Genomic DNA, 922746 nt, shown 5'->3' with positions numbered 1-922746 from the left:
CATGCCAGAACTTGAAGGAACTTATACCAATCGTTGGCTAACGGCATTAACTATAGACGAAAAAGTTACAGGGGTTTCTGCAAATACACTGATAGAAGCTTTAGCAGAAGAAAACATTGAGGCACGTCCAGTTTGGAAACCTCTGCATCTGCAGCCTTTATTCCAAGAAGCAACTTATTTCTCGCACGAAAAGGACTACAGTGTATCTGAAGAACTTTTTCATTCAGGAATTTGCCTGCCATCAGGTACTAACATGACAAAAGCGGATCAGCTGCGCGTCATAAATTGCATCAAATCTGTGTTGATTATTAATCAACCATACGTGATATCAGGTTAAAGAATCTAAAGAGTAAGGCAATAAATTTGTCTTACTCTTTTTCTACATAGTAATAAAAGTTTTGCCATTAAACTAAAAAGAGGTTAACACATTATGATCGGGAGAAATATTTATGAACTTCGGAAAAAGAAAGGGATTACGCTCTCTGAATTGGCCGATCGATCAAAAGTATCCAAGTCTTATTTAAGTAATATTGAAAGAAAATTAAACAGAAATCCTTCCATACAAGTTATTGAAAAAATAGCTACTGTCCTAGAGGTCGATGTAAAACTTCTGCTAAGTAATAAAATGGAACATGACAATACACATCTTGAAAAGGAATGGGTTGAATTTGTAGTGGAGTTAAAAAGCCTCGGAATTAATAAGGAACGAATCCATGAATATCGTGAATTAATAGAGTTTATTAAATGGAAGAAAAACGATGTTACAAACCATGAATAAATTAAACAAATAAAAGAGGAGATGATTTGGCATTTTCACAAAGTTATTTTTAAGACTTTTTCTGACAATCCTTCCGTTAATCTATATGTGGTTAATTTGGCTGCAATCCAGTCACTTTAATCCAGAATCGCTCTATGAACTAACTTACAAAATCGATGAGAGAATTCTTCTTATGATTGGAATGGCACTTGAGTTAGGGCACCTTTTTGAATTTGGGGTTCTATATTTTCTGCTGACCATTATGATCATAAGCTATGGCAGCTTAACCAAACCAAAAGAATGGCTCTGCTTTTTTGTTGCTGCCAGTTATGGATTGATAGACGAGATCCATCAAATAGCTGTGCCTTACCGGTCATTTTCTCTTCTCGATCTTTTGAAGAACATAATTGGAATCATAGCTGTATGGTATATCGTCCATAGAAGTTATTTTGTTAGAAGAAACTCAATTTTTGGGAGCAAACTAAAACAATATTCAACCTTCTTAAATCAATGAAATCATTGCGAGTTTTGTCGAAGAATTGTTCTTTAAAATGAACAAAAATAACAATATAATGAATATAGCTTTACAGTATTGTATAAAATTCACATGGATTAAAGAAGGAGGTGTAAGTTTTGGAGCGAACGAAAAATCCAACTGAATATAAGAAACCAGAAGTGCTAAGTCACCAACCTGTTCGATTTGAAACAGCTCAAAGCTGGAATCCTGGTAAAGGTAATTTAAATCACCCCGGAACCGGAAATGATGGGATAAATTGGCCGCCAAACAACCCAAATCCTACTCCAGGTGGTGCTGGAGCACCTGGAAGAGGTAGAGGGAAAGGCAGAAAAAGATAGTTTGATAGAGTCATAGATAAACCATCTTTGGCTCTTCCGAATTATTAAGGAGGGGTTTTTAATATGATAAAATTTCCTACTAAAATAGGAGATTTCATATTCGAAATACAATGCACGACAAAAGTGTTCAAAGAGTTTCTTAATACACATTTTATGACTCTTACAAAAGCACAAGTTCAAAAGCCTGATATTACAATTGTAATAAAGAATAACTATGGTGTACCGTTCGTTAACTATGATGTATCTATTAAATCAGTTGATAGCAAAATATTTTACAAAAGAGCGGACTACTTTATTGAAGTAAATAACTGTTTTAAACATGCCGTGATCTCTGTACATAACGAGCTAGCTCTAAAACATGCGCTAATGAACTTATTTAGTGCTTTTCTAGTTCATCACAATTGGGGGTTGTTGGTGCATTCTTCATGTGCGGTGGAACATGGAGTTGCACATCTTTTTGCTGGGCAATCGGGTGCTGGTAAATCAACAGTTGCAAGACTCTCAAAACCACGCAATCTACTATCTGACGAGGCTGCTATTTTAAAAATATCCAAAGATAGTATAACCATTTTTGACTCACCTTTTAGAAGCGAACTTAAACCATTAAAACTGCAAAATGCTTATCCATTAAAGAGCATTCAGTTATTAAACCAGGCATTAAAAAATGAGAGGATTTTGCTTAACAAAGCAGATGGCCTTATTCAGTTAATTGATAAAGTTTTCTATTGGCCATATTGCTCAGAAGAAACTACGCGAATCATTAAACTGTTGAAGCTTCTTGTGAAACAGGTGCCAATCTATGAGCTGCATTTTCAGAAAAACAATATGTTTTGGGAGCTGATATCGTGAATGCAAAATATGTGCAGCGGAGCCAATGTGAAGCGACGCAACTCGAAGATGAATGGGTCATACTCGATACTCATCTTCATACCATTACTAAAATAAACGAAGTGGGTGGATTTTGCTGGTCTTTACTTACACAACCAAAATCATTAGATATGTTAGTCCAGGCTGTAACAGATAAATATAATGCCAAGAGTTCAATTGAGACTGTCCAGCAAGATGTTGGAAATTTCTTATCCGATTTAATTAGCTACGGGTTGTTAGAGCATGCAAGTTAATCAAGTAACTGTAGATTTAGTACGACGTGTTGTGAAAAAAAAGGGAAGTATTTTACTTCCAGCTCATGGTAAAAGTATGTTTCCATTCATTAGACAGGGAGACATCTGCCATTTCGATGCATGTGATCCCAAAACCTATAAAAGAGGAGATATTGTTTTATTTACAGTTGGTTCGAACCGATTAATAGCACACAGATTTATGAAAAAAATACATAAAGATAATCAAACCTATTATCTTTTTAAAGGAGATACAAATCTTCTTTTCGATGAACCGATTACACAAGAACAAATCTTAGGGAAGATGACTGCAATTGAAAGAAAAAACAAAAAAGTAAATTTGGAGAATGTGTGGAGCAATATTTGGAGTTTGTTGATCATCAACCTTCCAATGATGTCCAAACTGTTGCGTAAGTTTATTTACAGGAAGGGAGATTTCCAATACTAACTGAACCTGGAGCTGAGCGTATGATCTTAAAAATAAAATTTGTACTAAATACAATAAGACCATACCTTTCCATGAAGGACGTTCGGAAAACCTTTCAATTATTGACACCCTTTATCAGAAAGTATTGGAAAGCTTATATCATTCTTTTTATATTGCTTGGAGTGGATATTGCATTAATTCTTTCGTTTGCATGGTTCTTTGGGAATATTACAGATGCCGCTATCCATTCAGATCTCGAACGAATAAAAGATCTAATTCTAATAGGTATAATTCTGACTGGACTAAGTATTGGTTCCGGTTTTGTTAGCATTTATTATGACACGGTGGCGACAAATGCTGTAAAAAAAGATCTGAAGGATAAACTTCTTCATCATATTTTGCGCCTGCAGGCAAGTTCTACTTCCAAAGTACATTCAGGAGAGCTGTTATCACATTTTACAAACGATATACATAGTGTTGATGGCGTAATAGGAAGCAGTTTAATCAATTTCATCAGGCTGCCTTTTATTTATGTTGCGGTATTTATTTATTTGTTCCAAATTAATTGGATGCTCTGTTTATTAAGTATGATTATTGCCCCAATTGCTGTTGCTTCGAGTATTGGTTTTGGATTTTTATTAAGGCGAAACAGCAGGCAAATTCATGTTTTATACGGGCAAATAAATACCGTATTAAATGAAATTTTTCAGGGGTTACCAGTGATTCGTTCGTTTCTTATGGAAAAAGAATTTTATAAAAAACATGCCACAAAGAACGAACAGCTGTATCAGTTGGAATTGCAAAACGCAAAGCTGCAGGGGTGGTTTAGTGCTGGAGGGGAACTGATTAGTTCATTAACTTTTCTGATTAGTATTTCTTTAGGGGCTTACTTTGTGTCTGTGAAAATTTTGACCATAGGCGCATTGCTTACTTTTATCAATTTGGTACATCATCTCGTTTATCCGTTAACTGATCTTGCTTCTAAATGGGCAGGGTTTCAACATTCTGTATCTGCACTGGAAAGGATATTTAACATATTGGAGCAACAACCCGAATCATTGAAGTTGCCGGTATTTAATCAGGTGGTTAAAAAAAGCATAAGTATAGAGTTTAATAATGTTACCTTTGGCTATGAAAAAAATAGTAGTATTTTCAAGGATCTTTCATTGGAGTTTCCTGAGAACAGAGTGGTGGCTCTTGTCGGACCAAGCGGGGCAGGAAAGAGTACTTTATTTAAACTTTTGCAAGGATTTTATAAACCACAATCAGGTGAAATCTTTCTGAATGGCGTTGCAACAGAACAGCTAATTATCTCTGAACTTCGAAGTGCAATTGCCTATGTGCCTCAGGAAACGTACTTGTTTGATGGAACCATACGGGAAAACTTATTGCTTGCCCGTCCAGAAGTGACTGAAGAAAAAATGATGAGTGCAGCAGACTCAGCTTATATTCATGATTTCATTTGTTCTCTTCCTGAAGGATATGATACTGAGATTGGTGAGCGGGGGATTAAGTTATCAGGCGGTCAAAAGCAAAGAATAGCAATTGCAAGAGCCATCTTAAAAGATGCGCCAATTCTTTTATTAGATGAAGCAACATCAGCATTAGATAATGAAACGGAACATCGTGTTCAAAAAGCATTAAATAATCTAATGAAGAATCGAACGACGATTGTCATAGCTCATCGATTATCTACCATTCAGCATGCAGATGTCATCATGGTGATGGATGAAGGAGAGATTGTGCAAACCGGGACACATCAGGAACTAATGAAAATAAACGGACTATATAGGAACTTACAGGGTCACCCTTTAAACAAGCGTTTAAAAGTGTACTCTAGAACGATATAAGAAAGGGGGCATTTAACTTGATACAAAATTTTATCCAAACACTGTTTAATGAGAAAGTACAACTTCCTAATGAAATAGGTCGATTTAAAGACTGCTTAAATGACAAAGACTTTCTATCAGTAGGTTCTACAATCTACTCCCTTTTAAAGAGACAGAACAAGCTCCATCAAACTCCAGACTTTTTTCAAATTAAGTTACAAGAAATTTATACTGATACACTCTACAAGAACATATTTATTAAAAACCAAACCCTGCAGATTTTAAATGAATTTGAGAAGCGGGGTATAGAAGTAATTCCGATAAAAGGCCCCTTGTTTACGGAAAAGTATTTTGGTGATTTAGGAGCTAGATACTCATCAGATATTGATTTGCTTGTTCGGAAAGAAGACGTTAATAGAGCAGTTGAATGTATAAAACAATTAGGATTTCGTACAGAAAAAGAAGAAATAGAGCAACATTTTCATTGTGGTTTTTATAAAGAAATTACTAACTCCCCTTGTCCTTTGGCAGTTGAATTACATTGGGATTTGGTTAAAGAGGATACGTCGAACATGGATTTAAGAGCCTTTTGGGGTGAGGCCGTGCGCTTTCAATCTACATATCATTATGTAAAAGAACTCTCAGATTATCATGCATTTTATATGATCTGTCTTCATGGCTGGAGACATAATCTGGATTCTTTAAAATATTACTTAGATATTATTCAAATGATTAACGTACTTTCTTTTAGTTTAGACTTTTCGAGGTTAATAAAAGAAGCCGAAAAACATCAAACTAAAAAGAGGCTTATTAGAACCCTTTCGAACGTTTATAATCAGTATCCTTTTCTAGCGAGTATTAAATATTTCCCTTCCCAGATATATGGTAAGAGTAAGAGTTATAAGATATCTGAAAAAAAACCTCTTAATCAGTATATTGATTTTTTAGACTATCAATTTTTAAGTTATGATTCATTAACTCATCGGCTAATTGAGTTTAAAAAGTGGTTAATACCGTCTAAAAGTGAAATGTCATTACAGTTAGGATTAACGAATAATTCTTTTCTTATATTAGATTATTTTACTCTATATAAGAGGAGAGTCACTAATTTTTGGAATACATTGTGGTAAATTTCTACACTGACATAAGCAGTGTATTTTTTATAACTAATACGTTCTATATATTGAACAGAACGATTCATAATGCCCATCTATCTAAGCATATAAATAAAAATACGAAACGGCTGGAGGTATTTGTGAATATAAGAGTTAATCAAGCGTTTAAAAATATTGATACAAAGTGGTTAAGCCTTAAGGGGATTAGTGTGAAAGAAATTCGGATTTTCTTGGCTATGCAAGAAAGTAATTTTACCGTAAAGGAAGAGGTGAAGTTGTGATTCGGTTAGGCGAGGGGGTATATTTGTGCTATTTAAATGGCCACCGTTTAAAAATTATCTATAAAGGAAACAACATTTGTGAACTTTACCTTGAAAATGAATATCAAGGAACTGCACCATTTGATTATGTAAAAAAGAAACTTGGTCAACTTGAAAAAAGGTGGAGTACTTCAAAAATTCAAAACTACCATTTTAAAGAATTATTATCAAAATTTGATCAATCCATATAAAAGGACCGAAGCTAAATGATTTGGCTCCGGTCTTTTGCATTATCCATTCACAACTTTCCCACCATTAATATGAATCATCTGACCAGACACATAAGAAGAATCTTCACTCGCCAGGTATACATAGGCTGGTGCAAGTTCCTCTGGCTGTCCCGGGCGACCCATTGGTGTGTCTTTACCAAACTGTTCAACTTTATCCGCTGAAAATGTTGACGGGATAAGCGGAGTCCAGATTGGTCCTGGTGCAACACCGTTGACGCGAATTCCTTTTTTTACAAGGTTGTTAGAAAGGGAGCGGGTGAAGGAAACGATCGCACCTTTCGTTGAAGCGTAATCGATCAGCTCAGGGTGACCCTGATACGCTGTAATAGAAGCTGTATTGATGATGCTGCTCCCTTGCTTTAAATGAGGAAGAACGGCTTTTGTTAAGTGGAACATAGAGAAAATATTTGTACGGAACGTTTTTTCTAACTGTTCAGCGGTAATGTCTTCAAAGTTTTGCTGCGGATGTTGTTCGGCCGCATTGTTCACTAATACGTCGAGTCCTCCGAATGATCCGACTACATCACGTACAGCTTGTTCACAAAACGACTCATCTCCTATATCTCCTCGAATAAGTAAACACTTTACGCCTTCTTCTTCTATTTGTCTCTTTGTTTCTTCTGCATCACCGGATTCTTCTAAGTAAACAATTGCTACATTGGCACCTTCTTTAGCAAAAGCGATTGCAGCTGCTTTACCAATTCCACTGTCACCACCCGTGATCAGCGTTGTTTTACCTTTTAGCTTTCCGCTCCCTTTATAGGATGGACTCTCTGATTGTGGTCGTGGTGTCATTTCGGATTCAACACCAGGTTGTTGGTTTTGGTGTTGAGCAGGTTGTCCTGTTGGATGACTTTGGTTAGACATTTCATACATCACTCCTTTTTAATCTCTCATAACTCCTTTCTTCCCATCTCACAATGGAATAAACATTGGTAAGTGCCATTTATAAATTTTTTTCTCCACAATGACTATATATTCTTGTTATTAATAAGGAAAAGAACTCCCTTGTTCATTAATCTCACGAATTTTGCGGATAATCTCACGAAAACGAATCATAATCTCACGAGTTTTTCCCGTAATCTCACAGAAAATAAAGTATACTCGCGAGCCGACACTTATAGACACACCCGTACCGCTCAAAGGAAATAAAAGTTGATCCTAATAAGCGCGCTAGGTACCTTATGGATCAGCTATTTAAAATTAATTTCACAAGCATTTCTCCTCGATGGCTCTTTTTTTCTTTTTCCAAACACTTATAGATGAGTCAATTAATAGGAGGAAGAAAATAATGCGAGCAGGTAACATTTATCAATTTAAACATTTAAGTAAATTTAAGAGCGTGGGGGAGTTCAATCAACACAAGGAAAGGTTTCTGCAGCTTCATCCAGAACTCTTTACTCGTTCTGAGTTCATCGCATTCGAAGTGCTGAGTCAGTATAGCGTTGTTGTACCGGGTGTGGCTAACGCGAAGATTGGTACACTTGTCTCGGCATGTGCAGGGAAGCAAGGAGGAATATCGAGAGCAACCTTCGTAAGAATGCTGCGAAAAGCAAAATCAACAGGTTTCCTTAAAATACATAAAACGTATCGAACACATGGAGGATTCGCTCATAATGTTTTTGTTTTTCACCCAATTGCTGTATCGGATGAAACACAAATGACTCATCGAGAGGAAATCAAAACCCCTTCAGGTAGTAAGGAGGAACCCACGCAATCGGCACCCGAATCTATGAATCTCTTTTCAAATCTAGAAAATAAAGATATAAACTTACGTCAGGAAAAGAGCGTCAGTATCACTCATCACCAGCCTAAAAGTACTCCACAACTCAAAGATCTCGATTACACCTTTGTACCAGATAATGTTCCCAAAGAATTTATCCAAACGGTGAAACCATTCTTCGATAGAGCCACAGAAATCTACAACTTCTGGCATAAAGCGCTAACTGCTTACCAAAAGTTTAACTTTGAAACACCTCTCGAGCACTTTACTCCTATTGTGATCGATGCCTTCAAAACCACTGTCTTCCATTACAAGCATCGGAAAATCAAAACAAGCTTTATGCAGTATTACTATGGAACACTTAGCGGAATGTTTAGTACGGAAAAGAGGAGAGAGTATGCAACTTTTCAAAAAACGCCGAGGTATAACTGGTTAGACGTTTAAAATGTTACTAATTAAAGACGGCCAAAACAAAAGCCAGCAACCTAATTGCTGACCTCCATTACTTCCACTTTTTCATTTTTTCTTTTAGAAAATCACGGACTTCTTCTGCTTCTGCTCGATCGATACCTTGAAACTGGCCATCGTGCTTAACGATGAAAAAACTATCATTTGGTTTTTTCTTTCCGTATGCAAGATCATATCCGTTATCAACATTACAAACAATTTTATAAGGTGATCGGTAAAATGGCTGCATATCGAGTGGTCCATTTACTATATCTTCAAAGGCTTGTAAGTCGTTATCAATTGATACGATTGATGGGCGTTTGGTAGGTTCAACCATTAAAACTGAAATTGTAGACAAAGACGGTACCTCCTTATTTATCCTACTAATTGCATAGTATCATATGCCTGATTAATTGGTAATGGGTGTAAATTAAGGATTTTTGTCGAAATATTACAAAAATGCCAATTATATCAGAAAAATATATTCCGTTACATTAATTTGAATTTATCCCTTATAATTCAACAGAATTCAGACAGAATGAGTTTTTATGTTATTACTTTAAAAAAGTATAACAAAAAACCAGACCTTAGCAAGGTCTGGTTCTAAATTCCTATTAATTTAAATATTCATTCAATAAATTGTGAATACGCTCTTTCTCCGTATCATCAACGATTCCATAATAAGTTCCGCCAATCATTTTACCAGAACTTTTTATTTCAGTAGACTGCATGGTATGCCGTGCGCCTTTGTAATTCTTCTGTATATCTTTCATTTCCTGGAATGTCATGTTCGTTTTGACGTTATCACTTAAAATATCAAGAATGTTATCAAATTTAGTAATAGAAGAAACACGAGCACCTTTGTCAATAATAGATGTAATTACCTGGCGTTGACGATCGTTACGACCTAAATCACCTTTTGGGTCTTGATATCTCATTCTTGAGTAGGCTAATGCTTCTTCACCATTTAGTTCCTGATTTCCTTTCGGAAAAGTAAAACCGCCATCAGAAAAGGCTCTGGAATTATTTACTTCTACACCGCCAACCGCGTCAACTATATCTTTAAAAGATTCCATATTAACTTTTACATAGTAATCAATAGGTGTATCAAGGAAATTCTCTACAGTGTCCATCGACATCTGTGTACCACCGAATGCATAGGCATGGTTGATTTTATCATCTGTTCCCTTACCGATAATTTCAGTACGTGTATCACGTGGGATACTGAACATTAACATTCTATCGTCTTTAGGATCAACTGCTACAATAATTATAGTATCCGAGCGGCCACTATCTCCCTCACGTTCATCCACACCTAATAACATAATAGAAATAGGTTTTAAATCTTCTTCTTTACCTGTAATCACAGGTTTTGGTTTATCGGTTTGCACTTTCTCGTGCATTTCGGTGACAGCATCCTTCGCGGTATCGTAAAGGTAATAGGCATATCCGCCAACCCCAACCACACCTAGTCCAACAATAATTCCAAGGACAATAAAAAACTTCTTCATTTATACTATCGCTTCTTTCTAAGTTAGAATAAAATCTCTATCCGAAGTATATCATGCATGGGGTTCATTGAATATTTTAATTTAATAAACATATTACATATTGAAAAAGATATGTTACAATAATGTTAAATTACGACCAATTTTTACATAAAAATATAAAATGGTACCTTAATTTACAAATAATTGTGTTATAATACAACGGATTCAATAAATAATCAATTATCACGTGGAGGCATTATGGAAGAAACGATTTCGTTAAAAGACATTGCCGTTACACTTAAAAAACGGCTGTCATTAATCGCATTAATCGCTATTATAGCGGTAGCTGTCAGTGGCATTATATCTTATTTTATACTCACACCGGTTTATCAAGCGTCAACACAAATCCTGGTTAATCAAAAATCTAGTGAACAGCCTGTCCTTGATCCAAATCAAGTTCGTACAAACATAGAAATGATTAACACATATAGTGTCATTATTAAGAGTCCTACAATTTTAGATAAAGTAGTTAAAGAATTAGATTTAAACCAAACTACAGAACAATTAACAGAAACGATTACTGTAAACAGTGAGCAAAATGCTCAAGTTTTCAATTTGACTGTTGAAAATGAAGATCCAGCCCAAGCGGTGAAAATTGCAAATGCGATTGGAAAGACATTTAGTGATGAAATTCCAGAAATAATGAATGTTGATAACGTTAAAATTCTTTCGCCAGCTATATTAAAAGATAACCCAACTCCTGTTAATCCGAAGCCATTGCTAAACATGGCAATTGCATTAGTTTTAGGTTTAATGGCAGGAGTATGTCTAGCTTTCTTATTAGAGTACTTGGATAACACGATTAAGACAGAAGAAGACATTCAAAATATTCTTCAACTACCAGTACTCGGAGCAATTCCAAAGATATCGGTAGAAGATGAGAAAGCACCTAACTCAAAAAAGTTAGCAGCTAAGAAGATGGGAAGTGGAACCCTTGAGTCGTAAATTCAGAAAAACCATTTCAGATTTAACCCAAAGAAGTTTGATTGCGCATAATAATCCAAAATCGCCTATTTCAGAACAATACAGAACTATTCGTACCAATATCCAATTTGCTTCTGTAGATAAAGAGTTTAAAACGCTTATGGTTACTTCATCTGGTCCAGGGGAAGGGAAATCTACAACTGCAGCGAACTTAGCGGTTGTTCTCGCGCAGCAAGGGAAACGAGTGCTTCTCATTGATGGAGATCTTCGTAAACCAACCGTACATTACACGTTTAAGGTAAGTAATATTTACGGTGTTACAAACGTGCTTACTCGTCAAATGCCATTAAAAGATACAGTTGTTAAGACGAAAATTCCTGATTTAGATGTGTTACCGAGTGGCCCAGTGCCGCCTAATCCATCTGAATTAATAAATTCAAAGTCTATGGATAATTTGATAGAAGAAGCACAAGGGTTTTATGACTATATTCTGTTCGATACACCGCCAGTACTTGCTGTAACAGACGGTCAGTTGTTATCTAGTAAAGTAGATGGCGTTATCCTCGTTGTTTCCTCTGGTAAGACAGAAGTTGAAGCTGCGGTTAAAGCAAGAGACTTATTATTACATGCGAAAGCGAAGGTAATCGGAACTGTGCTAAATGCAAAAGATATCTCGAACGACAATTATTACTATTATTACGGAGCAAATTAATAGCTTTACAAAATTCGACAATCTTTGACGTTGTAAAATTATGTATCTATGGTAATATAACGATAGATTTCCAAAAGTAAGAAAATAGAACTAGTGTATAAAAGCACTAGTTCTATAGTCCTTTAAAAGGTGGATTACTTCTATGATAGACATACATAGTCACATTTTGCCGGGAATTGATGATGGGGCTCAAACATTACAAGATGCAGTGGATATGGCGGAAGAAGCTGTTAGAGAAGGAATCACTCATCTTTTTGCAACTCCTCATCACCGAAATGGAAGATATGAAAATGAAAAGGATACAACCATTAAACATGTCGCTCTGCTTAACAAAGAATTAAAAAGCAGAGAAATCCCATTAATTATCTTACCCGGCCAAGAGATCAGGCTGTACAAAGAACTAATTGAAGATCTTGATCGGGGTGTTTTGCTTCCATTACACCATGAGTTGAAATATTTGTTAATTGAATTTCCCTCTAGCAATGTTCCGAATTATGCCGCTGAAATTCTCTATGAACTTAGTCTCAGAAACTACCAACCTATTATTGTTCATCCGGAACGCAACAGTGAACTCTTAGAAAAACCTGACTTGTTACATAATTTCATTAGTGAAGGCGCTTTAGCGCAAGTAACTGCAAATTCAGTAATCGGTAACTTCGGAAGAAAAATAATGAATTTTTCCCATGATTTAATAAAATCCAAAATGGCCCACTTCATTGCATCAGATGCACATAACACAACGAGCCGTGGTTTTCACCTAACAAGAGCATATGAAACTATACAAAAAATGTATGGAATTGATACTAGATACTATCTTCAAGAAAATGCACACCTTGTAATGAAGGGTGAAAGCATTTTAATAGAACAACCACATCATATTAGAAAGAAAAAGTTCTTAGGGATTTTTTAAAGGGGGACAACCTTAATAATGAAAAAAGTAAGAAAAGCCATTATACCGGCAGCAGGATTAGGGACCCGATTTCTGCCGGCAACAAAAGCCATGCCTAAAGAGATGCTGCCGATTGTGGACAAACCAACAATCCAGTACATCGTTGAAGAAGCCATCGAATCGGGCATCGAAGACATCATTATTGTGACAGGTAAAGGGAAACGAGCGATTGAAGATCATTTCGATTATGCCTTCGAGCTCGAGCAGAAACTGTTTGAAAAAGGGAAGTTCGACCTATTAGAGAAAGTCAAACAGTCCTCAAACTTAGCTGATATACATTATATTCGTCAGAAAGAACCAAAAGGTTTGGGTCATGCCGTAAATTGCGCGAAAAAATTTATTGGAGATGAACCTTTTGCCGTACTCCTAGGGGATGACATCGTACAAGCTGAAAAACCTTGTTTAAAACAGCTTATAGAAAAGTATGAGGAAACAACTGCTTCTATTATTGGAGTTCAACAGGTGCCAGTAGATCAGACTCATCGATATGGAATTATTGAACCATCAAGTTCTTTTAATAACCTATACGGTGTAAAAAACTTTGTGGAGAAGCCAAAACAAGGTACAGCACCATCGAATTTAGCAATTATGGGTCGCTACATCTTAACTCCTGAAATCTTCACATACTTAGACGAGCAAGAAACTGGTGCTGGCGGCGAGATTCAGTTAACGGATGCCATTCAGAAATTGAACAACTACCAAAGAGTCTTTGCTTATGATTTTGAAGGCAAACGATATGATGTTGGTGAAAAACTAGGATTTATTCTTACTACATTAGAATTTGCATTGAGAGATAAAGAGTTAGCAAATTCAATTATTAAAGAATTAGAGGGGATAGTAAAAAGAAATAAAACTGAATTGATTAAATAACTTTCCTAATAAATAAGATAAAATAACTGGAGGATATAAAAGAATGAATTTAGGAAATATGGAAAAAAATTATTTCAGGGAACATGCAGTTGCTTTAGAGAGCTATACTACAGACAAAATAAAATATTTTATGGCGTTGAAAAGGGTTATAGACATAGTTCTTTCTTCTATAGGTATTGTTCTAATGTTCCCCATTCTTTTCCTTATAGCCATATTAATCAAAATAGAAAGTCCTGGCCCGGCTATTTATACTCAAGAAAGAGTTGGTTATAGGGGTAGGTATTTTAAAGTTATAAAACTTAGATCAATGACAGTTGATGCGGAGCTAAATGGAGCACAATGGGCAAAAAAAAATGATCCAAGAGTTACAAAAGTTGGATTGTTTATTAGAAAAACAAGAATTGATGAACTACCCCAATTAATAAATGTCCTCCTAGGTGAAATGAGTTTAATTGGTCCAAGACCGGAAAGAGCAATTTTTACATATCAATTTAATGAAGAAATACCTGGATTTATTAATAGGTTACAAGTAAAACCTGGTATTACTGGATGGGCACAAGTGAATGGTGGATATGACATTAATGCGAAAGAAAAGCTAGAACTTGATCAATTTTATATAAAAAATTTAAGCTTTTGGCTAGAAATTGAAATATTTATTAAAACTGTAAGGGTATGTATAACTGGCAATGGAGCTAGATAAGAGTATTCTATTTTTTCTTAATTTTTTATTAAAGAATAAATTTAAAAGTTTAAGTTAGGAGTTAACTTATATGAAAGGAATAATTTTAGCTGGTGGAAGTGGAACCAGATTATATCCTATTACAAAAGTGACATCAAAGCAGTTATTACCTATCTATGACAAGCCCATGATTTATTATCCACTCTCTGTTCTAATGTTGGCGGGGATAAAAGAAATACTAATAATATCTACTCCAGAAGACTTACCAAGATTTGAACAATTATTGGGAGATGGAAAGGAGTTAGGTATTTCTTTATGCTATGAAGTACAACAAGAACCAAAAGGTCTAGCAGAAGCATTTATTATTGGAGAAAGCTTTATAGGACAAGATAGCGTAGCTCTAATATTAGGAGATAACATATTCTTTGGGCCAGGATTTACATCAATTCTTCAAAAATCAGCAATAAGAGATAATGGAGCAACTATTTTTGGCTATAGAGTAAAGGATCCTGAAAGGTTTGGAGTAGTAGAATTCGACAAAGATAATAACGCAGTTTCTATAGAGGAGAAACCTTTAAAGCCTAAGTCAGAATTTGCTGTGACAGGCTTATATTTCTATGACAATACTGTTGTAGATATCGCAAAAAATATTCAACCTTCTCCACGTGGAGAGTTGGAAATTACCGATATAAATAAAGCTTATTTAAAGAAAAATAATTTAAAAGTAGAGTTGTTAGGAAGAGGATTTGCTTGGTTGGATACAGGCACTCATAATTCATTACTTGAAGCATCTCATTTTATTGAAACTGTTGAAAAAAGACAAGGATTTAAAGTAGCTTGTCTAGAGGAAATTGCATTCAGAATGGGGTACATCAATAAGTATGAGTTAATTGAACTAGCTCAACCACTATTGAAAACCGATTATGGAAGCTATTTATTAGATATAGCGTCTGAGAATAAGGAATCAATTTCTTGGAATTTGGAAGGTGTACTTTAATGTCAAAAACTATCTTAGTAACAGGAGGAGCCGGATTTATAGGTTCTAACTTTATACCTTACTTTATGAATAAATATCCTAACTATCAAATTGTTAACATGGATAGTCTAACTTATGCAGCTGATTTAGAAAATATAAAAGAAGTTAACGTGTTAGATAACTATGTACTTGAACAGGGAGATATTACAAATATAGATCTTGTACAAACTATTTTTAAAAAATATAAGATAACAGATGTAATTCACTTTGCTGCAGAGTCTCATGTAGACAACTCAATAAAGAATCCAACTGCTTTCGCTCAAACCAACATAATGGGGACTTTAAATTTATTAGATACCGCAAGAAATTATTGGATGGAAAGTCCTTTTAAATATAAAAATGAGTTTAAAGGTTCTCGCTTCCATCATGTTTCAACAGACGAAGTCTATGGTTCACTTGGAGAAACAGGTTACTTTACTGAAGAAAGTAAATACGAGCCCAATAGCCCATATAGTGCAAGTAAAGCTAGCTCTGATCTTTTGGTAAGAAGTTATTATCATACTTATGGGATGAATGTGGTAACAACAAATTGTTCAAATAATTATGGTCCAAAGCAGCATGATGAAAAATTAATTCCTACTTTAATAAGAAAAGCGATTCAAGGAGAATATTTACCCATTTATGGAAATGGTATGAACATTCGAGATTGGTTATTTGTATTGGACCACTGTAAAGCAGTAGATTTGGTCTTTCACCAAGGAGAAAAAAGTGAAGTGTATTTAGTTGGTGGTAAAAATGAAAAAACGAACATTCAAATAGCTGATCTTATCTGTGATCTGTTGGACAAAGAATTGCCGAAAGAGCAATCTTATAGGAAACAAATTAAATACGTTCAGGACAGACCAGGTCATGATTATAGATATGCAATCGACGCCTCAAAGCTTGAAAGCAGGCTAGGGTGGATAGCGGAAGAAACTTTTGAAAGTGGAATAATTAAGACAGTTGAATGGTATATAAAAAAATATATAGGTAAGGAGTCCTCTAATGAAAGTTAATCAGTATGATTTTTCTGTAATTGGAGATGAAAGAGGATCTCTAATTTCACTAGAATCTATGAAAAATATACCTTTTAATATTAAAAGAGTTTATTACATGTATGACCTAGCTAGAAACAAAGCAAGAGGATTTCATGCTCATAAAGAACTTAAACAAGTGATGGTTTGCCTGAAAGGGTCTTGTAAGGTTCTTTTAGATGATGGGAAAGAAAAAGTTGAAGTTGTATTAAAAAGACCAAATCAAGGAGTGCTCATTGATGTCATGATTTGGCATGAAATGTATGATTTTTCTCATGATTGTACTTTAGTGGTATTAGCAAACGATCATTATAAGGAAGAAGATTACATTAGAAATTATGAAGAATTCATGGAGGTATTGATATAAATGAAAGCTTTTATTCACCAACATGCAATCGTAGAAACATCTAAGATTGGTGAAAATACAAAAGTTTGGGCTTTTTCACATATACTACCTGAAGCAATGATAGGTCAAGACTGCAATGTTAATGATCACACATTTATTGAGAATGATGTGGTAATTGGTGACAGAGTGACCATTAAATCAGGAGTATATATTTGGGATGGGGTAAGAATTAATGACGATGTTTTTATAGGTCCTAATGTTACTTTCACAAATGACTTAGTACCTAGATCAAAACAATATCCCGAAAAGTTTATTGAAACAGTAATTGAAAAAGGTGCATCAATTGGTGCGAATGCAACAATTATTGCTGGAAATAAGATAGGGAAATATGCAATGGTAGGAGCAGGCTCTGTAGTAACTAAAAATATTCCTAATAATACTTTATGGTTTGGAAATCCATGTAATTTTAAATCATATATTTGTAATTGTGGACAAAAACTTACTGAAAATCTAACATGCCCTAATTGCACTAAACAATTTGTATTAAATGAGTTTAACAATATCGAAGAAAATTAAATTTGTAAACAAGAGGTGCACTATTTTGATATCTTTCTTGGATCTAAAAGCTATAAATAAACAATATGAAAATGAAATTAAACAAGCAATGGCTAAAGTTCTTAATAGTGGATGGTATATATTAGGGGAAGAGGTTAGTTCATTTGAGAGGGAGTTTGCGGATTACTGTGGAGTTAAACACTGTATCGGTGTTGCTAATGGACTGGATGCATTAAGCTTAATAATAAAAGCGTTTGACATCGGTCAAGGGGATGAAGTAATAGTTCCAGCTAATACTTACATTGCATCAATTTTAGCTATTTCAGCGAATGAAGCTACCCCAGTATTGGTAGAACCAAATATCAATACTTATAATATAGATTCTAATCTTATAGAAGAAAAAATCACAAATAAAACAAAAGCAATTCTAGCTGTTCATTTATATGGACAATCAGCTGACATGGATTCAATAAATGAAATTGCTCAAAAGTATAATCTAAAAGTAATTGAAGATGCAGCTCAAGCACATGGAGCTCTTTATAAAGGGAAAAAAGTTGGGAGCCTTGGTCATGCTTCTGGTTTTAGTTTTTATCCTGGCAAGAATTTAGGAGCACTAGGTGATGGAGGAGCTATCACAACGAATGATGACAAATTAGCTGATAGGCTGAAGGCTTTAAGAAACTATGGCTCTCACAAAAAGTATGAGAATTTGTTTAAAGGGGTTAATAGTAGATTAGATGAACTCCAGGCAGCAGTTCTTAGAGTAAAGTTGAATTATTTAAATAGTGAAAATACTAACCGTAGAGAGATTGCTAACTATTATTTAAGCAATATATCAAATCCTGAAGTGTTGCTTCCTAAAACAGATGGTAATAATGAACATGTTTGGCACCTATTTGTAATAAGAACAAAAAATAGAAAGAGTTTAAAACAATATTTGGAGAGAAAAGGTGTTCAAACTGTTATTCACTATCCAATTGCTCCCCATCATCAACAAGCATATATTGAATATAATAGCCTTAAATTCCCAATAACTGAATTGATTCATGAAGAAGTAATTAGTTTGCCTATCTCATCAGTTCTTTCAATGAAAGAAGCAAAAAGAGTAGTAAGTTTGATAAATGAGTTTAAGGTTTTTTAATTAGATAAAATGAATTTTTTGAAAACTAGTTTTTTAACAGCTATATCCACAATTATTAGATTGATGTCAGGTTTGGTAATTAACAAAATCGTGGCAATATACGTTGGCCCTTCAGGTATTGCTTTATTAGGACAATTTCTAAACATCTTCGGTATAATTACCAATTTAGGTAACGGTGCAATTAATACCGGAGTAACAAAGTATGTGGCTGAGTATAATGAAAACCTAAATAAAAGGAATCAAGTTATTAGTGCTTCAATTATAATTATTATTTGCTTCTCTTTGATAACAGGTTTCTTTGTTTTTCTTTTTAGTGAGAGGATTTCAGATATAGTTTTACAAAGTGATAAATACAGAAATATATTTAAACTCTTAGGAGTAACATTAGTCTTTATAAGTCTTAATACTTTTTTTCTGGCCCTACTAAATGGATTGAAACAAATAAAACAATTTGTATTAGTAAATATTATTAGTAGCTTTGTAGCTCTTATATTATCTTCGACATTGACTATTAAATTTAAGTTATTCGGTGCTTTTTCTGCTACAATTTTAGCTCAAGTAATTATCTTATTGGTGTCATTAGTCGCTATTACAAAACTAAAAGACTTTAAATATAAATTTAAATTTAGTGTTAATACAAATATATATAGGAGAATGTTTGCATTTTCATTAATGACAATTGTCTCAATTATTTCTGTATCATTAACACAAATATTAATAAGGGACTATATAATCGACGAATTTTCTATTCGAAAAGCAGGTATTTGGCAAGGCATTTGGAAAGTTTCTGAGATGTATTTAATGGTATTAACCACTGCATTTTCAACATATTATCTTCCGAAACTTTCTGAATTAAAGTCAAGAATTGAATTAAGAAATGAGATTATGTCTGGATATAAAATTATTATACCATTTGTGATTAGTAGTACTCTTTTAGTTTATTTATGTAGGGATTTTATTATATGGCTTCTTTTTACACCAGAATTTTATGAAATGAGATCTTTATTTTTTTATCAGTTATTAGGTGATGTCTTCAAAATGATTAGTTGGACGCTTGCTTTTTTAATGATTGCAAAAGCAATGACAAAGAGTTTTATTATTACAGAATTGGTCTTTTCGCTATCTTTCTATCTGCTTACCATTATACTTACTAAAACAAATGGCTTAATAGGTGTTACTCAAGCATATGCTCTTAACTATTTACTTTATTTACTTTTAATGATTTATATGTTTTCTGAAGTTTTAATAGGAAAAAAAAATTGTTTAATAAACAAAAATAAGAAAATGGAGGGGGATTATGAATAGTTTAAATAAAATCGAGAATATTACTTTCTTTTATCCGAGTAGAGTTGTTGGTGGTGCTGAATATCTTTTTATTCGTCTGGCAAATAAGTTATCTGAACTTGGATACAAAGTTTTTATCGTAGACTATAAAGATGGTTTTCTAAGAAAAAATGTTATTAAGGATGTAACAGTTATAGACTATTTTGAGGGTGAAAAAGTAGAGTTTACTTTTAATACACACTTAATACTACCTCCATTATTTCTAAATAAGATGAAAGAATTATTTTCTGTTAGCAACAATAAAAGGATCAATTGTTTCTTTTGGTCAATCGCACCACACAATGTGGTTTCTGGGATTAGAGGATTCCATAGATTTTCTAGTCTATTTAAATTAAATGAATATGAAAAATATTTTTTTTGTGTACGACCTGTAAAATCCTTAAAAATAAAAAAAATATTAAATGAATTACACGATAGTAATGGGATATTCTTTATGGACTATCCTAACTATCTAAAGAATCAAGAGATTTTCAGGTTAAAATTCGATCCTAAATATATTCCAATACCCATAGAAGAACCTATTCAAGATAAATCTCCTAAGACCTATAAAAATAAAAAAATCACTTTAGCCTGGTATGGTAGATTGGGAGGAGAAAAAGTAGAAGCTTTAATGAAAGTACTAAAAGATATAAATACTTTATATAAAGAAGGAAAAGTAACTGATTTAATAGAGTTCTTAGTGATAGGTGATGGAGAACATCTATCTGATGTGGAAAAATTCGCCTCAAAAAATATATCGTTTACTATAAAATTTTTAGGCACACTTGGTAACGAAGAAGCAAAGGAATTAATAGCAGAAAAAGTAGATTTAGCATTTGCAATGGGCACTTCAGCATTAGAAATCGGACAAACAATGACCCCAGTTGTTTCTCTAGATTTCTCGCTCAAACCTTTCCCATCTGATTATAAATACTGTTGGATATTTGAAAGAAAAGGTTATTCAGTAGGGAATCAAGTAAGAGCTAAGCTTCCTAATAAGCATACCATGGAAAATATTATCAATGATTTAAACGAAGATTACGAAAATCTAGCTTACCATTCATATAAATATGTTAACAAGAATCATAATTTAAATAAAATAATTAGTATGCTAATCGAGGCATTAGCTGAAAATAATTACTCTATAAAGAAATTACTTTAGTTATTGGAGCGAGAAATGTGAAAAAAAAGGTATTGTTTTTAAGATCAAACCCAATTGCACCAGACCCTCGAGTAGAGAAGGAAGCCCGTGCATTACATGAAGCTGGGTATGAAGTGACAATGTTAGGATGGGATAGAACATGCTCATTATCAAAATACGAAGAGACTGATTATGGGAATATACAAAGACTATTTATTCCTGCAAATTTTGGAACAGGGTTAAAAAATTTACCACATCTATTAAAATGGCAATTAGGTTTATTTAAATATTTGCTAAAGAATAAGGTAGATATAATTCATAGTTGTGATTTTGATACAATTATTCCAGCAATATTTGTATCAAAAATAAGAAAGACCAAAGTTGTTTATGATATCTTTGATTTTTATTCTGATATGTTAAGAAGTACTCCTTCAATTGTTAAATCGTTCATAAAAAAAATCGATTATTTGATGATTAATCAAGCTGACGCATTAATTATTTGTGATGATTCAAGATACAATCAAATTAAAGGTTCTAAGCCAAAAAGTACTACTGTAATTTATAATAGTCCTGAAGAAACAAAGGGCATGGCAAAGTTAATTAATGGTATGGAGGAGGAAATTAAAGGAGAACTAACGGTTTCATATGTGGGACTCCTTCAGAAAGAACGTGGAATTCTAGAAATGATGGAAGTCATTTCTAATTCCCCTAACTGGAAAATGCATATAGCGGGATTTGGCGGAGATGAAAAATTAATAAAAGAAAAAGCAGACAAACATCAAAATATTAAATATCATGGTAGGGTTTCATATAAACAATCTCTTGAAATTAGTAATCAAGGAGATGTTCTTTTTGCTACTTACGATCCTGAAATCCCTAACCATAAGTATTCTAGTGCAAATAAACTCTTTGAAGCAATGATGTTGGGGAAACCAATTATAGTTTGCAAAGATACAGGCATGGATAGTATTGTTGAAAAATTAAACAATGGGGTTATTGTTGATTACGGTAATAAAGCACAAATAAAAAGTGCTTTGGAGACTCTTACAAATAACGAGAGATATGATTTTCTAAGTGAAAATTCAAGACAAGGATATTTGACTACTTATGGATGGGACGTTATGAAAAGAAAATTAATAACTTTATATAATTCGTTTTAAAAGAATTTTAAAGATCTAATCAACTTTGATATAAATTTTGAAAGGTTGAGAATATAAAGGATGGCATTTAAACTCAATGAATCTAATGTAAGGGGTATAAGCCTATTTGTAGCATTTGTTATACTGTTATACCCAATATTATCTGCTTACTCAATTTTTAGCTCAATTTCTATGGGGTTATTATTATTATTAATAGCCACTTTCATTTGTATAATCTATAAAAAATCATTCATAATTAACAAAACGATTTCATTTATAGTATTAAGTCATATTTGTTTATCGTTAATTTCAATACTACTTCAGGGGGATGTTAACCTTCAAATTAGTGCACTAAAATCAATGATATTTGTAATTATCAGCACATTTTGCATTATGCAATTAGTTCAATTCTTCAGCCGAAATGAATTTATTTTTGTATCGATACTGTTTACAATAGTCGTGTCAACTTTCCTAATATATCAAGTATTATTCATGAATCTAGGCAAAGTTCCTTACAATGGTCAATTATTTTTGAATTTAGCACCGGGTTATAGTTGGTCTAATTCTACAGAGTACCTAAGGGCAAATTCCTTTTTCTCTGAACCATCTTATTACAGTATATATATTCTCCCGATTATAGCATTACTATTTATTCACAAAAAACACTTTGTAGCGGTATTTGCATTGGTAAGTTTAATACTTTCTACTTCAAGTCTTGGGATAATTGGTGGCTTGATTATTCTTTTTTTTATAACTTCTTTTACAATGAAGCTTAAGTCGAAAATAAAGGTAATGTTTATTTTTATAGCTTTAATAATTTGTTCGTTTTTTCTAATGAACCTTTTAGACTTAAATTGGATTTTAGACAACAGTTTGAAAAAGATAGAGAATATCAATGAAAATAGTACTGAAAGGTTATCTGGAAATTTAGAATACTATTACCTAATACCTATCTTATATAAAATAATAGGAGTAGGTATAGGTCAAACATCTAACTATTTGTATCAGATTGGGTATTCTGTTCCAAATTACAGCAATGCTATAATAATTATTCTCTATAATTATGGAATTATAGGAATGATATTTTTTATTATATTTATTTACAAGTTATTTAAAGAAACACTTAGTAAAGGTTATGTTATATTAATAATTTTCATGCTTATTAGTTTAGTTGATTACTTTATCTATTCACCTAATTATTACTATATACTCTTCTTCATATTAATATTTAATAAAGGTAATAGTGAAATAAAGATTAAATTAACTCAACATTAAATAATTAAATTGAAGTACCTCAAAATATATCAATTCGGCTAATACTTTTAAAAAGGAGATTTAAATGAAAATATTGTTTGTTATTACAAAATCTGAATGGGGAGGGGCGCAGTCGCATTTATATGAATTAGTAAAAGATTTAAAAAGTAGAAAACATGTTCCTGTAGTTATTGTTGGAGAAGATGGAGAATTAAAAGAGAGGCTGGAAAAAATAAATGTTAGGGTAATTATCTTAAAAAGTTTAATTAGAGAAGTAAGACCTATAAAAGATGTAATAAGTATAATAAAACTAAAAAGTTTTATAAAAAGAATTAATCCTGATTTAATTCATCTACACTCATCAAAAGCGGGTTTAATTGGAAGAATATCTGGAAGACTGGTGAGAAAACCAATAATTTTCACTGCTCACGGTTGGGCGTTCACTGAGGGTACTTCATCTTCTAAAAGAGGAATTTATATATTAGTTGAGAGATTTGTAGGTGGTTTTACAGATAAAATAATATGTGTCTCAGAATTTGATCGTCAAATAGCAATTAAAAATAATGTTGCACCTGAAGGGAGATTAATTACTGTACATAATGGAGTGGAAAACATTAAGTCAATTACACATAAGAAAAAAAGCCCAAACAATATTGTACCAAAAATAATAATGGTTGCACGTTTTTCACCTCAAAAAGATTATAAAACTCTTGTAGAAGCATTAAGTAAAGTTGAGGGTAAATATGAGGTTTTATTGGTTGGGGAAGGAGAGCTATTATCTGAAACTCAGTCTTATGTTAGAGAACTAAACTTAACTGATAAAGTGCACTTTTTAGGTATGAGAAAAGATATACCTGAATTGTTGGATAGTTCTGATATTTTCGTCCTTTCTACTAATTATGAAGGACTTCCTTTAAGTATTATTGAAGCTATGTCAAAGAAATTACCTGTAATAGCTACTGACGTTGGCGGAGTAAGTGAATTAATTGAGCAAAATCTTACGGGGATACTTGTGAAAAACAGAGATGCAAATGGTTTAGCAGAGAATATTGACTTCTTGATAAAAAACCCAAAAAAGCGTGTAGAAATGGGGAACGCTGGATTTCAAAAGTATTCAACAGAATTTTCTCTTCAAAATATGCTAACCAAAACTCACGAGATTTATACAAATATTTTATATAAATAATTACATATTATCAGGAGGATTCTATGGCGATTTTAGTTACTGGGGGAGCCGGCTATCTAGGCTCTCATACTTGTGTAGAACTATTAAATGCAGGATATAAAATAGTGATTGTTGATAATTTTTCAAACAGTAAACCTGAATCTTTAAAAAGAATTAAAAATATTACCGGTAAAGATTTTAATTTTTACAATATTGATATCTTAAATAAAGACTCACTTAGAGAGGTTTTCTCAGAAAATAATATTGATGCAGTAATCCATTTTGCTGGTCTAAAGGCTGTTGGTGAATCAGTAGAAGCTCCTTTAAAATATTATCATAATAACATTACAGGAACCATTATATTATGTGAAGTGATGGAAGAATTTAATGTTAATAGAATAGTTTTTAGTTCCTCTGCCACAGTTTATGGCGTACCTGAAACTGTCCCTATTTTAGAAGACTCAACTCTTTATGCAACAAATCCATATGGAAGAACAAAACTAATGGCTGAAGAGATATTTAAGGATATGTATAAATCCAACCCTAATTGGAGCATTGCACTGTTACGTTACTTTAACCCAATTGGAGCACATGAAAGTGGTGAAATTGGAGAGGATCCTAACGGAATACCAAATAATTTAATGCCTTATATTACACAAGTTGGTGTGGGGAAATTAAATGAACTAATGGTGTTTGGGAATGACTATGCTACAAGTGATGGGACAGGAGTGAGAGACTATATTCATGTAGTAGATCTTGCACTTGGCCATCTAAAAGCTTTAGAAAAGGTTATGCAAGAGCCTGGCGTTGAAGCTTATAATTTAGGTACTGGGAAAGGCTACAGTGTCTTAGAAATGGTCTCTGCTTTTGAGAAGGCATTTGGTGGTAACATACCATATAAAATAGTTGAACGCAGAGCCGGAGACATAGGTGAGTGTTATGCTGACCCAACTAAAGCAAAACAACAATTAGACTGGTTTGCCACGAGAGGTATTGACGAAATGTGCAAGGATTCATGGAGATGGCAATCAAAAAATCCAAACGGATATGCTAAAGATTTAAAACTAGTTTGATAACTTTAAAACAACTCTCTGTGCAACTATAGAGAGTTGTTAATTTATTAGGATATTATTTCTTTGTTATCTGCCAAGGGTAACCCCTAAAATCTTTTAAATATTCTTTCCAAGGATATATTTGGTTATTATTATCATCCCTCAAATCTCTTACAGAACAAATGTCTTTCCCTGGAACTCCAACAATCACTCTTTCTGGCTCTACATCCTTTCTAATAAGAGAAGAAGCGCCAATTAAAGAGTTTTTACCGATCTCTACTCCTGGTAGAATAACAGATGAAGTTGCAACCTGTGCATATTTTCTAATTGTAACTCCTTTTAATTTTCCCATTGGAGGATAGGGGTCATTGGTTAATACTACATATGGATAAATCCACACATAATCTTCTATTATTGACATTTGTCCAATATGTACATTGGAATGTAACCTAACATAATTACCAATCGTTAATTTTCCTTGAAGATCACATAAGGTGCCTAAACTACAATTATGTCCAATTGTTGATTCTTCTCTAATAGTTACTCTGTGACCTGTTTGAAAATCATTACCAATAATTACATTTTCATAAATTATAGAATACGAGCGAATAATTGAGTTTGCTCCAATTTTTGTTGATTTAAAATCATGATTTTCTGAGCTATAGTAAGTTGATGTAGGTTCACCTATTGTACAATAGGGTCCAATAAAGCTATTATCACCAATTGAAGCATTTGGATATATTATAGTACCTCTGCCTATTTTAACATTGTTTCCAATTCTAGCTCCATCATATATTGTTACGTCCTTATATTTTTCTTGCAATACAATGTTCATATGTTCCTCCTTTTAGAAATTTAATTTACTATTACATTTTTCGACATAATAATGTATTTCCCTTTTATTTTTTTAAAGATAGATTCTGATAATGTTCATGTTCTTGCAACATCCATGATGTGACCTTTTATTGTATAAATATTACCCACTTCTTTTCTTAATTTTTAAACGGTATCCCACCCACACCATCTAGCCATAAAAGAAGAGCCAACCCAAAAGCTCTCACACTTTTGGGCCAGCCCCATTAATCACTTACTTATTTTTTAGAAACATCCACAATACGTCCTTCGATTTGTGGATTTACTGTTTTCAATTCAGCTACATAATCACGAAGGTTCTCCCAGTCAGAAGCACCTAGGTCTGTTACGCGGCCTTCATTATAAGCCTTAGCGAACACTTCATAGTTATCTCCACCTTTAGCAGTGAAGGCATTTGTTGCGATTACATATTCTTTTGCAAGATCGATTGCTGTGTATTTTCCGTCAGCATTCTTTACTTCCATAGTTACTACACGGCTTCCAGCAGCTTTTGTGCTGTCATACGTGAATTTCATACCGGATACATGTAGGAATGCCCCATGTTCTTTTGGAGCGTTTTTCACACTGTGCTCTAGAGCTGCTTTAATTTCAGCACCTGTTAAATTCATTGTCGCAAGTGTATTTCCGAACGGAAGTGTTGTTAACACATCACCATATGTGATTTCACCTGCATCGATTGGCGCACGAATTCCACCACCGTTTTGGAACGCCATTGCAACATTCGTGTTGAACTCTCTTGCTTTATCAAGCATACCGTCAGTGATCAGATTTCCAAGCTCTGTTTCGTTGCTGCGCACGCTTGGTTCGTCACCTTCTGAACGTGGGTTAGCTAGTTCTTTTTCAGCTACACCGCCAGTAGGTTTGTTCTTAACCTCTGCGATTTTTTCTGAGTACTTTTTCAACAGTTCAGCAGCTTCTGGATCAGCTGTCTTTGTTTTTACTTCGATTAGTGCTCCTGTTTGTCCAACTACTTTACCTTTTTTATCAAACTCAACATCAAGAGTTCCTAAGAAATCTCCATATTGAGAAGCTTGAACGATAACCGTCGCATCTTTGTCTTTTCCGTGCTCGTCCTTCGTAATCACTACAGGCGCAGTAAGTTTTGTATGGCTGTGTCCGCCAACGATTACATCAAGTCCGTCAACGTATTTTGCTAGTTCAAGATCGTTGTCATATTCAGCGTTATCGTCATATCCAAGGTGTGTGATGGCAACAATTTTGTTAACGCCTCGGCGCTCTAGTGCTTTAACCGCTTTTCTAGCTTCTTTAATGTAATTTTTGAATTCTACACTCTCAGGGCTGGAGATATCAACTGTTTCTTCAGTTGTAAGTCCGATAAATCCAACACGTTGTTTGTCTACCCATTTAACAACAGAAGGGTAGATCGTGCTGTCTTTTGGAGAGTGTTTTACTTGATTTTTAAATAGTGATTTCATGTTTTGGTCTTTAGAAAAATCAACATTCGTACTTACGAATGGAAAATCTGCATTCTTTACAAAATTAGCTAGCGCTTGGTGTCCTTCTTCACTGGAACCAAGGTCAAACTCATGGTTTCCGAAAGTCATAAGGTCATAGCCAGCTAGATTCATGAACTCCAAATCAGCTTGTCCTTGGAATTCGTTGAAATAAAGCGTTCCAGAGAAAACATCTCCAGCATCAAGTAGAAGAGCGCTCGGCTTTTCTGCGCGAACTTCTTTGATCGCTGTAATGCGCTGTGCAACGTTATCTAGGTGAGCATGTGTATCGTTTGTATGCATTAGCGATAAATTAAATGTAGAATCTTTCGGCTTTTTCCCCGTATTATTCGATTCTGCAAAAGCCGGCATTGCCACTGTGGAAGAAATTAATCCAACGGCAAGTGTGGAAGCTAGTAAACTTTTAAACTTTTTAGTTAAAACCATCCCATCACATTCCCTTCAATTTTGTCATACGATATTAATTTAGCATGTAATAATCTAAAGGCAAGTCGAAAAATGTCGAAATTAACAAAAAATTTAATTCTTATGTAATATTTACACTTTTTACAAACTCAACATATTTTCCTAGTTCGACGCGGTGGACGCGCCCAATAGGAACGAGGCTATTTCTATATAGCAGTTTTAATAGTTGTTTTTTAATAATACTTTATGCCTTATTTTTTGGAATTCATATAAAACAATTAGGTATTTATACCGATATAACAGAATAGGTTATGAGTAAATACCTAATATCGAATATGAACTGAGAGGGATAAGGGATTGAAGAAGTTACTTTGGGGGATTTTGTGTGCCGTATTATTATTTTGCCCAACTATTACAGCTTCAGCTGGAAAAGAGAAAGCACCTGAAGTATTTGTGAATGGACAGAAAGTTATATTTAAAGATGTGTCACCTACGATAATTAACGGGAGAACGATGATACCGATTCGAAAAGTATCAGAAGTAATAGGTGAAGCAAAAATAGAATATAACAATGGAAACATCAAGATCAATAACGGTGTAAACTATGTATCTATGAATATCGGTAACAAGCAAGTCGTGAAGAACGGTAAGTCTATAACAATCGATGTAGCCCCTTTATTAGTAAAAGAGCGCACCATGGTTCCGGTCCGTTTTATTAGTGAAGCTCTTGATGCAAAAGTGGGTTGGAATAATCAGACGTATATCGTCTCAATCAATACGGAAACTAGTATTCCTGTATTAATGTATCACCATTTCTCAGAAAAGATAGTGGATGGGAACACCACAATTAAACCGAGTGAATTTAAAGAGCATCTTCAGTATTTAAAAAAGAATGGATTTTCAACGATAAGTGTCAGTGATTTAATGGCTTATAAAGAAGGAACCGCTAGCCTTCCGGAAAACCCTGTATTAATCACACTCGACGATGGCTACTTAAGCAACTATCAATACGCTTTTCCTGTCTTAAAAGAATTGAAAATGAAAGCAACGATATTCATCGTCACGCAAGATGTTGGAAATACAACTTTGCTGAATCCTCATTTTAACTGGGTACAGGCAAGAGAAATGGAAAAGAGCGGTTTTGTTGATATACAAAGCCACACCAATTATTCTCACTATAAAGTGGGTAAACATGCAGCTTTGAGCTCACCAATGAATGGAGAAACACATATTCAATTTAAAAATAGAGTGAGAAAAGACTTGATAACATCCCGGGATCTGATCCGAAGGAATTTAGGAAAGACCAGCCTCGCTCTAGCCTATCCTTATGGTTCTTATAGCGGATCAACTTTAAAGATTGCAAAAGAAGTAGGCTTTAAAATGGCGTTTACGGTAAAGAAAGGACATGTTTATAAGCAGTCCCCACAATTCGAGCTAGACCGCATCAATATTCCTCAAGGTATGAGCGGGGAAGAGGTTGTTCAGTTGATTGAGGATTGTGCGTATTAATAATAGATCACAAAAGCCCCTGATATTAAAGGGGCTTTTCATCTTTATTCTTTTCTAACTTAACATCATGTTCCTTTGCGAGTTTTTTTACGTCATTCTGATATTCACGCATCATTTTACGAGCGGTGTTTAGCTTTTCATTCGCCTCGTTAATCATGGTGCTGTCTTGATTCTCAATCGCCGAAACAATTAACAGGAAGGCACTTGCCTGGATATTGGTAGCTTCAATGTAATCTTCATGAATATTTCGTAGCTCATCGGTTTCAATTTCCACCGCTTCTAAATCTTTAATAAACTCATTGTACTCAGGAATAATCTCTGCCTTTAGGGCATCGTACAAGGATTGATCATCGGTATAGTTTGGTCCGGTCACATCATCATATTTTCCCACGATTTTCATCTCTTCCTTACCAAGTGAAGGCATCTTTTCGTTTACGTAATCCAGTAGATCATCCTGCACAGGATCGCCACATCCGGAAAGAAGGAAAAGCATTAATAGAAAACCAGCAACGATGTATTTTTTCATTAGCCACCTCCCTCGAATAGGGTATTCAAGGGAGGAAATGTCCTATTCCAGAAAAAGTTATCAGTATTGATATAAAAGACCTATGAAGAAATACATATTAAAACTGTTTTGCATATTATAAAAACTGGAAATTTACCGATAAATAAATATGGATAATACATGATTAGGTGATGAACATGAACTGGACAAGTCGCATAACAGAGGGAATAGAAAATTGGTTAACTCTATCCCTTCTAGAGGAACAAGAAAACCTTAAGCCTTATATACAAGAACTAACAAACATAAAAGAAGATTTACAAGATGAATTAACGGTTATGATCGCCGGTGAATTTAATGCCGGTAAATCTACATTTATTAACGCACTTCTCGGTGAACGTGTTGTAGCTGTAGATGTGATACCAGCCACTGCTGTTATCACAAAGTTAACTTATAATACGCATGAAAAAGTCATAGCTCATTTTAAAGACAAAACGATAAAAGAATTTGATCGACAATGGCTTAGTCAGCTGACAACAGAGGAACACGGGAAATTTGAATTTATAAGGAAAAAACTTAATTACGTAGAAATACAGTTTCCAAACGACCTTTTAAAATACTTTACAATTGTCGATTCTCCAGGTCTAAATGCCAATCACTTTCATCACACCGAAATTACGGAGGATTTTTTAGGTAGAGCAGATGTTGTTTTGTGGTTATTTCATTATCGTGAAGTAGGCACTGCTACTTCATACCAATGGCTTGGAAAATTAAATGCATTAAATATTGAACCTATTGCTATCATAAATGCGATTGATTCCCATAACGATGAGCAAGATATTGAAGATTATTATGAAGATAATAGGCAAAGGCTTAGTAATCAAATTAAGATTACTGACCTGATCGGTGTATCAGCTAAAGAAGCGCTGGAAGGAAAGCTTAATAATGACAAAGAGTTGCTGGACTGGAGCGACTGGTTCAAAATAGATGAATTGTTTCAAGAATTAAGAGAAAAAAGAGTAAAAATAAAAGCTGAAAGAGCATTATCAAAATTAGTACAGCCTTTGAAAGAGATGGATATAGAGTTTATGAGATTGTGGTCAGAATTAAAAATTTCTGATTCACTTGAGCTTATTAAAAATTTTCAAACCGAACTTCCTTCTTTGGTAATAGAAAAAGAAAAGACCATTAAAGAATTAGAGACAATCTATAAACAAAATCGCGAGTTAGAGAAAATATTGCCGCCTGAAATAAAAGAACCAAAAAGGAGTTTGGAAGTAGCACAAAACATCCTTTTAAAAGTAGAACCTTTAGAATCAGTAGCATTCTTCAATCAATCTGAGACTGTTTCTCTTATTCAAAATACGATTCCAGGTGTGATTCGATCAATTGATCAAAAAACAGTTGAATACAAAGAAGAGTATTTGAATTTAAAGGAAAAAAGAGAAGAACTGGACTATGAGTGGCAAATATTACAAAATATAAGGTTCTTTAAGCACTTAAGACATAAAAAATATGAAAGAAAGCAAATTGATCTAAATATTGATATTCAATACTTACATAATAGAGAAACGGGTTTGAAAAAGTTACATACTAAGTTGCTAGACTCCTTTAATAAACTAGACGAATCTTTTGGAGAATTTATAACAGAAGAAACCAATAATCTTATCTTTAAAGAGAAAGAAATCGTCAATCGTTATAAAACTCATTATCAGTATTTAACTAAGAAGTATGGTGAACTGGACGAGAAGCAATTAGAAGAAATAACAAAGTTTCATCGCACTATTCACTTCTTTGTTAAAGAAGTTCTTTCAAATCTCATTACAAAACAAGAGGATATCGTTGAGCTAGATTCTTACAAGGAATGTCTATACATCGCTCAAAACATTTACGCCATGTTTACAAAGTTTGATGGGATAGAGAATGTTTCATATTTAACCTCCTTAAACGAGAAACAAATACATGGAGATAGGATTGTAAACAAAGAAATCAATCCATTCTTACCATCTAAGGCGTTTCACATAGTATCATTGAAAAGTTTGAATCCTTTAAAACATCCAGTTGTTACACATACAAAATTCAGTAAGAATGAAAAGATTTTTGTTTTAAGTGCTTCAGCTCTAATTGGCTTAAGTATTTTTCTTACCGTTCAGGGTGGTGTTTCTACTGAAAATGCAGATGCAGATTACGAGGAAAATGCCGTTAGCACTGTAAATGATGAGTATGAGGAAGAAGAGATTGAAAGTTTAGATGATGCGAATTCAGCGGTAACACCAATTGAGCAACAAGATTTGAAGGAATTCCTAAATACAGTACATAGTGATTTGTATGATTTGAAGGTTCTTCCAAGCGAAGGAGTTTTTTCTGAGCAAGCATGGGCAAATTTTGAGTTATTTTACGACGGAACAGCAGCTGCAGAAAATTATTCATTTAGCATTTTTAATATTAAATACGTCGATGACTACACGGCTCTTGTTACAGCAACTGAGAATTTTCAATTAGAACAAACGGACCGGATTTATAAAGTAATTTATACGATAAACTTGATAGGATTAGATGAATTAATGATTGAGGATGTTTCTTTTAGTGTTACTGAAGAAGAAGCAATCTCTATTGATGTTGAGGATGGGTTGATAGAAGATACTCTTCAATTATTTAGAAATGATTATATGACTGCTCTCAATAATGAAAACTTTGACCTGATATCTTCCTATTTCAGTCCTACAGGTACGGCTCGAGAAGAGTTGTATAACTATATAAATTCCATTAGTGGAAAGGGTTACACCTTTATGTTTGAGCAATTCAATGTAACTGGGATTGAGAAGACAGGTCCGAAGACGTATGTTGCTTCAACAAATGAAGTTTTTGTTTTTTCAGATGCACAAAGTAACAAAACAAAATATGTTAAAACAAAAGAATATACTTTAAGCGCAATCTCACCAAATGAGATAGCTATTGAACAAATTAAGGATTTATCTAAAGAAACAGAATCAATTATAGAATCGACTACAGAATTGGTAACAGAAGAAGATGTAAATGAATTTATACAAAATCATTACTATAGGTTAGAAGTAGCTTTTAATGGGTCAGGGTTTAATGTTTTAGCTCCTTATTATGATCGTAACGGAACTGAATATGATCAAACAGAAGGTTACATTAGTAATGCAATAGAAAAACAAATGAAAATGAAGAATCTTTATCAAGAAGTACAGACAATTGAAAAAGCTGATTCCAACCACTATCTTGTAAACTTTTATGTAGAAGATGAATATCGTTACCGTGACGGTTCAGGAGATCGAAAGAAAGTAAGCGTGGAATATCTTCTGAAAGTAACCAATGAAGGTAAGCTCCTTATAGAGAGCATACAAGACCTAACTGTATTAGAAGAAATAGATATTACTGAGGGAGAATAAAAATGAGTTTCTCACTAATGAATTTTATTAAAAAGAAAGATCAAATCGTTAAAGAGCTTGAACAGCTTACTTTTCTATTAAATGAAATGGAAAGCAGGGTAGAATTACAAAAGCTTACCGAAATTATAGATCATATCAAACAAGAGAATTTTCAGATTGTAGTGGTAGGGGAATTTTCACGCGGGAAATCCACTTTTATTAATTCGTTGTTAGGGAAACAATTACTGCCATCATCAGCAAATCCTACGACCGCTCTATTAAATGTCATTAAATATAGCAAAGAATCTTATATTAAAATCCGGTTCCATGATGAGAATAAACAAGAAATGAAAATTAATGAAGAAATGTTTAAAAAACTTATTGCCCCAAAAGAGCCTATAAAGGGTGATCCAGAATCTGAGGCAGCTTATCAAAAACATGCGGATACACTAAAACAAATTCAAAGTGCTGAAATTGGCCATCCACTTTCTTTTTGTGAAGGCGGTGTGACATTAATTGATACCCCAGGAACAAACGATCTGGATGAAGCACGTGAGAAAATTACTAATAGTATTATCCCGCGATCCGATGCTGCAATCTTTCTTTTGTCAGCTAGAAAAATATTGTCTGAATCCGAGTTAAGCTTTCTTAGGGACCGCTTGTTAAGCAATGATATTCAAAAAGTATTTATTGTAGTGAATTTTAAAGATGAATTAGAAAACCCAGAAGCAATAGAAAAAGTTCAAAAATACGCCTATGACAACTTAAAAACCATCTTGAAAGAACCAAGAATTATCATGATATCCGCTTTGCAAGCTTTAAACGCAAAACGATCAAGTCAGGGTGAAGAACTAAAAGGTAGAAGAGGAAGACCGATAAAAATTTGGGATCTTGAATCAACGGGGATACCTGAACTTGAAAGAAGCTTGTCTGAGTTTCTTCAATATAAGCGGGGCAAAGTGAAGTTGCAGCGTCCTATAAAAAGAGCAGAAAAATTAATTAATGAAGTATTAGAGAAGAAGATCAAATTTGAAAAGAACACACTTTCTCAAAAGAAAGTTGGCTTGAAAGAAAAGGTAGAAGCTTTCAAACCAAAACTTTCGGCTATACATGCTGTGGGAAAAGAATCTCTTCAGAATATTAATATACAACTGAGCAGACAAGAACTTGAAATAACAAAATGGTATGAAAGTGAATTGCAAAAAATTGCGAATCAAGCCATGAAAACATATGAGCAGTTTTTATATTTAGATATCCAATCCATAAAGCAAACAATAGAACAAACCATTGCGCCATTAGAAAGAGATTTGCATACCAAAAAGATAAAACGAATGACTGAATCCGCTAAGACAGTGATTAAAGACCAAAGTAATAAAGTAAATGAACAGTGGCTAAAGCTTGAGAATGATCTTCTGCATATTCATCTTCCTGACGGTGCTGATCAAGATCATGCACTTGCATTGGTGGGTGCATCTTCTTTTGAAACAAGTTATTCACCTTCCATATTCGACGAGATGTATGAAGGTTTAAATCAGGCATGGGAGCAAAGTAATAGTTTTATCGGAAAATTGGCGATTGGTGCAGGTTTTCTAGCAACGGGTGTACTAGATGCAGTTTCTTCTTTTTTCTCTTGGTTAACGGGTGATAGTGAAAAAATGAAGTATAAACGTCAACTAATGGCTAAGTTTGAGGACTCGAGCAAAAAGAAACGAGCAACATTCAAGAGTGAGTGGAAAGGCATGGTTAAGTCTGTGAATGAACAATATGAAGGGATTATCAATCAAAACGTTCAACAGATGGAGCAACAGCTTCAAGTTTTACTCGATAGTACTCGTTTAGAAGGCGTTCAACTGCAGCAAAAACTAGATTTATTGGAACGCAGAGAAATTCGTTTAGTACAAATAAAAACTCGTATCAACCACTATTTTAATGAGTTAGACCAGAAAACACATGAAGAAAAGGTTGAGATATATTCATGAATTATTCATTAGAAAAAGATCATTTGTATAAAAAAATTGTGGAATTGCAAGAAACGGTATTAAATTTGTTACCCGAAAGCTCTCAATGCAAGACAATCCAGCAATTAAAAGAAGATATAATAAACGATTATTATACGGTTGTTGTAGTGGGTGAATTTAAACACGGTAAATCTACCTTTATCAATGCGTTATTAGGTAAAGATATTATGCCAAGAGATGTTACGCCAACAACAGCAACCATTAATGCAATCTTTCAAGGCAACAAAAACGAGATTCATATCGTAAAAACTAATGGTGATGTAGAAAAGAAAGAACTTTCATTGGAAGAACTGAAAAATTATACGGCTGAAGCAGACTTTGACCCAGATGACATCCAATTCATTAAAGTGTTTACGGATTCAACGCTCATTAAAGAAGGAGTTGTTTTAGTAGACACACCAGGAGTAAATGATCTGAACGAACATCGCTCATCCATTACTTATCAGTTCATCCCACGGGCAGACGTTGTATTGTTTTTGACTCCAATGACTAGTGCCATAAAGAAAACAGAGAAACGATTCATTGAAGAAAATCTTCTGAAAAATGGTTTGGATCGTACAATTTTTATTGGGAACTTTTCAGATTCAGTGGAAGATGACGAATATGATGAAGTCTACGAATTTATGAAACGTCGAATCGAGAATGTAACAGGTTTTCCAAATGTCCCAGTATATCCTTTGTCGGCAAAAGAAGCACTCCAAGGCAAGGTTAGAAATGATAAAGAATTGATAGAGTACTCGGGTATTTTAGAAATTGAAGAAGAGCTGAAAAGGAGAATGGAATCGGGTGTACAAAGCAAAGAAAAATTAGAAAGATTTCATTTTCGTTTTGAGGTGATTGCAGGAAATCTGCAAAAAGAAATAGAAACAGCTTTGCACCTTACCAACCAGTCAATTGAGGAATTACAAGAACATCTTCATTCGGTTCGGAATTTTTTAAATAACCAATCAGCTTGGGAAGTCCAAATCCAAAATTACTTATATGAACAAGAAGATGATATTAAATTCATGACCTATAAGTCGCTCAACTACTTTGGAGAGAAACTAAAAGAAGATATAAAGGCAAAAGTTGAACTCTTTCAAGGTGCAGATATAAAGAATTTAGTAGAATCTCAAATACCCGTCTCCATAAAAAGTCAGTTTAAGAATTGGGTAGACCAATATGGAGAACACATTCAGAGTCTTCTAATGAAATTACATACTGAAGTGGAAAAAGGATTATCTTCATCCTTTAACCAAAGAATTCAAATGAATCATTCTAGACAGAGTCAGCTTTCTTTTGAAACGGATATCCCTGTGTTAAACATGACCAGTGGGAATGCTAACGTAAAAGCTGGTCTTATCATGGGTGGAGTTAGCACCGTTGCTATATTATTAGGTGGACCTTTTTTCATCCCTTTAGTAGGTATGGCTGGAATGCCGTTTCTGTCACAAAAAGTAGCCGAAAAACAGCTGCAGAACCTAAAGCCTGAGCTCCTCCTTGCTGTTGAAGGACAAATAAATGTTCTGCTAGAAGAACTTCATCGGAACTTAGATACGTTCATTCATAATCAAGTTAATACCATAAAAAATGATGCATTAGATCACTTTAACCGGGCGATACAATCATATGAGCACCTTATAAATGAAGAAATGAATAAAAAACAAGATGAAACAAACAAAGTGGTTACCTATCAAACAGAGCTAAAAGAATTAAGTATTATGTTAGAGAGTCACTTTAAAAAGATTGATGCAGGAGTAAAGTAATAACACTAAGGAGGAAGAATGATATGAGTGATTGGGATTCCAATGGTATTGATGTTTCAAATTCTTTTGATCAAGATTTTAAAAGTAACTCAACTGATCTAATTACAGAGCCGATCCATCAACTTGATCATAATACCTTTTCTCATTACAACGGGGAACATGAATGCTTTAACTTCAATGATCCTTTAAAATATTGCTATAAACACCAGTTCAAGCCGTTCTTATTAGACTTTGGGAATGGAGTTCATTTCGTAAAACCACATTACGTAGAAGGGTACATGAGAGAAGATGGTACTTATGTAAACGGTTATTATCGAGATGGAGATGGAAACACTTCCATCAATCGTGATGAGAATCATGGTGGAGGGTATTTGAGAAGAGATTAATATTTTTTCAAAAGGTGCCGTTTAATTGGCACTTTTTTCTGTAATGGGAAAGTTTTTTTAATAATTCAATGATAGGATTATGTACAGAAAAAGGAACCCCTTTTAATAAAGTAATTCTTATTACTAATTGTTATAATTTACAAACTACCTTAAAATGTATTTATCATATAATGTTCGGAGGTAACACAATTGAATAAATTAAGGATAAAAAATTTAAGGTCATTAGTGGATACTGGAGAAATTGAACTCAAGCCTTTAACGGTTCTTGTAGGAAAAAACAGTTCTGGAAAAAGCACTTTTTTACGATACTTTCCTTTAATGAAACAAACGCTTGAGACCAGAACTAATGAACCTATACTTTGGTACAGCCGATTTGTAGATTTTGGAAGTTACAATGAAAGTTTAAATTCTAAAAATAAAAATGGTATGATGTCATTTGAATTTGAGTTTACTTTACCTGAAAGCGTTTTTTATAGAGAAGTACTACGAAGATATTATATTCGTCCTATTGCAAGAGAAATGATAGATTCAAATAATAATTTATGTTTTAATTTAAAAATTTTCTTTTCAGAAAAAATTATTGAAAAAATAATAATAAATTTTGAAGATCATGTTATTAAAATTGATATTAAGAATAAAGAAAAAACAATGATAGTAAATATTAATGAAAGTGAAAAAGAACTTAATATTTTTTCACCTCATTATTCAATAGGTTCTGTTAATTTTCTTCCCAACCTTTTACTTAAAGAAAGTTTTAATATGGGGCATACTGAACAATTTTTCAAAACTAATTTAATTAAGAAGATACAAAAGCTTGCAAATAATAGAACTGGTGAAAATACAATTGAACAAGTTATAAATAATTTTCTAATAGGAAGTTCTAATAAAATATTTAAAAGCATTAAATGCCAAGAACCACAAGCTCAAAAATTAAAAAGAAATTTACATAAAATTGAAATTGATGATTCGGTTTTTAGAGAAATTAAACATGACTTAATAGGTATGTACCTTAATCCCATAATTAATGTTTGTAATAGATATCTTGAATTGAATTTTTCAAATGTTAAATATATCGCACCTTTAAGAGCAAGTGCTGAAAGGTACTATAGGTATCAAGGGCTTTCTGTTGATGAACTTGATCCACAAGGGACAAATCTTACAATGATGTTAAACAATATGACAAATAAAGAAAAACAAATATTTAATGCTTGGATAAAAAGTAATTTTGGTTTTGAGTTACATACTTTCACTCAGGGAGGACATACATCTTTAAAAATAAAGTTTGATGATAACACTGACTTAATAAATTTAGCTGATACGGGTTTTGGTTATTCACAGGTGCTTCCTATTATTCTTGTACTATGGAAAGCTTCTCAAAATAATATTAAAAATTCTCGTCATAGACATCCTATAGGTTTAAGAGAAGCATATTATAACTCTACTTTAACAGTAGTAATTGAACAGCCTGAGTTACATTTACATCCTGCTTTGCAAGCAAAGCTGATGGATGCTTTTTTACTACTTATAATGATATCTAAAAAAGAAGGATTAGATCTAAAAATTATTATTGAAACACATAGTGAAACAATGTTAAACCGTATTGGGTATCAAATTGCGAAAAATAAGTATAAGTTTAATAATGATTTTGTAAATATTCTTATATTTAATAAAGTAGATACCTATGAATCGCAAATAGAATCTACTTCATATACATCTAGTGGTAAATTAGCAAGTTGGCCGATTGGTTTCTTTAGCCCGGAGGATTGTTAATGTTAATAAAACTGGACGATTCATTAATAATTTGTTTGAAAAATGATTTAGATAATTTTAACCATTTCAGCCCGGAAATTAAATCATTGAATAACATAGCTAAAGCTTATTACGAAGGCTATCATGTAATAAGTGTTGATTCAATTGAACTTTTAGAAATGCTAGTACAAATTGATGTGCTTGAGGAAGTTTCAAAAAGGATTTACCAGTCTCTTCTTGATAAGTTTGTTTTTTTACCAGCGTATGAAGAATTTTGTAGCGATTATATACTAGTTAAAGGTAATGATTTTAACTTTAGTAGAATTGAAAATAAACAACAGTGTATCTTTGAAGTTCCATTAAATCATTTTTCGGTACTTCAATCAATTTCTGCTACTAGTTTAGTGTCTGAGGATTTAAGTGATTGTTTATTTTATGAAAAACTCGCAAAAAAATATATACAAGAAAATAAAAATCATATCAACTTTAATTTAAGTTTATCGCCAACTCCTGGAAATGGTGATGGAACATGTAAACTATATGAATATAAATTAAAATCTAAATTTATTACATTTGTTATTGCAGATAGCGATAAGACTTATCCAGAAGACACTGTGGGAAATACTCTTTCAAAAATTAATACTATTTACTCAGCTAATAAAAATGGAAGTATTACTAATGTTTATGAATTAACAGTTCGTGAAAAAGAAAATTTGATATCACCTTCTTTATATTTATTGTGTGCAAATAATAGCATAAGAGGGACTCTAACCAAATTAAAAAAAATCGAAGAATCGGAGTCTCTTAGTACAAAGTTAAAATATATAGATTTAAAAGATGGTATAAAAGCGAAGACATTGAAATCTAATGAAACTCGAAAAAAATATTTAGAAGATTTATTTAATGAAGTATCTGATCTTTTTGCATGTAGTTACGACGAAATAGAAGATAAACACGACGAATATCCTATTATTAACGGAATAGGATCGGCATTAGAAGATTTTTATAATGATATTCTTGGAGATGGACTCGAGAAAAAACTAACTCAAAAGAAGAAAGTTGCTACTAAATTTAGGATTCCTGAAGAAAGTATAAAGAATATTGAGTTAAATGTTATAAAAAAGCAAAATCTTTTTAAGTTAGTCCCAAATTATATAAAAGATGATTTGGAGTTTATTTGCAAAAAAATTATTTCATGGGGATGTAGTTCTGAATTTATTGCTTAAGCATTCCAATCAGTTTTTAACAAGTAATCGGCAGTGATTGTAATATTATGGTTGCGTTATAATAGAATCATCTTTATGTATTTAGGAGGAACCATGTTACAAAAATTCGGTTTTTCACAATATGAGAGTCAGGTATTCGAGGTCCTTGCTTCAAGTGAGGAACCGATGGATGCGACGAACATCGTTAAATATTCGGGTGTACCGAAATCAAAGATATATGAAGTGCTCACGCGCATGATCGAAAAAGGGATGGTCCTGGATTCGGTTTCTGAGAAGAAAAAGCTGTATACCGCATTGCCATTATCGATCGTGATCGAGAAGCTGACGACGGAATTTCAGGAAAACGTGGAGCGTCTAAAAACGAGCACATCGAAAAGAAAGTTTTATGATGAACACGTATGGAGTCTAAAGGTAGATTCATCGATTCGAGCACAGACGAAGCGGATTCTCCAAGCGGCTGAAAAATCGATTAAGGTTTCCGCTTGGCAGGATGATGTTCGTGATTACTTGCCGATTCTTGAAGAAAAAGAAAAGCAGGGAATCGATGTGGAAGTGCTTGTGGTCGGAGAGCTGGAGTCTTCGCTAAAGAACGTACATACACTTATTCCGGCGCAGGAACACCATTCGTTGGAACGCTTTCGCTTAGTGGTCGTTGATGAAGCAGAAGTTATTTTTGCCGGGGTGGAAAGTGAGAGCTGGCAGGCGATGAAAACAAAATCACGACCTTTCATTAAAGTTTTTATCGAGTTCTTTTATCATGATGTGGCTTTGGCGAAGATAAATGAGAAGCACTCGGAACTGTTAATGAATGATGAAGAAATTAGAAGTGTTCTGATGAAATTGAGGTACTAAATTAAGAGGAATGAACTAAGTGGATACTTTAGTTCATTCCTTTTTTGTTATATAGATTCCCTATGGACGAAAATGAAGAGTCTATGAACCGAAATGTCATGTCTATGAGTCAAAATCTTGAGTCTATGGGTCGAAATGAACTTCTATGAACCAATCATAATTCTATGAGCCAAAACAAAATGTCTATGAGTCAAACGGGCCATCCTATGAGTCAAACCCGAGGATATAAAAAGAGCATAACTGATAACAGTCATGCCCTTTACATTATTATTGTTCTGAACTAACTACTTCCAACGCCATTTCGATCATGTCATTGAACGTTGTTTGACGCTCTTCTGCAGATGTTTCTTCACCAGTGAAGATGTGGTCACTTACTGTTAGGATGGATAGTGCGTTCACACCGTATTTTGCTGCGATTGAGTACAATGCTGTTGTTTCCATCTCTACAGCTAGTACGCCGTTTTCTGCAAGCTTCTTCACGATATCCATGCTGTCACGGTAGAACAGGTCAGCTGTTAATACGTTACCAGCTTTGATCTTTAAGCCTTTTTCTGTTCCAGCTTCATACGCTTTTTTCAATAGGTCGAAATTTGCGCATGGTGCGAAGTCGATTCCTGGGAACGCTAGGTGGTTCATTCGTGAATCTGTAGATGCTGTCATCGCCAAGATTACGTCACGCACTTTAACGTCTTGCTGAATCGCGCCGCATGTTCCAACACGGATTAAGTTTTTCACGCCATATTCACGAATCAGTTCGTTCGCGTAAATCCCGATCGAAGGAATCCCCATGCCTGTCCCTTGAACAGATACGCGCTTTCCTTTGTATGTCCCTGTGAATCCAAGCATACCGCGAACTTCGTTGTAGCATGTTACGTCTTCTAAAAATGTTTCTGCGATATATTTTGCACGAAGCGGGTCTCCTGGTAAAAGAATGCTTTCTGCAATTTCATCTTGTTTTGCACCAATATGAATACTCATTTGTCCACCGTTACAACCCGTTATTGGTTGCTGTAACGGTTTCACCTCCTCAGAATTTTCTATCTCTCATTATCATGCCATAGTTTTACGAGACTAGCTAATGGTATGGGCAGTTCTCTCAGAACGCTCCTTTTTTGTTATGGAAAGAACTGCTGTACCTAATGCCAGTATGACCAAAAATCCGCCTACTGTTGCATTCATCTCTACAGATGCCTGTTCAATCACGATTCCGCCAATCATCGATCCGAAAGCAATGCCGAAGTGAAGGGCAGAGTTATTTAGACTTTGCTGAATATCGGATGTCTCAGGAGATGACTCAATAAGATAACTCTGCATCGCGGGTGTAATGGCCCAGCTGAGCATGCTCCAAATGATCATGACCACTAAAAATAACGGAAACGCAAAAGTTGTATATGGAATCATAAAGATTGAGATGCCAAAGATGATTGTAACGCCTAAAATAGTAGGCTTGGTGCCGAACCGGTCAGCGAACATGCCACCGAAACCCCCGCCAAATACCGCTGCCACACCGAATATCAAGTATACAATACTTACCCATGTTCCATTAAGCCCGAGCGTCATTTTTAGAAAAGGCGTTAAGTAGCCGTATAACGTAAGGTGTCCGGCCAGGAACAGGAATGAAGTTAATTGAGCATACAATACGGTTCGATCTTTTAGCGTGCGCAGTTGCTGCCGAATTGGGATTGCCGGTTTAGGTTCGAGCCGTCCCATAAAGAAATACACGCCAAGTATGGATAACACGGTTAGCCCTGTTATCAAGATAAATGGAGCACGCCAGCCGAATGCATTTCCTAGCATTAAGCCGATTGGAATTCCGAGTACTAGCGATGCACTAATCCCCATAAAGACCACGCCGATCGCGCGGGCACGGTATTTTTCTTCAACTATATTGGAAGCTATAGTTACACATAAAACCACTAGTAATGAACCGCTGGCTGCTGATAAGATCCGTGCAATTAATAGCATCGAATAAGTAGGACTGACAATTGCGAGTATGTTTCCTAATAAGAATACAACCAAAGAGACTAAAGTCAGACGCTTTCTCTCTATTTTAGCGGTCATCGTTAATAAAATTGGTGCCGCAATTGCAAACACCAGCGAGAAAATTGTGATAAGGAATCCAGCTTTTCCTAAACTCACCCCAAGATCCTCTGCCACTAAGTCTAAAATTCCACCTATAATTAATTCAACCATTCCCACAACAAAGGAAACGATCGTCAATAAATACACACGTTTATTCAAGTATATCTACCTTCTTTCAAAAAGTAACCACTGTAATGGTAACTTATTTGCTAGGAGGTATCAATGTTAATTTTATACTAGTGAATAATAAAAAGATTTAATATGCTCACTTTTAAAAAAGCTTCTTTTCATAATTGTTATAATAATTAGTCGACATTATAAATACTTAATGTAAATTACTAGGATTTTAAGTTATAATTTATATTATTTATTTTAGAAGGAGTATTTTAATTTGGACGGTTTATGGCTTAGTATAGTTAGTTTAGTTGTTGGGATGATTGCTTCGTATTTGGTATCCTATTATTTCTTTAAAAAGTCATCTAAAAATAAATCATTAACACCTTTCTTACAATTTTCATCTTCACCTTTAGATGGCCTTGATCAAGATTTAAAAGAAGACTTAAAAATTAAATATAAACAAAAAGAAGTTGAAGATTTATTTGAAGTGCAATTTTTAATTGCAAATACTGGTGAAAAAGCGATTAGTAATTTAATTGAGCCCCTAACTTTGGTTTTACCTAATGATTGCGAACTTTTAGATGCTAATATCTTATATAAAAATCCGGATGGCAGGAAAGTATTAATTAGTCTTCAAAACCAAAGACAATTAATAGAGTATAACTTCCCTTTATTAAATGCAGGAGAATTTTTTATTACTAAGCTATTAATTAATGGGTCTCCATTATTATCAGATTTAAAATTTACAATAGAAGGAGAAGAGCTTCCACCTGAATTAGATATTAAGGAATTGCCACCAGAAGCTCTTATATCTCAAAAAAGTGAAAAAAGAGTTAAGTTTAAATTAGAAATGTTTTTAATTGGTATTTCCTTAACATATTTCGGATTGATTTTAATAAATCTATTATACGGAAATTTAGATAGGCTACCTTCATTAAATAAATTAGGTTTTATTAAATTTATGTTTAATTTATCTTTTATTGATGTGGTAATCTTAATGTCGATTTTTCCAATAATATCATGTTTGGTTTTAGGAGTCTTATTGATTTTAAGCTCTATTTTTAATAATTTTAAAATACATTTTAAAAAGAAAAAAAATACCTTTATAGTTCCTGACAATAAAAACTTAAGAAGAATTGGGAATTTTTATTATACAGATTATTAAAAAAAGCATCGATATCGATGCTTTTTTTTATTTACTATTATTAATAAAATTCGTCATGTATCGGATAAGCCCTCCATATAGTAGTAGTAATCATCATAATAGTGGCTTCTAGAAAAAGACTGGCCAGTGATTAGAGGAGGGATTGAATGCTTCATATTGTGGCTTGTATCAAGCAGGTGCCGGATACGAAGATCATCAAGATGAACCCGAAGACGAATACGATGGATCGGGCGAGCGCGCCTGCTATTTTAAATCCTTATGACGCGCATGCGGTGGAAGAAGCGGTGCGTTTGAAAAAGAGATACGGAGGAACTGTTTCGGTTTTGACGATGGGACCTCCGCCAGCTGTAAAAGCGATTAAAAAATGTATCGAGATCGGAGCGGACGAAGGCTATATGATTTCAGACCGTGCTTTTGCTGGTGCAGATACATTAGCTACCAGTTACGCACTGACAAAAGCAATAGAAAAGATTTCTAAGATAAAACCAGTTGATTTAATTATCTGCGGAAAAATGACCATCGATGGTGACACCGGACAAGTTGGCCCGGGGATTGCACGCCGGTTAGACATGCCTCCTCTGACTTCAGTCAATAAGGTAAAAGAAATCAATGTGGAAGAAGGATACGCTGTTGTTCATCGGAAATTGGAGGACGGCTATGAAGTCATTCAATCGACGATGCCTTGTTTGATGTCTGTTGAAAAAGAGATCAATGAAGTTCCGTACTCGTCGATGACGAACATGCTGAAGGCTGCGCGCTATCAACCGATCATATGGGCGGTTGCGGATTTAGAGGATGTGGAGAGAACACAGCTTGGATTGAAAGGCTCGCCGACAATCGTATCAAAAGTGTGGGCACCAACGAAACCAAGTGGTGGAGAGATGCTGGAAGGCGATGTGGCTCAGCAGACAGAGCAGCTGCTAAATATTTTACTCGAGAAAAGAGAACTTTTTGCGGTGAAGGGAGGGGACTTAAGTTGAGTTTCGAAGACTATCATGGCATTTGGGTTTTTATCGAGGTGAAGGATGGGGAAGTTGTACCCGTATCTCTGGAATTGTTGGGAGCGGGGAAAGAGCTTGCGGACAAACGCGGGACTGAGCTTGCCGGTGTTTTGATCGGAGAAAACGTGACATATCTAGCAGACTCTCTTTTTGAATATGGAGCGGACACAGTCTACGTGTATGACGACGCTATTTTCAAAGATTACCGGACGGAGTCGTACATGAAAGCGTTGCTGGAGTGCTGTCAAAAATACAAGCCGGAAGTGATTTTGTATGGGGCGACGTCAACGGGTAAAGACTTGGCGAGCGCGGTCGCGACAGACCTTCCGACGGGGCTCACGGCCGACTCTACCATTTTGGACATTGAAGAAGATACAGGCTTATTGCTTGCGAGCCGTCCGGCGTTTGGCGGGAACATCATGGCTACGATTCTTTGTAAAAAGTACCGGCCGCAAATGGCGACGGTCCGGCCGAAAGTGATGAAAGCTCTCACTCCTGAACCTGGCCGTAAAGGTAAGTTAGTAGAAGAAACGGCTTCTCTTAAGGAAGAAGATATCCGTACAAAGGTGCTTGAGATCGTCCGGCACACGACTCAAAAAGTGAAAATTGATGAAGCGGATATTATCGTCGCTGGAGGAAAAGGGTTGGGAAGCCCGAATGGATTTCAGCTCGTCCATCAGTTGGCCGAGACATTAGGCGGAGCAGTTGGCGGGAGCCGTGATGTAGTAGAAGCGGGATGGATTGAGCATCATCATCAGGTTGGGCAGACAGGTGTAACGGTTACGCCTAAGATCTATTTTGCGATCGGAATTTCGGGAGCCATTCAACACATTGTTGGAATGCAGAACTCAGGTCTCATTATCGCGATCAACAACGATCCTGAAGCACCGATTTTTCAATCCAGTCACTATGGAATCGTAGGCGATGCCTTTGAAATTGTGCCACTTTTAATCGAACAATTTAAACAAGCGTTTAACAGAGAGGCGGTCGACCATGTCTGAAAAATTTGATGTTATCGTTGTCGGGGCAGGTCCTGCCGGCATTTCATGTGCGTACGAACTGGCGAAAGCAGGGGTAAATGTTTTATTAATTGAACGCGGTGAGTACCCAGGATCGAAAAACGTAATGGGCGGTGTCCTTTACCGCAAAATGATGGAAGATGTGATTCCGGAGTTTTGGAAGGAAGCTCCGCTTGAGCGTCCGGTCGTGGAACAGCGGTTCATGATGATGGATAAGGAATCGGCGATCACCGTCGGCTACAAAGGGATGGAATGGGGACAAGAGCCGTACAACAACTTTACCGTGCTGCGGGCGAAGTTTGACCAGTGGTTTGCGGGGAAGGCTGTTGAACAGGGAGCACTTTTAGTAAATGAAACGGTAGTTTTGGAATGTATTGTAGAAAATGGAAAAGTTGTCGGGGTGCGGACTGACAGACCTGATGGAGATCTTTATGCAGATGTTGTGGTGCTGGCGGATGGGGTTAACTCTCTTTTAGCTAAATCGCTCGGCTTCCATAAAGAGTTTCGGCCAGATGAAGTTGCACTTGCAACAATGGAAATCATTAAGCTCGATAAAAAGACGATTGAGGATCGTTTTAACTTAGAGGAAAACCAGGGAACGACGATTGAACTTTTTGGTGACGCTACAAAGGGGATTCTCGGCACCGGATTTTTATATACAAACAAAGATACTTTGAGTCTTGGGGTTGGCTCACTTCTATCTGGATTAATTAAACATAAGATAAAACCATATGAACTGCTCGAGTATGTGAAGAACCATCCAATGATCCGTCCGTACATTGCTGGCGGGGAGCCTGTTGAGTATTTGGCGCACATGATACCTGAAGGCGGGTATAAGTCGATGCCGAAAGTAGCGGGGAATGGAGTTTTAGTTGTCGGGGATGCGGCTCAGCTCGTGAACGCGATCCACCGCGAAGGGTCAAACCTTGCGATGAAATCAGGGCAGTTTGCGGCAGAAGCTGTTTTACTCGCAAAAGAACGAGAAGATTATTCAGAAGCCACGCTTAATCACTATAAAACTCGATTGATGAGCAGTTTCGTCGGTCAGGATATGAAGAAATATAAAGATTCTACCCACCATTTTGATAAGTTCCCGCAGTACTTTGAAAAGTACATTCCAATGGCAAATAAAGCGATGAGCCAGATGTTTACGGTTGATGGCACGTCTAAGTGGGATAAACAAAAGAAGATTTGGCGTGATGTGGGAACGGCTGGAGAGAAACTCAAATTGGCTCGTGACGCATACCGGGCGTGGAAGGTGATGAAGTAAATGAGCGAAAAAAAGTGTCAGACCATCGAAGAAAAGCAGTATCTCGTTCGCTTTAACGCAGACACGAAATCACATCTCACCGTTATGGATGCCGATGTTTGTTTGAACCACTGTCCTGATAAAATCTGTACGATCTTCTGTCCGGCGGAAGTGTATAAATGGGAAGAGATCCGGATGCACGTCGGATACGAAGGCTGCCATGAATGCGGAAGCTGCCGGATCGGCTGCCCGCACCAAAATATTAAGTGGGAGTATCCGAAAGGCGGGCATGGTATTGTGTTTCGGTTGGGGTAAAGTTGGCTGGGATAAAGGTCTCTTTTTAAACAAGTGTTTAAATCTAAATCAAAAAAAGCACGCAGAGGCGTGCTTTTTTTGATTTGGCTTGTAAACTTTGTTGATTAGAGCGGCAACCCCTCTAGATTTATCCTCGTTAAGAGGTACTTTGAGCGAAAAAGGAAGATTTTGAGCGAAACGAAAGGTATTCTGAGCGTTGCGAGAGGATCTTGAGCGTAACTCAGCTTTTTTGAGCGAAACTCAACAATTCTGAGCGAACGTGTAATAGATAAAAGAACACGTACCGTAAAGCTGCATCAACAATAACTGGAGACCTGATCCTAACCGTAGTCTAGTACATTAAGCTCCAATCAACTTGTCAACAATTATAAACAACAATCTTATTATTTAAGTATCCCTGTCTTTTCAATGCTCACTTCAACCTGAGTATTTATCTTTATGGTGGGATACGTTTTTCGCCAGTCAAGAGCTTTCCAAGCTGCTGGATCTGTTTCTTTTATTCTTCTGCCAATTCCTAATACATCACTGTTGGCTTTTTGTGTTTTTTTCATAATAGATTGAGATTTTTTCGTTAAATCCCGAGAAATGGTTTCTTCTAACTCTTTGATCTGCTTTGAGCTGATTTTTTCGGTTATGGGGTATTGATGAAGCAATACTTTAAGGTCCAAATTAATATCAACTATTGGTTTTCCTGAAGCATCTTTCTTTAAATCTAACTCCCGCTTTGCCTTCAAAATCCGATAAGAAACTTGATTATTTAATTTCTTTTTATCATTCATATAGGTTTCCAGATCAACAAGTTCCCCATAATCATCCATAATCAATAAAAGCAGGGTACATTCTTTTAATGAAATCATCTGTCCAGAATAACCATTATGACTCATTAAACCTGCTCCTGAAACTAATATATTGCCCTTTTTTTTCTCTAGGATGGGTAGGATAAAATCTTTTCCGTCTTCATTAAAATAAGTAAATAATGTGTTCAGGGTTCCTTTAGTAACTGTAGAATTATCTTCCGCAGCTTCAATAATTTCATATAAGCCAAAGGCAACAGGGTTTGTGCCGATCTCTTTTGTTGATAAGAGTTCACTCGCTTCCACACCCTTTACAATCGCTACTTTACTTCCTAAATAGGGATCAGGAACACGATAGAAAAAATCGAGATAGGCGTTTAAATTTTTCTTTGCAAAACTTTCTCCGAGCAAAATGATTCGTGACTTTGAAGCGGTTAAAGGACCCGTATAATACGTTCTTAATTCACGGTATGTATCTTCTATAGAATAACCAGTAGCAGAAGACATCTGATTTTTAAAGTCAAAGAAGTTTGTTCCCTTTGGTATGATGTTAAGGACTACGATCGTAGACTTTATTTTATTATCCTCTAAATCAAAACTTACACCGTTTATCACTTCTTGGTCCACAATTAATTTTTGATCCCAGCAGCCGGTCAGCAGAGGGAAAATGAACAATAGAATGATAATTTTTCGAGAATTAATCTTCATCCCTTTATCCCCTTCAGTTTAGCGATTATGAGTAACAGTGCGGGAAAGATAAATACAAAGATGATATTTAAATAGATCATGATACTAGACAGTGATTCTTTCAAAGTTAAGCTTATAGGCAACAAACCTAAGCATAATAAAATAAGCGAAAGTAAATACACTGATTTTTTCCTTTGGATTGAAAATAATTTCTGGACACCAAGGCTTGCGTTAAAAAGCTGAATAACAAGTGTAGTGGATATTGGCACAATCCAAAAGGAAAGAAAGATGATATCGATACTCTCAACAAATTCAAATGAAAGACCGCGAAAAAGGTATAATAACGGCTCTTGAATAAGGCTAAATTGCACACCGCTAAAAGAAATTACACAAGTGATAAATAAGAATATATACAGCGTAAGGGTAAACAAATTGGCGAACGTGAGAACCATTAAGCTCTTCTTAGGATTTTTTATCAACGGCATGATGAATAAAATGAGTTCGAAACCAATAAGTGAAACGAATGCATCAGGACTTGCTTTTAATATATCTGTAAAGCTTTTTGAACCAACAGGCTGCAGCCTTCCAAAGTGGATATCTTGCGGGTAGACAAGAATAAGTAAAAAGATCAGGACGACAAACAAAAATGAAAAAAAGAGAAACGATCTTGAAATAGTCAATAGCTGCTCCTTCGCAATATAAGATGTTGCGATCAAAAGCATTAAGATGATCGCCCATCGCGGTGTTTGATGAAGGATCCATGTGTTGATAACATCTGTAACAAGTATCATGAGCAGCATGGAAAACGAAATAAAATATAGCACATAACTTATGTTAACGATTTTACCTAAAAAATTTCCAAGCAGTCTAAGGTTAAGTTCATAAAACGTTTCCTTCGGTGACGTTCTACTTAACGCGACAAGTATGATAATGATACCTTGTGCAAAAACTCCAGCGATCAGAAGAGACATCCAGCCGTCTTGCTGTACATCATTATATAGGATATAGGGCAGCCCGAGGATACCGATACCGATCTGGGCTTGTATGATTAAGAAAAATAAATTCTTATTCGTGAGCATTCGTATCCTGACCCTTTCCATTTTTAGACTGTTTGTTTAGGAATGATTGAAATATTTTAGGTGCCTCAACATAAACTTTTCCTGCAGAAGTCAGCTTAACAAGGTGTGTCGTATAGACCATTAACCCGAATGCAATTCCAATAAAACCAAACATAGCTGCCAGGAAAATTAATGGAAAACTCATTAGCCGCATGGTTGTGCTCATTTCCCCGATTGGAATCACAAAGGATGAAACTGCCGTAATCGCGATTACAACTACCATGGTGTTGGAAATGAAATTGGTTTGAACAATTGCAGAGCCAATTACTATGGCCCCTACTGTCCCTATCGTTTGTGCAACGGCTGAAGGGAGTCTGACCGATGCTTCCTTCAGTAATTCCAAAACAATCTGCATCATGATCGCTTCAACAAAAGGATGAAACGGGACATTCAATACGGAAAGTTTGAGTGTGTAAAAAGTGCTCACCGGTAAGATCGCAGAATGATACGCATTAACAGCGATATAAAAAGCAGGGAGTGTGACCGACAAGATAAAAGCAAGTAATCGTAATGAATAATAAAAAAAGTTAACGAACCATCGTGAGTTATAATCTTCAGGGCTTCTTAAAAAGGAATAAAAAGAAATCGGCGTAATTAGCGCTGAAGGTTCATGCTCAAGGAAAATCACGGTATTCCCATTTAAGAGATTAAAGACTGCCCGATCCGGTCTTTCCGTTCGTAACGTTTGTGGAAAGGGTGAATACGGATAATCTTCAAGTACCTCTTGGATCTGCCGGGAGTTAAAGAGATCATCATTCTTGATTTTTTCTAATCTGCTTTTAATCGAATGAAGGACAGTCGGATCAACTTTTGACTCGAGATAACAAATTGCAACTTCAACATTTGTTTCCGTTCCATATGTTTGATACTCTACTTTGAATTCTGGTGTTCTGAGCCTTTTTCGAAGCAGCGATATGTTTGTATTGGCACTCTCCACAAAACTATCATGTGCGCCCATCGTTACTTTTTCGTTCAATGATTCATTGATCGCGCGTTTTTCATCTGATAATGTTGCAACGGAATAGGCAAAGTTGCAATCTTCCGTGAGTAAAATGGTATTTCCTTCTGCTAAAGAGCTACTAATGTCTTTAAACGTTGTCAAAATAGAAAATTGTTTAGTACCTAATGTATTCTCGATACTTTCAGATTCTTGCTTGTTGATCGGACTGATAATATGAAGTTCGATCGATTCTTTATCCGTCATCGTATCAAGATACAGAAGGATAATGGCTTTACCATGAAAAGTTAATTTTCTTCGTTTTAAATCCGCTGTTTGCTTCATTTTTTCTTCTATTATTTTTAGGTTTTTCGTTAAATCGGAACTAAGGAATTCATTTTGGGGTTCTGCCATATAGCATCAATCTTCTTTCTTTTAAGTCGATAGTATGCAGTATAGACGTGAACCACGGTGAATATTCTTTGAGAAGGTGATTCATAAGGCAAAATATGCACTTATGAATCAACTATTTTTTAGGTTTGAGCGTACGTGAGGCATCTTGAGCGGTACTCGTCTGTTTTGAGCGAAACTAGAGGCATCTTGAGCGTAGATGAAGAATTCTGAGCGTAGCGGGCTATTTTTGAGCGTACGTGTAACAGATAAAAGAACACGTACCGTAAAAAGACGTTTCCCTATAAAAAAAGAACAACTAAAATGATTTTAGTTGCCCATCTTATACGTACGTAACCCCTACTTGATGCATGTTTCTCAACGCGTCAATTCCCAATGAATAATACATGCTAGCTTGTTTATACTTTTGCTGTTTCTCAAAGTATTTTCCGAGTATCGGATAATAGTCAGCTAGATGAATCCACTCGTTTCTTTGTTCAAAGTAAGGGATCAGTTCGTTAATCATAAACTCAGCATTTATTTCACCGTATGTAAATAAATCTTTGTAATAGAGTAAATGAAGTTCATATCCGCGGTTAAGCGGGTCATTACTAACTGGTTCCAGCCAGGTATCTATAAGATCCAAGCCTTTTTCAGGTTGGTCGGTCTTTTGATACTCTTTCACCAGAGCATGGATCGTCATTATTTTTGCTGATAGGGGCTCCTTTTCTTTTGCTTGCAGGCTTCGAGAAAGGAGTTCGATCGCTTTATCTTTTTCCCCTTTATGGGTGGCGATACTGCCTAAATTATGATAGATAATTCCCTGTAACACCTCATCATCAAAGGTGTTCGCAATGGTTTCAGCTAGCAATAATTGTTTAGCAGATTCATCTGAATTTCGGATGCGAAGATGAATGATTGCCAGTACAATCCTGCAATCGGCACATCTCTTAAAAAAGTAATTTTTCTCGAATATTTCTAAAGCTTGCTTGGTGTATTCTAAAGCCACTATATTTTTATACAGATGATTTGCCGAGACACCTATCACGTAAAATAAGTAGCCTTTTTCCCATTCTTGAAATCGATTTTCCTCCAACTGTTTTTCGGCTTTTAAGAAATAGGTAAAAGCATCCTCAAAATCATTTAAATAAAAGCTTAACTGTCCTCTTGCTAATAAGTAATAAAAAGCTTTTTCCCCGTTCATTACACCGTCTATGTAAGCAACCTCATTTAATAAAGCTTGAGCTTCTTGTATTGCATCATTTGCCAATAGAAGATAGATACTCTTAAAGATCTTGTGCAATATCTCTTCATCTATTGATTGTTGATGGGAGGCTGTTAAAGTTTGAAACTTCTGTTCTGCAGATTCATAGTCTCTCTGATAAAGAGAATGAAAAAGATCGACGTAGTTTTGAATCATATCGTTTTCGTTCATGGACTCTAATCGTATTTCTAATCGAGCGGCTAGATGCTGCTGAATTTCATTGGAAGGCTCGGTTACGCCGTTTTCGATTTTGCTTAAATAGGGAATCGAACAGATCCCGGCTGCCAGTTCTTGCTGGGATAAGTTTTTGACTTTTCGAAAGTACCGAATCTTTTCGCCTAGGTGCATTCTTTTACCCCCGCCTTTTTCTTTTGATTTTAACATGTGATGAAGTTAGAAAAGTACCTAAAATAATAGTATTTGATTGAATAAGTAAAGAGGAGGAGATGAAGGTTGGGCAACAACACTCATTTTTTCGCAATGAGTAACGGATTCCCCTTCATGTTTCCCAATTTTTAAAACATGTTATTTAGGTATAATTAACTATATAATCTAACATCCAAGGTGAGAGCATGAACATACAAAGAGGAAATATAGTAACCTATCAGGATAAACCCCATATTGTACTGCACGTTTATACGTCAGATTTTATAGAGATCAGGAAAATACAAGAAGGCTATATGCCGCGTGTTATTTTAGTACATAAATCAGAAGTAACTGTTCAAAGCTAGAACATCATCACAAAGAAAAACGCTAGTTGCTCTGACTAGCGTTTTTCCATTGATTATGTACATTAAAGATAAAAAATGGAAAAAAGACATAATAAAAATGAACTGGCTCTAATCCACTTCATTGGCTGGTGTTCTATGCATGATGAGGGCTTATGTACACTATTTCACAATCCAGGGTAAAAAGAAAAGCTAAGGTAAAACTGATAATCTATCTATGTGGTTATTCGAGGGTATTCAGCTGATCTTCACGTGCTTTTTGGCTCAGTTCGTTTGAAAAGTTGATGGCGTCGTGTATGGATGAAAAGTGCTGTGATGAGTAGTATGGTGACTTGTAACAGTTTACTTTTTTTGAATCTGATGGGTAAATGAGTACCTTCCACTGATAAATATCGGGCTGCTTTTCGCTGCCTTCCATCGCGATGAGCCAGTGTGTGGACCCTTCGTGCGAAGTATTTTCTCCTGATTTCTGCAAAAGAGCCGCTCGATCATTCTCTCCGATAAGAATGAGCCCCTTCTGGTAAAACTCCCTCATGTTCGGATATCCGCTCATACGATCTCTCCCTTCAAAACATGATTTGTCCATTTCTTTCGGTAATGGCTTAACCATATTTCATGTATTAACTCATTGTATGCAGGGGGAGGGGGGATGATGATAGGCAGATGTCATAAAAGGACAAATAAAAAAACAGCTCTAATGGCGAGCTGTTAAAATCGTCTTCTCTTGTTGCGCGGCTTTCGCTTTCTTCTGATGATCTTAATCTCTTTTACTTTAATGAACCGGACCCCAATGAATAAGAAATAGGTGAGAAGTGCGACATAAAAGAAGATTGGAACACTTTCGAATTGGTTCTTGGCCACCAGATAAAACATATAGAATAAAAACAGCGTAATGATCGTACCGTATCTTGGCAGCGGAATGTCTTTTAAACTCGGAATTTTGATGGTGCTGACCATCATTAATGCTACTCCGTAAAAAATAAGAACGAAAATCCACAGCGGAATCATTTTTACAAAAAAGACTAAGAAAACGACGATACCACCAGCAGGCGGAATCGGAATGCCTTTGAAGTATTTCATGGATTCTTCTGAGTCGGTAATATTAAATCGTGCAAGCCGGTAAGCGCCAAATAGCGGGAATAGTCCAGCGAGAACGTAACCCCACATGCCTAATCCGGTAAAATAGGAATTGGCTGCGATAAACGCAGGAGCGACCCCGAAAGATACAACGTCAGCCAGTGAATCGAGCTCTTTTCCGAGTGTTCCGGAAACGCCTAAAATCCTTGCTGCTCTTCCATCAACAGCATCCAGCATCATCGCGATAAAAATCAGCATTGCCGCATTTCGGAAATCACCATGGGTGGCATATCCTATTGAAAGAAAACCACAAAATAAGTTCCCTAAAGTTAATAAATTCGGAATATGTTTTTTCATTGTACACGTCCTTAAAAAGTACTCTACTATATATGATAGACCATTTACTGTAAAAACGTTAATCTTTTTTAGTTAAATGACTATCTTAACAGAGTTTGCGTTAAGAAAAAAGGGATAAATAAGGTGGGATTTTTCGCTGTTGAGCGGAAATCAGCATTTTTGAGCGGTAGTCTGATGTTTTGAGCGTAGCAAGAAGATTTTGAGCGGAAGTCGGCCTAGTCTGAGCGTAAAACAAAGTTTTTGAGCGTACGTGTAACAATATAAGAACACGTACCGTAAAAGCCTAAAAAGGAAAGGACTATTCCCAAAAATGGTCCTCTCTACTTCACACTTTTCTTCAAGTAACTCTCAAACAGCAAATCAATTAGCAGCATAAGCGTGGATCTTGCTGTGATGTCATATCCAGCAAACTTCACGCGGTCGACCGTCATGCTTAAGTTTGTTTTGACCATTTTACCAAGAGTGGAATCGGACGAGTTTGTTATGGCTGCTGTATCCACAACTTGATACGTTAGTTTTTCCGCTGCTTGTATCAAGGTTTTCGTTTCGCCGCTTGATGAGATAAAGAAAACAAGGTCATCTGGCTGAACCATGTTTGGCAACAGATCGATCATGTGAGATTCATATGTATAGTGGGTTTGCTTGTTGGTCTGCATCAACAGCTTGCTAAAATACTCGGCCATCATTTTGGACAAACCGACCCCGACCACGATGACACGTTTTGCATTCACCATCTTCTCGCTCAATTTTTCAAGTTCACGCGTTTGGATCGTCTCAAACGCAGAGACGAACTCTTCTTTATACCGGTCAACTGGATTATCGTCCAGCAGCGATTGCTGGTTTTCAATCGTCTTCAATATATATTTCAGCTCCGAAAAGCCTTCTAATCCGAGTTTGTGAGACATCCGTACGATCGTTGTGGTACTCACGTTGTTCACTTTTGCAATCTCGGTCAGTGAATGTTTCTTTGCCGCGTCTAGATTCCCATCAATATAATAGAGCACTTGTTTTTCGGTTGGTGTGAGTTCGGCCAGACGGCTTCCGAACTGATCCAGGACTTTCCCCATGAGTGACTTCCTCTTTTCCGCACATGTCTTTCCCTTAGTATAGCCCATTTTTCATTCTGTACAAATATACAGCGACTGTACAAAGATAACGCTTACTTTTGTGTTAAAACTTAAGTATAGATATTTGGAAGTGCTTTCATACTAAGGAAAGATAGGAGTGAATGTCATGCAACTTAGAAACATGACCCATCCGAATTTAGTAATGTTCGATGTTGACGCTCAAAACAAAGAGCAAGTCATCCGGCAGCTAATTTCTAACATTAATAAAGAAGGTTATATAGAATCAGAGGACGCTTTATTGGAAGCGGTTTTAAAACGCGAGGAGCAATCTCCGACTGGAATGGAGAAAGGTCTTGCGATTCCGCATGGTAAATCTTCAACGGTTAAAAAAGCCGTTTTTGCGGTAGCGCGTTTGAAGACGCCACTCGCTGATTGGGAAAGCATCGACCCGAACAATAAAGTTCAGCTCGTGTTTCTGATCGCGATTCCTGAAAGTGAAGCAGGCACAACTCACTTAAAAGTATTGTCTACATTGAGCACAAACTTAATGCGCGACGGCTACTTAGAAGGCTTGATGGCTGCAGAAACGTCAGAAGAATTTTTAAACAGACTGGATGTTGAAGAAAAAACAGAAGCATCAGCTGAAAAAGAGTTCACGAAAACAGTTGTTGCGATTACAGCTTGTGCTACAGGTATCGCACATACGTACATGTCGGCTGAAGCTTTAGAAAAAGCGGGACGTGAACTAGGTGTTAAAGTTCTTGTTGAAAAACAAGGGGCTAACGGGATTGAAGACGAACTAACTGCGGACGTTATTAAAAACGCAGATGCGGTTATCTTCGCAACAGACATCGCTCCTAAAAAGAAAGAGCGTTTCGCAGGGAAAGCATACGTTGCAACACGTGTCGCGGAACCACTCAGACGCGGTAAAGAATTGATTCAAAAAGCGCTCGACAATCCTGATGGAGTGGTTGAAGCAGGTGACGCAGATGAGTCATCAACGACAACGTCAAACGGCGGCGGATTCTTTAAAGACATGGTCCAAGCCGTTATGACAGGAATCTCGTACATGATTCCGGTTATCGTTGCCGGCGGTCTTATGATGGGGATCGCGAAGCTTGGTGCGATGCCATTTGGTCTTGTTAACGAACTCGGTGATCCGAAATATGCGACACACTCAAATGAACTTTTTGTTATTTTGCATCATTTAGACAAGTTTGGCGGACTGATCTTTAAATTTATGTATCCGATATTCGCGGCATTCGTCGCCTATTCACTGGCTGACCGTGTTGGTTTAGTAGCCGGATTTATCGGAGGAGCTTTTGCCGGCGGACTTCATTACACGTTCTGGGACAACCCTGAAGGTATTCCGTCTGGTTTCTTAGGTGCATTAATTCTTGGTTTGGCAGCGGGTTACATCGCTCGTTTCTTGAACCAAAAGATTCAATTGAGTAAGAACTTGGCTGCGATGAAACCGATGTTTATCATCCCGGCAATCTCAGTTTTATCGATTTTCTTCTTAAACTTTTATATTGTAGACCCTGTGTTTGGCGGTCTGAATGTTGTTCTGCGTAACTGGATTGAAGCAGCACAAGGTACAGGAGACGTTGTGTTGGCATCTATCATCGCGTCTGCAACTGCCTTTGACCTTGGTGGACCGATCAACAAAGCTGCGGGTGCGATTGCGATCGGACTTGCGGCTGACGAAGTTTATCCATTGACTGCTCGTGTGCTGGCGATCGTTATTCCGCCAATCGGACTTGGAATTGCGGTTATTATCGACAAATATGTAGTGGGACGCCGTGTATTCCCGGCTGACCTTCGTATCGCAGGTAACACATCGTTATTACTAGGATTCCTTGCAATCTCTGAGGGTGCGATTCCGTTCATGCTTCGCAACCCGCTGATCACGATTCCGATTAACATTATCGGTGCAATCCTTGGCGCAAGTACAGCTGTCTTACTAGGAGCTGTTCAATGGCTGCCGCTTCCGGCAATCTGGGGCTGGCCGTTAGTTGAAAACTTATGGGCTTACCTGTTAGGGCTAGTTGTCGGTGCAGGATTCATCGCATTCGCAAACATCTTTATTCGTTTTGCGATTTTAAAGAAACAAGAGAGACAAGCATAAGATTTTGAATGTACATCTTTGAAAAGTTGATTGGAGTGCAAGGTGCGAGACTCCTGCGGGACGAGTGGGACAGGTGAGACTTCTAAAGGCGCAAAGCGTCAGGAGGCTGACCGCCCGCCCCGCGGAAAGCGAGCACCTGGAACGGAGATCAACTACTTTCAAAAGCAATAAAGAAAAGGGGCGCATCTTGTAAAAAAGGTGACCCCTCTTTCTTTTAAAAGTAGAGAAAATGAGTAGAGCAAGCTTTGGGAGGGAACCAGCATGAAACAGAAAAAAGTATATGTCGTACCGCATTCCCACTGGGACCGTGAGTGGTACTTTACAATAGAAGATTCAAACCTTTTACTCGTTGAAAACATGGACCGGTTGATGGACGTGATGGAGAAAGATCCGGAATATACAGGGTATGTATTTGATGCGCAAAGCTCGATCATCGATGAGTATTTGAAGATTAGACCAGAGGAGAAGGAACGTTTAGCTAGGCTGATCTCCGACAAGCGTATCTTCGTCGGACCTTGGTATACGCAAGCCGATTCATTGCTTGTGAACCGTGAGTCATTGATTCGTAATTTGATGTATGGAACACGAATTGCTGAAAAAATGGGTCATTCGATGAACGTTGGTTACCTGCCTGATATTTTCGGTCAGAACACGTATCTGCCGTCAATGTTTAAAGAATTTGATATCGACTATAGCGTGCTGCAGCGAGGAATTTATACAGATCAATTGAATGGTGATTTGAATTTTACGTGGAAATCTCCAGATGGAGAGAGTGTGAAAGCGAACAACATCTACTTTGGATATGGCCCTGGGAAGTTTTTAGCTGCTGATAACGAGTATGTGGAAGAACGTTTGCTGCCGATTTTAGAAAAAATAGCAGATTTGAACGAGAATACGGATAACTTGCTGCTGCCAGCTGGCGGTGACCAGGTCTTAGTTCGCGAGCATTTTCTTGAAACTGTGAAAAAGTTAAACGAAATAGATATGAAGCATGAATATGTGCTTTCAGATTATGAAACGTTCATGAAAGACACGTGGGAGACTGTCAACTTTGAGAACGTGATCGAAGGGGAATTGATCGCGACTCAAAAATCCCGCATTCACAACACGATTCGTTCACAGCGCTATGACATCAAAAAACTGAACGATATTGCAGAAGAAAAAGTAATTTATGAGCTTGAGCCTCTTGCAAGTTTAGCAAGCACTATCGGGTTTAAGTATCCGCAAAAGTGGCTTGATGAGATGTGGAAGATGCTGTTTGATGTGCACGCGCATGACAGTATTGGCGGCTGTAACTCGGATGACACGAACCAGGAGATCGTAAACCGATTAACGAAAGTGATCCGCATGGCTGATGGCTGCCTAAATCTATTGAAAAAGCAGATGACGCAAGCGGTAAGCCAGAAGCTTGGCAAGGATTCTATTTTTGTAGTGTTCCACTTGCTTCCGAAAGCTTTCACTGGCTCTCAAAAAGTGGTTCTTTTTACAAAAGGAAATGCATTTAACGTTCGTGATTTGGATGGAAATTCGATTGCGCTTGATGTTCTGAATCAAGAATATATTTCAGGCGGAAAAACGATCGTCGTTACGGCTGAAGGCGAAAAGGAAGTTGATGCGCCAGGCTATTACAGAAATGAAGTTCTGCTTCGCGATGTGAAGCTTCCGGCAATGGGCTATGAAACCTTTGAAGTGGTTGAAGGCGGAGAAAATGACCTTCTATCTCATAAATTTTTAAACAGTCATTTAATCGAGAACGACCATTTCCGCATTTTTGAGGAAAATGGCGTACTAAATCTTGAGGTAAAAGCGACAAAGCGAACGATTTCTGATTTTATGAGATTCGAAAATGTTGCAGACGCAGGTGACTCTTACGATTTCTCACCGTTAGAAGGAGATTCACCGATCTACACGAAAAAAGTGCTGTCTGTATTCGTTGAAGCAAGTGCAGGGACTGAGTTTATGGAAGTTGTGCATGTGTTGAACGTTCCGGGCAACTTAGAAGACAGAAAATCAGGTGATATTAAAAAGGGATTAGCGGTTGTAACACGTTTTGAGCTCCGAAAAGGGGAAGAATTCATCAGAGTAACACATGATATCGAGAATGATGTAAAAGATCACCGCGTTCGAGTGCTGCTTCAAACATCCATTGAATCACCTGACCACTCTTTTGGCGATCAAGGCTTTAGCTTGATTCAGCGACCAACAGTTAATCCATATATGGAAAACTGGCGTGAACAGAAGTTTGCAGAAGCTCCAGTACCGATCTATCCATTGGAAAACTTGGCTGGTGCAACGAATGGCGAACTAACTGCCGCGGTTATGACAAAAGGAATCAAGGAATACGAGCTGTTCAAGGAAACAGGTGAGATGGCGCTGACATTGTTCAGAAGTGTTGGTTTGCTCGGCCGTGACAACTTGGCTTGGAGACCAGGACGGGCTTCCGGAATCAACAATAAAGTCGTTTTTACACCTGATGCGCAAATGCAGGAAAAGATGACGTTTGAGTATGCGATTCATGTCGGAAAAGGTCACGATGTTAAACAGTTGTTTAAATTTGTGGACCAATATCGCGGTCATTCTTTAAGTTTTCAAAAGCAATCACTGAACACATTTGAGGAGAGGCTCGACCGTTTCGAGATTCCGTATCCGGTTGATATTCTGCCAGCTAGCTTCAGTTTGTTTGAATCAACAGGAGATGTTTTCTTGAGCACGTTGAAAAAAGCACACGATGACAATTCCGTTATTTTACGCTTGTTTAATCCAAGTGAAGAAGAACAGACGGTGGTGTTATCAAGCGAACACATCCAGTCTGTTTCACAAACGAAACTGAACGAAAAAAGTGTGATCGACGTCAAGGATGAAATAACTGTTCGACCTAAAGGGTACGTTACACTGAAACTGGTTATGAAGGAGAATGCGTAAATGAGTTTTCCAGAAAAAGTTGAGAACCTGCTAAAAACGATCTATGGTGAGGACTTTTCACCTAAATATAAAAATGAGATTTTGAAACTGGTTGAGGCGTGGAAAAGGAAAGAGTGGAGTGAAACAGCTCCACTTTCTGAGAAAAACGTGTATCTGATCACGTACGGTGACATCATCAAGGAAGAAGGTCAGCCGACGTTAAAGACGCTGAACAAGTTCATTAATGAATATGCAAAAAATGAGATCACGGATGTTCATTTGCTTCCGATGTTTCCGTACACATCTGATGACGGATTCTCGGTAGTAGATTACCGCGAGATTCACCCTGATCTTGGAGACTGGTCTGATATTGAACGTTTTTCAGGGGATTACCGTCTCATGTTTGATTTTGTGGCGAATCATATGTCCAAATCGAGCAAGTGGTTTCAAGGGTATTTGAAGGGTGAGCCGGAGTATGCGGACTACTTCATTCCTCGCGAAGAGGGATTCGATGCATCAAACGTGGTTCGTCCGCGTACTTCACCTCTTTTCCATGAGTATGAAGGCGGGAAGACCGCTTGGACAACGTTTTCTGAAGATCAGGTGGATGTGAACTTTAAGCATTTTCCGGCGCTCTTAGAAATGACGGATATCCTATTGGAGTATGCGAACCGTGGCGGGACAAGCATTCGCTTAGACGCGATCGGTTTTATGTGGAAAGAATCAGGCACGACTTGTATTCACTTACCGCAGACGCACGCAATCATTCAGTTATGGCGTGAGATTTTAGAAGAGTTGGAGCTAAACACGCTGCTGATTACTGAGACGAACGTTCCGCACAAAGAAAACATCAGCTATTTTGGTGATGGCGAGAACGAAGCGCACATGGTGTATCAGTTCTCCTTGCCGCCTCTAGTACTGCACACGTTAACGACACATGATGCAAGTAAGCTGACTGGCTGGGCGAAAACGATTGAAAAAGTTTCTGATTCAGCAACGTATTTTAACTTTTTAGCAAGTCATGACGGAATCGGCATGCGCCCGACGGAAGGGATTTTAACGGAAGAAGAGCGTAAGGCTTTGGCTGAAAAAGTGCTGGAGAACGGCGGACGCGTTTCTTATAAGAGCAATCCGGATGGAACGGAATCTCCTTATGAGCTGAACATCAATTACATGGATGCGCTCATCAACAAGGACGAAGATTTGAGTGAGGACGTTCAAGTTCAGAAGATGCTTGCTGCTCATTCGGTGCTGTTTTCAGTGATGGGTGTTCCGGCTGTATATTATCACTCGCTTCTTGGCTCGGAAAATGATTATGAAGGCTTGGAGTCATCGGGCATCAACCGACGTATCAACCGTGAAAAATTTGATTATGAAGATTTAGTGAAGCAACTGGAAACATCCACGCGCAGGCAGAAAGTTTTTACAGGATTGAAAAAGTTAATCCGAAACCGTCAAGAGGAAACCGCATTTTCTCCGTTTGCAGCTCAATTGATTTTAGAGCTTGGCGAGCAGGTATTTGCGTTGGTGCGCAGAAATGAAGAAACAGGTGATACGGTGCTGTTTGTTGTGAACGCAGCTTATGACACGGTTGAAGTAGAGCTTCCGTTTAGCGGACAAGATCTTTGGGGCGGAGAAACGGTGAGTGAATCTGTTGAGCTCGCGCCGTATCAGTTTATGTGGATTAAAAAATAAAGAAGGTGGACGCAATGAAGATTGTCATCGCTCCCGATTCGTTTAAAGAAAGCATGACGGCGGCAGAAGTTTGCACGGCTGTCGAAGCTGGATTTCGGAAAGTGTTTGGGGACGCTAAATATGTGCACGTTCCCGTTGGTGATGGTGGAGAAGGAACCGTTCAGTCGGTCGTCGATGCGACGGATGGCCGAATCGTTGAAGTTACAGCAACAGGTCCGCTTGGTGAAAAAGTGGATGCTTTTTACGGACTGACAGGTGACGGGAGAACTGCAGTGATCGAGATGGCTGCCGCTTCCGGTCTCCACCTTGTTCCGAGAGAACAGCGAAACCCTTTGGTGACAACGACTCGCGGGACAGGCGAACTGATTTTAGATGCACTCGATAAAAAAGTGGAACGTATCGTGCTAGGACTTGGCGGATCGGCGACGAACGACGGCGGTGCAGGTATGGCTTCAGCACTTGGCGTGAAGTTTTTGGATGTGAATGGTGAGGAGCTTCGCCCTGGCGGTGAAGCATTGGGCGAACTTCTTACTATTGACGTATCTGACATGGATCCGCGCTTGAAATTGGTAAAAGTAGATGTTGCGTGTGATGTGACGAACCCTCTGTCGGGACCGCTTGGAGCTTCTGCTGTCTTTGGACCGCAAAAAGGTGCTACTCCTGAGATGGTTGGCGTTTTAGATGCGAGTTTGAAAAGATACGCTGAAGCAGTTGAGCGGAATCTTGGAATGCAAGTGGATGAGCTTCCAGGAGCAGGTGCAGCAGGTGGATTAGGTGCTGGTGTAGTGGCTTTTTTAGATGGGAAACTGCAAAGCGGAATCGACCTCGTGCTTGATGTTATCGGGTTTGAGGATGCTGTTCGTGGTTCCGATCTCGTGATTACAGGTGAGGGCCGGATTGATTCTCAGACCGTTCATGGAAAAGCGCCGGTTGGAATTGCAAAACGAGCTAAGGCTGTTGCAGTTGATGTCCCGGTTGTGGCAATCGCAGGAAGCATCGGTCCTGATTATGAAGCTGTGTTTGAGCATGGCATCGATGCAGTTTTTAGCGTTGTTAACGGTGTTGTTTCCTTGGAAGAAGCACTGGCGAACGGATCAGTGAATGTTGAAAAGACAGCGGAGAACATCGCTCGGCTATTGCAATTGAAAACGAAAACAAATTAGCCCCTTGCTCTCAAGGGGCTTTCCATTTCATATCCACACTTTTTATAGGATAAAGCGTTCTGTCAATTGGCAGATCGCTTTTTTTATACAGAATATAGTTTATGTAAGCGTTTCCTAAGGCTTTAGGAAAAGAGTTAATTTTTATTACAGATGGTTGAGTTCTATACTTAAAAGCAAGGGCGAACATATATCATCGCTTTTAAAAAATAATCCGGATTAAATAGTAAAAGACTACAGAGAGATAGAGGGTGAGACTTTGGAAATAACATCATTGATAAATAGTGATCTTATCGATCTCGAATTAGAATCTTCGGACCAACTGGGAGTAATTGATGAGCTTGCTACTTTACTTGTCAAACAAGATCGACTCGATTCTAAGTCCTCATTTATTGAAGGAGTATTAGAAAGAGAAGCACATTTTACTACAGGTTTTGGCAATGGTATTGCTATTCCGCACTGCAAGAGTGTTACCGTTAAGCAAGCCAGCATTGTAATCGGAAAATTGATTAACGGTGTTGATTGGAAGGCAATGGACAATAATGATGTTCATTTTGTCATCATGCTAGCTATACCAGAATCTGAAGCAGGTACGACACATCTTCAAATCCTTTCCAAACTATCTGGGAAACTGATCGATGAAGATTTTCGGAACCGCTTGATGAGCACGACTGAAAAAGAAGATGTACTTCATTTGTTAAATGATTGCGTTACTGAAAATAACAATTAACCAAAAGGGAGAGATAGAGTAATGAATATTATCGCGGTTACAGCTTGTCCAGCAGGTGTTGCACATACACATATGGCTGCTGCGGCTTTAGAAGCATCAGCAAAAAAGTTAGGTGTGACGATTAAGGTAGAAAAGCAAGGTGCAATGGGTATTGAAAACAAGATTAAAGACAAAGAAGTAGCGGAAGCAAAAGCACTAATCCTTGCCGTTGATACAGCTATTGCAAAATCCGAACGATTCGATGGTATACCGACTGTGAAAGTATCCGTTGCGGAAGCTGTTAAGAATCCTCAAGGGTTGATCAATCAAGCGATTGAACTTGCAAAGAAATAATGAACGTAAAATAAGGAGTTGATTTCTTATGAAGAAAGTTCTTGAAGAAGCAAAAACACACCTGATGACAGGTGTATCATATATGCTGCCATTTGTAGTAGCCGGCGGATTATTGCTTACGATCGGTTTATTGCTTGGCGGCGGGGAACAAGAGGCAGGATTTGCAAAGAAAACAGTTGATACTGGTGTCCTTATTTTTAAACTAATGGTTCCAGTAATGGCGGGTTACATGGCTTATTCAATAGCTGACAGACCTGGTATAGCACCTGGTATGGTAGGTGGTCTGATAGCAAATGAAATCGGAGCAGGATTTTTAGGAGGAATCGTTGCCGGCTTTCTTGCAGGTTACATTGTAAACGGTATCAAAGCGATTCCGATGCACAGATATTTAGTACAGTTAAAACCAATAATCGTTATTCCTTTGCTAGGTGCTGGTGCCGTTGCTTTATTGATGTACATCATCGGACAACCCATTGCAGCACTTTCAGACGGGTTAGAAGCTTGGTTAAAATCGTTAAGTGGAGGCAACCTTATCATTCTAGGACTGATTATCGGTGCCATGATGGCATTTGATATGGGTGGTCCTGTTAATAAAGTGGCGTTTGCATTCTGTGTAGGGATGTTAAATCAGGAAATTTACGCACCTATGGCAGCTTGTTGGATTGGAATTATGACACCGCCGATCGGATTAGCACTGGCTACAAGAATAGCACCAAAGAAATTTACTGCAGCTGAAAGACAGAGTGCATTACCGACGACGTTTATGGGTGCAACTGGAATTACAGAAGGAGCAATACCATTTGCGGTAACAGATCCGCTTCGTGTTATTCCTTCTATCGTGATTGGTTCAGCAGTAGGAGGCGCGTTAGCCTTGGCATTAGGGGCAGAAGCTCCAGTTCCAAGCGGCGGAGTGTTCGTAGTACCATTCTTCATTAAGCCAATCATGTTTATTATCGCATTTGTAGTTGGTATTGTCGTTACTGCGGTAACTGCTTCCGTTTTAAAGAAAAAGGTTGAAGAGGAAATGCCGATTACGGAAGAAGCATAAAAATAATAGAAATTTAAGCTGGAGGGATCTAATTATAGTTCCCTCCTGTTCATTAGATACGAATTATTTGTATAATTGGAGGTTTCTAAATGAATTTTCATGTTATTTCACATACGCATTGGGATCGGGAGTGGCACCAAACCTATCAGCAATACCGTGTAAAACTAGTACGGTTCATGGATGAGCTGATCGAACTGTTGGAGAATAGCCCAAAGTATACCTCTTTCATGTTAGATGGACAAACGATCGTGCTGGAAGATTACTTGGAGATCAAACCTCACAAAAAAGAGGCTATCACAAAACTCGTTCAAGAAGAGAGACTGTTAATTGGGCCATGGTATATCCAGCCGGATGAATTTATTCCAAGCGGTGAATCCCTTATTAGAAATTTGTTGATCGGTCAGCAGATCGCTAAAGAATTTGGTCCATCCATGCAGATCGGCTATCTTCCGGATTCTTTCGGACAGGCTGCTCAGATCCCTCAGGTTTTGAACGGCTTTGGAATAAAAAACGCATTATTTTGGCGGGGAATCACAAATGAAGAAACAGAGAAAACAGATTTCTGGTGGGAAGGTCCTGATGGATCCAGTGTGTTAACCACTCATTTGCCCTTAGGATATGGAAACGGTAGAATGCTTTCTACTGATAGTGAAAAGAATTTGAAAATAATCGAAGAAAACCTTAACGAATTACAGGAGATGACAACATCCCCTAATATGCTTTTAATGTGCGGATTCGACCAAAGAAGTGCGATAAGAGAGCTGCCGGAAATCGTTGATGAACTGAACCGTCATTTTTCTTCTGAGGACAGCGAATACTCGATAAAGATCAGTAAGCTCCAGGATTATTTTGATGCTGTCAGACAAGAATCTGAAAAAATGGAAACCTTAAAGGGTGAATTCAGAAAAGGGAAGAACATGCGAGTGCATGTGAGTATTGCGTCCACAAGATTGGACTTAAAAAAGGAAAATTTCGAAGTCCAAAATTTATATGAAAAATACTTGGAACCTATTAATTCGATGTCTCTTCTCCTTGGTAACAGCTATGACAATGCGTTAATCAACCAAGGATGGAAATACACTTTGCAAAACCATGCTCATGACTCGATTTGTAATGTGTGTACAGATGCAACACATAAGGAAATGGAACTCAGATATCAATATGCAAAGCAAATCGGTGAAACGCTTCAAAACAGCGCAACGAATGATTTAATAGAAAAGATTAAATTTGATTTCGATAAGGGACTCCCGTTGATCATATTTAACACATTAGGACATAAAAGAAGCAACCTCGTTGAAGCTACGGTACAGCTTAAGAGTGAAAGATTTACACTTGTAGATCGAAATGGAGTTCTGATCCCTTATCAGGTGATTGAAACAAACCGAGAAAACTTAAACGATAAACAGATTGAGATCGGTGTAAAAAATGAAGATCAGTTTGTTTGGACAACAAAAATTAGCTTTTTAGCTGAAATTGAGGGCTTAGGATACAAAACATTTTATTTAAAAGAGAATGAAGAAAATCCAGAAGAAACATCTTTTGTTTATCAAGACGGTGTATTTTCAAATGATTTCTTTCAGGTTGAGATTCAAACAAATGGTTCATTAACGGTTAAGGAACACTCGACCAAAAAAGAATTCAAAAATTTAAACGTGTTTGAAGAAGGCGGAAATGCAGGTGACGAGTATGATTATTCTCCACCAAGAGAAGATGTGATCATCACTACAAAAAATTCTGCTCCTTCTATAGCAGTCATTAAAAATGGGCCAGTTTTTGCTACAGTAAAAATTACTCATGATCTGGAATTGCCTGTAGATACAGATGTGAATGGACGTTCTAAGGAATACGAATCAATGATGATAGAAACCTTCGTAACGGTGAATCGTCATGAAGATAGAATTGATATCAAGACCGTGATCAATAATACGGTTAAAAATCACAGGATTCGTGCGCTTTTTGAAACGGATCTTAAAACCAATACGCATGTAGCAGACCAACAGTTTGGAACGATCCAACGTGAAAACTACTTGCCGCAAGTCGAATATTGGGAAGAAGAAAAATGGGAAGAAAAGTACTATCCTATCTATCCGCAGCAAAAATATGTAGACGTATCAGATCAGGACAAAGGACTTGCCATTCTCAATAAAGGCCTTCCTCAATATGAGATTCTTAAATCCCTAGAACCAACAATTGCTTTAACATTGTTATGCGGAACGGATTATATGGGGAAACAGGACTTGGTTGACAGACCAGGGAGAAGATCGGGGCTTCATGTTGAAACGCCTGACAGCAGTCTGATCGGAATCCATGAGATGGAGTATTCGATCATTCCTCACTCAGGTGATGTGGTCGATGCAAAAGTTGGATTGAAATCGAATGAATATATAGCCCCTATGGTCGCAGTTCAAGTGAATCAACAATCTGATTTATCGAAATTCGATGATAACAATAGTTTCTTTCAATTAAACCATTCTGATATAGCTGTAGGTGCAGTGAAGAAATGCGAAAATGATGAGAGTATGATCATACGAGTCTACAATACAACAGATCATAGCATTCCTTTAGTTAAGGCACATATAAACACTGATTTTTTTACAAATGTTGAAATGGTCGATTTAAATGAGAACGTTCTATCCAACACCAACGAGAGAATTCAATGTGACCAAGGTACTCTTGAATTGAAAGATATCGCGAGTAATGAAATTTTAACCCTTAAATTAAGCTAATAATCTTTTAATGAAATGGGAGACTCTTATTGATACTGAGTGAAAAGTTCAACTCTTATTTCTCTTGTTAATAGGTATTAAGAAAAAATAAAAAATTTTGGCATGGCATGGTAAAACGGAACAATTGCAAAAATAAGGACAGATCATTCTTCAAAGAAGGGAGGTCATTATATTGGTTTTTTTAAACAATCGATTAAAAGAAATAATAAAAGAACTACTAGCCAATGATGAGCCGGTCACGAGTGACTATTTATCAAAATTTCTGGGAGTCACTTCGCGCACGATCAGAAATGATATCACTTTGTTAAATCAGGAGTTAGGTAAGATCGGTGTGAAAATTGATGCACAAAGAGGAGTAGGCTATTTTATCGAACCAAAACCAGATTGTGAAATTAAGGATTTGATCGAAGAGTTATTCCAATTAAACCAGACATCTGATAATGACCTTCCTGTCTTGCCGGAAGAAAGAGTCCTCTATATATTAAAAAGCATCATTATGGCAGATGACTTTATTACCATTGAACAAATAGCAAATGAATTATATGTGAGCAAATCAACGGTTGATAACGATTTGAAACAGGTTGAAACGTTATTAAGCAAATTTAACGTATCACTATTTAAAAAGCCTAACTATGGGATTAAATTAGTGGGAAATGAGATGAACATCCGCTTTTGTTTATCAGCTTTTCTATCAGATTATAAAAAGGAACATTTCCCGCAACAAGAAAAAAGTGATAGCCAGCATTTTGTAAAAGGAATAGACATTGCCTTAATTAGAACGATCACAAAGCAACATATAAAGCAACTGCCTTTTAAGATTGCCGATCTGCCGTTAAACAATCTTATCATGCATATTGCTATTGGTATAAAGCGAATCAAGAAAGGAAAAAACATTAAACTTGGTACGCTTGAACTAAAAGATTTACAAGATCAAAAAGAGTATTTTATTGCTTCACAAATCATTGCTTCACTAGAAGAGGCATTTGCTATTAAAATCCCGAATGAGGAGATTGCTTATATCACCATCCATTTGATGGGTGCAAAACGTTTCCAAGACGGAAAGCTTCAGCAAGAAGATTTTATTGAGATGATTGGTGAAAGCAATAATGAACTTATTCTCGAAATCTTGGCAGAAATCAAACTAATATACCGTATTGATCTAGTGGAAGATAAAGAATTCATCTATGGACTTGGGTTGCATTTAAGATCTGCACTGAACCGTATGAAATACAGAATGAACCTGCAAAATCCCATGTTAAAAGAAATAAAAAACAAGTACCCTTTTTCATTCGAGCTTGCAATTGTTGCTTCTGATATTATTCAACGCAATCAACAAATTGCGATAAATGAAGACGAAATCGGCTATATTGCTGTTCATTTTGAAGCTGCAATTGAACGAATGAAAAATAAGAAGAAAAGACAGGTTAGACGAGTTGCCGTGGTATGCGCATCAGGTTTAGGAACAGCTAAACTGCTTGCTGCAAGTATTGAAAGTAAGTTTCCGGGATTAACCATAGCTGGAACCTATCCTTCTTACTCCTTAAAAGACATTAAGCAGGAAGAAGTTGATCTGATATTAAGTACGGTGCCGGTAAATGAAGAAAGTGCCATTCCCATCCTTCAAATAAACGCACTATTTTCTGAAGATGATATGGAAAAAGTAAATGATTTTATTTCCAGTAAGTATTTAGATGAAGATAAAGAAAAATCTTTTGAAAAGCTTCAGAATTTCTTTAGTGAGGATTTATTTTTTAGTGAAATCGATAATAAGGATCCAATCAGTATTATAAAATCAATGGCTTATACCCTTAACACGAAAGGGTTTGTAGATGATTCATATTTAGATTCGGTACTTGAAAGGGAAGAAATATCGCCAACATCGATCGGTAATTTAGTTGCGATCCCTCATCCCATAAAACCGAATGCACTCGATTCTTGTATAGCGATCGGTATTTTGAAAAAACCAATAAAATGGGGAGAACATACTGTCCAGTTTGTACTGCTTCTCGCGTTGAATGAAAAAGATAAAGAAGAATTCAGTTCTCTATTTAATAGAATTTGGAGGCTGGTTCAGGATAAAAAGTTAGTTGCAGAGCTTTGTAAAGCCTCCAATTTTAATAAAATCATAACCATGCTAGAAAAAATTAAATAATTCTATTAGATATAGACTCTGTCTTAACAAGGAGAGGTTTAACGTGGTTAAAATAGCTATTGGTCAGATTACACCAGAAACGAGTCAAAAGAGAATTAACCTTGAAAAAATGAAACGATTTACAATTGAAGCAGCGGAAAAAGGTGCGAAATTAGTATCTTTCCCTGAACTTGCTTTGACTGGCTACAATTGCGGGGACGATTTTTTTGAGGTTGCGGAAGAGATACCTGGAGATGCCACAAGCTTTTTTGAAAAGTTAGCGATTCAATATGACATCTATATTATTTGGGGTATGCCGGAAAAAAGTTTAAATGGGATTCTTTATAATGCAGCAGCCCTTGTAGGTCCTGAAGGATATGTTGGGAAGTGGAGAAAGAATACTCTGCCAGGACATGCAACAGATCAAACCGGTCCAGGTGCATTTCCAGACAGAAGATATTTTAAAGCTGGTGAAGATCTTCCTGTTTTTGATACTGCTATCGGCAAAATCGGTCTTCTCATTTGTTATGATATTTTCTTTCCTGAATTAGCACGAATGCTAACCTTAAAAGGAGCTGATATAATCGTTGGTATTTCAGGTTCTCCATCTTTTGAAAAAGATATTTTTGAACCTATCGTAAAGGTTAGGGCAATGGAAAACACCGTAAATTTTGTTTATACCAACTTAGTCGGCAAAGAAGGAGACACCGAGTATTGGGGTGGAGGCTGTATGATTGGTGCCGGTGATAAAGAATCCAAGGTACCAGGAACACCAATTGTATGTAAAGCACCTTATGAAGGGGAATGTATTACAGTGGGAGATATAGATATCAATAATAAAATACGCCCTTACTTCCCAGTACTAAGAGATATAACAACAAGAATGTATGATCAGCTTGCAGAATTACATCGAAAAATAACATAAGCTATTTTGCAGCCCCTTGCTCTCAAGGGGCTTTCCTCATTTTTAGGATTTGAGAATTTTAGAAGTGATTCTTGAAGTGCGATATTGGGGGACTTACTGTGAGGTATACGCATACTACAAAACCGAATCGGCGAAATAAACATTTAATGTTTTTGTTTTTGCATCATCTTTAATAACGCAATCACGTCATCATTTTGGCTAACTTCAATTCGAGTTACAGTATCACGGATCTCTTTTACATCGGTTTCTAATGTATCAAGTCTAGTTACAATCTGTTTCTGACCTGCTTCTAAGTTAGAAACTTTATTATCTAAGTTAGAAACTTTATTATCTAAATTAGTTACCTTGTTATCTAAATTAGAAACTTTACTATCTAAATCAGAAACTTTATTATCGATGCTAAGTAATTTTACTAAGATCTCATTCAATACTTTTTCCATTCTGTTTTCACCTCCTTCTTTAGTCTTCCTAATCATTTTACAATATATAAAACTTGTCGTACAGTTGGGGTAAATTAAACATGTGTTTAAAATTGAGGAGGTTTTTGCATGAGTGTCATTGATATTAACTGCGATATGGGTGAGAGTTTCGGAGCTTACAGACTCGGGACGGACGAAGAGATTTTAAAATATGTGACGTCAGCCAACATCGCGTGCGGATTTCATGCTGGAGATCCAGCGACAATGCGGAAAACGGTAAAACTTGCGCTTGAGCATGGGGTAGGTATCGGCGTTCATCCAGGCTTGCCTGACCTGGCTGGATTTGGCCGTCGTAATATCGATATCTCACCTCAAGAAGCGTATGAAATGGTTCTTTATCAGATTGGTTCGTTATGGGCTTTTGTAAAAGCGGAAGGCGGAACGATTCAACATGTGAAGCCTCATGGCGCACTTTACAACATGGCCGCGGTGAATCGTGATTTGTCTGAAGCGATTGCAGAAGCGGTTTATAAGGTGAATTCTGATTTAATTCTGTTTGGACTAGCCGGAAGTGAACTTGTGAAGGCAGGCGAGAAGGCAGGACTTCGCACGGCATCAGAAGTTTTCGCGGACAGAACGTATCAGCAGGATTGCACACTGACCTCCCGCAAGCTGCCGAACTGCATGATTGAAAATGACGATGAAGCTGTTGCACAAGTGATCCGCATGGTAAAAGAGGGGAAAGTGCTGACGCAGCAGGATGTGGACGCGGATATCACCGCTGACACCGTTTGTATCCACGGAGACGGAGCTCATGCGCTTTCTTTTGCGAAAAAGATCAGACAGACGCTTGAGGATTCAGGCATCCAGGTTCGTAAAATCGGTGAGAGTATTTAATTAAGAAAGAAGCTGGCTTGAACGTGTTGTAAAAGACACGAATAGCCGGCTTTTTTGTTTGTATTTTTAAAATTGCAATTTTGAAACCGACGGAAAATGTTCATTTTAAACAAAGTTGTTGACTTTAATGTTCATTTATAACATTATATAATATATAAAGTGTTTGAAATTAACACAAAGGTGATGAAAAATGATGCCTAAAGAACGTAGAAATGAAATTCTTAAACAATTAAGTGCGAACGGAAAAATAGATATTGAAGATCTTGTTAGCCAATTAAATGTTTCAGCTATGACTATTCGGCGTGACCTTGCTTACCTAGAAGAAAATGATAAGATCATCCGGACACATGGCGGTGCGATCTTAAATAAACCGTTGGTTGTTGAATCATCATTTGCTTCCAAAGAAGGGAAGTTCAATGACCAAAAGAAAATGATTGCCAAAAAAGCGGTGGAGTATATACAAGATCACTCAACGATCCTTTTAGACTCTGGCACAACAACATTAGAAATCGCAAAATTGCTAAAAGACAAAAAGACGATAACGGTTGTTACGAATGACATAAAAATTGCAGCAGAGCTGATTGATACGGATGTAAAAGTGATTGTTACAGGCGGCGAACTGCAAAATAACGTAGGTACATTATTTGGACCGCTGACTGAACAAATGCTGAAGAACATTCATGTTGATGTATTTTTCCTAGGGGCTCATGCGATTGACTTCAAAGCAGGTGTTACTGCACCTACTTTTGAAAAGGCTTCAATAAAACAGCTCATGATTGAAGCGTCAGAAAAAACATGGCTAGTAGCAGATTCAAGCAAGTTTGATCAAAAGTCACTTACAAAAGTATGCGATCTTACTCAGATTTGTGGGGTAATTACAGATCACAGCATTTCCCCAGGGACCACTGAAAAATTGAATGAATATCTAGAGGTTGTAATCGTTAAAGGTGGTGAGCAATCATGAAAGTCGGAGTCATTGCGGATGATTTAACAGGTGCTAACGCAACCGGAGTCAAACTCGTAAAACAAGGATTTGAGGCAGCGACTATGGTCTATTACGATCAGCCGCCTGTATCAGGCAGCTACAATGCCGTTTGTATTGACACAGACAGCAGATATGCCAGAAAAGATGTTGCAGAAATGCGAATTAAAAAATCCCTTGAAAACCTGAAAAACTGGAGTGCTGATGTGATATGCAAGCGAATCGACAGTACTGTAAGAGGAAACATCGGCATTGAAATTGATACGGTTCTAAATGAACTAGGCGAAAAATCAATAGCAGTTGTTGTAGCATCGTTTCCAGATTCAAACCGAATTACATCAGGCGGATATCTTTTAGTAAATGGTGTACCTGTTCAAGCAACAGATGTTGCAAATGACCCGGTAACACCACTCACTGAATCCTATGTTCCCTCTATTATCAGAAAACAAAGTGAATTTAATGTTGCACACATCGGTCTGGAAATCGTTCTTCAAGGAAAAGAGATCATTTTACAAGATTTGAAGAAAAAGATTCAAGACGGGAATCGTGTCCTCGTTTTAGATGCGGTGACAGATGAAGAGATTGAAGATATAGCTCATGCGATGGCATTGATCGAGGATTATCAGCTTGTGCCGGTTGACCCGGGACCGCTTACAGCTTATTACTCAAAAGCTTACACGAGTCAGCACACACTAAGTAAAAAAATCATCGTAACCGTTGGAAGTGTAACGTCGTTAAGTGCCCAACAACTAAATTACCTGATCGATAAAACAAATGCGAATCCGGTTTATGTGGATGCAGATAAACTGGCAAGTATTTCAGACAGCTGGGAAACCGAAGTCGATCGTGTGGTAAAAGAAGCTTTAGAGCGTATAAGTCAGCAAGATATTTTGATCATCACGACCAATTCACCAGCTGCTAAGCGATTGGATCTTAAACGATTATCCGAAGAACAAGGTGTAAGTCAAGATCAGCTAGCGAAACGAATCGCTGACGGTTTAGGTAAGATTACACGCATCGTCATTCAATCAACCTCATACGAAATTGGCGGATGCTTCTCAAGTGGAGGCGATGTTACAGCTTCCCTTTGTTCAATAGGAAGAGCTGAAGGTATCAAGCTAAAAGACGAAGTGCTGCCGCTTGTTGCTTATGGCGAGTTCATTGGAGGATATTTCGATGGAATTCCGCTAGCCACAAAGGGAGGCATGGTTGGAGATAAAAAAGCGATCTACACAATCGTAAAGCACCTATTAGCCAACCAAACGTCAACGAAACAAGTGAATTAAGTTCATTAAAAAAATTTTAAATAGATACTTTCCAAGGAGGAATAAAACATGACAACGAATGAGAGAGCGATTATTGCGATTCCAATGGGTGACCCAGCAGGTATTGGGCCAGAAATTACAATGAAATCCCTTGCTAAACAAGAGATTTATGACGTATGTAAGCCGCTAGTGATTGGGGATGCAGCAGTACTTGAAAAAGCGATTACGATTGTTGGAGCAGAACTCAAAATTAACGAAGTAAGCTCTCCAGCAGAAGGAAAGTATGAGCTAGGAACCGTTGATGTGATCAATTTAAACAATATTGATATGGATCAGCTTCAATATGGAGAAGTTTCTGCTCAAGGCGGGCAAGGTGCATTTGAATACATTAAGAAAGCAGTAGAACTTGCAAAAAGCGGCGAAGTAAAAGCACTTGCCACTACACCAATCAATAAAGAATCACTAAAAGCAGCAAATGTTCCATATATCGGACATACAGAAATGCTTGAAGCACTTGCTGGTTCAGATGATCCTTTGACTATGTTTGAAGTAAAAGGGATGAGAATCTTCTTCTTAACGCGTCACTTATCACTAAAAGATGCAATTGCAGCTATGACAAAAGAACGTGTACATGATTACCTGATTCGCTGTGACAAAGCACTTGCTAGACTCGGTGTTGAAAACAGAAAATGGGCAGTAGCGGGATTAAACCCTCATAGCGGAGAAGGCGGTCTGTTCGGTTGGGAAGAAGTAGAACAGATTAAACCAGGTATTGAAATGGCAGTTGCAGACGGCATCAATGCAGTTGGTCCCGTTCCAGCTGACTCCGTATTCTTCCAAGCTCTAAATGGAAAATATGACGCTGTTCTATCTCTATACCATGATCAAGGGCATATCGCTGCGAAGATGACTGATTTTCATAGAACGATTTCTATCACGAACGGCTTGCCTTTCTTAAGAACTTCTGTAGACCACGGAACAGCCTTTGATATAGCAGGAAAAAATATTGCTGAAAGCATAAGCATGGAAGAGTGTATTAAGCTAGCTGCTCAATATGCACCTAAATTCACGGCGAACAGCTTATAAGAAAGATTGAATGAAAATGATGGTGAAGGGTGAAGAGCCCTTCTCTATCATTTGAAACAAATAAAAGCGCTTACATTATAGGGGGGTATAAACATGGAAGTTTCAGGAGCACAAATGGTAGCTGGTTTAGTTCTAGGTGTTATTGCATTAATTTTTCTTGTATTAAAAACAAAGGTACATGCGTTTTTAGCTTTAATTATTGCCGCTTCCATCGCAGGGTTGGTAGGTGGAATGGAACCTGGCAAAGTGGCAGATACCATTTCAGCAGGGTTCGGAAGCACGTTAGCATCCATTGGTATCGTTATTGGTTTAGGGGTTATGATCGGACGGATCCTTGAAGTATCCGGGGCTGCAGAAACATTAGCTTATTCATTGATCAAAGCGGTAGGGAAGAAAAAAGAAGAATGGGCAATGGCGATTGCTGGATATATCGTTTCCATTCCAATCTTTGTAGATTCAGCATTTGTTATCTTAAATCCACTTGTAAAAGCACTTTCTAAAAAGACAGGAAAATCAGTTATCTCATTAGGAGTAGCATTAGCAGTAGGTCTTGTAATCACACACTCCTTAGTACCGCCAACTCCTGGTCCACTAGGTGTAGCAGGGATCTTTGGAGTAGATATCGGTCTTATGATCGGTCTTGGTCTTCTGTTTGGTATACCGATCATGATTGCAGGTGTACTTTACGCGAAATGGCTCGGAAATAAAATCTACCAAGTGCCCGATGATTCAGAGTTTGGTTTTTCAAGACCAAATAAACAAGCGGCATATCAAGAGTTCATTGAATTAGCAAGTGCGAGAGAAAATGAGCTGCCTTCTCTTGGCCGTTCACTCGTGCCGATTATCTTACCGATTCTATTAATCTTTATAAATACAACATTAACTGCATTAGAATTAACAACAGGGTTCTATGGCGTCCTGATCTTCTTAGGAAAACCGATCATTGCAGTCAGCATCGGTTTGATTGCAGCAATCTACGCCTTAGCAGGAGACTTAAGCCGTTCCAAAACACTTGACCGTATGGAAGAAGGTATCCAAACAGCAGGGATTATACTTCTTGTAACAGGTGCAGGTGGAGCGCTTGGAAACGTACTTCGTGAGAGTGGTGCTGGAAACTTTATTGCAGAAAAAATTGCAGACTTACCATTACCAGCTGTGTTGATCCCATTCTTTGTAGCTACCATCGTCCGTCTAGTACAAGGTAGCGGAACCGTAGCAATGATCACAGCAGCGTCCATTTCAGCGCCGATCCTTTCACAGCTTGATGTGAACATGGCATTAGCCGCTCAAGCTGCAGCTATGGGATCGATGATATTCTCATACTTCAACGACAGCTTGTTCTGGGTCGTTAACCGTATGTTAGGGATTAGAGATGTAAAAGAACAGATCATGGTTTGGTCCGTGCCAACAACAATCTGTTGGTTTGTCGGATTAATTAGTCTATTAATCGCAAATACGATCTTCTAAACAGACATATTAAAAAGTTGTTTGATATAATTTATTGGACAGCAAAAGACATCACTAGGGGGATCCACTATGAAAATTGGTTTAATCGGTTTAGGAAAAATGGGTTATAATTTGGCTTTGAATATGACTAATAAAGGTCATGAAGTAGTGGCTCACGATGTTAGTGAAGAAGCAATGAATAAAATCGCCAGTGAAGGTGTTGAAACAGCGACATCTTTTGAGGAAATGATTAGTAAGCTTCCAACACCTAAAATCGTTTGGTTAATGGTTCCAGCAGGCGACATTACTGAAGATGTTATGAATCGTGTCTCTTCACTTCTATCTGAACAAGATATTATTATTGATGGTGGAAATGCAAATTACAAAGACACACTCCGTCGAGGAAATGATTTAAAGGAAAAAGGAATATATCTTTTAGATTCCGGTACTAGCGGTGGTATGGACGGAGCAAGAGACGGTGTCTGCACGATGATTGGCGGAGATAAAGAGGCTTTTGATCAAGTAGAGAAGTTATTTCAAGATATCTCAGTTGAAAACGGATACCTCTACACAGGCAAGTCTGGAAGCGGACATTTCCTTAAGATGGTTCATAATGGAATTGAATATGGAATGATGCAGGCTATTGCGGAAGGCTATGAAATCCTAGAAAAAAGCGATTTTGATTACGATTACGAAGAGGTATCACGAGTTTGGAATAATGGATCTGTCATTCGCTCTTGGCTGATCGAACTCATGCAGAATGCTTTTTCAAAAGATGCAAAGCTTGATAGTTTAAGAGGTGTAATGAACTCTTCTGGGGAAGGTAAATGGACCGTTGAAACTGCACTTGATTTGCAAGCTGTAGCACCTGTCATTACTTTATCTCAAATCATGAGATACCGTTCTCAAGAAAACGATACATTCTCTGGAAAAGTGGTTGCAGCACTTCGAAACGAATTCGGTGGACATGATGTAGTAAAAAAATAAATGATAAAGGCCATACAGTGGTTAAAACACTGTATGGTTTTTTTGTTAGAGTGCCCCTAGTATTTTTTTTAAAACACCCATATTTAATGGTGTCTTAAACTAATAAAAAATGTGGGTGATGATTAATGGATGAACAGTTTGATAGATTAGAAGTTATTCTTTCAACAGATAACTTAACCATCTTATTGCTGTAGGACAATCCAGTTTTAGGTATTGTACTTGTGGGATTGCTTAAAACTGTGACAAAAGAACATGGGGTCAGAATAGCGTTTATTTTATTAATCATTGTACTTAATACAGGGATTTTAAAATAAGGAAAGTGATTAAAAGTACTTATTTTTTCGTCTTAATTTCTCAGGACAAATGCTCTATCACTAAAATATTTTTAAACAATTCATACTATTTAAACGATTTCATTGTTATTCTACAATAAGTAAAAAAGGAGGCTTATTGTGAGAATACTAGAAAATAGATTATTTATTTTTGGAATAGCATGTGTGTTTAGTGTGATGGTTTTTGGTACTCAAACGGCTGAGGCAAAAGAAAAGGACAAGACAAGCTGTTATGACTCAAGTGTAGCGTTAACACCAGAGGAACAGAGGATCGAGGATGGAAAGCCGATTCCGCAGCAGATTTTAGAGGATAGCGAATTTACTCAATATGTAGATAAGTTTAAGCAGGATCTTTGCTCAGCAAAAAGTGAGGATCAAGCTGAAAAGTTAATCAAAAGACACGGAACGAAGCTCTGGAAGACTTCTGTTGACCGTGCTCAGGGGAAACGACCTGATTTAGGAGAGTTGGATACATACGATGACAGACCTTTATATTGGGCAAGGCTAAGCATGACAAGTGCGCTTCGCCAATGGAATCCTGAATATGAAGTAACGGAAGAAAGACGAGCACAGCTCATGAAAAAATTAGAATATACATCAAGAGGAATCACAACGATTCATTTTCAGAATGGTGAAAGAGTTAAGCGTGTTCTCGTAAGTGGTTTTGACCCGTACCGTTTAGAGCAGGAATTTAGAAGAACGAATCCATCTGGTGCTTCTGGATTGCAGCTCGACGGCAGATGGATCTGGACCGATGATGGACTAGCTGTTATCCAAGCGGCGAACTTTCCGGTTAGATGGGATGATTTCGAAGAAGGAATTGTTGAAGATACATTCGGTCCTTATTTGAAAAAAGGACCAAAGCAAGTAGATTTGATGATGACAATCAGTCAGGGCGGACCTCGCAAAATGGCGATCGAAGGTTATGCGGGCCGCTGGCACACAGGGGCTGACAATAAGCTGGAAAATCGAGCTGAAGTAACACCGACTGTATCGCATTGGCCGATGCCAGAGCCGCTTCCTGAATTTATTGAAACAACACTTCCGTATGGAGAGATGATTGCTGCAGAAACAGGACCATGGCCGGTGTTCCGAAACGACGAGGTTTGTGAGTGGCTGCCGCCAAATTATGAAGATCCAGCCGTCTGCCATGACGGTGGTCCAACTCCAGGTTCAAAGGCTAGAGCAGGCGGGGGTGGCAGCTACTTATCTAATGAAAGCATGTACAGATCCAATCGCGTTCGTTTAGGTCTTGGAGCAGATGATATCCCAGGTGGTCACCTTCACATCGCGGCCCAAGAGTTTTATCCAGAAGACAAAGCGGTTTACATCACCGATGAATTTAAGGAATTCCGTAAAAATACGGTGGACCAGACGGTTGAATTAGTGGAAGCAGCAGCTCGAGGAATAGAATAATAGCATAGGAGAGAGTGCCTTTACGATGGGGCACTCTTTTTAGTTATCCCTCCTAAGCTACCAAAGCAGACCCTGAAAGGTGTACAGAATAAATAGAGCTACAAAAGCAACATATCCATAAGCTATGTAAATCAGTATTTTGTTAAAACCTTTGTTTAAAATAACCGCAAGTATGTAAAAACTTGCTGACAATAAGATAGTGTTATTCCAATAGCCTGTTCCCTGAAAAAAGCGATAGAGTGTAATTGCGAAAAACACGCCCCATAACAGAAGTGAAATGCTGTAAAGCTTCTTCATTCTAATCTCCTTTTTAAAATTTATCCTATAAAAATACTAGCATAGGAATCAACCTCTATAAAAAAGTGACCTAAACGGACAGCTCTATGCGTATTCTAGAATAGTTAGTTTTACGGACTGGCTAAGATAAGAGGTGCTGCATCATGAATATCGTTGAGATCCTGAATCAATTGAGCGACCGCTTTTTTAAGATGAGGGTGTACGATTTATCTGCTCAGATGGCTTATTATTTTCTGATGTCCGTTTTCCCGTTTTTGTTAGTGATCTATTCAATGATGACTTATCTGCCTCTAAATGAGAGCAATATATTGGAGCTGATCCAGCCCTATGCTCCTGATGCTACGTACTCGCTGATCGAAAAGACGCTAACTTATACGGTTAGGAGGCAGGAGGGAAATCTTCTGTCACTAAGTTTAATCGTCACTTTATGGCTATCTTCTATGGGCTTTCAGTGTATGAAACGAATTTTAAATGATGCGTATGAGGTTCGAAACGATGAACACAAAGTAAAACAAATTGTGGAGAGTCTTTTATTAACAGTCGGGTTTATGATCGCAGTGCTGTTTTCTGTAATCGTTCCTCTTTTTGAAAAATTATTAAGTGTGTATCTAAAGGGGATTTTTTCGTTTGTTGAGTTTCAGAAGTTATGGATTATTGTGCAGTGGGGGATCGGGACTGTCTTTTTGTTGGTCTTTTTTATTGTGCTTTATTCATTTGCGCCAAGCATCAAGCTCGGTTTTAGAAAAGTAGTTCCAGGAGCTTTCTTTGCCACGATCGGCTGGCAGCTCGTTTCGATGGGGTTTGCTTCTTACGTCAGTGGAAGCAATTATTCTGCACTGTACGGTCAAGTGGCTGGTCTTGTCGTCTTGATGCTGTGGTTTTACCTGTCTGCGATGATCATTATACTGGGTGGGCTGTTGAATACTGTGGTTCATCCGGAAAAATAGTAGATGTAGCCCCTTACGTGTAAGGGGCTTTTAATCGTGTATTTCCAGTGAAATCGGCTTTTACGGTACGTGTTCTTTTAATCTGTTACACGTACGCTCAAAAAAAGCTCGGTACGCTCAAAATTGTTCATCTACGCTCAAACTACCTTGAGTTTCGCTCAAAAACTCCTAGTACCACTCAAACTGACCCACTTTTCGCTCAAACAAAAAAAGGTGCCCCAGCAAAGAGGCACCTTCGTCCTACATTTTTATAAAACCCCAAACTTCTCATCACGCACATCGGTAATAAACATATGCCCTGGGGCGTGGGTGATCATGATTTCTGGCTTCACATGCATCGCCACAGCCTGAGGAGTTACGCCACATGCCCAAAACACAGGAACTTCGCCTTCATGAATCTGGACCGGATCACCGAAATCGGGTTGATACAGGTCATATATTCCGATACTCTCGGGATTTCCGATATGAACTGGTGCGCCGTGAACAGAAGGGAAGCGGCTCGTCACCTGAACGGCCCTTACTACATCTTTTTCAGGAATCGGACGCATGCTCACGACCATTGGCCCTTCAAAACGGCCTGCTTTCACACATTCGATGTTCGTTTTAAACATCGGAACGTTGCATCCGCGCTCGATATGGCGTACCGGAATTCCGTTATTCATCAAAGCATGTTCAAACGTAAAGCTGCAGCCCAGCAAAAAGCCAACCATCCCGTCATCCCAAAGGTCTGTGATATCTGTTTTTTCTTCAGCCATCTCACCATTCCGATACACGCGGTATTTCGGAATATCCACTCGCAAATCCGCATCGGGAGCGACAAGCTCAGGAACAGCTGAACCTGGCTCCGTCACATCCAGCACAGGACATGGTTTCGGATTCCGCTGACAAAACAGAAGGAACTCAAACGCCAGTTCTTTTGGCAAAACGACTAAGTTTCCTTGTGTGTACCCGTTAGCGAGTCCGCTCGTAGGCTTCGTCCATTCACCGCGTCTGATCATATCGCGCGCTTCAGCAGGATTCATACGGTCTAGTGCATTCATGAAAGCTCCCCCTCGATTTTATGCAAATAACTTCGGCAGTCCTGTGTACAGTGAATAAACACTCATGATCGCCATGATCACAACGATCAGCACACCGAAAATCGTCATCCACATTGGATGTTTATAGTCACCGACAATCTTTGGTTTGTATGCCGCAATCAGCATCACACCTAATGAAATCGGTAAAATTAATCCGTTTAGTGATCCAACTAAAATGAGAATCTTAACAGGCTGTCCAACAACCGCAAAAACTAATGTTGATACAGCGATAAAACCGATAATAATCCATTTATGATATTTTTCTAAAGCAGGGCTGAACGTACGAATAAATGAAACAGACGTGTAAGCAGCTCCAACAACAGAAGTGATGGCAGCAGCCCACATTACGACACCAAACATCTTATATCCGATGTTTCCAGCAGCCAATTGGAAGACAGATGCTGGCGGGTTATCCGGATCTAATGTTAACCCCTGTGCCACGATTCCAAGTGCAGCCAAGAATAGGAAGATACGCATGATGGATGCGATACCGATAGCTGAAACAGAACTTCTGGTTACTTCACGTAAATTCTCTTGCCCTTTAATTCCTGCATCAAGCAAACGGTGGGCACCGGCAAATGTGATGTACCCTCCGACTGTTCCCCCAACTAGCGTTACGATCGCTAAGACATCAATCGTGTCTGGTACAAATGTTTTTACAACCGCTTCTCCAACAGGAGGTTGAGCCGTAAACATTACATAAACGGTTAATCCAATCATGACGAAACCAGCGACTTGGGTAAAACGGTCCATTGCTTTTCCGGCTTCACGGACAACAAATACTAAAATGGCGATAATTCCACTTAAAATAGCTCCGGTTTTAGCGGAAACTCCAAACAGAACGTTTAACCCAAGTCCTGCTCCAGCAACGTTTCCGATGTTAAAGGCGAGACCACCCATAACGATTAGGACGGCAAGGAAAAATCCTAAGCCAGGGAGAACATCGTTTGCGATATCTTGTGCTCTTTTTTCGGAAACCGCGATAATTCGCCACACGTTCATCTGCGCACCAATATCAATAATGATGGAAGTTAAAATAACAAAACCAAAACTTGCTGCGAGAATGGATGTGAAATGTGTTGTTTGTGTTAAAAATCCAGGTCCGATGGCGGATGTAGCCATCAAAAACGCGGCGCCTAACAGTATACTAGCTTTCGATTCTTTCTTCATACTCTTCCTCCTAGATTACTTCGATTCTTGTTTTATTTTTAGTGAGATTCCTTGTTTCAACTGGTGTATTTGTTTTTCTCGGTCTAAATAAAGCTGTTGAGCGACTTCATGGGAAACTTCGGTAAATTGTACTTTGTCGCCAGGCTTCAGCTGAGCCATGATTGGAAGATCGACCGTTGCGATCTGCCCGATTTTCGGATACCCGCCAGTTGTTTGACGGTCGGCCAGCAGCACGATTGGATTTCCTTCTGAAGGAACTTGAATGGTTCCGAAGTTCACAGCTTCTGATAGCATTTCTTGTTCTTTTTCGAGTAAAAGTTCTGGACCTTTCAAGCGGTAGCCCATCCGGTCAGACTGCGACGTAACTTCAAATGATTCGGTAAAAAGCTTCATCTGGCTGTCTTGTGTAAACCAGTCATGCTGTCTGCCTTTCATGACGCGCACTTTTGGTTTTGAAGCTGGTGTTGCTGTGAATTCTGATGCAATCGTCCACTGCATCTCCGCAAACTTTTGCCCGTCTAATTCAGCAGCTAATACTTTTGTTATTTGGGTCGCAAATTCACTAGGTTCTCCGAGTGTTAGTTCATCATCTGCTTGAAGCGGTTTTCCATTAAAGCCGCCAATTCCTGCTCTTATGTAAGTGGATTTGCTGTCCATGACCTCAGGCAGATCGAAACCACCCGCGACAGCTAAATAAGCACGGCAGCCTGTTTTGCATCCTCCGAACTTAAGTTTACTTCCAGCCTTTATTAAAACAGAACGCCATAGTTTAACTGGCTTTCCATCGACTGAAGGGGAGAGGTTTCCGCCGCAAATCGAGATCAGCGTGTCTTCTGTAAATTCCATGTCAGGACCCAATAAAGTGAGCTCTAATGTTGCTTCATTCTCATCATTGCCAACTAATAGGTTTGCTATCCGGTGGGCTGTCGCATCCATCACGCCACTCGCAATCACACCATATTTTTGATAGCCATAGCGACCTAAATCTTGAACACTTGTAAGGAGGCCCGGCTTCGTAATCTTAATCATTCTCGTTCTCCTCCCATTTTTGAAACTCTTCTTCTGTAATCGGTACAAATTTTATTTGATCACCTGCTTTAAGTAGACTTGGTGTGTCTCCTTCCGGAAGAAAAAGTTTGCGAGGTGTTTTCCCGATCAGCTGCCATCCGCCAGGTGTTTCAATCGGATAAACTCCTGTTTGTTTGCCGGCGATCCCAACAGATCCAGCAGGAATCTTTAAGCGCGGATTCTTCCGTCTAGGTGCAGCAATTCGTTCATCCATCCCGCCGATATAAGGAAATCCAGGTGCAAACCCTATCATATAAACGATGTATTCACCATTTGAATGAATGTTGATTACTTCTTCAGTCGTCAGTCCGTTTCGTTCGGCTACTTCTTCCAAGTCTGGTCCGAACTCTCCGCCATAGCAAACCGGAATTTCAACGACACGCGGTTCTGCCCCTTCTTCCACGTCTAGTTTTTCCAAATATGAACTTAATTCTTCACAAACCTGCTCATAAGGAAGTGTGTCCGTTTTGATTTTCATAGGATCATAAAAAACGGCGACCGTCGTGAATCCAGGAACATATTCAATCACCCAGTCAAAGGATTGTTCTTCTAAAAAAGAGGAGACTTTATTCACTTTTTGCTGAATGTCCCGGCTGATATCTTCGCCGAGCTCAATGATTACACTGTTGTCACCTAAAGGCTGCAATTTAAACTCCATCATTTTCTCCCCTGTCTTTTTATGTAAAATTAATCAGAATATTTGTATATTTATAAAGGTCTAGTATAAAGGAAAACGCTTTAAAATCAAACCTTCATATCCATTGATTCCCGATAGTAATTATTTCTAGTCTCGAATTTTCAATACAGGTGGTTTATCTTTAAACAAACGTTTAAAATGGGGAGTAGAAAACCCACATAGGGAGTGTTGTGAAAGTGTATAATGAACCGATTTTCTTAAAACCTGTATTCAAAGACCGAATCTGGGGCGGAACAAAGCTTCGTGAAGAGTTCGGCTACGATATTCCATCGGAAACAACTGGTGAGTGCTGGGGAATTTCCGCTCATTCAAACGGCCCAAGTGAAGTCGTGAACGGACCTTTAAATGGGAAAACACTTGACCAAGTGTGGGACGAGCATCGTGAATTGTTTGCCGATCAAGAGGGAGAAGACTTTCCTTTATTGATAAAAATTTTAGATGCGAAGACGGATCTATCTGTGCAGGTGCATCCAGATGATTCCTACGCACGTGAAGTAGAAGGCGAGGCGTTCGGTAAAACAGAATGCTGGTACGTGATCGATTGCGAGCCAGGTGCGGAATTGGTGTATGGTCATCATGCGGGGTCTAAGCTGCAGTTTGAAGAGATGGTGTCAGATAACCGCTGGAACGAGCTTCTTCGTAAAGTTGCGATTAAGCCTGGTGATTTCGTATATGTGCCAAACGGAACGATTCATGCAATCGGTGCGGGAACGATGATTTTGGAGACACAGCAAAGCTCTGATATTACGTATCGTGTGTATGATTACGATCGCCGTGACGATGCTGGGAACACACGCGAGCTTCATATCGATAAGTCGATTGAAGTTGCGATGATTCCGCATCAGGACGCTGACTTCGAGCCTGTTTTATCTGCGAATGACGATTTGAAGATCGAGAAATTGATTAAAGAAAATTATTTTACCGTTTATCACTGGAATCTAGAAGGTTCAGTGTTGGCGGTCGAAAATCCTTCGTATTTGCTAGTAAGTGTACTGGAGGGTGAAGGAGAGTTGAAGATTGACGATCAATCTACTTCAGCATTTAAAAAAGGCGACCACTTTATCGTACCATCAACAGTGAAAAACTTCGGAATGAGCGGTAATGCGAAGTTTATCGTGTCACACCCGACGGTTTAATAGAAAAGGAGCAACCGGAATGAGGGTATTCCGGTTGTTTTTTTGTGTAACCGAAAGACTTGAGCGTAACTCGATGAATTTGAGCGAAACTACGTGTGGTTTGAGCGTAGAACAGGGATTCTTAGCGAAGATCGGTGATTCTGAGCGTAGCGAGCTATTTTTGAGCGTATGTGTAACAGATTAAAGAACACGTACCGTGAAAAAAGTTAATTTAACTCATTCAAGTGGAATACCTTGTACTTACCTATTTTCGTGGCTGGAATATTTAAATCATTCAATAGATGTTTTGCCAGATGGCGGGAGGAAATCTGAAGGAAGTCGCAGCAATCATGAATTGGTAGAGTAGGGCTGATTAATAATGCATATTCCTTTAATGTATCAATATGTGCTTTATTGCAATAATGACCACAATTTAAACAAAGCCACTTTTTCCTTGCTCTAATCATAGGAATTTTAGTACATTTTGGACAGGCTACACCTTTGGTCAAGTCATTTGCCGATATATTAAATTTTTTAAAGAGATTTTGATCGGTTTGATTATGTTGTTTGAGCAGAAGCCGAGATAATTTTTTGATGTCTTTTTTAGTAATTATTTCTTTTTGATAATGCTTTTGATAGGTGTGAAATCTGGCTAGAAGGTTAGCGCTATGTGTTACAAATTTAGAGATATTCGTATTTTCAGGAATGGCCATAATTTTGGTGTTGGGGTTGCTGATGATCACAAGAGATTCGATTGGAAGTATGGGGAACTTATAGAGATTTAACCATTCTTTGAACAAGTGAGTTTGCCGGTAAAGCTGTGAGATTGGGTCCGGAAATGTTTCTTCGGTATCTTTATAAGTACGGATAAGTTGGTGGAATTCTTGGTCAAATATTAGAGTACCTGCAATGTGTTTCACCTCGATAATGAGAAAAAACGATGGCGTTAAGATAAGAATATCGATTTGAAAATGACTGGAGCCAAACGGGAGACGGAGATCGTGGAATATGTGAGTTTCCTCTTTTGGGAGTAAATCTAGATGAAAATCGAGGGATTTTTCACCTTTATAACCTGCAATGCTTCTCATAAGCTCGCCTTCAATTTCCTTCTCTGCAGGATGGTCAGGGGAAAAACGCTTGTGTAGAAGTCTTAATTTCTTAATTTTAAGAGATTCTGCTGCTTCTTTTACAATCATAACATCACTCCTCATGATAAAAATTCCCTTATATGGCATCAGAGTCCTTCACCAGATGTTAGTTTCATTGTTTTAAGGATAATCTTGAGCGTAACTCGATGATTTTGAGCGAAACTAAAGGTAGTTTGAGCGAAAAGCAGGGAAGTCTGAGCGAAGATCGATGATTCTGAGCGTAGCGAGCTATTTTTGAGCGTAGGTGTAACAGATAAAAGAACACGTACCGTGAAATCGCAGAAAATCTATCAAACACAATAACGAAAGCCCCTTGCAACCAAGGGGCTCCATTTTATTTATTCACTTTAGAAGTAGACTTGCGTTTTAATAGGGTAGCTGGCAAAAGCAGTTCTGTGATGGGTTCCTTTGTATTGTCCATCCGCCAAACAAGCTGTTCAATCGCTTTTCGGCCATAAAGCTCTAAATCAATATCCATCGTCGTAATCTTCGGGTTGGCTAACCTTGAAAGCTGTCCGTTATCAAAGCTGCAGACGGAAACATCATCAGGAACACGTAACCCTTTTTGCTGTAGCGCAGACTGAACAAAAAATCCGAGTCCGTCGTTTACACAAAACCAAGCTGTCGGCTGTGTCTCTACTGAATCCGCCAAATCTCGTACAACAATCTCATTTTCCTCAACAGAAGAAAAAATCAATTGCTGATCAACTTGCAGTTCGTGTTCTTGAAAAGCGAGCAAATACCCTTCGAGTCGCTCCTGATAACTCGGTGAAAAACGGGTATCCCCAACGAACGCAATTTTTTTATGACCAAGATCGATCAAATGTTTAACTGCTGTGTAAGCCGCAAATCGGTTGTTCGTCAGAATCGCATCAGCCTGAATGAGTGGGTGATGATGGTCAATCGTTACCGTTGGAATGCCGGTTGCGATGATCTTATTAATATATTCCGTGCTGATGTGAGATAAGATAAGCACGCCATCGACTTGTTTGTTTTCTATAAAAGAAGGGAGAGTCAGATTCTCCTTCGCCTCGTTAGTTATCGATTGTATCAGTACATTCAGGCCTTTGTTAGTCGCCTCTTTTTCCACACTTAAATAGATCTTTCCGAAAAAGCTTTGCAGCGAAAAAGCTAAATCTGAAGCGATCAGTCCTATGTTGCCCGTACCCTTGCCTTCTGTTTTCGCTGTAATCGTCTTATACTGATATCCTAATTCCTTAGCTGTCTCTTCAATTTTTTTACGGGTGGCAGGGCTGACACCGGGTTTCCCAGAGAGAGCCTGTGACACCGAGTTTTTTGAGATATTTAAATGATCCGCAATGTCTTGCATGGATACTTTTTTCGCCATTATTTAAACAAACCTTCCAAAAAAAGAATTTTGTCACGTTACAAATTAAATATAAACGAAAAGGTAGATTAAGTAAATAAAAACAAAAGGTGAATTTTAAAAATACCCTTCGAGCCTAGAAGTAACTAGGAAATTTATGATTATAAAATTGTCTGACAAAACGTTTGACAACATTACAAATACGTGTAATAATCACATTACATTAAGTTACAAAAACAATTACAGTAATGACATATTTACACATTGTAATCAAAGTCACGCTTTTTTTAAAACCCAAAATGATAGCGCTATCATTTTAGGTTCGTAAAACAAATACTGGGCATCACTATTAACAAGGGGGATATTCTGATGAAAATGAAAAAGGTAGCATCTCTTTTCCTTACCGCAACGATCGCAGCATCCGCACTGGCAGGCTGTTCAACCGGAAACGGTGAGAAATCTGCTGACGGAAAAACGACCATCGAATTCTGGGCGGCTCCAAACCCGACGCAGCAAGTGTATTGGAAAGAGATGGCGAAAGAATTTGAAAAAGAAAATCCGAAAGTTAACGTTAAAGTAAGTCCGATGAAAGAAAGTCCAACTTCAGAAGCAAGCATTCAATCTGCGATTGCAGGTAAGAGTGCTCCGACGATGTCTGAGAACATCAACCGTGGATTTGCGGCTCAGCTCGCTGATAGTAAAGCACTTGTTCCGCTTAACGAAATCGAAGGCTGGGATAAGCTTCTGGAAAATCGCAGCATGACAGACACGATCAAAACATGGGAATTCTCTGATGACAATCAGTATGTCATGCCCATTTACTCAAACCCAATGTTATTTGGCTGGAGACTCGATATTTTAAAAGAAGTTGGCGTAGATAAAATGCCGGCTACTTATAGTGAAGTTCTTGATGCTGCTAAAAAGCTAAAAGTGAAATACCCTGAAAAGTACGTTTGGGCTAAACCTGCCCTTGCAGATCCAACAGCACATCATAGATGGTTTGACTTCTTCATGCTTTATGATGCGGCATCCGGCGGTAACAATTTTATTGAAGGTGATAAGTTTGTAGCCGAGGATGAAGCAGGAATAAATTCATTGAAATTTATGGATGACCTCAGAAAAGAAGATGCCATTTTAACGAAGCAGTCCACAGATCCTTTTGAAAATGGTCTTGGGATTTTCACAGACCTTGGACCATGGACGTTCAGCTATTGGGAAGAAAAGTTCCCTGAGATGAAGTACAACGAGAACTTTGGGCTGGCACTTCCTCCAGTTCCAGACGGTACGGATACAGAAAAAGTGAACACATTCGCTGATACAAAAGGAATTGTAATCTATGCCTCTGCAACAGAAGAAGAGCGAAAAGCGGCGATGGAATTTATGAATTTCGTTTATTCGAATCCAGAAAACGATTTGAAGTGGTTGGAGACTACAAAACTTCCACCAGCTCGTGATGACCTTTCAACAAACGAATCCTTCAAAGCGTTCTTTGATAAAAATCCTGAACTGAAGCCTTATGCAGATGCTGTACCAAACGCAATACCTTCAATTGATAACGCTAAATACAACGAACTTCAAACACATATCGGCCGTTATGCTGTTAACCCTGTCGTGAAGGGAGAAGTTGATCCTGAAAAAGGCTGGAAAGAGATGAAGAAGGCCATAAAGGAGGAACTTAAAAAATGATGAAAAGAAACGGGACGGGCTGGCTATTCGCCAGTCCTTACCTTTTATATGCGGTCATTTTCTTCGCCATACCGCTGTTCTGGTCGATGTATCTATCATTCACAGACTGGAATCTGATTTCGCCGGTCTACTACTTTAAAGGGTTTGATAATTTTATAGAAGCAGTGAAGCATCCAGGAGTACAGGCAGCATTCTTTGTAACATTCAAGTTCATGGCAGCGTTCGTTCCTATGGTTATCGTTTCATCGCTCGCTGTAGCACTTGTCATTCACGGACTGCCTCGATTCAAAGGCTTATTCCTAATCGGATTCTTCCTGCCTTATTTAGCATCAGGGGTTGTTTCATCTTTAATCGTAAAAGGATTGCTGTCCCATAACAGTGCTTTCAACGTATTTTTGCGGAAGTTTGGAATCGAAATCGACTGGCTGAGCACGCCGTTATCTGCATTGCTGGTTGTTGCGGCAATTATTGCTTGGAAGTTCACCGGCTATTACGCACTTATTTTGACTGCTGGGTTTGAAAGCATCAATAAAGACGTATATGAAGCAGCTGCGATTGATGGCGTAACACCATCACAACGTTTTTGGAAAATAACTTTGCCGCTTTTGTATCCAGCTTTGTTTACGGTGTTGATCCTCTCGATCGGGGTATCATTCGGGATCTTCACAGAGGTTTACCAGCTGACAGGCGGTGGACCAAACTACGCAACAAACACGTGGCAGATGGAGATTTTTAAACAAGCGTTTACGAACTTGAGCGCAGGTTACGCATCAGCAGTTGCAATCATCGCTTCAGTTGTGACGTTCGCTTCCATTTTAGTCATCAGAAAATTACTAGAGATGTGGGGGAAACGTAATGGTTGGGTCTAAAAAAGGATTAACTTTTCGCTATTTAATCGCTTTTGCATTGCTTATCGTTATGGTCTTTCCGTACCTCTATATGGTGATGAACTCGTTTGCCGACTGGACGCAGGTTGATAAAAAGGTAGTGCCGACTGAGTTTACGATCCGTTCGTATGAATGGCTCTTCTCAGGCGGGGAGGCGGGAGTCGCGAGACCTTGGCTAAAGGCTTTCTTCAACAGTGTCATTGTTTCAACCGCATCAACAGCTCTCATGATGGTGACAGGTGCGATGGTCGCTTTTGCACTCGCAAAAATGAACTTTAAAGGCCGTGAATTCATCAATAACGCTGTACTGTTCCAAATGTTTTTCCCGGCGATCATCTTGCTGATTCCAACGTTTTTAATCATACAAAATGCAGGACTTTATGACACATATACGGCAATGATTCTGCCGAAAGCGATGAGTTTATGGGCCGTCTTCATGTACACGAACTTTTTCAGGGCGATCCCGGACACATTTATTGAAGCTGCTAAGCTAGACGGAGCTTCAAACTTTCAGATCTTATATAAAATCGTGATGCCGATGTCTAAATCGATCACAACAGTCGTTTTCTTATTCTTGTTCATGGAAAGATGGACGGAATTATTGTGGGATATGATTGTGGTTCGAAGTGATAGCATGCTGACGCTTAATGTACTGTTGTCTCAAATGTTCGGACCATACGGCGGCTACCCAGGTCCGATGTACGCAGCATCCGTCCTATTAACGGTTCCGATCATTATCTTGTTCCTGTTCTTTTCAAAACAGTTCAAAGAAGGCATGCAGTTTACGCTTAAATAGGTTGAAGGAGAATTTTTATGACAAAAACATGTGCAGAATTAGTGGAAGTGTATTTAGAGAAGGATCAGCCGGCGAACCCCGAAAAATTAAAGTTTACGGGTGTTGGGGAACGTGATGTGTACAACATCACAGCTCCATTTGAAGACGAAGGAGAGTTAGTGATTGCAGGCCGTGTTGAAGCCCGTGACACCGAACATTCAGAAGTATACTTTTTCGTGAACCGTGATGGTGTTTGGACACCGAGAGAAGGTGCACCGGTATTTGAACTGCAAGATCCGTTCGTTACGAGAATTGCTGGAGAGCTAGTGCTTGGCGGAGTCGAGATTTTTCCGCATCCGACGAATGAAGGCGCACTTGGCTGGCGGACTGTTTTTTACAAAGGTTCATCCATAGAAATGTTGAAGCCGTTTTTCAAAGGACCGGACGGGATGAAAGATCTTCGTCTCGCTGAGTTAAAAGATGGAAGTGTTGCTGTTCTAACCCGTCCTCAAGGAGAAAAAGGCGGCCGGGGCAAGATTGGATTTACGCGTATCCCTTCATTAGAAGATTTAACACTTGATGTAATTGAAGAGGCACCACTATTAGATGGTCAGTTTGCTGAAGGAGAATGGGGGGGAGCGAACGAGCTTCACATTCTCGATAACGGACTGATTGGCGTACTTGGCCACATCGCAAGTTTTGATGAAGAAGGGAACCGTCATTATTATCCGATGGTGTTTTCATTAAATCCTGAAACAGGTGAGCATACAAAAATTCAATTGATCGCTATCCGCGATGACTTCTTGGCTGGTGAGTCCAAACGTCCAGATTTAGTGGATGTGGTATTTAGCGGCGGACTTGTTCGTAAGGAAGATGGAACTACAGATTTTTACGCAGGTACCAGTGACGCAGAAGCCCACAAAATTACTATAAAAGATCCGTTCAATCAATTTGAAAAATAAGGGGACATGCAGCATGAATGTGTATCGATATGAAGAAAACCCGCTCGTTACGCCTCGTGACGTGAAGCCGCACCGTGACGATTTTGAAGTGATCGGAGCGTTTAACGCTGGAATTGCGCAGTACAAAGACGAAGTGATCATGCTTTTGCGTGTGGCCGAGCGTCCGATAAGTGATGATTCTAACGTGGTGAAAGCTCCCGTTTACAATGTTGAGACTGGGGAACTGGAGATCCACTCGTTAAACCTGGACGATGAACGGTACGATTTTTCCGATCCGCGTGTGATCTGTGAAAAGAAAAACGGTAAGAGCTTTTCTTATTTAACATCCCTTTCTTATATTCGATTGGCACGCAGTAAAGACGGACGCAACTTTGCGATAGAAGATGAACCATTTATCTACCCTTCGAATGAGCTGGAAACGTTCGGAATCGAAGACCCGCGCGTCACGCAGATTGGGGACACGTACTATATCTATTACAGTGCGGTTTCTCCTGCTGGTGTGGGTGAATCGCTTGTTTCGACAAAAGATTTTATGGAAGTTGAGCATCATGGGATGATCTTCTGCCCCGAGAACAAAGACGTGTTAATTTTTCCTGAAAAAATTAACGGCCTTTATTATGCGTTGCACCGGCCGGTTCCAAAAAGCACGGGCGCACCGGAAATTTGGGTCGCAGAATCTACGAACCTTTTACACTGGGGCAATCATAAACATTTGATCGGATTACGTGATGGAATGTGGGACAACGGAAGAATTGGCGGCGGTGCGGTTCCGATCAAGACGGAAAAAGGCTGGCTGGAACTCTACCATGGCGCATCAAAAGAAGACCGTTATTGCATGGGAGCCGTTTTGCTAGATTTAGAGAATCCGGCAAAAGTGATCGCTCGTTCAGAAACGCCGATTTTGGAGCCTGAAGCCGATTATGAAGTGGATGGATTCTTCGGGAATGTCGTGTTCTCATGCGGGGTGCTTGTCGAGGGTGACGTTGTGAAGATGTATTACGGCGTGGCGGACACATCAATGGCATGCGCAGAGCTCAGTTTACAGGAGATTTTAGACTCATTGACGTATTTATAAGAAAGATGTGGCCAAAACTTCAGGTTTTGGCTTTTTTTTGAATTGAAATAGTGGGTAAGAGGTTTAGTTGAGCAAAAACAGGGGCAGTTTGAGCGTAGAGAGGTATGAGTTGAGCGTAGGTGAGAGTTTTTGAGCGGAACGGGATGAATTCTGAGCGTAAGTCGAACTTTTTGAGCGTACGTGTAACAAATAAAAGAACACGTACCGTAAAACACCTAAGCGTGGTTCACAAAAGCTCGCCATACCCGTTTCATGTTAAAATCAAGCTAATGAAAGGAGCGGTACAGATGATTTTAGGTGCAATTGAAGCAGGCGGTACAAAATTTGTATGCGGAATCGGCAACGAAAACGGAGAAATCATAGAGAAAATCAGCTATCCGACCACAACACCGGAAGAAACACTGCAGCTTGTAACAGATTATTTCAAGGATAAGCAGATTGAAGCGCTTGGCGTGGGCTCATTTGGACCGATCGATCTTAACACGGAAAGCTCCACGTACGGATTCATCACAAGCACACCGAAAAAGCATTGGAAGAATGTGAACTTGCTGGGCGAACTCAAAAAACACATCGATGTGCCAATGGCATTCGATACAGATGTGAACGCAGCAGCGCTCGGTGAACTGGAGTGGGGAGCGGCAAAAGGGCTTGATAGCTGCATCTACATGACAGTTGGAACGGGAATCGGAGTCGGAGCAGTTACAGAAGGTAAGCTCATTCACGGAATGCTTCACCCAGAAATGGGACACATTCTCGTCAAACGTCACGAAAACGACACTTACAAAGGAAATTGTCCTTTTCATGGGGATTGTTTAGAAGGAATGGCATCAGGTCCTGCTATCGAAAACCGCTGGGGTCAAAAAGGTGTGGTGCTCTCAGCAAACCCTCAAGTTTGGGAGCTTGAGGCTTATTATCTCGCCCAGGCGCTTGTGAACTATATTCTGGTACTCTCACCGAAAAAACTCATACTAGGCGGTGGCGTGATGCAGCAAAAACAGCTGTTTCCGATCATCATCGAAAACGTAGTGAATCTGTTAAACGGCTATATTCAGCACGAGAATCTATTAGTATGTATTGATGATTATATTGTTCCGCCTGAACTGGGTGATAATGCAGGACTTTGCGGGGCGTTGGCGCTGGCAAAAAGACATAAAGCGATATAAAGGACAAGCTGACTCATCTGAGAGTCAGCTTATTTTGTAAATGATCAAACCTTACTATATTTCTAAATATTCAAAAAGTACTATTGAAAACGGTTTCAGGTTTTATTATAATAATTTCATTGAAACGTTTCAATAATTAGTAATGCCTTATATTTTTTTACACTTCGGTGAAACGTTTCGATAATTCGTTCCCGACCTTTTTTTACTAAAAATTTGAAACGTTTCAATTGCTTAAGGAGGGTGATAGCTGTTCACTTGAAAGGATGTAACCGCAGTTGCAGGTGCCACAGTTTTACAACAGCATTTAAGTCGCTGTCAGAAACTCCTTAACAAACCGTTCAACCCAGAATATGAAGTTCAACTAAATCAAACCATCTTATAAAAAAACCGACTTTCGGTTGAAGAGGTGAAATATGATTCAGATCAAAAATGAGAAAGTAATTGTTAACGGTAAAGAAGTTATTTTATTCGGTGGAGAGCTTCACTACTTCCGGGTACCTGCAAGTGAATGGAGGACCCGCATCCGTCAGGTGAAGGAAGCTGGAGCAAATATGGTCAGTACGTATGTGCCATGGATTTTTCATGAGTACGAAGAGGGCTCGATTGATTTAACTGGTGAGACGAGGCCAGAAAGAGATTTGGAAACGTTTCTTCAACTCGTAAAAGAAGAAGGGATGTACTGCCTGGTTCGTCCTGGCCCTTATGTTATGGCTGAAATAGTGGACCATGGCGTGCCAACCTGGTTCATCGAGAACTACCCTGAAGCGGTCGCGAAAACCAACAAAGGGGAACAGCACCCAACGCGAGTGGTCAGTTACAGTCATCCCGTTTTCCTTGAAAAGGTCGAAATCTGGTACGAAAAGGTTTGTTCTCTCATAAAACCACATCAGGTCACAAATAGCGGTTCGGTCATTCTTTTTCAGCTTGATAACGAAGTAGGGATGTTCCACTGGGTTACCAATCAGCCTGACTATAACGACTCAACCTTAAAAGAGTTCACTGAACATCTGAAAAATAAATATTCCCAGCAAGAATTTGAAAATACCTTCCGGGTGCCTTACGAGGATATCAGCAGCTTCTCACAGTCTAAAATTCAAAAACCGGAACCAATCTATGCCCATGCTATTCGAAATGAATTTGGACTTTTTCTCAGAGAACATTACCGAAGATTCATAGAGTATTTAAAGCAGTCAGCAGAGGAAAAAGGAATTGATGTACCATTCGTGGTGAACATCCACGGGTTCCATACGATTGATCTTACAAAACGAGGCACGATGTATCCGATCGGCATCTCGCAGCTTTTAGAGACTGCCAAGATCGATAACGTTCTTATGGCTGGGGATTACTACATCGGCAACATCGAGTATGACAGCTATACCGACATTGTGCTCGCTAATGCTTTTACGAAAGCGATCCAATGGAAAGAGCAGCCGCTTTTTTCAGCTGAATTCCAAGGGGGATGCATTAGTGACAAACCGAGGCTTCAGCCGCCGACGTTCGACCTGACGACCCGGCTCTGTATAGCCGATGGGATGAACGGTGTGAACTATTACATGTTCGCAGCGGGAGAAAACTATGAAAATATCGGTTTGCATGGAAAGCGCCACGACTGGCAGGCGCCTCTGACCGTTAAGGGTAAAAAGGCTCCTCATTATGATGTCATCCAGCATATTGGGAAGATGATGCAAGTGTTCGAACGGCCGCTTCTTGACACGAAGCATGAGGTTGATACCCATATGGCTTTCTATCCGGATTACTACATGACTGAGTTTTATGATGAGCATACAAAAAGCATGACGGATCAGATCCAGCAAGAGCGGGATGCTTATTTATACAACGGCATCGCAAAAGCACTCAGGGTGAACAACATCATCTATGACGCTGTAAATCTATTAGATCAGGAAGAGCTGGACCCTGTTAAACTGCCAACGCTTTGGATGTTTACAACCGAGTGGATGGACGAACATATTCAGCAAAAGCTCGTTTCATATCTCGAAAATGGCGGAAAGCTGATCCTGTTCCCGACCATTCCTGTAAAAACGATGAAAAACGTACCATGTACGATTTTAAAAGATTATATTGGCGTTACGGTTAAAGGACATAAAACTCATGGTTTTGCGCAAATTGGCGACGCTGATAATGTGCCCGTCAACAAGCAGGAGCTGTATGCAATAGAAGATGGTGTATTTGCATGGTCAGAGGATGAAGACCGCAGTGTGATCGCTTTTGAAAAACAGCTTGGAAAAGGAACGCTTCTTATGTTTGGCGTCGGCATGGATCATAATTTTTACTATCAGAACGATCTTATTGTTGATTTAGCGAAGAGAGCAGGGATCAAAAGCAGGTTCCAGCTAAATGAGGAGCTCGATATTACGGTCCGCGCTCACCCGGAATCCGGCAGCTTTGTCTTTATTCAAAACTTTGATGAGTATAAAAAGAAAACGGCAATTCGTTACAAAGGGGAGCTGCTTTTTGGCGGCAAGGAGTTATGCGTTCCGCAAAGAACCGGCCTGATGCTTCCGATCGGTGTTCCATTAAATGACGACATCACTATTACATATGGAACAGGTGAGATCTTCAATATCGAAGAGGAACAAAATAAGCTGCAGCTTTCTATAAGGATTACACAGCCTGAAGAGGAATTCATTCTTACTTCTTCTACATGGCTTCCGTCCGAAAATAAAAACGTTTCTATCAAAAAAATGGCTGAGAATCAGTATAAAGTTTTGATTCATTCTTATAACGAGTCTGAAACCATTCAGTTTAACCCTGTGGTTGTACAAGCTTCAAAACTATAAATCTATTATATTGGAGGGTTTTTTATGAAAAAAGTATTGTTACTTATCGCTATGTTAGCGTTAGTTTTCTCGATGGCTGCCTGCAGCTCTGATGAAAAGGCTAGTACAGATGAGAAAAAAGAAAATGTGACCATTTCTTATGCAAGCTGGTCACTTGGTACTGAAAAAGAACAAAACCTTGAGCGCCTAATGATTAAGGCATTCGAAGAAAAGTATCCAAACATCAAGGTCAAGATCGATGAGTCAATCAGTCCGACTGACTGGAACGGGACGCTTGCTGCAGCAGCAAGTGCTGGTAAGATGCCAGACGTTTTCGCCCTTCCGCAAATTCCGTCATCATTATCAAATGATTGGCTGATGGATATTACAAAAATGACTGAAAAAGATAAAGACTTTGCAAACATTCCAGAAGCAGTACGTGAATCTGCAACTTACAACGATAAAGTGTATGCCGTTCCTTTTGCACAGCATTTCTTAGGTTACTTAGTAAACAAAGATTTGTTTAATGAAGCAAACCTTGATTATCCTGAATTCGGTTTCTCAGTAGAAGAGTACACAAAAGCGATTAAAGAAGTCACAAACATCAGTAATGGTGTGGCTGGAACAAACCATGCTTTCTCAGTAGCAGACTGGTATCCGGCAGCAGTTAACCCTGATATGGGCTGGTACACATTGAAAGATGGTCAATACTCATTAGATTCAAAAGAGTTTACTGCCGGGGTTAATCTAGCAAAAGAAATTACAACAAACAACTATGCATATGAAACCCTGCCTGAAGATCAAAAAGCTAACTTTAAAGGTGAGAACCCTGAGGAAGTTTGGATGAATGGACAAGTTGCCGTGAAATGGGACGGTACTTGGGGAGTTCCTGCTCTTCTAGAAAAAGGTACATTTGATTTTGACTTTATCGGACTTCCTGGTGGAAGAACGGGTGTAACGAATGACTTTGTAGGAATTTCAAAAACAACTAAAAATGCTGAAGAAGCTTACCTTTTCTCTAAATGGATGTCTTTTGGTAAAGAAGGCTTCATGAAGCGTATGGAAATTGCACAAAAAGAAGGCAAAGGATTAAATACACTGCCTGTGAACGCGGATCCAGAAATTTTGGATGAATACTTTGCAATCAATGAAGTGCCAGGAATTAAAACAGCTTATGACAACCTGGACAATGCGATTGTTGAACCTGTAAAAACGGTTCCTGGATATGTAGATGCACGCTGGGAAGCACCAACAGGCGTGAAAGCAGGAGAAGAAGCAAACGCAAAGATTGCTGCGTTATTAGACAACGCCATCAAAGGCAACTTAAAGATTGAAGATTATGCGAAACAGCTTGATCAGTTGGCAGACCAAAAAAGCAAAGAAGCACAAGAGGCTTTAAAAGATAAATAGAAAGCCTGTAGTTTAAGGGGAGGTTGATAGTATGAAGTTTAAGAGAATTGTTTGGTCGGTTATTATGCTGTTCTTCATCTTTCCACAAGGTTTTGTATCTGCTGAGACTAACAGTAATGATAAGCCTGCCGAGCAAGTCGTGGAGGAAAACTATCATACCGTCCTGGAAACTTGGGAGAAAGAAGGAAAGAAGGGCGCTTCAGACTTTGAAGCGTCCGTATCTCCTTCAGACTTTCAAATAAAAGATAAGAAGAATCTGCTCTCAGCAGCTGAAAGCAAAGGGTACGAAGATCGTGTTTTCTATTGGCATAACCAAGAGTCCGTTTCCTATGAAATTGATGTAAAGGAAGCTGGGCTTTATGAACTTTCATTTGATTATTATCCATTAAGCAACGAGGTTGTTCCAATAGAGGGTGCAATCCAGGTAAACGATAAATATCCATTTTACGAAAGCAGAAGGATCGTATTTCCGGCAGACTGGCAAAACGACAGAAATAAGTTCAAGAAAGACCGATTTGGAAACGATATGATCCCAAAGCAAAAGCGGGTTGAAAAATGGAACCGCTTAACGGCAGAGGATGCAAGCCAGCTGCAATCCGAACCGTTAAAATTCGAACTAAAAAAAGGAAAGAACAAGATAACCCTAGCCAACTTAAGCGGTGAGATGCTGCTCGGCAACGCATATGTTCACTTCCCTAGTAAACTTCCAAGCTATAAAGAATACTTGGCGGATCACAAAGATCAAAAGCAAGTTAACACCTTAATTACAAGAGATGCGGAAAAGAATTATACGAAAAACAGTTCATACATAAGACCATTTGCGGCAAATGATTCCTCAGCTATTCCTAGTAATCCGAAGACCTTGCTGCTGAATACGCTTGGCGGTGATTCTTGGACAAAGAGCGGACAAACCGTGAATTGGAAAGTGAACGTTAAAAAGGATGGATTTTACAACCTTACGTTTAAAGTATTGCAGAACAAAGAAACAGGCGGACCTGTTTTCCGTAAGCTGCTTATCGATGGCAAAGTTCCTTTTTCAGAAGCAGCACCGATTACGTTTGATTTTAATAAAAACTGGACCAACGTGACGCTCGAAGACAATAAAGGAAAACCATTCTTGTTTTATTTAAAAAAAGGTGAGCATGAGATCGGATTGGAAGCAGATGCATCACCAGTCGAGCCGGTTCTTCATACGACCAATGAGATCATGAGAGAGATGGAAGAACTCACTCTTGAGATTCGAAAACTCACTGGAAACCAGACAGACCGTTCCCGCGGATGGAAGATCAGTGAGTATATCCCGGGTATCGATAAAAAGTTATCCGGATGGGCAGATCGATTAGATCAGGAACTGAAATACTTAAGAAGTCTGGATCATTCTAGAGAAGATTCTCAAGACATCGTTTCACTAGAGATGGCGGCTCAGAAACTCAGAAACCTGAGTAAGAAACCAGATCAAATTCCAAGCCGGCTTACGGAGTTATCGGAAGGATCTTCTTCTGCGGCGCAAATGCTTGGAAACATGCTTGTTACTTTGCCTGAACAGCCGTTAACCGTAGACCAATTCTATTTACATGGTGGAGATAAAGAGCTGCCAGATGCAGAAGCGGGATTTTGGGAAAAGCTGATCGATTCAGTGAAACGTTTCTTCCTATCTTTCTTCTCTGAAAATTACTCGGCGAAGGAAGCGGATGAGAAGACGCTGGAGGTTTGGGTGAACAGACCTCGTCAATATGTGGAGCTTCTGCAAAATCTATCTGATCAGAACTTTACGCCAGAAACGGGAATTAAGGTGAAGTTTTCAATTATGCCGGAAGAACAGAAGCTGATTTTGGCGAGTGCATCCAATAAACAGCCTGACATCGCGCTCGGCATCAGTTCATGGCTTCCATATGAATTATCCATTCGTGGTGCTGCGGTCGACCTTCATCAGTTTGATGACTTTGAGGCGTTCAGCAAGCACTTTTCACCAGGGGCGTTTCTTCCGCTCATGATCGGTGATTCGGTGTATGCGATGCCTGAAACACAAGACTTTTTCGTTCAATTTTATAGAAAAGATATTATGCAGGCGCTAGATCTGCCTGTTCCTGATACGTGGGATGATGTGAAAAGCATTCTGCCGGAGCTTCAGCGTTTTGGAATGAACTATTATACACATATTGCGGGAGCGACAGGATTTAAACCGTTCCAGGCAACAGCTCCATTTGTGTATCAGTTCGATGGTGATCTATATGGTAAGAACGGCATGAAAACAGCGATAGGAAGCGAGGAATCGTTAAAAGGAATTCAGTTCATGGCTGAGCTGAACACGATCTACAGCTTGCCGCTTCAAGTGCCGAATTTCTACAACCACTTTAGATATTCCACACTGCCGATCGGGACAGCGAACTTTACGACGTACACACAGCTTACTGCTGCTGCTCCTGAAATTGCGGGCTGGTGGGATATAGCACCGCATCCAGGTGTGAAAAAGGAAGACGGAACAGTCGAACGATGGGCGACGGGGTCCGGACAGTCCGCGATGATTTTTAAAGGAACAAAAAGCAAAGAAGATTCATGGGAGCTGTTGAAGTGGTGGCTGTCTACAGAAACGCAGACAGAGTTTGCTACTAATCTTCAGATGCTGTACGGTCCGGAATACATGTGGAATACGTCCAACCTCGAGGCGTTTAAGAATCTGCCTTGGCCTGACAAGCATAAAGAGACGATCTTAAAGCAATGGGAGTATTTATACGAAGTTCCGAAAAATCCAGGCTCTTATATGATCGAGCGCGAACTGAGCAACATTTGGAACCGGATCGTTTTTGATGGAGTCAATCCGCGGTCTGCGGTAGATGATTCCGTTGTGGCGATCGATAGAGAGATCAAACGGAAGATGGAGGAATTCGGTTACGTGAAGGATGGAAAAATGGTCAAGCCATATCCGATTCCGACAATCGAACAAGTGAAAAATTGGGGTGATGAAGATAATGATGGAAATGAAGATGAAAATGAAAACAACTAAACGCGATTATTCACCTTGGTACTTCCTTGCTCCATACATTATCTTTTTTACAACGTTTATTATCATACCGGTCGCAGCGGCGATCGCACTGTCGTTTACCTATTTTAATGCTATTGAAACACCAACGTTCATCGGACTGAGCAACTATGTCGGTTTGATTACACAGGATGAAGTGTTCATGCAGAAAATCTTGCCGAACACCCTTACCTTTGCGTTAATCGTTGGTCCAGGTGGATATATTTTATCGTTTATCCTTGCCTGGGCACTTGCTCAAGTACCGAAACGAATGCGCACGGTTCTCGCGCTGATCATCTATTCGCCGTCCATGACAGCGGGTGTTGCGATGGCGGTTGTATGGACGATCATTTTCAGCGGTGATGAGACTGGCTATTTAAACAGTCTGCTCCTCACGATGGGTGTTCTGCTTGAACCGATTCAGTGGCTGCAGTCTCCTGAATATTTAATGAAAATCATGATCTTTGTAACGCTGTGGGGAAGCATGGGGGTTGGGTTTCTCGCCATGCTGTCAGGTGTTCTAAATATCAATACGGAGATCTATGAAGCGGGTTATATCGACGGTATCAGCAACCGTTTCCAAGAGATCATCTATATTACGATTCCTTCTATGAAGCCGCAGATGCTATTTGGCGCTGTAATGGCGGTTGTCGGAACGTTTCAGGCAGGAGCGATCGGTGTTGCGCTATCTGGTGCCAACCCTACACCGCAATATGCCGGCCAGCTTATGGTCAACCACTTGGAGGACTATGGATTTATCCGGTACGAGATGGGCTATGCGGCCGCAATCTCTGTTGTTTTATTAATTGTTGTCTATGCATTTTCGAAAGTGGCCTGGAGGCTGTTTGGAGAGAAGGACTAGATTAAGGGAGTGATGAAAATGTCGGCCTTTCAAGGGTCAAAGATGAACCCGTCAAAGTTTCATAAAAGCCAAATTAAGTTTCTCGCTTTTCTAATTCCTTTGGCGATCTTTATGGCTTTGCCGATCGTGTATATATTCTTTCATGCGTTTAAACCAATCGATGAATTATTCGCCTATCCACCGCGTTTCTTTGTAGATAAGCCAACACTGCAAAACTTTGTTGATCTTTTTACGAAAACGAACGATACAGGTGTACCGATGTCGCGTTTCTTATTTAACAGTGTTGTTATTACCCTGATCGTCGTTTTTCTTACCGTCATCATCAGCACGATGGCAGGCTATGCACTATCCAAGAAAAACTTCAGGATGAAAAAAGCGATCTTCGAGATCAATACACTTGCCCTTATGTTCGTGCCAGCAGCTGTAGCGATTCCACGTTATTTGCTTATCGACGAGTTAGGGCTGATCAACACGTTTTTCGTGCACATACTGCCGCTGCTCGCCATGCCGATTGGGTTGTTCCTTGTGAAGCAGTTCATCGACCAAATCCCTGACGAACTGCTTGAGGCAGCAAGACTTGATGGGGCTTCTGACTTTCAAATTTTTATACGGATTATCGTACCGCTCGTTAAACCAGCGATTGCAACGATTGCGATCCTATCTTTCCAGCTCGTCTGGAATAGTATTGAAAGCTCGTCACTTTATGTAAATGACGAAGGCTTAAAGACATTTGCTTTTTATATGTCTACACTGACATCACCAGTTGAAGGGAATAACGTTGCCGGACAAGGACTTGCCGCAGCTGCTTCCTTAATTATGTTCATACCGAATTTGATCATTTTTATTATTCTGCAGAGCCAGGTGATGAATACTATGGCGCATTCAGGAATTAAGTAAGGAAGTAGGAGGGGGGAGAAATGAAGCATTTCGTAAGATGTTTAGCATTATTGTTATTCTTGCTGGTTCCGATGCAGTCCATTGCTTCTGCTTCTGTCCCTTATAAGACAGAGACATTATCTGCAGATGGAAAAACAATCGAAACACAAACTGCGTATACACCAATCGGCACCTTATTACCGGACGCAGAGATCACGAATCCTGAAGATATTTTTTCAGATAAAAAAGGCAACATCTATGTCGCTGATTCAGGCGCTAAAAAGATATTTGTAGCAAGTTCGACTGGTGAAGCTGTCGCTGAAATAGGCGAAGGAACTCTTAAGTCTCCGACAGGCGTTTATGTCGATGAAAATGAAAAGATTTATGTAGCGGATTATGAAGAAGAAAAGATTTTCCGGTTCTCAGGGCAAGGAAAGCTTGAAGCAGAATTCGAAAAGCCGGATTCTCCGCTATTCGGAAAAAGCTCTTCCTTTAAACCGCAAAAGGTTGCAGTAGACCGCCGCGGCAACATTTTTGTAATAAGCGAAGGGTCAACGAACGGGATTATTCAGCTTAGCAAAGACGGAGAATTCCTCGGCTACTACGGTGTAAACAGCACAGAAGCATCCTTTAGCTCATTCGTGCAAAAGCTTTTTATGTCGGAAAGCAGAAAAGCAAGAATGTTTATGAAAACACCGCCTGCACCAGACAATATTGCAATCGATGACCAGGGTCTGATCTATTCTGTAACAGAAGGAACGACGAATGAAGTCATTAAGAAACTGAACGTTGCAGGGAAAAACATGCTTTTTGAAGATATTTCAGAAGAGAAATCACTTCAGGATATTGCAGTGGACAGTGCCGGGAACATGTTCGTCGTTTCCAGCTACGGCGAAATCTATGAATATGACAGCTTTGGGAATCTATTATTCATTTTTGGCGGAAAAGACGACGGTACGAACCGCCTCGGTTTGTTCAAACAGCCTGCCGGAATAACGATTGACCCCGATGGTCGTCTTTACGTAACCGACAAAGAACGCGGATTGATCCAAGTGTTTGAATCAACGGCCTTTTCTAAACAAGTACATGAAGGGATCGCGCTTTTTAAAGAAGGACGCTATGTTCAAAGCCAAAAGTATTGGAAATCTGTGCTTGAGATGAACTCTTCCTTTGGTCTGGCTCACTCTGCAATGGGCTCGGCTTACTACAAACAGCAAGACTATGAAAAAGCATTGGAAGAATACGAGTTTGCGAATGATGTCTATGGCTATTCTGATTCTTTCTGGGAAGTGCGCCACGCGTGGATGCAAGAGAATCTCGAGACCGTACTGTTTATCCTTATCTTACTTGTCGTTCTTTTCTATATGGTAAAACTTCTGGACCGAAAGAAAGGGATATTGGACAAGCTGAGACGAAGCTGGCACTCGTTTAAAGAAAGAAAGCTGTTCGGTGAGCTGATCTTCTTATTTCAATTTTTCAGGCATCCGATCGACAGCTTTTATTACTTAAAACGAAAAAAATATGCTTCCGTTTTATCAGCGACCATCCTCTATATCATCCTGCTCGCTGAGTATATCATCAGCCGTTTCTATACAGGATTTATCTTTAACACATTAGGAAGCGAAGAGGCGAATCTGGTCGGAGAATTATTAAAAATTGCCGTCCCTCTTTTCTTATTTATTGTTGTGAATTATTTAGTCAGTACGATTAACGACGGTGAAGGACGATTTAAAGACATTTATATTGGCACAATCTATTCGCTGGCGCCGTATCTTGTGTTTAGTCTTCCGATCACGATTATGTCCAATGTGCTGACCTATAATGAATCTTTTGTGTACGTGTTCTCGATCCGGATTATCTATGCATGGTGTCTGATCATTTTATTCATCATGATTAAAGAGATTCATAACTATACATTCACAGATACGATCCGCAATATCCTTGTAACCTTGTTCGGCATGGTGATCATGATGCTCGTAGGATTTATCGTGTTTGTCTTGATCGACCAGGTGTACGATTTTGTTTATTCCATCATAAAGGAGGCTGTTTTACGTGTATAAAAAAGCACTGGTGGCGCTTATTCTATTGCTTTTACCGATTACAGTTTTAGCTGCACAAAACGAAAAGAAAAACACCGATCAGCCTCCTTCTGTTGAGGAAAATGGCCAAAACCTGATGAAGTACAATTCTTCATCATTCACAAAGACCGAAAAAACAGATCAAAAACCGATTCAGCAGCAGAACTCTTTCGAAGGATTTGAAAAAGCGGCTGAAAATGAAAATCTCGTATTATATGTAAATGAAAAGTCTCTTGCTATAAAAATTCAAAACAAAAAAACAAAATATGTCTGGAACTCAGGGCTTGATCAGCCTGATAAGTATCGCTTAAACAAAACGTGGGAGCAGATGGCACAGTCTGCGATCACAGTCGATTACATGGACCGAAGAGGAAAAGTGAGAACCGAGAGCATTACAACAAACGATTCCCGGCCAAGATTGGAAACGACTAATAAAGGTTTTACAGCATCTGTTTACTTAAACCAGTCAAAGCTTGAGTTTCAGCTGAATGTGGAACTTGAAGGTGACGAGCTTGTTGTTTCCATCCCTCAAGAGGAGATACAAGAGAGCAAATATACGAAGCTGATCTCGATGCGCGTCTATCCGTTCTTAGGAGCCGTGAACGAGAATGACATGAATGGCTACATGTTTATACCAGACGGGAGCGGTGCTTTGATCCGCTATGAAAAGAGCGGCAAGAAGGCAGATGCTCCGTTCACCGGTGCGATCTACGGTGAAGATGAAGCGTTCAAGAAAACAGAGTTGAAAAAAGATGAGAAGGTTTATCCGGTTCAGCCGGTTAAGATGCCTGTGTTCGGCGCAGTTCATGGCGTGAAGCAGAATGCGTTCTTAACGGTAATTGAAGAAGGCTACTCGTACGGAGATATTTTGGCGTATCCGTCAGGTGTTTCAACAGACTTTAACTGGATCGCATCTGAGTTTCATTTTAGAAAAGAATATTATCAGCCGACGAGCAAGAACATGAAAGGTTTAAACGTTTATCAAAAGAAACCCAATCCGTTCGGCGTAAAACTGAGATATATGTTCCTTCAAGATGACAAGGCCGATTATGTAGGGATGGCGAAGGCCTATCAAGAACATTTGGCTGACACGAAACAGCTAAAAAAATCCGAAGACAAACCTGGTGTACGACTTGAATTTCTTGGAGGCGAAGTAAAAGAAGGATTGCTGTGGAATTCCGTGCTGCCGATGACAAAAATCAGCCGCATTCCAGAAATGACGAACGAACTCAAAAATGAAGTGGAAAATATGTTTGTCGTTTACAAAGGCTGGTCGGAAGGCGGATTAACCGGGACGCTGCCTGCTAAGTTTCCTTTTGAAGGGAAGCTTGGAGACGACGGTGAGGTTGAAGAAGTGATCGCAGCACTGAAGAAAGATGACATTCCGCTTTATTTCCATACCGATTACACGAAAGCGTTTGATGGAGCATCAGGCTATTCCGGAAGTAAGGATGTTGCCAAAAAGATAAGTTCAGAAACGATTTCGCAAACGGAAGACGATAAGACAGTCTTCTATCTATCGCCGCAAAAAGCACTCGCAGCTGCTAAAGAGGATGTAGCTGACTATAAAGATTATGGAATTTCAAATCTGGCAGTCGATACGAGCGGCTATGCGCTGTTTTCAGATTTTGGCAACCAATCAACTTCTGAGCGCAGCAACACCATCAAAACGTATGAAAAGCTGTTTGGTACGTTGAATAAAGAGCTAGGAAATGTGGCGTTATACGAGCCGAACACATATCTGTGGAAAACAACGGACCGTTATTTGGATATTCCGATGAACGCTTCGAACTATGTTTTTGAGAGTGATACAGTTCCATTTATGCAGATTGTGCTAAAAGGCTATATGCCTTATTACGCTCCCTTTTCTAACTTTAATTCAGACTTAGAAGACCAGATGCTGCGCATGATCGAATATGGGGCTTATCCTTCGTTTTTGTTAACCGATGAGCCATCACATCTCCTTGCAAAAACGGCATCGAAAGACATCTATACGTCAGAGTTTCAGATCTGGAAAGAAAAGATCATCGACCAAAACAAAAAGATTGAACAAAGTCTAGGTGAGGTTGAAGGAGAGAGTATTGTAAGCAGAACTGTTCCTCAAACAGGAATCGTAGAAGTAAGGTACTCAAACGGTAAAGTAATTATCGTGAATTACACAAACAAAGCTTATAAGAAGAACGGAGTAGAAGTACCCGCAAAAGGTTTTACTGTTACAGAGGGGGGATCAGCGGATGAAACGACTGAAGAATAAGAACAGCATCACTGGATGGCTCTTTGTTTCACCGTGGATCATCGGCTTTCTCGTTTTTACCGCTTTTCCTCTCCTGTATTCTTTGTTTTTAAGCTTTCAAAAAGTAAAGATTACGACGAGCGGCATCCAGACAGAATTTATTAAGTTCGGAAACTATGAATATGCCTTTGTTGTGGATGGAACATTTGTAGAACGGGTTACCACTTATTTAAGAGAGATGGCGATCTCTGTTCCGATCATCATCGTATTTTCCTTGATCATCGCTCTTTTATTAAACCAGAAGATCAAGTTTCGCGGCGTGTTTCGAACAATCTTCTTTCTGCCGGTAATTATTGCGAGCGGACCCGTTATTAAAGAGCTGATCGATCAAGGAATCACAACGATTCCTTCGATCGAACAATACGCAATCTATCAGGCGTTGAACGATAACCCAGATGGATTCTTTAATGGCATTCTGCTGTATTTGATCAAAAACTTGATCGTTATCCTTTGGTACTCAGGTGTTCAAATCTTGATTTTCCTTGCTGCGCTTCAGAAGATGGACAAGCAGATTTTTGAAGCAGCGAAGATTGACGGGGCGAGCAACTGGGAGTTTTTCTGGAAGATTACACTTCCGAACCTATTGCCGATGATCGTTGTTAATATCATCTATACGATTGTTACGTATTCCATTTTCTCGCTGAATCCGATTATCGAACATATTCAGAAAAACATGTTCAAAGTAGACACAGGATTTGGGTATGCATCGGCATTGTCCTGGATTTACTTTCTTATTATTGCAGCCGCTCTTGCTATTACAGTGGGCGCTATGACGATGAAGAGAAAGAAAAATTACAGCTAAAAAGGATGTGATCAAGGTGCAAACAAAAACACAGCAGCTTAACAAATATTATTTTAAAACCAAAAGAATGTTTTTAGGCATGCAAGGGACAGATGGTCTGCTATACAAAGTCCTTATTTATGCACTTTTGATTGGGATCGGATTTGTCTATCTGTATCCGCTGCTCTATATGGGTGTTTACAGTTTTAAGAGCTTGGATGACCTTTTGAATCCGCTTGTAAATTGGATCCCGACAGAGCTTTACACAGGCAACTATGAGCAAGCAAATAAAGTTCTGGATTTCTTCTCCACATTGATGGAAACGCTTTATGTTACGGTTCTGCCGGCTTTGGCGCAGACTGCGGTTGCAGCGGTTGTCGGTTATGGACTGGCACGTTTTGATTTTAAAGGTAAAAATATTATTTTTGTGCTCGTTCTTTCGACATTTATCATTCCGCCGCAAGTGACTTTGATTCCAAGGTATATCTTCTTTAATGAACTGAACATCCTTGGAAGCTTGAATGCATTTTTATTGCCGGCGACCTTCGGACAAGGGCTGAACAGTGCGATCTTTATTCTGATTTTTTATCAGTTTTTCCGTGCTGTTCCTAAAGCGCTGGAAGAAGCGGCACAGCTGGATGGAGCAGGTCATTTTCGTATCTTCTTTACGATTGCCCTGCCGATGGCGTTACCGGCGATTATTATCTCGTTTTTGTTCTCGTTCGTATGGTACTGGAACGAAACGTATTTGGCGGCCATTTATTTCGGTGATGCTCTAACGACACTGCCGCTTCAGCTGCAGAAGTTTGTAGCTACATATCAGAAGATGTTCCCGGCTGAGATGGGAGTAAGCGGCGGTAATCAGCTGAATGAAGGTATTAAAATGGCAGGTACTGTGCTTTCCATATTGCCGCTCTTGATCGTTTATTTTATAACGCAGCGCTGGTTTGTTGAAGGTGTGGACCGTTCGGGGATTACAGGGGAGTAATTTGAGTTATGTAAGTATGTGAGTGAAGCGGGTGGCTGATTTCCGCTCCAGGCTGCTCGCTTTCCGCGGGCCGGGCGGTGAGCCTCCTGCCGCTTTGCGCCGTTAGTAGTCTCACCTGTCCCACTCGTCCCGCAGGAGTCTCGCACCTTGCGCTCCAATCAACTAGCTGAGAAGCATACAGTTAAAAACCGTGTGAAAGTAACATTTTTAGCAAAAAGATTCGTGGGTGGTTGATTCCGCTCGAATAAACTTGTCTACGAAGTAAAAATATAAAAACTCACTCAATAAGCAGAGAGGGGAATTACGATGGATACGCAAAAACTTTTGGATTTAGAAGCTAAAGGTTGTTTTGATTTTTTCTGGAAAGAAGCGAATACGGATAAAAATAGTCCTGGGTTCGGTTTGATTTTAGATCAGTCTGCGAATAAGAAAGTTGCAAGCATCGCGTCTAATGGATTTGGGTTGACGGCGATGATTATTGGGATTGAACGCGGCTGGATCACACGTGAGGAAGGCTACGAACGCACAAAAGGAACGCTTGAAACATACTTAAACAACGTGGAGCATGCGAGCGGATTCTTCTACCACTTCTTAAACATGCAGACAGGTAAAAAGAATGAAGAATGGTATGATTGCGCGTCCATTATTGATACAGCTATTTTCTTGTGCGGTGCGGTTACTTCAGCAGAATATTTTGGCGGAGAGATCAAAGAGCTTTTTGAAAAAATCTATGCACGTGTGGATTGGAACGTTTATTACGATGAGGCAGTGAACCAGTTTTATATGGGCTACACTCCTGAAAGAGGAGGCTTCCACCACTGGGACATGTATGCAGAGCAGATGATGATGTACGTACTTGGCGTGGCATCACCAACACATCCGGTTCCTGTGAAGATTTATGAAGGCTTTAAGCGCAGTAAAGGCAAGTACAAAGAGTACGAATACATTCACGCGCCAGGAAACGCGCTTTTCGTCCATCAATATTCACATGCGTTTGTTGATTTTAGAGGGATTGTAGACGGTGACGGAATCGATTGGTTTGAGAATTCGGTAAAAGCGACTTTAGCGAACCGTGCCTTCTGCAAGGAAAAGTCGAGTGAATTTAAGACCTATCATGAAAACTCTTGGGGCTTAACCGCTTGTGCGAGTCCGACAGGTTATCGTGTGCCAGGTGCTCCTCCTTATTATGAAGGATGTGAACCAGAGCTTGAGGGTACGATCGCGCCGACTGGAGCAGCAGGTTCTATCGCGTTCACGCCAGAAGAGTCGATAGCGGCGATGAAGTATTTTTATGAAGAACATCCTCAGCTTTGGGGAGAGTATGGATTTTGGGATTCATACAACCTTGATGTGAGTCCGCCTTGGTATTCCGATCACGTCATCGGAATCGACAAAGGTATTACATTGCTCATGATTGAAAACTATCAAACTGGTTTAGTGTGGGATCTTTTTATGAAAAACAAATATGTGAAAAGCGGTGCTGACCTTTTAGGCTGGAAAAAGAAAGAAGAGAGCTCAGTAAAATGATTGAGATTAAGAACAAACAGATCGTTATTGACGAAAAGCCGGTATTGATCACGTGCGGTGAAATTCACTATTACCGTGTGGATAAAAGTGAATGGCAAGACAGATTGGATAAGCTAAAAGAAACAGGGTGCAACGCCGTGGCTACTTATGTGCCATGGCTTTGGCATGAACCGGTAGAAGGGCAGTTTGATTTTACGGGGAAAAATCGTCCCGAAACAGATCTTGCCGGCTTTATCGACCTTTGTATCGAGAACGACTTTTATTTCTTTGTTCGTCCAGGTCCTTTTATCATGGCCGAGATGAAAAACGAAGGACTTCCTTATTGGGTGTATGAGAAACATCCGGAGATTATCCCGGTAGGCTGGGACGGAAGTGAAGCAACAACGCCGACGGTTGATTATTTGGCACCAGGCTTTTTACAGGAAGTTCGTAAGTATTATGAAAAAGTAATGGAAGTAATTACGCCGAGGCTGTATCCGAATGGCGGCAAAATTATCGCGTTCCAGCTCGATAACGAGGTGGGAATGCTGTCATGGGTGAGCAATACGCCTGATCTGACGGATAACTTGTTGAATGGTTTTTCCCGTTGGCTGGGAGAGCGTTATGGTGAGGATGTTAAGTCTCGCTATCCGTTTTCTTTAAAAGAGAGTGCAGAACGTAATAATGCTATTCGCTCGCCGAAGGAAGAATACTCGGCACAGCTTTTAAAAGATCTCGGTTACTATATGCGGTATCGTTTCGCCAAATATATTGCTATACTCCGGGAATATGCGGAAGAGTTTGGTGTAAAGGATATCCCGTTTGTCGTGAATATCCACGGGACAGGCGGCGGACGCGGGCTGACCTATCCGATCGGTATCAGTCAGCTCTATGAATCGTATACACAAGCACCAGGTTATATTTCAGGTTCTGATATTTATTTTGGGGACCTGGATATGAAGACGTTCCAGGACCTTTATATTATTAATGGGTTTATGGATGCTGTTCATAATGAAGATCAGCCGTTAACATCGGTTGAATTCAACTGTGGAGACGGGAATTTTGGTGAAACACTTGGTGAGCGTTACGATCCATCATCTGCAGATTTTAAGCTCAGGATGTGTCTTGCTCAAGGTAACCGTTTAATTAACTATTACCTGTTTGCTGGTGGCAGGAATGCTCGGTTTGATGCGCTTGTTGGAGACGGGAACGACCGGATCGCATCAACAGGTGAACGCCATGGCTTCGCGGCGCCAATCGGTCCAGAAGGAGACTATAACTATACGTATCCGCGCATGTCCCGGGTAAATCAGACTGTTATGGCTGTGAGTGATAAGCTTGCTGCCATGGATGAAGATCGTGATGATGTGTCGTTCGCCTTCATTCCGGATTATTATATGACGGAATACCGATACCCTGGCAGTGAAGTGATGCGTGAGATCCTCTCCAACATTGAGGCGAATCGCGGATCTGGCGCATGGGAGATCATGGGCCGTGCCATGCTTTTAAACGGGTATCGTTATACGGCTGTGGATATTCAAAATAAACCCCTTTTGGCAGAGAAAACACCAGTGCTAGCATTGCCTTCCGCTCGCTATATGGACGGCGGAATTCAAGGGAAATTAGTAAACTATCTTCAGGATGGCGGTAAAATTCTTCTGTATGGTGAAGTTCCTCTTTTTGATATGGAAGGGAAGGACTGTACCATTCTGGCAGATGCCCTTAATGTGAAATACAAGAGTTATAGCCGGGATAGCCATCGACATTATCTATCAATCTATGGGGATAGCTGGGCTGAGTCGCAGCCTGAAATTCGCTCTTACTTTACGCAAGGATTTGAAACAGGGGAAAAAGTGATGCCGATTTTGCGCGTGTATGGATCAGGTGACGTATGTGGCTTTGAGTCTGAGGTTGGCAGCGGACGCGCTATCGTTGTAGCCGGAGCGTATCGCTGTGATCTGCCGTTCTTTAAAAAAGCGCTTGAGAGATTGGGTGCAACGGCTCAGTTAACGCATGACTTCAAACATCATGGTATCTTTATGACCTCTACATCTAATCGTGAAGGCGAGCGTTTTATTCATCTTTTGAACCTGGATGGATTTGATAAAGAGTTTACGGTTACAGAAGGTGAGGAAAAGCTGTTTGATGGAAGGAAGATCCTCCTTCAAAGCAAAGACGGTGTTATGCTTCCTATAAATCTATCATTGGAAAATGTGAAAATTGCTTATTCAACAGCTGAGATTGCAGCAGTGAATGAAGGAAGTATTGATTTTCGGTTAACACAAGCACAGGATGTTATCGCTTTTGAAAATGGTATGAAAATTTTATCAAGTGAAGATTATGAAGTGGAAGAATCCCAAGAATTAACGCTTGTTAAAAGCAAGAAACATGCAAAGGTGGACGATCAGCTTCGTGTTTTACTAGGATAAAGAATAGTAGTTTTTTAGAGCATATCCGTTCATAATTGGATATGCTTTTTACTTTTATCAAAAAGAGGAAAAATAATTTATGAGGTGAATTAAGGAGTAGAAAATAAATTATGATTGTACATAACTGGGGGAAGGGAATGTTAAGAAAATTTATAGTGCTCGCCTCTTTGCTCGTTTTTTCCGGATGTGGGATTGTGGGAGAAGACCCTAAAGTGCAAGGGGCTAGACAAATAGCAAAATTAGAAGCAGAAACTACTAAAAAGATACTGAAAGAGGGACAAAAGTTATTAAAAGAAGATAAAGATTTTATCCTTGATACTACGTCAGGCAAGGTATGTAAATATGAGAGAGAAGATAACCGTATTGATAAAAATGAGTTAGACAGAAAAATACAAAAGAAATTCAAAGGTAAATTATATAAAAACATTGATTTGTATGCTTCTAAGTTACCTATTGATACACAAGTGTTTCATGTAAATGAGAATCGTAAGGATTTTCTTTACGCAGAAGTTTCTAATGGAAAGGATCGAATCTATTCTTGTGAGTACTTTTATAGAAACTAATTTTAAAAGAATCCTAAAAAAAACACGTACCGTAAACATGTAAAAAAGAGGACTGCTCAATCAAACAGTCCTCTTCCTCTTTATTTTACTAATCTAAAAGAAATCTCCGTTACGTCATGGCTGTTTTTCCCGATAAACGCGGTAAACTTCCCTGCATCACTCTTGAACTCCAAGTTTTCGTGATGGTAGCGAAGCATTTCTTCTGTGATCTCAAACGTTACCGTTGTTGACTCGCCAGGTTCAAGAGCGATCTTCCTGTAGCTCTTTAACTCTTTTACCGGACGGACGACTTCACCGGCGATATCACGAATGTACAATTGGACGAGCTCTTCGCCAGCTCGATCCCCAGTGTTTGTTACAGTTACAGAAGCGGTCAGCTTTCCGTCTTCCGTTAACGTGTCATCAGATAAATTTACATCATCATACTTAAACTCCGTATAGCTCAATCCGAAACCAAACGGGAATAACGGCTCGTTCGGAATGTCGAGATAATGTGACAGATAACGCTCTTTATTATCAGGAGTGGGCTGTGGACGTCCCGTGTTGAAGTGGTTGTAATAGACAGGCACTTGTCCAACCGAGAACGGCATCGACATAGATAATCGTCCAGTCGGATTCACGTCACCGAACAATAGATCGGCAATCGCTGCTCCACCTTCTGTACCTGGATACCAAGCTTCCAGCACAGCATCCACATGTTCCACTACTCCATGCAAGTCGAGCGGACGGCCGTTAAACAGTACCGCAACAGTCGGCTTACCAAGTTTCTTGATTTCTTGAATTAATTGAAGCTGAGCTTCCGGTAAGCGGATATCAGCCCGGCAGCCTGCTTCGCCGCTCATGAAAGAAGCTTCCCCAAGCGCCAGCACGATTACATCAGCATCTTTCGCTGCATCCATTGCTTCTTTTAACTGTTCAGTTGTGACAGTTTCAACATCACTGCCGACTGCTACCGAAAGTAGGGAAGGATCTGCTAGTTTTGTACGTAATCCTGCATCCACTTTTACCACATCTTCATGGGCACCTTGCCATGACCACGGTCCCATCAAATCGCCGCTTTTCGCGAACGGACCGATCAAAGCGATCTTTTGTTCCGGTTTTAATGGCAGTACATTTTCATTTTTCAAAAGAACACACGATTTGGCTGCCAGTTCACGAGCGGTTTGACGGTGATCCTCACATAAAATGACTTCAGCGGCACGTTTTTCATCCGCACCGCGATAAGGATCTTCAAAGAGTCCGAGTTTCTGTTTAAGCGTTAAAATTCGTTCAACCGACTCATCGACAAGCGATTCCGGCAATACTCCGCTTTCCACGAGCTCTTTTACATGGTCGATATAACAAGTGGTCATCATCTCAATATCAACACCAGCTTGAAGCGCTTTGTAAGCCGCTTCCGCTTCATCTTCAGCAACACCGTGAGGCAGCTGTTCTTTTACAGCACCCCAGTCAGAGATGATGACACCGTTAAAGCCCCACTCATCCCGAAGCAAGTCACGCATTAGCTTTTTGTTTGCAGTAGCAGGAATGCCATCAACCGTATTGAAAGCAGTCATCACCATCTCACAGCCCTCATCTAGAGCTGCCTTATAAGCAGGCAGATACGATTCACGCAGTTGGCGCTCGGACATGTTAACCGTATTGTAGTCGCGTCCGCCTTCAGGAGCTCCATAAGCTGCAAAGTGCTTCACACAAGCTGCAACCCGGTCTTTCTCGTTTGTCAGATCTGACCCTTGGAATCCTCGAACAAACGCACGAGCAAATTCGCTGTTTAAATAAGGATCTTCACCTGTAGATTCCATCACACGGCCCCAGCGCGGGTCACGTACTAAATCTACCATCGGTGCAAATGTGACATGTACACCAGATACAGAAGCTTCTTTTGCCGCGATCTCTGCGCTTTTTTCAGCAAGTTCCATATCCCATGAGCATCCGATCGCAAGCGGTACTGGAAAAATGGTTTTAAAACCATGGACGATGTCAGCCATCATTAAAAGGGGAATGCCAAGGCGGTTCTCCTTTAAGTGAGTTTCCTGAATATTTCTTGTTTCTTTCGCTCCAGACCCTCCAAGTACAGAGCCTGTGTTCCGCACAACTTCATCAGTAATGCCCATTTCCTGCATAGGCCCAGTAATGAATCCTTGATCGGATGAACCTTTGAAAAAAGGAGTAGCTAGCTGGAGCAGTTGGCCGATCTTTTCATCCAATGTCATTTCGTCAATCAGATGTTGTACTTTTTGCTTAAGCATGAATAAGTACCTCCAGATTTTTGATAGTTTTTTTCATTATGTATGTACGTGATGACAAATCGAAACGTTTCGATAATTCTGTTAATAAAAATTATAAGCGCTTTCATTTTTAGAGTCAACGGAAAATCGAAACGATTCACTAAGTTAATACAAATAATTGTCTTTTAATGTTTAGGGTTACGAAAAATAGACTGATAAAACTTTTTAGGCATAACATTTTGGGTGTTTCATAAAGTGTAAAGTCATGCTTTTTAGAGGATTTTATTGCATTGAAAAAGAAAGGTATATGGAAACAGGTGAAAAGGGATGATTTGATGAAGAGAGTCCTTAGTGTTGGGATCTTGTTTACACTTGCTTTCACTTTAACTGCATGTTCTAGCGGTGAAAAAGAAACAGTAGAACCTCAAAAACCCCCTACAGAAGTAAAAGAAAAAGAAAACGATAAGGAAAAGGAAAATCAGCCAGAGTCAAACCTACCACCTACAAAAAATATCGAAGTAGAAATTGAGGGGATGAAAGAGCAGCGGCCAGCTGAACTCCAGCAAAGCGCTAACGGCTATCATTTTTACATGCTGGACCTTTACAATTTTGAAAAAGAGAACGAGACGACAGGAAGGGTCGCATTCGCGAACGATCCAACCTTGTATGCCACGATTGAAAAATTGGATCCATCAACAGATCTTGAAAGCTTAAAAGAGTCGTCGCTGAAACGGGCAGAGGAACAAACCGGTAAAGCCAATGATTTACCCGCTACCGACATTTACTTCCCTTATTTTCATGATGCAAAGTTCTTCGTGAAGGGAGTAAGTGAAGAGTATGATGTGGTTATGTATTTAGTGAAGGAAGTGGAAGGGGAGCTGTTTTATTTTTCGCTCTTTATTCCATCGAAAGCAGAAATGGAAGGCGTGGAGCCTAGTTTGTGGGCAATGCTTGAGACGGTAAAGCCTAATAAAGAATAATAAGTAAAAACCCGGACATTAGCCCGGGTCTTTCTATTTTACTAAATCATTTAGTTTCTCGTTCCGTTCTTTTCTTTCTGTTTCATCAGCCAAATCATACTTTTTTAATAGATGAAAGACTTCGTTCAAAAACTCCTGATCTGCTTTATCTGTTAATGAACCTTCCACTTCACGCACCAGATTTTCTGGCATGAATGCAGCTTGGTCAACAAGCTTTTGTTTTACATCTTCCAACGTATGATCAATCGTGCATTTCCCCATGGAATCTCACTCCTAACAAAAGGTTTGTATTCTTTATACCACAAGTTAACTGCCGACGGCTTTTTTTAACTCCTTGGTGTAGTCTTTAAATGAATACGCGTACCACATTGCGATTAGCAGCAATACTCCTGTTACGACGAACACGATCTCGACGGGGAAGAATCCGCCGATCACTCCCCCAACTAGCGGTCCGAGCATGGCTCCAATTTGAGTGGCGGTTTGCTGAAGTCCGAAAGCTCGTCCTCTGAACTCGTCAGGTGTCGTTTGAACAACCAATCCATTTAAGGCTGGGAAAACGCCGCAAAAGAAAATTCCGTATAGAAAACGTACAGAAGAAAAGCCCCAAACACCATCAAACCAAGCATGTGCAATGGTTCCGATTCCGCCACCCAATAAGCCGATCATCAATACAGTTTGAAACCCGATTTTATCAGACATGCGTCCCCAATAAGCGGCAAAAATAATGCTTGCAATACCCGGTAATGAAAAGACGATGCCCGCTAACAGAGCCGTATTATCAGATGAACCACTGATTTTCAATATATGAAGGGGAAGAACGGGTTCGATCGTTAAGATAGAGAGAGCGGTGATGATCGATAAAAACAGCACGTTCATAAAGGGTTTGTTGGCTGCTGCGACACGAATGTCTTTTAAAACAGAACCCTTTTCCTTGCTAGGAGTGAATTTTTCTTCGGTTACCCAGAAGATAACTAAAAGAGTCGAGATGAGAGATAAGAAACCTCCGCTCGCAAAAGCCCAGCGATTCCCGAACAATTCAGCTAGTCCGCCACCAAGCAGCGGACCCATAATTCCGCCTGATGCACCCGCAGAGGAAATCATCGCAAGCGCGTAGCCGACATTCTTTTTCGGCGTGTTTGTTCCAATCAGTGCAATCGCTCCCGGAATGTAACCAGTCAACAGCCCTTGCGCTACACGCAGTGCGAGTAGCTGATAAGCGTTCGTAACAAATGCAGTTAATGTGTAGATGATGAACAGAAAGGCACCGGCGCGGATTATCATCGGCTTTCTTCCGTATCGATCGGCCATCATCCCCCAGTAAGGAGAAGCTATGGCACCTGCAAAAAAGGCTGAGCTGAAAATAAGTCCTGACCAGATCTCGGTGTGGTCATGAACACCAATCTGAAGAAGAAAAAGAGGTAAAAAAGGAACGATCATGGAGTAGCTGGCTGAAGTAAAGAAGACGCCGACCCATAGCACCCATAAATTTCGCTTCCAAACTGCCATATTGTGTACACTTCCTTATGCTGTACTCTAGGAAACTTTAATAATAGTAAACTTTATTAATTTTTGAAAAAAGAAATATATTAGAAATAGTAACAAACTAGCGCTCCAAATGGAAGAAAGCAGACTTATTCTTTCATTTCTCATTGACTTCCACCCTTACTAGTTATATCTTGATAATGAATATTGTAAGCGCTTACTAAACATGTGCGAATTTATCGAGGGGGAATCCGGATGTCACGTTTTTCTAGCTATTTTTTAATGAACACGGAAGATGTCATAGATTATGTAAAACAGAAGCTTGCGATTTTTAAAGAGGATGCTGAGCTGACGTGTAAAGAGATCGGGGACGGAAACTTAAACTATGTTTTCAGAGTCGTTGACGAAAAATATGGAGCTTCCGTAATCATTAAGCAAGCGGGGCATACGGCTAGGATTTCGGATGAGTTTAAACTTTCAACGGACCGCATCAGGATTGAATCCAACGTCCTATTGCTGCAGGACAAGCTGTCACCAGGATTGGTGCCAACAGTGTATTTGTTTGATGAAGTGATGAGTTGCTGTGCGATGGAGGATCTTTCGGACTATACTATCATGCGAACAGCACTTCTAAACCACGAAACGTTCCCCGCATTTTCGGATCACATTACAACGTTTATGGTGAACAATTTGCTGCTTACTTCAGACGTTGTCATGGAGCATAAGGCAAAAAAGGAACTCGTGAAGCAGTATATCAACACAGAACTTTGTGAGATTACAGAGGATCTAGTGTACACAGAACCTTTTTACGACAATAACAATCGAAACGAACTCACGCCTGGTAACGAAGAGTGGATTAAGTCTACCATTTATGACGATGAAGACTTAAAATTAGAAACGGCAAAGCTGAAGTTCAGCTTTATGAACAACGCTCAAGCGCTTCTTCACGGCGACCTACATACAGGATCTATTTTTATCACAAAAGAAAGCACAAAAGTGATTGATCCAGAGTTTGCGTTCTACGGACCGATGGGATATGACGTAGGAAATGTGATTGCGAACCTGTTTTTTGCCTGGTCGAACGGCAACGCACATGGAAATAAAGATTTTACTGATTGGATTGAAAAAACCATTGAAGATGTTGTTGACCAGTTCAAAGAAAAGTTCAAGTATAAATGGGACCAGGAAGTAACGGAACTAACCGCTAAGCAAGTTGGTTTTAAGAAGTGGTACCTGAGTGAGGTGCTTGCTGACATTGCGGCAGTTGCAGGACTGGAGCTGACTCGCAGAATCATTGGTCTAGCGAAGGTTAAGGATATTACGTCTATTACAGACTCAGATAAACGTATCGAAGCCGAGCAGATTTGTTTAACAGCAGCGGTCCGTTTCATTAAGCAGCGTTCTCAATTTACAGAAGGAAAAGATTTCGTTGCTACATTTAAAGAAGCGGAAAAAATGGTGAAAGGCTTAAAGGTGATGTAAATGTCAGAACAACTAATACCGATTCAGTGGAAGGATGACGCGCTGGTTTTGCTAGACCAGACGACGCTTCCGAATGAAGTGAGATATGATTCTTATAAAACGATCGAAAGTGTTTGGGACGCGATCGTGACGATGAAAGTGCGCGGTGCGCCAGCGATTGGCGTGTCTGCAGCTTACGGACTGTACTTGGGTGTGATGGATGCGCCGGAGGATTCTTTTGAGACGTTCTTTTCTTATTTAAAAGAGAAGTCCGATTACCTCGCGACTTCAAGGCCAACGGCTGTTAACCTTTTCTGGGCATTAGAGCGTATGGAGGAAAAGGCGAAGTCACTGTCTTCGAGTCTTGTGGTTGAAATTAAAGAAGCTTTACTTCAAGAAGCCATCGCCATCCATAAAGAAGACGAAGAAATCAACCGCATGATAGGTGAAAATCTCCTAACACTTTTATCTAATGGAATGGGAATCTTAACACATTGCAACGCGGGAGCTCTTGCAACTACTAAATATGGAACAGCGACGTCCCCTATGTATCTTGCAAAAGAAAAAGGCTGGGATATCAAGGTGTACGCCAATGAAACAAGACCGCGCCTTCAAGGGTCAACCCTTACAGCACTAGAACTTCAACGTGCAGGGATTGACGTGACGGTGATCACGGACAACATGGCGGCGATGGTTATGTCACAAGGGAAGGTTCAAGCGGTTATCGTAGGTTGCGACCGAGTGGCGGCGAACGGTGATGTAGCGAACAAGATTGGAACGATGGGTGTCGCGATTTTAGCGAAAAACTTCGGCATCCCATTCTATGTAGCAGCACCAACCCCGACGATCGACCTCAGAACACCAACAGGAAAACAGATTCCGATTGAAGAGCGCGAAGAGGAAGAAGTAACGAACCGATTCGGCGTATACACAGCTCCAAAAGGCGTGAAAGTTTATAATCCAGCGTTTGATGTGACACCAAACGAATTTGTTACGGCAATCGTTACGGAAAAAGGAATCGTTGAAGCACCATACGAAGAAAATCTGCAAAAACTGTTTAAAGGAGCACCAGATGCTATTACAAAATGAGCGGGAACAAGTAGTACATTACTGCCAGCAAATGATTAAGCGTGGGCTAACAAAAGGAACAGGCGGAAACATCAGTATTTTTAACCGGGAGCGTCAGCTAATCGCGATCAGCCCTAGTGGAATTGATTATGATGTGATGAAGCCGGAAGATGTGGTTGTGGTTGATTTGGACGGTGAAATGGTTGATGGAAGCTTGAAACCATCAAGTGAACTTTCCATGCATTCCATCTTTTATAAAAGAAGAGATGACATCAATGCGGTCGTTCACACGCATTCACCATTCGCAACGACCATCTCATCCATGCGTTGGGATCTGCCGGCAGTGTCGTATCTCGTTGCACATGCTGGGAAAAATGTTCGCTGTGCGGAATATGCAAGCTTTGGTACGGAAGAGTTGGCAGAGAATGCATTCCACGCGATGGAAGACAGAAAAGCAGTTTTGTTAGCAAATCACGGTTTCCTAGCCGGAGCAAACAATATCGTAACAGCTTTTACAATCGCTGAAGAAATCGAGTTTTGCTGCGAGATTTATTATCGCACGAAATGTATCGGCGAACCGGTTATTTTAGATGATGAAGAAATGGAACTCATGACTGAAAAGTTCAAAGTTTATGGGCAAAAATAAGACTGAAACCACATCAGGGATGGTGTGGTTTTTAACTGTTTAAAGTAATGATAGAATAACAAGAGCGAGTTGCTAAAAGTTTAGATTGGAGTGAAAATATTAATGGATAAGATAAATGATTCAAATAGCAGAAAACATTTTAGAGAATTTGGAAATTATTAATGAAGATGTCAGGGAGATAATTGCAATTCTACGCAACTAATTTAAACATTTGTTTAATAATATCACCGTAATTATGAAGACGTTTTGATATAATGAAACAAAGGAGGTGTTTATAATGAGCGAAAAAGAAATGTTACAAAAAATTATAGAAATAACTCAACAAACACAGCAAAGCGTTTTGGAGTTAACAGTTGATGTTGCAGATTTAAAAGTAAGAGTAACAAACATTGAAGAAAGAGTAACAAAAATCGAAGAAAGAGTAACTAACGTTGAAGAAAACATGGTTCGAAAAAGCGACCTAAAGTATTATGATTATAAGATTGCAGAACACGATCGAGAAATCTTCGAGTTGAAACAACAAAACTAACTCCACGTGAAATCCTTCAAACTTCATTAATGTCCCCTTAAACCGGGTCTTACAATCACATACGAAAAAAATAAAACCCGGAAGAAATCTCCGGGTTTTATCATTATGATAAGATCCACTGAACAATTAAAAATGATGCAACAAATCCCACTACGAACGAAACGATTCCCACTATTTTACTTTTACTCATTTCCTATACTCCTCTTATCAGTCAGGGTGTTTATACATATGCTACCATCACACTATCATCCATATAAAGATTAATGTTACGCTGAAAAGGAAATATAGGTAGTGGAGGTGTTGTTAAACATGCGTTTAGAAGGTAAAAAAGTAATCAGCCTTGTCCATCATGATTTCGAGGATCTGGAGTTATGGTATCCGATTCTTCGGTTGCGTGAAGAAGGTGCTGTTGTGGAACTTGCGGGTGAAAAGGCAGGGGAAACGTACATCGGAAAATATGGTGTGCCTGCTGAGGCGGATTTCGCGTTCGGTGATGTGAAAACTGCCGATTATGATGCAATTCTAGTTCCTGGCGGATGGGCACCGGACAAGCTGCGCCGTTTTCCAGAAGTTTTGGAGATGGTTCAGCACATGGAGCAAGAGAAGAAGCCTATCGGTCAGATTTGTCATGCCGGCTGGGTACTGGTATCGGCAAAAGTGCTTGATGGTAAGAAAGTAACGAGCACACCAGGAATCAAGGATGACATGGAGAATGCAGGTGCCGAATGGATCGATGAACCCGTCGTAGTTGACGGACACCTCGTTTCAAGCCGCCGTCCACCGGATTTGCCGGATTATATGAGAGAGTTTATTAAAGTTTTAGAAGCAAAATAGGTGAATATGAAGCCCAAGAGGTGTTGTGAAGCATCTTTTGGGTTTTTCTATGCCCTAATGAAAACCAATACAAGGGTTTTAAGCAATCTGTGCGTGAAAACAGACTAATTCTGAGTGGAACGAAAGGTTTACTGCGTGAAACTTGAGTCCTTTCGCGTGGTGGTGAACTTATTCTGCGTGAAAATCACCTTTTCCTTGAGCGAACGTGTAATAAATAAAAGAACACGTACCGTAAATCAATCAGCATACCATATCCGATCCCAAATCATACGAGTTCCCAATCATTCACCCAGTCCATACACTAATAGCAATCATTGTTCCTTTTTGTAAGGAGTGAAACCATGCTATCTAGAGATGAATTTATTAAAACTGAAGGCAATACTTTTCTAGGAAAAACATACGTAGAACACTTACTGCGACCGGTTTTTAACGACCAAAGAGACTATCTTTTTAAACAAATGTTTAACATTCATCGAGCTCATGTCGTCATGTTGGCTGAACAAGGTATTCTAGATAAAAAAGAGGCAACAACCATCCTTCAAGGAGTGGAAACCGTATCCCACACGGATCCTCAAACACTCCAATACGACCCGCAGTTTGAAGATCTCTTTTTTATGATGGAGCACAGGATTAGTGAGCAAATTGGCCTGGACCTGGCTGGGAAAATGCACATCGCACGCAGCCGAAATGACATGGGTGTTGCCATGTACCGGCTCGTTTTACGAGAACATATTTTAACGCTATTGCAAAGCTCGGTGCTTTTATCAGATGCCCTCCTCGAACAAATACAGGAACACGCCGAAACCATCATCACAGCCTACACCCACACGCAGCCCGCACAGCCAACAACACTCGGCCACTACTTAACTGCGATTTTAGATGTATTCCTTCGAGACATCCAAAGACTTTGGATAGCATATGAAACGGTTAACCGATCCCCTATGGGTGCTGCTGCTTTATCTACAACCAGCTTCCCGATAAATAGAAAAAGAGTATGCGAGCTTCTAGGTTTCAGTGAACTCGTCGAAAATTCTTATGATGCAATTGCAGGTGCGGATTACCTAATAGAGTCTGCAACTGCCGTCCTATCCATGATGCTCAACTGTGGCAGATGGATTCAAGACTTTCTCCAGCTTGTAACCCGTGAATATAAAATCATAAAAGTCGCTGATCCTTACGTTCAAATCAGCTCCACCATGCCTCAAAAAAGAAACCCGGTCTCGATTGAGCATTCGCGATCACTTGCCAGCTCTTCAGTAGGCGAGGCACTAGCAGCGATCCAAATGATTCATAACACGCCATTCGGTGATATCGTGGATACGGAAGATGATCTTCAGCCACATCTTTACAGAAGCTATGAAAAAGCAAACAGGATGATCCAACTGATGCATGCTGTTATCCGGACAATGGAAGTCGATAAAGAGCGAGCGCTCAACCAGGCGAAGACCTCATGTATCACAATAACCGAACTTGCAGATGTTCTGGCACGCGACAAAAAAGTCCCCTTCCGTTCAGCTCATCAGATCGCAAGCTCAATCGCAAAAAAAAGTTCAAAGGAAAAGCTAGAATTAAACGAAATCCCTCTTCAAACTGTAAACGAGGAAATCAGTAAACGATGCAACGTCTCTTTGAAGCTGGAAGAGTGGAACAACATCATTTGTCCAATCGAATTTATAAAAAAACGCAACATTCAAGGCGGTCCAAATCCTGATGAAGTAAAAAGAATGGCTGAAGCGCGTTACAAATTAACTAGAGCGAATGAAGATAGGCTTGCGGAGGAAAAGAATAGACTGCAAATAGCAGAAAAGAAGCTAACTGAATCTGTGCAAAAAATAATAAACAAAAAATAAAAGAGCCTGCAGGCTTTTTTTATTTTTATGTCGAAATTAAGTTTAAATAAATATCCATTATTGCCGATATATGTAATAAACGGGACTTTGAAGGAGGAAAACATGGATAACACAGTGGTGAAACGGTTAGTGATGACTTCTGCGTTTGCTGGTGCTTTTTTTGCTGTTCCTCTCGTTGGTGAAGCTGCTTTAGGCGACCAGACCTTGAAGCAAGGAATCAATCATACTGACGTCAAACAATTGCAATCCCTCTTAAAAGAAAAAGGCTTTTATAAAGAGCTGCAAACGACTACCTATTTCGGACCGGTAACGAAAAAAGCGGTCATGGACTTTCAAAAAGCGAATGGTCTTGTGGTTGATGGGATCGTTGGAAAACAAACGTACAAAAAGCTTTTAGAGAAATCTTTTCAAGAAGCACCGCCAAAAAGTCAGCCGGTTCAGACTGTTGCACCATCTTCTTCAAAAGAATTAAAGCTGCATTCGACAGGACAAGCTGTCATGAAGCTGCAGCAAGATCTTAAGTTTCTCGGCTTTTTTACATATTATAAAACGACTGATTATTATGGAACAATTACGACTGAAGCGGTTCGGAAATTCCAGAACAGTCAAAAGCTAAAAGCGACAGGGGTTGCAGACGCAACGACATTAGATCGAATTCAAAAAGCAGTTGCGGCAAAGAAAAATCCAGTGCAGCCACCTGCGGCACAACCAAAACCGGCAACACCATCAGCACCATCTAAACCAGCACCTGCTCCACAGCCTCCACAAAACACGGTGAACGAACTGAAGTTTGGCATGACAGCTCCGGAAGTAAAACAGCTGCAAACACGCTTGAAAAATCTAGGATTCTTTACTTATCCGATGATTACGGACTATTTTGGAGCGGTAACAGAGGAAAGTGTTGAGAAGTTCCAAAAAGCTTATGGGTTACCTGTAACGGGGATCGTAACGAAAACAGTTTTAGATAAAATGACAGAAGTGGAAAAACAAAAAGGTGAAACGCCTAAAACTTCTGATCAGATTACGATTAATGTTATTGCGAACGCAGCTGAACTGATGGGTACCCCATATGTATGGGCAGGTACCACTCCTCAAGGTTTTGACTGCAGCGGATTCCTTCAGTTCATTTATGCAAAAGAAGGTGTGTCACTTCCACGAACGGTTGCTCAAATGTGGAATGCGACTACTTCGGTCAGTGAACCTGCCGTTGGCGATCTTGTATTCTTTGAAACATACACGACAGGTCCATCCCACGCAGGCGTTTATCTTGGCAACAACCAGTTTGTTCATGCAGGTACAAGTACTGGAGTAACGATAAGCAACTTGAACTATGAGTATTGGCAGGATCGTTACCTTGGATCAAAGCGTATAAACTATTAAGCTAAAACACTTTATGAGCAAACTAATGCTCATAAGGTGTTTTTTTTATCATGGAACTATCATACATTTATTACCATGTCCTTGTTATACTTAAACAAACGTTTAAATGGAAGGAGATCTGTTTTGAAAAATCTTTGCAAAATAATGTTGTTAGCTGTCCTATGTTTTACGTGGTTGTCAGCCTGTTCGGAGCCTCCGAAACCAGAGGACACATTAAAGAAGTATGTTGCCTCTTGGCAAAAACAAGATTTTGAGAGCATGTATGAAATGCTAGATTCAGAGTCCAAGAAGAAAATCACAAAAGAAGACTTTGTGAAACGCTACAAAGACATTTATGGCGGTATTGAAGCAAAGAACCTAGCAGTGAAAATGAAATCTTCTAAAGAGAAAAAAGAGGAAGAAAGTGAGAAAGCAAGTCTAGCATATTCCGTTAAAATGGATACCCTCGCTGGACCAATTGAATATACACATAAGATGAATATGAACCTTGAGGAGAGTAAGGATAGAGAGGCATGGAAGGTGCAATGGAACACGTCGCATATCTTTCCTGAAATGGAGGAAGGCGATCGAATCTCAGCCTCGACTCTATCACCAAAAAGAGGTGCGATTTTAGACCGAGAAGGAAATCCGTTAGCCTTCAACGGAACGGCTTATGAAGTGACGATTGTTCCACAAGAACTGCCGGAGGATCCGAGCAAAACGATTGAACCATTAGCTAAAATCCTCGGAATGACACCAGAAGAAATCCAGAAAAAGTTGGATCAGCCCTGGGTAAAACCTCACTATGGTGTTCCTATTAAAAAAATGGAGACAGATAACCCTAAAATACACGACGCGGTCGCATTAGAGGGCGTGAAATCTCCGAAGAAGGAAACACGGATATATCCATTGAAGGAAGGGGCGGCGCATCTTACCGGCTATATCGGCCCGGTGAATGCCGATGACCTCAAAAGGTTAAAAGGCAAGGGATACACAGCGCAGGACTGGGTCGGAAAAGCAGGACTTGAGCAAGTGTACGAAGAGCAGCTGCGTGGAACATCGGGCGGAGTCATCAAGATTGTAACGAAAGAAAAGGAAGAAAAAGCGGTATTGGCGGAAAAAGAAGTTGTAAATGGTCAAGACATGAAAACAACGATTAACAGTAACGTTCAGCGGTCGATTTATGCACAGCTAAAAGGAGATGTGGGGACGTCATCCGCTATTCATCCGAAAAACGGTGAAGTACTGGCTCTTGTGAATAGTCCATCATATAACCCGAATGAATATACGCTTGGAATCTCAAACGAAACAAAAAACAAGCTGGAAAACGATCCGAAAAAACCAAAGTTGAATCGTTTTATCTACACGTATGCTCCAGGTTCCACACTAAAACCACTGACGGCTGCCATTGGTCTAGAGAACGGTACATTGGAACCAAATGATGTCATGAAGGTGAGCGGGAAAACATGGAAGAAGGGTGAGTCGTGGGGGAATTACCACGTAACCCGAGTAAGTCCAGTACCAAGTGTGAACCTTGAAAAAGCGCTCATCTACTCCGATAATATTTACTTTGCTCAGGAGGCACTTGACTTGGGGCAGGAGAAGTTTGTGAGCGGACTCAAGGAATTTGGTTTAGGAGAAGATATCCCGGTCGGGTATCCCTTTAATGCTTCAACAATTGGTGAAAAAGACATGACTGAAATTCAGCTAGCCGACAGCGGATACGGCCAGGGGAAAATCCAGATGAGCGCGCTGCATGTGGGCATCTCCTACACACCTTTCTTAAATGAGGGGAACTTGTTGGCGCCAAAATTAGACCAGGCTAACGCTGAAACAGAAATCTGGAAAGAAAACGTGATCTCACCTGAAACAGCAAAAATCATTCGGGATGACTTAATGAAAGTTGTTACAAGCACAAACGGAACAGCACATGAGGCGTATATGCCAAAACTGCCTCTAGCCGGAAAAACGGGAACCGCTGAGTTGAAAAAGAGCAAAGATGACAAGAACGGAATGGAACTCGGCTGGTTTGTAGCTTATAACACAGAGGATCCGTCGCTTCTCGTTACCATGATGATTGAGGATGTGAAAGGAAGAGGCGGCAGTCATTATCTCGTGCCGAAAGTGAAGAAGGTGTTTAAAGAGAATTTCGATTAATGATTTTATTATGAAAAAGAGCCCTATGATGCTCAAAGGGCTCTTTCTTCTTTCTTATCTTCCTACTGTAAATTCGTATAGAAAACTATCATGATGCTGCATTTTAACTTGTACATTTTTGATATTGATATAATCCAATGAATTTACATTTTCATCTAAAACATTTTGTATGATTTCTATTACTTCTTCCGCTGAAATGAGATCTTCATAATTAAAGGAATTGCTTTTAAATATAACTTTGATTTCAATGGTTTCCTTTTGGCAATTGGTTGTACTAACACAATTTTTTTGTTCTTGTTGGTTCATGCTTTTAATGTGGTTTGTTAAATAAGACGAAAGTTCGTTTGTCGGTGTATCTTCAAAAGTGGTGAACTCTGCAAAGACAGTACCAATCAATTGCTGAATTTGATGTTCTAAATATTGATTTCGATTTTGAAGATATGATATTTCATCTTGTAAGTAATCACTTTTTTCAGAAAGGTTCTGAGTAACTGTGTTCAATTCATTAATTGTTTCTTCTGTATTTTTCATCTTTTCTTCTAGATGTTGAATACGTAATTCCTGCTCTTCTACTTTTTCTTCCAATTTCTTTTTACTTGTTGCTTCTGTCGACCCCATTGATAAGCCACTGAATAAGAAACCTATTGAAATAATCGAGGCTAGCAAAATATTTTTCATATTTCTAATCTCCTCTATTGAATAATACTTACTAATCAAAAATATCAAATTTTTGGAAATTCAGGAACAAAATACGTTCGACAGAATTTATAAAGATAGTCTACATATTTCAACAATTTTCTTGTAATAGTAAATTTTACCCTTTATTATAGTAGTAGACTATATAAGGGGTTGGGACGGGTGAAGAAACGTCGGTTTTTGACGGTGTTTATCATGGTTGCTTGCGTACTAAGTGTGATTGGCGGGCACTTTTATTACAATAACAAATTAGAAAAAACAGCTTATGCAGCAAAGCTTGAATTAGCAAAAACACCAAAAGAGAAGGCAAGAACAGAAAAAATTTCCTCTCAAAAGAAGCCGGAGGAGCATTTTGAAAATGCACCTGCTGGAATTGCTGAACTCTTCCAAAAAAAGAAGGATGCTGGGGAAAGTTTGAACTTAACACTTGTAGGATCTTCTTTAACATCAAATGAAGATGGTAAGTGGGCTAAACTTTTCACTTCAAAAATGAATGAAACCTATGGAAAAGATGTAACAGTGGAAACAGTTAGTTTTGGAGAATCGACTAGTTTAGATCTGACTAATAAAGGTAATTATTCTGATTTAGTACAAAAAAGAGCTGATATATTTCTCATTGAACCTGTACTTTTAAATGATAATGAAGGTGTAACAATTGAGGATACATTATTTGTGCTCGAAAAGATGATTAATGATATCAAGTATACGAATCCTGAGGCAATTATTTTAATCCAGCCTTCAAACCCAATTTATCAGCCGCAAAAGTATGCTACTCAAGTAAGTGGTTTAGAAGATTATGCAAAAGAAAAGGGAATTCCATATCTTGACCACTGGGAGGCTTGGCCAAGTGTGGATTCAGAGGATATCAATAAGTACGTTGCGGAGTTAGTTCCGAATGAAGATGGCCATAAATTATGGGCAGAATATATCTATAATATATTTAAATAAAAATAATGAATCTGCCTAGTTAGTTGAGGCAGATTTTTTTAGATCCACTCTGAGAGGGAAATGTTTCAAGATACATACTGACGGCTAGGAAATATAGTTTTAATGTCGAAACATATTGTTGGTCACTAAAATTAGTGTAAATTGATAACTATTGACGGGATTCGTATGAAGAAGTAGCATGAAATGAGGGTATTTCGCCCATAATGGTATACATATGTCCTGATTAAAGGAGAGAAATAAAAAAAATGGCTGATAAAGTTAAAGTAATGACAATCTTCGGTACAAGACCGGAAGCGATTAAAATGGCGCCGCTTGTATTGGAGTTAGAAAAATATAATGAACAGATCGAATCCATAGTAACGGTAACGGCTCAACACCGTGAAATGCTGGATCAAGTTTTAGAGATTTTCGGTGTAACTCCAGACCATGATTTAAATATCATGAAGGATCGCCAATCTTTGATCGATGTGACGACTCGTGCACTTCAAGGTTTAGATAAAATCATGCAAGATGAGAAGCCTGACGTTGTACTTGTTCATGGTGACACGACAACTACATTTGTTGCGAGCCTTGCTGCACTTTATAACAAAATTGCAGTTGGACACGTTGAAGCAGGTCTTCGTACGTGGAATAAGTATTCTCCGTATCCGGAAGAAATGAACCGTCAGCTGACTGGTGTTATTTCAGACTTAAACTTTGCTCCAACGGATACAGCTGCTAAAAACCTGCTGAACGAAAACAAGCCAGGTGACAGCATTTATGTAACAGGGAACACAGCGATTGATGCTTTAAAGACAACTGTAAAAGAAGATTATTCTCATGAAGTTCTTGAAAAGTTAGGTGACGACAGATTAATCTTGTTAACGGCTCATCGTCGTGAAAACTTGGGTGACCCGATGCGTAACATGTTCCGTGCGATTAAGCGTCTAGTGAACGAACATGACGATGTACAAGTGGTTTATCCAGTGCATTTAAACCCAGCTGTTCGTGAAGTAGCAGATGAAATCCTAAAAGGCGACAGCCGCATTCATTTGATCGAGCCTCTTGGAGTTGTAGATTTCCATAACTTTGCATCACGAGCTCACATCATTCTAACGGACAGCGGCGGTGTCCAAGAAGAAGCACCTTCACTTGGCGTTCCGGTTCTTGTGCTTCGTGACACAACGGAGCGTCCAGAAGGAATCGAAGCCGGTACATTAAAGCTTGCTGGAACTGATGAAGAGACGATTTACGGACTTGCGAAGGAATTGCTTACGGACGATGCAGCATATGAAGCGATGTCTAAGGCATCTAACCCATATGGTGATGGAGAAGCAAGCCGTAGAATTGTAGAAGCAATCTTGCATTACTTTGGAAAATCAACTGAGCGTCCAGATACGTTCCGCGTTCTGTAGTACAAAAGTAGGGGACAGACCCCATACAAATACAAAACAATAAAACCTCCACGTCAGGCGGACACATCCGCTGACGTGGAGGTTTTTTCGTATATACAATTCATTTAATATTTCTATGGCTTCCTATTATTTATTGATCATCACAATATTCTTGCTTCCATCCCACTTCACATCCGCTCCGAATGCTTCGGCAAAGAATCGAACAGGGACAACCATTCGATCTTTAATAATAAGAGGAGCAGTATCTAAAGAAACTTCTTTGCCATTGACTTTCGCTATATTAGATAAATGTTTTAACTCAACAGTTGTTCCGTTTAATTCAGCAAACACCTTGTAATTGGCTTGATCCCATTTTACCGTGGCTCCCAATGCTTCACCTACTCCTCGGAACGGAGCAAGCGTCCGGCCATCGATTAAAACGGCTGGTTGATCAAACGTTTGTTTAACTCCGTTTACGGATACACCTACTTCTTGAAGCTTTTCACTTCGTGCATATAAGTAACTGTTGATCTCAGAAGTTGGCCCCATTACGATCAGTGGTTTTTTCTTTGTATCCATCCAGCTTAACAATGTTTTCATATTGGTTTCAGAAACCGCTACACAGCCTGCAGTTGCTGAGGTTGAACTTTTCCACATATGCAGGAAGATCGCACTGCCTTTACCTGCAACAATGGGATTTTCATTATACTTTATCACTGCCCCATATTTATATAATGGATGATTCATTCGCTCAAACGATTTCCAGCGTTTTGTTGGATCACCTGTGTAATAAATCCACTTGTTATAATCCACAGAGGTCACATCATCAATCCAGTAATCGTAAGCAGTCGTTACCCGGTAAGAATATTTGGTGCTAGCTGGTTTCGCAGCCCAGCCAAAACCTGTCCCCAAGTTGTAAATACCTGTCGGTGAAGAACCTCCGCCTTCCTTCATCACTTGAGCGAACCCGTTATACCCGATAGTAGCCGACATATCACCTAAAGCTTTCTTCCAGACACCGTTCACTTTTTCGTATGTAGTCAGTTTTGCATATTTGGTATCCCAACCGTTCGCTTCAACAATAATCATTTGAGATTCGTTAAAAAATTTGCTTGAGATCAGCTTTTGACGGGGAAATTCTTCAGCCGTAGCAGGTTTTGAAAAAATACTTAATAAAACAATTAATGCAATACCACACGTTAATAATCGTTTCATCATTCACCCTCGTTTCACCTTCATTTGTTATTATTTCCATCGTAAGCTAACCCCAACAACCGGCACCAGTCCGAAAAGACTCAAAAAGTATTTTGTAATTGTTGCCTATGAGTCGTACTGTGAGTTCTATGAGTCAAATTAACAAATCTATGAGTCGAAACAACAAGTCTATGAGTCAAAACAACAACTCTATGATTCAAACCCAGAACTCTATAAGCCATAAGAACTTTTAGCCTATTAAATTACATAAATATACTAATTTAATAAAATATTTACATAAAAGCCCTTACATTATTATTCTGAAAATATATAATTATAGTTGGTAATTCAAAATTTTTGTAAAATGGGGGATGGAAATGTCGAAAAAGCCTTTTTCAAGATTTAGCCGTACGATGTTAGCAACTACAATGGCTCTTTCTGTTTTAGCAGCACCAATTACTTGGAAAGATGTAGTAAACGCAGAAGAATCTATTAAGTTTACAGATGTGAACCCCAATTATTGGGCGAACAATATCATCCATGAATTAGCTAATGAAAAACTAGTAAATGGTATTGGTGACAATAAATTTGGACCAGAGCTTGAATTAACGCGAGCGCAGTTTATTGTTATGATTAACCGTGCTCTGAATCTACCAGCAACAGAAGAAAAGACACCATTTACAGATTTACCAGTATGGGCAGCAAATGACATTGCAAAAGCGTATGCAGCAGGTCTTGTAAAAGGAACAACTGAGACGAAGTTTGATCCTGCCAAAACGCTGAATCGTGAAGAAATGATCGTTATGTTAGTAAGAGCATATGAATACCACCTTGAAGGAAAAGTAGAATCCTCTGAAACTCCTAATTTTAAAGATATGAACCAAGTAAGCGCTTGGGCGAAAGATTTTGTTAACGTAGCCGTGGAACACGGTTTAATTAATGGGAAAACAGCAACGACTCTAGCTCCTAAAGATGCAACTATTCGTGCAGAAGGGGCAGCGGTTATACATAAGCTGCTTAAGAGTTCGCTAGTTTCTGTACAGCTTTTGGGAATTAATGACTTTCACGGACAAATTAACACAACTAAAATGATAGGCGGAAAACCAGCCGGTGGCGCTGCATACTTAGCTGCATATTTAAAAAAACATGAAGCAGAAAACCCTGAGAACACATTGATGGTTCATGCTGGAGACGCTGTTGGTGCGAGTGCGCCTGCTTCAGCACTTTTACAGGACGAGCCTACAATAGAGATATTTAATGCACTTGGATTTGACGTTGGAACGCTTGGAAATCACGAATTTGATGAAGGTGTAGAAGAAATGAAGCGCCTGATTTTTGGTGGTGAACATGAAGCAACTGGTGAATTTGGCGGGGCAGACTTCCCGTATGTTGCTGCAAACGTTGTAGATGAAAAAACAAAGAGACCAATCTTAGAGCCTTACACGATTCAAGAGGTCGGCGGGGTTAAAGTTGGATTTATCGGTGTGGTTTACTCAGATACACCTGATATCGTAATCCCTAGTGGTGTTAAAGGAATTTCGTTTACAGATGAAACAGAAGCAATCAATAAGTATGCTGCAGAACTGAAAAACCAAGGGATTGAATCTATCGTTGTTTTAGCTCATAACCCTGCGTATTCGGATGCAGACGGCAAAAATGCGGTTGGCGAGTTGATTGACATTGCTAAGAATGCAGATGATGAAGTGGATGTCTTGTATGCAGGACATAACCATGCCTTTACTAATACGATTGTTGATAACAAATTAATTGTTCAATCTTACGCTTCTGGGACAGCATTTTCTGATATCGACCTTTTAATCAATAAAAAGACAGGTGATATCGTTAAAAAATCTGCAGAAGTAATTACAACGTTTCATGAAGGTGTAGAACCAGATACTGAAATCAAAGCGATGGTAGATGCAGCTTATAATAAAGTAAAAGATCAGCTGAACAAAGTAATCGGACAAGCGCCAAACGGAATCAGCGAAGATGCAAACGAACATGGTGAAGTGCCAATGGGGAACTTGATCGCAGACTCCATGATCGCTCAAACGGGGACGGACTTTGCATTCATGAATCCAGGAGGAATTCGTGCGGCTATCGATACTGGTGAAATTACTTGGGAAGATGCATTCACTGTTCAGCCTTTCGGTAATGACTTGGTAACAATGGACCTTACAGGTGCACAAGTTGTTGAGTTGTTAAACCAACAATGGGTAACTGGGCGTGAAAAAATTCTTCAAATTGCTGGTTTGAAAGTCACTTATACTTCTAAAGATGTTGGAAACGGAGTATTTGAAGGAGAAGTTACTACTGTGAAATTACCGGATGACAGTGATATCGATCCGGCAGCTACGTACAGTGTAACCGTAAACAACTTCATGGCTGGAGGCGGTGATGGATACACCGTATTACTAGAAGGAAAGAACAATACTGTTAGCATCACGGACCTTGATGCTTTAATCAAGCATATTGAAACATTAAAAACAGTAGATCCACAAATCGAAAACCGTATTACAAAAGTAACAGAGTAGGACTTGGGGACAGACCCCATACAATTACAAATCCATCAATTTTGTCCACCAGGAAAGGACACGGTTCAAGCCGTGTTCCTCTCCTGGTGGTTTTTTTATTCCCTTTTGTGTCTTTAAAGAGGAGTCGACGGAAACAGAGCGAAGTATAAGTAATATCTTTATGTAGCGAAAGCATGTAAACTGTAAGGAATTCATTCAATAATAAATAGAACGCAACTACAATAAAACGGAGGTGTGTGTTACCATGAATTTATTCTCATCAATAACGGAAGAGAGTTTTTCCTATCTTATAAGTGATTATGGATTTTCTGAACCGGTTGCTACAGATGGGAGTTGGAAGACAACCTTCTTGTATGTAAACGACCAGATTGGAATTGAAATCGAACTGAATTATAGAGATATGGATACATTTGTTTTTATGAGTAAGTTAGTCAATGGAGAGCTTTCTCAAAATGATATTCCTGTCCGTAGGCAGTTAGAAGAAATTATTAAAATTGAACCATCAAAGAGCAACGGGGACAGTACAACAATTGAACAATTTGAAAAAGGAATAGCCAAAAAATCAATTTTATTAAAAAACAATATCGGAGAGATTTTAAATACTCCTGAAAAATTATTTGCTTAAAAAGATAACCACTGAAGGTTATCTTTTTTTGTTAAGAATTTATAGAAAAAAAGAACCATAGTAAAAATAATATACCCATAAAAAGAAGTACTCCTAAAAAAACTCCCATTACATACGTTCCACTGCGTTTTCTAAAATCCAATGTAAATATACACGAAAAAAGACCTATATATAAGATAGGTAAAATGAATTGTTTTTCCTAAAACATAAAAAATATGTAAAACTTTGTAATAATTTGTAGTATGGTATAAAAGAATCATGACTATTAAACTATATTCCGTATAATGGCAAACTCGTTGAAAGACGGGGACGCAAAGCCACAGGTCTAAAGCAGTGCAACTGCTATGACGGCTGGGTTGCCGTAGATCCATACTACTAGATATTAACTTCCTTTGTTTACCGGATCACTCGAATTTTTCAGAGTGCTTTTTTGTCTTTTTACGGTTAACGAGGGGAGTTTTTTGTTTTGGAAAAAAGAGTAACCAACAGTATAATTGCACTCATTCTATTAATCACAAGCGTTTTAGCTTATCCTATGCAGGCTATTGCCGCTAAACAGGATTACACAAACGATTTTTATTCCAATCCTGATAATCTGCTTAGCTTATTGCCGCAAACAGACACACATCAACCAATGGCAAATCCGGCGCAGGGCACCATGCCGCAGCTGCCGAACACATCACCTGAAAGTCCGGACAGCCATGTGTCACCTCGCAAGGAAACGAATTTGCTTCCTCCTTCAAGTGACAATCAGGATCCACCTGTAAATGAAGAAACTGGGTTACTGGAACTGTCTGAAACGGACATCCTCGTACCGGGAGAGGGTTTGTTATTTAACATTCAGCGAGATTACAAGAGTAATAACGATAAAGTCGGTCCGTTCGGTAAAGGTTGGCAGACGAAGCTAGACTCCAAACTGCAAATGTACGCGGAGTTTGCCATGGGTGAATTTCGTATGGATGGCACGACACTCAACTACGAATTTGTAAAAGATGACCCAGATGCTTTTGTAACGAACTATGATGGGGATAAGATGACCAACTACGAGCTGCACAAGGGTCAATATAAATCTGGAGAAAACGGCGATACCCTCACTCGTAACAGCCAGTACGATTACGTAGTCGAATCAAAAGATGGCAGGAAGATTACGTATTATGGCTATTTTGCACCGTGGCGTGAAGATCAGCCGGTTAAAGCAGGTAAAATGACGAGGGAAATGGATCATTACGGAAATTCTCTCACATACTCCTACAACGGAAACGGACGCGTTAATCGCATCACTGACGATAAAGGTCGTTCCATCCAGATTCATTGGAATGGCAGTTTAATAGACGAACTTATTAATCCTTTAAATGAAAAATACGCTTTTACATACGACTCAAAAAAGCGTTTAACAACGATAGATTATCCTGGTAATAAAAAGATTACATATTCATATGACGGCAAGGGAAGAATCTCAGGCATCACGAACGGGGAAAACGAGAAAACCTCTTTCACCTATGACAGCAAAGACCGTGTAACTTCTGTAAAAGATCCGGATAACAAAACCATTTATACGTATGACTATACATCGAACAGCAGTGGGAAACTGACAAAAACCGAGAAGTTCAACGCATTAGATGAAAAGTGGGTCTATGAGATCAGCGGCGAAAAAGCAGTTAAGATCATCGACCCGAAAAAGCAAGTAACAAGCTTTACTTACAACAACGAAAAGAAAATAACGAAAGCGGTAAGTGCGAACGGAACGGAAAGTTACACGTATGACAGCAAAGACCGCTTAAAAACACATACAGACCGGTTCGGCATAGTAACGACATACAGCTACAATGCCCAATGGAACAAGCCTGTATCAATCACGACTTCAACTGGCCAATCCATCACATATAGCTATGACAACAATGGAAACATGACTGAGAAGAACGAAAATGGAATCATCTCTACATACGGATATGATGCAAAAGGTCGAATGCTATGGACTAAAGATGCAAACGGAAAAGCAATGACGTTTGTTTATGACAGCTACGGCAATTTAGAACAGGTGACAAACGGAAAGTCGGAAACCACTCAATACCAGTTTAATATACTTGGGGAGCTGCAAAACGTTCGCAATCCAGATGGTTCACGTGAATTTTACAAGTATGATCCCGATGGAAACCTTTTAGAAATAAAAGATGAAAAAGATAAAACCATTAAATATACCTATGATAAAGCAGGAAGAGTCTTAACCCTTACAAACAAAGAGGGACAAATAACAACGCACGAATACTACAACAATGGAAAACTGAAAAAAATCATTAATCCTGCAGCAAAAGTCATTCAATATCAATACGACAATGCAGGTAGAATGAAAGATATTATTTCACCTGGAGGACAAAAGGATTCATTCCAATGGGATGAGTTAGGACGCTTAGAAGAGCACACAAATATCAAAGGAAAAACTTCTTATACGTATGGAAAGTATGGGGCAGATACGGTTTCATCACCAGCAGGTACATTGAAATACTCGTACAACGCTAAAGGAAAGGTGACGTCTGTAAAAGATGAACTGGACCGCATAACATCATACGAGTACAACAACCAGCAACAGATAAAGAAAATTACGGATCCTATAGGAAGAACACAGACCTATGAATACGATGATGCAAGCAGATTAACGAAGGAAACGTCTTTTACAGGTCAGTCTATCAGCTATGCTTACAACAAACTGGGGCTTTTAGCGACCAAAACATACGAAGATAAGACTTCAGAAAAATATGAATATGATGCCGCAAAACAATTAATTAAGAAAACGCTTCGTAACGGAAGTGCAGAAGAATACACCTATCACGCCGGCGGGCATCTAGCAACGGTTAAGAACGCTATTGGTGAAATTACATACTACAGCTACGACACATATGGAAATGTAACAGACGTTAAGGACACAGCAGGCGGGGTAACCAAATACACATACAATACGTTAGGTGAGGTAACATCCGTAACGAATCCGCTTAATCATAAAACACTGTATGAATATGATGCCCTTGGCCGAGTTAAAGAAGTGAGTGGACCAGAGGAAACTGTCCAAACATTTAAATACGATGATTTAAATAGACTGACAGAAGCCGTTGATGCGATGGGATACAAACATAAATGGTCCTATAATGCTGAAGAAAATAAGACTGTATATATCCGTCCTGATGATACAAAACTTTATTACACGTACAACGAACGCGGTCAATTAACTTCCTTCAAAAATGCTGAAGGGGAAACGGTTCAATATAAGTTTGATAAAGTTGGCCGTCCGATCGAAGTCATCGATGCTTTGAAACAAAAAACAACGATAGCTTATAACTATCTAGATCAAGTTACAAAAGAAACAATGCCAAACGGAGCGGTTACGAAGTATCAGTATGATCAATTGGGCCGCTTTAAAAAAACAATTAACCCATTAGATCAAGTAACGGAAATGACTTACTATGCAAATGGAAAAATAAAATCAACAAAAGATATCTACGGAGTAACCACATTTAATTATGATGAATTAGGACAAGTGGTGGCCGTTATCAATCCGCTTAAACAGGTAACCAAGTGGTCGTACGACGCTCTCGGACGTATGGATAAAGCAACAGATCCAGATAACGGGGTGACAGAATATGAATATAACTCACTTGGAAAAGTAAGCAGCATTAAGCTTCCAAATAGTGCAATTCAAAAAATGCAATATGATGCATTAGGACGTCTGACAAATCAGATTGATGCTTTAAACCATGAAACAAAGTATAGGTACAATTCACTTGGTCATTTGACAGAAGTTACAAATGCATTGGGTCACAAAACACTTATGGAGTATGACTTAAACGGTAAACTCTTAAAGGTTGCTGATCCATCCAAACACGAAACAAGGTATGAATATGATAAGCTCGGCAACCTTAAAAAAACGATCAATGCTCTTAATCAATCAACTTCTTACTCTTACGACAAAGCGGGCAGGTTAACGAAGATGGTTGCTCCGAACAAGGCCATGACATCGTACAAATATGATGAACTAGGTCGTGTCGTGAAAATTACCGATCCAATGGAAGGTGTAACGGAGCAGGTATATGACAAAGCAGGCAATATAAAAGAAGTTGTGGATCCGATGGGGAAAAGTACGTTTTATACGTATGACCCACTTAACCGTGTACTTTCCAAGAAAGATAGGAGAGGTGAAACAACGAGCTATTCTTATTTAGACGATAAAAAAATGATGGAAATCAAAGATGCTACTGGTGCTGTCGCGAAGCAGAGATTTAACGCATTAAAACAAGTGACAGATCTAATCGATCCACTTGGACACGAAACGACCTATATATATGACAACTTAAATCGTGTCATTCAAGTAAAAGATGCATTAGGGCATACAGAAAAGATGGATTATGATGCCGTTAGCAATTTGACGGTGTATACAGATAAAAATGGCAACAAAACCGAGTATGATTATGACCTTGCAGGAAATCAGATCTCGATGAAAAATGCTGCTGGCGGAGAAACAAAGTATGGGTATGATGCATTAAATCGTATTATTCAACAGACGAATCCTGACGGCGGAAACCTTACATACAACTACAATGCAAGTGGCTTTTTAACATCGCAAAAAGATGCAGAAGGTGGATCCTGGTCATACACGTACGATGCATTGGGACGTAATATCGAAGCAATCGACCCCATTCAACGCAAAACGAAGTACGCATATGACAATGCCGGAAATATTGCTTCGATGACCGATCCTGCAGGTGGAGTTACATTTTTTGAGTACGACTTATTATCAAGAGTTACAAAAAGAACGAATTCAGAAGCCGAATCATTGAAGTACGACTATAACAGAGTAGGTCATCTTCTTAAGGTAACTGATCCGTTAAACAATCAAACAAGCTACAAGTACGATGCGGAAGGAAATCTGTTAAGCGAGACTAATCCGTTAAATCAAATGATCTCTTACACGTATGATGAAATTGGTCGTCCTGTAGAACAAACCGATCAAAAAGGTTTTTCCACTAAATGGTCATATGACAAAGTTGGTAATATGACGGCTATAGAAAATAAAGCAGGCGACAAGACTCACTATAAATACGATGCTGTAGGACGTGTAATCGAGGAAAAGTCACCAAAAGGGAATGTTACTTCTTTTCAATATGATAAAGTTGGGAACTTGACTGAGGAAAAGGATCCAAAAGGCAATGCGACAACATATCATTACAATCCACTCAATTTGCTAAAACAAGTTCAAGACTCGCTTGGTAGCATCACGGCGTACGAATATAACCCTACAGGGCAGCTTTTAAAGCAGACGGATGCTAATGGAAACAGCAGAAGCTGGGCTTATAACAAGAACGGGCAACCAACAAAAGAAATAAATGCATTAGGACTTGAGACTGCTTTTACGTATGATGCAGCAGGACAAATCATCGAGCAGATGTCACCCAATGGAACGACAAACGGATTTACGTATACTCCAAACGGCCAAGTTTCCATGATTAACTATGGAGATGAACTGCATTCTTTTGCATATGATAAGGCTGGCCGTGTTACAGAAGCAAAAACACCAGCTTCCCATGAAAAATATACGTATGACCCGCTTGGAAGAATCACTGCACAACAAAACGTGACGATGGACAAATCTTTATCGTTCGATTACGACTCTGTGGGTAATATGCTTTCTGTAACCAACAGTGAAGACCGTACAACCAAGTACACTTATGATGAACGTAACCAAATGGTTAGTGTTATGGACCCGGAAGAAAATACTACGACCTTTGAGTATGACGAAATAGGTCGTGAAAATCTTAGGAAAATGGGGAACGGCAATCAAATTACACGTTCATATGATAAAGACGGTAATCTTAGCAAAATATCAAACATTAATACTGAGGGCATCTTTTCTTCTTTCGCTTATGAATACGATAAAAATGGAAACAAAATAGAACAAATTGAGGAAGATGGAGCAAAAACGACTTATAGCTACGATAAGCTGAACCGTTTGCTTGAAGTTTTGTATCCGGAGGAAAAGATCAGAAGTTTAAAACAGGAACCAGATACACCTGAAGATGGAAGAAATGAAGGGAATAATGAAGAAAAACCTTCTGCAAAAAGTAATAAAGATAAGAAAAGTGACGAAACCGGCAACGTCATGATTGCTTCAAATGGTAATGGAAACAACGGTAATGGCGGAGGCAATGGAAACGAAGAAGGCGAGACCGGCAATGGTCAAGGTAACGGAAACGAAGAAGGCGAGACCGGAAATAGCTCAGGTGGCGGAAACGAAGAAGACGAAACCAGCAATGGTGGAGGAAACGGAAATGGTGAAGATAACGGAAACCAGGGCGGTAACGGTAATGGTGATGGCACCGGAAACGAGGCTGGTAACGGAAACAACGGAGGCAACGGCAACCAAGGTGATAATAGCAATGGCAATGGTGAAGGAAATGGAAACGGCAATAACAATGGTAACGGGAACGATAGAGGGAATGGGAACAATGAAGATAAGGGGAACGGAAAGGGGAAAAATGATAAGCCTCCTTTAACTTGTGAACCAGACGGGACTCTTAATCTGGACCTTGACTTCACGGTAACAGATGACCAGCCGGATTATCTTGTCGAACCAAGCAGTAAGGTTCAATACTCATATGACGCAGTTGGAAACCGTCTTTTAATGAAAACGGACAGCGGTGAACACAACTATTCTTATAATGCGATTAATCAATTAATCTCTGAAAACGATAAGCAATATAAGTATGATAAAAACGGTAACCTGATTAGCCGTACAACCGGTGAAGGAACAGTAGATTTCACTTACAACAACGCGAATCAGTTAACGCTCGCAGAATTTGAGGACGCCAGCTACGCCAGCTACTCCTATGATGCTTTTGGAAGACGTATCTACCGGGAAGAAATGTCATGGAAAGATTTTGATGGTATCGGTAAAGGTAAAGAAAAGGGCAACAATGGAAACGGAAACAACGGCAAAGGAGAAGAAAAGAAAAACGAAAATGCCAATAACAACAACGGAAAAGGCAATGGGAAGGCGAACTGCAACAATCTTTCCGACACAGGCAATGGTAAAGGTCCTTTTAACAACCCAGGAAAAGGTAAAAAAATTGGTTTATATAAGCAGTATGGGGAAAACGGCAAGGACCATGTCTACCATAAGGAAACGACCTATCTGTATGAAGGTTTGTCTAATAACCTGCATAAAGAGTACAGTGAATCTGGCTCTCCTTATGCGGAGTACTACAATGGACCGAACGGCCAGCTTACTTCGCGGAAGATGTTCGGGATTCACGGACTGTCCAATCCGTCACATGATCCAAACTTAAAGACAACAGGTGGCTTATTGTACTATCAGTACGATGGGCAGCGTGCTGTATCCGAAACGACCGACCGTCATGGCGACATCATCGAGCGTTACAGATATGATGCATTTGGAGGCATTTTTACAGGTATTACGTCACCATACAACCATCATGGCTACACAGGAATGCGTTATGAAGGGAAAACAGGGCTCATTGACATGAATGCCCGTTGGTACGACCCGAACGCAGGTCGTTTTATGAGTGAAGACACGTATCCGGGTGAATTGAACAACCCGCAATCCTTAAACCGCTATGCCTATGTTATGAACAACCCAATGAACATGTGGGATCCGACAGGGCATGTTGCGGAGTATGTGGATGGTGGATCATACGGACCAGGTCTATTACCGAGCTGGGTACGAAATTACGAGAGTCATAGTGAAGAAGAAACAGTTAACGGAACTTTATATGCTCATATATGGACACCAACTCAGCCAAGCCCTATTTATATCCCGGGCACTCCTGAGTTAATAGATGTAGAAGACAATAAAACTTTTTACCGGCATTATCTGCGTAGCCAAGATACGACTATGTGGCATTATGAATACACAAAATGGCGTGATGCTGGAGATGGAATTGCTAAAATAGCCGATGGTCCGAATGCGATCACTTTTAGTGAGACCATCACGAAAGAAGGTTACATCGATATTTCGGCAAAGGATATCGCTAAGGTGAATCAAGATTACATTGCAGGTCTTGAGATGCCACCTAATTCGGTCATAAAAGTCGAGCAGCGAATGAACGGTAAAACGCTGACAAAAGAGCTGTTAAACAGCCACTTATCAAAGCATGAAGGCAAACAGTCTACCGGTGATCCAAAAAACCTTTTTGCTTCTATACCATTTACCATGAAAGGCTTGCATATGGTACTGGATGTCGCGGGTCTAACGCCGATTGGCCCAATTGCGGATGCCGTAAACTCCTTGATTTATCTTGTCGAGGGGGATTGGAAGAATGCGGGGCTTTCTGTTCTGGCAGCAATCCCAATCATCGGTGATGTGTTAGGTGGCGGAAAACTTGCCGTTAAGTATGGTGATGACGCTCTTCAAGTCATCGAGTATTTAAGAGGATACTTGAGACAAAATGGCCTGTATAATAAATTAGAAGACGTCTATCAATCCGTCACTATGATTCCAGGAGTTAAGAAAAAAAATGTGGATGAGATTGCGGATGCTGGTAAGGGTAATAGTAAACCTTTGCAAAATCATCACTATGCAACAAATAAAAGCAAGAAATATACTCCACAAATAGAGAGTATTACAAAAAAATACAATTTAGACTTAGATGATGCATGGAACAAAGAGTATCTCCCACATCAAGGAAGACACCCTAATGCTTATCATGATTATGTAGTGGATAATCTAAGGACATTTGATAATCTAGCTAAAGGAGATAGAGATAAATTCCTTAAGATGTTTGAAGGTTTGAAATCTGAAATAAGAAATAACCCAGATATGCTTTATAAAGATTATTGGAGGTTAAAATGAGATATTTTAAATTATTATTAGATGACAGCAATGATAATGATGTTGTCTGTTATTGTAATAATACTCATGGTTTCGAACAATATGAATTAAGTGAAGGAAAATATATTCACGACTGGAATAAAGACATTGCTTTTTTATATAATCCATCAGAAGGAGATAGATTAACCGATTATTTAGCTAATAATCTCGGATGGTTAATTGTATCAACAAGATTTAAGGATGTATTATGTGAGTTAAATGTGTGCGGAGTACAGTATTTACCTGTAAAAGTAATTAACTCTGCGGATAATACGACATTAAATAACTATTACGTAGCCAACGTTATTAACGTAGTTGATGCAATAAATTTAAATTATTCGGATTATAGCGTCATTAATTTGGATGATGAGAAAATATACTCTATAAGAAAATACGCACTAAGTAAAAACGACATAAAAATGAACCATTTATTCAAATTAAAAGGCTTTGAGATACCTTTATTTGCTTCTGAGTCTGTGAAAGAGTTAGTCACAAAGAATAATATTAAAGGATGCGATTTTCTTGAAGTTAAGGTAATCTAAAATTTTTGAACCTTAGAGTAATAAATAAACTCTAAGGTTTTTTTTGTAAGCAATAGGTGGGAGGGAGTGCTTTTTTATTCAGAAAACAGTTATAAGGCCTCCCTATAGGATGTTTTAACAAATAATTATAGTAACGTACAAAATAGGTGATTTTTGAAGCTTCTGTCACATCTTGAGCTGCTCTTGTTATATGGGATTCGTATGCTATTCGCTCTAAAAAACACGTTTATTAATTAGTTTAAATGGCCAAAGTGTAAAGGTTTTATAGCTTTTTCAATTAAAAGTGCAATAAAGGGTTCCAATTTTCTAAAAAATATTGTAAAATAATTTGAAAATTAGGTTTCGTTTTTACGGAATTGGGGAAGGAGAGTATATTTGGGGATGAAACATATTACATCAGGGTTTGGATTTTCGTTTATCTTCTTAGCGGCACTATTTGCATTAGGACTGTATCAAACAGTGATGGTATGGGGGAATATTAATTTGGTCATCGACCGAATTCTAGGACTAACTTCAACTTCATTTATTTCTTCCATACTCCTATTCTGGTCGATTACAAGTGCGTTTTGGATCTTAAGCTTAAAAGTTTTAGACATCGCACACAAGACTAAATTGTACAATACGAAAAACGCTATGTTTGGAATGTTGTTCTTGTTCTTTGCGATCCCGTTTGGCATCAGTGCACAAGTGTACCATGTATTAAACATGAATGCTGGGGTAACAACCATCACAACATCATTGTTCATCATGACAATTCTATCTTTCATCGTTGGATTCGTATTTAAATTTAGAAAAACAGCACGATAAAACAACCATAGCCTGCAGTTGAAGCCACACGGTTCGCTGCAGGCTTTTTTATTTTTAACAAATATTAGACGAACGATGCAGCTTCTTTTAAAATAGAATTAAGAAACCAAAAGCAAGGAGTGTTTCATAATGAACATGCCTTTTACGATGCATACATGTATATTGACAGACGGTAATGAAAAAAGAATCGAAGGAAACACGTTCAAACTTGAGATTGAAGGTTACCATCTATACGTACTAAACAACCTTCAAACCGTGCAAAAAACGGAAAAATCACAGCCTGCAGGAAAAGCGAAAGTAACTGAAATCACTTGGAAAAATAACAAAACACAGCTTACATACGAATTAGTAGATCTGCATAATGTAAATTAAATAAGCATGTTTGAAGGTATCAGTTAAATCGAACTGATGCCTTTTTTATGTAAATGTGCAGGTCTTATTCAGAAACAAATGGTTATGCTGTATAATGAACCATTACGAAGTGTAAAGGAGTTTTATGATTTGAGATTGTATAAATTCTATCAATGGATTCCCGTTCTATTGATTGTTATAGGTGTATTTTATTCATCCTCCCAGCCATATCAAAAGCAAGACGTTCGGCCAGAGATCGGCAAATATGTGGATTTGGAAAAAGTAGAACGAAATTTCAGTGACGTCAAGCTTAATTATGCTGGTTCAGAAGTGAGTGTAGAAGCGAGGGGACCAGCGAGCTTTATAGAATTCTTTATTCGTAAAGGTGCTCACTTTACCGTTTTCTTCGCACTCGGATTCTTTACTTTTCGGGCTATACGATTAAACGGTAGTAATACGTTCAAAACAGCAATCATCTCTTTAATTTTAGTAGCCAGCTATGCCGCTTTTGATGAGACTCATCAAAACTTCACGGAAAACAGGACACCGCATGTGGAAGATGTCATGATTGATATCACAGGCGGAGCGACCGCAATACTTCTTGCAAGTTTAATCTACCGTAATAGACCCATTAAAAAAGCCAGCTTTCGGAATGTGTAAATCATCCGATAGCTGGTTTCTTATCGATTAAATCGTATTAAATATTTTCATCTGAGATCCAAGCTTTTAATGTGATAAATTCAACTTTACCTTCAGCATCTGTTAATATTTCATACATATAAATTCCTTCGTAATACGCGTATATTGTTTCCCCTTGATTTACTCCTCCATAAATGTTTTCAGCAGGTCCAAGTGCATCCAATACTTCATCTATTGTTATGGTGGTAAGTGTAGGCTTTACATGAATGGCTTGAAAGCCGTTCTCATAATACCCAAAGTCATACCAGTAATTACCGTAAATCCATTTTTGAGTGACTCCTTTTTCCGGAACGTCAACGAAGAATGTTTTAGGTGAACCAGCTAAATCTAATAAAGGACCAGGACCAGCATTCAATCCGACTGGAGATTCAGGGAACCGTCCTTCTCTTAATGTAACCAGCATTTCTTTCGTAAGCTGCTCTTCTTTAAATGCACGTTGTTCAATAAATTCACCAGTTTTATGAATATGAATTAAATGTAGCGAATGGTTATATTCGACCTTATATCCAGATGCTTCTGCAATAAAACGAAGCGGTACGAAAGTGTAATTCTTGTGAATGAAAGGAGCCGCTTCTAATGCAACGGGTTTTCCATTTACGTAAGCAGTCTTACTTCCGATTTTTAGCTTAATCGTCGTATTATCTTTTTTTCCTGTAACAGTTTGAGTTCTTTGATCCCAAGAGAGTTTTATTTGTGCTTGTTCAAAGATCGGTCTCATCTCAACAAAAGTTCTGTCGTTCTTAAGTATAGGGGACGTATTAAAATATAATTCCCCTTCGTTCATGTAAACCTTAATTCGGCTGGAGTCTGCTGCAATAGTAGTAGATGAAAACATACTGATAATAAAAACGAATGTAATGATTAGTGCAAAATACTTTTTCAACATTTTTTCCCCTCTCTCTATTTAATTCAAAAGTAAGACGAAGGAAAGATTTGTAAGGTTTCATATTTTACAATAAAATTTTTAAATCATGTAAAAGGGGGACAGACCCGGGTCTGTCCCCCTACAATTCATTCGTATGTGATCGCTTGCGACCCCATCTGTACCCACGCTGCTTCAAACCCAGTTCTCTCTGCTTTTGTCGCCACTCCAAGCGGGTCATTAAAGTACACATATTTTTCATCAAATCCAGTTACGACAACCGAATGTTCATTCCATGTAATCTTTACTTTGCCACTTGGCGTGTTCCATGTTCGAAACTCAGATTCAGGGAGCTTCTTATATTTTGCGTTGATGATGATCCAAACTGGCATCCCCTTTGACAATGGTTTAATGATAGCATCCTTAAAGGATTTACCGCTTAAATCAAGAGTTTTTCCAGGTATATACTCTTCGGCTAGGTCTGCTATAGGCCCGTGATACACACCATAGCCCATCTTTTCAAAAGTATAAATGTCACCGACAAACCCATCATTCGGGTTGCCGTAATAATATTTTCCGTTCTCGTTCTTATATGGTGTAGTAACTTTCTTCACTTTTTCAGCAAGCTCCATCTTATCCACTTCAACACCCGCATATTTAAGTATCATAGCGAGTGATGTGACTTCGCATCCACGATCAAGTTCAGGTTTTTGCATAATCAATGGAACACCTGAAATCATTACTTTACTTTTCGCTTTTGCCACTTTCATGGTAACTTGTGAGTTTTGTTTTTGTTGCTCGGCTTTTCCGGCATTTTTTTGTTCATAAGCGCCATAACCAATTCCCAACAGAAATACTGCCAATAATAATAGAAGGATTTTTTTCATCTAGTTTTTGTTTCTCCTTATCTGTATTTCTTGTTTTAGCGTACTATAATCACAATTTTATTGGAAACGGGTACAGCTTCATCCCCACAAAAAGGTACAAATGACAGAACATTTTATAGATAGAACTTTGGAAATATAGGGAATATGTTGGATAACATTGAATTTTGAGTACAAAAATAGTAGCATTTACATAATGTTAATAATTCTGTAATAAAAGTAATTTTGAATAAGGGGGCTAAGATGAAAAAACAAATTAAGCCATTAGGTCTATCTCTCCTAATATATAGTGCATTTGTAATTCTCATCGGCTGGAAGTTAACGTGGTTTTCAAACCAGTCCGAAACTTTATTTTCTCAATATGGCATTTTCGAGATGTTTAAACGTTTGTTTAACTTTTTTATATATGAAGCTTCATTTTCACCGCTGAGGGAGGGCATACTTCTCGTTTCATTCGGTGCTATCATTTTAGTTTCATTTTGGACGATTTTCTTAAAGTTTAGGCAACAGTTGATTGCATTACTGATCTTGGATTTCGTTCTTTCTTTTATTATCTTAGCAGATGCGATTTATTTCAGATATTTCGAAGACTTGATTTCAAGTGCTGTATTATTACAGATCAAACAAATGAGTTCTCTTGGAAGCTCAGTTGGAGATTTGTTTAGCTGGAAAGACTTCTTGCTTTTCGCGGATGTCCTTCTATTTACGGCCATATTAATCGTATTCTTTAAAAAGCTAACTCTGAAAAAGAACGCAAATCCAGCAATACGCCTAGCTACAGGATTACTAGCAGGTGCCGCCGGGGCATGGCTGTTCTTCTATCCGCTTCATGATTTTGTACAAAAAGGCGGGGCATACCTGTTTGATAAAACGTTATCGAGTATGCGTGTATATGAAGTGACCGGATTATTAGGTTTTCACGGTTTTGATACATACAAATATTTAGATGAGTATGTATTAAATAAGAAGGAAGTAAGCGCTAAAGACAGAAAAGATGCGAAGCAATGGTTCGACGATAAAAACAATGAGCAAGCAGTCCAAACCTCATACCAAGGAAAAGCGGCTGGCAAAAACCTAATTATGATTCAACTTGAAGCATATCAGAGCTTCGTCATCGATAAAAAGGTGAACGGTCAGGAAATCACACCGAACTTAAATAAGCTAAAAAGAGAATCGCTGTACTTTAACGATATTCATCATCAAACGGCGAGCGGAAGAACGTCTGACGCGGAATTTGCAGCAAATACATCGCTCTATCCATTAGCGACAGGATCGGCATATGTACGATTCCCGCGTAACGAATATGATTCATTGCCGTACATTTTTAAAGAAAATGGCTACGATACAGAGGCTTTCCATGCGTACAAACCAGGCTTCTGGAATCGTTATATTGTGTACCCGAACCTTGGATTTAACGAGTTTCATAGTATAGAAGATTTTGATGAAGGAGAACAGGTTGGATGGGCAATTGGGGATGAGGCATTCCTTACTCAATCTGCTGATAAAATGCAGGAAATGAAAAATCCGTTCTATTCCTTCCTAATCGCGTTAACGTCCCACTATCCATATACGATGCCTGAAAAATATCAAACATTGGATATCGATGATATGGGGGATATAAACCTGCGAAATTATCTGCAATCCGTTCACTATGTTGATCAGGCGGTTGGGACATTCATAGAAAAGCTGAAGAAAGATGGTCTGTGGGAAAATTCCGTTGTCGTTTTCTATGGGGATCATGACACTGGTTATATGCAGTCGAAAACACCTTCTACCATTTTTGCCAATGAAGCAGGAGATCAACTCGGCGAATTAGAAGTGAAAGACGGCATTCCACTGTTCATGCATGTCCCAGGTTTAGATGGAAAAGAGATCGATAAAGCAGGCGGCCAAATTGATATTATGCCTACGTTGCTGCACTTATTTGGACTGGAAAAAGAGAACTACCACCACTTAGGGACGAACTTGCTGGATGGAAAAGAAGGTTTTGTCATTTTCCGTTATGGCTCTGTAAAAACAGACAGTCTTTTTTACAAGAGTTCGTACGATTTAAAACTGGGGAACGGAACGTGTTATGACATTAACACGCGTAAGTCGGTTGCGATTGACACGTGTAAACCACTTTATGATAAAAGTGTAGAGCATTTAAGTATTTCTGATGATGTGATCTTTGGGAACTTAATTGAAAATTGGAATCAAATGAAAAAATAATTACAAGGCTTTGGACGAGGGGTCCAGAGCTTTTTTGTTTGTTTTTCTAAAATAAAGTAAATATCAGCGTCTGTAATCCGATAAAAGATATATTCGTACTTAAAACAGGCGCTGTTGTTGGACATTTTCGCTAATGATAAATAAGTATTATTCACAGTATTAGTAATTGTTGTATAATAATGTTATGAATACATAAAAAATCTTGAATAAGTCATACATCGAAGATTATAAGGACCAGGGAGGCAATACATATGAAAGATAAAATTGGAGTTAAGTTTACTTATTATCGTATGGGCATAACCATATCCAGAATGACAGATCTTGAAGATATAGAAGAGGTTATAAATCAAGGGTTGGAAATCGTAGCAATGGATTGTATTAAAGAAATAGGTGATGCAACGGGAATGGATTTTAACAAGCTGTCTCATCCTTACTCTGCTACTAGATTTTGTTTCTTTTCGGAGTTGAGTTTTGACATGAACGAGGAAACATTGATCGAAGGAAAACAAATCAAAGTATTAAACCGTTTAGAAAATGCCGTTAGTTAAATAACAGTTAATATTTACATAATGAGAAAAAGGACATAAATTTTGTCCTTTTTCTTTTTTTACCTAAAAATAGACAAAATTTGACCGATATTCTATCTGAACATAGTTTTTGGTCTGCCAAATATATACACAATAATATATTTATCTACAATATAACTGTAAAAAATTACAAAATTAGTTCAAACTATTTATATACCCCTTTGGTAGGTACTGTTAAACTATAAATATATTACAAAATTAGGGGGGATTTGGATGGTTTGCAAGAAAATTGTCACTGTTTGTCTTTTGTTTATGGTGGCGACTTTATGCATATCATCGCCAGAATCGGTTTCAGCTACATCTTTTCCTGATGTGCCAAATAGTCATCGAGCTTATAATGAAATCATGTATTTGGCTAACCAGAATATTGTAGCTGGAAATCCGGATGGTAGGTTCAAACCTGAAGATTATGTAACACGAGCAGAAGCTGCTACTATGATCGGTCGTGCCCTTAAGTTGCAGGGAGGACAACGAGTAACGGAATACGTCGATGTTCCAAAAGCATTTTATGCCTCAGGATACATACAGGATATGAGCAACACTAACATTCTGGCGGGTTATGGTAATGGGTACTTTGGTGTAAGTGACAAACTTACACGTGAACAGATGGCATTAATCATTACGAGAGCTTGGAACTTTCCAGAAACAAGCGGTGTCACATTCTCAGATGTTAACGTGAGTTCACAGTCTTATATTCCTATTAACAAACTGGCAACTGCTGGAGTAGTGAGCGGTTATCCAGACGGTAAGTTTGGACCAAAAGATTTCATTAAACGAGCAGACTTTGCTCTAATGCTTGCCAGAACACTAAATCCAAATTACCGTAAAAATCCGTCTGAATTAAAGCCAATCGGTCAGGCAACGGTTATAGCCGACTTTTTAAATGTGAGAACTGCTCCTGAGGCGAATGCGACTCGTATTAGTGCATTTGCCTATGGTACGACTGTTAACGTATACAGCAAACTATCAAATGGTTGGGCTTATGTTGGAACAAGTAGTTTAAAAGGGTTTGTTCATGGAGCATATTTGAAGTATCCATCAACCATTCCGACGGTTCCTTCTGATTTGGCAAATCCTCTTAAAGGAAAAATCATCGTTGTAGATGCTGGACACGGTGACACAGATCCAGGTGCAAGTGGGTATGGAATGAAGGAGAAAGATATTACATTGATTACAGCGAAGCACCTTCGCGATGCTTTAGAAGCAGCTGGTGCAACTGTTATTATGACCCGTGAAACAGATATTTTTCATGAATTAGAGAAACGTGTTTCAATCGCAAAGATGGCTAATGGTCAAGCGTTTGTTTCCATTCACACGAATTCCTTCAATGGATCAGGTCATGGAACAGAAACCTATTATAATGAAGATAATGTGATGAGTACGGATAATAAGAAGTTAGCTACTTATATTCAAAACCGTATGATGGTTCCAGAGTTAGATATGAGAGATCGTGGTGTAAAAGAAGCGAATTTCTATGTGATCAAGTATCAAAACAAGATGGCAAGTACATTGGTGGAACTTGGTTTTATTGATAACAAGTCAGATGCTTCAAAACTAGCATCAGACACATGGCGCAAAAAAGCTGCTTACCAGATCCACCTCGGCATCAAAGACTACTTCCAGTACTTACAGAACAAATAAAAGGGTCTGACCCCAGACAAATACAAAACTATCAAAAATCCACGTCAGGCGGACAAATTGCCTAATGTGGATTTTTTGGACCGCTTCATGGCCTTTACAGAATTAATGAATTAAAATTTTTAATAAAGTTTTCAATTAAGTCCCCATAACAGGGAAACTTCTGTTATTGGGGACTTTTTCTTATTCGACAAAACTTTGTAAATAATGCTATTGATTTGTTTCTTAATAAGCCCGATAGTAAGAGCATGGGGTCAGTCCCCAAACAATTTCTGTTTTTCTTTCATTTACTTCTCTAGGGGGATTCATATGCTCAATTTCACGTCAAAGTTCGGGGCTTTTTTCATTTCCGCTTCTTTACTTACCACCTCTTTTCCTGTCCAACATACATATGCTTTTGAATCTTCTTCAATGAATCAACAAGAAGATATTACAAACTCTTATATAGTAGTTTTTCACTCACGAATAGATGAGGATCTGATTAAACAATTTGGTGGTACGATCAGCTCCAAACTTCAGAGTATTAATGCTTTATCTGTCTCCCTTACAAAGAATGCCGCTCTAGAACTTGTGCAATATCCAACCGTAAAGTTCATAGAGCAGGACAAGCAAGTGGTGATGGAAGAACAACGCATAGATCCAAAAATCTATGAATTAAATTATCCGAAGCCGGAAGAACTACGTACCGATAGCTATTACACTGGAAAAGAAATAAAAGTAGGAATTCTGGATACTGGAATAGATACTGCTCATGTAGATTTATCCGTTTCAGGAGGGATTTCTTTTGTGCCTGGTCAACCATCATACAATGATGACAACGGACATGGAACACATGTTGCGGGTATTATCGCCGCTCAAAACAACGACATCGGAATCCAGGGATTAGCACCAAATGTTCAACTCTATAGCATTAAAGTGCTAGATGAAGAAGGATTGGGACAGTACTCTCAGATTATTGATGGAATCGAATGGGCCACTCAACAAGGACTCGACATCGTTAACTTAAGCCTAACGGGTAAAGAGAGTTCTTATGCGCTAAAGCTAGCTGTGGATGAAGCGTACAAGAAAGGTTTATATATCATAGCAGCTTCAGGTAACCATTCTAACAATACATTCAGTGAAGACCAGTCCGTATACTATCCCGCTAAATACGAAAGTGTCATAGCGGTGGGAGCGGTCGATCCATTCAACAAACATCCTAAATTTTCTGGGTCTGGTCCCGAACTCGAACTCGTTGCACCTGGGGTGGACGTGTATAGTACTTACATGAACAACTCATATGAAACACTAACTGGAACTTCCATGGCAACACCATATGTAACAGCAATCTACGCATTATATAAAGAGGCTTATCCATTTTTAACAACAGCTGAACTGCGCAACAAAATCCAGCAGCGAGCAAAAGATCTTGGAGCAGTGGGGCGTGATGTGAATTTTGGATTTGGATTGATTCAAGCACCAGAGTTGCCGGATACAACTCCTCCAACAAAACCTGAAAATGTATCTTATAAACTATCATCTAATGGTAAAGTTACACTAATGTGGACTGCTTCATATGACAAATCACCTATCATAGGCTACAACGTTTATCGAAATGGAGAAAAGGTAAAAAATCTTCTATATGGTTTTCAACTGAACGATACGGTAAAACCTGGCCTTTACAAATACGAACTTTCTGCAGTAGATGAATTTGGAAACGAATCACAAAAGAGTGTAATAGAAGTTAAAGTTTTGTTTTCTGATGTACCGACATCTAAATGGTATAGTGAATATGTTTACGACTTAAATGCAAGAAATATAGTTGGAGGTTATCCTGACGGCAGGTTTTACCCTGAAAAGCAAATACTTCGTGGGGAAGCAATCACCATGATCGGCAGAGCATTAAAACTAGATGGATCACTTAAGGCTACAGACTTTCCTGATGTTACTGAAACATACTTTGCATCCGGCTATATAGCGGAGATGGCACGAAATAAACAAGTGACTGGGTATCCAGATGGCAGTTTTAAACCAAACCATACAATTACTCGTGCAGAAGTCGTCACACTATTAAATCGGGCATTCGCATTAAAAACTCAAGATACATCAACAAAAATATTTTCAGACGTAACAACAAACCTTTACGCTTACGAAGCCATCCAGAAATTTGCTACTGCTTCAATAGCTAATGGTTACGAAGATGGGACCTTTCATCCAAACAAACCGGTAACTCGTGCAGAAATGACCGTATTTCTATCAAAAACGATAAAAGAAAGCAACTAAAAAAAGCTGTTCTCCCATTCCGGGAAAACAGCTTTTTTGCATTTGCGAATTTTTTACAAATAATATGAAACTTTTTCCAACCTAGCAACGTCTTATTTTATGGCTAACTTAGTTAATGCTCTGTAAAGGAAAGTAGAGAACTCAGCTCGTGATGTTTCGTTCAGCGGTTTAAAGGTGTTGTCTTCAAAACCGGATGCAATGTTGTTTTCGCTTAGACGCTGAATGGAGTCATATGCCCAATATCCTTCTTTTACATCTGGAAATGAATTTTCAGTTCCTTTATCAGCAAGTACGAATGTTTTAGAGATTAATTCGGCAATTTCATCACGTGTCATTTCTTGGTTCGGTTTAAACGTTCCATCTGGATATCCGTTAATAATACCAGCTTCTTTAACCGCATTGATTGATTCAACTCCCCAAAAGGAAGTAGAAACATCTTTAAATTTACTGTATGAAGATGAAGAATCAAGATTTAAAGCATTCGCAACCATTTTAGCGGCTTCAGCTCGTGTTACTGATTTTACTGGTTTGAACTGGCTATATTCATATCCATTCATTACACCTTTTTTACTTAAGTTCGTAATCGGTGTGTATGCCCAATATCCAGTAGGAACATCGTGATATTGTCCTTGAGGCAAAACAGCAAGTGTAGCAACCTTTTCTTCTGATAAATAACGGCGCGCTCCTAAATATCGTGAACCCCAGTAATATGGGTCATTAATTGATGAAATCGTAACACCTTTAGAGGAAGAAGCGTGAATGAAATTTCCGTTTCCCACATAAATACCTGAATGTGATGCACCTGCTTTATATGTAGTAAAGAAAACTAGGTCACCTTGTTCCAAGTCCGCTTTTTTAACAGCAGTTCCCCCATTGAACTGATCTGTTGTCATTCGTGGAAGTGTGATGTCGTATTGCTTATATACATATGAAGTGAAACCTGAACAATCAAAGCCGGTAGATGGTGAAGTACCACCCCAAGTGTACTTAATACCTATGTACTTTTTTGCTGTTGTTACTAAGTCCTCACGTTCTCCTGCGTTAGCTTGTCCTGGAAGAAGAGTGAGTACTGTTAAAAGAGATAAGATCCAAGCCCCCAACTTTTTAACCACTAAAAACACTACCTTTCCCCATATTGTGACTATTTAAACTAGTATTTAGCGAATTTTCTATTTTTTTCTACAAAAGTTAGTCTATCACAAATCGGGACTTTGGTAGGTTACAGTTATGTAACAGATATGACAAATAGATTATTAGTTTTTGTAAAATAACAAGAAAATATTGTAATATATTTATTTTTACTTTTTTGCTAAAGATTTCTAAAAAGCTGTCGATATTACGTGTGGCTGGGGGATATAACTTCCAATGTTCGACCTATATTTACAATAAATACTATTAATTAGAATTTTTTGTATAAAAAATGATTGCAAAAAATGAAATATATTGTAAAATGGTTGTAACAAGGTAAAACTTGCCACTTGTGAGTAATGATGGAAAAACAATAATATTTTAGTAGTGTTAGATATTTTTGTTGACAGACTAAATTACCACAAATATACTATTTATTGTTATTGTTTGAATAATTTGGTATTTACTGATCGTTGGGCCCTGAGACTCATAGATTAGTTAAATCATATATTAATAGTTACATATTAAGGGAGGAAATAACGAAATGGCGTCTAAGTCTTATCGTAAATTTATGGCAACTGGTCTATCTGCAGCAGTAGTTGCTTCAGTAGTAGCTCCAGTAGCTGGTGCAGCAGCAAGTTATACAGATGTAAAAGATACTCACTGGGCAAAAGAAGCAATCGATTACGTATCTGAAGTTGGATACATGCAAGGGAATGGGAAGGGATTTGCTCCTGATACAAACATGACTCGTGCAGAAGCAGCTCAACTTTTCACAAATATTTTCGGGATCGCTGATGAAAGCCTAACAGAAGATTTTTCTGATGTATCAGAAAAAGATTGGTTCCATGATGCAGTAGCAGCTGTTCTTGAGCATGAAATCATGAACGGTATGGGTAACGACAAATTCGCTCCAAATGCTAACCTAACTCGTGGTCAATTGGCAGCAATCGTAGTACGTGCATATGGATTTGAAGGTGCAGAAGGAAGTGAACATTCTTTTTCTGACATCGAAGGTCACATGTTTGAAGAAGAAATCTCTATCCTAGCTAGCCTTGGTCTTGTTAACGGAGTAGGTGGAGACAAATTTGCACCAGATGCTCACGTAACACGTGCTCAAATGGCGCAAATTATCTACAACATTGATAACCCTGCTGATTTCCTTCCAGTAGTTACAGCAGTAGAAGCTGTTGACACTAAAACTGTAGAAGTAACTGTTGAAGGATCTTGGACTCAAGAAGATGTTGACGCTTTAGTTGAAGCTGGATATGAGCTTACTGTAGAAGGTGAAGAGTCTCATAAAGTAGGTAAAGTAACAGTTAAAGCTGCAGATGCTTCTGCTAGCGAAGATACTACTACTCTAGTTCTTAGCGAAATCTCTCCTGAACTTGTTGAAGGTGAAGAATTCAGCCTTGCAGTAAATGGTGAAATTGTAGAAGGGTCTACATTTGAAGTTCCAGTAGTAACTCCAAAAGTTGCATCTGTAAGTGCGATTAACGCTAAACAAGTTGTTGTTAACTTTAACAAAACATTAAATTCTGATTCTGCTGTTGTTGGTGATGCTTCAGAAGCTGCTCTTTATACGTTAGACGGTACTCCTGCAACATCTGCTGTTCTTTCTGATGATAAAAAGTCAGTTACTTTAACATTCGCAGGTGATGTAGAAGGTGCAGATCAAGTATTAGTTGTAAATCCAATCGTTACTAATGATAAAGACGAGAACGGTGCTTGGGTTAAAACTGTAAAGTACAGTGGAATCTTTAGCTATACAGATTCAGCTAAACCAGTAATTACTAGCACATCTTATGCAAACGGAAAAATCACTTTGAACTTCTCTGAAGATCTTTCTGCACTTCCAACAGTAGTTCGTGTTAATGGTGTTCCTGTAACAACATTTGCTTTTGCAGCTGGTAGCACTTCAAAAGTTGAAGTAACAACTACTCTTGCAGCTGGCACTACTGCTTCTTTATATGTAGCTGGTGCACTTGACGATGCTAACACACCAAATCTAATGGATCTATACAACGGTTCAGTTGTAGCACCTGGTACAGACACTGAAAAACCACGTATATCTTCATTCGTAGTAACTGGCCAGAATACAGCTAAAGTTACTTTAAGCGAAGCTGTAACAGAAAATCCAATCAATGCTACATTACAAAAAGGTGCTACTCAGACTCCTGTAACTTTAGTTAAGGATACTACAGATACTACAGGCAAAACTTATACACTAACTGTTGATCTTAACGCAGGGACTGCTGGAGATGGAATCTTCTCTGGAACTTCAACAAGTGAAACTTTCACTCTATATGTAGCTGCTAACGCTATGACGGACGTAGCTGGATTGAAAAATGATCTTTATAGCACTTCTTTAACTTTCGTTAAAGATACAACTGCACCGTCTGTAACTTCTTCACAAGTTGGAACAGACAACAAGAAGTTAGAATTCACATTTAGCGAAGCTTTAACAGTTGTTGGTGCGGATTCAAGCATCGTTATCACTAATGGCGAAGGTGTACGTATTGCAGCTGATGCAACTGAAACAGTTGTAAAAGGTAGCGATAACAAAACTTACCAAATTGATACTAAGACTGGCGATGTAGCTCTTGATGCTGGTACTTACACAGTTTCAATTCCTGCAGGATTCTTTACTGATGCATATGGTAACGCTTCTGCAGCTGTAACGGGTACATTTACTGTAGGAGCTCCTTCTTCAAGTGATACAGTAAAACCAACTGCTACAGTTGGAACAACGGCTACAAATACATTTACTGTAACTTACAGTGAAGAAGTAAGTTCTTCAGGGTTAAGCCTGGCTAACTACAAGTTAGATGGTCAAGCTTTACCAACAGGAACTGATATCTACTTCACTGATTCAACTAAAAAAGTAGTAGTTATTGCACTTCCTACAAACACTGTAAACTTTGGTAACCAAGCTACTGGTGCTGCTGCAGTACTATCAGTTTCAGGTGTTACTGATAAAGCTGGAAATGCAATTAACACTTCTTACTACGGTGTAACCGTTAAGGATAACACTGCTGCAACTATTACTAATGTTCAAGTAATTGGACAGGACGTATATGTAACATTTACAGAAAACCTTACTGTTCCAGCAGTAGCTGCTGATTCAGTATTTGACATCAAAGTAAATGGTGTAGCAGTAGCGGCTACAACAAACCTAGCGGCAGTATCTGGAAATGCTAAACAAGTTAAGTTTACTTTAGATGCTACTCCAGCTGGTACTCCAGTAGTTACTGTAAAAGCAGCTCAAATTGCATTAACTGATGCTAATGGTGTTGCTGTAAAGTAATAGTCAATTTAGCTAATGTATTATGAGAGCTCTGTAGAGAAGAATCTTTACAGGGCTTTTTTCTGTGGGGAAATTCCTGTATTTATTTTTGTATTATAGAATATTTTAAAGTTAGTTAAAACACAATAATTATTTATTGTTATAAATTGGTAAAAAACTTATAATGAGTACAAATTTCTAATGATTCTGATGGTTAAATGAAAAGGGGGATAAATCTTGTTCAAGAAAAGAAGATTAATAGTTTCTTGGTTTTTAAGCTTAACACTTATAATCACATTTAATTTTTCAAATTCAACAAACGCAGCTTTTGCAACAAAATCTGTAACCTACTTAGCGCTCGGTGATTCTCTAGCAGTTGGGCAAAACCCATACATGAGACTAGGTAAAGGGTACACGGATATACTTTCAGAAGATCTAAAAAGAATAGGATTTCTGCAGTCCTTTTCTAAACAATATGCTTTTTCCGGTTATACCTCCCAAAGAGTGCTCGAAGATATCTTCAATGACGTCAAAAAAGGAACCGGTGAGACGATTGGAATCAGAGGCAACATCGCAAAAGCTGACGTAATTACCTTAGATGCTGGAGCAAACGACCTTCTACGAAAAATGAAACGCACAGAAGAGGGACTTTTCATTGAACCCACAGTTCTTGCAGAAGTTTTAATACAAGTTGAGACCAACTTGGAAGACATTCTAGAAGAAATCAACACTCTTAATCCAGATGCAAAGGTATATGTAATGGGATATTACAATGCTTATCCATACTTGCCGACTGAGCAACAAAATCAGTTTCTTCCTATATTAGATCAACTAAATGCAGCCATCCAGAATGCTACTAATAGTGAAGGTGCCATTTATGTACCAACCAAAGACGCGATTGCGGTTAATCCTAAAGTTTACTTACCTAACTCAAAAGATATTCATCCTGGATTGAGTGGATACAAAACGATTGCAAATGAATTTTGGAAAGTGGTATACCCTGAGATAACACACCACTATAAAAATTCTATTTTTGTGAACGGAGTCTATCAAACTTTTGAACAGGATCCCGTAATTATCAATGGTAGAACACTTGTCCATGTACGAGGTGTGTTTGACGATCTAGGAGCTGAAGTAAGCTGGGACAATAAAACGAGATCAGTAATCATTAAGAAAGATACTGATGTGATTAAGCTGTTTATTGATTCGAATAAAGTATACAAAAACGGGAAGCTGTTACAGATTGACGTTTCAGCCAAAATTATAAATGACAGAACTATGATTCCACTTCGATTCATCTCTGAGTCCATTGGGGCAACAGTAGAATGGGAGCCAGTAACAAGAAATGCGTTTATAGCCAACTAAGTAAATGACCGCTTTTCCTTTGAGAAAAGCGGCTTTTCTATTGGAATTATTGGACATTATCTGACTATTTAAACAGTTTGAATAAAGCCGATATATAGATGGAATATGAATAAGAGGGGGATACTTTTGAAAAAAATGATTGTTTTTTTGTTAGCGTTGTTTTTGCTCGTCTCACTATTGCCAACCAAAACGGAGGCAGCAGGTGAAATTAAAGTACAAGTCAATGGCAATCTATTAATCTTTGATGTCCAGCCTTATATGGACAATAATAGAGTGCTGGTTCCCCTCAGAGGCGTTTTTGAAAAGTTAGGTGGGGAAGTTACCTGGAATAACGAAACACGGTCTGTATCTGTAAAGCATACAGGAGGAACAGTCAAGTTAACATTAGATTCAAAAAACGTTTTAATTAATGGAAAACAAAAAGCTATTGATGTACCAGCCAGACTAAAGGATGGCCGTACATTTGTACCTCTTCGATTTGTAGGAGAAGCAATGGGTGCTGATGTGAAATGGTCTGGATATAATCAAACGGTTTATATTTTTTCAGGCGAACTTACGAATTTTTTAAAGCCCTTTACCAAAGGAATGACAAAGTCAGACATTGAAAAACTTGTTTCTGTGACAAAGTATTTTGACCTTGGTGATGGAGAAGTCATCGCATATGCTCCAATGAAATTATATGGACATGACGCAACGGCTGAGTTTGATATTTTAAAGAATGGTTTAATGACGGTAACTGTTTCGTTTGTGGTAGATGGGGAAGTCGCAGCAATCGGTAAAAAATATAGCGACAAGGTGAAAGCTGAGTATGGAACCTACACAAAAAATAGATTTGAATTCTATGATTATAGTTCTACATGGGAACAATACCTTTTTCCGATAAATAATCTGTTTTATGTGAATGCTAACCAACGAGCGAATGGAAAAGTTGAGGTTAAGATCGAAAAGATTTTCCCGAATACAAAAACGACAATAACGATTAACTAAGGAATATCTTTTAGGTGAGATCAAGGAAAACAAAGAAGAAGCTCCCAATTCTGTAATTTAAATTCACCATCTAAGTCTTAAATGTCAATATTTTGTTAAATGGATTAAAGCCCTTTCTATTATTGTTGAAAGGGCTTGTTTAGTTAGGGAAATTGCAAACGTTTTTTCAAAGGTTTTCTATTAAAACGATAGTAATATATTTTTGTAAAAATTTGTAAAATAGTTTGAAAATTTGCTATACTAGTTTACGAGAGGTACCAAAAATTTCTATTTTAGAGGGGTTGAAGGTATGAACAAATGGCATAAAACGCTGGCGTCGCTTGGACTGTCTGTCAGCTTAATAGGCTCAAGCTTTGCGCCTGTTTTTGCCGAGACGGATCAATACTCTGCAGAGAAGAGTTCTATTCCAGTCTCCGAATTATTTAAACCAGGAAATCGAGTAAAGGAGAACCCGTACAATCTGGCTAAGCAAAAAGACCAGATTAGTGACTCTGTGTTAGTCGTAAAGTACAACAAATCGTTGTCAACCAGCGATCACAAAAAAGCGGGAGCAACACTGCAACGCAGAATTACATCTCTTGGGTACGATGTTGTAAAGATTAACAAGGGTAAGAAGATGGAAGACGTAATAAAAGCTTACGGCAAACTAAGCAAAGTAGATATTGTTTCACCAAGTGCGAATTTCGTTAAACTTGGGACGACTGATCCAAAGATTGATCAGCAATACCACATGTCTCTATTAAATGTGGACAAGGCTCAATCTATGGCTGGTAAAAACAAAGTACGTGTTGCTGTTATCGATACGGGGATCGATTCAAAGCATCCTGAATTAAAAAACAAACTGTTGCCGTCCTATAATGCGGTAAACCCAATGAACCAAGGTGCACCTGATTATCATGGTACCCATGTTGCGGGAATCATTGCATCAGAAAAAGGAAATGGTGTCGGCGGTTACGGGATTAACCCAAACGTTGAGATTCTTCCGATCGATGTATTTGACCGTATGGGCGGAGCTTCGGATTACGTAATCGCGGACGCTATTATGTATGCCATTGAGAAAAAAGCAAAAGTCATCAACATGAGCTTAGGAAGTATTTTCCCGTCTCCGCTGATCCAAGATGCGGTAGCAAAGGCCATTGCAGCTGACGTAACAGTTGTTGCTGCAGCGGGGAATGAAGGGATGAACCTGAACAGTTATCCTGCAGCTTTTGAAGGGGTAATTTCTGTTGGTTCCACAAACAAAGATAATATGCTTTCTACTTATTCTACATACGGACCATCTGTGGACGTAGTAGCACCAGGTGAGGATGTATATGCACCGCTTTATGATTACGAGAAGAAATCCACTTTCTATAAACTTAGCGGAACATCCATGGCATCTCCAGTAGTAGCGGGTGTGGCTTCTCTTTTATTATCAAAAAATCCTAATCTTAAACCTAAACAGATCGAGTATATCTTAGAGCAAACCGGTAAAGATCTTGGTGCAAAAGGCTACGATATTAAGTATGCGAACGGTCTTGTGGATCCTGTTAAGGCGTTAAGCTTTGACATTTCTAAAATTCCTAGCTCTGTTTATGTTGCAAAAAGTAAGACAAGCTTATTAAAAGCAGCTGAAAAAGTGAATCTTTCCGAGAAATTGGTGAAAGAAGGCACCATCAAAAAGGCATACGAAGAGCAGTTTATCCAATTCCCAGTGAAAAAGGGTGAACTTGTTCAAACGGTTCTAGAAGGTTCAGCTGATTATGACTACAAGTTTACGTATTATCTAGCTGGAAAAGCGATTAAGCCTCTTCAAAAGGACGTAAATAAGACACTTGAAGGCAAAACAGAAGGTCATTTGTATGAAGTGCCTGAAGATGGAACGCTTGTGATCGGCGTTAGTGACGTGAACGGAAACTACAATGCAGATGGCAAGTCTGCTTATAAACTGTCAGTTGAGAAGTTTGATGGTTTACTTGAGGATACAAACACGCGTGAAAATCCGGTAGCGGTTGAATCATTCCCGTTTGTTTCTGAAGGGGAAGGTGATTGGACGTTCACTGGTCATGACGGAGATTCTGATTTTTATTCGTTTAAAACAGAAGAGTCTCAGATTGTGAAAGTTGCTATTAGCGGCGTTCCTGGAATCGACTCGACGCTTAGCTTGAAAATGATTGAGCCATGGCCGGAAGACATGCCTGAAGATATGCCAGAGGATATGCCTCCAATGGAGCAGGAAATGGATATCGTAAACCTAAAGCCAACTGGTGAAGGTGAAGTTCTAACCTTTGAAGCAATGCCTGGCATGGAGTATGTGGTTGAAGTTGATAACCATACACCAGGATTCTTCTTCCCAATGAGTTTGTTTGAAGATGGAATGAACCGTGAATATCCTTCTTCACATGTTCCGTATTCACTTACTATTGATGCAAAACCTGTATCTGAAGATGAAGATGGCTTCCCGAATGGTGAGCATCTAGAAGAAGAGTACATGGAAGGCGACATGGATGTTGAAGAGTACATCTCTAAGCGCAATGAGTACAAAAAGAACCACCATGATTCCATGGGTGGCGAAGACGACTGGATGGAAGAAGAAAAAGCAATGCTCGAGCGCATTCGTGAAGCAGCATTAGAGTACGATCCTGAAGCAGGTGCAGAGGGATACTTCCAATATGCTGGTGATGAAGATTTCTACAAGTTTGAAGTAGAAGAGAGCGCAATCTTTGAAATCGACTTAAGTGCTTCTGAAGCAGTTCCAGCAATGGAAATCATGAAGATCATGGAGTTCGAAGATGGATTTACAACACTTGTACCTGTTGCAACGAACATCACTTGGGGCTTCTTCGATATCGGAACTAAAGATAAGTTTTCAGCAGGTCTACAGTCTGGAGAAGAATACTTTATCCGTGTGATGCACCCTAACTATCAACCAAGCTTTGATAAGTACAGCTTTACTTCAAAAGTTGTGGTTGAAAATCCGGAAGACAAGTACGAGCCAAACAATGATATTGAAAAAACACCAGTAAAAGACATGGCTGCTGAAACAGTACGCGGTAACTACGCGATGAACGGCGACTATGATGCTTATTATGTTAAAGCAAAAACGAACGGCTTGTATGGTGTACATTACAAAACAGTTGCACCTACTAAAGAAATGCAGGAAAAATATCCGGACTTGTTAAAACCAATTGACGGAGTAATCGCCATTTTGGAAGACAAAAACGGCAACCGCATTTTAGATCCGGAAGAATATAGCTCTGCACGTATGTATGACAAGAGCTGGGATAGCGGACCGGAACAAGGTTCATTCCAAGCAAAAGCTGGTAAAGGATATTTCGTAATCGCTGACCAATGGCTGTGGGATTTCCCAAGTCCGAACCTTAACGAGTACGAACTGACTGTAAAACCAGTTAACACGAAGGATGAAGATACTGGTTCTGCTGTGAAAAACAACGTTCCATCCAAGCCGATCGTACTAAAACGCAACTCTACAAAAGAGTGGGAAAGCAAAGGCTATCTGAATGCTGGGGTAGCTAACGGAGACGCTGACTGGTATACGTTTAGCTTTGATAAATCACACACAGGTAAAATTTCATTTGACAACGAAATGATCGATGGCGTCATCAGCCTTTATGACAGCAAAGGAAAACTAGTCGCAACATCTGATACTTATGCACTTGGTGATGCTGAAGTATTGAACTTCAACATTAAAGGTGGAAAATACTTCATCAAAGTAAACGATGTTTTTGGCAACGTATCCTTAACTCAATATTCCTTAAAGATGAAGATTAACTAAGTCATACGAGGCAGCTCCAATAATGGGGCTGTCTTTTTTTATGTGACATTCATTAGCGGCAATAAGTTGTAGGAACGTGACTTTGTAGATCCTGTATATGGAAGATTTAGTGCTCTAAGGAGGTACGTTGTAATACTTCTGGAGGGGAGATTTAAGAAGTCTTTGCATTCTTGGTTTGTAATGTTGGGTGAGATCAGGAGTGTAATCTATAAGTGCGTCCACATGAGCATTTTTTAATTTGTGTTGATAAATGGGACACCGCCAATTTGCTCCTTTATAGTACAAGATGAAAGACTGGTCACATTTGGGACATAAAACGCCCTTCACTAATTCGCGTTTGTCCATTTGAAACAGAGCGCAAACATCCGGATCGTGGGTGTCATGTAATTTAAACAATTGTTTACTAAGTTTCTTCATCTCCTTACTCGTCAATATAGGAGTTTGATATTTTTGCTGGAATAGCGTGAACTTATGAAGAAGTTGAACACTCTTGATAACTCTTGCGAGTGCTTCTTTATATGAAGGGGAGAATTCTACAATCGTAGATGGATTTGTAATGACAACAAGTCTTTCAATCGGAATGATAGGAAACTTACATTGCCTCAAAATTTGTTTTAAGTGGTAACTTTGCCGCTTTACCTGCTCAATGGGGTCTTCAAAGCACTCCCTTTTCCCGTCCAGCATCCGAATCATCTGTTTTACCTTATCATCAAAATAAAGGTGTCCGGCAAGGTTCTTAATCTCTAAAATGAGTAGAAATGTAGGCGTAAGTATAAGTTGATCCATCTGAAAATAGTATTCATCATGCATGATTCGTAACCCCGGAAGATATAGGAGTCCATCTTTTGGCAATAGCGATAAAAGTATTTCAGAGATTGTTCAACAGTAAACCCAGCTAAATCTTCGGTGGCTATCCAAAATTTGAGGTCTTTTATGATGTGTGTGGGAGCTTCGCTTCAATAAGATCTCCAGTTTCTTAATAATTATTGGTGGTTTTAGCTCAATTTTATTCATATCTATTCTCCTCTCATTTTTTATATAGCTGATGAAGCTAGTTTGGAGCATTAATTGGGGAGTGACAAAAAGTGAAATGATCCATTTATCTCTCGAATTTTGTTAATCTCTCGAATTTCCCTAGTAATCTCACGAAAATGAACGGCAATTTCACGAATTTTTGTGTAATCTCGCGAGCCAACATTCCTCGACATATCCACCATAAACAAACTGCAGACTAACTCTCTTAAAAAAGGGTAAACTCCCATCAGGGACGTTTGCCCTTTTTTATATAAAAATGTAAAATGAGAAAGGTACTGAAAGGGGATACAATTGAATGATTCTACAAGGTTTCAAGCGTTGGGGATGGGACTATTTTTTCTACGGTGCCTTTCTACTCGCTGTTTTTCTTAAACTCTACTTATTTGGCGCTTTTTCTGATACAGTTTTTGCTCGAACGGGCCTAGTTGGCTACATAAAAGAAAGCCTGAGCCAACTATTAAATGAAGGAACCATCATTGGGTTCTATGCAGGTTTAACGTTAATCAGCGTCGGGGCACTGTTGCTAGTTTCTTTCTGGACGCTTTTCTTAAAGCAAAGCAAACGCTGGATCAGTTTGCTTATCCTTAATGCGGTCTTAACGTTTTTAATCGTTGGTGACCTTATCTACTACCGCTACTTTAACGACCTATTATCGATGACCGTTTTGTCTCAAGCAAATCAGGTCGGTGCGATTTCTGGTAGTATACTAGATTTGTTCCAAGCAAAGGACATTATTTTTATCGCAGATTTAATCGTCTTAATTCCGCTTGTCATCATTTTAATTAAACGTGGAAACGGTGATCTGAAAGCTCGTGCGATTACACGTGGTGCACTCGGACTTGCAGCATTGGTTATAGGCTATCTTTTCGTTATGAGCCCGATTAACGAATATACGAAAAAGTACGGCTCTGCACTTTTTGCGAGCAACTGGTACAACATGGCGCTATACAGTCAAACCGGTCTTTTAGGATTCCACGGCTTTGACATCTATCGCTACGTAAACGAAGCGTTCTTCCAACAGCAAAAAATTTCTGCAGAAGAATCCAAAGAAATCGAAAATTGGTTTAACGATCATCAAAAAGAGATGAGCAAGGAAACGCCGTTCTATAGCGTGGCGAAAGATAAAAATGTGATTATGATTCAACTCGAAGCCTTCCAAAACTTCGTGATCAATCAAAAAATTAACGGTGAAGAAATTACGCCGAACATCAATAAACTGATCAACGATAGCATGTACTTCCCGAACTTCTCACTTCAAACAGGACAAGGTCGTACATCTGATGCGGAATTCTTGGCAAACGCATCTCTCCATCCGTTATATTCTGGATCCGTTTATGTTCGTTATCCAAGCAACACGTTTGATTCATTGCCAGGTATCTTAAAACAAAACGGATACGAAACAGCGGCGTTCCATGCCTATAAAAAGAGTTTCTGGAATCGTTATGTCGTATATGATAACTATGGTTTTGACCACTTCTTCGGTGAAGGCGACTTTAAAGACGGAGAGATTGCAGGTTGGACGCTTGGTGATAAACCATTTATGCAGCAATCAGTGGACGAATTAATGAAAATGAAAAAACCGTTTTACGGATTTATGGTAGCACTCACGAGTCACCATCCGTATAACATCCAGTCTAAATTCCGTACACTGGATGTAGGAGAATACGAGGGTTCGATCGTCGGCGACTATCTACATTCCGTTCACTATGTAGATGAAGCAGTCGGTATGCTTGTTGAACGTCTGAAGAAAGAAAACCTTTGGGATGAAACGGTCCTGCTTCTTTATGGAGACCATGACTATGGTGTTGATAATAATGAAGCGATGATGAAAATTGCGGGAGAAGATTTCACTCCGTATAATATCGAAAAAACGTTCCATGAAGTGCCGCTTGTCATGCACTTGCCGAATGATGAAGGTAAAGGCGTGTATGAAAGAACGGGCGGACAGTTAGACCTTTCAACAACGATTCTTCATGCACTTGGAGTTCCGTTCGACGACCGTTTCCAGATGGGCGGTAACTTGTTTGAAGAGAAGAACCAACTTGTTGTTCAGCGTGATCTCTCCTTCACTAACGGAGACTTCACATACAAATCATCCGTTGATGGATTCTTCGATAAAGGAACATGTTTTGATGGGAAGACAGGCAAGGTTACAGACATCAATCTCTGTAAACCAGCTTATGATCAAGCGAAAAAAGAACTTTCCATATCAGATAAAATTATTTTTAGTGATGTGTTAGAGAAGTTTATGAAAAAAGAATAGTTTTAAACATTTTGAACTCACCAATCATTGAATTGGTGAGTTTCTTTATTTTAATAAAATGAGTAAGTTTTTTTTTATTTTCAATCATAATTAAGAAGAAAGTGGGAACTAATTTTGCCTTAGAAGATAGAACCTTGTACAAACCTGTTGTATCAATGAATGGAGTGTTTTTTATTTTAGGAAAGATAGTACAAATGGCATAGGACAAAGCGATGTAAAAAATATAAAATTTTTCCGTAATGTATAATATTTTGAAATGAGGGGAACTTTTTTGAAAAAGTTTATTGGGGGATTACTAGGTGCCGCAATTATCGCTGGATCATTAGCTGCACCAGTAAAAGCTGAGGAGTTAAAAAATCCAATGGATTTTTATTATCCGGATGATACGTGGGGGCATTGGGCTGAAGAACAAATGCTTGATATGCTTCAGACAGATATCTTAAAAGGTCAGCAAGTAGTGGACCGTAAAAGAGATGTAGTGTACCTGTATTTAAACCCTGAAAATACAGTGAAAAGAGCTGAGTTCGTGACGATGATTGTTCGCGCACTTGAGCTTGAAACTACTAAGCAAGGAATAAACTTCACAGATACAAAAGGGCACTGGGCACAGAATGAGATCAATACTGCTAGTGCATTAGGAATTGTTAACGGGAAGACTGCATCTTCATTCGATCCTGAAGGAAAGATTACACGTGCTGAAATCGCTGCAATCGTTGTAAGAGCTTTTGATCCTACTGTGGATTTTGAAAAAGGAACGCCAATTAATTTTACTGATTTAAAGAGTACACATTGGGCATACGATGAAATCCGTGAAGCAACAAAAGTAGGGATTGTAAGCGGCACATCAAAAACAACCGTTTCTCCAGACAAGAGTGCGAAACGTGCTGAAGCAGCTGTTATGATACACCGTGCACTTTGGAAAGAAGAAGTCAGCAAACCCCAAAATGCTGATTTAACAACATTCATCATAGAGAACGAACATGCTGGGTATGAAGCATACAACAATCGTGATATTGATGCACTTGTTCAGTTAAACGACCAAAACCACTTCGGAATGGCACATATGATCGGTGTTGAAAGCATCGAAATTAGCCGTTGGATGTTTGAAGATGAGTACATGAAAGATTATAAAGATGAATATAAAATTATCAGTAATCCGACGCTTACAGTAACTGCATCTTCTACTCGTTTTGCAAAAGTGAATGTCGAGAATCTTGAAGTTGAAAATACGTTCACCTATCCAGAAATTGATGAAGAAACAGGTGAAGAGACTGGAGTTATACTAGAAGATTCCTTCACTGAAGACATGTCTGGTGAGTATTTGTTAGTGAAACGCAATGGTTCATGGAAAGTTTATGCAACTGATTACCTTAAATGGTACCTTTATGAAGACTGGGAAGATGATTGGGAAGAATAAAATCTTGGGTTGAGCTTTGAGTTTACTCAAAGCTTTTCTTCTGAGTGAACTATACTATTCTATGAAAATGAAATATAGTTCTTTACGAAATTAGAAATAGTAAATTAGATACAAGACAACGCAGGTGAAAGTATATAAAATTTTCCTGTAATAACAAATTATGAAAACAAGGGGATAGCTTGAATGAAAAAGTTTATCGGTGGCGTATTGGCTGCAGCACTTTTAGTCTCACCATTCACACAAACTGCTTTTGCAAATGAGGACGAAGAATTTTACCCAGATCCGTGGTACTACTACTTAGCAGAGGACATTGACGGGCACTGGGCTCAAGAGGACATGGAGAACATGCTTCAAGCTGATATCATTAGAGGAGTACGTGGAGCTGATGATGGCCTTTACTTACAACCAGAAGCGAAAATCACGCGTGCCCAATTTACAGTTTTAGTCGTTCGCGCACTTGAGCTTGAAACAGATAAGCAAGGAAAAGCTTTTACAGATATTGAAAAGCACTGGGCAAAAGAAGAAATCAATATCGCAAGTGCGCTTGGCATCATCAATGGTAAAACAGATACGGAATTTAAGCCTGAGATGAATATTACGCGTGCCGAAATCGCGAAGATTATCAAATTAGCATTTGATCCTTCTGTAACGTTTGAAGATGGAACGCCAAAGAACTTCTCTGATTTGAAAACGAGCCACTGGGCTTACAACTATATCCGCGAGGTAAGTGGAGTGGATATCTTAAGAGGAAAAACGACTACGACGGTAGAACCTGACAGCAATGCGAAACGTTCAGAAGCAACTGTTATGTTAAAGCGTGCATTATGGCTTGAAGATATCGATCTTCCGACTGAAGAGGAAGTAACGGGGCTTATCTTGAGCAGCGAATCAGATACGCTTACTGCTGTAAATGCAAAAGACATAGATGGATTATATGAAGTAAACGAATTAACTCGATATGGTCTTGGCTACGAAACGGGAGCTTATGAAGCGTGGTTCAACGAAATTGCTGTTTTTGAAGCTGGTGATACGTTAAAAGGTGAAATCGTGTCACATCCTTCTATGGGAGTAGAAGCTTTATCTTCCCATTTAGCAAAAGTTAATGTACAAAACTTCGTGATTGATTATGTTCAAACGGATGATCAAGGCAAGGTTGTTGATGAGTTTACAGAAGATCGCTCTGGCGAGTACTACCTTATTAAGCGCGATGGCGTATGGAATGTCTATAGTTCCGATTGGTATAAATCATATTTAGAGTTTTAAGTAATAAAGGGTGTCTCCTGGTGAGACACTTTTTTATTTTGTTCACGAGAGATGTCGGGGATTGTCGGCTCGCGATTATAGTATAATTTTTCGTGAAAATAAGCTGATTTTTCGCGCAATTGTGTGCACTTTTCGTGAGATTCACCATGGTTTTCGCGAGATTACTGTAGATCGAATAAAACCTGGTCATTGTGTGCCGCAAAAATGAGAGAGTTCCCATGATCAGCTTTTGCAGGTTTAACGAGGACAAATAATGAGATCGCAAAAAACAAAGTAAGTACAGTCAGGAATTTACTCTTCAAAACAATGTTCCCCTCCACTTTTAATAGAAAAGTTGTTTTGTTCAGAATCGGGACACTTTTCTAAAATTTGAAACCCCTTACTAGAAAAACCTACATAAATCTACTTTTATTTTCCTAGTAAAACAATTTTAGTGCTTTTTCACTATATTTTGACATAATCTTGCAATCTATGGATTCTATTATAAAATAGAATATGTTGGTAAAATTTTCATCATGGTATGGGGGAGAAAGTAATGCGGGGGAAAAGATTTCGTAAACAAACAGGGGCAGTTTTGGCTTTACTGTTGGCCGGTCAAGCGATGTTAGGGGCGGCTTCAGCAGATGCGTCAGACTTTGAAAACGGGAAAACCGTAAACGAATACAAACTATCAAAGTCTGCCACGTATAAAAAAATTACATATAATAGCGGTAATCCACAAGATATTTATATGATTGAGACAAAATGGGGACAAGATCCAAATACGCAAATTAAAATTGGAGTTCCAAATCCGATCACTTCTCTAATGACTGTTTTAAAACGAGCTAAACTTGATAACCGTGCAGGTCATTTTGTGACTGGAGCGGTAAATGCTTCTTTCTTTAGACCAAACGGGGATTATGGCTATCAGGCAACAAGTATCCTTTCACAAGACAACAAAATTTTAAACTATGGTGTTGTAACAGAAGACGTTACTTCTCCTATGAATGTGGCGGTTGGTTTTGGGATTGGTGCGAACGGTGAGCCAATTATTGATTACACAAAGCCTAGTTTATCATTTGGATTTAGTGGTAAAACTTTGCCGATTTATAGTATAAACTCTGTTCGTGAGGCAGAAAGAGGTATTCTTTATAACAAAAACAATAAACTATCAACTTCCGGTACTAACCAATGGGGAACTGAGATCGTCATAACTAATACATCTAAAGATCCGGCTCAAATCGGTTTTGGTGATAGCATTACTGGAACCGTTTCAAAGATTGTGAGAATGGGACAAACGGCTAATCACACAATTCCTGATGGTGGAATGATCGTGTCATTTGCAGGCGGTGCAGCCTCTGATCAGCTTGCAGGAGTAAAAGTTGGAGACTCAGTTTCAGTTTCGGCAAATATTGAAGCAAAATGGAAAGACGCGAAGTTCATTTTAGGCAGCGGTCCGATGCTTGTCCGCAACGGACAAGTTGAGATTTCCATGTCTTCAAAGGACTATTTTGTGTATGGACCGAATGCTCGTACCGTCGTAGCCTATGATCAAGACGCTAAGAAACTATTTTTTGTTGTGAATGATAAAGGTACTTCTACTAGTAAAGGATCATCTTTAACTTCAATGGCAAACTACCTGATCTCACTTGGTGCAGATTATGCGATGAATCTAGATGGAGGCGGGTCATCCACGATGGTGGCACGTCCATACGGAGGGTATGAGCCAGTTCTGATGAACGTACCTTCTGACGGATCAGAGCGTGCGGTTTCGACAATCCTTGAAGTGGTAAACACAGCAGCAACAGGCACTGCTAATATGCTTGTCTTAGGAGCAGCTCCATCATTGGAGGTTGGAATGAGTGCACCAATTTCATTAAAATACGCACTTGATGAAAACTATAATCCTCTTAACCTATCAGCCTCCCAGCTTACATGGTCAGTTGAAGGTGATGTAGGGACGATGCAAGGGAACGTTTTTTATGCGAAAAAAGAAGGTAAAGGGACAATTGTTGCAAGTAGCGGCGGAGCTACTGCAAAAATTCCTGTAGAAGTAACGAGCTCAGTACCGGCTGGAACAAAATTTTTACCGCTTGATACGTTCAATTCTTTAAGCAACTGGCATGTAGAGGGAGCTCTTGCAAAAGTAACACTATCTTCTGATACCTACTATGCAAGAGAAGGATCAGCGGCACGGGTAGATTACGACTTCTTGAACAGCGGCGGCGGAACAACGGCAGCTTATCTATCAACGAAACAATCCATCCCTGTAAAAGGAACACCGAAGTCAATCGGTGTTTGGGTACACAATGACGCTTCAGATCATTGGCTGCGTGGAGAAATTATTGACGCAAAAGGACAAACTCAAAGAATTGATTTTACAGGTCAAGGCGGAATGACATGGGATGGCTGGGGTTATAGAGAAGCTAAGCTAGATACTAACCTAGCATTTCCGATAAAGTTCAAAAAACTTTATATGGCAGAGACGGACGTTACGAAACAGAATAAAGGTACGATTTATGTTGAAAAACTGCAGGCTGTCTATGACTCTACCTATGTCGAACCTGTGTTTACAGATTTAGATAAAGCACCTTGGGCAAAAACGTCGATTTTAAGATTATCCAGCCAGTCGATCATCAATGGATATCAAAACGGTCAGTTTGGACCTAACGATAATATCACTCGTGTTCAGGCTGCCATCATGATTGCAAATCAAATGGGATTAAATACTGCAAACGTTACAAATCCAGGCTTTTCGGATGTATCAACTGCAACATTCGGTTATGATAAGATCGCGACTATCGCCGAAATCGGTGCAATCACAGGATACCCTGACAACACGTTCAAACCGAACGGAACGTTGACACGTGGAGAAATGGCTGCGATTGTTGAAAGAGCTTATCAATTAAAAGGTACGACAACGAAATCTTTTCCTGATGTAAAATTAGGTTATTGGGCATATGATTCCATTCTAAAGGTCTTGGCAAACGACATTGTAGGAGGATATGAGGATGGAACTTTCCGCCCGAACAATCCAATCACTCGAGCTGAATTTTCCGTTATGCTAGACCGTTATATTAATCAGTAAAATACTTTTAAAAACATTAAACATTATGTAAATATAACCGATAATAAGAATACTAAGTAACACATCCTAACAAGAACCTGTCCAAATATGGGCAGGTTTTTGTTGTTTTATATAAAAATTCATATATCAGGCAAATATTAGATGTTTTGTAACAATAGTTTGACAAAATATAAGACTTTTTGACATTGACGTTAAAACATATTACTTATACGCTACAAAGGTAGCTTAATTTTGGAAGGGGAGAATATTTTTGGGGAAAAGACAATTTCATAGTTTCATAGCTCTTTGTCTAATCATTTCCATGTTTTCTGTATTTGGCTTTACGGGAGGCCATAAAGCGGAAGCAGCTCACGATCTTGTTAATGGAAATCAATTTTATACATATGATGAGATGATTACAGACATGAAAGAGCTTGCCGCTCACTATCCTGGATTGATCAGCTATAAAGAAATCGGGCGCAGTGAATACAATCGTCCGATCTATGCAATCAAGCTGGGGAAAGGAAATGCGAACGTCTTCGTTAACGGATCGCATCATGCCCGTGAATGGATTTCAACAAATCTATCAATGGACATGATCGACGAGTACGCGAGCGCATATACGAATGGGGATTATATTGGGAAGTATAATGTACGCGACATTCTAAACAAAACAACAATGTGGTTCGTGCCGATGGTAAATCCGGATGGAGTGACATTGCAGCAATATGGACTCTCTAAGTTTCCGTCAGCTGACCATTGGAAACTGATTAATATGAATGAAGGAAGCACAAATTTTCAACGCTGGAAAGCGAATGCTCGAGGTGTTGACCTCAATCGTCAGTATGATGCTGACTGGGCAAACATTAAGAACAATAAATCAGGTCCGTCCTGGAGTAATTACAAAGGTACTGCGCCTGTAAATCAGGCTGAATCAAGAGCGATTGTTAACTTTACGAATCAGATTAACCCTGAGATGGCTGTCGCTTATCACACGAGTGGTGAGATTTTATATTGGAATTTTCACCAAACAGGTAGCTGGAAAGAACGTGACCATAAATATGCCCAAACGATCGGTTATATGACAGGTTACGACTTAGTGTATCCAGGAACAAATCCTTCTGGTGGCGGATTTACAGATTGGTTCATCATCAAGTACAAGCGTCCAGGTTTTACGCCTGAACTTGGCAACTATGCAGGCAACACGCACGTGCCAGTTTCAGAATACCCTACTATTTGGTCTCAGAATAAATATGTGGGGCTATATGTGGCGCAAGAGGGTTACAAATTGTATGTGAAGAGCCCGCGCTATAAACCAGAACAAAAAGTAACAGTTTACCTAAATGGAAAACTTTTCTCTTATGAAAAAGAACCATTCATGAAAAATGACCGCACTTACGTTCCGCTCCGCGGTGTATTTGAAGAATTAGGTACGACCGTGAAATTTAACGATGCTACACAAGAAATTAAAGCAACAAGATGGGACAGAACCATCACGTTGAAGATTGGGTCCAAAACGGCGACGGTCGTATCTGCAAAAGGTACATCTACCATCACGTTTGATACAGCACCAGAAATTATAGGTGGACATACGGTTGTTCCAGTTCGCTTTGTCGCAGATGCCCTTGGTGCTGAAACGAAGTGGGATGGAAACACTTACACAGTATCTATCCAAGATTATTACGTTAAATACTCACACATAAAAGATCCAAACCCTGTTGGTGTAACAATAAACGGTGTGAAACAAAACTTTGATCCAGCCGCTCATTTTTATGGCTACGATACAGTTTACTTACCGCTTCGTAATCTATTAACAGCAATGGGTGCAACGGTAACGTATAATCATCCAGTTGTAACAGCTGTGAAAGATGATAAGACGATGGTGATCAACCTCGAATTAAGAACTGTCTCACTAAACGGAAAATACATTTACTTCAACCGACCAGTCATTCTAGACAATGGTACAACGATGCTTCCGATCCGTGATATTTCTGAAGCATTCGGCTTTGACGTTTCTTATTCTCCAGAAGAGAGAATGGTGTACGTTGTAACACCAGAAGCTGCAGCTGAGCACCCAGAAGAAGCACCTGCCGCTGAACAGCCTGCTGCAGAACTGGATTCTCCAGCTGAAGCACAATCTTTTGAAGAACAGCCTCAGGCAGTAGAACCAGCAGAAACGATACCTACAGAAGAAGCTCCAGCAGTTGAAGAACCAGCTGAAGATGTTGAAGCTGAGGAATCAGTAGCAGATGAGCAAAATACATCAAAGGAATCAGAAAATGGCCAGATTGAGTCTCAATCTGTTCCGAATGTAGAAGAAACACCTTTGGTGGAAGAGAATTAAGTAAAAGAGGAAACCATGCCCAGTGATTTGGGCATGGTTTTTACGGTGTTTTATGTGGTTTAGTAGGCAGGAGAGTTTTAGTTAGTAACTTTAAGCTGAAATATTCTCGCGAGAATGTTGAATAATCTCACAGAAATACGACGCATTCTCACGGAAATCCCACTTAATCTCACGGAAATCTAATTATACTCACGAGTCGACACACTTTGGCATACACACTCCCATACCACCTACCTTCCTCCACCAGCACTCCACACACAAAAAACCAACCCTCATACGAACTTATTCTAATAAGTCCCGAGGATTGGCTTCTTGAAAGCTTCATTATATTAATTTTGCTGCTGTGGCGGATACGCCTTCCAAGTAGAAAGATCAATTTCTTCTTTCAATACTAATGAGCTTGGGAAGATGAACGTCCATGGTTTGCTCGTGTTTGCCTTCACTTCAAAATCATTCAGGGCAAATCCTCCTTTTGCGATAACATCACCGGACGCATCTACCACTTCAAGGGGCAGCTGCTGCAATTGAATATTTTTATCCGAACCGTTGCGGATCAGCATCGTCACATGCAAGTTACCATCATCAGACTTCTTCGCCTGAAGTCCCATAAAGTTCACTTCACCAGGCTTCGGTGCTGCCATACCATCGACAAGCTCTTGTAATTTTGCCTTATCTTCTTCTGGAAGGCTGTTCGCCCAGCTTTCTTCAAGTTCTAAAACGTGTTTTTTCTGCGATTTCAACTCGAATGCAAGCTTCCAACCTGTCTTCGGTAGTTCACTCTCGGCGTCAACAAACAAGTCACCCGATTTAAATGTGAACAGCCAAGGTACACTGCTCTCCGCGGGAATCTCTCCCACATCAGAGAGATTAAACACGTTTCGTGCTAATTTTTCACCGTTTGCTCCCACTAACAATAAAGGCATTTCCTGAAGTTGAATTGCCTTACTCAAACTGTTGCGAATAAACGCTGTTACTGTAACTGCGCCTTCAGTTTCTTGCTTCAAATCCACTCCAGACAAGGAGATCTGGTTAGGCTTTAATGGCGAAAGTTCCAAGTTTAAAAACTGATATACATATTTTAATTCCTGTGCAGGTTCATAGGCAGGGGAGTAGTACAACTTTGTTTCAACTTCGTCCTCAGCACCTTGTTCAACCAATTCATTTAAAAGTTCTTCAGAGGACACCGTCGTGTCTTCTCCCGTTTTAGTCAAATTCTTTTTCTTAAAAAGAGAAAGCATGATTGGACCTCCTTATTGGTTCAGTTTTTGTTTTTTCGTTTCAAAAGCTTTTATTAATTGAGTCAGCTGGCGAATGGCTGCCTTATGAATCTTGTGGCGTGTACCGATAAAAATCTGCAAGCCTTCTTTTTCATAGATCCGCATTGGATCTTCCTGTCCGTAACTGCGTAACCCGATTCCTTCCTTTAAATGGCTCATCGCCTCTAAATGACTCACCCATTCACGGTCTAATGTGGAAACTGTAAATCTTTTTAGCCATTGTGCAGTCTTTTCGTCCGCACTCATAAAAGCTTCGAGTTTTTCCAAATAAGTACATAATTGTGACTTCAAATCGTTCTGAAGCTCGTAATCTTCCTGATAACGTTCTTGTAATTGAATATGGTTCACGAAAATCATTTTCAAATCGTTTTGCAGGGCATGCAACGGCCATTCCTCAGGCAGTAAATCTTCTGTAATATGGTCGTTGTACACTTTTTCAATCGCTTCCTCAGCCATTTCTTTTACATAAGGGAAGACCTCTTCTTTAACTAAAAGCTGATCGCGCAGTTTGTAAATGATCGTCCGCTGCTGGTTCACCACATCATCCAGTTTCAGCGTGTATTCACGGCTTGAATAGTTGAAGCCTTCGCAGATCCGTTGTACACGGTCCATAAATGCAACCGGATTATGATTTAAAATCAAACCTGTATCATCCAGTTTCATTCCTTTTTGTAACTTTTCCATTTCGTCACGAGCAAAACGCTTAACAATTTCATCTTCAATACTTACAAAGAATTGAGAGCGTCCAGGATCACCTTGACGTCCAGACCGGCCTTTTAGCTGGTTATCGATACGGCGGCTTTCGTGACGTTCTGTTCCTAAAACATAAAGCCCGCCAAGCTCTTTTACACCTTCGCCAAGTAAAATGTCAGTTCCGCGGCCAGCCATGTTTGTCGCGATTGTAATCTGTCCTTTTTGACCAGCAAGACTGATCAACTGTGCTTCTTGCTCTTCACTCTTTGCGTTCAGCAGTTGATATGTTAAGCCTTTTTTATCAAGGTAGGACGCCACTTCTTCAGACTGTGCGATTGTAGTTGTCCCAATTAAAACAGGCTGCTTCGTTTCGTGGATGCGAGCTACTTCCTCAGCAATCGCTTCGTACTTTTGCATATGTGTTGCATAAACACGGTCCGTCAAATCTTCACGCTGACGGGGTTTATTTGGCGGGATCGGAATAACATGCATGCCGTACACATCACGGAATTCTTTTTCTTCCGTTTTCGCAGTTCCCGTCATTCCAGAAACCATCGGGTACATTCTGTAATAGTTTTGGATGGTAATTGAAGCTTGCGTTTTATTTTCTTCCGTAACCTCAAGGCCTTCTTTAGCTTCAATTGCTTGGTGAAGGCCATCACTATAGCTGCGTCCCTCTAAAATACGGCCCGTAAACTGGTCAACAAGCTCAACTTTTCCGTTGCGGACAATATAATCAACATCGCGCTTCAGCATGATTGCTGCACGCAATCCTTGAAGAACATAGTGATACAGCATTTGGTGTTCCAACTCATACAGGTTGCCAACACCGAAACATGCTTCAATCTTATCAATACCCGCATCTGTTAAGCTTACGGATTTTGTTTCTGGATCATAAATGTAATGGTCATCTTCTTTAAAACGCTTAACAAGCTGTGCACAAACATAGTGCAGTTCCTGGCTTACTTGTGTTTTACCCGCAACGATTAGCGGAGTCCGTGCTTCGTCAATTAACACACTGTCCGCTTCATCCAAAATCGCAAAATGGTAAGGACGCTGAACCTTTTGGGAAATGTGCTGCACCATGTTGTCTCGGAGAAAATCAAAACCAAACTCATTACCGACACCATATGTAATATCAGCTTGATACGCAGCTGCTTTATCTTCAGGTGAGATCTGCGGAACATTCAGTCCAACTGTTAAACCAAGAAATGAATGAATCTGTCCGATAAATTCGCTGTCACGGCGTGCCAAGTATTCGTTAACCGTGATCACGTGAACGCCTTTGCCTTCTAACGCACGCACATAAGAGGGAAGGGAAGCGACAAGCGTTTTACCTTCACCCGTTGCCATCTCAGCAATGTTTCCTTCTAATAGAACAAGTCCGCCAATCAGCTGTACGTCAAAGTGGCGCATGCCAAGCACACGCTTAGAAGCTTCACGTACAACCGCAAACGCTTCGAACTTTATGTCATCGATTGTTTTTCCTTCTGCGAGCTGTTCTTTAAACTTAACTGTTTTTGCTCGCAATTCATCATCTGTATATTTTTCGAAAATAGTTTCTAACTCGTTAATTTGGTCTACCATTTTCGTGTATTTCTTCAACGTTCTTTGCTGCTCATCTATGATGTTTTTCAAGTAGGTCAACATCTTACTCTCTCCTTATTAAATACTGAAACTAGTATATCACAAGGATTTATAAAAATATCCAAAAATAGAATGATTTTGTCAAAAATGGTTAAATAATCTGCTGCGTATAAATAAAATATTGTCATATATCAAACGGATTTGTATGATTAAGACGAATTCATGAAAATTTCATATTTAAAAGAAGGCAGGGAAAAACATGATCCGATACGCTGATGCACTTCGATCATTGGCTATTATGGCAGTAATTATGATTCATGTTGTAGGCAACCTAATGGTGGTCGATATATCAAAAACATGGTGGTTCGCTACAATTATTGAGAGTTTCACTAGATGGAGTGTACCTGTATTTGTCATGGTGAGCGGAGCACTTCTCCTTGGTAAAGAAGAGCCGCTTTCTTTATTTTTTAGAAAGAGAGCTTCAAAGATTATCATTCCATTTCTTTTCTGGACTCTTTTCTACGAGGTTTTCAAAATGAGAACACAACTTGATCTGTTTTCTATTGAAACTGCACTTAAAAACATATATAGCGACAAAACGTATTATCATTTATGGTTTCTCTACATGATTGTCGGTATTTATTTTGCAACACCTATTTTTCGAGCGATTGCACATAAGACCAAACTATTGATCTATTTTGTAGCCATATGGTTCGCACTAACTTTTGAGTTGGTAGCCTTTTATTTAACGTCCATGCACATCGGTTTTAAACTGGGGATGTTCTGGGGCTTTACAGGTTACTTCTTACTGGGATATTTACTTGCTAAACATACACTAAGTAAAAAAGTAACGATGCTCATCTATGCTGGCGGAGTTACCGGATTGCTGGTTACCATCTTTGGTACGTACTGGGCTACATTGTCCAAAGGTTCACTAGATATTTTCTGGATCGATTATCTAGCACCAAATACAGTACTCGTGTCCGCAGCAGTTTTTGTTTTATTTAAACATACGTTTAACATTGAAGGGCCTTTCTTACGTTCGTTTGCAGCAGCAAGCTTTGGAATCTTTTTGATTCACCCTGTCTTTTTAACATTATATAAATCAAGTTATTTTCAAGATCTCTTTGGTTTCGCTTTGCATAGCCGAACGATCCACGTGTTGTTCGGTGTACCTGTAACCTTTATTGTCGTCACTTTAACTAGTTATTTGGCCGTAGTGATTCTACAAAAGATACCGTTTGTGAAGAATATCGTTCCATAGGTTTACACATAGTGAAAACAGAAGAAAAAGACATATCAGTGGTTGTATATTCCTTTAGAAGGTAAACGTTGGGAACTTTATACTTTAGATGAATTAGATTATCAAAATAATAAATAAATAAATAAATAAATTAGTTGGGCAGACAAAAAAAGGGGACGATGCGGAACCTTTAAAGTCAGCCCTTTTTCTTTTGGGTAATGCAGAGTGATTTTATAGATGGCTATGAACTGTACGAGAGTTTCTACGCGTCAAAGTGGAAGGTCTATAAGCCAAGATAGAGGGGCTATTTCCATCTGTGAAAGTGAATATATTACCTTAAAGTACTCTTTTTCTTTTTTCTGCAATAATTGTATAAAAAAAGATAGTCTTAAAGTTGCTAGAAAATTTTGTTGAATATTGGTAGATTAATAGAGGATGTGGGAAACTTAGTAATTTTTACAAACAGGGGGAATTATTGTGAAAAAATGGTTGGTGTTGTTCTTGTTGCCATTCGTCTTTTTGTTTAGCACGAATTCTATCAGTGCTGCGGACGATATAACGGGCCATCCTTTTGAGCAGGAAATGAGAAAGCTCATTGAGTTAGGACACTTAAAAGGTGAAGTGATTGATGGTCAGACTTACTATTCACCGGACCGCAATGTAACACGTGCTGAATTTGCCGTGTTATTAGTACGTGTGTTAGAAGCGGAAAACTTGGAAGTCATTAACCCCAAGTATTTTTCTGATGTTAAAGAAGGTATCTGGTATCAAAAGGCTGTTCAGCAAGCTGTCGAAATGAACATCGTTACTGGGACTCCGGACGGAAAGTTTTTACCGAATGAACATATCACACGAGAAGCTATGGCGACCATGATCGACCGGGCTTTACAATATAAAGGAATCAATCTGCCCGAAGCAGAGCTGAAGTTTACAGATAAGGATAAGATTCAGGAATGGGCTGTAACATCTGTGAAACGTATGGTGTATGCAAAAATTATTCTTGGAAACACGGACAATACATTCCGTCCTCAAGAAGTAGCAACAAGAGGAACGGCAAGCGCCTTTTTAGTGCGCATGCTGGATACGATGAAAAGTCCTCCTGCACCGCCAGTTCCAAACTTTTATTTGGCGACCGTAACAGCGGATGAAACAACGAAAGTTAAAGAATATGAGACATACGATCAAGCTAAAGCAGCAGCGACACAGAGCAATCATGTTGTTTTAAAGGACGACCAAGTTGTTTATATGAAGAGCGGAGTTGTTTCACCTGCCCAAAAGGCTCCACTCGCTTCAACGCTTTATACGAGTTCAGCATTCAGTGCAAATCATTTTAGTATAAACGCAGGGACAGAAACGGAATTCTTGGACGCAGGTGAAACGTGGGTAAAAGTCAAGTTTAATAACACTGTTGGTTATTTTAAAATGAGCGAAGCAACTTTACATCCAACAGTAACGTTAAAAGGATATTCCTATTACAAAGCCGAAAGTGGCAAGCTAACGCATGTTGTTTATAACGTTAATACGAATGCTTACGGATCATATGAGTATGGAAGCAGTGGAAATATGCCAAACGGGAATTATAGAAGTACAGATGGACATACCTTCAAATCTGTTGCAACTGGTTCCGTTTATGACAAGTACCAGTATTTCAATGTGATGCCTCTATATACAAAAACAAGCTATACTGCTGAACAAATCAATAATTTCGTAAAAAATAACAAGCCTGCTACAGTTGGTAGCACACCCCTGGAAACGATGGGACAGGATTTTAAAAATATAGAAGAAAAATACAATGTCAACGCAATGTATCTGCTTGCTCATGCGATTCATGAAAGTGCCTGGGGAACAAGTGCGTTAGCAAAGGACAAAAAGAATTTATTTGGTTTGAAGGCATATGATGGCACGGCCTATGAAAGTGGTGCATCATTTCCGACATATGAAGCTTGTTTAGTAGAGCTGGTCACAGAATATTTACTGAAGCCTAACTCAGGATATTTTATGGAGAGCTGGAAAGCAAACGGAGAGGTCCTTGGAAATAAAGAACTGGGAATGAACGTACGCTATGCTTCAGATCCATACTGGGGACAAAAAATTGCCGGTTATATGTACAGAATGGACAAGTATTATGGCGGTCTTGAACGAAATAAATACGACATTGCTGTCACACTATTTGCTAGTACAAATGTAAGAAGCGATACAACAGCAAATGCAGATAACAAGCTTTATCCAATTACAAAAGTTGGTAGTCCAGTGCTTGTATTAGCAGAAGTACAGTCAAGAACTAATGAGGGTACTTGGTTCGAGATTGTTCCAGAAAACCTAAACGGGGCAAATTATCCAAAAGCATACGTATACAGTAATGGATATTCTTACGGCACAAATATGAGCGTTTTACCTTTAGCAGAATAATATTTTAGTAATAGGCTATTGAACATATGTTCAATAGCCTTTTTCATATTGTCTAGGAAAATATAATAAAATATCTGGTAATCTTTGCCTTTCGTTTGATAGAATAGTAGGAGGTAAACGGAAAAATATTATTTTGGAGGGGAAAATTTGAAGAAGTTTTTGTGTTTGTTTGTATTACCGTTTGTGCTTTTGTTTGGTTTAGGAGTTCAAAGCGCTACGGCAAATGATGGTTTAGATGGTGAGCAATTTAAGGATGAAATGAGAAGATTGATAGAGCTAGGTATTCTTGAGGGCTTTGAAGAGAACGGTAAAATTGTTTATAAACCTAAAGAAAATGTAACCCGTGCACAGTTTGCCAAACTTATCATTCATATTTTAGGAGAAGAAGATTTAGTCGTGACATCTCCTAAAAACTTTTCAGATGTTAAAACGAAGGATTGGTTTTACAATAAGGTTCAGCAAGCTGCACAATTAGGCATAGTTAATGGTAGGACCGATGGGACCTTTGATCCAAATGGAACTGTAACTCGTCAAGAAATCGCTAAAATGATTAGTAAGGCTTTTGAAACTAAAGGTATTACCTTACCTGAAAAGGATATATCAAGCTACAAAGATGTAAAAAAGGTAAGTGATTATGCGAAGATTCCGGTTGCACAGATGGTAGGAGCAGAAATCTTAAATGGTTATAATAACTATCTTGACCCAAATGGTAACTCAACTCGCGGAATGACTTCTGCTTTTTTGGTTCGAATGCTGGATGTATTAAAGAAGTATGAAGAGCCTGCTCCAGTGGAACCAAAATATTTTGTAGCCACTGCAACAGCAAATGAAACAGTAAAAGGAAAAGAATATTCAAGTTTTGCAGAAGCAAAGGCAGCAGCAACGGGTGTGAACGATGTTGTCATGAAAGACGATCAGATTGTTTACATGAAGAAGGGGCAAGTGACAAACAGTACAGCTTCAGCTACGGTCGATATTGAAGACCAAGCAGGATACAATTTGATTGGTTTGGAGAGCGGTACAGCGGCCGAATACATCGAATCTAGCGAAAATACTGTTAAAGTAAAGTTTGGAACAAAAACTGGTTTTATAGATATGGAAAATGCATTACTGATTCCTGAGATTCAGATTAAAGGCAGAAGCTACTATAAAGTGGATAATGGCTACTTATATCACTACACATTTAACGCACGTACTAATAGCTACTATGCACCCTACAAATATGGAAAGAGCGACTCAGATATGCCAGACGGCGAGTATTACAGTGACAACGGAAGCACGTATACAAGCAAGATCGACGGAGAAAAGTATACGGCCTACCAATATTTCAATATGATGCCGCTTTACACAAAAACGTCATACACGGCTGAAGAATTAAATAAGTTTGTGAAGGAACATAAACCTAATGGTGTTGAAAGCACAATTCTTGAAACAATGGGTGAAAAGTTCAAAGCCATTGAACAAGAACATAACATCAATGCGATGTATCTCTTGGCACATGCCATTCACGAGAGCAAGTGGGGAACAAATGAAAAGGCAATTGCCCGAAAAAACCTTTTCGGAATTGGTGCCCAAGATGGAACTGACGGATTGACTACGTTCCTATCCTATGATGCAAACTTGGATGCACTTGTGTATAATCTCATAAAAAAGAAAGAAGATAATTATTTTCTAGAATCTTCTTATCGCTATAACGAAGCCTTTTTAGGAAATAAAGATTTAGGAATGAATGTTTTTTATGCAACTGATCCGTATTGGGGTCAAAAGATTGCCGGCTTCATGAACCAAGTCGATGAAAAATTAGGCGGGAAAGAACGCAACAAATACGATATTGCAGTTACCCTAGTTGAAAATGCTAGAACTAAAGTTAGAAGCACACCAACTGTTCCTTTAGACAATTCAAACAAGCTATATGATTTTAAATGGACAGGTACACCTGTACTTGTTTTGGACACTGTTGAAACAGAAAATGAAGGTACATGGCTTGAAGTAGTACCTAAGAATTTAGAGGGTGTTAAATATTCAACAAAAGCTTATATTTATAGCCATGGTGGTCCTGCATCTTATGGTACAAAAAATATGGGGATTTTAGAATTAGCTGAATAAATGAAGAGCCTGACTGAAAGGGGTGAGTGTCCCTGGATGTTGGGCTTTTTGTTTACATAATAGGATTTAGAATGAATATTTGTCGGGATTGTCGATTCGCGAGTATGAGATTCATTTTAGTGAGATTATAGTAAATTCTCGTGTGAATATGGCCCAAACTCGTGAGATTATCACGCGTTCTCGTGAGATTACCATTTCTGATGTCTCTTAGGCGTTCTCCCAGCATCATTTTCACTCCACAAACAGCACATCATTTACAGAAATACTGGATAATCCAACCACCTCCCTCAAAAACTAAAGTGGAAGACGACCTATATAAGATGAAACATATAGTTACAGACCATATAGTTTAGGGCCGTTTTATGATATATTTATTAGTGTTTTATTTAAAATAGGTAAACTTTGCTAAATGACGCAAAGTTAATTAAGGAAAAAGTGGTGACTTTCATTGAAAAATACAGTTCGAATTCTTGGAGTAGATTTCGTAAACTCAACATTATTTGAATTCTTAAATACATTAAGCGGACATTTGGAAAGAGAAGAGAAGACGTTTGTTGTAACAGCGAATCCAGAGATCGTAATGAAGGTTCGTGAAGATGAAAACTACCGAGCAGTAGTTGAAAAAGCAAACTATGTAACGGCTGATGGTATTGGTGTAGTTAAAGCGGCGGGACTCCTTGGGAATCCTCTTCCTGAACGTGTAACAGGTTTTGAAACGTTTATGGGGCTTCTTCAGATTGCTAACGAAAAAGGATACAGTGTTTATCTTTTAGGCGCTCAAGATGAAGTGCTTCAAAAAACAGTTACTGAAATCATGACGCAATTTCCGAATGTGAAAATTGCAGGTGCTCATCATGGTTTCTTTGACTGGAACGATGATCACATTCCAAATGAGATTCAGCGTACGAAACCGGATCTGATTTTTACTGCATTAGGTGTTCCAAGACAGGAACTTTGGATCGGTCAGAACATGGACAAGTTCGAAAAAGGTGTGTTCATGGGAATCGGCGGATCGTTTGATGTTCTTGCTGGAGCGGTTCAACGCGCACCTGAATTCTGGCAGAAGATGAACCTTGAATGGGCTTACCGATTGATGAAGCAGCCATCTCGATGGAAACGCCAGCTTAGCCTTCCGCATTTTGCATTAAAAGTAATCCAGCAAAAGGTGACGGGTAAGCATGAGTAAAAATACTTTTATCAGGGGAGCACTTATCTTAACGATTGCGACCTTTTTATCTAAATTCCTAGGTTCTGTTTTCCGAATTCCATTGCAAAATATTGCTGGTGATGATGTACTCGGGATTTTCAGTCTCGTTTATCCTGTATACATGACGGCGCTAATTTTGTCAGTGGCAGGAATTCCGATTGCAATTTCAAAATTAATTTCAGAAGCGCGAGCAAAAGGCGAGGATACTGAAATCCGAAACATTTTTAACACGGCAGGAATCTTAGCCGTCATTTTCGGTATTCTCTCTTTTAGCTTTTTATATGGATTTTCCTATCAAATAGCAGAAATCCTGGGTGGACAGGAAACAAGAAGTTCACTTATTGTAGTTTCCATTACACTTTTGATTGCACCATACATGGCGGTTTACAGAGGTTTTTTCCAAGGTTACGAGGACATGAAGCCAACTGCTTACTCACAAGTGATTGAGCAGTTTATTCGTGTGGCGCTCGTGATCGTGGCCGCTTATTATTTTGTTTCCATTCAAGCGGACAACGAAACGATTGCAGCAGGTACGATGGCGGGTTCAGCGATTGCGGCACTGATTTCTTTAATTTATTTACGAATTCTTTTTCAAAAATCGAAACTTAAACCTGGCTCGAATCGTCCATATACTTTAGAGGCGTTTAAAACGTCGAGTAAGCACATATTAAAGCTTTCTTTGCCGATTTGTGTAGGAGCATTGACGATGGCATTGTTGAATGTTGTTGACTCATTGACTATTCCTTCAGCACTAAAAATGGCAGGTAATACAGCGAAAGAAACCTTTTACTTAAACGGTATTTATGCACGTGGTACTTCGCTTGTTCAGATTGCGACTGTATTCTCAACTTCAATCGTTTTGCCGTTAATCCCATTAATTACGGGGAAAATAGCCAAAAACGAGATGAGTGAAGCGAATAGAGTAATTAAACGCTCGTTCAATTTAACGCATTTATTCTCTTGGCCAGCAGCAGTAGGGATTGCTGCATTAACTCTTCCATTAAACATCGCGCTTTTTACAAATGATGAAGGAAGTTTGGTTGTTGCAATCGTGAGCTTCAGTTCGGTGTTTACTTCACTCGCAGTCCTTGGAACAGGAATTCTGCAAGGGATCAATCGTCCAACAGCAGCGGCAGTCATTATCGTGGCAGCTGGGATCGGAAAAGCATTGTTAAACTTTATGCTGATTTCACAATACGGCTTGTTAGGGGCGGCCCTAGCTACATTGATCATTTACATTATCATAACAGTGGCAAATGCGCTCGTTATTAAACAAACGTTTAAACTGCCATTCATTAATCGCTCCATATTAACCTTTACAATCGGTAGTTTGATCATGGGATTCGCTATTGGTTATCCAACATTATTGCTTGATATTTCTGGACGACTTGCAAGCTTATTGTATGCAGGTGTTGCGATAATAATCGGCGGTGCGCTATATACGGTTTTCATTTTGCTAACAAAGGGAATGACAGTAGAAGAATTACAATCTTTACCGGTTATCGGAAAGAAATTGGGTCGATTTGGCAGGGTTTCTAAAAATAATGCTTAAGTGTTTAGCGGAAACTAACTTTAGCAGAAAAACGCTTTCATTAATTTAATAATTTGTTAACGATTTTTTCACACAAAACCGAATTTATCTATGCTATAATTTTCTCTGTGTATAAATTAAAAGATGATTTTTGTCGAAAATTAATACAACAAAAAATTGCGTTTTACTAACAATAATTATCACGCCAATTGGGGAGTGTAACTATGACTTACTGGGCATTATTAATATGTTTTATTGCGTCGGTTCTTTTGACACCGGTCGTTAAAAGGTTCGCCTTTTTCGTTGGTGCAACGGATAAGCCCAACCAGAGAAAAGTTCATCAAAGAATTATGCCGCGTTTAGGCGGATTAGCGATTTTTATCAGCTTCGTGCTCGGAGTACTTATCGTTCAGCCGGCGAGCCAATACACGGTTCCAATTGTACTTGGAGCGATCGTCATAATCATCACTGGTGTTTTTGATGATATTTATGAGCTTTCCCCTAAAGTGAAAATGCTAGGGCAAGTTATCGCAGCTGGTATCGTCATTTATGGTGGAGTAGAAGTTCATTTCATCAACCTGCCATTTGATTACCGGTTAAGTCTTGGATTCCTTGGTATTCCTTTAACTCTTTTATGGATTATCGGAATTACGAATGCCATCAACTTAATTGATGGATTGGACGGACTTGCAGCAGGGGTATCCTCAACGGTATTAATCACCATCTCAGGAATGGCGATATACAACGGCAACGTTCTTGTTGCAGCTCTTGGTATCATCTTGCTTGGAAGTACTTTAGGATTTTTGGTTTACAACTGGCATCCAGCAAAGATTTTTATGGGAGACACTGGAGCGCTATTCTTAGGATACATGATTGCTGTTCTTTCTCTTTTAGGATTTAAGAACATCACATTATTCTCACTCGTTGTTCCGATTATCATTCTTGGTGTACCGATCTCAGACACATTGTTTGCGATCATCCGCAGATTCTTGAACAAAAAGCCATTATCTGCACCAGATAAATCGCATTTACATCACTGCTTATTAAATAGCGGAATGTCTCACCGCCAGACGGTACTTGTGATTTACGCGATGAGTGCACTGTTCGGACTCGCTGCAATTCTTTTCAACTTAACAACACTTTGGGGATCACTCTTAATCCTTTCCGTGTTGCTTCTGATTACTCAGTTTATCGCTGAACGAATCGGTTTGGTTGGAAAAGATCACGCGCCTGTAAATAAATTTTTAAGAAAGATTTTTTACGGACTTAAAACGAATCCGAGAGTCGGAAAATAAAAATGAAAAAGGACATCAGTTAGCTGGTGTCCTTTATTTTATGGGTATCTCTTGCCGCTCTTTATAAGAATACCGATATTAAGGTAAAATAAAAGCACCACGACCTGAGAAAGGAATGTTCTTTGTTGAAAAAAGTATTATTCGGCCTATTGATTGTATCCTTGCTGCTTACAAGCCCCATGATTTACGAACGCATCAAAACTGAGTCAGCAAACAATACATATGAAGTGATGGTTCCGTATACGGACCTAGAAATTTTAAAAAGTGAAGATGTTTCTACAGAAGAGATTTATAAAGGGTTGAAGGAAGCGAAGGTACATTCTGTTACATTTGAGCCAGAAACGCTTAATTCCCTTAATACGCAAGGGGTTGTAGCCATTCTTCGGAAGCAGGATATACGAAATTATTTTGCTTTATCTGGATCATCGAATATGGTGGACCTTCCTAAAAAAGATGGTATTTTTATTAAATACCTTAATGGGGAAGGGCATAAATCCGAGCCTTATTTAAAACAGACATTTGAAGATGAAATTTCTGAAATGAATATTAATGGACAGAAGTTTTATTTTATAGAAGGTATAGTAGACAAAGATGAAGCTGTTACAGATATGGAAGAAAAATCGTTAGGTTATTTCAATCAGGATAAATACAATGAAATCGTATCAAATGGTTTTCAAGTTGTTCCACGTATAGAAAACAATTATAGTTCTACTGATAAAAATGGTCATGCAAGTAACGATATGATGATGAAACAGTTGTTGAAGTTCCCTAAAAATGAAGTAGATAAGGTCTTATTTATCGGGAAAGAAGTAGTTGGTTATGAGGGAACAAAAGACGGGAAAATGGTCGAATACGCTAATCAACTGAAAGCGAACGATTATGATGTTATTGCTATTGAAGGTTATCCGCAAAAGGGTATGCAAACCTTTGCGAAAGAAATGAATGATGATGTAGAGCGATTGTATTCGGAAAATCGGACAGGTGAAAACGCAGCGTCTGAAAGACTCTTAAGAGCTGTTAAGGAACGTAACATTCGAACGCTTTTAGTAAAAGTTGAACGAGAAGATGACACAACAGCTGACGATGAATTCAAAAATTTGATTAAAGAAATTAATGAATTTCATGCTGAAGCCCCAGGCTACTTTAAAACGGGGGAAGCTCAGCCATTTAAAGATATGAAAGATTACAAACTTCTTCAGTTGTTTGCTTTCTTAGGTGGTTCTGTATTTTTAGCATTGGCAGCAGCGTCCATTCATAAAAAACTTGCACTATTAGCTTTAATCGGTGGTCTCGCTATATCAGCTGGATACTTACTTCTTGGGGTTAGTATGTTGTTAAAAGGCTTTTCGCTGCTTGTTGCAGTCGCTGCTCCAATCTGGGCAGTTCTTCGCGCTAAGAACGTTTCAAACATAAAAGGTATTATTAAAAATTATGTGCTTGCAGCTTTAATTGTATTTGCGGGTGCATGGCTTGTTTCAACACTTTTATACGGTGATGCTTATCTCTATAAACTGGAGGAATTCCGAGGAATTAAAGTGTTGCTGGCATTACCTATATTAGTGACTGCTGTAGTTCTAGGTCTTCGTATCAATAAAGCAGCATCTCTGCAAAAGTACGGAGAAATCTTATCAAGTCCAGTACGTTATTGGCACGTTTTATTGTTGGGAGTAGTAGCTATTATCGGTGCATACTACTTAAGCCGTTCTGGAAACGCAGGAACAGCAAGTGCACTTGAATTAACATTTAGAAGCAAGCTTGAAGAGCTGATGTTCGTTCGTCCGCGTACGAAAGAATTCTTAATCGGATTCCCGTTCTTTGTGTTCGGACTTTATCTGTTCCGTAAATATGCAGGAATCGCAAGTGCTTTCTTAGTAGTGGGTGCGATTGGATTCGCATCGATGATGAACACATTTACACATCTGCACATACCTTTACTACTGTCCGTTCTGCGCTCCGTGTACGCACTTGTCATCGGACTCGTAATCGGACTTATAATGATCGCAGTTTATAAAGCAATAAAAGATAAGTTGTACCCTTACGTACGTGAAAGGTGGATACAATGAAAGTAGTTTTATCAGGTTATTATGGATTTAACAACATCGGGGATGAGGCGATTTTGTTGTCCATCATCTCCGCTTTAAAAGAACAAAAACCAGATATCAAGATCGTGGTTCTATCCAACGATCCTGAATTTACAAAGAGAACCTATGGCGTTGATGCCATCAACCGCTGGCAGATGAAAGATGTTTTTGCGGTGTTGAAAACGTCTGATGGATTGATCTCTGGTGGGGGAAGCTTGCTGCAGGATAAAACGGGCATGAAGAGCATTCCGTATTATACGGGTATCATGATGCTGGCACGGATGGCAGGGAAACCATTCTTTATCTATTCGCAAGGAATGGGGCCGATCGATAAATCAGTGAGTCAGTTCTTAACGAGAATGATGCTAAAAAAAGCAGGGAAGATTACGCTTCGTGATACGGGATCAATTCAATTGTTGAGAGATATCGGTCTTCGCAATGAGATGGAGCTTGTTCCGGATCCGGTGCTTGGTTTTCATATGGATGAGCCGAAGTCTGAGTGGTACCAGCAGCAAGGGTATACAAAGCCGGTATTGACCGTATCTGTTCGGGAGTGGCCGACAACTACCGATTTTAAAAAGAAGATCGCTGAAGCACTGGATGATTTTACTCGCAGAGGGAACGAGGTTGTTTTTATCCCGATGCATGATAAGCATGATGATGATACTTCCCGTGAGATTTTGGCGATGATGAGTGAAAAAGCGTATGTTGCACCTTATGATGCTTCGATCGAAGAGAAGGTATCAATTATTGGCTTGTCTGACATGCTGTTAGCGATGAGACTTCATGCGTTGATCTTTGCGGGAATCATGAACACGCCTTTCCTAGCATTGTCCTATGACCCTAAGATTGATGCATTCTCTGAGCAAGCCAATCAGCCAGTGTTTGGTCATGTTGATGGTAAGTGGACGAGCGATGAGTTAGCTGCAGCGTTACGTCGCCATTTAGAGGCTTTGCCGCAAGAGAAAGAGAAGTTGGCTGCAGCTGTTGGTCCATTAACTGCGAAAGCGAAAGATACGGCGAAACAAGCGATTGAGCTGTTTGTACAATAACTTAAACCCTGTTAGGATGCTTTAAGGCGTTCTGACAGGGTTGTTTATTTGTCAATATGTGTCGGCTCGCGAGTATATTTTAATTTTCGTGAGATTAAAGGAAGAACTCGTGAGATTGTCATCCATTTTCGTGAGATTCCCGTATAAATCTGTGAGATTACACCACAAAGCTCTGCTAATTAATCTTAGCAGAGCTTCATTTTTCCCTTATTGTGTAGTGTTACAATTCGTAAGAACTTACTTTTCCGGCAACGACTTTAAATACTGATCAGACAAGCCCAATAACTTCAAAATCCGGTCATAATCTTGCTTATATGGCGCATGTGGTACCTTAGTTGCTGTTTCAAGTGTCAGTGCCTCGCCATCATCAAATGATTTTTCAGGCTGAAACACAATATGATCATTAAAGAACGATCCAGCTGGCATATAGTAGCGCATACCAATTAAGTTTTCCTTATGATTCAACAGATCTTGGCCAAAATGAACATAATCTTTCAACGATACTCCTAACAAGTTAGCCAGCGTTGGCATCATATCAAGCTGACCGGCGAGCTGATCGGAAGTCATTCCGCCATCAGTTATTCCTGGGGCTGTAATAACAAATGGAACATTGAAGCGGTCGATCTTTGTATACTCATGACCGAGGAATTCCTTCAAAATCTCAGGGTCTTTTTCCTTAAACATTGTGTGGTGCATCCCCATATGATCCCCATAAAACGAAAGAACTGTATTTTCCCACATTCCTTCAGCTTTTAGCTGCTCGATGAACTTGCCCAATACCATGTCGTTGTAGCTGATCGCTTGAATATACTTTCCAACAATTGAACTCTTATATTTTGCCGGAAGTTCAAACACTTCTTTATCAGCAGGAATCTCATAAGGATGATGGCTTGTCATTGAGATAAAATGTGCATAAAAAGGTTTATCTTTGGCTTGTAAGTCCTTTAACAGCGGCATTCCTTTTTTAAACATCACTTCATCAGAGGGACCAAGTCCAATAAGGTCTTCCTTACCGAAAAACTCTAAAGCATAATACTTATCAAAACCTAGCGAAGGATATAACTCTACACGATTCCAAAAATCAACCTTATCGGCATGAAGCGTAAAGGTTTCATAGCCTTCTTCTTTTAGAAGTTTAGGCATACTCGGAAATGCTTTTTTCTCAAAAAACGTTGATGTCGCAACCATTCCAGCAGGGTAGAGTGACGTGTTTGCGATAAATTCGGCATCAGACGTATTCCCGGCACCAGTCTGCTGATAAAGGTTATTAAAATAAAAGCTGTTTTGTATCAGCTTGTTCATGTTCGGAGTTACTTCTCTGCCATCGATCTTCAAGCCGATTGGGAAGTCTTGCATTGACTCGAACTGAATTAAAATCAGATTGCGGCCCTTTGCCGCTCCAAAGTATTGACGCTCCGAGTCGGGAATTTCCTCAATGCCTTTAATTTCATTGATTTTATCTTGAATTGTTTCTTCACTTTTCAGCTCTTTATCCGTTAGAGCAGCAGCTTGAGGAAGTCCGCCGTTTGGTCCATAATAAGCCTGCAGGGCTTCAAAATTAAAGATTCCTTTCGTTTCTGCAGCTAGCGCAGAGTTTGTTATAATCTCATTTTTATGAAGAAATAAATTGGCTAAACAAACTGCAAAGGAAAGCGCTAAAATCGGACCGATTACCTTGGTTTTTGAAAGTTTTAAATTCGTATATAAGGGAAGTTTTCTAGTTAAGAGAACTCCTATCATTACAAGAAAATCAGCATATAGAAGAAAATATTCGGGCTGAATCAGCTGCGTCACACTATCTTTTACAGCGCCTACTTGTCCAGCTTGCATTAGGGCATAATAGGTTGGAATGTTGCCGAAGTAAGAGTGGTAAACGGCAATTCCAAAAAATAGCGTGGATAGCAGCAAATTTAACATCAAGTAAAGCGGAAATTTCAGCTTGTTTTTTACTATGTATTCAATAAGACAAGCAAAAAGAAGGATATAGCTAAGTTCAAGCGAAATGGTATCTAACAAATTAATATCTTGAAATAATATATATCGAGTAAAAACAGCTTTTAAAAGCATAGAAATAGTAAAAATAAAGAAAAGAGTTCCAAAAAATGCAGTTTTTCGTTGTTGCAAATCGACACCCCCGTTTAAACAACTGTTTAATAAATTATATAAATTATACCCAGTGCGCTTTTCTTTTGTAAAGATTCTGTATATTTACTGTAAAGGAAATTTCGGCAAAAATCGACAAAACTAGCAGTGTACTGGGTAAAAATTGTCTGATATACTAATTTTATGTTAAATTTTTGTTACGAAGGATGTTGTGGGGATGAGAAATAAAGGATGGTTAAGGTGGGTAGTATCAGGAGGATTGTTAGTTATTCTGGTACTGGCATTTGTATTTATAAAAAAGATTTATCCGTATCCTGAATCAATTGCTACTACTGGCGCTAATTCAGGTCTAAATCTGGATGTTGAACCATACAAGACACCAGAAATAAATGAACAATATGATGTGATCGTGGTTGGCGGTGAGCCAGAAGGGGTTGCCGCGGCAGTATCAGCAGCAAGAAACGGATCAAAAACATTGCTGATTGAGCACCGTGACGGCTTAGGAGGCTTATTTACATATGGAGCTCTTAATTTTTTAGATGTAAGTCATGACATCAATGGGAATTGGGCAAATCAAGGTTCTTTTTTAGAATGGTTCAAGTTAGTCGATAAAAAAATTGGCTTTGATATCGATGTCGCAAAAGACGCATTTATGAAAATGGTCCAAGACGAAGAAAATTTAACACTTTCTTTGAACACTACATTAAATGACGCTGTTATGGAAGGTAATACGCTTACTGGCATCACTATTACAGCCGAAGATGGAAAAAAGAAAACTGTATCTGCCAAACGGTTTATTGATGCTACACAAGATGCGGATCTTGCATATAAAGCAGGTACACCTTATTTTAAAGGCGGAGCCGATATCGGGTTAGAAGATCGAAAAATGGCTGTAACCCTTGTTATGCACTTTAAAGGGGTAGATTGGGCGAAATTCACGCAAGCATCTAAGGATGGCGTTTTTGGCGGTGGTGAAGTTCATGGAAATGTGGCTTGGGGCTATGGAAAGTTCCACCGTGTTTATAAAGCAAATGATCCGATGATGCGTTTAAGAGGGTTAAATGTGGTTCGTCAAGAAGATGGTACGTTATATATTAATGCTTTGCAGATTTTTGGCATTAACGGATTGCTTGATAGCGATAAGGAAAAAGCAATTGAGATGGGTAAAGAAGAAACAAAACATATCTTAAAATATTTGAAAAAGAACTTCCCTGGTTTTGAGAATGCAGAGATCGCAAGTTTCCCTGAAGAATTGTATGTAAGGGAAACACGTCATGTTCTTGCCGAATATCAATTGCCAATGACAGATGTGTGGGAAAATAATGATCACTGGGATTCTATCGGGTTCGGGGCTTACCCTGTAGATGTTCAAGCAACATCTCCTGCTGATTATGGATTTGTTGTTTCCGCGCCAGAGCAATATGCTATTCCGTTTCGTTCTTTAGTACCGCTTAAGACGGATAACCTTCTTATAGCGAGTAAGGCAGCTGGATACAGCTCACTTGCTGCAGGGAGTGCACGTGTTGTACCAGTTGGGATGACGCTAGGGGATGCAGCTGGTGCAGCTTCAGCGCTTTCCATTGAAAATGCTGTTACCTTTAGAAAGTTGTCTCAGGATAAAAAGCTAATCAAAGAACTACAAACTATCTTAAAAGATCAAGGAGCAAACATCTATCCGTTTAATGTTGATTTCCCTTATAAAGGCGAGTGGTTCTATGATGAAATTAAGCCTTTGATTAATTACGGTTTAATTTACGGGGGATATAAAAACGAATACCCTGTAAACAAGCCAATTAGTGAAGGGGCTTTCGGTAAATTATTGAGTAATGGTGTGAAACATATGCTGCCGGATCAAATACAAAAATTTAGTTCAAAAGAAATGAATGAGTTAATCGGCGAAGAAACTGATATTCTTACTCGAAACAAAGCTGCACAAATGATCCTTGTACTCAACAATACAGTAGTAGCTCATGAAGATGCTTGGGATGTTGCGGTAGAAAAGGGATTTATAGACGAAACGCTCCAAAAACGTTTAAAGACTAATAAAAAGTTACAGGGCAGTGAAGGTTATTATATGGCTGCACATGTATTAACAACCATGCAGGAAAAGAATTAAATGAGTTAAAAGCTGATATTGAGAGGGTGTAGTGCCCTTTTGTATCAGCTTTTTTTGTGAGTGAGAGAGATTTGGAGAGGTTATGGTGATTGTCGACTCGCGAGTATATTGAAATTTCCGTGAGATTACAGTGAAAAATTGTGAGATTAATATCCGTTCTCGCGAGAATAACTGTCTTATTCGAGAGATTCCTGTTTCAATCCATAAAAAAGAACTGACTCGATTACGAGTCAGTTCCTATACATAGAATTATGAAGCTTGATAAGCTTCTTTTTTAGTAGAAGGTACATAAGGATTCTTCGGTTTTGGTCCGAATAGTACCCAAGATTCTTTGAACTTCATGATGTTTCCTACAATAATCCATGAACCGATCAGTGCAAATAAGAACATTACTGCTACCGAAACATGGTACAGAGTTGGATCTGATGTCACAAGCACTTTTCGTGCGATTAACAGCAAGATCGGATGGATCAAGTAAACACCGAATGATACAACACCTAAGTGAATCATTACGTTCAATACTTTTTCATGCAGGTTACGGTATAACCAGTATGCGATTTGCATCAGAACTAAAGCAGAAGTAAACGTATGAACATTCCACAATAATTCATAGATCTTAGAGTCAATCATTGCACCATTTGCACGAGTAGCGTACCATACACCAACGTGACCGGCAGAAGTACCAATCCAAATCGCCCAAAGCGGAATCCAAACAAGAGCTTTCTTAGAGAAAAGCTTCTCTTTTGTCACAATCAGATAATCATGAATCTGCTGATAGTGAATCCCCATAAAGGCTCCAAGGAAATAGTAAGACATATAAGAGAACGAAATACTTCCTTTTAATGAATATTGCCAGTAGTAGTGGTTCAACAATACGAATGCCCATTGAAGGACAAAACCAATCCAGATTGTGTGCTTCGTCACCTTAGGGAACTTCTTCAAGAACATTAAGATAAACGGAAACAGAATGTAAAGCTGGATTGAGATAAACACAAAGTATAAATGTGTGTATGCTTTACCTGTTAAAAAGTCCATAATGAACGCTTTAAACATCTCACCTGTACTTGCATAGCCTTGCACTGTTGCTGTCATAGCAAAGTATAAGAAAGAAAAGATAAAGTAAGGAATGATGATGTAAAGCATTCTTTTTTTATAGAAGCTTGTTATGCGTTCTTTTGTTAACGGCTTGTGATAATAATTAAAAAACAGAACAAAACTACTTAAGAAAATAAATGTCGGTGTACCGAATTTAAAGAAGATGTTTAAAAAGTTATACACTCCATAAAGTGATGAATCTGGGTTGAAAGCAGCTACAACACCGGAAGTGGAGTGGACCATAATAACTCCGATAATGGCCAATGCACGAACCAAGTAAATTTCACGAATTTGTTGAGGCCGCTGTAATGTATTGTTTTTCATGTCTTTCACCTCGATTTTAGTTACATAGATAAATCTTTTCCGATATTAAAAATTTCATAATAACAACGTTCGTAAGTGTAACATGTTTTGTTGGGATACTTAAACCATCACTTATTTCCAGTTATTTTACAATTCTGTAACCTCTCTAAAAGCATACAAAAAAAGCTTCCCTAAAGATAGGGAAGCTAAACTAAGATTTTGTAAAGATATTATTAAGGTGTTTCTGTATCTTCAGAGCTGTTTTCCTCTGACTCGTTTGTGGAACTCTCTGTATTTGGGTTGTACTCATATCCAGGAAGTTCTAAGTGAGATTTAAGTCTTTCAGATACTTCTTCTACTGAATTTTCGTCTAGCGCATAGTAATAAGCGCCAGTGCTCGTATCGTCGAAACCTTCAAGCTTCAGGTTCTCAATTGTATCAATTGATTTTGAATACTTGAATAGAGCTAAGATATTGCCAAACGTAAAGTTCGTTGCCATGTTGTCGCCAACTGAATCAATTACGGTACCGTATTTCGGGATTGACTCCATTTGTGCAGATTTGTTAATTATGGCTTCAACTAGCTGCTTCTGACGATCGCCACGATAAATATCAGAGTCAAGCTTACGTGTTCTTGCATAAGCAAGTGCTTCTTCAGGTCCTAGTTCTTGTAAACCAGGCTCTAAATGAATAGCTCCTGCTTCGTCTTTACTGTTTTGCTCAGTGATTTCTTTCTCTACATTGATCTCAACACCGCCAAGAGCATCAATAATCTCTAAGAAAGCATCGAAGTTCAATTTTACATAATAATCGACTGGAACATCGAAAAGTTCTTCGACCGTCTCGACTGTCAGATCCATACCGCCATATGAATGAGCATGTGCAATACGGTCTGTGTTTCGTCTGCCAGGTATCTCAACTTTTGAGTCGCGAGGCATGCTGACCATTTTTACTGATTTATCTTCGCGGTTGAATGTAGCTAAGATAAGTGCATCCGTTCGGACACCTTTATAATCACCATTCGCACTAAATCCACGTGTAGAACTGTCATCAACCCCCGCTAATAAAACGGAGAAGTGATCTTCCGAAGGGTCAACTGCCTGTTCACGTTTTTCAGATTTACCTCCGCGACCTAATTCTTCGTTCGCATTGGATGTTGCATTTGCTAATTTATATGTTAAATAAGAGCCGTATCCTACAGATGCTAGTACAATGACCAGCAATGGAACAAAGATAAAAAGTATACGACGGCGTTTTTTTCTCCTTTGGCGCATAACTTTTCTATTCATAATGGAAAACTCCTTTATCATTCAAAGAAATAAGGGCCTATACCCATAGTATAAATCTTTCGTACCAAATATATATAATATTGGCGTCAACTTAACCGTAATTTTTTGGCAATAGTTTAATGTTAAGAGACCAAAAGGAAAATAGCAACAAAATTATTGTTACATTTTGTTGAAATTAGGGAAAAAGCACTATGTATGTTTTTCCATTGATGTTTAGGTAAAACTCTGTTGCTTTTGTAAGAGGTTAATTTCCGTTACACGACTCGCTTTCCGCAGGGTGTGCGTTGAGCCCCCTCGTCGCCTCGCGACATTGAGTGGTCTCAACTGTCCCACTCATCCTGCAGGAGTCTCGCCCTTCCACTCCAATTAACTTTTCAATGAAGAAAATCTCTTTTGCAACAACCTGTAAGAAAAGTGCGTTAAATATGACCCTTTTCCAGATATTCTTCCTCACCAAATTCGATCTCACTCTGAGCATTTGTAAGATCTGTAATCCAGTCTTTAAAAGAGTCTGCTTCTTTTATCGGTACATACATTTGAATTTCTACTTTATCTAAGTAATTCATTTCTTTGATAGGATAGACCGAGTTGCGAAGTTCGTTTTCCATTTTTCCTAGAAGTGTGTAATCAACCGTGATGTGCACGATTTGATGAAGCTGACGCTGAACAACGCCAATATGGTTGAGGCCTTCTGAAACGGATTTTCCATAAGCACGGATTAAACCTCCGGCACCTAGCTTGATTCCGCCGAAGTAGCGTGTTACGACAGCAACCGTGTCTTTCAATTCCCTTTTTTTGAGAACTTCTAACATCGGAACACCCGCTGTACCGCTTGGCTCACCGTCATCATTGGCTTTTTGAATATTATCAGTCTCACCTATTAGATAAGCAGAACAGTTATGCGTGGCACTGTTGTGTTCTTTTTTTATGGATTGGATAAAACTGATTGCTTCTTCTTCCGTCGTTGCTCGTGCGATGTGCGCAATAAAGCGGGATTTATCAATCACAATTTCGTGCTGACCAGTTTCTTTGACAGTAAGATAGTCGGATAACATATACAGAAAAGCTCCCTTGAGATGTTGTAATTAAAAATTTAAAGTCAAAATTGTCGAAAAATCTTCAATCCTGTAAAGTAACATGATATTCTTCATTATAAGGTATTTTAAAAATCCTTCAAATTCTTTAAATATTTTTTAGCAAGAAAAGTCATAAAATTCCACATCTTGGCGAATGTAGTATATAAGAAGGATTTATGGCTTATGGATAAGAAGTCCTATATGAAAATTAGGCTAGATGGTTCTAGAACTTCCGTTTGTACTTCTTTATCGTTTTAATTGGGGGAAATTTACATGTCTGCAGCTAAATTAACGATAGATCCACATTTGCTGGACGGAATTTTAAATAAAACCATCGATACGGTAACCGAAAGCCAATCGCAGATCTTTGAAATCAGTGAGCACTCTCGCCAGGAATTTCAGCAGCTGCATCGTGAACTTGAATTGGTTAAACAGCAAGTGATCGAAGTGATTCATAAAGCTGACAGAACAGAGGAGTCGGCGAAATTGGCACGGACCCGCCTGGCAGAAGTAAGCAAGCATTTTCAAAAATACAGCGAATCAGATATTCGTGATGCTTATGAGAATGCCAATAAGTATCAGATTGAGTTATCGATTATTCGGCAAACCGAAAAACAGCTTCGTGAAAAAAGAGATGAGCTGGAACGGCGAATTCTGGCACTTAATGAAACCGTTCAAAAAGCTGAATCTCTGGCAGGACAGATCTCTGTTGTACTGAATTACCTGAACGGTGATTTAAGAAAGATTAATGAACTTGTTCAGGATGCCAAACAAAAGCAGGAATTTGGTCTTCAGATCATTGAGGCACAGGAAGAAGAGCGAAAGCGGGTATCCCGTGAAATTCACGATGGTCCTGCTCAATTGATGGCAAACGTCCTAATTCGCTCGGAGCTTTTAGAGAAAATCTATACCGAAAAAGGAACTGATGCCGCCCGTGCCGAAATAAAAGACTTAAGGGTTATGGTTCGCGATTCTTTAAAAGAAGTTCGCCGGATTATATATGATTTGCGCCCTATGGCATTAGACGATCTTGGTCTTGTTCCTACACTGGATAAGTATTTACGCAACGTGAAAGAACGATCCGGGAAGACAGTTGAACTGCATGCCTTGGGACAATCCAGACGTTTTCCTAATAAAATGGAGATTGCTATATTCCGTTTGATTCAGGAATCTGTCAGCAATGCAGTTAAACATTCAGATGCAAACTTAATCGAGGTTAAACTGGAGTTTACTCAAAAATTCATTTCATTATATATTCGAGATGATGGTAAAGGATTTGATATATCCAAGCCTGCAAAGTCCAATTCCTTTGGTATGATGGGGATGCGGGAGCGGGTAGAACTCCTTGAAGGTACATTAAAAGTTAAATCCCGCTTGAACTACGGTACAAGTGTTTACATTCAAATTCCCATTCAAGACTAGGAGGGTTCACACATGAATAATGTTAATGTGTACGAAAATAACGCCTCAGCACCTGAGAAAACAAGAATAGCTATTATTGACGACCACCGTTTGTTCCGTGAAGGAGTAAAACGCATTTTAGATATGGAAGATCAGTTTTCTGTTGTAGCTGAAGGTGACGATGGTTCAGAAGCGGAAAGTATCGTCCGCGATCACAATCCAGATGTAGTACTGATGGACATCAACATGCCGAATATCAACGGCGTAGAAGCAACTCGACGTCTTGTGGAGAAATCTCCTGATACGAAAGTAATCATCCTTTCCATCCATGATGATGAAACATATGTATCCCATGCGGTTCAGACAGGAGCATCAGGCTATCTTTTAAAAGAGATGGACGCAGATTCCTTGATTGAAGCGGTAAGAGTTGTAGCAGATGGCGGGGCTTATTTGCATCCGAAAATTACGTATAACTTGTTGAACGAATTCCGCCGCTTATCTACGACGAACAAAACACAACAAAACAAAGCTGGATTTGTAGAGGTGGAATACCGCAAGCCATTGCACATCTTAACGCGCCGTGAGTGTGAAGTACTTCAGCTTTTAGCTGACGGACGCAGCAACCGTACGATCGGTGAAGAGCTGTATATCAGTGAAAAAACAGTTAAGAACCACGTTAGTAACATCTTGCAAAAGATGAATGTAAACGACCGTACACAGGCTGTAGTTGAAGCAATTAAAAACGGCTGGGTAAAAGTACGTTAATTGATGAGGATAGAGAAGACCTTCGAGTGAGAAGGTCTTTTTTTGTGTCCAAATGAGATTCTGGGGTTTGTGACTGTGTGTCGACTCGCGAGTATATTAATAGTTCTCGTGAAATTAATGGAATAGCTCGTGAGATTAAATCGCATTCTCGTGAGAATATCCTATATTTTCGTGAGATTACGTCTGCACCAATTTAACTTCCGTAAAAATATCCTTATCTAACGCCTTAAATCGAGCTCGCTTCCAGCAACTCTTTTTCATTTTTTACAACATTCACTGGAAATTCGATATATACCGTCGTCCCACAGCCTTCTTTTGACTCGATGTTCATCTTGCCGCCGTGATGCTGTGCGATTTGATAACAGATCAGAAGCCCAAGACCAGGATTACTTTCCTTTGTCGTATAAAAAGGCTGCCCGAGCAATGGTTTGATGTGATCTGGAATGCCAGGGCCATCATCTTGTATAGAGATGTGAATGTTTTCACTGTCTTGTTTAAGGCTGACGGAAATCGTTCCCCATGAAGGGATGGCTTCCAGCGCATTTTTAAAAATATTTAAAAACAGCTGGGTCATCAGGTTTTCTTCACATTTGAAATAGACGGGGTTTTCTGGCAGATTAAGCTGAAAAGTAGTTGTATGAAAGTCTGCTTCATCATCTAAAAATTTTAACGAACGTTTAAGTACTTCGTTTAAGTTATGCTTTTTTAGGATGATCATGTGAGGTTTAGCCAAAATCATAAGCTGGCTGATGATAAAATTAACTCGTTCTGTTTCTCGCAGCATAATTCCTAGGAAGTGATTTTTTTCGTCAAGTGAATTTTGTGAGAGAAATAGCTGTGCAAAACCTTTTATCGATGTGAGCGGGTTTCGTATTTCGTGGGCAAGACCGGCAGCAAGTTCGCCAACATATGCAAGTGTTTGAGCTTTTTCCTTAAAATCCTGTGCCTCATAAAATGAAGTCATATCTTTTGCGATTCCGATAACGGCTGTAATGGTATTATTCATTGAATAAGGTAGGCTGGTGATTTCAAGCTCCACTTCATGGCCATCCTTATGATAGATCGTCAGTGGGTGTTTAACGGTTTCACCCACCATGACTCTTTTTAAGAAGTTCAATGAATTTTTGACTTGGTTTTCTTTTAACAAGTTCGTGTAAGGCATTTTTTGAAGTTCTTCGAATGTATAGCCAGTAATGGTTTCAATTGATTTGTTCGCCTTGATAAAATTTCGATCAGGACCGATTACAAAAACACCCTCTGGATTAAGATCAAAAAGTGAATTATATCGATGCTCGCTCTCTAAAAGTTCGATTCGCTGCTGAACGATTTTTTTCTGATCAAGCTGCTCTAATATATAGAGAATCAATACAATAATCGTTGCCCCTAATACCAGTAAGGTTGAAAGAATATTTATGTTTGTTAGAGGGAATTCGTTATGCCAATTAAATGTAGGTGTCCCTCCAACCAATGCCATCTCACCGATATAATGCATAAGACTGACTCCGCTTGTCAGTGATAGGCTGGCTATTATCAGTCTAAACTTAAAGGCTTGTAAAAGGAGAATTCGAAAACCTATCCAAGAAAAAAGGAATGCAGAGCTGACGGATAAAAGAATCAAGGGTAAGTCAGTCTGAAGAGGCATATGGACATGCATAGTTAATAAACCGATTGAATGAACTAAAATTAATCCGGATCCAAAAGTAATAACAGGTGCCCAAAGTTTTTTTAGAAGCTTTTGCACGTTATACTGAAGAAGGTAGAAAGATGCATAAGAAAAAATAATCCCTGCTGCAAAAGCAAGTAACATGGTCTGGAGATCATAATACATAGGAATCGGACTTTGAATGGACAGCATGCCCATAAAGTGTGTCGCCCACACTGCGATACCCATTGTAACGGAACCTAAAATTAAAAATCGGTGCTTCGTCTTTTGCTCTTCTGACCGCTTTTGAGTCCACTCTATGGAAACTAGTGCGAAAAGAAAACAAACAAATAGAGATAAAATGACAATGTATAGATTATGATCCAATGGTTCTGAACCTCCTTTTTTCCTATGTAACATTGTAATTTCTTCCAAATCCGACAATTTCCTTCTTCATTCGAAAAAATATTTTTTAAAAAGTTTAAACTTTTTCGTATTGAATAAAACAGCGTGTTATATATTGAACGGTGGTGAAAAGATTGAAAAAGAAATACATTCTAGCTGCAGATGTAGGAGGAACAACCATTGAATGCGGGTTGTTTGATGCTGATGGCGAGTTGTTAAATGCAAAAACGTTAATTACGAGTGAAGTAATTTTGTCAGATGTTGCAGAGTGTCTGGCAGAAGAAATGAAAATGCGTATGAATGAGCAAGGAATAACGATGGAAGAAGTGTGCTGTATAGGCTTAGGTGTTCCAGGATTAGTTGATACCCGAACTGGCATGGTATTAAAAGCACCAAGTCTTAAGTGGAATCGTTATCCGTTAGGTGAAAAACTGCATGATAATCTTGGGATTCCTGTTTTTGTTGGAAACGATGTGAACACAGGACTGTTAGGGGAAGTTGAAAAAGGGAGTCTGCAAAATGTGAAGCATGCCCTTTATTTTATGATCGGTACAAGCATTGGAGCGGGATTGCTCATTAACGGAGAAGTTTATGCAGGAAGCCGGTTCTCTGCAGGTGAAGTCGGGTATATGGTGACGGATAAGGATGTTTTGATTGATGGGTTCACACCGGCACGACCTGGATACGGATTTTTAAGCACACAGGCAGGCGGGTTTGGGATAGCTCTTAAGTATAAAGAAGAAACGGGAAAATCAGTGACAACTAAACAATTGTTTAAGCTAGCGGAAGAGGGAGACCAAGCTGCACGGAAGATTATTGATGATGCGGTTAGACATCTTACAGCAGCTATTATAAATGCGGCAGCAATTCTGAATCCAGAAGTGATCCTACTAGGTGGAGGCGTTGGCAGCGAGCTTGCTCCATACTTAAGTAAAATAGATGAGAATCTCGAAAAATATGTACCTGTTAAGCCGGAATTGAGAATATCAACTATGCAAAATCGCTCTGTTTTGTACGGAGCTTATGGGTTATGCAGCAAACACTTAGAAGACCTTTAAAATAGTTAAAGGATACACTATGGAAAAGGCGAATAGAAAGCTAAAGGGAAAACTGAATTTGGTGAATTACTTTTCCTGATGATGTACACTGTTAAAGGAAAAAGAAAACAAGATTTTTGCATAAGAGAGGATTAAAAATATGAGCAAGGTAGCCGTCATTACAGACAGTACTTCATACATACCCGAGCATATCCGCAGTGAAAAGAACATTGTAATGATTCCGCTCAACGTGATTTTTAACAATGAAACATATAAAGAAGAAGCAGAAATAAAAGTTGATGATTTTTATGAAATGGTCAGCCGTGAAGAGAAACTTCCGAAGACTTCACAGCCGGCAATTGGTGAACTAGTCGAGTTATTAGAAGAACTTTCTAAAAACTACGATGAAGCAGTTATGATTACATTATCAAGCGGAATTAGCGGGACCTACCAAAGTGCGGTCGCAGCTGGTGAAATGGTAGAAGGAATCAAGCTCCATGTTTTTGATTCTGAAATCAGCTGTTCACCACAAGCATTTTATGTGTTAAAAGCAGCAAAGCTTGCTAGTAAAGGTTCTAAAGGATACGATATCATGAACGAACTGCTGCAGATGAAGAATAATGGAATACCAGCGTATTTTTTAGTAGATGATTTGAATCACTTACATCGTGGAGGCCGACTAAATACAGCGCAGCTTTTTGTAGGGAACCTATTACAGATCAAGCCGATTCTTCATTTTGAAAATAAAATGATCGTACCATTTGAAAAAGTACGTACGAAAAAGAAAGCATTGAAGCGCATTTTTAATTTAATGGATGAAGATTTAAAGACTGATGATCGAGCAACGATAAGTGTCATTCATGCACAACGTGAAGACGATGCTATAGAGATTGCAGAAGAACTTCGCGGGAAGTTTGTGAATGCAGATGTTTCTATCAGCTATTTTGGACCTGTAATTGGAACACACCTGGGTGAAGGTTCGCTAGGAATCACATGGATAAAAGAATAATATTGGAGAGATGATAATGCATTCTCTAACACAACAGGAGACGACTCAATGAGGTTTGTCTCCTATTTTTTAAACGATCGTTTAACAGTTGCTCCTGAAACACTTGTAGAAAACCTCGATTTAAAGCCAGTTCCTTTTGGTGAACTTCCTGAAACTGAAGCACAACCTCTGAATCGCTCGTTTGAGTATGATAAAAAACTCCAACAAATCCTTTATGGTAAGATGCTTCTTCTTGATGAACTTCAACTTCCTTTAAAAATAATCCAAGACCATTATGAGAATGGCTTTGTCATGTACAACCACGGTGTTAAGAAAACCAAGTATGGGTGGCAATGCAATCGATGCGGCAATGAAAAAGATCATTTGTATGCTTCGTTTTCATGTTTTCGATGTAAAAGCGAAAGCTGCGTATATTGCCGGAACTGCATAATGATGGGAAGAGTTAGTGTGTGTACTCCTCTTTTATCCTGGACAGGTCCAGAAGTTAAACATAAATCAAATCATCAGTTAATGTGGCAAGGGGAACTTTCCGCAGGACAACAAATTGTATCTGATCGTTTTGTTAAACAAATCGGGAAAAATGGAGAACTATTGATTTGGGCAGTATGTGGAGCCGGGAAAACCGAAGTTCTGTTTCATGGAATAGAAAAAGCATTGAACATGGGATTGCGGGTTTGCATTGCAACACCACGTACCGATGTCGTTCTAGAACTAGCACTCCGATTAAAGAAGGCTTTCCCAAACACCTTAATTGCCAGCTATTATGGCGGATCTGAAGAAAGAGAAACACCAGCACAATTAGTCATCTCAACGACACATCAGCTTTATAGATTTAAACAAGCGTTTAATCTTATGATCGTTGATGAAGTCGATGCATTCCCATATTCCTACGATAAAACCCTTCAGCAGGCGGTTTCGTTTTCGGCGCGAACCGATGCTCTTCGTTTTTACCTTTCAGCAACACCCTCCCGAAAGATGAAAAAAGAAGTTATTCAAAACAATCTCCCATGTGTAAAAATACCGATCAGATTTCACGGATTTCCTTTGCCTGTACCGCAAATGGTCTGGAGCGGAGAGTGGAAGAAGCGATTAGAAAGAGGGAAGTTTCCTCCTGCTTTTTTGAAATGGATTAAATCCCAAGCTGTCAGTGGAAGACGGGCAATGATTTTCGTACCTTCTGTATCCATCATTGAAAAAGTAACTGAACGTATTAAAGAGCATGTTGAAGTGATCGCCGATTTTGTTCATGCAGAGGATACGCGAAGAAAAGATAAAGTAGCAAGGTTTCGACAAGGAGATATACAGCTATTAGTCACAACGACGATTTTAGAACGCGGTGTAACTGTCCCATTTTTAGATGTAGTCATTTTCGGAGCAGATCATGAAGTGTTTACTGAGAGTGCACTCGTTCAAATGGCAGGAAGAGCAGGTAGAAGTAAAGATGATCATAATGGGCAGGTGCTCTTTTTTCATTACGGGAAATCTCTGAGTATGCTGAGTGCCATAAAACATATTCGAGACATGAACAAGGAGGCTGGATTTTGAGCTATTGCCTATATTGTCATCAATCTTATTCAGAAACATGGTCTTGGTCAGCATTATTCGGAGTAAATGCTGATCCTTTATTATGTCAGTCGTGCATGGCGAAACTTGAGTTGATTAAGGGGGATATTTGTAGAATTTGCAGTCGATCATTTTCATTATTTCCCGAGCAATATCGACAAGGTGATTGTTGCTATGACTGCATTCGCTGGGAGGAAGATGAAAAATGGAAGAGAATGCTGCAACAAAATCGGTCACTTTATGTCTATAACGATTTTCTGAAAGAAATCATTGCAAAGATGAAATATCGTGGAGATGCTGAACTGTTGAAGGCTTTTTATCCACTGGCTCGTTCAAAGTTTAATAATATTACCCGAGAGTCTCTTCTTGTTCCGATACCATTAAGTGAAGAAAGACAATATGAAAGAGGATTTAATCAAGCGGAAATATTTGCAAAAAGTTTCACTAGCAATGTTCAACATCTATTAAAGAGAGTGACTCATGAAGAAAAGCAAAGTAAGAAGACGCGTAAAGATAGAATGGTGAAAAAGAATAACCCATTTATAGTTAACGATGAGGACGTTGTAAAAGATAAAACGATTTTATTAATCGATGATGTTTATACAACAGGCAGCACATTGCGTTATGCGGCAAAAGTCCTGAAAGAAGCTGGAGCCGATCGAATATCATCGATCACTCTTGCCAGATAAATAAAGCGAATGTCCCGTTAAAACCTTCCTTGTATTTTCCGATATATTAAGAAGATAGAATGCTAAGGAGCGGAAATGTAATGGGTGATTTATTGAACTGTCCGCAATGCGGAAAATTGTTTGTAAGAGGAATTCGGAAAACGTGTGATGCGTGTTTTCGTGAAGAAGAACAGCAATACGATAAAGTATATCGATTCATTAGAAAAAGTGAAAACCGCAACGCTACAATTGTGGATGTAAGTGAAGCTACAACAGTATCAGAAAACAAAATTATCTATTTTATACATCAGGGAAGAATTCGCGTTAAAGGGTTTCCGAATTTCACCTATCCATGTGACGGGTGTCTAAAACCTATTAATGACGGAAGACTTTGCCAAGTGTGTAAGGAAAAACTAAAATCGGAACTATCTATTGAAGATTTTATTGTGAAAAAACAACAAGAAGCATTACCTTCTTACCATACAGATGACAATTAACCTAAATTCGTTTCATTCTTTAAAGAAATACCGAGTGTTACCGATATAATAAATAAGAGAACACAGTCTCTAAATGAGGTGACTAATAATGCGTATCAACCATTTTAATTCTATACAAAACAACCCTTACAAAAATCAGGTGCAAAATATGAAACATGAAAAAGTGCAGTCTGGCTATAAGAAAGATGAAATTCAAATTTCGGATGAAGCTAAGAAGTTATTGTCGTCTTCAAAGTTTGAATCAGACCGTGCTGAAAAGATAACTGAAATTAAGAGTCTAGTAGATAAAGGAACATACAAAGTAAATGTTTCTGAAACAGCGAAGTCTATCATTAACTTCTGGCAAAAGGGTTAGGAGGTCATTCATGGAAACGGCACAAATGACATCATTGCTTGAACGATTGTTGAAATCTCATGAAGACCTTCTAGCTTTAGGAGAACGTAAAACAGAGGTTCTGAAACTTGGAGATATGAAGGCATTAGATGTTCTTTTAAAAGAAGAAGACCTTCAAGTGAAAAAACTGCAGATGATCGAAAAAGAAAGAATGCTTAAGTTTGCAAATGTAACTCTTGGGGATATGCTAGATCAGGCGGAAGCTCCTGAAAAAGAAAGACTTCTTCATCTTCAAGAACACCTTGTCCAGGCTTATGAAGCTCTAAAAAGCAGGAACGAATTAAACCAAGAGTTACTAGAGCAATCATTGCAATACGTGAACATGTCTTTAAGTATGGTTCAGCCGCAAAGTGAACCATCTACATACAGCAATACAAAAAAGAATCCTTACGCGAATCACTCATCTTCACTTTTTGATTCAAAAGCTTAACCCTACGGAGGAATTATCATGCGCTCAACTTTTCATGGATTGGAAACAGCCCGCAGAGGGATGTTTACTCAGCAATCCGCATTGCAAACGACAGGTCACAATATAGCAAACGCAAATACTCCCGGGTATAGCCGTCAAAGAGTGAACTTTGTTCAGACAGAAGCTTACCCCGCTGCAAGTATGAACAGACCTCAAATTCCAGGACAGATGGGAACTGGAGTAAAAGCGGGGTCTGTTGAACGTGTACGAGAAGGCTTTTTAGACACTCAATTTAGAGGAGAAAATAACAAGCTCGGTTATTGGAGTGCGAGAAGTGAAGCCCTTGAGAAGATGGAAGATATCATGAACGAACCTTCTGATAACGGACTAGCTAAAACACTTGATCGTTTCTGGCAGTCACTTCAAGATCTTTCAGTGAACCCTGAAGATTCAGGAGCTCGCTCAGTTGTGCGTCAGCGCGGTTTAGCAGTGGCAGAAACGTTCAACTATTTATCAAACTCACTTTCTTCTATTCAACAAGATATTAAAGCACAAGCTGATCTAACAACTAAAGAAATAAACGGACTGTTAGATGACATTAATAAGATCAATATCCAGATAGGTGAAGTAGAGCCGCATGGCTACCTGCCAAATACACTTTATGACGAAAGAGATAACTTGGTAGATCGTTTATCTACTCTTTTAAATGTTGAAATTGACCCGCAAAAGAAAAGCGAAAAGCAAAATCCGCTGTCAGTAGGACTTTACGACATCAAGATAAAAGATAAAAACGGACAAGAGTATACATTGTTGAATTCAGAGACAGCAACAGTGAATCATCTTTTTATCAACTATGATGACTCTGGCAATAAACTAGCGAACAGCATTTCAATTGAAAACTCGGCTACACCTATTAACATAGCTGATTTTACAAGCGGAGAACTTAAAGGAATGCTAGAATCATACGGATACAATGATACTGATGGTGTAAAAGGTATCTATCCAGAAATGCTAACCAATCTTGACGAGATGGCATATCAGTTTGCAACAGAGTTCAATAAAGTTCATTCTCAAGGATGGAGCTTAGATGATATTCGCAATGGTGGTACAACGAATAGTAATTATAATTTCTTTGATTTTAACGGTTCAATAAGTGCAGCCAATCATAAAGATGCAGCTAAAAACCTTAAACTGCATGATCATATGAAAGAACTTGATCACATCGCAGCAGCAACCAACCCTTTTGGTGGGGATGGAAGCAATGCTTTATTGTTAGCGGATGTGAAAAACAGTGCTTTGGACTTTCCAGGCAGTAAGTCATCTTTACAAAGTTTCTATGAAGGTGCAATTGGAAAAATGGCGGTTGATGCACAGCAAGCGGTTCGTTTAACAAACAACTCAGCGGTATTAACAGATTCCGTTCAACAACGCCGTTTATCCATAAGCGGAGTTTCTTTAGATGAAGAAATGACGAACATGATTCAGTTCCAGCATGCGTATAACGCATCTGCTCGGAACATTACAGTAATCGATGAAATGCTAGATAAAATCATTAACGGCATGGGTGTCGTCGGAAGGTAGGTGTAAGTAATGCGAGTAACACAATCCATGTTATCTAATAACATGCTTCGACATATTAGCAATAGCTATGAGAGCATGGCAAAAACACAAGAGCAGCTTACTACTGGAAAAAAGATTAGCCGTCCATCAGATGATCCAGTTGTCGCTATGAAAGGTATGACGTACAGAACGAACTTAACGGAAGTTGAGCAGTATAAACGTAACCTATCTGAAGCTTACAACTGGATGGAAAACTCAGATGCAGCACTTGATAAAGCGACAAGTGTGATGCAGCGAATCCGTGAACTAACCGTTCAAGCAAGTAACGGTACTTATGAAGAATCTCAAAAAGGTATGATTGGAAAAGAGATTGAACAGCTGAAAGAGCACCTTGTTTCCATCGCTAACACACAGGTTGCGGGGAAGTACATTTTTAATGGGAATGATACAACAACTAAGCCTGTTGATTTTGATAAAACACCATCTGTTTCGACAAATACAAACTCGGTTAATCTGGAGCTGTCTCAAGGTATTGAAGTTGCAGTTAACATAAACCCGAAAAATGTCTTTACCCATACTGCTGGTTCAAAAGAAAGTGGTTTGTTTGGAGATATTAATGAGTTGATGAAAGCACTTGATGGTACATCAGGAGAAGAACTAAGTGGGTTCCTTAATAAGCTAGATTCACATATTGATAATTTAGTAGCCGAACGTGCTGAGCTTGGAGCGAGATATAATCGGGTAGAACTAATTGATGCCCGTGTCAGCGAACAAGAAGTCATCGCAAACAGAATTCTTTCTGATAATGAAGATGCGGATATCGAGCGTGTTATTACAGATTTGAAGATGCAGGAAAGCTTACATCGCGCGGCATTAGGAGTTGGTTCTCGCATTATGCAGCCAACCCTCATGGACTTTTTACGATAAATCTTAGAGAGCTATCCTCGTGATAGCTCTTTTCTTGCAGTAGACACTTTTTTAGGAGGGCATCTCATGAACGTTCCTCAAATTAGATTGGAATCAGCTTCTGCTAAGATTGGATTAACTATAAATAAACCTTTACAAGAAATTCGGCAGCAGCCCGCAGATTTAATGATTAAGCAACCAAAGGCAGAGTTGCAAATCGACCGTACACTTTCACAGCTCACAATTGATCAAACCGAAGCCTGGGCAGATATGGATTTAAAACATATTTCTAGAAGAATAGAAGAATTTGCACAACAAGGTTCCCAGGATTGGTTAACCGGACTTGCCAGAATGGCTCAAGAAGGGGATGACCTCATGATGATCGAAAATGGTGGAAACCCGATTCCAGAACATGCGAAAATAAACAGTGAAAGTCCAATCTATGAATTTAACATTGGTTTCATACCGTCGGCAAATAGCGTTAAAATTAACTATCAGCCAAGTGTGGCGAAACTGAATTGGCAAACACACAAACCGGAAATTGATGTTAAAGTTAATAAACCTGTCCACAATTATAGACCTGGAACAGTGGATATTGACCTAACACAAAAACCGTCTTTATCTATTGATTTCGTAGGATTACATGTTGATGAAAAAAAGTAAAGGATGATGACTATGATACTTCATACAAAGTTTGAAGAAGCTATAGAAATTAATGAAGGAGATATTCTATATTTCGAACATGGCTTGCCAGGATTTGAAAATGAAAAACACTTTGTCCTACTCCCGATGGAAGAAACCCCTTTTTCAACACTGCAATCTATTTCTACAAAAGATCTTGCGTTTTTTACAACAAATCCATTTCTCTTTTTTAAGAAATATGATTTTGAATTAGCAGAATCCGTCCAAGATCATTTAAAGATCAAAGATGAATCAGATGTGCTTGTTCAGGTGATCTTAACGATTCATGAACCTTTAGATAAGTCTACTGCAAATTTGCAAGCACCAGTTGTAATCAATGTTAAAGAAAACTTGGCTAAACAAGTGGTTTTAACAGATAAACGATATAAAACAAGACACGAACTTTCAGAATCCAAGTTAGTCGGACAGGAGGGTTAGTATGTTAGTATTAACCCGAAAATTACAAGAAGCAATTAAAATTGGTGACGATATTGAACTAACGGTTTTGTCTATTGACGGTGAACAAGTAAAACTTGGAATCTCTGCACCTAAAAATATCGAGATTTATCGAAAAGAAGTGTACCTAGCCATTCAAAACGAGAATAATGAAGCGGCAGATACATCATTAAATGGATTTCAACAATTAAAAAAGTTAAAAAAGAATGAATTCTAGTTAAACATGTTTCTATTAACTCCGATATTAAGAATGTAGAAACAAGTAGTACTTTTAACGGCCGTAAAAGTAAAGCATGTTTCAATAAAGAATCCAACCACAAGGACGTGGACGGAACACATTCAAGGAGGAAAAAGAAATGAGAATTAATCACAATATTGCTGCTCTAAATACTTATCGTCAGTTAGGAACTGCTAATGCTGGTCAAATGAAGTCAATGGAAAAACTTTCTTCCGGTCTTCGTATTAATCGTGCTGGAGATGACGCTGCGGGTCTTGCAATTTCTGAAAAAATGCGCGGACAAATTCGTGGGTTAGATCAAGCAAGTCGAAACGCTCAAGATGGAATTTCTATGATTCAAACCGCTGAAGGTGCTTTGAATGAAACTCACGATATCTTGCAACGGATGAGAGAATTATCAGTACAGTCTGCAAATGATACAAACACTGATCAAGATCGTAAAAATGTTCAAGATGAAATGACACAATTATCAAAGGAAATCGATAGAATTTCCTCTACGACGCAGTTTAACTCTAAGAACTTATTGGATGGTTCTATGTCAAAAGCAAGTACTGCACAAGCTAATATTCTAGGAAACGATCAACTTCGAGTTACTAATAGCTCAACTGCAGTTGCTACTACAGATGCACTTACATCTTTACTTGATAAAGATGGAAATTCCCTTGGAATTACAATGACTGACACAATAACTATTTCTTATGTTAAAGATGGAACAACAGTGTCAAACACTTTTACAGTAAGTGATGGAGCTGCAACCCCTGCTTCTAGAACGCTTGCAGCTTTAGGAACAACAGGTACTGGTGATGATTCAAATACTGCTGCTCCAGCTATGGATTCTACAAATAATAAACAAATAAACATAGCAGCTCAAACTACAGGAGCTACAGGGGCTATTAATGGATTGACAATAACTGTAAAAGATGCGAACGGAAACATTCGGCAAGCTGCGACCAATTCTCTTTCAGCTTTTACAGAAGTTCAACAAGCAAAAGAAACTCGTTCTAATGGTAGTGCTACATTCCAAATTGGTTCTAACACCGATCAAAGCCTTAGTTTAGATGTAAATAGTATGAGTGCTTCAGCATTAGGAGTAAAAGATTTGAAAGTTGAAACTCAAACACAAGCTAATGTTGCTGTAAAAGTTATTGATGGTGCAATTCAAAAAGTTTCAGCTGAGCGCTCTAAACTTGGATCAGTTCAGAATCGATTAGAACATACTATTAACAATTTAGGAACATCTTCAGAAAACTTAACTGCAGCAGAATCACGTATTCGAGACGTTGATATGGCAAAAGAAATGATGAACCAGACAAAAAATTCTATACTATCTCAAGCGGCTCAAGCTATGTTGGCTCAAGCTAATCAACAGCCACAAGGTGTTTTACAATTATTAAGATAGTATTAAGTTAATTTCTATAATAAGAGGTCAAGTTTATCTTGACCTCTTTGTAATATAAGAGGAAGGTAACATTATAATGAGTACAAATATAAGTGTGAATAGTAAACAATATTGGGATTATCGTTTTAAAAACGATTGGAACAATTTTGATGGTAAACAACAAACTAAGTTTTTTGCTAATTTGATAATTAATAACCTGCCACACTTTATTAAAGAAATTTTAAATAACGGTGTTAAAGTATGTGACATAGGGTGTGCTGAGGGACAAGCAGTTGAAGAATATTCTTTAAAATATCCTAATTGTAAAGTGGTAGGTATTGATTTTTCAAATCAAGCAATACATAACGCAAAAGAACTATACCCAGATAATGATTTTTTTTGTTTAGATATTCAAAACCTTAATTTTAAAAATGATATATTAATATCTTCAAATACTCTTGAGCATTTTTTAAATCCATATCCTATAATTGACAGTTTATTAAGTAATACCAGTAAGCACTTGATACTTCTTTTACCTTTTCAAGAGAATAAAAGTAATATGGCAAATGAACATCATTATAGATTTGATTTTGAAAGTTTTCCCTTAGTAATAAATGATTTTGTACTTTCTTTTCATAAAATAATTGATTGCTCTAAAATTAATAGAGGTAAATTTTGGAACGGAAGTCAAATCCTTATAATATATTCTAAAATATCTGAGTTGCAAAATGAATCTTTAAAATCAATAAAAAATGATGATTGTTATCTTGAAAATCCCACTAATAAACACCCGAAAATTTTTATTGGAGCACCAGTTCGGAACAGGGCTTGGATTTTACCAAGATATATTGAAGGGTTATTAAAACAAAAAGTTAATTTTGAGACTTGTTTTATAGTTAACGATAGTGTAGATAATACTGAGCAAATTTTAAAAGAAAATGGGTTTGACGTCTATAGATATAACCTTGATAGTAATTATGGTGAAAGAAGAGGAGAATATTCTAAAAAGAATTTGGCTTTACTAAGAAATGTTTTATTAGATGAATTTTTGAAAAGTGATTGTGATTATTTATTTTCTGTAGATACAGATATTATTTTACCAGAAGGAAGCCTCCAACAATTAATTAATCATGATAAAGATATAGTTTCAATGATAATAAAAAATAGTCCAGTTTTAATGGCTCATAATATTTTTGTTGATGGAAAACATATAGAAGAAGTTCCCGAAGGGCTTATTTCTGTAGATATGACTGGTGCAGTATATTTAATTAAACGATCTGTAATTGAGGCAGGTGTTAGGTATGGAATGGATGTGCTTGGGGAAGATATCCCATTTTGTCGAACTGCAAAACAATTAGGATTTGAAATTTTTTGTGATACTAGATTAAAACCAATTCACGTATTTGATGATGGTATAGAACTAATAGCAGAGACTAAAAGAAACATAATAACAATTAATTCACTAATTGATGTAAATGTTCAAATTTTAGAGTTAATTGATATGTGTGAGGAAGGTATTAAAACCTTTGTGACATTAATTAAAAAAGGACAAATAAAAGAATCAATGGAAATTCTTCAAGATATAATAGATTCTTTAAATAAAGTTGGCAGTACAATGAAGAAGGAATTAATAAATTTTATGGATAAACAAATGGAATTGAAATTTAATAAGATTGATAAAAACATTGGCCAGATATTTGAATTATTAAATATTGAAGATTATGATGGTTGTATTAAAATATGTGAGAATAATTTATATGATAATTTTCTAATGTGGAAAAATTATATGAGAAATTGTTTAATTATAAAAAAGTAACCGAAGTTTAATTATTTAGCATAAAGGAAAAAATTTTACTTATTAATAGAGTGGAATTCTGTTCTATATTCGATAAATAAAAACAAAATAGCCAACCGCCTATTATCAGGTGATTGGCTTAAGTTGAAATTAATTCATGTGATAAATAAGATACTTAGCATAAGCTTCTGCACCTGTTAATGTTAGATGCACACCATCTTTTCCAATGTATTCATGGTGTGATTCACTGAACGAGAACCAGTCTACTACTTTCACATTCTTATAAATTCTCGCAACTTCTTTCATAGTATCGTTGATTTCATTCTGCCAAGGTTTTGGTACACGTGTAGTAATCATGTAAATATCACGATTTGTTCCAATATCCTCAATTAATTCAGCAAGTTTTTCCTCAGAAAGCGGTCCGTTTGCTCCAAGCTCGATGACAACAATCTCTCCTAAGCTGCCATTGTTTTTCTTTTGCTGCACGATATCTTCGGCTTCTCTAAATTGACGTCCGATTTTTGCATCAACCTCTACATTCTCGAAGGCTTCTTCAAGGTGTGGCGTTACATCGATCATGACGGAATCGCCAATAACTGTTACTGACTTGTTTGTCCATGCAGGAGGCGCTTCGATCAGAGGTGTTTCTTTCGGCTCCTCTTTTTTAGGTTCTGTTTTTGGTGTTTTAGGTTTAATGTCCGGTTCGTTTATCTTATTCTCTGTTGGCGGTTCTTCTTTTCCGACTTTTTCTTGTATCGCATTGATCACGTTGTCTTTACTGAGCGCAACAGATGTTGTTGTGAGACCTATCGTAGAGATCGCTAAAAAGACGCAAAGGATACTTGCTGTTGTTACAAAGCGTCCGATAAACGATTTTTCCCGTCTCCATTCTCCGCATTTCACAACTCGGCAGAATCGGGTTAACGCTCCTTTTCGTATTGGATTTTCGATGAATGTCCATGATAGGCTTGCAAAAGTTAAAATTAAGAACAACTGTAACGATGTTCGGACTAAGCTAGGTGCATCGGCTCCCCATTGAGGACTAGAAAGCACAATCACCGGAAAGTGCCATAAGTAGATTCCGTAAGAACGAACTCCAATCCAGCGCAATGGTTTGAAGCTTAACACGGTGTTCAGTTTACTGGATGGATGCACGATTACAGCCACCACGAGCAGTGAAGCAACAGACATCGCCACCATACCGCCTTGATACAGGAAGTCTTGATACTGGTCCGTACTCCAGAACATGTAGAAAATGAAACCTAAAGCAAACAGACCGACAAAATCTAATTTCCAGCGAATCTCAGATGGCAAGTTCGTTGATAGCTTTCGGCTCGGCCAGATAACTGCTAAGCTAGCACCAAGTAATAGCGAAAAGATTCGTGTGTCTGTTCCATAATAAACACGGCTCGGATCAGTTCCTGGTTCATACAAAAGTGTCATGGCTGCAGCTGAAGCAATTGCTCCTAATAGCATCACAGAGAACAAAGATCCTTCTTTCACCTTCATTTTCAAAACTAGTAAAATCACAAGCGGCCATAAAATATAGAATTGCTCCTCCACCGCCAGCGACCAAAAGTGAGTTAAAAGGGAAGGGGGGCCAAAACTCTCAAAATACGAAAGGTCCTGAAAAATGTACCACCAGTTGCTGACGTATAGTATCGCTGCAACCGTATCTTCTTCTAATCTATCTAACATGGACTGTTCAAAGATCGTAACCCATGTAATGACGACTAGTAGCATTGTGAACATAGCAGGCAGCAATCTTCGTGCCCGGCGAATCCAAAAGTTTTTAAAATTAATCCGATCTGTTGTAACAAATTCAGTGATCAGAAGATCGGTTATTAGGTATCCTGATAAAACAAAAAAGACGGTAACTCCGAGTAACCCTCCAGCAGCCCAATCAAAGTTTAAATGATAGGCGATGACGGCAAGAACTGCGATTGCCCGTAATCCGTCAAGGCCCGGAATGTATCTGTTTTTATGTAGAGGCTGTTCAATGGCTGCATTCTGTTTGGAGCCAGCTTTATGGGGCTGACTGCGTTTCTTTGGCTGTTTTTTCTGTCTATCTTTCATTAATGCCATTATCCTCTCATTAGTTTTATTTTAGGATTTTTATTTTTAGTAGTTTAATTTTTTGTATGTATAAGATTGGTGTTTATTGTTAATTTTATTTCATTAATCTTCTTCAACATCAACTATTTTACAATAAAAAACTGTGTATGAGAGCAGTTTCATAGAATTGTAATAAAGTTTCTTCTTTTTTTCTTTTACCCTTCTTCCTCAACAATTATTTGAACAATCCGATATAAGATTTAGAGAAAAATTAAAGGGGCGATGAAGGTGGAACTACAATCTATTAGTTCTCCTGTTATTCAAAAATCTGAGCCTGTGCTTAAAAGCCAAAACACACAAGAACAAACACCGAAAGCTGAAGCGTCAGTACAAGCAAAACCGACAAAAGAAAAACTAGAAAAAGTTATCAATGCGATGAACGATATGCTGAAGCCAGCACATACATCTACTAAATTTGTTCTTCATGAAAAATTGAACGATTATTATGTGCAGATTGTAGATGAAGTAACAAAGGATGTAGTGAAGGAGATACCGAATAAAAAGTTTCTTGATATGTATGCAGAAATGATCGACTTTATGGGTATCTTTGTTGATAAAAAAATTTAGGGACGGTGATGAACCGTGGTTATGAGAATTGGCGGATTAGCAAGTGGAATGGACATCGACTCGCTCGTTAAAGATTTAATGAGAGCTGAGCGAATTCCTTTAGATAAACTTGCACAGAAAAAGACTACTCTCGAGTGGCAGCGTGACGATTATCGATCAATGAATAGATTGTTAAAAGATTTAGATGATTTGATTTTCAGCGGTATTAATATGCAGGGAAGTTTTTCAAAAAAGGCTGTTACAAGCTCTAACTCCAGTGTTGTTTCCGCAACAGCAAATGGAAATGCAGTTAATACGACCACAAACATTGATGTTTCTGTTTTAGCTAAACCAGCAATGTGGGTAACAGAAGGGACTCTTGCAGAAGGGTATACAGCTGCGGCTGATGTAAAGCTTTCTTTTTCCGTTAAAAGTGGTGATGGATCAACTACTACTACGCAAACAATTGATATTGTCAAAGGAGATAGTATTGACACCATTGCTTCCAAGTTTAATTCTTCTGGTCTTGGTGTAACTGCTTTTTATGATGAACAACAAGATAAATTCGTAATAACAAAAAAAGATACTGGTGACCAAGCTTCCATAATAATAAATGACTCGGGATCTGGAACTGAAACTTTTATGCAAAGCTTAGGTTTTACTAATGCAGTTACTAATGGAGAAATTGCAACTACAGGTAAAAAACAGGGTACTTTGGCAGAATTTACGATTAATGGTTATGATACAAAAAGAGCGACAAACTCATTTACAATAAGCGGTGTCACGTATAATCTCCAGCAAAAAGGCTCTGCAAACATCTCGGTTTCTAGCGACACAAATGCTACGGTAGATATTATTAAGGGTTTTGTGGATAAATACAATGAAACTATTGAAACCATTAATAAGAAGACAAGTGAAACTAGATATCGTGATTTTCCTCCTTTAACTGATGAGCAGCGCAAGGATCTTTCTGAGAAAGAAGCAGAACTGTGGGATGAGAAGGCAAAGAGTGGTATGCTGCGCCGTGATTCCATTCTTTCAAGCGGATTGAATGCCATGCGTCAAGATATGTATTCAACGATAAATACAGGGGACACAAAATACGATCAGCTTTCAGAAATCGGAATTACAACTACAAGTATTTATCAGGATAAAGGGAAGCTAGAAATAGATGAAACGAAGCTACGGGAAGCTTTAGCAACTAATCCAGATGCCGTTATGAAACTTTTTACTGGCACCGACGCTGTTGATGGAGTTGCTAAAAAACTTAGGGAAACCATTGAAGGTACTAAAAAGAAGATTGAATCGAAAGCTGGAAATGCTGGAGGAACAAATGCAACATACACTCTCGGTCGCGAACTAACAGACGTAGATAAACGAATCTCAGCATTCGAAGATCGTTTAGTTCAGGTGGAGAATCGATATTGGCGCCAGTTCTCCGCAATGGAACAAGCAATCCAGCGTTCAAATCAACAATCAATGTACTTAATGCAACAGTTTGGCGGCGGACAGTAATCTTTAAACCAAAAAGGAGTGTTACCTTTACATGTCCATACTTAACGCGAACAAGGCGTATCAAAACAACTCAGTCCAAACGGCGTCTCCCGGCGAGTTGACGCTCATGCTCTATAACGGATGTTTGAAATTTATCGGTCTCGCGCGTACGGCGATTGAGATGAAGAATACAGAAGAAAAGAATAAAAATCTATTAAAAGCACAGAAGATCATTCAGGAATTGATGGTTACGCTGAACATGGATCTAGAAGTTTCGAAGTCCTTGATGCAGATGTACGATTACATCAACCGCCGTCTGATCGAGGCGAACATTCAGAGCGATGTAGAGATCCTGGATGAAGTGGAAGATTATGTGCTGGATTTCCGCAACACTTGGAAAGAAGTAATCCTGATTAACCGCCGTATGCAGCACGGCGAGGCTGGGCGCGTGTAATGTCAGCCGGTAAGATTTTATTGGAGATTACGAAAAACCTATATGATCATGTGAGTAGCGGGCTTCCAAAAGTGGAGCGCGAACTTTACATCGAGCGGTTGAATGAGCTGTTAGATCAGCGTCAGGCGATCATGAATAAGTTGCCTCCCACGTATTCGGAGGAAGAGCAGCGTATAGGGCAGATGATTTTGAAGATGAACGAGACGATCGAACCATTGCTGGTGCGTCAGTTTGAAGAGATCAAGCACAACTTGTCGATGATGAAGAAGAAGAAAGAAAAGAATGTCCAGTACGCAAATCCGTATCAGACGCTGTCGGCGGATGGAATGTATTTTGATAAGAAGAATTAATGAAACCTTAGCTCCGAGTGGGCTAAGGTTTTTATTATGATTAGAGTGGCATGTCGAACTGTGCCGCCTCGCGAGTATATTTTATTTTTCGTGAGATTCGTAAAGATTTTCGTGAGAATAAGTTCCATTTTCGAGAGAATAACTCTTTTTTCGTGAGATTGTCCAATCGAGAGCACATACACTTAGTACCTCTGGAGTAAAAAGTAACAATAAATGAAATTTTTCTACGAAATATTCACCTCTTTATCCCATAAACAATACAAATAATCCCCAACATAATCCACAATAAGCTTGAGAAAGATAGTTTAGCAGACAATCCATAGATTCCAATGGTCATCGTAGAGAAAAAGATAACGGGTCCGACCATGGAGAGCAGGGAATTAATGACAAGTGCGCGTTCGACGGTATTGTAATGCAGCATAAAAAGAGCTGCAGTGATTTCGAGGGTTCCGGATAGTATGCGGATTACGGCCATGCTTAGGACTACTTTTTCGATCATGTTCAGCAACGTCCATTGCCTCCTTTTTAAACACGTGTTTAACTTCCCTGAGTTTGTATATTGCATTATATGTGGCCAAGCCTGAATTAGAAGTATGAAAAAAGTCGCTCCTATTCGCAACTTTACCAATTGAAGGACTGACTGCTTGCGATGATGTGCGAAGCTGGCACAAATGGTTTCGCAGATGTTCTAAGAGCTTTCAAATAACTGGTTGTAACAATCGGTTATTTTTATGTATATAATGTATATTTATTCATGTAAGCCGACTAAGATTTTTCGACAAAACTTCTTATTATTCGCTAATCTTAAGCCTTTGACAACTTTTTTGGGTATGTGTCATACTATGAAGTGTATAGATTTACTATACAAAGATTCGCATGATGAAGGGATTGTGAAAGGCATGTTAGGAAAAGTAAAATGGTTTAACGCAGAAAAAGGTTTTGGATTTATTGAGCGCGAAGACGGGGACGATGTGTTCGTACACTTCTCCGCAATCAACACTGATGGATTCAAAAGCCTTGACGAAGGTCAGCAAGTTGAGTTTGATATTGTAGATGGCGCACGTGGGCCTCAAGCGGCTAACGTAACTAAACTATAATTCAAAGCATTAACGACCATAACTGAGATCCCGCCTGTCACCGCAGGCGGGTTTTTATTTTTTATGAGACGATAATTTATTTTAAAATAGTAATAAATTGTGTGAAAAGTAATGCTCTTCTTAAATTTAACCAATCCATTATGAAATTTGATTCAAATTTCTTTATATCTAAAGTTGTATTAGCTCGCTATATTAAGAAAATGTCGAGAATGTAAATAAATTGTCAAAATATTTTAAATGTTACGGAGGAATTCTTTTAGGGTACATAGAAATATATATACATCACCGAAAGGAGGAGTTAAGTTATGCATTTTAACATTCGTGGAGAAAACATCGAGGTGACCGAAGCCATTAGGGCTTACGTGGAGAAGAAGGTAACTAAACTCACAAAATACTTTAACGAAACTCCGAACTCTGAAGTACACGTCAATTTGAAAGTGTATAACAATGAACAATCCATTGAGGTTACAATACCGATGAAGGGACTCTTGCTTCGTGCAGAGGAACGTCATTTGGATTTATACGCTGCGATTGATTTGGTGGTAGAAAAATTAGAGCGTCAAATTCGTAAACACAAAACAAAAGTAAACCGCAAATTTAGAAATGCTGAAGGTTCAAAGCACATGTTTGCTAACGGAACAGATGGAGTATCCACTGCTCTGTTGGAGGAAGAAGATGACTTCGAGATTGTCCGTGAAAAGCGTTTTGACTTTAAACCGATGGACACCGAGGAAGCGATTCTTCAAATGGGCTTACTGGGCCATAACTTCTTCGTATATAACAATGCCGAAACTGGTGAGATGAACGTCGTGTACAGACGTAAAGACGGCAAATATGGACTGATTGCTGGAGATATGTAACTTAACAAAAAAATGATAAAGGCACGCTCTGTATAGGGTGTGCTTTTTTTTGTGATGAGAAGGGATTTTTTAACGTTTAAGCGAAAAAAGTAAATAGCAGGGAAATGAAGGAGGTAACCAGGTTGAGAAATGAAATCTTATTAAAACAGCTCGCTGCTTTCCGCCATAATACGTTGAGCTCGGTTGAAGGATTAACAGAAGAGGAAGCGGACTTTGTTCCTGAAGGCTTTAACAACAACATTCGTTGGAACTTAGGGCACATTTACTTGGATCAGTACGATTGGCTATATCATAAAACGCGCGAGGATAATCCAGCCCAGCGTCATTATCGTGAGCTGTTCGGATACGGAACAAAGCCGGAGAACTGGCAGCAGACTCCTCCGACACTTGAAGAACTTCGTAACCGTTTGATGGAGCAGGTACAATTTATTGAGCAGGAATTCGGTCATCGTCTCGATCAGGAGTTAGATGAACCGACTGAGCTTGGCATGAGTACGTTTGCGGAAGTACTGCCGCGAACTTTTTATCATGAAGGGCTGCATATGGGGACGATCATCGCTATCCGAAAGGCGATTAACTTACAAAAACAATCTCAACTAAAGTAGTCAATTAAAAAAGTGCAGATGCAATCGCGTCTACACTTTTTTTGCTCCAAAAGAAGTCAATGATAGTGGTTGCTTCTTACTCCCTCTCAAATAAGGATAAGAATAAATCAAACCAACAATATAAAACACAAACAACAGATAAGCAGGTGAAAGATGGAAGTGATTATCATACCCGATCATAAAATGAGTTCCTACACCTGTCACAAATCCTGGTATTCCTCCGATTGCAAGTGTCCACCAGACCCATTTTGCACCTTCTGTATAGCCCCATAAAGCGATGGTTAGCAGGAGAAATCCCTCAGAGATCAATGCTCCGCCAAAGCCTGCCCGGTCATGCGCAATTAAAGGAATGAGTTTCTCGTTGAATGCTGTTATCTGTTCAGGTGTCAGTGAAAAGAACATCAGGTCCTCTGGTACAAAAACGCCATTCATGCCGATAATCGAAATGACAATACCAGCAGAAAGCAGGCAGACACCTGAGATCACAAACATACTTTGTCCAAGCTGACTTTTTTTCCATGAAGTGCTGTTGTGTAAATTCGTCCCATTGCTTCCGATTGTCATGTTTCGGGATCGATAAAGTCCAAAGATGAAAAATGGAAAAATTATAAAGTAATAAAAAAAGTGAAGCTTATCGAAATAACCAAAGCCTATAAAATAAAAGAGATTTAAAAAACCGATGGCTGCCGCTATCACAAATGCTTTTTTAGCCCAATGTTCACCTTTCCTTATGCCGTGGTAAGAGAGCTGCATGAACATAAAACCTGCGGATATCATGACTCCGGCAAGACAGATCCGGTCATGTGACATGAAGTGAAACAGATGGTGATTGTAGGCAATGATCTCCTCGCTTTTCATTCCTAAAAACGCCTCGTCATATGGCAGGAGAACCTGAGTAAGACCAACTATCAAAGCGATAATTCCTGAGAGAAAAACACCCAAACCCATAAAGAAAAACGATAGCCATCCATTTGTGTTTTGCTTGGTTTCGGAAGTCCTTTCATAGACATAACGCTCATTAATTCTTTTGGGAAGACCTGGTCCAGAAAAAACGAATCCGCTATGAAGCTGGATAAGTGATGCTCCAGAGCGGAAAAGTTCTAGAGCATCGTTTGGTTCGTGTACACCACCAGAAGCAATAATCGGTTTATCAAAAGGTAAAAGCTGCTGAATGCTGCTTTTCAAAAGCGGAATCTCAGATTTTCCTAGTTCTATGCCGTTGTCTTTTTGAACACCTTCTCTAAGTAAAAAACCATCAATCTCTAAATGGTTAAATTTGTTTTCATCCAGCTTGTTATGGGTTAACTCCAAAAAAACCGGTTTAGTTGTAATTTTCCTCAATTTCTCAATGTGATCAGCCGCATTTAGATCAACTATAAAAAAATCAGCATAATCATCAAGGTTTTCAGTTAGATGAGATAGCTCTTCTTCTGTTTGACCCTTAATCCCTATACCCATTGGAACGGTTGGCTTTGTCTGCTGAAGTTTTCCGAGTGCTTCATCTAAACCCATATTCGAATGCAAATGTTGATACCATAATGTTTCTTCATCTGTATTGCGTTTAATAGGTTTCTGCAATGTACAAGGTTTTATTGAAATTGGCCCCACTTCTATAAAACCGAACCCAAGATTAGAATAAGAAGTTGTTCCTTTTAAGTTAGGATCTAATGCACCGCTAATGCCAACAGGGGAAGGGAAACGAATGCCAGCAATATTTCGCTCTAATTCTCCAGGCGGCTGCATGTGTCCAAAGAAGTTGATGACTTTATCTCCAAGTGGAAGTCTCGCGAGCTTATTCATTAACTGTAAAGTAAAATCCCTGCTCGTTTCTGGTTTCATCCGGAACAACACTGGTTTAAAAAATGTATGATACGACCAATCTGGCATAATTGACACTCCTTTATATGCCGTTTTTTATAGTTTAACGTAAAAATCTAACAGAATTTCAAAATATTTTTCTACATTAAAAAATCCTTATCATTTTACCAGTAAAACCCTCCAATAAATGTGTTTCCATAGCAGGATTTCATCCTAGGTAAGGTGAACTAGTTGAGTAGTGATAGCGCTTACAGTTATAGCTTGTTTTATTTCAAAGGAGGAGAAGCAGTTATGATGATGAATGTGCCATTTCGAGTAACGAGTATGTTGGAGCACGCGGAACGTTATTTTGCTAAAAAAGAAGTAACAAGCCGGACGATGTCAGGGATCCGCAAGTTCAGTTACCGTGAGATCGGGGAACGGACCCGCAGGTTGTCGAGTTCGCTTAAGCGGCTTGGTGTTCAAAAGGGTGAGCGCATTGGTACGCTTGCATGGAACCACCATCGCCACCTTGAAGCGTATTTTGCCATCCCTGGTGTGGAAGCTGTACTTCACACGATAAATATCCGACTTTCCCCTCAGCACATCGCATACATTATCAATCACGCCGATGACCAGATTTTATTGATCGATCAGGACATTCTTCCTCTTGTTGAACACATAAAAGACCATATTCCTAACGTAAAAGCTTTTATATTAATGACCGATGAAGATGAGCTGCCTAATTCACGGCTTCAGCCACTTTATCATTATGAAAAACTTCTTGAGACGGGTGACCCGGGTTATGAGTTCCCTCAGAATGTTGATGAGAATGACCCTGTTGGAATGTGCTACACGTCTGCCACAACTGGGAATCCGAAAGGGGTAACGTACACGCATCGTTCGACGGTTCTTCATTCGATGGCGCTTGGGCTAGCTGATTGCGGAGCCGTTTCAGAGAGTGACGTTTGTATGCCGGTTGTACCGATGTTCCACGTTAATGCTTGGGGGCTTCCTTATGCTGCGACTTGGTTTGGATCGAAGCAGGTTATGCCTGGACCGCAGTTTACGCCGCAGCTTTTAGCAGAACTTATTGAGATGGAAAAAGTTACGGTAACCGCTGGCGTACCAACGATTTGGATGGGACTCCTTCGTGAATTGGATCAAAAAAGCTATGATACTTCTAGCCTTCGAGCTGTTTTATGCGGAGGATCTGCTGCTCCAAAAGGCATGATCAAAGCGTTTCAGGAAAAACATAAAATTCCGTTCATGCACGCGTATGGAATGACAGAAACGAGTCCGCTTGTGATCTCGACCCGCCTCAAAACCTACCAAACGGACTTGGATGACGAAGCAAAACTAGATATTAAAGCAAAACAGGGCTATGTCGTGCCGGGTGTTGAGATGAAGGTAATCGGTGCGAACGGTGAAGTGAAGTGGGACGGCAACGAGATGGGAGAATTGCTGCTCAGATCCAATTGGATTGCTGATGAATACTACCAAGACGACAGGACGGAAGGGACGTTCGTCGATGGCTGGCTTCATACCGGGGATGTTGTAACGGTTGATGAAGAAGGCTTTGTGAAGATTGTAGACAGGACGAAGGATTTGATTAAGAGCGGCGGGGAGTGGATCTCGTCAGTAGATTTAGAGAATGCGATCATGGCTTACCCGGATGTTTTTGAAGCTTCCGTTATCGCGGTTCCGCATCCGGAATGGCAGGAGAGGCCGCTCGCGTGTGTCGTTTTGAAACCTGAAGCAAAAGGAAAAGCAGCAAAAGAGGATATTCTGGAATATTTAAAACCGCAGTTTGCGAAGTGGTGGATTCCAGACGACATCGTGTTTATGGATGAGATTCCGAAAACGTCGGTCGGAAAGTTCTTAAAGCGGACATTGCGTGACCAGCTGAAAGATCATTATATGACACCGGCTACTTAAGAAACGAAAAAAGCATTGCTCTCATACAGTTTGAGGGCAATGCTTTTATAATAGCACTATTGAAGTATTTAGTATGTTATACTATGAATAACCTTTAATGCATTAAATTTTTTACTTTGCCTGTACCATGTCCCTGCTCAACTTTTTGAGCGGGGTTTTTTTATTGATTATTTTATTTAGGCTCATCTTCTAAAAGATAGTTGCTTTTGAACATTTTTTGTGGAGTACGCTTCTTCGACTAGTTGATTGGAGCGTAAGGTGCGAGACTCCTGCGGGATCAGCGGGACAGGTGAGACCCCGCCAGCGCGAAGCGATAGGGAGGCTCACCGCACGCCCCGCGGAAAGCGAGCATCCTGGAGCGGAAATCAACCCTTCCATATTGCAACAAAGTAAAAACAATAAAAAAACAGGCTCTAAAGAGAGCCTGTTCATATAATCATATAAGATTATGCTTTTTGAACGTTAGCAGCTTGAGCTCCACGAGCACCTTGCTCAACATCAAAAGTTACTTTTTGGCCTTCGTCTAAAGACTTGAAACCATCAGTTTGGATTGCAGAGAAATGTACGAATACGTCGTCTCCATTTTCGCGTTCGATAAATCCAAAACCTTTTTCTGCGTTAAACCATTTTACTGTACCTTGTTCCATTTTTGTTGCCTCCTAGTGCGTTACCACACAATATATTACTATCCTTGCCCAAATCTATTCTCAAGAAGAAAAATTATATTTCAAACTATTGATTACACCGAACAAAAATAATTCTAGAATCATCATAACAGCAATCTTATGAAGTTGCAAATCCTTAATGTGCTTTCTGATACCATTCCCATGTTTCGGTTACTTCCCAATACACCCCATCTTGTTCATAACCATTCAGTGTAATATCCAAATCATGAAAAATACGATGGACTCCTTTTAGCGGTTCGACACTGTCTGATTTCATGCTTGAATCTATTTTAGCAATCGCGTTTTCCATATCTGCCTTTAATGGACCCGACACAAAAGGCTGGATTTTGTTCTGTATATCATCCTTCACATTCATCAGTTCTTCTTTATTCCTCGAAATACTATAGTTATTCCAAGCATTAAACCCTAGCTCGCGGTTCCAGTACTCATGCATGACATTTATTCGGCGCTGTATTTCCGTTACCGGAACTTTTAAAGTAGGCTTGTAAATCGAAGTGCCGCTCGTTTTTTCAGCAGCCGCAACTTCTTCATTAGAAGGCAAATCAAAATCTGCTGCAGATTTTGTTCCGAACAGCGCGTAATACCCCCATGTTCCAAGGCCCCCGATAATAAAGAAGCTCAAAACAAGCGTCAGAATAATGGTTTTGTTCCTTTCGCTGCGCACCTTTTGTTCACTGGTGCTATCCCTCTCTAACTCCGCTTTTTCCATTAAGAACCTCCTGATTAACCTTTTCATTATTTTACCAAAATTTAGGTTTCGTGTCTCTTTAAACTATAGAAAATTTCACATAAATAGGAATTCCCATGAAAGCCGATGATACAATTCAGATGAAAAGATTTGGGATTTCTTGTGGCTCGTTTCACAAACTGGTAGAATAGAAGTGGTATATAATTCTCGAGAACAGGGAGCGTTTATCGGATGATTAGCATTTTGAAAAAGATTTTTCCAAGTTCCAATGATCGGACGCTAAATAGATATGAAAGAGTTGCCGAAAAAGTAGACGCGTTAGCAGAAGAGTTTAAAGCGTTAAACGATGAAGCTCTTGCGAATAAGACGGCTGAATTTAAAAGCCGCATTGAAAAAGGTGAGTCACTAGACGACTTGCTGCCAGAAGCGTTTGCGACTGTTCGTGAAGCATCCGCTCGTGTATTGAACATGCGTCATTATCCAGTACAGATTATGGGTGCTGTTGCACTTCATGAAGGTAATATTGCAGAGATGAAAACCGGTGAAGGTAAAACGCTCGTAGCGACTATGCCGGTCTATTTGAATGCGCTTGATGGAAAAGGCGCTCACGTTGTTACAGTCAACGAATACTTGGCTCGCCGTGACTCTGAAATCATGGGGCCGCTTTATAATTTCCTAGGGCTGACGGTTGGACTGAACGTTTCTGACCTTTCAAAAGAGGAAAAGCGTGAAGCGTATGCTGCAGATATCACATACGGAACGAACAACGAGTTCGGCTTCGATTATCTGCGTGACAATATGGTGGTTTATAAAGAGCAAATGGTCCAGCGCCGCAATTTTGCGATCGTCGATGAAGTCGACTCCATCCTAATTGATGAAGCGCGTACCCCGCTCATCATTTCTGGCTCTGCACAGAAATCTACCCAGCTTTATCAGATGGCAAACATGTTTGTGCGCCAGCTGAAAAAAGATACGGATTATACAGTGGATGAAAAGACGAAAAACGTGCAGCTGACGGAAGAAGGGATCAACCGGGCTGAGCAGATGTTCAGCATCGATAACCTTTATGATTATCAGCATGTAACACTTAATCACCACATCAACCAGGCGTTAAAAGCGAACATCATTATGCACCGTGATGTGGATTATGTGGTTCAAGATGGCGAAATCGTGATCGTTGACCCGTTCACAGGACGATTGATGGCAGGACGCCGTTACAGCGACGGACTACACCAGGCGATCGAAGCGAAGGAAGGTCTCGAGATTCAGCGTGAAAGCATGACGCTTGCGACGATCACGTTCCAGAACTACTTCCGTATGTACAACAAGCTTTCTGGTATGACGGGTACGGCGAAAACGGAAGAAGAGGAATTCCGCAACATCTACAACATGGATGTTATCGTGATTCCAACGAACCGTCCGATTGCACGTGATGACAGAGCAGATTTAATTTATAAAACAATGCAAGGCAAGTTCAAGGCGATCGCGGCTGAAATCGAAGAGCGCCATAAGACTGGTCAGCCGATCCTTGTTGGTACGGTTGCCGTTGAAACGTCTGAATTGCTTTCACAGCTTTTAACAAAACGTAAAATTCAGCACAACGTCTTGAATGCGAAAAACCATGAGCGTGAAGCCGAAATCATCGAGAACGCGGGTCAGCTTGGTATGGTTACGATCGCGACTAACATGGCCGGCCGTGGTACAGATATCAAGCTTGGCGAAGGTGTTATTGAAGTTGGCGGTCTGCACATTTTAGGTACTGAGCGCCACGAATCACGCCGTATTGATAATCAGCTTCGCGGACGTGCAGGTCGTCAAGGAGATCCAGGTTCTTCTCGTTTCTACATCTCTATGGAAGATGAGTTGATGAAACGTTTCGGTTCTGATAACTTGATGACGATGATGGAGCGTCTTGGCATGGATGAGGATACGCCGATCGAGTCCAAAATGGTTACAAAAGCAGTTGAATCTGCGCAAAAACGAGTTGAGGGATCGAACTTCGATGCTCGTAAGCAGCTTTTACAATATGACGATGTTATGCGTCAGCAGCGTGAGATTATTTACGCTCAGCGTCAGGACGTACTGGATGCTGAGAACTTGAGCGATATCGTACTGCGTATGATCGATTCTACGATTGAACGCATCGTAACGGTTCACACGCCTGAATCGGAAGTTCAAGAAGAGTGGAATACAAAAGAAATCACGGATTATGTGAATGCAGTTATGTTCACAGAGCCTGTGTTTACGGAAAAAGATTTCTACGGTCTAGATCGTGAAGAGATCATTGAGAAGATTCAAGCGAAGGTTCATGCGGCATTTGCAGAAAAAGAAAAGCAGCTGCCTGCAGAGCAAATCGCAGAATTCCAAAAAGCTGTTATCCTTCGTTCGGTTGACAGCAAGTGGATGGATCACATTGACCAAATGGAACAGCTTCGTCAAGGGATTCATCTTCGTGCTTATGGCCAGACGGATCCGTTGCGTGAGTATCAGTTTGAAGGCTTCGAGATGTTCGAAGCTATGGTAGCTGCGATCGAAGAGGAAGTTACGACTTACATCTTAAAATCGCAGATCGAACAAAACATGCAGCGTGAACAAGTGGCTGAAGGTAAAGCTGTTGTTCCAAGCGACAAAGCAGAAGCATCTAAAAAGAAACCAGTACGCAAAAAGCAGGACATCAAGCGCAATGATCCATGTCCTTGCGGAAGCGGTAAAAAATACAAGCAATGTCACGGTGCTGACCAGGAATAGTTCAGTATCGTGAGTGAAGAGAGTCTCTTCGGGGCTCTCTTTGCGCATGTTTTCAGCCCATATAAACGGGTTAATTTTTTATTAATCAATAGCATACGTTAAAAAGTAGCTACAATCATAAAATGAGGTGCAGAGATTATGGATTTAGTAGAAGTAAAACAAGAACTCAACGTTATTGAAAAACGTATCAACGACTTTAGGGGGTCTCTTTGACCTCGATTCAAAAAAAGCAAGAATCGCTGAACTAGATGAACAGATGAGTGCACCGACGTTTTGGGATGACCAGAATGCAGCGCAAGTTGTTATTAATGAAGCTAACGGATTAAAAGAGCAGGTAAATGAATTCGAGGAACTTGCTTCTTCCTATGAGGACTTGGAAATCGCACACGAACTTGTGAAAGAAGAAGCAGATGCTGACATGCAAAAAGAGCTTGTTAAAGATACGAAAGAACTGATCGCAAAACTTAACGACTTCGAGCTTCAGCTTTTATTAAACGAACCTTACGATAAAAACAATGCAATCCTGGAACTTCATCCGGGTGCGGGCGGTACGGAATCCCAAGACTGGGCGTCCATGCTGCTTCGTATGTACACTCGTTATGCTGAGCGCCAAGGTTATAAAGTTGAAACGCTGGATTACCTTCCTGGTGATGAAGCTGGTGTGAAATCTGTAACGTTGAGCATAAAAGGTCACAATGCATACGGCTATTTGAAAGCGGAAAAAGGGGTTCACCGCTTAGTGCGTATCTCGCCGTTTGATTCGTCAGGCCGCCGTCATACATCATTTGTTTCATGTGAAGTGATGCCTGAAATCACAGATGATACTGAAATCGAAATTCGTACAGAGGATTTGAAGGTCGATACGTACCGTGCGTCTGGTGCAGGCGGTCAGCACGTTAACACGACTGACTCAGCCGTTCGTATTACGCACACACCAACGAACACGATCGTGTCATGTCAGACAGAGCGTTCTCAGATCAAGAACCGTGAACGTGCGATGAAGATGTTAATGGCGAAACTTGTACAGCGCCGTTTGGAAGAACAGCAGGCACAATTAGCGGAAATCCGCGGTGAACAGAAAGAAATCGGCTGGGGAAGCCAGATTCGTTCATACGTTTTCCACCCTTACAGCCTAGTTAAAGACCACCGTACAAACACTGAGGTAGGTAACGTGCAATCTGTAATGGATGGCGAAATCACGCCGTTTATTGATTCATATCTAAGATCAAAACTATAAATGTCTCTTTTTTAATAGATGGCTGCTAAGAATGTTTTGTAGTTTCTTCATTGAAAAGTTAATTGGAGCGCAAGGTGCGAGACTCCTGGGGGATTAGCGGGACAGGTGAGACTCCTAACGGCGCAAAGCGCAGAGGAGGCTCACCGCACGCCCCCCGGAAAGCGAGTACCTGGAGCGGAAAGTAACTACTTACAAAAGCAGTCAACACCAAAAAACTTCCGAGCCACGTGCTTCGGAAGTTTTTTTTAGCTTATTTTTGTGAGATCGTTCTTTCGTACAAGTTCTATCTTACTTTGCTGTGCTTTTTTTGCAATTTCCACATTCCCATTTTCGTAAATCCACACCACTTGGTACTCTACGCCTTTATAAACGACACGACTTCCCACTTCTATATCCATCGCTTCACCTCAATAAAAGTACCTTATGGTTAATTATACCTATAAACAACAGTAAGTAAATTGGGAAAATCATAGGATGCGCCTATCATTTAGCGTTACATTTATATAGCTATTTTCCCAACTTAGAAGTTTTACAGAGGAAAGCTTAAAGTATGGAAAGGTTTATTTAAACAATTTTTCAACTGTTGCTCGCCAATGTTAATAATCGCCACACTTCAGAATTTTACGACCGCCTCTTCAAAACTTTTAGAAAAATCTAGAAAACCTTAAACGTTTGTTTAAATGTCCTACATAGTGGCTTAACAATTTCACTTTATCCTTAAGGGTGCAAGATAAATTATTGGTACTAGGGGGAAAATGGAGTGGAAAAGAAACCATTGGATAGAAGAACCTTTCTAACGTATTTAGGAACAGGCGCAACAGCACTTGCTGCAGCAACTTCTGGCTTAGGCGTTTTAACAGAAAAAGCAAATGCTCAATCAGACAGCTTAATGCGCATGAAGCCTCGCAAAAAAGGATTTAAGTTTCACCCGATTGCACCAACAGACAAAGATGAACTTGTTTTACCAAGAGGTTATAAATATGAAGTGATCGCGTCTTATGGTGATGTGATTAATAAAAAAGGCGACACATTTGGATTCAACAACGATTTTACTATGTACTTTCCGATCGATGATTCAAGCGAACATGGTTTGCTTTGGGTGAACCATGAATACACGAACCCTTTATATGTAGAAGGCGAAAAAAAGGGAGACAAATATACAGCGGCTCAAATTGAAAAAATGCTATACAACCAAGGCGGTTCCATTATTGAAGTTCAAGTAAAAAACGGCAAGTGGACGTTAAACAAGGATTCTGAACTTGCACGCCGTGTAACAGGTTTAACACCTTTCGCGTTAACGGGGCCAGCTAAAGGAAACGCCGCCGTATCTGGTGCTACTTCTGTTCAGGGAACATTTGCGAACTGTTCTGGAGGAAAAACACTGTGGAACACCGTGATGTCTTGTGAAGAAAACTATGAGGATACTTCTGAAGCGGCAGGTTTAGACCAAACACACTACGGCTGGGTTATTGAAGTAGACCCGTTCGACCCGAATTTCAAAGTAAGAAAGCACACAGCTCTTGGCCGCTTCAACCACGAAAATGCAAGTATGGGCATCTCCAAAGATGGACGCGTAGTCGTTTATATGGGAGACGATAAAAAAGATGCATGCGTGTACAAGTTTGTGAGTAAAGGCAAGTACGTGGAAGCTAAAGGCAAAGAAAACAGCAAGCTTTTAGAAGAAGGAACGCTTTACGCAGCTGACCTGCAAAAGAGCAAGTGGGTAGCATTAACAGTCGAGGCGGTTCGTGAAAAAGCAGCTGGTGACGCTGAACTTTTAGAAAAGTTCAAAACGCAAGCTGATGTCGTTGTGAACGCACATGATGCTGCAATTTTACTAGGTGCAACACCAACGGACCGTCCGGAAGACGTTGAAATTTCACCTTTAGATCAAACAGTGTTCATTGCACACACAAACAATGATAAGCATGGAAACATTCACGGACATATCACACGCTTTTTTGAAAAAGACGGAGACCATGGCGCAGAGGAGTTTGACTTTGAAATCTTCGCAGCTGGCGGACGACAAAGCGGGTTCAGTGCTCCAGATAACTTGACGTTTGATTCAAATGCCAACCTTTGGACCGTGACTGATATTTCATCCAGCAAATTGAACTCTGATGCGTGGACGAGCTTTGGAAACAACGGTATGTTCATGATCCCGACAGTCGGTCCAGACAAGGGAGTTGCATTCCAGTTCGCATCAGCTCCAAAAGAAGCAGAATTGACAGGACCATCTTTTACACCAAATGAAAGAACTCTATTCCTTTCCGTGCAGCATCCAGGAGAGGAAACGGAAGATAAAGCAAATCCAACGAGCACATGGCCGCAAGTGCGCGGAGGCAACCAGCCGCGTCCATCAGTAGTAGCGATCACTGGCTTTAAGTTTTAATGAGTAACAAATTCTAAGGAGGCGATTCACATGGGTTTTACTAATATCGGAGTACCAGGATTGATTCTGATCTTAATCATCGCGCTTATTATCTTTGGACCTTCAAAACTGCCTGAGATTGGACGCGCATTCGGAAGCACGCTTCGTGAATTTAAGAGTTCTGCAAAAGATTTAATGTCTTCTGATGAAAAAGAAGAAAAACCGCAGTCAAAATAATGAGATTTAGTGAGGAAAGATGCGGGCGCAATAGCAAGCTTGCATCTTTTCTTCTTTAAAAAGAGAAAGGAGGCTGGAGTTGTGAAAGCAGAAGAGATGTACTTTGTGGAACATCTGGGTGAACTCCGAAAACGGATCATTATAACGCTTGTTATGTTTATGACGGTTCTCGCAGTGTCATTTTTCTATGTGGAGCCGATCTACAGCTGGCTGATCCGCGATCTGGATCAGCAGCTTGCCGTCCTCGGACCGAGTGAAATTCTTTGGGTGTATTTTATGATATCCGGCGTGATTGCAATCGCGCTCACCATACCCGTTGCCGCTCATCAAACGTGGATGTTCATTAAGCCGGCATTGGATAAAAAAGAACAAAAGGTGACGCTGTCGTACATTCCAGCTTTGTTTCTATTGTTCTTGCTAGGATTGTCATTTGGCTATTTTGTTGTCTATCCGATGGTGCTGAACTTTTTGCTCGGATTATCAGAAGGGAACTTCCAAACCTTTTTCACATCGGAAAAATATTTCAAGTTCATGCTGAACCTGACACTGCCGTTCGGATTTCTGTTTGAGATCCCGCTCGTGGTGATGTTTCTGACTTCACTCGGAATCATCAATCCAGTTATGCTGACAAAAGCACGAAAGGTCTCTTACTTTGCACTCGTCGTCGTGGCTGTTTTAATAACACCGCCAGACCTTGTATCGGATTTTCTAGTGGTGATTCCGCTGCTCGTCCTTTATGAGATCAGCATCATGCTTTCGAGATGGGTGTACAGAAAGAAGCTCAACGCTGAACGTTTAGAGGAACAAGAAGAAAAAGTCGTACAGATGAAAAGACCTTCATAAAAACAAGAAGAGGATGACTCAAAACTAAGAATTTTTGAAGTCATGCCTCTTTTTTACACTTAACTTGTTTGCACGGAAATTTTCGACGTATCAACATGTCAAAGTGGATAGTACAAGCGGAACTAGAGATTGGCCGTCGGTCAAGTTTTCTTTACCTTTGTAGATATCATTTATTTTTAATTATTTTTTGTAAAAATAATTAAAAATTCGGGGCTACCAAAAGTAAGTTTACCTTACTTTTGGGACAGCCCCCTTTTTATACAAAATGATTGCTGCGTCTGTTTTTATCGGCTATTAACGCTGCATATTCATTGGCTCTTTCTGCATTTCCTTTATCCATATGAAAATCAAAAAGCTTTATTTCATAATGTTCGGCAGGAAGGACATAGCCTAATCTTTTTAAATATGGATACATTTCTGTCTCAAGGTAGTCATAATACTGCTCTTTTTGATCTGTGAGACGATATTTGTGGAGCTGAAAAAAATGGATGAAAGTTGTGGAATGAATGTCTTTAGCCAGCTTTAACCCTTTTTCAGCAAGAGATAAAAGCTCTGTTTTTGATTTTTCCCCTAAAAGTACAGAGGCATTTATGTATCCTTCTAGTGAACCAATATACTCTGATGTAGAAGGGTCTTTTAGTTTCATCGATTCATGATAATACTCACATGCTTTTTCAAAGTCTTCATGCAGGATGCAGTGATAGCCATAGTTGTGGAGGAGAAGAGCTTTTTGCTTTTCCAAGCCAAAGTTATCACACATCTCAATCAGCTGTTCATACTTTCTGTATTGAGGTCCGCTTGTGGTATCGTGCCCCACTTGTATGAGCATCAGCATCTCCGTTTCAATCACGCGTACATAGCAATGAGATTCTTCAAAAAAGCGAAGAGCGATGCTGGCGTAATAATAGGCAAGGACACGAGAGTTAATGGAATGATAGGCTACTGCCAGGTGATAGTAATACTCTGGATTATGGTAATGAGCAGGGTCAATCTGCTTTAAAAATTCAATAGCTTCAGAGTAATCATGTTTGCATTGGAGCCCATAGATTCCTTTTATATGAAGAATCATATTTTTCTCAAGCGGCGCGGGATTTTGCCATTTGTCCATCTCTTGAATGATGGATAGCGCTTTTGAGTGATCTCCCGTCATCAAATAAAATCTGGCTAACTGAAGGGTGTGCGACCTGTAGAAATCAGGAATCTGCAGCAAAGCAATTTCCTCTAGCTGCTGCTTAAGTATTTCTGCCTTTGCATGAAGCTTCATGATAATGGCTTCTTCCCATTTCTTTAAAAGGGTGTCTAATCCTTTATAAATTTTGATCTCACTTTCTATGTCGATCTCCAGCCTGTCCGCTAAAAATTGTATCGTTTCCTTGGAGACTTCCGTTAAGCCGCGTTCGATTTTACTTACATGCGTACCCGAACAGATGCCGTCTCCGAGCTCCTTTTGGGTCATATTTCTGCGTTCACGATAGAACTTAATGATTTTTCCTTCTAGCATGACTTCATCTGCCCCCATCATAAACCGCTATTATTTTGATATTTCTATTTTACTAAAGAAAACCCCAATTTTGTTTTACGTTTTTTAAGTCGATCTCCCTATTTCTATCTCTTTTATAAAGCTTTTTTTGATTCAGTTCACTGTTGATATAGGTTAAGAGTCATGAAGAAAACCCCAATAGCAAACCTTGAATTCTCCCCTTACAATTACTTTTGAATACACGCAATATTCTAAAAAAAATAGAAGGCAGGGAGATCATGAATACGAAACCGTTTCTGAAACTTTTCGATGCCATTGAGATTCAAAATCCTTGGGGAACAGGAAAAAGTGAAGCAGATATAAACTTTGACGGAAAGGTAGATGCGAAAGATATGAAATATGTACAAAGAAACTATTTGCTGCAGAATCAACATGTTGATGATTCACCACAGCCTAGAAAAGAATATAATGAAAAACACTAGAATCGATTTTAGCAGAACTAGGTATTCAGTTATAAAAGAAATAGCAGCCTTTTAGGGAGATGGGTCTTCCTAGAAGGTTTTTTTGAGTATAAATTCTGGTGCTTTTTTCAGAAAGGGATAGAAAATCATACTCACTTGTCATGTATGTTATACTGAGAACTTGTTGTTTTAAAGTGAGTGATTTTGAAGGTGAGGGGGTATATATTTCTAGGACTATTCGCTTGTTTAAATAGAAGTTAACGAACAATGGGTACAAATACAATTTAATCTCGCTTAAAACTTGTCATAAATATTGGGAAACAGGTGAATATAAGAAAGTGTATCCATTTTTCGAGTGAAAAGGGGAATAAATAAATTGAGTACTCAACATCGCAAAGGAAAAAGTGTACTATATGTATCACTCTTACTCACAATTGTTTTTATTGTATGGGGAATCTTTTTTAAGAAAAGCCTCACCAGCGTAACAAATAGCATATATGACTATACGATTGACTACTTAGGCTGGATTTATCTTGCTTCAGCATTATTTTTTGTTCTATTTTCAGTCTATCTTTTATTCTCAAAATACGGCCGTATAAGAATAGGGAAAGAATCAGACCGGCCGGAATTTAGAACTTCTTCTTGGCTTGCTATGTTATTTGGCGCTGGAATGGGAATCGGAATAGTCTACTGGAGTGTTGCAGAACCGGTAACGCATTATGTTACACCTCCTTATGGTGAAGGATTTACGGATGCTTCAGCAAAGCTGGCCATGCAATATACTTTTTTTCATTGGGGATTTCATCCTTGGGCAATTTATGCAGTAATTGGTCTTTCATTAGCATACTTTCAATACAATAAAAAATTGCCTGCTTCGATTAGTTCTGCTTTCTATCCGCTGCTCGGCGACAGAATATATGGACCAATCGGTAAAACGATCGATATTTTGGCTGTTTTTGCTACTGTATTCGGCATAGCGACTTCTTTAGGCTTCGGAGCTTTGCAAATCTCCGGCGGATTCCATACCTTATTTGACACACCAAACACTCTTACAGTTCAAGTCCTTATCATCGCTGTAGCGACCGTACTTTTCTTGATTTCCATTTCTACAGGGCTAGAAAAAGGAATTCAATATTTATCTAATACTGCTATGATCTTATCGTTCTTGATCATGCTTTTGGTTCTCATACTCGGACCAACTTTCTTTATTTTCAACCTATTCTTTAACTCGCTTGGGAATTATTTAAATGACTTCTTACAAATGAGCTTGCGATCCGCTCCGTTTAGTAAAGGGGAATGGATCGGAAACTGGACACTCTTTTATTGGGCATGGTGGATTGCTTGGGCACCATTTGTCGGGATGTTTATCGCAAGAATTTCAAAAGGCCGAACCATTAAAGAGTTCATTTTAGGGGTATTGGTAGCTCCGACACTAGGAACATGTTTTTGGATTGCTATCTTTGGAGGCACTGGGCTGCAACTTGTTCATAATCTAGGCGATCATGCACTGGCAAAAAAGATAGCAGACAACGTTTCTCTTTCCATCTTTTATCTTTTTGATGCTCTTCCATTCAGTACATTGTTAAGTATGATTGGATTATTAGTCGTTATCACCTATTATGTGACGGTTGCAGATACTTCTACATTCGTCTTAGGAATGCTGAGTGAATCCGGAAATTTGAATCCTTCCAATAGAATTAAAATCACATGGGGAGTTATTCAATCACTGGTAGCGATTGTTCTTTTAACCGCAGGCGGTTTAACGGTATTACAAACCGTTTCCATCGCAACAGCACTTCCATTTGCCATCATCATGGTATTTATGTGCTGGTCCTTGGTAAAAGGATTAAGAAGTGAAGTGAAGAAGAAGGAAAAGGAAAAGGTGAAAGAATAAGTCCGTAGAGAAACGAGAGTCCATTAATGGCTCTCGTTTTTTTTGAAAAAATACCGTCGTAGGTTCCGCATCTTATCTGAATTACCTGCTACCATGCAACCACTTCACCTCATCACCGCGGCACTAAGGTCTCATTTACAAGGGCATACTAGGCTTGGTATACTTTTTTCGTTTGAAAGAAATTCCTTATGAAAGTTTGAGGTTTACAGATAGCTATGATGATGGCAATAAGAAAAAGACGTGGTGGAATCCTGCACCCGACAGTTGAACTTATTTTAGAATATATTTATGTTGTAATCGGATCAGGGCTTGTGGCTCTGGCATTCTCGGTGTTCCTCTTACCGAACGAGATCGCATCGGGGGGAGTAAGCGGAATCTCGACGATCCTATACGGACTCTTCCAATGGAAACCTTCTTATGTGCAGTGGAGTCTCAACATACCGCTGTTCATCGCGGGACTTTTCTTCCTCGGAAAAAGATTCGGCGCGAAAACGCTTGTCGGGACACTTGTGCTGCCATTTTTCGTTTTTATCTTTGAAGAGTGGGGCGCAGCAACTGAAGAACCCTTACTAGGTGCGATCTTCGGGGGGCTTGGAATCGGTGCTGGACTTGGGATCGTATTCCGAGGAAAAGCATCAACAGGAGGGGTGGACCTCCTTGCGCAGATAATCCATAAATACATCGGGATCTCACTCGGAACGATTATACTCATGATTGACGGGACAATCGTACTCGCATCAGCCTTTATCTTCGGAATCGAACAAGCTCTTTACGCACTGATCGCGATGTTTATCACTGCAAAAACGATTGATGTTGTGCAGATCGGACTTGGCACGTCTAAAATGGCGCTTATCATTTCTGATCAAGAAGAAGAACTGCGTCAAGGCATACTTACTCATATTTACCGCGGGGTAACGAAAATCAATGCATTCGGCGGTTACACCCAGGATGAGCGGCCGATGCTGATGGTTGTTGTTGCACAATATGAAGTTACGAAATTAAAACAATATGTAAAAAGCGTTGATCCTTCAGCCTTCGTAATCGTTGTAAATGCGAATGAAGTACTTGGGGAAGGATTTAAACGCGGATAATCACCCATAACTCCATAAGTCGAATCTTGCCAGCCGGTGCCGCAACCGGCTGGTTTTTTGCGCATTTTGTAGGACTTATGACATAAATACGCCGTTCTTACTACAGATTCTGTAATATAAGCCGATGTAATGTACCGTATGTGCAGTACAAAAGTGCCTAATTTTCAATTCGATGGTCGACTTTAGCTACCGATTGTCGAAAAGTTTACATGCAGGTTTTTTGTGAATATGAAGGATTTCAGAGAATCGTGTCGTATTTTAACCATCACAGCAATAAGAAAACACGACCAAGGTCCCTTGTTTGAGCCAAGATGAAATACAATTGTAATAAAATTGTCAGTTCGAGATGTTATAATAGTTATTGCGGAAAAAAACTGACATTTATCGCGTGATTGTCGAAAGACTTAAAATATATTGTTGATTGATCAGGGAAATATCTTTTTGGGGTAGTAAGGAAGTGATTTAGTTTGATAGAAATGATTGATGTGTGGAAAACATATCCGAATGGTGTCATGGCACTAAACGGGGTTGACGTCTACATAGAAAAAGGTGAATTTGTTTATGTAGTCGGACCGAGTGGTGCTGGAAAATCTACATTTATAAAATGTATGTATCGTGAAGAAAAGCCAACACAAGGATCTATTATTATTAACGGCACAAATCTTGCTAAGGTAAAAGAAAGACAGATTCCAAAAGTGCGCAGAAAAATGGGCGTTATCTTCCAGGACTTTAAACTGTTACCGCGTTTAACTGTCTACGAAAACGTAGCTTTTGCACTTGAAGTTATTGAGGAATCACCAAAAGTAATCAGAGAACGTGTTATGGAAGTTCTTGACCTTGTTAAGCTGAAAAACAAAGCCCGCATGTTCCCGGATGAGCTATCCGGAGGGGAACAGCAGCGTGTATCGATTGCACGTTCTATCGTAAACCGGCCGCCAGTTGTCATTGCGGACGAGCCTACAGGGAACCTGGATCCAGAAACCGCGTGGGAAATCATGGACATTTTTAAAGAAATTAACGACCGTGGCACGACAGTTGTCATGGCGACTCACAATAAAGAGATCGTTAATACAATCACAAAGCGCGTAATTGCCATCGAAGGCGGCCGAATTGTACGTGATGAGGCGAAGGGGGATTACGGCTATGAAGATTAGAACACTAAAACGTCATTTTGTAGAAGCATTTAAGAGCATGGGACGAAACGGCTGGATGTCTTTCGCTTCAATCTCTGCAGTAACAGTAACATTACTCTTAGTAAGTGTATTCCTGACGATTCTTTTGAACATTAACCATATTGCCAGTCAAATAGAAGATGATGTACAAATCAGAGCTTATATTGAGAGAACAGAGAAATCCGAGAACTATGATGCCTATCAAAAACAACTTGAGAATCTTGATAAGGTAAAAACAGTTAAGTATCAGTCAAAAGAAGAAGGGCTAGATGAATTAATTGAAAGTCTTGGAGATGAAGGAGAAGCATTTTCTTCATTAAAAGACGAAAACCCGCTTCGTGATGCTTTTATTATTTACACTGACAAGCCGCAGGATACTGCTGCGGTAGCTAAAGAAGTAGATAAACTTAAATTCGTAAACAAAGTTGAGTATGGACAAGGGACCGTTGAAAAGCTATTTAAAGTTACAGATGTTGCCCGAAACGTTGGAATCGTGCTCGTTCTAGGCCTAGTATTCACAGCGATGTTCCTGATCTCTAATACAATAAAACTGACCATTGTTACACGCCGCCGCGAGATTGAAATTATGAAACTCGTTGGTGCGACAAATGGATTTATCCGCTGGCCGTTCTTTATCGAAGGATTTGCATTAGGAGTGTTTGGAGCTTTCCTTCCTATTATCGTAATCGCAGTAGGATACCAAGCGATATTTGACATCGTTAATCAAAAGTTAGGGACGGTATTTATCGAGCTGCTTCCAGTAACACCGCTTATTCCTCAGTTATCACTATTGATGCTGCTGATTGGCGGAGTTATCGGAGTATGGGGAAGCTTGACGTCTGTCCGTAAGTTCTTAAAGATTTAATAGATCGCAGAAGTAAAGATTCAAGAAAACGAAACAAATTAATAGGGGTTAGGGAGGAAAACGAATGAAAAGCAAAGTGTTTGGTACAGTGCTGTCTTTGAGTTTGGCACTGAGCGCTTTTACTGTGTATCACTCTGAATCCGTCGTTCACGCGGAATCTTTATCAAGCATCAAGAAAAAACAACAAGATAATGCTAAAAAAGCTAAGGATTCAAAAGCTAAGCTTGAAGAAAACAAAAGCAGCCAGGCTGCACTAGAAGCAGAAGTTGAGCGTCTTGATAAGCTTACAACTGCAACTGATGAAAAGATTATCCAAAAGCAAGCAGATATAAAAATAACAAAAGAAGAAATTGCACAATTAAAAGCAGAGATCACTGTCGTTCAAAAGCGAATTGATGAGCGTGACAAGCTTTTAAAAGAACGTGTTAACTCTATGTACGAATCAGGGGGAGCTGTTTCATACCTTGAAGTTGTTCTAGGTTCAAAGGATTTCGGTGATTTCCTTGACCGAGTTCTTGCATTGAACATGATCGCTGAACAGGACCGTCAGCTTTTAGAAGAACAAAAGAAAGATAAAGAACTTCTTGAGAATAAAATGGCATCTGTTGAGAAAAAACTCAGCAATCTGCAAAATGCAATGAAAGACTTGCAAAAGCTTCAAAAGCAGCTGAAAGCACAAATGGCTGAAAAAGACCGCTTGATGGCATCTCTTCAATCAGAAGAGGAAGAACTGCATGAAGAAGCACACAAGATCGAAAACGAAGGTGCGCTCCTTAAGGCTCAGGAAGAAGCATTCCGTGCAGAACAAGCACGTGCAGCTGCACGTGAAAAAGCACGCAAATCTTCATCAGGTGGATCAGGTGGATCTGCTCCATCAATGGGACCTGTATCTGGCAATGGTATGATTATTAAACCTGCAGCTGGAGCTATTACATCTCCGTTCGGTAATAGAAGCAGCGGTATGCATGAAGGAATCGACATCGCGCAAGGCGGAACAGTTCCAATCTATGCAGCAGCAGATGGAACGGTAATTAAGTCCGAGTATTCATCATCATACGGTAATGTTGTTTACATCTCACATTCAATCGGTGGACAACAGTGGACAACAGTTTACGCTCATATGAGCAGCCGTGCTGTTTCAGGCGGTTCTGTATCAAAAGGACAGTTCCTAGGAAACATGGGTAACACAGGACGTTCACATGGGCAGCATCTGCACTTTGAACTTCACAAAGGTCCTTGGAATGCAGGGAAAACAAATGCTGTAAATCCTGCGGCATATTGGTAAAATAAACTCATAAAGTAAACAAGCTATTCATATAGTGAAGTAGGAGACAGGCTTCTTTCGTCGAATCTCTTACAATGGAAGGCATCGCACTTTGCAGGGTGTGATGCCTTTTCCTGCAAAAATGAGGTGAGCAGAATGAACGTAAATAAAAAGATGTTGGCCCTGCTGATTGTTGTGTCCTTGCTTGTCGGTGCTGGTGGAATGTATGGCTCTATGGCGCTATTTGGAAACGACTCGAAATTTGTTCAAAACGATGGAGTAAGCGACCTTCCGAAAACGAAAACAAAGGTTAACAGTGATGAAGAGTTCGCGAAGCTTCAAAAAACGTACGAGATTATTTCTTCTCGTTATGTAGAAGATGTGGATCGTGAAAAATTGCTGGAAGGTGCCATTCAAGGAATGGTAAAAACACTGAAAGATCCTTATTCCGTCTATATGGATGAGGATACAGCTAGCCAGTTCACGCAGTCATTGGATTCTTCTTTTGAAGGAATCGGTGCCGAAGTAAGCATGGTGGACGGCAAAGTAACGATTGTTGCCCCGTTTAAAGATTCACCTGCCGAGAAAGCTGGCTTAAAGCCGAACGATCAGATCGTTACGATTGACGGCAAAAGTGTTGAAGGATTAGACCTTTATAAAGCAGTACTGAAGATCCGCGGTGAAAAAGGCTCTGTTGTCACACTTGGTGTTAAGCGCAGCGGTGTGAACAACGTAATGCCGATTAAAGTAACACGTGACGAGATTCCGATCGAGACTGTTTATTCTGATATTGAAAAAGCAAATGGGAAAAACATCGGTGTGATCGAGATTACATCCTTCTCCGAAAAAACAGGTTCAGACTTCAAGAAGCAGCTTACTGAGCTTGAAAAGAAGGGAATCGACGGGCTTGTAATTGATGTCCGCGGAAATCCAGGAGGATATCTTGAGGCCGTAGACAGCATTCTGCGCCAGATCATTCCGGAAAATAAGCCATTTGTTCAGATTGAAGACCGTAAAGGAAACAAAGAGCGTTATGTTTCCACGCTTAAAGAAAAGAAAGATTATCCAATCGTAGGCTTGATTGATAAAGGCAGTGCTTCAGCATCTGAGATTTTAGCTGCAGCATTAAAAGAGGCTGGCAGTTATGAGCTAGTCGGTGAAAAGTCATTCGGTAAAGGAACAGTTCAGCAGTCCATCGACTTAGGTGACGGCTCGAACATTAAGCTGACATTGTTTAAATGGCTGACGCCGGACGGAAACTGGATTCATAAAAAAGGTGTGAAGCCAACGTATGAAGTAAAACAGCCTGAATACTTCTACACGAATCCGATCTCGATCGAAAAGCCGCTTGTGTATGACATGAATAATGAGCAAGTTAAAAATGCTCAAGTGATGCTGAACGGGTTAGGTTTCCAAACAGGGCGTGAAGACGGTTATTTTGATGAAAAAACCCAGTCTGCTGTAACAGCTTTCCAACGCGCGAACAGCTTATCAGCAACAGGAAAAATTGATCAAAAAACAGCAGGTAAGATGGAAGCGAAAGTAATCGATTCAATCCGCAATGAGAAAAACGATGTTCAGCGTAAAACGGCCATCGAATTACTTGCAAAATAAGGGATTATGGCAGGAAAAAACAACCGAAACACGAATACTATCCGTAGAGGAAATATTCTCTGCGGATTTTTTTGTAAGCTTGTTATGATAGCATGAAACATTTGAAAGAGGTTGATTTCCGCTCCAGGTTGCTCGCTTTCCGGGGGCGTGCGGTGAGCCTCCTAGCGCTTTGCGCTTTTAGGAGTCTCACCTGTCCCGCTGATCCCCCAGGAGTCTCGCACCTTGCGCTCCAGTCAACTTGTCAGGGGAAGTACTTACGAAAAAGAATCGAATGATTTCTGTTAGAGGTTGCTTGTTTTACAATGGGAGCTTGGCGTTATCCACCTTATGCTTCAAATGCTCGAATCAAATTGTTGTTGGATAGACATAACAACGAGCTAGTAATTAATAAGAGAAAATCCTTTGTGATCGTTAAAGGGGTAAAGCAAAATGGGATCATTAAATGTTGGAGACATACTTTTTCAGCTTTTGGCATTTTTGATTCTGCTCGCTATCATAAGCGGAGTCGGAATGCTGATAAAACGAGCTGTGTCGAGTGATAGGAGACTAAAAAGAATAGAAGAAAAAGTGGATAAACTGCAAGAAGAGAAGAGGAGAGAACGCCCATGACAGACACCTTTGTGAACGAACTGATAGAAGGCATCGGGCTGCTTTTTTTACACCCGCTTTTTTATGGTTTTATATTCGTAGCATTCTTGATTGGACTAAAACGTGTAAAACGGGAACGTAAAGAATTTAAAGTAAAGGTTCACCCCGTAATTGATAATCTAATATTTTCATTGCTGCCTGGTATATTAATTGGACTCATAGGATCGGTTATATTTATTGCGGCCGGCGTTACTTTGCCGATCGGTATGATTGCCTTAATCGGATTGATGTATCTTGTCTTAGCACTTACAATGAAAACCCGCTTTATGGCACCAGCGTATGCTGTAAGCTTAGCCGCGATCGCAGGTCTTTTGCTGCCTAAACTATATACTGGATTGGCATTTTTGGATAAATGGATTGAAGATATTCAAAATACACCGCTTGATTCATTAGCTGTTATTTTAGGCGTGCTTTTGATTCAGGAAGGTATCCTGATTTTATGGAAAGGTGCAGACCGCACATCACCGCGTCTTTTTAAAGGAAAAAGAGGTCATTATGTAGGAGCGCACGAAGCAACGCGATTCTGGATCGTTCCTCAGTTTCTCGTTCTTCCGGTTGGCTCAATCCCAGTATTAGATTGGTGGCCATTGTTTCCGATGGGAGCTGTCGGGTTCTCGTTTTTCTTAGTACCATTTGCAATCGGGTATCGCCAGCTTGTTACACACACGCTGCCTGTCGAAGCGATCAAGCATCTTGGAAAACAAGTTACTTTGTTAGGGGTTCTCGTTTTAGCAATTGCAGCTGCCGGTCATTTTTATAATCTGCCGCTATTAATTGCCATTGCGATCGCTGCAGGCCTTGCGGGCCGTGAACTCATTACACTCGTTACAAGTCAGCGTGATGACACAAGACCTTCTCTTTTTGTACAGAGGGATAAAGGAGTTATCATACTTGCTGTCGTACCTGGAACGCCCGCAGTTAAAATGGGATTAAAGGTCGGGGAAATAATCGTAAAAGTAAACGGTGTTACTCTGACACATGAAACAAGCCTGTACAAAGCACTTCAAATTAATGCTGCGTACTGTAAATTGGAAGTACTTGATCTAAACGGTGAGATCCGATTCGTACAAGGATCGCTTTATCAAAATGAACATCACCAGTTAGGTGTACTCCTTGTTCATGATGTAGTGGAACGAAATATTGCAGTAGGTAATTAAATGTAATTTTTCATAATTAACCGGAATCTGGTCAAAATTCTCCTGAATCATTTTTCATAATTTATCGGAATCGTATATAAAAAGACTCATTCAACTTGAGTCTTTTTTTATTTATGAATGAGGATAAAAGATAAATTATACAGTTATTTAAGAGTTTAATGAATTAGAGGTTTATGAATATTATTAGACGAATAATCGAATGGAGGTGTTAATTAAGGGCAGACAGAACTAACGTAAAATAGTAAGAAACTATAGTGTGATTTAGTTTCAAAACTTGTTCAAGAATAGGGGGCATTTCTTCAAGAAGGAGAAGTGCACTTTTTATTGAATTAAAGGTTCGAATTTCTTAGATTAGGAGGAATAATAACCTAGGATAAATTTAAGATATTCTCCTCTAAAAAGAATAATTAATTAATTTTACTAAGTTTCTAATGTTTTTACTGATATATGCAAAGTTAGCAGTACACTATAAAGTAATAAGATTTACTTCAGTAAAATAAGGTATATTATACTTGTCGAATAGATTCTCTTTAAAGATAAGAAAAGTAGGTGAGCAAAGTGGGGAAATATCAATTGGATTACAAAGGTCAGGTAGCTGTGACAAAGTTCCATGAAAAACAGACGCCGGCCAAATTTGATAAAAAGAAGCACCTAGAAAAAATACGTGCAGATTATTTAAAAAAGAAGCAAAAACAAACAGATAAATAATATGAATGAGAACATAGGAAGATTAAATTCTCCCTATGTTTTTCTTATTCGAAGTTTTTTTCAATATCTTCTGCAATCGGGTGCTATTGTTGAAGATCGAAAGAGCTGTTCACGCAGCTTTTTTTATTTAGCAAAAGTGGAGTTTAGGGATAAAATTCTAATCAGAATGCTTGATTCTTAATTATGATCAAGTTTAAGAAGTTCATATATAATTTAATTTATAAATAAATTGAATCGAATTTTTTATGTTACATAGAAAAATATAATGTGATTTAATGGAATCATTTAGTTGATGTTCGTTTGTAAGGATGTTTCTTTTCAATAAAGTTTGAAAGCCAAATGTTAGCGGCAAAAACAACCAAATAAACGAAAAAAGATATATACAATTTCCAACCTGTATACGTAAAAACATGAAACTTCAATGAAATCCATTCTATAGCAATCGCTACCCCAGCCCAAAAAATAATATAGGATAGACGCTTTAAGCCTTTGGATTTTTTATGTTGATAGAAATTTACAACAAAGTAAGGAAGAGTTGGGTAAGTTACAAAATGCAATATTACATCAAATAATTCATGCGTGTAATGATCGATCGTAAAGTAAAAGTTATAAGGTTTTATACTAATGGTAATATCGGCCAACAAAGCAAGAAAAACATTAAATGTCCAAATAATAATGATAGTAACAGCAGACAAACGTCTAGGTAATACATACATCAGGAACCAGGTAATTACAGTGGAAAAGATAATAAATATTTCATTAGCATCAAAGTTCTCAGGAAGAGGTAAAATCATATCGTATTCACCTCTTTGTTCCTATTAATAAGTCTTTCTAAATAAAATGAGTAAATAGCCAATAAGAAAATAATTAGACTATATCTCAAATATGAATAAAATACGTTCCAATTAACCCATTCCAAATATCCAATATGAACGAAATATATTTCAATTGAAACAAGTGCTGTTAAGAAGATAAAGAGATGAATAAGTTTACTTAAAATATTTCTCTTAGAGAACAAAATATAAATTAACCATAAAAGTAACGCTGGCTTGAGTGAAAGCTCTGGAAATTTTTGTGTCCAAAAAATTAAAGGACTTGTTGGATCCTGCTTTGTTAATTTTAAATTTAAATTTATGATTACACCTGTATTTGTAATAAGAACATTGGATAAAAAATAACAGCCCAAGACATTAGTTACGTTCATTTTCTTCATCAAAATGTACAAGGAACTAAAGGATACTATGGCTAACATAATAAAAAGCCACAATGTTTTCATATAAGTCACCAACTTTATTAATATGAACTTTATTTTATACATAAATTGGCTAAAATACACGGTAACTAAAGAAAACAAATCGTAACAGGATAGTGTAATAACTTAATAAAGGAAGTTAAGAAAATTATGCTGTTGGAAGTTCAACTTTAACTTGTATAGAAGGTGGCTGACGATTGCCTTCTAAAAAGGAGTAGGTTACTTTAAATTAAATATTCCAAAAAATTGGGTGCATTTCTTCAGAAGGAGAAGTGCTCTTTTTTATTGAATTTAAGGTACAGCGTTCTTTAAATGGTAACTGCAAATTTTGGAGGTCTGGTTAATGATAAAAGGTATGAATGTTTATATAAATCCAGTGGATCGGAGTGAAGTAGAATCTTTACTAGAACTTGAAACAAGGAACAAGGATTTTTTTAATCAATATGCCCCAAATCGTGATTCTGATTTTTATACGTTGGAAGGACAAGTGAAAAGACTGGAAAAGATGGAGGAGAACAGAGAAAAGGATTTAGGATACTCTTTTGGAATATACCTTAATGAAAACAATGAACTCATCGGTCAAATTGGTTTTTTTAAGCTGGAAAGAGGTCCTGCCCAAAAGGCGATGGTAGGGTACTCCCTTGATAAAGAGTGGAACGGAAAGGGCTATATGACAGAGGCTCTTAAATTAATCGTTGACTTTGGATTCAATCAAATTAAGTTGCATCGAATCGAAGCTGAAGTAATGCCTCATAATATCAGATCCATAAGAATATTAGAGAAGACTGGATTTCATAAAGAGGGAATTGCAAAGAAAAATGTAATGATAAACGGAAAGTGGGAAGATCATCAAGTCCTTGCCATCATTAATAATAATTATGAGTACTAGTATTTTGCTAGAATATATCTAAACTATTTGAATAAAAAGCATATTTTTGAACTTAATGAACGCAATCAATAGGGTCTGATAAAAATCATTATACATAACTAATTACAACCACTCATTTGTTTCTTAAATTACTTCCCAGGTACCTTATCAAAGTAGCTGTTTTTTGCGGGGGACTATCTCCTTATTTTTATTTACGCTTTTTTAAAGATTCTACTCATGTTCCTTTACATCGGCTCTGTATACTTTTTATGTAAAACTATTTAAGAGTTTGGGGATGAGGAAATGATTAGAAAAAAAGTAATATCTTCAACTATAGCTGTACTCACAATGAGTTCAATTATAGTATCTGGGCAGGAGGCAACTGCAGCTGAAAAGTCTTTTGGTCCAAAAGGATTCGATCTTCAAGCACACCGAGGAGGCATGGGACTCATGGTTGAATCTTCTATCGCATCTTTTTCACATGCGCTGGAACTTGGGGTAAGTACACTCGAGCTTGATGTACAGATCACAGAGGACGATCAAGCAGTGGTTACCCATGATCGAAAGATATCAAACGCAGTCTGTAAGGATACAGCCCCTGCTTTTGAAAATGACCCAGAGTATCCCTACGTGGGGAAATACATAAAGGACCTGAACCTTGAGCAGATCCGCACGATGGACTGTGGTTCGGTGAGCAAACCGCAATACCCAGGGCAGGAAACGAGTCCTGGAGCAAAAATGCTTTTACTGACTGATGTTTTTGATCTTGTAAAACAGTATGATGCGAAAAAGGTTTGGATGAACATTGAAACTAAAGTTGAAGCAGGTGCTCCTCATGAGACAGCTCCGCGTGAAGATTTTGTTAACATCGTAGCCCGTGAGGTTCGTGCGGCCGGGATGCTCGAGCGGGTTTCAATTCAAAGCTTTGACTGGGGATCGCTCATGATGATGCGAGAAGTTGAGCCAAGGCTTCCGATCGTGGCACTTACAAACGGTCCTCAATTCCTGCAGCCAGGACAACCTGGAGCTTCACCTTGGCTTGGAGGTATCGATATCGATGACTTCGGAGGAGATCTTGTTTCGGCTGCTCAATCGTTCGGAGCTGACGCGATCTCACCAGTACACGGATTTCCCCAGAACGGTAAGATTACGGATGAGAACTATGAACCTTATGTAACAGCAAAGATGGTAGGGGATGCACATCAAGCTGGAATGAAAGTCATTCCATGGACAGTAGACGATAAAGCTACCATGAATAAACTCGTCGATGATGGTGTAGACGGTATGATCACCGATTATCCAGATCGCCTCAGGGAAGTCATGGCAGACAATGGTTTTAAACTGCCGAAGAAGTATATGGCTTCGAAGTAAAGCAATTATTTGCATTTAACAAAAAAGACTTTCCATTAAGGGAAGTCTTTTTTGTTGCAGGTTAAATAAAATTAATAATAATATTGAAAAATAAACGTATTGAGGATAAAAAATTAAAATAATTAACATAAAAATTAATTATTCTTATAAATTTTGTTCACTTTTTTCACTTTGTTGTATATAATCAAATTAAACAAAAAGAAAGGAATCTGATATGGCTCATCCATTACTTACAAATTGTCCTGTTTGTACACAAACACTCAAGGTCACGAAACTCCATTGCTCACATTGCCAAACAACAATCGAAAACGAATTCGAGTTATCAAAATTTGCTTCATTAACAAAAGAACAGCTTCATTTTGTCGAGGTCTTTCTCGTATGCAGAGGAAATATTAAAGAAGTTGAAAAAGAACTTGGAATCTCATACCCAACCGTTCGAGGCAAGCTGAACGACATTGCATTTTCATTAGGGTATGAACAAAAAAAGAAGAATGAAGTAGACGAGAAAAAAATCGTTATGATGCTTGATCGGGGTGAGATTACTCCAGATGAAGCAATCAAAATGTTAAAAGACGAGTAGGAGGAATGAGAAATGAAAAATGAGATCGAAAAAGTATTAACAATGGTTCAAGAAGGTAAGATTGACGCTGAGAAAGGTTCTGAATTAATTCACGTTTTAAAAGAAAAGGAACACGGTACATCTGTCAGACCATCAAACTTTACACCGAACAGCCCTTCAAGTTACATGGATAAAACATTAAAGATTCGTGTTAAATCTGCTGAGAGTGACAACGTAAATGTAAACCTTCCAATTAAATTAGTAAAGGTCGTTCTAGCTGCAGGACACAACATCGCTTCAAAGATTCCACAATCTGAACAATATGTAAAAGATATTGATATTGATCTAATCTTTGATGCGATCGAAAATGAACTCGACGGTCAGATTGTTGATGTCAAATCTGCAAACGGTGATACCGTTTCAATAGTTATTGAGTAGGATACTGAAAATGTTAAGTGTAAATGTAAAAACAAAAGGGGCAACGTTCACAATACCTGTTCCTTATGTCCTTTTAAACATCGGCGTTTCGATCTTAACCTCCAAACTGTTAATTCGACATGCAAACAAATGGTCGAAACCTCATCTAGATAAGAAAAATATATCCTTTACCATTCCTTCCATAGATAAAACAGAACTTAAACGTATTATTAAAGAACTAAAAAAGCATAAAGGGCTAGAGATAGTTAATGTGAAAGCCCAAGACGGTACCGAAGTGGTTGTAAGATTATAAAACTAAAAAAGTCGAATTCTTAGCGTACGGGAATTCGACCTTTTATATAGAATAAAAAAAGAAATCATTTTATACTACTGGATATGAACATAGAGGCATCTTGATTCATGAAAATATTATTACCATGATAGAATGTCTTAATTTCAATTGATTGAAATCCTACTTCGGATAAACTCTTTCTTAGTTCTTCATGCGAAAAACCGTTATGAACTTTCGGATGATTTATTTTATCGTTTTTGTCAAAATCAATAATAATTAACTTGCCACCATTATTTAAAATGTTGAACAATTCTTGTAAAATTTTTTTAATATCCGGAATATGAAGAAGGACTAGTGACATTAAAACGATGTCTGCCTTAAGTTCAGGAGTTTCTTGAGTAAAATCTGAATAAAGTACTTTTGAGTTGGAAATTCCTTTGTGAGAAATTTTAGCTTTCGCAACCTCTAACATTTGTTTTGATGAATCTACCAACAAAATAGAATCTACTAAATCTGTTAATTCTAAACTAATAAGACCAGTACCACTTCCATAGTCTATTAAAGATTTTGATTTACTATTTCGTAAATCTGGTCGTACTTCCTTAACTATGACTTTAGCTAATTCAATTCTATCTTCTGTATCATATCTTTTTGCCATCTGTTCAAAGACGTTATTGTCCATATTCCACTCCGTTTCCATTTATTAAAATTATACCTATATAGTGGTCATGAAAGCAAAAATCAAAATCTTGAGGAGCGATTCTCCCCTCAAACTCTTTCATATGGACCATCTTGCCCCTCGAAAAATTTTAAAAAATCATCTGAATAGGGTCAGTGTCATTGGCAGTACCCGTTTTGTGAAGAAGGATATTTAATTTTTGTTATGTACATATCAGTACCACTTGCGCGACGATTATATCCTATGATGTTAGAATTAATTTAAAAATCTAACAAGATGCTGCCTTAATGGAAAGGAGATAGACTATGTCCTCTTTTGTGGATAGCCCAAATGGTGTTTTCCCTTCAGTTTGTTCACTAGACTGTCCGGATCAATGCGGGCTGCTGCTTCATAAAAAGAATGGAAAAATTATTAAAGTCGAGGGTGATCCTGATCATCCAGTTACTAAGGGGTTTATTTGCAACAAGGTTCGAAATATGACAGAACGAATCTATGATAAAAAACGGCTGAAATATCCCATGAAGCGAATTGGTGCAAAAGGAGAAGGAGAATTTGTCCGAATCAGCTGGGAGGAAGCTATAAATACGATTACCACCCGCTGGAAGGAACTGCTGCAAACCGATGGTGCGGAAAGTATTCTTCCCTACAGCTTTTATGGAAATATGGGAAACCTAAGTGCTGAAGGTATGGATCGCCGTTTCTTCAATCGATTGGGAGCCTCCCAGCTGGACAGGAGTATTTGTAATTCAGCAGGTGCAGCTGGTTATAAATATACGATGGGCGGCAGTTATGGAACCGATCCTGAGGATACCATCCACACGAAGCTTTTTATTTTTTGGGGAGTTAATGCTGTTAGTACGAACATGCATCAAGTCACACTTGCTCAACAAGCCCGGAAACAAAATGGAGCTAAAATCATTGTTATTGATGTCCATAAAAACAAAACTGCTAGATTAGCAGACTGGTTTATTCCCATTTTACCGGGGACTGATACCGCTCTGGCTTTAGGACTGATGCATATTTTATTTGCCGAGAACATGGTGGATTCCTCATTTTTGGAGCAATTTACAATAGGTCATGAAGAGCTGCGTGAACATGTTTTGCAGTATGACCCTGTTACCGTAGCGGGCATTACCGGCATACCAGTGGAGGATATTGTTCAACTTGCAAGGATGTATGGTAAAACTTCGCCTGCTTTTATTCGGATTGGAAATGGTCCGCAGCATCACGACAATGGCGGCATGTTTGTGAGAACGATTTCCTGCCTTCCCGCTTTAACAGGACAGTGGCTTGTAGAAGGTGGAGGGGCTATCAAAGGAAATTCCGCTTACCTGGCACACGAAACTGATAATTTGCAGCGGCCTGATTTGTTAAAAAACAAAAAAACACGTGTGATTAATATGAATCTGCTGGGAGAAGCCTTGCTCACTTTAGATCCCCCAGTAAAATCGCTCTATGTATATGGGACAAATCCAGCTGTTGTTGCTCCCGCTGGCAACAAAGTTCGAAGCGGATTGGAGCGAGAAGACCTTTTCACTGTCGTCCATGATTTATTTTTAACAGAAACGGCAAGATACGCAGATATTGTTTTACCGGCTACATCTTCCTTTGAAAACACGGATTTTTATACATCGTATTGGCATCACTATATTCAACTTCAGCTGCCTGTAATCGAACCATTCGAGGAATCAAAGTCAAACACGGACGTGTTCCGGCTGCTGGCTAAAGGAATGGGCTTTACCGAATCGGCTTTTGATGAGACGGACGCAGAATTAATTGAGCAATCATTAGCAAATCCCTTGAATCCTTATATAGAAGAAATAAATTATGAATCGTTAACGAAACATCATTATCTGAAGGCAAAGGCGAAATTTCCTGACAGCCTTCCCACGCCGAGCGGAAAGATCGAACTATATTCCGAAAAGATGGAGCAGGACGGCTATCCTCCATTACCAACATATGTACCTTTAATAAAGGATTCTGATCACTACTTTCAATTTATAGCGGCGCCAAACCATAATTTTTTAAATTCAACTTTTGCGAACCAGACGAAACATATCGAACTAGAAAAAGAGCCTGTAGTGGTACTGAATCGTGAAGATGCAGAAAAGTTGGATGTGAAGGATGGAGAGCAGGTCCGAGTTTGGAACGAGCGAGGGGAATGTATTTTAAAAGCCAGTGTTGGAGACAATGTTCTTCCGGGTGTGGCCGTTACTCAAGGTCTTTGGGGATCAGTAGATGGGACAAAACATCTGGTAAACGCGCTTACGCCTGATCGAATTGCAGACATGGGCGGCGGTGCTACCTTTTTTTCAGGAAGAGTATCTATCGAAAAATTAGAGGGAGTGTTCCTTGATGACAAATAGTAGAATGAATCGTAAAGTTGATGGATTTTTACGAAAAACAAAACAGTGGAAGGAAGAATTTGAGCAGTTAAGACCTATCATTCTTGACTGTGGACTGACCGAAGATATTAAGTGGATGCATCCTTGTTACATGTATGAGGAAAAGAATATCGTATTGATGCATGGATTTAAAGATTATTGTGCGCTTCTGTTTCACAAAGGAGCCTTGTTAAAGGATCCCCATGGGATTCTAATCCAGCAAACGGAGAACGTACAGGCGGCACGGCAGATTCGGTTCACCAACGTTCAAGAAATTGTTGAAATGGAATCCATCATAAAAGACTATATTCTTGAAGCCATTGAAGTTGAAAAAGCGGGTTTAAATGTGGAATTGAAAAAGCATACAGAATATAAAATTCCTGAAGAACTTCAAAATAAATTTGATGATATTCCTGATTTGAAATCTGCTTTTGAAGCATTGACGCCGGGACGGCAAAGAGCTTACATTCTTTATTTTTCTAAAGCTAAACAATCCAAAACGCGAGAGTCAAGGGTTGAAAAATATATGCAGCAAATTCTCGATGGAAAAGGATTAAATGATTAGTCTAGAAAAAATACTGTACACAAAAAACGTGCATTTCTTCAAGAAGGAGAAATGCACTTTTTTCTTGAAGTAAACGGTAGGTAAGTTTTAGAGAGAGGAGGATGAATCCTAAAGCAAGCTGAATAGACACTCAGGAGTATTTGCCTGTTCTTCACTAGAAATCTAGTAAAAATAATCATATTATGGAGAGGTGGATCATTAACATGGAGACAAGTAATAAAGTAACCATAACGGTAGAAACCACAGTTCATAAACCGGTTGCAGAAGTTTGGAAATACTGGACAGAGCCGCATCATATTACAAAATGGAGTTATGCTTCAGATGATTGGCATGCGCCAAAAGCCGAAAACGATTTAAAAGTTGGCGGTAGATTTCTTACGAGAATGGAAGCTAAGGATGGTAGCTTTGGTTTTGATTTTGGTGGAGTTTATGATGATGTAAAAATAAACGAATTGATTTCTTACACACTTGATGATGGAAGAAAAGTTACGATTTCTTTCATCAATCAAGAAAACAACACTAAAGTAATTGAGACGTTTGAAGCAGAAACCTCCAATCCGATCGAAATGCAAGAAGCAGGCTGGCAGGCATTTATGGACAATTTTAAGAAATACAGCGAAACCTCTAAAGAAGTGTAGGATATTAAAATCCTGCTGAAATTTAGCTAGATTATTGGTTAAGAAATATTTTCTTCATGCACTTCTTCAAGAAGGAGAAGTGCATTTTTAATTAATTGAAAGAGTGCTTAAATCAGTAACTATATAAAATAATCTGATAGGATTAACCGGAGGGAATAATATATTTTATTAGTTTATAAGAATAGGCTTAAATCTTATGGTGAATAACGTCCATAAAGAAGGAAGTGTGAAACAAATGAATTTACAAATGGTTATGCAAGAGCTTGAAGCTCTCGGCAAGGAACGCACCAAGAAAATTTACATATCAAATGGCGCCCACGAGCCGCTTTTTGGTGTGGCTACAGGCCAAATGAAACCAATCGCCAAGAAAATTGTAAAAGATCAATCTTTGGCTGAGGAGCTATACGCTACAGGTAATTACGATGCAATGTACTTTGCAGGGATAATTGCAGACCCAAATGCAATGACTGAGGCGGATTTTGATCGTTGGATTGATGCTGCGTATTTTTACATGTTGTCCGATTATGTAGTTGCAGTAACTTTAGCTGAAACAGATATTGCACAAGCCGTTGCCGATAAATGGATCGCAAGCGGTGAAGAGCTGAAAATGTCAGCTGGCTGGAGTTGCTACTGCTGGCTATTGGGTAATCGTCCGGATTTGGAATTTAACGAAAGCAAGATTGCTAGTATGCTTGATCAGGTAAAAAGTACGATCCACGATTCTCCTGATCGAACAAAATCTGCTATGAATAATTTCATATACACTGTGGGGGTTTCATATTTGCCGCTCCATGATAATGCGGTCGAGACCGCTAAAGCAGTTGGTCCAGTAGAAATAAAACGGCAGGATAAAAAAAGCAGTTTCCTACTCGCTTCCGAAAGTATTCAAAAGCAAGTAGATAAAGGAAAGATTGGTTTCAAACGAAAATATGTAAGATGTTAAGTTAAAACCCTGTAACGAACTTACGAATGGCTTGAGAAGATAATTAATTATGAAATCAAAAGACAGGGGTGAGAATTTAAATTTTTGGAAGCAATAGCATCGGAGGAGGAAGACATGGAAGTTTTCTCAAAATATTTAGCAGGTATCGATAACCCCGACCATCGCGATCGAACTGAGGAAATTTTGGCGTGGGTGACTAACAAGTTTCCAAATTTGGAGCCGCAGATTAAGTGGAATACGCCAATGTTTTCCGATCACGGCACATATATTATTGGCTTTTCCACAGCGAAGCATCATATGAGTGTTGCACCCGAAGAGGTAACCATGGTGAAGTTTGCTGATGACATTGCACAAGCTGGCTACAGCGCTACAAAAGGCTTGTTTCGAATTCCTTGGAAAGAGCCGGTAAATTACGAACTGCTTGAGCAAATGATTCAATTTAATATTCAGGACAAAGCAGAATATACGAAATTTTGGCGAGAATAATACATCACTCCTTATTAAAAAACGCATGACACGAAAAAATGTCATGCGTTTTTGCGACTCAATTAAGGCGCATACACCAAAATAGTAGCTGTATGCGAGTATAAAGAGATCTCTAACTTTTTATTCAACAAGCGTGTTCTTGAACAAAAGAGGAGGATAAGATCTGAATATTATCGAAATACTCATCATCTTCACGATTGTTTATGCTATCAGGTATTTTATGGAGCCGGAATATAAAAAGCGAAAAAAGAAGTGGATAGTCATTGATATCATTTTTACTTCAATATTAGCTTTAATAGTTGAATATATAGTGAATTTCTTCCTTGATTAACGGGTGCGTTGCTGCGCCTGTACTTAGTATATAAACCAAGCACGTAGCGGAAATTTTTTAAAAAGACAAACTTCCACAATGATAGATATAAATACCTAGAATTTAGTTTTATATACAAGGATATTCTTAAATTTTGTCGAAAATCAAAAAGACAGGTGAATCTAGGAAGTAGGGAACGGTATGTGGGAGTCTATCCAAAGCATGTGCTTGCACGTGGTCTTCATTCTTTTTACAATCCTTATCTATCAAGTCTTTTTTAATGAAAGAGAAGAGAAACGGAAAAAAATCCATTCGAAATTTTTTCTGTTCATGCTGATTATTTTAATCTTTACAATGAGCCAGCCTGTCTATTATTTCGAAATCTATAAGTATGACTTTAAAGCAGTCGCGATCATATTGTCTTTTTTATACGGAGGCAAAAGGGCAGGATTTGCAGCTTTTTTTGCTTTGCTTGTAATCGGTTCCTTTACAGACCAGAAGTTGTTAATCCTATTAGGCAATTATACAGTGTTTTGTCTATTGTTACTCCCTGTAACCAGGTTGTTCCACCGTTATCGAATAAAAGGTAAAGTCATCGTGATCAGTTTGTTTTATATGATGATCCCGATCACAAGAGGGATTTTTCTAGAGATAAAAGGAGACCATCGGCAAACCTTATTTGAATTAAGTTCTTCTCTTATTATTTTGGCAACCCTGATTGCAATCATATATTTAATTGAAAATATGAATGAACAAATTGAAATGAAACAAGAGCTGATTCGAACAGAAAAAATGAATGTTGTCAGCCAGCTGGCAGCTTCGGTTGCACACGAAATCCGCAATCCGATGACATCTGTCCGGGGGTTTATGCAGTTAATGCAAAAAGAAAAGTTAACGAAAGAACAGCAATTGTACATAAGCATTTCAATTGAGGAACTAGATCGGGCGCAGGAAATCATTAATCAGTATCTAGCTCTCGCAAAGCCGCAAACCGATCAATATGAAACCATTGATTTAACTTCCGTCATTCAACAATCGATTGACGTAATGCATTCTTACGCCATTCTAAACAGCATTCATATCACACAGCAAGTTGAACAATCCCTCGAAATCGAGGGGCTTAAACTAGAAATTCAGCAAGTGTTAATAAATATTATCAAAAATGCAATTGAAGCCATTAAAAGCGAAGGCGAGATCTCGATATCGGCTGAGAAAAATGCAAATGGTTTCGTATCCATTCAAATTAAAGACAACGGTGTAGGAATGACCGAAAACCAAATAAAAAAACTAGGCAGCCCGTATTACTCAACAAAGGAAAAAGGAACAGGCTTGGGGTTAACCGTATGCCATCAAATCGTGAAGCAAATGGGCGGACAAATTTTGATTAAGAGCGAGTTGAAAAAAGGAACATGCTTTACGATAAATCTTCCATCGAAAAAGTGATAAAAGCAGAGAATAATTTTTGTTGAATTCCTTTTTTTGTATTTATAACTCATGTTTATTAAAGGTTTTTTGTTACTAGCAGAAAGCCTTTTTATTTTTTCTATTTAAAATCGATATGCTACGATAGATGAAGTGAATAAGGAAGAAGGTTTATACATGTTAGAACTGCTAAGTATCGTCTTGCCGGTTTTCGCTATCTTTGCTATCGGATTTATCGGTCAAAAGGTAATCGGTTTTGAGACACAATCGCTTTCCACTATGGCTCTCTACCTTATGTCTCCCTTTCTTGTTTTCCGAACTTTCTATGAAACTACATTGACGAAGACATATGGGTATATGCTGATTTACACGCTTGTGCTTTGTTTCACGCTAATTGCGTTCGTATATATTGTCAGCTTTATTAAAAAATACACTGTGCGGGAAACGTGCGGAGTGATCCTCGCGTCAGCCTTCATGAATAACGGAAACTATGGAACACCTGTCGCACTTTTTGCTTTTGGTGCTGCAGGACTTGATTATGCTGTTGTGTTAATGGTTATTCAGCAGCTGGTGATGTGTACAGTGGGGATTTACTACGCAGCAAAGGGAAGTCCTGAAAACGATGGTGTCTCCTCTGCGCTAAGAGCGGTAGTGAGAATGCCGATCCTATATGGTGCGATAGCTGGTGTGATTTTTCAACAGCTTGATATCAAAATAGGGGGTTCCATTGCAGAAGCTCTCGATTTAGTCGCAGACTCTGCCATTCCGACCATCATGATTATTCTGGGAATGCAGCTTGCAAAAATTTCTTTGCGAAATGTTCAGTTCGAAAAGCTGACGTACTCACTCTTACTAAAATTGTTCGTTTCACCGGTAATCGCGTATGGCATCACCTTATTTTTGCCGATAGACCCAATGCTTAAAGCAATCATGATTTTAATGGCAGCCATGCCTTCTGCCGCGAACACGACCATGTACGCACTTCAATTTGGCACAGAACCAGACTTCGTTTCTAGTGCTACATTAGTCAGTACTCTTCTCTCTTTAATCACTCTGCCTGTTCTGCTCGCAATCTTATTATAATGAAAAGGCTTTTTGATTGTTTTTTTTGAAGCACTTCTTTGACAGTTGATTGGAGTGCAAGGTGCGAGACTCCAGCGGGAACAGTGGGACAGGTGAGACTCCTAATGGTGCATAGCGCCAAGGAGGCTCACCGCACGTCCCGCGGAAAGGGAGCACCTGGAGCGGAAATCAACCACTTACAAGAGCAGCAAAGATTGCGAAAACAGCCAAATGAAAAGAGCTAACCAATAGGTCAGCTCTTTATTATTGGGGTTAGCCAATTCTTTTCTTGTTTTTCTTGCTTTTAGCTCTTTTCTTATTAGAGAAAAAATTATCTAGAATGCTGATTAGACTCAAAATAGACACCCCCCTATTTTGAAACTATGAAAGAGAATACACGAATATATCCCCTTTCTACTATATCTTACGCAGGCTTGTCTAAAGTGATTGGACAAATAATTGATTTTTTAAGTGGAAATTTTTAAGAAGCCACTTTATGTAAATGAGTATCTTTAAAGTGACTAGGGTATTTGAGTCCATATCCAATGGATCGATCCATGGCGATATGAGCAGAGAGGATCAGTCCTATTGCAAGAAGCAGATCGATGGACCAAATAAATCCAAACATTAATAAAACAATTGCTAAAATGTAAGTATGAAACAGGTTATAACATATTGAACCAATTTTATTATTAATAAGGTAGCCTAACATGGATAAATCAGGACTAAAAGTAATAAAAAAAACAGCAACCAGCTAAATTCATTCTGAAAGTAAAAATACACACTTAATATGAATACAAACAATCCTTCTACGTGCAAAAGAAATTTTGGCAAAAGTTTTCCCCCTCTATCAACCTCAAAAAACATTAAAGACTATATTTGATTTTAACATAAATTTCCTTTATAAAATCACTTTCGATTTAGAAAAATTTTCGTCAAAACAAGCGTATTTCTCAGAAAGAGCTCAAGTCCTTTTGCAAATGTTGTGCTCAGCAATGGATACAAAATAAAGAGTGGTTTCCAGGTACAATTCTTCTTCCATTAACTTAAGGAATACTGAAAAACTATTAAAAAACATTAAATTTACATAAAATGGGGTTCGCTCTATCCTTAGGTTATAAACAGAAAATGGAATAAACTAGTGTGCTAGAAAGGGATTGCTTTAATGGATTACGAGATGCATTTACTATTGCAAGAAATCAAAAGATGCCGTCAAAAAATGTATGACCTTAGACCGAGCTCAAATGATTTTTCTAATCATGAACTTGTAAAACAAAGTCAGTTGCTGGATAAGTTAATCTTTTATTACCAAAAGAGTATGCTAGAGAAAGAACAGAATGCTAACTGACTGTTTGTTATTGATCTAGTAAATACCTTACGATTTTATCGAATTCTTTTGCTTCTGCCGTGAAACCTTTTGTAAGAGGATAAAGCGTCCAAAAATCTTGAGAAATCAGATCTGGATTTTTGAATGGAATGAGGGCTAAATTTCCATTCAGCACATCTGCGTTCTTCTTAAAAGTAAAGTTCAAAACGAAAGAAAAGGCATGTCCGTCAAGAATAGCTGATCGTAATACTTCAACATTGTTTGAAGAAAACAAGATCTGATTATTATTGAAATACGTATCATTAAACGTTGTTCCGCCTTTTGAATTGTAAATGACGATCTTTTGATCGGCCAGTTCATCAGGCGTTAAAAATTCCTTATAGTACAGAGGAGATTTCTTTCCTGCACAAACACAGACATGACCAGTATATAGGGGTTCGTACCCAATTCCTTTTTCATGCTTCATAGAAGATAAATCATACTCTGTAAAGGAACTTAACCCGATATCAATACTTCCATTCTTAATTTCTTCTAAAATATTATCCTGGTCGATTTCTTTGATCATGACGTTGACCTCAGGAAACTGCTCATGAAACAGGATAAAGGCATCATACACCATATAGGTGAGTGCTGGTGCACAGCCTACTTTTAATGCTAGTCTTTTTGCTTTTTGTTTAACAGAAAGCTCTTCTTGCAGTTCATCCATCTTATGTAGAATTTCATACGCTTTAGACACGATAGATTTTCCTTCGGCGGTCGGGAGTGTACCATGCCGGGAACGCGTAAATATCGAGATGCCAAACTCTTTTTCCAGCTGAGTGATGGATTGACTGATCGCAGAAGGGGAGAGATGAAGCTTGTCAGCAGCTCTTGTGATAGAACTTTCTTTTGCGACTTCTACAATGTATTTGATTTGTTCTAAATTCATAAAATTTCTCCTTTTAGTTAAGCAGACTTTAATGAAAAAGATATTATATTCATTTTAGCTTAAAACACTTTTTTGTGGGAAATGGAAATTGCGACCAAATCATTTTGTTTATCGTCTAATCTATAAATGGACAATATTTTAGGAGGCAAAATGAAGATTTTAAGTTTAGTCGCTATGATTACGGCAGGTATATGGTTAAACGGAATATATGATAATGGGGATGGTAAGAAAACAGCTCTTCTTCCCATTCACGAACACACTTCAAAAGCTTACAACAAAAATGAGGCAAAAAAGAGAGGAGATATTATCTGGGGATATGAAAATTATAATATTGAGCGGTTTCATGAGTTTTTAGAGAATACGAATGCTAAAAAAGAAGATGAAATTCGAATTACGAGCTATACAATGGAAGGAGACCCGATCTTTAAGGATCTTGTTTTTGACGGAGAAAAATATCACTATACGTATGATAATTCCCATGATGGTTATGCTGGACTAGACAAAGGCATTTACAAAGACACTTGTTCTGAAATCCTAATGGAAGAACCAGCTGAGCCTATCTTTATTTTAAACGGTTGTTCAAAACAATTAGATACCATTGAATATTTTTTAATGCGATTAAACCAAAAGAAATAATAAAAAAGGAATAAATAAACTCGCAGGAACCCCTTCCCGCGAGTTTATTTATTTGGCTCTTTTCGAAAGGATTGTTGCTGTTGGCTCTTTTCTTCATTTGCAAGTTGATTGAAGCGCAAGGTGCGAGACTCCTACGGGACGAGCGGTCAGGTGGAGACTCCTAATGGCGCAAAGCGGCAGGAGGCTCACCGCACGCCCCGTGGAAAGCGAGCAACCTGGAGCGGAAATCAATTACATTCAAGAGCAACAATGTATGCGTAAACAGCCGTTTATTTAAACCAAGCTCTGACCAGCAGCTCAACAGCATTCTTAATTTCTTCCACAGACAGCACAGCAAACCCCATCAATACGGTTTGATGATCACATCTGCCGTATGCAGAAACAGGATAGACCTTAATGCTGCATGCAGCGGCTTTTTCAACCAGCTCTTTTTCTGTCATTCCATTGTTTGGCCGTACTAAAAGATGAAGTCCTGAGTCCTGGCCGATTATTTCAACAGATTCAGGAAAACACCTCGAAATTTCAGCAACAAGGGCATCTCTCTTCTTCTGATAAACTACCCTCATGCGGTTTATATGCTTTTCCCAATGTCTTTCTTTTATAAAACGCTTTAAAATCTCTTGATCGATACGAGATACGGTTTGTGTGTAAAAGAAATATTCATTTTGATAGATTGTTAAAAGCGGTTTTGGAAGAATCATATAACTTATCCGTAAAGAAGGAATAAGAGCTTTTGAAAAAGTACTCATATAAATGACGTTCTCGTAAGTATCTAGCCCTTGAAGACCAGGAATGGGCTTTCCTTCGTATCGAAACTCACTGTCATAATCATCCTCAATTATAAAGCGATCTGTCTTTTCTTCAGCCCATTTCAACAGCTGCAATCGCCGGGCTATAGGCATGACCATCCCACACGGAAATTGATGTGAAGGTGTTACAAAAACGGCATTTGCTTCGCTTTTTTCAAGTTCAGAAACGATTAATCCGCCTTCATCCAGCGGTATCATCTTTACTTTTTCATGCCGATTTTCAAATAAGACTAACTTTCGGTGATAGCCAGGGTCTTCAACAGCAAACGTACTGCGATTCAATAACTGAAAGAGGATTTTTATTAAATAAGGTGTTCCTCCTCCAATAATGATTTGGCTTGGAGAACAGCGTACACCGCGGGATTCATATACGTATTTCGAGATTTCTTCCCGAAGTCCATATTCTCCTTGAGGGTGGCCTAACAATAAAACTTCTTTATTCTCGGGTCTGATCACTTCACCTGCTATTTTTCGATATACGGAAAATGGGAAGGCATTCACTTCAATGCCTGTATTGGTAAAGTCAAAGCGATATGGAGTATCTCTGTACGTTTTCTCTTTAACAGTTGAGATGTTCCTGCTAACATCTAATTGGTTTCGATCGACTTCACACACAAAATAGCCTTTGCGGGGAACGGATTCGATATAACCTTCAGCGACCAGCTGGCTGTAGGCAGATTCGATGGTGTTCTGACTGATGTTCAGATGCTTGGCCAGCTTTCTTTTAGAAGGCAGTTTTGTTTGCTTAGGCAGGTTGCCGTTCTCTACCTCTTGCTTGATAAAAAGATAGAGCTGCATGTATAGAGGTTTATTACTAAGTGTATCAAGGCTTGGTGTGATTTCAACCACAAAACTGACCCCCTTGAATTTTAAAAATCTGACTCTTTTTATAGAGTCAGAACTTCATTATAATACCTCTATGCTTATCATTTTATATGTGTAAAAGCAAGTTGCAGCTTAGGAGGTATGCTTCATGAAACGGTCTCGTCAAATAGGTTTAATTATGATTATTAGTGGTGCCACCCTATGGGGAATTTCTGGTCCCATGATTCAGTGGCTTTTTCAAAAAACAGAACTGACATCCGCTGACTATTTAGTTGTCCGTTTAATAGCAGCAGGTATCATTCTATTAAGTTTTTTATTTTTTGCAAAACAAGATATCTTCACGATTTGGAAACATCCGGGGCAATGGATTCAGCTTATAATATTTTCGGTTCTTGGCATGCTTGGAGCGCAATATGCTTTTATTGAAACGGTTTACATAAGTAATGCTGTAACAGCTACTTTGTTTCAGTTTCTTGGTCCTGTTTTTATTATGATATGGGTTGCGGTTCTTAACAAAAAGCTGCCTTCATCCATGCAGTTCATCGCATTGTTTGCAGCATTAGCTGGCGTTTTCTATTTGATCACAAACGGATCTGTGCAGGATATTGTATTATCAAAGAAAGCAATTATTTTTGGGGGATTAACAGCGCTTGGGTTTATGTTTTACACGCTGCACCCTGCCTCACTCATTAAGCGATGGGGGACGTCCATTATTGTGGGCTGGGGGATGCTGATAGGAGGTATCGTCCTATATTTGGTGAATCCCGGATTTAGCCTTTCGGAGATGATCGGTTCATTAACGGTCAGCACATTCTCCATGCTTCTCTTGATTATAATAAGCGGAACGGTTTCTTTCGTTCTTTATATCGGCAGCTTAAAGTATTTGTCTGCTGTTGAGACAAGCCTGCTATCAAGTATTGAACCGCTCGTAGCTGCTGTTTTATCCATTACGTGGCTGAACGAATCATTTGGATCGTACCAGCTCTTAGGCGGAACATTTATTGTGATAGCAGTCATATTCCTGGCGGTTCCCGAAAAAAGAATCCTCATTACTGAAAGAAAATTTCTCTTGAAAATGAAATAATCTCTAGTGAAAAAGGTGATACCCGGGATACCGGTATCATCTTTTTTTGAATTTATTTAAAAAATTCAGGTTTCGTTTAACGCGAAATGAACATGGGTATATTTGTAAAAGCGAGCTAACAAGTTAGTAATTTCTGCTATTGCTCCAAAAAATGTCGAAAGTTAACGAAAAATATTGTATATTAAGATTTGAGTGAATTTACAAACAAATTAAAAAAGCTGTCTATGGAGGTTTTTTATGAAAAATGGCATTTTTCGAAAGAAGAGCATTTCTGATTTAGTAGCTGCTTCAAAAACGGGTACAACATTAAATAAAGAGTTAGGTACTTGGGATTTAACGATGCTCGGTATTGGAGCGATCATCGGAACAGGGATTTTTGTCCTTACAGGTGCTGGAGCTCTAACTGCTGGACCAGCTCTTATCATCTCTTTTGTTATTGCCGGTTTGGCGTGTTTATTTGCAGCATTGTCTTATGCTGAATTTGCTTCAACCGTACCAGTTTCTGGATCGGTATATACGTATACCTATGCCACGATGGGTGAATTCCTAGCATGGATTATCGGATGGGACTTAATCCTTGAATATCTACTAGCCGTTAGTGCGGTTTCGGTTGGATGGTCTGGTTACTTCCAATCCCTATTAAAAGGATTTGGCATCCATATTCCAGCTACACTCAGTGCAGCACCAGGAGCGGTCCCAGGTCTAACATCTTATTTTAATCTTCCTGCATTTTTAATCGTTATGTTAATTACATTCCTGCTCTCAGTAGGTGTTAAGCAGTCGAAACGAGTAAACAACATCATGGTTGTAATCAAAGTAGCCGTTGTTTTACTCTTTATTGTAGTAGCCGTTGGTTATGTTAAACCGACAAACTGGACGCCTTTCACACCATTTGGAATGGAAGGAATCTTTGCGGCGGCAGCCTTAGTGTTCTTTGCCTTTATCGGGTTTGATGCAATCGCATCAGCAGCTGAGGAAACGAAAAATCCAAACAAAGATCTTCCAAAAGGAATCATCTATTCATTGCTTATCTGTACATTCCTTTATGTGATTGTTACCGGTATCATGACTGGAGTTGTTCCATACCCTGATTTTAAAGGAAACGAAGATCATCCTATTTCTCTTGTTCTACAGTTGGCAGGTCAGAATTGGGTAGCAGGAATTGTTGACGTTGGGGCGATCCTCGGGATGACAACAGTAATGCTCGTAATGCTTTATGGACAAACTCGTGTATCCTATGCGATGTCACGTGACGGTCTTTTGCCGAAATTCTTTAGAACCGTTCATGAAAAGTATCGTACACCATATGGTTCAACATGGTTCTTTGGTATTGTAGCTGCACTTATGGGAGCTTTAATACCGCTTGACGAGCTTGCAAAACTCGTTAATATCGGAACATTGTCTGCTTTTGTACTGGTTTCCGTAGCAGTACTTGTGCTGAGAAGAACACAGCCTGATCTGCCTCGTGCTTTTAGATGCCCTGCGGTACCATGGATTCCTATACTTGCGATCATATTCTGTGGTTTCTTAATGGCACAGCTGGATGGAGACACATGGGTTCGTTTCATCATCTGGCTTGGTATCGGTGCAGCAGTATACTTTTTATATTCAAAGAGACACTCTAAACTTGAAAAAGAAATTGAATAAGAAAGTATTTGAAAAGAGACTTTTATGGAAGTCTCTTTTTTATGGGGAAATCAGTTAAAATAGAAGGGTGTTTTCGTAATCTTTGTTGCTATTTGAAAGGGTTGATTTCCGCTCCAGGATACTCGCTTTCCGCGGGGCGTGCGGTGAGCCTCCCTATCGCTTCGCGCTCACGGGGTCTCGTATCCAAGGAGGCAAAAATGTGCTCCTGCGTCTGCAAGAAATTCTATCGCAGCGTGCTTCCTCGTCGCATGAATTGCTGAGAAGTATACTCAGGTGGTTGGCACGCTGATCCCGCAGGAGTCTCGCACCTTGCGCTCCAATCAACTTGTCAAAGAAGGGTCTTCAGAAAGCGATTCAAAAACAAAGATTATTTAAAAGTGCCAAATAAAAAAATATGAACAGGATATGGGGAAATCAGTATGATTGAAACACAGCGTCTTCTTATTATTCCTTATACGTATGAGATGGTAGAAGCAACTTTAAAAGGAAAAAGTGAGTTAAAAAAGGTAATAGGGCACAACATTTCAGAAGAATGGCCGAGTCCGACATATGCAAAACGTATTCCGCAAAAAAAAGAAAAGCTGAAACAACACCCTGAAACATCAATCTGGAGCAGGATTGTAATTGAAAAAGACAGCAATACACTAATCGGGGAGATTGGCTGTAAAGGAGGCCCTAACGACAAGGGAGTCGTAGAGATTGGTTATGGCTTAGTCAGACAAGGAAGAAATAAAGGATATGCTACAGAAATGGTTTCAAAATTAACAGAATGGCTTCTTGAACGTCCAGACGTAAATAAGGTAACAGCTGAGTGCTTGGATACGAACATTCCTTCAGCAAGAGTCTTAGAGAAATCAGGCTTTCAATTAATTGATCACAAAGATGGTATGTACTTTTGGGAAAAATAAGTAATTAATTATGCTTAGCTAAATTTTAAGGTTTCAAAATTTTTTTAACGGGTATCCAAAGAGTGTTGTCCATATCTTACCAACCAATCTAAGAACAGCATGTAATTCATAAAGGAAAGGGTAGATGTGTTATGCGCCTTTCAAAAGGTGAATTAAATGGACACACTTTTTTAGCAAAACTTATTACTCAATATGCCTTAATTCATAGAAAAACGATCGGTCCTTCAGCTGAAAGATATATTGAACAGCTTGGACTGAGAACAGGTGAATGGATCGAAAGATTTTATGAAGATCCACTGCACTGGACGGTTGACCAATATGTTCATGTAATAGTGGATTTGAAGAATTCAATCGGCGGGCATCTTGAAATTGTCAGTGTGAATCCTGACCATGTAGTAGTTCGTGCAAAAGAGTGTCCTTTCGGAGAGTTTGTTAAGGATGCCCCACACCTATGCAAAATGACATCCAGTGTGCTAGGTGGCATTGCAGCACGGAAATTCGGTTATGGAAAAGTCACGTTGCGTCAACGAATTGCTATTGAGGATCCGGTTTGTGAAATAGCTATTTATTTTGAACCAAATGATAGAGAAGAAGGGGATATTTATGAAAATGTCCCAACTACACCTGAACACGGAGATCCGTTTGCTTGGGAGGAAGAGACCATCACCATGCTTAATTATGAGCTGAAAAAAAGTGATGAAATGGTGGTCAGTCTCTTAAAGGAATTAGAGGATCTAAAACGCGAACAATCTTAAAATTCAAAGAACAGACCCCTGCAGGATCTGTTCTTTTTTATTTATTAAGTTTGCCATATCCAAAATCCGCTAAGGCTTGAAGCAGATTCCCTTTTAAGGTGATTTCGCTAAAGTCCAAGTTTAAGCTTACGGAAGTTTGTGCAATCTCTGGACTTAATCCGGTAAGTGTCGTTTTTACGCCAAGAAGTTTTAACGTTGATACGAGCTGGAAAATGCGATGAGCAACCATCGTATCAATGTAGCTTACTCCTGATAAGTCAATAACAAGTGAAGTGATTTCGCTTTCAACACATTGCTGCAAAGTTGAGTCTAATAAAATTTTTGCTCGATTTGTATCAATTTCTCCAACAACAGGAAGTACGGCTACCCCAGGGAAGAGCGGGACAACTGGAACTGAGAGTTCTTGAAGGGATAAGTGAAACTTTTCCGCCATATCCCGATAGTTGTTCACATAAGATTTGCTGAACGCTTGTACGGCATAATCAATCATCGGATTAATCGTGGTTGAAATGTGTAAGACAGATTCAGCTGACATGGATTGCAGGGAGCCTTCTTCTTTAATAAAATCCCAAATTGAATTGCGATAATAGGAAGTGCTCTCCAATGATTTATCAAGAGGCTGACCTGAATGAATAGCAGCCATTCCAACCTTTTCACCCCATTGAGAGATAGTCTCTTGCGGATCAGCCAATTTGCCAGAAATCGCGTCTCCTATTAACTGGATAAAAGTGATGGATGCTTCGAGTCCTTCCTGTCCTTGATCTCTATGCTGAAGTGAAACATACGTTTCATTTTTTATAATGTTTGTGATGATCTTCTGGGCGATTAGTTCTGCATTTTCGTTAATCTTCTTACCGATTTCGATTTGATCAAGCTTTTGCATCATATGAAGATCCATTTACTACTCCTAATATTTTAAGACGTTAATTTTATTGTAGCAAAAACAATTCATATATGTTTGAAATTACTGAAAAATTTTTAAAAGTATGAAATAAATTAAAAAGGTGTCGATATATAAAAAAGAGGCAAAAAAAAAACAGGCCTCTAAGAAAGAGTCCTGTTTATCTATTTAGGCAATTACGCCTTACGTACGTTAGTAGCTTGAGGTCCGCGTTGACCTTGTTCAACTTCAAAAGTTACGTCTTGACCTTCATCTAATGACTTGAAACCTTCTGATTGGATAGCTGAGAAATGTACGAATACGTCGTCTCCACCTTCGCGCTCGATGAATCCGAAACCTTTTTCTGCGTTAAACCATTTAACTTTACCTTGTTCCATGTTTGTTGCCTCCTGTCGTGCCAATCCGCACAATAATACTATCCTTGCTCAAAAATATCAAGATAATCGTTTACCTGTTACAATCGAACAAAAATAATTCTTCCTAATCGTAACACTTTCATCATCAATACACAAGGGGAAGTGGCAACTGATTATTTTCACTTTACGCATCATGCTCTAAAAACACCGGCAAATCAAGGAAATAGCTATTAAATTTTATAAAAATTTGGTAAAAATGATGCATATAAATTGCCAAACAATAGGTAAATAGTAATTAAGAACTAAAGATCCATATTAAGATATAGATGTGTTTCGAAAATGCCTTTCTGGTTTTAACTTCCTTTTATTCGTGGTACATTTAGAAAAATACTAAAATAATGGCGTGATGTTATGGATAAAAAGAAAGTTGTTGACCAATGGCAGCGTCCTCTTCGCGATTTACGGATATCGGTAACCGACCAATGTAATTTTCGCTGTACGTACTGTATGCCTAAAGAAATTTTCGGAACGGATTATCCATTCTTAACGAATGAGGAGTTATTATCTTTTGATGAGATCGTACGGATAGCCACTCAATTTGCGCGTTCAGGCGTTGAGAAAATCCGTATTACAGGCGGTGAACCCTTATTGCGTAAAGGGTTACCCGATCTTTTAAAAAGGCTTCGTTCTATTGAAGGAATAAAAGATATTGCATTAACAACAAATGGTGTTTTGCTGCCTAAACTTGCAGCTGAAATTAAAGAAGCAGGAATGGACCGAGTTACCGTAAGCCTTGATACGCTTGATGATCAGCTTTTCGGAAGCATTAACGGACGGGGAGTCGGGGTTCAGCCTATTTTAAAAGGAATAGAAGCTGCCCATCAAGCTGGTCTTCAAGTGAAAATTAACATGATGGTAAAAAAAGGGGTAAATGATAAGGAGATTCTGCCAATGGCTCGTTATTTTAAGAATACTCCTTATGTGCTTCGTTTCATTGAATATATGGATGTTGGTACATCAAACGGATGGAACTGGGATGATGTTGTTTCTAAGGATCAAATCTTAAAGATAATCGGCGATGAACTTCCTCTTGAACCGGTTTCTGGCCATTATTATGGTGAAGTTGCAAAAAGGTATCAATACAAAGACGGCACAGGTGAGATCGGTATTATTTCTTCTATTAGTGATACATTTTGTTCTACATGCACAAGGGCTCGTCTTTCGGCAGATGGAAAAGTGTATACTTGCTTATTTGCTTCTAGCGGTACTGATTTTAAACACTTTATCCGTCATGGGGCTTCCGATCAGGAGGTTTATGAGCGAATTTTAAACACATGGAGTAACAGAAAAGATCGTTATTCAGATGAAAGAAGAGAACAGAATGCTGAAGAACGAAAAAAAATAGAGATGTCATATATCGGGGGCTGATAAAAATCAGCTCCTTTTTATTTTGCGCTTGAAGTTTGTTAATAACTATTTTATAATTACTTACATAAAGTAATTAATATATTTTATTGAAAGAAGGTTTATATAATGAATCCTATTCATAAAGATACACATATCGGCAATGTCACACTCAAGGTAAAAGACCTGGAGAAACTTATTCGGTTTTATACAGAGACCATTGGATTAAAAATACTCACTAGATCAGATTCTGCTGCACAGTTAACAGCTGACGGAATTAAGCCGCTACTGACCTTAGAAGGCAATCCAAAGCTTGAACAGCGTCCGGTTCGCAGTGCGGGCTTATACCATTTAGCATTGCTTGTACCCACAAGAGTAGATCTTGCGAATGTTCTTCAGCATTTTATAAAAACAGATACCCGTCTTGCTGGAGCATCCGACCATAAATTCAGTGAAGCCATTTACCTGCAGGATCCAGAAAACAACGGGATAGAAGTTTATCGAGATGTGGATCGGAACGATTGGGTTCGCGATGAAAAAGGAAATTTGCCTGCAGTGAGCGAACCTTTAGATGTACATGATTTATTAGATGAGGCTGATAACAAAATGTGGAATGGTCTACCCGAAAAGACGGTGATGGGGCATGTGCATTTAAACGTGACAAATATTCCTGAAGCAGAAGAGTTCTATGTGAATGTGCTCGGTTTTGAAGAACAAACAAGAATGGCCAATCATGCTTTATTCATCTCTGCGGGAGGATATCATCACCATATTGCATTAAACATTTGGAACGGCCCGAATTCTATTCCTTCACCTATAGATGCTGCGGGTCTTCAGCATTATGAAATCGTTGTGCCGAATGCAGAGGTTCTTCAGACTTTAAAACAGTCGCTGCAGCAGCACAATATAGCGTTTACTGCTGAATCTAACCACATTTATGTTAAGGATCCAGCCGGAAATGGCATTATTATTAAAAATAGTTAGGTAGTTTGTTTATGTAAAGTCAATATAAGGGAATAGTTCATAGACTGCTCTTTTTAAAAAAATTCGTCAGTAAAGAAGGGGTCTTTATGAAGAAAAACACTTGGGTGAAGTTAACAGTCCTTTTTGCTGCTGTTGTTCTTTTGTTCGCACTCAACCATTTTGTTTTCAAACTTACCCCTATGTCTTTACGTGACTGGGTGTTGTCCTTTGGCATGATCGCACCTATTATATATGTCTTGATCAATGTTATTCGTCCTTTTACACTTTTTCCAATATCGGTTCTATCCCTAGCTGGCGGACTTGCTTTTGGGGCGATTTGGGGAACGGTTTATACTGTTTTTAGTGCAACACTGGGTGCAGTCATTTCTTTTTATCTTGCCAAACATTTGGGTGCCCGCTGGCTGAAAAAGACAACAGATTCTGCATCCAGGATTGAAAAATGGCAGAAACAATTAAAAGAAAAAGGGTTCTTTTATATCTTCCTCCTCAGGATCATTCCAATTCTGAATTTTGATCTTGTAAGTTATGTAGCAGGAATTTCCCGATTAAAGCTTGGGTCTTATGTTTTTGCAACCATGCTCGGTGTGCTGCCAGGAACACTGGCATATAACCTGCTGGGGGATAGTTTTATAAAAGGGAATGGAACAGTTATCGCGATCGCCGTTTGTCTGGTTATTTTGGCAGCCTGTATCCCTATCCTAATGAAAAATAAAAGCCTGATATCAGGGCAGATTCAAACTCAAAAAGAAGATAACGCGTAAACCTTGCTTAAATGAAGCAAGGTTTTTTTGTGGTGATTTTTAAGAGTGCACTCGTTTGTTTATCGTTCAATTTCGTGGGGATTTACAATGAATGTGTTATCTCTATCATAAAAAGGAGAGTTGAGCACAATACTTGTTCTTTATTAATAATTATTATAAATTAGTATTGACTTCAAACAAGCAATCAGTATAATTAAGATTGTTGATAAAAACATGATAATGAAATTCATTATCATTTAAAGATAAAAGGAGTGGAATAAATTATGGCAGAAAGAATGGTAGGCAAACAGGCACCTCGTTTTGAAATGGAAGCGATCATGCCTAACAAAGAGACGAAAAAAGTAAGTTTAGAAGAGAACATGAAAAACGGAAAATGGACAGTCCTTTTCTTTTATCCAATGGACTTTACCTTTGTATGTCCGACAGAAATCACGGCATTGTCTGACCGATATGATGAATTCGAGGACTTGGATGCTGAAGTGATCGGAGTTTCAACTGATACGGTTCATACGCATCTAGCATGGATCAACACTAAGCGTGAAGATAACGGGCTGGGTGAGCTGAACTATCCGCTTGCTGCAGATACAAACCACCAAGTTTCCCGTGACTACGGTGTCTTAATTGAAGAAGAGGGTGTCGCATTACGGGGATTGTTCATTATTAATCCTGAAGGCGAAATGATGTACCAAGTTGTTTTCCATAACAACATCGGACGAGATGCTGACGAAACATTGCGTGTCTTACAAGCACTACAAACCGGCGGTCTTTGCCCGGCTAACTGGAAGCCTGGTCAAAAGACACTATAAGGTTTGGCACACTCTTTGTTGTTAGTGGAAGTGGTTGATTTTCGCTCCAGGTGTTCGTTTTGGGCGTGCGGTGAGCCTCCTCGACGCTATGCGCCCTTAGGAGTCTCACATCTTGCGCTCCAATCAACTGACAACGAAGCGTTTTTACAAAAACATGTAAAAATATTAGAGATTAAACCTAATAAAATTAAACAACTGTTTAACAAATGGAGGTTATAAGAGATGAAATTACGTGAACAAATGCCTGAATTAGATGGTGCTACAGCATGGTTGAACGATGAAGTGAAAAAAGAAGATCTTGTGGGAGAAAAAGCAACACTGATCCATTTTTGGTCAGTAAGCTGCGGGCTTTGTAAAGAGGCAATGCCTGATGTGAATGAGTTTCGTGACGAGTATGAAGATGACTTAAACGTGGTAGCCGTTCATATGCCTCGTTCTGAAAACGATCTGGATATGAGTGTAATTGAACAGATGGCAATGGGTCATGATATTTCACAGCCGATCTATGTGGACAGTGAACACAAGCTGACTGATGCTTTTGAAAACAAATATGTTCCGGCTTATTATGTTTTCGATAAAGAAGGTAAACTGCGTCATTTCCAAGCAGGCGGAAGCGGAATGGACATGCTTCGCAAACGCTTGAACCGTGTTTTAAATGAAGAAACAAAATAGGAGGTCATGTTTATGGATTCCATTCAAGATGTACTAAACAAACAGGTTGCAAACTGGAATGTGCTATTTGTGAAACTGCATAACTATCATTGGTATGTAAAAGGTCCTCATTTCTTTACCCTTCATGAAAAATTTGAGGAACTGTACAATGAAGCAGCAACAAATATTGATGAGCTTGCTGAACGATTGCTTGTTCTAAAAGGTACACCTGTAGCATCCATGAAAGAATATTTGGATATGGCTACAGTAGAGGAAGCTAATGGCGGCGAATCAGCGGAAGAGATGGTTCATAACGTAATGAATGATTTTGAGCTATTGATCTCTGAGATTAAAGAAGGCATGGAAGTAACTGAGCGCGAAGGCGATGAAGTTACCCATGACATGCTGCTTTCAGTTCGGGAAAGTCTGGCTAAACACAACTGGATGCTCCGTGCATTCGTCAGTTAAAACAAACAGGGTGACTTCGGTCGCCCTCTTTTTTTGTATAATAATATCAAAAAATTATAATTATTCTGCAATTTTATTCAACGTTATGCTAAACTATAAAAAAGTAATTAAATTCCATTGAGGAGGAATAACATGAAAAAGGGGATCGCGTTATTTTTCATACTGATTCTTGCTTTCTCTTTGGCCGCTTGCGGACAAAAGATTGAAACTCCATCTGAAAAAGAGGAATCAGGAGAAAGTCCTGCTTTAAATCTTGATCGACTCAGTATTGTGACAGGTGGAACGGGCGGTACATACTATCCACTCGGTGGAGAGATGGCAAAAATTATCGGTGATGAGTTAGACGTAGAAGCGAACTCACAAGCATCGGGTGCTTCAGTTGAAAACATGCAGCTTATACAAGATGGAGATGCTGATATAGCATTTACACAGACAGATATCGCTAGTTACGCAGCTGAAGGTAAGGAGATGTTTAAGGAGAAAGTAGATCAAATTGCAGGTATTGGTACTTTGTATCCTGAGACAATTCAAATTGTTACGCTTAAAGACAGCGGCATTAAAAGTGTTGAAGATTTAAAAGGGAAAAAGGTTTCAGTAGGGGCGCCAGGAAGCGGAACATTCGCTAACGCAGAACAAATCTTGAAAATTCATGGCATGACGATGGAAGATATTACAGCTCAGCATCTTTCGTTCGATGAATCCGCTGAAGGAATTCAGGATGGAAACATTCAAGCTGCATTTATTACAGCAGGTACACCAACAGGGGCTGTAGATGCATTATCGGCTACGAAGCCAGTAACTATCGTACCGATCGCTGACGATAAGATTAAAGAGCTTATTGATGCATATCCATACTATATTGAGGACACTGTAAAAAGCGGCACATATAAATTAGAAGCAGATGTGAAAACAGTAGCTGTTCTATCTATGCTGACTGTTCGTAAAGACATGGAAGAAGACGCAGTGTATCAGATCACAAAAGCTATCTTTGAAAACACAGATAAGATTAGTCACGCTAAAGGAGAACTGATTTCTGCTGAAAAAGCTGTAGAGGGTATGGGGATTGAATTCCATCCAGGAGCTGAAAAGTATTTTAAAGAAAAAGGAATCTTAAAATAAGAGGTGTAATCATGGACTAAGGAATTATCTTTAGTCCATGTATTCTTATGAAGCGCATATTAGGAATCATTTTGATAGTTAGTGTTCTCGCTGCCGCAAGTCTGCATCCTGCCTTTTTAGGGTTGGTTATAGAAGATGGTGAGACAGGAGAACGGTTAGCTTTTATGAAAATAAAGCCTGAAGAAGAATTTAGTATCAAATACATACACTCGATTCATCGAACGCCAGTACTGGAAACTTATCATACGAATGAGGAAGGAATAATTATTCAGACTGAAATGCGTTTTGAGGAATTTGGAGTAGGGATGCCTTCTGGGACGACCGGAACTGAGGTATTAACACAAAAAGATGGGACTTATATCTTGTCCAACATGAACCGGACTTTTCCTTTACTAGATATTCGAACCGGACAAATCATCGCCAATCACACGCTTCTGTATGATGGACATGAGTATCCCTTCTCTAACTTTAGTGAAAAAGGATCTTGGGTTCGAATAAAGACAGAGAAGGTAAATGTATGGCAATGGTTGATTGGAGGGAAAAAACTTGGATAATAAAAATCAAATACAACGTGAACAAATGTCAGATCAAGCTGTACAAGAACTGATGGAAAAGTATGATCCTGAAGCAGGTTTCAGGAAGTTAAAAGGTGCACTTTATTGGATTACACTGATTGGTCTTGTTGCATTTTCTTTATTCCAGCTATATACAGCAATTTTCGGCGTATTGCCCGCACAGCTGCAACGGACAATTCATTTAGGTTTTGCTCTTACTCTGATCTTTTTATTATTTCCAGCATCTAAAAAGAAAAAAGAGAAGAAGCCGCTATTTCAGGTGGCTTGGTATGACATGATTCTCGCTGTTTTATCCATAGCAGTAGGATCATATTGGTACATATTTATGGACGATCTCGTTATGAGGATTGGAAGACTAACCACGCAAGATTTTATTATTGGTCTAATAGCTATCCTACTTGTTTTAGAAGCAACAAGACGTGTTGTAGGACTTCCGATTACAATCATTGCAAGCCTGTTCTTGCTTTACGCGTATCTCGGGCCTTTTATGCCGGGGTTCTTAGAGCATAAAGGATTAAGCGTTGAGCGTATTGTAAGAACTATGTTTTTTACAACAGAGGGTATTCTAGGTACTCCTCTGGCTGTTTCGTCAACTTATATCTTCTTGTTCCTCTTATTTGGAGCGTTTCTCGTAAAAACAGGAGTTGGGGAGTATTTTAATGATTTATCAATCGTGATTGCAGGAAGACGTGTAGGTGGTCCTGCTAAGGTTGCCATTTTCTCTAGTGCCCTTCAAGGTACAATAAGTGGAAGCTCAGTTGCTAACGTTGTAACATCGGGTGCTTTTACAATTCCAATGATGAAACGTCTAGGTTATGATAAAAACTTTGCAGGTGCTGTTGAAGCTGCATCTTCTACAGGTGGCCAGATCATGCCTCCGGTTATGGGTGCGGCAGCGTTCCTCATGGTTGAATTCATTGGTGGCGGCATTACATATTGGGATATCGCCAAAGCTGCTGCTATCCCTGCGATTCTTTATTTCGCGGGAATCTGGATCATGACCCACTTTGAAGCGAAACGAATTGGTCTTAGAGGCCTTTCACGAGAAGAAATGCCTGAGACAAAAAGAGTCATCAAACAAATTTACTTATTGATACCGATCTTTGTCGTTATTTTTCTGTTAATGAGCGGGATGAGTGTAACCAAAGCGGCTCTATGGTCTATCGTAAGTGCGATTGCCGTTGGTATGTTCAATAAGCAAACTCGCATGGGACCGAAGCTCTTTGTTGAAGCATTAGCCGATGGTGCCAGAACGGCTCTTGGCGTTGCTGCAGCTACAGCAGCTGCGGGTATGATCGTCGGTGTTGTAACAGTTACAGGTGTCGGCCTTAAAATGGCGAATGGCTTGCTTGAACTTTCAGGCGGTTATTTAATTCCAACGTTGATTTTAACGATGATCGCGTCCCTCGTACTAGGTATGGGATCACCAACAACAGCAAACTATGTAATCACATCTACTATTGCAGCACCAGCCATTCTATTATTTGGTGTTCCGGATCTTTCGGCGCATATGTTCGTGTTCTATTTTGGGATAATCGCTGATATTACACCTCCAGTAGCACTGGCAGCTTTTGCTGCAGCTGGTGTATCAGGAGGGGAACCGATACGAACAGGAATCATATCGTCTAAACTCGCCATTGCTGCGTTTATTATTCCGTACATCTTCGTTATCTCACCTCAGCTTATGCTCATCGATACGACGTGGACTGAGGCCGTTTGGGTTATTTCAACTGCTTTTGTAGGAATGATCGCAATCGGTGCGGGTATGATCGGCTATTGGATGCGCCCTCTTAATTGGTTAGAAAGAGCAGCAGCTGTCATCATTGGTTTCTTACTGATCTATCCAGAGGGTATATACAGTGCAATCGGACTCGCGGCATTTGCTCTTATGCTGGGCAGCCAATATTGGTTGTTGAAAAAAGACAACACACAAGCACCATCTTCACCAGCGGTATAATGACTTAAAAGCTCAAAGGCTTCGGCATTTGAGCTTTTTTCATGCATTTAAGTTTAAAAAATTCACAGCGGGTACAAGATTGTAAAGTTGAATGCCGTTCATTTATGATACAATCATTGGGAATGTGTTTTTTACAAAGGAGAGAACCTAAATGATTACAGTAACTAACGTTGGTCTTCGCTACGGCGACCGCAAGCTGTTTGAAGACGTTAATATAAAGTTCACGCCAGGAAACTGCTATGGTTTGATCGGTGCGAACGGTGCGGGGAAATCAACTTTCTTGAAAATTTTATCGGGTGAGATCGAGGCGCAAACAGGTGACGTTCACATGACACCAGGCGAGCGTTTAGCGGTTTTAAAACAGAACCACTTCGAATACGAAGATCAAGAGGTTATGCAGACTGTTATTATGGGACATACCCGTCTATATGAGGTAATGCAAGAGAAGGACGCGATCTATATGAAAGCTGATTTCTCTGATGAAGACGGAATGCGTGCTGCTGAACTTGAAGGTGAATTCGCTGAGCTTAACGGTTGGGAAGCTGAATCAGAAGCGGCTATTCTTTTAAAAGGACTTGGAATCAAAGAGGATCTTCATACGAAGAAGCTTGCTGAATTAACAGGTTCTGAAAAAGTAAAAGTCTTATTAGCGCAAACTCTTTTCGGTAAGCCTGACGTTCTATTATTGGATGAGCCTACGAACAACTTGGACCTTCAAGCGATTCAATGGCTGGAAGAATTCCTGATCAACTTCGAGAACACGGTTATCGTTGTATCCCATGACCGTCACTTCTTAAACAAAGTATGTACGCACATGGCTGACCTTGACTTTGGAAAGATTCAGATCTATGTTGGAAACTATGATTTCTGGTATGAATCTTCTCAGCTTGCTCTTAGAATGGCGCAAGATCAAAATAAGAAAAAAGAAGAGAAAATTAAGGAATTACAGGCGTTCGTTGCTCGCTTTAGTGCAAATGCATCTAAATCTAAGCAGGCGACTTCACGTAAGAAGCTTCTTGATAAAATCTCTCTTGATGATATCAGGCCTTCTTCCCGTAAATATCCTTACGTACATTTTGGCATCAACCGTGAGATCGGAAACGACCTTCTTCGAGTAGAAGGAATTTCGAAGACGATTGACGGCGTAAAAGTGCTTGATAACGTAAGCTTTGTAATGAACAAAGAAGACAAGATTGCTTTTGTTGGTAAAGAAGAAATTGCGATTTCAACATTGTTCAAAATTTTAATGGGTGAGATGGAAGCGGACAGCGGCACATATAAGTGGGGTGTAACGACTTCACAGGCATTTTTCCCGCGCGATAACTCTAAGTACTTTGAAGGCAACGAGCCTACACTTGTTGAGTGGCTGCGTCAATATTCTCCTGAAGACCAAACGGAAAGCTTCCTTCGCGGATTCCTTGGCCGTATGCTGTTCTCAGGTGAGGAAGTAATGAAGAAGCCATCTGTATTATCAGGTGGAGAGAAAGTGCGCTGTATGCTGTCTAAGATGATGCTAAGCGGATCAAACGTATTGGTTCTTGATGACCCTACAAACCATTTGGATCTTGAATCAATCACAGCGTTAAACAACGGTTTAATTAGCTACAAAGGTTCATTGATGTTCACATCACATGACCACCAGTTCGTACAAACGATCGCGAACCGAATCATCGAAATCACGCCAAAAGGAATCATCGATAAGGAAATGCCTTATGATGAGTACTTGGCGAACGAAGACTTGAAAAAGCAGCGTCAAACAATGTATCAATAATAGTATGGGAAAGGAGTGTTAAGTCTGAAGAAGATTTGGCACTCCTTTTTATGTTTTAGGAGGAAAAAGCGTGGAGCGTTTTACCGAAGCGGTGATCAATATCATAAAAAGCATACCGCCAGGAAAAGTAATGTCTTATGGCCAGATCGCAAAGGCAGCCGGAAGTCCTAGAGGTGCAAGGCAGGTTGTCCGTATTCTGCATTCAATGAGTGGAAAATACAACTTGCCATGGCATCGGGTGATAAATTCAAAAGGTGAAATCGGAATACAGGATGAGGAACTGTTTTTTACTCAAAAATCATTATTGGAAGACGAGGGACTACAATTTAAAGGAAACAGAACAATCGATATGGAAAAATACAGATATCAGCCAGATAGTGAAGAGTATCTTTAAGAAGAAAAACAGCAAACCCATTGTTAAATGAAATACATTTTTGGAGTGATTCTTTAAGAGAATCGCTCTTTATTTTTGCAGTAAAACGATAGAGGAAGTTTTACTTTTTGTAATTAGGGCAAAATATGATAGGAATCGGTTTGGCTGCTGAATGGTTATTAATCTTTTTTTGAGTCATGAGAGGATGTACACATGTTTAGGATGAATCTGCTTGATAATTATCTAAAGAAATATACAAAAATGTCTGAGAGGGAACTATCTCATACTGTTCAATCTAATATGTGGTTTACTCCTGTGCTTTATGTTATTTTTTCTTCTTTATTAGTGAGTGTTACACTAACCACTGATCTAAAGTACGATTTAGGAGATCAGATGCGCCCTTTTTTTGCGGTAGATTATGATCTCACACGAAATCTAGTGGGAACACTTACCGCTGCTATCTTAACGCTTACTACCTTTACCTTTAACTTGATTCTCGTTGTATTTACAACATTTTCAGGACAGTTTTCACCCCGGATGCTCAAAAACTTTATAGCAAGTAAATCAACACAGCGCGTGCTGGGTATATTTACATCGAGTTTTATCTATATGTTATTGAGTTTTTTATTTTTGAATAAAAGAATGGCGGAATATTATTTTGCTGTTCCTTTGCTCGCCGCGATCATTGCTGCGTTTTCAATGGGAACGTTTATCTTTTTTATTAATCATGCAGTCGCCTGGCTGCAGGTAAATCAGATGACTTACGATATGAAAAAAGAAGCATTATCCATTGTGAAAAATACGTTAGAGGATGAAGTTGATCCTTTTAAAGTAAACGATCTAAGTACGGTTAACAGTGATATCTGTGAGAATAAGGGTAATTCGATATCTGCTAGAAAATCAGGCTTCATTCAGCTGGTAGACTTTATTTCTATTATTCAAGAAGCTGAAAAAGATGATATTGTGATCCAGCTGGAATACACGATTGGCAGTTATGTGTTTGCTTCAACACCAATTATCACGTATTGGAAGAATGGTGAAAATAAAGTAGATGAACAAAAGTATATGTCTCTTATCAGTATTGGAAGAAGGCAGACGGAAGTTCAAGATATAGAATTCAGCATCAATAAACTGGTTGAGGTAGCTATAAGATCTCTCGGTAATTATGATCCAAAAACTGCAACAAACGCTATCTACCAGCTGGGAGAAGTGCTTGCTTCGATTTCGCGGAATTCTATATTCTCAAAGTATTTAGTGGATAAAAACAATAATTTGCGAGTAGTTTTACAAGAAAGAGACTTTAGCCATTATTTATATAATGCTTTTGGCTATATCAGGCACTATGCAAAAGATAATGTCATTGTGTGCACGGAAATACTGAAAGTGCTGGATCTGATGGCGAAATCGCTTAATAAACGTGATTATAATGCGGTATGGGAATTTGGAGTGTTCACAGCAAAAGGATTTGAGGATCTCTTCTTGTTTACACTAGACTATCAGCAATTCCACCTTGCCTTGCAAAACTTAGCTGTTACGACTAAACATGAAAAAGAGTTTGAAGAGTTCTTGGAAATAGAAAAACAAAATAAATTCAAGTCCACATGAAAAAAGCCCGGAAGTTTTTCCGGGCTTTTATATTTGGTTTAATGCAGATTGAGCTTCCGCAACAGAATGAAAAGGCTCGTCCAACTGCAGCATTTTGCGAAGTGCGGTCTTGAATGAATGTGAAATCGTTAACTCCTCTTCCCAGGTCTTTTCCTTCTTTGTTTGGGGTTCATAAGAAGAATAGAGGAGAAACAAGGCAAAATGGCCGAGAGCAAAAAGATCGCTCTTCACGGTGACTGCCCGCATTCGCAGTTTTTCGGGATGGTCATCAGGATCTAACGTTTCTTCATCTGATAAAAAACAAGCCAGTCCAAAATCAATGATGTGCAGCTTTCCATTTCGCTTAATGATATTCGGTATGCGAAGATCACGGTGAATGATGCCATCTTCGTGAAAGGACTCAATAATGTTTAAAAGCTCCAGTAAAATGGCTATGGTTTCTCTTTCATTGTACGTGTGTTGATCGCGAAAAATCAGATCCTCAAAAGTGTCTCCCTGTATCCATTCCATAGTGATAAATAAACCTAAATCATTTTGGAATTCATCTAGAAGCTTTGGAATTTGAGGATGGTTGATTATTTTAAGAGTTTCAGATTCTCGCCGGAAAGACCGGAGTCCGCTTTCGGTTTTTGCCTTAGTTTTTCGAAGCTGCTTCAGAACAACGGTAGTTTTTGTTAGGCTATCAAGTGCTAAATAAGTAATCCCGTAACTCCCCATTCCTAAAACTTCATTAACGCGGTAACGTTCCTGAATGAGGAGACCAGGTTTAAGAGGTCTATCAAATAATGTTCTTTGAAGATCCTTTAAGAGTTCATTGATCATCAGGAATTGTCAGCTAGAAAAGATCAGCTGCTGAAAAAGCTGCTTCTCTTTTTCTTCTTGTAATGCTTATGGCCATACCCGCCATAATGCTTCTTTCCAAAGTCACTGCTGCTGTATTTTTTATAGCTTTTCTTGTGCTTGTATCCAGAGCTGCTGTATTTTTTATAGCTTTTGTGACCCAATAACGATTTTAGTAATTTCTTTAACATATCAATCATCTCCTTAAAGATACATTGTTAATCATATTCGAACTTTGTATACATTATCCTACTGTACGTCCATCTAAACAGAAAGTTTCGTTGGGAAATGGGGTCTGACCCCAAACAATTTATTTCCCATAACAATTTCCTTGTTTTTGTATAGGGAGTTTGGTTAAATTTAGAGAGGTATAGATGAACGTTTACTAAAGTTGGGTTTTTGAACGTTCAGATGAGAGGGGTCAATTGTTTCATGTTGGAGTATGTTTTCGCGGCTCTGTTTCCAGTGTTTTTGCTGCTGTTATTTAACAGAGTGTTATTTTCAAAGTTTCTGCCATTAGGGATCAACATTTTAATATTAATTTTCGGGTTAGATGGTTTACATCAGCCGCTGCCGCTCCAAATTATTGCTGGAATTTCTACAATTATAGGCTTTTTTCTTGGGTTGAAAATCTATAAAAAACAAAAGAGAAAAGTAAAATAGAAAAAGACGTCACCTTTATGAGGTAGACGTCTTTCTTTTTGTATGCGAGATCGTTTCTTTTAAGAAGAGAAATAGAAGTGTTAAGACATAGATCGTGATTACTCCTAGACCCGCTTTGTCAAAATTGAAAAGCTTTAATACAACAGAGGTTAAAATCGTGATGTATAGAGCTCCTAAATATTTTTGAATTTGTTCGTTTGAATAAATGGTTGTTAGTTTTGCTCCCAGCTGAGTGCCGACTAAAGCCCCCAGAATTAAGAGGATGCCGAGTTTGTAGTCGAGCTGAATGGATGCCGCGTACGTTAAGAAACCAGCCGTTACGATTAAGAAAACACTGACCAAGCTTGTACCGACTGCTTTTCTGGATGGGAAGTTCATCATTGAGATCAGTAAGGGCACCATTACAAAGCCTCCGCCAACACCAAGAGTCGTAGAAATAAAACCTCCGGTAAATCCAATGAAAACGGCCTTCACCAAAGAAAAAGAAATTTGCCGTTCACCTGATTCAGTACTTTTGTTGTGTTTTGATTGTTTATAAAGCAGGGAAAGTGCAAAGTATGCAAGAAGCAAAATATAGAAAACCGGGATGATTGTATCGTCATAACCTATTTTCTCAAGCCATACTACAAGCGGATGGGCCACCTGAGTCGCTAGTACACCAACAAAACCAATAACAGCAGCAGTTTTCCAGATAATATTCTTATATCGCAAGTGGGCAGCAACTCCTGACACGCTCGTTCCGATCGAATACATCAAACTCGTTCCAATCGCAGAGAGTGGAGGAATCCCAAACAAAATAAGAACCGGCGTTAGAATAAAGCCTCCGCCAATGCCGAAAAATCCTGAGAAAATACCAATGCACAATCCAAGTAATATATAGAAAAATTCCAATTAAAAGCATCTCCTTTTGGGGACACACCTGCTACAATTTCCCCGAAACCGTTGATACAGCTAGCGGGAAATGGGGTCAGACCCCTAACAATTTATTTCCCAACGAGCGCCTACCTTTAAGTATACCACGATGAATTCCTTCCAGAAACTTCTGCGAATATTTGTTCGTAATTATTAGGTTTTTGGATCGGTGCTGTGCTATAATTTGAGTAACCAGAAATTAGGAACGGAGGTTCGGTTTTGTGAGTCAAAGTCAAATGTTTGAAATCAAATCTGATTATCAGCCACAAGGAGATCAGCCCGCAGCGATCAAACACCTTGTGAACAATATTAATGCAGGAAAAAAGAGCATGACATTGCTTGGTGCGACCGGAACAGGGAAGACGTTTACCGTATCGAATGTTATCCAGGAAGTGAACAAACCGACACTTGTTATCGCTCATAATAAAACATTAGCCGGCCAGCTTTACAGTGAGCTGAAAGAGTTTTTTCCGAATAATGCGGTTGAATATTTTGTATCTTACTACGATTACTATCAGCCTGAAGCCTACATCGCTCATTCAGACACGTACATCGAAAAAGATGCCAGCATAAACGATGAGATCGATAAACTTCGCCACTCCGCAACCTCTTCTCTTTTTGAAAGAAAAGACGTTATTATTGTTGCCAGTGTTTCTTGTATCTACGGTCTAGGTTCTCCAGACGAATACCGTGACATGGTAATCTCGCTCAGAGAAGGAATGGAAAAAGACCGCGATCAGCTTTTACGTGATTTAGTCGATATTCAGTACAATCGAAACGATATCAATTTCACTCGTGGTACCTTCCGTGTTCGCGGTGATGTTGTGGAAATCTTCCCGGCTTCGCGTGACGAACATTGCTTGCGAGTGGAGTTTTTTGGTGATGAGATTGACAGAATTACAGAAGTAGATGCGCTTACAGGTGAAATTTTAGGCGAACGTAACCATGTTGCTATTTTCCCGGCATCCCACTTCGTAACCCGCGAAGAAAAGATGAAGCTTGCGATCAAACGAATCGAAGCTGAACTTGAGGACCGGCTTAAAGAGCTTAATGAAGCAGGGAAACTGCTGGAAGCACAAAGACTGGAACAGCGTACCCGCTACGATCTTGAGATGATGGCTGAAATGGGATTCTGTTCGGGTATCGAGAATTATTCTGTTCACTTAACTCTTCGTCCTTTAGGATCGACTCCTTATACATTACTGGACTATTTTCCGGACGATTCTTTAATTGTTATCGACGAGTCGCATGTTACACTTCCGCAGATTCGTGGAATGTTTAATGGAGACCAGGCGAGAAAAAGTGTTCTTGTTGATCACGGCTTCCGTCTGCCTTCAGCAAAAGACAACCGTCCTTTAACCTTTGATGAATTTGAAAGATATACGAAATTTCAGCACATCTATGTATCAGCAACACCAGGACCTTACGAGCTTGAACATGCACCAGACCCCGTTGAGCAGATTATTCGTCCTACAGGCTTGCTTGATCCTACATTAGAAGTGCGTCCGATCAAAGGGCAGATTGACGACTTGCTCGGCGAAATTAACGAGAGAGTTGCTCAAAATGAAAGAGTGCTAGTCACAACGTTAACGAAAAAAATGTCTGAGGATCTGACCGACTACTTCGTAGAACTCGGAATAAAAGTCCGCTATCTTCACTCAGAAATCAAAACACTGGAGCGGATTCAGATCATACGTGACCTACGGCTTGGAGTGTTTGATGTTCTTGTCGGGATCAACCTTTTAAGAGAAGGATTAGATATTCCTGAAGTATCACTTGTTGCTATTTTAGATGCAGATAAAGAAGGTTTCCTGCGTTCAGAGCGCTCGCTTATTCAGACGATCGGACGTGCTGCACGTAACTCAAACGGACACGTTATCATGTATGGAGACAAAATTACGAAATCCATGCAGATTGCGATCGATGAAACACAGCGCCGACGACAAAAACAGATGGAACATAATGAAAAGCACGGCATAACTCCGACTACGATTAAGAAAGAAGTTCGTGATGTCATTCGTGCTACACAAGCTGCTGAAGATACAGAAACCTATACAGGTGCACAAGCTCCTAAGCAAAAGATGAGCAAGAAAGATCGCGAAGCCTTTATCGAGCGTATGGAAAAAGAGATGAAGGACGCCGCCAAGAACCTTCAGTTCGAGCGTGCAGCAGAGCTTCGTGACCTCATACTTGAGTTAAAAGCGGAAGGATGATTGCAGTTGGCAACCAATCAAAACATAATTGTTAAGGGTGCAAGAGCCCATAATTTAAAGAATATAGATATTACGATCCCGCGTGATAAGCTGGTTGTTCTCACCGGCTTATCTGGTTCGGGGAAATCTTCACTGGCTTTCGATACGATCTATGCCGAAGGTCAGCGCCGTTACGTTGAATCACTATCTGCGTATGCCCGTCAGTTCCTTGGACAGATGGACAAGCCGGATGTTGATTCTATAGAAGGTCTATCACCGGCTATCTCGATCGATCAGAAGACAACAAGCCGCAACCCGCGTTCAACGGTTGGAACGGTTACTGAAATCTATGATTACTTACGTCTTTTATTTGCACGTATCGGACGTCCTGTTTGCCCTGTTCATCATGTAGAGATTACATCTCAAACGATTGAACAAATGGTAGACCGCATTTTAGAATATCCGGAACGAACGAAGCTGCAAATTTTATCGCCAGTTGTTTCTGGTCGAAAAGGCGAGCATGTTAAAGCCTTAGAAGATATTAAAAAACAAGGATATGTCCGCGTTCGTGTAGATGGAGAAATGCGGGAAGTCTCAGAAGAAATCAAACTCGAAAAAAATAAAAAGCACTCTATTGAAATCGTTATTGACCGGATCGTAGTTAAAGAGGGAATCGCGACTCGTTTAGCAGACTCTCTTGAAGCTGCCTTAAATCTTGGAGGCGGAAGTGTAGTAGTTGATGTAATGGGAGAAGAAGAACTTTTATTCTCTCAAAATCATGCATGTCCTCATTGCGGATTTTCTATCGGTGAACTTGAACCCCGCTTATTCTCATTTAACAGTCCGTTTGGTGCTTGTTCTTCTTGTGATGGGCTAGGAGTTAAGCTTGAAGTGGATCCTGAACTCGTAATTCCAGATTGGAGCCGTACATTGCGTGAAAATGCAATTGCACCATGGGAACCAATCAGTTCGCAATATTATCCTCAGCTCTTAGAGAGCATCTGTAACCATTTTGGTATTGATATGGATGTGCCAGTAGAAAATCTGCCAAAAGATCAGATGGATAAAATATTAAACGGGAGTAAGGAATATCTTACTTTCCGTTATAAAAATGATTTTGGTCAAATCCGTAAAAATGAGATTCAGTTTGAAGGTGTTCTAGGGAATATTCAGCGCCGATACAGAGAGACAAGTTCTGATTACATCCGTGAGCAGATGGAAGGATACATGGCACAAAAACCATGTCCGACATGTAAAGGGCACCGTCTGAAAAAAGAAGCACTATCAGTATTAATTAACGGAAGACATATTGGAGAAACAACTTCTCTTTCTATTACGGAGGCAAAAGAATTTTTCGATAATCTTGACCTGACAGAAAAAGAGCAAGCCATTGCGAAATTAATCTTGCGAGAAATCGTGGATCGTTCAGGTTTCCTAATTAACGTTGGACTCGATTATCTGACGCTCAGCCGATCAGCTGGTACGCTGTCAGGCGGGGAGGCACAGCGTATTCGTCTTGCCACGCAGGTTGGTTCACGTTTGATGGGCGTTCTCTATATTCTGGATGAGCCTTCAATCGGTCTTCACCAGCGTGATAACGACAGGCTGATCCGTACACTTGAAGAAATGCGTTCACTTGGAAACACGTTAATCGTAGTTGAACATGATGAAGATACGATGCTTGCAGCGGACTACATCATTGATATTGGGCCTGGTGCAGGTGCTCACGGCGGTGTGATCACATCGCAAGGGACACCGCAGGAGATAATGGAAGACCCTGAATCACTTACGGGTCAGTATCTGTCAGGCAAGAAGTTTATACCTCTTCCGAAGAAAAGGCGTAAACCGGATGGCCGTTACATCGAGGTGAAGGGAGCGACAGAAAACAACCTGAAAAATGTATCTTCTAAAATCCCTCTAGGATTGTTCACTGGCGTTACGGGTGTTTCTGGCTCTGGGAAAAGTACGCTTGTAAATGAGATTTTGCATAAAGCGCTAGCACAAAAACTTCACCGTGCAAAAGACAAGCCAGGTGCACACAAGTCGATCAAAGGTCTGGAGCATATCGATAAAGTTATTGATATCGATCAGTCACCAATCGGACGTACACCTCGCTCAAATCCGGCAACTTACACAGGCGTTTTTGACGATATTCGTGATGTGTTTGCATCAACGAATGAAGCGAAAGTGCGCGGATACAAAAAAGGACGTTTCTCTTTCAACGTGAAAGGCGGACGTTGTGAAGCTTGCCGTGGAGACGGAATCATTAAAATCGAGATGCACTTTTTACCGGATGTTTATGTACCGTGCGAAGTGTGTCATGGAAAGCGATATAACCGCGAAACACTTGAAGTAAAGTATAAAGGGAAGAACATTGCAGACATTCTTGATATGACTGTTGAGGATTCAGTTGAGTTCTTTGCGAATATCCCTAAGATAAAACGCAAGCTGCAAACCATTCTTGATGTAGGACTTGGCTATATCAAACTTGGCCAGTCAGCAACAACATTATCTGGCGGGGAAGCGCAGCGTGTAAAACTGGCTTCACAGCTGCATAAACGTTCGACAGGGAAAACAATTTACATTCTGGATGAACCTACAACTGGGCTTCATGTGGATGATATTTCACGTTTACTCGTTGTACTGCAGCGTCTCGTTGAAAACGGGGATTCTGTTTTAGTCATTGAGCATAACCTTGATGTTATCAAACAGTGTGATCACTTGATCGACCTAGGACCTGAAGGCGGGGACAAGGGAGGCACGATCGTTGGAGCAGGAACACCTGAAGAACTTGCTGAGGTTGAAGAATCCCACACAGGCCGCTATCTTGCACCAATTTTAAAACGTGATAAGAAGCGCATGACAGGTAAAATCAAAGAAAAAGAAAAGCTAGCAAAATAAACTTCGTAGAGGTCAAATCATAAACAGATGGTTTGACCTCTTTTTTAATTCGGTGAACTTTTGTTGTTTTTGGAAGTTGTTGATTTCCGTTCCAGGTTGCTCGCTTTCCGCGGGGCAGGCGGTGAGCCACATTCGTACGTTTCACTTATAAATGTCTCACCCGCCCGCCAGTCCCGCAGGAGTCTCGCACCTTCCCCTTCAATCAACTTTTCAATGAAGAACATCAAAGCCTCTTTGTAGCAACAATCTTTTAAAAAAGTGCTTTTATTTATTATTAAATTTTTACAGAAGGTGCGTAATATAATTCACAAGATATAAAAAGGAGGGAGAAAGATATGCCTACTATTACACATCGAACTTATATTAAAGCTGATCCAGAAGAAATATTTAAAATACTTACAACTTCTCAAGGTTGGAATGCCTGGTTCACAGATGATACTTCTATAAAATTAACGCCTGAAGGAACTGGGGAAATTCGATTAAGATGGATTGAATTCGGCAGTAACAAAGAGAATATTGAAGATGGAGGCAGAATTCTTGAAGCGATTTCGAACAAATCATTTATTTTTCAATGGACACCCGGAGAAAGGAAAACAACAGTATCCTTTAAACTTGAACCATATAAAGAAGGTACATTAATTATTCTTAAAGAGACGGGATATTCAAATTCTGATAAGGACTTAACTGCCTGTATTGGATGTGCTGTTGGTTGGGGAGAAGCAATGATGCTTTTAAAGATATACATAGAACACGGAATTGTGTATAAACAAGATCTATGACCTGATGTATTATTAAACGAAAATTCGCGTTAATTAAGCATTATCAAAAGCCAATTAAAAAAACAGTGTCCCAACTAGTTTGGGAGCACTGCTTCGTTTTCATTTATATTTCTTCTCACTGGACGAAGAATCTTTCGTCCCCTTCTTATCTTTTTCTTCACGTTTTTCTTGTTTCAGATCTTCCATCGGAATTGGGTCTACATTTTTTTCGCTTTCAAATTTATCAAATAGGCTTTCTTTGTCTGTATCGTATTGTTCAGGATTGTCCATTTTTCCTCTTTGTTTTTTCTTCTCTTCAGACATTAGACATCACTCCTGTTCCTGTTTATATGTATCATTCCCTTTTTTGCTCGAAATTCAAACAATTTCTCCTCAAATCGACAATTTTCATATAAAATAGATGAGTGATTTATTTCCATATCCTAGAAAGAAGTTTGTATACTACATAATTAATTGCTGCAGCAACAAACGAGCCGATCACACCGGCAAGAATTCGATCAGAAACACCTAAATCCCTATCGTTTTCGGTCATAACACCGAATACAATGCTAGTGATCATTAGCATGGTTAATACTATAAAAAGTACCTTTAAGGTTTTTATATTTTTCAAAATGGAAGACGCTCCCTTTGGGGTTTTTGTCATTATCATACGGAATTTTAGAAGTTATGTCGAATGGGTATAGGGAAAAAGGAAGTTTGTTTCATGAGGTCGAAGTAAAAAAAGGCACATGCCTTTTGCTTGCATTCATGTTCGGTTTTGGTTTTTCATTCAGAGCAGGAGGTCATGTTATGAAAGAGGGCACGAAAAAAGCAGTTTCTGCTATATGTTATTTTAGTTTGTTCTTTGCACCGTTTCTTTTTCCGATCGTCGTTTACTTAATTGTAGATGATTCTGAAGTAATGGAGCATGCAAAAAAATCATTTTTATCGCACTTATTGCCAATTGTCGCAGTACCGCTAGGAATTATTATCGTTTTTGAAACACAATATCATTTAGCTGCAATCATTATCAGCGCACTCATTTTTGGTACTTTGACATTAATTGTGACCATCTGGAATATTGTTAAAGGGATAAAGGTTATTCTCTCATAAATCGTACAAGTAATACCGGGAAAGTATCATACATCTTAGAATCAGCCGGCGCCGGTGACGGAATCCAAAAGGGAGGCGTCAATGCATGGAAGAACGGAAAATGATTTTAAATATGCTGAACGAAGGAAAAATTTCAGCGGAAGAGGCTGAAAAATTGCTATATGCCTTAAATGACAAGAAGAAAACGCAAATCAGCTCACTGAGTCCTATCAGTCTAAAAAAGAAAGCCATGAACGGAGCTACGGCTGTGAAACTTCCGTCATCTGGCTACAAAGTGGCAAAGTTTTTTGATCGTGTCGTAAAACGGATTAAGACTGTTGATTTTGATTTGAACTTTGGACCATCAGAGCCGGTAAATTATGTTTTTCAAGACAGCCATGTGATGTTTCAGGAGATGGACATTGAAGTCTATAATGGATCAGTTACGATTGTGCCTTGGGATCGAAAGGATGTCCAAGTTGAATGTGATGCCCATGTTTACAAGGTACCTGAAGGGTCTTCTGCAAAAACAAAGTTCAGAAATGAGACGTTCTATGATTGTGACGCCACAAAAATGCGTTTTTATTCTAGGAACAAACATCAAAAAGTAAATGCCGTTATCTCGGTTCCAAGAGATTCATATGATGTAATTAAAATTACGACTTTTAATGGTCCTGTAAAAATCAGTGATTGCCAGGCAAAAACACTAACCGTAAAGACGACAGTTGGAGCAATTGCTGTTAATAATTGCTCTGGAGAAGCAGTCAAAGCAACAGCCGCAAATGGTTCATTAACACTGAAAGACTGTGAGTATAAAGACGTTGAAGCTGACACGATGAATGGCCCAGTCCGGCTTACAGTAGATGCTTCACAAGTGCGTTCTGAAACCATTAACGGATCGATCTACTGCCGTTTTGCCTCACCGGTTGAGGGGTATGCATCTTTTAAGACGGTGACGGGAAAAATAGAAACTGAATTCCCGGAAACACTGGAACTTGATGCGGTGCTGAAAACGATTGTCGGAGGATTTATTTGTGACTTTGATTCTGTAGAAGTTAGAGAAGAGAAAAAGGAAGTCACGCGAAAATTTCTCTCTTTTATCGCGAATAAAGGAACAACATGGCCGCCGTTCAAGCTTGAAGCTGAAGCAAAAACAGGTTCAGTTGCGGTGTTAAAAGCCAAATAGAGGTGATGTTATTTTATGAAAAAGCTTAAAAGGTCTAATGACGCGAAAATCGCTGGAGTTTGCGGCGGACTCGCTGAGTATATGAATGTTGACCCAACTGTTGTACGGCTCGGAACAGTAGCTATTGCTATTTTTACAGCGGTAATTCCTGTAGGGCTGTCCTACATCATCGCAATGGCAGTTATGCCTGAAGAAAGCGACGTTTAAATGAAAAGCTGGCTGGCTTCCTTATTAATTAATACGATTGCTTTAATGGTTGTCGCTGGGTATTTCGATGGGTTTCATATCGAAAATATCAGTGCTGCGCTATTAGCCAGCGTGTTGCTGTCGCTGTTTAACGTTTTCTTAAAACCGATATTAGTTCTTTTGACGCTGCCAGTGACTATTATTTCTTTAGGGTTATTTCTTATCGTAATCAATGCAGCACTCCTTTCACTGACAGCTGAATTAATGGGTGACTCCTTTAATATTGATGGCTTTGGAATGGCGCTCCTTGCAGCCATTATCATATCCTTGCTCAATATGTTCCTGACAAACTTTATCCTGGAACCTTTGAAGAAAAGAAAAAAGAAAAGAAAATAAGTTAAAAAACACTTCTGCTAGCAGAGGTGTTTTTTTTTTTTTTTGGGAAAATAGCAATATTTTTAATGTAAAAATAAGTATAAAGACCTAGTATAAAACGCACAATTTGTTCTTTTTATAGTACAAAAGACCAATTTAAAATGATGGATAATATGGTAAATTTTAATAGCAAAACAAATCTGAATATTTATACTATTCAATCAGGAGGGGTAGTTATTCATGGGGAAGAGCAATAGGTCTTGGGGAAAAGCCCTGCTAGCTACAAGTTTGTCGCTTGGACTAGCTTCATCATCATTGTTCGCGGGGTCAATGGATGTTAAAGCACAAACAGCGTTAGATGAAGTATTAAAAGGAAAGCACAATCATTCACATTCTAGTCTTGATCTAGCAATCGTAAACGAGGATAGATTACTAGAATCTCTCATTAAACAAGGTGTTATCTCGAAAGATGCTTCTGCAAAACAAAAGGAAGAAGCACTGCATGAGTATCTTGAATTGAAAGGGAAAGAAAGCGGAGTAAAGGAAAACGATCCTCTTGCTGCAAAGGTAAAGGCTTCAGATGCTGAAAAACAGCGTGAATTTAAAGGCTTTAACAATGGACTATTGAATGGCAACGGGAAAAAGGAAGGTCATTATAAAAAACAACCTGATCCTGTAAATGAAACGAAATATACTGGTGAAGTTAGAAAAGATAAGGTTCTTGTCCTTGCGGTAGAGTATTCTGATTTTGCTCATAACAATATTAAATCTACAGAAACAGATAACTATTATCCTGATTATCCACTATCACACTATGAAGATATGATTTTTGGAGATAACGGAGTAAAAGGACCTAATGGTGAAAATTTTGTTTCTATGAAGCAGTTTTATGAGCAGCAATCTGGAGGTACATACTCTGTACAAGGTAAGGCATACGGATGGCTAAAAGTTCCTGGAACTGCAGCTTACTATGGAGCGGATAAAGCATCGGGTGGACATGATAATATTACACCAGGAGGGTCTAAGCAGCTTGTTATAGATGCATATAAAGCTGCCTTAGCAGCTGGCGTGCCACTTGAGAACTATGATGTAGAAGATCCACATGATTTTGATGGCGATAATAATCGTGTTGAGCCGGATGGTTTAGTTGACCACTTGATGATAATTCATTCAGGTGTCGGACAAGAAGCAGGCGGTGGTTCACTTGGTAACAACGCTATCTGGTCACACCGTTCTGCCAAATTTGTTGACTTAGATGGCTATGATGCATCAATCCAAAATCCAATTGGCAAACCTGGTTTCTATGACTACACAATGATGCCAGAAGACGGAGCGACTGGAGTATTTGCTCACGAGTACGGTCATGACCTAGGTTATCCGGATGAATATGACACAATCTATTCTGGTACAGGTGAAGCGGTAGCTTACTGGTCTATAATGGCAAGCGGTTCATGGGCAGGTAAAATTGGAGGTACAGAACCAACTGGTTTCTCACCTTTAGCTAAATCATATTTTCAATCAACTTTGGGTGGGAATTGGACAACTCCAACTGCTGTAAAATGGGAAGATGTTTCTTCTAAAGGAACGCAGTTTTTACTAGATCAGGCGAATTCACCTAATGGCAAAAATCATCAAGCTATTCAAGTAAATCTTCCACAAAAGAAGACTCCTGTTAACAAACCTGCTGCTGGTACTTATCAATATTGGGGTGGGCAACAGGATGAAATTGATACAAACATGGTAACAAATGTTGATTTGACAGGAAAAAGTTCTGCTACGCTAAACTTTGATTCTTGGTATATAATTGAACAAGATTGGGATTATGCGTTTGTCCAAGTATCAACAGATAATGGAGCTACTTGGAAGTCTCTAGGAAATGCAAACACTAATTCTAATCCTGTGTCTGGTGCATATCCTACAATTGCACCGAACCTTCCTGGTTTTACAGGGGATTCCAATGGATGGACTAAACAAGAGTTCGATCTTACTGAATTTGCAGGGCAAAAAATTCAATTAAAATTCCGTTATATTACGGATTGGGGTACAAGTGAAAAAGGATTTTTTGTTGATAATGTAAAAGTAACTGCTGATGGTGCTTCAATTTTTGAAGATGGAGCTGAAACAAATAACAACTCATTTAATTTAGATGGTTTTACCAAATCTGATGGATACAAATATAGTGACCATTACTATTTACTAGAGTGGAGAAATCATTCAGGTGTAGACATGGGTCTTAAGAACATTAAGCGTGGTAACTCTTTAATGAGCTACGATGGCGGATTAGTAGTTTGGTATGTTGATCCAACATATACGGACAACTGGACAGGGATTCACCCAGGTGAAGGTTTCGTAGGTGTAGTTGACGCTCACGTCAATACGGATTTAAATTGGAGTACTGGTGTAAAAGCGAGCTCACGTTACCACATTGCAGATGCTGCATTTGGTTTAAATCCAACATCAGGATTAGATTTAATCTATCCTACCCAAACTTTATCGCTTGCAAGCCAGCCAGCTGTGTCGCTATTTGATGATAGCCAGTCATATGAAAATACATTTATGCCAGACGCTGGACGAAAAATTGAAAATTACGGCTTAAAGGTTCGTGTAAATGGACAAGCAAAAGACAAATCCGTTGGAGCTGTAGTAATCTACAAATAATTTCTAATACCTCTCGCAAAAAGCGGGAGGTATTTTTATATCCACTTTAGTTAAAATGTGGTAAAATACAACTAATCTGTTTGAAAGAAAGGAACTAAAGTGACCTGTATGCCAACATTTAATCTGTAATGGAAAACAATTAGATCGCTTCTCAGCCGTTAAAAAACAAAGTGTTTTTGACCACGGGAGAAGTCTGTCTACATCCCATTACAGAGGAAATACAGCGAACTGCAGTCCGTTAATTTTTAACGATGCGTTCCGAGCCCTCCTTGTTATAGGGGGGCTTTTTTTCGTTCTGCAAGACTTTCAAATAGAAGTTGTATTCCCTCGCTACTATTACGAGGTGAAATCATTATGCAAACTAAACAATATTCCATTAAGCTCAATAAAAAACATGAAGCCGATACTGTGAAAAAACAATGCAAAATGTGCGGAAAGGTTACGGTTTTTACAGATACAACAATTCGAAGACATAATGCGAACGGTAAAAACATTTATCAGTTTGCGATTTATAAGTGTCCGAAGAATCATTCTTGGAATAAAAAGCTCGATATTTATAAATCGTTTACCAACCATGTTGATCCTGCGACACTTGTTCCTTCTGAGTTTGAGCTGATAGAGGAAGGTGAAAAGATATCCCTTTCTGTATCAGGTAGCGAATCCTATGAAATTAACATTACTGGAGCTGAGGGGAACTTCCGGATAGACCGGACACTTGCCGACCATATTGAAGGCTGGGGCCGGACAGAAATAGCTCAAAAGATCAAAAACGGTCATATTCTTTTAAACAATTGTTTAACGAAACCGAGCCACAAGCTCGCTCTTCATGATAGAATTTCAATAACCATAAACGAATAAACAACAAATCCAAGGCCGTTTGTACTTTTCAAACGGTCCTTGTTTTTAAAAGGGGCAAATCAAAATGGAAACAGAACGTCTTCAATTCAGGTGCTACACAAATGATGATTTTCCGTTTTTCGCCTCATTATGGGCTGATCAGGATGTTGTCCAATTCATCGGAAAAGGTGTGACAAGATCTACAGAGGAAGCTCAAAAAAGTTTTCAAGAATGGCTTCTGCCAGGTTATCGGGAAGGAAGAGGCCTGTATCTTATCCTTCAAAAAGAAACCGAGCAGCCTATCGGTCATGCAGGAGTTGTTCAGCAAGCAATAGACGGCAAGAAAGAATTCGAAATCGGTTATTGGCTCGCCAAAGAATATTGGGGAAACGGATATGCGACTGAAGCAGCAGCCTTTTTTAAAAACTATGCTTATCAAAAACTTCACTTAAACCGGCTCGTATGCCTCATCCAGCAGCAAAACGAAAGATCTGTTAACGTTGCTCTAAAGCTAGGCATGAAACATGAGAAAAACACGACATTTAACACGATTCCTGTAAATGTTTATGCGTGGACGTCTGACTAATAAATTTCAGGCGCAACCTTTTGGTTAATACAGTTATGAAGTGATACAATAGAATCATTGGAAAATGTCAAGGAGGACCCTATGGCGAAGGTACATATTCATGAATTAATCAATAAGTTTCAACTGGAGCTCGTCAGCGGTGAGGAAGGCATCCACCGCACGATTCGTACGAGCGATATTTCACGCCCTGGTCTTGAGATGGCTGGGTATTTTACTTTTTATCCGGGAGAGCGTCTTCAGTTATTAGGAAAAACGGAGCTGTCGTTCATTTCTGAGCTGGATCCAGAGACCCGCATGGAGAGATTGAGCCTGCTTTGTACGGATGAAACCCCTGGAATCATCGTTTCACGCGATATCGAGGTACCAAAAGAGCTGCTGAAGGCATCACACAAAACAGGAGTGCCGATCATGCGATCACCTGTAACGACAACACGTCTTTCGAGCCGCATCACGAACTTTCTTGAGAGCCGTCTTGCACCAACGACTGCGAAGCATGGTGTGCTTGTCGATATATATGGTATTGGTGTGCTTATTACCGGTAACTCAGGAGTTGGTAAGAGTGAAACGGCGCTTGAACTTGTAAAGCGCGGTCACAGACTCGTTGCCGATGATTCTGTTGAAATCCGTCAGGAAGATGAAGATACGCTAATTGGCAGCGCACCTGAACTGATTCAGCATCTTTTAGAAATCAGAGGTCTTGGAATCATCAATGTGATGACGCTGTTTGGTGCTGGAGCGATCCGCAACTATAAAAAAATCTCAATTGTAATGAATCTTGAAGTTTGGGATTCTAAGAAGGTGTATGACCGACTAGGATTGGAAGAGGAAACAACGAAAATCATCGACACAGAGATACCCATTCTGACGATTCCCGTTCGTCCTGGACGAAACCTAGCGGTAATCATTGAGGTAGCAGCCATGAACTTCCGGTTGAAGAGAATGGGTATGAACGCTGCACAGCAATTTTCCGAGAGGCTGACTGATGTTATCGAAGCTGGAGACGATGAAGATCTATAAGAAATAAAAGGAAGTGGAGAATGTGGAACAAACGATTCAGCCCTTGGACCGTGTAGCGCTGGAGTTAGGCCCTATCACGATCTATTGGTACGGACTTATTATTGGTTTAGGTGCGATGCTCGGTCTATGGCTCGCCGTTAGAGAATCTGAGCGCCGGGGACTTGCAAAGGACACCTTTGTAGATGTGGTTATGATTGCTGTTCCTGTTGCGATTCTTTGTGCAAGACTTTATTATGTTGCGTTTGAATGGGACTTTTACAAAGATAATCCTGGTAAGATCCTGGCAGTGTGGGAAGGCGGAATCGCTATTCATGGTGCACTGATCGGTTCTTTCTTAACGGGGCTTATTTTCTGTAAAAGAAAAGGAATCTCGTTTTGGAAGCTTGTTGATATTGCAGCACCTAGTATTTTGCTCGGTCAAGCGATCGGCCGCTGGGGCAATTTCATGAATCAGGAGGCTCACGGCGGACCTGTTACAAGAGATTTCCTGGAGTCACTGATGCTGCCTGACTTTATCATCAATCAGATGTACATTGACGGGACCTACTATCATCCAACATTTTTATATGAATCTCTTTGGAGCTTCGCGGGTGTCATTATTCTTCTTTATTTACGCAGAGTAAACCTTCATAGAGGGGAACTGTTCTTAACTTATATTATCTGGTACTCAATCGGCCGTTTCTTTGTGGAAGGATTGCGTACAGACAGTTTGATTGTTTGGGATACTTCTCTTCGAATCGCTCAAGTAATGAGCTTAATCTGGATTGTTGCTGCAGTCATCATCTGGATCTATAGAAGAAAAACAGGCATGGCTGAAAAAAGATATTTGGAGAGCTAAGGGAGGCGAATGAAAAGTGGAGACGTTAAAATCAGGCACACTTGCAGGCTTGAAAACCACTTGGACGCTTGGGAAAATCATATTCCCCGTAACACTGATCATTACATTATTAAGCCATACACCTGTGCTGGATTGGCTCATTTCCACAATCGCACCAGCAATGAAGTGGATCGGACTGCCGGGTGAAGCGGCTATTCCGCTCGTACTCGGGAATTTTCTTAATCTCTACGCTGGTATCGGGGGGATTTTGACTCTTGATACATTAACGGTTCAGGATGTTTTTATCCTGGCTGTAATGCTCTCGTTCTCTCATAACCTATTTATCGAATCAGGTGTTGCAGCGAGTGTTGGCATTAAGTTATGGGTGATCCTGCTTGTCCGAGTCGGATTGGCTCTATTTTCCGCGTTTATGATCAATCTTTTTTGGGATGGCGGAACTGAAAAGGCTCAGTATGGTTTTATCTCAAAGCCAGAAGCGGCACCGAACGGATGGGGTGAAATCACCTTAACCGCTCTTGAAAAAGCGTCACTTGGCATTTTACAGTTAGCTCTTATCGTTATTCCGCTTATGATTGTCATGCAATATCTGAAAGACAAAGGCTGGCTGAACCGGTTTTCGAACTGGATGGCGCCCGCTATGAAACTTTTAGGTATGAAAGAAAACACGTCCATGACGATGGCAGCAGGGCTTACGATCGGTCTTGCTTATGGAGCTGGGATTATGATGCAGGCAGCGAAAGAAGACGGAGTTTCAAAAAAAGACCTCTATCTGGCATTTATTTTTCTAGTAAGCTGTCATGCTGTTGTCGAAGATACATTGATTTTTGTTCCACTCGGTATTCCGGTCATGCCGCTTTTAATTATCAGGCTGGTGACCGCAATCCTGCTCACAATGCTTGTGGCTTATGTGTGGAACCAGATGGAACGGAAAAATAGTTCAACAAGAAAGGACTCACAACATGAAACGGGACACCATACTATTTGATCTGGACGGAACGCTGATCAACACGAATGAGCTGATCATCGCTTCTTTTCTGTACACGCTTGAAAAATATTTTCCTGAACAATACAACCGAGAGCACATCCTGCCTTTAATGGGTATGCCGCTCATCGAAACGATGGAACAGTTCGATAAGGAACGTGTTCAAGATCTCGTTCAAACTTACCGAGAGCATAACATCGCACATCATGATGAACTTGTAACGGAGTTTAAAGGAGTTTTCGAAACAGTAGAAGAATTGTATAAAAAAGGCTACAAATTGGGCATTGTAACAACTAAAATGAGAAACACGGTTGAGATGGGCTTGAAACTTGTTGGACTCGATAAGTTCTTCCAAACCGTTGTTACACTTGATGATGTTGAAAAAGCGAAGCCCGATCCAGAGCCCATTCAAAAAGCGTTAGCATTGCTTCAATCCACTCCAGAACGAGCAATCATGGTAGGAGACAGCAAGTATGACATTCTTGCTGGCCAGAATGCCGGAACACAGACTGCAGGCGTATCTTGGACGATTCGAGGCAATGATTATTTGCAGCAGTTTAATCCGGATTACATGCTGAATGAAATGACGGATTTGCTGGATGTTTTAGGAGAGAGATAAGTGCGTGATACAGAGCGTTATCCTGTAAAAGGCAGGAACTCGTTATATCAGGTATATGATACGGTTCCATTTTGGAAAGTCGTGAAAAATTTTGTTGCCATACAAGCCGCTAGATACACTCCCTTTTTGCCTATGAAAAATTGGCTGTACCGGACTTTTTTAAGAATGAAAGTCGGTGAAGGGACAGCTTTTGCATTAATGGTGATGCCAGATATCATGTACCCTGAGCGGATCACGGTCGGGAAGAACTGCGTAATCGGCTACAATACAACGATTCTTGCTCATGAGTATTTAATAAAAGAATATCGCCTAGGCGATGTGATCATCGGGGACGAAGTGATGATCGGAGCTAATTCAACAATCCTTCCAGGTGTCACGATTGGTGATGGGGCGATTGTATCGGCCGGTACGCTCGTTCACAAAAGCGTACCTGAAGGATCGTTTGTCGGAGGCAACCCGATGCAAGTGATTTATACAAAAGAAGAGCGATCAAAGAGGGAAGCGGAAAACAGCTAAATTTGTCGGATGTTCCCCTCTTGGGTTTTCTGAAATTTCGTCGTATACTTAAATCAGGCAAAAAAGCGAAAGCTGGAGGCGCATACCATGAGAAGGAAATCATTCTCGATCGTTTATATGAAGAATTCATTTAAGATTGGACACCTAGTAGAAGACAACTGCCAGTCTCAGCATGCACCGAAAGCAGCACATCCAGAAAACAAGGCCGAACAATTAGCAGCCCGTGATACGTACCGTTTCCGCACGGCTGTTTCAAAAATGAAAGGCAGCGGCCTCGTTAAGTATTATGAACTTCAAAGCACACGTGCAAAGCTGGTTTTTTACGGTGATTTTTCTACCTACAAGCGTTACGTACCCCATACTTCGCTTACACGCGAACATTTTCAACACTACTTTGGTTCAGAAGATTTAATCTGTGAATTTCTCCTTGATACTTCTATTTATTTATTTAAAGAACTCCATTTTTTAAACGAGATCCAACTAGATATTCCGAGTCACGGCAAACTGTACACAGTCGAGTTGACCAGACAAGAGATGGATCACTACATGAACTGTGAACTCACTGAGATGAAGGATGGTCATCATCATCGTTTCTTCTACATCTACCGCGATCAGGAGCTGGATCAGTTCACACATCAATTTGTTAAAGTGAAACGTTTAAGACGTAAAAAGCTATAATAGTATTCTGCGAAAACTGGCGCCCAAACGCCTTATGAACTGGGTGTCGGTTTTTTTGTTGTTTTGTAAGAGGGTGAGTAGCGGGGTATGTCGAAAATTGTAGATTCTTCAATATATCGGCTGAAATGGTGAATATATTGCTTGTATTTTTCAAAATAAAGAGCAATATGGTGAAATTATTGCTACCTACGGTGAAATTAATTCAACTAGGTACCTTTCTGACCTTTTATATGCCCTTAAAACACGGTGGTCAGTAGCTTGGCGATCGCCAAGCCTCCTAATTGCGTTTGATTTCGTAGCAATCCACTCTGAATTTATGTTTTTTCACCTATAAATCACAATGCAGATGCCATTTCCAAAAAAATTATATTCCTTTTGTCGAAAAATGTATTTATAATAAAAATGTTCCTTTTTCTAATTTTTAAAAAAATGAAAGCGTTTTAACAACATGAGAGAGCAGGAGGTAAACTGAATATGATGGATTATGGTGTTATTTTTTCAATCAGTGTTTATATGATTGGTATGGTACTTATTGGTCTGTATGCGTATAAAAGAACATCCAACCTTACAGATTATATGCTTGGCGGAAGAGATCTAGGTCCAGCTGTCACTGCATTAAGTGCAGGAGCTTCAGATATGAGCGGCTGGCTGTTGATGGGACTGCCCGGTGCTATGTATATGTCTGGGGTAAGTGCAGGATGGATCGTAGTAGGTCTATGTATAGGTGCTTATTTAAACTGGTTATATGTTGCACCACGATTAAGAACGTATACAGAAGTATCAAATAATTCAATTACGATACCGGATTATTTTGAAAATCGATTTAAAGACACATCTCGTATCTTAAGGATCACTTCAGCTTTTGTAATTATTATCTTTTTTACTTTTTACACATCATCAGGAATGGTTGCTGGAGGCCAGCTTTTCGAAACTGCTTTTGACACGGGCTATATGTGGGGAATGATTATTACAGCTGGTGTAGTAATCATTTATACACTGTTCGGTGGTTTTTTAGCAGTAAGCTACACAGACTTTGTTCAAGGTGCAATCATGTTTCTTGCGCTCATTCTTGTTCCCTTTGTCGCTATTTTGGAAGTAGGCGGTTGGAATACAACTTTTAACGAGATTGATCGTGTAAGTCCTGCTTTGCTGGATGCTTTTACGGGGACAAGCTTGATTGGAATTATCTCATTATTGGCGTGGGGCCTTGGATATTTTGGACAGCCTCATATCATTGTTCGTTTTATGGCAATCACCTCTGTAAAAGAAATGAAGAGTGCGAGACGAATCGGAATGGGATGGATGATTTTCTCAATCGTAGGTGCGATGTTTACTGGTTTGGTTGGGATCGCTTATTTCAACCAGTCAGGTGCACCTTTGGATGAGTCAACAGCTGAAACGGTATTTATCTTACTGTCTGATGTATTGTTCCACCCAATCATTACTGGATTCTTATTAGCTGCGATTCTAGCTGCTGTAATGAGTACCATATCTTCACAATTACTAGTAACGTCCAGTGCGCTGACAGAGGATTTTTATAAAGCGTTTGTTAAACGTTCAGCGTCTGATAAGGAACTCGTATTCATTGGCAGATTAGCAGTTTTAGTCATCGCAGTTATCGCATTTGTATTGGCGATTAATCCGAGTGAAACGATTCTAAATCTTGTTGGTTATGCATGGGCAGGATTTGGAGCAGCGTTCGGACCAGTCGTGTTATTAAGCCTATATTGGAAACGCATGACAAAATGGGCTGCTTTCGCTGGCATTATTGTAGGTGCTGTCACTGTAATCGTGTGGGAGCTTATCCCGGCGTTTGCCGAAGTGTATGAGATCATTCCAGGTTTCATCGCATGTACACTTGCAATCGTGGTAGTCAGCCTGATGACTAAGGAACCTAGTGCAGAAATTCAAGAGGAATTTGAAGAGTCGAAAAGATTAGCAAGCTAATAATAAAAAAAGAATCTCTCTGCAGTCAGGGAGATTCTTTGTATTTATAAAGTGAGGCGAAGCGTTGTGAACATCCAATACATACGTGTTCAATCTATTCCTGAACAGCCGATGTTGGATAACTTAATAGATTTGCATGAACGTATTTTCGGCAAGTCAGGCAATTTGGTCAACAAGATGAAAAGTAAGCCTGGCCTTCTGGTGAACATTGCTTTGCAAGATGGCAATGTCATTGGATATAAAATGGGGTATGAGTTAGATAAAAGAAAGTTTTATAGCTGGCTTGGCGGTGTTGATTCCCAGCATCGAGGACAAGGAATTGCAGCAAAACTAATGGAACAGCAACATGAGTATTTGAAGGAGAACGGCTATCACATCGTTAAGACTAAAACGATGAATAAGTGGAGAAGCATGCTGATCTTAAATATCAAATCCGGGTTTGATATCATTAGTACCTACAGGAACGAAAAAGGATTACATAAAATTATTTTAGAAAAAAATTTGCTTGATTAAACGAGATGTAACATTCAACAACACCCGCATATGATGAAATAAGCGGGGTGAATGACATGGGTATAAAAGATAAAATGAAGCAGTGGTTTTTAGGGCCGCTTTATACGCAGGAGTCATTAAGACCAATCGAAAATCGAGAGCAGTTCACGTATAGTTTGAAGCTCGGCTGTCCAGTCATTTTTACAATGAGAGATGGATACGGGCTCATTTTGTTTGAGGAAAAGGATCAGCTGGGCATAGTTTACGTAAAAGACGTTTTCGGTGTAAATGAGGATTATCGCAACTACTTTACACTGCCAGACCTCATCGCCTTTTTCAAAGATCATTTGAGTGAAGGAATTTCTTTTTATGCGTGGAATAACTAAAGTATAAAATGAGCAGCACCTCACTTTGTGGGGTGTTGTTTTTGAATCGTTTGAAAGTGAGAGATTCAAATGCCAGTTATAAAGCATCAGGAATACATAAAAGCACCTATTGAAGTTTGTTTTGACCTTGCCAGAAATGTAGATATACATACATTGACCACTTCCCATACAAAGGAAAGAGCTGTGGGCGGAGTTACGTCTGGGCTGTTGGAGAATGGCGACTCAGTTACATGGGAAGCAGTACATTTAGGGGTTAAACAACGGCTGACTGCAAGGATCATTGAAATGGACAGACCTTATCGATTTGTTGATGTGATGGTAAAAGGAGCTTTTCATTCCTTCAGACATACGCATACTTTTGAGGTAAAAGATAAGGGGACTTTGATGACAGACCATTTTGATTATAAATCACCATTTGGCGTGATTGGAAAATTAGCAGATCGACTTTTCTTAGAAAAATATATGGCGGATTTTATTGTGAGACGAGCTAAAGTTTTAAAAGAGATAGCGGAGAATGACAAAAAAATAGATAGAGAGCAGTGGGTGGAATAATGAAAATCGGGTTGGTCAGGCATTTTAAAGTAACAAGGGGATATCCAACAGAGAAATGGATCACCCCTTCAGAATTTGATCAATGGATGAAGGAATATGAAGAATCTGATGTGGAAGAATCCGAGGTGGATTTAGGCGGGATTGAGTGGCGGAAATGCTATGTAAGTACCGTTCGACGAGCTGAGATTACAGCTTCAAAAATCTATAACGGGGAACTGATTAGGACTGATGAGCTTCGGGAAATTGCTGTATATCCTTTCTTTAAGCGGGACATTAAAATCCCGATGATTCTTTACCCATTGTGCATCCGAGCGGCTTGGTTCTTTAACCATAAATCTCAGCTGGAACGCAGGACAGATGTGGAAATGCGTGTTTCTAAAGTCGTTGACCGGATTTTAGAAGAGAGTGAGGAAAATGCGCTAATCGTCAGCCACGGTGCATTGATGATGTTTATGAGGAAAGAATTGATTCGTCGCGGATTTAAAGGACCAAAGCTTGGACGCCCTGAAAACGCGAAGCTTTATTTGTTTGAGAAATTCTAGGGGGAATGAACCGCGATATGTCGAGGTTTGTCGACTCGTGGTTATATTGTTTTTAATGTGGGATTCTTTAGCGATGAGGTATCTTTACTGCAAAAAGCTGATTCCCGCACCTTAAAAGGGTAGCGGAAACCAGCTTTTTTCTCATTTTTCATTAAAAATATAACCGTTTGTGTAACAAACGCCTCTCATTTGATCCCTTTTTATTGCGCTGCCTTCACGAATTCATCCATCATCTCGTAGCTCATCGGACCGATGTATTTTTCGCGAATAATTCCTTTTTTATCTACAATAAAAGTGGTAGGGATCGATACGGTTTTGTACAGGTTACCGGCTTTACCTTCTGTATCTAGCAGGATAGGGAAGTTAATCTTATAATCATCGGCAAACTGCTTCACTTCTTTTTCTGAATCACTATCAGTCAGGTTTACTGCGAGAATTTCGATTTTTTCAGATGAGTGCTCATTATAATAGCGCACCATCTCAGGCATTTCTGCTCGGCATGGCGGACACCATGTTGCCCAAAGGTTAATAAACACGACATTTCCTTTTAGATCTGAAAGCCGCATCGTTTCTCCATCAATCGTTTTAAGGTCGAAATCGGGTGCTTTGTTTCCTGGCTTTATACCAGTAGCCACTGTTTCAACAGCTGCAGCGTCTTCTTTTTTGCCGCCAAGCGGAGTATTGTTAATGACTGAAAAGAAAAGGGCAGTCACAAGCATAGAAAGAACGGTTTTTTTGAGCTGAAATGATCCATATGTGTAAAGATAAAAAGCTAGAATTGTAAAAAATAAAGAGATCAGACCGTCTGCTGCTACTGTTTCGGATGCAAAATGTGCGCCGTAATAGACCGCAAAGAATATCGTCAGGCCTAAAATACCGCTATAAAAAATCCGGTTTCTATCGAGCTCTCTTTTTCCTGCTGCTCTCAATAAATAGAGAACGGCTGCAATAATGCCAAGAACGACACCTGTTTCACCACCGTTAAAATACAAAAGATTAAACGGATGTTTAAAAGTGAGAGCCGGATGCAAGAGCACATAGCTGATTTTCCAAATAAACCAGCAAATTACAATGGCATTACTTAGAACATCGAGAAGCTGTTTTTTATCAGGTTCTTTTCTTATTTTTACGTTCAATATTCCATACGCGATCAAAGCAGAGCCCAGAATCGCAAGCCAAACTATTTTTACCGGAAAAGATCCAACTGAAATGTAGTTCTCCATCATCGCACCGTCCCTAACCTTGTCCTTATTTTAAACTTTATCAAAGTTGTCCCCTTTTTATTCCTAATTTGCTCAAAAGAAAAACGGCGAAGAACTAAATCCTTCACCGTCAATAACATCCTTTTATAGAAGATAAAATCCAACACCCATGATGAGATAGGCTGCTAGTAGTGTCAGTCCCTCGAACCAGTTCGTGTCACCGTCGTTGGTTAAGGAGATGGTCAAGAATACGGCCAGGACCATCGCGACGAGTTCGGGAAGCGTGAACACGAGCGCCATTGACTTCTCAAAGAACAGCGAGATCAATACGAGCACTGGCGCGACGAACATGGCAATCTGCAGAGTTGAGCCGATCGCTATTTCCACAGCTACGTTCATTTTGTTCTTATAAGCCATAATGATCGCAGATGCGTGTTCTGCGGCGTTCCCGACGATCGCAACGATGATTACACCGATGAATACTTCACTCCAGCCGAGTGTTTCTCCAACCTCTTCGAACGTATGAACCAATTTTTCGGAAACATAAGCAACGGCAACTGTTGAAAGAGCAAGGATAATAAGTGCTTTCATCTTGCTCCATTCTGCTGTTTCGTGTTCATGTCCCTCATCGTGTTCTGACTGGTAAACACCACGGTGTGTAACGAGTTTGAACAGCAATGCGGCAATGTACAAAACAATCATGATAACAGAAACCCAAACACTTAATGTGAGTGAATCAGCATCGTTCAGTTTATAGGAAAACACCTCAGGGAAAACAAAAGCGACAACAACTCCAAAGATGAGCAATCCAGCGTTATGACGGGCATCATAAACATTGAACTTTTGCTGTTTAAATTTTAATCCTCCTACAAAAAAGGACAGCCCTCCTACGAGTAAAAGGTTTCCTAGTACGGAACCCGTTAATGATGCTAATACTACACTTATGAGTCCAGCTTTTAAGGCGAAAATAGAAATGATAAGTTCAACGGCATTTCCGAAAGTGGCGTTTAAAAGTCCTCCGATCCGTGGTCCGGCAACGATAGCCAAGCTTTCTGTGGCGCGGCCCATATAACCCGCCAGTGCAACGATGGTAGCACAATAGATCACAAATAAAATAACGGCCGGCCAATGCTGCATGCTGCCGAAAACAGATAGCGGCACTCCGATTATGATGGCAAGTAAAAAGATGCGATTAAACAAGACGCATTCCATCCTTTCATATGTATGTATTATTTTTTACATACTATTCCCTGAAATCGAATTTCTTAACTACAAGATTTTCGGGTATATCGGTTGACATGTTTCGAGGGTACGTGTACACTAACAACTAAATCTTTATCATGGTAGTATATTAGCGAACTAAAGTGTTTTTTAATAAAAGCTCTTTTACTTTTGAACATTTTTTGTTGATTTGTTGATTGGAGCGTAAGGTGGCGAGACTCCTCGAAAATGAAAATCACATTTTCTTCGTGCGATGTAACGCTGTCGAAGCCTTCCTTGTCCTGCGGGATCAGTGGGACAGGTGAGACTCCTAATGGCGCAAAGCGCAAGGAGGCTCACCGCACGCCCCGCGGAAAGCGAGCAATCTGGAGCGGAAATCAACCACTTCCAAAGCAACAACGTTTATGAAAATAGCTTATAAAAAACAACTTCACATATAAAAGGATGAAGGAAAATGTCTAAACCATTTGTTTTTGAAAAGCCTGCAGGCATGCGGGATACACTTCCTGCTTTTTATCAAAAAAATGAAGATATAAAAAATACAATAAAAAAAGAGATGGAGTCTTGGGGCTATCAGTTCATTCAGACACCTACACTGGAGTATCACGAAACAGTTGGGGAAGCGTCAGCTATTCTGGATCAGCAGTTGTTTAAACTTCTCGACATGGAAGGGAAAACACTTGTTTTACGTCCTGATATGACAGCACCAATCGCACGTGTGGTTTCTTCGAGTATGAAAAATGTAGCTTATCCGCTTCGCCTTGCCTATAGTTCACCTGTTTTCCGTGCTCAGCAGCGTGAAGGAGGAAGACCGGCTGAATTTGAACAAGTAGGGATCGAACTGATCGGTGAGGGAACATCCAGTGCAGAAGCTGAGGCACTTGCTTTAATGACGGAAGTGATTCAAAAGAGCGGAATCAGTTCTTTTACAGTAGCTGTAGGTCATATCGGTTTCGTTCAAGAGCTTTTAGCAGATATTTTAGGAAACGATATCAGGGTTGCAGAGCTTCTTCGGTACCTTAATGAGAAAAACTATGTAGGTTATACCTCTCATGTAAAAGAGCTTCCGTTATCTTCTATTGATACACAGCGCTTGTTAAAAATTCTGGATTTAAGAGGCGGAATTGAAGTGCTGGATGAGGCTTCTGCATTGGCACCCAACATAAAGGGACAGCAAGCTTTAGAGGAACTCAAAACGTTATACAAACTGCTGCAGGATTATGATGCTGCACAAAATATCGTTTTCGACTTTACGTTGTTTAGCCACATGAGCTATTACACAGGCATCGTTTTTGAGGGATATGCAGCTGGTATCGGTGCGCCGATCGCAAGCGGCGGCAGATACGACGACCTTTTGAGCCGTTTTGATCGTAAAGCGCCAGCAATCGGATTTGCGATTCGAATGGATTATTTTATAGAAGCTTTGGGAAGCAAGAATGACCCTATTAAAAAACAATGCATTTTGTTTACGCCTGAACGCAGAAAAGAAGCGCTGCAATTAGCGAAATCCAAAAGATCAGAAGGCGGAAATGTAGTGATGCAAGACCTATCTGGTGTTAGAAATGTCGATGAATTCAGTAAACGATTCGATGAAATTCATTATTTGATCGGAAGACAGCAAGGAGAGGACTTGTAATGAGTACAGTTTTAACGATGGCGATGCCTAAAGGAAGAATATTTGAAGAAGCAGTCGACCTGTTAAGACAAGCAGGCTATCCGCTGCCGCCTGAATTTGAAGAATCACGCAAACTGATCATTGATGCACCTGAAGCAGGCCTTCGATTCATTCTCGCAAAGCCGATGGATGTTCCTACATACGTAGAGCATGGTGTAGCGGATATCGGAATCGCTGGTAAGGATGTAATGCTCGAAGAAGAGCGTGATGTTTACGAAGTGCTGGATCTGAAGATTTCAGCCTGTTATTTAGCTGTAGCAGGTCTGCCAGGCGGGAACTATCAAAAAGTGGCTCCGAAAATTGCTTCAAAGTATCCCAATGTTGCTTCTCATTATTTCCGAGAACAAGGTCAGCAAGTGGAAGTGATTAAATTGAACGGTTCCATTGAGCTTGCACCATTAATTGGGCTTGCAGACCGCATTGTAGATATTGTTTCAACTGGACGAACACTGAAAGAAAACGGTTTGGTTGAGCTTGAAAAAATTGCAGACATTACATCTAGACTTATTGTGAACCCAGCAAGCTACAGACTTCATGCGATGAGAATCAACGAACTGGTCGAACGCATGCGTAAACTCGTAGAGAACAAGGGGGATGTCCAGTGAAAATCCAGCCTGTATCTGAATTGAAAACGTTAGAGAGAAGTGTTGAACAAAATACAGAGCAGCAGCGAAAAGCTGTTTTAGAAATTTTGCAAAATGTAAAACTTGAAGGTGATAAAGCACTTTTAAACTACACTGAAAAATTTGATGGTGTAAGCTTGAGTTCTCTTGAAGTAACAAAAGAGGAAATTGATGAAGCCGTTGCATCTCTTAATCAAGAGATGATCGATATTATTTCTGAAGCGGCATCAAACATTCGGGAATATCACGAAAAGCAGAAGCGCCAGTCTTGGTTTTTTACAAGAGAAGACGGAACGATGCTCGGACAAAAAGTAACTCCACTTGATTCTGTAGGAGTTTATGTGCCGGGCGGAACAGCTGCCTATCCTTCATCTGTTCTGATGGGTGTCATTCCGGCCGCTGTAGCTGGTGTTGAAGAAATCATACTTGTATCTCCTCCTGGGAAAGACGGAAAGCTTCCTGCAGCCGTTTTAGCAGCAGCTTCAATCGCAGGCGTGAAACGGATGTTTAAATTGGGCGGCGCTCAAGCGATCGGTGCACTCGCGTACGGAACAGAAACCGTGCCAAAAACGGATAAAATCGTTGGTCCAGGAAACATTTTTGTAGCACTGGCAAAACGGGAAGTGTTCGGAGTTTGTGACATTGATATGATCGCGGGTCCAAGCGAAATTGCCGTACTTGCAGATGAAACAGGGAACGCTAAATTTATTGCAGCTGATTTACTTTCCCAAGCTGAACACGATCCTCGTTCTGCAGTATTTTTAGTAACCACTTCCAACGATCTTGCAGAAAAAGTTGCGGCAGAAGTAGAAAGCCAGCTTAACGACCTGCCTAGAAAAGAAATTGCTGCTCAAGCCGTACGGGATTACGGGGCTATTTATATCGTTGATTCACTCGCTGAAGGTGTCGAAGTTATTAACCGGATCGCACCGGAACACTTAGAAATTATGACAAAAGATCCGATGAGTCTGCTCGGAAAAATCAAGCATGCTGGAGCGATTTTCCTTGGTGAATACAGCTCTGAACCAGTGGGAGATTATTTTGCGGGCAGCAATCATGTTCTTCCGACGAGCGGAACAGCCCGTTTTTCAAGCCCGCTGAATGTGGATGATTTTACGAAAAAATCTAGTGTGATCCGCTATAGTGAACAAGCAATGAAAGAAAACGGCCATAAAATTTCTGCATTTGCACGCTTAGAAGGACTTGAAGCTCACGCGAGAGCGATCGATTACCGACTGGAGGACAAATAAATGGAAAATAGACGTCAGCATACGATCGAACGAAATACGAAAGAAACACAAATTAGCTTATCACTCGATATTGATGGAGAAGGGCAAGCTGACATCCAGACGCCTGTCCCTTTTTTAAACCACATGCTTGATGCGATTGCGCGTCATGGCCACTTCGATCTAAAGGTGAACGCAGCTGGTGATGTAGAAATTGATGACCATCACACGACTGAAGATGTTGGAATCTGTCTTGGACAAGCGATTCAAGGTGCATTAGGTGATAAAAGAGGAATCAAGCGTTACGGAAACGCCTTTGTACCGATGGATGAAACATTGGCTCAAGTAGTAATCGATCTTTCAAACCGTCCACATTTAGAGTTTCGTGCAGAGTTTCCAAGTCAAAAGGTCGGTTCGTTTGATACAGAACTCGTACATGAATTCTTCTGGAAACTGGCGTTAGAAGCACGAATGAACCTGCATGTGATTGTTCATTATGGAACAAATACGCATCATATGATCGAAGCGGTATTTAAAGCTTTTACAAAAGCACTGGACGAAGCCACACAGATCGACCCGCGTGTTAAAGGAGTGCCTTCAACGAAAGGAATGTTATAGATGATCGGAATTATTGATTATGGAATGGGCAACCTCCACTCTGTCTGTTCCGCATTAAAGAGAATCGAACAGCCGTTCATTCTTTCTGGCAATCCAGAGGAACTCCATGAAACAGATGGCTTGCTGCTCCCAGGAGTTGGATCTTTTAAAGATGCAATGAATGAGCTTGAGGAAACAGGACTTATCGATTTTATAAAAAAAGAAACAGAGAACGGAAAACCGCTTCTGGGAATCTGTTTAGGCATGCAGCTTCTGTTTGAAGAAAGTACAGAGAACGGGTTAACGAAAGGACTCGGACTTCTGCCGGGGAAAGTAGATCGTTTTAGCGGTGTTACTGCTGAAGGCAAAACCTATAAAGTACCTCATATGGGATGGAACAACCTTCACTTTTTACAAAATGAACAGCCTCTGTTAAAAGGGCTTGATGAAGGCTACGTATATTTTGTGCATTCATTTGTCGTACAAACAGATGATAGAAACGTCTTAGCTGCTGCAGCACATTATGAAGATGTGGAAGTGCCGGCTGTTGTTGGACGCGATCATATTATGGGTACCCAATTTCACCCTGAAAAAAGTTCAGAAACAGGCATGGGGATGCTGAAAAACTTTTGCCGTTTCGTTGAGGAGGGAAAACAAAAATGAGTTCATTCACACTATATCCTGCGATTGATATGCGCGGCGGAAAATGTGTAAGACTATTGCAGGGTGACTACAACCAGGAGACCGTATATGGCGATTCACCGTTTGATATGGCAAAACAGTTTGCAGATCAAGGTGCCGAGTGGATTCATATGGTAGACCTCGATGGTGCTAAAGACGGCAAAAAAATAAATCATGAACATGTCATTCGTGTGGCGAAAGAACTTCCTGTAAAAGTGCAGATCGGCGGCGGTATCCGATCGATGGATGACGTTGCTTATTATTTAGATGCAGGAGTTGACCGCGTTATTTTAGGGAGTGCTGCGGTTTCCAATCCTGAGTTCGTACGAGAAGCATTAAACCGTTATGGCGGATCAAGAGTTGCGATCGGACTTGATGCGAGGGATGGCTTTGTTGCGACTGAAGGCTGGCTTGAAACTTCTCACATCATGGCGGTTGATCTCGCAAAGAGACTTGTAGAAGAAGGCGCTGAAACGTTTATTTTTACTGATATCTCTAAAGACGGTATGCTGCAGGGACCTAATGTAGAAGCGATTGGTGAACTCGCACGTATTACAGGAAAAGAAGTGATTGCTTCAGGCGGTGTTAGCTCGATCGACGATTTAGTGAGCTTAAAGAAAGATGAGCGAAACATCGCAGGAGCGATTATCGGAAAAGCCCTCTACACTGGACGATTTACTCTTTCAGATGCGTTAGGAAGTGTGAAGTAATGCTGACAAAACGAATTATTCCTTGTTTAGATGTAAAAGAAGGCAGGGTTGTAAAAGGTATTCAGTTTTTAAACTTAGTAGATGCTGGAGACCCTGTTGAGCTTGCCAGGTTTTACGATAAGGCAGGCGCAGATGAACTCGTATTTTTAGATATCTCAGCCAGCCATGAAGGACGGGATACGATAGTTGAAGTCGTGGAACGTGTTGCCGCTGAACTCGCCATTCCTTTTACAGTCGGAGGCGGAATTAACAAATTAGAAGATATGAAAAGAGTCTTAAGAGCAGGTGCTGATAAAGTCTCAGTGAACACAGCAGCAATTTTAAGACCCGAACTGATTACGGAAGGCTCTGATTACTTTGGTGCTCAATGTATCGTAGTTGCTATTGATGCAAAGTATGATGAAGAGCTCGGATCATGGCGTGTATATACCCATGGGGGACGCAAACCCACTCAATGGGAAGTCACTGAGTGGGCGCAAGAGGCAGTTAAGCGAGGTGCTGGAGAAATTCTTTTAACCAGCATGGACAAGGATGGAGAAAAGTCTGGATTTAACCTTGCACTTACAAAAGCAGTCAGTGAAGCAGTGACTGTTCCTGTAATTGCATCTGGCGGCGCCGGAAACGCTGATCATTTTTATGATGCGTTCACAGAAGGTAAAGCAGATGCGGGTCTTGCCGCTAGCATTTTTCATTATAAAGAAACATCAATCGGAGAGCTAAAGTCAGAATTGCAAAAGTTGGGGGTGTCTGTACGTTGAAATGGGAAAAGTTGAAATTTGACGAAAAGGGCCTGATTCCTGCTGTAGTGCAGGATTATCAGTCAAAAGAAGTTTTGACGGTCGCCTACATGAGTGAAAAGTCGCTCGAAAAAACGGTCGAAATCGGCGAAACTGTATTTTTTTCAAGATCGAGAAATAAATTGTGGCACAAAGGTGAAACGTCCGGAAATACACAAAAAGTAAAGAGCATCCGATACGACTGTGACCAGGACGCATTAGTGGTTTTAGTTGAGCCCCAAGGACCAGCCTGCCACACAGGAACGTACACCTGTTTTTCAGAGACACTTTATAGCGCAGACGGAAATCATGATGGACCAACCCCTGATAGATACGCGATTTTAAGTGAGCTTCAGGAAATCATTGCGCAGCGAGAGCATGAAATGCCTGAGGGAGCTTACACCACTTATCTTTTCGAACATGGAGTAGATAAGATTCTTAAAAAAGTTGGGGAAGAAGCGGGAGAAGTCATCATCGCAGCGAAAAATCGTGATCCTGAAGAGCTGAAGTGGGAAGTTTCCGATCTTCTTTATCACGTATTGGTGCTTTTGCAGGAGCAAAAGGTACCTTTGGACGATGTTTTAGCGACATTGAAGGAAAGACATACAAAAAAGGACAACTGAGGAGCGAATTCTCGGTTGTTTTTTTTGTTTTGATAGCGGATATGGGCGCTAACGGTAGGTTTATGCGCGTTCGCGGTGGGTTTATGTGCGCTCGCCGGGATTTATGAGCGTTCGCGGTGGGTTTATGTGCGCTCGCCGGGATTTATGCGCGTTCGCGGTGGGTTTATGTGCGCTCGCCGGGATTTATGCGCGTTCGCGGTGGGTTTATGTGCGCTCGCCGGGATTTATGAGCGTTCGTCGGGATTTATGCGCGTTCGCGGTGGGTTTATGCGCGCTCGCCGGGATTTATGCTCGCCCTGTGAAATTTATGCTCGCCCTGCAGAATTTCCGCTCGTCCTTCGAGATTCCGCTAGCCTGCTGTAAGCCCGAACCATCAGATCTATATCCTCCTTCAATCATTTTTTGTCGAAAGTTTCCTGCACATTATTTACAGTCAAAGGGGTGTTAGTATTTTTCGCCTGTGTTATAATTTTTGGGTTGAAAACTTTGTGAACTGAACGATAAAGAAGTAAAGAGTTTACATAGTAGATGGGGGAACTAGTATATGTATAAAAGAAAAAGGGCCAGTGAAGCAGGCGGCCGCGTTCTTCCCTTTATCCAGGATGGGGACTATTTTTTCGAAAAAGGAATAAAAGCCTATAATAGGCGTGATTTATATACAGCAAAAAAAATGTTTGAGCGGGCCGTGACCTTCCAGCCGGAAGAGCCCTCTTTTTTATGTCAGCTAGCTTCAACTCTTGCTGAGATCGGTGAATATGAAGAATCCAACAGGCATTTATTGAACGTAATCGAGAGTGGATCTGATATGTCAGAATGCCACTTTTTCCTTGCGAACAATTTTGCTCATTTAGGCATGTATTCTGATGCAGAAGAACATGCTTTGTTATACATGCAATACGATCCAGACGGTGAGTTTGTCGATGACACGCAGGAATTGCTTGATCTGATCAGTCTTGAAACAGGCAGCAAGTCAACGAACGGTCTGCCTCTTTCGACAGAAGAGGAGCTGATCAAATCTCATGATGAGGCAAGGCAATCAATCGAGCGCGGTGATCTTCCTCTTGCACAAGAGCAGCTCCGTGAGATTATCGAAAATCACCCGAAGTTTTGGGCAGCATACAATAATTTAGCTCTCACGCATTTTTATAAAAGTGAATTTGATGAAGCGATGGATGTTCTTCAGGATGTACTGGATAAGAATCCTGGAAATCTTAATGCTTTATGTAATTTAGCGATCTTTTTATTCCATTTAGGAATGGACGAACCTGGCGGGAAACTTGTGGATCGGCTAAAAATGGTGCACCCGATGCACCCGGAGCACAGATACAAGCTCGGAAACACGTTTGGTCTTTTAGAGGAGCATGTTTATGCGAATAAATGGCTGCAAACGTTAAGAAAATCGTCGTTCATTTATGATCCTGTAACGACTCATATGCTTGCCGTTTCTTATTACGCGCTCGGACATAAAGAGCTTTCTTTAAAAACGTGGAAAAAGGTGCTCGAATTAGATCCAGAAGGCAATGTTGCACCATTTTATATGGAAAAAGCACAAAACGATGAACTGACGGTGTCAGGCGGAGACTATCAGTACCGCATTCCCGCGAACAAGCAGAACAAGCCGAAAAAAGACCGCCAGATTAAAGCTATGGAACATATCCAGCATGTACGTAAAGGGCTGGAAAAAAACAAAATCACGCATTTATTTCTACTTAGAGGGAATAAAAATGAAGAGGCCTACGAGACTCTTCGTGATTTTTGCATGCGCAAAGAAGAATCTCTTTTTGTAAAAGAAATTGCTGCAAATATCATGCTTGAGCACCATCCGGAGCTCCTGGTTAAACTAGCACATGAAGAAGCTCTCGTAGAAGTAGGGAGTCCTTCAGCTCTATTAACACAGGCACTTGATGTTCTTCAGATTGTTAAAGAAAGCGGCTCTGCAATCGATGAGCAAGTTCTTTTTTACTGGTCAGAAGCTATAAAGCTCTCAGAGGTTAAAGGCGAGAAAATCTTTGATAATGAAAAAGCAATCGCAGCGGCGATCGATCACTTAGCACGTAAGCAAAGAGGTAAATCGACTCAAAAAGCAATCGCTGAATTGTACGATGTTTCGGTTTCTGTCCTCTCCTTAAGGATTAAAAAGCTGATCAGCTGGGTAAATCGCAACGTATGAGCAGAATCTTGGACTTTGCTCTTATGAGCCGATAGGATAGACGTATAGTAAATAAGAATTTCCTTATATAAGGAGTGTACTTTAATGAGTGAAGAAAAAATTTATGATGTAGCAATATTAGGTGCAGGACCAGCGGGTATGACGGCTGCAGTTTACACATCCCGTGCGAATTTGGATACGATTATGATCGAACGCGGAATTCCAGGCGGACAGATGGCAAATACAGAGGACGTTGAGAACTACCCTGGATTTGACCATATTTTAGGACCAGAACTTTCAAACAAAATGTTTGAACACGCAAAAAAGTTCGGTGCTGAATACGCGTATGGTGATGTAAAAGAAATCATCGACGGTGAAGAATATAAGACGATCAAAGCAGGCAGCAAAACATACAAAGCCCGCTCGATTATTATTTCTACAGGTGCCGAATATAAAAAGCTTGGTGTACCTGGTGAAAAAGAATTATCCGGCCGCGGTGTATCTTATTGTGCGGTTTGTGACGGAGCGTTCTTTAAAGGCCGTGAACTGGTTGTAGTCGGCGGTGGAGACTCTGCAGTTGAAGAAGGCGTGTACTTAACACGTTTTGCTACAAAAGTAACCATCGTTCACAGACGTGATAAACTTCGTGCTCAAAAGATCCTTCAGCAGCGTGCGTTTGACAATGATAAGATCGATTTCATTTGGAATCATTCTTTAAAAGAAATTCACGCTGAGAATAACAAAGTAAGCAATGTAACCCTTGTAAATACTGAAACTGGAGAAGAGTCAGATTTTAAAACAGACGGTGTATTCATTTATATCGGGATGCTTCCGCTAAATGCAGCATTCAAAGACCTTGGTATCACAAACGAAAACGGTTATGTAGAAACGAACGAACAGATGGAAACGAAGATCCCAGGTATCTTTGCTGCTGGTGATATTCGTGAAAAAACGCTTCGTCAAATTGTTACGGCAACAGGTGATGGAAGTATCGCTGCACAAGCTGCACAGCACTATGTGGAAAATTTGGCTGAAAAGTTAAAAAACGTAACTTCTAATTAATCAACTTGTAACAGTGGTGAAACAATTGTGGGGTAATATAAAAATAAGAAATTGACCCCCTTTTTATAAAGGCAAGACTTTGACACGGAGCTATGCTTCGTGTCCTTTTTTTATGGCTCTTGTTTTTTGAAGACACTTCTTTAGCAAGTTGATTGGAGCGCAAGGTGCGAGACTCCTGCGGGATTAGCGGGACAGGTGAGACCCCGCCGGCGTTGAATCCGACGAGGGGGCTCACCGCACGCCCCCGCGGAAAACGAGCATCCTGGAGCGGAGATCAACCACATGCTAAAAGCAACAAAGCTTTATTTCTAGAATTTTTTCACATAATAAGACGAAAATGATACTTTAAATCTAAGAATACTAAATACGTTGAACCCTTGAGGCGTCTGTATTGTGAGGGGTTACATAATTTAGTATACTAAACGATATAGACAAAGCCCTGAGGTGAAATAAGTGCAAAGAGTAACAAACTGTGTGTTAATCAAAGATAATCAAGTGCTTTTGCTTCAAAAGCCAAGACGGGGCTGGTGGGTAGCACCCGGCGGTAAAATGGAGTCTGAAGAGTCGATCCGTGACACTGTTATCCGGGAATACCGGGAAGAAACAGGTATTTATTTAAAGAACCCGCAATTAAAGGGTGTTTTTAATTTTATTATTAAACAAGGTGACAAAATCGTATCGGAATGGATGATGTTTACCTTTTTAGCAACAGATTCAGAAGGTGAAGCGCTAGAAGAATGTGAAGAAGGAAAATTAGCCTGGAAGTTGGTTGATGAAGTAAGAGAACTTCCGATGGCACCAGGGGATCATCACATTTTGGATTATGTGACAAAAGGAAGCAATATGATTTTTGGCACATTCACGTATACACCTGATTTTGAGTTGCTTTCCTATCGATTAGATCCGGCTTAACATGGAGCCGGCAGCATAAGAAATTGAACATAGTTTACAGGGGGGATATGGCATGGAAAAACAAGACGTACAAATGGTGATTATTACAGGAATGTCAGGAGCCGGAAAAACGGTGGCCATGCAGAGCTTCGAGGATTTAGGCTTCTTCTGTGTAGATAATCTGCCGCCTGCACTACTCCCTAAATTTGTAGAATTGATGCAAGAATCTGCCGGCAAGCTGAATAAGGTTGCACTCGTAATGGACCTTCGTGGCCGTGAATTCTTTGATCAGTTGTTTTCAACGCTTGACCAGCTTGCGGTCTCATCAGACATCCAGCCGCAGATTTTATATTTAGACTGCAAGGATGCTACACTTGTCCGCCGGTATAAGGAAACGCGCCGTTCGCATCCGCTGGCGAAAAGCGGAAATCCTCTTCAAGGCATCACGCAGGAACGTGAAATGCTGGAAGAGCTAAAGGGAAGAGCTCAGCAAGTACTCGATACATCAGACCTTAAACCGCTGCAATTGCGTGAGCGCATCATTCAGCGCTATTCTGCGAACGCTGCACATCCGTTTACGATCAATGTCATGTCATTTGGTTTTAAGTATGGCATGCCGATCGATGCTGACTTGGTATTTGACGTTCGTTTCTTGCCGAACCCTCATTACATTGAGCATATGAGACCGAGAACAGGGCTCGAGCCGGATATATCTGAGTATGTTTTAAAATGGCCGGAAACAAATAAATTTTTAGAGAAGCTGCTTGACCTTCTTCACTTTATGGTTCCGCAATACAAGCGTGAAGGAAAGAGCCAGCTTATCATCGGAATCGGCTGTACAGGCGGGAAGCACCGTTCTGTAGCCCTTGCTGAATATATCGGAAACGCGCTGTCCAAAGAATACGTTACATTTAGCAGCCACAGAGATATGGGAAAGGATAAAGTATAGATGAAGAAGCAGCCGAAAGTGGTAGTGCTTGGCGGAGGAACGGGTCTTTCTGTTCTCCTTCGCGGTTTGAAGCGCTATCCTGTAGATATTACTGCTATCGTTACGGTTGCAGATGACGGCGGCAGCTCAGGAAGACTGAGGAGGGATTATGACATGCCCCCTCCTGGCGACGTCAGAAACGTGATCGCTGCGCTTTCTGAAGTAGAGCCGCTTGTAGAAAAAATGTTTCAGCACCGGTTCAAGGTAGGTGACGGTATAACTGGTCACTCGCTCGGGAACCTTCTTTTAGCTGCAATGCACGATATTACGGGAGACTTTTTAACAGGAATCCGGGAACTTTCCCGCGTTTTAAACGTAAGAGGTCAAGTACTGCCTGCAGCGAAGAACAGTATTATTTTAAGTGCTGAATTAGAAGATGGGACGATTGTACAGGGGGAATCTAAAATCCCGCTGTCGAATAAAAAGATTAGAAGAGTTTTCTTAAATGATGAACATATCGAACCGCTTCGTGAAAGTGTTAAAGCCATTCAAGAAGCAGACCTTATCGTAATCGGACCAGGAAGTCTTTACACGAGCATTCTGCCGAATCTTCTCGTTGGCGGAATTTCAAAGGCCATTCGCGAGGCAACGGCACCTAGAGTGTATGTATGCAACGTCATGACACAGCCGGGTGAGACAACTGATTACACAGCAGGAGATCACATTCAGGCTTTAATCGATCATGTAGGACATAATTTTATAGATGTCGTAATCGTGAATAATGAAACGATACCTTCTGAGTTTCTGGATCTTTATCTTGAAGAAGGTGCATCACAGGTTTTATTTGATGAGGAGCGTCTAAAGTCGTTCGGCATCGGCTTAGTCTGCGATAATATCATTCAGTATGGAACGCTCGTCAGACATGATGCAAGACGAGTATCTGATCTGCTATTAGGACTAATTGAAAAGTAGTTAAGTTTAGGGAACAAAAAGAGAGGTGGTGAAGCAGATGTCATTCGCTGCAGATACAAAGAAAGAATTAACGCAGCTTGAACTGAAGGACTGCTGTAAAAAAGCAGAGCTGGCTGCATTGATTCGAATGAATGGCTCCATCTCTTTCAGCAACAGAAAGCTGATTCTAGATATTCCAACTGAGAACGCTGCAATTGCAAGAAGAATTTATACGCTGATTAAGCGTGTGTATCCTTATCACGTTGAGTTGTTAGTACGAAAAAAGATGCGCTTGAAAAAGAACAACGTTTACATCGTACGTGTTTCAGAAGAATCGAGAGCATTGTTGGAAGATTTGAAGATTATTGACGGGTCGTTCACGTTTACCCGCAATATTGCAGAGGAATTTAATAAAAAAAGCTGCTGCCGCCGTGCATATATGAGAGGAGCTTTTCTAGCTGGTGGTTCGGTGAACCATCCTGAGACAAGCTATCATCTTGAGATTTTTTCCATGTACGAAGAGCATACGGTTGCATTGGCTGAACTGATGAATAAGTTTACGCTGAAAGCCAAAGTGCTTGAGCGTAAAAAAGGTTACATCATTTATTTAAAAGACGGTGAGAAAATTTCAGAGTTCTTAACACTGATCGGCGCTCACCATGCTGTTCTATTCTTTGAAGATATTCGTATTTTAAAAGATATGAGAAATTCGGTTAACCGCCTTGTAAACTGCGAAACAGCAAACTTGAACAAAACCGTTGGAGCCGCTATGAGACAGGTGGAAAATATTAAATACATTGAAGATCAGGTAGGGCTCGAAGTGCTTCCTGATAAGCTGCGTGAAATTGCGAGGCTGCGTGTAACACATCAGGAAATAACGCTGAAGGAGCTGGGAGAGATGGTATCATCCGGCCCCGTTAGCAAATCAGGTGTAAATCACCGATTGCGAAAAATTGATGAAATTGCAGAGAAACTTAGAACAGGTCAACCCATCAATTGATGTTTCGATATAAAGAGAAGAAGGCTAGAGGAGGTAGAATAGAATGGTTGAGAAAAAGGTAACTGTGCAGTTAAAAAGCGGACTTCAAGCACGACCGGCAGCGCTTTTCGTTCAAGAAGCAAACCGTTTCACTTCAGATGTGTTCGTTGAAAAAGAAGGCAAGAAAGTAAATGCAAAAAGCATAATGGGGATCATGAGCTTAGCAGTCGGCTCTGGCTCTGAGCTTTTGTTAGCAGTGGATGGTCCTGATGAAAATGAAGCGATCGAAGCCCTCGCAGAGTTTGTCTCAAAAACTGAGTAGGGGTCTGACCCCAGACAAATACAAACCGCCATTTTGTCCATACGAGGAGGACAAAATGGCGGTTTTTTTATTTTGCAGGGTTGGCCACACACAATTTCTTAATATAGTGATAAAGAGGAAAGGGAGGCGATTGCTTTGGAGCATATGAGTATTATGTATGACTGGTCGTTTGCCGCTGGTATAACAATGGTAAATATCCTCTTAACCCTTTATATCCTTAAACCAAAGAAAAGCACGCTAAGAAGAATCTATTGGGTGTTCATGCTTATTTTTATTATCATCTATCCTCTTGCATTGCTAGTTTATTCATTTGCAGATCCGTCAAACCCAGGTCTCTTCTTAAGCCTTGCTTTCGGGATTACCGCAACCTTCAGCATCCTATTATTTTTCAGTGTGTGCTGGATCTGGGTCATCAGGCATTCCTTTTACCGCTGATTCAGTTCAAAGCACTGCAAACAGTTGACAGACAAAGGGCTAGCCTTTATATTAATCACTAATCAGGAGAATAGCAGTTAGTTGAGATGAGTGGAGAGAAGAGAGCATAGCTTGAGCTGAGTTGAGAGTATTTAATCCTTGATTAGACCTCTTTCTTAGTTTATTAATGTTGCATTAAAAACAAGCCTCCGCTGTAACAAGCGAGAGGCTTTTATTATTTGAAAGAGGTGGTTGAAAATGTTTACCCCATCAATAAAGGACGTCGTATCTCTTACAAAACAAAATTATAATGTCATTCCGGTCGGTTTTACGTACCTTTCCGATCATGAAACGTGTATTTCACAATTTGAAAAGGTCCGTCATGAAAATTATTCGTTTTTACTCGAAAGTGTAGAAGGCGGAGAACGCTGGGCAAGGTACTCTTATATTGGCAGAAAGCCCTTCCTGGTAATCTCCTCAAAAGGGTATGAAGTGAATCTAACCTACTTAAACGATAATAAAAGCAAAACCATGCAAGAACAAGGTTCTCCTTTAGATATAGTGAAGAAACATATATCACGCTATAAATCTCCCAAACTCTCTGAATTGCCGCCATTTACAGGAGGCGCTGTCGGATTCTTCGGATATGATCTTATTCATACTTTCGAAAATGTCCCTTCACCGCCCACTCCATCCAACCAGTCGAATGAAATGGAATTTTTATTTACAGATGAAATGATCGTTTTTGATCACCTTAAACAAAAAACTACGATTCTTTGCAATATGCATATTGATCCTGACGATCAAGAACACACCATTCAAAAGAAATATGAACAAGTTTGCGCAAACATCCGTAAAACCTATCGTGAATTGCAGGAACCTTTAAAAAAGACATCTATAAAAAGCGATTTTGACTTTGAAAAGAATAAGCGAACCGGAAATGTCCGTTCTTCCCATACGAAAGAAGAGTTCTGCTCAATGGTGGAAAAAGCAAAGGAATATATCAAAACAGGTGACATCTTTCAAGTCGTTCTGTCACAGAGGTTCGAGCAGAAAACAGAAGCAGATCCCTTTGATGTGTACAGACTGCTTCGTTCGATGAACCCTTCACCGTACATGTATTATTATAAGTCGAAAGATACCTATATCGTTGGAGCGTCACCTGAACTTCTTGTAAAAGTGGATAACGGCTGCATTGAGAACCGGCCTATCGCAGGAACAAGACCTAGAGGAAAAACACGGGAAGAAGACTTAGCATTTGAAGAAGACCTTTTGGCAGATGAAAAAGAACGCGCGGAACATGTGATGCTCGTTGACTTAGGCCGGAACGATGTTGGCCGGGTGAGCGAATTTGGCACAGTAAAACTTGATTCTTATATGGAGATCGAACGATATTCCCATGTAATGCACATCGTTTCACATGTTAAAGGAAAAATGCAAAGGGATAAAGATTTCTTTGATGCCCTTCGTTCATGTATGCCAGCAGGTACCGTATCAGGTGCTCCAAAGGTAAGAGCTATGCAGATTATCTCCGAACTTGAAAAAGAAGCACGGGGCGTCTATGGAGGAGCAATCGGCTACCTAGGCTTTAATGGCCAAATGGACTCTTGTATCGCCATTCGGACAATCGTTTTCCAAGGCGGAAAAGCATATGTCCAAGCTGGAGCAGGAGTCGTAGCAGATTCTGTACCAGAACGGGAATACGAAGAAACCGTAAACAAAGCCAAAGCCATGCTCAAAGCAATCGAAGGGGGGACAGACCCCAGACAAATACAAATCCCCAGTTTGTCCATTCAGTGAGGACACCAAATAAGCTGAGCATTTTTCTACTCGTGTTCTTTGAAAATGGATATACTGTCCCTTGTATTAATTTTTTGATTATACAAACTCAGAACGTAAAGGGGACTTATATAGATGAAAGCTTTGTTGCTTGAAGATAAAAATATGTGGCGTGAAATGAAAGTAAGTGAGACTGAGAAACCTGCTCCTGGACCAGGTGAAGTACTTGTTAAAGTAAAAGCTGCTGGTCTTAATCCGGTAGACTACAAAACCGCAACCAACGGCAATCCGAATTGGTCATATCCGCACATTTTGGGAGTGGATGCAGCAGGCGTTATTAAAGAAACAGGCGAAGGTGTATCAGAATTCCGAAAAGGTGACCGTGTATTTTATCATGGCAATCTGACGAAAAAAGGCGGATTTGCAGAATTTGCTGTAACAACTGCTCACACTGTTGCAAGAATACCTGATGAGTTATCTTTTGAAGATGCTGCTGCTCTTCCTTGTGCTGGTATGACAGCTTATCAAGCTTTAATACGTAAAATGAACCTTCAGAGCGGAGAAACCATACTTATTCATGGTGGCGCAGGCGGTGTAGGCGGATTTGCAATCCAGCTTGCCAAAAACATCGGTGCAAAAGTTATTACAACTTGTTCTCCTGAAAATGAAGAGTACGTTAAAGAGCTCGGAGCAGATTACGTTATCTTTTATAAAACAGAAAATGTTCACGCTCGTATTTTGGAAATAACAGAAAATGCAGGTGTGAACGCAGTACTGGATACAGTAAGCCGTGATAATGCTACAGACTCACTCAAAAGCATTGCATTTAATGGCAGAATCGCTTTCATTGCCGGTAATCCAGATTATTCTGCTGTAAAACCTTTTAGCCAGGCTCTGTCTTTCCAAGAAATCGCACTTGGTGCAGCTCATTTTTCAAATAATAGGGAAGCGCAAAAAGATTTAGCAGTAATGAATGAAGAATTGGCTAATCTCGTTGTTGAAAGCAAACTATCTACAAATATTTCAGAAAAAATAACATTAGAAGAAGTGCCGGCTGCGCTTATCAAACTTTCAGAAAGACATGTTAAAGGAAAAATTGTAGCTGTCATTTAAATATTTGCAAAAAAAAACAGGATCGCATTAGCGGTCCTGTTTTTAATAAAACTTATTTTTTAATATCTGTGCTGTCTACTGAAGTGATCAGCTTATCAACTAAACCATATTCTACAGCAGCTTCAGCTGTTAAGAAGTTGTCACGGTCTGTGTCGCGCTCGATAACTTCAAGCGGCTGGCCAGTTTTTTCAGCCAAGATTTTGTTTAACTGTTCACGCATCTGGATAATGCGGCGAGCGTGGATTTCGATGTCGCTCGCTTGACCGCGAGTTCCGCCAAGCGGCTGGTGAATCATTACTTCTGAGTTTGGAAGAACGTAACGCTTTCCTTTTTCACCTGCAGCTAGCAAGAATGCACCCATGGATGCAGCCATACCGATACAGATTGTTGATACATGCGGCTTAATGAAGTTCATTGTGTCATAGATCGCCATACCAGAAGTGATAGATCCACCTGGGCTGTTTATGTATAACGAGATGTCTTTATCAGGATCTTCAGCGGCTAGGAATAAAAGCTGTGCAACGATAGAGTTTGATACGTTGTCATCGATCGCGCTGCCAAGCATAATAATTCGGTCTTTTAATAATCGGGAGTAGATATCGTAAGCGCGCTCCCCACGGTTCGTTTGTTCAATTACTGTTGGAATTAAGTTCATGGAAATCCTCCTTCTCCTTTTTCACTTTAAACTGTACTGTCATCATACAAAAAAGGTCAAACAAGGTCAAACGATATGCTGTTTAACTTTTCAATTCGCCAACATATGCATAATATCCTTCTTAAACCTTATGTATGGGCTATCATCATAATGCCCGCGAGGAGTAGGATTTTAAACCTCTGGATGTGAAAACATTACCCTTTTTCTTTAATAAGTAAGCTTAATTTTGATTTTTGATTTCGATATAAGCCGTTTCTAAATTACGTATGCGGCGAACGATCTCACTGTTTTTATTCAAGTTGTCATTAATAAGTGTCCCAACAATAGAACGGTAATAGGCGTTCATCGCGTGTGTTTTTGTAAAAACATCTTTATTTCTTTCTATATAATGCTGAAAGTTTTCTTTAAAATAAGGTACTGAAAATGCTTCGCTCATGGTATCCTCCTAAATCTAAGTGGAAAGTAAATAATAATGTGTATATAAAACCCTTATCTATCATAGCCTATTCTTGTGCCTAATCAAAATTAAATGAAAAAAATCATCCCTAGTTTTGACAATTGAATTTAGGCATGTTATATTTTATTTAACCATTTACGGTGTGAATATTTTTGGATTTAAAGCGGTCGTACTTTTTGAATAAGAAGTGGAACACTTAAATCCGCTTCTGATTATTCAGATGAGTACGTATTTTTTTATGCCTTTTTATTTACATAGTAATACGGTTAAAAGAGTTAAAACGCTTACATAGCGTTTGTAAGGAGGAAACACCCATGCAAAATGGTAAAGTAAAATGGTTTAACGCTGAGAAAGGTTTCGGCTTCATCGAAGTTGAAGGCGGAAACGACGTATTCGTTCACTTTTCTGCGATTCAATCAGAAGGCTTCAAGTCTCTTGAAGAAGGACAAGAAGTATCTTTCGAAATCGTTGATGGCGAGCGTGGACCACAAGCTGCTAACGTAACAAAACTTTAATAGTAAAGTTTAGAATGCCAGACTGCCCCCGGGCGGTGCTGGCATTTTTTTGTACCCTAAGAATTGTGTGAGAATTGACTGGGGTCTGTCCCGGGACAGACCCCAGTCAATTCTCATTTCAATTCATTCATCGCCAAATTTTGTAGGATGTATAGCGCTTACATCTGTAGTATCATGAATAGGGGGAGGGATACAAAATGGAAATGGGTTTGTACCAACAGCAGAGCATGAATCTCGTCATGACAACTGAACTACGCCAGGCCATCGCCATTTTACAAGTTCCTAGTTATGAACTAACTTCCTATCTGCAAGAGCAGGCGTTAGAAAATCCTTTAATCGAAATCTCCGAGCCTAAAGGCATGTTTACAACACTGAAAAAAAGCGGACGTAAAAATGGAGTCAGCAGTCAATCAGCTGATAAACAGAGTTACGACCATCTGATCATCGAACAAGAAACGCTGTATGACTATCTATATAAACAATCAATCTTGCTTCCTCTTCAGGAAAAGGACCGGAAAATATTTAATTATCTTTTATTAAGCTTGAATGAAAATGGTTATCTGACTGTAACGGCTGAAGAAACGGCAGCTCAATTTACTGCCACCAAAGAGAAGTGTGAAGAACTTATCTCTATGCTGCAGAAGCTAGAACCAACTGGCATCGGTGCCCGCAGTTTAAGAGAATGCCTTTTAATCCAGCTTTCTGAACAAAAACTCGAACGCACATTAAGCTACATAATCGTAGATCAGCATTTAGAGCTGCTGGCAGAACGGAAAATAAAAACCTTATCTGAACTGCTTAATGTCCCCCCGCAGCAGATTGAAGAAGCGGCAGATTTTCTGCAGACATTAGATCCGCGGCCGGGAGCAGCTTTTTCACCAGCCGATGAGCAGTCTTATTTATATCCGGATGTATCAGTGTCAGTGGAAAGCGGGAAGTTTCATATTTCAATCAACGATCAATATTCACCAGTCATGAAGCTGAATGACAGCTATGCATCCCTTTTAAAGGATAAAAATAAAAAGTCAAAATTTATAGATGAATCGTATCAAAAGTTCAACTGGCTTAAAAAAGCTTTAGAGCAAAGAAAAGAAACACTTCTGAAAATTACATCTGAGATCGTTAGAGTCCAAGAGAGATATTTTCATACGTTCGAGAAAAAGGACCTCATACCATTAACGTTAAAAGATGTAGCTGATCAAATAGGTGTGCATGAATCTACTGTTAGCCGTGCGGTGAAGAATAAAGTTTTGCAGACTTCCAAAGGGGCAGTTGAGCTTAAGTCTTTTTTCTCAGCAAAAATATATACACAGGATGGCGGAAGTGCTTCAGCAACATCAGCTAAAACAGAGATAAAAAAGCTGGTAGAAAGCGAGAACAAACTAAAGCCATTATCTGATCAAGTTCTTGCTGCTTTATTAGAACAAAATAGCGGATTAAGCATCTCGCGAAGAACAGTTGCAAAATATAGGGAAGAATTAAATATTCCGTCTTCAGCAAAAAGAAAACGTTACTCTTCATAAATGAAATCCAAGATCTTTTCCAGCTGGAAGAGATCTTTTTCTTTGATTCATTCTAAAGATTATTGCTTTAGTACATTTCTATTGAGTAGGCTTCTTTGACTAGTTGATTGGAGCGTAAGGTGCGAGACTCCTACGGGACGAGCGGACAGGTGAGACTCCTAATGGCGCAAAGCGGCAGGAGGCTCACCGCACGCTCCGTGGAAAGCGAGCAACCTGGAGCGGAGATCAACCACAATCAAGAGCAACAGTGAATACGAAAACAGACTTTCTTAACGGATGAGATCTTTATTCTTTTTTTATAGGTTCTGCTATCATTTAAGTTAAACAATCGTTTAAAAAGGAGAATAAATAATGACCGAAAAAAAAGTTGTTTTTTATACAAAAGAACATTGTCCACTCTGCGATAAGGCGCATAAACTATTACAAGACCTGCAAAAAGAAATACCGTTCACAATTGAAACTGTAGACATTTATAAAGACGACGTACTTCTTGAAAAATACGGATTGATGATTCCTGTTATAGAAGTGGAGGGCGCAGAAATCGGTTACGGTATCATCTCTATTGATAAAGTAAAGAAAGCGCTTACTAATTTTTAATAAGTAAAAGTTGTTGAAATCTAGTGAAAGTATTTGATAATATAAACTTGCCAGAAGGAAATTTGACTTTTTTATGACAAAAAGTTTTTTCTGGCACGTTTGAAATTCATGCGATCAGGGAATTATACAATTGGCAATAACATACTTGGGTAGCACCAAGTTATTTTCTTACGCTAATGGGACAAAAAATGACTAACTGGGACGAAAGGTGTCCAAAGAGGTATCTTTTTTACCCATCATAAACAAAACGTACCGTAATCCCATTAAATCAGGAGAATGTGCAATGAAGAATCTATTAGATGTGCAAAAGAAATTGCTGCCAGACCTTCTGGAAACGATGCGGAAACGTTACAACGTTTTAAATGTGGTAAGAATTCATGAGCCCATTGGCAGAAGAAGCTTAGCCTCGACCCTGAACATGACTGAACGAGTTTTGCGTTCTGAGGTTTCCTTTCTGAAAGATCAAGGGCTTCTAACGATTCAGACGTCTGGCATGTCATTAACTTCAGAGGGGCATGATATTTTAGTAGAACTCTCTGAGATGATGAAAGAATTGTCAGGTTTGCATGTTTTAGAATCAGATCTTAAGGAAATGTTAAATCTGTCTGAAGTCATCGTTGTACCAGGTGACAGTGATCAAGATCTTTGGGTCAAGAACGACATGGGTAAAGCTGCTGCTGACAGGCTTAAGCGTCAGCTGTCAACGAAAAATATCATTGCAGTAACGGGCGGTACAACTCTCGCCTCTGTTGCGGAAATGATGTCACCGATCCAAAAAGGCCAGCAATTACTGTTTGTTCCAGCCCGCGGCGGACTTGGGGAGAAAGTTGAAAACCAAGCCAACACGATTTGCTCAACAATGGCTCAAAAAGCCAATGGCGAATACAGGTTGCTTCATTTGCCGGATCAGCTCAGCAAAGAAACCTATCTTTCTTTAATGGCTGAACCTGGTGTGAAAGAAGTGATGGAGCTCATACACTCCGCTGGTATAGTGCTACACGGGATTGGTGATGCTAAAACAATGGCAGAACGCAGGAATTCCAACCCATCCCTTTTGGAAAAACTGGATGAAGAAAAAGCCGTCGCTGAAGCGTTTGGCTACTACTTTAACCAGCAAGGGGAAGTCGTTCATCGCGTCCGTACGATAGGACTGCAGCTTGATGAGCTTCACAACAGTGATTTCATCATGGCAGTAGCAGGCGGTTCATCTAAAGCAGATGCGATTGCAGCTTTTATGAAACATGGTCCAAAAAAGGTACTCATAACAGACGAGGGAGCTGCCCGAAATCTATTGGGTCGTCCGTAAGTCTATTTTCATTACGTTATTAAGGGTTTTTCCCTTTATATAAAAAATAAATTCTCTCTTAAATCAAGGAGGTCATTTTACATGGCAACAAAAATTGGTATTAACGGTTTCGGTCGTATCGGCCGTAATGTATTCCGCGCAGCATTCAACAACCCTGAGGTAGAAGTTGTAGCTGTAAACGACTTAACAGATGCAGACACTCTTGCTTTCCTTTTAAAGCATGACACTGTTCATGGCAAGTTCGCTGGTTCTGTAGAAGTTAAGGAAAATGCACTAATTGTAGATGGCAAAGAAATCAAAGTTTTAGCTGAACGCGATCCAGCACAACTTGGCTGGGGAGATCTTGGTGTAGAAGTAGTTGTTGAATCAACTGGACGCTTCACAAAGCGTGCAGACGCTGCTAAACACTTAGAAGCTGGTGCTAAAAAAGTAATCATTTCTGCTCCTGCTTCAGATGAGGATATCACAGTAGTTCTTGGTGTTAACGAAGATAAGTACGATGCTGCTAGCCACGATGTTATCTCTAACGCATCTTGTACTACAAACTGTCTTGCACCATTCGCAAAAGTTCTTCACGAGAAGTTTGGCGTGAAGCGCGGTATGATGACAACAGTTCACTCATATACAAACGATCAGCAAATTCTAGATCTTCCACATAAAGATCTTCGTCGTGCTCGTGCGGCTGCTGAGAACATCATTCCTACTTCAACTGGTGCTGCAAAAGCGGTATCTCTAGTGCTTCCTGAACTTAAAGGAAAGCTTAATGGTATGGCAATGCGTGTTCCAACTCCAAACGTATCTCTAGTTGACTTAGTTGTTGAACTAGACAAAGAAGTAACAGTTGACGAAGTTAATGCTGCACTTAAAGCAGAAGCTGAAGGCAACCTAAAAGGAATCCTTGGCTACTCTGAAGAGCCGCTTGTATCAACTGACTACAATGGCGACACTCATTCTTCTACAATCGATGCTCTTTCTACAATGGTTATGGAAGGAAACATGGTTAAAGTTGTATCTTGGTACGATAACGAAACTGGATACTCAAATCGTGTTGTCGATTTAATTGACTATATCGCTAAAAAAGGACTTTAATAGATAGAGAAGAACAATAAGGAGGGGGAGAAGTCATTTTTCAGGGCTTCTACTCCTCTTTCCCATGTGAAATACAAGGGTTGTCATTCTTTTAATCTTTTTGACTGTCAGGAGGTTTCATTTACTTATGAACAAAAAAAGTGTTCGCGACATCGATTTAAAAGGCAAAGTAGTTTTTTGCCGCGTTGATTTCAACGTGCCGATGAAAGATGGAAAGATTACGGATGAAACGCGTATTAACGCAGCTCTTCCAACCATCAAATACTTAACAGAGCAAGGTGCAAAAGTTCTTTTAGCAAGCCACTTAGGACGTCCAAAAGGACAAGTTGTGGAAGAGCTTCGCTTAGATCCAGTTGCACAGCGTTTAAGCGATCTTCTTGGAAAAGAAGTTGTAAAAACGGATGAAGCATACGGGGAAGAAGTAGAAAAAGCATTAGCAAGCCTAGAAGAAGGCGGAGTAATTCTATTAGAAAACGTTCGTTTTTACCCTGGTGAGGAAAAGAACGATCCTGAACTAGCAGAAAAATTCGCAGCTTTGGCAGATGTTTATGTTAACGATGCTTTCGGAGCAGCACACCGTGCGCATGCTTCAACAGAAGGAATCGCAAAACATCTTCCTGCTGTATCAGGTTTGTTGATGGAAAAAGAACTTGAAGTGCTTGGAAAAGCTCTATCAAATCCTGACCGTCCTTTCACTGCGATTATTGGCGGTGCGAAAGTTAAGGACAAGATTGACGTAATTGACAATCTTTTAGACAAAGTAGACAACTTGATCATTGGCGGAGGTCTTGGCTACACATTCATTAAGGCTCTTGGTCATGACGTAGGGAAGTCTCTTTTAGAAGAAGACAAAATTGAAACAGCTCGAGGCTTCATGGAAAAAGCGAAAGAAAAAGGCGTAAACCTCCTGATTGCTGAAGATGTTTTAGTTGCTGATGATTTTTCAAATGATGCTAACACTAAAAATGTAGACATCGATTCTATCCCATCAGACTGGGAAGGTCTTGATATCGGAACGAAAACTATTGAAAAGTACGTAAAGGTTATTAAAGAATCGAAGCTTGTAATATGGAACGGACCAATGGGTGTGTTTGAAATTGACGCATTCGCAAACGGTACTCGTTCTGTTGCAAACGCTCTTGCAGAAGCAACTGATACGTACAGCGTAATTGGCGGCGGAGACTCAGCTGCAGCTGTTGAAAAGTTCGGTCTTGCTGACAAGATGAGTCACATCTCAACAGGCGGCGGAGCTTCTCTAGAGTTCATGGAAGGTAAGGCACTTCCAGGCGTCGAAGCACTTAACGACCGATAAGACAATTGCATGTTTAGAAAAAGGCTTTTTTCATAAGCTTTGTTGCTTTTGTGGGTGGTTGATTTCCGCTCCAGGTTGCTTCGCTTTCCGCGGGGCGGGCGGTGAGCCTCCTGGCGCTTTGCGCCTTTAGGAGTCTCACCTGTCCCACTCGTCCCGCAGGAGTTTCGCACCTTGCGCTCCAATCAACTTTTCAATGATGTCCTATAACGAAAATGACCGGATGCAACAACCTTTTTAGAAAAGAGCCTAAAATTAAAGAGGTGAATTTGAATGCGTAAACCTATTATTGCAGGTAACTGGAAAATGAATAAAACGTTAACTGAAGCACGCAGCTTCGTAGAAGAAGTGAAAGGTCTTGTGCCTTCAGCTGAAACTGTTGATTCTGTAATCTGTGCTCCTGCTCTTTTCCTTGACTGTTTAGCAGACGAAGCAGAGGGTACACCTCTTGCGATTGGTGCTCAAAACATGCACTTCGAGGAGAGCGGTGCTTTCACAGGTGAGATCAGTCCTGTTATGCTAAAGGATCTAAACGTTCAATATGTTATTCTTGGACATTCTGAACGCCGTGAATTTTTTGGCGAAACAGACGAACTGGTTAACCAAAAAACACAAGCTGCATTCAAACACGGATTAACTCCGATCGTTTGTGTGGGCGAAACATTAGACCAGCGTGAAGCTGACAAAACAAAAGATGTCGTTAAAGAACAAACGGAAAAAGGACTTCAAGGTCTTTCAGATGAGCAGATGAAACAAACGGTTATCGCTTATGAGCCAGTTTGGGCAATCGGTACAGGGAAGACAGCATCTTCTGAAGATGCAAATGAAGTTTGTGCTTACATCCGCAGTGTTGTTGCAGAACAATTCTCACAAGATGTCGCAGATGCGGTTCGTATTCAATACGGCGGCAGTGTAAAGCCTGACAACATAAAAGAATTAATGAGCATGTCTGACATCGATGGTGCATTAGTTGGCGGTGCCAGCCTTGATCCAAAATCTTACCTTCAGCTTTTGGAGGGCGTTAGCCGATGAGTAAAAAACCGGTAGCTTTAATCATCTTAGACGGCTTTGCTTGCCGTAATGAAGACAAAGGTAATGCTGTTGCACAAGCGAAAAAGCCCAACTTTGACCGCTACTGGGAAACGTATCCGCATGCACAACTAACTGCAAGTGGGGAAGCTGTTGGTCTTCCTGATGGTCAAATGGGAAATTCAGAAGTGGGTCACTTAAACATTGGTGCAGGACGTATCGTGTATCAAAGTTTGACTCGCGTGAATTTATCGATTAAAGAAGGCGATTTTTACGAAAATAAAACTTTTATCGAAGCCATGAACCATGTGAAGCAAACTGGCAAAGCTCTTCATATCTTCGGTTTGCTGTCTGATGGAGGCATCCACAGCCACATCGAACATATCTTGTCACTGCTTGATCTTGCTAAAAAGCAGAACGTAGAAAAGGTATATCTGCACGGATTCTTGGACGGGCGTGATGTACCGCCTCAATCTGCAAAAGGCTATATTCAAACAACAGTTGATAAGATGAGTGAACTTGGTGTTGGTGAAATTGCAACATTATCAGGACGCTATTATTCAATGGACCGCGACAAGCGCTGGGATCGTGTAGAAAAATCGTACCGTGCGATGGTTTATGGTGAAGGTCCTGATTACAGAGATCCGTTCGAGGTAGTAGAAGACTCTTACAACAATGGCGTTCATGACGAATTCGTCTTGCCGTCTGTTCTGAAAAAAGAAAATGGCGAGCCAGTAGCGACAATTCAAGATGGAGACGCAGTCATTTTCTGCAACTTCCGTCCTGACCGTGCCATTCAAATCTCACAAGTGTTTACGAATGAAGATTTCCGTGGCTTCGACCGCGGAGCAGAGTTTCCAAAGAACCTGCACTTTGTATGCTTAACACATTTTAGTGAAACAGTAGATGGTGACGTAGCATTTAAGCCAACCAACTTGGACAATACGCTAGGAGAGGTTTTATCACAGCAAAACTTCAAACAGCTTCGTATTGCCGAAACTGAAAAATATCCGCATGTAACGTTCTTCTTCAGCGGAGGACGTGAAGCTGAGTTTCCTGGTGAAACTCGCATCTTGATCGACTCGCCAAAAGTAGCAACATACGACTTAAAGCCTGAAATGAGTGCTTATGAAGTTACGGATGCGCTTTTAGGAGAGATTGAAGCGGATAAGCATGACGCAATCATCTTAAACTTTGCCAATCCTGATATGGTAGGTCACTCTGGAATGCTTGAACCTACGATTAAAGCGGTTGAAACAGTTGATGAATGTTTAGGAAAAGTAGTAGATGCGATTATTGCAAAAGGTGGAGCAGCGATCATTACAGCTGACCATGGTAACGCCGATGAGGTTATTACGATGGAAGGCAACCCGATGACAGCTCACACCACAAATCCTGTACCGGTAATTGTTACCCAAGAGGGAGCAGAGCTTCGCCAGGACGGAATCTTGGCCGACCTTGCACCAACGGTTCTAGCTCTTTTAGGCGGCAATCAGCCGAAAGAAATGACAGGTAAAACGTTAATTAAATAGGGCAGCTTTGGTGCACAACGCTGCATAGGGCCATTGTACGAATTGTAGAAGTAGTTGATTTCCGCTCCAGGATGCTCGCTTTCCGCGGGGCGTGCGGTGAGCCTCCTCTGCGCTCTTTGCGCCATCAGGAGTCTCACCTGTCCCGCTGATCCCGCAGGAGTCTCGCACCTTGCGTTCCAATCAACTTGTCTTAGAAGCGTACTCATGTTTAAAAGCAAGAATCTTTAAGAAATGAGCCTTTACATTAAACTTTTTTATTAAAAGGAGAGAATTTTATGTCAACGATTATTGAAATTTATGCTCGCGAAGTCCTCGACTCTCGTGGTAATCCAACAGTTGAAGTAGAAGTTTACACTGAATCAGGTGCTTTCGGACGCGCAATCGTTCCATCTGGTGCTTCTACTGGTGAATATGAAGCAGTTGAGCTTCGTGATGGCGATAAAGAGCGTTACCTTGGAAAAGGTGTTATGAACGCAGTAAACAACGTAAACGAAAACATCGCTCCTGAGCTAATCGGCTTCGATGTATTAGACCAAGTTGGAATCGACCAAACATTGATCGAGCTTGATGGTACTGAAAACAAAGGCAAGCTGGGTGCTAACGCAATCCTGGGAGTTTCCATGGCTGTTGCACACGCTGCTGCTGATTTCTTAAACGTACCTCTTTACATGTACCTAGGAGGATTCAACTCTAAGACTCTTCCAGTACCAATGATGAACATCCTTAACGGTGGAGAGCACGCTGACAATAACGTTGATATTCAAGAATTCATGGTTATGCCTGTTGGTGCTGAAAGCTTCCCAGAAGCACTTCGCATGGGAACTGAAATCTTCCACAGCTTAAAAGCAGTTCTTAAAGAAAAAGGCTTAAACACAGCTGTAGGTGACGAAGGCGGATTCGCTCCTAACCTTGGTTCAAATGAAGAAGCACTTCAAACAATCATGGAAGCAATCGAAAAAGCTGGCTATAAGCCAGGTGAAGAAGTACGTCTTGCAATGGACGTTGCTGCTTCTGAATTGTTCAAGAAAGAAGACGGCAAATACCACCTTTCTGGTGAAGGTGTTGTTAAATCATCTGAAGAGATGGTTGCATTCTACGAAGAGCTTGTTAACAAGTATCCGATCGTTTCAATCGAAGACGGACTAGATGAAAACGACTGGGAAGGCTTTAAGCTATTAACAGAGCGCATCGGTGACCGCGTTCAGCTAGTGGGAGACGACTTGTTCGTTACAAACACAACAAAGCTTTCTGAAGGTATCGAAAAAGGAATCGGTAACTCAATCCTTATCAAAGTTAACCAAATCGGTACGCTGACTGAAACATTTGACGCAATCGAAATGGCTAAGCGTGCAGGCTACACAGCTGTAATCTCTCACCGTTCAGGTGAATCTGAAGACAGCACAATCGCTGACATCGCAGTTGCGACAAATGCTGGTCAGATCAAGACTGGTGCTCCTTCACGTACAGACCGTGTTGCGAAGTACAACCAGCTTCTTCGCATCGAAGACGAGCTAGGCAACCTTGCTGTATACCCAGGAATGAACGCATTCTACAACCTAAAGAAGTAAGTAGTACAAAAGTAGGGGTCTGACCCCAAACAAAGACAAACCGCCATTTTGTCTTTCTGACAAAGACAGCCCCCGGATAGGCGCCTCAGAGCCGCATCCGGGGGCTGTCTTCATTTAATACTGCGAAACTGGCACAAGCTGTTTAACAAACTAAAAACCCTGCTGCTTATCGAGAGCGTCCGCTAGAATGAAGGATGGTAACAATGAGCATTGAGAAACTAATCATCAGGGACATCGTTTCAAAAACAGTCATTTTTGATCCCTCCAATCTTGTTACCTTTAAGATTTGTAAAAGCAGGGTTGTCCTATACGGTACAATCTAAAAATTTTGAAAATAATTATTAAATGTATAAATTCGAAGAAATGACTTACATATAAATAAAGAAAGTGTCCCAAAAGCAAAAACTTTCGGGGCACCTTCATTATAAGAGTTTAGAACCTAACGGCGATGTTCAACAAGGTCAATTACACCAAGTACGACGTGAGCAAGACCGAAACCAAAGATTGTATTGGCAACCATCTTGTTTGTTCCGCGCGACTGTTTTAGCGCATATCCAGTAGCGGTAACTGCTGTTCCTAAAGTTGCAGGAATTAAGCCTTCACGAATATTCATTGCAATATCCCTCCGACATCTTGAGTTTTAGGTTCTGTGGTATCATTACGACACCAATGTTATTGTTGCCTTGCCGGAATAAATGATACTTCCATTCATCCATATCCTTATTTCTTCTAATTTGAGTCATTATCATATAAAATGCTAGTAACAAGTTATTGTTTTTGTACGGGGGAATTAATATGAAACAAAGCTTATACATACGAATTGAAGCGGGAGATCCTTACGATACGGGGAGCTTGATTCCGCTTAAATCCGAGGGTGAAGTTTTAACCTTTGGGAGATCATCACATACAAATGAAACAGATATTTCATTGCTAAGTCCATATGTTTCACGCAATCACGCTGAAATCTTTATACAAGACGGTCAGCCTTTTATTCGTGACTTGGATTCCAAACACGGGACTGAGCTGAATAAAGTAAAGCTGGATCCAAATGTTCCAAAACAGCTGCAATCAGGTGATGTAATCAGTCTGGCAAAAGGTGTTGTTCTGCTAACCTACTTAAATACCGAAACAGCAGAAACAGACTTAACGATGGAATTCACATCACCAATCGAACCGGCTGAAAAGAAAATCACGAACGGGCTGCACATCATTCCTGAACGGCGCCAAATATCAATCGATGGTGAACCTTTATTTTTATCGGGTAAACATACGGATCTGCTCGTTTTTCTCTACAGAAAAAAGAACCAGGCTGTGAGCAGCGACGAAATTAAGATTCAAATCTGGCCTGAAAGAATGGTAGCAGGATCAAATACGCTGCCTGATGTAGGGAACGATGAGATTAATGCTCTAGTCTATCGTTTGCGAAAGAAGCTCGGACCATATGGTGACTCCATTGTTACCGTTCCGCGTTACGGGTATATGCTGCAAATTAAATAAGTTCCGACCACTTAGAAACCTGCACTAGACTTAATGTCATGCAGGTTTTTTTTGTCCTATCAATTCTTTAAACATCTGTTTAATTTTCTGAAACTTATCATCTTCGTATGAGAGAAGAATCATGTAAAAGCCATTTTAGAGTTGATGAAAAGAGAGTAAATTAAGTAAAAGGAAAAAACTCCTTAAATATCGATGTTTCTTCCAAATAGGTGTGGTGAAGTGAAAATGAGGGTAGAGGAAACTATACAGCATCGAAGAGACAGGGCATATCGTTTTCATCTATATTTTGGATTTATCATTCTTTTATTTATTATTTTGATTTTCAGAACGTATGACCTGCAGATTACGAATGGCGAAAAAGCCCGTTTAAAATCAGAAAGCTATGAAGATGTTGTTATAAAAAAATCCATATTCAACGACAACTACTATTCCTCACAGAAGGACACACCATCAGAAACAGACATAAAACAATCAAAAGATCAGTAAAATGAATATGGGGGATGTCCCCATAATGCGAAGAGGGGATGTTTATGATGCAGCCACTTAAACAAGAATCTTCGGATGGTGCAGAAATCAAACAAGAAAAATTGAATCCAATCAGCTTTGTTGGAAAAGTGAAAGAAGCAAAAGGAAGTATGTTTACGATTCATCATAAAAAAACGATGATGAGAGTACAGCTAGATTCCAAAACAGAGCTCCTTGACGGAGATAAGACACTTGATATTGCGCCTGATGAAGCAGTTCAGCCTGGAGTCACAGTTCAAATCGTGGGACTTCTAAATAAAAGGCTTAACGTAATAAGAGCTGTCCGGCTTTATATCTTTCATAAGGAATTTGATATCAATTACTTTGGAACAAATTAAAGAAGGTTCAGAAAAAAACTTTGCCTCGTCCCTTCCACTATGATACATTTATAGTAATGTAACGTGGAACGGTGGAGGTGTAACATTCATGCTAACAGCAGCAAAAATCCTTCTTATTTTAGTATCATTATCTTTAATTGTTGTCGTTGTTCTTCAGTCAGGTCGTTCGGCCGGATTATCAGGAGCGATTACAGGTGGAGCTGAGCAGCTTTTTGGTAAGCAAAAAGCACGCGGTATTGATGCATTGCTTAGTAAACTTACAGTGATTCTTGCAGTATTATTCTTCATTTTGACAATTTTAGTAGCGTATTTCTTACCTACAAATTAATCAGTACTTAAGAGCAGCAGGCGAAACATCGCTTGTTGTTTTTTTAATGTGCAAAAACCGTGGCTCACCATTTCTTATATTGGTTGTGATATGATTTGATACGTACATAAAAGGGTAATCTAAAGTCAAAAAGGTGGTAGTATGATCGGTTGTCTTTGTTTGCATGGCTTTACCGGAGGACCCTATGAAATCGAGCCCATCACAGAGTATCTACAGAAAAATACAGATTGGATACTTTCTGTTCCGACTTACCCAGGGCATGGGACTGAGCTTTCATTAAAGGGCAGAACACACAAAGAATGGCTGCAAGAAGCAGAAAACGCATATCTTGAACTTGAAAAAAAAGCCGATAAAATCTACATCGTCGGGTTTTCAATGGGTGGAATGATCGCAGGGTATCTGGCATCCAAATATGGCTGCGATAAGTTAATCTTGTTGAATGCAAGTGCTTATTATTTAAACCCCGGACAGATGATTAAAGATATAGCGAATATGATGATCTCAGGATTTAATGGTCAGTTAAAAGACCATGAACTCTATAAAAGATACAGGAAAAAGCTGCTTGATACCCCTTTAAGTGCAACAAGGGAATTTCGAAAGCTAGTAAAGCTGCTTAAACCAGAATTATCACAGATCTCAGCACCTACGTTGATTGTACAAGGAGAGTGTGACGGACTTGTACCAAGAAAAAGTGCGGAGTTTTTATATGGGACGATTGCAGCATCCAATAAACGAATTTGCTACTTTAAAGAATCGAAGCACATGATTTGCCATGATGTTGAAAAAGATCAGCTGATCGATGAGGTTTATCAATTTTTAATGAGTGAATAGGAGAGAAACAGCATGAAAATTACAGCACCAAAACCGTTTTTTTTTGAAGGAGGAAAGCGGGCAGTCCTCATGCTGCACGGATTTACCGGCAGTTCAGCGGACGTAAGAATGATGGGGAGATTCCTTCAAAAGAAAGGCTACACGTGCCACGCACCACAATATAAAGGACACGCGGTTCCACCTGAAGAACTCGTCCATACAGGACCAGATGACTGGTGGGAAGATGTAATCGGCGGATACAACCACTTAAAAGAAAAAGGATATGACGAAATTGCGGTTGTCGGACTTTCTCTTGGAGGCGTATTTTCATTAAAACTCGCAACTGAACAGCCTGTAAAAGCCGTTGTCCCAATGTGCGCACCCATGTACATCAAAAGCGAGGAAGTGATGTATAAAGGGGTTTGTGAGTATGCCGAAGAATATAAAAAGCGTGAACAAAAATCTCCTGAACAAATTGAACAAGAAATGGAAGAGTTTAAAAAAACGCCGATGAATACGCTAAAAGCGCTCCAAGAGCTCCTGCAAAGCGTAAGAAATTCAGTAGACCTTGTATACGCACCTACGTTTGTGGTGCAGGCTAGACATGATGAAATGATTAACACAGATTCTGCAAATATTATTTATAACGAAGTTGAAAGTGAAAAGAAAGATTTAAAATGGTACGAAAATTCAACACACGTCATTACATTAGACAAGGAAAAAGAACAATTGCATGAGGACGTATATGCATTCTTAGAAGACCTGGAATGGTCTGAATAGAACCTTTTCCTTAAAAAGGAGGTCAGTTTTTGGATAAACTGCAAATACTCCAGCTCATGAAAGAATCGGAAAAGCCGATGACAGTAACCGAGATTGAAGAAGCTCTTCAACTGCCGGATGCTGATGCTTTCAAAGAACTGGTTTTATCATTAAATCAACTAGAAGATGAAGGTTCCGTAGTAAGAACACGAACGAACCGTTATGGTCTTCCAGAAAAGATGAGCCTGATCAAAGGGCGAGTACAAGGCCATGCAAAAGGCTTTGCGTTCTTGATCCCTGAAGACAGCGAACAAAAAGATGTGTATATCTCACAATCAGATATGAATGGCGCGATGAGCGGTGATACCGTTCTAGTCCGGTTAAACAACACATCTTCAGGATCACGTCCAGAAGGAACGATTATCCGCATTTTAGAGCGCGGCGTAACTGAAGTAGTCGGTACGTTCCAAGAAAGCCGCAGATTTGGTTTTGTAGTGGCTGATGACAAACGAATCCCGAATGACATCTTCATTCCAGCAGATGGCGTCAATGGTGCTGTAGAAGGACATAAAGTCGTTGTGAAAATAACGAAGTACCCAGAAGGCCGAAACAGTGCTGAAGGTGAGATCATCCATATCATCGGACATAAAAACGATCCGGGTGTGGACATTATCTCTGTTATTTTTAAGCACGGACTGCCAAGGGAGTTCCCTGAGGAAGCATTAGAACAAGCGCACAATACGCCAGACGAAATCGATCCGAAAGACATTGAAGGACGCCGCGATCTTCGAAATGAAACGATCGTAACGATTGATGGGGCTGATGCAAAGGACTTGGATGACGCCGTTCATGTTATAAAACTGCCGAACGGTCATTATAAGCTTGGCGTTCATATTGCTGATGTTACACACTACGTAACGGAAGAGTCAGCAATCGATAAAGAAGCACGTGAACGAGGTACGAGTGTGTACTTAGTAGACCGGGTTATTCCGATGATTCCGCATCGTCTCTCGAATGGAATCTGTTCATTGAACCCGAAAGTTGACCGCTTGACGATTTCTTGTGAGATGGAAATTAATCATGATGGTGAAGTAATTAAGCACGATATCTTTCCGAGTGTCATTAAAACAACAGAACGAATGACTTATACAGATGTCCGGAAAATTTTGCAGGATGAAGATGAAGAAGTTTCTAAGCGCTATGAGCCTTTAATTCCATTCTTTAAGCTAATGGGCGAGCTGGCAGAAGTTTTGCGTAAAAAACGTTTTGCCCGCGGTGCTATTGACTTTGATTTTTCAGAAGCTAAAGTTCTCGTAGATGAAAATAGCGATCCGCAGGATGTCGTTCTGCGTGAACGTTCAGTTGCTGAAAAGCTGATTGAGGAATTTATGCTTTGTGCCAACGAAACCGTTGCTCAGCATTTCCACGAGCTGGAGCTTCCGTTTATGTATCGTATCCACGAAGATCCAGACGAAGGCAAGCTGGAACGTTTCTTGGAATTCATCGGAATGTTCGGTTACGCGTTAAAAGGATCAGTAAGCGATATTCATCCACGCAGTCTTCAGCAGCTTCTGGAAACCGTTAGAGGCGAACCAGAAGAGATGGTTATCAGCAAGATCATGCTTCGTTCCATGAAACAGGCGAAATACGATCATATGTCACTAGGCCACTATGGTTTAGCAACTGAATTCTATACCCATTTCACTTCGCCGATCCGACGTTATCCGGATTTAATCGTTCACAGATTGATCCGAACATATCTGTTTGAAAAAGATACTGGTCCAAAAACGGTAAGCCATTGGAAAGCAGAGCTGCCAGGGATCGCGAAACACTCTTCAGTCATGGAACGCCGTGCAGTTGATGCAGAGCGTGAAACGGACGAACTGAAAAAAGCTCAGTTTATGCTTGATAAAGTTGGGGAAGAGTTTGATGGTGTGATCAGTTCCGTTACGAACTTCGGCCTTTTTGTCGAGCTGCCGAATACAATTGAAGGTCTTGTGCATGTCAGCTACTTAACAGACGATTATTATCGTTTTGATGAGAAGTTTATGGCCATGATCGGAGAGCGTACTGGTAACGTGTTCCGAATCGGTGACGAGATTTCAATACGGGTTGTAAACGTAAATGTTGATGAACGCGCGATTGATTTTGAAATCGTCGGTATGAAAGGAACACCGCGCAAGCGTCATAAAGACCGCCAGCAAGTAATCGATATTGGTGACACACCGAAACGAGGACGAGGAAGACGCAGCAAGAACCGCAATAGTGAGTCTGATCGTTCCAGTGGGCCTCAGGATTCCAAAAAGGGGAAGAAAAAGCCGTTTTACAAGCCTGTGGCTAAAAAGAAAGGCAAGAAAAAGAAGAAATAATAGGGTGATGATCAAGGTTCATCTATCATGGTGAACCTTGACGTTATTTGACCAAATTGCTATAATTAAAGTTCACTTGCTGTGGGGAGGATTGAGTTTACATGCCAAAAGGAGAAGGGAAAGTAGTCGCACAAAATAAAAAAGCGCGGCACGATTACCACGTCGAAGAAACATTTGAAGCTGGAATTGTCCTTCAGGGCACAGAGATAAAATCCATTCGCGCAGGACGGGCAAACCTTAAAGATTCATTTGCCCGCGTGCAAAACGGCGAGTTGTTTCTGCACAACATGCATATCAGTACGTACGAACAAGGAAATCGTTACAACCACGATCCGCTTCGTACACGAAAGCTGCTTTTGCATCGCAAGGAAATAAATAAGCTTTTAGGTGCAACAAAAGAACAAGGGTATTCCATTGTTCCTTTGAAAATGTATCTTAAAAACGGCTTTGCTAAGCTTTTAATTGGTTTGGCTAAAGGTAAGAAGCATTATGACAAGCGAGATGATCTTAAGAAGAAGGATGCAAAAAGAGAAATCGACCGCGCATTCCGCGATCGTCAAAAAGTCTAAATTGGCTCTCCTTACAGGAACTTACAATTGAGATGATGCACTAAAAATGTTATACTGAGTACACAAGTGAATAAGAGCAAATAAGCTTTTATCTCTCTCCGGTAGCGGCAGAATTAAGTTTCTGCACACCATTTTATAATGGGGACGTTACGGATTCGACAGGGGTAGTTTGAGCTTAAGTTGCGAGTCGAGGGGGTCGGCCTCGTTAAAACGCCAAAGCCAATAACTGGCAAAACAAACAACAACTTAGCTTTAGCTGCGTAATAGCACTTTAGCTGTTCCTCCCTCCATCGCCCATGTGGTAGGGTAAGGGACTCACTCTTAGTGGGCTACGCCGGTTGTCCTCCGCCTGAGGACGATGGAAGAGAATAATCAGGCTAGCGATCTGGACGCCTGTCGGCTGGCAGATGGATTCGCGAAACGCGAATAAACCGACTACACTCGTAGAAGCTTAAGTGCCAATATCTTTGGACGTGGGTTCGATTAGGATTAGTCGCCTTGTGTGGCAACACATAAGTGAAAATCCGGCTTTATCGGTGAAACCTAACCAGTGAAAAACTTCGCTGCAAGGCAATGCCGAGTGGTATGTGGAGCAATCCAACAGCCATGTATCGACTTATAGGCTGCCAAGTTTTTTGGTAGTACTAGGATACGAAATTCTGCTTGGATACCAAGTAAATTTATGTTTCGTATAATACGCCGGGGGACCTCATATCAGGTTCAAGATATAGTCAGTGCCATGACGAAAGCATGGAACAACATGTCCCACCGTCTCCACCAATACATAGGTGGATACAGACCAACATTTATTTGTTGGTCTTTTTTATATGTCAAAAAAAACTTCTTCAAACTGCAATTTTACTTTTAACATTTCTGGAGTGTATTTTCCATTACGTGGAGTAACTATATTGTAATGATCAAGAATCCATTGCGTTCGCTTTATTTTTCTTTCAATTCTTAAATACGGTAATATTTTTGATAGTACAAACATAACAGTTTCTTTCTTCTTAATAGTTAAGGTATAAGAATTTTTATGGTTATCCGGATAATAATTTTTTTTATAGTTTATTCTGCTAATAACAATTGAATTAATATAAGAAAGAAGCTCTAAGTCAGTAGAAGCAATAGAAATACAAGGGCGTCGAAATTCTTTACTATGCATTCTTGTTAACGTAATACTGCCTTCTCCATCAATAATTCCAGCTAAATAAGCAGCCTCAACGTTTTCCATTTTATCCTCCCCTGATAAATATCATTCGTATTTAAATTATAACACTGAAACAGGAACGTTTGTTCTTGTTTGAGTATTATTTTCTGAAGAAATATAAGTCATTCTACGTATACTTTATCTTTATACTGCCTTCGATTTCTTTTTAAATACAAACAAAGGTGCACTTCAACCCAATTTTTTTAATAAAAACAAATCCTATGACTTAAAAAGTTGAAATATAGACAAGTAACTATTCCTTTTAACGCGGTGCTACATATAATACATGGACAAGAGATGTCAATAATATTTTCAGGAGGAAATTTTTTGAGTTGCAAAAAAAATACACTCTCGGCTAGAGAGGTAGCACAGTTTTTATGTAAGCGTGTCATAGCCAACGAGGGATTTGATGACATTGAAATAGAGGGTAAGCTTGTCTGTGTTGGAAGAGATTTTATCGCGATCAAAACAGACGACAGAGAAGTATTCTATTTGCCGTTAAACAATGTCAGAAACATTTCAGTTGTATCTGACAAAAGCTGCTGTCATAATGATCGTAAAAAAGTATGTAATGATAATTTCCGTAGTATCTTAAGGAAATTAATCAATTGCAAAGTAAAGGTTAACGATGGTGGCGATGAAGAAATTGAAGGCGTTCTTACAGCTGTTAACCGCACATCTATTCAAATAGTTGAGGAAGAAAGCTTAAATATTGTGACAATCCCGATTGGCTCCATCAACTTTATTGCTCAAGCTGGCGAACTTGGTGACGACGAAAGCAGCAATTGCAGAGTTTTATGCTGTAAGAAAGAAGATCCTTGCGGAAAAAAGAAAGACGATTGCAAAAAGAAAGACGATTGCAAAAAGAAACACGATTGCAAAAAAGAATCTTCTTCTAAATGCTGCAAGAAAGAGTCCTCTTCTAGCTCAGTCGAGTTTTGGTGTAAAAAAGAATCTTCATCCTCAAGTTCATCTTCTAGTTCATCCTCTCTTTGGTGTAAAGAAGTATCCTCTTCTTCAAGCCATGATCATTGGAAGAAAAAGAAAAAACACCACAAGAAAAAAAATTGTGCAGATTTAGAATCTAGAGGCTGGTTTAAGCTTTAATATGATTAATGCCCTGTTTTTCAAAACAGGGCATTTTTTTAATGCTCGTGAATCAGCTTATTTTCAAAACCTCATTTTATTCAATTGTAATAATTCACTAATTTTTTCCCATCCTATACCTATAGGACGGTGATTAAGGTGGATTTATTAAAAGAGTTAACGGAAACGAATGGAGCACCTGGTTTTGAAAAAGCAATAAGAGCAATTATGAAACGTGAGATTGATAAAACGGGAGCCAGTCTGGTTACTGATAACTTAGGCAGTGTATTTGGAGAAAAAAAAGGATCAGTTAGTGATGGTCCAAAAATTCTTCTTGCTGGACACATGGATGAAGTCGGATTCATGGTAAGCGAGATTACGGAGAATGGCTACCTTCGCTTCGTTCCACTAGGGGGCTGGTGGTCTCAAGTTCTACTAGCACAGCGCGTGCATGTACAGACGAAAGACAAAACATTCACTGGCGTCGTTGGTTCAAAGGCACCTCATATCCTTCAGCCTGAGGAACGAAATAAAGTTTATCCTATGAAAGAAATGTTTATAGATATCGGAGCAAACGATAAAGATCAAGTAAAAGAGTGGGGGATTAAAGTTGGTGATCCTATTCTTCCGATTTGTCCATTTGAGCTGATGCCGAATAATGACACGATTCTTGCAAAAGCTCTCGACAATCGGGCAGGATGCTATACAGCACTTAACGTACTCAAACAGCTTCAAGAAACTGATCATCCAAACACCGTATATAGCGGAGCAACCGTACAGGAGGAAGTGGGACTAAGAGGTGCGATAACAGCACCATACATTATGGAACCTGAGGTTGCCATTGCACTCGATGTAGGGGTGGCGGAGGACGGTCCAGGCGGTAATGCCAATAAAGCAAAGCTAGGAAAAGGTCCGCTGATTACGTTCCTGGATTCATCCATGATTCCACACACAGCTTTTCGTGATTTTATTATTGAAGTTGCCGAAAAAAATAATATTCCGTATCAAGTAGATGTTATGCTTGGGGGAGGTACAGACGCTGGTAAATTCCATCTATTTAAAAAAGGTATTCCAAGTATTGTTGTAGGTGTTGCGGCTCGTTACATACACAGTCACACATCGATGATCAGTAAGAGTGATTTGGAAAACAGCGCAAAATTAGTTGTGGAACTTGTTAAAGTTCTCGATAAAGATAAACTCAATTCTCTCCTGGATTATTGACAGTAAAAACCCCGCCAGATCAAATCTGACGGGGTTTGCTTCTTTTTTAATACTGTCCGAATCTGCGATGCCAGTCATCGTACTCGCGTTCAGCATCTTCTCTTGTTTTTCCGTGTCTTTCCTGAATCTTTCCGATCATTTTTTCACGATCGCCTTGCGCTTGATCGTAATCATCATCGGTTAAATTTCCCCACTGTTTCTTAGCTTCGCCTTTGAGTTGTTTCCACTTGCCTTCCATAGTATCGTTTTTCATCTTTAATCATCCTCCATTCTAATATTTATTGGAATAAGAATCTTCATAACGATGAGCATTCGTAGAACGATACGTGCGGAATGTATCGTTTACTTGTCTGTGACGATCTACTTTACTGGCATCAACAAGTACGAGAATATCACCGCCCTCGACGGCTTCCTCATACTCTTTCGCTTCTTTCTCAGGAATACCTAAGCCCACTAGAGCACCTACGATTCCTCCTGCTCCTGCACCGACAGCAGCACCACCAAGAGCAGCTGCGATTGGTCCAGCAGCTACAATCGGTCCAATTCCAGGAATAGCGAGTGCTCCTGCTCCAAGAAGCAAGCCGCCTAAACCACCCAGAACTCCGCCGGTAGCCATTCCAGTTGCAGCCCCTTGTGGAGCCTTAGTGCCTGTTTCTTCATGAATTTGTTTAACTTCCTTTTTATCCTTTGCAATTACTGAGATGTCATCTTCATTGTAACCTTGAGCTCTTAATTCTTTGATTGCGTCAATTGCATCATCTTCTGTACGGAAAACGCCTACTACTTTATTATGCTTATCCATTGACTTCCTCCTTTGTGAGATGATTACTACGTAGGTTGTGTTCCCAAAGACGGATGAAATGAAACGTTTTAGTACTTTTTTGAGTCGAAGTTACCATAAATTTTTACATCAAATGTAAATCATAATGACAAAATGGTTATTTTTAACAGATTAATGTGTATTGTCTTTATTTACATTTTATGGTTTGATGTCTATATTAAGGTAATTATAAATAACTTAACTCTAAGACAATAAATAGTGAATTGGTGATTGAGAAATGGATATTTTTATTGGCAGACAGCCTATTTTAGATAGAGATGAGAATGTCGTTGCTTACGAACTTTTATATCGAAACAGTACAGCGAACCGGTATGAGGGATTGGATCATGACAGTGCCACAGTTGATGTTATGGTTAACAGCTTTGCTGGAATCGGAATAAAGGAAGTCGGGGATCGCAAAAAGTGTTTTATTAATTTTACAGAGAACCTTTTATTAAATCGTGTACCTACTTATATTTCGCCAGAGTATATTGTTGTGGAAATATTAGAAACTGTAAATCTGACTCAAGAAATTTTAAATGTTTGCAAAGAATTGAAAAGCAAAGGATATATAATTGCACTGGATGATGTAGCCTTTAAAAGGAATCTTTCGCCGCTTCTTCCGTACATTGATATTATTAAGATTGATTATTTAGCAATGAGCCGAGAAGATATTAAAGATATGGTTGAGACATATAAAAATAAAGTGACATTCCTTGCCGAGAAGATTGAAAGCAGAGAAGAGTATGAAGAAGCCAAAGCTATGGGATTTGAGTACTTTCAAGGATATTTCTTCAGTAAACCGATCATTCTGCAAGGAAAAGATATTGATCCAATCCCTACAAATTATTTGCAGCTGTTAGATAAATTGAGTTCTTCCGACCCGGATATTGATGAAATCAGCAGCATCATTCAGCAAGATTTATCCTTGTCTTACAAGCTGTTAAAAGTAATGAATTCAGGAACGTTTTTCTTTAAAAGTAAAGTAACCTCCATAAAGCAGGCTGTTGTACTGCTAGGGCTTTTTGAGATAAAAAAATTGATTATGATCCTTATGATGTCCAGCATGAAAAAAGCAGACAATCAGACAGAATTGTTGAAAATGAGCTTAACAAGAGCTTCTTTCTTTGAGCGCACATCAGGCATTTTTGAATTAAACAAAAACCAGCTTTACATGTTTGGCATGTTTTCGCTGATCGACACTATACTTAACAAAAATATGAAAGATATCATTGAAGATCTGCCGATAACAAACGAGCTGGCTGATGCTTTAGTTGGTAACAATGAAAAGTATAATTTGGCTCTTTCAGCAGTAAAGTGTATTGAGCATGGAGAGTGGGACGAATTACAAACGCTATGCCGCACACTTCAAACATCAGATACTGAATTGTTGATGCACTACCAAGCAAGTACGTTGTCAGCGGATCAATTTGTTCATGCTCAAACGGAAAGTACAGTTCAATAAGATCAAAAAGGGACTCCCAATACTGGAGGTCCCTTTTGAGTTACTTAAATATGCCGACAGCTCTTTGGGGATCTGCAGGTCCTTCATGTTCGAGTGCATCGAAAACAAAATTAAAAGCAAGTGGATCTTGAGCAATGTTCTGATGCTCAATTTGATCGTACGGATAATAATCCTGGATCGTTATATTCGTTACGTTATCTGTCTCTCCTTTTAAAAAGGCTGAGGTGAAAGGAACAACAATTTCATCATTTCGTGTAGTAACCACCGTGTATGATACATCGCCTAGTGTTTCGTCACCTTCATTCAGTTTTTGTAGAAAATCAGACCCTGCTGCTTGTTGCTGGCAAGCTGTGCAAGAGGCAAGATCTGCTCCTGTTGATGTGAGCTTTGTTAGCCCAGCAACACCTTCCGTTCCATGATTTGATGGAACAAGTCCAATCAAATCCTCTACTGTTTCAGCTCCATCTAGGTTCTTCATATAATAACGCGGCATCATTCCGCCTTGACTATGTCCGACGATAGAAACTTTTTGAGCTCCTGTTAAGTTCAAAACGTTATCTATAAAAGTCTTAAGTTCGGCTGCTGAATCCTCAATAGGACCAGATGCAGGTACAGCACCGGTATACCCATAATTTAAGGAATAAACACAATATCCTTTTTCTTTTAACATAGGAGCTAGATTCACAAAGTTTCTTTCCATTGTTTCAAAAGTCCCCGGTACGAGGATAACGGGTTCGGGATGCTCGGCACTTGGCTTACAGGCAGCATCATTGGCACCAGGAGGCGGAAGTCCCTCTTCTGTCAGGAAACCACCGGCAGATGAGTCATTTGCGATAGCTGTTGTTTGGCTTACAGTGATAATTATAGCTGAACTGAATATAAGCGCAGAAAGCATACCTAACCACTTGTTCATACATATCCCTCATTTCTGTTTTTAATAAAAAAAGACACCACAAAATTCCCTCATATGGGATTTATGCGTGTCTCCAGATTCCTGCATAATCTAATAATTAACTTAGGTAACATTAAACTAGAGTATGTAAGCGTTGTCAACGGTAAAAATATGGTTTTTCGAGTAAAATACTAGTTAATACAACTAGGGAAGGAGGAGTATTTATGAAGCTATCGATCTTAGATCAGTCACCAATTTCTTACGGTCATACTCCTCAACAAGCATTAAATGCCTCAATGGAATTGGCTAAAGCGGGAGAAAGACTTGGATATGAAAGGTATTGGATCGCTGAGCATCATAACTTTTCTGGACTAACCTGTTCAGCTCCTGAAGTGATGCTAGGGTTTATCGGTGCCAATACAAAATCAATACGAATCGGTGCTGGTGCCGTTTTGCTGCCTCATTATAAACCATACAGAATTGCTGAAACGTATAACATGTTGGCTACTCTTTTCCCAGGGAGGATTGATCTCGGAATAGGACGCGCGCCGGGAGGATCTGCTGAAGCATCGATGGCTTTGTCAGATAACTATTTGGAACAAGTGCGTAAAATGCCCGAAGCTATTAAAGAACTTCTCCATTTTCTACATAATGACTATCCATCTGATCACATGTTTTCTAAGATATCAGCATCTCCTGTTCCGAAAATATCGCCTGAACCTTGGATCCTTGGTACAAGTGAAAAGAGTGCTATTTCAGCTGCTGAAAACGGTGTAGCGTACGCCTTTGGTCACTTTATGAGTGACAAGCCAGGACAGCAAATATTAAAAACGTATCGGGAACACTTCAAACCAGGAAGGATTCACAAAACTCCTAAATCGATCATTGCTGTTTCAGTTATTTGTGCAGATACAACTGAAAATGCTAAAGAATTAGCTCTGTCAGTACTTTTATGGACAATCCAAAATGCTAATGGTGAAGGGGACATGGGAGTGCCATCCGTTGAAGCTGCAAAAAGTTACTATTCATTGGAAAAATGGTCGCAGATTATTAATGAATTAAAAGATAAGATGATAATTGGCACCCCTCATCAAGTAAAACAAGAACTTTTAAAACTGCAAAAACTTTATAACACTGATGAAATGATGGTTGTTACTATAACACACCGATATGAGGATAGAATTCGTTCTTATGAGCTGCTGGCAGAAGAAATGATAACTAAACATAATCGAACGTAAGCATTATTTTTTATATCACAAACGTATCTTGTTATACTATTAGCGATTATTAAAATATAGTAGCTAATTTTTCGTTGCTTAATATATAAGGAGGACGCACATATGTCCAATCGCAACAAAAAGGGTATCAGTGATATTCCGTTTTCTGTTTTAGACTTGGCTCCGTTAGTCGAAGGTGGAACGGCGTCAGATTCTTTTAAGAATACGTTAGATCTTGCTCAGCATACTGAGAAGTGGGGGTACAATCGTTATTGGCTCGCTGAACATCACAATATGCCAGGAATTGCGAGTTCCGCTACATCGGTCGTAATCGGCTATGTGGCTGGGGGAACCTCAAAGATTCGTGTAGGATCGGGAGGAATTATGCTTCCTAATCATGCACCGCTCGTCATAGCTGAACAGTTTGGAACTTTAGAGTCCATGTATCCTGGCCGGATTGACCTTGGACTCGGCAGGGCTCCAGGAACAGACCAGCTGACAGCACATGCTTTGCGCCGTGAACTTAGCATGAGCGGCGATGAATTTCCGATGCAGCTGGATGAATTGCGTACTTATTTAAATCCGGAAATGGCAGATGGGAACATGAAGGTAAGAGCAATACCAGGAGAAGGACTTAAGATTCCAATCTGGCTTCTCGGTTCTAGTGGATTCAGTGCAAGACTTGCGGGGAGGCTTGGTCTTCCATTTGCATTTGCAAGTCATTTTTCACCGGAAAATACATTGCCTGCACTAGAGTTGTACAGAAATACATTCACTCCATCAGAAGTATTGGACGAACCATATGCGATGGTTGGAGCGAATGTAGTAGCTGCTGATACGGATGAAGAGGCTGAGTTGCTTGCAACTTCACTGCAGCAGCAGTTTTTGAATTTAATCCGAGGTACTCCGACGCCTCTTAAACCGCCGGTTGAGAGTATGGAAGGTCTTTGGAGTCCATTTGAAAAAGCCACAATAGATAAGCAGCTGCGTACAACTTTTGTTGGAAATCCAGAGACAGTAAAAGAGAAATTACAATCGTTCCTTGATGAAACGCAGGCGGATGAAATTATTATTAATAGCCAGATTTACGATCATCAAGCACGTCTTCGTTCGTTTGAATTATTATCAGGTGTTTTAAAGAAAAATTAAAAGAAAAGCGTACTCCGTAAATTTCTATGGCGTACGCTTTTCTGTGTTTTTATTTAAGCTTTCTGATAATTGAGATCCCATGAAATTCCAAAACGATCTTTTACTTTGGCATACTTTGCCCCCCAAAATGTATCTTGAAGTTCCATTAAAACATATCCGTTTTGGCTTAATTTATCATAAAGATTTTGAATTTCTTCTTCACTCTCAGCTTCTAGAACAAGTGAAATGCTATTGCCCTCTGTAATTTCATGGCCCGGAAAGCTGTCAGAGGCCATCAAGAAAAGATTTCCTTTTTTGAATTTTGCATGCATAACACGGTTATCTGCCTCTGGAGGAGTAGGAAAGTCAGCTTCTCCAAATGTTTGAATTTCTGTGATTTCTCCATTAAAAACGTCTTTGTAAAAATTCAAAGCGTCTTTTGCATTGCCATTAAATGATAGATAGGGAACAGCTTGATTTTTCACCAGAAACACTCCTCTTGTAACCTTGTATTTGATTACATGTTTATCTTACTTCATACTTCTAATCAATAACAAGAACATTTGTTCGACAAATCTCTATTTTTGAGAGGAGATTGATTAATAGTTATAGAATATATTAGTGGAGAATTTTTTGTTGATTTTTTTAAAAAAATAGGGAGGCAGGGAAATGGATAAAACGGTACAGTTACATCATTTTAATGTCTGGGCAAATGATAAGGTGTTCGAGCATTTAAAAACTCTTCCATCAGAAATCTATCGTAAGGAAATTCAAAGCGTATTTCCATCTGTTTCAGCAGTACTTATACATATGTATCAAGTTGATTATGTTTGGCTTAAGGCCATTAACGGGGAAGATTTTTATGATATTGTAGCGGCACTCGGGCCGATAACTGATGATTTACAGGCTGCAAGTTTGGATGACATGGAATTTAAATTTAAAGAATTGAGCAGAAAATACGACTCTTTTATTCGTAGTCAAAAGGATATAACCTCACAAATAACTATTAATCATCCTCATTTTGGGACACTCCAATCAAATTATGCTGATCTTATCCAGCATGTTGTTAATCACGGAACCTATCATCGCGGCCATATCTCAGCAATATTAAACCAGCTGGGACATAAAGGAGCCTCAATTGATTATATTTTTTATCTATACTCGCTCCAGCATCAATAGGAAAAGAAGTAGAGACCACCACACCAGGAGGGTCTCTATTTTTATTTCTCAAATCTTCCATTGACAATGAGAATCGTTCTCTATTATAATGACTTTGGCAAATGAAAATGATTATCATTACATATCACAGGGGGATATAAGAAATGTCAGTTAAATGGACTGCTTTAGCATTATCACTTTCAACAGCACTAATTTTTGCAGGATGTTCAAATTCTGCAGATACAAATAAAGAGGAAACTAGCAAGAAAGAATCAACAGAAGAGAAAGTAGAGAACGAATCAGCTGAAAAAGAAGCAGCTTCTCCAGAGGCATCTGTACAAGCATACAAAGATGCTGTTGCTGAACTTGAAAAAGCAAAAGAAGGCAAAGAAGTAGACTTCGACAAAGTCACAAAAATTTATGAAGGACAGCTTCAAGAACTAGTAAAACAGCGTGATGCTGAGTTTGATGAGCAAATCGATCCTGCGATTACAACAGCATTAGCTGCAGGTAAGAATAAAGAGATGGACGCAGTTGTTGTTAAACAATTGTTTGATAAATTGATGCAAAAAGAATTCTTCCAAACAATGCGCCATGAGTTTGCTGAAATTGACGAGCACTGGGGCGACAAAGAAGAAGTAATGGAAGAATATGAGGAAGCTCAAGCTTTTTATACTGCAGTACAAGGAACAGTACAAAAGCGTGATGCTGCATACGGTACAAAAATGGAAGATGCAATCGCGGGCGGTTTCAGTGAAATGAAAGCTGCGATTGAAAAAGAAGATAAACTTGCGTTTGGTTTAGGCAAGCAAGTTGTTGATAAAACGTTAATGAAGACATTCTATTTAGCTGCTGGAGCGAAACCGCATGGTTATGCGACGAAGCTAGCTGAAGCTGCTAAAACAGATGCAGAAGAAGCAAAAGTGGAACAAGCTGAAGGATGGGCATTCTATCAATCTGTATACCCATACTTGAAAAAGAATGCTCCAGAAGACGCTGACGTTATTTTAAAGCAATTCGATCTTGAAACAGATGTAAAATCAGTAGATCCTGAAGCGGTTAACAAAGCATTCGTTCGCGGTTTTGCGAAGATTGCACTTCATGAATATGAAGAAAGCACAGAGAACTTTGGTAAAGAAAAAGGTCCGATTTATGCAATTGAAGGTGCGCTTTTCATCAACATGATCGAAAGTGATCTAAAAGAAATTTTAGGTGAAAAAGAAGCAGCTGATCTTGCTGCTGCAGCTCAAAGCTACTTAGAAGCAGCAAAAGCAAATAATAAAGAAGAAGCAGATAAAATTCTTCCACAACTTGAAGAAACACTTAATAAAGTAGTAGAACAAGCAAAGTAAGTTTAACGAATGAACCTTGTCCTTTGGGACGAGGTTCTTTTTGTTTTATGAATTTTTTGTGTATTTTAAGTCAAGATTAAACATTAATGCGAAGTTCGTATTGACAACGACACTGATAATCATTATCATTATCAATGGGTAAGGAGGAATTTATACTGATGAAGAAGATCATAACCATAATGACACTAACACTGTTAACATTCTTTTCGTTACATAACACAGCAAACGCCTATTCCTATGGTGATCCGAATGAAGAAAAGATCGCTGAAGCATACAAGAAGATGGTGGTTCAGCTTGATAATAACCCTCCTAACTTTACTGAGACTGAAAAAATTTATGACACCGTAAAAGAGGAAATTGACCAGCATATGGGGCCAGAACCTTCTAAACTGATCAAGGAAAATCTTGAGAAGGAAGAAAAAGAAGAACTGATCGAAAATATGCAAAAGATATTAGCATTAAATATTGACCGCCGTTTATCTGGCGTAGATAAGAATTTTGAAGACTATGAAACAAGTAAGCGTTTGCTTGCTAAGGGTCATGCCACATACCAAGCCTTATCTCCGGTCATAGCTGAAAAAGATCCAGAAATGGATAAGCAGATAAAAGGTGAGTTTGATAAAGCATTAGAAGCTTTAGGGAATCCGGGACTTTTTGGAGTCGGTAAAAAAGAAGCAGACCAAGAAGCGTTTAAACAAAGTAAAAAAATCATTATTGATGATCTGCAAAAAGAGTTTCAAACACAAAACTTTGAATTGGGCCATTTCAATATAGATCAAGAGGAAGAAAGCACAGCTTCTGAAAAAACTGAATGGACCGATCTTTCAAACATAAAAAACTGGCTGCCGCTTATCGTTATTATCGCGGTTATTGCTGGAGTAGTCATTTACGTTATTAGAAAGAGAAGATAGATAAGGTATAGGGGAGGGAACGAAGTGCAGTTACAAGCTTTTCTTATTACGTTTCGTGAAGTGTTGGAAGCATTACTAATAGTAGGAATCATTACGACATATTTAAAGCGTACGGATAACAAAAAATTTGTAAAGTTTGTCTGGCTCGGGGCCGGAATGGCAGTTGCAGCAAGTTACCTGGTAGCTTTATTGTTTCAGGTTGTTTTCACAGGCTTCTCAGCCATGGGAACCGAAATGTACTTAAAGATCTCAATTATCTTTATCTCTTCACTTTTATTAACGCAAATGGTGTTCTGGATGGCAGAACACAGCAAGAACATAAAATCGAACGTTGAAGGTAAAATCAGCAAATATATTTCAACAGGAAGCATCATCGGAATGATTATTCACTCTTTCCTCGTAGTTATGAGAGAGGGTGTCGAGACAGTGTTCTTCTTTGCAGCGATTACAGGCGGAAACATAGGCGCTGCATTAACAGGATGGGGTGCGATCTCTGGATTACTGGCAGCTGCTGTAGTAAGCCATCTGTTCTTTAAAGGGACAATGCGCATTTCGCTTAAAGCATTCTTCAGAACGACTGGAGCGTTTATCGTTCTTATCGCAGCTGGTTTAATGGTTCAAGGTGTTTCGATGATGCAGGATTTAAAGATCTTAGGAAGTGTCGTTCCGCACCTTTACGATATAACTTGGTTCCTGCCCGAGCATCCAATCGATTATGCTCATTATCTGCGCGATCATGGAGTAGCACCGCTTCTGTCAGGGGATATTGGAATCTTCCTGAAAGCATTCTTAGGCTATTCATCAATGCCGTCTATTGAGGAAGTACTTGTTTATCTTGGTTATTTCGCTGTAATCTATATGCTGATCTTTATGAAGAAACCAGCTCGTAAAATAGAAAAAGTGGAAAAGCCAAAACAAAGCCAAAAACAATCTTGGAAGCAAACAGTCGCTTCAGCTAATGAATAAAAGTACAAGGCGGAAGCCTTGTACTTTTTCTTTACGTCGGAATTAATGTAGTAAATCGGAGAAAGGGATAGACAAATGTTTAAAACAAACAAACTTTTATCTGCAATCGTAATAATTTTAATCGTCTTTATCTTTTTCATTCGGTTTATGTATAGCGTTTCTTTTCCGAGTACTTGGGATCAGGTGGATTTTGTATTAGCGCTGGACCGTTATGATTTACTAGCCATGCAGCCACATTTTCCTGGCTATCCGATTTTCATTTTTGGCGGGATGCTCGTTCATCTATTTATAGAAAATCCATCATTAGCACTATCCGTTTTTAATGGCATTATAACCGTTTCAGCTGCTGTTCCGATGTATTTACTAGCAAGAAGGTATGTGGATAGGGTCTCGTCCCTCGCAGTAACACTTGTATTACAGTCCAGTGTCTATTTCATGATACTTGTCAGCCAGCCGATGTCTGAGGGTGCTGCTATTGGTGTGTTATGGTGGTTTTTATGGAACTTGATGATAGGGTTTGACAATAATAAAATTCGTTATCAGCTTTTGCCTTTACTTCTATTTTCAATCCTGATGGGAATCAGACTGTCGTATCTTCCACTTGGAATTGGGCTGCTTTTCTTATGGTGGTTTGATTATAAAAGGAACAAAGATTCAATACGTTTAGCAGGATTTATTCTCTTAGCTGTTTTATTTCAGATGATTTGGGTTGTTGCTCTCATCATGACTGAAGGGAGCTTGGACGGGTTTATGAAACTCTCCATGGCTTTCGTGACGGGCCATTTCACATCATGGGGAGGAACAGTAGTTGATACACATGAACCGTTCTATACAAGGCTATATGAGCTTGTCATAAATAATATCATTTACGTTGGAATGTTTGCGAAGTCATCATTTCTTCTTATAGGTTTTGTGGCTATCTCTATTATTGCTTTACTAAAAAATAAAACAGACGAGGCAGGGAATTTCCTAAAGAAACACTATGTAATGCTGACACTTCTATTGATTTATTTTTTATGGAATCTGTTTGCACAAAACGTAGAAAAACCCAGACATTCTTACCCAATAACACTTATGCTCCTGTTCTTATGGCTCGTGTCAATTGCAGGGAAACACACACTTTTAAAGTGGGCATGCATGGGTCTTGCTGTTATGCAGCTAATCATAGGCATTCCGATCCTTAAAGAACAGGCGGCAAAAAATCCGGCTGTCTACCAGACGGCAAACCATCTCGCTCAACAAGATGAAGAGATCGTTGTATACACTTGGGAAGAAACTCGTGTCTTTCAGTACTTGGATGTTCCTTTTGAACATAAGCGGTTTTATACGTATGATTTATTTTTACAGGACAAGAAGTACAATAAAAATAAGAAGATATATGTTACGAATCATCTGATTGAAGGGTTTAAGGAACAGGGGATAGATGTGTCCGAAAACTTGGCGGAGGTTAAAACGTTCAAGTCAAATGAACTCTTTGATCCTGTTTATGATGAAATTACATTGTATCGATGGAAAAATAAATAAAGTTCGTTTGGAAGTGGTTGATCTCCGCTCCAGGATGCTCGCTTTCCGCGGGGCGTGCGGTGAGCCTCCTCTGCGCTTTGCGCCGTTAGGAGTCTCACATTCAAAGGAGTTTGTGTGCTCCTGCGTCTACAAGTTAATTCTGACGAAGGATGTTACTCGTCGCATGCCTTGCGAGAAGAATACTCAGGTAGCTGGCACGCTGATCCCGCAGGAGTCTCGCACCTTGCGCTCCAATCAACTTGTCAACGATAAACTTTACAAAAACCATCCAACAACAATCTTTTGAAAATAGCAACAAAATTTGCAAAGGACAAATCCAGTTTGGATTTGTCCTTTTTACTCCTTATTGTTCTTTTGAATTTCTTCTTTCAGCTTATTAATATAATTCTGCTTTTCCTTTTCGTCATTTAAACTGCCAGGTCCAGGAGCTTTGTTTTTTAAGTATTTTTGGAGAGCTTTTGCGATCTCCTCTTGTGACGCATCTTCCGGTATTTCTCCTTTTTTCTTTAACATTTCTATAATTTTTTCATCGTTAGCAATCATATTAACCGCCTCGGTTGTTGGGTTTTTGTCACCGGGTTGCTCACTTTTAGAGTCTTCTGGGTTCGAACAAGCTGTAAATGCAACTGAGCATAAAACAACTACTAGTAGTATTAGCCATTGTTTCATAGAATCACCCCTTTACGCTTGTTTATTATTATGACACAAAACCCAATTGCATGAGAGCAATTGGGTTTTGCTGAAGTACTATTTATCTGCGAGAAAGTTTGATTTTAGCAACTGAATCGTCCTTGCTAGTACCCACTACTTCAAATTGAAGTCCGTATGTTGGTACATTACGGCCAGCATGTGGATTACCCGGGTTGCTATAGTCTTTATTATCGTTAAACTTAGGGTTTGGACTAACGTTTTTATCTGTTAGTGTCAAACCTAGCAATTCACGATAATCAAGGAACATTTTTTCGCTCTTTTCCTTGCTGAATGCGGCATCATGTACTAGGTAACGAGCGGATGCTACAGAGTTATCACTCCATTTTAGTGTTTCCTGGTTTGCATCAACGACTCCTAAGAATCCATCACCAGGGTGGATGCCTGTCCAGTTATCGCTGTAGCTATCATCAACATACCAAACTACCAATCCGCCATCGTATTGCATCAAGCTGTCGCCACGGCGGATATGTGCTAAACCTTCGTCAACACCTTCATGGTTTCTCCACTCTAATAGATAGTAGTGATCAGAGTAGAATTTACCTTGGTCTTTTTTAAAGCCGTCTAAAGTAAATACAGGCTCACCTTCAGCGTTATCAAAGAGAGTTTGAGCTCCGTCAACTGTTACACTTACATCATCTACATAGAATCCTGGGTTAACCGCTGCAACATCTGTCCAATAGTTAAGCTTGAGTTCAATGTTCTTACCAGCAAAAGCAGTAAGATCAAATGTTCCGTCAACCCATCCATCAGATTTACCAGTGATACCATGTCCCGGGTTTTGCTCATGTGGATCAGTTTCTGTTGTTAAGTTACCAGGAATAGTAACCCAATCAGAACCTTCTTCTTTTACTTGAACAGATGCATAATCCCAATCTGCTTCAATATCATACCAAGTTTTGAAAGCGAGTTCTGCAGAAGTGGCATTCGTCAAATCAAGAGAAGTTACCATTGAGTTATCAAGCTCATTTCCGTTGCCGCTATGATATTGATATTCACCGCTGTATGGCGTGTTTACAACCGTTTCTTTTTGAGGAAGGTCTACACGAACAGCATCGTGATTTGTGCCTTTTGAATTTGCTTGATCTAATAATACTTCAGTGCCTTTAGGATTTAACTCTTCAAGATTAAAAGTTTCACCTGTTAACCAGTTAGATTCAGTCATACTGGATTGTAAAAACTCTTTTGACCAAGCGCTGAATCCAGTTGGTTCTGTTCCAGGAATGTCCCCGGCCCAGCTTCCGCTAGACATGATCGACCAGTATGCTACAGGCTCGCCAGTTCCAGAGTATTGAGTGTCATACTCATCTGGAAGACCTAAGTCGTGGCCGTATTCATGAGCGAATACGCCAGCTGCTCCGTCAGCAGGTTCGATTGTATAATCGTAAGCATACATTGTACCTTGTTCCCAATAGTCTACTTCTGGAGCAGGAGATTCAGGAATAGGGAAGATTCCTCCTAGATTCCAACGATGGCTCCATACTGCATCTCCACCTAGAGAACCTCCGCCAGCTTCTTCACCAACACTGGAGTGAACGATCATCAAATGATCTACTAATCCATCAGGTTCACGCAGGTTTCCATCGCCGTCCAAGTCATAGCGGTCTTCTTGGTCGAATTCACTTAAATCAATCTCTGGATCTAGAGCGGCAGCAGTTAATGCTTCTTTAACCAGATCACGCGGCTTAGCGTCACTTCCGTCTGGATCAGGAACGTTTCCGCCATAGTAAGCTGCAGGATGTTCTGCTTGGTACCAGCCGCCGACTTTACCAGTGATCGAATAGCTTCCGCCGGATTGCTGCTCATAATATTCTTTTACCGAGATTAGATCTTCTCCATTTGGACCTTCATATCCATCTTCACCGAAAATCATATCTTCATAGTGTTCTTTTAAGTATTCATCATAATGCATATCTGTTTCTTCAGGTGCGATGTCTTTTGCCTTAAAGTCAGGATACTCTACGAGAAGTACAAGTACGTTATCAACACGCTGACCGCCAGTCCAATTTTCTTCTTCAACCGGCTTGATGTCTTTGCCTTTACCTTTCTTTCCATGTTTCAAGCCATCTTTTTTATGCTTTTTATGCCCTTTTTCATCCTTATCCGCATGCTCGTCTTCAAGCTCTCCTTTTGGAAGAGACTCAGCATGCTCCTGCTTGTTCTTCAAAAACTGCTGAAGCTTTTCTTGTGCTTGTGCTTCACTTGCATTCTTTGAAATCTGTCCGTTCTTCTTGAGCATTTCTATTAATCTTTCATCGTTGGCCACTGCTAAATCGAATGGACCACCCGTGTGTTTATGACTTTTTTCCTCTACTAACGATGCCTTGACATCTGACAGAACATTGACAGGAGCGGCGCTTACGCTCGCAAAAGTGCTGCAGCTTAACATCGCTGCAAGGGCAGCTGAAACCCATTTTCCCTTTTTCACTAAAATCCCCCCTAGAAGTAGTTTCACGGCTGGAAATCAACAATGACTATTGTCGAATAATTCCGCATATTCAAAATGTTACCACGTCATGTCGAAATCTAGAATAGGAGATATATCCCTTGTTTTTCCTTTGTAATGGGGATTTTTTACTATTAAAGGGACTATTTTGAAGTAGTCGAAATTTGAGGAAAAATATATAATAACCGAATATAATGCTATTCTATGATAGGACTTTAGGATTACATAAGATAAACTTAAATAATTAAAATAAAAACAGATAACTATTATGTTTTATTTTAATAAAGTAGGGAAAATAGTAGGGTGGAGTTTTAATACATACAGAAATAGAGCCTATTCATGAAAGGTCGGTCAAAGACATTGTCAATTTCTATTCACCCAAAATCAGTTAAGAATTTTGAGGAAGCAACGGAAAATATCCTTAAATTTATGAGTAAGCTGATTAATATCAACACGTTGTTTATTGCTAAAAACGATCAACAAGTTAACGAAATAAAAAAAGTCATCAACAAAGAACAAACCTTATTAGAAGAAGGATCAACCCTTCCTTTTCAGGAAACCTTTTGCAAAGTTAGTGTAGACCAAGGCAAGGAAATCTTGCTTATTGAAGATATCATGGAGAATGAGCGGACTAAACATCTAAGTGTTACAGCTAGTTTAGGAAGCGGAAGTTTTATAGCGATCCCCATTTATTACGAAGACGGAGAAAATTACGGTACAATATGCGGTCTCGATACAAATCGTTTTGAATTTACCGAACAGCATATAGAGCTCTTCCAGACGATGTCCTCACTCTTAACCTATGTATTAGAGCTGGACAAAGCAAACAAAGAAATTAAAGAATTATCTGTGCCTATTGTTCCTCTTACAAAGGGAATTGCGATTTTGCCGATCATTGGACATATAAGCGAATACCGCGCTGAAATCATTATACAAAATACATTAAACAGCAGCATGGATTTGAATTTAGAGTACATGATCATCGATCTATCTGGGATTAGCCGGATAAATAATACTGTCAGCAGCTATCTTCTTAACATCGTAAAGCTTTTAAAACTAATTGGTGTAACACCGATTCTTACGGGATTCAGACCTGATCTGGCGATAAAAACGATGGAAGTAGATGTAGATTTTCACGATATTGTCATTACTAGTAACTTAGAGAGTGCGCTCTCACATATAGGTTTTGTATTAAACAAAAAATCATAGAGATGTAAAGCTGAGGGCCGCGATTAAAAAAGTGGTTCTTTTTTTAGTTTTAATTAGTCTAAATTTTCTTTTTACTTTATAATGTATATTATAAACTTATCAGTCGTTTTTATTTGAACTAACTGGAGGGGAAATTTAATGAAGTCATTTGAAGAAAAATTAGATCAATATGCTGAACTTGTTGTAAAAGTTGGATTAAGCATGCAAGAGGGGCAAAAGTTATTAATTAGTTCTCCGATCGAAGCTGCAGAATTTACTCGTAAAGTAACAAAACATGCGTATGAGAACGGTTGTAAAAGAGTGATGGTGGACTGGGTTGATACCCAAACCAACCGTATTCATTATACGAGCGCGAACGAAGAAGTACTGAAAGATGACCTTCAATCTTGGGAAATCGAAAAATATAACAGTCTTGTAGAAAATCACGATTGTTTCTTAATGGTAACTGGGAATGACCCGAACGCATACAAAGGTGTTCCTTCAGAGCGTATGATGTTCGTTCAAAAGAATAGAGGGGAAAAGCTGCAGGCCTTTTCAGCTGGCCAGCTAAGAGGGGATATGCACTGGGCGATTGCTGGTGCACCGACAGCAGGCTGGGCAAAATCCGTATTCCCTGAAAAAAATGAAGAGGAAGCAGTTGAAGCATTATGGGAAGCGATTTTTAAAACCGTTCGTGTAGACCAGGCGGATCCAGTTGCAGCATGGGAAGAGCATGTTAAAACACTTTCAGAAAAAGTGGATTACTTAAATGAGCAGAGATTTAAAACATTGCATTATAAATCAGAAGGCACAGATTTAAGCATTGATTTGCATCCTGACCATACGTGGATTGGCGGAGGACACAATTCCACATTCGGCACTTACTACATTCCGAACCTTCCAACAGAAGAAGTTTTCACTACGCCTAGAAAATATGGTGTAAATGGAAAAGTATCAAGTTCTAAGCCTTTGTCAGCTATGGGGAACCTCATCGATAACTTCAGTTTAACGTTTAAAGATGGGAAAGTGGTCGAATTTACTGCAGAAGAGGGCTACGATACACTGAAACAGCTGCTTAGCATCGATGACGGCATGGGGTATTTAGGAGAAGTAGCTCTTGTGCCTTATGACTCGCCTATCTCGAATTCAGGCATCATTTTTAACAATACACTTTATGATGAGAATGCTTCTTGTCACTTGGCAATTGGTACTTCGATCACAATGTCTGTTAAAGATGCAGGGAACCTTACACCTGAACAAATGGAAGAAAAAGAAATCAATCACAGCCGCGGCCATACTGATTTCATGATTGGTTCTGCTGACCTTGAAATTGAAGCAGAATATGAAGATGGCAAACGCATTCCGCTATTCAAAAACGGAAACTGGGCGATATAATGACGAAAAGACTCCAATGATTGGAGTCTTTTTTAAGTCTCTTTTCGAATCTTTGATGCTTTTGGAAGTGGTTGATTTCCGTTTCAGGATGCTCGCTTTCCGCGGGGCGTGCGGTGAGCCTTCTCGGCGCTTTGCACCATTAGAAGTCTCACCTGTCCCGCTGCTCCCGCAGGAGTCTCGCACCTTGCACTCCAATCAACTTTTCAATGAAGAGAATGAAAAAATAAACCAAAAGCAAAAATCTTTTAGAAAACAGGCTTTTTTAATGAATTATGGATAGGCAGACCTCAATCAACAGGATACCAAATTTTAGAAAAACAGTCTATTTCTTTTTTAATTTTCTCGATATGCTTTTTATAACAAGAATTGAGGAGGTTATTAAATGAATACATTTTTTGATCAATCGTCTTATGAGATTAAATTGGAGTGGGGAATAAGAGGAGCGAGGGAAGCGGCAAAAAGAGAGGAAATTCTAATTATTGTTGATGTGTTAAGTTTTTCTTCAACTGTAATAGCCGCTATGGAAAAGCAAGCGGTAATCTATCCTTTTCCTCCACCTATTAATGAGAAGGCAAAAAAGTACGCAGATCAGCTCGGTGCTGACCTTGTTGTCGGAAGAGCAGAGGCGATTCAAACGGGTAAACATTCACTCTCACCGAACTCTTTCACAGCAGATGATCGCGGAAAATCTTATGTGCTTTGTTCTCTGAACGGTGCTGCGTGTGTGGATGCTGCCAAAAAAGTGCCTGCGCTCTTGTTGGGTTCTTTACGAAATGCACAAGCTGTTGCAGAAGCGGCTTTAGAAATGAAAAAAAGGATTGGAAAACCGATCACTATTATCACTTGCGGAGAACGCTGGGAAAGCGCAGTCACTGAAGAAAATGAACTAAGACCAGCCATTGAAGACTATTTAGGCGCAGGAGCCATTATTTCATCACTTGATGGCTCGTTATCTCCCGAAGCTTTTGTTTGCAAACAAGCTTTTCAAGGCACACAGCATGAACTTTCTCACTTAATAAGAAAATGCGGCAGCGGAAGAGAATTGACAGATCGCGGTTTTACAGAAGATGTAGATTACTGCCTGCAATTGAATGTGAGTTCTATTGTACCCGTTTTATCTGAAAATAAGTTCATCAGCTTTGAACCATCTTATCCTTTGACCCTTTTCTGAAAGTTTGTTGTTTTTGGATTGTGTTTGAGAAGACTTCGTTGAAGGTGATTGGAGTGCAAGGTGCGAGACTCCTGCGGGATTAGCGGGACAGGTGAGACTCCTAAGGGCGCAAAAGCGCCGAGGAGGCTCACCGCACGCCCCGCGGAAAGCGAGCATCCTGGAGCGGAAATCAACCACTTTCAAATACAACAAAGTTTAGCCTGTCTTTTAAAATAATTAAGAATATAACTGACCTCCTCATGGAAAAATAACGAAAACAGAGGAGGTTTATGTATGAAAAAATTAGTCGCGCTCTTTGCGGCGTTCACGATTATACTTTCCGGCTGCGGCGGTGGCTCTAATGAAATGAAAGAGAGTGAAGCTGCACCAAAGAATATGAGCAATGAAACAAGAGAAAGTCCTCGGCTTGAACAGATTAATTCACCGAAAAAGACACAGCAGGATACTTCAAAAGCTGAGACGAAACACGGAAAAACAAAGATTGAAACACTTGGTTTTTTAGAGCCGCTTGAAGCGAAGCAATCGGTTAAAGATGTTAAAGAAGCAGAAAATGACCTTACTTATATCGCTTTCTTCAGTTACCAAGTCAATAAAAACGGCACCTTAAAGCCGATCAAAGACTGGGCTGCACTTAAAGAAATCAAAAAGACACGTGCTATGCCTATGATGGTGTTAACGAACTTCGCAGAAGGCAACTTTTCACCAGAGATCGCACATAACATTTTTACTGATAAAAAAGCTTCTAAAACACTTATTGGCAGTGTAATCAGCACGATGAAACAAAAAGGCTACAAAGCGCTGAACATCGATTTTGAACATATTAAAGAAAAAGACCGCGAACTATATAACGGATTTTTAGAAACGATTATTCCTCAAGTACAAAAAGAGGGATTCAAGGTTTCAACAGCACTTGCTCCAAAAACAAGTGATGAACAAAAAGGACCTTGGCACGGTGCACATGATTATAAGCGCCATGGAGAACTGGCTGATTTTGTTGTCCTCATGACTTACGAGTGGGGCTGGTCTGGCGGACCTCCAATGGCTGTAGCACCTGTTCCGCAAGTAAAGAAAGTTGTTGATTATGCGGTGTCTGTTATACCGCCTGAAAAAATCATTATGGGAGCACCGCTTTATGGTTATGACTGGACACTTCCATATAAAAAAGGAAACAAATTTGCGAAGCGCATTGCTCCTGCTGAAGCTCATGACTTAGCTTTAAAAGAAGGAGCTTCAGTAAAATATGATAACGAAGCACAAGCTCCGTTTTTTAACTATAAAGACGATAAAGGAAAAGAACATGTTGTTTGGTTTGAAAATGAGCAAAGTGCAGAGGCGAAAAATAAGCTTGTAAAGCAGTATAAGCTTAGAGGTCTAGCATATTGGGTGCTTGGAGAACCATTCCCTGAAAACTGGACGCTATTACGTGATGAATTCCAGATTGCAAAAAAATAAGAAACAACAAAGAGGCCGACTAATGGATTTTAGTTGGCCTCTTTGTTATGTTCAGGTAATTTTAGATAGGAAATCCAAAAGTTTTGGCTTTGATTCCAAAAATATCGTTGCTGAATCCAAAAATATCGCCCTCGAATCCACGAGATTTGTCCATCAATCCACATTTAGTCATTTATTTAGGTCTTTATCTAAAAGATTGTTGCTATGAAGAGATTTTTTAAGAAGTCCTTCATTGAAAGTTAATTGAAGTGGAAGGGCGAGACTCCTGCAGGATGAGTGGGACAGGTGAGACCATTCAAAGTCGCAATGCGACGAATGGGCTTACCGCACACCCTGCGGAAAGCGAGCCCTGTAGCGGAAATTAACCTCATTCAAGAGCAAAATAGTTTACAAAAAAGCCTATGCATATGACACATCAGCAATTTAGGAATCCTCTTATCTTTTTTGAGTATCAATCATCCTGTTCTGTTCATTCGGAATCCGTTTCGTGTTATCGTACTTTGCTTGTTCTTTTTCTTGTCTCTTTTTTTCCTGCTCTTTGAAACTTTCTTTAAACGTTTCATTCTTTTCTTCCGTCACTTTTTATCCCTCCTAAAGGATTTGATATAGTCCTTTACCACGCTGTTGTGAAACAAAACGCGATTAGAAGGAAAAGTAACGTAAGTCCTATAAGGCAGCTGCCGATAAAGACTTATTTACCACGGCACCTTTTCTATCAGGGAAAACCGTTTCGAAAAGATAATCAGGATACATATATGAAAGCTGTTCTGTTATAGAAGCTGCTTTTTGATGAGGTGTAAAGAACACAATCGCAGGACCAGACCCGCTGATCGCTGCACCATATGCTCCGAGTGATACAGCCTTTTCTTTTAGTTCACAATAAAAAGGAATGTTTTTTGTCCGGAACGGCTCATGAAACAGATCGCGATTCATCATATCTGCAGCTTTTTTCCAGTCATTTTTAATTAAAGCAGCTACGAGAACATTGCTGATCGCGCTTGCTTCAACCGCCTTATTAAATGGAAGAAGATTCGGCAATGACTTTCGTGACTCTTTCGTATGCAGAACCTCATCAGGTATCGCGACTATCATTTCAACAGCAACATCAGGAACATGGACCGTTTCGACATCTTTTCCATTATAAAAGCTGATTGTCAGCCCGCCATAAATAGCAGGTATCACATTGTCAGGATGTTTTTCTAAAGAGCTCGCTAAAAGTGCTTTTTCTTTTTTGGAAAGGTGCAGATTTAAAAGTGTATCAGCAAGCTCTATTCCAGCAACAATTGCAGATGCAGAACTTCCCATGCCCTTTGAAAGCGGAAATCCGCTCTCAACTTCTAGTTTGCAAGCAGGGAGTTCTTTATGAAAATGCTTAGCTGTAAATTGAGCAGTTTGGATAATTAAATTCTCTTCTTCTCCATTTAATGATTGCAGTTCTTCTCCATAAAAAACCGTTTTCCATTCTGATGCTGGCTGGACATGAACAGATAAATAACGATTGAGTGCGAGCCCGACAGAGTCAAATCCTGGACCAAGGTTGGCAGTGCTGGCGGGTACATGAATGGAAAAAGCATCAAGCTTCATTTATACAACACATCCTTTCAGCTGCTGACGTAACTGATCAAAATCATTTGGGATCACAACAGGTTCTTGTGTAACAGTTTTTAATGCGATGTCAGGATCTTTCAATCCATTGCCAGTTAATACGGCAACAATAGAAGCTCCTTGTGGCAAAAGTCCTTGCTTATGCTGTTTATACAATCCGGCGATTGTACTGCAGGAAGCCGGTTCTGCAAACACTCCTTCTTTTGAAGCGAGCATCTGATATGCTTCTAAAATTTCTTCATCTGTTACACTGTCGATTACACCGCCTGACTCATCTAGAGCCGCAGTAGCCAGCTGCCAGCTTGCCGGGTTGCCGATTCGGATAGCTGTTGCAATCGTATCTGGATTCTTTACCGCGCTGCCGTTTACAATGGGCGCGGCACCTGCAGCTTGAAACCCATGTATTCTTGGCAGACCTGATGCCTTTACGGAATCGTATTCTTTAAACCCTTTCCAATACGCACTTATATTGCCTGCGTTTCCAACAGGGATCGCGAGAATGTCTGGCGCTTTTTCGAGAGAATCAACAAGTTCAAAGGCTGCTGTTTTTTGACCTTCTAATCTGAATGGATTTACAGAATTAACAAGTGTATAGCCTTCTTCTTCGCTCATTTGTTTTACCATTTCAAGGGCTTCATCAAAATTACCTTGGATTGCAAAAATTTCAGCTCCGTACATTTTGGCTTGTGCGAGCTTCCCTTGGGCGATTTTTCCGTCTGGAATCACTACAATACTACGCAAACCTGCACGGGCTCCATATGCCGCAGCTGCTGCTGAAGTATTGCCTGTAGATGCGCAGATAATCGCTTTGCTTCCGGCTTCTTTCGCTTTTGCAACAGCAAGCACCATACCCCGGTCTTTAAAAGAACCAGTTGGATTGGCACCTTCATATTTCGCGTACAAATTGATGCCCCATTCCTTTGACAGATGATCTAAAGGAATGAGAGGTGTATGACCTTCATTTAAAGAAAGCAAGGGAGTGTCGTCATTCACTGGCAAGTATTCTTTATATTGATGCAGCAATCCATTCCAATGCATGTTAAGCTCCCTCCACTCTGTAATGACTTTTAATTTCCTGAACAACATCTGAATCACGCAGCAAATTATACACTCGGTTGTCTTGCTGCTTGTTCGTGCCATGAGTGACGATTACTACTTCCGCAACACCTTTTTCATCAACGGGACTCTGGATTAATTTTTCCAAAGAGATCTCATGAAGTGCGAAGAGGGAAGTGATCGCTGAGAATGCGCCTGCTTCATCTTTAATATGCAATCTATAAAAGAACTTTCCATCGATCTCCTCAGGCTGCTTTAATTGTTTATCAAATTGCGGGGCAACAGCGCTTTTTCCGTTTACACCTAAACGCATATTTTTGACTACAGCAACGAGATCTGAAACGACGGATGTAGCTGTTGGAAGCTGGCCGGCACCAGGTCCGAAAAACATAGTCTCCCCAACGGATTCTCCATATACATAAACAGCATTATATTCATTCTGCACACTTGCTAAGGGATGAGAATCCGGCAGCAATGTAGGTTCTACACTGATTTCTACTTTTCCGTTATCTTTCTTAGCGTTGCCAATTAGCTTAAGTGTATAGCCAAATTGTCTCGCATATTCGAGATCTTCTTGTGTCACTCTCGAAATACCAGTTACGTTTACATCATCAAGATGAATATGCATTGAAAACCCGAGAGTTGATAAAATCGCCATTTTCCTTGCTGCATCAATCCCTTCAACATCTGAAGTCGGATCAGCTTCTGCATAACCGAGTGATTGCGCTTCTTTTAGAACTTCTTCATAATTCCGCTGCTGTTTATCCATTTTAGTGAGGATATAATTCGTTGTTCCGTTCACGATCCCCATCATTTTTGTGATACGGTCAGATGCAAGTCCGTCGACGAGGGAACGGATAATGGGGATTCCCCCTGCAACACTTGCTTCATAGAAAAGATCGCATCCGTTTTGTTGGGCAACTTGCAGAAGTTCAGCTCCATGAAGTGCCATGAGATCTTTATTTGCTGTGATCACATGTTTTTTATTTTGCAGAGCAAGCGTGATATATTCACGGGCAAGCTCGATGCCTCCCATTACTTCAATGACGACATGAATATCGGGGTTTTCTAGTACTTCTTGTGGCTGCTGTGTCAGCCAGTCTTTTTTGATTGCTACTAGACGTTCTTTTTCGATGTTTTGAACTAAGATTTTTTCAATATAAACCGGACAACCAACACGATGCTGAAGTTCTTCACGGTTACCTTCAATCATTCTAACGACACCGCTGCCAACTGTACCTAATCCTAAAAGTCCTACAGAAACATGATTTACCATTTCATCCACCCCTTATGTTTTTCTGAGAAATACACTTGTATGTTTGATAGGGACATTTTACATGGTGTTAAGGTGGGTTACAACAGATATCTTTGTAAAGATTAAGACAGCGCTTACATTTAATGTGGAATGTGCTGGAAAACTTGAGAATATAGAGGAATTCTATAGAAGATTTTGTCGAACTCGGATATGATAGATACAGGAAATGAGAGAAGGGGATAGCTTTTTATGGTTTACCATTTAGAGGATACCATTACAGATACACTTAATTGTTTAGAGGAAAATATCTTTATTATTGATTTAGACTATAAGGTTGCTTGGATGAATGAATCTGGAAAAGAATTTATTGAATCCATAAAATCTTATTTTAGATTAGATAAAGCGGAAGATCTGATCGGCACTCCGATTGCCCGTTTTCATAAAAATCCTTCTTATCAGGAAGAAATGCTACAAAAAGGTGATTTTCCAATCGACATGCAGCTTGTCCTGTTTAATAAATTTATCGCAAGACTGGTTGTAAAGGAACTCATTATCAAACAAGAAAAACTAGGGTTTATCCTGACTTGGAGGGATATTACAGAGCGTGAAAAAGAAAAGGAAAAAACAAAAGCGCTAATCAATGAATTATCTACTCCAATATTGCCGACAATAGCGGAAAATACACTCCTCGTACCGCTTATTGGTGAGTTAACATTAGAAAGAATGGAAAATTTGACGAGCAAATTATTAAACGAATGTTTAAATTATCATGCTGAGTTTGTCATTATAGATTTTTCAGGAATTACGACGGTAGAGGACCCTGATTTAGGCCAGGAAATTCAGAAGCTGACAACAACGGTTGAATTAATGGGGGCTGAAGTCCTTTATTGCGGATTTAAGCAAGACATGGTTAAGAACATGGTTGCTCTCGGTATTGATACAGATCAGAAATCCTTTGTGTCATTCCGTAATGCGATAAGATATGTTGTTTCTAAATTAGGCATTCCATCATAAATATGAAAAAAGCAGCCGTTAATCATGACGGCTACTTTGTTTTTTTAATATTTTTGATTGCTTCCTTACAAGAAAGCGGACTTAATTCTTCTGTTTGTACGAACTCCCACACCCACTCTGGATTGACCTTTGCGTATTCACGCAATGCCCAGCCGATGCCTTTACGAATAAAGAAGTCTGTCTCATATTTTGTCTCTTTAATAATGTGTGCTAGCAGTTCTTTATCGGTATTTTCCTTATACCCCAATTGAAACAGAATGGCTGACCTCATCAGCCAGATATTTTCAGATGCAATCCATCGCTCTGTTACAGGAACTATTTCTTCAGGAAACTTTTTAAAATAATAGCCCGCAATGTTTTTAGCTATGTGATCGATAGTATCCCACCAGCTTTTATTTATAATGATATATTCAATCCACTCAATGTCGCTCTTAGTCATATGCTTTTTTAGCTTATCAGCAATCGTTAGCCCTGCATATTGCATTTCACGTTCAGGTTTAGCCCAGCCTTCTTTTAAAAATGAAGGCAGTTCTTCGGGATGAGGAAGTCCTTTTTCTTGAATAAAAGCTTTAAGGCTTTCTTTCAAAACTGGTGAACGCAAACCAAAGAATTCAAACTGATCCCTCATGTATTTTTTCATAGGAATAGCATCTTCTTTGTTTTCATGTCTTTTCAAATGTATCCACAAATCTTCTGTATACATACATCCCATCCTCTCATTAACAAAATTATACAAAAAATTCTTAACAAACTGAAACTTTTTATTTAGTCATCCGTAAATTTACATATACAACCAATATTGGAATTCATATTACTGTCGACAAAATTTTACATTTTTTTCTTATTCTTTTTGATATGGTTAAAGAAATTCGACATGGGGGGCTTGTTATCTAAAAACAATAGTTCAAAAAAGGGATAGGGAGAGATGACCATGGAACTGTTCGGGTATCCGTTATCAACCATATACTTAGGAAGTTTCATCGTTTTTGGATGTATCACGTTTGTTTATATTCTATTTGGTGACATGCTTGATGCAGCGATGGAATTCTTGCATCCGGCACTTATTCTTTCCTTCCTTACGATCGGCAGCGCTTCTGGTTATCTGCTGGAGGTTATGACCGGCATCAATAGCTGGTTCATCCTTGTGTTCAGCTGTCTGCTTTCCATTTTACTCGTAACCCTTTTAAATGTTTTTGTTTTAACACCTATTCGATCGGCAGAAGAATCATTGGCTTATCGGGATGAGGATTTAAAAGGAAGAGTAGGTACAGTCATTACGTCTGTACCGACTGATGGTTTTGGAGAGATATTAATAGAAGGAATAAGCGGAAGAATCTCAAAGTCCGCTGTAAGCATGGATAACAAGCCGATTCAGCAAGGTGAAAAGATCTTAATTATCGATATTCAAAAAGGTGTCGTTTCGGTTATGCGTTATGAGCAAGTTGAACAAACATATTTTCATTAATCTGGAGGGGATTTCATGAGTTTTTCGCCACTATTTATTGTAATTGGAATTGCGGTTTTTCTGCTAGCAGCTCTTATTAGTGTTTTTATTACAAAGTACCGTACAGCAAGTCCTGATGAAGCGTTGATCGTAACAGGAAGCTTCTTAGGTAGCAAAAATGTGAATATCGATGAGTCAGGCAACAGAATTAAAATCGTACGCGGAGGCGGGACGTTCGTTCTTCCAGTATTCCAGCAAGCGAAACCTCTAAGCTTATTAACGAGCAAACTGGATGTTCAAACGCCAGAAGTGTATACAGAACAAGGTGTTCCTGTTATGGCTGACGGAACAGCGATCATCAAAGTGGGAAGTTCGATCGGTGAAATTGCAACAGCTGCGGAACAGTTTTTAGGAAAGTTAAAAGAAGATCGTGAAAACGAAGCACGTGAAGTTTTAGAAGGGCATTTGCGTTCGATTCTAGGTTCCATGACTGTTGAAGAAATCTATAAAAACCGTGAGAAATTTTCTCAAGAAGTTCAGCGTGTTGCTTCACAGGATCTAGCAAAAATGGGATTAATCATCGTTTCATTTACCATTAAGGACCTGCGTGACAAAAACGGTTATCTTGATGCACTCGGTAAGCCGCGTATTGCACAAATCAAGCGTGATGCTGATATGGCAATGGCAGAGGCCGAAAAAGAAACACGCATCAAGCGTGCTGAAGCCGATAAAGAAGCAAAGCAATCTGAGCTTGGTCGTGCAACAGAAGTAGCGGAAGCTGAAAAGATGAATCAGTTAAAGGTAGCCGAATACCGTCGTGAACAAGATGTTGCAAAAGCACGTGCTGACCAGGCTTATCATTTAGAAGAAGCAATCGCAAAACAGCAGGTTACAGAACAGCAGATGCAAATTAAAATCATCGAGCGTCAAAAGCAGATCGAGCTTGAAGAAAAAGAGATTCTGCGCCGTGAAAAGCAGTATGATTCAGAAGTGAAGAAGAAAGCGGACGCTGACAGATACGCAGTTGAACAATCAGCAGAGGCAGAAAAGCGCAAACAAGTTGCAGAAGCAGATGCACATAAGTACCGTGTAGAAGCAATGGCAAAGGCGGAAGCGGAAAAAGTTCGACTAGACGGTCTTTCCAGAGCAGAAGCAGAACGTGCTAAAGGGGAAACTGAAGCTGAAGTTATCCGCCTGAAAGGTCTTGCAGAAGCGGAAGCGAAGCAAAAGATCGCAGAAGCGTTCGAACTATACGGCCAGGCAGCAATGATGGATATGATGATCAAGATGCTTCCGGAATATGCGAAACAGATTGCAGCACCACTATCTAATATCGATAAGATCACTGTCGTTGATACAGGCGGCGGTGAAAACGGCGGAGCGAACCGCATTACGGGATATGCAACAAACTTGATGTCAACATTGCAAGAATCATTGAAAGCTTCATCTGGGATTGATGTAAAAGAAATGCTAGAAAACTTCTCAGGTAAAGGAAACGTTCGTCAAAGCATTGACGACCTTCGCATCGAATTTGCTAAAAAAGAACCAAACGCTGCAGGAACGAAAGAAAAAGCAGAAGTAACATCTACTAAAGGAGAATAATAGAAGAAAAGCTTACTCTAGCGGGCTGAAACGGCCTGTAAAGAGTAAGCTTTTTTCTAAATGTGAAGATTTATGCTCGCTCTGAGGGATTTATGCTCGTTCGTGGAGATTTATGCTCGCTTCGGAGGATTTATGCTCGTTCGCGGAGATTTATGCTCGCTTCGAAGGATTTATGCTCGTTCGCGAAGATTTATGCGCGTTCGAGGGGATTTATGCTCGTTCAGCAAAGTTTATGATTGCTGAACGAGCGGTTCCCAAGATTTACGAGCGGTTCCCAAGATTTACGAGCGGTTCCCAAGATTTACGAGCGGTTCCCAAGATTTACGAGCGGTTCCCGAGATTTACGAGCGGTTCCTAAGATTTACGAGCGATTCAGCTGCGCCTCAACCGCTTGCAGTTTATCTTCCATCGTCGATTTTTTATCGCGGCGGTCATCGATGCGAATGTTTGTAGCAACGCGCTGAATGCCATTTGCAAAAGGAACTTCGTGAAGCTGCTGGATCACGTCAAAAAGATCGGGAAGTTCACCTTCGATCAATGTGCTCATCGGTGTGAGCTGATATTTTACTTTACCTTCATTTTGCTGAAGTACCTTTTGTATTTCTGCTACATAGGAACTTACACTTGGGGTTTCAGTGCCGATTGGAATGATTGTAATATCTGCGATAGGCATTTTCTCAACTCCTGTTCTTTTTTCATATTGTAGCAAATGTGGGGGAAAGAACAAAAAAGAAAGAGGGAAACAGTGAAAATACTAAAGGCGGAAAACACAGATTTGGAAAATATCGTTTTATTAGATAAAGAAATGATAGGAACAGACCGAAGAAAAGAAGAAATAGGAGAAGCGGTCGACCAGAGTAGATGTTTGCTAGTCTTTGAGGGATCAGAGCTGGCGGGTGTGGGTTTTAAGAGATAATCCTGCAAAAAAAGCATATATTTCACTTGGTGGGAAAAAGATAGATGAAGCGTTGATTACTATTGGGAATCAGCAACTATATGAGGAATGTTATGCGTGGCGAGATATGTCGTTATTTATAGATTAGTGTCCATCTCGTCCAAGTTTGCATATGTTAAGATAGACACATTTTCTTAACAATTTTTGTTTTCCTCTTTCCAAATACCCCATATTATCGGTACAATGGTAGAAGGTGTAAAAAAAGAAGTTGGTGACGTCATGGAATTTGACTTAATAAATATTATTTATCAATATAGCTATTTCGGTATTTTTCTATTATTAGCTTTAGGCATAATTGGATTACCGATTCCCGATGAGATTCTTTTAGCTACGATCGGTTATTTTATATTTGCTGGTGACCTGCCTATGGTACCCGCTGTATTAAGTGCATTTTTGGGAGCGCTATCAGGTATAACGGGAAGCTATTATTTTGGAACGGTATGCGGAAAGCCATTATTATATAAATTAGGTCCTAAAGTTGGGATATCCGATGAAAAAATAAATAAAACGCAGCGCTTCTTTTCAAAATACGGAAAAACTGCATTGTTTTTTGGTTATTTTGTTCCTGGCGTCAGGCATCTTACTGCTTATTTTGCCGGCATGTATTCTTTAAAATTTAGACAGTTTGCTGTTTACGCATACTGCGGTGCTGTTTTTTGGTGCTCATTCTTCATTTTAATCGGTTATCAGCTTGCAGGACGCTGGTACATTGTGATGGATGTCATTCATAAAATCGGTATTTACGCATTCTCTCTGCTAGCACTATGTTTAATTGCTTGGCTGATCTTCAAGCCGAAAAATAAAAGCACATATTCAAATGAATGGTTTAAATAAAAATCGCTTCCTTTAGGGAGCGTTTTTTTTATTCGGCTTTTACGTACTGTTAAAACTTGTCGCCATGTATATTTTCCCTCATACCTACAAATTTTATAAGATGACAGTCAAAAAATATTTACAAAGGAGTGTCATCAAAATGAAAAAGGCAATCTTAGTTACTTCTATGGCCGTTATGCTGTCTTCTTTCCTTGGAGCTTGCGGAATGAATGATAACGATAAAGATATGGGTGAAGAAGCACGCAATAACATGACAGAAGTGAACTATGACAATCGTGCAGACCGTGACATGGACAATAACATGAATATGGGTATGGACAACCAATACGACGAAAATGCACGTATGGATGTTGCAGACGAAGCAGCTGATAAAGTAACGGATTTAAAAGAAGTTGAGGATGCTACTGTTATCGTGACTGATAACAATGCTTATGTAGCTGCTAAGCTTGAAGGCGGCGAAAGCATGAAGCTTACAAAGGAAACTGAAAAAATGATCGGAGATACTGTACGAAATACAGATCCTGATATTAATGATGTATTTGTCTCAACTAACCCTGACTTCATTGACCGTATGAATGGCTGGGCTGATGACATAAACAAAGGTAATCCAGTTTCAGGATTCGTTAAAGAATTCAATGAGACGATTCGTCGTATGTTCCCGACTAACCGTTAAAAGGAAGACAAAGGACTGAGAAATTTCTCAGTCCTTAATTCTTGTTAGAATTTGTTAGAAAATTCATTATATCTGAATATTGACTCCAATCGCTAATCGTGATACAAATACATATGGAATTTAAATTATTTCGACATTTTTCGATAAAAAAAGATATTTTTGAATGGCCACAGAGGAGGAACACATCATGGAGAAACGAACACTCTCGGTGGGGTTAATGTTGTTTGCATTATTTTTTGGAGCAGGGAATTTAATTTTTCCACCAGCATTGGGGCAGGCAGCAGGAGAAATGGTCTGGCAGTCAATGGCTGGCTTTTTCATAACAGGAGTTGGTCTGCCGCTTTTAGGTGTTATCGCACTAGCACGAGCAGGCGGGGGATTGCAAACTCTTACTGAGCGCGTTAATCCCTTATTCGGAGCAGTTTTTGCAATAATATTATATTTAGCAATTGGACCGTTCTTTGGTATTCCAAGAACAGGGACAGTAGCATTTGAAATGGCTGCATTGCCTTTCCTTCCTGAAGGAATAAATACAGAATTGCTGTTGTTTCTTTTTACAGTTGTATTTTTTGCGATTACGTATTGGCTTGCGTTAAATCCCTCAAAGTTAGTGGATCGAATCGGGAATATTTTAACGCCATTATTGCTTTTGATTATTGGATCCGTACTTGTAAAAGCGCTAATTACACCTGTCGGAAAACTTGGCAAGGCGACACCAGAATACGAGAGCGGCCCACTGGTTAAAGGATTCATGGATGGATATTTAACGATGGATACGCTTGGTGCTCTGGCTTTTGGAATCGTAGTAATCTCTGCCGTAAAAAAACCAGGCATGAAAAAAGAAACTGTAACGAAGATGGTTATAAAAGCTGGTGTCATTGCAGCTGTATGTTTAGCAGGCGTTTATGGCATCCTTGCATATCTTGGCGCAACAAGCCAGACTCTTGGTAAATCGGAGAATGGCGGACAAATCTTAACAAATGTAGTTTTTCAGCTGTTTGGAGAGCCGGGGAACCTCTTACTAGGGTTAGCAGTGGCACTTGCTTGTTTAACAACATCTGTTGGACTTGTAACAGCTACGGGCGAATTTGCTCATAAAATGTTTCCGAAGCTGCCTTATAAAGTTGTAATTCTTGTTTTAAGCATCTTTAGTGCAGGAGTAGCGAATGTTGGTCTTAGCCAGTTGATCACCATATCTGTTCCAGTCCTAACAGCAATTTATCCTGTAGCTATTGTGCTTATCATCTTATCATTCTTCCATGACGCATTCTCAGGGCGCCAGGAAGTGTATCTCGGTTCAATCATTGCAACTTCATTAGTATCAATTGCAGATGGCTTAAAAGCGTTTGGCATGAACTTAGGGATGATCGATCAAATTTACTCCCATATTCCTTTGTATGCCGATGGGATCGGGTGGCTGATACCAGCAATTATAGGAGCTGTTGTTGGTTTTATCATTGCCTTGATCAGAGGAAGAATCGTCATATTTTCAACATAAATAAACAAACACGATGCAGAAGGAGCGACTTCTTCGCATCGTGTTTTTTATTTACACCATTGCAGGTATTTTTTCTTTTAACTTGGCAGCAACATTTTGAGCGATCCATACACCGCATGCACTTGCTTGTGCAAGACCGCGAGTGATCCCAGCTCCGTCTCCGCCAACATATAATCCGCCGATCTCAGATTCAAACTTATCATCAAGCTTTGGACGTGCAGAATAGAATTTGGCTTCTACGCCATAAAAAAGCGTATGTTCAGATGCGATTCCCGGTGTTACTTTGTCTAGAGCTTCGGTCATCTCAATTAGGCTTTTCATTGTGTTATAAGGAAGTACAAGACCCAGGTCTCCAGGCACAGCTTCTTTTAGAGTAGGACGCAGAAATCCTTCTTTAATTCGTTTCTCAGTTGAACGGCGTCCTTTAAGAATATCCCCATACTTTTGCACAACAAGACCGCCCATTGAAAGCTGGTTGGCTAATTTTGATACCTCATGAGCATATTCTGTCGGCTGATCAAAAGGCTCGGCAAACTGATGTGATACAAGTAAAGCGAAGTTTGTATTCTCGCTCCCAAGCTTAGGGTCTTTATATGCATGGCCGTTCGCAAGCATGATTCCTGAATGATTTTCAACCACGACATGGCCAGAAGGGTTGGAGCAAAATGTACGGACTTTTGTCCCGACAGAAGTATTGAAAACGAACTTCCCTTCATACAGGTGCTCATTAATCTCTTCCATCACAAGATTTGATGTTTCTACACGGACACCAATATCCACTTGGTTTGCGGTCATCTTAATACGGCGCTTCTTTAAAATCTTTGTCAGCCATGAAGATCCGTCACGTCCTGGTACAATTACTGTCTTTTCAGCAGATAGGGAAGTCCCGTCCTTTAAAATAATTCCTTTTGATATATATCCCGTTTCTGTTCGCTCGGTAAGGATATCTTCTACTTCTGCTTTGTATTTCATGTCAATTCTGGTTTTTAAATACTCATATATACTTTTTAAAATCTCTAAGTTTTGTTCAGTTCCTAAATGGCGGACTTGTGCACGCAGCAGCTTCAAGCCTGCAGCATAGCCGCGTTTTTCAATATCTTTTACTTCTGGCGTAAGAGGATCTGTAATGGAATCCGTTGCACCATGCTCAAGATTAATTTCATCAACATATTTAATAAGTTCCACAACTTTTTCTTCTGAAAGATAATCTGTCATCCAACCGCCGAATTCGGAGGTGATGTTGAACTTCCCATCTGAATAAGCACCTGCACCGCCGAAACCATTTGTAATGGAGCAAGCAGGCAGACAACCAGCAAACTCTTTTCTTCCAGCAGCAGGCGGACATTTTTTAATTTTCTTTTCTAAGATAGGACAAGATCTTGCATAAATATCGTGTCCTTTATCAATCAATAAAATCTTTGCCTCTGGCAGTTGTCTTGTTAGTTCATAACTCGTAAATATCCCAGCTGGACCTGCTCCAACAACGATTACATCATAATGGGTATTCATAATATCCCCCTTGGAAAAGTAGATGAATTCTTTTAATTGTTTTATCCCTTGGTAAATATAACAATTATCCGATCACATTTCAACTAAAAACCGAACGATAATTAATAAAAGTTAAATATTATTCGTATTTAGAAACAAATAAATTCCTTGAGCAAATTGCTCAAGGAATGTTAATACGTAATCTTTATTATTTTCCATCCATCTGTCATGGACTTGCGCTCTAAAGAGAATTTATAAACCTTATTATGCTTGCCGTCCTCATCATACTGTTTAACTTTTGCAGAAATCTCAGTACGCACAATAGGAGGGTATCTTGTACTTTTCTTCTTAATTTCATATTGCATGCTTGTTATTCCTTTAAAAAGATCAGTAATATGAGAGTCCTTTAACAAAGCTGAACTCAAAATGGGCTTTGCGATTTTAAAGTCCTGCTGTTTCATTCCGACAAGGAACATAGACACTGCTTGCTTTGCACTCGCTCCTGAGGCGTATCGGTTTAGCTGGTCACCAGCTTTTAAGATCATCAGTTGATGCGAGGGATCAATATTTCTTGAGCGATGAGTTGAACTTCCTGAAAAATGAATGCAGAAATGCCCAGGAAAGCCGTTTTCTAAAGCGCCAGCTCCATGAGGCATACCGTGCATGCTTCCGGCAATCATTCTCCCTTTCACAGGAATCAATACAGCCCTGCGGTTCCAGCTCCATTTACCGTTATACAAATGCTTTAAAACGGCTGTATCATCATGTGTTAAAGGCTGGACATCTGCATGCTGATTTCCGGCTCTTCGCTGTACTCGAAAGTAAAAGCCAGTTTCCAAATCAATTACTTTAAAGATTGACCCTTTTGGAATAAGTTCGCTTACTTTGTTCCATTGCAAAATCTCACCTTTTTTTACGATTGGAAAATAAGTTAACGGTTCTTTTGCGAGGTAGGGTTCAGGGTACAAAAATAGACTGCTGGTAAGTAAAATCCCTATAACAGTTTTCTTCCACATATTGAATCCTCGATTCCATAATTTCTCTTCCTTAATATGGGTTGTTTTTTCGTTTTTATCCTTCTATTGGAAAGGTTGCTATGAAGAGGTTGATTTCCGCTCCAGGATGCTCGTTTTCCGTGGGGCGTGCGGTGAGCCTCCCCGCGCTTTGCGCCTTTAGGAGTCTCACCTGTCCCGCTCGTCCCACTGGAGTCTCGCACCTTGCGCTTCAATCAACTTTCAACGAAGTTTTTTTACAGAAAAAAATCATAAGCAGTAATCTTTATTAGAAAAGAGATGAATGATTTTCGGCGGGCTAATCGTCTATAAAAGAAACAGGGAGGAGGAGTGTAATGAAAATAGCAAAAAAGCTGCTATTACAGCTTTTATTAACGTTTTTATCCATTATATTGATAAGCGGTTTACCTGAACTAATCATGAATAAAAACGTATCAGCCTATTTTGGGAAAGTTAAGGCTGTATTCATAGAAATGCTGCGCTTAAATGAAATGACCTATCTAAATCAAGGCACAAAACGTCCATTTCTAGAAGATATATGGGGGCCTTATTTTTATTCGCTTACTATTCTTTTGGGAGCACTATTCATTGCATTTTGCTTCGCTCAGGTTCTAACATGGGGCACTTTAATGCTGCCAAACTTCATAAGAAAAATAATAAAAAATATCCTTACCTTTTTAGAATCCTTGCCTGATCTCCTTGTTTTCGCTCTTGTACAAATGGGGATCGTTCTGATCTATAAAAAGACGGGAGTATTGGTATCAAATGTAGCTTCATTAGGTGCAGAAGATAGAATTTATCTCGTCCCTATAACCTGTCTCATGTTATTGCCTTTTGTATACTTTTATAAAATGATGATACTGATGACCGAAGAAGAAATGGGAAAGCAGTATGTTGAAACGAGTTTAGCTAAAGGGATGAAAAGGCTGTATGTCCTCGTTTTCCATGTAACGAGAAACACGAGCGAGGGAATATTCCATTTTTCTAAATCAGTGCTTTGGTTTATGATTTCAAATCTGCTGCTGGTAGAAATCATCTTCAACATTCATGGCATAACGCACTATATGTATCATGATTTCAGACCAGAAATGCTTGCTGCCTGTTTGATACTTTTAGTCATTCCCTTTTTCCTTATCTTCGCACTATTCGAGTGGACAATTATGAGATATTCGAAAAGGAGTGAAGCGTTATAATTAAAAGTTATAAATTTTGGTTCGGATTTTCTATTATCGCAGGCCTAATAGGATCAAGTCTTATTTTCGCTTTCTTCTTCGACAGTACAATCCGGCAAGTGCAGATTCTTTATGACGGCGAAATGAATATGATTGGTGCGGCACCATTTAATCCCTCACTTATGTTTCCAATGGGCACAGATGCACTAGGCTATGATACAGCGATGAAAGTGCTGCAGGGAGCAAAGTTTACTCTAATCAGTGTGATTGCAATCGGGGTGCTGCGCGTATTTGTTGGCTTTTTATTTGCCATCCCGTTGGCAATGTATACCCCAGATCGGTTAAGGAAAAATTTAGAACAGCTGTTGAGTTCGTTTTATTTTGTACCTTTAACAATCGTAGCTGTTTTTATACTTACTCCAGTTCTGTGGGAGCAATTAAGGATGCCAGGCTGGGAAGAATACTTTCTTTATCCTTATAAAGCAAGGATCGGGATAGAGATACTTGTGTTGACACTGCTTGTTGTCCCGCTGCTCGGATCATTAATTGCAAATTTAATTGTTTCTTCCTTAAATGAAGATTTTATCGAAGGGGCTAAAGTTCTTGGAGCAAGTAAGTGGAGAATATTCACTAAGCATGTTATGCCTCATGTTCTGCCGAAACTGGTAATCGTATTCTGTCAGCAATGTGTTCAAGTGTTAGTTATTTTTATTCATCTTGGTTATTTCAAACTGTTTTTTGGAGGTACTGATGTTGATTACAACCCCTATGTAGCAGATCCTCCATTATCAACAACAAACGAATGGTCAGGGTTGATTGGTGATTATTATAATCTGATACATGCGAATCCAGCCATCGCACTAGGACCTATGATCATGTTTGGAATATGCATTTATGCCTTTCAAATGATGGCAGAAGGCTTTCAAAGGCATCTGGAAACAAGGAATGTTAAAGGTTTTAAACAGGCGAAGAGAAATAAACGACAAGAAGATGCTAATGAGATAAGTGGCAAATTTCAATTTCTGCAAAATAGAGGCGCTTAAAAAACACCAACTTTCTCTCCGTGCCATAGTATGTAATATCCTGTGCAGACAGGGGGGAGAGAATTGATATTTGTTAATGGCTATTCAGTAGATACTGATCAAATCTCTGGTTTTAAACAGCTTACAGCCACCCAGAAGCAGATCGGCCAAAAGCTTAAAAATTCTGGAGAATCGTTTTATTACAGAAGTCCTCACCAATTCTTGTTTGAAGTGATTATGCGTTCGAATATCGTTGCTGCCGCTTATGCCATGCGTGACAGCGGTGCTGGGTTTTCCACTTTTGTAAATGCACGCTGTAATCCTCAATATTGGAGACGTACAGCATATGGCGGATTTTTACTTCGGCCGGATGTCAATCCGTCTGATGCCATAACGGATATTTTCATTAATGGAAAAAGGTATGGCTTCGAATGTACAACTGCTATCATGATTATGCTCTATAAGGCAGTGCTTGAGACAATTGGAACGAAAATGTTTAATCAATTGTTTAATGGATTGCTTCTGTATAGTACAGAACATGATGCAGATCTGCAGATTATTGCTGTGCCATCCGGAGCTTCAATGCCAGGTGATGTAAGGTACATTAAAAACCCTGAACATCATCCAAATACGCCGCAATGGCAAGGTGAAAACGTGATTGACCTTGGGAACGGCCAAGTGTTCGGACATGGAATCGGAACGGGTACAATCGGTGAGATTATTGATGTACTTAACAAAAAAAGAATTCCTGGTGCAACAATACCGGCATTCCTCACAGCTGAAATTATCCGGCCGAATTACCGGCTCATGTCAGAATACACACGGCATCCGGTGCGCCGTCTTCTTGGGGGAGTCATATGAAAAAGACGCAGAGAGTCAAATATCTCTGCGTCTTTTTATGTTTTTTATTGAATATATGGTCTTGGGTCAACCGCGTTTGATTTTGAACCATTCCATGGACCTTTATGAAGCTCAAAGTGCAGATGCTGACCGCGTGAAGCTCCTGTGTTTCCTTGATAGCCCAGGAACGTACCTTGAGAAACAGATTGTCCTGATCTTACAGCTGGAGTTGATCTCATATGAGCGTAAATCGTTGTATATAATTGACCATTAATATAATGATTAATATAAACTACATTTCCGTAACTGCTTGAATAATAAGCTTTTGATACTGTTCCTGAAGCTGCTGCTACAATCGGTACAGTGCTTCCGCCTTTAGCGATATCCATTCCATAGTGCATACCTGAGCTTCTGTAACCAAAGTTAGACGTGATTATCCCTTGTGATGGGAAAATGAAGTCACGGTATACAGGAGCGGGATCTGGTGTTGGTGCAGGCGGTGGTGAAACTGGTCTTGAAGAACTAGAGTTTGAAGAGCTTTTCGCTCTTGCTGCTGCATCCGCTTTTGCTTTAGCTGCCGCTGCTTCTGCCGCCGCTCTTGCTGCAGCTTCTCTCTTTTTGCGCTCTTCTTCTTCTTTCTTCGCACGTGCAATTTCTGCTTTGATAGCCGCTTCTTGAGCTGAAAGAAGTTCATTCTTTTCTTTGAGCTCCATCATATCCTCATGAATATGATTTTCTTCAACTTGTAGCTGGGCAAGCAGTTTATTTTGTTGTTTTTTCTGGTCAGACAGTTTTTGATTTAAGTTTTCCAAATCATTTAATTCGTTATTAAGAGAGGAAAGTTCACTTTCAACTTTTCCTTTTTTCTCTTCCACTGCTGCTTTATCTTGTTTATGTTCTTCGAGGATTGCTTTATCTTGTTCAGCAATTACATTCAGTGCGAAGACACGGTCAAGAAAATCACCAAAATCTTTTGCCCCTAAAATAACATCCAGGTAATTTACAGCGCCGCCGCTTTCATACATGGAGCTTACGCGTTCTTTTAAAAGCTCATCGCGTTCTTTAATTCTTTTCTCAAGAACGTCAATTTCTTTCTTTAGCTTTTCAATAGAAGCTTTTGTTTCTTTGATTGAATCTTTTTTATTACTAATCTCTTTAATTGTTTTATCTATAGAACTCTTTAACTCTTCTATTTGAGTGACAATTTCATCTTGCTCTGCATGATTATCTTGTAATTCGTTTTCTTTTTTGTGTTGTTCAGAACGGTTTTGTTCTTTCTTTTCCTTTATAGAAGACAGGGTTTCTGCCGATACCGTATATGTACTAAAAGCTAGACTGAGAGACAATGTAGCCATCACAAGCTTGCGTTTCAAAATGGGTACTCCTCCTTGTAAGTGCAAATGTTGCCAATTTCTTTACAAAAGTGATTATAACATTGTTAGGGGGTCAATTATCGCGAAATAATATTACATTTATATTTCAAAATGTTACACATTGAAACATAAATCTACTTATCTGTGTAATGATTTGTATTTTAATGGGATTTAAATGGTATATTTAGATTGATAGATTAATTAAAAAGTAGGTATAACTATGGAAGTTACATTACAAAAAAGTCAGCTCATAAATAAGTTTCACCGTGAATCTCTTTATCCTCTGTTTGAACAGGTATTCGGCATTCCTTCCCATATGCTGCAAGACTACTATGACAGGGGTTTTTGGAACCCTCGTTATTGTCCCTATACAATTTTTAAAGAAAACCGTGCAATAGCTAATGTTTCAGTCATTCCGATGAGTTGGATGATCGGTGGGGAACCCGTTGCAGCAGCTGGAATACAATCCGTCATGACTTTGCCTTCTGAAAGAGGAAAAGGGTATATGAAGAAATTGATGAATCTAGTATTAGAAGATCTCACTAACCATTACTCTTTTATATTTTTGCAGACAGAAACCCCAGCTCTTTATGAAAAGTATGGATTTGAGAAAGTGGAGGAACATATATTTGTTACTGAAGCGTTTCAAAATACAAGAATAAGAAACAGCTCACTTAAAAAACTGGATTTTTTAAAGAAGAGAGATGCGGAGTTCATACAGTCTTGTTTTGCCCGCCAGCATTCCAACTCCTATGTTTTTTCACCATTAGACTATGAACATTCATTGTACTTGAATTTATACAACCCATTTTTTTCTGAGAAGCTGTTCTATAGTGAATCTTTGGATTTGCTGCTAGTTTACGAGGTTACTGATCAAAAACTAAAGCTTTACGATGTGGTCGCAAAAAATTCTGTGAATCTAAGTGAAATCTGCAGTGTGGTTCCTGAGGTGTTTAAGAAGGTAGAAATGCACTTTACACCTGATCAAATGACACAAATGAAGGACCTGCAAACGTTAAAAAAGGATGGAACGCTTATGGTGAAAGGGAAGCTTCCGATTGCCGGTCATCCCATCGCTTTTCCAATTACTGCATCCTTTTAAAAGGTTCTTTCAAAAGATTTTGAAAGGCAACCGTTGATAAAGTTAATTGGAGCGTAAGGTGCGAGACTCCTGCGGGAGCAGCGGGACAGGTGAGACCCCACAGGCGCCGTTCGCCGAGGAGGCTCACCGCACGCCCCGCGGAAAGCGAGCATCCTGGAGCGGAAATTAACCGCTCCTCTAAAAATTTGAATAAAATTAATCTGTTCAATCGTCTAAGTTTTACGTAAGGGTGGAAAGGGGGAGAGGACTTGAAAATGATACGCAGCAGTGGGGAACAAGAGCTTTTTTCACAAGGGCTAAGTCAAGAAGAATGGCTGATACAGATCATGGAGTTGTATGAAGACAAAGTGATCAGACTTGCTTATACCTATGTTAAAGACAGAAAACTAGCAGAGGATTTAGCTCAAGAAGTGTTTGTGAAATGCTTTGTCCATAAAGATAATTTCCGGAGTGAATCATCTGTTAAAACGTGGGTCTATGCAATTACCGTTAACATCTGTAAAGACTACCTTAGAAGCGGTTGGAAAAAGTACATTCATGTCATAGACCGGTTTGGAAAATCCAAACAGTTCTCTTCTTTAACGCCAGAACTTACGATTGTACAAAAAAGTGAACACGAAGCTTTGGCAGATGAGGTATTAAAGCTTCCTCTCAAATATAGGGAAGTCATACTTCTCTTCTATTATAAAGAACTATCAGTTAGTGAAATAAGCCAGATTTTACATAAAAAAGAGCCGACGATCCGAACATTGCTTCAGCGCGGACGAGAAATGCTGCGGCGAAAATTGGAGAAGGGGAGATGAAATCATGGAAGATCCTCTAAAGCAGCTGCCTGAAATATTAAACAATGGCCGAATGAAAAATATTACTTTGAAAGAAGAACATAGACAGAAGGTTCTGCAGAAGACCCGTGATCTAAACAGACCTCCTGCTCCTAAAAGCTGGCTATATCATTGGTTTCATCAAAGTCTGAGTTTGGCACTTGGTGTAGCTTTCATCTTTATATTTATTCAGTTCGCCCAGAGCACACCATCAAAAGTAGAACAAAAGGAAGCTGAACAGATGGTTAAGATTCCCTATGCCAATCAGGCGATCTTGACAAAAGCAAGGCACGATATGAGGAATCATCATAATGTAACAGGTGTAGACGCTTACCAAAAAGGTGATACATTAACGGTTCATATCATATTTCCAGATGATTTGTCCCGAGAAGAACAGATGAACTTAACGAAATCCTACTTAAAAGAAGTATCCCATTTAACATTGAATGAACCATATGAAGCACAGGATTACTTGGGAGAGCTTTGGAATTATGTTAATGTAAAAGTATATACAGCAGGAGAAACTGAAGATGACATGCTTGCTGAAAGACTTCAGATTGAATTCGGTTTTGACTGGCTCGGTTCAATTGAAAAAAAAGAAGGTATACTGAAGTGGGAGCGAATTTCTGATAAACCGTACATGGAAAAAGGAAATATCCAATAAAAATAGAAGATACAAAGGAAACAAACAAAAGCGGTGAAAAGCATGAAAAATACACATATTACTTTCTTTACTGATATAGGAGCACAAAAACCTAACAGCATTAAGAACAGAGATACTCCTTGTCCTTTTTGTCGCATCGATGAGCTGGAAGAAGTCCTCGATAAAAGCGGTTCAATTATTTTAGTGAAAAATAAATATACCGTGCTCGATCAAGCCTTCCAAACTGTCCTGATTGAAACGGAAGAATGCGAAGGGGAATTATCTGAGTATACAAAGGAACACCTCTATAAAGTCCTTCATTTCGGAATCGAACATTGGGAGCGAATGATTCAAAGCGGAAAATACCGTTCTGTCATGTTCTTTAAAAATCATGGACCATTATCAGGGGGCACAATCAGGCATCCGCATATGCAGATAATCGGATTGAACGAGGTTGATTGTCAGCATGACTTTTCAGAAAGTCAGTTTGAAGGAATACCTGTGTTTGAAAAGGAAGGCGTCAGATTTACAGTTTCAAATAAACCTCGTGTAGGCTTTTATGAGCTGAATGTTATCTGGGAAAAAGATGCCGAGCTATCCTTGTTCGCAGATTGCATACAAGCGGGAACGCATTTCTTGCTGAATCATTTTCATAGGAACTGTACGAGCTACAATTTATTTTTCTATAAAAATCACGAAACAACGTACTGCAAGATCATGCCGCGCTTTGTTACTTCACCTCTTTACATGGGATATGGCGTGCAGCAGGTGGCAAACAATATAGAAAAGATTGCCCATAAAATCAAGGAAATCTATTTTTCCGCATAACAAAACCAGATCTGTTTTTGCAGATCTGGTTTTTCGCTTTTCACTCGGCTTCAGCAAGGCTTCTTTATTTTTTTCTGCTGTTTTCAAATAATGTTTCCATTGCATAAACAATTAGAGGGTGAGTTTCATCCATCACTTTATTAATCTCAAGCCGTTCGGTCCATTGATGAGCATCCTTGCCGAGAGGCCCGATGTTGATTACCGGTATGTCGATCTCTCTCATGTCATCAAAAGGAATGTTGTACCTTGATCCCAATAGAGGAAAGTTGCTTGTGAACGAAGACAGGTCACGAGCATCTCCTTTAAAACCGATGTAACTTAAATCAGATAAGCCGCTGAAATAATGCACGTTCACGAGCTTGCTGTTGAACTTTTCTCGAGCATGCTGAACCACTTTTTCGGTAGTGTGTTTAATTAATGGATGGTCGCTTGAGCATACAGCCGGATAAAAAGGCGGTGTATAGAATAGTACCGTCATTGGCGCTAAATCCCTGCAGAGGCTCGCAAGTTCGAACACATACTGGATCGTTAATTCTCTTTCGTCTGCGTTCGGATTATTGGTCTGTAGCATGTTTTCTCTTCGATCGAGTTCTTCCTGACCATATTTTTCTACCGCATGTTCATAAAGTTCATTAAATGTGATCACTTTGATCTTCTCTTTTTTAGGCGTGAAAGGAATAATCTTTGAGACTTGCTGGCTTTTTTTATAGAGTCTGTTCTCGAGCGATGCGGCTGCTTTTTGTGCACTATTAATGAGCATATTCGTAATCTCAGAAAGAGGTCTGTTAAACAGCATTAAATTAAAAAGCGTTACTGCTGCGTGCGGAATTTGCACAGAATAGTGATCCTTTAAATCTTTTTGAATGAGATTAGCAGGTACTGGAGTTGCTTCATCACGGAAGGTTTCAACATAATCAACGTTCCATTCTAGTTCTCTCGTAATCTCTGCTGCCATTGCATTTCCGTTCATACCGGCAAGAGGTTCTCCGACGTGCGTTTCTTTTCCATAGCAAAGAAAGCCGGGCAGAATCTTTCCAGTAGACCCCGTATACATATAAGGAGAGGTATCCCCAGGGAATTTTGTGAAACTCGGTTCGCCGTTTAAACATGCAATATATTTAACATCGTATTCCTCTTGAAGCTGGCGTAAAACACTGACCCCTGCCAGCATTCCCTCTGAATGAACTTCTTCATCCGGAACGGAAATCATCAGAACATTGCCATTAAAATGACCAGTTGCCGCTTTTTCGATCATCGAAATATGAAGGGCGACTCCTGCTTTCATGTCCATTGTTCCGCGACCGAACAGCCACTCGCCAGAGTTTAGATCATCTTGCACAAAAGGATGAAGAAGCTCCTTGTTTTCTATTATCTTTTCGGTCAATTCATCAGGACGAAAAGCCAGGTGCTTCCACTCACCAAAGTCCTCAACCGCAACAACGTCAAAATGACTTAAGAGAATGATCGTTTCTTTTACAGCTGGATCATTCTGAACAAATGCTGTTACCAGTTTCCGACCATCAGGAGTTGGGTGATGACGAAGATGATCTGGATTCTTCGTAAAATATTCAAGAGAAGAAAGAGTATGGTAGAGATGCTCAGCCATAAACATTTCTCCGTCATGGTTTGTGATACTCGGTATAGATACAAGATCTTTTAATAGTTTCGTATAACCCTCTTTAGACTGCCACTTTAACATGTATGTCCCTCCTTGATGTATGCCTTTGTTTACTATACTACTCTTTCCCTATAAATCCTTTTTTTAAAAATTACCTTGGAATGTATTGACAATTAATCGATGCGCATGGTATATGTGTATTATAATAAATAGTACACTTAGTACATAAGGGGTGGGAAAATGATTTCTGTAAGCAATTTATCTTATGCATTTAAGATCGGAAAGAAAGGAAAAGAAAATATCGTTCCTGTACTGCATGATGTTAATCTTCATGTTGGAGAAGGTGAAATCGTTGCTGTTGTAGGAAGAAGCGGCTCTGGTAAATCAACATTATTAAACTTGATCTCTGGTTTTATCCAGCCAGAAGTAGGAAACATCACGATTAATGGAACAAATTTAAGCAAGTTTTCTGAATCAAAATGGGCGGAGTTCCGCTTGAATCACCTTGGTTTTATCTTTCAGAGTTTTCAGCTGATACCGTCCATGTCAGCGTTTGAAAATGTGGAGCTTCCGCTTGTTTTAAAAGGAGTGGGCGAGCCCGAAAGAAAAAAGAGAACGGAAGAAATGTTAAAACGTGTCGGTCTTGAATCTTTCCAAAATCATTACCCAGGGGAGCTATCAGGCGGACAACAGCAGCGTGTAAGTATTGCAAGAGCATTAATTTTGAACCCGCCTCTTATTTTGGCGGATGAACCAACGGGAAGCTTAGATTCGGAAAATGAAAAACAGCTATTATCTTTTATAAAAGAACTTAACGAAAAATACGGAATCACATTCTTAATGATTACACATGACCATGAGGTAGCCTCGATCGCTCATCGTAAAGTTGAAATCATTGATGGGTACTTAAGAGAGGGGAGAATGCTTCATGAAGCTCAAAGATAAACACAGGTTTGTAAGAAGCAATATGAAGAAAAACAGAACGCGTGTCTGGATGACGATCTTAGCGTCAACGATCGGATGTGCTTTCTTGATCATGCTGGCATCCATCGGATTTGCGATTCATAAAACAGCAGTAGACGATGTGATGAGCTTTCGCATGGTGAACGAAATTCAAGTTCATAAAGAAAGCGGCATGATGACAGAAAACGATGTTAAGAAGCTTGAACAGATTAAAGGAGTTAAAGCGGTAACGCGAAAAAAATATACGCCGGCAAACCAGTTATCAATTGGTGAATATAATACATTTGCCAATGTGATGAGTGCCCATATGCCTTCTGAAGAAAAAGCGGGATTCGAACTTGATAAAGGCCGTATGCCCAAGAATAAAAATGAAATCGTAGTAGGCTACCATTTTGCAGAGGAATTGCGAAAGGATCTGCCAGAAGGTTTGAGTGAAGAAGAAGCTCAAAAAAAGATGAAGGAACTTACGTATAAAGGTAACCTGTTGAACGAAACATTAACTTATCATTTGAAGACAGATAATCCTGAAATAAAAATAGAGGGACCTGCACAAACCGTTGATGTTAAAATCGTCGGAATCGGAAAAAAGCCAACCCGAGAATGGGCTCACGATAATTCCGTATTTATTACAGAGGATTTATATAATGAGGTAATTTCAACTTTAGGAAAACAAGATCCAAAAATCGCATCAGCCGATGAATTAAAAAACTATGGCGACGTAAAAGCATTCACTGCATCAGCGGATGATGTTAAAGAAGTAACGGATCGAATCGAAAAGCTGGATTACATGACGTATTCGATTATCAAAGAGTTAAAACAGATGAACGTTTATTTCACTTTATTTAAAGCAGGATTGATTTTTATCGGTGCAATTGCCGTTCTAATAGCTTCTATCGGTATATTTAACACGATGACAATGGCTGTTACGGAAAGATCGCAGGACATCGGAATCATGAAAGCGATCGGAGCTACTCCGAAAACAGTTAAACGAATCTTCCTTTTAGAAAGCGCCTATATCGGTTTATGGGGTGTGGGATTAGGTACTCTTTTAGCTTACCTTACCAGTTATGGCGTGAACTTTGCTCTTCCTATTATTATTGAGCGTTTCATCAATGAAACACCTCCGGAAGGATTTATGCTTTCCTATATACCTTGGAGTCTGACAGCAATAGCGGTCACGATCTGTATGGGTGTTACATTGCTTTCTGGATGGAGACCAGCTGCAAAAGCAACTACTGTAGATGTTCTAAAAGCGTTAAGAAGAGATGTTTAAAAGAGAGCACCAGCCTGAAGCGGCTGGTGTTTTTTATGTGCTGTTTATCTGAGGTGTACAAATCTAATGAGGAAAAATGAACTTGCAGAATTAACTGCGATATTTCAGGAATTAAGCACAATATTTCAGGAATTACTTCTTAAATTTCAGGAATTATTAGCTGAATTTAATGGATTAGTGACTAAACCATTCCAACTATGTATGTCCCAAAAGGAAAATGATTTAAACAGAAAGGAAAATACAGAATCGTAGACGAATTTGAATAAAAAGGAGTTGGAAAACAACATGAAACAGATCATCGCAATGGGTGGCGGCGGATTTTCGATGGAACCTGAGAACAAAAAGCTCGATCACTATATACTTGCGCAATCAAAAGCTGAAAAACCTCATATTTGTTTCATTCCGACAGCAAGCGGAGATTCAGAAGGTTATATCGAACGCTTTTATAAAGCATTTGAGACGGAGAACTGTTTGCCAGGGCATCTTTCTTTATTTTCACCTCCCCAAAACTTAGAAGAGTTTGTTAAGAAGCAGGATATTTTTTACGTGGGCGGAGGGAACACGAAGAATTTAATCGCGCTTTGGAGAGAGTGGGGACTGGATAAGCTGCTCAAAAAGGCATACGACGAAGGAAAGATCTTAGCGGGTTTAAGTGCAGGCTCTCTTTGCTGGTTTGAAGAAGGGGTTACAGATTCCTTTGGACCGCTTCGCGGGCTTTCATGTTTAGGGTTTCTCCAAGGAAGTCATTGTCCACATTATGATGGAGAAGAAGAAAGAAGGCCGGCTTATCACCGTCTGATAAAAGAAGGATTAAAAGCTGGTTACGCAGCAGATGATGGAGCGGCGCTGCATTTTATTAACGGAAAACTGAACAAGGCTGTAAGTTCCCGAGAAAATGCCAAAGCCTATTATGTACAACTAAAAAATGGGGAAGTTGTTGAAACAGTACTCGAAACCCATTTTCTTTAAAATGATGTTTAAAGTTCTGATGATTGGGCGGAGAATAGAATATCGCTAATCATCAGGAGGGAAATGCTTTTGAAAAAAATACTAAAAATCATGATGCTGATGGTGCTAGTTATCATATTAGCATCATGCGGAAACAAAAAAGAAGACGAGCATAAAGATCATGAGATGGAAGAATCACAAGCGGCATCCAGTAAAGTAAAAGGCGGATCGTACATTGTGAATCTAGTAGACACGAAAGGGAATAAAACGGGAGAAGCAACCCTGACCCAGACAGCAGAAGGGGTCAACGTAGAAGTAAATGCCACTGGTTTAAAACCAGGTGAACATGGGATTCACTTTCATGAAAAAGCAATATGCACACCGCCAGATTTCAAGTCAGCGGGAGCGCATTTTAACCCGACGGATAAAAAGCATGGCTTTTTAAATCCAAAAGGACCGCATGTTGGGGATATTCATAATATTACAGCTGACGAAAGCGGCGTCGTCCACGGGGAAGTTCTTTCAACGATGGTTTCACTTAATGAAGGAAAATCAAACTCGCTGTTTTCAAACGGAGGGACGGCGCTCATCATCCACGCAGACGCAGATGATTACAAAACAGATCCTGCTGGAAACTCTGGAGACCGCGTTTTGTGCGGCGTTATTAAAAAATAAAGACTGTTTACGTAAACCTTGTTTCTTTGAAAGTGGTTGATTTCCGCTCCAGGATGCTCGCTTTCCGCGGGGTGTGCGGTGAGCCTCCTCGGCGCCAAGCGCCCTTAGAAGTCTCACCTGTCACACTGATCCCGCTGGAGTCTCGCTCCTTGCGCTCCAATCAACTTGTCAACGAAGGAGTAAAAATGACCCAAAAGCACCAATCTTTTAGAAAAGAGCCAAAAAAACAAGCCGGCTTCTCGTTGTTGCAAACGAAAAAGCCGGCTTGTTTTTAACTTCCTGTACTCGTAAAGGCTCTAAGCCCTCGATTCCAAAACCAGTATGCTAAAGCGCACGATACGATTGCAACAACAGGTGTAAGCAATGCGAGGTTTTCATATCCTGAACCTTTAATAAAGTATGCGGCAGGATAAAAAGCTGTAAATCCATAAGGAATGACCCAAGTTAATAAGTGTCTGATTCCTTTATGATAGATTGTCATCGGATATCGTGCAAAATCACTTAAATTAAAAATCGTCCACACGATCGGAAGGCTATCAACCATCCAAAAAGACAGTGTCGCAAAAAAGAGATTCACCGCTACGAAAATAAAACCAGATGCAATAATCATAATCACAAGAATGAAATATTCCATGAAGCCCCATGAAATATCTAAGTGCGGCATCGCTGTTCCGAGAACAATAATTCCAATAAACAGCTGGCCAAATCCGTCTTGCTGAAGGCGGTCTGCGATAAAATGAAACAGCGGATTAATCGGCCGGATCAGAAGGCGGTCAAACTTTCCTGGGCGTATGTATTGCCAGCCAAGTGTCCACAGGTTATCAAAGAAAATATGGTGTATCGATCTGCCGGTAGCTGCAATACCGTAAATAAATAAAATTTCATAAAACGTCCAGCCGTTCAGTTCGTGAATATGGTCAAAAACGATTTTTACAAAAAATATACCGGCAAATTGCTGAAGCATAACGGACAATACGCCGAGAAGAAAATCCATTCGATATTCCATCATGACTTTCAGATTCTGTTTACAAAAAAGGTAATATAATTTCATGTACCGTATCAAGAATGTCCCCTCCTATCCTCCAAAAATCGTTACTTTCTTCATCGCCACCGACCATAAAACTCTAAGTAAGCCAAATAGTAAAACAGCCCATATTAACTGGGATCCCACTGCAAGCCAAGCTTCTGTTCCAGTCAAAATTCCCGTGTAGATCGCTACGGGCACATACACCATGGCCTGAAACGGCAAGAAGAGGCTTACATTCTGAAACCATTCTGGAAACAAAATAAGCGGAACGAGTGCACCAGAGAAAAAAGAAACTACTGCTTCTTTCATTACTTCCAGTCCCCATAGATTAATAGTCCAAAAGGCGAGAATGGCAATTAATAGGTCAAAGAAAGTTCCAATCCAGATTCCCATTAGTGCACTAAGGAAAAATAAGATTCCAGATTGCCAGGTTGCAGGCAAAGCTACATCCATAAATACAAATGCAAGTATTCCTAAAGGCAGCGCACCTCGGATAAAGTAGATAACTTTATCACCTATATCCATAGCAATAAGGCGAGTGATCAAGTGATAAGGGCGCATAAGCTCAATGGCTATATTACCGTCCTTAATCGTATGAGCAAGTTCCCGGCCGACACCAGAAACGAACATCTGCAGAAACATTGCGATAATGATGTAGGTAATCATTCCATCAAAAGACAAACTTTCAATTTCTGAACGATTGCTGTAGACCGCCCGCCAGAAGAAATAGATAACAAGCATTCTTAACAGAACTGAAAACGTATTTGCCCAAAACCATGCAGAATAGGCCGCATGAACTTGCATCTGTACACGGGCAAACTCAATGTACTTCCTCATGCTTTACCTCCTTTTTCATCCCTTTGCCGTATATTTCTTCAACGATGGTTTCGATTTTCGGATCAGCAATCGTAAGGTCGGCAACGGAATAATGATTCATAATGATACTGATTAACTCTGCACCAGATATGTCCCTGCTGCTGAAAGTAATCGAAATTTTGTGCAGCTCCTCTTCTTCACGAGGCAGGACCTGTGCAACATGTCCAAGCTCTTGAGGCAAAGCAAAATCATCCGAGTTTTCTAATTCAAAATGAATAACGCGCTTGTCTCCAAATTGCGATTTAATATTTTGGATAGACCCGTCATAAATAACTCTTCCATCATCAATGATGATGATTCGCTGACAGATCTCTTCAATGTCCTGCATGTCATGAGTCGTTAGAAGTACAGTCGTTCCATACCTAACGTTCATCTGTTTAATAAAGCTGCGTATTCTTACTTTTACCGCAACATCCAGTCCGATTGTCGGCTCATCGAGATATACCACTTTTGGACGGTGCAAAAAGGCGGCTGCAAGCTCACATCTCATCTTTTGTCCTAAAGAGAGCTGCCTGACGGGGATACCAAGCAATGGTTCAAGATGGAGCACATCAACGAATTCAGCAAGGGTTTCTTCATATTGTTTTTGAGGAATCTCGTAAATATGCTTTAACAGCTCATAGCTTTCTCTGACCGGAATATCCCAGAACAATTGAGTACGCTGGCCAAATACAGCACCGATGTGAGAAGCATTTTGTTTACGATTTTCATAGGGAACGATACCGTTTACTTTTACTTCACCTGAGGTAGGGGTAAGGATACCAGTCAGCATCTTGATTGTTGTCGATTTTCCAGCTCCGTTTGCGCCGATGTAGCCAACCATTTCACCTGCATTAATAGTTAGACTGATTCCTTTAACCGCTTCTTTTGTTTCATATTTTCTATAAAACAATGATTTAACAGCCCCACGAAGTCCGGGGTCACGTTTTGCTATTTTATAATGTTTTCTAAGATCATTAACTACGATCATATTTGTCACTCCTTAAAAATAGGCACAAAAAAACCACAGACAAATTCCTGCGGGCATGTGTGCATATAAAATTATTTGCTCACTATGAGGCGTCAGGTCATGAAGGGATATAAAATTACTTTGAGTCTATGTATGAAGTCCACATTTAATCCCTCTCCTTTTGGAAACGTTTGCACTCGACGGCAATAACCGTATTATATATGAATCTCTGAAAATTGTAAAATATATCCTTCTAACGGTTTTTTAAGTATTTAGTTTAACTGACAATCTCATTGGGAAAGTACAGCTTATGAAGAGATATTTATATCAAGCATAAAAGGAGGAATAAAATGTACGATTACAACGGAGTAACTGATTCTTGGATGGCTTATTTAGGTAGATTGCCAGATTTGCTTCTAGCTATTCTTGTCTTATTAATTGGCTGGCTGATCGCCTCATTAGTCTCAAAAGCAGTGAAAAAAGCACTGCATAAAACAGATTTTGATAATAAAGTAGCAAGATGGATGAAACCTGACACAGATGGTGACCATGTAGAGAAAACAAGGTCCAGCAAATATTCCTCAGAAGAAATCATAAGTAAAGTGGTTTTCTGGATTCTTATGGCTGTTGCTATTGTTATGTTCTTGAACATGCTTAGTCTTCCATATGTAGCTGAGCCGATTTCAAATGCTCTAGGCGTTATTGCAGCTGCTATTCCTAATCTATTAAAAGCAGCGTTAATTGCAGCGGTTGCTTGGCTGATTGCTTCTGGATTATCAATCTTAGTAAAAAAACTAGGTCAGAATACAGCTTTTGAAAGACTTCTTAATCGTTGGAAACTGACTCGTGAACCAGGCCAGTCTAACAAAGCCGTACTTTCTGCGTCAAAAGCAGTGTTCTATCTGACGCTTCTCTTATTCTTGCCTGCAGTATTAGCTGCGCTAGGCATTGATGCCATTTCTGAACCTCTAGAAGGAATGCTCTCCGGATTCTTTGCATTCTTACCTAAACTTCTAGGAGCTGCTATTATCCTGTTTGTAGGCTGGATTGTAGCTAAGGTTGTAAAAGAGATATTAGTAAACTTTTTACAAAGCATCGGTACAGATCGTCTAGCATCCAAATTAGGTGCTGAACGTGCTTTAGATAAAACATCATTATCACAAATCATTGGTACGATTGTTTATGTATTTATTTTGATTCCAGTCGTGATCTCAGCGCTTGAGACGCTTGATATTAACGGAATTTCTGGACCTGCTATCGGAATGCTTGGCCAGATCATGGATATGATTCCAAATATCATCGTAGCGATCATTCTTGTCGCAGCAGGGCTATGGATTGGTAAATGGGTGAAGAATGCTGTAACTTCATTATTGGAACGCGTTGGTTTTAATGGTATCTTCCATAAGATGGGTCTTGGCTCTCTTCATAAGAGCGACCAAACGCTTACCATTTCACAAATTATTGGTTACGCTGCACAAGTTCTTGTTGTATTGTTATTTACAATTGAAGCACTTCAGCTTGTTAACCTTGAAAGCTTAGTGAGTATCTTATCAGTTGTTCTTGCTTATATCCCAATGGTGTTAACTGCCGTTCTTGTTCTAGGTATCGGATTCTATGCAGGTGACCTAGTGAAACGTGTAGTTATGAGCATGGTAAAACAACAGACAGAGGGCAAGCTGCTCGGCAACATTGCGAAATATACGATCATTACTCTTGCGTTCTTCATGGCTCTTGACCAGCTTGGTGTTGCGAAGACAATCGTAAACGCTGCGTTCATCCTGATCTTGGGCGGATTCACCATTGCGTTTGGACTTGCTTTCGGCTTAGGCGGACGTGAAGCAGCAGGACGCACACTGAATAAATTAAGCAGAAGAATGGAGCAGACTACGATTCAAAGTCCAGATCCGGCCGAGTGGAAAGACAAAACAAGCTTAAAGGATTTCCGTACGGACAGCTCTAAAACTGAAAACAATTCAGGGAACGTTGATTTAGAAAAACCTCATACGATTGCACGTGATCGTCAATTTAACCATTTAAATACGCCAAGTGATGAATTTGGCATTAATAAAAACACCGATCCTAAACGCAACGACTTTTAATTTAAACTAAGAATAGTGAATGCGCCCTTTGCGCATCCACTATTCTTTTTATTGTGTATAGAAAAAATGCGATTAGGAAATGGTGATAAAAAAGAGAGGGGATGAAGCATGCTGCAAGCCGCCTTTTGGGGAGGAGTGGCAGGTTCTGCTGTATTGCTGGGATGCTTTACGGGACTTGCCTTCCATATTCCAAAAAAATGGACAGCTTGGATTATGGCGTTTGGGACAGGTATATTGATCGGTGCTGTTTCATTCGAACTGCTGGTTGAAGCTGTTGAACAAAGTAACTTAAAGATAACAGCGATAGGTTTTATTCTTGGGTCTGGTATTTTTACTATTATCAATAGTATTCTTTCAAAAAAGGGTGGTCACGAAAGAAAAATGTCCGGTGTCAAAAAGGCAAAAGGAGCTGGCATGGCCATATTCTTTGGTACTTTATTAGATGCCATACCAGAATCTGTTTTGATCGGTGCTAGTTTGATTGAACAAAGCAAAGTAAGCTGGCTGCTAGTGATAGCCATTTTTTTAAGTAATTTTCCTGAAGGGTTGTCCAGCTCGATTGGATTGTTAAAAGAGGGTTTTTCAAAAAAGAAAATTATAGGAATGTGGATATCAGTGTTTATTATATCTGCAATCGCCGCTTTGTTGGGTTTCATATTATTAGACGGAGCATCTGTTTCGTCTCTTTCATTAATTGGTGCATTTGCAGGTGGAGCGATCATGTCCATGGTAGCTTCTACGATGCTTCCTGAAGCACACGAAGATGCAGGGGCTGCTGTTGGTTTGATCACATCATTAGGTCTGTTAAGTTCATTAGTTTTAACCCATTTTTCATGAAAAAAACTTCGTCGAAGCGAAGTTTTTTTTATATTACGGAAGGTGGAGCGTCTTAATATGCTGGATATTAAGAAAAACGTTCTTATTTCTCTCAATGGTAAGCTGCAGCTGGCTATTATCCATTTTAACTAATTTGCCAATTTTGTTTGGATCTTTTCCTAAATCAAAAATAACAAGCTTTCCTTCGTATTTTTTACATTGTTCAGTAAATGTTCTGGCTAATGTCATTTTGAAAGGAACCAATGGCAGCTCTTCGTTTGACAGTGTATAAGGCCGTTCACTTTCTTTATAAGGTATGAGCCACTTTAAATGCTGCAAAGGAATAAGCATCATTTTATAGACGGGTGAATAGAAAATGAAGTAATCATTCATTATGTTTGTTATATACCCATGAATGGATTGATTACTTGTGATAAACACCTCTGAAAACAGGCCTTTTGCATTCATTAATATTTTTCTTAATGAAATGGTTTCCTCTTCAAAGTTAATCGGAACACTTTTAGGTTTTTCAATTTCTGTTTCATTATCTATCATGCTGCTGATATGGTGAATATGCATTTTAGGTATATATATAAATTGGTCTCCGTCATAAACCACTATGATATCTGAACCAATATCGATAACGATTCCTGTAATACGCTTGTTACCACTGATTGAGAGCTCAACCGTCTCACCAATAAACTTGTTGAAAATACTCAAAACAATCCTCCTATCAATAAAATTTCTCAAAAAGAAAGGGAAATAAACAACCTTTCATAAAGCAAATAAATGTCCTGTTTTTATGAAAAAACAGGACAATTCATTATTACAGTCTGAACCAGCCTTGCTGATCAAGACCTGTTAATCTTGGCTGTTTACAGTGTTTTTTCTTTCTTTTCTTCCAATGGTGACTGGATGAAGATGAAGATTCACATTTTTTATGAGACGATTCTTTCTTATGAGAGGACTCTTTCTTGTGAGAGGATTCTTTCTTATGAGAAGACTCCTTCTTATGAGAAGATGACTCACACCATGAAGATGAAGAAGATTCCTTTTTGTCGTTAGATGATTCTTTCTTGCTAGAAGACTCTTTCTTATGGCTGCTTTCTTCACGACATCCGCCGATTTGGCTAAAGCTCTTAATATGGAAGATAGCGATGATTATAACTTCGTCGCCTTTAATTACTTCAATCGTGTTGTGGTTAACAGCTACAAGTACTCCCTCTACGCTATCTGGACCTCTGCGATTAATTTTCACTTTATGGTTGATGAAATGCTTTAACACATTATGGAATGTATCGTTTGTGCATTTTTTCTTGTTAGTCCATTTGCAGCAGATTTCGTCCGCTTCTAAAACGATTGCTTTTACATGGAAAAGCTGGTAGAAGATTAACTCTTTATCGTGTTTACCGTCTTTGCCTTTGTCCTTACCTTTCCCTTTGCCATCTTTATCGAATGATTCGATGGCTAGAAAGTCGTGACCTACACAGACTAATCTTCCAAATCTTGATTCTGGACCGCCTGTATTAACTTTGATCTTTTGGCCCAATAATTTGCATAGCTCTCTTTGAGAGAGTACGGGTTTATTCTTACTCAAAAATATTTCCTCCTGATAATGATTTTGACTACTCTTGTCCATGCATTATATGTATCCCTTTATGGAAAAGGCATAGGTAACCTGTCTATATTTCGTAAAAATGGTCAAACGTTTAATAGAAAATTTATATGGCAAGTTATATTTAAATTTCACTTACACAAGCTGGTGAGTATATAATGGAAGAAGAAAAGAAGAGGAGGCGGTTTCTGATGGTATTTGTACAAAAAATAGTGCAGCAAAATCAAAATATCCGCCGACTTTTAACGTGAAAGAACAGATGACTTATTCATTGTCATTTGTTCTTTTTTTTATATAGAGGAGGAGAAGAAGATGCGTTATAGACGGGTTTTAATTAAACTAAGCGGCGGAGCCCTTGCTGGAAATCAGGGAACAGGGTTTGATCATCTTTCTTTAAATCACATTGCAAAAGAAGTTTTATCCGTCATTGAAAAAGGGATTGAAGTGGCAATAGTCGTTGGAGGAGGCAATATATTCAGAGGGAATTTAGCCGAATATTGGGGGATTGAAAGGGTAGAAGCAGATCAGATCGGGACATTAGGAACGGTTATAAACAGTTTAATGTTAAGAGGGGTCTTGAAGAGCAAGATGGACCGGGAAGTAAGAGTGATGAGTTCTGTTCCAATAAGTGCAGTTGCGGAACCTTATATCAGGCTGAGAGCTGTTCATCATTTAGATAAAGGATATGTCCTCATATTTGCAGGAGGAAATGGCCAGCCATACGTCACAACCGATTATCCTGCAGTTCAAAGAGCTCTAGAAATGAATTGCGATGCCATTCTTTGTGCAAAACAAGGTGTTGACGGGGTGTATGACAGCGATCCAAACCGATTTAAAGAAGCGAGGAAATATGCTACGCTTCACTATGATGAAGCGATAAGAAATAATTTAAAAGTTATGGATCAATCCGCACTTATTTTGGCAAGAGACTACGGTTTGCCGATCCACCTTTTTGATTTTAACCAAGAGGGCTCATTCTTGAAAATCTGCAGCGGTGAAGATATCGGGACATTTATTAGCAATAACATAGAAACAGCACTTGTTTAAACAAGTGTTTAAAAAGGCATTCCAGCAGCTAGCCTTGGAATGCCTTTTTGTATATTTAACCACCTCTTTTCTCATATTAAGGAAGAGAAAAGAGGTGGCAGACATCATGATGAAATGGTTGAAAAAGAAACCGAAAGAGCAGAGTCATACGATTGATTTATCTAATAACACATATGCAGATATTACAGAATTGATTGATAATGCGAAAGACTCGGCAGATTTTATCCATTATCCTCAAAAAACGGTTCATCACAATGTGTATATCTCTTATTATAAAGCTATGATTGATGGTGAATTGCTGCATCGTGATTTTCTTCCGTACCTTATTCATAGTAAGGATTTTAGAGCCCTTAAAGACTTAAAAGATATTTTGCCTATTGAAAGTGTAACAATCACAAATGATATAAAAGAAATTCAAAACAAGCTCCTGCGAGGATTTATTGTCGTACAGTTCGGTGAATATGATGAAGAATGTGCTGTTATCCGAGCTGAGAATTTTTCTACTAACCGTCCAGTGTCTGTTTCTGAAATTGAGTTTTCCGTTATCGGACCAAAAGAAGCTTTCATCGAAAACCTGGATAGCAACCTATATTTAATTAGAAGAAGACTGCCGGTACCCGAGCTTCGATTTAAAGAAATAATAATAGGCAAGTTTTCAAAAACCCGTGTAATAATTGCTTATTTAGAAGGAATAGCAGATAAAGAAAATATCAATACCGTCATTCAAAGGATAAAAGATATTGAGTCTGAAGTGATTCCAGACAGTTCTTTTTTGGAACAAATGATCTCCGATAACACAAAATCAGTATTTCCTCAGCTCATTACGACAGAACGTCCAGACCGGGTTGTTTCTATGCTGAATTATGGACAGGTAGCCATCCTTTCAGAAGGCTCACCTCAAGCATTACTTGGCCCGACAGGAATTACAGAGTATTTTGTATCACCTGAAGATTATTATTTATCGTGGGTGCTTGGTTCACTCTTCCGGTTCATCCGGTTTATTTCTGTTATTTTTTCTACCTTCGCCACGCCTATTTACGTTGCTGTGTTAACGTTCCATTATCAGATGATTCCTAAAGATCTGCTTGCTCCTTTAATTTCATCACGTGTAAATATTCCATTTCCTCCCATATTAGAAGTATTATTTCTCGAGTTAACCATTGAGTTACTAAGGGAAGCGGGTGCACGTTTACCGACTAAGGTTGGTCAGACACTCGGTATTGTAGGAGGTATTGTAATCGGACAGGCATCGGTTGAGGCTGGATTGACAAGTAACATCTTGTTAATCATTGTATCGTTATCAGCTCTTGCTTCATTTACTACACCGATCTATAAAATGGCTAATACAATCCGTATATTGCGTTTCCCGTTTATCTTTCTTGCAGCCATATGGGGCGGGGTTGGGATCGTTCTTGCGATGAGTTTTATACTGGTTCACCTGTTAAGACTAGAATCACTCGGAAGACCATACATGGCACCGCTCTATCCGCCACGGCTTTTAGACATGACAGACACTGTAATCAGGCTTCCTTACAATAGGCTGTTAAAACGGCCAATTAGCCTAGGTACTCAGCTTCCGTCTAAAGACAAGATAAAAGAAATGAGAAAAAAGAAGGACATAGATGAATGATGAAAATGAAGAGCCTTTTCATAGTTTCTATTCTTTTTTTATTAATTGGCTGCGTACCACAACAAATTATTGATGAAGTTCAGCTGATTCATGCCATTGGCTTTGATGAGCTTCCTAACCAAAATATTAAGGGAACGATAACCTATCCGATCTTTGATCCTGATGGTACGGTTCGAGTTGAATCACTTTCAGCTGTATCACATACTAGCAGGTTTATTCGTTCAAAGCTAAACACAAAATCACCAAAAACACTGTCTACAGGACAATTAAGAATCGTGCTCTTTAACAACAAATTTGCAAAAAAAGGAATATTGGACATCGTTAACTCACTATACCGTGATCCTAACGTAGGCAATCGTTTATATTTGTCAGTTGTAGATGGCAGTACAAACGAATTGTTAACAACGAAATATACAGCTGCACCTCTTCCTTCTATGTATCTTATGGATTTGATCGAACAAAATATTAAAAGTGAAAATCTCCCGAAAACAAACTTGCACGTTTTTCTCTACAGTTATTACGGAGAAGGAATTGATCCATTTTTGCCTATCGTTAAAACAGAAAAAAAGGCAATGCAGCTTGAGGGCATCGCATTATTTAAGGATGATAAATATGCAGGCAAAATTAACCACAGTGAATCTTTTGTATTTAAAGTGATGGTCGATGGATCAACGACTGGGCACTATGAAGTTGAACTGAAAAAAGGAAAACAAGAGGGCCATGCAGTTGTTCGCAATATAAAAGGAACTACATCCTATAAGGTAAGAAAAGTAAATGGTGTTCCTGAATTCGATGTTAAGCTGAAAATTTTAGGTGAGATCCACGAATATCCTCCTTGGTTAAACTTAGAAGAGAAGCCGAATATCGACCTTATTGAAAAGACATTTAAAAAACAAATTAATAAAGAAGCCAAAAGAATAATCACTAAGTTTCAGAGGTTAAATGTAGACCCGCTTGGATTTGGGGATCAGGTGCGACGACGGGAAAAGAATTGGGATTTTAAAAGATTTCAGAAACAATATCCTGATATGAAGATAACCGTATCAACAGAAGTTGAAATCGTTGAATCGGGAGTAATTGAATAATGGAATTTGGACAGCAGCTGTTTGTGGCTGCTGGTTTTCATTTTTTAAGGGTCTCTTAAAGATTGCTGCTTTTGGTTCATTTTTTCATTCTCTTCATTGACAATTTGATTGAAGTGTAAGGTGCGAGACTCCTGCATGCCAACTACCTGAAAATACTTCTCGCAAGTTACTACAAAGAGCATTTGAGAAATTCTTCATTGAAAAGTTAATTGGAACGGAAAGGCGAGACTCCTGAGGATGAGTGGGACAGGTGAGCCCATTCAATGTCGCAAGGCGACGAATGGGCTCACCGCACACCCTGCGGAAAGCGAGTCCTGCAGCGGAAATTAACCTCTTTCAAAAGCATCAAAGTATACGAGAACAGCCTTTTAAAAAACGCGGACAAAAAATCAGATCTCTTGCGAATAGTTATAAAGTTATTCTTGTATAGAGCTATAGAGTAGCGAGAGTTTAAAGGGGGCAATTACTTTGAGAACAACAGATGAGAAAATTAAACTTCGCAATCATTGGTTTAAAATTATTTTAATCAGTCTTTTTTCAATGGTCTTAATGTTTAAAATTGCTGTAACTAAATTTACGTTTCATTTTTCCGATATGCTGGCTTTTATTCTAGCCATTTTTGCAATCGGAATCTGCAGTATGTTTTATGTAAAAATAAATGAAGCGCTCCAGGCTTTTTCAGCAGCCGGAAAATCTTTACTGCCTGTTACTAATAAAAATAAGCAGAACGTGACAGAAGAAGCGGAAGAGATGATTGAACCAGAAGTTACTCTAAATGAATCAGACAGAGAAGACCTGGAACGCCAATTATTAACGTTAGAAGAACAAGTTAAACGAATGAAACAAGTACAAAAAGAAATCACGAACAGATTAATTGATGAAGATCTTCATGAAGATGATAAGCGAGATTATATCGAATATCTGTTACAGAAAGAAAAAGAAATCATGCTGGCAAAACAAGAGATCGTACGTATTACTTCGTTGCTTGAACCAGAAGAAATGATTGAGGAAGAAGCACACGAAGATGATGAGCAGCACATGGAAGATATTCAAGATGAACATTCTGTTCAAACGGCTACCGCTAAAGATGTAGTACAGCTTTTAGGAAAAGAATTTGTTTTGAATGCAAGTCTTGAGCAGTTCAACCATAAGATGAGAGAGATACAGCATTCGATTACGTTAGAAACCGCTAACCACCTGAAGGTAGAGGGATTGATCGATCCATACTTTAATGTAACACGCAAAGGCTTAAAAGAGTTTAGACGTGCTGCAAAGAAATTTAGTTATGAAGATGGTGTAAAGTTTCTATCGAAAGTCGTTCAAAGAGGAAATAGATAAATAAGAGCTGATTCACAAAAAAAGCTGTTAAAGCTGGGTGAATCAGCTTTTTTTATCTGAATTCGTTATATTGTCAATCTTATTTTTTCGTCTTTTCCCAATCCCTGCTACAATAGATATAGACTTGTTGAGAGGGAGTTTATTTGTATGTTTATTGTTGCTAAGGCAATGCTGTATCTATGTTTTTCCATTCTGATCGGTACATTTATACTTTATTCTGTTCCTAAAACAAAACGACCTGAAGTTCGTATACAGAAACAATGGCTGCTGATCCTTATTGCCTTGGTACCTGTTTTCGGCATCGGAGAACTGATGAGGCTTACTCTTCATTTAGGAGAGGGGATCGGGTATTGGCTTACATTTCAAAATATCGTTTTAAGTTTTGAAATAGGAAAAGGCTGGCTGTTTTTAACCGGCATATCGGTGATATTATTTTTTATGGTCATGTTTAACGATATAGCTGAAGAGAGGTTCTTTGCATGGCTTTCTTTAGTTCTGTTATCAGGGATGGCACTATCCATCGGTTATGCCAGCCATGCTGCCAGTTTAAATTCATTAGGTATTTTTGCGCATTCCCTTCATTTTTTAGCCGTTACTGCATGGTCAGGTACCCTTCTTGCAGTTGGTTTTTTTAGCAAGGATAAGGGATCAGGGTTATCTTTTTATAAATGGTTTACACCTTTCGCGCTTGTTTGTCTTTTCATCGTAATCGGGGCTGGAATATGGCTGATGTCATATATAGTGCCTGAATATGTAAACGGGTATTTGCTGAATTATGGACAAGCGTTATTGATAAAGCATATTTTGCTTTTTGTTGTAATCTTTTATAGTCTGATTAACGGTGTATGGTTAAAAAAGAAGCTTAAAGATGGGGACGGCTCTTTGTCTTTAAAGAAATGGATCAGAGCTGAAGGAATCCTGTTGTTTTTTGTATTTGCTGCTACAGCTGTGATGAGCCAGCAGACTCCTCCGCATGATGTAGCGGAAACACTGAAAATGGAGAAACCTTCGCCATTATTTTCGTTCATAACGGGGTTGAATCCCGGGGGCAATCCAATGTTGAGAATCGAAATATCGCTGCTGAGCCTTGGATGGCTGTTTGCTTGTATAATTCTTTTAACAGGAGTGTTCATTGGCATTAAAAGAAAAATAGGATTCCTGCCCGTTTTCGGCGGTTCTATTTTGGCTGCATGTTCACTCTATTTAGCAGTGATGTCATCACTATCCCTATAAAGAGAAAGTGAGGAGTATATCTTGGATAAAAAACTGCAATCTCAGCTTGACGGGCTGATTGAAAAATATGCTGAACTCTTGATCGGCAAGACAGAACCTGAACATGTTGAAATGGTAAAGGCATATGTTTTGTATTCTAGTATCGCTAAAAGTATGCCGCCGCTTGTCAAGCATTGGAACGAGAGTTATCCGGATGCTAAAGATGCTATGAAGGAACTTATTAGTGAAATTAAAAAATTAAATGAAGAACATCGCCAATCGAATAAAAAATAAAAGGGAAGCAGCCATAGAGGTTGCTTTCTTTTTGTTCATGGCTCTTTCTAAAGGATTGTTGTATTTGGATCGTTATTATGAAGACGCTTCATTGTAAGGTTGATTGGAGTGAAAGGTGCGAGACTCCTGCGGGAGCAGCGTGCCTACTACCTGAGTAATCTTCTCGTAAGGCATGCGACGAGGAAGCTAGCTTCTATGTTGTTTTGCTTGTAGACGCAGGAGCAGCACTTTAACCGAAGATCACCGCACGCCCCGCGTAAAGCGAGCAACCTGGAGCGGAAATAAACTACATCAATTAGCAACAAAGGTACGAAGACAGCTTCTTTAAAAAATTTAAATTTTGCAAAATCGACAAACTTTGCAAAAAGAATGATATATTTAAAGCGGTTACATCGAATTAGAAATTAACCAATTTTAATATATATAAGAAAGTGTAATAGGGGGCAATTAGATTGGAACAAGCAATGCGTAATTTTTTCTTATTTTTAGCTAAAAACAAGTCTATGACTAGCTTGGCTAAAAAGTATGGTTTGCGTTTTGGCGCAGCACGTTTTGTAGCAGGAGCAACACTTGAGAGCTCGATCTCAGCAATTAAAAAACTAAATGAAAAAGGTATGCCTGTTACGATCGATCATTTAGGTGAATTTGTAGATAGCGAACGTGAAGCAGCTGAGATGACAGAACACTGTATTCAAGCGATCAAAGCGATTGCAAAAGAAAAGCTTGATTCACAGCTTTCATTAAAGATGACTTCGATGGGATTAGATATCAGCGATGAACTAGTTCTCAGCAACATGAAAAAAATCATGGATGCAGCTGTAAAGCATAATGTGTTTATCACGATTGATATGGAAGATTATTCTCGCTGTGAAAAAACATTGCAGATCTTTAAACAGCTGAAAAAAGAATACGATAATATTTCGACTGTTATTCAGGCATATCTGTACCGCTCATTAGAGGATGTACAGAATCTTAATGAATATCAGCCTAACCTGCGTCTTGTTAAAGGTGCCTATAAAGAATCTCCTAAAGTGGCTTATCCTGAAAAAAGTGACGTGGATAACAACTTCAAAAAATTGATTGAAACTCACCTATTAAATGGCAATTATACGGCAATTGCTACTCATGATGATGAGATCATTCAATATACAAAGGAACTTGTTGATAAGCACAACATTCCTTATGATCAATTCGAATTCCAGATGCTCTACGGCATTCGTGTAGAACGCCAGGATCAGCTGATGCAAGAAGGCTACAAAATGCGTATCTACGTACCATACGGAAACGACTGGTATGGCTACTTCATGAGAAGACTTGCTGAAAGACCAGCGAACGTTATGTTCGTACTAAAAGGTGTATTCGGAAAGTAATTTAGGATTGCAAAAGAACTCTCTAATGGGAGTTCTTTTTTTGTTAAAAGAAGATTAAGAAGTTGAATTGACTGGGGTCTGTCCCGGGACAGACCTCAGTCAATTTAGAAACAATTTAAAGAAATAGTTCTGAACTATTGCTAAAATTCTGAATATATTTTATATTGAGTATAGGCTAATTAATTTTTTTATGGATAAAAAATGAATGAGTATTCATTCAATAAAGGGGGAAGTCTATTTTGTCTCGTCAAATCCGAAAAGCCGCCGTACTGGGTTCTGGTGTAATGGGATCGGGCATTGCTGCTCATCTAGCCAACGTCGGAATTCCAACCTTGTTATTGGATATTGTCCCGCCTTCTTTAAGTGAAGAAGAAAAAGCAAAGGGGATCACGGAAGATCACCCGGCATTCCGAAACAAATTCACCTTAACAGCAACACAAAAATTACTTAAACAAAAACCAGCGCCGCTGGCGGTGAAAGAAAACCTTGATTTAATTACAATTGGAAACTTAACGGACGATCTAGAGAAGCTGAAAGAAGTAGACTGGATCATTGAGGTTGTTGTAGAACGTCTCGATGTAAAACAAAAGCTTTTTGAAAAGGTTGATCAATACCGTAAGCCAGGAAGCATTGTTACCTCTAATACGTCCGGGATCTCCATTCGTGCGATGGCTGAAGGCAGATCAGAAGATTTTAAATCTCACTTTTTAGGAACGCATTTTTTCAATCCTCCAAGATACTTAAAGCTTTTGGAGATCATTCCTACTGAAGACACGAAACCAGAGATCGTACAGTTCATTAGAAATTTTGGTGAGAATGTTCTTGGAAAAGGTGTAGTCGAAGCAAAAGATACACCGAACTTTATCGCGAACCGCATCGGCACATATGGACTTATGGTAACGATGCAGGAAATGATGAAACAAGGCTACACTGTCGGGGAAGTGGATTCTGTAACTGGACCTCTGATCGGCCGTCCAAAATCTGCAACGTTCAGAACGCTGGATGTCGTTGGTCTTGATACATTCCTTCATGTAGCACGAAACGTTTACGAACAAGTAGACGGGAAAGAAAAAGAAGTCTTTGAAATTCCTGATTTTCTAAATGAAATGGTTGATAAGGGGTGGACAGGAAGCAAAAATGGCCAGGGCTTCTATTTAAAGCAAAGAAGCAAAACAGGCAGCGAAATTTTAGAGCTCGATCCTAAAACACTCGAATACAAGCCGCGTTCAAAGATGAAAACAGCAACACTCGAAGCTGCTAAACAAATGAAAACAACAAACCAGAAAGTGAAAGCGCTTTTATATAGTGAAGATCGTGCAGGCAAGCTCCTATGGGACATTATTAAACCGGTACTTTTGTACTCAGCAGAAAAATGCTATGAAATTGCAGACGATCTTGTCGCGATCGACCAAGCGATGAAATGGGGCTTCGGCTGGGAACACGGACCTTTTGAGATTTGGGATGCAATAGGGCTGTCTGAGTCGGTAGAAAGAATGAAGTCTGAAGGAGAGACGATTCCACAATGGGTGGAAGAATTGCTCCGTTCAGAGAAAACATCATTCTACTCAAAAGCTGAAGGTGAAGTGTCGTACTACCACAATGGTACCTATTTGCCTGTAGTAGAAAATAAGAAAGTGATTCACTTAAGCCGTCTTAAAGAAAAAGGCAATGTGATCACGAAAAATGGCGGAGCTACGTTGATTGATTTAGGTGATGATGTAGCGGGCCTTGAATTTACATCACCGAATAATGCGATCGGACCTGAAATCATTATGATGCTTCATCAGGCGATCGACGAAGTAGAGAAAAACTACAAAGGGCTTGTCATCGGAAACCAAGGTAAGAACTTCTGTGTTGGAGCAAATCTCATGCTCATTTTAATGGAAGCACAAGATGATAACTTCTTTGAACTCGATATGATGGTCCGCCAGTTCCAGCAAGCGATGGCAAGAGTGAGATACAGTTCAAAGCCTGTTGTAGCTGCTAACTTCGGAATGACCCTCGGCGGCGGAGTTGAAGTATCATTGCCGGCTGCAAGATTGCAGATGTCTTCTGAAACTTACATGGGTCTCGTAGAAACTGGAGTAGGACTCATTCCTGGGGGAGGCGGAAACAAAGAGCTCTATATCCGTCTATTAGAACAGCTTCCGGAAGGTGCGAAAGGGGATCTGCAAAAGGTAGCGAATCAGGCATTTGAAACAATCGCGATGGCGAAAGTCTCAACATCGGCCCAAGAAGCTCGAAAACTAGGATTCTTACGAAACGAAGACAACATCTCAATAAATGGCGACCATCTTTTACATGATGCGAAAAGCCAAGTTCTTGCACTTTCAGACCTTGGTTACAAAGCGCCTGTTAAAAAGAAGATTCCAGTGGTTGGCGAAGCTGGATACGCAACGCTCGCACTAGGTGCACAAACGATGCATTTCAGCCAATACATTTCCGAACATGATTTAAAAATTGCTAAGAAACTAGCATTTGTTTTAGCAGGAGGAAGAGTACCTGAAGGAACATATGTTGATGAACAATATTTACTAGATCTTGAAAGAGAAGCATTTTTAAGCCTTGCAGGAGAACCAAAGAGCCAGGCAAGAATGCAGCACATGCTTGTAAAAGGCAAGCCGCTAAGAAACTAAGGGGGGAAGAAACGAATGTTAAAAGATGCAGTCATAGTTGCAGGTGCTCGAACAGCTGTCGGGAAAGCAAAAAAAGGATCTTTTGCACATATGAGACCGGATGAATTAGCGGCAGTAACGATTAAAGAAACACTACAGCGTGCTGGAAATTACGATGGTCCGATCGATGACCTGATCATTGGATGCGCTGTTCCTGAAGCAGAACAAGGAATGAACATGGCTCGTTTGATTGGAGCGCGTGCTGGTCTGCCTGAAACGGTACCGGCTATTACGATCAACCGCTTCTGTTCTTCTGGTCTGCAAAGTATTGCTTATGGTGCAGAAAAGATTATGCTTGGCGCTGCTGATGCTATCATTGCAGGCGGAGCAGAATCTATGAGTCTTGTACCCGTTGTAGGGCACGTCGTAAAACCAAATCCTTATTTGGTAGAAACGGTTCCTCAATATTATATGGGAATGGGGCACACCGCTGAAGAAGTGGCTAGAAGATTCGGCGTTTCGCGTCAGGATCAGGATGAATTTGCAGTAAGAAGCCACCAAAAAGCTGCTGCGGCTATTAAAGAAGGAAAGTTTAATGATGAGATCGTTCCGGTTTCCGTTATGAAGCGCTGGCTGGATGAACAATCAAAGCTTGTTGAAAAAGAAATTGCGGTTTCTGTCGACGAAGGTGTTCGACCTGATACTTCTTTAGAAGTGTTAGGCAAACTGCGCCCGGCATTTACTCCGACAGGTTCTGTAACAGCAGGGAACTCTTCACAGACAAGCGACGGAGCAGCCTCTGTGTTAGTCATGAACAGAGAAAAAGCGATCGCTGAAGGATTAACACCTCTGTTGAAATTCCGTTCCTTTGCGGTGGCTGGTGTGGCGCCGGATATTATGGGAGTCGGTCCTGTTGCTGCTATTCCAAAAGCATTGAAAATGGCAGGCCTGGAACTTTCAGATATCGGATTATTTGAACTGAATGAAGCTTTTGCCTCGCAGGCAGTTCAAGTTATCCGTGAACTAAATCTGGATGAAAGCAAAGTAAACGTGAATGGCGGAGCAATTGCGCTTGGACATCCGCTTGGATGCTCCGGAACGAAACTTACGCTTACATTACTTCACGAAATGAAGCGCCGAAACGAACAGTTCGGTATTGTGACAATGTGTATCGGCGGCGGAATGGGTGCAGCAGGCGTATTTGAACTTGTTGGATAAAAAAGGAGGAGAATAAGTATGTCAAACACAGCGGAAAAAGAGATTATCGGCGGAAGTTTCTTAATCGAAGACCTCGCTGCAGCAGATATTTACACACCGGAAGATTTTTCAGAAGAACACTTGATGATCGCAAAGACAACAGAAGACTTTGTTGCAAAAGAAGTGGTACCGCAGCTTGAAAAGATGGAAAACCATGACTTTGAGGTATCACGCAAATTGCTTACAAAAGCAGGTGAACTTGGTCTTTTAGGGGCAGATGTTCCAGAAGAATATGGCGGACTTGGTCTAGATAAGATTTCGTCATCATTGATCACTGAAAAATTTGCGCGCGGACGCGGTTTTTCAATCAGTTATGGAGCTCATGTAGGTATCGGATCTCTCCCAATTGTCCTATTTGGAAACGAAGAACAAAAGAAAAAGTATCTGCCAGAGTTAGCAACTGGTGAAAAGATTGCTGCTTATGCCTTAACAGAGCCGGGTTCAGGATCAGATGCACTTGGTGCGAGAACAACGGCGAAGCTTAATGCTGAAGGTACTCATTATATTTTAAATGGTGAAAAGCAATGGATCACGAACTCTGCATTTGCTGATGTCTTCGTTGTATATGCAAAAATCAACGGCGAACAATTCTCAGCTTTTATCGTTGAAAGAGGGTTCCAGGGTGTCTCTACTGGACCTGAAGAAAAGAAGATGGGTATCAAGAGTTCATCTACACGTACATTGATTTTGGAAGATGTAGCTGTTCCAAAGGAAAATCTTTTGTGGGAAGCTGGAAAAGGCCACTTAATCGCATTTAACATTCTGAATATCGGCCGATACAAGCTAGCTTTAGGATGTGTGGGAGCTGCGAAACGAGCATTTGAGGTTTCTGTAAAATATGCAAACGAACGCCAGCAGTTCAAGCGCAAAATCAGTTCTTTCAGCTTGATTCAAGAAAAGCTTGCGAATATGGCGATTTCAACATTCGCATCTGAAAGCTCTGTTTACCGAACAGTAGGGCTGTTCGAAAACCGGTTAGGAGCACTTTCAGATGAAAAGCAAAAGGACGGACGTGAACTTGCAAAAGCAATTGCAGAATATGCGATTGAATGTTCTTTAAACAAAGTATTTGCTTCTGAAACACTTGATTATGTAGTAGATGAAGGCGTTCAAATCCATGGCGGATACGGCTTCATGTCAGAATACGAGATCGAGGGAGCATACCGTGATTCACGTATTAACCGTATTTTTGAAGGAACGAATGAGATCAACCGCTTGCTTGTTCCAGGAACACTCGTTAAAAAAGCGATGAAGAATGAACTGCCATTGATTCAAAAAGCAACAGCTCTTCAGCAAGAATTGATGATGCTTATGCCTGTAGAAGTCGGTACTGAACCGCTGGATCAAGAAAAGTACTTAGTTTCTATGGCTAAGAAAATTTTCTTGATGACTGCTGGTCTTGCTGTTCAAAAATTTGGTCCAAAGCTTGAGCAGGAGCAAGAAGTATTAGCTAATCTTGCAGATATTATCAGCGAGATCTATAGCATGGAATCTGTACTTTTACGTACGGAAAAAGCCATCAGTAAGTCTGGAGCAGGAAAGGCAAAACAAAAGCTTCTTTACACAGAAGTGTATTGCCAAGAAGCATTCAACCGCATTGAAGCACATGCGAAGGAATCCATTATTGCTGTTGAAGAAGGGGATATGCTGCGCATGATGCTTTCTGCATTAAAGAAGCTGACACGCCATACACCTGTGAATGTTATCAAGAAGAAGCGGGAAATCGCTGTATTGCTTCTTGAAGAAGAACGCTACGTTGTTTAATTAATTTTTATTTACGCCAACCTTCAAAAAAAACTTTTCCCTCTTGCCTTGCAGGAGGGCCTTTTTTATTTGGTAAATAGGCTTTTACGGTAAATTTTTGTTGTTGTTAAAAATGGTTGATTTTTTAGAAGGGATATTCAATTTTTAGGGGGAAAATGAGGTGAATCTACAAAAATCTAAGCAAGTCAGGTTAAACCCATCGTTAAACGATCAAATAAGGTACAGTTTCGGGTGCCGAAACTGTTTTCAGATAATGCCTAATGGGGTATTCAGTCTTGTCCAAGAGGTCCATTCCAGAAAAAAGAGGCATCAATCCAGAAATTCGGCCAGTTTATCCACGAGTTTTAGCCCTCAATCGAAAAGTTTCAGCTGTTTATCCACGAGTCTGCAATCCTCGACAGCTTCTGCCCCTTGATATACCCTCGCCCACATAATAGAACAACAAAAAAACTGCGGTTAGGACCAGCGGGACAGATTAGACAATGTAGGTACATAGCACAAAGGTGGCCGACCGCACGCCCTGCAGAAAGCTAGCATCCTGGAGAGTGATTTATTATGTGTAAAATTTCTTGTTTTATTGGTGACACTAGTTTGTGGTACTATGAAAAGGGGTGATATAATGCTACTGACAGTATACGAATATCCAAAATGCTCAACATGCCAAAAAGCAAAAAAATGGCTTAAAGAAAATGAAGTAGCCTTTCAGCCTGTACATATCGTGGACAATCCTCCTTCAAAGGAAGAACTAAAAGATTTAGTTCAAAAAAGTGGGTTGGAGATTAAAAAATTCTTTAATACAAGCGGCATGAAGTATCGTGAATTAGGCATGAAAGAGAAAATGAAAACGGCTTCAGATGACGAACTTCTTGAACTATTAGCATCTGATGGCATGCTGATCAAAAGACCAATCGCAACAGATGGGAAAAACGTAACAGTGGGCTTTAAAGAAGAACAGTACGAAAACACTTGGAAAAAGTAAAATTGTTGCTGACTATGATAAAAAAATTTATTGTAGTTACTATAAAAACAAAGAAAAGCTGGAGGGATTACACATGGAATTTCCAAAAGAGTTACGCTATTCAGAAGAACACGAGTGGACTAAAACAGAAGACGGCAATAAAGTTCGTATCGGTATTACGGCATTTGCACAAGACGAGCTTGGAGATATCGTGTTTGTTGAGCTTCCTGAAGTTGGAGATGAGCTTACAGCGGACGAGCCTTTCGGCAGTGTAGAATCAGTAAAAACAGTTTCTGAGCTTTACGCTCCTGTATCTGGAAAAGTTGTAGAAGTAAATGCAGACCTTGACGACAGCCCAGAATTAGTTAACGAATCTCCATATGAGAAAGCATGGATGGTAGTAGTAGAACTTTCAGATTCCTCTGAGCTTGAAAAATTAATGACAGCTGAACAATATGAGGAATTAATTAAAGAAGATTAATGAAAAGAATCTCTTCAGGAAAGAATAGGCGTATTGCTCATTTCTTTTTTGGAGGGATTTTTTTATGAACGAAGATAGACGAGATGTGACTTCAAGAGTATTTGGCAAAATGAAAGGCGGCTCCATGTCGCTTTACCTAGATCAAGATGAGATCGGTCAGATTCGATTTACGAATCAAGGGAATATGTATGAAATGGCTGAGGGTTTTGAATTTGATGCAGACAAAATCTATAAACGTGAAAAGCCCGCCGAGATTCCGAACCCTACAAAATATGTAGATGAATGTGACAAAGGCTGGTGCTAGCAAAAGAGGATGATACAGTGTATCATCCTCTAGCTTTTTTAATGTAGTTTCGGTTTGGTGAAATTAATGAACAAATTGGTGAAATTAATTGGACAGTCCGTCAAATTATCAAATAAAGTTGTCAATATTTCGTTAAAAGTTTTCAAATTAACTTAAACAACTGAGAAATCACACTGGTTTTAAAGCCATTTATTTGCCTATACTTCCGCCTTTAGCACCGATGTTTTGATAAAAACTCTTGTCATGGGTTTTTGAGGTGGCTTGTCCGCCTTTTTGGCCTATTTTTTTATAAAAATCTTTGTTATGTGAAAGGGAAGTTGATTTCCCGCCTTTTTTGCCAATCTCCTGATAAAATTCTGCCTGGTGAGATTCTGCAGTAGATGTGCCCCCTTTTTTTCCGATCTTCTGGTAAAATTCCTTGCCATGTGATTTCGAAGTCTTTTTTCCTCCAAGTCGCCCTGCTTCTTCCCTCGTCATTTTTTCAGTTATAGCCATTGGTAATCTCCTCCTTTTTAATGTATTAAATTTCTGGATGTATTCCTTGAATAACCTTTATTGAAGAGAGTGAAACGCGATTTAAAGCAATTAGGCCAATTAGCATACTGCGCTAAATTTGGGGTAGTAATATAGTAAAAAGGGGAATAGTAATAAAGAACATCTCTTGCAGGATTTTAATAATATAAAGCAAATATATATATTTAAGCGATGCATTCATTTAATAGTTCTTCAATGTATAGGAGAGATGAGTAATGAATGGAAGCATGAATAAAGTAATCATTGTCGAAGGGAAATCCGATAAAGATAAGCTTTCAGCAATTTTAAATGAACCGGTTGAAATTATTTGTACAAATGGCACATTAGGTTTGGATAAATTAGAAGAGCTTGCATTAGCAATTGAAGATAGAGATGTATATATACTAGTGGATGCTGATGAAGCAGGTCATAAACTACGAAAACAGCTTCAGCGAGAGCTCCCGAATGCAGAGCATTTATATATTAATAAGATGTACAGAGAAGTTGCGACGACACCTCTTATGTACTTGGCAAAAGTATTAGTAGGTGCTCACTTTAATATTCACAAAAACTGTTTAGGATGAAATGATGCTAGCTTCACATGAATTAAATATACCTTTGCATGTTAACTGCTCCCAAAAAGAAATTCGGATAAATGAGAAAAATGGGGGGCTTGTTTCAATAGGTCGTAAGAAATCCTCTTATTCCCCTGCGTTTCATCGGTGCTTTCTGATGAAGGGAAAAGAGGTTTTCTTGTTTTTTTCACTTAGGATTTTTAAAGCAAACACGAAACAAAACATCTTAGGTATTTTAACAATCAAGGAAGAATTCGTGATATCCTTATACCAGAAATCGAAATTAAAAAATCACAAATAATACTGATGGAAGACAACAGCCATCTGATGAAGATGACAGGCTGCTTCATATACCATTAGATAAAGCGGAGTTTTATATGAAAGAAATCACAAGAACGAATTGGGAACATGTTATCGAACAATCCATACATAAGCCTTTCTTTCTTTACTTGGAAACACCATTATGCGGTACATGTAAAATGGGGAAAAAAATGATGGAAGTAGCAGTAGAGACAGTTCGAACTCAAAGGGAAAACAATCTGCAGATTGGAGTATGCAATATTAATGAGATGCCGGAACTTGCAGATCAATATGGAATTACGAGTGTCCCTTGTTTAATGGTTTTATCGAGAGGGATGGCTGTAAAAAAGATTTATGCCCTTCAATCTGCAGGAAATATTTATCAAATAATGATAGATCTCTTAAATAAGGAAAAATAATTTGTAATAAAATGTGGGAAAAGCCCCATATTTACTTATGGTCCTCCTAATTCTTTTGAAAAATGATTTTTTAGGGGGTTTTTCCTTAAGAAAAATATGGTAAATTAATGTCTTCTGCACACTTATCTGTAATATAAGATAGTGTGTTTTTTAAATGCAAAAATTAGTCAAACGTTGTCGGAATAAGGGGTTTTTAAGTTAGCGAGTTAATTATCAGTTATTTGCGTCTATTCAGTTATTTAACAAGAAAGTCACAATTGTTACGAGGTCTGTAATATTGTTATAGAACTGTATCCTACAAATGTCAAAAGTCGTGGTATAAATGAATAGGAGAGCTTGTTACATGTTTGCTCCCGGACGATTAGTGGTAAATAAGAATGATTTTATGAAAAACAAAAACAAACGAAGATCGAATAAAACAGAAGTAATTTTTTTAGCAGGGGTGATTGATAATCATGGCATCATTAAATTTAAATGCAGTATTTCCTATAGCAAAGAACAAAATGACAAGCATAGAAGACAAAGTGTTAACGATCCAGGAAAGAAACGATGAAAAATTAAGAAATGAACTAATTGGTGATTACCAGCCATTCATTAAAAAAGTTACATCAAAAGTGTGCAGTCAATATATAGATCGAACAATGGATGAGTTTAGTGTAGGTCTTTTTGCCTTTAATGAAGCGATAGATCAATATCAAGAAGGACAAGGCAGCCGTTTTTTATCGTTTGCAGATATGGTAATCAGACGCCGTGTCATTGACTATATCCGTAAAGAAGTTCGCCAAAACAGATTGATTTTTCTTCAGCCGGATGAAGAAGATGAAGAAGGCCGTTTAGAAGAAAGCTATGCTGAACAAAAAGCAGCTATGGATCATTTTGAAGATCAGATTCAAGTAGAAAACCGTGTTTATGAAATAGAAGAGTATCAAAAGCTTTTAAAAACATTTGGACTAAACTTTAAAGTTTTAAGTAAACATTGTCCAAAACATGTGGATGCACGTGAAAATGCCAAAGAAATTGCTCGTCTTTTAGCAGAAAATGAAGAACTTGCCGCATTTTTAAAGGAAAAAAAGCAATTGCCGATAAAAGATTTATTAAATATGGTCTCCTGTAGTCGTAAAACCATAGAGAGAAATCGAAAGTATATAATAGCGGTATCATTAATATATTTAGGCGATTTCCAAGCGCTGAAATCATACATTCAGCCTTAAGGTGAGGTATATATGATTGCATGGTAAGGGGGATCACTTCCTCTTGCCTGTAATTACTACTGATCCTGCAACTTGCGGGAGGGATACAATTGAAAAGCGGCAGCGGCATTGTAATAGAGGTTAACAACAGAAAAGCTACTTTGCTTATGAAAGATGGAACATTTGTAACGGTAAGAGTACCAGCAGGCAAAAATCCATCAGTGGGCAGAGAGTATCAGGCTTCTTATTTTTCGGAAAGGAAAAGAAGTCTTTTTGTGCTGCCATCTGTAGCTGCGATACTTGCCGTTGTTCTTTTATCAGGATTGATCCCAACCGGAAGCCAGTCAGCAGCAGCGGCTTATGTAAGCTTTGATATCAATCCAAGCTTAGAAGTGGGCGTAGATGAGGAAATGCAGGTTATACAAATTGATGCATTTAATGACGAAGCAAAAAAAATCATAAATAAATATGATCTGAACGTTGAAAATCAATTTTCGTTTGAGGACTTTGCTGATCAGCTTATTAAGGCTTATGAGGAAGAAGGGTATATGGAATCAGACCATTCTATGCTCATCACAACAATTTCCAGTGAAGAAAGCAATGATAAGACTGAAGCTGCTCTAGATCAAGCAGTAAATTCAATTGTTAAAAAGACTGTTGTAAAATACCCTGTCCGCATCACTGTTTCAGAGTCTAATCCTGACACTCGTGAAAAAGCAAAGCAGCTTGGAGTGTCTTCAGGAAAATACAAAGCATTTCAAACTGCAAACATAAACGACAAGACTTTAAAAGAAGAAAAGATAAAAGAGGTTAATTTTCAAGAGCTAAAAGTGAATACTTTATCCTCTAGTGACATAAAAAGCTTACCGCATCCAAGGAAAATTAAAACAGACGACAATGAACGAAAGAATGACTTAAAGATAGCAGTGCCTAAAAAAGCAGTTAGCCAACCAAAAGAAGTTAAAAAGCACAAAGAAAATCATCACAATCACGATAACCACCATAACAAGAAACAAGAAAAATTGGTGAAGCCCAAAGAGAGAAAGTTAAATAATAGCGATAACAAGCATCAAAATCGTGCGTTTAACAGCAATAAACAAAAGAATAATGAACACCAAAACAAAAACGCTAATAATCATCACAAGAAAAATCAGCAGGACCGCAATAAACAGGACCGCAATAAACAAGATCGCGACAAACATCGTAACAAACATTAGCACTAAATATGGTTAATACTGTCGTAATTACAAAAACGATTTTTACTGACTGTCGAACGCTTTATAAAGGTAAACACTCCGTTCCTCTCGAAAAGGTGAAATAACAACCAATTCGGGGGGATTTTATATGCTGGATGTCACCTTTTTTGAAAGACAGATTGGAAAAAGTCCATACTTGCCATTGTATAACATTCCGGTTAAACCTAGATTTAGTCTCAATGATGAAACTACCTTGAGGATTGATTACAGAGAAGGAGAACGTAATCGTATCGTTGTTTTCAGAGGGAATCCTAAGTATCTATCTATGATGCTAGATGGGAAAATGAAGCTTACAACACTCCTTCGCCAAGAGATGATCGAGTTTCACGGGACGTTAAGACAGCGGCTGAAATGGGAAGCCATATTCTACTTAAGCTCCCATTGGGAACAAATATCTGCAGGCGTCTTGATTAAAAGTGTTAAAAATATTTGACACGAATCGACAGTGGTGATATTATTCATCACAGTGATTCAAATGCATTACTTTAACTTAATAACGCAACGCTTTAACTTATCACGAGAGGTGGAGGGACTGGCCCTATGAAACCCGGCAACCGCTAGCTGTATGTAATCCATACTGACTAGAAAGGTGCCAATTCCTGCAAGGCATTCAAATGTCTTGGGAGATGAGGAGAACGCGCATAGAATATTATATGCCTTTCTGCTCATATTGAAGCAGAGGGCATTTTTTTTATTATTAGATTGGAAATGAGGTTAGTTCTATTGATTAATTTACATTCAGTCCGTAAAGTCTTTCAAACCAAAGATGGTGAAGTGAAGGCTGTTGATACGGTAGATTTAAACATAAAACAAGGTGAAATTTACGGCATTATTGGATACAGCGGAGCAGGGAAAAGTACTCTTATCCGGATTCTCAACATGCTGGAAAGACCGACAAGCGGTACGGTTACGATTGGCGGAAAAAATATGTCTGAGCTATCTTCTAAAAAACTAAGAGAAGCTAGACAGGAAATAAGTATGATATTCCAGCACTTCAACCTTTTATGGTCGAGAACCGTTAGAGAGAACATTGCTTTCCCGTTAGAAATCGCTGGGTATCCGAAAGAGAAAATCAAGCAGCGTGTGGACGAGTTGATTGATCTTGTTGGACTAGAAGGCAGAGGCGGTTCATACCCTTCACAGCTTAGTGGAGGTCAGAAACAGCGTGTTGGTATTGCGAGAGCACTTGCCAATGAACCGAAAGTTTTATTATGTGATGAAGCCACTTCAGCACTTGATCCAAAAACAACCGACAGTATTTTAGATCTTCTTGTAGAAATCAACCAGAAGCTAGGTCTAACTATCGTGTTGATTACACATGAAATGCACGTCATACGAAAAATCTGTCACCGAGTTGCGGTAATGGAAAAAGGTAAAGTGGTAGAAGAAGGCGATGTACTGAGCGTCTTTAAAAATCCTAAAGAATCCATTACGAAGGATTTTGTAAAACAAGTTACAGAACCAGAAGAAACGGTGGATACCATTAAGCAATTTATAGAGGAGTTTCCTGAAGGCAGAATTGTTCAGCTTACTTTTGTAGGAGGCCGTGCCGGCCAGCCTTTAATTACGGAGCTGATCCGAAATTTTGAAGTAGATGTTAATATCCTGCAAGGTAAAATTACTCAAACTCAAAATGGTCCATATGGTACGTTATTTATCCAAATAAAAGGTTCTGAAGCGGCACTTTCTAACGCTATGGAATTTTTAAATAGTGTTCAGGTAGAAGTTGAGGTGATTCATAATGGTTAGTACATGGTTCCCCAACGTACAGTGGGACGTTGTTTTAGAAGCAACGAAAGAAACTTTATATATGTCAGCTATTTCAGTTTTTGTAACATTCATTTTAGGCCTCGCTTTGGGTCTTGCATTATATTTAACAGCTCCAGGAAACCTTTGGGAAAACAAATTCCTAAATAGCATCATTGCCATTATTGTGAACGTGTTCCGGTCTATTCCGTTTATTATATTAATTATTTTGCTGATTCCTTTTACGCGCTTTATTGTAGGGACAATGCTTGGAGCAGAAGCAGCATTGCCAGCTTTGATTGTCGGAGCAGCTCCATTTTACGCGCGTATGGTTGAGATTGCTTTGAGAGAAATTAATAAAGGAGTAATTGAAGCAGCGAAATCAATGGGTGCAACAAACACTCAAATTATTTTCAAAGTACTTATTCCAGAAAGCACCCCAGCACTTGTTTCTGGTATTACCGTAACAGCGATTGCACTTGTAAGCTACACAGCAATGGCTGGCGTAGTTGGAGCAGGAGGACTTGGAAACCTTGCTTATATGGAAGGCTACCAAAGGGATAATGCAGATGTAACTTTAGTTTCAACTGTTCTGATCTTGGTCATCGTATTTGTTATTCAATGGATAGGAGATCGATTCACAACAGCTTTAGATAAAAGATAAGCACAAACAACAAGGAGGAAATCACATGAAAAAATTATTTTCTATTATTTTACTTGCTGTAGTTGTGGCAGCACTAGCAGCTTGCGGAAATGATGAGGGCGGCATCAGTGACGAAAAATTAATTGTAGGGGCATCTAACGTGCCTCATGCTGAAATTCTTGAAGAAGCAAAGCCTCTTTTGAAGGAAAAAGGAGTAGAACTTGAAATTAAGACGTTCCAGGATTATGTACTTCCAAATAAGTCATTAGCTGAAAAAGAAATCGGTGCGAACTACTTCCAGCACGTACCTTATTTAGAATCACAAATGAAAGACCATGATTATAAGTTCGAAAATGCAGGCGGCATTCACATTGAACCAATCGGTGTTTATTCAAAAAAATATAAATCTCTAGATGAACTGCCAGAAGGCGCGACAATCATCATGTCCAACTCTGTAGCTGACCATGGCCGTATGCTTGCTCTTTTAGAAAAAGAAGGCTTGATCAAAGTAAAAAAAGGCGCTGGTTTTGAGGCTCAAGTAAAAGACATTGAAGAAAATCCAAAGAACCTGAAGTTCAAAGCAGATGTTGATGCAGGAATGCTTCCAAAAGCTTATAAAAACGGTGAAGGTGACGCAGTACTGATCAATACGAACTATGCGATTGATGCAGGTCTAAATCCGCAAAAAGATGCTATTGCAATTGAAGGAACTGATTCTCCATTCGTAAACATCATTACTGTCCGTGAAGGAGATAAAGATAAGAAATCTGTTAAAGCTCTAGTTGAAGTATTGCGTTCAAAAGAAATTCAGGATTTCATTGAAAAGAAATATGAAGGTGCTGTAGTGCCTGTAACTAAATAAATGAATGAGGGGTGTCTCCACATGAGGAGACACCCTTTTTTGTTTATTTCAGGTGCCCTGAAATTGGATTAAAATGAAATTTATGTGATGGAGACCTGTTTTTATTTGATTGTTAGTGGTTTTTATATGATGAAAGGCTTTTTTTGGTTCATTTTTTCATTCTCTTCATCGACAGGGTGATTGGAGTGAAAGGTGCGAGACTCCTGCGGGATTAGCGGGACAGGTGAGACTTCTAATGGTGCAAAACACCGAGAAGGCTCACCGCTCGCCCCGCGGAAAGCGAGCATCCTGTAACGGAAATAAACCACTTCCAAGAGCAACAAAGCGAAAACAGCCATTTCTTTAAAGAAACCTTTCTTCTTACATATCAGCTACAAAAATAACCCATACTAATCCTGTTTACTAAAATGTGACAGGAGTGTAATGACATGAAACAAGAAGATCAACAAATGCCAGGATCAAACTCTGCACAATACCATCTTATCCGGTATAAAGAAGGTTTAGGAAAATATAACGAAAATATGCCTGAATTAACGCATGCATATAATGAATTTACGCGCCACTGTTTCAAGGAAGGCGAAATTTCCGAAAAATATAAGCAGCTTATTGCACTTGGAATTAGTATTTATTCACAAGATGAGTATTGTATTATCTACCATACAAAAGGATGTCTGGATCAAGGATGTTCTGAAAATGAAATCCTGGAAGCTGTAGGCGTATCTGCCGCATTTGGCGGTGGGGCAGCTATGAGCCAGGGTGTAACGCTTGTTCAAGAATGTATTAAAGAGTTAAATAAACCACGCCATTAATTTTTCCATACATTAACATGTTTTATTAATGTTTAAAAAGGTAATAGGAGTAATGTAGCGGATTCAGCAGGATTATAAAGGGATATTCATCATATATAGATGAAAGCATGTATTACCCTTTCACAAAACTTTGCATTCCATCATATGCAGGTTGTGGATCTGAAGAGCTGCTGATAAGCTAAAACTATCCAAACTCGAAAGGATTGATTCATTATCCACCCCATAAAAGTAAAGCATACATCTGAAATGGAAAAAGCAATGCACCAATCACATGGCTGCGGTTTTGCAGAGTATGAAAGGGACTTGGAGAAGCGGTTAGATGTTGAGAAAGACCGTGAAAAGGAATATAAAAAAGGTTTAGAAGTCGCGGCTGATGCAAATAGAAACCATACGCCGTAAAGCTAGGGGAATAAAAACAAAAGGCTGACTCAAAAGGTGAAATACTGCCTTATGAGTTAGCCTTTTTTCGAATTTCTCAAATAAACAATGAATTATATGAACACAATGGTAAAGTTAAGGGCTCGTTCCCTTGAACATACATTTCATTTGTTATAAGATTAGAATGAGAATAAATTGAGAATGGCTATTTATTGCCTTATTTCAAAAATCTTAAGAATGATTTCTTAATGGAGGTTGTATTATGTCAGCACCTAATTTAAAGATTGAAGATCTTCGTGTATCGATTGAAGATAAAGAGATTATTAAAGGTTTAGATCTCGAAATAAATGGTGGAGAAATCCATGCTATCATGGGGCCGAACGGTACAGGTAAGTCTACTCTTTCTGCAGCGTTAATGGGCCATCCGAAATACGAGGTAACATCAGGGAAGGTTACATTCAATGGTGAAGACCTTTTAGAAATGGAAGTTGATGAGCGTGCACAAGCTGGTCTATTCCTGGCAATGCAATATCCATCAGAAGTAAGCGGTATTACGAACGCAGACTTCCTTCGTTCTGCAATTAATGCAAAGCGTGAAGAAGGCGACGAAATTTCACTAATGAAGTTCATCCGTGAGTTAGACAAGAAGATGGATCACCTTGAAATGGATAACGCTTTCGCTCACCGTTATTTAAACGAAGGTTTCTCTGGTGGAGAAAAGAAGCGTAACGAGATTCTGCAAATGATGATGCTTGAGCCGAAATTAGCAATCCTTGATGAAATCGACTCAGGACTAGATATCGATGCTCTTAAAGTAGTAGCAAAAGGTGTTAATGAAATGCGCAGCCCTGATTTCGGATGCTTAATCATTACTCACTACCAGCGTTTATTGAACTACATCACACCAGACAAAGTACACGTAATGATGCAAGGCCGTATTGTGAAATCTGGAGGACCTGAACTCGCTCAGCGCCTTGAAGCTGAAGGTTATGACTGGATTAAAGAAGAGTTAGGTATTAAAGACGAAACTGTCGGTCAAGAAGCGTAAGCAATAAGGGGGACTATACATGTCAGTTGATACGAGCCTAAGATTTGATAAGGACTACGTAAACGGTTTTTCAAGCAGCAGACAGGAACCCGCTTGGCTGCAGGAGCTTCGTTTGCAAGCATTGGAATTGGCTCAAAATCTTCCAATGCCTAAACCGGACAAAACAAAGATTGATAAATGGAACTTTACAGATTTTAAACATGAGGCAACGGGTAATGCTGTAGCTTTCAACGAACTTCCAGAAGACGTTAAAGCATTGATCGGTTCAGAAGAAGATGCGAAAAACGTTCTTGTTATCTATAACGGAACACCAGTGTTTTTCGCATTGGAGCAAGAAGTTAAAGATCAGGGAGTTATCTACACGGATCTTTTAACAGCGGCAAAAGAACATGAAGACTTAGTTAAAAAGTACATCATGAAAGCTGTTGCAACGGATGAAAACCGCTTAACAGCATTGCATGCATCACTATTTATAAATGGTGCGTTCCTTTATGTTCCTAAAAATGTAGAACTGTCTGCACCGATTCAAGCTGTTTATTATCAAGATGATGAAGCAGCGCTGTTTAATCATGTAATCCTTGCAGCAGAAGACAACAGCTCAGTAACGTATGTAGAAAACTACCTTTCTACAAATGAAAACACAGAGTCTGTAGCAAACATCGTGTCTGAAGTTTATGCAGGCAGCGGTGCGAAAGTTGTTTACGGTGCTGTTGATAACCTTGCAAAAGGAATGACAACATACGTGAACCGCAGAGGCCGTGCTGAAAAAGATGCTCGCATTGAGTGGGCTCTAGGCCAGTTCAATGACGGAAATACCGTCTCTGATAACACGACTCACCTTATCGGAGATGGATCATTTACTGACACGAAGACTGTTACGATCGGGCGCGGTGATCAAAAGCAAAACTTTGTTGCTCAAATCTTTAACCACGGAAAACATTCTGAAGGTTACATCCTGACTCACGGGGTAATGAAAGATAGTGCCAGCTCTATTTTTAACGGTATTACAAAGATTGAGCACGGCGCTACAAAATCTCATGGTGAGCAGACAGAACGTGTTCTTATGTTAAGTGAAAAAGCACGTGGTGACGCTAACCCGATTCTTTTAATTGATGAAGATGACGTTACAGCAGGGCATGCTGCATCTGTAGGCCGAATCGATCCGCTGCAAATGTTCTATCTAATGAGCCGCGGTATTTCGAAAGCGGAAGCAGAGCGTCTTATCATTCATGGATTTTTGGCACCAGTTGTCAGCCAAATGCCTTTAGAATCTGTTAAAAATCGTCTAGTAGAGGTTATTGAAAGGAAAGTGCGCTAACATGAGTGCAAAGGAATGGAGAAAGCTGTTTCCTATCCTCAATCAGGAAGTTAACGGCAAACCTCTTGTCTACCTTGACAGCGCGGCCACTTCACAAAAACCGATACAAGTTATAGAAGCTTTAGATAAGTACTATAAGGAATATAATTCGAATGTTCACCGCGGTGTGCATACTCTTGGAACTCGTGCAACTGATGGGTACGAAGGAGCACGTGAAAAAGTTCGCCGTTTTATCGGTGCTAAATCAACGCAAGAGATTATTTTCACACGCGGAACAACTACTGCAATAAATACTGTTGCAAGAAGCTATGGAATGGCAAACCTTTCTGAAGGTGATGAAATTGTGATCACTCCCATGGAGCATCACAGCAACATCATTCCATGGCAGCAAGTTGCGAAAGTGACTGGAGCAACGCTAAAATACATCCCTTTACAGCCTGACGGGACGATTGACCTTCAAGATGTTGAAAAAACGGTAACAGAGCATACTAAAATTGTCTCAGTTATGCAGGTTTCTAATGTTTTAGGAACAATTAATCCTATTAAAGAAATCGCAGCAATCGCTCATAAGAACGGTGCTGTGATGGTGGTTGATGGTGCTCAAAGTGCTCCGCATATGAAAGTGGATGTCCAAGATCTTAACTGTGATTTCTTTGCCTTCTCTGCTCATAAAATGTGTGGACCGACAGGCATTGGTGTTTTATACGGGAAGAAAGCACTTCTTAATAAAATGGAGCCTGTAGAATTCGGCGGAGAAATGATCGATTTCGTTGGTTTGCAGGAATCAACGTGGAAAGAGCTTCCTTGGAAGTTTGAAGGCGGTACTCCTATTATCGCAGGAGCGATCGGGTTAGGTGCAGCAATCGATTTTCTCGAAGACATCGGGCTAGATAACATTTTAAAATTAGAGCATGAACTTGCTGATTATGCGATGGAACGATTATCTGAACTTGATGGAGTTACGATTTTTGGACCTAAGCATCGTGCCGGACTTGTGACCTTTAACCTGGATGATGTACATCCACATGATGTTGCTACAGTCCTTGATTCAGAAGGAATCGCAGTTCGTGCTGGCCACCATTGTGCACAGCCGCTCATGAAATGGTTAGAAGTAACGGCAACAGCCAGAGCTAGTTTTTATCTGTATAACACTGAAGATGACGTCGATGCTTTCATAAAAGGACTCACAACAGCAAAGGAGTATTTCGGTCATGTCTTCTAATTTAGATCAGCTTTACCGGCAAGTTATTATGGACCATTATAAAAATCCCCGCAATAAAGGGATTTTGGAAGATGGTGCCTTAAATATTAATATGAATAACCCGACATGCGGCGACCGAATCCAGCTTACTTTAAAAGTAGAAGATGGAAAGATCGAGTCTGCTAAATTTGACGGTGAAGGATGTTCCATCAGTCTGGCATCAGCATCAATGATGACGCAAGCAGTTAAAGGGCTTCCTGTAGAAGATGCCCTGAAACTTGCAAAGATTTTTTATGATATGATGTTAGGGAACGATTATGATGATGGATCCTACGATTTAGGTGACATCGAAGCTCTGCAAGGAGTATCAAAATTCCCTGCCCGCATTAAGTGTGCCACACTCGCATGGAAGGCTATGGAACAGGGTGTAGGAAAACAAGAGGAAGAGTAAGTTTCTCTTGAGTTTGAGAATTAGAGTGCCAATCCAGTAAGGAGGGATTCTGCAATGGCTAAGAAAATGCCGGATATCGGCGAATATAAATATGGTTTTAGAGATAAAGACGTATCCATTTTCAGATCTAAGCGTGGTTTAACAAAAGAGATCGTTGAAGAAATTTCACGCATAAAGAGTGAACCAGAGTGGATGCTTGAATTCCGTTTGAAGTCATTAGAGCAGTTCTACAAAATGCCGATGCCGCAATGGGGCGGAGACATGAAGGACTTAAACTTTGATGATATTACGTATTATGTTAAGCCATCTGAAAAATCCGAGAAATCTTGGGATGAAGTACCCGCGGAAATCAAGGCTACTTTTGACAAGCTTGGAATTCCAGAAGCTGAGCAAAAATACCTTGCAGGTGTATCAGCACAATATGAATCTGAAGTTGTTTATCACAACATGAAAGAAGACCTTTCTGATTTAGGGATTCTTTTCACAGATACAGATACAGCTTTAAAAGAGCACGAAGAGATTTTCCGTGAGCATTTCGGAACAATCATTCCGCCTTCTGACAACAAGTTTTCAGCGTTAAACTCTGCAGTATGGTCTGGTGGATCTTTCATTTACGTTCCAAAAGGCATAAAATGTGATACTCCTCTTCAAGCTTACTTCCGAATCAACTCTGAGAACATGGGTCAGTTCGAGCGTACGCTTATCATTGCTGATGAAGACAGCTCAGTACACTACGTAGAAGGTTGTACTGCGCCAGTTTATTCAACAAACTCACTTCATAGTGCGGTTGTTGAAATCATCGTTAAAAAGAACGCTTATTGCCGTTACACAACGATTCAAAACTGGGCGAACAACATCTACAACCTTGTTACAAAGCGTGCTGTAGCTGAAGAGAACGCAACGATGGAATGGGTAGATGGAAATATCGGGTCTCGTCTAACGATGAAATATCCGGCTGTTATCATGAAAGGCCGCGGTGCGAAAGGTACGATTCTATCTATCGCGATCGCTGGTAAAGGACAGCATCAGGATGCAGGAGCAAAAGTATTGCACCTTGCACCAGATTGTTCATCTACAATCGTTTCCAAATCGATCTCTAAGCATGGCGGTAAAGTAACATACCGTGGTATTGCTCACTTCGGGCGTAAATCTGACGGATCTAAATCCAACATTAAGTGTGACACGCTTATCATGGATAACCAATCCACATCAGATACGATTCCGTACAACGAGATTCTAAACAACAACATTACGCTTGAGCACGAAGCAACTGTATCTAAGGTTTCAGAAGATCAGTTATTCTACCTCATGAGCCGTGGTGTTTCTGAACAGGAAGCAACAGAAATGATCGTAATGGGCTTCATCGAGCCATTTACAAAAGAGCTTCCAATGGAATATGCAGTAGAAATGAACCGCCTGATCAAGTTCGAGATGGAAGGTTCTATCGGTTAATGCAAGGAAGACCTTGGTACAATAAGTACCAAGGTCTTTTTATGTGCAAATACATAATGTACTGATGTTGTGAAGGTTTTATATTTTCACTTACTGGAAATTTTTCAACCAGCTTTTCTTTATCAGGAAAAGATAACGTATCTAGATATGATATAATTTTGAAAAGGGATTTTTGTTAATTTGGAGGAGACCCAATGAAACCAATTACCACACCAGATCTGTCGAAAAGACCATTTAGCCTAACGGTAGAACGTCAAATGGATACAAGCCCTGACGTATTATTCCGCGCTTGGACGAAGCAGTTTGATCTATGGTTTGCTGCTCCTGGGACATTATTAATGTATGGAGAAGTTAATACACCATTTTACTTTGAAACAGTTTTTGAAGAACAGCGTCACCCTCATTACGGACGTTTTCTAAGGCTTGAACAAGACCGACTTGTTGAAATAACATGGGTAACAGGTTCTGGTGGAACAGAAGGTGCTGAAACGGTTGTGACCGTTGAAATGGAAGCGGTTCAGAGTGGAACAAGAATCCGCCTTACGCATTCAGGATTTTTAACTGAAGTTACGAGAGACAAGCATAAAGATGCCTGGCCACTAGTTCTTGAACATCTAGACAAACGAATGTTAAGCAGTTCCTGAATAATTCTTGAATTCTATATGTAATTTCAAAGCGAATCCAATTCCTTGGGTTCGCTTTTTTGTTCTCAAAAAGTATATAATGCAATCAACAATCACTATAAAATAAAGGAGCATCCACCCTCATGAATGAAGTGATAGAGACCATATTAGCTCACAAATCAATTCGTAAATTTAAAGACAAATCAATAAGTGAAGAAACAATCACGACACTTGTAGAATGTGCACAGGCTGCCTCAACATCAAGCTATCAGCAGGTATGCACCGTTATTGGGGTTGAAGATCAAGAAAAGAAAGAAAAACTTGCAGAGCTTGCAGGCAATCAGTCTTATGTTGCTGACAACGGCTATTTCTTTGTTTTTTGTATAGATTATAATCGTCATAAAGTTGCAGCTGAAATGCTGGACAAGAATATTAACGACACCATTCAATCAACAGAAGCTTTCATCGTAGGTACAGTTGATGCTTCCCTCGCTGCACAAAATGTGGCGGTTGCAGCTGAATCCCTAGGACTGGGAATCGTATACATAGGCGGAATTCGAAACAATCTTAAAGAAGTCTCCGAATTGCTCGATTGTCCTGAACATGTGCTGCCTTTGTTTGGCATGGCTATAGGATATCCAGATGCTGAGCCCGGTAAGAAACCTCGTTTGCCTATTCCGGCTGTTTTTCATAAAAACGGGTATAAGAAAAATGAGGAAACGAAAAACCTTTTAAAGCAATATGAAAAGGAAACAGCTGAATATTATACGAAGCGCACTGGCGGCAAACGCACGGAAGGATGGGTGACACAAATCACCACTTCAATGTCGACTCCGAAGCGGGCTTATATGAAAGAATTTGTTCGTGAAAAGGGATTAAATAAAACGTAAAAACTTACAGGCAGGTGAGTTTAGAGAATGATAAAAATAGGTGTAACGGGATGGGGAGATCACGATTCACTTTATCTGGACGGTACTCCTGCAAGAGATAAACTGGCGGTTTACAGCGGTCATTTCCCTATTGTAGAAGTGGATTCTTCCTTTTATGCGGTTCAGCCTGCAAAAAACTATGAAAAGTGGGTTGCAGCTACACCAAAGGATTTTTCCTTTGTTGTAAAAGCATATCAAGGGATGACAGGTCATTCGAGAGGAAAGGGACCATTTGATTCTGTTCAACAAATGTTCGAAGCGTTCATACAATCTATTCAGCCGGTGATCTCTTCAGGAAAACTGGAGATGGTCCTTTTTCAGTATCCGCCATGGTTTGACTGCAAAAAAGAGAATGTTCAGATCCTTCGATATGCAAAAGAGATGATGGGTAATATTCCATTAGCTTTAGAGTTTCGGAATCAGACATGGTTTAGTGAAGAAATGAAAGAGAAAACACTCCGGTTCATAGATGAAGAAGGATGGATACACACGGTTTGCGATGAGCCGCAGGCTGGTAGCGGATCTATACCGATTGTCATGCATACAACAGAAGAAAAAACACTGATCCGATTGCATGGCAGAAACGTATACGGATGGAACAGTTCAGGGCAGCCAAATTGGAGAGAAGTACGTTATTTATACCGTTATAATCAAGCAGAGCTGCTGGAGTGGAAAGAACGTATCCAGACGTTAGCTTCCGAAACTAAGAACCTTACAATCTTGTTTAACAACAATTCAGGCGGTGATGCAGCAGATAACGCAAAAGAAATAATTGATCTATTAGAAATACAATACGATTTTCTGGCACCGCGTCAGCTCGATTTATTTTAGTATTCATTTCCTTATATTACAAATTAGTTTCAAAAGGTAATAAATGATTCACTTTAGTAAATAGCCTGATATACTATTAAGGTGAATTAAATAACGTGAGCTGGATGAAGAAAGTGGGGATCACCTTGGATTTCAAAAAATTGATTCAGATGATGTACTACTTGCAAGTTGCCTTTGTCGTCAGTGGCGTTTATTTGCTGTTTATCTACATATTTACAAACAACTCTGAACGGATTCAATTTCTGACACTGGTGTTATGTATCAATTTAATCTCATTAAAAGTCACCAGAGACCGTTTTAAAGCATAAAGAAAACTGCGCGAACCTGCGCAGTTTTTTATTTTTAAAGCATCTTTAAAAGTGCTTTTCTCCCTTGCATACCAACCTCAATACCTTTTTCCCTTGCTTCAAATGTAATAGATTCTAAAGGTGCATCCAGCAGCTGATCGATCGTTCTTACTCCTACAGCACGCCCTGCAATAATTTTACGGTCTGCTAACTTTTCATTCAATAAGGCTACATCTAAAGCTCCGCACATAATATATCCATTCTCGTTAAAAACAGCCATAAAATTTGTTTTTGGCAAACGAAGGGTGACAGCGGTAAACGGATGTCCTTCTATCAAAATCGGGTTCATCTCTAACATGCTTCCACTCCTTTCTCCTTACTATTTTTATGTGTAAAATAGGAAAAAGTGTTAGGTGTTGACTCTAATTTTAAGGTGAAATAATGAACAAAAATGTTAAGGGTATGATACGATTAAAAGAAAAAGAGGAGGCGATAAATGATGAAACAATACTTGGATTTTCTTCAAGATATTTTACATAATGGTACGAAAAAAGAAGATCGGACAGGCACTGGAACAGTCTCTGTATTTGGACGTCAAATGAGATTTGATTTAGAGGAAGGTTTTCCTCTCGTAACAACAAAAAAGCTTCATCTAAAATCAATCATTCATGAACTTTTATGGTTCTTAAAAGGTGATACAAATATCGCCTATCTAAAAGAAAACAAAGTTCGAATTTGGGATGAATGGGCAGATGAAGAAGGGAATTTAGGACCTGTTTACGGCCATCAGTGGCGTTCATGGTCCGCTCCAAACGGTGATACAATCGATCAAATCTCAAACGTCATTGAAGATATAAAAAATAATCCGGATTCTAGAAGATTGATTGTATCAGCATGGAATCCTGCAGATGTACCAAATATGGCTTTGCCGCCATGTCATTTGCTGTTTCAGTTTTACGTTGCAGATGGAAAGCTTTCATGTCAGTTATATCAGCGTTCTGCGGACAGCTTTCTGGGTGTTCCTTTTAACATCGCCTCATATGCCTTGTTAACGATGATGGTGGCTCAGGTGACAGGTTTAAAGCCTGGAGAATTCGTTCATACAGTAGGTGATGCTCATATCTATCTGAACCATCTTGAGCAAGTTAAGCTGCAGCTGACACGTGAACCGAAGCCATTGCCAAAAATGAAATTGAATCCAGCTGTCACAAATATTTTTGATTTTACTTTTGATGACTTTGAACTCGTTGATTATGAATCGCATCCTCATATTAAAGGTGAGGTGAGTGTATGATTTCTTTTGTCGTAGCAATGGATGACAATCGGGCTATCGGAAAAAATAATGATCTGCCTTGGTACCTTCCTAATGATTTAAAGCATTTCAAGAAAACAACGATGGGTAAGCCAATCGTTATGGGCAGAAAAACATACGAATCGATCGGTAAACCCCTCCCAGGCAGAGAAAATATCGTAGTTACCAGAGATAAAAGCTATAAGGCAGAAGGGACAACGATTGTTCATTCTGTAAATGAAGTACTGCAAATGAATGCGGAAGAAATTTGTGTGATAGGCGGTTCAGAGATTTTCAAGCAGTTCCTTCCTGTTGCAGACCGGCTATATATTACTGAGATCCATTATACGTTTGATGCTGATACTTATTTTCCAGAGCTTAGTGCTGATGAATGGAAAGAGGTATCTCGGACTGAAGGAATCGTTGATGAGAAAAACAAATATCCTCATGAATTCGTAGTTTACGAAAAAATTAAGTCTTAAAACTCGAATGAGCCCCCCTCTTGTCTGCATACATTGTAGGAAAGGGGGGTTACCTTTTGTTTAAACGAAAAAAAATGAGACTGCGAAAAGGGCCGCTTCCGTTTCGATATGTCGTTTTAATTTCTTTTACGCTGTTCATCTTTATTACCCTTCAAGGTTTGTGGCTGGTGGATCGTGGAATAGAACCAACACTTATGGATGTTGCACATAGAAAAACAGAAGAAATAGCATCCCTAGCTATAAACGAAGCTATCATTAATAAATTGTTTGATTCCATTGATATGCAAGATATCTTAATTTCTAAAGAAGATAAAGATGGCAACATTGTTTATGCAGGAGTAAACCAAAAAATTGTTAACAACGTTCAAAACCAATCGGCAATCGTTGTCCAAGAGTTTTTAAAAGAAATCGAAAAAGGACGCATTCCAGAGAGCATTGCAGCTTCAGAAGGGCTTAATTTAAAAACCAGTCATTCCAATGAGCCGGGAGTAATTATGGAAATACCATTAGGCCAAGCAACAGAAAACTCTTTGCTCGCAAATTTAGGGCCGAAAATTCCGATTAAGTTTACGATCGTTGGAGATGTAAACACAGATATCGAAGAAAAAATTGAAACAGTGGGAATCAATAATACGTGGATTTCCATAAATATCATTGTCACAGTTAAAGCTAAGGTTGTAATTCCGTTTTCTACTGAAACGGCTACAGTTACGAGACCGATTCAGATCATGGGGCAGTTTATCCCTGGAGAAGTACCGATTTACTATAATCAATCAGGAGATCCCATTCAGCCGGCACTCCCGATCGACCCCGATATAAAAGACAAGGAGGATGCTAAAAAGAAGAAGGAAGATAATGCAGAGGCAGTAGAGGAAAGTGAAGTTGCAGATGAATCAGCTGAATAAGAAGATTTCCTTAATCGCTGTTTCAATAGTCCTAATAAAAAATGGTCCGGTAAAGATAGTGTTAAAGAAAATACAATAAGAGCTTAATTTGGAAGTGTCCGGTTTTAAACCGGGCACTTCTTCTTATATTTATACGACTTTTTTCGCTATATTACGACAAAATTACTAAAAACATTTTGACAGCTTTCATCAAAATGTAATATACTGAACGCAGAATAGTCAGAAAACAGTAACAATTGTAAAATTTTTGACTTTATCAAAAGGGGGAAAACAACTATGGAAGATCGGCAACAATGGGGAAGCCGCTATGGGTTTATTTTAGCAGCGGTTGGTTCCGCTATCGGCTTAGGTAACATCTGGAGATTTCCAGCTGTTGCTTACGAAAATGGTGGAGGCGCATTTTTTATCCCTTACCTTATCGCACTATTAACGGCAGGTATTCCCTTATTGATTCTTGAATTTACACTTGGGCATAAATACCGTGGATCTGCTCCGCTATCTTATTTCCGCCTTCACAAAAATGCGGAATGGCTTGGATGGTGGCAAGTATTTGTCGCATTTGTCATCTCAACTTATTATGCAGTAATCATTGCATGGGCACTTAAGTACTCAATTTACTCTTTAAATCTTACATGGGGAGACAAGCCTTCTGATTTCTTTTACGGTGAAGTGCTCCAATTAAGTGCTAAGCCAGGTGAAGTTGGCGGTCTTGTTCCAGGAGTAGTTATTGCACTTTTAATCGTGTGGGTCGTAACGTTATTAGTTTTATACAAAGGTGTTTCAAAAGGTATTGAGAGATTTAATAAAATCTTTCTCCCTGCTTTAGTTATTATGTTCTTATTTATTGTAATTCGTGCAGTAACTCTTGAGGGTGCAGGACAAGGATTAAATACGTTTTTCTCACCTGACTGGAGTATGATCAACAACGGTAAGGTATGGGTAGCGGCTTACGGTCAGATTTTCTTCTCATTATCTATTGCTTTTGCAATCATGGTTACGTATTCAAGCTATCTGCCAAAGAAATCCGATATTAATAACAATGCTTTTATTACTGGATTTGCAAACTCAGGGTTTGAACTTCTTGCTGGTATCGGAGTTTTCGCGGCACTAGGATTCATGGCAATGCAGCAAGGAATGTCAGTTGATGAAGTTGTAAAAGGCGGGATCGGCCTAGCGTTTGAAGTTTTCCCAGCTATCATTAATGAGTTCCCTGGTTTTAACGGATTCTTTGGAACAATGTTCTTCTTAACCCTTGTATTTGCTGGTATGACATCGCTAATCTCAATCGTTGAAACGTATGTTGCAGCACTACAAGATAAATTCGGAATTTCCAGAACAAAAGCAGTTCTTATGGGTGGAGGAGTTGCTTCTGTAATCTCATTACTTTTCGCAACAAAAGGCGGATTGTACATGCTAGATATTACAGACTATTTCATTAACAATTTCGGTATTACATTAGCAGGTCTTGTGGAAGTTGTACTTATAGCTTGGTTCTTCAAACAGCTGAAGGGACTTCAAGATCATGCAAATGTTATTTCGGATTTAAGAACAGGATTATGGTGGAAAATATGTCTTGGTGTTGTTACACCGATTCTTCTTGGCTACATGATGTTTGATAACATTAAACAAAACATTGCTGAAAATTATGGAGGATATCCGACTGGATTAGTCGTTACTTATGGTTTAGCAGTTGCTGTTGGTGTTATCGTACTTGGATTCTTACTAAGCTTAGTGAAAAGGAAAACAAATGCTGTACAAGAGAAAAGGGAGGTCAGCTGATATGACAGGCAGTGCAATTGCAATGATGGTTATCGGCATGGTGATCCTTTGGGGTGGCTTGCTGGCTAGTATAGCAAATGTGGTACGAGTTTCTAGAAAAAAATAAGAAAGAAAGCTGATTTCTCGTTTGAGGAATCAGCTTTTTTACATGTAAAGATCATAAATCAGAGCGCAGCTCGAGATTTATGATCGCCATACGGAATACCCGTTCATCTGAACAAAAAAGAAGTTGCTCCAGCTTCTTTTTATCTTCTCCTGCTATCGATTCTTTCCTGGCGTTCCCACGCTTTTAAGTATGGATAAGGATCAAATGCCCACTCTGTAATCCCGTTATCCCGGTACATACCAAAATGAAGATGCGGCGGAAACTTTCCGGACGTTCCAGGAGGTCCGTAACCCGTACTGCCGACATAGCCAAGCACTGTACCCGGTTCTACGATCGAGCCTTTTTCAATGCTTTTATTAAAACTCCCTAAATGAGCGTAATAATGATACACGTTATTGATATCACGAACCCCGATTCTCCATCCGCCATAGCGGTTCCATCCTTTAACTTCTACAACGCCATACGAGACAGCTTTTACTGGAACACCATAATCAGCAAAAATATCAGTTCCTTCATGGATACGAAGCCCGCCAAATCCACGGCGGTCACCCCATGTGCTTCGATAGCTGTAGTTGGATCTTAACGGTACAATAAAGCTATGTTTATCTAAAGAAACAGTACCATATGTCTCATAAATCTTTGCGTTTTCCATAATGATATCAACGGCTTTGTCTCTTTGATAATAACTCCAAAGCCCGATTCTGAAATTTTCAATATCGTGACCATGTTTTTGAATGATATCAGCGAATGTATACAGAATATCTTCATCGTTATTTCGATCAGCAATTCCATCATTGTTGCCATCTTTTCCGATTCCGCCAAACATAGCAATTCGCTCAGGGTTTGTATCATCCATTATTGGATTGATTGGTCCTGACCATTGAATAGGAGAGAAGTATATGCCGACTAGTCCTTTTCTTGCGGGAAGGTCTCGTCTCGCTTTTCGGACGCTTCTTTCATACTGATCGACACCGGCAAAATAATGCCATGGAATAAGTGTTACAGACTCCATTTTTTTATAAAGGCTCAGCCTGTCAACATCTTCTTTAGTAAATCGCTCGGCGGCCTCGCTGCTTCTTTCCGGAAGAAAGGTCATTAGAAGGGCTGCCAGAGTGAGGAACAGGACTGTGAATTTCCTCATACGTCCCAAACCACTCCTTTCTTTCATTTACCATTAGTTTGTTGAACTTACAAAAAAACATGAAGGAAAAATGCTGGAAAAAACTCATGTTTGGAGTTTTGGCTGTCGTATGGTAGAGTATTGATGGGAATAATGTTTAAATTTAAATAAAAATGTGACTTTCAGACCAAGAAAATTTGGGGTGATGATGATGGCAAAGAAAGAAGAATATGTCCGTAAACCGGAATGGTTGAAAATAAAGCTAAACACGAACGAAAATTATAAAGAACTTAAGAAAATGATGCGAGAGAAGAAGCTACATACCGTTTGTGAAGAAGCGAAATGTCCTAACATTCATGAATGCTGGGCTGTCCGTAAAACAGCAACATTTATGATCTTAGGAGATATCTGTACCCGAGCGTGCCGTTTTTGTGCTGTAAAAACTGGTTTGCCTACTGAATTGGATCTTCAGGAACCAGAACGCGTTGCTGAATCTGTAGAACAAATGGGACTTAAGCACGTAGTTATAACTGCTGTTGCCCGTGACGATTTAAAAGACGGCGGAGCACATGTCTTTGCAGAAACTGTACGTGCAGTACGCGCACGTAATCCGTTCTGTTCAATCGAAGTTCTTCCATCTGATATGCTTGGTGACATTGACGCACTGAAAACATTGATGGATGCAAAACCGGATATTATGAACCACAACATTGAAACAGTAAGACGACTATCTCCAAGAGTTCGTGCACGTGCTACCTATGATCGAACGATGGAATTCTTGCGTCGTGCAAAAGAAATGAATGCAAACATTCCAACTAAATCAAGCCTTATGATCGGACTTGGTGAAACATGGGAAGAGATCATCGAAACAATGGATGATCTGCGTGCAAACAATGTAGATATCATGACAATTGGTCAATATTTGCAGCCAACAAAAAAACATTTAAAAGTACAAAAGTATTATACACCTGAAGAGTTTAAAGAACTTCGCGATATTGCTTTCAGCAAAGGATTTAAACATTGTGAATCCGGTCCGCTAGTACGTTCCTCTTATCATGCGGATGAGCAAGTAAATGCCGCAGCCCAAAATATTTAATACAAAAAGACCAGAAGCAAAAATCTGCTTCTGGTTTTTATTTTCCTTCCATTTCACCGCGCATTGGATTTGTTTCACCATTCATTTCACCGTTTTCATTTTCTCCATAGTTCCATTTTTTACCCTGTGGAGATTTCTTCATTTCTTGAATCAGGCGGTCGATGATTCCTTCAATGTCCTCTGTATCATTATTTAAAGCTTGATATTTTTCAATTTTATTAATCATACCTTTTTCATCAGTCACATATACGTGATAATATCTCGGAACAACAGAGAACGCGGTCATTTTAACTTGGTCAGCTGCAGCATTTCTGTCTTTGTTCGTTGTCTTATATCCGATTAATACTTCTTCATCCGTCACAAGAGTCCCTACATCTTTAATATCTGGAAGCTGAAGGACCATGTCTGAGATCATATCTGCAAGCTTTTGACGGTTTAAGTAAGGTACAGCATTCCCTGTTTTAACTTTGTCCCCGGACATATGGCGCATATATCCAAAATCCCCGTAATTCTTGTTGTTGCCAATCCGATTCTCATCTTTAACATTAGTTCTTGAAAATTTATATTCCTGACCCATTTTCTTTTGATCGTCACCGCCGCACCCAGAGAGAACGATGGCTAAACATAAAAACATTCCTAATTTTTTCACAGGTGTTTTCACCTCCTTATTCTTTAGAATGACCTGAAAACGGAATACTTTACAAAGAAATTGTTGGCTGTTAATGGGCGAAACATGGTAAAATAAGTATCAGGAAATGAGGTGAAGCATTTTTGATTACAGTTGGTAATTATTCCTATAAAGTGATTGAAGATGTACGGGAAGCCTTTAATGAGGAACAATTTAAAGCGCGCTATAGTGAAATTTTACATAAATACGATTATATTGTTGGTGACCTAGGTTACGAACAACTTCGTTTGCGTGGTTTTTTTGAAGATAATCACGAAAAGGCTACATTCGATACGAAAATCAGTACATTGCCGGAATACATTTATGAATATTGCAATTTCGGATGTCCGTATTTTGTGTTAAAAAAAGTAAACCCCTGAGTTATCAGGGGTTTTTCTTATGAGATAAAAAAAGAATTAAAGGTGTTGGCGTGAAACGAAGAGCATTCTGCGCAGAACGGTGGATATTCTGCGTGAAACTCAAGGGAACTTGCGTTGAACCCTCCCGATTTGGCGTGAACGTGTAACAAAATAAAAGAACACGTACCGTGAATCGAACACAGAAACCAGAAAACCGTAAACCTTAAAGCCTCTGGCTATTTAAAGAAGGAAGATGGATGAAGATCCATCTTCCTTTTTCTTATGAGCCGCGAGAATCATCGTAAGGCTGTTCAGAATGGTATTCTGGGTCATCATGGGTTGGATGCGCACCAGGATCATGTCTTTCAAGTCCTTCATGCAAGGTTTTATTTTCGTAGTTAAAGGCACTATAGTATCGCTGCTCTTCTCTCCACGGAGTTGATTTACCTAAAGCCCTCTTTATCGGGGAACCATATGGGCCTTCAGGCAGATCTTCAGGAAGCACATAGTTGCGACCGGTCTCTACATTCGAAAAGTCAGTGTACTGCTTTGTCTCTTTTTCGAACAAAAAAACCATCCTCTCGGGGCCAGTTTAGGATAACATTCATATCCTTAACTAAAGTTTATCCCATAGAAGATGATTTTTGCTTGGTACATTTTGAATGTAACCTCATTTGTGAAGTGTTTGATTTCCGTTCCAGGATGCTCGCTTTCCGCGTGGCGTGCGGTGAGCCTCCTTGGCGCTCTGCACCATTAGGAGTCTCACCTGTCACGCTGAACACGCAGGAGTCTCGCACCTTGCACTCCAATCAACAAGGATGCTTTTTACAACACCTAAAAGCAACAACCTTTAAGAAAAGAGCGTATCTAAAGATCTTGCTACTGGGATATCTAGGAAAACTCTTCCTTGGAAAATTAATTGAAGAGGAAGGGCGAGACTCCTACAGGATGAGTGGAACAGATGAGCCCAATCAATGTCGCTAAGCGAAGATTGGGCTCATCGCACACCCTGAAGAAAGCGAGCCCTGCAACGGAAATTAATCTCATTCAAGAGCAACAAAGATTCCCCAAAAAGCCTTTAAATAACCTCCGCCAAAAATTCTCGCAGCTCCATAGCATCCTCTTCCGTTAAGTTAAAAGCATGCTCTAAATAGCCTTCTTCTTCTAAATCATCCTGTCCAATAATGGCAAAGTGACTGCCAAGCATATTCAGCACAAGTGATTTTCCGTAATGACGGCTTGTTTTCGTGATAGCTAAATCGAATCGTGTATTTTTCCCCATAAAGCTTACAAAGCGGGTTTCCGTTTTCTCTGTATCGTCATACAAGAAAAATGTTTCATCTGACATATATGAAGCCTCCTCAAATTTCTTAGCGATAATTTTCATTTTTAGGATAAATGAATTCTCTTCTTTTATGTTACACTTTACTTGAGAAACTTACAAAAGGTGATGACTATGTATTTTGTTGACCGCAAGAAAATCAACGAGCATTTAGTGTATATGAATGAATTAATATCAACATTTGAAACAATGTCTTTTCCAGAAAACCGTGTTGAAGTTCTTGCTGTAGAACGAATTGGCCATATGCTTATTGAATCTATGATGGACGTTGGAAATATGATCATCGACGGTTTTATCATGCGTGATCCAGGCAGCTTTGAAGACATCCTGGATATTCTTATTGATGAAAAAGTATTGCCAAGTAATGAAGCTGCATCTTTAAAAAGTGTAGTAAATATGCGTAAATCACTCGTGCAGGATTATCCGCAATCAGATGTTGAACAAACATACAATACGATAAAAAAATATATGCCGGAACTGTCATCTTTTCCAGCTCATGTTAAGCGTTATTTAGAAGAAGAATTAGGCCCAGTATCTGCATTTTTACCGGAATAAATGAAACAAAATAGTTTTTAAACATTTTTATTTAAAAATGTACGTTTTCTTATGTTTACGGTAAAATGGTAAAAAAGGATGGTGATGACTGTGAAGAATCACACCTCAACACGTGATGAGATCATCTATCTTTTAAAAAGAAATAAACAGATGACCGTTACGGAAATGGCTAAATCCCTTGGGATTACAGAAATGGCTGTTAGACGCCACCTCAATACATTGGAGAGGGACCATGTTATTGAAACAACGCTTGTGCGTCAAGCCATGGGAAGACCTATCCATTTTTATCATTTGACTGCAAGCGGTGATGAACAATTCCCACGAAACTATTCCGGATTGACCGTTGAGTTTTTAAAAGATATTGAAGAGCTGAGTGGAACGGAAACGGTTGATGGCTTATTTAAAAGACGAGAAAACCGGCTGCAAGATAAATATAAAGATCGTATGAACAGCCTGACTCAATTTGAGCAAAAAGTGAATGAACTGGCTAACATTCAAAATGAAGCAGGTTATATGGTTGATTGGCAAAAGGGTGAGGATCCCGGTACTTACGTGCTGACTGAGTATAATTGTCCGATCGCAATGGTAGCCAATGAATATCAGCAAGCATGTTCATGTGAATTGTCTTTATTTAAAAGAATGCTTCATACAGATGATATTGAACGGAAGACATGTATGGCAAAAGGTGGCGATTATTGCTGTTATGTCATTAAAGAAAAAAGAGCTGCATCTGAAGGATAACCTGCTTCAGGTGTGTTTTTTTTGGCAATGGGCAGAATGATAAATGTACATAAAGGAGAGAAATTATGAAAGCATATAAAGGATTTTTGATTGATTTAGATGGTACGATGTACAGAGGAACGGAAAGAATTCATGAAGCAGTTGAATTTGTTAAAAAACTGAACGAGCTTGATCTGCCATATTTATTTGTTACGAATAACTCTTCAAAAACAAAGAAGCAAGTAGCAGAAGTATTGAAAGGGTTTGATATACCGGCTACCTCTGATCATGTTTTCACAACGAGCATGGCAACAGCTAGCTACATATCTAATCTAAAAGAAGGTGCGACGGTTTACTGTATCGGTGAGGTCGGCATTAGGGAAGCTCTTACGGAAAAGGGCTTAAAGCTGGTGGATGAAAATCCAGATTATGTTGTGATTGGCATTGACCGTTCTATTACTTATGAGAAATTGGCTAAAGCTTGTCTTGCGGTTAGAAACGGAGCTGTATTCATTTCAACAAATGGAGATATTGCTCTTCCTACAGAAAGAGGGCTTCTGCCTGGAAATGGCTCGCTGACTTCTGTTATCACGGTTTCAACGCAGACTGAGCCTATTTTTATCGGAAAACCAGAGCCGATTATTATGGAGATGGCACTTGAAACATTAGGAACTAAAAAAGAAGAAACGCTGATGATCGGTGATAACTACCAAACCGATATTTTAGCAGGTATTCGAACAGGTCTGGACACTCTTCTAGTTCATACAGGGGTAACAACAAAAAAACACCTTGAAGACATCGATATCCATCCTACCTACACAGTTGACGGCTTGGACGAATGGGAGATTAAATAAACAGGCTGTACCGAAATATTTTTGTGAAGTAACCAGTTGATTGGAGCGTAAGGTGCGAGACTCCTCGAAAATAAAAATCAATTTTCTTCGTGCGATGTAACGCTGCCGAAGCCTTCCTTGTCCTGCGGGATCACAGCGGGACAGGTGAGACCCCGGCAGGCTTGATTAGCCTAGGGGGCTCACCGCACGCCCCGCGGAAAGCGAGCATCCTGAAGAGGAAATCAACTACTCCCATGTGATCTTAAATAGCAACAACAAAAAAAGGCTTAAGGGCAAAAGAGTTTCTCTCTTGTTCTTAAGCCTTTTTATTATTCTGTGTTTGCAGCCCTGTGTGCCAGACGGCTAGATGCTGCTGCAGCGATTGCACCTACAATATCATCTAAAAACGTGTGAACTTTGCCAGTAGATTTATCATTTAATTTTTCTAAAATGCCAGGTTTTTGTTTGTCGATGAACCCGTAGTTCGTAAATCCAATCGAACCATATATATTTACTATAGAAAGTGCAATAATCTCATCAATACCGTAAAGACTCTCATCTCTAGCCAATATTTCCTGAAGCGGCTGTTCTAACTTCTTTTCTTCAGCTAGAACATCAAGTCCGATGCCCGTTAATATAGCATTTTGAACTTCACGCTTTGCAATGACTCTTTCAACATTTTCTCTGCATACATCCATTTTTAAATCAGGATGGTAGGGGACTTGGAGAAAATAAACGAGTTCAGCTATATCGTTTACCGTAACGCCCCGTTCGTTCAGCAGTTTGCGTGCTGTTTCTTCGACATTTTCCACTTTTTTATTTTGCATCCCTGTACTCCTTTTCTCAGTAGTCTCCTTAGCTTTGTATAGTATATGTTTTCATGATAAAGTTATGAATTTATCAAAAAAAGCTAACCACTTCGCCTATATGGGCATACAATGGTGTATCCATATATGCGGATGTTAATGATCTTGCAGCCGTGGAAAGCTGATAGGTGGGGGGATCGCCTTTGTTTGAAAGAGATATTTTTCATCATTATCAACTTGTTTGCGAAGACAGACGATCGGAATCCGGGTACCGGACATTTACCTGCAAGGGAGACCAGTATATTGTTATTCCTCAGCAGCAGATGACATATGAGAAATTGCAGGAAATGATATTCATCAGTGATTTATTGCAGCAGCGGGGAGAAAGCAATTTGCCCGTACTCCATCCAACGATTACAAACATGCCCAGTGCATATGTAGATGGAGAATCCGTAATCATCTTCAAAAAGTCTCATAAGAAAGAAGAACAGCGAAATGTTTCATTAGGAATGGAGCTGGCAGAATTTCATAAACGGGGTAAAGGACTCGAACAATATTACCCGGTTCAGCAGGTTGCCTATGGGCAATGGCCGCTCTTGTGGATGAATCGTGTTGATGAAATGCACAACACATATGCCGAAGTGTCAGCGAGAAAACAGAAAAATGATTTTGATCATCTATTTTTAACGACTTTTCCTTATTATGAGGGACTTGCAGAGAATGCCATTCAGTACATCACAGACTATCAATTAGAGAGAGGGCCAAAGGGAATCGGTTCTGCGGCAATCTGTTATGACCGATTTAGCGAACGCTCCTGGCTGAGATCTTCAAGCGGTTTTATTAAATTGCCTGTCGGCTGGGTTATTGATAGCCCGATGAGAGATGTGGCAGAATGCATACGTGAAAAAATTTATCAGCCTCAGTTCAGAAGTGACGAAGTATTAAATTTAATTGATGACTACGAAAAGGTAAAACCTCTGTCAAAAGGTGCTTGGAGATTGTTGTATGGAAGACTCTTATTCCCTTCACAATATTTTGATACAGTTGAAGGCCATTATAAAAATGAGAGAGATATAGGAAAAGAACTATATGTACGCCGCTTTACTGACTTAATCTCGTATGAAAGACAAAATGAGTATTTTCTTAAAAGTTTTTTCAGATCGATCGGTTTGCCTGTGCGTGAATTAAATATTCCGATGGTTGACTGGCTCGTTCCAATGATTTGACGAAAAAGGGCTCTCCTTAAGAGCTCTTTTTTGTTTTTTCTGTACGCACATGCGAAAATAAAAAATAAGGAGTGAAAGCGGATGCAAAAACCATATGTATATGTCACAAGAAAGCTGCCGGAAGAAACACTTACTGTATTAAAAGAAAAAGCGGAAGTCGGCATGTGGCCGCATGAGGAGAAAGCCGTTCCTCGTGAAGTTCTTTTAAAGGAAGCGCAAAAAGCTGAAGGGTTATTAACTATGCTGTCAGACAAAATTGATGGTGAACTTTTGGATAATGCCCCTTCATTGAAAGTTGTAGCTAACCTCGCAGTAGGCTATGACAATATTGATATAAACAAAGCAAAAGAGAATAACGTAACGGTATGCAATACACCTGATGTTCTGACCGACTCAACAGCTGATTTAGCCTTTTCATTAATCTTGGCGACAGCCAGACGTATTGTTGAATCAGCCAACTACGTGAAAGAGGGAAAATGGAACAGCTGGGGTCCCTTATTGCTGGCAGGAGCTGATGTTCATCATAAGACAATCGGAATCGTAGGTATGGGGCGAATTGGTGAAGCGGTAGCCAGACGTGCAAAGGGATTCGATATGAACATCTTATATCACAACCGAAACCGCAAACCTGACACGGAGAGAAACTTAAATGCTGAATATAAGGATTTTTATGATCTGCTGAAGGAGTCTGACTTTGTTATTTGTCTCGCTCCGCTTACCGCTGAGACGAAAGGCATGTTTAACAGGGAAGCATTTCAGGCGATGAAAAAAAGTGCTATTTTTATTAACGCTGGACGAGGAGCATCAGTTGATGAAGAAGCACTGGTGGATGCTCTTCAAAACGGCATAATAGCTGGAGCTGGTTTAGATGTTTTTGAAAAAGAACCGATCCCAGCGCATCATCCGCTTCTAACGATGAATCAAGTGGTGGCTTTGCCTCACATTGGTAGTGCAAGTGTGGAAACGAGAATGAAGATGGCAGAGCTGGCTGGCCGTAACATCGCATTTGTAATAGATGGCAAATCGGCTGAAACCCCTGTCAGCTAAGGAGGAAACAAATGACAATTCGTCCTCTCGAAGGAAAAACAGCAGTAGTAACTGGAGCAAGCCGATTGAATGGTATCGGTGCTGCAATCTGTTTACAGCTTGCTGAAAAAGGTGCAAATATTTTTTTTACAACATGGGGTACATATGACAAACAGATGCATGAAGGCGATTATCAAAGTGATCCAGATATTCTGGTCAAAAAGCTTCAAAATTTTGGAGTTCAAGCTGCATACAAAGAGATTGATCTAGCAGAATCAAACCGAATTCCTGATCTCTTTAATCTGATCGAACAAAAACTTGGCTCGCCAAGTATTCTTGTTAATAATTCATGTTTTTCACAAAACCATACTTGGGAAGAAACAACAAGCGAGATGCTGGACAAGCATTATGCCATAAATCTTCGCGCGACTGCTCTTTTAAGTGTGGAATTCGCAAAACGTTTTCAAGAAACAAAGGGAAGCATCATTCATCTGACTTCCGGCCAGTCAAAAGGTCCGATGACAGGTGAACTGGCGTATGCCGCTACAAAAGGAGCAATTGAAGCTTTAACGGTAACGATGGCTGCGGAATTGGGTCCTAAAGGGATTACAGTCAATGCTGTTAATCCTGGACCGACCGATACCGGATGGATGACAGAGGACCTTAAAGAAGTATTATTGCCGAAGTTTCCTCTAGGAAGAATCGGCAAACCAGAAGATGCAGCAAGGCTTATCGCGTTTTTAGCTTCACCAGAAGCCGAGTGGATTACCGGACAAATCATCCATTCTGAAGGCGGATTTTTAAGACAATAAAAATATTTTAAGTAAAGCTGCTTAAGTTAGGTTTAAGATAACCTAATTTAAGCAGCTTTTTTACTGTCGGAAAGTGTACCTTTTGGGCACGATGATAGGGACGTAGCAGTAAGATTAGAGAGAAAGGGCTAAGTGCAGTGTAAGCTGGCGTGAAAGGCATTTCACATACCAAGTTGTCTTAATTGGGGCAGCATCGTTCAGGTGTGTATTGTCGAAAAATCTACAATTTTCGGTATAAGTGAAATTATTGAAGATAGAGGTGAAATTATAGAAGAGTAGGGTGAAATTATTGAGGGGTAAGGTGAAATTATTATAAATTGCGGTGAAATTATTTAGATGTTCTAAAAACGGGAGAGCTAAAGAAGCAGTTTTAATAGCAAACTGCTTCTTTTTTTGATGAAAAAGATATATCCATTCCAAAAAAAGCCAAAAGTTACGAAAACACCCTGTTTTTACAGAAATAAAAAAGCGAATTTTATAATTAGTTAAAAATTAATAAATATACTCTTGAATTAATTTTTATACAGTCCTATAATGAACCTTAACTTATTAAAGGAGTGATGTGGTTTGAGAGCTGGAATTATTGGAGTAACCGGATATGGTGGATTAGAATTGTTCCGGCTGTTAACCGCACATCCAGAAATCAAAGAAGTATTTTTATATTCATCCTCAAAACAAGGTCAATTACTTTCGGATGAAGCTCCTCACCTGCTTGGAATTAACGAAGATAAACTTCGCTCATTTGAGCAGTTAGAAACAGATGAACTTGATGTTCTGTTTTGTTCAGCTCCAAGCGGCGTATCATCGGAACTACTTCCACCGCTTCTTGACCAGAAGATGCGCGTGATAGATTTGGCAGGAGATTTTCGATTAAAAGAGGCAGATACATATCGAAAATGGTATGGGAAGGAGCCTCCGGACACTTCTTTTGTAAATAAAGCGGTATACGGCTTATCGGAATGGAACAAGAAGGAAATAAAAGAAGCGGCTTTCATCGCAAACCCGGGGTGTTATCCAACAGCAACGCTGCTCGGAGTATTGCCATTAGTGAAAACAAAACTGATTAACCCGAAAACACTGATCATTGATGCGAAAAGCGGACTATCAGGTGCTGGGGCTTCACCTCAAAAAGCATCTCATTTTACAAAAGCAAATGATAGTTTGAGTGTTTATAAGATGAACAAACATCAGCATATACCAGAGATCGAACAAACGTTGAAAACCCTTGCTGATACAGAAGTAAACATTACCTTTACGACTCATCTTGTACCGATGACTAGAGGAATAATGGCTACTATGTATGCAGAACTGGTGGACGATATCCAATCGCATTCTGTTAGTGAGATTTTCAATGAATTCTATAAATCAAAACCATTTGTCCGTGTATTTAAGGAAAATACAGATCTCTTTACAAAGCAGGTGTACGGTTCAAATTATTGTGATTTAACATTTACGATTGATGAACGGACAAATCGAATCACTGTTGTATCTGTAATAGACAATCTAATCAAAGGCGCTGCAGGGCAAGCAGTTCAAAATATGAATATCATGTTCGGCTTGAAAGAATCAGCGGGACTGCAGCAATCACCATTGTTCCCATAATAAGAGGAGGCAGGATAGATGCAGGCTACAAAACCATCCATACACAAGGTAACAGGAATAAACATTGCGACACCAAAAGGCTATTACGCAAGCGGACTGCATTGCGGAGTAAAACATAAGAAGCTGGATTTAGGACTAATTTACAGCTTGAAACCAGCAAACGCAGCAGGAGTTTACACGACAAACCAAGTACAGGCCGCTCCGCTAAAAGTGACACAGGAGAGCATTAAACAAGAGGGAAAGCTTCAAGCAATTATCGTCAATTCAGGAAACGCCAATGCATGTACCGGTAAAAAAGGCCTGGAAGATGCAAAGAAAATGCAGCTGCAAACTGCGAATAAGCTTGGCATTCCTCCACACCTTGTTGGCGTTGCATCTACCGGGGTAATCGGTGAACACCTGCCGATGGATAAAATAACGGCAGGCATTCAAAATCTTAAGCTGGATGCCGAGTTGAAAGGTTCTATTGATTTTTCTCAAGCCATTTTAACGACAGATACCGTATCAAAAAATACGGCTTACTCTCTTAAAATCAATGATAAAACGATTACGATCGCAGGTACGGCAAAAGGATCAGGGATGATTCATCCCAACATGGCAACGATGCTTGGATTTGTTACAACAGACGCAAACATTCATCAGGATGATCTTCACGAAGCACTGTCCTATGCTGTAGAACGAACATTTAACTGCATTACAGTAGATGGTGATACTTCAACAAATGATATGGTCCTTATGCTTGCTAACGGTATGGCCGAGAATGAGGAATTGAACAAAAATCATCCGGAATGGGATTTATTCTTGGATGCTCTTGTCCTAGTTTGTGAAGATTTAGGCAAACTTATTGCTAAAGATGGTGAAGGTGCGAGCAAACTTATTGAAGTAAACGTAAGAGGTGCCAGAACAGAGAAGGAAGCTAGAATCATAGCCAAAACGGTTGTAGGATCACCTCTTGTTAAAACGGCTGTCTTTGGATGTGACGCTAACTGGGGAAGAATCCTTGCAGCTGCAGGATATAGTGGAGTGGCTTTTAACCCAGACCAAATTAAAATATTGATTGGCGATCATGAAGTAGTGGCAGATGGAGAGCCTGTTGTCTTCTCAGAAGAAGAGATTCGAAACTACTTAAAAGGCCAGGAAATTCATATCACTGTCATCTTATCAGAAGGCTTCGGAAACGGAAGAGCATGGGGATGCGACCTAACCTATGATTATGTGCAAATTAATGCTAGTTACCGAACGTAAAAGGATGTGAGAAATTTGTTGTCTGTATTAAAAATTGGCGGAAGCACGTTAGAAAATTTACAGCCTGCCTTTTTTGAAAGCTTGCAGAATAAGATTCAAAATGGGGAAAAAGTAGTTATTGTTCATGGCGGAGGACCTGAAATAAATAAAAAACTGCAAGAGAAGGGTTTGCCGATTCAAATGAAGGACGGAATAAGAATCACATCACCAGAGACCCTTTCATGCGTAAAAGCAGCATTAAAGGATATAGCAAATACGAAACTAGTAGAGAGATTAAACCAGGAAGGAATTCAAGCTGCTGGCTTATGCGGGTCAGAGAATACACTTATTCAATGTGAGTTTTTAGACGAAGAAAAGTATGGGTGTGTCGGCAAAGTTAAAAAAGTGAACACAGACCTTTTAGAAAAATTATTAGAGTCTGGAAAAGTACCGGTTATTGCTTCTCTAGGTGTCACCGAAAACGGGGATGAAGTGAATATCAATGCAGACACCGCAGCTGGTGAAACAGCAGCAGCACTTTCAGCCGTATCAGTCTGTTTCGTTACAGATATATCAGGAATTCAAGTTGAAGGACAGAAGGCTGATTATTTAACCGTTACTCAATTAAAGCAAGGCATAAATAACGGACACATATACGGCGGAATGATACCGAAAGTAGAAGCAGCTGTGAAATGTCTAAACCTGAACATCAATGAGGTATTAATAACGGACCAAACATTGTCAGGTACACGCTGCTATAAGGAGGTACTTGCAATATGAGTTCTTTATTCCCAACGTATAAAAGAAAAGAGTTTGAGCTTCAAAGGGGAAGCGGGACATATGTGTATGATGAAAACAACAAGCGCTATTTAGATTTTACGAGCGGAATTGCAGTAACGAGCCTCGGTCATTGTCATCCGGAAGTCGTCTCGGCTATCAAGAATCAAAGTGAGAAAATATGGCATACGTCTAATCTATTTAAAATCGAACAGCAGGAAGTTCTTGCTGAAACACTTGTAAAAAACACACCATTAGATTTAGCCTTTTTTTGCAACAGCGGTGCTGAAGCCAATGAGGCAGCAATTAAACTCGCAAAGAAGTTTACAGGAAAAAATAAAATCATAACGTTTAAGGATTCTTTTCATGGGCGTACATTCGGTTCTATGTCTGCAACAGGTCAGCAAAAGATCAAAGATGGCTATGGTCCCCTTGTTTCTGAATTTGTGCACATGCCTTGGAATGAAACAGAACAGCTGAAAAAAATCGCAGATGAGGATACAGCTGCTATCATGATGGAAGTTTTTCAAGGTGAAGGCGGAGTCCGTATGGCTGATCTTTCATTTTATAAGGAAATTCAAAAGATATGCGATGAGAATCAGATCCTGCTGATTATTGATGAAGTGCAGACAGGGATCGGAAGAACAGGGAAAAGATATGCATTTGAACATTTCGATTTAAACCCAGACATCGTTACACTTGCAAAAGGGCTGGGAAATGGATTCCCGATTGGAGCTATGCTTGGAAAAGAGAAATTGAAAACTGCTTTTGGACCAGGAAGCCACGGAACGACATTTGGTGGAAGCCCCTTAGCCTGTGCAGTGAGCCAGTCGGTTTTGAATATCATTTTCCAGGATGATTTTTTACAAGAAGTTGAACGTAAAGGAAATGAGTTTAAGGAAACTCTTGCAGACTCGCTGCAATCACATCCACTCGTGAAAGAAATTAGAGGCAAGGGTTTATTAATCGGCATAGAATGTGAGAGACCTGCGGGCAGTTTGATAGAGTTGCTAGAAGAGCATGGTTTACTAGCCGTTCCGGCAGGAGAGAACGTTATTCGCCTGCTTCCGCCATTAACCGTTTCTGATGAAGAATTAGAAACAGCTGCAGCGATTATTATTCAATTGTTTAAACAGTATCATACGGTATCGAACTAAAAGGACGAATAATCCTTATTTTTTATACGAATAAATGAATAAAAATACGAAAAGATATAGGTTTTATACAAGGAGAGGAATTTACTATGAAAGGCTCTATTACATTAGCAAATGGGACTTCATTTGCAGGAGACTGGCTCGGTGATCATCAATATTGTTCGGGTGAAGTTGTATTTTATACAGGAATGACTGGATATGAACAAGTGCTGACAGATCCATCTTACCAAGGACAAATCGTTGTATTTTCTTACCCGTTTATCGGTAACTATGGCTTCAAGCCGGAAAGTATGGAATCCGCTCATATTCAAGTTTCAGGTGTCATTATGGCAGAGTGCTATCCTTTTCAGCTCGAAGGAGAACAACACTCATTGGCAGAGTATCTTAACCATCATCATATTCCTGCTTTAACAAATGTCGATACAAGAGCTCTCATTCAGCAGATCCGTGAAAAAGGTTCAGTTCCTGCTGTTATGCACACTAGCACTATACCTTCCGACTCCTTTCAATTACAAGAAAGCTGGCCGAAAACAGCACTTGAGAAATTTGGTACAGGTAAAACAAACATTGTTCTTATTGATTTTGGCTATAAGAAATCGATTGCTGATTTCCTTATAGCTCAAGGCTGCACAGTCACTGTTGTTCCGTATGACTATGAGACTGCCGAAATAGAAAAATTGAATCCAGATGGTTTCGTGTTCTCAAATGGTGCAGGTGACCCTATGAGATTTTCAAAGTATTTTCATCGTTATAAAAATATTGCAGTCCGCTACCCGGTGTTGGGAATCTGCCTTGGCCATCAAATACTGGCACTCGCATTTGGCGGAGAAACAATGAAACTGAAATTTGGTCATCGAGGAGCAAATCATCCAGTTATGAATGTGAAAACAGGAAAAGTATCGATGAGTTCACAAAATCATAGTTATGTTGTGAAAAAAGAGAGTTTACATTCAACCGGATTTAACATTTGGTTTGAGAATGTAAACGATAAAAGTGTGGAAGGGCTCTGGCACAGCCAATACGATATTTCAAGTGTCCAATTTCATCCTGAATCAGCACCTGGACCGCAAGAACACGCACAAATTTTTCAAGATTTCATCCAGACTGTTAAGCATAAAGAGAAGGTGAGAAGCTATGCCTAAAGTATCCGGCATCAAGAAAGTTCTAGTGATTGGCTCAGGACCTATTGTAATAGGTCAGGCAGCAGAATTTGATTATTCAGGGACACAAGCCTGCAAAGCACTAAAAGAAGAGGGAATTCAAGTTGTCTTAATCAACAACAATCCCGCAACCATCATGACGGATAAGACTTTTGCAGACGAGATTTACTTTGAACCATTAACCGTTGAATATGCAGAACAAATTATTCAAAAAGAAAAGCCTGACGGACTGTTAGCAACTGTAGGAGGTCAAACAGGTTTAAACCTAGCGATGGATCTCTATGAAAATGGCATTCTTCGAAAATATGGAGTAAAGCTTTTAGGTACAGATATCCAATCCATAAAAAAAGCAGAGGACCGAGAAGAGTTTCGTGCCCTTATGCACAAGCTTGGTGAACCTGTACCAGAAAGTGAAATCGTATTTTCCGTTGAAGAAGCCATTGGATTTGCAGATAAAACAGGCTATCCCGTTATTGTGCGTCCAGCCTATACGCTTGGCGGATTTGGAGGAGGGATTGCAGGTTCGAAACAAGAGCTCACAAACCTTGTCAAACAAGGTCTTTCGGCAAGTCCTATCAATCAGTGTCTGATTGAAAAAAGTATCGCAGGCTTTAAAGAGATCGAGTATGAAGTAATGCGTGATGATAATGGCACATGCATTACAGTCTGTAATATGGAAAACGTTGATCCAGTGGGTGTGCATACTGGTGATTCTGTAGTTGTTGCACCAAGTCAGACACTGACAGATGACGAGTATCAGTCATTAAGAAAAGCGTCTCTTACGATTATAAATGCACTAGAAATCGTTGGAGGCTGCAATATACAGTTTGCTCTTCATCCGCATACTTCTGAATATTACTTAATCGAAGTTAATCCGCGAGTGAGCCGTTCCTCAGCACTTGCGTCTAAAGCTACTGGATATCCTATAGCTAAAATCGCGGCGAAGCTTGCACTGGGATACAACCTTCACGAGCTGAAGAATCCTGTTACAGGAACTACATTTGCAAGTTTTGAGCCGGCTTTGGATTATGTAGCAGTAAAAATGCCTCGCTGGCCATTTGATAAATTTACTGACGCCGACCGAAAGCTTGGCACACAGATGAAAGCAACAGGAGAAGTAATGGCTTTAGAACGAAATATGGCTTCAGCTTTCCAAAAGGCGATTCGTTCACTCGAGCTAAAAACAGAAGGCATGTTTTTAAAAGAACTTGCTTTTTTAGAAGAAGAAGTGCTATTCAAACTCGCAGCTCATGCAGACGACCGCCGTTTCTTTGTCGTTCTTGAACTGCTTAAAAGAGGTATTTCCGCTGAAAAAATTCATGAGGTAACCAAGATTACGCCTTATTTCTTATCGGTATTCAGTCAAATGGTTCAGATGAATCAGACGCTGCAGAAATTAAGCTTAAATACCATAGATGAATCACATCTGAAGATGGCAAAAAAGTATGGCTTTTCAGATCACGATCTTTCTGAAATTTGGTCTGTTTCTGAAAAAGAGGTTAGAACTAAACGGGAAGAGTGGAAGATCATCCCCTCATACAAAATGGTTGATACATGCGCTGCTGAATTTGAAGCAAAGACAACTTACTTTTATTCCAGCTGGAGCGGAGTGAGTGATAAGAAACCTGATCAAAAGAAAAAAGTCGCTGTTATCGGTTCAGGCCCCATACGAATAGGGCAAGGTGTTGAATTTGATTATTGCTGTGTGCACAGTGCGTTAGCTCTAAACAGATTGGGATATGAAGCCATATTAATCAACAACAATCCTGAAACGGTAAGTACGGATTATGAAGTATCCGATTCCTTATACTTCGAACCATTAACGTTTGAGGATATTTATAACGTTTTGCAGTTTGAAGGAATAACAGATGTTATTTTGCAGTTTGGCGGTCAGACTTCAATTAATTTAGCTGAAGAATTAGAGAATGCTGGCGTCCATGTGTTAGGAACTCCAGCGGATACGGTCGATCAAATGGAAGATCGAGATCGCTTTTATCAATTTTTAGAGAAAATTGATGTTCCAAAATTAGATGGATTCACGGCTCATAATAAAGAAGAAACGAAAGCCTTTGCTGAAATATTAGGGTTTCCGATACTTGTCCGTCCCTCATATGTAATCGGGGGGAGCGGGATGAAAGTGTTTTACGCTGCAAAAGAGCTTAATGACTTTTTGCTGAATGAGGATGTTGTCTATCCTATCTTAATTGATACGTTCCTAGAAGGAAAAGAAGCAGAAGTAGATGTGCTAACAGATGGAACGGACATTTTTATACCGGGAATTTTTGAGCATATTGAAGGAACAGGCGTACATTCTGGTGACAGCTTAACTGTAACGCCGCCGCAGTCCCTTACAGAAAGTGTTCAAGACAGCTTAATCAGCTACTCAAGAAAAATTGCAATAAACATGAAATATAAAGGATTATTTAATATACAATTTGCAGTAAAAGGTGAAGAAGTATATGTGATTGAAGTAAATCCAAGGGCTTCAAGGACAGCTCCGATCATGAGTAAAATTACAGCTGTGAACTTAGTACAAAAAGCAACAGAACTGATGCTTGGAGCACCTTTAAACCAATTAAAGCTTGAAGACGAGCATAATGGCCAACCCTTTATTACAGTAAAAGCACCTGTTTTTTCAACGATTAAACTGTCAGGAGTTTCACCAGTGCTTTCTCCGGTCATGACCTCAACAGGTGAAGTAATCGGAACAGACACCGATTTTACGTCAGCACTGCTCAAAGCGTTGAAAGGGTCGGGTCTTCAATTAAATAACCTTTGGGACTTTAAAGGAAGCATTTTTATAGAAGGTGATTCAGCTCAAGTTGATTTGAAAGCCTGGGCGGACCTTGGATTTGAGATCGTTACGAAAGATGATAAGTCTTTTAATGAATGGATAAAAACGGACAATAAAACTGCTTATATAAATTTTACCGATGAGACAAACAGCTCTTCTGCAAAAAGTGCCGTGTTGGAGAGGCTGCATGTTTTTACTCGAAAAGAGACCGCACAAGCTTACCTGCAAGCAGCTGTTTTATTAAAGAACTCAAGAAAGGAAGTGTTGATCTGATGTCAATCGTTCATCCTTTACGCACAACGAGAACTAAGAAAGATTTCCTGACACTGCTCGATTATTCAGCAAATGAAATCATTGATTTGCTGAATCTCGCTAAAGACTTAAAGAAGCAAGGACCTTCCGCACCGCCTTTATTAAAAGGAAAAATCCTTGGTATGATATTTGAAAAGTCATCTACACGCACCCGAGTGTCATTCGAGGCTGCTATGCTTAAGCTTGGAGGTCATGCAATCCATTTAAGTACTCGCGATATACAAATGGGAAGAGGAGAAACCGTTTCAGATACAGCTAAGGTATTATCTGGCTATCTAGACGGACTTATGATCCGTACTTTCCACCAATCGACTGTCGAAGAGCTGGCTCATAACAGTACCATCCCAGTGATTAATGGACTGACAGATGAATTCCACCCATGCCAGGCACTCGCTGATCTTTTAACAATTTTAGAATACAAAGGATCATTCAAAGGAAAAAAAGTTGCTTATATTGGTGATGGCAATAATGTTGCTCATTCTCTGCTGATTGCTTCAGCTAAAGTCGGGATGGATTGTACCATTATTACGCCTAAAAATTATGAACCGAAAGAAGAAATCGTTTCTTATGCAAAAGAAATTGCTAAGCAAACAGGATCTATCGTGGAAGTTACAAATGATCCAATAAGCGGTGTTAGGAACAGTGATGTCATCTATACTGATGTATGGGCAAGTATGGGGCAGGAGAGCGAAGCTGAGGAACGAATGGCTCATTTTGAACCCTATCAAGTGAAACAGGAGCTTGTGTCACATGCAAAAAAAGATTATATTTTCATGCACTGTCTGCCTGCTCATCGCGGGGAGGAAGTGACAGCAGAAATCATTGATGGTCATCATTCTGTTGTGTTTCCGGAAGCTGAAAACCGCCTTCACGCACAAAAAGCATTGCTTGTTCATTTGATGTCTTGATACTTAAAGGACTGTTTCAAAAAGAGTGTTGCTTTAAGGGTGGTGACTGTAAGAGTACTTAAACAAAATGTTTGGTGCGTGGTGCGGTGATCTCCGCTTCAGGGTACATGCTTTCCGCGGGGCGGGCGGTGAGCCCCCTGCCGCTACGCGCCTTTAGTGGTCTCACCTGTCCCACTCGTCCCGCAGGAGTCAGTACCCTTCCGCTCCAATCACTACATGTTTGCATCATAAATCCAAAAAAAGGATTAAATCAACTCGCAGTGACGAGGTGTTTCTAATTTTTTGTATAATAAAGGAATCAAATTCGTGTAGCGATATAGGATGATTCAAGAACAACAATCGATTGTTTTTAGTCTATATAGAGCACTTTATGATTTGATAATCCGGTTTTTCAGTGGCCTCGCTTTCAAATAATGTTTTTTAGACTTCATTGAAAAGTTGATTGGAGTGTAAGGTGCGAGACTCCTGAAACGGAAATCAACTACTTTCAAGAGCAACATAGCTTTGCGAAAACAGCCAAAAAAAAGAAGCCGCTAGATAAGCGGCTTCTTCATAAAAATTAAAATACTTGTTCTAATTCAACGACACCAGGAACTTCTTCTAAAAGTGCACGTTCGATACCAGCTTTTAGTGTGATTGTTGAACTCGGGCAGCTTCCGCATGCACCCATAAGGCGTACTTTTACTACACCTTCTTCAATATCCACTAATTCCACGTCTCCTCCATCACGAAGAAGGAACGGACGCAATTTATCAAGAACTTCTTCTACTTGTTCACGCATCTCTAAGTTTTGAGTTTCAGCCATAACTATCAAGGCTCCTTTCTTAAAAAGAACTTACCTTTAGTATACGGGATATGGAATAAAAAATCCATGAGCAAGCATCATGATATTTGCTTCTTTTTCTTTCTAACAAAATAAGGTATGATGGAAGCAAATAAGCGCATACATTGAGGTGATTCTTCATGAAAAATTCACTTATTATTAAAGTATATGGTGCCGAGCAGAAATGTGCGAGCTGTGTACACCTTCCATCAGCTAAAGAAACTGCTGAATGGCTGGAAGCTGCAATCTCCAGAAAATTTCCGAACACTGTATTTCAAGTGCTATATATAGATATGGAAAAGCCGGAAAATGAAGCAGACCAAGCATTTTCAGTAAGAATTATAGAAGAAGACCTGTTTTATCCCGTTGTTGTGATTGACGGAGAGGTTGTTGCAGAAGGCAATCCAAATTTAAAGACTATCTATAGCATAATTGAACAAAATGGTTATGGCGCTGTAAGTTAAGCGCCTATTTTTTATGAATTGGGTTTGTACACATACTTTGTCACTTTTTCCGAATATGATGTTATGGAAAAAAAGGAGGCAAATGCCATTGTTGAACCCTTCAAAAGGTAAAAAATATAAAGATGAATCTTCACACATGGGTCACTATCACCATCATTATCATGATCTTTGTCTAAAATATATGGGACAGAACGTTACGATCGAATTGAATGATGGCAATGTGTATCATGGAAAGCTTCACAGCTATGATCAGGATAATATGTATATGATCATGCCTGGTGAAAGTGAACAGCGTGACAGCCGTATCATTTTTGTTGGTCCATTCTTTCCAGGCTTCGGAATATTTGGTTTTCCATTTTTCCGTATTCGCCGTTTCCGTCCTTTTTGGTGGTAATTATAATGAAAGCTGACACGAACGGATACCTCTGATGTTCGTTCGTGTCATTTTTTTTTGTTTTTTTATTAATTTAGGAAACCTGAGAGCTAAGTATAGGGAACTTCAAGATAAAAAAAACATCATGGAGCGCGAAAAGAAGGAGTTTCTGAGTGAAACAAAAGGTGTTTGGCGTGAAACCAGAGTCATTTGGCGTGAAACGAGGATTTTTTCGCGTGAAACTTTATCATTCTTGCGCGAACGTGTAATAAAAATAAAAACACGTACCGTAAATAATCAGTACGAACAAAAATAAGCCGGCTAACCTATTTGTTAGTCGGCTTCTCATTTATACCTGATATTTATAAAGCCATAAGATACCTGACTTTAATAAGCGCGGTACGCGGCCGATTAACGCCGCGCTTCCCATCGTGCCGAATCCGCTCTTCTTGCCAAGGGATCCCATAACACCTTTTAGTTTGATCTCGTTCATTTCTGGAAGCGGCTGATTGTTCCAGCGTGCTAATAGAACTTGGGAGATCTGTTCTGCTTGTTCCTCCGCCAGCTGTGCGCTTGGTGCATAAGGAAGACTCGCGCAATCGCCAACTACATAAACATGTTCTTCAGAAGGAAGGTGGTGATGTTCAGTTAAAACGACGCGGCCCTGGCTGTCTTTTTCAACATCTAGTTCGCGAACAATATGGCTTGGCTGAATGCCTGCTGTCCATACGATAGCATCACATTCTACCCTCTCATCATGATTATAAAGTGCGCCTTCTTCCACTTTAGTCACATTAGAATTATTGATTACTTCAACACCATGTTCTACAAACCAGTTTTGAACATAGTTACTTAGTCTCTTTTTGTATCCTGAAAGAATGATATCTCCGCGGTCAAACAGCTTAATTGATAAATCTGGGCGGCTTTCGCGAAGTTCTGATGCCAGTTCAACACCAGAAAGTCCTGCTCCAACAACACCAACAACGGCATTAGCATGTAAGTTGTTAAGTACTTGATAGGTGTGGCGGGACTTATCAATCGTTTGAATACTCAATGTGAATTGATCGGCCCCTGGCACATTATGATACTTGTCTTCACACCCAAGTCCGATAACAAGATCATCATAGGATACATCGTCCTGATCTTTTAAAAGCACTTTCTTCTCATTAATATCGATTCCTGTTACTTCACCATATTTTATGTTTAGGCGAGGATGCTCAGGAAACGTTACCCGAACATGGTGATCAGATATTGTTCCGGCAGCCAGTGCATAATATTCAGTTTTTAAACAATGATATGGCACACGGTCAATGAGTGTAAGCTGAATGTTTTCAGGGAGGTCTGAGGAATTAAGAAGCCTCTTCAACACACGCATATTTCCATATCCTCCGCCAAGTAAAACGAGGTGCTTCATTTGTCATTTCCCCTTTTCTTTCAAGACAATTCTTATCTATGTTTATAGTAGTGTATATTGATAAATAACCTTAAAATACTGTAAGTAAACGATTTCACGTTTTTGACATGTTTAAGTATAGCACTTTGCTATAAATTCACAACTATTTTTGTGGAAAAATCAATGTGTTTACATTGACTAGCCTTCAAGAAACCGTTAGGATGGATTCATTAAGAGGTGAAATGAAAGATGAGACCGATTATTGAGTTTTGCGTCAGTAACTTGGCAAGTGGTGCACAAAAAGCACTCGAAGAATTAGAGAAGGATTATGATTTAGATGTAATCGAATATGGATGTCTTGGTTATTGCGGACAATGTGCAAAATCACTTTTTGCTCTCGTAAATGGGGATATTGTCCATGGAGAGTCTCCAGAAGAACTCGTAAAGAATATTTACAATCATATAGATGAAAACTTTATGTTTTAGGAACAGCTTCTCATATTTAGACGGAGAAGCTGTTTTTTTATTGGATAGGTCTTTTTTTATTGGGAAAAATATCTAAGGTGTAAATATTAAAAAAGGGATTGCATTTTTGTCGAAATTTGTTACATTATTAAGGGGTCAGTCATTTGATGTCTGACAACTAGTTGTGAAATTGGAAGCAGTTTCAATATAAAAAGTCAAACTAGTTTTTTAAATGTATAAGGGGGAATATTGATATGTCAATTCTATTTGGAATACTTGGAATTATTATCTTAATTGCAATCGCTTTCATAATGTCGAATGATAAAAAGAACATAAATTATAAAGCTGTTGTAATTATGTTCGCAGTACAACTGGGTATTGCCTATTTCATGCTTAACACTAAAATAGGTAAAACTATTTTGAATAAGATTGTAAACGTTTTTAATAAGGTACTTTCATTCGGTAATGATGGTATTGCCTTCGTCTTTGGAGATCTGAGTGGAAAAGAATATTTCTTCATTAATGTTCTTATGATGATTATTTTTGTATCTGCCTTATTATCAATTTTAACTTACACAAGAATTTTACCATTAGCGATCAAATACATTGGTGGGGCAGTTGCTAAAATTACTGGACTTCCAAAAATTGAATCTTTTGTAGCAGTAAATTCAATGGTGTTTGGTGATACAACTGCAATTATTTCTGTTAAGTCACAGCTTCATAAATTATCAGCTAACCGATTATTTGTTGTTGTTACTTCTTCTTTGGTAGCAGTAAGCTGTTCAATCTTGGGTGCTTACATGCAAATGATTCCTGCTGAATATGTTTTGGTAGCACTTCCGATCAACGTGTTCTCTGGACTTATCCTCTCATCTATTGTATGTCCTGTTAGTGCTGAGGAAGATGAAGAGATTCAAGTTAAAGAAATGATTCCAGAAAAGTCTTTATTCGAAGCAATTGGTAATGGTGCCTTAGATGGAGGGAAAGTTGCCCTAATCGTTGGTGCAATGCTAATCACTTACATCGGGTTACTTTCAATGGTGAACTTTGCGTTCGATTCTGTATTCGGCTTAACATTCCAAGAAGTATTAGGTTATGTGTTTGCTCCAATCGCGTTCATTATGGGAATTCCAACACATGAAATTGTAAGAGCAGGTTCAGTAATGGGAACAAAAGTTGCAGCTAATGAGTTTGTAGCGATGCTAGACTTTATGAAAATGATTCCTGATATGTCTCACAAGACAGTTGGTATCGTATCATCTTTCCTAATCTCATTTGCCAACTTCTCTTCAATCGGAATTATTCTAGGTACTGTACAAGCAATAAATGGCGAAAAAGCATCAATGCTTGCAAAAGTTGGTTTGAAGGTATTACTAGTAGCTACTATGGGTTCAGTTTTAACTGGAACAATCGTAGGGTTATTCTTATAAAATAGCACTTATAAAAAGAATGCTCAAAGCACATGCTATGGGCATTCTTTTTGGTTTAATTAAACCAAATAGTTAACGTATAAGAAAAAAACCGCTGCGTACATAGAACGCAGCGGTTTTCTTTCATATATTAAGCCTGCTGAGCAATTTGTTTCATCACCCAAGGCTTCATTCTGTTGTATAAAGCTAAGAACAATAAAGTAATAATCGTACCTTTTATTAGGTTAAATGGTGTGATCCCTTTAAGAATCAGGTCCATCATCATCTGACTGGACATCGGCTCAGCTCCAAGGAACCATGTGTATGCCGGCAGGATAATAACATAATTAAGGAATCCCATCGTTAATGTCATTAAAGCTGTTCCTAAAATCAAACCGACTGAAAGACGTTTAACAGTATGTTTTTTGCGGAATAAGTACGATACTGGCAGAATAAACAGTATACCTGCTATAAAATTAGCCAGTTGTCCGACGGGAACACCTGTAAAGCTTCCTACAATACCATAGTGAAGCGTGTTTTTAATTCCTTCAACCATGATGCCTGCAATGGGCCCAAAGATTATGGCCGCCAGCAGTGCGGGAACTTCACTAAAGTCGATTTTTAAAAATGGTGGAAGCCCCGGAAATGGGAAGTCGAGCATCATCAGCACATATGCGATTGTGCTGAGCATTGACACAGCTACCATTTGTTTGATTTTTCCCTTTTGCATTGAAATCTCTCCTCTTTTGTCTTGCGCCATCTAATGATTTCAAATGCAGCACAGCCTGTATCACACAAAAAAACCTTAGCCGAAAATATTGGACTAAGGGAGTGTTGTATGAAGAACAGCATGAGAAAGAAGCATTTTAGAGTTTAAAATGCGTACTTAAACAAAGGGTTCAATTTTATAAAATGAACCGCTGTACCAACATCTTCTCCCATCCAGACTATACTGTCGGCTCTGGAGTTACACCAGATCAGCATGAAAAATTCATTGCTGAATTTTTCCGCTCACGGGCTGATGAAGAGGGAATCTTCAATTACCGCCGGTCGGGAATTTCACCCTGCCCCGAAGATGGATCGCTATTGTATTTTGTTACATGACCTATTATACTTTAAAAAATGTTAGTTGTGAATGATAATGCAATTATAACACCTTCCAAATAGAGGATGAATCACATGAAAATAACCTTTGAATATACATGGCCTTATGAACGAATGATGAATGACATCTATATCGCCGAGTGTCCTTTTTGTAAAAGTGACAACGTGCTTACAAGTTTTAAAGAAGAGCAGATGGAGCTTGCAAAAGAAGGCGTAAAGCAGCGGTTGATCATGCCGTGCTGTCACGGAAAGCTTACAATACTTAATGCTGATGACGATTATTTTTATACAGATGAAAAATTAAGAGGTCAACAATAAGGAGCTTTAAATAAAACATGAAGAAGCTGAAATTCACAAAAATGCATGGACTCGGAAATAACTATATCTATGTGAACATGTTTGAAGAAGCAATCGCTGAAGCCGACCTGGCAGATCTTACTGTTGCCGTATCAAACCCCTTTACGGGAATCGGGGCAGACGGGATGATTTTAATTTGTCCGAGTGAAAAAGCACCAGTTAAAATGAGGATATTTAATAACGATGGTTCAGAAGCAAAAAACTGTGGAAACGGTCTCCGCTGTGTGGCTAAATATGCTTATGAAAATGGCATTGTAAATGAAGAAGAGTTCACAATTGAAACACTCGGGGGACTTGTAACTGCAAAACTGACAATAGATGAAAAACAACAAGTTAATCAGGTAACCGTTAATATGGGCAACCCAATACTCATCCCTGATCAAGTCCCTGTAAAAGGATTCTCAAATAAGGACTCCGTTATCAATGAACCCGTTTCTTTTAACGGAAGCGACCTAAATATGACGGCTGTCTCAATGGGTAACCCGCATGCGATATTCTTTGTAGATGACATTGAGGAAGCACCGTTACATTCTCTGGGACCAGTGATTGAAAAAGATCCGATGTTTCCTGATTGGGTGAATGCAGAATTTGTAGAGATTGTTTCTGAACAAGAAATGCACTTTCGAGTCTGGGAAAGAGGTTCAGGTGTTACTCAAGCATGCGGCACCGGAGCATGTGCGGCAGCTGTTGCAGCAATCTTAAATGGGAAAGCGGAAAGAAACAATGATATTACCATTCATTTAGCTGGCGGAGACCTTATCATCAACTGGCAATCAAGCGGTGATGTGTTAATGACTGGACCTGCTGAAGTGATTTGCACAGGAGAATACCTTTTAAAGCAGGAATTATCTCACTCTGAGCGAAATTAGACGAGGTTTGAGCGCAGGTTGTTTATTTTGAGCGTTAAACGATTTTCTTGAGCGTACGTTCGCATTTTTGAGCATACGTGTAATAAATAAAAGAACACGTACCGTAAAAAAGATTATCATATGAAAAGCCCCGCTAATTAAATTAGCCGGGCTTTGTTTCTTCATTAATATTTTTGAATGATGTTATAGAATGTATCACGTTCAACAGGTACTTTATTTGCCGTTTTAATTAAGTGAACGAGTTCTTTACGGGTAATACCAGCTGATGTTAAAGCACCAACAGCATGTGAGATGCGCTCTTCGATTAGTGTTCCATGGATATCATCCGATCCAAATGTAAGAGCCATTTGTGTCAGCTGTACGCCGATATTAATCCAATACGCTTTAATATGGTCAAAGTTATCCAGCATGAGACGGCTGATTGCCATCGTTCTCATATCATCAAAAGCAGATGTTCTTCTCGTTAAGCCCATCGATTGTGAACGAGGCTGCATCGCAAGCGGAATGAATACCATGAAACCGTTCGTTACGTCTTGAAGCTGGCGCAGACGATCCATATGAATCAGGCGCTCTTCTTTAGTTTCAATGGAACCGTATAGCATAGTAGCGTGTGTTTTCAATCCTAAACCATGTGCAATTTCATGGGCTTCAAGCCATTGATCAGTTGATGCTTTGTCAGGACTCATTTTTAAACGATATCGTTCAGTAAGGATTTCAGCTCCTCCGCCCGGCATTGTATCAAGACCGGCTTTGATAAGCTCCTGCAATGCTTCTTTCATTGAAATACCAGCAATCCTAGAGAAGAATTCAATTTCAGCCCCAGTATATGCTTTTACGGTTACTTGAGGATAGTGCTTTTTCAATGTGCTGACAGTATTTAAGTAGTAATCAAATGGAACTTCGTGATTGTGTCCGCCAACGATGTGGAACTCACGGATATTGTCATTCCAGCGTTTTTGAACATACTCTAAGAGCTGTTCTTCATTCATTGTATAGGCGCCTTCTTCTCCAGGCTTGCGCTTGAATCCGCAGAAGCTGCAAGTCGCTTCACAAACGTTTGTTGGATTGATATAAAGGTTTTCGATGAAATAGACATGATCTCCGTTTTTTTGACGGTTCACTTCATTTGCGAGTGACGCTACAGATAACAAATCGTCAGTTTCATATAGATACAAACCATCTTCAATTGTAAGACGTTCACCATGTTTAACTTTTTCTGCAATTGCTTCCATTCGAGTATCGAACGTTAAAATATTTGCCATGTTTTTATCCCCCTAATTTTCTAGTGAAATGTTCGGATGATTTTTAAATTTTTTGGATCTTCGGCAGAGACTATGCTCTCCTTTTACAAAGACTATGCGAATACTATGTAAAATAAGGAATTAAAAAGATAATCTAAAAAAACAAGCCTATACAGGCATTCAGATGCTTTTTTCATTATAAGCCTAATCATACATTTGGACAAGGAAGTCACTTTTATAAAAAACTTTCCAATACAAAAAAATGTGTATTTTTTACTAGGGGTTTATTGTCTATTTATTGAAATAACTGTAAAATAGATATACCTTACTTGTCTTAAATATAAGAGTGGAGTGACGAAAATGAAAGCCACATCAGCTACCGCTAGACTAGAAAAAATCGAACAATTAGAAAGTCTTCGAAATAAGATGATACAAACAGCAAATACTTTTGGAATACAGCATCCTATGGTTTTAAAATATAGTAAAAAAATTGATGAAACTCATAATAAAATTATGCAGTTGCAGCATAACGAAAAATAGTGCCAAAGCCGATTCCTTGAGAGCTTATAGCGGAAACGGTATACTTAAGCCATAATCCTTATTAAAAGGAGTGAAAGTGAAATGATCGTTGAGATTTCAGAAAGTGCAGCAAGCAGAATCAAGGAAATGCTGGCTGATGAAGAAGATAAAAATCAATTTCTTCGTGTTGCTGTAAAAGGCGGAGGATGTACAGGTCTTTCTTATGGAATGGGATTCGATAGTGACCTTGCTGACTCAGACCAAGAAGAAATGATTGAAGGTATTCGTGTCGTTGTAGATGAAGAAAGTGCTAAGGTGTTAAAAGGCACTGTTATCGATTTTAAACAGAACATGATGGGCGGAGGATTTACGATTACAAATCCAAATGCCATCGCTTCTTGCGGCTGCGGATCATCTTTCCGTACAGTAACAAATGCGGGTACTCCTGAAGAATGCTAACAATACAACAAAACCTCCTGAACTTTTCGTTCAGGAGGTTTTTGTTACGTTAAGTATCATTATATAAGTTTAAATATTAATGCAAGACCGATTAAATCCGAAAAAACGGATGCACCTATAAGCAGCATTTTGTTTTGCTTACTTGTCTGTTTTAAACCAAGCGGCATTAAAACAGTTCCTAAAATAAAGAACACGATACCGAAAATTAAGTTCATTTCCATGGATTTATCTCCTCGTTTAAAAAAGGGTAAAAGAAAACCCGGCGCGCCAACGCCGGGTGAAAAAACTAATTGGTCAGCGGCACTTGTCCGCCTCACAACCTATAATAACAAAGAATGACTGCTTAATCCAGAAGGAAATTATTCCAAGGCGTATTTTTCCAGCTCGCTTAAAAGTTCATTTAAACGAGGGATTTGATCTCTTGTTTCCTCTAGGAAGGATTCGTCAGTAATGTGAAGCTGGCTTATAATTCTTTGGATTTCCTGCAAACAATCAGCAGCGTGCATCTCTTCTTCAGTAAATTGTCTATTCAATTGATTTCACTCCTTTACTACATATGTAGAAAAGGCACCAGAACCATTGTCCGGCGCCTTTCGGATATTTAAGATGGCTGTTTTCGTAAACTTTGTTGCTATTTGAAAGGGTTGATTTCCGCTCCAGGATGCTCGCTTTCCGCGGGGCGTGCGGTGAGCCTTCTCAGCGCTTTGCGCCACGTGAGTCTCACCTGTCCCGCTACTCCCGCAGGAGTCTCGCACCTTACACTCCAATCAACTTGTCAACGAAGCGTCTTTAAAAAACGATTTGAAAAAGTGCCTTTAAAATAAGCTTGTGCTGTGCATAGGCTGAGTTTTTGCGTTAGGATCGATATATGTTTTAGCGTTGTTTACTGCAGTTGGTGCTTCGCCAAAACCAGAAGCGATCAGCTTTACTTTGCCGTCATACGTACACACATCACCCGCAGCATAAATTCCTTTAATGTTTGTTTCCATTTTAGAATTAACCACAATCGAATTCTTTTGGATATCGAGACCCCACGTTTTAATCGGACCGAGTGAAGAAATGAATCCGTAGTTAACGATAACTGCATCCACTTCAATGGTCTCTTTTATGTCTCCGTTTTCTAAAACGACTGCTGTAATGTTTTCACCGTCACCGATCAATTCGGTTACTTGATATGGAGTTTTAACAACAACCTTAGAATTCATTAATTGTTCAACACTGTGCTCATGTGCACGGAACTTGTCACGTCTGTGAGTCAGTGTCACTTCTGGTGAGATAGGCTCCAGCATTAACGACCAGTCCAGAGCTGAATCTCCGCCGCCGCAAACTAGAACTCTTTTGCCTGCAAATGCTTGGAGATCATCTACGAAATAGTGCAGGTTTTTACCCTCATATTGTTGTGCAGAAGTTAACTCCAATCGGCGTGGCTGGAATGCACCAACACCTGCTGTAATCAGAACTGCTTTACTATAATGAACCGTTTTATCGGTAGTTAATTCAAAAATCTCTTCATCATTTTTTTCAACGTTTTGAACAGACTCTTCTAAGACAACTTCAGGATTAAATTGCATTGCCTGCTCTTTTAAGTTGTTAACAAGGTCTTGAGCCAGAACTTTTGGGAAACCGGCAACATCATATATGTATTTTTCAGGGTATAATGCAGAAAGCTGACCGCCGAGCTGCGGCATACTTTCAATAATCTTAACTTTCATTTGACGCATGCCGCCGTAGAATGCAGCAAATAATCCAGATGGACCTCCACCAATAATCGTAATATCGTAAATTTCTTTTGCCATCACTTTCACCTCTTCTGTTTTCTATGACTGATGAACATGAAATATGTTCTGACCAGAACTCTTTGCTATCTCTCATAAACATTCTTTATGAAGGCAAAAAGTCCTCTTTTTTCACTAGTATATTTTGGCATAGAGTGATACCCAAAAAGACAACAATCCATAAAAGAATTGAATATTTATCATAACGAAAAAAGGGTTGAAAAAACAAGAAAAAAGGAATAAGATGAGTACGTATGAAAAAAGATGTCGATATTTCGAACATTTTTTTTGCATTTATTTATATCTTATTACGTGAAATATATCACAATCTATTCCTTTTCTTCATATTTAATGAATGAAAAGGTCAAACTAAAAAAAATGAGAACTGGAAGTGAAATTTATGAGTAAGCCAAAAATACTTATTCTAGGCGGCGGTTATGGCGGAATCATGTCAGCTGTTCGTTTACAGAAAGAATTAGGATCAGATGAAGCAGAAGTAACAATTGTAAACAAACATAATTATCATTACCAAACAACATGGCTTCACGAAAATGCAGCAGGTACATTGCATCACGATAAAACGCGTATCATGATCGACAACATTATTGATATGAACAAAGTTAACTTTGTACAAGATACTGTTGTAGAAATTAAAAAAGATGAAAAGCGTGTTATTCTAGAAAACCAAGAATTAACATATGACTATTTAGTTATTGCTCTAGGATCAGATCCAGAAACTTTCGGAATCCAAGGCCTTAAAGAAAATGCATTCAGCATCCGCAGCATTAACTCAGTACGTAAAATTCGTGAGCATATTGATTATTCTTTTGCTCGCTATAATAACGAAGGTCACAAAGACGAGCTTATTACAATCGTAGTAGGTGGAGCTGGATTCACAGGTATCGAATTCGTTGGTGAACTTGCTGACCGTGTTCCTGAGCTTTGCCGCGAGTATGATATTCCTCGTGAAAAAGTACGTATCGTAAATATCGAGGCTGCTCCAACAGTACTTCCTGGATTTGATGAAGAGCTTGTTGAGTATGCAATCAACAACCTTGAGCGCCGCGGAATTGAGTTCCTTGTTAACACTCCGATTAAAGAGTGTAATACAGATGGAGTTGTTCTTGCGAATGGTGAAGAAATTAAAGCAAACACAATCGTTTGGACAGGCGGAGTTCGCGGTAACCATCTAGTAGAAGAAGCTGGATTTGAAACAATGCGCGGACGTGTAAAAGTTGATAAGGATCTTCGTATGCCAGGGTTTGATTACATCTTCGTTGCAGGGGATTGCGCGCTTATCATTGACGAAGAAGCAAACCGTCCTTACCCTCCAACTGCACAAATCGCAATTCAGCAAGCTTATACAATCGGCCGCAACATCAAAGCATTGATGAATGGCGGAAAGCTTGAAGAATTCAAACCAGATATTAAAGGTACGGTTGCATCACTTGGTAAAGGTGAAGCGATCGGTAAAGTAGGAAACAAGAAATTGTTCGGTGCTACTGCATCTGCTATGAAAAAAGTAATCGATAACCGTTACCTGTTCTTACTTGGCGGAGTACCAATGGTTATTAAAAAAGGTAAATTAAAACTTTTCTAAATCGAATCGTGTAAACTAAGAACAGGAGCTAATGCTTCTGTTCTTTTTTATATTAGCTCTGTTAAGATTGATTGAAGGTATTACATGGAAACTATTTAAAAAATATTGAAAGGGCGATCAAGCTGATGACTAAAAAAGACAGAGGAAAGATTTGGCTTGCAGCTGCTGGCCTTTTAATAGATGATGGGAAATGGCTCGTCGTAAAGAAGAAATATGGTGGATTAAAAGGCAAATGGTCCATTCCGGCAGGATTTGTTGATGCAGGAGAAACCGTCGATGAAGCAGCAGTCAGAGAAGTCTTTGAAGAGACTGGTATTTTGGGAGAAGTGGTTTCAGTACTAGGCGTTCGTTCAGGCGTAATCAAAGAAACCATCAGTGATAATATGATTGTTTTTTTACTGAAAAAGAAGAGCGGGGCATTATTTGCGGATGAAAACGAAATAGAAAGTGCTGCATTTTTGACCCCTGAAAAGCTCAAGGATGATCCAGCCACTTCTTTAATGGTTCATTATTTTATGAATGAAAAAAATAAGCATATCGAAGATAAAATTAATCCGGGGGATATATTCGGATACACTTCCTATAAAATTTTTGATTGCAGATAAAAATGTACGAAATATTCTGATAATTTAAGATTGCGCTCAATGTTTACGCTTACATCAGGTTATTTAGCCTTAAAACAGGTTTTTCAATCACCTGATTCCTTGTTATTATTATCTGAAAATTTAAACTAAAAACAAGGGAGTGTTACAACATGAGAAAACATGCGGTTCAGAAAAAACATGATCAATGTCAATATTGTGAAGGTAAAGGATATTTCCAGCTGTTGCTTGGAGGTTCTGAAACGTGTGTAGAATGCTGCGGAAGCGGAAAGAAAAGAGCTTAACGAGGTAACGCTCTCAATGTAATTGACGTAAATCCCCCCATTTAGTAAACTAACGACAGATATATGGGGGTGTCAACATCATGGATTTGCTTTTACCACAGTTTTTTATTTCAATGCTGCTTTTCATGGTTCTCTTTTTTGGAATAGGCTTTTTGTTTAATATGCTTCTACGCGCTACATGGTTTATGGTTATTTTTTATCCTCTAGTCGTCGTTATGATTGTGGATGATATAAGATTTTTTGAGTATTTTACTAAGCCAGGTTCAAGTTTTCAAAAGCTTGGGAGTGATTTAGTAAACTTATCTCCTTCAGATATAACAATATTAACTTTCGGACTTATCGGTGCTATTTTAGCAGGCGTTGCGATCAAGATACTTCGTGTCCGCGGTTATCAGATGTTTTAAAAGACTCTCCTCTGGGGAGTCTTTTTTTGTGTGCAGGGGTATCCGAGCGGCGAGAATTGTCCACGTTTGTCGACTCCGTGGTTAATTTTCAATTAACGTGCGAAATAACTCCATTTACCGTGGGAATGGTCGCTTTAATACCTTAGTGGGTATATTAAATAAGATAGTTTCGTCCAATGAAACTGACATTATCTTATCTGATGCAGATTTGTCCGTTGTAATCTCTTCTTGTTTCTGACTAAACAACTAATCCGTATACATTTTTTCATGAATGGGAAGGAATAGAAAGGAGAGGAGTGGACATTTTTTGCTTAAATTAAAAAAAATTGCAAAAAGAACAGTGCTGACTTTTCTTTTTGTCTGCGCTATTTTTACCACGTTTCGTTCTGTTTCCGGGGTTCAAGCAGAGGATATCGCTAACTGGCTGGATGAAAAACAATCCAGTGATATCCCAATCGTAGACGCTGCTTTAAAAACTTTATCACAAACCTTAAAATCAATGCCTTCATTTTATGCTCCAAACATGATGCTTTCTTCTGCTGAGGTAAAACCTCCAAAGTCGATAGAGGATACGATTGATTTTACAAAATATCCGGCAGTAAGTGTAACTGCAACGGGTTATACTGCTGGCAAAGAAAGTACAGGAAAAGAAAAAACTCATCCTGCATATGGAATAACGAAATCCGGAGTAAAGGTAAAAAGAGATTTATATTCAACAATTGCCGCGGATACAAAAGTTTTTCCGATAGGCACCGTTCTATGGGTTCCAGGATACGGCTATGGTGTCGTTGCTGATACTGGATCTGCAATTAAAGGGCATAGAATTGATCTTTATTACAATACAGTAGAAGAAGTATATGAAAAGTGGGGCAAGAAAACCATTAATGTGTATGTGGTGCAGCTCGGTGATGGCGATATAACTGAAACAGAACTTAAGGCATGGAACGAAGAGAAGTCGATGCAAGTGTTCAGACAGCAGCTTATATATTGATATAAGCTACATAACCAAAAAAGAGCTTCAGGTCATCTAATGATAACTTGAAGCTCTTTCATATCATTTTCTTCTTGCTCAGGTAAAAAAGCAGGATAATAATCAGGAAGAATAAGTGCAGCAAGTCTTTTTAGACCGAAGATTAAACGCGGTGAAGGACGGCAAAATAGCGATTCCTCAAGCTTTACAATCTCAGTTTGATGAGCGTTCAATATATCCCAACCTTCTCTTTTCTTTATATGAGAAGGATGCATTTTATCCGTCTTTACGCCAACCCATACCATGCCGATCAGATCAGGTTTGCGGTCTACAACATCTTCCCATGTTGTTTGGACACTGGCGAGTTCTACATCTTCAAATAGGTTCATACCACCTGCAAGACGTGAGATCTCAGTTAGCCAATTTATCTTACCAGGTGTGAAAACCGGTTTTGGCCACCATTCAAAATAGATTTTTTTACGTTTATTTAAAGAATTGCTTATTCTCATATATTCGTTTATTTCATCTTTCATCCATTTAACAACATGCTCAGCATTATTTGATCGGTTAAGCCTTTTACCTAAATCCAGCAAGTCATTCTGGATGTCTGTAAGAGACTGAGGATCGTAGATGACGTGTGGAATGTTTCGCTTGTTCAATTCTTCTATGTTTTTCTCCATCCCGGGTACACTTAAACTTGCTAAAACTAAATCTGGCTCTAAAGCTTCAAGCTTGTTCATATCAATCGATAAGTCAGGACCTAATCGTGGCAATCGCTCCACCTCTGATGGCCAGTCCGAAAAGTCGTCAATTCCAATCAGGTCGGGAGTTGCTCCTAAAAAATGAAGAAGCTCTGTATTGCTTGGGCAAATTGATACCAATTTCAAAACAAAGTACCTCCTATTATAAAAAGAGCCACGATAGAATTAATGTTTGTGTTATTCCAAGCAGCCCGCCAAAGAACACTTCTTTAGGGCTGTGTCCTAAAAGTTCCTTTAATTCTTTTCTTTGCTCTTCAACATCCTTTTGTTCAAATTGTTTATTAGATTTCTGAACGTGATCTCTGAATTCCTCTACTAAATCATTCAGTACTGCGGCTTGTTCTCCTGCATGCCATCGTATACCTTTTGCATCATACATTACAATAATGGCAAACATTGCTGCAATAGCAAAAAGAGAAGAGCCTAGACCATGCATGGCCCCAATTGCAGTCGCAAGCGATGTAACGGAAGCTGAATGCGAACTTGGCATTCCCCCGGTGCTTATAAATAGATCCCATTTGATTTTTTTTGTATTGAAGTAGTGGATAGGGATTTTTAAGAATTGTGCAGAAAAAACTCCTAATAATGCTGCGAATAATGGAAAATTGAAAAATAAATCAGACATAATTGGCTCCCTCTCATTGTGGTGGTTTATAGTATGGCTATTTTAGATAGTTGTTACCCGATTTGAATGGTGTTCAATCTCTGGTAACATGAATCATGGAAGGGGGTTTTAGAGATGGACTTTTTTCCTCAGGAGTATTACGAGTTTTTTGTTGTATTTAATGAAGGTGACTATTATACAGGGCATGACCTATTAGAGGCGATATGGCTTACAGACCGCAGCAACTTGTTTATTAAGGGCCTGCTGCAGATGACCGTCGCCTTATATCATTATGAGTACGGCAATGTAAAAGGTGCACGAGAGATGATGAAAGCCGCAAAAATCTATCTGACACCTTACAAACCTCATTTTTGGAATTTAGATTTAGAGCCTGTACTCCAATTTATCGAACGATGTCTAGATTTAATGCCTTTACATATTGATAGAGTGCCATTCTCAGAATCGCACACTTTGCCTATGCTGCCGACATACTATATTAATTTAGAAGAATAAAACAAGGTGAATTCGAAATATTCTAAAAGAAAGAGTATAATGAGTTTAGAAAGTAAGAATATGCATAAGGGGGAACTTTAACGTGTTTACAATAAAACATCCATGGAATGCTAAAGAACAAGAAGAAGTCCTACTGGTCGGTTTATTTCAAGAGCCTAAACTTTCAGGAGTAGTGGCTGATATAGATGAACAACTTCAAGGTCTTATTACCGAGCTAATTAAAGACGGAGACCTTTCGAATAAATTAAAAAGTATAAAAAAATTAAATACTCTGAATCAGGTTGGTACGAAACGTATTTATTTTGCTGGTTTAGGAAAACGAGATGAACTTACGTATGACAGAGTGAGAAATACCTTTGGCAGAGCAGTTCAAGAAATTTCAAAAGAGAAAAGAACGCATTTTTCAATTCTGCTGGATACCTTTAAAAGCGATCAAGTATCAATGGAAAAACTTGCACATGCTTTTAGTGAAGCGGCGGGGACTTCGGCATACCAATTTGAGAACTATAAAAAGAAGTCTAATGAACCTCAAAAAAGGTTGGAGCAAGTTACGGTTTATACGGAAAATAATGAAGCGGAAGCGGGCTTAACAAGTGGATATGCGTATGCGAAAGGTATTAATCTGGCACGAGATTTAGTTAACACGCCAGCTAACTTGCTGACACCAACAGATCTTGCTGCTGAAGCCATCGACGTAGCACTGGAATACGGTATGGAATACGAAATCTTAGAAAAAGAAGACATGGAAAAGCTGGGTATGGGAGGTATTCTGGCAGTAAGTCAAGGTTCCGACCAGCCTCCGAAGTTAATTACAGTAAAATACCAAGGGCGAAAGACTTGGGATTCCGTTGTTGCATTAGTTGGTAAGGGATTAACGTTTGATGCCGGAGGATACTCGATTAAACCTGCATTAAACATGCACGAGATGAAAAGTGATATGGGCGGAAGTGCTGCTGTGCTTGGTGCGATGGAAGCTATCGGCCGTTTAAAGCCTGAGATAAATGTAATGTTTGTTATTCCATCTTCGGAAAACCTTGTAAACGGATCTGCCATGAAGCCAGGTGACGTTATAACTTCATTAAGCGGAAAAACAATCGAAGTGCGTAACACCGACGCCGAAGGACGATTAATTCTTGCTGATGCGATTACATACGCAAAAGAGCAAGGAGCAGCATTCATAGTTGATGTTGCAACACTAACAGGGGGAGTATTGGTAGCTCTCGGAGATTGCACAACAGGTGCCTTAACGAATGATGAAAACTTCTATGAGCATATTAAACAATCAGCATCAGATGAAGCAGAACTTTTGTGGCTTCTTCCTAGTTTTCAGCCATTCAAAGATATGCTGAAAACAAGTGATGTCGCTGATCTAAATAACGCTACCGGAAGACTCGGGCATGCCATTACAGGGGGATTATTTGTAGGAGAATTCGCAGAAAAAACTCCTTGGGTACATTTAGATATTGCTGGAACAGCATACTCATCAAGAGCATCGGAACTTGGTCCAAAGGGTGCAACAGGAGTAATGGTCCGCACATTGACAACATTTGTTAGAAACTTTAAAGCATAAAATAACAAGGAAGCTGAATCTAGCGTGATTCAGCTTCCTTTTTTTAATTGACACACCCGAGCAGACATGTTAATTTATTAAAGGTTTAACAAATTAGCGATTTAGCGAAATAAAGTAATAAAGCTTTAAGGAGGAAATAATACAATGAATGCTGTGGTATTAGCAGTAGCAGTTATGCTGGTACTAAGCCTTTTACGTATACATGTAGTTGTTGCTTTACTAGTAGGTTCACTTACAGGCGGTTTTATTGCTGGAATGGGCCTTACTGAAACGATAACCGTATTTACCGAAGGATTAGGATCGAATGCAGTAATTGCACTAAGTTATGCATTGTTAGGAAGTTTTGCTGTGGCCCTGTCACGAACGGGACTTCCAGCGTTAATGGTTAATAAAGCCATCTTGCTTGTAGGTAGAGAAGGAGAAACGAGAAAAAAATCTCTTTCAAAAGTTCTTATTCTTTTTATCATATTAATGATTTCATCTTTTTCTCAAAACTTGATTCCAGTTCATATAGCAATTATTCCAATCTTCATTCCGCCTCTTCTTCATGTTTTAAATGAGCTTCAGTTAGACAGACGTCTGGTGGCTACCGTTATCACATTTGGTTTAATCACACCATATATGTGGTTCCCTGTAGGATTTGGAGGCATTTTTCATGAAATTCTTCAGACAAATATGAAGGATAGCGGATTAACAGTAAAAATGGATCAAATACCAACAGCGATGACGATTCCTTCATTAGGTATGATCGCAGGCTTGTTGATTGCTGTTTTCATTACGTATCGAAAGCCTCGTAGTTATGAAAATAAAATTGTCGACTCTGCCAATTCTGAAGCAGCAGTTTACACAAAACGATCAATCATTACAGCAGTTTTAGCGATCGCTGCAACTCTTTTCGTACAATTACAAACTGATTCAATGATCTTCGGTGCACTATCAGGTATTATATTGCTATATTTTAGTGGTCAATTAAAATTAAAATCTTCAGATGTTGTTTTAACTGAAGGTATGAAAATGATGTCATACATCGGATTCGTAATGATTTCTGCAGCAGGATTTGCAGCGGTTATGCGTGAGACAGGTGAAGTTGAAACATTGGTAAAAGACAGTGCTGCATTTATTGGCAACTCTGCCGCACTTGGGGTGTTTCTAATGTTAGTGATCGGTCTGCTTGTGACAATGGGGATTGGTTCTTCATTCTCAACTATCCCTATCATTACAACGATTTTTGTTCCGCTTGCAGGCGAATTGGGTCTTAGTGTAATGGCGACCATAGCTTTGATTGGAACAGCTGCAGCACTAGGAGATGCAGGTTCACCAGCATCAGACAGTACGCTTGGACCAACATCTGGTTTGAATGTAGATAATCAGCATAATCATATTTGGGATACGTGTGTTCCAACATTTCTTCATTACAACTTACCATTGATCGCATTTGGATTCATTGCGGCTATGGTGTTATAAGTTAAAAAAGCTGATCCACAAAGACGTAAATGCTTTGTGGGGTCAGCTTTTCTTTTTTTTTTATAAAATTTTGAATAGCAGCATGTCTAGTGATTAGGTTTTTAAGCTGGAAAAACACTTACGGGGTGAAGATGAGTGGTTATCGGGCGAAACTTCTAGATTTCGGGGTACAGCGAGGCTTGGTTGGGGCGAAACAAGGACACTATTGGGTTAAAACCCATTCAAATCGGGCGAACGTGTAATAATAAAAAAATCACGTACCGTAAAAATCAACGATTGTAAAAAATAGTCCGTCTCAATTATATAGGCGTCACCTTTTAATTTTTAAGAAAGTACACATCCTACTGGTAAGGAGGGATGTTATTATGGCGAAAAGAAAACATGCTTTAGACGCAGCGGCAAAAAATAATCAGACACCGACAGAAAGTATGACAAACGTAGAGTTTTCAGATGAAAAATTTGCAGACGAAATTCCAAAAAGAGATACACAAAGTCCGCGTTCTAAAGGAAAATAAGTAAAAGCTGGCTCACATCTGAGCCAGCTTTTCTGTTTTTTATTCAAAGAAATTCAGTTCAGGTACCCATTGCTTCATGTGTGCCTTAATCTCGTCGTATGATTTTTTCATTTCAGGCAGATCTTTCATAGGGTGAATAACGAAAGAATGATCCACATAAGTCGGAAGGAATTTAGGTTCCACCAGACCGATTGTGGTTTCTTCTCCTTTTACATGTTTTGTTACCGTGAGTTGAACGATACCGCCTATATCTTTATAGTTCCTTCTTTGTCCAGATAGGAAATTCCCTAATGAATAGGACACAAAGGTCTTTGACCCGTCACTTGCCGTTTCCCATTTCACTGGCTGAAGGACGTGTGGATGATGTCCGATGATAATGTCACCGCCAGCTTCTGTGACAACTTTAACAATTTCCTTTTGAAAATCATTTGGCATTCTTTCATATTCATTGCCAAAATGCAGAGACACAACCGATACATCTGACAAATCCTTGGCTCTTTGTATGTCATTTTTAATTTTTTCTGCCTCGATTAAATTCACAAGATGATCTTTTCCGGCAGGGACAGGTATTCCGTTAGTCCCATATGTATAGCTTAAAAAGGAAACCGTGATATCGTTCTTTTTCATGAGCCTGATGTTCTGCTGATCGTCCTGTGAAACATATGCTCCTGTATACATCACATCAATTTCGTTCCAATAATTTAACGCGCTAAGAATAATTTTTTCCCCGCGGTCAAGTGTATGGTTGTTCGCTAGTGTAACAAGATCAACACCATTTTCTTTTAATGCATCACCCACTTCGTGAGGAGAATTAAAAGATGGGTAAGAAGATAAACCAAATTGTGTACCGCCAATCATCGTCTCCTGGTTCGCCATTGTAATATCAGGCTGTGTCAGATAGGGTTTTACCGGTACAAAGTTTGGATTGAAATTATATACGCCGGATTGCTGTTTGGCTTTATTATAAACGGTGTCATGAATTAAAATATCACCGACAGCTGAGAGTGTAAGGCGTGTTGTTTTTTCGACGGGCTCTTCAACTGCTGGTTCAGGCTCTGTTTGTTTCGGCACGGCTGTATTTTCTAGCTTGGGTGCCTTTTTCTCTTCTATCGCCTGTAAATCTGCGTTATTATACATATATAAGAGTGCAATGGTAATAAAGAAAACGGAAATTATTCCCGAAAACCACAAATAACGTTTCACTGGCAACACCCCCCTTCGCTCTATCATAATGGAAGATGAGGGGAAAAGTATATGTCTTTTTACCTTGTGTTGAAAACGGTTACAAGAACTAGTCGCGGGAGGAATTAACAAGATGACCCAAATTACAGCGGAAACAGTAGAACTTTTTGATCAGAATGATGAACTGGCTTCTTTTAAAAATGAGTTTTATGTAAAAAATGATTCGATATACTTAGATGGAAATTCTTTAGGTCTCTTATCAAGAAGAGCTGAACAATCTTTATTGGATGTTCTTAACGATTGGAAAGCGCAAGGAATCGACGGCTGGATGGGTGGTAAACACCCTTGGTTCACACTGAGTGAACAGTTAGCTGAAAAGTTAGCAGTACTAGTAGGTGCAGAAGCGAAAGAAGTAATCGTAACCGGATCGACAACAGTAAACCTGCATCAGCTGGCAGCCACATTTTTCGAGCCAAAACCAGGCAAGACGAAGATTCTAGCAGATGAGCTGACTTTTCCGTCAGATATATATGCACTTCAAAGCCAGCTGAAGCTGAAAGGGCTTAATCCTGAAACAGAACTGGTTCAAGTTAAGAGCAAGAACGGTATGACTTTGGAGGAGCAGGATATTATTGATGCAATGACAGATGACGTTGCCCTAATCGTACTGCCTTCCGTTCTATACCGCAGTGGCCAACTGCTTGATATGGAACGTTTGACTAAAGAGGCGCACAAACGAAATATTCCGATTGGATTTGATCTTTGTCATTCAATTGGTGCGATCCCTCATGAATTATCCAAGTGGGGTGTTGATTTCGCTTTATGGTGCAACTATAAATATGTAAATGCAGGACCTGGGGGAGTAGGCGGTATTTATGTAAATAAAAAGCATTTCACAAAAACACCTGGACTTTCCGGATGGTTCGGAAGTAAAAAAGAATCGCAGTTTGATATGGACCATACATTTGACGCTGAAGAATCTGCTGGCGGATTTCAAATCGGTACTCCGCATATGCTCAGTACTGCTCCATTAATCGGTTCGCTTTCAATCTTCGAAGAAGCGAAGATTGAAAGGATCAGAAGTAAATCATTAAAACTTACAACGTTATTAATGGATCTGTTGGATCAAGAGCTAAAAGATGTATTTAAAATTGTAAATCCATTAGACGATGCGAGACGAGGCGGACATGTGGCATTGATGCATAACGATGCAGCCAGAATATGTAAAGCTTTAAAAGATAATGGCATAGTGCCTGACTTCCGTGCCCCTAATGTGATCCGTCTAGCTCCTGTAGCTCTTTACAATTCGTTCCGTGATGTATATGACGCTGTCCACATTTTAGCTAAAATAATAAACACACGTGAATATGAGAAATATGAAAATAAACGAGAAGTCATTGCATAAGGAGATTAGGAAGAGTGAAGATATTTGATATTTCTATGCCGCTATATAATGGTGTTCCTGGCTGGCCAGGGGACACTCCTTATGCATTTGACCTGGCTTGGACGAAGGAACAATCGGGTTCTGTTAACGTTGGCAGACTTGAGATGAGTACTCATACTGGCACACATGTCGATGCTCCTTTTCATTTTGATAATGAAGGGAAAAGAGTCATCGACCTGCCTCTTGATCTGTACACAGGTCCCGCTTTGGTGATCGATGTTACAGGTGCTTTGGAGATTACAGCTGAAAGTATAGAGGGGAAAATAAAAAACGGCACAAAACGTGTGATTTTTAAGACGAGCTGCTGGAATGACCGTACCATTTTCCCTGAAAAAATCGTACCCGTTTCTCCTGATGTGGTTCCTTTTTTAAAACAACATGGTGTAGGTTTGATCGGAGTCGATATGCCGTCAGTCGATCCGCTTGACAGCAAGGAGCTGCTGGCACATCATGCGCTTCATCAGCATAACATTCATATTTTAGAAGGATTGGTGCTTGATGAAGTTCCAGAAGGGGATTATGAATTGATTGCACTTCCTCTTCCATTAAAAGAAGGAGATGGCAGCCCTGTGCGCGCTATTCTCAAAGAAATGAGTTTTTCAAGTCTCTCTATCAAGTAGATTGTTTGTAACAAACTTTGTTGCTTTTGGAAGTGGTTGATTTCCGTTTCAAGATGCTCGCTTTCCGCGGGGCGTGCGGTGAGCCCCCTAGGCTATTCAAGCCTGCCGGGGTCTCACCTGTCACGCTGATCCCGCCGGAGTCTCGCACTTTACACTCCAATCAACTTGTCAATGAAGAATGAAACAATCGTGAGCCAAAAGCAATCCATCTTTAAAAACAAGCACATCTTTATGTGTTTGTTTTTTTACGTTAAACAGCATTTTTTGAGATTTAGAGGGATGTTCCTTATAATAGGAAAGAGATGCTTATTGGAGGAAAACTATGTACAAGTATGGATTTACAAATTATTTTGAAGGAAAGCTCAACTTTACTGGTTATGAAATTAACCAGGTAGGCCCATGGTTAAATGTTTATATATCATTCGAGATTAAAAATGTGGAAATTCTGCCTGAGGGATTAAGCGATCCAAGTGCACTTGCAGTATATGATAAAGACGGTGAGCTTCAGGAAATCATCGCACATGATGAAGGCGTGGATTGTGAGTACAAGTTTACGGATAAAGAAAAAGAGCAAATTACAAGCTATTTAGATTCTATAAATGCAGAACAGTTAATGAATAAGGAGTGAATGATAATTGAAGATTACAGGAATTGAACCAACTCCGAGCCCTAACTCCATGAAAATAAATCTAGATGAGACACTGCCAGGAACAGAGCGCCACAATTATACAAAAGACAATGCTCAGAACGCACCTGAGTTTATTCAAGAAATCTTTAAAGTAGAAGGGGTAAAGAGCATCTATCATGTTGCCGATTTTATGGCTCTGGACCGGAATCCCCGTTCGAAATGGGAAGATATTTTAGCGGGAGTACGAAAAGTATTTGGACAGGAAGAAGAATCTGCAGCTGAACAAAATGAGGAAAAAGAAGAAGAATTTACTGAAATTACGGTTCTTATTCAAATGTTCCGCGGCTTGCCGATGCAGATTAAGCTTAAAACGGAAAAGGAAGAAAAACGAGTTGGACTGCCGGAACGTTTTGCAAAAGCAGCACTTAAAGCGCAGGATTCTTCAGACAACCTTGTAATGGAGCGAAAATGGGAAGAACAAGGTGTTCGTTATGGAACATTTGAGCAAGTAGGAAATGAGGTAGCAGAAGAACTGTCAGCCGTTTATCCTCAAGAACGTCTTGATCAGTTAGTTGAACAGGCGTATAGCTCGGATGGCGAAACAAAAATGGAGGAAGAGAACGTTTCAACTTCTGAAGTAGCTGATAAGCTCCGTAACAGTGATTGGCAAACTAGGTATGCGGCACTCGAAAGAATGAATCCGACACTTGATGATGTAATGGTTTTGAAACAAGCTTTAAAGGATGAAAAGCCATCCATCAGACGTCTAGCAGTTGTCTATTTAGGAATGATTGAAGATGAAGCTGTTCTCCCATTATTGTATCATGCTTTGCAGGACAAAAATGTGTCTGTAAGACGTACGGCAGGTGATGCCTTGTCCGATCTGGGCAATCCAAAGGCCATTTCAGTAATGTGTGATGCACTCTCTGATAAAAACAAATTAGTTAGATGGCGTGCAGCACGTTTTCTTTTTGAAGTTGGTGATGAAACAGCAGTCCCGGCATTAAAAGCTGCCCAAGATGACCCGGAATTTGAAGTAGCTTTACAAGTGAAAATTGCTTTAGAGCGCATTCAAAGCGGTGAGGAAGCAGCAGGAACGGTTTGGCAGCAGATGACAAAGAGCAGAGAACAATAAAAATCTATAAAAGTAAGGGGCTGACTCCATAGTAAAAAACTTATGAAGTCAGCCTCTCTTTATTTGAAAAATAAAGAAATTCGGGCAGCCAAAAGTCAGTTTACCTGACTCTTGGGACAGCCCTTATTGTGATATCCCGGATTCCGTAATTTTAAGATTATATACAACCTTAATATCCGTATCTTGGTATTGATCGAGCCATTTTTTAGAATTGAATCCCCTTGTCTGAGAACGCACATGTTCCCCGACTCCAAGAGGATCGATATTGAGTTCTTGAAATTTACCTATTAACTCTCGGGCTTTATGTTCGAGTTCTTTTTTTATGTTTTTTTCTATCCCTTTCACTATCTTTGGATCACCCGCATTAACTTTTGTATATTCAGTTAAGCGGCCTTTTACATCTACAATGATCATGACTTTTTGATGAGGTTTCTTTATGATTTTAAAGTGCTGTTTACTTTTTAGAATTTCAAGATTGCCTTTGTATTCTTTAGTAGAAAACTGAAAACTCCCTTCGTTAAAATTTTGAAATAAGGTCTTGAAAATCAGGATTTGATGCTCATTTATTGTTCCAACCATCTTATCTTTTTTAAAAAGAGCAAGACCTATAATTTTTACTGCCTCATTCTTCTTTGATAAATATGGCATCACAGGATCCATACAATCTGCAAAAAAAGCGTATAGAAACGTATGGAAATTTAAATATGGCAGATTAGAATAGTTTTCATTTTGTTTAATCAAATTGCTGAAATAGTTGCCATCCAAATTTGTATGACCATAATCATCGGATAAAACACTTTCTGTACTTTGTTTAGTGATACCCAGATAAATGGCTCTTCCTACACCGGGATCTCTTTGTAATGTATCCAGTGTTTCCATGATTCCTTTTTTCGCAAGCACCTCGCTAAATAGCACCGTATTTAATTTTCCTATAAAGATAGGTTTCGCTGTCATTTCATTTAGTTCGTTTCTAATTTCTTTTGACGTTTCTCCAGACGCAGTTAAATATTTCATTTTAAAAGTTTGTTCGTTTATAAATATTGGATAATTGATTGTACCTTTAATTTCATTTTCTTTTTTTGCTTGATCAAATCCAATTGTTCTTACAATTGTAATGTCATCCAAAACCTCTCTTTCTGCACATCCACTTAATAAGAAACACATAAAAAGGAGAATTGTTTTTTTCATTTGTTTGCTCCTTTTTTAAAAGAACTTATTATAAAAAGCAGCGGTATATAGGCATAAAACAAATAATATCCGATTTTTCCTGTATAGTTATTAAGTACATCTACCTGAAAACGGGTTGTGAAAAATGCAGGAGCAAGAAATAAAATGATAGAAACGGGAATTACAGATAATCGGATCTTAATATCTAACACCCTGTTTAATCCTCGGCAAGATGCCCAAAGTGCTAGTGCCAGATTGATGAGAATAACAATACCGAAAAATGAAATCCCTATATATTCAAATCGCTCGATAAAAGGGAAGGTAACGATCTTCCATTCTTGAAGGGTCGGCCACGTTAACCCCTGCAGCTGTTTCGGGCTGAAATACATCAGAGTTGAAATGGTTGTAATTAGATAAATAACCGTGGTAGATGCTGAACCATAATGAGCCCATTTTTGTGCTTTTTTTGGATTTTGAATATGAGGATAATAAGCAAGTAAATATTCAAAGCCAATAAAACTTAAAACCATCACTTTAAACGCCTGATAAAAATCCCCTAACTTATGATCGAGAAAAGGCATGAGATTGATAACTTGTCCATGTTTTATAGGGAAGTAATGAGTAAACATAATCCATATTGTTAATACAAAGCTAAAAAATGCAATTCCGGTTATTACACGAAATCCCTTCGTAACGATGTAATAGGTCATTGCTGTGAAAAACAAAGAAAGAGTCCAAGTTGGTATACCTGGAAACATCCAGTTTTGCACGGCTTCAATAAATGTGCGAAGAACTACAACCGCTGTAGCCAGGTAATACAGGGAAAGCATCATACTTAACGGTATAGACAGCCATTTTCCAAAGAATTGATGGTGGATATTAAATATATCCCCGCCATGCTTGTTCAGAATGGAAAACATCATCCAAATAACGAGATGGATGCCTAAACCTCCTGCAATAACAACAAGCCAGCTGTCCTGATTTACAAACTTCGCTAAATATCTAACAAAACCAAGGATTCCAACTCCAATTTGTGCACCAATAACTAAAAAGAAAACGAGTTGTGGTGCGATTTTGGCGTTTTCATGAACTTGAGGCGGAAATTTACTTTTATTCAAATTCATCAACATCCCTCTTTTTCCACCAGCTCATTTTTCGTTTTTCTTTGACCTTTAATTGTTTAGGTCTTTCTTTTTGCACATAAAATGGCAATCTTACAAACGAATCCTTCCAGTCAGAAAGTCTGGGAGGATAAATAGGAGCAAGGTATGGTCTTCCTAATGAAGTTAAAGCCAGCAAATGTGAAATAATCATCATTAATCCCAGGGTTAAACTTAGGAGTCCCCAAAAGCCTGAAAGAATAATCATCGGGAAACGAATCAGCCGGATCGCGTTGCTCATGCGATATACAGGAGTCGTAAAGGAAGCAAGTGCTGATAAAGCGACAATAATTAAAAGAACGTTACTTGTTAATCCTGCTTCAACAGAGGCTGTTCCTATTACGATCCCCCCAACGATACCGATCGTTTGTCCGACTTTTGTAGGCAAACGGGCGCCAGCTTCTCTTAATAGTTCTATGGTTAGTTCCAAGAACAAGGCCTCAAGAACAGGTGGAAAAGGGATGTCTGTCCTTGAAGTGGTCAGCGTTGATAAAAGATCATCTGGTATCAATTCAGGGTGATAGGTAATTACGGAAACATATAAAGGTGTTGCAAAAATTGAAAAAAATACGGCAAACATTCTCATTAATCGGAAAAGAGAAGCAATATGCCATGATAAAAAGTAATCATCAAATGCCGAAAAAAATTCTAAGATCGAGACAGGTCCATAAACACCATGGGGAGAACCCTGCGTTAAGAATGCAACCTTGCCTTCTATTAAAGATGCAACAATTCTGTCAGGCCTTTCTGTGTCGATAAATTGCGGAAAGATAGACATTTTATTGTCTTCAATCATTTGAATCAAATAAGAGCTGTCTAAAATGTGATCATATTCAATTCCAGCTAACCGCTTTTTCAGTGTCATAACATTTTCATCGTTCGCGATATCTTTTAAGTAAAGAACAGCGACCTTCGTTTTAGTGCGTAAGCCGATTTCGATAAGCTCAATTTGCAAAGCAGAGGTAGGGAGCCTTTTTTGAATCAATACCAAGTTTGTTTCTAAATCTTCATTAAAAGCTTCTTTTGGACCGACTACGCTAAATTCTACTTCAGGTACACTTATGGCTCTGACAGTTTGTTCTTTCATTAGGTGAACGAAAATAATCCCTGAAGATGAATGCTTCTTCAGTGCGACACACCCCTGAAGAATCATTGTATTAATTGTTTGATTATCAGGGTTCTCATTCCAATGTTTATTTCCAAATGGAAGCTGTTCGAACATTTCTTTGCTTGAGAGCTTTTGATGGTCTTGTACGAAACGAAGTACCTCTTTGTTAAACCTTTCTTGTGAAATCAGCGTTTCAACATAGCCAGAAAACCAGTCGGAAATCCCTGTTTCTTGCCATAGGATGTTATTGTCCAATCTCTTATTTTCTTTTTCTTGTGCGAGGGGATCAGACTTAATGGACTTTCCTGTTTTAAAGAATCTCATGGCTGGCCCCTTTTGGCTGTTCGATAAAACGAAAAATTTCTTTTGTAATCTCCTCAGGTTTTTCTTCCATTACAAGATGGCCGCATTTTTCATAGACAATGAGTTCGGCGTTTGGGAGATCGTGTTTGAGCCTATAGCCGGTCTTCAAAGGAATAACTTTGTCTTCCTTACCCCAGATCATCAATACGGGCTGAGTTACCTCTTTTAACTCTTCTGAACTCATATCCCCTTCGCGGTGTCTTAAAAGCCGAATTAAACAATTGATAAAAGCCGCTTCACTTATTGGTTTGCTGTATCCGTCGATCATTTCTTGTGTGACTAATTTTGAATCATGCAAAACTGCCAATAGATTTTGTTTCACATCTTTTTTTTGAATCCAGCTTTTCATTCCCCATGTAAACAAAGGTAAATAAGAGCATGCGATTAATGAACGGCTGGCTCGTTTTACATAGGAACAGCAGCCAAGAAGAATAAGTTTTTTAATCCGTTTAGGTGCTTTTCTTGCAGCATGCATGCAAATCTGACCGCCCATAGAATGACCGATTAATATCACATCTTGAATATTAAGCTTGTCTAAAAAATCAATGATTAATTGCCCATAATTACTAAGCTTATAGATAAAACTTACAGATTTTTCACTTTGACCGAATCCGGGCAGGTCAAGAGCAATCACTTTATAATCCTTTGTCAGATTGGGAAGTAATTTTCTGAAACTGATCGTAGAAGATAAAAACCCATGAACGAGCACAATTACTTTTGCATCAGGGTTTTCATGATCGAAGTATTCGTAATAGATTTCCACATTGTTTACACTTAACCGATATCCAGGAACAAATGGATGCTGTTTATTTACGGCCATGAATTTTCACCCTCCGTCCGCAAAAATCTTATACGTAGTTTTACCAAAGCTGCCTAAAGATACAAGGTGCAATTATTTCCTTTAATGCTAAAGGTTGTTTTATCCCGGAATTCCAGCAGTCCAATCAAAATTTGTGCGTTTGTCTCTATTCCTCTTTACCTGCTTCGTACATATTTTAATAAGGAGTAAGAACGCATAAAGAAAAGAAATGAAGGAGGTAGCAGGATGGCATTTCCATATTATCCTTACTATTACCCGTATGCAGGTGGCTACGGTTATGGCGGCTATGGCTACGGTTGGATCTGGGCTGTAATAATAATCTTGTTTATTCTCATCTTGATATTTGGTGGCTGGTGGTGGTGGAACACCAGAGATTAACAGATTAAGGCTTGGAGGTAGGGTCTTCAGGCCTTTTTTTGCTTAAAGTATGAATGAAACGTTATGCGGGGATAATGAAGTAAAAAATGGAGAGATGATATGCATAGTCGTCAAACAGTCCGCTATATTTGTGAAGAGTATACTAGCGGAAACTGTTATTACTACAAAAGTGAAATTATTACACATGATAATTGGAAAAATCTTGACTCCCTTTCCTGGTCAAGGCCCCGTCCAATTTCAAAGAAAACCTATTTAAAACAAAAAAAAGCGGGCTATAAGACAGAGCATAAGTTTATTAAAAAAGAACCTGCTGTTGTCATAGCTTTGCCTCAATTATAAAACCGCCTTATCCATGGCGGTTTTGTTCTGTTCAAAAGCCTGTTTTCGTAAAATGTTGCTATAAGAAGCTGTTATTTCCGCTCACACGTGCTCGCTTTCAGCGGAGCGTTGTAAGGAAGATGTGTATTTGAGCGAAAAAGGAAGATTTTGAGCGAAGCTAGAGGTGGTTTGAGCGAAACGAGAGGATCTTGAGCGTAACATGGCGTTTTTGAGCGAAACTCAATGATTCTGAGCGAACGTGTAATAAATATAAGAACACGTACCGTGAAATCTCATCAACAAAGGGCAGGAGATCGGGGCTAAATCGACGCTTCCATTTTTCGTCTGCCCCGTTAAGCCCACAGGTGTTTCGTTAAGTAAATATTTGAAAATAGGATTACATATATTCTGTTGATGGGAATACAAGTCTTAAGAGTGCTTTAAAAAGGAGTGAACGAAGTGGATAAATTCCGAATTGCTAAGGACACGTTAGGAGAAGTAAAAGTACCTGAAGATGTTTATTACGGTGCCCAGACTCAGAGAGCGGTAAATAATTTTCCTATAAGCGGTCTCAGACTGCCTTTTTCTTTTATTAAAGCACAAGCGATTATCAAAGCAAGTGCTGCCGCAGCTAATAAAGAATGCGGTGATTTAAATGCTAAAAAAGCCGACAGTATTATTCAGGCTGCTGAAGAAATTATCAATGGCAAATGGATCGAACAGTTTGTTGTGGATGTGTACCAGGCGGGTGCAGGTACTTCGCAAAATATGAATGTTAATGAAGTGATCGCATCAAGAGCAGCTGAAATACTAGGAGGCAAAAAAGGTGATTTTAGTGTCGTTCATCCAAACGATGATGTAAATATGTCACAGTCTACAAATGACACAATTCCAACAGCCATACATATCTCAATTGCGGGTCAGCTATATGAAACGCTGTATCCTGCTATAGATCATTTACTAGAAGTCTTGGAAGAAAAAGAACGGGAATTCCATTCAGTTATAAAAGCAGGACGTACACATTTGCAGGACGCTGTTCCTATCAGGCTGGGGAGTGAATTTAAAGGATATAAAGGAGCTATTCTGTCTGTTAAAAACGGTTTAAAAGAAGCTGAAAAGTATTTATTTGAACTCGGGTTAGGCGGAAACGCAGTAGGAACCGGAATTAATGCTCATGAGAAGTATGCAGTTCTAGCCATAAAAGAGATTGCGAAACGGACGAATCTTCCATTCACACAGAGTGAAAACACGTATATGTTTATGCAAAATACCAATTCTGCGATCCGTATCAGCGCCCACTTGAGAGAACTAGCGGTTCATCTCATAAAAATCTCAAGTGATCTGCGTCTATTGAGCAGCGGACCAAGAACCGGACTTGCAGAAATAACACTGCCTGCAGTTCAGCCAGGTTCCTCTATAATGCCAGGCAAAATCAATCCAGTGATTCTAGAAAATTTATATATGATTTGTTCACAGGTAATTGGAAATGATTCTTGTGTAACAACTGCTGCCATCGGAAGCCAGCTTGAAATTAATCCCATGATGCCTGTAATTGGTTATAATGTTTTGCAATCTATTACGATTATAAGCAATGGCATGAATGTCTTTACGGATAAATGTTTGAAAGGAATCAGCGCGAATAAAGAAAGAATTAAAGAGTGGCTGGATCAAAGTCTTTCCCTAGTAACAGCATTAAATCCTCATATCGGATATGAAAAGGCAGCTGCAGTGGCAAAAGAAAGCTTTGAAACAGGGAAAACGTTGAAGGAACTTTTAATTGAAAAAGAATTATTCACACCGGAAGAAGCAGAACGTATTTTAGATCCAAACACAATGATTTAATAGGCTGTTTTGTAAACAGTGTTGTGATTAGAAGATGTTGATTTCCGCTCCAGGTGCTCGCTTTCCTCGGGACGTGCGGTGAGCCTCCTTGGCGCTTTGCACCATTAGGAGTCTCACCTGTTAGGAGTCTCGCACCTTTCGCACAAATCAACTAGTCAAAGAAGCGTACTCCATAAAAATGTTGAAAAGCAACAATCATTTTAGAAATGAGCCATTTAATAAATTGTTGTAACTTTTTTTTGTTTTTCTCGACAAATATAGTACAGATTCCTTGTTTTTCATTTTTTTAACAAAAATGTAGTGAATAGTTAAAAATAGGCGTTATAATTAAAAGGTGTTTCTCAAATAAAGGTAACAATTTAATATATTGGAAAACCTTTGGCCTTTTTAGATACATGAAAAACTTGATATTTGAACTGCTTTATCTGGGAGGAACTTTAAAATGTGCGGCTTTATTGGATATATGTTAAATACACCTGAAACTGCTGAGCAGCAGGAAACTGAAAAATTAATTGAGATGACAAACATCATTACACACAGAGGTCCGGATGATAGCGGACACTTTGTTGATCAATATGTCCGCTTTGGATTTCGCCGTTTAAGCATCATCGACCTGGAAAGCGGGAAACAGCCTTTATCATATGAAGATGATCGTTATTGGATCATTTTTAATGGAGAAATCTATAATTATGTTGAAATAAGAAAAGACCTTGAAGAAAAAGGTTTTGAGTTTAAAACACACTCTGATACTGAAGTCATACTCGCTCTTTTTAGTGAAAGACGCGAAGAGACAATGAAAGAACTTCGAGGGATGTTCGGATTTTTAATCTGGGATAAAGAAACGAAAGAGCTTTTTGGTGCGCGGGATCCGTTTGGAATCAAGCCGTTCTTTTATTTAGAGGATGAAGAGGGTTTGTATTGTGCATCTGAAAAGAAAAGCATCACTCTTGCGAAACAAAAGCCGCAAATTGATACTGAAGCACTGCATCACTATTTAACTTATCAATTTGTTCCTGAACCGATGACTTTAACAAAAGGAATCAAGAAACTCGAACCAGGGCATTATTTTGTTAAAAAAGCAGGCAGACCTTTAAGGATCAAGTCATATTGGAAGCCGAATTTCACACCAAAAGATATGACACTTGAAGAAGCTAAAGATGAAATTCGCTCTTGTTTACGGGACTCCGTAAAAGTGCACATGCGTTCAGACGTTCCAGTAGGGGCTTTCTTATCTGGCGGGATAGATTCCAGTGCAATTGTAGCACTGGCAAGTGAACTTCATCCGTCACTGAAAACTTTTACTGTAGGATTTGAAAGAGAAGGTTTCAGTGAGATCGATGTTGCAGTGCAAACAGCTGCTGCATTGAACGTTGAAAACATTCATTACTTAGTAAAACCCGAAGAGTTTATCAGGGAGCTCCCAAAGATAATCTGGCATATGGATGACCCTGTTGCAGATCCAGCAGCGGTTCCATTGTATTTTGTGGCTCGTGAAGCTGCAAAGCATGTGACAGTCGTATTATCAGGTGAGGGAGCAGATGAGCTTTTTGGAGGATATAACATCTATCATGAACCACACTCTTTACGTCATTTATCTTCCATGCCAAAAGGAATAACAAAAGGTCTTGCTGCGATTGCAAACGTTCTTCCTGAGGGAATTAAAGGAAAAAGCTTCTTGGAGCGGGGAAGCATGACGATTGAAGAGCGTTATATTGGAAACGCTAAGATGTTTTCAGAATTTGAAAAGAGTAAACTGTTGAAAGATTATCGGTCAGCATATAATTATAAAAATGTAACAAAACCTTTATATGATCAAGCTGCAGCGTTTCATGATGTACACAAAATGCAATATATCGACCTTCATACATGGATGAGGGGGGATATACTCGTTAAAGCAGACAAGATGACAATGGCTCATTCACTGGAACTGCGAGTACCATTCTTAGATAAAGAAGTGTTTAAAATTGCTTCAAGTCTGCATCCTAATCTGACAGTAACAAACGGAACTACTAAATATGCCCTAAGAGAGGCTATGCAAGATATTGTACCTGATAGCGTTCTTCACCGCAGAAAGTTAGGATTTCCTGTTCCGATCAGGCACTGGCTGAAAAATGAAATGTATGATTGGGCTAAACAACTGATTTTATCGAGTGATACGGATCAATATTTAAATAAAGATACAGTACTTAATCTACTTGAAGGACACCGTGCTGGAAGAGGAGATTACAGCAGGAAGATATGGACGGTACTGATGTTCATGTTATGGCATCAGATAAATATTGAGAAAAGATACAATTTCGGGAAGAACGAAATGTACAATCCTAGTATAGGACAGGAATTAACACTAACCGGCCGTTAACACTCCATTTATTAATTTTGCTTGTACTGTATAGTTATGTTATACTTAACAGGTTAAAAAATAGTTAGGAGTGTTTTCATGAATTTTGAAGTAGGTAGCATTGTTGAAGGTAAAGTTACAGGCATTAAGCCTTTTGGTGCGTTTGTTGCATTAAATGATAATGTACAAGGTCTTGTGCATATTTCTGAAGTTTCCCATGGCTTCGTTAAAGATATTAATGACGCTTTAAGTGTTGGCGACGTTGTGTCAGTAAAGATTCTTTCTGTTGACGAAGACAGCAAGAAAATTTCACTTTCCATCCGACAAACACAAGAAGCACCAGCGCCAGCACCGAAAAAAGAGCGCCGTCCTGGTGGTTTCAACAACAACAAGAAAAGCAGCAGCAATAACAATCAAGACGCTAACAAAGGTTTCAACACTCTTGAAGCAAAGCTTAAAGACTGGTTGAAAGAGTCAACTGATCGTCAGGCTCAACTTAACAAGCGCCTTAAAAAATAATAAAAAAACCTCTCATCTCGAGAGGTTTTTTTGTACACAAAAATGAATGAATCCGAATATTAAACTCGATTATGTTCAGGAGTTCTTTCGCCGCTTAATTCTTCAGAAGGTTTAAATAATAATGTTAAACAGTACAAACCGGAAAGACCAACAAGTCCGTATACGATACGAGCTAAAGCAGTGTCCTGCCCGCCGAAAATGGCTGCAACAAGATCAAACTGAAAAAATCCGATTAGTCCCCAATTGATTGCTCCAACAATTACTAATGCCAGCGCAAATCGCTGTAATCCACTCATTTGATAATTCCTCCTATTTTTTTAATAAAAATACTCTCTTATAGTGCCAAATTTTAACTGTATTTATACATTCCCGACTTCTGCAGGATGAAACAACATTTACTGACGCATCCTAAGTTTCGGTAAGCTGATTACTTTACTTTTTAAGGCTGAGTCCCACATAATACGGATTAAATGATGTAAGGAGGAGTAATTACAATGAATGAATATATATATTACAACCCTACCCGATTAGTATTCGGTAAAAATCAGATTAAGACTCTTAAAGATGAACTTGGTCGTTACGGTAAAAAAGTACTTGTTGTCTATGGCGGGGGAAGCATTAAGCGCAACGGATTATATGATGAAGTTATGAGTGAGTTAAATAAGATGGGGATGGAGGTAAGCGAGCTTTCTGGAGTAGAACCTAATCCACGACTGTCAACTGTAAAAAAAGGTGTAGACCTCTGTAAAGAAAACAATATTGAATGCTTATTGGCAGTAGGCGGCGGAAGTGTGATCGATTGTACAAAAGCGATTGCAGCGGGAGCAAAATATGATGGAGATGTTTGGGACCTAATCACTCTAAAAGCTCAGCCTCAAGAAGCTCTTCCTTTTGGTACGGTTCTTACTTTAGCAGCTACTGGATCAGAAATGAATTCAGGATCAGTTATCACGAATTGGGAGACACAAGAGAAATATGGCTGGGGAAGCCCATTAGTATTCCCGAAATTCTCAATTTTGGACCCAACATATACTTTCTCAGTTCCAAAAGATCAAACGATTTACGGAATTGTAGATATGATGTCCCACGTATTAGAACAATACTTTCATAATGCAGAAAATACTCCTTTGCAAGACCGTTTTGCCGAATCGATTTTATTAACGGTCATGGAAACGGCTCCTAAGCTGCTAGAGGACCTGGAAAATTATGAACTGCGTGAAACCATTCTTTACAATGGAACGATGGCGCTTAATGGAACCCTTCAAATGGGTCTTCGCGGTGACTGGGGAAGCCATAATATAGAGCATGCTGTTTCTGCTGTATATGACATTCCTCACGCTGGCGGCTTAGCCATTCTTTTCCCAAATTGGATGAGACATAACGTAGACACAAATGTGGAAAGATTTAAACAGCTTGCTGTTCGAGTATTTAATGTAGAAACAGAAGGAAAATCGGATAAAGAAGCAGCGTTGGAAGGTATTGACCGTTTATCAGCATTCTGGACATCACTGGGTGCACCAAACGCATTAGCGGATTATGATATTGACAGTTCGAAACTTGATCTTATAGCCGATAAAGCAATGGCTAGAGGTGAGTTTGGCAACTTTAGCAAGCAAAATAAAGAAGACGTATTAAACATTTTAAAAATGTCATTATAAAAGAAGGGGCTTACCCCTTCTTTTTTATGAAGGCTCATTTCTAAAGGCTCTTCTCTAAAAGATTGTTGTTTTGTGTAGTTTGGTCCTCCCTTCTTAGACAAGTTGATTGGAGCGAGCGTCCTGGAGAGGTAATCAACGACTTTCAAAAGCAACAAAGTTTGTGAAACAGCCTTTATGAAATAGTAAAGAATATTTCGTCTATTCACACGAAACCGTTTACATCGATGAGGTTTCTTGATTTGCTGAGTTCCATTGTATAAAGTGAAAGAATAAATGATTGTTAGGAGGCTTACATATGACAAAAAAGCTGAGTTTTGATTATAGCAAAGCCCTTTCTTTTATTGGGCAGCATGAAGTTGATTACCTTAAGGGAGCTGTTAAAACAGCACATGAGGCAATCCACGAAAAAACAGGTGCAGGCAATGATTTTTTAGGCTGGGTAGATCTGCCTGAGAACTATGACCGCGAAGAGTTCAGCCGAATCGTTAAAAGTGCTGAAAAGATTAAAAGTGATTCTGATGTTTTAATTGTTGTTGGAATCGGAGGCTCATATTTAGGAGCACGAGCAGCGATTGAAATGTTAAATCATTCTTTCTACAACCTGATATCCAAAGAAGACCGTAAGACTCCGCAAGTTTTCTTTGCTGGACAAAACATCTCATCAACTTATGTAAAAGAGCTTTTTGATGTATTAAAGGATAAAGATGTTTCTGTAAATGTTATCTCTAAATCTGGTACTACAACAGAACCGGCGATCGCGTTCCGTATCTTTAGAAAGTTCTTAGAAGAAAAATACGGAAAAGAAGAAGCACGCAAGCGTATTTATGCAACAACAGATAAAGCGCAAGGTGCATTAAAAACATTAGCTAATGAAGAAGGCTATGAATCATTCGTTATTCCTGACGATGTTGGTGGACGTTATTCTGTTTTAACAGCTGTCGGACTATTACCGATCGCTGTAAGCGGAGTTAACATTGAGGAAATGATGAATGGTGCTAAAGATGCATCAGTTGATTTCAACAATCCAAACCTTGCAGAAAACATTGCCTACCAGTATGCTGCTGTTCGAAATGCACTATATAACAAGGGTAAGACGATTGAGCTCATGGTAAACTATGAGCCAGGGCTCCACTATGTTTCTGAATGGTGGAAACAGCTTTATGGCGAAAGTGAAGGTAAGGACTACAAAGGAATTTATCCTGCGTCTGTGGACTTCACAACTGATTTGCATTCAATGGGACAATACGTTCAAGAAGGACGCCGTGACCTATTTGAAACAGTACTTTATGTTGATTCAGCACGTGAAGAGTTACTGATTGAAGAAGATGATCAAAACTTGGACAAACTGAATTTCCTAGCCGGTCAAACAATGGATTTTGTTAATAAGAAAGCTTTCCAAGGCACACTTCTTGCGCATACAGACGGCGGAGTTCCTAACTTAATCGTGAATATTCCAGAAATGTCACCATACCATTTTGGTTACATGGTTTATTTCTTTGAAAAAGCATGTGCGGTCAGCGGATATCTTTTAGGAGTGAATCCATTTGATCAGCCAGGTGTAGAAGCATACAAGAAGAATATGTTTGCCCTTTTAGGAAAACCTGGATTTGAAAAAGAAAAAGAAGAGCTTGAGAAGCGTCTTTAAGAAACAGAAGTCTGGTCAAACGGCCAGGCTTTTTTGTTTGGGCTGAGCAAGCAGAATTAACGAGGGATCTTATAATCTATCTATGATTTGGAAAGGCTAAACAATAGAAAAAGAAGGAGGGTGAACATGAAACCGATAAAAAGCAAACTTGAAAATCAAATGATTGCATTGAATGAAGCGGAAGACGTTCTCAAAAGCATGGGTTTTTCTTACGGAGGCAACTGGGATTATGACCATGGGTATTTTGATTACAAACTCGATGATGAAGAAGGGTACACATTTTTAAGAATCCCATTTAAGGCTGTTGAAGGGGAACTTGATAAAAGAGATACTACTGTTCAAATGGGTGAGCCATTTTTATTAGCACATAAATATCAGATTGGTCTTGATGATCATGCAGGAGCTGGGAACTTATCCGGGAGTGTAAATCAATTTTCAGAGCCGCAAGACCCGGATGCCACGATTGAAAAAAAGTGGATCGGCATAGCAAAAGAACTCGTTCAAAAAGCTGAATCACAGTTATTAAAGTAAAAAATAGATGGGCATTATTTGCCTATCTATTTTTGTGTGAGTTTATTATTTAAGCTACTGACCATTTCATTAGCAGCCAGGTTTGAAGTTTGGATAATATAATCGGCTCCAGCCCGTTTTGCATTAGTTGATTGTTCAGAAGTAAGTATTTCAGCGTGTATCAGAACTCGTTCATTAAGCCCTCTGGCAGTTAGTATTGAAATAATAGTATTCATGTCAGCATTTGATTCTTTTAAGTTGTCATCAGCTGTTATAAGTACAATTTGTGCTTTTTGAATATTCGCTTTCATCCATATTTGATCTTCACTCGCTTTTCCTTGAACAAAATGGACCCCTTCTTGATATAATGGATTCGATTTTAGCGAATCATCAATGAGAACAATTTCAGAGGCTTCTCTACTTTCCATAATGGCATAAATCGTGTTGCGTGCACGTTCGTTCCATCCAACAACGATAAAATGATCTTTATTATTGTACATATTTTTCCCCTCAAAAAAGCGATTTTCTTTCTTTACTACAGCACTCGCAAAATGAACCGTTAAAAAAGCTAAAAAAGACCCGCCTAAAAATACAAGGAGGATTGCGAGCAATCTAACCTCAAATGTGTACGGGGCATAATCACCATAACCTACAGTTCCAGCAGTAATGACTGCCCAGTAAAAAGCTTCAAATATAGTCGGGAAAGTTTTTTTTTCTAAGAAGTGTGCTAAAACAGCGCTCGAATACAAGATAAGCATAAGAATGATGCCCAGTCTAACCAGCATAGGCAGTCTTAAATAGGTATGATAAATTCTGAGCATATGCACTCTCCTCCTATTATCACTATTGCCAAAACAGATGGGGAATTATACGGATTTTACGGAGGAAAACAAAAGAAAACTCCGGATAATCTCCGGAGTTTTAAGCATTATGAAGCTTTTTGTGTGCCGATATCAGCATGGTTTTTAGCTGAATCAACTTCTTTTTCAGTTTGGCCTTTTACAGCTGCACCTTTCAATTCTTCAGTGGAAGCAATCAAAGGCTGGTTTTGTAGTAATGTATGATTTTGACTTATAATTGCTAACGCTTGTTTCTTTAAATCTTCTTTTAATAGATTAGAATCACTTTTGATTTTCACTGTAATAATCAAATTATCTATGATGATTTCAATGTAAATCCATTCTTTGGATTCGGGTTCTTCAGAAGGATCAGGTTCCGAATGAACGGGTTCCTCTGAATCAGAGGGAGGAGGATCGGCTTTAGGCTTTTCTTCTTTCGGTTTCTCTTCTTTAGGCTTTTCCTCTTTTGGTTTTTCTTCCTTTGGTTTTTCCTCTTTTGGATGTGTAACTGCTGGCATTTCTTTAGGCGGAATCTGTGCTGCGTTATCCTTTTCAGGTACCGCTGCTGTTAAAGGCGGATTTTTATGCTTGTCCTCCTCTTTTTCCGCTGCATGTTCTTGGTTTTTCTCTTCTTTTTTAGGTTCTGCGGCAATGACAGAATGAGTATTCTGAGGTTTCGCTGACCTTTCTTTACGAGTATTCTTTACTTTTTCTTGCACTGGAACAGCTGGTTTTTCTTTTTCTGCTTTTTCCTCTTCTTCCTTATCATCCAGGATTGGAAGCGGAGGCTCGTATACTTGATTTTTTTCTTCTTTTTTAGTCGAAGCTGAAATTTCATCATTTTCTTCTAAAAGGTCTTTAATCGGTCCAACTTTCTCAGATATCTCTTCAATGGTTTGACCGGCAACCTCTTTTGGGCTAATTTTAATGCCGGATTTCTTGGCTGCTGTATAAATGGCATAATGGCCTGGTGATATATTCATTTTTTTAGCTTTTTCACGCTCTTTAGAACTCATAACAATTGTTGTCATTTCAACTGATTTCTTTTTTGCAGTCTCGGTCATGACCTCATTGACCATTTCCTTCATGGCTTTTTCCTTGTTCTCAGGGATATCTTCAGAAAGAGTTGTGGTAATGAGCACTTCCTCTTTGGTTTTTAAATATCCGAGATCTTCACAAGCTTCAAATATAAGATTGGTCACATAACCAATCTCTTTTTCCTTCCATTCACCCATATGTTCAAGAACAGTGTCGCCTTGCTCATTGAAAGAGAAGATCTCGAGAACCTGCATGTCTTCGTTTATCTTTAATTCCAGACTCGGATCCATATTCATCCCGACATATGCATAAGCTCCCTCTCCTGACATTGGAGATAATACTTGAAAGAACAATAGAAAAATGGCCAATGCTGCAGCGGTTCCTGTTTTCCAGTTAATAAATACGGAGAAGATGGAATCTTTCTTTTCTTTAAGAACAGGAATCGAGATTTCTTGTCCAACCGTATAAGCAGGATTCGTATTTTTTATCTTCTTAAATTCTCCGCCTTCAGCCAGAACGATGAGGTGACGGCTGTTCACTTCTACAATAATCGCTTTGTTCATTAGTGTTTTCCTCCCGTGCCCGGCACATATTGCATCAACACTTGATAGTTTTCTATGAAAATCAATGTTAGTGCGGTTATGTATTCACGCTGCCTCTTCATGGTGAGTTTTTGACGCTGTGATTTTTCATCATGAAGAAGGGGCAAACGTTTCCATGTTAAAAAGTAGTTTCTCATCTCAGGATCTGCCGCAATTTCTTCCGCAACTTGAATCGCTTGAAGTCTATTTTCAAGTTCTTTAGGTGTACTGGATGCCAATTGGCTAAATTCAATTCCGAAATCCTTTAGTCGGCTTTTAAAATGAGAGATCTCTCTAACAGGGTCTGGATCTGCAGCTTTCTTACACAGACCTGCCGCTGTTTCTGCGGACTGAGCTTCAAGCACAGGCTGCAGGGATTTGTGTTTTCTGTTAAACCACCGGCGAATCAACTTTACCCCTCCTTCCTTCACATTTCACATATGTAAAATAATATATTTCGAGATAATAATAACCAAATTATTATAGTACACTTTTGTCTGAAAAAATAGAGAAAAAAGTCACGCCTCTCGAATGTTAAGAAGTTTGATAGTGAAAAGAGATGGAGAAACTGATGAGTGGGTGATAAACGTGAAATATAATAAAGAAGACCGTGAAAAATACAGTGATGCCATCGATCGTATGCAAGAAGGTCTGGACAGCATGATTGATTTATATAACGAAGCAGAAGATGATGAAGATCTTATTCAATATGAGGAAGATGTTATCTCTGCTATTAAGCGAGCGAAAGAAACCTTCGGAAGTGACTTCATCGATCAAAAGATCAATACCATCGTCAAAGAAGTTCTCTCCCTGATGCAGGGGGGACAGACCCGGGGACAGACCCCAGACAAAGACAAATAGCAGTTTTGTTCTTATGGAACGCACACACTTACAATAACAACATGGTAGCAGAAACAACAAAAAACGCCTTATGGTTACCCATAAGGCGTTTTTTGTGGGTCTGTAAACAAACAGGGAAGTATTAAAAAATGTGCATAACAATCGGAAACATGTTCCAGCAAATCCAAAGGGTTAAAACAAATAGTAAGGATACGGGTAAAGAAACAGAATATTGTACCCATGCAGGCATGTTTTTGCTAAGCTGCCAAAGCTTCCGGATTACAAGAGTAAAGACTGGCAGTACGAGAAGAAGAAAGAATAACTGCACCCAGAAAACGTAAGTTGTTGTGTCTGGTTTTAACGAAAGAAAACCTATTATAAACGTTATAGCAATGACCCCATAAACTGGCCATGCGATTTGTTTAAACCGCAATGAATCTTCTTTTGTTAATAGATAAAAAGCTGCTAAACATACCATTGTAAAAAGGAACATTCATAAAACCTCCGTAATGTTGTTTTTATTAAACTATTATCTCCTCATGTATTTCATGCTCTATCCTCTAAAAAATCAATATACTTTCTTTTACCTCTAAAACGATAATATAAATCCCATTCGAAAAAATAACACTTGTAATTTTTTGTATTTAATAGAAAAATAGAGAAAAGACAATTCTTGTAAAATAACTTCAAAATAAATCAACAGGGATGTAGCCAAATGAAAAAAACTCCAGCCAAATTACAGGACAATAATCAAATAATGTATACGTTATACGAGGCAGTTTCCAGTGGAATTATCGTGTTGGAGCGAACAAATCACATTCTGCTTGCAAACAAGAAAGCTTGTGAAATACTAGGGCTTTCCAAATCAGAAATGGAAGGTTCTTTTTTATATAACATGCCATTTGAAGTAATGGATCAGCTAAAGAATAAGGTTTCTTTTGAAGAACTGCCATCACAGACTACCATTCAAACTGGCACAGAAATTAATGAATGTGAACTAGGCATAACGGGCAAAGGATTTAATGGTATTCGCTGGATTCTAGTAAGTACAAAGCCTATTTTCCTAACAGAGAGCAAAGTGGATCAGGTAGTTATTACGCTAGTAGATATTACCGCTAGGAAACAAACCGAACAAGCATTAAGTCATAGTCAAGAAAGATTTCTATCGCTTGTTGATTCTATGGAAGATACCGTTTTTACATTAGATAAGAATTTAGTACATACAGGAATCTACGGAAAATGGATGGAAAAACATAACATTACACCTGAATATTTTTTAGGTAAATCGCTAAAAGAAGTTTTCGGAGAAAAAATCGCTAAAGGCCAGGAAAAAGTATGCCAGCTTGTTTTAAAAGGGAAGTCACAGATCTACGAATGGAGCAATATCCGAGACGGAGAGCGACTATATTATCAAGCCATTCTCTCTCCTATTAAAAATGAGCAAGGGCAAGTAGAAGGTATTGTTGGTGTTTCAAGGGATATATCGGAGAATAAAAGGATGGAGATCGGTCTTCTTGAAAGTGAAGAGAGATTCCGTCAATTTGCTGAAAATGCCAAAGATGTTTTTTGGATGGAAGATTATAACACACGAACACTTTTATATGTATCAAAAGCGTATCAAAAAATATGGGATATAGAAGATACAGAGGCATTTTCATCGGTTTTTACTAAAATTTGTCCCGATGATCAGCTAGAAGTGCAAGGATTTATTAATAAAATTGCAGGCGGGGAGTCACAAATTGAGTACCGTATTCAAAGTAAAAATAGAAAAGTCCGCTGGATAAGAACAAGAGCGTTCCCAATAACAAATGATGAAGGTGAAATTTATAGGATTGCCGGTATTTCAGAGGATATTACAGATCTGAAAGAAAAAGAAGAGCTGCTAAGAAAATCTGACAAACTTACTGTCGTTGGTGAACTGGCAGCTGGTATCGCTCATGAAATCAGGAATCCGCTTACGAGTATAAAAGGTTTTGTGCAATTGATGAAACCGGATATGGATGAATTGCACAGCGAAATTATACTGTCAGAAATGGATAGGATCGAGTCAATCATAACTGAATTTTTAGTTTTAGCTAAACCTCATCAAGATACGGTGTTTCAGCATCGAAACGTAAATGACTTTATTAAACAGACGATCACCCTTTTAGATTCAGAAGCTAATCTTAACAATGTACAATTTGAAACAATACTTAGGGATGTACCTCAAATACTTTGTGAAGGAAATCAAATTAAACAGGTCATTATAAATGTCATTAAAAATGCGATAGAATCCATGCTGTGCGGAGGAACAATCACTGTCGAAACCGGTACTTTTGATGAGAGCTACGTGTTTATAAAAGTGACAGACCAAGGATCTGGAATTAGTGAAGATCGTCTTGCAAGATTAGGAGAACCGTTTTATTCAAACAAAGAAAAAGGGATCGGCTTAGGACTGATGGTGAGCTTGAAAATTATTGAAAACCACCATGGAAATATTACATTTGAAAGTATATTAGACGTTGGGACAACAGTTACGGTTTTGCTCCCTACTAAACTTTTACCATAGAAATAAAAATATTTAACGCTTTTTAGCCTCAGGCTGAAGAGCGTTTTTTGCTTGCTTACTAGGTGTTTAAATCTTTTTTTAAACGGGTAAATATTGCATAGGAGCGTGGGGAATCACCTTTTTTATCGCTGTAAATTTGCGGAAAATTGAGAAAGATTACATTTCATGCTACCATTGTCTTGTGGGTGTTACCTGCTAAATGGGATTTCAAGGAGGATAAGAATGAAGGATTTCAAGAAGAAAATTAGTATTTTAGCAATCATTTTTTCAATGATGGTACTGGCTGCATGCGGCAGCAGTGAATCAAGTGACGGTGGACCAGAGTTGAAAAAAGAAGGGGAATTTAATTTTATTGTATCTGGGGAGTTTCCTCCTTTCAGTTCTGTTGATAAGAATGGTAAATTAACAGGATATGATGTAGCAGTAGGTAAAGCAATTGCAGACGAACTTGGCTTAAAGGCGGTTCCAGAAAAGTTCAAGTTTCATGGTGCAGTTTCTGCAATAAAGGCAGATCGTTTTGACGCAGCAGTGGCGAGCCATACAATCACTGAAGACCGTAAGCAAGCAGTGAATTTCAGCGAGCCATATTATTATTCAGGTCCAGTCATTTTTACAAGACCGGACAGTGATATTAAGACGAAGGAAGATTTAAAAGGAAAAGAAGTTGCTGTTTCAAAAGGTTCTACCTATGAAAAATCCGCTCAGGATTTTACAGATCAGATTAAAAACTATGACAGTGATGCAACTGCATTGCGTGCATTAAGTGAAGGAAAACATGATGCTGTTATTACAGATGCGATCACTGGTAAACAAGCGATTGAAAAAGGATTCAAAATTGTAGAGAAAGAACAATTAGGTACGAGTGAACAAGCTATTGCTGTTAAAAAAGAAGATAAAGAACTATTAAAAGCTATTAATAAAGCTTTAAAGAAGCTCCAAGACAGCGGAGAGCTTAAAAAGCTTAGTGAAAAATACGTCGGTGCTGATATCACAAAAAAGCCTGAATAACCTATGTGAGCCGTCCGCATGACAAAAGTGCAGGGCGGCTTTCTTTTTCGAGAGAGAATAGAGATGAAAAGGGGAGAAAAACTGCATGTTTGATATAGCACATATTCTAGATGTATTAATAGAAAGTTATCCGCTCTTCATGAAGGGTCTATGGATTACTTTAAAACTAACCGTTGTTTCCATTCTAATCGGAACCGGAATCGGACTTATTTTTGCTTTGTTTAAAATATCAGGAATTAAAATCCTTAATTGGATCGCTAATATTTATATTGCACTAATTCGTGGTACACCTTTAATCGTTCAGATCTTTATCTTTTATTTTGGTCTGGCTGAATTAGGTATTTCAGCATTCTGGTCTGCAGCTTTTGGTCTTGCTATGCATAATGGTGCTTATATAGCTGAGATCTTCAGAGGATCCATCCAATCTGTAGATAAAGGACAGATGGAAGCAGGCCGTTCATTAGGGATGCCATACGGCTTAACGATGCGCAGAATTATTTTACCGCAAGCGTTTAAACGTGCACTTCCTCCACTTGGAAACCAATTCATCATCGGGCTTAAAGATTCTTCTTTGGCATCTTTTATCGCTTTATCAGAGCTTTTCAGTATTGCGACCACTCAAGGATCGAGAACGTTTGATGAGATGACCTATCTAATAATTGTTGGCTTATACTATCTGATCCTAGTCCTTCTTTTCACTCTTCTCGTTAATATGTTGGAAAAGAAACTTTCAGCTGGGGAATAGGAGGAGTTTATATGAAAAGAGAAATGATTCGAATCGAAAACCTGAAAAAGAGCTTCGGTGATTTAGAGGTATTAAAAGAAGTAAATCTCAATGTTAATGAAAGTGATGTTGTAGTATTAATTGGTGCAAGCGGATCAGGAAAAAGTACGCTGCTGCGCTGTATTAATTTTCTGGAGATAAAGAATGGCGGGAAAATTGTAATTGAGGGAGAAGAAGTTGATCCTAAGTCCCATAATTTAAATGAAGTACGCCAAAAAGTAGGAATGGTATTTCAGCACTTTAATCTTTTTCCTCATAAAACCGTTCTTGAAAACGTAATGGAAGCACCTGTAATGGTGAAAAATGAAGATAAAAAAGAAGCTGAAAAAGATGCGAGGATTTTGCTTGATAAAGTAGGTTTATCGGATAAAGCAGATGTATATCCCGCTAAACTGTCCGGGGGACAGAAGCAGCGTGTTGCCATCGCAAGAGCGCTTGCTATGAAACCCGATATCATGCTATTTGATGAACCCACTTCAGCTCTAGATCCTGAACTGGTTGGTGAAGTATTAGCCACAATGAAAGAGCTCGCCCAGGAAGGAATGACGATGGTCGTTGTTACACATGAGATGGGCTTTGCAAAAGAAGTAGCAGATGAGGTTGTATATATGCATGACGGGCAGATTTGGGAAAGAGGAACACCATCTGAGTTGTTTAATAATCCAAAAGAAGATCGAACAAAAGACTTTTTAAGTTCCATTCTTTAAACAATAAAGGGTGCAGCATCATGCTGCACCCTTTTATTGTGCTTTAATTAAGGCTGTTTTCGCTCTTAGAAGTGGTTGATTTCCGCTCCAGATGCTCGCTTTCCGCGGGGCGTACGGTGAGCCTCCTCGGCGCATAGCGCCTGCGGGGTCTCACATTCAAGGGAGCTTGTGTGCTCCTGCGTCTACAAGCAAATCCTAACGAAGCATCTTCCTCGTCGCATGCCTTGCAAGAAGTATATTCAGGTGGCTGGCACGCAGGAGTCTCGCACATTAAGCTTCTATCAACTTGTCAACGAAGCTTATAATGAAGCATCCATCACTGTCTTTGTTTTTCGCTCTTGAATAAGCAGTACCGCACCAAGCACAAGCAGAATACCTGTAATTTGAATGGAAGATACGGATTCCTTATATAATAATAGCCCCATAATCGTTGCGACAACCGGTTCAACGGTCGAAACGATAGACGCTTTACTCGCTTCTACCTGTTTTAATCCCTGCGTATAGAACCAATAAGCCAGAACAGTTGGAAATAGTCCCAGTCCTGCTGTATACACGATTGCATGCGCATTGAAGTCAGCCGTTTCAAAAGAATTGATGCCGCTTAATGGAAATAACACGATCATAGCAAACAAAAACGTGTAAAAGCTGATGGTCAATGTTTCGTACTTTTTTGATGCCAGTTTGCCAAAAATGCTATAAAGGGAGTATCCGAATCCAGCTCCGAGTCCAGTAATTAAGCCTGTCCAAGATAGCTCGGAGAAATTTCCGGAAAAAATACCCGAAACAAACATACAGCCTAAAAAAGTGATGAATAATGCCGCAAGCTTCTGCCATGTTAATTTTTCCTTGAATACAAAGATAGAAATCAACAAAACAAAAACAGGTGCTGTATATAACAGGATAGCTGCGATAGCCAATGAGGAGTGCTGAATAGTTGTAAAGTAACACCAGTTAAAGAAGGAAACACTCAGCACGCCTGTACCGAAAAAATACCAGCTGTCTTTTAATTTTATTTTTAAGAGCCCGGGACGGTAAATAATGATCCATATGAAAAAGAAGATAAACGCGCTAATGGCTCTTAAGAAAACAATTTGTAAAGGTGTGTATCCAATCGAAGCCAGCTCTTTAACGAAATAACCGATAATTCCCCAAAAAGACGCACCAATCGCTACAAATAGGAATGCGATTTTAGTTTGATATGACATAGTAATACATCCTTTGTTTTGATGAAAATCTGTTCCTATTTGAACTCTAACAAAAAACACCTTCACTGTATATGACAATGAAGGTGTTGATCTTGTATTCTACTTATGAACTTTATCAGAAATTTTATCAGTTTCATCATCATCTTTTACAATATCTTCATCAATATCATCTTTAAAAGCAAATGATAGCAGAAGTGATACAAGGATTCCGCCGCCGATTAAGTTTCCTATAGAAGCGGGAATCAGATTAAGAAGTATGAATTCATACCAGCTGTATTCAAAGCCTTCTAATACTGAAATACTGAAATATCCCATATTTGCAACAGCGTGCTGAAAGTTTCCGGCTTCAAATATAATTACCGGCAATAAAATACCAAAGATTTTACCCATTACATCACGAGCTGCTGTAGCAAGAACTGCAGCTATACCAATCAGCCAGTTTGCAAGAATTCCTGAAAAAAGGACTTGAAACCATCCCCATGTTCCGCGCTCTGTAAATTCCATCTTCTTTTCCATGAATTTAAGCAGTCCTTCATAAAACTCTTTATCAAGAGAACCTGATAAATTCAGTAATAATCCAACAAAAAGGGCACCTAAGAAATTTCCGATATAACAAATTCCCCAGAAACGCAAAACGTTTTTGCTGATCCAAAACTTGCTCTGCAAAATATAAGTAGGGAGCAGTACATTAATCTCTGTAAATAGAATGGAACCAGATAAGAATATCATGGCATATCCAATAGCAAATCCTACACCTGCCAGCAAATTAAATGGTCCTGGTGTATGGACTTCCATAGATAAAAGGACAGAACCAAGTGCTCCAAATGCAATGAATGCCCCGGCCATAAAAGAAAGAATAAATTGTGCTAAGTTTGTAATCTTTAAGGATTCTTTTCCTTCTTCAATAAAGTATTCAATAATTTGTGCTGGAAAAAAATACTGCCGATCAGGTACATCTGGTGTCTTTTTTTGGTTTTTTTTCATTCATTTTCCCTCAAGTTTCATCATTCTTGTTTTAATACTCTTCCCAAAACAACTAGCATAAAAACTAAAAAAAGAAGAAAGTATTTAAAATGTAATTTAATGCTCATCCATGATTTGTGGTAAAATAGAGAGGAAGGGAAGTGCTCACTTGAAAGGATCAGGGAACATTTTTAATCAAGGTGATACAGTAACGGTTTTAAAAACGGGTGAATGCGTAACCATCTCAAAATTTCAGTATGTTAAACATATGAAGAAATATTGCTATAAAGTTAGTGAACATCCTAGTACTTTTTTCTTTGAAGAGGAATTTGAAAATGGCAAAAAGAAACGCTAAATTTGCTATTTGACATATAAAGATAAAAAAAAGAGCATTCCGCAAAAAAAGCGGAATGCTCTTTTTTTATAAGGCTCATTACTAAAAGATTGTTGCTTTTAAACATTTTTTTGTTGAGTCCGCTTCTTCGACTAGTTGATTGGAGTGCAAGGTGTGAGACTCCTCGAAAATAAAAATCAATTTTCTTCGTGCGATGTAACGCTGCCGAAGCCTTCCTTGTCCTGCGGGATCAGCGGGACAGGTGAGACCCCGGCAGGCTTGATTAGCCTAGGGGCTCACCGCACGCCCCGCGGAAAGCGAGCATCCTGTAACGGAAATCAACCACTTCTACTAGCAACAATGTTTACGAAAACAGCCTTTCATAACCAAAATACTTATCTGGAGGCTGTATGTCCAGCAGTTGCAGATGCATTAGATTTAAAGCCAACATATAAAGATGAAAATGCAATTGCAAAATGCAGAATGTTTGTTGCGACCATAAACATGATTCCAGCAAATTCATGAGTGAATAAACCTAATATTGCTACTAGCAGATACACAGCTCCAAAGATTTTTGCATAGAGAATGCTTTTTGCTTCACTTGAACTCATAAATAGAGCCACAATACCAGAAACAATGTGAATAACGTTATGATTCGGTGTTAAATGAAATAATCCTTCCATCGGAAACACAAATCCTATAACGCCCAGAATAAGAAAAACGATTCCTAAAACCTTTACAAATTTACTAGCCATTCTAATCCCTCCAAATTTTTAATATGATTACAAACATTCTTTTCCACATTTTCACAACATGTAAACCTATTGTATAGCTTTTGTTAAATAAATATATAAATATTTTTGTTGTTTATTCCAGTTGTTTTGAATCCGACAAAATTGGAGTTGTTTTTTATCCCAATCCGACAGAATTCTTACATATATAAATGTATAATCTTCAAGCAAAGCGGGTGCGGGGGGATTAAATTTGAACGTGCTGCAAAACATAGTACTTTCTACAACGATTTTACTTTCGAGTACGTCTATTGTTGATGCTAATCATTTTCGAAGTTTCTGGAAAGAGTCGATTTATGATCATTTAAATCCTGAGATATCTATTGTGTTTGCCGGTGATACAATGATGGACTGGTCAATAAAGGACACCGTTAAGACAAAGGGACCGGATTATCCTTTTCGTTATGTGAAAGAAGAAATTGAAGCAAGCGATTATGCTGTTGTAAACCTTGAAACAGCTGTTACAAACCATACTGGGGTTTTCTCAAAAGAATATAACTTTAAGTCAGATCCTATAGCTCTTCAGGGTCTTAAAAATGCAGGGTTTGACCTTATTTCTCTCGCTAACAACCACACGATGGATTACGAGACAAAAGGGCTGCTTGATACAATGCACCACATTCATACATATGAAATGTCTTATATAGGAGCAGGAAGCAACGCGAAAGAAGCATACAATTCAAAAGAAGTTGTGATTAAAGGCAAGAAATTCAGGTTTCTTGCGTTTTCGAGGGTACTGCCGAGTACATCATGGGTAGCAGGGGAAAGAAGTCCTGGGCTGGCTAATGGGTACAACTTAGATCTCTTAGAAGACATCGTCAGCCGAGAGAGCAAATTGTGCGATTATTTAATGGTTTACATGCATTGGGGGAAAGAAAGAAGCAAGCATCCGGAACCCTATCAAGTTAACTATGCAAAAACCATGATAGATGCTGGAGCAGACGCTATTGTGGGTTCTCATCCTCATGTTCTTCAAGGTTTTCAATATTATAAAGGGAAGCCAATTGCTTATTCCTTAGGCAACTTTTTATTTCCGGACTATGTAAAGGGGAATAGTGCAGAAACGGGATTATTGAAAATTAATATTATAAATGGAAAAATTGGCATGCAGTTTAAACCTTATTACATTAAAAATGACATGGTAATAAAACTAGATTCAGAAGAGGAAAAACGCATACTGGCTAAATTAGAAGACCTTTCCTATCAAATAAACTTAACTGGGTATGATTTTAACTAAAGGCATTTTTCGTAATCTTTGTAGCAACAATCTGTTAGAAAAGAGCTTAAATAAAATATTTATGTATATGAGAGACTTCAGGGTTTCTCTTTTTTTGTTGATGATTACCAAATATACATGAAATTAGTCTTAAAATAAGTAAACAAAATGAAATATTAAAGACTACTATACTCATGCGCAGAAATTTCTTCTCCTCTATATAATTTTAATATATTCAAATAATTAAAGTTTTTGGAAGGAGATGCAGCGTTGAAAAAGAGAGTTATACTATTTATTGCTTTGATGATAGTTGGGATATCAGCTATGAGCGATAAAACTCAAGCAGCAAGCTATGTAAACCCGAATCAAACGTATACATATGAAACGATGACGAGCAATATTAAAACTCTTGCACAAAAATATCCAGGGTTAGTTCAATACCGTTCTCTCGGGAAAACACCATATGGAAGAGACATATGGGCAGTAAAGCTTGGCAGAGGTGATGCGACAGTGCTCTATAACGCCTCACATCATGCTAGAGAATGGATTACAACGAATATCGTGATGGAGATGATCGATCAGTACGGTGAGAAGTATGTTTTAAATGGAACGATGGACGGATATAATGTAGCGCACGTACTAAACAACACATCCATATGGTTTGTCCCGATGACAAATCCCGATGGCGTGACTTTGCAGCAAAAAGGATTGTCCGCTTTTCCATCTGCAGCACATGCAAACCTTATAAAAATGAATGGCGGAAGCAAAGACTTTAAACGATGGAAATCCAATGCACAAGGAATAGATCTAAATCGGCAGTATCCAGCCCGATGGGAAGAAATCGATAATAACGCAAAAGTACCTTATTACAAAGATTATAAAGGAAAAGCACCGCTTCAGACGACTGAAGCAAAAGCAGTTACTGCCCTTACATACTTAGTGGATCCTGAAATTACAAACTCCTATCATACTGCAGGAAGAATTTTATACTATCATTTTAACTATGGCACCAATACATATGAGGGAGATAAGATGCTAGGAAGTACGCTATCGGCAATGACGGGGTACAGGCTTATTCCTCCTGATACGAATTTTTCCAGTGGAGGCGGATATAAAGACTGGTTCATTCAAACATTCAAACGTCCTGGTTTTACGTTTGAACTTGCACCATATGCAGGAGAAACAAATCCGCCAATCTCTATTTTTTCAGAAGAATGGAACCGCAATAAAAAAGCAGGCCTTTACATGGCGATTGAAGGAGATAAGAGGTGGGAAAAGCGAATAACACCACTGACAAAAACAATTACACTGACACAAAAAGTACCGCTGCATGATCGTCCAAATACAAAACATAAAATGGCTGCAGCGAGTCTGTATCCTGGAACATATAAAGTAAATGCGTCATATGGAAACTTTTATCGTATACAAACCATTCTTGGACCTAAATGGATCTTAAAGTAAAAATGAGCTAGAACAAGCAGTGATTTGCTGCTTGTTTTTTTATGCACTTATCTAAAAGATTATTGTAACTGAGAGATCTTCTAAAGTTCTCCATTGAACAGTTAATTGGAGCGGAAGGGCGAGACTCCTGCAGAACGAGCGGGGCAGGTGAGACCACTCAATGTACGCAGTACAGAGGGGGCTCACCGCACGCCCTGCGGAAAGCGAGCCACTGCAGCGGAAATTAACCACATTCAAAAGCACCGAGTTTTCGAAAACAGCTTTATTAAAAAAATGAATAAACCCCCGAGAGTTAGGAAAGATAATATGGAAAAAATATGAAGGAGGCTATTCTTTTATGCAGCAACAAAATCAAAATCAGATGCAAAATCAGCAGCAGCCTGTATATCAAAACCCGCCACAAGTAATAACAGGAAAAGATCTTAATTATGTCAGAGACATGCTTTCATGGAATCTGCTTGGAATGAAGAAAGCACATTTTATGGCAACTCAATGTCAGGATCCAGAAGTTAAAGCAACACTTGAAAAAGCATGTCAAATGCATGAAAGCCACTATAAACGAATTATAGGGCATATCTCATCTCAACAGTCAGCTATGAATCAGACACAAGCTAATTTACAAAACTAAAAAGGGGTAAAAGTGAATGAATGAGCCTAATAAAATTCAAAATCCAGAGTCGGCGGTACCTAAAACGCCAGACATGAATGACCGGGATTTCATTAATGATATTTTGTCATATGAAAAGTATATGACAGATTCTTATTCTATAGCTTTAAATGAAGCAAGTCATGAAGCTCTCTATCAAGACTTGCTTGCCGTTTTTAATGAAACACAAAATATGCAAAGAGAACTTTACAACATGATGTTTAAAAAGGGCTGGTATGCACTTGAAGCAGCGGATGCTCAAAAAATGCAGCAAACCTATCAGCAATTTTCGAACTATATGAATCAGTTTCCACATCAAGGACCAGCACAATAAAATAGTTAACCAGTAGGATGATCTAAAAAGATCATCCTTTTTTGTATACTATTGCCTACATTATTGATTTTTTAAAATACTACTTTTTGTGTAGGGATAACTAGTAAAGAATATGTGTTTTTATGAATAGACTAGATTTCTATTTATTATTTGAATATTATGATAATTAAATGAATGGCGACTCATTCATTTTGAAGTCTTACATACATTTGGAGGGATTCTAAATGAATACTTTTAAGTTGCTTTCCGCAGAGTTCGGCAAACTCGCTGCAAATAAGACCATTCTTTTTTCTGTTATTGCAGCTTTGCTCGTGCCTGTTGTTTATGGCGGAATACTTTTATCAGCTACTTGGGGACCGTATGACAATCTTTCTAACTTGCCAGTCGCAGTAGTCAATAATGATAGAGGAGCTCTCTCAGGGGATCAGCCTATCAATGTAGGCAGCGATTTAGTAGCCAATATGAAAGAGGGCAAGGATTTAGGCTGGAAATTTGTTGATTCGGCAGAAGCGATGAAAGGAATTCAGAGGAATGATTACTATATGGCGATTATTATACCTGAAGATTTTTCGGAAAGGGTAACAACCGTAACAGATTCAAATCCCCAAAAGCTTGAATTAGAGTACATCCAGAATGAAGGGCTTAATTTCCTGGCTTCAAAAGTAACAGAAACAGCTGCACAAAAAATGCGTGAAAAACTTGCAGATACAATTACTGAAAACTATGCAGCAAATATTTTAGGCGAAGTCTCTGGTGGATTTGGACTGGCCGCAGATGGGTCATCAAAGCTTACTGCTGGAACAGATCAGCTTCATAAGGGAACAAATGAACTCTTAACCTCTGTTACTTCCAAGCAGTCGGATATTACGAAACTCGCAAATGGAACAAAGGAACTGAAAAGCGGAACAGGGCTTTTACTAAATAAGCTTAATGAAAAATCTGGAGATATTAACAAATTGGCAAATGGCTCAAAACAGCTGCACGAAGGGACAGTCAGCTTAAAGGATGGATCTTCGCAAATCCTTGCAGGACTCCAAAAAGCTGAAAATGGCAGTGAGGAGCTGAAGAATGGTGTAGCAGAACGGCTTGTGCCAGGAAGCAGAAAGGTAGCAGATGGTACGGGCAGGCTTAAGGATGGTTCTGCTGAACTTGCAGCGGGTGCACAAAAATTAGTTGCGGGGCTTGAAGAATATAAGAAGGCAAATCCAACTGTCAATGTTGGACCATATTATCAGCAAATTATTGATGGTGCAAAAAAGATATCAAGCGGACTAAACAACCTTTCCACAAAATCTGTTGCATTGAATGAAGGGGCAGTTTCGGTTGCGGATGGAATCGCTTATAAAGTTGCGCCAGGGACAGTAGCCCTTAATGATGGACTAAATCAGCTGGTTGCCGGACAGGCAAAACTTGATCAAGGAGCAGGAAAACTTGAATCTGGTGCTGCGCAAATTGCAGACGGTAATGCAAAGGTAGATAAAGGCTGGAACGAATTAATATCAGGAGTCTCAAAATTAGATTCTGGAGCGGGAAAAATCTCAGATGGAAACGCAAAAGTTGATGAAGGATGGAAGAAGCTTTCCCAAGGAGCAACTAAACTAAATGACGGAGCAGGTAAAATTAATGATGGAAGCGAAAAACTATCATCCGGTCTTAAATCAGGAGCTGATAAAACAGGTGGTATGAATGATAAGGATAATATCAATATGTTCGCCTCTCCTGTTCAGTTGAAAAGCAAAACAGTAAATGAATATGAGCACTATCGTGATTCAACTGCACCATATGTGATTACTCTTGCGCTGTTCGTAGGAATCTTGATTATGTCTCTGTTTATTGATTTTAAAAGACCGCCGTTTATTTCGAGCTTTAACTGGTTTGCGGTAAAGTTTCTTAATCTTGCGGCTCTTGCTGTTGTTCAGGCAATCTTGCTTTTAATTGTTGTGTTAATTTTAAAAGTTAATGTAAGCAATTTTGGCGGATTAATTCTTTTTGCTCTGATTGCTAGTATAACGTTTTCTGCTATTGTTCTATTTTTAGCAGCTTTTGGTGGAAACTTAGGACGTTTTATCGCGTTAGGATTTGTCATCATGCAGCTTTCTATAACAGGTGCAAACCTTCCAATTGAAATGCTGCCAGAGCAATATAGAAGTCTTAGCCAATACTTGCCATTTACTTATTCAATCGCAGGATTTAAATCAGTCATTTCTTTAAATGATTTTGGAGCTGCTATTTCAAACATGGCAATCCTGCTAACATTTCTCATTGTGTTTGCACTGTTAGCATTTGTCGTGTTTCACTTCAAAAAGGACAGAACACAAAGTCAAGATAGAGAAGTCACAGCATAGAACGAAGAAAAAAAGACTGACCAAAGGGAACCTTTTAGGTCAGTCTTTTTTTTTGTATGCTTATGCACTGATTGTATGATTAGAATCAATTTTAGGTTCAGGAACAAAAAACAATATCGTAATACCAATAATAAACAGAATGACCAGGCTGAATACAGCGCTTGCTGAGTTTCCGGTAACTTGAGCTGTAATGGCAACTAGCAAAGGTCCCATGATGGAGGCGAACTTACCGAAAATATTATAGAAGCCGAAAAACTCATTAGCATTTTTCTTCGGTACCAGCTTAGCAAAGTAAGCACGGCTTAAAGCCTGAATGCCTCCCTGTGAAGTTGCGACTAGCATCGCTAATATCCAAAAGTCGAGCGTCGTTTTTAAAAAGTAAGCATAAATACAGACAATAATATAAACGCAAATACCTACGTACAGCATCGTTTTTCCTGTGAATCTCTCTGCTAATCTTCCATAAAGAATGGCAAATGGGGCTGCTACAACCTGAGTGGCAAACAGGATAATTAACAGGTTAGTAGATGTGATGCCTAAATCTGAACCATACGCAGTGGACATCGTAATAATTGTCCCTACACCGTCAATGTAAAAGAAATAAGCAAGCAAGAACAAAAACAATGCACGATATTTTCGGATTTCTTTTAACGTGTTTCCTAACCGCCTAAAGCTGTTAACAATCGGTTTTGGCTCTCGCTCAATTCCGTAACGCTGATACACATTTTTCAGCATTGGAATGGTGAATACGCCCCACCATACAGCTGTTATAAGAAATGCAATCTTACTTGCAATCGTTGTTGAAAACGGAAGTACTTCATTTTGAGCTAAAATGATTATGGCGATACTGATAATAAAGGGAATTGTACTTCCGATATAGCCTAAACCAAAACCTCTTGACGATACTCTGTTCATTCTATCTTCAGTTGTTACATCTGTAATAAATGCGTCGTAGAAAACGTTTGATCCGCTGGAGCCAATTGCTGTCAGTGTATAAAAAATTAATAATAAGAGCCATTGATCACTTGGTATAAAAGCGAGCGTTGCAGTAGAGATCAATCCAAGTATAAAAAAGAAGGTAAAAAAACGTTTCTTAAGTCCCTTATAATCTGCAATCGTGCCTAATATCGGGCTAAGCATCGCCAGAATAAAAGTGGCAACGGCAATCGTATAGCCGAGATAGGCTGTTGAATCTGAAGCACTCACACCGGCTTTCATGGCCGAAGCCTTATAAAATAGAGGAAACACTGCTGTTGTAATAATGATGGAGTATGCGGAATTAGCCCAATCATAGAACATCCAGCTATTCTCTTCTTTCGTAAACCGTTTCATTTGGTTTATCCTCTCTTTAACGATTTTTCGCAAACTTTGTAGCTCTTGGGAGTAGTTGATTTCCGTTACAGGATGCTCGCTTTCCGCGGGGCGTGCGGTGAGCCCCCTAGGCTAATCAAGCCTGCCGGGGTCTCACCTGTCCCGCTAATCCCGCAGGAGTCTCGCACCTTGCACTTCAATCAACTTTTCAATGAAGAGATTGACAAAATGACCAAAAGTAACAATCTTTTAGAAAAAATCCTTTTTTAAGAATCATAGATGAATTCTTCTATCACTGAACCGTCTGTGCTGCCTAAATCAAGACCAAGAAGTCTAGCAAAAGTCGGCCCTTCATCGACAAGATGCATAGAAGGGACCACAACATTTGGACGAATTCCTTTTCCTGTTGCCATGAATACCGTAGTATAATCTTCTTTTTCAGGTGAATAGCCGTGAGACGCGAGTGTATAGCGCTTTGCTCTTACATCTCTTTCGGTAATAGAATCGATAAATTTTCCATCTATTTCTTCTTTCAAGTAAAAGCCTCTTCTTGCCTCTACCATAAAAGCACAGTTTTCATCTGCTCCCATTGCTGCTGCCTCATGCTGGCTGATGACTTTTTCAATACCGCTTGTTTGATCTAATACTAGTTTCTTCAAAAGCTCTTCTACTACCTCCTTTGTTTGATGATCGGATGGATCATTTAAGTAAATATATGCGGATCCATCACAACTCTTGCAATAGGCTTTCCAGCTTTTCACTTTTCCGCGTTCATTTACATCTATTAAACCTTGTTCTTTAAATAATACGTTGAGCTTAATCGCTTTCGATTCATCAAGAGCACTATGATCTCCAAGAGCGATGATCGTAGAATTTTCATATATATCACTTTCTTTGAGCGCTTGAATGATACGTCCAAGTCGAACATCATGTCTCTTGACAGCAGCCATCGCCTCTTTAGAAGAAAAGCCATGGTAATGACGCTGTGAATCCAAATCAACAAAATGAACGAGAAGCAATTCTGGTTTTTTCGTCTTAATCGTATGAACCGTTGATTCTAATACAAAATCATCCAGTTCAGGCTGATTAAGTCCGTTCCGAAGATGACCAAAACGTCTATTTAAATCCAATTGATAGCGCATACTTCCATTTGAAAGAGAAACAGGTACCTGATGATGCCACGAACGGTTTGCAAAGATTTCAGGCATGTTGTAATCGATGTTTGCTCTAGCTGTAACTGGCCACAATAATGCTGCTGTCGTCATACCTGCTTTTTTTGCTTCATCATATAAAGTTGTGCCTTTCACATGTTTGCGATGCCAATACCAATCTGGAGATAATCTACCAGGCTGAAGAAGCGTATTATTAACGATTCCATGACGTTTTGGATAATTTCCCGTTACAATGGTTGTATGACAAGGATAGGTAACAGAAGGATATATCGTTTGAACTTGATTGCAGTAAGATCCTCTTTGTAAAAGTTCTTTGAAATGCGGAAGTTCCTGGAGCATAGGGAAATCCAGCGAAGATAAGCAATCAAAAGAGATTACGATTAAATGATCAGTAAGGCGCGACATAATGACCTCCAGCTTAAATATTGATCTGCTCTTATGGTAAATAATAGCATACTAGAAAGAACGAGATGGGAGACTGTAAGAAACTCTCTAAAAAATCATTTTGCACTTTCCAAACTTTGGCAAATGTGCTATGAATAAATTATCTAAAATGAGATGGTGATTAAATGGTTAAGTGGTGGCTTGGTGTTGTATTCATGTTTTTTATAGCGACGGGTGTAATCAGCTATTTATTTGTTATGGACTATGCCTCTGAAAAAGCGATGAGCGAGATTTCTAGAGAATTATCTTCGAATGAAGAAGAGATAAACAAGCTCCTCGAGGACCCTGAGATCAGAAAATACATAGAAACAGGGGAAACTAACTCGAAAAACCTCCCGTTTACCACGAGAAAAGAAGCAGTAAAGCTGATTTCTGAGAAGTATACGGTAACTGAATTGGCTAGAACGAGAGAACAGGTTAGCGGGGGTTTAAGTGAAGAAGAAAAGGTAGCTGTTTATGAAAAGCTATTAGAAAAATTCACCGAAAAAGAATTGCTTGCTTTAAAAGTTGTGGCTCTAAAGGAAATAAATAAGAAGAAATAAAAAAGCCCTCTAAATCGAGGGCTTTTTGCATTTATTAAAATGAAAGATAAATTCTTCCGTCTGTTTTAGAAATATGGTAGCTCTCGAATTCACCAAGTTCAACGATTGTTTCCTTGCCAGTTTCTACTACAGTTTTAATCTGCTCTTTAATTGAGGGATGCATGTCATAAAGGATGGCTGCATGCTCAACAGGAACAGATCTTGAACCTGTGCTGAACATGATAAGTGGTTCACCTGTATCATTGGAATACATCGCAAATGAGTCACTATATTCAATCGCGTATAACGCAGCATTATGCTTTTTGGCTATTTCAATTAAATCAGCTAAATTTTCTTCTGCAGAATCCGTGATATTTACAAACGTATAACCATCAATCACTCTTGTTTCAGGGTTAACTGTTTTAATTTCTTTTTCATTAATTGTTCTCCCGGTACCGCATTTAACAGGCTTCTTATCTTCAACTTGGGTTCGTTGATCATTTGACTCTTCAACCTTAGGTGATTCTTGTTTGTTAACACCGTCAACTACTGGAACTTTTTCTTCACCCATTGTTTGTTGTTTATAAGGCTTTTGACTAGGCTCATTCGAGATTATTTCAGCTGAACGATCAGATGTATGTATTTCAATATTATCTTTTACGTATAGATCAGAAGTTGCCTTGGCTTTGCTTTCAAAATCATTATAAGTAAACACACCGACTGTAAGCAGTGCTGAAACTGTAAAAATAACTGCACGATTTCTTTTCTTCAATTTAAATCCCCCTTAAAAGCTAGTTCACTTATTAGACGATAATGCCTCATATTTGGTTTCAATTATTACGAAAATATTTCACTAATGTTACATAAATTCAATGTTTTTTTAAAAGAAGCAACAGCCAGTGGTCTTTCACAGGCTATTTTTGGTAAAGCCGCGTTATTGCCATTCCCATGGACACATGTTGATCCTGTATTTTATGCTCTGCTTCTTTCAACAGTTGTATTCATTGCCGGAACGTTAATGGATAAAACCGCAAACTTAAATAAACAAAGAGAAAAAACAGAAATAATACCTGCTGTTTAGGAATAAAAAAATCCCTCACAAAACTTGTGAGGGATTCAAATTGCTTAAGTATGAACCTTCTTGTTTTGTTGCAAACTAGGAACAGAATAAGGAGGTCTTTAATTGGAACAAGCTAAAGGAATTTTAATCAAATTTATCGTCTCTTTGATCGCGTTTTGGATTGCATTGGATTTATTTTTTGATGCATCAATCAGTGATGTCATTTCTTTCGCCGTAACTGCTACAGCAGTATCTTATATTCTTGCTGATCGAATCCTTTTGCCGCGACTTGGTAAAAAGAATACACTAATGGCGGAATTTATTTTAATCTATATGATTGTATGGGTTTTTGGTTCCATTCTTCTAAACGGCTATCTCCAAATTGCGTGGGGAAGTATTATTTCTGCCGGTATTATAACAGCAGGGGAAGTTTTCGTTCATCAATACTTGTTAAAACATATGCCATCAAGAACAAAGGTGAAGCGCCAGCATAGAAGATTTAGACAGCCAAGTCTAAGATATGCGACTGAGTTTGCAGAAGAGCAAGACCCAAGAGATAAAAAGAAAAAATAAACCCCTTGAGTTCTCAAGGGGTTTTTCGTTATGTATGGTGGAGACTAGCGGGATCGAACCGCTGACCTTTTGGCTGCCAGAGGAAATCCAGAAATAAAACTGAGTTAATTCTGACTCAATAAGATTAAATAAGTCTTATTTTATAAGGGTTTTTAGAAATTCGGAATAAACATAAAACAATTTAAACCAATAGAATAAAATACGTCTGTGCACTAATTTGTGCACTGATTTTTATTAAAATTCATTTTGGAAATTAGAAAGAGCCTTTAAAAATAGCTTAGAAAAGGGCTTCTTTAATCACCTCTACTACCAATGTAATAACTAAATAGGAATCCTAACTATTTATTTTTCTGCTAAGATGAAAAGCTAATCTTAATCAACGAGGATTAGCTTTATCTTTTAAAAATAAATGTCAGAAAAATTAAAATATATACTTGCTTCACTGAATAAAGGAAGTTATAATCATAATTAGAAAATAAAGGAAAGGTATGATTATGGATAAATTACGTATAGGAAATCGAAATCTGATCAAAGATATCAACCGTGCACTGGTAATCGAAAACATTCGGGTTAACGGCCCGATTAGTCGAACAGATGTATCCAAGAAAGTAAAGCTCAGCTTATCGACTGTAACCAATATTGTAGAAGACTTGATTACGAACAATTTGGTTTATGAGGTTGGAACCGCTACTTCAACAGGCGGCAGACGTCCCATCCTCTTAGAACTGAATGACAATTTCGGCTACACGTTCGGTATCAAGATCGAAGAGAGACAAGTCATCATTGCCCTCACAAACTTAAAAGCTACCATCCTCTTAAAAAAACATTATTCTTTCATCAAAGGAAGTTCACCTGAAGTCGTTCTTAACATGATACAGCAAGGCATTGAAGAAATATTATTCCAGTTTGGAATTACAAATGAATACATCTTAGGAATCGGACTCGCTTCTTCTGGACTCATCAGCGGTAAGGATGGAAAGGTCCTACGATCGACGCTTCTCAATTGGGAGGATATCGACCTATGTGCACAACTTAGAGAACGCTATAATGTTCCTATTTTTATTGATAATGATGTAAACGCTTACACGTTAGCGGAGTATTGTCTAGGTATCGGTCAGCTGCACAAGAACTTTATCTGTCTTTCCGTCGGAGCGGGAATCGGTACAGGGATTGTAATCAACAATCAACTTTATTACGGGGAACATGGCGGGGCAGGAGAATTTGGGCATATCATCGTCAACATCGACGGTTATAAATGCCATTGCGGTCAGAACGGGTGCCTTGAGATGTATGCATCTGAACCCTTCTTAGCCATAGAAGGAAACTATCTAAAAGCTCAATATGCAAACACTCTATTAGATGAAGACTTTTCGTTTTCTAAAGTATATCAAGCGGCAACAAAAAGAGATGATTTAGCGATCGAACTCTTAAAGAGGCTTGGTAAGAACATTGGCGTTGGCATGATAAGTGCAATCAACAGCTTCAACCCTTCGATGGTCGTATTAGTCGGAGAGGGCATGATCGCAAAAGATTTCTTCCTTCCTTATGCACTTAAACTAGCTGATCAAAACTTTTTCTCAAACGCGAACTGTAAGACCCAGATCAAGTTATCTAAACTCGGTGACGATGCATGGGTGCAAGGTGCAGCTCTCCTTGCGATCAATCAACTGTTCCAAGTTCCGTTATATGAGGAATCAGAACTCTTAATTAAGTAAAGGAGGATAAAGATGGTAGGGGATAAAGGTTGGAAAAAATGGCTAGTCATCAGTTTTTTCCTGTTACCTAACTTTATCGGATTTCTCGTCTTTATTGGTATCCCTATACTCAAATCCCTCGGACTTAGTTTTACGAAGTGGGATTTATTATCAACTCCTGAGTTTATTGGCTTTGATAATTATAAAGGAATCATTGAAGACACAGAATTTTGGTCTGCACTAAAGAACACACTTCTGTTTATAATTGCATACTTACCAACAGTATTGATAGTAGCTCTTGGTATCGCGATGCTTTTAAATAAGAACATGAAAGGAAGAGCTTTCTTCCGAGCCGCTTATTTCATCCCGGTTGTTTCATCTTGGGTCGCCGTGTCCCTCATTTGGAAATGGCTCTTCAACCCAGCCTATGGTCTGGTTAACTACTTTTTATCTTGGTTTGGATTTGTCGGTCCTGACTGGCTACAAGATCCACAATGGGCGATGATCGCTATTGTACTAACGAGTGTTTGGAAAGATACAGGCTTTGTTATGGTCTTATTTTTAGCAGGGTTACAAAATATATCGGAAACATACTATGAAGCTGCTGAAATTGATGGGGCTTCACCGATAAAAAAGTTTCTTCACATCACGATTCCACTTCTTACACCTACGACTTTTTTCATCCTTATTATCTCATTGATCAATTCGTTTCAAGTGTTTGATCAGGTCATGATCATGACTGAAGGTGGACCTGCCGGTTCGACAACGGTCCTTGTTCAGAAGATTTACAACCATGCTTTTCGCTATTTTGAAATGGGCTATGCTTCAGCGGTCTCATGGGTACTCTTCCTTATCATATTTATTGTTACCCTGATCCAAAACAGACTACAAAAGAGGTGGGTTGATTATGAACAGTGATGTAACGGTCGTCACGAAAAAACAAACAACACAACCCGTCATCTCCCTCAACAAGAGAAAATGGCTGAAAAGAATCGCCTTCTACTCGACGATCAGTCTAGGGGCACTCATCATGATCATCCCTTTTTTATGGATGTTATCAACATCGATCAAAGATCAAGGAGCAACGATGACGCTTCCACCTCAGTTCATACCGGAGACAATTACACTCACTAACTACGCACAAGTAGCCGAAACCTTCCCGATCTGGAAGTTCTTGTTCAACAGCTTTTTTGTAGCTGTCACTTCAACGCTTGGACAATTGCTACTTTGTTCGATGGCGGCTTACGCCTTCTCGAGACTTCATTTTAAGGGAAGGGACACGTTATTTCTTATCTATCTTGCGACACTGATGGTCCCGATGCAGGTCACGATGACACCTCAGTTCATTCTGATGAAGTATCTCGGCTGGCTGGATACATATCAAGGTTTAATTCTTCCGGGTTTATTTAACGCATTCGGCACGTTTTTGTTGCGACAGTTCTTTTTAGGAATACCAAAATCTTTAGAAGAAGCGGCATTTATTGATGGAGCCAGTCACTTTAGGGTGTTCTTTCAGATCATCTTGCCATTATCAAAACCGGCTCTTGCGACATTAGCCATCTTTTCTTTCATGCAATCGTGGAACAATTTTCTATGGCCGTTGATCATCGTGAGTAACCAAGATCTGATGACACTGCCGCTTGGACTTTCAATTCTTCAAGGGAGGTGGGCAACAGATTGGAATCTATTAATGGCTGGTGTCGTGATTAGTGTCATTCCGATCTTAGCTGTCTATTTATTCGCTCAGAAGTACTTCATCAAAGGTATTACATTAAGTGGGATCAAATAAAAAAAGATGAGGGGTATAAACATGAAAAAATCGGGTATCTGGGCTATTATTTTCGTTCTGTTGATAGGGATTATCGCAGGGTGTAGTTCTGAACAATCCACGGGTACAAGTAAAGACGGCACCGTAACACTAAAGTACTTTGCGTTCTCACCAGGTGAAGATCATGAAGATGAACTAAAAGCGATGATTGCTGCGTTTGAGAAGAAGAATCCAAAAATTAAAGTAGATTATGAATTGGCATCTTTTGATGATTATTTTACAAAACTTCAAACCCAGATCGCTGGAAACAACGCACCGGATGTGTTTGAACTAAACTATGAGAACTTTGTGAGTTACGCTTCTAAAGGAGCGCTCTTAGAACTCGATCCACTTATCGAAAAAGATACGAACTTTAATCCAGATAGTATCAACAAAAAAGCGTATGAAGCTTTTCAGTATGATGGCAAACAGTACGGAATGGTAGAAAGTTTCTCAAATGTTGTCCTTTTCTATAACAAAGACCTTTTTGATAAAGCGGGTGTTGAGTATCCGAACGACAGCTGGACGTGGAAAGAAGAGTTAGCGGCAGCTGAGAAACTAACGGATAAAAAGAATGGTGTTTGGGGTACGTACTCACCTGTTCAGTTTTGGGAATTCTATAAGACGATCGCACAAAATGGCGGTTCGATTCTAAACGAAGACAAGACAGAAGTAACCGTAAATAGCCCTGAAAACGTGGAGACTTTAACATGGATGATGGATAAGATGAACAAATACCATGTGACTCCAACAGAAAAAGAGATGTCAGGTCAGGCAAATGAAGATTTGTTTAAAGCAGGCAAAATCGCAATGCTTCGTACAGGAATCTGGATGTTTGATGGTTTTAAAGATGTACCGTTTAAATGGGACATCGCATTAGAGCCAGGAAACACACAAAAAGCACATCACTTCTTCGCGAACGGACTCGCGGTTTCAAAGAAAACAAAGAACGCCGAAGCGGCTTGGAAATGGGCACAGTTCATGAGTAGCTCTGAGGAAGCTGCAAAGATCAGAATCGATAGTGCGTGGGAACTTCCTGCTGTATCGAACGACGCTCTTGTAAAAGGTTATTTAGAAAAATCACCACCAGAGAGCAGAGATGTTGTCTTTAAAGCACTTGATACGTTAGTAGTTCCACCAGTGATCGAAGAATGGAGCAAGATGACGGATATGTTTGGTAAAGAGCTAGATAAAGTAAAGCTCGGTCAGGCTACACCTGAAGAAGCTTTAAAGAATGTGGAGAAAGAATTAAACACTTTGATCAAAAAATAAAACAAAAAGATACAGCCAAGAATTTTCTTGGCTGTATCTTTGTAACAGGAGAGATAAGATGATTCTACAAGACACTGATAAACCATTTGTCGCTTTTTCTTCTATTATAAAAGCACATGCTCTTCAGTTAAAAAACAATTTTGATGTATCTGAAAAACTTTTAAACAACTATCAACCGAGCGAGGCAGAGGAGACGATCTACTATCTGGCTAGTTGGGTCTGGTCTGTTGTTCAGCATGACAAAAGAAGAGGCAGACCTGATCTTACACTTATACATCAAGAAAAAATTGAGGCTATCGTCGAGACGTTAAGAAACACGTGGCAACTTCCGCAATATAACTTTTTCATGAATAGTCAGGAGAAGGATGTTTATTTCTCTAATTTAGGAATTACGTACGCTGCGTTATTAGCCGTTAAACAACAACTAGGTAAGAACTACCTACAGGCAGACCTTACAGAGATACGAGATTACTTTTTTGATCAAGGCTTAAACGGTGGGATGTTAATCAGTTCGTTAAACAAACAAACGGTCTCAACAGACCTTCTCGCGACAGTAATGCCTTTTGGTCTATTCTCACCAGAAGACTTGATCATGGTCGAAGCTGTGAAAGAAATTGAATCTAGACTCGTATCCGATCAAGGAGTGTTTACGGCACCAGGAGACAACGTACATTCCTCTGCGAGCTGTGCTTGGCTGGCCCTTTATTTTACGGAAAAAGGCGATACGAAAAAAGCGAGACACTATTTTGAAGAGACGAATAGTAGAACGAAAAACGATAAAGAAAACATACTAACTGAGAGTCTGCTCGAAATCGTTAAATACTATCTTGATGAGAGTCTGAAACTTAGTACGTCGTACCAGATAATCCATAATCCATACGGACATGGAAACCATTATGAGCCGCAACCCTTTGAACGGTTCCCTAAACAGCCTCACGTAGAGCAAGATGTAACCGTGTGTGCTGAGATCTGGCCGAATGATATCGATAAACTTTATGTATCGGTAAGAAGTGGAGAAGAAGTAAAAATGGTTCCATGCATCAAGGAGAAGGGAACGACGTGGAAGGCAAATATAGGGAGTTTTACGAAAGACGTTTCGTATGAAATTAAAGCCTTAAAAGACGGTGTGGAGGTAGCGACTAGTGAAACACATCACTTCTCTCCATTACAAACGAACGCCATAAAGTTGGTTCACTATATCGGACATTTAGAGAAAACAGTTTGGTTTAAAGGGGAAGATCTTTTAGGTTACTCATCTTTGTATGTAGGTTTTCAGTTAGAACATAATCATTCTTCACTCTCTCTTCAGTTTGAGGAACCAAAGGGATTAGAAATCACTAATTCTTCTCTCGTTATTGATTGTGGTGATAGGTATGTCATGACGCAACCGAAGTATCAGTATGAACTACATAAGAATCCTTTCTCTATCGAACTTAAAGATTCAAGTGGCAAGACGCTGATACAGAGTTATGATAAAAATTTATATCCTATCTCCTGGCTGATGGACGGACATGATTCATTCAAACTGATGTTTAACTTTAAACTCAAAGACGAAGAGAAACTGTATGGGTTCGGTGAGAGATATAACTCATTGAATCAAAGAGGAAACGTACTCGATTGTTTCGTCTACAACCAATACCGAGATCAAGGAACACGAACTTACATGCCTGTTCCTTACTTCGTCAGTTCTAAGGGTTATGGTATGTGGATCGATACCTTGAGGTGGAGTGCGTTTGATCTTGGATATAACCTTCATGACCTTCTACAGATCGAGTGTGATCTCGGAGACACACCGTTAAAGATGTACTTGTTTATGGGAGAAATCGGTGAGGTCACACAACAGTTTACGTTGGAGACGGGTAAACCTATCCTTCCACCAGTCTGGGCATTCGGGCCTTGGATGTCGAGTAACAACTGGGACCGAGATAAAGTCGTGCGAGAACAGGTGAAGTTAACGAACGAGCTTAAAATTCCTTCTACGGTGCTAGTGTTAGAGCAGTGGAGCGATGAAGCGACGTATTATATTTTTAACGATGCGGAGTATACCGTAAAAGAAGAAAGCGACTATCATCGGTATGAAGATTTTCATTTTCCTGAATGGGGAAGATGGCCAGATCCTAAAGGACTCACGGACTACCTACATGAAAACGGATTGAAACTGATTCTTTGGCAGATTCCAATCATGAAATACTTAAACAGACAGCATCATCCTCAAAAAGATAGTGATGAAGCTTATATGATTCAAAAAGGATTCATGGTAAAAAACAATGACGGGACACCTTATCGTATGCCAGAAGGGTGGTTCAAAGAGAGTATGTTGATGGATTTTTCATCTTCTGAAGGAAAAGAATGGTGGTTTAATAAACGACAATATCTTCTTGATATAGGAGTAGATGGTTTTAAGACTGATGGTGGTGAGTTCGTGTTTGGTAAGGACCTGATATTCTCTGATGGACGTAAGGGAGATGTGATGCGAAACCAATATCCGAACGACTATGTGGAAGCGTACTATGATTTCGCGAATTCAGAACATAAAGGAGACGCGATGACGTTCAGTAGAGCGGGTTATACCGGCGCTCAAAACTTTCCTGCCCATTGGGCGGGTGATGAGCGTTCCACGTTCGAGGCATTTCAGCGTTCATTGATTGCTGGGTTATCATCTGGTCTTTCTGGGATTCCGTTTTGGGGATGGGATTTAGGTGGTTTTAACGGAGATATCCCTACAGCGGAACTTTTCATTCGTTCTGTACAGATGGCTGTTTTCTGTCCAATCATGCAATATCATGCGGAGAGTAAGGGAGAATTTAACCAGGACCGAACACCGTGGAACATTGCTGAGAGAACGGGAAATCCGTATGCGATTGAAGGATATCGATTCTTTGCGAACGTTAGGATGAATCTCTTACCTTATATTTATGATCAAGCAAGGCTCTCAAGTATTTCAGGCATTCCATTGATGCGGGCTCTTTGTTTACAATATCCAGAGGATTCTAGTGTTAAGACGATGTTTGATCAATACATGTTCGGTGAAAATCTGCTTATTGCACCTGTCATTGAAGAGGGAAGTACGGAGCGAAACGTCTATTTTCCTGATGGCAAGTGGTATTGTCTATGGTCAGGTGAGGCGATCGTAGGTCCACAATTCAAACGAGTGAATGCACCTCTTGATACGATACCTGTTTACGTAAAACAAGGATCTGTTCTTTTAACGAATACAGACGAGACTCTTCGATTAGGTTCTTATGTCGGCAACCAAATCGATGGGTATACAAAACCTTTAGCGAGAATTTACCTAGAGGACGGGATGGACATCTTTATCACCGATTACTTGAATCAAAAGCTCGGCGTAAGAGCAAACCTTGTAAATGCGGAGTGGGAGGTAACGGTTGATAGTGAGATTACAGAACTGAAACTATTGTTTATTGAATCGCAATTTCCACAAGACGGTCATATCACCATCAACGATAAGCGTTGTAAATTCAAAGATCTTCAAAAAAGTGATTTAGGTTATCTCTATTAAGAAGGGATGGATGTTCTAGATGGCTACGATTCATGATGTAGCAAAGCTTGCCGGAATATCTCGAACGACCGTTTCAAGGGTCTTGAATTGCCACCCTTACGTTACAGAAGAAAAGAAGCGTAAGATATTAAACGCAATGAAACAATTAAACTATGTGCCTAATAGTTCAGCGCAACGATTACGTAAAACCAAAACGGATACGATTGCTGTCTTCGTACCACGAATCACGAACCCCTTCTTTAGTCAACTGGTAGAAGTGATGGAGAACGAGGCAGCGAAGTTTGGGTATAAACTTATTCTCTGTCAGACTCATTACAACAAAGATCAAGAGAAGAAGTTTCTTGAGCTGTTAAAAACAAAACAAGTGGATGGCGTAATTCTGACTTCGATAGAAAACGAATGGAGACATTTTAAACCGTATTTGAACGATGGTCCTATCGTGATTTGTAACGAATACGATGATGATGCTTACGTTCCGTTGGTCTATTTAGACCAAGTGATGGGTGGATACCTTGGAACGAAGCATCTCATTGACCGCGGATACAAAAGAATAGCGTATTGTGCTGGAAGTGAGAGAAGGTCCAGGTTAACAAGAGACCGGAGAAAAGGGTTCGAAAAGGCTATGAAAGAAGCAAGTTTAGTAATCGATGAAGACTGGTACTTGTACAATGCGATCAGTATAGAAGATGGGAAGAATGTGTTTCACAGATTAAAACAGTTAAGAAATAGACCGGAAGCGATTTTTACGGGCAGTGATGAAGTTGCTGCGGGGCTCTTAAAAGCAGCAAAAGATAGTGGTTGGCGGGTTCCTCAAGATCTAGCCATCATTGGTTTTGATAACCAGCCTCTCGCACAGCTGCTGGGTTTATCTACAATCGCTCAACCAGTTGAGAAAATGGGGAGTCAAACAATGAAAGTAATGATTCAAGCAATCACTGGTGAAGAAAGTAAGGACCCAACAAATTTATCCTTCCATTTGATTCATAGAACAACAACATAATTAAACGATGTAAGGAAAATATCAAATATATTGTTTTATATTTTTTTCATATAAGCTAAAAGGTTCTGATCTTTAATAAAAACAGAATAAAGGAAGTCGTACAGCTAGCTAAAAATATATGTAAATTAGCTAGCTATTTTTTGTTGATCTCCTAAATTTAAAGAATTCAACTATACTAAAATGATTATTAATTTGAATCACTTTTATTCAACAATCGGGCCAGATTGTGGAGTAATGAAATGTCTATTTTGTAGTTATTTTGAATAATTATAATTGAATTAAATGGTTTATTTTTTTGGTTTTAATCCAAAATGCCCCTGTACACTTCTTAGTAGAGATGGTGAATATGAAGAAAAATGCAGATCTATATAGGAAGGTATCAAAATTTTAAAGAGCCAAATGTTCACTGAATAAATTTTAAAATATCTTTATTTTACTTACAAATACATTCCATATTCTTGTAAAATAGAGAAGTATAGTAAGTCAAACACGCAAGCGAATCAAAGGGGGAAATATTAATATGGCAACATCAGATGAACAATTTGAAAAAGAAATGGGAGAAACAAGTAAACATTTCTCAGACGATAAGTTTTGGGGGAAGTTAAAGAAATATGCTAAAAAAGCAGGTTCATCCGTTGTTTATGCGGTTTTACTCTTATACTACACACTTCAAAAGCCAGAAGTACCAACTAAGGCTAAAGCCACTATTATAGGAGCATTAGGATATTTCATTTTACCTCTTGATTTGATTCCGGATGTAATGGTCGGTGTAGGGTATACAGATGATTTAGGAGCTTTAGGGGTTGCATTATTTCAAGTCGCTATTTATATCGACACCGATATAAAACAAAAAGCAAAAGAAAAGCTTATTGAATGGTTTGGAGATGGTGTAGATACTTCAGACATCGATTCAAAAATAAACTAGGGGGATTTCCTCTAGTTTTTCTATTACAGATAAAATTATATATTGAGATGGTGATTATTAAATGAGAAATAAAAATCCAATAGATATACATATTAATTGGTATGGGCCTTACACTTTAGATCAAGTTATTGGGTTAAATAATGACTCACAAGATTTCGGTGTTTATCAAATTTACGGGAGCCATCCTGTATACGGTTCCCATATTCTTTTATATGTAGGAAAAGCAATAAAACAAACTTTCGGAGTTAGGATACCACAACATAATTGGCACTTTAACAAAGATGGCGGTAATGTCCAGATTTATATAGGTAGATTACACCAGGGGGAAATAAAATCATTTACAGAGTGGGAAGCATTGATTACTTTAGCTGAAAACATGATTTTATACGCTTGTTCTCCAGCAAGGAATTCACAAAGTATTAAACAATTGCCAGAAGGATATGATCATATTCATATCTTGAATTGGGGACAGTATCGAGATCTACTACCTGAAATGTCAGGGAAAAGGTGGTCAGATACTATTTTGGGTGATGATTTTAATTTAGGAAATTTAGACGTTATACATAAGGAATAGCAAAGTTTTACCACCAGGTATAACAAAAATTTTATGAACTTGAACTCTAGGAGTATGAGCATATGAATACAAAATTATATTACTTAAAAACACGATATCTTGAAAAAAATGGTTTTAGAAGAAAGAGTCATAACGGATGGCTACCTCAATGGACTAAAGGAGAAATTGTTCTTGAAAATACTTGGATGACCGATGATTCTATAACATTTGAAGAATTTGAATTAGAAATTGAAAAAAAACGTGCTTCTATAGCTCCAATTATGGGTGTTGATGTTTTTGATGATTCTTTTTCAGATTTAAGAAGGAAAAAATTCCAATATTTAATGGAAAAAGGTTTTAAACCAGTAACTTCTAATAATCAAAGTATAACCTTTGAAAAGACTTATCCAGGAACTGAAGTGAAAGATATAATTTCAAGCAACAAGTTAGAAGATTCTTGTACATGGAATGATTTTTTATTCGCTTTAGACATAGCTGTTGAGTTGCGTTTACAAGCCTTAGAGGAGGAAAATAAAAGAAAACGGTTGGATTACTTAGGCTATGGTCACAAAAATAAAGAGTTTAAAGGACCAGATTTGATGAGTAAGGTTTTGCCGGGTAGTTATGGAAGTAAAAAGGGATATTGACCAACTGTTGATTTAAAATAAAGTTTGATATTTTGTAAAAAAGTTCGATAGTTATAAAAAAAGATTGATAATTTATAATAAAGTTTGATTAAAAGTCCTGTATGATATGCAGGATTTTTTTGTTCCGCAATCGGGTGCTGCTATAATCTAAGATCGGCTGCCAAAATTGGTTGCTTTTATTTTTGAATAAGTACAAACAAATACAGGTATTAAACGCTAAAATAGGAATAGAACATATTTAAGGAGATTTCAGATGAAGAATGTTCCTGGGAGAATAAAGATAGTGGCAACATTTTGTGCACTCTATTTGTCAGTCTCATTTTATTGATAATTCCTTTTTTCGAGGGGGAGACACTTGGCCCAGAAATTATAGTTTCTTTTATTATATTCTTCTTATATGCCGGTATGATTATCTTGGTCTTTGGCAGCTATGTATCGTATTGTTTAGAGTTTTTGTTGAAAAAGTGGGGAAATTACACGAATCTAAGTCTATTGATGTATATACTACTCCATGGTTTATTTGGTTCTTTATTAGGGATAATGCTTAAAGAAGTTGAACTTACCATCATAGGATTCTTGGCTGCTATTGTTTATGGAATTGTGGATGTTAAGACCGGCTTAAAGTACATAAAGAACTAAATGTTCATTAACTTATAATTGTTTTTTCTTCAACAATCGGGTGCTTTAATTGAATATCAAGAGGGCTGATAATAGCATAAGAAATAAACCAGGAGCAACCCAATAAAGGTTGCTCCTATTCTATCTATTATTCTTTTTAAACAGCTGTAAAGTAAAAAAAATATCAACGAGGGCATTTATATTAACCATCCTTGTTGCAGTTTAGAACACTTTCTGGTTCTAAAAAATTAGAGTTCCTTTTTAAATAGAAAAGGATTGTAAGGATCCCTTGTGGAATGGAATGTGAAATAAGAAAACAAAAAAGGAGAAATTATGTGCCGAAACATTAGAACATTATTTAATTTCGACCCACCAGCTACTGATGAAGAGATTCATGCAGCAGCTATTCAGTACGTCAGAAAGATAACGGGGTATAACAAACCCTCAAAGGCGAACGAGGATGCGTTTTATCACGCAGTCAATGAAGTAGCAATGATTACTAAGAATTTATTTGATACTATGGAAACCAGTGCAGAACCTCGCAATCGTGAAGTCGAAGCTGAGCGTGCTCGTGTCAGATCAGCTAAAAGATTTGGTACAAGTTAGCGAGGAATAACATTCTTATAATGAGTTATTCAACAATAGGGTGCATTTCTGTAATAAGAAATGTACTCTTTTATATGAAACTTGCCATTTAATGGAATAAGGGGATTGCTCAATATTATAGTATTTGAAATAATTGGTATTGTAAGATGGTTATTAATTATATATATAGAGGGATATAGAGGTGGAATTATATGCCTAAAATTGACAATATGTTAGCAATTCTATGGATGCTTCGTTCAGGTGAAAAAATTACTGCAAAACAAATTTCAGAAAAGTTAGAGATGAATATAAGGACTGTGTATCGTTATATTGATACAATTTCAACAAGTGGCGTACCTATAATTTCAGAACCAGGACATAACGGTGGATACACTTTATTGGACAATTTTATTGAGGCTCCTCTATTTTTTGATTTTGAGGAGCAAACTTCATTATTTCACGCTGCTGTTTTTGCAGAAGAAGCCGGATATTATGGTGGTGAGGCACTAAATAGGGCCATTTCAAAACTAAGTAACTACTCAAATCAAGAACAGGAAACAAAGGTAAACCAACATTTAACGAGTCTTGAAGTAATCAGTCGATTACGTTCACTTTCTATGGAACCTTTTTTGAAGGAGTTGGAGCAGGCCGTAGCTGACGGGTACTCAGTAAAAATTGTTTACCATAAAAGTGGAGAAAAGCAATTAAATGATAGATTGGTCGATCCGTACAGAATGATCTATTGGAATAATAAGTGGTATGTGATTGGATTTTGTCATCTTAGAAATGATATCCGTAGTTTTAGAGTAGATCGAATTGAAAGTCTAATGCTGACCGAAAATACGTTTAACCGGCCGGAAGATTTTTCAGCACGTGACTTTTTTACAAGAAATCTTCTTCCAGCTATAGAAGATAAGGAAGGGATTATTGCTTTGGTTATTTCTGGGGACAAAAGTGTATTGGATGATATTTGCCAACATTGGTTTATAGGACATTATTTACAAGAACGGACTTCAAATCAAGCCGTTTTTCTTCTTGAAAAAGATGTGATTCATACATATGTACCTTATTTACTTTTACCGTACAATCAATCTATTAAAGTGATTGAGCCGATCAGTCTGAAGAAAAGACTTGTTGAAGTTCTGTCGGAATTAATAAAATTTCATGAAGTATGATCACTTCCCTGACGCTAACTGTCAGGGAAGTTTTATTATACTGGCTATATCAATTGTGATTGGAGTGTTATTGGATGCAAACAAAAAAAGTTTTTTTATATGTATTTAATACAATGTCAGACTGGGAATATGGATATTTAATAGCTGAACTAAACTCAGGAAGGTATTTCAAAAAAGATTTAGCACCTTTAAAAGTAATGACAGTAGGAGCTAATAAAGAAATGATTACGACTATGGGAGGGCTGAGCATAAAACCAGATATGTCCCTTGATGAATGTACTTTTGAAAATAAAGATCTTTTAATTTTACCGGGAGGAACTACTTGGAGTGAAGACATTCATCAGCCTATCTTGGAAAGAATCGGCCAGGCTTTAAAGCTTGGCACCATTGTTACTGCAATTTGTGGCGCAATTGAGGCCCTCGCGAATAGGGGATACTTAGATACTAGAAAGCACACAAGTAATAACTTGGAATATACCAAAATGGTATGTACTAACTACAAAGGAGAAAAGTTTTATGAGTTGGGATCTGCGGTATCTGATGCGAATTTAGTCACCGCATCAGGAATAGCTCCTCTGGAATTTGCCATGGAGGTACTGAAAAAAATAGATGTATTTACACCAGATGCATTACATTCATGGTATAACCTAAATAAGACTCATAAACCTGAATACTTCTTCCAGTTAATGAATTCAATAAATAAATGAAGTAACTGAAAAGCTCAATTTCTCTATTTTGATTTGTAGAGAAGTTGGGCTTTTTAATTTGGAATCTCCTTATCGTTGTAAATCCGCATTTTCCTGACGCTACCCCGGAAAGGAAATAATCTTTAATAAAGCCTATTATGAAAAGGGATTGGAAAATGTATTTTAAGGGATATTCAAAATATACAAGATGGTCAGTTAGTTAAAATTACTTTTATTTCTAAAACGTCGCCTCATAGACAAGGAGTTTGGTTAAGAACTGATAAAGGTATTGAAATTTCTGCATTAAAAAGTGAAATCTATAAGAGCATAAATTTGTGGGAAGACACATCTCCAGAAGAAGTCATTATTAAATGGCATACAAACGATGGCAAATTGAGTATTTATAATATTTGGGATGAAGGTGACGGTAGAGAATCTCAATCATACTCCTCAGGAATGTTGATAAGCGAAAAAGACGGTTCATTAGTTTATAAATGCAATGAATATGGATTCGATACTGAATTTAATGATTTAATATTTTCTATTGAAAAACTATGATTCGTTCTTCAACAATCGGGTGCATTTCTTCAAGAAGGAGAAGTGCTTTTTTTATTGAAGTAAAGAGTAGATTAGTTGAGAAGGGAACGGAATGAAATGTCTTATCATATTAGGGTACGAGCTGGTGCAGTAATTATTAATAATAATAAAATTTTATTAACTGAATATAACGATCCAAAAAGAGGAGTAGTTTATGATCTACCAGCAGGCGGAACTGAACCAAACGAATCAATAGTTGAAACAGTAATAAGAGAAGCAAAAGAAGAAGCAAGTATAGATATAGAGTTGGGTCCATTAGCCTTTGTATATGAGTATGCACCCCATCTTAATTCGGAAAAGTTCGGAGATACTCACACCTTGGTTATGATGTTCGATTGTACGCTGAAAAAAGGTTCTATTCCTAAGCTACCTCTTAACCCAGACCCTAACCAAACTGGTGTTAAGTGGCTCCCTATATCCGAGTTAGAAAATGTGCAACTTTATGCTAATATTGGAAAGCAAATAAAGGAATACAACTTAAATAAAAGAAATATTGAGTTACTAGAAGAACATAAATTACTGGAAGCTATAAATTAAAAAAGTTATCTCTCTTCAACAATCGGGTGCATTTCTTAAGAAAGGAATGTGCTCTTTTTTATTGAACTAATAAAGGTTTGGAACTTTATCAAAATCGAGGTGTCTTTTATTGAGGGATGGAGAATTTAAAGCAAAATTAAATGGAATTACCCATTGGATTAGGGTAGCAGGAAGTGAGAATAATACAATTCCTTTAGTCGTTTTACACGGGGGTCCAGGTGGGAATCATTATGTATTTGAACGAACAATTGGTCCTTTACTCTCAAATAGTAGAACAGTTATTTATTATGAGCAGCGCGGATGCGGTAGAACTAGCAAACCCTCAGATGATACAAATTACTCTATTGATTTGTTGGTTGAGGATTTTAAATCTTTACTGAGATGGTTAGATGTAAAGAAAGTAGATCTACTGGGGTATTCCTTTGGGGGAGAGTTAGCTCTAGAGATTGCCCATGCAGCTTCAGAAGAAATAAATAAAATCGTTCTATCCGGACCTAGTCTAATAAATACAGAAATAAATAAGATGGTTCAGATTACGGGTTTTTGTTCGGTGGTTGATCACCAAATGTATAGACTGATGCAAGATGTCCTTAATAAAGGGTTAAATATCGACGAAACATACAACAAGTTTTGGGAATTGGTAGATAGTAAATCAGTTGATTTATTATTGTTTCAAAATCAAGACATATCAAAAAAGAATAGAAAAATGTGGGAGGAAAGTAACTTAAAAAATACGGGACTCATGTTTAAGGCATTACAAAAAAATCCTGTTGCAATCCCACTACTCGAGCGTCTAAAAGACATTAATCACCAATCTATAATTATCACGGGTGTTTTTGACCGAAATACAGGTATACCTATTTCAACGTTAATACATAAAGAATTAAGGAGTAGTGAAATCATACTGTTTAATAATAGTGCACATTTCCCTGAATTAGAGGAACCAGAAAAGTTTAATGGGACAGTCCAAGAGTTTTTAGATCGAGGAGAGGAATTATGACTGAAGACTTTTATTGTGATGAGGTTTTAAGTGGTAAAACCCACGTAAACAAAGTGTTAGAGACAGAAAATGTATTAGCCTATAATCATACAAGACCTTTTTATCCCGTACATATTGTTGCAATACCAAAGAAACATATCTCTTCTTTAATTGCATTAGAGGATAGTGATAACGAATTATTATTGGAACTACTGAGTGTAATTAAAAAGGTTGCGACTAAGGTTACAAAAGAAAATGGAGCTTGTAGAGTTATTACAAATTTAGGGTCCTATCAAGACTCAAAACATTTGCATTGGCATATTGTCTCAGGAAAACCACTGAGATAGTTATCCGCAATCGGGTGCATATCTCTATGAAGGAGAAGTGCCTTTTTTATTGAATTTCTTAATGAACAAATGATAGGAAGCTGAATAACCAGATAGTAAGAAAAGGGTGGAAGAATGACTACCATAGGACTAATTCGTCACGGATTAACTGAATGGAACTCCTTAGGTAAGGCTCAAGGAGTAAGTGATATTCCTTTAAATGAGATTGGCAGAAAACAAGCTACCAACATTGGAGATAGGCTATCTCTTGAAGAACAGTGGGATCTGATTATTACGAGCGACTTATCTAGGGCAATTGAAACTGCGAAAATTATTGGAAGTAAAATAGGTTTGCCCATTAGTCATATTGATGAAAGGATAAGAGAAATAAATTGCGGGGAGATTGAAGGCACTACGGAAGAACACAGAGTCAGGCATTGGGGTAGTGAATGGCGTAATTTAGATCTTGGTATGGAAAACTTTGAAGACGTATCTAACAGAGGAATAGGCTTTTTAAAAGATATAGTTTGTAAATATAAAGGTAAACGCATATTGGTTGTCAGCCACGGTGCTTTAATCGGATTAACCTTACAAAAGTTACTTCCACAGAAATTCCAACAGACTTATATTGATAATACTTCAATTACTATTTTAAGTCATATAGAAGACAAATGGGATTGTTCTTTGTATAACTGTACGCGGCACTTAAAACTTTCCCATTAAGGTGTGCGCTGATCTAGCCATATTATTATGGAGCTTATGAAACAAACGAGCAGGATTGTTGAATATGGATGGTTAAATATTAATTGCAGAATGAAATAAACCGAAAAACAATAAGGTGGAATGATGGAAAATAATCCTTAAAAAATAGGTGATATTTAGAATGAAATGTCCAGCAATCAATTCTTTATCTAATAGCTATAACGAAGAATATTGGAATAAATTCGCTAGCAGTTTTCCAAGTGTAGAAATAAAAGAAAATTTTAATTCAAATATTCCAAATGATATCCTTAATGCACTGGTTGGGGTCTTAGGTGAAAGTGTAATTGAACAATGGTTAAATACAGAACTTAAATTGTTAGATAATAAAAAAGCTATTGATTTAATGCAATCAGAAAAGGGTCTTAAAGCATTAAAAATGTTAATAATTAGCCTTCCAAATTAAAAATAAATATTCAACTAAAAGGTAATTTAGTTGAGTAAATTCCTTTAGGTTAAGATAAAATATTCTTCAGCAATCGGGTGCGTGTGTTCAAATAGGAGAAATGCATAACGGTTCAGTTTAGCGACAGATACACGTATCTAATATAGTGTGCTTATCTAGTTGAATGGAGGGACTAATCTTGGGTATTAGGAATTATCTGATTGAAGGCGTTTCCGGCGCCGGTAAAACTACGGTCTGTAACGAACTACAGCGGCGCGGCTACCATGCCATTCATGGTGACCGTGAATTGGCTTATCAAGATGATCCGAAAACTGGTATCCCGACGGATGGCTCTAATCCCGAACACCACATTTGGCATGTAGATAAAGTAAAAGCTTTGGTCGCCAATCAGGATGAGGCGGTAACATTTTTCTGCGGTGGTTCGCGGAATTTTCCCAAATTCATCGATCTCTTCGACGGCGTGTTTGTCCTTGAGGTCGACTTGGAAACCTGTCTCAGGCGGATTGATGAACGAGTGGCACTGGACCCAACTGACTGGGGTGGCAGACCAGAGGAAAGAGAAATCATATCGCGCTTGCATCAAACGAAAGAAGGCGTTCCCAAAAACGGGATTATAATCGACGCCACCGCACCGATCAATCACGTCGTTGACGAGATCATCCGTCAAAGCGAAGAAAATAAACATTAACGACGGTAAACTTACGGTTGCGACAGCACAATACTCCGGTGCACCTGGATACGAATTTTATTTCAGACGATGTTATATTACATAGGAAATACACTAGATATTTATATTGGCACTGATTTTAGGGATAGGGTATTTGTTTTGGGGAGAAATTTATGCCTATCCAGATACCAAAAATCAAAAAAATGAAAAAACCGTTCTTCAACTATCGGGTGCGATTGTTGAATAAGTATGATGTGTAATTTCAGATACAATTCCACCCACCAAACCACCCACATTTTACCCACGAAAGTATCAACTTTGATATATTTTAATACACACATATTTATTAAAAGTATTGATTTTAAAGGGTACTAGCACTTATTTGTGCTTAATAAAACACGTAGTATATGTTCCGCACACAAATTCACCATTGGGATCACAAACAAAAAAATCCCCAGATATTATTTATATCAAGGGTGTAATTACGCAAGAAATTAAGAAAGTAAAAAAATTATTTATGAAACTACTCACTTTAGTAAACTAAAGGTGAACCAAATGTGAACTAAGTAGATTAACTTCAGTTTTAATAAAAAAATATGTAATTTATAAAAAACAAAACCCTTGATTCCTCAAGGGTTTTTGACTGTTATGTATGGTGGAGACTAGCGGGATCGAACCGCTGACCTTTTGGCTGCCAGCCAAACGCTCTCCCAGCTGAGCTAAGCCCCCATATTTGTCCTAACAAATTGAATTATATATTTTTAGAAAATAAGCCGCAAGCTTTTTTGGTTAATTTTGCATAAATATATTCTCTTTTCTAACAATAAACAAAAAGATGGTCTATTAGCTTGTCCAACTTGGATAAAGCTTTTTATATGAGGCTTTCTTACCTGTAAAAAACAGTAATTTAAATTGGTATAGACAACTAGTCCTAGTACTGTGAAGGACTTAAGTTCTGTTTTAACAGCATGTGACAGGAACCTCCTTTTTTCTACCGAAAAGTGTCAAAGAAAGAAAGCGCTACCAAAAAAAGAGGAGGCTAGAAAATTGAACGCATTTAAAATGATTCGATTTTTAATTTTAGTTGCTGTATTGATCATTCCGTTGTTCAGCGGAATGGGAAAGAGTGATTCTGCTTCTGCCGAACAAGCTAATAAAGGGTATTTAATCATTGCACAGAACATTCCACAGCTGAATGATGAAATTAAAGGCGAAACCTTTGATCTTTCAGCTTTATTAGCTTATGAGAATGGTAAATATGTTGAAGTAAAAGAAAATCTTAAATGGGGATCCTTGAACAAAAATGTAGCATCTGTTTCAGATGATGGTGTCGTAACGTTAAGTGGCCAAAGCGGAAAAACATTCATTTTTGTCATGAATGGAAAATCATACGACAGAATCGGTATACATGTTAAACATGGTGAAGCGAATTTTGACAAACAAAAAGGACAGAAATATGACATCATTTCCAAAGCTGTTACATCTATGAACGTAAAAGAAAAAGTGGGTCAGATGTTAATGCCGGATTTCCGTAACTGGAATGGACAGCCTGTTACAGAAATGAATGATGAAATTAAAGAGCTAGTTAAGAAATATCATCTTGGCGGAGTCATCCTGTTTCGCGAAAATGTTGTAACAACAGAGCAAACGGTAAGACTTGTTGATGAATATAAAAAAGCAAATGAAGACTATGGCTTACTCCTTTCAATCGACCAAGAAGGAGGAATTGTGACACGTTTGCAGAGTGGTACCGATTTCCCAGGAAATATGGCGCTTGGTGCAACAAGATCAACAGAACTGGCGGAATCTGTCGGACATGCAATCGGATCAGAGCTTCATTCATTAGGTATAAACATGAATTTAGCGCCTGTATTAGATGTGAATAACAATCCTGATAACCCAGTTATTGGAGTTCGTTCGTTCGGTGAAGATCCACAGCTTGTTGCTGACTTAGGAACAGCTTACACAAAAGGGCTTCAAAATTCAGGCATGGCTGCAACTGCTAAGCACTTTCCAGGTCACGGAGATACTGCAACAGATTCACATTTAGGACTGCCTTCTGTCCCACATGATAAAGAGCGTCTATTAGCAGTTGAACTTTATCCTTTTCAGCAGGCAATGAATGAAGGGATAGATGCAATTATGACTGCGCATGTAACTTTCCCTAAGATTGACCCGACAACAGTTATTTCAAAAAAGGACGGAACAGAAATTGCGCTGCCTGCAACATTGTCCTATGAAGTGCTAACAAATTTAATGAGAAACGAAATGGGATTTGATGGTGTCATTTCTACAGATGCGTTAAATATGAAAGCAATTGCCGATCACTTTGGTCCTGTTGATGCTGTAATTCGAGCAGTTAATGCCGGTACAGATATTATCTTAATGCCTGTAGGATTAGAAGAAGTGGCTAATGGATTATATGAAGCAGTTGAAAAAGGTGAAATTACTGAAGAAAGGTTAAATCAGTCTGTTGAACGGCTGCTGACATTAAAAGCTAAGCGCGGAATTTTTAAACAAGTAACAGAGACTCCAGTAGAGGAAAAGATCGAACATGCAGAAGAAGTGGTTGGAAACATCACTCATAAAGAAACAGAACTAGAAGTTGCCCGCAAATCGATTACTTTAGTACAAAACAATGGCTTGTTGCCTGCTGATAAAAATAACTTAGACTCTATTGTAGTTATTGGAAACACATATAGTGATAGTCTGCAGAAAGCTCTAGCTGCTCATCACTCGTCAGTTGAATTGATTAAATCAACACAGCCTCTAAGTGAAGCGCAATTAACAAAGGTAAGAAATGCTGATTTAGTAGTGCTCGGAACGTACACATTCAATGTATCTGGCCGTTCGCCATCATCTCCTCAAATGCAGATGGTAAATCAAGTCATACAGACTGCACCTGAAAAGACTGTTGCTGTAGGAATTAGAAATCCATATGACATTATGGCTTTTCCGGAAGTTACTGCTTATATCACTCAATACGGTTTTAGAGATGCAAGCTTCAAAGCTGCGGCAGAAACAATTTTCGGTTTAAATAATCCATCAGGAAAGCTTCCAGTAACGATTTATAGAGATGCTGATACTGTACTTTATCCATTTGGACACGGTTTAAGTTATTAATAGAGGAGGAATATCGAGATGAAAAAATGGGGATTGTTTTTAACAGTTTTGGCTCTGGTTATAAGTATGCTCCCTGGCACACAAATTTTGAACGCAACGATGGGTGAAAGCTTTCAGCATAGACAAAATTTTAAGACCGGTCTAGAGATGTTGATGAGTGATCAGGTTTCTTTATTAGAAGGTAAAAATGTGGGCTTGATCACAAATCCAACAGGTGTTGACCGTGAATTGAACAGTATAGTTGATGTGCTATACAATCATCCGGACATCGAATTAAAGGCATTATACGGTCCCGAACATGGAGTAAGAGGAAGTGCCCAAGCAGGTCAGTATGTTGAGTTTTATACAGATCCTAAAACAGGACTTCCTGTGTATAGCTTATATGGGAAAACAAAAAAGCCAACTCCTGAAATGCTTGAAGGTATCGATGTATTGGTTTTTGATATCCAAGATGTAGGTACTCGATTCTACACATACATCTATACGATGGCATATGCGATGGAAGCTGCTAAGGAAAACAATATTCCATTTGTTGTATTAGACAGACCTAATCCGCTTGGTGGAGAACAAGTAGAAGGACCAGTATTGGATCCATCATATTCATCGTTTGTAGGTCTTTATCCAATCCCATTAAGACACGGGATGACGGTTGGTGAACTTGCGAAATTATTTAACAAAGAATTTAATATCGGTGCTGATTTAAAAGTTGTTGAAATGAAAGGCTGGAAGAGATCTTGGACATATGAGGACAGCGGACTCGAATGGGTGCTTCCATCTCCAAATATGCCAACAAAGGATACAGCTATCACTTATCCTGGTGCAGCCTTAATTGAAGGGACTAATGTTTCAGAAGGACGAGGAACAACGAAACCTTTTGAGTTGATCGGAGCTCCTTTTATAAATGGAGATGATCTTGCTGAAGCATTAAACGAACAAGCACTTCCAGGAGTGAAGTTCCGTTCCGCATCTTTCATACCATCATTTTCAAAACATGTAGGTAAACTATCTCATGGGGTAGAAATACACGTAACAGATGAAAAGTTATTCCAGCCAGTGCTTACTGGAATTACATTAGTGAAAACGATTCATGACATGTATCCTCAAGATTTTGCTTTCCGTGTTGAAGACAGTGCAGGTAAATCTTTCTTTGATTTATTAATCGGAAATGGATGGGTAAGGGATGCTATTGAATCTGAAAGTTCTGTAGAGGAGATCGTAAACCGCTATCAAGATGAATTGAACGAATTTAAAGAAACAAGAAAGAACTATTTGCTTTATTAATGTACTGGAGCTAAGGCTGATCACTTGGCCTTAGCTTTTTTTGTTTGAATTTTCTGACTGGTATAGACAACTAGTCATAACAATGATACGCTTGGCATAAAGTGATAAAGGGGAGTGGACATGAAGCCTGGAGTATTATTGCATGGAGATTATATAGATGAGAACGGATCTCTTGTTAAAAATGGCTATCTTTTTATTAAAAACGGAAAAGTTGAATACGTTGGCGGAGTGAACCCATTAACGGAGGATGAAGAAGCAGAGACTTATGAGATGCCTCCAGGTTCCTTTATGATTCCAGGTATGATCGACATTCATATTCATGGAGCATCAGGTGCAGATGTGATGGATGGAGCAGAGGATGCTTTATCAATTATGGCAAAAGCCTTGCCTGCTGAAGGAACAACTTCATTCTTGGCAACAACGATGACGGAAAACCCTCTTCATATTGAAGAAGCATTAGCACAGACTGCATCCTTTATTGAAAACCAAAAACCTGGATCAGCTGAAATTGTTGGAATTCACTTGGAAGGACCATTTATTTCTCCTAAGCGTGCAGGTGCTCAGCCAAAAGGATTTATAGAATCGCCAAATATAGAAATGTTTAAACAGTGGCAAGAAAGAGCTAAAAGTCATATTCGATTAGTGACACTTGCTCCAGAGATGGAGGGAGGTTTTGATTTAGCTTATTATCTATCGAGCAATGGCATTATAGCTTCAATTGGCCATAGCGACAGTAATTTTGAAGAAGTTAAAGAAGGAATTAAATCGGGCATCTCTCACGTTACACATCTATTTAATGGAATGAGAGGTATGCATCATCGTGACCCTGGAGTTGCGGGTGCTGCACTTATTCAGAAGGAATTAAACGTTGAGATGATTGTTGACGGTGTGCATGCCAGCCCGGAAATGATAAATCTTGCATACCATTCAACAGGACCAGACCGTACAGTTCTCATTACAGATTCCATGCGAGCTAAAGGGTTAGGTGAAGGTACTTATACGTTAGGCGGGCAGCAAGTAACTGTAAAAAATGGAAGAGCTTATTTAGAGGACGGTACACTTGCAGGCAGTATTTTGAGCATGAATGATGCAGTAAAAAACATGATGAAATTTACGAACTGTTCCATTGCAGATATCGTAAAAATGACAAGCGTGAATGCTGCGAAGGAATTAAACATTTATGACAAAAAGGGAAGCCTGTCAAAAGGTAAAGACGCTGATATAACAGTATTAACAGAAGATTATAATGTGTGCATGACTTTTTGCCGAGGAGAACTTGCGTATCTGAGAAAGGAGGAGAAAGTTTGAAACTAATGTCGGTTTCAGATGAAGAAGAACTCAGCAGAATAGCGGCAGAGATTTTATTTGCAAAAGTAAAGTCTGCTAAAAGATTAGTTCTTGGCCTCGCAACCGGTAAAACGCCACAAGGCATGTACCGCTATCTTTCAAAATATAGTAAAGAATGTAAGCAAACTTTTCAGCATATACACACTGTTAATCTGGATGAATACGTGGGATCTGCAACATACCACGCTTACATGGAGGAGCACTTATTCCGACATATTGATATTTCTAAAGACCAAACTCATATTCCAGATGGTGAGGCAGCTAGTTTAATAGAAGAGTGCAGCAGATATGAACAGATGATTAAAGAGCTTGGCGGCATAGATCTGCAAGTATTAGGAATTGGTGAAAATGGCCATATCGGTTTTAATGAACCGGGTACCAGTTTTGATTCAAGAACACATGTTGTACAGCTTACAGATTCAACACTTAAAGCGAATGCTAAATATTTTGTTGAGAGTGAACAGCCTAAACAAGCGATTACCATGGGGATTGGAACGATATTGGAGAGTAAAGAGGTTCTTCTTCTCGCGATCGGTGAGAGGAAAGCGAATGCTGTAAAAGAACTTTTTAAAGGATCATTAAATGAAGATATACCTGCAACAGCATTAATAAACCATCCAAATGTTACAGTGCTTGCGGATAAAGGTGCTAGAAAGCTTTTAGATAAGGAGCGTTGACCCATTTTTATGATTGATAAAACATCACCCCTGCCACTTTATTTTCAGATAGAAGAGGCGATCAAGCAGAAGATCGATAAAGGAGAATGGGAGTCTGGCAGCATGATCTCCTCTGAAAGAGAATTTGCTGAGAATTATGAAGTAAGCCGAATGACTGTTCGTCAAGCCATCAACAATCTAGTCAATGACGGATATTTAACAAGGCGCAAAGGTAAAGGCACTTTTGTTTCCGGAAAAAAAATTGAGCAAAAATTATTAGGGCTTACGAGTTTTACAGAAGATATGAAAGCTAGAGGTTATAAACCTGCATCAAAGCTAGTATCCTTTCAAAAGGTTGAAGCAAATCACAAGCTGGCCAAGGCACTGGAAATCTCACAAAACGAAGAAGTTTACGAGATTAAGCGTGTTCGTCTTGCGAACGAAATTCCGATGGCAATCGAAACAACCTTTGTTCCTGTACAGCTTATCCATTTAAATGAGATTCATATAAAAGAAGGCTCCTTGTATTCACAGGTCGAGAATGCAGGCTTCCATATAGATTATGCAAATCAAAGTTTAGAAGCTTCCATTGCCCGAGAGGCAGAAAGTGAGATTCTGGAGATTGCCAAGGGCGCACCCGTGCTGCTGATTCAAAGGCAGACCTATTTAACTACAGGGAAACCACTTGAAGTGGTCCATTCAGTTTATCGAGGTGACCGATACAAATTTATGATCGATATGAAGCGCTAATGCGTTTTATATAAAAAAAATGAAAGCGTTTACGTGAAGGGGGAAGGAAAAATGGGGAAAGAGCAGCAAATGGCTCACAGCATCATTGAAAAGCTGGGTGGCGCATCCAATATCCAGACATTGATGCATTGTATGACAAGAATCAGGGTGAATTTACATGATCCGTCAAAAGCAGATCTAGCAGGATTAAAAGACGTGGATGGGGTTTTAGGTGTCGTAGAAGATGATACATTGCAAATCATTGTCGGTCCTGGAATCGTCAACCGTGTCACACTTGCTATGAGTGAAGAAACGGGTATGAATATTCATTCAGTAGACGAAACAAACCCAATGGACCTAGAGCAGATGGCTCGAATGAACAAAGATGCCATTAATAAGAAAAATGCTACGCCTTTTAAACAATTTTTAAGAAAGATTGCAAGTATCTTCATTCCGTTAATTCCTGCTATCGTCGCTTCAGGTTTAATTGCCGGAATTACAAATGTAGCGATAAGAATGGGTGCAGATCCAGAATCTGCATTTATACAAATGTTAGGTTTGATTGGCTGGGGTGTTTTTAGTTATCTAGCCGTTTTTGTAGGGATTAACACGGCCAAAGAATTTGGAGGAACACCTGCATTAGGTGGTGCAGCTGGGATATTAATCATCAACCCTGGTCTTGCAAACATTACCCTTTTTGGAGATCCGCTTGTAGCTGGACGCGGCGGTTTAATCGGAGTAATGCTTGCAGCTGTATTTATTGCCTTTTTAGAAAAACGTATCAGAAAGTTTGTTCATCCATCAATTGATATCATTGTTACACCTACACTTGCGTTACTAATTACTGGTTTTGCTACACTTTTTGTACTTCAGCCTGTAGGAGGCTTCTTGTCAGATCTAATCACTAAAGGATTGCTGAATTTAATTGATGTTGGCGGTATTTTCTCTGGACTTATTTTAGCAGGTACATTCTTGCCATTAGTTGTAACAGGACTTCACCAAGGTTTAACACCTGTACACATGGAGCTTATCAACACAATCGGAGATGACCCGTTATTGCCGATCCTTGCAATGGGCGGTGCCGGTCAAGTAGGTGCTGCGTTTGCCATTTACTTTAAAACGAAGAACCAAAAACTTCGTAAAGTAATTAAAGGCGGTCTGCCAGTTGGTATGCTAGGCATCGGTGAGCCATTAATCTTCGGTGTAACACTGCCGCTTGGACGTCCGTTCTTAACAGCATGTTTAGGGGCTGCAGTAGGCGGAGCATTCCAGGCATTCTATGAGGTTGCTACAATTGCGATCGGTGTATCTGGAATCCCGCTAGTGTTCTTAGTGAATCCAAATGAAATGGTTCTCTATTTAGTAGGATTAGTCATTGCTTACGTCTTTGGATTCTTGTTTACATGGACGTTTGGATTTAAAGAAAGCATGGCAAAAGACATCTAACCAGGAGTGAATGACTTTTGTGTTATGGTATATCCATTTATTTAAGTGAACCTGATTCTATTAATAAAGACTGGATTCAGAAGGCGGCTAAAAATGGTTTTCAGTACATTTTCACCTCTCTTCATATTCCAGAAGAAGAAGGATTCTCTTTTGTTGAAAAAGTTAAATGGCTGGGCGAAACAGCACAGGATGTTCATATGGAAGTTATGGCTGATGTTTCGCCAGCTTCACTTCAGCGGCTCGGTCTTAAGTTTGAGGAACTCTCTCTGCTAAAAGATTGGGGTATTTCTGGAGTGAGGATGGACTATGGGTTTGCAGCTAAGCAGATTGCTTGGCTGTCCCATTCTTTAAAAATCGGATTGAACGCCAGTACTGTGGATGAAGCTCAGCTGTCAGAACTTCTGGATGAAGGGCTTTTGCCAAATCAATCAGAAGCATGGCATAACTTTTATCCGAAACCGTTCACCGGCATTTCTAAACAAGCCTTAAAAGATCGAAACGCATTGTTTCATCGTTTTGGAATAAGAACGATGGGATTTGTTCCAGGAGACGATCGATTAAGAGGACCTTTACATGAACGTCTTCCAACGATTGAGGATCATAGATATATTTTACCTTTAGATGCAGCTTTAGAACTTCGTGCACTTGGCACGGATAAGATTTGCATCGGTGACCCTAATCTCTCAGAAGAGACTGCAAAAGGATTTAGCTATTTAGCTGATGGTACAGTTCCCATTTATGCTTCTTTTAATAAAGGGTATGAGCATTTTTGGAACAGCATCCACACGAATAGGATGGATGCTGCGCAATATGTTATACGATCTGTAGAATCGAGGGGGATGGACGCTGTCTATGAGCCAGATCCTTCATCCGCTGATATGTTCGAGAGAGGCTGGATTACAGTGGATAATAAGTTGTATGGAAGATATTCAGGCGAACTACAAATTTGTTTAGAGACTCTTCCAGCCAGTCCAAAAGTGAATATAGCTGGATACGTAAGAAAGGAAAGCGAGTCACTTTTGAAATGGATCGGAAGCGGACAAAAGTATATTTTCTTAGATTAGCAGATCAAGAGTTATGAACAAACACCGAAGGGAGAACGTGATGGATTTAACAAAATTGGCTACAGAAAAAAGAAATCCAGACACAATAAATATTGATGAACTTTCAACTTTAGAAGTGGTCAAAAAAATACACGAAGCAGATCTTGGCGTAGCCAGCTGTATCACCCCGGTATTATCTGAAATTGGCATGGTAGCAGAAAAAGTGGTCGAGGCATTTGAAAATGGCGGCAGGCTGATCTATATAGGCGCAGGTACAAGCGGAAGACTTGGTGTATTAGATGCATCAGAATGTCCGCCGACATATGGAACTGATCCAAATTTGGTAGTTGGTCTTATCGCAGGAGGAGATTATGCCCTTCAGCATGCTATTGAAGGAGCAGAAGACGATTCCGAGCTTGGTAAGAAAGATTTACAAAAAGTAAATGTAACTAAAAAAGATGTTGTTGTAGCAATCGCCGCTTCCGGAAGGACTCCTTATTGCCTTGGCGCAATGGAATATGCAAAGAATCAAGGAGCCTTTACAGCTGCAGTGGTTTGTTCCCTTAATTCTCCTATGGAAAGTGCTGCAGATACGAGCATTACGGTTGTTACAGGACCTGAAGTGGTTACAGGTTCAACTCGCATGAAGGCAGGGACTGCACAAAAACTTGTCCTTAATATGATCAGTACAACAAGTATGATCAAATGGGGAAAAGTGTACAGCAATCTAATGGTTGATGTTCAGCCTACTAACGCAAAGCTGAAACAGCGTGCCAGAAATATCATTATGGAGGCAGCTGGAGTATCAGAAAAGGAAGCAGAACAAGCTTTAAAAGAACAGAATGGAAACACGAAGGCAGCTATCTTTCAGCTTGTAACTGGAGTTTCACCATATGAAGCAAAAACACATCTGGAACAGCATAATGGAAGATTAAAAGAAGCAATCAAAAACTACACTCAAAATTGAAAGGGGTAGGTCGTGATGTTGGGATTTCTACAGCGTATTGGCCGTGCACTAATGCTGCCGATTGCCGTTCTGCCGGCAGCAGGGTTAATTTTGCGTTTTGGCCAGGATGATTTATTAGGTATACCTTTTTTAGCTGCAGCAGGTAATGCGATTTTTGGTCATTTGGCATTAATATTTGCGATCGGGGTTGCAGTAGGACTTGCAAAAGACGGAAACGGTGCAGCAGGGCTTGCTGGTGCCATCGGTTATTTTGTTTTAACAGAAGGAGCAGTAAAGTTTGCCGAAGTTAACCTTGGCTTTGAAGGCAAGTTTGACATGTCCGTTCTCGGAGGTATTCTGGCAGGGGTTGTAGCAGGGCTCTTATATAATAAATTTTCTAATACGAAGCTCCCAGAATGGTTATCTTTCTTTGGCGGAAAACGGTTTGTACCGATTGTTACAGCAGGTACGATGGTCGTTCTCGCGTTAGTTTTCGGTTTCATCTGGCCTTATATCCAAATGGGATTAGAAAATGTCGGTACATGGATTACAAGTGCTGGAGCCATTGGGGCAGGAATTTTCGGGTTCTTTAACCGTTTATTAATACCGCTCGGGCTTCATCACGTTTTAAATAGTTTCTTATGGTTTGTTTTCGGTGAATTTACTGGTGAAAACGGAAAAGTAGTTACAGGTGACTTGGCGAGATTCTTTGCAGATGATCCAAAAGCAGGTTTCTATATGGCAGGATTCTTCCCTGTAATGATGTTCGGATTGCCAGCTGCTTGTTTTGCAATGATAAGTGCAGCAAAAAAACACCGTAAAAAAGCAGTTGCGGGAATGTTGGGAAGTATGGCTCTTACATCCTTTGTTACGGGTATTACTGAACCGATTGAATTTGCTTTTATGTTTTTATCACCGCTTCTATATGTTATCCATGCTGTATTAACAGCTGTATCAATGTCAGTAGCCGTATTGTTTGACATCCATCATGGATTCACGTTTTCTGCGGGAGCGATCGACTATTTCTTAAATATCGGAAAAGCTCAAAATGGCTGGTTATTACTTCCGATCGGTGCAGTGTACTTTGCAGTGTATTATGTAATCTTCCGTTATTTGATCGTAAAATTAGATCTTAAAACACCAGGAAGAGAAGATGAAGAAACAATCGTGGCCGAAGCAGCAGCAACGGGTACAGCAGCCGATTCCAAATATGATACGACCGCGGAAGCATATCTTGCAGCACTGGGCGGCAAAGAGAACATCGTTCAGCTTGATAACTGTATTACTAGATTACGTCTGCAAATCAAGGATATTAGTAAAGTAGATGAAGAAGCTCTCAAAAAAGCTGGATCAAAAGGTTTAATAAAACTTAATAATCAAAACATCCAAGTAGTAGTGGGAGCAGAAGTTGAGCCAATTGCAGACAGTATGAGAGATAAGCTGTAATAAAAGAAAACACCGTTCCCAAAGGAATGGTGTTTTTTCTCAATTAAGCGTTCCAATAACCGCTTACCGGTACATTTGCAGCATATGAGTATGGGTAAGGACATGGATACGAATATACGCAGCAATTCCCGCTGTACGAAACGGCTCCGACAATAATGAGCAGCACGAATAGTACCACATAAAGCGTAAAGCTATCAGAACAGTACTTTCTCGACGACATGGTTTCACTCCTCTTCTTGCACAATGAGAAGCCGATTTCTCTCCTCATCCCATTTTATGCAGACAGGATAAGCATAGAAACGTGATAGGTGCGGATTTATAGAAACCAAATGTCAGTTTAGTAGTTACTTATATGCTTCATCTAGAATGATATATAGATAGTCTGCAAATTCACCTTTAGAGAACATCGTTACCTCATGTACACCGCCAATATCGTTCCATACAAAAGCTGTATCGGTATCTGTTGTTTCTTCAACATCTGTTGGCAGACCAGCTAATTCTAGTGCCTTTGTTTTATCATCATCAAATAAGATTTCTTCATCAATTACCGAATAAACAAGACGAGCGGCTTTTCCTTCAACAAAAGTAACAGCAAACTTTTCATTTTGATAATAGTTAACAACAGCTGGAATAAAGTTCGATGTTCCAGAATAACGAAATTGAATTTTTTCAGTTCGTACGGGTTCTCCCCACATGTTGCTGACTTCTTTTTCCGAAAGGTTTGTCACTTCACTTGCAACAAATTGGTGATGGCTTGTTAAGTAATCTTTTTCTTCTTCATCCTGATTTTCGTTCGTTGCATCTTCTTCTGAAGTATTTTCTGAATCATCAGCTGCTGCAGTTTCTTCTGCTTCTTCATCGCCTGAAGCGGCAGGCGGAGAAGATTCATCTTTATTATTTTCTGCTTTCGTCTCTGCAGTTGGTTGATCTTTCTGTGTATCATCTTTGGAACAAGCTGACATTGTTAAAAGCACAGCAAATAATAATAAGAATAAAGATTTTTTCATTATAGATCCCTCATTATGTAATTCATTTATTTAAAACAGATAACAATAATGTTAACAAAAGAAAAAGTAAATTGAAAATGAAAAGTTTGGCAGATTAATAAACATTTACGAATGGAGAATAGATGACATGTAAGCTGATCATAATCATAAAATAATGTTAATGATGAAGCTAAATAAGAAGACATAGCAATTATATCAGCTTGCAACTAATAAAAACCATGGAAATATTTCATTTTGTTAACAAATCATCTACAATAATAGTAGACATTCACCAAAAGGGCGAAATGATGAAAGGCAGGTGTGGTGGAGGATGCAATATATTGTTTATGATTTAGAAATGACTAACCGTTTGTCTGAAATTATTGAGATTGGTGCGATACGTATGAAGGTAGTAAATGGAGAACTTATGCATCTTGATACGTTTCAATCCTTTGTTCAGCCGAAAATGGATAAATTAAATACACGCATCACAAACCTTACAGGTATTACAAAAAAAGATTTAATTTCTGCTCCTTCTTACACTGAAGCCATTGAAAGCTTTCGAGCATGGATAGGTTTAGAAGACTATTATTTATGCTCCTGGGGACCTGAGGATAAATGGGCTCTCATAACAGATTCTACTTTTCATCAGACAGATATTGAATGGATTATAAATCACAATGATCTGCAATTCCATTTCAGTATGCTGCATGATAGTGGAAAAGGTTTTCGCTACGGATTATCACGTGCACTTCAAGCATTAGAACTATCATATGTGGGATCTAAGCATCGAGCGTTAGATGATGCAATTAATACAGCTAAAATCCTTCAAAAGATTTTCAGTAATGTAGAGTTTACAATGAATCCGGCTTCCTACATGGAATCTAAACTCTTTGAACCTGAAAAACTAGTATATAAAACAAAAGCTGAAGAGGAAATCTCTCCATTTGCTTCATTATCAAAGTTATTTAACTAAAGTAATTACACGAAGATATGTAAACTTCTGAAAAATATAAGTTAACAAAAGATTTAATAATAGGACTTTGTTCCTGAAAATACGACCCGTTTCGACAAAAAGCATTAGGTATAATGGGTTAAAATCCATATAAAGTAAGATATGTCGTCATTTGACGAATTGTTTTTGTAGGAAAATGACCTTAGTTTCGATAATAATGATAGTGGGGGGTGTTTATTGGTGAACACTACATATTACATTACCAATAAAAATAATCAGTTGCTGGAGTTATTAAATACAATTGATTATTGCTTGAGTGATGCGCGGCTAGAAGAAGTGGATAGGATCATACGTCTTAAAGAAGAATTATTAGCTAACGATGGAATACATATTACTCCAGAACAAATTAATAACATCATTTCTTTGTTATTATCATTTGTTCCAATGACTGTTAAAGAAGTAGGATGAGAATTAAAGACGGCAACACCAAAAGGACCTCCCCGAAGAGGTTCTTTTTTTATATACTTTCTACTTTTTCGAAGATCTTCTATTGGCTTTGGGGGTTGTTTTTAATTTTTATGGTAAAAAAATTAACAATTTTATATACTTATAGTAGAAATTAGAATTTTTTGATAGTTGTCAACTTAATTATCGGGGAGACTAAAGTATGTTTCGGATAGAAGATCAAACAGAGATCAACACATTATTTAATGGATTTCTCGATATGATGTTTTTAATGAAAGTAGTGGATGAAGGAAAGAGATTTCAATATGCAGCAGCAAATGATTCAGCTCTTAAATATGCTGGGATCAAGAGAGATGTTATTGGCAAGTTTATGGACGAGGTACTTGATAGGAAACTAGCTGAAGAACTGCAAGCGGTCTATGAACAAACGGTATTCTCCGAAGAGTCGATTCAGTTTGAGACAGAAACGTTCCATAAGGGTATGCGGCAAACAGCCTTGACATGCTTAACCCCTATACATAATCAACATGGCGAGTGCACACATTTATTAGCATCTGTTAAAGACGTTACTGAAACCAAAAACATCGCAGAAAAACTAGAAAGATCTGAAGAACAATATCGTATCCTATATGCAGAACAAAAAAATGCTGAATCTTTGCTTATCGGCCAAAAATTAATATTAGAAATGATTGCGAAAGGAAGCAGCTTGCAGGATGTGTTTAAAGCCATTTCTTTAAATTTTGAAGCAGCGATGCCACAATCAGAAGTTTGTATCCATTTGGCTAATGAGCGGGATAAAAGACTTGAGTACGTCTATTCTGCAAATCTGTCTGAATCATTCATTCAAGATATACATCAGATTGAAATAAGCTCTGCTGAAGAGAGCTGCGGCAGAGCGGCGTTTACATACCAGCCAGTTATTTTAATGGACATAGAGAAGGAATTGAAAAATGATAAAAAGAAACTAATGGCTTTGCAGCATGGAGTAAGAGCCTGCTGGAGCAATCCGATTCTTTCATCTTCAAATCAGCTGCTTGGAATCTTAGCCGTTTACTTTAAAGCACCAACTTCTCCTGACGAAAAAGAATGGGGAACAATGGAAGCGTTTACGCATCTCGCAGGTTTAGCGATTGAACAAAAGCAAAAAGAAGAGGCACTTCGAAAAAGTGAAGCTAAATTCAGAGCGATGACTGAAAATGTAACAGACCTAATCGTCACACTTGATACGAGCGGAAAGGTTAAGTATACGTCACCTTCTTACAAGCTTATTTTTGGGGCAGAAGCCAATTTGGGAAACTCTTTTCTGACCTATACACATCCGGAAGATATTCCCGCGGTATCTGATAAATTTAGAGTTCTTTTAAAAGATAAAAAGCCGTCAGAAGTTCAGTTCCGTTATCTTCACGCAAATGGGCATTACGTAACGATTGAAGCCAGGGCCATGCCAGTCTTGAAAGAATCAGGTGATATTGAGAACATTGTTGTTGTGGCAAGAGATATTACTGAAAGAAATAAACACGAAGAACTTATTAAAAAGATGGCTTATCAGGACCAGCTTACAGGCTTGCCAAATCGAAGGTCATTTACAGAAGAATTTGAAGGTCATATACGAAACGCTGAAAATAAGAGCCAGCAGCTGGGAGTCCTGTTTTTAGACTTGGATCGTTTTAAATTTATTAATGATTCTCTCGGGCATTCTTTTGGCGACCTCGTCTTAAAAGAAGTTTCTTTAAGATTAAAAATGTTTACTAGAGGTTTTGGCAGAGTGTACCGTATGAGCGGAGATGAATTTACAATCATTCTTGAAGATGTAAACGAAGAGAAGCTTAAGCAGAAAATGACTAACCTTCTAGAAATATTTTCGGAACCTATTTTTATTAAGGACGAAATGATACATATTACAGCGAGTATAGGAGTTTCTATATTTCCCCTAGATGGTCACGATCCAAAAGCATTATTGAAGAATGCAGATCTAGCCATGTACCGTGCTAAGGAAGATGGTAAAAATACGTATCAATATTATAAAAGTACACTTGACAGCAACAGTTATGAAAGACTGCTTATGGAGAATGAACTGCACGGAGCCATTGATAATGATGAACTGCTGCTTCATTATCAGCCAAGGTTTTCAATTGATCGAACATCTATCATTGCTTTGGAAGCCTTAATTCGATGGAATCATCCGCGCTGGGGGATGATCTCTCCAGGGGAATTTATTCCTTTAGCCGAAGAAACAGGGCTGATTACTAAAATAGGAGCATGGGTTATTCGCACAGCATGCAGACAAACAAAAGAGTGGATGGATAGTGGATATCCTCCAGTTAGAATCGCGATAAATCTGTCTGCTAGGCAATTTTTGCAAAGAGATCTTGTTGCATCTATTCAATCGGTACTGAAGGAAACGGGTTTGCCTCCGGAATTTGTAGAGCTTGAGATTACTGAAAGTACATTAATGAAGTATGAAGAAACTATACTTTACTCCATCGAGCAATTAAAAAAAATGGGTGTGCATTTTGCGCTGGATGATTTCGGGACGGGCTATTCCTCGATGGGGTATTTAAAGAAATTCCATATTGATACATTAAAGATCGATCAGTCATTTATTAGAGGAATTGGTACGGAAACAGATGATTCTGCTATTGCTACTGCAATCATCACTTTAGCTCACTCATTAAAAATGAACGTTGTAGCAGAAGGCGTTGAAACTGAAGAACAATATAATTATTTAAAAGAGAAGAACTGCAATGAAATACAAGGATTTTATACTTGCCGACCGATGGAAGCTGAAAAAATTGAGTTGTTGATTATCAATCATATGACTGAGGTAAAAGCAAACAAACCTATTACAGTTTAAATGAAAAAGGGGCTTAATAGCTCCTTTTTTACCTTTTCTTTTCTTTTTCTGTTTTTTCTTTTAGTTCTTCCATTTCTTTTTTAAACCTTTTTGTAAGGGAGTTTTGATTACCGTACAGGAAAATCATATCTCCTTCTTGGATTTCAGTTGTATAGCTATCTTTTCTTAATGTAACATCACCGCGTTTAATAAATAACACCAGCATGTCATCTTCCATTTCAATAACGTCTTTTAATTTCTTGCCGATGACTGATGAGTTTTTATGGATTGGCAGTTCAATCACGACATCATCTTCATCAAAATACATCACATCACGCAGAGGCAGATCAGCTAGATTGTATTGTTTTTCAAGATGTCCTTCAAACGATTTCTCCAGATAACGTTTAAACTTCGGGATACTCATAATGAGGTAGAGTCCTATAAGAACCAATGTAATCATCCCAAGTTCAATAGAGCGAAACTCATCAGATAATATATTGCTAATCGCAGAAATGATTACAGCAAGAGAGAAAACACCGAAAAGAATAAGAAAAGTGCTCAGTCTTCTTCTGATTGGATGTTCTAATATTAGTTCTGATTCTCCTGTAGTGAACCCTGTTGCAGTGAACATAGAGATTACCTGGAAACGGGCTATTTCTTTTTTTAATCCTGTAAGTGTAAATAAAAGAACATTAATTTCAATTACGACTGCAATAATTGCAAAATAAAGTAAAGTAAACACAAAACCCACGAAGGCACCTCCGACTTATACTTTCTATAGCTATATACCCTAAAAATCTATATGTAATTATTTATATCCCCTTTTTTTCCGTTTCATAAAAATTTGATGCTTCACATATAGTTTTGTACAGGAGGGGATTAAAATGACAGGCTTTCTGATTGCCTTATTACCGGCAGGACTATTATGCGGAGGAGTGGCTTTGCTCATACATTCATTCGTGAAAAAGGACACCTATCATTATGATAAAGATCATCTTTGGGAAGATGCACCGCAAACTTCAGAAGATTATCGTATTAAATAGCACATTCATTACTTGATATTTTCCTTCAATATGGTAAAAAGTAATAAAACCATAACTAGAATTGAGGACGTAATGTGAGGAAAGTGTCAAAAAAGTGGTTAATTGGAGGGACGATTCTTGCCATACTTCTATTTGCCATATTTCAAGTAGGAAAAACAGAAGGTGCTAATAAGACAAAGACAATAAAAATAGTCGCTCTGGGTGATTCATTAACGTATGGGGTAGGGGATCCTTCAAAGACAGGATATATTGGCGTTGTACGTCAAAATATCCAAAAGCAAACTGGCAGAAATGTAATTGTTAATAATTTTGGGATCAGCGGACAAAGATCAGACCAGCTTTTACGTCAATTAGACAATGGTGTCGTAATAAAAGCCCTTAAACAGGCTGAATATGTGTTTGTATTTATAGGTACAAATGATTTTAGACATGCGGCTGGCTGGAACTTCCGCCAGCTTCCGCAGCAGCCGCTTCTGCTTGGAAAGGAAAAGCTGCGCAACAATTTAAGTAAAACACTTGCTGTCATTAGGGAAAACAACTCTTTTGCACAAGTATATGTTTTAGGTTTATATAATCCATATTTTGGCGAGGAGTATGATACAAAAGCTCCTGAAAGTATACGTTCGTGGAATGAAGCAATTATTGAAGCGAGCAAAGAAAGCACATTAACGAAATACATTTCTACGTATGAACTTTATGAAAATATCGAGAAAGACATGTATTTTGCAGATACTTTGCATCCGAATCGAAGAGGTTATTATAAAATGGGGAACTGGGTTTATAATCAGTGGAAGCCATAATAAAAAGCTGACCAATTTGGTCAGCTTTCTTCATGCTATTTTTTAAATTGAGCATCCAATTTGCCGTTCATGTCAATTAGGAATCCAATTTCTCGGCCTAATAACTCACCAAGTTCTTTAGCCTTTTTTTCACTTTCATTTTTTATCTGCTCAATTGTTAATTCACCTTTTAATTTTGAAGCACCAACGATAATGCTTAAATCACCTTTTTCATAAAATACGATCTTCATTTACAATACCTCCCTGAAAAATAGAACCTTTTACATAATTCGCTTATTTGTTCATGCTTATGGGGTAGAAAAGAAGTTTTGGAAAAACCTTCATGATGAAACATTTAAATGGAATAAATATGCATGTTCAGAAATCTTGACAAATTTTTATGTATGTTGATAAGATTAAAGCATGTTAATATGATTCGCTGAATTCTTTTGTTCTATTCTGAACTTAAAAGAAGCGGGGGAACCACACTTTGGCACTATGCCTGGGATGAATTTGTTAAAAGCAGAAGGGATAACTCTCAATTCCCTAATCCGACAGCTAACCTCGTAAGCGTTTTTGGAGAGAGAGCTTATATACATGGCTAAGTCTATGTGTTGCAGTGTACCCCACGGAAAATTCCTCTCTAATTTTCGTGGGTTTTTATATGCAAACAAAAATTTAGACATGTATTAGGACACACTCCTCACACTATAGTGATAATAGTGAGAATTTTCTAAATAAAGGGGGATGCGTTTATGAAATTATCAACAAAAATCTTGATTGCATTGGCACTTGGGGTTGTTGCGGGACTTATTCTTAACTTAGCCTTGCCAGATGCTTTCGCAACACTGGATAAGTATGTATTAAAACCAGTGGGAACATTATTCTTAAACCTTATTAAAATGCTGGTTGTACCAATTGTATTTTTCTCAATCGTTCTAGGTACTGCTGGATTAGGTGATCCGAAAAAATTAGGCCGTGTGGGTGCAAAAACTATAACTTACTTCCTTGCAACTACAACCATCGCCATCATTATTGCTATGGCTTTAGCACTTATTTTTAAACCAGGCGTTGGTGATTTTGAAACTGAAGGAGCAAAGTTTGAGCAGCAAGAGGCACCTGCAGTTGCAGACACATTACTGAATATCATTCCAACAAATCCTGTTGAGGCAATGGCAAACGGAGATATGCTGCAAATTATTGCCTTCTCGGTATTTGTTGGTTTTGCTCTCACAATGTTGGGAAGCAAGACAAAAGGAATTATGGATTTAATAGAACAAGGTAACGATATTATGATGTATCTTGTAAACGTTGTTATGAAATTTGCTCCGTATGGGGCGTTTGCTCTAATTGCTTCTGCTGTCGGAAGCCAAGGGATGGACGCTGTAAAGGCGATGGGCTTATATATGAGTGTAGTTATTTTAGCGCTGTTTATCCATTCTATCGTTGCATATGGTGGATCTATTGCACTATTAGCAAAAAAGAACCCAATTTGGTTCTTTAAAGGATTTGCACCTGCAATGTCAGTAGCGTTCAGTACTTCAAGTTCTAATGCTACACTTCCAATCTCAATGAAAACAGCACAAGAGAATCTTGGGGTTCGTAAATCCATCAGTGGATTTGTTCAGCCTCTTGGTGCTACGATTAACATGGATGGAACTGCGATTATGCAAGGGGTAGCAACTATTTTCATAGCACAAGTTTACAATGTGAACCTAGGTGTTACTGAAATGCTAACCGTTATCTTGACTGCCGTATTAGCTAGTATCGGTACAGCAGGAGTTCCTGGAGTTGGGCTTATCATGTTAGCGATGGTATTAAACTCTGTAGGATTGCCTGTAGAAGGTATCGCATTGATTCTAGGAGTAGACCGTCTATTGGATATGCTTAGAACAGCGGTTAATATCACTGGGGATGCTGCTTGTGCAGTTATCGTTGACAAAGGTGAAGATAAGCATGTTGGGGAAAGAAAAGAAGAAGCAACTGCTTAATAAAGTAATTGCAAGCCGCAGGAATTTCCTGCGGCTTTTGTTTATGCCAAAATCCCTAGTTTAGTAAAAATGAGTAAATAAATGTAAGCATAAACGGAACTTCATGTTAAAATAGATAAATACATAATGATGTTTCGGAGTGATATTTTTGGAAAAATGGCTTGAATTAATAATACTTGCTGGAAAAGTTATTTGGGTGCAGCTGCAAACCGTCATTAATCCCGTTGTTGAGTTAATGGAAAGCGGCATGAATTCTTTTTGGTTCGTGTTTGCTTTAACAGTAATAACAGGTTACATAATCTTGGAGATATTATATAAAGCTATTACTTTTTATCAGGCGCATAATTTCATTCACCGTAAGATGGTCAGGGAACCTGCCCGTGATATTGAATTTAGTCTCTTTATTAAGACTCTTTGGCAAACAGACCGATCTAAAGGGCTAGTAGCAAATGCGAAAGCGGCTAAAAGCCGATATTTACAGTTTAATTTACAAGAACGACTTTTTATTCAGAATAACTTGCAGCAGCGAATGAGATTTCTGAGAAATAATCAGCCTTTATTTTTATTGGCAGCTCTTTTTACAGGATTACTCTCGAGCGTTGCAGCAAATGTACTGCCTATCAATTCTGTAAGTTTTACGGGAGAAAGTGTTTTAAAAACTGCCTTATTCTTACTTGCATGGCTTTTTATCATGCAATCAAAATATGTTTCCATGAAAAAGCAGACCTATTACCATCTTGCATGGATGCAAGAGACGAACAGGACTGCAGCTGTTGACTTAATTCAGGATGATGCAGCTGTATCTATCAATGAAAGCAACCCTACGTATTAACGCGATACGTAAGGGTTGTTTTTTATCCAAAAACGATAGGGGAAATATACGGCCTCTTCCGCATATTGAATGCCTATCCTTGGTCCGGACTCTATTTCATGTGGCTGGATCTCAATTTTTTCTTTAATACTTATTCCGCACGTATTCATTTTTTGACCAGAATGCTCCAGCGAAAACCCCATACTTTTTGAAAGCTTGCCAGGACCATTTGTGAGCTGAACCTCTTTTCTCACTCCGCCTCTTCTTGCCTTCATGATTTCTATTCCTCTGACAGGCTGAATAGCTCTAATTAAGATTGCTTCGGGTTTATCTACCGGACCGGTCACAATATTGAAGCAAACATGCATGCCATATATGAAATAAGTATAAATTGTTCCTGCTTCATGGAACATGACTTCAGTTCTTGGGGTTCTCCGGTTTCCAAAAGAATGGGCAGCCCGGTCTTCAGGGCCTAAATAAGCTTCTGTTTCGACAATTATACCAGAAGTTAAACCATCTCGATTTTTATGAATAAGTTCCATTCCAAGAAGTCTTTTTGCCAGGTCTAATGTTGGCAGATTCCATAAATCCATTTTTTTCTCCTATTATGTATGACATGAGCATCATATTAGTAAAATAACCAATAGAATTTGTAGTATTATGTTACCTTTTGTCGGAGTTTTGCAAACGTAAAAAAAAGGAAATCATAAGTTTAGAAAGAAGTTTTTATAAAGCAAATAAATAGGAGGCGTTTAATGTGGATGGTTGGGTTAATGAAACAGGAATTTATCAGAATCTCTCCAAAAGACGCTGGGAATACTGGGAAGTGAGCCAGCACGGAGTAAAAACTATGGTTTCATGGCTTTGCTGGAATGCGCCTAACTCTGTTTATGAACAATGGAGTAAATCTGTCTTACATTAAACGAAGTACGTTTGAAGTTCCTTTCTGATGGAAGGGACTTTTTTATTTTCCTTGAATGCTTGAATCTTCTTTAAGGTGGTTAAAATGGTTAAAAAAAAGGAGATTGAGGAATGAATCATAATAAGGGTCAATTGAGAAGAGCTGTAGAAGGAAGAAAACAGCGTTTGATTCAGCATCTTATTCATAAAGGGCTATATGGTTATGAAGACCATAGACACTTAACGGAATTCACATTAACAGAATTAGAATCTGAGTGGAAAAATGCTCAGCTTATAGGAAGAGAGGATCATATCAGTTAAATATTTTTTAAATATTTAAAAAATAAATACTTATTTATTTTATTTTTGGTATAATATCCCTATGGGTAGGGAAAAGGGTTTATTTTTACGACAAAATAACAGAAGAAATACCATAAATCGTTTGATAAAGGCAAATTCACTGAAAAGTGGGGACGCAAAGCTAAAGGGGCTTCATTTTCTTACAATATGCCAGCCAGCTACCTTACGAATCATTATCCTCGATTTATGAAGTAAATGAGGGAGGATATGTATATGGAAAATCAAATTTTGTTCTTATCCTGGTCTGTGATCGGTTATTATTTAGCTATATTCTTTTGTTTTGGATTGCTTCTGTATTTTACAGCGACAATGGTAAAAAAAGATACTCGGATTATTGATTATTTTACTAATGTATTGATAATTATAGGTGCGATTGCATGGGTAGTTATCACGAGTTAGCATGAGATTGGAAATTTCCAAATTTTTAGTAAGGATATACTCTAAAGCCCCGCGTTATAATGAATGCATACATGGAAGGGGGGCTTTAACATTGAAATATAAAGAAAGACTTAATCTCTCTGAAGAAGATAAGGAATTACTAGTCGAAGCGTTACTTAGCCAGGGTTATGCATATGAGGTTGTAGATTCTGAGTTAAAAGATCTTGAATATGAGCTGAAACCCGGTTATGAATCTAAAATGAGAAAATTGAATGTATTATTAAAAAAATTACATAGCTAAAAAAATAAAGAGGTTGACTCAAAATAAAAACTTTTGAAGTCAAACCTCTTTTTATTTGGCTGTTTTCGTAAACATTGTTGCTATTTGAATATGTTGATTTCCGCTTCAGGATGCTCGCTTTCCGCGGGGCGTGCGGTGAGCCCCGGTGAAAGATATATGAAGTGCTGCTCCTGCGTCTACAAGAAAATCCTGCCGAAGCGAGTTTCCTCGTCGCATGCCCTGCGAGAAGAATACTCAGGTAGTCGGCACGCTGATCCCGCAGGAGTCTCGCACCTTGCGCTCCAATCAACTAATCAAAGAAGCGTACTCAACAAAAAAGTCCAAATGCAACAATCTTTTAGAAATGAGCCTATTATTCAAACCTTTTAGATATTGTCCATAATTCTAACTTAAGTATCTAGTAACCCTTTCCTTCTAGCTTCCATCCGCCATTCAGCTTCTTTTACTAATCTTCTAGGCAGTTTTCCTCTATTTTTCAAGAAAGACCAATATGTTAAATACTGTGGCGGTCTTGAAACAGGAGACACATTCCTCGCATATTCCCACCAAGAGATTTCATTTGCTTCTAGACGTATAAGAAAAAGATCGTCACCTTTTACCATAAAACTCACTCCTGTCTTGCCTTTCATTACCCATAGTATGGACCGATTTAATAAAAATAACCGAAAAAAGTCATGGCACTTCAGTTTATGCAAAAAGGTGCATTATGATTAGGACAAAAAGTAATTTTTTAGTTAGGCAGGATTTAAGTTATGCAGCTTGAATCTTTAAAATACATAAAGGATGGAAGAACGAGCTGTGAAAAAGAGGAGGTGGTCCGGTTGGAGCAGGTACTCATGTTTTCATCGCTTCTGGCCCCATTAGTTACTGCACTTATGGAGCTGTTAAAACGTACTTTCCCGATTCCTAAGAAATATATCCCTATTAGCAGCTTTTTTGTTGGTTTAATAGTTGGAATTCTTGCTTACCCTTTTACCGATATGGATGCAGAGCTAAGGCTATGGTCTGGAGGAATAGCTGGCTTGGCAGCAACTGGATTGTATGAAATAGGGAAGAAAAGTAAAAAATCAAAAAGAACATGCTAAAAAATACAAGTATTTATACTAAATGTTTAGAATTTGTAAGACAGTGAATAGATTATAGTAATAAAACAATGACGGGTGGTGGATTTCGTGAAGGCTTTTATAGCACTATGTTTTGCTGTTATGTTGTCCTTTCTATTTGTCCCTAACATCCCAGATCAAGTTCAAGAGAATTCCGGTACGAAGGATAAAGCGATCTCACAGCCAGTTAATGCTGAAGAGAAAAAGACTGGAGAGAAAAAAATTCCTTCATTCAACGAGGATCTTGCAAAGAAAAATGCAAGCCTTTTCATGGAAGCTCTAAAACAGGAAACAGATGATAATTATAAAGTAATAAATTATTCTACAAAAGATGAACTTATAACTTATTTAACTAACTTTGTTTCTGAAGATATTGCTGCATACTATACAGATGGTTTATTTGAAGAAAAAGAAAGTTCTTTGTATATCATTCCGACTGAATTGCCTCCTTGGTTAGAAGAAGAGGAACCGGTAAATATCAAGCAGCTTTCTGATACATCTTATCGCGTTTATCAAAAGAACAGTTCTGATCTTTACGGTATCTATGAAATTACTCTAGGATATGAATATATTGACGGCAAATGGATCATTACATTTGCTTCAGTGGATTAAGCATGGGGCTACCCATGTTTTTTCACGATTATCTGAATGACCGATTAAAACAAATGGACTTTAAATGTTGTGAACTTTACAATAGAGGAAATAGTCGAGATGGAGTAGTGCGATGGATATTATTACATTTAAAGATTTCTATAACAACACCGTACAATTGTCGTTTTCTGACCACCCATTTTCTGATACTCCAATGCATGTATGGTGTATTTGTAAATTCAAAGACCAGTGGTTATTAACCGAACATCCAAGGCGAGGTATAGAATTTCCCGGTGGGAAAGTAGAGCCAGGCGAAACAGCAGATGAGGCCGCAATCCGAGAGGTCTATGAAGAAACAGGAGGACGTGTTTCTGAATTAAAATACATTGGCCAGTATTACGTAGACGGAAAAGGCGGAAAAATCATAAAAAATATCTATGTGGTCAACGTAGATAAAATTTTATTGAAACATCGTTATTTTGAAACGAATGGTCCAGTCCTAATGAGTCAACTTCCAGAAGATGTAGCAACCAACAAAGCCTTTAGTTTTATGATGAAAGACCAGGTATTATCAGAAAGCATGAGGTACGCTCTCGAACAGTCCCTGGTCTGATCAGAATTTATGAATGGTGCTTTATAAGTTTACTCTCTAGGTACTCGACTCCTTGATACATTACCGTAGCCATTACAGCAATGATTAAAAGGCTCATTAATACAAGTGTGAAATTGAACACTTGGAAGCCGTAAATGATCATGTAGCCTAACCCTTGTTTTGAAAAAAGAAACTCGCCGACAATAACTCCCACCCATGATAAACCGACGTTTACTTTCAGAGACGAAATAATACTTGGGAAACATGCTGGAAGGATGACCTCTTTAAAACATTGTTTTTTATCCCCGCCGAATGAACGGACAACTTTAACATAGTTTTCATCAACGTTTTGAAAAGCCGTATACACGACAAGTGTTGTAATAATAACTGAGATGAGAACTCCCATTGCTATAATCGATCCAAAATTAGGTCCGATCGCAACTATCAGAATAGGACCTAAGGCAACTTTCGGCATAGCATTAAGAACAACCAAATATGGATCTAATACTCTTGATAAAAAAGGTGACCACCATAGCAATGCTGCTAATAAGGTACCGATAAGGGTACCAAGTATAAATCCAAGAACGGTCTCGCCAAGAGTAAATGCAACATGGATATAAAGAGATCCGTCACTTGTCTTTTCGAGAAACAGAGTCCAGATTTTAGTTGGAGAACTAAAAAGCAATGGATTGATCCAGCCTTGTTTTGAAGAGATTTCCCACATTGAAAAAAAACTTAGAAAAATGAGCAGCTGGACAATCCGGATGTTTCGTTTTTCTTTTTTTATGGATAAAAGAAACTCAAGATGTTTCTTGTTCGTGATCGTTTTGCTCAATGTGTTCCAACTCCTCCCATATTTGCTGAAATGTTGCTGAAAAATCAGGGTGCTGTCTCGCTTCGAATGGCAGGAGGCCATTTAGAGTTTCTGGAATTTTAAACGTGCGGAAAATACGGCCGGGATTACTCGATAATAATATGACATTATCACTCATCGCAATTGCTTCACCAATATCATGGGTAACAAGAATAGCCGTTTTACCGTGTTCTTTTAGAGTAGAAGATACTAAGTCTTCTAGCTTCAGTTTTGTTTGGTAATCTAAAGCTGAGAATGGCTCATCAAGTAAAAGCATCTTTGGCTGGGTTGCTAATGTTCGAACAAGTGCCACCCTTTGCCTCATTCCACCTGAAAGTTCTGAAGGGTATTTACTTTTTGTATGTTCAAGTCCGATTTCTTTTAATAAACGGAAGGCAGCTTGAATGTGTTCGGCTGTATTTTGATTTCTGAGCTTTAGGCCAAGCGTAATATTATCTTCGATCGTCTTCCATGGAAAAAGATAATCTTGCTGAAGCATATAGCCAATCTTTGGATGTGGCTGATTGACTGGCTGATTGTTTACCATAACCGATCCAGCGGTTGGTATTAGAAGACCTGCGATAATAGATAACAAGGTGGATTTTCCGCATCCGCTTGGACCGAGAATGGAAGTGAACTCTCCTTCATTTATTGAAAGTGAAATATCTTCTAAGGCCGTTGTGGCGGATGTTTTTGAGAAGTAAGTTTGACCGATTGATTTTAGCTGCAAAAAAGCCACGACGATCCCTCCTGCACTTTATTTAATAGCTTTCTTCGCTAACGTTGTATCAACGAGAACATCATAATCGATCTTTTTTGGAAGTTCTCCAGCCTCTTCCATTATGGTTTGCAGGTTGTTCCACTCTTCTTCATCCAATATTGGATTTAATGCAAAGCTATGCTGGCTCTTATAACGATCAACTACTGTTTCAATTAATTCGACAGGGGTATCTTCAAAATATGGTGCGATGACTTCAGCAATTTCGGCAGCGGAATGGTTTTCTACCCATAACTGAGCTTTGTATAAGCCTTTTGTGAATTTCTCAAGAGTTTCTTCGTTTTCTTTCATGTAACTTTCTTTTGCCATGAAAGTCGTGTAAGGGATTTTCCCCGATTCTGCTCCAAAGGAAGCAACGATGTGACCTACACCTTCTTGTTCAAAAAGACTAGCTTGAGGTTCAAACAATTGAACATAATCACCTGTACCAGAAGCAAATGCATTAGCGATATTTGCAAAATCAATGTTTTGTATCATTGTCAGATCGTTTTTAGGATCGATCCCGTGTTTCTTAAGACCAAATTCACCAGCCATTTGAGGCATACCGCCTTTACGCTGACCTAAGAAAGTACTGCCTTTTAACTGTTCCCATGAGAAAAAATCGGGCTTATTGCGTGCCACTAAAAAAGTTCCGTCCGTTTGCGTAAGCTGTGCGAAGTTGATTACAGGGTCTGTAGATTCTTGAGCGTGAACATAAATGGTTGTTTCTGAACCTACAAGTGCAACATCAGCACCGTCTGACAGTAAAGCAGTCATCGTTTTATCTCCGCCCCAAGTTGTTGTTAATTCAACGTTAATCCCTTCATCTTCAAAAAAACCCTTTTCAATGGCTACATATTGAGGGGCGTAAAAAATAGAGCGGGTAACCTCTGCTATACGGATTTTTTCCTGTTTAGAACTGGAAGTGTTACAACCAGCCAGAAGCAAGGAAAAGGCAAGCAGGGAAGTAAACAGTAAAGTGAATTTCCTTTTTAAATGTTTCATTGCAATCCTCCTGCACAAATAGGGATGAAGTCATGACTTTTATGTAATAATGTATGTGATTACTGAAAATGTGTGTTTGCCCACTAAATAAACAAGGAGTGTCGGAATGAAACGAGCAAAAATCATAGAATGGCAGCGATTTCCTTCCCCACATCCAACCATTAAGCTGTATGTTGTAACGTATTTAAATGACGGTTTGAGAATAAAAGGTCTGGCTGCTCTGCCTGAGGGGAAAGGGCCTTTTCCGGGATTTCTCTATTTAAGAGGCGGTATTAAGTCAGTTGGCATGGTTCGTATCGCAAGGATTATTCAATTCGCATCACAAGGATTCGCAGTAATGGCTCCATATTACAGAGGAAACCTAGGTGGAGAGGGAAACGAAGACTTTGCCGGTAAGGACCGGACTGATGCCTTTACTGCATTTGAAGTACTGAAACAGTTTCCAAAAGTTGATGACAATGAAATCCATGTGTTTGGTTTTTCTAGAGGCGGTCCAATGGCGCTGTTTACTGCTATGAAGTACCCTGAAATTAAATCTGTAGTTACTTGGGGCGGTGTAACAGATATGGCTGTCACTTATGAGGAAAGAGAAGACTTGCGCCGGATGCTGAAAAGGGTAATCGGCGGCACCCCAGAAAAGTATCCTGAAGAATACGAATGGCGTTCACCCTTGTATTACTGTAGTGAATTACAAGCGCCTTTATTATGTATTCACGGAATGAGAGATGAAAATGTGAGTGTACAGCACACACTTAAGATTGAAAAAAGGTTAGAAGAACTCGGAAAACCATGTGAAACTTGGATCTATCCCGAATATACGCATTACTTTCCGCCAAAGGAAAACAGAAAAATTACATATGCGTTATGTGAGTGGATGAAGGAGCATGGAAAAAGGAGCTGAATGAAAACAGCTCCTTTTATTTTTGTTGGTTTACACCTAACATACTGGCTAAATGAGACAAGAAAATATCAATTTGAGCGTTAAAGTTTAAATCTTTTTTATTGAGGAAGATTGTGGCTATATTTATTCCATCGTTAAAAGTTATGAAATACCTTGCAATTGTATCTAAAGGATATTTAGGGTTGAATTCTCCCTTTTTTACACCTTCATCAAATAATTTCATCAGATGTTCAATAGCAAATTCATAACGTTCTTTCATGTAGATTTTTTTCTCAGGAAGCAATCTATTGATTAAGAAGTATTCGATTTGTACAGCTCCAAACAAATCTTCTGTATCACTCGCAGATTTATAATCTTCGAAATCTTTTACTAATGAATTCCAAATTGAAGGATGTTTAGCCATATCTTTAATCTCTTTGCTGTAAGTTCTATTCGAATCTTCTAATATTGATAAAAACAAGTCTTCTTTACTGGAGAAGTAGGAATACACGCCACCTCTGCTTAAATCGACAGCATCAATTACATCTTGCATGACAAAGGCTTCGTACCCTTTTTTTATAAATATTTTTTTTGCTGCTTCTAGAATGCTACGCTTCCGCTCTTCTTTGTGGCTCTCCGTTACTTTCGGTGACATATGGTTCTCCTTTTTTTGCTTCAATCTTTCCTATTAAAATAAAAGCTATCACACTTATGAGACACAATCCACTTGAAGTAATAATAAAGATCGGAATGACACCGAATATCTCTGCTAACAATCCGCCAGCAACAGGACCGACTAAAGAGGAAAACGTCATGATGCTGCCGATTGTACCGAATGTACGGCTGGTCATGTGTTCGGGAGTTAGCTTTAATACATTAGCCTGAAAGGGAATAAAAACATACCCAGCCCCAACACAAGCTAAAAATGTTATAGAAGGTGCCCAAAACATAGGATTGGAAAGACTAATATCAGTAAGGATAGCAAGACTACCAAATCCTAAACCGAGTGCCAATATTCCGCCTGCCATAGCCTTAATCGCATTTTTAATTTCAAACTTACTCAAGATGATTCCCGTAACTAAAAACCCTGCTCCAGAAGCGGTCATAACAGTACCAATTAATCGGGGTGACACTTCTTTTAATTCTCTAAAGAGAGTAACGAACTGTGAATCTGACATCTGAATAACGAACATAGTAACAGCCATTAAAAGCGTTCCGTACATAATAGCGGGAATCCCCTTAATAAATGAGAAACCATCAAGCATTTCTTTGATAAAGTTCTTCTTTAGCTTATTCTCTTCGTGTTCTTCATTAAGAATTTGTGAAGGGTTTGCTGGAATCTTAAGCAGGAGAAGAACGGATAGCAAAAAGGTTATTGCATCAAGAATAAAGATGATCTTGAAACTCCATAGTGCAAGAAGAAGGCCGCTTACTGCAGGTCCGATTATTTTCGTGCCGCTCTCAATTATGGAACTGATTGAGGCAGCTTGTTGCATGTGGTAATCCGGCACAATTTCTTTCAGCTTTCCGTTTTTGGCCGGTGTAAAGAGAGCCGAAAAAATACCTAATCCAAATAATAATGAATACACATGCCAAAGTTCATTAGCAAAAACGAGACCAAAAATAATGAAACCTCTTGCCGTATCAGAAATAATCATAATGTATTTGCGTTCCCAACGATCAGCCAAAACACCTGCTACAGGCCCCAGTAAAGTCATTGGGAGGGCAAGAGATAAGATAATTAACGAAACTTGTAGTGGTGTTGCTTCCCATTTAAGCCCCACCAGTGTGAACACAGCAAGAATTGATAGCCAGTCTCCAAGATTGGAAATCAGTTGAGCAGAAATTAACAATTGATAGGGTTTGTTTTTTAATAATTTTTCCGATTGTTCCATGTAATCAGCTCCCGGTCATTAAAGTGACATTCATGTCGTTATTATAAATGACATCGATGTCACTTTTCAACTCTTTTTTTCAAATAAATACCAAAAAACCCTCCCGCTGGATAACGGGAGGGTTGATTTAAGATGATTACGCGAGTGGTCCTGCTTGCGTGATTTCAGAAGAAACGGATTTGAATTTTTCAAAGTTAGCCTTAAATTTAGCAGCAAGTTCTTTTGCTTTTACATCATATTGTTCAGGGTTATCCCATGTTTTCTTTGGCTGAAGAACTTGATCAGGTACACCTGGGCAATGTGTTGGAATGTGAAGTCCGAATACAGGATCTACAACAGTTTCAACAGATGTCAGCTCACCTTCAAGTGCCGCTTGAACCATAGCACGAGTGTAAGATAAATTCATACGGCTTCCGACACCATATTCACCGCCGGACCAGCCTGTGTTAACAAGGAATACTTGAACATTATGCTGATCGATTTTCTTGCCAAGCATTTCTGCATAAACAGTTGCAGGCAACGGAAGGAATGGAGCACCAAAGCATGTTGAGAAAGTTGCTTGCGGTGAAGTAACTCCTCTTTCAGTTCCAGCAAGCTTGCTTGTATATCCAGATAAGAAATGGTACATCGCTTGTTCTTTTGTTAATTTACTGATTGGAGGCAATACTCCAAAGGCATCAGCTGTTAAAAAGATAATTGTATTTGGGTGACCTGCCACACTTGGCTGAATGATGTTTGGAATCGCATCAACAGGATATGCCGCTCTTGTATTTTCAGTTAATGTGGAATCCTTATAGTCAGCAATACGGGAATCCTCATCGATCATTACATTCTCTAATACACTTCCAAAACGGATGGCATTCCAAATCTGCGGCTCTTTTTCTTTTGAAAGATCGATTGTCTTTGCATAGCATCCGCCTTCGACGTTAAATACACCAGTGTTAGCCCATCCGTGCTCATCGTCACCGATTAAGCGTCGGTTAGGATCAGCGGAAAGTGTTGTTTTCCCAGTTCCGGATAAGCCGAAGAAAAGAGCTACATCACCTTCGTTTCCGACGTTGGCTGAACAGTGCATAGAAAGGATTCCTTTTTCAGGAAGCAAGTAATTCATAACAGAGAATACTGATTTTTTAATCTCACCAGCATATTCAGTACCACCGATTAATACGATTCGTTTTTCAAAAGAAATAATAATAAACGTTTCAGAGTTTGTTCCATCCTCAGCAGGATTTGCTTGGAATCCAGGAGCTGAAACTACTGTAAATTGAGATTCATGTGAAGCAAGTTCAGTTTCATTAGGACGCACAAACATTTGATGTGCAAATAAATTGTGCCATGCATATTCGTTAATAACTTGAATAGGAAGACGGTACTCTTGATCTGCCCCTGCGAAACCCTTAAATAAGAATAACTCTTCTTTAGTGCCTAAGTATTGAAGTACTTTTTTATATAATTTATCAAAGTTTTCAGGTGAAAATGGTTTGTTTACTTTGCCCCAGTCAATGGATTTTTTTACGGATGCATCTTCAACGATAAATTTATCCTCAGGGGACCGACCTGTGTATTTCCCCGTGGTTGCTCGAAGTGCACCTGTAGAAGTAAGAATGCCTTCTTTTCTTGTTAATGATTTCTCTACTAAAACCGGAACAGGCAAGTTCTGGTGAGTTGTTTCACGGGTCACAAGTTCATTTAAGGTTGTCGTAAATTCCAAAGTATTCATATCAGACAGTACCATCCTTTATCCTAGAGTGATATATTCGAAAATTAGTATAACACATTAATTTAAATAATGTATACTATTTTATGAAAGCGCATCAGAAAAGTTCTTAATCCTAAAAAAAAGGCTTAAATACACCAGGAATCTCCATCATATTGAAAGCGATATCAAAAAAATACAAAATTCAGCTTCTTCTTATTGATATTAAAGGGATTTCTATTGACATCATAAAGTCATTGCGCTATTATATTTCGAGAACGGCTACTCTTATTCTGAGTAGGTGGAGGGACAGGCCCTATGAAACCCAGCAACCGACATGAAAGCGGAGATTATGGATCTGCTTAAAATGAAAAGGTGCTAACCTGCAAGGTGAAAATAACCTTGGACAATAAGAGGATGAAGGCATTTTTATTTTAAACCTTTTCCCTCGTGAATGATATGTGAAACAGGGAAGGGCTTTTTTTATGCCTTTTTCAAGGTAAGAACATAAACAATGCAAAATAGATAAGAATAAAGTACCGTATCATACTGAAAGCAATTAAGGGAGGATATTAATTTGTCCAAAAAAGTTAGTCGTCGTTTATTTACATCTGAGTCGGTAACAGAAGGTCATCCGGATAAGATTTGTGACCAGATTTCAGATGCAATCCTAGATGAAATTTTAGCTAATGATGCTAATGCTCGTGTAGCATGTGAAACATCTGTTACAACAGGTCTTGTACTTGTTGCTGGTGAGATCACAACTTCTACTTACGTAGATATCCCAAAAGTTGTACGTGAAACAATTAAAGAAATCGGATATGACCGAGCAAAATACGGTTTCGATTCTGAAACTTGTGCTGTACTAACTTCTATCGATGAGCAATCTGCTGATATCGCAATGGGTGTAGACCAAGCGCTAGAAGCAAGAGAAGGCTCTATGTCAGATGCTGAGATTGAAGCAATCGGTGCAGGTGACCAAGGTCTAATGTTCGGATTTGCTTGTAACGAAACAGAAGAGCTTATGCCTCTTCCGATTTCATTAGCACACAAATTATCTCGCCGTCTTACTGAAGTACGTAAGTCTGAAGAAATTCCTTACTTGCGTCCAGATGGAAAAACTCAAGTAACAGTTGAATATGATGAGAACGATAAGCCAGTACGTATCGATACAATCGTTATTTCTACTCAGCACCACCCAGAGAACACACTTGAAGAAATTCAAAAAGATATTAAAGAAAAAGTAATCAAGCCAGTTGTTCCTGCTGAGTTAATTGATGAGAACACAAAATACTTCATCAACCCTACTGGCCGTTTCGTTATCGGCGGACCACAAGGTGATGCTGGTCTAACTGGACGTAAGATCATCGTTGATACTTACGGTGGTTATGCACGTCATGGCGGTGGAGCATTCTCTGGTAAGGATGCTACTAAAGTTGACCGTTCAGCTGCGTACGCTGCTCGCTATGTTGCGAAAAACATCGTAGCTTCAGGTCTTGCTGACAAAGTTGAAGTTCAGCTTGCATACGCGATCGGTGTGGCTCAGCCTGTATCAATCGCTGTAAACACTTTTGAAACAGGTAAAGTATCAGAAGAAGTTCTTGTAGAACTAGTTCGCAACAACTTCGATCTTCGTCCGGCTGGAATCATCAAGATGCTTGATCTTCGCCGTCCGATCTACAAGCAAACTGCTGCATATGGTCACTTTGGCCGTACAGATATCGACCTTCCATGGGAGAAAACTGACAAGGCAGAAGAACTTAAGAAACAAGCAAATATTTAATCTGATAAAACAGACTCCTTTTACATGGGAGTCTGTTTTTGTTTTGATGAATATAGCGCTTTGTCGAAAATTCCGTATTTTTTAAATAACGTGCGATTTTCAGATTTTCACTCAGCATCTCAAACAAAATAATATTAAAAAGCCTGCCATTTTTAAATGGCAGGCATCCTTTTATACAAATAGCTGATTTTTAACACCTAAACTTCTAACTTGTGGTCTTCCAATTGACTCATAATGTAGAGGATAATGTTCAGCAACACGTTTGACCTCTTCAAGAGTAAACATGTTTCTCCCATCAAAAATAACAGGCGGCTGCTTCATTCTCCTGATATTTTCAACCAGCAAAAGTTTTTTAAAATCATCCCATTCAGTAATGATAACTGTAATTTCCGAATCAGTTATGGCTGATTCAAAAGAATGAGCAATGTACACACCTTCTACGGGGAAATCTCTCACTAGTGGATCGAATGCAGTCACTCGAGCTCCCTCATTCACGAGTTTTTCTGATAAAACAATTGATGGGGCAGAACGTATATCATCTGTATTTGGTTTAAATGAAAGTCCAAGGAGTGTTATTTTCTTATTTTTTAAATCTTCACCGTAAGCCATTATTTTTTCGAAAAAGAGCTCACCTTGTTTTTCATTAATATCGAGTGTCTTTCCGATAAAAGGCAGTTTAACACCAATGTCTGCTGCCGCATTTTCAATTGCTTTCAAATCTTTTGGAAAACATGAGCCGCCAAAACCAATTCCGGCTTTTAAAAAGTCACTGCCGATCCTTGGATCTAACCCAATTCCGGAAGCTATATCATCAATGTTTGTTCCTAATTGATCACTTAGCTGTGAGATCATATTAATGTATGAAATTTTCATAGCCAAAAAGGAATTTGCAGCATATTTAAGCAGTTCTGCACTTCTTGCATCTGTTTGCAAAATCGGCGCATCCCAAGCGCTGTATAAACTTTTCAATATTTTTTGTACTTTTTTGTCTGAAGCTCCAATTATAATTCTTGAAGGGTTCATAAAATCATATACTGCTTTTCCTTGCCTGAGAAATTCAGGGTTGTGGGCAAAAGAAAAGTTTGAATCACTGGTTTGTTTATTTGCTATCTGCTCCATTTTTTCAGTTGTACCAGGGGGAACAGTACTTTTAATTACAATAATCTTATCTGATAAACTATGCCTGGCTATCTCGTTTACAGCAGACTCCACCTGTGATAAGTCGGCTTTGCCATTTTCGTCCTGAGGGGTGCCGGTACAGATGAAAATAATATCACATTCAGAAATAACTTCCCGGGCATCATGAGTAAAAGATAATCTGTTAAAATTTTGGTGAAGCAAAGGCTCAAGTCCGTCTTCAAATATGGGTATGCCTCCAGATTGCAAGGTAGCTATTTTTTCTTTTGCTGTATCATGAATGAATACAGTATGACCTCTAGCAGCTAAGCTTGCTGCCGTTACAAGTCCTACGTATCCAACACCAAATATGCCAAGTTTCATGATTTCTCCCCTTATTACAATTGTGTATAGTCTGAATGATACTGCCTCTACGTATTGTAACAACAGAATACCTAAGATGGTAGAGCACGATTTTTCCATTTCATAACGTCTCAGGTCTGTACGGGGAATTCTGGTATTAAATTAGGTTAGCCAAGTTAAAAGCTTTAACTAAGAATATTGAAACAAAGCTTGAACTTATGCCAAGAACTATCCCAGCTAGAACATCGGTAGGGTAATGAAGCCCGAGATACATCCGTGAAATAGCTACTAAAAGAGCTGCGAAAAGCAGAAACACTCCCAAAAACGGGTTTAATAGGATAAGAGGTGTCACAATGGAAAAAATGGCTGTTGTATGACCGGAAGGGAAAGAATGATCTTTCAACGGATTGTCTCCTATATTCGTATCGGGAAGGCTCATGTAGGGCCGCTTCCGAGGATATATTTTTTTCGAAATCATAACTGGAATGTGACTGATGATGAGTGAAACCATACAGACAGCTCCCCATGATTTTAAGTGTGCAGGGAGGAGTAATAAAAGCAGAACAGCTGTTGAGATCGTAGCAGTTGCGCCGCCAAGATGAGTCCACACATGAAAGAAACGATCAATGGAACTTCTGTGCATTCGTCCATTAATAAGCCGGAAAAATGTACACTCTTTTTCATAAAGCCAATTAAAAACTTTTGCCACTAATATCCCCCTCTTCTTTAATAATTTGATATGTTCATCATAAAATACAATTGTTATGGGAAAATGAAGGCAGTGTAAATATTTATAAAAAAACCGTCCTAAAACGCTGGGAGTGGATAATCGGATAATCCCTCTTTCTCTTAGGCTGTTTCCGCAAACTTTGTTGCTCTTGTAAGTAGTTGATTTCCGCTCCAGGTTGCTTCGCTTTCCGCGGGGCGTGCGGTGAGCCCCCTCGCCGCTTTGCGCCTATGAGTGGTCTCACCTGACCGCTCGTCCCGCAGGAGTCTCGCACCTTCTGCTCCAATCAACTTGTCAGTGAAGGAAATGAACAAAATTACTTAAAAACAACAATCTTTTAGAAAAGAGCCTTCTCTTAAGAAGCGAAGAGACTCATTTAGGGAGATGTTTAAGCCCTTATAAATCTCTTTTTATGATTAATTATGATAAAATAATGGGCAAATCATGATTTGAAAATGAGGTGTAGAGGACATGTACAAAGGAATACATCATGTTTCACTGCTGGTTACAAACTTGAAGGAATCATTGGATTTTTACGAAGGAATCTTAGGTTTTAAACAAAATAAAAAACGCCCTCAATTTGATTTTCCGGGCGTTTGGTATGATATTGGCGATACACAGCTTCATTTAATTGTCCACAATAAAGGAAAAGCCAGAAGAAACACAACTGAGATTGACAGCAGAGACGGTCATTTTGCGGTAAGGGTTGAAGATATGGATAAACTAATCAAGACTCTTGATGCTCACGGTGTTAAATTTGTAAATAAACCAAACAATAAAACCGATTGGCATCAGGTATTTGTGAGTGATCCTGACGGCAACTTAATCGAATTTAACGTTTAGACTGAAGTGACTTATAATATTGTCCTTTTTCATAATATTCCCGACGTATACGATCCATATCTTTAATATCTTCTTCTGTCAATTCACGTATTACTTTTGCCGGTCGTCCGAATGCAAGAGTATTTGGCGGTATCACTTTTCCGGGAGGTACAAGACTTCCTGCACCTATAAAGGCACCTTTGCCGATATGTGCTCCGTCAAGCACCAATGAACCCATGCCGATTAATGCATTTTCCTCAACCGTACAGCTATGCAGAATAACGCTATGACCAACTGTTACCCCATCTTTTAATTGAAGTGTGCGATTCGGACTTTGATGAAGTACAGAATTATCTTGTACATTTACATAATTGCCGATTATTGTGGGGGAAACATCCCCACGAATTGATGTGTTGAACCAGATCGAAGAGTACTCTCCAATCTGAACATCACCGGTAATTGTTACATAGTCTGCAATAAACGCAGTTTCAGAAATTTTAGGCTTTTTGTCTCCATAAGGATAAATCATGGTATACACATCCTGTATTTTTATTAATTAGGCTGTTTTCGTAAACATTGTGGCTATTAGAAGTTGTTGATTTCCGCTCCAGGATGCTCGCTTTCCGCGGGGCGTGCGGTGAGCCCCCTAGGCTCTTCAAGCCTACGGGGTCTCACCTGTCCCGCTAATCCCGCAGGAGTCTCGCACCTTGCGCTACAATCAACTAGTCAAAGAAGCGTACTCAACAAGAAATGTTCAGAAGTCCAGCAACAATCTTATAGAAATGAGCCATTAATTAAGTATAGTTTAGCAAATCGGATACCTTTATGAATAGGAAAGAGGATGGTATATATGTGGACATGGACAACAGATCGGGAAGCTAAAGGTACGATTGTAGTCGTACATGGTGCAAACGAACATCATGGAAGGTACGACTGGGTTATAAAACAATTAAATGAGTCCGGTTTTCACTGTGTTTCTGGAGATCTCCCTGGCCAAGGTACAACAACGAGAAGAAGAGGGCACATCGATGCATTTGATGAGTACATCTTTACAATTGAAAACTGGTTTCTAGAGGCTAAAAAACTTGGCTTGCCAGTGTATATATTAGGTCACAGTATGGGCGGACTCGCTGTTATTCGCACGTTAATGGAGAGAAATCTGGATGTTCGGGCTGTTGTTTTATCTTCACCATGTCCTGGGTTAGTTCATTATCCCTCAAGAGGAAAAGAAGCCCTTTCACGGTTATTGAACAAACTCGCCCCTGGTGTAAGGCTTGCTACAAACTTGCCAGAAGGCAGTGCAACAAGGAATGAAGAGATACGAGTAAGGGACAAAGAGGATAAATTAATCGTTAAGAAAGTTTCGGTAAGGTGGTATCGGGAACTGACGTCATCGATTAAGCATGCATTTGAACACTATAAAACCTTTCCGAACATCCCATTACTGCTGCTTCAGGCAGGTGACGATTTAATTGTAGATAAAGAAGCCGTAAAACGCTGGTTTAACGGAATTTATCTGGAAGAGAAATGGTATAAAGAATTTCCTTCACTGTATCACGAAGTTTTAAACGAACCTGAGCGGGAAAATGTCTACGAATACGTAAAAAGATTTTTAGATCTGCATAGTGAAGCCAATAAAGGAAAAAGGTAAAGAAAGAATAATCAAAAGGAGCATCTATATGAACAAAGTTCCGGTTCACCCATGGGGATTGATGTATTCTGTTTACACCAAAGTTTTTCCGGCTGTCAGCCAGCTGCTTCAAAATTGGCATGATAAAGCAGAAAAGATACCTGATCCTGAATTGAGGCAGCAGGCTTTAAGCAGCATCTCCAATAAGATGTTTCACTGTGAAGGCGGCGCCATCCTTACTCTTCTCGCCGGACAGCATCGAAAAAAAGCCATAGAATTTGTAGTAGCTTACCAAACGATCAGTGATTATTTAGATAACCTCTGTGATCGGAGTACCTCTCTTAGTGAAAAGGACTTCAGGGCACTTCACGAAAGTATGTTCCATGCACTTAGTCCAGGGGTAAAACCAGTTAACTACTACAGGTACAGGGATGAGCAAGAGGACGGCGGATACCTTGCTGATCTTGTATTAGCCTGCCAAAAGGTATTATCGGAAATGCAGGCATACCCGAACATTGCAAGTGAGCTGATAGGACTTGCCCAAATTTATTGCGATCTTCAAGTTCATAAGCATGTTGTTGTGCAGGAAAGGGAACCTCGTCTGATCAGCTGGTTTGGGGAATATCAGTCTGTTCTGCCTGATATAACATGGTATGAATTCTCCGCTTGTGCTGGTTCGACACTTGGTATCTTTTGTCTAGTCAGCTATGCTTTTCAAGGCGATTTCACAAAAGAATCTGCTGAAACAATCACAAAAGGTTATTTCCCTTGGCTGCAGGGATTACATATTCTGCTGGATTATTTTATTGATCAAAATGAGGACAAGCTTGAAGGGGATCTTAACTTTTGTACGTATTATAAAAATGAGCAGCACATGCTTGAGCGCATGGTTTATTTCGCAAAAGAAGCGGAAAGCAGCTGTTCGAAATTACCCAATTCAAAATTTCATCGTCTTATCCAGAGAGGCCTGCTCGGAATTTATTTAGCAGACCGCAAAGTTTCTGAATGCCCTGTGATTAAGAAAATGGCGTCACAACTTGTAAAAGTAGGAGGCGCAACGAGCTACTTCTTTTACGTGAATCGAAAAGTTTACCAGAAATTAAAACCAGCTCTTTCGTAATAAAAAGATTGTTATTGCAATCTTTGTTGCTCTTGTAAGTGGTTGATTTCCGTTCCAGGATGCTCGCTTTCCGCGGGGCGTGCGGTGAGCCTCCTTGGCGCTTTGCGCCATTAGGAGTCTCACCTGTCCCGCTGGTCCCGCAGGAGTCTCGCACCTTGCACTCCAATCAACTTAACAATGAAGAGAATGAACTAAGTAAGCAATCTTTTAAAGAAGAGCCAAATAAAAAGGCTGAATCAACATAAGTACGTTGATATCAGCCTCTTTTTTCGATCGCTACAACAAATGGAGGATCGTTTTTTTGATTAATGAATTCATATTGCAGAACGTGTGCTTTTTTCTGATCAAGGTTTTTAACAAAGTCCAAGACATGATTTTTCTCGCGTTTTCCTTCTTCATGACCATGATAGATTACCAATATGATGATTCCCTCAGGTTTTAAAATATGAAGCAGCTGTTTAATCGCTTCGATAGTAGAGGTGCCTTTTGTTGTAATGGATTTATCGCTTCCTGGCAGATAGCCTAGGTTAAAAATAGCAGCTGAAACTCGTCCGAATAAAGTTTCAGGAAGTAAGTTCATCATTTCATCATGCGAAGCATGAAAGAATGTTACATTATCATCAGCTAGGTTTTCTGTTAACCGCAGTTTAGATTTTTCAATTGCCTGCTCCTGAATATCAAAAGCAAATACTTGTCCATCTTTACCTACTAGCTTTGATAAATACAAAGTATCATTGCCGTTGCCGCATGTAGCATCAATAACCATATCACCTTGCGAACAAAATGAATGAAGAATAGTTCTTGCAAAAGGGAGAACACCTTCTAATTTCATAAAGAGTTCACCTCTTCTTTTAAATAAAATTTCCCCTGAAAGCTGTTTCTGCGTTTCAGTTCACTTTCGATGGCATTAAGCACTTTCCACTTATTTAAGCTCCACATAGGCCCAATCAAGAGATCGGAAGGACCATCTCCTGTTAATCGGTGAATCATCATATCTGGAGGAATGATTTCGAGCTGATCGCATACAAGGTTTACATACGTGTCAAAATCAAGAAAATCAAGCATGCCTTGTTCATATTGCTTTACCATCGGAGTCTTTTTTAATAGATGCAATAGATGTATCTTAATACCTTGAACATCCAGTTTTGCAACTTCACGTGCAGTTTCCATCATCATTTTAGGCGTTTCGAGCGGTAGTCCATTAATGATGTGGGAGCAGACTCTAATATTGTGTTTACGCAGTTTGTTAACACCCTCAACGTAGGTCTGATAGTCGTGCGCACGATTAATAAGCATAGCCGTTCTTTCATGTACGGTTTGAAGCCCCAGTTCAACCCACAAATACGTACGTTTATTTAAATCAGCCAGATATTCCACTACATCATCAGGAAGACAATCAGGACGTGTAGCGATAGCTAGACCAACAACATCTTCTTGCTCGAGAACAGTCTCATACATTTCTTTTAACTTTTCAACAGGAGCGTATGTGTTCGTAAAAGCCTGGAAATAGCCGAGATACTTTCCTTTTTTCCACTTAGAATGCATGCGTTCTTTTACTGTGTGAAACTGTGTAATAATATCATCTCGGCGATTCCCCGCAAAATCTCCTGAACCGCTTTGGGAACAAAACGTACAGCCGCCGTAAGCTGCTTTTCCATCTCGGTTTGGACAATCAAATCCTCCGTCTAAAGGGATTTTGATAATTTTTTCTCCGAAGTGAGATTTTAAATGGTGATTCCATGTGTAATATCTTTTATCGCCAAAATAAGCCGGCTTTTCAATAAGGTGTGTCAACCTGTTCACTCCTTTTTTCCGGTGATGAGCACCAAGCCAATTGTAGCATGTACTAGGGATGAGCGGCAAAATAGCTGTAATTTATTTTCGTTGTAAAGTTCAGGAAAAAGGACTAAAATACAGAAGGGTTTTTATGACATCATGGTAAGCGGGGGATCTTCATGCCAGCGAAAGTGTGGCTGCTCATAATAGGTATGGCACTGAATGTTACAGGCTCAAGTTTTCTTTGGCCGATCAATACCATCTTCATGCATGAGCATTTAGGTAAATCTTTAACCATAGCCGGGATCGTATTATTACTGAATTCTGGTGCAGGGATTATTGGGAATTTAACAGGCGGTTTGTTGTTTGACAAACTAGGCGGATTTCGCACGATCATGCTTGGGGTTTCTATTTCATTTACCACTTCATTTTTATTAATTTGGTTTCATGATTTCTGGTCCTACAGCATCTTGCTGGTCTTTATGGGATTCGGTATGGGAATTGTTTTTCCTTCCATGTACGCCCTTGCCGGTACGATGTGGAAAGAAGGCGGAAGAAAAGCTTTTAATCGCATCTATATCGCGCAAAATGTAGGTGTCGCTTTAGGTGCAGCGCTTGGCGGATTAGCTGCCTCATATTCTTTCACATTATCATTTATCAGCTGTTCTGCTCTTTCATTTCTTTTCTTTATGATCGTATTATTTGGTTTTAAAGGGATAGATGAACAAGAAAGCGGCAGTGTTCAGACTGTTTTCTCACAAAAAAAGCGTATTCATAATAAACAGGCTTTCTTCGCCTTGCTCATCCTTTGCGGGGGATACCTGTTAGCCTGGATTGGTTATGTTCAATGGCAATCGACCATTGCTTCATACACGCAGGATTTAGGTGTGACATTAAAGATGTACAGTCTATTATGGACCGTGAATGGATTGTTCATCGTTCTCGGACAGCCTTTAATAAATGTTTTTCTAAAGAAATGGCTGCAGTCAACAACAAGCCAGATACTTGTCGGATATGTCATATTTATCATCTCGTTTGTGATTGTTGGAAACGCGAAGGACTTTAGCGGATTTATAATTGCGATGGTGGTGCTGACAATCGGTGAGATGCTAGTTTGGCCAGGTGTTCCGAGTATTGCGGCAGAACTTGCTCCTCAGGGCCGGGCAGGATTCTACCAAGGAATTGTTAATAGTACAGCGACAGGCGGCAGAATGCTTGGCCCTTTATTTGGAGGAATGATCGCAGACTTTTTTAATATAAGTATATTGTTTCAAACTATCATTGGGTTGATGGTCGTAGCATTTATTCTGACCATTGTTTACATCCGAAACAGACAATCTATTAGAAAAACAAATCCATCTCAATCCGCAGCTGTTTAAAAAAATATGGGCAGATCATTTTGCCTAGTAGGATTTGAGTTTAAAAAAGGAAAAAATAGGTTATATTAGTTCAAACAACCTTGACATTTTTTAAAAGAATTCATAAAATACAAATTAACATCTTTTATTCGTTAATAACGATGAGAGGGACTAGTAAAAAAAGAATGGCATTTAGAGAGTTGACGGCTGGTGCAAGTCAACCCGGACTTTTTTGAACTCACCCTTTAGTTGCAAGTGTGAATAAAGTAATGCTTGCCGTCCCGCCGCGTTAAGGTTAGTTTGAGTGAACGTGATTTTTGCGTTAATCAGGGTGGTACCGCGGCAGGTTCAAAATTTGTGATCTAACCTTTCGTCCCTAATGTTTTATTAGGGATGGGAGGTTTTTTTATTTGGCTTTTTAAAAGATTGTTGCTATAAGAAGGGGTTGATTTCCGCTCCAGGTGCTTCCTTTCCGCAGGGTGTGCGGTGAGCCTCCTTGCGCTCTGCGCCTTTAGGAGTCTCACCTGTCCCACTGATCCCGCAGGAGTCTCGCACCTTGCGCTCCAATCAACTTTCAATGAAGAAGCAACAATCCTTTAGATAAAAAGTCTGTTATTTTCACCAAAAAGCAGGGTCTATGAAGGAGGAATGGTTATGTATTATAACCACAAAACAATCGAGAAAAAATGGCAGCATTTTTGGGATGAAAACAAGACATTCCAAACGAAAGAAGAATATGACAAAAAGAAGTTTTACGCATTAGATATGTTTCCATACCCATCCGGAGCAGGTCTTCACGTAGGACACCCGGAAGGATATACAGCAACTGACATTCTTTCCCGTATGAAACGCATGCAAGGCTATAATGTACTTCACCCAATGGGCTGGGATGCATTTGGTCTTCCTGCTGAACAATATGCTCTTGATACAGGTAATGATCCTGCAGAATTTACAGAGCAAAACATTAATACCTTCCGCAGACAGATTAAAGAATTAGGTTTCTCTTATGATTGGGACCGTGAAGTTAATACGACAGATCCATCTTATTACAAGTGGACGCAATGGATTTTTATCCAGCTTTATAAAAAGGGTCTGGCGTACGTTGATGAAGTTCCGGTTAACTGGTGTGAAGCGCTGGGAACAGTTCTAGCTAACGAAGAAGTTATCGATGGAAAGAGCGAACGCGGAGGTCACCCTGTAGTCCGTAAACCTATGAAACAATGGATGCTTAAGATTACGGCTTATGCGGACAGACTTTTAGAAGACCTTGAAGACTTGGATTGGCCAGAGAGCTTGAAAGATATGCAGCGTAACTGGATCGGACGTTCAGAAGGTGCAGAAGTTCATTTTGACGTAGACGGCCACTCTTCTAAAATTACAGTGTTTACAACAAGACCAGACACATTATTTGGTGCAACATATCTAGTGCTTGCTCCTGAAAATAAGCTTGTAAAAGAGATCGTTACAGACGAACAGCTTGAAGCAGTAACAACTTATCAAAAGCAAGTAGAGACAAAGTCCGACCTTGAGCGTACAGAGCTTGCAAAAGAAAAGTCAGGCGTATTTACTGGAGCATATGCGATCCACCCCGTAACAGGTGCAAAGATTCCAATCTGGATAGCCGACTATGTACTAGCAAGCTACGGTACTGGCGCTATTATGGCTGTTCCTGCTCATGATGAGCGCGATCACGAGTTTGCTGTTAAATTTGAGCTTCCGATTGCAGAAGTAGTTGCTGGAGGAAATGTAGCTGAAGCTGCTTATACGGGTGATGGCGAGCATGTGAACTCTGACTTCTTAAACGGCATGCAAAAAATCGAAGCAATCGAAAAAATGAATGCATGGCTTGTTGAGAACGGCAAAGGTGAGAAAAAGATTACTTATCGTCTTCGTGACTGGCTATTCTCCCGTCAGCGTTACTGGGGAGAACCAATTCCGGTCATTCATTGGGAAGACGGCACAATGACAACTGTTTCTGAAGAAGAACTACCATTGCTTCTTCCTGTAATGAAAGAGATCAGACCTTCAGGAACTGGTGAATCTCCACTTGCTAATGAAGAAGAATGGGTGAATGTTGTCGATCCTGTAACAGGCAAGAAGGGCCGCCGTGAAACAAATACAATGCCGCAGTGGGCAGGAAGCTGCTGGTATTACCTTCGCTACATCGATCCTAAAAATGAAGAGCAGCTGGCATCTCCTGAAAAACTGGAGCATTGGCTGCCGGTAGATATTTATATTGGCGGAGCAGAACACGCAGTATTGCACCTTCTATATGCGCGTTTCTGGCATAAAGTACTTTACGATCTTGGAGTTGTTCCAACGAAAGAACCGTTCCAGCGCTTGTTTAACCAAGGTATGATTCTTGGTGAAAACAACGAAAAGATGAGTAAGTCAAAAGGCAATGTTGTTAATCCTGATGAGATTGTTGTGAGTCATGGAGCGGATACACTTCGCTTATACGAAATGTTTATGGGACCGCTAGATGCTTCTATCGCATGGAGTACGACAGGTCTTGATGGTGCCCGTCGTTTCCTTGACCGTGTATGGAGATTGTTAGTTTCCGAGGACGGAGAGAGCCTGAATCCGGCGATCCAAGATACTAAAGGAACAAATGCTTTTAACCGTCTTTACCATCTGACTGTTAAAAAAGTAACGGAGGATTATGAAGGTCTTCGTTTTAATACAGCTATCTCACAGCTTATGGTATTTGTTAACGAAGCCAATAAACAGGAGACACTTCCTAAGGAATTAGTTCAGGGCTTTGTAAAAATGCTTTCTCCGATCGCTCCGCATATTTGCGAAGAGCTTTGGGAAAAGTTAGGTGGTACAGGAAGCATCGCATATGAAGCTTGGCCTGTATGGGATGAAGCGCAGCTAGTTGAAAATGAAGTTGAGATCGTCGTTCAAGTAAACGGTAAATTAAAAGCGAAAATGACGATTCCGGCAAACAGCAGCGGACAGGATATGGAGCAAGTCGCTTTAAATGAAGAAGCTGTTCAACAAAGCATAGAAGGCAAAACGATTCGCAAAATAATCACTGTACCTGGCAAACTCGTAAATATCGTGGCAAACTAAAGGAGGCTTTTCCAATGGACTATGAATTAGAAGAAATTTCACCATCTGAAGTGAAACAATTATTAAAAGATGGCAAGAAAGTATCCTTGATCGATGTTCGTGAAGACGAGGAAGTAGCTGAAGGTAAAATTCCTGAAGCAGCCCATATTAAAATGGGTGAAATACCAGACCGATTAGCTGAGATCGATAAAAACGAAGAACATATCATTATTTGTCGTTCTGGACGAAGAAGTGAAAATGTAGCATACTTCTTATTAGATCAAGGCTATAAAGTAAAAAATATGACTGGCGGCATGCTTGAATATAATAAAGAATAACCATGAAACCCTCTGCTTTAATAAGCATGGGGTTTTTTACATGAAGAAATAATTTAACATATCTAATTATCAGGAAGAGTGAAAAATTAAGGAGTTTCAGCCGATAGTAAGGGTATACTGTGTACCCTGGAGGCTCTCATGGCATTTATACATTCAAATAAAAAGAAGTGGTTAAGCATAATTGCTGCTTTTTTTACTATTCATTTAGCGGGCTCAATAGGGTCGATCTATATTCAAAATATATGGATATATGTTTTAGATATCGGCGCTGTTTTTGTGTTTGGAATTTTTGTCTACAAAATGCTGAAGGAAAAAGACAGCTATGCCATAGATCTTGAGAAGGAAATAAAAAAACATAAAGAAACCCATGCAGAATTAGAAGCAAGCAGGGTCAATCTTCAAAACGTTTTTGACAGCATTGATGTAGCGATTTGGTCACATAACCTGCAAACGAATAAGCTTCTTATCACCTCTGGTATTGAGAAACTTTATGGCTATCCGCTGCAAGCTTTTTATGATGATGTGGATTTATGGAAAAAAGTGATCCATCCTGATGATCTTGAAATTACTATTACGCGTGCATCCGATATTGAAAAAGGGATAATCGCTACTAGTGAGTACAGAATACTTCGTCCAGACGGAGACATCAGATGGATTCAGGACAGAGGAATACCATTTTTAAATGATAAGGGAGAACTTGTTGATTTTAATTCAATTCTGATTGATATAACAGAACGCAAACATGCTGAAATGACAATTAATCAAATGGCTTATTTTGATGAATTAACAGGACTGCCAAATCGTAATGGATTTATGGAGACCTTCGAACAGAAAATGAATGAAGTTGATTTGAAACAGGGGAACCTGGCTTTACTGTATTTAGATCTGGATCGCTTTAATGTGCTCAACGATACACTGGGTCATAGCTTTGGAGATCTTTTACTTCAAAAAGTTGCGGATTTGCTGAAATCAACAGTCGCAGGAAAAGGTCAGGTGTTTAGGAGAGGCGGAGATGAATTTCTCATTCTCCTAGAATTTAAAGATGCAGCAGAAGTGAGAACAGTGGCTGAGGATATTATATGTTCTTTTACAAAGCCATTCTTATTAAGCGGTAAAGAAGTCTTCACGACACCAAGTATCGGAATAAGTTTATACCCAGGAAACGGATCTGACAGTGATACTCTTTTAAAAAGAGCAGACGCAGCCCTGTATCAGGCAAAAGACCGCGGCCGAAACACGTATCAATTTTTTACCGAACAGCATGATGGCAAAATGGAAAGAAGGCTGAACCTTGAACACGGTTTGAGAAAAGCCTTGAAAAAGAATGAACTTTTTCTTGTCTATCAGCCGCAAGTTCAATTCCATACAAAAAAAATATCTGGTGTAGAAGCTTTATTAAGATGGAACAAAGATTCGGAAGGGATCATTTCCCCAGGAGAATTTATTCCTATTGCAGAAGATACAGGAATGATCTTGCCAATCGGCGAATGGGTATTAAAAAACGCTTGTTTGCAGGGTTCTAAATGGCATCAAAATGGCTTTAGTGATCTCCTGATATCCGTAAACATTTCGGTAAGACAGCTTTTGGAAGAATCGTTTGTAGATAGAGTGGAAAGTATTTTAATCGAGACCCATTTTCCGGCATCTTCTCTTGAACTAGAGATTACGGAGAGTACAACGATGGAAAGCATGGAAGAAACATTACCTGTTCTCAACCGTTTAAGAGAGAAAGGGATTCGGATATCAATTGATGACTTTGGTACAGGCTATTCTTCCCTAACGTACTTAAGGCAGCTGCCTGTAGATACTCTAAAGATTGATAAAATGTTCATTGATGATATCCTGACGGATCCTAAAGCAGGTGCAATCGTAAAAACCATAATTGATATGGGTCATAATCTTAGTTTTCATGTTATTGCTGAAGGAATCGAAAGTTGTAAACAAATTGATTTTCTATTAGAACAAGGCTGTATGTACGGGCAAGGATACCATTTGTTTAAGCCTTTAAAACCTGAAGAACTAGAAAAGTATCTTCAAGAGAATATGGTAATCAATTAGTAATAGACTCAAAAAGCCAGTAAAAAACGGCTTTTTGGGTCTTTTTTGTATTTTTGAATTTAGGGGAAGGCTATTTTACGAGCGGTTCTCAGGATTTATGAGCGATTCTTGAGATTTACGAGCTTTTCTCAAGATTTACGAGCGGTTCTCGAGATTTATGAGCGGTTCTCGAGATTTATGAGCGGTTCTCAAGATTTACGAGCGGTTCTCGAGATTTATGAGCGGTTCTCGAGATTTATGAGCGGTTCTTGAGATTTATGAGCGGTTCTCAGGTTTTTTGAGCGATTCTCAAGATTTATGAGCGTTTCTCAGGATTTACGAGCGATTCTCGAGATTTACGAGCGATTCCCTAGGATTACAGACTCATCTCAACCCCCCAACCTAACGATGTTTTACAAAAGCCGTTTAGTGAAACAATACATAAGTACTTAAGTTGAAGGAGTGGATCATAATGAACGTTCTTATTATTGGAGCAAATGGGAATATCGGAAAACTTACAAGTGTCATACTTGCTGAACAAGGTCATACAGTTAAAGCGATGGTTAGAAAAGAAGAGCAGCAAGATCACTTTAAACATGAAAATATTAAAGCTGTCCTTGGTGACTTAGAAAGAGATTTTGAAGATGTATTTGATGGAGTAGACGCTGTTATATTTACAGCTGGTTCTGGTGGGCATACAGGTCCCGAGAAAACAGAAGCAGTAGATTATGAGGGAGCGGTAAAATCAATCAAGCTTGCTGAAAAGCATTCGGTTCAGCAGTTTATCATGGTGAGCTCGTTAGCAGCTGATACACCAGAAAAGGGACCGGAAAGTCTTCAGCACTATTTAAAAGCGAAGGGAAATGCTGATCAGGTACTGATGGAAAGTTCATTAAACTACACGATCTTGCGTCCTGGTGCATTGACAGATGAAGACGGGATGGGATTAATTAATGCGCAGCAAAAATTAAATGAACACGGATCTATTCCAAGGGCGGATGTAGCGAGAACAATCGCAGCTTGTTTGGGCAATGAGCATATGTACCGCAAATTTTTTGAAGTGATAGAAGGAGAAACCCCAATTCAAAATGCAATCGAAAACATATAGACAAAACTAGTCAAAGTCCAACAAAGGAAAAGCATCCTCACTGAACGAATGCTCATGAAGAGATTCATTCTAAGAGAGGATGCTTTTTATGATACAGGTTAAAGTTTTTGATGAAGAACATGAAGATGATCTTGAAGAAAACATAAACGAATTCTTAAGCGGTATTCCCCATGATCAAATTATTGATATTAAATATCAAATTGCGGTTTGTGAAAACGTACATGAAGAAAACTCTACTATGTTTTCTTTTTCTGCCATGATTATTTATAAAAAATAGATTAGCCGAGAGCATGATAAGCGGCATTTGTACCCGCTATGTTGCCGGTGACAAAAGCTACTGTTATGTTGTAACCACCTGTGTATCCATGCAGATCCAGAATTTCCCCGCAAAAGAATAGACCTTCCTGGATTTTAGAAGCCATTGTTTGAGGTGCGATTTCTTTTACAGAGACTCCGCCGCCTGTTACAAAAGCTTTCTCGATGGATAACGTTCCATTAACATGAAACGAAAAACTTTTCATTTGCTGAGCTAGATTACGCAATGATTGCTTAGGGATTTGATCAGCTGTAATGTCGCCATCAATGCCGGCCTTTTCAATTAAGAATAAAAGATACTTCTCAGGAAGCATTCCTTTCAGAACGTTTTTCACAGCCTTTTTTGGTTCCTCAACAACTCTTTTTTCGAGAGTGGAAAGAAGAGCTTCTTCATTTTCATCTGGAAATGAGTCAATTCTCATTTCAATCGAAGGGACGCCGAATTTTTTTAGAGCTTTTACTACATATTGGCTGCAGCGCAATGCGGCTGGTCCAGATACTCCGAAATGGGTGAAAATCATATCCATTTGATGGGCTTTAATCATTTTACCTTTAGGATTCCAGACTGAGAGCGCCACATTTCTTAGTGAAATACCTTGTAATGTTTTTTGTTTTACAAAGCTTTCATTTGATGTGATAGGTACTTCTGTCGGGTACAGTTCTGTAATCGTATGGCCAGCTTTTTTTGCCCATGCATAACCATCACCTGTTGATCCTGTATGCGGAACAGACTTTCCTCCAACAGCGATTACGATAGATTTTGTTTTTAGTATTTCTCCATTCAGTAAAATTACTTCGTGTAATTCTTCTTTATAATTAATAGTCTTAACAGGTGTATTTGTCCGGATTTGAACACCTAGCTCTTTAATCTTATTTAAAAGCGCTTGTACCACATCCGTTGCTTTATTTGAAACAGGGAACATGCGCCCATGATCTTCTTCTTTAAGTTTAATTCCTAAACTTTCAAAGAAAGAAATAATATCCTCATTGTTGAATACAGAAAAAGCACTATACAGGAAACGTCCATTGCCAGGAATGTGTTTAATGATCTCATCTACAGGCAAACGATTTGTAACATTGCACCGTCCTCCGCCAGAAATAGCAAGTTTACGGCCAAGTTTTTCTCCTTTATCAATCAGAAGAACACGAGCGCCGTTCGATGCAGCTCCAACACTGGCCATCAGACCTGATGGACCTCCTCCAATGACAATACAATCATAAATCATAACATCCCAACTTTCTTAATCGTTCAGTTAAAAATCATTTCATACAATAGCACAGCTTTATAAAAAAGGCTATGTATTTTCAATTCCTTACTTTTTTGCAAAAAGTTAAATGAGGTTACACGTGCTTTTAATGTGATACAATACTAATAATGTTTTTTAGTTTATGTATTAAGCCTGACCGTACACAAGGATGTCAGGCAAATTATCTTTATTGATTTTTAGTAGGAGCTGAAAAAGTTTGTCGCGATTACTTCGTGGAACATTGATCTTATCTGCAGCTACATTTTTCTCAAAATTTATTGGATTGATCTTTGTTATTCCGTTTACCAATTTAGTAGGAGAACCAGGCATGGCTTTATACGGTTATGCTTATATTCCATATACGATTTTGCTTAGTATTTCCACAATGGGAGTACCGCTTGCTGTTTCTAAATTTGTTTCTAAATATAACGCTCTAGGCGATTATGCAGCAGGAAGAAAGCTGCTTAAATCTGGATTGCTAGTCATGACTTTAACTGGTTTTCTAGCATTTCTCATCCTGTATATGTTCGCCCCTGCGCTTGCACATCAGATCATTGATGAACGCGGCTCGAAAGGGAATAGCATTGAAGATATTACTTTGGTTATCAGGATGGTTAGTACAGCTTTAATTATCGTACCATCAATGAGTTTGATCCGGGGATATTTCCAAGGCTTTCAATCTATGGGACCTACAGCTGTCTCCCAGGTCGTTGAACAGATTGTCAGAATTCTGTTCATTCTCATAGCAAGCTTCATTGTGATGAACATATTAGACGGAGAGACTACAACAGCTGTTGCATTGTCAACATTTGCCGCAACACTTGGTGCTGTTGCAGGGCTTATTGTCTTGATATGGTATTGGGCAAAAAGAAAGCCTCATCTGCAAAAAATGTACGATAAAAGCAAACCTGTTGCAGATATTTCATTAAAAGATATTTATTTAGAAACGATTAAATATGCGATACCTTTTGTTGCGGTTGGTCTTGCTATTCCGCTTTATCAAATGGTTGATCAATTTACGATTGTAAAAACACTATCAGACTATGGGTATACACAAGAAGAATCAGAGTCTGTTTTTGCGATTATTACACAGATTGCACATAAGCTGGTGATGATTCCTGTATCTCTTGCAACTGCACTTGCACTGACTTTAATACCTGTCATCACTAAATCTTTTACACAAAACAGCCAAGATCTATTGCATAAACAAATTACTCAAACATTTCAGATGGTATTGTTTCTAACAGCACCAGCAGCAATAGGTTTAGCGGTACTGGCATATCCTGCATATGGAGCACTGTTTGGCATGCCGTCAATGGAAACGGGAGGTTTCTACCTTAGATGGTATGCGCCTACAGCAATTTGGTTTGCGTTGTTTACTGTTACTGCAGCAATTTTACAAGGTTTGAATCAGCAACGGTTTGCCTTTATTAGCTTAAGCGTTGGATTTTTAGCTAAACTGCTGCTTAACAAACCTCTTCTATTAGTATTTGCCGGAACAGGATCAATCATCGCAACCAATATCGGATATACCTTATCTATATTGTTTAACCTGTATATCATCAAAAAATACAGCGGATTTTCATTTAAATGGGTTTATCGAAGAACGGTATTAATGACAGTATTTATTGCGATCATGTCGATAGCAGTTGTGGTGATAACATCACTATTAGGAAAGCCAGATACAAGGCTGGATACCATTATAGAGCTTACAGTGGGAATCCTTACTGGAGGAGCGGTATACATCTTCTTAAGTTACCGATCAGGGCTGCTGACGATTATATTAGGAGACCGGGTACCATTTCTTAAACGAAGGAAATAAGGGGAATGAAAAAGAAGGCTGATGCAGCCTTCTTTTCCCATGAAGATTATTATTTTTTTACCTCTTGCTGTTGTTCATCGTACCATTTAAGCTGATTGCCGATGCTGTAGCCTTCAAGCGGCACTTCGAATTCGAAACCTGCTTTTTCTAATGCTGGCTGAAGGTACTCACGGTATACCCAGCCGCCATGAATGAAAATTCTGCATTGAGTGGGTTTAACATGCTGTTCTAAAGCATTGATTACTTGTTCTGCCCACTCCCTTTTTTCAGAAGTAGAAAAATTTTTGATGGACACATTATATGGTTCAATGTATTGATCTTTCGTTAAAAGTCCTTCTTTTGCACTATAAAAATAGAAATCATCATAATGATTCTGTGCGTATTGAACGGACTTAACGAATAACGGGCTTATGTATAAATCTATAGCTGCCGAAGGGGTAGAAGCTTTTTTCCGTGCAGTTGCTAGAAGACCTATTTTCCTTTTCATTCCAATTCCTCCTATAGTACTAAATTACCCCGTTTATATAAAATTCAATCAATTTTTTACAATAATATAGGAAGAATAGATCATATAACTGGAGGTTCTTATGAGAATTGATAAATGGCTTTCCAATACAGGCTTTGGAAGCAGAAAAGAAGTTAAACAATTATTAAAATCTGGTGCAGTTACCTTAAATGGAACTGTGATTAAAGATCCGAAAACTCAGGCAGATCCTGATAAAGATCATGTACTGGTTCATGGTGTGGAAGCAGTTTACAAAGAGTTTATATACTTAATGATGAATAAGCCGCAGGGCGTCATATCTGCTACTGAAGATTCACGGCATGAAACAGTAATCGATTTATTGGAACTGGAGGATCAAGGCTTTGAGCCGTTCCCTGTTGGGAGATTGGACAAAGATACGGAAGGGCTTCTTATTTTAACGAACGATGGCCAACTGGCACATACTTTGCTGTCACCCAAAAAACATGTTCCTAAAACATATTTTGCAAAAATAAATGGGTCTATTCCTGAAAACACTTATGAAAAATTTAAAGAAGGTGTTGTTTTAGAAGATGGCTACCAGACGCAGCCAGCAAAATTAAAAATCGTTCAGGACTCGATGGATGAATCAGAAATCTACTTAACCATTACAGAAGGCAAATTCCATCAAGTAAAAAGAATGTTTGAAGCGGTGGACAGAAAAGTGACCTATCTTCAAAGAGTACAAATGGGTAACTTAAAACTTGATGAAACATTGCCATTAGGTACATATAGAGAGTTAACAGAGGAAGAACTCTCTCTGCTTTCTGAAAAAGAGAATGTTTTTGAATAAATTATAAGGGGTATCTTCCAAATAAAAAGGAGGATGATTCCTAATGAGGTTATATGCTGATAAAATAATTGGTGCAAAAGCTGAACATGATGCGGCTCCTCTTGATGAACATAAAGTAAACGATATTCTTTTCAACATGTATGATCATCGTTTATGTTATTTTACTTTCACGATTGAAAACAGAAGTCCTAAACGTGAGGAAATGCCTGCCGACAGGCATATGGAATCTGTTGTTGCGGCAACATCAGGGATTGGAACGCAAAACACACCTATGACAGGGAGTGCTTATCCTGAAACAAATTATAGTGAGGTTAAAGAAACTTACTTTATTCCTTGGCACCAGATCGTAGATATTAATGAAGACAAGCTTGTGTTTGAAGGTAATGAACGGCAAAAGGAAGAACCGATTGAATGCTATTCTTATCTCGCGGTAAAGGATTGGTCAGTTATTGACCAGAGTGGTGAAAAGATCGGTAAGATTAAAGACCTTGTCATGGATACTGAACGTCAGCAGGCTGTTGGTTTTGTCCTTTCTGAAGGATTTTGGAAAAGTTTATTAGGCCACGATGAAAAATATATGCCGATTACAGGTCAGCCAGATTGGAAAACACAAGAGTGGAAAATTGAACGTACTCCAGATTTGCTTCTCAAGAACAATCCTGAAGAATTATAAAAAAACAAAAAAGTTCCCGCATTCATATAGCGGGAACTTTTCTTATGCTTATCCATATTTGTATATCTGTTTATGATACTTTTACTTTTTTTGCTGTTGTTTCCCACATTCCGCGGGCAGGACTTGTTACTAAATTGTTATAAGAAAGTACATTCAAATCCCTTTGGATTGTTCGCTGCGTAGTTCCAAATTCTTCAACTAATTCTCGTGTTGTTACAGTACCTTTCTTGCGTATAAACAAATACAGGGCTTTCACACGATTCAACATTCTGTCAGTTGAAGGACTCAAAAAACCACTCCTTGTTTAAATTAGTTGTTAACATACTATATGATATCAATCAAAAGTTAATGAAGTATGAATGTTAGATTACAATCTCTTTAATTCTGGAAGAACCATTGTTTCAAAATAATAAAAAGCGAAGAATCCATATCGGTTTCTTCGCTGCGTAAGCCAATTGTTATAATGTGTGAGTTCAAAAAGATGTCTGTGCGGCTATGCAGCAAAACCTTAGTAACGAACATATAATCCTCATTTAAGGAATATTTGTCAGTACAGGTAACACACCACACCTCCCATTTACGCATCATTATACACGAAAATCCGAAAATGTCAATGTTGGTTATTTTCCAATACTTTGAAAAAGAACGATAACAAAAAAGAATGATATAAGGTACAATGAAAAAAGTTATGTATACCGTTTAAAGTTAGGAGGGATGAAAGTGTATATCTTGCAAAAATTTTTCAAGCAGCTAGTTGTAAACAAACTAGGAATTTTCTCCTTTACTTTTTTTATCGTCATTTTTTCTTCAATTGTTATGCGCATATTAGAACCGGAAACATTTCCTGGATGGTTTGATGCTTTATGGTATGTAATGACAACCGTTACGACTGTAGGTTACGGGGATTTCTATCCGGTAAGTATAGCAGGCAGAATTTACGCTATTTTTATCTTTTTGGTTGGAATTGGCATTGCGGGCTTAGCAATTGGGAAATTGGTTGAAGCTTTAGGAGCTCACCGGAAACGAAAGGAGGAAGGAAGGTTGAATTTTAAAGGAAAAGGTCATTTTATTATTATTGGCTGGTCTGAGAAGGCAAAATATGCGATTTCTGAGATTATTGAAACTCACCCGGAATTAGACATCGTTCTCATCGACCAATTAAATGTAACACCTATAACACATAAAAATGTACATTACATACAAGGCGATCCTTCCAGTGAGTCTGTGCTGCTGCAGGCTAACATAAACGATGCTCAATCCGTTCTTGTTTTTTCAGATGATTCTATCCAAGATTCAGCATTAGCAGATGGAAAAACGCTATTGGTAGTAACCTCTGTTGAAAGGCTTAACCACCATATACATAGTACCGTTGAGATAAAAAAAGAGGAAAACATTAAAAATTTCAGGCATGCTAAAGTAGATGAGTTTGTTTTGAGTCACGAGACTGTTTCTCGAATGGCTGTACGCTCTGCCTTCTCGAGGGGGATTACCGAAATTTATACGCAGCTTTTGTCATATAAAGAAGGCGAAAACCTTTTTGAAGTAAAGAAAAAAAGCGATTGGATGACATATAAAGATGCTTTTGAAGGACTTTTAAAAGAAGGAGCTACACTAATTTCTGACGGAAGTGATTTAGGTATTAATAAAAAATTAAATGAACCTATACGTGAAGATGCCAGACTTTATATTATTTGCAGTAAAGAAGTGTATGAATCTCTCACTTAGGCTTTATATGAAAGGGTGTAACGCGTGTCAAATATTAATTGGACAGAAGAAGTTGAAAGAAGAAAAGAACAGCTTTTAGAAGATACAAAAGGTCTATTGAGGATTCCGAGTATCTTAGACGAAACGAAAGGAACAAAGGATGCTCCATTTGGTCCAGAAATTCATCAAGCTTTAACGTATCTGCTTGATCTTGGAAAAGTAATCGGTATGTCTGCAAAAGATGTTGATGGATATGCAGGTCACTTAGAAATGGGAAGCGGAGAAGAATTGGTCGGTATTCTTTGCCATGTGGACGTTGTGCCGGCAGGGGAAGGATGGACGGTCGATCCTTTTGGAGCTGAAATAAAAGATGGTAAGATCTATGCAAGAGGCGCAATTGATGACAAAGGACCAACGATGGCAGCTTTTTATGCAATGAAGATTATTCAAGAATTAAAGCTTCCTTTATCGAAAAGAGTTCGTATGATTATAGGATGTGACGAAGAAAGCAATTGGCAATGTGTAAGACATTATTTTAAAAATGAAGAAATGCCTGATTTCGGCTTTGCTCCTGATGCGGATTTTCCGATCATTAATGCTGAAAAAGGGATATTTGATGTTGAATTTACCTTAGCTAGCGATAACGGGAACAACGATGGTCTTCAACTCATGTCATTTGAATCCGGGCAGCGTTTGAATATGGTTCCTGATCGTGCTGCTGCAAAAATAAAAGGCAGTGATCTAGAAAATATCGAAAAAGCATTTGCTAGATATGCAGAAAGTAAAGGCGTGCAATGTAATTCTTTTATTGAAAACGGGGAATTAGCGCTGCAGACAGAAGGGAAATCTGCGCATGGAAGTACACCGGAAATCGGTATCAATGCAGGTTTAGAGCTAGCGGAATTCTTGAACGGATATACTTTTGCAGGTCAGGGAAATGCATTTTTGTCCTTACTCGAAGCTGTAACAGGGGAATACACAGGCAATAAACTTGGGATTGCAGCTGAGGATGAAGCTAGCGGGAAATTAACCGTAAACGCCGGAGTAATGAAATTTAATTCTGAAGGCGGCAAAGTTGGATTGAACATTCGTTATCCGGTTACACATAACAGTAATGAAATAGAAGAAACACTATTTAAGAGGGCGAAGGATGATAATTGGGATCTCAGAATCATCGAAAATAATCCTCCAAATTATGTTGATGAAAAACATCCATTGATCAAAACACTGCAAAAAGTGTACGAAGAGCAGACTGGAGAAAAAGGCGAATTGATTGCAATCGGAGGCGGTACTTATGCTAGGTCTCTGAATACAGGAGTTGCTTTTGGTGCATTGTTCCCAGGCAGAGAAGATGTGGCTCACCAAAAAGACGAGTATATGTATATTGACGATTTATTGCGAGCTACAGCTATTTATGCTAAAGCTATTTATGAGCTGGCAAAATAGGTAAGAAAGAGAAGAGGAAAACATCATGAACAAAACTTTTGATCAAACCTCAATCAGTTTAAAAGGCTTTTATTTGCTTTTCTTTTTTGGTCTTGGAAGTTTATTTCCCTTACTGGGTGTTTATTTTAAGGAAGAAGTGGGACTTAGCGGGACAGAAATTGGTACATTAATGTCGATCAGTCCTGTTGTAATGATTTTTGCTCAGCCGCTTTGGGGAATGGTCACGGACTTTACACGACGTCCGCGGTCCGTACTGGGCTTAACCTTATTATTAACAGCCGGATTGGGTTACAGTATATTATTGCTGGATTCTTACTTATGGTTATTGTTATTACTTATCTTATTTTCTTTTATGCAAAGTGCGCTTGTTCCCGTCTCTGACAGTATATTGCTTAATTATGTTCAAAAGGAGAACAAGCAGTATGGGAATTATCGGCTGTTCGGTGCTGTAGGGTTCGCTATTGCCGTATATATCGCAGGAAGACTTGCTGAAATTTTTGGTACCCAAGTGATATTTTATATGTTTACAGCAGTTCTTTTTCTTTGTATTTTGTTTGTATTTAATATGCCGAAAGAAAATCAATCACTTAAAACGGATATGAAAAAGGGTATTGATAAGCTAATGAAAATGCCCTCTTTTATTATTTTTCTTATCGCTACATTCCTTGTTTTTGGACCGATTTTTGCAAATAACTTTTATTTTGGGTTTTATATTCAGGAAACGGGAGGCACTTTAGCTGGAGTCGGATTAGCTTTTTTATTGGCTGCAGGCAGTGAAGCTCCTTTTATGAAATTTGCAGGACTTACGATCAAAAAATGGGGTATGATGCAAATCATGATGTTTGCCGCTGCAGTCTCTGCTGTTCGCTGGACGTTCTACTTTTTCGAACCATCTTTTTCGATAGTATTGGCAACCACCATTGCACAAGGATTTTCAGTCGGTCTATTCATTCCGGCTGCTATGGAGTATGTTCGAATGTATACCCCTAGTGAAGTTAGAGCTACTGCGGTCTCATTATATTCAGCTGTGGGAAATGGACTTGGTTCTTGGTTTTGTACGTTTGTTGGCGGAGTTATTTTTGATAAATATTCGATCTTTTATACGTACCTGTTCTTTGGAGTCCTTTCATTTGCGGGTCTGCTTATGGTTATTCTTCTTTCAAAAATGGAACAAGAACCCGTACTTGTACACAGATCTATTTAAATGGCTGTAGATCCTTCGTTGATAAGTTGATTGGAGCGCAATGAGAAGGCACTGTCATTTTAGAAGACGAAGAACTAGCATACAAAATCAATTATGTGAGATTACTGTGCATTGAAAAAGACATCCCGAACGTATTCTGGGATGTCTTTTTATCTCTTTTTTCTAACTCTCTATTCTAAAGGCTGTTTTCGCATACATTATTGCTTTTGGAAGTGGTTGATCACCGCTCCAGGATGCTCGCTTTCCACGGGGCGTGCGGTGAGCCTCCTGCTGCTTTGCACCATAAGGAGTCTCACCTGACCGCTCGTCCCGTAGGACAAGGAAGGCTTCGACAGCGTTACATCGCACGAAGAAAATGTGATTTTTCATTTTCGAGCAGTCTCGCACCTTGCGCTCCAATCAACTTGCAAATGATGATTATTGAAAAGCCAAAAGCTACAATCTTTTAGAAAAGAGCCTTTTTAAAAGATTGTTGTTGCTGAGAGATTTTGACATAAATTGCTTCAATGAAAAGTTAGTTGGAGTGAAAGGGCGAGACTCCGGCAGGATGAGTGGGACAGGTGAGACCATTCAATGTCGCATGGCGACGAATGGGCTCACCGCACACCCTGCGGAAAGCGAGTCCTGTAGCGGAAATTAACCTCTGACAAAAGCAACAAAGTTTAAGGAAACACCCTATGAATTAAATTGAAATAGATCGCTTGTGAGGTAGCGTTCGCCTGAGTCACAAGTCATGCAGACAACTACTTCTCCCTTTTTTCGTTTTTTAGCAATATTTAAAGCTGCGTAAACAGCAGCACCGGAAGATGGACCTACTAGTATGCCTTCTTCTGAAGCAAGACGTCTTGTAATGTCATAAGCGTCCTCATCATTTACTTGAACAATTTCATCATAGACGTTTTGGTTTAAAATCGAGGGAATAAAGCCGGGACTAGTTCCTACGAGCTTATGTTTTCCAGGTTTTCCGCCAGAAAGTACAGGAGAGCCTTTAGGTTCTACAACGTGAACGGAAAGGTCAGGAAACATTGATTTAAGGGTTTCACCTGTACCCGTTATTGTTCCGCCAGTTCCAGCGGGTGCAATAAATGCAGTAAATGGTTTACCTATTTCTTCGATGGCATCTTTTATTTCAATCGCTGTACTATGACGATGAGCATCTGGATTAGACGGATTTTCGAATTGCATAGGCATGAAGCTGTTTGGAATTTCTGCTACAAGTTCTCTTGCTTTCTTTATCGCTCCAGGCATTTTTTCATCCCCTGGAGTCAATACTACTTTTGCTCCATAGGCTTTTAATAAATTTATTCTTTCTTCAGTCATCGTATCTGGCATAACGATTATAGAATTATAGCCTCTTGCTGCAGCATTCATTGCAAGACCGATTCCTGTATTTCCGGAAGTCGGTTCAATAATTGTAGAGCCTTCTTTTAAATCGCCTTTTTTCTCGGCTTCAATAATCATATTATATGCAGCTCGATCTTTCAGACTTCGGCTCGGATTATAGTACTCAAGCTTAACGTACACATCTGCACCTTCTGAATAAGGCAAGCGGTTTAATTTAACAATAGGTGTATCTCCAATCAGTTCCGCGATGTTTGTTACGACTCTCATAATTTGCACTCCCTTTTTATTACTCTCATTAGTATAACAAATATTCCATTCGGTAAAAAAGCAGATAGAGGGATACGATTATCTGATAAAATAAATAATGGAAAGCGGTGAATTTTATGGATAGGCATTTATTTATTGCTCTGCAGCTTCAGGCTGATGTGAAATCAACACTTAATCAAATGTGCCAAGAAATAAAAAAGGATCACTCATTTAAGACATGGGTTCATCCTGATGATTATCATATTACACTCGCCTTTTTAGGAAAAGCATCACGTGATCAATTAAAGAAACTAAATCCTTTAATAAAAGATACAGTGCGAAAGCATGAAGCTTTTGCATTAAATATTAACCATTTTGGTTTCTTTGGAAACAAAGAGAACCCAAGAATCTTTTGGACTGGTGTTGAAGAACAGGTTAGACTATATAATCTGCAAAAACAAGTGGCATATTCATGCAAACAAGCTGATTTTACCTTAGAGAAAAGATCCTACTCACCGCATATTACGCTTGCACGAAAACATTTGGATTCTTCAACACTGTATGTTGATTCAGAGAAATGGTGGGATACCTATGGGAGAGAAATTCAATTCCTGGCAGAAAATGTAGTTCTTTATGAAACACATTTTGAAATGCAGCCGAAATATCAGATTGTACAGTCCTTTTCATTAACTAGATAAACAGTAAGAGGAGGGGAGAAAAGGATGGCACAGCTTGTTAAAATACAAGATTATGTTTCACGGTATGAAAAGAATCTTTATCATTATCAAACTCTATTTATGCGTATTAAGGAAAACCGCTGGAAAGCGTTTAATCCTAACAATGAAGTAGATAACCGTAAACTTTTGCATAAGGAATTTAGAAAAGCCCTTTTTCAAAACCAAATGAACTGGGCAACTTCTACTGTGAAAGAAGTTTCGAACGTTGATCAGAAATATTTAAGAGACCAGCAGCTGCAATTTCTGACACAAGAAATCCCTGATAATTACTTTTTATTTTATGAGCCTGTATTACGGATTAAAAGTGCTCCCGTTGAACTTGATGTAATCTTAGCTGGCCCTGCAACGATATCACTTATCGTCTGGGTGAGTGGTGAAGGGATTTGGCAGGAAGCGGAGAATAAGCGTTTTTGGAAAAATGTCAGCCCTGAGCAAGAGGAAACAAGATTAAGTCCGGTTGTCAGGCTTGATAGGATGAACAGTGTAATCAAAGGATGGGCTGATCCATATAAAGAACAGCTTTCAATCCAACAAACAATAATAGCACCTGATGCATTTATTGATCTTTCAAACGACTGGAGAAAAATAAACTACGTTGATAAACGGAATTTTAAAGAGTGGCATATGAAGATCATTCATGAACCAGCTCCAGTAAAGAGTCAGCAATTAAAATTTGTTGCGGATATCTTAAGATTTGGTGTGACTAATTCTCTTTATAGAAAAGATCCTCTAACAAACGAGTCTGAGTTAAGTTTTGAAGGAATTTGATACATATTGTCGAATTGAGTGTAAAACAAACAATCGAGGACTTAATTGATGAAAAGATACTTTTTTATAATTAATACAAATAACTCAAAAGCAGTTAGAGCATTCAATCGGTTAAAAAAGGAATTAGATAAAGAAGAGATTTCATATAGGACTTTTTATACAGAGCACAAAGGTCATGCTGTTGAAATAGCTAAGAAAATTATATATATAAACAAAGATTCTATTAAAGCGATCATTGCAGTAGGCGGAGATGGGACAATTCATGAGGTGTTCAATGGGATAAAGGATCACCCTGAAATCCCACTTGGCTTTATTTCGGGTGGTTCAGGAAATGACATTGTTCGTGTACTTGCAAAAAAAATCAGAGGCAGTAAAAGTCAAATTGCCTATTTAAAAAGAAACAAGCTAATCAAAAGTGATGCCGGACTTATCCAATTGATCGGAAGAAGCATGAAGGATCAAGTTTTTTTAAGTGCGATCGGAATCGGACTTGACGGAGAAGTTGCCAGATATACAAATGAAGCCCGTTATAAAAAAGTGCTTCATAAGTTGAGACTAGGAACTTTTGCATATGTAATTACACTATTTAAAGTTTTGAAATCCTATAAACCAGCTTCTGTGGAACTACAGATCGATGGGCAGATACATGCTTTTGACACAGTATGGCTTGTAGCGATTGGAAACATGCCCTATTATGGAGGGGGTATGAAAATTTGCCCAGAGGCTCGTTACAACGATGGAAGACTGGATGTGTGTGTTGTACATAATATCTCGTTAACAAAACTTCTTATGCTATTTATTTCAGTCTTTTGGGGCGGACATGTAAAAGTGCAAGGAGTTTCACAGTTTACATGCCGTAATATTACAGTGAATACTAATAGACCAGTTGCGATTCATGCGGATGGTGAATATAAAGGAACAACACCAGTTTCCATTGAAATAAATCCTCTGTCTGTGCCGATAAAAGTTTAAAATCTATGAATACTTGAGTGGTGAAGAAAATGAAATGGACTGACTTTTTTAATATTGCTCTTTTTTCGATCCTTTGGGTTGCGTTGATTCAAAAAAAACCAGGCATAAAAGAATGGGTGTCAGAAGTCACTAACGATAACCTCATTTGGGGTATCATTATTCCAATTATCCTTTATGCAGCTTTGGTGATTGCGGGAAGGATTCTTAAAAATAAATACTTAAATGATTAATGAGAGCGGGTCATCCCTCTCTCTTTTTCATATTTACGAATAACAAAATGAATTTAAGTTCAATATGATGTAATAGCTGACTGAAGGAGTGTGAACACAGGTTGAAGAACTTTGAAGCAAAAGCTTATATTGATGACTTTTCACTAATAACAATAGTAGCTAAAAAGTCTTTTTCAATCGTCCCGTCGTTTGGTTTATTACAAACGGATGGTATTGTACATTCCTTAACGATACTTAAACAAGAAAATTATAACCAGCGATATATATATAAATGCAAATCTCCCATTCAATTAGATATGGGCAAAGATTATTGGATAAAAATAAACGGAGACCAAATTCCCCTTAAAATAGGCAGTATAGTAAGGACAGATCAATTTGATTCACTCTTTTTTGATGATGGTCTTCTTGGTGCACAGTATACACCTGATTCCACAGTTTTTAGAGTATGGTCTCCTGTAGCTGTTGAAATGCAGATTAGGTATAAAGGATTCGGGGAATCAGATTTTTCAGAAGCGAGCATGGAAAGAACAGAAAAAGGAGTTTGGCACTTTACTTTACAAGGTGATCAGCATTTAACTGAGTACATTTACAGAGCTAAGGTTAATCACGAATGGGTCGAGGCACCAGATCCATATGCACGCTCCGTAACAATTAATGGTGAGAGATCGGTTGTTATTGATTTGCAGAAAACAGATCCTGACAAATGGCAGCGTTCCGAAAAAAGAATGAACCTTCGTTCAAAAACCGACAGTATCATCTATGAACTTCATATTAGAGATTTTACGATACATCCTGAAAGCGGTGTGAGACATAAAGGTAAATATCTTGGAATTACGGAAAGGGATACAAAAACATACAAAGGAAATATTACGGGGCTGGATTATTTAACAAGCTTGGGAATTACTCATGTACAGCTGATGCCGGTCGCGGATTTTGGAAGTGTAGATGAAACAAAACCAAATACCCAATATAACTGGGGGTATGATCCTGTTCATTTCTTTGCTCCAGAAGGATCATACGCAACCGAACCAAATGACCCGGTCTGCAGGATCAAAGAGCTGAAAACTTTAATTCGAACACTTCAGGACAATGGGCTTTCTGTTATCTTGGATGTTGTATTTAATCATGTATATAAATTGGAAGAGTCATCTTTTGAGAAGCTAGTTCCAGGTTATTATTTTCGATATGATGGCGGCGGCAATCCTGTAAACGGTACAGGGGTTGGCAATGATACAGCCTCAGAACGAAAAATGGTAAGAAAGTTTATTCTAGATGCGCTTTTATACTGGCTAAATGAGTATAAAGTCGACGGTTTTCGTTTTGATTTAATGGGAATACATGATGTAGAAACGATGAACATTGCTGCTCAAAAACTAAAATCATTAAACCCTGGAATTTTTCTGCTCGGAGAAGGCTGGAATTTAAATACGAATCTCGAACCGGAAAAGAGAGCTACCCTATCTTCGGCAAAAGTTCTACCTGACTATTCATTTTTTAACGATTCATTCCGGGATAGTGTAAAAGGAAGTATATTTACTGGCGGTACTGCGGGGTTTATAAACGGAAATCAGGAACGTTCTGTTAAGAATCAAATTATGAGATCTATAAAAGGGTATGCCGGTAAAAATGACAAGTTTTTATCTGCAAAACAAAGCATCAACTATACAGAATGCCATGATAACCATACTTTATATGATCTTCTGAAAATTCGTCACCCGCATGAAAATGAGTTGCAACGAAAAAAACGGCAGCAGCTTGCGCTGGCATTTACCTTGTTTTCACGCGGCGTTCCATTTATTCATTCGGGGCAAGAGTTTTATCGTACGAAGTATGGGGTTGAGAACAGCTACAATATGCCTGATCGAATAAATGCTTTTAATTGGCATGATTGTGAAAAATACGAGAACGATGTTAAGTACTTTCAAGAGCTTATAAAAATTCGCAATGAACAGCCTGTTTTTCGTGATGAAGCAGGCAGTATCAATCAACTGCATGAACTTCCAGAAGGTATTTTTGGAGTGGAAATTAATCATCCCCTAACCGATAAAAAAGTAAAGTGTTCTAATTGGCAAAAAGTATTACTGCTATTTAATCAATCTCTAAAAGCGATAGAAATACCTATTCAGCAGGATTCTTGGAAAATAGCAGTTGAAAACGAGAAATATGCTGTAAGAAATTTAGATTCAAATACGTATCTCATTAATTCATTGTCGTTTTCATTGTTATTTGTAAAAAGATGATAATTGAAGTCGTAATATTCAGGTGCTTTTATTGATCTTTTGTGTTAAAATAATGACTTCGCAGTATTTTATTTTGATACGGAAATTTATTCTATTTGCTGAATGAACATAAATGAAAAACGGATCTAACTAGACAAGAAGGTGAACATTTTGGAACAGATTTTGGGAGAAGATTGGCAGGTTTCCCCTGCTGGCGGAGCAACAGGAGAAGCATATATAGCTGAATACGGGAACCAAAAACTGTTCTTAAAGCGTAATTCCTCTCCGTTTTTAGCTGTTCTTTCGGCTGAAGGCATTGTACCCAAATTGTTATGGACAAAAAGACTTGGCAACGGTGATGTTATTACTGCACAGCAATGGCTTAACGGACGGGAATTAAAAGCAGCTGATATGAAGAGCAAAAACGTTGCAGAACTGTTAGCAAAAATCCATCAGTCTCAAGAGCTGCTGGGAATGATGAACCGCTTAGAAAAAAAGAGACTGACTCCTGTTGATATGCTGAATGACATTCAAAAGCAGATGCGGAAAGAAAAAGATTATCTCGAAATAATTAATGATTCATTTGCTTATCTAATGGAAACTGCATCAGAAGTTGAAGTTGAGAATATGGTGGTATGTCATTGTGATGTAAATCATAATAATTGGCTCTTAAGTGATACTAATGAATTATTTCTTATTGACTGGGATGGTGCAATGATTGCAGATCCTGCTTTGGATTTAGGAATGCTGCTCTATAGCTATATTCCTTATGAAGAGTGGGATAACTGGCTGGAAATCTATGGTCAGACTTTGGATGATAATCTAGAACGCAGAATGCATTGGTATGTTCTAGCACAAACTATCAGTTCTTTTTTCTGGTATAAAGAAAAAGGACAGTCAAAGGAAACTGCCCAGTTTGCTGAAAGTATTAAGGAGCTCGCGGGGACGATCTGACAATTAAAATGTAAATCTGACACTATTTCCTAGGGAATAGTGTCTTAATATGGGTGGTGTGTCTGAATCGTATTAATCCACGATTCCAGATGTGGAAGATGATTAGAAATATGTTCTTCCAAGTGCTGATGTGAGAAACCTGTATGACTGTATTCATTAATGTTTGTTAAAATATTTCTTACTTCTTCGTGGATTTCACCATTTTCAATCAAATGTGCAGCCAAGCGTTCAATTTGTGCACATTCTGATGGTGAACCGGCACAATCCGTGTAATGGTCTTGCAGAAGATCTCTGATTATATGCAATTGATCATTATGAGTTAATGGCATTTGCTGCACATCCTTTCAATGCATAGGTTATGGAGTTAAGAAAAAAATATCCTTGAAATATTGAACTGATCTAAATAACATCATTGATAAAAAACATATTGTAAGGCGGGAGAAATTGTTATGCGTCAACGATTTAAGCCTTGGGCTAAAGAAAAATTATTGGACAACCCCGGAGTAGTATCACTTGATCCTGAATCCATGAAAGGAAAGTGGAGTTCTTTCTTTGGAAATGATAATCCGATTCATATTGAAGTTGGAACAGGTAAAGGTCAATTTATAAAAGGCATGGGTAATCAGAATCCATCCATTAATTATTTAGGAATGGAGCTTTATGACAGCATCATCATTTCTGCATTGGACAGAATCTTAGAAGATGGAACATCCAATGTAAAATTAATTCGTGCAGATGCAACCCATATTTTAGATTATTTTGAAACGGGAGAAATTGATCGTGTTTACCTTAATTTCTCTGATCCATGGCCAAAGAAAAAACATGCTAAAAGAAGACTTACACATGAAAGCTTCTTAGAACGTTATGAAGCCATTCTTAAAAAACAAGGTGAGATTCATTTTAAAACGGATAATCAAGGGTTATTTGAATATTCACTTCATAGCATGTCTAAATACGGAATGATTTTTCAGGATGTAAGTCTTGATCTTCATAAAAGCGGTATGGAAGATAACGTTATGACTGAATATGAAGAAAAGTTTTCGGAAAAAGGATTTCGTATATACAGAATGGAAGCTCAATTTCGTTCGTAAAAAACTCGGTGAAAACACCGGGTTTTTCTTTTATTCCGAATCAGGTTCTTGTGATACACTTGTAAAAGGAGTGAAGAGAAAGGAGATATGATAAATGGATCAGTGGAAAATCGGCGAGATAACACTAACTTGGCTGGACGGCGGAGTAACACATATGGACGGCGGTGCAATGTTTGGAGTTGTTCCAAAACCTTTGTGGGAAAAAAGATATCCCGTTAATGACAAAAATCAGATTGAGTTAAGAACTGAACCAATTCTTATTCAAGGACTTGGAGGTAAAAACATCTTAATTGAGTCTGGAATTGGTGCTGGTAAATTAACGGATAAGCAGCTAAGAAACTATGGTGTTTCTGAAGAATCTTTAATTCATAAGAGCCTTGAAAAAGAAGGTCTGACTCCTGGTGATATTGATATCGTCCTCATGACACATATGCATTTTGACCACGCATGCGGACTATCCAAGTGGCAAGAAGATAAATTGGTACCGGTTTTCGAAAACGCTGTCATCTACACATCGGAAATAGAATGGGCAGAGCTTAAAAATCCTAATGTTCGTTCTCAAAATACATACTGGCGTGAAAATTGGGAACCTATTGCCCACCAAGTCAAGACATTTGAAGAAGAGATTGTACCTATTGAAGGTATTAAGATGATACATACTGGGGGCCATAGTGATGGGCATTCAATCATCGAGCTAAATGTTGGCAGCGAAAAGATATATCATCTAGGTGATATCATGCCGACTCACGCTCACCATAATCCTCTTTGGGTTTTAGCATATGATGATTATCCAATGACATCTATTTTTGCAAAGCAGAAATGGATCAAACCTGAAACATGGTATTTCTTCTATCATGACTGTATTTACAGAGCAGTAAAATGGGATAAAAATGGGAACTTATTGGAAAGAGTACCGCGTTCTCCAAAAATGTGAAAAAAAAGTCATACAATTTCCATTTTCAAGTGAATGTCGAAATCGACAAGATATGTTAAAATATGAAAGGTATGAAATTATATTTTTCTATAAGCAATTCTAGAGGTGAATTGAAAGGGGATTAAGAAATGAAAAAACAGTTAATTGCCATGTTTACCGTATTTGCACTGTTTTTATCAATCGGTTCTTTTGCATCTGCAGACACAGCAACTGATGAAATGAAGAAAACAATTGAAAAAGGGATTAAAAGTAAGCACAAAGATTTAAAGTCAGGTTCACTGACACTATCTGACGTTCAGTCTTTTCCAAATGAAGACCCGGAGCTAGAGGCTTCTGAGGTTACAGTTGCCATTGCAAATTACGATACTGTAAGAGATAATATTTTTTATTTCGACCATACAGAAGTTGTTTTTTATGATGCAGACAAAAATGAATTATTAGCCGAAGGTGCAGTTGCAAAAGCTAATGATAAGATTAAAGATTATAAAAAGAAGCATGAGTCTGACCTAGGGACTCATATGGATGTTATTGTTGTTACGGCATTATTGTTTGTCTTAATTCTTGTTCCTTTATTTATTTTGTCAGTTTGGGAAAAGCGTCAGTACCTTACTACAAAATTCAAGATTGAAAACAATCTTTACAACCAAGACAATCTTTATCGATAAAACAAAGCCCCACATTGGCTGATTAGCCAATGTGGGGCTTGTTTTTTATTTTTCTTCGAGTTGTAGAAGGGTTCCTGTTTTTGCATCGATTAAAAATTCATAATGTACAGGGGCATTGCCATAACTTGAGTCAGAAAAGCCGCCTTTATAAACCGTGTATGGGAGACCAAAAACAGAAGTGCTTTCCCGACTGACTAAAATCCATGAACCTGAAATGTTATAGGTTTGATTTGCTTTTTCTTTTAACATTTTTAAAGCTTTTTCAGGTGAGAGCCACTCTGTTTGTTTTTTAGTAACTGCATATCCTACTGCAGCACCTGCAAGCCCGGCAAAGATCAAGTTTCTCCATTTCATAATCATTAACCACCTTATGTAGAGTTTCTTTTCTTCTATTTTTTAGTATAACAAAGAAAAGCCTTCTTTTTCTTCTCTGTTTTTGTTAAGATACTCATGATACAGATGGAGGGTTCGAGATTCCCACCCCTCCTAAAACAAAACTAGGGAGCGTGAAGAATGATATTCCACACTCTCTGCATGTGCAGAGATTTTTTTGTTTTCGTGCTCTCCATTGAAAGGATGAAACGGAATGACCTATAAAATTCCTAAAGATGTTCAAATGCTTGACCGTGATATAAAGCGTGAGCAATTAAAATATCACAATAAACGTGTTGCAGTCTGCAAAGAATTTACGTTTGATGCAGCCCATCACCTTCACTGTTATGAGGGAAAATGTAAAAACCTTCATGGCCACACATATAAACTTGTAATCACTATGAGTGGATATGTGAACGAGATCGGTATTTCAGTGGATTTTGGTGAAATTAAAGAAATTTTTAAAACAGCAATTGATGAAAAACTTGATCATAGATACTTAAATGAAGTGCTTCCTCCAATGAATACAACTGCTGAGAATATGGTTGTATGGATGTGGGAACAGATTGATGCTGAACTAAAACAAAGAGGGTTATCTGAACAGGGGCACAGAATCGAAGAATTAAAACTGTATGAAACTCCAACAAGTTTTGCCGTTATGAAAAGAGAATGGATGGTGGGAGAATGAAGTCGTTCGATCTGCCTTCTAAAGACATCTGGAGACACTGGAAACTCCCGATGGTTGAAATTTTTGAAACAGTAGAGGGGGAGGGGCTTCAGGCAGGCTATCCAACTGTATTTGTAAGAGTCTTTCATTGTAATCTGCGTTGTACATGGTGCGATACGACTTATAGTTATGCACCTGCAAAGCCTGAATTTGAAGCATCCATTGATGAGATCATTTCAACTATTAAATCTTTCCGTTCTTCCCGTATTTGTTTCACGGGAGGCGAACCGCTCATCCATCGAGAAAAGTCTGCAGCTTTGCTCATGGCAATGGCTGATTTAGAACACATCGTAGATATCCATATTGAAACAAATGGTGCCATCGATTTAGTTCCTTTTGAAAAACTGCGTAATTCCCACCCAGAACTTCAAAGAAAAATGAGATTTGTGATGGATTACAAACTTCCTGCTTCTGGCGAAATGGACAAAATGAATTTAGGTAATTTTAAGGAACTTCAAAATCAGGACGAAATTAAATTTGTAATCGGCTCAGAAGAAGATTTTGAAATCACACAACAAGTGGTGGAGCAACATTACCGGAAAGGACAAATTTGTGTAAGTCCAGTTTGGGAAAGTATGCCCCCAAGAAGGTTGGTGGAACTTTTATTAGAAAGTCATTTGCCGAATGCTAAGTTGAGCTTGCAGCTTCATAAAGTAATCTGGCACCCAGAAGAGAGAGGGGTTTAATTACATGAGTAAAAAAGCAGTCATTGTCCTAAGCGGAGGACTTGATAGCACGACATGCATGGGGATCGCGAAAGCGGAAGGCTATGATCTTTATCCTATAACGTTTCATTATGGACAGCGCCACAATCGGGAAGTAGAACAGGCAATAGAAGTGGGTAAGTATTATGAAGTTGCTGACCATAGAATTGTTGATCTTACTTTCTTAAAAGATATTGGCGGAAGTGCTTTAACAGATGAGACTTTAGATGTTCCAACTGAGGCTGAAGAAGGCATTCCGGTCACATATGTGCCTGCCCGGAATATGATTTTCCTGGCATTAGCGAGTGCATATGCAGAAGTCATAGGTGCAACAGCAGTTTATACAGGAGTCTCTGCTGTTGATTACAGCGGATACCCTGACTGCCGGCCAGAATTTATTCATAGCATGGAAGAGACGATTAACCTGGCAACAAAAGCTGGGGTTACTGGGAAGAACATCCTTGTAAAAACTCCTTTAATTAATCTTTCAAAAAAGGAAACGATTGAAGCTGGATTATCTCTTAACGTGCCTTACGAAATAACAACCTCTTGTTACAACGGAAAAAAATCGGCATGCGGTAAATGTGACAGCTGTCTGCTCCGTCTTAAAGGATTTAAAGAAGCCGGTTCTTTTGATCCCATCGCATACGAAAACTAGACAATATTCATAAACCTAGAAAACCCCTTCTGATAAAGTGTACAATAAACGTGTACATAGGATTATTTAGAAGGGGTTGTTTTCATTATGAATAAAGAAACACTCGCATTGTTTAAAACGTTAACCGAGATGCCTGCTGCACCAGGATTTGAAAGAGATCTTCGCAAGTTTGTCCGCCAGGAAATCGAACCAGTTTCTGATGAAATTATTCAAGACGGACTAGGGAGCATTTTCGGAGTTAAAAAGGGTAACGGCGGACCTAAGATCATGGTTGCCGGTCATATGGATGAAGTAGGTTTTATGGTTACAAAAATTACGAAGAACGGGATGCTTAAATTTCAGGAATTGGGAGGCTGGTGGAGCCAAGTTCTTTTGGCACAGCGTGTAAATATATACACAGATTCTGGAGAAGTTATCACAGGGATTATTGGATCAACCCCTCCGCATCTGCTTTCCGAGGATCAGCGCAATAGACCGATGAGCATTAAGAATATGTATATTGATATCGGAGCAGATGATGATAAAGATGCTTATAACATGGGAGTCAGACCGGGTCAGCAAATCGTTCCAATCTGCCCATTCACTCCGATGGCGAACCCTAAGAAGATTATGGCAAAAGCTTGGGACAACCGTTATGGTGTAGGTCTCGCAATTGAATTGTTAAAAGAATTAAAAGATGAAAATCTTCCAAACGAACTTTACAGTGGTGCGACAGTACAGGAAGAAGTAGGACTTAGAGGATCAAAGACAGCTGCGAACTTAATTCAGCCGGATTTGTTCTTTGCACTTGATGCGAGTCCCGCAAATGACATGATGGGTGATAAAAGTGAATTTGGCCAGCTTGGAAAAGGGGCTTTATTAAGAATCCTAGACAGAACAATGGTTACACACAGAGGGATGAAAGAATTTATTCTAGATACGGCTGAAACAAATAATATTCCTTATCAATATTTTATCTCTCAGGGTGGAACAGATGCTGGAAGTGTACACGTTTCAGGAAACGGTGTACCATCTGCTGTAATTGGTATTTGTTCCCGTTATATTCATACACATGCTTCAATCATTCATATCGATGATTATGCAGCGGCAAAAGAATTGCTGGTTAAATTAATTAAAACTGCCGATGCTTCCACGCTTCAAACAATCTTGGAAAACAGTTAAGGATGAATGTTTAATGAAAATTGGAATTGGGTCGTCCAATCCCGCAAAAATTAAAGCTGCCAATGCGTTTTTAAACTATTTTGAGAATGCGGAACTTGCTGTTTTTTCTTCTGATTCACTCGTTTCTTCACAGCCATTTTCTGATGAGGAAACGAAGACAGGTGCAGTCAATCGTGCAAAAGATTGTGTACAACAAGGTGCTGTAATCGGTCTTGGTTTTGAAGGTGGAGTAATGGAAATGGAAGATGGCATGTATTTGAGTAATTGGGGAGCGGTCGCGGATAGACAAGGAAATATCCTAACTGCCGCTGGGGCCAGAATCTTGCTTCCACCTCCAATAGTTGAGGGATTGCGCCAAGGCAAGGAACTCGGACAGCTTATGGGAGAATGGACGAATGATCCAGAAATCAGGAAAAAGGATGGAGCAATCGGCGTATTTACAGCTGGACTTCTATCCAGAGGCGAAATGTTTTCTCATATTGCAACAATCCTATTAGGTCAGTATGTGTATATGAATAATAAGTAAAGGAAGTGTCTCATTTTGAGGCACTTCTTTTTATTTAAAGGCTGTTTTCGCAAACTTTGTTGTTCTTGAAAGTGGTTAATTTCCGTTCCAGGATGCTCGCTTTCCGCGAGGCGTGTGGTGAGCCTCCTCGGCGCTTTGCGCCATTGCGAGTCTCACCTGTCCCGCTGATCATCCCACAGGAGTCTCGTACCTTGCACTCCAATTAACTTACCAATGAAGAGAATAAAAAATATGGTCCAAAAGCAACAATCTTTTAGACAAGAGCCTTTAGAAAAGACCCATTCAAAAAGAATGATTTACAGTGTTCTGGGCAGATTAGAAACAAAAATGTGAGGCGGATTTACTTTGAACACACTGTTGAAGAGAATTTTACTAGTCTCTCTAATCGTTCTTGCCTGTTTCTCAGTATGGATAGGATATGAGACACGGCCTGTAGAAGGCAGGGCAGAAAAGCCTTTTATTCTTAAAGAGAAGAATGATTTTCAAAAATTAGCTGAGAATTTAGAGCAAGAAGGATTCATAAAAAATAAGCTTCTTTTTTCTATCTATGGAACGATAACAGGTGAAGACTCTGAGATTGTTGCAGGTGAACATACATTAAAATATGGTTCAGACTACAAAGAATTGTTAGCAGATCTTTCTACATTGGATAGGGAAACAGAAGCTGTTGAAATGATTATTCCAGAAGGGATTACTGTCATAGAGATTGCTGACAGGTTAAGTAAAAAGGGTATCACTTCGAGAGATGAATTTATAAAAACAGCAAAGACGTGGGATAATTTAAGGGAAGATCAACTGGAGATATTACAGTTAGAAGATAAAAAACTGAAGAAGGGAACAAAATATGCGATGGAAGGTATTTTGTTTCCAGATACTTATTTCTTTGAAAAACAACTTGATGCTGCAGAAGTAATCCGTCAAATGACAGATCGTTTTATTGAAAAAACAGAATCTATTGATATAAAAACTGATCAAACACCGTATGAGTGGGTAACACTTGCTTCAATCATTGAAAAAGAAGCCTTATTGAATAAAGAAAAGCCTATGATAGCAGGGGTTTTTATGAACAGAATTCAAGATAGCAAAAAGCTTCAATCCTGTTCAACAGTCCAGTATTTACTGGATAAACCTAAAGCAACGCTGCGCAGAAAAGACTTAAAGATAAAAAGTCCATACAATACTTATTTAAATGATGGACTGCCGCCTGGACCGATTGCCAGCCCTGATCTTCAGTCGTTAAAAGCGGCCGCAGATCCTGAGAAACATGATTATTATTACTTTGTAGCCAAACAGGACGGTACATGGAGTCATTATTTCTCAAAAACATACAAGGAACATCGTAAATACACGAATTTAAGCGGGAATTATTAAGAGGGTGCCTCACCATGAGACACCCTCTTAATAAGTCGTACTATTTTTGATTCTCATCCTTAAAATCTGAAGGAATCTCACTTTCTGTATTTGGTTCCTTTTCAATCATCTCTTTTTCAAAGGAATCAGATTCTTCAGTGAGTTCTTTTTCTTCGTAAACTGTGTCTTCTTCAGAAAAATCATCTTCGTATTCTTCTGCTGTTGCTGCAGCTTCTTGGTATTCTTCCATAAACTCGATTTCTTCTTCAACAGCCAACGTTTCACCTAAACTGAATTGATCGACTTCTTGCTGAAGTGTTAGAGCAATTTCCTGCAATTCAGTGGCAGCCAGGTTAACTTGGTGAATCGCTTCTTTTTGATGGACACTAGAAGCACTTACTTGTTCACTTGTTGCAACAGATTCTTCTGAAATTGCACTTACCTCGAACAATTTTTCTGATAAGTTTTCATTTGCAGATTCAACACGGCCGATAGCACCTTTCACTTGAGTGATTCTGCCGTTTATCTTTGAAACATTATGAATGATGCTTGTAAAAGCTTGTTCTGTTTGTTGTACAGAAATTTGCTGATCGTTTCTGTATTGTTCAAAACGAACTGTTTCTTTTGATAATAATTCCATCTGGCTTGTCATTGATTTTACAAGCTGCTGAATTCTAAGTGCCTCATTTTTAGATCGTTCTGCAAGCTTTCTAACTTCACTTGCTACTACAGAGAAACCTCGGCCAGCTTCACCTGCTCTTGCAGATTCAATGGCAGCATTTAATGCAAGGAGGTCTGTGCTGCCCGCAATTTCCTGAATGGTTTCCACGATAGAATTAATTTGTTTAGACTGCTGAGAAGCATGCTGAATTTCAGATATTAAGCTCTGAGCCAGTTCCAAAAATTGTTCAGAATGCGTATTAAGTCTCTTTACAGTATCAGAGCCAGCCTTACCGTCGTTTTCAGCTTTTTGGGCATCCAGTGAAATTTCATCACTTATCGTCGCTGTTTCTTTGATGGATTCAGTAACTCCAGATAATAAAACGGTACATTCATGTAGGTGATCTGCCTGGCTTTGAGCACCTGTTGCTACTTGGGAGATAGCTTCTGTTACTTCATCACTTTGTGCTGTTGTTTCTTCAGATACAGCTGCAAGATTTTGAGAAGAACTTGTAAGCTTTTCAGCAGCATTCTTTACTTCGTTCATGGATTTTTGCATCTTTTCTGCCATTGCATTAAAGGTATGAGCAAGGTCTGCCATTTCGTCTTTTGCTGAAGTATGTACACGGTAAGAGAGGTCACCTTCACCGATAATGGTAGCACCTTCTTTTAGTACAGAAATAGAAGATTGTATGGAGCGCAGCAGCCATACACCGATAACTCCTAAAATACCAAGAATGATTACACTAAGTGCTATTAAGCAGATTGTCAGCCAGAATTTAACCGATTTTTGCTTTTCTGAGAGAGCTGTATTTTCCTTTTGTAAGGACTTTTCAGCATCTGAAGTAGATTGATCTACCACTCCAGCAATTTTTTCAAATGTTTTTATGTCATCTTCGATTCGCTTTGTGATCGTTTGTATGGAATCTGCAGAATTTGTGTACTTTAATAGTTTTGATTTAAAGTTTGATAATTGATCTGCAGGTATATTTTTTGTATCCAGCATTTGGTCGAATGCAACTGCACTTTCTTTAAAGTTCTTTACCGAAGTGCTGTCGTATTTAATATGAACATCTTTTTCATACGTTTGCATTTGAAGCAAGTTTACGAGTAAAGCCTGATCATTCATTGTTTTTACTGTTCCAGCAAACTCATCAGAAGTTTCTGCCATCATCTGTTTTAATGAATTAAGCTGGCTGGTTAGCCCAGTTGCAGATTCAAATGATGTTTGATAAGCAGTTAAATCGCTCTCAATTCCTTTGATGGATTTATCTCCAGTCTCTTTTGCGAGCTTGCTTGTTTCGTTCTGCAATGTCTTTAAATAAGTAAGAACGTTCTGTTTGGAGTCTGCGCTTGGAGTGCGCAGGTATTCTTGTTCCATTTTGCGTACTTCATTAAATGAACTTCGAATATTGCTGCTTGAAAGAAATGCACTTTGCACACTTTCTCTTTCATTTTCCATTTGTGAATTCTGCCATAAAAATAAACCGATAAATGCAAGTAATACTATCATTCCGGCTAAACTGATAAGAAGCATCAGCTGAACTCTTTTTCGTATCGTCATGTTCATATGTATTCCCCCCTGCAATTTTATCGGCTTTTTTTTAAGTTTTTAAAGTTTTTCTATAAAAGATAATGAAAGAGACTCAATGTTGTATACATGTGTCTTTACACCCGGGTGAAACAAGATATAATGTGATAGTGTTATGTTTTTAAACTAGAATTAAAGGAGTAAAATCATGCGGGATTTTTTACATAAAAAAGGGATAAGTTTGTCTCCAAAGGTTTATTTCATTACAGGCTTTCAATATTTCGCTCTTGGGTTGATGGCTTCCCTTATCGTTGGACTGATTTTTAAAACCATAGGGGAGCAGCTGTCTATTCCGTTTTTTGTTAAAATGGGACAATTAGCTATGACATTAATGGGACCAGTTATTGGTACGGCGGTTGCTTATGGATTAAAGGCACCACCTCTTGTCCTCTTTTCAGCTGGAATTGCAGGGGCAGCAGGGGCTGAACTTGGAAGTGTTGCAGGCTGTTTTGCAGCTGCTCTAATCGCGGTTGAGATTGGAAAAATAGTATCGGGTGAAACCAAGTTTGATATATTAGTCACTCCTGCTGTAACCATTTTAACCGGTTATAGTGTGGCTGCTTTTGTAGGACCGGGCATCGATCAATTCATGAAAACATTTGGACAGCTGGTTATGTGGTCTACTGAGCAAAGACCTTTAATAATGGGAATATTAGTTGCTTTATTATTAGGTCTTGCTTTAACAGGGCCCATCTCATCTGCGGCTATCGCAATGATGTTAGGACTCGAAGGTATTGCAGCTGGTGCCGCAACAATCGGCTGTGCTGCGCAAATGATTGGCTTTGCCACGAGCAGTTATAGGGAAAATGGCTTTGGAGGCTGGTTAACACAAGGGATCGGCACATCCAAGCTTCAGTTTCCAAATGTCGTGAAAAATCCTTACATCCTAATTCCTCCAACAATTGCAGGGATAATCCTGGCTCCGATAGGAACGATGTATTTTAAAATGGAAAATATTCCAGCTGGCGCTGGGATGGGGACAAGCGGACTGGTTGGTCAGATTATGACACTCAGGACTATGGGCTTTACCTTTGAAACATTTCTTGCTATATTTATTTTGCATTTTGCAGGCCCTATAATAATTAGTCTGCTGTTATCAGAGTGGCTGAGAAAGACTGGCCGGATAAAATTCGGTGATATGAAACTGAATCAATAAGGAGCTGCTAAAAATGGAGAATATTAAATCAATCGAACAATTTCGTGAAACGATAAAATCTGGTGTAACTGTAGCTGTTTTCTCTGCAGATTGGTGCCCGGATTGTGTTGTTATTAAACCAATCCTTCCTGAGCTAGAGGAAGAATATTCAAACTATAACTTTGTCTATGCAGACCGGGATGAACTAATCGAATTATGCCAGGAGCTGGATATCTTCGGAATTCCTAGTTTTGTAGCATTTAAAGACGGACATGAGATCGGCCGGTATGTGAATAAAGAGAGAAAAACAAAAGAGCAGATCACAGCCTTTTTAGAGGAATTAAATATCCAAAACAAATAGGATAAAAGGGTATGTTATAATAGCGATATAGCGATTTTTATAATTGAAGGGAAGTATTTCAGTATGGCAAAAGTTGAGGTAAATCACAGTAAATATGAAGGGATTCGTTTTGATATACAAGATGAGAACGTTATTTTAGTAGATATCTTAGAAACGATTCCATTCGAATATGCAGGTAAAGAAACAATGGTTACGATTCCGACAACAGAATTTACTTCTGTATGTCCATGGTCAGGACTTCCGGATTTTGCAGATATTATTATCAGCTATATTCCGAACAAAGATTTAGTTGAGATGAAGTCTTTAAAATATTATTTAACATCTTACAGAAACGTAGGAATCTATCAAGAACATGCAACCAACCGCATTAAAGAGGATTTGGTAGAACTTTTAAAACCTAAATATTTAAAAGTTACTGGGAACTGGAATGCACGCGGCGGACTAGGAACTGAAGTAGTAGTAGAATATAAAGAAGATAGCAGCAACTAAATGAAAACCTCCTTTTGGAGGTTTTTCACGTTAATATACTTTTTCATTTAACGAAAGGAGGCGGTCGGTTTGAGCAATACGATTAAATTAAAAAAGGCATTGGAACAAAAACTCTCAAATCCTGAACGAGAAATTACGTATATGAGAGAAGAAGAAACGTTGAGAGTACAAGATACGCAAACAGGTAAAGGGGTTTCTCTTTCTTTAGGCGGACTTAGTGCGAAATGGGATAAAGAAAAAGATCAGCTTTTAGAGGAGCTCGTCTATTATGTTGAGGAAGGCTTAAAAGCCGCTCGTCTATCTGCTGATGAAGAGTCTCTTTCACGTATTTTTCCTGTTATCCGGTCAGCATCATTTCCTGCTGAAACACCAGAGGGTGAAAAGCTCTTCTATCAGGAACACACTGCAGAAACCAGAATTTATTATGCTTTAGACCTAGGCAAAACTTATAAACTTTTGACGAATCATAAGATGAGGGAATTAAATTTAGAGGAGTCTCAGGTTGTTGATGCTGCAAGATTTAATGTGAAGCGGCTGTCAACAGACTATAAGCAGGACCAGGTAGCCGGAAATACTTTTTTCTTCTTAAATCATAATGATGGGTATGATGCGAGCAGGATTCTGAATATAAGTTTCTTAGAAGATATGAAGAAGCGTATATCGGGTGAGATGGCTGTAGCTGTACCTCATCAGGATGTATTAATTCTTGCTGATATTCAAAATAAGCAGGGGTATGACATATTGGCGCAAATGGCTATGCAATTTTTCATGAATGGCCGCGTACCAGTAACTGCTTTACCATTTATCTATGAGAATAAAGAACTTGAACCAGTCTTTATTTTAGCGAAAAATAAGCCGGTAGAAGATGAAACGAACGAGTAATCAGTAAATGTATGTTGCTAAATAAAAGCCGCTAGAACATTCTAGTGGTTTTTATTCTTCTTTTTAGGGCGTATGTGCTCAAATAAATATTTATACTATTGTTTCTCTTCTATTTTCGCTACAATAAAGAAACAACCAACAGAAATAGGTGAGAAAATGAGTTGGATAAAAAAATTAATGAATACATTTTTTGATGATGATAATGAGGATGAATCCTTATATGAAAAAGAAGAGCAGTCTGTAAAAAAACAGCCTGCAGATGTCAAAGGCACTCCAACGCATAAGCCGGTCAGAACACCAGCTTTTAAAAACAGCGGGAGAAAGCCTGTTCAACCGAACAATCAGCATTCTGCCAAAATGCTGCATAAGTATCCTGAGAACGGTCCTTTCCGGTTCCCGGTCATACCTGATGAAAAAACAAGTCAAAAAGCTCCAGTCCAGCGAAATACATATCAGCCAAGAGAAAACAGTTTTGAAAAAGAGCAGGTAGTGCGCAGAGAAGAAAGAGCGGCTCGAAGCGAAAGCCGAAGATCACCCTCTTCGACTTCTAGTCAAATGAGACAAGAACCAAAACGTCCTGCTTTTAAAGCTACACACGTTCCATCGCCGGTTTATGGTTTTGAGAAGAATAAAAACTCACAAAAGCCAACAAACGATGCAAAAGATTCGGTTTCAGAGGTAAAATCAAGGTTTACTCCTACTGATGTGCCCTCACCTGTCTATGGCTATGGAAAGCGGAAACCTGAAGGGATTTTATTTATTGGCAGAGACATACCGCCAAAGAACTCGATTGCGGAAGAACTTTTGAAATCAGTAGATGAAGCACTTCCTGCAGCACCTGAAGAAATTGTTTCTGTTTCAGAAGAAATTAGAGAAAGTGCTGTATTGGATCCTGTAACTCCTGATGAAGATTTTGTGGATCAAGAACTAATTGTTCAAGAAACCCGAGGAGTAGAATTAGAACCTCTAGTGGAATTAGAACAAGAACAAGAAATGATTACTGAGAAAACACAAGTTTTCCATCAGGAAGAAGTGCCAGTGATCTTTGAAGAGCCAGTTCAGCAGGAAGAAAAAATAAATGGCTTAAATGAGTTTTCTTCTACTGAAGCTGGACCAGTTCAGCAAGAAAGAATCGAACAAGAGAGACCAGTACAAAAAGAATCAGCTGCAGTTATAAAACGTGAAACACCAAGAAGCGGCGGACAGTATGTTCCTTTTAATGTGCTGATGCTTAAAAAGGACAGACAAACAAGCGTGTCCCAGCTTAAAAAAGAACAAACAACAGTGAGAACTCAACCACCTGAATTTCATACAAGACCAGAAAGAGCGGTAAATGAGAACAAGCAGCTATTTGTTCCATTATCATTTTTAAATAAGGCGGCTGTTTCACTAGAAGACGATGATATTTGGCTGAATGAACAAAAACATACTCTTCAGTCAACCTTGGATAATTTTAATGTGAATGCAAAAGTTGTTCACATGACGAAAGGGCCCGCTGTAACTAGATTTGAAGTTCAGCCGGCACCGGGAGTCAAGGTTAACAAGATTACGAATTTAACGGATGACATTAAGTTAAGTCTTGCTGCAAGGGATATCCGTATTGAAGCGCCAATACCTGGTAAAAACGCAATAGGTATTGAAGTGCCGAATCAGCATAGCAGGGCGGTATTCTTACGTGAAATTATTGAACATGAGGTGTTCAGAGACTCAGCTTCGTCTTTAACAGTTGCTTTAGGTCTTGATATTTCTGGAGCTCCTGTTGTAACAGATCTGCAAAAGATGCCGCACGGTTTGATTGCAGGTGCCACAGGCTCAGGAAAGAGTGTCTGCATTAACTCGATTTTAGTAAGCTTGTTATATAAAGCGAAACCAGATGAAGTAAGGCTGCTGCTCGTTGACCCTAAAATGGTTGAACTTGCACCTTACAATCATATTCCTCATCTTGTTACACCGGTTATAACCGATGCAAAAGAAGCAACTGCCGCTTTGAAATGGGCTGTTGAAGAAATGGAAAGACGTTACGAAGAGTTTGCTAAAACCGGTGTCAGAGAGATCAAACGCTATAACGAAAAGATGGAGCAGGAGCGACTCTATCAGAACAAGATGCCTTATATTGTAGTTGTCATTGATGAGCTTGCTGATCTAATGATGGTTTCTCCACAGGAAGTAGAAGAAGCCATCTGCCGAATTGCCCAAAAGGCTAGAGCTTGCGGTATTCATCTGCTTCTCGCGACTCAGCGGCCATCAGTTGATGTTATTACTGGTTTGATCAAAGCGAATGTGCCGACACGAACAGCATTTGCAGTATCATCTGCTATTGATTCACGAACGATTTTAGATATGAGCGGTGCTGAACGTTTATTAGGCCGCGGTGATATGCTATTTATGGAAAACGGATCGAATAAAGCAGTCCGTATTCAAGGTACCTTCGTTTCGGATGAAGAGATCGAGGAAGTAACGCGATATGTGAAAGAAGAATATAAAACAGATTATCTATTTACACGTGAGGAACTGATTCAGCATCAGCAAACGACGGAGGTTGAAGATGAGCTTTTTGAAGAAGCATGCTACTATGTGATTGAAGTAGGGGCAGCGTCTTCTTCCAGTCTGCAGCGCAGGTTTAGAATCGGCTATAACCGAGCAGCAAGACTTGTTGATATGATGGAGAGCTTCGGATTAGTTTCTGAAACGATGGGAAGCAAACCAAGACATGTCCTTCTTACACAAGAGGAATTAGAGAATCGTTTATACAGTCAAGTAGATTAAAGATGGCTGATTTTGCAAACTTTGTTGTTATTGGAAGTAGTTGATTTCCGCTCCAGGATGCTCGCTTTCCGCGGGGCGTGCGGTGAGCCTCCCTATCGCTTCGCGCTGACGGGGTCTCACCTGTCCCGCTAATCCCGCAGGAGTCTCGCACCTTGCGCTCCAATCAACTTGTCAACGAAGTGTTTTCGCAAAAAGATCATAGAAAAGAGTCTTATAGACAGATTAAACTGGCGGACAATCCGCCAGTTTTTCTATTTTCCGGTGAATGTTCTGCATCCAATGAAGAAGCCCATCATAAATGATTTTCTTGAGTTATTGGGACTTGTCGGCTATTATAGTGTGGGGAATAGTTCCCTTCTGTTATTAACCATGAAAAAGTCATGAGGAGTAAATAGATGAAAGAAATAGAATTAAAGCTGCAGGGAAAAATTAAGCGGCTGACGAATAAAACATTTAAATTTGATGAACGGATCGGAGAGGGATGGTTCTCTGCTGTTTATTTTCTTAAAACATGTGAAATAGTAGAATCGTTTAAACCTGATAATGTGGTAACCATGCAATTTTTTCAAAAAAGCGAGGCTGTATTATGCGGTTCAGATGAGGCAATCGCTCTTATAAAGACGTTCGCTAAAGATCCTGACTCCTTAGAAATCTATTCGCTGAAAGATGGCGATAAAATTTCTCCTTTTGAAACAGTGCTCACTATTAAAGGACCCTATCAGAATTTTGGCTTTCTCGAAGGGATGATTGATGGAATCCTAGCCAGAAGAACGTCGGTAGCTACGAATGTTTATAATGTAGTTAAAGCTGCGAGCAAATCCGGTATCCAAAAGCCTGTAATTTTTATGGGTGACAGAGATGATCACTTTGCTCAGCAGGCTGGTGATGGATATGCTTCCTATATTGGTGGCTCAACTGCACAAGCTACACATGCTATGAACGAATGGTGGGGCAAAAAAGGTATGGGTACTATGCCTCATGCTCTTATACAAATTTTTAATGGCGATATTGTTGAAGCTACTAAAGCATACCATGCAAAATATCCGGAAGACGATCTTATCTCACTTGTCGATTACAACAACGATGTAATTACAGATGCTCTAAAGGTAGCGAGAGAGTTTGGGGAAACGCTAAAAGGGGTAAGGGTTGATACTTCCCGTACGATGGTCGACCAATACTTTTTTAGAAACCCAGACGTGCTTGGTTCTTTTGATCCAAGAGGCGTTAACCCCGAGTTAATATTTGCACTTCGTAAAGCTCTGGATGAAGAAGGCTTTCAGCATGTGAAAATCGTTGTAAGCGGCGGATTCAAAAAAGAAAGAATCGAACAATTTGAAGAGCAAAAGGTTCCAGTAGATATTTATGGTGTAGGCAGTAATCTATTAAAGATCAATATTGGATTTACAGGCGACAATGTCCTAATGCATGACAATCATCAAGCAAAAGCAGGAAGAATCTATCGACATAATCCAAGACTTGAACGTGTAGAATAGGTTTGGATTAAATATTCATTTTTTTGGTGAAGTTATAGGAAGGTATTCTTTTAATATCGGACTATTAGAATCTTATCATCTGTCTATCATGGTGATGAAACTTTATTTTTGCTATAATGGTTCAAGTATTTGAATCAGCCTGTGATTTGTAAGATATAACCATTCAAGTAATCAGGCATATAATAATACAAATAGGCCTTTTAGAAGGTGTTCTTTTTGTGGAGGGCTTTACATGACACAATACCATTTTATTGGAATTAAAGGGACAGGAATGAGCCCGTTGGCACAAATCCTTCATGACATGGGTCATGATGTACAAGGATCTGATATTACTCAATACATTTTTACGCAGTCAGCGCTGGAAGAGAGAAATATTCCTGTTTTACCGTTTGACAAAAATAACATTCAAGAGGGTCAGACCATTATTGCAGGTAATGCATTTGGGGAGCAGCATGAAGAAATTCAAGCTGCAAATGAAAAGAATATACCGATCCACAGGTATCATCATTTTCTTGGTGAATTTCTTTCTAACTTCACTTCTATCGCCGTTACAGGTTCACACGGAAAAACTTCAACGACAGGACTGCTTGCACATGTAGTAGGAGCAGCAAAGCCTACTTCTTTCCTAATTGGAGATGGAACCGGAAAAGGCAGCATGGACAGTGAATACTTTGTGTTTGAATCGTGTGAATACCGAAGACATTTTCTTTCATATGAACCTGACTATGCAATCATTACAAACATCGACTTTGATCACCCTGATTACTTTTCTGACTTGAACGATGTAATCAGCGCATTCCAACAGATGGCGATGCAAGTGAAAAAAGCGATTATCGCATGCGGAGATGATGCAAATCTTCAACAAATACATGCTCAAGTTCCCGTTGTATTTTACGGATTTGAAGATCATAATGATTTTCAGGCTAAAAACATTCAACGCGGAGATGAAGGTACGACTTTTGATGTATTTGTGCGCAATACCTTTTATGGTACGTTCCAGATTCCTGGATACGGAACTCATAATGTATTGAATGCATTAGCAGTTATCGCGATTTGTCATTACGAAACACTGCCAATGGATATTATTAAAGAGCAGTTAAAGAGCTTTGCAGGTGTGAAGCGCAGATTTTCAGAAAAGGCAGTTGGCGATCAAATCTTGATTGACGACTATGCACATCATCCGACTGAAATTAAAGTTACAATTGAAGCTACAAAATATAAGTATAAAAATCGTGAAGTGGTTGCTATTTTCCAGCCGCATACGTTTACCCGCACAAAAACTTTCCTGGATGAATTTGCAGAGAGCCTGAGCGAAGCAGACCATGTATACCTTTGTGATATATTTGGTTCCGCAAGAGAAAATGCAGGTAATCTCTCAATCGATAATCTTAAAGAAAAGATTCCTAATGCGGAGCTTATATCAGAAGATACCATCGATGTTCTTAAGAAATTCGATAATGGTGTACTTCTGTTCATGGGAGCTGGTGACATTCAAAAGTTCCAAAGAGCATACGAAGAAGCACTTACAGCAACTCCATAAAAGAAAAAAGAAGCTGACCCATAAGATAAAACTTTATGGTGTCAGCTTTTTTTGGATTAAGATTTAAAGGCAACGCGTGAAACACAAAGCAATTGGCGTGGGGCTAGCAATGTTCTGCGTGAACACACAAGTTTTTGCGCGAACGTGTAACAAATAAAAGAACACGTACCGTAATATTCAGCTATCTATTAGAAAGACTTTTCTCTAAAAGCTTTTTGCTTTGAATAATTTTGTTCCATTCTCTTTTTTGACACGTTGATTGGAGTGCAAGGTGCGAGACTCCTACGGGACGAGTGTGACAGGTGAGCCTCCTAACGGCGCAAAGCGCTAGGAGGCTCACCGCACACCCCGTGGAAAGCGAGCAACCTGGAACGGAAATCAACTACTTCCAAAAGCAACAAAGTTTTCGAAAACAGCCACTAGAAAAGACCGCCTAAATTAACTTTAGGCGGTCCCATTTATATTACTTTAAGTTCTCTGGATTCAACTGTTCAAGCTCTGGCAATACGAAAACACCATCTTTACGGATTAAAACATCATCAAAATATATTTCTCCACCGCCGTAATCAGGGCGCTGAATCATTACCATATCCCAGTGAATGTTAGATTCATTTCCGTTATAAGCTTCTTCATACGCTTGACCTGGTGTGAAGTGGAAACTTCCGTCGATTTTCTCATCAAATAAGATATCTTTCATCGGGTGTTTAATAAATGGATTTACACCGATTGCAAATTCACCAACATAACGAGAACCTTCATCAGTATCAAAGATTTTGTTGATACGCTCTGAATCGTTTGCTGTAGCCTTTACAATTTTTCCATTTTCAAAAGTCAATTGTACATTTTCAAATGTGAAGCCATTGTAAGGTGAAGGAGTATTATAAGAAATCGTTCCGTTTACTGAATCCTTAACAGGAGCTGTAAATACCTCTCCATCAGGAATATTGTTCTGTCCCGAACACTTGATAGATGGAATATCTTTAATAGAGAACGACAGGTCTGTTCCTGGTCCCGTAATACGAACTTTATCTGTTTTATCCATTAAATCTTTTAGTGCAGTCATTGCTTCATCCATCTTGCCGTAATCAAGGTTGCAGACTTCAAAATAGAAATCCTCAAATGCTTCAGTACTCATGCTGGCTGATTGTGCCATTGATGCATTTGGATAACGAAGAACACACCATTTTGTTTTCTTTATACGAATCTTGCGGTGCATTGCAAAGATTGTTTTTTCATAGAGTGCCATCTTTTCAGAAGGAACATCTGACATTTCATTGATGTTGTCACCTGAACGCAAGCCGATATAAGCATCCATCTGGCTCATTAGCTCACCTTCGTGCTTTGCAATCATCTCCATTTGTTCATCAGATGCTTGTGTATACTGTGCACGCATTACTGAATGATCCTTTAGTAATACAAATGGATATCCACCAGCAGCATATGCTTCCTGTACTAATGCATTTACTAATTCTTTTTGCAGTCCAAAGTTTTCAATAAGAACCTTCTCACCATGTTGTAAGTTTACCGAGTATGTAATCAAGTTTTTTGCGAGTTGCTGAATTCGCGGATCTCTCATGTTGAATAATCCCCCTATATATATTTAATATCTTCTTTATTTTAACTTAATTTAAACAATTTGTAATGTTCTATTAAAGGAATTTAGCTTTAAGCCAAGAATACTTAATAAAACACGTTTCCTTTGATAAAAACTCGGGAAAAGCAAATAATATACTTTCAGGAGGTGTCTCGTATAATGGAAACCATTATTTCAATCAGTGTAGCTATTATTGCAGTAGCATTTGTTGTACTCGTTTATTTTTTGTCAAGAGCTCTAAAGTCCTTGCAAATAACCCTCGATAATGTCGCGGTAACGCTTGGAAGTCTGGAAAAACAACTGGACGGCGTGACGCGCGAGACAACCGATTTGTTACATAAAACAAACCAGTTAGCCGAGGATGTTCAAAAGAAATCTGATTCTTTAAATCACGTTTTCTCTGCAGTACAGGATTTTGGTCAATCTGTTCAAAAGGTGAACCAATCTGTCCGTAAAGTTACTGACCAGATCACGGTAGAAACAGAGCGGCAGTCTAAGCAAATATCGCAAGCGGTTCAATGGGGGAATGCAGCATTGAATTTATGGGAGAAATATAAGCTCAAAAAATCCAATGTTGATTCAGCAACAAACCAATATTCAAGAGGAGGAGTGTAAATGAGCAACAACAATAACAACAATCAAAACATTGACAGCAAGGATTTTATGATCGGTGCTCTCGTTGGAGGAATGTTAGGGGCGGCGGCAGCATTATTACTTGCTCCTAAAGCAGGAAAAGAGTTGCGAAGTGATTTAAATGAACAAGCTGTGTATTTAAAGGATAAAAGTAACGAGTTTTCTCATTTAGCTCGTGAGAAATCCTCAAATATTGTACGTACTGTTTCCGAGCAATCGAATCAAGTAGCTACAAGAGTTAAAGATTTAACTTCCAACCTGCGCAAAGACATTGATAAATGGCGTGCAAAAGAAGAAGAGAATGCGTCCGAATTGTATGGTGAAATTACAGACGATATCCAGGACGAAAAGCAATTAGATTATGATCCTGCAAATGAGCAAGAATTAGTAGAGCAAAAATATTGATAAGTAAATAACAAATATGAAAAGATAAGAAAAAGAATCTGATTCTTTTTCTTGTCTTTTTATTATGGAGGTAGATTATTAATGTCACTTATTCAACTGCAAAATGAACAGGATTGGAATTTAGTTAAGGAGCAAAAAAAACGTATCATTATTATGAAGAACAGCACTACATGTCCTGTTAGTCATGAAGCGTTTAAAGAATACCAAAAATTCGCTTCTGAAAATGAAGAAGAAACGCTATATTACTTAAATGTTCAAGACTCCAGACCGCTCTCTAATCTAATTGCGGAAAAAACAGGAGTAAAGCATGAATCACCACAAGTACTTATTTTTGAAGATGATACAGTCGTTTGGCATGATTCACACTGGAATATCACAAATAAAAAATTGACTCAGGCAAATGAAAAAACAAAAGCGTAGCAGTTAGACTGCTGCGCTTTTTCTTTAAATAAGAACCTCGAACTTTAATTCTAAAACATCTCCTGTTTCAATTTCTGTTTGAAAGCCTGCTTTTTCTTTGTTTTTTAATATGACTAATGTTTCACCTGGCCGTGGGGAAATCGTAATATCAACCTTTGTAAAAATATCCTGAAAAATAAAAGGCTGCTGTTTTGTTTTTTCCATATTAAGTTCGTCATTTGGATAAAGAACTGAATCTTCCATAAGTGACTCACCATTACGGTAGAACTTGAATAAAGACCTGGTCATTGATACTTCTTCATTATTAAATGTGACCGAACAGGATTGAAGAAGATTTAATTGAAGAACATCAAGTAAATCTTTTAAGGTTACCTTCTTGTCTTTATCTGCTTCAAAAGTGAGATGATCACCATCGTTCCAGTTTGATCCTCTATCCATGACGCAGCCGTTTAAATAAGTGGAATTATTTATACTGCTGGACAAAAGGATTGGCTTGCCGTCAACTTTTATAGAAAATGAAGAGTTGTTGTCGATAAGGTGCAATCCTTTTAACTCTAGGATTTCTTCTATAGTACCAGGAAAATAAGAAATAAGTTCATCACGGTCATTTAATAGAGTTTCAGGTGTAACAGATTGATGATTGACATAATATTGCGTTTCGATGGTTGTTGGTTCCCCATCAATAACGATCGTTTTGATTAAATGTTCTTGAACGGCTTCTTTTGTGGCAATAGAGGCATTTGCTCCATTTATACCTGCTTTATAGGAAATAACAGCTCCGTCAAAAATTTCATGCGAAAGAGAAGCTTCCTTTCCGCTCATAATAATTTGCGGTGGAGTGCCAAGACCGCCTTTAAACATTTTTACTTCCCCATTGACCTTGATCATCAGCCCCATACCAGGTCTTCCATATAGCTTAGAAAGGTCAGCGCCGCCAGCTATCAGTGCATCCCCAATCGTTAGCTTTTTCACTTCGAATAACCTTATCGTTTTTTCGTTAACAATGACGGTTACATATTTAACAGGATTTTCTCTTGCTGCTATCCCAATTCCAACAGGGGTAACAAATTCAGGACCGGTCTGTTCAATGGATGAAGTAAGTGATGTTATCGCATCAATACCGCGGATAGCTGCACGTTCTGTAGGTAAATTAAGCTTTTCGGCAATTTTCTCACGCAGTCCTGGTGTCATACTTCCTCCGCCGACAAGCATGACAGCTTGTGGTGGTTTTGCATTCAGATGAAGAATTTCTTTCGTTATTTTTTCAGCAAGATTATCAATAGCTGGGTGTATTTTTTCAAGAACTTCGAATTTAGGTTTCTTTGAAGAAAATCCTAAAATATCGGTATATTCCACGAAATCATTTTTGTATAGGGAACGCTTCATTTCTTCAGCTACCGGAAAATCCAATAGAAATTCTGAGCTGATCGCTTCAGTGATTTCATCCCCTGCTACAGGAACCATACCATAAGCCACAACAGTACCTTCAGCAGTTAAAGCTATATCAGATGTTCCTGCCCCTATGTCAACGAGAGCCACATTTAATTTCCTCATAGATTGGGGTATCAGTACATTGATTGCTGCAATAGGCTCAAGTGTTAAAGCTTCCATCTCAAGATCTGCTTCTCGTAAAGCTCTAATTAAGGATTCTACAACCACTCTTGGGAGAAAAGTTGCGATGACCTCTACTGAAGCTGTTAAACCTTGCTGACCGATAAAGCTTCCGATTTCTTGATCATCCAGGTAATAATGAAGAACCGAATATCCTACACAATCGTAGATGTGATTAGATTTTTCATCCAGCATGCTAGCCAGCTGGAACTGGGCATGCTGAACGGCAGCAAGCTCCATATGTATAACTTCTTCTTGCATTGATACAGCAACTGTTGATATGTCTCTTTCTGATCTGCCTTTAACTGTTTTTAATGCTCGTCCTGCAGCAGCGACACAAACTTTTTGGAGCGGTCCAGTTTCCATTTCAAGCTGTTCTTTAATTTTTTTAATAACTTTAGCAACTGCAGGTATATGATGGATTTGTCCATCCAGCATAGAACGCTCTTCATGTTCCATGACTTTCATATGCAAAACTTCATATTTTCCATCAGAATGCTGCTTTAATATCATACCGACAACTGAGCGAGTGCCGATATCCAGTGCAAATAAAAGATTTTTGTCCACGAAGGCACCTCTTTTTGATACGATAGACGTAAGGAATTGTTTAAACGATTTAAGCTGATAATTTTATAGCCTAATTATTAGAAATGTATCACATTTTTTACATTTTATAAATACAGAGGTGTATATAGATGAATCATCCAGAATTAAACACATTACGGACTGAGCTTGATGAAATTAATAAAGAGCTTTTGGAGCTAATCAGTAAACGCGGCGAGCTTGTTCAGAAGATCGGAAAGATTAAGACCGCACAAGGCATGAAAAAATATGACCCTGTACGAGAAAGACACATGCTGAACTTAATTGCATCAGAAAATGAGGGTCCGTTTGAAACAGCTACAATGCAGCACCTTTTCAAAGAAATATTTAAAGCAGGTCTGGAACTGCAAGAAGACGATCATAGAAAAGCGCTGCTCGTTTCCAGAAAACAGCGATCACAGGATACTGTTATATCGGTAAAAGGGACTGAAATCGGAAGCGGAAGTCCGATTCTAATTGCGGGTCCTTGTGCTGTAGAAAGCTATGAACAAACAGCAGAAGTAGCCCAAGCTGTAACGGACAATGGTTTGAGAATTCTTCGTGGCGGGGCGTTTAAACCTCGTACTTCTCCATACGATTTTCAAGGGCTTGGTATTGATGGGCTGAAAATATTAAAAAAAGTTGCAGATGAGTACAACTGTGCAGTAATCAGTGAAATCGTTCATCCAGATGATTTAGAAATGGCTTCTGAGTATTTGGATGTCATCCAAATCGGTGCAAGAAATATGCAAAACTACGAATTACTTAAAGCGGCAGGGAAAATAGACAAGCCTATTCTTTTAAAAAGAGGGTTATCTGCTACGATCGAAGAGTTTATCAATTCAGCTGAGTATATCATGTCTCAAGGAAACGGCCAGATCATCCTTTGTGAGAGAGGAATCCGTACCTATGAAAGAGCAACTCGAAACACGCTGGATATAACAGCTGTTCCAATTCTAAAACAAGAAACACATCTTCCTGTATTTGTAGATGTTACACATTCTACAGGGAGAAAGGATCTGCTTCTTCCTGCGGCTAAAGCAGCATTAGCAATTGGAGCTGATGGAGTAATGGCTGAAGTACATCCTGATCCTGCAGTGGCTTTATCAGATGCAGCACAGCAAATGAACATTAGCGAGTTTGAAAAGTTCGTTAGTGAACTTGTTAAAACAGGCTTTATTAAAATGAATCAGATGGTATAGAGTGTTTCGACTAGCCGGCAGCAAATAACGCTGCCGGTATTTATTATGTTTCAAAACTAAAAGAGAGTATGATAAACCCTAATTTCGCCAAAAATAAGCAAAATAGGTATGTTTTCTTTTAAAATCATTTCAATTATTGAATAAATCGTGAAACATGCTCCTATTCGTTGCCTACTTTACTACTTTATCGTATGATATTAGCATTCATAGCTGTCGGACATGCAGTAAAAAAGGAGGACTTTTTTTGAATACAACAATTTATGATGTGGCACGCGAGGCAGGCGTTTCAATGGCAACGGTTTCACGTGTTGTTAATGGAAACCCAAACGTTAAGCCATCTACCCGTAAAAAGGTATTAGAAGCAATTGAAAGATTAGGCTATCGCCCTAACGCAGTAGCAAGAGGACTAGCAAGTAAAAAAACTACGACTGTAGGGGTTATCATCCCAGATATCTCAAGTATCTTCTTTGCTGAATTAGCAAGGGGTATTGAAGATATTGCGACGATGTATAAATACAATATTATTTTATGTAACTCTGATCAGAACAAAGAAAAAGAAATCCATCTGTTGAACACACTGCTTGGAAAACAAGTAGATGGAATTGTGTTCATGGGCGGAAAGATTACAGAAGAGCATGTAGAAGAGTTCAAGCGTGCTCCGGTTCCGATTGTTATGGCAGCAACGGTGGACATGAACGAAGAAGTTCCTTCAGTTAATATCGATTATGAAAATGCTGTTTACGAAGCAGTTACAAACCTTCTTGAAAAAGGACACTCATCTGTCGCTATGGTGACAGGACCTCTAGAGGATCCAATCAACGGTTACTATAAGTTTAACGGCTACCGAAAAGCGTTAGAAGAACACGGGAAAAAAGTGGATGAGAGCCAAGTTTTTGTCGGTGAATACACGTACGATTCAGGTATTGAAGCTGTCGAGTCTTTCCTTGACAGCGGTAATAAACCATCTGCTATTTTTGTAGGAACAGACGAAATGGCTTTAGGTGTTATTCATGGCGCCCAGGATCGCGGTTTAAAGGTTCCTGAAGATATTGAAGTTATTGGATTCGATAATACCAGACTTGCGACTATGGTTCGTCCAACCCTTTCAACAGTCGTACAGCCTATGTATGATATCGGAGCGGTAGCAATGAGATTGCTGACAAAGTTAATGAACAAAGAAACGGTGGAAGAACACACTGTTGTATTGCCTCATCGTATTCAATTTAGAGATTCTACAAAATAGAGGATTTTTTTCAAAAGATTGTTGCTAGGGCATTTTTTATCCTCTTCATTGAAAGTTGATTGGAGTGCAAGGTGCGAGACTCCTGCGGGATCAGCGGGACAGGTGAGACCCCGCCAGTGCAAAGCGCTAGGGAGGCTCACCGCACGCCCCGCGGAAAGCGAGCATCCTGGAACGGAAATCAACTACTTTCAAAGTAACAAATTTTGCGAAAACAGCCAAATAAAGACGATTTGATGAGGTGGGAGAATTGAGAATTGGTATTATCGGTGCAATGGATGAAGAAATCGTATATATGAAAGAAGCACTTGATATATATGGGGAAAGCATTTTCGCACAAAATAAATTTTATGAGGGCACACATCATAATAAAGAGGTAGTACTCTGTAAATCAGGTGTAGGTAAAGTTAATGCAGCGATTACTACACAGATTCTGATCGACAGATTCCAAGTTACTCACATCCTATTCACTGGTGTTGCTGGTGCACTTGACCCTGTTCTTGAAGTCGGGGATATCGTCATTTCTTCGAGCGCGATGCAGCATGATATCGATGCATCTGCATTGAGTCCTGATTTTCCAAAGGGAACAATTCCTATGTTTGCCTTTGATTCTGAGTTTAAAGCGGATGAGAAGCTTGTTAAACTGGCAGAGACAGCGGCTGAAAATCTTTCAGGACCACAAGTAAAGGTTGGCAAAGTATTAAGCGGTGATCAGTTCATTGCAGATCGTGAGCTGGTGGAAATTTACCGTACACTGTTTAATGGATCTTGCATCGAGATGGAAGGATCGGCTGTAGCTCAAGCTTGCTTCTTAAACGAGGTACCATTTGTTATTATTCGCTCCATCTCAGATAAAGCAAACGGTGAAGCTCCGGCAAGCTTTGGAGAATTTACCGCACTTGCAGCAAGGCGTTCATCTGATATGGTTGAATCTATTATAGAATCCATATAAAATTATACAGCTGGCTCAACATAGGCATATATCTGGCCAAGTTGAGCCAGTTTTTTTGATATGGAACGTTTCTATATTGCAGAAGGAATACGATACTTTGTCGAAAATCGTTTATTGTTAAAATAACGTGCGATTATCAATAATTGACATAGAATAGTATTCAAAAAGGAGGACTCGCTGCAGAGTCCTCCTACTTTTATGAGCTTTTTCGAATGGAATACAGGCTTTTTTCAAGAGTTGACCTGTTTTTTGAAGTGATTTCATCTTTTCTTGGAATCGGCTTATAGATGCCAGCTTCATCTTCCCATGTACGAGGCAATGGATGCTTGGCTTCTTTATCCCAGCGTGTAAGCCAGCTCTCTGCGATCGGACCAGTTGGTGCATTATCATTCATCACACACCATAAATAAGACCATGCTCTCGGCACGACGCGCCAAATATCATATCCGCCTCCGCCTGTTGCTATCCAGCGCCCGCCACAGTACTTATCTGCTACTTCTTTTGCTATTCTCGGTATTTCAGCATACGTTTTCATCGTCACAGACAAGTGGGTTAGAGGATCATAATAATGAGCATCTACACCATTTTGGGTGATGATTACATCCGGTTTAAAAAAGTCAGCAACTTCCCACAGGCTCTTTTCATAGCATTCTAAAAAAGATTCATCTTCAGTAAATGCATCAACAGGAACGTTAAAAGAATAGCCATAACCTTTCCCAGCACCTTTTTCATGAATGGAGCCTGTTCCAGGAAATAAATATCTTCCCGTTTCGTGAATTGATAACGTACATACATCCGGATCGTCATAGAAAGCCCATTGAACACCGTCTCCGTGGTGAGCATCTGTATCTACATACAAAACACGTGCTTTATACTTTTGCTTCATATATTCAATGGCGATAGAGCTGTCATTATAGATACAAAAACCAGATGCTTTACCTCTGAATCCGTGATGAAGACCTCCGCTCAAACTAAGAGCGTGCTTTGCTTTCCCTTCCATGACCCAATCGACAGCCGTAAGTGTAGCCCCAACAATCCAGCTGCTTGCTTCATGCATGTTTTGAAAGATCGGCGTATCTTCCGTACCAAGTCCGTAATTAAGCCCGATTTCTTTGCTGAGTTTTCCTTCTCCCGCTTTTTTAACAGCTTCAACATAACCTTTGTCATGAATAAGCATGATTTCTTCGTCTGTAGCCTGTCTGGGAAGGACAATCTTGCTGTCATCCAGACAGCCTGAATCTTTAAGCAGCTCATAAGCCAGCTGAACTCTAAGCTGGTTAAAGGGGTGTGTATCATTAAATTTATAGCCTAAGAGATCTGGTGAATAAACAAAGACAGAATCATTTCCCATTGTTCTCACCTGGAACAGGAGGCCACTTCACTTCATAGCCATGGTCAATTAAATGCTCAATTACTGGCAAGGGGTTCATCGTTCCAACTCTGAAAACAACAATCTTCTCTTTTTCATCATGAGATGGGTAAACGAGTACAGAGCTGATATTTAAATGAAAATCCTTTAATACACTGGCTACTTTCGCTAGCTGGCCCGCTTCATTAGGTACAGCAACCTCCAAATGAGACCCTGGCTGATGAGTACCTGTTAACTGAATAAAAGCATGGAGCATTTCTCGTTCCGTAACTAAACCTACTAGTTTATTATCTTCTAAAACTGGAATGCAGCTAATGTTATGTTCGTAAAAAATAGTTGAGAGTTCTTCTGCAATATCTAATGGATGCGCTGTGAAAACGGCATTTTTCATAATCGTTGACACAGGCTTCTCAAAGTCTTCAGGATGTTCATTTTGATGAAAAATGGATGGACTTGCATCTTTTACTTCCCGGTCAGTAACAAGACCCAACAAATTGCCTCTGTCATCAACAACAGGGAGATAACGTACATCTTTATCAAGCATAAGTTTAAGGGCTGTTCCAATCGTTTCTTCCGCATGAATTGTCACTGTGTTTTTTTGCATCATATTTTGAACGATCACAATATACCACTCCCATGTAAATTCTCTCTGTATTGTCGGTCGAATTAATACATAAATCGATTCTTAAAACGGATTCGATCAAACCGCTGGACGCTATCAAGGTCGATTCGCTTTCCGATCCGCACCATTAAACAGTTTGCTGGGTGTGAACTGATTTCTGGATCATCTGTGGCCATATATTCAAGGTCACCTGCATTCATCATTTTTTCCATGATCTTTCTATAATCCCAAACAGAAAGCTTTGTCCCTTTTAAGTCCCAATGCCAATAGTACTCAGTTGTGATGATGATGTAGTCTTCCATCGCATCATCCATCATTGAAACTTTTAAAAGCGTCTTGCCAACTTTAAAATTTCGGTAGTCAGGTATTACTTCAATAGCACCAAGTTCCAGCAGATTGTCCATGTTGCCCTCTGACCACCGTTCAAGAGGGTCTGGATACACATATGTAACATAACCGACGACTGTATCTTTATTTCTTGCGATAATAATTCTTCCTTCATCCAGCTTAGCAATTTCAGTAACAGCCTTTTTTTGCTCGTTAGCTGGCCTGAACGCCTTTAGATCTTCATGAAAATAAAGACCCTCCAGTGTTTCGGCTGACACGGGTCCTTCAACGGTTATTGTGCCATGAGATGTTTTTAAAGCAACGCAGTTATATGTTTTATTGTGTTTCATGTCTACACCACCTAGGTTTGTTTCCATCTTCTATTATACATGATATTGTCACGTTGTAAGGGGTTTCATAACCCTTTTTATAGATAGTTCTAATAAGTTAAAAAATTTTGATAATATGTTATACTTGAAGGGATATTCAATAGGGAAGGGAGAAATAGCAATGAAACTGGAAGCGCTTCCGATAATAAAAGGTGATTTTAATTTACAAGATTATGAGGCAGCATACGGAGCATTTGATTGGAAAGACATTGAAAAAGAATTCTCCTGGCATAAGACAGGTCGAGTAAATATGGCATATGAAGCCATTGACCGTCATGCTGCATCCCATCGAAAAAACAAAGTCGCTCTTTATTTTTCAGATCAAAAGAGGGACGAGAAGTACACGTTCAAAGAAATGAAGGAAATGTCTAATAAAGCAGGAAATATGCTGCGTCAGCTAGGAGTAGAAAAAGGGGATCGTGTGTTTATTTTTATGCCGCGTTCACCTGAGCTTTATTTCTCATTCCTTGGTGCCGTCAAATTAGGAGCTATTGTAGGTCCTCTTTTTGAAGCATTTATGGAAGGTGCTGTAAGAGACAGACTTGAAGACAGTGAAGCAAAAGTGCTGGTGACAACACCTTCACTTTTAGAACGTGTACCTGTCAGTGAACTGCCTAACTTAAAAAATGTAATTCTTGTTGGAGAAGATGTAAAAGAAGAAGGTCCATTTGTAAGTTACTATGACCGCATGGCTAAAGCCTCTAAAGATCTCGATATTGAATGGGTTGACCGCGAAGACGGATTAATCCTTCATTATACATCAGGTTCAACAGGTAAGCCGAAAGGTGTGCTGCATGTACACAATGCAATGCTTCAGCATTATCAGACTTCTAAATGGGTTCTGGATCTAAAAGAAGAAGATGTATACTGGTGTACAGCAGATCCTGGATGGGTAACTGGAACATCTTATGGTATCTTTGGACCATGGCTGAACGGGGCTTCCAGTGTCATTAGAGGCGGACGTTTTTCACCAGAAGACTGGTATGGAACCATTGAAAAATACGGCGTAACAGTTTGGTACAGTGCACCTACAGCTTTCCGTATGCTGATGGGTGCTGGTGATGAAGTTGTGAAGAAATTCGATTTGTCCACTCTGCGTCATATCCTGAGTGTAGGTGAACCTCTAAACCCTGAAGTCGTCCGATGGGGGATGAAGGTATTTAATCTTCGTATCCACGATAACTGGTGGATGACTGAAACAGGCGGCCAATTGATCAGCAACTATCCTGCGATGGAAATTAAACCAGGCTCAATGGGCAAACCATTCCCTGGTGTTGAAGCAGCCATTATTGATGATCAGGATAATATCTTGCCTCCGTACCGTATGGGTAACCTTGCGATTAAAAAGGGCTGGCCGTCTATGATGCGGAAAATTTGGAATAACCCTGAAAAGTATGATTCATATTTTACTCCTGGCGGCTGGTATGTATCAGGCGATTCAGCTTACATGGATGAAGACGGATATTTCTGGTTCCAGGGAAGAATTGACGATGTGATCATGACTTCTGGAGAACGTGTAGGACCTTTTGAGGTAGAGAGCAAGCTTGTTGAACATCCCGCTGTTGCAGAAGCAGGTGTAATTGGTAAGCCAGACCCTGTTCGCGGTGAAATTATTAAAGCATTCATCGCCTTGCGTTCTGGCTATGAGCCAAACGACGAGCTTATTGAAGAGATTAGAAGTTTTGTAAAATCCGGACTCGCAGCGCATGCGGCTCCTCGTGAGATTGAATTCCGCGATAAACTTCCAAAAACACGAAGCGGTAAAATTATGCGACGTGTACTAAAGGCTTGGGAGCTTGATCTTCCTACAGGCGATCTTTCTACAATGGAAGACTAATTGAATAAAAGACAGCAAAAACCCTCGAATCAATTCGAGGGTTTTTTGTCTTTCTTTTTATTTTGTGTAGTTGCTGGGGGAGGATCTCCTGTGCCTGGATCAGTTGGAGGCGGTGGAGGATCCTGTGGTTCACCCGGTTTATCTCCATCACCTGGAGGAGTAGGCGTCCCTGGCTCCTCCGGTTTCTTTTCCCCGACTTGAACCTTTGTCTGAGCAGCTGATTCTTTTCCAGCGATATCAACGGCTGTTACATAGACAACTCCGTTTGGAACTTTCGCAGAAGTTTTATCTGCTGTAACGGATCCTATTTTCTTAAACGATTTGCCATCTGTTGAATGATAGATACGGTATCCGATCACATCATTCTCACCATGTGCTGACCACGATAATACGCCATCAGACATTTTCGCTCCTGAAACTGGTGAAGGCACTTTGCCATTCTCTTTTAACTCTTTCTCAGGAACAATGTTGCTCAAGAGATCAATTTTCTGGGTAAGCTTATTCAGAGTTTCTAATCCGAGTTCCTTTAAGAATTCTTCTTTTATAAGCACACCCTCTTTAGTAAATTCTTCAGGTGTTGTTGGCAGTGCTTTATATTTTGCGTCTCCTACAACTACATAACGGCCTTTTGTTAAAGTATCATCGACTTCTTTAGGAGTGAACTTTGCATTAAACAAATCTGTTGTTACAAGACCCGCACTTCGACAAAGATCTGATGGAAGTTTACCTGAGATTCCGCAAATTTCACGGCGTACAATTCCTGATGGCATCGCAAATCTTTGTTCAGGGTCAACTAATTGTGGTGCATGTTTATGAGCTGCATTTATAAGCTGAGCCCATATGGTCTGATTTCTTTGGCCGGTATTACCAGCTAAATCAGCAGGTGTGTCATAACCGATCCAAACTCCGAATGTAACATTAGGATTAGAGGCAACAAACCATGAATCTTTATCTTCATTGGTGGTTCCTGTCTTACCAGCCCAATCAGATTGGAATGCCAGTTTTCGAGGTACACCTGCGGCAGTACCAGATGAAAGTACATCTCTCATCATATCAATCATTAGATATGATGTTTGAGGACTATAAACTTGTTTCGGTTCACTTTTGTGCTGATAGATCACTTCACCGTCATTTGTTTCTATTCTATCAATCATATAAGCATCAACAAATTTACCGCTGTTTGCAAATGTAGAAAAAGCATTCACGTTTTCTTCGACTGTAATCCCTACATCTAGAGCACCTAGTGCCATTGCAGTGTGGGCTCTATCACCTTTAGTAAGAGTAGTTACTCCCATTTGAATCAGCTTTTCTGTAGCTTTCGCATGATCGACTCTTTGATAAGATCTGATAGCAGGAATATTTCTAGATTTCTTAAGTGAATGACGAACAGAAACTAGACCATCGAAATCTTTATCATAGTTATTAGGTTTCCAGCCATTTATGTCGATTGGTGTGTCAGGTACAATCGTACCAGGTTGAACTTTGCCTGTTTCGACAGCATAAGAGTATGCGAGTAATGGCTTCATTGTTGAACCGTTTTGTCTAGGTGCGCTTGTGGCATGATTAGTTTGTTCTCTATTAAAATCACGCCCGCCAACAAAACTGATTATCTTTCCTGTTTTATTGTCTATTAATGTTGCTCCGACTTCTTCAGGCTGCGGTTTCTCGAGTTTTATTCGTTGCCCTTTATTATTGTATACATACTGATTAGCTGGTCCGAATAATCCATCATTTTTAACGACCTGCTGCATTTCATCATAAATTTTTTGATTGATAGTTGTATGAATTTTAATTCCTTTTTGCCTGATCTGAACACGTGCGTTATCCTGATATTCTTTTAATTCTTCAGGAGTTAATTCTTCTACTTTCTTACCGTCTTTTTCAGCCTCTAATTTTGTAAGAACTTCAACTGTACGCTTTTGAACTTCAACTGTTAAGAACGGATACTTTTCAAAAGAAGATTGCTTATTGGTCGTTAAATTTTTCTTAATGTCATATTTAATCGCTTCATCATATTCAGCTTGTGTAATCGTTCCAGCTGAGAGCATGCGGCTTAGAACAGTCTTCATCCGTTTTAAGCCTGCTGAAATATCTTCTTTTGGCTCACCGCCATTGTTGAAAGGCGTGTACACAAACGGGTTCTTTGGAAGTCCTGCTATGTAGGCTGCTTGTGCCAAATTAAGCTTGGAAGCTTCTACTCCAAATATACCTTCAGATGCTGCCTGGATTCCAGCCACGTTTCGTCCAGAAGAATTACGGCCATAAGGGACAATATTGAGATAAGCTTCAAGAATCTCATCTTTCTTTAATACTTTTTCAAGACGCATAGCTAGAAGTATTTCTTTTGCTTTTCTATCAAATGAAACTTCATTAGTAAGGATTTGATTTTTTATTAACTGCTGTGTAAGCGTACTTCCGCCTGTTACGATTGAGGCACCCGAAAATTCTTCATACATTGCACGCAGAATCGCTTTCGGCACTATGCCTTTATGTTCATAAAAATATTGATCTTCTGTAGAGATAATCGCTTTAATTACGTATGGAGAAACGTCTTTTAATTTAATTTCTTGCCTGTCCAAGTCTGATTGAAGTTTACCCATGTATTGATCGTTATCAAAATAAACAGTGCTTGTTTCCTCGTAGTTGTAGATGTCTTCTTTCATAGCGGAGTAAGCGCGTACTGGTTCATCCTTTACTAGTGACGCAAAGAATCCTGCTCCGACTCCAGCTGCGAAAACACCACCCAAAACAAAAAGAACTGTGACGATCAAAAACATGTTCCAAGTAACGTTATATGTAATTCGTGCTGTTCGAATAATACTTTTTTCATTCAAAAAGTGGACAAATTTCTCCCATTTTTGTTTAAGTCCATCAAAATGAGACATCATTTGGTACTCCCCCCCCGTGTATAAGTATAACATACGGTCGAATTGTGAAAATGGGCAGTTTTTTTGAAATTATAAGATTGACATGAATTTCGTCCATATGGTAAAAATAAAAGAACAATAATAATGATAAAGCAAAGATAGGAATAAGTAGCAGATGTCTCCCTGTTTCAGAAAGCTGGTGGTTGATGCAAACCAGTACAAAGACAGTTTGTGAATTACCTCCTGGAGCTTTCCTTGTGAACCGTTTAGTAGCAAGGAACGGATAGAAACCGTTACGAAATGAAGTGAAAAGCTTTTTTTAGCGAGCTTTTAATTAGGGTGGTACCGCGAGATTGTAATCACGTCCCTTTCAATTTGAAAGGGACTTTTTTTATTGCCATTAAAAAGAGAAAGGAAAGAAAGAGATGAACATATTACAAGACTTAGAATTTAGAGGTCTGCTTAATCAGGTTACAGATCGAGAAGGGCTTGAAAAAGAACTTGAAAGCGGGAAAGTAAAGCTTTACTGCGGATTTGATCCTACAGCGGACAGCCTCCATATTGGTAACTTACTGCCGATTCTTACATTAAGAAGATTTCAGGAAGCAGGGCATCAGCCTTATGCTCTTGTTGGCGGAGGTACAGGTCTGATTGGTGACCCAAGTGGAAGACAGACAGAAAGAACATTAAACGAAGCTGAAATCGTCGTTCAATGGACAGAAAAAATTAAAAGCCAGCTTTCGAGGCTCCTTGATTTTGAAAAAGAAGGTAACCCTGCAAATACAGTGAATAACTACGACTGGCTAAGCCAGCTAACAATGATTGAATTTCTGCGTGATGTAGGGAAGAACTTCTCTATTAACTACATGCTTGCTAAGGATTCTGTAGATTCACGTTTAGAAGGCGGAATTTCTTTTACTGAGTTTTCATACATGATTTTGCAGTCTTATGACTTCTTAAATCTTTTCCAAAAAGAAGATATTAAGCTGCAGATCGGTGGCAGTGATCAGTGGGGCAACATTACTGCAGGAATGGAGTTAATCAGACGATCTGGAGAAGAAGAAAAGGCTTTTGGATTAACCATACCTTTGATTACTAAAGCGGATGGCACAAAGTTCGGGAAAACAGCATCAGGAACAATTTGGTTAGATGCTGATAAAACGACGCCATATGAGTTCTACCAATTCTGGGTGAATGCAGCAGATGCTGACGTTATTAACTGGCTGAAATACTTTACATTCTTATCTAAGGACCAAATTGCAGAACTTGAAAAATCAATGGCTGAAGCTCCTGAAAAGCGTGAAGCACAAAAAGCTTTAGGACGTGAAGTAACAACGCTTGTTCATGGAGAAAAAGCATACCTTCAAGCAGTAAAAATTACTGAAGCATTATTCAGCGGGAATCTTAGCGACCTTACTGCAAGTGAAATCGAACAAGGATTTAAAGATGTTCCATCGTTTTCTGTAGAGAACCAAGCAGACATGAACATTGTAGATCTTTTAGTTGAAGCTAAGATTTCACCATCTAAGCGTCAAGCAAGAGAAGATGTAACAAACGGTGCTGTTTCTGTAAATGGCGAAAAGGTTCAAGACCTCTCATACACGATCGATGCGAAAGACAGAATCGAAAACCGTTTTGTTATCCTTAGAAGAGGGAAGAAGAAGTACACATTAATCAGATACTAAATTTATAAAGGAAAGAACCCTTTAACATATAGGGTTCTTCTCTATTTTCGTAAAGGATGTGCAGCTATGAAAAGAATTCAAATTGCAGAAGACCTGTCTTTCTCACAATTCATTCATGGACACTGGAGGTTAGCTGAATGGAATTTAACCTCAGAAGAATTACTCCATCTTGTCGAGCAATGTATAGAAGCAGGCATTACGACATTTGACCATGCAGATATTTATGGAAATTATATGTGTGAAGAAATCTTTGGACAAGCTCTTGCTTTAAAACCATCATTAAGAAAAGATATTCAAATCGTTACAAAATGCGGAATTAAACTGATATCGGAAAACAGACCGCATCATAAGATAAAATCCTACGACACAAGCAAAGAGCATATCATTACATCTGCTGAGAATTCATTGCAAAAGATGAACACAGATTATCTCGATGTTCTTTTGATTCATCGCCCAGATCCTTTTATGGATCCCTACGAAACGGCTGAAGCTTTTCATCAATTAAAAGAACAAGGAAAAGTAAGGCACTTTGGCGTTTCAAATTTCACGCCGCGCCAAATGGAAATGCTGCAGCGTGAATTCAATGGACCATTAGTAACAAATCAGATCGAATTATCAGTACTGCATGAACAGCCATTCTTTGATGGCACGATTAACTATCTCCAAAAAGAAAACATTAAACCTATGGCTTGGTCTCCTTTAGCTGGAGGAAAACTTTTTAAAGGGCAAGATGAAAAAAGTCTAAGAGCAAGGAAAGTTCTTGAGAAAGTTGCAAAAGAAACAGGTGCTGTGTCGATTGATGAAGTTGCCTATGCATGGCTTCTGGCTCATCCGGCAAAAGTGATGCCGATTGTCGGCAGCGGACAAATGAAACGGATTCAGTCAGCGATCAATGCTGCAAATATCACTTTAACCCGTGAACAATGGTTTGATATTCTTCAGGAGAGTATGGGAAAAGAAGTAGATTAATAAAAGTATGAACCTCTTAACTAATGACATTCAGTTAAGAGGTTTTTTATTTATCCAAAATCGGATTTATAATTAGTAATGAATAACTTATTAGTATAATATTAGAAATAAATACTACTTGAAAATGGGGAAAAGAAATGTCTTTGATCATGGATAGAAATTACACAACTAGTACGCAAGTTTTAAATGAAGGTGCTGTGCTTGCTGCTATCGAAAATTCGGTAGCTATGATTGAATTTAACCCGCAGGGCAAAGTGCTATGGGCTAACAGTAATTTTGCGAAAACAGTGGAATATGAACTGGATGAGATGCCAGGCTTGTTACATAAACAATTTTGTACAGAAGAATTTGCTAGAAGCAAGGAATATGATATCTTTTGGAAAAGCTTGCGTGAAGGAAAGGCTTTTCAGGAAAAGATTCAAAGATTGACAAAATCAAACCGGCTAATCTGGCTTGAAGCAACTTATACACCAGTAAGAGATGAAGATGGAAATGTCATAGCTGTTGTTAAGATTGCAACTGAGATAACAGAAAGAGAAAAAAATACGATGGAAGTCGTTTCTCAACTGCAGCAAATGGCAGCTGAACTGCTTAATCGTGCTGAAGAAGGAATAAATAAAAGCGGAGAAGTAGCTGCTGCTACGGAAAAGCTTGTCCATGAATCTACTGAGAACCTAGAATTTCTAAATTCTTTAAAACAGCAAGCAGCTTCAATAGAGGATATTGTTAAAACGATTCGTGAAATTGCTACTCAGACAAATCTTTTAGCTTTAAATGCAGCTATAGAAGCTGCCCGTGCAGGAGACCATGGGAGAGGCTTTAATGTGGTTGCAGTAGAGGTTCGTAAATTAGCCAATCGCGTACAGGATTCCATTCAGGAAGTTAATTCGCACATTGAAGGCATTTCAAGTGAAATCAAAAGAATCAGTGATGTGACGCACCGATCTCAGCAAGGAATTTCTAACAGTCAAAAGCTTATTACGCAAGCTATGGGAGAATTTACTGGAATTGAAACAGCAGCTCGCCAGCTAGACATAAAAGCAAGTATGTTTAAGGATATATTATAAAAAGAGCCGTCTGTTTTTCAGACGGCTTTTCTTATTGCAGGAAATTAGTGTCGGTCTGTTTTTTGCGTGGACAGTAGAGGAAACGGGATTTGCCTAAAATTGTATACTCGCGGGAAAATAAGTAAAACTCGCGGGAATAATGGATGAATTTCAGGGATTATGGATGAAACTCGCGGGAATATGACCAAAACTTCAGGAATTATGGTCTTTTTTTCGCTGCTGCAATTTCAGATAAGGAGAATCGTGCTCTCACTTTTCTTGGTTGTTCATAGTGGAAAAAGAAAAAACCTGAAGCCCATAATGGGTTTCAGGTTTTTTAAACTCTTAACGAGAGTAGTATTCAACGATAAGTTGTTCTGTGATCTCAGCTGGAAGCTCAGAACGCTCTGGTAAGCGAGTGAAAGTACCTTCCAATTTGTTTTCGTCAAAAGTTAAGAAGTCAGGTACGAAGTTGTTTACTTCGATTGCTTCTTTAACAGCAGTAAGGTTGCGTGACTTTTCACGTACTCCGATTACATCTCCAGCAGAAAGACGGTAAGAAGCGATGTCAACACGCTTTCCGTTTACTGTGATGTGACCGTGGTTTACTAATTGACGAGATGCACGACGAGTGCGAGCAAGACCAAGACGGTAAACAACGTTGTCTAAACGAGCTTCTAATAGAGCCATGAAGTTTTCACCATGGATACCAGGCATTTTACCAGCATCATTAAAAATGCGGCGGAATTGACGCTCATTTACACCGTACATGAAACGAAGCTTTTGCTTTTCTTGTAGTTGTAAACCATATTCAGAGATTTTCTTACGTTGAGTAGGACCATGTTGTCCTGGTGCGTAAGGACGCTTAGATAATTCTTTTCCTGTTCCGCTTAGAGAAATTCCAAGACGACGGGAAACTTTCCATGTTGAACCTGTATAACGAGCCATTAATGACTCCTCCTTCACTTGTTTGTTTTGTGTTAAAACAATACAGTGACTATGACCTTTTCAAGAGCTTATTTTGTATGAAAAACACTTTCACTTCAGCAGCCACGAAGCTACACGGTGTTCCCTGATTTAAAAATCAAGGTACAAAATAATAACTGTTGATGGGCACAGTGCTACTTATTTTACACAAAGAACAGTATAAACTTTTTTTGTCCCTTGTGTCAACCATACCTGCTATATACATAAAATTTAAGAGGACAATTTGTAAAAAAGTACTCAATCATATATGATAATAATAAAGAAAGCGCTTACATTTTAAATCGTCCTAAAAGGAGAAGTCGAAATGGATACAAAACGCTTTGAGACAGAAGTAATTCATAAAGGGTATCATGCTCTGCAGCACCATGGAAGTTTGTCTCCTCCAATATTTCAGACGTCTACGTTTGTGTTTGATACAGCTGAAACTGGAGCAAGCCGTTTTGCTGGTGAACAAGAAGGATACATCTATTCACGGTTAAGCAATCCTACTGTTTCAATGCTTGAAGAACGGATTGCTTCCATGGAAAATGGCGAAAAGGGTCTGGCTTTTGGATCTGGAATGGCTGCAGTATCAGCTATTTTGCTGGGGCTTACTAAAACAGGTGATCATATTCTTTGTTCAGAAGGTGTATATGGCTGTACGTTTGGTCTTTTGCAGCTTATGGAAGAGAAATATCATATCACACACGATTTTCACTCCATGAATGATGAAGATTCTATTCGAGCAGCTATAACGGATCATACAACTGTCATTTATATAGAGTCTCCAATCAATCCGACAATGAAGCTTGTGGATATAGAAATGGTAGCAAGGATCGCGAAGGAATACGGTATACCTGTTGTGGTAGACAATACTTTTTCTTCGCCATACTTGCAGCGTCCGCTTGAATTAGGGTGTGATGTTGTCATTCACAGCGCAACAAAATATTTATGCGGCCATGGTGATGTTATAGGCGGGCTGGCAGTAGGAAGCAATGAACTTATGAGTCATCTTGCTATGACAACTCAAAAAGATATTGGCGGTATCATGTCTCCATTTGATGCATGGCTGCTGCTGCGCGGTATAAAAACATTGCCTGTACGAATGGACCGTCATTGTGATAATGCAAAAAAACTTGCAGAATTGCTAAAAGAACATCCGGCAGTAGAAAAGATTCTGTTCCCTGGTGATCCTGAATTTCCTCAATACGAACTGGCAAATAAGCAAATGAAAAATGCAGGAGGTCTTATCAGTTTTCAGATTAAAGGAGATAAAGCTGCTGCTCAATCTTTTATGAATTCGTTACAATTAATAAAAATTGCGGTAAGCCTGGGTGACGCGGAAACTCTGATTCAGCACCCGGCAACCATGACACATGCGGTAGTTCCTGAAGAAAACAGAAAGCAAATGGGAATTAATGATCAGCTTCTGCGTTTATCTGTTGGTCTAGAAGCTTGGGAAGATATATGGAGTGACCTGGAACAGGCATTAAATAAAATATAATCAAAAAGCACTGAGCAGTTTTTGCTCAGTGCTTTTTGATTTGATTAAATGTATTGAAGCAATATATTAGTAAACTTTTCTAAATTCTCCCGATCCACTTCATCGAATCTTTCTTTTTCAGGGCTATCGATATCTAGAACGCCTAAAAGCTTCCCGTTTTTTACAAGAGGAACGACGATTTCTGATTGAGACGCTGCATCGCATGCGATGTGCCCAGGGAATTCGTGTACATCTTTAACGACGAGAGTTTCCTGATTCTGAGCAGATGTACCACAAACACCTTTTCCTAGAGGGATTCTTACACAAGCAGGGAGTCCTTGAAACGGTCCTAAAACAAGCTGGTTTGATTCTTCTTCAAATGTGTAAAAACCAACCCAATTCACTCTATCCAAGAATTGATTTAACAAAGCAGATGCATTAGCTAAATTTGCTGTTGCATTTGTTTCACCTTCAAGAAGTGCTGAAAGCTGTTTGCATAATAGATCATAGGCTTTATTTCTGTCAGTACTATATTGTTGAACGGAAAACATCAAGATTCCTCCAAACCTGATAAATTGTTTATTCTATCCTATCAAATTATGTTGAACTATACACCCTTAAGCCCTTATTTGTCGAGCGATTATTAAAGGTTTATGTCTTCCGCCCAAGAATTTTATACATTAAGGAAGGACGGTGAAAAAAATGAAGAAAGATACAGCAGAAACGAAGCTTAAAATTGCTGAAGCGGCCATTTATCTTTTTACAAGCCAAGGGTTTAAAGGTACGACTGTAAGACAAATCGCAAAAAAAGCAGGTGTGAACCTCGCACTGATCTCATACCACTTTGGCGGTAAAAAGGGGCTGCTTGAAGAACTAATCACTTCATTTTTTGAAGGGTATATCAGAAGAATCGAAATCGTGTATCATACTTCAAGTTCTTCATCGGTTAAAGGCAGTTTTATTGAACTTGTTGAGACGCTATTGATTTACCAGCAAAAGAATCTGCCGCTTGCTCGATTCGTTTATCGGGAAATGACGCTCGATTCAACTCTTGTTCGTGAACTAATGTCAACTTATCTTGTAAAAGAAAAATATTTTTTGCAAACGATGTTTGAGAAAGGTATGAAGAAAAAGGAGTTCCGGAAACAGCCAATAGATTTTTTGACGATTCAATTTAAAGATATGATGATGCTGCCTTTTTTGCATCCTTTGTATTTAGCTGAAGTCTATCAGATTTCAGCGGAAACGGAGACTTTCATTAAACCGTACAAAAAGTGGATGGTTAATTGGTTTGATAAGTGCGTGTGCCAAACCGAAAGAAAAAATCCCCTGCTGTCTGCTGTTCAAGCGCCATTATTTGGCTCTATCCAAGAGAAGTGGGGAAGTTAATTTTGCATATGGTTCGAGCTGTTCAAACCCTTGACCAAGTCCCTTAGCGCTATGGGCGTCTGACCCGTATACGAGAGGGATTTTTCTTTTGTGCGCTTCTTTTATAATCCAGCCTGGAGGATAAGGCTCCCCGCAAAAAGGTTTAACAACACCAGCGCCGTTGTAGTCTAATGACATTCCACGTTCAGAGATTTCAATTAAAATGTTATGGATGTCTTCTTCGATACTGAAATCTGCTGGAAACAGCTTCTGAAACTTTTTAGCTAGAGTTAGATGACCGATCCTAAGCGGCTGAAAGCTTTTAAAAGAGTGTTTAACAGATTTTTCAACCGCAGAAAAATAATTTTTATAAACAGAAGCTATACTTCCCGATTTCCTGACCATCTCTTCAAAAACATTCTCATCATAATCCATGCAAAAATGTTTTCCTTCGATCTGCAAAAAGTGAACAGAAAGAATGGCATCGTCCAGTTCCGGCGAGACTTCCCGAAGCAATTGTTCTGTCTCCTGTTCATATCCTTCAATAAAATCAATTTCAAGACCTGTTTTAATAGTGATGAATTTTTTGTAAGTATTTTTTACTTCTTGCAGTTTTTGAAAATAATTATTTAGATCTGAATACAGCATTGCACTGTCTTTAGCAGGAGCAGGATCTGCAAAATTTTTAGGCAATGGGGCATGTTCAGTAAACGAAATGCCTTTTATTCCAAGTGATATAGCTCTATCAATATACTTTTCAAATGTGTCATTAGACCCATGGGGACAAAATGGAGTATGGACGTGTCCATCATAATACATCCTTTTTCCTCCTCCTTTCGACAAAATCTTCATTAATTTGGAAAAAATTTATCAAATTATGCAATTTTTTTGCGTCAAATGTGTGTTTACATGTTATCATAAAAGCATTAAACTGCAATTTTACACGCAGATAAACCTATTAAATAGAAAATGATATTCTTAATACATAATACAAGGACTTAAAGAAATAGAACAGTAGAAGGGGTGCCTCCAATGATATACATAGTCATTGCCATAGTTACATTCCTAGCATTAATCCTTTACGGTACCATGTCGCGCCGAAGAATATATAAAGAAATTGACCGCTTGGAAGCATGGAAGATGCAAATTATGAACCGTCCTTTAACAGAAGAAATTTCAAAGGTTAAGGGAATGGCGATGATCGGGGAAACGGAAGAAAAATTTGAAATGTGGCGTCAGGAATGGGATGAGATGGTTACGACACACCTTCCAAATCTAGAAGAAGACCTTTTTGACGCAGAAGAGTATACTGACAAATACCGATTTAAAAAAGCCCGCACCATATTAACTAGTGTAAATAAAGCTCTAGACGGCATGGATGCCAGAATGAAAGAAATAACTTCTGAAATCAATGAATTGGTGACGAGTGAAGAACTTAATAGGGAAGAGATCGTAGAAGCGAAAGAAAAGCTGCAGGAGACAAAAAAGTATTATTTAACACATATTCGCGCACTTGGACAAACTGCAACGCTTTTTGATAAAGAATTAGATGAAATTAAATCGCTGTTTGAAACATTTGAAGCACTTACGATTCAAGGCAGTCATCTTGAAGCGAGACAAAAACTTGTTGAAAGTTTAAACCGCATATCTGAGTGCAAAACCAAGATGCAAGGTGTTCCTGAGCTTCTTGTCATTTTGCAGTCTGATATACCAGTATCTTTAAAAGAGCTTAGTGCAGGCTTTGGAGAAATGGAACAGCAAGGTTATGTACTGCATCACATTGGAATTGAAAAAGAGATTTCCTCTTTAAAAGAATTAAATGATGTAGCCTTAAATAAAGTATTTGAATTGGAACTAGAATCTGCTCAAAAAGATATGGATGAGCTTATTCATAAAATGGACCAGCTTTATGAAATGCTAGAAAATGAAGTGCATTCCAAACAGTTTGTTATTAAAGAGAGAGAGATCTTTACATTTAACATACAAAACCTCCAGGAACGCATTGAAAATCTTAAAGTGGAAACAGAAGTTGTTTCTTCCACTTATTTAATTGAACAGAATGAAGCTGACATGCAAAAGAAAATTGAAAAGCTTTTCTACAAGCTTCAAAGCCGATTCATTATTATTCAAGAATCAATCGATGAGAAAAAAGAGTCATTTTCTGTTATTCGTGAAATGATGGAAGAAATGCAGAAACAAATGGAAGAACTGCAGCGTTCTCAAAAGGTGTATGAAGAGATGCTGCATAATCTAAGAAAAGACGAATTAGAGACAAAGCAGAGTCTTAAAGAATTAAGAAGAAAGCTTCTGGAAGCAAGACGAATGGTTCAAAAAAGCAATCTTCCTGGTCTTCCAGAACATTATTTAATTACGATTGGAAAAGCAGAGGAATACATTATAGAAGTTTCAAAAAAGCTTGATGAAAAGCCTTTAGAAATGTCTGATGTATCCTATGTACTCAATAAAGCCCATGATGCTGTAAACGAAGGCTATGAAGAAACATCCCAAATGATTGAGAATGCTTTCCTGGCAGAAAAGCTTATTCAATATGGAAACAGATTTAGAAGTTCCTATCAATCAGTTTCCATCAGATTGATTGAAGCTGAAATTGCGTTCCGGAATTATCAGTATGATGACGCACTTCAGATTGCGGCTTCCGCCATTGAAAGTGTGCAGCCAGGAATACTAAAAGAAATGGAAATCAATATGAAATCACATGTATAAGAACTGTCAGGATCTATTTCCTGCAGTTTTTTTACTGTTGTAAAAGAGTGAATTTCACCTTCTTGCAAAGACTATTTAGTAGGAATTGCATAGATGCCATGGTATTTGAATTATGATATGATATTGTAATGTGCATTTGTGGACGGTATGTTTTAATTGGAGGATTCAACAATGATTTATCTTGATAATAGTGCTACAACAAAGCCATATAAGGAAGTGCTTGATACATTTACTACGGTTTCTGAAAAATATTTTGCTAATCCATCTTCACTCCATTCTAAAGGTGGAGAAGCGGAGAATCTGCTTACAGCCGCTAGGAAGTCAATTGCTGATTTGTTAGCGGTCTCGTCCTCTGAAATAGTTTTTACTTCAGGTGGAACCGAGGGTAACAATATAGCTATAAAAGGAATTGCATACCAGCATCAAAATCGCGGAAAACATTTAATTACTACAGTTGTAGAACATGCTTCATCTTTTGAGTCCTTTCAATACTTAGAGACACAGGGCTTTGAAGTTACATATTTGCCAGTGAATAAGGCAGGTATGATTTCATTAGAAGATTTAAAGCAGGCCATACGTCCAGAAACTGTTCTCGTTTCAATGCTGCATGTAAATAATGAGACAGGAACGATTCAGCCCATAAAAGAAATCGGTGAAATTCTAAAAGATCACAAAAAAATCTTTTTTCATGTCGACAATGTTCAAGGAATCGGGAAAGTACCCCTGCAGCTAAAAGAATGGGGAATAGACCTTTGTACCATATCTGCTCATAAGATACACGGCTTGAAAGGAACCGGTTTGCTTTATATAAAAAACGGTGTAACTCTTTCTGCCCTCTTTACAGGCGGTGAACAGGAATATCGAAAACGTGCAGGAACAGAGAATGTGGCAGGAATTGCTTCCATGGCAAAGGCATTACGGTTAACACTGGATGAGATGCGCATAAAAAAAGAAAAGATGCTGGCAGTAAAGCAAGTATTTACAGAAGGATTGAAAAAAATAGAGGGTGTAGAGCTCAATACACCAGAGAAACATTCAGCTCCTCATATTGTTAATTTTTCTGTGGAAGGCATTAAACCAGAGGTGCTGATTCACTCTCTTGATAAAAGAGATATATTTGTTTCGACAAGGTCTGCATGTTCTTCTAAACAAGGAGGAGCGAGCAGGATACTGTTGGAAATGGGTCTTGGTGAACCTCGCGCCTCTACTGCGATTCGTATTAGCACATCTTATGACAACACAGCGGAAGAGGCAAAAAACACGTTAACCGTATTAGAAGAAGAAATTATAAATTTTAAAAAGGTAATGAGGTAATATAAATGCTTTATGATCATTTAGTAGTACGTTATGGAGAATTATCTCTAAAAGGGAAAAACAGAAGACATTTCGAATCTCAATTATTTGTCACTGTAAAAAGAAAGCTTCGTCAATATGACAAGCTTAAAATGGCTAAATTATTTGACCGAATCGTTGTTGAATTGAATGGCGAGCCACATGAGCCTGTTGTAAAAGCACTTCAGGACATCTTTGGTATTCACTCGATCAGCCTTGCACTTAGAGCGGAAAATGATTTAGCAGAAATCCAAAAAGCAGCTTTACTTGCACTTAAAGAAGCGATGATTCAAAAAGGGACTTTTAAAGTGACAGGTAAGCGTGCATTAAAATCTTTTCCTGTAAACTCCATGCAGCTTAACCGCGAAGTTGGCGGCTATCTTTTAGAGCATACAGATGGTCTTACAGTAGATGTTCATAATCCTGATGTAAATGTGAAAGTAGAAGTTAAAGATTCAGGAACTTATATCAGCTGCCAAACTTATGAAGGTGCTGGTGGACTGCCGATAGGCGTTGGCGGAAAAGCAATGCTTATGCTTTCAGGAGGGATTGACAGTCCTGTTGCAGGATATCTAACAATGAAACGCGGTGTCCGAATAGAAGGGGTTCATTTTCACAGTCCTCCGTTTACAAGTGAACGCGCTAAACAAAAAGTTGTTGATTTAACACAGGAATTGACACGTTATAGCGGAGGAAAGATCAAGCTTCATATCGTTCCGTTTACAACGATTCAGCAAACGATTAAAGATAAGATTCCTGCAAGCTATAGCATGACCATCATGAGACGTGTGATGCTGAGAATAACGGAAAAGCTTGCTGAAAATAACCATGCAATGGCAATTGCAAACGGAGAAAATCTGGGACAAGTGGCCAGCCAGACGATGCACAGCATGTATGCTATAAACGAAGTAACAAACATGCCGATTCTGCGCCCGGTTATCACAATGGACAAGCAGGAAATTATGAATATCTCCCATAAAATCGGAACTTATGATATCTCAATTCGACCATATGAAGACTGTTGTACAATCTTTTTACCATCTGCTCCAAAAACAAAGCCGAAGCGTGACAAGGCGATATGGTTTGAAAAAAATATTGAGAATTTGGAAGAACTGATAGATGAAGCGGTTCAAAATGTTGAAACCATAATTCTCGAAGAAGGCAAGACAACAGAAAATACTTTTGAAGATCTGTTTTAACCTTAAGCCTGCACATTTTTGTGCAGGCTTTTATTATTGACTTACGTTTCTAACTGAACTGTAAGAAAGAGACAAAACCTTGTGAAATGGCAATACTCACAACAATTTCCAAGAATTGAAACGGCCATTTCGTCACACATTATTAGTACGAAGGAGGTGAAACAAAATGGCAAACCAAAACAACCAATTAGTAGTGCCAGGTGCACAACAAGCTGTTGACCAAATGAAATATGAAATCGCTTCTGAATTCGGTGTAAACCTTGGACCAGATTCAACTTCTCGCGCTAACGGATCTGTAGGTGGAGAAATCACTAAGCGTCTAGTTGCTCAAGCTCTAGGTGGATACAAAAAATAAATAATAAATGGCTAACGGAGCGGGTTGTCCCCGCTCCTTTTTAATTTGTTCTTATCTGCTGACTAAATTTTAAAAATTTTCTAAAATATATTATAATGTAAATTGTAGTCAACTATGATTCATACGAAAGGGTGGATGTTGAAATGAATTTGACAGCTCCAAGTATCTACAATTTAACAGAAGAAATTGAAAAATACGCAGAGAACCCTGAAAAATCCGCTTTAATTTGGATGAACGAAAGCAATGAAAGACAAACCATAACCTATAAAAAATTAATAGAACGATCAAACCAAATCGCTAATTCACTTGAAGAATTGGGTTTAGCTAAAGGCGATCGAGTTCTTATTATCATGCCGCGGTTAATTGAAACGTACGCTGTTTATATCGCGTGTTTAAAAGCAGGCATTACAGTTATTCCTTGTTCCGAGATGCTTAGAGCTAAAGACTTGAGCTACCGTGTTCAGCATAGTGAAGCAAAAGCAATTATTGCAGACCATCAGTACACAGAACAGGTAAACGAAATACAAGACTCGCTTCCGACTCTTACATACAAAATTAGCGCTAACGGTGATACAGAAAATTGGTTAAGTTTAAATGCAATAACAGAAAATGTAAGTGTTTCCTATAAGGCACCTGAAACTTCAAAAGATGATATGGCTTTTCTATCCTACACATCCGGAACAACTGGACAGCCTAAAGGTGTTGTCCATACACACGGATGGGCATATGCACATATTCGTACTGCTGCTAAAAGCTGGTTAAATATTTCCGAAAATGATAAAGTCTGGGCTACGGCAGGACCTGGCTGGCAAAAATGGATTTGGAGTCCGTTTCTTTCCACTTTAGGTACAGGAGCTGCCGGATTCGTTTATCAAGGGAAATTTGATCCTCAAAAATATTTAGCCCTGCTAGAGAATGAACAGATTTCTGTTTTATGCTGCACCCCGACAGAATATCGATTAATGGCAAAAGTGGACAATCTCGATCAGTATCGTTTACCGCATTTAAGAAGTGCTGTTTCCGCAGGCGAACCTCTAAATAGAGAAGTAATCGATACTTTTGAAAAGTATTTCCATATTAAAGTCCGTGACGGATATGGCCAAACGGAAAATACTTTGCTGGTTGGGACTATGGAAGGAATGGTAATAAAACCTGGGTCTATGGGGAAACCAACGCCAGGAAATGATGTTGAGATTATTGATGAGAATGGCGTTCCAGTAAAGGCTGGTGAAGTCGGTGATATTGCGGTACACAAAAATTGTCCAGCACTTTTTAAAGAGTATTATAAAGATCAAGATCGAACGTTAATGGCATTCAGAGGAGATTATTACGTTACAGGGGATAAAGCGAAGAAAGATGATGACGGGTATTTCTGGTTTGAAGGAAGAGGAGATGACATCATTATTTCATCAGGCTATACGATCGGTCCATTTGAAGTGGAAGATGCCCTTGTAAAGCACCCAGCAGTTAAAGAATGTGCAGTTGTGGCAAGTCCCGATGAAATTAGAGGACATATTGTAAAAGCATTTGTAGTATTGAGAGATGAATCAGCAAGCAAAGAAGCTTTAACACCAGAATTACAGGAACATGTTAAACAACTGACAGCACCTTATAAATATCCCCGCTTGATTGAGTATGTGACTGATCTTCCGAAAACGACTTCAGGAAAGATCCGACGCATCGAGCTTCGTCAGTTAGAAGCATCGAAAATGAGATAAGGTTGAAAAAAGCAGGCTTTTGTCTGCTTTTTATTCTGAAAACCGTTATAATACAAAAAAAGCAAATGTACAAAGGTGGTAGTATAGTGGGGACTTTGTTTCACAACGGAACAATATATACGATGGTCAGTGAAGGTGATCAATGTGAGGCAGTATATGTAGAGGAAGGGAAGATTGTAAAAACGGGAACAAAGAATGAGCTTCTTGAATTGTATGGCAGCGAAAATACTCATACTGTTGATTTAGAAGGCAATGTGATGTTTCCCGGATTTGTGGACAGTCATCTCCATCTCATCGGCCATGGTGAAAAGCTTATAAGATTAGATCTCTCAGAAATGACTTCTGCAGAAGAAATGGAGAAAGCCCTTAAAGAAAAAGCACAAACTTTGGGTAAAGATGAGTGGCTGCTTGGCGAAGGATGGAACGAGAACAATTTTATTGACCGGAAAATTTTTCACAAGTTCGAATTAGATGCTATTGCTGATGGACGTCCGGTTTTATTATCAAGAGTATGCCGTCATGCATTTTTAGCAAATTCAAAAGCTCTTGAGTTAGCTGGTATTACGAGTGAAACACCCGATCCTGCGGGAGGCATTATTAAAAGAGATGCTGACGGGGAACCTACTGGTTTATTGCATGACAGTGCAGCTGACCTAGTTAAAAAAGCAGTTCCGGAAGTTTCGCAGGAATATTTGAACAAAGCTTTGAAAACATCCGTTGAATACTTGCTCTCGTTAGGGTTAACCGGCGGCCATACAGAGGACCTTAGTTATTACGGAAATGTTGAAAGGCCTTTAAAAGCTTATAAAAAGGTTTTTGAAGAAAATCATATAAAATTTAAAGCCCATTTACTCGTTCATCATGAGGCACTTGATGATTTTAAGAAGGTTAAACTAAATTATCAGCTGCCGTTTGTAGAATATGGTGCCATGAAAATTTTCGGGGATGGAGCTTTTGGAGGACGGACAGCATGGCTTTCTCATCCTTATAATGATGCTCCCGAAACCTCTGGTGTCTATATTCACGAAGACGATGAACTATTAAACCTGATTCAAAAAGCACGAAAAGAAAACATGAATATCGCTGTTCATACCATTGGTGATATGGCTCTGCATAAAACGATTGAAGCGATTAAGAAATGCCCGCCTCATGGTGGCAGGGACCGTCTAATTCATGCAGGTTTAGTATCAGAGTTTTTGATTGAAGAGATGAAAGGACTATCCGTTATTTTAGATGTTCAGCCAGGATTTGTTGCATCCGATTTCCCATGGCTGATTGAGCGTCTCGGTACCGATCGGATTCCCTATGCTTATGCTTTTAGAACCTTACTGGATGAAGGTATTATTTGTGCGGGAGGATCAGATGGACCGATAGAACCAGTTGATCCCCTATTAGGCATTTATGCAGCAAATGCACGAAGAAAACCTGGTGAAGACCATGAAGGGTATGTTCCAGAGCAAAAGCTTACGAGACATGAAGCGATCGGCCTATACACTTATGGAAGTGCTGCAGCTATACAGCAAGAAAACTATAGAGGATTTATTAAAGCGGGCTATGCGGCAGATTTTACGGTTTATGACCGTGATTTGTTTACTGTGCCTATTGATGATTTACTGAATGCTGAAGTAGTTTACACAATAGTAGATGGTGAGATCGCATTCAGCCAATCTGCTAAAAAAGTACGCTCTGAATAAGAAACAGCCTGCATACCAATGCAGGCTGTAGTTTTTTTACTGAGAATAGCAAGCTAACATTGTCGAAAAGCCTATAAATTCATTTGAAGGCTCATAAAAAATTTTGAAGGCTCATAAAAAAAGTTGAAGGATCATAAAAAGTTTTGAAGGCTCATAAAAAAATTTAAAGGCTCATAAGTTCAATTTTGCACATGGATAAGCTATATATATCAGATTAAAAAAGCAGGTTCCCAGACGGAAACCTGCTTTTTTCATGTTATTAAACTTAAACGAACTCATTTAGACCTCTACAAAAAGCTTCTTTTCACTTTATGCCAGAATGAATTATCTTTTAATTTTACCGTTTTAATTCTTTTCTCTGTAAGTTCAAAACTCAGGCTCTCGCAATGTTTAATACTCATTGCTTCGTTATCCATTCCGATAATTGGATAATGGCTGTTATCATGTTTGATCTTTAAGGACATTTTTCGGTTATCACTCAAAATAAATGAAGAACCGAGCGTACGGTACTGTTTGTTATTTAAAGAAGCCAGTTCACTGATCTGATAGCATGCCAGCATTGGATCAACCACTGCACCGTTAACTGATTTGTTATAGGCTGTACTTCCAGTAGGGGTGGATATGATTAAACCGTCGCCGCGGAAAGTTTCAAAATAAAGATCATCAATAAAAACATCAATTTCAAGTGTTCTAATAATAGAGGAACGAAGTGAACATTCATTCAGGCAATAAAAAGATCCTTGTCCATCTATCGTAACGGAAAGTGCCGGATACTTACGAACTTCGATCTGTTCGTTTTTCATTGCTTCGATCATGCCTGCTTGATCGTCGATATGGAAGTCACAATAAAATTCCGAATCTAGTGTGCTTACTCCCACGTATAAACAATCTTCTCTAAATCCCGTTTTGCGTACTGCCTGTAAAAACGAACCGTCACCGCCAATACTTGCAATAATGTTGGCTTCCTTTTCATTCTCCACAACTTCAAATCCTTCTCTTTCAGCTAAAGATTTCAAACCTTCAGCTTTTTCAAGAATAGACTCTTCTCTTTTATAGAAAAAGAAAATCTTATTTCTTTCTGGCATCTTCCATTCCTCCTTTAAATGATTTTCCACAGTTATTGTGTTCGGTCTTAAAATATTGATTCCTATTATATTGTATCAGACATTGTCATTACTTTTGGTTCATTTTCTAAGAGATTCTTGACTTTGACATTTTTTTTGGTGCAGGCTTCTTCGTTTGTTGATTGGAGAGCAAGGTGCGAGACTCCTGCGGGATTAGCGGGACAGGTGAGACTCCTAACGGCGCATAGCGCAGAGGAGGCTCACCGCACGCCCCGCGGAAAGCGAGCATCCTGGAGCGGAAATCAACACTGACAAGAGCAACAATATTTACGAAAACAGCATTACGTTTAGATTAAATGTCGCTTGCCTATACTGAAAAAAGAGAAGGGAAGAGCTTTTATGGAATGGATTTTAATCATTTTAGGAATTTTTTTATTCTTATTTACTATTTTGATATTCTCGACGCTGAATGTAGTGCTTCATTTTGTTCATCGTAACGATAACAGTGATATACAGATCACGCTGCGTATGTATCGGATTATTCGATACACTTTGCATATACCGATTGTCCAAATTGATGCAAAAGACCATTCAGTAAAGATAAGAGAAGAAAAGCAAACGAGTATGGGGCAGAAGAAAGAAAATAAAAAGAAAATTTCATTTAAACAAATAAAAAATCAGTATGAATCGTTTCAAAAAACATTAAAACATGTTCAAAACCTGTATCGGATACTTGCATACTTCTTAAAAAAGATAAAAGTTTCTCAGCTGGAATGGCATAGCGCTATCGGTCTCGGTGAGGCTTCATCATCAGCAATTGCAGCTGGAACAGTATGGGGAATTAAAGGGATCGTCTTGCAGCTGATCAATACCTTCTTTCGTTTAAAAGGAACGCCATCGATTTCTGTAGTTCCCGTTTTTCAAGGAATGCACAGTGAAACAAGGCTATCCTGTATGGTTTCTTTTAAAATCGGGCATGCTATTGTCGTTATGTTAAAAATGTTAAAGTCTTGGCGAAAATCAAGACGTTCATCTCACTTAAATTCTGAATATATGACTGGAGGAGTGTAAAAATGAGTGAACATCCAATCCAGGGTTTAATGAAAACCGCTATGGAAAATCTTAAAGAAATGATCGATGTTAATACAATTATCGGAGATCCTGTTGAAACTCCTGACGGCAGTGTGATCCTTACTGTCTCAAAAGTTGGATTTGGATTTGCTGCTGGAGGAAGTGAATTTGGAAACCAGCAGGAATCTCAACAATCATCTCAAGGGTCTCAAGGCTCTCAGCAAGGGTCTTCGAACGGTTCAAATGAAATGCCGTTTGGTGGAGGAAGCGGAGGCGGAGTTTCAATCACTCCAATCGCATTCCTTGTCGTAAGCAATACTGGTATAAAAACCATACACCTAGACAATAGTACGCATCTATATGAAAGAATTTTAGACTTAGCTCCTGGCGTTATCGATAAGCTGCAGCATTTGATGAATAAAAATAAGCAAAAAGGGTCTGCAAACACATAAACAAATGAGTTTTAAAAAGGAAGCTAACATCTTGTTAGCTTTTTCTTCTGTGATGTTTTAAGATGAATATGGAAGTACATAAATTTAAAGGAGGAGTTATAGATCATGAGCGTAACATTTAAAGATAAACCAGTCACTTTACTAGGAAACCAGTTAAAAGCAGGGGATCAAGCTCCAGATTTTAAAGTTCTTGCAAATGATATGTCAGAAGTTACTTTGGCAGATTCAAAAGGCAGTGTAAGATTAATTGCAGCTGTACCTTCAGTTGATACAGGTGTATGCGATGCAGAAGTTCGCCGTTTTAATGAAGAAGCTTCAAAGCTTGGAAATGTAAAAGTATTAACGATCTCTGTAGATTTGCCATTTGCACAAAAAAGATGGTGTGCTGCAGCGGGTATTGAAAATGTTCAAACACTATCTGATCACCGTGATCTTTCGTTTGGTAAAGCTTATGGTGTTGCAATTGAAGAGCTTCGTCTTCTTGCTCGATCTGTATTCGTTATCGATAGCTCGGACAAAATTACATATGTTGAATATGTAGACGAAGTAACGAGTCATCCAAATTATGAAGCAGCCATTGAAGCTGCTAAAGCTGCAAAATAAACAAATCAGTCATCTCCGGTGCAACTTCTGTACCGGAGATTTTTTATAAGCGCTTTTTTCTTATCGTTGCTCTTGAAAGTAGTTGATATCTGCTCCAGGTTGCTCGCATTTCACGGGGCGTGCGGTGAGCCTCCTGCCGCTTTGCGCCATTAGGAGTCTCCACCTGACCGCTCGTCCCGTAGGAGTCTCGCACCTTGCGCTCCTATCAACTTGCAAATGATGAGACTAGAAAAACAATAGCAACAATATTTAGAAAACAGCCTTTCTTAGAGATTGTTGCTACTGAGAGGCTATCACAAAGTGCTTCAATGAAAAGTTAATTGGAGTGGAAGGGCGAGACTCCAGCAGGATGAGTGGGACTGGTGAGACCGTTCAATGTCGCAAGGCGACGAATGGGCTCACCGCACACCCTGCGGAAAGCGAGTCCTGTAACGGAAATTAACTACTTTCAAAAGCAACAAAGTTTACAAAAACAGTCTTTATAAACCTTTAGATTGTGTATCATGCACTTCATTTGTTAAAATGTTTCCTGTGCAAACATAGGAGGACGCGGTAATGAGTAATTTTAAAGATGTAGAAAAATTGTTTATAGTAATGGATAATACTGCAACGGTAATTAAGGAGAAGCTTGATCTCCCTTATTTAGATGCTCTCGTTGATACAGGAGAAAATCTGTTTTTTCAAGAGATTCCTAAAGAATATCCAAAAGAGCTAATAAGTGCATTAACAGATGAATATAAAAAGGTTAATTTTGCGGAATATGACAAGGAAGAATTGCGAAAGGCATTTCAGCTTGCTGTATTAAAAGGCATGAAGGAAGCAGTGCAGCCGCATCACGCGATGACTCCCGATGCTGTAGCTTTATTTACGGGCTATCTCGTTCAAAAGTTTATGAAAAAAGCTGAACATCTTACACTGCTGGATCCTGTAACAGGTTCAGGTAACTTATTGACGGCTGTATTAAACCAGCTTAAAGAAAAGCAATGTGAAGCTTTTGGTGTGGAAGTAGATGAAACACTATTGCGTTTAGCTTGGGTAAATGCAAATATTCAAAAACATAAAGTAGAACTCTTTCATCAAGATGTGATTAAACCTCTTTATGCTGATCCAGTAGACGTAGTCGTAGCTGATCTTCCGGTTGGATACTACCCAGATGACGAAAGTGCTAAAGTGTTTAAAGTCAGTGCAAAAGACGGCCACACATACGCACACCATCTTATCATTGAGCAAGCTGTACATCATCTGAAGGAATCTGGAATCGGAATATTTATCGTTCCTAACAACCTTTTTGAAAGCGAGCAATCAGGTTTGTTGAAGGATTGGATTAAAGAAAATATAGCAATTTTAGGATTGCTTCAGTTGCCTGAATCTCTTTTTAAATCAACTGTCCATGCAAAAAGTATCCTTATTCTTCAGAAAAATGGCGAAGGAGCTATAAAACCTAAACAAGCAATGCTAGCGCAGCTTCCCTCCTTTTCGAATAAAGCAGGACTTGCGAATGTGATGGAACAAATAAATGAGTGGTTTAAAACTGAATGGGAACGTGAAAAATAACAGCGTGGGATAACCTATGCTGTTTTTTTGTTAAGTTGCAAACGCATTCAAATCTGAATTGCATGAATATAAGGTGTAAGCGTTTTACAGCCTTGATTATAAATAGGGGCAATGTTTAAATAAGGAAGGATTATAGTATTAATGAGTTAGAAGTGTGCACCAAAGCGCTCTTCTTTTTCATTGAATATGAAGGAGATGGCTATTTTGGCTAAAATTATTGCAATTAATGCCGGAAGCTCGTCCTTAAAGTTTCAGCTTCTGCAAATGCCAGAAGAAGAAGTTTTAACTAAAGGACTTGTCGAACGTATCGGTTTGAACGATTCTATTTTCACAACCGAAGTAAATGGTGAAAAAGTAAAAGAAGTAAAAGATATTCAAGACCACTCTGAAGCTGTATCTATGCTTTTAGATAAATTGATCAAACATAATATTATTTCTTCCCTTGATGAAATTGAAGGAATTGGCCACCGTGTCGTACACGGAGGAGAAAAGTTTAATGATTCAGTATTAATTACAGATGAAGTTTTAAAAGAAATCGAAGAGATTTCTTATCTTGCTCCATTGCATAACCCTGCTAACGTTGTGGGCATTAAGGCATTTAAAAATGTATTGCCGAATGTACCAGCGGTTGCTGTTTTTGATACAGCTTTCCATCAATCAATGCCGGAAAAATCATTCTTGTACAGCTTGCCATATGAGTACTATGAGCAATACGGAATCCGTAAATATGGTTTCCATGGTACAAGCCATAAGTATGTTTCTGAAAGAGCGGCTGAACTTCTTGGCCGTCCTGTGGAGCAGCTTCGCCTTCTTTCTTGCCACCTTGGTAACGGAGCAAGCATCGCCGCAATTGAAGGCGGGAAATCAATCGATACATCTATGGGATTCACACCTTTAGCTGGTGTAACAATGGGAACACGCTCTGGAAACATTGACCCATCGTTAATTCCTTATATCATGCAAAAGACGGGTCAAAGTGCTGAAGAAGTATTGAATGTTCTAAACAATAAAAGTGGTATGCTTGGCGTTTCTGGTTTCTCATCTGACCTTCGTGATATTGAAAGTGAAGCAGAGCAAGGAAATGAACGTGCTGAGCTCGCTCTAGAAGTATTTGCAAGCCGTATCCACAAATACATCGGTTCTTACGCAGCGAGAATGGCAGGAATCGATGCTATCATCTTTACAGCAGGAATCGGTGAAAACAGTACAGCAGTACGTGAGCGTGTGCTGCGCGGATTAGAATTTATGGGTGTTTATTGGGATCCTGCTTTAAATCAGGTTCGCGGAAAAGAGGCATTTATCAGCTATCCTCATTCACCTGTAAAAGTAATTGTCATTCCTACAAACGAAGAAGTTATGATCGCTAGAGATACTATGCGTATCGCGATGTAGTTGATAAACAATCTTTTTTCATGGTTGCATACATGAAGAAAGGTTGTTTTTTTAGGCTCATTTTTTTAAAAGATTGTTGCTTTTGAACAATTTTTTGAGTAGGCTTCTTTGAATAGTTTATTGGAGCGCAAGGTGCGAGACTCTTGCGGGATCAGCGGGACAGGTGAGACTCCTAAAGGCGCAAAGCGCGAGGAGGCTCACCGCACGCCCCGCGGAAAGCGAGCATCCTGGAGCGGAAATCAACATCTACAATTGAAACAATGTTTACGGAAACAGCCTTTTTTATATTTATAGAAGGAAAACAGATCAAGATAGCGTAAATCCTTTTAAGTACCTTTAACTGAGTTGGCTCAAACTGAAAAGGGAGAGATATCTATTCATGTACAAAAAGGAACAATACTTATATAGGAAAGAAAAGAATGTAAAAGCAATTGTCCGAAATTATGTGAAAGAAGATTTTGATGAACTAATTCAAATACAAAAGGAAAGCTTTCCGCCTCCATTTCCTTCAGACCTATGGTGGAACGAAGAACAGCTGAATAATCACATCACACTCTTTCCAGAGGGAGCATTATGTGTGGAGATTGACGGAGTTCTTGCGGGATCCATTACCGGGCTGCTAGTAGGCTTTGATCCTGAATCTCCAAAGCATACTTGGGAAGAGATTACTGATAGCGGCTATATTAAAACACATAACAAAAAAGGTAATACTCTTTATATTGTTGATATATGCATACGTCCCTCTTTTAGAAAACTTGATCTCGGCAAACTTCTTATGCAATCCATGTATGAGGGAGTCATACATTTGAATCTTGATCGATTGTTAGGCGGGGGAAGAATGCCCGGCTATCATAAGTATGCAAATGAACTGACGCCAGAGCAATATATTGAAAAAGTAGTGAATGGAAAAATATATGATCAGGTCATATCATTTCTGCTGCGCTGCGGCAGAACACCTCTAGTACTAGTACCGGGATACCTAGAGGATGAAGAGTCCCATCATTATGGTTTGCTGATGGAATGGAAGAACCCTTTTAAGTCTGGCTGCTAAAATACATTACTGCTGATTTTTTACTTAATCCAGCGGTTATTATAAACTATAAAAAAGGTTAAAGGAGGAGCGGCATGCCATTAACAGAACGCGAAGAACAAATTTGGCTGGAAATCAAAAACTGGGAAGATAATTTTTTCACATATGAACCAACAGATTTTGGACGTACATATGAAAAATGGGCAACAAGACAGATGGATCTTTTATCAGAAGAGATGCAGGAAACAATCGGTGAATATGTTGATTCTGTTCTTTTTCATATCCATGCTCTTATACAAAATTCCCAATTTCAGCTGGATATGAAACAAAGACTCCTTTCTGAAGCGCGGGTCTTTCGAGATGATATTTTTGAAATTGAAGATTTAAAAAAATGTTCGATTGATCAATTATCTTATATGGCAGATCAGCAAATTGCACGCAACCGTATTTTATCTTTTTCTCAAGGAGGACTCGCCGGTACTGGAGGATTGCTTTTTCTAGGAACGGATTTTCCAGCTATGGTCGCTCTCGGTATACGGTCAGTTCAGTCTATTGCCATGCACTATGGCTATGATATTCAAAGACCATCGGAAATGATGCGCTCATTAAAAGTGTATCACGCAGCTACGATGCCGAAACGTTATCAGCAAGAAAAGTGGGATGAACTTATGGAAGAGCTTCGTGAAGAAGAAGATCCTATTTTTTATTCAGGCAAAGAGGTAATAGCTGATATATCATGGATGTCTCATCCTATACAGCAAATCGTAAAGATGATGGCGATCCTGCTTCTCAGAAAGAAGCTGACTCAAGGACTGCCGATTTTCGGTATGGCTGTAGGTGCTGTTATGAACTATCAGCAATCAAGAAAAATAACTGAAATCGCACATAAGTTTTATCAAAAAAGATATCTAAATGAAAAATATAACGGATAGGTGTTCATTTTATGAGTATACAAGAACATAAGGCGCTTGCACCGGAAAAAGCAAGATGCATGATTGTAACCGTAAGTGATACGAGAAATGAAGATACGGATAAAAGCGGCAAGCTCATCCGTTCATTCCTAATTGAACAAAATCATGACATTCGTGATTATAGAATTGTAAAGGATGACAAGAGCCTGATTCATGAAGCTGCTCAGACCGCTATTAAAGATGAAAATATTGATGTCGTCATATTTAATGGGGGAACAGGAATTGCTCAGAGAGATGTAACGATAGAATCCTTATCGACATTATTTGAAAAAGAAGTCACCGGGTTCGGGGAGCTTTTCCGTATGTTGAGTTATACAGAAGACATAGGGTCAGGAGCTATGCTGAGCCGTGCTGTTGCCGGTGTGCATGGGAAAACGGCCATTTTCGCATTGCCAGGTTCATCAGGTGCTGTAAAGCTCGGAATGAAAAAATTAATTTTGCCGGAACTTACGCATATCGTACAACAGCTGCATAAATAAAGCAGTTGTTGTTAACTTACTTCTATGAGAAGTGTTGATTTCCGCTCCAATCAACTTATCAAAGAAGAGTCTCCACAAATAATCCAAAAAGATTATCTTTTTAAAAATGCTATTTTCTTAAAGTTTGTTGCTTAAGGGTCAATTCTACTTGCAAGTTGATTGGAGTGCAAGGTGCGAGACTCCTGCGGGATCAGCGGGACAGGTGAGACCAATCAATGTCGCAAGGCGACGAGTGGGCTCACCGCACGCCCCGTGGAAAGCGAGCATCCTGGAACGGAAATCAACTACTTTTAAGAACCAACAATGTATGCAAAAACAGCCTTTAAGAAAGCCTAAATAAAAGAGGATGCATAAGCACCCTCTTTTTTCTATTTTATCCGTGTATTTTAGATGTTACCTGCTGGTTTAACCTGTACCAAAGCCAGAGATCATTAATGATGGATGCTTGGCATGCAATTTTTTCGTTAAATTCACAGGATAACTCAAAGTTTTCTTCTATAGATAACCGGTCTTGAAGTTTATTAATTTGTGTTTCAATTTCTCTAATTCGGTCTGGAATCGTGCCTCTAATCTTTTCCCATTGCAGCAGAATGGCTGCTTGTTCGGCCCTTTCATATGCTTCCCATGATTTATGCAAATTAGGAACTGAAATTCCAAGCTTCTCATCCCAAATAAAATTGTTATGCATCCGATCATCACCTCTCCCTCCATTGTACAAAAGGCGCAGCTGTGAAGCCAGAATAATCATTGATATTATTTTTATACATTTTTAAGAATAACCTTGCATTTTCTTCTCTCCTTTTGTTATAGTATGAATTATTATAAATGGTATTTTTATAAACAATTATGTATAAAAATAAATAAAATATACATTATCAGGTTTCAGGAGGAGAGATATCATATGGGAAAAAAGGTAGTTTTAGCGTACTCTGGGGGATTAGATACATCGGTGGCAATTCCGTGGCTGGCAGAAAAGGGCTATGAGGTAATTGCATTATGCTTGGATGTTGGCGAAGGCAAGGACCTTCCATTTATTCAGTCAAAAGCTTTATCGATTGGAGCTTCAGAATCTATCGTATTAGATGTCCAAAAAGAATACGCAGAAGAATATGCATTAGTTGCACTGCAGTCACATGCATTGTATGAAGGAAAATATCCGCTGATTTCTGCATTGAGCAGACCTTTAATCGCAAAAAAATTAGTAGAAACGGCTAAAAAATACGGAGCTACTGCAGTTGCTCATGGATGTACTGGAAAAGGGAACGACCAAGTTCGATTTGAAGTTTCAGTTGCAGCTTTAGCTCCGGATCTTGAAGTATTAGCGCCAGTGCGTGAATGGAGCTGGTCACGTGAAGAAGAGATTCAATATGCAAAACAGCATGATATTCCTGTTCCGATTAAAAAAGAAAATCCTTTTTCAATTGACCAGAACTTATGGGGAAGAAGCAATGAGTGCGGGATTTTAGAAGATCCATGGGCAGCTCCTCCAGAAGAAGCATATGAGATGACAGCTGCACTGGAAAATACACCAAATGAGCCTCAAATCGTCGAAATCGGATTCGAAAAAGGTGTTCCAGTTTCATTAAACGGAAAGAACGTTTCACTTGAAAAGCTTATTGATCAGCTTAACGAATGGGGCGGTGCACATGGTGTTGGACGTATTGACCATGTTGAAAACCGACTGGTTGGAATTAAATCACGTGAAGTGTATGAATGTCCTGCAGCTACGACCTTAATTAAAGCCCATAAAGAACTTGAAGATTTGACACTTGTAAAAGAAGTGGCTCATTTTAAGCCGATCATCGAAAAGAAAATGACTGAATTAATCTATGAAGGCCTTTGGTTCTCTCCATTAAATGCATCTTTAAAAGCCTTTTTAGAAGAAACTCAAACTTATGTAACTGGAACTGTGCGAGTTAAATTCTTCAAAGGCCACGCAATTGTGGAAGGAAGAAAATCACCTTACTCACTCTACGATGAAAAACTTGCTACTTATACATCTGACGACATGTTTGATCACGGTGCTGCAAAAGGATTTATCTCATTATGGGGTCTGCCGACAAAAGTTAGCAGCATGGTTCAAAAAAATGAGGTGAAAGTGTGAAAAAATTATGGGGAGGCCGTTTTTCGAAACAGCCGGAAGAATGGGTAGATGAATTTGGAGCTTCCATTTCTTTTGATAAACAACTAGCTAGTCATGACATTAAAGGCAGCCTTGCTCATGCCAAAATGTTATTCCAAAGTGGAATTATCGAAGAGAGTGCATATGAAAATATAAAAAATGGTCTTCAAGATCTTCAAGTACAAGAGCAGGAAGGCAAGCTGGATTATTCAGTAAAGTATGAAGACATACATTTGAACCTTGAGAAGCTGCTTACTGATCAAATCGGTCCGGATGGTGGAAAACTCCATACGGCAAGAAGCCGAAATGACCAAGTGGCAACTGATTTTCATCTTTTTGTAAAAGAAGAAACCCTGGTGATTATAGATCATATTAATGAACTTCAAAACTCGTTGCTGAATTTAGCTGAAGACCATGTTGAAACAATCATTCCTGGGTACACGCACCTTCAGCGTGCACAGCCTGTTTCATTTGCTCATCATCTATTAGCTTATTTTTGGATGCTTGAACGAGATAAAGAGAGACTGCAAGACAGTTTGAAAAGAACAGATATTATGCCGCTTGGAGCAGGTGCACTTGCTGGAACAACATTTCCGATTGATCGAAATGTAACAATGAACGAACTAGGATTCTCTAAAAAATATTTAAACAGCTTAGACGCAGTCAGTGATCGAGATTTTGCTATCGAATCCTGCAGCAATGCTTCCATGATCATGATGCATTTATCACGTTTTTGTGAAGAATTGATCCTCTGGTCATCTGAAGAATTTGGGTTTATCGAAATCAGTGACAGCTTCACAACCGGCAGCAGCATGATGCCGCAGAAAAAGAATCCGGATATGGCTGAGCTGATTCGCGGAAAAAGCGGAAGAGTATATGGTTCTCTTCTTTCATTGCTTACATTAATGAAAGGTCTTCCCCTTGCATATAACAAAGACATGCAAGAAGACAAAGAGCCGGTATTTGATGCTGTAAAAACAGTCAAAGGCTGCTTGAGCATTATGACTGGCATGATGAATGAAATAAAAATTAATGAAGACCGAATGAACAAAGCCGTCCATCAAGATTTTTCAAATGCAACAGAACTTGCAGATTATCTTGCGAAGAACGGGATTCCTTTTAGAGAAGCACATGAACTAGTAGGGCAGATGGTTCTAAATTGCATTCAGAAGGGATGCTATCTGCTAGATATAAGCCTTGAGGAATATAAAGAATGGTGTCCGATCGTAGAAGAGGATTTGTATGAGGCTCTTTCTCCTAAGAATGCAGTTGAAAAAAGAAATTCTGAAGGCGGAACCGGATTCCAAGCAGTGCGCCAGCAGCTTGAGGCAGCAAAATCAGCTGTATATATTTCCAGTAATTAACCGAGATAACTTTCTTCTTAAGACAGAAACTAATGACAAGGTTTCAATATCGAAGGAGGAAGTTATATGGAAAATGAGAAGCATCCTAATCAGCAGCTGGAATATGATCAAGAAGGCGAAATGACCGTTCATCAGCAGATTACTGAAGCTTACCAAAGCGGAGTTGTTGATAAAGTTGATCAAGGCCAGCAACGCACAAAGTTAGACGAAGAGGAAAGTCTTCAATAGGTAATAAAGTAAGGATAACTCGCAGGGAGTTATCCTTTTTTCTATTTTATATATATATCGCAGACGACATAATCACACGTTATTTCTAAAAATCGCACGTTAATTAAAATATAAGTGATTTTCGGCATGCTTCGACACGTACTCTCTCCCTATAATCACGTTCAATGAATGTTTCTATATTAATTCGGGAACATTAAAAGCTGTCTTACATATAGAAATAAATCCGTCTTTTTATTTTAGTTTTTTGGTGGTATGGTAACTATAGATATGAAGAAAAAATTTCCAATAACTTTCAGGGAGGGAATGCAGTGAAGATCGGTGTACCGACTGAAATTAAAAATAATGAAAACAGAGTTGCAATGACTCCTGCTGGTGTACTAAATTTAGTGGCGTCTGGCCATGAAGTTTTTATACAAAAAGGTGCTGGTATTGGATCTGGTTTTTCAGATGAAGAATATGAAGGTGCAGGCGGAGTAATTGTTGAGACTCCGACCCAAGCGTGGTCAATGGAAATGGTTATGAAAGTTAAAGAACCATTGCCGGAAGAGTACTGTTTTTTTCGTGAAGGTCTGATTTTATTCACTTATTTGCATCTGGCTCCTGAACCTGAATTGACAAAAGCTTTAACTGAAAATAAGGTAATCGGAATTGCGTACGAAACCGTTCAGCTTCCAAATGGAACGCTCCCATTATTGACACCGATGAGTGAAGTTGCTGGAAGAATGGCCGCACAAATTGGCGCACAGTTTTTAGAGAAGCCTAAAGGCGGACTTGGGATTCTGCTAAGCGGAATTCCAGGTGTAAGGCGCGGAAAGGTAACTGTTATTGGCGGTGGAGTTGTGGGAACGAATGCAGCTAAAATTGCTATGGGTCTTGGTGCTGACGTTACCATTATCGATTTAAACCCTGAACGTCTTCGTCAGCTCGATGATATTTTTGGTGTCGAGATCAATACTCTGATTTCGAACCCCCTTAACATAGCACTTGCTGTTCAAGAATCGGCTTTAGTTATTGGTGCAGTTCTAATTCCGGGTGCAAGGGCACCGAAACTGGTAACAGAAGAGATGATTAAGGGGATGCAGCCGGGATCTGTTATCGTTGATGTAGCTATTGACCAAGGTGGAATTTTTGAAACAGTTGATCGCATTACGACTCATGATAACCCTACTTATGAAAAACATGGTGTGCTGCATTATGCGGTGGCGAATATGCCTGGAGCTGTTCCGCGAACATCCACAATTGGTCTGACTAACGTAACGGTTCCATATGCATTGCAGATTGCTAACAAAGGATATATTAGAGCTTGTCTAGATAATGAAGCATTATTAAAAGGTATAAATACACTCGATGGCTTTGTAACCTATAAAGCAGTTGCAGAAGCTCATCAGTTAGACTACAAAGACGCAGGTTCAATTCTAGCTCAAAAACAATAACTGAAAAGAATAAAAGTCCGATTTTCAGCCTTTAATTCCTTCTGGCTGGAATCGGACTTTTTTTATGTCCTATAATAGGGTATGAAAAGGAAAGTAGGATGCAATAACGAATTCTATTATTTGAAGGAAGGTGTATTTATAATGAAAGTGACGTATCATGGACATTCTGTACTTGAAATTCAAACGGGTGAGCACTCCGTTTGGATCGACCCTTTTATTAATGGAAATGGTCAATGTAAAATCAGCGTTGAAGATATTAAAGCAGATGTAATTCTTTTAACGCATGGTCATAATGATCATGTTGGCGACACAGTGGAAATTGCAAAGAAAAATAACAGCTTGGTTGTTGCGCCGTTTGAACTTGCAAACTACATTGCTTCAAAAGGTGTAGAAACACACCCGATGCATATCGGAGGCAGCCGTAAATTTTCATGGGGAAAAGTTAAATTCACACAAGCCTTTCATGGATCTAGTTACGAGGAAGAGGACGGAACAGTCGTCTATACAGGTATGCCTGCAGGAATTTTATTCTCCTCTGACAATAAAACCCTTTATCATGCAGGGGACACTGCACTTTTTTCCGATATGAAAATGATCGGTGAACTGGAGAAACCTGACGCAGCTTTCTTGCCGATCGGAGATAATTTTACGATGGGACCAGAAGATGCCTTAATCGCAGCTAAATGGATCGGAGCTCCAATAACCGTTCCTATTCATTACAATACCTTCCCGCCTATCGAACAAGATCCAGAAAGCTCTTTTGTGTCCAAGCTTGGAAGTAAAGGAAAAGTGCTTCAGAGCGGTGAAAGCTTAAATATATAAATGATTCTAACCTCCCTTTCTATGCATACGAATGATAGTAAGGGAGGTTGTTTTATGAGTCAGGAAAAAATAGCAAAGTTACTTATGCTTGTCGTATTGTTTTACGTGGGATTACCTGCATTATCATTTGAAGGACTTACGATGCAAACCTTTTTTTCAGTTGCATGGACAGGGTTTGCTGGCATGCTGGTGTTAAGTTTACTGTTTAATAAAAATGAAGCTAGAAAAAGAACAGTTAAGAGACAGCCTTTTGTTAATCAAAAGTCACGTAAAAGGGTGCACATGGAAAGTTGAGTTTCTGTTCCATTGCCTGTATAATCTGTATTAGTCAAATAACTGAAACAGATAGATACAGGTAAAAGGAACGGTGAATGCAATGCTAACAAAGCATGAACAAATATTGCAGCATATTATTGAGCTTGATGTTGGGTCGAAAATCTCCGTTCGGCAAATCGCAAAAGATTTAACAGTTAGTGAAGGAACGGCCTATCGAGCGATTAAAGAAGCAGAAAACCAAGGGATTGTCAGCACGATTGAACGTGTAGGGACCATTCGCATTGAACGGCAAGCGAAAAGCAATATTGAAAAATTAACATTTGCTGAAGTTGTTAATATTGTTGAAGGACAGGTACTTGGAGGCCGAGCTGGACTTCATAAAACTTTGCACAAATTTGTAATCGGTGCAATGAAACTAGAAGCGATGATGCGCTATGTTGATGCGGGGAGTTTATTGATTGTCGGTAACCGTGTTAATGCTCATGAGTTAGGGTTGAAGGCTGGCAGCGCGATTTTGATCACCGGTGGATTTGACACAGAAGAAGAAGTGAAAAGACTTGCTGACGAATTAGAACTGCCGGTTATCTCTACGAGTTATGATACGTTTACTGTGGCGACAATGATCAATAAGGCGATTCATGACCGGTTAATTAAAAAAGATATCGTACTAGCTTCAGATATTCTAATTCCAATTGATGAAACACATTATCTTTTTCAGAACGATAAGGTCGAGCGCTGGCATGAACTTAACCGTGAAACAATGCATAGCCGTTATCCTGTAGTAGATCAATCGAATCGTGTAACCGGTGTAGTAACATCGAAAGATATTATTGGTGTATCCGAGGACATGAATATTGAAAAAGTGATGACACGATCACCATTAACCGTAACTGAAAAAACATCTGTCGCAGCATGTGCACACATGATGATTTGGGAAGGCATTGAGTTGCTTCCGGTTACAGGTTCTTCACATAAACTGATTGGAATCTTAACCCGGCAAGATGTGTTAAAGGCGATGCAGATGATGCAGAAACAGCCTCAAGTGGGTGCGACATTCGATGATTTAATCACGACAGAATTAAAAGAACATAAGTATGAGAATGAAGTTAACTTCACTTGTAAAATTACTCCGCAAATGACGAATCATTTAGGAACAGTTTCATACGGGGTATTAATGACGCTAGTAACAGAAACAGCTCGCAAGGCTTTAAGAAGAATTAAAAAAGGTGATGTAGTCGTTGAAAACGTAACCTTTTACTATATTAAGCCTGTTCAAATTGAGAGTGAAATACAATTTGTTCCAAGAGTGCTGGAAGTGAGCAGGAAATTTGGAAAAGTAGATGTTGAGATATATCATGACGGTAAGATTGCAGGTAAGGCTATGATGATGGCTCAATTAATCGATCACCGTTCTTAAAGTAAACAAATCAAAAGCAGCATTCTTTTAGAAACAATCTTTTCAAAGGCTGTTTTTCGTAAACTTTGTTGCTTTTGTAAGAGGTTAATTTCCGTTACAGGACTCGCTTTCCGCAGGGTGTGCGGTGAGCCCATTCGTCGCCATGCGACATTGAATGGTCTCACCTGTCCCACTCATCCTGCCGGAGTCTCGCCCTTCCACTCCAACTAACTTTTCATTGAAGCAATTTATGTCAAAATCTCTCAGCAGCAACAATCTTTTAGAAAAGAGCGTTTTTTTAAAATTGTTGTTTAAAAGACATCACTGACAAGTTGATTGGAGTGTAAGATGCGAGACTCCTGGGGGATCAGTGTGACAGGTGAGACACCTAAGGACGCAAAGCGTCGAGGTGGCTCACCGCACGCCCCCGGAAAGCGAGCATCTGAAACGGAGATCAACCACTTCCACGAGCAACAAAGCTAACGAAAACAGACAAAGAAAAAAGTCCCCTTCGGAGGGACTTTTTAATACTATTTTCAGTTCGTTTCTTTTGCTTCTTGACGAGCAAGTGTTAAAAAATGCTTGTACATTTTCCAGTTCATCAGTAAAAGAACGATTCCGTATGCCAGGAAAATAAGAGCAACCCACAGCTGAACACGGCCTTCTACAGCTGTTAATTCGTTTAAACCAAAGGAAGCTAAAAATGCCCCAAGCGCCATCTTTGCTTTTGTCCCAGTCCATTGTTTATAAAAAGGCTCTTTTGCACGTACTTCACGAACTTTATAAAACACATAAAGAGCAAAAGAAAGTATAATAAGGATAATAAAAATCGGCATTGAAAATTCCCCCAAGTATTTACTCCACTATATTGTAAACGTTTAAAACAAGAATTGCCACAACTAGGTGTAAAAGGAGTTCATTATGAAAGAGGAAATTTTAAATAAAATTAAACAATATGAACGAATTATTATTCACAGACATGTAAGACCAGATCCCGATGCGCTTGGTTCACAAGGCGGACTTGCGGCCATAATTAAGGCAAGCTTTCCTGAGAAGGAAGTTTATGCAGTGGGGGAAGAGGATGGTAGCCTTATCTTCTTAAATAAAATGGATACTGTCGAAGACGACATGTACAGAGGATCTTTAGTCATAATATGCGATACGGCGAATTCGCCAAGAGTCAGTGATACGCGCTACACTTTAGGTGAAACGGTTATAAAGATTGATCATCATCCTAATGAAGATCCGTATGGTGATTTAGTTTGGGTAGATACAGCGGCAAGCTCAACAAGTGAAATGATTATGGATTTTTATCTCTATGGAGCTGATAATGGCTTAAAGCTGAACAGTAATGCCGCGAGACTTTTGTATGCTGGTATTATTGGTGATACAGGGCGGTTCTTGTTTTCGAATACAACAGAAAAGACACATAGATATGCAGGAATGCTGATTGAAACAGGTTTTTCACCTTCTGAGATTCATGAGAACCTTTATAAAATTTCAGAGAAGCTGGTAAGATTAAATGGTTATGTTCTTCAGCATTTTTCAATTGTAGATGAATGTGTCGGTTATATTCATCTCACAGAAGAAACTTTAAAGAAATATGATGCAAGTGCCAGTGAGGCTTCACTTTTAGTCAATTCATTCTCGCATGTTGAAGGCCTGTTAGCATGGGTTTTCTTTGTGGATGAGCCTGATCAAATAAGGGTCAGACTTCGTTCAAAAGGACCGGTTGTAAATAAGATTGCAGCTAAGTTTAATGGAGGAGGACACCCTAGAGCATCAGGAGCTACTGTATATACGAAAGAAGAGACTCAGTCTGTTCTTTCAGAATTAAGGAAAGCTTGTATTGAATATAAAAACAAATAAAAAAGGCCTCATCGGGGGGCCTTTTTACACTTTCGAAGACTTGCAATCAAGCCTTACATTGTGTAGTTATTAATTTTTTTCTGGGGTAAACCAAGAGCCTAGATCAGTAACATCTTCATGAACTTTCAAGTTTAACTTAGCGAGCTCTCTTTTAATTAATTCTGCTACTTCTTTCGTTTCTGCGAAAGCAGAGAAACCATTCTGCAATTCTTTAACCTTTTCACGTGCAAGTTCTTTTCGATTAATAATCATTTTAGTTTCCCCCCAATATTCACTCTTTTAATAATATTGTATACAAAAAATGGGGTGAATGCTATTCTGCTGCCTAAAGATTCATAAAAACGTAATATTTAGACCATAATTTATGCATATTCATTCAATCACACGCGCAGAAATATAAATTCGCAGTATTCCCGTATAGAGATATAAGTGATCGATATTCACTTCATATTTTTGTTCATCATCAAACTGAAACAGTTTATTTTCGATAGCTTGTACGAGTAAAACGTGACTTTTTGCGATTGTCTCGGTATCCTCACCTATCAGATGCTCCAGATCATCCTCGACTGCTTTTGTTAAATGCAGTTTAGTCAGGTTAGACAATTTATCAGATGTGGTATTTGAAAAACGGACATTAATTTCATGCAGTTTAAATTTCTTTGCCAGTTCTTCATTTGCTTTCTTATCATCAGAAGTGAGAATTTCATTTTTTTTCTTATAATCATCTAACTCAGTCTTTTGTTCTTTTACTAATTGAATTAGTCGTTCATGCGCTAACCCGCCTTGAAAAAGGAAAAATGCCCAGCCAATGATGAAGCCGATGGCGACTCCTGCAAAAAAACGCTGATAGCCTTTTCGGTGATAGAGCGGCGGAATCCTCATTAGTTCATATGCTCCTGGCTTAGCCATTGAATTAATATAATTGCTGTATTAGCACCTGCAATTGCAACAAAGATATAAGTGAGCTGCTTAAAAATCTCAAAAGTTGCTCCAGTTTCAAAGCTTCTTTCAAAGTTTGATATGGTATCAAATGTACCTCCGATTGCTGCAACAATCGCCCAGATTTTTAGTTTTTTAGCCAATTCCATCATTTCGAGAATAGGGGCTTTTCCAACAAGAAATGCTGCGAGTCCGCCTATTAGCGCACCTCCTAGAAGCACACCAAATGCAATAGCAAAATCAAGAATAATATTTGCAAAAAAATCGCGTACCATGAGAACCCTCCTCTCTTATCCAATGTATGGATAATAAAAGAAGAGTATGCTCGTTTTACAGATAAAGAGTTTAACGGACATCGCATAGCCTGTTTCATTAACACACTCTGACTTCTATATTATAATGGAGTTGGAAATAGGTGCAAAAAAGGAAGTGAAGGTATGGGATTTGTTCCACTGCATATACATAGCGAGTATTCTCTTCTCGAAAGCTCTTGCCGCATAGAAGCACTTGTAGAACGAGCAGCTGAATCAGGTTTTTCTGCAATGGCATTAACAGATAAAGCCAATATGTATGGAGCATTAAAATTTTATACGGCGTGCAAAAAAGCGGGTATAAAGCCAATTTTAGGTTTAGAGGCGGAAATTAGAGAATCAGATTCGGAAAGTGATTTACATACAAAACAATGGAGTAAGATCCTTTTATATGCACAAAACAAAGAAGGGTATCAGAATCTTCTAAAGCTATCGACACTAATGCAAACAAAGCAGGGGGGAGATATCACACCTGTAACACATGAAGAACTTTCCATGCATTCAAAAGGTCTTATTGCTTTATCGTCAGGTCCAGAAGGGGAGATTCAACAGTATCTTTCCGCTGAAAGACGTGAAGCGAATTTGCTGGAAAGATGTATTCGTTTTTATCAAGAAGTTTTTCCGGATCGTTTCTACCTTGGTCTGGAGGATCATGGTACAGGCTTTGAGAAAACATTAAATCTTCAACTTCAGTCCCTTGCAAGAGAATTTAATCTTCCGCTCCTTTGTGCGCATGAAATCTATTATTTACATGCAGAGGATGCAAAGGCTCATGATGTTCTTGTTTGCATCAAAAATGGAGAGAAGATAAATAATCCTGACAGGTATAAACTGCCTACAGGAGAATTTTATTTTAAATCTCACAGTGAAATGGAACGATTATTCTCCCATTCATCAGAAGTATTAGAAGAAACTCAAAGACTAGCGGACATGTGCAACCTTGAGCTCACTTTAGGAGAGACTGCACTTCCGAAATATCCTGTTCCAGGTGAAAGAGACAGTTTTGAATATTTGACAGAGTTATGTTTAAAAGGTGTAAAGAATAGATTTGATACGGTGACTTCTGAAATCGAAAACCGTCTCCAATATGAACTTAATATTATTAAGAACATGAATTTTGAAGATTATTTCCTGATCGTATGGGATTTTATGAAATATGCACATGATGTAAAGATGATAACCGGACCTGGAAGAGGTTCGGCTGCGGGATCTTTAGTTGCATATGTGCTTGAGATTACCAATGTGGATCCGATTCATCACAGTCTCATTTTTGAACGGTTTCTAAATCCTGAGCGGATTACGATGCCTGATATTGATATAGATTTCCCGGATAATCGCCGCGATGAAGTTTTGAGGTATGTAGCGGAAAAGTACGGTACAGATTATGTAGCTCAAATTATTACGTTCGGTACTCTTGCTGCAAGAGCTGCTGTGAGAGACGCAGGCAGAGTGATGGACTTGCCTCCGGGCCTTATTGATCAAACTGCGAAAAATATTCCTTCTAGACCAGGCATCTCTTTAGAAGACGCATTAAAAGAATCACATGGTTTGCAGCAGACTTATCAATCAGATCAAAGTGTGCAAAAACTTATTGAAATTGCGATGAAGCTTGAGGGTCTCCCGAGGCATGCATCAACCCATGCTGCAGGGGTGGTACTCTCCCGAACCCCTCTTGTACAGACGGTTCCCTTGCAAACAGGGCATGATGGAATTCCGTTAACTCAGTACAGTATGGAATGGCTTGAAGCTGCCGGGCTATTGAAAATGGATTTTCTTGGCCTGCGCAATCTTTCATTAATTGAAAATATTTTGCTATCTATAGAAAAAAATGAACAAATCAAGATCAATCTGAATGAAATATCGTTTACTGATCCAAAGACTTTTGAACTTCTTTCACAAGGGGATACGACAGGAGTATTCCAACTAGAATCAGACGGTATGCGAAAAGTTCTGCAGCAGCTTAAGCCTACTGAATTTGAAGACATTGTTGCTGTCAATGCCTTATACAGACCAGGACCCATGAAGAACATACCAGATTATATCGCTGGCAAAAACGGTCTGAAAACAGTGGAGTACATGCATCCTGATCTGGAGCCAATTTTAAAGAGCACGTACGGAGTAATTGTATACCAGGAACAAATTATGCAGATCGCGACAAAAGCAGCTGGCTTTACACTGGGTGAAGCAGATTTGCTGAGAAGAGCAGTCGGAAAGAAAAAGCGTGAAATTTTGATGAAAGAACGCGAACATTTTGTTGCAGGCTGTTTAAAACAGGGATATGATGAAAAGTCTGCAGATGCTTTATATGATCTGATTGTACGGTTTGCTGATTATGGTTTTCCAAGAAGCCATGCAGTAGCTTACAGTGTTATCGCATATCAGCTCGCCTTTTTAAAAGCCAATTACCCCATTCATTTTATGGCAGCATTACTTTCGAGCGTTATTGGCAATCATGATAAAGTAAATCAGTATATTAAGGAATCGATGCAAAAGGGAGTTCAAATTTTCCCACCCTCTATTAAAAAGAGTACAGCAATTTTCACACCTGAAGAATCAGGTATCCGCTTTGGTCTTTTGGCTGTTAAAAACGTAGGGATAAATGCCATTCATACCTTAATGCACGAAAATAAAAAGGAGCCATTTCAAGACCTTTTTGAAATATGTGCACGGTGTCCTCAAAAAATTGTGAACAAAAGAACACTGGAGTCCTTGATTTTTGCAGGAGCGATGGATGATTTAGGCGAAGACAGAGCTGTATTGCTTGCTTCGCTTGAAACAGCAATTGAATATGGTGAGGAATTTCAGGAAATATCGAGAAAAAACCAGATGTATCTGTTTGATGATGATATTAATCTCCCTAAACCTTCTTACGTCCATGTTCAGCCCTTTCAGGATAGTGAGAAACTGAAATTTGAGAAAGAATCATTAGGCTTTTTCTTCTCATCACACCCTTTAGAAAGATTCCGCACTGTCCTGAAAAGCTGGGCAGCAACTGACATAGCTGGTATTAAGGGGAAAGATCCTTCTATACGACTTGGTGTATTAATAGATAAAGTCCGTGTCATAAAAACGAAAAAAGGAGAACTAATGGCCTTTCTTTCGATAAGTGATGAAAGCGGAGAGATAGAGGCTGTCGTTTTCCCAAAAGTGTACGAGTCATATCATGGGCTTCTGCAAAAAGGAGAGCAACTGTTTTTGGAAGGAAGTGTTGAACAGCGAAATGATGCTTTGCAAGTATTGATAAATAAATGCAAGTCACTGCATGAACTGAAATCAAAAGAGCAAGCTGCTTTGTTTATCAAAATCGATAAACAGCATCATTCACCTGAACATTTGAACGCGATCAAGCAAATACTGGATCAATCAAAAGGAAGTATTCCCGTTGTTTTGATCTATGAAGAAACAAAACAAAAAGTACAGATATCACAAAAGATTAATGCTACAGAGGATTTGCTCTCGGAGCTTCAATCCGTTGCAGGCGAAGGTAATGTGGCATTTAAAAGAAATTAAAAAACTTTACAGCTTGTTAACATTTGATATAATGGATGAGTCAATAACAGTGGTCTGACCACCTCCTAATTTGACTCATCAACCTTAAATATAAAAACATTAGGAGATGAAACGATGTCTACTTTACGAGAAGAAGCTCTACACATGCACAGAACACATCAAGGAAAACTGGAATCAAAATCTAAGGTGCCAGTACGTAATGCAAAGGATTTAAGCCTTGCCTATTCTCCTGGTGTTGCAGAACCTTGTAAGGATATTTATGATGACAAATCAAAAGTCTATGATTATACGATGAAAGGGAATACTGTAGCTGTTGTCTCAGATGGAACAGCTGTATTAGGTTTGGGGAATATCGGTCCTGAAGCTGCTCTCCCTGTTATGGAAGGTAAGGCAGTATTGTTTAAAAGTTTCGCAGGCGTTGATGCTTTTCCAATCTGTTTAAGCACAACGGACGTTGATAAGATTGTTGAAACGGTTAAACTGCTGGAGCCTACATTTGGCGGTGTGAATTTAGAAGATATCGCAGCACCTAATTGTTTTGTAGTTGAAGAACGATTAAAAAAAGAAACAAATATCCCTATCTTTCACGATGATCAGCACGGTACAGCTATTGTCACCTTGGCCGGCCTCGTTAACGCACTGAAATTAACCGGCCGTGAAATGTCCAAAATCAAAGTAGTCGTAAACGGTGCAGGTGCAGCTGGCATTGCGATTATTAAATTATTAGACCGCTTTGGTGTTAAAGACATCATCATGTGTGACACAAAAGGCGCTATTTATGAAGGCCGCCCATTTGGTATGAACTCTGTTAAAACAGAAGTTGCATCATTTACTAATCGTACAAAACAAGAAGGTACCCTTGCTGATGTCATCAGTGGTACAGATGTATTTGTGGGTGTGTCTGTTGAGGGGGCACTGACAAAATCTATGGTCGAATCTATGAACCCAGAGCCAATCATTTTTGCAATGGCTAACCCAAACCCTGAAATTATGCCTCACGAAGCACGTGAAGCAGGCGCAATGGTCATTGGAACAGGCCGTTCCGATTTCCCTAACCAAGTTAATAATGTACTAGCTTTCCCAGGTATTTTCCGTGGAGCTTTAGATGTACGAGCAACCCATATAAACGAAGAAATGAAAATCGCAGCGGTTCATGCTATTGCAAATCTTGTAAATCCGATGGAATTAAGCGCAGAATATGTTATTCCTGCTCCTTTTGATCCAAGAGTAGCTCCTGCGGTCGCAGCTGCTGTAGCAACAGCGGCTATGGAAACAGGTGTAGCGAGAATTCGTGTGAATCCAGCAGACATCGCTGAAAAGACAAAGAGACTGGCCATCATCGGAAAAGATGAATGAAACCGGTAAAGGAGAGAGGAATGTCTGTCCAGCCTACCGAAAAAGTATATATTGAAATTTTAAAGAAAATCCAGGCAATTATTGTTGAGGACCGTCTTCAAGCAGGTGACAAGCTTCCATCAGAAAGGGAGCTAAGTGACCGCTTAAATGCAGGAAGGTCTTCCGTACGTGAAGCTTTAAGAGCTCTTGAGCTGCTTGGCTTAATCGAAACGAGAAGAGGCGAGGGTACTTTTATACGTGAGGCAACAGGACACAGACTGGTAGAAGTACTCGCTTCCTTTATTCTTAACGATGAAAAGGCCCGGCACGATCTGCAAGAAACACGAAATATAGTCATTAAAGACTGCATGGAACTTGCAACAATCAGAATCTCTTCTCTAGAGATAAGTAAACTCGAGCAGTTAACTCAGAAGATGGAACAAAGAGCTCAAGAAATTAATAATCTTTGTAAAACATTCGAAAAAAATGTAATACAGTCATGCGGCAATCATCTTCTTTATCGTTTATATGTGGAACTTACGGGTTATGGGTCATCATTACAAGGAACAGATTCACATTGGTCTCCAGAATTGTGCAAGGAAGTTCTTTCTCTTCTTGCAGATAAGAATGCACAGAAGTTAACTGATCTGTTATCAAAACAAAACGATGCCCTAAACGCAATCGAATAGGTGGTGTTATTCATTCATGATTAAAGGATTGTTCGTAAAAAAGAAAAAATATGCCACAATTCCTACTGGTAAAGTAAAACAAGATGTACCAGAAGGGATTATGAGTAAATGCCCGGAATGCAAGCATATTATGGTCACAAAAGAGTTAAAGAAGAACCTGCTTGTATGCCAAGGCTGTCAGTACCATTATTCGATGTCTTCGCAGGAAAGAATAGCGAGTCTGATAGATGAAGGTACTTTTACTGAATATGACGCAAATATGATTTCAAAAAATCCATTGGAATTTCCTGATTATCTTGAAAAACTTGAGAGTGACCGAAAGAAAACAAAAATCAATGAAGCTGTAGTTACAGGAGAAGGACAATTAAGCGGTATGGACGTAACGCTAGCTGTAATGGATTCCCGTTTCAGAATGGGAAGCATGGGTTCTGTAGTAGGTGAGAAGATTACACGTGCTATCGAGAAAGCGATCGAGAATGAAAATCCGTTTATCATCTTCACTGCTTCAGGCGGCGCACGTATGCAAGAAGGCGTTCTTAGTCTTATGCAGATGGCGAAGACAAGCGTGGCTTTGAAGAAACTCAGTGACAAGGGACTTTTATTTATTTCCGTTATGACTCATCCGACTACTGGTGGTGTTTCAGCGAGCTTCGCATCAGTAGGAGATTATAACTTTGCCGAACCAAAAGCCCTTATAGGATTTGCAGGCAGAAGAATCATTGAACAAACAATAAGACAGGAACTGCCGGATGATTTTCAGACAGCAGAGTTTTTATTGAAGCATGGTCAGCTGGATGGTGTAATTCACCGTAGCGATATGAAGAAAACGCTGGGCACATTATTAAAAATCCACTCAGAAGGGGGGCGTTAAGCATGGCGGCAGAGCTAGAATTTGAAAGACCGATACACGAACTCGAAAAGAAAATAGCAGAATTAAAGTCTTTTATGGAAGAGAAAGATATTGATCTTACAGATGAAATTCAAAGACTTGAGGAAAAGCTTTCTAGATTGGAAAACAGCACATATTCCGAGATGAAACCATGGGATCGTGTTCAAATTGCCAGACATGCTGAACGCCCTACTACCCTTGATTATATCAGCTATTTATTCACGGACTTTATTGAACTTCATGGAGACCGTCTGTTTGGTGATGATGAAGCAATCGTTGGAGGAGTAGCTTTTTATAAAGGTCTTCCAGTTACTGTGATCGGGCACCAAAGAGGGAAAGATACAAAGGAAAATCTGCGCAGAAACTTTGGTATGCCTCATCCAGAAGGTTATCGAAAAGCTTTAAGATTAATGAAACAGGCTGAGAAGTTTAATCGGCCGATCATTTGTTTTATCGATACAAAGGGAGCATACCCTGGTAAGGCTGCAGAAGAACGAGGACAGAGTGAAGCGATCGCCCGCAATCTGGTAGAAATGGCAGGATTAACAGTTCCTGTTATTTGTATTGTGATTGGTGAAGGCGGAAGCGGGGGTGCATTAGCTCTTGGTGTGGGTAACTATGTTCACATGCTTGAGAACTCTACGTATTCTGTTATCTCACCAGAAGGTGCAGCTGCAATTCTCTGGAAAGATGCTTCACTAGCAAAAAAAGCAGCTGAATCTATGAGAATAACTGCTCCTGATTTAAAAGAGCTAGGAGTTATTGATGAAATTATTGAAGAAGTAAAAGGCGGAGCTCATAAAGATCCAAAACGCCAAGCAGAAGAAATTGACAGTGTCTTAGAGTCTTCATTGAACAATTTACTTTCAATGTCTCAAGATGAATTAATTGAGCAGCGTTATGAAAAATATAAAAATATCGGACAATTTGGGATTGTAAACGATTCCATTGTTGTTAAATAAGGAATGTGCTCTTCCGCTATAGGAAGGGCGCATTTTTTTGCCTATTGTTGTCTATTGTGTTCAACATTTGAACATGATATTTTAATAAGACGAGAGAACTAGAGAGGTGAAAGGTTTCATGAAACGGATTGGAGTTTTAACAAGCGGCGGCGATTCTCCGGGCATGAATGCCGCGATTCGTGCGGTTGTCCGAAAAGGTATATATCATGATTTAGAAGTTTATGGGATATACAATGGTTATGCAGGACTGATTTCAGGGAATATAAAAAAACTAGAGCTTGGCTCTGTTGGTGATATTATTCATAGAGGCGGAACGATGCTTCATTCTGCCCGCTGCCTGGAGTTTAAAACACCAGAAGGACAGCAAAAAGGAATTGAACAGTTGAAAAAATACGGAATTGAAGGTCTAGTTGTTATCGGTGGTGACGGCTCATTCCAAGGAGCGAAGAAACTATCTGAACAAGGATACCCTACGATTGGAGTTCCTGGAACAATTGATAATGACATTCCTGGAACTGATTTCACAATTGGTTTTGATACAGCACTTAATACAATTATTGATGCGATTGATAAAATTCGTGACACAGCTACATCGCATGAACGGACGTATATTATTGAGGTAATGGGACGCGATGCAGGTGATCTTGCACTTTGGGCAGGACTTGCTGATGGGGCTGAGACAATTCTTATTCCAGAAGAAGACCATAAAATGGAACAAGTTGTACAGAAGCTGCAAAGAGGACACGAGCGCGGTAAGAAGCATAGTATTATTATCGTTGCAGAAGGCTGCGGCAGCGGTGTCGATGTTGCAAAAGAGATTGAGACTTTAACAGGCTTTGAAACGAGAGTGACCGTTCTGGGTCATATTCAGCGCGGCGGATCACCTACTGCATTCGACCGTGTATTAGCCAGCCGTCTCGGAGCTCAAGCTGTGGAACTGCTATTGCAAGGCAAAGCTGGACGAACTGTAGGTATTGAAAATAATAAACTTGTGGATTATGACATTACAGAAGTTCTATCTAGAAAGCATTCGATAGATAAAGATATGTACAGATTATCTCAGGAACTATCCATATAACCCGCAGAATAGCATCGTATAGCTGATGTTTATCTTCAGTCTGTACGATGCCTTCTTGCGAAAAAGAAAATCAGGAGGCCATTTACATGATGCGCAAAACAAAAATCGTTTGTACTATAGGTCCGGCAAGCGAAAGCATTGATAAACTAAAAGATTTAATGAACGCCGGAATGAATGTTTCCCGTCTTAATTTTTCCCACGGTGATTTTGATGAGCATGGACAAAGAATCAAAAATATCCGTGAAGCCTCAAAAGAACTTGGCAAAACTGTTGCTATTCTTTTAGACACAAAAGGTCCAGAAATCCGTACTCAAACACTTGAAGGCGGAGTTGCAGAGCTTGTAGCTGGAAATGAACTTATCATATCCATGGAAGAAGTAATCGGAAATGATAAAAAGATTTCAGTAACCTATCCAGGTCTTGTTGAAGATGTTGAAGTAGGATCAAGAATCTTGCTTGATGATGGACTTATTGAACTTGAAGTTATGGAGATTGGCAGCAAAGAACTGACAACGAAAATTTTAAACTCTGGAACTTTAAAGAACAAAAAAGGTGTTAACGTACCTAATGTCAGCGTGAAGCTGCCTGGCATAACAGACAAAGATGCAAAGGATATTGAGTTTGGAATTCAGCAAGGGGTTGACTTTATTGCTGCATCTTTTGTTCGCCGTGCAACAGATGTTCTTGAAATCCGTGAAATTTTAGACAGACATCAAGCTAATCATATCCAAATCATCCCTAAGATCGAGAACCAAGAAGGTGTCGAAAACATCGATGAAATTCTTGCTGTTTCTGATGGTTTGATGGTAGCGCGCGGAGATTTAGGTGTTGAGATTCCAGCTGAAGAAGTGCCGCTTGTTCAAAAAATGCTTATCAAAAAGTGTAATGAACTTGGAAAGCCGGTTATTACTGCGACACAGATGCTTGATTCTATGCAGCGCAACCCGCGCCCGACACGCGCAGAAGCGAGTGACGTAGCAAACGCTATTTTTGACGGTACAGATGCAATCATGTTATCTGGTGAAACAGCTGCTGGTAATTATCCAGTTGAAGCAGTATTAACGATGCATAAGATTGCAAGCCGTGCTGAAAGTTCATTAAATTATAAGAACCTTCTATCTTCAAAGAGCAAGGAAAGCAAAACAACGATAACAGATGCGATCTCACAATCTGTTTCATTTACTGCTTTGAATTTAGAAGCTGATGCTGTTATTACTGCTACAGAAAAAGGTCAAACCGCACGCATGATTTCAAAATACCGTCCAAAAGCACCAATCATCGCTGTAACAAGCAATGAAGATGTTTGCCGCAAGCTTGCATTAGTGTGGGGTGTTACACCTGTTTTAGGTGAAAAAGCAGCAACGACAGATGAAATGTTCCAGGTGGCGATTGATTCTGCACTTAAAGCAGAAGCCGTTAAGCATGGCAGCTTGGTTGTTATTACTGCAGGAGTTCCTGTTGGTGAATCTGGATCAACAAACTTGATGAAGGTTCATATCATCGGGGATGTACTTGCTAAAGCGCAAGGAATTGGACAATCATCGGCGTCAGGTAAAGTAGTAGTAGCGAAGACAGCAAAAGAGGCTATGGAAAAAATGACAGAAGGAGCAATACTTGTTACGGTTGGAACAGATCGTGATATGATCTCTGCATTTGAAAAAGCCGCTGCTGTCATAACAGAAGAAGGCGGTCTTACAAGCCATGCTGCTGTTTGCGGAGTATCTATGAGCATACCTGTAATCGTTGGGCTTCAAAATGCTACAGATATCTTCACTGATGGTCAGGAAATTACGATCGACGCATCTGTTGGATATATTTATGATGGCAGGAAGAATGTAATCTAATATCTAAAAGAATGTTTTTTGAATTAGTTTTGTGAATGTGCATCTAGGTAAAGTTGATTGGACGCAAGGTGCGAGACTCCTGCGGGAGCAGCGGGACAGGTGAGCCTCCGCAGGTGCAAAAGCACCGAGGAGGCTCACCGCACGCCCCGCGGAAAGCGAGCACCTGGAGCGGAAATCAACTCTCCCACATTTCTTAAACAAAACTTTCGAGAACAGCCTAAATAAAAAGAGAAGGAACGAAACCTTCTCTTTTTTCATACGTAAAATGGTCTATGAAAGACAAAAAAGAAGCAGCAAGATCAAGAATATGCGCTTTTTTCTTTGTCAAGTGAAAGCGGTGAATATAGTATGTTTAGAATATTATTGCTTATTTTTATTCTTGTGCCAGCCATCGAAGTTGGACTTTTCATTTTTGCAGGACAGTATATTGGAATTCCAGCTACTATAGCAATCATCTTTTTAACAGGAATAATAGGAGCTTTTCTAGCAAAAAGAGAAGGAACAGAGGCGATTAACAAAATTAGAATGCAAATGGCAAGCAGCCAGATGCCAGGGGATGCAGTCCTTGACGGTGCCTGTATTCTAGTAGGTGGTGCATTGCTTTTAACACCTGGATTTCTAACAGACTTTGCGGGATTCTCTCTGCTGTTCCCTCCGTTTCGAAAAGCAGTGAAGATTTGGCTCAAAGCTAAACTTTATAATAAAATAAAATCAGGCCAGTTTTTTATTATTAGGCGACCATAGATCTCCTTTAAATAAATAGCTCTTTTCTAAAAGATTGTTGCTGATGATTATTTTTATTTCACTTGATTGAGAAGTTGATTGGAGTGCAAGGTGCGTGCCAACTACTCGAGTATTCTTCTTGCAAGGCATGCGACGAGGAAGCCCACTTCGAAAGGATATCTATTAGACGCAGGAGCACACATACTTCCTTGAATATGACATCTTACATGCTTACATGTTTCACCGCACGCCCCGCGGAAAGCGAGCGACCTGGAACGGAAATCAACTACTTTCAAAAACAACAAAATTTGCGAAAACAGCTAATAAAAAAGAACGCTGCAGATTACAGGCGTTCTTTTTTATATTTATTTTACTGGTTTTATAATAAATTGATAGATTTCATGAAAGAATTTTGCTTCATATAATGCACGGATAACAACAAGGAAGACAGGACCTATAATCAAACCGACGAATCCAAACAGCTGAAATCCTGCAAAGAGTGCAGCTAATGTAGCCAGTGGATCTAATCCTATCGTTTGTGCAAGCAGTTTAGGCTCCATGATCTGCCTTTGTATAACAACAATTCCATAAAGAATAGATAACCCAATGGTAAGTGTGTAGTTGCCAGTTAAAAAACAATATGCGATCCATGGAAGAAACACAGCTCCTGTTCCTAAATAAGGAAGAAGATCGATAGTACCTATCAAAACAGAGATCGTAACGGCATAATCAATTCTCAGAATAAGAAGACCGATTAAAACGATGAAAGCTGTTATTGATATCAAAGTCAGCTGTGCTTTCAAAAAGCCAAATAGAGCTTTTCTAAGCTCGAAATATACTGTTTTAACAGTAAACGTAAGTTTCTCTGGAAAGATGCCTGTTAAAAAACCTGTTAATCGATACCAGTCCTTACTTATAAAAAATGCTGCCAGCAGTGAAAAAATAAATACAGTTAAAAATGTAGGCAAACTTACTATCATTAATGACACACTATTAATAATAGCTTGCGTAATTCCAGTTACGTTTGTAGTGATGCCTGTTCCTATTTTTTCGATGTTATCCATCACGGTTTCCTTCTGATCGGTACCCAATTTACTGTAAATAGAAAGTAAATCATGATAGAGGGGAAGTATTTGGGTTTTAAAGTAGTTCTCAAAATAAAAAACAAGCTCCTGAATATAGGAAGGCAGTTCATGAGCAATATAAGCAAATCCAGTCATCATTTCCTGGATAAGCAAGGTGAGAATTAAGATCAGAAACCCGAGAAGAGCTATAATCGAGATTATAACAGCAAGTGCCCTGTTCATTTTAAAACGATATGATAAAAATCCTACTAATGGATTTATAATAAGTGCAATTAAGGCACCTGCTATAAATGGATAAAGAATGGCTGAAACATAATAGCCTGTAAAAATAAGACCAGCAGCAATTATAATAATATAACTGAAGCGGATAATCCGCTGTACCATATCGGGCTGCAAGGTTATCACCTGCTTTCTGGTTACTAAAAATAGAAAGGAATTTATTATGGAATCTTTACTTTTTCTAATTGGTTTATTAATTATTGGGGTGGCCGCAAAGAACCAATCCCTCATGATCGCTATCGCATTTTTATTAGTGTTAAAATTTACGGGTTTAGGTGATAAATGGTTTTCGGTTATACAACAAAAAGGTATAAATTGGGGAGTCACCATTATTACGATAGCGGTACTAATTCCAATTGCAACAGGTGATATCGGGTTTAAACAGCTGCAGGAATCACTCCGCTCTTTCTATGCATGGATTGCGCTGCTATCAGGTATTTTCGTTGCTGTTATCGCCAGCAGAGGACTGGTGCTGCTTCAAAATGACCCGCATATTACCGCTGCTTTAGTCTTTGGTACAATACTCGCAGTGGCACTCTTTAAAGGAGTTGCTGTGGGTCCATTAATCGGTGCAGGCATTGCATATCTTGCCATGAGAATAGTTGGAATGTTTACAGCATAATCACCTTAATAGGCATGAATTAAGCGTTATCCGTTCACAAAAATCAGATTTTTGTTTATAATTGATGTGTATGTCCCATTTCCTTTAAATAGTCTTTCATTTTCTTCTCTCTTTTTTTGAGAAGAAAAATGTAAGCTCTTTCTATTTTTGAAAAAATGAAACAATTAAAGGAGAAGAGAGAATAACAGAAAAAAAAGGAGAGATAGCCATGACAGCTACAAGAGGATTAGAAGGAATTGTTGCAACAACATCTTCTGTCAGCTCTATCATTGACGATGTTTTAACCTATAGAGGATATAGCATTGATGACTTAGCTGATTATGCAACTTTTGAGGAAGTTGTATACTTGCTTTGGAATGGTAAACTGCCTAACCAATCTGAACTAGATGAGTTCAAATCAGAGCTTTCAGAAGCGAGTGAGCTTCCTGCTGAATTGTTGGAACAAATGAAATCGCTTCCTTTGAAGAACGCACATCCAATGACAGTTTTGCGTACAATCGTGTCTACACTTGCGATGTATGATAAGGACGCAGAGGATATGTCTACGGAAGGAAACTATAAAAAAGCCATCCGTCTTCAGGCACAAATGTCTTCACTAGTAACGGCATTTGCACGTATTAGAGATGGAAAAGATCCTTTATCTCCTAAAAAAGATTTAAGCTATGCTGCTAATTTCTTATATATGCTAACAGGTAAAGAACCTGATGAAATTTCTGAAACTGCTTTTAATAAAGCACTGGTACTGCATGCAGACCATGAATTAAATGCTTCTACATTCACTGCACGTGTATGTGTTGCGACACTTTCTGATATCTACTCAGGCATCACAGCTGCAATCGGCGCTCTTAAAGGGCCGCTTCATGGCGGAGCAAACGAACAGGTTATGAAGATGCTTTCTGAGATAGGTGAAGAAGCTAACGTTGAATCATACTTGGATAAAGCTATTGAAAATAAGCAAAAGATTATGGGCTTTGGACACCGTGTATACAAAAATGGAGATCCTCGTGCGAAACATTTGCGTGAGATGTCTAAGCAGTTAACTTCAATTACTGGTGAAGAAAAATGGTATACAATGAGTGTGAAAATTGATGAAACGTTAAAGCAAAAGAAAGGCTTGCTTCCAAACGTTGACTTCTACTCTGCGAGTGTTTATCACAGCCTGGGTATTGATCATGACTTATTTACGCCAATCTTTGCTATCAGCCGTGTTTCCGGCTGGATTGCACACATCTTGGAGCAGTACGAAAATAATCGTCTGATCCGTCCTCGTGCTGAGTATATCGGACCTGATATGCAAAAGTTCGTTCCATTAGAGGAAAGATAAACGAAAAAAAATCATTTAAAAAGAGAAGGGATTCTTCTTCTCTTTTCACTATGTTTTTTAGTAGACTAGTATGGTAAATGTATTTGCAGAAATAGGAGGAATTTAGAATGTCTAACGGAGAACGTATTACAGTTGACAACGGAGTGTTGAATGTACCAAACCAGCCAATTATCCCTTTCATCGAAGGTGACGGAACTGGACCAGATATCTGGGCTGCTGCTTCAAGAGTATTAGAAGCTGCTGTTGAAAAAGCATATAACGGTGAGAAAAAGATTGTTTGGAAAGAAGTTCTTGCTGGAGAAAAAGCATTTAACCAAACGGGAGAATGGCTTCCATCAGAAACTTTAGATGTTATTCGCGATTACATAATTGCGATTAAAGGACCTCTAACCACACCAGTCGGCGGAGGAATCAGATCTCTAAACGTTGCACTAAGACAAGAATTAGATTTATTCACTTGCTTGCGTCCTGTTCAATATTTCAAAGGTGTACCTTCACCAGTAAAACGTCCTGAAGATACTAACATGGTTATCTTCCGTGAAAATACTGAAGATATTTACGCAGGTATCGAATATGCGAGCGGTTCTGACGAAGTGAAAAAGCTTATTCAATTCCTTCAAGATGAAATGGGTGCTAACAAAATCCGTTTCCCTGAAACATCAGGAATCGGTATTAAGCCTGTATCTTCTGAAGGTACACAGCGTCTAGTGCGTGCTGCGATCCAATATGCGATCAACGAAGGCCGCAAGAGTGTAACACTTGTTCACAAAGGAAACATCATGAAATACACTGAAGGAGCTTTCAAAAACTGGGGTTATGAGTTGGCAGAAGCTGAATTCGGTGACAAAGTATTCACTTGGGCTCAATATGACCGTATTGCTGAAGAAAGCGGCAAGGATGCAGCTAACAAAGCACAAGCTGATGCAGAAGCTGCAGGCAAAATCATCGTTAAGGATTCAATTGCTGATATCTTCTTGCAGCAGATTCTTACTCGTCCAGCAGAATTTGACGTAGTAGCAACAATGAACCTGAACGGTGACTATATTTCTGATGCTCTTGCTGCTCAAGTTGGCGGAATCGGTATTGCTCCTGGAGCAAACATCAACTACGAAACAGGACATGCTATTTTTGAAGCAACTCACGGTACTGCACCGAAGTATGCAGGTCTTGATAAAGTAAACCCTTCATCTGTTATCCTTTCAGGTGTACTAATGTTAGAACACTTAGGCTGGGGAGAAGCAGCCAAACTAGTTCTTTCATCGATGGAAAATACGATTGCAAGTAAAGTAGTAACATATGACTTTGCACGTTTGATGGACGGTGCTACAGAAGTTAAATGTTCTGAGTTTGCAGACGAACTAATTAAAAATATGTAAGCAACTGCCCCTTTAACTAGGGGCTTTGCTGAAATTAGTTTAGTAAACGTTTTCTATAATGTTTCTGGAGGGAAAGACATGGCAAACAAGCGTAAAAAGATTTCAGTTATTGGTGGAGGATTTACCGGAGCAACAACTGCTTTCATTTTAGGGCAAAAAGAAATCGGGGATGTTGTATTAGTTGATATTCCTCAAATGGAAAACCCTACAAAAGGGAAAGCGCTTGACATGATGGAAGCAAGTCCTGTTCAAGGTTTTGACGCTGCCATTACGGGTACTAGCGATTACGCTGATACTGCTGGGTCTGATGTTGTAGTAATCACTGCCGGTATCGCACGCAAACCTGGTATGAGCCGAGATGACCTTGTCAATACGAATGCAGGAATCATGAAGAGTGTTACAAAGGAAATCGTTAAACATTCACCTGACTGTACGATCATCGTATTAACTAATCCAGTGGATGCCATGACTTATACAGTTTTAAAAGAGTCTGGATTCCCTAAACAGCGTGTAATCGGTCAATCTGGAATTCTTGATACAGCTCGTTTCCGTACTTTTGTTGCTATGGAGTTAAACCTTTCTGTAAAAGACGTAACTGGTTTCGTTCTTGGCGGACATGGTGATGACATGGTTCCTTTAGTCCGCTACTCTTATGCGGGTGGAATTCCTTTAGAAAAATTAATCTCAAAAGAACGTCTGGATGCAATTGTTGAGCGCACACGTAAAGGCGGCGGTGAAATCGTTAACTTATTAGGTAACGGATCAGCGTATTATGCACCAGCTGCTTCATTGGTTGAAATGGTAGAAGCCATCGTGAAGGATCAGCGCAGGGTGCTTCCTTCAATCGCCTATTTAGAAGGCGAATATGGCTACAATGGTATCTGTCTAGGAGTACCTACAATTCTAGGCGGCAATGGCTTAGAAGAAATCATTGAATTAGAGCTTACAGCTGAAGAAAAATCTGCACTTGATCAATCTGCAGAATCTGTAAAGGCTGTAATGGAAGTTCTGGCATAATGAAAAAGAAGATTCGGGAGCTTGTCCCGAATCTTTTCTCCTATTTACAATGAAAGCGTTAACATTAAGGGGGGAACTAAAGTGCTGATCGGAAAAAAGAGAAAGCTTGGCCGGAAAATTAATGAAATCCAGGCCGGAGAGAAACTCGAGATGCAAGAAACGATTGAAGATAAAGACCTTTTGCTGTATCTAGGATTAACAAACGATAACAACCCTCTCTTTATACAGCATGATTATGCGACACTTACACCATTTAAAAAGCCTATAGTACCGCAAATTATGCTGATGGGGATGGTAACTTCGGCAGTATCAAAATACCTGCCTGGCCCAGGAAGCTCTATTACACAATCACACTTTCATTTTGTAAAACCTGTATATCATTATTCAAAACTAACGTTCTTGTTTGAAATTACAGAAGTAGACAGGGATAATCATTTAGTTGCGATGAAAGTAACTGCAAAAAATGAAGAGGGAAATGAAGTGTTGTACGCTGACCTTCAAGTTTGCCCACCATATCCGCCAAAACCTATTACATCAAATACGATGGAAAACTTTTAAAACCCTTTCTGATGAAAGGGTTTTATTTTTGTGAAGGGTGTTTTCGTAAAGCTTTGTTGCTATTTAAAAGTGGTTGATTTCCGCTCCAGGTGCTCGCTTTCCGCGGGGCAGGCGGTGAGCCACATTCGTACGTTTCACTTATAAGTGTCTCACCTGCCCGCCTGTCCCGCAGGAGTCTCGCACCTTCCCCTTCAACCAACTTTTCAATGAAGAACTTCAAAACCTCTTTGTAGCAATAATCTTCTAGAAAAGAGCCTTTTTGAAAGGAAAAATCTGTTGCTCTTGAAAGTTGTTGATTTTAGGTCCATGTACTCGCTTTCCTCGGGGCGAGCGTTGAGCCTCCTTCGCGCTTTGTGGCCATAGGAGTCTCACCCTGAAAGAAAGTTTGTGTGCTCCTGCGTCTGCATGGATATCCTGACGAAGCGTGTTCCTCGTCGCATGCCTTGCAAGTAGTATATTCAAGTGGCAGGCACGCAGGAGTCTCGCACCTTGCACTCCAATCAACTATTCAGCGATGATAACGCCTTCTAAAGCAACAAGGATTAAGAAAACAGATTTTGTGAATGTAAAAAATATGTAAAGAAAATGTTAAGCAAGTGTGAAAATTTAGCGATTTTTGTACACACTAACAAAAACATAGTATGATAAATTTGTAAAAGTCGCTATAAAGGTGGGAATTTGAATGAGCCAAAAGTTACTCGTTGTAGAAGATGAAATTTCAATTTCAACATTGTTGCAATTCAATCTAGAACAAGCAGGATTTCAAGTAGTAACAGCTATGGATGGCAAAAACGGACTAGAAAAAGCAGAAAGCGAAATTCCTGACCTGATCATATTAGATCTAATGCTTCCAGAAATGGACGGGCTGGAAGTCTGCAAAGAGCTGCGCTCAAAAAAATTAAACATTCCAATTCTTATGCTGACGGCTAAAGATGATGAATTTGATAAAGTGCTGGGTCTTGAATTAGGCGCTGATGACTATATGACAAAACCTTTCAGTCCAAGAGAAGTAGTTGCACGAGTGAAGGCGATTCTCCGCCGGACTGCAGCAGCGGAACCTAGTGCAGAAAAACATATAAAAGATGAAGTGGAACATCTTCAAATTGGAGAGGTAGATATTTACCCTGAAAATTATGAAGCTTATTTTAAAGATAAAGCGCTGGAATTAACACCAAAAGAATTTGAATTGCTGGTGTACCTTGCGAGACATAAAGGGCGCGTTCTTTCGAGGGAACAGCTTTTGTCAGCTGTCTGGAACTATGATTTTGTCGGAGATACTAGGATTGTTGATGTTCATATCAGCCATCTTCGGGAGAAAATTGAGACGAATACTAGAAAGCCGATCTATATTAAAACAATTAGAGGACTAGGATATAAATTAGAGGAGCCTCAATAATGAACGAATTTAAAAACCGGGTACTTACGTTTTTTTTACTCGGGATTTTACTGGTTTTTATACTCCTGGCACTCATTATGGGCAATATTGTTCATCACAGTGTTAAAGAAAAAAGAATGCAGTTTTATGCTGGAGAGTTAGGGTTAATTGAACAAGTCTTAAATACAGAAGAAGAGCCTTCAACAATTAAAAACCTATTAAGATATGCTTCAAAGGATTTAAATGGAGACATTTATGTTTTGGATTCGAACTGGAACGTTAAATATACTTCGGATGGAAATAGTCCTAGAAACATGTCGTCCTATTACCCGGAAAAGCAATCTTCAGATAATGAACTGGTTCAAAAAAATGAGAGCGGAAAAATTTATTATACGCTCGAGCGAAAGCAAAAAGAAAATACGGGCTATATACAGTTAGCTATTCCAGAAGGTGCAGCAGAAGCCGCTGAAAGATCCATCTGGATTATGATGTCTATTGGTTTTCTAATATGTTTTGTCATTATTCTATATGTATCAGTAAAGGTCATTCATAAAATTGTCCGCCCTGTTGAAGAAGCAACGCAAACTGCAAAAGAGCTCGCTAAAGGAAATTTTAAAGCTAGAACATATGAATATTACGGTGAAGATATTGGGGAACTGAACTATTCACTTAATGTTCTGGCACGTAATCTTGAAAAAATGACGAAGTCTCAGGAGTCTCAGCATGACAGGCTAATAACATTGATTGAAAATATGGGCAGCGGATTAATTTTGATTGATTCGAATGGATACATTAACCTGGTGAATAAAGCTTTCAAAGAATTATTTAAAGAGCACGCTGACTATTGGACAGGTCACCTGTTTTACGAAGTTTTCCCGCATGCTGAAATTAAAGATATCGTTAAAGAAACATATTTAACCGAAAGGAACGTCAAGAAGAATGTAGTCATCCCGATTCATATTGAGCGAAAACACTTTGATGTATACAGTGCTCCAGTCTTAGATGTGAAAGGTAAGCTTAGGGGCATAGTACTCGTATTTCACGATATAACTGAATTGAAGAAGCTTGAACAGGTCAGAAAAGATTTTGTTGCGAACGTATCCCATGAACTGAAAACCCCGATCACATCTTTAAAAGGTTTTGCGGAAACCCTTTTAGATGGAGCAGGAGAAAATGAAGAATTTCGCAATAAGTTTTTAACGATTATTTTGAATGAGAGTGACCGTCTTCAAGCTTTGATACAAGACTTGCTGGATCTTTCAAAAAGTGAGCAAGGATTCCACCTGGATGTGCAGAAAGTTAACCTGGAGGATTTGGTTAAAGAAACAATAGAGATATTGCTTCCAAAAGCAGAAAAGAAAAATATCACACTTTCAATATCCGTTTCTGGTAATCCAATGATGGATGGGGATGCCCCGCGTCTAAAGCAAATTATCATTAATCTCGTATCTAACAGTCTAAACTATACACCAGCAGATGGATCAGTATCTGTAAATGTAGAAGAAAAGAAAGAACAAGTGATGCTGACTGTTAAAGATACAGGAATAGGTATTAAAGAAAGTGAGATTCCCCGAATATTTGAACGATTCTATCGGGTTGATAAAGCAAGAAGCAGGAATTCTGGCGGAACAGGTTTAGGGCTTGCTATCGTAAAGCATCTAGTAGAAGCGCACCACGGGACAATTAAAGTAGAAAGCAAGATAGGAGAAGGTTCTCATTTTATTATACTCTTCCCAAAAAAGTTAGAGTTATAAGATTTACAATTCCTTTACACCGTTGTTTTCTTTAATTAATAGTTAAACCGTACTATAAAAGTATCCTTTTTCAGTACCCCCTTAGCGAGAGTCCTCCATGGATTCTCGCCTTTTTTTTGTAGATTGATAAGCGGCGAATTGACGAGTAATACCCAATCTTAAAGGCTGTTTTTCATTGTTGCTATTAAAAGATGTTGATTTCCTCTCCAGGTGCTCGCTTTCCGCGGGGCGTGCGGTGAGCCTCCTCTGCGCTTTGCACCGTTAGGAGTCTCACCTGTCCCGCTGCTCCCGCAGGAGTCTCGCACCTTCCGCTCCAATCAACTTTGCAGTGAAGTAAATAAAAAAACAATTCAAAATTTGTAGCTTAGAGCATTCGTGAAATCAATAAAGCTCTCCGAATGCTTACATACCGTTTCTTCTTTTTTGTTTCTTTTATCCGTCATGATACAATAGAAACTAGAGAAATGCCCTCAGGAGGTAACGGACTTGGGAAAAAATAAATTAGTTTTAGTAGATGGAAATAGTATTGCATATAGAGCTTTCTTTGCTTTGCCGCTGTTAAACAATGATAAAGGTGTTTATACAAATGCTGTTTATGGCTTTACACAAATGCTTCTTAAGATTTTAGAAGATGAAAAGCCCTCGCATATGCTTGTCGCTTTTGATGCGGGAAAAACGACTTTTCGCCATAAAACGTTCGGTGAATATAAAGGCGGCCGTCAAAAAACACCGCCTGAGCTTTCTGAGCAGTTCCCTTTTATCAGACAGCTGCTGGATGCATTTAAGATTAAAAGATATGAACTTGAGAATTATGAAGCGGATGATATCATCGGAACACTCGCGTCAAATGCCGCAGATGGCAACTGGGATGTAAAAGTATTTACGGGGGATAAAGATTTGCTTCAGCTCGTAACGCCAGATGTCGAAGTAGTTCTGACGAGAAAAGGTATAACTGAAGTAGAAGCTTATACTGTCGAACAAGTAAACGAGCGATATGGGATTACCCCACATCAAATTATCGATATGAAAGGTCTTATGGGCGATCCTTCCGATAATATTCCAGGTGTTCCGGGAGTAGGAGAAAAAACGGCTATTAAGCTCATTAAAGAATATGGCTCTGTAGAAAAAGTGTTGGATTCGATCGATCAGATTTCAGGGGCAAAATTAAAAGAACGGTTAACAGAAAATAAAGATCAGGCATTAATGAGTAAAGAGCTTGCAACGATTACAAAAGAAGCACCGATCGAGCTAGGATTAGAAGATACGAACTACGAAGGTTATGAAAATTCTTCTGTGTTTCCGTTGTTTAAAGAGCTCGGTTTTCAATCTCTGCTGGAACGCTTAGGCGGAGATGAAGAACTTCTTCCAGAGATCGAAAAAGAAGAATTGAATTTTCAAACGGTTTCTTCTATTGATGCTGAAATGCTGCAGAATCCATCCGCATTAATTGTAGAAACGCTGACTGAGGATTACCATAAAGCTGACATTCAAGGTTATGCGATAAGCAATGAGCACGGAACGTATTATATTTCATCAAGTCTAGCTGAAGCCTCAAATGAATTTAAAGAATGGCTTGAAGATGATGATCAAAAGAAGAGAATGTTTGATGCTAAAAGAGCTCACGTTGCTTTAAAAGGACAAGGGATTCAATTAAATGGCATCGAATTTGATATCCAGCTTGCTTCTTATCTTCTGAATCCGTCGGAGTCATTAGACGAAGTGGCTGATGTGGCTAAGCAGTATGGAAAGCTAAACGTTGACTCAAATGAGAAGATATATGGAAAAGGGGCAAAGAAAAAACTGCCCGAAGAAGATATTCTAGCAGAACACCTTAGCCGAAAAGCACATGCTATCTTCATTTTAACTGATGTATTAGCAGATAAATTAAAAGAAAATGAACAAAGCAACTTGTTCTATGATTTAGAGATGCCATTATCTTTGGTACTTGCGAAAATGGAAGAAATCGGTGTGAAGGTAAAAGCAGATACCCTGAGAGAAATGGGCACTGACTTAGAAGCACAGCTTTCTACGCTTGAAAAAGATATACATGAACTTGCAGGTGTTTCGTTCAATATTAATTCACCAAAACAGCTCGGGGAGATTCTTTTTGAAAAATTAAATCTGCCTGCAGTTAAAAAAACAAAAACAGGTTATTCTACCTCCGTTGATGTTTTAGAAAAATTAGAAGGCAAACATGAGATTATCAATAAAATTTTAATATACCGCCAGTTAGGTAAACTAAGATCAACTTATATTGAAGGCTTGTTAAAAGTTGTTCATGAAGATACAGGGAGAATTCATACTCGTTTTAATCAAGTGCTTGCTCAGACAGGACGCCTTAGTTCGATCGATCCGAACCTGCAGAACATACCAATTCGTCTGGAAGCAGGGAGAAAAATCAGACATGCTTTTGTACCATCTCAGCCTGGATGGAAAATACTAGCTGCAGATTACTCTCAGATCGAGCTTCGTGTACTGGCCCATATATCCCAGGATGAAAATCTGATGGAGGCTTTCCAAAGCGAGATGGATGTTCATACAAAAACAGCCATGGATGTTTTTCATGTCAACCAGGATGAAGTGACATCTGAAATGCGAAGACATGCGAAAGCTGTTAACTTTGGTATCGTTTATGGAATCAGTGATTATGGTTTATCTCAAAGCTTAGGGATAACTAGAAAAGAAGCTGGTGAATTTATTAAGTCCTATCTGGAGAGCTTCCCGGGTGTACAGCAATATATGAAGGATAGTATTGCTGAAGCTAAACAAAACGGATACGTTTCTACATTGCTTCATCGACGCCGCTACCTGCCGGAGATCAACAGCAGAAATTTCAATTTACGCAGTTTTGCTGAGCGGACTGCCATGAATACTCCTATTCAAGGCACAGCAGCCGATATTATAAAGAAAGCAATGGTTGATATGGACAACCGTCTCAGTGACGAAAAACTCGAAGCAAAAATGCTGTTAACTGTTCATGATGAATTAATTTTTGAAGCGCCAGAACAAGAGATTGAAAAGCTGAAGAAAATTGTCTGTGAAGTGATGGAACAGGCTGTTCAACTCGATGTGCCTCTTAAAGTTGATGTAAGCTGGGGCGATTCGTGGTATGAAGCGAAATAAATAATAAGACAGCATCCCCGTGCTATGGGGTGCTGTTTTTCATAGTAAAGTGTGGTGAAACTCGTGCCTGAATTACCTGAAGTAGAAAATGTGAAAAATACACTCAATAAATTTTTACCTGGGAAAGTCATTGAGGAAGTAAAAATTTATTGGAATAATATCATCAAGCATCCTATAACTGAAGAATTTGCTGTAAGGCTTAAAGGTCAGAGTTTTGAAGAAGTATACCGGAGAGGGAAGTTTTTAATTTTTCATCTAAATGAGGATTCTCTTGTTTCTCACCTGAGAATGGAAGGCAAATATGGGCTGTTCAACAAGGAAGAACAAGCTGACAAGCATACTCATGTTATCTTTTCTTTTACGGATGGAACTGAACTCAGATATAGAGACGTCCGTAAATTCGGTACAATGCATCTATATCCTAAAGGTACAGAAGAAAATCACCTTCCGCTAAGCTCATTAGGTGTTGAGCCGCTATCAGATTCCCTTACAGCGGGACTGATGAAAAAGTTATTCTCCAAGACAAAACGCAGCATTAAAGCGGTGCTCCTTGATCAGACATTCATTGCAGGTCTCGGAAATATCTATGTTGATGAAGTATTATTTAAAGCGAAAATTCATCCTGAAACACCCGCTAATGAATTATCTATACACAAGTTAAAAAAATTAAAGAATGCAATTACTGATATTTTAGCTGAAGCGGTAAAACATGGTGGAAGTACGATCCGTTCCTATACGAATTCGATGGGTGAAGCTGGAGGCTTTCAGCTGAAATTGTTTGTGTATGGAAGAAAGAGTGAGCCTTGCCGTATCTGCGGGAATGAGATTGAGCGCATGGTTGTAGCAGGAAGAGGCACTCACATTTGTAAGAACTGTCAAAAATAAACCAAATTTATACTCCTTTCATATACTGCTTTTACCGTTAACTGAAAGGAGTACAGGGACATGGTGGCTTACTCATTTGTATTACTGGCACTGGCCGTCAGCCTGGACAGTTTTGGAGCCGGATTAACGTATGGAATGAAGTCCATTAAAATTCCTTTTCGCTCCATATTAATCATCGCAATATGTTCAGCTGTTACCTTTTTATTTTCAATGTTCCTCGGATTTACCTTAGAACAGTTTATTACTCAAAAAACAGGTGAAGTGTTAGGCGGCTTAATTCTTCTTGGAATCGGAATCTACTCTCTTTGGCAGGTTTTTTTACCAGAGAAAGAAAACATCGAAACAGAACCAAAAAATTTAGTGCTATTTGAAATAAAATCATTAGGAATCGTCATTCATATTTTGAAAAAACCAGTCATGGCTGATATAGATAAATCTGGTTCCATTACTGGCTGGGAAGCAGTTCTGCTGGGAATAGCTTTGTCGCTTGATGCTTTTGGAGCAGGAATTGGAGCTGCGTTAATTGATCTTTCGCCTCTTTTGACCACAGTGTCAATTGCAGTTATGAGTGCTCTGTTCTTATGGGGCGGTATGGCATTAGGGTTATATTTTTTTAATAAAACGAATTGGATGAAACGGTTATCAGTTCTACCAGGTATTTTACTGATTGTAATGGGTTTATTAAGAATGTAACAGGAGGAAAACCATTGATTATTGGATTAACAGGCGGAATCGCAACCGGGAAATCTACAGCCAGTCTTATCTTAAGCGAACAAGGAATACCTGTCATCGACGCTGATATTATTGCAAGGGAAGTAGTAATGCCTGGAAAAGACGCTTACGAAAAAATAGTCGCTTTTTTTGGAGATGACGTTCTTCTTTCTGACAAGACCTTAAACAGGGCAAAACTAGGGGAAATTATATTTAATAACTCTGAGAAACGGCTAAAGCTGAATGAAATCGTGCATCCTGCTGTGCGGTCAGAAATGAAAAAACAAGCTGAACTGCATTTGAGCGACGGCAATCCTTTAGTAATCATGGATATCCCTTTATTATTTGAAAGTAAACTTACTCACATGGTAGATGAAACATGGCTAATTTATACTCATCCAGACATACAGCTTAAGCGTTTGATGGAGCGGGATGGGTATACAGAGGAACAAGCTGAGTCAAGAATAAAGTCTCAGATGCCGATCGAAGAGAAAAAGAAATTGGCTGATGTTGTAATTGAAAATAATAATACAAAAGCAGATTTAGAACAAAAATTACTTAAACAACTTCATGAAGTTAAAAAAACAGACTCTATTAAATAGAGCTGTTTTTTAATTTGCTCTTTTCTAAAGGCTGTTTTCGTAAACATTGCTGCTCTTGTAAGTGGTTAATTTCCGCTGCAGGATGCTCGCTTTCCGCGGGCGTGCGGTGAGCCCTGTGAAGATATATGAAGTTCTGCTCCTGCGTCTACAAGAAAATCCTACCGTAGTAAGCTTCCTCGTCGCATGCCTTGCGAGAAGAATAGTCAGGTAGCAGGCACGCTGCTCCCGCAGGAGTCTCGCACCTTCCGCTCCAATTACCTTGTCAATGAAGAGGAGTAACAAAATACTCAAAAGCTAAAATCTTTTAGAAGATCGTTGCCTGGAGTGGAAATCAACAATTTCTAATAGCAGCAACGTTTAATTACAATAAATGCCCCTTTTTTGCCTAATTTCAATAAAAGTATGTTCTTTTGGAGGGTTATTATGATATACTAATTGCAGATAGAAACCTTAAAGAGTATAACACATTGGAAGGAGCAGCTTCATGAAAGCAAAAATTGCAATTAATGGCTTGGGGAGAATCGGAAGAATGGTCTTCCGCAAAATGATGGAGAATGACGATTTCGAGGTTGTAGCTGTTAATGCCAGCTATCCAGCAGAAACACTTGCTCATATGGTTAAATACGATTCCATACATGGGACTTTTCCAGGAGATGTTGTAGCTGCAGAAGATGCCCTTTTTGTTAATGGAAAAAAAGTTGTTTTAGTGAATTCCCGTGACCCTCGTGAGTTGCCTTGGGGTAATCTCGGAATTGATATCGTAATTGAAGCAACAGGTAAATTTGTATCTCAGGAAACTGCAGGACTTCATATTGAAGCCGGTGCTAAAAAGGTAATTATTACAGCTCCAGGCAAGAATGAAGATATTACGATTGTTATGGGCGTAAATGACAGCGATTACATTCCGTCAGAACATCATATTATTTCAAATGCTTCTTGTACTACAAACTGTCTTGCACCTGTTATAAAAGTGCTTGACGACCAGTTTGGTGTTCAATCCGGTATGATGACAACGGTTCATGCATATACAAATGATCAAAAAAATATTGATAACCCGCACAAGGACCTAAGACGTGCCCGTGCCTGCGGAACATCCATTATTCCTACTTCAACAGGAGCAGCTAAAGCAATTGCTAAAGTTCTTCCACATCTAGAAGGCAAACTAAATGGAATGGCACTTAGAGTTCCAACACCAAATGTATCTTTAGTTGATGTGGTTGTAGAATTGAAGACTCCTGTTTCAAAAGACCAAGTGAATCATGCATTCCAATCAGCAGCAGAGGGATCAATGAAAGGCGTATTAGGGTATAGTGATCTGCCTTTAGTATCAATTGATTATAACGGAAATGAAAACTCTTCTATTGTTGATGGTCTATCGACTATGGTGATGGATGGAAATAAAGTCAAGGTATTGGCTTGGTATGACAATGAGTGGGGCTATTCTTGCCGAGTTGTTGATTTGGCGAAACATGTAGCATTTGCACTTAACAGCAAAGTGCCAGTAGAGAAAAACGCTTCCGTTTCATAAAGATGAATGAAGGATAAATATAACGAGCCGGGAAAATTCCCGGCTTCTTTATGTTTAATACGGATATGCTTTTTTGTTGAAAAAAACTATTAAAAAAATTTACCCAGAATTATTGCAAATCAATTTTAAAAGAAGTATACTATGTTTCGTGAACTTCAAATAAAGCAAATTAAGGCATTGAATGCTACTTAAAGGGTTAGGACCTCTCTGGACTAACTTGCCCCCGTGGTAGATGTTCGATACCGCATGCTTGAAGGCATGATTATTTTTAAAAGGGGGACTATGCTAATGGATACAATGGGAAGACACGTAATTGCTGAGTTATGGGGTTGTGATTCTGAAAAATTAAATGACATGAAGTTTATTGAAGAGACTTTCGTAGATGCTGCATTGAAAGCAGGTGCAGAAATTCGTGAGGTTGCTTTTCATAAATTTGCTCCGCACGGTGTAAGTGGAGTAGTCATTATTTCTGAATCTCATCTAACTATTCACAGTTTTCCTGAGCATGGTTATGCAAGTATTGATGTTTATACGTGTGGAGATCGAATTGATCCTAACGTAGCTGCTGATTACATTTCAGAAGCATTAGGCGCTAAAAAACGTGAAAATCTGGAAGTTCCACGCGGAATGGGTCCGATTGCCGTTGCCAAATCAAAAGTTACAGCTCAATAATTAAAAAACAGAATGTAAGCGAGGTGTGAAATTTCACACCTCTTTTTTATTTCTTATGAAATAGGGAATAATACGTTACAAATTATGGCGTTTTGGAGGTTTATTATGTTTAGAAAGCTTCAAAATCTAATGGAAAATCACGCGGAAACGAGTGAACAGCATGTGGACGAAAGACTTCGAACCCATTACTTTAAAGCTAACAAGACGGAAGTGATGAAAGTTATAAAACAAATCTTGGATGAAGACACGAACTTTACAAAGCTTGGATTTTCTGAGGAAAGGGGAGAAGCGACATTTGAAGTAAGACAGCCCAAAGTTGCATTTGTTGTGGTCAGTGTAGTAACAGTAAGACATAATCATACAGCAGTAGATCTAAATGTTTCAACAGAGTCTGCTCTTCCTTTTAATTTTGGAAATAATCAGCGCCTGATTACTAGCATATATGAGATTTTAAAACAAAGACTCCCGTTTTTGGGGACATCTATGGCTGAAAATTTATAGGAATAGCTTGTCACAAACCTCCCTTTTCTTTAAGATAGATATAGAATAGAAAATTTTTTGGGGATGATTACAATGAGGTGTCCTTCTTGCCAGCATAATGGAACAAAAGTGCTTGATTCCAGACCTGTTCATAGCGGCCGGTCTATTCGCCGAAGACGGGAATGTGAAGATTGCAGCTATAGATTTACTACATTTGAAACGGTAGAACAAACACCGCTTATCATTGTTAAAAAGGGCGGAGAGAGAGAAGAATTTAGCCGCGAAAAGATTCTTAGAGGGCTTATTAAAGCTTGTGAAAAAAGACCTGTCCCCTTAGAAACACTTGAAAATATAGTGGATAATATCGAAAAAGAACTGAGAAACAGCGGAGCGTCCGAGATTTCCAGTACAGCAGTTGGAGAACAGGTAATGGAACATCTTTCAAAAACTGATGAGGTGGCATATGTAAGATTCGCCTCTGTTTATCGCCAATTTAAAGATATTAATGTATTCATACAAGAACTAAAAGAACTGATTAACAAAGATGAGCGTTAAAGCTTCAGTTGAACAGCTATAACGCTCTTTTATTTTCGTAATAGTGCAACTTTGGCTGACGGACAAATGAAACGTCAGCCAAGTTTCTTTCATAGTTAAGAGAATTTTATGTATATAAAGGGTGAAGACGATGACGGTACATTTTCAGGAAGTAGTGCCCGTTGATACTTATTCCGTCCAGAGCAAAGGCGTATTGAATGAGATAGATCAAAACGTACTGACTTTGCTCTATCAGCCATTAATAGGAGCATTTGCACACAGCTTATATTTGACTTTATGGTGCGAAGCTAAAATGAACCATCAATCAAAAAAGCATCAGCATCTCATGAATCTAACGCAATTTTCTTTAAAAGATATTTTATCAGGGAGAAAAAAGCTAGAAGCGATTGGATTATTAAAAACGCTGAAAAAAGATGGTGAGAGCTCCCGGGAATATATATATGATCTGCAGCTGCCGCTTTCTCCAAAAGCTTTTTTCACAGATGGATTTCTCAGCATCTATTTATTCAACCGTCTTGGACAAACAAAGTTTAATGAGATAAGGGAATCATTTTTAATTCCGCAAGCAGATTCATCTGGTTTTACTGAAGTAACAGCTTCGTTTAGCGATGTTTTCACTTCTTTGCATCCTTCTGAAATGACATCAAAAAGTTATTCTGAGATCAATGAGAATGTTGTTTCCGAAAATGTATCTCTTTTAGAAAAAGGAGTGCAGGGTAAAGTTACCTTTGGTGAGACAGACTTTGATTTTGAAGCAATGGTTAATCAAATCTCTACTTTTGTAGTGCCTAAAGAAGTTTTAACTCCTAAACTAAAAGAATCGATCTATAAACTAGCATATATCTATCAGCTTGAACCAATGGATATGAGCAGACAAATACAAAACGTTTATTATTCAACAGGAGAAATCAATGTTGAAAATCTGCGCAGAGAGATTCAAAAATGGTATCGTTTTGAACACGAAGAAGGTCTGCCTGTGTTAGCATTAAGAACACAGCCCGTTCACCTTAAAGCACTTCAAGGGATGGAACCAAAATCAAAAGAAGAAGAACTTATTAAATACTTTGAAGAAGTATCACCGTTTCGTCTATTAGAAGATTATAGCGGAACAACACCTTCTGAAGTTGATTTGAAGCTTGTTGCCTATTGTTTGCTTGATCAAAATTTAACACCGGGTGTTACGAATGTTCTATTGGATTATGTTTTGTCTGGTAATGATATGAAACTTGCAAAGGGTCTAATAGAACGAATAGCATCACATTGGGCGCGAAAAAAAGTACAGACGGTGCCAGAAGCAATGGCGCTTGCGCGGGATGAAAAAAGAAAATCAAAAGAGTGGCAAGAAAAGAAGACATCAAAATCTAAGTTTTATAATGGAAATCAAAAGCCAAATGTGTCTGTTCCAGATTGGCTGAAGCCAGAAACAAATTTGGCAAAAGAGGATGAGAGCAGCTCTTCAAACGAAGATGAAAATCGAAAATGGCTTGAAAGCTTGTTAAATAATTCGAAATAAGGGGGGATTAACGTGGAATCAATAAAGGAATCTGTTAAGCAAATGCCGGGATTTGAAAAATTTCAGGAAAAATACGAATTAATGAAACAACAAGTCCTTACAGATCCAAAAGTGATGCGTTTTTTAAGAGAAAACCCTGATATTTCAGATACCCATGCAGATAAATTATTATCTAGTTTCTATACTTTTAAAAATGAACAGCAGGCATGCAGCAATTGTCCTGGCTTAGATAGATGCCCTAATTTGATGCAAGGTTATAGATCTGAACTTACAAGAGTGAGACAGACTGTAGAATTACGATACAAGCCTTGCGAACTGAAGTTACATGATGAACATAAAAAATCGATGGCCTCGCTCATAAAGAGTTATTTTATACCGAAAGAGATACTTGGTGCTACATTTGACCGACTTTATAAACATAGCATTGATGATACAAGACGAAATGCGATTTCTAAAGCGTATGAATTCGTACAGATGGCAGGGACCAACCAGCCGGTAAAAGGCATTTATTTTTATGGAAAGTTTGGTGTGGGAAAAACATATCTTCTTGGGGCAATCGCGAATGGACTGGCTGAAAAAGGAATTCATTCACTGATGGTTCATACACCGGAATTCTTACGAGAGATGAAGCAATCTCTCTCTGATGGAAGTTTTGATACGAAAATGGAGCTCTTAAAAACTGTTCCAGTACTGATGCTTGATGATATCGGAGCCGAGAACATGACAAACTGGGTTCGTGATGAGATTATTGGAGTCATCCTTCAGTATAGAATGATGGAAAAGCTTCCAACTCTTTATACGTCAAATTGTGATTATGACATGCTGCAGCAGCATTTATCATACTCGCAAAAGGGCGGACTTGATGAAGTTAAAGCTCTAAGAATTATGGAACGTATTAAGCACTTAAGTTCTCCTGTTTTCATGGGCGGCAATAAAAATTTCAGAGAAGAATTCTAATAGACTTCTGTCCGTTATGCGGGCAGAGGTCTTTTTTCACTGTTTTTCTTTTTCTTTCTCGTACAAAGCTGTCTCTTCTATCAAAATATGATAGGATAAGTACATAAGAAATTCGATTCGGAGGTTGCCGATGAGTATTGAATCAATTTTACAAAAAGCATTAGATGGTGAACGTTTATCTGTAGAAGATGCCGTTAAACTATATGAAAGTGATGAAGTGGAGCGAATGGGAGAAGTTGCTGACATCATTATGAAAAGATGGCACCCAGAACCTGTCACTACTTTTGTGATCGGACGCAACGTTAATTACACTAATTTTTGTGATACATATTGCAGATTTTGTGCCTTTTACCGTCCTCCTGGAAGTGAAGAAGGATATGTACTTGATGATGAAGTGATTTTTCAAAAGATCCAGGAAACAGTTGATGTTGGCGGTACAGAAATTTTAATGCAAGGCGGGACGAATCCAAACCTGCCGTTTAGCTATTATACAGATTTATTGAGAGAGATAAAAAAGCGTTTTGATATTACCATGCATTCTTTCTCACCAGCTGAAGTCTGGAAGATGGTTGAAGTATCTGGATTATCACTAGAAGAAGTTCTTCGTGAATTAAAAGAAGCGGGTCTTGACTCACTTCCTGGCGGAGGAGCAGAGATTCTTGATGATCGTACGCGCAAAAAGATCAGCAGACTAAAAGGTTCATGGACAGAGTGGATTGAATGTATGAAAACAGCTAAAAAAGTTGGTTTGCATTCAACTGCTACGATGGTAATCGGATTTGGGGAAACTTTTGAAGAAAGAGCACTTCATTTACAAAGAGTCCGTGATGCTCAGGATGAAACGAATTGTTTCCTAGCTTTCATTTCGTGGACTTTCCAGCCGGATAATACAAATATGAAAGCAGAGAAAACAACACCAAGAGAATATCTGAAGAACGTAGCCATTTCACGCATTTTCTTAGATAACATTCCAAACTTCCAATCCTCATGGGTAACGATGGGACCAGAAGTCGGTAAAAAATCTCTTCATTACGGCTGCAACGACTTTGGAAGCACGATGATGGAGGAGAATGTTGTTTCTGCTGCTGGAACTACACATAAAGTAAATACAAACTTAACGTTGCGTCTTATTCGTGAAGCAGGTAAAATTCCTGCTCAGAGAAATACGAAATATGAAGTTCTTCGTGTTTTCCAAGATGAAGAAAATGCAGAAAAAGATTTTGTTATGCAAAACTAATTCAAGAACACCTGACACTGTATTTTAAAACAAGAGTCAGGTGTTTTTTATTTGGCTAATTTCTAAAAGATTGTTGCTTTTGAACATTATTTGTTGAGTAGACTTCTTTGACTAGTTGATTGGAGAGAGAGCATCCTGGAACGGAAATCAACATCTACAAAAGCAACATTGTTTACGAAAACAAATTTGTATTTTTTACCTTTTCTAAGAGTTTGTGGTTTTGTATAAACTTCCATGAAGTGCATTGGAGTTATTGATTACTCTCTGTGACAGAGTTTACAAAAAAGCATATTCAATACCGTTATGACATTTGTCACAGCGGTATTTTTTTATTGCGCTTATTCTTTAAGTGTGAAACCTAAGGAGGAATGAAGATGCCGCAGCTGCAAAGTAAGACTAAAGAAAAAGTAAAGGTGAAAAAGGAAAAAGAATTGTTAGGAACTCTTCTTTCTGTTATGGGTGTTGGCTTGTTTATCGTTTTGTCATGGGCAGCAGTTTACTTGCTGTATCTATCTAGATAGGAGGTTTTGAAGATGCATATTCATAAATACGAGAAGATCTGGCTTTGGTCCGGAGCAGTGTGTTTAACAATCTTTTTATTAATTGTAGGTGTCTCCGCCTATGCTATGGGGAACCAGCCTCCAAGTCACATGGAAACAATCGATCCCCAAAAAGCAACGTTAACGGCACCATTCGATAAACCAGCTCTGACGAAGGTAGGGGATAAGGAATATGAAGCAGTCATGCTTGCTCAAGCTTTCACATTTACACCATCTAAAATGACTGTTCCGAAAGGTTCAACCGTTCATTTTAAAGTGACAAGTACTGATGTTGTCCACGGCTTTGAAATCCCTGCAACAAATGTCAACATGATGGTAACGCCAGGGTATGTGAGCAAAATTTCACATACATTTGATAAACCCGGCAAATATCTTATTTTATGTAATGAGTATTGTGGAGTTGGTCATCAAGTAATGGCGGTAACTTTGGAGGTGACGTCATGATTGATAAAAGAGATGCACAGTTAAGTCTTGGTTTTCTAAGTGTCAGTTTTATTGCACTATTTATTGGTGCCATAGCAGGTCTTTTGCAGACATTGGTTAGAAGCGGTACAATCGAGCTTCCGCTTTCTATCGGATATTATCAACTATTAACTGCTCATGGTGTTTTATTAGCACTTATTTTTACAACTTTTTTTATTGTTGGTTTTTTATATGCCGGAATAAGTAAAACTATGGGAGCATTTTATGATGTTCCGAGAAGAACAGCATGGCTTGGATTTGCCATGATGACTTTCGGAACAATATTGGCAACCATATTTATTCTGCTGAACAAAGCAACTGTACTTTATACGTTCTACGCTCCGCTGCAGGCATCACCATGGTTTTATGTAGCACTCGTTCATGTTGTGGTGGGAAGCTGGCTTTGCGCTTTCTCTATGTGGAATCAGTATTATATTTGGAAGAGAAGAACGAACAGCAAGCTGTCTCCTCTCTTTAGCTACATGGCTGTTATGACGATGGCTTTATGGTTTATCGCAACTTTAGGCGTTGCAGCAACAGTAATCCTTCAGTTCATCCCTTGGTCGATCGGCTGGGTAGATAAAATTGATATATTAATCAGCCGGACGCTGTTTTGGTATTTTGGACACCCGCTTGTGTATTTCTGGCTTCTTCCAGCTTATATGTGCTGGTACGTGGTAATCCCTAAAATTATTGGAGGGAAAATATTCAGTGATGCATTAGCAAGGCTTTCTTTTGTACTCTTTCTTTTATTCAGTATTCCTGTAGGCTTTCACCATCAGCTTTTAGAGCCTGGTATCTCGCATTCATGGAAGTTTTTCCAAGTAGTCCTTACGTTTATGGTAATTGTTCCTTCGTTAATGACTGCATTTTCAATGTTTGCCGTTTTTGAAACAGCAGGAAGAAAAAAAGGCGCTAAAGGTCTTTTTGGATGGTTTAAAGTTTTACCTTGGAAAGATGTACGTTTTTTTGCACCAATGATGGGAATGCTTATTTTTATTCCTGCAGGAGCGGGTGGAATCATTAACGCAAGCCATCAATTAAACCAGGTTATTCATAATACCTTATGGGTCACCGGACATTTTCATCTAACTGTTGCTTCAACAGTTGCTCTTACTTTTTTCGGAATCGCCTACTGGCTTGTTCCGTATCTGAGTGGGAGAACTTTAACACCGCAAATGAATAAACTTGGAATCATTCAAACAATCATGTGGACGGTAGGTATGGCTTTTATGTCCGGTGCAATGCATTTAGTAGGTTTGTTTGGAGCACCTCGCAGAACGGCCTATACGACTTACTCAGACCATCCTCAAGCCCTTGATTGGGTTCCTTATCAAGCAGCGATGGCAATCGGAGGAACGATCTTATTTATAGCAATCTTGCTCTTGATGTATATCATAGGTTATCTGGCTTTTAAAGCACCGAAAGGAGAAATGGATTTTCCAGTAGGAGAGGTGGAGGAGGAAGCGGTAGCTACTCCGGTAATATTAGAGAATTGGAAGCTCTGGGTAGGCATTTGTGCTGCGCTGATCTTAATAGCTTATACGATTCCTTTTTGGCATATGATAGATCATGCGCCGCCAGGATCACCTGGTTATAAGTTTTGGTAGAAAAAAGCTTGCAAACTTTTTCAAGTTTGCAAGCTTTTCTTTTTTTGTAATGGAAAATAAGTACAGTCTATATGATTAAAAAAATCTGCTATTCTATTACTATTCGTATTAATCGCTTCATCTAGAACATGAAGAACTCTTTTATCAAGTATACTGTATAAAAGATTCGGATTCTTCTTATCATATACTGCACATTGTGAATTGCTGTTTTCTTTAAGTGTCTTTATTTCCTTAAAAGTGTTAATACCGGGAAAAGGAAAAGCCTCGTGAAGAATCCAAACATCGTCAGAGATCGCTAGAGATAAAGCAGCATGCAGAGAAGATAGTGGATCCATTCCTTTGTAAAAAGGGGTTAGAATACGAACGGTATCTTTTACATAAGGCAAATAAACAGCAGGATGATCACTAACCACTATTATTTCTTTGAAATAGGGCTGAAGTTCGCTAATTAAGCTGACAACAGCTGATTTTTCATTTTTTGATAAAGTTTTAGTCTCACTGATTTCTGTTAGTATGACTGCGGCAGTCACTTTGATCCCTCCTTTTAAAAAAGAATAAAACAAATTTCCAAGTAAAGATGTATCAAAAATCACACATTGTTCACAGCTAGTGTGATTAAAATCACACTTAAATTTTTTATTGTGGATTATAATGGAAATATGAGAAGCGGGGAGGTTTTAAATATGGGTGCCTGCACACAGCAACAAAGTTTTTGTTCCTATCAAAATACAGATGTTTTTTCAAAAAACACTTTTCAATATTTAGAAAGTATTATGTATCCCAAGAAAGTGGAAATAGATCAATACTTATTTTTAGACAATGATACAGCAGACAAATTGTTTTATTTAAGAGAAGGCCAGATTAAAATTACGAAGGTGACAGAAGAGGGTAAGGAACTGGTTCTTTACATCTTTCAAGAAGGAGATTTAATCGGTGAACTGGGAATTTCTCCGGATTCACGCTATAACTATAGTGCAAAAGCGACAAGAGATTGTGATGTGGGTGTTATTCAGCAGCAGGATTTAGAAACAATCATCTGGCAGCATGGCGAAGTTGCTGTAGAATTCATGAAGTGGATGAGTAACATGCATGCTATTACACGTTCAAAGTTTAGAGATCTAATGCTTTATGGAAAAAAAGGAGCATTATGTTCAACGTTAATCAGACTGGCTAACTCTTATGGTAAAATGACTCCTTCAGGTATCACTTTATCACAGCATTTTACGAATACTGATTTAGCAGAACTTATAGGGACATCGCGTGAAACGGTTAACCGTATGTTAAGTCAGCTGAAAAAAGACGGTGTTGTGACTTTTGAAGCTGGAGGGAATATTAAGATTACAGATTTAGCTTATCTAAAAAATGCATGCAGCTGTGAGGACTGTCCTTTAGAAATCTGCAGAATATAAAGTTTTAACTGAGGTCCCAAACAATTGGGATCTTTTTCTTTTAAAATTATTATTTGAATTTTCCTTAAATTAAAAATTTTGTGTATAATATAAGAATATTTAGCATAAAGGGGGAAACGAAATAATGAATATGAAACAGAAATTAAAAATGGGTGTCATCGGGTTATCTGCAGTATTCCTGGCAGCCTGCGGAGCTGGTTCTGGGGATAAATTAACAATCGGAACAGATGCAGCATACGCCCCTTTTGAATCTTTGGATGGGGACAAGATTGTTGGTTTTGATGTGGATTTGCTTGAAGCGGTTATGAAAGAAGCTGGTCTCGAATATGAAATGAAAAACACAGGATGGGAGCCGCTATTTATTGCTCTTAAAAATGAAGAGGTTGATGCAGGAATATCTGCTATCACAATTAATGATGATAGAAAGAAAACCTATGACTTCTCATCACCTTATTTTGAATCTATTAATATGATCCTTGCAAAAGATGGTACTTCTATTACAAGTGCTAAGGATTTAGAAGGAAAAAAAGTAAGTGTTCAAAATGGTACTACAGGTCAGGAAGCGTTAGAAAAAATGTTTGGTAAGAGCGATAACATTAAGAAATTTGAGAATAACACTTTAGCTATTCAAGCTTTATTAAACGGGGAAGTTGAGGCAGTCGTTGCAGACAATGCAGTTGTTCAGGAATATGCAAAGAATAATCCTGATAAGAAGCTAGTCACAATTACTGACAAAGAGAATTTTGAAAGTGAGTACTATGGCATTATTTTTCCTAAAAAAGGCGAGCATCAAGAAGAAATTAACAAAGCTTTGAAAAAAGTAATTGAAAGTGGCAAGTATGCAGAAATCTATAAAACATGGTTTGGTGAAGAACCCAATGTAGATGCATTGAAACAATAAACTTTCAGGAGGTCTACATGGAATTTTCTTTACAAATCATAGGTGAATACATGCCATTGTTTTTAAAAGGAACTTGGGTAACAATTCAGCTTTCGTTACTTGGCATTCTTTTTGGAACAATACTTGGTTTATTTATCGGTTTAGGAAAAATTGTGAAAAAGCCATATATTAATTTACCATGTATGTGGTATATCAGTTTCTTTCGGGGAACACCATTGCTTGTTCAGATTTTACTGATTCATTCAGCGCTGATGCCGCTCATAATGAAGCCGCCAAATGTTTTTATTTCGAGTGTGTTAGCATTATCTCTTAATGCTGCTGCCTATATTGCAGAGATTTTCCGGGCTGGAATTCAGTCGATTGATAAAGGACAGATGGAAGCTGCAAGGTCATTAGGCATGAATCACGTACAAGCTATGAAACATGTTATTCTTCCCCAAGCTTCAAGAAGAATGATACCGCCTCTTGGAAATGAATTTATCGTATTGATAAAAGACTCATCACTCGTTTCAATCATTGCCACACCTGAACTAATGTATTATGCCCGGGCGATGATGGGTCAGTATTATCGTCCATGGGAACCATACATGACTGCAGCTCTCATGTATTTGATCCTGACTCTTGGTATGGCTTATATCCTTTCCAAAATTGAACGAAAATTTGTTTATGATTAAACAACTCGGTTTCCGGGTTGTTTTTTCGTTGTTTAACTAACATTTTTCACATTTTTTATGACCTGGTCCCATATATTGTATTATTGAGATTTTATATGGGGGGGACTTGCTTGGTCACGATCGCTTTTTCACACCCGTCTGACGGAATCGCCGTCCTAAAAAAAATAATCCGTTCGGCAGCAAAAAATAAAATTAATCCTTCCTTTGCCAAATTATCTGATGCTTCTTCAAAAATTCTTGAACTGCACATACATGAACATAAAGAATTCATTTTGGATGTGTTAACGGAATTTACAAGGAATAAGGTAGAAGATATTTGTTTAAAGGAAATGATTGAACATGCCTTTTTTTATAGTGACTCTGCTGAACAGAAGGAAATATTCTCAATATCTAAAAGCATTATCTTAGGGGAAATTGAAGGAATTCCAGAGGTCAAAAATCTGCCAAGTCTGTGGGGACTCATACGAGGTCAGTGGCAGTCTATCTTAGCCGAAAAAAGAAACTTCTTAGAGTTTGAAGCTTTTTTAAAGTTTCGTCTTAAAGATTATTTAGCAACTTTGCTTAAGATTGTTGAATGTGCTATTGATGAGTATAAATTAGAGCTTGAGTATCAATTATTTATTGAACAATTACGTACGTGCTTATCAAAACAAAAATCTATTTTGAAAAATGATATTGTAATCATTTTTGATTGTGAGAATGTGGTTATATTTGATGAACAGCAAAATCAGCTATCAAAAACTGACCTAAAGAACTTGCATGACAGGGCATTGAAATTAACGAATGCAGTGAACTTGGATGAACGACTTCTCGGTCCTTTAATCGGATTAGCACCTTCATCTGCCCGGATTTATGCATATGATATGGATCATCCGCTTCTGCAAACGGTAAAAAATATTTTTCAAGAGAAGGTTATAATATCACCAATTGAAAAGATGTCTTTAAAGGATAACCCGTATCCGTATAAAAAAAAGTCATAAACTGTCATTGGCCTCTTGCTTTTTGAAAAGCATCTGCATATAATAAGTTTATAATTTTATCATTTAATCTGTATTGATGAGGACATGAAGCAGCTTTTACGGTTTTTAGAGAGGGAAGTCCCGGCTGAAAGCTTCCTAACACGAAAATTTGCTTTACCACCTTTGAACTTTAGCGGTGAAAAATTTCGAGTAATCGCTGACGGCAGCAGTCCGTTATCCTGTCCGAGTGCCGTAATTTATTATTATTTTGCGGAACAAGGGTGGAACCACGAGATAATCACTCGTCCCTTCTATAGGGACGGGTGTTTTTTGTTTTATATAAATTAAAGGAGATGTTTATTATGTCGTCAATTTCAATTACATTCCCAGACGGATCGGTCAAGGAATTTCCAAAAGGAGTAACTTCAGAACAAGTTGCTGAAAGTATTAGCTCCAGCTTAAAGAAAAAAGCTGTTGCAGGAAAAGTAAACGGGCAATTGTTTGACTTTTCACGCCCAATTGAAGAAGATGCATCAATAGAAATCGTAATGCAGGATTCACAAGAAGGTCTTGAGATGACTCGACACTCAAATGCCCACTTGCTTGCTCAAGCGCTTAAGCGTTTATATCCAGATGTGAAGCTTGGTATCGGACCAGTCATCGATAATGGTTTTTATTATGATGTAGACATGGCTCATAATTTAACACCAGAAGACCTTCCAGCGATAGAAAAAGAAATGAAGAAGATTGTAAATGAAAATCTTCAAATCGTCCGAAAAGAAGTAACACGTGAAGAAGCACTTGAAATATACGAGAAATTAAATGATCATTTAAAACTTGAGCTTATTCGCGATCTTCCTGAAGGAGAAAAGATTACAATCTATGAGCAAGGTGAGTTCTTTGACCTTTGCCGCGGACCGCACGTTCCTTCAACTGGAAAAATCAAAGCTTATAAACTAATGAGCATCTCTGGAGCTTACTGGCGCGGGGACAGCGACAACCAAATGCTTCAGCGTATTTATGGAGCTGCATTCTTGAGCCAAAAAGATCTTGATGAGTATCTGCACTTTATTGAAGAAGCACAAAAGCGCGATCACCGTAAACTAGGAAAAGAATTAGAACTTTTCATGTTCTCAGAAGAAGCGCCGGGAATGCCTTTTTATCTTCCAAACGGTCAAACAATTCGTACAGAGCTTGAAAATTTCTCTCGTGAACTTCAGCGTCAAGTTGATTATGATGAAGTGCGTACACCATTTATGATGAACCAGCGCCTTTGGGAGCAATCAGGACACTGGGATCACTATCATGAAAACATGTATTTCTCTGAAGTAGATGATACAAAGTTCGCGATGAAGCCGATGAACTGCCCAGGCCACATGCTTATCTTTAAAAATAAGCTTCACTCATACAGAGACCTTCCAGTGCGTATGGCTGAATTTGGCCAGGTGCACCGCCACGAATACAGCGGTGCATTAAACGGTATGATTCGTGTACGTACTTTCTGTCAGGATGATGCACATATTTTTGTAACACCACAACAGATTGAAAGTGAAATTAAAAACGTATTTAAGTTAGTTGATAAAATTTACAGCACATTCGGTTTTGAATACTCAGTAGAACTTTCCACTCGTCCTGAAGATTCTATGGGTGATGACCGTTTATGGGAACAAGCTGAAGGTGCATTGAAGAATGTATTAGAAGATCTGGGTATGAACTACCACCTTAACGAAGGTGACGGCGCATTCTATGGTCCTAAAATCGACTTCCACATTAAAGATGCACTTAAGAGAAGCCATCAGTGTGCAACAATTCAGCTGGATTTCCAGATGCCTGAAAAGTTCGACCTTACTTACGTAGATGAAAATAACCAAAAGGTTCGTCCTGTTGTTATTCACCGTGCGATCTATGGTTCGATCGACCGTTTCTTAGGAATTTTAGTCGAGCATTTTGCAGGTGCATTCCCAACTTGGCTGGCACCCGTACAAGTGAAACTGATCCCTGTATCTGATGTTCATAATGAATACGCATATAAGCTGCAGGAAGACTTGAAAGAACATGCCGTACGTGTTGAAATCGACACAAGAAATGAGAAGATGGGTTATAAGATCCGTGAAGCTCAAATGAAGAAGATCCCTTACATGCTTGTTTTAGGCGATAAGGAAATTGAGGATAACGCAGTAAACGTACGTAAATACGGAGAGCAAAAATCTGAAACTGTAACTTATGAAGATTTTAGAGAGAAGATTTTGGCTCAAATTAATGAAAAAAGATAAATAAGATTGAGAGCAGCCGTAGAATAAAGGCTGCTCTTTTAATTTATAACCGCTTGGACAGAAAATGAACGAAGTGGACAGGTTACTGGCTTTTTTAAAAAAACTCTTGCATTACTTTTCAAAACGAAGTAAAATTAATTTCGTTGCTTATTACATTCGCTGTTTGACACATTTCACGCCAATATGTTATAGTATGTAAGGTTAATAAAATAAGCTTAAGCATCAAACAAGCAGAAGCACCCGCTTCTCACCTGATTCGACGCCTATTCGTGGCTGTTGATGGGTAGATGGAATTCAGGCATGTCATTAGTACATAGCCGGTTTACGTGTGGGTGATATATGCGCCGACGCTTTTTTTATTTGCAGAAATAACAAGTCGGGTGTTTTTAACACTCACTGAGAAAATTTGGAGGTGACTTACTATTAGTAAGGACATGTCTGTCAATGAAGGCATTCGTGCACGTGAGGTACGCTTAATCGGTCCTGATGGAAGCCAGCTTGGCATTAAAACAAGACAGGAAGCTTTAGACCTTGCGGCAAACGCAAATCTTGACCTTGTACTCGTTGCTGCAACTGCTAAACCGCCAGTATGTCGTATAATGGACTACGGTAAGTTTAAATACGAGCAACAGCGTAAAGATCGAGAAGCACGAAAAAATCAAAAAGTCATTACGACTAAAGAAATTCGTTTAAGTCCAACAATTGAGGAAAACGACTTCAATACGAAGCTTAGAAATGCCCGTAAGTTCCTTGAAAAAGGCGACAAAGTAAAAGCAAGTATTCGTTTCCGTGGACGTGCAATCACTCATTCTCAAATCGGAAAAACGGTATTAGAGAAATTAGCGAAAGAATGTGAAGATCTTTCTACGGTGGAAACATCACCAAAAATGGAAGGCCGAAGCATGTTTCTTATTCTAGCACCTAAAGCCGAAAAATAATTTTTACCAGGGAGGTAACCATTATGCCTAAAATGAAAACTCATAAAGGTGCTGCAAAGCGCTTTAGAAAAACTGGATCAGGTAAATTAAAGCGTGCGAGCGCTTATACAAGTCACTTGTTTGCTAACAAGTCTACTAAAGCTAAGCGTAAGCTTCGCAAAGCGAAACTTGTTAACAGTGGTGACTACAAGCGTATCCGTACATTGTTAACTTACAAAAAACGTTAATCATACGAAAAGTTGATTTAAAAATAGGAGGTTTTTAATATGCCAAGAGTAAAAGGTGGCTATGTAACACGTCGTCGTCGTAAAAAAGTCCTTAAGCTAGCTAAAGGCTATTTCGGTTCCAAACATAAATTATTTAAAGTAGCTCAACAACAAGTATTCAAATCTTTAATGTACGCTTACCGTGACCGTCGTCAAAAGAAGCGTGATTTCCGTAAGCTTTGGATCACTCGTATTAACGCTGCTGCTCGTACAAACGGTCTTTCTTACAGCCGTTTAATGCACGGTCTTAAATTAGCAGGTATCGACATCAACCGTAAAATGCTTTCTGAAATCGCAATTTCAGACGAAAAAGCTTTTGCACAATTAGCTTCAAAAGCAAAAGACAGCTTAAAAGCTTAAATTTGACTAAAAGAAAAGATCATTTCCTCATTTGATGGAGATGATCTTTTTTACATTCTGAAAGGAAAAGGGAAAAGGTGTTAATCTTATATTTGATCATAATGAATACAGTTGCTTACTTGGTCATGAAAAAAGACAAAATTTATGCACAAGAAGGAAATTGGCGTACGCCTGAATCAAGACTATGGATGCTTGCTATTGCTGGAGGAGCTCCTGGTATGTGGCTTGCAATGAAGAAATTCCGCCATAAAACGAAGCATACGTCATTTCGTAATGGCTTGCCGATTCTAAGTATTTTTATTACCGTTATTGCAGGATGGTTTTTGTAGATTATTAATCCTGCTGCAAATATCGTTTGTCTTTTAAGAATAGCCGCCAGAAAACATAGAAACCTGGTGTTAATATGGCGAGACCTGCTATATACATAATCATTAATGAGTAGAAAGTTTCCGTAGCAGTGAAAGCCTCATAGATGGTTAGATCGGGATAGACGATATATGGCAGATGTGCCATTCCATATCCGACGCTTGCCAGCCCATATTGTAATACTGTTGCGAGCAGTGTAAATCTTGGCCGTCCAATCCCTGGGCGGTTTTGTTTTGGCCACCAAAGAGAAGCGTAGGCGATGCAGAATGCGATTAATGATAAAATGAACCATATTTTTTGATCCATAAGGTTATCAACAAGCCAGCCAGCTTCTGGCGCCATAAATAAAAGGGTGAATAGAGCGGATAACAGTGTCAGCGGTCCAAGAAGTATCGCATTTCCGCGATATAGCCGATATGCATCCTCTCTATTGGAAACACGCGAATAGTCAGCTAGAAAAAGAGAAGATAAGTACAGCTCAGAAGTTAATCCGAATAGCACGTACAGATATAAAGTAGGGCTGGAAAAAAGCTTCCCTAATAAAAGGCTTTGAATCTCTCCATCAACACTGATAAATCCTCCTTGTGAAATAGGAAGTACGGCGATTAGCAGGGATGGGATTAATAGTCCGGAAATTCCTGAAATAAAAAACATCGTCTTCCGGTAGCCTTGCACAGAATAGGAAAATACCATAAAAGCACTCCGGATAGCCAGAAAAAATAGGATCAGCGATACTGGGACAAGCATTACTGTTCCAAGCATATAGGCACCTTTTGGAAAAAAACCTACGAACGCTACAACTAAAAGGACAAGGAAAGTATTCGTTATCTCCCATGTCGGCGAAAGAAAACGATTTGCGATCTTTCCTGCCATTGTTTTGTGATTGTTATAAACCATCGCCCAAAATCCTGCGCCGAAATCAATTGAGCCAAAAATACTGTAGACAAAGATGAAGCTCCACATGATGAGTATCGCAAGTACCTCTTCACTCATACCCATTCCCCTCCTTCCTATCCGTATAGTTTATCCATATCTTTAGACACTGGATTGCGTTTGAAATAAGCAGTCAATATTAAAATCGTCAAAACACTCAATAGAGCATACAAAAGTAAAAACAAGAGGAAAAGCATTCCAAGATTTTCATTCCTCGTGGCTGCTTCTGCAGTTGTTTGAACTCTGTAAATGGTCCATGGCTGTCTGCCGCTGCAGCTGAATACCCAGCCAAATTCAATGCACAGCATGGAAAGCGGACCAGATAAAACGAGAGACCAAAGCAGCCATTTAGGGAAAGGTTTGCCCCTTTTCTTAATAAAGAACCACCAATATAACAATGCGATACCCGCAAGTCCTAATAAAAGTGTTCCAATACCCACCATTAAGTTAAATAAAGTATGCACGTAAAAAGGCGGCCATGTTTCCCGGGGGAATTCATACAAACCTTTTACTTCTGTATCAAACTTTCCTGCTGCAAGCCAGCTCAATGCCCAAGGAATTTCGATGCCGTATTTTACTTCTTCTGTCTTCGGATCGGTGAAGCCGCCTATCGCCAGCGGTGCATATCGCTGTGTTTCAAATAAACCTTCAGCAGCTGCTAGTTTCTCTGGAGAATGCTGATGAAGAATCTGCGCTGAGTGATGCCCCGATAGAGCAGATACGAAACTCATCGTAAAAGCAACCGCAAGAGACATGAACAATCCTTTAAGGTGATAAGCTCGTTCCCGGTCAGAACGCTTTTTTAATAGTTTGAATGCTGCTACTGATGCTACAGCAAAAGCACCTGTCATATAAGCAGTAATCGCTACGTGGAACGCAGAAGATACGAAACTTGGGTTAAAGAATGCGTCCCAAGGATGAACATCATAAATCGTACCATCTGGCTTAATCTTAAAGCCGTCAGGTGTATTCATCCATGTATTTACCGCAGTAATGAGAATAGCTGAAGCAACTGCCCCAAAGGCAACAAAGAAGACTGAGATCAGGCGGAAGTATCTTGGAAGTCTGTCAGCGGCATATACATAGATTGACATGAAAAGAGCTTCTAAGAAAAAAGCAAAGATCTCAATCTGAAAAGGCAGTGAGATTACTTTGCCTACAATTTCCATGAATCCTGGCCAAAGTAAAGAAAGCTGGACACCTACTATTGTTCCAGAGGGAATAGCAACACCTAATAAAACAGCAAACGCCTTAGTCCAGCGCTTTGCCATAATGGCATAATCATTGTCCCCTTTTACTTGGTGGATAATTTCAGCGATAACAATCATTAATGGAAGACCAACACCGAGGGTAGCAAAAATGATATGAAAACCGAGTGATGTGCCAAAAAAAGCTCTCGCGAGTACAACTGTGTCCATGCCGAATCCTCCTAAAAAATAAAACTATGTAAACAAACAATCTATGTTTAAGGTGTCATAAAGCACATAGGTTTATTCATGCGATAAAATTGTCATATAGTGCTCGTCTGCTGTCATATGTTGACTTAAAGGGGAGGTGCGGCGTGTTAGAGGATACTAGTGTTTACATGGAAGTCCTTAAGTTCAGCGGGATTTTTGCCCCTTTGCTCTTTATCCTTTTGCAAGCGTTCAGGCAATTTTTTTTCTTGCCAGTCGGTTTGATCTGTCTTACAGGAGGGATTTTATTCGGTGCAGTAGCAGGCACTTTGTATTCTGTCATCGGGATTACCCTGTCGAGTGTACTCTTTTATTTTGGAATGAAAAGTATGCCGAAGCTTATGGAAAAAGTAAAAAGACTTCAAAGAAAATGGATCGGAAAAAGAATGCCTTTTTCAGTAGGTCAGATTGCCATTTTAAAGATGATTCCATTCATGCATTTTCATCTGTTAAGTCTTTGTTTGATTGAAATTTCGTCAAGTTTTAAAGAATATACGAAAGCGAGCATCATCTCAAACATTCCCATAGCCATCTTTTACTCATCATTCGGATCTATAATGCTTTCCCTGTCTCTTTTAACTTCAGCCATACTGCTTGTTGTGCTTTCAGTCCTGTTTTATTTGCTAAGACGGAAAGAATGGGTCATAAAATGGAGTGAGTTTTTTGAGGAAGAAGCTAAAAATAGAGAAAAACAGCGCATGCCTGCATGAGGCATGCGCTGTTTATGGTAAAAAGTATCACATATGCACTAGATAAATGATAATCCTTCAAATTTTATAAGTAATCCCTGCAATTTTCTTGTTAATTCCGCGAGAATGGATAAGAATCCTGCGAGTTTAAGTAATAAAGCCGCTAGTTTTCATTTTTCGACAACAATATCGGCTATCAGCTTTTTCGAAAATTCATCCTCGAATGTATGACTAGTTAACGTTATAATAGCTTAGGAATGAAAGGCAGGGGACGAACGTGAAAATTAAAAAACTTTTTTCCATGCAGAATGAATTAAATACTCGAATTGTAAAAGAACATAACCTTGAAAATGTTACATTATCCGATCAGAGAAGATTAGCATTTCTTGTTGAGCTAGGGGAGCTTGCCAACGAAACAAGATGCTTTAAATATTGGAGTAAACGTCCAGCATCTGAAAAAGAAGTAATCTTAGAAGAATATGTAGACGGACTGCATTTTGTTTTATCAATTGGACTACAACTAGGTTTTACAGAAATTGAATTGCCCATTGAGGTTGAACTTACAGAAAAGATGGACAAGATAGAGTTAAACCACTTGTTTCTTTCTCTTTATCAGTGGGGAGCTAAATCGTTATCGAAGCAAGAATTTAATTTATTTTTGAATGAATTTTTGGGATTAGGTGTAAAGCTTGGATTTTCGTTTCAAGAGATTGAAGCGGCTTACTTAAATAAAAACGCTGTAAATCACGAGCGTCAGGATTCGGGGTATTAATTAGGAAGATTCCCTATTTAACAAAGTTTGCAAAAACACTTAAAAGTAAAAAACCCGGAAAGACCGGGTTTTATTTTAAGCCGTTTGATAAAGTTGTTAAGATTTCTTCCTTCTTTTGTTCGTCTGAATTCTTCCAGATTACTTCGAAAAGGACACCTAGACCAGGAAGCATTTTTTCTTCTCCGCTCTCTATGGCATCAACGATCGTATCTTGCAATTGTTCTTTATTGTTGCCAGTAACGTTATGCAATACAGCTTTTCTCAAATCAAGATTCATGGATAAGCACCTCTGTTAATATTTTTCTTTTTTTATTGTGCACGTTCTGAACTTGTTTTATGAAAAAATTAATAAATATTTATGATTTAAAGGAGTACTTATTATGAAACACATCGAATCCGACTCCAACGCTTCATTAAAGCAATGGAAAAAACTGCATACAAGAAAGGAAAGAGAAAAAACAGGTACTTTCCTGCTGGAGGGTCCTCATCTTATTGAAGAAGCAATTTCCTCTGGTGCAAAACTTCAGCATGTCATTATTGAAGAGAACTTTGAGATTAGAGAGGATTGGCTCAAAGAGAAATTCACGTTATGGTCTGTTCCTGCAAAGTTAATGAAACAGCTTTCTGAAACAGAGAAACCCCAAGGTATTATTGCTGTGTGCGAAATGACGGAACAGCCCGAAGAACGAATTAAAAGAAATGGACGCTATTTGCTGATTGATGGCGTTCAAGATCCAGGGAACTTAGGAACGATCATTCGTACTGCAGACAGTGCAGGACTTGATGGGGTTTTCTTAGGTGAGGGTACAGCAGATCTTTATAATGGCAAGACAGTTCGTTCTACTCAAGGATCACTATTCCATTTAACGATCACAAAAGCCGATCTAAAAGAAATAATAACAGAATGTAAAGCTGAAGATGTTCCCGTGATTTCAACATCCCTGCAAGAGGCAGTTGATATGAGAGAGCTGCCTGAGATGAACGGATTTGCACTTATCGTGGGAAATGAAGGACAAGGTGTAAAAGAGATGTTTCAAGAAGAATCATCGATTAATGTGAAGATTCCAATATTTGGTCAAGCAGAGTCACTTAACGTTTCAGTTGCAACGGGTATTCTTCTTTATGAGCTTCAGCGCAAAAGATGATGTTTTCTTGTTTTTATATGAGATTCGTTGCAATTCTTGATTTTGTTCATATATAATGTAAAAAGACGAATATGAATAGATCGAAAAAACGCAGATGGAGAAGAGTAGATAATGATTCCGCCAAAAAGGGAGGAAATGTCCTGGACTGTAAGCATTTCTTTGGTAGGTATTATTGAATTCACTCCTGAGTTGCCACCTGAACATTATGGAGTAGGGCTGGCCGGTGAAGAGCCGTTATTAAAATGAAGTGAACAGTGTAATTTCATTGTTAAATTGGGTGGTACCGCGAACTCCTCGTCCCTTATTGGATGAGGAGTTTTTATATTTTTAAGGAGGGGTTGTACTTGAAAGACCGTTTAGAAGCACTAAAAGTAGAAGCGATCGAAAAAATCAATCAAAGTCATGATTTAAAAGATCTTCAAGCTGTTAAGGTAGCTTATCTAGGAAAAAAAGGACCCATTACTGAAGTTTTAAAGGGAATGGGGAAATTGTCAGCAGAAGAAAGACCGGTGATCGGTGCTTATGCGAATGAAGTGCGTGACAGCATTCAGCTTGAACTAGAAAAAAAGCAGACAGAATTAGAAAATGCTGCGATTTCTGAGAAGTTAGCGAAGGAAACAATTGATGTTTCTTTGCCTGGAAGACCTGTAAAACAAGGAAATGCGCATCCGCTAACAGCAGTTGTAACCGAAATTGAGGACTTATTCCTAAGTATGGGCTTTACGATTGCAGAAGGTCCAGAAGTTGAGACAGATTATTATAATTTCGAGGCTCTTAATCTGCCTAAAGGCCATCCGGCTCGAGACATGCAAGATTCTTTCTTTATCACTGAAGACATCTTACTTAGAACACAGACTTCACCGGTTCAAGCTCGTACGATGGAAAAGCATGAAGGTCAAGGTCCTGTGAAAATCATCTCTCCAGGGAAGGTTTATCGAAGAGATAACGATGACGCTACACATTCTCACCAATTCATGCAGATTGAAGGACTTGTGGTTGACCAGAACGTGCGTTTAAGTGACTTAAAAGGTGTTCTTGAAACGTTCGCGAAAAAAATGTTTGGTGAAGACCGTAAAATTCGTTTGCGTCCTAGCTTTTTCCCGTTTACAGAACCGTCTGTAGAAATGGACATTTCTTGTTTTAAATGCAGCGGAAAAGGATGTTCTATCTGTAAACAGACAGGCTGGATTGAAATTTTAGGAGCAGGTATGGTTCATCCAAACGTTCTTGAGATGGCTGGCTTTGATTCTAAGAAGTACACAGGTTTTGCATTTGGTATGGGGCCTGAGCGAATCGCAATGCTTAAATACGGCATAGATGATATCCGCCATTTTTATGCGAATGATATCCGGTTCTTAAAACAATTCAAAAATGCATAATTAGGGAGGGGAAATTTGATGCTAATTTCTTATAACTGGCTAAAAGAGTATGTAAATGTAGAAATCAGTCCGTCAGAACTAGCGGATAAAATAACGAAGAGCGGTATCGAAGTTGAAATGGTTGAATCCTTGAATAAAGGGATCAGCGGAGTTGTTGTCGGGTATGTACAAGAGTGCATACAACATCCAAACGCTGATAAGCTGAGAGTCTGTAAAGTTGATATCGGACAAGGGGAAGTTTCTCAGATCGTTTGCGGTGCACCGAATGTTGCTCAAGGACAAAAGGTAGCAGTAGCAGTTCCTGGAGCAGTGCTGCCTGGGAACTTCAAAATTAAAAAAGCAAAGCTTCGCGGTGAAGAATCCCTTGGAATGATCTGTTCCCTGCAGGAGCTCGGAGTTGACACAAAGCTTGTTCCAAAAGAGTATTCTTCAGGAATTTTTGTGATGCCTTCTGATGCAGAGCCCGGGAGCGATGCATTGGAATATTTAAACTTGAATGACCATGTGCTGGAGCTTGGTCTTACGCCTAACCGCGCAGATTGCCTTAACGTTTTAGGTGTTGCTTATGAAGTAGCCGCTATTTTAGAGCAAGACGTTAAACTTCCAGATACATCGATCACGGCTTCCGAAGAAAAAGCTGAAGAATTTATCTCTGTCAGCATTGAATCTTTAGAAGACAATCCTTATTATGGGGCGATGATCATTCGTAATGTTAAAATAGGACCATCTCCATTATGGATGCAGAATCGTTTAATGGCTTCAGGAATTCGCCCGATCAATAATATTGTTGATATTACAAACTATGTTCTACTTGAATATGGCCAGCCGCTCCACGCATTTGACTACAACCGTCTGGGTTCAAAGGAGATTGTAGTTCGGCGTGCTGCAGAAGGTGAACAAATTCAGACACTCGATGATCAGGACCGCTCATTGAAAGACACTCACTTAGTGATTACAAATGGCAAAGAGCCGATTGCAGTTGCAGGTGTTATGGGTGGAGCAACTAGTGAAGTGCAAAATGATACAACGAACGTGCTCCTAGAAGCAGCATATTTCGCTTCAAGCCGTGTGAGAGCAGCTTCAAAAGATCTAGGCTTGCGAAGTGAAGCAAGTTCAAGATATGAAAAAGGAATCGACCGCAACCGTGTTTATGCAGCAGCGAAAAGAGCGGCAGGGTTAATGGCTGAATTAGCTGGCGGTAAAGTAGCAGATGGAATCGTAGAAGCTGGAAAACGCGAAGTGAATACGTATTCTGTAAAAATGGATGTTTCTAGAATGAATAATCTGCTTGGAACGACTATCACAGCTGAACAAACTTCTGCTATTTTTGATCGTTTAGGTTTTTCGTACAAAGAATCAGACGGTGTATTTGAAGTTGTTGTTCCTACTAGAAGACCTGATATTACAATCGAGGCTGATTTAATTGAAGAAGTTGGGCGGATTTATGGATACGATCGCATCCCTACGACGTACCTTTTATCAGAGGCTCGTCCTGGAGGTTTAACAGCAAGTCAGGCTAAGCGCCGTGAGATTCGTAAATATTTAGAAGGTGCCGGTCTTTATCAAGCAGTAACTTACGCATTGACAACACCAGAAAAATCTACGCATTTCTCATACACTGAAGATGCTGTTTACCCAATTTCAGTTGCTCATCCGATGAGTGAAGAGCGCAGTACTTTGCGTATGAGTTTATTGCCTCAGCTTCTGGAAGTGCTTCATTATAACCAGAATCGCTCTATGGAAGATTTGGCAGTTTATGAAATGGGATCAGTTTTCATTAATCGCCAGAAAGTTTTAAACGATCTTCCTGAAGAATACGTGTTTGTTTCAGGAGCTGTAACAGGCGTATTCAACGAACACTTGTGGCAAGGCGAAAGGAAAACAGTAGATTTCTATGTGTTAAAAGGGATCTTAGAAGGTCTAATGAGTGAATTGAATCTTTCTGAACGCATTACGTATGAGTCTGCTGAAATTGAAAACATGCACCCTGGAAGAACTGCGGTTGTAAAACTGGATGGTATACCAGTTGGGCTTGTAGGTCAGCTTCACCCAGCACTTCAAAAAGGGTTGGATTTAAAAGACACTTACGTGTTCGAGCTGAACGCAACGAGTCTGATCGAAGCAGAAACAGAGCAAATGGTATATCAGACATTGCCGCGTTATCCTTCAATCACTCGTGACATTGCTTTAGTCGTTGATCAAGACTTGCCTGCAGGCGATCTGTTCACAGTAATTCAAGCTGCTGGCGGTGAGCTGCTAAAAGAAGTAAATCTGTTTGATCTGTATCAAGGAGAGAAGATGGAAGAAGGTAAGAAATCACTTGCTTTCTCTTTAAAATATTTTGATCCAGAACGTACACTGACTGACGAAGAAGTTGTATCAGCACACAATCGCGTTTTAAAAAGTTTAGAAGAACACTTTGGAGCGCAGTTAAGAAAATAAAGGTAAAAAGAAACTGGCTTGCTTTCATGCAAGCCGGTTTTTATTTGATTTAGTATTCATTTTAAGCTTTTACGGTACGTGTTCTTTTATTCCTTACACGTTCGCCCAGTATTTTGGACTTACACCCAAACAAGTACACGTTTCACCCCAATGCGGCCTGGTTTCACCCGAACGCTGCCGAGTTTCACCCAATATCCATACACGACCGCCCCAGACGCATTTTTTCAAGCATCACAGCCCAATGCCATATTGGATTACGCCTCAAACCAGTGTTTCTGCTTATAAATGCAGATCATGTTCGCTTTTTCTTCAACAGATTCAACGCTTTTTGAGTGTTTGCAAAATGTTTTTTTGTTGCTGTATCGAAAACGGATTCCCCAAACTTTTCTGCTAGTTCAGCCGCTTTCACATCAACATGAGGTCCGGCACCTTTTGGGATTATAGTGTTAAATCGTGCTCCGAGTTTATCCATTTCCTTTAAAAAGCTGTATCTTGCTAAAATAGAGGCTGCAGCCACTGCAAGATGAATAGATTCACCTTTTGTAGCAAAATAGATGCCTTCTTTTAAAAGGTTTTTCTCTTTCGTTAAGTAGTTAAAATACACACCGGGTTCGCAAAACTGATCTACTAATATTCCATCGATCTCTTCTCCTTCTATCTTAGCCTTCACATTCTGAAGAGCGCGATTATGCAGGATCGCTTTAATTTTCCCCTGAGTCATTCCTTTTTGCTGAAGCTCATTGTATTTTTCGTTATTAAGAACAAGGAGAGAATAGGGAACTGTGTGAATAAGTTCTTTCGCAATCTGGATAATCTGCTTATCGTTTAAATGCTTGGAATCTTTAACGCCAAGTTCCCTTACCAGTTCAAGCTGATCGCGTGATACATAAGCTGCTGCAACTGTCATTGGTCCGAAATAATCACCTGTACCAACCTCATCGCTTCCGATCATCGATAATTCTGCAGCATTTTGAGGCGGTGCATAACGATGCGGAGGTTTAGATGTTTTGCTTTTTACTTTAGATGGTGAGACTTGACCTGAAAATTTTTGAGAAGCTTCTTCTGCTCCTTTACCTTGAAACAGTACTTTCCCCGAATTGTAAGCTGTTACTGTACAATCTGGAAGTTTTGCAGAGAAGACAGCACCAGGCGGAGTTTTATCCTGAACGGCATGAGCCAGATCTTTTTTCATTGCTAAGATTTCGGTATTCGTCATTTTTTTTACAACATGAGCCATTATAAATGCCCCCTAAAGTTATTGGATTTCCAAATATATCAAAATTTCTCTAGAAATGAACAGAAATATTTTCAACTATGTAAGATATTTGATAAGATGTAGATTAGAGTATTCATCAAATGATCGATCCTTTTTATGACAAGGAGGTTTTTTCGTGGCGGGAGACAAAAATAAAAACCGTACGACGGTCGAGATCTATGGACAGCGTTATGTAATTGCAGGGACCGAACCTTCCAGCCACATTCATTTAGTAGCTGATAAAGTAGATTTGAAAATGAGAGAAATTCAGTCTCATAACCGGTTTCTTGATTCGAAACAACTCGCTGTACTGACAGCGGTAAATACAATGAGTGAATATTTAAAGATTAAAGAAGAGCTGAAAAAATTGCAACAAAGAATTGGAAAAGAGGAAAGTTAACATGTTGGATTTAATTCTGTTTATTGTATTATTGGGTGGCTTTTTGATCGGATTAAAACGCGGGTTTATTATGCAGCTCGTACACTTGATCGGATTTATCGCAGCTTATATCGTTGCTTATCTGTATTATGATGATTTGGCTCCAAAGCTTGAACTATGGATTCCGTATCCGTCTTCAAATGAGGGTTCTGTCTCTTTATTACTTAATAGCATCTCACTGGAGCAGGCCTATTACAATGCGATCGCTTTTGCCATTTTGTTCTTTGCAACAAAAATCATTCTTCAGATATTAGGCTCAATGCTGGATTTTCTTGCAAATTTGCCGATTCTGCATACTGCAAACAGATGGCTTGGCGGACTTTTAGGCTTTGTAGAAGTTTATCTGATCGTATTTATTTTACTGTATATCGCCACATTAGTGCCTATCGAATCATTTCAGGCGCATTATGATAATTCATGGATTGCACAGGGAATGGTCAAAAACACCCCCGTATTTTCTGAGTCAGTTAAGGAAATGTGGATGAAACATATGGCGTAAAACTTCTCCCTCCTTGGAGAAGTTTTTTTATTAAATGGCTGTTTTCGTATACATTGTAGCTCTTTGATAGTAGTTGATTTCCGCTTCAGGTTGCTCGCTTTCCATGGGGCGTGCGGTGAGCCCTCCTGCCGCTTTGCGCCATTAGGAGTCTCCACCTGACCGCTCGTCCCATAGGACAAGGAAGGCTGCGGCAGCGACACATCGCACGAAGAAAATTTGAAGTTTAATTTTCGAGGAGTCTCGCACCTTACGCTTCAATCAACTTGCCAATGAAGGAAATGAAAAAATACCCAAAAACAACATTCCGTTAGAAGAGAGCCAATTATATAAATCGAGATCGAAAGAAGGGAGTACATTATGGCTAATAAAAAAGAAATTGTACGTGCGTTAGAACAAATTGCTCTTTATCTCGAAATTCTAGGAGAAAATTCTTTTAAAGTTTCCGCTTACCGAAAAGCAGCAAATGCTCTTGAAGGTGATGAGCGAACGATGGATCAAATTGAAGATGTTTCGAAAATAAAAGGCATTGGCAAAGGAACGGCCACGGTTATTATCGAAATCATGGATAAAGGTGAATCTGAACTTCTTATTGAACTTCAGGAAAAAGTACCCTCTGAACTTATTACATTATTACAAGTGCCTAATTTGGGCGGAAAAAAGATTGCGAAACTTTACTCAGAACTGGGCGTAACAAATATCGAAACATTAAAAGAAGCTTGTAATGCTGGTAAAGTAAGAGAACTTGCCGGATTTGGAGCTAAGACAGAAGAGAAAATTCTTGCTTCTTTAGACGATATTGGAAAAAGACCGGAAAGACTGCCGATCGCTTATATGCTTCCAATAGCTGAAAGTATTGAGACCCAGCTGGAATCGATGGAACATATCGTAAAATATTCGAGAGCTGGTAGTCTAAGACGGTACCGGGAAACGATTAAAGATCTTGATTTTATTATCTCTTCAAAAAATCCTGGTAAAGTGAAAGAACAGCTCCTAAACTTGCAGGGAGTTACGGATGTCATTGCAAGCGGTGAAACGAAGGTTTCACTCGTTTTAGGAGAGAAAGTGGCTGTTTCAGTAGATTTTAGAATCGTTGAACCCGAGCAATTCGCAACGACACTGCATCATTTTACAGGCTCAATGGAACATAACGTTAAAATGAGACAGCTGGCTAAGACCAGAGGAGAAAAGATTAGCGAATACGGTGTTGAAAATACAGAGACAGGTGAAGTTCGAACGTTTAAAACCGAAGAAGAATTTTACGCGCACTTCGGGTTGAATTGGATACCGCCAGAAGCGAGAGAAAATGGTGAAGAAATCGAACTTCTGATGGAAGATTATGAGTTTGTTCAATTATCGGATATTAAAGGAGATCTGCATCTGCATTCTACATGGAGTGACGGCGCATTCTCGATAGAGGAAATGGCAGAAGAAGCAAGGAACCGTGGATATGAGTTCATGGCTATTACAGATCATTCACAGTATCTGCGAGTTGCAAACGGACTCACTCCAGAGAGGATCCGCATGCAGCGGAAAGAGATTGATAAGCTGAACGAAAAATATAAGAACTTTAAAATATTTGCTGGAATTGAAATGGATATATTACCGGATGGTACACTAGACTATGATGATGATCTTCTCGATGAGATGGATTTTGTTATTGCGAGTATCCATTCTGCTTTTTCACAAGATCAAAGTAAGATTATGAAACGTTTAAAAACGGCGCTTGAACATAAAAAGGTAGATTTAATTGCTCATCCGACTGGGCGGCTGATCGGCCGAAGAACAGGCTACGATGTTGATGTGGATATGCTGCTTCAGCTCGCGTATGAAACAGATACCGCAATTGAGTTAAATGCTAATCCAAACAGACTGGATCTATCGCCGGACTGGCTAAGGAAAGCACAGGAGCTCGGTGTGAAGATTGCTATTAATACGGATGCGCATTACAAAGAAACGATGAAACATATGGAGATTGGGGCTGCGGTAGCACGAAAAGGTTTTATTAAAAAAAGTTCTGTTATAAATACTATGACTTTAAAAGAATTTGAAACCTATTTAAACCGTAAAAAATAGCTCTATATCCTCGGATCAGGAGGAAGTTTAACATGCAAGAAAAAATGTTGCGAGTTTTAGAATTGAAAAAAGTAATTGAAAGATTAAAGAAGCATGCAAGCTGTTCATTAGGAATAAATAAGATTGAAGCTCTTGCCCCTTTAACAGAACTTGAAGAAGTGAACGCCGCACAAGAAGCGACAGATGAAGGTGTAAAGGTACTCCGTCTAAGAGGGCAGGTTCCTTTTGGCGGGATATTTGATATTCGTTCAAACGTAAAACGCTCGAAAATCGGGAGTCTTTTAAACGAGGAAGATTTGATGGATATTGCGTCAACTCTTTATGGCGGAAGAAGATTTAAACGTTTTATAGAGGGTTTAGTGGAAGATGGCATCGAGCTTCATATCTTGAAAAATGCTGCTGAACAGATCATTCCTTTGCAGGAAGTTGAGCAATCTATTAAAAATTGCATAGATGACCACGGAAATATGATGGATAGTGCGAGCTCAGAGCTAAGAACAATTCGCCAGCAGCTCCGTACTTTCGAAGCTAGAGTCAGAGAAAAGCTAGAATCAATCGTCAGATCTTCAAGCTATCAAAAGATGCTGTCTGATTCTATCATAACGATCCGTAATGATAGATTTGTTATTCCTGTTAAGCAAGAGTACAGAGGGAACTTTGGCGGTATGGTGCATGACCAGTCTGCCAGTGGTGCTACGCTATTCATTGAACCGCAATCAGTCGTTACCATAAATAATCAGGTGAAAGAAGCAAAAGCGAAAGAAACACGTGAAATAGAGAAGATATTAAGAGAACTCACTGCACAAGTTGCTGAAACAGCTGATGATATTCTCCTGAACGTGGATGTTTTAGCAGAGGTTGACTTTATATTAGCAAAAGCGCGATTTGCAAATGAACTAAAATGTACTAGACCGATTATGAATGACAAAGGCTTCATTTCTCTCTATAACGGCAGACATCCGCTGCTGGATCAGGAGACAGTAGTTCCAACGAGTGTGAAGCTGGGAGGAGAGTATCAATCTCTTGTTATCACAGGTCCAAATACGGGAGGGAAGACTGTTACTTTAAAAACGATTGGTCTTCTTACATTAATGGCCCAATGCGGATTGCAGATACCAGCACAGGAAGAATCTGAGATGGCTGTCTTTAAAACTATTTTTGCAGATATCGGCGATGAGCAGTCTATCGAACAGTCATTGAGTACATTCTCATCCCACATGGTTAACATTGTTGATATCTTAAACAAGCTGGATTATGAATCTCTTGTCCTATTTGACGAGCTTGGCGCAGGAACAGATCCGCAAGAAGGTGCCGCACTCGCGATTTCTATTCTGGATTTTGTATTTGCAAGAGGAGCTCGCGTTGTAGCGACAACACATTACAGTGAATTGAAAGCCTATGCTTACAACCGCGAAGGCGTTATGAATGCCTCAGTAGAGTTTGATGTACAGACATTACGTCCAACATACAGGCTGTTAGTCGGCGTTCCAGGACGAAGTAATGCTTTCGAAATATCGAAAAGACTCGGTTTACGTGAAGATATTATCGATTCAGCTAGATCTCAGATCAGTGAAGACGAAAATAAAATTGACAATATGATCCGATCTCTTGAAGATAACCGCAAACAAGCAGAAAAAGAGATGCAAGAAGCTGAGATTAAAAGAAAAGAAGCTGAAGCGATTAAAGCTGATCTTGAACGCGAGTTAGAGCTTTATCAAAATGAGAAAGAGCGGCTGTATCAGAAGGCAAAAGAAGAAGCGGAACGAGCTGTTGAAAAAGCACGGGAAACAGCTGAAGAGATTATTGTTGAAATTCGTGAACTTCAAAAATCAGGCGGACAGATCAAAGAGCATAAACTGATTGATGCAAAAAAGAGATTGGAAGAAGCTGTTCCAAAATCAAAGACGAAGAATAAGAAACCAAAAGCTGCATCCACAAAAAAAGAATATGTTCCTGGTGATGAAGTAAGAGTGTTAAGTGTCGGCCAAAAAGGACACATCGTTGAAAAAGTCAGCAGCAGCGAGTATCAAGTGCAAATCGGTATCTTAAAAATGAATGTATCAGAACGTGATTTGGAATGGATAAAAGAATCAAAACCAAAACCTGAACCGCGTTCATTTGTAAAGGTTACAGGTTCAAATGATTCTTCACGCCCAGAACTGGACTTAAGAGGTAAAAGGTATGAAGACGCGATGCTTGAGGTTGACAGATATTTAGATGAAGCCATGATGGCAGGCTTTAACCAAGTTTATATCATTCATGGCAAAGGTACTGGAGCGCTTCGTAAAGGCGTACAAGAGCTTTTAAAATCTCATCGCAATGTAAAGTCTACAAGAATGGGTGCCGCAGGTGAAGGCGGAGGCGGAGTAACAGTAGCTGTGTTAAAATAATCCAGAGTATAATGCAGATTCAACTGCTCTGAGGTATTTACGAAATGAGCCTATATATAAAAAAAGCCATCTACAAAGGGGAACTGCCGATGGATTTTATGGGAAATGCTTTTATAAAAACTGCAGCAAACTATAGCGTTGTAGTTCTTTGTCTAGTCCTGTTTTTAGCTGTATTCGAGCTTGTGACACGTTATAAGAACTGGGTTGAAATTAAAAACGGAAATCTTTCAGTTGCAATGGCAACAGGCGGGAAGATTTTTGGAATCGCAAATATTTTTCGATATTCAATTTCCCAGAACGACTCTTTGCTAATGATGGTCATGTGGGGAATATTTGGATTCATTTTGCTTTTAATCGGTTATTTTATTTATGAATTTTTAACGCCAAAATTCCAGATCGATAAGGAAATTGAAAATGATAACAGAGCTGTAGGTTTTATTTCGATGGTTATATCAGTCGGTCTGTCATTTGTTATTGGTGAAGGCATTGAATAGTTGAAGGGATAAAATATGGAAACGTTATTTAAAGTGCTTTTTGTTCTGAGCGGAGTATTTATTGCTGCAGGTATTGTTTATTTATTATTTTTCACATGATTAAAAATCCAGACCTTCCTATAGGGGGTCTGGATTTTTTTGGCTGTAATTTTACCGATTATTTTTAATTTTTAAAAAAGTATATAAAATTGTATACGTTTTCAATATAATAGGAATAAAGATATAGAAATTTTTGAAGGAAGGCGTGAATTAAAGGAGGAGATGCAAGTGGAAAGAAGGTGGCTTAACAGTTACCCAAGTGAAATTCCGGGACATCTTGATTACGACAGCAAACCTTTATTCGCGTATTTAGAAGAAGCAGCAGAACAGAAAAAAGATAATACTGCTGTTCATTTTTTAGGCAAGACTTTAACGTTCAGTGAACTGTATGAGAGCTCTTTGCGGTTTGCACATTCACTTTCAGCATTAGGAGTGAAAAAAGGCGACCGAGTAGCAATCATGCTGCCAAACTGTCCGCAGGCTGTAATTGCTTATTACGGTACTTTGTTCTTAGGCGGGATAGTTGTCCAGACGAACCCTCTTTATACGGAAAGAGAGCTGCGCCATCAGCTTTCGGACAGCGGAGCAAAGGTAATCGTCAGTTTGGATCTGCTCTTTGGAAGAATATCGGCTGTAAGGAATGATACGAATGTTGAGCACGTAATAATAACGGGTATCAAGGACTATTTGCCATTTCCCAAAAACCTGCTTTACCCGTTTGTGCAAAAAAGACAAAATCCAACGGTTGTCGTCAACATTTCTTATAATCATGAAGTTCATTCTTTCACAGAACTGCTTAAGCGTTCAAAACCAATTAAGCCCGAAGTCAGCATCTCACCCGATGATGATCTTGCTTTATTGCAATATACGGGCGGCACAACAGGGCCGGCAAAAGGTGTAATGCTTACGCATAAAAACCTGGTCGTCAATGCTTTGCAATGCAACGCGTGGATGTTTAAGAATCGGGATGGAAAAGAAAAGATACTTGGGGCTCTGCCATTTTTCCATGTGTATGGGATGACTTGTGTGATGAATTTAGGAATCATTACGAAGGCGCAGATGATTATCCTTCCGCGATTCGATCCGGCACAAGTTTTGAAGACGATTCATAAAGAACGTCCAACACTATTTCCAGGTGCTCCGACCATGTATATTGCACTTCTGAACCATCCTGATTTAAAGAAATATGACCTTTCTTCGATCCAGGCTTGCATAAGCGGTTCAGCAGCTTTGCCTCTGGAGGTTCAGGAAAAGTTTCAGGCTATAATTTCGGGTTCATTAGTTGAAGGGTATGGCCTAACCGAAGCTTCTCCAGTAACTCATGCAAATTTAATTTATGGAGAGCAGGTAAAAGGAAGCATCGGTCTGCCTTGGCCGAATACTGAAGCAGCTATTATATCTGCCGAAACTGGTGAATGGGCAGAACCAGGTGAGATTGGCGAACTGGCTGTAAGAGGTCCTCAAGTCATGAAAGGGTACTGGAATCAGCCTGAAGAAACAGCTTCTGTATTTAGAGACGACTGGCTTATTACGGGTGATATGGGCTACATGGATGAAAGAGGCTACTTTTACATTGTTGATCGCAAAAAAGACCTTATCATTGCGGGCGGTTTTAATATTTATCCTCGTGAAGTCGAGGAGGTTTTATACGAGCATGAAAGTGTAAAAGAAGCAGTAGTCGTTGGTGTACCTGATGAATATCGCGGAGAAACCGTAAAAGCTTTTGTTGTACTGAAAGATGGAGCGGAGTGTACAGAAGAAGAGCTGAATAAATATTGCCGTGAACATCTCGCATCATTTAAAGTGCCGAGACTGTATGAATTTAGAGATGAACTGCCTAAAACAATGGTAGGAAAGATTCTGAGAAGAGTACTGCTTGAAGAAGAACGGGAAAAAGCAAAACAAAACAACTGATTCACTATATAAAACCGCCATCGGGCGGTTTTTGTTTTGGCTTGAACACCCCGCGGAAAGCGAGCACCTGAAGCGGAAATCAACCACTACCAAAAGCAACAAAGTTTGTGGAAAACAGGCTTTTAAAAACTTCCTGCTTGTCAACATAGATAAAAAAATGACATAATGAAATTGACAGAAAAGAAAGATTTGTTTTACAATTATGAATGAACAATCATTCATTTTTTATATGGTTGTGCTATACACAAATGAGGCGATAGTTATGAAACGAAAAGGTCCAAAATACGAAAAAATAATTGATGCTGCTGTTAATGTCATTGCAGAACACGGCTACCATCAATCCCAGGTTTCAAAGATAGCGAAAGAAGCAGGTGTCGCAGATGGCACCATCTATCTTTATTTTAAGAACAAAGAAGATCTGCTTGTTTCTGTTTTTAATGAGAAAATGGGGACCTTTATCGAAAAAACAGAAAATGAGCTCAAAAGCAATGATTCGGCGATTGAAAAACTTAGAACACTCGTCGAGATGCACTTTAAGCAATTAACTGCAGATTACGAATTATCAATCGTAACGCAATTAGAGCTGCGCCAGACAAACAGACAGCTTCGGGCCAAAATTGGGGAAGTATTAAAGAGGTATTTAAACTTAATAGATTCCATACTGACAGATGGCATGAATGAAGGTGTGTTTGTAAGAGATATGGATTACAGGCTTGCTCGACAGATGATATTCGGAACAATAGATGAAACGGCTACGAACTGGGTAATGAATGATCATCGTTATGATCTCCCTGCTCTCTCCGGTCCCGTTCATCAAATGCTCGTTAATGGTCTGGCAGTCAGATCTGCACAGCCAGAATAAATCGTTCTTGAGGAGGATTGATAAAGTGAATTATTTGCAAGTTGAAAAGCAAGGTAAAGTAGCCGCTATAAAGCTTAACCGAGCACCTGCTAATGCCCTTTCAACCGGTGTGATCGAAGAAATTGACGGAGCATTAGATCAAATAGAAAATGACAACTCGATAAAATCGGTCGTTATTCTTGGAGAAGGGCGTTTTTTCTCAGCGGGAGCAGATATAAAGGAATTCACGGAAGTTCCTGATGAAAAAGGTTTTGCAATGCTTGGTAAGAAAGGCCAGGACGTTTTTAACCGCATTGAACAATTTTCAAAACCGGTTATTGCAGCAATTCACGGGGCAGCTCTCGGCGGCGGTCTGGAACTGGCGATGAGTTGTCATATCAGACTAGTTGCAGAAGATGCAAAGCTTGGTCTTCCTGAACTGACTCTAGGTCTAATTCCAGGATTTGCAGGAACTCAAAGGCTGCCTCAGTTAGTAGGTGTTCCAAAAGCATGTGAGATGCTCTTATCCAGCCAGCCTATATCAGGAAAAGAAGCTGTATCTTTTGGATTAGCGAATGACTCCTGTCCTGCTGAAGAACTTTTTGAAAAGGCTTACAAAATGGCAGAGAGCTTTTCAGAAAAAAGTGCTGTATCCATTAAATACACATTAGAATTACTGAATTATGCTAAACATGGTCTCTATGAAAAGGGAGCAGAGAAAGAACAGGAACTGTTTGGAAAAGCTTTTAAGAGCCATGATGGCCAAGAGGGGATCCAAGCATTCATAGAAAAAAGAAAGCCTGTATTTCAGGACCGATAATTTTAGGAGGGGTAATAATGAATATTTATGTTATTTTAAAACGTACTTTTGATACAGAAGAAAAGATCTCTGTTTCAAATAATAAAATTTCCGAAGACAGTGCTGAATTCATCATCAATCCTTATGACGAGTATGCGATTGAAGAAGCGATCACATTAAAAGATGCACATGGCGGAACAGTTACAGTTGTAACTGTGGGCGATGAAGACTCTGAGAAAGAGCTTCGTACAGCATTAGCTATGGGTGCCGATCAAGCGGTGCTAATTTCAAACGAAGACTTAGACAGCCAGGACCAATTCACAACTTCTTCCGTTTTAGCTGCATATTTTAAGGATAAAGAATATGACATCATTTTAGGCGGAAATGTAGCGATTGATAACGGAACTGGTCAAGTGGGTCCGCGTTTAGCAGAACTGCTTGATATTCCTCATGTAACTACGATAACTAAAATTGAAATTAATGGTACAACAGTAAATATTGAGCGTGACGTAGAAGGAGATCTAGAAAAGATTGAAACTTCCCTTCCGTTGCTGGTTACAGCACAGCAGGGCTTGAATGAGCCACGCTACCCATCGCTTCCAGGGATTATGAAAGCCAAGAAAAAGCCGCTTGAAACTTTAGAGCTGGATGATCTTGATATCGATGAAGACGATGTAGAAGCTAAAACAAAAACAGTAGAAATTTATCTTCCTCCCAAAAAGGAAGCTGGAAAAATCTTATCTGGTGACACTGCAGATCAAGTGAAAGAACTTGTATCTCTGTTAAGAAACGAAGCAAAGGTTATATAAGGGGGAGACATCATGGCAAAAAAAGTTTTAGTACTTGCAGAATCTCGTGACGGTGCATTGCGTAATGTATCATTTGAAGCAATTGCAGCAGCAAAAGAAATTTCAGGCGGAGGAGAAGTATTTGCTGTATTGTGCGGCGACTCTGTACAATCCCTTGCAAATGAATTAATTTATTACGGGGCTGATCGTGTACTGACAGCGGAAAATGAAAAGCTCGCAAACTACACAACAGATGGCTACTATCAAGCTTTGAAACAAATTATCGATGAAGAAAAACCTGAAGCAATTGTTTTCGGACATACATCACTCGGAAAAGATTTATCACCAAGGCTTGCAGCACGTTTAGAATCCGGTCTGATCTCAGACGTAACTGGATTAGAACAAGCGGGTGAAAATACTGTGTTTACACGTCCTGTATATTCAGGAAAAGCATTCGAAAAGAAATTAATCAATGATGGACTAATCTTTGTTACAATTCGTCCAAACAATATCCCGCCATTAGAGAAAGATGAATCACGTTCTGGAGAAGTGAAATCCGTATCCGTTGAAATTAAGGATCTAAGAACGATTGTTAAAGAAGTCGTTCGCAAAGCTTCTACAGGTGTTGACTTATCAGAAGCAAAGATTATCGTTGCTGGCGGACGCGGAGTGAAATCTGAAGATGGATTCAAGCCTCTTCAAGAACTTGCAGACGTACTAGGTGCAGCAGTTGGGGCATCCCGCGGAGCATGTGATGCAGATTATTGCGATTACTCACTTCAAATCGGCCAAACAGGTAAAGTTGTAACACCTGACTTGTATATCGCTTGTGGAATCTCTGGTGCTATTCAGCATTTAGCAGGGATGTCGAATTCAAAAGTCATCGTTGCCATCAACAAAGATCCAGAAGCAAGCATTTTCTCAGTAGCTGACTACGGAATTGTTGGGGATCTCTTTGAAGTAGTGCCTTTGTTAACAGAAGAGTTTAAAAAAGTGTTAGTATAAAATGAATACTCAAATACGTCCGGTTCGCTGGACGTTTTTTTACGGGGAAATGTAGCTATTGAAAGTGGTTGATTTCCGCTCCAGGTGCTCGCTTTCCGCGGGGCGTGCGGTGAGCCCCTTAGGCGCTGATGGTATTCAATGAGGTATGTGCTCCTGCGTCTATACGCAAATTCTGTCGATGCAGGCTTCCTCGTCGCATGCCTTTCGAGATGAATGCTCAGGTAGCTGGCACGCTCCAATCAACGAAGAGTCTTTAAAAACGATTCTAAAACAACAATCTTATTCTTTATAAAGTTACGAAGGTACTTTTGATGTGTAATTAAGAGGGGGAGTTTTTAGTGACGACTATAGCCTTTATTCGCCATGGAGAAACGGATTGGAACATTGAAAGAAGAGCTCAAGGATGTATGGATATTCCTTTGAATGATAAAGGAATAAAGCAGGCTAGAGCACTAGCGGAACGTCTTCGTGCAGAAAAATGGGATGGGATCTATGCGAGTCCATTATCAAGAGCTTTTAAAACGGCAGAAGCGATTCAGGAATTAACAGGACTGGACATTGTGCCGGATGATAGGCTGCGCGAGATCTCATTTGGAGAAACAGAAGGAACTACTGAAGCTGAAAGAATAGAACGCTGGGGAGAAGATTGGATTAAGCTTGAGCTCGGAAGGGAAACAAATGAGCTAGCTGATATACGCTGGCAGGAAGTATTAAAGGAAATTGTTCAGAAGCACGAAAACCAGAAAGTTCTCGTCGTGACACATGGCGCACTCCTTGTGAGGATTTATAAATCTCTTTTACAGGACAAAACAGATAAGTGGTATGGATTGAATAACACGTCTCTTTCTATCTTTAAACTTCAGGATCAAAACTGGTCTTGTGAATTGTTTAATTGTCAAATGCATTTAGAAGAGGCAAAAACCATTTAACGTTTGTCATAATTAAAACTTGGGTACCATAAGGTTGAGCAAACTATTAGCAACTGTGTAATTTGTGGTGATATACTTTGTTTACACTTTGTTAATTTAAAAGGAGGGCCAAATAAATGGCTATTGTAAATGCATCAGATCAAACATTTAATACAGAAACGAATGAAGGTTTAGTACTTGCTGATTTCTGGGCACCTTGGTGCGGACCTTGTAAAATGATCGCTCCAGTTCTTGAAGAACTAGACCAAGAGCTTGAAGAAGTTAAAGTTGTTAAACTTGATGTAGATGAAAACCAAGAAACAGCTGGGAAATATGGTGTAATGAGTATTCCTACACTTCTAGTATTCAAAGACGGCCAAGTCGTTGATCAAGTTGTAGGCTTCCAGCCAAAAGATGCATTAGTTGAACTTTTAAACAAACATAAGTAAGCATCGCCAAAGCCCGGTATTCCGGGCTTTTTTCTATGTGAACTGTTGACGCCCAATTTGATTATCGATATAATACTATCGGTAATGAAAATCATTATCATTAAAAAGTTTCAGGGAGGATGAACCAGCGTGAACATACTGGTAACAGGTGGGGCAGGCTTTATTGGGAGCCATTTGCTTCGTTCCCTAAACTTGTACAAAAACTTTACTATTACGGCTATTGATTCCTTTCATGGGTATTACAGCCGTGAAAGAAAATTGGATCAGCTAGAGATGGCTGGTGCCGGATTTGAATTTATTGAACTAGATCTGCTTAACGAAAAAAAAGTCATGCAGCTTTTTGAAAATAAAAAGTTTGATACGGTTATTCATTTAGCAGCGATTCCTGGAGTACCTAAATCGATACAAAATCCTCATGAATACATAGACTTGGATATAAAGGCAACAGTGAACATTTTGAACGCATCAGGACGGACCAATGTTAAGCATGTTATATTTGCTTCTTCTTCCTCTGTGTATGGAAACCAAGGTCACCGTCCATTAAAAGAAAGTGATGCGAACGGTCAAGTTGTTTCTCCGTATGCAGCTTCCAAATGGTCGGCTGAATCATTTTGCCATGCCTATCGTCATTTGTACGGCTTCGATTTAAGTATACTGCGCTTTTTTACCGTATATGGTCCATGGGGAAGACCAGATATGGCGATCCCGCTGTTTGTGAAAAAGCTGCTAAAAGGTGAGCCGGTCTCCGTTTTTTCTAAGGGGACAGCTCGTGATTACACATATATTGATGATATTATCAGAGGTGTTCTTTCCGTTATCGAACACAAAAAAGACAGCCAAGTGTTTAATCTTGGAAGCGGAAAGCCAGTTTCAATAGAACAGCTCATTGAAACATTCCGCTTGTTTTTTCCGCAGCTCGAAACAATTGAGCTTCCGCATCGTTTAGGAGATGTACAATCAACTTGGGCTGATATTAATAAGGCTGAAAAAGATTTGGATTTTAAGCCATCAATCTCTATTTCAGAAGGCATTGAACGAACAATTGAATGGGCTAAAACCTATGAAAGGTTTTAAAACGATAAAAATTACTGCTGCTGTCAGTCTTATTGCTCTCTTTGTCTGGCTTTCGATACGGTATTTTAGCTACGGTCTCTTTCTTGAGGGATTAACAAATCTAATACGTTCTCCTTTTTTATTGCTATTTATGTTTTTTGGATATCTGGCTGCATTTTTTCTGAGAGCACTAGGCTGGCAGATGTATTTATCAAAAAATATTAAATTTGGGCATTACCTTTATGGCCTCTTTTATAGTCTTTTAGTGAATCATCTCTTGCCTGTAAAAGCTGGAGATCTTATGCGAATTGGGTATTTAAGCAGCATTAAGACTGATATCGGAAAAACTGAGATTATGGAGTCAGTTGTTGTTATGAGAATCTTTGATCTAATTGTCCTAGGGGCAGCTGCCATAGGGTTTGGATCATTTATAGGTATTTCTCTAGCTCCGCACTATTTTTATGTATTTGTGGTCACTGTCTTTACAGGAATCCTTTTACTATATCTTTTACGTAAGAAGATTCCTTTCATCGATCATTTATCTAAAAATCTGTTTTCTATACTTTTATCAGCCCGGTCAATTGTTATATTATTGATCACCTTACTCAGCTGGATCCTTGAAGCTGCAGTTGTTTATGGCACTCTTTTATCATTTTCTGAAACGGCTGGTGTGTGGGAAAGTATATGGGTAAATTCTATTACGATCGCTGGTCAGGTATTTCATTTTACACCAGGAGGAGCAGGAACATATGAAGCGACGATGTCATCAGCGCTGATTGCAGCTGGCATCACACCTGCTGTAGCCTTGCAGGCTGCGATTATAAGCCATCTGTTTAAATTTGTTTTCTCTTATCTAGCGGGAGCTTTTACGATAGTAAGGGCACCGATATCTTTTAAAGAACTGTGGCTTTCGCTGAAACAAAAGAAAGAGGTTAATCAAACATGAAGAAAGCGTCAAAATTTGAAAAAGTTGCTGCACGCTGCTGGAATCTGTTAAACGAAGGGAAACCTTTTACTCCGATTTTTACAACTGGTGTTTTCTTGTTGTTCTTTATCGGGCAATGGAGTGAAACCTCTTTTTGGTTTTCATTTTTCTTAAGTTTGGCAGGAACAATACCATTATTTATTCTTTGTTTTTTATATGATTTTCCGCTCTTTTTAAGAAATTATTTATTTATCCCTTTAATAGCCGCATTGCTGTTATTGCAAGCTCCGCCATTATCACTTTGGCTATTGGCTGCAGGTCTTTATTTCTTTTTTACCGTGTTCTTTTGGGGAACACTTTATTACCATTTGAGAATTGGGACAACATGGCTGAACTTCACTCGCTTTTGGAAACTTGTATTAAAGAATAGTGATTCTACAAGTGGAAATGCCCAAGAACAGCTGCCAAAAGTACTAATGCTTTTATTGGTGTGGCATTACCTTTTTGAAAAGGTAAAGGATGGCGGATTAAGTCTTGCGCAATACTCCCCAGTCCTTTATGTAACAGCTGGTTTTGGCTTGCTTGCATGGATCTTGCACCGTTATTTATTTGATTGGAAGCCTGCGGAATATGAAGAGTTCACTGAGAAGGAAGCGATTCAGGCTAAATCAGATAAAGTGATTGTAATCGTGGTGGACGGAATGAGAAAAGATCGTTTTGAAAAAGCTCAAACTCCATTTTTGAATGCGTTAAAAGCAGAAGGTACAGAATACCGACAGATGGAAACAGTTTACCCTGCAAGAACAGTTGTATGTTTTTCTTCTATGTTTACAGGGACTTATCCTCGGGAGCATGGGATTACATCAAATATGGTTTGGCGTCTTGGAATTAAAGTAGAAAGCATCTTTGATTCCTTGCGAAAGGTTGGTAAAAAAGGCAAGCTCCTTGGCATCGCACATTTAGTTGACGCGATGGGCAATGATGTTGAAACGGTAACAGCAGTAATGAAAAATGATGTGGCAGATCCCTCTATCATGCAGCGAGCTAGGCAAATCATGGAATCAGATAATCCTGATCTCTTTATTGTCCAGATGATAGCAACGGATCAAACCGGTCACAGCAGAGGTGTTTTCTATGATGAATACCTTCAAAAGATTAACGAAGCAGACAAGCTCATCGAAGATTTTGTCCACTATCTTGAAAAAGAAGGCCATATGGAGAATACAACACTGATCATATGTGCAGATCACGGACAAGCTGACGGAATAGGCGGACATGGTCACTTAGATGAAGGAGAACGCTTTGTTCCATTCATTATGCATGGACCTCATATCCGTAAAGGTATAACAGTGGAAGAAAAGCACAGCTTAGTTTCTCTTGCACCGACCATCGCTCATCTTCTTGGTGCACCATTTCCGGAAAACAGCAGAGGTCCAGTTTTAAAGCAGGCAATAAAAGAAAGCAGGGAAATGTAATACATGAAAAAAGTAACGAAAGTCATAGTTTTTTTACCTGCTTATAATGAAGAAGATTCGATCGGAGAAGTAATACGAAAAATCCCTCGTGATTTTCATTCAACTGTTGATGTTGAAGTCATGGTTATTGATGATGGGTGTTCAGATCGAACAAAAGAAGTTTCTCTTGAAGCAGGCGCAGATCATTATATTTCACATACCGTAAACAAAGGTCTTGGAGCAGCTGTTCGAACGGGATTAGAATCGTGTTATTTACATGGGGCAGATATAGCTGTAATGATTGATGCTGATAACGAATATCCAGCTGATGAAATCCCTGAACTTATTCAGCCGCTGCTTGATGGCCGGGCAGATTATTCAATGGGATCTCGATTTTTAGGAACGATTTCAGGAATGAAATTGCATCGCCGCCTAGGAAATTACTTTTTCACATTGCTGCAATGCCTCTTATTAAGAAGATGGATTCGTGACGGCCAATCTGGTATGAGAGCTTTTAACAGAGAAACGATGAGAGACTTTGAAATTATTCATGATTACAACTATGCACAAGTATTGACGCTCAACCTCGTTCGAAAAGGATATCGGATGACAGAAGTTCCGATCACCTACAAAGTCAGAACGACAGGTACTTCATTTATCACATTCAAGAAATATTTAGGGAATGTGATCCCAGGTATATGGAATGAAATGAGAAGACCCGTAAGAAAGATGAGAGAGTATCCTTCCTGCGATACAAATGAATGATTACCAGCCAAGGGGCTGTCCCAAAAGCAAGGTAAACTTACTTTTGGCAGCCCCTAATTTTTTATTTTTAACAAAATAAAAAATAAATAATATCGTCAAAATTTAGCTATCTAATCGAGTTTATTTGATAACCTGCTATCATATTATAATAATAGGCCTTATCTAAATAGGATTAAATAAAAAGAGGCATGACATCAAAAGTTTTTATACTTTTGAGTCAGCCTCTTTTTTATAAGATTAGAAAAAAGTGATGAGCGGTAAAGAACTAAAAAAGTCATTTTCTATGATATTATGATTAAATAACAGGTACACCAGAGGGGTGGATAGATATTGACCTCAATTAAACAAAAATTAATGCTGCTACCAGATCAGCCTGGCTGCTATTTAATGAAGAATGAATTTGGAAAAGTAATATATGTAGGGAAAGCAAAAGTATTAAAAAATAGAGTAAAATCATATTTTTCTGGATCGCATGACGGAAAAACCCAGCGGTTAGTCAGTGAGATCAGAGACTTTGAATATATTGTTACTTCAACTGAAATGGAAGCTCTAGTTCTCGAGATGAACTTAATCAAAAAACATGATCCACGTTATAACGTCATGTTAAAAGATGATAAAAGCTATCCATATTTAAAAGTTACTTCCGAAAAACATCCTCGTCTTTTATATATCAGGAAGATAAAAAAAGACGGCGGAAAATATTTTGGCCCCTTTGTGAACGCATATGCGGCACAAGAAACGAAAAAACTCCTGGATCGTATTTTTCCGCTAAGAAAATGTGATACGATGCCGAAAAGAGTATGCCTCTATTATCATATTGGTCAATGCCTTGGTCCATGTGTTTATGAAATTTCAGATGAACAGAACAAACAAATGGTAGAAGGTATCATAAAGTTTCTGAATGGCGGTTACCAGGATGTGAAGACGCAGCTGTCAGAAAAAATGCTTGAAGCATCTGAAGCCTTAAACTTTGAACGCGCAAAAGAGCTGCGTGACCAGATCCAGCATATTGAAGCAGTTATGGAAAAACAAAAGATGATGACTTCGGATTTAGTCGACAGAGATGTATTCGGTTATCATTTCGATAAAGGCTGGATGTGTGTACAGGTGTTTTTTATTCGGCAAGGGAAAGTTATTGCTAGAGATATATCTGTATTTCCTTTTTACGGAGAGGCACACGAAGACCTGCTTACATTTATTGGCCAGTTTTATCTTCAAAAAAATCATCTGCTTCCAAAAGAAATTCTTTTGCCGCAGCAAGTTGACGCTGATATGATCCAGCAGCTTCTACAAGTAAAAGTTCTGCAGCCTAAAAAAGGGCAGAAGAAGGAACTAGTTGAATTGGCGACAAAAAATGCAACACTTGCACTGCACGAAAAGTTCGCATTAATTGAGCAGGATGAAGCACGTACAATAAAAGCAGTTGAAAACTTAGGTGAGAGAATGGGAATTGCTCCGCCTTACAGAATTGAAGCTTTTGATAACTCTAACATACACGGGACAGACCCAGTTTCAGCTATGGTTGTCTTTGTTGACGGGAAGCCTTATAAAAAGGATTATCGAAAATATAAGATTAAATCTGTAGAGGGTCCTGATGACTATGCTTCTATGAAGGAAGTTGTTCGCAGAAGATATTCCAGATTGCTGAGAGAAGAAGGTGAATTGCCAAGCTTAATCCTGATCGATGGCGGAAAAGGCCAGATTTCAGCTGCTCAAGATGTACTTGAAAACGAACTTAATCTTTTCATCCCTGTTGCAGGGCTGTCAAAGGACGAGAAGCACCGTACATCTCAATTGTGGCTCGGTGATCCGCCTGAGACGATTCACCTTCCGAGAAACAGCCAAGAATTTTACTTGCTTCAAAGAGTGCAGGATGAAGTGCACCGTTTTGCCATTTCTTTTCATCGCAAAGTCCGGTCAAAAAGTATGTTCGAGTCTACTTTGGATGGGATTGCTGGGATAGGAGAAAAAAGAAAGAAGATGCTGCTCCGTCATTTCGGGTCAATGAAAAAAATGAAAGACGCAACCGTAGAAGAGATTCAGGAAGCGGGAGTTCCAAGAGCAGTTGCGGAAGAAATAAACAAAGCATTTTTATCAAAAGACTAGTTGCAGTCATTTAGTAACTTTGTTAAAATGAGACCAACTTTATAAATATGCCATGCTTCTAATGAAGTGATGGTAGAGGAGCAGGAACCAATAGTATCCCATCTGAAGAGAAGAAGCTCTTGTGAGGGTGGAAGAAAGGGGATTCTTGCCGAAGTGTAAAAGGACTTCTAGCCTTTTATGCTGGACCTGTATTGAATAAATACAGAGCTGTCACACAATTCCCCCCAGGACTTGTGTGGAGGACTATCTCACTAGGGGGAAACAAACTTGGCTTGCTGCGGATATAGCAACAATAGGGTTTTTCCTTATGGTTGCTTTTTTATTTCAGTTTTTATCTTAAAGATTGTTGCTTATGTTCAGTTTTCTAATTTCTTCACTGACTAGTTGATTGGAGTGCAAGGTGCGAGACTCCTGCGGGATCAGCGGGACAGGTGAGACCATTCAATGTCGCAAGGCGACGAGTGGGCTCACCGCACGCCCCGCGGAAAGCGAGTATCCTGTAACGCAAATCAACTACTTTCAAAGAGCAACAACGTTAGCGAAAACAGCCTTTGTTTTAAAAAGAGATAGAAAAACACAACAGGAAAGGATTTGGAGAAGATGGGGAGAATCGTACAAAAATTTGGCGGTACAAGTGTCGGTTCGGTTGAACGGATCCAAAATGCTGCAAAAAGAATTATTAACGAAGTAAACAATGGCAATGAAGTCGTTGTTGTCGTATCTGCAATGGGCAAAACAACAGATGAACTTGTTAGATTGGCTGGAGAAATCAGCAAAAATCCTTCTAAACGTGAAATGGATATGCTCCTCACAACAGGTGAACAAGTCACTATAGCCTTATTAACGATGGCTTTGCATCAGGAAGGTTATAAAGCCCTTTCCCTGACAGGCTGGCAAGCAGGCATTCAAACAGAAAATAATCATTCAAATGCAAGAATACTAGACATTGATTCTGAACGGATCAATGGTTTGTTAAAAGACGGGAATATTGTGGTGGTTGCAGGATTTCAAGGCTTGATTCCTGAGACGAATGATATTGCAACACTTGGAAGAGGCGGATCAGACACAACCGCTGTAGCGCTGGCGGCCGCTCTGAAAGCTGACCGCTGTGACATTTATACAGATGTTACCGGTGTTTACACCACTGACCCTCGTGCAGTTAAGACAGCAAGAAAAATACCATCTATTTCTTATGATGAGATGCTTGAAATGGCTAATCTTGGGGCAGGTGTCCTGCACCCGAGAGCTGTAGAATTTGCAAAAAACTATTCGATTGTTTTAGAAGTCAGATCGAGTATGAGTGATGAACGAGGAACGCTAGTAGAGGAGGAAGCAACTATGGAACAAAACTTAATGGTTAGAGGTTTAGCTTTTGAAGGTAACATAACAAAGATTACGGTAACCAACATGCCAAACGAAATTAATGCTTTGTCGGATTTGTTCACGATCTTGGCAAGCAACGGAATAAATGTAGACATTATTATTCAAAACGTGATGAACGAAGAAAAGACCAATATTTCTTTTTCCATTGACTCCAGTATATTATCAGAAACTCAAGAAGTACTTGCTGAAAATCAAGATAAACTTGGCTTTGAATCTATCAGCTATGAAGGCAACCTTGCTAAAGTATCCATCGTTGGTTCAGGAATGATCTCTAACCCTGGTGTAGCGGCAATGATGTTTAAAGCGCTATCCGACCAAGATGTAATGATTAAAATGGTTAGTACATCTGAAATTAAAGTTTCAACTGTAGTGAAACAGGAAGATATGATTAAATCAATCGAAACTCTTCATGACACATTTAAATTGGATGCACGTGTTCCTGTTCAAAGATAAGCATTCTTTGCATTTGGCTTTTTTCGTGAACGGTTACTAGTAGAAGCAGTTGAATTCCGCTTCAGGATACTCCCTTTCCGCGGGGCGTGCGGTGAGACTCCTCAGAGCTGTGCGCTCTAAGGAGTCTCACCTACAAGGAAGTTTGTGTGCTCCTGCGTCTACAAGCCAAACAGCATCGAAGTGTGTTCCTCGTCGCATGCCTTGCAAGAAGTCTAATCAGGTGGCTGGCACGCAGGAGTCTCGCACCTTGCGCTCCAATCAACTTTCAAGGAAACGTACTCATTTAAAATTTAAAAGCAACAATCTTTTAGAAATATGCCTTTAGAGAAGAGCCTTACAATTAAAGAAAGCCGGCATCAGCCGGCTTTTGTTTATTCAATCGTATCTTTTTTGTCCCATTGGACCGTAATGGAAACTTTATTGCGTTTCATTGACTCAAGCGCTTCAGTTGTACATTTTTTTTGCAGCTGAATTTGTTCTGCTAGAAAACCAGCTTCTAAGCTGAAAGTGTGGTGCTGGAAATTCTCGATTCGCTGTTCGATAAGTAATGAATGAAGTGAAAACACCATTTCTGTTTTAGATGCTTCAATCATTTCGAGATTTCCCCAGCCTGCCTCATTGAAAAAAGCACTTACTTCTTCCATTGTATGTAAAGGGTATTTTCTGGCAAGGTGTCTGCCGGCCCAATATAGAATATTTCTTTCTTGTTTACCAAGAAGTTCAGGTAACAAATCGCTGCGAAGGATCTCGTACCCAAAAGCTGAAACAGAAGGCTTTTCGATAGGGGTAGTCTCGTCCTTTGTTTTTTGTTTAAACATTCTGCATCCCTTCTTTCTAATTTTCATTATAACGGGTAAAAGGAGCAAACTCTATAGCAACTCGGTAATTGTCGAAAAAGTAATAAAGAAAAAACGCTGATGTATCAATAAAATATCAAAATTAAGTTGTTAGCGTTTTCTTGACGGTGTCAAACGATGGGAGTAAAATGGACATGTTGCTAGTTGATTAAACTAATTGTTTAACACTTTTTTCTCTAATAAAGAGGGAACTTAAAACGCTTACATGTGGAGAGGAACAAAAGATTAGCAGCCAGAGAGAGGCTAAATTTGAAGGGGGCAAGAAAATGGCTGGCAGTAAGGATTTTGTAAACAGAAGGATTCATTCACTTTTAGGAGTTATTCCTATAGGGCTTTTTCTCGTTCAGCACTTGGTTGTAAACCATTTTGCAACTAGGGATGCTGATGCATTTAACGCCGCAGCACATTTTATGGAAAATCTGCCGTTTCGTATTTTCCTAGAAACTTTTGTAATTTACTTACCAATTTTATTTCATGCGGTTTATGGTCTTTATATAACATTCCAGGCTAAGAATAATGTTAGTCGTTATGGATATTTCCGCAATATGATGTTCCTTGTTCAGCGTGTAACAGGAGTTATCACATTAATATTTATTGCATGGCATGTATGGGAAACTCGCGTTCAGGCTGCGCTGGGGGCGGAAGTAAACTTCTCTATGATGGCTGATATTTTAAGTTCTCCCTTTATGATCGCGTTCTACTTAATCGGAGTATTATCTGCAGTATTTCATTTTGCTAACGGACTATGGTCGTTCTTTGTCAGCTGGGGCCTTACTGTTTCGCCTCGTTCACAGAAGATTTCAACTTACGTAACGATGGGTGTGTTCGTAGCACTTGCTATCGTTAGCGTACGTACTATTTTTGCATTCATTTAAAAGGGGTGAGACAAATTGAGTAATCAAAAAATAATCGTTGTTGGCGGAGGTCTCGCCGGGTTAATGGCTACAATTAAAGCAGCTGAAGCTGGTGTAAATGTCGACCTCTTTTCAGTAGTTCCAGTAAAACGTTCGCATTCTGTTTGTGCTCAAGGCGGTATAAACGGTGCTGTAAATACAAAGGGTGAAGGGGATTCACCTTGGGAACACTTTGATGATTCAGTTTATGGCGGTGATTTCTTAGCAAACCAGCCGCCTGTAAAAGCTATGTGTGATGCTGCTCCTGGAATTATCCACTTAATGGACCGTATGGGTGTTATGTTCAACAGAACACCAGAAGGTTTGCTGGATTTCCGCCGTTTCGGAGGAACTCAGCATCACCGTACAGCGTTCGCTGGTGCAACAACAGGACAGCAATTGTTATATGCACTTGACGAGCAGGTTCGCCGTCATGAAGTTGCCGGACTAGTTACAAAGTACGAAGGATGGGAATTCCTGTCTGCCATCATTGATGATGAAGGACAATGCCGCGGTGTGACTGCTCAAAACTTAAAGACTATGGAAATTGTCAGCTTTGCAGCAGATGCTGTTATCATGGCAACAGGCGGACCTGGTATCATCTTCGGCAAATCCACGAACTCCGTAATCAACACAGGTGGAGCAGCGTCAGCTCTTTATCAGCAGGGCGTACATTATGCAAATGGTGAATTTATTCAAATTCATCCTACTGCTATCCCTGGTGACGATAAGCTTCGATTGATGAGTGAATCTGCACGTGGTGAAGGCGGTCGTGTTTGGACGTATAAAGATGGAAAGCCGTGGTATTTCCTTGAAGAGAAATATCCTGCTTATGGAAACCTTGTTCCGCGTGATATTGCAACACGTGAGATCTTCCACGTTTGTGTAGATTTAAAGCTTGGTATTAATGGAGAGAACATGGTATATCTGGATCTTTCACACAAGGATCCAAAAGAACTTGATATTAAACTTGGTGGAATCATTGAGATTTATGAAAAGTTCATGGGAGATGATCCTCGTAAAGTTCCAATGAAGATCTTCCCTGCGGTTCACTATTCAATGGGCGGCATGTGGGTAGATTATGACCAAATGACGAACATACCAGGTCTTTTCGCTGCAGGTGAGTGTGAGTACCAATACCACGGTGCTAACAGATTAGGAGCTAACTCTCTATTATCTGCTATTTTTGGCGGAATGATGGCTGGGCCGTCTGCGGTAAAATACATTAGAGGTCTGGAAAAGACAGTTGAAGATGTTTCTTCTTCTGTATTCGAAAACCAAGTTAAGAAAGATCAAGAAGTATATAACAACATCCTTTCTATGGATGGAACTGAAAATGCATATGTGATCCATAAAGAATTAGGAGAATGGATGACTGATAATGTAACAGTTGTTAGATACAATGATAAATTGAAACAAACCGATGAAAAGATTCAGGAATTAATGCAGCGCTATAAGAACATCAATATTAATGATACTTCTAAGTGGAGCAATCAAGGTGCATCGTTCACTCGCCAGCTATGGCACATGCTTCAGCTTGCACGTGTTATTACTCTTGGAGCATTAAACCGTGATGAGAGCCGTGGTGCGCATTACAAACCTGATTTCCCTGAACGTAATGATGAACAATGGTTAAAGACAACAAAAGCGAAATTTAATCCTGCAACAAACGGACCTGACTTTGAGTACGAAGATGTAGATGTTTCGCTTATCCAGCCGCGTAAACGTGACTATTCTAAGAAGAAGGCAGGGGTTTAAACATGAGCACAAAAATGGTGAAATTCATCATCTCAAGACAGGATAACCCAGAGACTGCCCCATATTTAGAAGAGTTTGAGATTCCACATCGTCCAAATATGAACGTTATATCTGCTCTTATGGAAATTCGTAGAAATCCTGTAAATGCAAAAGGTGAAGCTACGACTCCCGTAACATGGGAGATGGGATGTCTTGAAGAAGTTTGTGGTGCGTGTTCAATGGTTATCAACGGAAAGCCCCGTCAATCTTGTACGGCTCTTGTTGATCAGCTTGAACAGCCGATCAGACTTGAACCAATGAAGACTTTTCCGGTTGTTCGTGACCTGGCAATCGATAGAAGCAGAATGTTTGATGCGCTTAAGCGTGTTAAAGCATGGATTCCGATCGATGGTACGTACGATCTTGGTCCAGGACCGAGAATGCCTGAAACAAAACGTCAATGGGCATATGAACTTTCAAAGTGTATGACTTGCGGTGTTTGTTTAGAGGCTTGTCCGAATGTTAACAGCAATTCAGACTTTATTGGACCAGCTCCGCTTTCACAAGTTCGTCTGTTTAATGCACATCCAACTGGCGAAATGAATAAAGAAGAACGTCTGAATGCTATTATGGATGATGGAGGACTTGCAGAGTGCGGTAACTCTCAAAACTGTGTACAGTCTTGTCCAAAAGGAATTCCTCTAACAACTTCTATCGCAGCTCTTAACCGTGATACTACTTTCCAAGCGTTTAAGAACTTCTTTGGAAGTGACAGATAAATTATTGATGAAGGCTTCTCTCAATAGGGAGAAGCTTTTTTACACTTTCAAAAAGTATAACTTGTTTGCAGGATGATTTTTCGACGTAGCCAACAAGTCAAAATAGATAGTATAAGCGCAACTAGAACTGACGCAAAAGTATTGGCGTCAGCCAAGTTTTCTGTAACTATACGAAACGATAGCTTGTTGTATGAATACGTCAGCAAAGATTTCTATAAAAGGTGGTAAGGTAATGGCCAGACAAGATTATATTTCAAATATGGAAGAGTGGAAAAAAGGATTTCATTTTTTTCATGAATTGAATGTTCGCTTTGGCGAAATTGATGGTTTTGGACATGTAAATAACACTAACGTATTTATTTATATGGAAGAAGCAAGAATTGCGCTGTTTAAAGAACTAGGTTTGATGAGATCGTGGGGAGCGCATAATTCATTGGAAATTCCTGTTGTCGCAGATCTGCAATGCGATTACCTTGCTCAAATCATGTATGATGAGAAATTAAAGATATATGTAAAAATTAATCAAGCAGGATCATCATCTATTGATCTGCATTACTTAGGAATTAATGGGGAAGATAAACCGGTTTTCACTGGAAGAGGAGCAATTGTTCAGATTTCCAGGAAGAGCGGACGCCCTTTAAAGTGGACTGAAACATTAAAAAAACAATTGGATAACTTTTCACAGAAAGCCCATATATAAAAAATGGGCTTTTTTTTTAATTTATTATGGAATATTATGGGGACTTTTTAACTTAACCAAGTCACTTACACATGTGTTATGACATAGTATATGTTGACTAAATACTTCCAATATTCGTTGGCGGTTCCTAAACCCTAGCAAGGAGGGGTGAATTCATTGAAAGATAAACACTACCGACCGAAGCCTCTACTTACAAAAAGAGAGAGAGAAGTTTTCGAACTATTAGTCCAAGACAAAACCACAAAAGAAATTGCGGAACAATTATTTATTAGTGAGAAAACAGTTCGAAACCATATTTCGAATACCATGCAAAAGCTTGGGGTTAAAGGACGCTCTCAAGCCGTTGTAGAGTTATTGAGGCTTGGAGAACTCGAGATTTAGTCAGGAAGCGGCTTTCACGTGAAAGCCGTTTTCAGTTTGCGTTTATGTTCAACTAAGACTAAATAGGCAAGACTGTTGTAAGCAAAGTTGCTATACAGGTAAAAGTTGCAATTGATTTTTTATCTCTTTTTCAGATATGATGACTAAGATGTCTATGGTTTCTGGCCAGATAATGAAAAAGGTGAAAATCATGAATAATAGCCTGCAAGTTAAAAAGGTACTAAATAACAATGTCGTCATCGTGACAGATTCCTCTGGAAAAGAACAGATTGTGATTGGAAAAGGAATTGGATTTGCAAAAAAACAAGGCGATACAGTCCTCTCTGACCAAATTGACAAATTGTTTGTTTTAAGAAATGAAAATGAACAAGAGCAATATAAGACACTCCTTACTTATATAGATGAAGAAACGGTTGAGTTGATAAATGATGTTATCCTTCATATAAGAACACGTTTTGAGAATGATTTGAACGAGCATATACATGTCGCTTTAACAGATCACATCGCTTTTGCCATTAAACGCCTGCAGCAAGGAATGGATATAAAAAATCCATTTCTGACTGAGACGCAGACGTTATATCCTAAAGAATATACGGTAGCAGAAGAAGTGATTGAGGTCATTAACAAATCCCTTGAAATCCACCTTCCTGAAGGTGAAATAGGCTTTGTTGCCCTCCATATCCATAGTGCGATTACAAATAAAAGTGTTAAAGATATAAAAAAACATTCTGAGCTTATTAATACACTCATGCAGATGATTCAGCATTCACTGGATCTTGAAATTGATACGAAGAGCATAAATTATCTCCGTTTAGTTAGACACTTGAGACATGCTATTGAACGAATCTCGATGGGAGATATAATGGAAGAACAAGAAAAGTTAGCAAAAGTGTTGAAAGAAGAATATCCGGTGTGCTACAATTTGGCTTGGAAGTTGATCAAGGTTATGCAAAATTCCTTGAACAAGCCCGTGCCACATGCAGAGGCAGTGTACTTAACCATGCATTTGCAAAGGCTTTCGCGATATGACAATTAGACAAAATGTAACGAGTAATTAAATATATACAGCGTTTTTACGTGTTACTGATTCGATCAGGCATAAGTAAAGAACAAAGTGTAGCGAATGCTTAATTAGGATATATTATATCTGATTAGGTAAATTTGCTCATGTTCTTTATTTATGTCTTTTTTGTTTTTAGCGGAAGTAAATGGAAGGGTTATCATAATAAAAAAGGAGGACTTCCTATGTGGAAAAAGCTTTTTGGTGTACTTCAGCGTGTAGGTAAAGCTTTAATGCTGCCTGTAGCGATCTTGCCAGCAGCTGGTCTGTTGCTTGCGTTTGGTAATGCATTTAAAAACCCTGCATTGATTGAACGAATACCAGCATTAGATGCAGCATGGTTTCAGCTTGTTGCAGAGGTAATGGAGAAATCCGGAGACATCGTATTTGCGAACTTGTCATTATTATTTGCAGTAGGTGTTGCCGTTGGTCTTGCAGGCGGTGAAGGCGTAGCAGGTCTTGCAGCTATTATCGGTTACTTAATTATGAATGTTACGATGAGTGTCATTGAGGGTGTTACACCTGATATGATCGGAAAAGATCCGTCATTTGCAAGCGTTCTTGGAATCCCCACTCTTCAGACTGGGGTATTCGGAGGTATTATTGTCGGTATTCTTGCCTCGTATCTCTACAAACGTTTTTACAACATAGAACTTCCTCAATACTTAGGTTTCTTTGCCGGTAAACGTTTTGTTCCAATTATTACAGCTGTATCAGCATTAGTTCTTGGTATTTTAATGACATTTATTTGGCCTCCTGTACAGAATGGTCTTAACACTTTCTCTGAGAGCATGATAAATTCAAACCTTACAGTTGCAGCCTTTATCTTTGGTGTAATTGAAAGATCATTGATTCCTTTTGGTCTTCACCACATTTTTTATTCACCATTCTGGTTTGAGTTTGGTTCCTATAAGTCAGCTGCAGAAGGTCTTGTACGTGGTGACCAGGCCATCTTCTTTGCTCAATTAAAAGATAATGTAGAACTCACAGCTGGTACATTCATGACAGGTAAGTTCCCATTTATGATGTTCGGACTTCCTGCTGCAGCACTTGCTATGTATCATGCAGCTCGTCCTGAGCAAAAGAAAGTAGTTGCAGGTATCATGGGTTCTGCTGCCTTGACTTCATTCTTAACAGGTATTACAGAACCAATTGAATTTACTTTCTTGTTTGTTGCGCCAGTTCTTTTTGGAATTCATGCCATTTTTGCAGGACTTTCATTCATGGTTATGCACATTTTAAATGTTAAAATTGGTATGACTTTCTCTGGTGGAGTAATCGACTATTTACTATTCGGAGTTCTTCCAAACCGTACAGACTGGTGGCTTGTGATTCCAGTAGGTTTAGTATTCTCAGTAATCTATTACTTTGGTTTCCGTTTTGCAATTCAAAAATGGGATTTAAAAACACCTGGACGTGAAATCGTTGATGATGAAGTAGAAACAAACGTTGGACCGTCTAATAAAGATTCATTAGCTGCGAATATTTTAGAAGGCTTAGGCGGAGAATCTAACATAGCTGATTTGGACGCATGTATTACACGTCTTCGTGTTTCTGTACGCGATCCTAAGGAAGTTGATAAAGATCGCTTGAAAAAACTAGGTGCATCAGGAGTTCTTGAAATGGGGAACAGCATTCAAGCTATTTTCGGAACTCGTTCAGATACAATCAAGAGCGAAATACGAGATATTATGAACGGCAAGACAGTTGCAAAGCCTAAAAACAATGAAGCAACTCCTGAACAAGGAGAACTTGCTGATACTTCTGAGCAAGGAACTGTAAACCCAACTTCTTCAATTTCAACTGAAGAACGTTTTGTATCACCGATTAAAGGGAAAATAATTCCGATTACCGAAGTTCCCGATCAAGTTTTCTCAGGTAAAATGATGGGTGACGGATTTGCAATCGAACCAGCAGAAGGTTTGGTTGTATCACCGGTAAATGGTAAGATAATTAATGTCTTCCCGACTAAGCATGCGATCGGAATTGAATCAGATAACGGAAAAGAAATTTTGATCCACTTTGGAATTGACACTGTTAAATTAAAAGGTGAAGGTTTCGAAAGCTTTGTTTCTGAAGGAGATAAGGTAACAGCCGGTCAAAAACTTCTACAAGTTGATCTGAACTTTGTGAAAGAAAATGCACCATCTATTATTACACCGATTGTGTTTACAAACTTATCGGGTGAAACTGTTTCAGTCGAAAAAACAGGAACAGTGGCAATTGAAGAAGAAAACATTATTACATTCAAAAAATAAAGGGGTAATTAAAATGGCAGAAAAAACATTTAAAGTAACTAGTGAATCAGGAATCCACGCTCGTCCAGCAACAACATTAGTAAACCAAGCAGGTCAATTCAGCTCTGATATTACTCTTGATTATAACGGAAAGAGTGTTAACTTAAAGTCCATCATGGGTGTTATGAGCTTAGGTATTCAATCAGGAGCTGAGATTACGATCAAAGCTGAAGGTTCAGATGCAGACGAAGCAATTGCTGCACTAGAAGATGTAATGAAAAAGGAAGGGCTTGGTGAGTAATGTCTGAAAAAATTTCAGGTATTGCAGCATCAGCCGGCATTGCAATTGCTAAAGCGTTTGTACTTCAAAATCCAGAATTAACGATTGAAAAAAAAATAATTGAAGATTCATCTCAGGAAATCGAGCGATTCCAGTCAGCTCTTGAAAAATCCAAGGAAGAGTTGACTGTTATTAAAGATAAAGCAAATGAAGAACTGGGCGAAGATAAGGCAGCGATTTTTGCTGCCCATCTTCTTGTCCTTAGTGATCCTGAACTGGTTGATGCTGTAAAACAAAAGATCGAAAACGAAAAAGTAAACGCTGAATCAGCTATGAATGATGTTTCTTCCATGTTTATCAACATGTTTGAACAAATGGACAACGAATATATGAAAGAGCGTGCTGCAGATATTCGTGATGTATCTAAGCGTGTATTAGCTCATCTATTAGATGTTCAATTTGCAACACCAGCGAGTATTTCTGAGGAAGTTGTTATTCTCGCAGAAGACTTAACGCCATCAGATACAGCACAGTTGAACCGTAAATATGTAAAAGGTTTTGCAACTGATATCGGCGGAAGAACTTCACACTCAGCGATCATGTCCCGTTCAATGGAAATTCCTGCAGTTGTAGGAACCAAGACCATTACAGAAAAAGTGGAGAATGGTGTTATGATTATCATCGACGGTTTAGATGGACAGGTTATTGTTGATCCAACACAAGATGAAATCGCAACCTATCAAGAGAAACAGAAGCAATATCAGCAGCAAAAGGAAGAGTGGGCGAAGCTTGTAAACGAAAAAACCCTTTCATCTGATAACGTTCAAGTAGAACTTGCTGCGAATATTGGTACTCCTGCAGATGTAAAAGGAGTTCTGGAAAATGGGGCTGAAGGCGTTGGGTTATATCGTACAGAATTCTTGTACATGGGCCGTGATCAGCTTCCGACTGAAGAAGAGCAATATAAGGCATATAAAGAAGTTCTAGAAAAAATGGAAGGAAAGCCTGTTGTCATCCGTACATTGGACATTGGCGGCGACAAAGAACTTCCATACTTAAATCTTCCTAAAGAAATGAATCCGTTCTTAGGGTTCCGTGCGATCCGTCTTTGTCTGGAAGAACAAGATATCTTCCGTACACAGCTGAGAGCACTGCTTCGTGCCAGCACATTTGGCAACTTGAAGATTATGTTCCCGATGATCGCGACTCTTGACGAATTCCGTACTGCAAAAAGCATTCTTATCGAAGAAAAAGAAAAACTTGTTAAAGAAGGTACAGAAGTTTCAGAGAACATCGAAGTAGGTATCATGGTTGAAATTCCATCAACCGCTGTAATGGCAGATACGTTTGCGAAGGAAGTAGATTTCTTCAGTATCGGAACAAATGACCTGATTCAGTATACGATGGCTGCGGACCGAATGAATGAGCAAGTATCATATTTATACCAGCCATACAGTCCGGCGATTTTAAGACTTGTAAAAATGGTTATCGATGCTTCTCATAAAGAAGGTAAATGGACTGGCATGTGCGGTGAAATGGCAGGAGATCCCATTGCTATTCCTATTCTTTTAGGATTAGGCTTGGATGAATTCTCTATGAGTGCCACTTCAGTTCTGCCCGCAAGAAGCCAGATAAGAGGCCTTTCAAAAGAAAAAATCAGTGCGCACATCGATGAAATTCTCCAAATGGATACAATGAAAGATGTTGTAGAATTTGTAGAGCAGAATTTTAAATAGGCTGTTTCCGTAAACTTTGTTGTTTTTGAAAGTAGTTGATTTCCGTTACAGGATGCTCGCTTTCCGCGGGACGTGCGGAGAGCCTCCTTGGCGCTATGCACCATTAGGAGTCTCACACCTTGCACTCCAATCAACTTGTCAAAGAAGAGAAAAAAAATGATCATTAGCAACAATCTTTTAGAAAAACCTTTAAATAAGAGTATGTATTCTAGTTAATTTTAAAATAAAAAAGGACTATGGGATGTTTCCATAGTCCTTTTACGTACATTCGAACGATTTTTATTGCATTTTCATAAAAATATTAGCAGAATAGAAAACAATGATAAACGCCTTTTGTTTTCAGTATTGTGTATAGAGATGAGGCGATGTATGTTTTGAATAGACCTATAGGCGTAATAGATTCTGGAGTGGGCGGGTTAACCGTTGTCAGAGAGCTGATGAAACAGCTCCCAAAAGAAGAAATCATTTATTTAGGTGATACAAAGCGGTGTCCATATGGACCTAGACCTTTTGAAGAGGTAACAACATATACATGGGAAATGATTGACTTTCTTATAGAGCAGGATATTAAATTACTTGTTATCGCATGTAATACCGCTACGGCTGCTGTATTAGATGAAGCGAAAAAGAAACTCGATATACCTGTAATAGGGGTTATACACCCTGGGGCACGTTCTGCCTTAAAAGCAACTAAAAATAACCATGTAGGTGTGATTGGTACGATAGGAACAATAAATAGCGGAGCGTATAAGCAGGCTCTTCAGCAGATCCGCAGTGATGTAATCGTGGAGAGCCTGGCTTGTCCATTGTTCGTTCCTCTTGTTGAACAAGGGAAGCTTTCCGGAGAAGAAACATTGAATGCTGTTTCAGAAACATTATATCCTCTCAAGGATGTTTCAATAGACACGCTGATTTTAGGCTGTACACATTACCCTTTGTTACGGCCGGTAATTCAGCGCGTAATGGGTGAACATATCAAAATCTTATGTTCAGGTGCAGAAACTGCACGGGAGGTTTCTGTTATTCTTGATCATAGCGGATTATTGAACACTGGAGAAAAGAAACCGGTGCACCGATTTTTGGCGACTGCAGAAAGCAGCCAGTTTTTAAAAATAGCCAATCATTGGCTTAATACAAAAATAGATAAGGTAGAATGTATCAAGCTTTAAAAAGGACCATTTCGGTGATCTTTGTTGCTCTTGTAAGTGGTTGATTTCCGCTCCAGGATGCTCGCTTTCCGCGGGGCGTGCGGTGAGCCCCCTAGGCTAATCAGCCTGCCGGGGTCTCACCTGTCCCGCTGCTCCCGCAGGAGTCTCGCACCTTCCGCTCCAATCAACTTTCAATGAAGAGAGATAACAAAAATACTCAAAAGCAACAATCATTTAGAAACGAGCCTAATAAAAAGAGCAGACTCACATTTTTGTGACGCTGCTCTTTTTATTTTTGTACAAGTGGTCTATCAGATGAAGATAGCTCGTATACATAATAGTACAAACCACTTGAGGAGGGAAAGTATGCGCAAAATAATGAAGTCAGGGGCTCCGCTGCTTTTTTTATCAGTGTCATTACTGGTATCAGGTTGCGGAATAGGGGGAGAGAAAGCAGGAACTGAGCTTGATCCCCCAAAAGTGAATTACGTGAAGGAAGGAAAGTCGCTTGATAAAAAAGAAAAAACAGCCAAGACCGAGAGCACTCAAAAAAGACAGCTGTTTTTATTCGACAGCAACGGTATGGTTGTACCTCAAGTACTTGCTTTGCCGAAAAATGATGAAACGGCCAAGCAGGTTCTGCAATATCTTGTAAAAGATGGCCCGGTAAGCAATATGATTCCGAATGGCTTTCAAGCTGTATTGCCAGCAGATACGGAAGTTCTATCGGTAAATATAAAAAAGGGTACAGCGACTGCAAATTTTTCAAAAGAATTTACGGAGTATAATGCAAAAGATGAAATGAAGATTCTTCAAGCCATAACATTTACACTTACACAGTTTGATAATATTAAAAAAGTAAAGATACAGATCGAAGGCAAGAACCAAAACTCAATGCCAGTAAATAATACACCTGTTGGAGAAGGTGTCAGCCGAGTAGATGGAATTAACCTCGAGAACGGCAGCGTAGCAGATATAACAAACAGTGAACTTGTAACACTTTACTTTTTAGCCCAAACACAAGATCAAACGTACTATGTGCCTGTAACACGGCGTGTAGCTAAAGAAGGAACTGACAAGGTCACAGCAACAATTGAACATTTAATAGATGGCCCTTCAGCTGAAAGCAATCTTCTGACTGATTTTAGAACAGATGTAAAACTATTGAGTACTCCTGTTGTAAAAGATGGAGTGGTTACACTCAATTTCAATGGTGCTGTATTGGATAACAAAGAAGAAAGTATGATTGCGGATGAAGTATTAAATTCAATTGTTCTTTCTTTAACTGAGCTTTCAGAGGTTAAAAAGGTCGCTATAAAAGTAGATGGAAAGTCTAAGATCTTTACTGAGAAGGGAAAAGAGCTTACAGCCCCGGTTTCCCGTCCAAAAGAAGTTAATACAGGTGAATTTTAAATCAGCAATCGATGTGATAAAGTAAAGAGACGAGAAAATCGTCTCTTTTTTGCGCTTGCTTTAGCAAAGTTTCTTTATTTACGAAGATAGCGGAGGACTATATATGAAAATTTTAATTGCTACAAAAAACATAGGTAAAGTTAAAGAGTTTCAAGCCATGTTCAAAGATTTAGGAATAGAAGTCATATCGCTGCTTGACATAAAAAATAGTCCGGATGTTGAAGAAACAGGGGTAACTTTTGAAGAAAATGCGATTATAAAGGCAGAAGCCATTTGTTCCATGATGAAAATTCCAGTTATCGCTGATGATTCAGGTCTTGAGGTAGATGTACTTGAAGGAAGACCGGGAGTTTATTCTGCAAGATATGCGGGAAGCGAGAAAAGTGATGAGGCTAACATGGATAAAGTTATAAACGAACTTAAGGATGTAGCTGAACTTAATCGGACAGCGCGCTTTGTTTGTGCATTAGCTTTTGCAAGACCCGACAAAAAAACATTTGTCGTAAGAGGTACATGCGAAGGTGAAATATTGTCAGAAAGAAGAGGTAATGAAGGATTTGGATATGACCCGATCTTCTATCTTCCCCAATTAGAATGTTCCATGGCAGAATTGTCAAAAGAAGAAAAGAATAAATTCAGCCACAGAGCTGTCGCATTGCAAAAATTAAAAGATTTTATCAGCAAGGAGGACATGCTATGGCAAAAGCCTTGATTGTTAGTGACAGTCATGGATTAAAAGAAGAATTAATTACGATAAAAAAGCGTCATGAGAATGAAATTGATTTAATGATTCATTGTGGAGATTCTGAACTTGAAACAAATGCAAAAGAGCTGTCTGGATTTGTTGCTGTAAGGGGAAATATGGATTTTATTGGCAAGGATTTTCCCAATGAAGCAATTGAGATGCTTGGAAATAAGTGTTTGTATATTACTCATGGACATTTGTATGATGTAAAGATGTCTCATATGTCTCTTGCATACAGAGCAGAAGAAACAGGTGCAGTTATTGCTTGTTTCGGTCATTCACATATTGCTGAGGCTTACCAGCGAGAAGGCATGATCTTTATTAACCCTGGAAGCATAAGACTGCCTAGAGGAACTTTTGAAAAAACGTATGCTATACTAGAAGTTAATGATTTAGATATCTCAGTAATTTTTTATTCACTGCAAGGAAAGAAAATAGACCATCTATCAAAAGAGTTTAAAGGGAATTAAAGAGAAATCGCGAAAATTTTAAAGAAATAGGTTGACTCTTTTGTGGATATCATGTATATTAAGTTATGTCGTCGCGACAAGATCTAATATGTCTGCGGGTGTAGTTTAGTGGTAAAACAAGAGCCTTCCAAGCTCTGGTCGTGAGTTCGATTCTCATCACCCGCTCCATTTGTTTTTCTCACGTTCAAATGGCACAAAAGAGTTACATCTGAAGTTTACAGATCTTACATTTAAAATGCATGTTATAAAAAACATATTTGTATCCACGGTCGACAGGTGGAACAAATCACTGTGTGCCCGCAGCGCATGGTAATTGCGGAAAGCGCATTGCTATGCGAAAGGGGCTCCAATACATATGTCCCAGTAGCTCAGCCGGATAGAGCATACGCCTTCTAAGCGTACGGTCGGGAGTTCGAATCTCTCCTGGGACGCCATATAACTATTTTTTCTTACATAATCAAACACGTTTCATGTCCTCTATTAAAGGATGTGGAGCGTGTTTTTTTTGTGTTTCCTTCCTTTTTATTGTAAGCGCTTTATAAATGTTTACAAATATGGCTGTAAACTATTTGTTTGCCTCAACCATGGGAATGAAAGCGCCTACAAAATATCAGAAAAGTCAGAATTAAATAATTTTAATGAAATTCATGGTTGACCCTGCATTGATATGGGCGTAATATTGTCAACAATTATTAATTGTTTTTAAAAAATTCTAATAATTCAATTCCCGAAGAAAAGGAGGATCACGATGCAGGAGCAATGGGTTTATGTAAATGGTGAGTACGTATTAAAAGACGATGCTAAGGTTTCAGTTTATGATCATGGTTTTTTATATGGAGATGGGGTGTTCGAAGGCATTCGAGTCTATAATGGCAACGTTTATCGGTTAGATGAACATCTTCAGCGCTTATACGAATCAGCTCAATCCATTATGCTAAACATTCCACACACGAAAGAAGAGTTAACAAACATCATTGTAGAAACGCTCCAGAAAAACCAATATCGTGATGCTTATATCCGATTAGTTGTTTCACGAGGTAAAGGCAATTTGGGTTTAGATCCGTTTACATGCGGAAAACCTGGAGTCATTGTAATTACAGAGCAGCTTGCTCTCTTTCCTAAAAAACTTTATGAAACAGGTCTTGAAATCATCACTGTTGCTAGCAGAAGAAACAGACCTGATGTATTAAGTCCAAAAGTGAAATCATTGAATTACTTAAATAATATTTTAGTAAAAATTGAAGCGAGCCTGGCAGGTGTTAGTGAAGCGCTGATGCTTAATGATCAAGGATATGTAGCAGAGGGTTCTGCAGATAATGTATTCATCGTTAAAGGAAACACGATCAAAACTCCACCTGGCTATCTAGGAGCATTAGAAGGAATTACGAGAAACGCAATTGTTGAAATCGCTAATGAACTTGGATACAAAATGGTGGAAGAACCGTTCACGAGACATGATGTGTACGTAGCAGATGAAGTCTTCCTTACCGGAACCGCTGCAGAAGTAATTGCGGTTGTAAAAGTTGATGGAAGGGTGATCGGAAACGGAGCACCTGGTGAACATACAAATAAATTATTAGAAGCCTTCAGGAAAAAAGTTGTAGAAGAAGGTGTGAAAGTTTATTCAGGACAGACCGTGCAAGCAGGATAAAAGTTGTATAGGAGTGTTTCAAACATGCGCAGTAATATGATCAAACAAGGAATCGATAGAGCCCCGCACAGAAGTCTTCTCCACGCAGCGGGTGTTGCACCAGAAGATATGGATAAACCATTTATCGGTGTTTGTAATTCCTATGTTGATATTATTCCGGGGCACATGCATTTAAATAAAGTGGGTCAATGGGTTAAAGAAGCCATAAGGGAAGCAGGCGGTATACCATTTGAATTTAATACGATTGGTGTCGATGATGGCATCGCGATGGGACATATCGGAATGCGCTACTCGCTACCAAGCCGAGAAGTCATTGCAGATGCAGCAGAAACAGTAATCAACGCTCATTGGTTTGATGGCGTCTTTTATATTCCGAACTGCGACAAGATCACACCAGGTATGCTGATGGCGGCTGTAAGGACAAATGTTCCTGCCGTATTTGTTTCAGGTGGACCGATGGAAGCCGGAAAATCGATGGCAGGAAAATCACTTTCACTTGCCTCGGTTTTTGAAGGTGTTGGCTCTCATTTTGCCGGAAAAATGACCCGAGAAGAGCTGCTGGAGCTTGAAACAAGTGCTTGTCCAACATGCGGATCTTGTTCAGGAATGTTTACAGCTAACAGTATGAATTCAATTATGGAAATGCTGGGAATTACTTTGCCGGGTAACGGGACAATCGTTGCAACATCAGATGAGCGGAGAGAGCTAATCCGCGATGCGGCAAATTCTCTCATGAATCTAGTAAAAGAGAATGTCCGCCCTAGAGATATTATTACGAAAGAAGCGATCGATGATGCTTTTGCACTCGACATGGCAATGGGAGGCTCGACTAACACAGTTCTCCATATGCTGGCGATAGCGAATGAAGCTGAAATTGATTACGATCTGACACGGATCAATGAAATTGCAGAAAGGATTCCATACTTGTCTAAGATCTCTCCTGCTTCGGATTATTCCATGCAGGACGTTCACCGGGCTGGAGGCGTAAGTGCGATCATCAATGAACTTTGCAAAATGGAAGATGCAATTCATAACGACCGTATTACGATTTCCGGTGAAACTCTTCAAGAGAGGGTCCGTAACGCTGAGATTTTAGATGATGATGTCATTCGCCGAAAGGATAATGCTTATTCACCAGTTGGCGGGTTATCTATCCTTTATGGAAACATAGCACCAGATGGCTGTGTTATCAAAGTGGGAGCGGTTGACCCTTCAATCAAGACGTTTCAGGGAGAAGCGATCGTGTATGAATCTCAGGACGAAGCGATCCAAGGAATCAACAATGGTGAAGTTCGAGAAGGCCATGTTGTAGTTATTCGCTATGAAGGACCTAAAGGTGGACCGGGAATGCCTGAGATGCTTACTCCGACATCTGCTATTGCAGGAATGGGATTAAGCACAAAAGTTGCTCTAATAACAGATGGTCGCTTTTCAGGGGCATCCAGAGGAATTTCTATCGGTCACATCTCACCGGAAGCTGCTCAGGGAGGTCCAATTGCATTTATCGAAAGTGGAGATCCGATATTAATTGATTTAGTAAATAGATCGATTCATGTAATGCAGACAGAAGATGAGTTGAAAGAAAGGAAACGAAACTGGGTTAAACCGGAGCCTAAGATTAAAAAAGGCTACTTAGCTCGTTACGCTGCTTTAGTTACTTCAGCCAATACTGGCGGAATCCTAAAAATTTAAAACCTTAAAACGATGACGGAGAACAATGGTAGATGTGGAATACACAGAGAGCCGGGTTGCTGTGAGCCGGTTATTCCTAATACCAGGACATCCCTCCTGAGTGTCCTTTTGAATGAAACATGAGTAGGAAGGGCCAAGCGGTTATTTCCATTTTTAAACCGCTTGTTATCAAATGACGGCTTGTTCGTCACGAGGCGGTGTCTTTATACGAAGATACCGTGAAAAAGGGTGGTACCGTGAAAATGAAACTTTTTCACCCCTTTGGATAGGATTTCCCTGTCCATTTGGGGTGGGGAAGTTTTTTTATTGGCTGTTTTCTTAAAGACTGTTGCTATTAGAAGCTGTTGATTTCCGCTCCAGGTGCTCGCTTTCCGCGGGGCGTGCGGTGAGCCTCCTCTGTGCAATGCACAGTTAGGAGTTTCACCTGTCCCGCTGATCCCGCAGGAGTCTCGCACCTTCTGCTCCAATCAACTTGTCAATGATGTCTTTAGAAAAGAGTCTATTAAAATAAATGGGTTCAAAAGATGAAGGAGGAATGAAAATGAAGGCCAGTTGGGTGGCTGAACAAAAAACGGTTGAATCTTCATTAGTCTCTGGCGCTGAACTATTTATTCAAGGACTGCAGAATGAAAACGTAGAGGTTGTTTTTGGGTATCCAGGAGGTGCGGTGCTTCCGATATATGATGCTCTTTACAAAGCAGAAATGAAGCATGTACTAACAAGGCACGAACAAGGTGCGATTCACGCGGCTCAAGGCTATGCGAGAGTGACCGGAAACCCAGGTGTTGTGCTTGCGACTTCAGGTCCAGGTGCTACCAACCTTGTAACCGGCATTGCTGATGCCATGATTGATTCCATCCCTCTTGTTATTTTTACCGGGCAAGTGGCTACAAAAGTAATTGGAACTGATGCTTTTCAAGAAGCGGATATTGTAGGGATTACGATGCCGATCACAAAGCACAATTATCAAGTGCAAAAGGCGGAGGATCTTCCTCGAATCATGAAAGAAGCTTTTCATATTGCGAACACTGGCAGAAAAGGACCAGTGTTAATCGATATACCAAAAGACATCGCAGTAAATAATGCGCCTTTAAAAGAGGTTTCAGACATCCATCTGCCCGGTTATCAGCCGACTTTGAAACCAAACATCCTCCAAGTAAAAAGGCTGAACGAAGCTTTGCAAATGGCAAAGATGCCTGTTCTCCTTACAGGAGCAGGTGTACTTGCTGCTAATGCCGAGGAAGAGCTTTTAGCCTTTGCGGAATATTATCAGATTCCTGTTGTTCAAACACTGCTAGGACTTGGAGGTTTCCCGGCAGATCATCCTTTATGCTACGGAATGGCAGGTATGCATGGCACATATGCAGCAAATATGGCGCTCTATGATTGCGATCTTTTAATAGGTGTTGGTGCTAGATTTGATGACCGGTTAACCGGAAATCTAGAGCATTTTGCTAAAAAAGCGGTCGTTGCGCATATTGATATTGATCCCGCGGAAATCGGGAAAAATGTAGCGACAGAGATACCTATTGTAGGGTGTGCCAAAGAAACCTTGTCGGCTTTAAACCAGACATGCGGTGAAAAAGGCAATTCGAATGAATGGGTGATACAGCTTTCAAAATACCGAAGCGAGCTTCCACTCACGTATAAATCCAATGAAAAAGAATTAAAACCGCAAAAATTAATGGAAATTTTACACGAAGTTACAAAAGGTGCTGCAATCGTTTCGACAGATGTTGGACAGCATCAAATGTGGGCAGCACAATATTATACGTTTTCAACTTCAAACAGATGGATTACATCTGGAGGGTTAGGAACGATGGGCTTTGGCTTTCCGGCAGCAATAGGAGCAAAAGTAGGAAGACCAGATCTTCCGGTAGTGGCTGTTGTAGGAGACGGAGGATTCCAGATGACCTTGCAGGAACTGGGTGTTCTGCAGGATTGGGAACTTCCGGTAATCGTAGTGATTGTTAACAACAAATCACTTGGTATGGTCCGTCAATGGCAGGAGATTTTTTACGAAAAAAGATACTCGCATTCTCTCCTTGATATTCAGCCTGATTTTGTAAAATTGGCAGCAGCATATGGGATTGAAGGCAGGCGTGCTGAAAACGAAGCTGAAGTAAGGGAGGCATTAGAGACTGCACTTTCTTCAAAAAAACCTTTCGTATTAGATTGCGCAGTATCGGCTGATGAAAATGTATATCCGATGATTGCTCCAGGAAAAGGACTTCATGAAATGATTGGAGTGAGAGGATGAGACGTATTATTTCTGCAACAGTGTTAAACGAAAGCGGTGTTCTGAATCGCTTAACCGGTTTGCTTACAAAAAGGCAATTTAACATTGAAAACATTACAGTTGGACATACGGAGGACCCTGCCGTTTCAAAAGTGACTTTGACAGTTTGGGTAGAGGATGACAGAAAAGCTGAACAGCTGGTTAAACAGCTTCATAAGCAGATCAATATTTTAAAAGTCCGTGACCTCACAAATATGGCTCTTGTTTCAAGAGAGCTGGCACTTATTAAAGTATTAACCACTCCGGATACACGAAGTGAAATAAAAATGCTGATTGAGCCATTCAGGGCTACAGTTCTCGACGTTTCATTAGAGAACGTAACGCTGGAAGTAACCGGCGACAGTGAAAAAGTAGATGCTCTGATAGAACTGCTTCGTCCTTATGGAATCAAAGAAATTTCAAGAACTGGCATTACAGCTATTCCAAGAGGAACACAAAAGAAAGTTTTGGAGCTTCACCCCTATTCTATTATGTAAAGGAGACTATTAAAAATGGCTAAAGTATATTACGAAAACGAACTATCAAATGATGTATTAAAAAATAAGAAGGTAGCAGTAGTTGGTTATGGTTCACAAGGTCATGCACACGCACTGAACTTAAAAGACAGCGGCTATGATGTTGTAGTTGGTGTCCGAGAAGGAAGATCTTTTGATGAAGCAGTTAAAGACGGATTTGAAGTATATCCCGTTCGCGAGGCTGCTCGTCTAGCCGACGTTGTTATGGTATTGCTTCCGGATGAAAGACAGCCTGAGGTATATAAAAATGAAATCCTGCCAGAGCTTTCTCCAGGAAATGCTCTTGTATTTGCACATGGATTCAATGTTCATTATCACCAAGTTGTGCCACCTGAAGATGTGGATGTGTTCTTGGTTGCCCCTAAAGGTCCGGGTCATCTAGTACGCAGGACTTTTGAAGCGGGTGAAGGTGTACCTGCATTGTTTGCGGTCTACCAAGATGCTACAGGTACTGCCAGAGAAATTGCTCTTTCTTACGCAAAAGGCATCGGTTCGGCTCGTGCTGGTGTACTGGAAACAAGCTTTCAGGAAGAAACCGAAACAGATTTATTTGGAGAACAGGCTGTCCTTTGCGGCGGATTATCTTCACTTGTTAAAGCTGGATTTGAAACACTTACTGAAGCAGGATATCAGCCAGAGGTTGCTTACTTCGAATGTCTGCATGAGTTAAAGCTCATCGTTGACCTTATGTATGAAGGCGGATTAGAAGGAATGAGACATTCTATCTCTGACACAGCTCAATGGGGAGATTTCCAGTCAGGTCCCCGTGTTATTGATGGCAGAGTAAAAGAATCGATGAAGGAAGTATTAAAAGATGTTCAATCTGGTGAGTTTGCAAAGAATTGGATCTTGGAGAATCAAGCGAATCGTCCTGTATTCCATGTAGTAAATTATCAGGAAAAAAATCACCCAATCGAAAAAGTAGGGAGGGAATTACGTGCGATGATGCCGTTTGTTAAAGCAAAACAAAAGAAGGAGGCTGTCGTCAGTGCGAACAATTGAAATCTTTGATACGACGTTGCGTGATGGAGAACAAACAGCAGGTGTTAATTTAAACACAGAAGAAAAAATAGAGATCGCAAAAAGGCTAGAAAGATTAGGTGTAGATGTTATGGAGGCTGGCTTTCCTGCAGCCTCTAAAGGAGATTTAGATGCAGTAAAAAAGGTGGCATCTATTATTAAAAATTCCTCTGTGACAGGTTTGGCAAGGTCGAATCAATCGGATATCGATCATGCATGGGAAGCACTGAAAGAGTCTGCAGAACCGAGGCTGCATGTATTTATCGCAACCTCCCCGATTCATATGACTTACAAATTGAAAAAAACACCTGATCAAGTAGTAGAAGCTGCAGTTGAAGCGGTTAAATATTCAAAGAAGAAATTCCCGGTTGTTCAATGGTCTGCAGAAGATGCGTGCAGGTCAGATCTTGTTTTCCTTGCACGAATTGTTGAAAAAGTTATCGATGCAGGGGCGAGCATTATCAATATCCCTGATACAGTGGGATTCACGAATCCGGAAGAATACGGGAAAATATTCCGCTATCTATTAAACAATGTACCGAACATACAAAAAGCTGTTTTATCTGCTCACTGTCATGATGATCTTGGAATGGCTGTGGCAAATTCACTTTCAGCTGTTGAGAACGGAGCAAATCAGATCGAATGCACGATCAATGGGATCGGAGAAAGAGCTGGAAATGCTTCTTTAGAGGAGATTGCAGTAGCGTTAGCCATCCGAGAAGACTTTTATCAGGCAAAAACCAACCTGGTGTTAAAGGAGATCAGCCGTACAAGTCAGCTAGTCAGCCGTCTAACAGGTATTGCGGTTCCGCCAAATAAAGCTGTTGTGGGCAAGAATGCTTTTGCTCATGAGTCGGGTATTCATCAAGATGGCGTGCTAAAAGAAAAATCGACCTATGAAATCATTACACCTGAGCTTGTCGGAGTACCTTCTAACCAGTTAGTGCTTGGCAAGCATTCCGGCCGTCATGCATTTAGAGATTATTTAGCCAAATTAGGCTTTCAGCCAGAAGAAAGCAAAATAAAAGTTTTGTTTGAAGATTTCAAATTACTTGCTGACCGGAAAAAAGAAATGACAGAAGAAGATATTTTCGCACTTTTAATTGATCATAGAATCCAGCCGGAAGTTCCGCTTTACCAATTAAAAGATTTACAGGTGAACTATGGAACTAACCAGATTCCTACTGCGACATTAAGACTCCTAACTCCTGATGGAAAGGTGATTCAGGATGCTGCAACAGGTTCTGGAAGCGTAGAAGCTATTTATAATACTCTCGGAAAAATGCTTCCATCATCATTGAAGCTGAAGGATTACCGTATTCAATCTGTTGGAGCCGGCAGGGATGCACTTGCTCAAGTGTTTGTGCAGATCGTCTGTGATGGTCATGAAATCAACGGAAGCGGAACAGCGCAGGATGTTCTTGAAGCTTCTGCTAAAGCTTATGTTCATGCATTTAATAAACTTCAGCTTCATTCAGATAAAACAAACTATGAAAGAATGAGCATTTAATTTAGGGAGGGATGTTAGATGAAAAAGAAGATAACAGTTTTGCCTGGAGACGGAATCGGTCCTGAAGTGATGAAGGGAGCTCTGCAAGTATTAGACGGTGTTGCTGCAAGATTCGGCCACGAATTTCAAACAACAGAAAAATTGTTTGGAGGTACGGCCATTGACCAAGATGGCAAACCTCTGCCTGACGATACTTTAGAAACTTGTAAAAATAGTGATGCTGTTCTGCTAGGAGCAGTTGGAGGACCTAAATGGGACGGTCAAACTGTGAGACCCGAACAAGGACTTTTGGCATTAAGAAAAGAATTGAATGTGTTTGCCAATTTAAGACCTGTTACAGTCTTTCCTGGTCTTGAAAATCTATCTCCCCTTAAATCAAACAGAGTTAAAGGTGCGGATTTTGTATTTGTAAGAGAATTAACGGGTGGAATCTACTTTTCAGAGCCGAAAACAAGAGACGAAAAACTTGCTGTTGATACGCTTTCTTATACGAGGGAAGAAATTACAAGAATTATTGAAAAAGCGTATGAATTGGCGAGAGTGAGAAGAAGAAAAGTTACTTCAGTTGATAAAGCGAATGTTCTGGAGACGAGTAAGCTGTGGAGAGAAATCGTTGAAGAAACAGCAAAGAAATACAGCGATGTTGAAACAGAGCATTTACTAGTTGACTATGCTGCAATGAGGATGATCAGCAGTCCTACAAGTTTTGATGTCGTTGTAACTGAAAACATGTTTGGTGACATTTTATCTGATGAAGCATCTGTTATTCCAGGATCTCTTGGCATGATGCCTTCTGCTTCTCTTAGTCAGAAGGGTCCCGGCCTGTATGAACCGATTCATGGTTCAGCACCAGATATTGCTGGAAGCGGGAAAGCGAATCCTATTGGGATGATTTTAAGTACAGCTATGATGCTGCGCCATTCGTTCAAGCTCGAAAAAGAAGCTGCTGCTGTTGAACTGGCAGTTTTTGAAACATTGCAAGCAGGTTACCGAACGCAAGATATTTATGATGGAACGGGCAATCTTGTTTCCACGAAAGAGATGGTTAATCAGATTCATTTCAGGATGATTGAAGATTCAACAAGTGCAACACTGCTTGAGGTGTATGTGTAAGAAGGGAGGACAGAGCCATTGGGTAAAACAATAATAGATAAATTATGGGATAGTCATGTTGTAGCAAAAGAAGTGAATAAACCCGACCTCTTATATATTGATCTGCATTTGCTTCATGAAGTCACTTCTCCACAGGCGTTTGCTGGTTTAAGAGAAAAGAACAGGAAGGTAAGAAGACCAGATCTATGTTTCGCCACTATGGATCATAATATCCCGACCGTAGACCGGTTCAATATTAAAGATGATACCTCTCGACTTCAAGTTCAGACGCTCGAAAAAAACTGTGAAGAATTCGAGATTAAACTGGAGGGACTTGATTCCCTTCAGCAAGGAATCGTTCATGTAATCGGTCCTGAACTGGGGCTGACTCTTCCAGGGAAAACGATCGTTTGCGGCGACAGCCATACCTCGACACATGGAGCATTTGGAGCACTTGCCTTTGGAATCGGCACGAGTGAAGTAGAACATGTTTTGGCTACGCAAACGCTCTGGCAGAACAAACCAAAACAGATGAACGTAAAGATTGAAGGAGAGCTGGGCTATGGAGTTACAGCAAAAGATGTAATTTTATGGTTTATCGCCAATTATGGTACAAATGCAGGAACAGGCTACATCATTGAATTTTCAGGGAGTACGGTTCGTGATTTTACGATGGAAGAAAGAATGACGCTTTGTAATATGTCAATTGAAGCAGGTGCAAAGGCCTCTGTTATTGCGCCGGACGAAAAAACGTTCAGCTATATTAAGGGGAAACCTTATGCCCCAAAAGAAAGTGAGTTTAACGCAAAATGCGAGGCTTGGAAAAAGCTTGTTTCAGATACTGATGCAGTATTTGATCATGTAATCGAAATTAATGCTTCTGACATTGAACCTATGATTACATGGGGAACTACTCCATCTATGTGCCTGCCGATAAGCGGGCAGATTCCCGCAGCAGAATCTTCTTTATCAATAGAAGAAAAGCAATCGATAGAGAGCGCGCTCTCTTATATGGGTTTTCATGGTCATGAAAGGTTAGAAGATGTAAAGGTACAGCATGTTTTTATCGGGTCATGCACGAACTCCAGATTAAGTGATTTAATAGATGCTTCAGCTGTGGTTGAAGGTGAAAAGGTTCATCCTGATGTGAGGGCTATCGTTGTACCGGGGTCACAATCGGTAAAACGGGAAGCAGAAAGTCTGGGGATTCATAAGATTTTCCTGAATGCAGGTTTTGAATGGCGGGACTCTGGCTGTTCCATGTGTTTAGGGATGAATGATGACATTGTTCCTGAAGGGGAAAGATGTGCATCTACTTCGAACCGGAACTTTGCCGGAAGACAAGGAAAAGGAGCAAGAACGCATCTCGTTAGTCCGATTATGGCCGCCGCAGCTGCAATTAACGGGAAATTTACGGATGTCCGAACAATGCTGCAAACAAAAAATCCGGAGGTGGACCGATATGTCGGGATTTAAAACACATACGGGAAAAGCCGCTTTCTTAAAAAGGGACCACGTGGATACCGATCAAATTATCCCGAAACAATTTTTGAAAAAAATCGATAAAGCGGGATATGGAGAATTTTTGTTCTTTGATTGGAGATATCATTCACAAGGACAAGAAAATCCGGATTTTGACCTTAATAAAGAAGAAACAAAAGGTTCTTCTATTTTAATTACAGGTAAGAACTTTGGATGCGGTTCATCTCGAGAACATGCCCCCTGGGCGCTAAAAGATTATGGTTTTCATATTATTATTGCAGAGAGTTTCGCAGATATTTTTTTTAATAACTGTGTAAAAAATGGCATTTTGCCAATAAGGCTTTCGGCAAATGAGATTCAGCAATTATATACCGATCGTTCCGCAGCTGTTATCCATCACTTAACCGTCAGTTTGGAGAACCAGCAAGTTGTGAATGAACGCGGTGACCGGTTTGATTTCGAATTCGATCCGTATTGGAAAAAGATGCTCTTAAATGGCTGGGACGAAATTTCAGTAACACTTCAATATGAAGATAAAATAAAAAAATATGAATCTGAAAGGATTGTGAATTGACATGGGGATTTAACAGTCACGAATGAAAAGTTATTTCATGCGATGGAGGAAGTCTCGAAAATTGCACACCGTACACCTTTAAAACAATCTGCTACTTTAAACAAGTGGACGGGCGGCAAGGTTTATATGAAGTTAGAAAACCTTCAAATAACAGGGTCGTTTAAATTAAGAGGTGCTTATTATAAAGTTTCTACTCTCAACGACTTTGAAGCTGCTCGAGGTGTAATTGCAGCTTCTGCAGGAAATCATGCGCAAGGCTTGGCTCTTTCATGTTCTAAGCGGGGCATTAAGTCAAAAATCTTTATGCCGGAAAATGCTCCTCTATCTAAAATAGAAGCTGTAAAGTCTTATGGAGCAGATATCGTATTGCACGGTGAAAACTATCAAGCTGCCTTTGAAGCTGCTAAAAGGGAAGAACAATTGAACGGATCCAAGTTTGTTCATGCATTTGACGATTATGACGTTATTGCAGGACAAAGTACAGTAGCGCTTGAAATGCTGCAGCAAAAGCCTGAATTGAAAACGATCATCGTCCCTGTTGGAGGAGGAGGTCTTCTTGCTGGCATCAGTCTAGCGGTTAAAAGGCTGAGACCTGACGTCCGAGTCATTGGGGTTCAATCTGCAAATGCGAGTGCCGTCTATCAAGCATTCACAGGTGCGAATCTAAAAACATTGTCTCGCTCTTCGATAGCAGATGGAATTGCGGTGAAAAAACCAGGAGAGCTTACAGTCCCCATGATTTCAAAATATGTAGATGAAATGGTTACCGTAACAGAAGAACAGATTGCATTTGCGATGATGTTCATGCTGGAGCGTGAAAAAGTAGTAGTTGAAGGAGCAGGAGCGGCGAGCCTTGCAGCTGTACTTTTTAACAATCAACTCGCTAAAGATCAAAAAGTAGGCGTGATTATTAGCGGCGGTAATGTCGATCCTCACAAATGGTCACAATACAAAGGAATGGCTGACAAACTTAACATGAAACTGATCAGCTGATATTAAGGAAACTCTTAAAGGAGAACTTGCTCCTTTAAGAGTTTTTTACTGTGAAAAGGTATAGTGAGTGTCTTTCTCATGCGGACCTTTATTTTCCAATAAAAGTAATTTTATGTGATGAACAGTGATTTATATATGATTAATAGAAATTTTTATGTGATTATTTGAGTTTTTTATGTGATGATTAACTCTTTTTATGTGGTTACTCTTTACTTGTCAGTTTCGATGTAATTCTCAAAAAGAATCATCCTTATAGGGGTTGAGTTAATGGGAATAGTCATCCCTTTCTTGAGTTCCGAAGTCGAAACTGATATTCTTTAGTCAAATCTATACGGAAGCGGAGAATTGTGATGACAAACGACAAGGAAAACAAAAACAATATCATTCGGTTTCCAAATTTAACAGGACGGCTTTTAGAAAAAGGTATGGATTCTTTGAAAAACAAGCACTATGATGAATCGCTGTCTTGTTTTGAACAGCTGCTGCATACGGATCCGATGCATTCACAAGGAAATCTCGGACTTGTCTTAAGTTTGGTCGAGTTAGGAAGATTGCAGGAAGCAAAAACACGCTGTGACAGGATGCTTAAAGAGGGAATTGGGGAGTATTATGATGTGCTTCAAATCTATTTAAGCATACTTGTTCAATTATCAGAGTACATAACGGTCGTATCAGTTATTGAAGCAGTTTTAGAAGAACAAAAAATCCCGGCTGATAAAGCAGAAACCTTCTATCAGCTCCTTCAATTCAGCAGGAAGGTCATCGAACAAGAAGGAGTTCCAGAAGTAAAGATAAATCCTGAAGAAACAGTGTCAAATGAAAATCCTAATTTAAGTGCTTTAAAGGATATGCTCCAAAGTGAAAGAGCGGACTCTCAATGGATGGCGGTTCAACAGCTAAAAAAACTAGGACCCGAATTAACGGTGCCTTTATTTGAATCTTTTCTGCTTGATGAATCGAAACACCCAGCTGTAAAAAGTTTAATTCTCCAATATTTAAAAGAAAATCAAATTAATAAAGTCGTCAAGCTTGAAAAGTATGGGCGGGTAGAGGATGTAGAAATCCAGGAATTAATGGATTGGAACGAACATCCCTTTTATAAGGAAGTAAAAGCTTTAATTCAAGATGAATTGGAACAAGAAAACCCGTCTTTACTTGATATAGCATTGGCTGTCTGGAAGGACTACACGTTAGCGATTTATCCATTCGTTCCTCAGCCGGAAAATAAACTTTTGTGGTTCGAAGCTTCTGTAATAGCTGCTTCTGTCTTATGCGGAATTGAAGAAGACATGGAAAATGAAGACTCTGAAATACATAAAGCAGTAAAGCTTCTGGTCGAACTGGAAAGATTTTATTTGCAGACTTGATGAGAAAGTGATGTAACTTGTTGAAATACAGTACGTCTATGCTATAATGGAATGGTTGTAATCTATATGATATTTATGGAAATACCGATGTTGGAGGGAATATATTAATGAGTGCTAAATGGGAAAAGTTAGAAGGTAATCAAGGTGTCTTAACTGTTGAAGTTGAGGCTTCTGAAGTAGATACAGCGCTAGACCAAGCGTTTAAAAAAGTGGTTAAAAAGGTAAACGTGCCAGGTTTCCGTAAAGGGAAAATGCCGCGCAGACTTTTTGAACAACGTTTTGGTGTAGAGTCTCTTTACCAAGATGCTTTAGACATTTTATTGCCAAAAGCTTATGGTGATGCAGTTGAAGAAACAGGAATCGAGCCTGTAGATCGTCCAGAAGTTGATATCGAAAAAATGGAGCAAGGAAGCAACCTTGTATTCACAGCTAAAGTAATCGTTAAGCCGGAAGTTAAACTTGGCGAGTACAAAGGTCTTGAAGTTGAAAAGACTGAAACTGAAGTAACTGATGAAGATGTTCAAAACGAACTTACTCGTTTACAAGAACAACAAGCTGAATTAGTTGTTAAAGAAGATGGCGCAATTGAAAATGGCGACACAGTAAACCTGGATTTCGAAGGATTTGTTGACGGAGAAGCTTTCGAAGGCGGAAAAGCTGAAAACTATTCATTAGAAATTGGATCTGGTTCATTCATTCCAGGCTTTGAAGAACAACTAGTTGGTGAAAAAGCTGGAGCGGAAAAAGATGTTAACGTTTCTTTCCCTGAAGAGTACCATGCTGAAGAATTAGCTGGTAAGCCTGCAGTTTTCAAAGTGAAAATTCATGACATCAAATCAAAACAGCTTCCGGAACTTAACGATGAGTTCGCAAAAGAAGCTGAAGGCGATGCTGAAACACTTGAAGACTTGAAAAAAGAACTTCGTACGAAGCTTGAAGAAAGCAAAAAACAAGAAGCCGAAAATCAAACACGTGAAACTGTGATTGAAAAAGCTTCTGAAAATGCTGAAATCGAAATTCCAGAAGCTATGGTTAACACTGAGCTAGACCGTATGGTTCAAGAGTTTGGTCAACGCCTTCAAATGCAAGGCATGAACCTTGACCTTTACTACCAGTTCTCTGGAACAAGTGAAGAAGCACTTCGTGAGCAAATGAAAGAAGACGCTCAGAAGCGTGTTCGTACAAACCTTGTACTAGAAGCAATTGTTGAAGCAGAAAACATTGAAGTTTCTGAAGAAGAAATCGATGCAGAGCTTAACAAGATGGCTGAAATGTACAAGATGGAAGTTGAACAAATTAAGCAAATGCTTGCTATGCAAGGTGGAAACGATGCAGTTGCTGCTGACTTAAAAGTCCGCAAAGCAATCGACTTCCTTGTTGAAAACAGCAAAACAGTTTAATTACAATAATATCAATGCAAGAAATGAAACAAGGCGCGATCCTTACTATCGTGCCTTGTTTTGCAATACATAACATTATTTAGGTATTTTCTACTGCTATTTGAAAAATAGGTTTTAAAACACGCAGGTTTGTTCATACTTATATAGAGCCATACCATACATATTTAATAAGGGTTTTTATTTCCGTTTTATTATGGAAGTGTGATACAATCCATTATAATCAACGGAATGCTTAAGCAGTAGAAATAAATACAGACCTGTACTATAGAATTTGCAAAAAAGGTCAAGCGTTTCATCCATATTATCGTTTTAGGGGTGATATCATTGTTTAAATTTAATGATGAAAAAGGGCAATTGAAGTGTTCTTTCTGTGGTAAAACACAAGATCAAGTTAGAAAACTGGTTGCTGGACCAGGTGTATATATTTGTGATGAATGTATCGAACTCTGTACTGAAATTGTAGAAGAAGAATTAGGTACAGAAGAGGATGTAGAACTAAAAGAAGTACCAAAACCAGTAGAAATCCGTAAAATTCTTGATGAGTATGTAATCGGTCAGGATCAGGCGAAGAAATCGCTTTCTGTAGCCGTTTACAACCATTATAAGAGAATTAATTCTTCTCAAAAATCCGATGAAGTTGAACTGGCAAAAAGTAATATCGCGATGATCGGACCGACAGGAAGCGGTAAAACGCTGCTTGCACAAACTTTAGCGCGAATTTTAAATGTGCCTTTTGCTATTGCTGATGCTACATCTTTAACAGAAGCTGGTTATGTAGGTGAGGACGTAGAAAACATCCTTCTTAAATTAATTCAGTCTGCTGATTATGATGTTGAAAAAGCAGAAAAAGGAATCATTTACATTGATGAGATCGATAAGATTGCACGTAAATCAGAAAACCCATCGATTACACGTGATGTTTCCGGTGAAGGTGTGCAGCAGGCTCTTCTTAAAATTCTAGAAGGCACGGTTGCGAGTGTCCCTCCGCAAGGCGGAAGAAAACACCCACATCAAGAATTCATCCAAATCGATACTACGAATATTCTATTCATCTGTGGCGGAGCATTCGATGGAATCGAGCAAATTATTAAACGCCGTTTAGGTAAAAAAGTTATTGGGTTCAGTTCAGATTCAAAACAAGCGGATTTAAAAGCAGGTGAATACTTATCTAAAGTACTTCCTGAAGATTTACTTCGTTTTGGGTTAATTCCAGAGTTTATCGGCCGTTTGCCAGTAATCTCTAACTTAAATCCATTGGATGAGGATGCGCTGATCGAAATCCTGACAAAACCTAAAAACGCTTTGGTAAAACAATATCAAAAACTTTTAGATATCGATGGAGTAGAGCTTGAGTTTACAGATGAAGCACTTCGTGAAATCTCAGCACAAGCCATTGAACGCAAAACAGGTGCGCGCGGACTCCGTTCGATTATTGAAGGTGTAATGCTTGATGTAATGTTTGAGCTTCCTTCTCGTGAAGATGTTGTAAAATGTATAGTTACAAAAGAAACAATTTCTGACAAAGTACCACCAACTTTAGAACTTGAAGATGGTACTGTTATCGAACAATCAAAAGAAACTCCTAAAGAGAGTGCTTAATAGAGGCTGGCTCATGGCTGTTATCATTAAAGGCTGATTGAGTCAGTCTTTTTTTGCCTTATTTTATGCTAAGCCAAATCAACTTTGTGAAAATGGACGAAGGCTCATAAATTTTTTGAAGGACTATAAATACATTTGAAGGCTCATAAATAACTTTTAAGGACCATAAAACTTTTTTAAAGCTCATAAGTTTCCTTGTAGGCTCATAAATAGAAATTTATAGTGTGGGCTTGTTCCCTTTACTTCAGAACTTCCTAATCTACTTCCATCTCCCCACAAACTTCCATATAAACAAAATTTGTTTTAGCATTATTACCGTTTAGGTCCTCATATCCTCGGAGATACTATGGTTATCACTACATATGTACCGGGAGGAAAACGATGAACTGGACAGGGATAGCGTTAATCATTCAATTATTCTTTGGGATTATAATCGGTCTGTATTTTTGGAATTTGCTGAGAAACCAGCGGTCCCAAAAAGTAAGCGTAGATAAAGAGTCAAGAAAAGAGATGGAACAATTAAGAAGACTGCGGTCTATCTCACTATCTGAACCATTGTCTGAGCGGGTACGCCCAGGAAAATTCGAAGATATTATTGGCCAAGAGGATGGCATCAAGGCATTAAAAGCAGCATTGTGCGGTCCAAACCCGCAGCACGTAATTGTGTATGGACCGCCTGGGGTTGGTAAGACTGCAGCAGCAAGATTGGTTCTTGAAGAGGCAAAAAGGAACAAAACATCGCCATTTCGTTCAACTGCAGTATTTGTTGAATTAGATGCAACAACGGCTCGTTTTGATGAACGCGGAATAGCTGATCCGCTGATTGGTTCAGTTCATGATCCTATTTATCAAGGTGCAGGTGCAATGGGGCAAGCCGGTATACCGCAGCCTAAACAAGGTGCCGTTACAAATGCACATGGCGGTGTTCTTTTTATTGACGAGATTGGAGAACTGCATCCTATTCAGATGAACAAGCTATTAAAAGTATTAGAAGACCGCAAAGTATATCTTGAAAGTGCTTATTATTCAGAAGAAAATGCAAACATACCTCACCATATTCATGATATTTTTCAAAATGGACTTCCGGCTGATTTTAGAATGATCGGTGCCACTACTCGTATGCCGGACGAGATTCCGCCTGCAATCCGATCAAGATGTCTGGAAGTCTTCTTTAGAGAGCTTCAGCCTGTGGAAATAGAGCAGATTGCAAAGCGTGCTGCAGATAAAATTCAGCTTGGTATTGACGATGAGTCTCTAAAATATATGGCTCAATACGCTAAAAACGGACGTGAGGCAGTTAATATGATACAAATTGCCGCCGGATTAGCCATTACTGAACAGCGAGAGAACATTACAAAAGGTGACGTTGAATGGGTTACTCATTCAAGCAGAATGGCGCCAAGGCCTGAGAGAAAGATTGGCAGCAAACCGAAAATCGGGTTAGTAAATGGACTAGCTGTTTACGGTCCGACAAGCGGTGCGCTTCTTGAAATAGAAACAACTGTACTTCCAGCTAAGAAGCAAGGATCGATTACGATTACAGGAATTGCTGAAGAAGAGAGCATCGGCAATCAGTCTAAGTCAATTCGAAGAAAAAGTATGGCTAAAGGATCAGTTGAGAATGTTATAACAGTCCTTCGATTTATGGGTGTTGATGCTTCCATCTACGATATTCATGTGAATTTCCCTGGAGGAGGACCTGTGGATGGTCCATCAGCAGGAATCGCGATTGCTTCATCAATCTATTCTGCGATCCATAAAGTACGCGTTGATCATGAAGTAGCAATGACTGGTGAGATAAGTATTCATGGTAAAGTAAAACCAGTTGGCGGTGTAATGGCAAAAATATTAGCTGCCAAGGACGCTGGAGCGAAACGTGTGCTCATTCCATTTGAGAACAACCAAAAGATATTTGAAAGCATTGAAGATGTAGAAATCATTCCGGTGAAAAAACTCACAGAAGTGTTTCAATATGTGTTTTTAGATGACAGCTCTGAGGAGTCAATTCCAGCTTCAGCAGCTTTAAATTCCCCTCCTTCTTCAGTTTAAGGAGAAGAAGGGGTTTCTTTTTTGTTTAATAAAAGTTTTTGGGATAGCTAACATTAGACAAAGTTAAGCATTATCGGTAGAATTGTACAAAGACTATGCATATAATTAATGATTACACAGTAGTTTTCGGAGGTGTTTTTAATGGGGGAAAAACGAGTTCTTCCGCTCCTCCCTCTACGCGGATTGTTGGTCTATCCGACAATGGTGCTTCACTTGGATGTTGGAAGAGAAAAGTCGATTCAAGCACTTGAAAAAGTGATGCTCGATGACCAAATGATTTTTCTTTCAACTCAAAAGGAAGTTTCTATCGAAGATCCAGCTGAAGAGGAAATTTACAATGTTGGGACTTTATCAAAAGTCAATCAGATGCTTAAACTGCCTAATGGCACGATAAGAGTGTTGGTAGAAGGTATTCAGCGTGGGAAAATTACTTCTTTTATGGATGAAAAGACACATGTTGAAGTAGAAATAGAGCTAACAGATGAAGTGGAAGAGAAAGAAGCTCAAACGGAAGCGTTGATGAGGGCAGTTTTGGCGCAGTTCGAACAATACATAAACCTTTCTAAAAAAGTAACTCCTGAAACCTTGGCGTCTGTACAAGATATAACAGAACCTGGCAGACTTGCTGACGTTATTTCTTCACACCTTTCCTTGAAAATTAAAGAAAAACAAAAGATTCTAGAGATCTTTAATGTTAAGGAAAGACTTGAACATTTGCTGGCACTTTTAAATAACGAAAAAGAAGTGTTGGGACTTGAAAAGAAAATTGGCCAGCGGGTAAAAAAGGCGATGGAAAAAACGCAAAAAGAGTATTATTTGCGTGAACAGATGAAGGCCATTCAGAAGGAACTGGGCGACAAAGAAGGTAAAATAGGCGAAGTCAGCTCATTAAAGGAACGTATCGAAGCATCTGATATGCCTGAACACGTTATGGAAATAGCAAAGAAAGAATTGGACCGATATGAAAAAATGCCTAATTCTTCTGCGGAAAGTTCTGTAATCCGGACTTATATAGAATGGCTTGTTAACTTGCCATGGAAACAAGAGACTGTAGATAATCTGGACATCCCGCATGCGGAAACAGTTCTGAATGAAGATCATTATGGGCTTGAAAAAGTGAAGGATCGAGTTTTAGAGTATTTAGCTGTTCAAAAACTGACGAATTCATTAAAAGGCCCTATTCTATGCCTTGTAGGACCGCCAGGAGTTGGTAAAACTTCTTTAGCGCGTTCTATTGCCCGGGCCATCGGCCGCAACTTTGTTAGAATCTCCTTAGGCGGAGTCAGGGATGAAGCAGAAATCAGAGGCCACCGCAGAACGTATGTAGGTGCTATGCCAGGCAGATTGATTCAAGGTATGAAGAAAGCTGGAACAGTAAATCCTGTATTTTTGCTGGATGAGATCGATAAGATGTCGAGTGATTTTAGAGGTGATCCATCTTCAGCTATGCTTGAAGTGTTAGACCCTGAGCAGAACAGCAGTTTCAGCGATCACTACATCGAAGAGCCTTATGATTTATCAAAAGTTATGTTCGTGACGACTGCAAACTCACTTTCTACAATTCCTGGACCGCTCTTAGACAGAATGGAAGTAATTTCGATTGCTGGATATACAGAAGTTGAAAAACTTCATATCTCCAAAAATCACTTAATTCCTAAACAATTAAAAGAACATGGTCTTAAGAAGAGCCAGATTCAGTTCAAGGATGATTGTATTTTAAAGCTCGTCCGTAATTACACACGTGAAGCTGGTGTGCGTAATTTAGAGCGTCAGATTGCTGGTTTATGCAGAAAAGCTGCAAAACAGATTGTGTCGTCTGAAAAGAAAAAGGTAATCTTGTCTGCTAAGAACATTGAAGAATACCTTGGAAAGCCTCGTTTCCGATATGGTCAGGCTGAGCTTGAAGATCAGATTGGAGCCGCTACAGGCCTTGCCTATACGACTGCAGGCGGAGATACGCTTTCTATTGAAGTAGCCTTGTCTCCTGGAAAAGGTAAGCTTATTTTAACAGGTAAACTAGGCGATGTAATGAAAGAGTCTGCACAAGCAGCATTGAGCTATGTCCGCACGAAAGTAGAAGAATTGGGGATTGCTCCAGACTTTTACGAGAAAACAGATATTCATATTCATGTCCCAGAAGGTGCTACTCCAAAAGATGGACCTTCTGCGGGGATTACAATTGCCACAGCCCTTGTTTCTGCCCTTACAAAGAGAGCGGTGAGGCGTGATGTTGGCATGACAGGTGAGATAACGCTAAGAGGGCGTGTTCTGCCTATTGGCGGTTTGAAAGAAAAATCTTTAAGCGCACACCGAGCGGGTATAAAGACAATCATTCTTCCTAAAGAGAATGAAAAGGATATTGAAGAAATTCCGGAAACTGTAAAAGAAGGTCTTTCATTTATTCTAGTCTCCCACTTGGATGAAGTCTTAAAAGTAGCATTAGCAGGTGATGAAAAGTGAAAGTTAATACAGCAGAGATAGTTATATCAGCCGTAGGCCCGAAACAATATCCGGAAGGCAATCTTCCGGAAATTGCCCTGGCAGGCCGGTCAAACGTAGGAAAATCTTCCTTTATCAATAAAATGATCCACCGTAAAAATTTAGCGCGTACTTCTTCAAGGCCAGGAAAAACGCAAACTCTTAATTTTTATATTTTAAATGAAAGCTTTTATTTTGTAGATGTGCCAGGCTATGGATTTGCTAAAGTTTCTAAAACAGAAAGAGAAGCCTGGGGCAAGATGATCGAACAATATCTTGTTGAGAGGGATCAGCTGAAAGCCGTTGTCCAGCTTGTCGATCTTAGGCATCCTCCTTCAAAGGATGATTGTTTGATGTATGATTGGCTTAAGTATCATGAACTGCCGGTTATCATTGTGGCTACAAAAAGTGATAAGATTCCAAAAGGGAAATGGGATAAGCACAAAAAGGTAGTTAAAGAAACATTAAACATGGATCCGACCGACAAGATCGTTCTTTTTTCTTCTGAAACAGGACATGGGAAAGACGAAGCGTGGGGAGTGCTGAACTCTTATTTAACAAAATAAAAGGCTGATTTCAAATGCTTTGTTGCTTTTGAACGTTATTTGTTGAGTACGCTTCATTGACTAGTTGATTGGAGCGCAAGGGTGCGAGACTCCTGCGGGCTCACCGCACACCCCGCGGAAAGCGAGCATCCTGGAGCGGAAATCAACATCATCTCTTAGCAACAAATTTTATGGGACAGCCAAATAAAAAAGCAGTGTTCGAATCGAACACTGCTTTTATTTTTTCTTGAAAAATATGAAATAGGCACCTAGAACCATAAGGATGATCGGCCAGAAACTTTCTGCTTTTGCAAATATACTTTCTACAGAAGGGGTATTATTGTTAAAAAAGATAAGCCAAAGTGACAAACTAGTTAACAATAGTCCAGGAATAAGACCGTCCTTCGCCTTTTTATACTGGATTAAGAATGCTATCCCTGTAAGCAAAGTAATCATTTGCAGCGGCTCCGGCCAGGAAGGAATCTTTGAAACAGCATGAAAATGGATGCCGAGTCCTGTAAGGAAAACACCTGAAAACAGACTTGCTGAATCTTTTCCGGAACCTGCTTGTATAAGGAGTGCCAGTCCAATTATTAGAATCAATGTTGGCCATGTTAGATAAGGCTGGATCACTTCAATGTTCATCTGAATTGCGAAAAAGAATAAACCAATACCAATCAAAATAAATCCGCTGAATTTGCTTTGTTGTTTCATAAGTCCTCCAATATTGCGTATAACCTTTGCTAATTTGGTCGAAATTTGTTATTTTAAATAATGGTGTTAAGTTTTAGAAGTTCAGGAAATCATAAGACAGTTACATACCATAAAATTATTAACCCTATCATAGCATAAACGTTTAAATTCTGTTCACAATATACCGGCAATTTGTATTTTTGTCCATGGTATAATAAACACAGAAAACATACATAAAAAGGAGGTGAGCGCATGCATATCTTAGTGGTAGGACTTAATTACAAAACGGCTCCCGTGGAAATCCGGGAAAAAGTTGCGTTTCAGCCCGCTGAAATACAGGATGCGATCTCTTTACTCCGTAAACAAAAAAGTATACTTGAATGTGTAATAGTTTCTACATGTAACCGTACTGAAATTTATGCGGTTGCCGATCAGCTTCATACAGGAAGATACTACATCAAATCGTTTTTAGCAGATTGGTTTAACATTGACAAAGAAGAACTTTCTCCTTTTTTAAGCATAAGAGACGGAGAAGCGGCTGTGGAGCATTTATTCCGTGTATCAGCTGGTTTGGATTCAATGGTAATCGGAGAGACTCAAATTCTTGGCCAGGTAAAAGACAGCTTTCTTGAATCACAAAAGCTATCAGCTACAGGAACCATCTTTAATAAATTAATGAAGCAGGCAATTACATTTGCGAAAAAGTGCCATTCCGAAACTGATATTGGCGAAAACGCAGTTTCTGTCAGCTACGCGGCTGTTGAACTTGCAAAGAAAATCTTTGGCGGACTGCAGAATAAGACGATTCTAATCGTTGGGGCAGGGAAAATGGGCGAGTTAACAGCTAAACATCTTCATGCCAGCGGCGGCAATGAAGTGCTGGTAATTAACCGTACATTCGAAAAAGCAAAAGAAGTAGCAGAAAAGTTTTATGGCGTCGCTCACCCTTTTAACGATTTAGAGAAATTACTTGTTAGAGCCGATATAGTTATTTCGTCCACAGGAGCAAGTGATTTTGTTATCACAAAAGAAATGGCTGCACCTGCAATTAAGAAACGGAAAGGGCTTCCGCTATTTATGGTGGATATTGCAGTTCCGAGGGATTTAGATCCTGCATTGCATGATTTGGACAGCGTTTTCTTATATGATATTGATGATTTAGAAGGAATCGTTGAATCAAACTTGGCAGAGCGCAAAAAAGAAGCGGAAAAGATTGAGATTCTCATTGAATCAGAAATCATTGATTTCCAATCCTGGATCTCAATGCTTGGTGTAGTACCTTTAATTTCTGCTCTTCGTGAAAAAGCATTGAACATTCAAGCCGAAACGATGCAGAGTATAGAACGCAAATTGCCTGATTTAACGGATCGAGAGAAAAAGATCTTAAGCAAACATACGAAGAGCATTGTAAACCAGCTTTTGCGTGACCCTGTTACGAGAGCTAAAGAAATAGCAGGACAAGCTGATGCAGAAGAACAGCTGCAGTTATTTACAGAGATTTTTGCATTGGAAGATTATTTAGATAAACAAAAGCAGTTGGAAACAGGTTTTGCTGCAAACAGAGAAGACAAAGCATCTTTATCTGATGAGGCTGTCAATCCTTTTACAGCAAGAACTTAATTTATTGTTTCCCTCGGGCTCATGGAGTGTGAGCAAAATGAATTGGATATATGATCTTACAATTGTCTTATATGCACTAAGCATCACAGGCTATTTTATAGATTTTCTTCAAAACAACCGGAAAGCGAACCAGTTTGCTTTCTGGTTGCTTTCTATTGTCTGGGTGCTGCAAACGGTCTTCTTTGTGTTACGGATGCTGGAAGATCAGCGGTTTCCAATTTTAACACCGTCAGAAGGCCTGTTTTTTTATGCTTGGATCCTCGTTACTTTTTCTGTTGTAATGAGTAAATTTTTTAGAGTGGACTTCCTCGTATTTTTTACGAACGTACTTGGATTTTTGCTTGTATCCATCCATTTATTTGCACCAACCGGGCAAGCGAGTGCGGTTATAGAAAAACAGCTCATCTCAGAACTATTAATCATTCACATTACGATGGCTTTTATATCTTATGGAGCTTTCTCTTTATCTTTTATTTTTTCTTTTATGTATTTAATTCAGCACGGCATGCTGAAAAAGAAAAAGTGGAGCAAAAGGCTGCAGCGTTTCGGAAGTCTTTCTTATCTCGAAAAGCTTTCGTTCCGTTTAAATACAGTGGGTGTTCCGCTGCTGCTGCTTAGTTTAATATTAGGTGTGATATGGGCATTCTGGAAGATAAATAACTTTACACTTCTCGATGTGAAAGTCATCTCATCGTTTATCGTACTTTTGGTTTACAGCACTTACTTATACCAAAAAGTAGCCAGAGGTGTTCAAGGCAAAACCCTTGCTCTCTGGAACACAGCAGCATTTCTGGTAGTCCTTATAAATTACTTTTTAGCATCTACATTTACTGAGTTTCATCTTTGGTATAAGTAAAGAGATAGGAGTTTTATAAAATGAGAAAAATAATAGTAGGTTCAAGGAGAAGCAAACTGGCTCTTACTCAGACGAACTGGGTAATCGACCAGTTAAAGAAAACAGGTCTTCCTTTTGAGTTTGAAGTGAAAGAGATTGTAACAAAAGGTGATGTCATCTTAAACGTTACCTTATCTAAAGTAGGCGGAAAAGGTCTTTTTGTTAAAGAAATTGAGCAGGCTATGTTAGATAAAGAGATTGATATAGCAGTCCATAGTATGAAGGATATGCCTGCAGCTCTGCCAGAAGGTCTTGAGATCGCATGTACGCCTAAGCGTGTGGATCCGCGAGATGCTCTTATTTCTGAAAAATTCTCTTCTTTACGTGAATTGCCAGAAGGTGCTGTTGTTGGAACAAGTTCTTTAAGAAGAGCGGCACAGCTTTTACATACCCGCCCTGATTTATCGATTAAGTCCATAAGAGGAAATATTGATACTCGATTGGAAAAGCTGAAATCCGGTGAATTTGATGCTATTATTCTCGCTGCAGCTGGGTTAGAGAGAATGGGCTGGTCTAAGGATGTTGTAACGGAGTTTTTGGATACAGATCTTTGTTTACCTGCAGTAGGACAAGGTTCGCTGGCGATTGAATGCAGAAGTGAAGACGATGAAGTAAAAGAGTTATTAGCCACTTTAAATGACTCGTATACGTTTCAGACGGTTCAGGCGGAGCGTGCCTTTTTAGATACTTTAGAAGGCGGCTGCCAAGTACCTATCGCTGCATATGCAACTTTAACGAATGATCAAGTAACGTTAACAGGACTAGTTGCAGACCCGTCAGGAAAAAAAGTATTAAAAGAAATAAAAACAGGAAAAGACCCTCATCAGGTAGGGGTTGAACTCGCTCAAAAATTAAAAGAAATCGGCGCAAAAAAGATTCTTGATGATGTGAAAAAGGACCTGGACATTTAATGAAGACACCAGAAGGTCCATTAGCAGGTAAAACTGTACTTGTTACCCGGCCTAAAGAGCAAGCAGATTCATTGTTATCACTAATCAAAGATCAAGGGGGCATCCCGCTCCCTTTTCCGGTTGTGACAATAATAGGAACGGACAAAACTTTAGATGAGTATCCGATACAGCATCTATCCCGCTTTAAGTGGATTATTTTCACCAGCAAGAATGGTGTTGATCATTTTTTTCGGATAATTAAAGATAAGGAATTATCGTTTGACCAGCATAAATTTGCTGCAGTTGGAGAGAAAACTGCACAAGCGATGCAGGAGTGGGGAATCCATTCAATCCTTGTTCCGCAGCGTTATGACGCTGAAGCACTTGCTGAACTTTTAAAAAAAGAAGTTAAAGTTGGAGAAAAAGTACTTTTTCCAAAGGGAAGTCTCGCTCCTTCTTTCATTAAAGATCAACTTAAAGATAAAGCAGATGTGGAAGAACTAGTAGTCTACGAGACAAAACCCGCTGAGGAGCTTGACTGGGGTTTAGTCTTAAAAGCAGATTGCTGCTTTTTCTTAAGTCCTTCAGCTGTCTCATTTATGACTTCGTATTATGAAAAGAAACAAAACAGCAGGATTTTGAAAACCCCTGCTTTTTGTATTGGGCCGACTACAAAAAAAGCAGCGGTCGAGAAAGGGTTCCAACATGTTTTTATGCCTGAAAGATATACAGCTGAGGACATGGTGAAACTTGCTGCAATTTATTTTCAAGGAGGAAGCTAATATGAATTTCCAGCGTCATCGCCGTTTAAGAAGAACTGCCTCATTGCGTTCACTTGTACGAGAAACACATCTTCATGTATCTGATTTTATTTATCCATTATTTTTTGTGGAAGGTGAGAATGTTAAAAAAGAAGTTCCTTCAATGCCAGGCGTTTATCATCTTTCACTCGATTTATTGGAAGAAGAAATTAAAGAGGTTGAAAGCTTAGGTATTCAGTCTATTATAGTTTTCGGTGTACCTGGTGAGAAAGATGAATGCGGAAGTTCTGCATATGACCATAACGGAATCGTACAAAAAGCCATTCGTCAAATTAAAGAGATCGCACCCTCTCTAACTGTAATCGCAGATACTTGTCTTTGTCAGTTTACAGATCACGGCCATTGCGGTGTTATTGAGAACGGCTATGTACGTAACGACGAAACGCTTGAACTTTTGGCAAAAACAGCAGTTTCTCAAGCAGAAGCAGGAGCTGATATTATAGCGCCTTCTAATATGATGGACGGTTTTGTTGCTGCGATCAGACAAGGATTGGATGAAGCGGGTTATACAGAAATTCCAATTATGTCTTATGCTGTAAAGTATGCTTCATCCTTTTACGGTCCGTTTCGTGATGCTGCACACAGCACACCGCAGTTTGGTGACAGAAAAACCTATCAGATGGACCCGGCAAACCGCCTGGAAGCTCTTCGTGAAGCAGAGTCAGATATTGCTGAAGGAGCAGACTTCTTAATGGTTAAACCGGCACTTTCATATCTGGACATTCTTCGGGAATTAAAGGATAGATATCCTCTTCCGCTCGTTGCTTATAATGTGAGCGGAGAATATTCCATGATTAAAGCAGCAGCCTTAAATGGCTGGGTAGATGAAAAAAGTATCGTCCTTGAAAAATTAATTTCTATGAAAAGAGCTGGAGCAGATCTCATCATCACATACTTTGCTAAAGATGCGGCAAGATGGCTGAAAGAGAACCAATAAATGGGGGAGGGTTTCAGTATGAGAAACTTTGAAAAATCAATCGCGGCGTTCAAAGAAGCGAAAGAATATATGCCTGGCGGCGTTAACAGTCCTGTACGTGCTTTTAAATCAGTGAATATGGATCCTGTATTTATGGAACGCGGCAAAGGATCTAAAATTTATGATATCGATGGAAATGAATATATTGATTATGTACTATCATGGGGCCCATTAATTTTAGGTCATGCAGATGAAGCAGTGGTAAAAGCTCTTAAAGAGACTGCTGAACGAGGAACTAGTTTTGGAGCTCCTAACGAGATGGAGACGAAACTGGCGAAACTTGTTATTGACCGTGTTCCCTCTATAGAAGTGGTTCGTATGGTCAACTCCGGAACAGAGGCAACGATGAGCGCGCTTCGTCTTGCGCGTGGATATACAGGGAGAAGCAAGATAGTTAAGTTCGAGGGCTGTTATCATGGTCATGGTGACTCATTGCTGATTAAAGCTGGTTCAGGTGTAGCGACTCTTGGTCTGCCAGACTCTCCAGGTGTACCTGAGGGGATAGCTCAAAATACGATCACGGTTCCGTACAATGATCTTGAAAGTCTCCAAGTTGCTTTCAATCAATTCGGAGAAGATATTGCCTGTGTAATCGTTGAACCTGTGGCAGGGAACATGGGTGTAGTACCTCCTCAAAAAGGGTTCCTTGAGGGAGTCCGCAAAATGACGGAACAACATGGCTCTCTATTAATCTTTGATGAAGTTATGACAGGTTTCCGAGTGGATTATGAATGCGCTCAAGGGTATTTCGGAGTCACACCTGACCTTACATGTTTAGGGAAGGTAATTGGCGGGGGGCTTCCTGTCGGTGCTTATGGAGGCAAGCGTGAAATCATGCAGCAAATCGCACCTAGCGGACCTATTTATCAGGCAGGAACATTGTCTGGCAATCCATTAGCAATGGCTGCAGGTTATGCTACTCTTTCTCAGCTAACAAAAGAAAGTTACGATTATTTTAAAAAGCTTGGTGATCAGCTTGCTGCAGGAATATCTGAAGCGGCAGAACATTACGGGATCGACCATACGATCAACCGTGCAGGAAGCATGATTGGTTTCTTCTTTACTAATCAAGATGTAATTAATTACGAAACAGCTAAGTTATCAAACTTGGATCATTTTAATTCTTGTTTCCGCATGATGCTGCATGAAGGGGTTTCTCTTCCTCCTTCACAATTTGAGGGATTATTCTTATCCACTGCACATACTGAAGATGATATTAACAAGACAGTTAATGCATTCAGAAAAGCTTTTTCAAAATTGAAGTAAGAGCAGCTAATAGCGTCCGTTTATCAAAGCGGATGCTATTTTTATTTTTGCCGATGGAACTCTGAATCATATTTCGTCCTGTTCTCTCATACACCTATATTGTATAACTATATGCAATTGAAAGGAGGAGAAGGGCATGAGTCAATCAAAGCTGCGTTTCTCCATTGAGGAGTCTGTTTGGCTTAAGAAAGGACAGGAAGTAGCTGAAGTTTTGTCGATGTCACTTAATCCTGAAATAAACATCAGTGAGGAAGCCGGACAGGTTTATATCAAGGGAGCTCTTATTTTAAGCGGTAAATACCGTGCAGAAAATCAAGTTGATAACGACGGATCAAATTTAGAAGGGAATCCTTTATCTGAAGGTGTATCATATCGTTCCCTTACTCAGTTGAATGTTGCAGAAGATGGTGTTACAGAACTGGTTCATCGCTTTCCTGTTGACATTACGATTCCGTCCTATCGTGTTGAAGATTCAAACCAGGTGAAGGTTGAAGTAGAGTCTTTTGAATATGAACTTCCTAACTCGACTTGCTTTGAACTTTCAGCATCAATCTGTATTTATGGAATAAAGGATGAAAAACAGCGCCAGGAGAGTCAGGCCTTTGAACTGCCGAAAGAAACAGTACGCACAGCTGTCGAGGAACGTTCTGATCAGAATGAAGAGAAGTCAGAGATATTTACTCCTTTTCAATTTGAGGCTCGCCAAAGCGGAGGTGTACCTTCTCAGTCTGAACAAAATGAATTTCAAGCTAGTTTTAGAGAGGAAGCTTCTGAAGTTAGATCTGAGAAGAAAACAGCTTTCGAATTCAAACCGCATTTTGAAGTAATTGATGATACAACGATGGATGCGACCTTTGATTCATTAAAGTCAATTGCTTTCTCTAATGAGGATATGAGAAATTCGAATAATGAGGAAGAAACAGAAGAACCAGAAACAGAAGAACATTACCTGCCGGAATATGAAGACGCTCAAGAAGAACTCAAATTTAATGAGAGCCATTCAGAAGAGCAGGAATACGCGAGTTATGATCAGCCGTATGCAGAACAGAATTATCAAGCTCAAGATGCCTATAATTATCAGCAGAACCCTTATCAGAATCAGCAATCCTATCAACAACCAGAAAGACCGTATGAATATAATCCGTATCAGCAGCAATCTTACTCGGCGCAAGAAAACAATTATCAGGATTACCAGGTACAAAATTACGGAGACCGTCCATATGAAGCAGGAGAGTATGGAGAACAAACGTATCATGATGAACAAGAATACCATGATCAAAGCTATCAGCATACAGAAGAACAAGATCAGTCCTATGAATATGAAGCAGAAGCCAGCAGCTATGAAGAACAAGAAGTACAACAAGCAGAGCGGGATGATGAACCAAAGGATGAAAATGCCTTGTATTTAACGAAGATGCTGTCAGGCAAAGAAGATCGCTTCTCAAAAATGAGAATGTATATTCTTCAGCGCGGAGATTCTTTAGAACACATCTGTGAAAGATATGATATCTCCCTAAATACGCTGATGCGCATGAATCAATTGCAGCAGGGTGAAGTATCTGAAGGTCAAATTATCTATATTCCTGTAAGTTCACGCTAAAATGAGGTGCTGCCATGGGGCTCATTAACCTCTTAGAAAATGAATATGATTTATATGGGGTGAGATGGAAGCAGGAGCCTCATATTATCATGACAGATTTTGGAGAGAAACGATTAAGGTATTGGAAAGATGATGAGATGTTAAAATGGCATGTCAGATGGCGCGATGAGTCTTCAAAAGGCTCTGGCGCCGTACCTGACAGAATGATTCGAACAAGAGACGGAGAAGCAGCGGTGTTTGACGGCAAGCACTGGATTACCCTTCATGACTATGCAGATACTTTGTTTGGCTGCGAAGAAGTAGAACGGTGGGGACAATTTATTGGTCAGTTGTTAACGGCTTCTGTACAAGGAAACTATAAAAAAAATCTATCTGTTGAACACCCTGTATTTGATTTTAACCATTGCTTGGAATTAGCTCAAAAATACACGGATGGAACTTTCCAAATTTTAAATACAAGTTTAGCTGAAGCTAAAAAGAGGCTATTATTCTCTGAAGCGCTTAATAAAAAAGTTCAAAACACCGAAGTTCCAATTTTGGAAAATGAAATAAGTATTGCCAATGGAAAACGAATCTTTCACTTTTTATTTTACCAAGGTGGTGATTCCAAACCGGTACAAAGTTATATGCCGATACGAAATTTCCTATTCGAATGGCTGGAACACAATTCACCCTTGTCATTAAAAATGCTTCTGTCTGAAATTGATCGTATATTCCCATTAAATGGTGATCATGGGTTACTATTGTTAGCCGAAATTACAACACCTTGGGAACTAACTGAATGTCTGAATCGATTAGACAATACCAGTTTAGAAAAGATGGTTGAAGGCATGAACATGTACGAAGCCATTTGGGTTGCAAACCGGACTCTTCTAAAAACAGTTACTGAATGGTTTGATGAAAACAGAAGGAAGGTGGCCCTATGACAACGGAAAAGGAAACATTAAATTACGGGCCCGTCCTTTTTCATTATGATCTATTTCCTGAAAAGCTTGAACGTCACGGAAAAGTAAAGAAGGTCATAACGAAAAGAGGAACTTTTGCACTTAAAGAAGCAGAGATGAACGAGGAAGAACGAAGCTGGTTCACACATGTTATTCAAAGGCTTTCAGAAATTGGTTTCCATCAGGTAGTACCATTGTATCCAACCAAATTTGGTGACTATACCGTTCAGCTTGGACCAAAAACCTACTACCTCATGCCATGGTTTGCATCTGATGAGAGAAATGAAAGAGCAAAGGATGAAGTGCTGCTTGATCATCTTGGCAAAGTGCATGCTCTGACACTCAAAGAACAGGACTTTTCAAATGAAGTCGTCGAACATTCTTATCAATATTTAATGAACAGATGGGAAAACAGGCAGTTTGAAATGGAAAGGTTTACGGAGGAAGCTGAACAAAAAACGTATATGTCTCCTTTTGAATTAACCTATTTAAGCCATTTTCATCAAATAATGAGAATGACTGAAGAAGCCAAAAGAAGATTAAAAGACTGGTACGATACTTGTCAGCGTGAAAAGCGATATAGAAGTGTCTTATGCCATGGCAAGGTTTCCCGTAATCATTTGATATTTAATCCTACTGGGGAAGGTCATCTGCTGAACTTTGAAAAAGCTGTGCTGGACACACCTGTAAGAGATTTGGCTGTATATTTCCGGAGAGCTGCACATCAGAGAGACTGGGCGATTGAAGAAGGTAAGTTATTATTGGATTTATATGAGAAACATGTACCGCTTTTAAATGAAGAACGAGGATTATTAATCAGCTATTTATCATATCCTGAGCCAGTATTTAATACAGTTGATTTATACTGCAGCAAAAGAACTCAATATTCTCAAATTGAATTGGTGCACAGACTTGAGAGCAGGATAAGAGCGATGAAAAAAATACGAGATTTTTGTGATGCTATTATGATGGCTCCTCCGCCAGCTCTTGAAGAAAATGCACCAAATAAAATTCATATAAATAATGAAGAAGATCACATATAGCAACATATATGTGATCTTCTTGTTTAGTTTGATCTTAAAATAGTTCATAGGCAATACCAAAATGCAGTGCAAGGAGAATTAAAATAATGAAAAAATCTACAGCTGAAGGAAATAATAAAGTCCGGATCAGCTGAAAGATAATAAGCGGCACTGTTAATTGTCCAATTGCGTTTTTAACGGTTAAAAGCCAGCCAGGAAAGCGGGCTTTCCTAAAATATCTCCGAGCCAAGAAGAAGCCCCCCCATTCGCCCTTTTTTATAACTTATGCATCGGGTTTGAAGACGTGAAAGACGGGCTTCACCAAATTTATTTTTCTGCATAGAATAACTTTTACAAGTTAAGGTTATCCTATTGACTAAAATTAGCACTCTTGTATAAAATATAATCAGATTCTATATTGTGCGTAGACAGGGAATAGTACAAATGCAACACCTTTTAGAGAAAGGGTTCATCAGCTGAAAGAATCCTTAAGGCTAGTTGGTTGGAAGTCGCCCTTGAGCATCTTCTTTGAACGATGAAGTAGAAGAAGACGGTAAATCCGTTATCGATTAAGAGTACAGCAGGTTTATTTGAACTTGCCGTAAATTAAGGTGGTACCGCGGAAAAGTCCTTTCGTCCTTTAAGACGATTGGGCTTTTTTTGTTTTTTTAGCAATAAAAGGAGGAGAAATGATGACGAACGAACAGAAAGAACTGACAATGCCGACAAAGTACGATCCAAAGGCAACAGAAGAAAACCGTTATGAATTCTGGTTGAAGGGTAAATTTTTTGAAGCAAAAGGCGACAAGGAGAAAGAGCCATATACGATTGTAATTCCCCCGCCTAATGTAACAGGAAAGCTTCACCTTGGTCATGCTTGGGATACTGCACTGCAGGATATTCTTACGCGTACAAAACGCATGCAAGGCTATGATGTTTTATGGCTGCCTGGAATGGATCACGCAGGTATTGCCACTCAAGCTAAGGTTGAAGGAAAGCTTCGTGAAGAGGGAATTTCGCGCTATGATCTTGGTCGTGAAAAGTTCCTTGAGAAATCATGGGAATGGAAAGGGGAATATGCTGATTTTATCCGCCAGCAATGGGCTAAGCTTGGTCTTGGGTTAGATTACTCCCGTGAACGTTTTACATTAGACGAAGGGCTTTCAGAAGCAGTAAAAGAAGTATTTGTAACGTTATACGAAAAAGGTTTGATCTATCGCGGTGAATACATCATCAACTGGGATCCCCAAACCAAAACAGCACTTTCTGATATAGAAGTTATTCACCAGGACGTTCAAGGTGCTTTCTATCATATGAAATATCCTCTTGCAGATGGTTCTGGACATATTGAAGTAGCTACAACTCGTCCTGAAACAATGCTCGGTGATACAGCTATCGCAGTACATCCGAAAGATGAACGCTATCAGCATCTCATCGGCAAAAAAGCAATCTTGCCAATCGTTGGACGTGAGATTGAAATCGTTGGTGATGATTACGTAGATATGGAATTTGGTTCAGGTGCTGTAAAAATTACACCTGCTCATGACCCTAACGACTTTGAGATCGGAAACAGACATAACCTTGAACGTATCCTGGTAATGGATGAAGGCGGAAAGATGAACGAAAACGCCGGAAAATATCAAGGGCTTGATCGTTTTGAGTGTCGAAAACAAATTGTAAAAGACCTCCAAGGTCAAGGAGTTCTATTTAAAATTGAAGAGCACATGCATTCCGTTGGTCATTCTGAAAGAAGCGGTGCTGTTGTAGAGCCGTACTTATCTACCCAATGGTTCGTAAAAATGAAGCCACTTGCAGAAGAAGCAATCAAGCTTCAAAACAGCGGAGACAAAGTTAATTTCGTTCCAGACCGTTTTGAAAACACTTATATGCGCTGGATTGAAAATATCCGTGACTGGTGTATTTCACGCCAGCTTTGGTGGGGACACCGTATTCCTGCTTGGTTCCATAAAGAAACAGGTGAAATCTACGTTGGAAAAACAGAACCTAATGACCCTGAAAATTGGGAGCAGGATACAGATGTTCTGGATACATGGTTCTCATCAGCTCTTTGGCCGTTTTCAACAATGGGCTGGCCGGATGAAGAATCGGCTGATCTTAAACGCTACTTCCCTGGCAATGTGCTCGTAACGGGATATGATATTATTTCATTCTGGGTATCAAGAATGATTTTCCAATCACTTGAGTTCACTGATCAAAAGCCGTTTAATGATGTTTTAATTCATGGACTTGTTCGAGATTCTGAAGGGCGTAAGATGAGTAAGTCACTTGGAAACGGTGTAGATCCGATGGATGTTATCGAAAAATACGGTGCAGATGCACTAAGATTCTTCTTAACAACCGGAAGCTCTCCTGGAAACGACCTTAGATTCTATTGGGAAAAAGTTGAGTCTACTTGGAACTTTGCAAATAAAATTTGGAACGCATCCCGTTTTGCACTTATGAATATGGATGGTATGCAATATCATGAGATTGATTTGAACGGTAAAAAGTCACTTGCTGACCAATGGATCCTGACACGCCTGAACGAAACGTCAGAAAACATTACAAGACTCATTGATGCTTATGAATTTGGAGAAGTTGGACGTCTTCTTTATAACTTCATTTGGGATGATTTTTGTGACTGGTATATCGAGATGGCAAAGCTTCCGCTATATGGGGAAGATGAAGAAGCTAAGAAAACAACTCGTTCTGTTTTGGCTTATGTTCTTGACCAGACACTTCGATTGCTTCACCCGTTCATGCCGTTTATTACAGAAGAAATCTGGCAGCATCTGCCGCACGAAGGGGAATCTATCACTGTTGCCTCTTGGCCGGTAAAACGAGATGACCTTCATTTCCCAGAAGCTGCAAACGAATTTGCTCTTGTAACTGAAGTGATCCGTTCTGTTCGAAACATCCGCTCAGAAATGAACGTTGCACCGAGCAAGCCGATCGAACTTCAAATAAAGCCAAAAAATAAAGAGATTTTAAAAGCTCTGGAAACAAACCGCAACTATTTAGTACGTTTTTGCAACCCGAGCGAGCTTTTGATTTCTGATGAAATATCAGCACCAGAAAAAAGCATGAGTACTGTTTTAACTGGGCTCGAAATGTATCTTCCTCTTGAAGGATTGCTGAATATTGAAGAAGAGATCAAGCGTCTTGAAAAAGAAGCAGAAAAATATGCGAAAGAAGTAGAGCGTGTACAGAAAAAATTAAGCAACGAAGGTTTTATGAAAAAAGCACCTGAAAAGGTTATTGCTGAAGAGCGTGCAAAAGAAAGTGATTATCAGGAAAAATATGATAACGTTCAGGCACGTATTAAAGAGCTTCAAAGCTAACAGTTTACGATTACGAGGCGGATCCTTTCTATGCAGGATTCGCCTTCTTTTACGTTATGAAAGGCGGGCTTAAATTTGAATTCTTATAATGAAGCATTAACATGGATACATGGTTTATTGAAGTTTGGAATAAAGCCAGGATTAAAGAGAGTGGAATGGCTGCTGCAAAGAACAGGGAATCCAAAGAAAAAAATTAAATGTATACATATTGCCGGTACAAACGGAAAAGGATCTACCGTTGAGTATTTACGGAGCATTTTTAATGAAGCTGGATACAATGTTGGAACCTTTACTTCTCCATATCTCATTACTTTTAATGAAAGAGTTTCAATTAATAAAGAACCTATTAAAAACGATGAATTGCTGGAATATGCAAAATTGCTAAAACCGTTGGTTGATGAACTAACTGAAACTTCATTAGGCAGTCCGACAGAGTTTGAAGTGATCACTGTCATATCATTGCTATATTTTGCAGAAAAACAGCCGGATATCGTTATTTATGAAACAGGATTAGGCGGTTTATATGATTCAACAAATGTAATTACACCAATTTTAAGTCTGATTTCAAATATTGGATATGACCATATGGGAATTTTAGGGGACACAATTGAGGATATTGCATTTCAAAAAGCTGGGATCATAAAAAAAGATGTTCCGGTAATTACAACCGTCGAACAAATTGAAGCTTTAAATGTGATAGAGAAGAAAGCTAAAACAGTGAATTCTGACACATATATTCTTAGCAGAGATTTTTCTGTTCTGCATAAGAAGAGTTCTGACAATGGAGAAGGTTTTTTATATACGGGGCTTAAAGATTTAAATATTTCAGCGGAAATATCGATGAAAGGCACACATCAAGTGAAAAATGCGGGACTTGCTCTGGCTGCCGTTGAATATTTGACTGGAAAGGGTTTTTACAGAATTGATCCAGAAAAAATAAAAGCGGGATTGTTTCGTGCAAATTGGGCGGGCAGGTTTGAAAAAGTTTCATCTTCACCCGATATAATCATTGACGGTGCTCATAACCATCAAGGAATACAAGCACTGAAACAAACAATAGAAAACCATTATAAGGGCAGAAAAATGTATTTGCTGTTTGCCGCATTGCATGATAAAGCCTATAAAAACATGATGAAAGAGTTAGAGAATATTATAGATGAGGCATATTTCACTACCTTTGACTTTCCAAGAGCAGCATCAGCAGAGCAATTATTGGCTGAAAGTCCTTTTCGAAAGTCGTGTGCCATCTCTTCTTGGAATGATGCCTTAAAAGAGGCAAAGAAAAAATTAAAAGATGAAGATGTCCTTGTCATTACTGGATCTCTTTACTTTATTTCAGAAGTTAGAAAAAGTTTTCAAAATATGGAATAACATTTATTGTAATTTTTTGAACTTTTGATAAAATAAAAAGATAAGATAAATGTACTAGTAAAATAGATGTGTATACAGAACATTAATAGGGGGAGGGAAAAGCCATGGGTTCACAGATGAATAATATGAGAAAACGCAAATATCTAGTAGTTGCATGGCTGATTTTATTCCCTTTGGCTTTGTGGACTGCCGTGCAAATGACAAATAACCAGCCGGATATAAATTTAATCGACTTGGGTATTATTTCGCTTTTAGCGATTATCGTCTCTTTGTTTCCTATTAAGGTTCTTAATGCGAATATTTCTTTTATGTCGGGTATAAATTTAGCTGTCTTTTTATACTATGGTTTGACAGTTGCTTTATTTATGACGCTTATATCTGTAATGGCCATGTTTTTTTCACTTAAAGTTCACATTTTCAAAGAGTATTACAGATATATGGCCAATACCCTTATGTTATCCTGGATCATTATTTGTGAGGCTAGTGTTTTTTATTTACTTGGTGGGGAAACAGGTGCCTTTGATTTAAATGAACCGATCAATCTAATCCCTGTTTTAGGATATGTTTTAACAGGGCTAGTGCTGAATCATGTCGGATTGTATTTCATTATTACTGTACTATACGAAGAATCCAGTCGTTTTATTGAGCGAGATGCATTATGGGATCTAGTTTCAGAAGTTCTTGCTATACCAGTGGGACTAATGCTGTACGTTCTATATTCCCAATTAGGGCAGCCTGCTATTTTTTATGTAGGGCTTCCGTTTATATCACTTTCAATTATTATTAAACTCTATCATTCTAGTGAACAGATTAACGTTTCTTTGCAAAAAGCGAGCGAGATCGGTCAGCAGCTTTCGGAACATTTAAAAGTAAATAATATTTTAGATATTTTTATTGAAAAACTAATTGCATTTATGTCTGTTGATTTTGCCTTTATTTATGACGCAGATGCTGGTGAACATTTGAAAATTATTAGAAAGTATGAAAGTGAAGAAGGTATTCTGGCATCTGTCCCTATTAAAAAGCATGAAGCGATCAGCGGAAAAGTTTGGTCTACCGGTAAAAGTATCAGGTACTGCAAATTAAAAGCCTGGAGGGAAATATCTGAAACCTTCTTTCAGAGTAAAGCAGAATCTGTAGTGGCCGTTCCTATGATTCGAAATCAAAAAATTGTTGGAATTATTACTTTTGCTTCTAAGAAGAAACATGCATACCAAAAACATCACCTGATTATTTTAGAGATTTTAGCAAACTATTTAGCGGTTGCCATTGATAATGCTAGAAACTATGAATCCACAAAGCTCAAAAGTGAGCAGTGTCCATTAACAGGTCTATATAATTACAGGTACTTTGAGGATCTTCTGGCTAGTATGTATAACAACTACGAATACTTCAGAAAACAATTCTCTGTTATATTGCTAGATATCGATCATTTCAAAGCAGTAAATGATTCTTACGGTCATCAAAGCGGCAATGATGTACTAATAATGCTTGCTAGAAGGCTGGAAAATTTTATTGGAGAACGTGGAACTGTAGCCCGATATGGCGGGGAAGAATTTATTATTCTTCTGCCTGAATCTGGCGGGAAAGAATGTTTAGAAATAGCTGAACAGCTTCGTTCTGTAATTTCGGACAATGGATTTGAAATACACAACGATTTAACCGATCAGTGTAAACATAAGATATACATAACTGCGAGTATTGGGGTAGCTACTGCACCTCATCAAGGAGAAGACCCTTTAACACTAATAAGAAATGCCGACAGAGCAATGTATACAGGTGCAAAACAGCAAGGCCGCAATAAAGTGGCAGCTTATATAGGATAGTCCCGAAAGACCTCAGGAATTCATCTGGGGTCTTTTAATGTGGTTTTTTCTAAAAGATTGTTGCTATGGAAAGATTTTTTATCATTCCTTCATTGAAACGTTAATTGAAGTGGAAGGGCGAGACTCCTCGAAAATGAACTTCACATTTTCTTCGTGCGATGTTAAGCTGCCGAAGCCTTCCTTGTGCTGCATGATGAGTGGGACAGGTGAGACCATTCAAAGTCGCAATGCGAGGAATGGGCTCACCGACACCCTGCGGAAAGCGATCCCAAAGAGCGGAAATTAACCTCATTCAAAAGCAACAAAGTTTACGAAAACAGCCTTTAATTTTAAGTTTGAATCTCTTTTTCAGTTCTATTAAATTTCAATTTGCATATGATTTAGTAGATGCTAGAGAGGAGCGGATGGACTTGAAACAGGAAATTTCTATATTAATAAATGGTAAGAAAAAACGATATAGTGAAAGTAAATTCAACAATGAACAAGAGCATTCAAGCAATGAGATAGCAGCGGCTATTGAAGTTCTAAATAAAGATAAATACATGGTGCTTGCAGAACCGTTAAAGAAAAATGAAATAGCATTTAAAAGAAAGAAAATGAATTTGTTTTCTAAAAAAAGGACAGGCTTTTATCTCCCTCAAAAAGGCAAATCACTGCCGAAGCAGATATTAGCAGCAGTTATGGCTGCAGTAGTAACTGGAACCGTTTTAGGAATTATGGTTTTGATGGTATTTTCAACAGATATCACAGAAGCTGGAAATTTTAAACCTGAAACTGCTCCGGTTCAAAAAGAAGAGGCTCCATCTGGAAAAAAACTTGTCTCATTACCTCCTATAAACTTAGAATTTTCCGCCCTGCAAGCTGGAGTATTTTCAACAAAAGAAAGAGCTGAAGATGTTGTAAAATCCATTGAAGATAAAGGTTTTTCCGCAGTGATCATCTCCGCTGGTGATGAAAAATCTGCTGTAATTGTAGGGATAGCAAACGAAAAACACCAATTAGAAAGCTATGGTGAAAGCTATCAAAAGAAAATGGAAAAACCACTCGTTAAAACACTGTCTTTCTCATTCGATAACCTAAAAACACCGAGTAACTTAGACGAAACATATTTCACTAATGGCCAGATTCTTCTGCAGAATGTATTAACCCTTTCACAAATGCCTGGCACCAAAGAATCTGGACTTGATCAAACTTTAAGTGATTTTAATAAATGGAAACAATACGGGCAGAAACAAAAGAAAAACTGGAAGGTCGAAACAGCTAATGCTGCATCAGACTTCGAAAAACAGCTAGAAGGTGCTTTTCTAGCTTTGAAAGATACAAAGAAAGGTGAACTTAACTGGGCATTTCAGCAAAAGGCTATGGACAGTCTTCAATCTTATAAACAATTGCTTCAGACATTAAAATAAATAAGTTTTTTAGAAAAGCAGAGATATCTCCCCTTTCTCTGCTTTTTTATCTGGACTTTTCTTATAAATAAGGCACTACTTTATAATTTTTTTGTTTTTGGAGGTTTTGTGATAGACTTCTTTGACTAGTTGATTGGAGCGGAAGGTGCGAGACTCCTGCGGGATTAGTGGGACAGGTGAGACTCTTAAGGGTGCAAAGCGCCGAGGAGGCTCACCGCACGCCCCGCGGAAAGCTAGCATCCTGCAGCAGAAATCAACGGCTTAGTCTATCTGTTTTCCCAGCATGGATGTCTTAAATTCTATAAATGCAACTGCTGTGTCTGACTTTTTAACCACTTTCGAGAAATTTGTCAAAAATCGTCTATGATTTTTTCCATTTGCCCACATAAAAAAGCCAAAAATGCCGAAAAACTAATAGAAGTAAGTTTTTGGCGTCGTTTGTCTATTTTTTACAAGTTTGTTATTGTAAAACTGTACAAATTTAACATCAACGAACGAATTGAAAGGTGATTACATGAAACACCTCATTTTAGCCTCTTCTTCACCTCGAAGATATGAACTTCTGTCATTAACGCTTCTTCCATTTGAAACATATCCTAGTACACTTGAAGAAAAAATGGATCCCAATCTTACTCCAAGTCAATTGGTAGAATCACTTGCAGAACAAAAAGCATCAGATGTTCTTACATATAAACCAAATGATGTTATTTTAGGTGCTGATACAATTGTTGCGTATGGAAACAAACGGCTTGGGAAGCCTCAAAATGAACAAGAAGCTGCAGAAACGCTAAGGATGCTCTCTGGTCAGACACATGATGTTTACACCGGTGTTTGTATTATGGATCAAGAAAAGAAACGTTTGTTTTCAGTAAAGACGAGTGTGACTTTTTATCCGCTTAGCGAAGAAACGATTTGCTGGTACATCAGCACAGGTGAGCCTTTTGACAAAGCAGGAAGCTATGGCATTCAAGGTTTAGGTTCTTTACTCGTAGAAAAAATACATGGTGATTATTTTAGTGTTGTTGGTTTGCCGGTATCCAGAGTGGTAAGAACACTGAGTGAATTCGGCTTTTTCTTTCACCGGGTCAGTCAGATAGACTGAATTAACGAGGGAGGAACGTAAGTGGCAACAAAACCGCTTATGATAAAAGATTATCCATTACAGGAAAGACCAAGGGAAAGGCTGTTGCAAGACGGTCCTAATACGCTATCCAACTATGAATTATTAGCCATCCTTTTACGTACAGGAACAAAACAGATGTCTGCAATACAGCTTTCACACCATATCATACAGCATTTTGAAGGTTTAAGACATTTGAAAGATGCTTCTATTGGCGAGCTGAAAGAAATCAACGGCATTGGGCCTGCCAAAGCGGTAGAACTAATTGCTGCTATTGAAATAGGCAAACGGATCAGCCGTCTTCAATTTGAAGAGAGATACACGATCCGCTCCCCAGAAGATGGTGCAAGATACTTAATGGATGAACTTCGCTTTTTGCACCAGGAACACTTTGTATGTTTGTATTTAAATACAAAGAATCAGGTCCTGCATAAGAAAACAGTCTTTATTGGCAGTTTGAATACTTCTATCGTACATCCGCGAGAAGTGTTCAAAGAGGGTTTGAAACGATCGAGTGCTTCGATCATTTGTTTTCACAACCATCCCAGTGGAGATCCTGCTCCCAGCAGGGAAGATATTGAAGTTACTAAAAGGTTAGTAGAGTGTGGAAAAATGCTGGGGATTGAAGTGCTGGATCACATTATTATAGGTGATCAAAAATACGTAAGTTTAAAAGAAAAAGGATATGTTTAACATTGTCTTTTGATTCTTTTATAGCGTATAATCAAACTTATGAGTTTTGCTTGATGAAAGGAGTTTACATAAATGTTTGGTGGATTTTCAAGAGATTTAGGAATTGATTTAGGAACTGCAAACACACTTGTTTACGTGAAGGGCAAGGGTGTTGTTGTGCGTGAACCTTCCGTTGTTGCTTTGCGTACTGACACAGGTTCAATTGAGGCAGTAGGTAATGCTGCTAAAAATATGATCGGCCGTACACCGGGGAATATTGTGGCTGTAAGACCAATGAAGGACGGGGTTATAGCGGACTTTGAAACTACTGCTACTATGATGAAGTATTTTATTCAGCAAGCACAAAAGAACCGTTCTGTATTCGCGCGTAAGCCTTATGTAATGGTTTGTGTACCGTCTGGAATTACAGCTGTGGAAAAACGTGCTGTTGAGGATGCTACAAAGCAAGCTGGTGCTCGTGAAGCTTATACGATTGAAGAGCCGTTTGCGGCAGCAATCGGCGCTGATCTTCCTGTATGGGAGCCAACTGGAAGCATGGTTGTTGATATCGGCGGAGGTACGACAGAAGTTGCCATTATCTCTCTTGGAGGTATCGTAACTAGTCAGTCAATTCGTATCGCTGGTGATGAGATGGATGATGCAATCATTGCTTACATTAAAAAGACTTATAACTTAATGATAGGTGAAAGAACGGCAGAAACTCTTAAACTAGATATTGGTTCTGCAGGTACGCCTGAAGGTATTGAAGATATGGATATCCGTGGACGCGATTTATTGACAGGTCTTCCAAAAACAATTACGATTACGGCGGAAGAAGTTTCCAGCGCGTTGCGTGATACGGTGAACAGTATTATGGATGCAGTAAAAGTGACTCTTGAAAAAACACCGCCTGAACTGGCTGCTGATATTATGGATCGCGGTATCGTTCTTACAGGTGGAGGTGCTTTATTAAGAAACTTGGATAAAGTCATTAGCGAAGAGACAAAGATGCCTGTTATCGTGGCGGAAAACGCATTGGATTGTGTAGCAGTCGGAACTGGCCGAGCGCTTGAAAATCTGCACCTTTTCAAATCCAAAGCTGGTATAACTTCTAGATCTAAATCCAAGTAAGTAGGTGTATTTTCATGCCACATTTTTTTTCGAATAAACGGCTTATCATCCTGCTAGTAAGTATTATTATTCTAGTAGCTTTGATTGGTTTTTCGATGAAAAAAAGGGAAAGCCTAACCTTACCTGAACAGTTTTTAAAAGATTCTGCAGGACTAACACAAACGATTTTCTATAAACCCGCTAATACAATAGCGGGTTTCTTTGAGAATTTAGCTGAAATGAAACAGCTTTACAAAGAGAATCAAATGTTAAAAGCAAGGTTAGATGAGTACGCAAAATTATATGTTCAGTACAAGGAAGTTAAGAAAACAAACGAAACGTTAAAAGCGCAGCTTGATAAAGAAGAAGATTTAACTGACTTCAAGGTGCGGGAAGCAACTGTGATCGGCAGATCTCCTGATCAATGGAATCAATTTATTTATATTAACAAAGGGGAAAAAGACGGAATCAAGCCGAAGATGGCAGTTATTTCACCCCAAGGTTTTATAGGTAAAGTGACGAATGTTTCTCTGTTTCAATCCACTGTTCAGCTTATAAGTGATAATGATCGGACAAACCGTTTTTCTGCAATTGTTCAAGGAGAAAGAAACATTTTTGGAACAATAGAAGGATACGATCCGAAACGCCAGGCTTTGCTGTTTAAAAAGATTCCAGTAGATGCGAAGATTAAAAAAGGTCAAAAAGTTATTACTTCAGGTCTCGGAGATGTTTTTCCTCCTGATCTTCTAATTGGGGAAGTTATTGATATTGAACCGGATGAAGTTGGTTTAACTCAGACAGCTTACTTAAAGCCGTCTGCTGATTTGTATGATTTGGATCATGTGATGGTTCTCGAAAGAGAGATGCCGGCAGTAGATGAAAGTTTAAAAGAAAAGGAGGAAGAATGATGAAAAAAATCCTTCTTCCTTTTCTTATCTATTTAGCATTTATTAGTGAGAGTTCCTTGATGCAAGCTTTATTGCCGCAGGAGAACAATATGGAATGGCAATTTATTCCTCGGTTTTCAATGGTAATGATCTTATTTATTGCCATGTATTTAAATTCAACGTATGGACTGGTCTATGGGTTAGGATTTGGACTTCTTACTGATTTGCTTTATACAGATATTATCGGTGTTTACTTATTTTCAATGGCTGCAACTGCGTATATTACATCTGTCTTTTCAAGATATCTTTTCGGAAATCTTATTGTAACTCTGCTTCTTTCCATTGTTGGTGTTTCTATTCTGGAGTTTTTTGTATATGGTTTAAACAGTCTTATCGGGATCAGCAATCAAATGATAGATATGTTTCTCTATAAAAGATTGTTGCCTACCCTCATCTTAAACGGTTTCTTCGCGATACTCATTTATTATCCATATGTAAAGCAGCTAAACCTGCTGAAGGATACTATAAAAGAAAACTAACAGCAGCAAAGAGGAATTTAGACCTAGCTGTCGAATGTTAGTACGTTGAGGTGAACAATGGCAATGGTACAGAAACTGCAGCACAACGTAACAATAAAAGGTACAAAAGACGGCCTCATTTTGTTGTTGGATGATAAATGTTCCTTCGAAAAAATTATTGAGGAACTCTATGATAAATTAACTGCAAACAGTGGACAGCTGCTTAATGGTCCAGTTATTTCTGTGAAAGTGAAAGCAGGAAAGAGATATGTTACTGCTGAACAAGAAGAGAAATTGCGGGAAGTTTTAAAACAAAAAGAGAATCTAGTCTTAGAACATATTGAATCAGATGTTATCACCAAGGCAGAAGCTGAGGAACTGAGAAAAGACGCACAAGTTGTAACCGTTTCAAAGATTGTTAGATCCGGACAGGTTTTAGATATTCAGGGCGACCTGCTCCTGGTTGGTGATGTGAACCCAGGTGGAACAGTAATCGCTACCGGTAACATTTATATTCTAGGTGCCTTAAAAGGAATCGCTCAATGCGGAAGCAAAGGGAATGAAGAAGCGATAATTGCTGCTTCTGTCATGAAACCTTCTCAGCTAAGGATTGCACATCATATTAATAGAGCACCAGACTCTTATCCGGATTTGGGGAATGAGATGGAGTTTGCTTACATATCCAAAGAAGAACAACAGATTCGGATTGATCGGATCAGTGCTGTCCACCGAATTAGACCGACGTTGAACAGCTTGGTATAGAAAGGGGAATGAAGCATGGGAGAAGCGATTGTCATTACGTCTGGGAAAGGTGGAGTCGGTAAAACGACGACTTCAGCCAATATAGGGACTGCTCTAGCTCTTTCTGGGAAAAAAGTATGTCTCGTAGATACCGATATTGGGTTGCGTAACCTTGATGTATTAATGGGACTTGAGAACAGGATCATTTACGATCTGGTAGATGTAGCAGAAGAACGCTGCAAACTTAATCAAGCCTTAATTAAAGATAAACGCTTTGAATGTTTGTATTTGCTGCCAGCAGCTCAAACAAAAGATAAGTCTTCTATTCAGCCTGAACAAGTTAAGAAAATTGTACAGGAATTAAAGCAAGATTATGATTATGTTATTATTGACTGTCCAGCTGGCATTGAACAAGGCTTTAAGAATGCTGTAGCAGGAGCAGATAAATCGATTGTTGTAACAAATCCAGAAATTTCATCTGTTCGAGATGCTGACCGTATTATCGGTTTGCTTGAACAAGAAGAAGTAGAAGCACCAAAACTAATCGTAAACAGACTGCGTAATCACCTGGCAAAGAGCGGTGATATGCTCGATGTTGACGAGATCGTATCAGTACTTTCCATTGAGCTTTTAGGTGTAGTTATTGATGACGAAAATGTAATTAAGGCAGCGAACAAAGGCGAACCGGTAGCAATGCAGCCGGATTCTAAAGCTTCAATTGCCTACCGTAATATCGCTAGAAGAATTTTAGGAGAATCAGTTCCTCTTTTGTCTTTAGAGGAAGAAAAAGGATTCTTTGGCAAGATTAAAACACTATTAGGTATGAAATAAAGCATTGGCTCAGGCCAGTGCTTTTTCATTTTTCACAAACTTTGTTGCTATCGGAAGTTGTTGATTTCCGCTCCAGGCTGCTCGCTTTCCGCGGGGCGTGCGGTGAGTCTTGGTGAAAGAATCTATGAAGTGCTGCTCCTGCGTCTACTAGAAAATCCTGCCGTAGCAAGATTCCTCGTCGCATGCCTTGCGAGAAGAATAATCAGGTAGTCGGCACGCTGCTCCAGCAGGAGTCTCGCACCTTCCGCTCCAATCAACTTGTCAACGAAGTGTCTTCACTAAAAAAGTCATAACCAACAATCCTTAAGAAAAGAGCATTTTTAAAAGATTGTTGTTTTGGGATTGTACATGTGAATACTCTTTAAAAACACCATTCCTCTAATAATCGCTTTTTAGGATTTCATTTTACTCATAACTTCAGCGGACAAGTCATAGGATGTACATATATATGAGAAAAAATGGAGGAACGGTTATGAAAAATAGAGCAGATGAAATCCGAAAAAAGTATGGAAACTTATCAAAACAAGGAACATCAAAAGAAAAAAATGTGTCTATAAACAGAGATGACTCGGAGAAAAATCACCCTCTATTTAACCGTCATGCCTTATTAATGCAAGTGATGTTTTCTATTATTTTATTCTTAATCGTTGGCATTATCTTTAAAAATAATGGTGAACAAACGGCTAAAGCTCAAAATTTCATTAAGCATGTGTATGAAGACGAATTCCATTTTGCAGCCGCAAAAGACTGGTATGAAAATCAATTTGGAAAACCACTTGCATTGCTCCCGAAAGATAAATTGATAAAAGACGAATCCGAACAAGCAAGTGAGGTGTACGCTGTTCCGGCTGATGGGAAAGTATATGAAACCTTCAGTTCAAATGGCAAAGGAATATGGATAGAGACAGGAAGCAAGGAAGAGTCAGTGGAGACTGCAAAAGACGGGTATATCGTTTTTGCGGGCAAAAAAGAAGATCTCGGGTATACCGTTATTATTCAGCATTCTGATGAACAAGAATCTTGGTATGGTGATCTAAAAGAAATCGATAAATCCATTAAACTCTATAACTATGTTGAAAGCGGAACACGGCTTGGGAAAGTTTCAGAAAATGACGGTGGTAAAACAGGGAAGTTTTATTTCGCAATAAAAAAAGACAAGAGCTTCATTGATCCAAGCAAGGTGATTGATATTGATTAACCTGATTGTACAATTTATCCGAAAAATAAAGGTTAATCCGGCATTCTGGATTGTTATTTTCGGCGCTGTTTTTACAGGACATTTCAGAGAAATTATCGTATGGTTTTTCGTTGTACTTATACATGAGATGGGTCATTTTGCCGGGGCCCATCTTTTTAAATGGAGAATTTCCAGAATTGATTTGCTTCCTTTTGGTGGAGCTGCCGTTGTAGAAGAACACGGCACAAGGCCATTTCATGAGGAGATTTGGGTAGCTATACTTGGGCCTCTGCAACATGTATGGATGACAGGATTGGCTTTAATGCTTAACAGCATGGGCATCATATCTCCAGATGATTTTACTTGGTTCCTGCTTTTGAATTTTACCTTATTCACATTTAACTTATTGCCTATCTGGCCATTAGATGGCGGGAAGATAGCTTTTGCGTTATTTACGAAGTGGATGCCTTTTAAATTTGCACAGCGTCAATTTCTGCTTTGGTCAGCATTCCTTTTAATTACTGGAGGAGCTTGGCAGCTCTATCTCCAGCCAAATCATTTAAACCTTTGGGTTATTTGTGCCTTTTTATTAGTTGCTCATATTTTAGAATGGAAAAGAAGACATTATGTGTTTATACGTTTTTTATTAAGCAAAATGCAGCAGAATCCCTCAAAACGAACTCGTACACTGATCGTACCCCCAACAATGCCATTATCCAAAGTCACTAGCCGATTAATTAAAGGAATTTCACACTCCATTGTTGTCAAAGACCACAACCCGATAACATTAGAAGAAAAAGAACTATTAGAAGCGTATTTTCATAAACATTCTCCTGAATGTGCAATTGGCCAGGTTTTTCGTTAAAATAGAGAAACGAACCATGGACAGGGAGATGTGTAATAAATATGCAACAGGTAGTAATCAATGCGGCTGGTCTGGAAAAAAGAACGGCGCTCCTTCAAAAAGGGAAACTTGTAGAATGTGCCTATCAGAGACCAGATGAAAAGCCTTCAACAGGGAGTATATATAAGGGAAGAGTCCAAAAAGTGCTTCCAGGCATGCAGGCTGTCTTTGTAGATATTGGAACGGAAAAGAACGGATTCCTGCATAGAGATGACCTGCCTGCATTCCAGATGTTATCTAATGAAGATAAGAAGAAAATATCAATTTCCAGCCTGATTAAAGAAGGGGAATCTATCCTCGTTCAAATAGCAAAAGAAGAAAGCGGGGATAAGGGTGCGAAACTTACGTCCCTACTATCTTTTACAGGACATCTCCTCGTATATTTCCCGTACACTCCGCATATTGGGATTTCAAAAAAAATAAAAGAATCTGAACGAGAGGCTTTATTAAAGTGGGGTTCTGAACAAGTCAATGAAAAAGAAGGAATGGTTATCCGGACTGGCTGTGAAACCTTTCCCGAAAAAGAAATGAATCTGGAATTAAAAAACTTAAAGAAACAATTTTTAGAAGCCGTGAAAATGGCTGAGGGAATGAAAGCGCCAAGGTTAATTATCCGTCCGCCATTTTATTATACTTTTTTAGAAAGATGGCTTAATTCAAATGTGGAAGAGATCATTGTAGATGATCATGATACTTATTCACACATTAAAGAGTACTCAGCTACGTATCGTACACCTTTTCAAGTTAAACTATATAACGAAAAAGAACCGATTTTTAAAAAGTATGGTATTGATGTAGAAATTCAAAAAAGTTTGTTGCCCCATATTTGGCTGAAAAATGGTGCTTCACTTTATTTCAATGTTACAGAAGCTTTAACAGTTATTGATGTGAACACTGGGAAATTTACCGGAAAAAAAGACCGGTCAAAAACCGTGGCAGAGACAAACGCTTTAGCTGCTAAAGAAATTATGAAGCAGCTGCGGCTGCGTAATTTAGCGGGAATGATTGTGATTGACTTTATCACTATGCAGTCTAATTCAGACAAAGACATGATCTTCTCTGCGTTAAAAGAAGAAATCAAAAAAGATTCTTCAACAATTAATTTGTACGGCTTCACAAAAATGGGGCTTTTTGAACTGACCAGGAAAAAAGAGCGGCCATCGTTATTAGAAACGCTTACCGAAAAACCAAAAAGCGATATAATGGACAGTCACCAGCTTCGACCGGAAACCTTTTATTATGAGCTTGAAAGAATAGCTATGGAATATGAGTATCACGCTGATGAAGCAATTTGGCTAGATGTTCCGCAATATTTTGCTGAATGGCTCCAAAATCATCAGGACAAGCTCTCTTATATCGAGAAAAAGTACGGAAGCATGATATTTGTGTCTCCTGGTTCGATAAATCGTGAAATTATTGTCAGGCAGACAGGCGCTGCAAATGATATAAAAAAGCGATTTTCACATTGACACAGCAGTCCCATACATGGTAAACTTTTTTCGTTAGTGTTTGGAGCACCCGCTCCAACCGCACAGACTAGGTTTTAAGTATTTTATATACACCTAGGATGGCGAGTCTGAGTATAAGAGGAGGTGCACGTTGATGTACGCAATTATTCAAACTGGTGGTAAGCAAGTTCGAGTTGAAGAAGGTCAAGCAATCTATGTTGAGAAACTAGATGTTGAAGCTGGTGAAACAGTAACATTCGAAGATGTATTGATGGTCGGTGGAGACAGCTTGAAAGTAGGAGCTCCTTTAGTTGAAGGTGCTACAGTTACGGCAAAAGTTGAAAAGCATGGCCGTGGCGAGAAGGTCGTTGTCTACAAGTTTAAGGCGAAGAAGAACTATCGTCGTAAGCAAGGACATCGTCAACCATACACAAAAGTTGTGATTGACAAGATTAACGGGTAATTCTCATGATTTCAGTTTCTATTTTCAGAAACAGTGATCAAAACGTACTTTCGTTTACGATGGATGGACACGCTGATTTTGCTCCACATGGCCAGGATTTGGTTTGTGCAGCCGCAACAGCAGTGTCGTTCGGTACAATTAATGCTATTGAAAAACTTTGCGGCTATGAGCCTGAAGTGACCACTCATGAAGATGGTGGATTTCTAAAGTGCAAAGTACCGAATAATCTAGATGATTCGACCTATCATAAAACGCAATTGCTTTTGGAAGGCATGATTGTATCTCTTGCTTCGATTGAAGAAGGATACAGTGAGTATATAAAATTGACTGAACATGAAGGAGGTGCAACGAATGCTTAAATTAAACCTTCAATACTTTGCCTCTAAAAAAGGGGTAGGTAGCACAAAGAATGGTCGTGATTCACAGTCTAAGCGTTTAGGCGCTAAGCGTGCTGATGGACAATTCGTTTCTGGTGGTTCAATTCTTTACCGTCAACGCGGTACTAAGATCTATCCTGGTACAAACGTTGGTAAAGGCGGAGATGACACTCTATTTGCTAAGGTTGACGGAATCGTTCGTTTCGAGCGTTATGGCCGTGACCGCAAAAAGGTAAGTGTTTACCCAATCGCGCAAGAAGCGTAAGAGGGAGATAAAAACTCTAACCAGATTGGTTAGGGTTTTTTCTTTGCACTATAGCAAAGTAAGCCAAGTTTTCTTTAGTATTTACAAAAGTTTGAGTACTGCGCTAAATTTGTTGGTGTAAGGTATAGCCATATTAAAAGGAAAGGCTGGAAGTGCGATGATGTCAAAAAAATGGACGACTGTCGATCTTTTGCGCCATGCCAGGCATGACTGGCTAAACCAGCTTCAGCTTATTAAAGCAAATCTGTCTCTTGACCGCACTGAGCGGGCAAAAGAGATAATGAATGAAGTTATTGAATTATCCCGGGAAGAATCCAGAATCTCTAACCTGAAGACCCCGAATTTATCAGAGTACTTACTAACCTATAATTGGCTGAAGCATCCGGTGAAATTGTATGGAAAAGTTAAAGGTGAAAGCGGAGATTTTAGTTTATTTGAAGATGAATTGTTACATACAACGGATGAGTTATGCGATGTGCTGAACAATTCGATTTCGGGATATGAGGAATACTCACTTACTGTTACATTTGAACCTGAAGATCTTCGTGTTAGTTATACATTTGTGGGTAATCTCTCCGAACAGGAGAATACACTCGAAAAAATGAAGAATATTTTTTCAACACATAAAAGCATGGCACTCATCGAAAGCTATATTCAGGAGAATAAGTGTTATTTTGAATTTCAGTTAACTTCCTAATGAAAGGAGGAGAATTAAATGTTTGTCGATCAGGTCAAAATTTATTTAAAAGCTGGTGACGGCGGTAACGGGATGGTTGCATTCCGCCGCGAAAAATATGTGCCAGACGGCGGTCCTGCCGGTGGTGATGGAGGAAAAGGCGCGAACGTTATCTTTGAAGTGGAAGAAGGACTTCGTACACTGATGGATTTTCGTTATAACCGCCATTTTAAAGCACCTCGAGGCGAACATGGAATGTCTAAAGGCATGCATGGAAAAAAAGCTAACGATATGATCGTAAAGGTTCCTCCAGGAACAGTTGTAACGGATGCGAATACGGGAGAAACAATTGCTGACTTGGTACATCACAAGCAGCAAGCAATTATTGCAAAAGGCGGCCGAGGCGGCCGAGGCAACACTCGTTTCGCGACTCCTGCAAACCCAGCACCTGAAATTGCTGAAAATGGGGAACCAGGTGAAGAACGTGAAGTAACATTAGAATTAAAGGTTTTAGCAGACGTTGGACTTGTTGGGTTCCCGAGTGTAGGGAAATCAACTTTTTTATCTATCGTTTCTGCAGCAAAACCTAAAATTGCGGCTTATCACTTTACAACAATTACACCTAATTTAGGAGTTGTACCGGTTGAGGACGGCAGAAGCTTTGTTATGGCTGATTTGCCGGGATTAATTGAAGGTGCTCATGAAGGTGTAGGACTTGGACATCAGTTCCTGCGTCATATTGAAAGAACACGTGTAATTCTTCACGTTATCGATATGTCCGGTATGGAAGGCCGAGACCCATATGAGGATTTTGTGAAGATCAATGAAGAGCTTAATCAATACAATATGAGATTGATGGAACGTCCTCAGATTGTGATTGCTAATAAGATGGACATTCCTGGAGCGGAAGAAAACCTAGAGGCGTTTAAGGAAAAAGCAGGAGACGACGTTAAAGTTTTCCCTGTTTCAGCCATTACTCGTCAAGGAATTCGTGAAGTATTATTTACAACTGCAGATATTCTTGAAGTTACTCCTGAGTTCCCTCTTATCCATGATGATGGGGTTGAACAGCAGCGTGTTCTTTATAAGCACGAAAAAGAAGATGCAGGTTTCTATATTACTCGTGATCCGGCTGGAATATTTGTTATCAATGGGCCGAAGATTGAGAAATTATTTAAGATGACAGATTTCTCGAGGGAAGAAGCAACTAAGCGTTTTGCGCGTCAAATGCGTACGCTAGGTGTTGACCAAGCACTTAGAGATCGCGGTGCGGAACACGGTGATGTTGTACGAATTCTCAAATATGAATTTGAATTTATTGATTAAATTGGGCAGCCCCGCCAGAGGGCTGTCTTTTTATTGAAAGAAAGTATAAAAAATCAGGGGGCTCATAATGTTTTTCTGATTTTTATGTTGTTAAAAGAAAGAAAACAGCTCTTTTATAGAAAATACATACTGATTACATAAAAAAAGCAAAGTTGACATGAGAACCTACTAGTAGATATGGTTCAAAAAAAAGTGATCCAACCGTTATAAGTCCTAAACAACACCTTATAAGTCTTCATAAAAATTTATAAGTCTTCAAAATTTTTTATAAGTCCTCAAAAAAATTTATAAGTCTTCATCATTTTGAATTATTAAAAATAGATAAACCCTCAAGAAATCAAAGGACAAAAATTCTTCTTTGTGTATATGTCCGTGTGGAATAGACATTTTCTTTTGCATTTATTATAATGAGTGTAAGATTTACACCGGAGGAAATTCTTATGAAAAATGATAAACAGTACTATATGGTAAGAGAAGATGTATTATCAGAATCCATGCAAAAAGCGTTAGAAGCTAAATCTTTATTAGATCGCGGTAAAGTGAAAACTGTAGCTGAAGCTGCTGAAAAAGTAGGATTAAGCCGCAGTGCCTTTTATAAATATCGTGATGGAATTTTTCCATTCCATACGATGGTGAAAGAAAAAATTATTACACTGTCCATCCATCTAGAAGACAGATCCGGTGCTCTCTCAAGTCTTCTAACCGTCGTTGCCTCACAAGGATGCAATGTATTGACCATTAATCAAACGATTCCTCTCCAAGGACGTGCGCATATTACACTGACCATCGAAACGAATATGCTGCAAGGAGATATTAAAGACTTATTAGCAACTTTAAATCGAATGGAAACTGTTGAAAGAGTTGAAGTGGTAGGAACAGGAGCTTAATTTTAAGAAACCGGGCTGTCCCAAAAGTAAGGTAAACTTACTATTGGCAGCCCCTAATTTTTTATTTTTGTCAAAATAAAAAATAAATAAAATCGCCAAAATTTAGTTATCTAATCGAGTTTATTAGATAATCTACTATTTTATAACGATGTACGTTATCTAAATAGGTTTAAATAAAATGAGGCATGACTAAAAAGTTTTTAAACTTTTGAGTCAGCCTCGTTTCTGTTCGTTTGGCTTTATAATAAATATCCTTTTTTGCGCAATGCAAGGCATGCTTTGTCTAATTTTTCTTTAGAATCTGCAGATAGGGTGTGCATGTGTATTCCGTCTGTAAGTTCACTTAAAAGAGGAGCATTCGTTTCCTTTAGACGATTCATTAAATCCTCTACATCGTTACGATTTGACAGCTTAAGTGATGCTTTGATATCACCGTAAACAGGGTGATCAACAGTTACATCTTCAACAGTTACTCCATGATCTACGATTGTGTACAATTCTTCGATGGTTTCTTCAGGGGAATGGACAGATGCGACAACACAAGAGAATGAATTTCCCTTATCAGGTTTCATGTAAATATAACCTTGAGCAGTTGCCATAATTGGTTCACCGCTTGCTTTTAAGAGCGACATATCCTGTACAATTACTTGTCTGCTGACATTCGTCTTTGCTGCGAGTGATGAACCGCTCAAGGGCTCTGAAGATTCTTTTAGCCAGCTCATAAGCTGTGTTCTTCTATCATCGCCTTTTAATTTTTCTGCCTTATTCATTTTAATGCAACCTCTCTAACTGATAAAAATTGATTCGTTATATCATTTAGTGCTTTGCAGAGCGTGTAAATATCTTCTGCAGTAGTAAGGTGACTTAACGAAACTCGTACAAGACCATGTGCCTCACTATCAGTCCAGCCAAGAGCAAGTAAGGTTTTAGAAGGAGATTGCAGTCCATTCTTGCAGGCTGATCCTGTTGAAACAGCAATCTTTCTCCTGCTTAGTTCCTGCATTACGATTTGTCCTTCTATTCCTCTAACTCTAAATGGAAGTATATATGGCGAACCGTCCAAACTTCCTTCTAAAATAACCTCTCTATTATTAAGTATAAGCGAAATAAACAGTTTTCGCATTTCTGCTACTTGAACATAATGTGATGATTGTTTATTTATAGATTCTTCAGCAGCCGTCACAAAAGAAACGATAGAAGGGAGATCTACTGTTCCAGGTCTAAATCCCCGTTCATGGGTAACCCCTGCAAGAAGAGGAGAAATGTGGATAGCAGGTGATATATATACGGCTCCTGTTCCCTTTGGACCATGAATTTTGTGGGCTGAAACTGTAAAAGAATCTATGTTTATGGAATTAAAATAGTTTTTGTCTACTTTTGAAAAGGATTGAACACAGTCACTGTGAAACAAAATATCGTTTCTCTTAAAAAAATCACTCATGGATTTAAGATCTTGGATGATGCCCGTTTCACTGTTTACATGCTGTATTGTTGCTAATACAGTATCTGGTCTTAGATTTTCCTTTATTCTTTCAATGCTGATCTTACCTGATGAATCTACGGGAACCCGAGTGACTTCAAACCCTTGGCCCTCTAAAAACTTGAGAGCGTAATCGACAGATGGATGCTCAACATTAGATGTAATAATATGTCTTCCATTTCGTTTTGAACCAAAGGCTAAAGATGTGATAGCTAAAAAGTTTCCATCCGAACCTCCCCCCGTAAAATAAATTCCGTTTGAATCTTTGCCAGCCAGCTTTGCAAAAGTAGTTCGAGCATGTTCTAATAGTTCCTTCGCATTTAGTCCTCCATCGTGCAGACTCTCTGTATTTTCAAAGTAATTTCTTGAAGTACGGATAAAAGCTTCGATAGCATTTTTTGACATAGGTGTTGTAGCTGCATAATCCAAATATATCAAGGCGTTCACCTCATTAAATAATAAAATTCTTGTAACAAGTTTAATTCTATGTAAATATAGGTGTCAAGACACATGTAAAGTTGAGGTGTTTGTGATTGCATATAGTTGAAGCTGAAGTGTTAATAATCGGAGGTGGCATAGCCGGTTTAATAGCTGCTGAATATTTAAGTTTGAATAAGAATGTGATAGTTATCACAAAGTCTGATCTCAAGCATTCAAATTCATATTTGGCTCAAGGCGGAATCTCAGCTGTTATTGATAAGAACGATACATGGCAAGAACATTATATGGATACCCTTCAAGCCGGACATTTTCATAACGAACCGGAACTGACTGAGGTTCTTGTGAAAGAAGGAAGTAATGTTATAGATTCTCTTTCCTGTTGGGGAGTTCCGTTTGACCGTAATCTAAATGGACAATTTATGTTAGGAAAAGAAGGCGGCCATCATCGTAATCGAATTGTACACGCAGGCGGCGATCAGACAGGAAAGAAAGTCATGGAAGCCTTAATTCGTCGTGTTAATGACAAAGTGAGAATCGAAACAGGTCAATATGCAGTTGACTTACTGGCTGCAAACGGTATTTGTTATGGCGTTTATTGTAAAGATGATGATGGCAGCATCACGTTATACAAATCAACTCATACCATTTTAGCCGGAGGTGGATATGCAGGAATCTATTCTGCAACATCAAATGCATATGGATCTGACGGAAGTGCAGTATGTATGGCTTACCGTGCTGGTACTGAACTTGCAGACTTAGAATTTGTTCAATTCCATCCTACATTACTAAAAAACAAAAAAATAAGCGGTTTAATTACTGAAGCTGTAAGAGGTGAAGGTGGAATTCTTGTAAACTCAAACGGCTCTCCTATTATGGATGAGGTCCATCCATTGAAAGACCTTGCACCAAGAGATATTGTTTCAAGGAGAATATTTGATGAGATTCATAATCAAAGAGCGTCTGTTTTTTTGAACATAAAAGGTATTTCTAATTTCGAAAAAAAATTTCCCGGCGTAACCACATTGTGTGAAAATGCTGGAATATCTTTAGATGCCGGTTTAATTCCGGTGGCTCCAGGTGCCCATTTTACGATGGGAGGAATTAAGACTGACCTATTTGGGAGAACATCTCTGCGAGGTTTGTATGCTGTTGGAGAATGTGCAAACACAGGTGTTCATGGAGCGAACAGACTTGCGAGCAATTCTTTGCTGGAAGGTGCAGTTTTTGCTAAACAGACAGCTCAATGCATTCTTTCTGAAAAGCATGAAACGACATTCTCCTTTTCCTTGTCATTATTACAAGAATCCTATTCTGCTGGTTACTGGTTAAATGATGCACTGCTTGAAACAAACGATATCCAAGAAATAATGGATAAATATGCCGGAATTTGCAGGGATGAAGAGGGTTTGAAAAAGGCTAAAGATAAATTGCAGCTAAGGAATTTCAATCCTCCTCTCCTTGATCAGCCAATAGCGTTAATCAAAAGATTAAATATGCAGACAATGGCTTGGTTAACTGTAACAAGCTGCCTTAATCGTAAGGAGAGCAGAGGCAGTCATTATCGAAGAGATTTTCCCTTCGCACTAAAAGAGTGGGAACAAAAAAAGATAATAAGGAGTGTGCTGCGTGATGAATCACTTATTGCTAAAAAAGCAGCTGCAGGAATTCTTAATTGAAGACATTGGGACTGGTGACTTATCAGCAGCTCTTTTTGAAGATGAAACAGAGATCTCAGCTTCCATAATAGCAAAAGAGAGTGGGACATTCGCTGGGTATCAAATTCTGACCCTGGGATATGAATTAATTGATTCGAGTATAAAAACTAAGCTTTATGTAAAAGACGGTGATTACATCCAACGCGGTATGATATTGGCAGAAATCAGAGGCAGAAGAAAAAGTATCTTGACAGGTGAGAGAGTATTATTAAATTTACTGCAGCGGCTTTCTGGAATTGCAACTGTCACGGCCCAAGCAGTTTCACTTGCCAATGGAAGAACACGCATATGTGATACAAGAAAGACAACGCCAGGATTAAGGATGCTTGAAAAATATGCTGTGCGCTGCGGCGGCGGATATAATCATCGCTTTGGATTGTATGACACTGTAATGTTAAAAGATAATCACCTTGCAGGATTTTCCTCTATCCAAGAAGCGATAGAGACAGCTCGTGAAAAATTAGGTCATACAATAAAAATTGAAGTAGAAACCGAGACAGAAAAGCAAGTGTTAGAAGCTGTTTCAGCAGGTGCAGACATCATAATGTTCGATAATTGTACACCTGAAGAAATAACTCAAAGACTAAAACATGTGCCACAAGGAATTGTAACAGAAGCTTCGGGTGGTATTACTCTTGATGCGATAGATGCATACTCCCGGACTGGAGTTCAATATATATCTTTAGGTTTTCTCACACACTCAAACAAAGCGCTTGATATTAGCTTAAATGTTAAAGGAGCTGTAAAAGCATGACTATTCTTGAAACATTTATTAAGACTGCTGCTGCCATCCCTGCTCATTACTCCAAAATGACTTCTTCCGAAATGGAGATGAGGATTCGTGAAATTAAGGATCAATTAAAAGATAAGTTATTTTTACCTGCCCATCATTATCAAAAAGATGAAGTCGTTCAATTTGCTGATGTTACAGGTGATTCTCTGCAATTGGCCAAAATTTCTGCAGAAAATAGAAACGCCGATTATATTGTGTTTTGCGGTGTTCATTTTATGGCTGAAACAGCTGATATGTTAAGTCATCCTAATCAGACTGTCATACTTCCTGATTTAAAAGCTGGTTGTTCAATGGCTGATATGGCCGATATTCATCAAACGGAAAGAGCATGGATTGAATTAACTAAATTATTTGGAGATAGTATTCTTCCTTTAACTTATGTCAATTCAACGGCTGATATAAAAGCATTTTGCGGTAAAAATGGGGGAGCGACAGTTACTTCCTCAAATGCTAAATCCATGGTTCGATGGGCATTTCAACAAAAGAAAAGACTTCTCTTTTTACCTGATCAGCACTTGGGCAGAAATACAGCGTTTGATCTTGGTATTAAACTTCAAGACATGGCTGTTTGGGATCCCATCCAAAACAAATTAATTTTTGAAGCCTCTGATTTAGAAGATATAAAAGTGATTTTATGGAAAGGGCATTGTTCTGTGCATGAAAAGTTTACAGTCGAACAAATTCATGAATTTAGACAAAATCACTCAGATTTTCAAATCATTGTACATCCAGAATGTACTCACGAAGTTGTAAGAGCAAGTGACTACAATGGTTCCACTCATTTCATTATAGAAACTATTAAAAATGCGAGTCCTGGAACGAAATGGGCGGTGGGGACTGAGATGAATCTCGTTAACCGGCTGGCAGCACAATTCACTGATAAGGAAATTGTATCGCTTAATCCGAATCTTTGTCCGTGTCTAACGATGAATCGTATTGATCTAGCACATTTGCTATGGTCATTAGAAAATATCATTGAAGGAAATCCTCAAAATATTATTTCTGTAGATGAGGAAACGAAAAAGTATGCAATAATCGCTTTAAACCGCATGATGTAATGGAATTACCTCCTGTCATATCCTCCTTTTAACAGGCATAAAGTGATAAAGGAATAAATATTGTGACTTCAATAAGATGTAGCAATATGCCCAAATGTTCATATACTGTAAGGAAATTTGGCAGGAGGGAGTTTTGCAGCGTGAGAATTCACATTGTGCAAAAAGGGGACACACTTGACAAAATAGCTGAAAAATATGATGTTCCTGTGAATGAACTAAGAAAAGCAAATCCTGGTTTTTCTAGAACGGATGTAATCGAGCGGGGGGAAAAGATTAAGATCCCTATAAAAATGCCGGGAGTAAAGAAAGAAGCACCTATAAAGGAACAGCCTAAACCTGTGGCTCCTGTTCAAGAGGTACCAGTTGCACCTGTTCAGGAAAAACCAAAGCCTGCTCCGGTAAAACCAGCGCCAATGAAGCCGGCCCCAATAAAACCAGCACCGATGAAGCCAGCACCGATGAAGCCTGCACCGGCAAAGAAAGAAATGAAGCCGGCGCCAATGAAGCCAGCACCAATGAAACCTGCACCGGCAAAAAAAGAAATGAAGCCAGCACCGATGAAACCATCACCAAAGATGGAACATAAAGATGCTCCAATGAAAAAAGATACCTATACTGCTCCAATGAAAGCACCAATGGCGCCTTTGCATGATAAAGATTTTGCAGGAATGATGGAATCTTCAAACCTTGGTCATTATGTTCCAATGGGCTATCCTAATGCAGCAAACCAGCCTAATATGGCTAACCAGCCAAACATAGCCAATCAACCAAACATAGCGAATCAGCCAAACATAGCAAATCAGCCGAATGTTTCAGGGAAGCATGGTTTATATCCTTCCGGGAAAGACAACTATCAACCGAATAAACATCCATTTCTGATGGAAGAATCTTCAGGAATGATGCAAAATATGTATGGTTCAATGCCGCCGATGTTCCCTAAACCGCAAACATATTCACCTATTCCGCAAGGCTATGGAATGATGCCTCCGCAAGGATTCAGCGGAATGCCGCAACTGTATGGTGGCGGATACCCTCAGGGTGGTCAGCAAGGTACAGGAATGCAGCAGGGAGGAATGCCTTTTGGTGAATTTCCAGACTCCGATATGGATCTAATGCCAGCTGGTGAATATACCCCTGGGGGACAGCAAACCCAGCAAGGTATGCCGATGGGAATGCAGCAAATGGGTATGCCAGGCGGTGATATGTCACAAATGGGTCAAATGGGAATGCAGCCAATGGGTATGATGCCGGGAATGCCTCAAATGGACCAGATGGGTATGATGCAAGGTATGCCTCAAATGGGCCAGATGGGCATGATGCCAGGAATGCCTCAAATGGGTCAAATGGGTATGATGCCGGGAATGCCTCAGATGGGTCAAATGGGTATGATGCCGGGAATGCCTCAAACGGGTCAAATGGGTATGATGCCGGCAATGCCTCAGATGGGTCAGATGGGTATGATGCCAGGAATGCCTCAAACGGGTCAAATGGGATTGATGCCAGGAATGCCTCAAATGGGTCAGATGGGCATGATGCCGGGAATGCCTCAAATGGGTCAAATGGGCATGATGCCGCAGCAGAATGGCGGGTCGCCAATGGGTATGATGCCAAGTATGCCTCAATTGGGCCAGATGGGAATTCCTCAAAACGGTGGAATGCCGCAGATGGGCCAAATGGGTATGATGCCACAAGGCCAAGGTATGGATAATATGCTAAACCCTTATTCTCAAGCACAATACCGTGAATCTGAACAAGGTGATGCAGAGGAATCGGAAGAAAATGAATAGGGATAATAGAGACGGTTTCCATGGAGATCGTCTTTTTTTAAAAAAAATGAAAGAGGTCGGTTTCGACATTGTTGATTTTGGCTTTTTTCGTGAGAATGTAATATGGATAAATACATTAGAAGGGAAGTATGTTTTAAAAGGATTTCGCCGTGAAGAAACATGCAGAAAACAATTGAAGATCTCAAAATTGTATAAAGGCCAGAAACCTAGAATTATGGGTACGTATACCGTGTTCCCAAACGATAAACGGTATATAGAATTTGGAGAATACTTTTGGGCAATTATGCCATTTTATAAAGGTGATGGTCTTCATTTCGGTAATCAGAAAGACGTTATTGCTGGAATGGACGCTATAAGCAGATTTCATTCCTTTTCAAAAAATCTTCCGTCCGATGTATATAACAGTCTTTCATCTTATTCACTCTATAAAAAATGGAGTGAAAGATACGATGCTTTTAAATATCATGCAAAAAAAGCTCGATGGAGCAAAGAGATGCAGCCTTTGATAACAGATATCCTTATGTGGGGAAAATGGTGTCTGGAACATTTTGATCATTCTGCGGTTGAATCCCTTGAACAAAAAGCATATAAAAAAAGGGAAATCACACATGGTGATGTAGCGCCTCATAATTTTGTGCTGAATAAAGAAAAATCAAAAGAAGCATATCTAATCGACTTTGATCTTTTTGCAGCTGTGCCACAAGCCTATGACTGGCTTCAATATGCAAACAGGATACTTCCTTTTTGGTATTGGTCCTATTCAAAAATGGAAGAGATGGGCAATCAAGACTATTTGAAATGGTTTAATAAAAAGTGGTTCGTTATTTGTTTGGTCTTCCCCACTGATTTATATAGAGAGTGGAACCGTGCTCTGAAATCCGGAGATCAAGATATGATTGAAGGAGTAGAAAAGTTTACGCTCCGTGATTTTTCGCACAGAAAAAAATTCGTGGATAAAATTATAAAAAAGATAAATTGATTCTATCCTACATTTAACAGATTATTTCAAGCCTCCTCTTGCCACCCTAATAGGTGAAAGGAGGTTTTTCCATTGAAAACAATAGCGAAAACGCTCGCCTTTACAATCCTCGCTGGAGGTCTTGTGGGCTGTAACGGTGTAAATGAATCTCAGGACAGGAATGACAATGATGTTCGCCCAATTGGATATTATTCTAATGAGGGTGATAATCGCGGTGATCTTGACCGAGGCAGTGGATTCATTTCCGATATGGCAGATCGAGATACAAAAGATCATACCTCAACTTATCACGAGGATTATGATGGTGCCCTTGCTGAACGTATCGCCAATAAGGTGAATGACATTCGTGGTGTAGACGATGCTCACGTTATTCTTGAGGATAACAACGTCATTGTAGGAGTAGACACGAAGGAAAACAAAAAGGAAGAACTGACGAAAAAAGTCAGGGAAACCACAGCTAAGATGGCACCAGATCGTGACGTAAAAGTTGTTTCAGATCAAAAGATTGTTGACCGTATTGAAAATGTCGATAATGATCTGCGTGATGGCCGTGCCTACACGGAAGTTGAAACCGATGTACGCGGAATCATGGGAGACATCGTAGATGCAGGCAGCGACCTTGGAAATGCGATAAAACGTCCTTTCGAGAATAATCGTTAGAAATATTAAGGGAACAGTTCACTGTTCTCTTTTTTTGTTCATTGATAAGGAATTAAGGGGTGTGCTATGTTACAATAAGAAATAGAAACATACGCTCGGGTTTAAGAGTTTAAGGGGAGAAAAAGTTGATAGAAAGCATTACAGGAAATGTAGATTACATAACAGCGGAATACATTGTCATAAACAATAACGGTATCGGATATAAAATAATTTGTCCGAACCCATTTATATATAAAATGAATGAACAAAAAAGTGTTTACACTTATCATTATGTCAGAGAAGATGTACTTGCTTTATATGGATTTATTAATAGAAAAGAACGGGATCTGTTTTTAAAACTTTTAAATGTTTCGGGAATCGGTCCAAAAGGCGCTTTAGCTATTGTAGCATTTGGACAGCCAGAACAAGTTGTAAATGCTATTGAACATGAAGATGAAAAGTTTTTAACTAAGTTTCCGGGTGTTGGAAAAAAGACGGCTCGCCAAATGATATTAGATTTAAAAGGAAAACTGTCTATTTTTGCTGATGCTGATATAACAGAAGGTCTTTTTGCAGAGGTTGAGACTACCGGTGATGAACTCGATGAGGCAATAGAAGCTCTTACGGTTTTGGGATACGGAAGAAAAGAAATCCAAAAAGTTTTGCCGGAGCTAAAGAAAGAAAAAATGTCTGCGAATGAGTATGTAAAAGCAGCTTTAAAAAAGTTAATGAATGCATAAGGACGTGAGGATGGATGGAAGAGAGAATAGTTTCTTCAGAAGAACGCCAGGATGAAGCGGTCATGGAACTAAGTCTGCGTCCGGAGGCTCTGGATGAATACATCGGTCAAACATCAGTTAAGGATAACCTTAAGGTATTTATTAAAGCTGCAAGACTGAGGAATGAGCCGTTAGACCATGTGCTTCTTTATGGTCCTCCTGGCCTTGGAAAGACAACACTTGCTTCAATTATCGCGAATGAAATGGAAGTTAACCTGCGAACGACAAGCGGTCCCGCTATCGAGCGGCCAGGGGACCTTGCTGCCATACTGACATCCCTTGAACCAGGTGACGTGCTGTTTATCGATGAAATCCATAGGCTTTCACGTGCGATAGAAGAGATATTGTATTCTGCGATGGAAGACTTTTGTCTAGACATTGTTATTGGAAAAGGTGAAGTAGCCAGATCTGTTCGTTTGGATCTGCCCCCATTTACTCTTATCGGTGCAACTACAAGAGCTGGTTCATTATCTGCGCCACTTAGAGATCGATTTGGAGTGATGGCAAGACTGGAGTATTATAAACCAGATGAACTTTCTGAAATCGTGAGACGTACCGGTGATGTGTTTGGAATTAAAGTTGATGATCTCTCAGCTGAAGAAATAGCTAGAAGATCGAGAGGGACACCAAGGATTGCAAATAGACTTTTAAGAAGAGTGCGGGATTTTGTCCAAGTCGAGGGCAAAGATATGATTTCACTTCCAATTTGCCAAAAAGCACTGGAGCTGCTTCAGGTTGACCGTTTAGGTTTGGATCATATTGACCATAAATTATTACTAGGGATCATTCATACATACAAAGGTGGTCCTGTAGGTCTGGAAACCATATCGGCAACAATCGGTGAAGAATCCATGACGATTGAAGATGTATATGAACCATACCTTCTGCAGATTGGTTTTTTGCAGCGGACTCCTAGAGGGCGAATGGTTACTGGACAGGCCTATCAATATTTTGGACTGGAGGCGTCCACTGAATGAACCGGCTTTTTATTATTGCAGGAATTGTCCTGATTATTATAGGATTAATAGGTACGTTTATCGGGAAACTCCCTGGAGACATGGTGTGGAAAAAAGGAAACACGACCGTTTATTTTCCTATAATGACCTCTATTATCATTAGTTTTGTACTTTCCCTTATCTTTATGATTATTGGACGATTTAAATAGAAAGCAGGAATTATATCAATGAAAGTAAATGATTTTGATTTTCATCTGCCAGAAGAACTGATTGCTCAAACACCACTTGAGAATAGAACTTCATCAAGGCTGATGGTTTTAGATAAAGAAAACAAAAGTATAGAACATAAACATTTTTACGATTTGAAGAACCATTTAAAAAAGGGAGACTGCCTAGTATTAAATGATACACGTGTTCTTCCAGCCAGACTTTTTGGCCAAAAGACGGATACTGGAGCTAAAGTTGAAATTCTGCTTTTAAAAGAAGAAGGTCAGGATACTTGGGAAACGCTAGTTAAACCAGCTAAAAGGGTAAAACCAGGAACGGAAATCACGTTTGGTGATGGAAGGTTGCAAGCGGTTTGTGTAGGCGAAAGTGATCATGGAGGAAGGCATCTTAAATTTATCTATTCAGGGATTTTTTATGAGCTTTTAGATGATCTCGGCCAGATGCCGCTGCCTCCTTATATCAAGGAACAGCTTGAAGAAAAAGATCGTTATCAGACCGTGTATGCTGTTCATCAAGGTTCTGCTGCAGCTCCTACTGCAGGTTTGCATTTTACTGAAGAAATGATTGAAGAAATTAAAGCTTCTGGCGTTCATGTAACTTTTATTACGCTGCACGTAGGTCTTGGAACATTCAGGCCTGTAAGTGTTGAAGATATTCTTGAGCATGATATGCATGCAGAGTTTTATCAAATAACAAAAGGGACAGCTGAACTTTTAAATCATGTCCGTGAATCAGGTGGAAGAATTATAACGGTTGGGACTACAAGTACACGCACTTTAGAGACCGTTGCTAATAAATTTGATGGAAAGTTTGAAGAGGACTCTGGATGGACAGATATATTTATTTATCCAGGGTATGAATTTAAAGCTATTGATGGATTGATTACGAATTTCCACTTGCCCAAATCAACTTTAATCATGCTGGTAAGTGCATTTGCAAGTAAAGAGTTTGTTATGAAAGCATACAATGAAGCCGTTGAAGAAAAGTATCGTTTTTTCAGTTTCGGTGATGCGATGCTTATACTTTAAGGGGGATAATCTTTAGATGAAACCAGCTGTAACCTATGAATTAATAAAAACATGCAAACAGTCAGGTGCAAGACTTGGAAAAGTTCATACACCTCATGGCTCGTTTGAAACTCCTATCTTTATGCCTGTTGGCACGTTAGCTACTGTTAAAACAATGAGCCCCGAAGAGTTAAAAGAACTTGGTGCTGAAATTATCTTAAGCAATACGTATCATCTATGGCTAAGACCAGGTCATGATATCGTTAGGGAAGCCGGCGGACTGCATACTTTTATGAACTGGGACCGTCCGATTCTTACCGATTCTGGAGGCTTTCAAGTCTTTTCATTAAGTGATCTAAGAGAAATAAAAGAAGAAGGTGTTCATTTCAGAAACCACCTTAGCGGTGAAAAGCTTTTCCTGAGTCCTGAAGGGGCGATGGAAATTCAAAATGCTTTAGGTTCTGATATAATGATGGCTTTTGATGAATGTCCTCCTTATCCAGCTGAATATGAATATATGAAGGCTTCAGTAGAACGGACAAGCCGATGGGCAGAACGCTGTTTAAAAGGACATGCCCGCCCACAGGATCAAGCGTTATTCGGCATCGTTCAGGGCGGAGAATACGAAGAACTTCGAAAGCAGAGCGCTCGTGATCTTGTTTCTTTAGATTTTCCCGGGTATGCAGTTGGAGGGTTGTCTGTTGGGGAACCGAAAGATGTGATGAATCGTGTTTTGGATTTCACAACGCCGCACTTGCCTGAAAACAAGCCGCGCTATCTAATGGGTGTTGGATCTCCAGATTCATTAATCGACGGAGCTATTCGAGGAATAGACATGTTTGATTGTGTATTGCCAACACGTATTGCGAGAAATGGAACATGTATGACAAGTGAAGGAAGGCTTGTCGTGCGAAATGCAAAATATGCCCGTGACTTCCGTCCGATCGATGAAAATTGTGACTGTCATGTATGTCGTACTTATTCCAGAGCTTATATCCGTCACCTTGTGAAAGCAAACGAAACTTTTGGTTTTAGATTAACAAGTTACCATAATCTTTATTTTTTGGTAAACTTAATGAAGCAAGTCAGACAAGCGATCATGGAAGACAGACTTCTTGATTTTAGAAATGAATTTTTTGAAATGTATGGATTTAACAAACCGAATGCTCGTAATTTTTAACCAATAGAAAGGGGTGAAGAAGAATGGATGCAATTAAAAGTTTATTGCCGATTATTTTTATGTTTGCAATTTTTTATTTCCTGCTAATCCGTCCACAGCAAAAGAGACAAAAAGCTGTTAAAGATATGCAGTCTAATTTAAAAAAAGGCGACAAAGTTGTAACAATTGGCGGTTTACACGGAACATTAGAGAGTATTGATGATACAATCGCAGTTATTCGTTCAAATGATGGAGCAAAATTAACATTTGACCGTAACGCTATCCGTGAAGTGAAAGAAGAAGCTGCACTATAACAAAAAAGTAAGACCCGTCGATCGACGGGTCTTATTTATATGCTTGTTTATGGCTGCTTAAATTAACACCCATTATTCCACCGATCATCGCTAATACAAGGAACAGAGCATGATACATATATTGCGATGAGTTAAATGTGCTTTGATACCCTAAATACTGTATTAGAAAAACAAGAAATGAAAACAGAAGACTTGTTCCACCTCCGAGCAGCCAGCCTTTGCTTTGTCCCTTTTTCCCTGAAATAAATCCTCCGATAAATAAAGATAAAAAAGATAATCCAATTGTTACCCATTTTAAAGACGACTCTGTCAGGCCAGTAAATCGCAATAAAAGTGAAAGAACTAAGCTGCAAACCATAATCATAAGAAGAATTGCTGCCAAACCGCGTCCCATTGAAGAAAACATATGTTTCATCCCCATTTTGTCCTCCTTATCCTGCAAGCTTTCTATATACCTTATTCATCTCTAATTAGAAATAGAAGTACAAGCAATTGATTTTCCCTCTACTTTCCATAATTTCAATACTTGGCAAAACCTTCGTATCATGATTTTTCATATCTGTGCCACACTAACAAAGAAAATAATATGGAAGGAGGGGAATTTATGGAGTTATATACGATTATCTTCAGGACGCTTTTTATATATTTTTTAATTGTTGTCGTATTTCGTATGATGGGTAAAAGGGAAATCGGAAAATTATCAGTGATCGACTTTGTCGTATCCATTATGATAGCTGAGCTAGCCGTTATTTCAATTGAAGACCCGAAAATCCCAATGGTAAATTCCCTTGTATCCATATTTGTCTTACTGGGAATACAGCTTATCCTGGCAATTGTCTCTTTAAAAAGCAGAAAAATGAGAGAGCTGGTTGACGGGAAGCCTTCCGTCATTATTAAGGAAGGAAAAGTAGACGAACTAGAAATGCGAAAACAGCGATATAATTTTGATGACCTGCTAACGCAATTAAGGGAAAATAATATTAGAAGCCTGAATGAAGTTGAATTTGGCGTATTAGAAACGACAGGTAAATTGTCAGTTATAAAAAAGAATGAGGACACCGAAAGAAGTCCTCTGCAAATGATCCTTCCTCTTGTGCTGGACGGAAAAGTTCTGGAAGACAACTTGGAAAAAGTTGATAAAACAACGTTTTGGCTAAGGCAGGAATTAAAGAAAGCTGGATTTAAAGATATAAAAGGCATCTCTTTTTGTACGTTAAATGAGGATGGTTCCTTATACGTGGACGAAAAGAATGAAAAAAAATAAAACAGCCTATATTGGCTGTTTTAAACCCACCTTTTGATTATAGGTAAATGCTTAAGATCTTCCTTTCCTAAAAGTCTAAAGAAGATGAGTGTGAATAAATAAATTCCGCAAGTAGCTGTAACGCATATTGCGAGCCCTTGTACAGGAGTGAACTTCGGCATCATGAAGCGGTATAGATAGACTGCACCTGCTCCTGTAATAAATATTGAAAACAGAGAATAGGCAAAATCCTTAACCACAATCGTATAACTTATCGCTTTAATAACGGTAGCAAAATGAAGCAATGTTACTACAACAATGCTAATGACGATAGCAAGCGCAGCACCCATTATGCCGAATTCAGGACGGGTGGCAAGTGCAAAAATAGCTGCAAGCTTTACTAAAGCACCAATTAGGCTGTTAATCATAGCAGATCTGGCAAGGTCGAGTGCCTGAAGAACGGCTTGAAGAGGTCCTTGAAAATAAAGAAAAAAGAAAAAAGGCGTCATGATTTTTACATATGAAGCTGATGCCGGAGAATTGTACATTAAATCCATGATTGGCACCGCAAAAACATATAAGATAACAACAGCAATACCTCCAGAAAGCATAGACAATTTTAATGCCTGATTCAGTCTATGCTCGATAAGATGGTATTTTTTTTGTGCGTTTGCTTCACTGATAGCAGGGACTAAAGAAACAGACAGCGAATAGGTTATAAACGTTGGCAAAAATAATAAAGGGATAACGTAACCTGCAAGCTCACCATATTGCGCAGTTGCGACAGCAGTAGTAACACCTGCAATCGCTAGACTGTTAGCAACAACGATCGGTTCAAAAAAGTATGAGACCGATCCGATCAGTTGACTTCCTGTTGTAGGAAGTGCGATATTCAATAAATCCTTAAGTGTCTGATGACCTTGTTTTAATTGTTTGAAAAAACCTTTTCGGATTCGCATCTTCTTCTTAACCTTAAACATGGAAAACATGTATAGAAGAGAAGCTAGCTCACCAATGATGACGGATATCATGGCTCCAGCTGCAGCGAAATGTACACCGTATGGAAGGAATAATCCTGTAAGCAGTGCTACCAGTGCGATTCTTACTACTTGTTCAATTACCTGTGAGTAAGCGGATGGCCGCATATTTTGAAGACCCTGAAAATATCCTCGCAAAACGGATGAAACAGCAACAACAGGTACAACGGGCGCAATCGCAAGTAATGGCCATAAAGTTCGATCGTCTGTAAAAAAGTGATCAGCTAACAAAGGTGCAGCAATAAATAACCCTATCGTAATAACGAAACTTAAAACTCCTGTTATCGCTAAAGATACGATTAAAATTTTTCTTACCTTTGATCGATCTCCTGTTGCGTCGGCTTCAGCGACTAGCTTAGAGATAGCGATTGGAAGACCTAGGCGGGTCAGGGTAACAGCAAGCAAAAAAGTCGGGACTGCCATCATGTAGAGTCCGACACCTTCGTGTCCCATTACCCTGGCCATTACAATTCGGTTCACGAATCCGAGAATTCGCGTAATGAGCCCTGCTAAAATAAGCAATAATGTACCTTGTACGAGTGTTTGTTTAGTCATGTTAACCTGTCCTTTCTGGGACAATCTCATATCTAACTATATGCACGATGAGTGAACCGTCATGACAGCTTGTTTCATATTGAAAGGGGAGAGCGAATATGGAAAACATACATTTTACGGAATGGAAAGACGAAGTTCGGCCAGCAGTTAAAAGTAAAAAAGAGGAATTTCATTATATGGGGTATGAAAGTGTTACAGAGGAAGAAATATGGAATTGTGTATTGATCAGATTGAAAAAAAAGAAAGAAGAACCTCGTCTGCATATACTAGTAGATTATATTTTGTCACTTTCACTTAATGATTTTATGACTTGGCTGACGATCCAGTCTTATAAAGAGGATGTTAAAAAGTAAAAGGGGCTGTTCCAAAAGTAAGGTAAACTTACTTTTGGCAGCCCGATTTTTTATTTTTACAAAATAAAAAATATATAAAATCCTCGGATTCCAGTTATCTTATAAAGGTTTTGAGGTCAAATTATTTTCATTGAATAAACACTTTATCTCTCTAAAGATTGGTGCTTTTGAGGTATTTTTTTTTCTTTATTGACAAATTGATAGGAGTGCAAGGTGTGAGACTCCGGCGGGATCAGCGGGACAGGTGAGACTCCTAAGGGCGCATAGCGCAGAGGAGGCTCACCGCACGCCCCGCGGAAAGCGAGCATCCTGGAGCGAAAATCAACTACTTACAAGAGCAAAAGAGGCATGACCTAAAAAGTTATGCTTCTAGCCATCCATTTTTTGTTTTATTTATGAATATTCCCAGGACAAATTGACAGAAAAAAACAACAATCGCTATAATGGGAAGGGTTAGTATTCGTACTTATACATAGTGTTGTTTTTGATGCAGCATGAAGGAGGTTTCTTGAAGTGGTAAAACGGAGTAAGATTGTTATCTTTTTTGTGGTGCTTTTTATGTTTGCCGCACTTATAGGGCTTACAACAGAAAAGATTGTAAAGGGAACAAAGCTCGGACTGGACCTTCAAGGCGGGTTTGAAGTGCTTTATGAAGTAAAACCAGTCAAAAAAGGTCAAAAGGTTACAGAAGATACGTTAAAGAGTACTGTAGAAGCATTAAATAGCCGTATCAATGTCCTTGGAGTTTCAGAACCTGAAATTCAAATTGAGGGTGATAATCGGATTCGGGTCCAGCTGGCTGGTGTTTCTGATCAGAACAAAGCCCGTGAACTACTGTCTACACAAGCTGAATTAACATTTCGTGATGTGGATGATAAAGTGCTCCTCGATGGGTCCGATCTCAAAGGGAACGGAGCAAAGCAAACTTTTGAACCTAATAGCAATAAGCCAATCGTTTCCTTAAAGCTTAAAGATGCTGATAAATTTGCTCAAGTAACAGAAGAAATCTTAAAGCGACAGCCGCAAGGAGAAAACCGTTTAGTCATCTGGCTGGATTATGAAAAAGGCGATTCATTTAAAGAAGAAGTTAAAAAAGAGATGGCAGGAAAAGAGCCTAAATATATTTCTGCTCCTTATGTTAATGAAGTTCTGACTCAGGAAGACGTAACGATAACAGGTGACTTCTCAGTTGAAGAAGCGCAGAGTCTCGCTAAGATTCTAAATGCTGGTGCACTTCCTGTTAAACTTGATGAGATATATTCTACTTCAGTTGGTGCTAAATTTGGAGAAAAAGCCTTGGATGAAACAATCTTTGCAGGCTTTATCGGTATAGCTGTTATCTTCTTATTCATGCTGATCTTCTATCGTATACCAGGGATTATCGCAGTTTTAACTTTATCTATCTATATTTGGTTGATTCTGGCCATTTTCTATTTGATGAACGGCGTTTTAACATTGCCTGGCATCGCCGCCCTGATTTTAGGAGTAGGTATGGCTGTTGATGCAAACATCATCACATATGAGAGAATTAAGGAAGAATTAAAAAGCGGTAAATCTGTATTAAGTGCGTTTAAGGCTGGTAACCGCCGATCGTTCACAACGATTTTTGATGCAAACATTACAACGATCCTTGCCGCTGCTGTGCTATTTGCATACGGTACAAGCTCTGTAAAAGGATTTGCGTTAGTTTTAATTATTTCAGTACTGGCAAGTTTTATCACTGCTGTATTCGGAACAAGACTATTCCTAGGGTTATGGGTACAGTCCCGTTTAATGGATAAAAAGCCAGGTTTGTTCGGTGTAAAGGAGAGTGACATCCGTGAGCTTTAATTACGACTTTGTAAAAAACAGAAACCTTTACTTTATTATCTCGGCTCTCCTGACAGTTGTAGGAATCGTCTTCTTGTTAACAATAGGTCTGAAACTTGGTATTGATTTTGAAAGCGGATCGCGTGTAAACATTCAAGCAGATGAGACACTTACAAACGAAAGAGTAGAGGAAGAGTTTAAGTCATTGGGTATTGAACCCGAATCCGTTGTGCTTGCTGGAAAGAATGATCAAGCCAATGTTGCTTTTAAAGGCGTTTTATCAAAAGAAGAAATCGCAAAGTTGAATACACATTTTGAAGAAAAATACGGAGAGACACCAAGTGTCAGCACCGTTACGCCGACTGTCGGGCGTGAACTAGCTCAAAATGCGCTAATCGCTGTGTTGATTGCATCAGTAGGTATTATCATTTACGTTGCTTTCCGATTTGAATGGTCGATGGCATTTTCAGCGGTAACCGCATTGCTTCATGATGCTTTTATGATCATTGCAATTTTCAGTATGTTCCGGATTGAGGTGGATCTGCCTTTTATAGCCGCCGTACTTACAATTGTAGGTTATTCCATTAACGATACGATTGTAACGTTTGACCGTATCCGAGAGAACATGAGGCTGGAAAAAGTTAAAACACAAGAAAAGCTAGCTGAAATTGTAAATCGAAGTATTCATGAAACATTAGGTCGTTCAATAAACACTGTTCTAACAGTTGTTATTGCAGCCGTAGCATTATTGATATTCGGTGCAGATTCAATACGGAATTTCTCAATTGCACTATTGATCGGATTAACGTTTGGTGCTTATTCCTCAATTTTTATTGCTTCACAGCTCTGGTATGTGCTTAAGTCACGCCAGCTAAAAAATAAGAAAGTGCGCCCTGTTGAAGCAGAACCAGAAATCTAAATTAAATATCGATTCATAAATTGTCACCTCTTATCCTGTTTTGTATAATGAATAGGTTAAGAGGTGATTTTTATGCTGGAGCCAAGAACGAGGTGGAAGATTCAAGAAACTTCGGAAGAAAAGGCAAAATGGTTGTCGCAAGAAATGGATATTCCGCTATTGATTGCAAATCTATTAGCGATACGAGGAATAGATTCTATAGAGAAAGCTCAAGCTTTTTTGAAAATAGATACAAATCAATTTCATGATCCATTTTTATTAGATGGAATGAAAGAGAGTGTTGATCGGATACATAAAGCGGTTGAATCGAATGAAAAGATTCTTATTTTTGGTGACTATGATGCAGACGGTGTAAGCAGTACAACCGTTATGTATTATGCACTTAAAGAATTAGGTGCCGATTTCAACTATTATATTCCAAACCGGTTTACAGAAGGCTATGGTCCAAATGAGCCAGCGTTAAGAAAAGCAAAGGAAGACGGATATACACTTGTGGTTACAGTTGATACCGGAATTTCAGCTGTTCATGAAGCTGCAGTTGCAAAAGAGATTGGGCTTGATTTCATTATTACCGATCATCACGAGGCCCCCCCTGTATTGCCAGACGCTTATAGCATCATTAACCCTAAAAAGCCTGGTTGTACATATCCATTTTCTGGTCTTGCAGGTGTTGGTGTTGCGTTTAAAGTAGCTCATGCATTACATGGAAACCCTCCAATGCACTTGCTGGATTATGCATGTATAGGAACAATTGCAGATCTTGTTCCTTTGGTAGATGAAAATAGAATTATAGCTAAGCTCGGAATTGAAGCTTTATCAAAAACAGACAAAATAGGATTGCAGGAACTTTTAAAAGTTGCAGGGCTCTATGAAAAAGAATTAACAGCAGAAGATGTTGGATTTGCTGTTGGTCCTCGAGTGAATGCTGCAGGCAGGCTCGGATCAGCGATGCCTGTAGTTGAGTTGTTTACTTCAAATGATCGTGACCAATCAGCCATGCTTGCTGAAGAAATTGATTCTGTTAATAAAGAACGCCAGGCGATCGTAAATGAAATAACGAAAGAAGCGATTGCCATGGTAGAAGAGAGTTTTCCTCCTGAAGAGAATGAAGTGCTTGTTCTTGCGAAAGAGGGCTGGAATCCAGGGGTAATCGGGATCGTTGCATCAAGGCTTGTAGAGAAATTCTACCGCCCGACCATCGTGTTGTGTTTAGACCCGGAAAAAGGAACGGCAAAAGGGTCAGCACGAAGCATACAAGGCTTTGATATGTTTGAAAATCTTTCTGAGTCCCGCGACATCCTGCCTCACTTTGGAGGGCATCCGATGGCAGCAGGTATGACATTGGCTCTTGATGATGTTGGGGAACTAAGAGAGCGGTTAGTAAAGCAGGCGAAAGAAATTCTAAAACCAGAAGATTTCTTGCCAGTGACGATGATCGATCTAACAGCTTCTTTAGATGAGATTTCTTTAGATACCGTGGAAATGCTTAGTACGCTGGCTCCATTTGGTATCGGAAATCCTTCGCCGAGGGTGCTTATTGATCAAGTGCCGGTCCGCGAGATGAAAAAAATAGGGAGTCAGTCTAACCATCTAAAATTACAAGTCGGAAATGGCGAGATGTCTGTCCTGGATTGTATTGGATTTCAAAAAGGCCATTTACTTGATGAGATGACGCCTTACTCCATACTTTCACTTGTTGGCCAAATACAGTTGAACGAATGGAACGGATACAGAAAACCTCAAATGCTGCTGGAAGACCTTTCAGTTCCACATTTTCAGCTGTTTGATTATCGCGGTTTAAAAGATGCAGGAAAAAGGCTAAAGGATCTGCCAACAGCAAAAACACATTATATAACATTTAACGATAATACTTTGACAGAGCTGGGATTGGAGAGCTTGTCTTCGCAAACAATAAATGGAAAAGAATTAGCAGGACTCCCAAATAACAGTTTTCAAAATAAGTATATTGTCCTTTTAGATGTTCCTTACTCACTTGCAAAGTTTGCTGAAATACTTGAAACAAAAGGTGAACCGGCCAGGATCTATGCTGTTTTTCACCAAAACGCAGATCACTTTTTTACAACACTGCCGACACGAGAGCATTTTAAATGGTACTACGGTTTCTTGGCTAAAAGAAAAAAATTCGATGTTCAGAAAGATGGAACAGAACTGGCAAGATGGAAAGGCTGGTCTAAAGAAACAATAGAATTTATGTCACAGGTGTTTTTTGAGCTGGATTTTGTTACAATAGACGATGGTGTAATTACAATAAATAGTGAACCAGGAAAAAGAGAACTTGATAGCTCTGAAACTTATCAGAATAAGTTTGAACAGGCAGATATAGAAAATCAGCTCGTTTATTCTTCCTATCATTCATTAAAAAGCTGGTTTACAGAGCAAGCTCGTCCAAAAGCGAGTTTGTAATTTTCAGGAGGCAAAGATTCATGGATTATAAGCCGTATATTTCAGTAGTAAATGATTTTCCTATCGAAGGTATTCGCTTCAAAGATATTACCTCTCTTATGTCAGATGGAGCTGTATATAAAAAAGCGATGGACGATATTGCAGAATATGCAAAAGAAAAAGATGTTGATGTTATTGTCGGACCTGAAGCACGAGGTTTTATTGTAGGCTGTCCGGTTGCATACACGCTTGGATTAGGATTTGTTCCAGTTCGTAAAGAAGGCAAGCTTCCCCGTGAAGTGATCAAAGTTGATTATGGTCTTGAGTATGGTAAGGATGTACTTACAATGCATAAAGATGCTATCAAGCCAGGACAAAAAGTTTTAATTACTGACGACTTGCTGGCAACTGGCGGAACGATCGAAGCAACGATCAAGCTTGTTGAAGAGCTTGGTGGAATTGTTGCAGGGATTGCATTTATGATTGAATTAACATATTTAGATGGCCGCAGCAAGCTTAATGGTTATGATATTTTCACATTAACCCAATACTAAGTTTAAAGAGAAAGAGCACTAGTTTTGTGCTCTTTTTTACATTCCTGTCACAAAAATTGCCCATTCATTCGACAAATTTCGTTTTTCACTTTACATGAGGGTTCAATTTAACGATAATAGAAGCAATATACAATGACAACGTAAGGTGATTCCATGACGATTGAGCAAGTGTTGCAAAAAGCGGAAAGCTATCTGTCAAAAGACGATATCGCTTTTATAACAAAGGCTTATGAATACGCAAAAAGTGCGCACGAAGGACAATTCCGTAAATCCGGAGAGCCGTATATCCACCATCCCGTTGAAGTAGCGGGTATTCTGGTGAACCTGCAAATGGATCCTGTAACAGTAGCAGCAGGTTTTCTTCATGATGTTGTTGAGGACACGTCCATCACATTAAAGGACATTTCTAATCAATTTAACGAAGAAGTGGCAATGCTGGTTGATGGTGTTACAAAACTTAAAAAGATTAAGTTTAAATCCAAAGAAGAGCAGCAAGCAGAGAACCATAGAAAAATGTTTGTTGCGATGGCGCAGGATATACGCTGTATTTTAATTAAGCTCGCTGACCGGCTTCATAACATGCGTACGCTAAAACATATGCCAAAAGAAAAACAGATACAAAAAGCGAACGAAACTTTGGAAATCTTCGCTCCGCTCGCTCATCGTCTCGGTATTTCGACGATTAAGTGGGAATTAGAAGATGTTTCTTTGAGATACCTAAATCCTCAGCAATATTATAGGATTGTTAATTTGATGCAGCAGAAACGGGCTGAGCGTGAAGAGTATGTTCAGCAAGTTATGGACGAGATGAAATCCAAGCTGAAGGAAGTCCAGATTACCGTTGATATTTCTGGAAGACCGAAGCATATATACAGCATTTATCGGAAGATGGCGAAGCAAGGTAAACAGTTTAATGAGATCTATGATCTTCTCGCTGTTCGGATTATCGTTCAAAATATTAAAGACTGCTATGCGGCACTAGGTATTATTCATACATGCTATAAGCCGATGCCTGGCCGTTTTAAAGACTATATAGCTATGCCTAAAGCAAATATGTATCAGTCACTGCATACTACTGTAATCGGACCAAAAGGCGATCCTCTGGAAGTCCAGATCCGTACTTCAGATATGCACCGTGTAGCAGAATACGGGATTGCTGCACACTGGGCTTATAAAGAGGGAGCTACAAAGGCTCCTGTCAGCTCTTTTGAAAATAAACTGACTTGGTTCCGTGAAATATTAGAATGGCAGAACGATGTTGTTGATGCGGAAGAGTTTATGGAATCGTTAAAAGTGGACCTATTCTCAGACATGGTCTTTGTTTTCACCCCTAAAGGGGATGTTTATGAACTGCCGTCTGGGTCTGTACCGATTGACTTTGCTTACCGCATTCATACCGAGATCGGAAACAGGTGTATTGGTGCCAAAGTAAACGGAAAGATGGTTACACTTGATTACCGCTTGAAAACCGGAGATATTATTGAGATCTTAACGAGCAAACATTCCTATGGTCCCAGCCAGGATTGGCTTAAGATTACGCAAAGTTCTCATGCAAAGAATAAGATCCGCCAATGGTTTAAACGTGAGAAAAGAGAGGAAAACGTAGCTAAAGGGAAAGAGCTTGTTGAAAAAGAAATCAAGAACCGCGGCTATGATTTAAAAGAAATTTTCACAACTGAAAATCTGCAATATGTAGCTCAAAAATATAACTTTGCAGGCGACGAAGATATGTATGCTGCTGTCGGATATAATGGCATTACCGCAGCACAAATCGCTACTCGCTTAACCGATAAAGTCCGACGTAAAAAAGAGCAGGATCCTGATAATTCCGAACTCCTGGATGCAATCAGGGATTCGGCAGATAAGCCTGAAGTAAAACGAAGAACGGACTCCGGCATCGTTGTAAAAGGCATCGATAACATGCTGATTCGTCTATCTAAATGCTGCAATCCAGTTCCTGGTGATGAAATTGTCGGTTATATCACAAAAGGGCGAGGCGTTTCTGTCCATCGTGAAGATTGTGTCAACGTCCACAATGAAGATGCACAAGTACGATTGCTACCTGTTGAATGGGAAGGCAATCTTGAGCAGCCGAAGAATTATAATGTTGACATTGAGATTAATGGATTTGACAGACGTGGTCTGCTTAATGAAGTCCTTCACGCTGTTGCCGAAACAAAGACAAACATTACGGCTGTAAGCGGGAAATCAGACCGAAATAAGATGGCCACAATCAGTATGTCTATTTCAATTCACAATGTTAGTCATTTGCAAAAAGTAGTTGAACGTATTAAGCGGATCCCAGACATTTATGCAGTAAGACGTATTATGCAATAGGTATAGGGAAGTGACCTCAATATGAAAATAGTGCTTCAGCGAGCCAAAAATGCAGCTGTTTCTGTAGATTCTGAAGTAAAAGGGCAAATAGACAGAGGCTTGATGCTTTTGGTAGGCGTCACACATGAAGATACAGAAAAAGACGCTGATTATTTAGCTGAAAAAATTATTAATTTACGTATCTTTGAAGATGAAAACGGCAAGATGAATCTATCATTAAAAGATACAGAAGGCAGTATCCTTTCGATTTCACAATTTACGTTATATGGGGATACGAAAAAGGGCAGAAGGCCGAATTTTATGGAGGCTGCTAAGCCGGACCATGCTAAACAAATTTATGATTATTTCAATGAAAAGATAAAGACATTAGGAGTCCATGTCCAAACGGGTGTTTTTGGTGCGATGATGGATGTTGAATTCACTAATGACGGTCCAGTGACATTAATCATTGATTCTAGAGTTTAAGAAAAAGAAATGAATGAAACCTTCGCCTTGATGGACAGACTAACCAAAAAAGGCGGAGGAGTTTTTTATGAGACAGAATCGCAAGGGCATTGAAGGAATATCACAATGGAAACAGGTAAGTTTTCATGATTTTATTTCTTTAGAAAAATCGGCAAACAACATGGAGCTTGCTGAAGAATTCGGGTTGGATCTTTATCAGGTCAATCAGCTAAAGAAAAAAATAAAACGAGAAAACTATTGACATAAAGCCCCTTTGAAAAGTATGATAGTCTACAATTCCAAAATGATAAAACTGATGACGAAGAAAAGTATCTTTACCCCACAGGGTTAGAGAGGAGATGCCTCGGCTGAAAGCATTTCTACCTGATGATAAAGTGAAAGACACTTCATAGGTTTTAATTCGAACGGTTAGTTTAAACCTCAGTAGAGTTACACGTGGGCAATCGTTACTTGCAAAATGAGGAAGCATTTTTTGCTTCGAAGCAGGGTGGCACCGCGGGAACTCCCGTCCCTTATGAAATCGTTGATTTCATGAGGGATGGGAGTTTTTTTATTTGCTCTTATCTAAAAGATTGTTGTTTTTGGATATTTTTTATATCTTCATTGACAAGTTGGCTGGAGTGCAAGGTGCGAGACTCCTGCGGGATGAGTGGGACAGGTGAGACTACTAATGGCGCAAAGCGCAAGGAGGCTCACCGCCCGCCCCGCGGAAAGCGAGCATCCTGGAACGGAAGTCAACCACTTCCAAGAGCAACAAAGTTTGCGAAAACAGCCTTTTATTTTTAATTAATTTTAATTAACATTCGGGAGGATGAAACGAAATGAGTATTAATATTCCAAGGGGAACGAAAGATATTCTCCCAGGAGAAGTGGAAAAGTGGCAGATAATTGAGAGAAAAGCAAAAGAAGTATCTGCAAGATTTAATTATAAAGAAATCCGCACACCTGTTTTTGAGCATACTGATTTGTTTCAAAGAGGAGTAGGGGATTCTACAGATATCGTTCAAAAAGAAATGTATACGTTCACGGACCGAGGAGACAGAAGTTTAACTCTTCGTCCAGAAGGAACGGCACCAGTAACACGATCTTACGTTGAAAATAAGATGTTCGGACTTCCAGGCCAGCCTGTAAAGCTTTATTACATCCAGCCGATGTTCCGCTATGAAAGACCACAGGCAGGACGCTACCGCCAGTTCGTTCAATTCGGGATTGAGGCAATGGGTTCAGCTGATCCAGCGATAGACGCAGAGGTTATTTCCCTCGCTATGACGGTTTATCAAGAACTCGGATTGAAGAAACTTCGATTAGTGATAAATACACTTGGTGACGCAGATAGCAGAAAGGCTCATAAAGATGCATTAATTGCTCACTTCGAACCAAGAATTGAAGAGTTTTGTTCTGATTGTCAAAACCGCTTAACAAAAAATCCGCTTCGTATTCTTGACTGTAAAAAAGACCGCAATCACGAACTTATGAAGACGGCACCTTCTATTTTAGAGTATTTAAATGAAGAATCTAAAAGCTATTTTGATCAAGTAAAAACATCATTAGATGATATGAACATTCAATATGTAATCGATCCAACACTAGTGAGGGGTCTAGATTACTATAATCACACAGCATTTGAAATTATGAGCGAAGCTGAGGGCTTTGGTGCAATAACAACATTAAGCGGCGGAGGAAGATACAATGGTCTTGTTGAAGACTTAGGCGGCCCTGCAACGCCAAGCATCGGTTTTGCGATGAGTCTCGAACGCCTTCTATTAGCACTTGAGGCTGAAGGCATCACATTAGAAACTGAGGAAGACCTAGATTGTTATGTTGTCGCACTTGGAGACGAGGCAAAGAAAAAGTCAGTTTCTATCTTAAATGACCTCCGGAAAGCTGGAATAAAAAGTGATAAAGATTACTTAGATAAAAAAATGAAAGCACAGTTTAAAGCAGCGGACCGCTTAAAAGTAAGATTTGTAGCTATTTTAGGGGAAGAAGAACTCTCTAAAGGAATTATTAACGTGAAGAATATGGAATCCGGGGAACAAAAAGAGGTTCGTATAGAGGAATTGAGCACTTTTGTTAAGCAAGGAAAATAAGGAGGATACATCTTATGGAATATCGCACACATCAATGCGGAAAAATTACTGAACAATATATTGGTGAAAAAGTAACAATAACTGGCTGGGTGCAAAAAAGACGCGATCTTGGCGGACTGATCTTTATCGACCTGCGTGACCGATCAGGGATCGTGCAAATCGTAATTTCACCTGAAGTTTCTGCTGAAGCTTTGGAAACAGCTGAGAACGTAAGAAGTGAATATGTACTCACGGTTACAGGAACGGTTCTAGAAAGAGATCAAAGTACGGTGAACCCTGCAATGGACACAGGTAAGATTGAAATTTCAGGAGAAGAAATTAAAATCTTAAACAGTGCGAAAACACCTCCTTTTTCCATTAGTGAAGATATTGAACTGAATGAAGATATACGTTTAAAATATCGTTACTTAGACCTTCGGCGTCCAGTAATGCAGGAAACTTTGAAAATGAGACACGAAGTTACCCGTTATATCCGTAACTTTTTAGAAACAGAAGAATTCATGGAAATGGAAACTCCGATGCTTACGAAAAGCACACCTGAAGGAGCACGTGACTATCTTGTGCCAAGCCGTGTACATCCTGGAGAATTTTATGCTTTGCCGCAATCACCTCAATTATTTAAACAGCTTTTAATGGTTTCAGGGTTTGAAAAATATTATCAAATCGTTCGCTGTTTTAGAGATGAGGATCTGCGTGCAGACCGTCAGCCTGAATTTACTCAAGTCGATATCGAAACATCGTTCATGGGACAGGAAGCGCTTCTTTCAATGATGGAAGAAATGATGACAGGATTAGTAAAAAAAGTGAAAGGTGCGGATATTCCAAAACCTTTCCCGAGAATGACTTACAAAGAAGCGATGGACCGTTATGGTTCAGATAAGCCTGATACTCGTTTTGGACTTGAACTCATCAATGTTTCTGATGTTGTAAAGCAATCTGGTTTTAAAGTATTTGCTGCTGCTGTTGAAAACGGTGGAAAAGTTAAAGCGATCAATGTAAAAGGAAAAGCTGCTGATTATTCCAGAAAAGACATTGATGGTCTTACTGAGTTTACGGCTCGATATGGAGCTAAAGGTCTTGCATGGATGAAAGTGGAAGCGGACGGTTTGAAAGGTCCAATCTCTAAGTTCTTTAACGAAGAAGATGCAGCTAATCTTACAAATGCATTAAATGCTGAAGAAGGAGATTTGCTTCTGTTTGTAGCGGATAAGTCTTCTGTTGTAGCAGATAGTCTCGGAGCTCTTCGTCAAAAATTAGGAAAAGACCTGGGATTAATTGATCAGTCAAAATTCAACTTCTTATGGGTCGTTGACTTCCCGCTTGTAGAGTATGATGAGGATGCAGAGCGCTATGTTGCATTGCACCATCCTTTTACAATGCCAAAGACTGAAGATCTTCATTTAATGGATTCAGATCCATCAGAAGTTAGAGCACAAGCATATGACCTAGTTCTTAACGGATATGAGTTAGGCGGAGGGTCACAGCGTATTTACGAACGTGATGTACAGGAAAAAATGTTTAAAACATTAGGATTTAGTGAAGAAGGTGCTCGCGAGGAATTTGGTTTCCTTCTTGATGCTTTTGAATATGGTACCCCACCACACGGCGGTATAGCACTTGGTCTGGACCGTATGGTGATGCTGCTGGCAGGAAGAACTAACTTAAGAGACACCATTGCATTCCCTAAAACAGCATCCGCATCATGTCTTCTGACAAATGCTCCATCACCTGTAAATGAAAAGCAACTGGATGAGCTTCATTTAGGTTTAAAATTAAAGCAAGAGTCAAATTAATGAAAATTTAGAAAAATAAGAATTGTTTTTTACAAAGACACATTTTGTCTTGTAAATGATGATTTCCTATGATAGTATTTATTTAAACGATGGGTCCTATGATGACCGTTAACAACCCGAAAGTTTTGAGCCAACATTATTTACTTGGGAGCTTGTGTTTTCTCACAGCGTCCACGCCCTGAAAGATAGGGGACGGACAAAATGCGAAACAGGGCACCCACCTGCGAGAGCAGGTTCAAAACTAAGGGAAGACGGCATTTTTGGGGCTCATTTTTTGTGCGTCTAAATTAAACCGAGTAAGCATATTGATTTTGTTTTGAAAAGTGGATATGCTGATAAAGATGCATTTTCTTTATTCATGTGCACTTTGAAAGGAGATTTCAATTAGTTATGCTTTATCAATTTTCAAGAAATGAACTTGCAATAGGAAAAGATGGAATTAACGTTCTAAAAAACACAACTGTAGCTGTACTGGGAATCGGAGGAGTTGGTTCATTTTCAGCAGAAGCTCTTGCCCGATCAGGTGTAGGACGTTTAATCCTTATTGATAAAGACGATGTAGACATTACCAATGTCAACCGTCAAATACATGCTCTAGTTACTACAGTAGGACAGCCAAAAGTGGATTTAATGAAAGAAAGGATTGCATTAATTAATCCTGAGTGCGAAGTTATCGCCCTCAAGATGTTCTATACAGAAGAAACATATGAACAAATTTTTGAATACGGCTTGGATTTTGTAGTTGATGCATCTGATACGATTTCTTATAAAATTCATTTAATGAAGGAATGTCTTAACCGTAAGATTCCGATCATCTCAAGCATGGGTGTAGCAAATAAGATGGATCCAACAAAGCTCCAAATTACTGATATTTCTAAAACCAGCTATGATCCAATCGCAAAGGTTATTCGCCAGCGACTTAGAAAAGAAGGAATTACGAAAGGTATTCCTGTAGTATTTTCAGATGAAAAACCGATTCAGATTCGTGAGGAGATCAGGCAGGAAATCGTTCCTGAGAATGCACCAGGAATCCGTAAAGCTAAAATGCCCCCATCATCCAACGCATTTGTTCCATCCGTATCAGGATTGTACATGGCTGGGTATGTAATTAATAAAATTATTGAGAAAAATAACATAAAAGTGGAACGAATTCGATAAATTATAAAGCTGACCGTAAAGTACACGTCTGATTGTACTTTTGCAGGGCAGCTTTTCTGCTTTTTAAAATTTATTAATCTTGTTTTGCGTGAAAATGCTTGTTTTCTGCGTGGAGTAAAAGGACTTTGCGTGAAATAGAAGGTAAAACGCGTGAAAGTCGAAGCAGTTGGCGTGGAAACTTAGATTTATTGAGCGAACGTGTAAAAATTTTAAGAACACGTACCGTAAAACATTACGCATATTCCGGAATTACCTAAATAAAAAGGCTAAACTCAAACAATTCATCATCTGAGTTTAGCCCTAATTTATTTCGCCAGCTTCTCCAAGTTCCCGTTTTTATCCATACGGAAGCTTTGATTTGATTCTTCATCCTGAAACAGAACCATCTTTCGTGCTCGGTCCATTATTTGAATAAGAGCTTGATAATCTTCTTGAACAGTTTGATGTTCTTTCTCAAGGACAGAAAGCTGTTCTTTCATTACCTTGTTCTGCTGAAGCAATTCGTTCATCTGCAAACGAAGCTCCATGTTTTCCTGTACAAGCTTTCCACTCGACATTCCGTTTCTTTTTAAGCCGCTAAGGAAGTCTATTACTTCATCCAATGTTAATTCTTCTTGTTTACTAGGTTGCGGCGCTTGATAACTAGAATTGGCAGATGCAACTGGTATATTGTTTACTGTTGGTGAAGCAATCTGTGTGTCATATACATTTGAAGATGCAGCTGCTCCTCTATCATACGTATAAGGGGTTTTAAAGAATTCCTCAGGATGATAGGTTTCATCATCATGCATCTGCGGTGTTTGAACTGGCTGAATGGCTGGCTTCGGTACAGTTTTGGACTGTGACTGCTGCGGCTGCTGCTGTGACTTAGCTAGAGCACGCTGACGTTCTTTTCTTTGCTTTTTAGCAATCTTTAAAGCTTGTTCATATTTCTTCCTGACGATCGCATTCCACCTGAAACCAACTGCAGCACTCGTCCGTTCTAATTTATCACCAACCTCTTCAAAGGCATGAAGCTGTGTACTTCCTTCACGGACATGGCGCAAAACCGTTTCGGCCAAGAGCAGATCGTCTTCTTCTGACCAAGCGTCCTGTCTGATTTTTGACACGTAAATCCTCTCCTTAGCTATAAAAAAATATCGTTTAATATTTTCATGTTTACCAAAGAGAGAAAATCCTATACACTTAGGAACAAAAATTTTGCTAGTTTGATAAGACAGTTAAAAGAATGATAGATTTACTCACCTTTTTTCTTACGGTCATTAAAATAATCCAATCTTCTTTTAATATTTTTTTCATAGCCCCGTTCAGTCGGTTCATAAAATGATTTTCCAAGCATGTGCTGTGGTAAATATTCTTGCGGTACATAGCCATCCTCAAAATTATGAGGGTATTTATAGTCAGCGCCATGGTTCAATTCTTTGGCACCTTTATAATGAGCATCACGAAGATGAATTGGTACAAGGCCAGTTTTTTCTTTTTTTACAGCTTCCAATGCTTTATCAATCCCTAAAATAACTTTGTTGCTTTTTGGAGCGGTTGCTAAATAAAGCGTTGCTTCTGCAAGCGGTATTCTTGCTTCTGGCATTCCGATAAAGTCAGCTGCATAGCTGGCAGCCTGTGCAACCAGTAAAGCGTTAGGGTCAGCCAGGCCAATATCCTCTGCTGCATGAACCATTAGACGGCGTGCAATAAAACGTGGATCTTCGCCTGCATAAATCATTTTGGCAAGCCAGTATAGGGCAGCATCAGGATCTGAACCGCGAATGCTTTTAATAAATGCAGAGACTGTATCATAATGATTGTCTCCTTTTTTATCATATTGAAGAACTCTTTGCTGGATAGATTCTTCTGCAATTTCCAGTGTGATATTGATATCACCATTCTTATCCGGGTTTGTCGTAAGTACAGCGAGTTCCACAGCATTAAGTGCAGTCCGGGCATCTCCGTTTGCTATAGAAACGATGTGATTCAATGCTTTTTTTTCCATCTTAACCGGGTGATTTCCATATCCTCTTTCTTTATCATTCAGTGCTTGCTCAATAATTTTTGCGATATGTTGGTCTGTTAATGGTTCAAATCGGAATAGCCTGGATCTTGACAATAGTGCTGGATTGATTTCAAACATCGGGCTTTCCGTTGTGGCGCCGATTAATATTACTGTTCCATCTTCTACAAAAGGAAGAAGGGCATCTTGCTGATTCTTGTTGAATCGATGAATCTCATCAATAAATAACACTGTTTTTTTATCCTCTAATAAAAGCCGTTCTTTTGCTGCATTCATTACAACTTTTAAGTCAGCAACTCCAGAAGTTACGGCATTTAATTGTTCGAACCATGCTGATGTGGAATTTGCTATGATTCTGGCCAAAGTAGTCTTTCCTGTTCCAGGCGGACCAAAGAATATCATAGGAGTCAGCTGGTCAGCTTCAATAGCTCTTCTTAAAAGCTTGCCTTTTCCAGCAATATGCTCCTGACCGATAAACTCTTGGATTTTCCGCGGACGCATTCGATTGGCAAGCGGTCGTTTTAATGAATGAGAACTTTCATCTTTATAGGAAAACAAGTCCATATATGTTCATCCTTCCGTACACTTGTTCTTAATTGTCATATGACAATACTATACATCAGTCCTTCATGCAAGGTGAAACTATTTCGTGCTATAATAAGCTTTAGATTTATCATTTTAGGTTGCTTTAAGAGCTTCAGGCAGGAAGGAATTTGGAAAATGAAAGACCAAAAGCAATCAAGGCCGAGCAAATTTTTGTTTGAGTGGTCTGTTTTTTTTGTGGGCTTATTTATAATGGCCTTTGGAATTGCTCTCATGATCAAAGCTGAACTGGGCAGTGCCCCTTGGGATGTTCTTCACATTGGTCTGTTTTCACAGTTTGGATTAACGATTGGAACTTGGTCGATCATTATGGGCTTTTTCGTTATTTTAGCAACAGCGATGCTGACAAAGAAGTTTCCTCAAACAGGAGCTTTTTTAAATATGATATTTGTCGGACTGTTTATCGATTTTTATTTATGGCTTCCTTTTTTCCATAACCCGATAACTTTAGCAGGGAAATGGTTTTACCTTTTAATCGGAATATTAATCTTAGGATTTGGAATCGGTCTGTATATCTCCTCTAATCGAGGAGCAGGGCCACGGGATAGTCTAATGCTGGCTTTAACAGAAAAGTCAGGAATGAAAGTTTCCAGAATTCGTTTATTCATGGAGATGTTTGTTCTTTTTTTCGGATGGGTTCTGCAAGGGCCTATCTCTTATGGAACTATTCTATTTTGTGTTACTATTGGCGCACTCGTAGGCAGAACATTGCCTTTATGTCAAAAAGCAGTAAAGTTTGTTTTAGAACGGAGTGAACATTATGAAAATATCAACAAAGGGCAGATACGGATTAACCATCATGATGGCATTAGCAAAGAGATCAGGTGAAGGTCCTATCGCTTTAAAACTGATTGCTAAAGAGCACAGTTTATCAGAACATTATCTTGAGCAGCTTATCGCACCGCTAAGAAACGCAGGTTTGGTTAAAAGTATAAGAGGTGCATACGGGGGTTATATTTTAGCTAAAGACGCTTCCACTATAACTGCAGGAGACATTATCCGTGTACTTGAAGGACCAATATCACCCGTAGAAGTGATGGATGATGAGGAACCAGCAAAGCGTAATCTATGGATAAAGATTCGTGATGCTGTAAAGGATGTGCTCGATTCTACAACATTAGAAGATCTAGCGAACTATGAAGACGAAGGCACACAGGATGCCTACATGTTTTATATTTAGGAAGGAATCTGATCATGAAAAACGTTTATTTGGATCACGCTGCAACATCACCTGTTCATCCTGAAGTGATCGAAGAGATGATCCCATATTTAACGGAGCATTTTGGAAATCCTTCTAGCATACATCAATTCGGAAGACGTGCACGCAAAGTTCTTGATGATGCTCGTACTACTATAGCCTCTTCTATTAATGCTGCCCGCAATGAAATTATATTTACTAGCGGGGGAACAGAAAGTGATAACCTGGCAATACTGGGTACAGCTTCAGCTTTAATGGAAAAAGGAAAACATGTTATCACGACACGAGTGGAGCATCATGCTGTTCTGCATACCTTTCATGAGCTTGAAAAGAGAGGCTTTGAAGTTACTTATTTATCAGTCGATAAGAACGGAAGGATCTCCCTTGATGAATTAAAAGCGTCCCTGAGAGAAGACACGATCCTAGTTTCTATAATGTATTGCAACAATGAAACGGGGACAAGACAAGACATTAAAGAGATCGGGAGCTTATTAAAAGATAAGAATATAATATTTCATACTGACGCAGTTCAGGCTTACGGACTTATTCCGATAGATGTTGCAGAACTGAACATCGATTTATTGAGTGCGTCAGGACATAAGATCAACAGTCCAAAAGGGACAGGCTTTCTATATGTAAAAGAATCGGTACCTTTTCTTCCCCAAGGCTTTGGCGGTGAGCAAGAACGCAAACGCCGTGCTGGTACAGAGAATGTCGCGGGAATCGCCGCACTGAATAAAGCAGCAGCCTTAGCAATGAAAGAGCGTGATGAACGCTTCGTACAATACATGAAGTATCGGGAAACGATGAAAAAAATATGGGATGAAGATAACATTCATTACTTAGAGAATGGCAGTAACGAATACTTTCTGCCGCATATTTTAAATGTCAGTTTTCCTGGAGTAAAGACTGAAGTGCTTTTAGTTAATCTGGATATAGCAGGTATCGCAGCTTCAAGCGGATCCGCTTGTACAGCTGGTTCTCATGAGCCTTCGCACGTATTGGCTGCCATGTTTGGAGAAGATGAACGTACGAAATCTTCCGTTCGATTTAGCTTTGGATTAGGTAATGAATTGGAAGATATTGAATATGCTGCCCGCGAGACAGCAAAAATCGTGAAACGTTTAGCAAAATAAGTTACAATGTTTGTCATATGAAGAAATGAGGTGGACAGCATGCAAACTGAATCAAACAAAAAGGCACCTCAAGATACACGAGTAGTTATTGGAATGAGCGGCGGTGTGGATTCTTCAGTTGCCGCACTTTTACTAAGAGAGCAAGGCTATGACGTTATCGGAATCTTTATGAAAAACTGGGATGATACCGATGAAAATGGCGTCTGCACAGCAACAGAAGATTACAACGATGTGATAGCGGTCTGCAACCAGATCGGCATTCCATATTACGCTGTGAATTTTGAAAAAGAATACTGGGATAAAGTATTCACGTACTTTTTGGAAGAATATAAAGCAGGAAGAACACCTAATCCTGATGTGATGTGCAACAAGGAGATTAAATTCAAGGCCTTCTTAGAGCATGCCATGAACTTAGGTGCAGATTACGTAGCTACAGGCCACTATGCACGTGTGGCTGAAATAGATGGAGAAGTTAAGATGCTTCGCGGTGTGGATGAAAATAAGGATCAAACCTATTTTCTTAACCAGCTTTCACAAGAGCAGCTTAAAAGAGTCTTGTTCCCGATCGGTGAACTAAAGAAGCCTGAGATTCGCAAAATTGCTGAGGAAGCAGGTCTTGCTACTGCAAAGAAAAAAGATTCCACAGGTATTTGTTTTATTGGTGAGAAAGACTTTAAAGAGTTCTTAAGCCAGTACTTGCCTGCAAAACCTGGCGAGATGCAAACACTGGACGGGGAAGTCAAAGGAAAGCATGACGGATTAATGTATCATACGATCGGTCAGCGTCATGGTCTAGGAATCGGCGGGAGCGGGGATCCTTGGTTCGTTGTCGGAAAGAATTTAAAAGACAACGTGCTGTACGTTGAACAAGGATTCCATAACGACAAGCTTTATTCAGACAGTTTGAAGGCAGTAAAACCGAGTTTTGTTTCGGATAAACCTTTAGCTACTGAATTCAAATGTACAGCAAAGTTCAGATACCGCCAACCTGACATGGGTGTAACCGTGCATATGATGGAGGACGAAACGCTTAACGTTGTCTTTGATGAACCGCAAAGAGCGATCACTCCGGGACAAGCGGTTGTATTTTACGATGGCGATGTTTGCTTAGGCGGAGCAACGATTGACACTGTTTATAAAAACGGCGAAGCTATCACATATCTATAATAATTAGCGAAAAAGCTTGCGATTCGGTTGGAATAACTCGGAACGCCAGCTTTTTTTTGCTATAAAAGATCATCCAGCGGCATTTATGCTCGCCATCCGAGATTTATGATTTACGATAAATAAGCTAGAAACTCTGTGCGATTTTCGGACTGATTTGATATACTTTGGTAGGAAATAAAGAGGGGGTATAGAAATGGAGCCTTCAAAAGGACTTGAATACTTAAAAAAAGGGAAATTTGAAGAAGCGGCAAAAAGCCTTGAAGCAATGATTGAGGCCGATCCTCATAATCCGGTTCATTATATTAATTTTGGAAATCTGCTTTCTGCCGTACATGAACATGAAAGAGCGATACATTTTTTTGACAAGGCATTATCACTTGATGAGAATGCTGCAGCTGCTCTATATGGTGCAGGTATTGCATGCTATCATCTCGAACAGTTTACGAAAGCAGCTAAGCTCTTCCAAGAAGCAATTAAAGGTGGTCTTCAAGATGCTGATACGTATTTTATGACGGGTATGTCGTTCGTATCACTTGGGGAAAACAAACTAGCATTTCCATACTTAATGAGAGCAACTGAATTGAACCCAAATGACAATGAGGCACTTTTCCAGTTTGGACTGTGCCAGGGAAGAATCGGCGATGTTAAGTTTGCTTTAAATACATTCGAAAAAGTAACGGAACAAGATGAAAAGCATGCAGATGCCTGGTATAACTTAGGTGTTTCTTTGAGCTTTTTTGATCGTAACGATGAGGCTCTTGCTGCATTTGAAAAAGCTTTAGATATTCAGCCTGATCATTATTTGGCAGGTAATGGCAAAAGGAATATCGAAAATAAGAGTACAAAACATTAAAAGGGGATGCTTTATGGCACAGCAGCCTTCCTTTAACTTAGAGGATGAGACGTCTCAAACATCCCGTTATATAAAAGGGACATTGATTTCCACCGTATATCATCAATCTGAAAGCCTTTATACAGTAGCAAGGGTGAGAATTAAAGAGACAAATGAAAATTATGATGAAAAGGAAGTCATGATAACGGGTATACTTCCTCCGTTAAGGGAGGATGAACTCTACCTGTTTTCTGGAAAATTTAAAGAACATCCCAAATATGGGAAGCAGTATGAGGTTGAATATTTTAAAAAAGAAATGCCGCAATCCAAAGAAGCGATGATTCAATATTTATCGAGCGACTTGTTTAAAGGAATCGGCAAGAAAACTGCTGAGCATATCGTTGAGGTTATGGGTGACGATGCGATCACGAAGCTCTTAGAATCTCCAGAATACATCAGCCAGATTCCGAAGTTAACAGAAGAACAAGCGAAAAATCTACATGAAGCACTGCTGCAAAACAGAGGGTTGGATCAGGTTATGATGGCAGTTCAGCCATATGGAATCGGTCCTCAGCTTGCGATGAAAATCTTCCAAACGTACCAGGATGAAGCGGCATCTGTTGTTAAGAACGAACCGTACCGGCTTATTGAGGATGTACCAGGTATTGGGTTTCACAGGGCAGATGAAATCGCAAAAGGCAATGGCATGCAAGTGAATCATCCTGAACGTATTCAGGCGGCGTGTCAATTTCTTTTAAGAGATCAAGGTACTGATCTGGGACATTCTTATCTACCACTTGAAGAACTTCTTGCTGGGGTAAGAAAGCTTTTAGCTGATGGGAAAAACACGGTCGATGAGATGAGTATTTTCAGGGAAATTCAAGACATGGAAGCTGAAAAACGATTGATTTTAAAAGAAAATGTGGTGTATTTGCCTTCTCTTTATTTTGCTGAACGAGGATTCGCTCAAAAAATCAATCATTTATTTCAAAGTCAAAAAACAGATTACGAAATCCCTGTTGAGCAAATTGAGAGAGAACTGGAAAATTTAGAAAAACGTCTGAATATCAAATACGCAAACAGTCAAAAAGAAGCCATTAAAAAAGCATTAACTTCCTCAATAATGGTACTTACTGGCGGTCCCGGCACAGGTAAAACCACCGTAATAAAGGGAATCGTAGAACTTTATAGTGAGATACATGGAGTAAGTCTAAATATAGAAGATTATCGCGGAAAAAAGGAACCATTTCCTGTCCTGCTTGTTGCGCCTACAGGACGTGCAGCAAAGCGCATGACTGAATCTACTGGTATTCCGGCTCATACCATTCATCGTCTATTGGGATGGAGAGGCGCAGGTCACTTTGAAAAAAATGAAGATGTGCCAATAGAAGGAAAGCTGTTAATCGTAGATGAAATGTCGATGGTGGATATTTGGCTTGCATACTCACTTTCAAAGGCACTTCCTGAGCATATCCAAATTATTTTTGTTGGAGATGAAGATCAGCTTCCTTCTGTAGGACCAGGTCAAGTGTTAAAGGATCTGCTCGAATCAGATCATATTCCGCAAACCCGATTGATTGATATTTACAGACAATCTGAAGGGTCTTCAATTATTCGTTTAGCACATGAGATGAAAAAAGGGAATCTTCCGCAAGACTTGCTTATTCCTCAAAAAGACAGGCGCTTTTTTTCTTGTTCAGGAGAGCAGGTTTTTCAAGCCATCATACAAGTTTGTGAAAATGCGATAAAAAAAGGGTATACTTCGAGAGATATTCAAGTGCTTGCCCCTATGTATAAAGGTCCAGTAGGAATCGACCGGTTAAATTTGGAACTGCAGCGATTATTTAATCCTGAAAAGCAAAAACAGCGGCAGCTGCAAGTTGCTAATGTTTTTTACAGAAAAGGGGATAAGGTGCTGCAGCTTGTAAATCAGCCTGAAGATAACGTTTTTAATGGGGATATAGGGGAGATCGTTGCTGTTATTTATGCAAGGGAAAATACAGACAAAGAAGATCAGATTGTGATAAGTTTTGATGAAATTGAAGTAACGTATAAAAGAAGTGAATTTCACCATTTCACACATGCTTTTTGCTGTTCCATACATAAATCTCAAGGCAGTGAATATCCGATTGTCATTCTTCCCATTGTGAAAAGCTACTATAGAATGCTTAAACGCAACCTGATTTATACAGCTATTACGAGAAGTAAAGAATATCTGATTTTATGCGGAGAACAAGAGGCATTTTCTTGGGCGGTACAGCGGTCTGATGAATCAGAAAGATATTCGGGCCTTAAGCTTCGTCTGCAAGAAACCTTACTGGAAAAAGATTTTATGAATGATACACTCTTTAATGAAACAAACTAGAAATGTTCGGAGGATGACGAAAAGCATCTTATCGGACATTTCTTTTTTCATATCTATAGGCAGGACAATACTTCAAATCCAATTATGGCGTATATTTTATAAAGTTTCAGGACACCCTTGTAACAGTAAATTTAAAGGAGAGAAAGCAAGTGGAATGTCCGAACTGCAGCCGTAAAGATATTGGGAAAATCGGGGTGAACCAGTATTATTGCTGGAACTGTTTTATTGAGCTTTCCATTGAAAAAGGAAGACTGTCCCTTCATCAAGTGGAAGAAGACGGCTCTTTAACATCACTCGACGATTTATTTGAAGATCATGACCTGACTTATAGAGAAAGTACTTCGTAAATTTTTTATTACTCTGATGTCGAGGTGATAAAGCATGAATAGGACGATGAGTTCTCTTTTCGCACTTGGTATTGGAGCGGCAACATATGCGATGAGAAACAGAAGGATGTCTAGAATGTCCAGAATGAACATGAATTTTTCGGATATCGGTGATCTTTGGACATCGAGACGTGCAAAAAAAATCCGAAAAAGAATCGCAAAGGCCATTTATTAAATGTATTCCCCGTCTATTTAAGACGGGGTTTTTTAAAAAAAGGGTGAGGAAGAATGACAAAGGAAAATCGAATGAAGTGGATTTACCGGCTGGCGCTTCTTTTATTGCTGTTTTTATGCTTATTCCTTCTCATGAAGTTAAATCCTTTATACCACCCATTATTAAACGCGCTTCAAGGTGTTTTTTTGCCTTTCTTTCTCGCCGCTCTAATTACATATCTGCTTCATCCGTTAGTAGAGTATGTGCATGAGAAAGGTGTTCCGCGATTTGTTGCGATTTTAACGATATACCTATTGTTCTTTGGAGGGTTAGGCTATACCATCTTTAAGGGTTTTCCTTATTTTGTTGTTCAATTAAAGCAGCTGTTAGAAAATGTGCCTGCTCTTGCAAAAGATTACAAAGAGCTTTTATCCAAAGTCGATAAAGGAACTTCAGCCCTTCCTTATTCAGTCCATTATAAAATTGAACAATATATTGTTAAAATGGAAATAAGCGCACAAAACCTCCTTACGAATGCAATTTTTTCTTTAAGAAAAATTGTAGATTATTTCTTCGTAATTATCGTAGTTCCTTTTTTAGTTTTTTATTTTCTGAACGATTTTGAAAAAATAAAAAAAGCTGCGTGGTATATTACACCACGCAGATTCCGCCATGAAGGAAAGCATCTTTTAGAAGATGTAGATAAATCACTGGGAGGCTATATAAGAGGACAGCTGTTTGTAGGAGCTATTCTTGGTGCTGCAGCGATGATTGCCCTTTGGATTGTCGGTATGCCTTATCCGATTTTATTAGGGATTGTGATTGCAGTTACTGATATCATTCCTTATTTTGGTCCGATTTTAGGAGCTATTCCTGTCATTCTTATCGCTTTGACGATTTCTTGGAAGATGGTATGGATAACCGTAGGAATAATGCTTGTATTGCAGTTTATTGAAGGGAACATTCTTGGACCATTTATTGTGGGTAGAAACCTCCATATCCATCCTGTCTTTATCATCTTTTCGCTCCTTTTAGGCAGTGAAATTGCGGGAGTACCTGGAATGATCTTAGCTGTTCCGGTATTTAGCGTAATCAAAGTTATTGTCATACACATTCGGGAGCACCGATTAAGACAACATCCGATTGACAAGTCAGAATAAATAAACGTATACTAACGCTAGAAGAACAAAAATCGTTGAAAGAGATAAGTACGTTTTAGTCCTTTCTAAAGAGAGAAACATCCACCGGCTGAAAGGTGTTTCAGAAAGAAGGAAACGGAAAGCTACTCTGGAGTGCAGAAGGAAAATCTGCCGTTAAGCCGCGTTAAGGCTGTAATCAAGGTGACATGCTTCTTGCATGTAACCAGGGTGGTACCGCGTGAATTCAAACTCTCGTCCCTGTTTTTGGGGATGAGAGTTTTTTTATTTTATCTAAAGGCTGTTTTCGCAAACTATGTTGCTCTTGAAAGTGGTTGATTTCCGCTCCAGGTACTCGCTTTCCGCGGGGCGGGCGGTGAGCCTCCTGGCGCTTTGCGCCTTTAGGAGTCTCACCTGTCCCACTCGTCCCGCAGGAGTCTCGCACCTTGCGCTCCAATCAACTTGCCAATGAAGAGAATAAAAAAATGACCCAAAAGCAACAATCTTTTAGAGAAAAGCCTATCTAAAAAAGTTTAAAGGAGAATGAAAACAATGAAAACTTTGACTTCAGCTCAAGTCAGACAAATGTTCCTCGATTTTTTCCAAGAGAAAGGCCATCGTGTAGAGCCTAGTGCTTCTCTTGTTCCGCACGAAGACCCAACTTTGCTTTGGATCAACAGTGGGGTAGCTACGCTTAAAAAGTATTTTGACGGCCGTGTGATTCCAGAGAATCCGCGTATTACAAATGCACAAAAATCTATCCGTACAAATGATATTGAGAATGTTGGGATTACTGCAAGACACCATACTTTCTTTGAAATGCTAGGCAACTTCTCAATCGGTGATTATTTTAAAGTGGAAGCAATTCTCTGGGCTTGGGAGTTTTTAACGAGTGAAGAATGGATCGGATTTGATCCAGAAAAACTTTCTGTTACGATCCACCCCGAAGATGATGAAGCTTTTGACATTTGGACAAAACAGGTAGGATTGCCTGAAGAACGAATCATTCGTTTAGAGGGGAACTTCTGGGATATTGGAGAAGGCCCAAGCGGACCGAATACTGAGATCTTTTATGACCGCGGTGAGTCTTATGGAAATGATTCGTCAGATCCTGAATTATATCCTGGCGGTGAGAATGAAAGATACCTTGAAGTATGGAATCTAGTGTTTTCTCAGTTCAACCATAATCCAGACGGCACATACACACCACTGCCTAAGAAGAATATCGATACAGGCATGGGGCTTGAAAGAATGGTATCTGTTATTCAAGATACGAAGACAAATTTTGAAACTGACCTTTTCCTGCCGATCATTAAGGAAACGGAGAAGCTTTCAAATACGTCTTATGGAAACAGTCCTGAAAGTGATACAGCTTTCAAAGTTATCGCAGACCATATTCGTACTGTAAGCTTTGCGATTGGTGATAACGCACTGCCTTCTAATGAGGGAAGGGGCTACATCTTAAGACGCTTGATTAGAAGAGCGATCCGTTTTGCTAAAAAGATCAACATCAATAAGCCTTTCATGTATGAATTAGTGCCTACTGTTGCTGATATCATGGTTGATTTCTATCCAGAAGTGAAAGAAAAAGTACCTTTTATCCAAAAAGTTGTAAAGACAGAAGAAGAAAGATTCCATGAAACAATTAACGAAGGATTAGCTATTCTAGAAGATGTGATCACTAAAGAAAAATCACAAAACAATAAAATTATTTCCGGTAAAGACGCATTTAAACTGTATGATACATTCGGATTCCCATTTGAATTAACACAAGAGTATGCAGCAGAAAATGGAATGGAGGTTGACTTGGAAGGCTTTGAATCCGAAATGAAAGCTCAGCGTGAACGTGCACGTGCTGCAAGACAAGAAGTGGACAGCATGCAGGTACAAGGCGGCGTTCTTTCAGACATTACTGTAAAAAGTGAGTTTTCAGGTTATGAGTCCTTGAGCGGGGATGCAAGAATTCTTGAAGTTCTGCAAAACGGAGAGCGTGTTTCCATGGTATCAGAAGGCGATGAGGCTCAGGTTATTCTTGATGAAACGCCATTCTATGCTGAAAGCGGAGGTCAGATTGCTGACCAAGGAACAATTACAGGAAACAACCTTGAGTTACGAGTAAAAGATGTGCAAAAAGCTCCAAATGGACAAAATCTGCATACAGTTATTGTCGAACAAGGTGTTTTGGAAAATAACATGCAAGTCTCTGTACAAGTTGACAGAGAAACACGAGCAAAAGTAGTAAAAAATCATACAGCAACTCATTTGCTTCATCAGGCTTTAAAAGATGTTCTAGGCACACACGTTAATCAGGCGGGCTCACTTGTTCAAGAGGGCAGACTGCGATTTGACTTTACGCATTTTGGAAGCATCACTGCCGAAGAACTTGAGAAAATTGAAGAGATCGTAAACGAAAAAGTATGGGCAAACATCCCTGTTGAAAAAATGGTAAAAAATATTACTGAAGCAAAAGCTATGGGAGCTATGGCTCTTTTCGGTGAAAAATATGGTGAGACAGTCCGTGTAGTTAAAGTTGGAGATTACAGCCTGGAATTATGCGGCGGATGTCATGTGAACAATACTGCGGAGATTGGATTGTTTAAAATCGTATCAGAATCAGGAATTGGTGCTGGTACAAGGCGTATTGAAGCAGTTACGGGTGAAGCAGCTTACCGATTAATGAATGGTCAAGTTCAGCTGTTAAAAGATACTGCAGCAAAATTAAAAACAAATCTTAAAGATGTTCCTCAGCGTATTGATGCACTGAACGATCAAATTCGTGAGCTGCAAAAAGAAAAGGAATCATTAGCTTCTAAACTTGGAAATCTGGAAGCCGGAAGTCTTGTTGACGAAGTACAAACGATTAACGGAGTATCTGTTATCGCTAAAAAAGTAAATGCTTCTGATATGAACGGGCTGCGTTCAATCGTAGACGACTTAAAGAACAAGCTTCAGAGCGGGATTGTTATTTTAGGTGCTGAAAGCCAAGGAAAAGTAAACATTGTTGCAGGTGTTACAAAGGATTTAGTGTCAAAAGGATACCATGCAGGCAACCTTGTTAAAGAAGTTGCGGTTCGCTGCGGCGGAGGCGGCGGAGGCCGCCCTGACATGGCTCAGGCAGGCGGGAAAGACCCTGAAAAGTTAGAAGAAGGCATAGATTCTGCAGTTGAATTGATTAAAACGGTTTCCTAAGCGTTCATCTATCATGTACAATAGAGAAAATAACTAATTTGTCCCTTAAGGGAGATCTTCAGAAAGAGGTGTTCGCAAGTGAGTTCAATGGACAAGACGATGAAGTTTAATTTCAACGAGGATGATGCTTATAAGACGAATGTTGAAACTGTCCTGTTTTCTGTTTATGACGCCCTGCAGGATAAAGGCTACAACCCGATCAACCAGATTGTTGGTTATTTACTCTCAGGTGACCCGGCATATATTCCGCGCCATAATGATGCGAGAAGTATGATTCGTAAGCTTGAGCGGGACGAGCTTATCGAAGAGCTCGTAAAATCATACCTTTCAAATCAAAAAGAAGGAAGCCGTTAATGACAAGAATACTCGGATTGGACGTCGGTACAAAAACGATTGGTGTTGCCGTATCAGACTTACTTGGCTGGACAGCTCAAGGCGTAGAAACAATTAGACGGCGTCCTAACCATCCTGAAGAAGATTTCAACAGAATTAAAGAGCTGATTTCTCAATATGAAATCGGCGAGATTGTTGTCGGTCTGCCTAAGAATATGAACGGGTCGATCGGTCCGAGCGGTGAGGCTTGTCAAAACTTTGCAAAAGAACTTGAAAGTCTTACTGGCCTTTCGGTTATCCTATGGGATGAGAGGCTGACTACAATGGCAGCTGAACGTACACTTATATCCGCCGATGTAAGCAGAAAAAAACGCAAACAGGTTATTGATAAACTTGCTGCTGTAATTATTCTGCAAGGGTATATGGACAGCCAAAAAAATAAAAATTGAGGTGAGCCTATTATGGCAAAAGAAGAACGCGAGCGCATTATTATTCCAGATGAGAATGGTGACGAAAATCTATTTGAAGTTTTATTCAAATTCGATGTTGACCAGACTGGGAAATCATACATGGTAACTATACCTGTAGCTGATTCAGAAGATGATGATACGGATGAAGTAGAAGTATTCCCTTTCCGCTATGAAGAAAAGGGAGAAGCAGATGATGATCTTGCTTTGTTCCCTCTTGAAACAGATGAAGAGTGGGATATGATCGAGGAAATGTTAAATACATTCCAAGATGACGAGTACGAAACTGAATAATCATTAAAGGGGCTGTTCCAAAAGTAAGGTAAACTTACTTTTGGCAGCCCCAATTTTTTTAATTTTTTACAAATAAAAAAAACGGACCGATGTCGAACTATGTCTATGAATGCAAACTCGTGGATATAGAGGTAAAATTTTTGGATTGGGGCAGAAAACTCGTGGATTCAAGACCCTTTTTTGTGGATTCACGCCCAAAACTTTTGGATTGGGTCTCGCAATACTACTAAAACCACTATCACACATCTAAATTTCCCTCTCAAGACTGTTAAAAACGAAAGGATAACTCTTTGATGAGTTATCCTATTTTTGTTATTACTGCTAATCTCGACAATTTCTGCTAGCAAAAGTATAATTAAACAGATGGAAGGGGGAAAAGGGATGATACAACTCCAGTCGTCTGGGAATTACATACAAAACAAGAAAAAGAAACGCACAAAATCCATCATATTAACGATAATTGCTTTATTTTTAGCAGTAATTGTTCTTGCTGCTGGCATACTATATTTTTATTTCAATAAAAATATCGGAGCATTTGATTCAGCAAATCAAGAAAATTTTACTGTTGAGATCCCAATCGGCTCTTCAACAGCGAATATCGGAAAAGAGCTTGAAGATAAAGGGATCATTAACAGCGGTCAATTCTTCAAACTTTATACGCGAGTTAAGGGAGAAGGAGATTTTCAAGCAGGAGTTTATCAATTATCTCCATCTATGAACCTTACTGAAATTATCGCAGCTCTTAAAGAGGGAAAACTATTTAAAAAACCAGAACTGACTTTAACAATTCCAGAAGGGTTTAATGTTCCTCAAATTGCTGGTGAGATCAGTGCGAGTACTGGTTATGAAAAAGAAGAAATATTAAAAGTGATGACCGATAAGGCATTTCTAAAAGAGCTTCAAGACAAATATAAGAATATTCCAGATGATATTTACAAAAAAGGTCTTTATTATCCATTGGAAGGATTTCTTTTCCCGGCAACTTATGAATTTGATAAAAAGAAGCCTGAGCTGAAAGAGATTGTGGATAAAATGGTAGAGCAGTCCTCGACTGTTATTGCCAAATATGAGAATGACATAAAAAAGAGCGGATATTCAATGTTCGAGATGATCACCTTAGCCTCTCTAATTGAAGAAGAGTCTCAGCGTGAAGAGGATCGAAAAAAAATCTCTGGCGTTTTTTATAATAGACTTGAACAAGACATGAAATTGGATTCAGATCCAACTGTTAAATATGCTAGAAAAGATTTTGATGTACAAGTATTATATGAGCATTTAGAAATTGATTCTCCATATAATACGTATCGCTACAAAGGGATTCCAATCGGTCCTATCGCATCTCCAGGGGAAAAATCGATTGAAGCTGCATTAAAACCAGTAAAGATGGAAGAATTATTCTTTTATGCAAGACCGAACGGAGAAGTTATATATACGAAAACATTGCAAGAACACAATGCCGTATACAAGAAATACAGAGATGAATGGAAAGTATGGCAAGAGCAGCAATAATGTTTTCTTAGGATACTAACTTATAGTATCCTTTTTTTAATAAGGCTCTTTTCTAAAAGTTGCTTATGATTATTTTTTTGTGAAGACACATCGTTGACAAGTTGATTGGAGCGCAAGGTGCGAGACTCCTGCGGGATCAGCGAGACAGGTGAGACCCCACAGGCCCCTTGCGCCGAGTAGGCTCACCGCACGCCCTGCAAAAAGCGAGCATCCTGGAGCGGAAATCAACCACTGACAACATCAACTACGTTTGCGGAAACAGCATTAATAACAATATTAACGACTAAGAAATGTTCATAATAGGTTGAAATATACAGGACTCTCGCCTTCATAAAAAGATTATGTTACAATATACCGGTTAGTGTGAAGGAGGCGTGTTACTTTGGTCTCAAATGAAGTAAACCAATACATCGAAAATTTAATCCCGGCACGCTCTGAACATATTTTAAAAATGGAGGAGTATGCTAGGCAGCATGATGTACCAATCATGGAATTATCGGGTATGGAGACCCTTTTGACTTATGTCAGATTAAAAAGCCCTAAACGTATTTTAGAAGTTGGTACAGCCATCGGGTACTCTGCAATAAGAATGGCTCTTGCGAATGAGATAACCGAAATTGTTAGTATTGAAAGAGATGAAGAACGGTACAATATAGCAAAAGAAAATGTTAACGCACTAGACCTAAACGATAGAATTACATTATTGCTCGGCGATGCGAATGAATTACAGAGTCAAGTAGAACAATATGCCCCATACGACTTTATTTTTATTGATGCCGCTAAAGGACAATATCAAAATTTTTTTGATCATTATTCCGCAATGCTGTCACAAGACGGTATGATCATTACAGATAATGTTCTCTTTAGAGGTTATGTCGCGGATGAAAGCGGCTTAGAGAGCAGAAGACTGCGTTCTCTTGTTAAAAAAATTAGAAGTTTTAATGAATATATCATGCAGCATCCAGATTATTATTCTTCAATCTTGCCGGTGGGAGATGGTATGATGGTGAGCATACGAAAAACCTAAAGGTACAGCAGTTTGGAGGAGTAATAGAAATGGCACAAAAACCTATCGTAATTGGGGTTGCAGGTGGATCCGGATCAGGTAAAACAACGGTAGCTAAAGAAATTTACAGGCAGTTTGCAAATCAGTCTATTCTTATTATTGAGCAAGACGCTTATTATAAAGATCAATCTGAAAAATCAATGGAAGAGCGTTTGAAAACGAATTATGATCACCCTCTTGCTTTTGATAATGATCTGTTAATCCAGCATATCAAGTCACTTCAAGCATATGAATCCGTTGAAAAACCAGTGTACGACTATACAGCGCATACAAGAAGTGATAAAATTATCCCAGTTGATGCTAAAGATGTCATTATATTGGAAGGTATTCTTATACTTGAAGATGAACGTTTACGTGATTTAATGGATATTAAGTTGTTTGTCGACACAGATGCTGATGTGCGAATCATCAGAAGAATGGTTCGTGATATACGTGACCGCGGCAGAACTTTAGAATCAGTAATCGATCAATATACTTCAGTAGTGCGTCCTATGCATAATCAGTTTATTGAACCTACAAAAAGGTACGCGGATATTATTATTCCAGAAGGCGGTCAAAACCGCGTTGCAATTGATTTAATGGTTACTAAAATTAAGACTATTTTAGAAGACAAAGCATTATTGAAAAAATGAGGAACTTTCCTCATTTTTTCGGTATACTTGGACAATCTTTGCTATAAAACAGCATGGCATTCAACTATTGTCCTATTTTTTATACATACCCTGCCGGAATTATCATATAACGTAACAAGGGTACTGATTATTGAAGGAGTGAATAAACATGGCAGACGAGAAAAAACACTATATGACCCTAGAGGGTAAGCAAAAGTTAGAAAACGAATTAGAATTTTTAAAAACAGAACGCAGAAAAGAAGTTGTTGAAAGAATTAAAGTAGCACGAAGCTTCGGAGACCTTTCTGAGAACTCTGAGTATGATGCAGCAAAGGACGAGCAGGCTTTTGTTGAGGCGCGTATCGTTCAATTAGAAAAGATGATTCGTGATTCAGTCATCATTGAAGACAATAAAGATCAATCTGATAACGTTTCCATTGGGAAAACAGTTAAATTCCAAGAGCTTCCTGATGGGGATGAAGAAACATATGTAATCGTTGGAAGTGCTGAAGCAGATCCATTCGAAGGTAAAATTTCCAATGATTCTCCAATGGCTAAAAGTTTATTAGGCAAAAAACCTGGAGACAAGGTTTCTGTTCAAACACCAGGCGGAGAAATCAGCGTAGTAATTTTAGAAGTAAAATAAGTCCATCAGAAAGAAGGCTTGCTGCGGCAAGTCTTCTTTTTTGTTTAAGAAGATAGAGATGCGGCGAAAATGTGGTTAGGGTGGTGACCGCATTGTTATCTCGAAAAAGAACAATAGCTGCAGGTGTTAGCATTTTATTGCTTATTCTCTGTCTGATGTACCGATTAGCAGATATACAGCTGATTTCGACAAAATCTTTTTCAAAAAATAACGTTAATTTAATACAAGAGAGTGTAAACCAGCGAACTCACCGTTTTACAATTAATGATGGAAGAGGTTATTTTCTGGACCGCAATGGTGAGCTTCTGTCTACAGATGTAAAACCTCAAATTGTTGTGTTCCCTAACCTCTATACACAGGATTGGCCGATAGACACCATTTCAGCAATTCTTCAGCTGCCATCACAAAAGATAGAAGAAATGATCTTTCAGCTGAAAAAACCTTCAGCACTTTTATTGCCAGAAGAGCTAACTTTGCAGCAGATGAGTCAAATCAATGAACTGGAAATCCCGGGTGTGTATGCACAGCTTGTAACAAGAAGAAAGCCCCTCCCATTTGCGAATCATATTATCGGAGCAGTTGGCGAAGACCCTGATTTAATAAAGCAAAAATATAAAGATAAATTAGATAAGGGAACAGTAAGCACTGCTACCAAAACAGGGAAAAATGGAATGCAATATACTTTTGACCCTTTTTTAATATCTGAAGGTGAAACTCAGTTTATTTATCATGTGGACCGGCAAGGAAATCCCTTATTTGGGCTCGATGTAAAATATCGTACTCAGACGAATCCGCTATATCCTCTGCATGTTAAGACTACTATTGACAAAAAAATGCAGGAAGCTGTTGAGAAATATTTAAGGAATCATCAGGTGGAAGCGGGCGGAGCTGTCTTGCTTGACGTAGAAACAAATGAACTTCTGGCTATGGCAAGCCGACCTGTATTTAATAGTCAGACGATCTATGAACATGAAAACAAGATGACCACCCATCAAATTCCTGGTTCGATTTTTAAGGTTGTTACTGCTGCTGCTGCAATTGAGGAAAATAAGGTTCAGAATGATAAACGATACGACTGTAATGTAAATATTTATGGAAAGCAAGATGAGAGACAATTAGGCATGCTAAATTTTGAGGAAAGTTTCTCTCAAAGCTGCAATAAAACGTTTGGAGACCTTGCAAATGAAATGGCAGCAGAGAATAACAACATTATTGAGGAATATGCTCAAAAGCTAGGTCTTCTTGAGCTAAATGGCTGGAGAGGACAAGTATATCATTTTGATAACTTTTCACATTTCTATCAGGAAGAACATGGACAAATAAGAAATCCTAATAAAAAGATGCAGGATTATCAATCACCCCTCGCCATTTCGCAGACTGCAATCGGACAGCTGGATGTTAAAATTACTCCGCTGGCAGCAGCCAACATGATGGCAACAATAGCGAAGGGCGGCACTTGGTCAGAAGTAAAAGCTGCTAAATCAGTAAATTTTGCAAATGGAACAGAATTGGTAGAATTTAAGGATCATACTGGCAAAAAAAAATCGTTATCCCCATATACGATGATGAGACTGCAATCTTTACTGGTAAATGCAGTAAAGGATGAAAATGGGACAGGGCATGCTTTGCAGTCACTTCCTTTTCAGATAGCTGGCAAGACAGGTACAGCTCAAAAGGGAGAAGAGGCGAATGTTTATAATAAATGGTTTGCAGGTTATTTTCCCGCCGACAACCCTAAATTCGCTTTAGTAGTAGTTGATATGAAACACGATACAGTAAACAGGACAATCCCTGTATATGCTGATATTGCAAAAGCAGTTATGGAGATATCAAACAAAGTAAGATGAATATTGGAATAGAAAAAAGGAAAAAGTGTCCTCGATCACTATGCTCGTGGTAAAATAAAATGAGCTTATTTACTGGGGAGGATAACATGAAACGAAATCAACGTTATGAAACGAGATTAGAAAAGCGAAAACAAAATCGTTTTTTAAACATAGCAATCGGCTTGGTATTTTTGCTGATTGTTGTGGTTGCGTTTAATCTTTTCTCTGGTGATGAAAACGAGACGGCATCAACATCAGAAAATGAACAAACTCAGAGCAAGAATGAAACGAAAGACGATTCTTCGATTGAAATGGAATCTGATAAAGAAGATCAAAATGATGATCGTTCTTCTGATGAATCCGAGAATCAGTCAGATGATACTGAAACAAATACGGATGAGGAAACGCAATCTGAAAATCCTGAAGGAGGAGGCCCTGAAGGCCCGTGGGAACCAATCGGAACTTCTCAAGCAGAGCCTCATCAGAAGTCGTACGAAGACCAGTCTCAAGACTGGAAAGAGATGATTCAGGCACTTTCGTACGCGACAAACATTCCAGAAGACCAAATGACAATTTTCTGGCTCGGTAATGGCGGTGGTCCTGATTTATCCAAAGGCACCGTACAATCCAATACTGAAAAGATAAAATATGATGTTGTTCTGCAGTGGATTCCTGAAAAAGGATGGCAGCCGATAAGTGTAACACAAGTACAATAATGATTAACTAGACAATCTGCTCATAAGCTGGTTGTCTTTTTTCTTTTCATTCTTTATTGTTAATGCTTCAATAAGGGTATGAAATAACTAGGAGTAATTATGAAGAAAACAAACTATATTATTGGAATCTTATTTCTTGCAGTATTTTTGACATCTTGCAGCGTAACCAGCCAGCAAAAGACAGTTGTTTACATATCTGCTGCCTCTAGTCTGAAAAAACCTGTTACCGAGTGGAAGGAACGGTTTGAAAAAACACATAAGGATATCGAAATTAAGATGAACTTTGGTGCATCAGGAGTTTTAATCAATCAAATAAATAACGGCGCACCAGCTGATTTAATGTTTTCAGCGCAGTCACTTCAAAGGTTTATGTCTGACGATGATAAAATTGATATTAAAAAAGAAGGAATTATTGCATCTAACGAGCTTGTTTTTGTTTCTGGAACGAAGGTCGATACACCGGTTGATTCTATCGAAGATATACCTTCAAATGCCAAACTCGGAATCGGCAATCCTGATATGGTGCCCGCAGGATATTATGCCGAAAAAGCACTGCAAAATGTAGATCATAAACAAATTAAAATCATATACAGCCAAAATGCAGTACACTTAAAGGGATTAATTGAAACGGGAGCTGTAGAATATGCCATCATGTATCGTACAGATGCCGTTGAAAATAACCGGATTAACATTATAAAAAATATGCCGCCTAACTCGTATCCAGCCATTCAATATCCTGTATATTCGATCACCGAAAAGAAAGCTGCTAAACAATTTTTAAAATACGCTAGATCAAAAGAAGGGCAGAAAATTTTAAAGAAATATAATTTTAGAGAGAGTGTTAAAAATTGATTCATCCATTGGTACTATCTTTAGAAACTGCGTTTATGGCTACGATCTTCGTAGTGGCAGCAGGGTTGCCGCTATCCTATTTGTTTGCTCGTTTGTCTTTTAGAGGAAAAACAATCTTTGAAACAATCTTTAGCCTTCCATTAATTCTGCCTCCTTCGGTAGTTGGATATATATTATTGCTGCTGTTAGGAAAAGATGGTTTAGGCAGATTTGGCGTACAATGGGTGTTCACTTGGAAAGCTGCTGTTCTAGCGGCAGCAATCGTCGCTTTTCCTTTGTTTTTCCGCACAGCCAAAGCTTCCTTTGAAAATTTAGATGACAACATAATTGATGCAGCACGGCTGGATGGATCGAGTTGGAATATTTTTTGTAGAGTAGGCATTCCCTTAGCGAAACATGGAGTAATTGCTGCTGTAATGCTGTCCTTTTTAAGGGCGATTGGGGAATTCGGTGCAACTCTTATGATTGCGGGTAATATTCCGGGTGTTACGCAAACCGCTCCGCTTGCTATATATGATCATGTTCTTTTAGGAGATGAACAAACAGCACTGATTTTATCCTTGTTCCTTACACTGTTTTCATTTGTTATGTTAGCGATTAGTTCAATTTTTGCAAAAAAATCAATTTGACCATGACTCTGAATGTATTTCAGAGTTTTTTTATTTGTTTTATTTACGGATGTTCTCGAAATACTTGCAGCTGTTGGAAGCGGTTGATTTCCGCTCCAGGTGCTCGCTTTCCGCGGGGCGTGCGGTGAGCCTCCTGCCACTTTGCGCCCTTAGGAGTCTCCACCTGACCGCTCGTCCCGCAGGAGTCTCGCACCTTGCACTCCAATCTCCTAAATGAACCCTAAACAACAATCTTTTATAAACACCCTTATTTATTAGCAAATAGATGAATGGTTTACAGGTTCATACATTTGAAAAAAACATGAATTTGTGTTAATTTGGAACCTGTAAACATTTAATTCATAGTATATTGATAGGAATAATATATTTTAATAATTTGGAGTGACAAAAATGGGACGAGAGTTTATTGAACTTTTTGATGAGTGGTCAGCTTCATATGATGAAACAGTGGCTGGTGATAATCAGGAATACAAGGAAGTTTTTCATAAATATGATCATATTTTAGAAACTGTGGTGAAAAAATCAGGGAGTGTCGTTTTAGAATTTGGCGTAGGGACAGGAAACTTAAGTGAAAAACTGCTTTCAAAAGATAAAACCGTTATTGGAATCGAACCTTCAAAAGGAATGCGTGAAAAAGCATTAAAACGAAATCCAAAACTAGTGCTGCATGATGGAGACTTTTTAACTTTTCCCAAATTAGACAAAGAGATCGATACGATTGTCAGTACGTATGCTTTTCATCACCTGACAGATGAGGAAAAAGATGCGGCAGTTAGACACTATAGCCAGCTGCTTAAAAAAGATGGTAAAATTGTTTTTGCAGATACCGCATTCCTTCATGAATCAGATAAAAAAGAACGCCATGAAAAAGTCAAAAAACAAGGATACCTTAATCTTTTAAAAGACTTGCAGACGGAATATTATACAACTCTTGGGGTACTCGAAGAAATTTTCAAAAAACATGATTTTGATATCTCATTTGAAAAGCTAAATGAATATGTCTGGCTTATGGAAGCGGTAAAAAAATAGATATTGGAGAATTAACATGAAGAGAATTGGAATTATTGGTGCAATGGAAGAAGAGGTTGTTCTATTAAGAGAGCAGCTGTCAGACCTTCAGGAAAATAAGCTTGCAGGATGTGAATTCTATCAAGGATTTTTAAACGATCAGGAAGTCGTTCTGTTGAAATCCGGAATCGGAAAAGTAAACGCAGCTATTGGTACTACACTAATGATTCAGCTGTATGAACCTGATGTAATTTTAAATACGGGATCTGCAGGCGGATTTCATACTGATCTAAACGTAGGCGATGTTGTGATATCCACTGAAGTTCGACACCATGACGTAGATGCAACAATTTTTGGATACGAATATGGGCAAGTTCCTCAAATGCCTGCAAATTATATGCCTGACCGAACACTTGTAGAAGCAGCTGTAAAAGCAGGTGCTCGTGTTGAAAATATTCAAGTTGCAAAAGGTTTAATTGCATCTGGTGATTCGTTTATGAGTGATCATGAGAGGGTAGAAGACATACGCAAGAAATTTCCAGCCTTGTATGCAGCTGAAATGGAAGCTGCAGCGATTGCACAAACATGCTATCAGTTTAATGTACCTTTTGTTATTATCCGGTCATTATCAGACATCGCCGGGAAAGATGCCCGCGTATCTTATGACCAGTTTTTAAAAACTGCATCAAAGAATTCCGCGGAACTTGTTCAACAAATCGTAGAGGAGCTGAAATCATAATGACAAAAAAAATGAACGTTGAAAGTTTTAATCTTGATCATACAAAAGTCGTTGCACCATACATCCGTTTAGCAGGTACGACTACTGGAGCTAACGGAGATGTAATTCATAAATACGATATCCGCTTCTGCCAGCCGAACAAAGATCACATGCCTATGGAAGGTCTTCACTCAATTGAGCACTTGATGGCAGAAAATATCCGTAACCACCATTCTACTGTTGTAGATATCAGCCCGATGGGTTGCCAAACAGGCTTCTATTTATCTGTTATTAACCATGATAACTATGATGAAATTCTAGAAGTTTTAGAAAAAACACTTAACGATGTATTAGAAGCGACTGAGGTGCCAGCTTGTAATGAGGTACAGTGTGGATGGGCAGCAAATCATAGCCTTGAAGGCGCTAAAGAGATCGCACGCAAGATGCTATCTAAAAAAGATGAGTGGCATGTTGTTTTCGCTGAATAGAGGGCGTGAGAATGAACTATTATAAAAATGTGCATGAAATGATCGGCAATACTCCCCTGATGGAGATTACGCAGTTTTCTCTACCAAAAGGAGTACGCCTTTTTGCAAAACTGGAGTTCATGAATCCAGGGGGCAGTGTGAAAGACAGATTAGGAATGGAACTTTTAGAATGTGCCCTGTCTTCTGGACAGCTTAAACCTGGCGGAACAGTTATAGAACCAACTGCGGGTAACACAGGAATTGGCCTTGCACTTGCTGCAATTAATAAAGGAATCAATGTTTGTTTCGTTATCCCTGAAAAGTTCAGTATCGAAAAACAGGAGCTCATGAAAGCTCTCGGTGCAAAGATTATTCATACTCCGACTTCAGAAGGAATAAAAGGTGCCATAAAGAAAACGAAGGAACTCTTAAATAATGTGCCAAACTCTTTTTCACCTGCCCAGTTCTCAAATCCAGACAATCCTAACACGTATTACAAAACGTTAGGACCGGAAATCTGGAATGATCTAGATGGAAAAGTAGACATTTTTGTAGCAGGAGCTGGCACTGGCGGAACATTCATGGGAACAGCACGGTACTTGAAAGAAAAGAATCCTAATGTGAAAACAGTTATAGTCGAGCCTGAAGGATCAATCTTAAATGGCGGAGAATCTGGTCCGCATAAAACCGAAGGCATCGGAATGGAGTTTCTTCCAGACTATATGGAGCCTTCCTATTTCAACAGCATTCATACAGTAAAAGATGTAGACGCCTTTAATCGTGTTGCAGAACTTGCAAAAAAAGAAGGTCTGCTGGTTGGCAGCTCTTCAGGAGCAGCACTTCATGCTTCATTAATTGAGGCACAATCCGCAAAAGACGGAGATATAATCGTAACCGTTTTTGCAGACAGCTCAGAGCGTTATCTAAGCAAAAAAATTTATGAAGGAGGCATCTGATATGAAAAGAAAAACACAATTAATCCACGGAGGCATTCCTTCTGATAAAAATACAGGAGCGGTTGTCTATCCGATCTATCAGGTAAGCACATACAAGCAAGATGATGTGGGGGTTCATAAAGGTTTCGAGTATTCCAGAACGGGAAACCCTACACGCCATGCACTTGAGGAATTAATTAAAGATCTTGAAGGCGGAAAGCGCGGATTTGCTTTTGGTTCAGGCATGGCAGCTATTACTGCAGTTATGATGCTGTTTGATTCAGGAGATCACGTAATTTTAACAGATGATGTATACGGGGGAACTTACCGTGTTATGTCAAAAGTATTAAACCGTCTCGGAATCGAGTCAACTTTTGTAGATACAACAGATATCAATCAGATCGAAGCAGCTTTAAAGCCAAATACAAAAGCTCTTTATGTTGAAACACCAACAAACCCGTTGTTAAAAGTTACAGACATTGAAGCAGCAGCTAAATGGGCTAAATCAAAAAATCTTCTCTTTATGGTAGATAACACGTTTAATACACCTTACTGGCAAAATCCAATCGAACTTGGTGCTGACATCGTACTACATTCAGCTACAAAATATATTGGCGGCCACAGTGACGTTGTAGCAGGCCTTGTCGTAGTAAACGACGATAAGCTGGGCGAAGACTTGCATTTCGTGCAAAACTCAACAGGGGGTGTTCTCGGGCCTCAGGATTCTTGGCTTTTAATCCGTGGAATTAAGACATTAGGTTTAAGAATGGAAGCTCATGAGAGCAACACGCAGAAAATTGTTGAGTTCTTAAAAGAGCATCCTTCTGTTGAAAAAATATACTATCCGGGTCTTGAAGATCATCCTCAGCATGATATCGCCAAAAAACAATCTGGCGGTTTTGGCGGCATGGTATCGTTTGATGTTGGCAGCGAAAAAAACGCAGATGCAGTCCTGAAAAAAGTGAAGTATTTTACATTGGCTGAAAGTTTAGGAGCGGTTGAAAGTCTGATCTCAGTACCGGCAAGAATGACACATGCTTCTATTCCAGCAGAGCGCAGAGCAGAACTTGGAATCACAGATGGTTTAATTCGTATTTCTGTAGGGATTGAAGATGCAGAGGACCTGATTGAAGATTTAAAAAATGCATTGAACAACTAGTCGTAATGAGCAGGCGCAAATGCGTTTGCTCTTTTTTTATCACTATTTAGCCATAATTTTTTCACTAGATTGTCAAAAAGTGCTTGGCAGGTAGCTTACTTACCTATGTTATTCTGTTGATAGAGGTTAGGAGGTAGAAGCTGCATGACAAACAAAATTGAGAAAGAATTACAAAAAAAGATGGCTGACTACCAGCGCTTTGGCTTTATTTTGTTGGCAGTAAGCACATTCTTCTATTTAGGATTAGTTCTTCCAGTGGAAGACAAAAACTTTATCCAATCGATTACTTTAGGTATTGCTTCATTAACATGTTTAGGCTTTACCGCACTTATGTACAATGTTGTTAGAAAGTGCAAAGTGCAATTACAGGAAATTACAAAATAAAAAAATTAAACATTAATTTCACGTACCGTCCCTTAAAAAGGGGCGGTATTTTTGTTTTTATGAATCGGAAATAGGGGTATGAATACTGAATAACCGTAAAAGGTCATACTAAGTTTTAACAATTTCAAGAAAAGAGAGAAGTGGTTTTTTGGGTATCATATGGGCACTTATTACAGCAGTTTGCTGGGGAAGTATCGTATTAGTCAGTGAAAAGCTCGGGGGCGATTTTCATAGCCAAACCTTTGGAATGACTCTTGGGGCATTGCTATTTTCACTTGTTGCGTTTTTTATTGTTCAGCCTGACCTTAACATGGCTGTGGTTGCTATTGGTGTGGTTTCAGGGATTTTTTGGGTAATTGGACAGCGAAATCAATTTGCAAGTGTTGATTATTTAGGAGTATCCAAAATTGTTCCATTATCAACAGGAATGCAATTGTTTGGAACAACGCTCTTTGGAGTACTGGTTTTTCATGAATGGAAAACAACAACTGAGATTATGATCGGTCTTGCAGCGATCTGCGCGATAGTAGCAGGCGCATTACTGACTTCCCGCCGCAGCAAGAAAGGGAACGAGAAAGATAATCAAAATTTCAAAAAAGGAATTACAATTCTTTTAATTTCAACTGTTGGATATGTTACATATGTCGTAATAATAAGGTGGTTTGAAGTAAACGGATGGCAGGCTATTCTCCCTCAGGCCATAGGAATGTTTCTTGGAGCACTAGTGATGTCACTTAAACACAAACCATTTAATAAATATTCAATGAGAAACATTTTGACAGGTTTGATCTGGAGTACGGGTAACTTAACTTTACTTCTTGCATTGCCGATAATCGGTATTGCGACAAGTTTTTCTTTATCACAAACAGGGATAATTATTTCAACACTCGGCGGTATTTTTATTTTAGGTGAAAAACGAAGTAAAAAAGAAATTATATGGGTCATTTCAGGATGTGTACTGATCATTCTTGGCGGTGTGATGCTAGGATTTACGAAATCATAGAAAGAGGAGTGGATTGGATGTATCCAGATCTAGAAGGAAAAACGGTAATCATCACAGGAGCGGCTACTGGAATTGGGAAAGCTTGTGCCATACGCTTTGGACAAGAACAAGCGAATGTTGTGATTAACTATCATTCTGATAAGCAAGTGAAGGAAACTGATGCAATTATTGAAGAAATTAAGCAAAACGGCGGAAATGCAATAGCCGTTCAAGGAGACGTAACAAAGGAAGATGATATCAAGAACTTGATACAAAAAGCGGTAGAAGAATTCGGGTCGCTTGATGTCATGATTAACAATGCCGGAATTGAAAATGAAGTACCATCACACGAACTTACTTTAGAAGATTGGAACAAAGTCATCTCTACAAATTTGACCGGTCAATTTCTAGGATGCCGGGAAGCTCTTGACTATTTTCTCGAAAATGATATTCAGGGATCAATTGTAAATATGTCGAGTGTTCACGAAATTATACCATGGCCACACTTTGTCCACTATGCAGCAAGTAAGGGCGGTATTAAATTGATGACGCAAACTCTTGCATTAGAATATGCGCCTAAAAAGATTAGAATTAACAGCATAGCACCAGGTGCAATCAATACACCTATCAACGCGGAAAAATTTTCAGATCCAAAGCTTAAAGAAGGAGTATTAAAACTAATTCCGATGGGGTACATAGGAGAACCTGAAGAAATTGCTGCAACTGCTGTTTGGCTCGCATCAAAACAGGCAAGTTATGTAACAGGGTTAACATTGATTGCTGATGGCGGAATGACGCTGTACCCGGGATTTCAAGCAGGAAAAGGCTAAAACGGGCTGTCCCAAAAGTAAGGTTAACTTACTTTTGGCAGCCCTAATTTTTTATTTTTAACAAAATAAAAAATAAATAATATTGACCAAATTTAGCTATCTAAACGCGTATATTAAATAACCTACTATCTTATAAATGATGTACGTTATCTAAATATAAAAAAAAACGAGGCTTGACTTCAAAAGTTTTTATACTTTTGAGTCAGCCTCTTTTTGTTATAACAGAATGCCTGTTAGTGTTCCGATACATAAAAGAATTCCAAAAGCCATATGAAGCATGGCTGTTAATCCTAGAGCTTTGTTAAGCTGTTTGGCTTCCCAAGTGGATACTGCAATCTGCAGCCCTTTTAATGCAATAGGAAGGGTAATAGCAGCTATCAGACTCCAAACAGGTAAAATATTTAAAAGGACTAAAGCAATTAAACTAACGTACGTACCAAGCATTAGAATATAGTATTCGATACGGGAGGCTTTCCTGCCGATCAGTCCCGCAATTGTTGTTTTTCCGATTTGTTTATCTGTTTCAAAGTCTCTTAAATTGTTAGCATGCAGTATAGCCATAACAAGAAGAGCATTTGGTATGGCTGCCAAAAAGACTTCCATATTCAGATTAAGTGTTTGTGTATAAAAGGAACCAACAACAGCTAAAATTCCTAGTGTACTTCCAGAAGCTACCTCACCTAATCCGTTATAAGCTAATGCATAACGTGTAGCTGTGTAAAAGTAACCTACCAATAATGATGGAATACCGATATAAAGAACAACTGGTCCGGTTAATGCTGTTAAAATTAATCCAATAATAATACTAAGGCTAAAGAAAATAAGTCCTGTAATGTATACTTGTCGAGGTGTCATTTCTTTTCGGTCTATAACACCAGACGGGCTTAAAGAACCAGGAATATCTGCTCCTTTAACATGATCAAAATAATCATTTACAAGGTTTGTGCCGCATTGCAAAAATACAGCTCCAAAAAGTGTAAGTAAGAATGCAGTCCAATTGATGCTTGTCCATTGCAAAGCTAAAATCGTTCCAAATATAACAGGTATGACTGACGCCGTTAATGAAAAAGGTCTTGTAGAAGCGAAAATGACCTTAGGATGTATCATTTGTGTTTCCCCCTTTACGATTATTATTATAATAAAAGTTTGTGAAAGTGTACACATAAATAACTTTCATAAATAATACCCAATTTTTAAAAAAACAGGAAACTTTCTGAGCAAAATGAATATCCTTTTAAAGGCAAAAAAAATTCTTTACAACACTTGGTAAATTGTGTATGATTTGCTAAGTAAAGTAAAATTACAAAAAGGAGGTTGAACAAAATGATTTTAAAAATACGTACAACAATGAAATTGAATAAAAACTTACGTTCGACCGCCAACTGGAGCAGTATGTCTATTTAATCTGTTTAAAGGACACCGCGGGTCGAATGCCTGCGGTTTTTTTATGACCATTTTTGCACCGCAGGGATTTCCTGCGGTGTTTTTTATATAAAAATTAAAAGGAGGAGATTGCAATGATTATGGTAGGAATTACACTGCTTACATGGCTGTTAACGGAGAAAGACTCAACCTAACCGAAAAAATAAAATAATGAATTAGGAGTGAATAACAATATGTTTACATTACATTTGTTTTTTGTAACGATTACCTTTTCAATTAAAAGAACCCATAGATCAGAGGAACAATACATGGTTGATAAGAGAGTAAAATCTCTATATGATCGGGCTAAAGAAAAGGCATCATATAATATATCTTCAATGCTTTAATAAAAAAATCAGCGCCCTCCACTATAAAGTGGAAAGGCGCTTTTTATTTTATACAAGAGGGAAGGAAGTAAGAAAGGTTATCTGTAATACGGTTTCCTACACGGTAACCGAAAGCACTTGGTTTACCGTTAATGACAAATGTACCTGTCATACGATGTCCTTCAATCGTTCCTTTTTGTGATTCGAACTTCATTTTTGGAAGGGGAACGTACTTCTGATAAACACTAACGTAATGTTCATATGTTGTATGTTTGTCCTGATCGAGCAGCATTCCTTTATCATCATATATTCGGACGGTATCACCTTCACGGCCAAATACAGGCTTTTGCACAAACATTTCTTTATTTTTTAGGAAAAGATCAGGTTCTAAATAGGTTGGTAAAAAATATTGACCGATCCATTCGTGCTCTTCATCTGTAAAAAATGAAGCACGTTCTTCATGCATACCCCAGATGACGGCAAGTACTGCTTTACTCTGTAATAAAAATGCAGAGGGTGGATTTACAATAGCAAGCTTATTTTGAATAACAAGATCAGTCAGCTGAAGTCCTATTTCCTCATCTGTCGCTAAGTCTTTATCCTGAATAAGCAATTCTATCGGAAATGTCTGCCGGTACAAGACATCAATCTTTTTCCCTTCAGTATCATAAAGACCTTCATTTTTTCTGATAATAAGCTGGTCTAACGGAATGTATTGAGAAGGAAAACCGCATAGCTTTTTCAAATAAAGGACGGTTTCTTTATCTTCTATATTGTCATCATGCGATGTAAATGCAATGTTTGGAGAATGCGAAGTTTTTAACCCTCGATAGGAAGTAAGAATCGCAGATCGAACTGCACGTTTCAGTTCCTCATCCGAACCTGCATTGGGGTCATTACAGCCAAAATGTTCCGAAATCAGCCCGTTTACTTTAAAGCATTCATAGATAAATGTAGGTGTATCACTGTTAAATTCCATTACTTTGTGTCCTTCAAGAGTTTCAATGGAGTCAATTCTGCCGATCACTGTTTTTGGGAGCTGTGTATGAAACCGGAGGAACGGAAACAGTGAATCCGGAAACCCTAAAAGCTTTAAGATCTCATCATCCAAGTTCTGTGATTGAAGAAGTGCTGCTGTTTTAAATAGAATTTGACTCACTCTGGACCCAAACTCCTTAACTGAATCTGCTTCTTCTTTTTCAATAAAGAGCGGCTTAAATAACGCATACTCTTGCCCATACATATCTGCCCAAAACTCAGGAATCTTCTCATAGAATTTTTTTCTTTCTTCAATATAGCTCATAATAATAAAAACCTCCGGCAATACATACATTCATGAAAACTGATATCATAAACATAACAAATAATAAAAGGGATGAGAATAATGGAATTAACTTATTACATAGAGAAATCAGATGGATATGAACCTTTCTTAACCTATAAAATACCTGAAAATATGCATAATGATGAAAAATATGCGAGACAATTATGTGAATTTTTCGTTACGGGACAAAAAGAATATGAACTTCAATCAAATGAAATGAAAGGGAGCGAAGAGATTTTAATCGTTAAAGAAAAAGGTCCTGCCAGACGTTTCACAGATGAGACAAGCTACAAAGGAAGAGGAATCTTTTTAGAGTTCAGGCAATATCAAAATACAGGTGATATGCCCCTTTTACATGTCCAGGCATTAAACAGCCATTGGGATGTTATGAGGTATCTTTTAAAAGACGTAGTAGAGATTCCGAAGCAGGGTCAATTTTTAAGAGATTCAGCAGAACTTGATGAAGACCGTGCTGTTTACGTCATGTATGTAGGAGAAAAAATATAAGCATGCGGCAAAAGCTGCATGCTTTTTATTCGGCTCTTTTCTAAAAGATTGTTGCTTATGATTATTTTTTCTTTCACTTCATTGATAAGTTGATTGGAGTGCAAGGTGCGAGACTCCTGCGGGACGAGTGTGACAGGTAAGACTCCTAATGGTGCAGAGCGCCAGGAGGCTCACCGCACGCCCCGCGGAAAGCGAAGCAACCTGGAACGGAAATCAACTACTTTCAAAAACAACAAAGTTTGCGAAAACAGTCTCATATTAATATGTAAGACATTGTGCGATAACCCATCCAACAGAGAGGCTTAGAAACATTACGAGCAATCCGACCGCTTTGTTATCAGCATCTATGGCTTTTGAAATACTTGAACGAATAGCCAGATGTTCTGCAACGAAAAGCGCTGCAATCTGAGAAATGATTCCTACTGCTCCCCAAATAAGCAAATCGATAATGCTTAATGAGTTAGCTATTGAAGAGCCGATTACAAAAGCAAGACCAAACAGTCTTCCGCCAAGCGATAGAGCAGCTGCTGTATTACCTTTGCTGATCAACTGAAGTTCCTTTGTTTTTGTTGATAATTCAAAGATAATAAATCCTGCAAATAAAAGTCCGAGGCCTGTAGCCGCATATAACGCAAAATTAATAAATAAGTTCATCTTTACAACTCCTTAATTTTTATCCTCCAAAGCCTTTACTGCTCCCGAATCCAGTACTTCCGCCTTTAAAGCTGGAGCTGTTTTTGTAAGCCTTGTACTTTGAGTTTTTCAACAAACTGCTCGTTCCGCTAAAATATCTGCCGCCAAAGAAGTAATAGCCGAAATAACGGGAATTGGTATCGTCACATTCATAGACGCCGTCATCTTCATCCCATTCCCAATCCTGGCATTCAGTATCAGTAGGTTCTGGTGGAAGCTCCTGAGCTTGATCATTACAGCCAGAAAGCATAACCGCTACAGAAGCAGATGAAACACCTGCAATAAGTTTCTTTGTTTTATTCATGTTTTCACCCCATTCAAGCCTAATTATAGATGTAATCCCAATTCTTGAAAACCATTTATTTCTATTACGTCAATGAAATAAAAAGGTTCCATTTTTGATGTACAGACACACCCAAGCCCAGCTTTGCATAAAGATAAAGGAGTAAGAATTGTCTTGGAGGTGCTGTTATGTCATTAGTAGGTGTGTTGGCCTATTTCTTTAAAGAAGTCATGCTCTTTGTGTCATACGTAAAAAATAATGCTTTTCCCCAGCCACTGTCTGAGAATGAAGAGAAGCAGTACTTAAAAGATATGGCAAACGGTGATGAAACAGCTAGAGGATTGCTGATCGAGCACAATTTGCGGCTTGTTGCTCATATTGTAAAAAAATTCGAAAATACAGGGGAGGATACGGAAGACCTTATCTCCATCGGTACAATAGGACTTATCAAAGCAATCGAAAGCTATTCACGAGGAAAAGGAACGAAGCTCGCAACTTACGCAGCCCGTTGTATTGAGAACGAAATTTTGATGCATTTGCGTGCCTTAAAGAAAACCAAAAAAGACGTATCACTTCACGACCCAATTGGAACGGACAAAGAAGGAAATGAGATTACGCTCATTGATGTCTTAAAAGCTGAAACTGAAGATGTTGTGGATGCGATTCAATTAAAAATGCAAAAAAAGAAAATTTACGATTATATTCATGTTTTAGATGACCGGGAAAAAGAAGTAATCGTTGGGCGATTTGGCTTGGATCTGCAAAAAGAAAAGACACAAAGAGAAATTGCTAAACAGCTGGGAATCTCACGGAGCTATGTTTCAAGGATTGAAAAGAGAGCGCTCATGAAGCTGTTTCATGAATTCTACAGAAGCCGTCAGCAATCTGAACGATAATATATGAGAACAAAGGCTGGTAACATTTACAGCCTTTTTATTTTTTGCTTCGGGCAAACTAAAGAAAAAAAGGAGTTTTTTAAATGGCAAGAAGAAAAAGACAGCCTATCGTACCAGAAGCACGTGAAGGACTGGATAAATTAAAAGCAAAAGTAATGAGAGAAGCAGGATACAACGTTTCTGACCAATCCCCGGATGATGTGAAGTATGAAGTCGCTAAAGATATGGGTGTACAGTTAGGCAAAGGGTACAATGGGCAGATCACTTCAAAAGATGCAGGGCGTGTAGGAGGACAGATCGGCGGAAGGATGGTTAAAGAACTAATACAGCAGGCAAAAGCAAACCTTGGTAAACAAGCCCGTTAAGAATAAAAATGAATAACTGTGTTTAAATCATAAAAACAGGGAATAGAATAGGTAAAAAACAGGAGGCGTTGATATGGAGGAAGCTGTTTTATATGGATCATTCGTAGTGATGTTAGCCTATTTTATTTATGCGGCAATCGCAGAATAATAAAAAATCTCTCCAAATAGGGGAGTTTTTTTATGTGAAAAAATAAAATTTAATAAAAATAAACTTCATAGTCGATTTTTGTTTGAATATTTTTTATAATAAGAAAAGAGTGTAAATACGTACATAATAGGGGGAAGAATATGCTATTACAAGATTTAAGGCAAACATGGGAACTTGATTCTGTTTTTCCTGGCGGCAGTGAGTCAAAAGAGCTATTAGCAGAAATAAAATGGGCGGAAGAGGAAGTTAAAGTCCTTGCAAAAAAAGCGGATGAATTTACATTTTCAAATGAAAGCTTTTTAAACCTAATTTCAGAAATGCAGAGTTTTTCTGAAAGACTTTCAACTACAGGTTCATTTGTGGGTTGTTTGATCGCACAAGATGTTAAGGATAAAAAAGCGATGGCACTACGCGGACGATTAGAATCTGTATATGCTTCGTTTTCCAATGTAGGATCAGCACTTGATAAGCAGTTGATGGAAATCTCCGAAGATACATGGAAAGAAGTAGTCAGCATACCAGAGTTTAAAGATATCGCATTCTCACTTAACGAGAGAAGAATGCAAGCTAAAGAAAAGCTGGGCATTTCCGAAGAATCTTTAATCAATGATCTTGCTGTAGATGGATACCATGCTTGGTCCACGCTTTACGATTTAGTCGTAGGAAGAATTAATATTAAAGTTGAAATCGACGGAAAAGATGAAGAATTATCTGTTGGCCAAGCAGAAAACAAATTTTCTAACCCTGATCGTAAAATAAGAAAAGATACATTCGAAAAGTTCGTTGAGGCATGGGATAACGAGGGAGAATTTTGCGCAGCATCACTTAATCACATTGCTGGATTTAGAAATGAGATCTATAAACATAGAGGGTGGAAAGAAACGTTAAAAGAGCCTCTTGCGATCAACCGTATGAAAGAAGAAACACTTACGGCCATGTGGGACGCTATTTCATCACAAAAAGATATTTTTGTGAAATATCTAGATCGTAAAGCAGAATTACTCGGTTTAGAAAAGCTAAGCTGGTACGACGTTGATGCACCGCTTTCTTCTGCAAACAGCAAAATGAGCTATGATGAATCGGCTCAGTTTATCGTTGAACATTTCCGTTCGCTTGCTCCTAAAATGGCTGATTTCTCAGAGAAAGCTTTTCTTAAAGGATGGATTGAAGCAGAAGACCGTGCTGGAAAAAGACCTGGAGGTTTCTGTACAGGTTTCCCGACTAAGAAAGAAACTCGTATTTTTATGACGTTCTCTGGTACGCCGAGCAATGTTTCTACATTAGCACATGAGCTAGGCCACGCATTCCATTCAGATGTATTGAAAGAATTACCTTATTATGCAACGAATTATGCGATGAACGTTGCTGAAACAGCATCTACTTTTGCAGAAATGATTGTAGCTGATGCAGCTGTTACAAATGCAAAAACAAAAGAAGAAAAGATTGCTCTTTTAGAAGATAAAGCTCAGCGTTCTGTAGCTTTCTTTATGAACATCCATGCACGTTTCTTGTTTGAAACAAGAATGTATGAAGAAAGAAAGAACGGTCAATTATCAGTTGAGCGTCTGTGTGAATTGATGGAAGAAGCTCAAAAAGAAGCATTTAACGGAGCTCTAGCTGAGTATCATCCTTATTTCTGGGCATCTAAACTTCATTTCTACATTACAGATGTACCGTTCTATAACTTCCCGTATACATTCGGATATTTGTTCTCAGCTGGAATCTACGCAAAAGCGAAAGAAGAGGGACCTTCATTCGAAGAGAAATATATCGCGCTTTTACAAGACACTGGAAAGATGGAAGTAGAAGAGTTAGCACAAAAACATTTAGGAATCGATATTACGAAGCAAGATTTCTGGTTAAAGGGAATTGAATTGGCAGCTGCAGATGTAGAAGAATTCCTTGAATTGACTCAAAAATAATAATAAAAGGCTGTTTTCGCTAGCTGATGTTTTTGGAAGTAGTTGATTTTCGTTCCAGGTTGCTCGCTTTCCGGGGGGCGTGCGGTGAGCCTCCTCTGCTCTTTGCGCCGTTAGGAGTCTCACCTGTCCCGCTAATCCCCCAGGAGTCTCGCACCTTGCACTCCAATCAACTTGTCAATGAAGTGAAAGAATAAGCAACAATTTTTAGAAATAAGCATAATAAAAAAACCGCAGATTCATATTCTGCGGTTTTTTTTATCTCTTTTCTATGGATATTGTACTGATCATTAATATGGCCAAGCCGATCGTCAGGAACATATAGAAGAATCCAGGTAAAAAGTTAATCGCCAGATATGCCGCAGCCATTAAACAACCGGCAACCGTAATCGGCACTCCAACAAACGATCCTGTGAATTCTGTAATGTTAAATCGTGCTAGACGAATTGCTCCGCATACGATAAATATAATCGTGAATATAATGCCAGGAACACCAAACTGATGAAGTACAGCTTGATAAATTAAAAATGCCGGTGCGATGCCAAAGGAAATTAAATCACAAAGTGAATCCAGTTGTTTACCAAACTCGGATTCAATATTCAGTTTTCTTGCAACCATTCCGTCAAAACGATCAAACAAACCAGCTAAAAAGATTAAGATAAATCCGATTTTTAATTCACCATTCATCATAAATAACAAAGCTAAGGCGCCTAGTGATAAGTTGATCAATGTTAAGAAGTTTGCAGTTTGTCCCTTCACTTTCTTAACAGTTGAATCAATGCGCTCCCTTTCAATCATAAACATTCGATCACTCCTCAAATGGAACACAAGCAGGATATAAATATATCCTGCTACGGTTAGTTGCTTAAAAGTATATAACCATTTTATTCATTATATGCCAATTAGGCACTGTTTGAAAGAGCAAAAAGTTTATGATTCCTTAATATTGTTATTTTCTTCCAGTTGATTATAAACGGTCTTTTCGGATAATGGCACTCCTGTCCGGTAGGCAGCTCTAGAAATCATATGACCTGCAACTGGTGCTGTCAGGAGGACAAACAGAATTCCTAAGATCAGTTTTCCGCTGAAAACATTCATATCTGAATAGACATAAATAGCAGAGCCGATAAGGACGCCAGACACACCTAATGTTGAACTTTTAGTTGCTGCATGAAGCCTTGAATAAACATCTGGAAAACGAAGTACACCTAACGTTCCGGATAAAATAAAAAAGGTGCCAATGATAAGGAAAAAACTAATCACGATCTTGATCAATGATAACACCCTTTTCCAAGAATTTTGCAACAGCGACCGTTGCAATAAAAGTCAATATTCCGATAAGCAGTATAATATCGTTCAATTGAACTGTATCTAATAGGATAGCCATTAACCCGGTAATCGCAATCAGATTAATACCAATTGTATCAAGTGCAACAACACGATCAGGGTTCGAAGGGCCGACAACAGCTCTGTATAAAAGAAGAAGAATAGAGATGGTTATCACGAACAAACAAATATAGACTACCATAGAGAACCAATCTGTCACCGTGTTACCTCCCTTATTGCTTTTTCAAAAGTATCTTTAATCCCAACGATCGTTTGATTTACGTCAGGCAGGTCTATAGCATGAATATAAATATATCGCTGGTCTCTTGAGACATCTACAGAAAGTGTCCCTGGAGTAAGTGTAATTAAGTTAGCGAGCAAAGTAATTTCCCAATTCTTTTTAACATCAATCGGCAATGCGATAATTCCTGGCTGGAAATCAAGTTTGGGCTTGTATACCCATTTTAGTACTTCGATATTGGCTAAAATTAATTCCTTTATAAAAAGAAAGATTAAATATCCGATAGCTTTAACATGTTTAAAGTAATAAGAATCCGGTATAAAGCGATTAAGCAGAAACAGCAGCGCCGCCCCAATCACAAATCCTACCAAAAAACTTGCGAATGAGTAGCTCTCAGATAAGAACATCCAAATGACGCCGATCAGCAAATTTAAGATAAGTTGAAATGTCATGGAACTACTCCTTTAAAACAAAATCAATATAGATTTGAGGGTCGATAAGACTATCAGCTGCTGATTGGATATATGGATAGAACCATTCAGCTCCTACCCCAAGCAGAATTGAGATAGCGATTAATAATCCAGAAGCGGCTAGCCCGGAGCGTCTAACTTTTTCCTTAGGCTCTTCATTAACCTCACCCCAGAATGCTCCAATAAAAATTCGGATTACTGAAAACAAGATTAACAGACTGGATAAAAGCCCGATCCCGGCAGCCATATAATGTTCTTCGTCAAAAGCACCTCTTAAGAGAAGGTACTTGCCGATAAAGCCGCTAAAAGGAGGGATCCCCGCAAGTACGAGGGCAGCGATGAAAAACATCCATCCTAAAAGAGGGGATGTTTTAATATATCCGCCCATCTTATTCAAATTGGAAGTGCCTGCATGCCATACGAGTAAACCCGCAAGGAAGAACAATGCGGCTTTTATTGCCATATCATGCACAAGATAATAAATCGTACCAGCAAGTGATTCAGCTGAGAATGTTCCGATCCCAAGAAGCATGAAACCAATCGCCGGCATAATGTTGTAGGCAATAATCAGCTTTACATTTGAAGTAGATAAAGCACCTATTACCCCGATCAGCATCGTAATCGCCGCAACCCATATGAAGAAGGTATGCGTCAGCTCAAGTTTGTGAGAAAAAATAAGTGTATAAACTCTAAGCATAGAATACACGCCAACCTTAGTCAGGAGAGCTCCAAACAAAGCCGAGACAACAGGGGATGGAACGATATATGACTTCGGCAGCCAAAAGTACAGCGGAAACAAAGCCCCTTTGGTTGCAAATACAACAAATAATATTATGGCTATTCCTGTTAATATGCCTTGCTGCTCGACCTCTGCTACACGTTCACCAAGCTGTGCCATGTTAACAGTACCAGTCACTGAGTAAAGAAAAGCAACTGTAGTTACAAATAGAATGGAAGAAAATAAGTTTAACAATATATATTTTACAGATTCACGAAATTGATGCTTTGATCCTCCAATGATAATTAGCCCATATGAAGCCATCAAAAGAACTTCGAAAAACACAAACAGGTTGAATAAGTCACCTGTCAAGAAGGCTCCGCTCACCCCAGCGATTAATAGAAAGAAAAGGGGGAAAAAATAATGCTGCACCATCTTGCTGTTAACAGAAGAGGATGCAAAGATTACTGCAGCTAATGCAATAACATTTACAGAAAGTATCATAATAACAGAAAGCTTATCTGCTACAAGAATGATTCCATAAGGTGCTTTCCATGCTCCTGTTTCAAGAATCAGAGGATTATTTTTAAATACATAATAACTTAAATAAATGGATACCCCTAAACTTAGAAATACTGTCAAATATGAAATCTTCATTGTTAGCTGATGCTTTTTATTAAAGAAAACGAGAAGAGCACCAACGAACAATGGAATAAAGATAGGCAAAAATACTAAATTACTCATCATCCGTTCCCCTTAGCTGATCCATCATGTCAGTCTTATTGCTTTGGTATGTCCGGTACGCAAGCACCAGCAAGAAGCTGGTTACACCGAAACTGATTACGATTGAAGTCAAAATAAGCGCTTGAGGTAGAGGATCCGTATACACTTTGATCCCTTTTTCCAAAATAGGCGGAGCACCACGGTTTAATTTCCCCATAGTTAATATGAATAGATGTGCACCGTGAGAAAGCAGCGCTGTTCCCAGAACAATTTTCAAAAGCTGTTTTTGAAGCAAAAGATAGACGCCGGCCGCAAATAAAGTTCCGGCAAGTATAGACATTACAATTTCCATTAGTGATTCATGTCTCCTTTATCCCGGTATTTTATCATGGCAAAAATGCCAAGCGCAGCTAGTCCAAGAACTGCAATTTCAAAAAGTGTATCCAAGCCGCGGAAATCAACTAGTATTACGTTTACGATGTTATCTCCGCCGCCAAGCTTATAAGAATTATCAACAAAATATTTTGCGATGCTATCGAACGATTTAGAGCTATGTGAAGCAATAGCTACTATTGTAAGCAATGCACCTGTTGAAACGGCAATAATTAAATCGATAAGTTTTTCAGAGGTACTTTTATCTGATTTCTTAAGTTTCGGCAAATGAGCAAAACATAATAAAAATAAGGCTACAGTTATTGTTTCAACGATAAGCTGTGTTAATGCCAGATCAGGCGCCCTGAAAAATACAAATAACAGGGAAAGTCCGTAACCTACCACTCCGATTACAATAATTGCTGCTATTCGCTGATTCATCCAAATGGTAGCAATTGCGGCTGCAGCCATCACAAAGCCAACGAGTACTTCTGGCCATGTAATAGGTGCCAAATCATCAACCGAAATTGTAAATCCGTCCGTAATGTACATAAAAATGGAAGTCGATACAACTAAAAATACTAAAATGATAGAAAAATACAGACGTAATGAACCTGTCATATAAAACTCAGTAAAGGATCTAGAAGTTCTTAATAATCCATAAACGATTGTCTGATACCAATGATCAGATGAAAATTTCCCTGGAATCTTATTATAGAAAGGCTGCCATCTCTTTAACGTATATGCCAGCAAAGCACCAACACCTACAACTATTAAAGACATATAGAACGGTGTGTTCAGACCATGCCAGAATGCCAGGTGTGTATGAGGCAGATCTCCTGTTACTGCAGCAGCTGCGGGAGCTAGTAATGGCTCATTAATAAGGTTTGGAAGCAGACCAACAGCAATAACAAAAATAATTAGAATGATTGGTGATAAAAGCATACCAATCGGTGCCTCATGGGGTTTTCTCTCTAATTGATCTGTTTTTTGTTTACCGAGGAATGTTCCAAATACCAAATACATGGAATAGACAAACGTAAAAATGCTGCCTAAAACAGCGATAATAGGTATCCATTCAGCAAAGGTCCCAGCAAGTCCAGTTGATTGTTCTAATTTCAGCGAAGAATCAAAGAACATTTCTTTACTTAAGAACCCATTAAAGATCGGCAGGGGAACACCAGCCATTGAAAATGCTCCAATAAACGCAAGCGTAGCTGAAATCGGCATAAAGGTATATAATCCGCCTAGTCTTCTTATATCTCTCGTTCCTGTTTCATGATCTACTATACCTGCAATCATAAACAGACTGCCTTTAAATGTAGCATGATTAAAAATATGAAAGATAGCAGCAAGAATAGCCACACCAGTTCCAAAACCAAGCATCGCCATAATCATCCCAAGCTGACTGATTGTGGAGTACGCCAATATCCCCTTTAAATCGGTTTGTCTTGAAGCTAAAAATGAACCCAAACAAAGTGTAATCAGACCAATACCAGAAACGATAATAAAAAACTCGTCCGTTCCGCTGAAGATTAACGAGAAACGGGCTACTAAATATAGCCCAGCTTTAACCATTGTCGCAGAATGCAAATATGCGCTGACAGGTGTAGGAGCTTCCATTGCATCAGGAAGCCAGCTGTGGAATGGGAATTGTGCTGATTTAGTAAATGCCCCAAGCAATAACAAAATTAGAATAGGGATAAACAGGTCACTTTCTAATATATCTGACCGGTTAGCGATCATCATCCGAATGCTGTTAGTCTCTGCTGTAATAGAAAGTAGAATAAGAGCACCAAGCATCGATAATCCGCCAAACACTGTTACAAGCATTGATTTTTGTGCACCGTATGTTGAACGTTCACGGTAGAACCAAAACCCGATTAATAAAAACGATGATATACTCGTAAATTCCCAAAACGTATATAGAACAAAGACATTATCCGACAATACAACTCCGAGCATCGAGCCCATGAATAAAAGCAAGTAAACATAAAAATGGACCAGCTGCTCTTTTCGCGATAAATAAAAAATGGAATAGAGTACAACGAGTGAACCAATTCCAGTGATTAATAGTGAGAACAGCATGCTTAGTCCGTCCAAATAAAAGCTTAACTGGATATCCAAAGAGGGAATCCAATCCGCAGAGCTTTGTACGATTTTACCTTTCGCTAAAACAGGTAATTTAGAACAAAAAATAATAAATAGAACAGCTGGAACAGGCAATACTAGCCATCCAGTATGTATCCGGTTCACTTTCCTTGCAGACAAGCCTATCAGAAGAGCTGCTAAAAAGGGAAGCAGTATGTAAAAATGCAGCATAAAAACCGGTAAACCTCCTTAAAACCTAAAAATAGTCGTCATTTGTCCATTACATTGTAAGCAAAACCTTTCCGATTAAGCAAATCATTTACTGTAAAAACTCTCTCAAAATCCGGTTTTCATGAACTCTTGAATATCCTTCCCGAAAAATACCTAACCTATTTGAGAGGTGATTGTAAATGAGACTACTAATTACATACGGATTACTTATCATTATGTTTCAATTATCAGGCTGTTTTAATGATTCTGTTTATAAAAAAGACAAAGGCAGTCCTGTATTTCAGCCGAGAGAGTATTACAGAAAACATATCAGTTTTTCTGAAACAGGTGTATTTACTGCTTCTTCCCTCGCTGAAGAAATGAAAAATGAGATTACAAAAGAGACTCTAGTGAAACATGCAATAGTAGTAAAACAAGACAGCAAATATTTAATAGCAATAAAAATAAAGGCTTATCATCAGAAGAAAGCAGAAGCCTTAAGCAAACAATACAAAGAGTACTGGGAGGAAAAATGGAAGATTCCTGTCGAAGTAACATTTACCCCTAATGATTATCGTAAAGCGGAAAAATTGCTGCGCACAAAAAAAGAGCGTAATTTACGCTCTTTAAACAATCCTACATTAGAACCTGCTGCAATCTGACATGCAGTGATCTTCTATCGATTTCTTTTTTTATAAGTAAAATAAAGTCTTTGCTAAGTTTAAGTTCTCTAGCTTTCAGGTAAGATTCAATTAACAGGTCGTCCGAGAGTTTTTCCATAATAGAGCCGTTTTTTAAGCGGCTTGGTCACCTCCTGTTTTTTCATTATAAATCTTCAATTTAAGTATTCTAAAATGCTATGGAATTCATAAAATGATAAGTTAATGTTTTATGTATCTGAAGCTTACCATGTATTGTAAAATAGAACAATCGTTCGTTTATCCACAGTGTTTGGTGGATAAGTTGTGGGTAAAGTGTTAACATCTTTAGAAAAGGTAACTAAATACTAGGTGGATAATGTGAATAAGATTATCCACATTGTAGAGCAGGGGAACAATTTGTCGAAAACTTTTTTTAGCAAGGGCGAAAAAGAAGTTCTTTTGTCTAATTAAGTTGAAAAACCGTTTGTTCTTCCTTACATTACTGGTAAAATAGATACGTTCATAAGGAAATGTGAAGAGGTGCTAGAATGTTAAAACATTTTTTGCCGGATCAGCATGTTCAAAATATATTGGACATTACACCGGAAATGTTAGTAGAACGTGGAGTGAAAGGGATTATCACAGATTTAGATAATACGCTTGTAGAATGGGACAGGCCCGAAGCAACTCCTGAATTAATTAAATGGTTCACTTCTATTAAAGAAAAAGGCATTTTAATAACAATTGTTTCAAATAATACTCAACACAGAGTAAAAAGCTTTTCTGATCCTGTAGGGATCCCATTTATCTATAGTGCAAGAAAACCGATGACTAAGGCTTTCAAAAGAGCGCTGAAAGATATGAAATTAAAAAATCAACAGGTTGTTGTAATCGGCGATCAGTTGCTGACAGATGTACTGGGAGGAAACAGAATAGGATTACATACAATTCTTGTTGTTCCTGTAGCGAGCAGTGACGGATTTTGGACAAGGTTTAACCGTAAAATTGAACGTATTATATTGTCTTGGATGAAAAGAAAAGGCATGATTCATTGGGAGGAATAGGTTTGGAACAAATAAAGTGTGTGGGCTGCGGTATTTCCATACAAACCGAGGACAAAGAAGCGCTTGGATACGCACCTCTTTCGGCATTAACGAAAGAGCTGCCTATTTGCCAGCGCTGTTTTCGTTTAAAACACTATAATGAAATACACGATGTGAGTTTGTCTGATGACGATTATCGCAAAATTGTCTCCAGTATTGGAGAGGAAGATGCACTCGTTGTAAAGATTGTAGATATTTTCGATTTCAATGGAAGCTGGCTGCCTGGCCTTCACCGTTATGCTGGTAAGAACCCTATATTACTTGTAGGTAATAAGCTGGATCTCCTTCCGAAATCTGTAAATCCTAACAAAGTTATTCATTGGATGAAAAAAGAAGCGAAAGAGCTAGGGCTTAAGCCGATCGATGTTCAGCTTATTTCTGCTGAAAAAGGATATGGCATTGAAGAATTAGCTGATAGCATTGACCAATACAGGCAAGGCAGAGATGTTTATGTTGTAGGCTGTACAAACACAGGTAAATCTACGTTCATAAACAGATTGATAAAGCAGTTTGGAGAGGAAACTTCCGACTTTATTACAACGTCTCATTTTCCTGGAACAACTCTGGACTTAATCGATATTCCCCTTGACGCAAGAAGTCATATGTATGATACACCTGGAATCATTAATCATCACCAAATGGCCCATTATGTATCTAAAAAGGAACTGAGTATCATAATGCCCAAAAAAGAAATCAAACCAATGGTGTTCCAGTTAAATGAAATGCAGACTTTATTTTTTGGCGGACTTGCAAGAATGGATTATTTGAAGGGTGGTAAACAATCCTTTGTTTGTCATTTTTCTAATCATTTAAACATCCATCGAACGAAGACTGAAAAAGCAGATGAAATATATGAAAAGCATCTTGGTGAAATGCTGGCTCCTCCAGAAGATGCAGCTAATTTCCCAAACCTGAAACGCTATGAATGGATGATAAAGGAAAGCAAAACAGATGTGGTTATTTCAGGATTAGGATGGGTTACATTCCCTGAAGCAGGTGCTAAAGTTGCTTTCTACGCTCCAGAAGGTGTATCAGTTACGATTCGAAAATCCTTAATTTAAGGAGGATTTTATAGATGATCAAAGCATTGGTTATCGGAGATCCAATAGAACATTCGTTATCGCCCGTGATGCATAACGAAGCTTTTGTACAAGCGGAAATTCAGGGATCTTACGAAAAAAAGAGAGTGACTTCGGAAGAATTGCCCTCTTTTATACAGTTTTTAAAAGAGAGTGATTACGCGGGCTGCAATGTTACCATTCCGCATAAAGTTGCAGTTATTTCTTTTTTAGATGAAATCGATCCAGAAGCAGAAAAAATAGGAGCGGTTAATACTGTTGTAAATAATAATGGAAAACTGATCGGGTACAATACCGATGGAAAAGGCTTTCTATTAGGTCTGAAAGAAAAAATCAGCAGACCAATAAGTGAAATGAATATTCTTTTAGTTGGAGCAGGAGGAGCTGCGAGGTCGATTGCTTATGCCCTTTTAAAAGAAAATCCAAAAAAGCTTTTTATTGCAAACCGCTCAGCAGAAAGATTAACCCTTTTAGTAAAAGATTTAAATAATACATGTGTAGAGCCCTTATCATTAAAGAAAGCGGAGAGTGAGTTATCCCGCTATGATATATTGATTAATACTACGAATGCAGGTATGCATCCAAATATTGAAACAATGCCTATACAATTAGCTCAATTAAAAGATGATACTGTTGTATGTGATATTGTCTATAATCCGCTACAGACGAAGTGGCTGCATACAGCAGAAAGTAAAGGTGCCATTATAGATAACGGCGTTTCAATGCTTGTCATGCAAGGTGCAATGGCATTTGAAAAATGGACAGGCACTTTTCCGGATACAAAAAAAATGAAAAAAGCAGTCATTGAACAGCTCAGGAGGTAATTATGCTAACAGGAAAACAAAAACGTTTTTTACGTTCAAAAGCACATCATATTCAGCCCATCTTTCAGGTAGGAAAAGGCGGAGTGAACTCGAACTTGGTTAAGCAAGTAGAGGAAGCGCTAGAAGCACGAGAATTAATTAAAGTGAGTGTTCTTCAAAACTGTGAAGATGATAAAGAAACGGTTGCAGAAGAACTTTCAACTGGATCAAAAGCTGAGCTGGTACAGGTTATTGGAAGTACGATTGTCCTTTATAAAGAATCCATCAATCAGAAACGTATTGAACTCCCATAAGGAGTGAGTGACTTGGACAAACATATCGGTCTTTTTGGAGGAACGTTTAATCCGCCGCACATTGGGCATTTAATTATTGCCCAGGAAGCATTAAAACAGCTGGATTTAGATGAAGTGTGGTGGATGCCTGCTTCTAATCCTCCACATAAGAATAAAGTGGAAGATGTTTCAGACGGACATCGCATAGAGATGGTTAAGAAAACGATTGGAAACAATAATCAATTCTCCCTTTCTTTACTTGAGTTTGAGAGAAGCGGTCCTTCATATACTATTGATACAATCCGGCTGTTAAAAGAGAAGTTTCCAAAAAAGGAATTTACTTTTATTATGGGCGGAGATATGGTTCACTCTCTAGGCAGCTGGCATCAAATCGACCAGCTGAATGAGCTTGTCCAATTTGCAGGAGTCGGCCGTGAAGGCTTTCCGGTTGATGAACATTGGGAAAGGTATCACGTGAAACTTGTAGAAATACCTAATATCGGGATATCATCTACATTTATTCGTTTAAGGGCAAAAAAGAACGAAAACATTCGATATTTTGTTGCAGATGACGTCTGGAAGTATATTAAGGAGCACTTGCTTTATGGATAGAAATAAAGCACTTGAAATAGTTAAAAAACATTTAACTGAACACAGATATGTACACACATTAGGTGTGTTAGAAACGAGTTTGAAATTAGCGCAGCTGTATGGCGCAGATTTAAATAAAACAGAAACCGCAGCCATCTTTCATGATTACGCAAAATTTCGTCCCAAAGATGAAATGAGAGAAATCGTTAAAAAAGAAAACCTTCCGCAAGATCTTTTGCTTTTTGGAAGTGAAGTGCTGCATGCTCCAGTTGGTGCTTTTTTAGTAGAGAAGGAAATTGGGATACAAGATGAAGAAGTTTTAAGTGCCATTTATTATCATACAACGGGTAATGGTAATATGAACACATTAGAAAAAGTCATTTTTTTGGCTGATTATATTGAGCCAAACCGTCAATTTCCAGGAGTAGAAGAAGTAAGAGAAGAAGCTGAAAAAGATTTAAATAAAGCCTGTTTAATGGCTGTAAAAAACACTATAAATTTTTTGATGAAGCAAAATCAAAAGATCTATCCGTTAACCCTTGAATCTTATAATGGTCTAATGGATAAGACTCAAAATAAAAAATAGGAGGAGTGCATTGGATGAATGTTAAAGACCTTATGGAATTAGTTGTTAAAACAGTAGATGATAAAAGGGCGGAAAATATTGCTGTTTTAGACATGGAAGGAATTTCTTTAGTCGCAGATTATTTCGTAATCTGCCATGGTAATTCGGAAAAACAAGTACAAGCAATTTCAAAAGAGCTAAAAGATGTAGCTCTAGAAAACGATATTCAATTGCGCAGGATGGAAGGGTATGACCATGCTCGATGGGTATTGATTGATTTAGGATATATAGTCGTACATGTCTTTCACCGTGATGACCGCAGCTATTATAATCTAGAGAAGTTATGGGGAGATGCAAATTCTGTAGATGTTGACGCCATTCTTGCATCCCAAGAAAATATGTAATGAGTTATCAGCAATTCGCTTATCTTTATGATGAATTAATGGCAGATGCACCATATTCGAAGTGGCTGTCATTTATTAAAAATGCTGTTTCTGCTTATCACCCGAATACCATCAGGTTATTAGACGTAGGCTGCGGAACCGGTTCGATTCCAATCTTGCTAGCCAAAGAAGGCTTTGAAGTTACTGGTGTTGATCTCTCTTCAAATATGCTTATGGTTGCAAAAGAAAAAGCTGAAAATGAAAATGTTGCACTTTCACTTTTTCAGCAGGACATGAGAGATCTGGAAGGGTTGGGATCATATGATTGTGTGACAATCTTGTGCGATTCCCTTAATTATATTTTAACGGAAGAAGACGTAAAACAAACCTTTCTTTCAGCATGGAATCATTTAGAACCAAATGGTTTGTTTCTTTTTGATGTTCATTCCTTACATAAGGTCAATGATATATTTATTGGCAATACTTTCGGCAGTAATAATGAAGAGCTTTCTTACATCTGGCAATGCTATCAAGGTGAATACGTTAACAGTGTAGAGCACGATTTATCTTTTTTTATTCTAAACAAAGATAACTATGATCGATACGACGAATTACACATTCAAAGAACGTTTTCAGCAAAAGACTATTCTAAATGGCTTAAAGAATGTCAATTTGAAGTTTTAAGTATTACAGCAGATTTTGAAGATCAGAATCCAAAAGAACAAAGTGAAAGAATATTGTTTATTGCTAAGAAATCTTAAAAGATGACTCAAAAGTATATTTTGGGGTAATGATTGTTTTGGCATTGTTGCTCTTGAAAGTGTTCGATTTCCGTTCAGATACTCGCTTTCCACGGGGCGTGCGGTGAGCCACCTCGGCGCTGTGCACCCTTAGGAGTCTCACCTTCAAGGAAGTTTGTGTGCTCCTGCGTCTACAAGCTAAGCCTGACGAAGCGTGTCCTCGTCGCATGCCTTGCAAGAAGTATATTCAGGTAGTTGGCACGCAGGAGTCTCGCATCTTACACTCCAATCAACTGTCAATGAAGAGGATAGTTCTCCGTGAAATCTTTGATTGGATAACAGGAATCTGAGATGTTATTTATTTTTTATTTTGTAAAAATAAAAAATTGGGGCTGCCAAAGGTAAGTTTACCTTACTTTTGGGACAGCCCCTTTTTCCATATGAAGAAATATTCATTGTACGGTACAATAAGTTACAAATAAAAGCAATACGTTTTCTAGGAACGAGGTATAGGAAGCCATGTTGAATAATGACCCTTTGTTAAAACACAATATTTTAGAGACTATTATTGACAGTGCTTACGAATGGATTGTTGTAGTTGATCACGAAGGTATCGTTCAATACATGAACAAGACCTATTGTGAGTTTTTAGGTGAAAATCCTAGAGAAGTAATCGGTAAGCATGTAACAAATGTGATAGAGAATACAAGGATGCATAAAGCAGTACTTCAAGGGAAAGTTGAGATCGCTGATTTGCAGTTTATCAGGGGAAATTATATGATTGCAAACCGAATTCCTATTCTTCATGAAGGAAAAGTTATCGGTGCAGTAGGAACTGTAATCTTCAGGGATACAGAACAATGGAAGAAAATGAATTCCCATATTAAAGCACTTTTGCATGAACTTGATTTTTATAAAAAAGAATGGCATGAAATAAATGGAGCAACTTATACCCTCAATGATTTTATAGGAATATCCCGTGAGGCTGAAAAAATCAAAGAGCGTGTAAAAAACATCGCGAGTGGTGATTTATCAGTCTTAATTCGCGGTGAAAGCGGCACAGGAAAAGAATTGCTGGCCCATAGCATACATCAGCTGAGTGAAAGAAGCGCTAAGCCATTTATAAAAATAAACTGCGGAGCGGTACCAGAACATCTATTTGAATCTGAGCTTTTCGGCTATTCTGAAGGCGCATTTACTGGGGCGAAAAGAGGCGGAAAACCAGGTAAGTTTCAGATGGCTGACGGAGGCACATTATTTTTAGATGAAATTGGAGATCTTCCGCAAAATATGCAAATTAAACTTCTCCGTGTACTGCAAGAAAAAGAAGTGGAGCCTGTGGGTTCTTTAAATTCCCATAAAGTGAACGTTAGAGTCATTGCAGCAACTAACCGTCCCTTAGAGCAGCTTATAGATAGTAATAAGTTTCGAGAAGACTTGTTTTACCGAATCAATGTTTTGCAGATTCAAATACCGCCGCTTCGTGAGAGGAAAGAAGATATATGGCCTTTAGCCGAAAGCTTCATTCGGTCTAATTGCAGGGAGACGGGGAAAAGGATTGTGAAAATTGATGATGATGTTAAAGAAGCTTTTCATCAATACACTTGGCCAGGAAATACGAGAGAGCTGAAAAATTTTGTTGAGGCAGCTATTCAGCTGGCACAAAGTGACCAAATTTCTCTTGACGCTTTTCCGGATTTTCTTCGAGAGAAACTCGGAGTTCATGAAACTCAAAAATCATTAAAAGATTATGTTCATGAAACGGAGAAAAAAGTAATTTCATCTTATTTAAAAAAGATGGACGGAGACATAAAAGCTGTAGCTAATGCTCTTGGCATCGGAAAAACAAATTTGTACGATAAAATAAAAAAATATAAAATATAAATCAATTTTTGTATTCCGAAAAACCGGAAAGCTATTCCGTTTTTTCGGAATTGTTCATTTTATTAACTTTTGACTGCTAGTATAGAGTAAAATAAAAAATTATAGAGAGTAGTAAGCGCTTTTTGTTATTATTTTTCCGATTTTTCGGAATATATAGAGCAAGAATTCATGTGGTTTGCGGGTTTAATAATTGGCACAAAACTTGCAATAGTATAATTGGGAGTATATAAGTAGAAAGGAGATTACTTTTTTAAAAATGTAAGCGCTTTTAAGGATTCAGAACTTTTATTTAAGAAATGGGGGAAAGAAAATTGGACATTATTATTATTTTATTATCATTATTTTTCCTGATGTTTGTAGCTTATCGTGGTTTTAGTGTCATTTTATTTGCACCGATTGCTGCCTTGTTTGCTGTTTTGCTAACAGAACCAGGCCATGTACTTCCGTTTTTCTCAGGTGTATTTATGGAGAAAATGGTTGGCTTTATTAAGTTATACTTTCCGGTCTTCTTGCTGGGAGCAATATTTGGTAAAGTCGTCGAGATGTCTGGATTTGCAAAATCAATCACTCAGTTTGTAATCAAACTAATCGGACCGTCTCGTGCAATGCTGGCAATTGTACTGGTAGGAGCTATTCTTACTTATGGCGGGGTATCACTTTTCGTTGTGGCATTTGCACTTTATCCATTTGCTGCAGAATTATTTAAGCTTGCAGATATTCCTAAGAGGCTTATTCCCGGAACAATTGCACTTGGTGCCTTTACATTTACGATGGATGCTTTTCCAGGAAGTCCTCAGATTCAAAATATTATTCCGACATCATTTTTCGGAACAACCACGTGGGCTGCACCTTGGTTAGGATTTATAGGCGGTTTGTTTGTTTTTATTCTTGGGATGGTTTACTTAGAATGGAGACGAAGACAGGCAGCAGCTAAAGGTGAAGGGTATGGTACAGGCCATAGCAACGAACCTGAGAAACTCGAATCAGAGAAGCTCCCAAATGCTTTTATCGCGATCTTGCCTCTTATTTTAGTAGGTATTTTTAATAAATGGTTTACGGTTCTTATACCAAAATATTATGGTAAGACATTTGATTTCTCAGCAATTGGTATGAAAAATGTACCGGAGATCCAAATTCCAACACTTGCTGCTGTATGGGCTGTTGAAGGAGCTCTAGTTATTGGGATTATCACAGTACTGCTGTTTTCTTTTAAAAGAATCAAGAACAACTTTAACAAAGGAATCAATTTATCCATCGGCGGTGCACTGCTTGCTACTCTAAACACTGCGTCAGAATATGGGTTTGGCGGTGTTATCGCAGCACTCCCAGGTTTTACAGCTGTAAACAATGCTATGTCAAATACGATTAAAGACCCATTAGTAAACGAAGCTGTTACAACCACTACGCTAGCGGGTATTACAGGTTCAGCTTCAGGCGGTATGAGTATTGCACTGGCAACTATGAGTGAAACCTATGTCGAACAAGCAAACAAGCTTGGAATCGATACAGAAGTTCTTCACCGTGTTGCATCCATGGCGAGTGGCGGCATGGATACATTGCCTCACAACGGTGCAGTAATTACTCTTTTAGCGGTAACTGGTCTAACTCATAAGCAGGCGTATATCGATATCTTTGCAATGACTCTTATTAAAACAGCAGCTGTATTTGTTATCATCGGATTGTACTATATGTTCGGGATTGTATAAGTCATTCAAGTTAAGGAGCGGATATCTGTGGAATCGTTCGTACAAGATAAAGTTGTTTTTATTACAGGGGCAGCAAGCGGAATCGGGCTTGAGTTAGCTAAATCTTTTGCTGAGAACGGAGCAAAAGTTGTAATTAGTGATCTGAATGATGAGAAAGCAAAGGCTTCTGCGGATGAACTTAAAAATAAGGGGTTTGATTGTTTAGGCTTAGGCTGCAATGTAACAGATGAAGACAATTTGAAAAGTGCACTCGATGAAACTCTTCAGCACTATAATCGGATTGATGTATTGATCAATAATGCTGGACTGCAATATGTATCACCGCTAGAAGAGTTTCCGACTGAAAAATTTCAGCAGCTGATAAGTGTTATGCTTACAGCTCCATTTATGGCAACGAAGCACGTGTTCCCAATCATGAAAAAGCAAGGGTTCGGACGTATTATCAATATGGCATCTATAAATGGGCTAGTCGGATTTGCTGGAAAAGCAGCTTACAACAGTGCTAAACACGGCGTTATCGGTTTAACGAAAGTAGCTGCTTTAGAAGGGGCCGAATTCGGAATAACGGTAAATGCTGTTTGTCCTGGTTATGTAGATACTCCACTTGTTAGAGGCCAGCTTGAAGACCTTGCAAAAACACGTAAAGTGGAACTTGAAAAAGTTTTAGAAGAAGTCATCTATCCTTTAGTTCCTCAGAAACGCTTATTAGATGTACAGGAAATTGCTGATTATACGATTTTCCTCTCAAGTGAAAAAGCGAAAGGTGTTACTGGCCAAGCGATTGTAATTGATGGTGGTTATGTGGCACAATAATAGAAGTCTTTGAAAATACTTTTTCATTGACAAATACTATATTTGGTGTCAAAGTAAATGATACAAACCTATATATGGAGATTTCAGGTGCCGGCTTTAATCCGGCTTAAAAGGGAATTCGGTGAAATGCCGAAGCTGTCCCCGCAACTGTAATTGTGGACGAAATGGAACTGCCACTGTACAGATTAGCTATGAAAATGGCTGCTGTATGGGAAGGCCCAAAGTAGGATGAAGCATAAGCCAGTAGACCTGCCTGAATCTCTTGTTTTCTTTTCCTCGGGGATTGGGAGAAAGAACGGTATTTAACTCAAGCAATAGTCTTGTAAGTTTTCTATACGTTCCTTACCCCTCTTCCTGTATGAAGAGGGGTTTTTATATTTTACTAAGGAGTGAATCGTAAATGGAAAATACAGTAGCGAAATCTTCTCTCGGGGAATGGCTGCAAGATTGTGTTGCATCTTTTCCTGAACTTCAGGGAGAACTGTTTTTAAAAAGAGCTGAAGACTTAGAATTAAAAAATAACAATCGTTCTGCGCTATTCAGGCAGTTAATCATGGAGGCTTTAAATTGTTTAAGTATGGAGGAACCACAATGGACATTTGTAGCAGCACGCCTCTATTTAAAGCAGCTGTATGAAGAAGTGCAATTAAATAAAGGATCTGACGAGAAACCACCATATTCTAATTTATACGGACTTATTGAGCATTTAGTAGACCTGAAAATTTATAATGATACGATTCTCTCTTCTTATAGCGCTCAGGAAATTAAAGAAGCCGAGAAGTGTATTAAACCTGAAAAAGATGAACTTTTTACATATATCGGGTTAAAGACACTGGCTGACAGGTATCTCGCTAAAGGATTTAACCATGAGTTATATGAACTGCCGCAAGAACGCTGGATGGTGATTGCTCTTTTCTTAATGAAAGATGAGGATCGTAAACATCGGATGGAGCTTGTAAAAGAAGCTTATTGGGCACTTTCAAATCAGTACATGACTGTCGCTACTCCAACTTTAGCGAATGCAGGTAAAAGCTATGGACAGCTTAGTTCTTGTTTCATTGATACAATCGACGATAGTCTTCGCGGTATTTTTGATTCAAATACTGATGCGGCAACTGTATCAAAAGGAGGAGGAGGACTTGGGATTTACCTTGGCAAAATTCGTTCAAGAGGTTCTGATATAAGAGGGTTTAAAGGCAATTCTTCGGGAGTTATACCATGGATGAAACAATTGAACAATACAGCCGTTTCCGTAGATCAGCTTGGACAAAGGCAAGGGGCAATTGCAGTTTATCTGGATGTGTGGCATAAAGATATATTGGAATTTTTAGATGCAAAATTAAACAATGGCGATGAAAGAATGAGAACGCATGATCTTTTTACAGGAGTCTGTATTCCGGATTTATTTATGGAAAAAGTGGAAAAGCGTGATGACTGGTATTTATTTGACCCGCATGAAGTGAGACGTTTCAAAGGCTATTCACTGGAAGATTCCTATGATGAGCAAAAAGGAAAAGGCAGTTTCAGAGAAAGATATGCTGAGTGTTTAAACGATGAAAGAATATCAAAAAAATGTGTTCCTGCGATAGAAGTAATGAAAAGAATAATGAAGTCTCAGCTTGAAACGGGCACTCCATTTATGTTTTATCGTGATACGGTTAATAGATTTAATCCTAATCCGCATCAAGGGATGGTTTATGCATCTAATCTATGTACCGAAATTATGCAAAACATGTCTGCAACCACAGTTCAGTCAGAAGAAACGGAAGATGGAGAGATCATCATTCGAAAAACTCCGGGAGACTTTGTTGTCTGTAACCTATCATCTCTCTCGCTGGCAAAAGTAGTTGGAGATAATGTGTTGAAAAAAGTGATTGATATTCAAGTCAGAATGCTCGATAACGTAATTAACCTTAACTCCATAGATGTTCCGCAGGCAGTTCTTACGAATAAAAAATATAGAGCTATAGGTGTAGGGACGTTTGGCTGGCATCATCTTCTCGCTAAAGAGGGAATCAAATGGGAAAGTGAAGAAGCAGTCACTTTTGCAGACAAACTCTATGAAAAGATTAATTATTACGTTATAAGTGCGAGCAGTGATTTGGCGAAAGAAAAAGGTAAATACCCTGCTTTTGCAGGTTCGGATTGGCATTCTGGAGACTATTTTGCAAAAAGAAATTACGAAGCAGAAGAATGGCGTCATTTAAGAGAAAAAGTAAGAAGCCAAGGAATACGGAACGGTTATCTGATTGCGGTTGCACCAAATTCATCGACCTCAATCATTGCTAATTCAACGCCTAGTGTAGACCCGATCTTTAAAAAGTTTTATTCAGAAGAAAAGAAAAATTATAAAATACCTGTAACTGCTCCAGATCTGAACGCAGAGACTGCATGGTTCTATAAATCAGCTTTTCATATTGATCAAAGGTGGAGTATAGTACAGAATGCAGCTAGGCAGAGACATGTTGATCAGTCTATTTCATTTAACCTTTATGTAACTCACAACATAAAAGCGAAAGAACTGCTGGACCTTCATCTGCTTAGTTTTGAAAAAGGACTTAAAACAACTTATTACACAAGATCAACTTCAATTGAACTTGAAGGGTGTGAAAGCTGTGAAAGTTGAAGTGAACACAAAATTACAAGAGAGAAAAATATATGATACCAGTGCGCCAAATGCTTCTACAAGTGTTATTAATGGACATAGCTCCAACATCCTGAATTGGGACGACGTCCGTTTTCCGTGGGCTTATCCATTATATAAAAACATGCTGTCAAACTTTTGGACGCCATTTGAGATCAATATGTCCAGTGACAGTAAACAATATGTTAATCTATCTGAGAAAGAGCAGGATACATTTAATAAAATTATCGGACTGCTCGGTTTTTTAGACAGTGTACAAACTGATTATTCAAGCAGAGTTTCGGCTTATTTAACAGACTCGAGTCTTTCAGCGCTAATGGCAACCCTCTCTTTTCAAGAGGTTGTTCATAATCAATCGTATTCTTACGTATTATCATCACTAGTTCCAAAGTGGAAACAAGATGAAATCTTTGAATATTGGAAAACAGATCAAGTACTGCGTGAGAGAAATGATTTTATTGCAAAAGGTTATGAAGAATTTATAAAGAACCCTAACCCGGAAACTTTCATAAAATCTATTATTTATGATGTGATCTTAGAAGGATTAAATTTTTATTCTGGTTTCAGTTTCTTTTATAACTTAGCAAGAAATCAAAAGATGGTATCTACTTCAACGATGATCAATTATATAAACAGAGATGAACAGCTTCACGTGTACTTGTTTTGCAATATATTCAAGGCTGTACTTCAAGATTTTCCGGAAATTGATAATGAAGAACTGCATCAATTTGCAAAGGGAACGTTTAAAACGGCCGCAGAGCTGGAAATCAAATGGAGCAAATATATAATTGGTGATTCATTCGAAGGGATTAATAAAACAGACTTGGAAGACTATATCAAGTTTATGGCGAATAAAAGATTAAACGAACTAGGGTTTGAAAAATTATACCCCGAATATAAGAAAAACCCTCTTCCTTGGATTAAAGCATATTCAGATGTTAATTCAGGAAAAAGTGATTTTTTTGAACAGAAATCAAGACAATACACTAAAGTTTCTGACGAAAATGGATTTGATGAATTATAAAAAGCCGGATATTCATTCCGGCTTTTTTCTTTAAAGTCTTTTATAATGAACTGCATAAGAAAAATTACTTTAGTTCTTCCTTTACCTCGAATTGCTGATTAACTTTTTCGCATTCTTCGTGATATTTTTCATGTGTCCGCTGTATGACATGATCGAATACTTCATCCATTTCACTGCTTAAGATCTTAATTCCTTCTCCAGTAATACCACCTTTTACGCATACTTTTTGTATAAGTGTAGGGAGCGTATATACTTCTTTTTCAAGTAATTTACCCATTCCAATAATCATGTCGCTGGCTAGCTGAGTTGCTTGGGCTTTCGTTATGTCGGTTTGATTAACCGCACTATTAATAAAACATTGCAGCACGTAGCCGATAAAGGCAGGACCGCAGCTAGCAATATCAGAAGACACCCGAGTGATATTCTCATCTATAACTAAAGGGGTTGAAATGGAAGACATCAGATTAAGCAATTTTTCTCTGTAGTCAGGGTGGCAGCGGCTTCCAAACGAAATAAGAGATGATCCGGACAAGGCTCGATTATTTATGCTTGGAATGGCTCTTGCTATATTGCAGTCAAGAAGTTCTTCAAGCTGTTCACATGAAATAGGACTTGTAATAGATACAAGCAGCTGATGTTTTGAAATATAGTTTTTATTAGTTGAAAGCAAAGAATAAAATTCATGAGGTTTAACACAAATAAATACGATATCAGCGAACCGAAATACTTCTTCTGGTGTATTCCCTATCTTAATCTTTGGATAGGCATGCTGCAGCCTTTCCGCTTTGGACAGGGTGCGGTTAGTAACCATCAACCGTGATGGGGAAATGGCTGAAGATTCTATGAAAGAAGCAACGAGAACGCTTCCCATATTCCCGGTTCCGATAATTCCGATCTTCATACCTTAACCTCCTTCCTCTACCTTAAAATCTATGCGCTCAATGTTTTGTTTATGATTTTGTAACGTTCCACCTTCACAGAAAAAAGGAGTGGACTTTTATGATTCAGCTGAAAAAGCATATTAACTTGGTGCTCGGAGCTGGTTTATTACTTTTAATTTTGTTTGGAGTGTACATTTATAAAAATATAAACAGTCATACTGAGACGGTGAATTCACCCGACCAAATGCCTATGATTAAAGACGAAACAATTGAATCTGAAACTGAAAAAAATGAGAAAAAAGCTGATAACTCAGATCCTATTATGGTTGATGTTCAGGGAAGTGTTAAAAGACCTGGTGTGTATGAAATGAATAATGGTGATCGCGTGATAGACGTAATTAGAAAAGCGGGTGGTTTTTTAGAGGAAGCAGAAGCGCGATCCGTAAACCAGGCCGAGAAAATTGCTGATGAAATGATCATATATGTTGCAGCTAAAGGGGAAGAAATTCATCCATTATCTTCTAATATGGGAAATGATAAAGAAGATTTATTAAATATTAATTCTGCTGATCTATCTGAGCTGCAGACGCTTAGCGGCGTCGGCCCCTCTAAAGCTCAAAGTATCATTTCCTACCGTGAGGAATTTGGACCGTTCAATTCAATTGATCAGCTTTTAGAAGTTCGGGGAATTGGTGAAAAAACGATTGAAGATTGGAAAGATAAAATTAAATTCCGATAATGGTTTTTATTGACCCGCTTTTTTGCTGAGTCTACACTATACATTATAGAATAAGGAGGGGATAAGATTTGAAACGAATTTCCTGGAATGAATATTTTATGGCACAAAGCCAGCTGCTTGCTTTGCGCAGTACGTGTACCCGCTTAGCTGTAGGTGCTACGATTGTAAGAGATAAACGTATAATCGCAGGAGGCTATAACGGTTCAATATCTGGCGGCGTTCATTGTATAGATGAAGGATGTTATGTAATTGATGGGCATTGTGTAAGAACCATTCACGCTGAAATGAATGCACTCCTTCAATGTGCGAAGTTCGGCGTGCCGACTGATGGCGCTGAAATGTATGTTACACATTTTCCTTGTCTGCACTGCTGCAGATCAATAATCCAAAGTGGCATAAAAAAAATTTATTACGGTGAAGATTACAAAAATCATCCATATAGTATTGAACAATTTAAAGAAGCCGGAGTGACTGTTGAGAAAGTTGAAATGACTATCCCTCCATCAGCATTTATACCTAGCTGATTTATGAATCCAAGGCTTGCTGTTCTAAGTGCGCTCTTTGCTTTGACTGGTGTATGGCTTTCAAAAATGATATCGGTAACTGGGATCGTTCTAATTACTTTCCTGGTTATCGTAATCATCTTTCAGTTAAAAAGAAAAACAATTGTTGTTCTCATGTTTCTTCCGCTTTTCTTTTTGTATACCCAATGGTATGAACTGAAAAATACCTCCTTATTTCCTTTGCATACAACTAATTTTCAAGGCACAATTGAAACGATCCCAAAGATAAACGGCAAAATGATCTCTTTTCAATATAAAACCTCAGGAGAATTTCTGGTTGTACGATATAAAATGAACTCAGCTGCTGAAAAACATACTTTGGAAAAACTTAAAATCAGCATGCATTGTTTTCTTAATGGAACACTTAAAGAACCTGAACCACAATCTCATTATTATGGTATGAACTATCGCGAATATCTGCATAACAAAAACATTCATTGGATTCTTGAACCGTCTCAGGTTGATGCAGGCAGTTGTGTCACAGATAAAAAGGAAAGTTTAATTTCCAGAATAAAAATATGGAGAAGCAAAAGTATTAAACAATTAGAAGCTGACTTTTCTCAAAATACTGCAGGATTAATGAATGCTCTTGTTTTTGGATACCGTGAGAAGATTGAAACCGAGACACTGGAATCCTATCAGAAATTAGGACTGACACACCTTTTAGCAGTTTCAGGCTTTAACGTAGGCATCATCTCATATTTCTTATATTTATTTTTCGTAAGATTGGGAATTGTGAAAGAACTGGCTTATGTATTAATCGTCATTTTTCTCCCCATATACATAGTATTAACAGGCGGTGAAAGCTCAATAGTGCGGGCAGGAATTATGGGGATGCTGGCATTATGTTTTATAGTTTTTCGAAAAAAGATTAACCCAGCTGTGCTGTTGTCATTTGTTTGTATCACGATGCTGTCTTGGAATCCGTTGTACGCATTTGATCTTGGTTTTCAGCTTTCCTTCTTAATGACCTTCGTCTTGATAACATCAATTTCTTTGTTTAAAACCAAATCGAACACTCAATTGCTCATTATCACCTCTTTTATGTGCTCTCTATTTTCATTTCCTATCATTCTGTATCATTTTTTTGAATTCTCACTTTGGTCACTTCCAATTAACATACTATATATTCCTTTTGTATCTCTTGTTTTATTTCCTGTTTCTTTTTTTGTGTTCGGTGTCATTCATTTATTTCCTAGTGCTATATATTTGCTTAAATTTCCGGTTCAATTTCTTTTTGAGAGTTCTGCATCCATTTTAAAAATAGCCCAGAAATTCAACGGAACGCTTCTTTTAGGACGACCGTCTTTATGGCTTTTTTTATTCTATTTTTTAGCCATCCTTTATTTATTCTATGAATGGGAAAGAAATGATCGTCTTTATCTTCGCTTCTGTATACCTTTTATGTTTATCATATTGCTGCAAGCATGTATCCCATACCTGAATCCCTCTGCTAAAGTTTCCTTTATTAATGTTGGTCAAGGGGACAGCGTTCTGATTGAACTGCCTTTTCGGAAAGCGGTATATCTAATTGATACGGGAGGAGCAATCCCTTTTGAAAAAGAAAAATGGGAAGAACGTTATGAAGAATATGATGTTACAAAAAAAGCTGTTCTTCCATATTTAAAAGGAAGAGGGATTAGGAAGATAGATGGTTTGATATTAAGTCATGCTGATATGGATCATGCTGGCGGAACGGTATTTTTATTAAATAACTTTCCGGTTGAAACCATTTACCTGCCTAAGAATAATAATCTTAGCGAGCTCGAAGCGGAAATTATTGAATCAGGTAAACAAAAGGGAATTCATATGAAGTATTTGAGAAAGGGTATGCAGTGGGGCATTGGTAATTCTCGATTTATAGTTCTGCATCCGAGCGAAAAAAATACATCATCAAACAATAGATCTGTTGTTCTTTGGGTAAAGCTTTACGATACGTCGTTTTTATTAACAGGT

At 39.0% G+C, this 922746-nt stretch carries 868 protein-coding genes, 3 tRNA genes, 2 other RNA genes, 3 pseudogenes, 8 riboswitches and 8 other annotated features (2 of these 892 only partly in view); of the genes and pseudogenes, 689 read left to right on the top strand and 187 right to left on the bottom strand.

The genetic code is table 11. The features are described 5' to 3' along the window. The 11 genes from ACFQ4X_RS14495 to ACFQ4X_RS14445 all read left to right on the top strand — a co-directional run. Positions 1-337, top strand: the 3' end of a protein-coding gene (locus tag ACFQ4X_RS14495) for a DegT/DnrJ/EryC1/StrS family aminotransferase (protein ID WP_379836275.1). The gene continues 845 nt to the left of window position 1, outside the view; 337 of the gene's 1182 nt are visible here — the last part of the coding sequence; its start codon lies beyond the left edge, outside the window; its stop codon occupies positions 335-337. Between the two features lie 93 nt (positions 338-430). Further along, entirely contained in the window at positions 431-778 is a 348-nt protein-coding gene (locus ACFQ4X_RS14490; RefSeq protein ID WP_379836273.1) for a helix-turn-helix domain-containing protein, read from the top strand. Between the two features lie 31 nt (positions 779-809). Next, positions 810-1271, top strand: coding sequence for a VanZ family protein (locus tag ACFQ4X_RS14485; RefSeq protein ID WP_379837180.1), 462 nt, complete (start codon positions 810-812; stop codon positions 1269-1271). Positions 1272-1390: 119 nt separating this feature from the next. Then, the gene (locus ACFQ4X_RS14480) at positions 1391-1612 is read left to right on the top strand and encodes a hypothetical protein (RefSeq protein WP_379836271.1); all 222 of its coding nucleotides are present in this window, start codon (positions 1391-1393) and stop codon (positions 1610-1612) included. A gap of 63 nt (positions 1613-1675) precedes the next feature. Then, a complete protein-coding gene (locus ACFQ4X_RS14475) occupies positions 1676-2461 on the top strand; it encodes a hypothetical protein (protein ID WP_379836269.1) in 786 nt (261 codons plus the stop codon). Next, positions 2458-2733, top strand: coding sequence for a PqqD family protein (locus ACFQ4X_RS14470; RefSeq protein ID WP_379836267.1), 276 nt, complete (start codon positions 2458-2460; stop codon positions 2731-2733). Before ACFQ4X_RS14475 ends, ACFQ4X_RS14470 begins: the two co-directional genes overlap by 4 nt. Continuing rightward, positions 2723-3178, top strand: coding sequence for a signal peptidase I (locus tag ACFQ4X_RS14465; RefSeq protein ID WP_379836265.1), 456 nt, complete (start codon positions 2723-2725; stop codon positions 3176-3178). Before ACFQ4X_RS14470 ends, ACFQ4X_RS14465 begins: the two co-directional genes overlap by 11 nt. A gap of 20 nt (positions 3179-3198) precedes the next feature. Continuing rightward, a complete protein-coding gene (locus ACFQ4X_RS14460) occupies positions 3199-5007 on the top strand; it encodes an ABC transporter ATP-binding protein (RefSeq protein ID WP_379836263.1) in 1809 nt (602 codons plus the stop codon). A gap of 17 nt (positions 5008-5024) precedes the next feature. Continuing rightward, entirely contained in the window at positions 5025-6116 is a 1092-nt protein-coding gene (locus ACFQ4X_RS14455; protein WP_379836261.1) for a nucleotidyltransferase domain-containing protein, read from the top strand. A 125-nt stretch (positions 6117-6241) separates the two neighbouring features. Further along, a complete protein-coding gene (locus tag ACFQ4X_RS14450; protein ID WP_379836259.1) occupies positions 6242-6382 on the top strand; it encodes a hypothetical protein in 141 nt (46 codons plus the stop codon). Between the two features lie 23 nt (positions 6383-6405). After that, positions 6406-6612: a hypothetical protein gene (locus tag ACFQ4X_RS14445; protein ID WP_379836257.1), complete on the top strand. Its 207-nt coding sequence runs from the start codon at positions 6406-6408 to the stop codon at positions 6610-6612. A gap of 39 nt (positions 6613-6651) precedes the next feature. Here the strand turns inward: ACFQ4X_RS14445 and ACFQ4X_RS14440 are convergent, their stop codons facing one another. Then, positions 6652-7518 (bottom strand): SDR family oxidoreductase, encoded by an 867-nt coding sequence (locus ACFQ4X_RS14440; RefSeq protein WP_379836255.1) that lies wholly within the window; start codon positions 7516-7518, stop codon positions 6652-6654. A 424-nt stretch (positions 7519-7942) separates the two neighbouring features. Here ACFQ4X_RS14440 and ACFQ4X_RS14435 point away from each other — a divergent pair, with 424 nt between their 5' ends. Continuing rightward, positions 7943-8818, top strand: a complete 876-nt coding sequence (locus ACFQ4X_RS14435) for a hypothetical protein (protein ID WP_379836253.1) — start codon at positions 7943-7945, stop codon at positions 8816-8818. A 58-nt stretch (positions 8819-8876) separates the two neighbouring features. Here the strand turns inward: ACFQ4X_RS14435 and ACFQ4X_RS14430 are convergent, their stop codons facing one another. Then, on the bottom strand, positions 8877-9179 hold the full coding sequence (locus ACFQ4X_RS14430) for a hypothetical protein (RefSeq protein ID WP_379836251.1): 303 nt from the start codon (positions 9177-9179) through the stop codon (positions 8877-8879). A 256-nt stretch (positions 9180-9435) separates the two neighbouring features. Then, positions 9436-10332: an LCP family protein gene (locus ACFQ4X_RS14425; protein WP_379836249.1), complete on the bottom strand. Its 897-nt coding sequence runs from the start codon at positions 10330-10332 to the stop codon at positions 9436-9438. Between the two features lie 237 nt (positions 10333-10569). Between ACFQ4X_RS14425 and ACFQ4X_RS14420 the strand changes: the two genes are divergently transcribed. The 15 genes from ACFQ4X_RS14420 (at position 10570) to galE (ending at position 25691) form a co-directional block, all read left to right on the top strand. After that, entirely contained in the window at positions 10570-11316 is a 747-nt protein-coding gene (locus tag ACFQ4X_RS14420) for a YveK family protein (protein ID WP_379836247.1), read from the top strand. After that, positions 11306-12007 carry a CpsD/CapB family tyrosine-protein kinase gene (locus tag ACFQ4X_RS14415; protein ID WP_379836245.1) on the top strand — a complete coding sequence of 234 codons (702 nt, stop codon included), beginning with the start codon at positions 11306-11308 and terminating at the stop codon, positions 12005-12007. Before ACFQ4X_RS14420 ends, ACFQ4X_RS14415 begins: the two co-directional genes overlap by 11 nt. 142 nt (positions 12008-12149) lie before the next feature. Beyond that, positions 12150-12917 (top strand): tyrosine-protein phosphatase, encoded by a 768-nt coding sequence (locus ACFQ4X_RS14410; protein ID WP_379836243.1) that lies wholly within the window; start codon positions 12150-12152, stop codon positions 12915-12917. Between the two features lie 18 nt (positions 12918-12935). After that, complete coding sequence (galU, locus tag ACFQ4X_RS14405) at positions 12936-13826, top strand: UTP--glucose-1-phosphate uridylyltransferase GalU (protein WP_379836241.1); 891 nt, start codon at positions 12936-12938, stop codon at positions 13824-13826. A 43-nt stretch (positions 13827-13869) separates the two neighbouring features. Further along, the gene (locus ACFQ4X_RS14400; protein ID WP_379836239.1) at positions 13870-14526 is read left to right on the top strand and encodes an exopolysaccharide biosynthesis polyprenyl glycosylphosphotransferase; all 657 of its coding nucleotides are present in this window, start codon (positions 13870-13872) and stop codon (positions 14524-14526) included. A 70-nt stretch (positions 14527-14596) separates the two neighbouring features. Next, positions 14597-15502: a glucose-1-phosphate thymidylyltransferase RfbA gene (rfbA, locus tag ACFQ4X_RS14395; protein WP_379836237.1), complete on the top strand. Its 906-nt coding sequence runs from the start codon at positions 14597-14599 to the stop codon at positions 15500-15502. Further along, complete coding sequence (gene rfbB, locus ACFQ4X_RS14390; RefSeq protein ID WP_379836235.1) at positions 15502-16536, top strand: dTDP-glucose 4,6-dehydratase; 1035 nt, start codon at positions 15502-15504, stop codon at positions 16534-16536. The genes rfbA and rfbB overlap by 1 nt, the downstream gene beginning before the upstream one ends. Beyond that, positions 16526-16921, top strand: a complete 396-nt coding sequence (locus tag ACFQ4X_RS14385) for a sugar 3,4-ketoisomerase (RefSeq protein ID WP_379836233.1) — start codon at positions 16526-16528, stop codon at positions 16919-16921. Before rfbB ends, ACFQ4X_RS14385 begins: the two co-directional genes overlap by 11 nt. Continuing rightward, a complete protein-coding gene (locus ACFQ4X_RS14380) occupies positions 16922-17476 on the top strand; it encodes an acyltransferase (protein WP_379836231.1) in 555 nt (184 codons plus the stop codon). A gap of 25 nt (positions 17477-17501) precedes the next feature. Then, entirely contained in the window at positions 17502-18596 is a 1095-nt protein-coding gene (locus ACFQ4X_RS14375; RefSeq protein WP_379836229.1) for a DegT/DnrJ/EryC1/StrS family aminotransferase, read from the top strand. Between the two features lie 9 nt (positions 18597-18605). Continuing rightward, positions 18606-19901, top strand: a complete 1296-nt coding sequence (locus ACFQ4X_RS14370) for an O-antigen translocase (protein WP_379836227.1) — start codon at positions 18606-18608, stop codon at positions 19899-19901. Further along, entirely contained in the window at positions 19894-21081 is a 1188-nt protein-coding gene (locus tag ACFQ4X_RS14365) for a hypothetical protein (RefSeq protein WP_379836225.1), read from the top strand. The genes ACFQ4X_RS14370 and ACFQ4X_RS14365 overlap by 8 nt, the downstream gene beginning before the upstream one ends. 17 nt (positions 21082-21098) lie before the next feature. Further along, the gene (locus ACFQ4X_RS14360; RefSeq protein WP_379836223.1) at positions 21099-22220 is read left to right on the top strand and encodes a glycosyltransferase family 4 protein; all 1122 of its coding nucleotides are present in this window, start codon (positions 21099-21101) and stop codon (positions 22218-22220) included. Between the two features lie 1318 nt (positions 22221-23538). Next, positions 23539-24639 carry a glycosyltransferase family 4 protein gene (locus ACFQ4X_RS14355; RefSeq protein ID WP_379836221.1) on the top strand — a complete coding sequence of 367 codons (1101 nt, stop codon included), beginning with the start codon at positions 23539-23541 and terminating at the stop codon, positions 24637-24639. Between the two features lie 23 nt (positions 24640-24662). After that, entirely contained in the window at positions 24663-25691 is a 1029-nt protein-coding gene (galE, locus tag ACFQ4X_RS14350) for a UDP-glucose 4-epimerase GalE (protein ID WP_379836219.1), read from the top strand. Between the two features lie 55 nt (positions 25692-25746). Here the strand turns inward: galE and ACFQ4X_RS14345 are convergent, their stop codons facing one another. Together ACFQ4X_RS14345 and ACFQ4X_RS14340 are read right to left on the bottom strand one after the other, a co-directional pair. Continuing rightward, positions 25747-26505: an acyltransferase gene (locus ACFQ4X_RS14345; RefSeq protein ID WP_379836217.1), complete on the bottom strand. Its 759-nt coding sequence runs from the start codon at positions 26503-26505 to the stop codon at positions 25747-25749. A gap of 256 nt (positions 26506-26761) precedes the next feature. Beyond that, a complete protein-coding gene (locus ACFQ4X_RS14340) occupies positions 26762-28444 on the bottom strand; it encodes a bifunctional metallophosphatase/5'-nucleotidase (protein WP_379836215.1) in 1683 nt (560 codons plus the stop codon). 336 nt (positions 28445-28780) lie between these two features. On the opposite strand from ACFQ4X_RS14340, the gene ACFQ4X_RS14335 reads away from it, so the two are divergent. After that, the gene (locus ACFQ4X_RS14335) at positions 28781-29932 is read left to right on the top strand and encodes a stalk domain-containing protein (RefSeq protein WP_379836213.1); all 1152 of its coding nucleotides are present in this window, start codon (positions 28781-28783) and stop codon (positions 29930-29932) included. A gap of 25 nt (positions 29933-29957) precedes the next feature. Here ACFQ4X_RS14335 and ACFQ4X_RS14330 read toward each other — a convergent pair whose 3' ends face one another. Next, complete coding sequence (locus ACFQ4X_RS14330; protein WP_379836211.1) at positions 29958-30458, bottom strand: hypothetical protein; 501 nt, start codon at positions 30456-30458, stop codon at positions 29958-29960. A gap of 176 nt (positions 30459-30634) precedes the next feature. On the opposite strand from ACFQ4X_RS14330, the gene ACFQ4X_RS14325 reads away from it, so the two are divergent. From ACFQ4X_RS14325 to ACFQ4X_RS14295, 7 genes are all read left to right on the top strand, one after another. After that, positions 30635-33847 carry a TcaA NTF2-like domain-containing protein gene (locus tag ACFQ4X_RS14325; protein WP_379836209.1) on the top strand — a complete coding sequence of 1071 codons (3213 nt, stop codon included), beginning with the start codon at positions 30635-30637 and terminating at the stop codon, positions 33845-33847. Between the two features lie 2 nt (positions 33848-33849). Further along, on the top strand, positions 33850-35805 hold the full coding sequence (locus ACFQ4X_RS14320) for a dynamin family protein (RefSeq protein ID WP_379836207.1): 1956 nt from the start codon (positions 33850-33852) through the stop codon (positions 35803-35805). Then, entirely contained in the window at positions 35802-37589 is a 1788-nt protein-coding gene (locus tag ACFQ4X_RS14315) for a dynamin family protein (protein ID WP_379836205.1), read from the top strand. The genes ACFQ4X_RS14320 and ACFQ4X_RS14315 overlap by 4 nt, the downstream gene beginning before the upstream one ends. Before the next feature lie 23 nt (positions 37590-37612). Then, on the top strand, positions 37613-37975 hold the full coding sequence (locus tag ACFQ4X_RS14310) for a hypothetical protein (protein ID WP_379836203.1): 363 nt from the start codon (positions 37613-37615) through the stop codon (positions 37973-37975). A 189-nt stretch (positions 37976-38164) separates the two neighbouring features. After that, positions 38165-39745: an AAA family ATPase gene (locus ACFQ4X_RS14305; protein WP_379836201.1), complete on the top strand. Its 1581-nt coding sequence runs from the start codon at positions 38165-38167 to the stop codon at positions 39743-39745. Further along, positions 39745-40950 carry a hypothetical protein gene (locus ACFQ4X_RS14300; protein ID WP_379836199.1) on the top strand — a complete coding sequence of 402 codons (1206 nt, stop codon included), beginning with the start codon at positions 39745-39747 and terminating at the stop codon, positions 40948-40950. Before ACFQ4X_RS14305 ends, ACFQ4X_RS14300 begins: the two co-directional genes overlap by 1 nt. A gap of 93 nt (positions 40951-41043) precedes the next feature. After that, the gene (locus ACFQ4X_RS14295; RefSeq protein ID WP_379836197.1) at positions 41044-41802 is read left to right on the top strand and encodes a TrmB family transcriptional regulator; all 759 of its coding nucleotides are present in this window, start codon (positions 41044-41046) and stop codon (positions 41800-41802) included. Between the two features lie 267 nt (positions 41803-42069). Here the strand turns inward: ACFQ4X_RS14295 and deoD are convergent, their stop codons facing one another. Both deoD and ACFQ4X_RS14285 read right to left on the bottom strand, forming a co-directional pair. Further along, complete coding sequence (deoD, locus tag ACFQ4X_RS14290; RefSeq protein WP_379836195.1) at positions 42070-42780, bottom strand: purine-nucleoside phosphorylase; 711 nt, start codon at positions 42778-42780, stop codon at positions 42070-42072. A gap of 93 nt (positions 42781-42873) precedes the next feature. Further along, on the bottom strand, positions 42874-44043 hold the full coding sequence (locus tag ACFQ4X_RS14285; RefSeq protein WP_379836193.1) for an MFS transporter: 1170 nt from the start codon (positions 44041-44043) through the stop codon (positions 42874-42876). Positions 44044-44275: 232 nt separating this feature from the next. Here ACFQ4X_RS14285 and ACFQ4X_RS14280 point away from each other — a divergent pair, with 232 nt between their 5' ends. From ACFQ4X_RS14280 to ACFQ4X_RS14260, 5 genes are all read left to right on the top strand, one after another. After that, complete coding sequence (locus ACFQ4X_RS14280) at positions 44276-45166, top strand: hypothetical protein (protein WP_379836191.1); 891 nt, start codon at positions 44276-44278, stop codon at positions 45164-45166. Between the two features lie 146 nt (positions 45167-45312). Further along, positions 45313-46146: an electron transfer flavoprotein subunit beta/FixA family protein gene (locus ACFQ4X_RS14275; RefSeq protein ID WP_379836189.1), complete on the top strand. Its 834-nt coding sequence runs from the start codon at positions 45313-45315 to the stop codon at positions 46144-46146. Beyond that, positions 46143-47168 (top strand): electron transfer flavoprotein subunit alpha/FixB family protein, encoded by a 1026-nt coding sequence (locus tag ACFQ4X_RS14270; RefSeq protein ID WP_379836187.1) that lies wholly within the window; start codon positions 46143-46145, stop codon positions 47166-47168. The genes ACFQ4X_RS14275 and ACFQ4X_RS14270 overlap by 4 nt, the downstream gene beginning before the upstream one ends. After that, positions 47161-48456 carry an FAD-dependent oxidoreductase gene (locus ACFQ4X_RS14265; protein ID WP_379836185.1) on the top strand — a complete coding sequence of 432 codons (1296 nt, stop codon included), beginning with the start codon at positions 47161-47163 and terminating at the stop codon, positions 48454-48456. The genes ACFQ4X_RS14270 and ACFQ4X_RS14265 overlap by 8 nt, the downstream gene beginning before the upstream one ends. Beyond that, complete coding sequence (locus tag ACFQ4X_RS14260; protein WP_066293375.1) at positions 48457-48750, top strand: ferredoxin family protein; 294 nt, start codon at positions 48457-48459, stop codon at positions 48748-48750. A gap of 383 nt (positions 48751-49133) precedes the next feature. On the opposite strand, the gene ACFQ4X_RS14255 is transcribed toward ACFQ4X_RS14260, so the two are convergent. The 4 genes from ACFQ4X_RS14255 to ACFQ4X_RS14240 all read right to left on the bottom strand — a co-directional run bounded on the left by ACFQ4X_RS14255 (position 49134) and on the right by ACFQ4X_RS14240 (position 54288). Next, positions 49134-50252 (bottom strand): Ger(x)C family spore germination protein, encoded by a 1119-nt coding sequence (locus ACFQ4X_RS14255; protein ID WP_379836183.1) that lies wholly within the window; start codon positions 50250-50252, stop codon positions 49134-49136. Beyond that, the gene (locus tag ACFQ4X_RS14250) at positions 50249-51310 is read right to left on the bottom strand and encodes a GerAB/ArcD/ProY family transporter (protein ID WP_379836181.1); all 1062 of its coding nucleotides are present in this window, start codon (positions 51308-51310) and stop codon (positions 50249-50251) included. The genes ACFQ4X_RS14255 and ACFQ4X_RS14250 overlap by 4 nt, the downstream gene beginning before the upstream one ends. Beyond that, the gene (locus tag ACFQ4X_RS14245) at positions 51297-52700 is read right to left on the bottom strand and encodes a spore germination protein (protein ID WP_379836179.1); all 1404 of its coding nucleotides are present in this window, start codon (positions 52698-52700) and stop codon (positions 51297-51299) included. Before ACFQ4X_RS14245 ends, ACFQ4X_RS14250 begins: the two co-directional genes overlap by 14 nt. A gap of 319 nt (positions 52701-53019) precedes the next feature. After that, complete coding sequence (locus ACFQ4X_RS14240; protein ID WP_379836177.1) at positions 53020-54288, bottom strand: helix-turn-helix domain-containing protein; 1269 nt, start codon at positions 54286-54288, stop codon at positions 53020-53022. 224 nt (positions 54289-54512) lie between these two features. On the opposite strand from ACFQ4X_RS14240, the gene ACFQ4X_RS14235 reads away from it, so the two are divergent. Next, complete coding sequence (locus tag ACFQ4X_RS14235) at positions 54513-54671, top strand: hypothetical protein (RefSeq protein ID WP_379836175.1); 159 nt, start codon at positions 54513-54515, stop codon at positions 54669-54671. 220 nt (positions 54672-54891) lie between these two features. Here the strand turns inward: ACFQ4X_RS14235 and ACFQ4X_RS14230 are convergent, their stop codons facing one another. The 3 genes from ACFQ4X_RS14230 to ACFQ4X_RS14220 all read right to left on the bottom strand — a co-directional run bounded on the left by ACFQ4X_RS14230 (position 54892) and on the right by ACFQ4X_RS14220 (position 57169). Beyond that, on the bottom strand, positions 54892-55221 hold the full coding sequence (locus ACFQ4X_RS14230) for a hypothetical protein (protein WP_379836173.1): 330 nt from the start codon (positions 55219-55221) through the stop codon (positions 54892-54894). 155 nt (positions 55222-55376) lie between these two features. Further along, a complete protein-coding gene (pssA, locus tag ACFQ4X_RS14225) occupies positions 55377-56102 on the bottom strand; it encodes a CDP-diacylglycerol--serine O-phosphatidyltransferase (RefSeq protein WP_379836171.1) in 726 nt (241 codons plus the stop codon). Positions 56103-56422: 320 nt separating this feature from the next. Beyond that, on the bottom strand, positions 56423-57169 hold the full coding sequence (locus ACFQ4X_RS14220; RefSeq protein ID WP_379836169.1) for a MurR/RpiR family transcriptional regulator: 747 nt from the start codon (positions 57167-57169) through the stop codon (positions 56423-56425). A 166-nt stretch (positions 57170-57335) separates the two neighbouring features. Here ACFQ4X_RS14220 and ACFQ4X_RS14215 point away from each other — a divergent pair, with 166 nt between their 5' ends. The 10 genes from ACFQ4X_RS14215 (at position 57336) to ACFQ4X_RS14170 (ending at position 72946) form a co-directional block, all read left to right on the top strand. Next, the gene (locus tag ACFQ4X_RS14215) at positions 57336-59297 is read left to right on the top strand and encodes a fructose-specific PTS transporter subunit EIIC (RefSeq protein WP_379836167.1); all 1962 of its coding nucleotides are present in this window, start codon (positions 57336-57338) and stop codon (positions 59295-59297) included. A gap of 261 nt (positions 59298-59558) precedes the next feature. Further along, the gene (locus ACFQ4X_RS14210) at positions 59559-62219 is read left to right on the top strand and encodes a glycoside hydrolase family 38 C-terminal domain-containing protein (protein ID WP_379836165.1); all 2661 of its coding nucleotides are present in this window, start codon (positions 59559-59561) and stop codon (positions 62217-62219) included. After that, the gene (locus ACFQ4X_RS14205; RefSeq protein ID WP_379836163.1) at positions 62220-63893 is read left to right on the top strand and encodes an alpha-amylase family glycosyl hydrolase; all 1674 of its coding nucleotides are present in this window, start codon (positions 62220-62222) and stop codon (positions 63891-63893) included. It begins immediately after the preceding gene. A 14-nt stretch (positions 63894-63907) separates the two neighbouring features. Further along, positions 63908-65056: a glycerate kinase gene (locus ACFQ4X_RS14200; RefSeq protein ID WP_379836161.1), complete on the top strand. Its 1149-nt coding sequence runs from the start codon at positions 63908-63910 to the stop codon at positions 65054-65056. Positions 65057-65312: 256 nt separating this feature from the next. Then, positions 65313-65783, top strand: a complete 471-nt coding sequence (locus tag ACFQ4X_RS14195) for a PTS sugar transporter subunit IIA (RefSeq protein WP_379836159.1) — start codon at positions 65313-65315, stop codon at positions 65781-65783. A 21-nt stretch (positions 65784-65804) separates the two neighbouring features. Further along, positions 65805-66116, top strand: coding sequence for a PTS fructose transporter subunit IIB (locus tag ACFQ4X_RS14190; RefSeq protein ID WP_379836157.1), 312 nt, complete (start codon positions 65805-65807; stop codon positions 66114-66116). 28 nt (positions 66117-66144) lie between these two features. Beyond that, positions 66145-67164, top strand: a complete 1020-nt coding sequence (locus tag ACFQ4X_RS14185; protein ID WP_379836155.1) for a PTS fructose transporter subunit IIC — start codon at positions 66145-66147, stop codon at positions 67162-67164. A gap of 89 nt (positions 67165-67253) precedes the next feature. Continuing rightward, positions 67254-69890, top strand: coding sequence for a glycoside hydrolase family 38 C-terminal domain-containing protein (locus tag ACFQ4X_RS14180; RefSeq protein WP_379836153.1), 2637 nt, complete (start codon positions 67254-67256; stop codon positions 69888-69890). A gap of 172 nt (positions 69891-70062) precedes the next feature. Continuing rightward, on the top strand, positions 70063-72042 hold the full coding sequence (locus ACFQ4X_RS14175) for a BglG family transcription antiterminator (protein WP_379836151.1): 1980 nt from the start codon (positions 70063-70065) through the stop codon (positions 72040-72042). Positions 72043-72085: 43 nt separating this feature from the next. Continuing rightward, positions 72086-72946, top strand: coding sequence for a carbon-nitrogen hydrolase family protein (locus tag ACFQ4X_RS14170; RefSeq protein ID WP_379836149.1), 861 nt, complete (start codon positions 72086-72088; stop codon positions 72944-72946). A 143-nt stretch (positions 72947-73089) separates the two neighbouring features. On the opposite strand, the gene ACFQ4X_RS14165 is transcribed toward ACFQ4X_RS14170, so the two are convergent. After that, positions 73090-73386: a hypothetical protein gene (locus tag ACFQ4X_RS14165; protein ID WP_379836147.1), complete on the bottom strand. Its 297-nt coding sequence runs from the start codon at positions 73384-73386 to the stop codon at positions 73090-73092. Positions 73387-73494: 108 nt separating this feature from the next. Here ACFQ4X_RS14165 and ACFQ4X_RS14160 point away from each other — a divergent pair, with 108 nt between their 5' ends. The 7 genes from ACFQ4X_RS14160 (at position 73495) to ACFQ4X_RS14130 (ending at position 81776) form a co-directional block, all read left to right on the top strand. Continuing rightward, complete coding sequence (locus ACFQ4X_RS14160) at positions 73495-74262, top strand: LamB/YcsF family protein (RefSeq protein WP_379836145.1); 768 nt, start codon at positions 73495-73497, stop codon at positions 74260-74262. A gap of 190 nt (positions 74263-74452) precedes the next feature. Then, positions 74453-75226: a DeoR/GlpR family DNA-binding transcription regulator gene (locus ACFQ4X_RS14155; RefSeq protein WP_379836143.1), complete on the top strand. Its 774-nt coding sequence runs from the start codon at positions 74453-74455 to the stop codon at positions 75224-75226. Then, positions 75223-76530, top strand: coding sequence for a four-carbon acid sugar kinase family protein (locus ACFQ4X_RS14150; protein ID WP_379836141.1), 1308 nt, complete (start codon positions 75223-75225; stop codon positions 76528-76530). The genes ACFQ4X_RS14155 and ACFQ4X_RS14150 overlap by 4 nt, the downstream gene beginning before the upstream one ends. 48 nt (positions 76531-76578) lie before the next feature. Beyond that, positions 76579-77595 (top strand): 4-hydroxythreonine-4-phosphate dehydrogenase PdxA, encoded by a 1017-nt coding sequence (pdxA, locus tag ACFQ4X_RS14145; RefSeq protein ID WP_066293314.1) that lies wholly within the window; start codon positions 76579-76581, stop codon positions 77593-77595. Positions 77596-77688: 93 nt separating this feature from the next. Further along, a complete protein-coding gene (locus ACFQ4X_RS14140) occupies positions 77689-79062 on the top strand; it encodes a GntP family permease (protein ID WP_379836139.1) in 1374 nt (457 codons plus the stop codon). Positions 79063-79131: 69 nt separating this feature from the next. After that, positions 79132-80028, top strand: coding sequence for a phosphogluconate dehydrogenase (NAD(+)-dependent, decarboxylating) (gene gnd, locus ACFQ4X_RS14135; RefSeq protein ID WP_379836137.1), 897 nt, complete (start codon positions 79132-79134; stop codon positions 80026-80028). 452 nt (positions 80029-80480) lie between these two features. After that, positions 80481-81776, top strand: a complete 1296-nt coding sequence (locus ACFQ4X_RS14130; RefSeq protein ID WP_379836135.1) for a hypothetical protein — start codon at positions 80481-80483, stop codon at positions 81774-81776. Between the two features lie 57 nt (positions 81777-81833). Here ACFQ4X_RS14130 and ACFQ4X_RS14125 read toward each other — a convergent pair whose 3' ends face one another. Beyond that, positions 81834-82073, bottom strand: a complete 240-nt coding sequence (locus ACFQ4X_RS14125) for a hypothetical protein (protein ID WP_379836133.1) — start codon at positions 82071-82073, stop codon at positions 81834-81836. Between the two features lie 143 nt (positions 82074-82216). On the opposite strand from ACFQ4X_RS14125, the gene ACFQ4X_RS14120 reads away from it, so the two are divergent. Then, positions 82217-83020: a YihY/virulence factor BrkB family protein gene (locus tag ACFQ4X_RS14120; protein ID WP_379836131.1), complete on the top strand. Its 804-nt coding sequence runs from the start codon at positions 82217-82219 to the stop codon at positions 83018-83020. A 248-nt stretch (positions 83021-83268) separates the two neighbouring features. Here the strand turns inward: ACFQ4X_RS14120 and ACFQ4X_RS14115 are convergent, their stop codons facing one another. From ACFQ4X_RS14115 to pxpB, 4 genes are read right to left on the bottom strand one after another with little or no spacing between them, the layout of a single operon-like run. Continuing rightward, positions 83269-84060 carry a putative hydro-lyase gene (locus tag ACFQ4X_RS14115; protein WP_379836129.1) on the bottom strand — a complete coding sequence of 264 codons (792 nt, stop codon included), beginning with the start codon at positions 84058-84060 and terminating at the stop codon, positions 83269-83271. 18 nt (positions 84061-84078) lie between these two features. Then, complete coding sequence (locus ACFQ4X_RS14110) at positions 84079-85269, bottom strand: NRAMP family divalent metal transporter (protein WP_379836127.1); 1191 nt, start codon at positions 85267-85269, stop codon at positions 84079-84081. A gap of 15 nt (positions 85270-85284) precedes the next feature. Next, a complete protein-coding gene (locus tag ACFQ4X_RS14105; protein WP_379836125.1) occupies positions 85285-86298 on the bottom strand; it encodes a biotin-dependent carboxyltransferase family protein in 1014 nt (337 codons plus the stop codon). After that, positions 86291-86995, bottom strand: a complete 705-nt coding sequence (gene pxpB / locus ACFQ4X_RS14100) for a 5-oxoprolinase subunit PxpB (RefSeq protein ID WP_379836123.1) — start codon at positions 86993-86995, stop codon at positions 86291-86293. The genes ACFQ4X_RS14105 and pxpB overlap by 8 nt, the downstream gene beginning before the upstream one ends. Positions 86996-87210: 215 nt before the next feature. On the opposite strand from pxpB, the gene manA reads away from it, so the two are divergent. After that, a complete protein-coding gene (gene manA, locus ACFQ4X_RS14095) occupies positions 87211-88170 on the top strand; it encodes a mannose-6-phosphate isomerase, class I (RefSeq protein ID WP_379836121.1) in 960 nt (319 codons plus the stop codon). Positions 88171-88376: 206 nt separating this feature from the next. On the opposite strand, the gene ACFQ4X_RS14090 is transcribed toward manA, so the two are convergent. Beyond that, on the bottom strand, positions 88377-89345 hold the full coding sequence (locus ACFQ4X_RS14090) for a nuclease-related domain-containing protein (protein ID WP_379836119.1): 969 nt from the start codon (positions 89343-89345) through the stop codon (positions 88377-88379). 286 nt (positions 89346-89631) lie between these two features. Then, positions 89632-90645 (bottom strand): LacI family DNA-binding transcriptional regulator, encoded by a 1014-nt coding sequence (locus ACFQ4X_RS14085; protein WP_379836117.1) that lies wholly within the window; start codon positions 90643-90645, stop codon positions 89632-89634. 348 nt (positions 90646-90993) lie between these two features. Here ACFQ4X_RS14085 and ACFQ4X_RS14080 point away from each other — a divergent pair, with 348 nt between their 5' ends. From ACFQ4X_RS14080 to ACFQ4X_RS13995, 18 genes are all read left to right on the top strand, one after another. Next, positions 90994-92310: an ABC transporter substrate-binding protein gene (locus tag ACFQ4X_RS14080; RefSeq protein WP_379836115.1), complete on the top strand. Its 1317-nt coding sequence runs from the start codon at positions 90994-90996 to the stop codon at positions 92308-92310. Continuing rightward, positions 92307-93179, top strand: coding sequence for a carbohydrate ABC transporter permease (locus tag ACFQ4X_RS14075; RefSeq protein ID WP_379836113.1), 873 nt, complete (start codon positions 92307-92309; stop codon positions 93177-93179). Before ACFQ4X_RS14080 ends, ACFQ4X_RS14075 begins: the two co-directional genes overlap by 4 nt. Further along, positions 93166-93993 carry a carbohydrate ABC transporter permease gene (locus ACFQ4X_RS14070; RefSeq protein WP_379836111.1) on the top strand — a complete coding sequence of 276 codons (828 nt, stop codon included), beginning with the start codon at positions 93166-93168 and terminating at the stop codon, positions 93991-93993. The genes ACFQ4X_RS14075 and ACFQ4X_RS14070 overlap by 14 nt, the downstream gene beginning before the upstream one ends. A gap of 17 nt (positions 93994-94010) precedes the next feature. Continuing rightward, complete coding sequence (locus ACFQ4X_RS14065; protein ID WP_379836109.1) at positions 94011-94934, top strand: MTP-1 family protein; 924 nt, start codon at positions 94011-94013, stop codon at positions 94932-94934. Positions 94935-94947: 13 nt separating this feature from the next. Next, positions 94948-96009 carry a BtaManbiosPhlase gene (locus tag ACFQ4X_RS14060; RefSeq protein WP_379836107.1) on the top strand — a complete coding sequence of 354 codons (1062 nt, stop codon included), beginning with the start codon at positions 94948-94950 and terminating at the stop codon, positions 96007-96009. Between the two features lie 287 nt (positions 96010-96296). Then, positions 96297-97172 carry an ROK family protein gene (locus ACFQ4X_RS14055; protein ID WP_379836105.1) on the top strand — a complete coding sequence of 292 codons (876 nt, stop codon included), beginning with the start codon at positions 96297-96299 and terminating at the stop codon, positions 97170-97172. A 413-nt stretch (positions 97173-97585) separates the two neighbouring features. Further along, positions 97586-99970, top strand: coding sequence for a beta-galactosidase (locus ACFQ4X_RS14050; RefSeq protein WP_379836103.1), 2385 nt, complete (start codon positions 97586-97588; stop codon positions 99968-99970). A 24-nt stretch (positions 99971-99994) separates the two neighbouring features. Beyond that, entirely contained in the window at positions 99995-101359 is a 1365-nt protein-coding gene (locus ACFQ4X_RS14045; protein ID WP_379836101.1) for an ABC transporter substrate-binding protein, read from the top strand. Positions 101360-101390: 31 nt separating this feature from the next. After that, positions 101391-104363, top strand: a complete 2973-nt coding sequence (locus tag ACFQ4X_RS14040) for an extracellular solute-binding protein (protein ID WP_379836099.1) — start codon at positions 101391-101393, stop codon at positions 104361-104363. Further along, positions 104329-105240: a carbohydrate ABC transporter permease gene (locus ACFQ4X_RS14035; protein WP_379836097.1), complete on the top strand. Its 912-nt coding sequence runs from the start codon at positions 104329-104331 to the stop codon at positions 105238-105240. The genes ACFQ4X_RS14040 and ACFQ4X_RS14035 overlap by 35 nt, the downstream gene beginning before the upstream one ends. 18 nt (positions 105241-105258) lie before the next feature. Next, complete coding sequence (locus ACFQ4X_RS14030; RefSeq protein WP_379836095.1) at positions 105259-106137, top strand: carbohydrate ABC transporter permease; 879 nt, start codon at positions 105259-105261, stop codon at positions 106135-106137. Positions 106138-106157: 20 nt separating this feature from the next. Then, positions 106158-108176: a YIP1 family protein gene (locus ACFQ4X_RS14025; RefSeq protein ID WP_379836093.1), complete on the top strand. Its 2019-nt coding sequence runs from the start codon at positions 106158-106160 to the stop codon at positions 108174-108176. Next, entirely contained in the window at positions 108169-110448 is a 2280-nt protein-coding gene (locus ACFQ4X_RS14020) for a DUF5696 domain-containing protein (protein WP_379836091.1), read from the top strand. The genes ACFQ4X_RS14025 and ACFQ4X_RS14020 overlap by 8 nt, the downstream gene beginning before the upstream one ends. Continuing rightward, positions 110429-111289, top strand: a complete 861-nt coding sequence (locus ACFQ4X_RS14015; protein ID WP_379836089.1) for a carbohydrate ABC transporter permease — start codon at positions 110429-110431, stop codon at positions 111287-111289. Before ACFQ4X_RS14020 ends, ACFQ4X_RS14015 begins: the two co-directional genes overlap by 20 nt. 16 nt (positions 111290-111305) lie before the next feature. Beyond that, entirely contained in the window at positions 111306-112256 is a 951-nt protein-coding gene (locus tag ACFQ4X_RS14010) for a carbohydrate ABC transporter permease (RefSeq protein ID WP_379836087.1), read from the top strand. 306 nt (positions 112257-112562) lie between these two features. Next, positions 112563-113783 (top strand): glucoamylase family protein, encoded by a 1221-nt coding sequence (locus ACFQ4X_RS14005; RefSeq protein ID WP_379836085.1) that lies wholly within the window; start codon positions 112563-112565, stop codon positions 113781-113783. Next, positions 113780-116191, top strand: a complete 2412-nt coding sequence (locus ACFQ4X_RS14000; RefSeq protein WP_379836083.1) for a beta-galactosidase — start codon at positions 113780-113782, stop codon at positions 116189-116191. The genes ACFQ4X_RS14005 and ACFQ4X_RS14000 overlap by 4 nt, the downstream gene beginning before the upstream one ends. A 110-nt stretch (positions 116192-116301) precedes the next feature. Beyond that, entirely contained in the window at positions 116302-116754 is a 453-nt protein-coding gene (locus ACFQ4X_RS13995; protein ID WP_379836081.1) for a hypothetical protein, read from the top strand. An 80-nt stretch (positions 116755-116834) separates the two neighbouring features. Here the strand turns inward: ACFQ4X_RS13995 and bglX are convergent, their stop codons facing one another. Next, complete coding sequence (gene bglX / locus ACFQ4X_RS13990; protein WP_379836079.1) at positions 116835-119003, bottom strand: beta-glucosidase BglX; 2169 nt, start codon at positions 119001-119003, stop codon at positions 116835-116837. Between the two features lie 314 nt (positions 119004-119317). Between bglX and ACFQ4X_RS13985 the strand changes: the two genes are divergently transcribed. Continuing rightward, the gene (locus tag ACFQ4X_RS13985; RefSeq protein ID WP_379836077.1) at positions 119318-119962 is read left to right on the top strand and encodes a hypothetical protein; all 645 of its coding nucleotides are present in this window, start codon (positions 119318-119320) and stop codon (positions 119960-119962) included. A 33-nt stretch (positions 119963-119995) separates the two neighbouring features. Here the strand turns inward: ACFQ4X_RS13985 and ACFQ4X_RS13980 are convergent, their stop codons facing one another. Continuing rightward, the gene (locus ACFQ4X_RS13980) at positions 119996-120223 is read right to left on the bottom strand and encodes a hypothetical protein (RefSeq protein ID WP_379836075.1); all 228 of its coding nucleotides are present in this window, start codon (positions 120221-120223) and stop codon (positions 119996-119998) included. Between the two features lie 45 nt (positions 120224-120268). Then, complete coding sequence (locus ACFQ4X_RS13975) at positions 120269-121468, bottom strand: MFS transporter (protein ID WP_379836073.1); 1200 nt, start codon at positions 121466-121468, stop codon at positions 120269-120271. 231 nt (positions 121469-121699) lie between these two features. On the opposite strand from ACFQ4X_RS13975, the gene mtnK reads away from it, so the two are divergent. The 8 genes from mtnK (at position 121700) to ACFQ4X_RS13935 (ending at position 131348) form a co-directional block, all read left to right on the top strand. Then, complete coding sequence (gene mtnK / locus ACFQ4X_RS13970; RefSeq protein WP_379836071.1) at positions 121700-122926, top strand: S-methyl-5-thioribose kinase; 1227 nt, start codon at positions 121700-121702, stop codon at positions 122924-122926. After that, a complete protein-coding gene (gene mtnA, locus ACFQ4X_RS13965; protein ID WP_379836069.1) occupies positions 122927-123994 on the top strand; it encodes an S-methyl-5-thioribose-1-phosphate isomerase in 1068 nt (355 codons plus the stop codon). It abuts the gene before it with no gap. Then, the gene (locus ACFQ4X_RS13960) at positions 123978-124619 is read left to right on the top strand and encodes an L-fuculose-phosphate aldolase (RefSeq protein WP_379836067.1); all 642 of its coding nucleotides are present in this window, start codon (positions 123978-123980) and stop codon (positions 124617-124619) included. The genes mtnA and ACFQ4X_RS13960 overlap by 17 nt, the downstream gene beginning before the upstream one ends. 277 nt (positions 124620-124896) lie before the next feature. Further along, a complete protein-coding gene (locus tag ACFQ4X_RS13955; RefSeq protein ID WP_379836065.1) occupies positions 124897-125148 on the top strand; it encodes a hypothetical protein in 252 nt (83 codons plus the stop codon). A 309-nt stretch (positions 125149-125457) separates the two neighbouring features. Next, positions 125458-125982, top strand: a complete 525-nt coding sequence (locus ACFQ4X_RS13950) for a type 1 glutamine amidotransferase domain-containing protein (RefSeq protein ID WP_379836063.1) — start codon at positions 125458-125460, stop codon at positions 125980-125982. A gap of 341 nt (positions 125983-126323) precedes the next feature. Further along, positions 126324-127832: an argininosuccinate lyase gene (gene argH / locus ACFQ4X_RS13945; RefSeq protein ID WP_379836061.1), complete on the top strand. Its 1509-nt coding sequence runs from the start codon at positions 126324-126326 to the stop codon at positions 127830-127832. A gap of 102 nt (positions 127833-127934) precedes the next feature. After that, positions 127935-129212 carry a peptidoglycan-binding protein gene (locus ACFQ4X_RS13940; RefSeq protein ID WP_379836059.1) on the top strand — a complete coding sequence of 426 codons (1278 nt, stop codon included), beginning with the start codon at positions 127935-127937 and terminating at the stop codon, positions 129210-129212. A 123-nt stretch (positions 129213-129335) separates the two neighbouring features. Next, positions 129336-131348 carry a penicillin-binding transpeptidase domain-containing protein gene (locus tag ACFQ4X_RS13935; protein ID WP_379836057.1) on the top strand — a complete coding sequence of 671 codons (2013 nt, stop codon included), beginning with the start codon at positions 129336-129338 and terminating at the stop codon, positions 131346-131348. Positions 131349-131402: 54 nt separating this feature from the next. Here ACFQ4X_RS13935 and ACFQ4X_RS13930 read toward each other — a convergent pair whose 3' ends face one another. Beyond that, positions 131403-132026 carry a hypothetical protein gene (locus ACFQ4X_RS13930; RefSeq protein ID WP_379836055.1) on the bottom strand — a complete coding sequence of 208 codons (624 nt, stop codon included), beginning with the start codon at positions 132024-132026 and terminating at the stop codon, positions 131403-131405. A gap of 180 nt (positions 132027-132206) precedes the next feature. On the opposite strand from ACFQ4X_RS13930, the gene ACFQ4X_RS13925 reads away from it, so the two are divergent. Together ACFQ4X_RS13925 and wecB are read left to right on the top strand one after the other, a co-directional pair. Next, positions 132207-132992 carry an SGNH/GDSL hydrolase family protein gene (locus ACFQ4X_RS13925; protein WP_379836053.1) on the top strand — a complete coding sequence of 262 codons (786 nt, stop codon included), beginning with the start codon at positions 132207-132209 and terminating at the stop codon, positions 132990-132992. Positions 132993-133237: 245 nt separating this feature from the next. Further along, a complete protein-coding gene (gene wecB / locus ACFQ4X_RS13920; RefSeq protein ID WP_379836051.1) occupies positions 133238-134386 on the top strand; it encodes a non-hydrolyzing UDP-N-acetylglucosamine 2-epimerase in 1149 nt (382 codons plus the stop codon). A 126-nt stretch (positions 134387-134512) separates the two neighbouring features. On the opposite strand, the gene ACFQ4X_RS13915 is transcribed toward wecB, so the two are convergent. Then, the gene (locus tag ACFQ4X_RS13915; protein ID WP_379836049.1) at positions 134513-135583 is read right to left on the bottom strand and encodes a stalk domain-containing protein; all 1071 of its coding nucleotides are present in this window, start codon (positions 135581-135583) and stop codon (positions 134513-134515) included. A 353-nt stretch (positions 135584-135936) separates the two neighbouring features. On the opposite strand from ACFQ4X_RS13915, the gene ACFQ4X_RS13910 reads away from it, so the two are divergent. The 7 genes from ACFQ4X_RS13910 (at position 135937) to ACFQ4X_RS13880 (ending at position 149950) form a co-directional block, all read left to right on the top strand. Continuing rightward, positions 135937-138093, top strand: coding sequence for a 5'-nucleotidase C-terminal domain-containing protein (locus ACFQ4X_RS13910; RefSeq protein ID WP_379836047.1), 2157 nt, complete (start codon positions 135937-135939; stop codon positions 138091-138093). Positions 138094-138337: 244 nt separating this feature from the next. Next, the gene (locus ACFQ4X_RS13905) at positions 138338-138718 is read left to right on the top strand and encodes a hypothetical protein (protein WP_379836045.1); all 381 of its coding nucleotides are present in this window, start codon (positions 138338-138340) and stop codon (positions 138716-138718) included. A gap of 276 nt (positions 138719-138994) precedes the next feature. Then, positions 138995-139082: riboswitch (cyclic di-GMP riboswitch) on the top strand. A 102-nt stretch (positions 139083-139184) separates the two neighbouring features. Continuing rightward, on the top strand, positions 139185-147572 hold the full coding sequence (locus tag ACFQ4X_RS13900; protein WP_379836043.1) for an RHS repeat-associated core domain-containing protein: 8388 nt from the start codon (positions 139185-139187) through the stop codon (positions 147570-147572). Then, positions 147569-148132, top strand: coding sequence for an imm11 family protein (locus ACFQ4X_RS13895; RefSeq protein ID WP_379836041.1), 564 nt, complete (start codon positions 147569-147571; stop codon positions 148130-148132). Before ACFQ4X_RS13900 ends, ACFQ4X_RS13895 begins: the two co-directional genes overlap by 4 nt. Positions 148133-148513: 381 nt before the next feature. After that, entirely contained in the window at positions 148514-148939 is a 426-nt protein-coding gene (locus ACFQ4X_RS13890) for a hypothetical protein (protein ID WP_379836039.1), read from the top strand. A 129-nt stretch (positions 148940-149068) separates the two neighbouring features. Continuing rightward, a complete protein-coding gene (locus ACFQ4X_RS13885; protein ID WP_379836037.1) occupies positions 149069-149311 on the top strand; it encodes a DUF2584 family protein in 243 nt (80 codons plus the stop codon). 129 nt (positions 149312-149440) lie between these two features. Then, positions 149441-149950, top strand: coding sequence for a VanZ family protein (locus ACFQ4X_RS13880; RefSeq protein WP_379836035.1), 510 nt, complete (start codon positions 149441-149443; stop codon positions 149948-149950). A 37-nt stretch (positions 149951-149987) separates the two neighbouring features. Here ACFQ4X_RS13880 and ACFQ4X_RS13875 read toward each other — a convergent pair whose 3' ends face one another. Continuing rightward, positions 149988-150875, bottom strand: a complete 888-nt coding sequence (locus ACFQ4X_RS13875) for a copper amine oxidase N-terminal domain-containing protein (protein ID WP_379836033.1) — start codon at positions 150873-150875, stop codon at positions 149988-149990. 125 nt (positions 150876-151000) lie between these two features. Next, positions 151001-151738: a C39 family peptidase gene (locus ACFQ4X_RS13870; protein ID WP_379836031.1), complete on the bottom strand. Its 738-nt coding sequence runs from the start codon at positions 151736-151738 to the stop codon at positions 151001-151003. A 240-nt stretch (positions 151739-151978) separates the two neighbouring features. Here ACFQ4X_RS13870 and ACFQ4X_RS13865 point away from each other — a divergent pair, with 240 nt between their 5' ends. From ACFQ4X_RS13865 to ACFQ4X_RS13850, 4 genes are all read left to right on the top strand, one after another. Continuing rightward, positions 151979-153946: an LTA synthase family protein gene (locus ACFQ4X_RS13865; protein WP_379836029.1), complete on the top strand. Its 1968-nt coding sequence runs from the start codon at positions 151979-151981 to the stop codon at positions 153944-153946. 251 nt (positions 153947-154197) lie between these two features. Then, positions 154198-154494 (top strand): hypothetical protein, encoded by a 297-nt coding sequence (locus tag ACFQ4X_RS13860; protein WP_379836027.1) that lies wholly within the window; start codon positions 154198-154200, stop codon positions 154492-154494. A gap of 252 nt (positions 154495-154746) precedes the next feature. After that, positions 154747-156174 (top strand): N-acetylmuramoyl-L-alanine amidase, encoded by a 1428-nt coding sequence (locus ACFQ4X_RS13855; RefSeq protein ID WP_379836025.1) that lies wholly within the window; start codon positions 154747-154749, stop codon positions 156172-156174. Between the two features lie 306 nt (positions 156175-156480). After that, positions 156481-158433 carry a S8 family peptidase gene (locus ACFQ4X_RS13850; protein WP_379836023.1) on the top strand — a complete coding sequence of 651 codons (1953 nt, stop codon included), beginning with the start codon at positions 156481-156483 and terminating at the stop codon, positions 158431-158433. 92 nt (positions 158434-158525) lie between these two features. Here the strand turns inward: ACFQ4X_RS13850 and ACFQ4X_RS13845 are convergent, their stop codons facing one another. Then, a complete protein-coding gene (locus ACFQ4X_RS13845; protein ID WP_379836021.1) occupies positions 158526-159545 on the bottom strand; it encodes an S-layer homology domain-containing protein in 1020 nt (339 codons plus the stop codon). A gap of 560 nt (positions 159546-160105) precedes the next feature. Between ACFQ4X_RS13845 and ACFQ4X_RS13840 the strand changes: the two genes are divergently transcribed. The 4 genes from ACFQ4X_RS13840 (at position 160106) to ACFQ4X_RS13825 (ending at position 168974) form a co-directional block, all read left to right on the top strand. Next, positions 160106-162868: an S-layer homology domain-containing protein gene (locus ACFQ4X_RS13840; RefSeq protein WP_379836019.1), complete on the top strand. Its 2763-nt coding sequence runs from the start codon at positions 160106-160108 to the stop codon at positions 162866-162868. Between the two features lie 216 nt (positions 162869-163084). Continuing rightward, complete coding sequence (locus tag ACFQ4X_RS13835) at positions 163085-164212, top strand: stalk domain-containing protein (RefSeq protein ID WP_379836017.1); 1128 nt, start codon at positions 163085-163087, stop codon at positions 164210-164212. A 135-nt stretch (positions 164213-164347) separates the two neighbouring features. Then, positions 164348-165199 carry a copper amine oxidase N-terminal domain-containing protein gene (locus tag ACFQ4X_RS13830; protein WP_379837178.1) on the top strand — a complete coding sequence of 284 codons (852 nt, stop codon included), beginning with the start codon at positions 164348-164350 and terminating at the stop codon, positions 165197-165199. A gap of 289 nt (positions 165200-165488) precedes the next feature. Then, positions 165489-168974, top strand: coding sequence for a S8 family serine peptidase (locus ACFQ4X_RS13825; protein ID WP_379836015.1), 3486 nt, complete (start codon positions 165489-165491; stop codon positions 168972-168974). Positions 168975-169088: 114 nt separating this feature from the next. Here ACFQ4X_RS13825 and ACFQ4X_RS13820 read toward each other — a convergent pair whose 3' ends face one another. Continuing rightward, positions 169089-169826, bottom strand: a complete 738-nt coding sequence (locus ACFQ4X_RS13820; protein ID WP_379836013.1) for a nuclease-related domain-containing protein — start codon at positions 169824-169826, stop codon at positions 169089-169091. 478 nt (positions 169827-170304) lie between these two features. Between ACFQ4X_RS13820 and ACFQ4X_RS13815 the strand changes: the two genes are divergently transcribed. The 3 genes from ACFQ4X_RS13815 (at position 170305) to ACFQ4X_RS13805 (ending at position 174952) form a co-directional block, all read left to right on the top strand. Beyond that, positions 170305-172272, top strand: coding sequence for an LTA synthase family protein (locus tag ACFQ4X_RS13815; RefSeq protein ID WP_379836011.1), 1968 nt, complete (start codon positions 170305-170307; stop codon positions 172270-172272). Between the two features lie 271 nt (positions 172273-172543). Next, complete coding sequence (locus ACFQ4X_RS13810; protein WP_379836009.1) at positions 172544-173689, top strand: S-layer homology domain-containing protein; 1146 nt, start codon at positions 172544-172546, stop codon at positions 173687-173689. A 183-nt stretch (positions 173690-173872) separates the two neighbouring features. Continuing rightward, complete coding sequence (locus ACFQ4X_RS13805; RefSeq protein ID WP_379836007.1) at positions 173873-174952, top strand: S-layer homology domain-containing protein; 1080 nt, start codon at positions 173873-173875, stop codon at positions 174950-174952. A 161-nt stretch (positions 174953-175113) separates the two neighbouring features. Here ACFQ4X_RS13805 and ACFQ4X_RS13800 read toward each other — a convergent pair whose 3' ends face one another. Further along, on the bottom strand, positions 175114-175254 hold the full coding sequence (locus tag ACFQ4X_RS13800) for a hypothetical protein (RefSeq protein WP_379836005.1): 141 nt from the start codon (positions 175252-175254) through the stop codon (positions 175114-175116). A 233-nt stretch (positions 175255-175487) separates the two neighbouring features. Between ACFQ4X_RS13800 and ACFQ4X_RS13795 the strand changes: the two genes are divergently transcribed. Further along, on the top strand, positions 175488-178019 hold the full coding sequence (locus ACFQ4X_RS13795) for an S-layer homology domain-containing protein (protein WP_379836003.1): 2532 nt from the start codon (positions 175488-175490) through the stop codon (positions 178017-178019). 250 nt (positions 178020-178269) lie between these two features. Then, on the top strand, positions 178270-180342 hold the full coding sequence (locus ACFQ4X_RS13790; RefSeq protein WP_379836001.1) for a stalk domain-containing protein: 2073 nt from the start codon (positions 178270-178272) through the stop codon (positions 180340-180342). A 329-nt stretch (positions 180343-180671) separates the two neighbouring features. On the opposite strand, the gene ACFQ4X_RS13785 is transcribed toward ACFQ4X_RS13790, so the two are convergent. Then, positions 180672-181580 (bottom strand): accessory Sec system S-layer assembly protein, encoded by a 909-nt coding sequence (locus ACFQ4X_RS13785; RefSeq protein WP_379835999.1) that lies wholly within the window; start codon positions 181578-181580, stop codon positions 180672-180674. Between the two features lie 12 nt (positions 181581-181592). Then, entirely contained in the window at positions 181593-183962 is a 2370-nt protein-coding gene (secA2, locus tag ACFQ4X_RS13780; protein ID WP_379835997.1) for an accessory Sec system translocase SecA2, read from the bottom strand. Between the two features lie 196 nt (positions 183963-184158). On the opposite strand from secA2, the gene ACFQ4X_RS13775 reads away from it, so the two are divergent. From ACFQ4X_RS13775 to csaB, 8 genes are all read left to right on the top strand, one after another. Next, complete coding sequence (locus ACFQ4X_RS13775) at positions 184159-185163, top strand: acyltransferase (protein ID WP_379835995.1); 1005 nt, start codon at positions 184159-184161, stop codon at positions 185161-185163. A 456-nt stretch (positions 185164-185619) separates the two neighbouring features. Continuing rightward, positions 185620-187551, top strand: coding sequence for an S-layer homology domain-containing protein (locus tag ACFQ4X_RS13770; RefSeq protein WP_379835993.1), 1932 nt, complete (start codon positions 185620-185622; stop codon positions 187549-187551). Between the two features lie 147 nt (positions 187552-187698). Then, a complete protein-coding gene (locus ACFQ4X_RS13765) occupies positions 187699-189657 on the top strand; it encodes an S-layer homology domain-containing protein (protein WP_379835991.1) in 1959 nt (652 codons plus the stop codon). 448 nt (positions 189658-190105) lie between these two features. Beyond that, positions 190106-190843 carry a WecB/TagA/CpsF family glycosyltransferase gene (locus tag ACFQ4X_RS13760; RefSeq protein WP_379835989.1) on the top strand — a complete coding sequence of 246 codons (738 nt, stop codon included), beginning with the start codon at positions 190106-190108 and terminating at the stop codon, positions 190841-190843. Continuing rightward, entirely contained in the window at positions 190836-192416 is a 1581-nt protein-coding gene (locus ACFQ4X_RS13755; RefSeq protein ID WP_379835987.1) for a putative polysaccharide biosynthesis protein, read from the top strand. The genes ACFQ4X_RS13760 and ACFQ4X_RS13755 overlap by 8 nt, the downstream gene beginning before the upstream one ends. Positions 192417-192619: 203 nt before the next feature. Next, complete coding sequence (locus ACFQ4X_RS13750; protein WP_066292937.1) at positions 192620-193690, top strand: glycosyltransferase family 4 protein; 1071 nt, start codon at positions 192620-192622, stop codon at positions 193688-193690. A 125-nt stretch (positions 193691-193815) separates the two neighbouring features. Then, positions 193816-195753, top strand: a complete 1938-nt coding sequence (locus ACFQ4X_RS13745) for a DUF5693 family protein (RefSeq protein WP_379835985.1) — start codon at positions 193816-193818, stop codon at positions 195751-195753. Next, positions 195750-196823: a polysaccharide pyruvyl transferase CsaB gene (gene csaB, locus ACFQ4X_RS13740; protein ID WP_379835983.1), complete on the top strand. Its 1074-nt coding sequence runs from the start codon at positions 195750-195752 to the stop codon at positions 196821-196823. The genes ACFQ4X_RS13745 and csaB overlap by 4 nt, the downstream gene beginning before the upstream one ends. A 237-nt stretch (positions 196824-197060) precedes the next feature. Here csaB and ACFQ4X_RS13735 read toward each other — a convergent pair whose 3' ends face one another. After that, positions 197061-198947, bottom strand: a complete 1887-nt coding sequence (locus tag ACFQ4X_RS13735; protein ID WP_379835981.1) for an LTA synthase family protein — start codon at positions 198945-198947, stop codon at positions 197061-197063. A gap of 196 nt (positions 198948-199143) precedes the next feature. Between ACFQ4X_RS13735 and ACFQ4X_RS13730 the strand changes: the two genes are divergently transcribed. Continuing rightward, positions 199144-201042 (top strand): FAD-dependent oxidoreductase, encoded by a 1899-nt coding sequence (locus ACFQ4X_RS13730; RefSeq protein ID WP_379835979.1) that lies wholly within the window; start codon positions 199144-199146, stop codon positions 201040-201042. 249 nt (positions 201043-201291) lie between these two features. On the opposite strand, the gene ACFQ4X_RS13725 is transcribed toward ACFQ4X_RS13730, so the two are convergent. The 3 genes from ACFQ4X_RS13725 to ACFQ4X_RS13715 all read right to left on the bottom strand — a co-directional run bounded on the left by ACFQ4X_RS13725 (position 201292) and on the right by ACFQ4X_RS13715 (position 204784). Next, positions 201292-202461: an acyltransferase gene (locus tag ACFQ4X_RS13725; protein ID WP_379835977.1), complete on the bottom strand. Its 1170-nt coding sequence runs from the start codon at positions 202459-202461 to the stop codon at positions 201292-201294. A 212-nt stretch (positions 202462-202673) separates the two neighbouring features. After that, the gene (locus ACFQ4X_RS13720) at positions 202674-203729 is read right to left on the bottom strand and encodes an LCP family protein (protein ID WP_379835975.1); all 1056 of its coding nucleotides are present in this window, start codon (positions 203727-203729) and stop codon (positions 202674-202676) included. Between the two features lie 419 nt (positions 203730-204148). Continuing rightward, positions 204149-204784, bottom strand: coding sequence for a YigZ family protein (locus ACFQ4X_RS13715; RefSeq protein ID WP_379835973.1), 636 nt, complete (start codon positions 204782-204784; stop codon positions 204149-204151). Between the two features lie 294 nt (positions 204785-205078). On the opposite strand from ACFQ4X_RS13715, the gene ACFQ4X_RS13710 reads away from it, so the two are divergent. Further along, complete coding sequence (locus tag ACFQ4X_RS13710) at positions 205079-206227, top strand: sensor histidine kinase (protein ID WP_379835971.1); 1149 nt, start codon at positions 205079-205081, stop codon at positions 206225-206227. A 12-nt stretch (positions 206228-206239) separates the two neighbouring features. Next, positions 206240-206971 carry a response regulator gene (locus ACFQ4X_RS13705; protein WP_066292901.1) on the top strand — a complete coding sequence of 244 codons (732 nt, stop codon included), beginning with the start codon at positions 206240-206242 and terminating at the stop codon, positions 206969-206971. A gap of 226 nt (positions 206972-207197) precedes the next feature. On the opposite strand, the gene ACFQ4X_RS13700 is transcribed toward ACFQ4X_RS13705, so the two are convergent. Further along, positions 207198-209000, bottom strand: coding sequence for an ATP-binding protein (locus ACFQ4X_RS13700; RefSeq protein ID WP_379835969.1), 1803 nt, complete (start codon positions 208998-209000; stop codon positions 207198-207200). Positions 209001-209152: 152 nt separating this feature from the next. On the opposite strand from ACFQ4X_RS13700, the gene ACFQ4X_RS13695 reads away from it, so the two are divergent. The 14 genes from ACFQ4X_RS13695 to ACFQ4X_RS13630 all read left to right on the top strand — a co-directional run bounded on the left by ACFQ4X_RS13695 (position 209153) and on the right by ACFQ4X_RS13630 (position 221630). Then, complete coding sequence (locus ACFQ4X_RS13695; protein ID WP_379835967.1) at positions 209153-210076, top strand: ROK family protein; 924 nt, start codon at positions 209153-209155, stop codon at positions 210074-210076. A gap of 139 nt (positions 210077-210215) precedes the next feature. Beyond that, positions 210216-211064, top strand: a complete 849-nt coding sequence (locus tag ACFQ4X_RS13690; RefSeq protein WP_379835965.1) for a DegV family protein — start codon at positions 210216-210218, stop codon at positions 211062-211064. Between the two features lie 48 nt (positions 211065-211112). Next, positions 211113-212609, top strand: a complete 1497-nt coding sequence (locus ACFQ4X_RS13685) for a DEAD/DEAH box helicase (RefSeq protein ID WP_379835963.1) — start codon at positions 211113-211115, stop codon at positions 212607-212609. Continuing rightward, positions 212606-213316, top strand: coding sequence for a ComF family protein (locus ACFQ4X_RS13680; RefSeq protein WP_379835961.1), 711 nt, complete (start codon positions 212606-212608; stop codon positions 213314-213316). The genes ACFQ4X_RS13685 and ACFQ4X_RS13680 overlap by 4 nt, the downstream gene beginning before the upstream one ends. Before the next feature lie 80 nt (positions 213317-213396). Continuing rightward, positions 213397-213792: a TIGR03826 family flagellar region protein gene (locus ACFQ4X_RS13675; RefSeq protein WP_379835959.1), complete on the top strand. Its 396-nt coding sequence runs from the start codon at positions 213397-213399 to the stop codon at positions 213790-213792. A gap of 88 nt (positions 213793-213880) precedes the next feature. Next, the gene (flgM, locus tag ACFQ4X_RS13670; protein WP_379835957.1) at positions 213881-214147 is read left to right on the top strand and encodes a flagellar biosynthesis anti-sigma factor FlgM; all 267 of its coding nucleotides are present in this window, start codon (positions 213881-213883) and stop codon (positions 214145-214147) included. A 10-nt stretch (positions 214148-214157) separates the two neighbouring features. Further along, on the top strand, positions 214158-214616 hold the full coding sequence (locus tag ACFQ4X_RS13665; RefSeq protein WP_379835955.1) for a flagellar protein FlgN: 459 nt from the start codon (positions 214158-214160) through the stop codon (positions 214614-214616). An 18-nt stretch (positions 214617-214634) separates the two neighbouring features. Next, positions 214635-216176: a flagellar hook-associated protein FlgK gene (gene flgK, locus ACFQ4X_RS13660; RefSeq protein ID WP_379835953.1), complete on the top strand. Its 1542-nt coding sequence runs from the start codon at positions 214635-214637 to the stop codon at positions 216174-216176. Between the two features lie 9 nt (positions 216177-216185). Continuing rightward, the gene (flgL, locus tag ACFQ4X_RS13655) at positions 216186-217082 is read left to right on the top strand and encodes a flagellar hook-associated protein FlgL (RefSeq protein ID WP_379835951.1); all 897 of its coding nucleotides are present in this window, start codon (positions 216186-216188) and stop codon (positions 217080-217082) included. A gap of 66 nt (positions 217083-217148) precedes the next feature. Further along, complete coding sequence (locus ACFQ4X_RS13650) at positions 217149-217724, top strand: DUF6470 family protein (protein ID WP_379835949.1); 576 nt, start codon at positions 217149-217151, stop codon at positions 217722-217724. 12 nt (positions 217725-217736) lie between these two features. Then, positions 217737-218180, top strand: coding sequence for a flagellar assembly protein FliW (gene fliW / locus ACFQ4X_RS13645; RefSeq protein WP_379835947.1), 444 nt, complete (start codon positions 217737-217739; stop codon positions 218178-218180). A 1-nt stretch (position 218181) separates the two neighbouring features. Next, positions 218182-218415: a carbon storage regulator CsrA gene (gene csrA / locus ACFQ4X_RS13640; protein ID WP_379835945.1), complete on the top strand. Its 234-nt coding sequence runs from the start codon at positions 218182-218184 to the stop codon at positions 218413-218415. 139 nt (positions 218416-218554) lie between these two features. Next, positions 218555-219835 carry a flagellin gene (locus ACFQ4X_RS13635; protein WP_379835943.1) on the top strand — a complete coding sequence of 427 codons (1281 nt, stop codon included), beginning with the start codon at positions 218555-218557 and terminating at the stop codon, positions 219833-219835. A 76-nt stretch (positions 219836-219911) separates the two neighbouring features. Then, entirely contained in the window at positions 219912-221630 is a 1719-nt protein-coding gene (locus ACFQ4X_RS13630; protein ID WP_379835941.1) for a methyltransferase domain-containing protein, read from the top strand. 129 nt (positions 221631-221759) lie between these two features. Here the strand turns inward: ACFQ4X_RS13630 and ACFQ4X_RS13625 are convergent, their stop codons facing one another. Next, positions 221760-223610 carry an acyltransferase family protein gene (locus ACFQ4X_RS13625; protein ID WP_379837176.1) on the bottom strand — a complete coding sequence of 617 codons (1851 nt, stop codon included), beginning with the start codon at positions 223608-223610 and terminating at the stop codon, positions 221760-221762. 342 nt (positions 223611-223952) lie between these two features. On the opposite strand from ACFQ4X_RS13625, the gene flaG reads away from it, so the two are divergent. The 4 genes from flaG to ACFQ4X_RS13605 are packed head-to-tail and all read left to right on the top strand — an operon-like array spanning position 223953 to position 226568. Further along, on the top strand, positions 223953-224291 hold the full coding sequence (gene flaG / locus ACFQ4X_RS13620) for a flagellar protein FlaG (protein ID WP_379835939.1): 339 nt from the start codon (positions 223953-223955) through the stop codon (positions 224289-224291). Positions 224292-224312: 21 nt separating this feature from the next. Then, complete coding sequence (locus ACFQ4X_RS13615; protein WP_379837174.1) at positions 224313-225785, top strand: flagellar hook-associated protein 2; 1473 nt, start codon at positions 224313-224315, stop codon at positions 225783-225785. 31 nt (positions 225786-225816) lie between these two features. Beyond that, on the top strand, positions 225817-226218 hold the full coding sequence (gene fliS / locus ACFQ4X_RS13610; RefSeq protein ID WP_379835937.1) for a flagellar export chaperone FliS: 402 nt from the start codon (positions 225817-225819) through the stop codon (positions 226216-226218). After that, a complete protein-coding gene (locus ACFQ4X_RS13605; RefSeq protein ID WP_379835935.1) occupies positions 226218-226568 on the top strand; it encodes a flagellar protein FliT in 351 nt (116 codons plus the stop codon). The genes fliS and ACFQ4X_RS13605 overlap by 1 nt, the downstream gene beginning before the upstream one ends. 235 nt (positions 226569-226803) lie before the next feature. On the opposite strand, the gene ACFQ4X_RS13600 is transcribed toward ACFQ4X_RS13605, so the two are convergent. Continuing rightward, positions 226804-227067, bottom strand: coding sequence for a YqhV family protein (locus ACFQ4X_RS13600; RefSeq protein WP_379837172.1), 264 nt, complete (start codon positions 227065-227067; stop codon positions 226804-226806). A gap of 400 nt (positions 227068-227467) precedes the next feature. Between ACFQ4X_RS13600 and ACFQ4X_RS13595 the strand changes: the two genes are divergently transcribed. From ACFQ4X_RS13595 to ACFQ4X_RS13585, 3 genes are all read left to right on the top strand, one after another. Continuing rightward, positions 227468-227665 (top strand): cold shock domain-containing protein, encoded by a 198-nt coding sequence (locus tag ACFQ4X_RS13595; RefSeq protein ID WP_066245425.1) that lies wholly within the window; start codon positions 227468-227470, stop codon positions 227663-227665. Between the two features lie 305 nt (positions 227666-227970). After that, positions 227971-228525, top strand: coding sequence for a ribosome hibernation-promoting factor, HPF/YfiA family (gene hpf / locus ACFQ4X_RS13590; protein WP_379835933.1), 555 nt, complete (start codon positions 227971-227973; stop codon positions 228523-228525). A gap of 122 nt (positions 228526-228647) precedes the next feature. After that, positions 228648-229130 (top strand): DinB family protein, encoded by a 483-nt coding sequence (locus tag ACFQ4X_RS13585; protein WP_379835931.1) that lies wholly within the window; start codon positions 228648-228650, stop codon positions 229128-229130. A gap of 30 nt (positions 229131-229160) precedes the next feature. Here ACFQ4X_RS13585 and ACFQ4X_RS13580 read toward each other — a convergent pair whose 3' ends face one another. Continuing rightward, positions 229161-231017, bottom strand: a complete 1857-nt coding sequence (locus tag ACFQ4X_RS13580) for a dihydroorotate dehydrogenase (protein ID WP_379835929.1) — start codon at positions 231015-231017, stop codon at positions 229161-229163. 222 nt (positions 231018-231239) lie between these two features. Between ACFQ4X_RS13580 and ACFQ4X_RS13575 the strand changes: the two genes are divergently transcribed. Continuing rightward, a complete protein-coding gene (locus ACFQ4X_RS13575; protein ID WP_379835927.1) occupies positions 231240-232865 on the top strand; it encodes a long-chain fatty acid--CoA ligase in 1626 nt (541 codons plus the stop codon). Positions 232866-233311: 446 nt separating this feature from the next. Here ACFQ4X_RS13575 and cspC read toward each other — a convergent pair whose 3' ends face one another. Beyond that, positions 233312-233512: a cold shock protein CspC gene (gene cspC / locus ACFQ4X_RS13570; protein ID WP_066292827.1), complete on the bottom strand. Its 201-nt coding sequence runs from the start codon at positions 233510-233512 to the stop codon at positions 233312-233314. A gap of 154 nt (positions 233513-233666) precedes the next feature. After that, entirely contained in the window at positions 233667-234260 is a 594-nt protein-coding gene (locus ACFQ4X_RS13565; protein ID WP_379835925.1) for a hypothetical protein, read from the bottom strand. A gap of 210 nt (positions 234261-234470) precedes the next feature. Between ACFQ4X_RS13565 and secA the strand changes: the two genes are divergently transcribed. Both secA and prfB read left to right on the top strand, forming a co-directional pair. Continuing rightward, positions 234471-236987, top strand: a complete 2517-nt coding sequence (secA, locus tag ACFQ4X_RS13560; protein WP_379835923.1) for a preprotein translocase subunit SecA — start codon at positions 234471-234473, stop codon at positions 236985-236987. Positions 236988-237125: 138 nt separating this feature from the next. Next, positions 237126-238224 (top strand): peptide chain release factor 2 gene (prfB, locus tag ACFQ4X_RS13555; protein WP_253805367.1). Its coding sequence is split into 2 segments (ribosomal slippage): positions 237126-237188 and positions 237190-238224, totalling 1098 coding nucleotides; the frame shifts between segments, so codons are not numbered across the junction. Between the two features lie 245 nt (positions 238225-238469). On the opposite strand, the gene ACFQ4X_RS13550 is transcribed toward prfB, so the two are convergent. Then, the gene (locus ACFQ4X_RS13550) at positions 238470-238622 is read right to left on the bottom strand and encodes a hypothetical protein (RefSeq protein WP_379835921.1); all 153 of its coding nucleotides are present in this window, start codon (positions 238620-238622) and stop codon (positions 238470-238472) included. A 362-nt stretch (positions 238623-238984) separates the two neighbouring features. Between ACFQ4X_RS13550 and ACFQ4X_RS13545 the strand changes: the two genes are divergently transcribed. The 3 genes from ACFQ4X_RS13545 (at position 238985) to tatC (ending at position 241675) form a co-directional block, all read left to right on the top strand. Next, entirely contained in the window at positions 238985-240616 is a 1632-nt protein-coding gene (locus ACFQ4X_RS13545; RefSeq protein WP_379835919.1) for a PhoX family protein, read from the top strand. Positions 240617-240646: 30 nt separating this feature from the next. Then, positions 240647-240832 (top strand): twin-arginine translocase TatA/TatE family subunit, encoded by a 186-nt coding sequence (tatA, locus tag ACFQ4X_RS13540; protein WP_066292809.1) that lies wholly within the window; start codon positions 240647-240649, stop codon positions 240830-240832. 96 nt (positions 240833-240928) lie between these two features. Then, positions 240929-241675 (top strand): twin-arginine translocase subunit TatC, encoded by a 747-nt coding sequence (tatC, locus tag ACFQ4X_RS13535; RefSeq protein ID WP_379837170.1) that lies wholly within the window; start codon positions 240929-240931, stop codon positions 241673-241675. Positions 241676-241931: 256 nt separating this feature from the next. Here the strand turns inward: tatC and ACFQ4X_RS13530 are convergent, their stop codons facing one another. Further along, positions 241932-243176 (bottom strand): helix-turn-helix domain-containing protein, encoded by a 1245-nt coding sequence (locus ACFQ4X_RS13530; RefSeq protein WP_379835917.1) that lies wholly within the window; start codon positions 243174-243176, stop codon positions 241932-241934. A 257-nt stretch (positions 243177-243433) separates the two neighbouring features. Here ACFQ4X_RS13530 and ACFQ4X_RS13525 point away from each other — a divergent pair, with 257 nt between their 5' ends. From ACFQ4X_RS13525 to ACFQ4X_RS13480, 10 genes are all read left to right on the top strand, one after another. Next, positions 243434-243637 (top strand): hypothetical protein, encoded by a 204-nt coding sequence (locus ACFQ4X_RS13525; protein WP_379835915.1) that lies wholly within the window; start codon positions 243434-243436, stop codon positions 243635-243637. Between the two features lie 355 nt (positions 243638-243992). Next, the gene (locus ACFQ4X_RS13520) at positions 243993-245510 is read left to right on the top strand and encodes a glycine betaine uptake BCCT transporter (protein WP_379835913.1); all 1518 of its coding nucleotides are present in this window, start codon (positions 243993-243995) and stop codon (positions 245508-245510) included. Positions 245511-245725: 215 nt separating this feature from the next. Next, positions 245726-246601, top strand: coding sequence for a YitT family protein (locus tag ACFQ4X_RS13515; protein ID WP_379835911.1), 876 nt, complete (start codon positions 245726-245728; stop codon positions 246599-246601). 467 nt (positions 246602-247068) lie between these two features. Beyond that, positions 247069-247755 carry a cell division ATP-binding protein FtsE gene (gene ftsE / locus ACFQ4X_RS13510; RefSeq protein ID WP_066292798.1) on the top strand — a complete coding sequence of 229 codons (687 nt, stop codon included), beginning with the start codon at positions 247069-247071 and terminating at the stop codon, positions 247753-247755. Next, positions 247745-248638, top strand: coding sequence for a permease-like cell division protein FtsX (gene ftsX, locus ACFQ4X_RS13505; RefSeq protein WP_379835909.1), 894 nt, complete (start codon positions 247745-247747; stop codon positions 248636-248638). Before ftsE ends, ftsX begins: the two co-directional genes overlap by 11 nt. 64 nt (positions 248639-248702) lie before the next feature. Further along, positions 248703-249923, top strand: coding sequence for a murein hydrolase activator EnvC family protein (locus tag ACFQ4X_RS13500; protein ID WP_379835907.1), 1221 nt, complete (start codon positions 248703-248705; stop codon positions 249921-249923). Between the two features lie 135 nt (positions 249924-250058). Continuing rightward, positions 250059-251516, top strand: a complete 1458-nt coding sequence (locus ACFQ4X_RS13495; protein WP_379835905.1) for a S41 family peptidase — start codon at positions 250059-250061, stop codon at positions 251514-251516. Between the two features lie 429 nt (positions 251517-251945). After that, positions 251946-252125, top strand: coding sequence for a hypothetical protein (locus tag ACFQ4X_RS13490; protein WP_379835903.1), 180 nt, complete (start codon positions 251946-251948; stop codon positions 252123-252125). Then, positions 252122-253321, top strand: coding sequence for a PDZ domain-containing protein (locus tag ACFQ4X_RS13485; RefSeq protein WP_379835901.1), 1200 nt, complete (start codon positions 252122-252124; stop codon positions 253319-253321). Before ACFQ4X_RS13490 ends, ACFQ4X_RS13485 begins: the two co-directional genes overlap by 4 nt. 558 nt (positions 253322-253879) lie before the next feature. Further along, positions 253880-254029 (top strand): hypothetical protein, encoded by a 150-nt coding sequence (locus ACFQ4X_RS13480; protein WP_379835899.1) that lies wholly within the window; start codon positions 253880-253882, stop codon positions 254027-254029. A gap of 281 nt (positions 254030-254310) precedes the next feature. Here the strand turns inward: ACFQ4X_RS13480 and ACFQ4X_RS13475 are convergent, their stop codons facing one another. Next, positions 254311-254823 carry a hypothetical protein gene (locus ACFQ4X_RS13475; RefSeq protein ID WP_379835897.1) on the bottom strand — a complete coding sequence of 171 codons (513 nt, stop codon included), beginning with the start codon at positions 254821-254823 and terminating at the stop codon, positions 254311-254313. A gap of 801 nt (positions 254824-255624) precedes the next feature. Between ACFQ4X_RS13475 and ACFQ4X_RS13470 the strand changes: the two genes are divergently transcribed. The 5 genes from ACFQ4X_RS13470 to ACFQ4X_RS13450 all read left to right on the top strand — a co-directional run bounded on the left by ACFQ4X_RS13470 (position 255625) and on the right by ACFQ4X_RS13450 (position 258809). After that, a complete protein-coding gene (locus ACFQ4X_RS13470) occupies positions 255625-256170 on the top strand; it encodes a GNAT family N-acetyltransferase (RefSeq protein WP_379835895.1) in 546 nt (181 codons plus the stop codon). Positions 256171-256452: 282 nt separating this feature from the next. Beyond that, positions 256453-257520, top strand: a complete 1068-nt coding sequence (locus tag ACFQ4X_RS13465; protein ID WP_379835893.1) for a glycerophosphodiester phosphodiesterase — start codon at positions 256453-256455, stop codon at positions 257518-257520. A gap of 214 nt (positions 257521-257734) precedes the next feature. Further along, positions 257735-258100 carry a DUF2089 domain-containing protein gene (locus ACFQ4X_RS13460; protein WP_379835891.1) on the top strand — a complete coding sequence of 122 codons (366 nt, stop codon included), beginning with the start codon at positions 257735-257737 and terminating at the stop codon, positions 258098-258100. A 12-nt stretch (positions 258101-258112) separates the two neighbouring features. Beyond that, positions 258113-258517 carry an SHOCT-like domain-containing protein gene (locus ACFQ4X_RS13455; protein WP_379835889.1) on the top strand — a complete coding sequence of 135 codons (405 nt, stop codon included), beginning with the start codon at positions 258113-258115 and terminating at the stop codon, positions 258515-258517. Between the two features lie 10 nt (positions 258518-258527). Further along, complete coding sequence (locus tag ACFQ4X_RS13450) at positions 258528-258809, top strand: hypothetical protein (protein WP_379835887.1); 282 nt, start codon at positions 258528-258530, stop codon at positions 258807-258809. Between the two features lie 64 nt (positions 258810-258873). Here ACFQ4X_RS13450 and ACFQ4X_RS13445 read toward each other — a convergent pair whose 3' ends face one another. After that, positions 258874-259470 (bottom strand): class I SAM-dependent methyltransferase, encoded by a 597-nt coding sequence (locus tag ACFQ4X_RS13445; RefSeq protein WP_379835885.1) that lies wholly within the window; start codon positions 259468-259470, stop codon positions 258874-258876. Between the two features lie 302 nt (positions 259471-259772). Between ACFQ4X_RS13445 and ACFQ4X_RS13440 the strand changes: the two genes are divergently transcribed. From ACFQ4X_RS13440 to ACFQ4X_RS13410, 7 genes are all read left to right on the top strand, one after another. Further along, positions 259773-261833 (top strand): molybdopterin-containing oxidoreductase family protein, encoded by a 2061-nt coding sequence (locus ACFQ4X_RS13440; RefSeq protein ID WP_379835883.1) that lies wholly within the window; start codon positions 259773-259775, stop codon positions 261831-261833. After that, on the top strand, positions 261823-262416 hold the full coding sequence (locus tag ACFQ4X_RS13435; protein ID WP_379835881.1) for a YdeI/OmpD-associated family protein: 594 nt from the start codon (positions 261823-261825) through the stop codon (positions 262414-262416). Before ACFQ4X_RS13440 ends, ACFQ4X_RS13435 begins: the two co-directional genes overlap by 11 nt. 203 nt (positions 262417-262619) lie before the next feature. After that, entirely contained in the window at positions 262620-263054 is a 435-nt protein-coding gene (locus ACFQ4X_RS13430; RefSeq protein ID WP_379835879.1) for an SRPBCC family protein, read from the top strand. 235 nt (positions 263055-263289) lie between these two features. Then, entirely contained in the window at positions 263290-263997 is a 708-nt protein-coding gene (locus ACFQ4X_RS13425; protein ID WP_379835877.1) for a DNA alkylation repair protein, read from the top strand. 114 nt (positions 263998-264111) lie between these two features. Continuing rightward, positions 264112-264483 (top strand): iron chaperone, encoded by a 372-nt coding sequence (locus tag ACFQ4X_RS13420; protein ID WP_379835875.1) that lies wholly within the window; start codon positions 264112-264114, stop codon positions 264481-264483. A 532-nt stretch (positions 264484-265015) separates the two neighbouring features. Further along, positions 265016-266236 carry an ATP-binding protein gene (locus tag ACFQ4X_RS13415; RefSeq protein ID WP_379835873.1) on the top strand — a complete coding sequence of 407 codons (1221 nt, stop codon included), beginning with the start codon at positions 265016-265018 and terminating at the stop codon, positions 266234-266236. A 156-nt stretch (positions 266237-266392) separates the two neighbouring features. Further along, positions 266393-267298, top strand: a complete 906-nt coding sequence (locus tag ACFQ4X_RS13410; protein WP_379835871.1) for an AEC family transporter — start codon at positions 266393-266395, stop codon at positions 267296-267298. 460 nt (positions 267299-267758) lie between these two features. Here ACFQ4X_RS13410 and ACFQ4X_RS13405 read toward each other — a convergent pair. Beyond that, positions 267759-268111 (bottom strand): annotated as a pseudogene (locus ACFQ4X_RS13405) (DUF4260 domain-containing protein). Positions 268112-268442: 331 nt separating this feature from the next. Between ACFQ4X_RS13405 and ACFQ4X_RS13400 the strand changes: the two are divergent. After that, positions 268443-268625 (top strand): Spo0E family sporulation regulatory protein-aspartic acid phosphatase, encoded by a 183-nt coding sequence (locus ACFQ4X_RS13400; RefSeq protein WP_379835869.1) that lies wholly within the window; start codon positions 268443-268445, stop codon positions 268623-268625. Between the two features lie 7 nt (positions 268626-268632). Here ACFQ4X_RS13400 and ACFQ4X_RS13395 read toward each other — a convergent pair whose 3' ends face one another. Next, positions 268633-269532, bottom strand: coding sequence for a LysR family transcriptional regulator (locus ACFQ4X_RS13395; RefSeq protein ID WP_379835867.1), 900 nt, complete (start codon positions 269530-269532; stop codon positions 268633-268635). Positions 269533-269682: 150 nt separating this feature from the next. Here ACFQ4X_RS13395 and ACFQ4X_RS13390 point away from each other — a divergent pair, with 150 nt between their 5' ends. Further along, positions 269683-270168 carry a DUF4362 domain-containing protein gene (locus tag ACFQ4X_RS13390; RefSeq protein ID WP_379835865.1) on the top strand — a complete coding sequence of 162 codons (486 nt, stop codon included), beginning with the start codon at positions 269683-269685 and terminating at the stop codon, positions 270166-270168. Between the two features lie 269 nt (positions 270169-270437). On the opposite strand, the gene ACFQ4X_RS13385 is transcribed toward ACFQ4X_RS13390, so the two are convergent. Next, positions 270438-271826, bottom strand: coding sequence for a PLP-dependent aminotransferase family protein (locus ACFQ4X_RS13385; RefSeq protein WP_379835863.1), 1389 nt, complete (start codon positions 271824-271826; stop codon positions 270438-270440). A gap of 124 nt (positions 271827-271950) precedes the next feature. Here ACFQ4X_RS13385 and ACFQ4X_RS13380 point away from each other — a divergent pair, with 124 nt between their 5' ends. The 4 genes from ACFQ4X_RS13380 to ACFQ4X_RS13365 all read left to right on the top strand — a co-directional run bounded on the left by ACFQ4X_RS13380 (position 271951) and on the right by ACFQ4X_RS13365 (position 276196). Then, complete coding sequence (locus ACFQ4X_RS13380) at positions 271951-272886, top strand: DMT family transporter (RefSeq protein ID WP_379835861.1); 936 nt, start codon at positions 271951-271953, stop codon at positions 272884-272886. Between the two features lie 237 nt (positions 272887-273123). After that, entirely contained in the window at positions 273124-274533 is a 1410-nt protein-coding gene (locus ACFQ4X_RS13375) for an amino acid permease (protein ID WP_379835859.1), read from the top strand. A 419-nt stretch (positions 274534-274952) separates the two neighbouring features. Further along, on the top strand, positions 274953-275441 hold the full coding sequence (locus ACFQ4X_RS13370) for a GNAT family N-acetyltransferase (RefSeq protein WP_379835857.1): 489 nt from the start codon (positions 274953-274955) through the stop codon (positions 275439-275441). A gap of 131 nt (positions 275442-275572) precedes the next feature. Further along, on the top strand, positions 275573-276196 hold the full coding sequence (locus ACFQ4X_RS13365; RefSeq protein WP_379835855.1) for a methanogen output domain 1-containing protein: 624 nt from the start codon (positions 275573-275575) through the stop codon (positions 276194-276196). A gap of 37 nt (positions 276197-276233) precedes the next feature. On the opposite strand, the gene ACFQ4X_RS13360 is transcribed toward ACFQ4X_RS13365, so the two are convergent. Then, the gene (locus ACFQ4X_RS13360; RefSeq protein ID WP_379835853.1) at positions 276234-277094 is read right to left on the bottom strand and encodes an STAS domain-containing protein; all 861 of its coding nucleotides are present in this window, start codon (positions 277092-277094) and stop codon (positions 276234-276236) included. A 179-nt stretch (positions 277095-277273) separates the two neighbouring features. Further along, positions 277274-277474 carry a cold-shock protein gene (locus tag ACFQ4X_RS13355; RefSeq protein WP_066292711.1) on the bottom strand — a complete coding sequence of 67 codons (201 nt, stop codon included), beginning with the start codon at positions 277472-277474 and terminating at the stop codon, positions 277274-277276. Between the two features lie 390 nt (positions 277475-277864). Here ACFQ4X_RS13355 and moaA point away from each other — a divergent pair, with 390 nt between their 5' ends. The 12 genes from moaA (at position 277865) to ACFQ4X_RS13295 (ending at position 289927) form a co-directional block, all read left to right on the top strand. Then, entirely contained in the window at positions 277865-278881 is a 1017-nt protein-coding gene (gene moaA, locus ACFQ4X_RS13350; protein WP_379835851.1) for a GTP 3',8-cyclase MoaA, read from the top strand. Between the two features lie 105 nt (positions 278882-278986). Then, entirely contained in the window at positions 278987-279841 is an 855-nt protein-coding gene (locus ACFQ4X_RS13345) for a VOC family protein (RefSeq protein WP_379835849.1), read from the top strand. 86 nt (positions 279842-279927) lie between these two features. Continuing rightward, a complete protein-coding gene (locus ACFQ4X_RS13340; protein ID WP_379835847.1) occupies positions 279928-280602 on the top strand; it encodes a TVP38/TMEM64 family protein in 675 nt (224 codons plus the stop codon). A gap of 263 nt (positions 280603-280865) precedes the next feature. Beyond that, positions 280866-281408, top strand: a complete 543-nt coding sequence (locus tag ACFQ4X_RS13335) for a peroxiredoxin (protein ID WP_226535843.1) — start codon at positions 280866-280868, stop codon at positions 281406-281408. A gap of 222 nt (positions 281409-281630) precedes the next feature. Next, on the top strand, positions 281631-282080 hold the full coding sequence (locus ACFQ4X_RS13330; protein WP_379835845.1) for a TlpA family protein disulfide reductase: 450 nt from the start codon (positions 281631-281633) through the stop codon (positions 282078-282080). Positions 282081-282086: 6 nt separating this feature from the next. Further along, positions 282087-282527, top strand: a complete 441-nt coding sequence (locus tag ACFQ4X_RS13325) for a Dps family protein (protein WP_379835843.1) — start codon at positions 282087-282089, stop codon at positions 282525-282527. Between the two features lie 132 nt (positions 282528-282659). After that, complete coding sequence (locus ACFQ4X_RS13320; RefSeq protein WP_379835841.1) at positions 282660-283646, top strand: TAXI family TRAP transporter solute-binding subunit; 987 nt, start codon at positions 282660-282662, stop codon at positions 283644-283646. A gap of 71 nt (positions 283647-283717) precedes the next feature. Next, the gene (locus tag ACFQ4X_RS13315; RefSeq protein WP_379835839.1) at positions 283718-284200 is read left to right on the top strand and encodes a DUF1850 domain-containing protein; all 483 of its coding nucleotides are present in this window, start codon (positions 283718-283720) and stop codon (positions 284198-284200) included. A 25-nt stretch (positions 284201-284225) separates the two neighbouring features. Beyond that, positions 284226-286178, top strand: a complete 1953-nt coding sequence (locus ACFQ4X_RS13310; protein WP_379837168.1) for a TRAP transporter permease — start codon at positions 284226-284228, stop codon at positions 286176-286178. A 151-nt stretch (positions 286179-286329) separates the two neighbouring features. Beyond that, positions 286330-287949 (top strand): ABC-F family ATP-binding cassette domain-containing protein, encoded by a 1620-nt coding sequence (locus ACFQ4X_RS13305; protein WP_379835837.1) that lies wholly within the window; start codon positions 286330-286332, stop codon positions 287947-287949. 70 nt (positions 287950-288019) lie between these two features. After that, the gene (locus ACFQ4X_RS13300; protein WP_379835835.1) at positions 288020-288343 is read left to right on the top strand and encodes an MGMT family protein; all 324 of its coding nucleotides are present in this window, start codon (positions 288020-288022) and stop codon (positions 288341-288343) included. Between the two features lie 192 nt (positions 288344-288535). Further along, positions 288536-289927, top strand: coding sequence for a DUF2254 domain-containing protein (locus tag ACFQ4X_RS13295; protein WP_379835833.1), 1392 nt, complete (start codon positions 288536-288538; stop codon positions 289925-289927). 27 nt (positions 289928-289954) lie between these two features. On the opposite strand, the gene ACFQ4X_RS13290 is transcribed toward ACFQ4X_RS13295, so the two are convergent. Both ACFQ4X_RS13290 and ACFQ4X_RS13285 read right to left on the bottom strand, forming a co-directional pair. After that, complete coding sequence (locus tag ACFQ4X_RS13290; protein ID WP_379835831.1) at positions 289955-290749, bottom strand: serine/threonine protein kinase; 795 nt, start codon at positions 290747-290749, stop codon at positions 289955-289957. A 23-nt stretch (positions 290750-290772) separates the two neighbouring features. Then, positions 290773-290958 carry a hypothetical protein gene (locus ACFQ4X_RS13285; protein WP_379835829.1) on the bottom strand — a complete coding sequence of 62 codons (186 nt, stop codon included), beginning with the start codon at positions 290956-290958 and terminating at the stop codon, positions 290773-290775. A 241-nt stretch (positions 290959-291199) separates the two neighbouring features. Here ACFQ4X_RS13285 and ACFQ4X_RS13280 point away from each other — a divergent pair, with 241 nt between their 5' ends. Then, positions 291200-291430 carry a DUF2198 family protein gene (locus ACFQ4X_RS13280; protein ID WP_379835827.1) on the top strand — a complete coding sequence of 77 codons (231 nt, stop codon included), beginning with the start codon at positions 291200-291202 and terminating at the stop codon, positions 291428-291430. A gap of 15 nt (positions 291431-291445) precedes the next feature. Here ACFQ4X_RS13280 and ACFQ4X_RS13275 read toward each other — a convergent pair whose 3' ends face one another. Continuing rightward, positions 291446-292321, bottom strand: a complete 876-nt coding sequence (locus ACFQ4X_RS13275) for a sulfite exporter TauE/SafE family protein (protein ID WP_379835825.1) — start codon at positions 292319-292321, stop codon at positions 291446-291448. Between the two features lie 257 nt (positions 292322-292578). On the opposite strand from ACFQ4X_RS13275, the gene uvrB reads away from it, so the two are divergent. From uvrB to ACFQ4X_RS13260, 3 genes are all read left to right on the top strand, one after another. Then, the gene (gene uvrB / locus ACFQ4X_RS13270) at positions 292579-294555 is read left to right on the top strand and encodes an excinuclease ABC subunit UvrB (protein ID WP_379837166.1); all 1977 of its coding nucleotides are present in this window, start codon (positions 292579-292581) and stop codon (positions 294553-294555) included. 6 nt (positions 294556-294561) lie between these two features. Further along, positions 294562-297435 carry an excinuclease ABC subunit UvrA gene (gene uvrA, locus ACFQ4X_RS13265; protein ID WP_379835823.1) on the top strand — a complete coding sequence of 958 codons (2874 nt, stop codon included), beginning with the start codon at positions 294562-294564 and terminating at the stop codon, positions 297433-297435. A gap of 335 nt (positions 297436-297770) precedes the next feature. Continuing rightward, the gene (locus ACFQ4X_RS13260; RefSeq protein ID WP_379835821.1) at positions 297771-298214 is read left to right on the top strand and encodes an SRPBCC family protein; all 444 of its coding nucleotides are present in this window, start codon (positions 297771-297773) and stop codon (positions 298212-298214) included. A gap of 99 nt (positions 298215-298313) precedes the next feature. Here the strand turns inward: ACFQ4X_RS13260 and ACFQ4X_RS13255 are convergent, their stop codons facing one another. Both ACFQ4X_RS13255 and ACFQ4X_RS13250 read right to left on the bottom strand, forming a co-directional pair. Next, positions 298314-298517, bottom strand: coding sequence for a hypothetical protein (locus ACFQ4X_RS13255; RefSeq protein ID WP_077359823.1), 204 nt, complete (start codon positions 298515-298517; stop codon positions 298314-298316). A gap of 106 nt (positions 298518-298623) precedes the next feature. Beyond that, positions 298624-298773, bottom strand: a complete 150-nt coding sequence (locus ACFQ4X_RS13250; RefSeq protein ID WP_379835819.1) for a hypothetical protein — start codon at positions 298771-298773, stop codon at positions 298624-298626. 230 nt (positions 298774-299003) lie between these two features. On the opposite strand from ACFQ4X_RS13250, the gene ACFQ4X_RS13245 reads away from it, so the two are divergent. From ACFQ4X_RS13245 to ACFQ4X_RS13160, 18 genes are all read left to right on the top strand, one after another. Further along, positions 299004-299306, top strand: coding sequence for a DUF4870 domain-containing protein (locus ACFQ4X_RS13245; protein WP_066292654.1), 303 nt, complete (start codon positions 299004-299006; stop codon positions 299304-299306). An 85-nt stretch (positions 299307-299391) separates the two neighbouring features. Then, positions 299392-300471: a DUF4097 family beta strand repeat-containing protein gene (locus ACFQ4X_RS13240; protein WP_379835817.1), complete on the top strand. Its 1080-nt coding sequence runs from the start codon at positions 299392-299394 to the stop codon at positions 300469-300471. A gap of 15 nt (positions 300472-300486) precedes the next feature. Further along, on the top strand, positions 300487-300678 hold the full coding sequence (locus ACFQ4X_RS13235) for a PspC domain-containing protein (RefSeq protein ID WP_379835815.1): 192 nt from the start codon (positions 300487-300489) through the stop codon (positions 300676-300678). Beyond that, a complete protein-coding gene (locus ACFQ4X_RS13230; RefSeq protein WP_379835813.1) occupies positions 300679-301053 on the top strand; it encodes a phage holin family protein in 375 nt (124 codons plus the stop codon). A gap of 219 nt (positions 301054-301272) precedes the next feature. Continuing rightward, positions 301273-303690 carry an immune inhibitor A domain-containing protein gene (locus tag ACFQ4X_RS13225; RefSeq protein ID WP_379835811.1) on the top strand — a complete coding sequence of 806 codons (2418 nt, stop codon included), beginning with the start codon at positions 301273-301275 and terminating at the stop codon, positions 303688-303690. Between the two features lie 354 nt (positions 303691-304044). Then, complete coding sequence (locus tag ACFQ4X_RS13220; protein WP_379835809.1) at positions 304045-304548, top strand: cytoplasmic protein; 504 nt, start codon at positions 304045-304047, stop codon at positions 304546-304548. Between the two features lie 64 nt (positions 304549-304612). Continuing rightward, complete coding sequence (locus tag ACFQ4X_RS13215; protein ID WP_379835807.1) at positions 304613-305113, top strand: GNAT family N-acetyltransferase; 501 nt, start codon at positions 304613-304615, stop codon at positions 305111-305113. An 81-nt stretch (positions 305114-305194) separates the two neighbouring features. Beyond that, positions 305195-306130, top strand: a complete 936-nt coding sequence (gene hprK / locus ACFQ4X_RS13210; protein WP_379835805.1) for an HPr(Ser) kinase/phosphatase — start codon at positions 305195-305197, stop codon at positions 306128-306130. Between the two features lie 22 nt (positions 306131-306152). Then, positions 306153-306968, top strand: coding sequence for a prolipoprotein diacylglyceryl transferase (gene lgt, locus ACFQ4X_RS13205; protein WP_379835803.1), 816 nt, complete (start codon positions 306153-306155; stop codon positions 306966-306968). Positions 306969-306984: 16 nt separating this feature from the next. Next, entirely contained in the window at positions 306985-307953 is a 969-nt protein-coding gene (locus ACFQ4X_RS13200; RefSeq protein ID WP_379835801.1) for a nucleoside recognition domain-containing protein, read from the top strand. Next, on the top strand, positions 307928-308569 hold the full coding sequence (gene ppaX / locus ACFQ4X_RS13195) for a pyrophosphatase PpaX (RefSeq protein WP_379835799.1): 642 nt from the start codon (positions 307928-307930) through the stop codon (positions 308567-308569). Before ACFQ4X_RS13200 ends, ppaX begins: the two co-directional genes overlap by 26 nt. After that, positions 308570-309085, top strand: a complete 516-nt coding sequence (locus ACFQ4X_RS13190) for an acyltransferase (protein WP_379835797.1) — start codon at positions 308570-308572, stop codon at positions 309083-309085. Between the two features lie 87 nt (positions 309086-309172). After that, on the top strand, positions 309173-309763 hold the full coding sequence (locus ACFQ4X_RS13185; protein ID WP_379835795.1) for a hypothetical protein: 591 nt from the start codon (positions 309173-309175) through the stop codon (positions 309761-309763). A gap of 477 nt (positions 309764-310240) precedes the next feature. Next, positions 310241-311710, top strand: a complete 1470-nt coding sequence (gene putP / locus ACFQ4X_RS13180; RefSeq protein WP_379837164.1) for a sodium/proline symporter PutP — start codon at positions 310241-310243, stop codon at positions 311708-311710. Between the two features lie 66 nt (positions 311711-311776). Beyond that, a complete protein-coding gene (locus tag ACFQ4X_RS13175; RefSeq protein WP_379835793.1) occupies positions 311777-312223 on the top strand; it encodes a GNAT family N-acetyltransferase in 447 nt (148 codons plus the stop codon). Positions 312224-312279: 56 nt separating this feature from the next. Further along, positions 312280-312588, top strand: coding sequence for a hypothetical protein (locus tag ACFQ4X_RS13170; protein WP_379835791.1), 309 nt, complete (start codon positions 312280-312282; stop codon positions 312586-312588). Between the two features lie 69 nt (positions 312589-312657). Beyond that, the gene (locus tag ACFQ4X_RS13165) at positions 312658-313140 is read left to right on the top strand and encodes an SRPBCC family protein (protein ID WP_379835789.1); all 483 of its coding nucleotides are present in this window, start codon (positions 312658-312660) and stop codon (positions 313138-313140) included. Then, complete coding sequence (locus ACFQ4X_RS13160; protein ID WP_379835787.1) at positions 313140-313682, top strand: histidine phosphatase family protein; 543 nt, start codon at positions 313140-313142, stop codon at positions 313680-313682. The genes ACFQ4X_RS13165 and ACFQ4X_RS13160 overlap by 1 nt, the downstream gene beginning before the upstream one ends. Positions 313683-313882: 200 nt before the next feature. On the opposite strand, the gene ACFQ4X_RS13155 is transcribed toward ACFQ4X_RS13160, so the two are convergent. Together ACFQ4X_RS13155 and cax are read right to left on the bottom strand one after the other, a co-directional pair. Continuing rightward, complete coding sequence (locus tag ACFQ4X_RS13155) at positions 313883-314905, bottom strand: TlpA family protein disulfide reductase (RefSeq protein ID WP_379835785.1); 1023 nt, start codon at positions 314903-314905, stop codon at positions 313883-313885. Between the two features lie 123 nt (positions 314906-315028). Continuing rightward, positions 315029-316084: a calcium/proton exchanger gene (cax, locus tag ACFQ4X_RS13150; protein ID WP_379835783.1), complete on the bottom strand. Its 1056-nt coding sequence runs from the start codon at positions 316082-316084 to the stop codon at positions 315029-315031. Positions 316085-316559: 475 nt separating this feature from the next. Here cax and ACFQ4X_RS13145 point away from each other — a divergent pair, with 475 nt between their 5' ends. The 18 genes from ACFQ4X_RS13145 to ACFQ4X_RS13060 all read left to right on the top strand — a co-directional run bounded on the left by ACFQ4X_RS13145 (position 316560) and on the right by ACFQ4X_RS13060 (position 333604). Next, positions 316560-317741 carry an ATP phosphoribosyltransferase regulatory subunit gene (locus ACFQ4X_RS13145; protein WP_379835781.1) on the top strand — a complete coding sequence of 394 codons (1182 nt, stop codon included), beginning with the start codon at positions 316560-316562 and terminating at the stop codon, positions 317739-317741. Then, positions 317741-318385: an ATP phosphoribosyltransferase gene (gene hisG / locus ACFQ4X_RS13140; protein ID WP_379835779.1), complete on the top strand. Its 645-nt coding sequence runs from the start codon at positions 317741-317743 to the stop codon at positions 318383-318385. Before ACFQ4X_RS13145 ends, hisG begins: the two co-directional genes overlap by 1 nt. Continuing rightward, positions 318382-319653 carry a histidinol dehydrogenase gene (gene hisD, locus ACFQ4X_RS13135; RefSeq protein WP_379835777.1) on the top strand — a complete coding sequence of 424 codons (1272 nt, stop codon included), beginning with the start codon at positions 318382-318384 and terminating at the stop codon, positions 319651-319653. Before hisG ends, hisD begins: the two co-directional genes overlap by 4 nt. Then, positions 319654-320247, top strand: coding sequence for an imidazoleglycerol-phosphate dehydratase HisB (hisB, locus tag ACFQ4X_RS13130; protein ID WP_379835775.1), 594 nt, complete (start codon positions 319654-319656; stop codon positions 320245-320247). It begins immediately after the preceding gene. Further along, a complete protein-coding gene (gene hisH, locus ACFQ4X_RS13125) occupies positions 320248-320889 on the top strand; it encodes an imidazole glycerol phosphate synthase subunit HisH (RefSeq protein WP_379835773.1) in 642 nt (213 codons plus the stop codon). Further along, on the top strand, positions 320886-321617 hold the full coding sequence (gene hisA, locus ACFQ4X_RS13120; RefSeq protein ID WP_379835771.1) for a 1-(5-phosphoribosyl)-5-[(5-phosphoribosylamino)methylideneamino]imidazole-4-carboxamide isomerase: 732 nt from the start codon (positions 320886-320888) through the stop codon (positions 321615-321617). Before hisH ends, hisA begins: the two co-directional genes overlap by 4 nt. Beyond that, on the top strand, positions 321617-322375 hold the full coding sequence (gene hisF, locus ACFQ4X_RS13115; RefSeq protein ID WP_379835769.1) for an imidazole glycerol phosphate synthase subunit HisF: 759 nt from the start codon (positions 321617-321619) through the stop codon (positions 322373-322375). Before hisA ends, hisF begins: the two co-directional genes overlap by 1 nt. Beyond that, positions 322372-323016 carry a bifunctional phosphoribosyl-AMP cyclohydrolase/phosphoribosyl-ATP diphosphatase HisIE gene (gene hisIE, locus ACFQ4X_RS13110; protein WP_379835767.1) on the top strand — a complete coding sequence of 215 codons (645 nt, stop codon included), beginning with the start codon at positions 322372-322374 and terminating at the stop codon, positions 323014-323016. Before hisF ends, hisIE begins: the two co-directional genes overlap by 4 nt. Before the next feature lie 544 nt (positions 323017-323560). Continuing rightward, entirely contained in the window at positions 323561-325186 is a 1626-nt protein-coding gene (locus ACFQ4X_RS13105) for a tetratricopeptide repeat protein (RefSeq protein WP_379835765.1), read from the top strand. An 84-nt stretch (positions 325187-325270) separates the two neighbouring features. Next, positions 325271-326227 (top strand): thioredoxin-disulfide reductase, encoded by a 957-nt coding sequence (gene trxB, locus ACFQ4X_RS13100; protein WP_379835763.1) that lies wholly within the window; start codon positions 325271-325273, stop codon positions 326225-326227. Positions 326228-326680: 453 nt separating this feature from the next. Beyond that, the gene (locus ACFQ4X_RS13095; RefSeq protein ID WP_379835761.1) at positions 326681-327139 is read left to right on the top strand and encodes an NUDIX hydrolase; all 459 of its coding nucleotides are present in this window, start codon (positions 326681-326683) and stop codon (positions 327137-327139) included. A 52-nt stretch (positions 327140-327191) separates the two neighbouring features. Further along, positions 327192-328067: an RNase adapter RapZ gene (gene rapZ, locus ACFQ4X_RS13090; RefSeq protein WP_379835759.1), complete on the top strand. Its 876-nt coding sequence runs from the start codon at positions 327192-327194 to the stop codon at positions 328065-328067. Continuing rightward, a complete protein-coding gene (locus ACFQ4X_RS13085) occupies positions 328068-329018 on the top strand; it encodes a gluconeogenesis factor YvcK family protein (RefSeq protein ID WP_379835757.1) in 951 nt (316 codons plus the stop codon). Between the two features lie 37 nt (positions 329019-329055). Then, the gene (gene whiA, locus ACFQ4X_RS13080; RefSeq protein ID WP_379835755.1) at positions 329056-329997 is read left to right on the top strand and encodes a DNA-binding protein WhiA; all 942 of its coding nucleotides are present in this window, start codon (positions 329056-329058) and stop codon (positions 329995-329997) included. A 43-nt stretch (positions 329998-330040) separates the two neighbouring features. Further along, entirely contained in the window at positions 330041-330298 is a 258-nt protein-coding gene (locus ACFQ4X_RS13075) for an HPr family phosphocarrier protein (RefSeq protein ID WP_379835753.1), read from the top strand. A 135-nt stretch (positions 330299-330433) separates the two neighbouring features. Further along, positions 330434-330733, top strand: coding sequence for a hypothetical protein (locus ACFQ4X_RS13070; protein ID WP_379835751.1), 300 nt, complete (start codon positions 330434-330436; stop codon positions 330731-330733). A 237-nt stretch (positions 330734-330970) separates the two neighbouring features. After that, a complete protein-coding gene (gene trpE, locus ACFQ4X_RS13065) occupies positions 330971-332512 on the top strand; it encodes an anthranilate synthase component I (protein WP_379835749.1) in 1542 nt (513 codons plus the stop codon). Positions 332513-332626: 114 nt separating this feature from the next. Next, on the top strand, positions 332627-333604 hold the full coding sequence (locus tag ACFQ4X_RS13060) for a zinc-binding dehydrogenase (protein WP_379835747.1): 978 nt from the start codon (positions 332627-332629) through the stop codon (positions 333602-333604). 52 nt (positions 333605-333656) lie between these two features. Here ACFQ4X_RS13060 and clpP read toward each other — a convergent pair whose 3' ends face one another. Continuing rightward, the gene (gene clpP, locus ACFQ4X_RS13055) at positions 333657-334259 is read right to left on the bottom strand and encodes an ATP-dependent Clp endopeptidase proteolytic subunit ClpP (protein ID WP_379835745.1); all 603 of its coding nucleotides are present in this window, start codon (positions 334257-334259) and stop codon (positions 333657-333659) included. A gap of 220 nt (positions 334260-334479) precedes the next feature. Beyond that, on the bottom strand, positions 334480-334695 hold the full coding sequence (gene yvfG, locus ACFQ4X_RS13050; protein WP_379835743.1) for a protein YvfG: 216 nt from the start codon (positions 334693-334695) through the stop codon (positions 334480-334482). 335 nt (positions 334696-335030) lie between these two features. On the opposite strand from yvfG, the gene cspD reads away from it, so the two are divergent. The 9 genes from cspD (at position 335031) to eno (ending at position 345184) form a co-directional block, all read left to right on the top strand. After that, positions 335031-335231 (top strand): cold-shock protein CspD, encoded by a 201-nt coding sequence (gene cspD / locus ACFQ4X_RS13045; RefSeq protein WP_066245685.1) that lies wholly within the window; start codon positions 335031-335033, stop codon positions 335229-335231. Between the two features lie 197 nt (positions 335232-335428). Further along, complete coding sequence (gene rpoN, locus ACFQ4X_RS13040; RefSeq protein WP_379835741.1) at positions 335429-336754, top strand: RNA polymerase factor sigma-54; 1326 nt, start codon at positions 335429-335431, stop codon at positions 336752-336754. A 351-nt stretch (positions 336755-337105) separates the two neighbouring features. Continuing rightward, entirely contained in the window at positions 337106-337351 is a 246-nt protein-coding gene (locus ACFQ4X_RS13035; RefSeq protein WP_379835739.1) for a glutaredoxin family protein, read from the top strand. 283 nt (positions 337352-337634) lie between these two features. After that, positions 337635-338657 carry a sugar-binding transcriptional regulator gene (locus ACFQ4X_RS13030; RefSeq protein WP_379835737.1) on the top strand — a complete coding sequence of 341 codons (1023 nt, stop codon included), beginning with the start codon at positions 337635-337637 and terminating at the stop codon, positions 338655-338657. 81 nt (positions 338658-338738) lie between these two features. Next, positions 338739-339746: a type I glyceraldehyde-3-phosphate dehydrogenase gene (gene gap, locus ACFQ4X_RS13025; RefSeq protein WP_066292564.1), complete on the top strand. Its 1008-nt coding sequence runs from the start codon at positions 338739-338741 to the stop codon at positions 339744-339746. Between the two features lie 127 nt (positions 339747-339873). Further along, positions 339874-341058, top strand: a complete 1185-nt coding sequence (locus ACFQ4X_RS13020) for a phosphoglycerate kinase (protein ID WP_379835735.1) — start codon at positions 339874-339876, stop codon at positions 341056-341058. 270 nt (positions 341059-341328) lie between these two features. Then, positions 341329-342087, top strand: coding sequence for a triose-phosphate isomerase (gene tpiA, locus ACFQ4X_RS13015; RefSeq protein ID WP_379835733.1), 759 nt, complete (start codon positions 341329-341331; stop codon positions 342085-342087). Beyond that, a complete protein-coding gene (gpmI, locus tag ACFQ4X_RS13010) occupies positions 342084-343616 on the top strand; it encodes a 2,3-bisphosphoglycerate-independent phosphoglycerate mutase (protein ID WP_379835731.1) in 1533 nt (510 codons plus the stop codon). The genes tpiA and gpmI overlap by 4 nt, the downstream gene beginning before the upstream one ends. A gap of 275 nt (positions 343617-343891) precedes the next feature. Continuing rightward, positions 343892-345184 carry a phosphopyruvate hydratase gene (eno, locus tag ACFQ4X_RS13005; RefSeq protein WP_379835729.1) on the top strand — a complete coding sequence of 431 codons (1293 nt, stop codon included), beginning with the start codon at positions 343892-343894 and terminating at the stop codon, positions 345182-345184. A gap of 166 nt (positions 345185-345350) precedes the next feature. Here eno and ACFQ4X_RS13000 read toward each other — a convergent pair whose 3' ends face one another. Both ACFQ4X_RS13000 and ACFQ4X_RS12995 read right to left on the bottom strand, forming a co-directional pair. Further along, complete coding sequence (locus ACFQ4X_RS13000; RefSeq protein ID WP_379837162.1) at positions 345351-345437, bottom strand: putative holin-like toxin; 87 nt, start codon at positions 345435-345437, stop codon at positions 345351-345353. A gap of 186 nt (positions 345438-345623) precedes the next feature. Continuing rightward, on the bottom strand, positions 345624-345797 hold the full coding sequence (locus ACFQ4X_RS12995; protein WP_379835727.1) for an asparagine synthase: 174 nt from the start codon (positions 345795-345797) through the stop codon (positions 345624-345626). A gap of 182 nt (positions 345798-345979) precedes the next feature. On the opposite strand from ACFQ4X_RS12995, the gene ACFQ4X_RS12990 reads away from it, so the two are divergent. The 9 genes from ACFQ4X_RS12990 (at position 345980) to ssrA (ending at position 352865) form a co-directional block, all read left to right on the top strand. Continuing rightward, positions 345980-346681, top strand: coding sequence for an FHA domain-containing protein (locus ACFQ4X_RS12990; RefSeq protein ID WP_379835725.1), 702 nt, complete (start codon positions 345980-345982; stop codon positions 346679-346681). Between the two features lie 219 nt (positions 346682-346900). Beyond that, a complete protein-coding gene (locus ACFQ4X_RS12985) occupies positions 346901-347167 on the top strand; it encodes a hypothetical protein (protein WP_379835723.1) in 267 nt (88 codons plus the stop codon). A 44-nt stretch (positions 347168-347211) separates the two neighbouring features. Continuing rightward, positions 347212-347544 carry a hypothetical protein gene (locus tag ACFQ4X_RS12980; RefSeq protein WP_379835721.1) on the top strand — a complete coding sequence of 111 codons (333 nt, stop codon included), beginning with the start codon at positions 347212-347214 and terminating at the stop codon, positions 347542-347544. Between the two features lie 88 nt (positions 347545-347632). Continuing rightward, complete coding sequence (secG, locus tag ACFQ4X_RS12975; protein ID WP_379835719.1) at positions 347633-347872, top strand: preprotein translocase subunit SecG; 240 nt, start codon at positions 347633-347635, stop codon at positions 347870-347872. Positions 347873-348013: 141 nt separating this feature from the next. After that, a complete protein-coding gene (locus ACFQ4X_RS12970) occupies positions 348014-348703 on the top strand; it encodes an alpha/beta hydrolase (RefSeq protein ID WP_379835717.1) in 690 nt (229 codons plus the stop codon). Between the two features lie 12 nt (positions 348704-348715). Beyond that, positions 348716-349462 carry an alpha/beta hydrolase gene (locus tag ACFQ4X_RS12965; RefSeq protein ID WP_379835715.1) on the top strand — a complete coding sequence of 249 codons (747 nt, stop codon included), beginning with the start codon at positions 348716-348718 and terminating at the stop codon, positions 349460-349462. A 29-nt stretch (positions 349463-349491) separates the two neighbouring features. Beyond that, the gene (rnr, locus tag ACFQ4X_RS12960; RefSeq protein WP_379835713.1) at positions 349492-351810 is read left to right on the top strand and encodes a ribonuclease R; all 2319 of its coding nucleotides are present in this window, start codon (positions 349492-349494) and stop codon (positions 351808-351810) included. A 101-nt stretch (positions 351811-351911) separates the two neighbouring features. Then, complete coding sequence (gene smpB / locus ACFQ4X_RS12955; protein WP_222462417.1) at positions 351912-352379, top strand: SsrA-binding protein SmpB; 468 nt, start codon at positions 351912-351914, stop codon at positions 352377-352379. 148 nt (positions 352380-352527) lie between these two features. After that, positions 352528-352865: a transfer-messenger RNA gene (gene ssrA, locus ACFQ4X_RS12950) on the top strand. Positions 352866-353202: 337 nt separating this feature from the next. Here ssrA and ACFQ4X_RS12945 read toward each other — a convergent pair. Next, positions 353203-353610 carry an LAGLIDADG family homing endonuclease gene (locus tag ACFQ4X_RS12945; protein ID WP_379835711.1) on the bottom strand — a complete coding sequence of 136 codons (408 nt, stop codon included), beginning with the start codon at positions 353608-353610 and terminating at the stop codon, positions 353203-353205. A gap of 303 nt (positions 353611-353913) precedes the next feature. On the opposite strand from ACFQ4X_RS12945, the gene ACFQ4X_RS12940 reads away from it, so the two are divergent. Together ACFQ4X_RS12940 and ACFQ4X_RS12935 are read left to right on the top strand one after the other, a co-directional pair. Beyond that, positions 353914-354693, top strand: a complete 780-nt coding sequence (locus tag ACFQ4X_RS12940; RefSeq protein ID WP_379835709.1) for a hypothetical protein — start codon at positions 353914-353916, stop codon at positions 354691-354693. Between the two features lie 138 nt (positions 354694-354831). Then, positions 354832-355893, top strand: a complete 1062-nt coding sequence (locus ACFQ4X_RS12935; RefSeq protein ID WP_379835707.1) for a M42 family metallopeptidase — start codon at positions 354832-354834, stop codon at positions 355891-355893. A 46-nt stretch (positions 355894-355939) separates the two neighbouring features. Here the strand turns inward: ACFQ4X_RS12935 and ACFQ4X_RS12930 are convergent, their stop codons facing one another. Together ACFQ4X_RS12930 and ACFQ4X_RS12925 are read right to left on the bottom strand one after the other, a co-directional pair. Further along, the gene (locus ACFQ4X_RS12930; protein WP_066292496.1) at positions 355940-356146 is read right to left on the bottom strand and encodes a CsbD family protein; all 207 of its coding nucleotides are present in this window, start codon (positions 356144-356146) and stop codon (positions 355940-355942) included. Between the two features lie 18 nt (positions 356147-356164). After that, positions 356165-356695, bottom strand: a complete 531-nt coding sequence (locus tag ACFQ4X_RS12925; RefSeq protein WP_379835705.1) for a general stress protein — start codon at positions 356693-356695, stop codon at positions 356165-356167. 256 nt (positions 356696-356951) lie between these two features. On the opposite strand from ACFQ4X_RS12925, the gene ACFQ4X_RS12920 reads away from it, so the two are divergent. Further along, positions 356952-358178, top strand: a complete 1227-nt coding sequence (locus tag ACFQ4X_RS12920) for an EAL and HDOD domain-containing protein (RefSeq protein ID WP_379835703.1) — start codon at positions 356952-356954, stop codon at positions 358176-358178. Positions 358179-358218: 40 nt separating this feature from the next. Here ACFQ4X_RS12920 and ACFQ4X_RS12915 read toward each other — a convergent pair whose 3' ends face one another. After that, a complete protein-coding gene (locus ACFQ4X_RS12915) occupies positions 358219-359091 on the bottom strand; it encodes an esterase/lipase family protein (protein ID WP_379835701.1) in 873 nt (290 codons plus the stop codon). Between the two features lie 203 nt (positions 359092-359294). Between ACFQ4X_RS12915 and ACFQ4X_RS12910 the strand changes: the two genes are divergently transcribed. Both ACFQ4X_RS12910 and ACFQ4X_RS12905 read left to right on the top strand, forming a co-directional pair. Next, the gene (locus ACFQ4X_RS12910; RefSeq protein ID WP_379835699.1) at positions 359295-360308 is read left to right on the top strand and encodes an LLM class flavin-dependent oxidoreductase; all 1014 of its coding nucleotides are present in this window, start codon (positions 359295-359297) and stop codon (positions 360306-360308) included. Between the two features lie 102 nt (positions 360309-360410). Beyond that, the gene (locus ACFQ4X_RS12905; RefSeq protein WP_379835697.1) at positions 360411-361436 is read left to right on the top strand and encodes an LLM class flavin-dependent oxidoreductase; all 1026 of its coding nucleotides are present in this window, start codon (positions 360411-360413) and stop codon (positions 361434-361436) included. A gap of 53 nt (positions 361437-361489) precedes the next feature. Here ACFQ4X_RS12905 and ACFQ4X_RS12900 read toward each other — a convergent pair whose 3' ends face one another. Next, positions 361490-361900, bottom strand: a complete 411-nt coding sequence (locus tag ACFQ4X_RS12900) for a VOC family protein (protein ID WP_379835695.1) — start codon at positions 361898-361900, stop codon at positions 361490-361492. 184 nt (positions 361901-362084) lie between these two features. On the opposite strand from ACFQ4X_RS12900, the gene ACFQ4X_RS12895 reads away from it, so the two are divergent. From ACFQ4X_RS12895 to ACFQ4X_RS12875, 5 genes are all read left to right on the top strand, one after another. Further along, positions 362085-362594, top strand: coding sequence for a DinB family protein (locus tag ACFQ4X_RS12895; protein ID WP_379835693.1), 510 nt, complete (start codon positions 362085-362087; stop codon positions 362592-362594). A gap of 143 nt (positions 362595-362737) precedes the next feature. Further along, positions 362738-363925, top strand: coding sequence for a hypothetical protein (locus ACFQ4X_RS12890; RefSeq protein ID WP_379835691.1), 1188 nt, complete (start codon positions 362738-362740; stop codon positions 363923-363925). Positions 363926-364083: 158 nt separating this feature from the next. Further along, positions 364084-364836 carry a hypothetical protein gene (locus tag ACFQ4X_RS12885; protein ID WP_379835689.1) on the top strand — a complete coding sequence of 251 codons (753 nt, stop codon included), beginning with the start codon at positions 364084-364086 and terminating at the stop codon, positions 364834-364836. A gap of 24 nt (positions 364837-364860) precedes the next feature. Continuing rightward, on the top strand, positions 364861-365802 hold the full coding sequence (locus ACFQ4X_RS12880) for an FTR1 family iron permease (RefSeq protein WP_379835687.1): 942 nt from the start codon (positions 364861-364863) through the stop codon (positions 365800-365802). Positions 365803-365877: 75 nt separating this feature from the next. Next, complete coding sequence (locus ACFQ4X_RS12875) at positions 365878-367326, top strand: hypothetical protein (protein ID WP_379835685.1); 1449 nt, start codon at positions 365878-365880, stop codon at positions 367324-367326. Positions 367327-367662: 336 nt separating this feature from the next. Here ACFQ4X_RS12875 and ACFQ4X_RS12870 read toward each other — a convergent pair whose 3' ends face one another. Both ACFQ4X_RS12870 and ACFQ4X_RS12865 read right to left on the bottom strand, forming a co-directional pair. After that, positions 367663-367995, bottom strand: coding sequence for a hypothetical protein (locus ACFQ4X_RS12870; protein WP_379835683.1), 333 nt, complete (start codon positions 367993-367995; stop codon positions 367663-367665). A gap of 82 nt (positions 367996-368077) precedes the next feature. Then, positions 368078-370462, bottom strand: coding sequence for an immune inhibitor A domain-containing protein (locus ACFQ4X_RS12865; protein WP_379835681.1), 2385 nt, complete (start codon positions 370460-370462; stop codon positions 368078-368080). A 357-nt stretch (positions 370463-370819) separates the two neighbouring features. Between ACFQ4X_RS12865 and ACFQ4X_RS12860 the strand changes: the two genes are divergently transcribed. From ACFQ4X_RS12860 to ACFQ4X_RS12840, 5 genes are all read left to right on the top strand, one after another. Beyond that, a complete protein-coding gene (locus ACFQ4X_RS12860; protein ID WP_379835679.1) occupies positions 370820-371689 on the top strand; it encodes a GAF domain-containing protein in 870 nt (289 codons plus the stop codon). Positions 371690-371827: 138 nt separating this feature from the next. Further along, the gene (locus ACFQ4X_RS12855) at positions 371828-373063 is read left to right on the top strand and encodes an aminopeptidase (protein WP_379835677.1); all 1236 of its coding nucleotides are present in this window, start codon (positions 371828-371830) and stop codon (positions 373061-373063) included. Continuing rightward, complete coding sequence (locus ACFQ4X_RS12850; RefSeq protein ID WP_379835675.1) at positions 373017-373343, top strand: hypothetical protein; 327 nt, start codon at positions 373017-373019, stop codon at positions 373341-373343. The genes ACFQ4X_RS12855 and ACFQ4X_RS12850 overlap by 47 nt, the downstream gene beginning before the upstream one ends. A gap of 102 nt (positions 373344-373445) precedes the next feature. Next, on the top strand, positions 373446-374234 hold the full coding sequence (locus tag ACFQ4X_RS12845) for a 2-phosphosulfolactate phosphatase (protein ID WP_379835673.1): 789 nt from the start codon (positions 373446-373448) through the stop codon (positions 374232-374234). Positions 374235-374507: 273 nt separating this feature from the next. After that, on the top strand, positions 374508-375686 hold the full coding sequence (locus ACFQ4X_RS12840; RefSeq protein WP_379835671.1) for a glycosyl hydrolase family 18 protein: 1179 nt from the start codon (positions 374508-374510) through the stop codon (positions 375684-375686). A gap of 435 nt (positions 375687-376121) precedes the next feature. On the opposite strand, the gene ACFQ4X_RS12835 is transcribed toward ACFQ4X_RS12840, so the two are convergent. From ACFQ4X_RS12835 to ACFQ4X_RS12820, 4 genes are all read right to left on the bottom strand, one after another. After that, positions 376122-376265, bottom strand: a complete 144-nt coding sequence (locus tag ACFQ4X_RS12835) for a hypothetical protein (protein WP_379835669.1) — start codon at positions 376263-376265, stop codon at positions 376122-376124. Between the two features lie 87 nt (positions 376266-376352). Continuing rightward, a complete protein-coding gene (gene thrB / locus ACFQ4X_RS12830; protein ID WP_379835667.1) occupies positions 376353-377270 on the bottom strand; it encodes a homoserine kinase in 918 nt (305 codons plus the stop codon). Next, a complete protein-coding gene (gene thrC / locus ACFQ4X_RS12825; RefSeq protein ID WP_379835665.1) occupies positions 377271-378329 on the bottom strand; it encodes a threonine synthase in 1059 nt (352 codons plus the stop codon). It abuts the gene before it with no gap. Between the two features lies 1 nt (position 378330). Continuing rightward, entirely contained in the window at positions 378331-379623 is a 1293-nt protein-coding gene (locus ACFQ4X_RS12820; protein ID WP_379835663.1) for a homoserine dehydrogenase, read from the bottom strand. Positions 379624-379851: 228 nt separating this feature from the next. On the opposite strand from ACFQ4X_RS12820, the gene ACFQ4X_RS12815 reads away from it, so the two are divergent. Beyond that, complete coding sequence (locus ACFQ4X_RS12815; protein WP_379835661.1) at positions 379852-380616, top strand: STAS domain-containing protein; 765 nt, start codon at positions 379852-379854, stop codon at positions 380614-380616. Between the two features lie 31 nt (positions 380617-380647). On the opposite strand, the gene ACFQ4X_RS12810 is transcribed toward ACFQ4X_RS12815, so the two are convergent. Next, positions 380648-381319 carry a DNA alkylation repair protein gene (locus ACFQ4X_RS12810; protein WP_379835659.1) on the bottom strand — a complete coding sequence of 224 codons (672 nt, stop codon included), beginning with the start codon at positions 381317-381319 and terminating at the stop codon, positions 380648-380650. Positions 381320-381547: 228 nt separating this feature from the next. Between ACFQ4X_RS12810 and ACFQ4X_RS12805 the strand changes: the two genes are divergently transcribed. Then, positions 381548-382081: an NfeD family protein gene (locus ACFQ4X_RS12805; RefSeq protein WP_379835657.1), complete on the top strand. Its 534-nt coding sequence runs from the start codon at positions 381548-381550 to the stop codon at positions 382079-382081. Positions 382082-382096: 15 nt separating this feature from the next. After that, positions 382097-383662: an SPFH domain-containing protein gene (locus ACFQ4X_RS12800; RefSeq protein ID WP_379835655.1), complete on the top strand. Its 1566-nt coding sequence runs from the start codon at positions 382097-382099 to the stop codon at positions 383660-383662. A 361-nt stretch (positions 383663-384023) separates the two neighbouring features. On the opposite strand, the gene ACFQ4X_RS12795 is transcribed toward ACFQ4X_RS12800, so the two are convergent. Further along, on the bottom strand, positions 384024-384335 hold the full coding sequence (locus ACFQ4X_RS12795) for an MTH1187 family thiamine-binding protein (protein WP_379835653.1): 312 nt from the start codon (positions 384333-384335) through the stop codon (positions 384024-384026). A gap of 72 nt (positions 384336-384407) precedes the next feature. Here ACFQ4X_RS12795 and ACFQ4X_RS12790 point away from each other — a divergent pair, with 72 nt between their 5' ends. From ACFQ4X_RS12790 to brnQ, 4 genes are all read left to right on the top strand, one after another. Next, positions 384408-384578, top strand: a complete 171-nt coding sequence (locus ACFQ4X_RS12790) for a hypothetical protein (protein WP_379835651.1) — start codon at positions 384408-384410, stop codon at positions 384576-384578. Between the two features lie 258 nt (positions 384579-384836). Beyond that, positions 384837-385451: a DedA family protein gene (locus ACFQ4X_RS12785; RefSeq protein ID WP_379835649.1), complete on the top strand. Its 615-nt coding sequence runs from the start codon at positions 384837-384839 to the stop codon at positions 385449-385451. Between the two features lie 139 nt (positions 385452-385590). Next, positions 385591-386124, top strand: a complete 534-nt coding sequence (locus ACFQ4X_RS12780; RefSeq protein ID WP_379835647.1) for a YhcN/YlaJ family sporulation lipoprotein — start codon at positions 385591-385593, stop codon at positions 386122-386124. Between the two features lie 187 nt (positions 386125-386311). After that, entirely contained in the window at positions 386312-387622 is a 1311-nt protein-coding gene (gene brnQ / locus ACFQ4X_RS12775) for a branched-chain amino acid transport system II carrier protein (RefSeq protein WP_379835645.1), read from the top strand. 51 nt (positions 387623-387673) lie between these two features. Here the strand turns inward: brnQ and ACFQ4X_RS12770 are convergent, their stop codons facing one another. Next, positions 387674-389131: an NAD(P)/FAD-dependent oxidoreductase gene (locus tag ACFQ4X_RS12770; RefSeq protein WP_379835643.1), complete on the bottom strand. Its 1458-nt coding sequence runs from the start codon at positions 389129-389131 to the stop codon at positions 387674-387676. Between the two features lie 170 nt (positions 389132-389301). After that, positions 389302-390126 (bottom strand): hypothetical protein, encoded by an 825-nt coding sequence (locus ACFQ4X_RS12765; protein WP_379835641.1) that lies wholly within the window; start codon positions 390124-390126, stop codon positions 389302-389304. 332 nt (positions 390127-390458) lie between these two features. On the opposite strand from ACFQ4X_RS12765, the gene ACFQ4X_RS12760 reads away from it, so the two are divergent. The 3 genes from ACFQ4X_RS12760 to ACFQ4X_RS12750 all read left to right on the top strand — a co-directional run bounded on the left by ACFQ4X_RS12760 (position 390459) and on the right by ACFQ4X_RS12750 (position 393178). Beyond that, positions 390459-391316 (top strand): ABC transporter permease subunit, encoded by an 858-nt coding sequence (locus ACFQ4X_RS12760; protein ID WP_379835639.1) that lies wholly within the window; start codon positions 390459-390461, stop codon positions 391314-391316. A 122-nt stretch (positions 391317-391438) separates the two neighbouring features. After that, positions 391439-392338, top strand: a complete 900-nt coding sequence (locus ACFQ4X_RS12755) for an ABC transporter permease subunit (RefSeq protein WP_379835637.1) — start codon at positions 391439-391441, stop codon at positions 392336-392338. 63 nt (positions 392339-392401) lie between these two features. After that, a complete protein-coding gene (locus ACFQ4X_RS12750) occupies positions 392402-393178 on the top strand; it encodes a protein-glutamine gamma-glutamyltransferase (protein ID WP_379835635.1) in 777 nt (258 codons plus the stop codon). Positions 393179-393222: 44 nt separating this feature from the next. On the opposite strand, the gene ACFQ4X_RS12745 is transcribed toward ACFQ4X_RS12750, so the two are convergent. Continuing rightward, entirely contained in the window at positions 393223-394530 is a 1308-nt protein-coding gene (locus tag ACFQ4X_RS12745; RefSeq protein WP_379835633.1) for a murein hydrolase activator EnvC family protein, read from the bottom strand. 220 nt (positions 394531-394750) lie between these two features. Here ACFQ4X_RS12745 and ACFQ4X_RS12740 point away from each other — a divergent pair, with 220 nt between their 5' ends. From ACFQ4X_RS12740 to ACFQ4X_RS12725, 4 genes are all read left to right on the top strand, one after another. Then, positions 394751-395632 carry a GNAT family N-acetyltransferase gene (locus ACFQ4X_RS12740; RefSeq protein WP_379835631.1) on the top strand — a complete coding sequence of 294 codons (882 nt, stop codon included), beginning with the start codon at positions 394751-394753 and terminating at the stop codon, positions 395630-395632. 254 nt (positions 395633-395886) lie between these two features. Next, entirely contained in the window at positions 395887-396435 is a 549-nt protein-coding gene (locus tag ACFQ4X_RS12735; protein ID WP_379837160.1) for a sigma-70 family RNA polymerase sigma factor, read from the top strand. A gap of 4 nt (positions 396436-396439) precedes the next feature. After that, positions 396440-397117 (top strand): hypothetical protein, encoded by a 678-nt coding sequence (locus ACFQ4X_RS12730; RefSeq protein ID WP_379835629.1) that lies wholly within the window; start codon positions 396440-396442, stop codon positions 397115-397117. A gap of 42 nt (positions 397118-397159) precedes the next feature. Beyond that, positions 397160-397924, top strand: a complete 765-nt coding sequence (locus tag ACFQ4X_RS12725) for a DUF4931 domain-containing protein (protein WP_379835627.1) — start codon at positions 397160-397162, stop codon at positions 397922-397924. Between the two features lie 64 nt (positions 397925-397988). Here ACFQ4X_RS12725 and ACFQ4X_RS12720 read toward each other — a convergent pair whose 3' ends face one another. Continuing rightward, positions 397989-399623: a M20/M25/M40 family metallo-hydrolase gene (locus ACFQ4X_RS12720; protein ID WP_379835625.1), complete on the bottom strand. Its 1635-nt coding sequence runs from the start codon at positions 399621-399623 to the stop codon at positions 397989-397991. A gap of 159 nt (positions 399624-399782) precedes the next feature. Here ACFQ4X_RS12720 and ACFQ4X_RS12715 point away from each other — a divergent pair, with 159 nt between their 5' ends. From ACFQ4X_RS12715 to ACFQ4X_RS12695, 5 genes are all read left to right on the top strand, one after another. Continuing rightward, on the top strand, positions 399783-400487 hold the full coding sequence (locus tag ACFQ4X_RS12715) for an ABC transporter ATP-binding protein (protein ID WP_379835623.1): 705 nt from the start codon (positions 399783-399785) through the stop codon (positions 400485-400487). Then, on the top strand, positions 400471-401778 hold the full coding sequence (locus tag ACFQ4X_RS12710; RefSeq protein ID WP_379835621.1) for an ABC transporter permease: 1308 nt from the start codon (positions 400471-400473) through the stop codon (positions 401776-401778). The genes ACFQ4X_RS12715 and ACFQ4X_RS12710 overlap by 17 nt, the downstream gene beginning before the upstream one ends. Before the next feature lie 66 nt (positions 401779-401844). Further along, positions 401845-402030 (top strand): hypothetical protein, encoded by a 186-nt coding sequence (locus ACFQ4X_RS12705; protein WP_379835619.1) that lies wholly within the window; start codon positions 401845-401847, stop codon positions 402028-402030. A 33-nt stretch (positions 402031-402063) separates the two neighbouring features. Next, a complete protein-coding gene (locus tag ACFQ4X_RS12700; protein WP_379835617.1) occupies positions 402064-402747 on the top strand; it encodes a Type 1 glutamine amidotransferase-like domain-containing protein in 684 nt (227 codons plus the stop codon). A 63-nt stretch (positions 402748-402810) separates the two neighbouring features. Beyond that, positions 402811-403401: a superoxide dismutase family protein gene (locus ACFQ4X_RS12695; RefSeq protein ID WP_379835615.1), complete on the top strand. Its 591-nt coding sequence runs from the start codon at positions 402811-402813 to the stop codon at positions 403399-403401. A 271-nt stretch (positions 403402-403672) separates the two neighbouring features. On the opposite strand, the gene ACFQ4X_RS12690 is transcribed toward ACFQ4X_RS12695, so the two are convergent. The 3 genes from ACFQ4X_RS12690 to ACFQ4X_RS12680 are packed head-to-tail and all read right to left on the bottom strand — an operon-like array spanning position 403673 to position 406274. Further along, positions 403673-404464 carry an ABC transporter permease gene (locus ACFQ4X_RS12690; protein WP_379835613.1) on the bottom strand — a complete coding sequence of 264 codons (792 nt, stop codon included), beginning with the start codon at positions 404462-404464 and terminating at the stop codon, positions 403673-403675. A 12-nt stretch (positions 404465-404476) separates the two neighbouring features. Next, positions 404477-405265, bottom strand: a complete 789-nt coding sequence (locus tag ACFQ4X_RS12685) for an ABC transporter permease (protein ID WP_379835611.1) — start codon at positions 405263-405265, stop codon at positions 404477-404479. Then, positions 405249-406274, bottom strand: a complete 1026-nt coding sequence (locus tag ACFQ4X_RS12680) for an ABC transporter ATP-binding protein (RefSeq protein ID WP_379835609.1) — start codon at positions 406272-406274, stop codon at positions 405249-405251. Before ACFQ4X_RS12680 ends, ACFQ4X_RS12685 begins: the two co-directional genes overlap by 17 nt. Positions 406275-406603: 329 nt before the next feature. On the opposite strand from ACFQ4X_RS12680, the gene ACFQ4X_RS12675 reads away from it, so the two are divergent. Further along, on the top strand, positions 406604-408352 hold the full coding sequence (locus ACFQ4X_RS12675) for a mechanosensitive ion channel (RefSeq protein WP_379835607.1): 1749 nt from the start codon (positions 406604-406606) through the stop codon (positions 408350-408352). A 108-nt stretch (positions 408353-408460) separates the two neighbouring features. Next, a complete protein-coding gene (locus ACFQ4X_RS12670; RefSeq protein WP_379835605.1) occupies positions 408461-409189 on the top strand; it encodes a ZIP family metal transporter in 729 nt (242 codons plus the stop codon). Between the two features lie 33 nt (positions 409190-409222). Here the strand turns inward: ACFQ4X_RS12670 and ACFQ4X_RS12665 are convergent, their stop codons facing one another. Continuing rightward, entirely contained in the window at positions 409223-409888 is a 666-nt protein-coding gene (locus tag ACFQ4X_RS12665; RefSeq protein WP_379835603.1) for a DUF2642 domain-containing protein, read from the bottom strand. A 106-nt stretch (positions 409889-409994) separates the two neighbouring features. Then, on the bottom strand, positions 409995-410765 hold the full coding sequence (locus tag ACFQ4X_RS12660) for a hypothetical protein (RefSeq protein WP_379835601.1): 771 nt from the start codon (positions 410763-410765) through the stop codon (positions 409995-409997). Between the two features lie 330 nt (positions 410766-411095). Between ACFQ4X_RS12660 and pyrH the strand changes: the two genes are divergently transcribed. From pyrH to ACFQ4X_RS12595, 13 genes are all read left to right on the top strand, one after another. Continuing rightward, positions 411096-411830, top strand: a complete 735-nt coding sequence (gene pyrH / locus ACFQ4X_RS12655) for a UMP kinase (protein WP_077359621.1) — start codon at positions 411096-411098, stop codon at positions 411828-411830. Positions 411831-411936: 106 nt separating this feature from the next. Then, positions 411937-413460, top strand: coding sequence for a spore germination protein (locus tag ACFQ4X_RS12650; RefSeq protein ID WP_379835599.1), 1524 nt, complete (start codon positions 411937-411939; stop codon positions 413458-413460). Next, positions 413457-414545 carry a Ger(x)C family spore germination protein gene (locus ACFQ4X_RS12645; RefSeq protein ID WP_379835597.1) on the top strand — a complete coding sequence of 363 codons (1089 nt, stop codon included), beginning with the start codon at positions 413457-413459 and terminating at the stop codon, positions 414543-414545. Before ACFQ4X_RS12650 ends, ACFQ4X_RS12645 begins: the two co-directional genes overlap by 4 nt. A gap of 468 nt (positions 414546-415013) precedes the next feature. After that, a complete protein-coding gene (locus tag ACFQ4X_RS12640; RefSeq protein WP_379835595.1) occupies positions 415014-415883 on the top strand; it encodes a hypothetical protein in 870 nt (289 codons plus the stop codon). A gap of 147 nt (positions 415884-416030) precedes the next feature. Then, positions 416031-417116, top strand: a complete 1086-nt coding sequence (locus ACFQ4X_RS12635) for a copper resistance D family protein (protein WP_379835593.1) — start codon at positions 416031-416033, stop codon at positions 417114-417116. Positions 417117-417137: 21 nt separating this feature from the next. Next, positions 417138-417389 (top strand): DUF2573 family protein, encoded by a 252-nt coding sequence (locus ACFQ4X_RS12630; protein ID WP_379835591.1) that lies wholly within the window; start codon positions 417138-417140, stop codon positions 417387-417389. 452 nt (positions 417390-417841) lie between these two features. Then, positions 417842-418759, top strand: coding sequence for a proline dehydrogenase family protein (locus ACFQ4X_RS12625; protein WP_066292354.1), 918 nt, complete (start codon positions 417842-417844; stop codon positions 418757-418759). Between the two features lie 239 nt (positions 418760-418998). After that, entirely contained in the window at positions 418999-421395 is a 2397-nt protein-coding gene (locus tag ACFQ4X_RS12620; protein ID WP_379835589.1) for a 3-hydroxyacyl-CoA dehydrogenase/enoyl-CoA hydratase family protein, read from the top strand. 15 nt (positions 421396-421410) lie between these two features. After that, positions 421411-422592 (top strand): acetyl-CoA C-acetyltransferase, encoded by a 1182-nt coding sequence (locus ACFQ4X_RS12615; protein ID WP_066292348.1) that lies wholly within the window; start codon positions 421411-421413, stop codon positions 422590-422592. Positions 422593-422610: 18 nt separating this feature from the next. After that, positions 422611-424395 (top strand): acyl-CoA dehydrogenase family protein, encoded by a 1785-nt coding sequence (locus ACFQ4X_RS12610; RefSeq protein WP_379835587.1) that lies wholly within the window; start codon positions 422611-422613, stop codon positions 424393-424395. Between the two features lie 619 nt (positions 424396-425014). Continuing rightward, the gene (locus tag ACFQ4X_RS12605; protein ID WP_077359610.1) at positions 425015-425374 is read left to right on the top strand and encodes an arsenate reductase family protein; all 360 of its coding nucleotides are present in this window, start codon (positions 425015-425017) and stop codon (positions 425372-425374) included. 73 nt (positions 425375-425447) lie between these two features. Beyond that, the gene (gene gcvH, locus ACFQ4X_RS12600; protein ID WP_077359609.1) at positions 425448-425834 is read left to right on the top strand and encodes a glycine cleavage system protein GcvH; all 387 of its coding nucleotides are present in this window, start codon (positions 425448-425450) and stop codon (positions 425832-425834) included. Between the two features lie 64 nt (positions 425835-425898). Beyond that, positions 425899-426138 carry a YusG family protein gene (locus ACFQ4X_RS12595; protein ID WP_066292337.1) on the top strand — a complete coding sequence of 80 codons (240 nt, stop codon included), beginning with the start codon at positions 425899-425901 and terminating at the stop codon, positions 426136-426138. A 204-nt stretch (positions 426139-426342) separates the two neighbouring features. Here ACFQ4X_RS12595 and ACFQ4X_RS12590 read toward each other — a convergent pair. Then, a pseudogene (locus tag ACFQ4X_RS12590) lies at positions 426343-426633 on the bottom strand (KGG domain-containing protein); the annotation flags it as partial. A gap of 254 nt (positions 426634-426887) precedes the next feature. Here ACFQ4X_RS12590 and ACFQ4X_RS12585 point away from each other — a divergent pair. From ACFQ4X_RS12585 to ACFQ4X_RS12495, 19 genes are all read left to right on the top strand, one after another. Continuing rightward, positions 426888-427235 carry a toprim domain-containing protein gene (locus tag ACFQ4X_RS12585; protein WP_379835584.1) on the top strand — a complete coding sequence of 116 codons (348 nt, stop codon included), beginning with the start codon at positions 426888-426890 and terminating at the stop codon, positions 427233-427235. A 368-nt stretch (positions 427236-427603) separates the two neighbouring features. Further along, the gene (locus tag ACFQ4X_RS12580) at positions 427604-427945 is read left to right on the top strand and encodes a thioredoxin family protein (protein ID WP_379835582.1); all 342 of its coding nucleotides are present in this window, start codon (positions 427604-427606) and stop codon (positions 427943-427945) included. 455 nt (positions 427946-428400) lie between these two features. Beyond that, the gene (gene sigI / locus ACFQ4X_RS12575; protein WP_226535661.1) at positions 428401-429156 is read left to right on the top strand and encodes an RNA polymerase sigma-I factor; all 756 of its coding nucleotides are present in this window, start codon (positions 428401-428403) and stop codon (positions 429154-429156) included. 89 nt (positions 429157-429245) lie between these two features. Next, the gene (locus ACFQ4X_RS12570; protein WP_379835580.1) at positions 429246-430352 is read left to right on the top strand and encodes an anti-sigma-I factor RsgI family protein; all 1107 of its coding nucleotides are present in this window, start codon (positions 429246-429248) and stop codon (positions 430350-430352) included. Between the two features lie 127 nt (positions 430353-430479). Continuing rightward, a complete protein-coding gene (locus tag ACFQ4X_RS12565; protein ID WP_379835578.1) occupies positions 430480-430824 on the top strand; it encodes a hypothetical protein in 345 nt (114 codons plus the stop codon). Between the two features lie 75 nt (positions 430825-430899). Then, a riboswitch (SAM riboswitch) is annotated at positions 430900-431024 on the top strand. Positions 431025-431114: 90 nt separating this feature from the next. Continuing rightward, positions 431115-432140 carry a methionine ABC transporter ATP-binding protein gene (locus ACFQ4X_RS12560; protein WP_379835576.1) on the top strand — a complete coding sequence of 342 codons (1026 nt, stop codon included), beginning with the start codon at positions 431115-431117 and terminating at the stop codon, positions 432138-432140. Continuing rightward, a complete protein-coding gene (locus tag ACFQ4X_RS12555) occupies positions 432133-432801 on the top strand; it encodes a methionine ABC transporter permease (RefSeq protein ID WP_379835574.1) in 669 nt (222 codons plus the stop codon). Before ACFQ4X_RS12560 ends, ACFQ4X_RS12555 begins: the two co-directional genes overlap by 8 nt. Positions 432802-432826: 25 nt before the next feature. Then, on the top strand, positions 432827-433642 hold the full coding sequence (locus ACFQ4X_RS12550; protein WP_379835572.1) for a MetQ/NlpA family ABC transporter substrate-binding protein: 816 nt from the start codon (positions 432827-432829) through the stop codon (positions 433640-433642). 428 nt (positions 433643-434070) lie between these two features. Then, positions 434071-434451 carry a carboxymuconolactone decarboxylase family protein gene (locus tag ACFQ4X_RS12545; RefSeq protein WP_077359601.1) on the top strand — a complete coding sequence of 127 codons (381 nt, stop codon included), beginning with the start codon at positions 434071-434073 and terminating at the stop codon, positions 434449-434451. Between the two features lie 246 nt (positions 434452-434697). Then, on the top strand, positions 434698-434850 hold the full coding sequence (locus tag ACFQ4X_RS12540; protein ID WP_379835569.1) for a hypothetical protein: 153 nt from the start codon (positions 434698-434700) through the stop codon (positions 434848-434850). Positions 434851-435091: 241 nt separating this feature from the next. Next, positions 435092-435877 carry a Fe-S cluster assembly ATPase SufC gene (gene sufC, locus ACFQ4X_RS12535; protein ID WP_077359600.1) on the top strand — a complete coding sequence of 262 codons (786 nt, stop codon included), beginning with the start codon at positions 435092-435094 and terminating at the stop codon, positions 435875-435877. A 19-nt stretch (positions 435878-435896) separates the two neighbouring features. Beyond that, positions 435897-437195: a Fe-S cluster assembly protein SufD gene (gene sufD, locus ACFQ4X_RS12530; RefSeq protein WP_379835567.1), complete on the top strand. Its 1299-nt coding sequence runs from the start codon at positions 435897-435899 to the stop codon at positions 437193-437195. Between the two features lies 1 nt (position 437196). After that, positions 437197-438417 carry a cysteine desulfurase gene (locus ACFQ4X_RS12525; RefSeq protein ID WP_379835565.1) on the top strand — a complete coding sequence of 407 codons (1221 nt, stop codon included), beginning with the start codon at positions 437197-437199 and terminating at the stop codon, positions 438415-438417. Then, positions 438407-438847, top strand: a complete 441-nt coding sequence (gene sufU, locus ACFQ4X_RS12520; RefSeq protein WP_066292297.1) for a Fe-S cluster assembly sulfur transfer protein SufU — start codon at positions 438407-438409, stop codon at positions 438845-438847. Before ACFQ4X_RS12525 ends, sufU begins: the two co-directional genes overlap by 11 nt. A 54-nt stretch (positions 438848-438901) precedes the next feature. Then, positions 438902-440299, top strand: a complete 1398-nt coding sequence (gene sufB / locus ACFQ4X_RS12515) for a Fe-S cluster assembly protein SufB (protein WP_379835563.1) — start codon at positions 438902-438904, stop codon at positions 440297-440299. A gap of 194 nt (positions 440300-440493) precedes the next feature. After that, positions 440494-440943 (top strand): SRPBCC family protein, encoded by a 450-nt coding sequence (locus tag ACFQ4X_RS12510; protein WP_379835561.1) that lies wholly within the window; start codon positions 440494-440496, stop codon positions 440941-440943. A gap of 122 nt (positions 440944-441065) precedes the next feature. Next, positions 441066-441812 carry an oxygen-insensitive NADPH nitroreductase gene (gene nfsA / locus ACFQ4X_RS12505; RefSeq protein WP_379835559.1) on the top strand — a complete coding sequence of 249 codons (747 nt, stop codon included), beginning with the start codon at positions 441066-441068 and terminating at the stop codon, positions 441810-441812. A 27-nt stretch (positions 441813-441839) separates the two neighbouring features. After that, complete coding sequence (locus ACFQ4X_RS12500; protein ID WP_379835557.1) at positions 441840-442682, top strand: DUF72 domain-containing protein; 843 nt, start codon at positions 441840-441842, stop codon at positions 442680-442682. Positions 442683-442777: 95 nt separating this feature from the next. Next, entirely contained in the window at positions 442778-442990 is a 213-nt protein-coding gene (locus tag ACFQ4X_RS12495) for a hypothetical protein (RefSeq protein ID WP_379835555.1), read from the top strand. Between the two features lie 34 nt (positions 442991-443024). Here ACFQ4X_RS12495 and ACFQ4X_RS12490 read toward each other — a convergent pair whose 3' ends face one another. Beyond that, complete coding sequence (locus ACFQ4X_RS12490) at positions 443025-443327, bottom strand: YunC family protein (protein ID WP_379835553.1); 303 nt, start codon at positions 443325-443327, stop codon at positions 443025-443027. 141 nt (positions 443328-443468) lie between these two features. Between ACFQ4X_RS12490 and ACFQ4X_RS12485 the strand changes: the two genes are divergently transcribed. From ACFQ4X_RS12485 to ACFQ4X_RS12465, 5 genes are all read left to right on the top strand, one after another. Then, on the top strand, positions 443469-444263 hold the full coding sequence (locus ACFQ4X_RS12485) for a thymidylate synthase (RefSeq protein WP_379837158.1): 795 nt from the start codon (positions 443469-443471) through the stop codon (positions 444261-444263). Beyond that, positions 444260-444742: a dihydrofolate reductase gene (locus ACFQ4X_RS12480; protein WP_379835551.1), complete on the top strand. Its 483-nt coding sequence runs from the start codon at positions 444260-444262 to the stop codon at positions 444740-444742. The genes ACFQ4X_RS12485 and ACFQ4X_RS12480 overlap by 4 nt, the downstream gene beginning before the upstream one ends. Before the next feature lie 56 nt (positions 444743-444798). Continuing rightward, a complete protein-coding gene (gene yunB, locus ACFQ4X_RS12475; RefSeq protein ID WP_379835549.1) occupies positions 444799-445647 on the top strand; it encodes a sporulation protein YunB in 849 nt (282 codons plus the stop codon). Between the two features lie 276 nt (positions 445648-445923). Continuing rightward, the gene (locus ACFQ4X_RS12470) at positions 445924-447426 is read left to right on the top strand and encodes a sodium-dependent transporter (protein ID WP_379835547.1); all 1503 of its coding nucleotides are present in this window, start codon (positions 445924-445926) and stop codon (positions 447424-447426) included. Between the two features lies 1 nt (position 447427). Beyond that, positions 447428-447532 carry a methionine/alanine import family NSS transporter small subunit gene (locus ACFQ4X_RS12465; RefSeq protein ID WP_130294114.1) on the top strand — a complete coding sequence of 35 codons (105 nt, stop codon included), beginning with the start codon at positions 447428-447430 and terminating at the stop codon, positions 447530-447532. Positions 447533-447671: 139 nt separating this feature from the next. Here ACFQ4X_RS12465 and ACFQ4X_RS12460 read toward each other — a convergent pair whose 3' ends face one another. Further along, entirely contained in the window at positions 447672-448673 is a 1002-nt protein-coding gene (locus tag ACFQ4X_RS12460) for a M23 family metallopeptidase (RefSeq protein WP_379835545.1), read from the bottom strand. Positions 448674-448863: 190 nt separating this feature from the next. On the opposite strand from ACFQ4X_RS12460, the gene lipA reads away from it, so the two are divergent. Further along, on the top strand, positions 448864-449748 hold the full coding sequence (gene lipA / locus ACFQ4X_RS12455; protein WP_077359568.1) for a lipoyl synthase: 885 nt from the start codon (positions 448864-448866) through the stop codon (positions 449746-449748). A gap of 37 nt (positions 449749-449785) precedes the next feature. Here the strand turns inward: lipA and ACFQ4X_RS12450 are convergent, their stop codons facing one another. After that, positions 449786-450397: a YhcN/YlaJ family sporulation lipoprotein gene (locus ACFQ4X_RS12450; RefSeq protein ID WP_379835543.1), complete on the bottom strand. Its 612-nt coding sequence runs from the start codon at positions 450395-450397 to the stop codon at positions 449786-449788. A 122-nt stretch (positions 450398-450519) separates the two neighbouring features. Here ACFQ4X_RS12450 and ACFQ4X_RS12445 point away from each other — a divergent pair, with 122 nt between their 5' ends. Then, the gene (locus ACFQ4X_RS12445) at positions 450520-450795 is read left to right on the top strand and encodes a YutD family protein (protein WP_379835541.1); all 276 of its coding nucleotides are present in this window, start codon (positions 450520-450522) and stop codon (positions 450793-450795) included. Positions 450796-451054: 259 nt separating this feature from the next. On the opposite strand, the gene ACFQ4X_RS12440 is transcribed toward ACFQ4X_RS12445, so the two are convergent. After that, entirely contained in the window at positions 451055-451351 is a 297-nt protein-coding gene (locus tag ACFQ4X_RS12440; RefSeq protein ID WP_172827368.1) for a hypothetical protein, read from the bottom strand. 501 nt (positions 451352-451852) lie between these two features. Continuing rightward, on the bottom strand, positions 451853-452122 hold the full coding sequence (locus tag ACFQ4X_RS12435) for a DUF3055 domain-containing protein (RefSeq protein ID WP_066292236.1): 270 nt from the start codon (positions 452120-452122) through the stop codon (positions 451853-451855). Between the two features lie 108 nt (positions 452123-452230). On the opposite strand from ACFQ4X_RS12435, the gene ACFQ4X_RS12430 reads away from it, so the two are divergent. The 3 genes from ACFQ4X_RS12430 (at position 452231) to ACFQ4X_RS12420 (ending at position 454245) form a co-directional block, all read left to right on the top strand. After that, entirely contained in the window at positions 452231-452671 is a 441-nt protein-coding gene (locus ACFQ4X_RS12430; protein WP_379835539.1) for a DUF86 domain-containing protein, read from the top strand. Positions 452672-452755: 84 nt separating this feature from the next. After that, a complete protein-coding gene (locus ACFQ4X_RS12425) occupies positions 452756-453412 on the top strand; it encodes a helix-turn-helix transcriptional regulator (protein ID WP_379835537.1) in 657 nt (218 codons plus the stop codon). Positions 453413-453477: 65 nt separating this feature from the next. Beyond that, positions 453478-454245, top strand: a complete 768-nt coding sequence (locus ACFQ4X_RS12420; protein ID WP_379835535.1) for a TIGR01457 family HAD-type hydrolase — start codon at positions 453478-453480, stop codon at positions 454243-454245. 308 nt (positions 454246-454553) lie between these two features. Here the strand turns inward: ACFQ4X_RS12420 and ACFQ4X_RS12415 are convergent, their stop codons facing one another. After that, positions 454554-455051 carry a phosphatidylglycerophosphatase A family protein gene (locus ACFQ4X_RS12415; RefSeq protein ID WP_171978779.1) on the bottom strand — a complete coding sequence of 166 codons (498 nt, stop codon included), beginning with the start codon at positions 455049-455051 and terminating at the stop codon, positions 454554-454556. Positions 455052-455233: 182 nt separating this feature from the next. Here ACFQ4X_RS12415 and yutH point away from each other — a divergent pair, with 182 nt between their 5' ends. The 10 genes from yutH (at position 455234) to argF (ending at position 468025) form a co-directional block, all read left to right on the top strand. Next, positions 455234-456256: a spore coat putative kinase YutH gene (yutH, locus tag ACFQ4X_RS12410; RefSeq protein ID WP_379835533.1), complete on the top strand. Its 1023-nt coding sequence runs from the start codon at positions 455234-455236 to the stop codon at positions 456254-456256. A gap of 81 nt (positions 456257-456337) precedes the next feature. Further along, complete coding sequence (locus tag ACFQ4X_RS12405; RefSeq protein ID WP_379835531.1) at positions 456338-457303, top strand: 2-hydroxyacid dehydrogenase; 966 nt, start codon at positions 456338-456340, stop codon at positions 457301-457303. Positions 457304-457314: 11 nt separating this feature from the next. Next, positions 457315-458094, top strand: a complete 780-nt coding sequence (locus ACFQ4X_RS12400; protein ID WP_379835529.1) for an SDR family oxidoreductase — start codon at positions 457315-457317, stop codon at positions 458092-458094. Positions 458095-458661: 567 nt separating this feature from the next. After that, positions 458662-459696 (top strand): N-acetyl-gamma-glutamyl-phosphate reductase, encoded by a 1035-nt coding sequence (gene argC / locus ACFQ4X_RS12395; protein ID WP_379835527.1) that lies wholly within the window; start codon positions 458662-458664, stop codon positions 459694-459696. A gap of 18 nt (positions 459697-459714) precedes the next feature. Then, positions 459715-460941, top strand: a complete 1227-nt coding sequence (gene argJ / locus ACFQ4X_RS12390; RefSeq protein WP_379835525.1) for a bifunctional ornithine acetyltransferase/N-acetylglutamate synthase — start codon at positions 459715-459717, stop codon at positions 460939-460941. A gap of 18 nt (positions 460942-460959) precedes the next feature. Next, positions 460960-461700: an acetylglutamate kinase gene (gene argB / locus ACFQ4X_RS12385; RefSeq protein ID WP_379835523.1), complete on the top strand. Its 741-nt coding sequence runs from the start codon at positions 460960-460962 to the stop codon at positions 461698-461700. Beyond that, a complete protein-coding gene (locus ACFQ4X_RS12380) occupies positions 461697-462854 on the top strand; it encodes an acetylornithine transaminase (RefSeq protein WP_379835521.1) in 1158 nt (385 codons plus the stop codon). The genes argB and ACFQ4X_RS12380 overlap by 4 nt, the downstream gene beginning before the upstream one ends. A gap of 86 nt (positions 462855-462940) precedes the next feature. Next, entirely contained in the window at positions 462941-463993 is a 1053-nt protein-coding gene (locus tag ACFQ4X_RS12375; RefSeq protein ID WP_379835519.1) for a carbamoyl phosphate synthase small subunit, read from the top strand. Continuing rightward, complete coding sequence (locus ACFQ4X_RS12370; RefSeq protein WP_379835517.1) at positions 463986-467078, top strand: carbamoyl phosphate synthase large subunit; 3093 nt, start codon at positions 463986-463988, stop codon at positions 467076-467078. Before ACFQ4X_RS12375 ends, ACFQ4X_RS12370 begins: the two co-directional genes overlap by 8 nt. Continuing rightward, positions 467078-468025 (top strand): ornithine carbamoyltransferase, encoded by a 948-nt coding sequence (gene argF / locus ACFQ4X_RS12365; protein ID WP_379835515.1) that lies wholly within the window; start codon positions 467078-467080, stop codon positions 468023-468025. The genes ACFQ4X_RS12370 and argF overlap by 1 nt, the downstream gene beginning before the upstream one ends. Before the next feature lie 559 nt (positions 468026-468584). Here the strand turns inward: argF and ACFQ4X_RS12360 are convergent. Next, the gene (locus ACFQ4X_RS12360; protein ID WP_066238880.1) at positions 468585-468830 is read right to left on the bottom strand and encodes a NifU family protein; all 246 of its coding nucleotides are present in this window, start codon (positions 468828-468830) and stop codon (positions 468585-468587) included. A gap of 158 nt (positions 468831-468988) precedes the next feature. On the opposite strand from ACFQ4X_RS12360, the gene ACFQ4X_RS12355 reads away from it, so the two are divergent. Further along, positions 468989-469312 carry a YuzD family protein gene (locus tag ACFQ4X_RS12355; RefSeq protein WP_066292190.1) on the top strand — a complete coding sequence of 108 codons (324 nt, stop codon included), beginning with the start codon at positions 468989-468991 and terminating at the stop codon, positions 469310-469312. Between the two features lie 88 nt (positions 469313-469400). After that, positions 469401-469706 carry an LSM domain-containing protein gene (locus ACFQ4X_RS12350; RefSeq protein ID WP_379835513.1) on the top strand — a complete coding sequence of 102 codons (306 nt, stop codon included), beginning with the start codon at positions 469401-469403 and terminating at the stop codon, positions 469704-469706. Positions 469707-470034: 328 nt separating this feature from the next. Here the strand turns inward: ACFQ4X_RS12350 and ACFQ4X_RS12345 are convergent, their stop codons facing one another. Then, positions 470035-471099 (bottom strand): NAD(P)/FAD-dependent oxidoreductase, encoded by a 1065-nt coding sequence (locus ACFQ4X_RS12345; RefSeq protein ID WP_379835511.1) that lies wholly within the window; start codon positions 471097-471099, stop codon positions 470035-470037. Positions 471100-471327: 228 nt separating this feature from the next. Here ACFQ4X_RS12345 and ACFQ4X_RS12340 point away from each other — a divergent pair, with 228 nt between their 5' ends. Together ACFQ4X_RS12340 and ACFQ4X_RS12335 are read left to right on the top strand one after the other, a co-directional pair. Then, entirely contained in the window at positions 471328-471564 is a 237-nt protein-coding gene (locus ACFQ4X_RS12340) for a YuzB family protein (protein ID WP_379835509.1), read from the top strand. Between the two features lie 233 nt (positions 471565-471797). Beyond that, positions 471798-472973 (top strand): NupC/NupG family nucleoside CNT transporter, encoded by a 1176-nt coding sequence (locus ACFQ4X_RS12335; protein WP_379835507.1) that lies wholly within the window; start codon positions 471798-471800, stop codon positions 472971-472973. Positions 472974-473103: 130 nt separating this feature from the next. Here the strand turns inward: ACFQ4X_RS12335 and ACFQ4X_RS12330 are convergent, their stop codons facing one another. Beyond that, positions 473104-473682 carry an ECF transporter S component gene (locus tag ACFQ4X_RS12330; protein WP_379835505.1) on the bottom strand — a complete coding sequence of 193 codons (579 nt, stop codon included), beginning with the start codon at positions 473680-473682 and terminating at the stop codon, positions 473104-473106. A 196-nt stretch (positions 473683-473878) separates the two neighbouring features. Then, positions 473879-474033: riboswitch (FMN riboswitch) on the bottom strand. 98 nt (positions 474034-474131) lie between these two features. On the opposite strand from ACFQ4X_RS12330, the gene ACFQ4X_RS12325 reads away from it, so the two are divergent. Further along, a complete protein-coding gene (locus ACFQ4X_RS12325; protein WP_066292176.1) occupies positions 474132-474374 on the top strand; it encodes a hypothetical protein in 243 nt (80 codons plus the stop codon). 17 nt (positions 474375-474391) lie between these two features. After that, positions 474392-475282, top strand: a complete 891-nt coding sequence (dapF, locus tag ACFQ4X_RS12320) for a diaminopimelate epimerase (RefSeq protein ID WP_379835503.1) — start codon at positions 474392-474394, stop codon at positions 475280-475282. A gap of 164 nt (positions 475283-475446) precedes the next feature. Here the strand turns inward: dapF and mqnE are convergent, their stop codons facing one another. Continuing rightward, positions 475447-476544, bottom strand: a complete 1098-nt coding sequence (gene mqnE / locus ACFQ4X_RS12315) for an aminofutalosine synthase MqnE (protein ID WP_379835501.1) — start codon at positions 476542-476544, stop codon at positions 475447-475449. A 339-nt stretch (positions 476545-476883) separates the two neighbouring features. On the opposite strand from mqnE, the gene ACFQ4X_RS12310 reads away from it, so the two are divergent. Next, positions 476884-477063, top strand: a complete 180-nt coding sequence (locus tag ACFQ4X_RS12310) for an aspartyl-phosphate phosphatase Spo0E family protein (RefSeq protein ID WP_379835499.1) — start codon at positions 476884-476886, stop codon at positions 477061-477063. Between the two features lie 81 nt (positions 477064-477144). Then, complete coding sequence (locus tag ACFQ4X_RS12305) at positions 477145-477501, top strand: HesB/IscA family protein (protein ID WP_379835497.1); 357 nt, start codon at positions 477145-477147, stop codon at positions 477499-477501. A 59-nt stretch (positions 477502-477560) separates the two neighbouring features. On the opposite strand, the gene ACFQ4X_RS12300 is transcribed toward ACFQ4X_RS12305, so the two are convergent. The 3 genes from ACFQ4X_RS12300 to ACFQ4X_RS12290 all read right to left on the bottom strand — a co-directional run bounded on the left by ACFQ4X_RS12300 (position 477561) and on the right by ACFQ4X_RS12290 (position 479297). After that, positions 477561-477722 (bottom strand): hypothetical protein, encoded by a 162-nt coding sequence (locus ACFQ4X_RS12300; protein ID WP_165389355.1) that lies wholly within the window; start codon positions 477720-477722, stop codon positions 477561-477563. A 138-nt stretch (positions 477723-477860) separates the two neighbouring features. Further along, positions 477861-478034 carry a hypothetical protein gene (locus tag ACFQ4X_RS12295; protein ID WP_379835495.1) on the bottom strand — a complete coding sequence of 58 codons (174 nt, stop codon included), beginning with the start codon at positions 478032-478034 and terminating at the stop codon, positions 477861-477863. A gap of 282 nt (positions 478035-478316) precedes the next feature. Further along, a complete protein-coding gene (locus tag ACFQ4X_RS12290; RefSeq protein WP_379835493.1) occupies positions 478317-479297 on the bottom strand; it encodes an NAD(P)/FAD-dependent oxidoreductase in 981 nt (326 codons plus the stop codon). Positions 479298-479676: 379 nt separating this feature from the next. Between ACFQ4X_RS12290 and ACFQ4X_RS12285 the strand changes: the two genes are divergently transcribed. The 5 genes from ACFQ4X_RS12285 (at position 479677) to ACFQ4X_RS12265 (ending at position 483157) form a co-directional block, all read left to right on the top strand. Continuing rightward, complete coding sequence (locus tag ACFQ4X_RS12285; RefSeq protein WP_379835491.1) at positions 479677-480876, top strand: NAD(P)/FAD-dependent oxidoreductase; 1200 nt, start codon at positions 479677-479679, stop codon at positions 480874-480876. A gap of 125 nt (positions 480877-481001) precedes the next feature. Beyond that, a complete protein-coding gene (locus ACFQ4X_RS12280) occupies positions 481002-481481 on the top strand; it encodes an NUDIX domain-containing protein (protein WP_379835489.1) in 480 nt (159 codons plus the stop codon). A 149-nt stretch (positions 481482-481630) separates the two neighbouring features. Continuing rightward, positions 481631-481762 (top strand): YuiA family protein, encoded by a 132-nt coding sequence (locus ACFQ4X_RS12275; protein WP_165389357.1) that lies wholly within the window; start codon positions 481631-481633, stop codon positions 481760-481762. An 80-nt stretch (positions 481763-481842) separates the two neighbouring features. Then, a complete protein-coding gene (locus ACFQ4X_RS12270; RefSeq protein WP_379835487.1) occupies positions 481843-482166 on the top strand; it encodes a YuiB family protein in 324 nt (107 codons plus the stop codon). 307 nt (positions 482167-482473) lie between these two features. Then, positions 482474-483157 (top strand): 3D domain-containing protein, encoded by a 684-nt coding sequence (locus ACFQ4X_RS12265; protein ID WP_379835485.1) that lies wholly within the window; start codon positions 482474-482476, stop codon positions 483155-483157. 32 nt (positions 483158-483189) lie between these two features. On the opposite strand, the gene ACFQ4X_RS12260 is transcribed toward ACFQ4X_RS12265, so the two are convergent. Both ACFQ4X_RS12260 and ACFQ4X_RS12255 read right to left on the bottom strand, forming a co-directional pair. After that, entirely contained in the window at positions 483190-484023 is an 834-nt protein-coding gene (locus tag ACFQ4X_RS12260; RefSeq protein WP_379835483.1) for a cobalamin-binding protein, read from the bottom strand. Between the two features lie 16 nt (positions 484024-484039). After that, positions 484040-484522 (bottom strand): divergent PAP2 family protein, encoded by a 483-nt coding sequence (locus ACFQ4X_RS12255; protein WP_379835481.1) that lies wholly within the window; start codon positions 484520-484522, stop codon positions 484040-484042. A gap of 114 nt (positions 484523-484636) precedes the next feature. On the opposite strand from ACFQ4X_RS12255, the gene ACFQ4X_RS12250 reads away from it, so the two are divergent. The 4 genes from ACFQ4X_RS12250 to ACFQ4X_RS12235 all read left to right on the top strand — a co-directional run bounded on the left by ACFQ4X_RS12250 (position 484637) and on the right by ACFQ4X_RS12235 (position 488563). Next, positions 484637-485014 carry a DUF309 domain-containing protein gene (locus tag ACFQ4X_RS12250; protein WP_379835479.1) on the top strand — a complete coding sequence of 126 codons (378 nt, stop codon included), beginning with the start codon at positions 484637-484639 and terminating at the stop codon, positions 485012-485014. Between the two features lie 82 nt (positions 485015-485096). After that, the gene (locus tag ACFQ4X_RS12245; protein ID WP_379835477.1) at positions 485097-486584 is read left to right on the top strand and encodes a leucyl aminopeptidase; all 1488 of its coding nucleotides are present in this window, start codon (positions 485097-485099) and stop codon (positions 486582-486584) included. A 144-nt stretch (positions 486585-486728) separates the two neighbouring features. After that, positions 486729-488048, top strand: coding sequence for a Na+/H+ antiporter family protein (locus tag ACFQ4X_RS12240; RefSeq protein ID WP_379835475.1), 1320 nt, complete (start codon positions 486729-486731; stop codon positions 488046-488048). A 365-nt stretch (positions 488049-488413) separates the two neighbouring features. Continuing rightward, entirely contained in the window at positions 488414-488563 is a 150-nt protein-coding gene (locus tag ACFQ4X_RS12235; protein WP_251321359.1) for a hypothetical protein, read from the top strand. 39 nt (positions 488564-488602) lie between these two features. Here ACFQ4X_RS12235 and ACFQ4X_RS12230 read toward each other — a convergent pair whose 3' ends face one another. After that, positions 488603-489772 (bottom strand): CapA family protein, encoded by a 1170-nt coding sequence (locus ACFQ4X_RS12230; RefSeq protein ID WP_425589401.1) that lies wholly within the window; start codon positions 489770-489772, stop codon positions 488603-488605. A gap of 106 nt (positions 489773-489878) precedes the next feature. Here ACFQ4X_RS12230 and kynU point away from each other — a divergent pair, with 106 nt between their 5' ends. The 4 genes from kynU to ACFQ4X_RS12210 all read left to right on the top strand — a co-directional run bounded on the left by kynU (position 489879) and on the right by ACFQ4X_RS12210 (position 493572). Beyond that, positions 489879-491150, top strand: coding sequence for a kynureninase (gene kynU / locus ACFQ4X_RS12225; protein ID WP_379835471.1), 1272 nt, complete (start codon positions 489879-489881; stop codon positions 491148-491150). Positions 491151-491164: 14 nt separating this feature from the next. Further along, positions 491165-491809 carry an arylformamidase gene (gene kynB, locus ACFQ4X_RS12220; RefSeq protein WP_379835469.1) on the top strand — a complete coding sequence of 215 codons (645 nt, stop codon included), beginning with the start codon at positions 491165-491167 and terminating at the stop codon, positions 491807-491809. Between the two features lie 322 nt (positions 491810-492131). Continuing rightward, the gene (locus tag ACFQ4X_RS12215) at positions 492132-492437 is read left to right on the top strand and encodes a hypothetical protein (RefSeq protein ID WP_379835467.1); all 306 of its coding nucleotides are present in this window, start codon (positions 492132-492134) and stop codon (positions 492435-492437) included. 7 nt (positions 492438-492444) lie between these two features. Beyond that, entirely contained in the window at positions 492445-493572 is a 1128-nt protein-coding gene (locus ACFQ4X_RS12210; RefSeq protein WP_379835465.1) for a conserved virulence factor C family protein, read from the top strand. Between the two features lie 123 nt (positions 493573-493695). Here ACFQ4X_RS12210 and ACFQ4X_RS12205 read toward each other — a convergent pair whose 3' ends face one another. Genes ACFQ4X_RS12205 through ACFQ4X_RS12190 form a run of 4 tightly spaced genes read right to left on the bottom strand, consistent with a single transcriptional unit; the run spans position 493696 to position 498190 of the window. Continuing rightward, positions 493696-494760: a Ger(x)C family spore germination protein gene (locus tag ACFQ4X_RS12205; RefSeq protein WP_379835463.1), complete on the bottom strand. Its 1065-nt coding sequence runs from the start codon at positions 494758-494760 to the stop codon at positions 493696-493698. Continuing rightward, complete coding sequence (locus ACFQ4X_RS12200) at positions 494757-495863, bottom strand: GerAB/ArcD/ProY family transporter (protein WP_379835461.1); 1107 nt, start codon at positions 495861-495863, stop codon at positions 494757-494759. Before ACFQ4X_RS12200 ends, ACFQ4X_RS12205 begins: the two co-directional genes overlap by 4 nt. Continuing rightward, a complete protein-coding gene (locus ACFQ4X_RS12195; protein WP_379835459.1) occupies positions 495850-497331 on the bottom strand; it encodes a spore germination protein in 1482 nt (493 codons plus the stop codon). Before ACFQ4X_RS12195 ends, ACFQ4X_RS12200 begins: the two co-directional genes overlap by 14 nt. Continuing rightward, entirely contained in the window at positions 497318-498190 is an 873-nt protein-coding gene (locus ACFQ4X_RS12190) for an alpha/beta fold hydrolase (protein WP_379835457.1), read from the bottom strand. The genes ACFQ4X_RS12195 and ACFQ4X_RS12190 overlap by 14 nt, the downstream gene beginning before the upstream one ends. Positions 498191-498415: 225 nt before the next feature. Between ACFQ4X_RS12190 and ACFQ4X_RS12185 the strand changes: the two genes are divergently transcribed. From ACFQ4X_RS12185 to yugI, 5 genes are all read left to right on the top strand, one after another. Continuing rightward, the gene (locus ACFQ4X_RS12185; RefSeq protein WP_083207830.1) at positions 498416-498568 is read left to right on the top strand and encodes a sporulation protein YjcZ; all 153 of its coding nucleotides are present in this window, start codon (positions 498416-498418) and stop codon (positions 498566-498568) included. Between the two features lie 99 nt (positions 498569-498667). Further along, a complete protein-coding gene (locus ACFQ4X_RS12180; protein ID WP_379835455.1) occupies positions 498668-498907 on the top strand; it encodes a hypothetical protein in 240 nt (79 codons plus the stop codon). 438 nt (positions 498908-499345) lie between these two features. After that, positions 499346-500728: a class II fumarate hydratase gene (locus ACFQ4X_RS12175; protein WP_379835454.1), complete on the top strand. Its 1383-nt coding sequence runs from the start codon at positions 499346-499348 to the stop codon at positions 500726-500728. A gap of 442 nt (positions 500729-501170) precedes the next feature. After that, complete coding sequence (asnB, locus tag ACFQ4X_RS12170) at positions 501171-503087, top strand: asparagine synthase (glutamine-hydrolyzing) (protein WP_379835452.1); 1917 nt, start codon at positions 501171-501173, stop codon at positions 503085-503087. A 78-nt stretch (positions 503088-503165) separates the two neighbouring features. Then, positions 503166-503585: a S1 domain-containing post-transcriptional regulator GSP13 gene (yugI, locus tag ACFQ4X_RS12165; protein WP_066292113.1), complete on the top strand. Its 420-nt coding sequence runs from the start codon at positions 503166-503168 to the stop codon at positions 503583-503585. 59 nt (positions 503586-503644) lie between these two features. Here yugI and ACFQ4X_RS12160 read toward each other — a convergent pair whose 3' ends face one another. Further along, on the bottom strand, positions 503645-503881 hold the full coding sequence (locus ACFQ4X_RS12160; protein ID WP_066292112.1) for a DUF378 domain-containing protein: 237 nt from the start codon (positions 503879-503881) through the stop codon (positions 503645-503647). Between the two features lie 198 nt (positions 503882-504079). On the opposite strand from ACFQ4X_RS12160, the gene ACFQ4X_RS12155 reads away from it, so the two are divergent. The 3 genes from ACFQ4X_RS12155 to ACFQ4X_RS12145 all read left to right on the top strand — a co-directional run bounded on the left by ACFQ4X_RS12155 (position 504080) and on the right by ACFQ4X_RS12145 (position 507419). Continuing rightward, entirely contained in the window at positions 504080-505243 is a 1164-nt protein-coding gene (locus ACFQ4X_RS12155) for an iron-containing alcohol dehydrogenase (protein WP_379835449.1), read from the top strand. A 295-nt stretch (positions 505244-505538) separates the two neighbouring features. Then, the gene (locus tag ACFQ4X_RS12150; protein WP_379835447.1) at positions 505539-506888 is read left to right on the top strand and encodes a glucose-6-phosphate isomerase; all 1350 of its coding nucleotides are present in this window, start codon (positions 505539-505541) and stop codon (positions 506886-506888) included. Positions 506889-507014: 126 nt separating this feature from the next. After that, entirely contained in the window at positions 507015-507419 is a 405-nt protein-coding gene (locus ACFQ4X_RS12145) for a YugN-like family protein (RefSeq protein WP_379835445.1), read from the top strand. A 26-nt stretch (positions 507420-507445) separates the two neighbouring features. Here the strand turns inward: ACFQ4X_RS12145 and ACFQ4X_RS12140 are convergent, their stop codons facing one another. The 3 genes from ACFQ4X_RS12140 to ACFQ4X_RS12130 all read right to left on the bottom strand — a co-directional run bounded on the left by ACFQ4X_RS12140 (position 507446) and on the right by ACFQ4X_RS12130 (position 510266). After that, positions 507446-508219: a potassium channel family protein gene (locus ACFQ4X_RS12140; protein WP_379835443.1), complete on the bottom strand. Its 774-nt coding sequence runs from the start codon at positions 508217-508219 to the stop codon at positions 507446-507448. A gap of 107 nt (positions 508220-508326) precedes the next feature. Then, the gene (locus tag ACFQ4X_RS12135; RefSeq protein ID WP_379835441.1) at positions 508327-509838 is read right to left on the bottom strand and encodes an anti-sigma factor domain-containing protein; all 1512 of its coding nucleotides are present in this window, start codon (positions 509836-509838) and stop codon (positions 508327-508329) included. After that, positions 509838-510266: a hypothetical protein gene (locus ACFQ4X_RS12130; RefSeq protein ID WP_379835439.1), complete on the bottom strand. Its 429-nt coding sequence runs from the start codon at positions 510264-510266 to the stop codon at positions 509838-509840. Before ACFQ4X_RS12130 ends, ACFQ4X_RS12135 begins: the two co-directional genes overlap by 1 nt. A gap of 139 nt (positions 510267-510405) precedes the next feature. Here ACFQ4X_RS12130 and ACFQ4X_RS12125 point away from each other — a divergent pair, with 139 nt between their 5' ends. Then, positions 510406-510717 carry a protein mistic gene (locus ACFQ4X_RS12125; protein WP_379835438.1) on the top strand — a complete coding sequence of 104 codons (312 nt, stop codon included), beginning with the start codon at positions 510406-510408 and terminating at the stop codon, positions 510715-510717. 121 nt (positions 510718-510838) lie between these two features. On the opposite strand, the gene ACFQ4X_RS12120 is transcribed toward ACFQ4X_RS12125, so the two are convergent. Beyond that, complete coding sequence (locus ACFQ4X_RS12120) at positions 510839-511189, bottom strand: hypothetical protein (RefSeq protein WP_379835436.1); 351 nt, start codon at positions 511187-511189, stop codon at positions 510839-510841. 222 nt (positions 511190-511411) lie between these two features. On the opposite strand from ACFQ4X_RS12120, the gene ACFQ4X_RS12115 reads away from it, so the two are divergent. The 4 genes from ACFQ4X_RS12115 (at position 511412) to ACFQ4X_RS12100 (ending at position 515743) form a co-directional block, all read left to right on the top strand. Next, positions 511412-513244 carry a PAS domain S-box protein gene (locus tag ACFQ4X_RS12115; protein WP_379835434.1) on the top strand — a complete coding sequence of 611 codons (1833 nt, stop codon included), beginning with the start codon at positions 511412-511414 and terminating at the stop codon, positions 513242-513244. Positions 513245-513466: 222 nt separating this feature from the next. Then, positions 513467-514252 carry a transporter substrate-binding domain-containing protein gene (locus ACFQ4X_RS12110; protein WP_379835432.1) on the top strand — a complete coding sequence of 262 codons (786 nt, stop codon included), beginning with the start codon at positions 513467-513469 and terminating at the stop codon, positions 514250-514252. 85 nt (positions 514253-514337) lie between these two features. Continuing rightward, complete coding sequence (locus ACFQ4X_RS12105; RefSeq protein ID WP_066292088.1) at positions 514338-514997, top strand: amino acid ABC transporter permease; 660 nt, start codon at positions 514338-514340, stop codon at positions 514995-514997. A gap of 11 nt (positions 514998-515008) precedes the next feature. Beyond that, positions 515009-515743 (top strand): amino acid ABC transporter ATP-binding protein, encoded by a 735-nt coding sequence (locus ACFQ4X_RS12100; protein WP_319005296.1) that lies wholly within the window; start codon positions 515009-515011, stop codon positions 515741-515743. Positions 515744-516042: 299 nt separating this feature from the next. Here ACFQ4X_RS12100 and ACFQ4X_RS12095 read toward each other — a convergent pair whose 3' ends face one another. Further along, a complete protein-coding gene (locus ACFQ4X_RS12095) occupies positions 516043-516948 on the bottom strand; it encodes a DMT family transporter (protein ID WP_379835429.1) in 906 nt (301 codons plus the stop codon). 99 nt (positions 516949-517047) lie between these two features. Further along, complete coding sequence (locus tag ACFQ4X_RS12090; RefSeq protein ID WP_379835427.1) at positions 517048-517932, bottom strand: formate/nitrite transporter family protein; 885 nt, start codon at positions 517930-517932, stop codon at positions 517048-517050. 148 nt (positions 517933-518080) lie between these two features. Between ACFQ4X_RS12090 and ACFQ4X_RS12085 the strand changes: the two genes are divergently transcribed. Then, complete coding sequence (locus ACFQ4X_RS12085) at positions 518081-518266, top strand: hypothetical protein (RefSeq protein ID WP_077359505.1); 186 nt, start codon at positions 518081-518083, stop codon at positions 518264-518266. 374 nt (positions 518267-518640) lie between these two features. On the opposite strand, the gene ACFQ4X_RS12080 is transcribed toward ACFQ4X_RS12085, so the two are convergent. Beyond that, entirely contained in the window at positions 518641-519000 is a 360-nt protein-coding gene (locus tag ACFQ4X_RS12080; protein WP_379835425.1) for a DUF4383 domain-containing protein, read from the bottom strand. A gap of 235 nt (positions 519001-519235) precedes the next feature. On the opposite strand from ACFQ4X_RS12080, the gene ACFQ4X_RS12075 reads away from it, so the two are divergent. The 5 genes from ACFQ4X_RS12075 (at position 519236) to ACFQ4X_RS12055 (ending at position 525038) form a co-directional block, all read left to right on the top strand. Continuing rightward, entirely contained in the window at positions 519236-520273 is a 1038-nt protein-coding gene (locus tag ACFQ4X_RS12075; RefSeq protein WP_379837156.1) for a CapA family protein, read from the top strand. Between the two features lie 249 nt (positions 520274-520522). Then, a complete protein-coding gene (locus tag ACFQ4X_RS12070) occupies positions 520523-521713 on the top strand; it encodes a M14 family zinc carboxypeptidase (protein ID WP_379835423.1) in 1191 nt (396 codons plus the stop codon). Between the two features lie 337 nt (positions 521714-522050). Further along, positions 522051-522341, top strand: a complete 291-nt coding sequence (locus ACFQ4X_RS12065; protein ID WP_379835422.1) for a hypothetical protein — start codon at positions 522051-522053, stop codon at positions 522339-522341. Between the two features lie 16 nt (positions 522342-522357). Next, entirely contained in the window at positions 522358-522693 is a 336-nt protein-coding gene (locus tag ACFQ4X_RS12060; RefSeq protein ID WP_379835420.1) for a spore coat protein, read from the top strand. A gap of 224 nt (positions 522694-522917) precedes the next feature. Next, positions 522918-525038, top strand: coding sequence for a YhgE/Pip family protein (locus ACFQ4X_RS12055; protein WP_379835418.1), 2121 nt, complete (start codon positions 522918-522920; stop codon positions 525036-525038). Between the two features lie 60 nt (positions 525039-525098). Here the strand turns inward: ACFQ4X_RS12055 and ACFQ4X_RS12050 are convergent, their stop codons facing one another. Both ACFQ4X_RS12050 and ACFQ4X_RS12045 read right to left on the bottom strand, forming a co-directional pair. Then, positions 525099-526370 carry an MFS transporter gene (locus ACFQ4X_RS12050; protein WP_379835416.1) on the bottom strand — a complete coding sequence of 424 codons (1272 nt, stop codon included), beginning with the start codon at positions 526368-526370 and terminating at the stop codon, positions 525099-525101. A 245-nt stretch (positions 526371-526615) separates the two neighbouring features. Beyond that, on the bottom strand, positions 526616-527929 hold the full coding sequence (locus ACFQ4X_RS12045; protein WP_379837154.1) for an ectonucleotide pyrophosphatase/phosphodiesterase: 1314 nt from the start codon (positions 527927-527929) through the stop codon (positions 526616-526618). Between the two features lie 161 nt (positions 527930-528090). On the opposite strand from ACFQ4X_RS12045, the gene ACFQ4X_RS12040 reads away from it, so the two are divergent. Further along, positions 528091-528507 (top strand): hypothetical protein, encoded by a 417-nt coding sequence (locus ACFQ4X_RS12040; protein WP_379835414.1) that lies wholly within the window; start codon positions 528091-528093, stop codon positions 528505-528507. Between the two features lie 34 nt (positions 528508-528541). Here the strand turns inward: ACFQ4X_RS12040 and ACFQ4X_RS12035 are convergent, their stop codons facing one another. Beyond that, positions 528542-529258 carry a hypothetical protein gene (locus ACFQ4X_RS12035; RefSeq protein ID WP_379835412.1) on the bottom strand — a complete coding sequence of 239 codons (717 nt, stop codon included), beginning with the start codon at positions 529256-529258 and terminating at the stop codon, positions 528542-528544. A gap of 84 nt (positions 529259-529342) precedes the next feature. Between ACFQ4X_RS12035 and ACFQ4X_RS12030 the strand changes: the two genes are divergently transcribed. The 21 genes from ACFQ4X_RS12030 to ACFQ4X_RS11930 all read left to right on the top strand — a co-directional run bounded on the left by ACFQ4X_RS12030 (position 529343) and on the right by ACFQ4X_RS11930 (position 548893). Continuing rightward, on the top strand, positions 529343-529567 hold the full coding sequence (locus ACFQ4X_RS12030; RefSeq protein ID WP_379835410.1) for a hypothetical protein: 225 nt from the start codon (positions 529343-529345) through the stop codon (positions 529565-529567). A 102-nt stretch (positions 529568-529669) separates the two neighbouring features. Then, the gene (locus tag ACFQ4X_RS12025) at positions 529670-530119 is read left to right on the top strand and encodes a YndM family protein (protein ID WP_379835408.1); all 450 of its coding nucleotides are present in this window, start codon (positions 529670-529672) and stop codon (positions 530117-530119) included. Positions 530120-530613: 494 nt separating this feature from the next. Next, positions 530614-531834, top strand: a complete 1221-nt coding sequence (locus ACFQ4X_RS12020) for an ROK family protein (RefSeq protein WP_379835406.1) — start codon at positions 530614-530616, stop codon at positions 531832-531834. A gap of 12 nt (positions 531835-531846) precedes the next feature. Then, positions 531847-532731 carry a carbohydrate ABC transporter permease gene (locus ACFQ4X_RS12015; protein WP_379835404.1) on the top strand — a complete coding sequence of 295 codons (885 nt, stop codon included), beginning with the start codon at positions 531847-531849 and terminating at the stop codon, positions 532729-532731. Beyond that, entirely contained in the window at positions 532721-533602 is an 882-nt protein-coding gene (locus ACFQ4X_RS12010) for a carbohydrate ABC transporter permease (protein ID WP_379835402.1), read from the top strand. Before ACFQ4X_RS12015 ends, ACFQ4X_RS12010 begins: the two co-directional genes overlap by 11 nt. A 21-nt stretch (positions 533603-533623) precedes the next feature. Beyond that, positions 533624-534892 (top strand): ABC transporter substrate-binding protein, encoded by a 1269-nt coding sequence (locus ACFQ4X_RS12005; RefSeq protein WP_251321237.1) that lies wholly within the window; start codon positions 533624-533626, stop codon positions 534890-534892. A gap of 58 nt (positions 534893-534950) precedes the next feature. Continuing rightward, positions 534951-538412 (top strand): TIM-barrel domain-containing protein, encoded by a 3462-nt coding sequence (locus ACFQ4X_RS12000; RefSeq protein WP_379835399.1) that lies wholly within the window; start codon positions 534951-534953, stop codon positions 538410-538412. A gap of 19 nt (positions 538413-538431) precedes the next feature. Continuing rightward, positions 538432-539412 (top strand): LacI family DNA-binding transcriptional regulator, encoded by a 981-nt coding sequence (locus ACFQ4X_RS11995; RefSeq protein WP_379835397.1) that lies wholly within the window; start codon positions 538432-538434, stop codon positions 539410-539412. 520 nt (positions 539413-539932) lie between these two features. Then, positions 539933-540337, top strand: coding sequence for a YkvA family protein (locus ACFQ4X_RS11990; protein ID WP_379835396.1), 405 nt, complete (start codon positions 539933-539935; stop codon positions 540335-540337). Between the two features lie 61 nt (positions 540338-540398). Continuing rightward, positions 540399-540911: a hypothetical protein gene (locus ACFQ4X_RS11985; protein WP_379835394.1), complete on the top strand. Its 513-nt coding sequence runs from the start codon at positions 540399-540401 to the stop codon at positions 540909-540911. 62 nt (positions 540912-540973) lie between these two features. Further along, positions 540974-541537: a hypothetical protein gene (locus ACFQ4X_RS11980; protein ID WP_379835393.1), complete on the top strand. Its 564-nt coding sequence runs from the start codon at positions 540974-540976 to the stop codon at positions 541535-541537. Positions 541538-542488: 951 nt separating this feature from the next. Beyond that, on the top strand, positions 542489-542761 hold the full coding sequence (locus ACFQ4X_RS11975) for a DUF2277 domain-containing protein (protein WP_379835391.1): 273 nt from the start codon (positions 542489-542491) through the stop codon (positions 542759-542761). Positions 542762-542952: 191 nt separating this feature from the next. Then, entirely contained in the window at positions 542953-543915 is a 963-nt protein-coding gene (locus ACFQ4X_RS11970) for a helix-turn-helix transcriptional regulator (RefSeq protein WP_379835390.1), read from the top strand. A 74-nt stretch (positions 543916-543989) separates the two neighbouring features. Further along, on the top strand, positions 543990-544622 hold the full coding sequence (locus ACFQ4X_RS11965; protein ID WP_379835388.1) for a type 1 glutamine amidotransferase family protein: 633 nt from the start codon (positions 543990-543992) through the stop codon (positions 544620-544622). A 312-nt stretch (positions 544623-544934) separates the two neighbouring features. After that, positions 544935-545159 carry a hypothetical protein gene (locus ACFQ4X_RS11960; RefSeq protein WP_379835387.1) on the top strand — a complete coding sequence of 75 codons (225 nt, stop codon included), beginning with the start codon at positions 544935-544937 and terminating at the stop codon, positions 545157-545159. A 96-nt stretch (positions 545160-545255) separates the two neighbouring features. Next, positions 545256-545735 carry an NUDIX domain-containing protein gene (locus ACFQ4X_RS11955; protein ID WP_379835385.1) on the top strand — a complete coding sequence of 160 codons (480 nt, stop codon included), beginning with the start codon at positions 545256-545258 and terminating at the stop codon, positions 545733-545735. Positions 545736-545844: 109 nt separating this feature from the next. Further along, positions 545845-546735, top strand: a complete 891-nt coding sequence (locus ACFQ4X_RS11950) for an alpha/beta fold hydrolase (protein ID WP_379835384.1) — start codon at positions 545845-545847, stop codon at positions 546733-546735. Then, positions 546732-547061 (top strand): HIT domain-containing protein, encoded by a 330-nt coding sequence (locus tag ACFQ4X_RS11945; RefSeq protein WP_379835382.1) that lies wholly within the window; start codon positions 546732-546734, stop codon positions 547059-547061. Before ACFQ4X_RS11950 ends, ACFQ4X_RS11945 begins: the two co-directional genes overlap by 4 nt. A 114-nt stretch (positions 547062-547175) precedes the next feature. Next, on the top strand, positions 547176-547763 hold the full coding sequence (locus ACFQ4X_RS11940) for a histidine phosphatase family protein (RefSeq protein ID WP_379835380.1): 588 nt from the start codon (positions 547176-547178) through the stop codon (positions 547761-547763). Positions 547764-547923: 160 nt separating this feature from the next. Then, on the top strand, positions 547924-548205 hold the full coding sequence (locus ACFQ4X_RS11935) for a hypothetical protein (protein WP_379835379.1): 282 nt from the start codon (positions 547924-547926) through the stop codon (positions 548203-548205). Between the two features lie 178 nt (positions 548206-548383). Beyond that, complete coding sequence (locus tag ACFQ4X_RS11930; protein WP_379835377.1) at positions 548384-548893, top strand: AAA family ATPase; 510 nt, start codon at positions 548384-548386, stop codon at positions 548891-548893. Between the two features lie 632 nt (positions 548894-549525). On the opposite strand, the gene ACFQ4X_RS11925 is transcribed toward ACFQ4X_RS11930, so the two are convergent. Continuing rightward, positions 549526-549601: transfer RNA gene (locus ACFQ4X_RS11925), tRNA-Ala, on the bottom strand. Positions 549602-549934: 333 nt separating this feature from the next. On the opposite strand from ACFQ4X_RS11925, the gene nagZ reads away from it, so the two are divergent. The 9 genes from nagZ to nagE all read left to right on the top strand — a co-directional run bounded on the left by nagZ (position 549935) and on the right by nagE (position 560889). Continuing rightward, positions 549935-551995: a beta-N-acetylhexosaminidase gene (gene nagZ, locus ACFQ4X_RS11920; RefSeq protein ID WP_379837152.1), complete on the top strand. Its 2061-nt coding sequence runs from the start codon at positions 549935-549937 to the stop codon at positions 551993-551995. 18 nt (positions 551996-552013) lie between these two features. Continuing rightward, positions 552014-553276 (top strand): exo-beta-N-acetylmuramidase NamZ family protein, encoded by a 1263-nt coding sequence (locus tag ACFQ4X_RS11915; RefSeq protein ID WP_379835376.1) that lies wholly within the window; start codon positions 552014-552016, stop codon positions 553274-553276. Between the two features lie 120 nt (positions 553277-553396). Continuing rightward, complete coding sequence (gene nagA, locus ACFQ4X_RS11910) at positions 553397-554584, top strand: N-acetylglucosamine-6-phosphate deacetylase (RefSeq protein WP_379835374.1); 1188 nt, start codon at positions 553397-553399, stop codon at positions 554582-554584. Beyond that, positions 554581-555300 carry a glucosamine-6-phosphate deaminase gene (gene nagB / locus ACFQ4X_RS11905; protein WP_379835373.1) on the top strand — a complete coding sequence of 240 codons (720 nt, stop codon included), beginning with the start codon at positions 554581-554583 and terminating at the stop codon, positions 555298-555300. The genes nagA and nagB overlap by 4 nt, the downstream gene beginning before the upstream one ends. A 9-nt stretch (positions 555301-555309) precedes the next feature. Continuing rightward, positions 555310-556029, top strand: coding sequence for a GntR family transcriptional regulator (locus ACFQ4X_RS11900; protein ID WP_379835371.1), 720 nt, complete (start codon positions 555310-555312; stop codon positions 556027-556029). Between the two features lie 51 nt (positions 556030-556080). After that, positions 556081-557454 carry a PTS transporter subunit EIIC gene (locus ACFQ4X_RS11895; RefSeq protein ID WP_379835369.1) on the top strand — a complete coding sequence of 458 codons (1374 nt, stop codon included), beginning with the start codon at positions 556081-556083 and terminating at the stop codon, positions 557452-557454. A gap of 17 nt (positions 557455-557471) precedes the next feature. Continuing rightward, complete coding sequence (locus ACFQ4X_RS11890) at positions 557472-558518, top strand: DUF871 domain-containing protein (protein ID WP_379835368.1); 1047 nt, start codon at positions 557472-557474, stop codon at positions 558516-558518. A 40-nt stretch (positions 558519-558558) separates the two neighbouring features. Then, complete coding sequence (gene murQ, locus ACFQ4X_RS11885) at positions 558559-559464, top strand: N-acetylmuramic acid 6-phosphate etherase (protein WP_379835366.1); 906 nt, start codon at positions 558559-558561, stop codon at positions 559462-559464. Between the two features lie 15 nt (positions 559465-559479). Beyond that, on the top strand, positions 559480-560889 hold the full coding sequence (gene nagE, locus ACFQ4X_RS11880; RefSeq protein ID WP_379835365.1) for an N-acetylglucosamine-specific PTS transporter subunit IIBC: 1410 nt from the start codon (positions 559480-559482) through the stop codon (positions 560887-560889). A gap of 43 nt (positions 560890-560932) precedes the next feature. On the opposite strand, the gene ACFQ4X_RS11875 is transcribed toward nagE, so the two are convergent. Both ACFQ4X_RS11875 and ACFQ4X_RS11870 read right to left on the bottom strand, forming a co-directional pair. After that, positions 560933-561109: a YjcZ family sporulation protein gene (locus tag ACFQ4X_RS11875; RefSeq protein ID WP_379835363.1), complete on the bottom strand. Its 177-nt coding sequence runs from the start codon at positions 561107-561109 to the stop codon at positions 560933-560935. Between the two features lie 124 nt (positions 561110-561233). Continuing rightward, positions 561234-561896 (bottom strand): hypothetical protein, encoded by a 663-nt coding sequence (locus ACFQ4X_RS11870; RefSeq protein ID WP_379835361.1) that lies wholly within the window; start codon positions 561894-561896, stop codon positions 561234-561236. A gap of 310 nt (positions 561897-562206) precedes the next feature. Here ACFQ4X_RS11870 and ACFQ4X_RS11865 point away from each other — a divergent pair, with 310 nt between their 5' ends. The 3 genes from ACFQ4X_RS11865 to ACFQ4X_RS11855 all read left to right on the top strand — a co-directional run bounded on the left by ACFQ4X_RS11865 (position 562207) and on the right by ACFQ4X_RS11855 (position 566149). Then, positions 562207-562851 (top strand): exonuclease domain-containing protein, encoded by a 645-nt coding sequence (locus ACFQ4X_RS11865; protein ID WP_379835360.1) that lies wholly within the window; start codon positions 562207-562209, stop codon positions 562849-562851. Between the two features lie 219 nt (positions 562852-563070). After that, on the top strand, positions 563071-563298 hold the full coding sequence (locus ACFQ4X_RS11860) for a hypothetical protein (protein ID WP_156774284.1): 228 nt from the start codon (positions 563071-563073) through the stop codon (positions 563296-563298). Positions 563299-563497: 199 nt separating this feature from the next. Further along, a complete protein-coding gene (locus ACFQ4X_RS11855; RefSeq protein ID WP_379835358.1) occupies positions 563498-566149 on the top strand; it encodes a sensor domain-containing phosphodiesterase in 2652 nt (883 codons plus the stop codon). Positions 566150-566177: 28 nt separating this feature from the next. On the opposite strand, the gene ACFQ4X_RS11850 is transcribed toward ACFQ4X_RS11855, so the two are convergent. Then, on the bottom strand, positions 566178-566879 hold the full coding sequence (locus ACFQ4X_RS11850; RefSeq protein ID WP_379835357.1) for a TrkA C-terminal domain-containing protein: 702 nt from the start codon (positions 566877-566879) through the stop codon (positions 566178-566180). A gap of 133 nt (positions 566880-567012) precedes the next feature. On the opposite strand from ACFQ4X_RS11850, the gene ACFQ4X_RS11845 reads away from it, so the two are divergent. Next, complete coding sequence (locus ACFQ4X_RS11845) at positions 567013-567171, top strand: hypothetical protein (RefSeq protein ID WP_165389362.1); 159 nt, start codon at positions 567013-567015, stop codon at positions 567169-567171. Positions 567172-567245: 74 nt separating this feature from the next. Next, complete coding sequence (locus tag ACFQ4X_RS11840; RefSeq protein WP_379835355.1) at positions 567246-567971, top strand: GDSL-type esterase/lipase family protein; 726 nt, start codon at positions 567246-567248, stop codon at positions 567969-567971. 35 nt (positions 567972-568006) lie between these two features. Here the strand turns inward: ACFQ4X_RS11840 and ACFQ4X_RS11835 are convergent, their stop codons facing one another. Continuing rightward, positions 568007-568201, bottom strand: a complete 195-nt coding sequence (locus tag ACFQ4X_RS11835; protein WP_077359415.1) for a hypothetical protein — start codon at positions 568199-568201, stop codon at positions 568007-568009. Between the two features lie 176 nt (positions 568202-568377). Next, positions 568378-568538: riboswitch (cyclic di-AMP (ydaO/yuaA leader) on the top strand. A 167-nt stretch (positions 568539-568705) separates the two neighbouring features. Between ACFQ4X_RS11835 and ACFQ4X_RS11830 the strand changes: the two genes are divergently transcribed. Further along, entirely contained in the window at positions 568706-569941 is a 1236-nt protein-coding gene (locus tag ACFQ4X_RS11830; protein WP_379835353.1) for a dicarboxylate/amino acid:cation symporter, read from the top strand. A 148-nt stretch (positions 569942-570089) separates the two neighbouring features. Further along, a complete protein-coding gene (locus ACFQ4X_RS11825) occupies positions 570090-570773 on the top strand; it encodes a hypothetical protein (RefSeq protein WP_379835351.1) in 684 nt (227 codons plus the stop codon). On the opposite strand, the gene ACFQ4X_RS11820 is transcribed toward ACFQ4X_RS11825, so the two are convergent. Then, a complete protein-coding gene (locus tag ACFQ4X_RS11820; protein WP_379835350.1) occupies positions 570770-571345 on the bottom strand; it encodes a DNA-3-methyladenine glycosylase in 576 nt (191 codons plus the stop codon). The genes ACFQ4X_RS11825 and ACFQ4X_RS11820 overlap by 4 nt on opposite strands. Before the next feature lie 164 nt (positions 571346-571509). On the opposite strand from ACFQ4X_RS11820, the gene ACFQ4X_RS11815 reads away from it, so the two are divergent. From ACFQ4X_RS11815 to abbA, 4 genes are all read left to right on the top strand, one after another. After that, a complete protein-coding gene (locus ACFQ4X_RS11815; RefSeq protein ID WP_156774282.1) occupies positions 571510-571674 on the top strand; it encodes a hypothetical protein in 165 nt (54 codons plus the stop codon). A 110-nt stretch (positions 571675-571784) separates the two neighbouring features. After that, positions 571785-571973 (top strand): Fur-regulated basic protein FbpA, encoded by a 189-nt coding sequence (locus tag ACFQ4X_RS11810; RefSeq protein WP_379835348.1) that lies wholly within the window; start codon positions 571785-571787, stop codon positions 571971-571973. A 119-nt stretch (positions 571974-572092) separates the two neighbouring features. Next, positions 572093-572178, top strand: a riboswitch (cyclic di-GMP riboswitch). A 47-nt stretch (positions 572179-572225) separates the two neighbouring features. Then, a complete protein-coding gene (locus ACFQ4X_RS11805; RefSeq protein WP_077359410.1) occupies positions 572226-572411 on the top strand; it encodes a hypothetical protein in 186 nt (61 codons plus the stop codon). A 91-nt stretch (positions 572412-572502) separates the two neighbouring features. After that, positions 572503-572691 (top strand): antirepressor AbbA, encoded by a 189-nt coding sequence (gene abbA, locus ACFQ4X_RS11800; RefSeq protein WP_379835346.1) that lies wholly within the window; start codon positions 572503-572505, stop codon positions 572689-572691. 389 nt (positions 572692-573080) lie between these two features. On the opposite strand, the gene ACFQ4X_RS11795 is transcribed toward abbA, so the two are convergent. After that, a complete protein-coding gene (locus tag ACFQ4X_RS11795) occupies positions 573081-573293 on the bottom strand; it encodes a hypothetical protein (RefSeq protein WP_066291901.1) in 213 nt (70 codons plus the stop codon). A gap of 219 nt (positions 573294-573512) precedes the next feature. Here ACFQ4X_RS11795 and ACFQ4X_RS11790 point away from each other — a divergent pair, with 219 nt between their 5' ends. From ACFQ4X_RS11790 to ytkD, 3 genes are all read left to right on the top strand, one after another. After that, entirely contained in the window at positions 573513-573776 is a 264-nt protein-coding gene (locus ACFQ4X_RS11790; protein WP_379835344.1) for a holin, read from the top strand. Between the two features lie 87 nt (positions 573777-573863). Beyond that, positions 573864-574406, top strand: coding sequence for a hypothetical protein (locus ACFQ4X_RS11785; protein ID WP_379835343.1), 543 nt, complete (start codon positions 573864-573866; stop codon positions 574404-574406). A 112-nt stretch (positions 574407-574518) separates the two neighbouring features. Beyond that, positions 574519-574998, top strand: a complete 480-nt coding sequence (ytkD, locus tag ACFQ4X_RS11780; RefSeq protein ID WP_379835341.1) for an RNA deprotection pyrophosphohydrolase — start codon at positions 574519-574521, stop codon at positions 574996-574998. A gap of 7 nt (positions 574999-575005) precedes the next feature. Here ytkD and ACFQ4X_RS11775 read toward each other — a convergent pair whose 3' ends face one another. The 3 genes from ACFQ4X_RS11775 to ACFQ4X_RS11765 are packed head-to-tail and all read right to left on the bottom strand — an operon-like array spanning position 575006 to position 577592. Beyond that, positions 575006-575812: an ABC transporter permease gene (locus tag ACFQ4X_RS11775; protein ID WP_379835339.1), complete on the bottom strand. Its 807-nt coding sequence runs from the start codon at positions 575810-575812 to the stop codon at positions 575006-575008. Continuing rightward, positions 575778-576569: an ABC transporter ATP-binding protein gene (locus ACFQ4X_RS11770; protein WP_379835338.1), complete on the bottom strand. Its 792-nt coding sequence runs from the start codon at positions 576567-576569 to the stop codon at positions 575778-575780. Before ACFQ4X_RS11770 ends, ACFQ4X_RS11775 begins: the two co-directional genes overlap by 35 nt. 18 nt (positions 576570-576587) lie before the next feature. Further along, a complete protein-coding gene (locus ACFQ4X_RS11765) occupies positions 576588-577592 on the bottom strand; it encodes an ABC transporter substrate-binding protein (protein ID WP_379835336.1) in 1005 nt (334 codons plus the stop codon). Positions 577593-577698: 106 nt separating this feature from the next. Between ACFQ4X_RS11765 and ACFQ4X_RS11760 the strand changes: the two genes are divergently transcribed. After that, complete coding sequence (locus ACFQ4X_RS11760) at positions 577699-578493, top strand: alpha/beta hydrolase family protein (RefSeq protein ID WP_379835335.1); 795 nt, start codon at positions 577699-577701, stop codon at positions 578491-578493. 16 nt (positions 578494-578509) lie between these two features. On the opposite strand, the gene ACFQ4X_RS11755 is transcribed toward ACFQ4X_RS11760, so the two are convergent. From ACFQ4X_RS11755 to pckA, 3 genes are all read right to left on the bottom strand, one after another. Then, positions 578510-579127, bottom strand: coding sequence for a TetR/AcrR family transcriptional regulator (locus ACFQ4X_RS11755; protein ID WP_379835333.1), 618 nt, complete (start codon positions 579125-579127; stop codon positions 578510-578512). Next, the gene (locus ACFQ4X_RS11750; protein WP_379835331.1) at positions 579081-580367 is read right to left on the bottom strand and encodes an MFS transporter; all 1287 of its coding nucleotides are present in this window, start codon (positions 580365-580367) and stop codon (positions 579081-579083) included. The genes ACFQ4X_RS11755 and ACFQ4X_RS11750 overlap by 47 nt, the downstream gene beginning before the upstream one ends. Before the next feature lie 136 nt (positions 580368-580503). Next, the gene (gene pckA, locus ACFQ4X_RS11745) at positions 580504-582087 is read right to left on the bottom strand and encodes a phosphoenolpyruvate carboxykinase (ATP) (protein ID WP_379835329.1); all 1584 of its coding nucleotides are present in this window, start codon (positions 582085-582087) and stop codon (positions 580504-580506) included. Positions 582088-582348: 261 nt separating this feature from the next. After that, a riboswitch (SAM riboswitch) is annotated at positions 582349-582479 on the top strand. Positions 582480-582640: 161 nt separating this feature from the next. Here pckA and metK point away from each other — a divergent pair. Beyond that, on the top strand, positions 582641-583846 hold the full coding sequence (gene metK / locus ACFQ4X_RS11740) for a methionine adenosyltransferase (protein WP_379835327.1): 1206 nt from the start codon (positions 582641-582643) through the stop codon (positions 583844-583846). Positions 583847-584017: 171 nt separating this feature from the next. On the opposite strand, the gene ACFQ4X_RS11735 is transcribed toward metK, so the two are convergent. Continuing rightward, a complete protein-coding gene (locus ACFQ4X_RS11735; RefSeq protein ID WP_379835326.1) occupies positions 584018-585346 on the bottom strand; it encodes a UDP-glucose dehydrogenase family protein in 1329 nt (442 codons plus the stop codon). 136 nt (positions 585347-585482) lie between these two features. Beyond that, entirely contained in the window at positions 585483-586034 is a 552-nt protein-coding gene (locus ACFQ4X_RS11730) for a phosphatase PAP2 family protein (RefSeq protein ID WP_379835324.1), read from the bottom strand. A 489-nt stretch (positions 586035-586523) separates the two neighbouring features. On the opposite strand from ACFQ4X_RS11730, the gene ACFQ4X_RS11725 reads away from it, so the two are divergent. Next, positions 586524-586895 carry a VOC family protein gene (locus ACFQ4X_RS11725; protein WP_379835323.1) on the top strand — a complete coding sequence of 124 codons (372 nt, stop codon included), beginning with the start codon at positions 586524-586526 and terminating at the stop codon, positions 586893-586895. On the opposite strand, the gene ACFQ4X_RS11720 is transcribed toward ACFQ4X_RS11725, so the two are convergent. Beyond that, a complete protein-coding gene (locus tag ACFQ4X_RS11720) occupies positions 586885-587403 on the bottom strand; it encodes a gamma carbonic anhydrase family protein (protein WP_379835321.1) in 519 nt (172 codons plus the stop codon). The two genes, ACFQ4X_RS11725 and ACFQ4X_RS11720, sit on opposite strands and share 11 nt — an antisense overlap. Before the next feature lie 321 nt (positions 587404-587724). Here ACFQ4X_RS11720 and ACFQ4X_RS11715 point away from each other — a divergent pair, with 321 nt between their 5' ends. Both ACFQ4X_RS11715 and ACFQ4X_RS11710 read left to right on the top strand, forming a co-directional pair. Continuing rightward, complete coding sequence (locus ACFQ4X_RS11715) at positions 587725-588525, top strand: alpha/beta hydrolase (protein ID WP_379835319.1); 801 nt, start codon at positions 587725-587727, stop codon at positions 588523-588525. A gap of 28 nt (positions 588526-588553) precedes the next feature. Then, the gene (locus ACFQ4X_RS11710; protein WP_379835318.1) at positions 588554-589624 is read left to right on the top strand and encodes a tetraprenyl-beta-curcumene synthase family protein; all 1071 of its coding nucleotides are present in this window, start codon (positions 588554-588556) and stop codon (positions 589622-589624) included. 256 nt (positions 589625-589880) lie between these two features. On the opposite strand, the gene ACFQ4X_RS11705 is transcribed toward ACFQ4X_RS11710, so the two are convergent. Together ACFQ4X_RS11705 and ACFQ4X_RS11700 are read right to left on the bottom strand one after the other, a co-directional pair. Then, positions 589881-590456: a class I SAM-dependent methyltransferase gene (locus ACFQ4X_RS11705; RefSeq protein ID WP_379835316.1), complete on the bottom strand. Its 576-nt coding sequence runs from the start codon at positions 590454-590456 to the stop codon at positions 589881-589883. After that, positions 590453-591418: a TIGR01212 family radical SAM protein gene (locus ACFQ4X_RS11700; protein WP_379835315.1), complete on the bottom strand. Its 966-nt coding sequence runs from the start codon at positions 591416-591418 to the stop codon at positions 590453-590455. The genes ACFQ4X_RS11705 and ACFQ4X_RS11700 overlap by 4 nt, the downstream gene beginning before the upstream one ends. Positions 591419-591579: 161 nt before the next feature. Here ACFQ4X_RS11700 and ACFQ4X_RS11695 point away from each other — a divergent pair, with 161 nt between their 5' ends. From ACFQ4X_RS11695 to ACFQ4X_RS11670, 6 genes are all read left to right on the top strand, one after another. Beyond that, entirely contained in the window at positions 591580-592779 is a 1200-nt protein-coding gene (locus tag ACFQ4X_RS11695) for an MDR family MFS transporter (protein ID WP_379835313.1), read from the top strand. Positions 592780-592910: 131 nt separating this feature from the next. Then, positions 592911-593139 (top strand) — a binding site (T-box leader). A gap of 273 nt (positions 593140-593412) precedes the next feature. Beyond that, complete coding sequence (gene leuS / locus ACFQ4X_RS11690) at positions 593413-595833, top strand: leucine--tRNA ligase (protein ID WP_379835312.1); 2421 nt, start codon at positions 593413-593415, stop codon at positions 595831-595833. Between the two features lie 14 nt (positions 595834-595847). Further along, positions 595848-596150, top strand: coding sequence for a rhodanese-like domain-containing protein (locus ACFQ4X_RS11685; RefSeq protein ID WP_130294330.1), 303 nt, complete (start codon positions 595848-595850; stop codon positions 596148-596150). 138 nt (positions 596151-596288) lie between these two features. After that, positions 596289-598208, top strand: coding sequence for a putative bifunctional diguanylate cyclase/phosphodiesterase (locus ACFQ4X_RS11680; protein WP_379835310.1), 1920 nt, complete (start codon positions 596289-596291; stop codon positions 598206-598208). A 451-nt stretch (positions 598209-598659) separates the two neighbouring features. Continuing rightward, positions 598660-599295 carry an SDR family oxidoreductase gene (locus ACFQ4X_RS11675; protein ID WP_379835308.1) on the top strand — a complete coding sequence of 212 codons (636 nt, stop codon included), beginning with the start codon at positions 598660-598662 and terminating at the stop codon, positions 599293-599295. An 88-nt stretch (positions 599296-599383) separates the two neighbouring features. Continuing rightward, positions 599384-599572 carry a sporulation protein Cse60 gene (locus tag ACFQ4X_RS11670; RefSeq protein WP_379835307.1) on the top strand — a complete coding sequence of 63 codons (189 nt, stop codon included), beginning with the start codon at positions 599384-599386 and terminating at the stop codon, positions 599570-599572. Between the two features lies 1 nt (position 599573). Here ACFQ4X_RS11670 and ACFQ4X_RS11665 read toward each other — a convergent pair whose 3' ends face one another. Continuing rightward, positions 599574-600836, bottom strand: coding sequence for an NAD(P)/FAD-dependent oxidoreductase (locus ACFQ4X_RS11665; RefSeq protein WP_379835305.1), 1263 nt, complete (start codon positions 600834-600836; stop codon positions 599574-599576). A 238-nt stretch (positions 600837-601074) separates the two neighbouring features. Between ACFQ4X_RS11665 and ACFQ4X_RS11660 the strand changes: the two genes are divergently transcribed. Next, positions 601075-602679 carry a putative polysaccharide biosynthesis protein gene (locus ACFQ4X_RS11660; protein WP_379835303.1) on the top strand — a complete coding sequence of 535 codons (1605 nt, stop codon included), beginning with the start codon at positions 601075-601077 and terminating at the stop codon, positions 602677-602679. Between the two features lie 49 nt (positions 602680-602728). Here the strand turns inward: ACFQ4X_RS11660 and ACFQ4X_RS11655 are convergent, their stop codons facing one another. Next, on the bottom strand, positions 602729-603166 hold the full coding sequence (locus tag ACFQ4X_RS11655) for a DUF6884 domain-containing protein (RefSeq protein WP_379835302.1): 438 nt from the start codon (positions 603164-603166) through the stop codon (positions 602729-602731). 100 nt (positions 603167-603266) lie between these two features. Here ACFQ4X_RS11655 and ACFQ4X_RS11650 point away from each other — a divergent pair, with 100 nt between their 5' ends. Both ACFQ4X_RS11650 and ACFQ4X_RS11645 read left to right on the top strand, forming a co-directional pair. After that, on the top strand, positions 603267-603995 hold the full coding sequence (locus ACFQ4X_RS11650; protein WP_379835300.1) for a pseudouridine synthase: 729 nt from the start codon (positions 603267-603269) through the stop codon (positions 603993-603995). Between the two features lie 43 nt (positions 603996-604038). Further along, a complete protein-coding gene (locus tag ACFQ4X_RS11645) occupies positions 604039-604668 on the top strand; it encodes a PRC-barrel domain-containing protein (RefSeq protein WP_379835298.1) in 630 nt (209 codons plus the stop codon). Positions 604669-604738: 70 nt separating this feature from the next. On the opposite strand, the gene ACFQ4X_RS11640 is transcribed toward ACFQ4X_RS11645, so the two are convergent. After that, on the bottom strand, positions 604739-604957 hold the full coding sequence (locus tag ACFQ4X_RS11640) for a DeoR family transcriptional regulator (protein ID WP_066291818.1): 219 nt from the start codon (positions 604955-604957) through the stop codon (positions 604739-604741). Positions 604958-605388: 431 nt separating this feature from the next. On the opposite strand from ACFQ4X_RS11640, the gene ACFQ4X_RS11635 reads away from it, so the two are divergent. The 3 genes from ACFQ4X_RS11635 to ACFQ4X_RS11625 are packed head-to-tail and all read left to right on the top strand — an operon-like array spanning position 605389 to position 609022. Beyond that, positions 605389-606393: a potassium channel family protein gene (locus ACFQ4X_RS11635; protein ID WP_379835297.1), complete on the top strand. Its 1005-nt coding sequence runs from the start codon at positions 605389-605391 to the stop codon at positions 606391-606393. A 24-nt stretch (positions 606394-606417) separates the two neighbouring features. After that, the gene (pepV, locus tag ACFQ4X_RS11630; protein WP_379835295.1) at positions 606418-607818 is read left to right on the top strand and encodes a dipeptidase PepV; all 1401 of its coding nucleotides are present in this window, start codon (positions 606418-606420) and stop codon (positions 607816-607818) included. Positions 607819-607843: 25 nt separating this feature from the next. Then, a complete protein-coding gene (locus ACFQ4X_RS11625) occupies positions 607844-609022 on the top strand; it encodes an MFS transporter (protein WP_379835294.1) in 1179 nt (392 codons plus the stop codon). A gap of 675 nt (positions 609023-609697) precedes the next feature. Here the strand turns inward: ACFQ4X_RS11625 and cysK are convergent. Beyond that, entirely contained in the window at positions 609698-610633 is a 936-nt protein-coding gene (gene cysK / locus ACFQ4X_RS11620; RefSeq protein WP_379835292.1) for a cysteine synthase A, read from the bottom strand. 116 nt (positions 610634-610749) lie between these two features. Here cysK and thpR point away from each other — a divergent pair, with 116 nt between their 5' ends. From thpR to ACFQ4X_RS11590, 6 genes are all read left to right on the top strand, one after another. Next, entirely contained in the window at positions 610750-611310 is a 561-nt protein-coding gene (gene thpR, locus ACFQ4X_RS11615) for an RNA 2',3'-cyclic phosphodiesterase (protein ID WP_379835290.1), read from the top strand. A 24-nt stretch (positions 611311-611334) separates the two neighbouring features. Then, positions 611335-612117, top strand: coding sequence for a hypothetical protein (locus ACFQ4X_RS11610; RefSeq protein WP_379835289.1), 783 nt, complete (start codon positions 611335-611337; stop codon positions 612115-612117). A gap of 48 nt (positions 612118-612165) precedes the next feature. After that, complete coding sequence (locus ACFQ4X_RS11605) at positions 612166-613089, top strand: diacylglycerol/lipid kinase family protein (RefSeq protein ID WP_379835287.1); 924 nt, start codon at positions 612166-612168, stop codon at positions 613087-613089. A 29-nt stretch (positions 613090-613118) separates the two neighbouring features. Beyond that, positions 613119-613319 (top strand): hypothetical protein, encoded by a 201-nt coding sequence (locus tag ACFQ4X_RS11600; protein ID WP_379835285.1) that lies wholly within the window; start codon positions 613119-613121, stop codon positions 613317-613319. 101 nt (positions 613320-613420) lie between these two features. Continuing rightward, positions 613421-615559 carry a type I pullulanase gene (gene pulA / locus ACFQ4X_RS11595; protein ID WP_379835283.1) on the top strand — a complete coding sequence of 713 codons (2139 nt, stop codon included), beginning with the start codon at positions 613421-613423 and terminating at the stop codon, positions 615557-615559. 150 nt (positions 615560-615709) lie between these two features. Beyond that, positions 615710-616492: a phosphotransferase gene (locus ACFQ4X_RS11590; protein WP_379835282.1), complete on the top strand. Its 783-nt coding sequence runs from the start codon at positions 615710-615712 to the stop codon at positions 616490-616492. A gap of 44 nt (positions 616493-616536) precedes the next feature. Here the strand turns inward: ACFQ4X_RS11590 and ACFQ4X_RS11585 are convergent, their stop codons facing one another. Beyond that, positions 616537-616821 (bottom strand): YtzH-like family protein, encoded by a 285-nt coding sequence (locus tag ACFQ4X_RS11585; RefSeq protein ID WP_379835280.1) that lies wholly within the window; start codon positions 616819-616821, stop codon positions 616537-616539. Positions 616822-616941: 120 nt separating this feature from the next. Between ACFQ4X_RS11585 and trmB the strand changes: the two genes are divergently transcribed. From trmB to ACFQ4X_RS11570, 3 genes are all read left to right on the top strand, one after another. Beyond that, entirely contained in the window at positions 616942-617583 is a 642-nt protein-coding gene (gene trmB, locus ACFQ4X_RS11580) for a tRNA (guanosine(46)-N7)-methyltransferase TrmB (protein WP_379835278.1), read from the top strand. Between the two features lie 94 nt (positions 617584-617677). Next, positions 617678-618517 carry a YtnP family quorum-quenching lactonase gene (locus ACFQ4X_RS11575; protein WP_379835277.1) on the top strand — a complete coding sequence of 280 codons (840 nt, stop codon included), beginning with the start codon at positions 617678-617680 and terminating at the stop codon, positions 618515-618517. Between the two features lie 128 nt (positions 618518-618645). Then, a complete protein-coding gene (locus ACFQ4X_RS11570; protein WP_379835275.1) occupies positions 618646-619182 on the top strand; it encodes a hypothetical protein in 537 nt (178 codons plus the stop codon). A gap of 45 nt (positions 619183-619227) precedes the next feature. On the opposite strand, the gene ACFQ4X_RS11565 is transcribed toward ACFQ4X_RS11570, so the two are convergent. After that, positions 619228-619536 (bottom strand): PepSY domain-containing protein, encoded by a 309-nt coding sequence (locus ACFQ4X_RS11565; RefSeq protein WP_379835274.1) that lies wholly within the window; start codon positions 619534-619536, stop codon positions 619228-619230. Positions 619537-619768: 232 nt separating this feature from the next. Here ACFQ4X_RS11565 and queD point away from each other — a divergent pair, with 232 nt between their 5' ends. The 6 genes from queD (at position 619769) to mltG (ACFQ4X_RS11535) (ending at position 624701) form a co-directional block, all read left to right on the top strand. Next, complete coding sequence (gene queD / locus ACFQ4X_RS11560; protein WP_379835272.1) at positions 619769-620242, top strand: 6-carboxytetrahydropterin synthase QueD; 474 nt, start codon at positions 619769-619771, stop codon at positions 620240-620242. After that, positions 620239-620967 carry a 7-carboxy-7-deazaguanine synthase QueE gene (locus ACFQ4X_RS11555; protein WP_379835271.1) on the top strand — a complete coding sequence of 243 codons (729 nt, stop codon included), beginning with the start codon at positions 620239-620241 and terminating at the stop codon, positions 620965-620967. The genes queD and ACFQ4X_RS11555 overlap by 4 nt, the downstream gene beginning before the upstream one ends. Positions 620968-620971: 4 nt before the next feature. Then, on the top strand, positions 620972-621643 hold the full coding sequence (queC, locus tag ACFQ4X_RS11550) for a 7-cyano-7-deazaguanine synthase QueC (RefSeq protein WP_379835269.1): 672 nt from the start codon (positions 620972-620974) through the stop codon (positions 621641-621643). Between the two features lie 87 nt (positions 621644-621730). Then, positions 621731-622804: a M42 family metallopeptidase gene (locus tag ACFQ4X_RS11545; RefSeq protein ID WP_379835267.1), complete on the top strand. Its 1074-nt coding sequence runs from the start codon at positions 621731-621733 to the stop codon at positions 622802-622804. A 13-nt stretch (positions 622805-622817) separates the two neighbouring features. Continuing rightward, positions 622818-623330, top strand: coding sequence for a DUF84 family protein (locus ACFQ4X_RS11540; protein ID WP_379835266.1), 513 nt, complete (start codon positions 622818-622820; stop codon positions 623328-623330). 345 nt (positions 623331-623675) lie between these two features. Continuing rightward, positions 623676-624701, top strand: coding sequence for an endolytic transglycosylase MltG (gene mltG, locus ACFQ4X_RS11535; protein ID WP_379835264.1), 1026 nt, complete (start codon positions 623676-623678; stop codon positions 624699-624701). A 40-nt stretch (positions 624702-624741) separates the two neighbouring features. On the opposite strand, the gene ACFQ4X_RS11530 is transcribed toward mltG (ACFQ4X_RS11535), so the two are convergent. Then, positions 624742-626910, bottom strand: coding sequence for a methyl-accepting chemotaxis protein (locus tag ACFQ4X_RS11530; RefSeq protein WP_379835263.1), 2169 nt, complete (start codon positions 626908-626910; stop codon positions 624742-624744). A 169-nt stretch (positions 626911-627079) separates the two neighbouring features. On the opposite strand from ACFQ4X_RS11530, the gene ACFQ4X_RS11525 reads away from it, so the two are divergent. The 8 genes from ACFQ4X_RS11525 to murC all read left to right on the top strand — a co-directional run bounded on the left by ACFQ4X_RS11525 (position 627080) and on the right by murC (position 635597). After that, positions 627080-628087, top strand: coding sequence for a PTS transporter subunit IIC (locus ACFQ4X_RS11525; protein ID WP_379835261.1), 1008 nt, complete (start codon positions 627080-627082; stop codon positions 628085-628087). Between the two features lie 13 nt (positions 628088-628100). Beyond that, a complete protein-coding gene (locus ACFQ4X_RS11520; RefSeq protein ID WP_379835259.1) occupies positions 628101-628427 on the top strand; it encodes a thioredoxin family protein in 327 nt (108 codons plus the stop codon). Positions 628428-628490: 63 nt separating this feature from the next. Beyond that, positions 628491-628916: a preQ(1) synthase gene (gene queF, locus ACFQ4X_RS11515; RefSeq protein WP_066291750.1), complete on the top strand. Its 426-nt coding sequence runs from the start codon at positions 628491-628493 to the stop codon at positions 628914-628916. A gap of 69 nt (positions 628917-628985) precedes the next feature. Next, complete coding sequence (locus tag ACFQ4X_RS11510; protein WP_379835257.1) at positions 628986-629798, top strand: DUF1444 family protein; 813 nt, start codon at positions 628986-628988, stop codon at positions 629796-629798. A 156-nt stretch (positions 629799-629954) separates the two neighbouring features. Then, a complete protein-coding gene (locus ACFQ4X_RS11505) occupies positions 629955-632564 on the top strand; it encodes a DNA translocase FtsK (protein WP_379835255.1) in 2610 nt (869 codons plus the stop codon). Between the two features lie 152 nt (positions 632565-632716). Continuing rightward, a complete protein-coding gene (locus tag ACFQ4X_RS11500; protein ID WP_379835254.1) occupies positions 632717-632866 on the top strand; it encodes a hypothetical protein in 150 nt (49 codons plus the stop codon). A gap of 93 nt (positions 632867-632959) precedes the next feature. Next, positions 632960-634057 carry a nicotinate phosphoribosyltransferase gene (locus tag ACFQ4X_RS11495; protein ID WP_379835252.1) on the top strand — a complete coding sequence of 366 codons (1098 nt, stop codon included), beginning with the start codon at positions 632960-632962 and terminating at the stop codon, positions 634055-634057. 232 nt (positions 634058-634289) lie between these two features. Next, a complete protein-coding gene (gene murC / locus ACFQ4X_RS11490) occupies positions 634290-635597 on the top strand; it encodes a UDP-N-acetylmuramate--L-alanine ligase (RefSeq protein WP_379835250.1) in 1308 nt (435 codons plus the stop codon). Between the two features lie 463 nt (positions 635598-636060). Here the strand turns inward: murC and ACFQ4X_RS11485 are convergent, their stop codons facing one another. Further along, positions 636061-637173: an aminopeptidase gene (locus ACFQ4X_RS11485; protein WP_379835248.1), complete on the bottom strand. Its 1113-nt coding sequence runs from the start codon at positions 637171-637173 to the stop codon at positions 636061-636063. A gap of 177 nt (positions 637174-637350) precedes the next feature. On the opposite strand from ACFQ4X_RS11485, the gene ACFQ4X_RS11480 reads away from it, so the two are divergent. The 3 genes from ACFQ4X_RS11480 (at position 637351) to ytxJ (ending at position 638649) form a co-directional block, all read left to right on the top strand. Continuing rightward, positions 637351-637806 (top strand): DUF948 domain-containing protein, encoded by a 456-nt coding sequence (locus tag ACFQ4X_RS11480; RefSeq protein ID WP_066291735.1) that lies wholly within the window; start codon positions 637351-637353, stop codon positions 637804-637806. Then, complete coding sequence (locus ACFQ4X_RS11475) at positions 637807-638229, top strand: YtxH domain-containing protein (protein ID WP_379835247.1); 423 nt, start codon at positions 637807-637809, stop codon at positions 638227-638229. A gap of 81 nt (positions 638230-638310) precedes the next feature. Beyond that, positions 638311-638649 carry a bacillithiol system redox-active protein YtxJ gene (gene ytxJ, locus ACFQ4X_RS11470; protein WP_379835245.1) on the top strand — a complete coding sequence of 113 codons (339 nt, stop codon included), beginning with the start codon at positions 638311-638313 and terminating at the stop codon, positions 638647-638649. A 24-nt stretch (positions 638650-638673) separates the two neighbouring features. Here the strand turns inward: ytxJ and ACFQ4X_RS11465 are convergent, their stop codons facing one another. Then, positions 638674-640827 (bottom strand): cell division protein FtsA, encoded by a 2154-nt coding sequence (locus ACFQ4X_RS11465; RefSeq protein ID WP_379835243.1) that lies wholly within the window; start codon positions 640825-640827, stop codon positions 638674-638676. A 128-nt stretch (positions 640828-640955) separates the two neighbouring features. Here ACFQ4X_RS11465 and ACFQ4X_RS11460 point away from each other — a divergent pair, with 128 nt between their 5' ends. The 3 genes from ACFQ4X_RS11460 (at position 640956) to ACFQ4X_RS11450 (ending at position 644236) form a co-directional block, all read left to right on the top strand. Continuing rightward, a complete protein-coding gene (locus ACFQ4X_RS11460) occupies positions 640956-642044 on the top strand; it encodes a bifunctional 3-deoxy-7-phosphoheptulonate synthase/chorismate mutase (protein ID WP_379835241.1) in 1089 nt (362 codons plus the stop codon). A gap of 244 nt (positions 642045-642288) precedes the next feature. After that, positions 642289-643287, top strand: coding sequence for a catabolite control protein A (gene ccpA / locus ACFQ4X_RS11455; protein ID WP_379835239.1), 999 nt, complete (start codon positions 642289-642291; stop codon positions 643285-643287). A 247-nt stretch (positions 643288-643534) separates the two neighbouring features. Then, entirely contained in the window at positions 643535-644236 is a 702-nt protein-coding gene (locus ACFQ4X_RS11450; protein WP_379835237.1) for a 5'-methylthioadenosine/adenosylhomocysteine nucleosidase, read from the top strand. Between the two features lie 196 nt (positions 644237-644432). Here ACFQ4X_RS11450 and ACFQ4X_RS11445 read toward each other — a convergent pair whose 3' ends face one another. Genes ACFQ4X_RS11445 through ACFQ4X_RS11435 form a run of 3 tightly spaced genes read right to left on the bottom strand, consistent with a single transcriptional unit; the run spans position 644433 to position 646904 of the window. Then, positions 644433-645587 carry an acetoin utilization protein AcuC gene (locus ACFQ4X_RS11445; protein WP_379835235.1) on the bottom strand — a complete coding sequence of 385 codons (1155 nt, stop codon included), beginning with the start codon at positions 645585-645587 and terminating at the stop codon, positions 644433-644435. Continuing rightward, the gene (locus ACFQ4X_RS11440; RefSeq protein ID WP_379835233.1) at positions 645577-646227 is read right to left on the bottom strand and encodes an acetoin utilization AcuB family protein; all 651 of its coding nucleotides are present in this window, start codon (positions 646225-646227) and stop codon (positions 645577-645579) included. Before ACFQ4X_RS11440 ends, ACFQ4X_RS11445 begins: the two co-directional genes overlap by 11 nt. Positions 646228-646271: 44 nt before the next feature. Next, the gene (locus tag ACFQ4X_RS11435) at positions 646272-646904 is read right to left on the bottom strand and encodes a GNAT family N-acetyltransferase (protein WP_379835232.1); all 633 of its coding nucleotides are present in this window, start codon (positions 646902-646904) and stop codon (positions 646272-646274) included. Positions 646905-647064: 160 nt separating this feature from the next. Here ACFQ4X_RS11435 and acsA point away from each other — a divergent pair, with 160 nt between their 5' ends. Then, entirely contained in the window at positions 647065-648780 is a 1716-nt protein-coding gene (gene acsA, locus ACFQ4X_RS11430) for an acetate--CoA ligase (RefSeq protein WP_379835230.1), read from the top strand. A 29-nt stretch (positions 648781-648809) separates the two neighbouring features. Here acsA and ACFQ4X_RS11425 read toward each other — a convergent pair whose 3' ends face one another. Next, positions 648810-651665 carry a transglycosylase domain-containing protein gene (locus ACFQ4X_RS11425; protein WP_379837150.1) on the bottom strand — a complete coding sequence of 952 codons (2856 nt, stop codon included), beginning with the start codon at positions 651663-651665 and terminating at the stop codon, positions 648810-648812. Positions 651666-651793: 128 nt separating this feature from the next. Then, positions 651794-652019: a binding site (T-box leader), on the top strand. 53 nt (positions 652020-652072) lie between these two features. Between ACFQ4X_RS11425 and tyrS the strand changes: the two genes are divergently transcribed. The 3 genes from tyrS to ACFQ4X_RS11410 all read left to right on the top strand — a co-directional run bounded on the left by tyrS (position 652073) and on the right by ACFQ4X_RS11410 (position 655368). After that, positions 652073-653332 carry a tyrosine--tRNA ligase gene (tyrS, locus tag ACFQ4X_RS11420; RefSeq protein ID WP_379835228.1) on the top strand — a complete coding sequence of 420 codons (1260 nt, stop codon included), beginning with the start codon at positions 652073-652075 and terminating at the stop codon, positions 653330-653332. A 66-nt stretch (positions 653333-653398) separates the two neighbouring features. Continuing rightward, positions 653399-654301, top strand: a complete 903-nt coding sequence (locus ACFQ4X_RS11415; RefSeq protein ID WP_379835226.1) for an aldo/keto reductase — start codon at positions 653399-653401, stop codon at positions 654299-654301. A 137-nt stretch (positions 654302-654438) separates the two neighbouring features. Next, the gene (locus ACFQ4X_RS11410) at positions 654439-655368 is read left to right on the top strand and encodes a methyl-accepting chemotaxis protein (RefSeq protein ID WP_379835224.1); all 930 of its coding nucleotides are present in this window, start codon (positions 654439-654441) and stop codon (positions 655366-655368) included. A gap of 324 nt (positions 655369-655692) precedes the next feature. Here the strand turns inward: ACFQ4X_RS11410 and rpsD are convergent, their stop codons facing one another. Continuing rightward, entirely contained in the window at positions 655693-656295 is a 603-nt protein-coding gene (gene rpsD / locus ACFQ4X_RS11405) for a 30S ribosomal protein S4 (protein ID WP_077359336.1), read from the bottom strand. A 343-nt stretch (positions 656296-656638) separates the two neighbouring features. Between rpsD and megL the strand changes: the two genes are divergently transcribed. Beyond that, positions 656639-657817: a methionine gamma-lyase gene (gene megL / locus ACFQ4X_RS11400; protein WP_379835222.1), complete on the top strand. Its 1179-nt coding sequence runs from the start codon at positions 656639-656641 to the stop codon at positions 657815-657817. 44 nt (positions 657818-657861) lie between these two features. Here the strand turns inward: megL and ACFQ4X_RS11395 are convergent, their stop codons facing one another. After that, positions 657862-658347, bottom strand: coding sequence for a GAF domain-containing protein (locus ACFQ4X_RS11395; RefSeq protein WP_379835221.1), 486 nt, complete (start codon positions 658345-658347; stop codon positions 657862-657864). 151 nt (positions 658348-658498) lie between these two features. On the opposite strand from ACFQ4X_RS11395, the gene refZ reads away from it, so the two are divergent. Then, a complete protein-coding gene (refZ, locus tag ACFQ4X_RS11390; RefSeq protein WP_379835219.1) occupies positions 658499-659185 on the top strand; it encodes a forespore capture DNA-binding protein RefZ in 687 nt (228 codons plus the stop codon). Here the strand turns inward: refZ and hisJ are convergent. Further along, on the bottom strand, positions 659150-659983 hold the full coding sequence (gene hisJ, locus ACFQ4X_RS11385; protein WP_379835217.1) for a histidinol-phosphatase HisJ: 834 nt from the start codon (positions 659981-659983) through the stop codon (positions 659150-659152). The two genes, refZ and hisJ, sit on opposite strands and share 36 nt — an antisense overlap. Before the next feature lie 213 nt (positions 659984-660196). Here hisJ and ezrA point away from each other — a divergent pair, with 213 nt between their 5' ends. The 6 genes from ezrA to ACFQ4X_RS11355 all read left to right on the top strand — a co-directional run bounded on the left by ezrA (position 660197) and on the right by ACFQ4X_RS11355 (position 668186). Further along, positions 660197-661888: a septation ring formation regulator EzrA gene (gene ezrA, locus ACFQ4X_RS11380; protein ID WP_379835215.1), complete on the top strand. Its 1692-nt coding sequence runs from the start codon at positions 660197-660199 to the stop codon at positions 661886-661888. Between the two features lie 171 nt (positions 661889-662059). Continuing rightward, complete coding sequence (locus ACFQ4X_RS11375; RefSeq protein WP_379835214.1) at positions 662060-663202, top strand: cysteine desulfurase family protein; 1143 nt, start codon at positions 662060-662062, stop codon at positions 663200-663202. A 5-nt stretch (positions 663203-663207) separates the two neighbouring features. After that, positions 663208-664419 carry a tRNA uracil 4-sulfurtransferase ThiI gene (gene thiI / locus ACFQ4X_RS11370; RefSeq protein ID WP_379835212.1) on the top strand — a complete coding sequence of 404 codons (1212 nt, stop codon included), beginning with the start codon at positions 663208-663210 and terminating at the stop codon, positions 664417-664419. A gap of 166 nt (positions 664420-664585) precedes the next feature. Then, positions 664586-664774, top strand: a complete 189-nt coding sequence (locus tag ACFQ4X_RS11365; protein ID WP_310762004.1) for an alpha/beta-type small acid-soluble spore protein — start codon at positions 664586-664588, stop codon at positions 664772-664774. 143 nt (positions 664775-664917) lie between these two features. Beyond that, a complete protein-coding gene (mbcS, locus tag ACFQ4X_RS11360) occupies positions 664918-666492 on the top strand; it encodes an acyl-CoA synthetase MbcS (RefSeq protein WP_379835210.1) in 1575 nt (524 codons plus the stop codon). A gap of 86 nt (positions 666493-666578) precedes the next feature. Further along, a complete protein-coding gene (locus ACFQ4X_RS11355; protein ID WP_379835208.1) occupies positions 666579-668186 on the top strand; it encodes an amidohydrolase in 1608 nt (535 codons plus the stop codon). Between the two features lie 287 nt (positions 668187-668473). Here the strand turns inward: ACFQ4X_RS11355 and ACFQ4X_RS11350 are convergent, their stop codons facing one another. Then, complete coding sequence (locus tag ACFQ4X_RS11350) at positions 668474-669271, bottom strand: NAD kinase (protein WP_379835206.1); 798 nt, start codon at positions 669269-669271, stop codon at positions 668474-668476. Between the two features lie 378 nt (positions 669272-669649). On the opposite strand from ACFQ4X_RS11350, the gene ACFQ4X_RS11345 reads away from it, so the two are divergent. From ACFQ4X_RS11345 to ACFQ4X_RS11305, 9 genes are all read left to right on the top strand, one after another. Next, entirely contained in the window at positions 669650-670321 is a 672-nt protein-coding gene (locus tag ACFQ4X_RS11345; protein WP_379835204.1) for a DUF2953 domain-containing protein, read from the top strand. Between the two features lie 2 nt (positions 670322-670323). Beyond that, complete coding sequence (gene ytfJ, locus ACFQ4X_RS11340) at positions 670324-670773, top strand: GerW family sporulation protein (RefSeq protein WP_379835202.1); 450 nt, start codon at positions 670324-670326, stop codon at positions 670771-670773. Between the two features lie 102 nt (positions 670774-670875). Further along, a complete protein-coding gene (tpx, locus tag ACFQ4X_RS11335; RefSeq protein WP_130294456.1) occupies positions 670876-671376 on the top strand; it encodes a thiol peroxidase in 501 nt (166 codons plus the stop codon). A gap of 194 nt (positions 671377-671570) precedes the next feature. After that, positions 671571-671696 (top strand): hypothetical protein, encoded by a 126-nt coding sequence (locus ACFQ4X_RS11330; RefSeq protein WP_379835200.1) that lies wholly within the window; start codon positions 671571-671573, stop codon positions 671694-671696. A 235-nt stretch (positions 671697-671931) separates the two neighbouring features. Next, positions 671932-672930, top strand: coding sequence for a class I SAM-dependent methyltransferase (locus ACFQ4X_RS11325; protein ID WP_379835198.1), 999 nt, complete (start codon positions 671932-671934; stop codon positions 672928-672930). A gap of 204 nt (positions 672931-673134) precedes the next feature. Continuing rightward, a complete protein-coding gene (locus ACFQ4X_RS11320) occupies positions 673135-674322 on the top strand; it encodes an acetate kinase (RefSeq protein WP_379835196.1) in 1188 nt (395 codons plus the stop codon). Positions 674323-674701: 379 nt separating this feature from the next. Next, complete coding sequence (locus tag ACFQ4X_RS11315) at positions 674702-675373, top strand: GNAT family N-acetyltransferase (protein ID WP_379835194.1); 672 nt, start codon at positions 674702-674704, stop codon at positions 675371-675373. Between the two features lie 74 nt (positions 675374-675447). Further along, on the top strand, positions 675448-676284 hold the full coding sequence (locus ACFQ4X_RS11310) for an EcsC family protein (RefSeq protein ID WP_379835192.1): 837 nt from the start codon (positions 675448-675450) through the stop codon (positions 676282-676284). 11 nt (positions 676285-676295) lie between these two features. Next, entirely contained in the window at positions 676296-676802 is a 507-nt protein-coding gene (locus ACFQ4X_RS11305; protein ID WP_379835190.1) for a MogA/MoaB family molybdenum cofactor biosynthesis protein, read from the top strand. Positions 676803-677175: 373 nt separating this feature from the next. Here the strand turns inward: ACFQ4X_RS11305 and ACFQ4X_RS11300 are convergent, their stop codons facing one another. Then, positions 677176-677490, bottom strand: a complete 315-nt coding sequence (locus ACFQ4X_RS11300; RefSeq protein WP_379835189.1) for a hypothetical protein — start codon at positions 677488-677490, stop codon at positions 677176-677178. 213 nt (positions 677491-677703) lie between these two features. Here ACFQ4X_RS11300 and ACFQ4X_RS11295 point away from each other — a divergent pair, with 213 nt between their 5' ends. From ACFQ4X_RS11295 to ACFQ4X_RS11265, 7 genes are all read left to right on the top strand, one after another. After that, positions 677704-678906 (top strand): argininosuccinate synthase, encoded by a 1203-nt coding sequence (locus tag ACFQ4X_RS11295; protein WP_379835187.1) that lies wholly within the window; start codon positions 677704-677706, stop codon positions 678904-678906. Beyond that, the gene (gene argH / locus ACFQ4X_RS11290; RefSeq protein ID WP_379835185.1) at positions 678903-680288 is read left to right on the top strand and encodes an argininosuccinate lyase; all 1386 of its coding nucleotides are present in this window, start codon (positions 678903-678905) and stop codon (positions 680286-680288) included. Before ACFQ4X_RS11295 ends, argH (ACFQ4X_RS11290) begins: the two co-directional genes overlap by 4 nt. A 66-nt stretch (positions 680289-680354) precedes the next feature. Further along, a complete protein-coding gene (locus tag ACFQ4X_RS11285; RefSeq protein ID WP_379835183.1) occupies positions 680355-680516 on the top strand; it encodes a hypothetical protein in 162 nt (53 codons plus the stop codon). A 308-nt stretch (positions 680517-680824) separates the two neighbouring features. Then, positions 680825-681949, top strand: coding sequence for an alanine dehydrogenase (gene ald, locus ACFQ4X_RS11280; protein WP_379835181.1), 1125 nt, complete (start codon positions 680825-680827; stop codon positions 681947-681949). A gap of 141 nt (positions 681950-682090) precedes the next feature. Beyond that, positions 682091-682771, top strand: coding sequence for a metal-dependent hydrolase (locus ACFQ4X_RS11275; RefSeq protein WP_379835179.1), 681 nt, complete (start codon positions 682091-682093; stop codon positions 682769-682771). Between the two features lie 54 nt (positions 682772-682825). After that, complete coding sequence (locus ACFQ4X_RS11270; RefSeq protein WP_379835177.1) at positions 682826-683065, top strand: hypothetical protein; 240 nt, start codon at positions 682826-682828, stop codon at positions 683063-683065. Between the two features lie 82 nt (positions 683066-683147). Beyond that, complete coding sequence (locus ACFQ4X_RS11265) at positions 683148-684464, top strand: DRTGG domain-containing protein (RefSeq protein ID WP_379837148.1); 1317 nt, start codon at positions 683148-683150, stop codon at positions 684462-684464. Positions 684465-684979: 515 nt separating this feature from the next. On the opposite strand, the gene ACFQ4X_RS11260 is transcribed toward ACFQ4X_RS11265, so the two are convergent. Continuing rightward, complete coding sequence (locus ACFQ4X_RS11260) at positions 684980-685279, bottom strand: YtpI family protein (protein WP_066291637.1); 300 nt, start codon at positions 685277-685279, stop codon at positions 684980-684982. Positions 685280-685364: 85 nt separating this feature from the next. On the opposite strand from ACFQ4X_RS11260, the gene ACFQ4X_RS11255 reads away from it, so the two are divergent. Beyond that, entirely contained in the window at positions 685365-686312 is a 948-nt protein-coding gene (locus tag ACFQ4X_RS11255; RefSeq protein ID WP_379835175.1) for a DHH family phosphoesterase, read from the top strand. Positions 686313-686381: 69 nt separating this feature from the next. Here the strand turns inward: ACFQ4X_RS11255 and ACFQ4X_RS11250 are convergent, their stop codons facing one another. From ACFQ4X_RS11250 to ACFQ4X_RS11240, 3 genes are all read right to left on the bottom strand, one after another. Then, positions 686382-686564 carry a hypothetical protein gene (locus ACFQ4X_RS11250; protein WP_379835173.1) on the bottom strand — a complete coding sequence of 61 codons (183 nt, stop codon included), beginning with the start codon at positions 686562-686564 and terminating at the stop codon, positions 686382-686384. Between the two features lie 120 nt (positions 686565-686684). Next, complete coding sequence (gene ytrI, locus ACFQ4X_RS11245; RefSeq protein ID WP_379835172.1) at positions 686685-687194, bottom strand: sporulation membrane protein YtrI; 510 nt, start codon at positions 687192-687194, stop codon at positions 686685-686687. Next, positions 687194-687526 carry a YtrH family sporulation protein gene (locus ACFQ4X_RS11240; protein ID WP_379835170.1) on the bottom strand — a complete coding sequence of 111 codons (333 nt, stop codon included), beginning with the start codon at positions 687524-687526 and terminating at the stop codon, positions 687194-687196. The genes ytrI and ACFQ4X_RS11240 overlap by 1 nt, the downstream gene beginning before the upstream one ends. Positions 687527-687688: 162 nt before the next feature. Between ACFQ4X_RS11240 and dnaE the strand changes: the two genes are divergently transcribed. The 8 genes from dnaE to ACFQ4X_RS11200 all read left to right on the top strand — a co-directional run bounded on the left by dnaE (position 687689) and on the right by ACFQ4X_RS11200 (position 698613). Further along, entirely contained in the window at positions 687689-691072 is a 3384-nt protein-coding gene (dnaE, locus tag ACFQ4X_RS11235; RefSeq protein ID WP_379835168.1) for a DNA polymerase III subunit alpha, read from the top strand. 114 nt (positions 691073-691186) lie between these two features. After that, complete coding sequence (locus ACFQ4X_RS11230) at positions 691187-692428, top strand: NAD(P)-dependent malic enzyme (protein WP_379835167.1); 1242 nt, start codon at positions 691187-691189, stop codon at positions 692426-692428. A gap of 20 nt (positions 692429-692448) precedes the next feature. Next, positions 692449-693096 (top strand): FadR/GntR family transcriptional regulator, encoded by a 648-nt coding sequence (locus tag ACFQ4X_RS11225; RefSeq protein ID WP_379835165.1) that lies wholly within the window; start codon positions 692449-692451, stop codon positions 693094-693096. Positions 693097-693112: 16 nt separating this feature from the next. Continuing rightward, positions 693113-693967 carry an acetyl-CoA carboxylase, carboxyltransferase subunit beta gene (gene accD, locus ACFQ4X_RS11220; protein WP_379835163.1) on the top strand — a complete coding sequence of 285 codons (855 nt, stop codon included), beginning with the start codon at positions 693113-693115 and terminating at the stop codon, positions 693965-693967. Positions 693968-693969: 2 nt separating this feature from the next. Next, positions 693970-694947: an acetyl-CoA carboxylase carboxyl transferase subunit alpha gene (gene accA / locus ACFQ4X_RS11215; protein ID WP_379835161.1), complete on the top strand. Its 978-nt coding sequence runs from the start codon at positions 693970-693972 to the stop codon at positions 694945-694947. Positions 694948-695065: 118 nt separating this feature from the next. After that, complete coding sequence (gene pfkA, locus ACFQ4X_RS11210) at positions 695066-696025, top strand: 6-phosphofructokinase (protein WP_379835159.1); 960 nt, start codon at positions 695066-695068, stop codon at positions 696023-696025. An 89-nt stretch (positions 696026-696114) separates the two neighbouring features. Beyond that, positions 696115-697869, top strand: a complete 1755-nt coding sequence (gene pyk, locus ACFQ4X_RS11205) for a pyruvate kinase (protein ID WP_379837146.1) — start codon at positions 696115-696117, stop codon at positions 697867-697869. A gap of 348 nt (positions 697870-698217) precedes the next feature. Continuing rightward, positions 698218-698613: an FxsA family protein gene (locus ACFQ4X_RS11200; RefSeq protein WP_379835158.1), complete on the top strand. Its 396-nt coding sequence runs from the start codon at positions 698218-698220 to the stop codon at positions 698611-698613. 344 nt (positions 698614-698957) lie between these two features. On the opposite strand, the gene ytvI is transcribed toward ACFQ4X_RS11200, so the two are convergent. Then, a complete protein-coding gene (ytvI, locus tag ACFQ4X_RS11195) occupies positions 698958-700082 on the bottom strand; it encodes a sporulation integral membrane protein YtvI (RefSeq protein WP_425589400.1) in 1125 nt (374 codons plus the stop codon). Positions 700083-700119: 37 nt separating this feature from the next. On the opposite strand from ytvI, the gene ACFQ4X_RS11190 reads away from it, so the two are divergent. From ACFQ4X_RS11190 to ACFQ4X_RS11090, 21 genes are all read left to right on the top strand, one after another. Further along, the gene (locus ACFQ4X_RS11190) at positions 700120-700578 is read left to right on the top strand and encodes a DUF441 domain-containing protein (protein WP_379835154.1); all 459 of its coding nucleotides are present in this window, start codon (positions 700120-700122) and stop codon (positions 700576-700578) included. 208 nt (positions 700579-700786) lie between these two features. Continuing rightward, the gene (citZ, locus tag ACFQ4X_RS11185; protein ID WP_379835152.1) at positions 700787-701902 is read left to right on the top strand and encodes a citrate synthase; all 1116 of its coding nucleotides are present in this window, start codon (positions 700787-700789) and stop codon (positions 701900-701902) included. 107 nt (positions 701903-702009) lie between these two features. After that, positions 702010-703278: an NADP-dependent isocitrate dehydrogenase gene (gene icd, locus ACFQ4X_RS11180; RefSeq protein WP_379835151.1), complete on the top strand. Its 1269-nt coding sequence runs from the start codon at positions 702010-702012 to the stop codon at positions 703276-703278. A gap of 78 nt (positions 703279-703356) precedes the next feature. Beyond that, positions 703357-704295: a malate dehydrogenase gene (gene mdh / locus ACFQ4X_RS11175; protein ID WP_379835149.1), complete on the top strand. Its 939-nt coding sequence runs from the start codon at positions 703357-703359 to the stop codon at positions 704293-704295. Between the two features lie 81 nt (positions 704296-704376). Further along, on the top strand, positions 704377-704853 hold the full coding sequence (locus ACFQ4X_RS11170) for a MaoC family dehydratase (RefSeq protein WP_379835147.1): 477 nt from the start codon (positions 704377-704379) through the stop codon (positions 704851-704853). Positions 704854-705535: 682 nt separating this feature from the next. Beyond that, on the top strand, positions 705536-706249 hold the full coding sequence (locus ACFQ4X_RS11165) for a winged helix-turn-helix domain-containing protein (protein WP_379835145.1): 714 nt from the start codon (positions 705536-705538) through the stop codon (positions 706247-706249). After that, a complete protein-coding gene (gene pnpS, locus ACFQ4X_RS11160) occupies positions 706249-707982 on the top strand; it encodes a two-component system histidine kinase PnpS (protein WP_379835144.1) in 1734 nt (577 codons plus the stop codon). Before ACFQ4X_RS11165 ends, pnpS begins: the two co-directional genes overlap by 1 nt. A 486-nt stretch (positions 707983-708468) precedes the next feature. After that, positions 708469-711105: a DNA polymerase I gene (gene polA / locus ACFQ4X_RS11155; protein ID WP_379835142.1), complete on the top strand. Its 2637-nt coding sequence runs from the start codon at positions 708469-708471 to the stop codon at positions 711103-711105. 63 nt (positions 711106-711168) lie between these two features. Then, positions 711169-711990, top strand: coding sequence for a DNA-formamidopyrimidine glycosylase (gene mutM / locus ACFQ4X_RS11150; RefSeq protein WP_379835140.1), 822 nt, complete (start codon positions 711169-711171; stop codon positions 711988-711990). A gap of 60 nt (positions 711991-712050) precedes the next feature. Next, positions 712051-712683, top strand: a complete 633-nt coding sequence (gene ytaF / locus ACFQ4X_RS11145) for a sporulation membrane protein YtaF (protein ID WP_379835139.1) — start codon at positions 712051-712053, stop codon at positions 712681-712683. A 14-nt stretch (positions 712684-712697) separates the two neighbouring features. Further along, a complete protein-coding gene (gene coaE, locus ACFQ4X_RS11140; protein WP_379835137.1) occupies positions 712698-713303 on the top strand; it encodes a dephospho-CoA kinase in 606 nt (201 codons plus the stop codon). A gap of 484 nt (positions 713304-713787) precedes the next feature. Then, positions 713788-714831, top strand: coding sequence for a glyceraldehyde-3-phosphate dehydrogenase (locus tag ACFQ4X_RS11135; protein ID WP_379835135.1), 1044 nt, complete (start codon positions 713788-713790; stop codon positions 714829-714831). A gap of 288 nt (positions 714832-715119) precedes the next feature. Beyond that, positions 715120-715503: an adenosylmethionine decarboxylase gene (gene speD, locus ACFQ4X_RS11130; protein ID WP_066291566.1), complete on the top strand. Its 384-nt coding sequence runs from the start codon at positions 715120-715122 to the stop codon at positions 715501-715503. A gap of 105 nt (positions 715504-715608) precedes the next feature. Next, a complete protein-coding gene (locus tag ACFQ4X_RS11125; RefSeq protein ID WP_379835133.1) occupies positions 715609-716004 on the top strand; it encodes a cytosolic protein in 396 nt (131 codons plus the stop codon). 72 nt (positions 716005-716076) lie between these two features. Then, entirely contained in the window at positions 716077-716538 is a 462-nt protein-coding gene (gene nrdR, locus ACFQ4X_RS11120; protein ID WP_066291564.1) for a transcriptional regulator NrdR, read from the top strand. A 130-nt stretch (positions 716539-716668) separates the two neighbouring features. Next, positions 716669-718051 carry a replication initiation and membrane attachment family protein gene (locus ACFQ4X_RS11115; protein ID WP_379835131.1) on the top strand — a complete coding sequence of 461 codons (1383 nt, stop codon included), beginning with the start codon at positions 716669-716671 and terminating at the stop codon, positions 718049-718051. 12 nt (positions 718052-718063) lie between these two features. Next, a complete protein-coding gene (gene dnaI, locus ACFQ4X_RS11110; RefSeq protein ID WP_379835129.1) occupies positions 718064-719008 on the top strand; it encodes a primosomal protein DnaI in 945 nt (314 codons plus the stop codon). Positions 719009-719138: 130 nt separating this feature from the next. Beyond that, positions 719139-720245 (top strand): cyclic dehypoxanthinyl futalosine synthase, encoded by a 1107-nt coding sequence (gene mqnC, locus ACFQ4X_RS11105; protein ID WP_066291557.1) that lies wholly within the window; start codon positions 719139-719141, stop codon positions 720243-720245. A 374-nt stretch (positions 720246-720619) separates the two neighbouring features. Then, entirely contained in the window at positions 720620-720766 is a 147-nt protein-coding gene (locus ACFQ4X_RS11100) for a cytochrome c oxidase subunit 2A (RefSeq protein ID WP_379835127.1), read from the top strand. Positions 720767-720778: 12 nt separating this feature from the next. Further along, on the top strand, positions 720779-721249 hold the full coding sequence (locus tag ACFQ4X_RS11095) for a cytochrome c oxidase subunit II (RefSeq protein WP_379835125.1): 471 nt from the start codon (positions 720779-720781) through the stop codon (positions 721247-721249). Beyond that, complete coding sequence (locus ACFQ4X_RS11090; protein ID WP_379835123.1) at positions 721246-722877, top strand: b(o/a)3-type cytochrome-c oxidase subunit 1; 1632 nt, start codon at positions 721246-721248, stop codon at positions 722875-722877. The genes ACFQ4X_RS11095 and ACFQ4X_RS11090 overlap by 4 nt, the downstream gene beginning before the upstream one ends. Before the next feature lie 20 nt (positions 722878-722897). On the opposite strand, the gene ACFQ4X_RS11085 is transcribed toward ACFQ4X_RS11090, so the two are convergent. Beyond that, complete coding sequence (locus ACFQ4X_RS11085; protein ID WP_379835121.1) at positions 722898-723407, bottom strand: hypothetical protein; 510 nt, start codon at positions 723405-723407, stop codon at positions 722898-722900. A gap of 153 nt (positions 723408-723560) precedes the next feature. Between ACFQ4X_RS11085 and ACFQ4X_RS11080 the strand changes: the two genes are divergently transcribed. The 9 genes from ACFQ4X_RS11080 (at position 723561) to ACFQ4X_RS11040 (ending at position 730986) form a co-directional block, all read left to right on the top strand. Next, on the top strand, positions 723561-724286 hold the full coding sequence (locus ACFQ4X_RS11080; RefSeq protein WP_379835120.1) for a Crp/Fnr family transcriptional regulator: 726 nt from the start codon (positions 723561-723563) through the stop codon (positions 724284-724286). Positions 724287-724416: 130 nt separating this feature from the next. After that, positions 724417-725187, top strand: coding sequence for a basic amino acid ABC transporter substrate-binding protein (locus ACFQ4X_RS11075; RefSeq protein ID WP_379837144.1), 771 nt, complete (start codon positions 724417-724419; stop codon positions 725185-725187). A 17-nt stretch (positions 725188-725204) separates the two neighbouring features. Then, the gene (locus ACFQ4X_RS11070; protein ID WP_379835118.1) at positions 725205-725861 is read left to right on the top strand and encodes an amino acid ABC transporter permease; all 657 of its coding nucleotides are present in this window, start codon (positions 725205-725207) and stop codon (positions 725859-725861) included. Between the two features lie 110 nt (positions 725862-725971). Next, complete coding sequence (gene ytxC, locus ACFQ4X_RS11065) at positions 725972-726841, top strand: sporulation protein YtxC (RefSeq protein ID WP_379835116.1); 870 nt, start codon at positions 725972-725974, stop codon at positions 726839-726841. Positions 726842-726905: 64 nt separating this feature from the next. Next, positions 726906-727133, top strand: a binding site (T-box leader). 49 nt (positions 727134-727182) lie between these two features. Further along, complete coding sequence (gene thrS / locus ACFQ4X_RS11060; protein WP_379835114.1) at positions 727183-729093, top strand: threonine--tRNA ligase; 1911 nt, start codon at positions 727183-727185, stop codon at positions 729091-729093. Between the two features lie 434 nt (positions 729094-729527). Beyond that, positions 729528-730031, top strand: a complete 504-nt coding sequence (infC, locus tag ACFQ4X_RS11055) for a translation initiation factor IF-3 (protein WP_066291547.1) — start codon at positions 729528-729530, stop codon at positions 730029-730031. A gap of 23 nt (positions 730032-730054) precedes the next feature. Further along, positions 730055-730258, top strand: coding sequence for a 50S ribosomal protein L35 (rpmI, locus tag ACFQ4X_RS11050; RefSeq protein ID WP_066291545.1), 204 nt, complete (start codon positions 730055-730057; stop codon positions 730256-730258). 39 nt (positions 730259-730297) lie between these two features. Next, positions 730298-730657, top strand: coding sequence for a 50S ribosomal protein L20 (gene rplT / locus ACFQ4X_RS11045; protein ID WP_379835112.1), 360 nt, complete (start codon positions 730298-730300; stop codon positions 730655-730657). 77 nt (positions 730658-730734) lie between these two features. Then, positions 730735-730986 (top strand): DUF1294 domain-containing protein, encoded by a 252-nt coding sequence (locus ACFQ4X_RS11040; protein ID WP_379835111.1) that lies wholly within the window; start codon positions 730735-730737, stop codon positions 730984-730986. A 4-nt stretch (positions 730987-730990) separates the two neighbouring features. Here the strand turns inward: ACFQ4X_RS11040 and ACFQ4X_RS11035 are convergent, their stop codons facing one another. Continuing rightward, entirely contained in the window at positions 730991-732016 is a 1026-nt protein-coding gene (locus ACFQ4X_RS11035; protein ID WP_379835109.1) for a cytochrome d ubiquinol oxidase subunit II, read from the bottom strand. A gap of 17 nt (positions 732017-732033) precedes the next feature. After that, positions 732034-733374 carry a cytochrome ubiquinol oxidase subunit I gene (locus ACFQ4X_RS11030; protein ID WP_379835107.1) on the bottom strand — a complete coding sequence of 447 codons (1341 nt, stop codon included), beginning with the start codon at positions 733372-733374 and terminating at the stop codon, positions 732034-732036. A gap of 143 nt (positions 733375-733517) precedes the next feature. Between ACFQ4X_RS11030 and ACFQ4X_RS11025 the strand changes: the two genes are divergently transcribed. Then, the gene (locus ACFQ4X_RS11025) at positions 733518-734120 is read left to right on the top strand and encodes a TVP38/TMEM64 family protein (RefSeq protein WP_379835106.1); all 603 of its coding nucleotides are present in this window, start codon (positions 733518-733520) and stop codon (positions 734118-734120) included. A gap of 256 nt (positions 734121-734376) precedes the next feature. Further along, the gene (locus ACFQ4X_RS11020) at positions 734377-734871 is read left to right on the top strand and encodes a dUTP diphosphatase (protein ID WP_379835104.1); all 495 of its coding nucleotides are present in this window, start codon (positions 734377-734379) and stop codon (positions 734869-734871) included. A 70-nt stretch (positions 734872-734941) separates the two neighbouring features. On the opposite strand, the gene sspI is transcribed toward ACFQ4X_RS11020, so the two are convergent. Further along, entirely contained in the window at positions 734942-735148 is a 207-nt protein-coding gene (gene sspI, locus ACFQ4X_RS11015; RefSeq protein ID WP_066291537.1) for a small acid-soluble spore protein SspI, read from the bottom strand. A gap of 103 nt (positions 735149-735251) precedes the next feature. Between sspI and ACFQ4X_RS11010 the strand changes: the two genes are divergently transcribed. From ACFQ4X_RS11010 to pheT, 3 genes are all read left to right on the top strand, one after another. Continuing rightward, positions 735252-736016 (top strand): TrmH family RNA methyltransferase, encoded by a 765-nt coding sequence (locus tag ACFQ4X_RS11010; protein ID WP_379835102.1) that lies wholly within the window; start codon positions 735252-735254, stop codon positions 736014-736016. Positions 736017-736098: 82 nt separating this feature from the next. Then, positions 736099-736321 (top strand) — a binding site (T-box leader). Positions 736322-736360: 39 nt separating this feature from the next. Then, entirely contained in the window at positions 736361-737395 is a 1035-nt protein-coding gene (gene pheS, locus ACFQ4X_RS11005) for a phenylalanine--tRNA ligase subunit alpha (protein ID WP_379835100.1), read from the top strand. 18 nt (positions 737396-737413) lie between these two features. Continuing rightward, a complete protein-coding gene (gene pheT, locus ACFQ4X_RS11000) occupies positions 737414-739837 on the top strand; it encodes a phenylalanine--tRNA ligase subunit beta (RefSeq protein WP_379835099.1) in 2424 nt (807 codons plus the stop codon). Between the two features lie 292 nt (positions 739838-740129). Here the strand turns inward: pheT and rnhC are convergent, their stop codons facing one another. Further along, positions 740130-741074: a ribonuclease HIII gene (gene rnhC, locus ACFQ4X_RS10995; protein ID WP_379835097.1), complete on the bottom strand. Its 945-nt coding sequence runs from the start codon at positions 741072-741074 to the stop codon at positions 740130-740132. 154 nt (positions 741075-741228) lie between these two features. Here rnhC and zapA point away from each other — a divergent pair, with 154 nt between their 5' ends. The 18 genes from zapA to ACFQ4X_RS10905 all read left to right on the top strand — a co-directional run bounded on the left by zapA (position 741229) and on the right by ACFQ4X_RS10905 (position 761869). Continuing rightward, on the top strand, positions 741229-741492 hold the full coding sequence (zapA, locus tag ACFQ4X_RS10990) for a cell division protein ZapA (RefSeq protein WP_379835096.1): 264 nt from the start codon (positions 741229-741231) through the stop codon (positions 741490-741492). Between the two features lies 1 nt (position 741493). Next, positions 741494-742030 (top strand): CvpA family protein, encoded by a 537-nt coding sequence (locus tag ACFQ4X_RS10985; protein ID WP_379835094.1) that lies wholly within the window; start codon positions 741494-741496, stop codon positions 742028-742030. Between the two features lie 354 nt (positions 742031-742384). Next, positions 742385-744103 (top strand): DNA polymerase/3'-5' exonuclease PolX, encoded by a 1719-nt coding sequence (gene polX / locus ACFQ4X_RS10980; protein WP_379837142.1) that lies wholly within the window; start codon positions 742385-742387, stop codon positions 744101-744103. A gap of 32 nt (positions 744104-744135) precedes the next feature. Continuing rightward, positions 744136-746493 (top strand): endonuclease MutS2, encoded by a 2358-nt coding sequence (locus ACFQ4X_RS10975; protein WP_379835092.1) that lies wholly within the window; start codon positions 744136-744138, stop codon positions 746491-746493. Positions 746494-746582: 89 nt separating this feature from the next. Further along, positions 746583-746987 carry a DUF350 domain-containing protein gene (locus tag ACFQ4X_RS10970; protein ID WP_379837140.1) on the top strand — a complete coding sequence of 135 codons (405 nt, stop codon included), beginning with the start codon at positions 746583-746585 and terminating at the stop codon, positions 746985-746987. Between the two features lie 261 nt (positions 746988-747248). After that, positions 747249-748940: a long-chain-fatty-acid--CoA ligase gene (locus tag ACFQ4X_RS10965; protein ID WP_379835091.1), complete on the top strand. Its 1692-nt coding sequence runs from the start codon at positions 747249-747251 to the stop codon at positions 748938-748940. A gap of 262 nt (positions 748941-749202) precedes the next feature. After that, a complete protein-coding gene (locus ACFQ4X_RS10960) occupies positions 749203-749802 on the top strand; it encodes a TetR/AcrR family transcriptional regulator (RefSeq protein ID WP_379835089.1) in 600 nt (199 codons plus the stop codon). 25 nt (positions 749803-749827) lie between these two features. Further along, positions 749828-750601, top strand: a complete 774-nt coding sequence (locus ACFQ4X_RS10955) for an enoyl-CoA hydratase (RefSeq protein ID WP_379835087.1) — start codon at positions 749828-749830, stop codon at positions 750599-750601. Positions 750602-750618: 17 nt separating this feature from the next. After that, a complete protein-coding gene (locus ACFQ4X_RS10950; RefSeq protein ID WP_379835085.1) occupies positions 750619-751389 on the top strand; it encodes an electron transfer flavoprotein subunit beta/FixA family protein in 771 nt (256 codons plus the stop codon). Between the two features lie 12 nt (positions 751390-751401). Further along, a complete protein-coding gene (locus tag ACFQ4X_RS10945; RefSeq protein WP_379835083.1) occupies positions 751402-752373 on the top strand; it encodes an electron transfer flavoprotein subunit alpha/FixB family protein in 972 nt (323 codons plus the stop codon). Positions 752374-752711: 338 nt separating this feature from the next. After that, positions 752712-753302 carry a histidine phosphatase family protein gene (locus ACFQ4X_RS10940; RefSeq protein ID WP_379835082.1) on the top strand — a complete coding sequence of 197 codons (591 nt, stop codon included), beginning with the start codon at positions 752712-752714 and terminating at the stop codon, positions 753300-753302. Positions 753303-753418: 116 nt separating this feature from the next. Next, positions 753419-753730 carry a thioredoxin gene (trxA, locus tag ACFQ4X_RS10935; RefSeq protein WP_066291505.1) on the top strand — a complete coding sequence of 104 codons (312 nt, stop codon included), beginning with the start codon at positions 753419-753421 and terminating at the stop codon, positions 753728-753730. Positions 753731-753859: 129 nt separating this feature from the next. After that, a complete protein-coding gene (locus ACFQ4X_RS10930) occupies positions 753860-754804 on the top strand; it encodes an NAD-dependent epimerase/dehydratase family protein (protein ID WP_379835080.1) in 945 nt (314 codons plus the stop codon). After that, the gene (locus tag ACFQ4X_RS10925; protein WP_379835078.1) at positions 754791-755729 is read left to right on the top strand and encodes a lysylphosphatidylglycerol synthase transmembrane domain-containing protein; all 939 of its coding nucleotides are present in this window, start codon (positions 754791-754793) and stop codon (positions 755727-755729) included. Before ACFQ4X_RS10930 ends, ACFQ4X_RS10925 begins: the two co-directional genes overlap by 14 nt. Further along, positions 755726-757183, top strand: a complete 1458-nt coding sequence (locus tag ACFQ4X_RS10920; RefSeq protein WP_379835076.1) for an alkaline phosphatase family protein — start codon at positions 755726-755728, stop codon at positions 757181-757183. The genes ACFQ4X_RS10925 and ACFQ4X_RS10920 overlap by 4 nt, the downstream gene beginning before the upstream one ends. Before the next feature lie 3 nt (positions 757184-757186). Beyond that, positions 757187-757927 carry a glycosyltransferase family 2 protein gene (locus tag ACFQ4X_RS10915; RefSeq protein ID WP_379835075.1) on the top strand — a complete coding sequence of 247 codons (741 nt, stop codon included), beginning with the start codon at positions 757187-757189 and terminating at the stop codon, positions 757925-757927. 354 nt (positions 757928-758281) lie between these two features. Then, the gene (uvrC, locus tag ACFQ4X_RS10910; protein WP_379837138.1) at positions 758282-760033 is read left to right on the top strand and encodes an excinuclease ABC subunit UvrC; all 1752 of its coding nucleotides are present in this window, start codon (positions 758282-758284) and stop codon (positions 760031-760033) included. A gap of 65 nt (positions 760034-760098) precedes the next feature. Then, positions 760099-760287: riboswitch (Lysine riboswitch) on the top strand. A 346-nt stretch (positions 760288-760633) separates the two neighbouring features. Further along, positions 760634-761869, top strand: coding sequence for an aspartate kinase (locus ACFQ4X_RS10905; protein ID WP_379835073.1), 1236 nt, complete (start codon positions 760634-760636; stop codon positions 761867-761869). 371 nt (positions 761870-762240) lie between these two features. On the opposite strand, the gene ACFQ4X_RS10900 is transcribed toward ACFQ4X_RS10905, so the two are convergent. Then, positions 762241-762687 carry a YslB family protein gene (locus ACFQ4X_RS10900; RefSeq protein ID WP_379835071.1) on the bottom strand — a complete coding sequence of 149 codons (447 nt, stop codon included), beginning with the start codon at positions 762685-762687 and terminating at the stop codon, positions 762241-762243. 305 nt (positions 762688-762992) lie between these two features. Between ACFQ4X_RS10900 and ACFQ4X_RS10895 the strand changes: the two genes are divergently transcribed. From ACFQ4X_RS10895 to yihA, 31 genes are all read left to right on the top strand, one after another. Next, complete coding sequence (locus tag ACFQ4X_RS10895) at positions 762993-763601, top strand: succinate dehydrogenase cytochrome b558 subunit (protein WP_066291501.1); 609 nt, start codon at positions 762993-762995, stop codon at positions 763599-763601. 15 nt (positions 763602-763616) lie between these two features. Then, positions 763617-765377 carry a succinate dehydrogenase flavoprotein subunit gene (gene sdhA, locus ACFQ4X_RS10890; protein ID WP_077359244.1) on the top strand — a complete coding sequence of 587 codons (1761 nt, stop codon included), beginning with the start codon at positions 763617-763619 and terminating at the stop codon, positions 765375-765377. A gap of 2 nt (positions 765378-765379) precedes the next feature. Then, complete coding sequence (sdhB, locus tag ACFQ4X_RS10885; protein ID WP_066291494.1) at positions 765380-766135, top strand: succinate dehydrogenase iron-sulfur subunit; 756 nt, start codon at positions 765380-765382, stop codon at positions 766133-766135. Positions 766136-766367: 232 nt separating this feature from the next. After that, on the top strand, positions 766368-766835 hold the full coding sequence (locus tag ACFQ4X_RS10880; RefSeq protein WP_379835069.1) for an acyl-CoA thioesterase: 468 nt from the start codon (positions 766368-766370) through the stop codon (positions 766833-766835). A 156-nt stretch (positions 766836-766991) separates the two neighbouring features. Continuing rightward, positions 766992-767216: a helix-turn-helix domain-containing protein gene (locus ACFQ4X_RS10875; protein WP_066243534.1), complete on the top strand. Its 225-nt coding sequence runs from the start codon at positions 766992-766994 to the stop codon at positions 767214-767216. 190 nt (positions 767217-767406) lie between these two features. Further along, the gene (glcT, locus tag ACFQ4X_RS10870) at positions 767407-768252 is read left to right on the top strand and encodes a glucose PTS transporter transcription antiterminator GlcT (protein WP_379835067.1); all 846 of its coding nucleotides are present in this window, start codon (positions 767407-767409) and stop codon (positions 768250-768252) included. Between the two features lie 209 nt (positions 768253-768461). Beyond that, a complete protein-coding gene (ptsG, locus tag ACFQ4X_RS10865; RefSeq protein WP_379835065.1) occupies positions 768462-770534 on the top strand; it encodes a glucose-specific PTS transporter subunit IIBC in 2073 nt (690 codons plus the stop codon). Between the two features lie 13 nt (positions 770535-770547). After that, the gene (locus tag ACFQ4X_RS10860) at positions 770548-770814 is read left to right on the top strand and encodes a phosphocarrier protein HPr (RefSeq protein WP_066294869.1); all 267 of its coding nucleotides are present in this window, start codon (positions 770548-770550) and stop codon (positions 770812-770814) included. Further along, on the top strand, positions 770814-772529 hold the full coding sequence (gene ptsP, locus ACFQ4X_RS10855; protein ID WP_379835063.1) for a phosphoenolpyruvate--protein phosphotransferase: 1716 nt from the start codon (positions 770814-770816) through the stop codon (positions 772527-772529). The genes ACFQ4X_RS10860 and ptsP overlap by 1 nt, the downstream gene beginning before the upstream one ends. 374 nt (positions 772530-772903) lie before the next feature. Beyond that, positions 772904-773698, top strand: a complete 795-nt coding sequence (racE, locus tag ACFQ4X_RS10850; protein WP_379835061.1) for a glutamate racemase — start codon at positions 772904-772906, stop codon at positions 773696-773698. Positions 773699-774043: 345 nt separating this feature from the next. Further along, positions 774044-775090, top strand: a complete 1047-nt coding sequence (locus tag ACFQ4X_RS10845; RefSeq protein WP_379835059.1) for a GerMN domain-containing protein — start codon at positions 774044-774046, stop codon at positions 775088-775090. Between the two features lie 103 nt (positions 775091-775193). Next, a complete protein-coding gene (locus ACFQ4X_RS10840) occupies positions 775194-775802 on the top strand; it encodes an XTP/dITP diphosphatase (protein ID WP_379835057.1) in 609 nt (202 codons plus the stop codon). Next, complete coding sequence (locus ACFQ4X_RS10835; protein WP_379835056.1) at positions 775787-776305, top strand: metallophosphoesterase family protein; 519 nt, start codon at positions 775787-775789, stop codon at positions 776303-776305. The genes ACFQ4X_RS10840 and ACFQ4X_RS10835 overlap by 16 nt, the downstream gene beginning before the upstream one ends. 94 nt (positions 776306-776399) lie before the next feature. After that, a tRNA-Gly gene (locus tag ACFQ4X_RS10830) sits at positions 776400-776473 on the top strand. Positions 776474-776662: 189 nt separating this feature from the next. Further along, positions 776663-776739 (top strand) — tRNA-Arg (locus tag ACFQ4X_RS10825). A gap of 314 nt (positions 776740-777053) precedes the next feature. Next, the gene (gene ilvE, locus ACFQ4X_RS10820; protein WP_379835054.1) at positions 777054-777956 is read left to right on the top strand and encodes a branched-chain-amino-acid transaminase; all 903 of its coding nucleotides are present in this window, start codon (positions 777054-777056) and stop codon (positions 777954-777956) included. A gap of 24 nt (positions 777957-777980) precedes the next feature. After that, positions 777981-779648, top strand: a complete 1668-nt coding sequence (ilvD, locus tag ACFQ4X_RS10815) for a dihydroxy-acid dehydratase (protein ID WP_379835052.1) — start codon at positions 777981-777983, stop codon at positions 779646-779648. Positions 779649-780189: 541 nt separating this feature from the next. Then, positions 780190-781908, top strand: coding sequence for an acetolactate synthase large subunit (gene ilvB / locus ACFQ4X_RS10810; RefSeq protein ID WP_379835051.1), 1719 nt, complete (start codon positions 780190-780192; stop codon positions 781906-781908). After that, positions 781905-782423, top strand: coding sequence for an acetolactate synthase small subunit (ilvN, locus tag ACFQ4X_RS10805; protein WP_066291458.1), 519 nt, complete (start codon positions 781905-781907; stop codon positions 782421-782423). Before ilvB ends, ilvN begins: the two co-directional genes overlap by 4 nt. A gap of 15 nt (positions 782424-782438) precedes the next feature. Beyond that, positions 782439-783464 (top strand): ketol-acid reductoisomerase, encoded by a 1026-nt coding sequence (ilvC, locus tag ACFQ4X_RS10800; protein WP_379835049.1) that lies wholly within the window; start codon positions 782439-782441, stop codon positions 783462-783464. After that, complete coding sequence (locus ACFQ4X_RS10795) at positions 783451-784992, top strand: 2-isopropylmalate synthase (RefSeq protein WP_379835047.1); 1542 nt, start codon at positions 783451-783453, stop codon at positions 784990-784992. Before ilvC ends, ACFQ4X_RS10795 begins: the two co-directional genes overlap by 14 nt. 18 nt (positions 784993-785010) lie before the next feature. Then, entirely contained in the window at positions 785011-786105 is a 1095-nt protein-coding gene (leuB, locus tag ACFQ4X_RS10790) for a 3-isopropylmalate dehydrogenase (RefSeq protein ID WP_379835045.1), read from the top strand. 18 nt (positions 786106-786123) lie between these two features. Further along, entirely contained in the window at positions 786124-787560 is a 1437-nt protein-coding gene (leuC, locus tag ACFQ4X_RS10785; protein ID WP_379835044.1) for a 3-isopropylmalate dehydratase large subunit, read from the top strand. After that, entirely contained in the window at positions 787547-788140 is a 594-nt protein-coding gene (gene leuD, locus ACFQ4X_RS10780) for a 3-isopropylmalate dehydratase small subunit (RefSeq protein ID WP_379835042.1), read from the top strand. The genes leuC and leuD overlap by 14 nt, the downstream gene beginning before the upstream one ends. Before the next feature lie 42 nt (positions 788141-788182). Then, the gene (ilvA, locus tag ACFQ4X_RS10775) at positions 788183-789133 is read left to right on the top strand and encodes a threonine ammonia-lyase (protein ID WP_379835040.1); all 951 of its coding nucleotides are present in this window, start codon (positions 788183-788185) and stop codon (positions 789131-789133) included. Positions 789134-789483: 350 nt separating this feature from the next. Beyond that, positions 789484-790500, top strand: coding sequence for a hypothetical protein (locus tag ACFQ4X_RS10770; protein ID WP_379835039.1), 1017 nt, complete (start codon positions 789484-789486; stop codon positions 790498-790500). Between the two features lie 107 nt (positions 790501-790607). Beyond that, the gene (gene tig, locus ACFQ4X_RS10765; protein ID WP_379835037.1) at positions 790608-791900 is read left to right on the top strand and encodes a trigger factor; all 1293 of its coding nucleotides are present in this window, start codon (positions 790608-790610) and stop codon (positions 791898-791900) included. A 324-nt stretch (positions 791901-792224) separates the two neighbouring features. After that, positions 792225-793499, top strand: coding sequence for an ATP-dependent protease ATP-binding subunit ClpX (gene clpX, locus ACFQ4X_RS10760; protein ID WP_066291429.1), 1275 nt, complete (start codon positions 792225-792227; stop codon positions 793497-793499). 381 nt (positions 793500-793880) lie between these two features. Continuing rightward, on the top strand, positions 793881-795548 hold the full coding sequence (gene lonB / locus ACFQ4X_RS10755; RefSeq protein WP_379835035.1) for an ATP-dependent protease LonB: 1668 nt from the start codon (positions 793881-793883) through the stop codon (positions 795546-795548). Between the two features lie 141 nt (positions 795549-795689). Continuing rightward, positions 795690-798008 (top strand): endopeptidase La, encoded by a 2319-nt coding sequence (gene lon, locus ACFQ4X_RS10750; RefSeq protein WP_379835033.1) that lies wholly within the window; start codon positions 795690-795692, stop codon positions 798006-798008. Further along, positions 798005-798592, top strand: a complete 588-nt coding sequence (gene yihA, locus ACFQ4X_RS10745; RefSeq protein WP_379835032.1) for a ribosome biogenesis GTP-binding protein YihA/YsxC — start codon at positions 798005-798007, stop codon at positions 798590-798592. Before lon ends, yihA begins: the two co-directional genes overlap by 4 nt. Before the next feature lie 216 nt (positions 798593-798808). Here yihA and ACFQ4X_RS10740 read toward each other — a convergent pair whose 3' ends face one another. Continuing rightward, complete coding sequence (locus ACFQ4X_RS10740) at positions 798809-799285, bottom strand: hypothetical protein (RefSeq protein ID WP_379835030.1); 477 nt, start codon at positions 799283-799285, stop codon at positions 798809-798811. A gap of 231 nt (positions 799286-799516) precedes the next feature. Here ACFQ4X_RS10740 and hemA point away from each other — a divergent pair, with 231 nt between their 5' ends. The 9 genes from hemA to ysxE all read left to right on the top strand — a co-directional run bounded on the left by hemA (position 799517) and on the right by ysxE (position 809319). Continuing rightward, a complete protein-coding gene (gene hemA / locus ACFQ4X_RS10735) occupies positions 799517-800884 on the top strand; it encodes a glutamyl-tRNA reductase (protein ID WP_379835028.1) in 1368 nt (455 codons plus the stop codon). A 37-nt stretch (positions 800885-800921) separates the two neighbouring features. Continuing rightward, positions 800922-801740 (top strand): cytochrome C assembly family protein, encoded by an 819-nt coding sequence (locus ACFQ4X_RS10730; RefSeq protein WP_066291412.1) that lies wholly within the window; start codon positions 800922-800924, stop codon positions 801738-801740. Between the two features lie 20 nt (positions 801741-801760). Next, the gene (gene hemC / locus ACFQ4X_RS10725) at positions 801761-802690 is read left to right on the top strand and encodes a hydroxymethylbilane synthase (protein WP_379835026.1); all 930 of its coding nucleotides are present in this window, start codon (positions 801761-801763) and stop codon (positions 802688-802690) included. Then, positions 802690-803451 (top strand): uroporphyrinogen-III synthase, encoded by a 762-nt coding sequence (locus tag ACFQ4X_RS10720; protein ID WP_379835024.1) that lies wholly within the window; start codon positions 802690-802692, stop codon positions 803449-803451. The genes hemC and ACFQ4X_RS10720 overlap by 1 nt, the downstream gene beginning before the upstream one ends. Position 803452: 1 nt before the next feature. After that, positions 803453-804427, top strand: coding sequence for a porphobilinogen synthase (gene hemB / locus ACFQ4X_RS10715; protein ID WP_379835023.1), 975 nt, complete (start codon positions 803453-803455; stop codon positions 804425-804427). A gap of 18 nt (positions 804428-804445) precedes the next feature. Beyond that, the gene (hemL, locus tag ACFQ4X_RS10710) at positions 804446-805732 is read left to right on the top strand and encodes a glutamate-1-semialdehyde 2,1-aminomutase (RefSeq protein ID WP_379835021.1); all 1287 of its coding nucleotides are present in this window, start codon (positions 804446-804448) and stop codon (positions 805730-805732) included. Between the two features lie 136 nt (positions 805733-805868). Next, a complete protein-coding gene (locus tag ACFQ4X_RS10705) occupies positions 805869-807332 on the top strand; it encodes a LysM peptidoglycan-binding domain-containing protein (RefSeq protein ID WP_379835019.1) in 1464 nt (487 codons plus the stop codon). Positions 807333-807346: 14 nt separating this feature from the next. Beyond that, complete coding sequence (locus ACFQ4X_RS10700) at positions 807347-808258, top strand: hypothetical protein (RefSeq protein WP_379835017.1); 912 nt, start codon at positions 807347-807349, stop codon at positions 808256-808258. Continuing rightward, positions 808255-809319 carry a spore coat protein YsxE gene (ysxE, locus tag ACFQ4X_RS10695; protein WP_379835015.1) on the top strand — a complete coding sequence of 355 codons (1065 nt, stop codon included), beginning with the start codon at positions 808255-808257 and terminating at the stop codon, positions 809317-809319. The genes ACFQ4X_RS10700 and ysxE overlap by 4 nt, the downstream gene beginning before the upstream one ends. Positions 809320-809353: 34 nt before the next feature. Here the strand turns inward: ysxE and ACFQ4X_RS10690 are convergent, their stop codons facing one another. Beyond that, a complete protein-coding gene (locus tag ACFQ4X_RS10690) occupies positions 809354-809548 on the bottom strand; it encodes a hypothetical protein (RefSeq protein WP_379835013.1) in 195 nt (64 codons plus the stop codon). Positions 809549-809714: 166 nt separating this feature from the next. After that, positions 809715-809942: a binding site (T-box leader), on the top strand. Between the two features lie 48 nt (positions 809943-809990). Between ACFQ4X_RS10690 and ACFQ4X_RS10685 the strand changes: the two genes are divergently transcribed. The 20 genes from ACFQ4X_RS10685 to ACFQ4X_RS10590 all read left to right on the top strand — a co-directional run bounded on the left by ACFQ4X_RS10685 (position 809991) and on the right by ACFQ4X_RS10590 (position 830647). Further along, positions 809991-812639 carry a valine--tRNA ligase gene (locus tag ACFQ4X_RS10685; RefSeq protein WP_379835012.1) on the top strand — a complete coding sequence of 883 codons (2649 nt, stop codon included), beginning with the start codon at positions 809991-809993 and terminating at the stop codon, positions 812637-812639. Between the two features lie 75 nt (positions 812640-812714). Further along, positions 812715-814010, top strand: a complete 1296-nt coding sequence (locus ACFQ4X_RS10680; RefSeq protein WP_379835010.1) for a bifunctional folylpolyglutamate synthase/dihydrofolate synthase — start codon at positions 812715-812717, stop codon at positions 814008-814010. 104 nt (positions 814011-814114) lie between these two features. After that, entirely contained in the window at positions 814115-815836 is a 1722-nt protein-coding gene (locus ACFQ4X_RS10675) for a sensor domain-containing diguanylate cyclase (protein ID WP_379835008.1), read from the top strand. Between the two features lie 410 nt (positions 815837-816246). After that, entirely contained in the window at positions 816247-817245 is a 999-nt protein-coding gene (locus tag ACFQ4X_RS10670; protein ID WP_379835006.1) for an SPOR domain-containing protein, read from the top strand. A gap of 514 nt (positions 817246-817759) precedes the next feature. Further along, a complete protein-coding gene (locus ACFQ4X_RS10665; protein ID WP_379835004.1) occupies positions 817760-818347 on the top strand; it encodes a Maf family protein in 588 nt (195 codons plus the stop codon). 39 nt (positions 818348-818386) lie between these two features. Further along, positions 818387-819058, top strand: a complete 672-nt coding sequence (gene radC, locus ACFQ4X_RS10660; RefSeq protein WP_379837136.1) for a RadC family protein — start codon at positions 818387-818389, stop codon at positions 819056-819058. A gap of 72 nt (positions 819059-819130) precedes the next feature. Continuing rightward, positions 819131-820168: a rod shape-determining protein gene (locus tag ACFQ4X_RS10655; protein ID WP_289494963.1), complete on the top strand. Its 1038-nt coding sequence runs from the start codon at positions 819131-819133 to the stop codon at positions 820166-820168. 14 nt (positions 820169-820182) lie between these two features. Continuing rightward, on the top strand, positions 820183-821055 hold the full coding sequence (gene mreC / locus ACFQ4X_RS10650; RefSeq protein WP_379835002.1) for a rod shape-determining protein MreC: 873 nt from the start codon (positions 820183-820185) through the stop codon (positions 821053-821055). Next, positions 821052-821573 carry a rod shape-determining protein MreD gene (mreD, locus tag ACFQ4X_RS10645; protein ID WP_379835001.1) on the top strand — a complete coding sequence of 174 codons (522 nt, stop codon included), beginning with the start codon at positions 821052-821054 and terminating at the stop codon, positions 821571-821573. Before mreC ends, mreD begins: the two co-directional genes overlap by 4 nt. A gap of 63 nt (positions 821574-821636) precedes the next feature. After that, a complete protein-coding gene (gene minC / locus ACFQ4X_RS10640; protein ID WP_379834999.1) occupies positions 821637-822314 on the top strand; it encodes a septum site-determining protein MinC in 678 nt (225 codons plus the stop codon). Between the two features lie 15 nt (positions 822315-822329). After that, on the top strand, positions 822330-823124 hold the full coding sequence (minD, locus tag ACFQ4X_RS10635; RefSeq protein WP_077359202.1) for a septum site-determining protein MinD: 795 nt from the start codon (positions 822330-822332) through the stop codon (positions 823122-823124). Positions 823125-823596: 472 nt separating this feature from the next. Continuing rightward, a complete protein-coding gene (locus tag ACFQ4X_RS10630) occupies positions 823597-824322 on the top strand; it encodes a peptidoglycan DD-metalloendopeptidase family protein (RefSeq protein WP_379834997.1) in 726 nt (241 codons plus the stop codon). Then, on the top strand, positions 824315-825166 hold the full coding sequence (locus tag ACFQ4X_RS10625; protein WP_379834996.1) for a site-2 protease family protein: 852 nt from the start codon (positions 824315-824317) through the stop codon (positions 825164-825166). The genes ACFQ4X_RS10630 and ACFQ4X_RS10625 overlap by 8 nt, the downstream gene beginning before the upstream one ends. A 41-nt stretch (positions 825167-825207) precedes the next feature. Then, positions 825208-826674: an Rne/Rng family ribonuclease gene (locus tag ACFQ4X_RS10620; protein WP_379834994.1), complete on the top strand. Its 1467-nt coding sequence runs from the start codon at positions 825208-825210 to the stop codon at positions 826672-826674. A 46-nt stretch (positions 826675-826720) separates the two neighbouring features. Then, positions 826721-826793: a sequence feature (ribosomal protein L21 leader region), on the top strand. A 14-nt stretch (positions 826794-826807) separates the two neighbouring features. After that, entirely contained in the window at positions 826808-827116 is a 309-nt protein-coding gene (gene rplU, locus ACFQ4X_RS10615) for a 50S ribosomal protein L21 (protein ID WP_066291353.1), read from the top strand. Positions 827117-827121: 5 nt separating this feature from the next. Further along, positions 827122-827475: a ribosomal-processing cysteine protease Prp gene (locus ACFQ4X_RS10610; protein WP_379834992.1), complete on the top strand. Its 354-nt coding sequence runs from the start codon at positions 827122-827124 to the stop codon at positions 827473-827475. Beyond that, entirely contained in the window at positions 827468-827758 is a 291-nt protein-coding gene (gene rpmA / locus ACFQ4X_RS10605) for a 50S ribosomal protein L27 (protein ID WP_066291343.1), read from the top strand. The genes ACFQ4X_RS10610 and rpmA overlap by 8 nt, the downstream gene beginning before the upstream one ends. Positions 827759-827918: 160 nt before the next feature. Then, the gene (locus ACFQ4X_RS10600; RefSeq protein WP_379834990.1) at positions 827919-828455 is read left to right on the top strand and encodes a Spo0B domain-containing protein; all 537 of its coding nucleotides are present in this window, start codon (positions 827919-827921) and stop codon (positions 828453-828455) included. A gap of 18 nt (positions 828456-828473) precedes the next feature. Further along, positions 828474-829760 (top strand): GTPase ObgE, encoded by a 1287-nt coding sequence (gene obgE / locus ACFQ4X_RS10595; RefSeq protein ID WP_077359196.1) that lies wholly within the window; start codon positions 828474-828476, stop codon positions 829758-829760. 440 nt (positions 829761-830200) lie between these two features. Continuing rightward, the gene (locus ACFQ4X_RS10590) at positions 830201-830647 is read left to right on the top strand and encodes an ACT domain-containing protein (RefSeq protein ID WP_379834988.1); all 447 of its coding nucleotides are present in this window, start codon (positions 830201-830203) and stop codon (positions 830645-830647) included. Positions 830648-830886: 239 nt separating this feature from the next. Here ACFQ4X_RS10590 and ACFQ4X_RS10585 read toward each other — a convergent pair whose 3' ends face one another. Next, a complete protein-coding gene (locus tag ACFQ4X_RS10585) occupies positions 830887-831423 on the bottom strand; it encodes a transcription repressor NadR (protein WP_379837134.1) in 537 nt (178 codons plus the stop codon). Then, positions 831414-832565: an IscS subfamily cysteine desulfurase gene (locus ACFQ4X_RS10580; protein ID WP_379834986.1), complete on the bottom strand. Its 1152-nt coding sequence runs from the start codon at positions 832563-832565 to the stop codon at positions 831414-831416. Before ACFQ4X_RS10580 ends, ACFQ4X_RS10585 begins: the two co-directional genes overlap by 10 nt. Before the next feature lie 95 nt (positions 832566-832660). On the opposite strand from ACFQ4X_RS10580, the gene nadB reads away from it, so the two are divergent. The 12 genes from nadB to yajC all read left to right on the top strand — a co-directional run bounded on the left by nadB (position 832661) and on the right by yajC (position 843982). Continuing rightward, positions 832661-834244, top strand: coding sequence for an L-aspartate oxidase (gene nadB, locus ACFQ4X_RS10575; protein ID WP_379834985.1), 1584 nt, complete (start codon positions 832661-832663; stop codon positions 834242-834244). Further along, a complete protein-coding gene (nadC, locus tag ACFQ4X_RS10570; RefSeq protein ID WP_379837132.1) occupies positions 834198-835037 on the top strand; it encodes a carboxylating nicotinate-nucleotide diphosphorylase in 840 nt (279 codons plus the stop codon). The genes nadB and nadC overlap by 47 nt, the downstream gene beginning before the upstream one ends. Further along, positions 835034-836134, top strand: a complete 1101-nt coding sequence (gene nadA, locus ACFQ4X_RS10565) for a quinolinate synthase NadA (protein WP_379834983.1) — start codon at positions 835034-835036, stop codon at positions 836132-836134. The genes nadC and nadA overlap by 4 nt, the downstream gene beginning before the upstream one ends. Positions 836135-836274: 140 nt before the next feature. After that, positions 836275-837921, top strand: coding sequence for a LysM peptidoglycan-binding domain-containing protein (locus ACFQ4X_RS10560; RefSeq protein ID WP_379834981.1), 1647 nt, complete (start codon positions 836275-836277; stop codon positions 837919-837921). Next, positions 837914-838900, top strand: coding sequence for a phosphotransferase (locus ACFQ4X_RS10555; RefSeq protein ID WP_379834979.1), 987 nt, complete (start codon positions 837914-837916; stop codon positions 838898-838900). The genes ACFQ4X_RS10560 and ACFQ4X_RS10555 overlap by 8 nt, the downstream gene beginning before the upstream one ends. A gap of 72 nt (positions 838901-838972) precedes the next feature. Then, positions 838973-839560: a YhcN/YlaJ family sporulation lipoprotein gene (locus ACFQ4X_RS10550; protein ID WP_379834977.1), complete on the top strand. Its 588-nt coding sequence runs from the start codon at positions 838973-838975 to the stop codon at positions 839558-839560. Positions 839561-839685: 125 nt separating this feature from the next. Further along, positions 839686-840279 (top strand): Holliday junction branch migration protein RuvA, encoded by a 594-nt coding sequence (ruvA, locus tag ACFQ4X_RS10545; RefSeq protein ID WP_379834975.1) that lies wholly within the window; start codon positions 839686-839688, stop codon positions 840277-840279. A 14-nt stretch (positions 840280-840293) separates the two neighbouring features. Next, positions 840294-841295, top strand: a complete 1002-nt coding sequence (ruvB, locus tag ACFQ4X_RS10540; RefSeq protein WP_379834973.1) for a Holliday junction branch migration DNA helicase RuvB — start codon at positions 840294-840296, stop codon at positions 841293-841295. Beyond that, a complete protein-coding gene (locus tag ACFQ4X_RS10535; RefSeq protein ID WP_379834971.1) occupies positions 841292-841483 on the top strand; it encodes a DUF2905 domain-containing protein in 192 nt (63 codons plus the stop codon). The genes ruvB and ACFQ4X_RS10535 overlap by 4 nt, the downstream gene beginning before the upstream one ends. 18 nt (positions 841484-841501) lie before the next feature. Next, on the top strand, positions 841502-842530 hold the full coding sequence (gene queA / locus ACFQ4X_RS10530) for a tRNA preQ1(34) S-adenosylmethionine ribosyltransferase-isomerase QueA (protein ID WP_379834969.1): 1029 nt from the start codon (positions 841502-841504) through the stop codon (positions 842528-842530). A 16-nt stretch (positions 842531-842546) separates the two neighbouring features. Then, the gene (tgt, locus tag ACFQ4X_RS10525; protein ID WP_379834968.1) at positions 842547-843689 is read left to right on the top strand and encodes a tRNA guanosine(34) transglycosylase Tgt; all 1143 of its coding nucleotides are present in this window, start codon (positions 842547-842549) and stop codon (positions 843687-843689) included. Positions 843690-843712: 23 nt separating this feature from the next. Next, the gene (yajC, locus tag ACFQ4X_RS10520) at positions 843713-843982 is read left to right on the top strand and encodes a preprotein translocase subunit YajC (protein WP_066291308.1); all 270 of its coding nucleotides are present in this window, start codon (positions 843713-843715) and stop codon (positions 843980-843982) included. Between the two features lie 31 nt (positions 843983-844013). On the opposite strand, the gene ACFQ4X_RS10515 is transcribed toward yajC, so the two are convergent. Beyond that, positions 844014-844397, bottom strand: coding sequence for a TIGR04086 family membrane protein (locus tag ACFQ4X_RS10515; protein ID WP_379834966.1), 384 nt, complete (start codon positions 844395-844397; stop codon positions 844014-844016). 189 nt (positions 844398-844586) lie between these two features. Between ACFQ4X_RS10515 and ACFQ4X_RS10510 the strand changes: the two genes are divergently transcribed. After that, the gene (locus tag ACFQ4X_RS10510; protein WP_379834964.1) at positions 844587-845246 is read left to right on the top strand and encodes a DUF421 domain-containing protein; all 660 of its coding nucleotides are present in this window, start codon (positions 844587-844589) and stop codon (positions 845244-845246) included. 20 nt (positions 845247-845266) lie between these two features. Here the strand turns inward: ACFQ4X_RS10510 and spoVB are convergent, their stop codons facing one another. Next, positions 845267-846817, bottom strand: a complete 1551-nt coding sequence (spoVB, locus tag ACFQ4X_RS10505; RefSeq protein WP_379834962.1) for a stage V sporulation protein B — start codon at positions 846815-846817, stop codon at positions 845267-845269. 98 nt (positions 846818-846915) lie between these two features. On the opposite strand from spoVB, the gene ACFQ4X_RS10500 reads away from it, so the two are divergent. From ACFQ4X_RS10500 to ACFQ4X_RS10450, 11 genes and pseudogenes are all read left to right on the top strand, one after another. Beyond that, positions 846916-847170, top strand: a complete 255-nt coding sequence (locus tag ACFQ4X_RS10500) for a post-transcriptional regulator (RefSeq protein ID WP_379834960.1) — start codon at positions 846916-846918, stop codon at positions 847168-847170. 513 nt (positions 847171-847683) lie between these two features. Next, positions 847684-849898, top strand: a pseudogene (gene secDF / locus ACFQ4X_RS10495) (protein translocase subunit SecDF). Positions 849899-849970: 72 nt separating this feature from the next. Then, positions 849971-852322 carry a single-stranded-DNA-specific exonuclease RecJ gene (gene recJ / locus ACFQ4X_RS10490; RefSeq protein WP_379834959.1) on the top strand — a complete coding sequence of 784 codons (2352 nt, stop codon included), beginning with the start codon at positions 849971-849973 and terminating at the stop codon, positions 852320-852322. A gap of 20 nt (positions 852323-852342) precedes the next feature. Beyond that, positions 852343-852855, top strand: a complete 513-nt coding sequence (locus ACFQ4X_RS10485; protein ID WP_130294702.1) for an adenine phosphoribosyltransferase — start codon at positions 852343-852345, stop codon at positions 852853-852855. 153 nt (positions 852856-853008) lie between these two features. Beyond that, positions 853009-855192 carry a RelA/SpoT family protein gene (locus tag ACFQ4X_RS10480; protein WP_379834957.1) on the top strand — a complete coding sequence of 728 codons (2184 nt, stop codon included), beginning with the start codon at positions 853009-853011 and terminating at the stop codon, positions 855190-855192. Positions 855193-855213: 21 nt separating this feature from the next. Next, the gene (gene dtd, locus ACFQ4X_RS10475; protein ID WP_379834955.1) at positions 855214-855657 is read left to right on the top strand and encodes a D-aminoacyl-tRNA deacylase; all 444 of its coding nucleotides are present in this window, start codon (positions 855214-855216) and stop codon (positions 855655-855657) included. A gap of 67 nt (positions 855658-855724) precedes the next feature. Continuing rightward, complete coding sequence (locus ACFQ4X_RS10470) at positions 855725-855898, top strand: hypothetical protein (RefSeq protein WP_379834954.1); 174 nt, start codon at positions 855725-855727, stop codon at positions 855896-855898. Between the two features lie 45 nt (positions 855899-855943). Beyond that, positions 855944-856173, top strand: a binding site (T-box leader). Positions 856174-856478: 305 nt separating this feature from the next. Continuing rightward, positions 856479-857747, top strand: a complete 1269-nt coding sequence (hisS, locus tag ACFQ4X_RS10465; RefSeq protein WP_379834952.1) for a histidine--tRNA ligase — start codon at positions 856479-856481, stop codon at positions 857745-857747. Positions 857748-857761: 14 nt separating this feature from the next. Beyond that, on the top strand, positions 857762-859540 hold the full coding sequence (aspS, locus tag ACFQ4X_RS10460) for an aspartate--tRNA ligase (RefSeq protein WP_379834950.1): 1779 nt from the start codon (positions 857762-857764) through the stop codon (positions 859538-859540). A 90-nt stretch (positions 859541-859630) separates the two neighbouring features. After that, positions 859631-859811: non-coding RNA, 6S RNA (gene ssrS, locus ACFQ4X_RS10455), on the top strand. 119 nt (positions 859812-859930) lie between these two features. After that, complete coding sequence (locus ACFQ4X_RS10450) at positions 859931-860698, top strand: tRNA threonylcarbamoyladenosine dehydratase (RefSeq protein WP_379834949.1); 768 nt, start codon at positions 859931-859933, stop codon at positions 860696-860698. A 305-nt stretch (positions 860699-861003) separates the two neighbouring features. On the opposite strand, the gene ACFQ4X_RS10445 is transcribed toward ACFQ4X_RS10450, so the two are convergent. After that, a complete protein-coding gene (locus ACFQ4X_RS10445; protein WP_379834947.1) occupies positions 861004-861807 on the bottom strand; it encodes an RsfA family transcriptional regulator in 804 nt (267 codons plus the stop codon). Positions 861808-861935: 128 nt separating this feature from the next. Then, on the bottom strand, positions 861936-863270 hold the full coding sequence (locus ACFQ4X_RS10440) for an AAA family ATPase (RefSeq protein WP_379834946.1): 1335 nt from the start codon (positions 863268-863270) through the stop codon (positions 861936-861938). A gap of 156 nt (positions 863271-863426) precedes the next feature. Between ACFQ4X_RS10440 and ACFQ4X_RS10435 the strand changes: the two genes are divergently transcribed. From ACFQ4X_RS10435 to ACFQ4X_RS10295, 29 genes are all read left to right on the top strand, one after another. After that, positions 863427-864137, top strand: a complete 711-nt coding sequence (locus tag ACFQ4X_RS10435; RefSeq protein ID WP_379834944.1) for a YczE/YyaS/YitT family protein — start codon at positions 863427-863429, stop codon at positions 864135-864137. Then, positions 864070-864489, top strand: a complete 420-nt coding sequence (cymR, locus tag ACFQ4X_RS10430; protein WP_379834943.1) for a cysteine metabolism transcriptional regulator CymR — start codon at positions 864070-864072, stop codon at positions 864487-864489. Before ACFQ4X_RS10435 ends, cymR begins: the two co-directional genes overlap by 68 nt. Before the next feature lie 14 nt (positions 864490-864503). After that, positions 864504-865643, top strand: a complete 1140-nt coding sequence (locus ACFQ4X_RS10425; protein ID WP_379834941.1) for a cysteine desulfurase family protein — start codon at positions 864504-864506, stop codon at positions 865641-865643. A 39-nt stretch (positions 865644-865682) separates the two neighbouring features. After that, a complete protein-coding gene (gene mnmA, locus ACFQ4X_RS10420; RefSeq protein WP_379834939.1) occupies positions 865683-866810 on the top strand; it encodes a tRNA 2-thiouridine(34) synthase MnmA in 1128 nt (375 codons plus the stop codon). A 193-nt stretch (positions 866811-867003) separates the two neighbouring features. Then, entirely contained in the window at positions 867004-867663 is a 660-nt protein-coding gene (locus ACFQ4X_RS10415) for a tetratricopeptide repeat protein (protein WP_379834938.1), read from the top strand. A 13-nt stretch (positions 867664-867676) separates the two neighbouring features. Beyond that, positions 867677-870007 (top strand): SF1B family DNA helicase RecD2, encoded by a 2331-nt coding sequence (gene recD2 / locus ACFQ4X_RS10410; protein WP_379834936.1) that lies wholly within the window; start codon positions 867677-867679, stop codon positions 870005-870007. A gap of 149 nt (positions 870008-870156) precedes the next feature. Then, complete coding sequence (locus tag ACFQ4X_RS10405) at positions 870157-870354, top strand: hypothetical protein (RefSeq protein WP_066291264.1); 198 nt, start codon at positions 870157-870159, stop codon at positions 870352-870354. A gap of 34 nt (positions 870355-870388) precedes the next feature. Then, on the top strand, positions 870389-870568 hold the full coding sequence (locus ACFQ4X_RS10400; protein ID WP_066291262.1) for a YrzQ family protein: 180 nt from the start codon (positions 870389-870391) through the stop codon (positions 870566-870568). Positions 870569-870621: 53 nt separating this feature from the next. Continuing rightward, complete coding sequence (locus tag ACFQ4X_RS10395; RefSeq protein ID WP_379834934.1) at positions 870622-871707, top strand: AI-2E family transporter; 1086 nt, start codon at positions 870622-870624, stop codon at positions 871705-871707. 26 nt (positions 871708-871733) lie between these two features. Next, positions 871734-871949: a binding site (T-box leader), on the top strand. Between the two features lie 286 nt (positions 871950-872235). Beyond that, positions 872236-874872 (top strand): alanine--tRNA ligase, encoded by a 2637-nt coding sequence (gene alaS, locus ACFQ4X_RS10390; protein ID WP_379834932.1) that lies wholly within the window; start codon positions 872236-872238, stop codon positions 874870-874872. Positions 874873-874950: 78 nt separating this feature from the next. Next, positions 874951-875226: an IreB family regulatory phosphoprotein gene (locus ACFQ4X_RS10385; protein WP_130294733.1), complete on the top strand. Its 276-nt coding sequence runs from the start codon at positions 874951-874953 to the stop codon at positions 875224-875226. Further along, positions 875226-875654: a Holliday junction resolvase RuvX gene (ruvX, locus tag ACFQ4X_RS10380; RefSeq protein WP_379834930.1), complete on the top strand. Its 429-nt coding sequence runs from the start codon at positions 875226-875228 to the stop codon at positions 875652-875654. The genes ACFQ4X_RS10385 and ruvX overlap by 1 nt, the downstream gene beginning before the upstream one ends. Positions 875655-875666: 12 nt before the next feature. Further along, entirely contained in the window at positions 875667-875966 is a 300-nt protein-coding gene (locus ACFQ4X_RS10375; RefSeq protein WP_066291247.1) for a DUF1292 domain-containing protein, read from the top strand. A gap of 381 nt (positions 875967-876347) precedes the next feature. Continuing rightward, positions 876348-877475, top strand: coding sequence for an endolytic transglycosylase MltG (mltG, locus tag ACFQ4X_RS10370; RefSeq protein ID WP_379834928.1), 1128 nt, complete (start codon positions 876348-876350; stop codon positions 877473-877475). 382 nt (positions 877476-877857) lie between these two features. Continuing rightward, positions 877858-878502, top strand: a complete 645-nt coding sequence (locus ACFQ4X_RS10365) for an O-methyltransferase (protein WP_379834926.1) — start codon at positions 877858-877860, stop codon at positions 878500-878502. 29 nt (positions 878503-878531) lie between these two features. Further along, positions 878532-879173, top strand: coding sequence for a uridine kinase (udk, locus tag ACFQ4X_RS10360; protein WP_066291240.1), 642 nt, complete (start codon positions 878532-878534; stop codon positions 879171-879173). A 148-nt stretch (positions 879174-879321) separates the two neighbouring features. Further along, complete coding sequence (greA, locus tag ACFQ4X_RS10355) at positions 879322-879798, top strand: transcription elongation factor GreA (protein WP_066291237.1); 477 nt, start codon at positions 879322-879324, stop codon at positions 879796-879798. A 92-nt stretch (positions 879799-879890) separates the two neighbouring features. After that, entirely contained in the window at positions 879891-881645 is a 1755-nt protein-coding gene (locus tag ACFQ4X_RS10350; RefSeq protein ID WP_379834924.1) for a peptidoglycan D,D-transpeptidase FtsI family protein, read from the top strand. An 86-nt stretch (positions 881646-881731) separates the two neighbouring features. Continuing rightward, positions 881732-882340 (top strand): DUF1510 family protein, encoded by a 609-nt coding sequence (locus ACFQ4X_RS10345; protein WP_379834923.1) that lies wholly within the window; start codon positions 881732-881734, stop codon positions 882338-882340. A 99-nt stretch (positions 882341-882439) separates the two neighbouring features. After that, complete coding sequence (modA, locus tag ACFQ4X_RS10340) at positions 882440-883192, top strand: molybdate ABC transporter substrate-binding protein (protein WP_379834921.1); 753 nt, start codon at positions 882440-882442, stop codon at positions 883190-883192. Beyond that, positions 883189-883821: a molybdate ABC transporter permease subunit gene (modB, locus tag ACFQ4X_RS10335; RefSeq protein ID WP_379834920.1), complete on the top strand. Its 633-nt coding sequence runs from the start codon at positions 883189-883191 to the stop codon at positions 883819-883821. Before modA ends, modB begins: the two co-directional genes overlap by 4 nt. A 390-nt stretch (positions 883822-884211) precedes the next feature. Further along, on the top strand, positions 884212-884850 hold the full coding sequence (locus tag ACFQ4X_RS10330; RefSeq protein ID WP_379834918.1) for a class I SAM-dependent DNA methyltransferase: 639 nt from the start codon (positions 884212-884214) through the stop codon (positions 884848-884850). Positions 884851-884866: 16 nt separating this feature from the next. Then, the gene (gene mtnN, locus ACFQ4X_RS10325) at positions 884867-885568 is read left to right on the top strand and encodes a 5'-methylthioadenosine/S-adenosylhomocysteine nucleosidase (RefSeq protein WP_379834916.1); all 702 of its coding nucleotides are present in this window, start codon (positions 884867-884869) and stop codon (positions 885566-885568) included. Continuing rightward, positions 885568-886035 (top strand): S-ribosylhomocysteine lyase, encoded by a 468-nt coding sequence (locus ACFQ4X_RS10320; protein WP_130294756.1) that lies wholly within the window; start codon positions 885568-885570, stop codon positions 886033-886035. The genes mtnN and ACFQ4X_RS10320 overlap by 1 nt, the downstream gene beginning before the upstream one ends. Before the next feature lie 11 nt (positions 886036-886046). Beyond that, positions 886047-886970 carry a PLP-dependent cysteine synthase family protein gene (locus ACFQ4X_RS10315; protein ID WP_379834914.1) on the top strand — a complete coding sequence of 308 codons (924 nt, stop codon included), beginning with the start codon at positions 886047-886049 and terminating at the stop codon, positions 886968-886970. 1 nt (position 886971) lies between these two features. Continuing rightward, positions 886972-888108, top strand: coding sequence for a bifunctional cystathionine gamma-lyase/homocysteine desulfhydrase (locus ACFQ4X_RS10310; protein WP_379834913.1), 1137 nt, complete (start codon positions 886972-886974; stop codon positions 888106-888108). Positions 888109-888252: 144 nt separating this feature from the next. Further along, entirely contained in the window at positions 888253-888492 is a 240-nt protein-coding gene (locus ACFQ4X_RS10305) for a YrhC family protein (protein WP_130294762.1), read from the top strand. 148 nt (positions 888493-888640) lie between these two features. Beyond that, complete coding sequence (locus ACFQ4X_RS10300; protein WP_379834911.1) at positions 888641-889495, top strand: GRP family sugar transporter; 855 nt, start codon at positions 888641-888643, stop codon at positions 889493-889495. Positions 889496-889512: 17 nt separating this feature from the next. Continuing rightward, complete coding sequence (locus tag ACFQ4X_RS10295) at positions 889513-890304, top strand: SDR family oxidoreductase (protein ID WP_379834910.1); 792 nt, start codon at positions 889513-889515, stop codon at positions 890302-890304. Between the two features lie 216 nt (positions 890305-890520). Here ACFQ4X_RS10295 and menA read toward each other — a convergent pair whose 3' ends face one another. Beyond that, the gene (gene menA, locus ACFQ4X_RS10290; protein ID WP_379834908.1) at positions 890521-891411 is read right to left on the bottom strand and encodes a 1,4-dihydroxy-2-naphthoate octaprenyltransferase; all 891 of its coding nucleotides are present in this window, start codon (positions 891409-891411) and stop codon (positions 890521-890523) included. A gap of 509 nt (positions 891412-891920) precedes the next feature. Between menA and ACFQ4X_RS10285 the strand changes: the two genes are divergently transcribed. After that, positions 891921-892073 (top strand): YrzI family small protein, encoded by a 153-nt coding sequence (locus tag ACFQ4X_RS10285; RefSeq protein WP_379834906.1) that lies wholly within the window; start codon positions 891921-891923, stop codon positions 892071-892073. Between the two features lie 43 nt (positions 892074-892116). Here ACFQ4X_RS10285 and ACFQ4X_RS10280 read toward each other — a convergent pair whose 3' ends face one another. Then, positions 892117-893355, bottom strand: a complete 1239-nt coding sequence (locus ACFQ4X_RS10280) for a glutathionylspermidine synthase family protein (RefSeq protein WP_379834904.1) — start codon at positions 893353-893355, stop codon at positions 892117-892119. A gap of 81 nt (positions 893356-893436) precedes the next feature. Between ACFQ4X_RS10280 and ACFQ4X_RS10275 the strand changes: the two genes are divergently transcribed. After that, complete coding sequence (locus ACFQ4X_RS10275) at positions 893437-893883, top strand: RNA helicase (RefSeq protein ID WP_379834903.1); 447 nt, start codon at positions 893437-893439, stop codon at positions 893881-893883. A gap of 258 nt (positions 893884-894141) precedes the next feature. Here the strand turns inward: ACFQ4X_RS10275 and ACFQ4X_RS10270 are convergent, their stop codons facing one another. Continuing rightward, positions 894142-894537 (bottom strand): DUF350 domain-containing protein, encoded by a 396-nt coding sequence (locus ACFQ4X_RS10270; protein ID WP_379834901.1) that lies wholly within the window; start codon positions 894535-894537, stop codon positions 894142-894144. 19 nt (positions 894538-894556) lie between these two features. Further along, entirely contained in the window at positions 894557-894880 is a 324-nt protein-coding gene (locus ACFQ4X_RS10265) for an aminotransferase yhxA (RefSeq protein WP_077359138.1), read from the bottom strand. Positions 894881-895047: 167 nt separating this feature from the next. On the opposite strand from ACFQ4X_RS10265, the gene sigK reads away from it, so the two are divergent. From sigK to ACFQ4X_RS10250, 3 genes are all read left to right on the top strand, one after another. Beyond that, on the top strand, positions 895048-895755 hold the full coding sequence (sigK, locus tag ACFQ4X_RS10260) for an RNA polymerase sporulation sigma factor SigK (RefSeq protein ID WP_130294778.1): 708 nt from the start codon (positions 895048-895050) through the stop codon (positions 895753-895755). An 83-nt stretch (positions 895756-895838) separates the two neighbouring features. Further along, the gene (locus tag ACFQ4X_RS10255; RefSeq protein ID WP_379834899.1) at positions 895839-896120 is read left to right on the top strand and encodes a small, acid-soluble spore protein, alpha/beta type; all 282 of its coding nucleotides are present in this window, start codon (positions 895839-895841) and stop codon (positions 896118-896120) included. A gap of 288 nt (positions 896121-896408) precedes the next feature. Next, a complete protein-coding gene (locus tag ACFQ4X_RS10250; RefSeq protein ID WP_379834897.1) occupies positions 896409-898190 on the top strand; it encodes a M3 family oligoendopeptidase in 1782 nt (593 codons plus the stop codon). A gap of 255 nt (positions 898191-898445) precedes the next feature. On the opposite strand, the gene pssA (ACFQ4X_RS10245) is transcribed toward ACFQ4X_RS10250, so the two are convergent. The 7 genes from pssA (ACFQ4X_RS10245) to ACFQ4X_RS10215 form a co-directional block, all read right to left on the bottom strand. Beyond that, positions 898446-898991, bottom strand: coding sequence for a CDP-diacylglycerol--serine O-phosphatidyltransferase (gene pssA, locus ACFQ4X_RS10245; protein ID WP_379834896.1), 546 nt, complete (start codon positions 898989-898991; stop codon positions 898446-898448). Positions 898992-899117: 126 nt separating this feature from the next. Next, positions 899118-899471: a monovalent cation/H(+) antiporter subunit G gene (gene mnhG / locus ACFQ4X_RS10240; protein WP_379834894.1), complete on the bottom strand. Its 354-nt coding sequence runs from the start codon at positions 899469-899471 to the stop codon at positions 899118-899120. Then, a complete protein-coding gene (locus tag ACFQ4X_RS10235) occupies positions 899443-899715 on the bottom strand; it encodes a Na(+)/H(+) antiporter subunit F1 (RefSeq protein WP_379837130.1) in 273 nt (90 codons plus the stop codon). The genes mnhG and ACFQ4X_RS10235 overlap by 29 nt, the downstream gene beginning before the upstream one ends. A 14-nt stretch (positions 899716-899729) precedes the next feature. Then, complete coding sequence (locus tag ACFQ4X_RS10230) at positions 899730-900206, bottom strand: Na+/H+ antiporter subunit E (RefSeq protein WP_379834892.1); 477 nt, start codon at positions 900204-900206, stop codon at positions 899730-899732. A gap of 4 nt (positions 900207-900210) precedes the next feature. Then, positions 900211-901686, bottom strand: a complete 1476-nt coding sequence (locus ACFQ4X_RS10225; RefSeq protein ID WP_379834891.1) for a Na+/H+ antiporter subunit D — start codon at positions 901684-901686, stop codon at positions 900211-900213. Continuing rightward, entirely contained in the window at positions 901679-902017 is a 339-nt protein-coding gene (locus ACFQ4X_RS10220) for a Na(+)/H(+) antiporter subunit C (protein WP_379834889.1), read from the bottom strand. Before ACFQ4X_RS10220 ends, ACFQ4X_RS10225 begins: the two co-directional genes overlap by 8 nt. Further along, positions 902017-904359, bottom strand: coding sequence for a Na+/H+ antiporter subunit A (locus tag ACFQ4X_RS10215; protein ID WP_379834888.1), 2343 nt, complete (start codon positions 904357-904359; stop codon positions 902017-902019). Before ACFQ4X_RS10215 ends, ACFQ4X_RS10220 begins: the two co-directional genes overlap by 1 nt. A 179-nt stretch (positions 904360-904538) precedes the next feature. Here ACFQ4X_RS10215 and ACFQ4X_RS10210 point away from each other — a divergent pair, with 179 nt between their 5' ends. Further along, on the top strand, positions 904539-905000 hold the full coding sequence (locus ACFQ4X_RS10210; RefSeq protein WP_379834886.1) for a hypothetical protein: 462 nt from the start codon (positions 904539-904541) through the stop codon (positions 904998-905000). Here ACFQ4X_RS10210 and ACFQ4X_RS10205 read toward each other — a convergent pair. Continuing rightward, complete coding sequence (locus tag ACFQ4X_RS10205; RefSeq protein WP_066291173.1) at positions 904975-905118, bottom strand: sporulation histidine kinase inhibitor Sda; 144 nt, start codon at positions 905116-905118, stop codon at positions 904975-904977. The genes ACFQ4X_RS10210 and ACFQ4X_RS10205 overlap by 26 nt on opposite strands. 409 nt (positions 905119-905527) lie before the next feature. Between ACFQ4X_RS10205 and ACFQ4X_RS10200 the strand changes: the two genes are divergently transcribed. The 13 genes from ACFQ4X_RS10200 to ACFQ4X_RS10140 all read left to right on the top strand — a co-directional run bounded on the left by ACFQ4X_RS10200 (position 905528) and on the right by ACFQ4X_RS10140 (position 918607). Then, entirely contained in the window at positions 905528-906043 is a 516-nt protein-coding gene (locus tag ACFQ4X_RS10200) for a YqeG family HAD IIIA-type phosphatase (RefSeq protein WP_379834884.1), read from the top strand. Next, positions 906040-907143 (top strand): ribosome biogenesis GTPase YqeH, encoded by a 1104-nt coding sequence (yqeH, locus tag ACFQ4X_RS10195; RefSeq protein WP_379837128.1) that lies wholly within the window; start codon positions 906040-906042, stop codon positions 907141-907143. The genes ACFQ4X_RS10200 and yqeH overlap by 4 nt, the downstream gene beginning before the upstream one ends. Positions 907144-907157: 14 nt before the next feature. Continuing rightward, on the top strand, positions 907158-907985 hold the full coding sequence (gene aroE, locus ACFQ4X_RS10190; RefSeq protein ID WP_379834882.1) for a shikimate dehydrogenase: 828 nt from the start codon (positions 907158-907160) through the stop codon (positions 907983-907985). A gap of 2 nt (positions 907986-907987) precedes the next feature. Then, the gene (gene yhbY, locus ACFQ4X_RS10185) at positions 907988-908278 is read left to right on the top strand and encodes a ribosome assembly RNA-binding protein YhbY (protein ID WP_379834881.1); all 291 of its coding nucleotides are present in this window, start codon (positions 907988-907990) and stop codon (positions 908276-908278) included. 12 nt (positions 908279-908290) lie between these two features. Next, the gene (locus ACFQ4X_RS10180) at positions 908291-908869 is read left to right on the top strand and encodes a nicotinate-nucleotide adenylyltransferase (RefSeq protein WP_379834879.1); all 579 of its coding nucleotides are present in this window, start codon (positions 908291-908293) and stop codon (positions 908867-908869) included. Further along, entirely contained in the window at positions 908862-909434 is a 573-nt protein-coding gene (yqeK, locus tag ACFQ4X_RS10175; protein WP_379834878.1) for a bis(5'-nucleosyl)-tetraphosphatase (symmetrical) YqeK, read from the top strand. Before ACFQ4X_RS10180 ends, yqeK begins: the two co-directional genes overlap by 8 nt. Before the next feature lie 14 nt (positions 909435-909448). Further along, a complete protein-coding gene (gene rsfS, locus ACFQ4X_RS10170) occupies positions 909449-909817 on the top strand; it encodes a ribosome silencing factor (protein WP_379834876.1) in 369 nt (122 codons plus the stop codon). Then, entirely contained in the window at positions 909817-910557 is a 741-nt protein-coding gene (locus ACFQ4X_RS10165; RefSeq protein ID WP_379834874.1) for a class I SAM-dependent DNA methyltransferase, read from the top strand. Before rsfS ends, ACFQ4X_RS10165 begins: the two co-directional genes overlap by 1 nt. Before the next feature lie 498 nt (positions 910558-911055). Beyond that, entirely contained in the window at positions 911056-912420 is a 1365-nt protein-coding gene (locus ACFQ4X_RS10160; RefSeq protein WP_379834873.1) for a sigma-54 interaction domain-containing protein, read from the top strand. Positions 912421-912731: 311 nt separating this feature from the next. Further along, on the top strand, positions 912732-914126 hold the full coding sequence (locus tag ACFQ4X_RS10155) for a GntP family permease (RefSeq protein ID WP_379834871.1): 1395 nt from the start codon (positions 912732-912734) through the stop codon (positions 914124-914126). 27 nt (positions 914127-914153) lie between these two features. Next, positions 914154-914939 (top strand): 3-hydroxybutyrate dehydrogenase, encoded by a 786-nt coding sequence (locus ACFQ4X_RS10150; protein ID WP_379834870.1) that lies wholly within the window; start codon positions 914154-914156, stop codon positions 914937-914939. A 69-nt stretch (positions 914940-915008) separates the two neighbouring features. Next, positions 915009-915210: riboswitch (cobalamin riboswitch) on the top strand. Between the two features lie 129 nt (positions 915211-915339). Further along, entirely contained in the window at positions 915340-917565 is a 2226-nt protein-coding gene (locus tag ACFQ4X_RS10145) for a ribonucleoside-diphosphate reductase subunit alpha (protein ID WP_379834868.1), read from the top strand. Continuing rightward, a complete protein-coding gene (locus ACFQ4X_RS10140; RefSeq protein WP_379834866.1) occupies positions 917555-918607 on the top strand; it encodes a ribonucleotide-diphosphate reductase subunit beta in 1053 nt (350 codons plus the stop codon). The genes ACFQ4X_RS10145 and ACFQ4X_RS10140 overlap by 11 nt, the downstream gene beginning before the upstream one ends. Positions 918608-918671: 64 nt before the next feature. On the opposite strand, the gene comER is transcribed toward ACFQ4X_RS10140, so the two are convergent. Next, the gene (gene comER, locus ACFQ4X_RS10135; RefSeq protein WP_379834865.1) at positions 918672-919508 is read right to left on the bottom strand and encodes a late competence protein ComER; all 837 of its coding nucleotides are present in this window, start codon (positions 919506-919508) and stop codon (positions 918672-918674) included. 98 nt (positions 919509-919606) lie between these two features. Here comER and ACFQ4X_RS10130 point away from each other — a divergent pair, with 98 nt between their 5' ends. The 3 genes from ACFQ4X_RS10130 to ACFQ4X_RS10120 form a co-directional block, all read left to right on the top strand. Next, on the top strand, positions 919607-920227 hold the full coding sequence (locus ACFQ4X_RS10130; RefSeq protein ID WP_379834863.1) for a helix-hairpin-helix domain-containing protein: 621 nt from the start codon (positions 919607-919609) through the stop codon (positions 920225-920227). A 68-nt stretch (positions 920228-920295) separates the two neighbouring features. Then, on the top strand, positions 920296-920751 hold the full coding sequence (locus ACFQ4X_RS10125; protein WP_066291133.1) for a ComE operon protein 2: 456 nt from the start codon (positions 920296-920298) through the stop codon (positions 920749-920751). Between the two features lie 3 nt (positions 920752-920754). Then, positions 920755-922746, top strand: the 5' portion of a protein-coding gene (locus ACFQ4X_RS10120) for a DNA internalization-related competence protein ComEC/Rec2 (RefSeq protein WP_379834861.1). 297 nt of this gene lie beyond the right edge of the window; only the first 1992 of its 2289 coding nucleotides appear in the window; it begins with the start codon at positions 920755-920757; the stop codon falls past the right edge of the window.

The sequence above is a fragment of the Fictibacillus halophilus genome (assembly GCF_042680145.1).
GTDB lineage: Bacteria > Bacillota > Bacilli > Bacillales > Fictibacillaceae > Fictibacillus > Fictibacillus halophilus_A.
This window is presented reverse-complemented; position numbering and strand designations above follow the sequence as displayed.

Coding starts and splice junctions, on each gene's coding strand:
- ACFQ4X_RS14490 (WP_379836273.1), top strand. CDS start 431: ATGATCGGGAGAAATATTTATGAACTTCGGAAAAAGAAAGGGATTACG.
- ACFQ4X_RS14475 (WP_379836269.1), top strand. CDS start 1,676: ATGATAAAATTTCCTACTAAAATAGGAGATTTCATATTCGAAATACAA.
- ACFQ4X_RS14465 (WP_379836265.1), top strand. CDS start 2,723: ATGCAAGTTAATCAAGTAACTGTAGATTTAGTACGACGTGTTGTGAAA.
- ACFQ4X_RS14460 (WP_379836263.1), top strand. CDS start 3,199: ATGATCTTAAAAATAAAATTTGTACTAAATACAATAAGACCATACCTT.
- ACFQ4X_RS14440 (WP_379836255.1), bottom strand. CDS start 7,518: ATGTCTAACCAAAGTCATCCAACAGGACAACCTGCTCAACACCAAAAC.
- ACFQ4X_RS14435 (WP_379836253.1), top strand. CDS start 7,943: ATGCGAGCAGGTAACATTTATCAATTTAAACATTTAAGTAAATTTAAG.
- ACFQ4X_RS14425 (WP_379836249.1), bottom strand. CDS start 10,332: ATGAAGAAGTTTTTTATTGTCCTTGGAATTATTGTTGGACTAGGTGTG.
- ACFQ4X_RS14420 (WP_379836247.1), top strand. CDS start 10,570: ATGGAAGAAACGATTTCGTTAAAAGACATTGCCGTTACACTTAAAAAA.
- ACFQ4X_RS14410 (WP_379836243.1), top strand. CDS start 12,150: ATGATAGACATACATAGTCACATTTTGCCGGGAATTGATGATGGGGCT.
- galU (WP_379836241.1), top strand. CDS start 12,936: ATGAAAAAAGTAAGAAAAGCCATTATACCGGCAGCAGGATTAGGGACC.
- ACFQ4X_RS14400 (WP_379836239.1), top strand. CDS start 13,870: ATGAATTTAGGAAATATGGAAAAAAATTATTTCAGGGAACATGCAGTT.
- rfbA (WP_379836237.1), top strand. CDS start 14,597: ATGAAAGGAATAATTTTAGCTGGTGGAAGTGGAACCAGATTATATCCT.
- rfbB (WP_379836235.1), top strand. CDS start 15,502: ATGTCAAAAACTATCTTAGTAACAGGAGGAGCCGGATTTATAGGTTCT.
- ACFQ4X_RS14385 (WP_379836233.1), top strand. CDS start 16,526: ATGAAAGTTAATCAGTATGATTTTTCTGTAATTGGAGATGAAAGAGGA.
- ACFQ4X_RS14380 (WP_379836231.1), top strand. CDS start 16,922: ATGAAAGCTTTTATTCACCAACATGCAATCGTAGAAACATCTAAGATT.
- ACFQ4X_RS14370 (WP_379836227.1), top strand. CDS start 18,606: ATGAATTTTTTGAAAACTAGTTTTTTAACAGCTATATCCACAATTATT.
- ACFQ4X_RS14365 (WP_379836225.1), top strand. CDS start 19,894: ATGAATAGTTTAAATAAAATCGAGAATATTACTTTCTTTTATCCGAGT.
- ACFQ4X_RS14355 (WP_379836221.1), top strand. CDS start 23,539: ATGAAAATATTGTTTGTTATTACAAAATCTGAATGGGGAGGGGCGCAG.
- galE (WP_379836219.1), top strand. CDS start 24,663: ATGGCGATTTTAGTTACTGGGGGAGCCGGCTATCTAGGCTCTCATACT.
- ACFQ4X_RS14345 (WP_379836217.1), bottom strand. CDS start 26,505: ATGAACATTGTATTGCAAGAAAAATATAAGGACGTAACAATATATGAT.
- ACFQ4X_RS14340 (WP_379836215.1), bottom strand. CDS start 28,444: ATGGTTTTAACTAAAAAGTTTAAAAGTTTACTAGCTTCCACACTTGCC.
- ACFQ4X_RS14330 (WP_379836211.1), bottom strand. CDS start 30,458: ATGAAAAAATACATCGTTGCTGGTTTTCTATTAATGCTTTTCCTTCTT.
- ACFQ4X_RS14325 (WP_379836209.1), top strand. CDS start 30,635: ATGAACTGGACAAGTCGCATAACAGAGGGAATAGAAAATTGGTTAACT.
- ACFQ4X_RS14320 (WP_379836207.1), top strand. CDS start 33,850: ATGAGTTTCTCACTAATGAATTTTATTAAAAAGAAAGATCAAATCGTT.
- ACFQ4X_RS14315 (WP_379836205.1), top strand. CDS start 35,802: ATGAATTATTCATTAGAAAAAGATCATTTGTATAAAAAAATTGTGGAA.
- ACFQ4X_RS14310 (WP_379836203.1), top strand. CDS start 37,613: ATGAGTGATTGGGATTCCAATGGTATTGATGTTTCAAATTCTTTTGAT.
- ACFQ4X_RS14300 (WP_379836199.1), top strand. CDS start 39,745: ATGTTAATAAAACTGGACGATTCATTAATAATTTGTTTGAAAAATGAT.
- ACFQ4X_RS14295 (WP_379836197.1), top strand. CDS start 41,044: ATGTTACAAAAATTCGGTTTTTCACAATATGAGAGTCAGGTATTCGAG.
- deoD (WP_379836195.1), bottom strand. CDS start 42,780: ATGAGTATTCATATTGGTGCAAAACAAGATGAAATTGCAGAAAGCATT.
- ACFQ4X_RS14275 (WP_379836189.1), top strand. CDS start 45,313: ATGCTTCATATTGTGGCTTGTATCAAGCAGGTGCCGGATACGAAGATC.
- ACFQ4X_RS14265 (WP_379836185.1), top strand. CDS start 47,161: ATGTCTGAAAAATTTGATGTTATCGTTGTCGGGGCAGGTCCTGCCGGC.
- ACFQ4X_RS14260 (WP_066293375.1), top strand. CDS start 48,457: ATGAGCGAAAAAAAGTGTCAGACCATCGAAGAAAAGCAGTATCTCGTT.
- ACFQ4X_RS14255 (WP_379836183.1), bottom strand. CDS start 50,252: ATGAAGATTAATTCTCGAAAAATTATCATTCTATTGTTCATTTTCCCT.
- ACFQ4X_RS14250 (WP_379836181.1), bottom strand. CDS start 51,310: ATGCTCACGAATAAGAATTTATTTTTCTTAATCATACAAGCCCAGATC.
- ACFQ4X_RS14245 (WP_379836179.1), bottom strand. CDS start 52,700: ATGGCAGAACCCCAAAATGAATTCCTTAGTTCCGATTTAACGAAAAAC.
- ACFQ4X_RS14240 (WP_379836177.1), bottom strand. CDS start 54,288: ATGCACCTAGGCGAAAAGATTCGGTACTTTCGAAAAGTCAAAAACTTA.
- ACFQ4X_RS14235 (WP_379836175.1), top strand. CDS start 54,513: ATGAACATACAAAGAGGAAATATAGTAACCTATCAGGATAAACCCCAT.
- ACFQ4X_RS14230 (WP_379836173.1), bottom strand. CDS start 55,221: ATGAGCGGATATCCGAACATGAGGGAGTTTTACCAGAAGGGGCTCATT.
- pssA (WP_379836171.1), bottom strand. CDS start 56,102: ATGAAAAAACATATTCCGAATTTATTAACTTTAGGGAACTTATTTTGT.
- ACFQ4X_RS14220 (WP_379836169.1), bottom strand. CDS start 57,169: ATGGGGAAAGTCCTGGATCAGTTCGGAAGCCGTCTGGCCGAACTCACA.
- ACFQ4X_RS14215 (WP_379836167.1), top strand. CDS start 57,336: ATGCAACTTAGAAACATGACCCATCCGAATTTAGTAATGTTCGATGTT.
- ACFQ4X_RS14210 (WP_379836165.1), top strand. CDS start 59,559: ATGAAACAGAAAAAAGTATATGTCGTACCGCATTCCCACTGGGACCGT.
- ACFQ4X_RS14205 (WP_379836163.1), top strand. CDS start 62,220: ATGAGTTTTCCAGAAAAAGTTGAGAACCTGCTAAAAACGATCTATGGT.
- ACFQ4X_RS14200 (WP_379836161.1), top strand. CDS start 63,908: ATGAAGATTGTCATCGCTCCCGATTCGTTTAAAGAAAGCATGACGGCG.
- ACFQ4X_RS14190 (WP_379836157.1), top strand. CDS start 65,805: ATGAATATTATCGCGGTTACAGCTTGTCCAGCAGGTGTTGCACATACA.
- ACFQ4X_RS14185 (WP_379836155.1), top strand. CDS start 66,145: ATGAAGAAAGTTCTTGAAGAAGCAAAAACACACCTGATGACAGGTGTA.
- ACFQ4X_RS14180 (WP_379836153.1), top strand. CDS start 67,254: ATGAATTTTCATGTTATTTCACATACGCATTGGGATCGGGAGTGGCAC.
- ACFQ4X_RS14165 (WP_379836147.1), bottom strand. CDS start 73,386: ATGGAAAAAGTATTGAATGAGATCTTAGTAAAATTACTTAGCATCGAT.
- ACFQ4X_RS14160 (WP_379836145.1), top strand. CDS start 73,495: ATGAGTGTCATTGATATTAACTGCGATATGGGTGAGAGTTTCGGAGCT.
- ACFQ4X_RS14155 (WP_379836143.1), top strand. CDS start 74,453: ATGATGCCTAAAGAACGTAGAAATGAAATTCTTAAACAATTAAGTGCG.
- ACFQ4X_RS14150 (WP_379836141.1), top strand. CDS start 75,223: ATGAAAGTCGGAGTCATTGCGGATGATTTAACAGGTGCTAACGCAACC.
- pdxA (WP_066293314.1), top strand. CDS start 76,579: ATGACAACGAATGAGAGAGCGATTATTGCGATTCCAATGGGTGACCCA.
- ACFQ4X_RS14140 (WP_379836139.1), top strand. CDS start 77,689: ATGGAAGTTTCAGGAGCACAAATGGTAGCTGGTTTAGTTCTAGGTGTT.
- gnd (WP_379836137.1), top strand. CDS start 79,132: ATGAAAATTGGTTTAATCGGTTTAGGAAAAATGGGTTATAATTTGGCT.
- ACFQ4X_RS14125 (WP_379836133.1), bottom strand. CDS start 82,073: ATGAAGAAGCTTTACAGCATTTCACTTCTGTTATGGGGCGTGTTTTTC.
- ACFQ4X_RS14120 (WP_379836131.1), top strand. CDS start 82,217: ATGAATATCGTTGAGATCCTGAATCAATTGAGCGACCGCTTTTTTAAG.
- ACFQ4X_RS14115 (WP_379836129.1), bottom strand. CDS start 84,060: ATGAATGCACTAGACCGTATGAATCCTGCTGAAGCGCGCGATATGATC.
- ACFQ4X_RS14110 (WP_379836127.1), bottom strand. CDS start 85,269: ATGAAGAAAGAATCGAAAGCTAGTATACTGTTAGGCGCCGCGTTTTTG.
- ACFQ4X_RS14105 (WP_379836125.1), bottom strand. CDS start 86,298: ATGATTAAGATTACGAAGCCGGGCCTCCTTACAAGTGTTCAAGATTTA.
- pxpB (WP_379836123.1), bottom strand. CDS start 86,995: ATGGAGTTTAAATTGCAGCCTTTAGGTGACAACAGTGTAATCATTGAG.
- ACFQ4X_RS14090 (WP_379836119.1), bottom strand. CDS start 89,345: ATGATTGTAAAAGAAGCAGCAGAATCTCTTAAAATTAAGAAATTAAGA.
- ACFQ4X_RS14085 (WP_379836117.1), bottom strand. CDS start 90,645: ATGGCGAAAAAAGTATCCATGCAAGACATTGCGGATCATTTAAATATC.
- ACFQ4X_RS14080 (WP_379836115.1), top strand. CDS start 90,994: ATGAAAATGAAAAAGGTAGCATCTCTTTTCCTTACCGCAACGATCGCA.
- ACFQ4X_RS14075 (WP_379836113.1), top strand. CDS start 92,307: ATGATGAAAAGAAACGGGACGGGCTGGCTATTCGCCAGTCCTTACCTT.
- ACFQ4X_RS14070 (WP_379836111.1), top strand. CDS start 93,166: ATGGTTGGGTCTAAAAAAGGATTAACTTTTCGCTATTTAATCGCTTTT.
- ACFQ4X_RS14065 (WP_379836109.1), top strand. CDS start 94,011: ATGACAAAAACATGTGCAGAATTAGTGGAAGTGTATTTAGAGAAGGAT.
- ACFQ4X_RS14060 (WP_379836107.1), top strand. CDS start 94,948: ATGAATGTGTATCGATATGAAGAAAACCCGCTCGTTACGCCTCGTGAC.
- ACFQ4X_RS14055 (WP_379836105.1), top strand. CDS start 96,297: ATGATTTTAGGTGCAATTGAAGCAGGCGGTACAAAATTTGTATGCGGA.
- ACFQ4X_RS14050 (WP_379836103.1), top strand. CDS start 97,586: ATGATTCAGATCAAAAATGAGAAAGTAATTGTTAACGGTAAAGAAGTT.
- ACFQ4X_RS14045 (WP_379836101.1), top strand. CDS start 99,995: ATGAAAAAAGTATTGTTACTTATCGCTATGTTAGCGTTAGTTTTCTCG.
- ACFQ4X_RS14040 (WP_379836099.1), top strand. CDS start 101,391: ATGAAGTTTAAGAGAATTGTTTGGTCGGTTATTATGCTGTTCTTCATC.
- ACFQ4X_RS14035 (WP_379836097.1), top strand. CDS start 104,329: ATGATGGAAATGAAGATGAAAATGAAAACAACTAAACGCGATTATTCA.
- ACFQ4X_RS14030 (WP_379836095.1), top strand. CDS start 105,259: ATGTCGGCCTTTCAAGGGTCAAAGATGAACCCGTCAAAGTTTCATAAA.
- ACFQ4X_RS14025 (WP_379836093.1), top strand. CDS start 106,158: ATGAAGCATTTCGTAAGATGTTTAGCATTATTGTTATTCTTGCTGGTT.
- ACFQ4X_RS14015 (WP_379836089.1), top strand. CDS start 110,429: ATGAAACGACTGAAGAATAAGAACAGCATCACTGGATGGCTCTTTGTT.
- ACFQ4X_RS14005 (WP_379836085.1), top strand. CDS start 112,563: ATGGATACGCAAAAACTTTTGGATTTAGAAGCTAAAGGTTGTTTTGAT.
- ACFQ4X_RS14000 (WP_379836083.1), top strand. CDS start 113,780: ATGATTGAGATTAAGAACAAACAGATCGTTATTGACGAAAAGCCGGTA.
- ACFQ4X_RS13995 (WP_379836081.1), top strand. CDS start 116,302: ATGATTGTACATAACTGGGGGAAGGGAATGTTAAGAAAATTTATAGTG.
- bglX (WP_379836079.1), bottom strand. CDS start 119,003: ATGCTTAAGCAAAAAGTACAACATCTGATTGACGAAATGACATTGGAT.
- ACFQ4X_RS13985 (WP_379836077.1), top strand. CDS start 119,318: ATGAAGAGAGTCCTTAGTGTTGGGATCTTGTTTACACTTGCTTTCACT.
- ACFQ4X_RS13980 (WP_379836075.1), bottom strand. CDS start 120,223: ATGGGGAAATGCACGATTGATCATACGTTGGAAGATGTAAAACAAAAG.
- ACFQ4X_RS13975 (WP_379836073.1), bottom strand. CDS start 121,468: ATGGCAGTTTGGAAGCGAAATTTATGGGTGCTATGGGTCGGCGTCTTC.
- mtnK (WP_379836071.1), top strand. CDS start 121,700: ATGTCACGTTTTTCTAGCTATTTTTTAATGAACACGGAAGATGTCATA.
- mtnA (WP_379836069.1), top strand. CDS start 122,927: ATGTCAGAACAACTAATACCGATTCAGTGGAAGGATGACGCGCTGGTT.
- ACFQ4X_RS13960 (WP_379836067.1), top strand. CDS start 123,978: ATGCTATTACAAAATGAGCGGGAACAAGTAGTACATTACTGCCAGCAA.
- ACFQ4X_RS13955 (WP_379836065.1), top strand. CDS start 124,897: ATGAGCGAAAAAGAAATGTTACAAAAAATTATAGAAATAACTCAACAA.
- ACFQ4X_RS13950 (WP_379836063.1), top strand. CDS start 125,458: ATGCGTTTAGAAGGTAAAAAAGTAATCAGCCTTGTCCATCATGATTTC.
- argH (WP_379836061.1), top strand. CDS start 126,324: ATGCTATCTAGAGATGAATTTATTAAAACTGAAGGCAATACTTTTCTA.
- ACFQ4X_RS13940 (WP_379836059.1), top strand. CDS start 127,935: ATGGATAACACAGTGGTGAAACGGTTAGTGATGACTTCTGCGTTTGCT.
- ACFQ4X_RS13930 (WP_379836055.1), bottom strand. CDS start 132,026: ATGAAAAATATTTTGCTAGCCTCGATTATTTCAATAGGTTTCTTATTC.
- wecB (WP_379836051.1), top strand. CDS start 133,238: ATGGCTGATAAAGTTAAAGTAATGACAATCTTCGGTACAAGACCGGAA.
- ACFQ4X_RS13915 (WP_379836049.1), bottom strand. CDS start 135,583: ATGATGAAACGATTATTAACGTGTGGTATTGCATTAATTGTTTTATTA.
- ACFQ4X_RS13910 (WP_379836047.1), top strand. CDS start 135,937: ATGTCGAAAAAGCCTTTTTCAAGATTTAGCCGTACGATGTTAGCAACT.
- ACFQ4X_RS13905 (WP_379836045.1), top strand. CDS start 138,338: ATGAATTTATTCTCATCAATAACGGAAGAGAGTTTTTCCTATCTTATA.
- ACFQ4X_RS13895 (WP_379836041.1), top strand. CDS start 147,569: ATGAGATATTTTAAATTATTATTAGATGACAGCAATGATAATGATGTT.
- ACFQ4X_RS13890 (WP_379836039.1), top strand. CDS start 148,514: ATGAAACATATTACATCAGGGTTTGGATTTTCGTTTATCTTCTTAGCG.
- ACFQ4X_RS13885 (WP_379836037.1), top strand. CDS start 149,069: ATGAACATGCCTTTTACGATGCATACATGTATATTGACAGACGGTAAT.
- ACFQ4X_RS13875 (WP_379836033.1), bottom strand. CDS start 150,875: ATGTTGAAAAAGTATTTTGCACTAATCATTACATTCGTTTTTATTATC.
- ACFQ4X_RS13870 (WP_379836031.1), bottom strand. CDS start 151,738: ATGAAAAAAATCCTTCTATTATTATTGGCAGTATTTCTGTTGGGAATT.
- ACFQ4X_RS13865 (WP_379836029.1), top strand. CDS start 151,979: ATGAAAAAACAAATTAAGCCATTAGGTCTATCTCTCCTAATATATAGT.
- ACFQ4X_RS13860 (WP_379836027.1), top strand. CDS start 154,198: ATGAAAGATAAAATTGGAGTTAAGTTTACTTATTATCGTATGGGCATA.
- ACFQ4X_RS13855 (WP_379836025.1), top strand. CDS start 154,747: ATGGTTTGCAAGAAAATTGTCACTGTTTGTCTTTTGTTTATGGTGGCG.
- ACFQ4X_RS13850 (WP_379836023.1), top strand. CDS start 156,481: ATGCTCAATTTCACGTCAAAGTTCGGGGCTTTTTTCATTTCCGCTTCT.
- ACFQ4X_RS13840 (WP_379836019.1), top strand. CDS start 160,106: ATGGCGTCTAAGTCTTATCGTAAATTTATGGCAACTGGTCTATCTGCA.
- ACFQ4X_RS13830 (WP_379837178.1), top strand. CDS start 164,348: ATGATTGTTTTTTTGTTAGCGTTGTTTTTGCTCGTCTCACTATTGCCA.
- ACFQ4X_RS13825 (WP_379836015.1), top strand. CDS start 165,489: ATGAACAAATGGCATAAAACGCTGGCGTCGCTTGGACTGTCTGTCAGC.
- ACFQ4X_RS13815 (WP_379836011.1), top strand. CDS start 170,305: ATGATTCTACAAGGTTTCAAGCGTTGGGGATGGGACTATTTTTTCTAC.
- ACFQ4X_RS13805 (WP_379836007.1), top strand. CDS start 173,873: ATGAAAAAGTTTATCGGTGGCGTATTGGCTGCAGCACTTTTAGTCTCA.
- ACFQ4X_RS13795 (WP_379836003.1), top strand. CDS start 175,488: ATGCGGGGGAAAAGATTTCGTAAACAAACAGGGGCAGTTTTGGCTTTA.
- ACFQ4X_RS13785 (WP_379835999.1), bottom strand. CDS start 181,580: ATGCTTTCTCTTTTTAAGAAAAAGAATTTGACTAAAACGGGAGAAGAC.
- secA2 (WP_379835997.1), bottom strand. CDS start 183,962: ATGTTGACCTACTTGAAAAACATCATAGATGAGCAGCAAAGAACGTTG.
- ACFQ4X_RS13775 (WP_379835995.1), top strand. CDS start 184,159: ATGATCCGATACGCTGATGCACTTCGATCATTGGCTATTATGGCAGTA.
- ACFQ4X_RS13755 (WP_379835987.1), top strand. CDS start 190,836: ATGAGTAAAAATACTTTTATCAGGGGAGCACTTATCTTAACGATTGCG.
- ACFQ4X_RS13750 (WP_066292937.1), top strand. CDS start 192,620: ATGACTTACTGGGCATTATTAATATGTTTTATTGCGTCGGTTCTTTTG.
- csaB (WP_379835983.1), top strand. CDS start 195,750: ATGAAAGTAGTTTTATCAGGTTATTATGGATTTAACAACATCGGGGAT.
- ACFQ4X_RS13730 (WP_379835979.1), top strand. CDS start 199,144: ATGAGAAATAAAGGATGGTTAAGGTGGGTAGTATCAGGAGGATTGTTA.
- ACFQ4X_RS13725 (WP_379835977.1), bottom strand. CDS start 202,461: ATGAAAAACAATACATTACAGCGGCCTCAACAAATTCGTGAAATTTAC.
- ACFQ4X_RS13720 (WP_379835975.1), bottom strand. CDS start 203,729: ATGAATAGAAAAGTTATGCGCCAAAGGAGAAAAAAACGCCGTCGTATA.
- ACFQ4X_RS13715 (WP_379835973.1), bottom strand. CDS start 204,784: ATGTTATCCGACTATCTTACTGTCAAAGAAACTGGTCAGCACGAAATT.
- ACFQ4X_RS13710 (WP_379835971.1), top strand. CDS start 205,079: ATGTCTGCAGCTAAATTAACGATAGATCCACATTTGCTGGACGGAATT.
- ACFQ4X_RS13705 (WP_066292901.1), top strand. CDS start 206,240: ATGAATAATGTTAATGTGTACGAAAATAACGCCTCAGCACCTGAGAAA.
- ACFQ4X_RS13690 (WP_379835965.1), top strand. CDS start 210,216: ATGAGCAAGGTAGCCGTCATTACAGACAGTACTTCATACATACCCGAG.
- ACFQ4X_RS13685 (WP_379835963.1), top strand. CDS start 211,113: ATGAGGTTTGTCTCCTATTTTTTAAACGATCGTTTAACAGTTGCTCCT.
- ACFQ4X_RS13675 (WP_379835959.1), top strand. CDS start 213,397: ATGGGTGATTTATTGAACTGTCCGCAATGCGGAAAATTGTTTGTAAGA.
- flgM (WP_379835957.1), top strand. CDS start 213,881: ATGCGTATCAACCATTTTAATTCTATACAAAACAACCCTTACAAAAAT.
- ACFQ4X_RS13665 (WP_379835955.1), top strand. CDS start 214,158: ATGGAAACGGCACAAATGACATCATTGCTTGAACGATTGTTGAAATCT.
- flgK (WP_379835953.1), top strand. CDS start 214,635: ATGCGCTCAACTTTTCATGGATTGGAAACAGCCCGCAGAGGGATGTTT.
- flgL (WP_379835951.1), top strand. CDS start 216,186: ATGCGAGTAACACAATCCATGTTATCTAATAACATGCTTCGACATATT.
- ACFQ4X_RS13650 (WP_379835949.1), top strand. CDS start 217,149: ATGAACGTTCCTCAAATTAGATTGGAATCAGCTTCTGCTAAGATTGGA.
- fliW (WP_379835947.1), top strand. CDS start 217,737: ATGATACTTCATACAAAGTTTGAAGAAGCTATAGAAATTAATGAAGGA.
- csrA (WP_379835945.1), top strand. CDS start 218,182: ATGTTAGTATTAACCCGAAAATTACAAGAAGCAATTAAAATTGGTGAC.
- ACFQ4X_RS13635 (WP_379835943.1), top strand. CDS start 218,555: ATGAGAATTAATCACAATATTGCTGCTCTAAATACTTATCGTCAGTTA.
- ACFQ4X_RS13630 (WP_379835941.1), top strand. CDS start 219,912: ATGAGTACAAATATAAGTGTGAATAGTAAACAATATTGGGATTATCGT.
- ACFQ4X_RS13615 (WP_379837174.1), top strand. CDS start 224,313: ATGAGAATTGGCGGATTAGCAAGTGGAATGGACATCGACTCGCTCGTT.
- fliS (WP_379835937.1), top strand. CDS start 225,817: ATGTCCATACTTAACGCGAACAAGGCGTATCAAAACAACTCAGTCCAA.
- ACFQ4X_RS13605 (WP_379835935.1), top strand. CDS start 226,218: ATGTCAGCCGGTAAGATTTTATTGGAGATTACGAAAAACCTATATGAT.
- ACFQ4X_RS13600 (WP_379837172.1), bottom strand. CDS start 227,067: ATGATCGAAAAAGTAGTCCTAAGCATGGCCGTAATCCGCATACTATCC.
- ACFQ4X_RS13595 (WP_066245425.1), top strand. CDS start 227,468: ATGTTAGGAAAAGTAAAATGGTTTAACGCAGAAAAAGGTTTTGGATTT.
- hpf (WP_379835933.1), top strand. CDS start 227,971: ATGCATTTTAACATTCGTGGAGAAAACATCGAGGTGACCGAAGCCATT.
- ACFQ4X_RS13580 (WP_379835929.1), bottom strand. CDS start 231,017: ATGCCAGATTGGTCGTATCATACATTTTTTAAACCAGTGTTGTTCCGG.
- ACFQ4X_RS13575 (WP_379835927.1), top strand. CDS start 231,240: ATGATGATGAATGTGCCATTTCGAGTAACGAGTATGTTGGAGCACGCG.
- cspC (WP_066292827.1), bottom strand. CDS start 233,512: ATGGAACAAGGTACAGTAAAATGGTTTAACGCAGAAAAAGGTTTTGGA.
- ACFQ4X_RS13565 (WP_379835925.1), bottom strand. CDS start 234,260: ATGGAAAAAGCGGAGTTAGAGAGGGATAGCACCAGTGAACAAAAGGTG.
- secA (WP_379835923.1), top strand. CDS start 234,471: ATGATTAGCATTTTGAAAAAGATTTTTCCAAGTTCCAATGATCGGACG.
- ACFQ4X_RS13550 (WP_379835921.1), bottom strand. CDS start 238,622: ATGGATATAGAAGTGGGAAGTCGTGTCGTTTATAAAGGCGTAGAGTAC.
- tatA (WP_066292809.1), top strand. CDS start 240,647: ATGGGTTTTACTAATATCGGAGTACCAGGATTGATTCTGATCTTAATC.
- tatC (WP_379837170.1), top strand. CDS start 240,929: ATGTACTTTGTGGAACATCTGGGTGAACTCCGAAAACGGATCATTATA.
- ACFQ4X_RS13530 (WP_379835917.1), bottom strand. CDS start 243,176: ATGCTAGAAGGAAAAATCATTAAGTTCTATCGTGAACGCAGAAATATG.
- ACFQ4X_RS13525 (WP_379835915.1), top strand. CDS start 243,434: ATGAATACGAAACCGTTTCTGAAACTTTTCGATGCCATTGAGATTCAA.
- ACFQ4X_RS13515 (WP_379835911.1), top strand. CDS start 245,726: ATGATGATGGCAATAAGAAAAAGACGTGGTGGAATCCTGCACCCGACA.
- ftsX (WP_379835909.1), top strand. CDS start 247,745: ATGAAGATTAGAACACTAAAACGTCATTTTGTAGAAGCATTTAAGAGC.
- ACFQ4X_RS13500 (WP_379835907.1), top strand. CDS start 248,703: ATGAAAAGCAAAGTGTTTGGTACAGTGCTGTCTTTGAGTTTGGCACTG.
- ACFQ4X_RS13495 (WP_379835905.1), top strand. CDS start 250,059: ATGAACGTAAATAAAAAGATGTTGGCCCTGCTGATTGTTGTGTCCTTG.
- ACFQ4X_RS13490 (WP_379835903.1), top strand. CDS start 251,946: ATGGGATCATTAAATGTTGGAGACATACTTTTTCAGCTTTTGGCATTT.
- ACFQ4X_RS13485 (WP_379835901.1), top strand. CDS start 252,122: ATGACAGACACCTTTGTGAACGAACTGATAGAAGGCATCGGGCTGCTT.
- ACFQ4X_RS13475 (WP_379835897.1), bottom strand. CDS start 254,823: ATGATTTTACCTCTTCCTGAGAACTTTGATGCTAATGAAATATTTATT.
- ACFQ4X_RS13470 (WP_379835895.1), top strand. CDS start 255,625: ATGATAAAAGGTATGAATGTTTATATAAATCCAGTGGATCGGAGTGAA.
- ACFQ4X_RS13465 (WP_379835893.1), top strand. CDS start 256,453: ATGATTAGAAAAAAAGTAATATCTTCAACTATAGCTGTACTCACAATG.
- ACFQ4X_RS13460 (WP_379835891.1), top strand. CDS start 257,735: ATGGCTCATCCATTACTTACAAATTGTCCTGTTTGTACACAAACACTC.
- ACFQ4X_RS13455 (WP_379835889.1), top strand. CDS start 258,113: ATGAAAAATGAGATCGAAAAAGTATTAACAATGGTTCAAGAAGGTAAG.
- ACFQ4X_RS13450 (WP_379835887.1), top strand. CDS start 258,528: ATGTTAAGTGTAAATGTAAAAACAAAAGGGGCAACGTTCACAATACCT.
- ACFQ4X_RS13445 (WP_379835885.1), bottom strand. CDS start 259,470: ATGGACAATAACGTCTTTGAACAGATGGCAAAAAGATATGATACAGAA.
- ACFQ4X_RS13440 (WP_379835883.1), top strand. CDS start 259,773: ATGTCCTCTTTTGTGGATAGCCCAAATGGTGTTTTCCCTTCAGTTTGT.
- ACFQ4X_RS13435 (WP_379835881.1), top strand. CDS start 261,823: ATGACAAATAGTAGAATGAATCGTAAAGTTGATGGATTTTTACGAAAA.
- ACFQ4X_RS13430 (WP_379835879.1), top strand. CDS start 262,620: ATGGAGACAAGTAATAAAGTAACCATAACGGTAGAAACCACAGTTCAT.
- ACFQ4X_RS13425 (WP_379835877.1), top strand. CDS start 263,290: ATGAATTTACAAATGGTTATGCAAGAGCTTGAAGCTCTCGGCAAGGAA.
- ACFQ4X_RS13420 (WP_379835875.1), top strand. CDS start 264,112: ATGGAAGTTTTCTCAAAATATTTAGCAGGTATCGATAACCCCGACCAT.
- ACFQ4X_RS13415 (WP_379835873.1), top strand. CDS start 265,016: ATGTGCTTGCACGTGGTCTTCATTCTTTTTACAATCCTTATCTATCAA.
- ACFQ4X_RS13410 (WP_379835871.1), top strand. CDS start 266,393: ATGTTAGAACTGCTAAGTATCGTCTTGCCGGTTTTCGCTATCTTTGCT.
- ACFQ4X_RS13400 (WP_379835869.1), top strand. CDS start 268,443: ATGGATTACGAGATGCATTTACTATTGCAAGAAATCAAAAGATGCCGT.
- ACFQ4X_RS13395 (WP_379835867.1), bottom strand. CDS start 269,532: ATGAATTTAGAACAAATCAAATACATTGTAGAAGTCGCAAAAGAAAGT.
- ACFQ4X_RS13390 (WP_379835865.1), top strand. CDS start 269,683: ATGAAGATTTTAAGTTTAGTCGCTATGATTACGGCAGGTATATGGTTA.
- ACFQ4X_RS13380 (WP_379835861.1), top strand. CDS start 271,951: ATGAAACGGTCTCGTCAAATAGGTTTAATTATGATTATTAGTGGTGCC.
- ACFQ4X_RS13375 (WP_379835859.1), top strand. CDS start 273,124: ATGAAAAATGGCATTTTTCGAAAGAAGAGCATTTCTGATTTAGTAGCT.
- ACFQ4X_RS13370 (WP_379835857.1), top strand. CDS start 274,953: ATGATTGAAACACAGCGTCTTCTTATTATTCCTTATACGTATGAGATG.
- ACFQ4X_RS13365 (WP_379835855.1), top strand. CDS start 275,573: ATGCGCCTTTCAAAAGGTGAATTAAATGGACACACTTTTTTAGCAAAA.
- ACFQ4X_RS13360 (WP_379835853.1), bottom strand. CDS start 277,094: ATGGATCTTCATATGATGCAAAAGCTTGATCAAATCGAAATCGGTAAG.
- ACFQ4X_RS13355 (WP_066292711.1), bottom strand. CDS start 277,474: ATGGAACAAGGTAAAGTTAAATGGTTTAACGCAGAAAAAGGTTTCGGA.
- moaA (WP_379835851.1), top strand. CDS start 277,865: ATGGATAAAAAGAAAGTTGTTGACCAATGGCAGCGTCCTCTTCGCGAT.
- ACFQ4X_RS13345 (WP_379835849.1), top strand. CDS start 278,987: ATGAATCCTATTCATAAAGATACACATATCGGCAATGTCACACTCAAG.
- ACFQ4X_RS13340 (WP_379835847.1), top strand. CDS start 279,928: ATGAAGAAAAACACTTGGGTGAAGTTAACAGTCCTTTTTGCTGCTGTT.
- ACFQ4X_RS13335 (WP_226535843.1), top strand. CDS start 280,866: ATGGCAGAAAGAATGGTAGGCAAACAGGCACCTCGTTTTGAAATGGAA.
- ACFQ4X_RS13330 (WP_379835845.1), top strand. CDS start 281,631: ATGAAATTACGTGAACAAATGCCTGAATTAGATGGTGCTACAGCATGG.
- ACFQ4X_RS13325 (WP_379835843.1), top strand. CDS start 282,087: ATGTTTATGGATTCCATTCAAGATGTACTAAACAAACAGGTTGCAAAC.
- ACFQ4X_RS13320 (WP_379835841.1), top strand. CDS start 282,660: ATGAAAAAGGGGATCGCGTTATTTTTCATACTGATTCTTGCTTTCTCT.
- ACFQ4X_RS13310 (WP_379837168.1), top strand. CDS start 284,226: ATGTCAGATCAAGCTGTACAAGAACTGATGGAAAAGTATGATCCTGAA.
- ACFQ4X_RS13305 (WP_379835837.1), top strand. CDS start 286,330: ATGATTACAGTAACTAACGTTGGTCTTCGCTACGGCGACCGCAAGCTG.
- ACFQ4X_RS13295 (WP_379835833.1), top strand. CDS start 288,536: ATGTTTAGGATGAATCTGCTTGATAATTATCTAAAGAAATATACAAAA.
- ACFQ4X_RS13290 (WP_379835831.1), bottom strand. CDS start 290,749: ATGATCAATGAACTCTTAAAGGATCTTCAAAGAACATTATTTGATAGA.
- ACFQ4X_RS13285 (WP_379835829.1), bottom strand. CDS start 290,958: ATGTTAAAGAAATTACTAAAATCGTTATTGGGTCACAAAAGCTATAAA.
- ACFQ4X_RS13280 (WP_379835827.1), top strand. CDS start 291,200: ATGTTGGAGTATGTTTTCGCGGCTCTGTTTCCAGTGTTTTTGCTGCTG.
- uvrB (WP_379837166.1), top strand. CDS start 292,579: ATGTTTGAAATCAAATCTGATTATCAGCCACAAGGAGATCAGCCCGCA.
- ACFQ4X_RS13260 (WP_379835821.1), top strand. CDS start 297,771: ATGCCTACTATTACACATCGAACTTATATTAAAGCTGATCCAGAAGAA.
- ACFQ4X_RS13255 (WP_077359823.1), bottom strand. CDS start 298,517: ATGTCTGAAGAGAAGAAAAAACAAAGAGGAAAAATGGACAATCCTGAA.
- ACFQ4X_RS13250 (WP_379835819.1), bottom strand. CDS start 298,773: ATGATCACTAGCATTGTATTCGGTGTTATGACCGAAAACGATAGGGAT.
- ACFQ4X_RS13245 (WP_066292654.1), top strand. CDS start 299,004: ATGAAAGAGGGCACGAAAAAAGCAGTTTCTGCTATATGTTATTTTAGT.
- ACFQ4X_RS13240 (WP_379835817.1), top strand. CDS start 299,392: ATGGAAGAACGGAAAATGATTTTAAATATGCTGAACGAAGGAAAAATT.
- ACFQ4X_RS13235 (WP_379835815.1), top strand. CDS start 300,487: ATGAAAAAGCTTAAAAGGTCTAATGACGCGAAAATCGCTGGAGTTTGC.
- ACFQ4X_RS13230 (WP_379835813.1), top strand. CDS start 300,679: ATGAAAAGCTGGCTGGCTTCCTTATTAATTAATACGATTGCTTTAATG.
- ACFQ4X_RS13225 (WP_379835811.1), top strand. CDS start 301,273: ATGGGGAAGAGCAATAGGTCTTGGGGAAAAGCCCTGCTAGCTACAAGT.
- ACFQ4X_RS13220 (WP_379835809.1), top strand. CDS start 304,045: ATGCAAACTAAACAATATTCCATTAAGCTCAATAAAAAACATGAAGCC.
- ACFQ4X_RS13215 (WP_379835807.1), top strand. CDS start 304,613: ATGGAAACAGAACGTCTTCAATTCAGGTGCTACACAAATGATGATTTT.
- hprK (WP_379835805.1), top strand. CDS start 305,195: ATGGCGAAGGTACATATTCATGAATTAATCAATAAGTTTCAACTGGAG.
- ppaX (WP_379835799.1), top strand. CDS start 307,928: ATGAAACGGGACACCATACTATTTGATCTGGACGGAACGCTGATCAAC.
- ACFQ4X_RS13185 (WP_379835795.1), top strand. CDS start 309,173: ATGAGAAGGAAATCATTCTCGATCGTTTATATGAAGAATTCATTTAAG.
- putP (WP_379837164.1), top strand. CDS start 310,241: ATGGATTATGGTGTTATTTTTTCAATCAGTGTTTATATGATTGGTATG.
- ACFQ4X_RS13170 (WP_379835791.1), top strand. CDS start 312,280: ATGGGTATAAAAGATAAAATGAAGCAGTGGTTTTTAGGGCCGCTTTAT.
- ACFQ4X_RS13165 (WP_379835789.1), top strand. CDS start 312,658: ATGCCAGTTATAAAGCATCAGGAATACATAAAAGCACCTATTGAAGTT.
- ACFQ4X_RS13160 (WP_379835787.1), top strand. CDS start 313,140: ATGAAAATCGGGTTGGTCAGGCATTTTAAAGTAACAAGGGGATATCCA.
- ACFQ4X_RS13155 (WP_379835785.1), bottom strand. CDS start 314,905: ATGGAGAACTACATTTCAGTTGGATCTTTTCCGGTAAAAATAGTTTGG.
- ACFQ4X_RS13145 (WP_379835781.1), top strand. CDS start 316,560: ATGTCTAAACCATTTGTTTTTGAAAAGCCTGCAGGCATGCGGGATACA.
- hisG (WP_379835779.1), top strand. CDS start 317,741: ATGAGTACAGTTTTAACGATGGCGATGCCTAAAGGAAGAATATTTGAA.
- hisB (WP_379835775.1), top strand. CDS start 319,654: ATGGAAAATAGACGTCAGCATACGATCGAACGAAATACGAAAGAAACA.
- hisH (WP_379835773.1), top strand. CDS start 320,248: ATGATCGGAATTATTGATTATGGAATGGGCAACCTCCACTCTGTCTGT.
- hisA (WP_379835771.1), top strand. CDS start 320,886: ATGAGTTCATTCACACTATATCCTGCGATTGATATGCGCGGCGGAAAA.
- hisF (WP_379835769.1), top strand. CDS start 321,617: ATGCTGACAAAACGAATTATTCCTTGTTTAGATGTAAAAGAAGGCAGG.
- ACFQ4X_RS13105 (WP_379835765.1), top strand. CDS start 323,561: ATGTATAAAAGAAAAAGGGCCAGTGAAGCAGGCGGCCGCGTTCTTCCC.
- trxB (WP_379835763.1), top strand. CDS start 325,271: ATGAGTGAAGAAAAAATTTATGATGTAGCAATATTAGGTGCAGGACCA.
- rapZ (WP_379835759.1), top strand. CDS start 327,192: ATGGAAAAACAAGACGTACAAATGGTGATTATTACAGGAATGTCAGGA.
- ACFQ4X_RS13085 (WP_379835757.1), top strand. CDS start 328,068: ATGAAGAAGCAGCCGAAAGTGGTAGTGCTTGGCGGAGGAACGGGTCTT.
- whiA (WP_379835755.1), top strand. CDS start 329,056: ATGTCATTCGCTGCAGATACAAAGAAAGAATTAACGCAGCTTGAACTG.
- ACFQ4X_RS13075 (WP_379835753.1), top strand. CDS start 330,041: ATGGTTGAGAAAAAGGTAACTGTGCAGTTAAAAAGCGGACTTCAAGCA.
- trpE (WP_379835749.1), top strand. CDS start 330,971: ATGTTTACCCCATCAATAAAGGACGTCGTATCTCTTACAAAACAAAAT.
- ACFQ4X_RS13060 (WP_379835747.1), top strand. CDS start 332,627: ATGAAAGCTTTGTTGCTTGAAGATAAAAATATGTGGCGTGAAATGAAA.
- clpP (WP_379835745.1), bottom strand. CDS start 334,259: ATGAACTTAATTCCAACAGTAATTGAACAAACGAACCGTGGGGAGCGC.
- yvfG (WP_379835743.1), bottom strand. CDS start 334,695: ATGAGCGAAGCATTTTCAGTACCTTATTTTAAAGAAAACTTTCAGCAT.
- cspD (WP_066245685.1), top strand. CDS start 335,031: ATGCAAAATGGTAAAGTAAAATGGTTTAACGCTGAGAAAGGTTTCGGC.
- rpoN (WP_379835741.1), top strand. CDS start 335,429: ATGGAAATGGGTTTGTACCAACAGCAGAGCATGAATCTCGTCATGACA.
- ACFQ4X_RS13035 (WP_379835739.1), top strand. CDS start 337,106: ATGACCGAAAAAAAAGTTGTTTTTTATACAAAAGAACATTGTCCACTC.
- ACFQ4X_RS13030 (WP_379835737.1), top strand. CDS start 337,635: ATGAAGAATCTATTAGATGTGCAAAAGAAATTGCTGCCAGACCTTCTG.
- gap (WP_066292564.1), top strand. CDS start 338,739: ATGGCAACAAAAATTGGTATTAACGGTTTCGGTCGTATCGGCCGTAAT.
- ACFQ4X_RS13020 (WP_379835735.1), top strand. CDS start 339,874: ATGAACAAAAAAAGTGTTCGCGACATCGATTTAAAAGGCAAAGTAGTT.
- tpiA (WP_379835733.1), top strand. CDS start 341,329: ATGCGTAAACCTATTATTGCAGGTAACTGGAAAATGAATAAAACGTTA.
- gpmI (WP_379835731.1), top strand. CDS start 342,084: ATGAGTAAAAAACCGGTAGCTTTAATCATCTTAGACGGCTTTGCTTGC.
- eno (WP_379835729.1), top strand. CDS start 343,892: ATGTCAACGATTATTGAAATTTATGCTCGCGAAGTCCTCGACTCTCGT.
- ACFQ4X_RS13000 (WP_379837162.1), bottom strand. CDS start 345,437: ATGACTGTTTTTGAAACGATGTCCCTGATGATTAGTTTCTCAATGCTC.
- ACFQ4X_RS12995 (WP_379835727.1), bottom strand. CDS start 345,797: ATGAATATTCGTGAAGGCTTAATTCCTGCAACTTTAGGAACAGCAGTT.
- ACFQ4X_RS12990 (WP_379835725.1), top strand. CDS start 345,980: ATGAAACAAAGCTTATACATACGAATTGAAGCGGGAGATCCTTACGAT.
- ACFQ4X_RS12980 (WP_379835721.1), top strand. CDS start 347,212: ATGATGCAGCCACTTAAACAAGAATCTTCGGATGGTGCAGAAATCAAA.
- secG (WP_379835719.1), top strand. CDS start 347,633: ATGCTAACAGCAGCAAAAATCCTTCTTATTTTAGTATCATTATCTTTA.
- ACFQ4X_RS12970 (WP_379835717.1), top strand. CDS start 348,014: ATGATCGGTTGTCTTTGTTTGCATGGCTTTACCGGAGGACCCTATGAA.
- ACFQ4X_RS12965 (WP_379835715.1), top strand. CDS start 348,716: ATGAAAATTACAGCACCAAAACCGTTTTTTTTTGAAGGAGGAAAGCGG.
- smpB (WP_222462417.1), top strand. CDS start 351,912: ATGCCAAAAGGAGAAGGGAAAGTAGTCGCACAAAATAAAAAAGCGCGG.
- ACFQ4X_RS12945 (WP_379835711.1), bottom strand. CDS start 353,610: ATGGAAAACGTTGAGGCTGCTTATTTAGCTGGAATTATTGATGGAGAA.
- ACFQ4X_RS12930 (WP_066292496.1), bottom strand. CDS start 356,146: ATGAAAAACGATACTATGGAAGGCAAGTGGAAACAACTCAAAGGCGAA.
- ACFQ4X_RS12925 (WP_379835705.1), bottom strand. CDS start 356,695: ATGGATAAGCATAATAAAGTAGTAGGCGTTTTCCGTACAGAAGATGAT.
- ACFQ4X_RS12920 (WP_379835703.1), top strand. CDS start 356,952: ATGGATATTTTTATTGGCAGACAGCCTATTTTAGATAGAGATGAGAAT.
- ACFQ4X_RS12915 (WP_379835701.1), bottom strand. CDS start 359,091: ATGAACAAGTGGTTAGGTATGCTTTCTGCGCTTATATTCAGTTCAGCT.
- ACFQ4X_RS12910 (WP_379835699.1), top strand. CDS start 359,295: ATGAAGCTATCGATCTTAGATCAGTCACCAATTTCTTACGGTCATACT.
- ACFQ4X_RS12905 (WP_379835697.1), top strand. CDS start 360,411: ATGTCCAATCGCAACAAAAAGGGTATCAGTGATATTCCGTTTTCTGTT.
- ACFQ4X_RS12895 (WP_379835693.1), top strand. CDS start 362,085: ATGGATAAAACGGTACAGTTACATCATTTTAATGTCTGGGCAAATGAT.
- ACFQ4X_RS12890 (WP_379835691.1), top strand. CDS start 362,738: ATGTCAGTTAAATGGACTGCTTTAGCATTATCACTTTCAACAGCACTA.
- ACFQ4X_RS12885 (WP_379835689.1), top strand. CDS start 364,084: ATGAAGAAGATCATAACCATAATGACACTAACACTGTTAACATTCTTT.
- ACFQ4X_RS12875 (WP_379835685.1), top strand. CDS start 365,878: ATGTTTAAAACAAACAAACTTTTATCTGCAATCGTAATAATTTTAATC.
- ACFQ4X_RS12870 (WP_379835683.1), bottom strand. CDS start 367,995: ATGAAACAATGGCTAATACTACTAGTAGTTGTTTTATGCTCAGTTGCA.
- ACFQ4X_RS12860 (WP_379835679.1), top strand. CDS start 370,820: ATGAAAGGTCGGTCAAAGACATTGTCAATTTCTATTCACCCAAAATCA.
- ACFQ4X_RS12855 (WP_379835677.1), top strand. CDS start 371,828: ATGAAGTCATTTGAAGAAAAATTAGATCAATATGCTGAACTTGTTGTA.
- ACFQ4X_RS12850 (WP_379835675.1), top strand. CDS start 373,017: ATGGCAAACGCATTCCGCTATTCAAAAACGGAAACTGGGCGATATAAT.
- ACFQ4X_RS12845 (WP_379835673.1), top strand. CDS start 373,446: ATGAATACATTTTTTGATCAATCGTCTTATGAGATTAAATTGGAGTGG.
- ACFQ4X_RS12840 (WP_379835671.1), top strand. CDS start 374,508: ATGAAAAAATTAGTCGCGCTCTTTGCGGCGTTCACGATTATACTTTCC.
- thrB (WP_379835667.1), bottom strand. CDS start 377,270: ATGAAGCTTGATGCTTTTTCCATTCATGTACCCGCCAGCACTGCCAAC.
- thrC (WP_379835665.1), bottom strand. CDS start 378,329: ATGCATTGGAATGGATTGCTGCATCAATATAAAGAATACTTGCCAGTG.
- ACFQ4X_RS12820 (WP_379835663.1), bottom strand. CDS start 379,623: ATGGTAAATCATGTTTCTGTAGGACTTTTAGGATTAGGTACAGTTGGC.
- ACFQ4X_RS12815 (WP_379835661.1), top strand. CDS start 379,852: ATGGTTTACCATTTAGAGGATACCATTACAGATACACTTAATTGTTTA.
- ACFQ4X_RS12810 (WP_379835659.1), bottom strand. CDS start 381,319: ATGTATACAGAAGATTTGTGGATACATTTGAAAAGACATGAAAACAAA.
- ACFQ4X_RS12805 (WP_379835657.1), top strand. CDS start 381,548: ATGGAACTGTTCGGGTATCCGTTATCAACCATATACTTAGGAAGTTTC.
- ACFQ4X_RS12800 (WP_379835655.1), top strand. CDS start 382,097: ATGAGTTTTTCGCCACTATTTATTGTAATTGGAATTGCGGTTTTTCTG.
- ACFQ4X_RS12795 (WP_379835653.1), bottom strand. CDS start 384,335: ATGCCTATCGCAGATATTACAATCATTCCAATCGGCACTGAAACCCCA.
- ACFQ4X_RS12785 (WP_379835649.1), top strand. CDS start 384,837: ATGGAATTTGACTTAATAAATATTATTTATCAATATAGCTATTTCGGT.
- ACFQ4X_RS12780 (WP_379835647.1), top strand. CDS start 385,591: ATGAAAAAGGCAATCTTAGTTACTTCTATGGCCGTTATGCTGTCTTCT.
- brnQ (WP_379835645.1), top strand. CDS start 386,312: ATGGAGAAACGAACACTCTCGGTGGGGTTAATGTTGTTTGCATTATTT.
- ACFQ4X_RS12770 (WP_379835643.1), bottom strand. CDS start 389,131: ATGAATACCCATTATGATGTAATCGTTGTTGGAGCAGGTCCAGCTGGG.
- ACFQ4X_RS12765 (WP_379835641.1), bottom strand. CDS start 390,126: ATGTGGAAGAAAACTGTTATAGGGATTTTACTTACCAGCAGTCTATTT.
- ACFQ4X_RS12760 (WP_379835639.1), top strand. CDS start 390,459: ATGAAAATAGCAAAAAAGCTGCTATTACAGCTTTTATTAACGTTTTTA.
- ACFQ4X_RS12755 (WP_379835637.1), top strand. CDS start 391,439: ATGAATATGATTGGTGCGGCACCATTTAATCCCTCACTTATGTTTCCA.
- ACFQ4X_RS12740 (WP_379835631.1), top strand. CDS start 394,751: ATGGAAGTTACATTACAAAAAAGTCAGCTCATAAATAAGTTTCACCGT.
- ACFQ4X_RS12735 (WP_379837160.1), top strand. CDS start 395,887: ATGATACGCAGCAGTGGGGAACAAGAGCTTTTTTCACAAGGGCTAAGT.
- ACFQ4X_RS12730 (WP_379835629.1), top strand. CDS start 396,440: ATGGAAGATCCTCTAAAGCAGCTGCCTGAAATATTAAACAATGGCCGA.
- ACFQ4X_RS12725 (WP_379835627.1), top strand. CDS start 397,160: ATGAAAAATACACATATTACTTTCTTTACTGATATAGGAGCACAAAAA.
- ACFQ4X_RS12720 (WP_379835625.1), bottom strand. CDS start 399,623: ATGTTAAAGTGGCAGTCTAAAGAGGGTTATACGAAACTATTAAAAGAT.
- ACFQ4X_RS12715 (WP_379835623.1), top strand. CDS start 399,783: ATGATTTCTGTAAGCAATTTATCTTATGCATTTAAGATCGGAAAGAAA.
- ACFQ4X_RS12710 (WP_379835621.1), top strand. CDS start 400,471: ATGAAGCTCAAAGATAAACACAGGTTTGTAAGAAGCAATATGAAGAAA.
- ACFQ4X_RS12705 (WP_379835619.1), top strand. CDS start 401,845: ATGAGGAAAAATGAACTTGCAGAATTAACTGCGATATTTCAGGAATTA.
- ACFQ4X_RS12700 (WP_379835617.1), top strand. CDS start 402,064: ATGAAACAGATCATCGCAATGGGTGGCGGCGGATTTTCGATGGAACCT.
- ACFQ4X_RS12695 (WP_379835615.1), top strand. CDS start 402,811: ATGCTTTTGAAAAAAATACTAAAAATCATGATGCTGATGGTGCTAGTT.
- ACFQ4X_RS12685 (WP_379835611.1), bottom strand. CDS start 405,265: ATGAGGAAGTACATTGAGTTTGCCCGTGTACAGATGCAAGTTCATGCG.
- ACFQ4X_RS12680 (WP_379835609.1), bottom strand. CDS start 406,274: ATGATCGTAGTTAATGATCTTAGAAAACATTATAAAATAGCAAAACGT.
- ACFQ4X_RS12675 (WP_379835607.1), top strand. CDS start 406,604: ATGTACGATTACAACGGAGTAACTGATTCTTGGATGGCTTATTTAGGT.
- ACFQ4X_RS12670 (WP_379835605.1), top strand. CDS start 408,461: ATGCTGCAAGCCGCCTTTTGGGGAGGAGTGGCAGGTTCTGCTGTATTG.
- pyrH (WP_077359621.1), top strand. CDS start 411,096: ATGCGTTATAGACGGGTTTTAATTAAACTAAGCGGCGGAGCCCTTGCT.
- ACFQ4X_RS12650 (WP_379835599.1), top strand. CDS start 411,937: ATGATGAAATGGTTGAAAAAGAAACCGAAAGAGCAGAGTCATACGATT.
- ACFQ4X_RS12645 (WP_379835597.1), top strand. CDS start 413,457: ATGATGAAAATGAAGAGCCTTTTCATAGTTTCTATTCTTTTTTTATTA.
- ACFQ4X_RS12635 (WP_379835593.1), top strand. CDS start 416,031: ATGTTTATTGTTGCTAAGGCAATGCTGTATCTATGTTTTTCCATTCTG.
- ACFQ4X_RS12615 (WP_066292348.1), top strand. CDS start 421,411: ATGTTAAAAGATGCAGTCATAGTTGCAGGTGCTCGAACAGCTGTCGGG.
- ACFQ4X_RS12610 (WP_379835587.1), top strand. CDS start 422,611: ATGTCAAACACAGCGGAAAAAGAGATTATCGGCGGAAGTTTCTTAATC.
- ACFQ4X_RS12605 (WP_077359610.1), top strand. CDS start 425,015: ATGCTACTGACAGTATACGAATATCCAAAATGCTCAACATGCCAAAAA.
- gcvH (WP_077359609.1), top strand. CDS start 425,448: ATGGAATTTCCAAAAGAGTTACGCTATTCAGAAGAACACGAGTGGACT.
- ACFQ4X_RS12595 (WP_066292337.1), top strand. CDS start 425,899: ATGAACGAAGATAGACGAGATGTGACTTCAAGAGTATTTGGCAAAATG.
- ACFQ4X_RS12585 (WP_379835584.1), top strand. CDS start 426,888: ATGAATGGAAGCATGAATAAAGTAATCATTGTCGAAGGGAAATCCGAT.
- ACFQ4X_RS12580 (WP_379835582.1), top strand. CDS start 427,604: ATGAAAGAAATCACAAGAACGAATTGGGAACATGTTATCGAACAATCC.
- sigI (WP_226535661.1), top strand. CDS start 428,401: ATGGCATCATTAAATTTAAATGCAGTATTTCCTATAGCAAAGAACAAA.
- ACFQ4X_RS12565 (WP_379835578.1), top strand. CDS start 430,480: ATGCTGGATGTCACCTTTTTTGAAAGACAGATTGGAAAAAGTCCATAC.
- ACFQ4X_RS12555 (WP_379835574.1), top strand. CDS start 432,133: ATGGTTAGTACATGGTTCCCCAACGTACAGTGGGACGTTGTTTTAGAA.
- ACFQ4X_RS12550 (WP_379835572.1), top strand. CDS start 432,827: ATGAAAAAATTATTTTCTATTATTTTACTTGCTGTAGTTGTGGCAGCA.
- ACFQ4X_RS12545 (WP_077359601.1), top strand. CDS start 434,071: ATGAAACAAGAAGATCAACAAATGCCAGGATCAAACTCTGCACAATAC.
- ACFQ4X_RS12540 (WP_379835569.1), top strand. CDS start 434,698: ATGGAAAAAGCAATGCACCAATCACATGGCTGCGGTTTTGCAGAGTAT.
- sufC (WP_077359600.1), top strand. CDS start 435,092: ATGTCAGCACCTAATTTAAAGATTGAAGATCTTCGTGTATCGATTGAA.
- sufD (WP_379835567.1), top strand. CDS start 435,897: ATGTCAGTTGATACGAGCCTAAGATTTGATAAGGACTACGTAAACGGT.
- ACFQ4X_RS12525 (WP_379835565.1), top strand. CDS start 437,197: ATGAGTGCAAAGGAATGGAGAAAGCTGTTTCCTATCCTCAATCAGGAA.
- sufU (WP_066292297.1), top strand. CDS start 438,407: ATGTCTTCTAATTTAGATCAGCTTTACCGGCAAGTTATTATGGACCAT.
- sufB (WP_379835563.1), top strand. CDS start 438,902: ATGGCTAAGAAAATGCCGGATATCGGCGAATATAAATATGGTTTTAGA.
- ACFQ4X_RS12510 (WP_379835561.1), top strand. CDS start 440,494: ATGAAACCAATTACCACACCAGATCTGTCGAAAAGACCATTTAGCCTA.
- nfsA (WP_379835559.1), top strand. CDS start 441,066: ATGAATGAAGTGATAGAGACCATATTAGCTCACAAATCAATTCGTAAA.
- ACFQ4X_RS12500 (WP_379835557.1), top strand. CDS start 441,840: ATGATAAAAATAGGTGTAACGGGATGGGGAGATCACGATTCACTTTAT.
- ACFQ4X_RS12490 (WP_379835553.1), bottom strand. CDS start 443,327: ATGTTAGAGATGAACCCGATTTTGATAGAAGGACATCCGTTTACCGCT.
- ACFQ4X_RS12485 (WP_379837158.1), top strand. CDS start 443,469: ATGAAACAATACTTGGATTTTCTTCAAGATATTTTACATAATGGTACG.
- ACFQ4X_RS12480 (WP_379835551.1), top strand. CDS start 444,260: ATGATTTCTTTTGTCGTAGCAATGGATGACAATCGGGCTATCGGAAAA.
- ACFQ4X_RS12470 (WP_379835547.1), top strand. CDS start 445,924: ATGGAAGATCGGCAACAATGGGGAAGCCGCTATGGGTTTATTTTAGCA.
- ACFQ4X_RS12465 (WP_130294114.1), top strand. CDS start 447,428: ATGACAGGCAGTGCAATTGCAATGATGGTTATCGGCATGGTGATCCTT.
- ACFQ4X_RS12460 (WP_379835545.1), bottom strand. CDS start 448,673: ATGAGGAAATTCACAGTCCTGTTCCTCACTCTGGCAGCCCTTCTAATG.
- lipA (WP_077359568.1), top strand. CDS start 448,864: ATGGCAAAGAAAGAAGAATATGTCCGTAAACCGGAATGGTTGAAAATA.
- ACFQ4X_RS12440 (WP_172827368.1), bottom strand. CDS start 451,351: ATGGTTTTTTTGTTCGAAAAAGAGACAAAGCAGTACACTGACTTTTCG.
- ACFQ4X_RS12435 (WP_066292236.1), bottom strand. CDS start 452,122: ATGTCAGATGAAACATTTTTCTTGTATGACGATACAGAGAAAACGGAA.
- ACFQ4X_RS12430 (WP_379835539.1), top strand. CDS start 452,231: ATGTATTTTGTTGACCGCAAGAAAATCAACGAGCATTTAGTGTATATG.
- ACFQ4X_RS12425 (WP_379835537.1), top strand. CDS start 452,756: ATGACTGTGAAGAATCACACCTCAACACGTGATGAGATCATCTATCTT.
- ACFQ4X_RS12420 (WP_379835535.1), top strand. CDS start 453,478: ATGAAAGCATATAAAGGATTTTTGATTGATTTAGATGGTACGATGTAC.
- ACFQ4X_RS12415 (WP_171978779.1), bottom strand. CDS start 455,051: ATGCAAAATAAAAAAGTGGAAAATGTCGAAGAAACAGCACGCAAACTG.
- ACFQ4X_RS12405 (WP_379835531.1), top strand. CDS start 456,338: ATGCAAAAACCATATGTATATGTCACAAGAAAGCTGCCGGAAGAAACA.
- ACFQ4X_RS12400 (WP_379835529.1), top strand. CDS start 457,315: ATGACAATTCGTCCTCTCGAAGGAAAAACAGCAGTAGTAACTGGAGCA.
- argJ (WP_379835525.1), top strand. CDS start 459,715: ATGCAGGCTACAAAACCATCCATACACAAGGTAACAGGAATAAACATT.
- ACFQ4X_RS12380 (WP_379835521.1), top strand. CDS start 461,697: ATGAGTTCTTTATTCCCAACGTATAAAAGAAAAGAGTTTGAGCTTCAA.
- ACFQ4X_RS12375 (WP_379835519.1), top strand. CDS start 462,941: ATGAAAGGCTCTATTACATTAGCAAATGGGACTTCATTTGCAGGAGAC.
- ACFQ4X_RS12370 (WP_379835517.1), top strand. CDS start 463,986: ATGCCTAAAGTATCCGGCATCAAGAAAGTTCTAGTGATTGGCTCAGGA.
- argF (WP_379835515.1), top strand. CDS start 467,078: ATGTCAATCGTTCATCCTTTACGCACAACGAGAACTAAGAAAGATTTC.
- ACFQ4X_RS12360 (WP_066238880.1), bottom strand. CDS start 468,830: ATGGCTGAAACTCAAAACTTAGAGATGCGTGAACAAGTAGAAGAAGTT.
- ACFQ4X_RS12355 (WP_066292190.1), top strand. CDS start 468,989: ATGAAAAATTCACTTATTATTAAAGTATATGGTGCCGAGCAGAAATGT.
- ACFQ4X_RS12345 (WP_379835511.1), bottom strand. CDS start 471,099: ATGAAGCACCTCGTTTTACTTGGCGGAGGATATGGAAATATGCGTGTG.
- ACFQ4X_RS12340 (WP_379835509.1), top strand. CDS start 471,328: ATGAGACCGATTATTGAGTTTTGCGTCAGTAACTTGGCAAGTGGTGCA.
- ACFQ4X_RS12335 (WP_379835507.1), top strand. CDS start 471,798: ATGTCAATTCTATTTGGAATACTTGGAATTATTATCTTAATTGCAATC.
- ACFQ4X_RS12330 (WP_379835505.1), bottom strand. CDS start 473,682: ATGCAAAAGGGAAAAATCAAACAAATGGTAGCTGTGTCAATGCTCAGC.
- ACFQ4X_RS12325 (WP_066292176.1), top strand. CDS start 474,132: ATGAAAATAACCTTTGAATATACATGGCCTTATGAACGAATGATGAAT.
- dapF (WP_379835503.1), top strand. CDS start 474,392: ATGAAGAAGCTGAAATTCACAAAAATGCATGGACTCGGAAATAACTAT.
- mqnE (WP_379835501.1), bottom strand. CDS start 476,544: ATGGCAAATATTTTAACGTTCGATACTCGAATGGAAGCAATTGCAGAA.
- ACFQ4X_RS12310 (WP_379835499.1), top strand. CDS start 476,884: ATGAAAGCCACATCAGCTACCGCTAGACTAGAAAAAATCGAACAATTA.
- ACFQ4X_RS12305 (WP_379835497.1), top strand. CDS start 477,145: ATGATCGTTGAGATTTCAGAAAGTGCAGCAAGCAGAATCAAGGAAATG.
- ACFQ4X_RS12300 (WP_165389355.1), bottom strand. CDS start 477,722: ATGGAAATGAACTTAATTTTCGGTATCGTGTTCTTTATTTTAGGAACT.
- ACFQ4X_RS12290 (WP_379835493.1), bottom strand. CDS start 479,297: ATGGCAAAAGAAATTTACGATATTACGATTATTGGTGGAGGTCCATCT.
- ACFQ4X_RS12285 (WP_379835491.1), top strand. CDS start 479,677: ATGAGTAAGCCAAAAATACTTATTCTAGGCGGCGGTTATGGCGGAATC.
- ACFQ4X_RS12280 (WP_379835489.1), top strand. CDS start 481,002: ATGACTAAAAAAGACAGAGGAAAGATTTGGCTTGCAGCTGCTGGCCTT.
- ACFQ4X_RS12275 (WP_165389357.1), top strand. CDS start 481,631: ATGAGAAAACATGCGGTTCAGAAAAAACATGATCAATGTCAATATTGT.
- ACFQ4X_RS12270 (WP_379835487.1), top strand. CDS start 481,843: ATGGATTTGCTTTTACCACAGTTTTTTATTTCAATGCTGCTTTTCATG.
- ACFQ4X_RS12255 (WP_379835481.1), bottom strand. CDS start 484,522: ATGTCTGATTTATTTTTCAATTTTCCATTATTCGCAGCATTATTAGGA.
- ACFQ4X_RS12250 (WP_379835479.1), top strand. CDS start 484,637: ATGGACTTTTTTCCTCAGGAGTATTACGAGTTTTTTGTTGTATTTAAT.
- ACFQ4X_RS12240 (WP_379835475.1), top strand. CDS start 486,729: ATGAATGCTGTGGTATTAGCAGTAGCAGTTATGCTGGTACTAAGCCTT.
- ACFQ4X_RS12235 (WP_251321359.1), top strand. CDS start 488,414: ATGGCGAAAAGAAAACATGCTTTAGACGCAGCGGCAAAAAATAATCAG.
- kynU (WP_379835471.1), top strand. CDS start 489,879: ATGACCCAAATTACAGCGGAAACAGTAGAACTTTTTGATCAGAATGAT.
- ACFQ4X_RS12215 (WP_379835467.1), top strand. CDS start 492,132: ATGTACAAGTATGGATTTACAAATTATTTTGAAGGAAAGCTCAACTTT.
- ACFQ4X_RS12205 (WP_379835463.1), bottom strand. CDS start 494,760: ATGAAAAAAACAATTCTCCTTTTTATGTGTTTCTTATTAAGTGGATGT.
- ACFQ4X_RS12200 (WP_379835461.1), bottom strand. CDS start 495,863: ATGAATTTGAATAAAAGTAAATTTCCGCCTCAAGTTCATGAAAACGCC.
- ACFQ4X_RS12195 (WP_379835459.1), bottom strand. CDS start 497,331: ATGAGATTCTTTAAAACAGGAAAGTCCATTAAGTCTGATCCCCTCGCA.
- ACFQ4X_RS12190 (WP_379835457.1), bottom strand. CDS start 498,190: ATGGCCGTAAATAAACAGCATCCATTTGTTCCTGGATATCGGTTAAGT.
- ACFQ4X_RS12185 (WP_083207830.1), top strand. CDS start 498,416: ATGGCATTTCCATATTATCCTTACTATTACCCGTATGCAGGTGGCTAC.
- ACFQ4X_RS12180 (WP_379835455.1), top strand. CDS start 498,668: ATGCATAGTCGTCAAACAGTCCGCTATATTTGTGAAGAGTATACTAGC.
- asnB (WP_379835452.1), top strand. CDS start 501,171: ATGTGCGGCTTTATTGGATATATGTTAAATACACCTGAAACTGCTGAG.
- yugI (WP_066292113.1), top strand. CDS start 503,166: ATGAATTTTGAAGTAGGTAGCATTGTTGAAGGTAAAGTTACAGGCATT.
- ACFQ4X_RS12160 (WP_066292112.1), bottom strand. CDS start 503,881: ATGAGTGGATTACAGCGATTTGCGCTGGCATTAGTAATTGTTGGAGCA.
- ACFQ4X_RS12155 (WP_379835449.1), top strand. CDS start 504,080: ATGAATGAATATATATATTACAACCCTACCCGATTAGTATTCGGTAAA.
- ACFQ4X_RS12150 (WP_379835447.1), top strand. CDS start 505,539: ATGACAAAAAAGCTGAGTTTTGATTATAGCAAAGCCCTTTCTTTTATT.
- ACFQ4X_RS12145 (WP_379835445.1), top strand. CDS start 507,015: ATGAAACCGATAAAAAGCAAACTTGAAAATCAAATGATTGCATTGAAT.
- ACFQ4X_RS12140 (WP_379835443.1), bottom strand. CDS start 508,219: ATGCTCAGAATTTATCATACCTATTTAAGACTGCCTATGCTGGTTAGA.
- ACFQ4X_RS12135 (WP_379835441.1), bottom strand. CDS start 509,838: ATGAACAAAGCGATTATTGTAGAAGTGAACAGCCGTCACCTCATCGTT.
- ACFQ4X_RS12120 (WP_379835436.1), bottom strand. CDS start 511,189: ATGTTCCTTTTTACAATGGTATGTTTAGCAGCTTTTTATCTATTAACA.
- ACFQ4X_RS12115 (WP_379835434.1), top strand. CDS start 511,412: ATGAAAAAAACTCCAGCCAAATTACAGGACAATAATCAAATAATGTAT.
- ACFQ4X_RS12110 (WP_379835432.1), top strand. CDS start 513,467: ATGAAGGATTTCAAGAAGAAAATTAGTATTTTAGCAATCATTTTTTCA.
- ACFQ4X_RS12105 (WP_066292088.1), top strand. CDS start 514,338: ATGTTTGATATAGCACATATTCTAGATGTATTAATAGAAAGTTATCCG.
- ACFQ4X_RS12100 (WP_319005296.1), top strand. CDS start 515,009: ATGAAAAGAGAAATGATTCGAATCGAAAACCTGAAAAAGAGCTTCGGT.
- ACFQ4X_RS12095 (WP_379835429.1), bottom strand. CDS start 516,948: ATGTCATATCAAACTAAAATCGCATTCCTATTTGTAGCGATTGGTGCG.
- ACFQ4X_RS12090 (WP_379835427.1), bottom strand. CDS start 517,932: ATGAAAAAAAACCAAAAAAAGACACCAGATGTACCTGATCGGCAGTAT.
- ACFQ4X_RS12080 (WP_379835425.1), bottom strand. CDS start 519,000: ATGGCTAGTAAATTTGTAAAGGTTTTAGGAATCGTTTTTCTTATTCTG.
- ACFQ4X_RS12065 (WP_379835422.1), top strand. CDS start 522,051: ATGCAGCAACAAAATCAAAATCAGATGCAAAATCAGCAGCAGCCTGTA.
- ACFQ4X_RS12060 (WP_379835420.1), top strand. CDS start 522,358: ATGAATGAGCCTAATAAAATTCAAAATCCAGAGTCGGCGGTACCTAAA.
- ACFQ4X_RS12055 (WP_379835418.1), top strand. CDS start 522,918: ATGAATACTTTTAAGTTGCTTTCCGCAGAGTTCGGCAAACTCGCTGCA.
- ACFQ4X_RS12050 (WP_379835416.1), bottom strand. CDS start 526,370: ATGAAACGGTTTACGAAAGAAGAGAATAGCTGGATGTTCTATGATTGG.
- ACFQ4X_RS12040 (WP_379835414.1), top strand. CDS start 528,091: ATGGTTAAGTGGTGGCTTGGTGTTGTATTCATGTTTTTTATAGCGACG.
- ACFQ4X_RS12030 (WP_379835410.1), top strand. CDS start 529,343: ATGTTACATAAATTCAATGTTTTTTTAAAAGAAGCAACAGCCAGTGGT.
- ACFQ4X_RS12020 (WP_379835406.1), top strand. CDS start 530,614: ATGGATAAATTACGTATAGGAAATCGAAATCTGATCAAAGATATCAAC.
- ACFQ4X_RS12015 (WP_379835404.1), top strand. CDS start 531,847: ATGGTAGGGGATAAAGGTTGGAAAAAATGGCTAGTCATCAGTTTTTTC.
- ACFQ4X_RS12010 (WP_379835402.1), top strand. CDS start 532,721: ATGAACAGTGATGTAACGGTCGTCACGAAAAAACAAACAACACAACCC.
- ACFQ4X_RS12005 (WP_251321237.1), top strand. CDS start 533,624: ATGAAAAAATCGGGTATCTGGGCTATTATTTTCGTTCTGTTGATAGGG.
- ACFQ4X_RS12000 (WP_379835399.1), top strand. CDS start 534,951: ATGATTCTACAAGACACTGATAAACCATTTGTCGCTTTTTCTTCTATT.
- ACFQ4X_RS11995 (WP_379835397.1), top strand. CDS start 538,432: ATGGCTACGATTCATGATGTAGCAAAGCTTGCCGGAATATCTCGAACG.
- ACFQ4X_RS11990 (WP_379835396.1), top strand. CDS start 539,933: ATGGCAACATCAGATGAACAATTTGAAAAAGAAATGGGAGAAACAAGT.
- ACFQ4X_RS11985 (WP_379835394.1), top strand. CDS start 540,399: ATGAGAAATAAAAATCCAATAGATATACATATTAATTGGTATGGGCCT.
- ACFQ4X_RS11980 (WP_379835393.1), top strand. CDS start 540,974: ATGAATACAAAATTATATTACTTAAAAACACGATATCTTGAAAAAAAT.
- ACFQ4X_RS11975 (WP_379835391.1), top strand. CDS start 542,489: ATGTGCCGAAACATTAGAACATTATTTAATTTCGACCCACCAGCTACT.
- ACFQ4X_RS11970 (WP_379835390.1), top strand. CDS start 542,953: ATGCCTAAAATTGACAATATGTTAGCAATTCTATGGATGCTTCGTTCA.
- ACFQ4X_RS11965 (WP_379835388.1), top strand. CDS start 543,990: ATGCAAACAAAAAAAGTTTTTTTATATGTATTTAATACAATGTCAGAC.
- ACFQ4X_RS11955 (WP_379835385.1), top strand. CDS start 545,256: ATGTCTTATCATATTAGGGTACGAGCTGGTGCAGTAATTATTAATAAT.
- ACFQ4X_RS11945 (WP_379835382.1), top strand. CDS start 546,732: ATGACTGAAGACTTTTATTGTGATGAGGTTTTAAGTGGTAAAACCCAC.
- ACFQ4X_RS11940 (WP_379835380.1), top strand. CDS start 547,176: ATGACTACCATAGGACTAATTCGTCACGGATTAACTGAATGGAACTCC.
- ACFQ4X_RS11935 (WP_379835379.1), top strand. CDS start 547,924: ATGAAATGTCCAGCAATCAATTCTTTATCTAATAGCTATAACGAAGAA.
- nagZ (WP_379837152.1), top strand. CDS start 549,935: ATGATTCGATTTTTAATTTTAGTTGCTGTATTGATCATTCCGTTGTTC.
- ACFQ4X_RS11915 (WP_379835376.1), top strand. CDS start 552,014: ATGAAAAAATGGGGATTGTTTTTAACAGTTTTGGCTCTGGTTATAAGT.
- nagA (WP_379835374.1), top strand. CDS start 553,397: ATGAAGCCTGGAGTATTATTGCATGGAGATTATATAGATGAGAACGGA.
- ACFQ4X_RS11900 (WP_379835371.1), top strand. CDS start 555,310: ATGATTGATAAAACATCACCCCTGCCACTTTATTTTCAGATAGAAGAG.
- ACFQ4X_RS11895 (WP_379835369.1), top strand. CDS start 556,081: ATGGGGAAAGAGCAGCAAATGGCTCACAGCATCATTGAAAAGCTGGGT.
- murQ (WP_379835366.1), top strand. CDS start 558,559: ATGGATTTAACAAAATTGGCTACAGAAAAAAGAAATCCAGACACAATA.
- nagE (WP_379835365.1), top strand. CDS start 559,480: ATGTTGGGATTTCTACAGCGTATTGGCCGTGCACTAATGCTGCCGATT.
- ACFQ4X_RS11875 (WP_379835363.1), bottom strand. CDS start 561,109: ATGTCGTCGAGAAAGTACTGTTCTGATAGCTTTACGCTTTATGTGGTA.
- ACFQ4X_RS11870 (WP_379835361.1), bottom strand. CDS start 561,896: ATGAAAAAATCTTTATTCTTATTATTATTTGCTGTGCTTTTAACAATG.
- ACFQ4X_RS11865 (WP_379835360.1), top strand. CDS start 562,207: ATGCAATATATTGTTTATGATTTAGAAATGACTAACCGTTTGTCTGAA.
- ACFQ4X_RS11855 (WP_379835358.1), top strand. CDS start 563,498: ATGTTTCGGATAGAAGATCAAACAGAGATCAACACATTATTTAATGGA.
- ACFQ4X_RS11845 (WP_165389362.1), top strand. CDS start 567,013: ATGACAGGCTTTCTGATTGCCTTATTACCGGCAGGACTATTATGCGGA.
- ACFQ4X_RS11835 (WP_077359415.1), bottom strand. CDS start 568,201: ATGAAGATCGTATTTTATGAAAAAGGTGATTTAAGCATTATCGTTGGT.
- ACFQ4X_RS11830 (WP_379835353.1), top strand. CDS start 568,706: ATGAAATTATCAACAAAAATCTTGATTGCATTGGCACTTGGGGTTGTT.
- ACFQ4X_RS11820 (WP_379835350.1), bottom strand. CDS start 571,345: ATGGATTTATGGAATCTGCCAACATTAGACCTGGCAAAAAGACTTCTT.
- ACFQ4X_RS11810 (WP_379835348.1), top strand. CDS start 571,785: ATGAATCATAATAAGGGTCAATTGAGAAGAGCTGTAGAAGGAAGAAAA.
- ACFQ4X_RS11805 (WP_077359410.1), top strand. CDS start 572,226: ATGGAAAATCAAATTTTGTTCTTATCCTGGTCTGTGATCGGTTATTAT.
- ACFQ4X_RS11795 (WP_066291901.1), bottom strand. CDS start 573,293: ATGGTAAAAGGTGACGATCTTTTTCTTATACGTCTAGAAGCAAATGAA.
- ytkD (WP_379835341.1), top strand. CDS start 574,519: ATGGATATTATTACATTTAAAGATTTCTATAACAACACCGTACAATTG.
- ACFQ4X_RS11765 (WP_379835336.1), bottom strand. CDS start 577,592: ATGAAACATTTAAAAAGGAAATTCACTTTACTGTTTACTTCCCTGCTT.
- ACFQ4X_RS11760 (WP_379835335.1), top strand. CDS start 577,699: ATGAAACGAGCAAAAATCATAGAATGGCAGCGATTTCCTTCCCCACAT.
- ACFQ4X_RS11755 (WP_379835333.1), bottom strand. CDS start 579,127: ATGTCACCGAAAGTAACGGAGAGCCACAAAGAAGAGCGGAAGCGTAGC.
- ACFQ4X_RS11750 (WP_379835331.1), bottom strand. CDS start 580,367: ATGGAACAATCGGAAAAATTATTAAAAAACAAACCCTATCAATTGTTA.
- pckA (WP_379835329.1), bottom strand. CDS start 582,087: ATGAATACTTTGGAATTTACGACAACCTTAAATGAACTTGTGACCCGT.
- ACFQ4X_RS11735 (WP_379835326.1), bottom strand. CDS start 585,346: ATGAAACTTGGCATATTTGGTGTTGGATACGTAGGACTTGTAACGGCA.
- ACFQ4X_RS11725 (WP_379835323.1), top strand. CDS start 586,524: ATGTACAAAGGAATACATCATGTTTCACTGCTGGTTACAAACTTGAAG.
- ACFQ4X_RS11720 (WP_379835321.1), bottom strand. CDS start 587,403: ATGATTTATCCTTATGGAGACAAAAAGCCTAAAATTTCTGAAACTGCG.
- ACFQ4X_RS11715 (WP_379835319.1), top strand. CDS start 587,725: ATGTGGACATGGACAACAGATCGGGAAGCTAAAGGTACGATTGTAGTC.
- ACFQ4X_RS11710 (WP_379835318.1), top strand. CDS start 588,554: ATGAACAAAGTTCCGGTTCACCCATGGGGATTGATGTATTCTGTTTAC.
- ACFQ4X_RS11705 (WP_379835316.1), bottom strand. CDS start 590,456: ATGAAATTAGAAGGTGTTCTCCCTTTTGCAAGAACTATTCTTCATTCA.
- ACFQ4X_RS11695 (WP_379835313.1), top strand. CDS start 591,580: ATGCCAGCGAAAGTGTGGCTGCTCATAATAGGTATGGCACTGAATGTT.
- leuS (WP_379835312.1), top strand. CDS start 593,413: ATGTATTATAACCACAAAACAATCGAGAAAAAATGGCAGCATTTTTGG.
- ACFQ4X_RS11685 (WP_130294330.1), top strand. CDS start 595,848: ATGGACTATGAATTAGAAGAAATTTCACCATCTGAAGTGAAACAATTA.
- ACFQ4X_RS11680 (WP_379835310.1), top strand. CDS start 596,289: ATGGCATTTATACATTCAAATAAAAAGAAGTGGTTAAGCATAATTGCT.
- ACFQ4X_RS11675 (WP_379835308.1), top strand. CDS start 598,660: ATGAACGTTCTTATTATTGGAGCAAATGGGAATATCGGAAAACTTACA.
- ACFQ4X_RS11670 (WP_379835307.1), top strand. CDS start 599,384: ATGATACAGGTTAAAGTTTTTGATGAAGAACATGAAGATGATCTTGAA.
- ACFQ4X_RS11665 (WP_379835305.1), bottom strand. CDS start 600,836: ATGATTTATGATTGTATTGTCATTGGAGGAGGTCCATCAGGTCTGATG.
- ACFQ4X_RS11655 (WP_379835302.1), bottom strand. CDS start 603,166: ATGAAAAGGAAAATAGGTCTTCTAGCAACTGCACGGAAAAAAGCTTCT.
- ACFQ4X_RS11650 (WP_379835300.1), top strand. CDS start 603,267: ATGAGAATTGATAAATGGCTTTCCAATACAGGCTTTGGAAGCAGAAAA.
- ACFQ4X_RS11645 (WP_379835298.1), top strand. CDS start 604,039: ATGAGGTTATATGCTGATAAAATAATTGGTGCAAAAGCTGAACATGAT.
- ACFQ4X_RS11625 (WP_379835294.1), top strand. CDS start 607,844: ATGAACAAAACTTTTGATCAAACCTCAATCAGTTTAAAAGGCTTTTAT.
- cysK (WP_379835292.1), bottom strand. CDS start 610,633: ATGAGAGTCGTAACAAACATCGCGGAACTGATTGGAGATACACCTATT.
- thpR (WP_379835290.1), top strand. CDS start 610,750: ATGGATAGGCATTTATTTATTGCTCTGCAGCTTCAGGCTGATGTGAAA.
- ACFQ4X_RS11610 (WP_379835289.1), top strand. CDS start 611,335: ATGGCACAGCTTGTTAAAATACAAGATTATGTTTCACGGTATGAAAAG.
- ACFQ4X_RS11605 (WP_379835287.1), top strand. CDS start 612,166: ATGAAAAGATACTTTTTTATAATTAATACAAATAACTCAAAAGCAGTT.
- ACFQ4X_RS11600 (WP_379835285.1), top strand. CDS start 613,119: ATGAAATGGACTGACTTTTTTAATATTGCTCTTTTTTCGATCCTTTGG.
- ACFQ4X_RS11585 (WP_379835280.1), bottom strand. CDS start 616,821: ATGCCATTAACTCATAATGATCAATTGCATATAATCAGAGATCTTCTG.
- trmB (WP_379835278.1), top strand. CDS start 616,942: ATGCGTCAACGATTTAAGCCTTGGGCTAAAGAAAAATTATTGGACAAC.
- ACFQ4X_RS11575 (WP_379835277.1), top strand. CDS start 617,678: ATGGATCAGTGGAAAATCGGCGAGATAACACTAACTTGGCTGGACGGC.
- ACFQ4X_RS11570 (WP_379835275.1), top strand. CDS start 618,646: ATGAAAAAACAGTTAATTGCCATGTTTACCGTATTTGCACTGTTTTTA.
- ACFQ4X_RS11565 (WP_379835274.1), bottom strand. CDS start 619,536: ATGAAATGGAGAAACTTGATCTTTGCCGGGCTTGCAGGTGCTGCAGTA.
- queD (WP_379835272.1), top strand. CDS start 619,769: ATGACCTATAAAATTCCTAAAGATGTTCAAATGCTTGACCGTGATATA.
- ACFQ4X_RS11555 (WP_379835271.1), top strand. CDS start 620,239: ATGAAGTCGTTCGATCTGCCTTCTAAAGACATCTGGAGACACTGGAAA.
- queC (WP_379835269.1), top strand. CDS start 620,972: ATGAGTAAAAAAGCAGTCATTGTCCTAAGCGGAGGACTTGATAGCACG.
- ACFQ4X_RS11545 (WP_379835267.1), top strand. CDS start 621,731: ATGAATAAAGAAACACTCGCATTGTTTAAAACGTTAACCGAGATGCCT.
- ACFQ4X_RS11540 (WP_379835266.1), top strand. CDS start 622,818: ATGAAAATTGGAATTGGGTCGTCCAATCCCGCAAAAATTAAAGCTGCC.
- ACFQ4X_RS11530 (WP_379835263.1), bottom strand. CDS start 626,910: ATGAACATGACGATACGAAAAAGAGTTCAGCTGATGCTTCTTATCAGT.
- ACFQ4X_RS11525 (WP_379835261.1), top strand. CDS start 627,080: ATGCGGGATTTTTTACATAAAAAAGGGATAAGTTTGTCTCCAAAGGTT.
- ACFQ4X_RS11520 (WP_379835259.1), top strand. CDS start 628,101: ATGGAGAATATTAAATCAATCGAACAATTTCGTGAAACGATAAAATCT.
- queF (WP_066291750.1), top strand. CDS start 628,491: ATGGCAAAAGTTGAGGTAAATCACAGTAAATATGAAGGGATTCGTTTT.
- ACFQ4X_RS11505 (WP_379835255.1), top strand. CDS start 629,955: ATGAGTTGGATAAAAAAATTAATGAATACATTTTTTGATGATGATAAT.
- ACFQ4X_RS11495 (WP_379835252.1), top strand. CDS start 632,960: ATGAAAGAAATAGAATTAAAGCTGCAGGGAAAAATTAAGCGGCTGACG.
- murC (WP_379835250.1), top strand. CDS start 634,290: ATGACACAATACCATTTTATTGGAATTAAAGGGACAGGAATGAGCCCG.
- ACFQ4X_RS11485 (WP_379835248.1), bottom strand. CDS start 637,173: ATGAGAGATCCGCGAATTCAGCAACTCGCAAAAAACTTGATTACATAC.
- ACFQ4X_RS11480 (WP_066291735.1), top strand. CDS start 637,351: ATGGAAACCATTATTTCAATCAGTGTAGCTATTATTGCAGTAGCATTT.
- ACFQ4X_RS11475 (WP_379835247.1), top strand. CDS start 637,807: ATGAGCAACAACAATAACAACAATCAAAACATTGACAGCAAGGATTTT.
- ytxJ (WP_379835245.1), top strand. CDS start 638,311: ATGTCACTTATTCAACTGCAAAATGAACAGGATTGGAATTTAGTTAAG.
- ACFQ4X_RS11460 (WP_379835241.1), top strand. CDS start 640,956: ATGAATCATCCAGAATTAAACACATTACGGACTGAGCTTGATGAAATT.
- ACFQ4X_RS11445 (WP_379835235.1), bottom strand. CDS start 645,587: ATGGGAAATGATTCTGTCTTTGTTTATTCACCAGATCTCTTAGGCTAT.
- ACFQ4X_RS11435 (WP_379835232.1), bottom strand. CDS start 646,904: ATGAAACACAATAAAACATATAACTGCGTTGCTTTAAAAACATCTCAT.
- acsA (WP_379835230.1), top strand. CDS start 647,065: ATGAAACTGGAAGCGCTTCCGATAATAAAAGGTGATTTTAATTTACAA.
- ACFQ4X_RS11425 (WP_379837150.1), bottom strand. CDS start 651,665: ATGTCTCATTTTGATGGACTTAAACAAAAATGGGAGAAATTTGTCCAC.
- tyrS (WP_379835228.1), top strand. CDS start 652,073: ATGAACATATTACAAGACTTAGAATTTAGAGGTCTGCTTAATCAGGTT.
- ACFQ4X_RS11415 (WP_379835226.1), top strand. CDS start 653,399: ATGAAAAGAATTCAAATTGCAGAAGACCTGTCTTTCTCACAATTCATT.
- ACFQ4X_RS11410 (WP_379835224.1), top strand. CDS start 654,439: ATGTCTTTGATCATGGATAGAAATTACACAACTAGTACGCAAGTTTTA.
- rpsD (WP_077359336.1), bottom strand. CDS start 656,295: ATGGCTCGTTATACAGGTTCAACATGGAAAGTTTCCCGTCGTCTTGGA.
- megL (WP_379835222.1), top strand. CDS start 656,639: ATGGATACAAAACGCTTTGAGACAGAAGTAATTCATAAAGGGTATCAT.
- ACFQ4X_RS11395 (WP_379835221.1), bottom strand. CDS start 658,347: ATGTTTTCCGTTCAACAATATAGTACTGACAGAAATAAAGCCTATGAT.
- refZ (WP_379835219.1), top strand. CDS start 658,499: ATGAAGAAAGATACAGCAGAAACGAAGCTTAAAATTGCTGAAGCGGCC.
- hisJ (WP_379835217.1), bottom strand. CDS start 659,983: ATGTATTATGATGGACACGTCCATACTCCATTTTGTCCCCATGGGTCT.
- ezrA (WP_379835215.1), top strand. CDS start 660,197: ATGATATACATAGTCATTGCCATAGTTACATTCCTAGCATTAATCCTT.
- ACFQ4X_RS11375 (WP_379835214.1), top strand. CDS start 662,060: ATGATTTATCTTGATAATAGTGCTACAACAAAGCCATATAAGGAAGTG.
- thiI (WP_379835212.1), top strand. CDS start 663,208: ATGCTTTATGATCATTTAGTAGTACGTTATGGAGAATTATCTCTAAAA.
- ACFQ4X_RS11365 (WP_310762004.1), top strand. CDS start 664,586: ATGGCAAACCAAAACAACCAATTAGTAGTGCCAGGTGCACAACAAGCT.
- mbcS (WP_379835210.1), top strand. CDS start 664,918: ATGAATTTGACAGCTCCAAGTATCTACAATTTAACAGAAGAAATTGAA.
- ACFQ4X_RS11350 (WP_379835206.1), bottom strand. CDS start 669,271: ATGCCAGAAAGAAATAAGATTTTCTTTTTCTATAAAAGAGAAGAGTCT.
- ACFQ4X_RS11345 (WP_379835204.1), top strand. CDS start 669,650: ATGGAATGGATTTTAATCATTTTAGGAATTTTTTTATTCTTATTTACT.
- ytfJ (WP_379835202.1), top strand. CDS start 670,324: ATGAGTGAACATCCAATCCAGGGTTTAATGAAAACCGCTATGGAAAAT.
- ACFQ4X_RS11325 (WP_379835198.1), top strand. CDS start 671,932: ATGAGTAATTTTAAAGATGTAGAAAAATTGTTTATAGTAATGGATAAT.
- ACFQ4X_RS11315 (WP_379835194.1), top strand. CDS start 674,702: ATGTACAAAAAGGAACAATACTTATATAGGAAAGAAAAGAATGTAAAA.
- ACFQ4X_RS11310 (WP_379835192.1), top strand. CDS start 675,448: ATGCCATTAACAGAACGCGAAGAACAAATTTGGCTGGAAATCAAAAAC.
- ACFQ4X_RS11305 (WP_379835190.1), top strand. CDS start 676,296: ATGAGTATACAAGAACATAAGGCGCTTGCACCGGAAAAAGCAAGATGC.
- ACFQ4X_RS11300 (WP_379835189.1), bottom strand. CDS start 677,490: ATGCATAACAATTTTATTTGGGATGAGAAGCTTGGAATTTCAGTTCCT.
- ACFQ4X_RS11295 (WP_379835187.1), top strand. CDS start 677,704: ATGGGAAAAAAGGTAGTTTTAGCGTACTCTGGGGGATTAGATACATCG.
- ACFQ4X_RS11285 (WP_379835183.1), top strand. CDS start 680,355: ATGGAAAATGAGAAGCATCCTAATCAGCAGCTGGAATATGATCAAGAA.
- ACFQ4X_RS11275 (WP_379835179.1), top strand. CDS start 682,091: ATGAAAGTGACGTATCATGGACATTCTGTACTTGAAATTCAAACGGGT.
- ACFQ4X_RS11270 (WP_379835177.1), top strand. CDS start 682,826: ATGAGTCAGGAAAAAATAGCAAAGTTACTTATGCTTGTCGTATTGTTT.
- ACFQ4X_RS11265 (WP_379837148.1), top strand. CDS start 683,148: ATGCTAACAAAGCATGAACAAATATTGCAGCATATTATTGAGCTTGAT.
- ACFQ4X_RS11260 (WP_066291637.1), bottom strand. CDS start 685,279: ATGCCGATTTTTATTATCCTTATTATACTTTCTTTTGCTCTTTATGTG.
- ACFQ4X_RS11255 (WP_379835175.1), top strand. CDS start 685,365: ATGAAAGAGGAAATTTTAAATAAAATTAAACAATATGAACGAATTATT.
- ACFQ4X_RS11250 (WP_379835173.1), bottom strand. CDS start 686,564: ATGATTATTAATCGAAAAGAACTTGCACGTGAAAAGGTTAAAGAATTG.
- ytrI (WP_379835172.1), bottom strand. CDS start 687,194: ATGAGGATTCCGCCGCTCTATCACCGAAAAGGCTATCAGCGTTTTTTT.
- ACFQ4X_RS11240 (WP_379835170.1), bottom strand. CDS start 687,526: ATGGTACGCGATTTTTTTGCAAATATTATTCTTGATTTTGCTATTGCA.
- dnaE (WP_379835168.1), top strand. CDS start 687,689: ATGGGATTTGTTCCACTGCATATACATAGCGAGTATTCTCTTCTCGAA.
- ACFQ4X_RS11230 (WP_379835167.1), top strand. CDS start 691,187: ATGTCTACTTTACGAGAAGAAGCTCTACACATGCACAGAACACATCAA.
- ACFQ4X_RS11225 (WP_379835165.1), top strand. CDS start 692,449: ATGTCTGTCCAGCCTACCGAAAAAGTATATATTGAAATTTTAAAGAAA.
- accD (WP_379835163.1), top strand. CDS start 693,113: ATGATTAAAGGATTGTTCGTAAAAAAGAAAAAATATGCCACAATTCCT.
- accA (WP_379835161.1), top strand. CDS start 693,970: ATGGCGGCAGAGCTAGAATTTGAAAGACCGATACACGAACTCGAAAAG.
- pfkA (WP_379835159.1), top strand. CDS start 695,066: ATGAAACGGATTGGAGTTTTAACAAGCGGCGGCGATTCTCCGGGCATG.
- pyk (WP_379837146.1), top strand. CDS start 696,115: ATGCGCAAAACAAAAATCGTTTGTACTATAGGTCCGGCAAGCGAAAGC.
- ACFQ4X_RS11200 (WP_379835158.1), top strand. CDS start 698,218: ATGTTTAGAATATTATTGCTTATTTTTATTCTTGTGCCAGCCATCGAA.
- ACFQ4X_RS11190 (WP_379835154.1), top strand. CDS start 700,120: ATGGAATCTTTACTTTTTCTAATTGGTTTATTAATTATTGGGGTGGCC.
- citZ (WP_379835152.1), top strand. CDS start 700,787: ATGACAGCTACAAGAGGATTAGAAGGAATTGTTGCAACAACATCTTCT.
- icd (WP_379835151.1), top strand. CDS start 702,010: ATGTCTAACGGAGAACGTATTACAGTTGACAACGGAGTGTTGAATGTA.
- mdh (WP_379835149.1), top strand. CDS start 703,357: ATGGCAAACAAGCGTAAAAAGATTTCAGTTATTGGTGGAGGATTTACC.
- ACFQ4X_RS11165 (WP_379835145.1), top strand. CDS start 705,536: ATGAGCCAAAAGTTACTCGTTGTAGAAGATGAAATTTCAATTTCAACA.
- pnpS (WP_379835144.1), top strand. CDS start 706,249: ATGAACGAATTTAAAAACCGGGTACTTACGTTTTTTTTACTCGGGATT.
- ytaF (WP_379835139.1), top strand. CDS start 712,051: ATGGTGGCTTACTCATTTGTATTACTGGCACTGGCCGTCAGCCTGGAC.
- ACFQ4X_RS11135 (WP_379835135.1), top strand. CDS start 713,788: ATGAAAGCAAAAATTGCAATTAATGGCTTGGGGAGAATCGGAAGAATG.
- speD (WP_066291566.1), top strand. CDS start 715,120: ATGGATACAATGGGAAGACACGTAATTGCTGAGTTATGGGGTTGTGAT.
- ACFQ4X_RS11125 (WP_379835133.1), top strand. CDS start 715,609: ATGTTTAGAAAGCTTCAAAATCTAATGGAAAATCACGCGGAAACGAGT.
- nrdR (WP_066291564.1), top strand. CDS start 716,077: ATGAGGTGTCCTTCTTGCCAGCATAATGGAACAAAAGTGCTTGATTCC.
- ACFQ4X_RS11115 (WP_379835131.1), top strand. CDS start 716,669: ATGACGGTACATTTTCAGGAAGTAGTGCCCGTTGATACTTATTCCGTC.
- mqnC (WP_066291557.1), top strand. CDS start 719,139: ATGAGTATTGAATCAATTTTACAAAAAGCATTAGATGGTGAACGTTTA.
- ACFQ4X_RS11100 (WP_379835127.1), top strand. CDS start 720,620: ATGCCGCAGCTGCAAAGTAAGACTAAAGAAAAAGTAAAGGTGAAAAAG.
- ACFQ4X_RS11095 (WP_379835125.1), top strand. CDS start 720,779: ATGCATATTCATAAATACGAGAAGATCTGGCTTTGGTCCGGAGCAGTG.
- ACFQ4X_RS11090 (WP_379835123.1), top strand. CDS start 721,246: ATGATTGATAAAAGAGATGCACAGTTAAGTCTTGGTTTTCTAAGTGTC.
- ACFQ4X_RS11080 (WP_379835120.1), top strand. CDS start 723,561: ATGGGTGCCTGCACACAGCAACAAAGTTTTTGTTCCTATCAAAATACA.
- ACFQ4X_RS11075 (WP_379837144.1), top strand. CDS start 724,417: ATGAAACAGAAATTAAAAATGGGTGTCATCGGGTTATCTGCAGTATTC.
- ACFQ4X_RS11070 (WP_379835118.1), top strand. CDS start 725,205: ATGGAATTTTCTTTACAAATCATAGGTGAATACATGCCATTGTTTTTA.
- thrS (WP_379835114.1), top strand. CDS start 727,183: ATGTCGTCAATTTCAATTACATTCCCAGACGGATCGGTCAAGGAATTT.
- infC (WP_066291547.1), top strand. CDS start 729,528: ATGTCTGTCAATGAAGGCATTCGTGCACGTGAGGTACGCTTAATCGGT.
- rpmI (WP_066291545.1), top strand. CDS start 730,055: ATGCCTAAAATGAAAACTCATAAAGGTGCTGCAAAGCGCTTTAGAAAA.
- rplT (WP_379835112.1), top strand. CDS start 730,298: ATGCCAAGAGTAAAAGGTGGCTATGTAACACGTCGTCGTCGTAAAAAA.
- ACFQ4X_RS11035 (WP_379835109.1), bottom strand. CDS start 732,016: ATGAGTGAAGAGGTACTTGCGATACTCATCATGTGGAGCTTCATCTTT.
- ACFQ4X_RS11030 (WP_379835107.1), bottom strand. CDS start 733,374: ATGGACACAGTTGTACTCGCGAGAGCTTTTTTTGGCACATCACTCGGT.
- sspI (WP_066291537.1), bottom strand. CDS start 735,148: ATGAATCTTGATTTGAGAAAAGCTGTATTGCATAACGTTACTGGCAAC.
- ACFQ4X_RS11010 (WP_379835102.1), top strand. CDS start 735,252: ATGAAACACATCGAATCCGACTCCAACGCTTCATTAAAGCAATGGAAA.
- pheT (WP_379835099.1), top strand. CDS start 737,414: ATGCTAATTTCTTATAACTGGCTAAAAGAGTATGTAAATGTAGAAATC.
- rnhC (WP_379835097.1), bottom strand. CDS start 741,074: ATGGCTCATGTTGTAAAAAAAATGACGAATACCGAAATCTTAGCAATG.
- ACFQ4X_RS10985 (WP_379835094.1), top strand. CDS start 741,494: ATGTTGGATTTAATTCTGTTTATTGTATTATTGGGTGGCTTTTTGATC.
- ACFQ4X_RS10975 (WP_379835092.1), top strand. CDS start 744,136: ATGCAAGAAAAAATGTTGCGAGTTTTAGAATTGAAAAAAGTAATTGAA.
- ACFQ4X_RS10970 (WP_379837140.1), top strand. CDS start 746,583: ATGGATTTTATGGGAAATGCTTTTATAAAAACTGCAGCAAACTATAGC.
- ACFQ4X_RS10965 (WP_379835091.1), top strand. CDS start 747,249: ATGCAAGTGGAAAGAAGGTGGCTTAACAGTTACCCAAGTGAAATTCCG.
- ACFQ4X_RS10960 (WP_379835089.1), top strand. CDS start 749,203: ATGAAACGAAAAGGTCCAAAATACGAAAAAATAATTGATGCTGCTGTT.
- ACFQ4X_RS10950 (WP_379835085.1), top strand. CDS start 750,619: ATGAATATTTATGTTATTTTAAAACGTACTTTTGATACAGAAGAAAAG.
- ACFQ4X_RS10945 (WP_379835083.1), top strand. CDS start 751,402: ATGGCAAAAAAAGTTTTAGTACTTGCAGAATCTCGTGACGGTGCATTG.
- trxA (WP_066291505.1), top strand. CDS start 753,419: ATGGCTATTGTAAATGCATCAGATCAAACATTTAATACAGAAACGAAT.
- ACFQ4X_RS10925 (WP_379835078.1), top strand. CDS start 754,791: ATGAAAGGTTTTAAAACGATAAAAATTACTGCTGCTGTCAGTCTTATT.
- ACFQ4X_RS10920 (WP_379835076.1), top strand. CDS start 755,726: ATGAAGAAAGCGTCAAAATTTGAAAAAGTTGCTGCACGCTGCTGGAAT.
- ACFQ4X_RS10915 (WP_379835075.1), top strand. CDS start 757,187: ATGAAAAAAGTAACGAAAGTCATAGTTTTTTTACCTGCTTATAATGAA.
- uvrC (WP_379837138.1), top strand. CDS start 758,282: ATGCTGCTACCAGATCAGCCTGGCTGCTATTTAATGAAGAATGAATTT.
- ACFQ4X_RS10905 (WP_379835073.1), top strand. CDS start 760,634: ATGGGGAGAATCGTACAAAAATTTGGCGGTACAAGTGTCGGTTCGGTT.
- ACFQ4X_RS10900 (WP_379835071.1), bottom strand. CDS start 762,687: ATGTTTAAACAAAAAACAAAGGACGAGACTACCCCTATCGAAAAGCCT.
- ACFQ4X_RS10895 (WP_066291501.1), top strand. CDS start 762,993: ATGGCTGGCAGTAAGGATTTTGTAAACAGAAGGATTCATTCACTTTTA.
- sdhB (WP_066291494.1), top strand. CDS start 765,380: ATGAGCACAAAAATGGTGAAATTCATCATCTCAAGACAGGATAACCCA.
- ACFQ4X_RS10880 (WP_379835069.1), top strand. CDS start 766,368: ATGGCCAGACAAGATTATATTTCAAATATGGAAGAGTGGAAAAAAGGA.
- glcT (WP_379835067.1), top strand. CDS start 767,407: ATGAATAATAGCCTGCAAGTTAAAAAGGTACTAAATAACAATGTCGTC.
- ptsG (WP_379835065.1), top strand. CDS start 768,462: ATGTGGAAAAAGCTTTTTGGTGTACTTCAGCGTGTAGGTAAAGCTTTA.
- ACFQ4X_RS10860 (WP_066294869.1), top strand. CDS start 770,548: ATGGCAGAAAAAACATTTAAAGTAACTAGTGAATCAGGAATCCACGCT.
- ptsP (WP_379835063.1), top strand. CDS start 770,814: ATGTCTGAAAAAATTTCAGGTATTGCAGCATCAGCCGGCATTGCAATT.
- ACFQ4X_RS10845 (WP_379835059.1), top strand. CDS start 774,044: ATGCGCAAAATAATGAAGTCAGGGGCTCCGCTGCTTTTTTTATCAGTG.
- ACFQ4X_RS10840 (WP_379835057.1), top strand. CDS start 775,194: ATGAAAATTTTAATTGCTACAAAAAACATAGGTAAAGTTAAAGAGTTT.
- ACFQ4X_RS10835 (WP_379835056.1), top strand. CDS start 775,787: ATGGCAAAAGCCTTGATTGTTAGTGACAGTCATGGATTAAAAGAAGAA.
- ilvE (WP_379835054.1), top strand. CDS start 777,054: ATGCAGGAGCAATGGGTTTATGTAAATGGTGAGTACGTATTAAAAGAC.
- ilvD (WP_379835052.1), top strand. CDS start 777,981: ATGCGCAGTAATATGATCAAACAAGGAATCGATAGAGCCCCGCACAGA.
- ilvB (WP_379835051.1), top strand. CDS start 780,190: ATGAAGGCCAGTTGGGTGGCTGAACAAAAAACGGTTGAATCTTCATTA.
- ilvN (WP_066291458.1), top strand. CDS start 781,905: ATGAGACGTATTATTTCTGCAACAGTGTTAAACGAAAGCGGTGTTCTG.
- ilvC (WP_379835049.1), top strand. CDS start 782,439: ATGGCTAAAGTATATTACGAAAACGAACTATCAAATGATGTATTAAAA.
- leuB (WP_379835045.1), top strand. CDS start 785,011: ATGAAAAAGAAGATAACAGTTTTGCCTGGAGACGGAATCGGTCCTGAA.
- leuD (WP_379835042.1), top strand. CDS start 787,547: ATGTCGGGATTTAAAACACATACGGGAAAAGCCGCTTTCTTAAAAAGG.
- ilvA (WP_379835040.1), top strand. CDS start 788,183: ATGGAGGAAGTCTCGAAAATTGCACACCGTACACCTTTAAAACAATCT.
- ACFQ4X_RS10770 (WP_379835039.1), top strand. CDS start 789,484: ATGACAAACGACAAGGAAAACAAAAACAATATCATTCGGTTTCCAAAT.
- tig (WP_379835037.1), top strand. CDS start 790,608: ATGAGTGCTAAATGGGAAAAGTTAGAAGGTAATCAAGGTGTCTTAACT.
- lonB (WP_379835035.1), top strand. CDS start 793,881: ATGAACTGGACAGGGATAGCGTTAATCATTCAATTATTCTTTGGGATT.
- lon (WP_379835033.1), top strand. CDS start 795,690: ATGGGGGAAAAACGAGTTCTTCCGCTCCTCCCTCTACGCGGATTGTTG.
- ACFQ4X_RS10740 (WP_379835030.1), bottom strand. CDS start 799,285: ATGAAACAACAAAGCAAATTCAGCGGATTTATTTTGATTGGTATTGGT.
- hemA (WP_379835028.1), top strand. CDS start 799,517: ATGCATATCTTAGTGGTAGGACTTAATTACAAAACGGCTCCCGTGGAA.
- ACFQ4X_RS10730 (WP_066291412.1), top strand. CDS start 800,922: ATGAATTGGATATATGATCTTACAATTGTCTTATATGCACTAAGCATC.
- hemC (WP_379835026.1), top strand. CDS start 801,761: ATGAGAAAAATAATAGTAGGTTCAAGGAGAAGCAAACTGGCTCTTACT.
- ACFQ4X_RS10720 (WP_379835024.1), top strand. CDS start 802,690: ATGAAGACACCAGAAGGTCCATTAGCAGGTAAAACTGTACTTGTTACC.
- hemB (WP_379835023.1), top strand. CDS start 803,453: ATGAATTTCCAGCGTCATCGCCGTTTAAGAAGAACTGCCTCATTGCGT.
- hemL (WP_379835021.1), top strand. CDS start 804,446: ATGAGAAACTTTGAAAAATCAATCGCGGCGTTCAAAGAAGCGAAAGAA.
- ACFQ4X_RS10705 (WP_379835019.1), top strand. CDS start 805,869: ATGAGTCAATCAAAGCTGCGTTTCTCCATTGAGGAGTCTGTTTGGCTT.
- ACFQ4X_RS10700 (WP_379835017.1), top strand. CDS start 807,347: ATGGGGCTCATTAACCTCTTAGAAAATGAATATGATTTATATGGGGTG.
- ysxE (WP_379835015.1), top strand. CDS start 808,255: ATGACAACGGAAAAGGAAACATTAAATTACGGGCCCGTCCTTTTTCAT.
- ACFQ4X_RS10685 (WP_379835012.1), top strand. CDS start 809,991: ATGACGAACGAACAGAAAGAACTGACAATGCCGACAAAGTACGATCCA.
- ACFQ4X_RS10675 (WP_379835008.1), top strand. CDS start 814,115: ATGGGTTCACAGATGAATAATATGAGAAAACGCAAATATCTAGTAGTT.
- ACFQ4X_RS10665 (WP_379835004.1), top strand. CDS start 817,760: ATGAAACACCTCATTTTAGCCTCTTCTTCACCTCGAAGATATGAACTT.
- radC (WP_379837136.1), top strand. CDS start 818,387: ATGATAAAAGATTATCCATTACAGGAAAGACCAAGGGAAAGGCTGTTG.
- ACFQ4X_RS10655 (WP_289494963.1), top strand. CDS start 819,131: ATGTTTGGTGGATTTTCAAGAGATTTAGGAATTGATTTAGGAACTGCA.
- mreC (WP_379835002.1), top strand. CDS start 820,183: ATGCCACATTTTTTTTCGAATAAACGGCTTATCATCCTGCTAGTAAGT.
- mreD (WP_379835001.1), top strand. CDS start 821,052: ATGATGAAAAAAATCCTTCTTCCTTTTCTTATCTATTTAGCATTTATT.
- minC (WP_379834999.1), top strand. CDS start 821,637: ATGGTACAGAAACTGCAGCACAACGTAACAATAAAAGGTACAAAAGAC.
- minD (WP_077359202.1), top strand. CDS start 822,330: ATGGGAGAAGCGATTGTCATTACGTCTGGGAAAGGTGGAGTCGGTAAA.
- ACFQ4X_RS10630 (WP_379834997.1), top strand. CDS start 823,597: ATGAAAAATAGAGCAGATGAAATCCGAAAAAAGTATGGAAACTTATCA.
- ACFQ4X_RS10620 (WP_379834994.1), top strand. CDS start 825,208: ATGCAACAGGTAGTAATCAATGCGGCTGGTCTGGAAAAAAGAACGGCG.
- rplU (WP_066291353.1), top strand. CDS start 826,808: ATGTACGCAATTATTCAAACTGGTGGTAAGCAAGTTCGAGTTGAAGAA.
- ACFQ4X_RS10610 (WP_379834992.1), top strand. CDS start 827,122: ATGATTTCAGTTTCTATTTTCAGAAACAGTGATCAAAACGTACTTTCG.
- rpmA (WP_066291343.1), top strand. CDS start 827,468: ATGCTTAAATTAAACCTTCAATACTTTGCCTCTAAAAAAGGGGTAGGT.
- ACFQ4X_RS10600 (WP_379834990.1), top strand. CDS start 827,919: ATGTCAAAAAAATGGACGACTGTCGATCTTTTGCGCCATGCCAGGCAT.
- obgE (WP_077359196.1), top strand. CDS start 828,474: ATGTTTGTCGATCAGGTCAAAATTTATTTAAAAGCTGGTGACGGCGGT.
- ACFQ4X_RS10590 (WP_379834988.1), top strand. CDS start 830,201: ATGAAAAATGATAAACAGTACTATATGGTAAGAGAAGATGTATTATCA.
- nadC (WP_379837132.1), top strand. CDS start 834,198: ATGAATCACTTATTGCTAAAAAAGCAGCTGCAGGAATTCTTAATTGAA.
- nadA (WP_379834983.1), top strand. CDS start 835,034: ATGACTATTCTTGAAACATTTATTAAGACTGCTGCTGCCATCCCTGCT.
- ACFQ4X_RS10555 (WP_379834979.1), top strand. CDS start 837,914: ATGAATAGGGATAATAGAGACGGTTTCCATGGAGATCGTCTTTTTTTA.
- ruvB (WP_379834973.1), top strand. CDS start 840,294: ATGGAAGAGAGAATAGTTTCTTCAGAAGAACGCCAGGATGAAGCGGTC.
- ACFQ4X_RS10535 (WP_379834971.1), top strand. CDS start 841,292: ATGAACCGGCTTTTTATTATTGCAGGAATTGTCCTGATTATTATAGGA.
- queA (WP_379834969.1), top strand. CDS start 841,502: ATGAAAGTAAATGATTTTGATTTTCATCTGCCAGAAGAACTGATTGCT.
- tgt (WP_379834968.1), top strand. CDS start 842,547: ATGAAACCAGCTGTAACCTATGAATTAATAAAAACATGCAAACAGTCA.
- yajC (WP_066291308.1), top strand. CDS start 843,713: ATGGATGCAATTAAAAGTTTATTGCCGATTATTTTTATGTTTGCAATT.
- ACFQ4X_RS10515 (WP_379834966.1), bottom strand. CDS start 844,397: ATGAAACATATGTTTTCTTCAATGGGACGCGGTTTGGCAGCAATTCTT.
- ACFQ4X_RS10510 (WP_379834964.1), top strand. CDS start 844,587: ATGGAGTTATATACGATTATCTTCAGGACGCTTTTTATATATTTTTTA.
- spoVB (WP_379834962.1), bottom strand. CDS start 846,817: ATGACTAAACAAACACTCGTACAAGGTACATTATTGCTTATTTTAGCA.
- ACFQ4X_RS10500 (WP_379834960.1), top strand. CDS start 846,916: ATGGAAAACATACATTTTACGGAATGGAAAGACGAAGTTCGGCCAGCA.
- recJ (WP_379834959.1), top strand. CDS start 849,971: ATGCTGGAGCCAAGAACGAGGTGGAAGATTCAAGAAACTTCGGAAGAA.
- ACFQ4X_RS10485 (WP_130294702.1), top strand. CDS start 852,343: ATGGATTATAAGCCGTATATTTCAGTAGTAAATGATTTTCCTATCGAA.
- ACFQ4X_RS10480 (WP_379834957.1), top strand. CDS start 853,009: ATGACGATTGAGCAAGTGTTGCAAAAAGCGGAAAGCTATCTGTCAAAA.
- dtd (WP_379834955.1), top strand. CDS start 855,214: ATGAAAATAGTGCTTCAGCGAGCCAAAAATGCAGCTGTTTCTGTAGAT.
- ACFQ4X_RS10470 (WP_379834954.1), top strand. CDS start 855,725: ATGAGACAGAATCGCAAGGGCATTGAAGGAATATCACAATGGAAACAG.
- hisS (WP_379834952.1), top strand. CDS start 856,479: ATGAGTATTAATATTCCAAGGGGAACGAAAGATATTCTCCCAGGAGAA.
- aspS (WP_379834950.1), top strand. CDS start 857,762: ATGGAATATCGCACACATCAATGCGGAAAAATTACTGAACAATATATT.
- ACFQ4X_RS10450 (WP_379834949.1), top strand. CDS start 859,931: ATGCTTTATCAATTTTCAAGAAATGAACTTGCAATAGGAAAAGATGGA.
- ACFQ4X_RS10440 (WP_379834946.1), bottom strand. CDS start 863,270: ATGGACTTGTTTTCCTATAAAGATGAAAGTTCTCATTCATTAAAACGA.
- ACFQ4X_RS10435 (WP_379834944.1), top strand. CDS start 863,427: ATGAAAGACCAAAAGCAATCAAGGCCGAGCAAATTTTTGTTTGAGTGG.
- cymR (WP_379834943.1), top strand. CDS start 864,070: ATGAAAATATCAACAAAGGGCAGATACGGATTAACCATCATGATGGCA.
- ACFQ4X_RS10425 (WP_379834941.1), top strand. CDS start 864,504: ATGAAAAACGTTTATTTGGATCACGCTGCAACATCACCTGTTCATCCT.
- mnmA (WP_379834939.1), top strand. CDS start 865,683: ATGCAAACTGAATCAAACAAAAAGGCACCTCAAGATACACGAGTAGTT.
- ACFQ4X_RS10415 (WP_379834938.1), top strand. CDS start 867,004: ATGGAGCCTTCAAAAGGACTTGAATACTTAAAAAAAGGGAAATTTGAA.
- recD2 (WP_379834936.1), top strand. CDS start 867,677: ATGGCACAGCAGCCTTCCTTTAACTTAGAGGATGAGACGTCTCAAACA.
- ACFQ4X_RS10400 (WP_066291262.1), top strand. CDS start 870,389: ATGAATAGGACGATGAGTTCTCTTTTCGCACTTGGTATTGGAGCGGCA.
- ACFQ4X_RS10395 (WP_379834934.1), top strand. CDS start 870,622: ATGACAAAGGAAAATCGAATGAAGTGGATTTACCGGCTGGCGCTTCTT.
- alaS (WP_379834932.1), top strand. CDS start 872,236: ATGAAAACTTTGACTTCAGCTCAAGTCAGACAAATGTTCCTCGATTTT.
- ruvX (WP_379834930.1), top strand. CDS start 875,226: ATGACAAGAATACTCGGATTGGACGTCGGTACAAAAACGATTGGTGTT.
- ACFQ4X_RS10375 (WP_066291247.1), top strand. CDS start 875,667: ATGGCAAAAGAAGAACGCGAGCGCATTATTATTCCAGATGAGAATGGT.
- mltG (WP_379834928.1), top strand. CDS start 876,348: ATGATACAACTCCAGTCGTCTGGGAATTACATACAAAACAAGAAAAAG.
- udk (WP_066291240.1), top strand. CDS start 878,532: ATGGCACAAAAACCTATCGTAATTGGGGTTGCAGGTGGATCCGGATCA.
- greA (WP_066291237.1), top strand. CDS start 879,322: ATGGCAGACGAGAAAAAACACTATATGACCCTAGAGGGTAAGCAAAAG.
- ACFQ4X_RS10345 (WP_379834923.1), top strand. CDS start 881,732: ATGAAACGAAATCAACGTTATGAAACGAGATTAGAAAAGCGAAAACAA.
- modA (WP_379834921.1), top strand. CDS start 882,440: ATGAAGAAAACAAACTATATTATTGGAATCTTATTTCTTGCAGTATTT.
- ACFQ4X_RS10330 (WP_379834918.1), top strand. CDS start 884,212: ATGGGACGAGAGTTTATTGAACTTTTTGATGAGTGGTCAGCTTCATAT.
- mtnN (WP_379834916.1), top strand. CDS start 884,867: ATGAAGAGAATTGGAATTATTGGTGCAATGGAAGAAGAGGTTGTTCTA.
- ACFQ4X_RS10320 (WP_130294756.1), top strand. CDS start 885,568: ATGACAAAAAAAATGAACGTTGAAAGTTTTAATCTTGATCATACAAAA.
- ACFQ4X_RS10315 (WP_379834914.1), top strand. CDS start 886,047: ATGAACTATTATAAAAATGTGCATGAAATGATCGGCAATACTCCCCTG.
- ACFQ4X_RS10310 (WP_379834913.1), top strand. CDS start 886,972: ATGAAAAGAAAAACACAATTAATCCACGGAGGCATTCCTTCTGATAAA.
- ACFQ4X_RS10305 (WP_130294762.1), top strand. CDS start 888,253: ATGACAAACAAAATTGAGAAAGAATTACAAAAAAAGATGGCTGACTAC.
- ACFQ4X_RS10295 (WP_379834910.1), top strand. CDS start 889,513: ATGTATCCAGATCTAGAAGGAAAAACGGTAATCATCACAGGAGCGGCT.
- menA (WP_379834908.1), bottom strand. CDS start 891,411: ATGATACATCCTAAGGTCATTTTCGCTTCTACAAGACCTTTTTCATTA.
- ACFQ4X_RS10285 (WP_379834906.1), top strand. CDS start 891,921: ATGTTTACATTACATTTGTTTTTTGTAACGATTACCTTTTCAATTAAA.
- ACFQ4X_RS10280 (WP_379834904.1), bottom strand. CDS start 893,355: ATGAGCTATATTGAAGAAAGAAAAAAATTCTATGAGAAGATTCCTGAG.
- ACFQ4X_RS10275 (WP_379834903.1), top strand. CDS start 893,437: ATGGAATTAACTTATTACATAGAGAAATCAGATGGATATGAACCTTTC.
- ACFQ4X_RS10270 (WP_379834901.1), bottom strand. CDS start 894,537: ATGAACTTATTTATTAATTTTGCGTTATATGCGGCTACAGGCCTCGGA.
- ACFQ4X_RS10265 (WP_077359138.1), bottom strand. CDS start 894,880: ATGAATAAAACAAAGAAACTTATTGCAGGTGTTTCATCTGCTTCTGTA.
- sigK (WP_130294778.1), top strand. CDS start 895,048: ATGTCATTAGTAGGTGTGTTGGCCTATTTCTTTAAAGAAGTCATGCTC.
- ACFQ4X_RS10255 (WP_379834899.1), top strand. CDS start 895,839: ATGGCAAGAAGAAAAAGACAGCCTATCGTACCAGAAGCACGTGAAGGA.
- ACFQ4X_RS10250 (WP_379834897.1), top strand. CDS start 896,409: ATGCTATTACAAGATTTAAGGCAAACATGGGAACTTGATTCTGTTTTT.
- pssA (WP_379834896.1), bottom strand. CDS start 898,991: ATGTTTATGATTGAAAGGGAGCGCATTGATTCAACTGTTAAGAAAGTG.
- ACFQ4X_RS10235 (WP_379837130.1), bottom strand. CDS start 899,715: ATGGTAGTCTATATTTGTTTGTTCGTGATAACCATCTCTATTCTTCTT.
- ACFQ4X_RS10230 (WP_379834892.1), bottom strand. CDS start 900,206: ATGACATTTCAACTTATCTTAAATTTGCTGATCGGCGTCATTTGGATG.
- ACFQ4X_RS10225 (WP_379834891.1), bottom strand. CDS start 901,686: ATGAGTAATTTAGTATTTTTGCCTATCTTTATTCCATTGTTCGTTGGT.
- ACFQ4X_RS10220 (WP_379834889.1), bottom strand. CDS start 902,017: ATGGAAATTGTAATGTCTATACTTGCCGGAACTTTATTTGCGGCCGGC.
- ACFQ4X_RS10215 (WP_379834888.1), bottom strand. CDS start 904,359: ATGCTGCATTTTTACATACTGCTTCCCTTTTTAGCAGCTCTTCTGATA.
- ACFQ4X_RS10210 (WP_379834886.1), top strand. CDS start 904,539: ATGAGACTACTAATTACATACGGATTACTTATCATTATGTTTCAATTA.
- ACFQ4X_RS10205 (WP_066291173.1), bottom strand. CDS start 905,118: ATGGAAAAACTCTCGGACGACCTGTTAATTGAATCTTACCTGAAAGCT.
- ACFQ4X_RS10200 (WP_379834884.1), top strand. CDS start 905,528: ATGTTAAAACATTTTTTGCCGGATCAGCATGTTCAAAATATATTGGAC.
- aroE (WP_379834882.1), top strand. CDS start 907,158: ATGATCAAAGCATTGGTTATCGGAGATCCAATAGAACATTCGTTATCG.
- yhbY (WP_379834881.1), top strand. CDS start 907,988: ATGCTAACAGGAAAACAAAAACGTTTTTTACGTTCAAAAGCACATCAT.
- yqeK (WP_379834878.1), top strand. CDS start 908,862: ATGGATAGAAATAAAGCACTTGAAATAGTTAAAAAACATTTAACTGAA.
- rsfS (WP_379834876.1), top strand. CDS start 909,449: ATGAATGTTAAAGACCTTATGGAATTAGTTGTTAAAACAGTAGATGAT.
- ACFQ4X_RS10165 (WP_379834874.1), top strand. CDS start 909,817: ATGAGTTATCAGCAATTCGCTTATCTTTATGATGAATTAATGGCAGAT.
- ACFQ4X_RS10160 (WP_379834873.1), top strand. CDS start 911,056: ATGTTGAATAATGACCCTTTGTTAAAACACAATATTTTAGAGACTATT.
- ACFQ4X_RS10145 (WP_379834868.1), top strand. CDS start 915,340: ATGGAAAATACAGTAGCGAAATCTTCTCTCGGGGAATGGCTGCAAGAT.
- comER (WP_379834865.1), bottom strand. CDS start 919,508: ATGAAGATCGGAATTATCGGAACCGGGAATATGGGAAGCGTTCTCGTT.
- ACFQ4X_RS10130 (WP_379834863.1), top strand. CDS start 919,607: ATGATTCAGCTGAAAAAGCATATTAACTTGGTGCTCGGAGCTGGTTTA.